Origin of the sequence: Sphingomonas sp. BK345 (genome assembly GCF_014193845.1) — a bacterium.
Taxonomy (GTDB): Bacteria; Pseudomonadota; Alphaproteobacteria; order Sphingomonadales; family Sphingomonadaceae; genus Sphingomonas.
Map to the genome: position 1 here is coordinate 169,874 of NZ_JACHZX010000002.1, position 716,694 is coordinate 886,567.

Below are 716,694 nucleotides of genomic sequence, written 5' to 3' on the forward strand. Positions count from 1 at the left end.
TCGCTCCTGTTGCGAGACGAAGGCAAGCGAACTTGCAACCATACTGGACCCAGGATCTGAATGACGCAGTGTCTAACCAATGTGCGGCCAGTGGCCCGCTCCGGCACTCGGAGCGGAGCGGCATCTGCCGCCGCTGATCGCACTGCAGCGATCCGGCCGTGATCCTCACAAACAAGTCGTTCAAACACCTTCGCTTGGCGCCCAGAAGGGCCCCTGCCATCGATGATCTTAGCCGTGATCGCCGGCCTGCTGTCGCGCTGGATCGCGAGGAGCTAACGGCTGAAGCTCTTCACCTCGTCCTTGGTGAGAAGGCCGTCTGAGTTCTTGTCCATTCCGCGAAAGCCAGGAGCAATCATGCCCTCGCGCATCTTGGCTCGATCCGCCGGTTTGATCTTCCTCTGCGCCTCGCCATCGCCTGCGATCATCGCATCGATGCGGCGGTCAAACTCGGCGGTAAACTCGTTGAGGTCGAGCACTCCGTCGTGGTTTGCGTCCGCGGCCGCCAGAAAGGCTGCATCAAGCTGATCGTCTATCTTGATCTCTCTGACGGAGCTCGGCTCGGGATTTGCGGCCTGAGTCTCTGCGGCTTGCAGCGACACGAGTAGCAGCACAGCGCTCAGCGTGCTCACTCTCCTCAGCCTTAATCGCCCTATGTTCAGCACCTTCTCAATCGGTCAGTGAACTTGCCATGAGGGGCGTGTGGCGTTGTTCGTGCCAGCGGTGCTTGGTTGGCCTTGCCGCAGCGCCATTAACGCCGCAAAATTAGCGAGATGCTCGGCACGACGGTCCTGCTCGCAGCGCGCTCGATCCGGCGACATGCGCTCCGGTCCTTCCTGACCGTGCTCGGCATCGTCATCGGTGTCGCGGCGGTCGTAACGATGGTCACGCTCGGCGATGCGACGTCGGCTTCCGTGCAGAAGCAGATTGCCAATCTCGGCACGAACCTGCTCCACGTCCATCCAGGGCAAGGGGCTCGACGCGGCGGCGGTGGGCCACCTCCAGCCAGCTTCGATCCCGACGACGTGGTCGCCATCGAGCGACAGGTCAGCGGTGTCACCGGTGTTGCACCGCAGGCGCAGACCACCTCGGCGGTCTTCTACGAGGGCAACAATTGGTCGACGAGCATCTTCGGCATGGACGCGACCTACTTCGTCATCCAGCCCTGGCCGCTGCAGGCGGGGCGGGTGTTCACGCCGGCGGAGGAGAGCGCGGGTAAGGCCGTGTGCGTGATCGGCAGCACGGTAAGTAAGAACCTGTTCAAGGAGCTGGATCCGATCGGTCGGCGCTTCCGCGCGGGACCGGTCAGCTGCGAGGTCATCGGGCTGTTCACCACCAAGGGTCAGGGGCAGTTCGGCGACCAGGACGATCTGGTGATCATGCCGATCAAGACCGTGGCGCGTCGCTTCCTCGGCACGAGGGACATCAAGGCGCTGCTGGTCGGTGTGGATCCGGCCTATGACACCGAGCAGGTCAAGGCGTCGCTCACGGGCCTGCTGCGCGAGCGGCGGCATGTGGAGGCGGGAGAGGACGACGACTTCCTCATCATCGACACGCGCCAGATCTCCGAGACGCTCTCCGGCACCACCGCGGCCCTCACCCGCATCGTCGCTGCGGTCGCGGCAATCAGCCTCGTGGTGGGCGGCATCGGCATCATGAACGTCATGCTGGTCGCCGTCACCGAGCGTACGCGCGAGATCGGCATCCGGCTCGCGATCGGCGCCGTTGCCCGCGAGGTGCTGCTGCAATTCCTTGTCGAGGCGGTGACGCTCTCCTGCCTCGGCGGTCTCGCTGGGCTGCTGCTCGCGCAGGTGGCCATAGCCGGGCTTTCCCGGCTCATGTCACTAGATTGGTCGTTCAACCCGGCGATCAACGCGCTCGCATTCGGCTTCTCAGGCATCATCGGGATCGTCTTCGGCTTCGTGCCTGCTCGACGCGCGGCGGGATTGGACCCGATCGATGCGCTCCGCCACGAGTAGCGCAGGCAAGCCTCGTGAACCAACGGCCGGAATCAGGCGACGCTTTCTAGGGCGTGAGTGACCGGAGTTGGGTCCTCGGCACGAGAGGGCAGGGAGGCCGCAAGCGCCAATTCGCAGACACTGACTAGCGCCTCAGATCCCGAACTTGGACGCTATAAGTGTCATCTTCGAGCCGCGGGTTCAGGTGCTTTACAAGCAATCGTCCGGTTGTCTTGTCACGCCACACAGTGCGGCAACGTTCGCCGACGAACCAGCGGCTGACGATAGCGCTGGTGTCCGGAGATACGCAAAGCTGGCCCTTTGACACCCTCCACTTTCCTGCAAACGGCACCGGTCCGCGGGAGTAGTAGAACCCCCTCCATATTCCGCCTTTGTGGTATTCCTCGTGAATGCCGGCGTCTGCCCACCCGCTAGGAGCGTAGCTGATTGAAAAGCCGGTGAAGGCTTTTGTTACCTCCACCCCGCTCAGCGCCACTCTCTGTTCGGAGCCACTCACGACGGCTTGCGCCTTAGTGGCACACACCACGAGCAAAACTGTCAGCCTTACCGGCAGCCTCATCCACTGACCTCGCCATGAGTTAGGAGGAGCTGCAACTTGCCAGTACCACCTTAACGTCCGCTTTCCTGCCAATCGCGGCCGTGCCAACGATCTTCAACCCTCGCGCAAAAGCGGACATTCGATCGGGCGTTCAGAGCGCTACGAGCGCGACACCTGCGATTAGGCAGACGCATTGCCCGAGTTGGTGCCAGTGGTAACGGCGGGGATTATCTACGCGACGGATGCGCTCGGGAGAGAAATTCTCTGGCAATGGAAACAGCCCAACCCATAGCCTGCCAGTGACAAACGCATACGCGAGCGCGGGGGCGCTGATCGCGATTAGAAGCGCGCCAAAGATAGGTGGGACCATGTCGTTCACGGCGCGAGTATCGCATGGTTTAGGTCCGCTTCCTACTCCATGCGGCACCAAAGCGGACAGGCCGCTTCCCTGCCAAATCAGGCCAGCCGGACAACTGCGCGGAACGCCCGAAAAGCTCGAGCGGCGAGGTGAACGAGCGACCGGAGTTGGGAAAGAGGGCAGGGGCGCCTGAGTGACCGGTTATGGGTCTCGGCGCCAGCGAGCAGGGGGCCGCAAGCGCCCTGCCACGGCCGTTCGCGATTGGCAAAGTAGGACGCCGCAAGCGGGCGGCCGAGTCACGGAAATTGCATCAGACGCAATGCTGTTCGCCTGCGAACATGGCAAGGCGTCGCCACTCAAGCTCATCGGCGGAGTGGATGCCCCCGAACGGCAGCGACTCCCTGCAGAATGCCATCCACGACAAAGGCCGGCGCTTCATGCGGCAGACCGTGCCCCGCCCGCTCTGCGACATTCTGGCGCGCGTTGGTCGAGAGCGAGAGGAACTGTTGCTGCATTCGCTGGGTCGCGTCTTCCAATCGGACGGCGATTGGTTCAGAAAGTCCGGGTACCATGCGGAAGCTGGGGCTATGCGTCAGCACGACCACCGGCTTCCTCCCGAGCGAGGTAAGCTGGTGCGCCTCCAGTGCGCTCGCATGCATGTCCAGTCGCTCCTCGTTCTTGGTCGGATCCGTTTGTACGCTGGTGAGAAACGAACGAGCCTCGCTAATGGCCTTCTCCTCGCCCGGCACGGGGGCGGGCAAAAGCGCCAACCAAGTCGAGAATTGGTCGGGATGGGTTGTTGACACCAGCACCAGCCCGGCCGTGTCAGCCGGGTACTGCGCCGCGAATACCTGGGCATGCAGCCCGCCGACTGAATGGCCGACGAGAAGATAAGGTCCCGTCACCCCTGCTGCTGACAATGCGGCATGCAGGTCGTGAGCAGCATCCAGGCTCGATCGCGGACCAGGCTGAGCCGGATCGCTCTGCCCAAGGCCTGCCCGATCATACAGGCAGACACGCGTTACCGGCTCCACTTGCGCCGCTATCGCCCGCCAGCCCGCATCCTCGACCGGCGCTGTTCCCATCCCCGCGTCAACCACCACCGTCGGCCCTCGTGTGCCCTTGCACGAGAGGCGGATGAAACGCCCGCCGACATCAAAGCGCCCGTCGATGGACCTCTCCTGGGCCGCAGCGACTACGCCGAACGCTCCAAAGGCGATGCAAAACAGCAGCGTTGCAATGAACAGAGCACGCATGTGAGGCTCCAGATCAGGAACGCCGATGTAGACTGGCTTGCGGGCGGATCACAACGTCTGCTTCGAAGCTAAGGTCACCGACAGCTGTCTGTCGGCTACCCTGCCGAAGCTCGACCAAGCCGACGGCATTGTGACGCATCAAGAATGTCAGCCGCCGAGATGAATGAGCGATCGAAGTTGAGAGACGGGCAGGGCGCCAGGAGTGACCGCTAATGATGACGTGGACGGCTCTCCAACCCTCCCGCAGGATGACCTGCGGAGAGCCGGAAGGAGAACCACGATGGGCAGCGTCACGACGATAGGTCTCGATCTCGCGAAAAACGTGTTCCAGGTGCATGGCGTGAATGCGGAGGGCGTGGCGGTGATCCGCAAGCGGCTGACCCGTGGGCGCATGCTGAAGTTCTTCGCCAAGCTGCCCAGGTGTCTGATCGGTATCGAGGCATGCGCGACATCGCACTACTGGGCACGCGAGCTGGTGGCACTCGGCCACGACGTGAAGCTCATGCCGGCGCAGTATGTGAAGCCCTACGTCAAGCGGGGCAAGAACGACGCGGCGGATGCCGAGGCGATCTGCGAGGCAGTGACCCGGCCGACGATGCGCTTCGTCGGCATCAAGTCGCCGGAGCAACAGAGCGCCATGATGCTGCACCGTGTCCGCTTGATCCTCAACCGCCAGCGCACGAAGCTGTCCAACGCGATGCGCGCTCACCTGGCTGAGTTCGGGATCGCGGCGCCGATCGGCAGGAACGGCATCGAGCAGCTCCTCGACGTGATCGCCGATCCTACCGACGAGCGGGTGCCGGCCGATGCGCGGTTCTGCCTAGAGATGCTGGCGGCTCAGCTGCGCATCGTGAAGGAGCAGATCCTGGAGAACGACCGCCGCATCCTGGCGAGCGCGCGAGAGACCGAGCTTGGTCGCCGCCTGATGGAGATACCCGGTGTCGGTCCCCTGCTCGCCAGCGCTATCGTTGCCACCGTGCCCGATCCGGCGATCTTCCGCTCAGGCCGTAACCTTGCCGCGTGGATCGGGCTGGTGCCGCGGCAGAACTCAAGCGGCGGCAAGGAGCGGCTTGGCGGGATCACTAAGGCGGGGCACGAGTACCTGCGCCAGATGCTGATCGTCGGCGCAATGGCGGTGGTTCGCTACGCCAAGCGGAACGGAGCGAAGCGACCATGGCTGGTGCAGCTGCTCGCACGGCGGAAGACCAAGGTCGCCGCAGTCGCGCTCGCTAACAAGAATGCCCAATGATCTGGGCGATGATGGCGAGCGGCGAACGATATCGCGAGCCGCAGGTCGCGTAAGGAACACGGCGCGGGCAGCTGCGCCTGACGAGGTTGGAAAGGGCGAATAGGAGCTAATGCGACAAGCCGGTTTAACCGCCGGATCGGGAAAACGCACGATGACCCAAGCACCTCGAGTGCGTGTTTGTGATCGGGACCCGAGACGCGCGAATGGCATTACGGCCAGCGGCTATGTGCCGCACCAACAGGTCGGACACATGGCCGCACCAACCAGCATAGCAAGGCGACTGTTCAAGCTTGCCAACGGAGGGCCGTCCACACAGGGGTCCTCGGTACGAGAGGGCAGGGGCCGCAAGCGCCAAAAAGGCTGCCAGTCGGGCAAGTTGTTATCGCTTGAAGGCGAGCGGACGCCGGCGTTAGCGAGCAGCTGACGTATCGCGCCGTGCGACCCCACAGCCGTTTCCCTCTCGACAGGCATCTCGCTTGTAACCACCGCCGAACCGGATTACGAAGTTGCATCCGAATGCATGGGAGCGGTTGGGATGGCGGAGTGGTTGAAGCGAGGGCGCAATGCGGAAACGACCGCCAGCAACGATCGGCAGGTGCGGGACACGGTCGAGGCGATCCTCGCCGACATCGCCGAGCGCGGCGACGTAGCCGTACGCGAGCTGTCGATCCGCTTCGACAGGTGGGACCGCGACGACTACCGCCTGTCCGACCGCGAGATCCAGGACTGCATCGATCAGATGTCCGCTCAAGACATCAAGGACATTAAGTTCGCGCAGACGCAGGTCCGCAACTTCGCACGGATCCAGCGCGAGTCGATGTCCGATGTTGAGGTGGAGACGCTGCCCGGCGTCGTGCTCGGTCACCGCAACGTGCCGGTCAACGCCGCAGGCTGCTACGTGCCCGGCGGCAAGTACCCGCTACTCGCCTCGGCGCACATGAGCGTCATTACGGCGAAGGTCGCGGGCGTACCGCGGGTCGTCACGTGTGCGCCGCCGTTTCAGGGCAGGCCCGCTCCCGCGATCGTCGCCGCGCAGGCGATGGCTGGTGCCGACGAGATCTACTGCCTGGGCGGCATTCAGGCAGTCGCGGCGATGGGCATCGGCACGCCGTCGATTGCCCCAGTCGACATCCTCGTCGGGCCTGGGAACGCCTTCGTCGCCGAGGCCAAGCGACAGTTGTTCGGCCGCGTCGGCATCGACCTGTTTGCGGGCCCGACCGAGACGCTGGTGATCGCGGACGGGCAGGGCGCGGACGCCGAACTGTGCGCCACCGATCTGCTTGGGCAGGCGGAGCACGGCCCGGACAGCCCGGCCATCCTGCTCACCACGTCCGAAAAGCTCGCGCGCGAGACGATGGCGGAGATTGAGCGGCTGCTCGAGATCCTGCCGACCGCCGATTACGCCCGGCGGGCGTGGGAGAGCTACGGCGAGGTGATCGTGGCCCAAGACGAGGCGGAGATGGTGCGCATCGCCGACGAGATCGCCTCGGAGCACGTCCAGGTGATGACCCGCGACCCAGACTATTTCCTCGAGAACATGACCAACTACGGCGCCTTGTTCCTCGGCCCGCGAACGAACGTGGCGTTCGGCGATAAGGTGATCGGTACCAATCACACACTGCCGACGCGCAAGGCGGCGCGCTATACGGGCGGTTTATGGGTGGGCAAGTTCCTCAAGACCTGCACCTATCAGCGCGTGACCAGCGACGCGGCTTCCGCGCAGATCGGCGAGTACTGCAGCAGGCTCTGTGCGCTGGAGGGCTTTGCCGGGCACGGCGAGCAGGCCAACGTCCGCGTGCGCCGTTACGGGGGGCGCAACGTGCCCTATGCCGGCGCAGCGGAGCCGCTGGTCGCCGCAGAATGATCGACCTGCCACGCTCGCCAGGCTTCCGGCTGGACGGCTTGCGTGCGCTGGTGACCGGGGCAGGGCGGGGCATCGGGCTGGCCGCGGCCGCCGCGCTGGCGGAGGCGGGCGCTCACGTCACCTTGGCGGCGCGCACCGTCATGGAGATCGAGGAGGCAGCCGGGGCGATCACTGCCGCCGGGGGCACCGCGCGCGCGCTGGTACTTGACGTGCTCGACACGGCCACGACGCGCGCAACGATCGCAGCGCAGGAGCCGTTCGCGATCCTCGTCAACAACGCCGGCACCAACAGGCCCAAGCCGTTCGTCGAGGTCGGCGTGGACGATTACGACGCGGTGCTCGACCTCAACCTCAAGGCAGCCTTCTTCGTGGCCCAGTCAGTAGCCAACGGCATGATTGGCGCGGCGCGAGGCGGTTCGATCATTCATATGGGATCGCAGATGGGGCATGTCGGCGGGCCCCGCCGGACGCTGTACTGCGCCTCGAAATGGGCACTGGAGGGCCTGTCGAAGGCGATGGCGCTCGACCTGGCGCCCCATCAAATCCGGTCGAACACGATCGCGCCGACCTTCATTGAAACTCCAATGACCCGCCCCTTCTTCGACGACGCCGCGTTTCGCGACGACGTCCTCAAGCGCATCAAGCTCGGACGGCTCGGGATGGTCGAGGACCTGATGGGTGCGGTCGTCTACCTTGCCTCGCCAGCTGCGGCGATGGTGACGGGCACCAGCCTCGTCGTCGACGGCGGCTGGACCGCGGACTGACGTACGAAAGGATCACCATGGCCGACCGCATCCTGACCACCCACGTCGGTTCTCTGCCGCGGAGCCGGATCGTGACTGACCTGATCTTCGCGCAGGAGCGTGGCGAGCCGGTCGACCCGGCCGTGCTCGACAACGTCCTCGGGGAGGCGGTCGACGCCTGCGTTGCCCGGCAGGTCGAGAGCGGTATCGACCTCGTCTCCGATGGCGAGATGTCGAAGATTAGCTACGCCACGTACATCAAGGATCGGATCACCGGCTTCGACGGCGACTCGCCGCGTACACCGCCGGCGGATCTGGAGGATTTCCCTGCCTTCCTGCAGCGCCAGGCGGCGGGCGGCGGCACGCCGACCTACCGTCGCCCCTGCTGCGTCGCCGCGGTGGCGCCGCGCACGCTGGCTCCGCTCCACGCCGACGTCGCGAACCTCAGCCGTGCCGTGGCGACGTACCGCCCCGTTGGCGCCTTCATGAACGCCGCGTCGCCGGGCGTGATCGCGCTGTTCCAGCCCAACGAGTTCTATGCCTCGCAGGACGACTATCTCGAGGCGCTCGCCGAGGCCATGCGCCCGGAATATGAGGCGATCGTCGCCGCCGGTCTGACGCTGCAGCTCGACAGCCCGGATCTCGGGCTCGGCCGCCACATGATGTACAAGGACCGCAGCGAAGCGGACTATCTCACCCTTATCGAACGGCACGTCGAGGTGCTTAACCATGCGCTCCGCAATGTGCCGGCGGCCAAGGTCCGCATGCATGTCTGTTGGGGCAATTACGAGGGGCCGCACACGCGCGACGTGGAGATGCGCACGATCCTTCCGGTCCTGATGAAGGCGAAGCCGCAGGGCCTGCTGTTCGAGACCGCGAACCCGCGCCATCAGCATGACTGGCAGGCTTTCCGTGACCTCGCCGGGCTGGTCCCCGAGGATCGCGTGCTGATTCCCGGGGTGATCGACTCGACCACCAACTTCGTCGAGCATCCGGAGGTGGTCGCGCAGCGGATCGAGCAGTTTGCCGGCCTGGTCGGCCGCGAACGCGTGATTGCGGGCACCGACTGCGGCTTTTCGACCTTCGCCGGTTTCGGAGCCGTGGATGCGGACATCGTTTACGCCAAGCTGGCGACGCTCGCCGAAGGCGCCGCGCGCGCCAGCGAGCGCCTGTGGACGCGCGCGGCATGACGCTGAAACAGCGGCTGGCCGCGGGGGAGCGCATCGTCGGCACCTTCGTGAAAACGCCGTCCCCGATCGTCGTCGAGGTGCTGGCGCTGTCGTCGCTCGATTGCGTGTGCCTGGACGCCGAGCACGCGCCCTTTGACCGCGCCACGATCGACGGCTGCGTGCTGGCGGCACGCGCCGGCGGCAAGGACGTTCTGGTGCGAGTGGCGAGCACCACGCCGGAACACGTGCTCGGCGCATTGGATTGTGGCGCCACCGGTGTGGTCGCCCCGCATGTCCGCTCCGCCGACGAGACGCGAGCCCTGGTCCGCATGGCGCACTACGGCGCGGGCGGACGGGGTTATGCCGGATCGTCACGGGCAGCGGGCTATACGACGACATCGATGGCGGATCATCTCGCCGCCTCCGCCCGACGGACGGTGATCGTCGCGCAGATTGAGGATCCAGAAGCCGTCGACGCGATCGACGACATAGCGAAGGTGGATGGCGTAGACGCGCTCTTCGTCGGTCGTGCCGACCTGACGGTGGCCTACGGCACAACCGACCAGGACGATCCGCGCGTCGTCGCCGCGGTCGAGCGCATCTGCGCCGCAGGTCGAGCACACGGCCGTCCGATCGGCATGTTCCTGTCGCGCGTGGACGACATCCCGCTGTGGGCCGACAAGGGAGCCACGCTCTTCCTGCTCGGCTCCGACCACGGCTTCATGCTTGCGGGTGCGAAGGCGCTGGCACAGGCCGGAGCCGCGTAACGAGCGTTGGTCCCTCCGGAAACCGGAGATCAGCTTGCCGGCCGAGCGGATGGCGCCATGCTGCCAAAACGGTGGTGCTGGCGGTCACCCGCGAGCCAACGTTTCCGGCAAGCTTCGCCAGATCAGCGCCGCGACCACGAAGATGACGCATGACGCGAGCATCGCCGCCTGGAGGCCGACCGCGCTCGCCAGCGCGCCGGTGGCGAGCGGCGAGAAGAAGCTGATGAGCCGGCCCCAGTTGAAGATCGAGGCGGCGGTGGATTTGAGATGCGGCGGGTACAATTCCGCCAGCCATGGCCCCCAGACGATGCTGCACGAGACGCCAAAGCCGTAGAGGAAGCCGACCGCCAGCAGCAGTGGGACGATCGAGGGGCTCGCGATGTAGATCGCGACCGTCGCTGCGGTCAGCGCGAAGCCGAACGCGCCGAACCTGCGCCCCAGCCGATCGCAGGCCCAGCCCCAGACGAAGCCGCCGATCATGTTGCCGGCGAACTGCGCCGCGACCAGGTTCCCGACGATCCCAGGCGGCAGCTGCCGCACCTCCTTGAGGTAGATCGTCAGCCACCCGCTGAAGGCCTGGTAGGCGAAGAAGTTCAGCCCGGTCAGCGTCGCCAAAAGGAGGGTCCGTCGCCGCACGCTCGGCGCGAACAGCTCGCCGATCGGGAAGCGCGACACCCGAGCGCTCGCTCCGCTCGCCGGCACGATCACCCAGGCCAGAGCGGCGAGCGCGACGGGTGGGATGCCGCCGAGCCACAACAGCACGCGCCAGTCGCGATCCCCTAAGTGGCCGAGCGCGAGGCCGAGCGCGACGATGGCGCTGCTGAAGGTCAGATTGACGGCACTCGCCAGCCGACCACGCACCCGCGGCGCGAACAGGGCGACGTAGATGCCCACGATCACCGGAAAGCTGCCGCCGAGGAAGAGCCCGAGCACGAAACGCTGTGCCAGCAGCTGTACGTAGCTGTCCACGGCGGCGCCGGCGATCAGCATGACGCCGTAGCCGACCATGATCGCGACCAGCATGTTGCGTCGGCCGAGCCGGTCGGCGAGTTGACCGAAGGTGATCGCGCCGATCAGTGCCCCCGCTCCCTGCGCCGAGTAGGCCGATCCCGCCTGGGTGAGCGACAGGCCGAGGCTGTCGCGGATGAAGGGCCGCAGCACGTCGACTGTGTTCCAGGCCCAGCCGTAGAAGAACTCGGCGACCAGCACGAAGGCGAACGCCGCCAGGCGGCGCGGCAGTCCGTGTTCGAACCCAGGTTCCGGCGCTTCCGACACCGGCACGACGGTCGCGCCCCCGTCCACGCCGCCCATGCCGGGAGCGAGAGTCGTCGCCGTTCCGATCGCGCTGGTCACCCTCGATCCCTCAGCGTTGGAAGCGGAGCCGCAGACCGTACATGCGCGGCGGTTCGTAGCTCGCCTGCAGCGGCGTGCCGCCGTACGAGACGAGCGTCTGTATGCTCTCGTTCGTGATGTTGTCGACGAAGGCGATCAGCGACAGCTGCTTGTTGACCTCGTAGGTCAGCGTGGCGTCGAGCTTCAACCACGGCTCCTCCCGCGCGAGCCGGTCGTTGAACGACTGCTCGTCATGGTGCCCGGCGAAGGACGCGGCGACGAACGGCGTCAGGGCCGAGTCGCCGCCCAGATCGATCCGGTAGGAGGCGTAGGCCGAGCCCGAGTACTTCGGCGAATGCGGGATGTTGTTGCCGGAGAGGTCGCAGACGAACGACAGGGCCGGCTGCCCGGCGCCGCCGGTTCCGGTGAGCGGCTGGCAATCGTAGCCTGGAGCGATGACGCGACGCTGTCCGATGCCTGCGATCGTCACTCCGTTGACGACGGTCGGCGCCGTGGCCGCCGGATCGTTGACGAGGATTGATCCGCCGAACGGCAGCGGGACGTTCTCGAACTTCGAATACTTGGCGTTGAGCAGCGACAGGTTCGCTCCGATCGTGAGCTCCGGCGTCGGCTCCCAGATCGCCTCCGCCTCGATGCCGTAGGAGCGCGCGCGCGCGGCGTTGAAGGTCGTCTGCAGCGTCGTGCCACCGACGATGATCTGTCGACTCTCCTGCAGATCTCGGTACTTGTTGTAGAAGGCCGACAGGTTGAGCTGAACCGTGTTGCCGAAGAAGCGGTTCTTCGCGCCGAGCTCGAACGCGGTGACCTTCTCGGGGCCGAACGTCGGCGCGCTCTGCGCGGCGGCGAGACCGGCGTTGAAGCCACCCGAGCGGAAACCGGTCGAGGCGCTGGCGTAGAGCAGGTTGCTGTCTGTCAGCTGCAGCTCCGTGCCCGCCTTCCACGTGACTTGGCTGAACTCCAGCGGGCAGTAGGTGGACGCCACCTGCTGACCGGTCGCGTTGAGGATCGTCGCCGCGGTGACGCCGTCGTCGTCGCAGTTCGACGGTTCCGCCGGGAAGATGCTGAGCGGCGGCGTCGGGTCGTTGATCGTCACCCGCGTCAGTGGATTGACGCCGTTCGGCAGCGTGGCCGGCAAGTACCAGAACGCAGTGGCGTTGAGATACTCCTTCTTCTCGTGCGTGTAGCGCACACCCCCGGTGATCGACCACGCGTCCGTGACGTGGAACGTGGCCTGGCCGTAGGCGGCTCTCGAGAACACCTTCACGCGTTCGTACTGGTACGTGCCGTTGTTCTGCGAACCGGTGATGGGCGCCGCCAGCGCGCTGGAGCGGATCACGCGCGGCAGCTGCTGATTGATGAAGCCGTTCACCAGCGTGTCGTTGAGGAAGTAGCCGCCGAGCACATACTCGAACCGCTGCGACTTAGATGACAGCAGCTGCACCTCCTGACTGAAGGTGTCCGTGTGCGTGCGCGCCAGATCGATCGCGATCGACGACGACGAGAAATCGGAGTCGGTGGTGCGCTTGCCGCGGTATTTCACATAGCCGGTGATCGACTTCAGCGACACCGGGCCGAAGTCGTAGGACGCGGTCAGCGAGGTTGACGCCTGGTAGAGGTTTCGGAACGGCTTGTAGTCGTTCGAGACGGTGAACTCGTCCCCGGGATTGTCGATCGGGATGCCGAGGTCGACGCCGGTGCCGACCGGACCGAGCGGACCGGCGGCGGTGGTCCTGCAGTCGGGCACTCCGTCGCGGTTGCCGGCGCGCTCGTTCAGATAGACGATGCTGGGCGAGTTGAAGAGGATCTGACACGTGGCCGGATCGATGTACGACCCGATCTGCTTGTAGCCGAACGCCGAGGCGCCGTTCCCACCCTGCTTGGCGTAGTCGGCACGGAAGGTGGCGCTGAAATCTCCGACGTCCCATTTCACCGAACCTCGAACATACTGCTTGTTCTCGTCGAAGAGATCCGCCTGCGGGTCGTAGCTGTTCTTGACCCATCCGTCGGCATAGTCGGTGACGCCGACGAGGCGCACCGCCACGTTCTCCGACAACGGTACGTTGACGTAGCCCTCGAAGCGTACCTTGTCGTAGTTGCCGACCGTCAGCGTCGACCCGTAGTCGAGCTCGTGCGTCGGCGCGTTGGTGGTCACGACGATGTTGCCGCCGAAGGTGTTGCGGCCGTAGAGGGTTCCCTGCGGTCCCCGCTGCACCTCCAGCGTGGCCACGTCGGCGAACCCGAGCGACGCCTGGCTTGTGCGAGACTGGTAGATGCCGTCGATGAAGTAGCCGATGGTCGGGTCGCCGGTGACGCCGTTGTTGGCGGTACGGACGCCGCGCATCGCGGGGCGGACGTCGGAACCGGTCTGGCCGAAGCTGAAGCCCGGGACGAATTCGTTGAGCCGCGACATGTCCACGACGCCGCGGTTCTTCAGGGTGTCACCCGAGATCGCGGTAATCGCCAGCGGCACCGTCTGCAGGTTCTCCTCGCGCCGCTGCGCGGTCACGACGATGTCGCCGATGCCGCCGCCCTGCTCCCCCGCGAACGTGTCGTCGACCGCGGCGTTGCTCTGCAGTTGTGAGGCGGTGTCCACCGCGCCGGGCGCGCTCGCCTGATCGACCTGCGCGAACGCCGGCTGAGTACCGGCGACGAGCGCCAGCACGGAGGTACCGAAAATGAGCTTAAAAACCGACATGCTGCCCCCTCATGTTCGTTTATTGCGAGGAGGCTATCGACGCCGCACATACCTGTCCACGAGTTTTTGCATTCGAAGTACAAGGTCGGGCGACTGATCTCGCGATCGGCTTGATGCGCGAGAGCTCGCGTTTGCCGTTGATTGTAAGAGCTAGGTAGGTTGGTCTCACGCAACGCCGACGCCACCGTGGGATCGGCGAGGTGCCGTGCTGAGTAATAGGCAGACGTCCTTCGAGCAGGCGTTTTGCGGTTCCGGATGCGCTCGCGCCTCAGGCGAGACGAGCCGACTGGCCTTCCATGAACTGGCCGCTGAACAAGCGTCGCTCAGGCGGGATGCGGGCGTCCTCGACGCGTTCCAGCAGCATGTCGACGGCCGCCTGGGTCATGCGTCGGACCGGCTGGCGGATCGAGCACAGCCGGTAGCTATTCCATCCTGCGGGATCGGTGCCGTCGAAGCCCACGACCGACAGATCGTCCGGTATCCGCAAGCCGAAGCGCTCCCGCGCAGCGTCGATTGCGCCGATCGCCATGAGATCGTTGACGCACACGACGGCATCCAGCTGCTTGGCTTCCGCCATGAGCGCGATCATAGCCTCGCCGCCGCTGGCGTAGCTGAAGTCGCCGCGCCGTTCGGGAACAATAGTGATTCCAGCTTCACCAAGCCGCGCCAGCGCGGCGCGGCGACGTTCCTCTCCGACGTAGCTGTCTGCCGGCCCGGCGACGACGGCGAAGCGCCGATGTCCGGCCGCCAGGAGCCGCTCAACCAGTTCGCGCTGCCCCGCCACCGAGTCGCACGCGACCGACGTCGCCGGAGCGCGGCCGCTCAGGCGATTGTAGAGCACCAGCGGCACGCGGTGGGCGATAAACTGCTCGACCTGCGAGTCCGTCAAATGCGCGGCGCAGATCACGCCGTCCACGCTGTGCCGCCACACCTGCTCCAGCACGCCGTCCACGTCACTCTCCGCCTCAAGCGAGAACAGCAACATGCGCAGGTCGCGCTCCGTCAGGCGGTGCGACAGCTCCGCGAGCACCTCGGGATAGTGCAGCATGGTCAGGCTCGACATGATCACGGCGACCAGATGCGTGCGTCGCGAGATCAGGCCCTGCGCCAGCGCGTTCGGGCGATAGCCCAGCTCGCCGGCGGCCTTCATGATGCGCTGGCGCGTCGCCGAGGAGATCGAGCCGTTCGGCGAGAAACACCTCGATACGGCCGATTGTGACACGCCGGCGCGGCGGGCGACGTCGTAGGAAGTCGCCCGCTTCGGCGCGCGCGTGAGGGCGGTTGCCTCGGCGGCGCCCGCCTCACCGTCATCGCTTCTGCGTCCAGCCAACCGTGCCCCCGTGACAACTGCATTCGAATTCAATAACGTCGTGTCAGCATCGCACGTCGCGACGCTCGCAGGGAGACGACGCACATGGCCGATACGGCGCCGCAGGGGTTCGAGCACAGCACCACGTATGTCAAGGCGCCGGCGCGCGACTCGATCGCCGATACCAGCGATGTGGTCGGCATCGTCGAGGCCGTCCTCGCGGACGTGAAATCGCGCGGCGACGAGGCGGTGCGCGAATATTCGATCAAATTCGACGGTGCGGAACTCGACCGCTTCGAGGTCACGCACGAGGAGAGGCTCGCAGCAGTTGCGGCACTGGAGCCGCAGACCCGCGCGGACACCGAATTCGCCATCGAGAACGTTCGGCGTTTCGCCCAGGCGCAGTTGGCGACCATGCTGCCGCTCGAGGTCGAGCCGTTGCCCGGCCTGCATCTCGGGCATCGCGTGATCGCGATCGAGCGGGTCGGCGCCTACGTGCCAGGCGGGCGCTTTCCACTGCTTTCGGCGCCGATCATGACGATCGTGCCGGGCAAGGTGGCAGGCTGTGACGAGGTGGTCGCATGCCTTCCACCAAACGCGCACCAGGCGATGATTGCGGGGTGCCATCTCTCGGGCGCCGATCGCATCTTCCGGATCGGCGGGGCCCAGGCGATCGCCGCGATGGCGTTCGGAACGGCGAGTGTGCCTCAGGTGAACAAGATCGTTGGCCCGGGCAATGCCTTCGTCAACGAGGCGAAGCGACAGGTTTTCGGACCGGTGGGCATCGACCAGCTCGCCGGACCTTCGGAGATCTTCGTGCTGGCGGACGCGAGCGGCGACCCCCGCCTCATCGCAACGGACCTGCTCGCCCAGGCGGAGCATGACGTGCGCACACGCGTCGGCCTGATCACCACCGATCGCGCCGTCGCAGAAGAGACCGCGCGCGAGGTGGAGCGTCAACTCGCGACGTTGGCGACCGCCAAGATCGCGGGCGAGAGCTGGGCCAATTACGGCGAGATCGTCCTCTGCGCCGACGAGGCCGCGATGATCGCCTACTCCGACCATGTCGCGGCGGAGCATCTCCAGGTGCATACGACCGACGCTCATGGGCTGGCCGCCAAGCTGCGGAACTATGGATCGCTGTTCATCGGCGAGAACGCCAGCGTTGTCTATTCGGACAAGACGGTGGGCACCAATCACACGCTGCCGACGATGGGCGCGGGCCGCTACACGGGCGGACTATGGGTCGGCAGCTACGTCAAGATCGCCACGCACCAGTGGCTTTCGGACGAGGCGGTGCTGAAGGTCGGCCCGCCTGCCTCGCGCCAGAGCGCGAGCGAGGGGCTGGACGGCCACATGAAGGCGGCGCAGGTCCGGGTCGACCGACTGCACCAGTCTGCGAGTCTGGCCTGAGGCCCGAAGGGGGCGGAGGGCCAAGCCGGACCGCCCCCGAATGCTCAGATCGCTGCCGGCTGGTCAGCGGGCGTCCCGCACCGATGCCGAAGCCGGGAAGACGAGATCGGCGGCTGGCATCGAGCGCTCCTGCACCTTCGACCGCAGCGTCTCGCGCTGGTTCAGCCAGATCAGGGCGGCCGCTGCGAAGGCCACAGCCGCCGACGCCATGGCGGCGGGCAGTCCGTAACGATCGGCGAGCAAGCCCGTCGCAAGCGGCGCGAAGAAGCTGATGATGCGTCCCCAGTTGAAGATCGAGGCAGCCGTGGAGCGTAGGTGGGGCGGATACAGCTCGGCCAGCCACGGACCCCAGATCACGCTCGAGCACAGCATCGATCCGTAGATGAGCCCGACGATCCGGAATAGCGTCAGGCTGGTCGGCATCGAGAGGTAAACGAGAATGGCGACGGACGCGACAAGGAAGCCGCTGGCGTTGAAGCGCCGGCCGAAGCGATCCGCCGCCCAGCCCCAGGCGAAGCCTCCGATGATGTTGCCTGCGAACTGCCAGGCGACGAGGTTTCCGGCCGCGCCGGCCGACAGACCGCGTACGCCGGTGAGATAGGTCGTGAGCCAACCGCTATAGGCCTGATAGCCGAAGAAATTCAGCCCGGTCATCGTCGCAAGCAGCAGCGTCTGTCTGCGAACCCCCGGGTGGAACAGCTCCCGTACCGGCAGCTTCTCGCCGCGGGTGACGTGCCGGTCGACAACCGATCCTGCGGGAATGAGCAGCAGCATGGCGCCAGCGAGAAGCAGCGGCGGCACGCCGCCGATCCAGAGCAGGAGATGCCAGTCATGACCGCCCAAAGCGCCAAGGGCCAAGCCGAGCGCGACGATGGACGAACTGAAGCATGCGTTGAGCATGCCGGCCACCCTGCCGCGCAGATGCTCCTCGAACAGATTCACGTAGATGCTGACCCCTACGGGGAAGACGCCGCCGGTGAAGAGGCCGAGCACGAAGCGCTGGGCAAGCAATTGCGGGTAGCTCGCCACGAGCAATCCGGACAGCAACGAGAGGCCGTAGCCCATGATGATCGCGGCGGCTACGTTGCGCCGCCCAAAGCGATCGGCGAGCTGTCCGATGAGGATCGCGCCGATCAGCGCTCCCGCTCCCTGCGCAGAGTAGGTCGAGCCAGCCTGCACGAGCGTCAGGCCGAGAGCGCTGCGTTGGAACGGTCGAAGCACGTCCACGCTGTTCCAGGCCCAGCCGTAGAGGAACTCGCCCAGCATCAGCGCCGCGAAGATGGCTAGGCGCCGCTCGCGCGAAAGCGATCGTGCCGGCCTCGGTGTCCCCTGGTTCTCGTGCGCCATCCCGTACCTCTCTCGAGACGTTAGATTGCATTCGCATGCTGTTGTAAACAGGCTTGCGAGAGAGCCTCCGAGAAGGGCCTTTTAATCGGCGGATGCTCGGCTCCTGAGCGCTTAGCCTGCCGACAGCAACATGCAGCAACTTTATCCCGCTACCCACTTGCTCCTTCATGCATCCGCATGCATTCTGCCACCACGTCGAGAGTCGCGCCGAGGAGGCGCATGTCGGCCAATGGGAGGGAAGGGCGATGAAGAGCATGCTGTGGCTTCGAAATGCGTCGGTGCTGGCCCTTGCTGCGGCCGGGCTCGGCACAGTTCCCGCGGCGGCGCAGGAGGCGCCCGCGTCGACGCCGGTCGAGGCCAGCGCATCGCAACAGTCATCGTCCTCGGCGGACCAGACCGGAGATCTCCTGCCCGGCGACGTCATCGTCACCGCGCAGCGCCGGGCCGAACGGCTGCAAGACGTGCCGATCTCGATCACGGCGGTCAGCGGGGCTGATCTGCAGCGCCTCCACGCCGACAATGTCGGGAGCCTGGAATTTATCGCGCCGGGCTTCACCTGGGGTAGCCAGGGATCGGATTCATTCCCTGCCATCCGCGGCGTACGCACGAGCCTGGTCAGTGCCCAGAACGATCCCGTGATCGGCTTCTACATCGACGGCATCTATCAAAGCCGCACGCAGCAGCAGAGCATTCCGCTCTTCGACGTCGCCCGTGTCGAGGTACAGCGCGGGCCGCAGGGAACGCTGTATGGCCGCAACACCTTCGGCGGCAATCTGAGCGTCGTTACGGCGTCGCCGACCAACAAGGTCGAAGCCGGGCTGAACGTCGACTTCGGCAACTACAACTCGCAGCGGATCGACGGCTTCGTGAACGCGCCGCTCAGCGATACGCTCGCCCTGCGCGTCGCCGGCGTCTACCAGGACCACGACGGTTACGTCCGCAGCACTGCTGGCGTCGAGATGGCCGATCTCAAGGAATATGCCGGGCGTGCCTCGCTGAAGTGGACTCCGGACAGCCAGCTGGAGGTCGAGCTGCACGGCGGCTTCTGGCGTCGCGACGATGCGGGCGCGGGCTCTTACGGCTACAAGGTGGCGGGCACGCTCATCAATCCGCAGACGGGCTACCAGTCCATCAACGGCGTGCCCTATGCCGTGAACCCTTCTGTGAAGAACGGCTCCGTCCTCGTGAACGGGGTGGATGTCGGCGTGGCAGTCACGCCCGGACCCTACACCAACGACTGGGACTATCAGCCGTTCGAGCATCTGCGCGAGAACTATGGTTCGGGCACGATCAGCTACGATCTCGGTGGCGCTACGGTGAGATCCATCACGGGCTACACCTTCTTCCGAGCGCACCGCAGCGCCGACAACGACCAGAGCAGCGTGGTCTTCCAGGCGCCCGCGATCGGCTTCGGCTCAGGGCAACAGGAGCCCAACACGCGTGCGAAGACGTTCACGCAGGAGGTGCAGCTGGTCTCCAACAGCACCGATCCCTTCCAGTGGATCATCGGCGGCTACTATCTGCATGACGACATCTTCGAGACGTACCAGCAGAAGATCGACGCACCCGGCTCCGTCGTTCCGGGATTCCGTGCCGACGCGGCGCTCAAGACGAACGCCTATGCCGCTTATGCTCAGGGAACCTACGCGATCGTGCCCGAGACGCTGCGCGTGATCGGTGGCATCCGCTACTCGTACGAGAAGAAGTCGTTCGACTTCGCCGATTTCGCGGACGGGATCCCCAACACGTACGAGTTCACGACCCCGTACAGCGTGACCTCCGGTTCGCCGTCGTTCGACAGCGTGACCTGGCGGGCCGGTCTTCAGTACACGCCGGATCGCAGGACCATGGTGTATGCCACCGCCTCGACCGGCTTCGCCTCGGGCGGGGTCAACGACACGGGAGGGGACGCCGCCATCCCCGCTTCGTACACGCCGCAGAAGGTGAACGCTTACGAGGCAGGCATCAAAAACCAGTTCCTGAACGGACGCATTCAGACCGAGCTGGCACTCTATTACAACAAGTACACCGACCTGCAGATCAACGTGTACACGCCTTTGGTGTCGTACTTCGGAAGCGCCGGCCGCGCGCGAAGCTACGGCGGTGAGGTGACGCTGCGCACCTTGCCCCTGCCGGATTTGCACATCGACGTCACAGCGGCATATCTTAACGGTAAGTACACCCGCTACATCAGCGGCAACAACTTCTACGGCGCCTCGAACGGGCAGGATCCGGTCTCGCTTGATCTGTCCGGGCGCCGCATCCCGCAGTCGCCCAAGCTGAAGACGACCGTGGCAGTCTACTACGACATCAATCTCGGGAGCGCGGGTACGATCGCGCCCTATGCCAACTGGTTGCACTCGAGCAGCTACTTCACGACCGACTTCAACACCGTGCTCGACTTACAGAGGGCGTATGACAAGTTCGACGTGTCGCTGCGCTGGACGGAGGCAGGCGGCCGCTTCTACGTGGAGGGTTACGGCAACAACGTCACCGACCGGGCGGTTCTGCTGAGCGCCGTGGTAGGGCGCGCCCAGCGCGTGCAGGTCTCTTACGGCCCGCCCGCAACCTACGGGGTACGTGCGGGCGTGAAGTTCTGACGCACGAGCCGAACCGGCCGCCTGCAAGCGGCCGGTCCTCAGAGTCTAGGTGTGGGGCGGGCGGCGAAAGCCTCGATCGCTCGGCCGAGCGCGAAGAGCGTCGCTTCGGCGTAAGGGCGGCCGAGGAGCTCTGCCGACAGCGGCATCCCGCCGCTCGAGCGACCCACCGGGACCGTTAGCGCCGGCCAGCCGCTGCACGCGGCTAGTTCGGGAGCCCACCCGCCCTTCGGGTTTTCCATCGAGGAAGGAAGGACGGCCGAGGGCGGGTAGAGGAGGGCGTCGAAGCCGTCGCTCTCCATCACTCGCGTCAGGGCGGACCTCAGCTCTGCGTGGCGCGCCAGGATGGCGGCTCTCACAGAGGCGCTTCGCGGTGCCGCGCGCGCGCGCAGGACCTCTTCATACTCCAGGAGAAACTCTCGCTCGGCGATCACCGCCGCCAGCGAAGCGGGAGCCGTGCCCGGCCGAAAATTGCTCCTGAGGTAAGCATCGAATGAGGGGCCGAACTCCTCGTCCACGATATGGTCTCCGCGCGGCAGGACCGCGTCCGGCAGGTCCGGCGCCGCAGCGACCTCGACGCCTGCGGCGTGCAGCGCGGCCGTCGCCCGGTCGATCCCTGCGGCGATCTCGCCGGATGTACCGAGCAGCTGGCGCAGGATGCCGACCCGCATGCCGGCGCGCGCGTCCGACGACGGTGATCGCGCCGCCGCAAGCAGGCCTAACATCGTCGCCGCGTCGTCCACGCTGCGGGTGATCGTGCCGACGGTGTCCGTGGAAGGCGCGAGCGGTGCGACCCCGATGGTCGGTATCGTGCCCCATGTCGGTCGCAGCCCCACCAGCCCGTTGTAGGCGGCCGGTACGCGGATCGAGCCTCCTGTGTCGGTGCCCAGCCCGGCCAAGGCGAACCCGGCCGCGACCGCGACAGCGGTGCCGCCGCTGGAGCCGCCCGACGTGACCGACGGCGAAAAAGGGTTGCGCGTATCGCCACCTAGTGAACTGCGCGACCGGATCTCGAATGAGAATTCCGACAGATTCGTCTTGCCAACGACGATCGCGCCCGCAGCCAGGAGGGCGTGCAGGGCGGGTGCGGTCCGCCAAGGCATGGCCGCCTTCAGGGCGCGGCAGCCCGAGGTGGTTGGCATGCCTGCTAGGTCGATGTTGTCCTTCACCGCGATCGGCACGCCGTGGAGGGCGCCCAAGCGGACGCCCCGTCGGCGCGCGCCATCGCGATCGCTCGCTACGTCCTGAGCGTCCGGGCTGACGCGGAGCATGGCGGAGAGGGTCAGGCCGGCGCGGTCGTGCGCGGCGATCCGCGCGAGACACGCCGCGACTTCGGCGCCCGCGCTGTCCCGTCCAGCCTCGCAGCTGCTGAGGAAGGCGCGAATGTCGTGACCATCGTCCATGGTGCCGCCGATCCGTTCGATGCAATGGAACGGCGCGCCCCGGAGAGTGCGCCGCTACGCGTCAGCCGGCGGCGCGCTGCAGGGCCGCGAGCTTGATCTGCGCCAGCATCGACAGCTCGTCGTAGACCGACCATTCGTCGATGATCTTGCCGTCGCAGACGTGATAATGGCTGACGCCCATTACGAACAGCGGGTGGCCGGTCGGGGCGCCGAGCGGCCCGTAGCCGAGATGATGCCCGTCTAGCGTCCAGCGTACGGCGTATTTCGTGCCGCCTTCCTCACTCTCGACCGAGCAGATGTGCTGGGGCACGTAGAAGCCGTCCGGGATGAGCGCGATGAGCCGCATCGTCTGCTGCAGCACCGCCGCGACGCCGTAATACTCGCGCATAAGCGGTCCGTGCCACTGGCAATTTGGTGCGTAGAGCTCGTGGATGCGCCCGAACATCCGCTTGTTGTAGATGTGGTGGAGGTCACGTAGCAGCTGCGCCTCGCCATCGTTGTGGGCGATGGACGTGTCCGCGTCGGTCTCGGGCGGGTATTGGCCCAGAAGACGCCGGTTCTCGACGACCTCCATGATCGGCTCACCCGCCTCGAACTTCCGGACCGCGATGTCCTGCGCGTAGGCGTGCGGATCCAGGCCAAGCTGGATAACCGGGCCCATGTTGTCGCGCACGATCCACTCCTTGTAGATCTTGTTCTCCAGGATCATGCAGTCGGCGACCGTTCGCGTCAGGAAGGTTCGTCCCGTCGGCTTGCCGTACATGCCGAACTGCGAATGCCGGCCCTGTCCGTGCGTCATGTGGCTGGTGTAGAAGCCGTCGCGATCATTGCCGCGCCAGATGACCTGCTGCGCGAGGCCGCGGCGGTCCGGGAACTCGACGAGGCGCTGGATCGTGTCGCGGATGTGCGTCTCGCGGTCGTACATCGTGCCCATGGTGGTGTAGGCGACGCAGTTGTGCGTGTAATGCGTGTAGATTAGCCCGACGTCGCGCTCGTCCCAGATCCGATGGGTGCATCGGACGATGTAGTCGACGATGTCGGTGTAGATCGGGTCGAAGCCTTGCATGCCCTGCACTCGTTCCCGGTCCGTCGGCACGAGTTCGGTGAAGTCGCGGCGCTCGACCTGCAGGACGGCTCCGTTCTGCTGGCCCTCATTTGTCGCCGACGGTTGGCTGGACTGATCGTGCGTTGCGGCCTTGGTCATCTCATCTCCTGTGCGACGCGTCGTTGATGGCAGGTTAGCAGAGGCTGCGGCGTGATCGACGCGTGCGAGCCAGGTCGCGACGTGTACCGCGACATCGTCGGGACTCTCCAGCGGCGCGAAGTGGCCGACCCCGTCAAGCAGTACCAGCGCTGCATCCGGCAGCCCCTCGGCAAGCTCATGCTGCAGTGTCGGCGGGCAGAGCACGTCCTGCGCGCCGCCGAGTACGAGGGCGGGCATGGTCAGTCCGGCGAGGAGCGGGCGCTTGTCCGTCCGGATAGCGGCGAGCTTCTCCTGTGCCGCATGCGTCCGCGCATCGAAGGTCGCCGCCATGTCCTCGAGCAGCCGGCGGAGGCCGCCGTCATCGCCGCGAGCCGAACCGAAGGCGCGAGGCGCTAGCGCGGCGATGGCCGCAGAAGGAGGTCCGGGGTGAGGAGGAGCGTCGCCGGCCCGGGCTCTCGCGTTGCTGTTCACGAGCGCCAGCCCGACGACCCGGTCCGGCGCCATGAGCGCCAGCTCGAGCGCCACCAGCCCGCCGAGCGAGAAGCCGAGAAGGGCGAAACGCGCCGGCAAGCGCGCGAGCAGCCGCCGGGCGGCGGCGACCGGGTCGTCGCCGTCGATCGGGAGCGTCATGCTCAGGCGCTCGTCCAGATGGGACAGCAGCGGAGCGAAGAGCCGTTCGTCGCACAGCGTACCCGGCAGCAGCACGAGCGGCACGGGCGCCGCCGATGTCTTACTCAGAGGGGGCTGCGCGATGGTGTTCACGTCGTCCTTCATGCCTCCCGAGGAGTTGTCTTGCATGCCGATCACAAGTGCTCTAGCTGTTGTGCATTCGGATGCAAGACGTTTTCCATAGCGGCGGAGATGGATGTGAACTGGACTGAGGAAGCCATGAAGGCTCGCCTGGTGCGCTATGCCGATCTGGTGCCGTGCCGCACCGCGTTCATCGACACCCGCACGCCCGGATCGACCGAGAAGGAGAACTTCACGATCATCGGTGCGGGCGTCTCGGAAAGCGCTGACCAGCACGTTCACATCACGGAGCGCCACGGCTTCAACATCGGTGCCGCGCGTCAGCCGTTTGGCTGCGTCAACTCGCAGCACAGCCATGACACCGCCGAGGTCTTCGTCGTCCACTCCGGTCGCTGGCGCCTGCCGTTCGGACCCAACAAGGAGGACGGATCCATCGAGATCGGTCCGGGCGACGTCGCCTCGGTGCCGATCCACATGTTCCGCGGATTCGAGAAACTCGACGAAGGCATCGGCTTTCTCTTCACGGTGTTGGGCGAGGATGATCCCGGGAAGGTCACTTGGGCGCCAGCCGTCTTCGAGGCGGCGTCGGAGCATGGTCTCAAGCTGGCGAAGGGCGGCCGACTGATCGACACGTCGCGCGGCGAATACACACTGGAGGACGTGGAGTTGGCCGAGGCGACGGGCGCCGACGCCGCGTCCGAACTGAAAACCCCGCCGATGGAGAAGATGCGGGAATGCGTGGCCTCTGCGGAGGACATGATCGCCAATCCCCGGTCGCCGCTGGCGAGCGAGGGGGTCGACGAGGCCGGTGTGATCACACCGACGGCGACCGGCGACGGTTTTCCGGCGGGTCCGATCGCGGGCTGGTGGCCACACGGCTTCAACCTGCGTCGGCTGACGATGACGACGGGCGCCTATGTGCCGCTGCACGCCCGGTCCGAGGTCGAGGTCCTGTTCGTGCACGAAGGCACGCTGGAGGTCAGCTGGGATCAGGGCGCGATCATCATGGGTGCGGGCGACACGCTCAGCGTACCTGTCGGTTTACCGCATGGTTTCCGAAACACAGCATCGGTCGATATGAAAGCATTTGTGGTCCGCGGCGGAGACTCGCCGGGTATGCCAATCTTCTGAAAGGCACCATAGGCCCTCGTCCAACGGGCACATGAGCTTCAGTCACGAACGAAGCTATGATGAGCCGGGAAAGCTGCCGCGCATTTGCCAGGCCAGCGGCGCAGAGATGAACAAATGGCCGAAGTTGGAAGCCGGACAGGGCACTGGAAATAACTCCTTTTGGGTCTCAGTCCGCCAGGTGCACTTACGCGCCTCGTTTTGGCTTCCGCGGTCTGGGTGTGGGTAGCTCGGCAGCCGTGACGCGCAGCAACTCGCCGAGCCATTCAGCATTATCCCATCGATCGGCCGTGATGAGCATCTGCGGTTTGGCTCCGGGGTAGGGCGGTGCGTCTGACACCGGTTCGGCGTAGGTGCGGCCCGACTTCGTCGGCTTGACGAAGAGCTGATCATCGCAGACCGAACCAATCATCTTGCCGTCAACGTACACGCCGTACTCGCCGAACATGGGCTTGGCCGTCACCCCGCCGACGCCAGTCGCTTGCTCAAGCAGGAAGTCGATTGTGCGTTGCTGCGTCGCCATGGCCGGAACTTAACAGACGAGCGCTGCCGCGCGCAACGAAGCGACGATAGCCTCCGAAGCCGGTCACGGTGAACGAGCTGCCGCTTTCAGGAAGGGGTCAAGCTGGGGCTAAACGGCCGATTGTGGGTCTTCTTTCCTGCACTCGTTAGAAGCTCATTGGAAAAACATTTTGACCCTCACAGCACGCGTCATGGTAGGTGTAGCCGTATCCGACCTGCTGTTCGTCGGCCCACCGGGAGCAGGCAAGTCGCTGATGGCGGCCTGCCTGCCCGGCATCCTGCCGCCGCTCGACTCGGTCGAGGCGCTGGAAGTGTCGATGGTCCAGTCGGTCGCGGGCACGCTCGCGGGCGGCGCGCTGACGCGCATGCGTCCATTCCGCGCCCCGCATCATTCGGCGAGCATCGCGGCGCTGACCGGCGGTGGCCTGCGTGTTCGACCGGGCGAGGTGAGCCTCGCGCACAACGGCGTGCTGTTCCTCGACGAGCTGCCCGAGTTCCAGCGCGCAGTGCTCGACTCGCTGCGCCAGCCGCTCGAGAGCGGCACCGTCAGCATCGCTCGCGCCAACGCGCACGTGACCTATCCCGCGCGGGTGCAGCTGGTGGCGGCGATGAACCCGTGCCGCTGCGGCCATCTCGGCGATCCCGCGCTGTCGTGCGGGCGCGCGCCGCGCTGCGCCGTCGACTATCAGGCGCGGGTCTCCGGGCCGCTGCTCGACCGGATCGACCTGCACGTCGAAGTCGCCGCGCTGACCGCGCTGGAGCTGGCGCTGCCGCCCGCGGAGGAGGGCTCGGCCGAGGTCGGCCCGCGGGTCGCCGCCGCGCGCGAGGTGCAGCGCGCGCGGCTCGCGGGCACCGGGCTGCGCACCAACGCCGAGCTCGACGGCGACCTGCTCGATCGCTTCGCCACACCCGACGACGCTGGACGGGCGCTGCTGGTCGAGGCCGCGACGACGCTGCGGCTGTCGGCACGCGGCTACACCCGCGTGCTGCGGACGAGCCGCACGATCGCCGATCTGGCCGGCTCCGAGCCGGTCCGCCGGGCGCATGTCGCCGAGGCGCTGAGCTATCGGCGGCGGGCTGCAGTGGGATAACCGCATCGGAGCAAATTCACGTTGCCAGTCGTGCGACGGCAGAGGAAGGTCCCGCGCTACGATGCTGGGAGCTCACCTGGAATGATGCTCGTCGCGCTGCTCGCCGCTTACACGCAGGTTCCACCTCCGCCTTATTACCCACATCACGAGATGCCACGGCAGCTGCTGAGCTGGAGCGCCGGCGAGGTCCGCTGCGACGGTCTCCCGGTCACGGTCACCGGTTTGCGCCAACCTTCCGTCGAGCTGTTGTGGGGCGCGGGGCAGACCCGCGCCTCTGCGACGCTGGTGTTCGCACTCGACCCGACCGGCCGCCCGACCTCGATCCGACCCGAAGCGAAGGAGGTTGCGCCGAGCGCGGACCTCGCACCCGCGCTGGCCGCCTCCCGCTTCGCCGCGGGCGCATCGCGGACGAACTGCGTGATCACCTACACGCCGACGATCGCTCCGCTCGCCGAGGCGGCGATCGGCGACCTCATCGCCTACACGCTCGCGCCCGACAATGGCACGATGCCGCAGGAAGGGTGGGATCGCGTGCGACTAGCGGGCACGTGTCTCGATCTGCCGCGACCCGAGGCGCTTCTCCGCGCGCTGCCAGACTTCCGTAACATCAGCGCCACTCCGGGTGCGCGCGACTGGACGATGGTCCGGTACGACACCGACGCGCGTGGGCGGCCGCGTGGCACGCACGTGATCCACGGCACCGGCAACCCCGCCCTCGACGCCGCCGCGATGAGCGCGACTCGCGCCAGCCGCTTCACCGGGGGTGCGCGCACCGGCTGCCAATATCCGTACTGGCTCCGCCCCGCCAAGCTCGTCGCACCCGAGCTTTCCGAGGCGGCGCGCGCCGCGGAGGATGGCCCTGATTGTCCTCATCGGCCGGCATTCCTGACGCCGCCGCGGCTCACCTTTCCCGAGCCCTACCGTCGCCGTATGATCGAGGGCTGGGCGGTGATCCGCTTCGATGTCGCACCATGGGGCGAGATCGGACATCTCAGCGTGGTCGCGTCCGAGCCGACCGCCGACTTCGGCAGTCAAGCCATTATCGTGATGCGATCCGCCACGCTGCCTCCCTCCGACCACGGCCGCAGCGGCTGCGTCGATCGCGTGCGCTTTGTGATGGGACCGGACGATATGCCAGACCCGTCGGGGCAGCCGCGGCCGAGCTACTGACGCCCCTCACACGTCGCCGAACCGCTCGACCGGGCGCGCCGGGCCGTCGCCCGCGGGCGCGCGCGCCGGCTCGACCGCGACCGGCTCGGGTGGGTCGAAGCCGCCCTCCCACTTGGCGATCACCGCGCTCGCCACCGCATTGCCGATCACGTTGGTGGCGGTGCGACCCATGTCGAGGAAGTGATCGATCGCGAGGATCAGCAGCAGCCCCGCCTCGGGCAGGTGGAACATCGGCAGCGTCGCCGCTATCACCACCAGGCTCGCACGCGGCACTCCCGCGATGCCCTTGCTGGTCACCATCAGCACCAGCAGCATCGTCACCATCTGCCCCAGCGACATGTCGATGCCATAGGCCTGGGCGATGAACAGCGACGCGAAGGTCATGTAGATCATCGACCCGTCGAGGTTGAACGAATAGCCCAGCGGCAGCACGAAGCTGGCGATCCGCGGCGGCACACCGAAGCGGTCGAGTGCCTCGAGCATGCGCGGATAGGCCGCCTCCGACGAGGCGGTGGAGAAAGCCACCAGCAGCGGCTCTCGCACGTGGCGGATCAGCGCCCCGATGCGCGAGCCCAGGAACAGGAAACCGATACCCAGCAGCGCCGCCCACAGCACCAGTAGGGTAAGATAGAAGCTGCCCATGAAGTAGGCGAGCTGGCCGATCACGTCGGGCCCGCGCTCGGTCAGCGTGCCGGCGACGGCGGCGAACACCGCCAGCGGTGCGACGCGCATGACATAGTCGGTCACCTGCAGCATGACATGGACCAGAGCGTCGATCGCGCGCACCAAGGGCGCCGCCTTCTCGCCCACCGCGGTGATCGCGACGCCGACGAAGACCGACATCACGACGATCTGGAGGATCTCGTTCTTCGCCATCGCGTCGACCATCGAGGACGGCACGATATGGGTGAAGAAGTCCTTGAGGTTGAACGCCGCGGTCTCAAGCCCGCTGGTGCCGCCCGCGGCTGGCAGCGCGAGCCCGACGCCGACGCCGGGCTGGAGCAGGTTGACCATGATCAGCCCGAGCGTCAGCGAAAGCAGGCTGGCCGAGAGGAACCAGGCGAGGCTGCGCGCGCCGATCCGGCCGAGCGCGCGCGTGTCGCCCATCTGCGCGATGCCCGACACCAGCGTGGCGAACACCAAAGGCGCGATGATCATCTTGATCAGCCGCAGGAAGAGCGTGGTGACGATCGAGAAATAACCGGCGACCTCGGTGGCCCGTGTCGCTCCCGCGGGCGTGCCGTCGTCGAGCCACACGTTAAGCACGAGGCCCAGCACGAGGCCGAGCGCGAGCCCGACGAGGATGTAGAGGGTCAGCCGTCTGGCCATTCGTCGCTCCGGTTGATGCGCGCGCGAGGGAAGGGGATTGCGAGCACTCGGTCAAGCGCCCTAGTGCCGGCACATGACGACGCGAAGCCCTTATCGCCCCGCCCGCCGTGACGTGCTGACGGGCGGTGCCGCGCTGCTCGCCGGGACCGGGGCCGTGCCGACCGACGCTGCGGCCGCGGTGGTGCGTGCCGCCGCGCCCGATCTCGCCGCGCTGGGTGACCTCACCACCAACGCGCGCCCGATCGACGGCGCCGAGCGCGCGTCGCGGCTGGAACGAGCGCAGGCGCTGATGCGCGCGCACGGGATCGGTGCGGTGCTGATCGAGCCGGGATCGAGCCTGATCTATTTTACCGGCGTGCGGTGGGGGCGCAGCGAGCGGCTCACCGCCGCGATCCTGCCGGTCGAGGGCGAGCCGTGCATCGTCACGCCCTTCTTCGAGGAACCGTCGGTTCGCCAGACACTGGCGGTGCCGGCCGAGGTGCGCGTGTGGCAGGAAGACCAGGACCCGCTCACGACGGTCGCGGGCTTCCTGCGCGACCGCGGGCTGGCGGCGCGCCCGGTCGGCGTCGAGGAGAGCGTGCGCTATTTCGTCTACGCCGGCCTGGCGCGCGCGCTGCCGGGGGCGCGGCTGGTCAGCGCCAACCCGGTCGTGCGCGGCTGCCGCATGATCAAGACCGCCGCCGAGATCGCGCTGATGCAGCGCGCTACCGAGGTGACGCTCGCGGCCTATCGCTGGACCTATCCGCGGGTCGAGAAGGGCATGACCGGTCAGCAGATCGGCGCGCTGATGACCGCCGCGACCGAGAAGCTCGGCGGCGAACTAGAGTTCGCTCTGGCGCTGATCGGCCCCGCCGCGGCGTTGCCGCACGGCAGCCGCGAGGTGATCCGGGTGGCCGATGGGCAGGTGGTGCTGATGGACTGCGGCTGCACCGTCCAGGGTTATCAGTCCGACGTGTCGCGCACCTGGGTACACGGCAGCGCCTCGTCCGAGCAGCGGCGGGTGTGGGAGGAGGTGAAGGCGGCGCAGGCGCTCGCGTTTCGCACCGCACGGGTGGGGGGCGCGGCGGGCGCGGTCGACGATGCGGTGCGCGGCTATTACGAGCCGCTCGGCTACGGCCCGGGATACCGCCTGCCGGGCCTCTCGCATCGCACCGGACACGGCATCGGCATGGACGGGCACGAGCCGGTCAACCTCGTCCACGGCGAGATGACCCGGCTCGCGCCGGGCATGTGCTTCTCGGACGAACCCGGCCTGTACCTGCCCGGCAAGTTCGGCGTGCGGCTGGAGGATTGCTTCCACGTCACCGCGGACGGCCCGCGCTGGTTCAGCGAGCCGCCCGAGTCGATCGAGCGGCCCGTCTGAAGCGTCAGGCAGTGGCGGGCACGCCGGTCGCGCGGCGGCGCCGGATCGCGGCGCCGGCGAGGCCGAAGCCGAGCACCATCATCGCCCAGGTCGCCGGCTCGGGCACTGCGGCGCCGACGGGCGTGTAGTCGTAGGTGAGTGTGTAGCGCACCGTGCCGCACATATCGTCGTCGTTGAACGGCGGCAGCGGCCCGTCACTCCCGAGCCGGCAGGCGCCGGAGGCGGGGATCGGCCGAACGTTGACGGGGAGGTTGGTGAAGGCCGTACCCGCCGGATCGCCGTAGAAGCCGTTGTCGAAGCCGTTGAAATAGACGCGGCGGTCGTTCACGAACGATGCCGGATCGAAGGTGGTGGAGCCCGCGCCGCTGGCACTGACCTGGAAAAAGCCGAAGTCCGAGGAGGGCCCTGAGCGGAAGGTCACGTCGCTGCTACCCGCACCGGTGATCGCGACGCTGAGGCCGGGCGTGCCGAAGTTGCTGCTGCCGAGACCCCAGCTGCTGTTGACGGTCCAGTCGACCGCCGCGGTGCTGCCGGTGAGTGAACCGGACGGGGCGGTGAGGATCCAGACACGATATTTGAGGACGCTGACGTCGAGCGTCACCTTGTTCAGGGTGCCCAGAGCGGAGTCGAAGCCCGGGATGCCGAGCATGATCGACTCGGTGTCATATTGGACGATCGTCGCCGCCGTCGCACTCAGCGGTGCGAGCGCAGCACCGCCCGCGGCGGCGAGAAGCCACTTCCGTACGTTCATGTCGTGATATCCCCCTGCTCCTGTCCAGCGGCTCTACTCATTAACCTTACATGCACAAAGAGGCTCGATCTGTCCCAGGGCGGGATCGGTCGGCACCGTTGCCGCTTTGCAACGCCCGAGGCTAGGCAGCGCCGCTCGGGGCGATTAAGTCACCCTGCCATGAGCTCGACCAGCACCACCTCGACCAACGACCTCCGTCGCTCGTTCCTCGACTATTTCGGCGGCACCGGGCATCGCATCGTCCCTTCGGCGCCGCTGGTGCCGCAGAACGACCCGACGCTGATGTTCGTCAACGCGGGCATGGTGCCGTTCAAGAACGTCTTCACGGGGCTGGAGACGCGGCCCTACACCACCGCGACGAGCGCGCAGAAATGCGTTCGCGCCGGCGGCAAGCACAATGATCTCGACAATGTCGGCTATACCGCGCGGCATCACACCTTCTTCGAGATGCTCGGCAATTTCTCCTTCGGCGACTATTTCAAGGAGCAGGCGATCACGCATGCGTGGACGCTGCTGACCAAGGAATGGGGGCTGCCGGCCGACAAACTGACCGCCACCGTCTTCCATACCGATGATCAGGCGTTCGACCTGTGGAAGAAGATCGCCGGCCTGCCCGATCACCGCATCATCCGCATCCCCACCAAGGACAATTTCTGGGCGATGGGATCGGACGGGCCGTGCGGGCCGTGCTCCGAGATCTTCTACGACCATGGCGATCATATCCCCGGCGGCCCGCCGGGATCGCCCGACGAGGACGGTGACCGCTTCGTCGAGATCTGGAATCTCGTTTTCATGCAGTTCGTGCAGGAGGCCGACGCGATCGTCGGCGACCTGCCGCGCCCGTCGATCGACACCGGCATGGGGCTGGAGCGCGTCGCCGCGGTGATGCAGGGCGTCCATGACAATTACGACACCGACACGTTCAAGGCGCTGATCGCCGCCTCGGGCGCGCTGACCCACACCGCCACCACCGGCGACAATCAGGCGAGCCACCGCGTTATCGCCGATCACCTGCGCTGTTCGGGCTTCCTCGTCGCCGACGGCGTGCTGCCCGCCAACGAGGGCCGCGGCTATGTGCTCCGCCGGATCATGCGCCGCGCGATGCGCCACGCCCACCTGCTCGGCGCCAAGGAGCCGCTGATGCACCGGCTGGTGCCCGCGCTCGTCGCCGAGATGGGGGCGGCTTACCCGGAGCTGGTGCGCGCCCAGCCGCTGATCGAGGCGACGCTGCAGCAGGAGGAGACTCGCTTCCGCCAGACGCTGGAGAAGGGCCTTCGCCTGCTCGACGACGCCACCGGCGGGATGCGGCCGGGCGATACGCTGGCGGGCGAGACCGCGTTCAAGCTCTACGACACGTTCGGCTTTCCCTACGACCTCACCGAGGACGCGCTGCGCGCGCAGGGGTTTCGCGTCGACCGCGCCGGCTTCGACGCGGCGATGGCCGAGCAGAAGCGCGCCGCGCGCGCGGCGTGGAAGGGGTCCGGCGCCAAGGCCTCGGACGAACTGTGGTTCGACCTCGCCGACCAGTTCGGCGCAACCGAGTTCACCGGCTATGCCAGCGAGAGCGGCGAGGGCGTCGTGCTCGCGCTGGTCAAGGACGGCGTGCGGGTCGAGCGCGCCGCCGCGGGCGACCTGGTCGACGTGATCGTCAACCAGACGCCCTTCTACGGCGAGAGCGGCGGACAGGTCGGCGACGCGGGCACGCTCGCCACCGACGCGGGAGCCGCCGCGCGAGTCACCGACACGTCGAAGCAGCTTGGCAAGCTCTGGGTCCATCACGCCGCGATCGACGCGGGCGAGCTGGCGGTCGGCGACACGGTGCGGCTGACGGTCGACCACGCGCGCCGCGGCGCGATCCGCGCCAATCACTCCGCCACGCACCTGCTGCACGAGGCGCTGCGCCAGCGGCTCGGGACTCATGTCGCGCAGAAGGGCTCGCTGGTCGCGCCCGAGCGGCTGCGCTTCGACGTCTCGCACTCCAGCGCGATGACCCCGGCCGAGCTCGCCGATGCCGAAGCCGCGGTCAACGCGCAGATCCGCGGCAACGGCGCGGTGGAGACGCGGCTGATGACGCCCGACGACGCGATCGCGATGGGCGCGATGGCGCTGTTCGGCGAGAAATACGGCGACGAGGTCCGGGTGGTGTCGATGGGCCGCGAGCCGGACGGCGCGACCTACTCGATCGAGCTGTGCGGCGGCACGCATGTCGGCGCGCTCGGCGACATCGGCCTGTTGAAGATCGTCGGCGAGAGCGCGGTGTCGAGCGGCGTGCGTCGCGTCGAGGCGTTGACCGGTGAGGCGGCGCGCGCTTACCTCACCGCGCGGGACGAGACGCTGCGTGCGGTGGCGGCGACGCTGCGGACCACGCCCGACGAGGTGCCCGCGCGCGTGACCGCGCTGCTCGACGAGCGGCGGCGGCTCGAGCGCGAGCTCGCCGAGGCGAAGAAGGCGCTCGCGCTCGGCGGCGGTGCCGGCGGCGCGCCAGCGGGCCCGGAGCAGGTCGGCGACGTCGCCTTCGTCGGCCAGGTGCTCGACGGCTTCGACGCCAAGGGGCTGCGGGGCGCGGTCGATGAGGCGAAGCAGCGCGTCGGCTCGGGCGTGGCGGCGGTGATCGCGGTTAACGACGGGCGTGCCTCGATCGCGGTCGGGGTGACCGAGGATCTGGTGGGACGCTTCAACGCGGTCGAGCTGCTGCGCCGCGCGGTCGCGGCGCTGGGTGGGCAGGGCGGCGGCGGTCGGCCCGACATGGCGCAGGGCGGCGGACCGGATGGCTCGCAGGCGACCGAGGCGCTCGCGGCGATCCGCGCGGCGCTCGAAGGGGCAACGGCGGAGGCATAGCGGCGGTCGTGAAGAATCCGGAGCCCCGGGCGCCTCCCTACTCATTTGGGCTCCTGCGTGCGCAGGAGCACGGCGCTCTGGTCGGGGATGAGCCGCTCCCCACCTGAGCTGCCGCCCCGGCGTAAGGCGGGATCCAGTTGCGATGGACGAACTGGCTGCGCGCGACGTCACCCACCTCGACGTTCGCGGGGTTCAAGTGGCGAAGCGTCGAAGGTGTCCCACTCCACCGCTCGTCACCGCCCCGATTGTCTCAGCCGTCACCTTCTGCTGTATCGTGGCGCGATGAACCGCACCTCCGTCGCGAGTCTGCTCGCGCTCTCCGCCGCCGCGCTCGCCACTCCCGCCGCCGCGCGCCAGCTCACCATTGACGACGTCACGATGCTCAGCCGCGTCGGCGCGCCCGCCATGTCCGACGACGGCCACTGGCTGGTTTGGGCGCAGCGTGAGACCGACCTCGACGCCGACCGCGGCCGCTATGACCTGTGGCGGCTCGATCTGACCCGCGCCGGCGCCGCCCCCGAGAAGCTCGCTGCCGACCCCAAGCTAGACGAGAACGACCCGCAGGTCGTCGGCACCACCGTCTATTTCAGCGCCGACGACGCGATCTGGTCGGTGCCCGTGGCCGGCGGCACCCCGCGCCGGCTCACCGACTTCAAGGGCGGCTTCGGCGGCTTCAAGGTGGCCCCCACTGGCGACAAGCTCGTGGTCTGGGCCGACCGCACCCCCGGCGCGGCCACGCTCGAGCTGCCGATGGTGAAGAAGCGCGCCGATGCCGGCGCCGGCCGCACCTATGACCGGCTCTTCGTGCGCCACTGGGACACCTGGGCTGATGGGACCCGCTCGCAGCTGTTCGTGCTGCCGCTCACCGCGCAGGGCGCGCGGGGCAACGGGCGCTCGGTCATGGGCGGGCTGGTCGGCGACACGCCGTCCAAGCCGTTTGGCGGCGGCGAGGAAGTGAGCTGGAGCCCGGACGGTCGCACGCTCTATTTCGCGCTGCGTGAGGCGGGGCGGATCGAGCCGCTGTCGACCAATCTCGACGTCTTCCAGGTGCCCGCCGACGCCAGCGCGGCGCCGACCAACCTCACCGCCGCCAATCGCGCCACCGACACGCAGCCGAGCGTCTCCCCCGACGGTCGCACGCTCGCCTATCTCGCAATGCGGCGGCCCGGCTACGAGGCCGACCGCTACGTGCTGACGCTGCGCGATCTCGCCACCGGCCGCTCGACCTCGCTGACCGAGCGCTGGGACCGCTCGATCGGATCGCTGCGCTGGGCGCCCGACTCGCGCTCGCTCTACGTCACTGCCGAGGACACGCAGGAGAACCCTTTGTGGCGCGTCGACGCGCGCAGCGGGCAGGTCACGCGGCTGACCGAGCAAGGCAACGTCGCCGCGGTGGCGGTCGGCCCACGCGGCGCGGTGGTGGCGATGAACAGCCTCACCGCGCCCGACGACTTCTACCGCGTGGCGCCGGGTCGCGCGCCGCAGCGGCTCACCAGCGTCAACGCCGCCAAGCTCGCGGGCATCGACATGCCGGCGGTCGAGCGGTTCAGCTTCAAGGGCGCCAACGACGACACCGTCTGGGGTTTTGCGGTGCGGCCGGCGGGCAGCACCGGCAAGCTGCCGATCGCCTATATGGTCCACGGCGGGCCGCAGGGATCGAGCAACAACAGCTGGTCGTATCGTTGGAACCCGGCGGTGTTCGCCGGGGCGGGTTACGCGCTGGTGGCGGTCGATTTCCACGGCTCGACCGGTTACGGCCAGGCCTTCACCGACGCGATCCGCAACAATTGGGGCGGCTGGCCGCTCGAGGACCTGCAGAAGGGGCTCGCCGCCGCGACCGCGCGGTTCGACTGGATGGACGGCGGCAACGCCTGCGCGCTCGGCGCGAGCTACGGCGGCTATATGATGAACTGGATCGAGGGGCGCTGGCCCGATCGCTTCAAGTGCATCGTCCAGCACGACGGCGTCTTCGACGCGCGCGCCATGGCGTACGAGACCGAGGAACTGTGGTTCGACGAGTGGGAACATGGCGGCAAAGCCTATTTCGAGGACCCGCAGGCGTTCGAGAGGTGGAACCCGGTCAATTATGTCGATCGCTGGAAGACGCCGCAGCTGGTGATCACCGGCGAGAAGGACTTCCGTATTCCCTATACGCAGGCGCTGGCGGCGTTCACCGCGCTGCAGCGGCGTGAGATCCCGTCACGGCTGCTCGTGTTCCCGGCCGAGAACCACTGGGTGCTCAAGCCCAAGGACTCGCGCCAATGGTATCGCGAGGTGATCGGCTGGATGAACCGCTGGACGGGCCGCACAGCACAGTGATGCAGCCCGCCGGGGGAACGCGCGAGGCTAACCTGGGTTGGTAGGTGTGCCCGTCCAGGAGAGCCGACGATGTACGCTGCCCCGATCCGCTACCGCCCCGAGCTCGAGCAGGTGAAGCCCGACGAGGCGGAGACGATCGCGCAGCTCAATGCGACGTTCGACCGGATCCTGGAGACGACCAACGAGGATTACGGCCATGCCGTTCGCGCCGTCCACGCCAAGGCGCACGGCGTCCTCGAGGGAACGCTGACGATCGACGTCGACCTGCCGCCCGAGCTGGCGCAGGGGCTGTTCGCGACGCCGGGGGAGCATCGCGTGATGATGCGCCTCTCGACCAACCCCGGCGACATCCTCGACGACGCCATCTCCCTGCCGCGCGGACTAGCGATCAAGGTGTTCGACGTGGACGGCGCGCGGCTGCCCGGCGCGGAGGGGCGCACGCAGGACTTCGTGATGGTCAACGGCAAGGTTTTTCAGGCCAAGGACGCGGACAAGTTCCTCGGTAGTCTGAAGCTGCTCGCTCCGACGACCGACGCGATCGAGGGCGGGAAGAAGGCGCTGTCCGCGGTGCTGCGCGGGGTCCGCAGCGCCATTGGCGCCGTCGGTATCGAGAGCCCGGCGATCAATTCGCTCGGCGGCGCGCCCAACGTGGATCCCGTCGGCGAGACCTATTACAGCGTGACGCCGTTCCGCTACGGTGACCATGTCGCCAAGTTCAGCCTGCGGCCGATCGCGCCGGGGCTGCGCGCGCGCAAGGGCGATATCATCGACACCGACGGCGAGCGCGATGCGATCCGCCGCACCGTGCAGGAGGACCTGCGTGACACCGAGGGCGAGTGGGAGTTCCGCGTCCAGCTCGCGCGGGACGAGGCGCACCAGCCGATCGAGGATCCCACGGTCGAGTGGGACGAGGAGGAGGCGCCGTTCCACCGCGTCGGCGTGATCCGCACGCGAGCGCAGGACAGCTGGGACCCGGCACGCGTGGAGCAGGTCAACGAGCAGATGCGCTTCAGCGTGTGGACCGGGCTGGCCGCGCATCAGCCGCTCGGCAACATCAACCGCGCGCGCCGCGACACCTATCGGCATTCGGCCGACTTCCGCGCGCGAGCGAACGGCTGCCCGATCCACGAACCGGTGTGAGCGCGCGCCGGTATCATCTCGTTAACCCTGCAGACTTAACGTTAATCTCCTCAGGTGGTTGAGGAAGTACACGTGCGCGAGGGACCGTTGTGGGACGCGATCAAGCGATCGCAGCTGGTGATCGAGTTCACGCCCGATGGCACGATTACTTGGGTGAACGAGCGCTTCCTCAAGGCGATGGGCTATACCGCGCGCGAGGTGGAGGGGCGGCACCACCGCACCTTATGTCCTGCCGCCTTTGCCGCCTCGGCCGACTATGCCGCGCTGTGGCGTGCACTGGCCGAGGGCAAGCACCAGAGCGGATTGTTCGAACGCGTCGCGCGCGATGGCAGCGCCGTGTGGCTGCGCGCGGTCTATACGCCGATCACGGGCGAGAATGGCGTGGTCGAGCGGATCGTGAAGTTCGCCAGCGACGTGACCGCTGAGGTTAATCTCGCCGACGAGGTCGAGCTGCGGCTGCGCGAGAGCCAGCGTTATCGCGGCGAGGCCGAAATTGACCGCGGCAAGATGGAGACGTTGGTCGAGCAGCTCGCCGGCGTGGTCGACGCCATCGCGGGCATCGCGGCGCAGACCAACCTGCTCGCGCTCAACGCCTCGATCGAGGCGGCGCGCGCGGGCGACGCCGGGCGCGGTTTCGCGGTGGTCGCGGCCGAGGTGAAGAAACTGGCCGGCGACACACAGGCGGCGACACTGCGCGCGCGGCAGATGATTGCGGCGTAGCGCGCGGGGCGTCGCTGAAGTCTGATCCCTCGACGTCGAAGCGTGCTTCGGCGAAGCCGGCACCGAGGCCCATGGAAACGGCGTTCGTGGCTCTTGGCTCCTGCTTGCGCAGGAGCCCGCTGGGGCTGCGGACGTGGTCGATCGAACTCTCATCGACCGCCTCCGACCCAATCCGCTATCGCCGCCGGATCAGCCCCTCCTGCGCCACGCTCGCGACCAATCGCCCGTCTTGCGCGTAGATCGCGCCGCGGTTGAAGCCGCGGCCGGCGCCCGACCAGGGGCTGTCCGCCGCGTACAACAGCCACTCGTCGGCCCGCACCGGCGCGTGCAGCCACAGCGCATGGTCGAGGCTGGCGGTCTGCATGCCCGGCGTGGTCCAGCTCACGCCGTGCGGCAGCATCGCCGTGCTGAGCAGCGCGGTGTCACTGGCATAGGCGAGGACCGCGCGGTGCACCGCCGCGTCGTCGCCGAGCGGCGCCACGGCGCGGAACCAGCTGTGCTGCACCGGCTCGCGCGGCGCGGGATCGGTCCAGCGCCGCGGCGCGACCGGGCGGAACTCGATCGGGCGCTCGCGCAGCAGCGACTCGCGCCAGCGCTCCGGGATCGTCTCGCGCTGCTCGATCCGCCACTCACGCTCGCTCCGCAGCGTCTCGGGCGCGGGCACGTCGGGCATCGCCGACTGGTGGTGGAAGCCGGCCTCGTCGCGCTGGAATGAAGCGGTGAGCGTCAGGATCGGCCGCTCGTCCTGCCACGCCACCACCCGCCGGGTGGCGAAGCTGGCGCCGTCGAAGTCGCGCGCGACGCGATAGTCGATCGGCGCGGCCTCCGACCCCGGCCGCATGAAATAGGCGTGGAGCGAGTGCGCGGCGCGGCCATCGACGGTGCGCTGCGCCGCCTGGAGCGCCTGTGCCACCACCTGGCCACCGAAGACTCGCCCGACACCGTCAGTGGAGCGGCGCCCGCGGAACAGGTCGACGTCGACCGCGACCACGTCGAGCAGGTCGACGAGGTCGGCGACGAGCGCGGCGAGCGTCGTCTCTGCCATCGTGCGCCTCAATAGCCCGCCGCGCGTGCAAGCCGGTCGGAGTGGTAGTGCGTGTCGCCGAACAACTCGGCGAGCACGCGCGCGCGCTTCATGTAGAAGCCGACGTCATATTCGTCGGTCATGCCGATGCCGCCATGCATCTGCACGCTCTCCTGCACCGACAGGGTCGTCGCCAGCCCGGTCATCGCCTTGGCGACCGAGACCGCCTCGTCGGCCGCGTCGCTCCCCGTGTCGAGCAGCTGCTGCGCCTTGAGCACCGCAGCGCGCGCCACCTCCATCTCGCTGTAGAGATGCGCGGCGCGATGCTGCAGCGCCTGGAAGCTGCCGATCGGCACGCCGAACTGTTTGCGCTGTTTGAGATAGCCGATCGTCATGTCCATCGCGCCGGCGCCGACGCCGACCAGCTCGGCCGCCGCGCCGGTACGCCCGGCGCGCAGCGCACGGTCGAGCACCGCGCGACCCGCGTCGACCTCACCCAGCACCGCGTCGGCGTCGACGGTGACGTCCTCTAGCGTCAGCCGTGCGGCGACGCTCGAGTCGGCGAGCCGCTCGGGCGTGGCGGTCAGCCCGGCGGCGTCGCGCGGCACCGCGAATAAGGTGATGCCGCCCGCGTCGTCGTCGCCGCCAGCGGTGCGCGCGGCGACGATCAGCACGTCGGCGACATGGCCGTGCGTGACGAACTGCTTGGCGCCGGACAGCCGGAAGCCGTTGCCGGCGCGCTCGGCGCGCAGCGCGACCCGGTCGCGGTGCTTCGCGCCCTCGTCGATGGCGAGCGCGGCGACCGTCTCGCCCGCCAGGATACCGGGGTACCAGCGCGCCGCCTGCGCGCTGCCGCGCAGCGCCTCCACTGCCGCGACCGCGGTGGTGAGAAAGGGGGAGGGTGACAGGTTGCGCCCGATCTCCTCCAGCACCACGCCGGCCTCGACATGGCCGAGCCCGAGCCCACCCTGGTCCTCGCCGATCAGGATGCCGGTGAATCCCAACTCGGCGAACTGCTTCCACAGATCGGGCGAGAAGCCGAGAGGATCGTTTGAGTCGCGTAGGCTGCGGAGGTGGGAAACGGGCGCGTGCTCGGCGACGAACTCCTTGGCGGTGTCGCGCAGCATCATCTGTTCGTTGTTGAGGTAGAGCGGCATCACATCTGGTCCCATGTTGCGGCGGACGCCGGAACTCAGGCTCCCGGCCGCACCGCGTCATCATTCTGAACTCCTGCGTTCGCAGGAGCACGGTCTCGATCTAGGCTCCCGGCAGCTCGAGGATACGCTTGGCGACGATGTTGAGCTGGATCTCGCTCGTCCCGCCCTCGATCGAATTGGCCTTGGTGCGCAGCCAGGCGCGCGCGCCGGCGCCGCCGCGCGAGCGCTCGCTCTCCCATTCCAGCGCGTCCGAGCCGCCCGCGGCCATCATCAGCTCGTGCCGCGCCTTGTTCAGCTCGGTGCCGACATATTTCATCATGCTCGGCTGCGCGGGATGCGCGCGCCCTGCCTTGAGTTCGTCGATGAAGCGCTCGGACATCGCCGCGAAGGCCTTGGCGCGGACCTCGAACAAGGCGATCTGCGCGCGCAGCAGCGGGTCGGTGAGGCGGCCGTCGTGATCGAGCCCGACCGTCGCGATCGCGCCCTCCACCAGGGGGTTGCGCCCCCCGCTCGCCAGACCCATGCCGCTGATCATCTCGCGCTCGTGTCCGAGCAGGTATTTGGCGACGTCCCAGCCCTTGTTCTCGTCATGGACCCGGTTCGCCTTGGGCACCTTCACGTTGTCCATGAAGGTCTCGCAAAAGGGTGAGTAACCGCTGATCAGCAGGATCGGCTTGGTCGAGACCCCGGGCGAGTCCATGTCGAACAGCACGAAGCTGATCCCGCCCTGTTTCGACTGCTTGCTGGTGCGCACCAGACAGAAGATCCAGTCGGCCTTGTCGGCATAGCTGGTCCACACCTTCTGGCCGTTGACGATATAATGGTCACCCGCGTCCTCGGCGCTGGCGGCGAGCCCGGCCAGGTCGGAGCCGGCATTGGGCTCGGAATAGCCTTGGCACCAGCGGATCTCGCCGCGCGCGATCTGGGGCAGATGCTCCAGCTTCTGTGCCTCGGTGCCGTATTTGAGCAGCGCCGGACCGAGCATCGAGATGCCGAACGAGTTGAGTGGGTTGCGTGCGCGGATCGCGGCCATCTCCTCGCGCAGGATCTTCGTCTCCGCCGGCGAGAGCCCGCCGCCGCCATATTCCGTCGGCCAGTCGGGCACGGTCCAGCCGCGCTCGGTCATCGCAGTGAGCCAGCGCGCCTGCGGCGGGTTGGCGGCAGGGTCGTAGCGGCGGCCGCCCCAGCAGATGTCGGTGTCGGCGCGCACCGGCTCGCGCATCTCGGGCGGGCAGTTCGCGGCGAGCCACGCGCGGGTCTCGCTGCGGAAGGTGTCGAGGTCGGTCATCGCTGGGTCCTCGCGGGAGAGGTGAGGTGGGCGGCGGGGGCGGCGGTGGTGCAGTTAGAGGCGCTTACTCCGCCTCTTCCGCCCACCGGCGTCATCCCGAACTTGTTTCGGGATCCACGGTGCGGCGTACTCAGGTGCGGCGGAGCTTGCGGGACCGTGGATCCTGAAACGAGTTCAGGATGACGGCAGCGGGAGGGGAGGGGGCACGGGCCATCGCTGGCGGCCTCTCGCCGGCGCCGCCTTTGGCCTCGCCATCGCCCGGCGGCCGCCCCGCTCACTTGATCGTGCCCTCGCGCAGGCTCTTCGCCACCGTGAAGCCGTGCTTCTCCAGCCCGGCGACGACCTTGTCATAACCCTCGGTCTCCGCCCAGAACATCGGGCCGCCGCGGTACACCGGCCAGCCGTAGCCGTAGATCCAGACGACATCGACGTCCGACGCGCGCTGCGCCTTGCCCTCCTCCAGGATCAGTGCGCCCTCGTTGACCATCGGGTAGAGCGTGCGCTCGACGATCTCCGCGTCGGTCACGGCATGCTGCGGCGTGCCGGTCCTCTCGCGCCACTCCTGGATGATCTCGGCGACGCGTGGGGAGGGGCTTGGAGTGCGCTTCTCGTCGTAATCGTAGAAGCCCGCCTGGCGTTTCTGGCCCCAGCGGCCCTCGGCGGCGAGCGCGTCGCGGACGTTCTCGATCCGGCTCGGGTCGCGGTGCCAGCCGATGTCGACGCCCGCGAGATCGGCCATCTGGAAGGGCCCCATCGGCATGCCGAACTCGGTGTGGACGCGATCGATCTGCTCGGGCGTGGCGCCCTCGAGCAGCAACTTGTTGGCCTCGACCTGGCGCGGCATCAGCATACGGTTGCCGATGAAGCCGTAGGTGACGCCCGCCACCACCGCCACCTTCCGGATCCGCTTGGCCAGCGCCATCACCGTCGCGAGCACGTCCGGCGCTGTCGCGGCGCCGCGCACCACCTCCAGCAGCTTCATCACGTTGGCGGGCGAGAAGAAGTGCATCCCCAGGACGTCCTGCGGCCGCTTCGTGCAGGCGGCGATCGCGTCGATGTCGAGATAGGAAGTGTTGGAGGCGAGGATCGCGCCCGGCTTGGCGATGCTGTCGAGGCGCGTGAAGATCTCCTTCTTGACATCCATATTCTCGTACACCGCCTCGATGACGAGGTCGCAGTCGGCGAGCGTGTCGAAGTCGAGCGTCGGCGTCAGCGCCGCCATCGCCGCCTCGACCTGCGCCGGCTTCATCCGCCCCTTGGCCGCGGTCGCCTCGTAATTTTTGCGGATGACGGCGGTGCCGCGGTCGAGTGCCTCCTGCGCCATCTCGACGATCGTCACGGGGATGCCCGCGGAGAGGAAGTTCATCGCGATCCCGCCGCCCATCGTCCCCGCGCCGATCACGCCGACCCGGGCGATCGGCCGTAGCGCGGTGTCGGCGGGGACGTCGTCGATCCTTGCCGCCTGGCGCTCGGCGAAGAAGATGTGGCGCTGCGCCGCCGACTGCGTGCCGGTCATCAGCCGCATGAACGCCTGCCGCTCATAGGCGAGCCCCTCGGCGAACGGCAGCTCGGTCGCCTTGACGACGCATTCGACGTTGGCGGCCGGCGCGTCGAAGCCGCGGAAGCGACGGGCGTTTTCCTTCATGAATGCGGCGACCGCCTCCGGATCGGCCGCGACGGCCTTCTCGGCAGCGCGCGGGATCGGGCGCTTGGCCTTCACCTCATTGGCGAAGGCGAGCGCGTCGACGGCGAGACTGTCCTCGCCGACGATCCGGTCGATCAATCCCGCCTCCTGCGCGCGCTGAGCCGAGATCGGCTCGCCCTTCGCGGTCATCTCCAGCGCGAGCCGCACCCCGGCGAGTCGCGGCAGCCGCTGCGTCCCGCCCGCGCCCGGCAACAGGCCGAGCTTCACCTCGGGCGTGCCGATCTTGGCCGAGGGCACCGCGACGCGATAGTGACAGCCGAGCGCCACCTCGCAGCCGCCGCCCAGCGCGATGCCATGGATCGCGGCGACCACCGGCTTGCCGCACGCCTCGATCATGTCGACCAGCACCGGCAGCAGCGGCTCGACCGGCGGTTTGCCGAACTCGGTGATGTCCGCGCCCGCGAAGAAGGTGCGGCCGTCGCAGCGGATCACCATCGCCGCGATCGACTGGTCCGCGGCGCCCTCCTTGATCGCTGCCTCCAACCCGATCCGCACCGCCGCGCCGAGCGCGTTCACCGGCGGGTTGTCGGACACGATGACGAGCACGTCGCCGTGGCGCTCGGTGCGGATCGGGGAAGAGGCGGTCATGCGTGCGTTGCTCCTGCGGCGGCGGTGTTGGCGCTGGTCGGAATGGGTCAGTGAAGGCGCGATAGGTCGCGGCGGTGCGTCGCACCGCAGCGTTGGATACGTCGGTGTCGTTGCGTCAAGCGTCTGGCGCATCGGCGTGTCATTGCCTTCTTGGCCATACCTTACCTTCTAACCTTTGAACGCTGTATCGCCTTGAGCGCCTCGCAAATCAACTCTAGTCTCGCTTCGCAGCGGACCCGATGTTCGAGCGACGGAGGCGGCAATGACGGTAGAGGAGGCGCAGGGCGCCGGCTGGCCGGCGCGGTCGCACGATGAGGTGCGCGCGCTGCTCACCGCGCCGGGCAGTGCCTTCGAGATGGAGACGGTGACGGTCCGCGGGGTGCCGACGCGCACGTGGAAGAACGCGCCGCCGACGCTTCGTGCGCTGCTGGAGGCGAGTCGCGGCCATGGCGAGCGGCTGATGACGATCCACGAGGACGAGCGGGTCAGCTACGCCGCGCACGCGCGGGCGGTGGCGGCGCTCGCCACCGAGCTGGCGGCGCGGGGCGTGCGCGCGGGTGACCGGGTGGCGATCGCGATGCGCAACCTGCCCGAATATCACGTGGCGCTGTTCGCCATCACCGCGCTGGGCGCGATCGCGGTCCCGCTCAATGCCTGGTGGAGTGGCGAGGAGTTGCGCTACGCGCTCGACGACTCGGGCGCCCGCATGCTGATCGTCGACGCCGAGCGCCACGAGCGGCTGATCCCGTTGTACGGGCTGCTGCGCCATCTCAGCGACGTGCTGGTGACTCGCGCCGCCGGTACGCTGGCGCTGCCGGCCGTCGCGCTGGAAGCGCTGATCGGCGCCCCCGCGCAGTGGGGATCGCTGCCCGAGCGACGGTTGCCCCCCGCCGCGCTCGCACCTGACGACCCCGCGGTGATCTTCTACACCAGCGGCACCACGGGGCGGCCCAAGGGAGCGCTCGGCACGCACCGCAATCTCACGACCAACATCATGAGCAGTGCTTATGCCGCGGCGCGTACCGCGCTGCGCCGCGGCGAGGCGCCATCGCCGTCGACGCCGCGCGTCATGCTGACGGTGATCCCGCTGTTCCACGTCACCGCTTGCTCGGCGGCGCTGATGGGCGCGGTGGCGAGCGGCTCGACCTCGATCTTCATGCGCCGCTGGGACGCGGTGCGCGCGATGGAGCTGATCGAGCGCGAGCGGGTCGCGGTGACCGGCGGCGTGCCGACGATCGCGTGGCAGTTGCTCGACCACCCCGAGCGCAATCGCTTCGATCTCTCGAGCCTCGAGTCGATCGCGTACGGTGGCGCGCCGGCGGCGCCCGAGCTGGCCAGGCGACTCCGCGCCGAGTTCGGCGTGTGGCCGCAGAACGGCTGGGGCATGACCGAGACGATGGCGACGGTGACCTCGCTGGCCGCGGAGGATTATCTCGCGCGGCCGGAGAGCGCCGGCCTGCCGGTGGCGGTCGCCGATGTGATCATCACCGACGAGCACGGCGCGCCACTACCCTCCGGCGCAGTGGGCGAGGTCCGCGCGCGCGGACCGATGGTGGTGGCGGGCTATTGGAACCGCCCCGAGGCGACCGCCGAGACCTTCGTCGGGGGATGGGTCCGCACCGGTGATGTCGGCCGGCTCGACGTGGAGGGGTTCCTCTACATCCTCGATCGCGCCAAGGATGTGGTGATCCGCGGCGGCGAGAACATCTACTCGATCGAGGTCGAGAACGTGCTCCAGGCGCATCCGGCGGTGAGCGAATGCGCGGTGATCGGCACGCCGCATCGCGTGCTTGGCGAGGAGCCGGTCGCGGTGGTGCGGTTCATCCCGGGCGCCGCAGCCGAGGAAACCGAGCTGCAGTGCTGGGTGCGCGAGCGGCTCGCCCCCTTCAAGGTACCCGCGGCGATCCGCTTCACCGCCGACCCGCTGCCGCGCAACGCCAACGGCAAGATCCTGAAGCGCGAGCTCAAGGGCTTGTTCCGGGAACGTTTCGCGGCGTAGGGCTGTTCCCCTGTGGAGCGGGGGATGGCAATGCGGGTAACACGGGACTTCCTGCGCGGGCGCGGCCGCGACACGATGAGCGAGGCGGACAAGGACATCCTCGAGCGCGCGGTCGATCGCATCGATATCTTGCCCGCGCGCACGATCGTCACGCGACGCGGCGACCGACTGCGCAACAGCACGCTGCTGCTCGAGGGCGCGATGTGCCGCTACATGGACGCGCGCGACGGCTTCCGCCAGCTCGTCGCGCTGCAGGTGCCCGGCGATTTCGTCGACCTCCACGGCTATCCGCTGCACCGGCTCGATCACGACGTCGGCACGCTGACCGAGGCGCGCATCGCGGTGATACCGCACGCCGCGATCGATTCGATCGTCGCCGACCATCCCCAGCTCGCCCGCATCCTGTGGCGCTCGACCCTGCTCGACGCCGCGCTCCACCGCGAGTGGATCTTCCGCATCGGCCGCCTCGACGCCGCGGGCCGTATCGCGCACTTCCTGCTGGAGACCTATCACCGGCTGAAGGCGACCGGTCGCGGTGACAACGGCACGTTCGAGCTGGCGCTGATCCAGCAGGATCTCGGCGAGGCCTGCGGGCTCACCAGCGTCCACGTCAACCGTACGCTGCGGCGGCTTCGCGAGGAGAAGCTGGTGGAGGCGGTGCGCGGTACGGTGACGATCCTGGACGAGAGCGGGCTGGCGCGAGTCGGCGAGTTCGACCCCGACTACCTCTACCTCGAGGAAGGACCCTGGCAGGCGGCCGCTGCCTGACGCCTGCGCGCTTTCACGCCGTCTTTCCTCTCGCTAGGTTCTCTCGATGGCCGATCTCCCGCCGCCACCGGCCCTGACGCCGGTAACGCTTCCGCCCGACGCCGCCGCTCTGTCGGCGGAGGGAGACCCGCAGGTGGTGTTGCGGCGCGACCGGCTGCTCGCCGCGCTGACGCTCACCTCGGGGATCGGGCTCATGCTCGGCCTGCCGTTCGCGCTCAAATCGGGTGCCGAGTTCTTCATGCCCACCGCCGTCGCGCTGGTGGTCGCGCTCGCGCTGATCCCGCTGCTCGAGTGGCTTGAGCGGCGGCGACTGCCGTCGGCGCTGGCGGCGCTGGTCTGTGTGCTGTTGTTCCTGCTGATCGCCAACGTCGCGCTCGCCGCGATCGTCGTGCCCGCGACCGAGTTCTTCCGGCTGCTGCCGTCGCGCATCGGGCGAATCCAGGACAATCTCGCGCCGCTGCTGGATCTCTACTCAAGCCTGGAGAAATACGCCAACCGCACGCTGCGCCAGATCGCGAGCACGCCGGTGCGCCCGTCGCCCACCGCGGCGGTGGCGCCGCCCAGCTCGATCGTCGAGCTCGCCGCCACCTCGGCGCCGGCGGTCATCATCCAGGTGTTCTACGCGATCCTGGTCGCCTTCTTCTTCCTGTCGGGCTGGACCCGCACGCGCGAGCGGATGATCACCGAGCGCGCCAGCTTCGGCGGCGCGATGGCGACCGCGCGCGTGCTGCAGGAGATGGTCGACGACGTGTCCTCCTACCTCGGCACGATCACGGTCATCAACGTCGCGCTCGGTGCGATCATCGCGGGCGCGCTTCACCTGCTCGGCATGCCCTTCCCGCTGATGTGGGGCGGGATCGTCGCGCTGCTCAACTACATTCCCTATTTCGGCCCGGTGGTGGCGGCGCTGCTGCTCGCGGTGGGCGGGCTGATGACCTTCTCCGACGTGTGGACCGCGCTGTCCGCGCCCGCGATCATGTATGGGGCGCATCTGATCGAGGCCAACGTGGTGACGCCGCTGATCGTCGGGCACCGGCTCACGATCAACCCGGTGATGATCCTGATCTCCATCTCTTTCTGGGGCTGGGTGTGGGGCACGGTGGGCGCGCTGCTGGCGGTGCCGATCCTGATCATCGTACAGACGATCCTGTCGGCCGCGGGGCGCCCCGATATCGCCGGCTTCCTGTTCGAGCACGGCACGCTGACTCGCACCCGCGAGGGGCGTTCCGGCGTGCTCGCGCGGCGCGGCGAGAAAGACGCGGAATAGCCGTTGACAGCCCCCGGCGTGCCGCCTAGTTGGCGCGCCTCACGCTTCTGCAAGCGGGTGTAGCTCAGTTGGTTAGAGCGCCGGCCTGTCACGCCGGAGGTCGCGGGTTCGAGCCCCGTCACTCGCGCCACCCCTCGGGGAGGCCGCAGATCCAAGCATGACCGTCGAACGTCGCAGCGGGCCGCCTCGGCTCGACGCGACACGTTGCGGGTGTAGCTCAGTTGGTTAGAGCGCCGGCCTGTCACGCCGGAGGTCGCGGGTTCGAGCCCCGTCACTCGCGCCACGGTCGTCGCATCGCGGCGCGACGTTATTGGCCAGTCACGCCCTCCTTTTGTCCGCGACGATAGCACTCAGCCCGTCGTCCCCGCGTAGGCGGAAATCCAAACGCGCGGACGGTGCGACCCTGTCGCGGACGTTAGCGTGTCTGGATTCACGCCTACGCGGGGATGACGAAGAGGGCGAGGCCGGGGCAGGCTCGAGAGCCGCGACCGGCGAGAGCGCCACTGTCCGTCACTCCCGCACCGCCGTGGCCATCACCTCACCGCCAGCGGCCGGTCTCCATCCAGCGCAGCAGCGGCTTAAGTGGCGTGATCCAGACAATGCCGGTCACCAGGTAGAACCCGAGCTGCATCAGCGCCGGCCAGCGCCCGATCACGCCGGAGAGCGACGCGATCGCCACGCACCACAGCGCGATCAGCAGCAGGATCGCGAGCATCCCCACCGGCTTGCGCCACGACGGCGTCATCGCGCCGCTCCCGCGATCCAGCCGCGCTCGGTCACGATCGCGTCGAGCGGGGCGTCCCACGGGTCAGGGGTGATCGAGTCGAGCTGCTGCACGCTCCAGGCGATACCGATGCGGAGCGCCGCGGGAAAGGCGGCGAAGGCGCGATCGTAATGGCCCGCACCCTGGCCGATTCGATTCAGCGCGGCATCGAACGCCACCAGCGGCGTGAGGACGAGGTCGGGCACGACCTCGGCGTGCGCACCATCGGGCTGGCGCAGCCCGAACGGTCCGTCAGCGAGCGCGTGGTCGGCGTCCCAGGCGAGGAAGCGGATCGGCGTCGCGCGATCGACCACATGCGGCAGCGCGAGCCGGCATCCCGCCGCGCGGGCCGCCGCCTCAAGTGCGGCGGGATCGGCTTCGCTGCCGATCGGCGCGTAGCTCGCTACCACCATCCCGGGCGCGAGCAACGCGACGAACTCATGCGGGCAGGGCAACGCCGGCACCCCCGCGGCAACGAACGACTCACGGGCCGTTCGCGCGGCAGCGCGGAGCATGCGCTTGTCGGTCATGCCGAAGAGTAAGGCGGGGTGGCGGGACCGCCGTGGCCGTTGGCCGATGTATCCACTGACGCCCAGTACGTCAGGTGGGAGTCATGTACGTCGGACCAGGATCCGGGCAGGGACAACCCCCATGGAAGATGAATAGCCTCAGGGATATTTATAAGCTCGTACCGGGCAGAACCCGCCGACCCCTATCTAGGACGTCGGCGGCGCCTGCTCAAGGGCCGCGGCGAGCTTCTCGAGCCTTTCCGACAGGCGATCGAGCGCGATACCCTCGGGCGTCTCGGGCGGGGGTGCCTCGCGCGCCTCGATCAGCGCGTCGGCGACCATCAGCGCGGCGAGCAGCATCGTGCGATTGACCCCGCCCGCGCCAGCGGCGCGACGCGCGTCCTCCCAGCGCTCGTCGATCAGCGCGGCGGCCTGCATCAGTCGCGCCTCGCCGCCGTCGCCGCAGCCCAGGTCGTAGCTCGTCTCGCCGATCCGCAGCGTCACGCGTGCCATCAGTCCTGCCCTCCGCGCGCGATGATCTCGTCGAGCGCGGCGACCGCCTCGCCCATCTTGTCGCGCAATGCTTCGTGACGACGCGCGAGCGTGGCGGCGGCGGCGAGGCGCTGCTCCAAGACGCGTTCGACGCGGGTGATGGCGGCATCGAGCCGGTCGATCGCTGGGTTGTCCATGATGAGAGGCGATAGGATCGCCCGCGCGCGCCGACAAGATGGCGTAGAGACGAGCGGATGCACCGCAGCGGTTGACGGCCGCGCGCCGTCCGGCGCAAAGACCCGCGCGACACCGAACTTACGCGGAGACAGGCGCATGACCAAGGTAGCGATCAACGGCTTCGGACGGATCGGGCGGCTGGTGGCGCGCGCGCTGATCGAGCGTGGCAGCGACCTCGAGCTGGTGGCGATCAACGATCTCGCCGACACCAAGTCGAACGCGTGGCTGTTCAGCCGCGACAGCGTCCACGGCAAATATGCGGGCACGGTCGAGGCCGACGGGCAGGACATGGTGATCGACGGCAAGCGCATCCGCGTTACCGCCGAGCGCGATCCCGCCAACCTGCCGCATAAGGAGCTGGGCGTCGACATCGTGCTGGAGTGCACGGGCTTCTTCACCGATCGCGCCAGCGCGCAGAAGCATATCGACGCCGGCGCCAAGAAGGTGCTGATCTCGGCGCCTGCCAAGAACGTCGACCTCACCGTGGTGTACGGCGTGAACCACGACAAGCTCGAGGCCGGGCACACGATCGTGTCGAACGCGTCGTGCACCACCAACTGCCTCGCGCCGGTCGCCAAGGTGCTCAACGACGCGATCGGGATCGAGCGCGGGCTGATGACCACGATCCACGCTTATACCAACGACCAGAAGATCCTCGACCAGATCCACAGCGACCTGCGCCGCGCACGCGCGGCGGCGATGAACATCATCCCGACCACCACCGGCGCGGCGCGCGCGGTGGGCGAGGTGCTGCCCGAGCTGAAGGGCAAGCTGGACGGCTCCGCGATCCGCGTGCCCGTCCCCGACGGCAGCCTCGTCGACCTCACCTTCACGCCGAAGCGCGACACCAGCAAGGAAGAGGTCAACCTTCTGCTCAAGGCCGCGGCCGAGGGCGCGATGAAGGGCGTGCTGCATTATTCGGACGAGCCGCTCGTCTCGATCGACATCGTTCACACGCCCTATTCGTCGACGGTCGATAGCCTTGAGACCGCGGTGATCGACGGCAAGCTGGTGCGTGTGGTCAGCTGGTACGACAATGAGTGGGGCTTCTCCAATCGCATGGTCGACACCGCGACGGCGATGGCGAAGCTCGGCTGAGGTCGGGCGAGCGTGACGGGCGTGCTGCTCGGCATCGCGCGCCACGCCCGCTCGCGCGCGCCGGTCGAGTCGGTCGTGCGCGCCGAGGTGTCGCTCGCGCGCGGCATCCACGGCGATTTCCGCGGCGCGATGCGTGGCAAGCCGTACAAGCGCCAGGTCACGCTGATCGAGCGCGGCGACTGGGAGGCGGCAATGGAGCTGGTCGGTCACGCGATCGACTGGACCGAGCGGCGCGCCAACCTGCTGGTCGACGATCTCGACCTGCCGCAGCGCGCGGGCGCGGTGCTCCGCATCGGCGCCGACGTGCTGCTCGAGATCACGCGCGAGTGCGACCCGTGCGAGCGGATGGAAGCGCTCGCTCCCGGCCTCAAACAGGCAATGACGCCGGACTGGCGCGGCGGCGCCTGCGCGATGGTGATACAGGGCGGCACGATCGCCGTCGGTGACAGGATCAGGATCGAGGACCCATGGCCAAGTCTTTTCGAACGCTCGACGACATCGGCGACGTCGCCGGCAAGCGGGTCCTCGTCCGCGAGGATCTGAACGTCCCCTTCAAGGACGGCCACGTCACCGACGACACGCGGCTGCGCGCTACGGTCGCGACCGTTGCCGAGCTCGCCGATAAGGGCGCGATCGTGCTCGTGCTGGCGCATTTCGGTCGACCCAAGGGGCAGCCCGCGCCCGAGTTCTCGCTCGCGCAGATCACCAGGCCCTACGAGAGCGTGCTCGGCCGCCCGGTGCGCTTCGTCGACTGGGCCGGTGCCGCCGAGGCGGTCGCCACGCTCCAGCCGGGCGACGTCGCGGTGCTGGAGAACACGCGCTTCTTCGCCGGCGAGGAGAAGAACGACCGCGAGACGATCGACCGCATCGCCGCGCTCGGCGACCTCTACGTCAACGACGCTTTCTCCGCCGCGCATCGCGCCCACGCCTCGACCGCGGGGCTCGCGCAAGTGCTTCCCGCCTTCGCCGGACGCGCGATGGAGGCCGAGCTCGACGCGCTCGAGAAAGCGCTCGGCGCGCCCGAGCATCCGGTCGCGGCGGTGGTCGGCGGTGCCAAGGTGTCGACCAAGCTCGACGTGCTCAAGCACCTCGTCGGCAAGGTCGATCACCTCATCATCGGCGGCGGCATGGCCAACACCTTCCTCGCCGCGCGCGGCGTGAACGTGGGGAAGAGCCTGTGCGAGCACGATCTCACCGGCACCGCCGAGGAGATCCTCGAGGCCGCCGACCGCGCCGGCTGCACCGTGCACCTGCCCTATGACGTGGTGGTGGCGACCGAGTTCCGCGCCAACCCGCCGGTGCGCACCGTCAACGTCCACGAGGTCGCCGCCGACGAGATGATCCTCGACGTCGGCCCGGCCGCGGTGGAGGCGCTGGGCGACGTGCTCAAGACCTGCCGCACGCTGGTGTGGAACGGCCCGCTCGGCGCGTTCGAGACGCCGCCGTTCGACGCCGCGACGGTGGCGCTGGCGCGCACCGCGGCGGCGCTGACCAAGGAGGGCAGCCTGGTCTCGGTCGCGGGCGGCGGCGATACCGTCGCGGCGCTCAACCAGGCCGGCGTGGCGGAGCAGTTCAGCTTCGTCTCGACAGCGGGCGGCGCCTTCCTGGAGTGGATGGAAGGCCGCGAGCTGCCGGGGGTGGCTGCGCTGCAGCGGTGAGCGTAGCGGACGCTTCGAGATGAGGCTTCGACGAGCTCAGCCTCTCCTCAGCGCGAACGGATGGGAGCTACCGTTCGTGCTGAGGTGGCGCTGAGCTTGTCGAAGTGCCTTCTCGAAGCACCTGATAGAGTCACCTCACCGGCCGCGTCGCGATCAGCGCGTTGGACACCATCGTCAGCACCGCGACGTCATGCTGGTTGAAGGCGGTGAGGCGGCTCTTGTAGATTCCCATCTCGGGCCGTGACCGCGACGCGCGCTTATCCAGGACCTCGGTCTCGCAGCGCAGCGTGTCGCCCGGAAAGACCGGGGTGAACCAGCGCAGCTCGTCGATGCCGGGCGATCCGAGCCCGGCCTGCTCGACCGCGCGGAGCTGCTCGACCAGCATCGCCATCACCATCGCGCAACTGTGCCAGCCGCTCGCCGAGAGCCGACCGAAATGGGTCGCCGCCGCGGCCTCGTCGGAGAGGTGGAACGGCTGGGGATCGTATTTGCGCGCGAACTCGATCACCTCGTCGCGAGTCACGGCATAATGGCCGAAGCGCGCGACGGCGCCGACCGCGACGTCCTCGAAATACTGCATCGCGCCGCTCTCCTCTCGCGGGCCACTTCGCCATGATCGTCGCGGCGGATCAAGCCGGCGCGGCGCTCAGCGCCGCAGCACGCGGCGGAACGGCGCGTCGTCGCCGTCCAGCCCGGCGCCCGCGGGAAGGCCGAGCAGGTCGCGCAGCAGCGGCGCCACGTCGGTATTGTCGAAGGTCGGCAGCCGCTGACCCGCGGCGAAGGCAGGCCCGTTGGCGATGAACAGCGCGCGCATGTCGGGCGAGTCGTTGTCATAGCCGTGCGCGCCGCGGTGAGTGGCCTCGTCGGTCGCAGTCTTGGCGAGGATCCATCCGCCCGCGGCGCCGTCCTCGGCCAGGCAGAGGAAGGCGGGCACGCGCGCGTTGCCGCCGTACCGGAAGCGCGGCGGCAGCGCTTCCTTGCGCCAGCAGGTCATATGCGGGTGCGGGCGCAGCAGCGCCTCTGCCACCGCGGCGTCGCGTCCCGGTACCGGCGCGAAGGTCGCATAGGGGCCGCTCTCGACCACCCGCGCGTCGGTCGGCGCGACGATCGAGTCGATGGCGATGCGTCGCTCGGGCGCGATCGGCGCTATGCCATGGTCGGAGACGATCACGAGGTTGGCAGGCTGGCCCAGCGCGGCGAGCCCGTCCACCAGGCGCCCGACGCTCGCGTCGGCCGTGGCGACCGCGGAAAGGGTACGCCGGTCGGCGGGACCATATTCGTGGCCGGCGGTGTCGACCTCGTCGAAGTAGAGCGTGACCAAGCGCGGCCGAGTGGCGGCCGGACGCCGCAACCAGTCGAGCACCGCGTCGACGCGCTGCCGATCGCTCACCGCCTCGTTATATTGCTGCCAGTCGCGCGGGCGCGCGCCGACGTCCGCGTGCGGGTGGGCGGGATCGCGCGTGCCGCCCCAGGCGACGTTCGAGCCCGGCCAGAACATCGTGGCGGTCGGGATGCCGGCGCGCTCGGCGGTGACCCACAGCGGCTCGGCAACGTTCCACCAGAACGGGTCGTCGGTCGCCATCGTGAAGGTCTCGCCCGGCCGCGCCTCGTCCTCCATCCGGTTGGCGACGATGCCGTGCCGGTCGGGCACGAAGCCCGTGACGAGCGTCCAGTGGTTGGGGAAGGTCTTGGAGGGGAAGGACGGCCGCATCGAGGCGCTAACCCCGCTCGCCGCGAGCGCCGACAGCCGCGGCGTGACGCCGCGTTCCAGGTAATCGGGGCGGAAGCCGTCGATCGAGACGAGGATCGTCACCGGCGCAGGAATAGACCTTTGCACCGGCGTCGTGGCCGCACCTTCCCGAGCAGCGAGCGGTGGGGCGGGCGCGGTCACGGGCGACAAGGCCGGCGGCGTATAAGGATAGGCGCAGCCGCCGAGGGCGAGGAGCGCGGCGGCGAGAAGCGAACGGAGCATCATGCCGCGCGCTTACGCCGCTGCGATGACGGCGAAAAGTCTCGCGACGAGGAGAGCGCCGCGAGACGAGGATGTGCCGCGCTACAGCCCGACCGCGAACTTGGCGAACAGCGTCCAGCTCACCGGTGAGTCGCCATAGGCCGCGTCCAGCGCCGCGGGCTTGGCATAGGCCGCGACCGTCCCGCCGAGCGCGACCCCGAGCGGCCCGACGATCGGCAGCCGGTAGGCATAGCCCGCCTCCGCCTTGGTCACACGGAAGCGTCGGTCGTGAAGCGGGTCGTCGTGGTCCGGGAAAAGCTCGTCGTTGGCGACATTCTCCACCCGCGCGAACACCGCATGGCGCGGCGTCAGCTCGTACGTGGCCTCAGCGAGGAAGGCGTCGAGCAGGTCGCCGGGCTGGCGGTCCTTGCGCGACCAGGCCAGCGTCGTCGCCAGCCCGGCGCGGGCATATTGCATGCTAGCGGTGGTGCGGTCCTCGTCCTCGCCGGGATGGAGCGCCTCGGGCTCCTTCAGCCGGCCGTGGCTGACCTGCAGCGCGACATAGGGCGAGGGCGTCCAGGTGCCGCGCACGCTCCACGAGTCGAGCCGCACCGGATCGAAGCCCCAGCGCCGCTCGTCGGGCTCGCGGCCCTTGAACCACGACCCTTCCAGCTGGAGCTTCGGCGCCGAGACGCCGGCGGTGAGCACGCCGTAGGTGATGTGGGTCGAGTCGAACCAGTGATGCGTGATCGGCGACATCGGCAAGTAGCGCGCCGAGCCGCGGTGCATGAAGGCACTCGGGCCCATTGCGGGCTCGCCGACGGGCGCGGCGTAGACGAACAGGCTGGTGTCGCCGCCGAGGCGATAGTCGACCCGCGCGGCCAGCTCCATGAAGAGGTCGTGCGGGTGCTGGCGGTCGACGAGCGCGCGACCGTTCGCGGTCTCGCCGGTGGCGAAGAGGTTGGGATAGCCGCGCGCGCCCATCGCCGGCTCCAGGCTACCCATGCCGCGGAGCTGGAGGTGAACCCGATCGCTCAGGTCGTTGTCGGCCATCACCATCGCCATCGACTGCACATAGGCGCCGTCGCCGCCGCGGCGCCCGCCCTGGTCGGTCGCCATCGCCCAGGCATAGCCGTGCGTCATCACCATCCAGTTCCCCGCGTGGAGCATGGCGCCGCGCATCGGACCCTCGCCGGCGGGATTGCGGGCGGTGCCGCTGCCGGGCGTGTACCAGCCCGCAGCGGTGCCCATCGTCATGCCGCCCATGGCGGCACCCACGGGCGCATGGGCCAGAGCGTCGTCGGACGCGTCCCGCCATGCGGCCGACGCGGTGACCGCCGGCATAACGTGGTTCATGCCGGTGTGTCCGTGAAACGTTGGGGCAGCGTCCTGCGCTACGGCGGCATGACCCATCGCGCCGTGGTCCATCGTGTCGGCGTCGCCCGGGGCCGGGCGGGGCGCGGGCGAGGGCGTTGGTGCGGTGACGGGCGGATGGTGCTGCGCCGACGCGAGCGTCGGGCACAAGGCAGCGGCCGCGGTGGCGGCACGCAGGGTATGGCGGAACATCGATACTCTCCGATTGCAGACGTGACGGTCCGGGGCGCGACGCCCCGGTAAGTCACGCCCCGCGCGGGGGCGGCGAGAGCGGCACCAGCAGCGCGCCGGCAGTCATGCTCGCGCACATCGGCGGTCGCTGCCGCTCGGCCGGTCGCCACGGCGACACGATTACGCCGCCCGCGAGATCGAGCGGTGGCACGCAGCCGAGGCAGTCGTGCGCGTCGGCGGTGGCGGGGGCGGCGGGCCGATGCCCGTGATGCTGCATCGAGGCCTTCACCGTGGTGGAGGTCTCGTGGCACGCCGGCACGGCGCTCGCGGGGAGCGCGAGCAGTAGCGCGAGGAGGGAGACGAGCAGCCGGAGCATCGCCGCCGCCCTAGCCGGTCACACGCGCTCGCGCCAGCCGGCGGGAACGTGCGGCGCGCTGGCGCTTTGTTCCACCATGCGCACGCTTCCTCTCCTGCTCCTCCTCTCGCTGGCGGCCTGTGGTAGCGGCGGCAAGGAAGGTAGCGGCAACCAGGCCGCGCCCGCGCCGAGCCCGACCGGCCCCGCGCCCAAGACGCCCGTCATGCAGATCACGCCCGCGCCCGGTAACGCGGCGGAGTGGATGGAGCCGCGCGACGCGCCCGGCGCCCCGGCCAGCGCGCCCTATGCCAATCTGCTGGATCAGCCAGTGGTGAAGGGCCCGCCCGCCAAATAGCGGCACGTGACGATCAGCACGAAGAGGCTGAATCCTACCTGGATCGGGACCGCCGCGGCGAACGCGTCATAGCCGAGGACACGCCAGGCATAGCCGTTCACCGCCACGTCCGCCGTCATCAGCGCGCACGCCGCCACCAGGCCCACGCGTCGCTTCCATGCGAGCAGCGCGATGACCGTGAGGTCGAGCGGCAACAGCGCGTTCCAGAACATTCGAAACCCCGATGGCCCGAACTGATAGGGCCACCAGCCATGACGCAGAACGTCGGCGGCGTGGAAGGCGGCGCCGATCGCGAGACCGAGCGCCACCAGCGTGACCGGACGCGGCGACGTCACACGTTGAAGCGGAACAGCATCACGTCGCCATCGTGGACGACATATTCCTTGCCCTCCTGGCGCAGCTTGCCCGCGTCGCGCGCGCCGGCCTCGCCGCCGCAGGCGACGTAATCGTCGAACGCGATCGTCTCGGCGCGGATGAAGCCGCGCTCAAAATCGGAGTGGATCGCGCCGGCCGCCTGCGGTGCCTTGGAGCCCGCCTCGATCGTCCAGGCGCGCGCTTCCTTCGGCCCGACGGTGAAGAAGGTGAGCAGGTGGAGCAGCTCGTAGCCGGCGCGAATCACGCGCGCGAGCCCGGTCTCCTCCAGTCCCAGCTCGGACAGGAACTCGCCGCGCTCGTCGGCGGGCATGGTCGCGATCTCGGCCTCGATCGCAGCGGAGACCACCACCGCCTGCGCGCCCTCCGCCGCGGCCTTGGCGAAGACGCGCGCGGAATAATCGTTGCCCGCCGCGGCATGCTCCTCGTTCACGTTGCAGACGTACAGCACCGGCTTGGCGGTGAGCAGCTGCGCCTGGTCGAGCACGCGCAGCTCTTCGGCGTCGTTGGCCTCGGTCAGCCGTGCGGGCTTGCCGTCGCGCAGCAGGTCGAGCGCGCGGCCGAGCACGACGGCGGCGAGCTTGGCCTCCTTGTCGCCCTGCTGACCCTTCTTGGCGAGGTTGGGGACGCGCTTCTCCAGGCTCTCCAGGTCGGAGAGCATCAGCTCGGTCTCGACCGTCTCCGCGTCGGCGATCGGGTCGACGCGGTTGTCGACGTGCTGGATGTCGTCATTCTCGAAGCAGCGCAGCACGTGGACGATCGCGTCCACCTCGCGGATGTTGCCGAGGAACTGGTTGCCCAGCCCCTCGCCCTTGCTGGCGCCGCGTACCAGCCCGGCGATGTCGACGAAGCCGAGCTGGGTCTCGATCACCTTGGCCGACTTGGCGATCTCGGCCAGCTTGGCGAGGCGCGGATCGGGCACGCCGACGTTGCCGACGTTCGGCTCGATCGTGCAGAACGGGTAATTGGCGGCCTGCGCCGCGGCCGTCTCGGTCAGCGCGTTGAAGAGGGTGGACTTGCCGACGTTGGGCAGGCCCACGATGCCGCAGCGGAAACCCATGGAAAGAACCTGTGTGATGGGGAAAGCGCGCCAGATAGGCGAGGGGCGCGCCGCTGGCTAGGCCATGCTTTCCCCGGCGCCGCGCAGCCTCTAACAGGAGCGCATGAGCGACGAGATCAGCGTGGCGGCGGTGCGCCCCCTGCGCCGCGACGCGCAGGCGCGCCGCGACGCGCTGATCGCGGCGGCGCGGCTGTGCTTCGCGCGCGCGGGCTATTTCGTGCCGCTGGAGGATATCGCCGACGCCGCTGGCGTGGGGCGCGGCACCTTTTACCGAAATTTCAAGGACCGTATGGCGCTGGCGCTGGCGGTGTTCGAGCAGGAGATCGAGCGCATGCGCGCGCGGCTCGATCCGGCGCTGCCGCTCGACGAAGCGCTGACCCAGGTCGTCCTGGACGGTGCCGAGACCGCGACGCTGTTCGCCAGGCTCGCGCTCGACATGCCCCGCGACGGTGCCGATCGCGCCGCCTTCGACGGGTTGCGGCAGCGGCTCGAGCGATTGTTCGAGCCGATCGCCGCACGTGCCCACCGCGACGGCATGCTGGCGCCCGAGCTCGGGGCGCGCGACCTGGTGCTGGCAATGCGGATGCTAAGCGGACTGCTGCTCAAGCACAACAATGCGGCGGAGCGACGCCAGCAGGTCGACGATGCGCTGCGGCTGCTGCTGGCGGGATTACGGCCTCGATCAATATCAAGATATTAGAAGTATCTGTTCCCTTGCAATTGCCGAACTTAGTCGGTTGGGGCGGCGTCGTTGCGTCATAATGGTGAATCTGGTGGCGCGCACCCTATCCCGCACAGGCGTTGTTCTTCTATATAGTCGTACAGCTACGGAGTACCTCGCGCGGCATAGTTTGTTTCTGATGTTCGTCGACAGGCTCCGCTGTATAGTCAACCCGGCCAGGGTCGGGAGCAGATCGGGGAGCGACCATGAGCATCGTGACAGCAGTGAGTGCGGCACGGCCCGCGCAACATGTGCCGGAATATGTTGATCCTTCGGCGTTTGCGTTCGCGCGCGGCGAATGGGGGCGGGCGTCCTACGCGACCTTGCTGGAATCCCATTCGCGCCCGTCACGGTTGGCCGCCAGCGGTATGGCGGCGACGGAGTCGCCCTTGACCCACCATGATGACGGAGAGGTCAAGCGCCGTCTGGCCGTGATGGAGGAGGTAGCGGCTCGTCTCGCTAAACTCGCCGAGTCGAACCGCAGGGACCTAGCCGCGCGTGCCCTCGAGGCTCTGCGGCAGAAGCTGATGCTGCTCAAGATGCAGGCGACGGCGGCGATCCTACGCGGCGATCGCGGCGCGGCGCTCGCGCTGGCGGACGAACTCGAAGATCTTGCGCGTGCCATCACCGCGGCCGAGCGCGACTGCGCCACTGCCGGGAGTGCTGGTGTCGGCGTCATCGACTTCGTCCCGATCCTGTTCCCGCAAACACCGCACAAAGACGACGCACCGCCCTTGGCCGGCGAAGCGGCGGTGGAAATGTCTTTTCAGTCGGCGCCGTCGACTCTGGACAATCCATCGGGCGATGCGGAAGCGGTCGCGCGCGCGGCGGCCTCGGTCCGCGGCACGGGGGAGGCGCACAGTCTTCGCGAGCTCAGCACGACCCTGGTGAAGCGCTCGTCAGCGCTGCTTCCCCTGTTTGACACGAGCGATGGTCCAGACGCGGTGGCGAATGACGCCGCCAGCCTGATCCGCTCGCTGCGGCGCGCGGGTCATCGCGCCAAGCGGCGGCACGGCGAGATCGACGCCACCGCCCGTATGGATGCGAGCGCGATCGCCGCCTCGTTGGGCAAGGCGGGGCTGTTAACCATGATGGAAGTCAGCGTAGCGTGAGCGACGTCCCGGCACGCTTCCTCGAAGACAGGATGTCGGGGTCCCGTTGAGCGCTTCCCGCGCGGCGAACGATCGCGAAGGCCGAGCCTCCCTCACCCATGGCGAAATTGGCGGTCAGCCGCCTGCGTGCGGCGTGCTCGTGTCACTCTGCCCGGATCGCTCACCACTGGCAGGCGTCGAGGAAGTCGCCTCGCTCCAGCCGAGACCAAGGCTCTTCTGCACCGTGATATAGCTGTCGGTCAGCTGTGCCTTGGCCTGCGCCACCGCGATGGCCGCGGAGAGGCGCTGGCGCTCGACGTCGAGCTGATCGATGACGTTGCTCGTCCCGGCCGCGACGCGCTGGCCGTTGAGCGTCGCCGCTCGCGCGGCCGACTGTTCGGCGCGGAGCAACTGTGCATATTGCAGCCGCGTGTTGCCGAAGCGCGAGAGGCTGGTCTCGGCATCTTGCAACGCCTCGAGCACACGCTGGCGGTACTGCGCGGCGGCGACGTCGCGTTGCGCCTCGGACTGGTCGATCGCGGCGCGGGTGCGGCCGAAGTCAAGGAAGGACCAGCTCAGCATCGGTGCGACCAGCGCGGTCAGCTTGTTCGGATCGACGACGTCGCCGATGTTGGTGCCGCCGAGCCCGAAGATGCCGAGGAAGCTCAGCGACGGAAACAGCTTGGCGGTGTTGATGCCGATCTGCGCGTTGCTGGCGGCGAGCGCGCGCTCGGCCGAGCGGATGTCGGGCCGGTGCGCGATCAACGCTGCAGGATCGCCGATCGGCACCTCCGACGGCGGCAGCGGCACGGGCATGGCGGTCGTCAGTGTCTGGTCGAGCGCGCCGGGAGTCCGGCCGGTCAGTGCCGCGAGCTGGTCGAGATATTGTGCCACTTGCGCTCCGAGGGGGATGCGCTGCGCGTCGGTGCTCTCGAGCTGGTTCTGTAGCCGTTCGACCTGGAGCTGCGACGCCGCGCCGGCGGCGTAGCGCTGCTGGGTGAGCTCGAGCTGGCGCTGCTGCAACCGGCTCGACTCGGCGTTGAGTCGCACCCGCTCCTGCACGTCGCGCAGGCCGACATAGGCCTGCGCCACCTGGGCAGAGAGGCTCACCTGCGCGTCGGCCAAGTCGGCGAAGCGCTCCTCCACCGTCGCGCGTGCGCCCTCGATGCCGCGGCGGCGCGCCCCGAACAGGTCGGGCTCCCACGAGGCCGTGCCGCCGAGATTGTAGAAGTCGACTGCGCTGCTGTCCGAGCCGCCCGACGACGACTCGCCGCTTGCGTCCCCACTGCCGTCGCTGCCGCCGCCGAGCGCGGTGCCGGGCAGCCGCGCGTGGAGATAGGTCGCGCTCGGGCTGATGCTCGGCAGCTGGTTGGCGCGCTGGGTGCGCAGCCGCGCGCCGGCCTCGCGGATGCGCGCCTGCGCCGCGTCGATCGTCGGGCTGTGCGCGAGCGCGTCGTCGACCAGCGCGGTCAGCGTCGCGTCGCCGAGCCCCTCCCACCAGCGTGCCACGCCCGGCCCGGGACGGAGCGCCGGGTCCGCGGCGCGGACGAAGCTGCCGCGCTGCACCGCGTCCGCCGCGGTCGCGGGCGGGCCGTGATAGTCGGGGCCGACGGTACAGGCGCCGAGCAGGGCCAGCGGGAGCAGCGCGAGAGCGGGGAGGGGAGCGTGTCGCATCAATGTGTCGCCGCCGGAGGGGCGCCCTTGGGTAGCGGGCGGAGGAACAGGACGAGCGGCAGCACCGCCAGCGTCCCCATGCCCATGATCCAGAAGATGTCGTTATAGGTCATCACCAGCGCCTGTCCCTGGATCTGCTGGCCGAGCGCGCGCAGCGCGGTCGACCGGCCGCCCAGCGACTGCGCGGTGCCGTTCATATAATCCTGCACCATCACCGAGTTGGCGTTGAGCGTCTCCTCGATGCGGCGGCTGTGGAACCAGCTGCGCTGGTCCTGGATCACCGAGATCCCCGCCAGCGCGAAACTGCCGCCCAGGTTACGCGCCGAGTTGAACAGCCCGGAGGCGTCTCCCGCCTCGACCGGCGGCACCGAGCGCACCGCTGCTTGGCTGAGGAACAGCATCGCGAGGATCTGGCCGACGCCGCGCAGCAGCTGCGACTCGACGAAGTCGGCGCCGACCGCGTCGATCGTGAGCGTGGAGTCGAGCAGCGCCGAGGTCCCCATGATCAGCAACCCGGCGCCGACCGCAATCCGCACGTCGACGTGGCGCAGCAGGATCGGCACGATCGCCATCATGAAGAAGCTCGGGATGCCCGACAGCAGCACCACCTTGCCCGATTGCAGCGCGTTATAGTCCGCGATCGCGGCGAGGAACTGCGGGATGGCGTAGGAGGTGCCGTACAGCACGACGCCCACCACCATGCCCATCAGCGCGACCGAGCCGAACTGGCGGTCGAGCAGCAGCCGCAGCTTGATGATCGGTCGCCGCGCGAGGAACTGCCCCGCCATCAGCAGCGCGAAGCCGAGCAGCGAGATGGCGGCCATGTAGCGGATCAGCTCGGACGAGAACCATTGTTCGCGCTGGCCCTCCTCGAGAAAGACCGTGAGCCCGCCGAGTCCGAGCGCCAGACCGAGGATGCCGAGCCAGTCAGCCTCACCGATCAGGTGCAGCTGCGCCTTCTCGTGCTTCAATCCGACAAGCAGCAGCACCACCAGGATCGCGCAGATCGGCAGGTTGATGAAGAAGGCATAATGCCAGCTGATGTTCTCGGTCAGCCAGCCGCCCACCAGCGGCCCGAGCACGGGGCCGAGGATCGCGGTCATGCCGAAAGCGGAGATGCCGATCGGCTGCTGCTCGCGCGGCAGGCGCTGCGCGATGATGGTCTGCGCGGTGGGGATCATCGCGCCCCCGGTGAAGCCCTGGCCGATGCGCCCGACGATCATCTGCGGCAGCGTGTCCGCGGTGCCGCACAGCACTGAGAAGATCGTGAAGAGCACCGCCGCGATCAGCAGGAAGGTGCGCAAGCCCAGCAGCCGCGTGAGCCAGGCCGACATCGGGATGATGACGATCTCGGCGACCAGATAGGCGGTCGCCACCCAGGCGCCCTCGGTGCCGCTCGCGCCGATCTCGCCCTGGATCGTCGGCAGCGCCGAGTTGACGATCGAGATGTCGAGCGTCGCCATGAAGGCGCCGAGCGTGCCCGCCGCGACCGCCAGCCACGCCGCGAGGTCGGCGCGCTGCGGCGCGGCCTGCGCTGAGCTCGGGGAAGCGCCGCGCCGCGGCGCGGCCGCGCTCGCCACCTCAGTGCTCCCGCTGGTTGAGCTGCTGCTGACGGTCGCGCAGCCGGTCGATCTCGTCCTTGGCCGAGATCGTGTCGACCGTCGCGGTCACCGACAAACCGGGGACGAGCAGGCGCCGCACCTCGGGGGTCGCCTCCAGCTCGATCCGCACCGGCACGCGCTGCGTGATCTTGGTGAAATTGCCCGTCGCGTTCTGCGGCGGCAGCAGCGAGAATTGCGCGCCCGTGCCCGGCGAGAAGCTGGCGACGCGGCCCTTCAGCGTGATGCCGTCGAGCGCGTCGACCTTGATCTCGACGGGCTGGCCCGGCCGCATCAGCGCCAGCTGGGTCTCCTTGAAATTGGCGGTGACGTACAAGCGGTCCAGCGGCACCAGCGACATCAGCCGCGTGCCGGTCTGCGCATATTGACCCACTTCCACCGTCTTGTCGCCGATGCGACCGTTGATCGCGGCGCGGATCAGCGTGGCCCCGACGTTGACGTTGGCCGAGGCGAGCTGCGCGCGCGCCGCCTGTGCCTGCGCCAGGCCCTGGCGGATCTGGGTCTCGTAGGACGCGACGCGGCGGCGCTGCATCTCCACCGCGGCCGCCTGGGCACGCGCCTGGTCGGCGGATTGGCGTGCGGCGAGCTCGAGCGAGGCGAGCTGCTCGCGGCTCTCCGCGCCCGACGCGGCGAGGGGACGGTAGCGCCGCACTTCGGCAGCGTCGTGCGCGGCACGTGCCTGAGCGGCGGTCAGCTGCGCCTGCGCCTGGTCGATCGCGGCATATTGTTCCTCGACCTGCGCGCGGGCGCTGTCGGCCTGCGCGTTGGCGACCGCGATCTGCGCGTTGGCCTGCGCCGCCTGAGCGCGCGAGTCGCGTGGGTCGATGCGGACCAGCGGCTGCCCGACACGGACGTCCTGATTGTCCTGCACGAAGACCTCGGCGACATAGCCGGCGACGCGCGGCGCGACGACGACCATATCGGCGCGCACCTGGGCGTCGTTGGTGTCCTGCAGATATTTCCCGTGACTCTCGTAGCGCAGGTACCAGATCGCGATCCCCGCCAGCGCGCCGAGCGCGAGCGCGATCAGGATCGTCTTGGCACGGCCGCTCAGCTTGCGCTTGGCGGGTGCCGGCTGGTCCACGTCCTTGTTGTCGGCTTCCTCCCCAGGCGTGTCATTCTGGTGCGCAGCCTGTTCCGCCATGTCGTCTCGTCCAGCAGCAGCAGGCCGCCCGCGGAGAGCATCCGCGGGCGGCCTGCGAGTCGTTGTAAGCGGACAATATGTCCGGTTGTGCTCCGTGGCAAGGGGAAGCCGTCGCGACGTAACGTGGCGGCCGGAGAAGGCTGCGGGACGTCTCGTCTCCTTGTTGCGAGCGGACAGGAGCTGAGAAACTTAAGGCGTCATCCGGATCGGCGCGATGCGGCCGTCGCGCAGGTAGCGGATCGTCTCGATCGCGACCTGGCGTTCGCCGCGGTAGGGACCGTCGCCGCTGACATGCTCCCAGCGATGGTAGGCGATCTTCCACCGCCCATCCGTTGGATCGCGGAAGAAGCTGTGATGACCCGGCCCCTTGTAGCGCGAGTCGCTGGCGAGCAGCCGACCGCGATAGGTCCAGGGACCGGCCACATTCGGCGCGGTCTCATAGTGGACCGAATAGTCGCCGTGATCGTAGCGGCCGTGACTGTACGAGAGGTAATAGGTGCCGTCCCGCTCGTGCAGATAGGCGCCCTCGGTGAAGTCGGGCGGCTGGGTGACCGGCAGCTCGCGGGCGATCGAGACTCGGTCGGGCGCGAGCTCGAACAACCGCAGGCGCGCACCCGCGCTGCCGCCCGCGAGCAGATAGGTGCGGCCGTCACGCGGGTCGGCGAACACCGCCGGGTCGATCGCCTCGAACCCCGCGCCGCCGGTGAGCAGCGGACGTCCCGAGTCGACGAAGGGGCCGTCCGGACTAACCGCGGTGGCGACGCCGATGCGGCTCGGCGTCGGGTTCTGCGGTCCGATCGCGTAATACAGGTAGTAGCGACCGTTGGCCGCGAGCATATCGGGCGCCCAGAGGAAGTGGCGCGGCGCGCCGTCGGGCGCCCAGCGGATATCGGCGAGCGCGATCAGCGGCGGCCCGGCGCGCCAGCGGCCGCGCTCGCGCACCCAGCCGCGCAGCGTGTCGCCCCCGCCGGTCGGCAACAGGCGCACGGTGCCATGCTCGACCAGCACCGCAGGATCGGCGCCCGCGAATAGCGGGTTGTGCGCGGGCGTCGCGCAGCCGGCGAGCAGCGCGAGCGCGAGCGCGATTGGCGCGCCACGCCTCACCGCGGCGCGCCGTTGGCCTCGGTCGTCAGCCGCTTGATCAACTCGACCTCGGCTGGGCGATAGGGCGCGCCGTCGGCGCGCAGCACCTCGTGGAACCAAACCGTCGGCTCCTCATAGGTGTAGGGCTTCTTCCAGCTATCCCACGGCATGCGCGTCTGGGTCTTGCCGTCGACGAAGCCCCAGTTGAACATCGCGACCTTGAGCTTCTTGCCGAGCGGCAGCGAGCCGTCGAAGGTGGAGCCGTTGCCGCGCGCCATATACTCGCTGCACAGCACGGGCCGGCCATAGCTCGCCATCTGACGCGCGCGCTTCTCCCACTGCTCGGGCCAGTTATAGTCGTGGAAGCTCATCACGTCGGACTGCGCGACTTGAATCTTCTCGACCGCGTCGAGCGTGTCCTGCCGGTCCCAGCTCTCGCCGGTCCACAGGCCGCTGGTGAGCGGCTGGGTCGGGTCGACGCTGCGCGCCCAGTCGAACACCTGGCCGAGTAGCCCGGCGACCAGCTCGGTCTTGCGCAGGGTGGGCTTGTAGTTGCCGCCGCCCGAGTTGTTGGGCTCGTTCCACACGTCCCAGGCGACGACGCGCTTGTCGCGCGCGAAGGTGCCGACGACGTCCTTCACATAGGCCTCGAACTTGCCATACTGGCTGGCGTCGGCGAGCCGTGCGGCGCCGGGCGCCTGCATCCAGCCGGAATTGTGCACGCCCGGGATCGGCGGGCGCTGCGGCCCGGCGACCGGGTCGGGATCCCAGCAGCTGTCGAACAGCACGAACATGACGCGGATGTGATGACGCTCGGCGATGTCGAGGAACTGCGTCATGCGTCGCTTGAGCCCTGCGGCGTCATTCTCCCACAGCATGTTGTGGAGGTAGACGCGCATCACGTTCATCCCCATCGCCTGCGCCCAACCGAGCTCCTGGTCGATCTGCTGCGGGTTGAACGTGTTGGCCTGCCACATCTCGAACTGATTGATCGCGGAGCGGTTGGTGTAGTTGGCGCCGACCAGCCACGGCTGACCGCCGTACCAGCGGTTTGCCTCGTCCTTCGACCACATCGCGCGCGCGTTCGCGGGAAGCGCTCCAGCCAACCCGATCAGGGCGCCGGCGGCGGTCGCGCCGGCGAGCAGCAGGTGGCGGATCATCTCGTCTCCTCTCTTATTTTATCACGCAGGAATAAGGCCTTGCGTGGTAGATCCGCAACCTAGCCGAATGCCGGCGAGCAGAAAAGCGGTATAATCATATCAAAGCCTTGCTGATGGCGTGCATGCGACAGCCGCGTCCCGCGCTGCGCCATCCCATGCATGATTAATCTTCTCGATGCGGATAAGGTCAGCTAGTGTCGCGCGTTGGGCCGATCGGTGCCCGCGTCAGCTACGGGGCTCCGCCAGTGCAGCATGAACTCGGTCGCAACCTGACCTACGGCCTGCAGGAAGTGCTCGGGCGCGCGATCGTGGTCGGCGACTATGCCGACCGACCTTTCCCCAACGAGGCCGAGATCGTCAAGGCCCACGGCGTCAGCCGCTCGGTCACGCGCGAGGCGGTCAAGATGCTCGCGGCCAAGGGCCTGCTCGGCGCGCGTCCGAAACAAGGCACCTTCGTGCGCCCGCAGGACGCGTGGAACCTGTTCGATCCCGACGTGCTGCGCTGGCTGCTCGAGCGCAAGCTTTCGATCGAGCTGTTGCGCCAGTTCAATGAGCTGCGCATCGCGATGGAGCCCGAGGGCGCCGCGCTGGCGGCACAGCGCGCCACGGCCGAGCAGCAGGCGGCGATCAGCGCCGGGCTGGAGCGGATGCGCGCCGCCGAACGGGGCGAGGACGACACGCTCGACGCCGATCTCGCCTTCCACGTGGCGGTGCTGCGCGCCTCGAACAACCCGTTCTTCACGCGGTTGCGCGACATCGTCGAGACGGCGCTGCGGACCTCCATTCGTTTCACCAACCGGATCTCGGGCCGGTCGGCCAGCATCGCCGAACATACCGCGGTGCGCGACGCGATCCTGGCGGGCGACGCCGAGGCGGCGCGCGCGGCGATGCGCGTCCTTATCGTGAACGTGCTCACGCTGATCGACCAGGTCGAGGCCAAGGAGCGCGAGGTCGCCGCGGCGCGCTGAGCGGCGGGGCTCAGCGGCGCGCGAGCCGCGCCAGGTCGTCGGGCGTGTTGACGTTGGCCAGCGTGATGCCGGGGCAGACCGCCAACACACCGGCACCCGCCGCCCAGCGCCGGATCGAGCGCTCGCCGTCGGCGGCGAGATGCGCCACGAGCCGCTCGGCCAGCGTCACCGGCCAATAGCCGACGGTGGGCGCTTCCGCGGCATGCGCAGCCCCGCTGGCGCGGAGCGCGGTGATGAGCGACGAAGGTAGCGCGGGCGTGTCGCAGGCGGTGGTCAGCACCGCGTCGAAGCCGTTCGCCGCGGCGTACGCCAGCGCACCCGCGACGCCACCGAGCGGGCCGAGGCCAGGGTGCGGCCGGTCGGGCGCCACGGGAACAGGTGCCGATATGCGCCCGACCACCACCAGCGCAGCGACGTGCGGCGCCAGGCTCGCCAGCGCGTGGTCGAGCAGCGCGGTGCCGTCGAGCGATGCGAGCGCTTTGTCACTGCCGAACCGGCGCGCTTGGCCGCCGGCGAGGACGGCACCGAGGATTCTGGTCATGCGCCCTTGTCGCGCCCCGTGGCCTTGAGGGAAAGCGTGTTCGGTTCGTCAACCACGGGAGAGTTCCCGCGCACCGATGCGGAGTATTAGCTCGTATTTGAAGTAGTTCTCGTGAAGTCGATTGCCGGCAGCTGGCCCGTTCTGGTGAGAATCGCGCGGGACGGATTGGCTTACCGCGGGGCCGGTTGTTAGGCGCGTCGCGGGATCAACGGCGGGATGGCGTCTTTTGTCGGAGAACGGCTCGTGGCGGGCGATCGCGGCATGGTCGCGACAGACTTTCGTCGACCGCGAGTTGTTCCTCCGCTCCGACGGGCGCGTTCGCTTCATCCGGATCACGCGGCGGACGCAGCTGCGGGCCGTTGCCGCGGGCGCGCTGGTGCTTCTGATCTGGGGCGGCGGCACGCTCACCGCGGTGGTGTGGAGCCTGCGTGCGCCAGCGCCCGATCGGAGCGAGCCGCGCGTCGCGGTCCTGACACCGCCGCCCACCGTCATTCACCCGAATGCGGCGCCATCCCCTGCCGTGCCACGTGACACGGCAGCGATCCGCGAGCTGCTGCGGCGCCAGCGGTTGATCGAGCAGCTCGTCGCCTCCAAGCTGGGACAGCCGGTAGTCCGTCACGGGTTGGAGCCGCCTATACGCGAGGGCGACAAGACCTTGGGCGCGCTCGACGCGGCGCAGCAGGCGTTCGCGCGCGGGCTCGCCGGGGCGTTCGACGCCGATCGCGAGCGGCGCACCGAGGCGCTGCAAAGGCTCGGGCTCGACGGCGAGCGCCTTGCCGCACGCGGTCGGCGAGCGGAAGGAGGGCCGCTTATCCCCTGGCCCGACGACGGTACCGCGGTGCCCGCCGCGCTGGAGACGCTCGCGACCTCGGTGGTGCACTGGGCCGCGGTGGGGCAGGCGGCAGCGGCGGTGCCGTCCGGTCGCCCCACGCGCGACTCGAGCCAGACCAGCAGTTTCGGGGTGCGCGCCGATCCCTTCACCGGCCGTCCGACCTTCCATGCCGGGCTCGACTTCCGCGGCCGCTACGGCGAGCCGATCTATGCCGCGGCGGCGGGTCAGGTCAGCTTCGTCGGCGAGCGCGCGGGCTACGGCCGGCTGATCGAGATCGATCACGGCAACGGCATCGCCTCGCGCTACGGCCATCTCTCCGGCGCCGACGTTACTGTGGGCGAGCAGGTGACGCGCGGCCAGCGCATCGCGCGCATGGGTTCGACCGGCCGGTCCACCGGCACCCACGTCCATTTCGAGGTGCGCCTCCACGGGACTGCGGTGAACCCGCAGCCGTTCCTCGCCTTCGGCGACACGAAAGGAAGATGATCATGTCGATGTTCGGCAGCCGGCACGCACCGCCCCCTCCGCCGCCGCCCACGCGCGCCGCCGCGCTGGTGCCGCCCGCACCCGCGACCGGTGCCAGGCACACGCCCTTCTCGCTGATCGGCGGCGACGTCGTGGTGACGGGTAACGTCTCGGCGACGGTGGACATCCATATCGACGGTCGGATCGACGGCGATCTGGAGTGCGCCACGCTGGTCCAGGGCGCGGAGAGCGTGATCTGCGGCAACATCGTCGCGAAGTCAGCGCGCATCGCCGGCCAGGTCGAGGGCAGCATCAACGCCGACAATCTCGTGATCGAGCGGAGCGCGCGCATCTTCGGCGACTGCCGCTACGGCACGCTGGCGGTCGAGAACGGTGCGCAGGTCGAGGGACGCTTCTCGGCGCAGAGCACGATCGTGGTGCCGCCCGAGCTCGCCGCGCCGGAAGAGGATTATGTCGCGGAGATCGAGGAGGACGAGCGCTACCTCGACTGAGCGTGCCGGTGCCCTGTCCTCCGACGCGCAGGCAGGGTGATCGGATATGACGCTCTCATCTACAGTGCGCTTGGTGCCCCGTCGTCATCCCGGACCTGATCGGGGATTTATGGTGCCGCGAAGATGACCTAGGTGTACGCGGCACGATGAGTCCGGGGGCAAGCCTCTCCTAAGCTTTTCGAAGTGCCTGGGGTGACGAGGTAGCGTTGCATAGCTTTCCACAGACGCAAACTGCCAGTGTCTGAGGTGGAGCAGGCGAAGGGCCCCACCGGCGGGCTCATCGCCCGCCATGGCGCCGCGATGCTAGGCGCCGAAGACGCGCGCGAAGATCGTGTCGACGTGCTTGAGGTGATAGCCCAGGTCGAACTTGTCATCGATCTCGGCCGCGGAGAGCGCCGCGGTTACCTCGGGATCGGCCTTGAGCAACTCCTGGAGCGACAAGGCCCCGTCCGACTCCCATACCCTCATCGCGTTGCGCTGCACCAGTCGATAGGCGTCCTCGCGGCTCACGCCCGCCTGGGTCAGCGCCAGCAGCACGCGCTGCGAGTGGACCAGGCCGCCCATGCGGTCGAGATTCTTCTGCATCCGCTCGGGATAGACGAGCAATTTGTCGATCACGGCGGTCAGCCGCGCGAGCGCGAAGTCGAGCGTGATCGTCGCGTCCGGCCCGATGTACCGCTCCACCGATGAGTGCGAGATGTCGCGCTCGTGCCACAGCGCCACATTCTCCAGCGCGGGCGTGACATAGCCGCGCACCATGCGCGCCAGCCCGGTCAGATTCTCGGTCAGCACCGGGTTGCGCTTGTGCGGCATCGCCGACGAGCCCTTCTGCCCCGGCGAGAAATATTCCTCCGCCTCGAGCACCTCGGTGCGCTGCAGGTGGCGTACCTCGGTGGCGACGCGCTCGATCGATCCGGCGATCACGCCCAGTGTCGCGAAGAACATGGCGTGGCGATCGCGCGGAATCACCTGGGTCGACACCGGCTCGACCGCCAGGCCGAGCGCGGCGGCGACATGCTCCTCCACGCGTGGGTCGACGTTGGCGAAGGTGCCGACCGCGCCCGAGATCGCGCAGGTGGCGATGTCCGTGCGCGCCGCGATCAGGCGGGTCTTGCAGCGGGCGAACTCGGCATAGGCCTGCGCCAGCTTGAGCCCGAAGGTGACCGGCTCGGCGTGGATGCCGTGGCTGCGCCCGATCGTCGGCGTCAGCTTGTGCTCGCGCGCGCGGCGCTCGATCACCGCCAGCAGGCGGTCGAGATCGGCGAGCAGCAGGTCGGCGGCGCGCGCGAGCTGCACCGCGAGCGTGGTGTCGAGCACGTCGGACGAGGTCATGCCCTGGTGCATGAAGCGGGCCTCGTCGCCGACCTGCTCCGCCACCCAGGTGAGGAAGGCGATCACGTCGTGCTTGGTCACGGCCTCGATCGCGTCGATCGCGGCGACGTCGATCGCGGGCTTGGTCGCCCACCACGCCCAGAGCGCGTCGGCGGCACTCTGCGGCACGACGCCGAGCTCGGCGAGCTTCTCGGTGGCGTGCGCCTCGATCTCGAACCAGATCGCGTAGCGCGCCTCGGGCGTCCAGATCGCGGTCATCTCGGGGCGGGAATAGCGGGGGATCATGCGCGCGGTCCTGGAGCGAGGCGGGAAGATGCGCGGGCGGGTAGCAGCGTGCGGCGTGGGGGGCAAATGGCGCGGCGGTCGCTCAGATCAGCCCCTGCCCGCGCAGACTCAGCTGCCCCGACCCCGCGACGATCACATGGTCGTGGACCGAGATACCGAGCGGTCGCGCCGCCGCGACGATCGCGCGCGTGATGTCGATGTCGGCGCGGCTAGGCGAGGGATCGCCCGAGGGATGGTTGTGGACCAGGATCAGCGCCGCCGCGCCGGTGTCGAGCGCGCGCTTGATCACCTCGCGCACGTGCACCGCGGCCTGGTCGATCGTCCCCTGCGCCATCACCTCGTCGCGCATGATCATGTTGCGCGTATTGAGATGGAGCACACGGAACCGTTCGATGGTGTCGTGCGCCATATCGGCATGAAGATAGTCCGCCAGCGCCTGCCAGTTCGACAGGATCGGCGCGGCGGTGGCGCGCTCCCGCAGCAGGCGGAGCGCGGTGGCGCGCGCGATGCGCAGCGCGGCGACACTCACGTCGCCGAGGCCCTCCACCCGCGTCAGCGCCATCGCATCCGCGTTCATCAGGGCGTTCAGACTGCCGAAGCGACGCAGCAGCTCCTTGGCGATCGGCTTGGTATCGACGCGCCGGAGCGTGAGGCCGAGCAGATACTCGATCAACTCATAATCGTGCAGCCCGTCGGGATCGAGGAGCAACCGCTCGCGCAGCCGCTTGCGGTGGCCCTGGACGTCGCTCGCGGCGATCTCTTCGTCGACCATCGCGGGTCGCCTAGGCGAGCGCGCGATCGTGCGCAATTGCGCGCGGCAGGCGCGGCGGCCTATGCTGGCGATCGAATGACGCGCGACGGAGATCCGAGGTGACCAGCGCGCGTCGTCGCGCCCTGATCGCGGTTTCGGGACTAGCGCTCGCCGGGGGCGCGACGCTGTGGCTGTCGCGCGTGCCGATCGCGACTCACGTGATCGATCGCGAGCTGGCGCGACGCGGTGTCGCCGGCCGCTACGCCATCGAGGACCTGGGCTTCGGCCGCCAGCGGCTGACCGGCGTGGTGATCGGAGACCCGCGCGCACCCGATCTCGTCGCCGACTGGGTCGAGACCGAGACCGACATCGGTCTCGCCGGGCCGAAGCTGGTCGGCGTGCGTGCGGGGCGCGTCCGCCTGTCGGCGCGGCTGGCGGACGGCAAGCTGTCGCTCGGCGCGATCGACCGGCTGCTGCCCGCCGGCTCGGGCGGCGGCTTCGCGCTGCCGGCGATCGACCTCGACGTCGCCGACGCACGGGTCGCGTTGTCGACGCCGCAGGGGAAGGTGGCACTTCGGCTGAACGGGCGCGGGCGGCTCGACGGCGGGTTCAGCGGTCGTCTGCTCGCCGCCGCGCCGCTGCTCGACGCGGGCGGCTGCGCGCTGCGCGGGCTCGACGCGCGCGTGTCGGTGCGGGTGGTGGACAAGGCGCCACGGCTCGTCGGACCGGTCCGGGCCGCGGCACTCGACTGTGCGGGCGCGCAGCTGGTCGCGCCGACCGTCACGCTCGACGCCGCGCTCTCGCCCGCGCTCGACCAATGGCGCGGCAGTGCGCGGTTGAGTGCGGCGGGGGTGACCGCGGCGGTGGGGCGGCTCGACGGGCTGGGTGGGACCGTCAGCTTCGCCGGCGACTCGCAGCGCAGCGGCGGGACGCTCGCCCTCACCGCGGCGCGGCTGCACGCGGCAACGGCGAGCGGCGGCGCGACCCGTTTCACCGGCACGTGGCGGCTCGCCGGGCGCGGCGCGACGATCGCCGGCCGGCTCGACGCCGAGGCGGTGGCGCTCGGGTCGAAAGAGCGGGCGCGGCTGCGGATCTTACGCGACGCGACGGTCAGCACGCCGCTGGAGCCGCTCGCCGACGCGCTCGCGCAGGACCTCGACACCGCGGCGCGGCGGATGCGCGTCACCGCCGATCTGGCGCTGGCGAGCGGGGCGACGACGCTTCTGACCATCGACCGCGCCGAGATTGTCGCGGCCACCGGCGCGCGCGCGGCATTCGACGAGGGCGGCATCGTGCTCGGCCATCCCGCGGGGCCGCGACTCGCCGGCCGGCTGACGCTCGGCGGCGGAGGGCTGCCCGCGACGGAGGTGCGGCTGACGCAGGCAGCGCCGGGCGCGGCGGTGGAAGGCACAGCGACGATCGCGCGCTACGCCCGACATGACGCCGTGCTGGACCTTACCCCGCTTACCTTCTCGTCCACGCGTGATGGCGTCCGGCTTCGCACCAGCGCGACGCTGTCGGGGCCGCTTCCGGGCGGGCGCGTCGAGCGGCTCGGCCTGCCGCTCGACGCACTGCTCGGCCGCGGCGGTGGGCTGACGCTCGTGCCGGGCTGCGCGCCGCTGCGATTCGATCGTCTCGTCGTGTCGAGCCTGGCGCTCGACCGCACCGCGCTGACGCTCTGCCCGCTCACCGGCGCGCTGGTTCGGGTGACGGACGGACAAGTGAGCGGCGGGGTGCGGATCGAGCGGCTGGCGCTGCACGGTGCGCTGGGCGGTACGCCGCTGCGGCTCACGGCTGGCGACGCGCGGCTGCGGCTCGCCGATCGCGGCTTCGCGGTGAGCGACCTGATGGCGCTGATCGGCCCGCCCGATCGAGTCACCCGGATCGACGCCGCACGGCTCGACGGTGCGCTCGGCGGCGACGGCGTGACGGGGCGCTTCACCGGGGCGGGCGGCGCGATCGCCAACGTGCCGCTGGTGATGAGCGCGGCGGACGGGCGATGGCGGTTCGATGGCGGCGCCCTCGCGCTGGACGGGGCGCTCACCGTCGCCGATCAGGCCACGCCCGCGCGCTTCGAACCGCTCGCCGCGCGCGATGTCAGGCTGACCTTGCGCGACGGCGCCATCACCGCCGCGGGCACGCTCCAAGAGCCGGGGACCGGTACCAGGGTCGCCGACGTCACGATCGATCACCGGCTCGCCGCCGGCACGGGCAGCGCGCATCTCGCGGTGCCGGGGATCACCTTCGGCGACAAGCTCCAGCCCGAGAAGCTCACCCGACTCACCTTCGGGGTGATCGCGGACGTGCGCGGGACGGTGAACGGCGCGGGTGACATAACCTGGAGCCCGGACGGCGTGACCAGCACCGGGAGCTTCACCACGCCGGGCACCGATCTCGCCGCCGCGTTCGGCCCGGTCGAGGGCGTGGCGGGGACGATCCGCTTCACCGACCTGCTCGCGCTGGAGAGCGCGCCCGACCAGGTCGCGACGGTGCGCTCGATCAACCCGGGCGTGCCGGTGACCGACGGACGGATCATCTACCAGACGCTGCCGAACACGCGCGTCCGCGTCACCGAAGGGCGGTGGCCGTTCGCTGGCGGGACGCTGACGCTGGAGCCGACGCTGCTCGATTTCGGCACCGACCAGTCGCGCCGGCTGACCTTCCGCGTCGACCGGATGGACGCGGGCAAGTTCCTGCAGCAGTTCGACTTCAAGAACCTGAGCGCGACCGGCACGTTCGACGGCGTGCTGCCGATGCTGTTCGACGCGAGCGGCGGCCGGATCGAGGACGGGCGGCTGGTCGCGCGCGCTGGCGGCGGCAGCATCGCCTATCTCGGCGAGCTGACCGAGAAGGACCTTGGTTTCTGGGGCAATCTCGCCTTCCAGTCGCTGCGCTCGCTGACCTATCGCGACCTGGCGGTGGAAATGAACGGGCCGCTCGCGGGCGAGATGGTCACGGGCGTGCGCTTCGCCGGGATCCGGCAGGGGCAGGGGGCGGAGAGCAACTTCCTGCTGCGTCGCCTGACACGGCTGCCGATCCGCTTCAACATCACTATCCGCGCGCCGTTCCGCGGCCTCATCGACTCGGCGGCGAGCTTCTACGACCCGCAGCGGCTGGTAAAGCGCAACCTCCAGGCGCTGATCGAGGAGCAGAACCGCCGCGGCGGCGCCGTTCAGGCTCCCGCAAGCGCCCCCGTGACAGAACCGAAGAAGGATTGACGAACCCGATGCGCCTCCCGATCTTGACCGCGATGACGACGGCGACGCTGGTGGCGGCCACCGCGGGGTGCGTGAACATCTCCGCGCCCGACAAGCCGATCCAGATAAACCTCAACATCAACGTGACGCAGGAAGTGGTCTATCGCCTCGACAATGAGGCAAAGACATTGATCCAGCAGAACCCGGGGATCTTCTGAAGGTGATGACGATGAAGGCCTTATTGACGTTCGCCGGTGCGGTGACGCTCGCCGGCCTCTCCACCGCCGCGCTGGCGCAGCGCGATCCCGCTTACGCCGCGGCGCGCGCCGCCGGCCAGGTCGGCGAGCAGCCCGACGGCTATCTCGGCGTGGTCGGCGGCGGCAGTGCCGAGCTGCGCGCGCTGGTGAGCAACATCAACATCCAGCGCAAGGCGGCCTATACGCAGAAGGCGCAGGCCAGCGGCGCGACGGTGGAGCAGCTCGCTTTCACCAGCGGCTGCAACCTGATCGCGCAGACGCAGGCGGGCGAGAAGTACAAGGCGCCGGACGGCAGCTGGCAGACGCGCGGCGCCGGCGCACCGCAGCGCGACTCGCGCTGCGTGTGAGGCGCGATCGCGACAGGGCACCGCGCAACCTCCGTTAACCCCGCGTCCACACAGGTTGACACTCCCGGACCCCCCGGCTAACCGGACGGCGCCTTGGCGGGGCTGCTCGCCGCTCGCGCGCACTCTCTCCTGGTCAACGAACTTCAGGGCGAGGGTGGCGGCGTGGCGGAGAACGGCCCCGGACGGGATTTCCACGACGCGGCGGACCCGCGCCTGACTTCGCTCGATGATCGGTTGAGGCAGGCGCGCCGGGACGAGGCGGTTCGCACGGGGGCTGTGCGCGACGGGGGTGATGCGGGCTACGCGCTCGGCAACCGCGTGCTCGCCGCCCTCATCGGAAGTCTCGTCGGCTCGGCGCTGATCGGCTGGCTTCTCGACCGCTGGTTCGGCACGACGCCCTGGGTGCTGATCGTGATGCTGTTCCTCGGGATCGGCGTGGCGTTCAGGCAGATCATTCGGTTGACGACCAAGCGTCCGGACAATCCGGGCGCTTGATCTATGTTATAGGCGCAGGGACCAGCACGTGGCGGCAGAAGGCGGCAAGATCGATCCGATGCACCAGTTCCTGATCGAGCCCGTGCTCGGTCAGCGCTGGATCGTGGGCGGCTATGACCTGTCGTTCACCAACTCCGCGCTATGGATGGTGATCACGCTGGTCGTGCTGTGGCTCTTCATGCTGGGCGGCATGAAGCGCGAGCTCGTCCCCGGCCGCTGGCAGGCCGCGGTCGAGGGCTTCACCGGCTTCGTCCAGAACATGCTGACGTCGAACGTCGGGCCCGAGGGTAAGCGCTTCGTGCCCTATGTCTTCTCGCTGTTCATGTTCATCCTGTTCGCCAACATCCTCGGCCTCATGCCGGTCGGCATCGTGCCGGGCTGGCATCCCTTCACCGTCACCAGTCACCTGACCGTCACCGGCGTGCTGGCGATCATCAGCTTCTCGATCGTGCTGATCGTCGGCTTCGGCCGCCACGGCTTCCACTTCTTCAGCCTGTTCGTGCCGCACGGCACGCCCGCGCTGATGGTGCCGCTGATCTTCGTGGTCGAGCTGATGAGCTTCCTGGTGCGCCCCTTCTCGCTGGGCCTGCGACTGTTCGTCGCGATGACCGCGGGGCACATCCTGCTCAAGGTGCTCGCCGCCTTCGTCATCAACGGCATCAACCTCGGGCCGGGCTATGCGGTGCTGATCACCGTGCCGAGCTTCGTGCTGATGCTGGGGATCACGCTGCTGGAGCTGCTGGTCGCGGCGATCCAGGCCTATGTTTTCGCGCTGCTGACCAGCGTCTACCTCAACGACGCGGTCAACTTGCACTGAGTTTCCACACCAACCTTTGTTTTCTGAACGGGAGTTACTGACATGGACGCAAACGCCGCCAAGCTGCTCGGCGCCGGTCTCGCCGCGATCGGCATGGGCATCGCCGCGCTGGGCGTGGGCAACGTGTTCGCCGCCTTCCTCGAGGGCGCGCTGCGCAACCCGGGTGCCGCCGACGGCCAGCAGGGTCGCCTCTTCATCGGCTTCGCGGGCGCCGAGCTGCTCGGCCTGCTCGCCTTCGTGACGATGATCATCCTGGTGTTCGTCGCGTAACCTGACGCCGACGGACCAGCCCCGCCCAACCACCGGGCGGGGCGCAAGGATAGCGGATCACCATGCCTCAAATCAGTCAGATCGCCGCCACCTACGCCTCGCAGATCTTCTGGCTGCTCATCACCTTCGGCATCCTGTATTTCGGGATCGGCAGGCTGATGGTGCCCAGGGTGCAGGGCGTGATGGACCTGCGTGAATCGAAGATCGCGCAGGACCTCGCGAGCGCGGAGAGCGCGCGAGTCACGGCCGACACGACCGAGGCGGCGTGGAACGCCGACATGGACGCCGCGCGTGCGGCGGCCCAGGCCGAGGTCGCCGCCGCCAAGGCGCGCGCCGCGGCCGCGGCCGAGGCGCAGCTCCGCAGCGCCGACGCCGATCTCGCCGAGCGAGTCGCGCACCACGACGTCGCGGTGGCGAACGCCAAGGCGGCGGCGATGGTCAACGTCCAGACGATCGCGACCGAGGCGGCACAGGAGCTGGTGCAGCGCCTCGCCGGCGTCGCCGTCCCCACCGAGGCCGCCAACGAGGCGGTGCGTAGGCAGCTGAACCATGGCTAACGCTCCCGCTCAACCGCCCCAGGGGCCCGCTTCCGAGGGGCTGGAGTCGCACGACCTCGCCAACGGCAGCGGCTATGCCGCCGCGACCGAGCATGGCGGCGCGGGCGATCACGTCGCGCCGACCGCGCTCGGCTTCAACGACACCGGCTGGGTCGGCATCGCCGCGCTGGTGGTGCTGATCGGCATGGTGATCGTCCGCGTGCCCATGACGATCGCGGCGATGCTCGACAAGCGCATCGGCGAGATCCGCCACCAGCTCGACGAGGCCGCCGCGCTGCGCCGCGAGGCCGAGGCGCTGCGCGACGAATATGCCGCGCGCGCGCGCTCGGCGGAGGCGGACGCCGCCAAGATGCGCGAGAACGCGCACCACGAGGCGGCGGAGATCGTCGCCAAGGCCAAGGCCGACACCGAGCAGCTGATGGACCGCCGCGCGCGCATGGCCGAGGACAAGATCGCCGCCGCCGAGCGCGCCGCGATCGCGGAGGTGCGCGCGCGCACCGCCGAGGCCGCCGCCGCCGCCGCCGCCGCGCTGATCGCGGAGCGCCACGGCGCGGAGAGCGACAAGGCGCTGGTCGACCGCGCCATCGCCGGGGTGGGCCGGCTCAACTGAGTGGGTAGGGGGCGTCTCGCGCGTCCCTCCGCCGCAAGCGTGCTCCTGCGGACGCAGGAGCCCAGGGCCACGAAGGACATCGGCCGCGATCCTGCGCTCCGGAGTACGGTGGGGATGGTGCTGACCGAGCGCGTGCCACTTGCTGCGGCCTGCGGGAAGGCGCTCTGCCCGTCCCACCTACGGGCGTCATCCTGAACTTGTTTCAGGATCCACCGTTCCGCGAGTGCCGCGGCAGCCGAGGCCGCCGCACCGTGGATCCTGAAACGAGTTCAGGATCACGGAAGGCGGATGGTGCGGGCACGCACTTCGGTGCATCACGGCGCCTCGGCCTACCATGATCCCCACACCGCTCCACACACCCGAGGTGACCTGATGTCGCGCCCGTTCGCCGTCGCCCTGCTGCTCGCGTCCGGCCTCGCCGCGCCGCTGCCGGCACTCGCCCAGGCGGCTCCTGCCGTCGCCGCCGCTCCCGGCGACTCCGCCGAGGACGCCAAGCTCAAGGCGCTGTTCGCCACGAGCGACGAGGCGTCGCTCAAGCGCAATCCGGTCAACGCGCTGTTCCGCGGTGACCTGCGCTACGCCGACCGGCTCGGCGACCCCTTCTCGGACTCGTACATCGCCGCCGAGCGCGCCGCCGCACAGAGTGACCTCGCCGCGCTCGAGCGGATCGACCGCGCCAAGCTGACCCGCACCGACCAGATCGCCTATGACGTCTTCCAGCAGCAGAGCACGGTCAACCTGCGCGGGCTCGCGCCCGACCTCGTGGCGCTCAACATCGTCCGCCCGCTCGACCATTTCTACGGCTTGCAGACCTTCTATCCCGAGCTCGCCTCCGGGCAGGGCGCGGCGCCGTTCAACACCATCGCCGACTATGACAACAACCTGAAGCGCAACGCGCGCTACGCCGAGCTGCTCGATCAGGCGATCGCGCGCTTCCGCGAAGGTATGCGCGCGCGGATCGTCCAGCCCAAGCTGGTGGTGCGCAACATGATCGCGCAGTTCGACCATCTGCTCGAGGGCGGCGCGGAAGGCTCGCCGCTGTACGGCCCGGTCAAGACGTTCCCCGCCGCGATCCCGGCGGCCGACCAGGCGCGACTGCGCGCCGCCTACACGCGCCAGATCACCGAGGTGGTCAATCCGGCGCAGCGGCGCATGCGCGACTTCCTCGAGCAGGAGTATCTCCCCGTCGCGCGCGACAGCGTCGGCCTCTCGGCGATGCCGGGCGGCGACAAGCTGTACGCCTACCTGATCGAGTCGAACACGACGCTGCCGCTCTCCGCCGACAAGGTCCACCAGCTGGGTTTGAGCGAAGTGGCGCGGATCACGCGCGCGATGGAGGCGCAGAAGGCCAAGGTGGGTTTCGCCGGCTCGCTCGCCGACTTCTTCACCTTCCTGCGCGAGGACAAACGCTTCCAGCCCTCGTCCAAGGAGCAGCTGCGGCTCGGCTATGAGGCCATCGGGCGGCGGGTCGACGCGCGCGTTCGCGAGCAGTTCTCGCTGATCCCCAAGACCGCGCTCGAGATTCGCCCGGTGCCCGCTTTCAAGGAGAAGACCGACGCGGGCGGCTCCTACCAGTCGGGCACGCCCGACGGGTCGCGGCCGGGCGTGTTCTATTACAACACCTATGATCTCCCGGTCCGCTACATGTGGGAGATGGAGACCTTGTACCTCCACGAGGCGGTACCCGGGCACCACTTCCAGATCAGCCTGGCGCAGGAGAACGAGTCGCTGCCGGCCTTCATGCGCTTCGGCGGCAACACCGCCTATGTCGAGGGCTGGGCGCTCTACGCCGAGACGCTGTGGCCCGAGCTGGGCATGGAGACCGACCCCTATCAGCGCATGGGCGGCCTCAACGACGAGATGCTGCGCGCGATGCGGCTGGTGGTCGACACCGGCATCCACACCAAGGGTTGGACGCGCGACCAGGCCATCGATTACATGCTCTCGCACTCGCCGATGGCGCGCACCGACGCGACCGCCGAGGTGGAACGCTACATCGCGATCCCGGGGCAGGCGCTGGCGTACAAGATCGGCCAGCTGACGATCTCGCGGCTCAAGGCGGATGCGGAGGCGAAGCTGGGCGAGCGCTTCGACGCGCGCGCCTTCCACGCGCAGGTGCTCGACACCGGCGCGCTGCCGATGCCGGTGCTCGAGGCGAAGATCGGTGACTGGGTGAAGGGCGGCGGGAAGTAGGGGCGCTTAAAGCTCCTCAACTCTCTCTTCTCGCGTCATCCTGAACTCGTTTCAGGATCCACGGCGCCGTGTAAGCGACTGCCGTGGCGCTCGCGGGACGGTGGATCCTGAGACAAGCTCAGGATGACGGCCGTGGGGGACGGGGCGCACGTCACGCTCCACCCCCGTTGTCCCGCGCCGCGCCAGCCCCTAGATCGCCGGCGATGAACGGCAGTTACGGCCCACCCGACCGCTTCAACGAAGAGCAGGCCACCTTCACCATCCGCGGCAGCGACGCCCCCGACCTCAAGGCGGGCGAGGCGGCTATCCGCAACGTGCTCAAGACGCTGCCGCTCAAGCCGGGCGTTTACCGCATGCACGACGCCAAGGGCGATGTGCTCTACGTCGGCAAGGCGCGCGCGCTGAAGAACCGCGTCGCCAGCTACGTCCAGGTCGAGCGGCTGCCGAAGCGGCTCCAGCGAATGGTGTCGCAGACGCGATCGATGACGATCGTGACGACCAACAACGAGGCCGAGGCGCTGCTGCTCGAGGCGCAGCTGATCAAGCGCTACCGGCCCGCGTACAACGTGCTGCTGCGCGACGACAAGAGCTTCCCCTTCATCCTGCTGCGCGCCGACCATGACTATCCGCGCATCCAGAAGCACCGCGGCGCGCGGCGCGCCAAGGGCGATTATTACGGTCCCTTCGCCAGCGCGGGCAGCGTCAACAACACGCTCAACGCGCTGCAGAAGCTGTTCCTGCTGCGGAGCTGCACCGACGGCTTCTTCAAGACGCGCGACCGGCCGTGCCTGCTGTACCAGATCAAGCGCTGCTCGGCGCCGTGCGTCGGCCGGATCGACACCGCCGGCTATGCCGATCTCGTGAGCGACGCCAAGAAGTTTCTCGCCGGCAAGGCCACCGACGTCCAGGCCAAGCTCGGCGCGCAGATGCAGGCGGCGGCCGAGAACATGGACTTCGAGCTGGCCGCGGTGCTGCGCGACAGGCTCAAGGCGCTGACCTTCATCCAGGGCACGCAGTTCATCAACGCGGAAGGGGTGGGCGACGCCGACATCTTCGCGCTCGCCAGCCACGAAGGGCTGATCGGGATCGAGGCCTTCTTCATCCGCGGCGGGCAGAACTGGGGCCACCGCAGCTTCTTCCCCGCGCACACCGCCGACGTGCCCGAGGAGGAGGTGCTCACCCAGTTCATGATGCAATTCTACGAGGAGGTGCCGCCCGCGCGCACCATCCTGATCGACCGGGTGCTGCCCGAGGCCGAGCTGCTGACCCAGGCCCTGTGCGAGCAGGCCGGTCGCAAGGTGGAGCTGACCGTACCCCAGCGCGGCGTGCGCAAGCGGCTGCTCGATCAGGCCAGCCGCAACGCCAAGGAGGCGCTGGAGCGCCGCCTCGCCGAGAGCACGACGCAGGCGCGGCTGCATCGCGAACTCGCCGAACTGTTCGAGCTGGGTGATCCGCCCGATCGGATCGAGGTGTACGACAACAGCCACATCCAGGGCACCAACGCGCTCGGCGCGATGGTGGTCGCTGGCCCGGAAGGGTTCCGCAAAGGGCAGTATCGCAAGTTCAACATCAAGCAGGCCGCGACCGACGACGATTACGCGATGATGCGCGAGGTGCTCCAGCGCCGCTTCGCGCGCGCGCTGGAGGAGGACCCGGACCGCGACGGCGAGGCCTGGCCCGACCTGGTCCTGCTCGACGGCGGTCGCGGCCAGCTCAACGCCGCCAAGGCGGTATTGGAGGATCTCGGGATCGAGGACGTGTGCCTGGTCGGCGTCGCCAAGGGGCCGCACCACGGCCGCGAGGGGCGCGAGGTGTTCCACCTGATGGATGGGCGCGAGCTGACCCTGCCGGTCAACTCGCCCTTGCTCTTCTATCTTCAGCGGCTGCGCGACGAGGTGCACCGCTTCGCGATCGGCGCGCATCGCGCCAAGCGCGCCAAGGCGATCGGCGCCAGCCCGCTCGACGAAGTCCCCGGCATCGGCCCGGCGCGCAAGAAGGCGCTGCTGATGCATTTCGGCACCGGGCGTGCGGTGCGCAACGCCAGCCTGGAGGACCTGCGCAAGGCCCCCGGCGTGAGCGCGGCGGTGGCGCAGCAGGTCTACGACTTCTACCACGCGCGCTAGGGCTGTCGGCGGCGCGGGCGGCGCCTTATCTGTCCACCATGCATCTCGCTGCCGACGCCCTGGTTCTCTCCGCCCGCGCGCACGGCGAGCACGGCGCGGTGGTGCGCGGTTTCACCCGCGACGACGGGGTGCGCCCGGGCTTCGTCCGCGGCGGGCACTCGCGCCGGCTGCGCCCCTCGCTTCAGCCCGGCAACGTCGTCCGCGGCGACTGGCGCGCGCGCAGCGACGAGCAGCTCGCCGCGCTCACCGTCGAGCTGGTGCACAGCCGCGCGCCGCTGTTCGCCCAACCGCTGCCGGCCGCCGCGATCGCGTGGCTATGCGCGCTCACCGCGGGCGCCTTGCCCGAGGCGCTGCCCTATCCGCGGCTGCACGACGCGCTCGCCGCGGTGTTCGACGCGATCGAGGCGGCGCCGAGCGCGCAGGGCTGGGCCGGCAGCGTCGCGCGCTACGAGCTGCTGCTGCTCGCCGAGCTCGGCTTCGGGCTCGACCTGAGCGGCTGCACCGTCACCGGCGCGCGCGAGGATCTGGCGTATGTCAGCCCGCGCAGCGGCGCCGCGGTGAGCCGCACCGGCGCGCTCGGTTACGAAGCGCGGCTGCTCGCGTTCCCGCCGTTCCTGCTCTCGGGCGGCGCCGCGAGCTGGGACGAGGTGCTCGCCGCGCTGGCGCTCACCGGGCATTTCCTAGCGCGCGACGTGCTGGTCGACCGCCGCCGTGACCTGCTCGCCGCGCGCGAGCGGCTGGTGGCGCGGCTCGCGCGGGCGGTTGCGTGAGCGCGCGCGCCGCGCCATGCGGTGCGGCATGACCGACTCCACCCTGATCGCGATCCTGCCCGGCGACGGCATCGGCCCCGAAGTGACTCGCGAGGCGCGCCGCGTGCTCGAGGCGCTCGACCTCGGACTGCGGTTCGAGGAGGCGCCCGTCGGCGGCGCGGCCTATCGCGCCAGCGGCCACCCGCTGCCGCCCGAGACGCTCGCGCTGGCCGATCGCGCCGCGGCGGTGCTGTTCGGCGCGGTGGGCGACCCGGCGTTCGACTCGCTCGAGCGTGCGCTGCGCCCCGAGCAGGCGATCCTCGGCATTCGCAAGCATCTCGGCACCTTCGCCAACCTGCGCCCGGCGCGGATCTTCCCGGGCCTGGAGGACGCCTCGACGCTCAAACCCGAGGTGGCGCGCGCCATCGACCTGGTGATCGTGCGCGAGCTCAACGGCGATGTCTATTTCGGCGCCAAGGGGCGCGGCACCACGTCGGCGGGCAAGCGCGAGGGGCATGACCTGATGCGCTACGACGAGGACGAGGTGCGCCGCATCGCGCGCGTCGGCTTCGAGACCGCGGCAAAGCGGCGCGGCAAGCTCTGCTCGGTCGACAAGGCCAATGTGCTCGAGACGTCGCAGCTGTGGCGCGACGTGGTGATCGAGGTGGCGGCGGACTACCCCCAGGTCGAGCTGACCCATATGTACGTCGACAATGCCGCGATGCAGCTGGTGCGCAACCCGGGCGCGTTCGACACGATCGTGACAGGCAATCTGTTCGGCGACATCCTCTCCGACCAGGCGAGCATGTGCGTCGGCTCGATTGGCATGTTGCCCTCGGCCGCGCTCGATGGCGCGGGCAAGGGGCTGTACGAACCGATCCATGGCTCGGCACCCGACATCGCGGGGCAGGGCAAGGCCAACCCGTGCGCCGCGATCCTGTCGGCGGCGATGCTGCTGCGCCACTCGCTCGGGCAGGACGCGGCGGCGGATCGTGTCGAGGCGGCGGTCGCCGCGGCGCTGACGCGCGGGCTGCGCACGCCGGACATGGGCGGTGACGCGAGCACGACCGCGATGGGTGAGGCGGTACTGGCGGGATTGTGAGCGCGAAACCGCGCCTCCGTCCTCGGATGTGAGGGGCAGCGCGCCCGCAGCGTGCGCCCGCGAGAAGCAGCGGGCCAAGAACTCCTTTACTGCCCGCCCTCGTACAGGCCGACCGCGCCGAACAGCGTCGTCAGCCCGGCGCGCTCGGCCGCGGTCAGCTCGGGGCGCCAGATCTCGAACAGCAGTACCACCCGCGGTTCGTCGCTGTCGTTCCACGCCTCGTGCTCGATCGAATCGTCGAAGATCATCAGCTCGCCGGCGCGCACCGCGCGCTCGTCGTTGCCGACGCGCAGGCGGCAGCGCTCGGGCACGATCAGCGGCAGGTGGACGATCAGCCGCGTGTTGAGCATCCCGTTGTGCGCCGGAATGTGGGTGTGCGGTCGCAGCAGGGAGAAGAGCGCCATCGGTGAGCGCCCCGCGATGTGCGGCAGCGGTGCGGCGGCCAGCGCGGCGAGCGTCGCCGGGCAGCGCGGCGCGTTCGTGGCATGCGGCACGCCGTTCTCGAGCAGGTGGAAGGCGCTCCAGCGCGGATCGTCGAGCAGCGCATGGCCGCGGCTGGCGCGGGTCGGGTCGGCCTGCACATAGGGTGCGGAGCCGCTGCCGCTCGCGATCAACCCCTCCAGCTCGGCGCGGATCGCCGGCGCGGCCTCGACGAGCGCGGGCGCCCAGTCGAATTCCACCGCGTCGAAGAACTGGCGGTGCGGCAGGCCGGGGAAGAAGAAGCTGGTCGGCTGCTGGAGGTAGAGCTGCTTCTCGCCCGTCACTAGGGCCACCGCCTCGGTGAAGCGTGGGCCCGCGTCCGCGCCCGCCACCTCGGCGCGCAGATGGTCGGCGAAGCGTCGTGACGCCGCCGCGAGCCGGTCCTGCGCGGCGCGGAGCAGCGGCTGCGCGCGCTCGGCCTCGGGCGCATTCGCCAGCGCCAGCCCGTAGAACGAACAGGCGGCGCGGTCGTCTTCGGCATAGTCGCCGCGCATCACCAGGGCCTGGCGATGGCGCGGCTCGGCGGCGAGCACGCGATCCAGCGCCTCGGCCACCGCGCCTCGCTCGGCCCCCGTGCCGGCGCGCGCCTGGGCAAGCAGCAGCCACAGCTGCGGCGTCGCCACCCCGGCAGCGGCGACGCGCTCGAACGCGTCGCGCGCCGCGACCGCGTCGCCGCGCTGCAACGCCTCATATCCCGCCTGCGCCGATCGCGCGTGCTCGCTCTGTGCCGCCATTCGCTCAGCGTAGATTGATAATTGTCACGATTGAAGGAGGTTGTCCGCACCGAGTGGTGCTCGGGTGGCGGAACGCTTCACGACAGCGCGCACAATCCGCGCCGACACGCGTCGCAAGCGGCGTCGCACGCTCTACAAATGGGAAGGCGAAGGCGGGAGGGACGCATCACACTGAGGTCCGCGCGCGATCGGCGGCGATCTCGGATCGCGGCCGCCGTCAGATCGGGGGGATTGCGGGTGAGAGTGGCGGTCATCAATTACACGGGCACGGTCGGCAAGACGACGGTGGCCGCTCACCTGCTCGCGCCGCGGATGGGCGATGCGACGATCTTCGCGATCGAGAGCGTCAACCAGACCACGTCCGACCTGGGCCTCGAGTCCGAGGCGATGAAGGGCGAAAAGTTCGGCGTGCTCTTTCGCAAGCTGTTGATGCTCGACTCCGCCATCATCGACGTCGGCGCCACCAACGTCGAGGACTTTCTCGACCGCATGATCAAATATGAGGGCGCGCAGGAGGAGATCGACTTCTTCGTGGTCCCGGTCGTCTCCGGTGGCAAGGAGCAGAAGGAGACGATCCAGCTGGTCGACGCGCTCGCGGGCGCCGGCGTCTCGCGCGACCGCGTACGGATCCTGTTCAACCGCGTCGACAATGACGTGCGCGAGGAATTCGCGCCCATCCTGATCTACGCCAAGCAGCGGCAGACCTGCATCGCCAACCCGGCCGCGGCGCTGTACGAGACCGGATTGTTCGACCTGCTCGCGGCGAAGCGACTGTCGATCGGCGCGCTGATGGCGGACGAGACGGACTATCGCGAGCGCCTGCGTACGATCGACAAGGGCGATGCCAAGGCGATCGCCCACTTCTCCGACATGCACGCGCTCAAGCTGCTCGCCAAGGCAGCGGCACCGCAGTTCGATCGCGCGTTCGCGGCGCTGTTCGCCTGAACGTTCGCCGTCCTCGCGCGAGCGGCGGTATGGCACGGCAGAAGGGGGCGACGCGGCGACTCGTTTGACCTATCTGGCGCGCATGACCGGGCGTTTCGACCATCTTCCCCACCGCCGCGCGATCGTCAGCCGTCGCGCGCTCGCAGAGGCCGCGGCGGCGTTGCCGGGCGACGATCCCGCGATGCTGCGCCGCGGGCTGAGCCAGCTGCTGCGCGAGGCGCTCGACGCCGGCCGCGCGGAAATCGCCCGCCGGCTCGCCGCGACGCCCTCGCGCGGGCTCGAGGCCGCCAACGCTCAGGCCTATCTGGTCGACCAGCTGCTGGTCGTGCTCGCCGAGGTGACGACGCAGCGCCTCTACCCCGTCCACAACCCGACCGCTGGCGAGCGGCTGCTGCTGATCGCGGTCGGCGGCTACGGTCGCGGTGAGATGGCGCCCTTCTCGGACGTCGACATCGGCTTCCTCACGCCCGGCAAGCAGACCCCGTGGGCCGAGCAGGTGATCGAGTCGATGCTCTACACCTTGTGGGACTTGGGGCTGAAGATCGGCCATTCCAGCCGCTCGCTGGACGAGATGGTCCGCCAGGCGAGGGCCGATGTCACGGTACGCACCGCGTTGCTGGAGGGGCGCTATGTCTGGGGCGACGAGGCGCTCTACGCCGACGCGGCGAAGCGCTTCCACGACGACGTGCGGCACGGCACCGAGCGCCAGTTCATCGCCGACAAGCTGGCCGAGCGCAACGCACGCCACGTCCGCATGGGCGACACGCGCTACGTGGTCGAGCCCAACGTGAAGGAAGGGAAGGGCGGCCTGCGCGACCTGCACGCGCTCTTCTGGATCGGCAAATATGTCTATGACGTGCAGCGCGCCGCCGAGCTGGTCGACAATGGCCTGTTCACCCGCGCCGAATATCGCGCCTTCCACCGCGCCGACAATTTCCTCTGGGCGGTACGCTGCCACCTCCACCTAATCGCCGGACGCGCCGAGGACCGGCTGACCTTCGACTATCAGCGCGAGATCGCGGAGCGGATGCGCTACGCGGCGCGGCCGGGAAAGCCGGCGGTCGAGCGCTTCATGCAATTCTACTTCCTCCAGGCCAAGGCGGTGGGCTCGCTCACCGGGCTGTTCCTGGCGCATCTCGAGGAGCGGTTCGCGCCGAAGCGGCGCTACGGCCTGCCTCGGCTGCGCCGCGCGCCGCGCAAGCTCCACGGCTTCACCGTCGACCGCGGCCGAATCGCGCTGCCCGACGACGACTTCCTCCGCGCCGATCCGGTGCGGCTGGTCGAGCTGTTCGCGCTCGCTGCGCGCGAGGTTAAGGAGATCCACCCGCTCGCGATGCGCGCCGCCACGCGTGACGCCAAGCTGGCCGCGACGGTGCGGCGCGACCCGCGCGCCAACGCCGCGTTTCTGGAGCTGCTCGCCGGCGACGCCGACCCCGAGCTGGCGCTGCGCTGGATGAACGAGGCCGGCGTGCTCGGCCAATTTGTCCCCGATTTCGCGCGTGTGGTCGCGCAGATGCAGTTCGACATGTACCACCATTACACCGTCGACGAGCACACCATCCGCGCCCTCGGCCTGCTCAGCCGGCTGGAGCACGGTCAGCTCGCCGAGGAGCATCCGCTGCCCAGCGCCGTGATTGAGCAGATCGTGTCGCGCCGCGTCCTCTACGTCGCGGTGTTCCTCCACGACATCGCCAAGGGGCGCGGCGGCGACCACTCGATCCTCGGCGCCGAGGTGGCGGAGCGGCTCGGCCCGCGCTTCGGGCTCACCCCGGCGGAGACCGAGACAGTGGCGTGGCTGGTGCGCCACCATCTGCTGATGAGCGCCACCGCCTTTCGCCGCGACCTTACCGACTTCAAGACCATCCTCGATTTCGCCGAGGTGGTGCAGAGCCCCGAGCGGCTGCGGCTGCTGCTGGTGCTCACCGTGGTCGACATCAAGGCGGTCGGGCCGGGGACGTGGAACGGCTGGAAAGGCCAGCTGCTCGGCGACCTGTACGACCGTGCGGAGGAGGTGCTGCGGCTCGGCCACAAGCAGAAGGGACGCGGCGAGCGGCTGCTCGCCAAGCAGGATGGGCTGCGCGCGGCGATGAACTGGAGCGAGGCCGAGCTCGCCGCCTACGCCCACCGCCTGCCCGAGGCCTATTGGATCGCCGAGCCTGGCGACGTGCTCGCGCACAATGCCGCGTTCGTCGCGCGCGCGGGTGACGCGCTGCTGTCGATCGACGCGCAGGTCTATCCCGAGCGCGGGGCCACGCTGGTCACGGTCTATGCCGCCGATCATCCGGGCCTGTTCAGCCGCATCGCCGGCGCGATCCACGTCGCGGGCGGCAACATCATCGACGCGCGCATCCACACCACCCGCGACGGCATGGCGCTCGACAATTTCCTCGTGCAGGACCCGCTCGGCCGGCCGTTCGACGAGGCCGGGCAGCTCGAGCGGCTCAAGACCGCCATCGAGGACGCGCTGGCAGGGCGCGGCAAGCTGACCGACCGCCTGCGCGCCAAGCCGCTGCCGCGCGCGCGCGCCGACGCCTTCCGCATCGAGCCCAACGTGCTGGTCGACAACAAGGCCTCGAACCGGTTTACCGTGGTGGAGGTGGCGGCGCGCGACCGGCCGGCGCTGCTCAACCAGCTGGCGCACGCGCTGTTCCTGTCGAAGGTGACGATCCACTCGGCGCATGTCGCCACCTATGGCGAGCGCGCCGTCGACGTCTTCTACCTGACCGACCTCACCGGCGACAAGCTCGCGCCCGGCGCACGGCAGCGGGCGCTGGAGAAGCGGCTGCTCGCCGCGGCGGCGGGCGTGCCGTATGACGAGGCGGCGTAGACGCTCAGTCGCGCTCGTCCTCCTCGTTGGCCGCGCCGTCCGCGCCTGCGTCCTGACCTTCTCCCGCGCCGGCGCGGCTCTGACCCGTGCCGCGCTCGGCAAGATCCTCGGTGGTGGTGCCGTCGTTCTGCTGATCGATGTCGGTAGCGGGGTCGGCGCCCTCGCCGGCGTTGGCGCGTTCGTCGGACATAAGTGAGGCTCCTGCTGCTCGCTGTCCTAACCGGCCGCGCGTACGAACGGGCGCGCATGGACACGCTGCCCTGGATTAGCCTCCGGCTTCCACTTCGTCCGCCTGCGCGACGGACGCCGCGTGCCACAGCACGCCGTAACCGAACAGGCCCGACACCAGCGACGCCGCCAGCACCGCGAGCGCGGCCATCTCGGTCAGCTCGGCCTCGGCGAAGGCGAGTTCGGCGATGAACAGCGAGATGGTGAAACCGATGCCCGCCACCGCGCCGATCCCCAGCACCATCCGCCACGTCACGCCGTCGGGCAATCGCGCCTGGCCTAGTCGGGTCGCCAGCCAGGTCGCCGCGAAAAAACCCACCGGCTTGCCCAGCGCCAGCCCGACGACAATACCGAGTGCCAGCGGCGATTGCAGCGCGTCGCCGACCAGCACCGCCGAGAAATGGATGCGCACGTTCGACAGCGCGAACAGCGGCAGCACGATGTACGAGACCCAAGGCGTGAGGATGCGCACCAGCCGCTCCGCCGCCTCGTCGGTCGCCGCCGCCATCTCGTGGAGATAGCCGAGCCGCTGCTGCGCCTTCTCCCGATATTGCTCGGCTTCTTCATCGTCGCGCGCGCGCTCGGCCGCCGCCTGCGCGGCCTTGAGTTGGTCGACCGGCTTCTGCACGCGCTCGACGAAGCGCTTCTCCGACAGGCGCGAACTGGTCGGGAGCAGCAGCCCGATCGCGACGCCGGCGATCGTCGGATGGACGCCCGAGCCGAGCACGCCGATCCATACCACCAGACCGCAGGCGATGTAGAGGATCGGCGCGACCCAGCGCAGCCGCAGCAGCACCATCATCGCGGCATAGCCGATCGCGGCGAGCAGCAGGAACCACGGCTGCAAGGTCTCGGTATAGGCCACCGCGATGACGAGCAGCCCGAAGACGTCGTCGATCGCGGCGAACGCGAGCAGCACCGCGCGGACCGCGGGCGGCAGGCGGGTGGTGAACATCGCGACGATCGCGAGGCTGAAGGCGGTGTCCATCGCCGCCACCACGCCCCAGCCGTGCTGGGTCGGCGTGCCGTAGTTGAAGGCGAGATAGAGGCCGACCGGCACCACCAGCCCGCCGATCGCGCCCGCGACCGGGAACACCGCGGTCTGCCACGAACTCAGCGCGCCCTTGACGAACTCGCGCTTCACCTCGGTGCCGATGATCAGGAAGAACAGCGGCATCAGCGCGTCGTTCACCCATTCTGCGACCGAGCGCTCGATCGCCCAGCTGCCGTAGCTGATCCGCAGCGGCCGGTCCCATAGCCGCGCATAGTCGGCGCTCCACGGCGAGTTGATCGCCACCAGCGCGATCAGCGAGGCGAGCAGCAGCGGCCCGCCTGAGACCTGCCCGATCGCGAAGAAGGGCTCGATCTTGCGTAGGATCCTGGCGGCGGACGAGTGGTGCGCGCGCGCCGCGACCTGGCCGGACAGGCGCGGGCTGAGCGCCATGGATGCGTTCTCCCGCGGGTGAGTAGTGGAAAGGATACGGGCGAACGGGGCGAGGCGTTCCCTGCGGTGGCTACCGACTGACCCGGATCAATGAATGAGTGCTGGCTTCTCCGCCCTGACCGTCATCCCGGACTGGGTCCGGGATCCACCGCGCCGCTTACGCGAACAGCGTTACTCGCGCGGGTTGGTGTATCTTGGAACAAGTCCAAGGCGACGCCAAAAGATAGCTGCTCGACCTGGCGGTTCCCTTCGTGCCAATCGCACCGCTCACATCACCCGATACGGCACCGCCCGCCGCTCCGCGGGATCGATCGCGATGGCGCGATCGGTCGGCGGGAAGGCGCGCTGGTCGCAGTCGACACGCGGGCACAGGCGACAGCTGATGCCGATCGGGGTCGCCGCGCCGCGCCGGTCGACCGCGTCGGCGTAGACGAAGTCGGCGGCGTGGCGCGCCTCGCACCCGAGCAGCACCGCGTAGCGCCGCGGGCTGCGCGCGAACTGGCCCGAAGGCTTGACCAGCCCCTTGGCGAGCGAGACGTAGCGCGCGCCGTCGGGCGTCTCGGCGAGCTGGACCAGGATGCGGTCGGGGATCGCGGCGGCTTCGTGAACATGCCACAGCGGGCAGGCACCCCCGAAGCGCGCGAACTGAAGCGGCGTCGCCGAGTGGCGCTTGGTGATGTTGCCCGCCATGTCGACGCGGCAGAAGTAGAAAGGGATGCCCTCCTCACTGGGGCGCTGCAGCGTCGAGAGGCGATGGCAGGTCTGCTCGAAGCTGGTGGCGAAGCGACGCGCGAGCCGGTCGATGTCGTGGCGCACGCGGCGCGCCTCGGCGCGAAAGGCGCAGTACGGCATGAGGAGCGCGCCCGCGGCGTAATTGGCCAGTCCGGTGGCGAGCAGCCGCCGCGCCTCCTCCTGCGCCAGCGGCGCGGCGGCGACGATCGCGTCGATCGGCGCGGCGAAGACGAGCGCGGCGAGCCGGTGCGCGATCAGGAAACGCCGGCTCTCGGCCGGGAGCGCCGCGGCGAGTGTCAGTCGTGCGCCGTCGTAGCGCGCGAGTGCGGCGTCGTCGTGCTGGTCGGTCGCGATCGCGATCCCCTGCGCGCGTAGTGCCGCCTCGACCCACTCGACGTCGCCCGCGCCGCCCTGCTCGCCGGCGAGCGCCTCCGCGACGCGGTCGAGCGGGTCGATGTAATTGCCCGCCTCGTGAAACCAGTCGCGCACTGCCTCCCACGGCAGCCGCGCACCCGCGCCGGCGGTCATCGCTTCCTCGGCGAGCGCGGCACGCGCGTCCGCGGCGCGCTTGGCGGCGTGGAGCGCGATCAGCCGATCGGCGAGATCGGGATTCTGCTCGGCGAGGCGCGCCACCTCGTCGGGGGACATCGGTGTCACGGCGGGATCGGCCAGCGCCTGCGCCAGCGCGGCCAGACGGCGCGCCGGCACCTCGCCCTCGATCTGCGCCAACGCGGCCGGGAAGTGGCGCGCGAGCGCGGCGAGCACCGCGCCGGTGAGCGGACGCTCGTCGCTCTCGATCTGCGACAAATAGCTCACCGACAGCGTTAGCCGCTGCGCCATGGCGCGTTGGGTGAGCCCGGCGGCGCGGCGCAGGTCGCGCAACGCGGCGCCGGCATAGAGCCGTTGCCTCATCGCATCGGCGTAGTTCGCAAGGCCATGCTTCGCAAGTTCGCAACTTCGCATTTGCGCGCGCGCGCCGCGACGGGCAGGACGACGCCCGCACGTCACGGGAGAGTTGCATGTCCTCGACCATCGCCGAGCTGGAACGCCGTCGCGCCGCCGCCCGTGCTGGGGGCGGCGAGAAGCGCGTCGCCGCGCAGCATGCCAAAGGCAAGCTGACCGCGCGCGAGCGGCTCGACGTGCTGCTCGACGAGGGCAGTTTCGAAGAGGTCGACATGTTCGTCGAGCACAATTGCGTCGATTTCGGCATGGCGGAGCAGGTGATCCCGGGCGACGGCGTGGTCACCGGATCGGGCACGATCAACGGCCGGCTGGTGTTCGTGTTCAGTCAGGACTTCACCGTGTTCGGCGGCTCGCTGTCTGAACGCCACGCGCAGAAGATCTGCAAGATCATGGACATGGCGATGAAGGTCGGGGCGCCGGTGATCGGCCTCAACGACAGCGGCGGCGCGCGCATCCAGGAAGGTGTCGCCAGCCTCGGCGGCTATGCCGAGGTGTTCCAGCGCAATGTGCTCGCCTCGGGCGTGGTGCCGCAGCTCAGCCTGATCATGGGGCCGTGCGCGGGCGGCGCGGTCTATTCACCGGCGATGACCGACTTCATCTTCATGGTGAAGGATTCAAGCTACATGTTCGTCACCGGTCCCGACGTGGTGAAGACCGTGACCAACGAGGTGGTCACGCAGGAGGCGCTGGGCGGCGCGGTGACGCACACCACCAAGACGAGCGTGGCCGACGTCGCATTCGAGGACGATATCGAGACGCTGCTCGCCGCGCGCGATTTCATCGACTTCCTGCCTGCGTCAAACCGCGAGGCAGCGCCCGAGCGACCCACCGCCGACGCCTGGGACCGGATCGAGCCGAGCCTCGACACGCTCGTCCCCGCCAACGCCAACCAGCCGTACGACATGCACGAGTTGATCCGGAAGGTCGTGGACGAGGGCGACTTCTTCGAGATCCAGCCGGCGCACGGCGGCAACATCCTGTGCGGCTTCGGGCGGATCGAGGGGCGCACGGTCGGCATCGTCGCCAACCAGCCGATCGTGCTGGCGGGCGTGCTCGACATCAACGCCAGCCGCAAGGCGGCGCGGTTCGTGCGCTTCTGCGACGCTTTCGAGATCCCGATTGTCACCTTCGTCGACGTGCCCGGCTTCCTGCCGGGGACGGCACAGGAGCATAACGGCATCATCAAGCACGGCGCCAAGCTGCTCTTCGCCTATGCCGAGGCGACCGTGCCCAAGATCACGGTGATCACGCGCAAGGCTTATGGCGGCGCGTACGACGTGATGGCGTCGAAGCACCTGCGCGGTGACCTCAACTACGCCTGGCCGACCGCCGAGATCGCGGTGATGGGGGCGAAAGGCGCGGTGGAGATCATCTTCCGCGGTCGCACGCCCGAGGAGATCGCCGAGCGCACCGCCGAGTATGAGGCGCGCTTCGCCAATCCCTTCGTCGCAGCGAGCAAGGGTTTCATCGACGAGGTGATCCAGCCGCACTCGACGCGTCGCCGCATCGCGCTGGGCCTGCGCAAGCTGCGCGCCAAGTCACTGGAGAACCCCTGGAAGAAGCACGACAACATTCCTTTGTGATGCTGCTTCATGCACATTATAAGGACATGTGAAGGAGTGCGCGATGCAGACTGAGCGTGTAACGTTCCTGACCACTCCCGATCACAAGGCTGCGTTGGACGCGTTCGCGCGCGAGAACGGCATGTCGGTCGGCCGTGTCGTGCGCGAGGCGACGAGCCGTTACATCGTGGACCCGACGACGTCGTCGGACGACGAGCGCGTCGTGGACCTGCTCGTGCCGCTGGTGAACGATGCCGTCGTGGACATGCGTGAGACGATCGCGGCGATGCGCGGCGATATCGAGCGTGCTTGTGCGGTCGTCGATGCGGTACTGGCAGGGGAGCCCAAGTGAGCGCCGTCGATAAAGCGCTGAGCGCGCTCAAGACCGTGATGACCGTCAAGGATCAGCTCGATCTATTGGCGAGAGACATAACGGGACTCAACGCGCGGGTCGCTGCGCTCGCGGAAGCACACGGGGGATTGCGCGATCGGGTCAGCCGGTTGGAAGGCGTAATCCAAGGAGCCGCGATGATGAACGCTCGCCCCAGGCTGGAGGAATGACGAGGCCTTTGCGCCTCGGCCGCCTCAACCACGTCGGCATCGCGACCCCCTCGATCGAGCGCTCGGTCGAGACCTACCGCACGCTGCTCGGCGCCGCGGCGGTCGGCGAACCGTTCGACCTGCCCGCGCAGGGCGTGCGCGTCTGCTTCGTCGATGCGCCCAACACGCAGGTCGAGCTGATCCAGCCGTATGACGAGTCGTCACCGATCGCCGGCTTCCTGCGCAGGAACCCGGCCGGCGGACAGCATCACGTCTGCTTCGAGGTGCCCGACATCTACGCCGCGCTGGCGCATCTCACCGCGCAGGGCGCGACCGTCCTGGGCGAGCCGCGGATCGGTGCGCACGGCACGCCGATCGTGTTCGTCCACCCCCGCGACATGGGGGGCGTGCTGGTCGAACTGATGGAGGCGCCCGGTGGAGACTCGCATGACTGAGCCGTCGTTGATCCTGACTGAGCGGCTCGGCGACGTGCTGGTACTGACGCTCAACCGGCCGGACCGGCTCAACGCCGCGCCACCCGCCATGTTCGAGGCGATCACCGTCGCGTTGCGCGACCTCGGCGACGCGCGCGCGGTCCTCCTCAAGGGGGCGGGCCGCGCCTTCTGCTCGGGCGCCGACGTCGGCGCGGGCGCGCTGACCAGCGACGATCCCGGTGCTGCGACGCACGCTGCGCTGACCGACTCGTACAATCCCGCGATCCTCGCGGTCGCCGCGGCGCGCGTGCCGGTGGTGAGCGCGGTACGCGGACCGGCGGCGGGGATCGGCTGTAGCCTCGCGCTCGCCGCCGACCTCTGCGTCGCCAGCGATACCGCTTATTTCCTTCAGGCCTTCGTCAATATCGGCCTCGTCCCGGACGGCGGCGCGAGCTGGCTGCTGCCGCGGTTGATCGGGCGCGCGCGCGCGGCGGAGATGATGCTGCTGGGCGAGCGGGTGCTCGCCGCCAAGGCGCTCGACTGGGGCATGATCCACAAGCTGGTCGCGGATGTCGACCTCGACGCCGCCGCCTTCGCGCTGGCCGAGCGGCTCGCCGCCGGGCCGACGGTGGCGCTCGGCACGATCCGGCGCGGGCTGCACGCCGCGCTGGAGAGCGACCTCGCCACCGCGCTGGCGCGCGAGGCCGACGACCAGCGGGCGATGCGCGGCACCGCTGACGCGGCGGAGGGCGGCACGGCCTTCCTCCAGAAGCGCGCGCCGGCGTTCAAAGGCGCCTGACATGACCGAGATCGAGACCAACATCGGCGAGGATGCCGGCAGCACCCGCGAGCCCGTCGCTGCGCCCGAGCCGACGCCGCAGCCGAGCCATGCCGACTGGCAGGCCGCCGCCGCCAAGGAGGTGAAGGGCCGGGACCTGACTTGGCACACGCCGGAAGGGATCGACGTCAAGCCGCTCTACACCGCGGATGATGTCGCCGGCTGGGAGCCGGGCCTGCCCGGCTTCGCGCCGTTCACGCGGGGCGTGCGCGCGTCGATGTACGCGGGTCGGCCATGGACGATCCGCCAGTACGCCGGCTTCTCCACCGCGGAGGAATCGAACGCGTTCTATCGGCGCAACCTCGCCGCGGGGCAGAAGGGTCTCTCGGTCGCCTTCGATCTCGCCACGCACCGCGGCTATGACAGCGACCACCCGCGCGTGACGGGCGATGTCGGCAAGGCCGGCGTCGCGATCGACAGCGTCGAGGACATGAAGATCCTGTTCGACGGTATTCCGCTCGACCAGATGTCGGTCAGCATGACGATGAACGGCGCGGTGATCCCGATCCTCGCCTTCTTCATCGTCGCAGGCGAGGAGCAGGGCGTCGAGCGCAAGCTGCTCGACGGGACCATCCAGAACGACATCCTCAAGGAGTTCATGGTCCGCAACACCTATATCTACCCGCCCGAGCCGAGCATGCGGATCATCTCGGACATCTTCGCCTATACGTCGCGCGAAATGCCCAAGTTCAACAGCATTTCGATCAGCGGCTATCACATGCAGGAGGCGGGGGCCACGCAGCTCCACGAGCTCGCCTTCACGATCGCCGACGGCATCGACTATGTGAAATACGGCGTCGCGAGCGGGCTCGACATCGACAAGTTCGCGGGGCGGCTGTCGTTCTTCTTCGCGATTGGCATGAACTTCTTCATGGAGGTGGCCAAGCTGCGCGCCGCGCGGGTGTTGTGGCATCGCGCGATGACGCAACTCGGCGCCAAGGACGAGCGCTCCAAGATGCTGCGCACCCATTGCCAGACCAGCGGCGTGTCGCTCACCGAGCAGGACCCGTACAACAACGTCATGCGCACGACGATCGAGGCGATGGCGGCGATGCTGGGCGGCACCCAGTCGCTCCACACCAACGCGCTCGACGAGGCGATCGCGCTGCCGACCGACTTCTCCGCGCGGATCGCGCGCAACACGCAGATCGTGCTGCAGGAAGAGACGGGGATGACCAAGGTCGTCGATCCGCTCGGCGGCAGCTATTACGTCGAGAGCCTGACCAAGAGCCTGGTCGACGGCGCCTGGGCGATCATCGAGCGGGTCGAGCGCGAGGGCGGCATGGCCAAGGCGGTCGCCGCCGGCTGGCCCAAGGCGATGATCGAGGAGGCCGCCGCTGCGCGCGCGGCGCGGGTCGACCGCGGCGAGGACGTGATCGTCGGCGTCAACAAATACCGGCTGGCGGGCGAGGCGCCGATCGACATCCTCGACGTCGACAATGTCGCGGTGCGCGAGGCGCAGGTGCGGCGCATCGCCGCGGTCAAGGCGGTGCGCGACGAGGCGGCGTGCCAGCGCGCGCTCGACGCGCTACGCGAGGGCGCGCGCGGCACCGAGAACCTCCTCGCCCTCGCGGTCGACGCCGCCCGCGCGCGTGCCACGTTGGGCGAGATCTCCGCCGCGATGGAGGACGTGTTCGGCCGCTTCGGCACCCACCCGAAGCCGGTCAAGGGCGTGTACGGCGGCGCCTATACCGATGACGAGCGCTGGGCGCGGCTGGTGCGCGGCGTCGAGGCGACCGAGCGCCGCCTCGGTCGTCGCCCGCGCATGCTGGTCGCCAAGATGGGGCAGGACGGCCATGATCGCGGCGCCAATCTGGTCAGCAGCATGTTCGGCGATCTCGGCTTCGAGGTCGTGCCCGGCCCGCTGTTCCAGACACCGAAAGAGGCCAGCGCGCTCGCGCTGGAGCAGGACGTCGACGTCGTCGGCGCCTCCAGCCTCGCCGCCGGGCACAAGACGCTGATCCCGGAGCTGATCGGCCACCTTCGCGAGGCCGGACGCGCCGACATCAAGGTGATCGCGGGCGGCGTCATCCCCGCGCAGGACTATGACGTGTTGCGTGAAGCCGGCGTGCAGGCGATCTTCGGTCCCGGCACGAACCTGATCCAGGCGGCGGAGGAGGTGCTACGCCTGCTCGGCCACAATATGCCGCCAGACGAGGAGGCCGCATGATGTTCCTCTGCCGGCGTGAAAATGCGCCACGCTGCCTCACTCCCACTCGTCATCACCGACGTGTTCCAGAACCCACCGGCCCGCGCACCCACCGGCCGTCGCGTCGGCGAGACCGTGGAACCCCGGACATGTCCGGGGTGACGGGAAGGGCGGTCATGCTCGCCTTCCTCGCGCTCGTCGCCACCCCCGCCGCGGCGCAGACGCAGGCGCAGATGAACCAGCAGGCGGCCGCCGTGTACAAACAGGCCGACGCGCAGATGACGCAGGCGTGGCGCGTGCTCTACGCCGACATGAAAAAGCGCGACGCCGCCGATGGCTCGCGCGGCGGTGGCTTCGGCTATGCCGCGGCGGCGCTCGCCAGCCAGCGCGCCTGGCTCCAGTTTCGCGACAAGCAATGCGTGCTAGAGAGCGGCGAATTCGCCGGCGGCTCGCTCCAGCCGATGGCGCAGGCGCAATGTCTGGCGAAGGTGACCCGCGCGCGGACGCAGCAGTTGAAGGGAATACGGTGGACGAAATGACGGGCGCGGTACGCAACGACTGGACGCGCGACGAGATCGCGTCGCTGTTCGACCTGCCGTTCGACGAGCTGATGTGGCGGGCGCAGACCGTCCACCGTGCGCATCACGCGCCGGGGCAGGTGCAGCTTTCCACGCTGCTGTCGATCAAGACCGGCGGCTGCCCGGAGGATTGCGGCTATTGCTCGCAGTCGGTCAGCGCGGAGAGCGGCGTGAAGGCGACCAAGCTGATGGACGTGCGCGCGGTGCTGCAGGCGGCGGCGCAGGCGAAGGACAATGGCTCGACCCGCTTCTGCATGGGCGCGGCGTGGCGCAATCCCAAGGACCGCGACATGGACGCGATCGTCGCGATGGTCGAGGGTGTTCGCGGCATGGGCATGGAGACGTGCATGACGCTCGGCATGCTTGAGGCGCACCAGGCCGATCGGCTCGCGGCGGCGGGGCTCGACTATTACAACCACAATATCGACACCTCGCCCGAGCGCTACGGCGAGGTGATCACGACGCGGACCTTCCAGGAGCGGCTCGACACGCTCGACGCGGTGCGCTCGGCGGGGATCAACGTCTGCTGCGGCGGCATCGTCGGCATGGGCGAGACGCGCGACGATCGCGTCGGCTTCGTTCACGCGCTGGCGACGCTGCCGGAGCATCCCGGCAGCGTGCCGGTCAACGCGCTGGTGCCGGTGAAGGGCACGGTGCTCGGCGATATGCTGGCGGACACGCCGCTCGCCAGGATCGACGAGATCGAGTTCGTCCGCACCGTCGCGGTGGCGCGGATCACGATGCCGGCGAGCATGGTGCGCCTGTCGGCCGGACGCGAGAGCATGTCCGACTCGACCCAGGCGCTGTGCTTCATGGCAGGCGCCAACTCGATCTTCACCGGCGACAAGCTTCTGACCGCGGGTAACGCGGGCGACGACAAGGACGCCGCCCTGTTCGCCAAGCTCGGCGTGACGCCGATGCCGGCCGAGTGTCGATTGGCCGAAGCGGCGGAGTGAGACACCGGGCGCGCGACGATGGTCGCCGCGCCTGTCATTGTACGCGCCCGCGGCGTCGGTCCTCGGCCAGCGCCGCGAGAGAAGCGAGGAGAGGTCGTTGTTCAACAAGATCCTGGTCGCGAACCGCGGCGAGATCGCGTGTCGCGTGTTCCGCACCGCGAAGCGAATGGGGATGAAGACCGTCGCCGTCTATTCCGACGCGGACGCGCGCGCGCCGCACGTGCTGATGGCGGACGAGGCGGTGCGGCTCGGACCCGCACCGGCCAGCGAGAGCTATCTCCAGGCCGAGCTGATCCTGCTCGCCGCGCGCGAGACCGGCGCGGACTGCATCCATCCCGGCTATGGCTTCCTCTCCGAGCGCGAGAGCTTCGCGCGCGCCTGTGCCGAGGCGGGGATCGCCTTCGTGGGTCCGCCGCCGCACGCGATCGCGGCGATGGGCGACAAGATCGAGTCGAAGAAACTCGCCAAGCAGGCGGGCGTCAACGTCGTCCCCGGCTATCTCGGCGAGATCGCGGACACCGAGGAGGCGGTGCGGATCGCGGGCGAGATCGGCTATCCCGTGATGATGAAGGCCTCGGCCGGCGGCGGCGGCAAGGGCATGCGGCTAGCCTGGAGCGAGCAGGACGTACGCGAGGGCTTCGAGGCCACCAAGCGCGAGGGCCTCGCGTCCTTCGGCGACGACCGCGTCTTCATTGAGAAGTTCATCGAGAGTCCGCGCCACATCGAAATCCAGGTGCTCGGCGACCAGCACGGCAACATCGTCTACCTCAACGAGCGCGAATGTTCGGTGCAGCGCCGTCACCAGAAGGTGGTCGAGGAGGCGCCGTCACCGTTCGTCACACCCAAGATGCGCGCCGCGATGGGCGAGCAGGCGGTCGCGCTGGCGCGGGCGGTCGGCTATCACTCGGCCGGGACGGTGGAGCTGATCGTCTCCGGCGCCGACACGACCGGCGAGAGCTTCTACTTCCTCGAGATGAACACCCGGCTCCAGGTGGAGCATCCGGTGACCGAGGAGATCACCGGGCTCGATCTGGTCGAGCAGATGATCCGCGTCGCGGCCGGCGAGCCGCTGGCGTTCGGGCAGAGCGACGTCGGGATCAACGGCTGGTCGATCGAGAACCGTGTCTACGCCGAGGACCCGTACCGCGGCTTCCTGCCGAGCATCGGGCGGCTGGTGCGCTACAATCCGCCGGCGGCGAGCGAGGCCGCGACGGCGTCGTCCCCCGCCTCTCCTTCGTCATCCCCGCGCAGGCGGGGATCCATACGCGCCGACACCGATGGAGTCGCCGACGCTGCGTTTCTGGATCCCAGCCTGCGCGGTGATGACAGAGAGGGTGCAGGGCAAGCCCAACCACAAACCGACCAAGCCATCGTCCGCGTCGACGACGGCGTCGCCGAGGGTGGCGAGGTCAGCATGTTCTACGATCCGATGATCGCCAAGCTGATCACCTGGGCGCCGACGCGCGACGCGGCGATCGACGCGCAGGTCGCCGCACTGGACGCGTTCGAGATCGAGGGGCCGGGTACCAACATCGACTTCCTCTCGGCGCTGATGCAGCACCCGCGCTTCCGCGAGGGCCGGCTGACCACCGGCTTCATAGCGGAGGAATACCCCGACGGCTTCCAAGGCGCCCCGGCCTCCGCCGAGCTGCTGCGCGATCTCGCCGCGATCGCCGCCTTCGCCGCGACCGCGCAGGCGGATCGCGCGCGGCGGATCGAGGGCCAGCTCGGCCACCGCCTCCAGCCACCGGCCGACTGGGTGGTGCGGATCGGCGGTGTCGATCATGCCGTCCATGTCTCGCCCGACGCGATCAGCGTCGACGGCGCGCCGCTCGAGATCGGCATCGAATATACGCCCGGCGATCGCCTGATCGAGGCGGAGCTGGCGGGCGAGGCGCGCTTGTCTGTCCGGATCGCGCCGACGCGCACCGGCTTCCGGCTGACGACACGCGGCGCCAGCCATGTCGCGCGCGTGCTGCCCGCCCGTTTCGCGCCCTATGCGCGGCATCTGCTCGAGAAGGTGCCCCCCGATCTGTCCAAGTTCCTGATCGCGCCGATGCCCGGCCTTCTCGTCCGGCTCGACGTCGCGGCGGGCGACAAGGTCGAGGCGGGCCAGCCGCTGGCGGTGGTCGAGGCGATGAAGATGGAGAACATCCTACGCGCCGAGAAGAGCGCCGTGGTGAAGACGGTGAACGCAGCGGCGGGCGACAGCCTTGCGGTGGACCAGGTCATCCTCGAGCTGGAGTGAGGGGACGCGGGCAGCGGTCAGCGCGCCACCTTCGCGCAAGGTGCCGCCGCCTCGTCCCACCCCGTCATCCTGAACTCGTTTCTGAATTCACGTCGCCGCACAGTAAAGGGTTGCGGCGCTCGCGGGCCCATGGATCCTGAAACGAGTTCAGGATGGCGGCCTTTTCGACCGCCGTGCCTCATCACGGCGAGATTGGTCACTGTCACCATGCCGCCTGCCACTACGGCTCCCCGCCAACACCGACCCGCCACGACATCTTGCGACATATTAACGCTGGACGCGCCGAGCGGGCGTGTTCATGCATCGCAGCATGAGGCGTGCGACCCTTGCGACGACCCTGCTCGCGCTGGCGGGCTGCACCGTCGGCCCCGATTATCAGCCGCGGTCGGCGTCCGAGCTCGGCGTGCCGGTCGCCTATTCCGTTCCTTCGCCGCCGACGCGCGAGGACCTCACGCGCTGGTGGCAGCGGTTCGATGACCCCGTCCTCGGCGAGCTGGTCGACCAGGCCGCGACCGCCAACCTCGACGTCGCGCAGGCGATCGCGCGGCTGCGTCAGTCGCGCGAGTCGCTGGTGCAGAGCCGCGCCGACCTGCTGCCCTCGCTCAGCGGCAATACCGGCTACAGCCGCTCCGAGACGCTGCGCGGCGGCGGCCAGACGATCACACTTCCCGACGGCACCGTGCAGAATGTCGGCGGCGGCGGCGCGGACAATTACTCGGTCGGGCTGAGCGCCTCCTATCAGCTCGGCCTGTTCGGCGAGGTGCGCCGCACCGTCGAGGCGAGCCGCGCGCAATATCAGGCATCGGGCTTCGACTATGCGACCACCCTGCTGTCGGTGCAGCAGGAAGTCGCACGCAATTACGTGCTCGCGCGGCTTTATCAGGCGCAGCTCGCCAACGCCCGCGCCAGCCTCGCGCTGCAGGACGACAATCTCGAGATCGCGGGCTTCCGCGTTCAGGCCGGCCTCGTCTCGTCGCTTGACCAGGAGCAGGCGCGCCAGCAGCGCGCGCAGACCGCGGCGACGATCCCGTCGCTTGAGCAGCAGTACAACGCCGCGGTGTCGCGCATCGGCGTGCTCACCGCACAGGCGCCGGGCGCGCTCAAGCCGCGGCTGGCGGCGGCGCGGCCGATCCCGGTCGGCGCGGCGCCGTCGGGCATCGGCATCCCCGCCGACGTGCTGCGCCAGCGCCCCGACGTGCGCGCGGCCGAGCGCACGCTCGCCGCGGCCACCGCGCAGATCGGCGTCGCCAAGGCCGCGCTGTACCCCAATCTTGCGATCACCGGGAACATCAACACCCGCGCGGCGGGCGTCGGCAGCCTGCTCGACACCGTCACCGGGGGGCTGTTCGCGGGCATCACCCAGGCGATCTTCAACGGCGGTCGCCTCAACAGCCAGGTGCGCGGGCAGGAGGCCGCGGCCGATGCCGCGCTCGCGGCCTATAAGTCGACCGTTCTGACCGCGCTGGAGGACGTCGAGAATGCCGCGGTGGCGCTCGACACCGCGCGGCGGCGCGAGGAGCAGCTGACCATCGCCTACGAGGCAGCGAACAACGCCGCGATCCTGTCGCGCAGCCAGTATCGCACCGGCCTGACCGACTTTACCACCCTCAGCCAGCAGGAGGCGACGCTGCTCAGCACGCGCAACAGCGCGGCTCAGGCGCAGGCCGACGCGGCGACCGCGCTGGTGCAGCTGTTCGGCGCGCTCGGCGGCGGGTGGGACTCGGCCGTGGTGCCCGAGGCGCCGCCGCGCGCCGCCGCGGCGCCGACGCCCGCTCAACCCGCCCCGACGCCCGCCCCCACCACCACGCCCAGCGACGGACAGCCCTGATGCCCGAGACACAGCTCGACGACTTCCTGGGCGTCCAGCCGCAGCCGGCGTGGCGGCGCTGGGCCAAATGGGTGCTGGTGCTCGCGGGCCTGGTCGTGGTGCTGCTGCTGCTGTCGCGCTGCGTGTTCGGCGGTACCGAGCCGGTGCGCTACGCCACCGCGACCGCCAAGCGGGGTGACCTCACCGTCACCGTCTCCGCCACGGGCAAGCTCGCGCCGACCAACCAGGTGACGGTCGGCTCGCAGCTCTCCGGCCTGGTCACCAGGGTCGTGGTCGATGTCAACGACCGCGTCAGCGCGGGCCAGCCGCTCGCGCTGATCGATCCCGAGCAGATCGACGATCAGATCCGCGCCGGCCAAGCGCAGCTCGCCGCCAACGAGGCTCAGGTCGCGCAGGCGCGCGCCACGGTGGCGGAGTCGCAGGCGCAGCTCGCCCGGCTCAACGAGGTGTTCAAGCTGTCGAAGGGACGCGTGCCCTCGCGCACCGAGTTGCAGACCGGTCAGGCCGACGCGCAGCGCGCCACCGCGGCGCTGCGCGTCGCCGAGGCCAACGTCGCGGCCGCGCGCGCGACCCTGTCGCAGTCGCAGACGCAGCGCGCGCGCGCGATCATCCGCTCGCCCGTCAACGGCGTGGTGCTGGCGCGCCAGGTGGATCCCGGCCAGACCGTCGCCGCCTCGTTCAACACGCCGACCTTATTCGTGATCGCGGAGGACCTCTCCAAGATGAAGCTGGAGGTGGCCATCGACGAGGCCGATGTCGGCGAGGTGCAGGTCGGGCAGAAGGCCAATTTCACGGTCGATGCCTTCCCCGGCCGCAGCTTTCCGGCGACGATCACGCGCGTCGACCTCGGCTCGAACCTGACGGTGAGCAGCGCCACCGCGTCGTCCTCCTCGTCGACCAGCTCGACGTCGAGCACGAGTGGGCAAGTGGTGTCCTATGCCGCGGATCTGACGGTGGCGAACCCGACGCTCCAGCTGCGCCCGGGCATGACCGCCACCGCCGACATCGTCACCGCGGACAAGCGCAACGTGCTGCTCGTCCCCAACGCCGCCTTCCGCTTCAAGCCCAGCACGCAGGGCGGCGGGCGTGGCGGCATCACCGGCACGATCCTGATGGGGCCGCCGCGCCGCGCGCGCGGCGAGCGCAGCGCGACCGTGGGCCGCGGCGCGTCGCAGACCGTCTACGTCAAGGGCGATGACGGCACGCCGCAGCCGATCCAGGTCACCACCGGCGACACCGATGGCACGCAGACTGAGGTGCTGTCAGGTGGTCTGAAGCCGGGCATGGAGGTGATCACCGGTCAGCTCGCCGCGGGCACCGACCAGGCCGGCGCCGCCAGCGCGAGCGGGCGCGGGCGCCGCAGCGGGGGAGGGGGCGCGGCGGGTGGCCAGTGACTCGCCCCTGATCAGCCTGCGCGGCGTCACCAAGGTCTATGGCGAGGGTGCGACGCAGTTCCAGGCGCTCAAGGGCGTCGACCTCGATATCGCCGCGGGCGATTTCGTCGCGGTGATGGGCCCGTCGGGCTCGGGCAAGTCGACGACGATGAACATCCTCGGCTGCCTCGACGTGCCGAGCGGGGGCACCTTCCTGTTCCAAGGGCATCACGTCGAGACGCTCGACCGCGATCAGCGCGCGCTGCTGCGGCGCCGGCATCTCGGCTTCGTGTTCCAGGGCTTCAACCTGCTCAGCCGAACGACCGCGCTGGAGAATGTCGAGCTGCCCTTGCTCTACCGCGGCGACGAGAAGCGCGCGCGGCGCCAGGCGGCGATGGCGGCGCTGGAGAAGGTCGGGCTCGACCCATGGTGGGACCATACCCCGGCCGAGCTCTCCGGCGGCCAGCAGCAGCGGGTGGCGATCGCGCGCGCGATCGTGACCGCGCCCGACGTGCTGCTTGCCGACGAGCCGACCGGGAACCTCGACTCGGAGCGCTCGATCGAGATCATGGAGCTGCTCACCGGGCTCAACCGCGACAGCAACATCACCGTGCTGATGGTGACGCACGAGCCCGACATGGCCGCCTTCGCGCGCACCGTAATCCACTTCAAGGACGGCCTGGTTGAGCGGATCGAGGCGCAGCACCGCCCCGGCGAGATGCCCGCAGCGATGGAGGCGCGCTGATGCTGGGCACCACCTTCCTGCTCGCGCTGCGCTCGATCCGGCGTCACATCCTGCGCTCGTTCCTGACGATCCTCGGCATCGTCATCGGCGTCGGCGCGGTCGTCACCATGGTCACGCTCGGCAAGGCGACCACCGCCGCGGTGCAGTCGCAGATCGCGGCGCTCGGCACCAACATCCTCCAGATCCGGCCCGGCCAGGGCTTCGGCCGCGGCGGCGGGGGGCCGCGCCCGCCCGACTTCAAGCCCGAGGACGTCACCGCGATCGCGGGGCAGATCGCGGGCGTCACCGCGGTGGCGCCGCAGGCGCAGGCGAGCGCCACCGCGATCTACGAGGGCGCCAACTGGTCGACCACGATCAACGGCACCACCGCCGCCTATTTCCAGGTCCAGCCCTGGCCGCTGGTGAGCGGCCGGCAGTGGACGCCGCAGGAGGAGCAGGCGGGCAAGGCAGTCTGCATCATCGGCAACACCGTGCGCCAGAACCTCTTCCGCGGCGGCGAGGCGGTGGGCGAGCGCTTTCGGCTCGGCGACGTCAGCTGCGACGTGATCGGCGTGCTGTCGACCAAGGGGCAGGCCGGGTTCGGCGGCGATCAGGACGACATCGTCATCATGCCGATCAAGACGGTGCAGCGCCGCTTCACCGGCAACCGCGACGTGCGGCTGATGCTGGTCGGGGTCGACCAGGCCTATGCCACCAGCACCGTCCAGGCCTCGATCACCCAGCTGCTGCGCGAGCGCCGCACCATCACCGACGGGCGCGAGGACGATTTCAACATCTTCGACACCAAGCAGATCAGCGACACGCTGACCGGCACCACCACCGCGCTGACCCGGATCGTCGCCGCGGTGGCTGCGATCAGCCTCGTCGTCGGCGGGATCGGCATCATGAACATCATGCTCGTGTCGGTGACCGAGCGCACGCGCGAGATCGGCATCCGGCTCGCGATCGGCGCGGTGGCACGCGAGGTGCTGTTGCAGTTCCTGGTCGAGGCGGTGGCGCTGTCGTGCCTCGGCGGGCTGATCGGGCTGGTGCTGGCGCAGGCGGTGATCGCCGGGCTGACGCCGCTGCTCCAGGTGCCGTGGACGTTCGATCCGCGGATCAACCTGGTGGCGTTCGCGATCTCGGCGGTGATCGGCGTGGTGTTCGGCTATTTTCCGGCGCGGCGCGCGGCGGCGCTCAACCCGATCGACGCGCTGCGGCACGAATAGGGCGGGCGGCACGAGTAAGGGCGGAGCATCATCTCCCGCGAACCACCTCGTTTTCGCGGGACCTTCGCAAAACCTTCTCGTCATCCCGGACTTGTTCCGGGATCCACCGTCCCGCGAATGCATGGCGTGTAGCTTTTGCGGTGAAGTAAATTCCGCAACAAGTCCGGGATGACGAAGGAGTTTGCAGAGTCTGCCTCAAGGGGAGGGGTAACCCGTCACTCCCTTAGTTCCGCCTTCAGCTCGGCGCGCAAGGCCGCCAGCGCTTCCGCGTCACCGCCGCGCAGAAGGTGCGAGTCCGGCCGCGACAGTGCCTCGGGCGCGTGGACCAGCTCGCGCAGCGCCTCGAGCTCCTCCGGCGTGTCGACGTCGATCAGCTCGGCACCGTTGGTGACGACATGGCGACCCGACTGGATCAGGTCGCGCGCGCCCTGGTCGCCGCTGATCGCGAGCAGCTCGTCGAAGCGCGCGCGGCCGAACAGCGCGGGCGGTTTGGGCGAGCGGCCGTCGCTCGACGCGACCACCGCCTGCTCGTCCATCTCGCTGGCGTCGAATAGCCGGTAGATGTGCGCGGCGGTGACACGCGGCATGTCGGCGAGCGCGATCAGCACGGCCTTGGCGTCATGTGCCCGCGCGCAATCTACCCCGATCCGCACCGAGGACGCCATGTCGCGCTCCGGATCGTCGTTGTGCGTGACGAAGAAGCCGAACTGCGCGAAGTCGATCTTGCACCCGTCCACCACCGCGACGCGCTGGCGGAACGGCATGTCCTCCAGCGCCACCGCGACGTGCAGCCCGAGCGGGCGCGCGAGGAACGGCTGGTCGAGCTTGCTGCCGATGTCGCCGAACCGCTCGGAGCGGCCGGCGGCGAGGAGCACGAGGACGGTATCCTCAACGGCGATCATTGAAGGCTCCCACCATCGCCGCCGCGATCGACAGCGCGATCTCGGACGGGCCGATCGCGCCAATATCGATCCCGACGGGACCGTCGATCCGGTCGAGTTGACCGGTATCAACGCCCGAGGCGCCGAGCCGCTCCCGCCGCGCCGCGTGGCTGCGTCGGCTGCCGAGCGCGCCGACATAACCGGTCTCGGCGGCAAGCGCGGCGATCAGCGCGGGATCGTCGATCTTGGTGTCGTGGCTGAGCGTCACCACCGCGGTGGACGGGCCAGGCTTCCACGCTTCCACTGCCTCGTCGGGCCAGCGATCGTCGAGCGTGACGCCGGGGAAGCGCTCCGCGGTGAGGAACCGCCCGCGCGGATCGATCACCACCGTCTCGATGCCGAGCGCCTGAGTCAGCGCGGCGAGGCTCTGCGCAATCTGCACCGCGCCGACGATCAGCAGCCGCCGCGGCGGATCGTAGCGGTTGGCGAAGATCTCGCCCGTCTCTAGCGGGCGCAGGTCGGAGTGGCCGGTGGCGAGATCGGTGGTGACGGTGAGCGAGCGACCGTCGGTGCGCGCCTCCGCGATGCGCTCGAACAATTCAGGGTCGAAGCCCTCCGCCGACACCGGCTGCACCATGACGCTGATCTCGCCGCCGCAGGGTAGCCCGACCTCCCAGGCGCTGTCATCGGCGACGCCATAGCGCTTGAGCTGGAACGGCGCGCCCGCGATCACCTGCGCCGCGGTGTCGAGGATGTCTCCCTCGACGCAGCCGCCCGAGACCGAACCCTCGAACCGCCCGTCGGCGTGGACCAGCATGTGGCTGCCGCGCGGCCGCGGCGCCGAGCCCCAGGTCGATACCACCGTGGCGAGTGCCAGGGGTGAACCCTTCCAGTTCTGCGCGGCGGCGAGGACGGTGTCGTTGTCGGCCATGGGTGATCATTCCTGTTGTTCAGCAGCCGTGGAGCCATGCTTCGAGATAAGGTTCGACGAGCTCAGCCTCTCCTCAGCACGACCAGCTGCGCGCCACCGTTCGTGTTGAGGACGCACTGACCTCGTCGAACTGCGGTCTCGAAGCACCTCCGCTCAAGCAGCGATGCTTCTTCGCGCCGCCCACACGCCATACATCTTTTGCTCACACCGGCGGCAGTGCGGCGAGCAGCGTGTCGAGCGTCGCGGGGACGTCGCGCACGCGCACGCCGGTGGCGTTGTGGATCGCGTTGATCACCGCCGCGCCCGCGCCCGAGATGCCGAGCTCGCCAACCGCCTTGGCGCCGGTCTGGTTGGCGGCGTCGTCGATCTCCTCGACGAAATGGCACTCGATCCGCGGCACGTCCGCGCTCACCGCGACGTGATACTCGCCGAAGTCGGGGTTCACGAAGCGACCCGAGCGCGGGTCAACCACCGCAGCCTCGCCGAGCGCGTAGCTGATCCCCCATATCATGCCGCCGACCAGCTGGTTGGTCGCGGTGGCGCGGTTGAGCACGCGGCCAACGTCGAACACGCCCACCATCCGCCGCACGCGCACCTCGCCGGTGACCGCATCGACCGCCACCTCGGCGAAATGCGCGCCGTGGCTCGCCTGGCTGGTGCGCTGGGCCTGCTGCCCCGGCGTGCTGCGCCCGCGCGCGACGATCGGCGCGTCGCGCACGAGATCGGCGAGCGGCACGGTGCGCGCGCCGGCACTCACCATGCCATCGCGCAGCACCAGCTCCTCGGGCGCGGCGTTCATCCGGCGCGCCAGCTCGGCGAGCACCTCCTCACACGCCAGCGCCGCGGCGGAGGTGGCGCTGCCCGCGCCGAACGAGCCGCCCGAGCCCGCGGTGGGTGGCAAATCGGTGTCGCCGAGCCGCACCGTCACCGCGGCGGGGGCGAGGCCGAGGATCTCGCCGACGGTCTGCGCCAGGATCGTATAGGTGCCGGTACCGATGTCGGTCATGTCGCACGACACGGTCGCGGCGCCGCCCGCGCCGAGCCGTACTTCCGCCTCGGCCGACACGGTGAAATTGCCGCGCAGCGCGGTCGCCATGCCGATGCCGATCAGCCACTCGCCGTCGCGCGTGGTGCCGGGGTCGGGCACGCGTTCAGGCCAGCCGAAGCGCCGCGCGCCCTCGGCGTAGCAGTCGAGCAGCCGGCGGGTGGAGAAGGGGCGCGACGTCGTCGGATCATAGGCCGGCTCGTTGCGGCGGCGCAGTTCGATCGGATCGAGCCCGAGCTCCTCGGCGAGCTCGTCCATCGCGCACTCGGTGGCGAACGTGCCGATCGCCTCGCCGGGCGCGCGTACCGCGCCGGTCGGCGGCAGGTTCACGCGGACGAGATCGGTCGTCATCCGCCGCGCCGCGCCGGCGTAGAGCGGGATCGTCCCGAACGGCACCGGCTCGACGAAGCCCGCATCGTCGTTCTGCTGCGCCACGCTCTCGTGCGCGATCGCGCTGATATGCCCTTCGCGATCGCAGGCGATGCGGACGCGCTGCGTCGTCGGGCTGCGATGATGCACCAGATAGGCGGTGTCGCGCCGCGGCAGCACCACCTTGACCGGGCGGCGCAACCGCTCGGCGGCGATGGCGGCGAGGATCACCTCGGGGCCGACGCCGGTCTTGCCGCCGAAGCCGCCGCCCACATAGGGCGCGAGCACGCGCACCTTGTCGGGCGCCATGCCGAGCGCGGTGGCGATGGTATTCCGCGCGGCGCCGACGATCTGGTTGCTTGAGCGGACGGTGAGCACGTCGCCCTCCCACCAGATCGTCGAGGCGTGCGGCTCAAGCGCGGCGGGGAAGTGGGCAGGCGTGGTGTAGGTGCGGTCGAACACGACGTCTGCGTCGCGCAGCGCGGCGTCGAGGTCGCCGGTGTCGACCGGGGCGAGGAAGGCAGACTTGGGCCGGCGCTCGATCGGCAGGTCGGCGGCGTCGTAGCGCCCCGACGATACTTCGGCCTCGACGCGGACCAGCGCCGCCGCCTCACGCGCGATCGCCTGCGTCGCGGCGATGACCACCGCGACCGGCTGACCGTAGTGGAAGACGCGGTCGGTGCCCTGGTGCGGCATCGCACGCGAGTTGGCGCCACCCGCTGGCAGGCGTGGGTCATCGTCGATCACCGCGAGCACGCCGGGCAGCGCGCGAGCCGCCGCCGCGTCGATGCCGGCGACACGGCCGGCGCCGACGGGCGCGCCGACGACCGCGGCATACACGACACCCTCCGGGGCGCGCTCATAGGCGTAGGTGGCCGCGCCGGTGACCTTGAGCGGCCCCTCGATGCGGGGCACGGCAGCGCCGAGCACACCCTGCACCGCGCGCGTCAGCCCGCCCGGCCGCTCCGCCGTGTCGATCGCCTGTTCGATCATCCTGCCTGTCCGAATTGTCCCGCTTCATCCTTAGTATCGGATCCACCGCCGCGGAAGCGTGCTCCGGTGGACGCCGGAGCCCAGGGTCGCGGGCGCCGCGCTCGTCGCTCTGGGCTCCTGCGTTCGCAGGAGCACGCCCGCACCTCGGACATGGTGGGTCTGATCCTAGTCCGGCAGGCCGGGCAGCAGCTTGTCGAGCGTGATCGGATAGTCGCGCACGCGCACGCCGGTGGCGTTGTAGATCGCGTTGGCGATCGCCGCGCCCGCGCCCGAGATGCCGAGCTCGCCGATGCCCTTGGCGTGGATCGGGTTGGCGTGGTGGTCGCGCCCGTCGAGGAACTCGACCTCCAGCTGCGGGATGTCGGCGTTGACCGGCACGTGATACTCGGCGAGATCGCGGTTCACCACCTTGCCGTTGCGGCGATCGTGGACCAGCTCCTCGCTCAGTGCCGCGCCGATCCCGAAGGTCATGCCGCCGAGGCACTGCGAGCGCGCGGTCTTGCGGTTGAGGATCCGCCCCGCCTCGAACACGCCGAGCATGCGCACGACGCGCACCTCGCCGGTCACCGCGTTCACCTTCACCTCGGCGAAATGCGCGCCGTAGCTCGCCTGGCGGACCGCTTTCTCCTGATGCCCGGGCTGGATCGTGCCCACGACCTTCATGCCGTCGCCGACCAGCTCGGTGATCTCCACCGCGCGGTTCTCGGCGATGGCGCGGCCGTCCTTCAGCGTCAGCTCGTCGGCGTCGACGCCCATCGCCTTGGCGAGCTTCTCGCGCAGCGCCTCGCAGGCGACATAGACCGACGAGCCCGACGAGCCCGCGCCCCAGGAGCCGCCCGAGCCCGCCGCGGGTGGCGCCTCGCCGTCGCCGAGATGGACGATCACGCGGTCGAGCGGCAGGCCGAGCGTCTCGGCGGCGATCTGCGCCAGGATCGTGTAGGTACCGGTGCCGATGTCGGTCATGTCGGTCGACACGATCGCGCGACCGTCCCGGGTCAGCTCGACCGAGGCGGACGACTTCTGCAGCATATTCGAGCGCACCGCCGCCGCCACGCCCATGCCGTGGAGCCACTCGCCGCGCCGGTCGCCGGCGGTCTTCTTGCGCGCCGACCAGCCGAACGCCTCGGCACCGCGGTCGAGGCACGGTACCAGCTGGCGGCTGGAGAAGGGCACCTTCTTCTCGGGATCCTGCTCGGGCTCGTTGCGCCGGCGCAGCTCAATCGGGTCGATCCCGATCACCTCGGCCAGCTCGTCCATTGCCGCTTCCAGCGCGAGCATGCCGACCGCCTCGCCGGGCGCGCGCATCGAGCCGGAGAGCAGCCAGTTGAGCCGCACCAATTTGTGGTCGGTCAGCCGGTTCTCCGCGGCATAAGCGAAGTGCGTGCCGATTGCGGCAGGCTCGAAATAATCCTCGCCGGGCAGGTTGCTCGCCAGCGTCTCGTGCGCGATCGCGGTGAGCTTGCCGTCATGGTCAGCGGCGAGGCGGATGCGCTGCTCGGTGTTCGAGCGACGCACTGTCGCGTCAAACACCTGCTGGCGCGCCATCGCCACCTTCACGGGCCGGTCGAGCCGCTTGGCCGCGATCGCGGCGGCGACGCTCTCCGGCGCGATGCCGAGCTTGGAGCCGAAGCCGCCGCCGACGTAGCGCGAGATGATCCGCACCTGATCGTTCTTCACGCCGAGCGCCTGGGCGAGCTGCATCTGGTCAGACGCGACCATCTGGTACGAGCCGTGCAGCATCAGCTTGCCGTCCTTCCACTCGGCGATCGAGGCGTGCGGCTCCATCGCGGCGGAGTTCTGGCTCGGCGTGGTGTAGGTCTGGTCGACGGTGTAGGCGGCGGACGCCATCGCCGCGTCGACGTCGCCCTGGCTCGACTTCGCCGGGATCTGGTCGGCGGGGGGCCGATCGGCCTCATTGCGATGCTCCTCGAAGACGAAGGCACCTTCCGCCGGCTCGTAGTCGACCTTGACCCGCGCCGCGGCGTCGCGCGCCGCCTCGAACGTCTCGGCGACGACGATCGCGACGATCTCGCCGTGATAGTCGACCTTCTCCACCCCTTGAGTCGGCGCCTTCTTCTCGCCGCCCTGCTGCGGGTTGCGGATGAAGCTGGGATAATCGGTGATGACGTCAATCACCCCCGGCAGCGCCTTGGCCTCGGCCGCGACGACGTCGGTGATCGTGCCCGAGCCGAAGGGCGCGCGCACCAGCACGCCGTAGCTGAGCCGCTCGGCTGGGTACTCCGCCGCATAGGTGGCGCGGCCGGATACCTTGAGCGGCCCCTCGATGCGGTCGATCGGCTGGCCGATCACGCCCTGCGCGCCGCGGTCGAGCAGGCTGTCGGGGAGGGGCTTGTCCATGCGGAGCGAGCGATGCTCGTCGCGGCCCAGGACGGTGTCGAGCAGGGTCATTGCGTGAGATCCCGGAGCGTGGCGATGAGGACGCGCCGCGCGAGCGGCAGCTTGAAGTCGTTGCTACCGAAGCCTTTGGCGCCGTCGAGCAGCGCGTCGGCGGCGGCCTCGAAGGCGGCGGTACCGGGCGCCTGACCGACCAGCGCGGCCTCGACCGCGGGGTTGCGCCACGGCATGTGTGCGAGGCCGCCGAAAGCGAGCGCGGCGGACGCGATCCGGCCGTCCTCGACCGCGATCACCGCGGCGACCGAGACGAGCGCGAAGGCGTAGGAGGCGCGATCGCGCACCTTGCGGTAGGTCTGCCCGCCCTGCGGCGGGGCGGGCAGTTCGACATGGGTGATCAGCTCGCCCGGCTCGAGCACGTTCTCGATATGCGGCGTATCACCGGGCAGGCGATAGAAGTCGGCGATCGGGATGCGGCGCTTGTCGCCGTCGCCGCGCTGGGTGACGATCACCGCGTCGAGCGCGCGCATCGCCACCGGCATGTCGCCGGGGTGGGTGGCGATACACTGGTCGCTGGTGCCGAGGATGGCGTGGATGCGGTTGAAGCCGCCGATCGCCTCGCAGCCGCTACCGGGCTCGCGCTTGTTGCAGCCCGCGGCGGTGTCGTAGAAGTAATAGCAGCGCGTGCGCTGGAGCAGGTTGCCGCCAGTGGTCGCCTTGTTGCGTAGCTGGCCGCTCGCGCCCGCCAGCAGCGCGCGGCTGAGCACCTCGTACTTCTCGATCACGCGCGGGTCGGCGGCGAGGTCGCTGTTGGGCACGAGCGCGCCGATGGTGAGCCCGCCGTCCTCGCGCTCCTCGATCTGGTCGAGGTCGAGGCGGCTGATGTCGACCAGCTTCTCGGGAGTCTCGACCTGGAGCTTCATCAGGTCGAGCAAATTGGTGCCGCCCGCGATGAAGCGGCCGCCCGCCTGCACCGCCTCGGCGACGCTGCCCGCGCGGGCATAGTCGAACGTCTTCATGCCGTCACCTCGCGCTGCTCGGCGGCGACCTCGCGGATCGCCTCGACGATGTTGGGATAGGCGGCGCAGCGGCAGATATTGCCGCTCATCCGCTCGCTGATCTCGCTCTCGTCGAAGGTGACGTCACTCAGGTCGGCCGAGGCGTGGCTGGGCCAGCCCTTCTTCACCTCGTCGAGCATGCCGACAGCGGAGCAGATCTGTCCCGGCGTGCAATAGCCGCACTGATAGCCGTCGTGCTTCACGAAGGCGGCCTGGAGCGGGTGGAGGTTCTCGACCGTGCCGAGACCCTCGATCGTCATGATCTCGTCATCCTGGTGCATCACGGCGAGCGTGAGGCAGGCGTTGATGCGGCGACCGTTCACCAACATGGTGCAGGCGCCGCACTGACCGTGGTCGCAGCCTTTCTTGCTGCCGGTGAGCCCGAGATGCTCACGGCACAGGTCGAGCAGCGAGGTGCGGACATCGACCTCGGCCTCGTAGGATTTTCCATTGATGGTGAAGTGCATGGACCGGCCCCTGACTAACATGTGCGAAACGTCGCGGCCGCTTCGGGGGTCCGTGCGAACGACTCTCATGGGGCTGGTGCTATTGCTGGCGCCCGATGCGGCGCTGGCGCAGAAGGCGGGCATGATTCCTCCCGCCGCCCGCCCGCTCATCATCGCGCACCGCGGCGCCAGCGGCGAGCGCCCCGAGCACACCATCGCGAGCTACACACGCGCGATCGAGCAGGGCGCCGACGTGATCGAGCCCGACCTGGTGCCCACCAAGGACGACGTGCTGGTCGCCCGCCACGAGAATGAGATCTCGGAGACCACCGACGTCGCGCAGCATCCCGAGTTCGCCGACCGCCGCACCACCAAGACGATCGACGGTCAGTCGCTGACGGGCTGGTTCGTCGAAGATTTCACCTTGGCCGAGCTCAAGACGCTGCGCGCGAGGGAGCGGCTGCCGCAGCTGCGCCCCGCCAACACGGCGTGGGACGGGAAGGAAGCTATCCCGACCCTCGCAGAGGTGATCGCGCTGGCGCAGCAGCATCATGTCGGCATCTACCCCGAGACCAAGCACCCGACCTATTTCCGTTCGATCGGCCACCCGACCGACGCGCTGCTGGTCGCGCAGCTGCGCGCCGCCGGCTGGGACTCGCGCGCGGCACCGGTGTTCATCCAGTCGTTCGAGGTGGACAATCTCAAGCGGCTGGCGACCATGACCAAGATCCGGCTGATCCAGCTCGTCGCCGCGAAGGGCGCTCCCGCCGACGGCGCCGCGCCGAGCTACGCGGCGATGGTGACGCCCGAGGGGCTGCGCGCGGTGGCGCGCTACGCCTACGGCCTTGGGCCGGAGAAGGCGATGCTGTGGTCGGGCGCGACCGCGACGCCGCTGGTGCACGACTCGCACGCGGCGGGGCTCAGGGTGCATCCCTGGACCTATCGCGCCGAGAACGTCTTCCTCGACCCGCGCTTCCGCCGCGGCGACCAGCCCGCCGCGCACGGCGACCTCCTCGGCGAGATCCGCGCCGCGCTGGGGCAGGGGATCGACGGGTTTTTCACCGATTTTCCTGCTATCGGGGCAGAGGCACGGGGGTGGGAGTCGAAGTGATGCGTGGGTTCGTGGTGATGATGGCGGCGGTGCCGTTGCTGGCGACCGGCGGGTGCGTGCGGACGGCGTGGAACGTCGCGACGCTGCCGGTAAAGGCGGTCGGCAAGGGCGCCGACGTGATGACGACCAGCCCCAAGGAGCGCGACGAGAAATACGTCCGACAGCAGCGCAAGCAGGCCGAGCGCGACGAGAAGGAGCGGCGCGAGCGCGAGAAGGCGTGCCGCAAGCACCCGGACCGGTGTGAGGCGGCGCCCGGGTATGCGGGGGCGGTGCGCTGAGCTGTTTGGCCGGCGCAAGATGACGCATCCGCACCGCTGACAGCGGCTCACGACCGCATCGACCGGGCACCCGCCCCACGGCCGAGATGAATATCGCGGTGGAACGGCGCTGCCGCCTGAACCTCGATGCCTCTGCTATACCGCTCCCGTTGCGCACCTCGCCAGCCTAGAGCGAGGTTGAATCACCCGGGACTCATCGGCGACTCAGTGAGCAGAGATGACCCGTCACGCCTCCGCTCGTGCGCCCACCAGCCAGCTCACGTCCTGCGCTGGCACGCGCTCCTGCCGGCCCGAGACCGACTTCAGCTGCGCGCGGTCGAGCAGCGTCACGCGCTGGCGGTGGCGCGCGACCAGGCCGGTTTCGACCAACTGGCGGAAGATGCGGTTGACGTGCACCGCGGTGAGCCCGAGGTGGTCGCCGATCTGCTCCTGCGTCACCGGCAGCTCGAACTCGCTCACCTCCCCGCCGCCGAGCGCGCCGAGCCGCTCGGCGAGGTCGAGCAGCAGCGCCGCCACGCGCGCCAGCGCCGGGGTTCGACCGACCGCGGCGAGCCGGTCCATCAGCGCCACCCGCTCGCGCTGGATGCTCAGCAGCATCGCCGCGGCGAAATGCGGCGAGCGCTGGAACAGGTCGCCGAAGGCGGCGAGCGGCACGCGGCTGACGCTCGCGGGGGTCAGCGCGGTCAGCGTGTCGGCGGTGCGCTCCAGGCACATGCTGGGCGTGCCGAGCAGGTCGCCGGGCAGATGGAATTTGGTGATCTGGCGGTCCCCCCCCGGCAGCAGCACCGAGGAGGCGACCCAGCCGTCGAGCAGCAGGTAGATATAACGCGGCGACTCCCCCTCGCGGCGCAGTATCGCGTGGCGGGCCAGACGCATCGGTGGCTCGCCCATGGCCTGTATCCGCTCGAGATCGCCGCTCGGCAACACGATCGACTCATTGAACCGGTGAAGGGGCAGGCTGTGAAGCACGTATTTTTCCCGCGTAGACCAATCGTTACGCTAGCCGGTTCTTGTCGGCCAAGACTCTGACGCACTTTAAAAAGTCAGTGAAATTTCGCGGACGGCCGCGCGGCTTCCCCGCTGCCGTCCCACGCTCTAACGTCCCGGCCGAAAGGGGAATCTCCGCACAATGTCCCAGCGCGCTCTCACCGCCGTCGCCCTCTGCCTCGCCGCCGCCCAGCTCTCGGCCCCGCTCGCGGCGCAGGTGAGCCCGCCGCCCAACGATCCACCGGTGGCGCAGGCCCAGGCGCCCGAGGACCAGGCGACCGCGCCGCTGCCCGACCAGGCCGGTCCGCTGCCGCTGCCCCAGCCTCGGTCGCAGCCGACCGCCGGCGCCCCCGCCACCGACAAGGGCAAGCCCGCCAAATGGGACGTCAACGCGCCGCGGGGCCTGCGCACGCGCGAGGTGCGCATCGCCACCGACGAGGGCAGCTGGATGAACCTCGACGTCTCGCCCGACGGACAGACGATCGCGTTCGACCTGCTCGGTGACATCTACACTATGCCCGTCACCGGCGGCACGCCCACCCGGATCGCCGCGGGGCTCGCGTTCGAGCACCAGCCGCGCTTCTCGCCCGACGGGCGCCGCATCGCCTTCACCTCGGACCGGGGCGGCGGCGACAATATCTGGGTGATGAACCTGGACGGCAGCGACAAGCGCCAGGTCACGAAGGAGGACTTCCGCCTGCTGAACCAGCCGACGTGGAGCCCCGACGGGCGCTTCATCGTCGCCAAGAAGCATTTCACCACCGGCCGCTCGCTCGGCACCGGCGAGGTGTGGCTCTACCATGTCTCCGGCGGCGGCGGGGTGCAGCTGGTCAAGCGCGCCAGCGAGGTGCTGCAGAAGGAGCTGGGCGAGCCGATCTACGCGCCCGACGGCAAGAGCGTCTATTACACCCGCAACGTCTCGCCCGGCCCGATCTTCGAGTATGCGCAGAACTCGCGCACCGACCTGTTCGACATCGAGCGCTACGACCTCGACAGCGGCGAGGTGACGACGGTCGTCTCGGGCGCGGGCGGCGCGGTGCGGCCGACGCCGTCGCGCGACGGCAAGCGCATTGCCTTCGTGCGGCGCGACGACAACGTCAGCAGCCTGTGGGTCAAGGACCTCGCCAGCGGCGAGGAGCGCAAGGTCTACGGCCCGCTCGACCGCGACGTGCAGGAGACCTGGGCGGTCACCGGCGTCTACCCCAACATGGCTTGGACGCCGCGCGACGAGGCGATCGTCTTCTGGGCCGGCGGCAAGCTCCGCCGCGTGCCGGCTGGCGGCGGCGCGGCGAGCGTGATCCCGTTCCGCGTCAACGACACGCGCGTGGTGGTCGACTCGGTCCACCCGCAGATCGAGGTCGCGCCGGCGCGCTTCGCCACCAAGATGCCGCGCTGGGCCGAAGTCTCGCCCGATGGCCGTCAGGTCGTGTTCGAGACGCTCGGCAAGCTCTGGGTCAAGCCGGTCGCGGGCGGCGTGGCCAAGCGGCTGACCCGCGGCGACGACGGGTTCGAGCTGTTCCCGAGCTGGTCACGCGATGGCAAGCAGGTCGTCTTCGTCGGCTGGCGCGACGATACGCTTGGGCAGATCCGCACGGTCGCCGCGGGTGGCGGCGCGGCGCGCACCGTCACCACGGCGGCGGGCACCTACCGCCGCCCGCGCTTCTCGCCCGACGGCAAGACGATCGTGTTCGAGCAGAGCCAGGGCGGCGAGCTGACCTCGCCGCGCGGCAACCCCGGCAGCGGCGTGTACCGCGTCGCGGCGAGCGGGGGCGCGCCCGAGCGCGTCGCGCGCGACGCCGCCGCCCCGCAATTCGGCGCGGGCGGCGACCGCGTGTTCATGATCGCCAACGACGGCGGCAAGCGCCAGCTCGTCAGCACCGATCTCACCGGCGAGAACAAGCGGGTCCATGCCGCGGGCGAGCTGGTCAACGACTATCAGGTCTCGCCCGCGGGCGATTACGTCGCCTTCCGGCAGAATTACGAGGCGTTCGTGATGCCACTGCTGCCGGGCAAGCAGGCGGTCGACGTCGACACGAAGGGCAGCGCGCTGCCGGCGACGCGGGTCAGCGCGGACGGCGCCGACTTCATCCACTGGTCCAACGGCGGCGAGCAGATCCACTGGAGCGCGGGGCCGGTGCTCTACACCGCGCAGACCGCGCAGCTGTTCCGCGCCGCGCCGGCGGAGGAGGGCGCGAAGGGCGCGTCCTTCACCCCGCCGCGCACCGGCGTGTCGCTGTCGATGGAGGTGGACGCCGCCAAGCCGACCGGCACGGTCGCGCTCACCGGCGCGCGCGTCGTCACCATGGCGGCGGCGGACGGCGGCATCGTCGACGACGCGACCGTGCTGATCCGCGGCGACCGCATCGTCGCGGTCGGCCCGCGCGCGTCGGTCCAGATCCCGGCGGGTGCCAAGACGATCGACGTCAGCGGCAAGACGATCATTCCCGGGCTGGTCGACGCGCACGCGCACGGCTCGCAGGGCGACGACGAGCTGGTGCCGCAGCAGAACTGGTCGGCGATGGCCAATCTCGCGCTCGGCACGACGACGATCCACGATCCCTCGTCGCGCTCAGCCGAGATCTTCCCCGCCGCCGAAATGCAGCAGGCCGGGCTGGTGCTCGCGCCGCGTACCTTCTCGACCGGCGAGGTGATCTACGGCGCCAAGTCGCCCGACGTCTACGCGCAGATCGACGATTACGATGACGCGCTGGCGGTGGTGCGCCGGCTCAAGGCGGTGGGTGCGCACAGCGTCAAGAACTACAACCAGCCGCGTCGTGAGCAGCGCCAGATGGTCGTCGCCGCCGCCCAAGCCGAGAACATGGAGGTGGTGCCCGAGGGCGGCTCGCTGTTCACGCTCGACATGACGCTGGTGCAGGACGGCAATTCGACGGTGGAGCATAACGTCCCGCTCGAGACCTTCTACGGCGACGTGGTGCAGCTCTGGTCCCAGACCAGAGTAGGCTACACGCCGACCTTGGTGGTGGCCTATGGCGGGCCGGCGGGCGACCCGTACTGGCGCGCGCACATGGACGTGTGGCGTCATCCTTTGCTGTCGCGCCACGCGCCGCCCGCGCTGCTCGCCGCGCAGAACGCGCGGCGCGTGATCGCGCCCGAGAGCGACTATGTCGACGGCGTCACCGCGCGCGAGGCCAGGAAGCTCGCGGACAAGGGCGTGCTCGTCGCGATTGGTGCGCACGGGCAGCAGCCGGGTTTGGGCGCGCACTGGGAGCTGTGGAGCTTCGTGCGCGGCGGCATGACCCCGCTCGAGGCGCTGCGCGCGGGCACGATCGCCTCGGCCACCTCGCTCGGCTATGCCAAGGACGTCGGCTCGCTCGAGCCGGGCAAGCTCGCCGACCTGGTGGTGCTCGATGCCGATCCCACCGCGGACATCCGCAACAGCGACAAGGTGGCGCAGGTGATGCTCGGCGGCCGATTGTACGACGCCGCGACGCTCAACGAGGTCACCACCGGCACGCGCAAGCGCCAGCCCTATTGGTGGGAGCGCGCCGGCGATGCGAGCGGTGCAGCCGGGCGTCCGACAATCGGGCATGGCTTCGGCGACGTTGACTGAGAAGGCGGCGCGGTCGCCCCGGCGAACGCGTCGACTCGCTTCCGTCATCCCGGACTTGGTCCGGGATCCACCCGTCGGCGCACCTCACCGCTGCTTGAGCATGCGGCACGGTGGATCCCGTACCAAGCCCGGCATGACGGAAGAAGAAGGTCAGGCGTCGCACCGCTGCCGAGCGGTCCTTCCCCGACTGGCGCAACGCCCCGCGCTATGTCACGGCGCGCGCATGGAAGACTATGACGCGATCGTGCTCGGCGCGGGCGGCGCCGGGCTGATGGCGGCGGCGGTGGCGGGGCAGCGCGGGCGCCGCGTCGTCGTGCTCGACCACGCCGACGCGCCCGGCAAGAAGATCCTGATCTCGGGCGGTGGCCGCTGCAACTTCACCAACCTGCACGCCAGCGCCGACCGCTACCTCTCCGCCAACCCGCATTTCGCCAAATCGGCGCTGGGACGCTACACCGCGCAGGACTTCCTCGCGCTGGTCGAGCGCCATGGCATCACCTGGCACGAGAAGACGCTGGGCCAGCTGTTCTGCGACGGCAGCGCGCGCCAGATCGTCGAGCTGCTGCTCGGCGAGTGCGAGGCGGGGGGCGTCGCGGTGCGGCTCGGCGCCCTGCTCGGCGCGATCGAGCACGCCGACTCGCGATTCGCCGTCGCGCACGGCGGTCGGACCTATCGCGCGCCCGCGCTGGTGGTGGCGACCGGGGGTCCGTCCATTCCCAAGCTCGGCGCGACCGGTGTGGCCTATGACATCGCGCGCCGCTTCGGGCTCAAGGTGGTCGAGCCGCGACCCGCGCTGGTGCCGCTGACATTGCCCGGCAACGAGGCGCTGTTCCGGGCGCTGTCGGGCGTCGCCACCGCGGTGGAGGCGCGCGTCGGCAAGGCGCGCTTCGCGGAGGCGGCGCTGTTCACGCACCGCGGCCTCTCGGGGCCGGCGATCCTCCAGGTATCGAGCTACTGGCGCCGCGGCGAGGCGGTGGCGATCGACTTCCGCCCCGACGCCGCGCCCGGTTGGCTGGTCGAGGCCAAGCGCGCCCGGCCGCGCGCGACGCTGGCGGGTGCGCTGGGGCTCCCGACGCGGCTCGCCGAGGCGTTGGCGGAGCGGCTCGGGCTGGGCGAGCTGGGCGCGGCGAGCGATCGTGCGCTGGCGGAGGCGGAGCGGCGGCTGGCGGACTGGCGATTCCACCCTGACGGCAGCGAGGGCTTTGCCAAGGCCGAGGTGACCGTCGGCGGCATCTCCACCGCCGAGCTGTCGTCGAAGACGATGGAGGCTCGCAAGGTGCCGGGGCTGTACGCGATCGGCGAGGCGGTGGACGTCACCGGCTGGCTCGGCGGGTATAATTTCCAATGGGCGTGGGCGAGCGGTTACGCGGCCGGGCAGGCGGTGTGAGCGGGGCGAGGGTTGACCTCTCTCTCTCTACCGTCATCCCCGCGGAGGCGTCGACCCAGACACGCTGAGGCAGCGGCTCCGTCACGTACGCTGCGTCAGGCGGCCACGGTGGTGCCGCAGGCGCGACGCTTACCCGCGGACGCCAGCGCGTCTGAATCCCCGCCTCCGCGGGGATGACGGGAGAAGGGGACGCACGCGCGGGCAAGGACGGGTCTAGGCAGGGACCCGTCCGGCCTCGCCCCGCCGCCAACCCTCACGCCGCCAGGCGCAGCTCCAGCCGGTCCCAGATCTCGACCAGCGCCGCGGTCAGCTCGCGCATCATCGCCTGATCGTGCGCCGGGCCGGGGGTGAAGCGCAGCCGCTCGGTGCCGCGCGGCACCGTGGGGTAGTTGATCGGCTGCACGTACACGCCGTATTCGGCGAGCAGGATATCGCTGATCTTCTTGGCCTTGACCGGGTCGCCCACCATCACTGGCACGATATGCGTCTCGCCCAGCATCACCGGCAGACCGGCCTCGCGCAGCATCGCCTTGAGCGTCGCCGCGGCGGCCTGCTGGCCGTCGCGCTCGGCGCGCGACGCCTTGAGGTGGCGCACGCTCGCCAGCACGCCCGCGACCAGCACCGGCGACAGCGAGGTAGTGAAGATGAAGCCCGGCGCGTAACTGCGGATCACGTCGACGATGGTGCGGTCGGCGGCAATATAGCCGCCCATCACGCCGAACGCCTTGCCGAGCGTGCCCTCGATGATGGTCAACCGCTCGGCCACACCGTCACGCTCGCTGATCCCGCCGCCGCGCGGGCCGTACATGCCGACGGCGTGGACCTCGTCCAGGTAGGTCAGCGCGTTATACTTGTCCGCCAGGTCGCAGATCGCGCCCACCGGGGCGACGTCGCCCTCCATCGAGTAGACGCTCTCGAACGCGATCAGCTTGGGCACGGCGGGATCGTCGGCGGCGAGCAGTTCTTCGAGATGCGCGAGATCGTTGTGGCGGAACACGCGTTTCTCGCACCCGGCGTTGCGGATGCCCGCGATCATCGAGGCGTGGTTGAGCTCGTCCGAGTAGATGATGCAGCCGGGCAGCACCTTGGCCAGCGTCGACAGCGTCGCCTCGTTCGAAACATAGCCGCTGGTGAACAGCAGCGCCGCCTCCTTGCCGTGGAGATCGGCGAGCTCGTGCTCGAGGTCGATGTGATAGTGGGTGTTGCCGCCGATGTTGCGCGTGCCGCCCGAGCCCGCGCCCACGTCGTGGAGCGCTTCCTCCATCGCGGCGATCACCTTGGGGTGCTGGCCCATGGCGAGATAGTCGTTGGAGCACCAGACGGTGATTGGCTTCGGCCCGTTGTGCCCGGCGAAGCAGCGCGCGTTGGGGAACATGCCCTTGTTGCGCAGGATGTCGATGAAGACGCGGTAGCGGCCTTCGGCATGGAGTCGATCGATCGCCTGCGTGAACACGCGCGAGTAGTCGACGCCGCGCGCCTCTCTGCTGTCGCTGATCATGGCGCCCGCGATTACTCCCCTCCGCCCCCGATGGCCAGCGGATAAGGCCGCTTTGTCTGATCGAGCGCTTGGACAAATTGTCCCACCCCGGCCGGCGGTCAAGAGGGAAATGGCGGTAGGGAAGGGCGGCCGGGGCGGGGCGGCCGGGCGCGGGGCGGTGCGGCGGCGGACGTCGAGGCGGTCGGCGTCGCGTCTTCTCCGCGGACGCCGCGTCTCTCCGTCGCCGCCGTCCGTCTCAACGTCCTCACTCCGTCATCCCCGCGCAGGCGGGGATCCAGACACGCTGACGGAGCGGCTCAAGTACCTAGGTCCGCGCGTCTGGATTCCCGCCTTCGGTGGAATGACGGAAGGGGGGCGGGGGCATGGCAGGACGGGGCAAGCGCAGGCCAGCGCACGGACATGGGCACGGGCGTGGGCACGTGAACGCCGACCGAGCGGGTCTCACCGCCGCCGCCCGCGGCCCGCCGCTACAGCGCCTCCACCCGCGCGAACGCCAGGCCTGCGGCGACGCGCCGCTCGTGCTCGCCGAGCCGCGTGAAGACCAGCACGTCCGGCCCCACCGCCCAAACCTGCCCCGCGGTGAGCGACTCGATCCGCCGCGCGATACCCGGGCCGCCGTCGACGAATCGCACGCCCGGAGGCGCCGCCGCCGCGAGCTCCTCGGCGAGCAGCGGGAAGTGCGTGCAGGCGTTGACCACCACGTCGATCCGCTCGCCGCCGGGCTGGTCCAGCAGCCCCGCCAGCGCGCTGGCGACCGCGGCGGGATCGACCGCCTCGCCCGCCAGCTTGGCCTCGGCCAGCTCGACCAACGCGGCGGAGCCGTGGCGCAGCACCCGGCAGTCGCCGGCGAAGCGGGCGGCGAGGTCGTCGACATAGGGCTGGCGCACCGTCGCCTCGGTGCCGAGCACCCCGATCACGCGCGTGGCGCTCATCGCCGCGGCCGGCTTGATCGCGGGCACGGTGCCGACGACCGGCACGTCGAGCGCGGCGCGCACCGCGGGCAGCGCGATCGTCGAGGCGGTGTTGCACGCGATCACCGCCAGCCGCGGGCGATAGCGCTCGACCAGCCGTCCCAGCAGCGCGGGCACGCGCGCGGCGATCTCGCTCTCGGCCCGCGTGCCATAGGGGAAGCCCGCCGAGTCGGCGGCGTAGACGATCGGCGCCCGCGGCAGCAGCGCGCGCGTCGGCGCCACCACCGAGAGCCCGCCCACGCCCGAGTCGAAGAACAGGATCGGCCGCGTGTCGCTCATCGCCCGCGCGCTTACGGCCTCTCGCCGGTGCCGGCAACGTCGGCCGCGCCGGGCGGTAGCGTACCCGAAATGTTTCGGTTAGAGAGGGGCGGCATGGGGGACCGGAACTGACCGACGAACTCGTCTGGACGCTGCCCGCGGCCGCGCTGCTGCTGGGCTATCTGCTGGGATCGATCCCGTTCGGGGTGCTGCTCACCCGCGCGTTCGGCGCCGGTGACCTGCGGCAGATCGGTTCGGGCAACATCGGTGCCACCAACGTGCTGCGCACCGGCCGCAAGGGCCTGGCCGCGGCGACGCTGCTGCTCGATCTCGGCAAGGGCGCGGCGGCGGTGCTGCTGGCGCGTGCGTGGCTGCCCGGCGCCGAGCCCTACGCCGCGGCGGCGGTGATGGTGGGCCATTGCTACCCCGTGTGGCTGCGCTTCCGCGGCGGCAAGGGCGTGGCGACGCTGATGGGCGTGGCGCTGGCGCTGCATTGGCCGCTCGGCGCGGTGTTCGCGGCTTTGTGGCTGGGGCTGCTCGCTTTGCTGCGGATCTCGTCGCTCGCGGGCATGGCGGCGGCGATCAGCACGCCGGTCACCGCGGCGGTGCTGGGCGAGTTCGATCTCGTGCCGCTGCTGATGGGCCTCGCCGCGCTGGTGCTGTGGAAGCACCGCGCCAATATCGCGCGGCTGATCGACGGTACCGAGCCGCGCGTCGGCCGCTCCGCCGCGCCGGCCGCGGGCGACACGGCAGAGCAGGGGTAAGAGGCGCGCGGCGCATGGTGGACGAGGCGGAGCGCGCGGCGCGGCTGCGGCTGATCCGCACGCCTTCGATCGGTCCGGTCAGCTATCGCCGCCTGCTCGCGCGCTTCGGCTCCGCGACCGGGGCGATCGAGGCGCTGCCCGAGCTGGCACGGCGCGGCGGCGGGCGCGCGCCCGTGGTGCCGCCGTCCGGCACGATCGAGCGCGAGCGGGCGCTGCTCGAGCGGCTCGGCGCGCGCCACCTGCTGCTCGGCGATGCCGACTATCCGCCGCTGCTCGCCGAGCTCGACGACTCGCCCGCGGTGCTGACGCTGCGCGGCGACCTCGCGCTGGCGTCGCGGACGACGGTGACGATCGTCGGCGCGCGCGACGCCTCGGCCGCCGCGTGCCGCCTCGCGCGCGCGCTGGCGCGCGATCTCGCCGCGGCGGGGGTGAGCGTGGTATCGGGACTGGCGCGCGGCATCGACGGCGCGGCGCATCTCGGCGCGCTGCCCGAGACGATCGGGGTGGTGGCGGGCGGGATCGACGTCGCCTATCCGCCGCAGCACGCCGCGCTGCAGGAGCGGATCGCGCGCGAGGGGCTGCTGCTGGCCGAGATGCCGCCCGGCACCGAGCCGCGCGCGCGCCATTTCCCCTATCGCAACCGCATCGTCACCGGGCTGGCGCTCGGGACGCTGGTGGTGGAGGCGGCGCCGCGCTCGGGCTCGCTGATCAGCGCGCGGCTGGCGGGCGAGCAGGGGCGCGAGGTGATGGCGGTACCGGGCCATCCCAGCGACCCGCGCGCGCGCGGCGGCAACGCGCTGATCCGCGACGGCGCGACGCTGGTGCAGGACGCGGCGGACGTGCTCGAGCAGCTCCGCCCGCTCGACCCGCGCGCGCTGCCGCGGCCGGTCGCGCCGTGGGAGAGCGTGAGCGAGGCGGCGGCGGACTATGGCGACGCGGAGCGCGCGCGGGTCGAGTCGCTGCTCGCCGCGGCGCCGGTCGCCACCGACGAGCTGGTGCGCCAGAGCGCGCTGCCCGCGGCGCTGGTCCAGGACGTGCTGCTCGAGCTCGAGCTCGCCGGGCGGCTGGAGCGCCACCCCGGCGGGCGCGTCAGCCGCGTGATGTAGCGGGAGCGGTTTGGCACGGGCGAGCGACAGGTGGCTTCTGGGATCGTGGCCGTTGTCGCACTCTCCCCGTCATCCAGGACCAAGTCCGGGATGACGGAAGGATGAGGGGCACACGAGGAGCTTCGTCGAGCGCGGGCGATCCGAAGTGCCAGAACAATGACCAGCGGGATCGCAGTCCCCGCAATCACCCGTGTGCGGTGATCCACTCCTCCACCACTGGCGCGATGCGCTCTCGCCACTTCGAGCCGTTGAAGATGCCGTAATGCCCGACGCCCTCGGCCATATGGTAGCGCTTGTGTTCCTCCGGCAGCGCGGTGGCGCAGGTCAGCGCCGCCTTGGTCTGCCCCAGCCCCGAGATGTCGTCGCGCTCACCCTCGATCGCGAGCAGCCCCACGTCGGTGATCGCGCCGAGATCGACCGGGCGGCCGCGATGCGTCATCTCGCCGCGCGGCAGCGCGTGCGTCTGGAACACCGTGTCGATCGTCTGGAGGTAGAACTCCGCGGTCATGTCGCAGACCGAGCGATATTCGTCGTAGAAGCGCTTGGTCGCGTCGGCGCTCTCGCCGTCGCCGGTGACAAGATGTTTGAACAGCTCGTAATGGCTCATCATGTGGTTGCCGAGGTTCATCGTCATGAACCCGCCGAGCTGGAGGAAGCCCGGGTACACGCGCCGCCCCGCGCCGGGGTAGAGCATCGGCACGGTGGCGATCACGTTCTGCTCGAACCAGGCGAACGGCCGCTCGGTGGCGAGCGTGTTGACCGCGGTGGGCGCCTCGCGCGTGTCGATCGGGCCGCCCATCATCGTCAGCGTGCGCGGGCGGCAGGGATTGGCGTCGGCGCTCATCAGCGCGGTCGCGGCGAGGCACGGCACCGAGGGCTGGCACACCGCCAGCATGTGCGCGCCGCGCGGGCCGTTACCCTCGCCGGCGTCGGGGCCGATCGCCTCGAGGAAGGCGACGAGATAGTCGATGTAATCGTCGAGATCGAACTGGCCGTCGGTCAGCGGCACCAGCTTCGCGTCGCGCCAGTCGGTGATGTACACGTCGGCGAAGGGCAGCATCCGTTCCACCGTGCCGCGCAGCAACGTGGCAAAATGGCCCGACATCGGCGCCGCGATCAGCAGCCGTGGTCCGCCCTCGACGCCCTCGCGGCGGAAGCGCTTGAGCTGGCCGAACGGCCGCTGGAGCACGATCTCCTCGGTCACCGCCACCTCGCGCCCGCCGACGATCGTGGTGTCGAGCGCGAAGGCGGGCTTGCCGCGCGAGGCGGAGGCATGCGCGAATACCTCGAGCGCGCTCGCCATCACCGGCCCGCCGCCGAGATAGGCGAACGGGTTGGACGGGTTGTTGAGCCAATTCGCCCCCACCGTCGCCATCGCGCTCGCCGAGGCGAGCCACGACCGCTGCCACTCATATGCGTCGTAGAGCATCCGCTTCCTTCCGCCCACGATATGGGCAATGATCGGTCGTAATACAAAACCTACTGACGCGTAACGCACGATGCGCGCCGCGGTGGCGATCGTGTCGCCGGGGTGGCCGCCGCGCCACACGTTGAGCCGCCTGCCGGGCACTGCTAGGCGCCCGACATGGCTAGCGTTCCCGACGTCGCTCCCGCCCGCCCGGCACCCGCGCGGCGCCTCGGCAATCTCACGATGGTGTGGCAGCACGCGCGCGCCTATCCGGCGCAGATCGCGGCCGCCTTCACCGCGCTGGCGATCACCTCGGCGGCGACGATCGCGATCCCGTACAGCTTCAAGCGGGTGATCGACCGCGGCTTCGCCGCCGGCGACGGCTCGTCCGCGGCGGTCGCGTCCTCGTTCCACTATATGCTGATGATCGTGCTGGTGCTCGCGCTCGGCACCGCGGTGCGCTTCTATTTCGTCGCCTGGCTGGGCGAGCGGGTCGTCGCCGACATCCGCGAGCGCGTGGTGCGCCACCTGATGACGCTCAGCCCCGCCTTCTACGAGGAGAATCGCCCGTCCGAGATCGCCTCGCGGCTGACCGCGGACACCGGGCAGATCGAGACGGTGGTGGGGATGACCATCTCGGTGGCGCTGCGCAACAGCTTCACCGCAGTGGGCGGACTGATCTATCTCTTTGCGATCTCGCCCAAGCTGGCGTCGCTGCTGCTGCTGGGCATCCCGCTGATGATCCTGCCGATCACGATATTGGGGCGGAAGGTGCGCGCCTATTCGCGCACCTCGCAGGACCGCGTCGCCGACGTCGGCACGATCGTCACCGAGGTGCTGGGCGCGATGAAGATCGTCCAGGCGTTCGGGCAGGAAGGGCGCGAGAGCGCGCGCTTCGCTGGCGCGGTGGAGGCGACGATGGACGCCGCCAAGCGCCGCATCGGGCTGCGCGCGGTGATGACCGCGATCGTGATCGGGCTCGTCTTCGGCGCGATCACGCTGGTGCTGTGGGAGGGCGCGATCGACGTCGCGGCGGGGCGGCTCTCGGGCGGCGCGATCGCGGCCTTCGTGCTGACCGGCGGGATCGTCGCGGGTGCATTCGGCGCGCTCACCGAGGTCTACGGCGACCTGCTGCGCGGCGCCGGCGCGGCGGGGCGGCTGGCCGAGCTGCTCGACGAGCGCCCTGCGATCGCGGCGCCGGCGCACCCGGTCGCGCTGCCGCTGCCCGCCGAAGGGCGGGTGGCGCTGGAGGCGGTCGAGTTCCGCTACCCGACCCGGCCCGACATGGCGGCGCTGCACGATTTCACCCTGAGCGTCGCGCCGGGCGAGACGGTGGCGGTGGTCGGCCCCTCGGGCGCGGGCAAGTCGACGCTGTTCCAGCTGATCGAGCATTTCTACGAGCCCGCGGCCGGGCGCGTGCTGGTCGACGGGGTCGACCTGCGCCGCGCCGATCCCGCCGAGGTGCGCGCGCGCATCGCGATGGTGCCGCAGGAGACGGTGATCTTCGCCACCAGCGCGCGCGACAATCTGCGCTACGGCCGCTGGGACGCCAGCGAGGAACAGGTCTGGGCCGCGGCCGAGGCGGCCAATGCGGCGGACTTCCTGCGCGCGCTGCCGGAGGGGCTCGACACCTTCCTCGGCGAGGGTGGGGCGCGGCTGTCGGGCGGGCAGCGCCAGCGCATCGCGATCGCGCGTGCCTTGTTGCGCGACTCCCCGATCCTGCTGCTCGACGAGGCGACCAGCGCGCTCGACGCCGAGAGCGAGCGGCTGGTGCAGGACGCGCTCGAGCGGCTGATGGCGACCCGCACCACGATCGTGATCGCGCACCGGCTGGCGACGGTGCGCGCGGCGTCGCGGATCGTGGTGATGGACGGTGGCCGGATCGTCGAGGAGGGCACGCACGCTACGCTGATCGCGCGCGGCGGCCTGTACGCGCGGCTGGCGAGCCTGCAGTTCGACGCGGCGGCGTAGACGCCTCTCAGATCCTCCCCGCTTGGCGGGGGGGGGGGGCGCCGGCGAAGTCGGTGGTGGAGGGAGGCCTCCGCACACGAGACGTTGGCGTTTGCGGAGAGCCCCCTCCGTCAGCGCTGCGCGCTGCCACCTCCCCGCGAGCGGGGAGGACGTAGAGCGACTAGATCCTCCCCGGCACGGGGAGAGGGACCGCCGGCGAAGCCGGTGGTGGAGGGGGCTTTCCGCAAATGCGACGTTTTGCGTTCGCGGAGAGTCCCCTCCGTCAGCGCTGGCGCGCTGCCACCTCCCCGCGAGCGGGAGGACGTAGATCGACCGGATCCTCCCCGGCACGGGGAGGGGACCGCCGGCGAAGCCGGTGGTGGAGGGTGGCTTCCGCACAGAAGGCGTCGGCGCTCGCGGAGAGCTCCCTCCGTCAGCGCTGCGCGCTGCCACCTCCTCGCGAGCGGGGAGGATTACAGCTTCCAGCGTCTGGCGACGTCCCGATCAGCTCACCCGGTCGATCGCGTCCATCGCCAGCCCGCCGGGCACGATCATCAGCGGCACCGGCAGCGTCCCGGCCTCGGCGGCGAAGTGGCTCACCAGCGCGCCCGGCGCGCCGCCCGCCGCGGCACCCAGCACCAGCGCGGCGATCTGCGGGTTGGCCGCGATCATCTCGCGTATGACTTTCGGCCCGTCGCCGCTGCGCACCGTCAGCGACGGGCGCACGCCCGATTCCTCCAGCAGCGTCCCCGCCGCGCGCGCCACCAGTCCCTCGGCGTGCTGGCGCTGTTCTTCCTCCATCGTCGCCTGCACCCCGCCGAACGGGATGAACTCCTGCGGCGGCAGCAGCGCGAGGATCTCGACCCCGCCGTTGGTCCGCACCGCGCGGCGCGCGGCGAAGCGCAGCGCGCTCAGCGCCTCGGGGGTGTCGTCGACGACGGTGAGATAGATGCGCATCGGTGAAGGCCCCCTGATCAGGAGGGTTTACCGCCGCTTGACGCGCGGGCGCAAGCCGCGGGAGCGGGAGGCGAAAAGGGGTGGGGTTGACCCTGCGTCGCGCAACCGCGAGAGACGCGGGCAACTTTCAGGATCCGCTCGAGGACTCACGATGCCCATCGAAATCAAGATGCCTGCCCTCTCGCCCACGATGGAAGAGGGCACGCTGGCCAAGTGGCTCGTCAAGGAGGGCGACGAGGTCAAGGCGGGCGACATCATGGCCGAGATCGAGACCGACAAGGCGACGATGGAGTTCGAGGCGGTCGACGAGGGCCGCATCACCAGGATCGCGGTCGCCGAGGGCACCGACGGCGTGAAGGTCGGCACCGTGATCGCGCTGCTCGAGGGCGAGGATGACGGGGCGGGCGAGAGCACTCCCGCGCCGGCGGCGAAGGGGAGCGAGCCGCGGCCCTCGCCCGAGGACCCCAACAAGACCGGCAGCGAGGCCAAGCCCGCGCCCGAGGACGTCGAGGATCACGGCAAGCCCGCCGACTCGCAGGTCGCCGCCGCGCCCGCCGCCGCGTCCTCCGGCACGCCCGCGCCGCAGCGCGCCGCGGGCGAGCGCGTCAAGGCCAGCCCGCTGGCGCGCCGCATCGCCGCCGACCGGGGCGTCGATCTCGCGTCGGTGAGCGGCACCGGCCCGAACGGCCGCATCGTCCGCGCCGACGTCGAGGGCGCCAAGGCCGGCGCCGCCGCCCCGGCCACCGGCACCGCCGCGTCCGCGCCGGTCGCCGAGCCCGCCGCGCCCGCCGCCAAGCCGGCGACGATCCCCGACGTGCCGCACGAGCTCACCAAGCTCAGCAATATGCGCAAGACGATCGCGCGCCGCCTGACCGAGTCGAAGCAGCAGGTGCCGCACATCTACCTCACCGTCGATGTCGAGCTCGACAAGCTGCTCAAGCTGCGCGGCGAGCTCAACGCCGGGCTGGAGGCGCGCGGGGTGAAGCTGTCGGTCAACGACCTGCTGATCAAGGCGCTCGCGGTGGCGCTGATCCAGGTGCCCAAGTGCAACGTGATGTTCACCCCCGACCAGCTCGTCAGCTTCGGTCGCGCCGACATCTCGGTCGCGGTGTCGACCCCCGAGGGGCTGATCACCCCGGTGATCACCGAGGCGGACACTGCCTCGCTGTCGAGCATCTCGACGCGGATGAAGGACCTCGCCGCGCGCGCGCGCGACAAGAAGCTGAAGCCCGAGGAGTTCACCGGCGGCACCGCCTCGATCAGCAACATGGGCATGTTCGGGATCAAGCAGTTCGAGGCGGTGATCAACCCGCCGCAGGGTATGATCCTGGCGATCGGTGCGGGCGAGAAGCGGCCGTGGGTGCTCAAGGACGGCACGCTCGGCGTCGCCTCGGTGATGTCGGCGACCGGCAGCTTCGACCATCGCGCGATCGACGGGGCGGACGGCGCGCAGCTGATGCAGGCGTTCAAGCAGCTCGTCGAGAACCCGCTGGCGATGCTCGCCTGAGGCGGGACGGGCGATGGCGCAGATGGAGCTGCCCGCGGTGTGGCGCGAATGGGCTTGGGGGCTGCTCGCGCTCGGCGTGACCGCGCTCGTCTTCAAGGGCGCGGCGTGGAGCTACCCGCAGGGCGCGGAGACGATCTGGCTGGTGGGCGCGGGCACGATGGTGGCGGTCGGGCTGCTCGGCGCGCGTGACGTCTGGGAGGTGCAGCAGCGCGACGAGCTACGCCGCGCGGAGACACAGGCGTGAGCGGCGCGACACCGCCCACCGCGGCACCGACGATCCGCGTCACCGCGATGCCGGCCGACGCCAACGCCTATGGCGACATCTTCGGCGGCTGGCTGATGAGCCTGATGGACTCGGCTGCCGGGCTCACCGCGGCGCGGCGCGCGCGCGGCCGCGCGGTGACGATCGCGATGGACGGCATGCAGTTCCACGCCCCCGTTCATGTCGGTGACGAGGTCTCGGTCTACGCCACGATCGCGCGGGTGGGGCGCACCTCGATCGCGATCGACGTGGAGAGCTGGGCGCGCGACCGCCACGGCGAGGAGTCGCGCAAGGTGACCGAGGCGCGCTTCACCTTCGTCGCGATCGACGAGGACCGCCGCCCGCGCGAGGTGCCCCCGGCGGCGTGACGTGATTTTACGCGGTGCGCGCGCGATCCGCGGCACCCATCTGATGGCAAACAGGGGCTGCGGCCCGGGAGTGGCGCAATGGCTGACACCTACGATCTCATCGTGCTGGGCTCGGGCCCCGGCGGCTACGTGTCCGCGATCCGCGCGGCGCAGCTCGGGCTCAAGGTCGCGATCGTCGAGCGCGAGCGGCTCGGCGGCATCTGCCTCAACTGGGGCTGTATCCCGACCAAGGCGCTGCTGCGCACGTCCGAGGTCTATCATTACATGACCCATGCCGCCGATTATGGCCTCAAGGCGGAGAATGTCGGCTTCGATCTCACCAAGATCGTCGACCGCAGCCGCAAGGTCGCGGGCCAGCTCAACGCCGGCGTCAAAGGCTTGATGAAGAAGAACAAGGTGACGGTAGTCGAGGGCGTCGGCGCGCTCACCGGCAAGGGGAGACTGAGCGTCAAGCAGGGCGGCGGCACGGTCGAGCTCGAGGCCAAGCACATCATCGTCGCCACCGGCGCGCGCGCGCGCGACCTGCCCTTCGCCAAGGCCGACGGCAAGCGCATCTGGACCTATCGCCACGCGATGGTGCCCGAGGAGATGCCGACCAAGCTGCTGGTCATCGGCTCGGGCGCGATCGGGATCGAGTTCGCCAGCTTCTACAATGATATGGGCGCGGACATTACGGTGGTGGAGATGCTGCCGCGCATCCTGCCGGTGGAGGACGAGGAGGTCAGCGCCTTCATGGAGAAGCGCCTCACCAAGGAGGGGATCAAGATCCTCACCGGCGCGGGCGTGGAGAAGATCGAGACCGGCGCGGCGTCGGTCAGGGCGACGATCAAGGGGAAGGACGGCAAGAGCGCGACCGAGGAATACAGCCACGTCGTCGTCGCGATCGGCATCGTTCCCAACACCGAGAACATCGGGCTGGAGACGCTCGGCGTGCAGACCGAGCGCGGCCACATCAAGGTCGACGGCTATGGCCGCACCAACGTCGAGGGAATCTACGCGATCGGCGACGTCACCGGCGCACCCTGGCTGGCGCACAAGGCGAGCCACGAGGGCGTCGTCTGCGTCGAGAAAATCGCAGGGCAGGACCCGCATCCGTTCGAGACGTGGAACATTCCGGGCTGCACCTACTCGCGCCCGCAGGTCGCCAGCGTCGGCCTCACCGAGGCCAAGGCCAAGGAGGGCGGCCGCGAGGTGAAGGTCGGCAAGTTCCCCTTCATCGGCAACGGCAAGGCGATCGCGCTCGGCGAGGCGGACGGCTTCGTGAAGACGGTGTTCGACGCCAAGACCGGCGAGCTGCTCGGCGCCCACATGGTCGGCGCCGAGGTGACCGAGCTGATCCAGGGCTATGTCGTCGCGCGCCAGCTCGAGACCACCGAGCACGAGCTGATGGAGACGGTGTTCGCCCACCCGACGCTGAGCGAGATGATGCACGAGAGCGTGCTCGGCGCCTACAACCGCGCATTGCACATCTGACCGAACGACGCGGGGTGGCGCCGGACGTCCTATAATCCGGCCATATGATCTATGCGTCACGCCCCGCCCGTTACCCGCTGATCGCCGCCGCGGCGCTGTTGCTGGCGTCGCTGGTGGTCTTCGCGCCGGGGGTGGCGGAATATGACTCGGTCGAGCAGTTCCGCCAGGTCCTGAGCGGCCGTTACGACGACTGGCACCCGCCGGTCATGGCGTGGCTGTGGCGCCGGCTGCTGCCCTTCGGCGACGGCGCCACCCGGCTGCTCGTCCTGCAGCTTACCGGTTACTGGCTCGGCCTGGGGCTGATCGCGGGCGCGCTGGCGCGGATCGGCCGGCCGACCGCGGGCTGGATGATCCTGCTGATCGGGCTTCTGCCGCCCTTCCTCGGCTGGCAGGCGGTGGTGCTCAAGGACGCGCAGCTGGTCGGCGCCGCGCTGGGGGCGTTCGGGCTGGTGGCGTGGTGGCGGCTGCGCGACCGGCCCGTCCCCGCCGCCGCGGCGCTGCTGGCCGCGCTGCTGTTCGGCTATGCGCTGCTGGTGCGCGCCAACGCCGCCTTCGCGCTGGCGCCGCTGATCGCGGGGCTGTTCCCGGTGCGGCGCGCCGGCGCGCTGATCGTCGCCTCGGGCGTGCTGCTGGCCGTGGCGCTGGCGCTGGCCGGGCCGGTCAACCACCGGCTGATCGGCGCGGTGTCGAGCGGGGTGGAGAAGACGCAACCGCTGTATGATCTCGCCGGCATCGCGGTGCGCGCGCCGGGCTCGCATTCGGTCGGCCTGTCGCGCCAGGCGGCGCGGCAGCTGCGCGCGAACGACTGCGTCACGCCTTATTTCTGGGACCCGCTCGGCGACACGCCGGGCTGTGTCGCGGCGATGTCGCCGCTCAAGGCGCAGCGCGCGAGTGATCTGTACTTAAGGCTCGCCAACGCCGCGCTCCACCACCCGCTTGCCTATCTGGCGCAGCGCGTGGCGCACTGGAACATGACCGAGCGCTGGCTGGTGCCCGCCCGGCTCGCCGGCGCGGCGCCGACCGGCGGCAGCGAGCCCAACAACCTGGGGCTCGCCAGCCCCGGTCCGCAGGCGCAGCAATGGATGTGGCTCGCCGCTCAGGCGGTGCTGACCCCGCTCGCCTGGCCGTTCGCCTGGCTGCTGCTCGCGCTGCTGCTGCTGGTCGGGACGCGGCGCTGGCGCCACGCGCCGCCGCGTCAGCTGGCGATCGCGCTGCTCGCCTCGGCGGTGACGCTCGAGTTCAGCTTTCTCGCGATCTCGATCGCGACCGACCTGCGCTATCACCTGTGGCCGATGCTCGCGACCGCGCTGGCCGCGGTGCTGCTGGCGGACACCTACCCGCTTCGCCGCGTGCCCGCCTGGATGGTGCTGGTCGCCGGCCTTTGCCTCGCGGCCGCGGTCGCCGAGCGCGCCACGCTGCCCGACCCGCCGCAGGAATATGAGGGCCTGCTGCACTGGACGCCGCCGCTGAGCCTACTGCCGGCGTGACAGGAGGCGTAGCGTCGACGGCCGACCATTGTGGCGTCATCCTGAGCTTGTCTCAGGATCTACCGTGCCGCATCATCCTCGCTCCGTGAGTCTGCGGTGCTGCGGATCCTGAAACGAGTTCAGGATGACGGAAGGGGGGCCGGGCGCGCGCGTCGCGAGCGGGACGAGCGCCACGGGGACTGGCACGTCCTTCCACCACCCGGAGCCCACGCTTTTCCCCTGCGTCCGCGCGCCTTTTCGCCGATCCGGGCGTTGTGCCGGCGATGCAACGACCCTCCCACGCCGCGCCGCCGCGCGCATGAACCGGCTCGCCCCCGACGAGCCCGACGCGCGCTTCATCCGGCGCGTGCTGTGGCTGGTGCTGATCGTCGCCGTGCTGGCCGCGCTCTACTTCGCGCGGCACCTGCTGATCCTCGCCTTCGGCTCGATGCTGATCGCGATCATCATCCACGCCGTCGCCGAGGTCTATGCCAACCGCACCCGGCTGAGCCCGCGCGGCGCGATGGGGGCGGCGATCGCCAGCGTGCTCGCCTTCCTGGCGCTGCTCGGCTGGCTGTTCGGCGTCGAGTTCCGCGCCCAGGTCAACACGCTGGTGGTCGCGCTGCCGGGCCTGCTCGACCAGCTCCAGGCCTATATGTCGCAGAGCCCGGTGGGCGAGAAGGTAGCGGACGCGGTGCAGGCGGCGTTCGCGGGCAGCCGCGTCGCGCAGGATATCGGCGAGATCGTGCGCGGCGCGGGCGAGCTGCTGCTCAACGCGGTGCTGGTGCTGTTCGGCGCGATCTTCTTCGCGGTCGATCCCAAGATCTACGAGCGCGGCTTCCTGCTGCTGGTGCCGCCGTCGAAGCGCGCCGCGGTGGAGGATGCGCTTGGCGATGTCGCCTCGACGCTGCTGCTGTGGCTGCGCGCGCAGCTGATCCAGATGACCGCGATGGGCGCGATGGTCGGGATCGGATTGTGGATCGCGGGCGTGCCCTCGCCGGCGCTGCTGGGGCTGCTCACCGGCCTGTCCGAGTTCATCCCTTATGTTGGCCCGGTCGCGGCGATGTTGCCCGCGCTAGGCCTGGCCGCGACCAGGGGCACCGACCAGCTCGTCTGGGCGCTCACCGTCTTCGCGGTGGTGCGCGTGGTGCAGACCAACTTCGTGACGCCGTTCGTCACCAGCCGAGTCGTTGCCATACCGCCCGCGCTCAGCCTGTTCGCGATCATAGGGACGGGCGCGGTGTTCGGGCTGTTCGGGCTGTTCTTCTCGGGCGGCATCCTCGTGGTCGGCTTCACGCTGGTGCGCAGCCTCTACCTGCGCGAAGTGCTCGGCGAGGACATACCGCGCTCACGCGAGCGCACGCTGTTCACCGCCAAGGGCACGCCGCGGCCCGTTACAGAAAATGAAGATTCGACATTAACGGAACGTCCGGATTAAGTGTGAATTAACCTTTCTGGTTCAGAAGCCATTGGGTATGAACGTAGCGAAGCGCGGACGACAGAGTCTACCGCGTTGACGAACCGGGGATTTGCCGATGCGCGTGCTGCTGATCGAGGACGAACCGACGACCGCCAAGGCCATCGAGCTGATGCTGTCGACCGAGGGGTTCAACGTCTACAATACGGATCTGGGTGAGGAAGGCCTCGATCTCGGCAAGCTGTACGATTACGACATCATCCTGCTCGATCTCAACTTGCCTGACATGCACGGCTACGACGTGCTGAAGAAATTGCGCGTCGCACGGGTGCAGACGCCGGTGCTGATCCTCTCGGGCATCAACGAGATGGATTCCAAGGTGCGCAGCTTCGGCTTCGGCGCGGACGATTACGTCACCAAGCCGTTCCACCGCGAGGAGCTGGTCGCCCGCATCCACGCCGTGGTACGCCGCTCGAAGGGCCACTCGCAGTCGGTGATCAAGACCGGCAAGCTCTCGGTCAACCTCGATGCGAAGACCGTGGAGGTCGACGGCGCACGCGTGCACCTGACGGGCAAGGAATATGCGATGCTCGAGCTGCTCTCGCTGCGCAAGGGCACCACGCTGACCAAGGAGATGTTCCTCAACCATCTCTACGGCGGGATGGACGAGCCCGAGCTCAAGATCATCGACGTGTTCATCTGCAAGCTGCGCAAGAAACTGAGCCTGGCGTGCGGCGGCGACAATTACATCGAGACCGTCTGGGGCCGCGGTTACGTGCTGCGCGAGCCCGAGGAGACCGCGCAGGTCGCGTGAGGTCTGACGTTATCGACGGAGACGACGGCCGTCGTACCGGAGGGTGCGGCGGCTGTTGTTCTGTCCGCTTCTTCTTTCTCTCGTCACCCCGGACTTGTTCCGGGGCTCACCCGTCAGCGCGCCTCACCCTTCATAGAATGCGCGGCGCGGTGAATCCCGGAACAAGTCCGGGATAACGACGAGACGGGGTGGCGTCCCTTCCAACCCACTGTCGCATAACCGCAACCAAATCGTCATCGGCCCGACCCGGACCTAGTGCAGGCGCCCCCGTCAACGACAATGGGGGAAAACGATGACCGCCAAGTTCATGCTGCTCGCCAGCGCCTCGTACCTGCTCGCCGCCGCACCCGCGCTGGCGCAGGACGCGCCGCCGCCCGCCACCGCCGCGACGATCGACCGCGCCGCGCCCGAGCAGCCGACCGAGGGCGAGGACGTGGTGGTGCTCGGCTTCGGTCAGAGCCGCCAGGTGCAGACGGTGACTTCGGCTGATCTCGAGCGGCTCACCCCGGGCACCTCGCCGCTGAAGGCGGTGGCCAAGCTGCCCGGCGTCAACTTCCAGTCGGCCGACGCCTTCGGCGCCTATGAGTGGTCGACGCGCATCTCGCTGCGCGGCTTCAACCAGAACCAGCTCGGCTTCACGCTGGACGGCGTGCCGCTCGGCGACATGAGCTACGGCAACGTCAACGGGCTCCACATCAGCCGCGCGATCCTCTCGGAGAACATCGCCAGCACTACCGTGGCGCAAGGTGCGGGTGCGCTGGGCACCGCCTCGACCAGCAACCTCGGTGGCACGCTCCAGTTCGTCAGCCGCGCGCCGTCGGACACCGCCGACCTGATTGCCTCGGCCACTTACGGCAGCGACCAGACCTATCGTGCCTTCGTTCGCGCCGAGTCGGGTGATCTCGGCGGCGGGCTCAAGGGCTATATCAGCTACGGCTTCCTCAAGACCGACAAGTGGAAGGGCTTCGGCGAGCAGCGCCAGCACCAGGCCAACGCCAAGGTGGTGAAGGAGGTGGGCGAGCACGGCAAGATCACCGCCTTCCTCAACTTCTCCGACCGACGCGAGAACGACTACCAGGACCTCAGCCTCGATATCATCCGCCGCCGCGGGCTGAACAACGACAATATCTCGAACGACTATCCGCTGGCGCTCCAACTCGCGCAGATCGCGCAGAACCAGGCCGCGCGCACCGCCAGCGCCACCGCGGCGCTGCCCTATCCCGGCGTCGGCCTCGCCTTCCCGGCGGGGATTGGCACGCTCGACGACGTCTATTACGACGCCGCCGGCCTGCGCCGCGATTGGCTCGGCGGCGTGACGTTCGAGGCGCAGCTGCTGCCGCAGCTGTCGATCGTGTCGACCAGCTATGTCCATCGCAACAAGGGGCAGGGCTCGTGGATCACGCCCTATCAGCCCACGCCCGCGGGGGCTCCGGACGCCGACGGCACGCCGATCACGGGCGGCTCGGCGCTGTCGTTCCGCACCACCGAATATCGCATCATGCGTGCGGGCAATGTCACCAACGCCGCGTTCGAGCTCGGCGCCAATCGCTTCGAGGTCGGCGCGTGGTATGAGAGCAACGCCTTCGACCAGGCGCGCCGCTTCTACGGCATGGCCGACGGTACCGCGCCCAACCGCCGCGCGCTCGATTATCAGGAGAACCCGTTCTTCACGCAATGGGCGGGCAATTACGACACCGAGACGCTGCAATACCACGTCGCCGACACGCTCCAGCTCGGCCGGCTGACGATCAACGCCGGCTGGAAGGGCATGCGCGTCGAGAACAAGGCCAATCTGCTCACCGGCGTGCTGGTGGCGGGCAAGATCGAGTCGAAGGACTGGTTCCTGCCCCAGGCCGGCGCCGTCTTCGCGCTGGGCGGCGGCGCCGAGCTGTTCGCCAGCTACACCGAGAACATGCGCGCCTTCGTCTCGGGCACCGCGGGGCCGTTCGGCACCACCCAGGTCGGCTTCGACGCGATCCGCTCGCGCATCAAGCCCGAGACGTCGAAGACCGCCGAGGGCGGCGTGCGCCTGCGCGCCGGCGGGCTCCAGCTCTCCGCGGTGGGCTATTACATCGACTTCAACGACCGGCTGCTCACCTTCCAGAACGGCTCGGGCATCCAGGGCAACCCGCCCACGCTCAACAACGCCGGCGGCGTGGAGAGTTACGGCGGCGAGATCTCGGCCTATTACCGCGTGTTCCAGCCGCTCAGCCTGTTCGCCAGCTACAGCTACAACAAGGCGACCTACCAGGACGACGTGGTCGACGCCGCCGGCACGGTGCTGACCGCGACCGCGGGCAAGACCGTGGTCGATACGCCCGAGCATATGGCCAAGGGCGAGATCGTGTACGACGACAGCCGCTTCTTCGGCCGCATCGGCGCAGACTATATGGCGAAGCGCTACTTCACCTACCTCAACGACCAGTCGATCGGGTCGCGCGTGCTGGTCGACGCCAGCATCGGCGTGCGCTTCGGCGAGAACATGGGCTTATTCCGCGGCTTCGCGCTGGAGGGCAGCGTCACCAACCTGACCGACAAGAAGTATGTCTCGACGATCGGCAGCAACGGCTACACCGCCAGCGGCGACAACCAGACACTGCTCGCCGGCGCGCCGCGCCAGTTCTTCGTGACGCTGCGGCGCGGATTCTGAGCGGGCTCGGGCATAAGGGAGGGCGCAAGACGAGATCCTCTTCCTAGAAGAGGATTTCGCGAAAGACTGAACTGGCGCGATCCGTGACCGCAACCCCGCGAGGGTCAGAATCCTGAGCCAAGCGGAGGTTGATCCCGATCTTGGGTCCGGATCTGCCAGCCCGAATCGAAAGACGTTCGCGACGCTGGCTGGAGGAGCCACAGCCGCTCCCTGCCGTTGAGTCCGGGCCCACCGTGCCGAAGATGACGCGCTCAGATGTGCATGGCATGATGGAGCCCGATCAAGTCCCCATGGCCCGCGATCTGACGCCGCATCAAGTGGCCGCTACTCCCTTACCAGCGTGACCTGCAGCACGTCGATGCCGCCACCCCGGAAGCCGCCCTCACAATACATCAGGTAATAGCGCCACAGCCGCTGGAACCGCTCGTCGAACCGCGCCGGCAGCCGACCCTCGGCCGCGGCGCGGTCGAAGCGGCGGCGCCACTCCAACAGCGTCTCGGCATAGTCGAGCCCGAAGCGTTCCTCGTCCTGCCAAGCCAGCCCGTGCGCCGCGGCGATCGCCCGGAAGCGGCTGACCGACACGAGCGACCCGCCGGGGAAGATGTAGCGCTGGATGAAGTCGACGCCGCCCGCATAGGCATCCCACACGTCGTCCGCGATCGCGATCAGCTGGAGCGCGGCCCGGCCGCCGGGGCGCAGCACGCGTGCCAGCGTCGCGCAGTAAGCCGGCCAGTAGTCCGGGCCGACCGCCTCGACCATCTCGATCGAGGCGACCCCGTCGTACACGCCGGTGACGTCGCGATAGTCGCACAGCGCCACGCTCACGCCCGGCAGCGCGCGCGCGGCGACATGGTCGCGCTGCTCGGTCGAGAGCGTCAGCGCGTGGACGCCGAGCTCCGCCGCCGCCGCGGCCGCCGCGAACGAGCCCCAGCCGCAGCCGATCTCGAGCACGCGCTGGCCCGCGGTCGCCCCCGTGCGCGCCAGGATTGCCGCCAGCTTGCGCCGCTGCGCCTCCGCGAGCGGCTCGCCGGGCGCGTCGTAGCGCGCGCTGGAATAGGTCAGCGTCTCGTCGAGCCACTCTCGGTAGAAGTCGTTGCCGAGATCGTAATGCGCCGCCACGTTGCGGCGCGCGCCGCCGCGGTCGTTGCGGCGCAGGCGGTGGAACAGTCGCGCCGCCAGCTTCGCCCCGCGTTTCGCGCGCGCGACATCGCCTAGCGCGGCGCGGTTGCGCATGAACAGGTCGAATACGGGCACGGGATCGGGGCTGGTCCAGTCGCCGGCCTCCCAACCCTCGTACCAGCCGATCGACCCCGCGCTGACCAGCCGCCACAAGGCGCGCCAGCGCACCACGCGCACCGCCGCGAACGGTCCCGACTCATTCCCGCCGAGCAGCCGCCGCGTGCCGTCGGGCAGCTCGGCCTCGATCGCGCCCGTCACCAACCCGCGATCGACGCGGTCGAGGATGCGGTGGAACAGCGGCGCCGCGATCCGGCTGCCGAGATCGGCGGAGGGAGGGCGGGTCGTCGCGGCGTCCATGCCGCGCCGCCTATCGCACCTTCTTACCCGCCGCCAGCGCGCGTTCGCGTGCCTCGCGATGGCCGATCAGCATCGCGGGATAATCGTCCGGGCGGCAGCCCGCCGCCTCGGGGTCGTGGATCGCGGGATCGGGCAGATGCTTGAGCTCAGGCACCCAGTGGCGAATATAGTCGCCGGCGGCGAACTTCTCCGACTGGCCGATCGGCGCCATGATGCGACCGAACATGTTGGCGTCGACTCCGGTGCCCGCGACCCACTGCCAGTTGACCGAGTTGTTGCCGTAATCGGCGTCCACGAGGCAGTCCCAGAACCACCGCTCGCCCTCGCGCCAATCGATCAGCAGGTGCTTCACGAGGAACGATGCGGTGATCATGCGCACGCGATTGTGCATCCAGCCGCTCTGCCAGAGCTGGCGCATCCCGGCGTCGACGATCGGATAACCGGTGCGTCCGCGCTGCCACGCCTGCAGGTCGCGCCGTGCCGCCGTGCCGCTGCGCCACGGCAGCGTATCGTAGCGGCGGCGACCGTTGACGTCGGCGTAATCGGGTAACGCGCTCACCACGCCGTCGGTGAAATCGCGCCATGCAAGTTCCTTGCGGAAGGTCGTGTCGGCGCCGGCGGTGGCGTGCCAGACGGTGCGCGCCGACACCTCGCCGAAGTGCAGGTGCGGCGAGAGCCGCGACGTGCCCTCCTCGCTCGGCAGGTTGCGTCGCTCGTCATAGCCGTCGAGCGCGAGCTGCTCGACCTTGCGCAGCGCCTCGGCCTCGCCCGGCGTCCAGTCGAACCCGCCCGACCAGTCGGGCGTGGTCGGCAGCAGGTTCCAGTCAGCGAGCGAGTCGCTCTGCGGCCAGGTGTCGGGCGCGGGGATGGTGCGCGGCGCGGCGAGCGGCTTCTCAGGCGGCAGGTGCGGCTGCAGCCCTTTCCAGAAGGACGAGTAGATCCGGTACGGCGCGCCGCTGCCGGTGGTGACGTCCTCGATTCGCGTGAGGTGATTGCCGTCATACAGGCAGAGCCGCTCGCCGAGCGCCGCCTCGGCATCGCGCCACCATGGCTCATAGTGACGGACGGCATGGACGCGCTCGGCGCCGGTCTCGTCGAGCAGCGCGTTTAAAACGTCGGCCGCCCGACCGCGCCGCAGGATCAGTCGGCTACCCTTCTTCCCAAGCGACACCGACAGCGCGGCGAGGCTGTGATGTAGCCACCAGCGCTGCGCCTCGCCGATCTTCCACGCGCCGGGCGCCTCGTCGTCGAGCACGTAGATCGGGATCACCGCGCCGCTATGCGCGGCCGCGACCAACGCGGGCTGGTCATGGAGGCGGAGATCCTGGCGCAGCCATAAAAGGTCGGTCATCGCGAGGGTTACGTTCCAGGTCGGAGGCTGGTTCCTGATCCAGGTTGTGAGAACCCGACGGCGGCATGCTCGTGCCCCGTCAAAGGCCGGGGGCCAGTTTGGAGAATCTTCGTGGTTCGCGTCCGACTCGATGAACCTTGAGCCCCAACGCCGGTCAGGCGCGCCTGAGAGTCCGCTCCTCCGCACGCCGACCTCGGCCGGGGCTCGAAACGAGCTAGGACGCACATCGCCGCTTCAAACCGGCGACGACTCGCTCTAGGCGATCTCGCATGACCGACACGCGCGAGACCGGCTTCGACTTCCTCCCCAAGTTCGATGCGGCCGGGCTGGTCACCGCCGTGGTCACCGACCGTGTCAGCGGCGAGCTGCTGATGGTAGCGCACATGAACGCGGCCGCGATCGCGGCCACGCGGGCGACCGGCGAGGCGACCTTCTTCTCGCGCAGTCGCGGGCGGCTGTGGAAGAAGGGCGAGACCTCGGGCAACGTCCTGCGCGTCGTCGAGCTGCGCGTCGACTGCGACCAGGACGCCCTGTGGCTGATCGTCGATCCGGCCGGACCCGCCTGCCACACCGGCGCGCGCAGCTGCTTCTACCGCGGGGTAGCCCTCGGCGCGGCGCACACAGAGGGCGCGCTGAGCCCAGTGGCGTGATCCGCGGCGCACTCGTGTTCGCTGCGCTGCTGCTCGCCGGCTGCGACCGCGCCGCGCCGTCGAACGCACCGCGTGAGCCCGCGGGAGTCGCCTTGGAGCGCGCCGCCGAAGCCGCTGGGCTCATCGCGGCGCCGGTGCGGGACCGACCGGTCGGCGTCTTCGCGTCGGAGACCGCGCGGCTCTGCCTCGTCCCGGAAAGCGGCGGCGCCCTGAGCGCGGGCGCGAGCGTCGATTACGGCGCCGGTCAGCGCTGCGTCGCGCGCGGCGTGGCGCGTGCCGGGGCGGTGATGACGGCGGAATGGGGCAGGGGCTGTACGGTCGAGCTCCGCTACGATGGCGATGCGCTTGTCTTCCCGGCGACCTTTCCCGCGGGCTGCGAGCCGCGTTGCTCCGGCCGCGCCTCGCTCGCGGGGCTCCGGCTGGAGCGGTTGAGCGACTCCGTCGCCGAGGCACGCCGGACGCGCGGTGCCGACGGTCGGCTGCTGTGCGGTGACGACTAGCCGATCGCGCTGGTTGACGTTCACGTAAAGGGAAGCTACCCAGCTCGTCATGAGCGACCTTCTCGACGCGTCTGCCGCTTATGCTGTCGTGCCGCCGCGCGCGGACCGCGATCATTTCACCATCACCGATCTGTCGGCCGAGTTCGGCGTCACGCCGCGTGCGTTGCGTTTCTACGAGGACGAGGGGCTGATCGCGCCTGAGCGGCGCGGGATGGTGCGGATCTACTCGCACCGCGATCGCGCGCGACTGGCCTGGATTCTGCGCGGCAAGCGCGTCGGCTTCAGCCTCGCCGACATCCGCGAGATGATCGACCTCTACGACGTCGGCGACGGCCGGCAGAAGCAGCGCGCGGTGGCGATCGAGCGCTGCCGCGAGCGCATCGCCGCGCTCGAGCAACAGAAGCACGATATCGACGCCGCGATCACCGAGCTGGCCGAGTTCCTGACGGTGGTCGAGGGTGGGAAAGCCAAGGAAAGCTGAGACGATGCCGCAATATACTCCCCCCGTCCGCGACACCCGCTTCGTGCTCGAGCAGGTGATCGGGCTCGATCGCTACGCCAACGTCCCCGGCTTCGCCGCCGCCACGCCCGACACGGTCGAGGCGGTGCTGGAGGAGGGCGGGCGCTTCGTCGCCGAGGTGCTGTTCCCGCTCAACCAGTCGGGCGATCAGGAAGGCTGCACGCGCCACGCCGACGGCAGCGTCACCACGCCGAAGGGCTTCAAGGAAGCGTACCGGCAGTTCGTCGAGTCGGGCTGGGGCACGCTGAGCGCGCCCGAGGCGTTCGGCGGGCAGGGGATGCCGCACGTCGTCTCCACCGCCTTCCAGGAATATATGATCTCGGCGAACATGGCGTTCGCGATGTACCCCGGCCTCGCGCACGGCGCGATCGCGGCGCTGGTGGTGAAGGGCAGCCCGGAGCAGCAGCAGAAGTATCTGCCCAAGATGGTGTCGGGCGAGTGGGGCGGCACGATGAACCTCACCGAGCCGCAGTGCGGCACCGACCTCGGGCTGATCCGCACCCGCGCCGAGCCGCAGGCCGACGGCAGCTACACGATCACCGGCACCAAGATCTTCATCTCGGCGGGCGAGCACGACCTGACCGACAATATCATCCACCTCGTGCTGGCGAAGACGCCGGGCGCACCCGACAGCTCCAAGGGCATCTCGCTGTTCGTGGTGCCCAAGGTGCTGGTCGAGGACGACGGCTCGCTTGGCGTGCGCAACGCGGTGACGTGCGGCTCGATCGAGCACAAGATGGGCATCCACGCCAACTCGACCTGCGTGATGAACTATGACGGCGCCACCGGCTGGCTCGTCGGCGAGGAGATGAAGGGGCTCGCCGCGATGTTCATCATGATGAACGCGGCGCGGCTCGGTGTCGGGTTGCAGGGGCTCGGCGTGGCGGAGACCGCGTACCAGAATGCGGTGCAGTACGCGAGGGACCGGCGGCAGGGCCGCGCGCTCACCGGGCCGGCCGAGCCGGGCGAGAAGGCGGACACGTTGTTCGTCCACCCCGACGTTCGCCGCATGCTGATGGAGGGCAAGGCCTGGACCGAGGGGCTGCGCGCACTATGCCTCTGGGGCGCGCTCCAGGCCGATCTCGAGCATCACGCCACCGACGAGACCGAGCGCCAGCTCGCCGGTGACCTGCTCGGGTTGCTCACCCCGGTGATCAAGGGCGTCGGCACCGACCGCGGCTACGAGATCGCGACCAACGCGCAGCAGGTCTATGGCGGGCACGGCTACATCGCCGAGTGGGGCATGGAGCAGTATGTCCGCGACGCACGCATCGCGATGATCTACGAGGGCACCAACGGCGTCCAGGCGATGGATCTGGTCGGGCGCAAGCTCGCGCTCAACGGCGGCCGCGCGGTGCAGGCGTTCGGCAAGCTGGTCATGGACGAGATCGCGGTGGGCAAGGCCCAGACGGCCACCGTCGACCTCGCGGCGCGGCTGGAGAAGGCCGCGGGCGAGCTGCAGGCGGCGACGATGTGGTTCCTCGCCAACGGCATGAAGGATCCGAACAACGTCGGCGCGGGAGCGGTCCCGTACATGCACCTCGTCGGCGTGGTCGCGGTCGGGCTGATGTGGCTGCGCATGGCGGGCGCGGCGTCGCGGCTCAAGGCAGAGGGGGCGGGCGACGCCGCCTTCCTCGACGCCAAGCTGGTGACGGCGCGCTTTTTCGCCGAGCGCGTGCTGCCCGAGGCGGGCGCGCTGCGTCGCAAGATCGAGGGCGGCGCCGAGGCGATCATGGCGCTGCCGCCGGACATGTTCGCGGCGGCGTGAGGAAGCTGAAGATCCTCGCCGCTCGCGGGGAGTGCGGGTTTCGGCTTGCCTTCAGCAAGCCAAGATGGTGTCCGGGGGACACCATCTCGCCCACAGTGGCAGCGCGTTAGCGCTGACGGAGGGGGCTCTCCGCGCGCGGGCCGGTGTGTTCGGGGCGAGCCCCCTCCACCACCCGGCTGCGCCGGGCGGTCCCCCTTCCCGCGAGCGGGGAGGATCTGACGGTCTCGCACCGCTCTCCTTCAGTGGAGGGGCTGGGGCTTCGCCGCGGAAGCGGGGTTCGTGGCGCCGCCGGCATCCGGTCGGTCCGACCTCGGCAACGTGCGACGCAGTTCACCTGATGCGCTCGAAGGCGAGGGGCTTTTCCCTCCCGCTTCCTCGCGCCGCCGCACGCCGTCCAGCGGCTCCGACCCGGACGGCGCCGCTCCCGACGGCGGGGCGAGCTGCGAGACCGCCTGGCGGCGCATGCACAGGCCCGGGCCCGTGCGCGGGAACTCCTTGCAGTTCCACAGCATCCGCTCGATCCCCGCGTCCTTGTTGCGGAGATAGCTGAATGACATCGCCGCGATCTGCGGCGGCGTCATCGTCGCCGACCCCGGCAGCTGCGCGCGATCCGTCCAGCCCATGAACTTGCACCGCGCGCGCTCGCCGCACGCCGCGCGCGCGGCGTCGATATAGCGCTCGGGCGAGTCGCTACCCAGCAGCATCGCGAAGGCGTCCTCATCACCCACCAGCGGCGTCGCCGCCGGTGCCGGCGCGCCCGCGCCCGCGAGCAATGGCGCCGCCGCGGCGGTCGCGGTCTCCGCCTCGGTCAGCGCGGCCCCGAGCTGGTGCGCGGGCGACACCGGTGCCAGCGCGGCGATCACCGGCTCGGCGCTCGACACCGTGCGGCGAAAGGCAGGGGGCGTGCCCCACCAGCCGGTCCAGCGAAAGAACAGATGGGTGTGGACCTCGGCGATCTTGTCGAGGCTGGAGCTCCAATAGGGCACCACCCAATCGGTATGGTAATGCGTGGCATAGCCGACCTTCTTCTCGACCTTGCCCGCCAGCGCGTCCGCCGCGACCCTGCGCGCGCGCTCCCACGCCGGCGCGCTGGGATGCCGCGCCAGCGCACCGTCGCAGGTGAAGGTGAACTGGCACCCGGTGTTGCGCTCCGCGCCCTGGAACACGACGCCGCATACCGTCTTCGGGAAAGCGGGATGGCGCAGACGGTTGAGCACCACCTGCACCACCGCGCGCTGGCCGGCGGGATCGTCGCCGGCCTCGTACCAGGCCGCGGCGGCAAGACAGTCGGTCGCGCGCGCCAGCGCGGCGCTGTCGCCGGCGAAGCGGAACGGCTGCGCCGCCGGCTTGGGCCCGCGCACGAAGGGGATGCCGGCGTTGTAGGCGCGCGCCTCCTCGGCGGTGAGGTCCTGCAGTTCGACCGGCTCGACCTCGGGCAGCTCGGTCGGGGGCGCGACCCGCTGCGGCGGGCGCACCTTGGCGGCGATCGCACGCGGCACTGCGGGTGCGCGCTGGATCACCACCAGCGGGCCCATGATCGCCAGCAGCGCGATGCCGCCGAGGATCGCGCCCGTCCGAGTGCCGACGCCGCCCAGCTCAATTCTCCGGCAGGAAGTCCGGCACCGAGAGATAGCGCTCGCCGGTGTCGTAGTTGAAGCCGAGCACGCGCACGTCGTCGGGCAGGTCGGGCAACTTTTGCAGGATCGCGGCGAGCGTCGCGCCCGAGGAGATGCCGACCAGCATGCCTTCCTCGCGTGCGGCGCGGCGCGCCATGTCCTTGGCCACCGCGGCGTCGACCTCGATCACGCCGTCGAGCGCCTGGGTGTGGAGGTTGGCGGGGATAAAGCCAGCGCCGATCCCCTGGATCGGGTGCGGCCCGGCCTGGCCGCCCGAGATCACCGGCGAGGCCTGAGGTTCGACCGCGAAGACTTTAAGATTAGGCCATTCCTTCTTCAGCGTCTCGGCCACGCCGGTGATGTGGCCGCCGGTGCCGACGCCGGTGATGATGACGTCGATCGGCGAGTCGCGGAAATCCTTGAGGATCTCCTGCGCGGTGGTGCGGACATGGACGTCGACGTTGGCGGGGTTCTCGAACTGCTGCGGCATCCACGCGCCCGGCGTCTGCTCGACCAGCTCGAGCGCGCGCTCGATCGCCCCCTTCATGCCCTTCTCGCGCGGGGTGAGATCGAACTGCGCGCCATAGGCGAGCATCAGCCGGCGGCGCTCGAGGCTCATGCTCTCGGGCATGACCAGGATCAGCTTATAGCCCTTCACCGCGGCGACCATGGCGAGGCCGATCCCGGTGTTGCCGCTGGTCGGCTCGACGATTGTGCCGCCCGGCTGGAGCGCGCCCGACGCCTCGGCCGCCTCGATCATCGCCAGCGCGATGCGGTCCTTGATCGAGCCGCCGGGATTGGATCGCTCGGACTTGATCCACACTTCCGAGCCCGGGAACAGCTTGCGGACTCGGATATGCGGCGTGTTGCCGATCGTCTCCAGGATGGTCTGGGCCTTCATGGCTGCGCTACTCCGTGCTGGGGTTCTGTCTCTAGCATCTCGGGCGGGTCAAAGGTCCGTGCGTTCTTGAGTTCCGGGAACAGCCGCGACCACAGCAGCGTGATCGCGATCGCGCCGACCCCGCCGAACACCACCGCGCCGACCGGTCCGAGCAGCGACGCCATCAACCCGCTCTCCGCCTCGCCGAGCTCGTTAGAGGCCGAGATGGTGAGCTGCGACACCGCGCTGACGCGGCCGCGCATCGAGTCGGGCGTGTGGAGCTGGATCAGCGAGGTGCGGACATAGACCGACACCATGTCCGCCCCGCCCGCGACGATCAGTCCGACGAGGCTAAGCAGGAAGTCGGTCTGGAGCACCGGCAGCCCGGCACCGAGCGCGACATGGGTGATGCCGAGCGCATCGGTTACCTGCGTCGCCACGCCGAAGGTGAGGATGCCGAGCCCGAAGACCACCACCGAGGCGAGCATCTTCACGCCGACGTTGCGCTTCATCGGCCGGAACGAGAACCAGATCGCCGTGCTCGCCGCGCCGATCCCCATCCCTGCCGCGAGCACGCCGAGCCCGGAGGCGCCGACCTGGAGGATGTCGCGCGCGAAGATCGGCAGCAGCGCGGTCGCGCCCGCCAGCAGCACGGCGAACAGGTCGAGCGTGATCGCCGCGAGCACCAGCCGGTTGCGGCGGACATAGGCGAAGCCGTCGAGGATGCGCTGAAGCGGGCGGCGGTCCTTCTGCGCGGGCGGCTGCGGCACCTTGCCGATCAGGAACATCAGCCCGAGCGCGAGCAGCAGCAGCCCCGAGATGACCCCGTACGCCACGTCGGGGTGGATCGCGTAGAGCAGCCCGCCGACGCTCGGCCCCGCGATCGTGCCGAACTGCCAGGCGATCGAGGAGATCGCGATCGCGGTCGGCAGGCTTTCCTTGGGCACGAGATTCGGCGCCAGCGCGGAATAGGCCGGCCCCGAGAAGGCGCGGGCGACCCCGATCAGGACAGCGGACACGAAAAGATATGGAAGGCCAAGCTGACCCGACCAGGTGAGCAGCCCCAGCGTCGCGGCGTTGAGCACCAGCAGCGCGGTGGTGCCGCGCACGATCCAGCGCCGGTCCACCGTGTCCGCCACCAGTCCGACCACGGGCGTCAGCAGGAACAGGGGGATGAACTGCACCAGCCCGATCATGCCGAGGAGAAAGGCGGCGTCGCGGATGTCCAGGGTCTGGCGCGCGAGGCCATAGACCTGCCAGCCGATGATGATCGCCTGCGCGCTGATAGCGATGGTGCCCGAGAAGCGCGCCAGCCAGTAAGCGCGAAAATTGGCGATGCGCAAAGGATGGCGCGGCGCGGCCGGCGGGTCGATCGGAGCGTGCATCGGACCAGCGGCGTAGACCCGCGCTGAAACCCTTGCAACCCGGTGGGGTTTGCAGTCCGACGCGACCCGCGCCTATAGGCGCCCATCTCCCCAAGGAATGAGGTCCTGTCCATCGTGGCAAAAGCCCCAGCACGCAGCCCGGCAATGGCCGGCGATACGCCCCCCGCCGACCCGATGAAGACGAATCGCGAGCGCCCGTCGGACCCGCGTCCGTATGAGGCGAGCAAGGAAGAGCTGCTCAAATTCTACGAGGACATGCTGCTGATCCGCCGCTTCGAGGAGAAGGCCGGGCAGCTCTATGGTCTCGGCCTGATCGGCGGCTTCTGCCACCTCTATATCGGTCAGGAAGCGGTCGCGGTCGGGCTCCAGTCGGCGCTGACCGATGCCGATTCGGTGATCACCGGCTATCGCGACCACGGCCATATGCTGCTGTGCGGGATCCCGCCCAAGGACGTGATGGCGGAGCTGACCGGGCGTCAGGCCGGCATCTCCAAGGGCAAGGGCGGCTCGATGCACATGTTCAGCGTCGAGCATAAGTTCTACGGTGGCCACGGCATCGTCGGCGCACAGGTGTCGCTCGGCGCCGGTCTCGCCTTCAAGCACAAGTACAGCGAGGACGGCGGCGTCTGCCTCGCCTATTTCGGCGACGGTGCGGCCAACCAGGGCCAGGTGTACGAGGCCTTCAACATGGCCGAGCTGTGGAAGCTCCCGATCATCTTCGTGATCGAGAACAACCAGTACGCCATGGGCACCAGCGTCAACCGCGCCTCGTCCGAGGACCAGCTGTACAAGCGCGGCGAGAGCTTCCGCATTCCCGGCCTGCAGATCGACGGCATGGACGTGCTGGCGGCGCGCGGCGCGGCGGAGGAGGCGCTCGCCTGGGTACGCGCGGGCAAGGGGCCGATCATCCTCGAGATGAAGACCTATCGCTATCGCGGCCACTCGATGTCCGATCCCGCCAAATACCGCTCGCGCGACGAGGTGCAGGCGGTGCGCGACAAGTCCGACCCGATCGAGGCGGTGAAGCGGACGCTGTCGGAGCTGCACGGCGCCAAGGAAGAGGACTTCAAGGCGATCGAGCAGCGTATCCGCAAGCAGGTCAACGAGTCGGCCGATTTCGCCGAGAGCACCCCCGAGCCGGATCCTGCCGAACTGTATACCGACGTCCTGGTGGAGAAGTATTGAGATGGCGATCGACATCAAGATGCCGGCGCTGTCCCCGACGATGGAGGAGGGCACGCTCGCCAAGTGGCTCGTCAAGGAAGGCGACACGGTGAAGTCCGGCGACATCATGGCCGAGATCGAGACCGATAAGGCGACGATGGAGTTCGAGGCGGTCGACGAGGGCACCGTCACCAAGATCCTGGTGGCCGAGGGCACCGACGGGGTGAAGGTCGGCACCGTGATCCTGCAGCTCGCCGGCGAGGGCGAGGAGGCGGGGTCGGCGGACTCGGCCGGTGCCGCCGCGACCAAGGACGATTCGCCGCGCGGCGACGCGCAGGCCGACGAGAAGAAGTCGGACACGGTCGAGGACTCGGCGCACCCCGCGCAGGAGAAGGTCGATACCGGCGCGCGCCAGCTGTTCGAGGCCGCTTCGCACACGTCCGAGGTGAGCGACCCGGCGGTGCCCGCGGGTACCGAGATGGTGAAGCAGACCGTCCGCGAGGCGCTGCGCGACGCGATGGCCGAGGAGATGCGCGCCGACGCGCGCGTGTTCGTGATGGGCGAGGAGGTCGCGCAGTACCAGGGCGCCTATAAGGTGACCCAGGGCCTGCTCGACGAGTTCGGCGACAAGCGCGTGATCGATACGCCGATCACCGAATACGGCTTCGCCGGCGTCGGCACCGGCGCGGCGATGGGCGGGCTGAAGCCGATCGTCGAGTTCATGACGTTCAACTTCGCCATGCAGGCGATCGACCATATCATCAACTCGGCCGCGAAGACCAACTACATGTCGGGCGGCCAGATGCGCTGCCCGATCGTGTTCCGCGGCCCCAACGGCGCGGCGAGCCGAGTCGGCGCGCAGCACTCGCAGAACTACGGCCCGTGGTACGCCAGCGTCCCCGGCCTGATCGTGATCGCGCCCTATGACGCGGCCGACGCCAAGGGCCTGCTCAAGGCGGCGATCCGCAGCCAGGACCCGGTCGTGTTCCTCGAGAACGAGCTGCTCTACGGCCGCTCGTTCGAGGTGCCCAAGCTGGACGATTGGGTGCTGCCGATCGGCAAGGCGCGCATCATGCGCCAGGGCAAGGACGTGACGATCGTGAGCTACTCGATCGGCGTCGGGCTCGCGCTAGAGGCGGCCGAGAAGCTGGCGGGCGAGGGCTTCGAGGCCGAGGTGATCGACCTGCGCACGCTGCGCCCGCTCGACACCAAGACGGTGCTCAAGAGCCTCGCCAAGACCAACCGCCTGGTGGTGGTGGAAGAGGGCTGGCCGACCTGCTCCATCGCCTCGGAGATCGCCGCGGTGGTGATGGAGCAGGGCTTCGACGACCTCGACGCCCCGGTGCTGCGCGTCACCAACGAGGACGTGCCGCTGCCCTATGCCGCCAACCTCGAGAAGCTGGCGCTGATCTCCGCGGACAAGATCGTCGCCGCGGTGAAGAAAGTGACCTACCGCAAGTGACCGTGCCGGCGAAGCGGGTAAGTGGCGCGCGCGCCACTTACCCGCTTCCGTGGTGCGCCATTCGTTGCGCGATGATCTACACGTGACGCTCGCTGTCGCTTACAACCCGTCCGCGGTCGTGCACTTGCTCTTGGCGGGAAACTGATCGACCGAGGAGGGCGTCTGGAACTGCGTGCTGCGCGCGCGATAAGTCGCGGTGCGGGTGATCGCGGTGCCGAGATCGATCCAGCCGAAGGGTCGGCGGCTGATCAGCGGCTGGTAATCGTAGGTCACCTGCACGTGGAACAGGATCTCATCCAGCGGCAGCGCCCGGCTGGCCGGCAGGGTCGCCAGCGCGCTCGACTGTGCGCAGCCGAGCAGCGGGGTCGCCGCGACGTAATTGCCGTCGAAGCGCTGCCACAGAAAGCGCTTCTCGATCACGCCGTCGCCGTCGTTGTCGGTCCCCTTCACGCTGCTGATCACCACGCGCCCGTGGTTGCGCAGGTCGAAAGGCTGAGCGGTGATGTCGATCGCGCTGAACAGGTCGTAGATCTGCTTCTCGCTCGCGCCGACCGAGCCGACGCCGCTCTGCGCCACCAGATCCGCCGTCATCGAGGCGAGCCGCTGCGCGCGATTGTTCGCCATCACCCAGTTGGCGAACTCGAGCCCGGTGAGCACGAAACCGAGGAACAGCGGCATGACGAGCGCGAGCTCGAGCATGGCCACGGCGCGGCGCTCGCGGGCGAGCCGGGCGAGCAGAGCGCGGGCGCTCACGAGGTGCGGCTCACGGCTTCGTTGCGCACCACGGTGGTGGCCGAGAGGTTGATCAGCGACCCCATCGCCCACTGCGTGCCGAGGAAGCCGAACAGCACCTTCTTGGGGTAGCGTACGGTGATGCTCAACACGTCGCCGGCGCCACCCATCGTCCCGGTGATCGGGGTGGCAGGGTCCCATTTACCGTTCTTGTTGCGGTCGGTGAAGGTCTCGCCCAGGTCGTACTTGCCGTTGCGGTTGGCGTCGGCATAGACTTCCGGATAGGCCGTGCTGAAATCAGCGAAGACGCGCGTATCGATCGACATCTGCTGGCCGGTGGCGAGCGGGAAGCTGCTCATCGCGGTGGTGATGCTCTGGCGCATCACCGTATCGCGCGCGGCCTGGCTGTTGTCGACGCTCGCGGTGGCGACGCGCGCGGCCTCGACCACGGCGCCGTCGAGCACCATGCGCGCGACCAGCATATGGCCGAGCTCGATCGTGCCGCACACCGCGCTGAGCACCACCGGCAGGATCAGCGCGAACTCGATCACGGTGGCGCCGCGGCGATCGCGGACGAGGGCGAGCGCGCGCGTCATTGCGTCAGGTGCAGGTCGACGAGCTCGGCCGCGACGTTCTGGAACGCGGCGTTGAGCTGGGTGGCATCGCTGGTACGATACACGCGACCGGGAGCACAGGCGTTAAAGACGTTGTCGACCGCGGTGCTGTTCTTCACCAGCGTGATGATGTAAACGTCGGGGGCGTTATCTTCTCGCTGTATATTGGCGCAGGTCTTTGCGAAACGGCGCAGCATCTGTTCCTCGGCGCTGTCGCTGGTGGAAGAAATCGCTAGGTCGGACCAGCGCCCGTACCAAGTAAAGGTGCGATCGATATAGTTGTTCTGTGCTTCCGTGACTTCATTGAGGCCGTCGGTCATGAAGACGATAGCGCGGCGCGGCTTCTCGGCGGGTAGCCCGGTCGGCCGGGGGCGCGTGAAGACGTCGTCGCGGACGAGCAGGCGGTAACCCCATAGCAGGCCGGTGTGATGGATCGTGCCGTTCGCCGGCTTGATGGCGGCGTTCTTGTCGCGAATGTAGGACGTGTACTCCGCTTTCGTGCGATTGTAGAGCGGCAGCATCGCTTCCTCAGGGCACTGCCAGTTGGGGCTGTTACCTGGGGTGTTGCCACTTGTCATGACAACGGAGGTACTGGGCTTGGCAGCCCAGGAGCTGTATTTTGGCAGCCGTGTCCAGTCGACTTTCCAGTTCGCGCCGATGCGAGTGCCGTCGCCGGATGCGTAATAACTGTCGTCCAGCCTGCGGATCACGTCGTTCTGCGTATTCGCGCTGCCATCCTCGTTCAATCCCATGTAATAATCATAAAGCCAAGACCGGTAGGCCGCGCTGTTGACCAGCTTCTGAGCGCCTGCGGCACCTTCGGGGGAAGCGTCGAGGCGATACAGATTCGAATTTCCGGCGGCCTGATAATAGTCGCTATCTTGATCGATAAGCTTGTTCGTGGGCACGCCGCCCGTGGCGGGCTTCTTGAACGTAGGAACATATATAGGCGGGATGAAGTAAGGCGCGACCGTCGGATTGCTTCCCTCGCCGGGAAGGGTGCGGGTGACGTCCCAGGCGTTCGGCTCGGACACGAAGCGATCGGCGCTCAGATCGCGCACCGTCGCGTCGTTCATGACGCAACCCTTCCACGCATAGGGATTGCTCGGCCAGGCGCCCCAATCGTTGACGAACCCGGCGTTGAAGCCGACCACGGGCGTGACCGAGTTGGGCCGCGCCTTCTCGAGCAATCTGCCGACGTTCACCGTGATGTCATAGGGGATGAAGCCGAGCGCAAGGTCCTTGCGCTGCGTCCCGCCCTGAAAGAGGATGTCGACGAAGCTGTTCGACGCGTCCTTGAGCGCCTGGATGCGCGTCTTGCCGTTCGACAAGGGATCCGCCATCGAGCCGGTGTTGTCGAGCACCACCATGACCTCGAGCGTGCGCGGCTGGAGTTCGGCCTTGGCCACGGCGCGCATCGTCACGTCGCGAAAGCCGAACAGCCGCATGAACGACATGTCGAGCGTCGCCGCGGCGTTGACGGTGGTGACGTTGACGCCGTTGACGACCGCGAAGGTCGGCGTGACGATCACGTTGGTGGTGCCCATGTAGGCGGGCGAGCGCGAGAAATTGCCGTCGAAATAGGAGTCGACCTGCTTGCTGCGGCTGTTCGGGCTGTTGTCGGTGACGCCGAAGGCGCGCGCGCCGGCCAGCGCGGCGGCGTCGACCCCGGCTTGCAGCTGCGACTTGACGATATACATGCGGCCGACGTCGATTGCGCTGCCGAGCGAGCCGATGCCGACGACCAGTCCCGCTGCCATGATCCCGATCGTCGAGCCGCGCCGATCGTGCAGGAGTGGCGTCAGTCGGTAGCGGAGCGACGGGAACAAGCGGGATCGGCTGCGCATCTGATACCTTCCGGTGCGCGGGCGGCGCGAACGTGGTGGAGCGACCGTTAGCGTGATCAAGGTTGATAAATCGCCAACGCTACCCGGTGCGGCGACCGAGCGCGCGCTCGTGCTCGGCTATGCGCCCGGCGACGCGCGCGACGGGCTCGCCGCTTTGCTCGCGCTCGACGAGCGGCTCGGCGCGATCCTGCGCACCACGCGCGAGCCGCTGGTGGGGCAGATGCGGCTGACCTGGTGGTATGAGGCGCTGGAGGCCTTGGACCATGCGCCCGCACCTGCCGAGCCGGTGCTGGCCACCCTGAGCCAGAAAGTGGTCGCGCAAGTACCGGGGACGGTGCTGGCGCGGCAGATCGAGGGCTGGGAGGCCTTGCTCGACACGCCGCTGACGATCGGCGCGCTGGAGGCGCATGCGAGGGCGCGCGGCGGCGGCCTCTTCGCCGCGGCCGCGACGCTGCTCGCGACGCCGCCGAACGACACGATCGTCCGGAGCGGGGAGGGCTGGGTGCTTGCCGATCTGGCGCGACACCTGAGTGATTCTGCGCTGGCTACCGCCGCACACGCCGCCGCGCTGGAGCGCCTGTCGGGCGCGCTCGACCAGCGCTGGCCGGCGCGCGTGCGTGCGCTGGGGGCGCTCGCCTGGCTGGCGCGACTCGACCTCACGCACCCGACTCGGCCAGCGGGTCATCCGACCCGCGCGGCGCGGCTGCTTTGGCACCGCCTTTCCGGGCGATAACGGCGGGCGCTTGCACGCCGTCGCCGGCGCCCGATAGCCTCCGCCGCACGTGGTGGGGAGATGAGGCATGTGGCGGTATCTGGCGGGCGGCGTGGCCGCCCTGCTGCTGGTGGCGGGTGGCTGGCTGATCGTCGGCGGTCAGGCGCGTTCGGGCGCGCCGACCAGTGCTCCCCCGGCGGCACGGCCGAGCGACACGGCGGCGTCGTCCGCACCGGCACCCGATTTGCCCGAGGCGAGCGACGCCACGCGCGCGCACCGGCGCTTCGAGCGGTTCGATCGCGACCGCGACGGCAAGGTCACGCGCGCCGAATATCTCGAGCCGCGCCGCAAGGCCTTCGCCAAACTGGACCGCGACGGCGACGGCAAGCTCAGCTTCGCCGAATGGGCCGCCCGTACCGTCGACCGTTTCGCCGCGGCCGATCGCGACCGATCGGGCGCGCTCGACGAGAAGGAGTTCGCGGCGACGGCGCCGAAGCGCAAGCAGCGGCGCACGAGCCCCTGCCCGGAGTCGGCGCACGCCGACGATTGAGCGCGCGCTCTCGCCCGCGATCGACCTGCGTCGCGCCGGCTCTTACCTCAGGCCGCGATCCACGCCGCCAGCGCGGCGCGCGCGCGATCGGTGTACAGCTTCTTGCGGTCCGCCTTCTTGGTGCGTCCGGGGATCGGCGGGAACAGGCCGAAGTTGACGTTCATCGGCTGGTAGCTCTCCGCCTCGGCGCCGCCGGTGATATGGCCGAGCAGCGCGCCGAGCGCGGTTTCCACGGGCGGGGCCGCCATCGCACCGCCGCGCAGCTCGTCGGCGGCGAAGCGACCCGCCAGCAGCCCGATCGCGGCGCTCTCGACATAGCCCTCACAGCCCGTGATCTGCCCGGCGAAGCGCAGGTTCGGGCGCGAGCGCAGCCGCAGCTGGGGGTCGAGCAGCTCGGGGGAGCGGATGAAGGTGTTGCGGTGCAGCCCGCCCAGCCGCGCGAACTCGGCCTTCTCCAGCCCGGGGATGGTGCGGAACAGCCGCACCTGCTCGGCGTGCTTGAGCTTGGTCTGGAAGCCGACGATGTTCCATAAGGTGCCGTGCGCGTTGTCCTGACGCAGCTGCACTGCCGCATAGGGCCAGCGCCCGGTACGCGGATCGTCGAGCCCGACGCCCTTCATCGGCCCGAAGCGCAGCGTCTCCCGCCCGCGCTCGGCCATCACCTCGATCGGCATGCAGCCCTCGAAATAGGGCACGTTCTCCCACTCGCGATAGTCGGTCTTCTCGCCGGCGAGCAGGCCGTCGACGAAGGCGTGATACTGGTCCTTGTCGAGCGGGCAGTTGATGTAGTCCGTGCCGTCACCCTTGTTCCAGCGGCTCTGGAACCAGGCGGTGTCGAGGTCGACGGAGTCGCGGTGGACGATCGGCGCGATCGCGTCGAAGAAGGCGAGCGCGTCGCGGCCGGTCTCGCCCGCGATCCGCTCCGACAGCGCCGGCGCGGTGAGCGGGCCGGTGGCGATGATCGCGGGCGTGTCGGGCAGCGTGTCGACTCGCTCGCGTACGATCGTCACATTCGGATGCGCCTCCAGCGCGGCGGTGACGCCGGCGGAGAAACCGTCGCGGTCCATCGCCAATGCCGAGCCGGCGGGAACGCGGTGGCGGTCGCCCTCGCACAGGATCAGCGAGCCGAGCGCACGCATTTCCTGGTGGAGCAGGCCGACCGCGTTGCTCTCGGCATCGTCGGAGCGGAAGCTGTTCGAGCAGACCAGTTCGGCGAGCGAGTCGCCGTGGTGCGCCGGTGTGGTGTCGCCGCCGCCGCGCATCTCGGAGAGGCGGACGCGCCACCCTGCCTCGGCCAGCTGCCACGCCGCCTCCGAGCCGGCAAGTCCCCCGCCGATCACGTGAATGTCATGTTCCATGAAGTGCGCGATAGCGGCTCGCGCTTGCCTTGTCAGGTGCGCGCGCCCAGCGTGGCGCGATGACGATCTACACCATCGGCTATGAGGGGGTGACGGTCGACTCCTTCCTCGCCGCGCTGGCCGCGGCGGGCGTGCGGCGCGTGATCGACGTGCGCGCGCTGCCGCTGTCGCGTAGGCCGGGCTTCTCCAAATCGTCGCTCGCCGCGGCGCTGAGCGCGGTCGGGATCGACTATGTCCACCTGAAACCGCTCGGTACGCCCAAGCCGGGTCGGGACGCCGCCAAGAAGGGCGACGTGGCGACGCTCACCGCGGTATACGAGGCGCAGCTCGCGTTGCCCGAGGCGCAGGTCGCCGCGGCGCGCATGCTCGAGCTGGCCGACGAGCGGCCGAGCGCGCTGTTGTGCTTCGAGCGCGACCCGTGCCACTGCCACCGTACGTTGCTCCTCGATGCGGTGGGCGATGGGCGCGAGGTGATCGACCTGTACGCGTAGGGTTAGGTGGCACGGTGCTCCTGCGGCGGCAGGAGCCTAGGCGTGATGGGCGCGACACTGCTGGCCTTAGGCTCCCCCGTTCGCGGGAGCACGGTTTGGTGCGACGCAACAGGCAGCTCGCTTCTCGTCATGCCGGACTTGGTCCGGGCTCCACGATGTCGCGTTCTCAGCGGCCCGTGAGTACGCGGAAGAGGTAGGCTCCCGAACGAGTCCGGGGTGATGGTGGCGCGAGTGGTGACCGAGGCGACCGCAGAAAGAGTCGCCACCGGTGGCGGCATAGATGCCGGGTCAAGTCCGGCATGACGGAAGGCGGTCGGCCATCTAGCCGCCCACCCCGCCAAACTCACCCAGAGACGGGCAGCTTAACCGTGCCGTCGTCGCCCCGCTCGAGCGGTCCATAGGCGACCACCGTCTCGAGCAGCAGCGGCTCGTAGAGGTGCGGGAAGAGCTGGCCCTCGCGCGCCGCCTCCCATTTCACGCGATCGCCTAAAGCCTCGAGATCGACCGCAGCGACGTGAAGATCGTCTTGTCCGGCGAAATGCTTGTCCACCGTCGCGGTGAGCTGCGCCGCGGTCGAGAGATGGACGAAGCCGTCGGCCAGGTCGACGGGCGCCCCGGCGAATCGCCCGTCACGCTCCAGCGCGGCGAGCTGCTCGCCGGTCATCACCTTATAGGCCAGCATCGGCCGTTCGTCCGCCATCACGCCTGCTCCCCGTCGTCGTCACTCTCGTCGACGTTTTCGCCCAGCGTGTCAGGGCCGGTGCCGTCGTCGAGCGTCAGCTGGTCGCTCGCGGCAACGGGTGCCGCCTCGTCGAGCTCGGCCGCGACCGCCGCCTCGGCGGCGTCCTCGGGCTCGGGCTCCTCGTCGATCCGCGCCGCCGAGACGACATGCTCGTCCGCCGCGACGTTGAACAGCCGCACGCCGGCCGAGCCGCGCCCGATCACGCGCAGCGAGGCGAGCGGCATGCGGATCATCTTGGCCTGGTCGGTAACCAGCATCAGCTGCTCGGCCTTACTCGCCGCAAAGCTCGCCACCACCGCGCCGTTGCGCGCGATATTGTCGATGTTGGTGATGCCCTGGCCGCCGCGCCCGGTGCGGCGATACTCATAGGCCGAGCTCAGCTTGCCATAGCCGTTGGCGCAGACCGTCAGCACGAACTGCTCCCTGGCGCGGAGATCCTCGAAGCGGATTTGGTCCATCACGCGCGGCGCCCGCTCGGCATCCTCGGCCTTCCACGGCGCGTGGCGGAGGTAATCGTCGCGCTCCTCCTGGTCGCGGATGCCGGCGCGGTGCAGCACCGAGAGCGAGATCACCTGGTCGTCGCCCTTGAGCGCGATGCCGCGCACGCCGGTCGAGTTGCGGCTCTGGAACTCGCGCACCTCGTCGGCGGCGAAGCGGATCGCCTTGCCACACTTGGTCGCGAGCAGCACGTCGTCGCCCTCGTCGAGCAGCGCCACGCCGATGAGGCGATCGTCGGCATCCTCGCCCTCGAACTTCATCGCGATCTTGCCGTTGGACGGCACGTTGGTGAAGGCGTCCATGCTGTTGCGCCGCACCGATCCCTTGGCGGTGGCGAACATCACGTGGAGCTTGCCCCATTCCGCCTCGTCCTCGGGCAGCGGCAGCACGGTGGAGATCGTCTCGCCCTGCTCGAGCGGGAGCAGGTTGATCATCGGCCGTCCGCGCGTGGCAGGGCCGCCCTCGGGTAGCTTCCACACCTTCATGCGATAGACGCGGCCCAGCGTGGAGAAGAACAGCACCGGCGTGTGCGTCGAGGTGACGAACAGCTTGGTGACGACGTCCTCATCCTTGGTCGCCATCGCGCTGCGACCCTTGCCGCCGCGCGCCTGGGCACGGAAGGCGTCGAGCGGGGTGCGCTTGATATAGCCGGCCATGGTGACGGTGACGACCATCTCCTCGCGCTCGATCAGGTCCTCGTCGTCGATCCCGTCGGCGGCGGCGGCGATCTCGGTGCGTCGCGGCGTCGCGAACTGCTCGCGCACGTCGCGGAATTCCTCGCGCATCACCGCGTAGAGCTTCACCCGGTCCGACAGGATCGCGAGCAGCTCGGTGATCGAGTCGGCCAGCGTCTTGAGCTCGTCGCCGATCTCGTCGCGTCCCAGCGCGGTGAGGCGGTGGAGGCGCAGGTCGAGGATGGCGCGGACCTGCACCTCGCTGAGGCGATAGGTGTCGCCCGCGACGTCGGTCTCGAGCGCCTCGACCAGGCGAAGATAGGGCGCGATCTCGGCGATAGGCCAGTCGCGCGACAGCAGCTTGGCACGCGCCTCCGCCGGGCTCGACGAGCCGCGGATGATGCGGACCACCTCGTCGAGGTTGGTCACCGCGATGACCAGCCCGAGCAAGATGTGCGCGCGCTCGCGCGCCTTGTTGAGCTCGAACTTGGCGCGGCGCGTGATCACCTGCTCGCGGAAAGTGACGAAGGCCGCGATGATGTCGCGCAGGTTGAGCAGCTCGGGCCGGCCGCCGCGGATGGCCAGCATGTTCGCCGGGAAAGAGCCCTGCGCCGGCGTGTGGCGCCATAGCTGGTTGAGCACCACCTCGGGCGTGGCGTCGCGCTTGAGGTCGATGACGATCCGCACGCCCTCGCGGTTCGACTCGTCGCGGATGTCGCTGACGCCCTCGACCCGCTTCTCCTTGGCGGCGTCGGCGATCTTCTCGACCAGCGCGTTCTTGCCCTGCTGGAACGGGATCTCGGTCAGCACGATCGAGGTGCGATCGCCGCGCCCGGTCTCGATCTTATAGCGCGAACGGACGATGATCGAGCCGCGCCCGGTCTCGTAGGCGGAGCGCGCGCCCGCGCGGCCGAGGATGATCGCGCCGGTCGGGAAATCCGGGCCGGGGACGATCTCCATCAGCTCCTCGGTCGTGATCGCCCCGTTGTCGAGATAGGCGAGACAGGCGTCGACCACCTCGCCGAGATTGTGCGGCGGGATGTTGGTGGCCATGCCGACCGCGATGCCGCCGGCGCCGTTGACGAGCAGGTTGGGGAAGCGCGCGGGCAGCACCTGCGGCTCGCGCTCGCTCGCGTCGTAATTGGGCTGGAAGTCGACCGTGTCCTTGTCGAGGTCATCGAGCAGGTAATTGGCCGCCTTGGCCAGCCGCGCCTCGGTGTAGCGCATCGCCGCGGGCGGATCGGGATCCATCGAGCCGAAGTTGCCCTGGCCGTCGATCAGCGGCAGCCGCATCGACCAGTCTTGCGTCATGCGCGCCAAGGCGTCGTAGATCGCGGTGTCGCCGTGCGGGTGATATTTACCGATCACGTCACCGACGATGCGCGCGGACTTGCGATACGGCCGATTGTAGAGGAACCCGCTCTCGCTTGCGGAGAAGAGGATGCGGCGATGGACCGGCTTCAGGCCGTCGCGCACGTCGGGCAGCGCGCGCGCGACGATCACGCTCATGGCGTAATCGAGGTAGCTGGTCTTCATCTCCTCGACGATGGAGATGGGGGCGATGTCAGACGGATCGGCGAGGACGGTGTCGTCGGCCAAGATGCTTCTTTCTTTTGCGGAATCGTTGCTGGGCGGGGTGTAGGACGGCGCGGCCACAAAGTCACGCGTACGCGCGCGCACGCGTGAGGAGGGTTACCCGATGCGGGGGGTGGAGCGCGGGGACGCCCTTCCACTAAGCTCCACCCCGGCGGACGCCGGGGTCCAGGTGGGGGGCGTCAGCGAGCGCCACCGAGCTTTCCCAACTGGACCCCGGCGTCCGCCGGGGTGGTCGGTGGGGAGAGGGCAGGGGTGGTCGGTGGAAAGAGGGATGCGCCTTCCCTCCTACGGCGCGATCTCGACACCGTCCCAGGCGAAGATCTTGCCGCTGTCGGTCGGGCGCAGCCCGTCGAGCACGTCGAGCAGCTGCACCGCGGCGCGGCCGGGCTGGAACAGGTCGCGCCCGCGCTGCTGGAACGGCTGGGACAGCCGCGTGTCGACCGTACCCGGGTGCAGCGCCACCACCAGCCCGCGATCGTTGCGGCGCTTGTCCTCGATCGCGAGCGTGCGGATCAGCTGGTTGAGCGCCGCCTTGCTCGCACGATAGCCGTACCAGCCGCCGAGCCGGTTGTCCGAGATGCTGCCGACGCGCGCCGACAACGCCGCGAACACCGACCGGCCGGTGCGCGGCATGATCGGCAGGAAATGCTTGGCTACCAGCGCGGGCCCGATCGCGTTGACCGCATATTGCCGCGCCAGCCAGACCGGATCCAGGTCGCGCAGCGCTTTCTCCGGACCGTGCTCGGCGTCGTGGAGCAGCCCCGTGGCGACCACCACCAGCTCGGGCGTGCCGGCACGCGCCGCGGCAGCGGCGATGGTCGCCTCGTCGGTTACGTCGAGGTCGACGCGAGTAAGCCGCAGCACCTCACCGCCTTCCTCCTCCAGCGCCTCAGCGAGCGCGGCACCGATGCCGCCACCAGCCCCGATTACCACCGCGCGGGTCATGCCGCGCGCTCGAAGGTCCAGCGCGCGTCGTCGCTCTGGTCGGCCGCGTAGCGGTAGCCGGCAGTGTCGAAGGCTCTCATCCCTTCAAGCTCGGTGACGTGATGCTCGACAAGGAAGCGCGCCATCATCCCGCGCGCCTTCTTGGCGTGAAAGCTGACGAAGCGGCCGTCTGCCTCGCGGAAGTCGACCGCGAGCACGCGCACGTCGGCGGGCAGCCGATCGGCGAAGACCTCCCAATATTCCTGGCTGGCGAGGTTGAGCACCACGCCCGACCCCTCCGCCGCGAGATCATCGGCGAGCGCCTTGGCGACGCGATCGTCCCACCAGTCGGTCAGCTTCTTCTTCCGCGGCGCCCAGCGCGTGCCCATCTCGAGGCGATAGGGCCGGATGCCATCGAGCGGGCGCAGGATGCCGTACAGCCCCGACAGCAGGCGGACATGGTCCTGCGCGAACCGTACCGCCGCCTCGTCGAGCGTCTTGGCCTCGAACCCGGCGTAGACGTCGCCCGCGAAGGTGAAGAGCGCGGGGCGCTCCTCGGCGGCGTCGAAGTCGCGGAAGCGATCGGCGTTGAGCTTGGCCAGAGCGGGCGAGATCTTCATCAGCTCGCCCAGCTTCTTCTGCGTGAGGTGCGAGGCGGCGTGGGCCAACGTCGCGGCTTCGGCGGCGAAGCGCGCGGGGGTGGCGGGGAAGGGCGGCGGGGTCTCTAGGTCCAGCGTCTTGGCTGGGGACAGCACGGCGATCATCGCGTCGCCCTACGCTCCGTCCGAGGTGCGTTCAATCGCGGTTCAGCGGCGACACGCAATGTCACCGACGCTTCCTTGAACCGCCGCGTGACCGGCACTAGAGCGTCACCCGAGCGTTTGGCCTGAGATTTTTTCGGCGCGCGTTGTGGCGCGATTTTTTTCGGAGAGACCTGTCGATGAAGATGCTTTCGAACGCCGTCATGGCCGCGCTGCTCGCCGGGGGTGCCACGGTCGCGCTCGCGCAGCCCGCGCTCGCGCAGAAGAAAGATGAGAAGAAGGACCAGGGCTCGCAGCTGAAGCTCAGCAACGAGGTCCGCGGCCCCGCGGCGCAGGCGCAAAGCGCGCTCGCCGCCAAGGACGTCAACACCGCCACGCCGCTCGTGGCGCAGGTCGAGGCCGCCGCCAAGACCGACGATGAGAAGTATATCGCGGCGGCGCTACGGCTGAACCTCGAGGCGATCAAGATGGACAGCGGCGGCGGCTCGGCCGGGCTGACCGCGCCGCTCGACGCGCTGATCGCCAGCCCGCGCACCCCGCAGGCCGACAAGGCGCGCTACGCCTATCAGCGCGGCGTGATCGCCGCCAACGCCAAGGACCCGGCCGGCGCCTCGCGCTTCTTCGAGCAGGCGCAGCAGCTCGGCTACAACGACCCGAACCTGCCGCTCCAGCTGGTCAAGCTGAAGATGGACTCGGGCGACGTCGCGGGCGGCTCGGCCGCGCTCGCCAAGATGGTCGACCAGCAGGTCGCCGCCGGCACCAAGCCGAGCGAGGACATCTACAAATACGCCATCGCCAAGAACAACCAGGCGAAGAACAACGCCGAGACGGTGGCGTGGATGCGCCGCTACCTGGCGGCCTATCCGACCAAGAAGAACTGGCGCGACATGCTGACCTTCTGGGGCATTCAGACCCAGGCGGTGGCGACGCTCGACAAGAACCAGAAGGTCGACCTGTTCCGCCTGCTGCGCACCGGCAAGGCGCTGGCCGACCAGTATGATTACGAGATCTACGCGCAGTGGACCTTCGACCAGGGCCTGCCGTGGGAGTCGAAGGCGGTTCTGACCGAGGGCAAGGCCGCGGGCAAGATCCCGGCCGACAGCGCCAACGCCAACAGCCTGCTCGCGGCGTCGAACAAGTCGATCTCGAACGAAGGCTCCATGGCCGCGGTCGAGGCGCGCGCGCAGAAGGCGGCGGACGGCAAGCTCGCCGCCAGCACCGCCGACGCTTATCTGGGCACGGGTGAGTGGGCCAAGTCGGTCGCGCTGTACCGCACCGCGCTGCAGAAGGGCGGGGTGGACGCCAACACGGTCAACACGCGTCTCGGCATCGCGCTCGCCAACTCGGGCGACGCCGCGGGCGCCAAGACCGCCTTCCAGGCGGTGCAGGGCAGCCCGCGCGCCGACATCGCCGCCTGGTGGATCGAGTTCCTCGATCACCCGCCGCAGGCATGAGGTGACGGCCGCGCCTCGGATGGGCGCGGCCGATCCTCCCCGTCTGCGGGGAGGGGGACCGCCGGCCGCAGGCCGGTGATGGAGGGGGCTCTCCGAGAGCGCGTCACGCCTGATGGGGACGCCATACAGGGAAGCGCCCGCGGAGAGCTCCCTCCGTCAGCGTTTCGCGCTGTCACCTCCCCGTACCGGGGAGGATCTAGGCGATCGGTACACCGACCTGCGACTTGGAGCTGCGGATCGTCAGCGACGACTTCACGCTCGCCACGTTGGGGGCTGACGTGAGCTTGGTCGTCAGGATGCGCTGGAAGCTCTCCAGATCGGCGGCGACGATCTTGAGGATGAAGTCGATCTCGCCGTTGAGCATGTGGCACTCCCGTACCTCCGGGATCGCCGCGACATGGTTCTCGAAGGCGGCGAGATCCTGCTCGGCCTGGCTGCGCAGGCTCACCATCGCGAAGACGGTGATAGGGAAGCCGAGCTGCGATGGGTCGCACTCGGCGTGATAGCCGCGGATCACGCCGGCCTGCTCCAGCGCGCGAACGCGCCGGAGGCACGGCGGTGCAGTGAGCCCTACGCGCTCGGCGAGATCGACGTTGGTCATGCGCCCGTCCTCCTGCAGCAGCGCGAGGATTTGCCGGTCGATACGGTCCAGGGTCATGACGCCTCTTAGCTGCTGATCACGCAGTTTCGCGATAGCTTCGGAACGCCCCGCTACAATAAAATTGCGTGGCAGCGCAATTGTGCCAAGCTGCGACATGGCAGCTTTTTGCGCCGCAATGAGCGTTAGCGGCCGTTTCGGGCGCGCCCTATGTACGGAGCGGGCGAGCCGATGGCGCGCCGATCAGCAGCAGCAGAGGGCTACCCACCGGTGCGGTTCGACGACAGTCTGAAGACCGTTCTCGCCGCCGACGTCTCGACGGCGTTCGGCGCGCGCGCGGCGTTCCGCCAGCTGGTCGACCTCATCGGGCGCGGTCGCGCCGCTGCCGAGCCCGCGCTGGTGGCCAGGTTGCGCGACCTGCGCGCGACCGTTCCGATCGAGGTGCGCGCTGCCGCGGCACGCGGGCTGGCGCTGGCCGACCCGCCGACCGCGCTGGTTGCCTTCTTCGCCGAGGACACGCCCGAGATCGCCGCGACCATGCTCCGCGCCGCCCGGCTCGCGCCCGAGGAATGGGATCTCCTCCTGCCACAGCTCGGTCCGCACGGCCGCAGCGTCCTGCGTCGGCGCAGCGATCTCGCGCCGTCGGTGAGCCGTGCGCTCGAGGCGTTCGGGTCGACCGACTATGCGCTGCCCGAGCCCGCGGTGGCGCCCGCTACCGAAGCAATGGCGCCCGCGGCGGGCAGTCGGGGGGAGCGCTTCGAGGTGGCCGACCTGGTCCATCGCATCGAGGCGTATCAGCGCCAGCGCGGCGCCGCGCTCGGGTTGGGCGAGGAGCCGCCCGCGCCGGTCCGCTCGTTCCGCTTCGAGACGGACGCCGCCGGAATGATCCGCTGGGTCGACACCGGGCCGCGCGGCGCGTTGATCGGCCTCTCGCTCAGCCACGACACCACGCCGGCGGCATCGCACCATAGCGTCGACGGTGTCGCTGCTGGAGCGTTCCGCAAGCGCGCCACCTTCGCCGACGCGCGGCTGCGCGTACCCGGCGAGTCGGCGGTTGGCGGCGACTGGCGCATCTCCGGCGTGCCGATGTTCGATCTCGCCAGCGGCAGCTTCGTCGGCTTCCGCGGCCGCGCGCGCCGGCCGCGCGCCGAGGAGAGTGCCGCCGCGGCCCGATCGGTCGTCGAAGGCGTCGGCGCCGAGGGATTGCGCCGGCTCGTGCATGAGCTGCGGACGCCGACCAACGCGATCGCCGGCTTCTCCGAGCTGATCGAGCAGGAACTGCTCGGTCCGGTGCTACCGCGCTACCGCGACCGCGCGGCGGCGATCCGGCGCCATGTCGCCGGCCTGATCGGCGCGATCGACGACCTCGACCTCGCCGCGCGACTCGAGGGCAACGCACTCGACCTGCGCGACGACGTGGTCGCGCTCGCGCCGCTGCTGGCACGCGTCGCACAGGATCTGGCGCCGCTCGCCGCTTTGCGTGGCGGTGCGCTGGCGCTGCCCGAACCCGGCGCGGCGCGCTGGGCCGCCGACGCGCACGCCGCCGAGCGGCTGGTACAGCGGCTGCTCGCCACGCTGCTGGCCGCGGCGGCACGCGGCGAGCTGCTCGGCATCGCGGTCGAGGCCGCCGGCGAGTCGGTGACGCTGGTGATCGCGCTGCCCGCGGCGCTGGCCGGGCGCGATGAGGCGGCGCTGCTCGCGCTCGACGATGAGGCGGTGAGCGACGACGTCGGGGCGCCGCTGCTCGGTACCGGCTTCGCGCTGCGGCTGGCGCGCAACCTCGCGATCGAGCTGGGCGGGCGGCTCGATTTCCTGCCAGAGCGGCTGCGGCTGGCGCTGCCGAGCGCGGTGCCGACGGCTGCGCCCGGAGACGATGACGGCGACGCGCCGCGCGACCACGCCCAGGGCGGGAACTGAGCCGGCTTGCCAGCCGCCCCGGCGTGCCGCTACGTGGCGCCACCGACGCGGGCGGGCCTGTAGCTCAACGGTTAGAGCTGGCCGCTCATAACGGCTAGGTTGCGGGTTCGAGTCCTGCCGGGCCCACCACCGCTCGCGTCGGAGCCGCTGATCTGGCGCCGCCCGGCGGCGCTTGCGTCGGCTTCGGCGAGGGCGCATGGGCGCGGCCATGGCGATGCCGGGCACCCCCGTCGACGAGACCGGCACGTTGGTGCGCGAGGGCGGCGCCTTCATCCTCCAGCGCGATCGCGGCGGCACCTTCGTGCTCGAGCTTCAGCGCGTTCCGGTCGACCATATCGCCAAGCGCGTGCGCATCCGCGGCGTGCTGATCGATGCGGCGCGCGTCAGCGTCGACGGGGTGGCGGCGGCGTGAGCGCTCCGCGGCGCTGGTTCGCGGCGGCGCCGCTCGCGCTCGCCGGATGCAGCGCCGGCGTGCTCGATCCGCAGGGACCCGTAGCGCGCGCCGAGAAGCAGATCCTGTTCGACTCGCTCGGGGCGATGCTGCTCATCGTGGTGCCGGTGATGCTGGCGACGGTCGCGTTCGCCTGGTGGTTCCGCGCCGGCAACCGCCGCGCGCGCTATCGACCCGACTGGGATTATTCGGGCAAGCTCGAGCTGCTGATCTGGTCGGTGCCGGCGATGATCGTGCTGTTCCTCGGCGGTACCGGCTGGGTCGGGGCGCATCTGCTCGACCCCAGCCGGCCGATCCCGGCAAAGGTCGCGCCGCTCGAGGTGCAGGTGGTCGCGCTCGATTGGAAGTGGCTGTTCCTCTACCCCGAGCAGCGCGTCGCCACGGTCAACCGCCTCGTCGTGCCGGCGGGCACGCCGATCCATTTCCGGCTCACCTCGGCGACGGTGATGAACAGCTTCTTCGTGCCGCAGCTCGGCAGCCAGATCTACGCCATGGCGGGGATGGAGGCGCAGCTCCGCCTCGCCGCCGACCGGCCCGGGCGTTATCCCGGCATCGCCGCGCATTACAGCGGCAAGGGCTTCTCCGACATGACCTTCACCGTCGACGCGCTGCCAGCGGCGCAGTTCACCGTCTGGGTGGCGCAGGCTCGCGCGGCGCCGCCGCTCGATGAGGCGCGCTACCGCCAGCTCGCGCGGCGTGGAACCGTGGCTCAGCCGCTGATGTTCGGCACCGCGCCGCCGCGGCTGTTCGACGCGGTCGTGGCACAACGCGCGCCCGCGGCGGAGCGCCCGCGCGACGCCAGCAACCAGGGCGAAGCCGACGCCGAGGCCGGTAAGTGACGCTGCTCGGACGGCTGAGCTGGGACTCGATCCCGCTGCACGAACCGATCGTGATGGTCACCGCCGGCGTGCTGTTCGTGGTGTTGCTCGGCACCGGCGCGACGATCCTGCTCAAGGGCTGGCTGCCCTATCTCTGGCGCGAGTGGATCACCTCGGTCGACCACAAGCGCATCGGCGTGATGTATTGCCTGCTCGCGCTCGTGATGCTGATCCGCGGCTTCGCCGACGCGCTGATGATGCGCTCGCATCAGGCCATGGCGGTAGGTGCCGGCAAGGGCTTCCTGCCGCCGGATCACTATGACCAGATCTTCAGCGCGCACGGTACGATCATGATCTTCTTCGTGGCGATGCCGTTCATGATCGGGCTGATGAACTTCGCGGTGCCGCTCCAGCTCGGCGTGCGCGACGTCGCCTTCCCGACGCTCAACTCGGTGAGCTTCTGGCTCACCGCCACGGGCGTGCTGCTGATCAACACCAGCCTCGTCGTCGGCGAGTTCGCGCGGACCGGCTGGCTGGTCTATCCGCCGCTCAGCGAGCGCGCCTTCTCGCCCGGGGTCGGCGTCGATTATTACCTCTGGGCGTTGCAGATCTCGGGCGCGGGGACGCTGCTCGGCGGGATCAACCTGGTCACGACGATCCTGAAGATGCGCGCACCGGGCATGCGCTACACCCGCATGCCGATCTTCTGCTGGACCGCGCTCGCGAGCAACCTGCTGATCGTGGCGGCCTTCCCGATCCTGACCGCGACGCTAATCATGCTGACGCTGGACCGCTATCTCGGCTTTCACTTCTTCACCAACGAGGCGGGCGGCAACCAGATGCTGTTCGTCAATCTGATCTGGGCCTGGGGTCATCCCGAGGTCTATATCCTGGTGCTGCCGGCGTTCGGGATCTTCAGCGAGATCATCGCCACCTTCAGCGGCAAGCCCTTGTTCGGCTATCGCTCGATGGTGCTCGCCACGCTGGCGATCTGCGTCCTCTCCTTCATGGTATGGCTGCACCATTTCTTCACCATGGGGGCGGGGGCGGACGTCAACGGCGTGTTCGGCGTGATGACGATGATCATCGCCGTGCCCACGGGCGTGAAGGTCTTCAACTGGCTGTTCACGATGTACGGCGGACGGCTGCGCTTCGAGGTGCCGATGCTGTGGGCGGTGGCGTTCATCCCCACCTTCGTCGTCGGCGGCATGACCGGCGTGCTGCTGGCGGTGCCGCCGGCCGATTTCGTGCTCCACAATTCGGTCTTCCTGGTGGCGCATTTCCATAACGTGATCATCGGCGGCGTGCTGTTCGCCGCTTTCGCTGGCTACACCTATTGGTTTCCCAAGGCGTTCGGCTTCCGCCTGCATGACGGCTGGGGCAAGGCCGCGGTGGTGCTGTGGGTGAGCGGCTTCTACCTCGCCTTCATGCCGCTGTACGCGCTCGGGCTGATGGGCATGACGCGGCGGCTCCAGCATTACGACAATCCGGCGTGGCAGCCCTGGCTGATTGCCGCCTGGCTCGGCGCGCTGCTGATCTTGGGCGGGATCGCGAGCCTGGCGGTGCAGCTCTACGTCTCAGTGCGCGAGCGCCGCTCGCTCGCCGACGAGAGCGGCGATCCGTGGGACGGACGCACGCTTGAATGGGCGACGCGCTCGCCGCCGCCGCCGTGGAACTTCGCGCGATTGCCGCAGGTCGGGGGGCGTGACGCGCTCGCGCTGATGAAGCGCGGCGAGGCGGAGGAGACGCCCGACCCGCTCGAGCCGATCGAGATGCCGCGCAACAGCGCCTACGGCTTCGTGGGCGCCTTCTTCACCTATCTCACCGGCTTCGCGCTGGTGTGGCATATCTGGTGGCTGGTGGTGCTGGGCCTGCTCGCCGGCTTCGCGACGACCTTGTGGATCGCGTGGCACCAGCCCGGCGAGCAGGAGATCGGCGTCGACGAGCTCCGCGCGCTGGAGCCGGCGGCATGAGCGGCGAGATCGCCGACCCGCGGCACGAGGGCAGTGAGGGCGCGAGGAGTGACCCGCCCGGCCACGGCGAGGGCGGCCCCGCACCCAAGCAGGTGACGGTGGCGTTCGGATTCTGGATATTCCTCCTCAGCGACATCATCATGTTCTCGGGGTTGTTCGCGGCCTATGCGGTGCTCGCGCCCAACACCGCCGGCGGCCCGGATGGGAGCGAGCTGTTCGAGCTGCGGCTGGTCTTCGTCGAGACCCTGTGCCTGCTCTTCTCCAGCTTCACCTGCGGCGTGATGTCGATCATGGCGGTGCGCCAGCGCTCCGGCGCGACCTACCTGTGGGGCGCGCTCACGGCCTTGCTCGGGCTCAGCTTCCTCGCGATCGAGCTGTACGAGCTGACCCATCTGGTCCGCGAGGGCGCCGCGCCGACCCGCAGCGCCTTCCTGTCGGCGCTGTTCACGCTCGTCGGTGCGCACGGGCTGCACGTCGCCGCCGGGCTGGTGTGGCTGACGGTGATGATAGGGCAGGTGGCGACCCTTGGCTTCACCGACGCGGTGGAGCGTCGGCTGCTGTGCTTCGGCCTCTACTGGCACGCGCTCGACATCATCTGGGTCGCGCTGTTCACCGTGGTCTATCTGTACGGAGTGATGGGATGAGCGAGCAGAAGGGTGATCGCCAGCTCGATCACGCCCCCGGCGGCCACAAGGAGGGCGCAGCGCGGCTCTCTACCTATCTCGCCGGGCTCGGACTGGCGCTGCTGCTGACGGTGGCGTCGTTCGCGCTCGTCGGCTCGCGCGCGGTCTGGGCGCCTGCGATCCCGATCCTGCTCGCGGTGCTGGCGGTGGCGCAGATGGGGGTGCACCTCGTCTTCTTCCTCCACATCACCAGCGGGCCGGAGAACACCAACAACACGCTGGCGCTCGCCTTCGGCGTGATGATCGTGGTGCTAACGGTGGGGGGCACGCTGTGGATCATGGCGCACCTCGACCACAACATGATGCCGATGGCGGCGGTGGCGGTGCCGTGAGATGGGCGCCCATTCGTCACTTACTCCGGTGTCATCCTGAGCTCGTGTCAGGATTCACCGTGCCGCGCACTCAGACGCGGAGGCACCTGAGGGATCGTGAATCCTGAAACAAGTTCAGGATAAGGGCGGTAGTGTCGGCACCGGTCGCGCCAAGCCCTCAGCGCACGCCCAAATCGCTCGGCCCGAAGGCGTCGGGCAGCAGCTCGGACAGGCGGTAGCTCGCCACCTCCTCCCCCTCGGCGCCGGCGCAGTGGACCGCGAGGTCCCGCCCGCTCAGCTGCGCCGCCTCGTTGAGCACCTGCCGGCAGCGACCGCACGGCCGCACCGGCGCGTCACCGGTCGCGCGGCCGGACGCGTCCATCGCCCCACCGATGACGCCGAGCGCCATCACGCGGCGCAGCCGGCCCGAGGCGGAGGCGGTCGCGATCGCCACCGTCTCGGCGCAGAGCGACAGGCCGTAGCTGGCGTTCTCGACATTGGCGCCCGTGACCACGCTGCCGTCGTCGAGCAGCACCGCGGCGCCGACCGCGAAGCGCGAGTACGGCGCGTGCGCGTGCACCGCCGCCGCGCGCGCCGCCGCGATCAGCTGCCGCGCCTGATCCTGATCCCGCTCGCTCATCCCAGCTCCACCACGTCCCAGTTGACCGGCCCGTCGACGCCGTCGACGCGGCGCAGGTCGGTCGCGCGCCACATCCGCCACACCCGCGCGCCATAGCCGGGGCGGAGGAAGTTGCCGACCGCCCAGAGCGGCCGGTCGAACGCCTCGGTCAGTCGATAATCGCGCTCGACGTCGCGCGCCACCTTGAGCAGCACCGGCTTGCCCGTATGTGTCTCGATCCGCGCGATCATGTCGGCCACGCCCGCCACCAGCGCGGCGCGCTCGGGGCGTTCGGCGCAATCCTCGGCGTAGCGGAAGGAGATCGCCACCGGCAGCGCGGCGGGATCGCGCGGCACCACGGTGTTGAACGAATCGGCCTGCGCGCGCGGCGGCTGGCAGAAGGAGAAGACGTGGATGGCGCCGCGTCGCAGCCCGACGCGCGCCATCTCGTCCCAGTTCGTCTGGAAGGCGCGGTCGCGCGCGGTGGCGCCGCTCGTCGCCACGGCATAGCCGAAGTCGACGCCCTCGCCCTTGAGGAGCGGCCAGACGATGTCGCCGGTCGCCTCGGACACGTCGACGCCCTGCACCGGATAGCGCTCGACCCCCGGGCGCCAGTGCAGCGCGATCTGCCACGCGGCCACACCCGCGAGCGCGATCGCACCCAGAATCAAGAAGATCCTTCCCAAACCCCACATGATAAAACTTATGCCTTGATATGAAGGACGCAGATCAGCGTGAAGAGACGTCGCGCGGTGTCGAAGTCGATCGTCACCTTGCCGTCGAGCCGCTCGCGCAGCAGATCGGCCGCCTCATTGTGGATCGCGCGCCGCGCCATGTCCACCGTCTCGATCTGCTGCGGCGTCGATTGGCGGATTGCCTGATAGTAACTGCCGCAGATGGCGAAATAATCTTTGATCGGTCGGCGGAAGCGCGCGAGCCCGAGCACCAAGGTCTCCAGCGGCGTGTCGTCGGCGCGGCGGATCGCCAGTGCCAGCCGACCCTCCTCGACCGAGAGCCGAACCTTATAGGGGCCGGCATAGCCGTCGGGCTGCACCCGCTGCGGCGCGAAGTGATTGTCCTCGATCAGGTCGAAGATCGCGATCCGGCGCTCCTGCTCGATGTCGGCCGAGCGCCACAAGATGGTGCGTTCGTCCAGCTCGATGTCGATGATCCGCGGATCGGCCATGCGCCCGCTCGATAGAGGCGATGCGGCGCCGTCACAATCGAGTCATCCACAGGTTCCACCGCCCGTGCCGTTCCGCTCGCCGCGTCGGGCGCGTATAGGCCGGCGGATGGCCACCTTAGCATTCGCACCGCCGGCATCGCCCGAGCCCGTCCACCTGCCGCGCAACGTCGAGGCCGAGGCGGCGATGCTGGGCGCGATGATGATCGACAACCGCCTGGCCGACGACATCGTCGACCGGCTCGAGCCGCAACATTTCTACGAACCGGTCCACGGCCGCATCTTCGCCGCGATCAAGTCGCTGCGCGCCACCGACATGCTGGCCACGCCGGTGACGCTGCGCCCGATGTTCGAGGCGGACGAGGGGATCAAGGAGCTCGGCGGCGTCGGCTATCTCGCCGGGCTGACCGGCTCGGGCGCCGGGCTGATCGGCGCGCGTCAGTTCGCGCAGCAGATCTACGATCTCGCGCTGTTGCGCGCGCTGGTCTCGGTCGGCCACACGATGGTCGACCGCGCGATGGACACCAGCGAGGAGGTCAACCCGCGCGCCCAGATCGAGGCCGCGGAGGAGGAGCTGTTTCGCGTCGCCGCTGACGGCGGTACCGAGAATGCGGTGAAGAGCTTCGCGCAGGCGAGCACCGCGGCGGTGAAGATGGCGGAGCGCGCGCTCAACTGGGGCGGCAACCTGTCGGGCGTCACGACCGGGCTCGACTCGGTCAACGCCAAGATCGGCGGCATGCACCATTCCGACCTCATGATCCTCGCCGGCCGCCCCGGCATGGGCAAGACCTCGCTCGCCACCAACATCGCGTTCAACGCGGCGCAGCGCTGGATGCGCGACATGCGCGACGGCATCCCCCCGTCCAAGTCGGTCGGCGCCAAGGTGGCCTTCTTCAGCCTCGAGATGAGCGCGGACCAGCTCGCCACGCGTATCCTCGCGGAGCAGTCGCGGATCAGCTCCGAGGCGCTGCGCATGGGCAAGATCAGCAAGACCGAGTTCGAGCAGCTCGCCGCCGCCGCGGCCGAGCTGGAGAATCTGCCCTTCTTCATCGATGACACCGGCGGCCTCTCGATCGGCGCGCTCCACACCCGCGTGCGCCGGCTTCAGCGCCGTCATAACAACGAGATCGGGCTGGTGGTGGTGGACTATCTCCAGCTGCTCTCGGGCTCGGGCAAGGGCGACGGCAACCGCGTGCAGGAAATTTCCGAGATCAGCCGCGGGCTCAAGACGCTGGCCAAGGACATGAACGTGCCGGTGCTGGCGCTCTCGCAGCTGAGCCGCGCGGTGGAGCAGCGCGAGGACAAGCGCCCGATGCTGTCCGACCTGCGCGAATCGGGCTCGATCGAGCAGGACGCCGACATGGTGTGGTTCGTCTATCGCGAGGATTATTACACCGCGCAGCGCGAGCCCAAGCGGCCGATGGAGGGCGATTCCGCCAACGTCTTCGAGGATCACGCGCGCTGGGCGGCTGACATGGAACGAGTCTATGGCCTCGCCGAGCTGATCGTCGCCAAGCAGCGCCACGGCGCCACCGGAAAGGTGGTGCTCAAGTTCGACCCGACGATCACGCGCTTCTCGGACTACGCCGGTTATTGATCGGCCGGGTGCTCCTTCTAAAGCGGGAGCACAGGGTTCCGAAGTGCGAGGCGTGCGGCTCTGCGCTCCTGCGTGCGCAGGAGCACGGGCGCGTGGCGCGGAGGTAGCGCCCGCCTGCCGTCATGCCGAGCTCGGGCGCGGCATGACATAGGGGCGAGCATCGGCGGAGGTGGAGGGAGGAGGCGATCCTTCCCCCGGTTACCTGAGCACCAGCGGCAGCCCGGCGGCGACGAACACCACGCGGTCCGCGCGCGCGGCGACGCGCTGGTTGATCGTCCCCGCCAGGTCGCGGAAGCGTCGCGCCAGCGCGTTGTCGGGGACGATGCCGAGCCCGACCTCGTTCGCCACCAGCACGACTCGCGCCGCGGTGTCGCGCAGCGCCGCGTCGAGCGCCTCCAGTGCCATCGCGGCATCTTCCTCGCCGAGCAGCAGGTTCGAGGCCCAGAGGGTCAGGCAGTCGACCAGCAGCACCGACCCCGGTCGCCCCTCGGCGACGATCGTCTCGGCCAGCGCGAGCGGCGCCTCCACCGTGCGCCAGCGCGAGTCGCGCTCGGCGCGATGCTGCGCCACGCGCGCGCGCATCTCGTCGTCGAGTGCCTGCGCCGTCGCGACGAACACGAGCGCGCCGCCGGTCGCCTCGGCGAGCGCCTGGGCGTGGCGGCTCTTGCCCGAGCGTGCGCCGCCCAGCACCAGTGTCACGCGTGGCTCGGTCATCGTCACTCCCGCCTTGTGTTCGCTCGCGCGGCTGGTGAAAGACGAGGCCGCCGATGCTGCTGACCGATCCTCCTCCCGCACCCGCGGCCGCGCTGACCTATCACGGCGGTCGCGCCGACGCCGCCGCGCGTCTCTACCCCGACGCGCCCGCGCCATGGCTCGATCTCTCCACCGGGATCAACCCCTTCGCCTGGGACGGCGTGGATGTGCCGCTGGCCGCGCTGCGCGCGTTGCCGTCCCCGGCCGAGCTCGACGCGCTCCACCATGCCGCCGCCAACGCGTTCGGCGCGTCGGACACGGCGATCACGGCTTTGCCCGGCAGCGAGATCGGTTTGCGCGCGCTTGCCGGTCTGGCGCTGCCGCGGCCCTGGCACGTCGTCGTGCCGAGCTACCGTACGCATGAAGCGGCGCTTCCCGGCGCGATCACGATCGATGCCACCGCGGTCGAGGCAGTCGTCCCCGGCGGCGGCACGTTGCTGCTCGCCAATCCCAACAATCCCGACGGTCGCTGCTGGCCTGCGGCGCGTCTGCACGAATTGGCGCAGGCGCTCGCCGAGCGGGGCGGGGTGCTGGTGGTCGACGAGGCCTTCGCCGACGCGGTGCCCGGCGCCAGCGTGCTGCCGCTGCTCGCGCGCGACGACCGCGTGCTGGTGTTCCGCTCCTTCGGCAAGTTCTTCGGGCTGGCCGGCGTGCGGCTCGGCTTCGCCGCGGGCGGGGCGGCGCTGGTCGGCGAGCTGGCGACGCGGCTCGGGAGCTGGCCGGTGTCCACCGCGGCGTTGCGCATCGGCATCGCGGCCTATCGCGACATCGCGTGGATCGCTGCGACGCGGGAGCGGCTGGCCGCGGCGGTGGCGGAGCTGGATGGCGTGCTGGCCGTGCACGATCTCGCGCCGATCGGCGCCTGCCCCTTGTTCCGCTTGGTGGAGCGCGATGACGCGCCACTGCTGTTCGAGCGGCTCGCCCGCGCGGGCGTGCTGGTGCGACCGTTCAACGAGGCGCCCGATCGGCTGCGTATCGGCCTTCCCGGCGACGCCGGGGCGCTCGCCCGACTCGGTGCGGCGCTCGACGATGGCTGAGCCCGTCGCCTTGGTGGCGCTCGCGCTCGACGCGGCGCTGGGCTGGCCGGCATGGCTCTACGCGCGCATGGGGCATCCGGTGGGCGCGATCGCGCGCGTGATCGCGGCGGGAGAGCGGCGTTGGAACGCGGTGGTGGATCCTCCTATCGTCGAGGAAAAGAGGGGGGCACAGCCATTGCCGCTCCCTCCTCCGTCATCCCGGACTTGGTCCGGGATCCACCCGTCCGCGAGTTTATCGCTCGACAAGGATGCGCGGAGCGCCGCCACTCCACCGGCTACGGCAGCAGGCAAGAGCATGTCGTATGCCACCTCGATCGAGGTAACTGCGATTCCGTATGAGCCGCGGACGTTCACCCAACTCGGCCCCGGCCTGCGCCGGTGCAACGCGGGGAGGGAGGGACGCGATCAAGTCACGCCAGTCGTCGACCGCCGAACCGAAACGAAGTCGTATTACCCCACCGAGGAGCCCGACCATCTCACCTCCGCGCAACGGCGACGGCGTCGCCTGCTCGGCGCGGTCACCCTTGTCGCCGGAGTTGCCCTCGCCGCCGGCACCGCCTGGCTGGCCGAGCGCGGCCTGCGCGCGACGTTCGGCGCGCCGGCATGGCTCGCCGTGGCGCTGCTCGCCTGGCCCGGGCTCGCGCAGCGCAGCCTCGACGATCACGTCCGCCCCGTCGCCGCCGCGCTCGAAAGAGGCGATCTCGCCGCCGCTCGCGCGGCGGTCGGTCGCATCGTCGGGCGCGACACCGCCGCGCTCGACCGCGCCGGCGTGGCGCGCGCCGCGGTGGAGAGCTTGGCCGAGAGCTTCTGCGACGCCGTCGCCGCGCCGCTGTTCTGGCTGCTGCTGCTCGGACCCGCCGGCCTATGGGGCTATAAGGCGATCAACACCGCGGACAGCCTGATCGGCCATCGCGAGCCGCGCTGGCGCGCCTTCGGCTGGGCGGCGGCGCGCACGGACGATCTCGCCAACTGGCTGCCCGCGCGGTGGGGCGGCGCGCTGCTGTGCGTCGCCGGCGCGGGAGGCTGGCGCGTGCTGTGGCGCGATTCGCGCCGCCACGCCTCGCCCAACGCCGGCTGGACCGAGGCGGCGATGGCGGGCGTGCTCGGCGTGCGGCTCGCTGGCCCGGTGGCGTACGACGGCGCCGTCGCGGACAAGCCGTGGATCGGAGACGGTCGTGCCGATCTCGATGCGCGCGACCTTCGGCGCGCGCTGGTCGTCTACCGCCGCGGCTGCCTGCTGCTGTGGTGCCTGGCGGGGGCCGTCGCATGGGCGCGCTGATGCTGCAGGGCACCGGGTCCGACGTCGGCAAGTCGGTGCTCGTCGCGGGACTGTGCCGCGCCTTCGCTAACCGCGGCCTGTCGGTACGTCCGTTCAAGCCGCAGAACATGTCGACCAACGCCGCGGTCACCGTCGACGGCGGCGAGATCGGGCGCGCGCAGGCGACGCAGGCGCTCGCCGCGCGCTTGGCGCCGCACAGCGACATGAACCCGGTGCTGCTCAAGCCGCAGGGCGACCGCACCTCGCAGCTGATCGTGGGCGGGCGCGTCCGCGGGGTGCTGCGCGCGAGCGAGTGGCGGCAGGGCCGCGAGGGACTGCTCGACGACGTGCTGGCGAGCTACCGCCGGCTCGCGCGTGGCGCCGACCTCGTGATGGTGGAGGGCGCCGGCTCGCCCGCGGAGATCAACCTGCGCGCGGGCGACATCGCCAACATGGGTTTCGCGCGCGCCGCCGACGTGCCCGTTGTGCTCGTCGGCGACATCGACCGCGGCGGCGTGATCGCCGCGCTGGTCGGTACCCGCGCGGTGATCGATCCCGCCGACGCCGCGATGGTGCGCGGTTTTCTCGTCAACAAGTTTCGCGGCGATCCCGCCCTGTTCGAGGACGGCTATCGCGCGATCGAGCAGCGCAGCGGCTGGCGCGGCTACGGCGTCGTGCCTTGGCTCGCGGAGGCGCGGCGGCTGCCGAGCGAGGACGCAGTGGTGCTTCAGCGTGCGCCTGCCGCGGCAGGCGGGCGGATCGTGGTGGCGTGCCCGATCACGCCCCACATCGCCAATTTCGACGATCTCGATCCGTTGCGGCTCGAGCCTGAAGTCGAGCTGGTGATGGTGCCGCCCGGTACGCCGATCCCCGCCGAGGCGGCGCTGATCGTGCTGGCCGGCTCGAAGGCGACGATCGCCGACCTGCGCGCGCTCCGGCGCGAGGGCTGGGACATCGACGTGCGCGCGCATGTCCGCCGTGGCCGACCGGTACTCGGGCTGTGCGGCGGCTATCAGATGCTCGGCCGCAGCGTGGCCGACCCCGGCGGCGTCGAGGGACCCGCGGAGACGGTCGAGGGGCTCGCTCTGCTCGACGTCACCACGGTGCTGAGTGGCGACAAGCGGCTGGTCGCGGTCGCGGGCGCGGCGCGCGGCGCTCGCTTCGAGGGCTATGAAATGCACCTTGGTCTCACCGCAGGCGCCGACACCGCGCGCGCGCCGGTGCGGTTCGACGACGGACGTGAGGATGGCGCCGCGTCCGCCAATGGGCTCGTGGCAGGCACCTATGTCCACGGGCTGTTCGCGCTCGCCGAGCAGCGCCGCGCCTGGCTCGCCCCGCTCGGCGTCGCGGGCGGCGGAGTCGACCATCGTGCCGACATCGACGCCGCACTCGACTCGATCGCGGCGACCCTGGAGCGACATATCGACCTGGACGCGCTGCTGGCGCTGGCGAGCGAGGCGGGGGCGGTGTGAGGGGCTCCTGCGCGAGCACCGGCGCTCAGCCCAGCGCGACGACCATCACGAGCAGCCCGGTCTCGATCAGTTCCACGCCTGCGCCGTGCGCGTCGCCGTTGATCCCGCCGAGCCGCCGCTTCAGCCACCAGCCGTAGAGCCCCATCAGCGGCAGAGCGGTGAGCAGCGCCGGCTGGAGCGCGCCCGCGGCGAACAGCAGCGCACCCCAGCCGGCGAGGTCACGGACGCGCACCGCGCCGGCCAGCGTCGCGCCGAGCCCGGGTTTGAGCGGCGGCAGCCAGCGCGCCCAGGCGAGCGGCCCCGCCCGCGCCGCCGCGGCGACCAGCGGCAGCGTCCACCAGCCGCCGGCCGGCAGCGCGTGGAGCAGCACCAATTTGGCGAGCAGCTGGAGCGTGATCGCGACCACGCCGAAGCTTCCCACCTGCGGCTCGGCGAGGACGCGCAGCAGCCGTCCGCGGTCGCCGTGCGCGGCCCCGAGCGCGTCGGCGAGGTCGCTCAGGCCGTCGAGGTGGAGCGCGCCCGTGAGCGCGACCCAGCTGACCAGCGCGGCCAGCGCGCCGAGCCATGGGTCGCGCGTGCCCGCGAGCGCGCCCGCGATCGCGACGATCGCCCCGACGATCAGGCCGGCGAGTGGGTAGCAGCGGATCGACGCGGTCCAGTCGCGCTCGGTCGCTGCCACTCGCGGCAGCGGCAAACGCGTGAGGAAGCCGAGCGCGACGACGAGCGCGCGGATCATCGCAGCGCGGTGATCTGGGTCACCGGCGTCGCGCCCGGCCAGCGTCGCAGCGTCACGGTCGCGGCATAAGGCAGGTCGAACATCCACACCTGGCGCGAGTCGAGCCCGCACGCGACCGCCAGCGCGGCGCGGATCGCGCCGGCATGCGTGAGGACCAGGGTGCCGGGGGGCAGCGAGTCCAGCGCCGCCGAGACGCGCGCGGTGAGCGTCGACCAGCGCTCGCCGCCGGGCGGGGCGGCACCTTCCGGGTCGGCCCAGAAAGCGGCGAGCTGTTCCGGGTCGAGCGCGTCCGGGTGGCAGGCGTCCCACTCGCCGAAGTCGAGTTCGCGCCAGCGTGCGTCCGTGCTGACCGGCACCTTGGCCGTGCGTGCGACCGCGACGGCGCAGTCGTGCGCGCGCGCCAGGTCCGAGCTCATCACGCGCTCGAAGCGGAGCGTGGTGGCCGCGGCGACGCAGCTCGCCAGCCCGGCAGGGGTAACGGGCACGTCGCTGCGACCGTTGAGATGCCCGGCGAAAGCTGTGGCGCCGTGGCGCATCAGGTGGACCGTGAACGGGGCGGTCACCCCGCGCTCACCCCCGCGTCGGCGAAGGTCGCCATGCGCTCGTGCGCGGCGAGCGCGGCACGGACCACCGCCGCCGCGACCGCGGCGCCGCTCGCCTCGCCCAGCCGCAGGTCGAGCGCGAGCAGCGGAGCCAGACCGAGACCGGCGAGCAGCCGCGCGTGCCCCGGCTCGGCCGAGCGATGGCCGGCGAGGCAATGGTCGATGATCGTCGGCGCCGCGACCGCGAGCGGGGCGAGCGGGGCGGTGGCGATGAAGCCGTCGAGCAGCACCGGCACGCGGGCGTGGCGGGCCGCGATCACCGCGCCGGCCATGGCGGCGATCTCGCGCCCGCCGAGCCGGCGCAGCGCCTCGAACGGCGTGTTGGCGCGGGCGCGGTGACGCGTCAGCGCGCGCGCGACTGCGTCGCGCTTGGCCGTCGCCGCCGCGCCGCTCACCCCGCTGCCGGGGCCGACCCAGTCGGCAGCATCGCCGCCCAGCGCGGCGGCGCAGAGCGCGGCGGCGACGGTGGAGTTGGCGATGCCCATCTCGCCGGGGACGAGCAGGTCGAGCCCGGGCTCGACCGTGGCGGCGCCCGCCATCAGCGCTTCGCCGCACTCGGCCTCGCTCATCGCGTCGGTCTCGGCGATGTCGCCGGTCGGGCGGTCGAGCTCGAGCGCGGTGACGGTCAGCTCCAGCCCGGCGGACCCGGCGAGCGCGTTGATCGCGGCACCTCCTGCGGCGAAGTTCGCCACCATCTGCGCGGTGACCTCGGGTGGGAAAGCGCTCACACCGCGCGCCGCGACGCCGTGGTTGCCCGCGAAGAGCGCGACCCGTCCGCGCTCCAGCTTCGGGATCGCGCGCCCCTGCCAGGCTGCCATGAATAGCGCGATCTCCTCGAGCCGGCCGAGCGAGCCGCGCGGCTTGGTCAGCTCCGCCTGCCGCGCCGCCGCGGCGGCGCGCGCGCTCGCGTCGGGGGCGGGAAGGGTGCGCAGCGCGAGATCGAGCGCGGCGGGCGTGTCGAGCCGGATCATGCGACGACAAATCCCTCTGGCGGGGTGCGAGTGAGAAAATGCCCCTTCACGCCGGCCGGCCACTCCTTGAACGGCACCTGGCCGGTCTCGGTGGCGGCGTAGCGCGCGGCATAGTCGAGGATGGCGCGCGCGGCGTCGTCCCCGGGGGCGAAGCGGCCGAGTACATAGCCCACCTTGCCCGGCGCGCGCAGGTGGACGGTGCAGAAGTCGGCGCACGCGAACAGGCACGGCATTTCCTCGACTGACACCGCGGCATAGGCCGGGTCGCTCGCCTGCAGTGCGTGCAGCGCGGCTGCAAGCCGCGCACCGCCGCGCGCGCCGTCGCCGTCCTCGCGCGCCTCGGCGCTGTGGCGACAGGTGTTGCACGCGACGACCGACGTGCCGGGCGCGGCGGCGCGAAGCGTGACCATCAGAACTCCACTCCCGGTTGCGCCTTCACCCCGCCGCGGAACGGGTGTTTGACCTGGGTCATCTCGGTGACGAGGTCCGCGGCCTCGATCAGCGCGGCGGGCGCGTTGCGCCCGGTGACGACGAGATGCGTCATCGCCGGTCGGGCTGCGGCGACTGCGAGCACGTCGGCGACCGGCAGATAATCGTAGCGCAGGACGATGTTGAGCTCGTCCGCGATCACCATCGCGTACGACGGGTCGGCGACCATCCGCGCCACCTCGTCCCACGCGGCGCGCGCCACCGCCATGTCGCGGGCGCGGTCCTGCGTGTCCCAGGTGAAGCCCTCGCCCATCACACGGAAGGTGACGAGATCGGGGAAGGCGTCGAACACCGCGCGCTCGCCGGTGGTCATCGCGCCCTTGACGAACTGGACGATGCCGACGCGCATGCCGTGGCCGATCGTGCGCACCGCCATGCCGAAGGCGGCGGTGGTCTTGCCCTTGCCCGCGCCGGTGTGGACGATCAGCAGGCCCTTCTCCTGCGTCTTGGTCGCCATCATCGCGCGCCGGCTCGCCTGCACCCGGCGCATCTTCTCGGTGTGGCGCTGCTCGGTGGCGGTCATCGCGCCACCCGCGGCGCGAGCAGCGGCTGCGCGAGCCGGCCGAACAGCTCGGCGGTGATGAGCCAGAAGATCATCTGCCCGGCGATCGCGGCGACGCGATACTGCCACAGCAGCGAGGCGGGAAAGTCCGCGGGCACCTCGTCGACGTGTGGCAGCAGCGCGGCAAGCAGCGCGACGGCGGCGAGATAGACCAGCCCGCCCGCGAGCCAGCGGTCGAGCCGCGTCAGCACCGCGCCGAGCCGCTGCGCCGTCCACGCGCCGGCGAGAGCGGCGAGCAGCGATCCCGCCAGCATCGCGAGGAAGGCACCGGTGCGCAGCCGCACCGTCTCGTGCAGCCCCACCGCGGGCGGTGTCGGCGGGTATTTCAGCGCGGGCGCGAGCACCAGCACGACGCAGGCGAGCGCGGCGAGCAGCAGCGCGAGCGCGCGCGGCGGGATCGCGCCGACGCGGCCGTGGCACGCCGCCACCACGATGGCGAGCAGCCCGCCCAGCGCGGTGCCGTAGAGCATCATCGCGGTGTACAGCCCGAGCGTCTTCTGCGTCGCACGCGACACCAGCTCGACTCCGCCCCCGTGCGCGGCGTGACGTGCCTCGAAGGCGATCGCGGCGTCGACGTGCGGCTCGGCGACGATCAGCGCGAAGGTGGCGGCGACGAACGCGCCGGCGAGCCCCGCAAGCATCCCCCGCCAGAGCAGCAGCCCTGTCATGATGTGACCTTGCGCTTAGTGGCAGGGGAAGCCGAGCAGGTGCCGCCCGTCATGGACGAACTCGTGGACGTACATGCCCTTGAACAGCGCGAAGGCGCCCTGCTCGGTGCTGACGAAGTAGAGCAGGATCAGCGCGACGATCGCGGCGAAGACAGCCCAGGGCGCGATCTCGGCGAGCGGGATCGCGCCAGCGGAAGCAGGTGCGGGGGCGGCGAGCGGGCGCGCGGCGACGCGGCTGGTCATCGGTTCGGCTCCAGTCCGGGGAGGCGCGCCCGGAATAGCGGGTTGATGCGCCGGGCGGGGTCTGACTCTCGACAGCGCAATGGCCATCGATCACAGTGGCGCGACCGCGCCGGAGTCTCACCGGCTTCCCGCCCGGTGCTGAGGCACGCAGCTGTGGCGGCTGCGCGGCACCGCGTCAACCGAGCAGGAGCCCCATCGTGACCGTTCGCCTGCTGCTGCTCTGCGCCGGCGCCACCGAGGCGACGCGCGCCGCACGCTTCGCGGCGCCCGACGACGCGCTCGATGCCGCTGGTCTAGCCAAGGTACAGGCGCTGCGGCTCGGCGCGGCGGCGTCGTGGCGTTGCGTCGTCGCGCCGGAGCGCTCCGCGCGCGAGACGGCCGCGGCACTTGCCCTCTCCGCGGCGGACGAGCCGGCGCTGGCCGACCAGGACGCCGGCACGTGGCGTGGCCGCGCGTTGATGACGCTGCCGGAGGCAGCGCTCGCGGCGTGGATCGCGGCCCCGGAGCGCGGCGCACCCGGCGGTGAGTCGCTCGACGCAGTGCGCGAGCGGGTGGGCGCGTGGCTCGACACGCTCGCCGCGACCGGCGAGGGACGGTGGCTTGCGGTGAGCCATGCCGCGGTGATCCGCGCCGCGCTGGCGCACGCGCTGGCGCTGCCGGTCGCGGCGACGCTGGCGATCGACGTCGCGCCGCTCGCCACCGTGGCGCTGTCGTTCACCGATCGCTGGCGACTGCGCGAGCTGCGTCGCGGCGGAGCAGATAGCAGTCCATGATCCAGCCGTGCCGCGCGCGCAGCAATGTGCGCTCGTCGCGGATCGCTGGCGCCGTCGCGGCGAGCGGACCCGCGAGCAAGGACTGCTGCGGCATGCCCAGATAGGCGCCCCACCAGATCGTCGTGCCCGCCGGATCCAGCCGCTCGAACGCGCAGCCCGAGTCGAGCATCACCGCCACCATCTCGATCCCTACGGGCCATCCCTCCGTGGTAAGCCGGCGTCCGGTGGTGACGAGCAGGGGCGCTCCGAGCCCGGTGAGCGGGACGGCGTGCGCCGCGGCGAGCGCCTGCAGGCTGGTGATGCCGGGCACGACCTCAACGGCCACTGGCATGGCGCCGGCAGCGAGCCGCGCGGCGATTCGCAGGCTGCTGTCGTAGAGCGAGGGGTCCCCCCAGACGAGCAGCGCCACGCGACCGCCGTCGGGCAGGTGGCGCGTGATCGCCGCGCACCACGCCGCCGCGATCGCATCGTGCCAGGCCGCGACGCTGTCGAGATAGGGCAGCGCCGGGTCGCGCCCGGGTACGTCGAAGGTCGCGGTCTGCGCCGTCTCGCCGACCACCGCGGCGCAGATCGTCGCGCGCAGGTCGAGCAGCTCGGCGGTCTCGGCGCGCTTGCGTGGCAGCAGGATCAGGTCGGCCGCGCGCATCGCCGCCTCGGCCGCGCGGGTGAGATGGTCGGGGTTGCCGGTGCCGATCCCGATGAGGCTCAGCGCGATCATCCCGCCGCCGCGATCAGGTGGAAGAAGCTGCCGCTGACGTGCCCGCGCGCCGAGCCGGTTTCCGCCACCGCGACTCCGTCGGCGTCGGTGACCGCCGCGAGCGCCGGGTCGGGCTGGGCGACGATCGAAGAATAGTGGAACTCGTGCCCGAACAGCGTCGTGTCGGGCGCGAGGGCGCCGAGCCGCCGCGCCAGCGTCGCGCGACGATAGCCGAGGTGCAGCCGCCGCGTCGCATAGCTCGTCACCAGTCCAAGCAGCCCGGCCATGCGGTGGGGCGTGCCGTCCGCGTCGACCAGCGCCTCGCCGAGCACCATATAGCCGCCGCACTCGCCGTGGACGGGGCGCGTCTCGGCATGCGCGCGCAGCCCCGCGAGGAAACGCTCGTTGGCGGCGATGCGGCCGGCGTGGAGCTCGGGATAGCCGCCGGGCAGCCAGACGAGGTCGGCGTCCGAGTCGGGTGGCTCGTCGGCGAGCGGTGAGAAGGGCAGCAGCGTCGCTCCCGCCGCGCGCCAGCCGCCCAGCAGGTGTGGGTAGGTGAAGGAGAAGGCGGCATCCTGCGCGAGCGCGATCCGCTGCGCCGGCGGGTCGATCCGAGGCGACGCTGCATTGGCGTGCCCACCCGCGGCGAGGACACGCAGAGCTGTCAGGTCAAGATGAGCGCGGACGAAGGCGGAATGTGCGGCGATCCGCTCCTCCAAATCGGCGTGCTCGTCTGCCTGGACGAGGCCGAGGTGGCGCTCGGGAAGGCGCAACGCCGGTGCGCGGGGCAGCGCGCCGAGCACCGTGATCCCCGCGGCCGCCATGCCCGCGCGCGCGAGCCGCTCGTGCCGTGCGCTCGCCACGCGGTTGAGGATCACGCCGGCGATACGTACCTCGGGGTCGAGCGTCGCGAAGCCGAGCGCGGTCGCGGCGGCGGACTGCGCCTGGCCGCTGACGTCGAGCACCAGCACGACGGGCCAGCCGAACCGCCGGGCGATCTCCGCCCCCGCGCCGGTACCGCTCTGCCCCGGTGACGCCACGCCGTCGAACAACCCCATGGAGGCCTCGGCCAGCGCCAGCTCGGCGTCGGCCGCGCGCGCGGCGAGCGAGTCGAGCAGCGCGCCCGGCATCGCCCAGCCGTCGAGATTGTACGAGTCGCGTCCGCACGCGGCGCGGTGGAAGGCGGGATCGATATAGTCGGGACCGCTTTTGAAAGGCTGAACGGTCACGCCCTCCTCGGCGAGCGCGCGGAGCAGACCGAGCATCACCGTGGTCTTGCCGCTGCCGGAGGCGGGGGCGGCGATCATCAGACCCGGCGTCACGCCGCCGGCCCCGCGGCGGGGCGGAAGCGTCGGTCATAGTCGGGCGCATAGAGCCGGCTCTCGTCGAAGCACTCGGCGCCGAGCGCGCGACCGACGAGGATCAGCGCGGTGCGCTCGGGTCCGCCCGCCGCGGCGTCGGCGAGCGTCGCCAGCGTCGCGCGCACCACGCGCTCGTCGGGCCAGCTCGCGCGCCACACCACCGCGGCGGGGCAGTCGCCACCGTGGGTCGGCAGCAGCGTCTCCACCACCTCGGCGAGCCGATGAATCGAGAGGTGGATCGCCAGCGTCGCGCCGGTCGCGGCGAAGGCGGCGAGCGTCTCCGTCGGTGGCATCGCGCTGGCGCGGCCGGGCGTGCGCGTGAGTACCACCGACTGCGCGATGCCAGGCAGCGTCAGCTCGCTCTCCAGCGCGGCCGCCGCGGCCGCGAAGGCGGGGACGCCCGGCGTCACGGTGACCGGTATCCCGAGCGCGCGCAGCCGACGCAGCTGCTCGCCCATCGCCGACCAGACCGACAGGTCGCCCGAGTGAAGTCGCGCCACGTCCTGCCCCGCGGCGTGCGCGGCAACGATCTCGGCGACGATCGCGTCGAGCGACAGCGGAGCGGTGTCGACGATCCGAGCGCCGGGCGGACAGTGGCGCAGCACTGCGGCCGGAACGAGCGAGCCGGCGTAGAGGCAAACCGGCGCGGCGGCGATAAGGTCGCGGCCGCGCAGCGTCAGCAGGTCGGGCGCGCCGGGGCCGGCACCGATGAAATGAACGGTCATGAAGTTCCTATGGCGAGCGCGCAGGTGGCGCGTCGATCGGGGGAGACGAGTCGCGTCGTGAGCAGGCGGGCACCCGGACCGGCGGCGTGGAGCGCGGTCGCTTCGGCGACGCTGCCGGTACCGCGGGCGGTGACGCTAGCAGGCGAGCGGGTCGGCGTGACAGTCGCTGCGAGCGCCGCATCAGTGATCGGAACGACGGGTACGCCGAGCGCGCGCGCGAGCGGCGCCAGCAGTGCGACGCGGTCGGCCGGGGCGGCGAGGCGGTCGACCGATCGCCCCTGCGCCGCGGCGGCGAAAGCGGCGGCGAGCGACTCGGCGGTGGCGCTGGCACGGCAGCCGAAGCCGGCGACGATCACAGCGTCACGCTCCACTGCACGATCGGGAAGCTGGCGCGCCAGCCCCGCCGCGTGCCAAGCGCGGCCGCCTCGGCCAGCTCCACCCGCAGCAGCGCGCCGCCCTGCTGCACGTGCCGGGCGGCGAGTAGCGCCTCCGACTCGAGCGTCACCGCGTGCGCCACCAGGCGGGTGCCACCAGGCAGCGAGTGGAACAGATAGTCGAGCAGCGCATCGCAGAGTCCCCCGCCGACGAACACCGCGTCGGGCGGCGGCAGCCCGGCCAGCGCGTCGGGTGCTGCTCCCACGACCAGCCGCAGTCGATCGACCCCGAGCGAGTCGGCGTTGGCGCGGGCGCGGGCGGCGCGGACCGGGTCGCGCTCGATCGCCACCGCCGCGGTGCGTGGGTGGGCGAGCAGCCATTCGATCGCGATCGAGCCCGAGCCCGCGCCGATGTCCCACAGCAGCTCGCCCGCGCGCGGCGCGAGTGCGGAGAGCGCCAGCGCCCGCTGCGGGCGCTTGGTGAGTTGGCCGTCGTGCGCGAACCAGTCGTCGGCGAGCCCGCTCGCGCGCGGCATCACGCGGCCCTCGCCCGCCACCGCGATGGCGAGTGCGACCGGGTGCGCGACGTCGTCGAGGCCCCATGCCGCGGCGGCGGTCGTGCGCACCCGCTCGCGCGCGCCGCCGAGCGCTTCCAGCACCGTCACCGCGCTCGCGCCGAAGCCCTGCGCGGCGAGATAGCGTGCCATCTCCGCCGCGGCATCACCGTCGCGCACCAGCACGATCGCGCGCTCGCCCGGCGCGAGCAGCGGGCGCATCCGACCGGGCCGCGCGGCGTGCAGCCCGAGGCAGGCGGTCTCCTCCAGCCGCCAGCCGAGCCGTGCCGCCGCCAGCGCGAAGGTCGAGCGCGCGGGATGAGCGACCCACTCGTCGCGCGCGAGCAGCGCGGTGACCGTGCCGCCGGCGCCGAACCAGAACGGGTCGCCCGAGGCGAGCATCACCGTCGGTCGGCCGCGCCGCGCCAGCAGCCGCTCGACTCCGTGAGCGAAAGGAACGGGCCATGGCTCCCTCGTCGCCGTCAGCTCGGGCAGCAACGCGAGCTGGCGCGGCGCGCCGATCACATGCGCGGCGGCTTCCAGCGCGGCGCGGCTTGCGGCGCACAGCCCGCCCGGTCCATCCTCGCCGATCCCGACGATCGTCAGCCACGGATCCCGCTCAGCCATGCCGCACCTTCTCATCCTCGGCGGCACCACCGAGGCGAGCGCGCTCGCCGCCGCGGTCGCCGCGCGAGGGGTTCGCGCGACGCTGAGCTACGCCGGCCGCACCGCCCACCCGCGCGCGCAGCCGGTGCCGGTACGCGTCGGCGGATTCGGTGGCGTCGCAGGACTCGCCGCCTGGTTGCGCGCCGAGCAGGTCACTCATGTCGTCGACGCGACCCACCCCTTCGCCGCGCAGATCAGCGCCAACGCGGTCGCCGCCGCGGCGCAGGCGAGCGTGCCAATCATCGCACTGACCCGGCCGCCGTGGCACGCCGGCGCGGGCGATCGCTGGACGCACGTCGCCGACCTCGACGCCGCGGTCGCCGCGCTGGACGGACCGCCGCGCCGGGTGATGCTGGCGCTCGGGCGAATGCACGTCGAACGCTTCACCGCGCGGCCGCAGCACCATTATCTGCTCCGCTTCGTCGACGCGCCGGAGCGCGCGCCCGCGCTGCCGCACCACCGGCTGGTGATCGACCGCGGTCCGTTCACCGCGGCGGCCGACCAACGGCTGCTGCAAGCGCATGGCACCGAGCTGATCGTGTGCAAGAACGCGGGCGGCGACGGCGCCGCGGCCAAGCTCGTCGCGGCCCGCGCGCTCGGCCTGGCGGTGCTGATGATCGACCGCCCCGCGCTGCCGCCGCGGCGGACGTGCGAGAGCGTCCCCGCGGTGCTCGACTGGCTCGATCACGCCACCGACCGCGGCGTGTAGAGCCAGGGCGCGCCGGCGCGTTCGATCAGCCGCGTCCGGCTCGAGCCGACGATCACCAGCGTCCGCATGTCCGCCATGTCGCCGCGCGCCTCCGGCAGCGGCACGACCCACAGCGATTCCGCGGGCGTGGTCACCGCGCGCGCGAACAGCACCGGACGTGAGTCAGCACAGGCCGCGCGCAGTACCGCGAGCGCGCGATCGAGCCCATCCGGACGCGCGGCGGAGCGCGGGTTGTAGAGCGCGATCGCGAAGTCGGCCTCCGCCGCCAGTCGGAGGCGCTGCTCAATCAACGCGGCGGGCTTGAGATTGTCCGACAGGTTGATCGCGCAGAAGTCATGGCCGAGCGGTGCACCGGCGCGCGCGCTGGCGGCGAGCATCGCGGTGATCCCGGGCAGCACGCGCACGTCGAGCGCGCGCCAGCTCGGCTCGCCCGCCTCGATTGCCTCGAACACTGCCGCCGCCATCGCGAACACACCGGGATCGCCCGACGACACCACCACGACCCGCGCGCCGCCCGCGGCGAGCGACAAAGCGTGGTGCGCGCGATCCAGCTCGACACGGTTGTCCGTCTCGTGGCGGGTCAGCCCGGGTCGCGGTGTGACGCGACGGACATAGGGAATGTAGCCGATCACGTCGGTCGCCGCGGCGAGCGCAGTGCTCACCTCGGGCGTGACGAGCGCCTCGTCGCCCGGGCCCAGCCCCGCGATGGCGAGCCAGCCCGCGCTCACGGGCGCCGTCCCTGACCATGGACGAGCACGATCGCGAAATAAGGCGCGGTCTCGCCCGCCTCGGCGAGCGGCACGACGCGCTGCTCGGGCATGGCGGCGTGCTCGACCAGCCAAGCCGCATCCTCGCGCCCGGCGGCGGCGAGCGCGCGGCGTAGCTTCGGCAGGTGGCGGCCGACCTTCATCACCACCAGCGCGTCGGTGTCGCGCACGCGGCGGGTCAGCTCGGCCTCGGGCAGGGTCGCGGTGGCGACGGTGAGCACGTCATCGCCCCAGGTGATCGGCGCGCCGCTGGCGGTCCAGGCACCCGACATGCCAGTGACGCCCGGCACCACCGCCACCGGCACCGCGCCGGCGAGGCGCGCGTGGAGGTGCATGAACGAGCCGTAGAAGAACGGGTCACCCTCGCACAACACCACCACCTCCTCGCCGGCGCGGGCGAGCGCGGCGAGATGGGCGGCGCTCTCGGCGTAGAAGGCGGCGAGCTGCGCGTTATAGGCCGGATCGCTCACCGACAGCTCGGTCGTGACCGGATATTCCATCGCATATTCGACGACATCGGCGCGCAGCATGCCCTCCACCAACCGGCGCGCATGGCCGGGCCGCCCCCGCTTGCGGAAGAAGGCGAGGTGGCGCGCGCCGCGCACCAGCCGGTCGGCGCGGACGCTCATCAGGTCCGCCGCGCCCGGTCCGAGCCCGACGCCGTGGATCGTGCCCGCGCTCATTCGGCCGCGCTCGCCAGCGCGTTGACCGCCGCGACCGTGATCGCGCTGCCGCCGAGCCGGCCCGTCACGGTCGCGCAGGGCACGGGCGCCTCGCACCACAGCGCCTCCTTCGACTCGGCAGCGCCGACGAAGCCGACCGGGCAGCCGATGATCGCGGCGGGGCGCGGGCAGGCGGGGTGGTCGAGCATCGCGAGCAGGTGGAACAGCGCGGTCGGTGCGTTGCCGATCGCGACCAGTGCACCGGCGAGGTGCGGGCGCCACAGTTCCAGCGCCGCGGCGGAGCGCGTGGTGTTCAGCGCCGCGGCGAGCGGCGGCACCGCGGGATCGTGCAGCGTGCAGATCACCGCATTGTCGGCGGGCAGCCGCGCGCTCGTGACCCCCTCGCTGACCATGCGCGCGTCGCACAAGATCGGTGCGCCCGCCGCCAGCGCCGTCCGGGCGGCGGTGGCGAAGCCGGGCGAGAAGCGGATGTCGCCGGCGAGGGCAACGAGACCCGCGGCGTGGATCATCCGCACGGCCACGGGCTCCTCCTCGGCGGAGAAGCGTGCGAGCTCGGCCTCGGCGCGGATGATCGCGAACGACTGGCGGTAGATCGTCGCGCCGTCGGTCTCATAGGCGGGTCGCATTCAATCGGCTCCGAGATGGGTGAGCAGCGCCGCGGGGGTCAGGCCGCGAAGGAGGGGAAGCGAGTCAGCACGCCCGTCGCGAACGAGGTCGTAGCGACCGCCGCGCCCCACGATCGTGAGCGCCGCGGGTGCGCTCCGGGCGCAGCCCTTGGGGCAGCCGGAGACGTGGATCGGTCCGGCCACCGATGCCGCGGCGAGCCGGTCCGCGAGCGCGCGGGTGACGACGCTCGCCTGCGGGCACGCGGGTGCACCGACGCAGGCGAAGACGGTGGAAGGGGCAGGCGCTGAAGCTTGCAGCCATCGCGCGTCTACTGGTGCCGGGCCGCTGACGCGAACCTCATCCTCGCCTGCAAGGGGAGGGGGACCAGCCGAAGGCTGGTGGAGGGGTGTCGCCTCTGGTGAGCCGAGCGACATACCCACGCCGCGACACCCCTCAGTCACGCCTTCGCCCTGCCACCTCCGCTTGCCGGGGAAGATGTCAGAAGAGCTTGGCGGCGCCGTCGGCCGCGCCGCTTCACACTCCAGCAGCAGCGAGCGCCACGGCGTGATCCGTAGCGCCTCGACTCCGACGGCGAGCGATGCCAACTCAGCGCCCGTGAGGCGACCGTAGCGCGGCGTCACCTGCTCGCTCTCCACCTCGCCCGCGAGCGGTTCCACGCCCCCAGCAGCCCAGTTCGGCAGCACCGCCGCATGCCGCGCCATTCGCCCCGCTGCCGCGCCTCCGCTCGCGACGAACCAGTCCGCCAGTGTTGCGATCGCCTCGACCTCCTGCCCATGCTTCAGGCGCACGCCGGTCGCTCGCCCGTCAGGGCGCAGGATCAGCCCGCCGCCGTCGCCGCGTTCCAACCGCAGGTCCGCTGGCGTGCCGCCCAGCACCGCGCGTTGACCCGCGTCAACCGCGATCCCGAACTTGGCCGGAAGCGATGGCAGCTCAGCCCGCCGCGCCATCAGCGCGCGCGCTACCCGATGCGTGTCGTCGCCCTCCCGCCAGTCCGGCGCCACCGTGAGCGCGACCGCCTCGATCGCGGGGTCGGGGTCGACCAGCCCGGCCGACACCAGGCGATCCACCGCCGCGCGCCAGCCGGCCTCGTCGAAGCCGCGCAGCTGAAGCGCCGCGCGACGCGTGAGGTCGATCGCGCCGTTGCCGTAGCCCGTCGCCAGTTCGGCGACGAGCAGCGCCTGCGCGCGTGTCAGCCGCGCCAGCGGTGGCCGGAAGCGGAGCAGCAACCCGTCGCCCGCGAGCATCGGCCGCCACGCGCTCGGGCACCAGCCGCGCACCTTGCTCATGCCCTATCCCCGAGCGCGGCCACGATCGCGTTGCGTCGGGTCGGCCATAGCCCCGAGCGGTGCAGCGCCAGGAAACGGGCTTCCATCGCGGCCAGCGCCGCCGGATTGGCAGCGGCGAGGAAGCCACGAACCGCCGCGTCGCCGAGCGTGGCATCGTGGTAGAGGTCGAGCAGCGCGGGCGGGACGATGCGCGCGAGATGCGCGAAGGCGGCGAGATGGTCGAGCGTCGCCGCGATCTCGGCCGCGCCGCGATAGCCGTGGCGCCTCATACCGGCGAGCCAGCGCGGGTTGCCGGCGCGCGCGCGCATCACTCGCGCGATCTCCTCGCCGATCGGCCGCGCGCGCGGGCGCGTCGGGTCGCGGCTGTCGAGGTGGAGCAACCGCGCCTCACCGCCCAGACTGGCCTTGGCCGCGGCGAAGCCGCCGACATGCGCGGCGACCTCCGCTGCGGTGAGCAGGTCGCTCTCGGGCAGATCGTGCGGGTGGATCAGCGCCGTCGCGGCGACCACGCGGCGGCGCAGGCCGGGGGCGTCGTCGAGACCCGCCGGCGTCGCGACGGCGTCGTCATAGGCGTGCGACGAGGCGGCAAGCCACCGCTCGCCAGCGGCGGCGCGCCCCGGTTCTCCGTAGCGCTCGACGCTGTCGCCGAGCGCGACGCCATAGTCACCGGGCGCCGGGCCGTAGACCCGCGGCTCGGCCGCCGCGCCGACGAAGGGGTTGCGGTCGCGCGGCTCGTCGCGGGCGTGGAGCGCGCGCACGGCCTGGCCGAACAAGGCGCAGAGCGGCGCGAACGTGTCGCGGAACAGGCCCGATATCCTCAGCGTCACGTCGATCCGCGGCCGGTCGAGCAGCGCCAGCGGCAGGATCTCGATCCCGGTCACGCGATCCGAGCCATGATCCCATAGCGGCGCGGCGCCGAGGAGGTGAAGCGCCATCGCGAACTCCTCGCCGGCGGTGCGCATCGTGGCCGAGCCCCACAGGTCGACCACCAGCGCCCGCGGGTAATCGCCTTCGTCCTGCAAGTGGCGGCGCAGCAGCTCCTCGGCGAGAGCGACGCCCTGACGGTGCGCCGCGCGCGATGGGGTGGCACGCGGGTCGACGCCATAGAGGTTGCGCCCGGTCGGCAGCACCGCGGCGCCCCGCGCGGGCGAGCCCGCCGGCCCCGGGGCAACGCGCCGGCCGTCCAGTGCCGCGAGCAGTCCGTCGCGCTCGTTGGCGCCGCTCTCGCCACGGCCGTAGACGTGGAGCCCGTCGCCGAAGCGCGCGTCCTTCACGTCGCAGACGAAGGCGTCGATGCGGGTGACCCGCTCGGCGTCGCCGGCGCAGGCGGTGAGATCGAGCTCGGCGGCGAGCCCGGTCGCCGCTGCCTCGTCGGCGATGTCGCCGATCAGCCGCGCGCGTCGCGCCGGATCGAGCCCGTCGGCGGCGGAGAATTCGTCGAGCAGCAGCTCCAGGCGCCCGAGCCCCCCGCCCGTCTCGGCGCGTACCAGCGGCGGGGGCAGGTGCCCGAGCGTCACCGCGGCGGCGCGGCGCTTGGCCTGTGCGGCCTCGCCGGGATCGTTGACGATGAAGGGATAGATCAGGGGGGTCGGGCCGATCAGCGCCTCCGGCCAGCATTCGTCCGAGAGTGCCACCGCCTTGCCCGGCAGCCACTCGAGCGTGCCATGCGCGCCGACATGGACGATCGCGTCGCTGCCGCGCGCGCGCAGCCAGAGATAGAAGGCGACGTAGGCATGGCGCGGGACGCGGGTGACGTCGTGATAGTCGCCGCCGCGCGCGCGCGGGTCGCCGCGCTCCGGCTGCAGCGCGACGAGCGCGTTGCCGCGCTGAAGGGCGGCGAAGTGGAAGTGGCCATCCGCGACGGCGGAATCGTCGTCGGGCGCACCCCAGGTGGCGGTCAGTGAGTCCTGGAGAGCGCGGGGGTGGGTAGCGAGGGCGCGCTCATAGTCGGCGAGCGGCCAGGCGAGGGAAGCTTCCTTGCCCACGAAGTGGAGAGGGCGATCGTCACCACCTGCCGAAACCACCCCGGCAGACGCCGGAGTCCAGGTGGGGAACGTCGCGGTGCTATCACGGGAGCCTCCCCGCCTGTACCCCGGCGTTCGCCGGGATGGCCTAGCGATGAGCCCGCCCGGGTGCACCCCATATAGCGGCTCGATCCCGCCAATCTCAACATCATAGCCCGCCTCGGCCAAGTCGCGCAGCAGCGCCTCGGCGGAGGCGAGCGGGTCGAGCCCGACCGCGTGCGCCAGCTGGTAGCCCTTGCCTGGGTAGGTGGAGAGCACCAGCGCGATCCGCCGCTCGCCGCGCGGCCTGCGCCCGAGCGCGACCCAGCCCGCGACGCGGTCCGCGATCGCGGCGATCCGTGCGGGCTCGGCTCGATGGACGCGCCGCGCGAACTCCAGCGCCGGATCGCGCGCGCTCGCATCCTTGAAGCTCGCCACCCCGGCGAAGACCCGTCCATCCACCTCGGGCAGCACCACGTGCATCGCGAGGTCAGCCGGCGAGAGCCCCCGCACCGCCGCGGCCCAGTCGGACCGATCGGACGTCGCCAGCGCCACCTGGAAGACCGGCGCACCCGCGGCGTCGAGCGGGGACGCATCCTCGGCGTCACCCGCGGCGAAGGCGGTGGCGCTGACGATCGCCTCGGGCGCGAGCGCGGCGACCCAGCGCCGCAGCCAGCCGCGTGCCTCTGGCGCCTTGAGCGAGAGGACGAAGAGAGCCGCCGCAGGCAGCTCGCGCGCGGCGAGCGCCTGGCTCAGCGCCGCGATGGGCGCGACATCACCGGCGAGCAGATACGAACGGTAGAAGACGATCAGCGCACGCGGCCGCTCCACTGCGAAAGCGAGCGCGGCGGGGCAGGTGGGCGCGGCACCCTCTGCCCAGGCACCCACCGCGGCGAGCGGCGATGTCTCCGCCGGCAGCGCGGCGTCGAGCCCGGCGGCACGCGCGAGCAGCCCCAGCGCGGCGCGCGCCGCCTCGGCGCCGCCCGCGTCGCAGTGCCGCGCCAGCGCGCGCAGCTCGGCGGGCGGCAACGTCGAGGCGGCGTCGAGCGCGGCGTCCTCGCGCCCGTCCGCGGCGAGCACCGCCAGCGCCATGCCGCGCTCCTGCGCCAAGCGCGTGAGCTGCTGCAGGCCGTAGCTCCAGTAGGAGCGTCCACCGATCAGCCGAACCAGGATCGCGCGCGCGTGGGCCAGGGTCGTCTCGACATAGGTGTCGACCGAGAGCGGGTGCGTCAGCTCGGCGAGGTTGGCGAGCCGCAGCGAAGGCAGCGCCGCCCCGCTCGCCGAGGCGGCGTGCCAGCCGACGGCAAACGCCTGCAGGTCGCTGTCCGAGAAGGACAGGACGACGAGATCGGCGGGCGACTGCGCGAGGTCGCGCGGCGCGGCCGCCGCGTCGAGCCCGTGCGTCTCGCGGAAGAGGACGTGCATGGCTGGCTCAGCCGGCGAGCGCCGCCCCGACGATCGCGGCGTCGACCCGCCCGCGCTCGGCGATCACCACCAGCCGTGTGCGGCGCGGCTCGTCGGCGCGCCACGGCCGGTCGTAGCTGGTGCGCACGCGCGCGCCGACCGCCTGCACCAGCAGCCGCATCGGCTTGCCGCGCACCGCCGCATAGCCTTTCACGCGCAACACGTCGTGGTCGCGCGCGAACGTCGCCATCCTCGCGGACAGGGCGGCCGGGTCGTCGATCTCGCCCAGCTCGTGGACGAGGCTGTCGAAATCGTCGTGCTCATGGTCGTCGAAGCCGTCGTGGTGCGACGGGCGCGCGGCGAGGTCGTCCTCCGCCGCCGCGCCGAGCCCGAGGATCACACCGGGATCGATCGCGCCGTCGACCAGTGCGACGACAGGCACCGGTCGCGGCGCCTCGGCCACCACGACCGCGCGCGCCGTCGCCACCGCGTCCGGGCCGGCGAGATCGGCCTTGGTGAGCAGTACCACGTCGGCGCAGGCGAGCTGATCCTCGAACACCTCGGCCAGCGGCGTGTCATGCTCGACCTCGACGTCCGCGGCGCGCTGTGCGGCGACCGCGGCGGGATCGGGCGCGAAGCGGCCGGCGGCGACCGCCTCGGCGTCGGCCAGCGCGATCACGCCGTCCACCGTCACGCGCGAGCGGATCGCGGGCCAGTCGAATGCCTTGAGCAGCGGTTTGGGCAGCGCCAGCCCCGAGGTCTCGATCAGAATATGGTCCGGGCGAGGCTCGAGCGCGAGTAGCCGCTCGATCGTCGGGATGAAATCATCCGCTACGGTGCAGCAGATGCATCCGTTGGCAAGCTCGACGATGTTCTCCGCCGGACAGTCGGGAATGGCGCATTGCTCGAGGATGGCGCCGTCGACCCCGAGCGTGCCGAACTCGTTGACGACGACGGCGAGCCGCCGCCCGCCGGCGTGGCGGATGAGATGGCTGATCAGCGTGGTCTTGCCCGCGCCGAGGAAGCCGGTGACGACGGTGACGGGAACCTTGGACAGGTCGCGCAATGATGTTCCTTCGGGGCGCCGCGACGAGTGCGTGGACCGGGGCCGAAGGTCGGCCGGCGCGCACCACGGACGGGCGCCCGCCGTCGCCCGTGCCACGCGCCGCTGCGGCCCCGGCCGCATGGCTTCGTCGCTCAGACGGAACACCGTGCCCGGCCATCCCCTGGACCAAAGGCAAGAGCGACCCTGCGCCGGCAGGTATCCTGGCTCGCGGGTCGTCGCTCCCGGCACGGCCTTCCCGGGGCGGGGCGAACCCCGCACTCCAGTGACCGCCTCCCGCCTTCGCAGGAGGCATGTGCCGCTCGCTCGCCGCTCACAGTTGCAGGGACAGCCGCGGATTTGGGGAGTGATCCCCTCACCGCATTCCCATTTGAGCCCCTCGTCGGGGCACCGGCGCGATCGTGGGACCGGATACCGGCCCCGCCGCGCGGCGTAGCCGATCGCCGCGCCGCTGCCAATATGTCGCTGCGTCAGCGCGCGACGCGTACCGCCACTGCGGCGGTGCCGAGTGTGATCGCGTCTTCCACGACGCCTGTGGCGGTCTGGCCGTAACGGCGCATCGCCGCTGCCCGCGCGCGGAAGGTGAGGTAGGAGGCTCCGGCCGCGACCCCGGCGCCGAGCACGGCCGCGAGCGTGCGCTGCCTTCTTGGCGCGAGGCTCGCCGCCGCGAAGGCCCCGGTCGCGACGCGCGCGACCATGCCGGGCAGGATGATCCGGTCGGGCGCGGTCTTCATCTTGTCGCCGGCGAGCTCACCCGCGGCGAGCGCCAGCGTGCCCGCGGAAACGAGCGGGTGCGCGAGCAACGCGGGCGCGCCACCGCCGCGCGGCAGTTCACCGCGACGCGCGGCGTTGGCGACGGTGGCGAGCGGAGTCATCGCGCGCATGCCCGAGACGGCGGCGATCAACAGCGAGGCGAGCATGGCGGGTAGTCTCCGTGGCAATGCGGCGACAACCGGCAAGGCGGGGGAGAGTTCAACGCGGTCTGGGCTCCTCCGTGCGTACAATGGTCCGGGAGCTGTTCGGAGCGGGACAGTGTAGAACGGGGACGGTGTGGCTGCGCGGCTGTGGCTGCCCGCGATCAACGACCGGCGGTAGATGTCTATCCCTACCGGTGCGTCAGACGAGCCGGGGTGTTACGCGAACTCGGCGACGGCGACGCAGAGATGGCGTGCGCGCGGGACGCTACACCTTCCTCCGCCACACCAGCGACTGGCGGTTCAACGCCGCAAGATCCGCGTCGCCCGCCACGACCGCCTCACCCAGTGCGACGGCCGCGTCGAGCTGGGCGTCGGTCGCGTGGCGATAGGCCGGGCGTGCCGCTATCGCGTCATACCAGCGTTCCCCGCAGGCGTGGTCGAGCAGGATGCGCTGGAAGCAATGATCCGCGTGAACGGGCCAGCCGCGCGCGCGCGCCAGCCCCGGCATCACCTCGCGGGTGAGCGCGAGCCAGCGGCGCTCGCGCTCCTCGCGCGTCACGCCGGCCGGCTCACTTGCCGATCAGGACGTCGCTGGCCTTCACCACGACGGTAACGGCATCGCCCACCGCGAGCGCGAGCTCGGCGATCGCCTCCTCGGTGATCGCGGCGGTGACGGTGTTGCCCCCGCCGATGTCGACCTTGACCGTGCCGTTGACCGCACCCGGCGTGATCGCGGTGATCGTGCCGCTGATCTGGTTGCGCGCGCTGAGCTTCATGCTGCCCGACCTCAGATATGGATCGGCTTGCCGGTGACCGCCATCGCGGCTTCCTTGATCGCCTCAGAATGCGTCGGGTGCGCGTGGCAGGTGTAGGCGATGTCCTCGCTGGTGGCGCCGAACTCCATCGCCTGCGCCGCCTGCGCGATCATCGTGCCGCCGACGGTGGCGATGCACCACACGCCGAGCACGCGATCGGTCTTGGCGTCGGCGATCACCTTCACGAAGCCGTCGGGCTCGTGGTTGGTCTTGGCGCGGCTGTTGGCCATCATCGGGAACTTGCCGACCTTCACCTCGCCGCGCTCGCGCGCGACCTCCTCGGTGAGGCCGACGCCCGCGATCTCGGGCCAGGTATAGACCACCGAGGGGATCACGTCGTGGTTCACGATGCCATGCTGCCCGGCGATGTTCTCGGCCACCGCGATGCCCTCGTCTTCGGCCTTGTGCGCGAGCATCGGGCCGGGGACGACGTCGCCGATCGCCCAGATGCCGTCGACCTTGGTGCGGAAGTCGTGGTCGATCTCGACCTGGCCGCGCTGGTTGGTGGCGAGCCCGGCGGCCTCGAGGTTGAGCCCGTCGGTGTTGGGGCGGCGCCCGATCGACACCAGCACGCAATCGGCCTCGAGCGTGGTCGCCTCGCCGCCCTTCGCGGGCTCGAGCGTCAGCACCGCCTTGCCGCCCTCGACCGCGACGTTGGTCACCTTGGTCGAGAGCTTGAACTCGATCCCCTGCTTCTTGAAGATCTTGTTCGACTCCTTGCGGATGTCGCCGTCGAAGCCGGGCAGGATCTGGTCGAGGAACTCGACGCAGGTCACCTTGGCGCCGAGCCGGCGCCACACCGAGCCGAGCTCGAGCCCGATCACGCCGCCGCCGATCACCACCATATGGTCGGGGACGCGCGGCAGCTCGAGCGCGCCGGTCGAGTCGACCACCACCTGCTGGTCGATCGTCACGCCCGGCAGCGCGGTGACCGACGAGCCCGTCGCGATCACGATGTTCTTGGCGGTGACGCGCTGGTCGCCGACGGTGACGCTGTGCGCGTCCTCGAAGGCGGCGCGGCCCTTGAGCCAGGCCACCTTGTTCTTCTTGAAGAGATATTCGATGCCGCCGGTGAGCTGCTTCACCGCGTCGCGGCGCTGGCCGTGCATCGTCTCGAGGTCGAGCTCGACCTGGGTCTTGATGCCCAGCTTGGCCATGGCGCCGTTGGCGGCATGGTCGTACAGCTCCGAGGCGTGGAGCATCGCCTTGGAGGGAATGCAGCCGACGTTGAGGCAGGTGCCGCCCAGCGTCTCGCGGCTCTCGGCGCAGGCGGTGCGAAGCCCGAGCTGCGCGGCACGGATCGCGGCGACATAGCCGCCCGGCCCGGCGCCGATCACGAGGACGTCATAGTCGTACTGCTGTTCGTCAGCCATCACTCTGCTCCATCGTGCTCCTGCGTACGCAGGAGCCCAGGGTTATCGCGAGGCGCCCTCTGTGGCTCTGGGCTCCTACTTGCGCAGGAACACGATCAGAACAGCGTCTCGTACAAATCCTTCCAGCCTGGATTGGACCGCTCGATGAGGTCGAGCTTCCAGGCTCGCTTCCACTTCTTCAGCTGCAGCTCGCGTTGCCGCGCATCCTGTATGTCGTCGTGCGCCTCGTACCAGACAAGCAGCGTGCAGGCATATCGTTTGGAGAAGCCGTCAATGAGACCGTCACGGTGTTGATACGCTCGGGCCGGGAGGCCGCTGGTCACTCCGACGTACAAGGTGCCGTTGCGGCGACTTGCCATCAGGTAGACGTAACCGGGCTTCACCCCTTCATTCTAGACCGTGTTCCTGCGCACGCAGGAACCCAGGAATAACGAACGTCACGCTTGTAACCCTGGGCTCCTGCGTGCGCAGGAGCACGGGGAACTTACAGGTCGATCAGGATCCGCGTCGGGTCCTCGATCGCGTTCTTGAGCGCGACCAGGAAGGTCACCGCCTCGCGGCCGTCAATCAGGCGGTGGTCGTAGCTCAGCGCGAGATACATCATCGGGCGCACCACCACCTGGCCGTCGCGGACCACCGGGCGCTCCTCGATGCGGTGGAGGCCGAGCACCGCCGACTGCGGCGGATTGATGATCGGGGTCGACATCAGCGAGCCGAACACGCCGCCGTTCGAGATGGTGAAGGTGCCCCCCTTCATCTCGTCCATCTTGAGCGTGCCGTCCTTCGCGCGCTTGCCGAAGTCGCCAATCGTCTTCTCGATGCCCGCGACCGAGAGCGCCTGCGCGTCGCGGATCACCGGGACGACGAGGCCATTGGGCGCCGAGACCGCGACCGAGATGTCGGCATAGTCGTGGTAGACGATCTCGTCGCCCTCGATCGAGGCGTTGACCGACGGGATGTCCTTCAGCGCCATCGTCGCGGCCTTCACGAAGAAGCCCATGAAGCCGAGCCGGACGCCGTGCTTCTTCTCGAACAGGTCCTTGTACTTGGCGCGCGCCTCGATCACCGCGGTCATGTCGACGTCGTTGAACGTCGTCAGCATCGCGGCGCTGTTCTGCGCCTCCTTGAGGCGCTTGGCGATGGTCTGGCGCAGGCGCGTCATCTTGACGCGCTCTTCCTTGCGACCGCCCGAGGTCGCCGCGCCCTGCGGCGCCGGCGCGGCACTCGTCTCGGCGGGCTTGGTCGAGGCCGCGGCGGCGACGTCCTCCTTGGTGAGGCGGCCGTCCTTGCCGGTGCCCTTCACGGTAGAGGGATCGACGCCGTGCTCGAGCACGGCGCGGCGCACCGAGGGCGACAACGCGGCGGGCGCGTTGGTGGTCACCGGCGTCTCGCCATGGTTGCCGTAGCCGCCAGCGACCGGCGCCGCCGCTTGGGGGGCGCTCGCTGCCGGGGCGGGAGCGGGGCTGGCCGACGCAGCAGCGGCGCCGTCGCCGCTCTCGATCGTCGCGATCAGCGCGCCGACCTCGACCGTGTCACCCACCTTCACCGCGTGCTGGCCCATCACCCCCGCGACGGGGGAGGGAACCTCGACCGAAACCTTGTCGGTCTCGAGGCTGGCGATGGGCTCGTCGGCGGCGACCGCCTCGCCCGGCTGCTTCAGCCACTCGCCGACGGTGGCCTCGGTGATCGACTCGCCCAGCGTGGGGACCAGAACTTCGGTTGCCATTGTGTACCTCGTCATCCCGAGCGCGGGGTCTAGCATCAAACGGGGCGTCCCGGCGCGGCGCCGGGACGCTGGATCGATCAGGCGGTCGGCTGCGCCGCCTTCTTGGTGGTGTCGAGCTCGCGCGTGCGGCGGATCTCGTCGCGCACGTTATGCCCGAGCGCGTCGGCGATCAGCGCGCCCTGCTCGGCCTGGTGGCGCTTCATCAGGCCGGTCGCGGGCGAGGCCGCGGCGGCGCGGCCGGCGTAGCGCGGGCGCGCCACGCGCGACCTGGCCATGCCCAGCGCTTCCTCGATCAGTGGCTCGACGAAGAACCAATAACCGTTGTTGCGCGGCTCCTCCTGCGCCCAGATCACTTCCTCCAGCGCGGTCAGGCGCGACAGCCGCTCGGCCAGCGCGTCGGACGGGAAGGGGTAGAGCTGTTCGATGCGGACGATCTGCGTCTCGGTGTCACCCGCGGCGTCGCGCGCCTCGATCAGGTCGTATGCCACCTTGCCGGTGCACAGCACCAGCCGCTTGGTCTGCGCGTCGGGCGCGCCGTTGGTGTCCGACAGGATGCGGCGGAAGTGCGTATCGCCGACGAAGTCCGCCGCACTGCTGACCGCCAGCTTGTGGCGCAGCAGCGACTTGGGGGTGAACACCACCAGCGGCTTGCGGAAGTTGCGGTGCATCTGCCGGCGCAGCAGATGGTAATAGTTCGCCGGCGTGGTGCAGTTGGCGACCTGGATGTTGTCGCCCGCGCACAGCTGGAGGAAGCGCTCCGGTCGCGCCGAGCTGTGCTCCGGGCCCTGGCCCTCGTAGCCGTGCGGCAGCAGCATCACCAAGCCATTGGCGCGCAGCCACTTGGCCTCGCCCGCCGCGATGAACTGGTCGATCATGATCTGCGCGCCGTTGACGAAGTCGCCGAACTGCGCCTCCCACAGCACCAAGGTCTTCGGATCGGCGAGCGCGTAGCCGTACTCGAAGCCGAGCACGCCATATTCGGACAGCGGGCTGTCGAGCACCTCGAAGCTGCCGTGCGGCACCGTCCACAGCGGCACGTACTTGTGCTCGTCGTTCTGGTCGACCCAGACGGCATGGCGCTGCGAGAAGGTGCCGCGGCCTGAGTCCTGGCCCGACAGGCGCACGCCATAGCCCTCGTGGAGCAGCGAGCCGAACGCCAGCGCCTCGCCCGTCGCCCAGTCAAAATTCTCACCGGTCGTGAACATCTGGCGCTTGGCGTCGAGCACGCGAGCGAGCGTCTTGTGGATCGTGATGCTGTCGGGGACGGTCGTCAGCGTGCGGCCGATCGAGTCGAACAGTTTCTGCTCGATCCCGGTGTCGACGCTACGGCGCGAACTCTCCGCGTCGGCCGGCGCGTGCAGCCCCGACCAGCGGCCCGCGAACCAGTCCGCCTTGTTGGGCTTGTAGCTCGCGCCCGCCTCGAACTCACCCTCGAGCAGGGTGGTGAACTGGCCGACATTGTCGTCGATGAAGGCCTGGTCGACCACGCCCTCGGCGATCAACCGCTTGCCGTAGATCTCGCTGACCGGCGGGTGGCTGCGGATCGCCTTGTACATCAGCGGCTGGGTGAAGCCGGGCTCATCGCCCTCGTTGTGGCCGAAACGGCGATAGCACCACATGTCGATCACGACGTCGCGGTGGAACTTCTGGCGATACTCAATCGCGATCTTGGTCGCGAAGGTGACCGCCTCGGGATCGTCGCCGTTGACGTGGAAGATCGGCGCCTGGACGCCCTTGGCCACGTCCGACGGGTAGGGCGACGAGCGCGCGAACTGCGGGCTGGTGGTGAAGCCGATCTGGTTATTGATGACGAAGTGGACGCAGCCGCCGGTGTTGTAGCCGCGGATCCCGGAAAAACCGAAACACTCCCAGACGATGCCCTGGCCCGCGAAGGCAGCGTCGCCGTGGATCAGCACCGGCAGCGAGCGCGCGTGCGTGTCGAGGTCCTTGGCGATCGTCTGGATCGCGCGGATCTTGCCGAGCACCACCGGATCCGCCGCCTCGAGGTGCGACGGATTCGCCACCAGCGACATATGGACGTGATGGCCGTCGAACTCGCGGTCGGTCGAGGTGCCGAGGTGGTACTTCACGTCACCCGAGCCGCCGATGTCATCGGGGTGCGCCGAGCCGCCGGCGAACTCGTGGAAGATCACGCGCAGCGGCTTGGCCATGACGTTGGCAAGCACGTTGAGCCGGCCGCGGTGCGCCATGCCGAACACGATCTCGTTGACGCCCGCGGCGCCGCCGTACTTGATCACGCTCTCGAGCGCGGGGATCATGCTCTCGCCGCCGTCGAGCCCGAAGCGCTTCGTCCCGACATACTTGCGGCCGAGGAACTTCTCCCACTGCTCGGCCTCGATCACCTTGGTAAGGATCGCCTTCTTGCCGGCGGTGGTGAACTCGACGCCCTTGTCCTTGCCCTCCATCCGCTCTTGGAGGAACTTGCGCTCCTCGACGTCGGCGATGTGCATATATTCGAGGCCGACGTTGCCGCAGTAATTGGCGCGGAGCGTGTCGACGACCTCGCGGATCGTCGCCCATTGCAGCCCAAGCGAGCCGCCGAGATAGACCGGGCGGTCGATGTCGGCGTCGGAGAAGCCGTGATAATCGGTCTTGAGGTCGGCGGGCAGCTCGCGCGCCGAGGACAGGCCGAGCGGGTCGAGATTGGCGGCGAGGTGGCCGCGCACCCGATAGGTGCGGATCAGCAGCTGCGCGCGGATCGAGTCCGCCGCGGCCTTGACGATCGCGTCCTGCGACGGGGCAGGGGCCGCGGGCGCGGCGGGCGCGGGCTTGCCACCCTTGGCGGGCTTGGGCGCGGGCTCCATCTGCGTCGGGTCGAGCCCGGCGGTGAGGTCGTCGGTGGTGGTGAGCGGCCAGCGCTTGCTCTGCCACGACGGCGCGTTCATCGACCCCTCCAGCCCCTCGAAGAAGCCGCGCCAGCCGGTCTCGACCGAGTCGGGCGATTCCTTGAAGCGGGCGTAGAGCGCGTCGATGAACGCCGGGCTGACGTTACCCGCGATGTCGCTGAAATCCTGGCCTTCGTAGCCCATGTCACGCATCCTCGACCGCTCGACTATTGGGGTCGCCACCCCGGCGCGAAGCCGGGGTCCAGGGCCGCGAACGGCCCGCTGGCCGCCCTGGATCCCGACCCGCGTCGGGATGACGTCAGTTCAATTACTTATTGAGCACGCTCAGCAGCGTCGAGCCCAGCTCGCTGGGGCTCGCCGCGACCTTGATGCCGGCCGCTTCCATCGCCGCGATCTTGTCCTCGGCGCCGCCCTGGCCGCCCGAGACAATCGCGCCGGCGTGGCCCATGCGGCGCCCCGGGGGGGCGGTGCGGCCCGCGATGAAGCCCGCCATCGGCTTGCTGCGGCCGCGCTTCGCCTCGTCGCGGAGGAACTGCGCTGCCTCTTCCTCGGCCGAGCCGCCGATCTCGCCGATCATGATGATCGACTGGGTCGCCTCGTCGGCGAGGAACAGCTCGAGCACGTCGATGAAGTTGGTGCCGTTGACCGGGTCGCCGCCGATGCCCACCGCGGTGGTCTGGCCGAGCCCGGCGTTGGAGGTCTGGAACACCGCCTCATAGGTCAGCGTGCCCGAGCGCGACACGACGCCGACCGAGCCCTTCTTGAAGATATTGCCCGGCATGATGCCGATCTTGCACTCGCCCGGCGTCAGCACGCCCGGGCAGTTCGGGCCGATCAGTCGCGACTTGCTGCCCGACAGCGCGCGCTTGACGCGGACCATGTCGAGCACGGGGATGCCCTCGGTGATCGCGACGATCAGCGGCACCTCGGCGTCGATCGCCTCGAGGATCGAGTCCGCGGCGAAGGGCGGCGGCACGTAGATCACCGACGCGGTGGCGCCGGTCTTGGCGACCGCCTCGGCGACGGTGTCGAAGTTCGGCAGGCCGAGCTCCTCGTGCGTGGTGCCGCCCTTGCCGGGCGTCACGCCGCCGACCATCTGCGTGCCATAGTCCAGCGCCGCCTTGGTGTGGAAGGTGCCGGTCTTGCCGGTCATCCCCTGGGTGATGACCTTGGTGTTCTTGTCGACGAGGATGCTCAAGTCCGTCTCCCTAGATCGGGCGATGTACGTGCCCCGGCGAAGGCCGGGGCCCAGTTGCAATGGCGGTCATGACGACGCGATACGATCGTACAGGTCGTCCCACTCGGGATTGAACCCTTCGATCTCGCGCAGCTTCCATGCCCGCTTCCACTCCTTCATCTGCAGCTCGCGATGTCGGGCTGCCTCGATGCTCTCATGCGCCTCATACCAGACGAGGCGATGACAGTGATGCTTCTTGGTGAAGCCGCCGATGACGCCGCTGCGATGCTCCCAGATACGTTTGGGCAGGTCGCTGGTGACGCCGATGTAGATCGTGCCGTTGCGTCCGCTCGCCATGATGTAGACGAAGCCGGCCTTCTCCACCTCGGGACTTCTCCCAACTGGGCCCCGGCCTTCGCCGGGGCACAGCTATTCGTTCAAGCCCCCAGCGAGCCGTCGATGCCCTTGCACGCCACAAGCAGTTCCTTGACCGCGTCGACCGAGACCTGGAGGTTCGCCTTGGCCTCGTCCGAGAGCGAGACCTCGACGATCTTCTCGACGCCACCCGCACCGATCACCACCGGCACGCCGACGTACAGGTCGTCGATACCGTACTGGCCGGAGAGATGCGCCGCCGCCGGCAGGATACGCTTCTGGTCGTAGAGATAGGCCTCGGCCATCGCGATGCCGCTGGTCGCCGGCGCGTAATAGGCCGAGCCGGTCTTGAGCAGCGCGACGATCTCGCCGCCGCCGCCGCGCGTCCGCTTGATGATCTCGTCGACCTTCTCCTTGGTGGAGAAGCCCATCGCGATCAGGTCGCTGACCGGGATACCGCTGACGGTCGAATATTCCAGCACCGGCACCATCGTGTCGCCGTGACCGCCGAGGACGAACGTGTTCACGTCCTTGACCGACACGCCGAACTCCTCGGCGAGGAAGTGGCTGAAGCGCGCGGAATCGAGCACGCCCGCCATGCCGACCACCTTCTGGTGCGGCAGGCCGGAGAACTCACGCAGCGCCCACACCATCGCGTCGAGCGGATTGGTGATGCAGATCACGAAGGCGTCGGGCGCGTTGTCGCGGATGCCCTCGCCGACCGCCTTCATCACCTTGAGGTTGATACCGAGCAGGTCGTCGCGGCTCATGCCGGGCTTGCGCGCGACACCGGCGGTGACGATGATCACGTCGGCGCCAGCAATGTCGGCATAGTCGTTTGACCCCTTGATCGAGGCGTCGAAGCCCTCGACCGGACCGCACTGGCTGAGGTCGAGCGCCTTGCCCTGGGGCACGCCCTCGACCACGTCGAACAGGACGATGTCGCCCAGGCCCTTGAGTGCTGCGAGGTGCGCGAGCGTGCCGCCGATATTACCGGCGCCGATCAGCGCGATCTTTTTCCGGGCCATCCCATCCCTCTCTGATGCCGAGCCGTGAATGGAACAGCCGCCTACGCCCTTCGGCCGCATCCGGCAACCCGCTAAAACGGCCCAGGCCAAAGTTAAGTTGCACATCGTTCGCAGGAGCAATAGGGCTTAGCCGGTGCCATGGCCCTCGCTCAAGTAGCTCTCGGAGCGCATCTCCTCAAGGCGGCTGGCGGTGCGGCGGAACTCGAAGGCGCCGTCGCCGCGCGGGTAGAGCTGGTCCGGCTCGGCGTCGGCGGCGGCGAGCAGCTTGACCTTGTGCTCGTACAGCGCGTCGATCAGCGCGACGAAGCGCGCGGCCTCGTTGCGGTTGTCCGGGCCGAGGATCGGGATGCCGACGAGGATGACGGTGTGATAGCGCCGCGCGACCGCGAGATAGTCGGCCGCCCCACGCGCCTCGCCGCACAATTTCTTGAAGGCGAACACCGCCACGCCCTTGAGCGTCTTGGGAACGCGCAACGTGCGGCCCTGCACCACCAGCTCCTCGCTGGGGACGTGGTCGCGGTCCTCAGGCGGATAGTCGGTGAGGCGGTAGAAAGCGGCGGAGAGCTCCGCCGTGGCCTGCTCACCGTTGGGGACGAGCCAGGTCTTGTGTGCACCCAGCCGGTCGCGGCGGTAATCGACCGGGCCGTTGAGCGCGAGCACGTCGAGCCGCTCCTGGATCAGCGCGATGAAGCCGAGGAAATGCTCTCGGTTGAGGCCGTTCTTGTAGAGGTCGGCGGGGGCGCGGTTGGAGGTGGTGACGACGGTCACGCCGGCCTCGATCAGCGCGGTGAACAGCCGCGACAGGATCATCGCGTCGGGCGAGTTGGTCACCATCATCTCGTCGAAGGCGAGCAGCTGCGCCTCGTCGGCGAGCGCCTCCGCGACGGGGAGGATCGGGTCGCCTTCCTCCTTGCGCCGCTCGACCGCGATGCGCGCGTGCACCTCTAGCATGAACTCGGCGAAATGGACGCGGCGCTTTTTCGCCACCGCGACGTTGGCGAAGAACAGGTCCATCAACATCGACTTGCCGCGGCCGACGTCGCCCCACAGATACACGCCCTTGGCGGGAACGCGCCGGCGGCGGAACAGGCCGATCGTGCGGGGCTTCTCCAGCTCCTGCGCGAGCGTGTCGAGCCGCAACGCGGCGGCTTCCTGCTCGGGATCGGGGCGGAGCTCGTCGTCGGCGATCAGGCGCCGGTATGCGTCACTTACTTTTCCCATCGTCACCCTTCGCGGCGCTGCACCGCAGCATGGTGACGTCTGTGGGGACAGCGGGCGAGGGGATCAAGCCTCGCGACGGTGACGTTGTGTGGCGCGGGCGGAGCAGAGCTGACCTGTTGTGGCGGTGGGTGCTCGCCCACGTCGTGCCCCGGCGGAGGCCGGGGCCCAGGTGGAATAGCCGCTGTGAGACACACCACCGTCGCCCAACTGGGCCCCGGCTTTCGCCGGGGCACGATGGGAAGCGACGCGAAGGTCAGCGATCGCTACCGCCGATCAGACGATCCGTTCGACTTCCATCTTCTTGATCTCGGCGATCGCCTTGGCGGGCGACAGACCCTTGGGACAGACGTTGGCGCAGTTCATGATCGTGTGGCAGCGATACAGGCGGAACGGATCCTCCAGCGCATCCAGCCGCTCGCCGGTCATCTCGTCGCGGCTGTCGGCGAGCCAGCGATAGGCCTGGAGCAGGATCGCCGGGCCGAGGAACTTGTCCGAATTCCACCAATAGCTCGGGCAAGAGGTCGAGCAGCAGGCGCAGAGGATGCACTCGTACAGGCCGTCGAGCTTGGCGCGCTCCTCAGGCGACTGGAGCCGCTCCTTGCCCGCGGGCGGCGGCGTCACCGTCTGCAGCCACGGGGTGATCGAGGCGTATTGCGCGTAGAAGCGCGTGAAGTCGGGCACGAGGTCCTTGATCACGTCCATCGCAGGCAGCGGCGTGATCTTGATCTCGCCCTTCACGTCCTCGATCGCGGTGGTGCAGGCCAGGCCGTTGCGGCCGTCGATGTTCATCGAGCACGAGCCGCAGATGCCCTCGCGGCACGAACGCCGGAAGGTCAGCGAGCTGTCCTGCTCCGACTTGATCTTGATCAGCGCGTCGAGGACCATCGGGCCGCATTCGTCGAGATTGACCTCGAACGTGTCGTAGCGCGGGTTCTCGCCCGAGTCGGGATCGTAGCGATAGACCTTGAAGTTGCGCATCGTCCCGCCCGGCTGCGGCGAGGCGACCTTGCGGCCGCCCTTGATCTTGCTGTTCTTGGGGAGCGTGAACTCGGCCATGCGGGTCTCTACTTCGTTGGGCCGTCGGCGCACAGGAGGCGCACCGGCGCCGTTCGTGGGGCGGGTACACGATCGCGGGGCTGGGCGCAAACGTGACCAATGCCGCCTACCTAGAGATTATGGCTGCGCGCTCAAGAGGCGATCGCGCGCTCCAGCGCCGCGACATCGATCCGGGTCATGGTCATCATCGCCTGCATCGCCTTGGACCCATGCACCGGATCCTGCATCAGCTCGGTGAGGCGACGCGGCACGATCTGCCACGCCACGCCCCATCGGTCCTTGATCCAGCCGCACGCCACCTCGGTGCCGCCGTTCGCCAGGATCGCGTCCCAGCAGCGGTCGACCTCGGTCTGGTCGATGCAGTCGACCTGGAGCGACATCGCCTCGCTGTGCGTCGGACCGGCACCGCCGTTGAGCATCGCGAACGATCGCCCCGCGAGCGTGAAGGTGACGGTGAGCACGTCACCTGCCTTGCCCGCCGGATAGTCCGCCGGCGCCCGCGACACCGCCGTAATCGCGCTGCCGGGAACCAGCCCGGTGTAGAAGGCGGCCTGCTCCTCCGCGGTGCCGTCGCACCACAGCCATACCGACACCTTGTCCATCACGCCCGCCGCTCGCCGACGAAGCCGAACGCCGCGCCCTCCGGGTCGGCCGCGACCACCGAGAAGCTGCCGCCAGGGATCTCGTCCGGCCCCTGGATCACGCGCCCGCCCGCGCCGGTCAGCCGCTCTGCCGCGGCGTCGACGTCGTCGACCATGAAGTAGAACTGCCAGCCCGGGCGCTTGCCGGCGAAGCTGTTCATCGTCGCGCCGAGGCAGATCGTGCCTGAGTGGACGAACTTATAGTCGCCGAGCTCGCCCATCGGCATCGCGCCCTCGTGCCGCCAGCCGAACAGCCCGGCGTAGAAGGCGAGCGCGGCGTTCTGGTCCGGCGCGGTCAGCTCGTTCCACACCGCGTGGCCTGCGGTGGCGGTATCGGCGCTGCGGAAGGCGCGCGATCCTTCGTCGTCGCCGCGCATGACGTAGAAGGGCGTGCCGTCCGGGTCCGCCACCAGCGCGATCCGCCCGACGTCGGGAATGTCGGTCGCCGGCATCGTCACCGCACCGCCCGCGGCGGTGACCCGCTCTACCGTCGCGTCTACCTCGTCGACGGCGAGGTAGACCAGCCAGCCCGGCGCCATCGGCGCTCCCGACGGCACCGCCATCAGCCCCGCGACACCGTCGCCGTCGGGCGCGGCGAGCACGCGATAGTCGGGCGCGGCGGCGAGCTGCGGTCGCTCCACCGACCAGCCCAGCACGTGCGTGTAGAAACGCTCCGCCGCGTCGGGATCGCGGGCGAGCAGCTCGTACCAGATCGGCAGTCCTTCCCGGTCGGTCATCCTCTTCCTCCTCAATGCTCGTTGAGCACGGCGAAACCGCCGTAGATCATGCGCTTGCCGTCGAAGGGGAGTGGCGTGAGCAGCAGCTTCGCCATCCGCTCGTCCGCCATCACCGGCGGGGTCGCGCGATCGCGGGTGGCGCGGTCGGGCCATTCGACCCAGGAGAAGACGACGCTCTCCTCCTTCTCCGCGAGTGCGGCGCGGCGAAAGTCGACCGTCTCGCCGGCGGGGAGGTCGTCGCCCCACGCCTCGACGTGACGGATCGCGCCATGGTCGAGGAACACCGGCGACGCCGCCTCCGCCAGCGCCACATAGTCGGCGCGGCGCGTCAGCGGCACCGGCAGGACATAGCCGTCGACGAAGCCTGGTGCGGCGCCGCGCCCGGTGTCGACGATCACCTCGAAGCCGCCGAGGATCATGTGCGAGACATCGAATGGCGGCAGGCCGAGCGCGGCGAGCCGCTCGTCGGTGACGATCGCCTCGCCGAAGGCGTCCCGCGCGGCGCGGTCGGTGAACTCGATCCAGCCGAAGCTGGCCGTCTCACCGGCGCCGAGCCGTACCGCGCCCGCAATGTCGTTGCGCTCGCCCGCGGGCACGTCCTCGCCCCAGGTGTCGACCACGCGGCGGGCGCCATGCTCGCGCACGATCGCCGCGGCGACGCGCGCGTGCTCGGCGAAGCGCTCGCGCGCCGCGGTGGCGACCGGCGTGATGAAGCCGTCGATATAGCTCATGCGAGCTGCTCCGCGCGCTTAGCGATCCACTCGGCGAAGCCCGGGGGCGGGCATCCGGTGAAGCCCGCCAGCTGGTCGGCGAGCGCGCGGCGGAACGCGGGCCGCGCCTCGCCGCGCGCGACATAAGCGGCGAGCGTCGGCCGCGCGGCGAGCAATGGGTGGTCGCGCAGGATGCGCAGCACCGCCACCATCAGCAGGTCGCCCGCGGAGAAGGCGCCATCATACCATTCGCGCTCACCCAGTCGCGCCGCCACCTCGCCGAGCCGCTCGGCGATGCGCGCCTCTACCGCTGGCAGGCGCGGCCTAGACCAGGGCTGGTCCGCCTCGAACAAAGTGGCGATCGCATGGTCCATGATCGGCGGCTCGACCGTGTTAAGCGCGGCGAAAGCCCATTCGGTGGCGCGCGCGCGACCGAGGCGATCGTCGGGCAGCAGCCCGTCGCGACTGTCGGCGAGGTGCAGCACGATCGCGCCCGACTCGTAGAGCACGAGCTCGCCCTCCTCATAGGTCGGCACTTGGCCGAACGGCTGGCGCGCGCGGTGCGGCGCCGCCTTCTGCTCGCCCTGCGCGAGATAGCGCACGCGATAGGGCTGACCGACCTCCTCCAAGGCCCAGCGCACGCGCAGATCGCGCACCTGGCCGCGCGCGAAATCGGGGACCCAGTCGAACGCGGTGATCACGGGTTGCATGGGAGCCTCTCCTCTGGCTTCCCCGTCATGCCGGGCTCGACCCGGCAGCCATCGCGCCGCGCACGCTACGACCGTCTCGTCCGCGGGACCATGGATCCCGGCTCGAAGCCGGGATGACGGTCTTCTACTATCCATTGTCTCGTCAGCCGCCGATGGCGGCTGCCTGCCAGAGCAGCGCGGCGGTCAGCGCGAAGGCGGCCAGCGCGAGCGGCAGCGGCCGGTCGAGCGCGCGCCGCGCGGCGCCCGGCTCAGGCCGGCACCGCGGCCTCATGCTGCTCGGCCGGCTTGGCGTTCGCGTCCATGTGCATCACTTCCCAGCCGTGGCCGTCGAGATCGTCGAAGGCGCGGCCGTACATGAAGCCGCGGTCATCAGCGCCGTGCAGCTCGCGCCCGCCCGCCGCCAGCGCCGCCGCGCCGAGCTGGTCGACCTCGTCGCGCGATGCGCAGGAGAGGCAGAGCAGCGCAGCGCTGGTGCTGCGCGTGTCCGCGATCGTCTTGGGCGTGAAGGTGCGGTAGAAATCGTGCCCGAGCAGCATCACCCAGATCGAGTCCGACCAGACCATCCCGGACGCCTGGTCATTCGAGAAGTCCGGATTTCGTACGAAGCCCAGCGCCTCGTAGAAGCGGGTCGACGCGGCCACGTCGGCCACCGGCAGGTTCACGAAAATCACCCTCTCCATGGTGCGATCTCCCTCGCTCTTCCCTTGTGCGATCCTGCTTCGCGTGGTTAGTTAAAGCAACCATGAAGTTAGAAAATGTAACAAAAAGGCCGATGGCGCGCGAGCGCTGGTACGACGACGCCTGCGGTACCGCGCTGGCGATGGAGCTGCTCGGCGAGCGCTGGGCGCTGCTGATCGTGCGCGAGCTCATGTTCGGCCCGCGCCGCTTCACCGAACTGCGCGTCGGCCTGCCCGGGATCAGCGCCAACGTGCTGACGCAGCGGCTCGAGCGGCTCGCGGCGACAGCGGTGGTGGCGAAGGTCGAGCTGCCTGGCCGTGCTGCCGGCTACGCGCTCACCGAATGGGGCTATGAGGCCGAGCCAGCGATCATGACGCTGGGGCGCTGGGCGGCGCGCTCGCCCGACCACGACCCGACGCTGCCCTTGTCCGCCGCCTCGATGATGATGTCGCTGCGCACGATGGTCGATCCCGCGCGCGCATCGGGGCCAATGACGATCGGCTTCCTGTTCGGACGCGACTCGTTCGTGGCGCGACTCGCCGACGGCGCGCTGCCGATCGAGCGCGCGCCCGCCTTCGGCGACGCGGTGTTCGACACCGACCCGCAGACCATGGCCGCGATCGTCTACGGCAAGCTGCCGATCGCCGCGGCCGAGGCGGCGGGCAGCCTGCGCTTCGGCGGCGATCGCGCCGCGGCCGAGGCGTTCATCGACCTGTTCCACCTGCCGGCCAAGGCAACCGCGGCGCCCGCGGCGGGTTGACGCGAGTGCGTTCCGTTCCCACTGGAACGGCATCCTCCAGCGAACGGCGTGCCCGCGAATGACCGATCTGCCCAATACCCAGCCCGACAGCCGCGACACGACCATCCTCGACGCGCCCGACAAGATGGTCAGCGTGCGCGACCTGTTCGGCATCGACAGCGACATGCAGGTGCCGGCGTTCAGCGAGGCCGACGAGCGCGTCCCCGACCTCGACCCAGCCTATGTGTTCGATCCCGACACCACGCTCGCGATCGCCGCTGGCTTCGCGCACAACCGCCGCGTGATGGTGCAGGGCTATCACGGCACCGGCAAGTCGAGCCATATTGAGCAGGTGGCGGCGCGGCTGAAATGGCCGTGTATCCGCATCAACCTGGACGCGCACATCAGCCGCATCGACCTGGTCGGCCGCGACGCGATCGTGCTGCGCGACGGCCAGCAGGTCACCGAGTTCCGCGAGGGCCTGCTACCCTGGGCGCTGCAGACGCCGACCGCGCTGGTGTTCGACGAATATGACGCCGGCCGGCCCGACGTGATGTTCGTGATCCAGCGCGTGCTCGAGACCGAGGGCAAGCTGACGCTGCTCGACCAGAACCGCGTGATCCGGCCGAACCCGTGGTTCCGGCTGTTCGCGACCGCGAACACGGTCGGGCTGGGCGATACCAGCGGGCTCTATCACGGCACGCAGCAGATCAACCAGGGCCAGATGGATCGCTGGAACGTGGTCATCACGCTCAACTATCTGCCCGCCGCGACCGAGGCCAATATCGTGCTCGCCAAGTCGGGCGAGTATGACAAGCCCGAGGGCAAGAAGCTGGTCGAGAACATGGTGCGGGTCGCCGACCTGACGCGGCGCGGTTTCGTCAACGGCGACATCTCGACCGTGATGAGCCCGCGCACGGTGATCAGCTGGGCGCAGAACGCGCTGATCTTCGGCGACGTCGGCTTTGCGTTCCGGCTGTCGTTCCTCAACAAGTGCGACGAGGCCGAGCGTGCCCTGGTCGCCGAATATTACCAGCGCGTGTTCGGCAAGGACCTGCCGGAGAGCGTCGCGGCGAAGGCGTGAGGTGAGGCGATGCGAGCGATGACCGATCTCGACCGGATCACGTTCGACGAGCGTGTGATGGGCGGCAAGCCGTGCATTCGCGGCATGCGCGTGACGGTAGGGATGGTTGTCGGCCAGATCGGGTCGGGTCGGTCCATCGAGGCATTGCTCGACAACTATCCTTATCTCGAGCGCGAGGACGTGCTCCAGGCGTTGCGCTATGCCGCGTGGCGCGCGGAGGAGCACGACGTCGCGCTACGTCATGCATGAGGGTGATCGTTGACATGAACCTCTCTCCCCGCCGGATCGGAGCGCTCTCCCGTCACGGCATTGCGGCGGCGCATTGGTCTGCGCTCGGCGCGCCGGACGCGAGTGACTCCACGATCATGCAACACGCGCTGTCCGAAGGCGCGCTGGTTCTCACGCACGATCTCGATTTCGGCGCGATCCTGGCCGCGACTGGCGCGCGAGGGCCGAGCGTGATCCAATTGCGCGGCGACGCGGTTTTGCCCGAGCAGGCGAGCGGCGCCGTCATCGACGCCTTCGACCAGTTCGGATTTGAGATTGCCGCGGGGGCGCTCCTTACCTTGGACGTACGCCGCGCGCGCGTCTCTCTCCTGCCGCTGCGTCGCTAATGGCCACCGATACCCCGCTCGACCGCTTCAAGTCCGTGCTCGGCGGCACCGCCCGCGCGCTGTCCGACGAGGCTGAGGTGGAGCTCGCCTTCACTGCCGACGCGCCGGCGCAGTCGGGCAAGCACCTGCGCGTGCCGATGCCGGCGCGCACCTTGCCCGCCGACCAGGTCGCCGAGGCGCGCGGCTTCGCCGACTCGTTCGCGTTGCGCCTCCGCCACCACGACATGGCGCTGCACGCCCGCGGCGCGCCCGACGACGCTACCGCGCGCGGCGTCTATGACGCGATCGAGGACGCGCGCGTCGAGGCGCTCGGCAGCCGCGGTTACCAGGGCATCACGGCAAACCTAGCCACCGCGCTGGACGTGCGACTGCGCGCCGATCCGATCCTGCGCGCGCGCAACCGCAGCGAGGTGCCGCTCGCCACCGCGCTCGGGCTGATGGTGCGCGAGGCGCTCACCGGCGAGCGTCCGCCGGTCGCGACCGAGCCTGGGCTGGCGCTGGTGCGCGAGTGGGTGGAGGAGCGCGCCGACCTCGCCGCGCTGGCGCTCGCGCTCGACGACCAGCGCGCCTTCCAGGGGCTCGCGCGCAAGCTGCTCGAGGACCTTGAGCTGGTCGAGGGCGATCGCACCCCCGAGCAGAGCGACGAAGGTGGCGACGAGGAAGAGGGCGAGGAGGGGCAGGACACCGACCAGCCCGACGAGGGCGACGCCGAGGGCAGCGAGGGCGAGTCCGAGGTGGAGGCGCGCGGTCAGCAGCGCGACGACGAGTCGAGCGAGGGCGAGAGCGAGCAGCTTGAGGGCGACGACCTCGACGACGACGCCGAGGGCGAGCCCGGCGACGACGGCGAGGAGGGGATGCAGCCGGTCCGCCCCAACCGTCCCAGCGCGGATCTCGGCCCCGACTTCGACTATCGCGTGTGGACGACCCAGTTCGACGAGGTGATCGCCGCGACCGACCTGTGCGACAGCGACGAGCTGGCCCGGCTGCGCGGCTATCTCGACCAGCAGCTGGTGCACCTCCAGTCGGCGGTGTCGCGGCTCGCCAATCGCTTGCAGCGCCGGCTGATGGCGCAGCAGTCGCGCTCCTGGGACTTCGACCAGGACGAGGGGCTGCTCGACGCCGCGCGCCTGGCGCGCGTGGTGGTCAACCCGACCCAGTCGCTCAGCTACAAGGTGGAGCGCGACACCGAGTTCCGCGACACGGTGGTGACGCTGCTGATCGACAACTCGGGCTCGATGCGCGGCCGCCCGATCTCGATCGCGGCGATCAGCGCCGACATCCTGGCGCGCACGCTCGAGCGCTGCGGCGTGAAGACCGAGATCCTCGGCTTCACCACGCGCGCTTGGAAGGGCGGGCAGAGCCGCGAGACCTGGCTCGCCGCGGGGCGCCCGCCGCAGCCCGGCCGGCTCAACGACGTGCGCCACATCGTCTACAAGAAGGCGGACGAGCCGTGGCGGCGCGCGCGCAACGCGCTCGGGCTGATGATGCGCGAGGGGCTGCTCAAGGAGAACATCGACGGCGAGGCGTTGCTATGGGCGCACGCGCGCATGCTCGCCCGGCCCGAGGAGCGCCGCATCCTGATGGTGATCTCGGACGGTGCGCCGGTCGACGACTCCACACTGAGCGTCAACACCGGTTCCTACCTGGAGCGCCACCTGCGCCAGGTGATCGGCTGGATCGAGAAGAAGTCGTCGGTCGAGCTGGTCGCGATCGGCATCGGCCACGACGTCACCCGCTACTACAGCCGCGCGGTGACGATCATGGACGCGGAGCAGCTCGGCGGCACGATCATCGAGCAGCTCGCCGCGCTGTTCGACGCCGAGTGATCGCTGGGCCGCCGGGCGGCTTCGTCGGTCCGGTCAAGCGCTCGATCACGATCGCGGGCCACCAGACCTCGATCAGCCTCGAGCCGGTGTTCTGGTCGGCACTCGAGCGCGCCGCAGCGGTGCGGGGGCTGCCGCTCTCCGCGCTGGTGGCGGAGTTGGACGCGTTACGAGTGCAAGAGCCAGAGCCGGCCAATCTCGCGAGCGCGCTGCGGACATGGCTGATGGTGGAGGCGGGCGGCGTCGAGCGAGCCGAGTGAGCATCGCGGCGGCGCGATGTCTCAGGTGCTCAGCCATTTGCTCATCAGAACGCGCGGCATGTCCTCGTAGCCGAGCTGCTCGTAGAAGGGCACGACCGCGGCGTTGGTCTGGCGTACCATCAGCTGCACCTTGGCGACGCCTCGGGCGCAAAGCCACTTTTCGCCGGCCGCGACGACGCTGCTGCCCAGTCCCTCACGGCGACGCCCGGGCGCGCACGCGACATAATAGAGCCAGCCGCGATGACCGTCATGGCCGACCATCGCGCTGGCGACGATCAGGTCGTCAGCGAGCGCGACCAGCACCGTGGAGGCAGGCCCGGCGACGGCGAAGCGGAAGTCCGCGAAGGGGTCGTTGTGGAGTGCGACCAGCCCGCAGATGCGCCAGAGCGCGATGACCTGGTCTTCGTCCTCTGCCGTGGCGTCGCGAATGTGGAAGGGCATCGGCATCATCTAGGGTCTGATCCATTGAAGCTGAAGCGTGCTCTGGCGAACGCCGGAGTCCAGGGCCGCGAGAATAGCGATCGTGACACTGGGCTCCTGCTTTTGCAGGGGCACGCTCGTGTTCCGCAAGCCGCGGATCGGACTCAGCGCGCCTGTCCTCGAGCGACCGGGGGGCACCGAGCACCCCGGCTTGCCAGCACGACCGTCACGGCCTAAGGGGCGCGCATTCGCAAGGACCCGGTGAGAATCCGGGTGGCTCTTCCGGCCGCCGATCCGCCGGACAACACAACGCACCGAACCTCTCGCGCCCGCGCTGGCGCGCGCGTGCCCTGTTGTGGATTCTTGAATGACGTTCTCGCTTTCTACCTACCGCCGCGAGTGGTTCACTGACAGCGCCGCCGCCCGCCGAGACGTGCTCGCAGGCATCGTCGTCGCGCTCGCGCTCATCCCCGAGGCGATCGGCTTCTCGATCATCGCCGGGGTCGACCCGCGCGTCGGGCTCTACGCCTCGGTCGCGATCGCGATGACGATCGCGCTGATCGGCGGCCGCCCCGGCATGGTCTCCGCCGCTACCGCCGCGGTGGCAGTGGTGGTCGGCCCGCTCGTTCGCGCACACGGCGTCGACTATCTGTTCGCCGCGACGATCCTGATGGGGCTGATCCAGATCGCCGCCGGCCTGCTAAGGCTCGATCTGGTTATGCAGTTCGTCTCGCGCTCGGTCATCACCGGGTTCGTCAACGCGCTCGCCATCCTGATCTTCCTCGCGCAGCTGCCGCAGCTCACCGGGGTGAGCTGGGTGAGCTACGCGCTCGTCGCGGGCGGTCTCGCGATCATCTACGGGCTGCCGCGGCTGACGCGCGCGGTGCCGTCGCCGCTGGTCGCGATCCTGGTGCTCAGCGTCATCAGCGTGGCACTGGGGTTGCACGTCAACACCGTCGGCGACATGGGCCGGCTGCCCGAGGGGCTGCCCAGCCTCGCGCTGCCGCAGGTGCCGCTCACGCTCGAGACGGTGCGGATCATCCTGCCCTATTCGCTGACGATGGCGGCGGTGGGCCTGCTCGAGTCGCTGCTGACCGCGCAGATCGTCGACGACATGACCGACACCGACAGCGACAAGCGCCGCGAGTGCGCGGGACAGGGCGGCGCCAACGTCGTCGCCGCGCTGTTCGGCGGCATGGGCGGCTGCGCGATGATCGGGCAGTCGGTGATCAACGTCACCTCGGGCGGGCGGGGGCGCCTGTCGACCTTCGTCGCGGGCGCCTTTCTCTTGTTCCTGCTCGCGGTGCTGGGGCCCTGGGTCGGGCGCGTGCCGATGCCGGCCCTGGTCGCGGTGATGATCATGGTGTCGATCGGCACGTTCAGCTGGAACTCGATCCCCAACCTGCGCCGCCATCCGCCGACCTCGTCGGTGGTGATGCTGGTGACGGTCGCGGTGGTGGTGGCCACGCGCGACCTCTCGCTCGGCGTCCTGGCCGGCGTGCTGCTCTCGGGCGTCTTCTTCGCGGGCAAGGTGCAGCGGCTGTTCTCGGTCGAGCGCCTCGGAACGGGCGAGCACGCGACCTATCGCGTGACGGGTGAGATCTTCTTCGCCTCGGTCGATCGCTTCACCCGCGCCTTCCAGGCGGAGGACAGCGCGCACCACGTCACGATCGATGTCGGCGGCGCGCATTTCTGGGACATTTCCGGCGTGGCGGCACTCGACAAGGTGGTGGCGCGGCTGCGGCGCGACGGGCGCGTCGTCGAAGTGACCGGCTATAACCGCGCCAGCGCCGACCTCGTCGACCGCTTCGCCTTGCATGACAAGACCGGGGTGGAGCTGGGCGTGGTGCCGCACTGAAGGGGCTGGACATCCTTCCCCAGAAGGGGAGGCGGCAGGCCGCAGGCCTGACCGAGGGGTGACCCCGGCGATGAGTATCGGCGGACTCACCAGCGGCGACACCCCTCGGTCGCGCTTCGCCCGCACTCCCCTTACCGGGAGGAATCTCGGGCGACCTCGCGCTTTCCTACCGCCCCAGCAGCACCCGCGCCTGGCTCGCGATCTGCGCCAGCATGGCGGCGTTCGGCGCCTGCGCGTTGCGCGCGCGGTCGATCACCGCGCGGAACTGCGCCACGCGCGCGCCGTTACGCCCGAGCCAGTCGGCGACAAGCGCCTCCGGATCGCTCGCCCCGCCGCGGCCGAGGAAATCGAGCCGCAGCTGCTGGAAGTCGCGCGCCAGTCCGGCGATCAGCAGCCGCTCCCATGGGTCGCTCGGCGAGATGCGCGTCGCGGTCGACTGTGCCCAGTCGAGCCCCAGCGCCTGACCGAGCCGCGTGAAGGCGCGTGCCAGCCGCGTCTCCTCGATCCCGGCACGCTCGCCCAGGTCGGCGAGCCCGACCGCGCCGTCCAGCTCGAACAACCGCACCACGCGGGTGGCGAGATCATGCGGCGCGCCGGCCTGCTCGAGCGTGTCGGCGATGCGGCGGGAGTGCGCGCGTGCCTCGTCGAGCAGCAGCTCGCCCGCGGCGACATCGAGCCGCTCGATCCCCGCCGACAGCCGTGCCAGCACCGCGGAGGGGGGCGTGGCGGGGGCGGTGGTGCGCAGCAGGTCGGCGACCTGCGAGCGCACCGCCACCGCGGTCTCGTCGAACAGCGCGATTCGGCCGCTCTCGGGCATCGGTTCCGTCTCGATCGCGTGCCACAGCGCGGCGAGCCCGAATTGGCGCTCCACCACCACGAACATCGCCGCGATGTCGGCGAGCGTCGCGCCCTCCTCCTCGGCCAGCTCGAACGGGTGGAGGATGCCGATGCGATTGATGACGCGGTTGGCCAGCTTGGTGGCGACGATCTGCGGGCGAAGCCGGTGCGCGTCGATCGCGGCGGCGAAGCGCTCGCGCATCGCGGGCGGGAAGGCGGCGTGAAGGTCCTCGGCGAGCGCCGGATCCGCGCCCAGCGCCGAATGCTCGATCGCGTCCTGCAGCGCGAGCTTGGCGGTGGCGAGCAGCACCGCCAGCTCGGGGCGGGTGAGCCCGCGCGCGTCGCTGCCGCGGCGGAGCAGGTCGGTGTTGCTGCCGAGCCCCTCGACGCGGCGGTCGAGCCGGCCACTCTCCTCGAACACCTCGATCAGTCGAACGTAGCTGGGCAGCGCCTGCACCCCGCCGCCTTCGGCGATCGACAGCGCCAGCGTCTGGAGCCGATTGTCTTCCAGCACCAGTCGCGCGACGTCGTCGGTCATCGTGCCGAGCAGCGCGTTGCGGTCGTCGAACGCGAGCCGGCCCTCGATCATCTCGCGGTTGAGCGCGATCTTGATGTTGACCTCATTGTCCGAGCAGTCGACGCCCGCCGAATTGTCGATGAAGTCGGTGTTGATCCGGCCGCCTCTCGCCGCGAAGGCGATCCGCGCGGCCTGGGTGACGCCGAGGTTCGCGCCCTCGCCGATCGCGGTGGCGCGCAGCTCCTCGGCGTCGACGCGGAGCCGGTCGTTGGCGGGATCGCCGACGGTGGCGTTGTTCTCGGACGCGGCCTTCACATAGGTGCCGATGCCCCCGAACCAGATCAGGTCGACCGGGCTCTTGAGGATCGCCGAGATCAGCGCGGTCGGCTCGAGCCGCTCCGCCTCGACGCCCAGCGCGGCGCGCACCGCGGGCGAGAGCGGGATCGACTTCATGTCGCGCGCGAACACGCCGCCGCCTGGCGAGATCAAAGCAGTGTCGTAGTCGGCCCAGCTCGACCGCGGCAGCGCGAACAGGCGGTCGCGCTCGGCCCAGCTCGCCGCGGCGTCCGGATCGGGGTCGAGGAAGATGTGGCGGTGGTCGAAGGCGGCGACCAACCGGATCGCCTTGGACAGCAGCATGCCGTTGCCGAACACGTCGCCCGACATGTCGCCGCAGCCGACGACGCGGATCGTCTGCGTCTGCACGTTCAGCCCGCGCTCGGCGAAATGGCGCTGTACCGAGACCCACGCGCCCTTGGCGGTGATGCCCATCGCCTTGTGGTCGTAACCCTGCGACCCGCCGCTGGCGAAGGCGTCGCCGAGCCAAAAGCCGCGCTCCAGCGCGATGGCGTTGGCGACGTCGCTGAAGGTCGCGGTGCCCTTGTCGGCGGCGACGACGAAATAGGGGTCGTCGCCGTCGTGGACGACGACGCCGTCGGGATGCACCACCTCGCCGCCGACGATATTGTCGGTGATCGACAGCAGGGTGCGGATGAAGATCCGATAGGCCTCGGTGCCCTCCGCCAGCCACGCGTCACGGTTGCCCGGTGCGGGCAGCTGCTTGGCGTAGAAGCCGCCTTTGGCGCCGGTCGGCACGATCACCGCGTTCTTGACGCGCTGCGCCTTCATCAGGCCGAGGATCTCGGTGCGGAAATCGTCGCGCCGGTCGGACCAGCGCAGGCCGCCGCGCGCGACCGGGCCGGCGCGCAGGTGGATGCCCTCGACCCGCGGCGAATAGACCCAGACCTCGCGCCACGGCAGCGGCGCGGGCAGGCCAGGGATCCGGGCGCTGTCGAGCTTGAACGCCAGCGCCTCGCTCGCGGCCTCGGTATAGGCGTTGGTGCGCAGCGTCGCGTCGATCACGGCGCGGAAGGCACGCAGAATGCGGTCGTCGTCGATGCCGGTGACCGCGTCGAGCCCGGCGTCGATCGCGGCGACTGCGGCCTCGGCATCGCGCCCGCCGGCGGGATCGTGGCGCGCCGCGAACAGCTCGACCAGCGCCTTGGTGACATGATGCGCGCGCGTCAGCGTCTCCACCACCGTGGCCATGCCATAGCTCATCCCGGCCTGGCGCAGGTAGCGGAACCAGGCGCGGAACAGCACGACCGCCGACGGGGAGAGCCCCGCCTCCAGCATGAGGCGATTAAACCCATCATCCTCGGCCCGGCCTTCAAGCACCTGCGCGAGCGCCTCCTGCAGCGTGTCCGCCGCGGCGAGCACCGCGGGCACGTCGGCCGCGGTCTCGAGCGTGAAGTCGTGGATCGAGGAGCGTTCCTCGTCGGTAAGCCCAGTCGGCATCTCCTCGATCACGCGGAAGCCGAAATGCTCCAGCGCGGGCACCGCGTCGGACAGCGCCAGCGGCCCGCCTTGGCGATACACCTTGAGGTGGAGCATGCCGTCGCCGCCCGCGGTGAAGCGCACCTCGCGGTCGGCGGTGTCGACCAAGTTGGCGATCGCGACGATGTCGCGCGCCGCCTCGTCGGGGGTGGCGCCGGTGCGATAGCGCGGCGGGAAGGCGGCGGCGTGACGCAGCGCCAGCCGCGCGGCGCGCGCGGGCCCGACCTCGTCGGCGAGCGCCGCTTCGATCGAGGGCGCCCAGCCGCGCACCATCTTCTCCAGCCGCGCGTCGAGCAGCGAGGCATCGGGCAGGCGGCCGGCGCCGCGCAGGTCGATGGTGTAGCGCAGCAGCGCGGTGCGGCTGTCCTCGACGCTGGTGGTCCAGTTGAGGATCTGGCCATTGGCCTCTTCCGCCAGCATGTCGCCGATCGCGACGCGGCGCGCGGTCGTCATCTCGTCGCGCGGCAGCCAGACGAAGGCGTAGAGATGGCGGCCGAGCGGCGAGCGCGCGAGCACCAGCTTGGGGCGGGGCCGGTCCGCGAGGCTCATCGCGGTGAGCGCCAGCTCCTCCATCCCCGCGGCGTCAACCGCGATCATCAGGTCGTGCGGCAGCGTCGCGATCGCGTGGGTCAGCGCCTTGCCGGTGTGGCCGGCGGGATCGAAGCCGAACTTGGCCTCGCTCGCCGCCAGTCGCTGGCGCAGCACGGGCACGCTGCGTGGCGGCGCATTGAGCGCTGCCGACGTCCACAGGCCGGCGTGGATCGACAGCCCTGTCACCGTGCCGCCGGTGACGAGCGGCACCACCAGCAGGTCGAGCGGGACGCGCCGGTGCACGGGAGAGATCAGGCTCGACTTGAGCAGCAGCGGCGCGGCGTTGCCGGCGGTAAAGTATTCCACCGCGAGCCGGCGCGAGCGCTCGGCGAGCAGCGGCACCTCATGCTCGTTGCGTGCGATGCCGAGCGGTTCGGCCGCGTCGGCGCGGCCGTCGACGTGCCAGCGCTCATGGCCCAGCAGCGTGAAATGGCGGTCGAGGAACCAGCGCAGCAGGTTGGCGCCCTCGGGATCGTGCCCGGTGTCGTCGAGCATGCCCGCGTCGGCGGCGAGCGCGGCCTGCATCTGGCGCCAGTCGCCCACCGCCACGCGCACGTCGCGCAGCAGCCGCTCGATCTCGTCGGTCAGCGCGCGCCGGTCCTTGGCGTCGACGCGCTCGAGCTCGACGTAGATCATCGACTCGGCATGTCCACCGGCCTCTTCGATCGCGGTCAGCGTGCCGTCGACGTCGCGCGACACGCGGATGACGGGGTGGATCACGCGATCGACCGCGATGTCGCGGTCGCCGATCGCGGCGGCGACCGAGTCGACCAGGAAGGGCATGTCGTCGTTGACGATGGCGAGCCGCATGCGGCGGCGCGCGCCGTCGCCGGGCAGTTGCTCGAGCGCGAGTGCGGCGGTGCCGGGCGCGCGCTGCGCCGCGGTCTCGGCCAGGAAGGCGGCCGCCTCGGCCTGCTTGTCCTCGCCGAAGCCGGCGATCTCCCCGGGAAGCGCGCGATGGGTGAGCCGCGCCGCGAGCGCGGCAGACAGTTTCTGCAGAGACTTCTCGACCATGACCCGCGCTATGCGCCGGCCGGCGACGCGGCTCAACCCCGAGTCAAGCCGATGAGAAGCGGGCGGGCCGTCGCAAATTTCCGGCGTCATCCTGAGCTTGTCTCAGGATTCGCCGATCCGCGAGCGCAGCTGCCGGCGCGTATGCCGTATCGGGATCCCGAAACGAGTCCGGGACGACGGTGAATGATGTGGTGATGCCTGAAGCCGCTTAGCCGCAAGGGCGGCCTCGCAGGCCGGGGACCACCGCCCTCAGCCGAGCCGCCGCAGCACCTGCTCCGCGAGCCTGGCATCGTCCCCGACGGTGCCGATCACCACGATACCGCCCGCGACGGCGCGGCCGAGCAGCACCACCGGCTCGCCCTCGGCCAAGCCACTGTCGAGCGCGAGCTCGGCCAGCGGCGCGCGCGCCGCGATCACCGGCGCCAGCCGCTGCGTGACTCGTGTCACCGGCCGGCGCGCCGCGCGCTCGTCGGCGACGAGGCGCTTGATTCCCCCCTCGACCGAGTCGAGCAGGCCGGCCAGCTCGCCCTCGGCGACCCCGGTCCGCGCGGCCCAGGCGAGGACCGTGGCCAGCTCGGTCAGCCGCGTCTTGTCATGATCGGTGCCGAAAATCAGCTTGGCGATCGCGGTCATCGGCGCGCGCGCCTGCACCTTGATCGCCGCCTCGTCGAGGATCGCGGCGAGCCGCTCGGGCGCCTCCGCGGCGGCCAGCGCGAAATCGTGCGCGCGGCCGAGCGCGCGGTACAGCGCGGCGTGGCTGCGCGTCGCGGCGGTGCGCGCCGAGGCCGCGCTCTCGCGCGCGGCGGCGAGCCGGTCGTCCAGCGAGGCGAGGGGCGCGGCCTCGGGCCAGGGCAGCGCGTCGAACTCGGCGTCGGCGTGCGGCCCGTCGGCCCAGGCGGCGGCGGGAACGGGATCATGCCGCGGCACGCGCACCACCGACAGCTCACGGTCGAGCGCGGCCTGATGATCGGCGGTGACCAGCTCCTTCCAGTTGATCACGCCGTAGATGAAGTCGATCGCCGCCCCGTCGGACGAGAAGGGCATCAGGATGCCGCGGTACAATGTGGCATGGCCGCGCGTGCCGACGAACTCGGCCTCGAAGCCGATGGGCGCCTGATTGGCGATGATCTGCAGATAATGGTCCGTCAGCCGCGACAGCAGCGAGCGCGCGGGCACGTCGCTGATCCGCGCGATCGTCTGCTCGGCGCCGCACTCGTCGCGCAGCGCGCGGCCGATGAACTGGACCGAGGGGTCGTCCACGCCCGCGGAGAAGTCGAGCAGCACGCTGTTGGCGCCGAAGTCGGCGATGCTGGCGGGCTCCAGGTCGGCGATGGCGGGATAGGGGCGATCGCCGAGCAGCGAGACCCAGTGATTGTAGGCGCGCACGTGCATGCGCCGCTCGTCGCCGCCGATCGCGAGCACCGCTTCGCCAACGCCGCCCTCGGTGGGATCGAGGTCGTGGCGGAGGTCGTCGTAACCGCGCGGCGTGTCCATGCTCATCGTCCCAGTGAGGCCTGCGGAGTCGGCCTGTCACGCCCGATCTGCACCATGGATGGTAAACTCCGCGTAAAGTCCGGAAGCGCTTGCCACGTCCGGGAGCCACTGCTAAGCGCGCGCTCCACGATGCGGTGCCCCCGGGCGCGATCGGGCCGCTTTAGCTCAGTTGGTAGAGCACATCATTCGTAATGATGGGGTCACAGGTTCGAGTCCTGTAAGCGGCACCACCCTTCCTGCAAGTGGAAGATTCTCGCTAAAACCGCGGTTCTCCGAGCTTTTTGCCTCCTCCAGCGTACATGGCGAAGGTACAAAAGCGCTGCTATGCTGATGGGTCCGAAGCACACCAAGGTCCACCCGTCAGGCCGGGGCGAATATCGGCGAGCGTTTTCGGAACACTTCCGGCCCTTCACGGGCGGTAAGGACGTTGCGCCCCGTCGAGAGCACAAAGTCTCCTTGGGCCTACCCGGCACTTCCGGCTTCATGGCGCAATGCGAAGCGGCGGCGGTTCAGTACGAGGACATCGTCGTCAAGGCTCAGCGACGCCACGATGCAGCTTTCGATGTCCTTGACGCTCCCATGATCGCCTTGTCGGCTGAAACCTTCAGGGTGGAGATGCTGGAGGACGACAACGCGGAACGGTGGGACGAGACCGGAGCCGAACTGCGCCGTTTGGTAGCGGCGGACCTGAGCGCGCGAGGAGTCCGGTTCGAGAGCCGTGAGGGCCCGCAGCGAGCGAGCGGAGTGGGCCGAGCGGTCCAGGACGAGCCTTAAGCAGGAGTTGCCGCTCCTAAAGCACCTCAGGGCTCGGGGTGAGCTAGACCTGATCGTCTATCACTGGGCCACGGACGTCTTCGACCTCATCGAGGCGCAGGGTAAAATGTTCTCCCCCGACGCTTCCGGAGAGTTACGCCAGCTCTGCCGGGCGATCAACGACGCGGCGATAGAAGCGGGCGAGATGCGCGTGAGGCGCTTAGACGGGGAGCAGGAGAGGTGGTTCGGGGGATCTGGACAGCGGGGATAGATGGATTGCCGGTCTGACAGCGACCATGCGGGCCGCTAGCAGGAGGCAAGATGAGCAAGCGACTGCGCCGGAACCACAGCCCGGCGTTCAAGGCCAAGGTGGCGCTAGCTGCCGTAAGAGGCGAGAGGACGTTGGCCGAGTTGGCGCAGCAGTATGACGTGCACCCGAACCTTATCAACCAGTGGCGGGCGCGGCTGCTGGAGGTTGCGGTGGATGTGTTCGGCGCGGAGCCGGCGGCGGCGGACCATTATGATGTCGCGCGAGCAGCGGTCACTCGGTCGGGCCGGTCTCGCGTCATCCGCGCGACATCGTCCCACATGTGGCGGATGGCCTGTTTCACAACGGATGGATGGAAGGCCTTGGCGCGCTCCAGTCCGCGGGATGCCAGTTCGCGTTGCAAGTCCTGATTGCCGCAGATCCGTTCGAGCGTAGATGCCATCGCGCCCGTGTCCGTCGGGTCGAAGTAGAGTGGGGCATTTCCGCCGACCTCGGGCAAGGACCAGGTGTTCGATGACGCCAGCGGAACGCCGGAGGCCATCGCTTCCAGGGCAGGAATGCCGAAGCCCTCCTTGAGCGAGGGGACCAGGGCACAGGTGGCGCCGCGGTAGAGCATCTGCAGTTCGCTCTCCGAGAGAAAGCTTTCCACATGAACCTCGCCACCCACGCCCAGCTCCTTTGCCATGGCTTGAAATTGCGCTGCCGAGGAACGCACGCCGGCGATCCGGAGCGCGATCGGATCGTTCGGCATCGCCGCCTTGAAACGGGCAAAGGCCTCCATCGCACGGGTGACGTTCTTGTGGGGAACATTGCTCGTGACGAGCAGCACATAGCGTTGGTCCGGCTCGGCCACGGGACCAAGGGGGCGCTCGACGAACCAGGATGCACCGATCGTGTTATAGACTACACGTACGTCGGCCTCGGGAACATGCCTGCGGATCGCATCGGCGGTGAAGCGGGACACCGCCACCAGCAGGTTGGATCGCCGCATCGTCTGTCGCTGGAGCAAGCCACGATAGCGCTCCTTGGATCGGGACAGGAAGCGGTGATGGGTCGGTCGCTCCAGCAGGATGAGATCATGGATAACCGAGACGAGCGTCGTGCGCGCGGGCAGCAGTAGCGGGGCCGTGTTGTAGGGTGCGAGGAACACATCGGCACGGACCGCCGCGATCAGCGCCGGAAGCGTCGTCTGCTGCCACGCAAGGTAGCCCAGCTTGCCATGGGCGATCACCGGCAGATCGCCGTCGTATCGCCGGTCCTGCATCAAACCGACGGTTGACGGGCCGATCCCGCTCAGGAGCTCGGCCAGATACTTGCCTTTGCCTCCTCCCTGATCCTCGTCGGTGTAAGCCTTTGCATCATAGGCGATCCGGATTGGCAGCGCAGGATCCGACCTGATCGCAGCATCTAGCTGCGAGACCTTACTCCGCAATCTGGGTAGCAGGATCATGCGTGCTCCTTTCGCAATGCCGTCGTCCTCATGGCATCGTTCACAGCGCGCGTCGAGCGGGCTGCACCGCCGATCTCGACAGAGGTGGCTTGGTTTGTCTGAACAGCCTCGCGGGCATGGATAAGCGGATCGCCGCGGTTTATCACGCCGCCGCGAGAAGCGACTGGTCGAAGTATATCTGGTCGGGCGTTCGACCGCCAAGCGCGGAGTGTGGCCTGAAGATGTTGTAGAACCCGAGGTGGCGGCGGATGCCGGCGCGTGCCTCGGGGACGGGGGCACAAGGGTTAAGGTCAACCTCCTCGTATTTCACCGAGCGCCAGAGGCGCTCCACAAACACGTTGTCGCGCCAGCGACCCGTGCCGTCCATGCTGATGGCGACCTTCTCGCGATGCAGGACGGCGCTGAACGCTGCACTCGTGAACTGCGCTGAAGATGGCGGGCTTGCCGTGGCGGGCCAGCGCCTCGATGCAGAACCCGACATCGAGCGAGATCGACACGCGCCACGCCAGCACGCGCCGGCTGAACCAATCGACGATGGCGACGAGGTAGACGAACCCGCGCGCCATCGGGATGCCAGCGAACGGATAGAGCAGGTGCAACCCGTCGATCCGCCGCATGATCGCCAAGTCGGCGTCCATCACGGGCCGAGGCAGGTAGTAGATGCTGCCGCGGCTGATCCCGAGCTGCTGGGCCTGACCGGCCAGCGGCAGCGCATGACCACGGTCGATCATCGCCTTGCGCTCGACAACAGACCGGCCTTCCCCAAAGCACCGGCCAAAAAGTCATTCGCCAGCGTCAGTTCACCGAGCTTCGCGTGCAGCGCCGTCACGTCCACCGTCGGCTCCGCGCCGAACACATCTGCCGCAACCTCCAGCAGCCGCGCCCGCCACTGGTTCATAAGGTTCGGGTGCACGTCATACTGCTGCGCCAACTCGGCCAGCGTCCTCTCGCCTCTTACGGCAGCTAGCGCCACCTTGGCCTTGAACGCCGGGCTGTGGTTCCGGCGCGGTCGCTTGCTCATCTTGCCTCCTGCTCGCGGCCCGCATGGCCGCTGTCAGACCGGCAATCCATCTATCCCCGCTGTCCAGATCCCCCGAACCACCTCTCTGGCGAGTGGCATCGTCTTTGCCAGCCTCATCGACCGCCACGGGCTCGGCTTCAGGATGCGCCGGAGCGCATATCAGCGCTCGCCTCGTTCGGCGCGATCTCACCATCATCGCCAGTCTGGTCCGACCCGTTCAGCGCCGCGATCCACCAGCAGACCGCGGCGCCGGACACCCCCACGCGCCTCAGTCCTTGCCCTCGACGTAGCTGCCGCGGTCGCCCTCAATTCGATGCACCGCGTTGCGCCCGTGCGACGCCGCGGTTGCCACCTTCCGCGCCGAGGTCGAGGCGGTGTGGAGCACGCGCGTGCGGCCGTGCACCAGCAGGTTGTAGCCGACGAACCACATTCCCGCCGAGACGAGCAGCGCAACGCCGAAGAAGATCCGCTTGCGCCGTCGCTGCCGGCCGCCGTGGGTCAGCGCGCGCGTGCCGCACCAGGCGCAGCGATGGACGGTGGTGCCCGGGCGCAGGGTCGGGTGGCTCTGCCAGCGGTGCAGGCCGAGGGTACACAGGATACTCATGGCGACGAGACTTATGCCGCGCCGGCCCGGCACGGCAACGCCGCGCCAGCGCCTTGTCGCCCCATAACGCTACGCCCCGCCGGAGCGCGCGGTGGCGAGATGGTGGAGCACGATCCCCGAGGTGGTCGCGACGTTGAGCGAGTCGAACCCCGCCGCCATCGCGATCCGCAGCGTACGCGCCCGCGCCATCAGCGCCGGTGCCAGCCCGGGTCCCTCCGCGCCGAGCAGCACCGCACTGCGCGGCGCCGGCCGCCACGCCGGCAGCGCGGTGGCGCCCGCTGGGCTGAGCGCGACCGCCTCGAGCCCGTGGTGTGCCAGCAGCGCGAGCGCGTCCTCGTCGCGCCCGAGCCGGGCGAACGGCACGGTCAGCGCGGCGCCGACCGAGACGCGAATGGCCTTGCGGTAGAGCGGGTCGCAGCAGTCGGCGTCGAGCAGCACCGCGCCCACGCCGAAGGCCGCGGTGTTGCGGAAGATGCCTCCCATGTTGTCATGGTTGGCGATGCCGCTCAGCAGCAGCACGTCGCGCGGTGGAGTCGTGCCGCCGAGCAACGCCTCGGCGGACAGGTCCGCGCCGCGTTGCCCGATCGCGAGCACGCCGCGGTGGAGCGGGAAGCCCGCGATCGCGTCGAGCACGCGCGGAGCGGCGAGGTACACCGGCGTGTCCGCTGGCAGTCGCGCCAGCAGCGGAGCCAGCGCCGCCGCGCGCTTGTCGGCGATCAGCAGCGAGGTCGCACGATGCGTCGCGCTCTCCATCAGCTTCTCGAGCACGACCACGCCTTCGGCGACGAACAGGCCACGCCGGCCGACCAGGTCGCGTTCGCGGATGTCGCGATAGGACTCGACGCGTGGGTCGGCGGGGTCGACGATCGGGATCAACTGGGGCACGGCACTGCCCGTAGAGCATCGGGCGCGCCGTGCCACCCTCGGCCGGCGCCATGGCGGAGCGACGGCGAATGAGTGACGATCACGCGCGCGGCCAGCGCGACGGCCTTCGGCTCGCGCTCGCCATCCTCGCGGCGGAGGAGGAGAAATGGGCCGCGCTGCTGGGCGAGAGCCGCTCGGGGCGGACCAACCAGGTGCGCGCGGTGCGCCACAAGACCCTCCAAGTGGCGCAGCGCCGCGTCCAGACCGCGCTCAACCGGCTGTCGCCGCGGCAAGGCGAGACGATCGACGCCGAGCTCGCCGCCGCGCTCGACACGATCGGGTTGTGAAAGCGCCGCAGAAGGCGAGCGCCGGCTGAGCATACCGTCGTGAGTCTGGCGCGCACCTCTCGTATGGCGTCATCCTGAACCCGTTTCAGGATCCACCGCGCCGCAGGCATCGACGCCGCTGGGTGCGCGGCGACGTGGATCCTGAAACGCGTTCAGGATCACGGCGGTGAGCGTTACGGCGCTGAGGGTGACGGCGGTGCGCTGACAGGCTCCACCCTCGTTGCCTCTACGCTCCAGCTCACCTCCCACCCCGCTCAGCGGCGGCGCGTGCCGCGGCCGCGCGTCATCGGGTCGGGGCGGGGCGGGGGAGTCCAGCCGGGCGGCGGCGTGACCCGCTGCTGGCTCGTGCCCAGACCCATCGCGCCGGGGCGCTGGCGCGCCAGCCCGCTGAGATCGGCGGCGGCCGCGTCTTCCATGCTCGCGCCGCCGCGCAGCAGGGTGATACGGTCGCGTAGCCGGCGCGCCTCCTCGAAGTCGAGCGCGGCGGCGGCGGCCTCCATCGCGGCGTACAGCTCGGCGATCGTCTCGCTCATATCCGTTTCACAATCCCTTCCGTGTCAGTCGCGCGTCGGCGAGGTCGAGCTCGCGGCCGAGCTGCTCCGCCAGCGTCAGCCCGATCTCGCGGCGGCGGCCCAGCGCGAACAGCGCCCGGCGCTCGGCGCGCACCGCGGCGAGGCGGAGCTCGCGCTCGATCTCGGCGTCCTGCGAGCGCTCGTCGCGCGCGCCGCTGTCCTCGTCGAGGTGGGCGATGCGGTCGCGATACTGCGCCATCAGCCGCGCCGCCACGTCGGTGTAGCGATCGGCGTCGCCGCGGTCCTGCGCCATGGCGTGCTGGACCCGCTCGATCTCGGCGATCGCGGCCTCGGCGGTGACCACGCGCGCGCGGTCGCGCTCGCCCGCGGCGCCGTCCTCGGCGGGGAAGGTCAGCCCGCGCAGCAGCAGCGGCAGCCCGCCCGCGGCGATCGCGAGCGAGGTCAGGATCACGCCCGAGGCGAGCAGGATGACGAGGTCGCGCGCGGGGAAGTCGGCGCCGCTCGGCAGCGCCAGCGGCAGCGTCAGCGCACCCGCCAGCGTGATCGCGCCGCGCGCGCCGGCCACTGACATGGCCGCGATCACCCGTCGCGGCGGGCTGCCCTTCGTACCGTCGCCGCGCTGCTTGGCGCGATAGAGCGTCAGTTGCAGCGCGACCCACACCCAGCCGAAGCGCAGTGCGGCGAGTACCGCGACGATCGCGGCGACATAGCCGAGCAGCCACCAGGCGCTGTCGTGCCCCGCGCCCGCGACCGCGGCCCGCGCGCCGGCGAACAGCGCGGGCAATTGCTCGCCGAGCAGCACGAAGATCACGCCGTTGAGCGTGAACTGCAGCATGTCCCACACGGCGCGGCGGCGGATCCGCGTCGCGGCGCTCACCGCGACGCCGCTGCCGACGAAGGTCATGGCGATCCCGGCGGCGGCGGCGGCGAGCACGCCCGAGGCGTGGACATGCTCGGCGGCGAGATAGGCGCCGAACGGGATCAGCAGGCTGACGAGGATGTTCGACCCCGCGTCGTCGCCGCCGGTGCGGCGCGCCACCAGCGACTTGCCGCCGATCGCCAGCCAGGTGACGCCGGCGCCGATCGCGACTCCGGCGAGCGCCATCCAGGCGAACGTACCGAGCGCCTCGCTCAGCGAGAAGGTGCCGCTGAGCGCGGCGGCGATGGCGAAGCGCAGGCACACCAGTCCCGAGGCGTCGTTGAGCAGCGACTCGCCTTCCAGGATGTGCATCATGCGCTTGGGGATCGGCACCTTCTGCGCGATGGCGCCGACCGCGATCGGGTCGGTCGGCGATACCACGGCGGCGAGCGCGAAGGCGACCGCCAGCGGCATCGCCGGGATCAGCCAATGGACGAAGAAGCCGAGCCCCACCACGGTGAGGAACACCAGCCCCAGCGCGAGCCCGAGCACCGCACCGCGGTCGCGCAGCAGCTCATCCTTGGGGATGCGCCAGCCGTCGAGGAAGAGCAGGGGCGGTACCAGCAGCAGGAAGAACAGCTCGGGATCGAGCTCCACCCGGATGCCGGCGAAGGCGCCGATCAGCGCGCCGAGCGCGATCTGGACCAGCGGGCGGGGGAGAGCGGAGGGAAGGAGTCGCGAGACGGTGCCGCTGACGACCACCGCCAGCAACAGGAACAGGCACAGGGTAACGACATCCAACTTCGGGCTCTCCTGCTGAGATCTTTTCTAAGACGCGCGCGGCGATGGGGGTTCCCTCCTCGTTGGCGAAGGTGAGGGCAGCGGCGACTCAACCGATCTGCTCGGCGGCAGGATCACGGTACCGACGCTCCACACACGCAACCTGTTCCCCGGCGGAAGCCGGGGTCAAGGTGGGAGACGCGGGTGAGTCTCACGACAGCTTTCCCACCCTGTTCCCCGGCTTCCCGCCCGGGAACAGCAGAGGCAAAGGGCGACTCGCCTCCTCTCACAATCGCGGCAGCGTCACCCCGCGCTGGCCCATATATTTGCCGGCCCGGTCGGCGTAGCTGATCTCGCACGGCTCGTTGCCCTGGAGGAACAGGAACTGGCACGCGCCCTCGTTGGCGTAGATCTTGGCAGGCAGCGGCGTGGTGTTCGAGAATTCCAGCGTGACGTGCCCCTCCCAGCCGGGCTCGAGCGGAGTGACGTTCACGATAATGCCACAGCGCGCGTAGGTGGACTTGCCGAGGCAGATCACCAGCACGTCGCGCGGCACGCGGAAATATTCCACGGTGCGGGCGAGCGCGAAGCTGTTGGGCGGGATGATGCACACGTCGGTCTTGCGATCGACGAAGCTGTTCGAGGCGAAGTCCTTCGGGTCGACGATCGCGTTGTCGACGTTGGTGAAGATCTTGAACTCGTCGGCCACGCGCGCGTCATAGCCGTAGCTCGACAGGCCGTAGCTGATGCAGCCGTCGCGCCGCTGCGCCTCGACGAAGGGCTCGATCATGCCCTCGCCCTGCGCGCGCTCGCGGATCCAGCGGTCCGACAGGATCGACATACAGGCTCCCCCAGGTGAGCGGACGCTTTCGACGCTGCGCCGGGCGAGCGCAAGGGGGGCGGCGGCGCTTCGAGACGAGGCTTCGGCAGGCTCAGCCTCTCCTCAGCGCGAACGGGGGTATCATCCTGTCCACCGCCGTTCGTGCTGAGGAGGCGCTGAGCTTGCCGACGTGCCGGCTCGACGCACGGCTTTACGCCTCGGAAGCGGCGCTTCGAGACGAGGCTTCGGCAGGCTCAGCCTCTCCTCAGCGCGAATGGGTGTAATCACCAGGTCCACCGCGGTTCGTGCTGAGGAGGCACTGAGCTTGCCGACGTGCCGTCTCGACGCACGGCCACACGCCCGCTGCCCGCTCACCCCCGCGGCAGCGTGATTGTCGCGACCAGGCCGCCGCCGTCGCGCGCGGCGAGCACGATCGCGCCGCCCGCCTCCTCGACGATCGCGCGGGCCAGGGCCAAACCGAGGCCGATCCCGCCGGTCTCGCGGTTGCGCGACGTCTCGAGGCGGATGAAGGCGCCGAACACGTCATCCAGCCGGTCCGCCGGGATGCCGGGTCCGCGGTCGGCGACCACGATCGCGGCGCTCGCCGCCTCGGCGCGCAGCGAGACCTCGGCGGCGCCGGCATATTTCACCGCATTCTCGATCAGGTTGCGCACCGCGCGGCGGATCAGCGACGGGCGTAGCCGCATCCGCAGACGCTCGGCCTCCTCGAAGGCGACATCGTCGCCCAGATCGCGGAAGTCCTCCACCACCGCGTCGACCAACGCGGCGAGATCGACCTCGGTCTCGGGCTCGCTCGGCCGGCCGAGCCGCGCCAGCGAAAGGATGTCCTCCAGCGTGCGGTTCATCTCGGCGATCGTGTCGGCCATGCGCGCGCGGTCCTGCTCGTCCTCGACCGACTCGATCCGCACGCGCAGCGCGGCCAGCGGCGTGCGCAGGTCGTGGCCGATCGCGCCGAGCATGCGGTCCTTCTCGTCGAGCATGGCGGTGACGCGCAGGCTCAGTGCGTTGAAGGCGGCGATCACCGCGACGACGTCGGGCGGTCCCTCTTCCTCAAGCGGTCGCGGCGGCGTGCGTGGCGAATAGGCGCGCGCCGCGGCGGCGAGCTCGCGAAGCGGGCGCGAGATGCGCCGCGCCACCCACAGCACGGGCAGCAGCACCATGCCGTACAGGATCAGCGTCTGCGCGAGCAGCCGCCAGAACAGCCGCGTGTCGCCGCGCGGCAGCCCGCCCGCCAGCACCAGCCAGCGCCCGCCGGGCTGCTGCGCGGCGACCACGATCGTCTCCGGCGGCGGCTCGGGGCCGTGGCGCGCGGCCATGCGGCGCTCGAACCGGCTGAGCGGCACCTGGTAAGTGCCCGGCGGTGCGATCGCCACCTCCACCCGGCGCATCCGTACGCCGAACTCGTCGAGCTGGGCGCGCACCTCGCGCGCCATCTCCGGCTGCGGTGCCATCTCGGCGGTGATCGGGCTGCGCGCGGCGACGCGGACGCGGCCGCGATCGGGCGCGATGCGGCGACCGCTCGCTTCCTGGTCGATCGCGTCGGCGAGGCGGAAGGCGGCGGGGCGCGACGCCTGCGCGACGCGGAAGCTGCTCCGCTCGCGCAACAGCAGCGCGAGGTTGATCGCCTGCGCCACGAACAGCGCGAGCGCGACCAGCAATGCCATCTGCCCGGCAAGGCTGCGCGGCCAGGGCAGGCGGCGCCAGGTCACGCCGTGCTCACGAGGGCGCTCACAGGCGCGCTCACAGCCGCGTCACGTCGGTGGAGAGCGCATAGCCGCCGCCCCACACCGTCTTGATGATCTCGGGTGCCTTGGGATCGGCCTCGATCTTGCGCCGCAGCCGGCTGACCTGATTGTCGATCGCGCGGTCGAACGCCGCCGCCTCACGCCCCTGCGTCAGGTCGAGCAGCTGGTCGCGCGTCAGCACCTGGCGCGGGCGCTGCACCAGCGCGAGGAGCAGGTTGTACTCGCCGGTCGACAGCGGTACCGAGACGCCCTCGCGGTCGACCAAGGCGCGCTCGCCGGTCTTGAGCAGCCAGCCCGCGAAGGCGTAGGCGCCGCTCTCGGGCGCGTGCTGACGCACGGCGCCGCCGGCGGTGCGGCGCAGGACGACCTTGATCCGCGCCGCCAGCTCGCGTGGGGAGAAGGGCTTCACGACATAGTCGTCCGCGCCCATCTCGAGCCCGACGATGCGGTCGGTTTCCTCGCTCTTGGCGGTGAGCAGGATCACCGGCGTCTCGCCGGTGGCGCGGATGTGGCGGCACAGCGACAGCCCGTCCTCGCCCGGCATCATGATGTCGAGCACGACCAGATCGATCGCATAGGCGGCCATGCGTGTCCGCGCGCTCTCCGCGTCGCCCGCCTGGGTGACGCGGAAGCCCTGCTTGGTCAGGTAGACGGCGAGCGGCTCGCGGATCGAGCGCTCGTCGTCGACCAGCAGCAGATGCGGGATGTCGGCCATGTCGTCGGGGCCTGCCATAGCTGATGCCTCGATGGGAAGGGCCGGGTGTCAGTCGCGCTCGGGCGCGGCGTCGTCGCGATCGCCCCCACGCTCGCCGCCGCGCGGCCCGGGGCGGCGCAGGTCGCCGTCGGGGCCGATGCGGCGAGCGCGCATCATCAGCCGCATCGCCTCGCGCTCCTGCTGGTCGACGCGGCCGTCATGGTTGGTGTCGGCGCGATCGAACATTCGCAGCGCGCGCTCGCGGAACTGGGCGCGCGTCACCTCGCGCGGCTCGCGCCGGTGATGGCGGTCGCCGCGCTCGCCCCGTTCGCGTCGGCCGCCGTCGCGCTCGGGGCCGGGGGGCGGGGGAGGCGGCGGCGAGTCCGCACCCGGCGGCGGGGGCGGCGGCGGACCGTCCTCGCCGGGCGGCGGCGCCATGTCGCCGCGTGGGCGGTGCGGTGGGCGGAAGGCGCGGCGCTCGTCGCGGTCGATCTTGCCGTCGCCGTTGGTGTCCAAAGCGGCGAAGCGCCGGTCGGCCTCGGCCGCGGCCTCCTCGCGCGTCACCACGCCGTCGCGGTCGGCGTCGGCGGCGGCGAGTGGGTCGCGCGGTCCCATCGGTCCCGGCGTCGGCGCGTCGGCGCGGGCGGCAGGCAGGTCCTGCGCGAGCAGCGGCGCGGCATGGGCGAGCGCGGCGGCGCCGAGCACCACGGCGGAGAGCAAGATCTTCATTGGATACACCCCTCGACACGTTCGACGGGGCTCGGGCCCCGTCCGTGTCGCGGCACTAGGCCGCGCATGTCGCGCCGGAATGTCGAAGCGCCGGAATATTGTCGCGATTTGTATCAGCCGAAGATCGCGACCGACTGGAGCTGCTCGGCGACGGCGCGGCGGTCCGCGTCCCAGATCGCCATCTGCTGCGACGAGGCGCCATCGCGCGCGTGATCGGTGGCGGAGCGCAGCAGCCACCAGCCGCCGCGCGTCGTCGGGGCGGGGGCGAGCAGGTTGAGCTGCCAGGTCATCGAGCTCACCGGCGCGCCGATGCCGAGCAGCCGCAGCGCGGCGGGCGGCAGGCAGTCGCCGATCGCCAGCAGCTCGACCTCGGGATGGAGCCCGTCGCGCTCGGCCAGCCGCGCCCAGCGCAGCCACGCCGCCGGATCGCCCTGGCCGGGCGGGTCGACGAACTCGAAGTGGCGCGTGAACGCCACCTGCGGGTGGCCGCCGCGCAGCACGCGGTCATCGGGCGCGGGCGGCGTCGCGGGCGGCGCAGCGCCGCGGGTGTGCGCCAGCGCGTCGGGCAGCGCGCGCATGAAGACGAAGGTGCAGCGGACGCCGAGCCCGGCCTCGCCGCTCACCTCGGCGGCGACGAAGGCGGCGTTGCGCCCGCGACGCAGCAGCGTCGCGGAGACCGTCACCGCACCGGCGAGCGGCCCGACGAACGCTACCTGCGCCGAGCGTAGCGGCGGCAGTTCGGGCTCGAGCTGACGTGCCGCGTGTAACGCCAGCGCCGCCGAGAGGCCGCCGAACGCGGTCCGGCCCTGCTGCCAGTCGGGCGGGATCGAGCCGTGCCAGCGCGCCGCGCCATCGTCGCGGACGAGCGCGGCGAGCAGCTGGGCGAGCGGGGTGGCGGAGACTGGGTCGGTCATCGCGCCACGCTAGCCGCGGATCGCGGCGGATCAATGCCGCGCGCCACCGCGGGGCGAGAAGAGTCGGCCGCGCGTCCCGTCGGCCTCGTGGGATGCGCTATGAAGGAGGCTGCGACAACGAGGAGATGACATGAGGCGTACGCTGCTGGTGATCGACGTCCAGAACGCCTATTTCGCGCGCGGCGCGCTGCCGCTGTGGCGCGCCGAGGCGGTGGAGGAGCGGATCGTCGCCGCGATCGCCGCGGCGCAGGCGGCGGGCGATCAGGTCGTGCTGGTGCGCCACGTCGCCGCCGGCGGTCCCTTCGCCGAGGACGAGCCCGGCAGCGTGATCCGCCCCGCGATCATGGACGCGGCGGAGGGCGCCGCGGTGATCACCAAGAGCTATCCCGACGCCTTCCAGGAGACCGATCTCGGCGCGCATCTGCTCGACACGGGTGAGCTCTTCATCTGCGGCATGATGACGCAGAATTGCGTTACCTACACCGCGCTCGCGCCCGAGGCGACGGTGCTCGACCGCCGCGTGGTCGGCGACCTGTGCACCGCACCGACCGACTTCGTCCACCAGGTCGCGCTCGCCGCGCTGGGCTCGAAGATCCCGGTCGTCACCGCGGCGGAGGTATGGCCGACGCGGCAGGGGTGAGGCGAGCGAACCTCGCTCTGCCCACCGTCATCCCCGGCCCTGAGCCGGTATCCACGTCGCCGCATGTAAAGGAGGTTGGCGTGTTCGGCGGCCTGGATCCCCGGCCAGGCCCGGATGACGGGAAGGCGCGATGACAGATCGTTGACGAGAGCGGGCGCGGGCGTCGGCGTGCTGCCCTTCTCTCACCGGCGCTCGCCACGTGACCTCTGGTCAACCTACCCTATCGCTCGGTCTGGCCGAACAGCACGCGCCGCTGCTCCTCGCTCATCTCCGCCGGCTGCGCCTGCACCCGCGCGCCCTGCTCATAGGCGCGCACCACCGCGGGGCGCGCTTTGATCCGCGCGTGCCATGCCGCGATATTGGGGAAGTCGTTGATGTTCTGCCCCTGCGGCTCGGGCAGGATCCAAGGGAAGCAGGCCATGTCGGCGACGCTGTACTCGCCGCCGGCGACATAGTCGCGCCCTTCCAGCCGCCGCTCGAGCACGCCGTACAGCCGCTCGGTCTCCTTGAGATAGCGTTCGATCGCATAGGGTACGCGCTCGGGCGCGTAGCGGGTGAAATGGTGGTTCTGCCCCAGCATCGGGCCGAGCCCGCCGACCTGCCACATCAGCCACTCGAGCACCTCGACATGCGCGCGCGGCGTCACCCCGCCGAACTGCCCGGTCTTGTGCGCGAGATAGAGCAGGATCGCGCCGCTCTCGAACACGCTGACCGGCGCGCCGCCGTCGGTCGGCGCATGGTCGACGATCGCGGGCATGCGGTTGTTGGGCGAGATCGCCAGGAACTCGGGGCGGAACTGCTCGCCCTTGCCGATATTGACCGGGTGGACGGTGTAGTCGACCCCGGCCTCCTCCAGGAAGATCGTGATCTTGTGGCCGTTCGGCGTGGGCCAGTAATGCAGGTCGATCATCGCGCGTCTCCGTCGTGTGCGCGAAGGGTGGGGACGCCGAGCGCCACGATCAATGCCGCCGCGCCGATCAGCGTGCCCGCCACGACGAAGGCGAGCCCGTCGAACCCACGCCGCGCGCCCCAGGCGAGGCTCTGCGTCGCGATCAGCGGCCCGATCACCGCGGCGACCGAGTTCATGCTGCCGAGTCCACCCTGCAGCGCGCCCTGTCGCGTTCCGTCCACCAGGCGGCTGAGCAGGCCGTTCAGCGCCGGCCACGCCAGCGCTCCCAGCGCGCCGACCAGGAAGAAGGCGTAGACCTGCCAGCCCTGCGTCACGAACGCATAGGCGAGCAGGGTCGCCGCGCCGGCCATCAGCCCGATCAGCGCGGCGCGGCGCTCGCCCAGCCGCGCCACCGCGCGACGCGTGAGGATGAGCTGGACCAGCAGCTGGAGGAAGCCGACCCAGGCGAGGCTCCAGCCGATCGCGGCGGGGCTCCAGCCGAAGCGCAGCGTCGCCCAGAAGCTCCACACCGCCGGGTAGACGATACCGCCGAGCTGCCACAGGAACCAGGCGACCAGCAGCGGCGCGGCGTTGCCCGCGGCGAACAGCGGGCGGAAGGCGCCGATCACGTGCGCGTCGCGCAGGCGGAACGGCCGGCGCCGCTCGCGCCCCAGCGTCTCGGGCAGGAAGAGCAGCATCGCCACCGCGTTGAGCGCGGCCAGCGCGGCGGCCAGCGCGAACGGCGCGCGCGGTCCCCAATGCGCCACCAGCCCGCCGAGCGCGGGGCCGACGATGAAGCCGAGCCCGAACGCGGCACCGAGCAGGCCATAGCCCGCGGCGCGCTGCTCGGGCGGGGTCACGTCCGCGATCACTGCGCCGGCGGGTCCGTAGCTCGCCCCCGCCGCGCCGGCGATGACCCGGCCGAGAAAAAGCCAGGCGAGCGAGGGCGCCCCGGCCATCAGCGCATAGTCGAGCGAGAAGGCGATCATCGCCGCCACCAGCACCGGCCGCCGGCCGTAGCGGTCACCGAGGTTGCCGAGGATCGGCCCGGCGACGAACTGCGCCAGCGCGAAGGCGGCGAGCATCCACCCGCCGATCAGTGTGGCGTGCGCCAGGTCGGTGTGGCCGAGCGAGACGATTAGCCCGGGCAGCACGGGCATGACGATGCCGAAGCCGATCACGTCGACCGTGACGGCAGCGAGGACGATCGGCACGGCGCGATGCGGAAGGCGGGGCATGAGGGTATCATAGCGCGGCGTACGCGCGCTGTCGGCCCGGCCAACAAGCTGATCCATGTGAGAAGAATATGGCGCGAACCGGTACCAAGGCTTGCCCTGTGCGCCCGTCGCGGTAATGAGATGTAAATAAGGGTTGCTGGGGGGCGCCGGTGGGGGATCAGGAGAGCGTCGCGGTCGCGTATCACCGCCCGAGCGACGCCTTGACGCATCATGTCACGGGCTATCACCGCTTCGCCGCGCCGGTGGTGCCGGGGCACGTCTTCCACGATGCTTTCTTTCCCAGCGTCGCGACGATCCGGGTGACGCTGTCGGGTAGCCCACCCTGGGCGCTGCGAATCGGCAGCCGCACCTATGATCCAATGCCGACGGTCGCGCTGACCGGGCCGACTAGCTATGCGGGCTATGTCACCAGCTCGGGCGGCACGCTGGTCGGCGCCGGCCTGCTACCTTTTGGCTGGGCACAGATGTTCGGCGGCGACGTGTCGCGGCTGTCGAACCGGGTCGTGCCGCTCGACGAGCTCGATCCCGGCGCCGAGATGTTGCGCGCCGCGCTCGAGTCGGGCGAGCCGTTCCAGCAGGTATTCGACAGCTGGCTCGAGGCGCGGTTGCAGCGCCGCCCGCCGGCCGACCCACGGATCGACCGTCTGTGCACGATGCTGCGCGATCCCGCGACGACGCGGATCGAGGCGGTGGCCGACGCGCTCAACATGACGCCGCGCGCGCTCGCCGCGCTGACCCGCTTCAACTTCGGCTTCACTCCCAAACTGCTGCTGCGCCGCACGCGCTTCCTGCGCGCGCTGAGCCTGGTGCTGACCCAACCCGACGCCGCGCCGATGGCGCTGGAGGACGCGGGCTATTGGGACCGCTCGCATTTTCTGCGCGACAGCCACCTGTTCCTGGGCTGCTCGGTGCGCGAGTTCTCGCGCCGGCGCGGCCCGCATAACCAGCTCGCCATCCGCGCGCGGACGGAGGCGTTGGGCGAACCGGTGTAGCGGGGCGGGGCGTGGAGTGCCCCACCCTCAAGGCCTTCCCATCCCGTTTTCCCGTTCGCGCTGAGGAGGCCCTGAGCTTGTCGAAGTGCCGTCTCGAAGCATATGGCTCGACGCGTGCGAACGCGCTTCGAGACGAGGCTTCGACAACCTCAGCCTCTCCTCAGCCCGAGCGGTTCGAATACCGGCATCAGATCCGTAAGGAGTCGCCTCACTCCCCCAGCAGACGATCGTCGAACATGCCGAACAGCAAGGTCGAGGCGTAGAGCCCCACGGCGTGCTCCTGCGCCATGGTCGAGGCCCATTTCCGCATGTCGAAGGCGGCGTTGAGCAGCGCCATCAGCGCCTGGCTCGCGATCAAGCTGTCGACCGCGCGGATTGCCCCTTCGGCGGCACCGTCCATCAGCGTGCCGGCGAAGCGACGCGCGATCCGGGTGGAGCGGTCGACCATCTGCTGGCGCTCGCCCGGCGGCAGACCGCTCAGCGCGGTGGTGCGCAGCAGCGAGCCGCTGTCGGAGAACTGCACCCCCACCAGCGTCGCCACCGCGTCGCACAGCCGCTGCCAGTGCGTGCCGCCGCGCGCGTCGGCGCTGCGCTGTGCCGCCGCGATCGTGTCGAAGCTGCGACGGTAGCAGGCCGCGACCAGATCGTCCTTGGCGTCGAGATGGTGGTAGAAGCTGCCCTTGGTCACGTTGAGCTCGGAGGCGATCCGCTGCACCGAGGCGCCGCGATAACCCAGCTCGTTGATCAGCCGCGTCGCCGCCAGCAGGAAGGCGTCGCGCCCCGGCATGCCATCGTCCTGCTCGAGCGTCAGCGGGCGCGGCGCCCAGCGCGCGTCCGCGCCGGCCAAGCCATGGCGGAACAGGTCCATCAGCCGCTCGGCGGCGCGCGGGTATTGATCGGCGTCGTAGCGCGGCAGCCACGCCGGCAGCCAGAACATATTCTCCAGCAGCACGTGCGCGCGCGCGCCGGCGAGGTCGACCGCGCCGCGGGCGCGCTGCTCGCCCCACAGCGCGCGGGTGCGGCGGAACACCTCGCGCCAGCGCGCCATCAGCCGGGCACGCACCGGCTCGTCCATCGCACGCAAGTCGGACAGCACCGCGAAGGCGCGTTCCTCGCCGCGCTCGATCCGGGCGAGCCGCGCGAGGTTCAGCGTGACCAGCCGTTCGACCCGCTCGGGCGGCGTCGGCTCGGCCGCGGCTGCGTCGAGCATCGCCAGCAGATAGTCGAGCGTGTGCTCGAACGCGGCGGCGGCGAGGTCTTCCTTGCGCTTGAAATAATACGTGACGCTGGTGGTGTTGAGCCCGACGCGGCGCGCTACGTCGGCGAAGGTCATGCCCTTGGCGCTCTGTTCGTTGATCGCTTCCGCCGCGGCGGCCAGGATCGCCTCGCGCTTCTCGCGAAAGCGCCGCGTGGCGGTGGCGTCGTCGGTCCTCAGATCCCCCATGGCGCGATGGGTAGCACGTCGCTTTCGAAGATACAGTCCCTTTTCCATCGACATGCATCGAAGCTGGTGGCACCACGAAGCGTGCTTTACCGAATACGCGGTATGGCCTAAGCCCGGTCGCGACCAACGAGGAGAGGGTGGCGATGGACTTCACGCTGAGCGAGCGCGAGACCTATTTCCGCGACCGTGTCCGCGCCTTCATCGCGCGCCATATCGCACCGCGCGACCACGAGTATGAGCAGCAGCTGGCGAGTGGCGAGCGCTGGAAGGTCATCCCCGTGATCGAGGAGGTCAAGCGCGCGGCGCGCGCCGAGGGGCTGTGGAACTTCTTCATGCCGCCCCACTCGGGGCAGCAGCACGTCGACGACACCTTCGCGTTCGCGGGCACCCAGCTGACCAACCTCGAATATGCGCTGTGCGCCGAGGACATGGGGCGGATCGGCTGGGCCAGCGAATGTTTCAACTGCTCCGCGCCCGACACCGGCAACATGGAGGTGCTTCACCGCTACGGCACGCGCGCACAGAAGGAGGCGTGGCTGCGCCCGCTGATGGAGGGCGAGATCCGCTCGGTCTTCCTGATGACCGAGCCCGCGGTCGCCTCCTCCGACGCAACCAACATCGAGACGCGGATCGAGCGCGACGGCGATCACTACGTCATCAACGGGCGCAAATGGTGGTCCTCGGGCGTGGGCGACCCGCGCTGCACGATCGGCATCCTGATGGGCAAGACCAGCTTCGAGGGCTCGCGCCACCAGCAGCAGAGCCAGGTGCTGGTGCCGCTCGACACGCCGGGCGTGAAGGTCGAGCGGCTTCTCTCGGTCTACGGCTATGACCATGCGCCGCACGGGCACGGCGAGGTGAGCTTCACCGACGTGCGTGTGCCGGTGGAGAATGTGTTGCTGGGCGAGGGGCGCGGTTTCGAGATTGCACAAGGGCGGCTCGGGCCGGGGCGGATCCACCATTGCATGCGCACGATCGGCGTCGCCGAGGTGGCGATCGAGAAGATGGCGCGGCGGCTGCTCGCCCGCGTCGCCTTCGGCAAGCGCATCGCCGATCACAGCGTGTGGGAGCAGCGGATCGCGCGCGCGCGGATCGACATCGAGATGACCCGGCTGCTCTGCCTCAAGGCCGCGGACATGATGGACAAGGCAGGGAACAAGGCGGCGCAGCAGGAGATCGCGATGATCAAGGTGCAGGCGCCGACGATGGCGCTGCAGATCCTCGACGACGCGATCCAGGCGTTCGGCGGCGCTGGCGTGGCGGAGGACGCCGGGCTGGCGCACGCCTGGGCCTCGGTGCGGACGCTGCGCTTCGCCGATGGGCCAGACGAGGTGCACTGCCGCGCGATCGCACGGCACGAGTTCGGGAAGTACGGTGAGGTCGGCGGCCGCGGCGCGCCGTCGAGCGGCGACGTGGGGGTGACCCGGTGAGGAGAGTGGGCGCGCTCTCTCGCCGTCTGTTCCGGCGTCATCCTGAGCTCGTTTCAGGATCCACCGTCGCGCGAGAGCCGCAGCGTCTGAGTGACTCGCACCGTGGTGTTCGCGCGGGATCGTTTCGCCCGCACGCGATCTTTGCTCGCCGGAGGCGAGCCAAAGCGCGAACACGTAACGAGCTCGAGATGACGCTGAAAGAGTCGGGAGGTGCTGCTTCGCTCTCGCTCGTTCGTGCTGAGGAGAGGCTGAGCTTGCCGAAGCCTCGTCTCGAAGCGCGGCCGCGAGCGTCCGGCCGGTGCTTCGAGACGGCGCTTCGACTTCGCTCAGTGCCTCCTCAGCACGAACGGTCGGCATCCCCGCGGCACGTCTCTCGATGAAAGCCGCCGTCCTCACCGCACCGCGCGCGCCGCTCACGATCGCCGAGGTCACCGTCAGCAACCCGCTCGCGCACGAGGTGCTGATTCGCACCGCCGCGGTCGGCGTGTGCCGCTCCGACCTGCATTTCGTCGACGGTCTCTACCCGCACGCGCTCCCCGCCATCCCCGGCCATGAGGCGGCGGGCGTGGTCGAGGCGGTCGGCAGCGAGGTGCGCACCGTGAGGCCCGGCGACCATGTCGTCACCTGCCTCTCCGCTTTCTGCGGCCATTGCGAATTCTGCCTGAGCGGGCGGATGTCGCTATGCGTCAGCGGCGAGACACGACGGCCTCGTGGCGCCGAGCCGCGGCTGCGCCTCGCCGGCGGCGGCGCGGTGGCGCAGATGCTTAACCTCTCGGCTTACGCCGAGCAGATGCTGGTGCACGAACATGCCTGCGTCGCGATCGACCGCGACATGCCGCTCGACCGCGCCGCGCTGATCGGCTGCGCGGTGACGACCGGCGCCGGCGCGGTGTTCAACACCGCCGACGTCGCGCCGGGCGAGACGGTGTGCGTGGTCGGCTGCGGCGGGATCGGGCTCGCCGCGGTCAACGCCGCGCGGATCGCGGGGGCGGGGCGGATCGTCGCGCTCGACCCCATACCCGAGAAGCGCGCCATCGCCGAGCGGCTCGGCGCGACCGACACGTTCGACAGCGCCGCCGAGGGGGTCGCCGCGGCGGTGATCGAGGCGACCCGCGGCGGCGTCCACCACGCGATCGAGGCGGTCGGCCGGCCGCAGTCGGCCGCGACTGCGGTGGCGGTGCTGCGCCGCGGCGGCACCGCGACAATCCTCGGCATGTTGCCGCCGGCCGAGTCGGTCGGCCTGTCCGCGATCGACCTGCTCTCGGGCAAGAGATTGCAGGGCGGGCTGATGGGCTCCAATCGTTTCCCGATCGACGTGCCACGGCTGGTCGACTTCTACCAGCGCGGGCTGCTCGACCTCGACACGTTGATCGCCGAGCGGCTGCCGCTCGAACGGATCAATCACGCCTTCGACGCGCTGCGCCGCGGCGACTCGACGCGCAGCGTGATCGTCTTCGCATGAGCGACGACCCCTCGCTCCAACGCGACCTCGCCGAGCGCGACCGGCTCGACACCGCGCGGCTGGGCGCGTGGCTGGCGCAGCATGTGCCCGGCTTCGCCGGCCCGCTCGACTATGCCAAGTTCGCGGGCGGCCAGTCGAACCCGACCTATCGGCTGGACACGCCTGCGCGGCGCTATGTGCTGCGGCGCAAGCCGATGGGGGAGCTGCTTCCCTCGGCGCATCAGGTCGAACGCGAGTATCGCGTCATCGCCGCGCTCCACCCCACCGGCTTCCCGGTGCCACGGCCTTATGCCTTGTGCGAGAACGCGGCCGTGATCGGCTCGGCCTTCTACGTCATGGAGATGGTGGAGGGGCGGACGATCTGGGACGGCACCATGCCCGAGCTCACCCTCCCGGCGCGCCGGGCACATTATCACGCGATGATCGACACGCTGGCCGATCTCCACAACCTCGATCCGGGCGCGATCGGGCTCGCGGACTACGGCCGCCCGGGCAACTACTTCGAACGCCAGGTCGCGCGCTGGACCAAGCAGTATCGCGGCGCTGAGACCGAGACCTTGCCCGAAATGGAGCGGCTGATCGAGTGGCTGCCGCGCACCGTGCCGTCGCAGACCCGCACCGCGATCGTCCACGGCGACTATCGCGTGGACAACATGCGCTTCGCGCCGGGCGAGGCGCCGCGCGTTGCCGCGGTGCTCGACTGGGAGCTGTCGACGCTGGGAGACCCGGTCGCCGACCTGACCTACTACCTGATGAGCTGGGTCACCGAGCCTGAGGGCCGCTCCGGCGTCATGGGGCTGACCGGCGACGCCACGGGCATCCCGACGCTGGACGAGATGCTGGCGCGCTATGCGGCGCGGACCGCTCGCGACGAGCCGGTCGCGACCGACTGGTACTTCGCCTTCAACCTGTTCCGGCTCGCCAGCATCGTCCAAGGCATCCGCAAGCGCGTGCTGGTCGGCACCGCCGCCAACGCGCGCGCGCAGGAGACTGCGGCGCGGCTGCCGATGCTGGTGAGCGCGGCCTGGCACTTCGCCGGGCGCGCCGGGGCATGAGCGTGGAGGGGGAGCGAATGCGGTTCGCGGGCAAGTCGGTCGTCGTCACCGGCGCGGGCTCGGGCATCGGCCGCGCCGCCGCGCTGCTGTTCGCGCGCGAGGGCGGCCGCGTCGTCGCCGCCGACCTCAGCGAGGGCGCCGAGGCGACCGCCGCCGCGATCGCCGACGCGGGCGGCACTGCGCTGGCGTTCCGCGGCGACGCGGGCGACGAGGGCGACGTCGCGCGACTGGTCGCGCTGGCGGCGGAGCGGCACGGCGGGCTCGACGTGATGTTCGCCAACGCCGGGATCTCGGGCGGGCTCGCCAACCTGTTCGACACCGATGTCGCGCTGATCACCGAGGTGCTGCGCGTCAACCTGATCGGCCCGTTCCTCGCGCTCCGTCATGCCGCGCCGCTGATCGCCGGGCGCGGCGGCGGCGCGATCGTGCTCACCGCCAGCGTCGCCGGGCTGCGCTCGGGCGCGGGATCGCCGGCCTATTCGGCCAGCAAGGCGGGGGTGATCAACCTCGCGCAGGTGGCGGCGCAGCAGCTCAGCGGCAGCAACGTGCGGGTCAACGCGATCTGCCCCGGGCTGACCGAGACGGGGATGACGCGGCCGACCTTCGATTACGCGCGCGAGGCGGGCAAACTCGACCGGCTCGGCCGGCTCAACCCGCTGCGGCGCGGCGGGCAGGCCGAGGAACTGGCGCGCGTCGCGCTGTTCCTCGCCAGCGAGGACGCCAGCTACGTCAACGGCCAGGCGATCGTCGTGGACGGCGGACTGTCGTCGAGCCATCCGGTGACCCGGCAGGATTATGGCAAGACCGCGGTGTGAGGCGCCCGGCGAGCGCCGGGCGTGACGCGCGCCACACCGCCGGTACGCCACGACACGCGGGCCAGCGCCGCGCGCACCCCCGCCGCGCCGTCGCTGCGGAGATGGCGCGTCAGCCGCTCCCATGCCGCATAGGCCTAATCCCGAGGCGCTCGCGCAGCGGGTGGGTGGTGATCCCCTGGGTGAGATAAGCGAACAGGCTGCTCCGCGCGGGATAGCCCAACACCGCCGCGACCTCGCGCCGCACCAGCACCCTCGGCGCGAGCAGCAGCCCGGCGACGACCGCGTCCGCGATCAGCGCGTGCGAGTCGCGCGTCCCGGTCGAGCGCGGTCACCAGCGTGGTGACGAGGATCACGGTGCAGCGCTGCGCCATCGCTCCCCGCGGGCGCTATGTAGCGGGACGGGGGCGACGAACGGCGCGCCACACGGACTTCTTTGCTCGAGCGATCGTCCGGCCACCGCGGGCGACGGGCTGTCCTACGCCGGCGCGATCTGTCAGGCGAGGTGCTCCCCGGTGGGAGCATTGTGCGAGCCTCTTCCGTCATACCGGACTTGGTCTGGGATCCACGTTGCCGCACAATCCTAAGTCGTTGCGTTTGAGGGGGAGTGGATCCCGGACCAAGTCCGGGATGACGGAAGGATGAGGAGCGTTGCCAGATTGTCACGAGCGCTCCGGGAGAGAAGGAGAACGATCTTGTTGAACCATGTCATGGTCGGGTCGAACGACCTCGCGCGGTCGGCGCGCTTCTACGACGCGGTGCTCGGCGTGCTGGGCGCTCCGCCGGCGCGCAGCGACACCGCGCCAAGCGGACACGAGCGCCTGTTCTATCGTCACAACGGCACGATGTTCGGGGTGAGCGAGCCGATCGACGGCGCGGCGGCGAGCGTCGGCAACGGCAGCACGGTCGCCTTCCGCTGCGACTCGGCCGAGCAGGTGCAGCGCTTCCACGACGTCGCGGTGGCGAACGGCGGCACCTCGATCGAGGACGCGCCCGGCCCGCGTGAGACCAGCCTCGGCCGCGCGGTGCTGGCCTATGTTCGCGATCCCGACGGCAACAAGCTGTGCGCGGCGAGCCGGGGATGACGGCCTATGTGGCGCTGCTGCGAGCGGTCAACGTCGGCGGCACGGGCGCGCTGGCGATGGCCGAGTTGCGGCGGCTCTGCGAGGCGGCGGGGTTCGCGGCGGTGCGCACCTATATCGCGAGCGGCAACGTGGTCTTCACGAGCCCGCTCGACGCGGCGGCGGTGAGACGGCGCCTTGAGGAAGCCTTGCAGGTGTCGACCGGGCGGCAGGTGCGCGTCGCGGTGCGCACCGCGACCGAGCTGGCCACGGCGCTCGCTGCGAATCCCTTCGCCGACGCGGCGCCGTCTACCACCGTGATCATCTTCCTCGACACGCCGCCCGAGACCGACACGCTCGAGCGCGCGGTGGCGCCGGGAGGGGAGCAGCTGGCCCTCGGCGCGCGCGAGATCTATGTCGCGTACGGCGCGGGCATGGGGCGGTCGCGGCTCAAGCTGCCGGGTGCGGCAGAGGGGACCGCCCGCAACGTCAACACCGTGGCGAAGCTGGTCGCGATCGCGGCGGAGGTCGCCGCGGCGTGACTCGAGACGGTCGGGCCGCGGCGCGGGTTGCGCGCTGCCACGACTCAACGTTCGCCGACGCGCACGCCGCCCGGACTCAACATTCGCAACATTCGCGCCCCTTCCAAGCCCGGGGCACAGCCGCTACAGGCCCGCCATGGAGCATCCCGACAGCATCCTCATCGTCGATTTCGGCAGCCAGGTGACCCAGTTGATCGCGCGCCGCGTGCGCGAGGCGGGAGTCTATAGCGAGATCGCGCCCTTCCAGTCCGCCGCCGACGCCTTCGAACGGATGCGCCCGAAAGGCGTGATCCTCTCCGGCGGCCCTGCCTCGGTCGTGGACGAGGGCAGCCCGCGCGCGCCCCAGGCGGTGTTCGACTCGGGCGTGCCGGTGCTCGGCATCTGCTACGGCCAGCAGGTGATGAACGAGCAGCTCGGCGGCAAGGTCGAGAAGGGCAATGCCGGCGAGTTCGGCGAGGCCTATGTCGAGGTCGACGCCGCCTGCGGGCTGTTCGACGGGCTGTGGCAGTCGGGCGAGCGCCACCAGGTGTGGATGAGCCACGGCGACCATGTCGCCGCGCTCGCGCCCGGGTTCGCCCCGGTCGCCTCGTCCAAGGGAGCGCCCTTCGCGCTCACCGCCGACGAGTCACGCCGCTATTACGGCATGCAGTTCCATCCCGAGGTGGTCCACACGCCGGACGGGGGCAAGCTGATCGCCAATTTCGCGCGCCACGTCTGCGGGCTAGCGGGCGACTGGACGATGGCCGAGTTCCGCGCCACCAAGATCGCCGAGATCCGCGAACAGGTCGGTGATGGCCGCGTGATCTGCGGCCTGTCGGGCGGGGTCGACTCCGCCGTGGCGGCGGTGCTGATCCACGAGGCGATCGGCGACCAGCTCACCTGCGTCTTCGTCGATCACGGGCTGCTTCGCGCGGGCGAGGCCGACCAGGTCGTCGGCCTGTTCCGCAACCATTACAACATCCCGCTGGTGCACGTGAACGCCGAGACGCTGTTCCTCGGCGGCCTGGCCGGGGTCACCGACCCCGAGGCCAAGCGCAAGTTCATCGGCAAGACCTTCATCGACGTGTTCGAGGACGAGGCGCGCAAGATCGGCGGCGCCGAGTTCCTCGCGCAGGGCACGCTCTACCCCGACGTGATCGAGAGCGTGAGCTTCACCGGCGGCCCCTCGGTGACGATCAAGAGCCACCACAATGTCGGCGGCCTGCCCGAGCGCATGAACATGAAGCTGGTCGAGCCGCTGCGCGAGCTGTTCAAGGACGAGGTGCGCGAACTCGGCCGCGAGCTGGGGCTGCCCGACGCCTTCGTCGGCCGCCACCCGTTCCCCGGGCCGGGGCTCGCGATCCGCATCCCGGGCGAGGTCAGCAAGGAGCGCTGCGACATCCTCCGCAAGGCCGACGCGATCTACCTCGAGGAGATTCGCGCAGCGGGGCTGTACGACACGATCTGGCAGGCCTTCGCGGTGCTGCTGCCGGTGCGCTCGGTCGGCGTGATGGGCGACGGGCGGACGTATGATTCGGTGCTGGCGCTGCGCGCGGTGACCTCGACCGACGGGATGACGGCGCAGGCGTTCCAGTTCCCGGGCGATTTCCTGCCGCGGGTCGCGACGCGGATCATCAACGAGGTGAAGGGCATCAACCGGGTGACCTACGATTACACCTCCAAGCCGCCGGGCACGATCGAGTGGGAATGACGCGGGAAGAGCAAGCAGCCGGGGGCTGCTCGCCCGCGTCATTCGGCGGCGCGAGCCGCCGCGGCGCGCGGGAAGAGCGAGCAGCCGGGGGCTGCTCGCCCGCGTCATTCAGCGGCGCGCGCCGTGGCGGCGCGCGGGAAGAGCGAGCAGCCGGGGGCTGCTCGCCCGCGTCATTCAGCGGCGCGCGCCGCCGGGCGCGGCGTGACACTGCGATCCAGAGCGCGTTACCGGCGCGGGCTTGCTCGAGCGCTCGCCGCCTTCTCGGTGTCTTGCTGCCCATCGCAACCGCGCTCGCGCTCCCCGCTGCGCCTGCCACGGCGGCGAGCGGTGACCCGCCCGAGTGGACACAGCCGCGCCCGCCGCTGCACCTGCTCGGCCCGATCACCTATGTCGGCACGCGCGGGCTCGGCGCCTATCTGATCCGCACCAGCGCCGGCGCGATCCTGGTGGACGCGACGATGGCCGAGAATGTCCCCGCGATCGAGCGCAACATCCGCTCGCTCGGGCTGAAGCTCAGCGACGTCAAGCTCATCCTCGTCAGCCACGCGCATTTCGACCATGTCGGTGGGCTCGAGCGCATGCGGCGCGACACCGGCGCGCGCGTGCTCGCCGGCAGCGGCGACGTCGCCGCGCTGCGGAGCGGGACGCCGCCGGGTGAGACCAGCTACGGCGTCCACCGCTTTCCCGCGGTGTCGCGCGTGTCGCCGGTGGCGGACGGCGAGCGAGTCAGGCTCGGCGAGGTCACGCTGCGCGCCGTGGCGACCGCGGGACACACGCCCGGCTGTACCAGTTGGGTCATGCGCGTGGACGATCACGGTCGTCCGCGCGAGGTGCTGTTCGCGGGTAGCATGACGGTCGCGGGAAATCGCCTGATCGGCAATCGCCGCTACCCCGAGATCGTGCGTGACTATCGGGCCACCTTCGACCGGATCGAGCGGCTGCGCGCCGACGTGGTGTTGCCGATGCACCCCGAGGCGGCCGACGTGTTCTCCCGCGAGCGTACGGGCACGCTCGTCGCGCCGCGATTGCTCGGCGACATGGCGCGTGCGGCACGAGCCGATTTCGAGCGCACGCTGCGCGAGGAGAAACGCTGAGCGGCGTTGCGCGGGACGGGCGCATGCGCTTGAGTGCTCATGGATTGCATCGGCGTCGCCCGACGATGGGATGACGCCGACGAGAAGGAGAGACATGATGCGAAATCTGACCAAGGCGGGCCTGGCCGCGCTCGCCCTGGCGCTGTCGTCGGCGCCGAGCGTGGCGCAGCGCGGTGCGTCGGCGCCCAACACGCTCAGCGCCCGGGAACGCGCCGCGGGCTGGACCCTGCTGTTCAACGGCCGCGATCTCACCGGCTGGCGCTCGTTCAAGGGCGGTGCGCCGACACCGTCCTGGGTGGTGCGCGACGGCGCGCTCGAGCTCACCGCCTCGGGCGGTCACATGAGCGGCGCCGATCTCGCGACCGCCGAGAGCTACGGCCCGTTCGAGCTCACGCTCGACTGGAAGGTGGAGACGGGCGGCAACAGCGGCGTGATCTATCTCGCGCGCAACGTGCCGGAGACGACGCAGAGCTATGAGACCGGGCTCGAGATGCAGGTGCTCGACGATCAGGGTCATCCCGACGGCAAGATCCCGTCGCATCGCGCCGGCTCGCTCTACGACATCACCGTGCCGCCCGCGGGCGTGTCGCGCCCGGCGGGCAGCTGGAACCACGCGCGGCTGCTGGTCGAGCCCGGTCGCATCCGCCAGTGGCTCAACGGCGTGCCGACCGCGGACGTCTCCTACGGCGACGCGGCGTGGAAGGCGCGCGTGGCCAAGTCCAAGTTCGCCAAGATGCCGCTGTACGGCACCTTCACCAGCGGCGTGATCGCGCTGCAGGACCATGGCGAGCCGGTCGCGTTCCGCAACATCAAGCTGCGGAAGATCGGCGCGACGCGGTAATTCGGTCCAGGGCAGCGGCCGCCGAGCCGCTGCCCTGGATCAGTCTTTGGAACGATCGACCTTCTCCGCGTTTCTGAGAACGATGCCTCTGTTTTACTTTCAATTTGCCGGTCGCGAACGGGACGTGATCGGGGTCAACTGCACTGACGTGGCGGAAGCGCGTAACGAGGGGGTGAGGCAGCTGGGCAGCTATCTTTCCGACCATCCCGGTTATGCCGAGGAGGGCCATTGGCGCGTGACGGTGGAAGACTCGAGCCGTCGCCCGCTGCTCAACGTGATCGTCGCCACCGTCAACGTCCGCGGCGCTCCCGACGAGTGACACGTTGTGCGTCGTATACCGCGGCGCGAACTAATCTTTAAGTACGAATGACATAGAGGAAGGCGACGAGGTCGTAGACCCGCGTCGCTCTCGGCTCCGCGCAACGGGGAGGGCGGCTGTTTTCCCTCGCTCGACGCGTGCGCCGGTGACGCGTCGGGCCCCGATGCGGTCGCATGCGCATGATGAGCTTCTCCTGGTTGACCCGCCTGGCCCGCGATCGCGGCGCGAATGTCGCGGCGATGATGGCGGTGGCGATGATCCCGCTCGCCGCGCTCGCCGGCTCGGCGCTCGACGTGTCGCGCATGTACGTGGTCAAGTCGCGGCTTCAGCAGGCGTGCGACGCGGGCGTGCTGGCAGGCCGGCGCTTCATGGCGACCGACGGCGGCACGACGCTCGACGCCACCGCCACCGCGCAGGCCAAAACCTTCTTCACCAATAATTTCGGCGCGGGCTATTTCGGCGCCGCCAATGCCCGCTTCACCCCGAGCAAGACCAGCGACCAGCAGGTGGCGGGCACCGCGACGGTGCAGGTGCCGATGACGGTGATGAAGATGTTCTCCATGGCCACCGCCGATCTGACGGTGACGTGCAAGGCGCGCTTCGACATCGCCGACACCGACATCGTGTTCGTGCTCGACACCACGGGCTCGATGGCGTGCCGTCCGGAAGATACCGACACGCAGTGCAACAATTACGTCAGTGCCAACTCGGCGCGCGCCTACACGCGCCCGGGTAGCGACCCTGATGCGATGCCGGGCTACCTCAACTCGACCGGCTATGCCGTTCCCGAGACCACCGCTGGCAACGGCTCGCGCATCAAGGCGCTGCGCCAGGCGGTGAAGGACTTCGCCGCGGTGATCGCCTCCTCGGTCGATAGCAGCACGCGCGTCCGCTACGGCTTCGTCACCTACACGTCGACGATCAACGCGGGCAAGGCGATCTACCAGGTGGCGCCGAGCTACCTGGTCGGCGGCGCGGCCAACGACAAATGGGATTATCAGACACGCTGGATCACCGACGAATATGTCGCCAGCTGGAGCGGCACGGCCAATGGCAAGAGCTCTGCCAACTGCGGCACCGTCATGGGCAATCGCGCGCCGCTCACCGCGCCGGCTTTCGCCAGCGACGGTACCGCGAGCTACACGGGCGGGCAGCTGTGGAACTCCAAGGACAACACCTGCTACGGCAACGTCACGCGCAACATGGGGCCGGTCTATACCTACGGGCAGCGCAAGCTTGATGTCACCGGTTTCGTGGCGGGCAAGACTGTCGGCGATCCGACCAAGGTGGCCGCGACGAACACGGCATGGGACGGTTGCATCGAGGAGCGCGCCACGCAATCCGGCACGACCAACTTCACGTCCGCTTCGTACGACCTCGATCCGGAACTGATCCCGAGCAACGGCACCGACACGCGCTGGCGGCCGATGTGGGCCGACGTCGAGTATAATCGTCTGCTGACGGGCGTCAGCCCCGATACCACCAACGGGGACGACAACAACAAGCACCAGAATTTTGGCGGTGTGGATCGGCGTCAGCTTGGCTATTACTCGTGCGGCAAGCCTGTTCACCGTCTCTCGGCGATGAGTAATGCTGATATTGCCGCCTACGTCGACGCGTCCGATTTCCGGCCGCTGGGCGGTACGTATCACGACACCGGCATGATCTGGGGGACGCGGCTGCTCAGCGGCAGCGGCATCTTCGCCGCGGACAACGCCGGACGCGCCGGCCAGCCCGTGCCGCGCAAGGTGATCGTCTTTCTCACGGACGGTGACATGTCGCCGAACGCGGCATTGTACGGCCTATATGGGGTGGAGAATTTCGATAAGCGCGTCAGCAACGGCGACACCGGCAACCTCACCAACTACCACAATGCGCGCTTTCTCTACGAGTGCGGCCGCGCGCGACAGCTCGGCATCGACGTGTGGACGGTGGCGATTGACACCAGCTCCAGCGACCAGCTGACGCAATGCGCGCGCAACAGCTCGCAGGCGCTGTACACCACCACCGGCAGCGGGCTGTCCGCGATCTTCCAGAAGATCGCCAAGCAGGTCGCCATGCTGCGGATCGACCAGTGAGCGCGCGCGCCGCGCTCGTCCGCGACCGCCGCGGCGTCAGCACGATCGAGTTCGCGCTGCTCGCACCGGTGCTGTTCCTCGTCGTGCTCGGGCTCTTCGATCTGATGTACGGCGTCTACGTCCGCTCGGTGCTGGAAGGCGCGGTAGTCAAGGCGGGACGCGACAGCGCGCTGGAGAACAACGCCGCCGACCAGGATGCGATCGACGGCAAGGTTCGCTTCATGCTCGCCTCGCTCGGCGGCGGGATGACGATCAGCACGTCGCGCAAGAGCTACGCCAGCTTCTCGCTGGTCAAGCCCGAGTCCTTCGACGACCGGAACGGGAATGGCGTGCGCGACAGCGGCGAATGTTTCGACGACGTCAACGGCAACGGCGTGTGGGACGCCGACCCGGGAGTCGGCGGGCAGGGCGGCGCCAACGACGTTACCAATTATACCGTCACGGTGACCTACAACCGCATCTTCCCGATGGCGGCGCTGGCTGGCTGGCCCAGGGTGCAGTCGCTGTCCGCCAGCACGTTGCTCAAGAACCAGCCGTACAAGACGCAGACCAGCAACGTGGTGAAGTCGATATGCACCTGAGCCTCGCCCCGCTCGCCGCACGGCTGCGGCGTGACCGCTCGGGCGTGTCGATGATCGAGTTCGCGCTCACCTTGCCCGTGGTGCTGACGCTCGGCTGCTACGGCATCGAGACCAGCAACCTGGCGCTCACCTCGCTTCAGGTGAGCCAGCTCGCGCTCAACCTCGCCGACAATGCCTCGCGCGTCGGCAGCATGCAGAGCGACAACTCGACCCAGCTGCGCGAGGTGGACATCAACGACGTGCTCACCGCGGCGCGGCTGCAGGGCGGCAAGCTGGGGCTCACGACCAGAGGCCGCATCATCGTCTCCTCGCTCGAAGAGAGCGGCGGGAAGCAATATATCCACTGGCAGCGTTGCCTGGGCACGCAGAGCGGCGCCGACTATGACTCGCATTATGGCACGACGCCGGTCACGGCCGGCACGCAGACCGGCAGCGGCTACGCCGGGACGGTGGTGACCGGCATGGGCAAGCCCGGCGCGCAGGTTACCGCGCCGCCGGGCACCGGAGTGATGTTCGTCGAGGTCAACTACCTCTACAACCCGATTATCAGCAGCCGCTGGCTGAGCGCGGGCGTGCAGCAGATGCGCTACACCGCGTCGTTCATCGTGCGCGACCGGCGCACCTTCGATATGGTCTACAATCCCGCGCCGACTGCGCAGCGCTACACCTGCGACCGCTACACCGCGTCCTGAGCGGCGGTGACGGCGTAGCGCAGATGGAGTGCGCCGTGAGCGAGCGGGTCGACGCCGATCAGCTGAAGCCGGATCTTGCCCTTCAACCCCGTTTCCCCGGCCTCGACGATCGTGCGGCTCTCCCCGCCGTCCAGCGCGGGCGCGAGCACGAGGTCGAACTGCTCGACCAGCCCGGCGGCGAGGAAGCTGCCGTTCGTCCCGCCCCCGCCCTCGAGCAGCAGATGGCGCGCACCGAACCGCTCGCCCAGTATGTCGAGCGCGGCGGCGAGGTCGAGCCCGCCGCCCCGCCTCTCACAGACGATGTAGGAGACGCCAACGCCGACCAGCTCGGCGAGATGCGAGTCGGTGATGTCCGGCCCGAGCAGCACGACGACATGGTCGCCGTGAATGTCCGCCGCGGTGAAGTGAAGTCGGCCTGCGCGGTCGAGCGCGATCGCATAGGGGCCGTGGTCGCGCGCGACGTGGAACGGGCGGGGCGGCGCCCCGCTGGGGGAAGGCGGATGCGGTTCGCCTTTGGCCATCTCCGCCATCGTGACGCGGCCGACGATCCAGCCATCCGCGGCATAGCGGTCGTGGATCGCCTCATAGGCGCCAGTCCAGTCCGCCGCAGAGCCGTCGGGGCTCTCGGTCCAGCGGCTCGGGTGCAGTCGACCGTCGAGCGAACCCGCCATCAGGCAAGTCAGACGCGGCCGGGTCATGCCGCACCCTCACCGCTATACTCTTCGTCACTGACCGGCGCGAGCCAGGTGACCGCGCTGCCATCCTTCTTCTCGGCGATGGCGATGTGCGTCAAAGCGGTATCGGGTGCGGCGCCGTGCCAGTGGCGCTCATCGGGCGCGAAATAGACGATGTCGCCCGGCGCGATCTCCTCGATCGCGCCGCCCTCGCGCTGCACCCGCCCGCGTCCGAAGGTGACGAGCAGTGTCTGGCCGAGCGGGTGCGTGTGCCAGTTGGTGCGCGCGCCCGGCTCAAAGGTGACGGTGGCGCCCGCGAGCGCGCCGCTGCCAGCGAAAGGCATGTCGAGCCGCACGGTACCGGTGAAATAATCCGCCGGGCCGCGCGAGGACGCGATGGCGCCGCTGCGCGTGATCTTCATGGGTACGTCTCCGCGAGGATGATGCCCGCTCAACGCGGCGGGCGTACACCGTCTCCATCGTGGACGATGAGCAAGTCGCGACGCCGCGATGAACCGCCTTCGTCAGCGTGCCACGCCGGCGTCCGCCGCGGCGTTCACCCAAGCCGTGGCAAGGTAACGCGGCGCCACCCGCGCCCGCGCGCGCTGTTCATAGGCATAGCCTGCGCCGAGCACCGCCTGATCGCCGCCGCGGGTGGCGATGAAGGAGAGGCCGACCGGCAGGCCGTCGGCCAGCCCCATCGGTACGGTGAGATGCGGGTAGCCCGCGATCGCGGGCAGCTGCGACGCCGAGGGGCCGCCATATTGGTCGCCATAGACGCGGTCGCTGAGCCAGGCGGCGTCGTAGCTCGGCTCGACCAGCAGCGTCGCGCGCGCCTGGCGCAGCATCGCGTCGATCCCCTGCGCGCCGGCGAGCCGCAGCGAGGTCGCGCGCGCGGCGCGATAGGCCGGGTCATCGAGCCCCTTGGTCTCCTCCGCGGCCTCGAACAGCTCCTGGCCGAAATAGGGCATCTCGGCCGCGGCATGGGCGCGATCGAAGGCGATCACGTCGGCGAGCGTGCGCGTCGTGACACTCGCCGGCGTCGTGGCCAGATAGGCGTTGAGATCGGCCTTGAGCTCGGTCTTGAGCACCAGCAGCTCGGCCTCGCCGAGCCCCTCCAGTTTGGGCGGGGTGACCTCGACCAGCTCGGCGCCGGCGGCGCGCAGCACCGCCAGTGCGGCGTCGTAGCGCGCGGCGAGTGCGGGGCGCAGCTCGGGTGGGCGAATCACCGCCACGCGCGCGCCGCTCAGCGCGCTGGTGGACAGCGCGGCGGCATAGTCGGTCGTGCCGCCGGCCATGGCGCCGAGCAGCAGCGCAGCGTCGCGCACGCTGCGCGCCATCGGACCGGGCGTGTCCTGGCTGTGGCTGATCGGCACGACGCGATCGGCGCTGACCAGCCCCAGCGTCGGCTTGAGCCCGACGAGCCCGTTGATCGAGGAGGGGCAGGTGACCGAGCCGTCCGTCTCGGTGCCCACCGCCGCGGCGGCGAGGCTGGCGGCGACCGCGGCGCCCGAGCCCGCGGAGGAGCCGCAGGCGGTGCGATCGAGCGCATAGGGGTTGCGCACCAGCCCGCCGACGGCGCTCCAGCCGCTCATCGAGCGCGTCGATCGAATGTTGGCCCATTCAGACAGGTTGGTCTTGCCGAGGATCACCGCGCCCGCCGCGCGCAATCGCGCCACCAGCGGCGCGTCGCGGTGCGTGATGTTGCCGGCGAGCGCGAGGCTGCCGGCGGTGGTGGCGATCGGGTCGGCGGTCTCGATATTGTCCTTGAGCAGGATCGGCACGCCGTGGAGTGGTCCGCGGACGCGGCCAGCGGCGCGCTCGGCGTCGAGCGCGCGCGCCTGAGCGAGCGCGTCCGGGTTGAGCGCGATGACGCTGCGCAGCGTCGGGCCGCTGCGATCAACCTTGGCGATGCGCGCGAGATAGGCGCGGGTGAGCGCCGCGCTGCTGGTTTTCCCGGCGGCGAGCTGCGCGCTTAGCTGTTCGAGCGATACTTCCTCCACCTGCGGCGCGGCGGCCGCGGGCAGCGCCAGCAGACTCCCGGTGAGAACCACTGCCGTTATCGTCGCGCGCATCGATCGCTCCTCATCATTCGCGCCTATCCTCGCGCGTTCGCAGGCGCTTGGGCAAGCGCGCGGCGCGCCGGCGATGGACTTCCGGCCCGCACCGGCTAGGAACCCGCGACGATCGCGCCTCGGCGCCTTCTTCTCCCGCCGCCGCGGAGCCGCGCATGAACGACGATCTTCGAGCCCTGATCCGGACCATTCCCGACTTCCCCAAACCCGGCATCCAGTTCCGCGATATTACCACCCTATTGCTCGATCCTGCCGGCGTGGCCGCCTGTGTCGAGCGGATGGTGGCGGCGACTGAAGGCCCAGTCGATCTGGTGGCAGGGATCGAGGCGCGCGGTTTCCTCTTCGCCGCGGCGCTGGCGGTGCCGCTCCGCGCCGGCGTGCTGCTGATCCGCAAGGACGGCAAGCTGCCCGGGGCGACCATCGCCGAGGATTATGCGCTCGAGTACGGCAGCGACCGGATCGCGATCCACGCCGACGCCTGCGCGCCGGGCGCGCGCGTGCTGCTCGTCGACGACCTCATCGCCACCGGCGGCACGGCGCGCGCCGCGGTGCGGCTACTGCGCAAGGCCGGTGCCGAGGTGCGCCAGGCGCAGTTCGTCGTCGACCTGCCCGACCTGGGCGGCGCCGAGCGACTGCGCGACGAGGACATCGCGGTCAGCGCGCTGGTGGCCTTCGAGGGTCACTGAGCGTCGCCGGAACCGCCACCGGCCCAGCGCCGTTGGCTCCATACTGGCGGCGCGTACCAGCCGCTTCCTCCGTGGTATGGAGAGTTCCGATGAGATGGACCCACATCGTCGCCGCTGGCCTGCTCGGCGGGCTGGCGCTCATGACCTCTGCCTGCTCGACCGGCTATGGCTATAGCGGGGTCGGCCTCGGCGTCGGCAGCGGCGGCTATTACGACGACCCGTACGGCGGGTACGGCTACGGCGGCTATGGCTATGCGCCGAGCTACTACGGCTGGAACGACGGCTTCTACTACCCGGGCACCGGCGTCTACGTCTACGATCGCTATCGTCGTCCCTATCGCTGGAACGACAACCAGCAGCGCTACTGGCAGCAGCGCCGCGGCAGCTATGCCGGCCGCGACGTGCGCGACAATTGGCGCGACTTTCGCCGCGATGTCGGGCGCGAGCGGCGCGACTATCGCGGTGACCTTCGCGCCAATCGCGACGCCTATCGCAGCGGCACGATCACGCGCGACCAGTTCCGTCAGGGGCGGCGCGACGCGCGCCAGGAATATCGCGGGGACGTGCGGCGCGACTACCGCGAGCTGCGCCGGGAGAACCGCGCGGAAGGCTATCGCACGCCCCGCCTTGATCGCGGGCCGAACCGTGGAAGCGGGGATCGCGGGCCGGCGCCGCGGCGCGGGGAGCGCCCGCGCTGACGGCTCAGCCGTGCTTCTTCAGGCCGCGCACCCGGTGCCAGACGTAGAAGGCGATCGCCGCGACCAGCACCACGCCGATCGCCGCGTCGGCGCGGTGGAAGAAGGCTTTGAGCCGCGGGTCACTGTTCCACTTGTCGCCCAGCGTCATGCCGATCCAGGCGAGCAGCAGGCAGAACGGCCAGGAGCCAACGAAGGTATAGACGTGGAACGGGATCAGCTTCATCCGCGCCACCCCGGCGGGAAAGGCGACGAAGGTGCGGATCACGGGCAGCATGCGCCCGATCAGGATCGCCCAGGCGCCCCAGCGGTTGAAGAAACGATCGGCGAGGTCGAGCTCGCCCGGGCCGATCAGCACGTAGCGGCCGAACTTTTCCGCCATCGGCCGCCCGCCGCGGCGCCCGATCTCATAGGCGATGACAGAGCCGATGTTGCAGCCGATCGCGCCCGCGGTCGCGGCGAGGAACAGGTTGAGCTCGCCGGTGGAGACGAGATAGCCCGCGAACGGCATGATGATCTCGGACGGCAGCGGGATGCACGCGCTCTCGATCGCCATCAGCAGCGCGATACCGAGATAGCCGCCGCGGGAGATCACGGCGATGGCGAAGCCGGCGAGCGCGGCAAGGATCTTCTCGACCATGATGCTGCGCTTGCGTCACGCGGATGCAGAATGGAAGCCGCAAAGTGGAACTGTGCCGTCCAGCAACGGTTCGACGCGGATGACCGATCTCACGCTCAACGACGGCCGCCCGATGCCCCAGCTCGGGCTCGGCACCTACCAGATCCCCGATTCGCAGGTGGCCGCGGTTGTCCGCGCCGGGCTCGACCTCGGCTTTCGCCTCGTCGACACCGCGGCGCTGTATCATAATGAGCGCGGCGTCGGCGAAGGGCTGGGCCACGACGAGGTATGGCTCACCACCAAATTGTGGCACGACCAGCACGGCGACGCTGAGGCGGCGCTCGACGCCAGCCTGGCGCTGCTCGGGCGCGACCACGTCGACCTGTACCTGATCCACTGGCCGCACCCCGCGGGAGAGCGCTATGTCCAGGCGTGGCAGACGCTGGTGCAGCTGCGCGACGCGGGGAAGGCACGCTCGATCGGCGTGTCCAACTTCCTGCCCGAGCACCTCGACGCGATCATCGACGCGACTGGTGTGGTGCCCGCGGTCAACCAGATCGAACTCCACCCGACTTTCCAGCAGCGCGAGGTGCAGGCCTACAACCGCGAGCGCGGGATCGTCACCCAGAGCTGGTCGCCGCTGGGGCAGGGTGAGACGCTGCGCGACGAGCGCGTGGTCGCAATCGCCGAGCGGCTCGATGCCACGCCGGCGCAGGTGCTGATCGCTTGGCACCTCGCCAAGGGGCTGGCGGTCATTCCCAAGGCGGGCAATCCCGAGCATCTCGCGAGCAACTGGCAGGCGACCGAGCTGCGTCTGAGTGAGGAGGACGTCGCCGCGATCGACGCGATGGACGATCCCGATGGCCGGATGGGACCCGATCCGCGCGAGCTGTAGGCGAAGGACACGCAGCGCTGGCGGTCGGAGACGAAAGTCTGCACGCGTCTAAACAAGTCTTATGCGAAGCAGCACGTGCTTGCCTGGCGTTCACACCCAGCTCGGGAACCACGTCCAGCGGTGGAACGCCGCGGCATGCGCCAGCGGGGCGGCGGTAAGCACCGGCAGGAAGTAGAGCGTCAGTGCGAACGCCAGCAGCAGGTACACTTCGTTCCACCACTCCAGTCGCGCGCGCCAATGGTCCAGCGCCACGGCCAGCGCGACACTCAGGAAGACGCTCGCCGGGTAGTAATAATAATAGAACCCAAGCGACTTGGGGATCACCGCGAAGATCCCGACCCCGAAGGTCCACAGCACCGCGGGCGCGAGCAGCCGTGCCGACCCGCGCTTCACCCAGCCCCAATAGCAGGCCGCCACCGCCGCCAGACCGCCCCACATTACCGCGGGGTTGCCGAGCAGGATGATGCCGCGCTGCGCGCCGTCGACGGGCTCGTACAGGTACCAGATCGGACGGATCAGCAGCGGCCAGGTCCACCAGTCCGACTGATAGGTATGGTGCGGCAGCTTCTGCGTCTGGCGCAGGTACATGTCCCACTGGAACGGCAGCAAACGCGCGACCGTCATCCGCTCATTGGCGTAGAAGAAGGCGGGGACGAAGGTGAGGAAATACACCGCCACCGACACGCCGCCCAGCAGCGCCAGCGCGCGCCTCGCGCCGAGCCCCGGCCAGCGCGCGGGCCGCTCGCGCTTCATCATCACGAACGTCACCCCCGCCGCGGCCACGTACGGCGCCGCGACCCATTTGCACGCGGTGGCGAGCCCCAGCAGCGTCGCGCCGGCGGTCCAGCGCGCGACGCTGCCGTCGCGCATCGTGGCGGTGAGCAGCACGATCCCCCACAGCAGGAAGGCGAGCAGGAAGGTGTCCAGCATCGCAATCCGCGCTTGGACGTAGACGGTGAAGCCCAGCACCGCGAGCAGCGCGCCGGTCAGCGCGGCGCGGGTGCGCCCGGTCAGCAGCCAGGTCAGCGCGAACACCCCCGCGACCGTCGCGCTTCCCGCCACGGTCGACATCGCGCGCCAGCCCAGCGGCCCGTCGCCGAACAGCCGCAGCCCCAGCGCGATCAGTTCCTTGGCGAGCAGCGGGTGCTCCATGTTGGCGGGGCCGCTGAGATCGCGCAGCGCGCGCGCGGCGGGCAGATAATGAACCTCGTCGAACACTGGCTTGTCGGGAACGGTCACGCGGAACAGGAACAGCAGCTCGGCGGCGAGCGCGATCGCCATCCCGAGTAACCAGGGGCGGGGCGTGGTCACCGTCTCGTCGCGCGCGGCCATCAACTTCCCCATGCGTGCTCCCGCACACGCAGGAGCCCAGGGCCGCGAGCGTGGCGGGTCATAACCCCTGGCTTCCTGCCTGCGCAGGAACACTCCGCTTCCTTGCGTCAGCCTCGCTGCGGCGACAAGCCCGCCAGCGCCGCGCTGCCCCTTGTCTCCGCGCGCCGCCCGGGGCTAAGCGTGCCCGCATGAAGCGGCGTAGCGGACAGGACCGGTCGGTCACCCAGCATTGGCGCCCCGCCACCCTCGCGGTGCGCGGCGGCACCGCCCGATCCGAATTTGGCGAGACCTCGGAGGCGATTTTCCTCACCTCGGGCTACAGCTATGACTGTGCCGAGGACGCCGCGGCGCGCTTCGCCGGCGAGCAGGAGGGGATGACCTATTCCCGCCTGCAGAACCCGACCGTCGAGATGCTGGAGCACCGCATCGCGCTGCTCGAGGGCGCCGAGGCGTGCCGCACCATGGCGACGGGCATGGCGGCGATGACCGCGGCGCTGCTATGCCAGCTGCAACAGGGCGACCATGTCGTCGCCGGGCGCGCCGCCTTCGGTTCGTGCCGCTGGCTGGTCGACACCCTGCTGCCGCGCTTCGGCATTCAGTCGACCACGGTCGACGCGCGCGATCCGGGCGCGTTCGAGTCGGCGGTGCGGCCCAACACCAAGGTCTTCTTCTTCGAGACCCCCGCCAATCCGACGATGGACGTGGTCGACCTCAAGGCGGTGTGCGGCATCGCGCGCGAACGCGGGATCGTCAGCGTGGTCGACAATGCCTTCGCCACGCCCGCGCTCCAGCGCCCGCTCGAGTTCGGCGCCGACGTGGTCGCCTATTCCGCCACCAAGATGATGGACGGGCAGGGCCGCGTGCTCGCCGGCGCGGTGTGCGGGAGCGAGGATTTCGTCACCAACACGTTGCTGCCCTTCACCCGCAACACCGGGCCGACGCTAAGCGCCTTCAACGCCTGGGTCGTGCTCAAGGGGCTGGAGACGCTCGACCTCCGCATCCGACGCCAGTCGGAGAACGCGGTCGCGGTCGGGCAATTCCTCGAGGGGCGGGTGCCGCGGATCCTGCATCCCGGCCTGGCCAGCCACCCGCAGCACGCGCTGGCGATGGCGCAGATGGTCGCGACGGGGCCGATCTTCGCCTTCGAGGTGGCCGATCGCGCGCAGGCGCACGCTCTCCTCAACGCGCTGCAACTCATCGACATCTCGAACAATATCGGTGATTCTCGCTCGCTGATGACGCATCCCGCCTCCACCACGCATTACGGCGTCAGCGCCGAGGCGCGCGCCGAGATGGGCGTGAGCGAGGGGCTGTTGCGGCTCAACGTCGGGCTCGAGGACCCGCAGGACCTGATCGACGATCTCGACCAGGCACTCCGGCAGGTCGGCCTATGACCGCGATCGGCATGGAGGCGCTGTTCCCGCTCGCGACGACGACCGGGACGGTCACCGTGCGGGTCTCGGTCAGCTATCTGCCCGAACAGTCCGAGCCGGCGCGCGGGCGCTGGTTCTGGGCCTATCACATTCGGCTGGAGAATGACGGTGAGGGTGCGGTGCAGCTGCTCACGCGCCACTGGGTCATCACCGATGGCAATGGCGCGCGGCACACCGTGGAGGGCGAGGGCGTCGTCGGCGAGCAGCCGCTGATCGCGCCGGGCGCGAGCTACGATTATGTCTCGGGCTGCCCGCTCGCCACGCCCAGCGGCGCGATGCAGGGCAGCTATCGCATGATCGCCGAGGACGGGCAGCTCTTCGACGTCGCCATTCCGCGCTTCGCGCTGACCGCGCCGGCGGTGGCGGAGTGAAGCGCACCCATCTGCCGCTCAACGGTCTGCGCGTGCTCGATGCGGCGGCGCGCCACCTTTCCTTCACCCGCGCCGCCGACGAATTGGCAGTGACCCCCGCCGCGGTCGGCCAGCAGATCCGCGCGCTGGAGGACACGCTGGGCGTCGTCCTGTTCCGCCGCACCACCAAGGGGCTGGAGCTGACTCCCGAGGGCGAGGCGGGGCTCGGGCCGCTGCGCCAGGGTTTCCTCGAGTTCGAGGAAGCGGTGCGCGCGATGCAGGCGGGCCAGTCGTCCAAGTCGCTGACGATCGCGGCACCGCGCGACGTCACGGAAAAATGGTTGCTGCCGCGGCTCGCCGAGATCGCCGCGGCCGACGCCGAGCTGCGCTTCGCGCTGGTCGCGGCCGACGACACCGTCGATTTCACCGAGGCCAACCTCGACCTCGCGATCCGCTGGGGCGAGGGACCGGGCGCGCTGGAAGGCGAGGCGATCGAGAGCGAGGGGCTGGTGACGGTCGAGCGCGCGGGCGGCGGCGCCTCGGCGGTGATCCACTGGCCGGGCGCTCCGGCGGGTGAGGGCGGTGCGCAGGTGCGCGTCGGCGACGCGGGTCTGGCGATCGACGCCGCCGCGGCCGGCCTGGGCCGCGCCACCGTGCCCGAACTGCTCGTGACGCGCGACGTCGAGGCGGGGCGGCTCGTGGTGGTCGGCGAGGCAGTGCCGTCGCGGCTCGGCTATTGGCTGATCGCGCCGACCCCGCAATGGCGCCAGCGCAAGGTGCAGGCGCTGGTGGAAGCGCTGGGCGGATGACGCCGCGGCTCGCGACCGCGCGACTGGCGCTGCGCGCGCGCGTGCCCGACGATGCCGAGGCGCTCTTCGCCGCGATGGGTGACGCGGCGGCAATGACCTGGTGGTCGCACGCGCCGGCCGAATCGGTCGCAGCCTTGCGTGAGCGCTTCATCGCCCGCGACGATGGCAGTTGGCGCACCTGGGCGGTCACGCACGCGGACGACGACATCGCGATCGGCTTTGTCGCCGCGGGCGAGAAGCGCGCCGGCGTGATCGAGATCGGCTACCTGCTGGTACCCGCGGCGCAGCGGCGGGGTTACGGGCGCGAGGCGGTCGGCGCCGTCATCGAGCAGCTGTTCGGAGAGGGTTATCGGCGCGTGTTCGCCGATACGGATCCGGAGAACGTCGGCTCCAACCGCCTGCTCGAGGCGCTCGGTTTCCGCCGAGAAGGGCTGTTGCGCGCCGAATGGGAGACTCACATCGGCGTGCGCGACACATTGCTGTGGGGGCTGCTGCGCGACGAGTGGCGCGGGGCGGCGGGCGCTCCGGCTTGATGAGTTGGGCGATGGAGGCCACCCCGGCGGCACCAGCGGTCCAGTCGAACGAGCCTTTGCGATCACCAGGGCTACCCTTCCTGCGCCACCGCTTTCGCCGGGGCGCAGGAAGGCGATCGTGGGTCCCTCACTCCGGAACGGTGTTCTCGTCGGCGATCTTCGCCTCGAAGGATTTGCTCGAATCGGTGCCGTCCGGCTGGTGCGCGCCACCGTGCTTGGCGCCGGCCTTGCCCTCCGGCTTCGTACCGCCCTTGCCCTCGGGCTTGGGTGCCGGCAGCGAGGGCTGCTTCGGCGTCGAGCTGCGCAGCGACAGGAGCGCCGCGGTCGCGGCCGCACCGATCGCCGCCACGCCGCCGGCGATCGCCGCCGCACCCCATTTGCCGCCGACCTTGTCGGTTGCGCGCGAGGCCGCCTTGCCGGCGCTGCGCGCCCCGCGCGTGGCGCTCTTGCGCGTGTCGGTGGCGGCGCGGGTCGCGCGCTTCCGTGCGGCGCCGGCCGAGCGCGACACGCTCTTGGTCGCCGCGGTCACCGCCTCGCCGGCCTGCTCCAGAGTAGATGGCTCAGCCGCCGCGGAGCGCTTGGTGGCGGCGCGGCGCTTCGGCGCGGGCGTGTCGTTCGTGGTCTTGCGCTTCGTCGCCGGCTTGCTCGCCGCGCTTGTGCTGGCCTTGCGCGGCGCGCGGCGGCGCGGCGTCGCCGGCTTGGACGAGGTCGGCGCCGGGGTCGGCGTATCGCTGCTGTCGTCGGCCATCATCTGCTCCCTGGCGAAATGGTACGGCCGCGTAACGCGCGGCCGCCGCTTCGTTTCCAAGGCAGTCGCCGACACTTAGCGGAAGGGCGGCTCGTTGAAGGCGCGCAGCTTGCGACTGTGCAGCTTGGCGCCCTCGCGTCGGAGCTCCTCGCACGTCTCGATCCCGATCCGCATGTGCTCGCTGATCGCACGCTCGTAGAAGCGGTTGGCCTGGCCCGGCAGCTTGAGCTCGCCGTGCAGCGGCTTGTCCGAGACGCACAGCAGGGTGCCGTAGGGCACGCGAAAGCGATAGCCCTGCGCCGCGATCGTCGCCGACTCCATGTCGATCGCCACCGCGCGACTGAGCGAGAAGCGCAGCGCCGAGCGGGCGTAGCGCAGCTCCCAGTTGCGATCGTCGGTGGTGACGATCGTGCCGGTGCGCAGCCGCCGCTTGAGCGCGTCGCCCGACTGGCCGCTGACGGTCTCGGCGGCGCGTGCCAGCGCCTGCTGCACCTCCGCGATGGCGGGTACCGGTATCTCGGGCGGCAGCATGTCGTCGAGCACGTGGTCGTCGCGCAGATAGGCGTGCGCGAGCACATAGTCGCCGATCCGCTGCGACGGACGGAGCCCGCCGCAATGGCCGATCATCACCCAGGCCTCGGGTCGCATCACCGCGAGATGGTCGCAGATCGTCTTGGCGTTCGACGGACCGACGCCGATGTTGACGAGCGTGATTCCGGTGCGATCGTCCGCCATCAGGTGATAGGCGGGCATCTGCAGCCGCCGCCACGCGCTGTCGTCGAGCATGGCGGGATCGTCGCCCGCCTGGAACAGCACGCCGCCCGGCCCCGACAGCGCGGTGAAGCGGCTGTCGCCGCCGACCTGGCTCGCACCCCAGCGGACGAACTCGTCGACGTAGCGGTGATAATTGGTGAACAGCACGTAGCGCTGGACGTGCTCGGGCGGCGTGCCGGTGTAATGCCGCAGCCGCGCGAGGCTGAAGTCGGTGCGCAGCCCGTCGAATAAGGCGAGCGGGCGCGTGCCGTCGATCGAGGCCCACAGGCCGTCGGCGATCTCGTCGCCGATATAGGCGAGCTCGGTGGTCGGGAACCAGCGCGCCAACTCGGCGGCGGAGACGGTGTCGAGGCTCAGCGCGTGGCCGGCGTCGATCACGTAAGGAAAGGGGATTTCCTGCGTCCCCGCCGCGGCGCTGACGGTGACGTCATAATCCTCGATCAGCAGGGTCAGCTGCTCGATCAGGTAATCGGCGAACACCGCGGGCTTGGTGACGCTGATGCGATATTCGCCGGGGCTCACCAGCCGGCCGAAGGAGCGCAGTGGCGTCGGGCGATCGTCGCCGCCGGCGAAGCGGAGCCGGATCTCGGGATAGGCGAAGGAGCCGTCGCGTCGCGTCTCGGGGGCGGGGGGCGTGCCCTCGCCGATGTAGAGGGAGATCGCTGCCTTCAGCCGGTCGACCGACGCGCTGTAGAGCCGGTTCAGTTCCTGTACGATGTCGTTCGCTGTCATTCCCGACGGTTACATTTGACGTGTGACCGCGGCAAGTCGGGGCTTGCCACGGAGCTGGTGGCGATGATCAGCAATCCTCCCCGCTCGCGGGGAGCGGGACCGCGCCCGCAGGGCGCGGTGGAGGGGGGCTTCCGCATGCGCTGCGCTGCGTGGAGAGCCCCATCCACCACCACGCTCACGCGCGGCGGTCGCCCTCTCCGTACCGGCAGGCATCAAAGGGTTACAGCAGCGTCAGCAGGTGTTCCGCCGAGCTCACCCGGAACTCGCCCGGCGCCTCGACCTCCAGCGACTCGACCACGCCGTCGTTCACCACCATGGCATAGCGCTGGCTGCGCTTGCCCATGCCATATTTGCTGCCGTCCATGTCGAGCCCGAGCGCGCTCGCGAACTCGCCGTTGCCGTCGGCCAGCATCGTCACGCTGTCGGCGCTATTCTGCTTGGCCCAGGCGCCGAGCACGAAGGCGTCATTCACCGCGGTGCAGGCGATCTCGTCGACTCCCTTGGCGCGCAGCTCCCCGGCCTTGTCGAGATAGCCCGGCAGATGTCGCGCCGAGCAGGTCGGCGTGAAGGCACCCGGCACCGCGAAGAGCGCGATGCGGCGGCCCTTGAAATATTCGGCCGAGTCGACCGGCTCCGGCCCCTCGGCGGTGACCTTGGTGAGGCGGACGGAAGGCAGAGCGTCGCCGACGCTGATCGTCATAGGGGTCTCCGGTTCGAGTGGCGCGACGGTGTCGCAGCCGCCCCGGGTGATTTCAAGCTTTGGCAAGCGCCGCCGCACGCACTAGGTTCGGCGCGATGGAGCAAGCCAATTATCTCACCGGTCAGTTCCTGCTCGCCATGCCCGGGATCGGTGACCCGCGCTTCGAGCATTCGGTGATCGCGATCTGCAGCCACGACGAGAGCGGCGCGCTCGGCGTCGGGATCGGCGCGGTGGTCAACGGGCTCGGCCTGCACGACGTGCTCGAGCAGCTCGAGATCGCGCCGGGCGAGGCGCCCGACGCGCCGGTTCACTTCGGCGGACCGGTGGAGACGCGGCGCGGTTTCGTGCTCCACTCAAGCGACTGGGGCGGGCATGACACGCTGGACGTCGCCGGGCGTTGGGCCTTGTCCGGCACGCTCGACGTGCTGCGCGCGATCGCGGCCGGTAACGGCCCGTCGCGCTGGCTGGTCGCGCTCGGCTACGCGGGCTGGGCGCCGGGGCAGCTCGACGCGGAGATGACGCGTCACGGCTGGCTCAACGTCGCCGACTCGCCCGAGATGCTGTTCGACACGCCGGTGGAGCGGCGCTGGACGCGCGGTTTTGCCGCCGCGGGGGTCGACCCGCGGCTGCTATCGAGCGAGAGCGGACACAGCTGAGCCGCTCTCCCACAACCATATAAAGATATCTTTATATTTGATCGGCGGCGTTTGGCGGGCTAAGGCGCGCGGATGCCGACCGGTGCGTAGCGCCTTGGTCGGCCCTATCAGTCTGGAGACAACGCCGTGGCAACCGCCCCAGTGTCTGACCGCACGCTCAACACCAACGATTACGTCATCAAGGACATCGGCCTGGCCGATTTCGGCCGCGCCGAGATCAATATCGCCGAGACCGAGATGCCCGGCCTGATGGCGCTGCGCGCCGAGTACGGCGCCGCGCAGCCGCTCAAGGGCGCGCGCATCACCGGCTCGCTGCACATGACGATCCAGACCGCGGTGCTGATCGAGACGCTGGCCGCGCTCGGCGCCGACGTGCGCTGGGCGACCTGCAACATCTTCTCGACCCAGGACCACGCTGCCGCGGCTATCGCCGCCGCCGGCATCCCGGTGTTCGCGGTGAAGGGCGAGACACTCGCCGATTATTGGGACTATGTCGGCTCGATCTTCGACTGGGACGACGGCACCGGCCGCACCGCCAACATCATCCTCGACGACGGCGGCGATGCGACGATGTTCGCGCTGTGGGGCGCCAAGCTCGAGGCCGGTCAGAGCTTCGGCGAGCCGGAGAATGAGGAAGAGGTCGAGTTCCAGCGTTCGGTCAAGGCGTTCATCGCCAAGAAGCCGGGCTATCTGACCGAAACCGTCAAGAACCTGAAGGGCGTCTCGGAAGAGACGACAACGGGCGTCCACCGGCTGTACGAGATCGCCAAGAAGGGCGAGCTGCCGTTCCCGGCGATCAACGTCAACGACTCGGTGACCAAGTCGAAGTTCGACAATCTCTACGGCTGCAAGGAGTCGCTGGTCGACGCGATCCGCCGCGCCACCGACGTGATGCTGGCCGGCAAGGTCGCGACCGTCGCCGGCTTCGGTGACGTCGGCAAGGGCTCGGCCGCGTCGCTGCGCAACGGCGGCGCGCGCGTGCTCGTTACCGAGATCGACCCGATCTGCGCGCTGCAGGCGGCGATGGAGGGCTATGAGGTCGTGACGATGGAGGAAGCGGTGAAGCGCTCCGACATCTTCGTCACCGCGACCGGCAACGCCGACGTCATCACCGCCGATCACATGAAGGCGATGAAGCCGATGGCGATCGTCTGCAACATCGGCCACTTCGACTCGGAGATCCAGATCGCCGCGCTCTCCAACTACAAGTGGACCGAGGTGAAGCCGGGCACCGACCTGGTCGAGTTCCCCGACGGCAAGCAGATCATCGTGCTCGCCAAGGGCCGGCTGGTGAACCTGGGCTGCGCGACCGGCCACCCGTCGTTCGTGATGTCGGCGTCGTTCACCAACCAGACGCTCGCGCAGATCGAGCTCTGGACCAAGGGCGAGACCTATAAGAACGAGGTCTATGTCCTGCCCAAGCACCTCGACGAGAAGGTCGCGGCGCTCCACCTCGAGAAGCTCGGCGTCCAGCTGTCGCAGCTGAGCGAAAAGCAGGCCAAGTATATCGGCGTGCCGGTCGCTGGCCCGTTCAAGCCGGACCATTATCGCTACTGATCGCCCCGCGCGATCGCGAGAAAGACGGGGGCGGTGCCGCGAGGTGCCGCCCTTCTCGTATGTTGCTGCGGCGCAACAGCGTGGCTGAATGTCACATTAACCCTTGCGACAAAGATGCCGAGATGTCCCTAATGGGACAGTAACATCACGGCCTCGAAGCAGGGGAAGACGATGACGATCTCGCATTGGCGGAGCGGGTGCGCGCTGGTCGCGCTGGTGGCGGGCGGCCTCGGCCAGCCGGCGCACGCGCAGCAGCAACCGCTCGAGACGGCGACCCAGCAGGACGCACCTGCCGCGGCCCCGACTGCGGCGGATACGGCGCAGGCCGATGATCCCGTCGATATCGTCGTCACCGGCTCGCGCATCGCCCGGCCCGAGATCGACTCGCCGACTCCGGTAACTAGTTACTCGTCGGCGTCGTTGCAGCAGTCGGGTCGTGTCAACGTGACGGACTTCCTGACGCAGAACCCCGCGCTGATCGGTTCCTCGACCAGCGCGAGCCAGTCCGGTTCCACCGCCGACAACGGCGCTGCCGGCGTGAATCTGCTCAACCTTCGCAATCTCGGCGCGGACCGGACGCTCGTGCTGGTTGATGGACGCCGCCACGTCGCCGGTCTACCCGGGACCGCAGCGGTCGACATCAACACGATACCCGCCGATCTGATCGAGCGTATCGACGTGACGACGGGCGGGGCTTCGGCGATCTACGGCGCCGACGGCGTGTCAGGTGTCGTCAATTTCGTCCTCAAGCGCGATTTCGAGGGGCTGGTCGCACGCGCGCAGACCGGCGTCTCGGAATATGGCGACGCCGGCAGCCGCTTCTTCTCCCTTACCGGCGGCAAGAACTTCGCCGACGGTCGCGGCAACATCGCCCTGAACTATGAGTTCCGCGACGATGATCGTGTCAGTTCGTTCGCGCGCGAGCGTGCCGGCAACCCGCTGCGCACTTATGGCATCGTTCGCGACCCGGCCGACATCCCCGACGATCCCACACGATTTGACCGCATCCGCACCAACAATCTGCGCTACGCCGACAGCTCGCGGGGAGGCGCCGTCGACCTTGATCTGGACGGCATACCCGATTTCAACGGGGACGGCCGGGTCTACGACCGCGGGGTCAGCCTGCCGGGCACCGGCCTGGTCCAGGGCGGCGACAGCACACCGCAGGCGGGTTACCAGGGCGACCTCCAACCGAAAAACCGAATCCACAACGTCAATCTGCTGAGCAGCTTCGAGGTGTCCCCCGCGCTGCGGCTGTTCGCGCAGGGCAAATATACCAACACGCACAGCTACACGGTGTCGCAGCCGAGCTTCGACTTCTTCACCTATCTCGCACCCGACAACGCCTTCCTGATCGATCGCTTCGGCGCCGACGCGGCGGCCAATGGCGCTCTCGTCTCGCGCGACAATTTCGACTTCGGCGTCCGCGGCGAGTCGTCCAAGCGCGAGACGTACCGATCCGTCATCGGGGCGGACGGGCAGATCAGCGATCACGCACGTTACGAAATCTCCTACACTTATGGCCGCACGGACAGCCGCTTCCTGTCCACCAACTATCGCATAAGCGACCGCTATTTTGCTGCGCTTGACGCAGTACGCGATCCCGCGACCGGGCAGATCGTCTGTCGCTCCGACCTTGATCCCACGGCCAACATCGACCCGAACAACTTCGATGCGCCGGCGACGACCTTCACGCCCGGCGCGAGCAGCGGGTGCCAGCCGCTCAACATCCTGGGCGAGGGCTCGCCCAGCGCCGCGGCGCTCGGCTTCGTGCAGGCCGACATGATCAACTTCTACCGGGTGCAGCAGCACGTGGTGTCTGGTTCGATCAGCGGTGATTTCGGCCAGTTCTTCGAGCTTCCCGGCGGCCCGATCGGCTTCGCCCTGGGCGCCGAATATCGCAAGGAGAGCAGCCGCTTCGATCCCGACCCCCGGGTGGAGCAGGGCGAGTTGCTCGATTTCTCCCAGGTCGGGCCGCAGAGCGGCAGCTTCGACGTCAAGGAAGCCTTCGGCGAGCTCCGCGTGCCGTTGCTCAAGGACCTGCCTTTCGCCAACACGCTCGAGTTCAACGCTGCGCTGCGTGTCTCCGATTATTCCACCGTCGGCAACACCACGACGTGGCAGGTGAGCGGCATCTGGGCGCCGATACGCGATATCCGCTTCCGCGGCGGCTATTCCGAGGCGGTTCGCGCGCCCAATATCAGCGAGCTTTATGCGCCGGTCAGCGGCGCCTTCTCGTTCATCGACGATCCCTGCGATCCGGAGAACCTGCCGGAGGGCACGCAGTACCGCGCTGCCAACTGCCAGGCCGCGCTCACCGCGGCGGGGCTGTCGCCGGCGCAGATCACCGCGTTCAATCCGGTGAATGACCCCGTCGCGACCGCCAGCCTACCGGGTCGGACGGGCGGCAACAGGGGGTTGCGCGAGGAGACCGCCAAAACTTGGACCGCGGGGGTTGTGCTATTACCGCGCTTCCTGCCGGGTCTGTCGATCACGGCGGACTGGTACAATATCAACCTGACCAACGCAGTGAACTCGCCTACCGCGCAGCAGCTCGTCGACCTGTGCGTCGATCAGCCGACACTCGACAATCCCTACTGCTCGAACGTCTCGCGCAGCGGTGTAACTGGCTACGTGAACGATTATCTGCTACAGCCGGAGAACGTTGCTGCGTTCCGCACACAGGGCCTGGATCTTCAGGTCGCGTATAGTCTCAATGCCGGCGATCTCGGGCGCTTCAACCTGAAGCTGGTGGGCAACTATCTCGACCGGCTCGATTTCGTACCGACACCAGGCGCCGAACGCGAGGACCAGCTCGAGCTGCCGACGCTGCCCGCGCCCAAATACGCGGGCACGTTCGACCTGACGTGGACGAAGGGATCGGTGACGCTCAACTACGGCATCAACTATTCCAGCAAGGTACGGCGCTTCACCCGCGATCAGGTCAGCGCCAATCCGGATATCGCTGCGCCGGAGTATCTCTACTATCGCGAGCGCTGGGAGCACGACATCCAAGCCTCGATCGCGGTCGAGAAGAATTTCAGCTTCTACTTTGGCGCCAACAACCTGACGGGCGCTGGCGTGGAGCCGACCGGCTATGGCCCGTATTCATATTCTTTCCTCGGCCGTTATTACTACGCGGGGGCGCGGATCGCGCTTGATCGGCTATTCTGATCGGGGAACGGGCGGCCCCGCAACGCTCGTTTTTCCTCGTCCAGGCGCTTTTCCCGCGCGAAGGGCTTGCTAAATCACGGGACATGCCGTCCCTGCGTGCCATGGTGCAGCGTCCATGATCACGATCGCGCCCGCTACCGCGGTGATCGTCGGTACCGTCGTGGCGCTGCTGCTGGTCGCCGGTGCGGTGCTGCTCGCGCTCGGGCTGCGCGCGCGTGCCGCCGCGGCGGGGGCGATCCGCGGGCGTGACGCGCTCGAGTCGTTGCTGGCGGTGGCGCCGATGCAGCCGGTGGTGGTCCATCCCGACGGGCGCGTCGAGATGGCGCGCCGCGTCGCCGACTGGCTCGGCCTCTCGGGCGTGCCGTCCTACCTCCAGGAGCTTGAGGCGGCGGGGTGGGGCATGGACTCGTCCGACGCGGAGGCGATGGCGCGCGAGCTGTCGGCGTGCCAGCGTTCGGCACGCGGCTTCTCGCGCAGCCTGCACGCGCGCGACGGACAGCGCACGCTGACGGTGCAGGGCGAGCGGCGCGGCAGCGCGGTGCTGCTGTGGTTCTACGACTCGACCGTCAGTGAGGGCGAGCGGCGCCGGCTCCGTGCCGAATATGCCGAGCTGTCCGACGCTTTCGATGCGCTCACCGGGCTCGTCGAGGCGGCACCGCTGCCGATGTGGTATCGCGACACCGATCTGCACATCGCGATCGTCAACTCGGCCTATGTCAGCGCGGTCGAGGGCAGCGACGCCGCCGACGTGGTCGGGCGCGGGCTCGAATTGGTCGACGGCTCGGGGCAGGGTGGACCCAGCGCCGGCGCGGAGGTGGCGCTCGCGGAGGGCCGACCGCAGCAGCGCGTCCTGCCTGCCACGATCGGCGGGGCGCGGCGCTCGCTGCGGATCCACGACGTGCCGCTGCCGGTCGGCGGAGTCGCCGGCTACGCGATCGACATCGAGGAGCTGGAGCAGAGCCAGGCGCGCGAACGCCGCTTCGCCGACGCGCAGCGCGCGATGCTGGACCGCCTCTCCGCCGGCGTGGCGCAGTTCGGGCGCGACCGCAGTCTGGTCTTCTGCAACCAGCCGTTCCGCCGCATGTTCGCGATGCGGCTGGAGTGGCTCGCCGACCGGCCCGAGTTCGATCGCGTGCTGGAGCGGATGCGCGAGGCCAATCGCGTGCCCGAGGTGCGCGACTTCCCCGGCTGGAAGGCGGAACGGCGCGGCTGGTTCGTCGACGCCGAGGGCGCGATCGAGGAGAATTGGCACCTGCCCGGCGGCACGCACCTGCGCGTCGTGGCGCAGCCTTTGCCCGACGGTGGGCTGCTGCTGATCTTCGAGGATCGCACCGAACAGGTCCAGCTCGCCAGCGCGCGCGACACCCTGCTGCGCGTCCGCACCGCCACCTTCGACAACCTGTTCGAGGCGCTGGGCGTCTTCGCCGCCGATGGACGGTTGCAGCTGTGGAACAATCGCTTCCGCGCGCTGTGGGATCTCGACGAGGAGTTCCTCACCGGCCACCCCCGCGTCGACGTCATCGCCGAGAAGGTCGCGGCCAAGCTCTCCAACCCGCGCCGCGCGCGCTCGATCGCCGAGCTGGTGCGCGTCGCCACCGTCGAGCGGCAGCAGCGCGCGGGGCATATTGCGCTGGCGGACGGGCGTAACTTCGAGTTCGCAGCGGTGCCGCTGCCCGATGGCAACGCGCTGTTCACGATGCTCGACGTCACCGACAGCCGCGCGATGGAGCAGGCGCTGCGCGATCGCAACGACGCGTTGGAGGCGGCCGACCGCGTCAAGACCGCCTTCGTCGCCAACATGAGCTACGAGCTGCGCACGCCGCTCACCTCGATCAGCGGCTTCGCGGAGATGCTGCACGGCGGCTATGCCGGTGAACTGTCTGCCGACGCGACCGCTTATCTCGACGCCATCCTCGACTCGGTCGATCGCCTCGGCCTCCTGATCGACGACGTGCTCGACCTGACCTCCACCGATACCGGCGCGCGCCCGCTCGAGCGCAGCGACGTTGATCTCGGCGCGGTCGCGCGTGCCGCGGCGGACGCGCTGCGCGCGGCGGCCAAGCGCCACCACGTCGAGCTGGCGATCGAGGTGCAGCGGTCGGCGGGCCGGCTCACCGGCGACGCGCGGCGCATCCGCGAGGCGATCGAGCACCTGCTGCGTCACGCGGTCGGCTCTGCGCGCAGCGAAGGCCGCGTGCTGCTCCACGTCGACGGCAACGCCAAGACCGCGCGCATCATCGTTTCCGACGACGGCGAGGGCCTGTCGCCCGAGGTCGCCGCGCGCGCCTTCGACCGCTTCGCGCAGAGCGGCGTCTCGGCCGGCAGCGAGCGCGCGCTCGGGCTGGGGCTGCCGCTCGCCAAGCAGTTCGTCGAGGCGCACGGCGGGACGATCACGCTGGTGAGCGAGCCTGGCGAGGGCACGCTGATCACGGTGGAGCTGCCGCGGCGATGAGTGTCGCGCACGGCTCGCTGCGGCTGGCCGACGCCCCCGCCACGCTGGCGCTCGGCGCCTCGCTCGCGCCGCTGCTGCGCGCCGGTGATGTGGTGACGCTGTCGGGCGGACTGGGCGCGGGCAAGACCAGCCTGGCGCGCGGCGTGCTGGCGGCGCTCGGGCTCGCCGACGAAGCACCGAGCCCGACCTTCGCGATCGTCCAGCCCTATGCGCCGCCCGAGGTGTCGCTGCCGCTGCTCCACGTCGACCTTTACCGGCTCGACGATCCGATCGAGGTGGAGGAACTCGGCCTCGACGAGGCGCGGCTCGATTCGGCGCTGCTGATCGAATGGCCCGAACGCGCCGGGATGGGGCGCTGGCCCGACGCGCTGGCACTCACCCTTGCCGCCGAGCCGGACGGCGCGCGGCGCTTGACTTGGAAGGCGCCGCCCGCTTGGGGAGCGCGATGGCGACCCCGATGACGCCGCCGGCGGACGCCGCGGCCTTTCTCGACACCCACGGCTGGCACCAGGCGCGGATCGACCCGCTCGCGGGCGACGCCTCGTTCCGGCGCTATTTCCGCGTCGTCGCGGGCGAGCGGCGCGGCATCCTGATGGACGCGCCGCCGCCGCAAGAGGACCCGCGCCCGTTCCTCGACGTCGCGCGCTGGCTCGCCGAGCGCGGCTTCGCGGCGCCCGCGGTTCACGCGGTCGATCTCGAGCGCGGGCTCGTGCTGCTCGAGGATTTCGGCGACGAGCGGCTGCGCGAGACCGCCGACGCCAACCCGGAGGCCGCGGTGCCGCTCTACGCCGCCGCGATCGATTTGCTCGTGGCCCTACGCGGCCATCCTGCCGCCGCGGTACGCGCCTACGACCGCGCCGAGCTGCAGCGCGAGGCGGGGCTGCTCACCGACTGGTATTGCCCCGCGATCGGCGTCATGGTCGACGTCGAGGGATATCGCGCCGCCTGGGACAAGGTGCTCGGCCACGCCGAGGCGGCGGTGCCCGTGACCGTGCTGCGCGACTATCACGCCGAGAATTTGATGCTCGTCGGTGCCGGGCGCTCGCTCGGCCTGCTCGACTTCCAGGACGCGCTCGCGGGGCACCCAGCGTATGACCTCGTCTCGCTGCTGCAGGACGCGCGTCGCGACGTCGACCCATCGCTCGAGGAGCGGATGCTGGCACGCTACCGAGCCGCGACGGGCGAGGGGGACGCCTTCCTGCGCGCCTATCACGTGCTCGGCGCGCAGCGGAACGCCAAGATCATCGGCATCTTCACCCGACTGTGGCAGCGCGACGGCAAGCCGCGCTACCCGGCGCTGTGCCCGCGCGTGTGGGGTTATCTCGAGCGCGACCTCGGCCAGCCGGTGCTTGCCCCGGTGGCGCGCTGGTTCGCGGACAACCTGCCTCCCGAGCTGCGTGGCGACCCGATGCTGATCGCCGGCGCGCGCGCGTGACCCGCCCGCACTACATCCGCCCCGATCCCGGCGCACGCGTGCCGCGCACCGCGATGGTGATGGCGGCGGGGATCGGTAAGCGCATGCGACCGCTCACCGCGACGCGGCCCAAGCCGCTGGTCGAGGTGGCGGGACGCGCGCTGCTCGACCATGTCTTCGACCGGTTGCGCGCGGCCGGGGTGGAGCGCGCGGTAGTCAACGTTCACTATCTCGCCGACGCGTTGGAAGCGCATCTGCGCCACCGCGTGCGCGGCATCGAGGTGATCGTGTCGGACGAGCGCGAGCGGCTGATGGAGACCGGCGGCGGACTGGTGAAGGCGCGCGCGCTGCTCGGGGATGAGCCGTTCCTCGTCGTCAACAGCGACAATTTCTGGCTCGACGGGCCGACCGACGCGATCCGCCAGCTCGCCGCGCGCTGGGACGGCGCGACGATGGACGCGCTGATGCTGATGGTGCCGTGCGCGCGTGCCCACAACCACGGCGGGCAGGGCGACTTCCACCTCGCTCCCGACGGCCGCGTGACCGGACGGCGCAAGCCCGGCCGCGTCGCGCCTTTCGTCTATACCGGCGTGCAGATCATGGCGCCGTCGCTGATCCGCGACTGGCCGGAGGGGCCGTTCTCCACCAACCTCTTCTGGAACCGCGCGATCGAGGCCGGGCGCGCCTATGGCTTCGTCCATCAGGGCCTGTGGTCCGAGGTCAACGTGCCGGGCGCGATCGCGCGTACCGAGGCGCTGCTCGCCGATGTCTGACTCGCCCGGCCGCCGGCGCGGCCTGCGGCTCTATTCCATTCCGGCGCACCGTTCCTTCGCCGACGCGCTCGTCGCCGGACTGCTGCGCCGCTACGGCGCCGACCGCATGGCGCTCGCGCGCGGCGTCGTGCTGGTACCCAACAATCGCGCCGGACTCGCGATCAGCGACGCCTTCGTGCGCGCCAGCGGCGGCGCGCTGCTGCTGCCGCGGATCGTGGCACTCGGGGGCGACGATCTGGAGGCGGCGGTCGGGGCTGCGCTCGATCCGGCCGACGCGGTGCCGCCGCTGCCGCCCGCGATCGACCCGCTCGAGCGTCGCATGATCCTCGCCCGGCTAGTCAGCGAGGAGCGTGCCGCGAGCGGGCGCGCGGTCGACGCGGCCGAGGCGGTGCGGCTCGCGGGCGAGCTGGCGCGCACGCTCGACCAGCTGATCGTCGAGGAGGTGCCGCCCGAGACACTCGCCGCGATCGATCCCGGCGAGGGGTTGTCCGACCATTGGGAAGCGTCGCTCCGGCTGTTCCGGCTGCTGCTCGATCGCTGGCCGCAGGAGCGCGAGCGGCTCGGCCGCATCGACGCGGCGTGGCGGCGGGTGCAGCTGCTCGACCGTCAGGCGGCGCGGTGGCGGGCCGAACCGCCCGCGCGTTTCGTCTGCGCCGCCGGCATCACCGATCCCGCGCCCGCGGTGGCGCGGCTGCTCCGCGTCGTCGCTGGCCTGCCTGAGGGATCGGTGGTGTTCGCCGACCTCGACCTGAACCTTCCCGAGGAGGAGTGGGAAGCGCTCGGCCCGCATCGGCCCGATGCGATCACGGGGCTGCGCCGCCGCGCGATCGAGGTTCACCCGCAGTTCCACCTCAAGCTGCTGCTGGAGCGGATCGGCGCCGCGCGCGGCGAGGTCACCCGCTGGGGCGCGGCCAGCGAGCAGGACGCGGGCGCCGCGCGCGGCCGTGCCATCGCCAACGCGCTCGCTCCCGCCGCCTTCACCGCCAAATGGACCGGGCTCGACGCTGCCGACCGCCGGCTCGCGGGAGTGGAGGCGGTCGAACTCGCCACGCCGGCGGAGGAGGCGCAGGCGATCGCGCTCAAGCTGCGCGAGGCGGTGGAGGAGCCAGGCCGCACCGCCGCGCTCGTCACCCCCGATCGCGCGCTGGCGCGTCGCGTCGCCGCGCACTGTCGTCGCTGGAACATCCAGGTGGACGACAGTGCGGGGCGACCGCTGACGATCCTGCCGCCGGGCACCTTGCTCGCCGCGATCGTCGAGGCGGCGGCGCAGGGCTTCGCGCCGATGGCGCTGCTGACCCTGCTCAAGCACCCGCTGATCCGCGCGGGTGCCGAGCGTGGGGCGTGGCTCGACGGCGTGCGCAGGCTCGACCGCGCGCTCCGCGGGCCGCGGCCAGGGCCGGGGCTCGACGGCATCGACCGCCATCTCGCGGGTGGCAACGAGCGCGAGCGCGCGATCCGCTCGCGCGCGGCCGAGTGGTGGAGCGAGACGCGTGTCCTGCTCGATCCGATCGCGCGCGTGTTCGGGGACGGCGAGACGGGCCTAGCGGCGCTCGTCGCGGGGCTGCGCGAGGCAGCGCAGCGGCTCGCCGGCGACGAAGCGTGGCGCGGCCCCGCTGGGCGTGCCGCGGCCGACCTGCTCGCCGCGCTGGAGGAGCAGGCGCCGCGTGGTCCGGCGCTGGTGACCCCGGCGGGCTTCGCGACGATGCTGCGCCAGTTGATGGATGAGTCGGCGATCCGGCTGTTGCCACGCGAGCGCCACCCGCGACTGGCCATCTATGGGCTGATGGAGGCGCGCCTTCAGTCCGCCGACCTGATGATCCTGTCGGGGCTCAACGAAGGCGTGTGGCCCGGCCTACCAGCGCCCGACCCGTGGCTCGCGCCGCGCGTCCGTGCCGAGCTGGGTCTGCCCGGGCTGGAGCGCGGCATCGGCACCGCCGCGCATGATTTCGCGCAGGCGCTCGGCGCCCCCCGCGCCCTGCTCACGCGCGCGCGGCGGGACCAGCGCTCGCCGGCGCTCGCCTCACGCTTCTGGTTGCGGCTGGAGGCCATGGCGGGCGAGCGCTTCCCGCGCACGACGGCGCTGGCCGACTGGGCGCGCGCGCTCGACCATGGCGGCGCGCCGCATCCCGCCGCGCGGCCCGCGCCGCTGCCGCCTGCGGCGCTACGCCCGCGGGCGATCTCGGTGACGGAGGTCGACCGGCTGAAGGCCGATCCCTACGCTTTCTACGCGCGCCGCATCCTCAAGCTGCTGCCGCTCGACCCGGTCGACGCCGACCCGAGCGCGGCGTGGCGTGGCACCGCGGTCCATGCCGTGCTCGAGGCCTGGGCGCGCGATGACCGCTGCGATCCGGCCGCGCTGCTGCCGCGCGCGCGGCTCCTGCTCCAGGATCCCGCGGCGCACCCGCTGCTGCGCGCGTTGTGGCAGCCGCGGCTGATCGCGGCGTTCGAGTGGATCGCGGCGCGCACGCTGGCCGATCGTGCGGAGGGGCGCGAGGTGCTCGCCGTGGAGGGGCGCGGCCGCGCCGAGCTCTCCGGCATCGCGCTCGACGGTCGCTTCGACCGGATCGATCGTATGCCCGACGGCGGGCTGGGGATCATCGACTACAAGACCGGCAAGGCGCCCTCGGTCGCGGCGGTGCGCGGCGGGTTCAACCTCCAGCTCGGGCTGCTCGGTGCCATCGCCGAACAGGGTGGCTTCGCCGACGTCAAAGGCGCCGCGACCGCCTTCGAATACTGGTCTCTCGCCAAGAAAGGCGAGGGCTTCGGCTCGGTCAGCTCCCCCGCCGATCCCGCCGGCAAGGGCGGTCGCATCCCCACCGGCGAGTTCGTCGCCGCCGCGCGCGAGAGCTTCGCTCAGGCGGCGGCGCGCTGGCTCACCGGCGAGGAGGCGTTCACCGCCAAGCTCCACCCCGAGTTCGCACCCTACGCCGAGTACGACCAGCTGATGCGTCGCGACGAATGGTACGGCCGCGAGCAGGCGCGTGGCTGAGCGCGCGGTCGGCCCGCTACCTACCTTGCGTGGCGAGCAGCTCCGCGCCAGCCGTCCCGAGGCGCATGTGTGGCTCTCGGCCTCGGCGGGGACAGGCAAGACTCAGGTGCTCGCCGCCCGCGTGTTCCGGCTGCTGCTGCGCGACGTCGAGCCCGGCGCGATCCTGTGCCTTACCTTCACCAAGGCGGGCGCGGCCGAGATGGCGGGGCGGATCAATCGGCAGCTCGCCGCGTGGGTGCGGATGGACGAGACCGAGCTCGCCGCCGACCTGCTCGCGCTCGGCGAGCGCACCACGCCCGCGCTGATCGCGCGCGCGCGGACGCTGTTCGCCAAGGTGCTCGACGCGCCGGGCGGTGGGCTGCGCATCCAGACCATCCATGGTTTCTGCCAGGGGCTGCTGGCGGCGTTCCCGATCGAGGCCGGGCTGGTGCCGGGCTTCCGCCCGCTCGAGCCGCGCGAGGAGGCGCTGCTGCGGCGCCAGGCGCTGTCGGATCTGCTGGTCGACGCCGAGCGCGAGGGACGTGCGGCGCCGGTCGAGACGATCGGCCGGCTCAGCCTGCGGCTCGGCGAGCAGGGCGCGGAACAGTTCCTGGTCGCCTGCGCGCGCGCCGGCGCCGCGCTGGAGGCGCTGCCGAGCGGCATCGCGCCGTTCGTCCGCGGCCAGCTCGGCGTGCCGCTCGGCGACCTCGACTCGCACGTCCATGACGCGTGCGGCGACGACCGCGTCGACCGCGCCGCGCTCGACACGCTCGCCGCGCTCAATCGCGGCTGGGGCACCAAGAGTGGCGTGGAGCGCGCCGAGGCGATCGGCGCATGGCTGGCCGCCGCGCCGGCCGAGCGCGCCGCCACGCTCGACGCGCTCCACCTCGTCTGGGCGCGCAAGGACGGCGAGCCGCAGTCGTTCGGCAAGGGGCGCGCCCCCGCCGATCCCGATTACGCCGACCACGCGCTGCGCCTCCACGGCTGGTGCGGCGAGCTGCTGCTGCTGCGCAGCCGCGCCGCCTACGCCGACCTGCTCGGCGCCGCACTCGAGGTCGGCCGCGAGTATGCGCGCGGCTATGCCGCCGCCAAGCGCCGCGCCGGCGCGGTCGACTTCGACGACCTGATCGGCGCCGCGGTCGCGCTGCTCCAGCAGGACGGCATCGGCGAGTGGATCCGCTACAAGCTCGACCAGCAGAGCGAGCACGTGCTGGTCGACGAGGCGCAGGACACCAACGTGGCGCAATGGACGATCGTGCGCGCGCTGGTGGACGAATATTTCGTCGGGCGCGGCGTCTTCGCGCCCTCGGTGCGGACGCTGTTCACGGTGGGTGACCTGAAGCAGGCGATCTTCGGCTTCCAGGGCACCGACCCGTTCACCTTCCTCGCCGCGGAGCGCCATTTCCAGCGCAAGGCAGGTGAGGTGGCGGGCAGCGACGACATGCCCGACGACGAGCGCGGCCTGCCGTTCGACCGTTTGTCGCTGACCGAGTCCTTCCGCTCGACCGCGCCGGTGCTCGAGTTCGTCGACGCCGCGATCGGCCAGCTCGGCGCCGACGCGCTCGGTTCGCTCGAAACCATTCCGGTCCATGCCAGCCGCGTCGCTGGTCCGGGGGCGGTGATCTTGTGGCCGGCGATCGCCGCAGGCACGAGCGAGGCGGAGGAGGACGGCGAGGAGGGCTGGGCCGACGACGCCGTGCGCCGCAACGCCTCGAACATCGCGCGCCAGGTGCGCGACTGGCTGCGCCCGGTAGAGGACGGCGGGCTGCTGCTCGGCAGCAAGGGACGCGGACTGCGGCCCGAGGACGTGATGATCCTGGTCAAGCGCCGCGGCGAGCTCGCCCAGCTGCTGGTCGCGCGGCTCTACGCCGAGGGCGTGCCGGTGGCGGGCGTCGACCGGCTGCGCCTGTCCGCGCCGCTCGCGGTGCAGGACCTACTCGCCGCGATCCGCTTCGTGCTCCAGCCTGAGGACGATCTCAGCCTCGCCAGCCTGCTCGTCTCGCCGTTGATCGGCTGGAGCCAGGACGAGCTGATGGCGCGCGCGGTGCCGCGCGAAGGCGGGCTGTGGCGGCATCTCCAGCGGACCTGCGGCGACGCGGTCGCACCGGTCGCTGCGCTGCTGGCCAGCGCCGACTATGACACGCCCTATCGCTTCCTCGAGCAGCTGCTGTCGGGCCCGCTTGATGGGCGGCGCAAGCTGCTGGGGCGGCTTGGCGAGGAGGCGCGCGATCCGATCGAGGAACTGCTCAACGCCGCCCTCGACTTCGAGCTCGACTCGACGCCTTCGCTGCAGCGCTTCCTCGACTGGTTCGAGCGCGACGAGGTCGAGATCGTGCGCGACGCTGCCGCGCCGCTCGATGCGGTCCGCGTGATGACCGCACACGGGGCAAAGGGGCTGCAGGCGCCGCTGGTGATCCTCGCCGACGCCACGGCGGACCCGGATGCGACGCCGCGGTCCGTGCTGGCTTGGACGCCGGAGGGCCTGGAAGCAGCGATCCCCGTGTTCCGCCCGCGCGCGACCGAGCGCGCCGGCGCGATCGACGCCGCGCTCGCCGCGGCCGAGCAGCGCGAGCGCGAGGAACACTGGCGCTTGTTCTACGTCGCCGCGACGCGGGCGGAAGAGCGGCTGGTGATCGCCGGCTCGCTCAGCGCCAAGTGGCAGGGTGTGCCGCCCGAGGCGAGCTGGTACGCCGCGACGGCGCGCACGTTCGATACGCTCGGCGTTCCGGCGACGGAGGAGGGGGGCGAGCGGACGTTCCTCGGCCACGCGCCGGCTGCCCCTGTCGTTGCCCGGCGCGCCACGGCGGCGAGCGCGCCCGCCGCGGCGCTGCCGGACTGGGCACGCCGCGCCGCACCCGAGGATGCTAAGCCGCCACGCCCGCTCACGCCCTCGTCGATCGGCGACGATTCGGTCGCCGACCCGCCGCCGACACCCGCCACCAGCGCAGCAGCAGAGCGTGGGCGGCTGCTCCACGCCCTGTTCGAGCGGTTGCCCCCGCTCGCGCCCCAGCGTCGCGCCGCAGCCGCGGCAGCGTGGCTCGCCCAGCGCGGCGTCGCCGAGCCGGCATCGATGGTAGCGGCGGTGCTCGCGGTGCTCGACGACCCGGCGCTCGCCCCCCTGTTCGGACCGGACTCGCTCGCCGAGGCGCCGATCAGCGCGACGCTGCCGTCGGGGCGCGTGATCTCGGGCACGGTGGACCGGCTGCTGCTCGGCGACAGCGTGGTGCGCGTGATCGACTACAAATCGTCGCGCGTCGTCCCGGAGAGCGCCGCCGTCGTGCCCGACTATCACCTGCGCCAGATGGCCGCCTATGCCGCCGCGCTGGAGGTGATCGTGCCCGGCGCGCGCGTCGAGGCGGCGCTGCTCTACACCGCAGCGGCGCGGCTGATCGTGTTGCCCGAGGACCAGCTCGCCCCGGTCAAGCGCCGCTTGGCGGGGCCGGAGCAAAGCTTGGGGCTGGACGGTTGAGCCCGGGCACGCTGCGCCCTAGCTAAGGCGCTACGAAGGAGAAACACGATGGCCACCAAGACGATCACCGACGCCAGCTTCCAGAGCGACGTGCTCCAGGCGGACAAGCCGGTGCTGGTCGACTTCTGGGCGGAATGGTGCGGGCCGTGCAAGATGATCGGGCCATCGCTCGAGGAGATCAGCGAGGAACTGGGCGAGCAGGTCACCATCGCCAAGCTCAACATCGACGACAATCCCGACGCACCGGGCCGCTACGGCGTGCGCGGTATCCCGACCATGATCCTGTTCAAGGGCGGCGCGCCGGCCGCCACCAAGATCGGCGCCGAGCCCAAGGGCCGGATCAAGTCGTGGCTCGAGGGGGAACTCGCCTGAGCCGCTGATCGCCGGACCGGGTCAGCCCGGTCTCCCGGCAGCCGTTGCCCGCGCCTAGGGATAGGCGCGGGCTTCGTTGTTTCAGGGGGATGCATGTACGCGATCGTGTTCGACCTCGACGCGACCATCCTCGAGCGACGCTATCCCAGCCCCTCGCTGCGTGATGCCTATCGCGAGGTGAGCGACGTGCTGCGCCATCACGGCTTCGCGCAGCGCGATGGCGCCAGCCTCTATGTCAGCGAGGCCGCGAAGGCGGTCGACTGCGTGCTCGCGGTGCAGGACCTCAGCCGGCTGTGCGCCTGGTTCGCGCCGTCGGTGCTCGACATCCGCATGCTCCGCATCGACGAGGAGAGCGACCTATCCGCCGCGTTGCGGTGAGAGCAGGGCCGGTTGAGCCGCGGTCGAGGCGATCCTCCCCTGTGAGCGGAGTGCGGGCCCGTTGGCAAGCCAAAGCCGGCACTTCCCTTGCACGGGAGGATGAACAATCTTCCTCCGCGATCCGAGAGGATTAACTCAGTAGCGTTGCCGGCTCGCGAGCGAGCAGGTGGATCACGCCCTCGCTTGGCCGCGCCACCTGCCGCACGCCGGCGCCTCGTAGCGCCGCCTCGTTGACCGCGCCGCCGCCCAGTTCGACCCGTATCCGGCCGGCGTGGACGCTCGCTTCCCGCACGTTGCCGGCGCCACCGAGCGCAGCGAGCAGCGCCGGCGCCAGTATCACCGTAGTGGTGGCGGCCGCCGGCTCCTCGACCGCCGCGACGGCAACGCTGCCGCCCGCCGCCAGCGCGTCGCGGATCTCCACCGCGACGCTGTCGGCGATCGGGCCGAGCACCACCTGGAGCGCGGTCGGGGAGGGGCGGATCACGCCGCGCGCGCCGAGCGCCTTGAGCGCGGTCTCGTCCACCGCCGCCTGGTCGCGCACGCCGAGCCGCAGCCGGGTGGTGCAGGCACCGACGTTGGTGAGGTTGGCGCCCCCGCCGAGCGCGCGCGCGAACGCCGCGCCGCGCTCTCCCGCCGCGACCGGTGCCGCGGTCGCGGCGGGCGCGTCGTCGCGCCCCGGCGTCTTGAGGTTGAGCCTGGCGATGAAGAAGCGGAACAGCCCGTAATAGAGCACGGCATAGACCGCGCCGACCGGCAGCAGCAGCAAGGGCCGCGTCGCCTTGGAGAAGTTGAGCACGTAGTCGAGCAGCCCGGCAGAGAAACCGAAACCGAGCTTCACGCCCAATCCCGCCATCAGCGACATCGACAGGCCGGTCAGCACCGCGTGCACCGCGTACAGGACGGGCGCGAGGAACATGAAGCTGAACTCGATTGGCTCGGTCACGCCCGTCAGCGCCGAGGTCAGCGCGAGGCTGAACAGCATGCCGCCCACTTCCTTGCGCCGGCCGCGCGGTGCGGCGTGATACATCGCAAGGCAGGCGGCGGGCAGGCCGAACATCATGATCGGGAAGAAGCCCGCCATGAACGCCCCGGCGCTCGGGTCGCCCGCGAAGAAGCGCCGCAGGTCGCCGTTGGCGCCGTGATAGTCGCCCATGACGAACCAGGCGATGTTGTTGATCAGATGGTGCAGACCCGTGACGAGCAGCAATCGGTTGAGCAGCCCGAACAGGAACAGCCCGACGCTGCCCGCGCCCGTGATCGCGTAGCTCAGCTGGTCGATCCCGCTGCTAATCCCCGCAAAGCCGAGCCCGACCGCGACCGCCAGCACCAGCCCGGCCACCCCGCTGACGATCGGCACGAATCGGCGCCCACCGAAGAAGGCGAGATACTCGGGCAGCTTCACGGTCGAGAAGCGATTGTAGAAGCCGCCCCCGACGAGGCCGGAGATGATCCCGATCGGCACGTCGAGCCGCGCGATCGCCTTGGCCTTCCACGCCGCGACCGCGAGGTCGACGCTCGCGCCGGTCAGCCCGGCCGTGGCTTCGGGCGGCACGGTCAGCAGCACCTTGCTCGCCTCCGTGGCGACGAGGAAGCACACCATGCCGGCGAGGCAGGCGGCGCCGTTGCCGTCGCGCGCGAAGCCGGTGGAGACGCCGATCGCGAACAGCAGCCCGAGGTGGTTGAAGATCGCGTCGCCCGCCGCGCTGACGAACGCGATGTTCAGCAGGTCGGGCTGGCCGAGCCGCAGCAGCAGGCCGGCGATCGGCAGCACCGCGATCGGCAGCATCAGCGCGCGGCCGAGCGGCTGGAGCGTTCCCAGGATCGACTTCATCGTGCGAACTCCCGTGCGAGCTGGCGGACCTCGGCGGCCCCCGCGCAGTCGAGCGCGGCGCGGGCGTGGTCGCGCGCGCGGATCATGTCGAGGTCGCGCACCAGCGCCTTGATGTCGGCGACCGCGGCGGGCGCGACCGACAGCTCGGTGACGCCGAGCCCGACCAGGATCGGTACCGCGAGCGGGTCGGAGGCGAGCCCGCCGCACACGCCGGTCCAGCGCGCGTGACGCGCCCCGCCCGCGACGGTCTGCTCGATCAGGCGCAGCACCGCGGGATGGAGCCCGTCGAGCGCCCCAGCGACGGCGGCGTTGCCGCGATCCATCGCCAGCGTATATTGGGTGAGATCGTTGGTGCCGATCGAGAGGAAATCGGCCTCGCGCGCGAGCTGTGCCGCGGTCACTGCGGCAGCGGGAGTCTCGACCATGATGCCGAGCTCGACGCCGTCGCCGCCGCCGACACGGTCGAGCGCCGCGCGCACCTGGCGCAGCTCGTCGAGTCCCACCACCATCGGCACCATGACGCGGCATTGGCCGGCAGGCCGGACGGCGAGGATCGCGCGCAGCTGGTCGTCGAGGATGTCGGGATGCGCCAGCCCGACGCGGATGCCGCGCAGGCCGAGCGCGGGATTCTCCTCTGGCCCGATCGGCAGATAGGGCGCGGGCTTGTCGCCGCCGATGTCGAGCAGGCGGACGATCACCGGCCTGCCCGCCAGCGCGTCGGCGACCGCCTGATAGGCCGCGGTCTGCTCGGCGACGTCGGGGGCGGTGGCGCGGTCGAGGAACAGCAACTCGGTGCGCAGCAGGCCGCAGCCCTCGGCACCGTTGGCGGCGGCGACGCGCGCGTCCTCGGCCGACCCGCAATTGGCGACCACCTCGATTCGCGTGCCGTCGGCGGTGCGGCACTCCTCGGCGGCGCGTGCGCGCGCGGCGGCGCGGCGCTGTGCGACCACGGCAAGGCGTGCCTCGGCCGCGGCGACCAACTCGGGCGACGGCGTCGGGTGGAACCAACCGGCGCCCGCGTCGAGCACCACCTGCACGCCGTCGCGCACCGCGTTTAGCCCCGTCCCCAGCGCGACCAGCGCGGGCAGCCCGCGCGAGGCGGCAAGGATCGAGACGTGCGACGTCGGTCCACCCCGTTCGATCGCCAGTCCGGCGACCCGATCAAGGTCGAGCGCCATGAATTGCGAGGGCAACAGGTCCTCGGCGAGCAGGATCGCACCATCGGGTAACGCGATCGTCTCATCCTCGGCGCCGATCAGCCGCGCGATGAGCTGGCGCTCGAGGTCGAGCATGTCGGCGGCGCGCTCGGCGAGCCGTGCGTCGCCGCCGGCCTGCAAGGCCTCGGCCTGCGGGCGGATCGCACCGCGCCACGCGTGCGCCGCGCTGCTGCCGCGCGTGATTGCCATCAGCGTCATCGCGATCAGCTTGGGATCGTCGAGGATCGCGGCGTGCGCTTCGAGGATCGCGCGCGCGCTGCCCGCAGCGGCCTCCGCACGGTCGGTGAGGTCGGCAAGCAGCGCGCCGCGAGCGGACTCGAACGCCTCCTGTTCGGCGCTGACACCCTGTCCGGCCGCGACCACCGCCAGATCGGCCAGCCGCCAGCGCATCGCGGTGCCGATCGCCAGCCCCGGCGCGGCGGTCACTCCGGGAAGCGCGCCCGCCGGTACGTCGATCGGCGCGACCGGGCGCGCGACCGGCGCCGCCGCGGCGGGTTCCTCTTCGATCCCGTGGAGGATCAGCGCCGCCACCGCGCTCACCGCCGCCTCGGCCTCGGCTTCGGCGCCGGTCGCGGCGATCGTCACCGTATCGCCACGCGCCACGGTCAGTGCGAGCAGGTCCACCGGGCTCGCCGCATTGGCGGTGACCGCACCGCGCGACAGCGTCACTGCGGCACGGTGGCGACGCGCCTCGGCGGCGATCCGTGCAGCGGGGCGCGCGTGGATGCCGTGCGGCAGCGGAACGACGATCGTCTGCGACGCGCGCGCGCCGTCAGCCGCTTCCTCCGCGGCGACCGCCTCGCGCGCCACGAGCGTCAGCAGCGGCGCGCCGATCGCCACCGCCCCGGCCTCGGCGCGCCCGGCGATGGTGAAGCGCTCGCCGTTGGTGACGATCACCGGCGTGATCGCCGCCTGCGCCTCGCGCACGATCAGGTCGAGATCGAAGCGGATCAACGGCTGGCCGCGTGTCACCGTCGCGCCCGCCGCGACCAGAGGCTCGAACCCGCGACCGTCGAGCGCGACCGTATCGATCCCCAGATGGATCAGCAATTGCGCGCCCTCGGGCGTCTCCAGCGTGATCGCATGGCCGCTCGGCTGCACTACCAGCACGCGCGCGTCGCACGGCGCGACGAGCACGTTCCCGGTGGGGTCGATCGCCAGCCCGTCTCCCAGCATCCGCTCCGCGAAGACCGCGTCGACGACCTCGTCGAGCGGGCTGACCCAGCCCTCCAATGGTGCGGTCAGCGAGATAGTGGCCATGGATGCTCCGGACGGGGGAAGGGGAGAAATCAGGTGACGGGCTCGCCGTGCGCCTGCTGCGGCAGCACGACCCGCTCCTCGCCGCCGACCCAGGTGCCGAGCGGCTGGAGATCGGCGTCGAGCCGCACCCAGTCAGCGCGCAGCCCGACGGCGAGCGCGCCGCGCTCCGCCTCCAGGCCGAGGAAGGCGGCGGGGCTGGTCGCCGCCAGCGCTGCCGCAACCTCGGGCGCGAGGCCGAGCCGTCGCACCGCGTTGCGCACTGCGCCCGCCATGTCGAGGTCCGAGCCGGCCAACGTGCCGTCGGCGCCGACGCAGCGCCCGTCCTCGACGTGGATCGGCTTGCCCTGGAGCACGAAGTCCTTCCGCACCGCTCCCACGCAGGGCATCGCGTCGGACACCAGCATGAAGCGGTCGACCGGACGCGCGCGCAGCGCAATGCGCAGCGCCGCGTCGTCGACGTGGAAGCCGTCGACGATGATCCCGCACCACGCATGCTGGTCGTCGAGCGAGGCGCCGACCACGCCGGGGGCGCGGTGCACCAGCGGCGACATCGCGTTGAACAGATGGGTCACGCCGGTCGCTCCCGCGGCGAAGGCGGCGGTGGCAGTGGCGTAGTCGGCGTCGGTGTGGCCGAGGCAGACGCGCACGCCGGCGCGCGCCAGCGTCGCGATCTGCTCGGCGGTCACGCGCTCCGGCGCCAGCGTCACCATCACCACGCCGCGGCGGGGTTGAAGCAGCAGCGCCATCAATTCGTCGTCGAGCGGCTGGAAGCGCGCGGGATCGTGGATGCCTTTGCGCGCGAGGCTGAGCACCGGCCCCTCGACGTGCGTGCCGAGCACGCCCGGGACACCCGCCGCGATCGCCGCGTCGGTGGCGTCGAGCCCGCGCGCGATCACCGCGGGGCGGTCGCTGATCAGCGTCGGCATGAAGCCGGTGGTGCCGTACGGCGCATGCGCCGCGCCGATCGCCGCGATGCCCTCGACCGTCGGCGTGTCGTTGAAGAGCACGCCGCCGCCGCCGTTGACCTGCGTGTCGATGAAGCCGGGCATGACCCAGCCGCCGCCGAGGTCGACCGCCTCGCGCTCGGCACCGGCGCGCAACGCCGCGATCGTGCCGTCGGCGGCGACCTCGATCGTCGCCGCGTCGAGCACGCCGTCGCGCGTCGCGACCCGGCCGTTGCGGAAGCTGTGCGTCGTCATAGCGTCTTGGTGACCTTGCTGAGATGGCGCGGCGAGTCGGGATCGAGCCCGCGCGCGACCGAGAGCGCGTTCGCCATGCGGTAGAAGCTCTGGATCATCAGCACCGGCTCGAGCGCGGGATGGTCGCGCAGCGCCGCGGGGCTGCCCGCACCGTCCTGCGCGGCGTCGGCGAGCGCGACCCGCGCGTCGCGCTGCGCGAACTCGGCCGCGGCCTCGCGCACGCCGTCGCCGGCCTGGTCCGAGGTGGCGAAGGCGATCAGCGGGAAGCCGGCGCCGACGATCGCCATCGGGCCGTGGCGCACCTCGGCGCTGCTGAACGCCTCGGCGTGGAGCGCGCAGGTCTCCTTCAGCTTCAAGGCCGCCTCCTGCGCGATGCCGAAGCCGAGACCGCGTCCGATGACGAACAGGTTGCTGGCGTCGCGCAGTAGGTCCACCACGCCGCTCCAGTCGAGCGCCCAAGCGGCGCCGAGCCGCTCCGGCAACCGATCGAGGGCATCGGTCAGCGCCGCGTCCTGGCTCCACTCGGCGGTGAGCAGCGCCAGCGCAGCGAGCGCCGCGATGTACGACTTGGTCGCGGCGACCGAGCGCTCCGGTCCGGCCATCAGCGGCACCAGCGTGTCGGCGGTTTCGGCAAGCGGCGATGTGGTGTCGTTGACCAAAGCGACGACGTGTGCGCCGGCTGCCTTCTGCGCGGCGACGCTGGCGAGCAGGTCGGGGCTGCGCCCGCTCTGCGAGATGGCGATGCAGAGCCCGCCCGAGGGAGCGACGTCGGCGGCATAGACCGAGGCGACCGAGGGGGCGGCGGAGGCAACGGGGACGCCGACGAACGTTTCGATTAGATATTTGCCGTAGGTCGCGGCGTGATCCGACGAGCCGCGCGCGCAGGTGACGACCACCGCCGGCGGGGCGGCGCGGAGCCGCTCGCCGAGCGCGGCGAGCGTCGCGCGATTGGCCTCGAGCAGCCGCGCCACCGCGGCGCCCGCCTCGGCCGCCTCGGCGTGCATCAGCGTGGCGGTCGCGTCCTTGGCCGGTGGCTGGTCGGTCGTCGCGATCATGCTGGGCTCCCCTGCCGTGCGGGACCGCAACGGCGTTTCCAGAGGGTTAAGTTATAAATTGGTATTGTTCAAGCGGCCTCGTCGCGCAGCATCGCGGCGAGGCCAGCGACGGTGACCTGATCGGTCGCGTAGCTCGTCGCGGCGACGAAGCCGAAGCGGCGCAGCGTGGCGTCGCCGGTGCCCGCGCGTGCGACACGGCCCGAGGCGTGAACCTCGCGCGCGCCGGTGGCGAGCAGGGCCGGTAGCGTCGCGGGCGAGACGCCGCTGCCGACGAGCACGGTGATGCGGTCGTCGGCCGCGGCGACCAGCGCTGTCAGCGTGTCAGTCGCGTCGATCGCGCGCGGTGCGCCCCCCGAGGTGAGGATCCGGTCGAAGCCGAGCGCCACCGCCTGCTCGAGCGCTTCGAGCGGGTCGGGGGTGAGGTCGAAAGCACGGTGCAACGTCAACGAAAGGGCGCGGTCGCGCGCCACCTCCACCCAGCGCGCGAGGCAGTCGGTGTCGAGCCTGCCGTCGCGCGCGTTGGCACCGATCACCACGCCGGCGAGTCCCGCGTCCGCTGCGGCCCCAATGTCCTCCTCCACCAGCCGCCGCTCGCCCGCGTCATAGACGAAGTCGCCCGCGCGCGGCCGCACGAGCAGATGGACCGGGATCGGTGCGCTCGCGGCGGCGCGGATCAGCGAGGGCGAGGGGGTCAGGCCGCCGACGTCGAGCGCGGCGCACAGCTCGATCCGATCCGCGCCACCGTTCACCGCCGCGGCGATGCCGTGGGTGTCCTCGACGCAGACCTCGAGCAATCGCCTCATGGGCGGTACAGCGAGGGGGCGGGGTGGACGGTGGTCGTCCCGCGCGCGTCAGTCACCGCATAGGTGAAGCCGGGCAGCAGGCAGAAGGCGCCGACCGCGCCCTTCGTGTCGAGCGCGAGGAAGCCGACCTGCATGCCCTTGATCGCGTCGCCGCGCAACGCGGCGATGTGGCGCACCACCTCCTCGCATGCCGCCTGCGGCGAGCGGCCGGCGCGCATAGAGGCGACCACGCGCGCGCTGCCCGCGACGCGAGTCACTTCCTCGCCGACCCCGGTCGAGGTGGCGCCGCCGACGCCGCGCTCGACGTAGAGGCCGGCACCGACCTGGGGCGAGTCGCCGACGCGGCCGCGGATCTTGAAGGCCATGCCCGAGGTGGTGCAGGCGCCCGCCATGCGCCCGTCCGCAGTGCGCGCGAGCAGCCCGATCGTGTCATGGTCGAGCGCGCCGCCGGGCGTGCGATGCGGCGCGGCGGTGCCGTAGGTGCTGGTCTCGCTGTTGGCGACGGGCTGGTACTTCGCGGTCCTGAGCCATTCGCGCCACGCCTGCTCCGCCGGCGGCGTGAGCAAATCGACCTTCTCGAAGCCCTGCTCGCGCGCGAAGCGGGTGGCGCCCTCGCCGACCAGGAAGGTGTGCGGCGTCCTCTCCATCACCCGCCGCGCGACCGAGATGGCGTGGACCGTATCCTCCAGTGCGGCGACCGCGCCGACCGCGCCCGCGTCGTCCATGATCACGGCGTCGAGCGTGACATGACCGTCACGGTCGGGGTAGCCGCCGTAGCCGACCGAGTGGTTCTCCGGATCCGCCTCGGGCACGCGAGCGCCCGCCTCGACCGCGTCGAGCAGCGAGCCACCCGAGCGCAGCCGGGCGAAGGCCGCGTCGTTGGCGGCGGCGCCGAAGTCCCAGGTAGAGAGCACGCGCACGTCATGCGCCGGCGCCGCGGCCGCGACGGCGCCGCGGGCCAGCGGCAGCGCGCCGCCGGCCGCGGCGAGCGTCGCCAGCAAGGATCGTCTCGTCGTCATCCGCTCCCCTCCGTGTCGCCGCGACGCGGCCCGGCTTACGACAAGCACGGATCGACGCCGCCACGCAACCGCTCGCGTGATTGGTCACGTCAGTGGTCCTGTCAGGTATTGACCTTCATGGCAGATTGATGAAACAGGGGCAAAAGTCACCTTTACCAATAAAAACAAATTAGAGGGTTCGCCGATGACGTCGCAGCACCATGTCTCCCTCGCGGCGCTCGCCGCGGCCCTCCTCGCAGCGACGCCGGCGCTCGCACAGCAGGCGGACGCACCCGCCGACTCGGCCCAGGCGGCGGGGCAGGCGACCCCGGAGCGCGCCGAGGCGATCGCGGGCGAGCAGGGCAACCAGGCGCCCGCCGCCGCATCGACCGGCGACGTGGTCGTCACCGGCACGCGCATCCAGCGCCCCAACGTCACCTCCGCCGCGCCGATCACCTCGGTGACCACGCAGGACATCCGCGCGCAGGCGCCGGTCAACGTCGAGGACGTGCTCAACCGTCTGCCGCAGATCGCGCCCGACAGCCAGCAGACCTACAACGACTCGGACGGCCGCCAGCGCATCAAGCTGCGCAGCCTCGGCTTCGAGCGCACCCTGGTGCTGATCGACGGCAAGCGGCTCGGTACGCAGAACGGGCAGGACGTCGGCATCATCCCGCCATCGCTGCTCGAGCGCGTCGACGTGCTGACCGGCGGCGCCTCCTCGGTGTACGGCTCCGACGCGGTCGCGGGCGTGGTCAACTTCGTCCTCAAGAAGGACTTCGAGGGGCTGCAGCTCGACGCCAACTACAATTTCTACAATCACAACAACAAGGACACGATCGTGTCGCCGCTGGCGCGCGCGGCCGGCTTCAGCAGCCCGCGCGGCTGGACCAACGACGGCGGCCGCGCCGACGTGACGCTGACCGCGGGCAAGAAGCTGTTCGACGGCGCGCTGCGGCTGAGCGGCTTCGTCAACTACCGCAAGACCGAGGAGGTCGGGCTCACCGACCGCTCGAACGCGGGCTGCTACCTGACCCAGCTCCAGGCCAATGGCCCGCTGTCGTGCGGGCTAACCCCGAGCAGCTCGACCAGCGGCCTGATCACGCCGCGTGCGGGCGCCAACGCCGGCGCGCAATATGTCAACAATCCTGACGGCACGCGCAATTTCGTCCCCTTCGCGGCGGGCGCGGGCAACGCCTCCAACTATTTTAGCGGCTATGCTTACCAGCGGCCGTCGGAGCGGGTGAACGCGGGCGGCTTCGCCAGCCTCGACCTCGGGCCCGACGCCGAGCTCTACACCTCGGGCATCTGGTTCCGCGACAAGTCCTATAACAACTATCCGACGATCGCGAGCGGCACCGTCAACGTCAGCTGCGGCAACCCGTATCTGTCCGCGGCGCAGGCCGGTGCGATCGGCTGCGCGGCGGGCGTGGCGAGCGTGCCGATCGACCTGCGCTATCGCCTCGGCGAGGGCAGCGACCGGCCCGATACGTACATCAACACCGGCGTCCGGCTGACCGGCGGCGTGCGCGGCAAGGTGGGCGATGCCTGGACCTATGACATCGGTGGCGTCTACGCGCGCAACCATCAGGACTATACACCGAGCTTCGGAATCCCCGGTCGTCTCCAGGATGCGGTCAACGTCGGCGGCACCGCGGCGTCGCCTACCTGCGCGAGCGGCGCGGCCGGCTGCGTGCCGTTCGACATCTTCAGCGCGGGCAACAGCGACCCCGCGCTGATCAACTATCTGTTCGGCACGGGCACCTCGGCGACCACGGGCACCCTGTACGACGTTCAGGCCAACATGACCGGCGACCTGGGCAAATACGGCATCACCTCGCCGTTCGCCGAGCAGGGCCTCGCGATCGCGCTCGGCACCGAGTATCGCAAGGATACGCTTAAGTCGGTTGCCGACGCGTCCTACCGCGGCGTGCTGGGCGGCAACGACACGTATCTCAGCCAGGACGTGTGGGAGTCGAACATCGAGGTCCAGGCGCCGCTGGTCGAGCACAAGCCGTTCGCCGAGCTGGTGCAGCTCAACGGCGGCTTCCGCGTCTCGAAGTACAGCAGCAACCCGAGCACTTTCACTACCTGGAAGGTGGAGGGGATCTACGCCCCGATCAGCGACCTGACCTTCCGCGCCTCGTTCAACAAGGCGCAGCGCGCGCCGACCGTGGTGGAGATCCGCCAAGCCACCAACATCGAGTTCGCCGCGGGTGGCTCGGGCACGTTCAACGACTTCTGCGCGCCGACCGTGATCAACGGCGCCAACGGCGTCAGCTATGGCGCACCCGTTGCCTCGCGCGAGGTGTGCCGCGCCACCGGCTTGTCCGACGCGCTCTACGGCAGCCAGACTCTGCTGTGCAGCAACGGCACCACGCCTAACGGCACCGCTGCCTGCTCGGTGCGCTCGGGCGGCTTCACCGCCGATCCGGAGACCGCCTACACGCAGACCTATGGCCTAGTGGTGAAGCCCCGCTTCCTGCGCGGCTTCGTCTTCTCGGTCGATCGTTATCGCATCAAGATCAACGACTCGCTCGGCTACAACGACTATAGCTATTACACTGACGGCTGCCTGCGCTCGGGCGGCGACCAGTTCTTCTGTCAGGGCATCGTTCGCAACGCCAACGGCACGCTGTTCTCGGCGGCGGGGTCGAGCACCGGTTTCATCCGCCAGGGTACGACCAACTATTACACCTCGATCGCGCGCGGCTGGGATTTCCAGGCGCAGTACACGCTCAACCTCGAGTCGGTCGGCCGCTTCGACATGTCGTTCAACGGCTCGCTGACGACGAACGCGGGTGGACAGGACTCGCCGCTCCAGCCCGAGCGCAACTGCGCCGGCTATTACGGCAACGGCTGCGGCCAGCTGATCCCGAAGTGGAGCCACGGGCTGCGCGGCACCTATACCACGCCTGACCAGAAGTTCGGCGCCTCGCTCAACTGGCGCCACGTCGGCTCGCTGACCAACGCCAACAACTCGGGTGACGAGGCGATCGGCGGCACGCCCGAGCGCGCGCTGACGAACTATTATCGCGTCGACCCGGCCGACTATTTCGACCTCGCGCTCAACTTCGCGGTGTCGAAGCAGTTCTCGCTGCGGTTGATCGCGAATAACCTGCTCGACAAGGCAGCGCCAATCGTGCCGGACTCGTACAACATCAGCCTCGCGCGCAGCAACACCATCCCGCAGCGCTACGACTCGCTCGGTCGTAACATCGCGGTCGCCACGACGATCAAGTTCTGATCGGTCCGGTGACGCTTCCGAGGCGAGGACCTCGGGGGCGTCACGCCCGGCGGCTAGACCGCTGCCGTTGTGGCGGCGGTCAGTTCATCGCCGCGTAGCTCTTCTCCTCGATCAGCTCGGACTCGAGCGCCAGGTTGATCGCGCGCTTCAGCCGCGCGCGCTCGTCGTTCTTGAAATACACTGAGCGCGCGAGCTGGATGAAGTCGGTGCCGAACGACGCCGCAGCCTCCTCCTGCCGGATCGCGTCCTCGATCTCCCACAACTCGCGGTTGATCGATTTGAGTTGGCCGAACAGCGGCGCGATCGCCTGCTGCCCGATAACGCCGGCGCCGATGTCGCTCAGCGCCTCATGCTCGCGGGCGACGTTGGCCCGCGCCTCGGCGCGCGCGATCCGCTCGCGCTTGATCTCGAGGATGGTGATCTTGTCGAGCAGCTCACCCCAGGAGACGGGCACCGACGGGCTGGGCAGGCTGGCCATGGATCGTCTCTCCCTGATCGTCGAAGAAAGCGTCGAGCTCGCTAGCCACTCCGGCTAGCACCGGCGTCCAGTCACCGACGCGCGGTTGCGCGTGGAGGCGCAGCGTCGGGTACCAGTCGCTGTCGTGGCGGGTCGGGTCCCAGCGCCAGTCCGGCCGATGCTTGAGCAACAGCCAGGTCGGGCGCCCGAGCGCGCCGGCGAGATGCGCCACCATCGTGTCGACTGTTATCACCGCGGCGCAACCGGCGACCAGCGCGGCGGTGGCGGCGAGATCGAAGGGACAGCCGTCGGGATTGATCACCGGCAGCATCGAGGGCGCGGCAACGAGGGAGAGGCAGCGGTACCGTTCGGCGACGGGGGCGAGCAGCGCCTCGGGTAAGGAGCGGTCAGGGTCCCAGTCTCCCGCCTGGTGACATAGTCCGACGCTTAGCGCCGGGATCGGCGCGGGGGCGACGCGGAGGTAGGAAGCCGGAACATCGTCCGGCGCCAGCTCCAGCGCGCCGGGCAGCTCGGTGATCTCGATATCGCAGGCGCGCGGCTTGAGTGGATGCGCTGGGTCGAAGCCATGGAGGCTCACCTCGGCGATCCCCGCGAGCAAGGGGTGCAGCCGTGCCGGCGCCTCGACCGTCACGCTCCTGGCGCGGTGTGCGAGCGCGGGTAGGTAGCGCGCGAACTGGAGCGTGTCGCCGAGGCCGTGGTAGCAGCGCACCAGCACGTCGACGCCGTCGACGGGGCGGCCGTTCCACACCCAGCGCTCGTGATAGGGTAGGCTGGGGTCATCGCGCGTCGCGGGATCGCGTGCGGCGATGACCTGGCGTTCGAGCGCCCAGGCGGCGGCATAGTCGCGCGCGCGCATCGCCTCCGCCCAGCTGCTATGTAGCTCCATGCGGGACGAACCGCGCGAGAGCCATGCCGGTTCCCTCGTTGCGCCGGCGTGACAGAATTAAGCGTCTGATTTGGTGAGCTTCGTCGGGACGGAACGAACCCCTTCCGGTCGAGCGCAAGCCACTCAGACCAGTTCGCGCCCGCCTTTCCACATGCGCAGCAGCTTGCCCTGCACCGGCAGCCCGTCGAAGGGCGTGTTGCCGGCCTTGCCCGGCAGCGTGTCCGCATCGATGCGCCACGGCGCGTCGGGGTCGAGGAGGATGACGTCGCCCGGCAGGCCTGGCAGCAGCGCGCCCGTGTCGAGGCCGAGCAGCGCGGCGGGGGCGCGCGCGAGCAACGCGAACAGCCGCGGCAGCGACACGCGCCCGTCGCGTGCCAGTCCGAGCCCGAGCGCGAGCAAGGCCGCGGCGTCGGCCGCGCCGGGGCTGGCGTCGGCGAAGGGGAGGCGCTTCTCCTCGGGTCCGCGCGGATCGTGGCCCGAGCACAGCAGGTCGATCGTCCCGTCGGCCAGCGCGGCGAGCGCGGAGTGGCGGTCGGTCTCGCTCCGCAGCGGAGGCGATAGATGCGCGAAGGTGCGAAAGTCGCTCATCGCATTGTCGGAGAGCAGCAGATGCGCCGGGGTGATCCCGCACGTCACGCGCACGCCGCGCGCCTTGGCCGCCCGCACCAGCGCGAACCCCGCCGCGGTGGTGACCGCGCGGAGGTGGAGCCGCGCGCCGGTCTCTTCCGCCAGCATCAGGTCGCGCGCGATCGCCAGCGCCTCTGCCACGGCGGGAGCGGCGGGCAGGCCGAGCCGCGACGCGGTCTCGCCTTCGCTCGCGACCGCGCCACGCGTCAGCCCGCCGTCCTCGGCATGCGTGATCACAGTCACGTCGAGGTCGCGCGCGTAGCTCAGCACGCGGTGCATCACGCCGGAGTCGGCGATCCAGCCGCGGCCGGTGCCGACCGCGCGCGCGCCGGCGGAGAGGCAGATCGCCATCTCGGCCAGGTCGGCGCCGGCGAGCCCGCGCGTCGCCGCCGCGATGGGGTGGATCCACAGGTCGGGCCGGCCGATCAGTGCCAGCCGCTGCACTGCGCCGGGCTCGTCGAGCACCGGCACCTGATCGGGCATCGGCGCGACCCGGACGATCCCGCCGGCGCGCGCGGCGGCGCGGTCGATCCGCGCCACGCCGATGTCGATCAGGGCGGGAGCGAGCACCCTGCCGCGGCAGTCGACCCGCAGCGCGTCGGCGGGGGCGGGGCCGTCCGCGATCACGCCGTCGACAACCAGTAGCTCGCCCTCGCGCTCGCCGCGCTCCGGGCAGACCAGCCGCGCGTCGGTGAACAGGATCGCGCGGTTCATGCCCAGCCCTCCACGCCGCGCGCGCGCCGCGTCAGCACGTCGAGACAGGCCATGCGCACCGCGACACCCATCTGCACCTGCTCGGTAATAGCCGACTGCTCGACGTGATCGGCAACCGCCGAGTCGATCTCGACGCCGCGGTTCATCGGCCCGGGATGCATGATCAGCGCGCCGGGCGCGTGCTTGGCGAGCCGCTCGAGTGTGAGCCCGTAGCGCAGGTGATATTCGCGGCTCGACGGGACATAGCCGCCCGCCATCCGCTCGGTCTGAAGCCGCAGCATCATCACCACGTCGGCGCCCTCCATCGCGCGATCGAAATCGGTGAAGGCGGTGACGCCGAAGCGCTCGATGGCGGGGGGCATCAGCGTCGAGGGCGCGCAGACGCGCACCTCCGCGGCGAGCGCGGTAAGCGCGAGGATGTTCGAGCGGGCGACGCGGCTGTGGAGCAGGTCGCCGCAGATCACCACGCGCTTGTGCGCGATGCCGCCGAGGCGGCGACGGATCGTCAGCGCGTCGAGCAGCGCCTGGGTCGGGTGTTCGTGGCGGCCGTCGCCGGCGTTGAGCACGGGACAGTCGACCTTGCCCGCGATCAGCCGCACCGCGCCCGAAGACATGTGGCGGATCACGATCACGTCGGCGCGCATCGCGTTGAGCGTCTGCGCGGTGTCGATCAGCGTCTCGCCCTTCTTCACGCTCGACTGGGCGGCGTGCATGTTGACGACATCGGCACCGAGCCTCTTGCCCGCGATCTCGAAGCTCAGCAGCGTGCGGGTCGAATTCTCGAAGAAGGCGTTGATCTGGGTGAAGCCAGAGAGGCGGCGGTCGGGCGCGGCGCGGGTGCGGTTGGCTTCCACCCAGGTCTCGGCCTCGTCGAGCAGGAAGGTGATCTCGTGCGGCTCGAGCCCCTCGATGCCGGTGAGATGGCGATGCGGGAATACCGCGCCGCCGGGGATCAGGGTGCCGGGGCGGTGGTCCGATTGGGTCATCGAGCGCGGTGCCTAGTCCGCGCTCCCCGGCGGCGCAAGCGGTTCGCCCTGCTCCGCCGGCGCCAGCACCAGCGCGTCGATCGCGGCCTGAAGGATCGTGGCGGCCGCGTGATTGTCGATCCGCTCGGCACGCTTGGCACGGCTCATGTCCTGCGCGATCAGCGCGCGCTCGGCGCTGACGGTGGACCAGCGCTCGTCCCACAGCAGCAGGGGCAAGCCGAGGTCGGCGCAGTTGCGCGCGAAAGCCCGGGTCGACTGGGTGCGTGGGCTCTCGCTGCCGTCGAGGCTGAGCGGCAGGCCGATTACCCAGCCGACGACCTGCTGCTGGGTCGAGAGCGCCAGCAGCGCGGCCTTGTCGGCGCTGAACTTGGTGCGGCGGATCAGCTGCGCGGGGCTGGCGAAGCTCCAGCCGGCGTCGCACAGCGCGGTGCCGATCGTCTTGGTGCCGACGTCGAGCCCGAGCAGCCGGCCGCCGTGCGGGAGCGAGGCACGGAAGGCGGCAGCGGTGGTGGCGATCGCCACGCGCGGGCTGGGCGCGTTCATCGGTGGTGGCCTTTTCGCGCCGTCCTTGTCGTCACCCCGGACGTGTTCCGGGGTCTATCGGGCCGCGTACCGAGCGGCCGGCGAGCGCGCGGACGGGTGGATCCCGTGACAGGTCCGGGATGACTTAACAGGTTAGAGCGATTGCTTCCCACGCTCACTCCGCCGCCAGGCGCCGCGCGGCGTCGGCGCGGACGTTGGCCCAGAACAGGCTGTAATCGTAGACATGGTAATTGTTGCCGGGCAGCGTGTACGGCCCGAGGTCGGGCGGGCTGCCGATCAGCAGCAGCCCGCGCCCGGCACAGCGGGCGCCGATCGTGCCGGCGCGGATCGTCGCGCTCGACAGGTCGGCGTTAGGGTAGAGCGTCCCCAGATTGGCGCTTGCGGGCGCGCTGCCGCCATTCGCTCCCAAGAGCGGGTTGGTGCACAGCAGCGGCGTGCCGCGCCGCGCGCGGCCGTCGAAGCCGGTGGTTCGATCGAACGTGTCGAGGATCAGCGACGGATCGGCGGGCTCGGCGAAGCTCTGCCATGCCAGCACGCAGCCGCGCTGGTCGGGCGACGCGCAGGCGGGCAGGCCGAGCGCGGGAAGGTCGGTGGTGGTCGAGATCGGCCAGCCGATCGCGTAAGCGGCGACGATCCGTTTCGCCAGCGGCTTGCCCGCGACACGGTCCTTCAGCAGGTGAGTCAGGTGGAGCGCACCCTGGCTGTGCCCGGCGAGGATGATCGGCCGGTCGGGGGCGATCTCGGCGAGGAAGACGTCGAAGGCGGCGAGCAGGTCGCGATAGGCGAGCGCCAGCGCCTGGTCCGCCGCGGCCTTGTCGGTGAGAAAGGCGCCGAAGGTCGCCTGGCGGTAGCGCGGCGCCCAGATCTCGCCCGCCTCGTTGAAGGCGCTCGCCTGACCGCGGAGGAACAGAGCCGCGCGATCGTTGGCCTCGCGATCGTCGAGCGGGGCGTTCCAATGCGCGCGGCTGAGGTAAGAAGTGGGGTGGATGAAGAACACCGCCGCACCGCCGTGCGTCTGGCGGGGCCGATAACCGGGCGGCGTCCAGCGCGACGGGTCGTTCGCCAGCGACGGTCGCGCCAGCCACATCCGATCGTCACGATAGTCGGCGACACTCAATCCCGGCTGCGCGCGGAACGTCTCCCCCGGCACGAGCGCGGCGCGCATCAGCGAGACGCCCCAGATGCGGTAGGCGAGCAGACCGGCGAGCGCGAGCACGATCAGGCCGGCGACGACGTAGAGGAATTTACGGACCAAGCGTATGTCACCATGCTGCGGTGCAGCAAAGTCGCTGTCGCCGCAATCGCAAAGGAGGTGCCTCAGAGTTGCGATCCGCGCAACCGCGCGCGTGCCGGCGCGGTTGCGTTGCGGCGGGGCTCGCGGTAGCGCGCCGGCTATGTCCGTTGATATCGCAACCGTGCGGCGCATCGCTGGGCTCGCCCGCATCGCCATCACCGAGGAGGAGGCCGAGCGGCTCTCCCCCGAACTGGGTAACATCCTCGACTGGATCGAGCAGCTCGGCGAGGTCGACACCGCCGGGATCGAGCCGATGACCGCGGTGATCGCCAATCGCCTGCGGCTGCGCGACGATGTCGTGACCGACGGCGGCATCCGCGAGTCGGTGCTCGCCAACGCGCCCCAGGCCGAGCACGGCTTCTTCACGGTTCCCAAGGTGATCGAGTGACGATCGCCTTCGATCGTCGCTCGATCATCCCGGCGCAGGCCGGGATCTCCTCCCGCATGGACGACCTCTCGTGACCGACCTCACCGATCTCGGCATCCGCGACATCCGCGACGGCGTGCGCGCCGGCACGTTCAGCGCGCGCGAGGTGGCCGAGGCCTTCACCGCCGCGGTCGCCGCCGCCAAGCCGCTCAATGCCTTCCTGGTCGAGACCCCCGAGCACGCGCTCGCCGCCGCGGACGCCGCCGACGCGGCGCGCGCCGCGGGCGAGGCGCCCAAGCCGCTCGCGGGCGTGCCGATCGGGATGAAGGATCTGTTCTGCACGAAGGGCGTGCCGAGCACCGCCGCGAGCCACATCCTCGAGGGCTTCACCCCCGGGTATGAGTCGACCGTGTCGCAGAAGCTGTGGAACGCGGGCGCGGGCATGCTCGGCAAGCTCAATATGGATCAGTTCGCGATGGGCTCGTCGAACGAGACGAGCCACTTCGGCAACGTCGTGAGCCCGTGGCGCCGCGCCGACGGCGGCAACGCGCCGCTCGCGCCGGGCGGCTCGTCGGGCGGCAGCTCCGCCGCGGTGGCGGCGCGGATCGCGCCGGGCGCGACCGGCACCGACACCGGCGGCTCGATCCGCCAGCCTGCGGCGTTCACCGGCATCTCGGGGATCAAGCCGACCTACGGCCGCTGCTCGCGCTGGGGTGTGATCGCCTTCGCCTCGTCGCTCGACCAGGCCGGACCGATGGCGCGCGACGTGCGCGACTGCGCGATCATGCTCGAGGCGATGGCGGGCTTCGACCCGAAGGACGCGACCTCGCTCGACCTCGAGGTGCCGCGCTGGGAGGCGGGGCTCAACGCCTCGCTCAAGGGCAAGCGCGTCGGCATCCCGATGGAATATCGCGTCGACGACATGCCGGCCGATATCGACGCGCTGTGGCAGCGCGGCATCGACTGGCTGCGCGACGCCGGCGCCGAGATCGTCGAGGTGTCGCTGCCGCACACGCGCTACGCGCTGCCGGCCTATTACATCATCGCCCCGGCCGAGGCCTCGTCCAACCTCGCGCGCTACGACGGCGTCCGCTACGGCCTGCGCGACCTGCCCGACGGCGCCAATTTGCAGGAGATGTACGCGCGCACCCGCGCGGAGGGATTCGGCGACGAGGTCAAGCGCCGCATCCTGATCGGCACCTATGTACTGTCGGCGGGCTTCTACGACGCTTATTACTCCCAGGCGCAGAAGGTGCGCACGCTGATCGCGCGCGACTTCGAGCGCGCTTGGGCCCAGTGCGACGTGCTGCTGACGCCGACCGCGCCCTCGGCGGCCTTCGCGCTGGGCGAGAAGGCGGCTGATCCGCTGGCGATGTACCTCAACGACGTCTTCACCGTGCCGTCGTCGCTCGCTGGCCTGCCCGCGATGAGCGTGCCGGGCGGGGTCGACGCGGGCGGTCTGCCGCTCGGCCTTCAGATCATCGGCAAGCCGCTCGACGAGCAGGGCGTGCTCGACGCGGCGCTGGCGATCGAGGAGCGCGCCGGCTTCGTCGCGCGACCGGGGCGCTGGTGGTAGACGGTAATACCGCTGGCGAATAATACTTCGCGGATGGGCAAGCTGACCGATCTGACGTCGAAGGGGCAGGTGACGATCCCGAAGGACGTTCGCGACGCGCTCGGCCTTCGTCCCGGCGAGCCGGTCGAGATCGAGTTGCGCGGCGAGGGAGAGGCGGTGACCCGCCGCGGTCCTGTTCGGGTGACGGCCGACCCAGCCAGGGTCGCGGCGGCGCTCGAACGCATTCGGCGCGTCCAGCGAGATCATCATCACCTCGCTGAAGGGCTCGATCCGGACAGCTATATGGCTGGCTTGCGCGAGCCGGTTCCTTTGCCGCGCGAGATCGGTGAATGACCTTCCTCGATAGCAATATCCTGCTCGATCTTCTCGCACACGCCTCGGCCTTCGGCGACCGGAGCGTGTCTCAGCTCGCGTCGGCCACCGCGATCGGTGCGGTCGCGATCAGCGTCGTCGTGCTGGCCGAATGTGCCGGCCGCTTCGCCGATCGTGAGTCACAGCGCGGTTACCTGGATCGGCTCGGGATAGCGGTGCAGTCGCTCGATGCCGCAGCGGCGTTCTGCGCCGGTGTCGCGCATCGCGCCTACCGTCAGGCCGGCGGCCCTCGCATCGCGGTGCTCGCCGACTTTCTCATCGGGGCTCATGCAGCGACGAGCCCGCAGCCTTCGCTGATTACCCGCGACCGCCAACGTTTCGCTGCTTATTTCCCCGACCTCACCCTCATCACACCCGAGACCGATCATGGCTGACGCATCCACCCCCTATCGTATCAAGGGCGACACCGGCGACTGGGAGGTCGTGATCGGCCTTGAGGTCCACGCCCAGGTGACCAGCCAGGCCAAGCTCTTCTCGGGCGCGGCGACGGCCTTCGGCGCCGAGCCCAACACCCAGGTCTCGCTGGTCGACGCGGCGATGCCCGGCATGCTGCCCGTGCCCAACCGCGAATGTATCCGTCAGGCGGTGCGCACCGGCATGGCGATCGACGCGCAGATCAACCGCTGGTCGCGCTTCGACCGCAAGAATTACTTCTACGCCGATCTCCCGCAGGGGTATCAAATTTCTCAGCTTTATCATCCTCTTGTCGGCGAAGGCTCGGTCGAGATCGAGGACGGCGAGACGGTCAAGACGATCGGGGTCGAGCGCATCCACGTCGAGCAGGATGCGGGCAAGCTGATGCACGATCAGCACCCGACGCGTTCTTACGTCGACCTTAATCGATCGGGGGTGGCGCTGATGGAGATCGTCAGCCGCCCCGACATGCGTTCTCCTTCGGAAGCAGGGGCTTACCTACGCAAGTTGCGGGCGATCCTTCGCTACGTCGGCTCATGCGACGGCAATATGGAGGAGGGTTCGATGCGCGCCGACGTCAATGTCAGCGTGCGGCGCCCCGGCGCCGAGTTCGGGACGCGCACCGAGACCAAGAACGTCAACTCGGTTCGCTTCGTGATGGCGGCGATCGAGCATGAGGCCAAGCGCCAGGTCGAGCTGATCGAGGGCGGCGGCACGGTTGTGCAGGAGACGCGGCTGTTCAATCCCGACAGCGGCACGACGCGGTCGATGCGCTCCAAGGAGGACGCGCACGATTACCGCTATTTCCCCGATCCCGATCTGCTGCCGTTGGAACTGGACGAGGCCTTCCTCGAGGCCTGCCGCGCGAGCCTGCCCGAGCTGCCCGACGCCAAGCGCCAGCGCTACGAGTCGCTCGGCATCACGCCGTACAATGCCGAGGTGCTCACCGCGGAGGTGGAGAGCGCGCGCTGGTTCGACGCGCTGCTGGAGCAGGGCGCGGCGCCGGTCCCGGCGGCGAACTGGGTGACCAGCGAGCTGTTCGGCGCGCTCAATCGACTGGGCAAGTCGATCGGTGACAGCCCCGTGCAGCCGGGCCAGGCGGCCGAGCTGCTCGCGCTGGTGGCGGACGGCACGCTCTCGGGCAGCCTCGCCAAGCAGGTGTTCGAGGCGATGCTCGAGACCGGCGACGCGCCGGGCAAGATCGTCGAGGAGCGAGGGCTCAAGCAGACCAGCGATACCGGCGCGATCGAGGCGGTGATCGGCGAGGTGCTGGCCAAGAACCCGGGCCAGCTGGAACAGTATCGCGGTGGTAAGGTGGCCTTGTTCGGCTTCTTCGTCGGGCAGACGATGAAGGCGATGGGCGGAAAAGCAAACCCTCAGGTCGTCAATGACCTGCTGAAGAAGGCGCTGAACTGAGCCAGTCGCCCGCTTGCCGGTCGGCAGGCGGGCGGTACTTCCTTCCACGGCGGCGGGGTCGTCGACGAGGGGGAAGGACTGTCAGTCTGTCGCGTCGTCCTAGCGGCCTGCTGCGTCGCGCTCGCTTGTGTCGCCGCCGGACCGGTCTTGGCGCAGGAGCGATCGGCGGTGCGACCGGGCTTCACCCTGCCGCGCGGCACCGCGCATATCCTGCTGCTGCGGCCGCATATCACGGTCGGCGCGCAGTCGACCGCGGGTCTCTTCCAGGCCAACGCCGACTGGACCGCACAGGCACGCGAGCAGATCGACGCCGCGCTGGCCGCGGCGCAGCGCACGCTCGGCAACGAGGTGGTGCGCGTCCCCGAGGCGATCGGCGCCGACACGCGGTTGATCGCCGACTATCAGGCGCTGTTCGCCGTCGTCGCCCAGTCGGTGATCGACTGTCAGCTCTTCAAGGGCAAACGGCTGCCGACCAAGAAGCGCGCCGGCCAGTTCGACTGGACGCTCGGCCCGGACGTGGCGCGGATCGCGCGCGGGCAGGGGTGCGACTATGCGCTCTTTGTCGACACCGAGGACGCTTATGGCTCGACCGGGCGCAAGATCTTTCAGGTGCTCGCCGCCGTGACGGTCGGTGTCGGGGTCAGGTCGGGCGAGCACACGGGCTATGCCGGGCTCGTCGACCTGCGCACCGGCGATCTGGTGTGGCTCAACGCCGATCGGCAGATGGGGGGCGACGTGCGCACGCCCGAGGGCGCCGCCGAGCGGGTCGCCGAGTTGTTCGAGGGTTTTCCGGGTAGCGCCGAGGTGCCCGCCGCTCTCACGGTCTCGCCGAAGGCGCGTTGATGGCGTGTGCGGTCGTCCGTGTGGCGCTACGCTTGCCACACTCTGCCTCCCGCTCGAGTCCGTCGACGCGCGAACTGCCGACCCGATACTGCCGCCCTTCGCCGCCGCGTATCAGCCCCGCACCGCTGCGGAACGCGGGCTCTGGATGCAGGCCGACGAGGACGAGCGCCAGCTGCGCGACTCGCACCTGCTGATCGACGATGCCGCCCTCAACGCCTATGTCCGCCATGTGCTGTGCCGCACCGTCGGCGAGGAACGCTGCCACGCCGTCCGGCTGTACGTGCTCCGCGTCCCGGCGATGAACGCCACCACCAGTGCCAGCGGCGCGATCTCGGTGTGGAGCGGGCTGCTGCTGCGCGTGCGCGACGAGGCCGAGCTCGGCGCGGTGCTGGGGCATGAGTTCGCGCATTTCGAGCAGCGCCATATGTTGGCGCTCCAGCATCGCCGGCTCGGCGCGAGCGATCTCGCTGCCTGGACGGCGCTGTTCGCGGGCAGGGCGGCGCCGTTGGTCAGGCTGATCGCGACTGCCAACACCTATTCGTTCAGTCGCGCGCAGGAGAGCGAGGCCGATCCGCTCGGCCTACGCTTCGTCGCCGCCGCGGGCTATGATCCGCGCCGCGTTGCCGAGGTGTGGGCCCGCCAGATGGACGAAGCCGATGCCAGGGCGGCGGGTCGCAAGCAGCGCTCGCGCCGCTACGACGGAGCCCACCTGCTCGACACGCATCCGACCGACCTGGAGCGTATGACCGCGCTGCACGCCGCCGCGGCGGCGCTGCCCGCGGGGGGCGTGACCGAGGCGGCGGCCTATGCCGCGGCGCTGCGACCGTGGCGCGCGGCGTTCCTGGCCGATCAGATCAAGCTCAACGACTTTGGCGGCACCGACTATCTGCTCGGCTAGGTGGCGCAGGACGGCTGGAGCGAGGACCTGCTGTTCGCGCGCGCCGAGCTTTACCGCCAGCGCGGCTACCCGCGCGACCTGGTCGCAGCCGCCGACTTCTACCGTCAGGCGCTCGCGCTCGACCAGCGCCACGCCGAGAGCCACCGCGGGCTCGGCATGGCGCTGCTCCGCGGTGGCGAGGCGGAGGCGGGGCGCGCCGAGCTGCGACGCTATCTCGAGCTTGCGCCCACCGCCGGCGACGCCGCGATGGTGCGCGCGCTCGTCTCATGAAGGATCGCCCGATGAACCGCTCGCTCGGCGCGTGCGCGCTGCTGCTCGTCGCCACCGTCACGCCCGTCTATGCGGGCAATCGCCTGGTCGACGCCGGCCGCCCGATCGCGGTGGCCCATGACACGCTGACGGTGACGCCCGACCGCGAGTGGAACGAGCTCGGCTGGCGAGCGGGCCCACGCTGTGAACGCTGGACCCTCGATGGGGAGGCGCTCAACGCGGTCACGTTCTGCGGTGCGGTCGAGAGCGGCAGGCCGCTGTTCCGCGAGGTGTCGAAGCACGATCAGCCGCTCCCGCATTTTTCCACGACGATGCTGCTCACCGACGTGCCCGATCTCGTCGAGAAGAGCTGCCGCATCGCGCTGGGTGCGTCGCTGATGACGATCGACTCGGCCGAGCCGGCGCGGCTCGACGGCGAGCGCGCGATCCGCTTTCGATACACCTTCACGCGACAGGAGGAGGTAGAGCGGCACGGCGAGGCAATTGCCGCGATCCGCGGCAAGAAGCTGTACTGGATGAGCTACGAGGCGCCCGCGATCCATTATTACGCGCGCGATCTGGAGAGCTGGCGCCGACTCGCCGCGACCACGCGATTCCGCTGAGCCGGCCGAGGCGAGCGCCGGCCGGCTCAGTCGAGCCTCACTGCTGATTATACTCCTGGTTCTTCACCTCGCCGCCGGTTCCGCTGTTGCCGTCGAACTCGCCGGTGTCGGTGAAGCGCGCCGGCTCCTTGCCGCCCTCGCCGCGCGCGACCGCGTCGCTGCGCGCCTCGACCGCCTGCTGAATGTCGGGACGCTCGTCATCGCGGTTCGGGATGGGGTCGATCTCTCGCTCGGTCATGTCGGTCTCGCTCAGATGCTGGGATTGGCGGGCGCAGGGTCGCCGGCGGGCGCCCCGGGGGCGGGGACGTCGATGTCGGGGCCGGGCGGGTTGATCTCGGGCGGCGGCGCGTCGGGCGTGCCGGGTGAGGTCGGCTGCGGCACGTCGGGCGGGCTGACAGGGTTGGTGGCCATCGCTTTTCTCCTTTCCGGGTCAACGTATCGACGCCCGCGGAGTTGCCCGTTCACGGCGCTTGCTCCGGCCGCGCCCGCGGTATAGAGCCCGCCGACCGGCGGTGTCCGACTTGCGGGCGTGGCGGAACTGGTAGACGCGCCAGATTTAGGTTCTGGTATCGCAAGATGTGGGGGTTCGAGTCCCTTCGCCCGCACCAGTCCCCGCGCTTCACGCGGGGTGGCCATCACTCATCCTATTCCAGACGAAAGCGGCCTATGCAGACTGTCGAGACGTTGAACGAGGGCCTGAAGCGCGCCTACACCGTGACCATCCCCGCCAGCGCGATCGCGGGGCGGGTCGACGCCGAGCTGAAGCGCGTCGCGCCGCAGATCCGCATGCCTGGCTTCCGCCCCGGCAAGGTGCCCGCCAACCTCGTGCGCAAGATGCACGGCCCGGCGCTGCACCAGGACGCGCTCAACACCTCGATCCAGGAGGGCATCCAGGCGCTGATCAGCGAGAAGCAGCTGCGCCCCGCGATGCAGCCGTCGGTCGAGCTGACCGAGGGCTATGAAGCGGGCAAGGATGCCGAGCTGAAGGTCGAGCTGGAGGTGCTGCCCCAGGTGCCGGCCCCCGCGATCGAGGGGCTGAAGCTGGAGCGTCTCACCGTGCCGGTCGACGACGCGGCGATCGACGTCCAGCTCAAGCGCTTCGCCGACATGCAGAAGCGCTGGGAGGATGCCGGCGACAAGGCGGCCGAGACCGGCGACCAGGTGACGATGGACTTCGTCGGCAAGACGCTCGACGGCGTCGCCTTCGAGGGCGGCACCGGCAGCGACATGGCGGTCGAGCTCGGCGCGGGTCAGCTGATCCCCGGCTTCGAGGACCAGGTCGTCGGGGTCAAGGCGGGCGACGAACGCAAGATCACCGTGACCTTCCCGGAAGATTACGGCGCCAAGGAGCTGGCCGGCCAGCAGGCGACCTTCGACCTGACGATCAAGGCGGTGAAGACCGCCGCCGAGAGCGCGATCGACGAGGAGCTCGCCAAGGCGCTCGGGCTCGAGAGCCTGGACCAGCTGCGCGGGCTGCTGCGCGGCCAGATCGAGCAGGAGCACAACCAGCTCACGCGCACCTATATGAAGCGCAAGCTGCTCGACCAGCTCGCCGAAGGGCATGATTTCGAGGTGCCGCCGTCGATGGTGGAGGCCGAGTTCAACCAGATCTGGCAGCAGCTCCAGCACGAGGCGACGCACGAGCCCGATCCCCAGGCGGCGCTGGCCGAGATGGAGGCCGAGCGCGACGATTACCGCAAGATCGCCGAGCGTCGCGTCCGCCTCGGTCTGCTGCTGAGCGAGATCGGCCAGGCCAACGGCGTCGAGGTGTCGCAGCAGGAGATGAACCGGCTGATCGCCCAGGCCGCGCAGCAGTATCGCGGCGAGGACCAGCAGCGCTTCGTCCAGTACATTCAGCAGGACCCTATGGCCGCCGCGCAGCTGCGCGCGCCGCTGTACGAGGACAAGGTCGTCGACTTCCTGTTCGACAAGGCCGAGGTGACCGAGCGCGAGACGACGCGCGAGGAGCTCGAGGCGGCGATCGAGAGCGAGGACGGCTTCGCGACCGGCACGCACCACCACGACCACGACAACCACAAGCCCAAGCAGACTCGCGGCAAGAAGAAGTCGGCCGCGAGCGACGGCGAGGGTGGCGCGACCGAGGGCGAGACGCCCGCGGCCGAGAAGCCGGCGAAGAAGTCCGCCGCGAAGAAGGCGGTCAAGGTCGACGAGGCGGTCGAGTCCGGGGTCAGCGCTGACGAGGCCGCGGCCGAGGCCCCCGCGAAGAAGCCGCGCGCCAAGAAGGCGGCGCCGGTGAGCGAGGAGACCCAGGTGCTTGAGTCCGATCCAGCCGCGGCCGAGACGGCGGCGGGCACCGAGGCCGCCGACGCGCCGGCACCCAAGCGCACGCGCGCCAAGAAGCCCGAGTAAGCGGGCGACGACGTCACCGCGACAGCGAAGGAGCCGGGTTGCCATAATGCAGCCCGGCTCTTTCACGTTTCGGTCGGGATCATCGTCTAGGATGACGACAAGGTGAGCGGATCAGAGCGGCAGGACGGCGGATGCAGGGCGGCATGACGGTGGAAGAGACGCGGTCGGCGCCGCGCGTGGCGGTGCTGCTGCCATGCTACAATGAGGAGGCCGCGATCGCCGAGACCATCGCCGGCTTCCGCCGCGCGCTGCCGGCCGCGACCATCTATGTCTACGACAACAACAGCCGCGACGGCACCGTCGCGGTGGCGCGCGCCGCCGGTGCGGTGGTGCGTACCGAGCGGATCCAGGGCAAGGGTGCGGTGGTGCGGCGCATGTTCGCCGACGTCGACGCCGACGTCTATGTCATGGCCGACGGCGACGCGACCTATGACTCCGCGTCGGCGCCCGCGATGGTCGCGCGCGTGCTCGACGAGCAGCTCGACATGATCGTCGGCACGCGCGTGGGCGAGGCAACGGCCGCCTATCGCCGCGGCCACCGGCTCGGCAACAGCCTGCTCACGGGCATGCTCACGCGGTTGTTCGGCCGGAGCTTCAGCGACATCCTCAGCGGCTATCGCGTCTTCTCGCGGCGCTTCGTGAAGAGCTTCCCGGTGTTGTCGGTCGGCTTCGAGATCGAAACCGAGATCAGCGTCCACGCGCTCGAGCTCAAGATGCCGCTCGGCGAGGTCGAGACGCCCTATTACGCGCGCCCGGAGGGCTCGGTGTCGAAGCTCAGCACCTACAGCGACGGCTGGCGCATCCTCCGCACGATCGCGACCCTGTACCGGATCGAGCGACCGCTCTGGTTCTTCGGCGGGGCGGGGGCGCTGCTCGCGCTGCTCGCGATGGTGCTCGCCGCGCCGCTGGCGCTGACCTACGCGCACACGGGTCTCGTGCCCCGGCTGCCGACTGCGGTGCTGGTGACCGGGCTGATGATCCTGGCGGCGCTGTGCGGCTTCGCCGGGCTGATCCTCGACACGGTCGTGCGCGGCCGCCGCGAGGTGCGGCGACTCGCTTATCTCGCGCAGCCGGCGCCACGGCGGGGCGCCGGCAACGGGGCTTGAACAAGCTGCGGCGAGCGCCGATGTTGGCCGCCTTCAGGGCATAAGAAAGTTATTCCATGCACAATCCGTTCGAGACCGGCGACTTCGCAGGCGCCTTGGCGCGCGCCGGCGTCGGCATGCAGCAGACCCAGGCCGGACTCGTCCCCATCGTGATCGAGCAGTCGAACCGCGGCGAGCGCTCGTTCGACATCTTCTCGCGGCTGCTGCGCGAGCGGATCGTGTTCGTCACCGGCGGGGTCGAGGACGGCATGGCCTCGCTGATCTGCGCGCAGCTGCTCTTCCTCGAGTCGGAGAACCCGAAGAAGGACATCTTCATGTACATCAACTCGCCGGGCGGCGTCGTCACGGCGGGCATGGCGATCCATGACACGATGCAATATATCCGCCCGCGCGTCGGCACGCTCTGCATCGGTCAGGCCGCCTCGATGGGCTCGTTCCTGCTGGCCAGCGGTGAGCCGGGCATGCGCGTCGCCACCACCAACAGCCGTATCATGATCCACCAGCCCTCGGGGGGCGCCCAGGGCATGGCGGCGGACATCGAGATCCAGGCGCGCGAGATCCTGCGCATGCGCCACTTCCTCAACTCGCTCTACGCCAAGTACACCGGCAAGCCGCTCGAGGAGATCGAGCTCTCGATGGACCGCGACAAGTTCATGAGCGCCGAGGAGGCCAAGGAGTTCGGCCTGATCGACGAGGTCTTCGACAAGCGCCCCGTGCCGAGCGAGGACGTCAGCGCTGCGGCGTGATCCGGCCGACCGGCGCGACCCACCGCGGCGCGCCGGTCTACCGCGGCGGCGGGCTCCGCGCCGCGGGTCAGCGCCGCGCCGCTACGCCCTTGAAGCCGCGGGGCAGAGGATAGATATTGCGGTTCGGCGACACCGCGGGGTCACGCCGGCGACGGCCCAGATTTTCGCGGCATTGTACGTTGTTGCTTAAGGTGCAGTGCGATAGCCTGCGCCGCGCCCAGGGCAGGCGCCATGCCTGCGACGAAGGATGATCTGAATGACGAAACTCAGTGGCGGCGATAGCAAGAGCACGCTCTATTGCTCGTTCTGCGGCAAGTCGCAGCACGAGGTGCGCAAGCTGATCGCCGGCCCCACCGTGTTCATCTGCGACGAGTGTGTCGAGCTGTGCAACGACATCATCCGCGAGGAGACGAAGTCGGCGCTGGTCGCGAAGAAGGACGGCGGCGTGCCGACCCCGCAGGAGATCTGCGACGTGCTCGACGATTACGTCATCGGGCAGAAGCAGGCCAAGCGCGTGCTCTCGGTGGCGGTGCACAATCACTACAAGCGGCTGAATCACGGCGCCAAGGGCGCGGACGTCGAGCTCGCCAAGAGCAACATCCTGCTGGTCGGCCCGACCGGCTGCGGCAAGACGCTGCTGGCGCAGACGCTCGCGCGCATCCTCGACGTGCCGTTCACCATGGCGGACGCGACGACGCTCACCGAGGCGGGCTATGTCGGCGAGGATGTGGAGAATATCATCCTCAAGCTGCTTCAGGCCTCTGACTATAACGTCGAGCGCGCGCAGCGCGGCATCGTCTACATTGACGAGATCGACAAGATCAGCCGTAAGGCGGAGAACCCGTCGATCACGCGCGACGTGTCGGGCGAGGGCGTGCAGCAGGCGCTGCTGAAGCTGATGGAGGGCACCACCGCGAGCGTGCCGCCGCAAGGCGGTCGCAAGCACCCGCAGCAGGAGTTCCTCCAGGTCGACACGACCAACATTTTGTTCATCTGCGGCGGCGCCTTCTCGGGTCTCGAGAAGATCATCGGCGACCGTCTCCAGGGCAAATCGATCGGCTTCGGCGCCTATGTCGCGTCTCCGGAAGAGAAGCGCACCGGCGAGGTGCTGCGCCAGACCGAGCCGGAGGATCTGCTCAAGTTCGGCCTCATCCCCGAGTTCGTCGGCCGCCTGCCGGTGATCGCGACGCTCGAGGATCTCGATGTGCCCGCGCTGGTCAAGATCCTGGCCGAGCCAAAGAACGCGCTGGTGAAGCAGTATCAGAAGCTGTTCGAGATGGAGGAGGTCAAGCTCGGCTTCACCGACGACGCGCTCACCACCGTCGCCAAGAAGGCGATCGAGCGCAAGACCGGCGCGCGCGGGCTTCGCTCGATCCTCGAGGCAATCCTGCTCGACACGATGTTCGATCTGCCCGGGATGGACTCGGTGGACGAGGTGATGATCGACCGCGACGTGGTCGAGGGACGCAAGGAGCCGGTCCGCGTCTACGCCGAGAAGAAGAAGGCCGGCGAGGTCGCCTGATCGTTCCTCCGCCACGATGCTGGGCCGGGGTGGAGAGCGGCGGGTTCCTCCGGAACCTGCCGACATCCCGGACCTGGTCGGGGATCCAACGTGCCGTTTGTTCGGATAGGATGGCGTAGCGCGAAAGGTGGATCCTGAGACAAGCTCAGGATGGCGGCACGGGGAGGGACGCGGTCACATCGCAGCGCGTCCATCCAGTCTTTGTATGAGCCCCGTGCAGGGCGTCGCGGCACGGCCGCGGCGCCCTTCTTCTTTGCTTATCATGTCCGGCGGATCGCACCGGCCGGCTCGCGCATTGCCTCAGCATGCAGACGACGACCGACGCCCCGCTGCCGCCGCCCCCCGCGCTGATGCCCTGGTGGGCGGTCTGCTTCCCGCTCGCCGGCCTCCTCGCGGTGCTCGCCAGTCTCGCCAAGGTCGGCAACGCGGGCACGATCGCGGCGGCGGTAATCCTGTTCGGCGCGGTGCTCGCGGCGGTTCATCATGCCGAGGTGGTGGCGCATCGCGTCGGCGAGCCGTTCGGCACGCTGGTGCTCGCGATCGCAGTGACCGTGATCGAGGTGTCGCTGATCGTCTCGCTGATGCTGTCCGACGCGGGGGACGCCTCGGCACTGGCGCGCGACACCGTGCTCGCGGCGATCATGATCATCCTCAACGGCATCATCGGCCTGTGCCTGATGGTGGGCGGCGTGATCCACGGCGAGCAGCGCTTCTCGCTGCGCGGCGCGAGCGCGGCGCTGTGCACGCTGGCCGCGCTGGCGATCCTGACCCTGGTCCTCTCGAACTACACCTCGACCACCGCCGGGCCGAGCTATTCGACGTCGCAGCTCATCCTGGTCGCGGTGGTCAGCCTGTTCCTCTACGGCGTGTTCGTGATGGTGCAGACGCTGCGCCACCGTGACTATTTCCTGAGCGCCGAGGGCGAGGAGGATCATGGCGCCGTACCCGACGGGCGCACCACCTGGACCGCCTTCGCGCTGCTCCTCGTCGCGCTGGTCGCGGTGGTGCTGCTCGCCAAGGCGCTGTCGGCAACGATCGAGCGCGCGGTGCTCGACGCCGGACTGCCGCTCGCCGTCGTCGGCGTGGTGATCGCGGCGCTGGTGCTCGCGCCGGAGGGCCTCGCCGCCGTCCGCGCCGCGCGGCGCAATCGCATCCAGACCAGCCTCAATCTCGCGCTCGGCTCGGCACTGGCGACGATCGGGCTGACGATTCCGGCGGTGGCAATCGTCAGCCTCGTGCTCGACCTGCCGCTCGCGCTCGGGATCGGCGCGAAGAGCCTGGTGCTGCTCGCGCTCTCGCTGTTCGTCGCGACGATCTCGCTCGGCAACGGCAGAACCACCGTGTTGCAGGGCGCGGTGCATTTGGTGATCTTCGCGGTCTATCTGTTCACCACGGTGGTACCATGAGCTGGCAGCTCACCGCGAACGCTGTCGTGCCGCCAGCGCGATGCCGGCCGCGATCTGCAGCACGGCATAGGCGCGCCGTCGCCCCGGCCGGTCGACGAAGGGTGCGACCAGCGCCTCCGCCCCCAGCGCGCGCTCCTGCCAGAGCGCGACGTGGCGGCGCGGGTGGAGCAGCCCGAGAATGCCGTCGCCGATCATGAAGACCGCCGCCATCTCGGCGCCGCGTCGTGCCAGTAACTGGCTCATCTCGAGGTCGTCGGTCGCGCGCGCCATGCCTGATACTCCTCCACCGCGACCGAGCGGCGCAGCACGCGCGCCGCCGGGTCGATCGTGACGTGCGCTCCGGCCGGGACGCGCACCTCACCCGGCACCGCGACGCGCCGCACTTTCTCTCCGACCTGGACCTCGACCGGCATCGCGAAGACGCGTGGTCGCTCGGTCTTCCAGGCGAGGTGAAGCACGTCGCCGTCCTGCGTTGCCAGCAGCTCCGGTAACGCACGGTCGCGCAGATAGGTGTCGAAGAACCAGCGATAATCCTTGCCGGTCACGCGCGCGACGATCGCCTCGAAGTCGCGCGTTGAGCCGTAGCGGGGGCGAAAGTTGCCGGGGCTCGGGTCGGGGCGGCCGTAGACCAGCCGCCGCACCGACCCGTAGAAAGCGGCGTCGCCGATCAGCCAGCGCAACGTGTGGAGCGTCCAAGAACCTTTGTAGTAGATGTCGGTTCCCGCGCCGCCCTTGGCGGGCTCATACACCTCCTCTTCGGTGAGCACGCGGTCGCGCACGATCGGGGCGCGGTTCGCAATCTGGTTCCGCTGTGCCTCGAGCATCACGGCGTAGCGCGCCTCGCCCTCGCGCCAGCGGCCGTAGAGCGGCTGCATGTAGCTGCCGAAACCCTCGTGCAGCCAGTAATCGTCCCAGTTGGCGGCGGTCAGCTGGTTGCCGAACCACTCGTGCGAGAATTCGTGGTGGAAGAGCCAGTCGAACCCCTCGGGCGCCTTGGCATAGCCGTTGCCATAAGCGTTGATCGTCTGGTGCTCCATGCCCTTGTGCGGCGTCTCGACCACGCCGAGCTTCTCGTCGCCGAAGGGATAGGGGCCGATCACCGTCTCGAAGAAGTCGAGCGTCGGCGCGAACTCGGCGAAGAGCGCGCGCGCCTGCGCCTCCTCGCCCGGCAGATACCAGTAAGCGAGCGGGATTTGGTTGCCGTAGCGGCTGCGATAGCAACCCTCGATCACTTCATAAGGGCCGAGGTTGATCGCGATGGCATAGGTGTTGGGCTGGCGCGCGCGCCAGTGCCACAGGCTGCGCCCGTCGGGCAGCGTGTCGACGCCGAGCAGGCGGCCGTTCGACGGCGCTTTCAGTCCCGGAGGCGCGGTAATGTGAAGCAATGCCTCGCCCGGCTCGCCCTCGGGGAAGTCGAGGCAGGGCCAGAGCAGGTCGCAGCCATAGCCCTCGGTCGTGGTCGCGATCCAGGGATGGCCATCTGGCGTGGTCGACCAGACAATGCCGTCGTCCCACGGCGCGTTGACCGCGACGTGCGGCGTCCCGTCATAGGCGATGTCGACCGCGGCGGTCGCGTCCTTCGCCAGCGGCACCGCGAGCGCGAGCTGGCCGTCCGGGCGCCGCACCGACGTGGCCGGGAGTGCGCGGCCGTCGACCGTGACCGAGCGCACCGAGTAATTGGAGTCGAGGTCGAGCAGCAGTCGCGGCACCGTGGCCGCCGCGCGCACACCGAGGCGGGCGCGCGCCGTCAGCGTCCGCCGTGCGGGGTCGAGCTCGAACCAGAGTTCGGCCGAGACGAGCCGGAGCGCAGCCTGCTCGGGCGGGCGGACTCCGCCCGAGCGCTGCGTCTGCGCGGTGATCGCAGGCTCGCCCTTGCCGGGCAGGTGTGGCCGCTGCGCCGCGGTGGCGCCGCTCACGGCCAGCGCCAGGGCGGTCGCAGACACTGCCAGATTGATGCGGCGCCCCCACACACCATATAAAGCGCGTTGGCCGTCCTCATCGGGCGGCGCCGGAGTATCCATGACGTCCACTTTCCCCGTACTGCCGCTTCGCGACATCGTCGTCTTCCCGCACATGATCGTGCCGCTGTTCGTCGGACGCGACAAGTCGGTCGCCGCGCTCGAGGCGGCGATGGCCGCGGACAAGGAGATCTACCTGGTCGCGCAGCTCGACCCGGCGGAGGACGACCCGTCGCGCGACGACCTCTACACGATGGGCGTCACCGCGACGGTGCTCCAGCTGCTCAAGCTGCCTGACGGCACCGTGCGCGTGCTGGTCGAGGGCAAGGCGCGCGCCACGCTGGAGACGCTGGAGGAGAGCGGGGCCTATCTCACCGCCACCGTCGCGCCGGTCGCCGACGCCGAGGTGGAAGGGCCGGAGCTGGCCGCGCTGATGCGCTCGGTGGTCGACCAATTCGAGAATTACGCCAAGCTCAACCGCAAGCTTCCCGCCGAGCTGGCGGCGCAGTTGGCCGAGATCAGCGGCGCGGGACAGCTCTCCGATACGGTCGCCGGCAACATTCAGGTGAAGGTCGCCGAGAAGCAGTCGCTGCTGATGGAGTCCGATCCGCTCAAGCGGCTCGAGATGGCCTATGCGCTGATGGAGGGCGAGCTCGGCGTCCTCCAGGTCGAGAAGAAGATCAAGAGCCGCGTCAAGCGCCAGATGGAGAAGACGCAGCGCGAATATTATCTCAACGAGCAGCTCAAGGCGATCCAGCGTGAGCTGGGCAACGAGGGCGAGGAGGGCGAGGGCGACGAGATCGCCGAGCTCACCCAGAAGATCGCGACGCTGCGGCTCTCCAAGGAGGCGCGGAGCAAGGCGACCGCCGAGCTTAAGAAGCTCAAGACGATGGCGCCGATGAGCGCCGAGGCGACCGTGGTGCGCAACTACCTCGACGTGCTGCTCGGCCTGCCCTGGGGCAAGAAGAGCAAGATCAAGAAGGACATCGCCGCCGCGCAGGCGGTGCTGGACGAGGATCACTACGCGCTGGAGAAGGTCAAGGACCGGATCGTCGAATATCTCGCGGTGCAGGCGCGCACCAACAAGCTGAAGGGGCCGATCCTGTGCCTCGTCGGTCCGCCCGGCGTCGGCAAGACCTCGCTGGGCAAGTCGATCGCCAAGGCGACCGGGCGCGAGTTCATCCGCCAGTCGCTCGGCGGCGTGCGCGACGAGGCCGAGATTCGCGGCCATCGCCGCACCTATATCGGCTCGCTGCCGGGCAAGGTGGTCACCAACCTCAAGAAGGCGGGGACCAGCAACCCCCTGTTCCTGCTCGACGAGATCGACAAGCTCGGGCAGGATTTCCGCGGCGACCCGGCCTCGGCGCTGCTCGAGGTGCTCGACCCGGAGCAGAACGCGCGCTTCAACGATCATTACCTTGAGATCGACATCGATCTCAGCGACGTGATGTTCGTCTGTACCGCCAACTCGCTCAACCTGCCGCAACCGCTGCTCGACCGCATGGAGATCATCCGGCTGGAAGGCTACACCGAGGACGAGAAGGTCGAGATCGCCGAGCGCCACCTCATCGCCAAGCAGGTGCAGGCCCATGGGCTCAAGCCGGGCGAGTTCACGCTCACCGACGAGGGGCTGCGCGCGCTGATCCAGCGCTACACGCGCGAGGCGGGCGTTCGCACGCTTGAGCGCGAGGTTGCCAAGCTGTGCCGCAAGGCGTTGCGCCAAATTCTCGAGGGCAAGGTTACGAGCGTGACGATCACGCCCGACAATCTCGCCGACTTCGCGGGCGTGCAGAAGTTCCGCCACGGCCTGTCCGAGACCGAGGACCAGATCGGCGCGGTCACCGGCCTCGCCTGGACCGAGGTCGGCGGCGAGCTGCTGACGATCGAGAGCGTCACGGTGCCGGGCAAGGGCCAGGCCAAGGTGACGGGCAAGCTCGGCGACGTGATGAAGGAGTCGGTCCAGGCGGCGTACAGCTTTGTCCAGGCGCGCTCGCCGTCCTTCGGGATCAAGCCCAGCCTGTTCCACCGCAAGGACATCCACATCCACCTGCCCGAGGGCGCGGTGCCCAAGGACGGGCCGTCGGCGGGTATCGGGCTGGTCACCTCGATCGTCTCGACGCTCACGGGCATCCCCGTGCGCAAGGAGGTGGCGATGACGGGTGAGGTGACGCTGCGCGGCCGCGTGCTGCCGATCGGCGGGCTCAAGGAGAAGCTGCTCGCGGCGCTCCGCGGCGGAATCGAGACGGTGCTGATCCCGAAGGAGAATGAGAAGGACCTCACGGAAATACCGGCGAACATCCGCGAGGGGTTGCGGATCGTGCCGGTCAGCCACGTCGACGAGGTGCTCAAGCTCGCGCTAACCCAGCCACTCGAGGCGATCGACTGGACCGAGGCGGACGAACTGGCGGCGCTTCCGCCCGCGCCGATCACGCCCGTTGGCGGCGAGCTGCATCACTAATTTACGTTAACGCTGCGTAACTTACTCCCGCCGCATCCTGTCCCGGGGCGCGGCGGTTTCGTTTGACTCGACGCCGGGCGCGCGCCTTACTGGAGGGATGCGGGCCACGCTCCGCGAATCCATCACGAATGCGTAACGGTAAGGAACGGGGTCTCTTCGCATGAACAAACAGGAACTGATCGCGCAGGTCGCGACGGCGGCCGGGCTCGGCAAGAGTGAGGCGAGCCGCGCGGTCGAGGCAGTGTTCGACGCGATCTCGACGAGCCTGAAGAAGGGGGATGAGGTGCGCCTGGTCGGCTTCGGCACCTTCGCGGTCAGCCGCCGCAAGGCGTCGACGGGGCGCAACCCGCGCACCGGCGAGCCGATGACGATCAAGGCGTCGAGCCAGCCCAAGTTCAAGGCCGGCAAGGTGCTGAAGGACTCACTCAATTAAGTGCTGGACAGGGCCGGCGCGCTCTCGTAGGTGCGCCGCTCCCGACGCGGATGGGCGCGTAGCTCAGCGGTAGAGCACACCCTTCACACGGGTGGGGTCACAGGTTCAATCCCTGTCGCGCCCACCATCCGACCGGCCCGAACGCCCCGCTCGTCCCAGTGACAGGCGGGGCTTCTCGTATGTGGCGCCTGTGTCCGTGAGCGATATACTCGGCCAGAGTGCGCCTGCATGAGCAGGAAACCGGCATCACGTGCACGTCACTGGTGGCTCTAGGTTCCTGCGTGCGCGGGAGCACGGCTCATCTGTGTGTCACAGGCAAGACAATCCAGAGGCTGGACGCTCGCGTAGGCCGGCCCGGGCTGCCGGCAACGGCCTAGTCCCACCTTGGGGCAAAATTGTCTCTGTCACGTAAGCGTAACGGAAACGACGCCGAACCGTCTCCGAAGACTCATTCAGCTGTCATCCTGCGCGCCTAGCGGCGCTGCTCAGGGAGCGAGCGGGCGCACACAGTTCGACTCGCCGCACCGGGCCCCAGCGCGGGGCTCGTCCTAACAGGGAGTGAGTCATGGTCAGCTTCAGCCGTCGCAGCAAGTTCCTGCTGGCGACCTCCGCCACGTTGTTCCTCGCCTCGTGCGGCGCGGACGACGTCGCCTCGCCGGGCGCCGGCAGCCTGCCGATCACGATCGTTCAGCCCGCGCCGACTCCGACTCCGACCGGCACCGCCACGCCGACCGCGCTCACCAACGCGCAGATCGCGCTGGCAACGACTGTGAACAGCATCAGCATCACCGCCGACGAGCAGGTGGCGATCCTCAACGCCGGCCAGAACAACAATCTGCAGGGCTTCGGCAACACGCTCAACGGCGTATACCCGGTCAGCGGCACCTCGCTGGCGACCGCGAGCAACCCGCAGACGGTGCTCGGCAACACCAGCTTCATCCAGAACACCAGCTATGTCGGCGCGCTGAGCGGCCCCAACGACGCGGCCTTCTCGGGCTGGACCTGCAGCTCGACCGCGGCGAGCTTCCTCAACAGTGCGAGCTGCACCGCGGTGCCGTCGATCGGCAGCGGCACGGCAGCGGCGTCCTGCCCGACCGGCCTCACCGATGACGGCGTGAATTCGAGCAGCGCGCCGACATTCCGCTACTGCCGCCTACCGCAGGTCATCACCGCTGACCTCACACTCGCGAAGATCCCGGGTCTCGTTTACCGCTTCCGCGGCCAGACCGAGGTGGGTGATATCAACGCCGCCACCGGCGTAACGCTGACGATCGCGCCGGGCGTCGTGCTCGCCGCCGACTCGTCGGAGGCGTCGAACGATCTGCTGCTCGTCAACCGTGGCAGCAAGCTCAACGCGGTGGGGACTGCCGACGCGCCCATCATCTTCACGGCGCAGCAGAACCTTGCCAGCAACGGCGTGTCGGACGCGACCCAGGGGCTGTGGGGCGGCGTTGTCCTGCTCGGCCGTGCGCCCACCGCGGTGTGCGCGGCGGGCACCGGCCCGAACGACGCCAGCGGCAGCTCGCCGACCTGCCAGCAGGCGATCGAGGGCGTCACCGGCCGCTTCTACGGCGGCACCAACCAGGCGGACAGCTCGGGCACGCTCCAGTACGTCCAGATCCGCTATACCGGGATCGCGATCAGCGAGGGCAACGAGCTCCAGGGCCTGACGCTCGGCGGCACCGGCTCGGGCACGACAATCGACCACGTCCAGAGCCACAATTCCTCGGACGACGGCGTCGAGATCTTCGGCGGCGCCACCAATCTGAAGTATTTCGTCGTGACCGGCGCCGATGACGACGGGTTCGACGTCGACAACGGCTGGCGCGGCTTCATGCAGTTCATCATCGCGGCGCAGAAGGCGTCGGGCTCCACCGCGGACTCCTTCGCCACCGAGATCGACTCGAACAACGCCGAGGACCTGCTGCCGCGCACCTACGGCCGCTACGCCAACTTCACCTTCATCCAGACCAACTCGGCACCCGCGGCGATCCGCCTGCGCGGCGGTGCGGACTTCGCCTTCGTCAACGGGGTGGTGAAGTCGGCGGCGGGTGCGGCGTGCGTCAACATCATCGCCGGCGAGGGCTCGGGGGCGGGTCGCACCACGATCCGCGCCGCGGACAGCGCGCTGCAGGATGTCGGGCCGCCGACCTTCAACTCGATCTACTTCCAGTGCCAGGGCCGCTGAGGCGCCACCGGCCCTCGAGATGCTCGGCGGAGCCCGGGGAGCGCCTTCCGGCGCCGCCCCGGGTCCGCTCATAGAAACAGACTGGATCCTTCCGCCATGCGCCAGCGCACCTATGCCTCGCTCCTTCTCCTGACGACCACGTTGGTCGCCCCCGCGGCGCTGGCGCAGGTCGCGCCGCAGACCGGCACGCCCACCACCTCGGCGCCCGCCGGCCCACCGCCGACGAGCACCACCACCAATCCCGCCGGCGCGCCGACGCCGCAGGACCAGGCCACCGCCACCGCGACGCCCGGTACGGAGCAGGGCGCCGACACCGCGGCCGACGAGCCCCAGGCCGAGGTCTCCGCGCCGGGGCTCGACGCCAGCGGGGGCGGCGACATCGTCGTGGTCGGGCGCAATATTCCCAACACCATCCGCGCCACCGCGCAGGTCGTCAGCGTCCTCTCCAGCGCCGACATCGCGCGCACGGGTGAGGGCGACATCGCCGGCGCGCTGACCCGCGTCACCGGCCTGTCGGTGGTCGGCAACGGCTATGTCTTCGTGCGCGGGCTGGGCGACCGCTACTCCTCGGCGCTGCTCAACGGCTCGCCGCTGCCGAGCCCCGAGCCGCTGCGCCGCACCGTGCCGCTCGATATCTTCCCGACCACGGTGGTCGGCTCGGCGCTGGTGCAGAAGACCTATTCCGCCAATTATCCCGGCGAATTCGGCGGCGGCGTCATCAACCTGACGACCAAGGCGATCCCCGACGAGAATTTCTTCACCGTCGGCGCCTCGGGCGGGATCGACACCGAGACCACCGCCAAGCTGGGCTACACCTTTTTCGGCTCCAGGACCGACTGGCTCGGCTATGACGGCGGCGAGCGCAACGTCCCCGACTTCATCAAGCAGGCGCCGACCGGCAACGGCGTGATCCCGAGCGCGCAAGTGCTCCAGCTGTCCAACGCGCGCACCACCCTGCTCCAGCGCACCACCGACACGCCCGCCAATTACTCGGGCAGCATGGACCTTGGCGTCACCGGCGACATCGGCGGAACCCGCGTCGGACTGATCGGCAGCCTGGGCGTGTCGAACACCTGGCGCACGCGGGACGCGACGCAGCAAGACACGGTCAGCGTCGACGGCACGCTGCGCAACGACTTCCAGACCGTGATCACCGACAATCGCGCGGTGGTGAACGGGCTGCTCGGCTTTGGCGCCGAGTTCGGCGAGAACAAGGTGCGCTGGACCAACGTCTATATTCACGACACGCTGAAGCAGGGCCGCGCCTCGGGCGCGACCGTGTACAACAACTCGAGCGGTAACCCGCTCTTCCAGCAGAACACCAACTGGTTCGAGCGCAAGCTGATCGAGACCCAGCTGGTGGGTGAGTTCAAGCCGATCACCGATCTGTCGATCGACGTGCGCGGCGCCTATGCCAACACGCAGCGCAACTCACCCTATGAGCGTCAATTCATCTATCTCTGCAACACCAGTCTGACCGACCAGACCGGCGACGTGCCGGTCAGCGACCGCGGGCTCAACTGCCCGGGCGCGTGGCAGGCGACCAACGCGTTCGACCGTTTCGCCACGGTGGTGTTCAGCGAGCTCAACGAGGATCTCTACTCGGGGCAGGCGGACGTAGCCTATAAGATCCCGGGCGAGCGCCCGATGACGGTGTCGGCGGGCTATTATTTCTCCGAGAACGACCGCACCTCGACGCGTCTGCCGTTCGTCTACCAGACCGCCACCGGCGGCGCGATCCCGTTCCCGTGCAACCTGCTCCGGCCGGACTACCTGCTCTCGCCCGACGTAGTGAACGGTTGCCCGACCCCGATCTCGGGCAACCCGGCAGACACCGCGGTGCAGCTGCGCTTCGACGCGGGGCAGAACGGCTCGTACGAATATGATGCGCTGCTGCGCGTCCACGCCGGTTACGCCCAGGTCGAGGCGGAGGCGCTCGACGGCCTGCGCGCGATCATCGGCCTTCGCTACGAGACAGCGACCCAGCGAGTCACACCGATCAACGCCACTTCGACGAGACTCAAGAACGATTACTTCCTGCCGGCGGCGACGATCACCTGGAACTTTGCCAGCAACCAGCAGCTGCGCCTCGCCGCCTCGAAGACGATCGCGCGGCCGCAATTCCGCGAACTGGCACCGCAGGCCTTCCGCGACTTCGAGTCCGACCGCCTGTTCTTCGGCAACCCGCGGCTGAAGGACTCGGAGCTGTACAACCTCGAGGCACGCTACGAGTGGTTCTTCGCACGCGACCAGCGTGTCACGCTGGCGGGCTTCTACAAGCGGATCGACAATCCGATCGAGCAGGTCGGCTTCTTCCCGACCCCCGACGCGCGGCTTCAGACCGGCTTCACCAACCTGCCCACCGCCAAGCTGTACGGCGCCGAGGTCGAGGCGCAGAAGTACGTCCCGCTCGACTTCCTGTCGGCGGGCATGGCGGGCAAGCGCGCGGTGCTGATCGCCAATTATACGTGGACGTACTCGGCGATCACCGCCGATGGCAGCTGCGTGCCGGGCGTGCTCGAGGGAACGACGCTGGGCGGCTGCCAGGCCAATTTCGCGCCGGCGCGCTCGCTGTTCCGCGACGGTGCGCCGCTCACCGGCCAGTCGGATCATCTCGTCAACCTGCAGCTGGGCTACGAGGACACCGAGAACGGCACGCAGGCGACGCTGCTGTTCAATTATGCCAGCGAGCGCGTCACCAATCGGGGCCCGTCCTTGCTCGACGGCTCGGGCTTCCAGCCCGACATCATCGAGAAGCCCGGCATCCGGCTCGACTTCGTGATGCGCCAGCAGGTTCAGCTGGTTGGGCAGAAGGTCGAGATCAAGGCGGAGGCGCGCAACCTCACGGGCACGCGCTACCAGGAGTTCCAGACCTTCGACGGCGGCAACCGGGTTGACATCAACCGCTACCGGCTGGGTCGGTTGTTCACGCTCGGCGCCAGCGTGAGCTTCTGATCCGTTTCGGCGGCCGGCGATATCAAGCGCCGGCCGCCCGTCAGATCCAGGGTCGCTCGCGAAACCATTTGGTGATGACGTACTTCACCCCGGCGCGCACCTTCATGCCGTGATGGAGCGTGGCGGGGTTGGGCGTGTCGTCCGGGCGGCGATTGTTCCAGCATACCAGTTTGCCGGACTCGGGCTGGATGGTCTTATCGATCGCCTTGAACCGCGTCGCGCCTCCCGCCTCGGGCGCGTTCAGATAGACCATCATCGTCCAGGTCCGGTTGCCCGCCACGTTGCAATAGCGCGCGAAGTCGGCACCGGTCGGCTCGAAATAATCGGTGTGCGCCTTAAACTCCTGGCCGATCGCGTAGCGCTGTCCTTGAAGCGGCTCGCCATGCCGCAGGTCGAGCCCGGCGAAATCGGCGAGGCGCCGGTTGATCGCGGCGACGAGCGGATCGTCGTCGCGCAGGTCACACGTCTCGCTGGTGCGGAAGGCGGTGTCGCCGTTCGGGTCGGCGATGGTCGAGGGTCGCCGGTCCGCGTCGATCAGCTCGATCAGCGCGGCACATTCGTCGGCGCTGAGAAAATCACGCCGGATGAACAATGTCAGCTTGGGCGAGGGGACGCGCTGGATCAGCGGCTGCGCACTCAGTCGCGCGATGATGGGGTCGGACGCCATGGGCCTGCTATATTCCACCTGAAGCAAGTCGAACCAGCCACAGAAATATTACACAAGCCGCCGACGCCGATGTAACAGGGTTATCGTGGTGGCGCAGGGAGTTCAGCCGAGCGCATGCGTTTGAAGTTCGACGCCCGGGCACGGGCGATCCTGCGGCGGTTGCCGGTGGTGAACGCTTACTCGGCGGTCGAGCTGCTGCTGCTCGCCGGGCTCGCGGTGCAATGCGCGCGGCTGATGTGGGTGATCGTGACTCCGGTGTCGCCGCTCGGCGCCTGGGTGCCAACCGGCCCGACGATCCCGGTCGATCCCGCCGGTGTGCTCGGCAGCATCGACCCCTTCTACCGGGTGAGCGGCGCGCAGGCGGCGCAGGGGCCCGCGGTGGTCACCTCGCTTCAGCTCACCTTGTTCGGCACGCGGATGGATGACGCGCAGGCGCGCGGCGCAGCGATCCTGGCGGGGCCGGACGGGTTGCAACGCAGCGTCAGCGTCGGCGAGGAGGTCGTGCCCGGCGTGGTGCTGCGCGACGTGGCCTTCGACCATGTCACGCTCGAGCGCGGCGGCGCGCGCGAGGACCTGTTCCTCGACCAGTCGACCAAGCCGAGCGCCGACGTGCCGCCAAGCGGTGTCGCCCCCGCTGCCATGCCGGGCCCGGATCCGCGCGTGCCGCGCGACTCCGACGCCGGCGGCGGCGCGATGTCGCCGGACCGGCTGCGCACCGACATCACCGCCATTCCGCAGATCGAGGGTGGGCGCGTCGTCGGGCTGACGGTACGCGGGCAGGGCGGCAACGCCTTTCGCGCGTCGGGGCTGCGCGATGGCGACGTCGTCACCCAGGTCGCCGGTCGCCCGGTGTCCGGCCCGGCCGACCTCGACCAGTTCACGCGCGAGCGCGCCCCCGGCGGCGCGGTCCCGGTCACCGTCCAGCGCAACGGCCAGACCGTCGCCCTCTCCATTCCGGTAAAATGATGAAGCGTTCCAACGTCCTCCTCGCTCCTCTCGCGCTCGCTGCCGCGGCGCAGCCCGTGCTCGCGCAGACCACCCTCAACGTGCGCGACGCCGACATTCGCGCCTTCATCGCCGACGCCGCCAAGGTGACGGGACGGACGTTCATCATCGACAATCGCGTGCAAGGGAAGGTGACCGTGGTCACCGACCGGCCGCTGTCGCGCTCCGAATATCTCGAGGTGTTCCTCTCGACGCTGCGTGCCAACGGCCTGGTCGCGGTACCGAGCGCCAACGGTGCCTTCCGCGTCCAGCCGATCGACAATGCGGCGAGCCAGCCGGGGCGGATCGGCCTCGCCGGGGCGCCGCGCAACCAGCTCGTCACCGAGATCATCCGGCTGCGCTCGGTGGATGCCGCGCAGGCGGTCGACACCGTACGTCCGCTGGTCAGTGCACAGGGGTCGGTGACCGCGAACCGTGGCGGCAACAGCCTGGTGGTGGTCGACTTCGCCGACAACGTCCGGCGCGTGCGCGAGGTGGTGCGGCGGATCGACTCGGACACGTCGGCGACGCGCATCATCCCGCTCAAGAACGCGCGCGCCAGCGAGGTCGCGACCGCGCTCCAGGGGCTGATCGGCGGGAGCGGCGGTGCCGCGTCGCCCTCCGGCGGCGCCTCGGCGGTGGCGATCGAGAGCTCCAACGCTGTGGCGCTGCGCGGCGACCCGCAGACGGTCGCGCGGCTGGCGGCACTGGCGCGCGAGCTCGACCAGAGCGCGCGCAACGCCACCGAGATCCGCGTCGTCTTCCTCGAGAATGCCGACGCCAACCAGCTGCTGCCGGTGCTTCAGCAGCTCGTCGGCCAGGCGCCCGACGCGATTGAGGAGCAGGCGCTCACCCGTTCGGGGCTGAGCAGCTCGAGCACCGGCTCGACCGGCGTCGGCGCGACGCCGCAGCCCGCCACGCGCTCGCGCCCGACCCAGTCGACGACGCAGCAGTCGGGCAGCCAGCCGCAGCAGGCCGCGATCACCGGGCAGGGCAATCGCACCGCCGCGGTGGTGACCCGCTATGCCGGCGCCAACGCGATCGTGATCGCCGCGCCCGCCGATATCCAGCGCCAGCTGTCCGACGTGGTGAAGCAGCTCGACCAGCGCCGCCAGCAGGTACTAGTCGAGGCGATCGTCGCCGAGGTGTCGGATTCGACGGTCAACCAGCTCGGCGCGCAGTTCATCCTCGGCAACCTCGACGGCGGCGCCTTCGCGGCGTCGACCTTCAGCAACTCGGCGCCCAACATCCTCCAGATCGCCGGCGCGATCGGCGCGCGCGAGCTGGCGAGCTCGACCACCACGACGATCGCCAACGGCGTCACCACCACGGTGACCAACAACACGCCGTCGGACACGCTGACCCAGTCGGCGATCCAGTCGATCATCGGCTCGTCGGGCGGGTTCGGCGGCTTCGGCGGGCAGATCGGCAGCACCGTCTTCGGCGCGATCATCAACGCCGTGAAGCGCGACAACACGTCGAACTTGCTCCAGGTGCCGCAGATCATGACGATCGACAACCAGGAGGCGCACACGCTCGTCGGCCAGGAGATCCCGATCACCACGGGCGAGGCGCTGTCGAACAATTTCGACAACGCCTTCCGCACCACGCAGCGGCAGAATGTCGGCATCGGGCTGGACGTGCGCCCGCAGGTGAACTCCTCGGGCACGATCAAGATGAACCTCCACCTCGAGGTCAGCTCGATCGCGGGGCCGGTGTCGAACAACAACTCCGACCTGATCCTCAACAAGCGCGAGGTCGAGACGGTGCTGACCGTCGACGACGGCGCGATCGGGGTGATCGGCGGGCTGCTCTCCGACGAGGAACGCCGCACGATCGAGAAGATCCCGCTGCTCGGCGACATTCCGCTGCTCGGCAATCTTTTCAAGTCGCGCGCCAAGAGCCGGTCGAAGACCAATCTGATGATCTTCATCCGCCCGACCGTGATCCGCAGCGCGGCCGACAACCGTCGCGTCACCGAGCAGCGCTACGGCTATCTCCGCCTCCAGCAGGCCGCGCAGGAGCCGTTGTCCGAGCCGTCGATCGACACGCTGGTGCGCGATTACATGGGCGCCGCGCCGCCGCTGCCGCCGGCGGGCCAGCCCGGCAGCATCGAGGACCCGCGCGTCGCGGTGCCGGTCTATCGCAACTCGACCACCGTCATTCCCGGAGGAGACAGGCGCCAGTGATCGTGCGCACCGGAGCCGAGATCGACGCCGCCGCGGCGCCGCTGCCGCCGCCCGGTGATGGGGTGACGGTGCCGTCCGCGGTGCTGCCGCCGGCGGCGCTGCCCTACTCCTTCGCGCGCAAGTTCGGCGTGGTGCTCGACCAGGGCGGGACGGTCGGCACGCCCAAGGTGGCGCTGCGCGAGGGCGCGGACCCGCGCGCGCTGATCGAGGTACGTCGTGTGATCGGTCGAGCCTTCGACGTGGCGGTGGTGCCGGTCGCGGCATTCGACCGGCTGCTCAGCGACAATTACGCGATGGACGGCCAGGCCACCGCCGCCGCCGCGGTCGGCATGGGCGACGAGCTCGACCTGCTCGCCGAGGGGCTGCCCACCGCGGAGGACCTGCTCGACACCGCCGACGACGCCCCCGCGATCCGGCTGATCAACGGTATCATCGCCGACGCCGCGCGCAACGGCGTGTCGGACATCCATATCGAGCCGTACGAGACCGGTCTGGTGGTGCGGATGCGCATCGACGGCGTGCTGCGCGAGACGTTGCGGATGCCGCCGCACGTCGCACCGGTGGTGGTGAGCCGCATCAAGGTGATGGCGCGGCTCGACATCGCCGAGCGGCGCGTGCCGCAGGACGGGCGCATGGGGCTGACGCTCGGTGGCAAATTGCTCGACGTCCGGGTCTCGACGCTGCCCAGCCGCGCCGGCGAGCGCGTGGTGCTGCGTATCCTCGACAAGGAGAATGCGGGGATCGACCTCGACGCGCTCGGCATGACCGCGCCGATGTACGCTTTGCTGCGCGAGGTGATCGCCGAGCCCAACGGCATCGTGCTCGTCACCGGCCCGACCGGCAGCGGCAAGACGACGACGCTCTACGGCGCGCTGCGCCTGCTCAACGACGGCAGCCGCAATATTTTGACGGTCGAGGACCCGGTCGAATATGCGGTCGAGGGGGTCGGCCAGACCCAGGTGAACAGCAAGGTCGGGCTCACCTTCGCCGCCGGGCTGCGCGCGATCCTGCGCCAGGACCCCGACGTGGTGATGGTCGGCGAGATCCGCGACCGCGAGACCGCCGAGATCGCGGTACAGGCCTCGCTGACGGGGCATCTCGTGCTCTCCACCGTCCATACCAACGACGCGGTCGGCGCGATCACCCGCATGCGCGACATGAAGGTCGAGCCGTTCCTGCTCGCCTCGACCCTGCGCGCGGTGATCGCCCAGCGGCTGGTGCGGCGGCTGTGCGCCAACTGCCGCCACGCGGTGCGCGCGAGCGAGACGGTGGCGCCGCTGCTCGGGGTCGATCCGGGCGCGACCGTGTACGAGGCGGTCGGCTGCGAGCAGTGCAACCGCACCGGCTTCCGCGGCCGCGTCGGCGTGTTCGAGGCGGTGCGCGTCGACGCGGTGGTGCGCCGCATGATCAACGAAAGCGGCGATGAGGACGCGATCGCGCGCCACGCCTTCGCGCAGAGCGACACGCTCGCGATCGCGGCGCGGAGGCTGGTGGAGAACGGCCAGACCACCGCGGAGGAGGCGGTGCGCGTGTCGCGCAGCGAGAACGCCGACGCCGCCGAGGTGGCCATCACCGATGCGTGAGCGGGTGGGCCGCGGCCTCACATCCTCCCCGTCATCCCCGGGACGGCGGGGATCCAGACGCGCGGACATCCGGGATAGTTTCGCGACGTCAGCGTATATGGATCCCCGCCTGCGCGGGGATGACGTTGGGAGGGGAAGCAAGCCGGTGCGGCTCAGCGAGCGCCCGTCCCGATACCAAGCGGCTCTTCATGGCTGACTTCGACTATCTCGCGATCGACACGCGCGGCAACGAGATGCGCGGGCATGTCGCCGCGGCCGATCTCGCCGCTGCGCGCGCGACGCTCGACCGCCGCCGCCTCTACGTGGTGCGGATCGAGCCGGGCAGCGCGCCTGCGACGCGGCAGCGCCCACTGTTCGGACTCGAGCTCGGCCGCGCCAAGATGTCGGGCAAGCAGCTGACGCTCTTCACGCGCCAGCTCGCCACGCTCAACCGCGTCTCGCCGCTGGAGGAGTCGCTCCGCACCATCACGCGCCAGACCGAGCAGGAGAGCGTACGCGCGATCGTCCAGACGGTTCACACCGGCGTCGTCGAGGGACGCCGGCTCGCCGACGCGATGGCGCGCGAGCCGAAGAGCTTCCCGCCACTCTACCGCGCGATGGTCGCCGCGGGCGAGAGCTCGGGGACGCTGCCCGAGATCATGGAGCGGCTCTCCACCTTGCTGGAACGGCAGGCGGAGATCCGCGGCAAGCTGCTGACCGCGATGGCCTATCCCAGCGTGCTGTCGGCGGTGGCGTTCAGCGTCGTGATCGCGCTGATGACCTTCGTGGTGCCGCAGGTGGTCGAGCAGTTCGACACCGTGGGCCAGCAGCTCCCGCTGCTCACGCGCATGATCATCGCCTTGTCGGATCTGCTGGTCGGCTGGTGGTGGCTGTTGTTGCTGATCGTCGTCGCGACGGTCGGCGGTGCCGTCATCGCGCTGCGCCAACCGCCGATCCGGCTCGCCTTTGACACGTGGCTGCTGCGCGTACCGCTGATCGGGCGGCTGCTGCGCGACCTCCACGCCGCGCGGATCGCGCGCACGCTCTCGACCATGGTCGCCAGCCGGCTGCCCTTGCTAGAGGGGCTGACGCTCACCGCCGGCACGATCCACAATCGGCGGCTCAAGGCCGCGTCCGACGAGATCACCGAGTCGATCCGCGGCGGTGGCAGCCTCTCCACCGCAATGCGGCGCACCGGCGTGTTCCCGCCCTTGCTCGTCTATCTCGCCGCGAGCGGGGAGGCGGCGGGGCGGCTCGACGAGATGCTCGAGCGCGCCGCCGACTATCTCGAGCGCGAGTTCGACCGCTTCACCGCCACCGCGCTGTCGCTGCTCGAACCTTTGATCATCGTTGTGATGGGCGCGATCGTCGCCACGATCGTGCTGTCGATCCTGCTCCCCATCCTCCAGCTCAACACCTTGGCCGGCCAGTGAGACTCCTGATGCACACCAAACAGACCCAACGCCGCAAGAAGAAGAACGGCTTCACCCTCGTCGAGCTGATGGTGGTGATCGTGATCATCGGCCTGCTCGCCACGATCGTCGCGCTGAACGTGCTGCCCTCGGGCGACACCGCGCGGATTCAGAAAGCCAAGGCCGATATCGCCACGATCGAGCAGGGACTGGAGCTCTACCGCCTGCAGATCGGCAGCTACCCGACGACGTCGCAGGGCCTCCAGGCGCTGGTGACCGCGCCCGCGGGCGCCGACGCGGCGCGCTACCAGGCCGGCGGTTACGTCAAGAAGCTGCCCAAGGATCCGTGGGGCCGCGACTATCTCTATGCCTCGCCGGGCCAGCACGGCGCCGCCGACGTGTGGACCCTGGGTGCCGACGGCAAGGACGGCGGCGAGGGGATCGATGCCGATATTGGCTCCTGGCAGTAAGCGCGGGCCGGCTCGGGTAGCGGCGCATGGCGCGCATCGCGAGCGTCGCGCGCGGAAGGTCCGCGCCTTCTTCACACGCCTCCGTCATCCCGGATTTGTTCCGGGATCCACCGGTCCGCGTATCCCGGAGCCGCGGCTCCTGCGCAACGGTGGTTCCCGGAACGAGTCCGGGATGACGGTGGGGTGCAGGGCAGTCGTCGAGACAAACGCACCGGGCGCGAGCCTTGAGAAGCACCCCACCACCAGCGGCTTCACCCTGATCGAGCTCATGGTCGTGATCACCGTGATCGGCCTCGCCTCGGCCGCGGCGGTGCTCGCCATGCCCGACACCCGCGGCCGGCTGACCGACGAGGCGGCGCGCTTCGCCGCCCGCGCGCGCAGCGCGCACGACGCCGCGATCGTCGAGTCGCGGCCCGTCAGCCTGTGGGTGACCGAGACCGGCTACGGCTTCGACCAGTGGCGTGGTGGACGCTGGACGCCGATGGAGCCGCCCCTCGGGGTCGAGCAGTGGCGCCCCGGCACCGCGGCGGCGGGACTGGTGCGCGAGCGCGTCACCTTCGACACCACCGGATTGGCGGACCGCCCGCTGACGATCACGCTGACGCGCGAGGGCGCGCGCACCGATGTCGTGATCGAGCCCGACGGGCGCGCGCATGTCGCGGGCTGAGCGCGGCTTCACGCTGATCGAGATCATGGTGGCGCTGGCGGTGTTCAGCCTTGCAGCGCTCGCGCTGATCCGGCTGGAGGGTCAGACGATCCGCTCGACCGGCGCCCTCTCCGCCACGCTGCTCGCGCAGGCGGTGGCGCGCAACGTCGCGATCGAGGCGGTGACCGACGCCGAGCCGCCGGTGCGCGGGCGCTCCTCCGGCGTGGAGCAGAACGGCGGCCGCGCCTGGACCTGGGTGCGCCAGGTACAGCCGCTCGGCGACGGCGACGTGATGCGGGTCGATGTCAGCGTCAGCGATCCCGGCGGTGCGGTGCTCGGCCGCATGACGATGGTGCGGCCCCCTGCGCCAGCGCTGTCGGTGGACGTGGCGGGATGAGCGCGCGCCGCGACGCCGGCTTCACCTTGGTCGAGGTAATGATCGCGCTGATGATCTTCGGCATGATCGCGGCCGCGGGCGTCGCGTTGCTCGCCTTCAGCGTGCGCGCGCAGGGAGCCAGCGAGGTCGCGCTCGACGACACCGGCGCGCTGAGCCGGCTCTCCTCGATCCTCACCGCGGACCTCGCCCAGGCCCAGGATCGCAACACGCGTGACGTGAACGGCGTGCTGCTGCCCGCCTTCAGCGGCGACGCCGCCGCGATGCCGCTGCTGCGGCTGGTCCGCGCCGGCTGGAGCAACCCCGATCAGGCACCGCGCGCCGAGTTGCAGAAGGTGGAGTACCGCCTCGCCGGCGACGGACTCGAGCGAGTCGCCTATCCGGCGCTCGACGGCGCGGCGGCGCTGCCGCCTGCGCTGCTGCTCGATCGCGTGCGCACGGTGCAGCTGCGCTTCCGCTACCGCGGCGCCTGGAGCGATACCTGGCAGGGCAATCCGCGCGCCGCGCTGCCCCAGGCGGTGGAGCTGGTCGTGACCCGCGCCGACTCACGGCTGTATCGACTGTTGTTCCTCGTGGGCACCGGCGCGGGGCGCGTACAGGAGAGCGGCGGCGGATCGCCGGGGGGGGCCGCTGGCGGTGGTGCGGTGTCGCCGGGGATGGGCGCGCCGGCGCGGATGCCGGGAGGCGGCGATGCGGCCCGGTGAGCGCGGCGCGGCATTGCTGACGGTGCTGCTGCTCGTCGCGGTGATCTCCGTCATGGCGGCGAGCGCGCTCGAGCGGCTGCGGCTCTCGACCCGGTTGGCGGCCAACGCGGTCGCGCTCGATGCCGCGCGCGGCTACGCCTATGCCGCCGAGACGCTGGCGACCACGCGCGTGACGTCGCTGCTCAGCCAGGCGCGCGATCGGGTCGCCTTGACCGGGGGATGGAGCGGGCGCCCGTTCGGGCTGCCGATCCCGGGCGGCTCCGCGACGGCGCGCGTCACCGACGGCGGCAACTGCTTCAACCTCAACAGTCTCGTCCTGCGCGCGCCCGACGGCAGCTACGCCGTCAACATCGAGTCGCTCCAGCAATTGCAGCGGTTGGCGCGGCTGCTTCGTGTGCCCGACGGCGACCGCGTCGCCGCAGCGGCGGCCGACTGGATCGACAGTGACGATAGCCCGCTTCCCGGCGGCGCGGAGGACAGCGACTATCGCGGCTATCGCACCGCGGGCGTGCTGATGGCGGACGTCAGCGAGCTGCGCGCAGTGCGCGGCGTCACGCCCGAGGTGTATCGCACGCTGCGGCCTTACCTCTGCACCCTGCCGCTGGCGCAGCGCAACGTCTTCAACGTCAACACCCTGCTGCCCGAGCAGGCGCCGCTGCTGGCGATGCTGGTGGGCGAGTCGCTCAGCATCGAGGCGGCGCAGGGCGTGCTGCTGCGCCGGCCGCCCAACGGCTGGTCCAGCGTCGACCAGATGTGGGCCCAACTCTCCACCCAGAGCGGCGGCGCGTCGCAGATCGGCGCCGCGCAGTCGACCAGCGTCAAGACCGTGTGGTTCGCGCTGCGCGTCGACGTGACGCTCGGCACCGCCGAATTGCACGAACAGGGGCTGATCGACGCGCGGACCCTTCCCGTCCGGCTCGTGACGCGGCAATGGGGAGATGCGTCATGACCGCTGCCACGCTCCTCTTCCTTCCTCCCGCCGACGACCAGCCGTGGCGCTGGTGGCGGATTCGCGACGATCACGTCGAGCGCGAGGGCGAGGGCGTGCCCGCGCGCGACGAGGAGATGCCGGTGATCGCGGTCGCCCCCGCCGACGCGGTGACGCTCCACTGGGCCGAGCTGCCCGCGCGCTCGCCCGCGCAGGCGCTGGCCGCGGCGCGTGTGGTGGTGAGCGACGCCACCGCCGAGCCCGCGCAGGATCTCCACATCGCGGTCGGCGGCGAGAAGGGCGGCGAGCGCGCGATCGCGGTCGTGGCACCGGCGCGCATGGCGGCCTGGCTGGAGTCGCTCGCGCGTGCCGGGATCGACCCGGGCGCGATCGTTCCCGCGCCGTTGCTGCTGCCCGTGCCGGAGGAAGGCTATGTCGCCGCCGACCTGCCGGGCCAACGCGTCGTGCGCGGCCGCACCAGCGGCTGGGCCGACGAGCCACTGCTCACCGAGCTGATCACCGCGGGCGAGCGCCCGTCGCCGCTCGCGCGCGACGCGGTGCGCGCTGCCGCGGTCGCCTCGATCGCCGCGCCGGCGATCGACCTACGCCAGGGTGCATTCGCGCGGCGGCGCCAGCGCGCGGTCGACTGGGCGCTGCTGCGCCGCATGGCCGTGCTGGTCGGCTGTATCCTGCTGGCGACACTCGCGATCGATCTGGTGCGGATCCTGCGCTACTCGTTCGGCGCCGACGCGATCGAGGCACAGGCCGACACGGTGGCGCGCCAGGCGCTGCCGCGTGGCGCGAACGCCGGCGATTCGGCGCGACTGCTCGGCGAGCGGCTGACCCGGCTGCGCGGGCCGGGGCAGGGCTTCACCCGCACCGCCGCGGCGGTCTACGCGATCGTCGACGCGGTGCCGGAGAGCGAGGTTACCGCGCTCCAGTTCGAACCCAACGGTTCGCTGCGCGTGTCGCTCTCGCTCGCCGGTGAGGCGCAGGCCAACACGATCAAGCAGCGGCTCGCCGGCGCGGGCTTCACGGTGGAGTCGAGCGTGTTCCAGCAGGCCAACAACCGGCTCACCGGCGACATGACGGTGCGGCCGTGAACGCCGCGCGCGCCTGGTTCGAGTCGCGCTCGCTGCGCGAGCGGCGGCTGATCGCGGTCATGGTCGTGCTGCTCGTCGTGACGCTCGTCTGGGCGGCGGTAATCCTGCCGGTGCGCAACGGCCTCTCGTCGTCGCGCGCGCGCTACACCGACGCGGTGGTGCGGCTGGGCGCGGCGCAGAGCGGGCTCACCCAGGTCAAGTCGCTCCAGCGCCGCGGCGCCACTGCGCTCGGCGGCTCGCTCGCCGATGTTGTCCGCGCGCGCGCCGATGCGGCGGGCTTCGCTTTGGCCTCGCTCGATGTGGTCGCGCCCGATCAGGTCCGCACCTCGATCACCAGCGCGCGCGCCGGGGCGCTGATGCGCTGGGTCGCAGGGCTGGAGCAGGAGGGCATCCTGGTCGACTCGCTCAGCGTCACCGGCAGCGGCGCGGGCAGCGTCACCGCGCAGCTCAGCCTGCGGCAGCGGGGCGAGTGATGCGGATCCGGCTCGCTACCGGGCGCCGCGCGCTCTTCATCGCGCTGTTCGTGCTGGCGGTGCTGGCCTTCCTGCCGATGCGACTGGCGCTCGGCTGGGCCGGGCTCGACGCGCAGGGCTTCACCGCGCGGGAGGTGACCGGCAGCCTGTGGTCGGGCCGGCTGATCGAGGCGCGCTTCGGCGACATCGCGCTGGGTGATCTCGATGCCGGCGTGTCGCCGCTCGCACTGCTGATCGGGCGCGCCCGGATCGCGCTGGCCGGCGCGAGCGCCGACCCGTCGCGCCAGCTGTCCGGCACGGTCGAACTGGCGCGCAACCGCGCCGCGATCATCGGCGCGCGCGGGCCGCTGACGCCCGGCAACGCCTTTCGCCCGCTGCCCGTGACCGCGCTCGACCTCGACGACGTCACCGTGCGCTTCGTCGACTCGGCCTGCGAGCAGGCCGAGGGCCGCGTCCGCGCGACGCTGTCGGGGCAGTTCCTCGGCCAGCCGCTGCCCGGCGCGATCAGCGGCGCGGCGCGCTGTGATGCGGGCGCGCTGCTGCTGCCGCTGAGCAGCGGGGCGGGCGAGGGGGTCAACCTGCGGCTATGGGCCGACGGCCGCTACCGCGCCGAGCTGACGCTGGTGCCGACCGACCCGACGGTCGCGGCGCGGCTCGACGCCGGCGGGTTCGTCGCCAATGGGGTGGCCCGCACGTTCGCGGTGGAAGGAAGATTCTGAGCGCCTTGACGAGGGGCCACGCGCCCCGCTAGGGGACCGGCCTTCGCGGCGATCGTAGCTCAGTTGGTTAGAGCATCGGTTTGTGGTACCGAGGGTCGCGGGTTCAAGTCCCGTCGATCGCCCCATTTCTCCCTCATCTGCATTTCGCGCTGGCGTCGGCCGCCGGCTACGAATATTGCGCTACGCGGTAATATTCTGCTGCGCTTGACGGAGGCGTGATGACCTCGCTGTGGGACTATCCCGATTTCGACGCCCATGAAGGGCTCCACCTGTTCGCCGATCCGGCCTCCGGGCTCAAGGCAGTGGTCGCCGTCCACTCCACCGCGCTTGGGCCGGCGGCGGGCGGGGTGCGCTTCTGGCATTATGCCGATGATTCGCGCGCGCTCACCGACGCGCTGCGGCTGTCGCGCGGGATGAGCTACAAGAACGCGATGGCGGGTCTGGCGCTGGGCGGCGGCAAGGGTGTGGTGCTCGCGTCGCAGCCGGGCGAGACGATCAGCGAGGCGCAGCTGCGCGCCTTCGGCCGCGCGGTCGAGTCGCTCGGCGGGCGCTACGTCACCGCGGAGGACGTTGGCATGTCCGAGGCGCGGATGAAGGTGATCGCCGAGGAGACGCGCTACGTCTCCGGCCTTCCCGTGGCGCAGGGCGCGGCGGGCGGCGATCCCGGGCCGTACACCGCGCACGGCGTCTATCTCGGAGTCCGCGCCGCCGCCAAGCGCGGGCTCGGCAGCGATGACGTCAAGGGCGTCCGCGTGGCAATCCAAGGGCTCGGCTCGGTCGGTGGCGGACTCGCCAAGCTGCTCGCGCGCGACGGCGCGATGCTGACACTCGCCGACGTCGACCAGGCGCGCGCCGAGCGGCTGGCGGCCGAACTGGGCGCGACCGTGGTGGCGCCCGACGCGATCCTGAGCGCCGACGTCGACATCGTCAGCCCCAATGCGCTGGGCGCGATCCTGACGGAACAGTCGATCTCTACGCTCAAGGCGAAGATCGTCGCGGGCGGTGCCAACAACCAGCTCGCCACCGCTGCGGACGGGCGACGGCTTCATGACGCGGGCGTGGTCTACGCGCCCGATTACGTCATCAACGCGGGCGGGATCATCAACGTCGGGCTCGAGTATCTCGGGCACGGCGACGAGGCCGAGGTGATGGCGCGGATCGCGCAGATCCCCGGCCGGCTCGACCAGGTGTGGGACGAGGCCGCGGCGACGGGCGACCCGACGGCCGAGGTCGCGGACCGGATTGCGCGGCGGCTGATCGGGCGCGCGTGAGCGGGGAGGTGCGCCGTGTCACGCTGTGCGGCGCTCCCACTACCGTCATCCCGGACTTGGTCCGGGATCCTCTAGCCCCCGTACTCAGGCGCCGGTAGGTACGCGGCGCGGTGGATCCCGGACCAAGTCCGGGATGACGGATGGAGGGCGCGGGCCTCTGCCTTCGACCGGCCGACCTCCCGCCTCTCGCCAACTCTTTACCGCGCCAATCCCGCCGCCGCCCGCGCGCGCGCCTGGATCTCGGGCAGCGTGCCCTCGGTCACCCAGCTGCCGCCGACGCACAGCACCGGGTCGAGCGCGAGCCAGTCGGGCGCGCTCGCCTCAGTGATGCCGCCGGTCGGGCAGAAGCGGCACTGGTAGAAGGGCGCCGCCAACGCCTTGAGCGCCTTGATCCCGCCGCTCGTCTCGGCCGGGAAGAACTTGAAGTGCGACAGGCCCATGTCGAGCCCGCGCATGATGTCGCCGGCGGTGGCGACGCCGGGCAGCCAGGGAATGCCGCTCGCCTGGATGGTCTCACCCAGCTTCTGCGACAGGCCCGGCGAGACGATGAATTCGGCGCCCGCGTCCTTCACCTGCGCCACCTGCTCTGCGGTGACGACGGTACCCGCGCCGACGATCGCGCCGGGCACTTCCTTCATCGCGCGGATCGCGTCGAGCGCGGCGGGGGTGCGCAGCGTCACCTCCAGCACCTTGAGCCCGCCGGCGACCAATGCCTCGGCCAGCCCGCGCGCCTGCCCGGCGTCCTTGATCACCAGCACCGGGATTACCGGGCTGGTGCGCATCACGGTCTCGATGTCGCTCATGGTCTCACTGGTGCTCCTGCGCGAAAGCCGCCGCGGCGCCGAACAGGCCGGGCTGGGGATGGGTGATGAGCTTGACCGGGATCGCCGCCATCATCGACTGGAAGCGGCCCTTGGAGACGAAGCGCTGGTCGAAGCCCGAGCGCAGCAGCTTATCCTTGATCCGCAGGCCGAGCCCGCCGGCAATCACGACGCCCTGCGCGCCTTGCGCCAGCGCGAGGTCCCCCGCCACCGCGCCGAGCGCGAGGCAGAAACGGTCGAGCGCGGCGAGCGCGATCGAATCGGTGCCCTCCAGCGCCTCGGTCCAGATCGCCTTGTCGTCGCGGCGAAGCACCGCGCGGCCCTCGAGCTCGGCGAGCGTCTCGTAGATCGCGACGATGCCGGGACCGGCGACGATCCGCTCGGCGGAGACGCGCGTGTAGGTCTTGCGCAGCCGCTTCAGGATGGCGTCCTCGATGCCGTCGAGCGGGGCATAGTCCATGTGCCCGCCCTCGGTCGGCAGCACCGAATAGCGTCCGTCGCGCTTGAAGACCTGCGCCACGCCCAACCCCGTGCCGGGGCCGCAGACGGTGGTGACGCCGTCGCCGGGCAGCGGCGTCGCGGGGCCGCAAAGATGCTCGAAATCCTCGTCCGGCAGCTGCGCCACCGCATGCCCGATCGCGCCGAAGTCGTTGATGATGGTCCATTGTTCGGCGCCGAGCCGCTCCGGGATCAGCGACGGGCGGATCACCCACGGATTGTTCGTCAGGCGGATGACGTCGCCGGTGATCGGCGAGGCCACCGCGATCGCGGCGGCAGGGGGCAGCGTGCCGCCCTGGCGCGCGCGAAATGCCTCATAGGCGGTCTGGAGACTGGCGTGCTCGGCGGTCTTGAGCGTCACTGGCTCGCCGAGCGACTGGACGCGGCCGTTGTCGACCTCGGCGATGGCGAAGCGGGCGTGGGTGCCGCCGATGTCCACCGATACGATCTGCATGCTCTTCTCCCTCTCCCCGTCGCGCGGGCCAGCGGTCGCCGCGGCAGCCGCCGCGATGCCGCGCTCGTGCCCCTCTTCCCGCGGGAGAGGGCCGCGACGCTACTACAATCCGGCGCCCGCCAGTATCGCGCTGGCACCTTTCTCGGCCTCGTCGGCGAGTCCGCGGAACAGCCCGAACAGCTCGCGCCCCATGCCGCTGGCGGGGGGCGGTGCCACAGCGAGGGTGCGTGCCGCCCATTCGTCGGCGTCGACCAAGGCGGTGAGCGTGCCCGCCTCGGCGTCGACCCGGATCAGGTCGCCGTCGCGGATCAGCCCGATCGCGCCCCCACCCAGTGCCTCGGGCGAACAGTGAATCGCGCACGGAACCTTGCCGCTCGCGCCCGACATGCGCCCGTCGGTGACGAGCGCCACCTTGAAGCCGCGGTTCTGCAACACGCCCAACGGCGGGGTTAGTTTGTGCAGCTCGGGCATGCCGTTGGCGCGCGGACCCTGGAAGCGGACGACCACGACGACGTCGCGCTCCAGCTCGCCGTTGCGGAAGGCGGCGAGTACCTCGAGCTGGTCGGCGAAGACGCGGGCGGGCGCCTCGACCACCCAGCGCTCGCGCTCGACCGCGGACACCTTGATGCAGGCGCGGCCGATATTGCCCTGGAGGATGCGCATGCCGCCGTCGGGCGAAAAGGGCCGGTCGGCCGGGCGCAGGATGGTCTCGTCGCCGCTCGCCGGCACCGCCTGCCACGTCAGCTGCTCGCCCTCGATCATCGGGCGCTCGCCATAGGCGGAGAGATCGTCGCCGGCGACGGTCATCAGGTCGCGGTGGAGATAGCCGGCGCCGATCAGCTCGCGGATCACGAAGGGCATGCCGCCCGCCGCCTCGAACGCGTTCACGTCGGCCGAGCCGTTGGGATAGACCCGCGCGACGGTCGGCACCGCGGCGGAGAGCCGGTCGAAATCCTCCCAGTCGATCACGATGCCCGCGGCGCGCGCGATCGCGGGAAGATGGAGCAGGTGGTTGGTCGAGCCGCCGGTGGCGAGCAGCCCTACCGCGGCGTTGACGATCGCCTTCTCGTCGACGCAGGCGCCAAGAGGGCGGTAATCGTCGCCGTGCACGCCGATCGCGGCGAGCCGGTGGACCGCGGCGCGCGTCAGCTCCTGGCGCAGCTTGGTGCCGGGATTGACGAAGGCGGCGCCCGGCATGTGCAGCCCCATCACCTCCATCATCATCTGATTTGTGTTGGCGGTGCCGTAGAAGGTGCAGGTGCCCTGGGTGTGATAGGCCTGGATCTCGGCGTCGAGCAGCTCGTCGCGGGTTGCCTGGCCCTCGGCGAAGCGCTCGCGCACCGCCGCCTTGGCCTTGTTGGGCAGGCCCGAGGGCATCGGGCCGCCGGGGATCAGGATCATCGGCAGGTGGCCGAAGCGCAGCGCGCCCATCAGCAGCCCAGGCACGATCTTGTCGCAGATGCCGAGCAGCGCCGCGCCCTCGAAGGTGCCGTGGCTCAGCGCCACCGCGGTGCTGAGCGCGATCGTGTCGCGGCTGAACAGTGACAGCTCCATGCCGGCATAGCCTTGGGTGACGCCGTCGCACATCGCGGGCACGCCGCCTGCCACCTGCGCGGTGGCGCCGACCTCGCGCGCCCACACCTTCATCTGCTCGGGATAGCGGTAATAGACCGCATGCGCCGAGAGCATGTCGTTATAGGCGGTGACGAGGCCGATGTTCATCGCCTCGTGCCGCGTCGTCATCGCATCGCGGTCCTCGGGCGTGCCGGCATAGGCATGCGCGAGATTGGCGCAGCCGAGCCGCGGGCGGCCAATCCAGCCGTCACGCTCGCGCTCGATCAGCGAGAGATACGCCTGGCGGGTCGGGCGCGAGCGCTCGATGATCCGATCGGTGACGGCGCTGACGGCTGGATTCATGCTGCTACCTTCGGCTCGGGCGGGTTGTCGCGCGGCGGCGCGGTTGTGCGGCAGGGCCCTGCCGCACTCAAGTCCCGCGAGGTCGGAATACGTATGTGTGCGCTTCTCAGGCGGCCCAGTGAATGTCGACGGGCAGCTCGACGTCGGCGAGCACGCGGCCGATCGGATAAGGCGAGCCAGCGCCCTCCTTGATCGCGTCCTCGATTACCTTGCGCTTTGCGTCGCCGGTCACCGCGATCATCAGCGCGCGTGCGGTGGCGATCGCCTGGCGGCTGAGCGTGACGCGCGCCACCGGCGCCTCGGGTGGCAGCGGATCGGGCATGACGCCGAGCGCACGGCGCTCCTTCGGCCCGTTGAGCGCCTCGTCATAATCGGGGCCGGGGAAGATCGAGGCGGTGTGGCCGTCGCCGCCGACGCCGAGCACGCACAGGTCGAGTGGCCAGTGGAGGTCCTGCATCAGCGCGTCGGCGGAGCGGCCCGCCGCCTTATAGTCGTCGGTGGCCTTGGGCACGATCGGCATCACGCGCGCGCCCTTGGGTATGAAGATCTTGCCCAAAGCGGTGACGTTGGAGAGCGGGTCGCCGAGCGGGACGATACGCTCGTCGCCGGGGATGATCGTCACGCGCTTCCAGTCGAGCTTGGCTTGGGCCAGCTTCTCATAGGCGGGCAGGGGGGTCTTGCCGCCCGCCAAGGCGATCACCGCCGAGCCGCGCGCGTCGATCGCGCTCTCGACGACGAACTGGATGTCGCCCGCGACGGCGTCGGCCAGCTCGGCCGCGTCGTCATATTCCCACCATTCGATCTCGGTCATATCTCTCTCCGTCGCGACGCGTCGGGTCGCGCTGGTCGCCGCGCGGGTACGCGCCGGCAGGGTCGTCGCCCTGCTTTCGCAGGAAGTTCGGTCAGGTCAACCGAGCAATGCGGTGAGCGGGACGAGGGTCGGGGCTAAGCAACCGGTCTAGCGCGAGCCAACAACCCGGCGAATGCGGGGGGCCAGATGGGAGATGGCAGGTGGGACCCACGACAGCCTGCTCACATGGTCCCCAGCCTTCGCCGAGTCAGCGGCACGATGAGGCGACTCACGCTCCTGCGCAGGAAGAGCCCAGAGCCACGGGCGCACCGCTCGACAACCCTGGGTTCCTGCCTGCGCAGGAACACCGAACCTCTCAGTCGTCGTGCCAGCTCACGCCGTCGCGCTCGGTCAGTGCGATCGCGCCGGCCGGGCCCCAGGTTCCCGCGGCATAATGTTTCGGCTTGGTCTGCGCCGCGGCCCAGCCGGCGCGGATCGCGTCGATCCATTTCCACTGCGCCTCGACCTCGTCGCGGCGGACGAACAAGGTCTGATCGCCCTCGATCAGATCGAGGAGCAGCCGCTCATATGCGATGCGCCGGCGCGAGCCCGCGAACTGCGCGTCGAGGCTCAAGTTGAGCGGCACCTCGCGCAGCTTGATCCCCTCTCGGTCGAGCCCCGGCTCCTTGGTCATCACCAGCAGCTGGATATATTCCTCGGGCTGGAGGCGGATGATCAGCTTGTTGGGCTGGAGCAGCCCGCCGCGTCCCGAGAACATCGAGTGCGGCACCGGCTTGAACTGGATCGCGATCTCGCTGCGGCGCTTGGCCATGCGCTTGCCGGTGCGCAGGTAGAAGGGCACGCCCTGCCAACGCCAATTGTCGACGAACGCCTTGATCGCGACGAAGGTCTCGACGTCGCTGTCATAGCCGAGCTCGGAGTCGTAGCCGCGCACGACCTTGCCGCTGACCGCGCCCTCCTCATACTGGCCGGTGACGGTATAGCCCTGCACCTCCTCAGGCTTCATGTGGCGCAGCGAGCGGAAGACCTTGGCCTTCTCGTCGCGGATCGCGGTGCCGTCGTACAATGCCGGGGGTTCCATCGCGATCAGCGCGACCAGCTGAAGCACGTGGTTGGCCACCATGTCGCGCAGCGCCCCCGCGCCCTCGTAATAACCGGCGCGATCCTCGAGCCCCACCGTCTCGGCGATCGTGATCTGGACGTTGTCGATCCCCGTGGCATTCCAGATCGGCTCGAACATCGAGTTGCCGAAACGCAGCGCGAGGATGTTCTGCACCGTCTCCTTGCCGAGATAATGATCGATCCGGAAGATCCTGTCCTCGGGGAAGGCAGAGGCGACGGTGTCGTTGATCTCGCGGCTCGACTCGAGGTCGTAGCCGAGCGGCTTCTCCAGCCCGATCCGCACCGTGTCGCCCGCGAGGCCGACGCTCTCCAGCCCGCGCACCGCGGGCTCGAACAGCGAGGGCGCTGTGGACAGATAGATCGCCAGTCCGCTCGACACGTCGCCGATCTTGTCGGCGAGCGGCTGAAAGCTGTTCGGGTCGGACAGGTCGGCGGGCTGGAACTGGAGTCGCTGGAGGAAGCTATCGATCGCACTCGCGTCCTTGCGGTCGGCCGGCAGGAACTCGTCGAGCGCCTTGCGCGTGACGTCGCGGAAGGCGTTGTCGTCAAGGTCGCTGCGGGCCGAGCCGGTGATCGTCAGACCGGCGGGCAGCAGCCCGTCGGCGTGCAGCCCGTAAAGCGAGGGCAGCAGCATTCGCTTGGCGAGGTCGCCGGTCGCACCGAACAGCAGCAGCTTGCCCACCGGATTGCGCTCCATCTGAGTCTCCTGCGTCGCTTTCTAGAGGGTCAGACCGGCGACGGGGTCGAAGCCGGCCATGATATTGAGGTTCTGCACCGCCGCACCGGCGGCGCCCTTGCCGAGATTGTCGAGCGTGGCGATCAGCAGCGCGTGGCCGCTGGCCTGGTTGCCGACGACGCGCAGCGTCATGCGGTCGGTCCCCGCGTCGTCCTCGATCTTCACCACCGTCGCCGCCTCGTGCGCGAAGCGGACGACGCGCTCGCCGTCATAGGCGGCGGCCAGCACCTCGGACAGGTCGGTGAGCGTGGCGCGGCGGGCGAGCTGGCTGAGGTGAAGCGGCACCTGCACCACCATCCCGCGATAGGTGCGCGCCACTGCTGGCTGGAAGATCGGCGCGACAGCGAGTCCGGCGTGCCGCGTCATCTCGCCGACATGCTTGTGCGCGAGCGCCAGCGCGTAGGGGCGAAAGGCGGTGACCGCCTCGCCGCCCTCGAACTCAGCGATCATCGCCTTCCCACCGCCGGAATAGCCCGACGCGGCGTTGACGCTGAGCGGCGCGTCGGCGGCGAGCAGTCCCGCGCGCACGAGCGGTCGGACGAGCGCGAGGAAGCCGGTGGGATAGCAGCCCGGATTGGCGACCAGACGCGCCGCCGCGATGCGATCGCCCTGGTCGGGCTCCAGCTCGGCGAAGCCATAGGTCCAGTCGGGCGCGACCCGATGCGCCGTCGAGGCGTCGATCACCCGCGTGCGATCGTTGGCGATCATCGCCACCGCCTCGCGTGCGGCCTCGTCGGGGAGGCAGAGGATCACGACGTCGGCGTCGTTGAGTGCCTCGGCGCGCGCGGCGGCGTCCTTGCGGCGCGCCTCGTCGATCGTCACCACTGCGACGTCGCCACGGCCTGCGAGCCGCTCGCGGATCTCCAGCCCCGTGGTACCAGCGGCGCCGTCGATGAAGACCGAGACCGTCACGCCGCGCGCACTGTCGCGGCGTCGACATAGCCGACGAGACTGAGCTCCACCGCGATCCCCCAGGCGACGCCGCCGGTGAGGTCGAGCAGGTCGAACGCCGCGCCCGCGGGCAGCTCCGCCAGCGCCGCAGAGGCAGGGTCGCGCGATTCGCGCAACGTCGCCGCCGTGGCGAGGGCCCGGCGCAGCGGCGCGGCGTAATGCGGCGCGAAGACGCGGTCAGCGAGGCGGACGTCGGCGATGTCGGCGCGCACGGCATGGGTGCGCGGGTCGAGCGTGCGCGACCGCCCCGTCAGCGTGAAGCCGCTACGCGGTGACGTGCTGCTGCCCGACGGCGCGGGCGGGCGGGTGGTCGCCGTCACCGATGAACTGGCCGAACTCCTCAAGAAAATCTGCCCCTTCGGATGTACGCGCGACGAAGATGTTGCGCTTGTCGCTGTCGTCGCGTTGGCGGCGCAGATAGCCGAGCGCACCCAATCTGTTCAAGGCGCGCGTCACCACGGGTTTGGAGACGTTGAGCACGCGCGCCAGACCACGCACCGTGTGCGGCCCGGGCCGCAAGTAAACGACCAGGAGGAGCGCCATCTGGCGATTGGTGAGGTCGGGCTCGCCCGAGCGCACGTAATCGACCAGCGCGTTCATCCACGAACTGAGTTCGGGTTGCGCCAATGTTGCCACGTCCTCGTCCCGCTGCATCACGCCCGGTCCGTTCCGGGTTTGTGCGAGAATAACGCCCGCTTCCGCGGCTGGTTTCAGCCATGTTACGAATTAGCGAGGCGAAATCGTGCCGTTCCAGGGGCGAGCGGCGCGGTTGATCCGCGCCCGCCGCTCCCCTATGTGCCCGCCATCCGGCGTGCGCGACCTGGTCGCGCGTGCCCCTCGCTGTATCGGACCCGCGTCGCTCCCATGTTCACCTTCCTGCTCGTCCTCCAGGCCATCATCGCGGCTGCCCTCGTCACCGTGATCCTGATGCAGCGCTCGGAAGGCGGCGGCCTGACCTCGTCGGGCAGTCCGTCGGGGCTGATGTCGGCGCGCGGCGCGGCGGACTTCCTCACGCGCGCCACCTCGGTGCTGGCGGGAATCTTCGTGGTGATGAGCATCGTCCTCGCCTTCATCGCGGCGCACCGCGGTGCGGTGTCGGTCGACACCTCGCTGCAGCGGCGCGTTCCCGCGGCGCAGACCCAGCAGCCGGCGCCGACTCAGCCCGACGCCGCCGCGCAGGTCCCGCTCGCGGGTGAGCCGGCGAACGCCGCCGCGCCCGTCCCGGCGCCGGCCGACAACGGCGTGCCGCTGGCGCGCTGATCACTCCCACAGCGTCGACTCGTCGCGCGCGGCCTCACCGCGCGCTTGCCCTCGCTCGTACTATAAGGTTAGGCAGTTCGCCCCATGGCGCGGTATATCTTCATCACCGGCGGCGTGGTCTCCTCGCTCGGTAAGGGTCTCATGGCGGCGAGCCTCGCGGCGCTGCTCCAGGCGCGCGGCTATCGCGTGCGCATCCGCAAGTTCGACCCCTATCTCAACGTCGATCCGGGGACGATGAGCCCGTATCAGCACGGCGAGGTGTACGTCACCGACGACGGCGCCGAGACCGATCTCGACCTCGGCCATTACGAGCGCTTCACCGGCGTGGCGTCGCGCCAGTCGGACAACATCACCTCCGGCCGCATCTACAAGACGATCATCGAGCGCGAGCGGCGCGGCGACTATCTCGGCGCGACGGTGCAGGTTATCCCGCACGTCACCGACGCGATCAAGGCGTTCGCGCGCGCCGAGACCGACGACCTCGATTTCGTGCTGTGCGAGATCGGCGGCACGGTGGGCGACATCGAGTCGCTGCCCTTCATCGAGGCGATCCGCCAGCTCAAGAACGAGGTCGGCCGCGGCAACGCGATCTCGGTCCATGTCACGCTCGTGCCGTATATCGCCGCGGCGGGTGAGCTGAAGACCAAGCCGACGCAGCATTCGGTACGCGAGCTTGCCGCGCTCGGCGTCCAGCCCGACGTGCTGGTGTGCCGCTGCGAGAAGCCGCTCCCGGTGTCGGAGCGCGCCAAGATCGCGCTGTTCTGCAACGTGCCCGAGAGCGCGGTCATCCCCGCGCTCGACGCCGCCAGCATCTATGCGGTGCCGCTGCAATATCACGCCGAGGGGCTCGACTCGGAGGTGCTGCGCGCCTTCGGCATTACGCCCTCGTCGCCGCCCGACCTCAGCCGCTGGCAGGAGATCGTCGATCGCCTCCAGCACCCGGAGGGCGAGGTGACCGTGGGCGTGGTCGGCAAGTACGTTGGCCTGCAGGACGCCTATAAGTCGCTCAACGAGGCGCTGGTCCACGGCGGGATCGCTAATCGCGTCAAGGTCAACGTCCGCTGGATCGACGCCGAGCTGTTCGAGCACGACGACGAGGAGATCGTCAGCCAGCTCGAGCCGCTCGACGCGATCCTCGTGCCCGGCGCGTTCGGCGAGCGCGGCGCCGAAGGCAAGATCAAGTCGGTGCGGTTCGCGCGCGAGCGCGAGATCCCCTATTTCGGCATCTGCTTCGGCATGCAGATGGCGTGCATCGAGGGCGCGCGCGACCTCGCCGGCATCGCCGAGGCCTCGTCGACCGAGTTCGGTCCGACCGAGCAGCCCGTCGTCGGCCTGATCACCGAGTGGATGGGCCGTGACGGGCTCGAGCAGCGCGAGGCGCAGGGCGATCTCGGCGGTACGATGCGGCTCGGCGCCTATGACGCGACGCTCGCGGGCAACAGCGTGGTCGCCTCCATCTACGGCGACACGCAGATCTCCGAGCGGCATCGGCACCGCTACGAGGTCAACACCGGCTATCGCGAGGCGCTGGAAAAGGGTGGGCTGGTGTTCTCGGGCATGTCGCCCGACGGTACCTTGCCCGAGATCGTCGAGCGCCCCGACCACCCGTGGTTCGTCGGCGTCCAGTTCCACCCGGAGCTGAAGAGCAAGCCGTTCGATCCGCACCCGCTGTTCGCCAGCTTCATCGAGGCCGCGCTCAAGCAGAGCCGGCTAGTGTAGGGGCGCGACGACCGCTCCGGCGAGCGGTCGTCTTATAATTGAGGCAGCGGAACCGCAGCCGGGTGGCGGCGCGGTCAACGGAGCTCGCCTCTGATGGATCAGTTACGCATCGCGCCCAGGCTCGTCCTGTCGTACGCGGTGATCTTCGTCGTCATGCTGGGGATCAACCTGCTCGCGCTCGCCAACGTGAGCCGCATCGACGCGATTGCGGAAGATATCGGCGTTCACCGCCGCCACAATTATGAATCAGCCTCGGCCATGGCGCTCGCGGCCACGCAATATCGGCTGGGCGAGGCCACATTGGCAGCGGCGCGCGACGGTGCTGAGGTGACCGCGGCGGCACAGGACCTTGCCGAGCGCGCGCGTGCGGTGGAGACGCGGGTCGCGGAGCTCGACGGCCGGCTGCGTTCACCGGTGACACAGGGCCTGTTGCGCGAGTTCGCGCACGACTGGTCGACCTATCGTGCGTCCGGAGCGAACCAGTTCCGCCGTGTCGGGGCGCCGGGGCTGGCGACGTTCCGCGCGCGCGCGCCGGCCTTCTCCGATGTCGAGCGGGATGCCAACCGCTTGCTGGTGCAGCAGTCGGGTTCGCTCGATAACGGCGTGGCCACCGCGCGCTCGCTCGTCGACGCGGCGCGAACGATCACGTTCGTGGCGATGGCGCTGACCGCGCTGCTCGTGATCGCGCTGCTGATGATGCTCATCCGTGGCATCGCTCGCCCGCTCGATGTCGTGACCAACGGGCTGTTGCAGCTCGCCGATGGCGACCTCGGCGTCGAGATCGCGGGGGCGGGGCGCGGCGACGAGGTCGGCGACGTCGCCGCCGCCGCGATCAAGCTGCGCGACCGGCTGCTCGCCGCCGAGCAGGAGAAGGTGCGCCAGACCGCACTGATCGTCACCAGCGTGGGCGCGGGGCTCGACTCGCTGGCGCGCGGCGATCTGACGACCCGCGTCGACACCGAGCTGGAGGGCGCGTTCGGCAAGCTGCGCACCGACTTCAACGATGCGATCGAGGCGCTGGCAGCGGTGCTCGCGGCGGTGCAGGCGAGTGCCGCCGGGATCAGCGAGGGCGCCGACGAGATCCTGCAGGCGAGCGACGACCTGTCGCTCCGTACCGAGAAACATGCCGCCGGCCTGGAGCAGACCTCGGCGGCGATGCAGCAGATCACCGAGACGGTGCGCCAGACCGCCGAGGGCGTCTCGCGCGTCAACGGCGTGGTGGTGGAGACGCGCGGCGATGCCGAGCGCTCGGGCGAGGTGGTGCGCCGCGCGGTCGAGGCAATGAGCGGGATCGAGCGCGCCTCGCACGAGATCGGCGACATCATCAGCGTGATCGACGGCATCGCCTTCCAGACCAACCTGCTCGCGCTCAACGCGGGCGTGGAGGCGGCGCGTGCGGGCGACGCCGGCCGCGGTTTTGCGGTGGTGGCGCAGGAGGTGCGGGCGCTGGCGCAGCGCTCGGCCGACGCCGCGCGCGACGTCAAGAAGCGCATCGGCGCCTCGACCGAGCAGGTCGGCGCGGGCGCCAAGCTGGTGGTGGAGGCGGGCAACGCGCTGACCCGGATCATCGCGCGGGTCGGCGAGATCGGCGCGCTGGTGGCGCAGATCGCCGAGGCGGCCGACCAGCAGTCGACTGGGCTCGTGCAGGTGAGCAAGGCGATCGCCGAGATGGACGGCGTCACCCAGCAGAACGCCGCCATGGTGGAGGAAACGACGGCCGCGGCGCGCGCGCTCGCGGGCGAGGCGGACGCGCTAGCCCAGGAGGTCGCGTGTTTCCTGCTCGACCGCTCCGCGCCGACCCGCGCCGGCCTGCCGCGCCACCGCCAGATCGAGGCTCCCGCGCGTCGCCTGCCCAAGCCCGCGCCGCGGCTCGGCCATGCTCCGCGCGGGCAAGGGGGTGAGGATGACGGCGCCCTACGTGCCGAGTGAGTCTATAAGGGAAAGGCGCCCGGACCTGTCGGCCCGGACGCCCCCACCGGCGCCTCGAAAGGGAGCAAAGAGACGCCGATCCCGCTCGCGCGGCTGACCCTTACGCGGCGCGCGCCGCGTCGGTGGCCTTGTCCTCCACCGCGGTGAGCTGCGGGCCGGTCTTGATCGCGATCGACTTCGGCTTCATCGCCTCAGGCACCTCGCGGACCAGATCGATCACCAGCAGCCCGTCGTTCAGCCGCGCGTCCTCCACGAACACGAAGTCGGCCAGCTCAAACCGCCGCTCGAAGCTGCGGTTGGCGATGCCGAGGTGGAGAAACTGCGCATTCTCCGCCCGATCGTCCTTCTTGCCGGCCACCTGCAGCAGGTTCTGCTGCGCGGTGATCTCGATCTCGTCGCGGCTGAAGCCGGCAACGGCCAGCGTGATGCGGTAGCGGTCGTCGGCGACTCGCTCCAGGTTGAACGGCGGATAGTTCTCGGATGCGCCGCGCGCATTCGCCTCGATCATGTCGAACAGACGATCAAAGCCAATGGTCGAGCGGCGGTAGGGAGTAAGGTCGAAACGCATGTTCAAATCCTCCGATGAGCTATTTGAAGCAAGGCGCCCGGTCATCCGCGGCGCCTTTGTCCGTGCGGCCCGGCCAGCGGCACCGCACGCTAGCTAAATGGGAGTAGCACGAAGCGTTTCAAGTCCCCCTGATACTCCTACTTCGTTGATGGACTATGCGGGATCGGCGATGCAGGATGATGTCGAGGTAAACAGGGGGGAATTCGATGTCGCTCACGCTCGCGCTGCTACTGGCACAGGCCGCCGTACCGTCCGCCGCGGCCGATCAGGCGGTTGGTGCGCCCGCTGCTGCGGCACCGTCGCAGGACGATGCCGTGGTGCGCGGGACGGTCGACGGCAGCGGTGACAACGAGCGCGGTCGGCTCGGCCCGGCGCAGCAGGGCGGGGGCGACATCGTCGTCACCGCGCGGCGTCGCGCCGAGAGCGTGCAGCGCGTGCCGCTCGCGGTGTCGGTAATCGGCGGCACCGCGCTGGCGGAGACGGGCGCGTATAATGTCAGCCGGCTGACGCAGATCCAGCCGACGCTGCAATTCTACTCGACCAACCCGCGCAACTCGGCCGCCAACATCCGCGGCCTGGGCGCCCCGTTCGGCCTCACCAACGACGGGATCGAGCAAGGCGTCGGCATCTATGTCGACCAAGTCTATTACTCGCGCATCGCCTCGGCCACCTTCGACTTCACCGACACCGAGCGAATCGAGATCCTGCGCGGACCGCAGGGCACGCTCTACGGCAAGAACACCACCGCGGGCGCAATCAACATCACCACGCGGCGACCGAGCTTCACGCCCGAGGCACGGGTGGAGCTCACCGCAGGCAACCTCGAGTTCCTCCAGGCCAAGGCCTCTGCCTCGGGTCCGCTGATCGACGACACGCTGGCGATCCGACTGTCGGCCTCGGTGACATCGCGACGGGGCACGATCTACAACACGCGTACCGGCGCCTATGTAAACGCGCAGGACAATCGCAGCCTGCGCGGGCAGCTCTTCTGGCAGGCGGCGTCCAACCTCGATCTCACGCTCGCCGGCGACTACAACCACCAGGATCCGGAATGCTGCGCGCAGATCTTCGCGCGAGTCGGCCGCACGCAGCGGCCGCTCGCGCGGCAATATGAGGCGCTCGCCGCCGCCTTCGGCTACGCGCCGCCGTCGCGCAACGCCTTCGACCGGCTCACGGACCTGGACACACCTTTGCGCGCGCGCCAGGAGCTGGGCGGCGCGTCCTTGGTGGCCAACTGGGACGTCGGCGCGGCAACGCTCACCTCGGTTTCCGCGTGGCGCTTCTGGGATTGGAATCCCTCGAACGACCGCGACTTCATCGGCCTGCCGATCACCACGGTGTCGGCCAACCCGTCGCAGCAGAAGCAGGTGAGCCAGGAGCTGCGCGTCGCCTCGAACGGGCAGCACCGCGTCGATTATGTCGCCGGCCTTTTCTACTTCCGCCAGACGATCGACACGCAGGGGCTCCAGGTACAGGGGCCGGCGGCCAGCCGTTGGCTGCTCAATCCGGGTGACCCGCCGTTCGGCGCCAACGGCTGCGCGCGCCCGAGCAGCGCGGCCTGCAACCCGGCGATCCTCGACGGGCTGACCGCGCGCAACACGATCGGCTTCACCAACACCTCCGCCGCGGCGTTCGGGAAGCTCACCTGGCATCTCGGCGACAGCTTCTCGATCGCGCCCGGCGTGCGCGTCAACTATGACAAGAAGCGCGGCTCCTATGTCTCGGTGGTGACGACGGGCAGCGGCTCGACCACGCTGACCAGCGATCAGCGCGGCGTTCTCGCGCCGCAGAGCTACGCGCCCGACTTCGACAATTGGAACGTCTCGGGTGACATCACCGCGGCCTGGGACATCGCCGCCGACGTCCACGGCTATGCCACCTACGCGCGCAGCTACAAGTCGGGCGGGATCAACCTCTCGGGTCTGCCGCTGGACGCCGGTAACAATCCTATCCTCAGCGCCGCGACGGTGAAGCCCGAGAAGGTCAATCACTATGAGCTGGGGCTCAAGACCCAGTTCCTCGATCGCCGCGCGACGGTGAATCTGGCCGCTTTCTGGACCGACATCTCGGACTATCAGGCGACCGTCACCAACGGCCAGCTCGGCGTGCTGCGCGGCTATCTCGCCAATGCGGGCAAGGTGCGGACGCGCGGCGTCGAGCTCGACTCGGCGTTCCGCCCGACCACGCGTCTCAACGTCTACGCCAACGCGGCCTATACCGACGCCAAATACGTCGACTTCACCGACGCGCCGTGCCCGCCCGAGCTGTCGGGCGGCACGAGCAGTCCGGCCAACTGCGACATCTCGGGCCAGCGTTTGCCCGGCATCTCGAAATGGGCCTTCTCCTACGGTGCCGAATATGCGGTGCCGGTGACGCTGGGGGGCGAGGGCGGCAACGTCTATCTCGGCTATGACGGCAGCTATCGCTCCGATTTCTCGAGCAACCCGTCGGAGTCGATCTACACCAACATCGATGGCTATTCGATCTCGAACGTGCGGCTGGGCTATCGCAGCGACCGCGGCCTCAACGCGTTCCTGTGGCTGCGCAACGCCTTCGACCAGGATTATTACGAGCTGCTGGCGACCCAGTCGGGCAACACCGGGCTGGTGGTCGGCCAGCCGGGCGATCCGCGCACTTATGGTGTGACGGTCTCGGCGAACTTCTGAGCGATGGCGCGCCACGGCAGAGGCTAGGCCTCAGGCAGGCAGCCCCAGCGAGTGATCGTCATCCCGGCCCTGAGCCGGATCCATCTGGCCGCGAGAGCAACGGTGGCAGTACGCGCGGCAACATGGATCCTGGGTCGGGCCCGGGATGACGACAGGATCTGCGATCGTGAGCGATCACGGCGTACCGAACTTGTCGACCTCGTTTGATTGTATGCGCGGCGTCACCACATTGCCGCCACAAAGCAAACGCCCGGGCCGCTCATCGCGACCCGGGCGCCTGCGTGACGATCGCTCGTCAGCCCCCTATCCCGCCGTCTGCCCGCGCGCTTCGGTGTGAAGCGGAGCTCGACGACATTCCCCGAACCACGGCCTTTGCCTGTGTGCCAGTGAGGGAAGGTATGCTGGTGCGGCGTTCGGCTGTCGACCGAAATGAACGCGGGCAAAACCGATTGCGGCAGCTCTGTGTCGAATCCGCCACACGCCCCGTTGCGCCGCCGCGCGCGCCATCCTAGAGGCGGCGGCATGTTGCTGTCGCGCTACGAGAGCATGATCGCGCGGCGGTATCTGCTGCCCGGTCGCGGTGAGCGGTTCATCGTCCTGGTCGCGGGCTTCTCGCTCGGCGCGGTGATGCTCGGCGTCGCCGCGCTGGTCATCGTGATGAGCGTGATGAACGGTTTCCGCGCCGAGCTGTTCGACAAGATCGTCGGGCTCAACGGTCACGCCGTGATCCAGGGCTACAACGGCCGCTTGCCCGACTGGCGCCGCGCGCTCGCCGAGGCGAAGGCCACCCCGGGGGTCACCAGCGCGATCCCGATGATCGAGCAGCCCTTGTTCGTCACCTACAACGGCCGCGCCGAGGGGATCATCCTGCGCGGCATGCGGCCCGAGGACATCCGCGCCAATCGGACGATCAACTCCAAGGTCATCGTCGGCAGCCTCGCCAGCGTGACGCCGGGGAGCAACAACGTCGCGATCGGCGCGCGACTGGCGGAGCAGCTCGGCGCGACGATCGGGTCCGAGATCACGCTGATCAACCCGCTCGGGCCCTCGACCCCGTTCGGCACGATGCCGCGCTACGTCAACTACACCGTCGGCGCGATTTTCGAGGTCGGCGTGTACGATTACGACAAGGCTTATGTCGTGATGCCGCTCGCCGACGCGCAGACCCTGCTGCTGAGCGGCGACAGCGTCGGGATCATCGAGCTGCAGACCAACGACGCCGACCGCGTCGGCGAGATCCTCGCGCCGCTCACGCGCAAGGTGCAGGGCTATGCCGCGGTCGCTGACTGGCGCCGGCTCAACGCCGAGCTGTTCGACGCGCTGGCGGTCGAGCGCGTCGCGATGTTCACCGTGCTGTGCATCATCATCCTGGTCGCGGCCTTCAACATCGCCTCGTCGCTGATCATGCTGGTGCGCTCCAAGACGCGCGACATCGCGATCCTGCGCACCATGGGGGCGAGCCGCGGCGCGATGCTGCGGATCTTCATCACCGTGGGGACGACGATCGGGGTGCTCGGCACCGTGGCGGGGCTGCTGCTCGGCTTCGGCTTCCTGTTCATCCGCCAGTCGGTGGTTAACGCGGTGCAGGCGATCACCGGGCAGAACCTGTGGGACCCGTCGATCCGCTATCTCACCGAGCTGCCGTCCAAGCCCAACCCGGTCGAGATCGTCGCGATCGTGCTGATCACGCTGCTGATGACCTTCTTGGCGACGGTCTATCCCGCGCTCAAGGCGGCGGGCACCGACCCGGTCGAGGTGCTGCGCTATGAGTGAGGCGGTGCTCCAGACGCGCGAGCTGGCGCGCAGCTTCACCCAGGGCGGCGCGACGATCCACGTGCTGCGCGGTGTCGACCTCGCCATCGCGCCGGGCGAGATCGTGGCGCTGCTGGGGCCATCGGGCTCGGGCAAATCGACCCTGCTCCAGGCGGTCGGGCTGCTCGAGGGTGGGTTCGCGGGCTCGATCCGGATTGCCGGGGTGGAGGCGGCGCAGCTCGACGCCGCCGGCCGCACCGCGATGCGGCGCGACCGGCTCGGCTTCGTCTACCAGTTCCACCACCTGCTGCCCGACTTCAACGCGATCGAGAATGTCGTGCTGCCGCAGCTGATCCACGGCGCCGAGCGAGCGCCCGCCGAGGAACGCGCCGCCGTGCTGCTCACCGCGCTCGGGGTCGGTCACCGGCTGACGCATCGCCCGGCGCAGCTCTCGGGCGGCGAGCAGCAGCGCGTCGCGGTGGCGCGCGCGCTCGCCAACCGGCCCGCGCTGGTGCTGGCCGACGAGCCGACCGGCAACCTCGACGAACATACCGCCGACGTCGTGCTCGCCGAGTTCCTGCGGCTGGTACGGGGCGAGGGCTCGGCGGCGCTGGTGGCGACGCATAACGAGCGGCTCGCCGCCAAGATGGACCGCGTCGTGCGGCTGCACGAGGGCACGATCGCGTGAGCCGCTGGCGCGAGACGCCGCGGCTGGTCGGACAGCACGTGGTGCTCCGCCCGCTCACTCCGGAGGACGCACCCGCGCTCGCCGCGGCGGCGGGGGACGGCGACCTTACCGAGCTGTTCTTTGCCAACGTCTCCGGCCTGACCGACCCCGAGGCCTTCGTCGCCGCCGCGCTGCGCGAGCGCGACTTCGGCCGCGCGCTGCCGTTCGCGGTAGAAGCGCCCGACGGCCGCGTCGTCGGGCTCACCCGCCTCATGCGGATGAGCGAGGCGCATCGCCGCGTCGAGATCGGGGGCACCTTCTACGCGCGCTCGGTGCAGCGCACCGGGGTGAACACCGAGGCCAAGCTGCTGCTGCTCGGGCACGCCTTCGACGCGCTCGGCTGCCAGGTGGTGCAGATCCGCACCGACTGGTTCAACAAGCGCTCGCAGGCCGCGATCGAGCGGCTCGGCGCCAAGCGCGACGGCGTGCTGCGCTCGCACCAATTGTTCAACGGGAGGGTGCGCGACCTGGTGGTCTACTCGATCATCGCCAGCGAGTGGCCGGGGGTGCGGACCAACTTCGAGTTCCTGCTGCGGAGGCACGGATGAGCGCGATCACTGACCTGAGCGTGAGGACCGCTGACGGCGGCGAGCAGTCGCTGGCGGATTATGCCGGCCGGGTGCTGCTGGTGGTCAACACCGCGTCCCAGTGCGGGTTCACGCCGCAATATGCCGGGCTGGAGGAACTCCACCGCGACTATGCCGAGCGCGGGCTGGGGGTGCTGGCTTTCCCCTGCAACCAGTTCGGCGCGCAGGAGCCGGGCGACGCCGCCGCGATCGCGACCTTCTGCTCGACCCACTATAACGTGAGCTTCCCGGTTTTCGCGAAGGTCGAAGTCAACGGGACGGGGGCGGACGCATTGTTCGAGCGGCTCAAGCGCGCCGCGCCGGGGCTGCTGGGCTCACGCGCCATCAAGTGGAACTTCACGAAGTTCCTGATCGCGCGCGATGGTGAGACGGTGCGCCGCTATGCGCCAACCACCGCGCCCGAGGCGCTGCGGACCGATATTGAGGCATTGTTGTGACGGCGGGTGATTAGACTCACTGCCACCCCCCCGCGAACAGCGTCATCCTGAACTCGTCTCAGGATCCACCGTACTGCACACCGATCGGCCGCGGCGCTCGCGGGACCGTGGAACCTCAAACGAGTTCAGGATGCCGGGCGGCGGAAGGTCGAGGTGGCCACTCCACCGCCGCTGCTCTACTGGGCACCACCGCCGCCCACCTCACTGCTGCACCATCTCCTCCGGCATCGCGAACGCGCTGGCGCCGCTGCGGTGGTCGCTCGCCGCGGCGATCGCGGTCACGCCGCCAAACAGAAAGCTGATCCCCAGCACGAGGCCCGGCAGCGTCAGCGCCGACCATGGCACCGTCATCAGGATGAACAGCGCCAAGAGCAGGTTGATCACGCCGAGCACGATCATCATGACGCGCCGGCGCCGCATCCGCGTTCCCGCCACGATCTCCAGCACGCCGCGCACGCCGAGCCACACCGCCACCATCAAGGTCAGCGATACCGCGCCCGTCATCGGCTCGAACACCATGATCGCGCCGACCACGACCGACAGGACGCCGAACAGCAGCGCGTAGATGCGGCTCTCGCTGCCGTGGCCAAACACGCCGGCCGCGATCGAGAACACACCCGAGATGAAGAACAAGGTGCCGATCACCACAGTGGCGGCGTAGGTCGCCACATAGGGCCAGATGATCGCCGCCACGCCGACCAGCACCGACACCACGCCATAGGCCATGATCCAGCCCCAACCGGCGCCCATCGCGCGCGGCACGCCTCTAACATCGCTCATGTCCGTCCTCCTGCTGCGCCGGCGAACGGGCCGGCGCGGGCGCGGTTCCGGCGGTCGCGCGGGCGCTGGCCGAATCGAGTAGGGAGGCTTAGCTAGGAGCGATGCCACATTCGGGCTTCGTGCCGCTCCGCATCTTCTCCAGCTACACCATGCTCGACGGCGCGATCGAGCCCAAGGCGATCGCCAAGCGCGCGGCCAAGCTCGGCTTCCCCGCCGCGGCGCTGACTGACCGCAACGGTCTCTATGCCGCGATGGCCTTCTCGGACGCCGCCAAGAGCGCGGGCGTCCAGCCGGTGATCGGCACGATGCTGGGCGTCGCGCGACCCGACATGCCCGAGGGCGCCGCGACGGTCGTCGACTGGATCGCGCTCTATGCGCAGGACGAAACGGGCTACGACAACCTCTGCGCGCTGGTCAGCCACGCGCACCTCGACCGTCCGCTCGAACTGGCGCCGCATGTCGGCTTCGACCTGATCGAGCGCCACGCCGCCGGGCTGATCGCGCTAACCGCGGGCGGCGAGGGCGGGGTGGCGCGGCTGTTCGCCGAGGACCAGCCTGCGCGCGCGATCACCTACGCCGAGCGGCTCCACGCCACCTTCGGTGACCGCCTCTACGTCGAGCTGTGCCGCCGCGGCGACGCGATCGAGGAGCGCGCCGAGTCGCCGCTGCTCGATCTCGCCTATGAGCGCGGCTGGCCGATCGTCGCGACCAACCCGAGCTGCTTCGAGGAGGCGGATTTCGGCGCCGCGCACGACGCCATGCTGTGCATCGCGAGCTCCAGCTATCTGGAGAGCGACGATCGCCCGAAGAGCTGTGGTCACGCCTGGATGAAGCCCGCCGAGGCGATGCGCGAGCTGTTCGCCGATCTGCCCGAGGCGATCGCCAACACCCTGGTGGTGGCGCAGCGCTGTGCGGTCGCCGCGCCCAAGCGCAAGCCAATCCTTCCCAGCCTCGCTGGCGACCGCGAGGGCGAGGCGACGATGCTGCGCGAGCGTGCGCGCGAGGGGCTGGCGGCGCGGATCGAGCGGATCGTCGCGCTCGGCCAGGCGCCGGAGGAGCCGACGTGGCAGGAGACCTACCGGCAGCGGCTCGAATTCGAGCTCGATGTCATCATCCAAATGGGTTTCCCCGGCTATTTCCTGATCGTCGCCGACTTTATCCAATGGGCAAAGGCGCACGACATTCCCGTCGGACCGGGGCGCGGCTCGGGCGCGGGCTCGGCGGTGGCCTGGGCACTGACCATCACCGACCTCGATCCGATCAAGCTGGGGCTGCTGTTCGAACGCTTCCTCAACCCCGAGCGCGTGTCGATGCCCGACTTCGACATCGACTTCTGCGAAACCAGACGCGGCGAGGTCATCCGCTACGTCCAGGAGAAATACGGCCGCGATCAGGTCGCGCAGATTATCACCTTTGGTAAGCTCAAGGCGCGCGCGGTGCTCAAGGACACCGGGCGCGTGCTGCAGATGAGCTACGGTCAGGTCGACCGGCTCGCCAAGCTCGTCCCCAACCATCCGACCGACCCGTGGACGCTCGATCGCGCGCTCAACGGCGTGTCCGAACTGGCGCGCGAATATGCGAACGACAATGAGGTCCGCCGCCTGCTCGACCTGGCGATGAAGCTGGAGGGCCTGCCGCGTCACTCGTCGACCCACGCCGCGGGCGTGGTGATCGGGGATCGGCCCCTCGCACAGCTCGTCCCGCTCTACCGCGACCCGCGCTCCGACATGCCGGTGACCCAGTTCGACATGAAGTATGTCGAGGGCGCGGGGTTGGTGAAGTTCGACTTCCTCGGGCTCAAGACGCTGTCGGTGCTCAAGAAGGCGGTGCAGCTGCTGGCCAAGCGCGGGATCGAGGTCGATCTCGACGCTCTGCTGTGGGACGACGAGGGCGTCTACAAGCTGCTCCAGCGCGGCGACACGGTCGGCGTGTTCCAGCTCGAATCCGAGGGGATGCGGCGCACGCTCTCGGCGGTGCGGCCGACCAATTTCGGCGACATCGTCGCGCTCGTCTCGCTCTACCGCCCCGGTCCGATGGACAACATCCCGTCGTTCGGCCGGCGCAAGCAGGGCACCGAGCAGATCACCTACCCGCACCCGCTGCTCGAGCCGATCCTGAAGGAGACCTATGGGATCTTCGTCTACCAGGAGCAGGTGATGCAGGCGGCGCAGATCCTCGCCGGCTACTCGCTCGGCGGCGCCGACCTGCTGCGCCGCGCGATGGGCAAGAAGATCAAGGCGGAGATGGACGCGCAGCGCGCCACCTTCGTCGCCGGCTGCGCCGAGCATAACGGGATCAAGAAGGACTACGCCAACCAGCTGTTCGACTTGATCGACAAGTTCGCTGGCTACGGCTTCAACAAGAGCCACGCCGCGGCGTACGCGCTACTCGCCTATCAGACCGCCTGGCTCAAGGCGCATCACCCGGCCGAGTTCTTCGCCGCCTCGATGTGCTACGACCTGCACCTCACCGACAAGCTGGCGATTTTCGTCGACGATATGCGCCGGCTCGGGATCGGGCTGCTGCCGCCGTGCATCAACGCCAGCGCGGCCGAGTTCGACGTCGAGGTCGACGCCGAGGGCGTGCCGTCGGTGCGCTACGCGCTCGCCGCACTGAAATCGGTGGGCGAGGGCGCGATGGAGCGGCTGTGCGAGGAGCGCGCCGGGGCGGGTGCGTTCCGCAGCCTCGACGATCTCGCCACGCGCGTCGACCCGCGGTTGCTCAACAAGCGCCAGCTCGAGACGCTCGCGGCCGGCGGCGCGTTCGACTCGCTCGAGCCCAACCGCGCGGGCGTGCATGCCGTCGCCGAGACGATGCTGGCAATCGCGGCGCGCACGCAGGAAGGACGGACGAGCGGGCAGGGCGGGCTGTTCGGCGATGACGCGGGCGCGGGTGACACGATCAAGCTGCCCGACGCGCGCTGGTCGCTCGCCGAGCGGATGGAGCAGGAGAAAGAGGCGTTCGGCTTCTACTTCTCGGCGCATCCGGTCGATCGCTACCGTCATCTCGCCAAGACGCACGGCGCACGCAGCTATGTCGCGCTGGGCGAGCTGCCGATCGCCGAGGGCGCGCGCGTGATGGCGACGATGGCGGTGCTGGTCGAGGACGCGCGCTGGCGTACCTCGGCGCGGGGCAAGCGCTACATGATGGCGACGCTGTCCGACTCGACCGGACAGTTCGTCGCGACCTGTTTCGACGACGGGCCCGCCGCGGATCTTGAGGAAGCGGCGCGCAACGGCGGCTGCGGGCTGGCGACAGTGGAGCTTGATCGGCGGCCGGGCGAGGAGACGCCGCGCGTCACGGTGAAGGCGATCCGGCCGTTCGAGGGGCTGGCCTCGTCGACGCGGTTCGCGCTCGACGTCCATGTGAGCGACGCTGCCGCGGTGGCGGGACTGGTTGCGCTGATCGGCGACTCGCGCGGCGCGCGCGGCAAGGTGACGCTCAAGGTGCCGCTCGGCAGCGACGAGCAGGCGACCGTGATCCTCGGTCGCGACTTCGCGCTTGACGCCGAGCTGGCGGAGCGGATCGAGCATCTGCCCGGCATCATCAAGGTCGAGTTCGACATTGAGGAGACGCGGCTCAAGTCGGTCGGCTGATCCCGGCGACGTAGAGCGCGAGTACCGCGTGCACCTGGGGGGCGGGCGCGTCGACGCGCGAGTCGAGCGCGAGCGTGGCAAGGCCGTGGACGATCGCCCAGCAACCCAAGGTCGCGTCGGCGTCGTCCCTGCCTGTGATAGCGGCGACGCGATCGGCCAAGATGGCGAAGGCGGGAGCGTTCTCGCGTGTCTTCTCGAGGTCGCACGCGCTGTCCACCGGCCGCGCGAACATCAGCCGGAACAGCGCGGGGTGGGCGCGCGCGAACGCGACATAGCTGAGCCCCTGCGCGATCAGCCGCTCGGCATCGCTCCCCTCGGCATCCGCCGCGGCAAGGCGCGCGGCGAGCGTGGCGAAGCCGCGCTCGGCGACCGCGGCGAGCAGCGCGGCCTTGTCGGCGAAATGGCGATAGGGCGCCATCGCCGACACGCCAGCGGCCCGCGCCAGCGCGCGAATGCCGGGCTCGCTCTCGCCGGCTTCCAGCATCGCCTCGGCATGGTCGAGCAGCTGATCGCGGAGGTGGGCGGGAACATTCATCGGTTTACACCGTACACGTAGCTGGCTATGTTTACGGTGTAAACGACGGAGGCGATGATGCAAGGGGAGGTAGCACGACGTGTGACGGTGAACGTGTCGGCCTGGCCCGACATGGTGATGGTGTTGCTCGGCTTCCGCGTCGGCGCGCTACGGGGGCTGCCATCCTTCCTGTCGATCGGTCGTGGGCTCGCCGCGATCCGGCGCTCGCCACCTGACGGGCTGCTCCACAGCGACGGCGGGCTCTACGCCTGGAACCATGTCGGCATCCGGCAATATTGGCGCGACCTGGAGAGCCTGGAGGCGTTCACCCGCTCCGAGCCGCATGGCGGTTGGTGGCGCGAGTTCCTGGCCGATCGTCACGGCAACGGCTTCTGGCACGAGGCTTACTCGGCGCGTGGCGGAATGGAGGCCATCTACGTCGACATGCCCGAGCCGCCGGGGCTCGGCGCCTTCGCCCCGCCGATGGCGGCGCAGGGGCGGATGCTGTCGAGCCGCGGGCGGTTGGGGCGGTAGGAGCCGCTGGCTGATCATCCGCTCTCCCTACCTGTCATCGCGGCCTGGGTCCGAGATGACGAAGGATCCGAGGGCGACTGGCTATCGCTCCAACAAAGGCGTCACGGCGCGCTCAAGGAGAACAGCTTCAGAACAGCTCGCCCTGCGCCCCCGCCGGCGCACGGAAGAGGTCGCAGCGCAGGTCGAGCCGGCGCCGCTCGTCGCTGAAGCCGGCGCGCGCCCGCGCGATGCGGAAGCGGGTGCGCAGCAGCTCGGCCCAAGGGCCCTGGCCGCGCATGCGCTCGCCGAAGCGCGGCTCATTGTCCTTGCCGCCGCGCAGGCTCTGGATGATCGCCATCACCTTGGCGGCACGCTCGGGATAATGTTCGTCGAGCCAGGCGCGAAACAGCGGCGCCACCTCCCAGGGCAGCCGCACCGGTATGTACGAGACGCCCAGCGCGCCCGCCGCGGCACTGGCGGCGACGACCGCCTCCACCTCCTCGTCGGTGATCGCTGGGATGACTGGCGCCATGTTGACATAGGTCGGCACCCCCGCATCGCTGAGCCGCCGCACCGCGGCGAGCCGGCGCGCCGCGGCGGGCGCGCGCGGCTCGACCGTCATCGCCACGCGCGGGTCGAGCGAGGTGACCGAGATCGCCACCGCGACGAGCCCCTTGGCCGCCATCGGTGCGAGCAGGTCGAGGTCGCGCACGACCCGATCCGACTTGGTGGTGATCACAAGCGGGTGGTCGCAGGCGGCGAGCACCTCGATCACCTCGCGCGTGACCCGCCACTCGCGCTCGATCGGCTGATAGGGATCGGTGTTGGTGCCCATCGCGATCGGCGCGCAGCGATAGTCGCGCCGCCCGAGCTCGGCGCGGAGCAGTGCCGCGGCGTCGGGCTTGGCGAAGAGCCTGGTCTCGAAGTCGAGCCCGGGCGAAAGATCGTGGAAGGCGTGGCTCGGTCGGGCGAAGCAGTAGATGCAGCCGTGCTCGCAGCCGCGATAAGGGTTGATCGAGCGGTCGAACGGCACGTCGGGCGACTGGTTGCGTGTGATGATCGTGCGCGCGCGCTCGATCGTGACGGTGGTGCGTGCCGGGGCGGCGGCACCGTCGATCGTCCCGCGCGAATCGAGCCAGTCTCCGTCCTCCTCTGCCTGCGGCAGGTTGAAGCGCGTGCTCGCCGCGTTCAGTGTGGCGCCGCGGGCAGGTCTGGGCGGGCGATGAGCCATCGCGCCGTTCTACTCGACCGGATGGAACATAGCAAGAACGAACCCATCTTCAGTTCGGCGAGGAAAGCGTGGCTCGTTGTGGCGAGCCGGCCTTTGCGCAGTCGTTCCGTGGCGACATGATGGCCTATCCGCGAGGCGCTATGACGCTATTTCTCCCCTTCTTGTTCGCTGCCGCAGCGGCGGTCCCCTGTCCGCCCGAGAGCGTGTGCGCCGCGAACCCCGCCAGCGTCGTCACGGCGCTGTGGCGCGAGGGGTTCCAGGCGAAGACGGTCGCGGATGGTGAAGGCGACCCGATGATCGAGAGCGCGGCGTCGGCCTATCACTCCTCAATCGATTTCTACGGCTGCGAGGCGCATGCGAAGTGTAAGTCGCTGCGCTTCCACGCCGGGTTCGCTGGCGACCGCAGCGACGCGCTGGACGCGGTGAACCAGGGGAACGCCACCCATCGCTTCGCCGCTCTGTCGCTCGACAGCGACGACGAGCTGGTGCTGAGCTATGACGTCACGACAATCGGTGGGCTCCCTCCCGCCAATTTCGTCGAGATACTGGACTGGTGGTCAACCGGACTGGGGGAACTCAGTGCCTTCTTGGAGGCGCATCCGGCCTCCGCCGAGCCACCCGTGCCGGCCACCGCCGTTCAGCGCTCCGTCAGTCGCGGCATCAGTTCGACGAAGTTGCAGGGGCGGTGGCGGATATCGAGCTGGCTGGCGAGGATGCCGTCCCACGCGTCCTTCACCGCACCGGTCGAGCCCGGCAGCGCGAAGATATAGGTGCCGCGCGCGACGCAGGCACAGGCGCGGCTCTGCACCGTCGAGGTGCCGATCGTCTGATAGCTCAGCCAGCGGAACAGCTCGCCGAAGCCGGGGATCATCTTGTCGGCGACCTGCTCGATCGCCTCGGGAGTGACGTCACGCCCGGTCACACCGGTACCGCCGGTGGTGATGACGCAGTCCACGCCCGCGTCGTCGATCCAGCGGTCGAGCTGCGCCACGATCGAGTCGACGTCGTCGCGCAGGATCGCGCGTTCGGCGAGCACATGCCCCGCCTCGCTCAGCCGCGCCACCAGCGTGTCGCCCGAGCGGTCATCCGCCAGTCCGCGGGTGTCGGAGACGGTGAGCACCGCGATGCGCACCGGCTCGAAGGCGCGCGTGAGGTCGAGGCTCATCGCTCGGCGTGGGTCGTCGACTGCGCCGCGACAGTGCCGTTGATCGCGATCGCGGTGACCGGGGTCTGCGACGTCATCCGCACCGCGCTGTCGCCCGGCAGGCCGGGGAAACGCGGCCACATGCCCTGCGCCAGCGCGACGCGGCTGGGGCTCTTCGCCTTGCCGCCGAGCGACTCGTACATCCAATAGTTGCGCAGCACCGTCACGACATAGCCACGCGTCTCCCAATAAGGGATGCTCTCGATGTAGAGCAGCGGGTCGCCGCCATCGCGCACCAGCGCGTTCCACTCGCCGACCGGCTTGGGGCCGGCGTTATAGGCGGCGATTACCTTGGGCAGCAGCCCGCCGGTGAGCCCCATGTCGCGCAGCTTCTCGATGTGTCGCTGGCCGATGTCGATGTTGGTCGAGGGGCGCGCCAGCGCGTCCTGGTCGATCGCGACGCCGCGCTCGCGCATATAGTCGGTCGCCGCGGCAGGCATGATCTGCATCAGCCCGAACGCGCCGGCGGGGCTGCGCACCTTGTTGCGGAAGCCCGATTCCTGGAGCGTGTGCGCGTAGACCAGCGCCTTGTCGATGCGCCAGCCGGTATCCGGCGTCCAGTTGGGCATCGGATAGCGCGTATCAGCCGCGGCGACCGCACCCTGCGGCATGTTGTGTGCCAGCCACACGGTGGTCGCGGGCAGGTCGAGCGTCTCGCTGATATGGACGAGGCTGGCGAACTCGGACGAATCACCGATCCGCGCCTGCTGGCGCACCACCGCGTCGGCGCGCTCGCCCTCGCCCAGTTCGGCGAGCGCGGCGGCGACGCGGACGTTGGGACGGCGCTCGAGCCGCGCCCATTCCTCGCTCACCAGCTCGGGGCGGACCCGCTCCACCGGCAGCCCGAGCGCCTGGCGCGCGAGCAGCCCGTAGAAGGTCTCCTTATATTGCGCCGCGGTCTTCAGCCGGGACTCGACGCGATCGGGCCGGCCGCATGCCATGTCCGAGCGGGCCGCCCAGTAAAGCGCGGTCGCGCGCAGGTCGGTGTCGGTCGCGCGCGCGGCGACATTCTCGAAATCCACCTGCGTCGCGGCGCAGTCGTGCTGGCGCCACGCCGACAGCGCCTCGGTCCATCGGCCGTGGAGCGCCCAGTCACCGCTGCCCGCCGCGGCCTTCGCCGCCAGCGCGCGCGCCTGCGGGTCGAGCCCCTGGAGAAAATAGATCCAGGCCACCCGCGCCTGCCACTCGGTCTCCGCCTCGGGCGAGAGGCCGTCGGTCGACTCGAGTAGCGCCTGTGCCTCGGCGCCCATGTCGGCCTTCACATAGGGCTGCATGCGCTGCGCGAGGTCGGCGGCGACTTGGTCGCTTCGGGTGGCACGGGCGCGGATGCGCGCGGGCGCGCCATCCTGCCAGATCAGCCGCTGCGCGCTCGGCAGCATGGGTAGGTCGGTGAAGCCGCGGGCGCTCGCCAGCCGCATCAGCGCCTCGGCCTGCGGCAGCTCAGGCGCCTCGGCGATCAGCCGGGTCAGCGCCTCGTCGCTGACTCGCGGCGAGCCCTTGGCGAGCACCAGCTCGGCGCGCGCGTAAGCGTGGAGCGGCCCGCTCGCCATCGTGTCGAGCGTGATCTGCGCGTCGCTCCAGCGCGCGTCGCGGATCGCGGCGAAGACCGCGCGGTAGCCCGAGCGCTGCTCCGGGGTCAGCTGCGTCGGAATACCGGCGGTGCGAGCGGTCGCGACCGTCACCGGCGGCGCGACCGGCGCGGGGGCGGGCGCCGCCGAGGCCATGACGGGCAGAGCGGCGGCGACGAGCGCGGCGGTGGCGGCCAGCGCGGCGCGGCGGGGGCTCATGACGCGATCTCCCCGGTGAGCATCAGCAGGTCCTTCCAAGTCTCGGCTTTGGCCGCGGGGCGATCCAGCAGGAAGCGCGGATGATGGGTCGCCACGACGTGCGTGATCTTGCCCTGTTTATGGTTAATCGGGTGCGTACGTCCCCGCGCGTCGGCGACGCTCATCGCCAGCAGCGCACGGCTCGCCGCATCGCCCATCGCGAGCAGACGTTTCGGCGCCGCGAGCGCGACATGATGGCGCGCGATCTCGCCGAGCCGATCGGCGATGTCGCGCGGCACGCGGCCGGTCGTCGGGCGGCGCGTGCAGACGGAGGCGAGCGCGGTGTCCGCGCGCGAGCGCCCGATCGCGGCGAGCATTCGATCGAACAGACGCCCGGTCTCGCCCTCCAGCAGCGTCTCGCGGTCGTCGCGCTCGGGGCAGTCGACGAAGACCATCAACTCGGCGTCGGCCGGCCCGGTCGCCGCGATCGCGACGCCGCCCCAACGCGCCTCGGGTGCGTCCTCGCCGAGCCGCCACGTCGCGAACGCCTCCCGCGTATCGGGCAGCGCGGCGGGGGTGGGCGAGGGGGCTCTCGCCGGCGCGACGGGCGCGAGCAGGGCGAGCGGCGCGGCGGTCTCGTCCGCGGCGAGCCAGTCGAACGGCGCGTCCTCGACGAGCGTGTCCACCCCCGCCTCGCGCCACCAATCGAGCGCGCTCGCCGCGAGCTTTGCCCAGTCGTGATTCTGATCCGCCCCCATCCGCGCATCATAGGATCGCGGTTGACGTGAGCGTCAACTTTCTGGCACCGCCGGCCCGATCAGCCGTTGCGACGATACGACGAGTGCCCGCGGAGAGGCGGCGCCGGGCGCTCCCGAGGAGAAGATGACGTGAGCGAACGCGAGTCCATGCCCTATGACGTGGTGATCGTCGGCGCCGGGCCGGCGGGCCTGTCGGCGGCGATCCGGCTCAAGCAGGTCGCCGCGGAGAAGGGCGCGGAGATCTCTGTCTGCGTGCTCGAGAAGGGCTCGGAGGTCGGCGCACACATCCTCTCCGGCGCCGTCATCGACCCGCAGTCACTTGATGAGCTGTTGCCCGACTGGCGCGAGCACGGCTGTCCGCTGGCCGAGGTGCCCGTTACCGAGAACCTCCACTGGGTGCTGACCAAGAAGGGCAGGTTCACCCTGCCGCATCTATGGACCCCACCGTTCCTCCACAACAAGGGCACCTATACCGGCTCGCTCGGCAATCTGTGCCGCTGGCTCGCGGGCAAGGCCGAGGAGCTGGGTGTCGAGATCTTCCCCGGCTTCGCCGCGGCCGAGATCCTGTTCCACGACGACGGCAGCGTGAAGGGTGTGGCCACCGGCGACATGGGCGTCTCGCGCGACGGCACGCACAAGCCCGACTATCAGCCTGGGCTCGAGCTGCACGCAAAATACACTTTTTTCTCAGAAGGTTGCCGCGGACACCTATCAAAGGAGCTGATGCGTCTCTTCGACCTGCGACGCGACTGCGACCCACAGGTCTATGGCCTCGGCGTCAAGGAATTGTGGGACATCGATCCCTCGCTGCACACGCCCGGCAAGGTGATCCACACGCAGGGCTGGCCGCTCAGCGAGAGCGGGTCGAACGGCGGCGGCTGGATCTATCATCAGGCCAACGGGCAGGTCAGCATCGGCTTCGTCACCTGGCTCAACTACAGCAACCCCTATGTCTCGCCGTTCCAGGAGATGCAGCGCTGGAAGACCCATCCAGCGGTGGCCGCGCTGCTCAAGGGCGGCAAGCGCGTCAGCTACGGCGCGCGCGCGATCAACGACGGCGGGCTGCAGTCCATTCCCAAGCTGGTCTTCCCCGGTGGTGCGCTGATCGGTGACAGCGCTGGCTTCCTCAACGTGCCGCGCATCAAGGGCACGCACACCGCGATGAAGAGCGCGATGCTCGCCGCCGAGGCGGCGGTCGACGCGATCGTCTCGCAGCGCACGAGTGACGAGCTGGTCGCCTACCCCGAGGCGTTCGAGCACAGCTGGGTCAAGAAGGAGCTGTCGATCGTCCGCAACGTCGTGCCGCTGGTGAAGCGCTTCGGCGACCTGATCGGCTCGGGGCTGGCGGGCGTGACGATGTGGCTGGAGTATCTCGGGCTGCGAATGCCCTTCACGCTGCACCACCACGCCGATCACGAGACCTTGTGGCGCAAGGACCTGGTCAAGAAGATCGACTATCCCAAGCCCGACGGCGTGCTGACCTTCGACCGGCTCTCCTCGGTGTTCCTGTCGAACACCAATCACGAGGAGGACCAGCCGGTCCACCTCACGCTCAAGGATCCGACCATCCCGGTCGCCTACGACCTGCCGCTCTACGACGAGCCGGCACAGCGCTATTGCCCGGCCGGCGTGTACGAGATCGTCGGCGAGGACGTCGGCGATCCGGAGTTCGTGATCAACGCGCAGAATTGCGTCCACTGCAAGACCTGCGACATCAAGGACCCGACGCAGAACATCAACTGGGTCGTGCCCGAGGGCGGCGGGGGACCGAACTACCCGAATATGTGAGGGTGGCGGGGATTTGGCATGGATGCGGACGCCTGCCTCACGACCGTCATCCCGGACTTGGTCCGGGATCCCGCCTCACGCGAGAGCAACGCTTTCCGCATGTCCGGCTCGGTGGATGCCGTACCAAGTCCGGGGTGACGCGATGGGAGAGGACGCCGCGATCTCGTCACCAAGCCGCCCTCCCCACCGCGCGCAATAAACCCGGCCAGCGGGGTTGACGCGACCGCGCCCGAGCCGCGACAGCGGGCCATGCGGTTCAGCCCTCCCGGTCTCGTCTCCGCCGCGCTGCTGGTGCTGCTCGCGCCGGGCGCCGCCGCGGCCGCGACCGGCGATCTCGGCGCTTACATGAAGGCGCGCGCCGCGGCGGCAGACGGCGAGGTCGCCGCCGCTACCAGCGACTATGCGCGCGCGCTCGCCGCCGCCCCCGACAATGCCGTGATCGCGGTGCGTGCCTATCGCGAGGCGGTGCGCGCGGGCGACCTCGTGCTCGCCGATCGCGCGGCGGCGTCGCTCGCCGATCAGGGCGTCGCGCCTGCCGATGCCGCCTTGCTGGCGCTCGCGCGCGCCGCGCGAACCGGTGACCGGGTCGCCGCCGGCGCCGCGATCGAGCGCCTGCGCGACGATCAGCTTCGCATCCTCGCCGCGCCGCTCGCCGCCTGGGCCGCGCTCGACGCCGGCGGCGACCCGTTCGCGCCGCTCGCGCGCGCGCCGTCCGACGCAGTGTCGCGCCGCTTCGTCGAGGAAACACGCGCGCTGCTGCTGATCGCCACCGGCAAGGTGGTAGACGGCGAGGCCGCGCTGCGCCCGCTGCTCGGCAACGATCTCGCCAGCCAGGACCATCGCGTCGCCGCCGCGCGGTTGCTGCTCGGTCGCGGCGAGCGGCAGGTGGCGGCGCGGTTGCTGGCTGCGGGCGGCGAGTCCGCCATCACGACGCTGCGCGTGGCCGCGAACGACCCGGCGCTGGCCGAGCGCTATGCCGCCAAGCCCTCGCTAGCGTTCGGCGCCTCCTATCTGTTCACGCGCGTCGCCTCGGATTTGGCGGTCGGCGCGCCCGGTCCGCTCACCTACACGTTGCTCCAGGCCGCGCTGCGCGCCGATCCGGGCAACGATCGGGCGCGCGTGCTGCTCGCCGGCGTGCTCGCACGCGACGACGCGGTCGACCGCGCTCTGGCGGTGCTCGACGCGGTGCCGCCGACCAGCCTCTACGCGCCGATCGCGGCGACCGGGCGGGTCCAGCTGCTCGTCGACGACGGTCGCGACGCCGAGGCGCTCGCCGCGGCGCGCGTGCTGGGCGCCGCCCCCGCCGCCGCCACCGACGACGTGCAGCGGCTCGCCGACCTGAACGTCCGGCTCGGCCGCCCCGCCGAGGCGGTGCCGCTGTACCGGCGGCTGATCGACCGCGCCGGCGCTGCCGCCGACTGGGCCGACTGGCTGCAATATGGCGCCGCGCTCGACGAGGCGAAGCTGTGGGACCAGGCGCGCCCGGCGCTGGAGCAGGCGGTCAAGCTGGGGCCGAGCCAGCCGCTCGCGCTCAACTATCTCGGCTACGCGCTGGTGCAGCGGCGCGAGCGGCTGGATGACGCGCAGAAGCTGCTCGAGCGGGCCGCCGCGCTCAAGCCCGACGACGCCGCGATCGCGGACTCGCTCGGCTGGGCGCTGCTGGTGCGCGGCCAGCGCGCGCGCGCCTTGCCGCTGCTCGAACGCGCCGCGCTCGGCGACCCCGCCAACGCCGAGATCGGCGAGCATCTCGGCGACGCTTATTGGACGGCGGGGCGGCGCTACGAGGCGCGCTACGCCTGGACGGCGGCGCGCCAGGTCGCCGAGGCCGACGACGCCGCGCGGCTCGACGCCAAGATCGCGCGCGGCATCGGGACGCTGCGGTGAGCGCGATGACGGCGGACGCAACGGTGCTGGTCGAGCCGGCACCGGCCAAGCTCAACCTCGCGCTCCACGTTCGCGCGCGCCGCGCTGACGGCTACCACGCGCTCGAGACGCTGTTCGCCTTCGCGCGCGACGGGGACGTCGTGACGCTGGCGTCGGCGGAACGCGATAGCTTCACCGTCACCGGCCCCTTCGCCGCGGTGATCGGTGACGACGCGGACAATCTCGTCGTCCGCGCGCTCACGGCCTTCCGGGCGGCCTTCGGCGTGGACGAGCGCTACGCGATCACACTCGACAAAAGGCTGCCGGTCGCTTCGGGGATCGGCGGCGGCTCGGCCGACGCCGCGGCGACGCTGCGCGCGCTCGCGCGGCACCATGGTGTCACCCGAGAGGATCGACGGCTCGACGCGGTCGCCCGCGCGCTCGGTGCCGACGTGCCCGCCTGCCTGCTCGGCCGCGCCGCGCTGGGCACGGGGCGGGGCGATGACCTGGTGCCGATCGCGGGGCTGGGCGACTGCCCGGCGCTGCTGGTCAACCCGCTCGAGAAGGTTTCCACCGCGGCGGTGTTCGCGCGCTGGGATGGCGTCGACCGCGGCGCGATCGGCGAGGGCGGCACGCTGGCGCTGGCGCGGGCGGGGCGCAACGATCTCCAGCCCGCCGCCGAGGCGATCGCCCCCGCCGTGCGCGATCTGCTCCAAGCACTGCGGCAACAGGGGGGCGTGATCCTGGCGCGCATGTCCGGCTCCGGCGCCACCTGCTTCGCGCTGTTCGACGACAGCGGGGCGCGCGACAGCGCCGCGGCCGCGATCACCGCGCGGCATCCGGCGTGGTGGCAGCTGGCGACCACGGTGGCATGATCGCGCTCAAGATCCTCGACCATGTCGCGATCATCTCGCTCGAGCGGCCCGACGCGCGCAACGCGCTACCAACCGGCGCGTGGCAGGCGCTCGCGGGCAGCATCCGGACGATCCCGACCAGCGTGCGCGCCCTGCTGCTGCGCTCGGCGGTGCCGGGCGTGTTCTGCGCGGGCGCCGACCTCGCCGACCTCGCGCGAATGGTCGACGATGTCGACGCGCGGACCGCGTTCCGGGTCGCGCTGGAGGACGCCGTGGGTGAACTGGCCGGGCTGTCGATCCCGACCGTGGCGGCGGTAAAGGGTGGCTGCTTCGGTGCGGGCGTGGCGCTGGCGCTCGGTTGCGACCTGATCGTCGCCTCGCCCGCCGCGCGCTTTGGCCTCCCGCCGGCACGGCTCGGGATAGGCTATCCGGTCGGCGACGTCGCACGCTTGGCGCAGCGAGTCGGTCGCGCGCAGGCGGCGCGGCTGCTGTTCACCGCCACCTCGATCGACTCGGCCGAGGCGCTGCGGATCGGCCTGGTCGACATGATCGGCGACGCCGCCAAGGTGATCGACGATATCGTGCGCAACGACGAGACCGCGCTGTGGCTGCTCAAGCGGACGCTCGACGACCCGCTCGACGAGTCGCTCGACGCCGCCTTCGAGGATTGCTTCGCCAGCGCGCGCTTCGCTGCCGGGGTCGCGCACTATCGCGACAAGGCTTGATATCGCGGCAAAGTTCCCTACTTGTTCTCGCGGAACAAAGAGAATACACCATCGCGGTGCGTTGAACGCGACGCGCGGTTGCTCTAGCGAAAGGGTCCACGGCAATGGCCGCCAAACTTCAGGTGATCGATACCGGCATGGCAACCGCGAACGCAGACCGTCAGAAGGCGCTCGACGCCGCGCTGGCACAGATCGACCGCGCCTTCGGCAAGGGCTCGGCGATGAAGCTCGGGCAGAAGGAGACGATGCAGGTCGAGGCGATCTCGACCGGCTCGCTCGGGCTCGACATCGCGCTGGGCGTCGGCGGGCTGCCGCGCGGCCGTGTGATCGAAGTGTACGGGCCGGAGAGCTCGGGCAAGACGACGCTGGCGCTCCACGTCATCGCCGAGGCGCAGAAGAACGGCGGCACCGCCGCCTTCGTCGACGCCGAGCACGCGCTGGACCCGGTCTATGCCAAGAAGCTGGGCGTCAACATCGACGAGCTGATCGTGTCGCAGCCCGACACCGGCGAGCAGGCGCTCGAGATCGTCGACACGCTGGTGCGCTCTAATGCGATCGACGTGCTGGTAGTCGACTCGGTCGCCGCGCTGGTACCGCGCGCCGAGATCGAGGGCGAGATGGGCGACAGCCACGTCGGCCTGCAGGCGCGGCTGATGTCGCAGTCGCTGCGCAAGCTCACCGGCTCGATCAGCCGCTCGCGCTGCATGGTGATCTTCATCAACCAGCTGCGCATGAAGATCGGTGTGATGTACGGCAACCCGGAGACGACGACGGGCGGCAACGCGCTGAAATTCTACGCCTCGGTCCGGCTCGACATCCGCCGCACCGGTGCGATCAAGGACCGCGACGAGGTGATCGGCAACGCCACCCGCGTCAAGGTGGTCAAGAACAAGGTCGCGCCGCCGTTCAAGCAGGTCGAGTTCGACATCATGTACGGCGAGGGCATCTCCAAGATCGGCGAGATCCTCGACATCGGGGTGAAGGCCGGACTGGTCGAGAAGTCGGGCGCTTGGTTCTCCTATGACTCGGTGCGGATCGGGCAGGGGCGCGAGAACGCCAAGACCTTCCTGCGCGAGAATCCCGAGATGATGCAGCGGCTGGAGAAGGCGATCCGCGCGCGCACCGAGCAGGTCGCCGACGGCATGATGGCCGGGCCGAGCGAGGACGACGACGTCTGAGCCGCTCGCCTTCCGAGCGGGGCGGCGGCGATCGCGCGGCCTGCGGGTCCGGCGAGCTGCTCGCGGCCGTCGACTGATGATCGAGCGTCCGTCTCCGCGGCCGCGCCTCGATCTCGGGGCGCGGAAGGCTGGCCGATGACGTCGGGCGCGGACTGGAGCGCACGCGTCGGGGCGACCTGGGCGGCGGAGTGGCGGCGCACCGAGCGCGCCTTCGCCGACGTGGCCAGGGTCCTGGACGAGGCGATCGTCGCGGTCGCGCCGGATTTCGGCCGCGCGGCAGACGTCGGCTGCGGCGTCGGGTGTACCACGCTGGCGCTGGCCGCGGCGCGTCCTGGGCTGGATGTGACGGGGATCGACCTCGCCGCGCCGCTCGCCGCGATCGCACGGGAGCGTGCCGCCGCCCTCGCTCGTGACACTAAAACGGGCCACGATGGCGACCGCCGGGTCGACTTCCTCGTCGGTGACGCCACCGCGGTGCTGCCGCCGCTCGCGCCGCTCGACCTCATCGTCTCGCGCCACGGCGTGATGTTCTTCGACGATCCCGTCACCTCCTTCGCGGCGATGGCGCGCGCGGCACGACCGGGCGCGTCGCTGGTCTTCTCGTGCTTTCGGGCGCGCGAGGAAAACGACTGGGCCGCCGCGCTCGACGCCGCGGTCGGCGTCTCACCCCGATCCACCGATGCCTACGCGCCGGGGCCGTTCGGACTGGCCGATCATGCGCTCACGCAGAACGTCCTCGCCGCCGCGGGCTGGCTCGACGCGACGGCTACCCGCCACGACGTCCGCTACGTGGTCGGCGCGGGAGACGATCCGATCGCCGACGCGCTCGCCTTCTTCCGCTGCATCGGCCCCGCGGCCTCGGCGCTCGCCGCCGCGACGCCGGACGAGCGGGCGGCGATCGAACGTCGGATCGTGGCCGCGCTCGCCGCGCGGATATGCGACGGCACGGTCGCGTTCACCGCAGCGATCTGGATCTGGGTCGCGCACGCAGGGGAGCCGTCATGACGATCGTCGTCCACCATCTCGAGAACTCGCGCTCGCAGCGGGTGCTGTGGCTGTTGGAGGAACTCGGGCTCGCCTATGAGGTGGAGCGCTACGCGCGCGATCCCAAGACGATGCTCGCGCCACCCGAGCTGCGTCGCGTCCATCCGCTCGGCAAGTCGCCGGTGATCGAGGACCGCGACGGCGCGGCCGTGGGCGAGCGCGGTCGCGTGGTGGCGGAGACCGGCGCGATCGTCGAGTATCTCGTCGATCGGGCCGACGGTAAGCTCGGCGCGCCCGCGAAACGCGACGACGCGCTGCGCTATCGCTTCTGGCTGCACTACGCCGAGGGATCGATGATGCCGCCGCTGCTGCTCAAGCTGGTGCTCTCGCGGCTGCCGCTGATCGGCAAGCGGGCGGTCGCGCGGGTGCAGCCGATGATCGACCGCCACCTGGATTATGTCGAGGCGGAGCTGGCCCAGCGGCCGTGGTTCGCCGGCGAGGCTTTCACGGCGGCGGACATCATGATGAGCTTTCCGCTCGAGGCGGCGCGTCACCGTGCCGGATTGGGCGAGTCGCGGCCGGCCACCGTCGCGTGGCTCGCCAAGATCCACGCGCGGGCGGCGTATCAGCGCGCACTCGAACGCGGCGGACCCTATGCTTACGCGCGGTAAGCGAACGGGCGGCGGCCCGGGGCGGGCAGTCTACACCCTAACCGCGCCGCCGCGCAGCATCGCTCAGAAGCGCGAGCGCAGCGTCACGCCATAGGTGCGTGGCTCGGCCAGGAAGGCACCGAACAAAGCGTTGCCCGTCGCGTAGGACGGTGCACCGAAGGCCTGCACCTGCGAGCGACTGCCCGCACCCTGAAACGGCAGGTTGAACGCGACCTGCTGATAGTCCGCGTCGAGCAGGTTCTGCGCCCACAGCTCGACCGCCCAGCGCTGCTCGGGGCCGCGCACGCCGAGGCGCGCGTTCATCACGAAGAATCCGTCCTGCGCCTTCTCCACGAACAGGTCCGAGCCCGTGTTATAGTCGCTGGTCAGGCGACCATCGACATAGAACAGGCCGGTCAACCCGCCGCCGCCCAGCGCCGGGCTCCACGTCACGGCGCTGGTGACGGTGTGCTTGGGGGCGTTCGACATCTGGCTGCCGGGCAGCAGGAACAGTGCCGCGTTGAGCGGCTCGCCCGACTTGCTGCCGGCGAGATCGCGCTGATACTTGGCATCGGCGAGCGTGTAGCCGAGGTTCACCGTGACATCCGGCGCCGGGTAGAGGCCTAGCTCCAGCTCGACGCCTTGCGTGATGACACCCTTGCCGACCTTGCCGGTGCAGGCGCCCGTGGCCGAGTCGTTGTCGTGATCGGCGCCGTTCAGCGACTGGTCGCAGCCGCCGATGTTCTGCACGATATAGTTGGTGCCGTTAAAGGTGTTAAGCTGGAAGTTGGCGAACTCCGAGCGATACAGCGCGACGTTGGCGGTAATCTGGTGCGCGCTGTACTTGAGACCGAGCTCATAGGCATTCACCGTCTCGGGATCGAAGCGAAGGTTGTTCGCGCTCGCCGCGGTCGGCGTCGTGAACACCGTCGCGCTCAGGTCCGAGCGGTCGAGATTGTACCCGCCCGCCTTGTAGCCGCGCGCGTAGGAGGCATAGACGAGCGTGCTGTCGACCGGCTTCCACGATACCACGCCGGTGCCGGTGAGTTGGCCCTCCTTGAAGCGGTCGTTCAGCCCGACGCCGGTCAGCGCCGAGGTCGAGTTGCCGGTGCAGCTCAGCGTGATGATTCCGGCGGCGAGCGACTGGAGCGTCGCGTTGGTGCTGCGCAGCAGCGGTGCCAGCGCGGCCTGCTGCGCCGGGCAGATCGTGTTGTTGTTGTTGAACGCGGCGGCCAGCCTCTTGCTCTCGTGCGTGTAGCGCAGCCCGAGCGTGACGTTGAGCCGGTCGGTCAGCTTGTAGATGTTGTGGGTGAAAAAGGCCCAATTTTCGCTGGTCTGCTCGTAGACATCGCGCAGGCTGCCGAGGTCGTTGAGGCGGCTCAGCCGATCGATCCCGCCCACGATCTGCGGGCCCACCGCGCCGGTCAGTGCGCCGCGCCCGACCGCGCTGAGGCAGCCCGGGTTGGCGGTGTTACGCAGCGCCGCGAGCGGGTTGATCGTCGCGACGACGCGACACGCGGCGAAGGCGCCGTACTGCGTGCCGAAGCGGAGATTGTCGACGACCTCGAGGTCCTCGTGCGCGTAATAGCCGCCGACCAGCCAGTCGAGCTTGTTGCCGAGGATAGAGCCCGAGAACCGGCTCTCGTGCGTGAAGGTCTTGAAGCGCCGATAGTTGTTACCGTCGTCGGGGCGGTAACCGATGTCGACATTGCCATAGTCGATGTCGGCCGCGCCGGCGGACTTATACTCGCGATAGGCGGTCAGCGAGGTGAGCTGGGTCGCGCCGATGTTCCAGCGTACCCGCGTCGAGACGCCGCCGTCGGTGGTGAGGTTGGAATAGTCGCGACCGGGCGTGAAGGCGATCTTGCGGTTGTACGGGTCGCCCTCGCTCGGCAGCACGCCGCCGAGGCTGCGCAGGATCGCGGTGATGCGGTTGCCGTTGGGATTGAAGGCGAAGTCGCCGACAACGCCCGGCGTCGGGTCGGTCGTCTCGGCGGTGCCGACATAGACCGCCCCGCAGCATTTCTCGTCGCGGTGGGTGTAGTCGCCGATCAGCCGGATCGCGAGATCGGGTGTGACGGTGAAGAGCAGCTGGCCGCGCACGAAATAGCGGTCGCGGTTGTTGTAATCGGTGTCGTTGACGACGTCGCGAAGGAAGCCGTCCCGCTTCGAGTAGACACCGTCGACGCGGAAGGCGAGCAGGTCCTTGATCACCGGCCCGGTCAGCGCGCCCGACAGGCGCACCGCGTCGTAATTGCCGTAGGTCGCCTCGGCGAAGCCGCCGAACTTGAACTCGGGCAGCTTGGTGTAGATGCTGATCGCACCCGCCGAGGAGTTGCGCCCCGACAGCGTGCCCTGCGGGCCGCGCAGCACCTCGATGCGCTCGATCTCCCCCAGGTCGTTGAGCCCGGCGCCGGTGCGGCTGCGATAGATGCCGTCGATGAACACCGCGACCGAGCTCTCGAGGCCTGGGTTGTCGCCGACGGTCCCGATGCCGCGGATGCGCGCCGCGGCGTTGGCCTCCGAGCCGGTCGAGGAGACCAGCAGCGACGGCGCGATCTGTGTCATCTGGCGGATATCGGTCGCGCCCGAATTCTGCAGCGCGGCCTGGCCGAAAGCGGAGACCGCGATCGGCACGTTCGACAGCCGCTCGGAGCGGCGCGTCGCGGTGACGACGATGTCGGCGGTGTTGGGCGAGTCGCCCGACTTGGCGTCGCTCGGCTTGGCATCGGCGGCGGACCCGCGCAGGTTCTGCGCCGCGGCGGGGGCGGCGAGACCGGCGAGCACCGCCGCCGAGAGCAGGAACGCGGACTTCGACATAGATAGACACCCCCCACGCGGCGCGTGCGCCGTAGCGACAGGCGATTAGGCCGAAGTGGGATAATTAAGGGTAAATGTCGCGGGCGCCGCGCCGCCGAGTTCCGCCAGGCGATCGCCGATGCGGGCGAGTGCGACGCTTCCCTCGGCACGCGCGCGGCTGTCCGGCGCGAAGCAGAGCGCGACGGTGCGGCGCTGGTCGAAGCCGGCGAGCGGTACCAGCGCGAGCGCCGGATCGGCGTAGCAGGCGGGGAGCAGCGTCGTGGCGAGGCCGGCACGGACATAGGCGAGCGCGCGCGAGTCGCTGTGGGTCCGCGCCGCCATGAACGGGCGGATCCCGCGCGCGGTGAAGAAACGGCTGGTCTCGGCCAACATCTCGCAGTGGCGTCGCACCACCATCGGCTCGGCGGCGAGTTCCTCCGCCTCGACGCTGACTCGTGCCGCGAGCGGATGGTCGCGCGCGAACGCCATCGCATAAGTCTCGTCGAACAAGGCGCGGTGCGGCAACGCGGCGTCGAGCGGCGCGACGATCGCGTCGACCCGGCCGCGGTCGAGCGCGGCGCGAAGCTCGCCGGCGCGTCCCTCGACCAGCTCGAGCCGTTCGCCGGCGACCGCGGCGGCGCGCAGGGCTTCCTCGACCCAGGCGTCGGGCAAGGTGGTGCACAGGCCGAGCCGGATCAGCTTGGCGGCGGGCGAGTCGCTCACCGCCTGCTCGGCGGCGACGAAGCCGGCCTCGATCCGGCGGGCGTGCTCGGCCAGCCGCGCGCCGGCGGCGGTGAGCGCGACGCGGCGGCTGCTGCGCTCGAACAGCGGCTGGCCGAGCAACGTCTCCAGCTTGGCGATGCCGACCGAGAGCGTCGGCTGCGTCACCCGGCAGTGCGACGCGGCGCGCGAGAACGTGCCCTGGTCGACCACCGCAAGGAAGTAGCGCAACAGGTAGCGATCGATCATAGACGCCATCTATGGAAAGTGTTCGCGCGCTTCAACTTGGGAAGGCGGGAGGTCGGGGGTATGCTGCTGTGCAAATGAGGCGGGCTGTTGCCTTTCTCTTCCTCCCCGGCCCTCGCCGGGGAAGCGGGAGAGAGCCGAGCGCCCGAAGAACGGTAGAGGATGCGGCATGACGCCCGATTTCGACTTTGCGCTGGGCGAGAACGTCGAGATGATCCGCGACACGACCCGACGCTTCGCCGCGGACAAGATCGCCCCACTCGCGGCGCGGATCGATGCCGAAGACTGGTTCCCACGCGACGAGCTCTGGCCCGCGATGGGTGAGCTCGGCCTCCACGGCATTACGGTCGACGAGGCCGACGGTGGGCTCGGGCTCGGCTACCTGGAGCATGTCGTCGCGCAGGAGGAAGTGGCGCGCGCCTCGGCCTCGATCGGCCTCTCCTACGGTGCGCACTCCAATCTCTGCGTCAACCAGATCCGACGCTGGGCCAATCCCGAGCAGAAGGCGCGCTTCCTTCCCGGGCTGATCTCGGGGGAGCATGTCGGCAGCCTCGCCATGTCCGAGGCGGGGGCGGGGTCGGACGTCGTCTCGATGAAGCTCGCCGCGCGACGCAGCGATCGCGGCTGGGTGCTCAACGGGACCAAATTCTGGATCACCAATGCCCCCTACGCCGACACGCTGGTGGTCTATGCCAAGACCGGGGAGGGCAGCCGCGGCATCACCACGTTCCTGATCGAGAAGGACATGCCCGGCTTCGCGATCGGGCAGAAGATCGACAAGATGGGGATGCGCGGCTCCCCCACCGCCGAGCTGGTGTTCACCGACTGCGAGGTGCCCGAGGCGAACGTGATGGGGCCGCTCAACGGCGGCGTCGGCATCCTGATGAGCGGGCTTGACTATGAGCGTACGGTACTCGCGGGCATCCAGCTCGGTATCATGCAGGCTTGCCTCGACACGGTGCTGCCGTACCTGCGCGATCGGCGCCAGTTCGGTCGCGCGATCGGCAGCTTCCAGCTGATGCAGGCCAAGGTGGCGGACATGTATGTCGCGCTCAATTCGGCGCGCGCCTACGTCTATGCGGTCGCGCGGAGCTGCGACGCGGGCCGGACCACGCGCTTCGATGCCGCGGGCGCGATCCTGCTCGCCTCGGAGAGCGCCTTCCGTGTCGCGGGCGAGGCGGTGCAGGCGCTCGGCGGTGCCGGCTACACGAAAGACTGGCCGGTCGAGCGCTTCCTGCGCGACGCGAAGTTGCTCGACATCGGCGCGGGCACCAACGAGATCCGGCGCATGCTGATCGGGCGCGAGCTGGTCGGCGCGACCGAGCCGGTGGCGCAGTGAGCGCGCCTGCCCTCGCCTCGATGATCGCGCGCGACGACGACCGCTTCCGCGCCAATGAGGTGCACCATCGCGCGCTCGCCACCGAGCTGCGCGCGCGCGTCGCCGCGGCGGCGCAGGGCGGCAGCGCGGCATCGCGCGAGCGCCACGCCGCGCGCGGCAAGCTGCTGCCGCGCGAGCGCGTCGAGCGGCTGCTTGACCCCGGCGCGGCGTTTCTCGAGATCGGCCAGCTCGCCGCGGGCGGGCTCTACGGCGACGAGGTGCCGGGAGCCGGGCTGATCTGCGGCGTCGGCACCGTCTCCGGGCGGCAGGTGATGATCGTCGCCAACGACGCCACGGTGAAGGGCGGCACCTACTCCCCGCTCACCGTGAAGAAGCACCTGCGCGCGCAGGAGATCGCGCTCGAGAACCGGCTGCCCTGCATCTACCTCGTCGACTCGGGCGGCGCCAACCTGCCGCACCAGGCCGAGGTTTTCCCCGACCGCGATCATTTCGGCCGCATCTTCTTCAACCAGGCGCAGATGTCGGCGCGCGGCATCGCGCAGGTGGCGTGCGTGATGGGCAGCTGCACGGCCGGCGGGGCCTATGTCCCCGCCATGTCGGACGAGACGGTGATCGTGCGCGGGCAGGGGACGATCTTCCTCGCCGGGCCGCCGCTGGTGAAGGCGGCGACGGGCGAGGAGATCAGCGCCGAGCAGCTCGGCGGCGCCGACACGCACGGCCGCCGCTCGGGCGTGGTCGACCATGTCGCCGAGGATGATCTTCACGCGCTGACGATCGTGCGCGACATCATTGCCACGTTGCCGCCCGCGCCAATGCCGATGGTCAATCTCGCGCCGACGGCCGCGCCGCTCTACCCTGCGGAGGAGCTGTACGGGATCGTGCCGGAGGACGTGCGCGCCCCATATGAGGTGCGCGAGGTGATCGCGCGGCTGGTCGACGGCTCCCGCTTCCACGAGTTCAAGCCGCTGTTCGGCAGCAGCCTGGTCTGCGGCTTCGCGCATCTCCACGGCATGCCGGTGGCGATCCTGGCCAACAACGGCGTGCTCTTCTCCGAGAGCGCGCAGAAGGGCGCCCATTTCATCGAGCTGGCGTGCCAGCGCCGCGTGCCGCTGCTGTTCCTGCAGAACATCTCGGGGTTCATGGTCGGCGGCAAGTATGAGGCGGAGGGGATCGCCAAGCATGGCGCCAAGCTCGTCACCGCGGTGGCGACCGCCAGCGTGCCCAAGCTGACGCTGCTGATCGGCGGCAGCTTCGGTGCGGGCAATTACGGCATGTGCGGCCGCGCCTATGGCCCCCGCTTCCTGTTCAGCTGGCCCAACAGCCGGATCAGCGTGATGGGCGGCGAGCAGGCCGCCGCGGTGCTCGCCACCGTCCACCGCGACGCCGCGACGTGGTCGGCGGAGGAAGCGGAGGCGTTCAAGGCGCCGGTGCGGCAGAAATACGAGGACGAGGGCAATCCCTATTACGCCACCGCGCGGCTGTGGGACGATGGCGTGATCGACCCGGCGCAGACGCGTGACGTGCTCGGGCTGGCACTGGCGGCGTGCCTCAATGCGCCGGTAGAGGAGGCGCCGCGGTTCGGGGTGTTCCGGATGTGAGCGTGTCGGGTGATCATCGCGGCGAGCGCTCAGGCGGCGACAGCTCGCGCCGCGACGTGCGCGCTACTCCCTCTGCCTGGCGTCACCCTGAACTTGTTTCAGGGTCCACCAGGCCGCGTTGGCAGAGGGAGCGGCGCAAGACCGAGCGTCACCGCGAGATCAGCCCAGTCAGGATTGTCGCGCTCCATGAGGTTCATTTTCCATTCGCGGTGCCAGCGTTTCAGCTGCTTCTCGCGCGCGATCGCGTCGAGCATGTCGGCGAAGAACTCGTAGTGAACCAGCCGGGCGACCTTGTAGCGGCCCGTGCAGCCGTCCGTACCGTCGCGATGCTGACCCAACCGCGCGAGCAGATCGCCGGTGACGCCGATGTACAACGTCCCGTTGCGCCAACTCGCGAGGATGTAGGTGCACGGCTGCTTGGCCATCCTTACCATCGTAGGACGGTTCGCGCGGCTCAGTGGATGCTGAAACGAGTTCAGCATGACGCCGGAGTGGGGCCATCGCTCCCGCCACTCACCCCCGTGTCCCGGAGGTAACCCCATGCTCCCCTCCCTCCTCATCGCCAACCGCGGCGAGATCGCCTGCCGCGTGATTCGCACCGCGCGCGCGCTCGGTGTCCGCACCGTGGCGGTCTATTCCGACGCCGACGCCGACGCGCTCCACGTCCGCCTCGCCGACACCGCGGTGCGGCTCGGGCCGGCGCCCGCGCGCGACAGCTACTTGCGCGGCGACCTGATCCTCGCCGCCGCACGCGAGACTGGCGCCGCCGCGATCCACCCCGGCTACGGCTTCCTCTCCGAGAACGCCGACTTCGCCGAAGCCGTGCTCGACGCCGGGCTCATCTGGGTCGGCCCCGACCCCGCCAGCATCCGCGCGATGGGGCTCAAGGACGCCGCCAAGCAGCGCATGATCGCCGCGGGCGTGCCCGTCACCCCGGGCTATCTCGGGGAAGACCAGTCGCCCGAGCGGCTCGCCGCCGAGGCCGATCGCGTCGGCTATCCCGTCCTCATCAAGGCGGTCGCGGGCGGCGGCGGCAAGGGGATGCGTCGCGTCGACGATGCCGCCGACTTCGCCGCCGCGCTCGCCGCATGCCGGCGCGAGGCGGCGGCGGCGTTCGGCGACGAGCGCGTGCTGATCGAGCGCTATATCCTCGCGCCTCGCCACATCGAGGTGCAGGTGTTCGGCGACCGACACGGCAACGTCGTCCACCTGTTCGAGCGCGACTGCTCGCTCCAGCGCCGCCACCAGAAGGTGATCGAGGAGGCGCCCGCGCCGGGTATGGACGCGGCCACCCGCGCCGCGGTGTGCGACGCCGCGGTGCGCGCCGCACGCGCGGTTGACTATGTCGGCGCGGGCACCATCGAGTTCATCGCCGATGCAAGCGAGGGCCTGCGCGCTGACCGCGTGTGGTTCATGGAGATGAACACGCGTCTTCAGGTCGAGCATCCGGTCACCGAGGCGATCACCGGCATCGACCTGGTCGAGTGGCAGCTCCGCGTCGCGAGCGGCGAACCGCTGCCCCTGCGCCAGGAGCAGCTCACCATAAGCGGGCACGCGATCGAGGCACGGCTCTACGCCGAGGATCCCGCGCGCGGCTTCCTGCCCTCCACCGGCACGTTGATCGCCTTCCGCCCGGGAGCGGGCGTGCGCGTCGATACCGGGGTGGAGCAGGGCTCGACGATCTCGCCATATTATGACCCGATGATCGCCAAGCTGATCGCGCATGCCGACACGCGAGAGGCGGCGCGCGCGCGGCTCGGCGCTGCGCTCGCGGCGACTCAGGTCTGGCCGGTGCGCACCAACGCCGCCTTCCTGGTGCGCGCGCTCGACCATCCCGACTTCGCGACGGGCACGGTCGACACCGGACTGATCGAGCGCGCCGGCGAGGCGCTGATGCCGTCGGAGCGGCCGAGCGAGGCCGCGCTCACCGCCGCCGCGCGCACGCTGTCGGGCGCCGCGCTCGTGCCCGGGTTCAGGCTCAACGCCCCGCCGCGACGCGAGGCGGCGTTCCTGCTCGACGGCCATCCCGCCCAGGTGGCGCTCGCCCCCGCCGCGGGTCCTTCCGACCAGCGCGAGCGCGCGCTGATCACCGAGGCCGGCCAGACCTACGCGCTGACCCCGTTCCGCGCCGCGGCGGCGGGTGGCGGCGCGGCGGGCGACGGCGCGATCCTCGCGCCCATGCCCGGGCGAGTCATCGCGGTCGAGGTCAGCGCGGGCGAGCGCGTCCGCGCGGGGCAGCGGCTCGTCACGCTGGAGGCGATGAAGATGGAGCACAGCCTGTCCGCACCGTTCGACGGTGTCATCGCCGCACTCGACGTCGCGGTCGGAGCGCAGGTGGCCGACGGGGCCGCGCTGGTGCGGGTCGAGCGGGCGGATTCGTGATGGCCGGGCGTCACTATGACGAATGGGCGGTGGGCGATCGGATCGAGCATCCGATCCGCCGCACCGTGACCGAGACCGACAACCTGCTGTTCTCGACGATGACGCACAATCCGCAGCCGCTCCACCTCGACGCCGAGGCGGCGCGCGCGTCCGAGTTCGGGCAGATCCTGGTCAACGGCACCTTCACCTTCGCGCTTATGGTGGGATTGTCGGTCGGCGAGACGACGCTGGGCACGCTGGTCGCCAATCTGGGCTATGACAAGGTTGTGATGCCGGCACCGGTGTTCATCGGCGATACGCTCCGCGCCTCGAGCGTCGTGACCGCGCTGCGCGCCAGCCGCTCGCGGCCGGAGGCCGGGCTCGTGACCTTCGAGCACCGGCTGCACAACCAGCGCGACGAGCTGGTGTGCCAGTGCGAGCGCACCGCGCTGCTGAGGCGTAGCGGCACGTGCGCGGCTTCTTCGGTCGAGGGTTAGCGCGAGGGCGCCGGGATCGCTGTTCACTGGCGAAAGCCGGGGCCAGGTGGGAAGGCTATCGTGAGTCTCGCCGCCGTCCCGCACCTGGACTCCGGCCTCCGCCGCGGCTCAGGCGGAGAAGGGCTCCAACGTCGGACGATCGTGGCGGCGCCTCGCGCACCGTCACCCCGCAAGGAGGTGTTCCCAGCGACCGCGCGGCGCACTAGAGGAAGCGCGATGAACCAGCGTCCCGCTCCCCCGCGCCGCCGCCCGCTCTGGCGTGCCGGCACGTTCGCCGCCACCGTCGCGCTGGTCGCGCCGGCGGCGGCGCAGGTCGCCGCGCCGGCGCCCCCGGCGACCGCGCAGGTCCCGCCGTCGCCGGTGCCGCCAGCGCCGGTGCCGGTCATCCCCGTCCCGCCGGTGGCGCCGAGCGTCCCGCTGCCGACGCTCAGCGCGGCGCAGCGCCAGCAGCTCGCCACGCTGATCGCCGACGACGAACTGGCGCAGGGGCTGCGGCTGACGCGGCGTACCGACCTCGACACGCTCGACTCCGCAGCGATGGTGCGCGCGGCGCTCGATCATGCGCGCGCGGTCCATGCCGGGCGCCTGATGCCCGAGGACTTTCAGAAGGACTGGGGCGTCCGCCCGACCGCCTATGATCCGCTGCCCGCCTTTGCCGAGGCGGTGTCGCGCGATCGGCTGTCGAGCTGGCTCCGCTCGCTGCCGCCGCCTTACCAGGGCTATGACACGCTCGTCGCGGGGCTCGCGCGCTATCGCGCCATCGCCGACAAGGGCGGCTGGGGCACGCTGACCGCCACGCCCGCGTTCGGTAGCCGCGGCGCCGACGTGGCCAGACTGCGCGAGCGGCTCGTGCTGGAGGATCCGCAGGCACCGTCATCGGGCGACACGTTCGACGCCGCGCTGCTGGAGGCGGTGCGGCGCGCGCAGCGGCGTTATGGACTCAACCCGGCGGGGCAGGTCGGCGCACAGACGCTCGCCGCGCTCAACGTGCCGGTCGAGCGGCGGATGCGCCAGATCATGGCCAATCTCGAGCGCTGGCGCTGGCTGCCACCCGGGCTCGACAAGAAGCGGGTCCAGGTCAACATCGCCGCGGCGGTGCTCACCGTGTTCGACGGCGACGAGCCGGTGATGTCGATGCGCGCGGTCACCGGGCGGCCGGGCAACGAGACGCCGATGCTGATCTCCAAGATCAACAGCATCGTCCTCAACCCGCCGTGGAACGTGCCCGCCTCGATCGCCACCAAGGAGCTGTGGCCCAAGGAAAAGGCGAGCCCGGGCTATCTCAAGCGCAACGGTTTCCGCGTGATCGACACCGGGAACGGCGGCAAGCGCCTGCAACAATCGTCCGAGAAAAGCGCGCTCGGCCGCTACAAGTTCGATTTCCCCAACGACTTCGCGGTCTATCTGCACGACACGCCGGCGCGGTCGGGCTTCTCGCGCTTCGACCGGCTGTCGAGCCACGGCTGCGTGCGATTGGAGAAGCCCGCCGATCTCGCCCGGCTGATGCTGCGCGACACGCCCGAGTGGCCGCCCGAGACGATCGACTCGACCGTGGCGACGGGCAAGACGGTGCGCGCGGCGATGGCGTCACCGGTCAGCGTCTATCTGCTCTATTGGACGGCTTTCGCCAGCCCGAGCGGCCAGGTAGGCTTCCGCGAGGATCCATACAGCTGGGACGCGCGGCTCGCCGCCAGCGTCGAGCGACGCTCGGCGGTGCAGGTGCAGGTGGCGGCGCGATGAGGACGATTATGATGATGAAGCGACTGATTCTCCCGCTGCTCGCCAGCGCGGCGCTGGCGATCGCCGGCTGCTCGCGCGAGCCCGCGCCGGCGCCCGAGCCGACGCCCAGCGAGGAGGCGCTGCCCACGCCCGAGCCGACCCCGACTCCCGAGCCCTCGCCGGTGGCGTCGCCGAGCGAGCTCACCAACGCCACCGCGGCGCTGCCGCCCGAGGAGAAGCCCGCGCCGGACGAGCAGATGCTCGACGATGCGTCGGCGACCGGGATGACCGCGCGCGCCAGCCGCGACGCCGAGCACGACTGATCCCGCGACAATGGTAAGGTCGATGCCGGAATGGATCGGTTCGGCCTTGACCGACGCCAGGCTACGCAGAAATATCCGACCTACTACGTGAGTAGTAGTTATTGGGGATAGGAAGGTGGCCTTCGTGCCCTTCGACGAGGAGCGCCGGCTCGACGCGGTCGAGCGCGTGTGGCAGCCCGCACGTGATCAGCAGGCCGCGCTGCAGAACATGGTGGAGGAGGCGGCGCGCGTCGCGCACACGCCAATCGCGGCGATCTCGATCATCGACCGGCGCCGCCAGTGCTTCGTCTCCAAGACCGGTGAGGTCGAAGACGAGATGCCGCGTGCCATCTCCTTCTGCGCGCACGCGATCCATCGCCCGGGCGAGCCGATGATCGTGCCCGACGCGCGTCACGACAAGCGCTTCTTCGACAACCCGCTCGTCACTGCGGCACCCTTCATCCGCTTCTATGCCGGCCTGCCGTTGGTCGATCGCGCCGGCTATCCGCTCGGCGCACTGTGCGTGATCGACGACAAACTCCACCATGAGCTGCCCGACCTCTACCGGCTCGGCGAACTCGCGCGCGGGGTGGAGCGACTGATCGCGCATTGACGCGCGACCGCGCATCGCCGACGACGGCGATCGACACCAACGACGAAGCCGTCGGCTGCCGCGGAGCGCAGCCCAGCGAGGGAGACGGATGAAGAAGCGCATCATGCTGGTCGAAGACGAGCCGAGCCACCGTAAACTCTACTCCTCCTGGCTGAAGATCGGCGGTTACGATCCGCGCGTGATCGACGACGAGCGCGGCGCGCTGGACGCCGCCGCGACGATCGCGCCCGACGCGATCATCGTGGACATTCGCCTGCCCAATGTCAGCGGACTCGACGTCATCGAGACGCTCAAGGGCGCGCCCGCGACGCGCGCGATCCCGGTGATGGCGCTCACGGTGCTCCAGAGCCAGCATGACATGGACGCCTGCTATGCCGCCGGCGCCGATGCCTTCGTGTCCAAGCCCGACCATATCGCCAGCTTCCTCGACAAGGTCTCCGACCTGCTGCGGTGAGGTGCGGGGCTCGCATCGGGCGGGTGGCCGACCGCGTCGAGACGATACGCGTCAAGCATCCGCCTTACCCGCCGTCTCGTCGCGGCCTCACCGCGGCCGGTAGGCGATCTCCGCGGTGCCCTGCGCGCGCACCGGCAGGAACAGGCCCGCGCCGGTCACTTGCAGCTGACCGTTCTCCACCGACGTGACGTCGGTCGAGAGGAAGAAATCACCCTGTTGCCGCGCCCCGATCGCCCGCTGCGCCTTGCCGAGCACCTCGGCATAGTCGCCGCGGAAATCGTGCTGGAGCGCGAGTGCGACCGCGCTCTGCACCTGTGCCTCGCCGAGCAGCCGGATGAGCAGGTCGAGCGCCGCCGAGTCCGTGCGCGCGACGAGCTGGACGTCGCGCGCGCGCACCAGCTGTGAGCCGGGATCGTTGTACGGCACCGCCGTGAGCCAGGCCTCGCCGCTGGTCGAGGCGCTGCCGACCGCGCGCGGCGTCACCTTGGCCTGCACCCCGACGGCCAGACGGCCCCCGTCGGTGGCATAGACGGTTACCTTGCCGAAGGCGACGTCGACCGGCCCGACCCCCGCGACGCTGATCCCGCGCGCGGCCAGCTTGCGCAGCGTGCGCTCCACCACCGGCTCGAGCGTGCGATAGTCGGCCAGCACCGGCACCGAGAAGCGCAGCCCGACGCGATCACCGACCCGAGTCGGAGTGGGCAGCGGCGTCACCGGCGGGTCGGGCGGGCGCTGGCCGACGAAGGTCTCGGTCAGCGCCTCGGCGGCGAGCGTCAGCCGCAGCGTACGGCCCTCGACGCGATAGCCGCCGAAGCCGAGCGCGCGCGGGGTCACGCGGAGCCAGGCGGGCGGGTTGCGCTTGCTCAGCTCGATGGAGGTGAACCCCTGCGGCCAGAGCTGCGCGATCTGGTCGCGCAGGTGCAGCTTGGCCAATTGGCGCGGCAGGTCGCGCTCCAGCTTGCGAACGATATCCTTCAGCTTGGCGTCGGCGCGCGAGGTGAAGGTGACGCGCTGGCCGGCGACGTCGACGCCGGGTTCCTCGCGCCAGTCATAGGCGATGTCGAGCTTGGCGGTGGGCTGCCAGTCGCCGACGATGCCGAGCCGCCCGGTCGCGCGCACCAACGCGCTGCCCGTAGCGGTCTTGCTCAGCACGCCGCCGACGTTCTGCGCGGTGATCGCCGCGCTCACCGGCATGATGAGGTCGAGCCGCTCGCCCTTGCCTGACAGCCGGATCGCGCCGCGGGTCACCTGGCCGACGAGGCGGCAGCCGAGATCGGGCAGCACCTTCACCTTGCCGATGCCGAGATCCACCTTCTTGGCGGCGACGCAGCGGTCACGGTGCTGGTCGATCGTCCACAGCACGCGCGGCGTCTCCCGGTTGAGCCCGCGCTCCAGCTCGGCGAGATCGGCGGTGACGGGCACGACGATGGTCGAGCTCTCCGCCGGCAGCTGCCCCGCCTGGGCCCCGACGCGCGGCGGCGCCGGATTGTCGCGCTGCTTGCCGCAGCCGCTCAGCAGCGCGGCGGTGGCGAGCAGCGCGGCGGTGGCGGGGTAGGGGCTGGCGTAGAGGGCGGTACGAGGCACGATCGACTCCGCACGGGCGGCCGGGCACCACGCCGGTTGCGGGTCGATTGATCCGTGGGGTTAGCCTGGGTGTCAATAGCTGGGGAGCGGCACGCGGCCGGTGTCACCTCCGGGATGATCCGCCGCCTAGAACGCCGGCTCCTCGCCCGGCTTGCCCGCGACATGGATGCCGCACTCCACCTTGTCCCAGCCGCGCCAGCGCCCCGCGCGCGGGTCCTCGCCGGGGCGCACCTTGGAGGTGCAGGGCGCGCAGCCGATCGACAGATAGCCGTGCGCCTCCAACGGGTGGTGCGGCAGGTCGTGCTGGCTGAAATAGGCGTCGAGCCGCTCCTTCGACCAGTCGGCGAGCGGGTTGATCTTGAGCCGGCCGTCGTCGACCTCCACGCGCGGGATCGCGCGCCGGGTCGACGCCTGGAAGCCCTTGCGTCCCGAGATCCATGCCGCGAACGGCAGCAGCGCGCGGCGCAGCGGCTCCACCTTGCGCAGCTCGCAGCAGCCGTCGGGATCGTACGACCAGCGCAGCCCCTTCTCGTCCTTGAGCCGGAGCAGCCGCGGGTCGGGGCGGAACACGCGCAGGTCGGTGAAGCCGAGTCGCTCGGCGAGCTCGTCGCGATAGGCCAGCGTCTCGCCGAACATCTTCTGCGTGTTGGTGAAGATCACTGGCACGTCGCGGTCCACGGCGGCGACCATGTGGAGCAGCACGGCCGATTCCGCGCCGAACGACGAGACCGCCGCGATCCGCCCCTTGAGCGGTCCGCCGATCAACTCGGCGAGCAGTTCGGGCGCGGTGGCGTCGGCGTAGCGCTCGTCGAGCGCCGCGGCCTCCTCCGCGGAGAAGGACGGCGCCACGTCGATCGTGTCGAGCTGGCGCGCGGGCTCAGCCATGCCGCAGCTTCCACACCGGCACCTTGGCGTCGGCGGCGCGCTGATAGGGTGTCGGATAGCGGGCCAGCGAGCGCTCCAGCACCGCCGCGTCGATCGCCGTCTCCGGCGCGAAACTGTCGAAGCCGCAGCGGCGCATGTGCGGAATCTGGTCGACCAGCACGTCGCCGGCGGCGCGCAGCTCGCCGGCATATCCCGCCTCGCGCAGGATCCGCGCGCTCGAATAGCCGCGCCCGTCGCGAAAGCTGGGGAAGGACACCTCCACCAGCGCGAGCCGGTCGATATGCGGTAGCAGCGCGCGCGCGTCGTCGCCCGCCTCGAGCCGCACCGCGCCCGCGTTGGTCTGCCCGGCGACGAAGGCGTCGAGCGTCACCGCTGGCTCGTCGTGCGCCTCGTCGTCGCGGTAGCGCAAAACGTTGTCGCTCATGCGGTGGTCCTCCCGGCGCGCGGCTCAACCATAGATCGCCTCCTTGAACGGCTGCATGCCGACGCGGCGATAGGTATCGACGAAGCGCTCGCCCTGTTCGCGGACCTGGAGGTAGGTGTCGGTCACTCGCTCGATCGCGTCGACCACGCCGTCCTCGTCGAAGCCGGGACCGGTGATGCGGCCGAGGCTGACGTCCTCCGCGCCTGAGCCACCGAGCAGCAGCTGGTAATTCTCGGTGCCTTTCTTGTCGACGCCGAGGATGCCGATATGGCCGGCGTGATGGTGGCCGCACGCGTTGATGCAGCCCGAGATCTTTAGCTTGAGCTCGCCCAGGTCGCGCTGCCGCCCGGCGTCGGCGAAGCGCTGTCCGATCTTCTGCGCCAGCGGGATCGAGCGCGCGTTGGCGAGCGCGCAATAGTCGAGGCCCGGGCAGGCGATGATGTCGCTGATCAGGTCGAGATTGGCTTCCGCCAACCCCGCCTCGCCGAGCTGCTGCCACACCGCGTAGAGGTCGGCCTTGCGGACGTGCGGTAGGACGATGTTCTGCGCGTGGGTGACGCGCAGCTCGTCGGCGCTGTAGCGCTCGGCGAGATCGGCCATCACGTCGATCTGCTCGGCCGAGGCGTCGCCGGGGATGCCGCCGATCGGCTTGAGCGAGACGTTGACGATCGCATAGCCCGGCTGCTTGTGCGGCTTGACGTTCTGGTCGAGCCACAGCGCGAAATCGGGAACGGCGCGGTCGATGCTCTCCGGCGCGGCGGGGTCGAAGGGCGGGGGCGCGAACATCGCGCTGATCCGCGCCAGCTCGGCCGCGGGCGGATCGATCCCGAGCTGCTTGACCGCGAGGAACTCCTCCTCGACCTGGCGGCGATATTCGTCCGCACCGATCTCGTGGAGCAGGATCTTGATCCGCGCCTTGTAGATGTTGTCGCGGCGACCGTAGCGATTGTAGACGCGCAGACACGCCTCGAGATAGCTCATCAGCTCGTCCGCGCCGACGAAGTCGCGGATCAGCGGCGCGATCATCGGCGTCCGTCCCATGCCGCCGCCGACATAGACGCGCGCGCCGAGCACACCGTCCTGCTCGACCAGCTGGAGCCCGATGTCGTGGAGCCGCATCGCCGCGCGGTCCTCGTCGGCGGCGATCACCGCGATCTTGAACTTGCGCGGCAGATAGGTGAACTCGGGGTGGAAGGTGCTCCACTGGCGCAGCAGCTCGGCCCAGGGACGCGGGTCGGTGACCTCGTCCGCGGCGGCGCCGGCGAACTGGTCCGAGCTGATGTTGCGGATGCAATTGCCGCTGGTCTGGATCGCGTGCATCTCCACCGTTGCCAGCTCGGCGAGGATGTCGGCCGCGTCCTCCAGTTTGATCCAATTGTACTGGATGTTCTGGCGTGTGGTGAAATGGCCGTAGCCGCGATCGTACTTGCGCGCGACATGCGCCAGCATCCGCATCTGGCGCGCGTTGAGCGTGCCATAGGGCACCGCCACGCGCAGCATATAGGCGTGGAGCTGGAGGTACAGGCCGTTCATCAGCCGCAGCGGCTTGAACTGGTCCTCGCTCAGCTCGCCCGCCAGCCGGCGCCGGCACTGGTCGCGGAACTCGTCGACCCGTGCGTCCACGATCGCCTGATCATATTCGTCGTAGCGGTACATTCGTTGTTCCTAATTCCTCCCCGGTACGGGGAGGGGGACCGCCGCCCGCAGGGCGGTGGTGGAGGGGGGCTTCGGCAAGCGCATCGTCCGCGGAGAGCCCCCTCCACCACTCGCCTGCGGCGAGCGGTCCCCCTCCCCGTGCCGGGGAGGATCGTTTCTCATATCACCCAGCTGCCCGCGTTCGGGTCGGCCGGCTTGAGCGTTAGGTCGGTGCGCACGGTCGGGCCGAGCGCGCGGATACGGTCCTTGATATGCGCCGGCCGCGGGCCCTCGGGCGTGGCGGTCGCCTCGATCACATAGGGCACGTTGACGCGCCGCGCCGCTTCCTCCTCGCGCGCGATCGCCTCGGCGCGGTCGCCCGCGTCGACCGCTTCCGCGATGTGGCGCGACCAGCCGCCGCCCGCCCACCAGACCACGTCGCCGGTCGGCAGGTCGTTGCCCGTCACCAGCCTCATGCCGAGAGGCTCCCGACGCTCTCGGCGACGCGCGCGTAGCCGGCGAGCCGGTCCTCGGCGTCGGACAGCTCGACCACCTCGCCGACGACGATGATCGCGGGGCTCGCCACGCCCTCGCGCGCCACCATCGCGCCGAGATCGGCGAGCAGCGTTCGCAGCGCGCGGCGACCTGGCAGCGTGCCTTTCTCGAGCACCGCGACCGGCATGTCGGGCGCCACGCCGTCGGCCATCAACTTGTCCGCGATCGCCTCGGCGGTGGCGACGCCCATGTAGATCACCAGCGTGCGACCCTGGCCGGCGAGGCCCGACCAGTCCTGATCGGTCAGCCCCTTGCACTGGCCGGCAACGAAGGTGACCGCCGAGCTGTGATCGCGGTGGGTGAGCGGCAGCATCGCCTCGGCGGCGCAGCCGAGCGCGGCCGAGACGCCGGGGATCACCTCCACCGCGAGCCCCGCGGCGCGCACCGCCTCGACCTCCTCGCCGCCGCGACCGAAGATGAAGGGATCGCCGCCCTTGAGCCGCACCACCACGCTGCCGGCACGGACGTGCGCGACGATCAGCGCGTTGATTGCCTCCTGCGGCAGCGTGTGGCGCGCGCGGCGCTTGGCGACCGAGATGCGCTGCGCCGTCGCGGGGGCCAGCGCGAGCACGCGGTCGTCGATCAGCCCGTCGTGAACCACGACGTCGGCCAGGCGCAGTGCCTCCACCGCACGGACGGTGAGCAGGCCGGGATCGCCCGGCCCGGCACCGACGAGGATGACGCGACCGCGCGCGTCGGGATCGAGGAGGCTTGCCATGCCCGCTACATGGGCGGCGGGTAGGGGGACGCGCAACCGTTGTTCGCTTGTCCCGTGCCTAGCCTGGCTTTTTCCGCAATCAGCGGCGGGATCGGCCTCACCCCGCCGCCTGCCGCAGCACGCGCTCACCCTCGGCCTCGCTGACGGCCGCGCGCACCGCGGTGAGGAAGCCGGCGACATCGCCCTGCGACGAGGGAATGGCGCGACGCAGCGTGATGAAGCCGTGGATGTTGCCCTGCGCCTCGCGGAAGGTCACCGGGATGCCCGCCTGCGCCAGCGCGGCGGCATAGGCGCGTCCCTGGTCGCGGATCGGGTCGAGTCCGGCGGTGACGATCACCGCGCGCGGCAGCCCCGCGACGTCGCCGAGCAGCGGCGAGAAGCGCGGGTGGTGCGGGTCTCCGGCGTAATGCTCATTGAACCAGATCATCCCCTCGCGGGTGAGCAGATAGCCGTCGGCGAAGGCGTCGAACGAGGCGTAGGGTCGGCTGGCGTCGGTGGCGGGATAGATCGGTGCCTGCATGATCACCGGCACCGCCGCGGGCCGGTCGCGCAGCGCCGCGGCGACGATGATCGCGAGGTTGCCTCCCGCGCTGTCGCCCGAGAGCACCAGCGAGGTGACGCCGCGGCCGAGCGCCTCCGGGGCGGACGCGACCCAACGTGCCGCCGCCTCGGCATCGTCGGGGGCGGCGGGCCAGCGTGCTTCGGGCGCGAGGCGGTAGTCGGCGGAGATCACCGGCAGATCCAGCTGGCGCGCCATCTCGGCGGTGAAGCTGGCGTGCGTGTCGAGGTCGCCGATCACCCAGCCGCCGCCATGGTAGAACACCACCGCCGGGCCCGGCGCGCGTGTCTCGCGCGCGTCGAACAGCCGGGCGCGCAGCTCGCCGCCGGGGCCGGGAAGGGTGAGGTCGCGCACCACCGCCAGTTCGGCGCGCGGCAGGTCGGCGACGTCCTTCATCGCGACCATCACCGCGCGTGCCTCGGCGGGCGGCAGTTCGTGCATCCTCGGACCAGGCACGCTGTTGAGATAGGTGAGGAACGCCGCGACGTCGGGGCGGACGAACGGAGCCCGCTCGATCTCGGGAAGGGTTCGGTCGGTCATGCGCGCTCCGGTGCGGGGGCGCGATGGCGCGCCGCGATCCTCGCCTTATCTTAGGCGGATGATCCGGGTCGTCCACCATCCCGCCTATGTCACCGAGGCACCCGCGCGCAGCACCTATCGCTGGGGCAAGAACGGCGCCATCCGCGACCTGCTGCTGGAGCGGGGCGCCGCGGTGGCGTGGCACGAGCCAGCGGCGATGCCGCGCGACTGGCTCGAAGCGACGCACGATCCCGACTATGTCGCGGAGGTGCTCGCCGCCGCGGTGCCGCGCGAGAAGGAACGCCGCATCGGCTTTCCGGTAACCGAGCTGGTGGCGCGTCGCGCCGCTCTGGTGCCGGGTGGCACTTATCTGGCGGCACGGCTGGCGCTGGCGCGCGGCTTCGCCGCCAACACCGCCGGCGGCAGCCATCACGCGCTGGCGACCACGGGCGCGGGCTATTGCGTGTTCAACGACCTCGCGGTGGCGGCGGTACGGCTCGCCGCCGAGCGCGCGGCGGAGCGAATCCTGATCGTCGACGTCGACGTCCACCAAGGCGACGGCACCGCCGCGCTCACCGCCGGCCATGCCGGGATCGCGACCTATTCGATCCATGCCGAGAAGAACTTCCCGGTACGCAAGGCGTGCTCGACGGTGGACGTGGCGCTGCCCGACGCCATCGGCGACGACGATTATCTGGCGCGGCTGGAGGAGACGCTGGTGCCGTTGCTCGACGAGGTGCGGCCCGACCTGATCCTCTACCAGGGCGGGGTGGACCCTTATGTCGATGACCGTCTCGGGCGACTCGCGCTCAGCGACGTTGGACTGGCGCGGCGCGACCGGCTGGTGGCGGGTCTGGCGCTCGCGCGTGGCGTGCCGCTGGCGAGCACGGTGGGCGGCGGCTACGGCGACGACGTGATGGCGATCGCGGCGCGCCACGTCGCGGTGATCGAGCGGCTGGCGGCGATGTACGGAGGAGCTGGGTCACTGGCGTACGGGCGCCCCGCTGCTGGTCGCCCACAGGCCCCACCATCCTCCGTCATCCCGGACTTGGTCCGGGATCCACCCTCCCGCGAGAGCGGCGGCTTCGGTGTACGCGGCGCCGTGGATCCCTGAACAAGTCCGGGATGACGGAGAGGTGAGGAGGGCAGGAATGCTGACGCGATCGAAGGTCGCCCGGTGCCCCCGCACGCGCGAATTGCCGCCTGGTTCCGCCGCAAGCGCCCGCAGCCGGATGACATTCGCGCGACAGTCGCTATATGCGACCGCGCACCAGGCGAGCCTCCGCACATGCTGACCACGAACCCGTTCGACGATGACCATCTGCACGAGGAGTGCGGTATCTTCGGCGCCTCCGGCTCCGAGGGCGCCGCCGCGCTGGTGGCGCTGGGGCTGCACGCGCTGCAGCACCGCGGCCAGGAGGCCGCCGGCATCACCAGCTTCGACGGCCACGACTTCCACACGCACCGCGCGATGGGCCATGTCGCGGGCAATTTCGATCGCGACGACATCATCCGCGCGCTCGCGGGCGACGTCGCCTGCGGTCACGTGCGCTACTCGACCACGGGCGAGACCGCGCTGCGCAACGTCCAGCCGCTTTACGCCGAGCTCCAGTCCGGCGGCTTCGCGATCGCGCACAACGGCAACATTTCCAACGCGATGCGGCTGCGGCGTGAGCTGGTGCGGCGCGGCTCGATCTTCCAGTCGACCTCGGACACCGAGACGATCATCCACCTCGTCGCGACCAGCCAGTATCGCACCTTGCTCGACAAGTTCATCGACGCGCTCAAGCAGATCGAGGGCGCTTACTCGCTGATCGTGATGACGCCTGAGGGCATGATCGCGTGCCGCGATCCGCTCGGCATCCGCCCGCTGGTGATGGGTCGCCTCGGCGACGCGGTGATCTTCGCCTCGGAGACGGTCGCGCTCGACGTGGTCGGCGCCGAGTTCGAGCGCTCGGTCGAGCCGGGCGAGCTGGTGATCGTGCAGAACGGGCAGGTGCGCTCGATCCGCCCCTTCGCCAAGCTGGCGGCGCGGCCCTGCATCTTCGAGTGGGTGTATTTCTCGCGCCCCGACTCGATCGTCGACGATCACTCGATCTACTCGGTGCGCAAGGAGATCGGCGCGCAGCTCGCGATCGAATCACCGGTCGAGGCGGACCTCGTCATCCCGGTGCCCGACTCGGGCGTGCCCGCCGCGATCGGGTATGCGCAGCAGTCGGGCATCCCGTTCGAGCTCGGCATCATCCGCTCGCACTATGTCGGGCGCACCTTCATCCAGCCGGGTGACAAGGTCCGTCACCTTGGCGTGAAGCTGAAGCACAACGCCAATCGCGCGCTGATCCAGGGCAAAAAGGTGGTGCTGATCGACGATTCGATCGTGCGCGGCACCACTAGCCTCAAGATCGTCCAGATGATGCGAGAGGCCGGCGCGGCCGAGGTGCATATGCGCATCGCCTCGCCGCCGACGCGGCACAGCTGCTTCTACGGCGTTGACACGCCCGAGCGCGCCAAGCTGCTCGCGGCCAAGCACGACCTCGGCGGGATGACCGACTTCATCCACGCCGACAGCCTGGCGTTTGTCTCGATTGACGGGCTCTACAAGGCGCTGGGCGAGAGCCACCGCGCCGATATTCGCCCGAAATATTGTGACGCCTGCTTCACCGGCGACTATCCCACCACGCTGACCGACCATGACGAGAGCAGTTCGGTCGACCAGTTCGCGATTCTGGCCGAGCGGGTGAACTGATCGTCGTGACGAAACCACTGACGGACAAGCTCGCGCTGGTCACCGGCGCGAGCCGCGGCATCGGCGCTGCCACCGCGATCGCGCTCGCCGCGGAGGGGGCGCATGTCGTCCTCACCGCGCGCACCGCCGCTGGGCTGGAGGAGGTCGAGCAGGCGATCTTCGACGCCGGGGGCTCGGCGACGATCGCGCCGCTCGACCTCGCGCAGAGCGACTCCATCGCGCGGCTCGCCAGCGCGATCGGCGAGCGATGGGAGGCGCTCGACGTGCTGGTGCTCAACGCCGCGATGCTGGGCTCGCTCGCCGCGGTGCCTGCGATCGACGCGAAGGAGTTGGCGCAGGTGCTGACGCTCAACGTCTCCGCGCAGGTGGCGATGATCCAGGCGTTCGACCCGATGCTGCGCCGCTCGGCGGGCGCGCGGGTGATCGGGGTGACCTCGTCGGTGGCGCGCACGCCGCGCGCCTATTGGGGCGCGTATGGCGCGTCCAAGGCCGCGTTCGAGACGCTGCTCGAGGCCTATGGCGACGAGATGGCCGAGGTGAGCAGGGTACGCGTCGCCGTGCTGGACCCGGGCGCGACGCGGACCAAGATGCGCGCGCGCGCCTATCCGGGCGAGGACCCGGCGTCGGTCAGGCCGCCCGAGGCGGTCGCGGCGCGGATCGCGGCGCTGGCGATCGACGGGTTCGAGCCGAACCACCGCGAGGGAAGCCTGTCCACTCGTCTTCCGCGGACGGACTGACCGGCCGCAGGCGCCTCCGTCACCCGGTAGGCGCCACGATTGATCCTGGAACGGCTCCAAATTCACGCGGGGGAAGAGGGTGAGTTTTCGACCTTGCGCTCGCCCCAGCGCGGATCGGCCGGCCAGGCCCACGCCCCGGTTGCACCGCGCCGCCGCGCGTGTAGACGCTGGGCCATGGACCTCGACCCGGCCGCCGCGCTCAAGGCGCTCCAGAGCCGCAACTTCGGCGGGCACAGCGCGAGGCTGGGCATCCGCTACCACGATCGCGGACCCGACTGGGTCGAGCTCGCGCTGCCCTTCTCGCCGGACCTGATCGGCGACGAGGACAGCGGCGTGCTCGCCTCGGGGCCGATCATCGCGTTGATGGACGTGGCGACCAGCATCGCGGTTTGGCAGCGCATCGCCGCCTTCGCGCCGCACGCCACGCTCGACCTGCGCATCGACTATCTCCGCCCGGCGCGCCCCGGCCAGACCGTGATCGGGCGCGCCGAGTGCCTGCGCGTGGCGCGCTCGATCGCCTTCACCCGCGGCATCGCGCACGACGGCGATCTCGCCGACCCAGTGGCGCATGTCGCGGCCACCTTCATGGTGCCGAGCGGCACCTACCCAAAGGTGGCGCCGTGACTCTCCCGCCCTATGCCGAGCTGCTCGGCGCGACGCTCGAGTTCGGCGCCGACGGCGCGCCGCTGATCGTCATGCCGTTCGGCGAGGATGTCGTCGGACGACCGGGCTTCCTTCAGGGCGGCGCGATCTCGGGGCTGCTCGAGGTCGCCGCGATCGCCGCGCTGCGCCACGCGCTGGCGGAGGAGGGCGGCGCGCGCGTCAAGCCGATCAACGTCACCGTCGACTTCATGCGCGGCGGGCGCGATCACGTCACCCGCGCGGCGGGCGCGATCACGCGTCTGGGCACGCGCGTCGCCAACGTCGAGGCGGTGGCGTGGCAGGACGATCGTGCCCGCCCGATCGCGGCGGCGCGGATGAACTATCTGATCGAGCGCGACTAGGCCCGCGATGACCCCGCCGCTCGAGCCCGCGGTGCTGCTGCCGGCCTTCGCGCCCTATCTCGACGTCGCCGGGATAGCGGTGTTCGCCGCCTCGGGCGCGCTGGCGGCGGCGCGGCGCGCGCAGACGCCGGTGACGCTCGCCTTCTTCGCGCTGGTCACCGGCGTGGGCGGGGGCACGGTGCGCGACCTTCTGATCGGCGCGCCGGTGTTCTGGGTGCATGACGCGCGCGTCGCCGCGGTGTGCCTGGTGATGGCGGCGGTGATCTGGGCAACGCCCGAGCGCTGGTGGCGCGGCGCCGCGCTCGACTGGTTCGACGCGGTCGGGCTCGCCGCCTATGCGGTGTACGGCGCTGCCAAGGCGCTGGGCTATGGCGTGCCGCCGGTGCCCGCCGCACTGATGGGGGTGGTGACCGGCTGCGTCGGCGGCATCATCCGCGACGTGCTCGCGGGCGAGCCTTCGATCCTGATGCGTCCCGAGCTGTACGTCACCGCCGCGGCGCTGGCGGCGGGGCTGCACGTCGCACTGCGTCAGCTCGGCGTGCCGCCGCTGGTCGCGGCGAGCGTGTCGGCGAGTGCGGGCTTCGCGCTGCGCGCCGCCGCGATCCGCTGGAAGCTGGCGCTGCCCGCCTATGGGGAGCGGGACTGACCTGATCGCCGATGGATCAGCCGCGTATTCAGGTGCTCCAATTGACGCGACGGACAATCAATCGCCAGCCGTCCCGCGCTCACCTGCCCCGCGCGATACGAAACAGGCTTGAGGGCGGCGACGCTCAATAGTCCAGCGGGTAGAGTGCCGCGGCGATCTGGCGCTCCTCGGCGCGCAGCACGCCCCAGGCGCGCGCGGCGGCGCGGCTGTCCATCGCCTCGATCCCGATCCCGCGGGCGTCCAGCGCCACGGCCAGCGCCTTGGGGGCGCGGCGGAGCGCATCGCCCGTGCCGAGCAGTAGGAACTCGATCGGGCCGTCCAGCAGCGGCGCCAGCGCGATCTCGTCGAGCGCTTCCAAGGCCGGTGGCGACCAATTGTCGGCGCGCGTCGCGGTGAGCAGCAGCGCGGGGTAGACTCCCATCGTCCCATCGGGTGCGTCGACCCGGTAGCCGCCCGCACCGAAGCCGCGAACCAGCGGCCCCGGCGCCGGCCGCTCCCGGTCCATCCGCATCAGCTGCGCGGTCCGACGCGCTCGGCATTCTCCATGCCGCCGCGCTTCGGCGTGGCGCCGCCCTCGGGTTCTGCGCGCAGGCCGAGCGAGATCAGCAGCGACGACGAGACGTAGATCGACGAATAGGTGCCGACCACGATGCCCAGGATCATCGCCGCGGTGAAGCCGCGCAGCACGTGGCCGCCGAGGAAGAGCAGCGCCAGCAGCGCCAGCAGGATCGTCACCGAGGTCATCACCGTGCGGGGCAGCGTCTCGTTCACCGACAAGTTGATGATCTCGCGCATGTCCATCTTGCGATAGCGGCGCATGTTCTCGCGGATGCGATCGTCGATCACGATCTTGTCGTTGATCGAATAGCCGATGATCGTCAGCACCGCGGCAACGATGTTGAGATCGAACTCGAACCGCGTAATTGCGAAGAAGCCGAGCGTCATCAGCAGGTCGTGGACGATCGCGACGATCGTCGAGACGCCGAACTGCCACTCGAAGCGGAAGATCGCGAACAAACCGATGCCGAGGATCGCCAGCACCACCGCGAGCACGCCGTTGCGGATCAGCTCGTCCGACACCTTGCCCGACACGGTCGAGTAGCGGAGGAAGGTGCTGCCCGGGAATTTGGCGGCGAGCGCGCCCTCCACCTTGCGCACCGCGGCGTTGGTGGCGCCCTCGTCGCCGCCCTTCTGCACGGGCAGGCGGATCGTCAGCGTCTTGCCGTCGCCGATCGGCTGGATGTTGGCCTCGCCGAGCCCCTGCGAATCGACCGTGGCGCGCACCGCCTCGATCGCGGGCGGCTGCGCGAACTTCTCCTCGATCATCAGGCCGCCCTCGAAGTCGACGCCGAAGTTGAGGCCCTTGTAGACGGTGAGGCCGACCGCGAGCACGCTGAGCAGCAGCGTCAGCGCGAAGGCGACGCCGCGCAGCCGGACGAAGTCGATGTTGGTGTCGTCGGGGACGAGCTTGAGCAGTTTCATAGTACCTCGTCACCGCGGAGAGCGGGTGCCGTGCGAAGGATCATCGTGAGCCCGCGGGCGAGCGTCGCCGCCCTCATATGTTGATCGTCTTGGGCTTGTTGCGACGCAGCCAGCCGGCGACGAGCATGCGCGTGAAGGTCACCGCGGTGAACACGCTGGTGGCGATGCCGATCAGCAGCACCACCGCGAAGCCCTTCACCGGGCCGGAGCCCAGCAGGAACATGATGATGCCGGAGATGGCGTGGGTCACGTTTGCCTCGAAGATCGTGCGGCTCGCCTCCTTGTAGCCTAGCTCGACCGCCTGGACGACCCCGCGCCCGCGGTGGCGCTCCTCGCGGATGCGCTCGTTGATCAGCACGTTGGCGTCCACCGCGGTACCGATCGTCAGCACGAAGCCGGCGATGCCGGGCAGTGTCAGCGTGCCGCCGATCAGCGCGAGCACGCCGAGGATGACGAACACGTTGATGACGACGGCGAGGTTCGCGTAGAATCCGAAGCGGCCGTAGGTGACGAGCATGAACGCCACCACCAGTGCCACCGCCACCGCGGAGGCGAGAATGCCGGCGCGGATCGAATCGGCGCCGAGATCGGGGCCAACGGTCGATTCCTCCACCACCTTGAGGTCGACCGCGAGCTTGCCCGAGCGCAGCGCGATCGCGAGCTGGTTGGCGCTGTCGACGGTGAAGCCGCCGCTGATCGAGGCGCGGCCGCCGAGGATCGGCTCGTTGATGTTGGGTGCCGAGATCACCTGATTGTCGATCACGATCGCGAACGGCCGGCCGACATTCTCCTTGGTCGCCTGCGCGAAGCGGCGACCGCCCTGGCTGTCGAAGGTGATCGCCACCTGTGGCGCGTTGGTCTCCGGCGCGAACTCCTGGCGCGCGTCGCTCAGCATGTCGCCGGTGATGATCGCCTGGCGCTTGACCGCGATCAGCGGGATACCGCCAGGGTTGCCGGGGTAGGGCAGGATCTGGTCGCCCGCGGGTGCCTCCCCCTTGGCGAGCGCCTGCGGGTCGGCGTTGATGTCGACCAGCTTGAACTCGAGCTTGGCGGTCTTGCCGACCAGCGCCTTGAGCTGCTGCGGATCCTGCAGGCCGGGGACCTGGACGACGATGCGGTTGGTGCCCTGGCCGATGATCGTCGGCTCGCGCGTGCCGAGCGCGTCGATGCGCTTGCGCACCACCTCGACCGTGTCGCTCATCGCGGTCTTGATCGCCTGGTCGAGCCCCGCCTTCGTCGGCGTCAGGACGAAGCGGCTGGTGTCGACGACCTGGATGTCCCACTGGCGCTGGCCCGTCATGCCGGCGCCGGTGCCGGTGATCTGGAGCAGCCGCTCGCGCGCGGCATCTACCTGGCTGGGATCGCGCAGCAGGAAGGAGAGCTGGCCGTTGCGGCTCGATATCTCGCCGATGTCGATGCGCGGGGTCTGTCGCCGCATCTCGGTCTGCACCTGCTCGCGCATCGCCTCGACCCGCGCCGCGGCCAGGCCGTTGGTGTCGGCCTCCAGCAGCAGGTAGCTGCCGCCGGCGAGGTCGAGCCCGAGGTTGATCTGCGGCGGCGCGAAGCCGAGCCCCTGGGTGACGCGATCGGGCAGGAAGCTGGGGATCGAGAGCGACGCCAGCACCGCCAGCACGAGCCAGATGGCGGTCACTTTCCAGCGGGGAAAGTCCAGCATCTCAGTCGTTCGCCGGCTTGCCGCCGAGCGGCGTCACCTCCGCCAGCGTCGCCTTGACGACGCGGACGCGGGTGTTGGGCGCGATCTCGACCTCGACGAAGCCCTCCTCCACCTTGGTGACGCGGCCGACCAGGCCGCCCGCGGTGACGACCGAATCGCCCTTCTTGACCGCGGCGATCGCGTTCTGGAGCGACTTCATGCGGCTCTGCTGCGGCCGGATCATCAGAAAATAGAAGACGACGAACACCAGCAGGAGCGGCGCCAGGCTGATGAAGCCGGCGAGGCCGCCGCCCTGGGCGGCGCCACCGGCCGTCTGCGCGTAAGCGGGAGGAATGAGCATCGGATTCCGTGCATGACATTGGGGCGGCCGAAACCCGGCCGCACGAAGCCGCTGCCGCTATCATCGCCGGGGCGTGCGCGCAACAGACGCTCGCCCCGCCACGGTGCATGCGCCGTCCGCCGCGGACCGCGCCTAGCCGCTTGCAATGGCCGGCGACCGCGCGTAGAGGCGCCCCCTCGGTCGGGGCGTAGCGCAGCCTGGTAGCGCATCACACTGGGGGTGTGGGGGTCGCAGGTTCGAATCCTGTCGCCCCGACCAATTTCGGACAGAGCGGATCGGCGGCAGCGGACGAGACGGCGTTCGCGGCGCCGCCGAGCGTCAGACCGCACTTTCCATCGATGCACGGCGGTGTCACGGCGGGCGCATGATCACGCTCTACGGCATTCCTAATTGCGACACGGTGAAGAAGGCGCGGCAATGGCTCGCCGACCACCAGGTCGCTCATACCTTCCACGACTTCCGCAAGGACGGGCTCGATCCCGCGCTGCTCGATTCCTGGATCGACCGGCTCGGCTGGGAGCCGCTGCTCAATCGCGCCGGCACCACCTTCCGCAAGCTGCCCGAGCCGGATCGCGCCGGGCTCGACCGGGCGCGCGCGAGCGCGCTGATGCTGGCGCAGCCCGCGATGATCAAGCGGCCGGTGCTGGTCCATGGCGGCGGCGTGGAGCTCGGCTTCAAGCCCGAGCGCTACGCCGCGCTGTTCGGCTGAGCCGCGTGCGCGCGCCGCGCTGGTACCGGCTGCTCGTCGGCGTGCTGCTGCTCTGGTCGGCCCTCTCCGCCTATGCCTGCGTCACCCAGCTCATGGCGGGCGCGGGCGGGGCGGCCGATCCGATGGACCGCGCGCTGCTCGCCGCGCTGCCGGGCTGGTACTGGCTCGACTATGCGGTGGCGAGCTTCGGGCTGCTCGTCGGCGCGCTCGCGATGGTGGTGCGCCGACGCATCGCGGTGCCCGCGCTCACGGTGTCGCTGGTGGCGGCGCTGATCCAGTTCGGCTGGCTGTTCGCGATGACCGACCTGCTCGCGCGGCGCGGGGCGGGGACGCTCTTCTTCCCGCTGCTGATCCTGCTGGTCGGCGCGGTCGCGCTCCAGCTCGCGCATCTCGCCGCGCGGCGCGGCTGGATCGGGTGAGCGCGCCGGAGTAGCAGGGCGCATGTCCACCACCTTCACGATCGACTCCGCCACCAGCCGCGCCACGCCGGTCGCCGCGCCGATGAAGCGGCTCACCGTCCCCGCGATCCGCCAGCGCAAGGCCGCGATCGCGGCGGGCAAGGGCGAGCCGCTGGTGATGCTCACCGCTTATACCGTACGCATGGCGCAGCTGATGGACCCGCAGTGCGACATGCTGCTGGTCGGCGACAGCCTGGGGCAGGTGATCTACGGTCTTCCCTCCACCGTTCCCGTCACGCTCGAGATGATGGCAGCGCATGCTGCCGCGGTGGTGCGCGGCAGCTACCATGCGCTGGTCGTCGTCGACATGCCGTTCGGCAGCTACGAGGCGTCGCCGCAGCAGGCGTTCGAGAGCGCGGCGCGGCTGCTCAAGGAGAGCGGCGCGGCGGCGGTGAAGCTGGAGGGCGGCAGCGCGATGGCGCCCACGGTCGCCTTCCTCGCCGAGCGCGGTATCCCCGTGATGGGCCATGTCGGACTCACCCCGCAGGCAGTCAACGCGCTGGGCGGCTATGGCGCGCGCGGGCGCAGCGCCGCCGAGGCCGCCAAGATCGTCGGCGACGCGCGCGCGGTCGCCGAGGCCGGCGCGTTCGCCGTGGTGATCGAGGGCGTGGTCGAGCCGATCGCAGTCGAGATCACGAACAGCGTCGCGGTGCCGACGATCGGTATCGGCGCCTCCGCCGCGTGCGACGGCCAGGTGCTCGTCGCCGAGGACATGCTCGGGCTGTTCGAGCGGACACCGCGCTTCGTCAAGCGCTACGGCGACATGGCGGGCTATGTCGCCGAGCGAGTCACCGCCTTCGCCGACGAGGTGCGCGCGCGCGCCTTCCCCGGCGCGGACCAAGTCTACGCGCCCAAGGAGTGAACCGGGACGCGGCCGGGCGTTGCCGCTCTTTCCTCGCGCCGACCGAGTCGCTACAGCGCGGCGGTTCCCCTTCAGCCCGGAGTGATCGGTGGCTCTGACGCCGCAAAACAATGAAGCGTTCCTGCGCGAGGTCGACGACGAGCTCCGCCGCGACCAGGCGATCCACGTGTGGAAGCGCTACGGCCGGGCGATCATCGCCGCCGTGGTGCTGGCGCTCGCCGCGCTCGCGGCCTTCCTGTTCTGGCAGCACCGCCAGACGGTCGCGGCCGAGCGCGAGGGCGAGCAGCTACAGCAGGCGTTCGACTCGCTCGCCGCGCAGGATACCAAGGCGGCCGCCGCGCCGCTCGCCACGCTGAGCGAGTCGTCGCGCGACGGCTATCGCGCCGCCGCGCGCTTCACCCAGGCTGACGTGCTGCTGCAGAAGGACGATCTGCGCGGCGCCGCGGCGGCCTTCGCCAAGATTGCCGCCGACGCCTCGCTGGCGCAACCGTTCCGCGATCTGGCGGTGATCCGCCAGACCAGCGCCGAGTTCGACCAGCTCCAGCCGCAGGTGATCGTCGAGCGGATGCGTCCGCTCGCGGTGACGGGCGGGGCGTGGCTCGGCAGCGCGGGCGAGCTGATGGCGGCGGCCTATCTGCGCGAGGGGCGGCGCGATCTCGCCGGCCAGACCTTCGCGCGCATCGCCGCTGACTCGGGCGTGCCCAGCTCGCTGCGTCAACGTGCGGTTCAGATGGCGGGCGTACTGGAGACCAAGGCGCCGACCGCGCCGGCCAAGAACGCCCAGGCGCCTGCCGCGCGGGCCAAGGATGAAGGTGTGAGCAAGCGATGAGGACGAGGTTCGCGACCGGCGTGGCGATCGCCGCGTTGGTGGGGCTGAGCGGCTGCGGCATCTTCAAGAGCGCGCCCAAGAAGACGCCCACGGTCGGCCAGCGCGTGCCGATCCTGGTGTCGGAGAACCCGGCCGAGATCGACAAGGGGCTCGCCGACGTCCAGGTCACGCTGCCGACCCCGGCCCCCAACGACGGCTGGACCCAGCCGGGCGGCAGCGCGGCCAAGTCGATGGGGCACCTGCTGCTCGCCGCGTCGCCGGCGAAGAGCTGGAGCGCCGAGATCAACGGTGGCAGCAACCGCGCGCGGCTCGCCGCCATGCCGGTGATTGCCGAGAACAAGCTGTTCGTGGTCGACGTCGACGGTGTGATCAACGCCTTCGCCGCCGACACCGGCGCCAAGCTGTGGACTCACGCGATCACGGAGGGCGACGAGAATCGCGCCGCTCGCTTCGGCGGCGGGGTGAGCTATGACGACGCCAAGGTCTATGCCACCGACGGGCTGGGCGATGTGATCGCCGCCAATGCCGCCGACGGCGCGGTGCTGTGGCGCGCCAAGCCGGGCGGTCCGCTGCGCGGCGCGCCGACGATCGCCAACGGCCAGGTCTATGTGCTGAGCCAGGACAATCAGATCGTCGCGCTCAACCAGGCCGACGGCAAGGTGGTGTGGACGCAGACCGCGAGCCTCGAGACGCAGGGCGTGTTCGGCGTTGCCGCGCCGGCGGCGAGCTCGGGCACCGTGGTGGCGGGCTTCTCCAGCGGCGAGCTGAACGCCTATCGCTATGAGAACGGCCGCTCCTTGTGGCAGGACGCGCTGTCGCGCACCTCGATCACCACTTCGGTGTCGAGCCTCGCCGACATCGACGCCGACCCGGTGATCGAGGACGGCCGCGTCTACTCGATCGGGCAGGGCGGCCGCATGATCGCGCTCGAGCTCGCCACCGGCCAGCGGCTGTGGGAGCAGAACCTCGCCGGCATCTCCACGCCGTGGATCGCGGGCGAGTGGATCTTCGTCGTCACCGATGACGCGCGGCTGGTGTGCCTGTCGCGCGCCAACGGCAAGATCCGCTGGATCAGCCAGTTGCGCGCCTACAAGAACGAGGAGAAGCGCTCGGACCCGTACAATTGGTTCGGGCCGGTGCTCGCCGGCGAGAAATTGTGGCTGACCAACTCGCGCGGCGAGCTGGTCGCGCTGTCGGTCGCCGATGGCAAGGTGCAGACCACCATCCGCGCCGGCGACAGCTTCTCGCTCGCCCCGACCGTCGCCAACCAGACGCTGTACACGCTCGACGAGAAGGGCGTGATCACCGCCTGGCGGTGATCCTCGTCCTCCCGCGTCAGCGGGAACTCACGGCCACGAACCACGGATGCTACCTGACGCTGTGTTCCCGCATGCGCAGGAACACGGCTCGCTATCCATCTAACCCAATAATGAGTAGAGCGGCCTGAACTCCCTTCCCCTCCAGGGGAGGGGCAGGGGTGGGGCGTCGCCGCGAGCGCGTTGCTGGGGGAAGCGCCCCACCCCAACCCCTCTCCCTGAAGGGGAGGGGCTCACTCGTTCGAAGCCCGCTAGGTCCCCGTCCCATGTCCCGTCTCCCCACCGTCGCGATCGTCGGTCGCCCCAATGTCGGCAAGTCGACGCTGTTCAACCGCCTCGTCGGCAAGAGGCTGGCGCTGGTGGACGATCGCCCCGGCGTGACGCGCGACCGCCGCGAGGGCGACGCGCATCTGCTCGGGCTCGATTTCCGCGTGATCGACACCGCCGGCTATGAGGACGAGGATCCTGACACACTGCCGGGTCGCATGCGCCGCCAGACCCAGGCCGCGGTCGATAGTGCGGACGTCGCGCTCTTCATGATCGACGCGCGCGCCGGGATCGTGCCGCTCGACGAGGAGATTGCACGCTGGCTGCGCGGCGCCTCCACCCCGATCGTACTGGTCGGCAACAAGGCCGAGGGGCGCGCCGCCGAGGCCGGGCTGATCGAGGCTTTGTCGCTCGGCTTCGGTGACGCGGTGCAGCTCTCCGCCGAGCACGGCGAGGGCGTCGCCGACCTGTTCGAGGCGCTGCTGCCGCACCTCGAGACGCTCGACGCGGAGGAGGCGGCGGAGGACGACGAGAGCCCCGACGCGCCGCTCAAGCTCGCCATCGTCGGGCGCCCCAACGCGGGCAAGTCGACGCTGGTCAACCGCATCCTCGGCGAAGATCGGATGATCACCGGCCCCGAGGCGGGGATCACGCGCGACTCGATCGCGATCGACTGGGTGTGGCACGGCCCCGAGGGCCCGCGCGACGTCCGCCTGATCGACACCGCGGGCATGCGCAAGCGCGCCAAGGTGCAGGATAAGCTGGAGAAGCTTTCGGTCGCCGACGCGCTCCACGCGGTCGATTTCGCCGAGGTGGTGGTGCTGCTGCTCGACGCCACGCTGGGGCTGGAATCGCAGGACCTGCGCATCGCCGACCGCGTGCTGGAAGAGGGGCGCGCGCTGGTGATCGCGCTCAACAAATGGGACGTCGCCGAGGACCCCTCGAAGCTGTTCAACGGCGTGCGCACCGCGCTCGACGAAGGGCTGGCGCAGGTGCGCGGCGTGCCGCTGCTCGCGGTCTCTGGGGCGACGGGCAAGGGGATCGACCAGCTGATCGGCGCCGCCTTCGCGACGCGCGAGGCGTGGTCGCGCCGCGTCGGCACCGGCGAGCTCAACCGCTGGTTCGAGCGCGCGATCGAGGCGAACCCGCCACCCGCGCCTGGCGGCAAACGCATCAAGCTGCGCTATCTCACCCAGGCCAAGACGCGCCCGCCGGGTTTCGTGCTGTTCGGCACGCGCGTCGACGAGCTGCCGATGAGCTACCAGCGTTACCTCATCAATGGGATACGGCGCGAGCTCGGCTTCGGCGCGGTGCCGGTGCGGCTGATGCTGCGCGCACCCAAGAATCCGTTCGGCGGCAGCTGAGCCGGAGCGCTTACCTCCTCTTTACCTCTCGGGCGCTAAGTGCTTGCGCGCAAAAGAGGAGGCGGCGCATGGCGGCAGAGGCGGAGCAACTGGTGGATCGCGCGGCACTCGCGCGCGCGCGCGCCGAGCTGGGCACCGGCTTCGCGCGTATCCTCGGCTATTTCCGCGAGGATGGCATCAAGTCGCTGAGCGCGCTTGAGGACGCGATGCGCAAGGGCCATGCCGCGGCGCTGGTCATCCCGGCCCACACGCTCAAGGGCGAGGCGCGCCAGTTCGGTGCCAACGTGCTCGCCACGCTCGCCGAGAAGATCGAGGATCACGCGCGCGCCTGCGTTGAACACCATGAATCGCCGCAGGACGCGATCGAGGACGTGGTGGCGCTGCGCCCGCTGTTCCTGCGCACACTCGCCGTGCTGGAGAGCGAGGGCGCCGCGCCCGTCGCGGTGCGGCGGCCAGGTGGGTTCGGGCGCCGAGTGGCGTAGCGCGCGAGGGGGCGTCATCTGCGGCAGGATGTGATCAGCCGGTACTCACCGTGCGACGGTCTGGATCGATCGGCCCGGCCCCGAAGAAGGCGATCGAGGCCTGCAACTGCTCGGCCTGGCGGAGCAGCGCGCGCGACGTCGCGGCGATCTGTTCCGATCCGGCGGCGGTCTGTTGCGCGGCGCTGTCCAACTGCCCGATCGCCTGGTTAATCTGGCCGGTCCCGAGATCCTGCTCACGGCACGCGGCGGTGATCTGGCCGACCAGCTCGGCGGTGCGGCCGATGTCGGGCACCAGCGTCGACAGCATGGTGCCCGCGTCCTTCGCGGTCGTGACCGTTTCCTGCGAGAGCAGACCGATCTCGACGGCGGCGGTGCGCGATCGCTCGGCCAGGTTGCGCACCTCAGCCGCCACGACCGCGAAGCCGCGACCGTGCTCGCCGGCCCGTGCCGCCTCCACCGCCGCATTCAGTGCCAGCAGGTCGGTCTGGCGGGCGATCTCCTGGACGACGGACGTCTCGCGCGCGATCCTCGTCATCGCGTCCACCGCCGTCTTCACCGCGGCGCCGCTCGCCTCAGCCTTCTCCGCCGCTCGCCGTGCGATCTCTCGCGTCTGGCCGGCGTTGTGCGCGGTCTGCTTCACGTTGGCGGCGATCTGCTCCATCGATGCCGAGGCTTGCTCGCTGGCCACCGCCTGTTCGTTCGAGCTCTCTGCCAGACGTTGTGCCGCTTGCGACAATTGTCGGCTCCCCGTGGCGACGTGGGCCGCTGCCGTCATTGTCTCGGCGACGATGGTGCGCAGCCTGGCGACCATCGTCTGCAAGGCAAGCCCCAGCGTGTCGCGATCCGATAGCGGGACCGCCGAGATGGCCAGGTCGCCCGCCGCGACCGCTCGCGCGATCTCGGCGGTGGCGGTGAGGTTGACGATGACGCCGTTCAGCGCCCTGGCGAGCTCGCCGATCTCGTCGCGGCGTCGGATGCCGTCTACGTGGATCGCCAGATCTCCCAGCGCCAGCCGCTGCATCGCCGCGACCTCGGCGTCGATCGGGACGGTGATGCTGCGCAGCGTCCACAGCCCTGCCGCGATCATCGTCACGGTCGCGGCCAACGCCACCGCCAGCGTGACGCTCCATGCCGCATCGTACGCGGCGGCCGCCCGGCTTGCATCCTCGGCCGCGGCCTCATCCTTGATATGAATGACGGTTCTCAGCCTGTCGAACGCCACCACCAGCGCGTCTCGCGCGGGCGCCACCGCCGCCACCGTCGCTCGACGGTCGCCCCGCGACAAGGCATCAACGATCCCTTTGCGCGCCGCGAGATAGCGGTTCCAACTGTCCATCAGCGCGGAGAATGCCACGGCCTCGGTCTCGGACTGGATCGTCGCGCGGTATGATCGCAGTAACCTCGGCAAGGCGGCGTCCATCTCGACGAACTCGTCGTCGAGGCTCGCCTGCTCGAGCGGATCGGTGGCGACGATCTTTCGGATGGTGGTCGTATGATAACGTAACAGCGTGAAGCGGATGTCGTACAGCATCGCCGTTTTCGGCAGGATCACATTCTTGGCGTTCGACGCGGACAAATAGACTTTGTCGATCCGGCCCAAGGTAAAAAGGCTCAGGCCTGATAGCGTCGTGACCGCCAGTCCGATCAACAGGAAAAGCTTGGTCGAGATCCTCATTCATAAGTCCTGCTAGGACGACATTGGTCTCGCGGACAGAGGCGCGGTTTAGAGCAGGGCGCCGCTGGAAGCAGGTCATGCACGCGCGACCGCGACGTTGGTCTGCTCCATTATAGACGCATGTCTCTCCGCGCCGTCGATCCAGCCGGAAAAGATTGCTCCGGATTAAGACCGCTGCGTGACGGACGGCGGAGCAGCACATGCGTCGATCGAGAAGCACCTGCCCACACCGTTCGGCTCAAACGGTTCTTCGAGGTAAGTGGGAGGACGAGCGGAGAAGGGACACGTGTCGGCCGGAGCACTCCCGGAACAGCGATCACGTCGCGCATGATCGCCTGACCAGCGCCACGCTGATCGGCTGGCGCGATCGTGATCGAGGTCGATGGGGGAGCGCAAGGGGACGAGCGTCGCGATCGGCCGGCGCGGCTCGCGACCAAGGCGGGCGGCGCGCCGCCCTCGTCGATGCGAGCCACCCGCCATGGTGTTGCTGGTGGGAACGTTTTCCCTCTCGGCAGTCGTGGTGATCAACCTCAGAACCGGAGCCAGCGCGAGATGAGCCTCATCCCTTCAGGTAAGGTGCCGCGCCGCTCTCGGGCTTGTCATGCTCGCTCACCGAGTTGAGCTGGATGTAATTGTGGATACCCATCCGCTCGATCATCTCGAACTGGCGCTCGAGCGTGTCGACATGCTCTTCCTCGCTGGCGAGGATGTTGGCGAACAACTCGCGGCTGACGAAGTCCTTGACCTCCTCGCAGTAAGCGACCGCCGCCTTGAGCTGCGTGACCGCCTCGATCTCCATCGCGAGATCGGCCTTGAGCGCTTCTTCCACCGTCTCGCCGATGCGCAGACGACCGAGCAACTGGAAGTTGGGCAACCCGTCGAGAAACAGGATGCGCTCGGCCAGCCAGTCGGCGTGCTTCATCTCGTCGATCGATTCGTGGCGCTCGAATGCGGCGAGCTTGTAGACGCCCCAGTGATCGAAGAGGCGATAGTGCAGCCAATATTGATTGATCGCGGTCAGTTCGTTCTTCAACGATTCGTTGAGGAACTCGATGACCTTGGGATCGCCCTTCATGCCAGTCTCCACTATCCGGAACGGCACGGCGATAGCCCCGAATGGGGGAGGAAGGAAGCTGAAAGTCCGTCGCGCGACGGCGACTATTTGCTGCGACCGCTACGCAGCCGCACGTTCTTCATCGATGATTGCGCGAGCAAATTGAACACATTGGCCGCATTTCGGCGAGCGCCCGAGGCAGCGATAGGCTTGGCAGGGGGTGGCAGCACCGGATCGCGCAGCCTCGCGCACCTGGCACTCCTTGATGGCATTGCAGACGCAGACGACCATGCGGTCTCCTTCCCGGCTGCGACTCGATCTACCCGAGTTGAGAACGGCTCGCAAGGGAAATGAGACGCGTTCGCATCTAGCGGCGGCGAAGCGGCTGGACCTTGCCGCGCGCGATCGACCGCCAGAGCCACTCCGCCGGTCCATAATGGAAGCGCGCGAGCCAGAGTGGCGACCATAGCAGAAGCAGCGCCCAGAGTGGCGGCAGCAGCGCATAGGCCTCGGCGCGGCCCCAACGCGCGAACTGCCCCAGTCCCCAGCCGTAGAAGACCGCGGCGAGCATGAGACTCGACAGCAGATAGTTGCTCAGCGCGCTGCGCCCCAGCGCGGCGAGCCGCTCGCCCGAGCGCGTTCCCGGCAGCCAGCGGAGCAGCAGCGCGGCATAGCCCGCGACCATCGGGGCATGGATCAGCGGCCCGAGCGCGAAGGAGGCGGTGAGCACCGCCTCGAGCGCGAAGCCGCGTGCGATGCCGTGGCGCGCGAGCGCCAGCTGGGCCGCCAGCCCGAGTGGCAAGGTCAGTGCCGCGACCGCGACGTAGCGGCGGCGCGACCAGGCGCCGGTGGCGAAGCCGCTGCGATAGGCCGCCATGCCGAGCAGCATGTAGCCGAGCGTCTCCGGCCCGTTGGCGAGCAACCCGCCGAGCGCGCCGGCGTCATGTCGCCAGCGCCATGCGATGCCGTCCGCCAGCGACCCACGCAGCGCCGCGATCTCGCTCGCCAGCAGCGGAGCGGGTGGACGGCCGAAGCTCTGCTCCAGCGCGGCGCGCGAGGCGGGCAGCGCGGCGGCCTGTACCAGGCCAATCCCGCCGATCGTCGCCACCAACAGCGCGGCCATGGCGGCGAGCAGCAGGACACGGGCCGGCGCGTGGACGAACAGGAGCGCGGCGACGCCGACCAGGGCATAATGGTGGAGGATGTCGCCGTACCACAGTAGGTACAGATGCGCGGCACCGATGAGGTAAAGCACGCCCATGCGGCGGAGGTGGACCGCGGCGCCGTTCTGCCCCGCCGCGTCGGCGCGCTCCACCACGAGAAGCAGCGAGGCGCCGAACAGTGCGGCGAACAGCCCGCGCATCTTGCCCTCGACGAGCACGAAGGTGAGGGCCCAGGCGGTGAGGTCGGCGGGTCCGGTGCCGCCGGCGGCGAGCGGGGTGAAATAGGCCGCCTGCGGCAGCGCGAAGCCGGGCAGGTTGGCGACGGTGATCCCCAGCACCGCGACGCCGCGCAGGATATCGAGCGCGGCGAGGCGGTTGGCGTAGGACATGGCGATGGCGTGCTAGGCGCGCGGCGCGGGGCTGGCAACGTTGGTGAGGACGGACTTATTCCTCCCCGGCACGGGGAGGGAACCGCCGGCCGCAGGCCGGTGGTGGAGGGGGCTCTCCGCGCAGCGCAGCGCTCGTGGAGCCCTCCTCCACCAGCCCTCGGCTGCCCTGCAGGTGGAATTGCCCCCGGCAATACCAGCCATGTCCGGGGGACATGGCGACCTGCACGACCATCTCCGCGAGCGCGGAGGATCTCCTCAGATCGCCGCTTCGCCCGCCATCAGCTTGGGGAAGAAGCCCTCGTGCGCGGCGCGCAGCTGGTCGAGCGGCACGCAATAATCGCCCTCGCGCAGCTCGAAGATCACGCGCGTGCCGATCGTGCGGCCGAGCGGCTCGGCCTCCACGCCGGCGTCGAGCGCGGCCTGGAGGAAGTCGAGCAAAGCATGGTCGTGCACTGTCACGACATAGACGCCCTGCTCCTCGGCGAAGAGCGCGGCGGCGGTGTCGTACGGCAAGGCGCGATCGATCATCGCGCCGACGTTGCCCGCCAGCGCCATTTCCGCGATCGCCACCGCGATCCCGCCGTCGGCAACGTCGTGCACCGCGCCGAGATGCCCCGCGTCGATCTGCGCGCGGATGAAGTCGCCGGTGCGGCGCTCCGCCTCCAGGTCGACGCGCGGCGGCGGCCCTTCCTCGCGCCCGTGCAGCTCGCGCAGCCACAGCGACTGGCCGAGATCGCCGCGGCGCGTCCCGACCACGACGATGACGTCGCCGGTCTGCTTGAACGCGATCGTCGCGCTCTTCTGCCACTCCTTGAGCAGCCCGACGCCGCCGATCGCGGGTGTCGGCAGGATCGCCGAGCCGCCGCCCGTCGCCTTGCTCTCGTTGTAAAGGCTGACGTTGCCGCTCACGATCGGGAAGTCGAGCGCGCGGCACGCCTGCGCCATGCCGTCGAGGCAGCCGGTGATCTGGCCCATGATCTCGGGGCGCTGCGGGTTGGCGAAGTTGAGGCAGTTGGTGATCGCGAGCGGGGTCGCACCCACCGCGGTGAGGTTGCGCCACGCCTCGGCCACCGCCTGCTTGCCGCCCTCGACCGGGTCGGCGAAGCAGTAGCGCGGGGTGCAGTCGGTCGTCATCGCCAGCGCCTTGTCGGTGCCGTGGACGCGCACCACCGCGGCGTCACCGCCCGGGCGCTGCACCGTGTCGGCGCCGACCATGTGGTCGTATTGCTCCCAGATCCAGCGCCGGCTGGCGATGTCGGGCGAGGCCATCAGCGCGAGCAGGTCGGCCGCTGGGTCCTTGCAATCGGGGATGTTGACCAGCGCCCTGGCGGGCGGCGTCGGGACGTGCGGGCGATCATATAGCGGCGCGTCGTCGGCGAGCGGCGCGAGCGGGATGTCGCACACCGTCTCGCCACGCCACTTGAGCACCATGCGCCCGGTGTCGGTGACATGACCGATTACCGCGAAATCGAGTTCCCACTTCTCGAAGATCGCGCGCGCGAAATCCTCGCGGCCGGGCTTGAGCACCATCAGCATGCGCTCCTGCGATTCGGAGAGCATCATCTCGTACGGTGTCATGCCGGTCTCGCGCTGGGGCACGTCGTCCATCACCAGCTCGATGCCGACGCCGCCCTTGCTCGCCATCTCGACCGAGGAGGAGGTGAGCCCCGCCGCGCCCATGTCCTGGATCGCGACGATCGCGTCCGACGCCATCAGCTCGAGGCACGCCTCGATCAGCAATTTCTCGGTGAACGGGTCGCCGACCTGGACGGTGGGTCGCTTCTCGTCCGAGTTCTCGCCGAAATCGGCCGAGGCCATGGTCGCGCCGTGGATGCCGTCGCGTCCCGTCTTGCTGCCGACGTAGACGATCGGATTGCCGACGCCCGAGGCGGCCGAGTAGAAGATCTTGTCGGTGTCGGCGACGCCCACGGTCATCGCGTTGACGAGGATGTTGCCGTCATAGGCGGGGTGGAAGTTCACCTCCCCGCCCACCGTCGGCACGCCGACGCAATTGCCGTAGCCGCCGATGCCGTGGACCACGCCCGAGATCAGGTGACGCATCTTGGGATGGTCGGGCCGGCCGAAGCGCAAAGCATTGAGGTTCGCCACCGGGCGCGCGCCCATGGTGAAGACGTCGCGCAGGATGCCGCCGACGCCCGTCGCCGCGCCCTGATACGGCTCGATGTACGACGGGTGGTTGTGGCTCTCCATCTTGAAGATGACGGCCTGGCCGTCGCCGATGTCGACCACGCCCGCGTTCTCGCCCGGACCGCAGATCACCTGCGCGCCCTCGGTCGGCAGCTTCTTGAGGTGGATGCGGCTCGATTTGTAGCTGCAATGCTCCGACCACATCACCGAGAAGATGCCGAGCTCGACAAGGTTGGGCTCGCGGCCCAGCGCGTTGAGCACGCGCTCATATTCATCGGGGGACAGGCCGTGCTCGGCGACGATCTCGGGCGTGATGGCGGTCATGGCCGCGGCGCATAGCGGCTGTGCGCCGCGGTGGCCAGACGGTGTGGGTTCGACAGCACGCCCAACGCACCGTTCGTGCCGAGGCGGCACTGAGCTCGTCGACGTGCCGTCTCGAAGCGCTTGGCGACAGGTCCGCGGCAGCGCATCGAGACGAGGCTTCGACAGGCTCAGCCTCTCCTCAGCGCAAACGGGATCTTACCCGCGCCGCTTCCGTCTCAGCCGCCGTAGCAGCCCGCGCTTCTCGAACGCCTCGAACATCTCGCCCGGCCCCTCTGGATCGAGCACCTCATTGTCCGCCAGCCACTTCTCGACCGCGCTGAGGTCCTCCACCTCATAGGGCACCAGCGTCCGCCCGCTGCCGCGCAGCGCCTCGATCGTGGCGATCAGCCCGTCGCGCTCGACCCGCTCGCTCACCACCGCCGCGTCGACGCCGAGATGCTCGGCGATCAGGTCGTCGCGGATCGCTGCGATGGTCGCGGCGCCGTCGGTGATCGTGACGTCGCACTCGGTGTCGAGCCGCAGCGAGCGGTTGTTGAAGTTGGACGAGCCGATCCGGATCGCCTGGTCGTCGATCACCGTCACCTTGGCGTGGCAGTAGATCGGCGTGCCCTTCTCATTGACCGGATGGTACATCCGGAAGCGGCCGCGATGGTCGCGCCGGCGCAGCTCGGTAACGAGCCGCGCGCGCGCAGTATCCATCGCGATCGGCTCGAGCCAGCCCTGCGCGGTGACCGGGTTGATCACGACGATCTCGGGCGGATCGTCCTCCACCAGCCGCGCGGCGATCGCCTCGGCGATGCGGCGCGAGGCGAAATATTGGCTCTCGGCGTAGATGCGGTGCTTGGCCGAGGCGATCAGCGCGAGGTACAGCCGCTCGATCTCGAGCAGTTCGTCCTGCCCGTCATACCGAGGCTGCGAGCGCGACACCGCGACGTCGACGTCGGTGAAGACGGGCGTGAGCGATTCGGGCCAGCAACTGCCCTCGCGCGGCGGCGGCGGCGCGATCTCGGCGCCGCCCGCGATGGCCCACCGCGTGCGGCACAGCTCGCCCAGCGCGCCCGCGACCGGGCCCTGCAGCGCGGTGGTGGCGTCGTGCCACGGCTTGTACGCGCGCCCGCTCGGCGACGTGCGGCGCGGGTCGTCGTCGACGTGCGCGCGCGTGTCCCAGCGCTCGTCGGTCATGTCGATGCCGCCGCAGAAGGCGAGACAGTCGTCGATCACGACGATCTTCTGGTGCTGCGAGGCCGCGACGGGATGGTGGCCGTCGAGCAGCAGGTGGATGCGCGGCTGGCGATAGCGCCAGTTGAGCAGGGTCCACAACGTCTTGCCGCGCCCGAGCGTCTTGATCGCGCCTTTGTCCCAGCGGAGGATGTGGACCTGCAACCCCGGCGTGCGGTCGACCAGCCAGGTGATGAAGGCACCGACGTCGGTGGGCGCCTCGGGATGATCGTCGTCGTAGGCGAGATTGATGCGCGCGTCGAAGTCCCAGCCGACCAGCAGGATCTGGTGCTGCGCGCGTAGCATCGCCTGGCGCGCGGCACGGAAATAGGCGTCGGCGTCGATCACCACCGCGGCCTGGTTGGCGCGCTCGACGCGCCAGCGCGTGTCCTCGGGGAGGATCACAGGATCTCGCGCACCAGCTCGGGCGGGCGCGCCAACCGCACGCCCTTGTCGGTTTCAACGAGCGGCCGCTCGATCGTGGCGGGATCGCGCGCCATCAGGTCGAGTGCGGCCTCGGCGTCGGCGACCGTCGGTGCGTCCCTGCGCAGGGCGGCACGCGGCGCGATCCCGCCGCGCGCGAGCAGCGCGGCGAGCGTGTCGCGCGAGGGCGGCGTCTTGAGATACTCGATGACGGTCACGTCGGCTCCGGCGTCCTGCAACAGCGCGAGCGCCTGACGCGACTTCGAGCAGCGCAGGTTGTGGTAGATCGTCGCCGCCGCGCCGCTCGCCACCGTCACGCGTCCTGGCGCGCCAGCCACTCCTCCAGCCATTTGATCGTGTAGCTCCCCTGCTGGAACTCCGGGTCGTCGAGCAGCGCCTGGTGGAGCGGGATGGTGGTCTTCATCCCCTCGATCACGAACTCCTCCAGCGCGCGGCGAAGACGACGCAGCGCTCCCTGCCGGGTGGTCCCATAGACGATCAGCTTGGCGATCATGCTGTCGTAATAGGGCGGCACGGTATAGCCCGCGTACAGCCCCGAATCGACGCGGACGTGCATGCCCCCCGGCGCGTGATATTGCGTCACGCGGCCCGGCGAGGGCGCGAAGGTGCGCGGGTCCTCGGCGTTGATGCGGCACTCGATCGCGTGGCCGCGGAAGACGACGTCCTCCTGGCGCAGCGTCAGCGGGTGGCCCTCGGCGACGCGGATCTGCTCGCGCACGAGATCGAGTCCGGTGATCGCCTCGGTCACCGGATGCTCCACCTGCAGGCGCGTGTTCATTTCGATGAAGTAGAACTCGCCGTTCTCCCACAGGAACTCGATCGTCCCCGCGCCGCGATAGCCCATGTCGGCCATCGCCCTGGCGACGATCCCGCCCATCCGCTCGCGCTCCTCGGCGGAGATGACGGGGGAGGGCGCCTCCTCCAGCACCTTCTGGTGGCGGCGCTGGAGCGAACAGTCGCGCTCACCGAGATGGATCGCCTGGCCGATGCCGTCGCCGAACACCTGGAACTCGATATGGCGCGGGTTGCCGAGATACTTCTCCATGTAGACCGTGGCATCGCCGAATGCCGCCTTCGCCTCGGTCCCTGCCTGCTGCATCAGCGTCTCGAGCTGGTCGGGCGACTGGCACACCTTCATGCCGCGCCCGCCGCCACCGCTCGCCGCCTTGATGATCACGGGATAGCCGATCTGCTCGGCCAGCGCCTGGGCCTCGGCGACGTCGCTGATCGCACCGTCCGAGCCCGGCACGAGCGGCAGCCCGAGCGCGCCCGCGGTGCGCTTGGCCTCGACCTTGTCGCCCATCACCCGGATATGCTCGGGCTTCGGACCGACGAAGATCAGGTTATGCAGCTCGACGATCTCGGCGAATTTGGCGTTCTCGCTGAGGAAGCCATAGCCCGGGTGAATCGCGTCCGCGCCCGAGATCTCGGCCGCGGAGATGATGTTGGGAATGTTGAGGTAGCTGTCGGTCGCCGCCGGCGGCCCGATGCAGATCGCCTCGTCGGCGAGGCGGACGTGCATTGCGTCGGCATCGGCGGTGGAGTGTACCGCCACCGTCTTGATGCCCATTTCGTGGCACGCGCGGTGGATCCGCAGCGCGATCTCGCCGCGGTTGGCGATCAGCAGCTTCTTGATCTGGGGCAAGGGCGTTACTCGACCACCACGAGCGGCTGGTCGAACTCGACCGGCTGGCCGTTCTCGACCAGCACCGCCTTGACGGTGCCCGCGCTCGGCGCGGTGATCGGGTTCATCACCTTCATCGCCTCGACGATCAGCAAGGTGTCGCCCGCGGCGACGCTCTGGCCCACCGCGGCGAAGGGCTTGGCGCCCGGCTCGGCGGCGAGATAGACGGTGCCGACCATCGGCGAGCGCACGGCATTGGCGTGCGACGGCGCGGACGGGCCGGCGGTGTCGACCTGCGGCGGCGCGCCCGCGGCGACGGCGGGCGCCGGCGCATAATGCACCGGCGCGGCGACCGCGGCGGCCTTGCGCGCGACGCGGATCTTTCGCTCGCCGTCCTCGACCTCGATCTCGGTCAGCTGGGTGGTGTCGAGCAGCTCGGCGAGCTGGCGGACCAGATCGACGTCGACCTGCATCGCGCCGCCGTTGTGAGAGATGTCAGCCATGCAACCCTGTTTCCCCTAGATAGGGCGCGCCTCCTGTCAGAAGCGGGCCGCGGCTTCAAGCGCGAGCATGTACGACATCGCGCCGAAGCCGGCGATGGTTCCCTTCGCGGCGCTGCCCACCAGCGAGACGTGGCGGAAGCTCTCGCGCGTGTGCGGATTGGACAGATGCACCTCGATCACGGGCGTCTTGATGCCCTTGATCGCGTCGTGCAGCGCCACCGAGGTGTGCGTGTAGGCCGCGGCGTTGAGCAGCACCGCGCGCGCGTCCACCGCCTGCGCCTCGTGCAACCACTCGACCAGATGCCCCTCGTGGTTCGACTGGCGCAGGTCGACCCGCAGGCCGAGCTCGCGCGCGCGGTCCTCGAGCTGCCCGGCGATGTCGTCGAGCGTGTCATGGCCGTAGATCTCCGGCTCGCGCGTGCCGAGCAGGTTGAGGTTGGGGCCGTTGAGGACGAAGACGGTGTCGGTCATGCGCTCCCTTGGGGTCGTTGCCCTTCGTGCAGGTGTCATTGCATCCGGCGCGGCGCGGCGCAACGTTGCCCCTGCGGGTCCGCGGGCCTAGATGGCGCGCATGGCACATTCCGACGGCACCATCACCATCACCCTCAACGGCGAGCACAAGCGAGTCCCTGCCGGACTCTCGATCGCGGGCCTCGCGGAGTCGCTCGGGCTGGTGCCCGAGAAGCTCGCGGTCGAGCGCAACCTCGAGGTCGTTCCGCGCTCGACGCTGGGCGAGGTGCAGGTCGAGGACGGCGACGAGCTGGAGATCGTCCATTTCGTCGGTGGCGGCGACCATGCCGCGCCGCTCACCGACGACACATGGACGGTCGCGGGGCGCACCTTCCGCTCGCGGCTGATCGTCGGCACCGGCAAGTACAAGGACTTCGCGCAGAACGCCGCCGCGCTCGAGGCGTCGGGGGCGGAGATCGTCACCGTCGCGGTGCGCCGCGTCAACGTCAGCGATCCCAGCGCACCGATGCTGACCGACTTCATCGATCCGAAGCGCGTGACCTACCTGCCCAACACCGCCGGCTGCTTCACCGCCGAGGACGCGATCCGCACGCTGCGGCTGGCGCGCGAGGCGGGCGGCTGGGATCTCGTCAAGCTCGAGGTGCTCGGTGAGGCGCGCACGCTCTACCCCAACATGCGCGAGACGCTGAAGGCGACCGAGGTGCTGGTGCGCGAGGGCTTTAAGCCGATGGTCTATTGCACCGACGATCCGATCGCGGCGAAGCAGCTGGAGGAAGCCGGCGCGGTCGCGATCATGCCGCTCGGCGCGCCGATCGGTTCAGGTCTGGGCATCCAGAACCAGGTGACGATCCGGCTGATCGTCGAGGGCGCGGGTGTGCCGGTGCTGGTCGACGCCGGCGTCGGCCAGGCGAGCGACGCCGCGGTGGCGATGGAGCTCGGCTGCGACGGCGTGCTGATGAACACCGCGATCGCCGAGGCCAAGGACCCGATCCTGATGGCGGCGGCGATGCGCGCGGCGGTCGAGGCGGGGCGGATGAGCTATCGTGCCGGCCGCATGGGCAAGCGCCGTTACGCCGACCCGTCGAGCCCGCTGTCGGGGCTGATCTGAACCGTGAGGAATTGACGTACGTCAATCCTCAAGGGGAACATCGCCGTTTCGGGTCCGTTGTTCTGTCACCGGGTTACACTAGACGGAGAACGACGATGGGCGAGCTCACCGACAAGATCAAAGGCAACGTCAACGAGCTGGTCGGCAAGGCCAAGCAGGCGATCGCGGATAAGGATCCGGCGGATCGCACCGCGTCCGACGATCGTCTCGCCGCCGAGGGCGCGGCGCAGGAGACCAAGGGCAAGGGCCAGCAGTTCGCCGGCAAGGTGAAGGGCGCACTCGGCGACGATATCTGATCGTTGCGTCCTGACGATGAGGGGCCGTCGCGGGAGACCGCGGCAGCCTTTCGTCGCTAATCGGTGTAAGGAAGAGGCGCTTACAATTCACATGGCGTCATCCTGAACTCGTTTCAGGATCCACTGTGTCGCTCACCCAGCAGCGGCGAAGGCGCGAAGCCATGAATCCTGAAACGAGTTCAGGATGACGCTGATCAATAAGGGAAAGCCGGTCGCCGACACCACGACCTCTCCCCTCAACCCTGCCGCAGTGCGCTCAGCGTCAGCCCCGCGGTGATCTGCTCGACGTCGGTGCGGCAGTGGATCAGCCGCACGCCGCGCTCGGCGAGCGCGCGCTCGAGCGCTGGCGCAAAATCCTCGGTCCGCTCGACCGTCTCGGCCCAGCCGCCATAGGCGCGCGCGAGCGCGGCAAAGTCGGGATTGACCAGCCGCGTCGCCGACGGGCGACCGGGATATTCGCGCTCCTGGTGCATCCGGATCGTCCCGTACGCGCCGTTGTCGACGAGGATGACGAGCAGGTCGACGCCGTGCTGGACCGCCGTGGCGAGTTCCTGGCCGTTCATCAGGAAGTCGCCGTCGCCTGCCAGCGCGACCACGCTGCGTCCCGGCCGGCGCAGCGACGCCGCCACCGCGGCGGGCACGCCATAGCCCATCGCTCCGGCGGTCGGCGCCAGCTGCGTCCCCGGGCCGGCGTAGCGCCAGTAACGATGCCACCAGCCCGAAAAATTGCCCGCGCCGTTGCAGATGATCGTGTCCGCCGGCAACTTCTCGCGCATGGTCGCGACGCAGGGGCCGAGATCGAGCGCGACGCCGTCGCGGCGGCGGGGCGTGCTCCACGCCTCATAGGCGGTGCGCGCCTCGGCGGCGTGCGGGTGGACGCCGCCGTCGAGCGGCACCAGTGCCTCGGCGAACTCGGCCATGCCGGCGCAGATCGCGAGGTCGGTAGCGTAGGTGCGCCCCAGTTCCTCGGGGTCGGGATGGACATGGACCAGCCGCTGGCCGGGGTGATCGGGCGTGATCAGCTGATAGCCGTCGGTGGTCGCCTCGCCGAGCCGCGCGCCGACCACGATCAGCAGGTCGGCGCCGCGCACGCGCTCGACCAGCGCGGGGCTGGGGCCGTAGCCGAGGTTGCCGGCATAGGCCGGGCAATCGTTGGCGATCGCGTCCTGGCGGCGGAAGGCGGCGGCGAGCGGCACGCCGGTGCGAGTCGCCCAGTCCGCCATCGCCGCAGCGGCCGCCACGTCCCAGCCGGCGCCGCCGACGATCGCGAGCGGGTTCTCGGCGGTGGCGAGCAGGTCGCGCAGATGCTCGATCGAATCCTCGTCGACCGCCTGGGCGACGCGCTCGACGCGCGCGCGATCGGGCGCGGTGACGGTGTCGAGCAGCATGTCCTCGGGCAGCGCGAGCACCACCGGGCCGGGGCGGCCGTTGATCGCGGTGGCGTACGCGCGCGCGACATATTCGGGAATGCGCGCGGCGTCGTCGATCCGGGCCGCCCATTTCGCAATCGGCGCGAACATCGCCTGGAAGTCGATCTCCTGGAACGCCTCACGGTCGCGCGTCGAGCGGTCGACGTCGCCGACGAACAGGATCATCGGCTGCGAGTCCTGCATCGCGACATGGACGCCGATCGCGGCGTTGGTCGCGCCGGGGCCGCGCGTGACGAAGGCGATCCCGGGGCGATGCGTCAGCGCGCCATCGGCGCAGGCCATGAACGCGACGCCGCCCTCCTGCCGGCACGTCACCACCTCAATCGCAGGGGTGTCGTGAAGCGCGTCGAGTACCGCCAGGAAGCTCTCCCCGGGTACGGTGAAGAGACGGTCGCAGCCCTGGGCGACGAGCTGGTCGACGAGCAGGCGTCCACCGGTGCGGGGTTCGGTCATGCGGCGAGCCTAGCCGCCCGAAAGGGTTAGGCGAAAGGGGTATTAGTTCCTAAGCGGCGCGGCTTCCTTTTCTCCCCCCGCGAGATGCCGCTGTCACCTCCGGCGAGCCTATTCCCCACCTTCCGTCATCCCGGACGTGTTCCGGGATCCACTCCGCCGCGCGAGCAACGCTCGAGGAGTGTGCGGCACGGTGGACCCCGGCACAGGTCCGGGATGACGAAGAATATTACAACGCGATCTCTCCACGACCGGACGTGCCCATCACCGAGACCATGCAGCATCGTCCCAAACCCACCGCACACCACCGATTGCCTTCGTCGCGCCGAGCGCTAAGGATCGTTCGCATGCGGGACACGGTGATCTTCGACTTCGGCGGGGTGATCACCTCGTCGCCGTTCGCGGCGTTCAACCGGCTGGAGCGCGAGCGCGGCGTGCCGATCGACCTGATCCGTCGCCTCAACGCCACCGATCCGGACAGCAACGCCTGGGCGCGCTTCGAACGCGCCGAGATCGACGTCGCTACCTTCGACCGCGACTTCGCCGCCGAGGCCAGGACGCTCGGCCACGAGCTGCGCGGGCGCGACGTGCTGCCGCTGCTGTACGGCGATATCCGCCCGCGCATGGTGCACGCGCTCGACTGGCTCAAGCGCGAGGGCTTCCACATCGGCTGCATTACCAACAACGTTCCTGCCGGCGACACGCCGCGCGACCCTCAGGCGGTCGCTGCGGTGGCGGCGGTGCTCGCGCGCTTCGACCACGTGGTGGAGAGCAGCAAGGTCGGCATCCGCAAACCCGACCCGCGCATCTATCTGATGATGTGCGAGACGCTCAACAAGCGCCCCGACCAGTGCGTCTACCTCGACGACCTGGGGGTGAACTGCAAGGCCGCGGCGCAGCTCGGCATGGCGGCGATCAAGGTGAGCGGCGAGGGTCAGGCGCTCGACGAGCTGTGCGCCGCGCTCGGCGTCGCGCCGGGACATTTCTGAAGGAGACAGCGGGTGGTGGACAAGCTGTACGACGGCGCCGCGGCGGCGCTCGACGGGCTGCTGTTCGACGGCATGACGATCTGCGCCGGCGGCTTCGGCCTGTGCGGGATCCCCGAGCGGCTGATCGACGCGATCCAGGCCGCGGGCGTGACCGGGCTGACGGTCGCCAGCAACAACGCCGGGATCGACGGCGAGGGGCTCGGCAAGCTGCTGCGCACGCGCCAGATCGCCAAGATGATCTCGAGCTACGTGGGCGAGAACAAGGAGTTCGAGCGCCAGTATCTCAGCGGTGAGCTGGAGGTGGAGTTCTGCCCCCAGGGCACGCTGGCGGAGCGCTGTCGCGCCGGCGGGGCGGGCATTCCCGGCTTCTACACCAAGACCGGCGTCGGCACGTTGGTGGCCGAGGGCAAGGAAGTGAAGGCGTTCGACGGCGAGGACTATATCCTCGAACGTGGCATCCGCGCCGATCTCTCGATCATCAAGGGGTGGAAGGCGGACACCAGCGGCAACCTCGTCTTCCGCAAGACGGCACGCAACTTCAATCAGCCGATGGCGACCGCGGGCAGGATCTGCGTCGCCGAGGTGGAGGAGGTCGTGCCGGTCGGCGCGCTCGATCCCGATCACGTCCATCTGCCGGGCATCTACGTCAAGCGGATGATCGTCGGCGCGCCCTACGACAAGAAGATCGAGTTCCGCACGACTCGTCCGCGCGCGGAGGCCGACGCGGCGTGAGGTCACGGCTGCTGCTGACGGTCGCGGCAACGGCGCTGCTTGCCGGCTGCGCGACCGCGCGCCCCGAGCGTCCGCCCGCGCGCGCGGTGAGCGCCGTCCCGGCGGCGCCCGTGTCCGCCCCACTGCCGGCCGGGGCGATGGCCTATCTGTACGGCTCGGCCGAAGCCGCGGCGCTGAGCGAGCAGACCTATAACGCGCTGACCGCCTATGTCCGCGGCGTGATCGAGCGCGCGCGCGACCGTCGCGGGCGGCTGCCGACCGAGCGCCGCGCCGGCACGCTGCCGCGCTGGCCCAACTCGGCGGTGCTGGTCCCGGGTGCGACCGCGGCGAGCGCCGAGACGATCCCGTGCAGCGCGCTGCCGCCCGCGGTGGTGCTCGACATGGACGAGACCGCGGTGCTCAACCTCGGTTATGAATATAACGACGCGCGCACGGGCGCGGCCTATGACGCCAAGCGCTGGGATCGCTGGGAGCGGACCGGTGCGGACAAGGTCGTCGCGGTGCCCGGCGCGGTGGCGGCGTTCCGCCAGCTGCGCGCGCTCGGCGTGACGATGGTGATCAACAGCAACCGCTCCGCCGACAACGCCGCCGCCACCGTGGCGGCGCTGCGCGCGGCGGGGCTGGGCGAGTTTCGTCACGGCGACACGCTCTTCCTCAAGGGCGACGCCGACGGCCGCTCGGGCAAGGACGGTCGCCGGCTCGAGATTGCCAAACGTTATTGCGTGCTCGCGCTCGTCGGCGACCAGCTCGGCGACTTCGCCGACCTGTTCAACCCGCCGGGTCCGGCGCCCGCGCTCGGTCGTCGCGCGCTGGCCGGGGTGGGGCCGATCCAGGCGCGCTGGGGGCAGGGCTGGTTCGTGCTACCCAATCCCGTCTACGGGACCGGGCTCGGCACCGGCTGGGACGAGACCTTCCCGCAGGACAAGCACTGGGGCGACGCCCCGGCCGAAGGAGCGAAGTGATGGCCGTGGAAGCCAAGGGATGGGACCGCAACGGCATGGCGGCGCGCGCCGCGCGCGAGCTGCGCGACGGCTATTACGTCAACCTCGGCATCGGCATCCCGACCTTGGTGGCGAACAATATCCCGGACGGCATCACCGTCACGCTGCAGAGCGAGAACGGCATGCTCGGCATTGGTCCGTTCCCGTACGACGACGAGGTCGACCCCGACCTGATCAACGCGGGCAAGCAGACGATCAGCGAGCTGCCGCAATCGGCCTATTTCGGGAGCGAGCAGAGCTTCGCGATGATCCGCGGCGGGCATATCGACCTCACCGTGCTCGGCGCAATGGAGGTGTCCGAGCACGGGGACATCGCCAACTGGATGATCCCCGGCAAAATGATCAAGGGCATGGGCGGCGCGATGGACCTCGTCGCCGGCGTCAGGAAGATCATCGTCGTGATGGAGCATGTCGCCAAGGACGGCGCGCCCAAGTTCATCCCGGCATGCACGCTGCCGCTGACCGGGCGCGACGTGGTCGACATGATCGTCACCGACCTGGCGGTGTTCCAGCGCCCCGACCATCACAGCGCCTTTCGCCTGATCGAGCTGGCACCGGGGGTGACCGCGGGCGAGGTCGCCGCCAAAACGAGCGCGCACTACGAGGTCTGACGCGATGGCGTACACGCTGATCACCGCCAATCGGAACTATTCGAGCTGGTCGCTGCGGCCGTGGCTGCTGATGCGCGCGCTCGGGATCGCCTTCGAGGACCGCGTCGAGCCGTTTGCCTCACTGGACAACCATGAAGCGTTCCGCGCCTTCTCGCCGACGGGACAGGTGCCGGTGCTGATCGACGGCGAGCGGACGGTATGGGACTCGCTCGGCATCGCCTTGTACCTCGCCGAGCGCCACCCGGGTGTATGGCCGACCGACGCGGCAGCGCGCGCCTGGGCGGTCTGCGCCGTAGCGGAGATGCACGGCGGCTTCGGCGCGCTGCGGCGCGAGCGGACGATGACGGTGGGGCAGCGGATCAGGCCGGCGCGCGGCTCGGAGGCGCTCGCGCGCGACGTCGCGCGGATCGCCGAGCTGTGGGACGAGGGCCTGTCGCGCTTCGGCGGCGCGTGGCTGGCGGGTGAGCGCTTCACCGCGGTCGACGCCTTCTACGCGCCGGTGGCGTTTCGCGTTCGCGCATGGGGGATCGACGTTGGCGCCGCGGGTAAGCGGTGGGTCGAGACGCTGCTGGCGCACCCGGCGACGCTTGAGTGGGAGGCTGCCGCCTTGGCCGAGACGTTCCGAGAGGAGGGGCACGAGGCCGAGGTGGCGGCGTATGGCGAAGTGACCGAGGACCTTCGCGCCACGGTGTGAGGAAGCCGCATCGCGCGGCGCGGTGCTCCTGCGCACGCAGGAGCCCAGGGTGACAGAGCGGGGCCTCGCGGCGTTGGATTCCTGCGTGCGCAGGAACACGAGGCGTTGCATAGCAAAAACTCCCCGCGCCGAGCGCCGTCATCCTGAACTCGTTTCAGGATCCACGGTGCGGCATACTCAACCGCGGAGGCGCCTGCGGGACGGTGGATCCTGAAACGAGTTCAGGGTGACGCCGGTGGGTAAGTGATTGCGACATTTCAGACCCATTCCACTGGAGAGAGGCCACCTACGCACTTACCCATTCTGCCGATCATCAGCCGCAAGCCACGACATTTCCTGTCACTCTGCCTTGGACCCGCGCACCTTTTCGGTTAACAGCCGCGGATCATGCCAAGCCCGCGCACCTTGTACGAGAAGGTCTGGGACGCTCACGTGGTCGAGCGCCGAGACGATGGTTCCTGCCTGATCTACATCGACCGCCACCTCCTCCATGAGGTGACCAGCCCGCAGGCGTTCGAAGGCCTGCGCACCGCCGGCCGCCGCGTGCGCCGCCCCGACCTCACGCTCGCGGTGCCCGATCACAACCTGCCCACCACCGCGCGCACCGACGCCGCGGGGCAGGAGCTCCCGATCGCCGACCGCGAGAGCGCCGAGCAGCTCGCCGCGCTGCGCCGCAACGTCGCCGAGTTCGGCGTGCCCTATATTGACGCGCTGTCGGCGCGGCAGGGGATCGTCCATGTCGTCGGCCCGGAGCAGGGCTTCACGCTGCCGGGCACCACGATGGTGTGTGGCGACAGCCATACCTCGGCGCATGGTGCGCTTGGCGCGCTCGCCTTCGGCATCGGTACCAGCGAGGTCGAGCACGTGCTGGCGACCCAGACGCTGATCCTCTCGCCCTCCAAGACGATGGAGGTGCGAGTCGACGGCACCCTCGGCTATGGCGTCAGCGCCAAGGACGTCGTGCTCGCGATCATCGGCCGGATCGGCGCCGCGGGCGGCACCGGCCATGTCATCGAGTTCACCGGCGAGGTGATCCGCGCGCTGTCGGTCGAGGGTCGGCTGACGATCGCCAATATGTCGATCGAGGGTGGGGCGCGCGCGGGCATGGTCGCGCCCGACGAGACCACCTTCGCTTATCTCAAGGGCCGCCCGATGGCGCCGCAGGGCGAGGACTGGGCGCGCGCGGTCGAGTGGTGGCGCACGCTGCCGAGCGACGCCGGCGCGCGCTACGACAAGGTCGTGCGGCTGGAGGCGAGCGACATCGCTCCCGCGCTCACCTGGGGCACCAGCCCCGAGGACGTCGTGCCGATCACCGGCAGCGTGCCCGCGCCCGACAGCTTCGCCGACGCGTCGAAGCGCGCCGCGGCGCAGAAGTCGCTCGATTACATGGGGCTCACCCCGGGGATGCGGATGCAGGACGTGCCGATCCAGCACGTCTTCATCGGCAGCTGCACCAATAGCCGCATCGAGGACCTGCGCGCCGCCGCCTCGGTGGCGAACGGCCGCCGCGTCGCCGATGGCGTGCGCGCGCTGGTGGTGCCCGGCTCGGGGCTGGTCAAACGCCAGGCCGAGGCGGAGGGGCTCGACCGGATCTTCACCGCCGCCGGCTTCGAGTGGCGCGAGCCGGGCTGCTCGATGTGCCTGGCGATGAACCCCGACAAGGTGCCCGCAGGCGAGCGCTGCGCCTCGACCTCGAACCGGAATTTCGTGGGAAGACAGGGACCTGGCTCGCGTACCCATCTGTTGTCGCCGGCGATGGCGGCGGCGGCGGCGGTGACCGGGCGACTCGCGGACGTCCGCGAGCTGATGGGCTGAAGCACAAGAACCAAGGGGTTGCGTGATGAAGAAAGTGCTCATGTTCCTGATCGCCGGCTCGGTGCTGAGCGGCGTGGCGGCCTATGCGGCGATCGCCAAGCCCGCGATCCCGCCGAGCAACCCGGCGCGCTGATGGAGGCCGTCACCCGCGTCAGCGGCACCGCTTATCCCTGGGGCGCCAAGAACGTCGACACTGACGTCATCATCCCGGCGCACTGGCTCAAGACGATCACGCGCTCCGGCCTCGGCCGCGGCGCGTTCGAGACGGTGCGCGCGCAGCCCGGCAACCTCTTCGACGACCCGCGCTACGCCGGCGCCCCGATCCTGATCGCGGGCGACAATTTCGGCTGCGGCTCGAGCCGCGAGCATGCCGCCTGGGCGCTCGCCGACATGGGCGTGCGGGCGGTGATCGCGCCGAGCTTCTCGGACATCTTCTCGGGCAACGCCTTCAAGAACGGCATCGTCACCGTGGTGCTGCCGCAGGAGGCAGTGGATCGGCTGGTCGAGGTGGCGAAGACCGACCCGGTCACCGTCGATCTCGAGACCATGACGGTCACTACGCCGTACCAGGATCGCTATACGTTCGAACTCGACCCCTTCCGCCGTCGCTGTCTGATGGAGGGGCTGGACGAGGTCGGCCTCACGCTGGCAAAGGATACCGTGATTTCGAATTTCGAGGAGCGGCTCGGCGTCGAGCGCCCTTGGATCGGGCACGGGAGAGCGGATGATGCGGGCCTTGCTGTCGAGGGTGCCGGGCGGGCCTGACACGCTGGAGATCGGCGAGTTGCCCGATCCCGTCGCTGGGCCGGGCGAGGTGGTGGTCGCGGTCAAGGCCTGCGCGATCAACTATCCCGACGTGCTGGTGATCGAGGACCGCTACCAGATGCGCCCGCCGCGCCCGTTCGCGCCGGGCGGCGAGATCGCCGGCGTGGTCGCCGAAGTCGGGGAGGGCGTCACCCGCTGGCAGGTCGGTGACCGCGTGATGGGTAACACGATGATGGGCGGGCTGAGCGAGCGGTTGCGCTTCGTCGCAGACTCGCTCCACGCCGTGCCCCTTGGGCGCAGCTTCGAGGAAGCCTCTGCGCTGCTGCTCACTTATGCGACGACGATCCACGCTCTGGTCGACCGCGGCGCGATCGCCGCGGGCGAACGGCTTCTGGTGCTGGGCGCCGCGGGCGGGGTCGGGCTCGCGGCGGTCGAGCTGGGCAAGGCATTCGGTGCGTACGTCGTCGGCGCGGTGTCGAGCGAGGCCAAGGCGGTGGCGGTGCGCGCGGCCGGTGCGGACGAGGTGCTGGTCTACGATCGCGCGCCGTTCGATAAGGAACAGAGCAAGGCGCTGGCGGACCGCTTCAAGACAGCGGCGGCGCCGAATGGTTTCGACCTCGTCTACGATCCCGTCGGCGGCGACTATGCCGAGCCGGCGCTGCGCTCGCTCGGCTGGGAAGGGCGCTATCTCGTCGTCGGCTTCCCCGCCGGCATCCCCAGGCTGCCGCTCAATCTGACGCTGCTGAAGAGCTGCGACGTGCGCGGCGTCTTCTGGGGCGCGTTCGCCGCGCGTCACCCCGAGCGCAACCGCGCGCACATCGCTCACCTGTTCGAGCTGTGGGGCGAGGGCAGGATCGCGCCGCGGGTCACCGAGGTGTTCCCGTTCGAGCGCGGCGGCGAGGCGATCGCCCGCATGGCGGCGCGCGAGTCGGTCGGCAAGCTGGTGGTGCGGGTGGGGGCGTAGGTTGCACCGTCGCCGCGGCCATGTCGCCGGGTGCCGCGTATCGTCGTGAGTAACGGCGCGGTGCGCGGCGCCCCGACCGGCCCTTTCGGACGGCGCCATCATCCGGGGGATCAGGTGCCAACCGGCACGGTGAATCCCGGAACAAGTCCGGGATGACGGAAGAAGAAGCAGGCGATTGCCTTGACCTCCCGCATGCCTCGGCCGTCCGCCCGTTGCGCCGCGCCCCTGCGCGCACTATCCCGGTCTGCTACACCGTGGGGAACCAGCATGACCACCTTCGAGGACCGCCAGCGCGCGTTCGAGGCCAAGTTCGCGCGCGACGAGGAAGTGGCGTTCCGCATCGTCGCGCGGCGCAATCGCCTCGTTGGGCAATGGGCCGCCGAGCTGATGCAGCTCACCCCCGCTGAGACCGACGCTTATGCCAAGGCGGTCGTCCAGGCCGACTTCGAGGAGGCCGGCGACGAGGATGTGGTGCGCAAGGTGTACGGTGACCTCACCGCCGCCAACGTCGACGTCGACGAGGGGGCGGTGCGCCGCGCGCTCGAAGAGAAGACGATCGAGGCGCGGCGCCAGCTGCTGCAATCGGAGTAAGACGGATGCCGATGGAAGGGGCGGAGATCGCCGCGCTGATCAAGGCGGGCATTCCCGATGCCGAGGTGGAGATGACCGATCTCGCCGGCGACGGGGACCATTGGTCCGCGCGCGTCGTGGCGCCGTCGTTCGCCGGCATGCCGCGGGTGAAGCAGCATCAGGCGGTCTATGCCGCGCTGGGCGGTCGCATGGGCGGCGTGCTGCACGCCTTGCAGTTGACCACCGCCGTCCCGAAATAAACGCGGTACAAGAGGGTTGAAGCGATGACCGACGACACGAACGCCCGCATCGACGCGGTGGTGAAGAACAATCCGGTGGTGCTGTTCATGAAGGGCACGCCGCTGTTCCCGCAGTGCGGCTTTTCCAGCCGCGCGGTGGCGATCCTGGAGCGGCTCGGCGTCGCGTTCGAGAGCGTCGACGTGCTGCAGGACCAAGCGATCCGGCAGGGCATCAAGGGCTATTCGGACTGGCCAACGATCCCGCAGCTCTACGTCGGCGGCGAGTTCGTCGGCGGCTCGGACATCATGATGGAGATGTACGAGTCGGGCGAGTTGGCCGCGCTGTTCCAGAACGCCGGCGCCGCGACGGCCGAGGCGAAGTAGCCGACTGAAAGGGGGGCACACGTCCTTCGCAGAAGCGGCTCGTAAGCTTCCGAATTCCTTCGTCACCCCGGCGAAGGCCGGGGTCCGGTTGGGACGGCGTCGTGAGTCTCACGTCCGTCCCTCAACTGGACCTCGGCCTTCACCGGGGTGACGCGCATGTAGGGCATCAGGCCGTACCAGCTGCGATGCGCATCGCCGCGTGCTCCTGCGCCGCTACGATCGGGTAACGCACGGCTCATCACATCTTGGGCCGAAGCGTGATGAAGCGCATGAGCGCAATTGGCTAGGCGAACCATCGAGGCGTCCGAGGTAGGACGACCACCTTCCGCATCGAGTGGCGCTTTGCGGGAGACCGTCAGCTGTAAACAATCGCGACGACGTCCATGCATAACGCCATTGACTACAGCCGTAATCGAGATGATTACAGTCGTAGTCAGTGAGGAGTGAGTCGTGGCCGAGCGGATCAGCGATGCCGAGCATGCGGTGATGGAGGTGCTGTGGGATGACAGCCCGCTCACCGCGCAGGACGTGGCCGAGCGGGTCGACCCCGCGCGTGGCTGGAGCGCCGCGACGGTGAAGACGTTGCTCGGTCGGCTGCTCGCCAAAGAGGCGGTGTGCCACGAGGTCGACGGCCGCCGCTACCTCTACAGCCCGGCGGTCCAGCGCGAGGATTATGTCGAGGGCGAGTCGCGTCGGCTGATCGACCGGCTGTTCGGCGGCCGGCTCACCCCCTTGGTCGCGCACCTCGCCGAACGCGACGCGCTCACCGAGCAGGACATCACCGAGATCGAGGCACTTCTGCGGGAGTTGAAGCAATGATCGCCTGGGCCATGGAATCCTTGCTCGCGTCGGCGCTGCTGATGCTCGCGGTGCTGGTGTTGCGCACGCCAGTGCGGCGGAGCTTTGGGGCACCGGTCGCCTACGCGCTGTGGGCGATCCCGGCGCTGCGGCTGCTGCTGCCGCCGCTACCCGCCGGGTGGCGCGCCGAGGCGCTGCCGACGCTCGCGTCGCTGCCCGCGGCGGAGCCGATCGCGCACGCGCTCGAACCGGTCGCCGCGCTGCCCGCGTTGGTGCCGCAGACGGCATCGCTGCTGCCCGCGATCGTGCTCGGCACCTGGGCGGCCGGTGCGGTCGCGCTGTTGCTGTGGCAGGTCGCCGATTACTGGCGCTTCCGCTATCGGCTACTGCGTCACGGCCTCGCGCTCGACCAGATCGGCGGCGTCACGATCGTGCAGAGCGAGGCGGCGAGCGGACCGGTGGCGTTCGGCGTGTTCGACAAGGTCGTCGCTTTCCCGCGCGATTTCGCCGCGCGCTTCGACGCGGAGGAGCGCGCGCTCGCGCTCGAGCACGAGCTCGGCCATCACCGCCGCGGCGACCTGGTCGCCAATTGGATGGCATTGGCGGTGCTCGCGCTCCACTGGTTCAACCCGCTCGCCTGGTTCGCCTTCCGCGCCTTCCGCGCCGACCAGGAGATGGCCAATGACGCCGGCGTGCTCGCGCGGCTCGGCGGCGCCTCACGCCATGCTTATGGCTGCGCCATCGTCAAGGCGGCGCACGGCCGCGCCGTGACCGCCACCTGCCACCTCCACACCGTCAAGGACCTGAAAGGGAGATTGCGCATGCTGAGCCGGACTCGCGCCTCGCGCGCCCGCACGACGCTCGGCGTCGCCGCCACCGCCGCGATCGCGCTCGGCGCGCTGGGGCTCACCGCCTCGGGCACGCAGGCGGCGGAGCGGATGCGTGGCGGGGTCGAGGAAGCGGTCGGGATCGACCCGCACGCCTTCGACGACGCTTTGTCGCTGATGGCCTCTTTCCCCGAGCCGCCCGCCGCGCCGGCGGTGCCGAGCGCGCCGGCCGCCCCGGCAGCCGGCCACCACCGCCAGCGAGTCACGATCGTGCGCGACGGCCAGACCACGACCTTCGAGGACCAGGAAGCGGCCGACTACATCGCGGCGCACCCGGCGCCGACCCCGCCGGTGCCCCCGGTCGCGCCGCTGCCGCCGCTGCCCGCCTTCGCCTCGGTCCCGCCAATGCCGCCGGTGCCGCCGGTCGCGAGCCGCCGCTGCGGCGGCGAGCCGTCGCGCTTCGTGATGAGCGCTGCGCAGAACGGCCAGCGCGTCACCGTGATCTGCACCGACCATGTCGAGCGCGCCGCGCGCGAGGCGAGCCGGGCGGCAATGGAGGCGCGTGGCCAGCGCGTCGGCGCGATGCGCACCGCGCTCGCCAGCCTGGAGCAGACCCGCGCCCAGCTCGCCGCCAACCGCGACATGCCCGCCGAGGCGCGCCGCGAGGCGGTGCAAGGCGTCGAACAGGCAATGCGCGAGCTGCGCGACGAGATGACGCGGCGCGACGACGACTGAGCCGCGCCGGTTGCTTCGCCCCCGCTTGCTTCGCCGCCGCGTAGCCGCCATCTGGTGGCGCGATGGCGAAGCCTCCTCCCACCGGCCTGGCCGTCCCGCTCGAGCCGCTCGTCACCCGCGTGCTCGCTCCCAACGCCTCGGCCTATACCTACACGGGCACGCAGACGCATATCGTCGGACGTGACGATATCGCGGTGATCGACCCGGGCCCCGACGACGCCGCGCACCTCGCCGCGCTCCGCGTCGCAATCGCGGGCCGTCCCGTGCGCGCTATCCTGATCACGCACCATCACCGCGACCATTCCCCCGCCGCGCGCACGCTCGCCGCCGCGACCGGCGCACCGATCGTCGGCGCCGCCGCCACGGTGCGCGGCGAGGCGGGCGAGGGCGCTGCGGTCGATGCCGCGTTCGACCGCGACTATGCTCCCGATCGAGTCCTCGCCGATGGTGACAGCGTGAGCGGCAGCGGCTGGACCCTCACCGCGCTCGCCACGCCCGGCCATACCAGCCAGCACCTCGCCTATGCGCTGGAGGAGAGCGGGGCGCTGTTCTCGGGTGACCATGTCATGGGCTGGGCCACCAGCGTGATCTCGCCGCCCGACGGCGCCATGGGCGAGTATCTGGCGAGCCTGGAGACGCTGCTCGCGCGCGACGACCGCGTCTACTACCCCGGCCACGGCGAGGCGGTGGAGCGACCGCAGCGGCTGGTACGCGGCATGCTCGGGCATCGCCGGCAGCGTGAGGGCCAGATCGTCCGCCTGCTCACCGCCGCGCCGCACACCGTCGCCGCACTGGTCGAGCGCATGTACGTCGGGCTCGATCCGCGGTTGGCGGGGGCGGCGGCGCGCTCGGTGCTGGCGCATCTGATCGATCTGGAGCGGCGCGGCGCGGCGACACAGGAGGAGGGCGCGTGGCGGATCATCTGACCGGGCTGGGCAAGCTGCTGGTGTCGCTGGCGATCGCCACCGCGATCCTAGTCGCGACCTTCGTCGGCTACCGTTACTATACCGAGCGCTACGCCGTCTCGACCGACGACGACGGCGTCGCGGTGGCGCGCGTGGTCGCCGGGCGGCTGTACGGCAGCAGCGACCTGCGTGTCAGCCATCTCGCGGGCACGGTACAGTCCACCGCGTCCACCACCCGGATGTTCGGCTGGCTGCGCTACGTCCGGCTGATCAAGGCGCCGTACGACGTCGACTATTTCGTCAACCTCGGCGCGCTGGCGCCGCGCGACTTCCGCTACGACTCGCGCCGGCGCACCCTGCTGGTCGAGGTGCCCGACGTCGTCGTCGGCACCCCAAACGTCGATGAGAGCCGCGTCACGCTCGACACCACCACCGGCTTCCTGCCGCCGCGCGGTGCGATGGCGGAGCTGCAGAAGATGGTGTCGGCCAAGGCGACCACGGTCGTCGCCGCCAAGGCGCGCGAGCCCGAGAACATGCGCAAGGCGCGCGAGAACGGCCGCGCCGCGCTGGAGCGGCTGTTCGCCGGCAGCCTCGACGCCGCGGGACTGCCCGTGACCGTCACGGTGCGCTTCGCCGGCGAGCCGCGCACCGGCAGCAGCGAGCGCTGGGACCTCACCCGCTCGCTCGAGGAAGTGCTCGGCAACGGCAGCTGACTTGATCCGGCGGCGCTGCCGGGCCATCTGCGCAGCCATGGACCAGCCGACCAACCTCGCCGGGCTCGACCTGCGCGCCGAGATCGACCGCCTCCGCACGGAGCGCAACGCCGTGATCCTGGCGCATTATTACCAGAAGCCCGAGATCCAGGACTTGGCCGACTTCGTCGGCGACAGCCTCGACCTGAGCCGCAAGGCGCAGGCGACCGACGCCGACGTGATCGCCTTCTGCGGCGTGCGCTTCATGGCCGAGACCGCCAAGATCCTGTCCCCGCAGAAGACCGTCGTGCTGCCCGACATGGACGCGGGCTGCTCGCTCGAGGACAGCTGCCCGCCCGAGCAGTTCGCCGCCTTCCGCGCGCAGCATCCCGACGCGATCGCGCTGACCTACATCAACTGCTCGACCGCGGTGAAGGCGCTGAGCGACGTCATCGTCACCTCCTCCTCGGCGGAGACGATCCTCGCCAAGATCCCGCCCGAGCAGAAGATCATCTTCGGCCCCGACCGCAATCTCGGCGGCTATCTCGCGCGCAAGACCGGGCGCGACCTGATCCTGTGGCCGGGGGTGTGCATCGTCCATGAGGCGTTCAGCGAGACCGAGCTGCTCAAGCTCAAGGCCGAGCATCCCGGCGCGCCGGTGGTGGCGCACCCGGAATGCCCCGCGGTGATCCTCGACCACGCCGATTACGTCGGCTCGACCCGCGGCATCCTCGAATATGCGATGGCGATGCCGGGCGACACGCTGATCGTCGCGACCGAGCCGCACATCATCCATCAGATGGAGAAGGCGCTGCCGGCCAAGCGCTTCATCGGCGCGCCCGGCGCGGACGGCAACTGCAATTGCAACATTTGCCCGTACATGGCGCTTAACACGATGGAGAAGCTGTACCTCGCGCTGCGCGACCTCACCCCGCGGATCGAGATCGAGGAGGGGCTGCGGCTCGAGGCGAAGAAGAGCCTCGACGCGATGATGAGCATGGCCGGCGCCACGGTGGGGCAGGGCGACCTCGGCAAGGTGAAGGTGACGGGGGACTGAGGGAGGCGGCGCCGCTTCTTCTGCACCCCTTCTTCCGTCATCCCGGACTTGTTCCGGGATCCACCCGTCCACGTCCTCGCCGGCCGCTGGGTGAGCGGAACGGTGGATCCTGGAACAAGTCCGGGATGACGGTGGAGGGTGGTTGGATGTTGATCCCCAACCCTCGCTCTCCACCATCCCCCGTCACCCCCGTGCTTCCCCTCCGCCGCCGCCGCCGTTACGCAGGGCGGCGATGAAGACGCTTCTCCCGCTCGCCCTCCTGCCGCTGATCGCCGCCGCCGCGCCCGCCGCCGATCCCTATCTCTGGCTCGAGGACATCGAGGGCGCCCGCGCGCTCGACCAGGTCAAGGCGTGGAACGCCGAGACCGAGGCCGTGCTCACCAAGGATCCGCGCTACCAGCAGGACCGCGCCCGCGCGCGCGAGATCCTCGACGACGAGGCGCAGATCGCCGATCCCGACGCGGTGCTCGGCCAGCAGGTCACCAACCTGTGGCGCGACGCGCGCAACCCGCGCGGGCTGTGGCGCGTGTCGCCGCTCGCCGACTATCGCGCCGGTAGGCCCCAGTGGCGCACGCTGATCGACGTCGACGCGCTCGGCAAGGCCGAGGGCAAGAGCTGGGTGTGGCACGGCGCCAGCTGCCTCGAACCCGCTTATACGCGCTGTCTCGTCAAGCTCAGCAACGGCGGCACCGACGCGCAGGTGGTGCGCGAGTTCGACCTCACCACCGGCCGCTTCGTCGACGGCGGCTTCGTCGTGCCCGAGGCCAAGAACGACGCTGCCTGGATCGACGAGGACACGTTGCTGGTCGCGACCGACTGGGGCCAGGGCTCGCTGACCGAGTCGGGCTACCCGCGCATCGTCAAACGGTGGAAGCGCGGTACCCCGCTCGCCGACGCGCGGCTGGTGCATGAGTCGCCGGTCACCGCGGTGGAGGTGACCCCGCTCGCCTTCGTCGACGCGAACCGGCGCTGGCCGATGATCAGCGTCGGGCGCAGCTTCTTCGATCGGGCGTTGCTGCTCGGCACCGACGACGGCCGCTTCGTCCCGCTCGGGCTGCCCAAGAACGCCGACGTGATGGAGGTGATCGACGGCCGCGTCGTCGCGCGGCTGAGCCAGCCCGCGCTCGGCTTCCCCGCCGGTGCGCTGGTCGCCTGGTCGCTCGCCGACATCGCCGCCGGCCGCCGCGCGACACCCGAATTGGTGCTCGCGCCGACCGAGCATCAGGCGATTGAGGAGGCGGGCGCGAGCGACCACGTGCTCTGGGTCAAGCTGCTCGACGACGTCTCGGGCAAGCTGCTCGCGCTGCGCCGCGCCGGCGACGGCACGTGGACACAGCGGGCGGTGCCGCTGCCGGGCAACAGCACGGTGCATCTTGCGACGCAGGTCGGAACCAGCGACGAGACCTTCGTCTCGGTCGAGGGCATGCTGACGCCGCCGACGCTGTACGTGGCAAGCGAGGAGGGAGCGCCGCGCGTCGTCCAGTCGCTGCCGGCGCGCTTCGACGCCAGCCGATTCGCGGTCACGCAGCGCTTTGCCACCTCGCGCGACGGCACGCGCGTGCCATACTTCCTCGTCACCAAGAAGGGCGCCACCGCCCCCGCACCCGCGCTGATCCACGCCTACGGTGGGTTCAAGCTCGCACAGACGCCAACCTATCTCACCGGCCAACCCTATCGCGCCGGGCCGCTGGCGCTGTTCTGGGTCGAGCAGGGCGGCGCCTATGTGCTCGCCAACCTGCGCGGCGGCGGCGAATATGGCCCGCGCTGGCACCAGGCGGGACTGCGCGAGAAGCGCCAGAACGTCTACGACGACCTCCACGCCGTCGCCGAGGATCTGGTGCGCACGGGCGTGTCGGCGAAGAAGAAGATCGCGGTATCGGGTCGCTCCAACGGCGGGCTGCTGGTGGGGGTGGCGCTGACGCAGCGGCCCGACCTGTACGGCGCGATCATCGCGGGCTCGCCGCTGGAGGACATGAAGCGCTACTCGCACCTGTCCGCGGGTGCGTCGTGGATCGACGAATACGGCGACCCCGACAGGCCCACCGACTGGGCCTTCATCCGCCGCTACTCGCCCTATCAGAACGTGCGCGACGGGGTGCGCTACCCGCCCGCCTTCTTCTATCTCTCGACCAAGGACGACCGGGTCCATCCCGGCCACGCACGCAAGCTGGCGGCGCTGCTGAAGGCCAAGGGCAATCCGGTCTATTTCCACGAGTACCTGGAGGGTGGCCACGCCGTCGGCGCCGACCATGCCGAGGACGCCAACCGCGCCGCGCTGCTCGACGCCTTCCTGCGGCGCGAGCTGATGGGGAAGAAATAGAGTGTGCCCCGGCGGAGGCCGGGGCCCAGGTAGGAAACCCCGGTGAGTCTCAGGACCGCTTCCTACCTGGACCCCGGCCTCCGCCGGGGAACGGTGAAGACGCGCGACGCCAGCCGATATCAGCCCAAATGCCTTGACTCGCCCCCGTCCGCCTCCAGACAAGGGCGCCTTCAAAGACACTTACGGGAGCAAGCGCGTGGAGAGCAGCCGGCGGGACCTGATGATGATGATGGCGCTCGGCGGCGCCGGCGCGGCGGCGGTGACCGGCGCGGCGGGTGACGCCGAGGCGGCCGCTCCCGCGATCCCGGCCAAGGTGATCCATCACGTCTTCTTCTGGCTCAAGAGTCCGGGCGACGCCGGCGACCGCGCCAAGCTGATCGCGGGGCTGCGCACGCTGGCGGGCATCCCCGCGTTGCGCGGGCTCCACATCGGCGTGCCCGCGCCGACCGAGCAGCGCGACGTCATCGATTCGAGCTGGGACGTGTCCGAGCTGATGTTCTTCGACACGGTCGCCGACCAGAAGGCCTATCAGGACCATCCGATCCATCGCGCCTTCGTCGCCGAGTGCGAGAAGTTGTGGCGCAAGGTGACGGTGTATGACGTGCTCAGCGCGTGAGGTGAGGAGGGCGGGCGATGGCGCCTGCCCTCCCGTTCCCCGGCGAAGGCCGGGGCCCGGTCGGAAGGCCTTCGTCGGTCTCCCCGGCGTTCCTCAGCTCTTCGCCGGGGAACGGAAGCGCGTGAAGCGGGCCGGATAACCGTCCAGGCGAAAGAGCGGAGCGCGCGCGACCACCCGAGCCGCGCCGCTCCCGGGCCTCAGTGCATCAGCTCGACCGCCATCGCCACGCCCTCGCCGCCGCCGATGCACAGCGAGCCGACGCCGCGCTTGACGCCGCGGTTCTCCAGCGCCGCCAGCAGCGTCGCCAGGATGCGCGCGCCCGAGGCGCCGATCGGGTGTCCCAGCGCGCAGGCGCCGCCGTTGACGTTCACCACCTCGTGATCGAGCGCGAGCTCCTGCATCGCCACCATCGCGACGCAGGCGAAGGCCTCGTTGACCTCCCAGAGATCGACCTCGTCCTTGCTCCAGCCGGCGCGCTCCAGCACCTTCTTCATCGCCGGCACCGGCGCGGTGGTGAAGCGCGCGGGGCGATGCGCATGCGCGGCATGCGCGACGATCTGCGCCACCGGCTTGATCCCCAGCCTCTCCGCGACCGACAAACGGGTCAGCACCAGAGCGGCGGCGCCGTCCGAGATCGAGGAAGCGTTGGCCGCGGTGATCGTGCCCTCCTTGGCGAAGGCGGGCTTGAGCGTCGGGATCTTGGTGATGTCGCCCTTGCTCGGCTGTTCGTCGACGCTCACCGTCGTCGTGCCCTTGCGCCCGACCACGTCGACGCTGACGATCTCACGGTCGAACGCGCCGCTCCGCTGCGCCGCCTGCGCGCGCTGGAGCGAGGCGATCGCAAAATCGTCCTGCGCCTGGCGGGTGAACTGATATTCCTGCGCGGTATCCTCGGCGAACACGCCCATCGCCTTGCCCGGCTCATAGGCATCCTCGAGACCGTCGAGGAACATATGGTCGAACAGCCGGTCGTGGCCGATCCGCGCGCCGCCGCGGTGCGCCTTGGAGAGATAGGGCGCGTTGGTCATGCTCTCCATGCCGCCCGCGATCACCAGATCGACCGAGCCGGCCGCGAGCGCGTCGCTGCCGAGGATCGCCGCCTGCATGCCCGAGCCGCACACCTTGTTGAGCGTGGTGGCCTCGACATGCTCGCCCAGCCCGGCGCGGATCGCGGCCTGGCGCGCGGGGGCCTGGCCGACCCCGGCGGAGAGCACGTTGCCCATGTAGATCCGCTCCACTGCGGCGGCATCCACCCCGGCGCGCTCGACCGCGCCCTTCACCGCCGCCGCGCCGAGCTCGCTCGCGCTCAGGCCCGCCAGACTGCCCTGCATCGAGCCCATCGGCGTTCGCGCATAGGATAGGATGACGACGGGATCGGTGGCCATGACGGGGTTCCTCTCGGGCGATTTGTTGCACCGCATCTAATCGCTCGCGGGCGGCTTTACAAACCGCTAGGCGGTCGCGGGTGACCAGCGAGACGGCAGCGAGCAAGCGGCGAACGGTGCGGAGCGAGCGCTCGATAGGAGGGGAGGTCGGTGCACGCTTGTTGCTCCTCGTTCCCCGGCGCAAGCCGGGGCCCAGGTGGGAGACATTGCGGTTCAACCACTTCGGTCTTCCCACCTGGACCCCGGCCTGCGCCGGGGAACAGCCAGTGGTGTGGAGCACGTTTTCTTCGCGCCGCCGCTCAGCGTCTCACCATGGCTGACCCGCTCGTCTGGCCCGCGCTGCTCGGTGTGCTCGGGGCGATCGTCGGCAGCTTCCTCGCCACGATCGCGGTGCGCTGGCCCGCCGGGCGCTCGGTGCTGACCGGCCGCTCGGCGTGCGACTCGTGCGGCCGTAGGCTCGCCGCCCATGAGCTGGTGCCGCTCGTCAGCGGCGCGGTCGCGCGCGGCAGGTGCCGCAGCTGCGGTGCCGCGATCGACCAGCGCCACCTGCTCGTCGAGGCGGGCTGCGCCGCAATCGGCGTCGCCGCCGGGCTCGCGGCGCCGGGTTGGGAAGCGGCGGCGGGTGCGCTGTTCGGCTGGCTGCTGCTGGTGCTCGCTTTACTCGACGCGAGCGACTTCTGGCTGCCCGACGAGCTGGTCGCGGCGCTCGCACTCGGCGGAGCAGCGAGCGCCTGGTGGTGCCCGCCCGATCTCGCCGAGCGGGTGATCGGCGGTGTCGCCGGCTTCGCGCTGCTGTGGCTCGTCGCGGCCGGTTACCGCCGCTGGCGCGGGCGCGAGGGGATGGGTGGGGGCGATCCCAAGCTGCTCGGCGCGATCGGGCTGTGGCTGGGGTGGCGGCTGCTCCCCGCGGTGCTGCTGGTAGCGGGGTTGGCCGGGCTCGGCTGGGTCGCCTTCCAGCATCTGCGCGGGCGCGGGCTGGCGCGCGACGACGCGCTGCCGCTCGGCACGCTGCTGGCGATCGCGGCTTATCCGGCGTGGCTCGTCATGATAGTCTCGGCGCCATGACGCTCGCTCTCCTGCTCGCGCTGGTCCAGGCCGCGCCGGCACTCCCGACCGACTCGATCGATGGCCTCCCCCTCAGCACGCTGCCGCGCCAGGAACTGCCCGCGCGCGGCTGCGCCGCCTATCTTTTCTCGACCGGCCAGGTGCGCGGGCTCGCGGCGGTGGCCACCGCTGATCCGGCGACGCTGCGGATCGCGCTCGACGGCTCGGTCCGCGACCTGCCGCGCGCCGCGGCGGCGGGCACGGTCGCGCTCGGGCTCAATGCCGAGTCGATCTATCGCGCCTCGGAGGTCACCGCGACGGTGCAGCTCACGATCGAGCCGCGCCCCAACCTCAACAACGGCGCGGCCGTGCCCAGCGCGACGCTGCGGCTCGACCGTCCGGGGCAGGACACGCTGGTGGTGCCGCTCGCCGGGCTGGTCGGATGCGCGCCCGCCGCTGCCAGGCCGCGCTGAGCGGGACGGCATGAGAAAGGCCCGGCGGACCATGTCCGCCGGGCCCCTGCTCACGACTCGTGCCGTCGACGCTGGCGCGTCAGTGCAGCGAGTCGATCTCCTCCTTCAGCCTGAGCTTCTGCTTCTTCAGGTCCGCGATCACGATCGTGTTCGGCGCCGGTCGCTGCGACTCGCTGGCGATGCGCTGCTCGAGCGTCGCGTGCTTCGCTTCCAGGGCCGAGAGGTGCGCGGTCTGCATGGCAGTAGCCTCCTTCTTGGTTGAACGGAACTTCGGAGTGAACCACGAAATCGCCGAGAAGTCGCGTGTCTTTTGGTGACGATCGGTCGACCGCGGCGACGATGCGACGACTCGTGCGCGGCGCGTCGAATGCGCTAGGGAGATCGCCGGGGCCGCTGCTAGGGGCGGTGGCGTACGATCTGAGAGGTGGCGACAGATGCAGGCGGACGCGGACGAGGTGGAGATCGCGGCGCGGCTCGGGGCGCTGCGGCTCGAGCACCGCGACCTCGACGCCGCGATCGCCGCACTGGGCGGGGGCGCTACCGCGGACCAGCTCCAGCTGATGCGGCTGAAGAAGCGCAAGCTGCGGCTGCGCGACGAAATCGCTGTGCTCGAGGATCAGATCATCCCCGACATCATCGCCTGAGCGCACGGGCGCGCGAATGATGGTCAACGCGCTTGGCGGCGCGAGGCAGTTCGTGGCAGAATCAACGGCATGGCACAGCTACTCGACGCCGAGCGGATGCAGCGGCGGCTGATCGACACCTTCTACATGGAAGCCATGGTGCTGGCCGACGAGGCGCGCCACTATTTCGACGAGGGTGGGCGCGCCGAACGCGAGTCGCTCGCGCCGATTGAGCGGGTGACGTTCAGCTGCGAGTCGCTCAAGGTGACGACGCGGCTGATGCACGTGATCGCCTGGCTGCTAACCCAGCGTGCGGTGATCGCGGGCGAGCTGACGCCGGGGCAGGCGATCGACCCGGCGCGTCGCCTCGGTGCCGCCCCCACGACCGAGCCCGGCGAGGTGGAGGCGCTGCCCGAGCGCGCGCGCGCGATGATCGCGGCGAGCAGTGAGTTGCACCGCCGCGTCGCCCGGCTCGACCGCGCGCAGCTGGCGGAACAGCCGTCGGCGAGCCCGGCGCGCTCGATGCTCGATCGGCTCGCGACCGCGTTCTGAGGGTGGGGGGCGAAAGTCGTTCTGAGAGCGACTGGACCGCACTCAGACGGAGGAGATACATCCGGCTTCCCTCGATCTTCGCCGCGCCCGCGCTGCCGTCATCCCCGCGCAGGCGGAGATCCAGACACGCTGACGTCGCGGTTCCAACGAGGACCTGCGCGTCTGGATTCCCGCCTTCGCGGGAATGACGGAGGACGTGATGCGGTAAGGCACCACGACGGACACGCTGCTCGCGCGCCGCTGTCCGGCGGAGTCGCCCGCGCTACCTCGTCGCGTACCTCACGCCGCGATCCGCGCCCGCGCCGCCGCATATTCGCGCGCGATACGCTCCACCCGCTCGGCCACCGGCTCGACCCGGTCGACTGCGCCGATGCCCTGGCCCGAGCCCCAGATGTCGCGCCACGCCTTGGCCTTCGCGCCGCCCTCGTTCCCCGCGGCCGAGCCGAAGTCCATCGTGCGATAGTCGCCCTGCGGCAGGTTGTCGGGATCGAGCCCGGCCGCGGTGATCGAGCCGCGCAGGTAATTGCCGTGCACGCCCGTGAAGAGGTCGGTGTAGACGATGTCGGCCGCGCCGCCGTCGACGATGCCCTGCTTGTAGCGCGCGTCGGCGCGCGCCTCCTCGGTGGCGATGAAGGCCGAGCCGATATAGGCGAAGTCCGCCCCCATCGCCTGTGCCGCCAGCACCGCGTCGCCCGTGGCGATCGCGCCCGACAGCGCCAGCGGGCCGTCGAACCAGGCGCGGATCTCCTGCACCAGCGCGAAGGGCGAGAGCTTGCCCGCGTGGCCGCCGGCGCCGGCGGCGACCGCGATCAGTCCGTCGGCGCCTTTCTCGATCGCCTTGCGGGCGTAGCGGTCGTCGATCACGTCGTGCAGCGTGATCCCGCCCCAGGCGTGGACCGCGTGGTTGAGGTCCTCGCGCGCGCCGAGCGAGGTGATCGTGATCGGCACCTGCCACTTGGCGCAGACCGCGAGGTCGCGCTCGAGCCGGTCGTTCGAGCGGTGGACGATCTGGTTGACCGCGAACGGCGCCGCCGGCCGGTCGGGATGCGCGCGATTGTGCGCCGCCAGCTCCTCGGTGATCTGGTGGAGCCACTCGTCGAGCAGCGCCTCGGGGCGCGCGTTGAGCGCGGGAAAGGACCCGACGATCCCGGCCTTGCATTGCGCGATGACGAGCTCCGGTCCCGATATGATGAACATCGGCGAGCCGATGATCGGCAGCCGGAGGCGGGACAGGAGCGGCGGTGTCGACATGATCGGGGTTATGTGGAGGCGCCTCGGCGCTGGCAAGGCTGACGCCACGTCAACCGGTCGGCGCCGCGTCGATCCGCTCCAGCGTCGCCGCGGCGGCGTGCGCGTTCTCGACGTAATGCGCCGCCGAAGCGCGCAGCGCCGCCACCGCGGCGTCGTCGAGCTCGCGCACCGCGCGCGCGGGGCTGCCGATGATCAGGCTGCGCGGCGGGAAGACCTTGCCCTCGGTCACCAGCGCGCCCGCGCCGACGAGGCAGTCGTCGCCGATCACCGCGCGGTTGAGCACGATCGCGCCCATGCCGATCAGCACGCGCTCGCCCAGGGTGCAGCCGTGCAGGATGGCGCGATGGCCGATCGTGCAGTCGGCCCCGATCGTCAGCGGCGCGCCGGGATCGGAGTGGAGCGTGGAGCCCTCCTGCACGTTGCTGCGCGCGCCGATCACGATGTCGGTATTGTCGCCGCGGATCGTCGCGCCGAACCACACGCCGACATCCTCACCCAGCCGCACCGCGCCGATCACGTCGGCGCTCGGTGCCACCCAGGCGCGCGCGGCGAGTGTCGGTTGCTGTCCCTTGAAGGCGTAGAGCGGCATCGGTCGTCTCTCCTGTCGCTGCTGTCCCGCGGCGGGAAGCGCGCGCGGCATGGGGAACATGGTCCAAAAAGTAAAAATCACGTTAAAGCATAGTCATGGATCGCAGACTCGTCCTCACCAATGAAGGCGCCCGCCACCCGTTCCGTCGGTCGCTGCCGCCGCCCCCTCCGCTCGTCGCCGCGCCGCCGTCGCGCACACGCGAGGACGCGAAGCTGTTCCTGCTGAGCTTCTCGGCCTTCTTCACCTGTTTCTATACGCTGATCGCCTGATCGCGACGCGACGGCCGCGCTTCTTGGCACGGCGTGGCGCCTGGCGCATGCGCTTCCCTGATCCGAGTTCGGCGAAGGCTCTTCTCACACCGCCGTCATCCTGATCTCGTTTCAGGATGCCCTGCGCCGCAGGAGCTGATGGTTCGGCCCGCGCGGGGGAAGTGAATCCTGAAGCGAGTTGAGGATGACGGCGGTAGAAGAAGTGCTGCCGCGCGACCTGACCCGCAGCCCGAACCAGCGCCCGATCATCGCCGCTGTCCTACACGCATGCGCTCTGGCACGAGGCTCGGCCGCGCTCTGTCTCATCCCCGGCGGTCGCGCGCGACGACACACGCCGGCACCATATCTCAGCTAGCCCCGCGCGCGCGTCCTGGCGCGACTCAACATTCGTACGATCCGCGCCAGCGACTCAACATTCGCAACATTCGCGCGCCCGGCAGACCTCACTTCCCGGCCACTGGCTTGGGTCATTCCTTGCGTCAAATCAACAACTTGCGAGGATATCTTCGCGTCAAGTCACGGCTGGAGCGAACGTTGGGTCCCGATGGATCCGCGCGCCCGTCAGTCGCAGGCGCGGTGCAGTCGCTGCGCGATCCAGGCGGAGACCACGCACATGCCCGCCACCACCAGCAGCAGCTGCGCCGGCGTAACGCCCATGGCGGTGATCGCCGCCACCACGATCGAGCCGATCGTCATCGCGCCGGCGTTGACGACGTTGTTCGCCGCCACGGTGCGCGCAGTATGGTCCTTGGTCACCGTGGTGGTGAGAAAGGCATAGAGCGGCACGACGAACATGCCGCCGAAGATCGCGACGCCGAGCAGCGCCAGCAGCACCAGCGCGGCGTGCGGCTGGTGCAGGAAGCCGATCATATCGAACAGATGCCCCGGCGCCGCCGGCGTCCACAGCCCCACCACCCAGCGGAAGGCGAGCACCGCCACGCCCATCGCGATCACCGAGGCGGGCGAGTAGCGCGCCGAGATCTGCCCGCGCAGCAGCAGATTGATCACCACCGATCCGATCGCGACCCCGACCGAGAAGACCGCCAGCACCAGGCTGGCGACGCTCGCGTCCGCGGTCAGTACATTCTTCACCAGCGGCGGGAAGACGATGATCAGCACCGAACCAATCGTCCAGAAGAAGCTGATCGCGCAGATCGCCAGGAACAGCCGCGGGATGTGCATCGTCCCCGCGATCAGGCGCCAGGAGGCCCGGAACGGGTTCAAGTCCACCGCCAGCTTGGGCCCGAGCCGCGGCGCCGGCGGCACGGCGCGCGCGGTGAGCCAGCCGAGCAGCGCCACCGCGATCGTCAGTGCCGCTACCAGCGTCGTGGAGCGATAGACGAAGCCCGCCACGATCGTACCGAGCAGGATCGAGAGATAGGTCCCGGCCTCGACCAGCCCGGTGCCGCCGAGCACGTCGTCCTCGTCAAGATGCTGCGGCAGGATGGCGTATTTGATCGGGCCGAAGAAGGTCGAGTGGACGCCCAACCCGGTCACCGCGGTGAGCATGAGGACCAGCGGGAACGTCACCGCGCCGGTGCGTGCCAGCATCAGTCCGGCGGTGCCGACCGCCATGATCGCGATCTCCACCGTCTTGACGATCCGGATGATCCGCGCCTTGTCCATCGTGTCGGCGAGCTGCCCGGCGAGCGCCGAGAGCAGGAAGAAGGGCAGGATGAAGAGTGCCGCGCTCAGCGCGTTGAAGAAGCTCTCCTGCGTCTCGTCGGCGAAGATCTCGTAGGTGGCGAACAGCACCATCGAGGTCTTGAACAGATTGTCGTTGAAGGCGCCGAGGAATTGGGTGGTGAACAGCGGCAGGAAGCGCCGCCGCTTGAGCAGCCCGAGGGCATTGATCATGACGCGGGACCATGCCCTTCAGATAGTTGGTACGTGGCGCGGCCATAGCCCCTGGGTGCGCGCGTTCCAAACGCTGTTTTTCGCGGGCGCGGGTTGCGCCGCGGGCGCGCGCGGTCCACGTCGGCGGGCGATGCTGTCGCTGCCCAATCTCCTGACGCTGTCGCGGATCGTCATGGTGCCGCTGCTGGTCGCCTTCCTCTGGTGGCCGAGCTGGCAGGCCGGATTCGCGATCGCCTTCTGCCTCTACTGCCTGATGGGGATCACCGACTATTTCGATGGATACCTGGCGCGCGCGCAGGGCACCGTCTCGAAGCTGGGCGTGTTCCTCGACCCGATCGCGGACAAGATCATGGTCGCCGCGGTGATCCTGATGCTGGTCGGGACGCGCCACGACGACGTCGCGGTGATCACCGGCGTCCATATTATCGCCGCGCTGGTGATCCTGCTGCGCGAGATCGCGGTGAGCGGACTCCGCGAGTTCCTCGCCGGCCTGCAGGTATCGCTGCCGGTGTCGCGGCTGGCCAAGTGGAAGACGACGCTCCAGCTGGTGTCGCTCGGCGCCTTGATCCTCTCGGGCGCGGTGCCCGCGGCGGTGTGGGTCCACCAGGTCGGGCTCGCCAGCCTGTGGGGCGCCGCGGCGCTGACGATCGTGACGGGGTGGGACTACCTCCGCGTCGGTCTGCGGCACATGGATTGAGCGCGGTGCGGCTCTTGTATTTCGCCTGGGTGCGCGAGCGCGTCGGCGTCGGCGAGGAGGAGGTGGCGCCCCCATCGTCGGTGACAACGGTCGCCGAGCTGGTCGCCTGGCTCGCCGCCGCGAGCGAGCGTCACGCCGCCGCCTTCGCCGAGCCGGCGCGGCTGCGCGCCGCGGTCGACCAGGCGTTCGTGCCGCTCGACGCGTCGATCGCGGGCGCGCGCGAGGTGGCGATCTTCCCGCCGGTGACGGGCGGGTGATCCGCGTCGCCGTCTCGCCCGCCGTGATCGACGTCGCGGCGGAGCTCGAGGTGCTCGAGCGCGACGGCGCGGTGGCGAGCTTCACCGGGCTGGTGCGCGGCGACGACGGGGTCGCGACGCTCGAGCTGGAACACTATCCGGGCGCGACCGAGGCCGCGCTCGAGCGACTGGCCGCCGCGGCGAGCGCGCGCTGGTCGCTCACCGCGGCGACGATCGTCCACCGCGTCGGCGCGATGGCGCCGGGCGAGCGGATCGTCTTCGTCGGCACCTGTGCCCCCCACCGCGGCGCGGCGCTGGAGGCATGTGCCTACCTCATCGACCGGCTCAAGACCGACGCGCCCTTCTGGAAGCGCGAGACGGTGAACGGCGCTTCGCGCTGGGTCGAAGCGCGTGACGGCGACGGGGAGGCGGCGGCGCGCTGGGAGTAGAACCTGCCTCCGCTCTACTGTGACGCGGCGAAGGCCGGGGCCCAGTCGGGCGACGGTAGCGAGACCCACTCCCGCCTTCCCAGCTGGGCCCCGGCCTCCGCCGGGACACGAGTTTCCGCTCGCCTCAGCGCGGTAACACCCAATGGACGCGGTCGATGTAAGTCGCCGCGATCGGCGTTCCGGTATCGTCGAGGGCCGCGGTGAAGCGGCCGCGGCGCTGGTAGAGCCGGCACGTCGCCTGATCGAGCGCGTCATGTCCGCTCGACGCGGTGACGCTGCACCCGGTGACCTTGCCCGCGGCGTCGACCTGGACCGCGATCGCGACCACGCCCTGCTCGCCGGCGCGGATCGCGGAGGGTGGATAGTCCTCGGTCGAGATCCACCGCGTGCGATCGCCTCTCGCGCGGACGCCGCTCGCCTTGCTCAGCGGTGGCGGGGGCGGGGTGATCTCTACGGTGCCGCTGCCACCGCCGATGATCGGCGTGATCGGGATGATCGGGGTGACAGGCTCGACCGTGAAGGACGTGTCGGTGGTGGTCGGCACGACCGGCTCAGGCGTGACGATCGTCTGAATAGGCTGCTGCTTGGACGCGATCTGCGTCGGCTGCGGCGCCGGATCAGGTGGCGGCGGCGTCTCCGCCGGGATGTTGCGGATCGTCAGTTCGGTCGTCACCGTTGTCACGAAGCTCGCCGCCATGCCGCTGACGAACACATAGCCGATCAGGCCATGGATCGCAGCAACCGCGGCGAGGGTGGTGACGCGTCTCGAACTGGGGACCCGGTCTGCATAAGCCATGCGACAACCCTCCAACCTGGAGTGCCGTGGCGGCCATCTTGCCCGACCATCGGCGAGCTCCGGATCCGAGAGGCTGCGCCTCGGCCCTCGGGCGGTCAATCCGCCGTTCGATCCGTTGCGGTTGTGAAATGGGACAGGCGAATTCGCTTCAACCCATTCGGGCGGCGTCATCCTGAGCTTGTCTCAGTATCCACCGTTCCGCACACGCCACGGCCGTTGGATGCGTGGCACCGTGGATCCTGGAACAAGTCCAGGATGACGCGGGCGTGGACGGGCGACGTTCGACACCCGCCCGCTCAGCCCGCTGCTTTCAGCACCTCGCCGAGCAGCTGGAAGTCGCGCTCGCGCGGCGAGGCGCGGCGCCACACCAGTGCCAGCGTGCGCACCGGATGCGCCGCGTCGAGTGGGCGCGCGGCGACGTTGGTATGCTCCAGGATGCCAGCGTCGAGCGCGATTTTGGGCAGCATCGTTACGCCCAGCCCGTTGTCGACCATCTGCACCATCGTGTGGAGCGAGGTGCCCAGCATCGTCGCCTCGGCGCGCAGCTCGGCGCGGTTGCACGCCGCCAGCGCATGGTCCTTGAGACAGTGGCCGTCCTCGAGCAGCAGCAGCCGGGTCTCGTCGATCTCGGCCGGGCTCACCGCCGCCGGTGTGGCGGGCATCTCGCCCTCGGGAAAGGCGAGGAACAGGTGATCGTCGAACAGCGGCAGCGTCGTCACCTCGCCGCAGGCATAGGGCAGCGCCAGCAGCACGCAGTCGGTGCGGCCGTTGTGGAGCGCCTCGCACGCCGGGCCGCTCGGCTCCTCACGTAGGAACAGCTTGAGGTCGGGATAACCGTGTCGCAGCCGCGGCAGCACGCGCGGCAGCAGGAAGGGCGCGATCGTCGGGATCACGCTCATCCGCATCTCGCCCGACAGCGGCCGCCCCGCGGCCCGCGCCATGTCGCCGAGTTCCTCCGCCTCGCGCAACACCGTTCGCGCCTTGGTCGCGATCTGCTCGCCCAGTGGAGTGAAGCGGACGACCCGGCGGGTGCGCTCCACCAGCGTGACACCGATCAGCGTCTCTAGCTCGCGCAGTCCTGCCGACAAAGTCGACTGGGTGACGAAGCACGCCTCCGCGGCGCGGCCGAAATGTCCGTGATCCTTGAGCGCCACAAGATACTGCAACTGCTTCAACGTGGGTAGGTATATGGCCGCCATTCATCGCCTCTGTCGATCAACGCCTTCGTAATAACCGACTTGATCGATCACGCGAACCCTTTTAGTGCCGCGTCGACGAGAGGCGGCCCACCGCCCGCGCGCGAGAGGATGGCTGAAGCCCATATTTCCATCAGGAGGCTTCCATGCTGACCATCGGCGATCAGTTCCCCGCCATCACCGTTCCCGTCCAGCAGGGCACCGGCGCTTTGCCCGCCGGCGAGACGCTCGACCTCACCACCGCCTATCCGGGCAAGTGGAAGGTGCTGTTCTACTGGCCGAAAGACTTCACCTTCGTGTGCCCGACCGAGATCGTCGGCTACAGCCAGATCAAGGGCGACTTCGAGGACCGCGACGCGGTGCTGATCGGCGCCTCGACCGACACCGCGCACGTCCATCTGGCGTGGCGCAAGTCGGACCCGGACCTCGCCGCGGCCGACTTCCCGTGGCTGGCGGACAACGGCCGCAAGCTGGCCGACGCGCTCGGCATCGTCGACAAGAACGAGCATGTCGCGTTCCGCGCCACCTTCATCGTCGATCCGGACAACGTGATCCAGGCGGTGCAGGTCAACGGCCTCAACGTCGGCCGTAACCCGGCCGAGACGCTGCGCGTGCTCGACGCGCTGCAGACCGACGAGCTGTGCCCGTGCAACTGGAACAAGGGCGACGACGTCCTCCAGGTCGCGGCCTGATCGATCCGGGAGCGGGGCCGCGCGTCCCGCCTCCTTCATCTACCCGTCGCCCCGGCGGCGGCTGACCCCTCGCGACCTCGCGAGGGCCGGTCGCGCCGGGGCGACTCACGTCCGAGAGAGAGACATGGCACTCAAGGAATTCGCGGGCACCTTGCCCGACTTCGCCAAGGACATCCGGCTCAACGTCGGTTCCTTGCTCAACGAGACGGTGCTCAACGACCAGCGCAAATACGGTCTGCTGCTCGCCTGCGCGCACGGCTCGGGGCACAAGCCGCTGGTCGAGGCGACCGAGGCCGAGGTGGCCGACAAGCTCTCGCCCGAGGCGGCCAATGCGGCGCGCGCCGCGGCGGCGGTGATGGCGATGAACAACGTCTATTATCGCTTCACGCACCTCGCCGGGAACGACGAGTACCAGCGCATGCCCGCCAAGCTGCGCATGAACGTGATCGCGGCGCCCGGCATCGACAAGGTCGATTTCGAGCTGTTCAGCCTGGCGGTCAGCGCGATGAACGGCTGCGGCATGTGCATCGACAGCCATGAGCAGGTGCTCAAGAAGGCGGGCGTTACCGCCGAGGTGATCCAGTCCGCGGTGCGCGTCGCCTCGGTGATGAAGGCGGTCGCCACGGTCCACGCGGTCAGCGCATGAGCCGACGCCCCGGCGCGGCGGACGCGCCGGGGCAGCGAGGTCACATCAGCACCGCGCGCACGAAGCCGTAGGTGCTGGTGATCGTCAGCACCGCACCGACCAGCACCAGCATCAACTTCATCGGTATGCGCTTGGCGAACAGGGCGCCGAACGGCGCGGCGACGACGCCCCCGATCAGCAGGCCGATCGTGGCGGTGGCGAAGTCCTTCACGCCGAGATGATAGATGAAGGTCGCAGAGACGATCGTGGTGAGGAAGAACTCCACCGCGCTGACCGTGCCGACCACCTTGCGGGGTTCGACGCCCTGGACGAGCAGGTTGGAGGTGACGATCGGTCCCCAACCGCCGCCGCCTGCGGCGTCCATAAAGCCGCCGATTAGTCCGAGCGGCTCGACCACCTTGGGCTTGCTCACCTTGGGTGGGAAGAGCAGCCCGCGGATCAGCAGGTAGACGCCTACCGCGATGAGATAGCCGAGCACGAAGGGCTTGACCGTGTTGCCGTCGAGGTTGGTGAGCAGATAGGCACCAGTGACCCCGCCGATCACACCCGGGATCAGCAGGCGCAGGAACAGCCTACGGTCGATGTTGCCGTGCAAGGCGTGGCTGATCCCCGACACCGCGGTGGTGAAGGTCTCGACGATATGGACGTTGGCCGAGGCGCGCGCGGGCGCCACGCCCATCACCGCCACCAGCAAGGTGTTGCAGATCACGCCGAAGGCCATGCCGAGCGCGCCGTCGACGAGCTGGGCACCGAAACCGACGGCGATGAACGGAAGCAGGCCGGCGACGTCCAGCTGAGAGAGTAACTGCATGCACCTTCCTGATCGCGCCCGCCGCGAGCCCGATGCTAAGGCCTTGGGCGATCATCTACAACCGCGATAGGAAATTCGAGTTTCCGGCACCCAGGCGGTGCTTATGGAAACCGCCGCGCGTTCGCCTTATCTGTAGGCGACAACCATGATCGAGCGTCGGCGCCGCCGGCGCCTAAGGGGAGCCGGCGGGGACACGGATGGCGCGACTGAACGAATATCTCGACTCGATCCGCGCGCGCGATCCCGCCCCACACTCGCGGCTGGAGATCCTCACCTACCCGGGAGTCTGGGCGCTCGGCTTCCACCGCGTCGCCCACCGGCTCTATCGCCGCCGCTGGTTCCTCGGCGCGCGCGTGGTAAACCATGTCTCGCGGCTGCTCACCGCGATCGACATTCATCCCGGCGCCAAGATCGGGCGGCGCTTCTTCATCGACCATGGCTTCGTGGTGATCGGTGAGACCGCCGAGATCGGCGACGACGTCACCATCTACCAGTGCGTGACGCTGGGCGGCACCAGCCCCGACAACGGTGTCGCGGGCAAGCGCCACCCGACCATTGCCGATGGCGCCATTATCGGCTCGGGCGCGCAGGTGCTCGGGCCGATCCTGGTCGGCCCGCGCGCCAGGGTCGGCGCGAACGCGGTGGTGACGCGGGACGTTCCCGCGGGCGCGGTGATGGTCGGCATCCCGGCGCGGCCGACGATGGTCGAAGGGGGCGCCGCACCCGAGCCGCGCTTCGTGCCTTATGGAACGCCGTGCAGCGAGGTGTTCGATCCCGCGACGCAGAAGGTCGAGATCCTGCGGTGCGAACTGGAGGCGATGAAGAAGCGGCTCGATTCGCTGATCGCCGAGCGCGGCGACCAGCCGGAGCGCGATCGCGCCTGATGGGGATCGTCACACCCTTCCCGGGCGGCGCGCGGCCGATCCAGGTCGGCTTCGAGCGGCTCGAGCTCAACCGCATCCTCGATCTTTATGGCCGCATGGTGGCGGCCGGTCACTGGCGTGACTATGCGATCGACCTTGGTCGCGACGCCGCGGTGTTCAGCGCCTTCCGCCGCACCGCCGAGCGTCCCGAGTTCCGTATCGAGAAGCGCCCCGCGCTGCGCCAGCGTCAGGGCATGTGGGCGCTGGTGGGTGAGGCGGGGCAGGTGGTCCGGCGCGGCCATGAGCTCGGCCCGGTACTCGCCCCGGTCGAGCGGCGGCTGATGAAGCTGGTCGAAGAGTAAGTCGATCTAGCGGCCGGATCGATGCCAGCCGCGCCCCTGACGTCAGATCGCCGCGGCGATCGGGGGCAGTCGCCGGCCGAGCGCGCCCAGTCGCAGGACCAAGCGCGCGCGGATCCCTTGCCAGAAGGCGGACAGCGACAGCAGCGCGGCGCCGATGACCAGCGCGGTGAGCGCGGCGGAGAGTTCCACCGCTCCAGTGGTGCGGATCAGCGCCGACATCGCGTAGAGCACATAGACCAGGCTCGACACCAACAGGGCGCGACGGTCGATCGCCACGGCCACCAGCGCGAAGACCAGGTAGAGCAGCAGCACGACGATCGCGGTGCCGAGTGCCAGCTTATCTTCGAACACGCCGAGCAGCTGGAAGACGGGATGCGCGATCATCGGCGCGGCGACGAGGTGGAGCCAGAAAGCGACGTCGGCTCGCCGCGTCTCGCGACGCGGGTCGCTCATGTCCCACCGCATCGCATAGGCGAACACGGCCATTCCGCCGACGAGGAGCATCGCCCAGACGAGCGGCCGGGCGGTCGGTACCGCCGCCACGATCAAGCTAATGACGAGGCCGACCGACGCGGCGGCGCCGGCCGCGGGGGTGATGGGCACGCGAAACCGTCGCCAATGCGCCCAAGCCCCGAGCGCGGCTAGGCCAGCCGCAGCACTGACCGCGGTGGCACTCGACCGGTCGTCGATCAGGATGGCGTGCGGCGCCGGGATCGCGACCACCGCAGCCGCGACGCCGCCGACGAAGGTCAGCAGCAGCACGATGCTGGGCAGTGCCATGCGCCGACGCGCGGTGAAATAGAGTGCGAGCACCCAGGAGGTGGCAACGATCGCCGCCGCGCCCGCCGCGGGAGCCACTAGCCCGCCGAGCTGCGCCACCGCGACGAGCAGCAACGTGATCGCGATGGTGACGAAGATGTCGTTGAAGCCGGTCAGGAAGCGAAAATGCTCCTCGTCGGCCGCCGGGGCCGCACGCTGGGCGGCGACATAGTGGCGGAAGTCGGCGGCAAGCTGCGGCGGAAGCACGCCCGCGGTCACCGCCTGATCGAGGTCGCTGTCGCTGTACATGGAAGTTATTGTCGCGGTCGGATCAACGGTGCGCAACCCGCGGTGTGACCCGATCGGGTCGGTCGCTCAACCCTTAGAAAGTTTTGCGCCGATCAGCATCGCCTGCGCGGCGCCCGACTCGGGCACGGTCTCGCCGGTGCGGTCGGTGATCGCCGACCAGTGCGCCGCGACGCCCTCGGGTGAGAGCGCCTCGCCCTCGAGCAGCACGCCCGGCGTGAGCGTGATCTGGCTCGCCTGGAACACGCCGGCGCCGGCACCGACGATCTGGTTGCTCGGCGCCTCCTCGCTGACGAGGAACAGCGCGGCCGGCGCGACCTTCTCGGGCGCGAAGGCGGCATAGGCCTCGGCCGGGAACAGCTCCTCCGTCATCCGCGTGCCGGCCACCGGCGCGATCGTATTGACGCGAATGCCGTAGCGCGCGCCCTCGAGGTGAAGCGTGCGCGCCAGCCCGACGAGACCCAGTTTGGCGGCGCCGTAATTCGCCTGACCGAAATTGCCGAACAGGCCCGATGACGAAGCAGTCATCAGCACGCGGCCGTAGTGCTGCTCGAGGAAGGTCTCCCAACAAGCCTTGGTGGCGTTCGCCGAGCCGATCAGGTGGACGTCGACGACGAACGCGAAATCCTTCGGCGTCATCTTCGCGAAGGTGCGGTCGCGCAGCACGCCGGCGTTGTTGATCAGAACGTGGACGCCGCCCCAGGCTTCGCAGGCACGGGCGACCATCTCTTCCATCGCGGTCATATCAGTCACGCTGGCGCCGTTGGCGAACGCCTCGCCGCCGGCGGCGCGGATCTCCTCGACCACCGCCTCCGCCGCGTCGGAGCCGCCCTGGCCCGAGCGGTCGCCGCCGAGATCGTTGACGACGACGCGCGCACCGCGTCGCGCCAGTTCGAGCGCATAGTGCCGCCCCAGTCCGCCGCCGGCGCCGGTGACGATGGCGACGCGGTCGTCGAAGCGAATGGACATGAGAAAGGCGCCCCCTCGTGCGATGGAGCGCCTTTCCTAATCAGGTGCGGGACGGGCGAGAAGCCCGTCCTGTCCCGTCAGCGACGACGCGCGCGCGCGCGCTTCTTGCCGCCGGCGTCGCTCGCCTGCATGCAGCCGTCATACTGGCCCTTCTTGCAGACCGGGTACTCCGACTTGGCTGCGGGCGCCGGATAGGCCTGATCGGGCGACGGCGCGGGCTGGAAGCGCACGGTCGCGCCGGGCTGCGGCGTACCGGACAGCGCCGGCTGCGACGGCTGGTAGCCGCCCGCGGTTTCGGTGCCCATCGCGCCCCCCGCGGCGGGCTGCGGCGAGGCGGGGCTGGCCGACGGCGGCGTCGCGGCGTCACCGGTCGAGGGCGCGCTCTGCATCGGCGCCTGCTGCTGGCTCATCGCCGGATCGGCGGTGGTGTCGGCCGAGGGCGCCGGGGCCGCGTCAGCCGGCGCGGTGGCGTCGGGCGCGGTGGTGGTGTCGGGCTGCATCGTGCCGGTCTGCGGCGTCTGCTGCGGAGTGTCCTGCGCGATCGCCATCGTCGGGATGGCGATGACGGCGGCTGCTGCCAGAAGGATCGTCTTCATGTTCTCTCTCCTGCCGTGCGTTCGGTCAGAAACGCGTAAAGTCACGCGGGTCGGCCAACGAACTGGCGGCGAGAAAAGGTCCATCGTTGCGCCGGCGCACCGAAGAAGAGGCGGCGACGATACGCCCGTGATGTCGTGTTCCCGCGAACGCGGGATCCCAGCGCCAAGGGTGTAGCGCCCCGCCTCCCTGGGCTCCTGCCTTCGCAGGAGCACGGGCGCCTCTCAATTTAACTACCTGTAGTTAAGCCTCAATGTCCCGTATCTAGCGCATAGCCGGCCGAGCGCACCGTGCGAATGATGTCCGGCCGTCCGCCCTCGTTGATCGCCTTGCGCAGGCGGCGGATGTGAACGTCGACGGTGCGGCTCTCGATGTCGCTGTCGTGCCCCCAGACGCTGTCGAGCAGCCGCTCGCGCGAGAAGACATGGCCGGGATGCTCGAGGAAGTGCTTGAGCAGCCGGAACTCGGTCGGCCCGAGCGCGACCACCTCGCCGCCCCGGCGCACCTTGTGGCCGACCGTGTCCATCTCGAGGTCGGCGTAGGTGAGCTGCTCGCCCGCCAGCGCCGGGCGGACGCGACGCAGCACCGCGCCGACACGCGCCACCAGCTCGCGCGGCGAGAAGGGCTTGGTGACGTAATCGTCGGCGCCGGTCTCCAGCCCGCGGACCCGGTCCTCCTCCTCGCCGCGCGCGGTGAGCATGATGATCGGCACATTCTGCGTCTCGGCGGCGCGGCGCAGGCGGCGGCACACCTCGATCCCCGAGATGCCCTCGACCATCCAGTCGAGCAGCACGATGTCCGGCGGGGTCTCCCTCGCCATCAGCAGGGCTTCCTCACCGTCGATCGTGTGCTGGACGGCGAAATGCTCGCGCGTGAAATGCCACACGAGCAGTTCGGCGAGGCTGGCGTCGTCCTCCACCAGCAGCATGCGGGCCTTGGCCATCAGATGGTACCCCCGTGATGAAGCTTGTCGCGCTCGGTCAATCGCGTTCCCGTTGCCGCGAAATAGACCATCTCCGCCACATTGGTGGCGTGATCCCCGATCCGCTCCAGGTTCTTGGCGACGAACAGCAGGTGCGCGCACTGGCTGATCGTCTTCGGGTTCTCGACCATGTAGGTCACGAGCGTGCGGAAGATGCTGTCATAGAAATCGTCCAGCGCGCGATCGCTCTCGCACACCGCCAACGCCTGATCGGGATCGCGCGCGGCGAAGGCATCGAGCACGTTGTGGACCATCCCGGACGCCATCTTCGCCATCGCGGGAAGGGTGGAGATCGGATCGATGCGATGCTCGCTCTCGATCTGGGGCACGCGACGCGCGATGTTCTTGGCATAATCGGCGATGCGCTCGACCACGCCGGCGATCTTGAGCGCGGCGACCACCTCGCGCAGGTCGTCCGCCATCGGCGCGCGCAGTGCGATGATCCGCACCGCGGTGCGCTCCACCTCCGCCTCCAGCGCGTCGATCTGGCGATCGCCCGCCGCCACGCGCGCGGCCTGTTCGGCGTCGCCGCGCTGCAGCGCCACCATCGCGTCCGCGATCGCGCGCTCCGCCAGCCCGCCCATCTGCGAGATCAACCCGCGCAGCTGGCCGATGTCCTGGTCGAAGGCCTTGACCGTATGTTCCTGGCTGTTCGCCATCCGTCCCGTCCCGTCCCGTCTCTCAGCCGTAGCGCCCGGTGATATAATCCTTCGTCCGTTCCTCCCGCGGGTTGGTGAAGATGTCGGACGTGTCGCCATATTCGACCAACTGGCCGAGGTGGAAGAAGGCGGTGCGCTGGCTCACCCGCGCCGCCTGCTGCATGTTGTGGGTGACGATCACGATGGCGTAGCGCCCGCGCAGGTCGTGGATCAGCTCCTCGATCCGCGCGGTGGCGACGGGATCGAGCGCGCTGCACGGCTCGTCCATCAGGATCACCTCGGGGTCGACCGCGATCGCGCGCGCGATGCACAGCCTTTGCTGCTGCCCGCCCGACAGTGCCGTACCCGAGTCGCCGAGCCGGTCCTTGACCTCGTTCCACAGGCCGGCGCGGGTGAGCGAGCGCTCGACGATCTGCGCGAGATCCGCCTTGGAGCGCGCCAGCCCATGGATCCGCGGGCCGTAGGCGACATTCTCGAAGATCGACTTGGGGAAGGGATTGGGTTTCTGGAACACCATGCCGACGCGCGCGCGCAGCTGTACCACGTCCATCGCCTTGGCGTAGACGTCTTCGCCGTCGAGCCGGATGTCGCCCGAGACACGCGCGCCTGGGATGGTGTCGTTCATGCGGTTGAGCGTGCGCAGGAAGGTCGACTTGCCGCAGCCCGACGGTCCGATGAAGGCGGTGACGTCCTCCTGGCGCACGTCGATGCTGACGTCGCGGATCGCCTGCTTCGCGCCGTAGAAGACGTCGACGCCGCTCGCGGTCATCTTGGGCGGGGCGTTGCTCATCACCAGCGGGTCTCGAAACGGTTGCGAAGGTAGATGGCGAGGCCGTTCATCGCCAGCAGGAAGACGAGTAGCACGATGATCGCGGCCGAAGTCTTCTCGACGAAACCGGCCTGCACGTCGTCGGACCACAGGAAGATTTGCACCGGCAGCACCGTCGCCGGATCGGTCAGCCGCTGGGGCGGGGCGGCGATGAAAGCGCGCATGCCGATCATCAGCAGCGGCGCGGTCTCGCCCAGCGCGCGCGCCATGCCGATGATGGTGCCGGTGAGGATGCCGGGCAGCGCCAGCGGCAGTACGTGGTGGAACACCACCTGCACCGGCGAGGCGCCCAGCGCGCGCGCGGCGTCGCGGATCGAGGGCGGCACCGAGCCGATCGCGTTGCGCGCCGCGATCACGATCACCGGCGTGGTCATCAGCGCGAGCGTCAACCCGCCGACCAGCGCGGCCGAGCGCGGCATGTGGAACGTGCCGAGGAACACGGCGAGCCCGAGCAGTCCGAAGATGATCGAGGGCACCGCGGCGAGGTTGTTGATCGATACCTCGATCAGGTCGGTCCAGCGGTTCCGCGGCGCATATTCCTCGAGGTAGAGCGCCGAGAACACGCCGATCGGGAAGGCGAGCAGCAAGGTCACCAGCATCGTCAGCAGCGAGCCTTTGAGCGCGCCCCAGATGCCCGCGCGGGTCGGGTCGGTCGAGTCGGCGCCGCCGAGGAAGTCGTGGTTGAGCCCGCGCGAGAGACGTGGCGCGAGTGATCGGGCGATTGCCCGGTCAGCACGCGAGCCGCCGCCCTTGAAAGCGATGTCGAGCCGCGAGGCGACGGGTACGTCGATGGTCGCGCGGCGACTCAGCAGGCTGGGGTCGCGTTTGACCGCCTCGCGCACGCGCAGCCACGACGCGTCGGACAGCAGCGCCGCGCCGCCGTCACGCGGGAAGGCGGTCTCGGAGGCCGTGTCGACCGCTCGCTCCAAGCCGGCCCCGGCGAGCGCGAGATCGGCGCGCGGGCCGCGAAGATGCGCCGGCGTGACGTTCAGCCCGGCGCGCGCGAGGTCGAGCGGCAGCGCGATCCGCGTCTCGACAAAGCCGCCGGCACCGCGCGCCAGCATGGACGCGAGCAGGAATAGCAGGAAGGCGGCCGAGGCGACCACCGCGGCGAGCCCGAGCAGGCGGAAGCGCCGCTCGGCGGCGTAGCGCTGGCGCACGCGGCGCTGCATCGACGCGGTGCGCCAGTCGGTCGGGCGTCGTTCGGCCGTCTCGGCGGCGCTCACCGGCGCCTGTGGGACGAGCGACTTACTCATAGGCCTCGCGGTAGCGGCGCACCACGATCAGCGCGACGACGTTGAGCAGCAGGGTGATGACGAACAGCGTGAGCCCCAGGGCGAAGGCGGCGAGCGTCTTGGCCGAGTCGAACGCCGCCTCGCCGGTGAGCAGGTCGACGATCTGCTTGGTCACGGTGGTGGCACTGGCGGAGGGGTTGAGCGTCAGCGTCGCCACGCCGGACGCGGCCATCACCACGATCATCGTCTCGCCGATCGCGCGGCTCACCGCCAGCAGCACGCCGCCGACCACGCCGGGGAGGGCGGCGGGAAGGAGCACCTGCCGGATCGTCTCCGAGCTGGTCGCGCCCATCGCGAGGCTGCCGTCGCGCATGGCCGCGGGCACCGCGGAAAGCGAGTCGTCCGCCATGGAGGAGACGAAGGGGATGATCATCACGCCCATCACCGCCCCCGCGGCGAGCGCGCTCTCGGACGAGGCCCAGCTCACCCCCAGCGCGACGCCGAGGTCGCGCACCGCCGGCGCCACCGTCAGCGCCGCGAAATAGCCGTACACGACGGTCGGCACGCCCGCGAGGATCTCGAGCAGCGGCTTCACCCAGCGCCGCGTCGCCGGTCGCGCATATTGCGTCAGGTAGATCGCGCTCATCAGCCCGAACGGGATCGCCACCGCCATCGCGATCACCGCCCCGATGAAGAAAGTACCCCAGAACAAGGGCACCGCGCCGAGCGAGGCGCCGGGATCGCGCGGGTCGATCGCCTGCGGACTCCAGTGCATGCCGAGCAGAAAATCGCTGAGCGGCACGATCCGGAAGAAGCGCGCGCTCTCGAACAGCAACGAGACGACGATCCCGATCGTGGTCACGATCGCGATCAGCGAGGCGCCGAGAAGCGCGCCCATGATCACGCGCTCGACGTGCGTGCGCGCCGAGAAGCCGGGGCGTACGCGCAGGTAGCAGAGCGCACCGCCGACGAAGGCTAGCAGCAGCGCCACCGCGGTGGCGATCCAGTCGTAGCGCGCCTGCGCCGCGGCATAGGCCGGCGCGAGCTGCTCCGAGAGCGGGTGAAACGCGCCATAGGCGCGTCCGGCGGCGAGGTTGCGCGCCTCCGCCAGGATGGCGGCGCGGTCGAGTCCGGGCGGGGGCAGCGTCGCTGCACCGGGCGTGGCGAGCACCGCCTCGGTCACCAGCGCGGGTGAGGTGAGATGCCACACCGTGAGAAACAGCAGCGCCGGCAGCAGCGTGCCCATCGCGACGAACCAGCCATGATGCTGCGGCAGCGAGCTGAAGCGGCGAGCAGTGCCGCGGCGGAAGCGCGCGGCGCGCGCGCGCGCCGTGACCCAGCCGATCAGCGCGAGTGCGGCGATCACGAAGGCGAGCGCGAGCGGCGACATCAGCGCAACTCCGCCGGATCGAGCGCGATCTCCTGCGCGATCACCGCGGCGGCGCGACGCTGCACCGGCTCGGGCGAGGCGATCAGCCCGCGTCGCACCAGCGGTCCCTGCCGGCCCCATAAGGCGCCATATTGGCGAAGAAAGGCGCGCAGCCCGGGGATGGCGCGCAGGTGCGCCTTCTTGACGTAGAGGTAGAGCGGCCGCGCGCCGGGATAGCTGCCGTCGGCGATCGTGGCGTAGCTCGGCGCCACACCGCCGAGCGTCACGCCGCGTACCGCGCCGCCATTCTCCTCGAGATAGGCATAGCCGAAGATTCCGATCGCGTCGGGGTTGGCCCGCAACTTCTGGACGATGAGATTGTCGTTCTCGCCCGCGTCGATATAGGCGCCGTCGTCGCGCATCCGGTGGCAGCGCGCGGCGAAGAGCTCGGGCGCGCGCTCGCGCAGCGCGCGCGTGTCGGGCTGGACCGCCTCGCAGCCCGGCGCCATGATCAGCTCGACGAACGAGTCGCGTGTCCCGCTCGTCGCCGGTGGCCCGTAGACCTGGATCGGGATCGCGGGCAGCGCCGGGTCGACGTCGCGCCACAGCCGCGCGGTGTTGCGGCGTCCGCCGGGCGCCGCGGCGAGCGCGCGATAGAGGTCCGTCGTGGTCAGCGCCAGACCCGGCCCACGCAGCGACTCGGCAAGGGCGATGCCGTCGATGCCGACCTGTACCTCGAGCACCGCACCGACACCGTGGCGCGCGCACGCGTCATATTCGGACCGATGCATCCGTCGCGACGCGTCCTCGATGTCGGGATGAGCTGCACCGATGCCGGCGCAGAACAATTTCATCCCCGCGCCCGTGCCGGTCGACTCGATCACCGGCGGCTTCGCGCCCGGCGTATTGGCGAGGAACTGCTCGGCGACCAGGGTCGTGAAGGGGTAGACGGTGGAGGAGCCGACGATGCGGATCTGATCGCGCGATCCCGACGCGCCGCCAGCGGCCTGATCGACGCAGCCGCCCAGCATGCCGCACGCCACCGTCGCCAGCATGGTGTAGGGCAGCGTCGCTGGCATCCTGGCCGCGAGCGCGTGGACGAGACGCGACATCATTCCCCCGAGCGGGCAGCCGACACGGCGCCGCGATGGCGCCGCCAATGTGACACGTGAGTTACGCCTTGATGACAGCGGTGGCCGTGCCGCGCTCAGGCCAGCGGTGCGGGTACGGCGGCGGGAAGGGTAACGGCCACGCGCGTGCCGACCCCGACCTGGCTGGTGATGTCGAGCCGCCCGCGATGGCGCTCGACGATATGCTTGACGATGGCGAGGCCCAAACCGGTACCACCGAGCGAGCGGCTGCGGCCGGGATCGACTCGGTAGAAGCGCTCGGTCAGGCGCGGCAGATGCTCAGGGGCGATGCCCTCGCCTTGATCCGCCACGACGAGGCAGAGGTTGCGGTCGACGGCGCTCAGCGACACCTCCACCGGCGTGCCCGCCCGGCCGTACTTCATCGCGTTGCCGATCAGATTGTGAATCAGTTGTGAGAGCTGCGCCTGGTCGCCGATTACGCGCGGCATGTCCTCGGCCAGCTCCAGCCGGATGTCGCCGCCGCGGTCGCCGTGGGTGGTGGAGAGCGAGTCGCACGCGTCCTGTACCAGTTCGGTCAGGTTGACCTCGGCGCGCGGCAGACGAAATTTCTCCGCCTCGATCCGCGACAGGCTCATCAGGTCCTCGACGAGCCGCTCCATCCGCCGCGCCTCGTCGAAGACGATGCCGAGGAAGCGCTGGCGCAGCCCGGGGTCCTCGCCCGCGGCGTCGGCGAGCGTCTCGACATAGCCGAGGATCGAGGCCAGCGGGGTGCGCAGCTCGTGGCTGGCGTTGGCGACGAAATCGACGCGCATCCGCTCGGCGGCATATTGGTCGGTCTGGTCGACGAGATGGACCAGCCGCAGCGCGGGCCCGAGCGCGGCGGTGCGCATCTGCCAGCGCTGGTCGAGCGTGCCGATCCCGACCAGGTCGACCGGATGCTCGGCGCCCTCGGCGAGATGTTCGGCCGCACCGGGATGACGGATCGCGACGCGCGCGTCCTCGCCGAGGATATGCTGGCCGAGCAACGCGCGCGCCGCGGCGTTGGCGACCACGACTCGTCCGGCACGAAGTACCAGCACAGGCTCCGCGATCGCCTCGAGCGCGGCCTCGAAAGGGACTTCGGCGCGGGTCGGCTCGGGCGCGCTGTCGGCGGGCAGCTCTTCCGGGATGGTGGCGATGATCACCACCAGCGCCGCGCAGCCCGCCAGCGCGGCGAGCGCGGTCTGATAATCGTCCGCGAGCGCGAGCACGACCGCGGCGGTCGCTGCCGCGATCGCGACCGCGAGCCAGGTGCGAAGCGGGATCTCGTCGATCACGCGCGCCGGTGTAGCGCAGATCGTCGCGGCTGGGCACCGGGCCCGCGAGCGTCAAGGCGACGGAATAGCACGATCACGAACAACACCGCGACGATGATCAGCGTGTCGGCCAGCCAGTCCATTACGTCGCAGTCGCGGTGGAGCGAGGGGATCGACTGGAATACCTCGATCAGCGCGCCGAGGAACGACATGCGCTCGCCGATGCGCAGCAGCGAGGTTGCCGGAAACGCGAGCACCGACAGGATCGTGAGCGTGCCGAAGGCGAACATGTGCTGCCATTTGTCGCTGACGTGGCCGAGCGACGGCGGATGCGGCATCAGCGCCAGCGTCACCGCGCCCACGGTCGCGATGATCAGCGCGACGAGGAACAGCGGGCGCACCTGCGCCAGCGAGGTGGTCTCGGTCATAGCCGCTCCAGCGTGGGGATGAGGTCGTCGAAGCCGTCGATGATCGCGTCCGCGCCGAGCTCCTCGACGGGCTGCATCAGGAAGCCGAAGCGGCACGCCACCGCGGGCAGCCCGGCGGCGTGCGCGGCCTGTATGTCGTAGATCGAATCACCGACGAACGCCGCGCGCCCGCCGCCGCAGCGCGCCACCATGGCGTCGATCGGCTGCCGCGACGGCTTGCCGTTGCCCGGCCCCATCGTATCGCCGCCGATAATCGTGACGAAGCGCCTGGTCAGACCGAGCTGACCGAGCACCTGACGCGCGAGATGCTCGAGCTTGTTGGTCACCACCGCGAGCCGCACGCCGCGCGCGTCCAGCGCGTCGAGCGTCTTGATCACGTGAGGGTAGGGCTGGGTGTGGACCGTGAGATGCGCCTCGTAATAGTCGAGCAGCCGCCGGTGCAGCACCGCCAGCTCCTCCTCCGAGCAGCCGCCTGTCGCCGCCATGCCCTGCGCCAGCATGTGGCGCGCACCGCCGCCGATCATCGGCTTGACCTGCTCGACGCTCAGTGTCGGTCGCCCAACCGAGGCGAGCGCGTGGTTGGTCGCCGCGGTGAGGTCGCCCGAGGTGTCGAGCAGGGTGCCGTCGAGGTCGAACCCGACGATTGGAAAGGGGAAGTCGGTCATGCGCGCGCCGCGTTGCCGCCTCGTACTGGAATTGGCAAGCAAAGGGTGGCAGGGCACGGTCATGTCGAGCCAGCCGCCCGTCGCTGTCGTCGTCCTCGCCGCTGGCAAGGGCACGCGGATGAAATCCGATCTGCACAAGGTGCTGCATCCCATCGCGGGACACCCGATGCTGCTCCACCTGCTCGCCAGTGCGGCGTCGCTCGCGCCAGAGCGCACCGTCGTCGTGGTCGGGGCCGGGCGCGAGCAGGTCGAGGCGGCGGTGGCGCCGCTCGGCGCCGCCACCGCGCATCAGGCCGAGCAGCTCGGCACCGGCCACGCGGTGATGCAGGCCGAGGCGGCGCTGGTGGGCTTCTCTGGCGACGTGCTGATCCTCTACGGCGACGTCCCGCTGGTCAGCGCGGCGACGATGCGCGCGATGCTCGACCGGCTCCACACCGCGGACTCGCCCGACGTGGTGGTGCTCGGCTTCCGCCCCACCGACCCTGGCGCCTACGGCCGGCTGATTGTCGCGCCCGGCGGCGACCGGCTCGAGCGGATCGTCGAATTCAAGGACGCCAATGCGACCGAGCGCGCGGTCGATCTGTGCAACACCGGGCTGATGGCGGTTCGCGGCGAGCGGCTGTTCGCGCTGCTGGCCCGGCTCGGCAACGCCAATGCGGCGGGGGAATATTACCTCACCGACGTGGTTGAGCTGTCGGGACAGGCCGCGGTGATCGAGGCGGCGGCGGACGAAGTTGCGGGGGTCAACAGCCGCGCCGAACTCGCGACCGTGGAGGCGACGTGGCAGCAAGCGCGCCGCGCGCGCGCGATGGCGGAGGGAGCGACGTTGCTCGCGCCCGAGACGGTGTGGTTCGCGCACGACACGGTTATTGGCCGGGATGTCACGATCGCGCAGAACGTCGTCTTCGGGCCGGGCGTCGAGGTGGCGGACGGCGCGACGATCCACGCCTTCAGCCATATCGAGGGCGCCAGGGTGGCGAGCGGAGTCGAGGTCGGCCCCTACGCGCGGCTGCGGCCGGGTGCGGTGCTCGAGAAGGGCGCCAAGGTCGGCAATTTCGTCGAGGTCAAGAACGCGGTGCTCCACGCCGGCGCCAAAGCTAACCACCTCAGCTACATCGGTGATGCCGAGGTCGGCGCGAAGGCCAATATCGGCGCCGGCACGATCACCTGCAACTACAACGGCTATCTCAAGAGCCGCACGGTGATCGGCGCGGGCGCGTTCATCGGCTCCAACTCGGCTTTGGTCGCCCCGGTGACGATCGGGGCCGGCGCCATCGTCGCGGCAGGTTCCGTTATTGTCCGGGATGTTACGGAGGATTCACTTGCCTTGGCACGAGGTCGGCAGGAAGAGCGCGCGGGTTGGGCGGCGCGCTTCCGCGCGTCGATGAAGGCGAAGAAGGGCGGCCAATAAGATGTGCGGTATCGTCGGTATCCTCGGCCATGACGACGTGGCGGATCGCCTGCTCGACGGGCTCAAGCGGCTCGAATATCGCGGCTATGATTCGGCCGGCATCGCCACCGTGGTGAATGGCGCGATCGCGCGTCGCCGCGCCTCGGGCAAGCTGATCAACCTCCAGCGCGCACTGGCTGCGGAGCCGCTGCCCGGCCACACCGGGATCGCGCACACGCGCTGGGCGACCCACGGCGGCCCCACCACCAACAACGCGCACCCGCACGCCACCGACGAGGTGGCGGTGGTGCACAACGGCATCATCGAGAATTTCAAGTCGCTCCGCGACGAGCTGATCGCGCGCGGCCGCGTCTTCACCAGCGAGACCGACACCGAGGTGGTCGCGCACCTGATCAGCGAGAAGGTCGAGGCCGGTGCCGCGCCCGCGGACGCGGTGCGCGATGTGCTGCCGCGGCTCCACGGCGCCTTCGCGCTGGCGATCCTGTTTCGCAGCCACCCCGAGCTGCTGATCGGCGCGCGGCTCGGCTCGCCGCTGGTGGTCGGCCACGGCGACGGCGAGACCTATCTCGGCTCGGACGCGCTCGCGCTCGCCCCGCTGACGCAGCGGATCGCCTATCTCGAGGAGGGCGACTGGGTCGTCTGCACGCGCGACGGCGCGCAGGTGTACGATCGCGACAACGCGCCGGTCGAGCGGCCGGTGACGATCTCGGGCGTGACCGGCGCGCTGATCGACAAGGGCAACCACCGCCACTTCATGCAGAAGGAGATCTACGAGCAGCCGATCGTGGTTGCCCAGACGCTGCGCAGCTATCTGCAGCGCTTCGAAGGGCGGATCGTGCTGCCGATCCCCGATTTCGATCTCTCCGGCATCCGCCGCGTCACGATCGTGGCGTGCGGCACCAGCTTCTACGCCGGCATGGTCGCCAAATATTGGTTCGAGCAGTTCGCGCGCGTGCCGGTCGACCTCGATGTCGCGAGCGAGTTCCGCTATCGCGCGCCGGTGATGGAGGAGGGCGGTCTGGCGCTCTTCATCAGCCAGTCGGGCGAGACCGCGGACACGCTCGCTGCGTTGCGCCATGCGCGCGCCGAGAAGCAGACGATCGCGGTGGTGGTCAACGTACCCACCAGCACGATGGCGCGCGAGGCCGACCTGCTGCTGCCGACCCACGCCGGCCCGGAGATCGGCGTCGCCTCGACCAAAGCGTTCACCTGCCAGCTCGCGGTGCTCGCCGCGCTCGCCGCCAATCTCGCCAAGGCCAAGGGGCGGCTGACCGAGGCGGAGGAGCGCAATATCGTCCGCCAACTCGCCGAGGCGCCCGCCGCGATCAACGGCGCGCTCGCCTATGACGAGTCGATCGAGGCGATCGCGGGCACCGTCGCGGGCGCGCGCGATGTGCTCTATTTGGGGCGCGGGACGGACTATCCGCTGGCGCTGGAGGGCGCGCTGAAGCTCAAGGAGATCAGCTACATCCACGCCGAGGGCTATGCCGCGGGCGAGATGAAGCACGGGCCAATCGCGCTGATCGACGAGCATGTCCCGGTGGTGGTGATCGCGCCGACGGGTCCGCTGTTCGACAAGACCGTCAGCAACATGCAGGAGGTCCAGGCGCGCGGCGGCAAGGTGCTGCTGATCAGCGACTATGACGGCGTCGAGGCGGCGGGCGAGGGCTGTGTCGCGACGATCACCATGCCCAAGGTCCACCCGCTGATCGCGCCGCTGGTCTATGCGGTGCCGGTGCAGCTGCTCGCCTACCATGTCGCGGTGGCGAAGGGGACCGACGTCGACCAGCCGCGCAACCTGGCGAAGAGCGTCACGGTGGAGTGAGGGGGGCGCTCCGTCACGCCGGCTCGCGCTGGCGCAGGAGCGGGCGGACGCTCTCTTTTTCGTCCGCCGCCCCCGCCGCTGGCGTCATCCTGAGCTCGTCTCAGGATCCACGGTTCCGCAAACGTAGGTACCGCGACTCCTGCGGCACGGTGGATCCTGAGACGAGCTCAGGACGACGGCAGAAGGAGGGGGCGGAGGCTGCCCATCCCCTGTCACTCACCCGCCGTCGGTGATCCCACCCAGCACCACCCGTTCCAGCCCGAGCCACGCCGCCATCCGCTCCAGCTCTGCCAGCAGCCGCGGCATCGCGTCGGCGGGCGCGCCTGGCTCAAGCGTCACACGCCGTGCCGCCAGCACGCCCGCGGCGCGTTCGGCCTTGAGGTCGACCCGCGCCACCAGCGCCTCGTCGAGCAGGAAGGGAAGGACGTAGTAGCCGTGCTGCCGGCGCTCCTGCGGGACGTAGATCTCGATCCGGTAGCGGAAGCCGAACAGCCGTTCGGTCCGCCCGCGCTCCCACACCAGCGGGTCGAACGGCGCCAGCAACGCCGCCCCCCGCACCCGCCGCGGCGGCGCGGCGTCACGATGCAGCCACGTGCGCTGCGACCAGCCCTCCACCCGCGCCGGCAGCAGCTTCCCCGACTCGGCCAACGTCGCGATCGCGTGGTCGCCCTCGGCTGGACGCAGCCGATAATAGTCGCGCAGGTCCGCCGCGGTCGCGACCCCGAGCGCGCGGGCGGCCCGCTCGATCAGCCCCGCCTGCGCCACTTCGGGCGAGGGCGTCGGCAGCGCCAGGACCGCCGCGGGCAGCACGCGCTCGGGCAGGTCGTACACGCGCGCGAAGCTGCCGCGCCGCGTCGCGGTTGTGATCCGACCCGACCAGAACAGCCATTCGAGCGCGTGCTTGGTGTCGCTCCACTCCCACCAGCCGCTGCGGCTCGCGCCGTCCTCGAAGTCCGCTGCGGTGAGCGGTCCCTCGGTGGCGATACGTTCCTGCACCGCCATCGCGCGCGAGCGATCCTCGCCGGCGAAGCGACGCAGCCGCAGATAGCCGGTCTCCCCGCGCTCGGCCCGCGCCATCCGCCAGCGGAGTAGCGGGTGGAGGTCGAGCGGCAGCAGCGACGCCTCGTGCGCCCAATATTCGAACAACCGGCGGTGGCGCAGCGGCCCCCAGGCGTCGCGTTCGAGCAGGCCGCGGTCGTAACCGCCCAGCCGCGCGAAGGCGGGAAGGTAATGCGCGCGCGTCAGCACGTTGACGCTGTCGATCTGGAACAGGCCGAGCCGCTCCGCGGTGGTACGCAGCTGCGCCGCACCAGGGCTCAGCGGCAATCGGCGGCCGAAACCTTGCGCCGCGAGTGCGATCCGGCGCGCCTCGCGCTGCGAGAGAGTCAGCGTCATGCGCCTTGTCCTGCCGGTCGCGACGCGGCGGCGTCAACCCGCGGGTAGATCAGGCGGCGCGAGCCACTCGCGGTGCCGTGCTGGCACGGACATGCTCGTCGATGGCGCCGACGATCGGCTCGATCAGCTCAGGCGGCAGCGTATGCCCCATGCCCTCGATCTCGAGCAGCCGCGCCCCCGGGATCGCGCGCGCGGTCTCGCGGCCTCCCGCGGGTGGCACCAGCGGGTCGTCGCTGCCGTGGATCGCCAGCGTCGGTGCCTCGATCGCGCGCAGCCGCTCGGTGCGGTCGCCGTCGGCGACGATCGCGGCCATCTGACGCAGGAAGCCGGTGGGGCAGCGGTTGCGCAGCGTCTCGGCACGGATGCGCTCCGCCATCATCGCGTCCTCCATCGGGAAGCGCCCGCTCACCGCGCGGCCCGCCATCGTGCCGTGCGCGACGATCGCCTCGATATCGTCGCTGCGCGGATGCCGCAGCAGCAACGCGGTGGCGCGCATCGACGGGCGCGAGCAGCCGGGATGGCCAGTGGTGGACATGATCGAGGTGAGCGAGGCGGCGCGCGCCGGCCATCCCGCGGCCACCAGCTGCGCGATCATGCCACCCATCGAGGCGCCGACCAGATGCGCGCGCTCCACGCCGAGCGCGTCGAGTACGCCGACCGCGTCCGCCGCCATGTCGGTCAGCGTGTAAGGGACAGGCGGCACGCGGCCGAACTGCTTCTGCATCACCGTCCACACGATGCTGGGCACGCCCGCGTGATCGAACTTGCTGGAAAGACCCACGTCGCGATTGTCGAAGCGGATCACGCGATAGCCGAGCGCCGCGAGCGCCTCGACCATCGCCGGTGGCCAGCGCACCAGCTGTGCACCCAGGCCCATGATCAGCAGGATCGCCGGCCCGTCGCGCGGGCCGCTCTCTTCCACGTCGATCTCGATCCCGTTCGCTTGTACCAAGGCCATCGCTCACTCCGTCCCGGACGCACCTCCCGCCGCGCCCCTGTGCCTATATGATAGGCGTCATATCGTCGTCACGTGAATGCAACATTTCCATTCCGGTTCCGCTGCGCCGCGTCCCGTGTTAGCGCAGCGAGTTCATGGCCGATCGCCTCCATCTCGACCGCTTCTTGCCCTACCTGCTGTCGGTCACCTCCAACCGGGTGAGCGACCGGATCGCGCGCGCCTATGACGCGCTGTTCGGACTGTCGATCCCGGAATGGCGGCTCATCACGCTGATCGCGGAGCACGCGCCGATCACGCAAGTGGCGCTGGGCGAGCGCAGCCGGATGGACAAGGTGACGGTGAGCCGCGCCGCGATCGCACTGACCGGGCGGGGCCTGCTCGAGCGCAGCCCCAACGACACCGACCGGCGCTCGCACCACCTGCGGCTGAGCACGGCGGGCGAGGCGCTGTACGCGCAGGTCGCGCCCGAGGCCAAGGCGCTGGAGCGGCGCATCTTCGGTCGCTTCACCGCGACCGAGCTCGACCAGTTCACGGACATGCTGCGGCGGATCGACGCCGCAGTGCAGGAGGAGAGTTGAATGGCGGAATTGCCGCTGATCGCGGGCGTTGAACTCGGCGGGACCAAGTGTATCGCGGTACTGTCGCGCGGTCCGGACGCGATCCTGGAGGAAGTTCGTGTGCCCACCACGCGCCCGGAGGAGACGCTCCCCGCGCTCGAGGCGGCGCTCGACCAGTGGCGCGGCTTCGCGGCGATCGGCGTGGCGAGTTTCGGTCCGGTCTCGATCGATCCGCACTCAGGCGACTATGGCAAGATCACCTCGACGCCCAAACCGCACTGGGCGAACACCGACGTCGCGCGGCGGCTGGGCACGCGCTACGACGTACCGGTCGGCTTCCACAGCGACGTCGTCGGCGCGGCGCTGGCCGAGGCGCGCTGGGGCGCGGGGAAGGGGCTGCCCGACCTCGCTTATGTCACGGTGGGGACCGGCGTCGGCGCGGGCATGATCGCGCGTGGGCGCCCGGTCGACGGGCTGACCCATTCCGAATTCGGCCATATTCGGCCACCCCGCGTCGCCGGAGACGACTGGATCGGCGCCTGTCCCTATCACGGCGCCTGCGTCGAAGGACTCGCCGCCGGTCCCGCGATCGCGGCGCGGACGGGGATCAAGGGCGAGGATCTCGACGCCGATCACCCGGCGTGGGAGACGGTGGTCGGCGCGCTGTCGACGCTGTTCGCGACGCTGACGCTCACCGGCGTGCCGCGCCGGATCGTGCTGGGCGGCGGGGTGATGGTGGGCAACCCTTGGCTGCTGCCACGGCTGCGCGCAGCGACCGCAGCGAACCTGAACGGCTATGTCGCGCTACCGGAAGTGACGGACATGGATACGTTTCTCGTCCCGGCCGCGCTCGGTGGCAACGCCGGGCCGCTCGGTGCGGTGCTCCTCGGCGCGTTGGCGGTAGAGGATCAGCTCGGCGCCGCGTTGCCGGGGTAGGGGTTCGGCGGAATGCGGGCGGGGCATGCCGCATGCCCCGCCCGCGAAGCCCTCCTTAGGCTTGTTCGAAGCGCTGGCCGGTCCGTCGTCCAGGCAGGACGCCCTGTCAAGAATCGCCGCAGTACGCACTCGATTGATCCCGCCAGGCCGACGCGGGCGCGCCATGACGAGGACATGACTATCGTCATGTCGTAGTTCGCTCCGGCTCAGCCGGCGTGACCGGCGCGTCCAGTAGCGGCGCGAGCGCGTCGACGGGGCTGACCGTCGGCAGCGCCGCGAGCGCTTCCTCGATTCGCGTTCCACCGCCGCTATTCAGCGGTCCGCTGAGCAGTCCGAAGACGCGGCCGCTCGGCTTGGCCTCGAAGCCCGCGGCGTAGCGCTGGTGCAGCGAGCCGAGGTCGCTCATCCGACCGAGCATCGCCAGCGCGATCGCGTGACGCAGCACCACGATCTGCTCGACGTCGCTGAGCGGCGCCGCGGCGCGGGGCAGCAGCGACTGGTCGGCGACGACGAGATCGGCCCAGCGCCGCTGTTTCCACAGGATCTCGCTGCGGAGCGCGGCACTGTTCGGCACCTCCGCCAGGATCGCCACGGCCTGGTCGACCCGGCCGAGCTGCGACAGCGCGATCGCCTGGACACGCTGGCGTTCCGCGATCATCGCGGGCGTGTAATCGCTCCTCAAGGTGGTGCGCAGCAACGTCACCGCGTCGCCCGGCTTGCCGGCGAGGATCTGCAGCGTAGCCACGCGAGCGGAGAGCGGCCCCTGCGCGATGTCACTCGTGCGATAACGCAGCTGATAGGCGAGCAGGTCGGCCGCCTGCTGGTACAGACCCGCTTGAACGAGGCGCTGCGCGAAGGTCTCGATCAGCTGATCACCGCTCGCACCCGACGGCAGGATGTCGCGATAGTCCCACAACAGGGTCGCGCTGCGCGGTAGCGCCGTGGTCGCACCCGGGCCGATCAAGGCTTCGAGCTGGCGCTGCACCTCGGCGCGGAAGTCGGCCGGGCGGCGGGTCACGTCGAAATAGCGGAGCAGCGCACCGCCCGCGGCGAGCGCGGCGGCGTGGTCGCCCCGCTCGGCCGCAAGCCGGAACGTGAGCGCACGAGCGCGCTCCTCGACCGCGTCGCCCCGCCAAGTGAAGGTGAGCGCGTTCAGCTGTTTGATCGCCGCCTCGGGCGCGAGCGACCGGTCTGCCAGGCCGACCTCGATCAGCCCGAGCCTGGCGATAGCGCGGTCCACCGCCGACCCCTCGCGCTCTATCTTGCCGAAGAGCGTGCGCGCCGGGGCATACTGCCCCTCAAGCGCCTGCGCCCGCGCGCGCAACAGCGTCGCGCCAGGGTGATCCGCGGGCATGCCCGCGAGCACCGCCGTCGCAGCCTCGGGGCGGCCTGTCTCGAGCGCGACCGTGGCGATCGCCAGCGTGAACGGCGTTCTTGCCACCGCCGGTCGGGCCATCAGCGCCGCGGTGGCGCAGCTCACCAAGGCGCGCGCGGCCTCATATTGAGCGAGCTCGGCCAGCGCGCGTAGCCGCCAGGCACAGCGCTCGGCGCTCGGCGAGTCCGTGCCACCCGAGGGCGGTGTGAGCGCGACCAGCGCCTCATTGTCGTGATGCGCGAGCGTCAGCGCGGCACCATAGGCGAGCCGGAACGAGTCAAGCAGCAGCAGATCGGGCTCGTCCTGACGCATCGTCTCGAGCACGCCCAGCGCCTCGGCGCCGCGGCCCTGCCCGATCAGGCTGCGGGCGAACGCCCAGCGCGCCGGCTGCCGCTCGCTCGCGGAGACGCTCAGCGCGTGCCAGGATGCGGTGTCGGGCACGATCGGCCACGCCGCCTTGCCGCTGGGCAGCGGCAGCCGTGCGAGCGTCGGTGCGAAGGTGGCGCCGCTCGTCTGCGCCGTCGCGCCGCCGGCGGCGAGCGCCAGCGCGAGCGCCGCGGTGAGAGGCGCCCTCACGACAGCACGTCCGGGATCAGGCCGAGCAGCGCGACGCCGGCACCGCCAGCAGCGGTAGCGGAGAGGAACAGGCCGATCAGTGGCCACGACGCCGCATCCTCGCCGCGAGCACGCGCCGGTGTCGAGGGTTCGGCGCCGAACGGATCATCGTCCCAGCGCCGGTCACGCGGCTCGGCGCGCGACGCCGGTGTCTCGCTGTCGCGGGTGATCACGCGATAGCGTGGCGGAAGGTTTCGTCCGGGCATTGACCATCCATCGAGTTGCTCGTCCTATCATAGGAGCGGATGAGCGGCGCGCGGTGGCGCCGCCTCGCTTTCGGAGGATCGCTTGAGACGCTCGCTGCTGCGTGCCCTGCTGCCGCTCGTGCTCGTCGCGGCTGACCGCGGCGCCGACATACGCGGCTACATCACCGATCGCCCGATCGTGTACGTCGATCCGATCGAGCTGCCGCTGTTCGAGGGTGGCACGATCAGTGGTCGGATGCGGGTGCGGCTCGCCTTGCAGGCGTCCGATTCCAACGGCGCACTCCGGCTCTATCAGCAGCGGCCCGAGGCGCGATCGGCGTTGCTGATCGCGCTCATCGACTTCGATCGCGCGGAGTGTGGGCCACTGGCGCCGATCAATGCCGAACGCATGAGCGGCGTGCTCAACCGCGCCATGCAGCGCACGGGGATGAGCGACGCACGCCAGGTGTTGATCCTGGAAGTGACCAGCGAGCCGATCTGAACGACGCCGGCTTCGCGACCTAGGGCCGGAGGCGAGCGCGGATGCGACGGGCGCGGCGCGCCGCTATCGGCGCGAAGATCCGGAGCGAAGGGGTAGTAGCTAACGCGCCGCCGAGCTGTTGCTGCCAGCAGCCGCTACGGCGCGTGCGCCGAGTGCGAGCCTCGTGACGTGAAGCGCTATCAGCGCCCCAGACCACCGCTGCCGCTCCGATCAACGCGGCGATCGGGGCGGCTCCGGTCCGCGATGCGCGATCGTGGGAGCTTGCTAGCCCCGAGGATCGGCGCAGTGTGGCGCTTACAGACATCGTGGTTTGCGAGCACCGAGGAACGTAAGCGGCCCCGGCGCCTGACGATCACGTCACATGCGCTCCGATATGCACCCGACAAGGTGGCGTCGATCAGTTCGCCTTGTGGTAGGCATGCGGCAACCGTGCGTAACCTAGGTAGCAGGTCGCGCTGAAGGGGCTGCAGACCGGCTGGGCGTGCCGCCGGCGTCCGACGGCGGGAGCGGCGGAGCGGCGACGCGCGGTGGGATCACCCGCGGCGAGACGGGGCCCAAACGCGGCGGCTCGGCGCGCGCCGGTGCCGACGTCTGGGCTACTGCCGGCCGCGCCGTCGACGGTCGCGGCGCTGCTGTGGGTAGAGTGATCCCCGCCGCGGTGGCGACGCGCTGCTGCGCCGCCGACATCTCGGGCGCGGCACGTCCGGCGAGGGCGGTGCTGAGCCTCAGCGCGGCCGCGGGCGTCATCGCTCCCATCATCAGCGCCAGCGACCGGCCGCGCATACGCCGCGCCACCTGTGCCTGAAGATCAATGTCCAATGCCGCGAAAACCGGTGCCGCGCGATTCGGCTTCATCGTCTGATAGACGCGCGCGAGATCTTCGATCGGCTGCGGCGCATCGCCGTAACCGCCTGCCTGGTCAGTGCCCGTTCCGTCGCCGCGGCGGGCGCCGAGCTGCGACTGAAGCCGCTGCTCCAGCGCCAGCGCGCTCTGCTCGCGCAGCTCCGCGGCACGGTTGCGTCGTGCGATCGCTTGGTCCCGCTCGCTGATGCTCTGCGCGATCGCGTTGCCGAAGCGATTGTCGCTCACCGCCTCGGTCGCACTTGTTCCCGCGACCGCATGCGCGATCGTCGAGGCCGCCGCTGCACCGGCGGTGAGCGTGAGCAGCGACGGCCGGAGCAGGCGCTTGGTCCAGCCGCGCGCCGGCGCCGCTGTCACACTGGCCGAGGGTAGGGGCTTCGCAGCCGCTGCGCCGGCGCGCGCCGCGGCAGGGGGAACAACTTGCTGGGTCACGATCGGGGTTCCTTGGCAGCGGCTTTGGACGACGTATCGGCGCGATCAACCCCACCCGTGGTGAAGTGCTCGCGCTCATCGGTCGAGGGCGCTTCGGTCGCGGAAGAAACCGCGAGCGCTCTTCCCCGACCATTCCGGCTACTCTTCTCCACTTGGCGCGGTCTGGTGACAGGTGCCGGCGTGGGTGGGACAGGCATCGAAGTTGCGTCCTCGGATCCCTCGCGCGCTTCCTGCGCCGACGACGAAGAGGCTCGTCCCTCCGTGTGACGGGCGGCGCGCCCGTCGAGCTCACCGGCTACCCGGGGTACGTCGCGCGCGCCGTTCGCCGCCGCCAGGATGCGCTCGGCGACTCCGTTGCCGATGTCGATCATCAGCGACAGCTCGTCGCGCAGGGTGACCAGCTGCGCGCGCAGGTCGCGGGCGCCGCGCACCGCCGCGTCGAGCGGCGGGCCCTCGGCGCTCAGCACCTTGGTGAGCTCGCCGAGCGCCTGCTGCGACGTGTCCGTGGCGGCCTCGAGCGAGGCGACCACCTCGATCAGCCCGGCGTGGCGGAGCTTGTGCACGGCGCGCGAGAGCCGCACCGTCTGCACCAGCACCGCGGCGCAGAACAGCGAGGTTATGACATTGGTGATGAAGGAGAGGTCAGTCACGACGCCACCTGACCGATCGGGGTGCTCAGCCGGATCGCCGCCAGCGAGCTGTGCGTGCCGATCGTGCCCGTCGCGAGCGGGACGCCGCGACATTCAAGTGCGACGCCGTCGTCGGGCGCGCGGTCGAGCGTGATCGTGCGCCCCTCACTGAGCGCGAGATAGTCCTCGATCCTCAGCTCGCGCTCGCCGAGCACGGCGTCGACCTGCACCTCGGTATGCAACAGCTCCTCGGCGATATGGCTCTCCCACATCGTGTTGCGCCCCATCTTCTCGCCGACGAAGCGCTCGATCAGCTTTTCCCGAACCGGCTCGATCGTGGCGTGCGGCAGGACGAGATGGAAGCGGCCACCGCGCCCCTCCATGTCGATGCGGAAGCTCGCTACCGCGGTGAGGTTGGTCGGCGCCGCGATCGCGGCGAAGCGCGGCGTCACCTCCACGCGCTCGAGCGCGAAGTCGACCGGCTCGATCGCCTCGAACGACTGAGCGAAATCGTCGAGCGTCTGCTGCATCATGCGCCCGACCAGATGTGTCTCGATGGCGGTAAAGGCGCGACCGTCGATGCGCATCGTATTCGGGGCACGGCGACCGCCCAGGAGCGAGTCGACAACCGCGTAGACGAGCGATGAGTCGACGGTGATCAGCCCGTAATTGCCCCATTGCTTGGCGAGGAAGACGCCGATCATCGCGGGGAGCGGCAGATGGTCCATGAACTCGGCGAACCGCATCGTGCTCACGCGTTCGGCGCGGACGTCCAGCGAATCGGCGGTCAGGTTGCGCATGCTGGTACCGAGCGTGCGGACCATGCGCTCGCACACGACCTCGAGCATCGGCAGTCGCTCGTGATTGGCGACGTCGGCCTCGATCAGCGCGCGCAACCCGGTGCGCCGCGTCGGCCGGGGGGCGCTCTCGACGCCGAAGAGAGCGTCGATGCTCGCCTGGTCGAACGTGTCCGGCGCGTCGCCGTTCGCGCCAGGCTCGATCGTGTCGGTTGGCCCGGCGTGGCCTGAATCGATTGTCGTCGGAGTCGGCGCGGGACTTGTGGCGGCGGCGGCGCCGCTCGCCGGTGCGGCGGCGCTCGGCCGGACGAGTGTCGCCGCGTCCGTTGCGGAAGCCGTGGCGTGTGTGACGTTGGGCTCGCCCGGCGCCGTCGCTCGCGCCGCCGCGGGTGCGCGCGCCTCGGCTGGTCGCGGCGTCGCGGCGGCGGTCGCGCGATCGGTGTTGACGCGGTCGCCGCGCGGCGGATCGGTGCGCTCCGGGCGCGCGGGGGCGGGGGTGGAGCCGGGTGCGCGGCCGTCGGGACTGGTGGTCATTGCTCGATCAGATCCTGGATCAGCACCTCGTTCACGCCGTCATGGCCGAGCGCGTCGCGCAACCGCACCAGGATCTCTTCCTTGACCCGGAACACGGCGGCCGAACCGCTGAGATCCTCCGGGCGCAGCTCGCGCAAAAACGACTGCAGCGTGTCGAGGATCAGCGGCATCGACGAGGTGATCCGGCCGACCTGCGCGGCGTCAGAGGCGACGATGACGAAGTGCAATTTGAGGAAATGCTGTCGGCCGTCGGCGCTGCGCAAGGTCACCACCATCGGCGGCACGTCAACATAGCGCGCGCTGGCCGCCTGGCCGCTTGGCTGTCCGGCCGTGTCCCCGCCGCCGAACGGCCATACGTCGGCGAATGCCAAGCCACCGCCGATGATCAGGAGAGCGGCCAAGCCGACGATCACCGCCAGCAGCAGGCGACGTTGCTCGTCGCGCGGTTCCGTCGTCACCGCCGCGGTGCCGCGGGACCGGTCGAATCTCAACACGTCGGCTCGTTCTGCCACGTCATACCTCATGCTTGGCCGCGCAATTTCGAGCGGTGAGCCACCACCCGGCGCGGTTGGTCCTATTATAGGGGCGAGCCTCGGGCAGTTGCCGCGACGCGCTGGTTTTTGGTGCGAGGACCGCGCCGATCCCGGCCGCGGCGGCGGCGCCGCGGCGATGCAACGTAGAAGGACGGGCGAGAGAGACGGATGGGATCCGACGTATCCACCTATGTGCTGCTGAGCCACCAGGCCGCGCTGCGGCGTCAGCTCGACGTCACCGCCAACAACATGGCGAACAGCAGCACGGTCGGCTTCAAGCGCGAGCAGGAAGTCTTCCGTGAACACGTCGAGCGCGTCCGCCGCGCCCCGATCGAGGACGCCAAGCGCCTGTCCTTCGTGCTCGATTACGGCCAAGTGCATGACTCCCGCGTGGGCGCCTTCCAGCCCACCGGCAATCCGCTCGACGTGATGATCGACGGCCCGGGCTATCTCTCGGTAGAGGACGCGAGCGGTGCGACCGCTTATACGCGCGCCGGCTTCATCACCCTTCTCACCACCGGGGAGCTCGGCACCCCGTCGGGCGCACCGCTGCTCGACGAGAACGGTCGCCACATCGCGGTATCGCCGGACGAGCGGGGCAGTCTCGCCATCGCCGAGGACGGCACCGTCTCGACCAGCGCCGGCCCGATCGCTCGGCTCGCGGTGACCCAGTTCGACGAGATGCGCGTGAACGAGCGCGGCGACGGCCTGCTCACCGGCGCCGGCGGGCGGCTGCTGCCGGCCGCGGAGACGCGCCTGCGAAGCGGCGGCGTCGAGGGCTCGAACGTGCAGCCGATCATCGAGACGACCAACATGATCGAGGTGCTGCGCGCCTATCAGCGCACCAGCGAGGCCGCCGCCAATATCGACACGCTGCGCAAGCTCGCGATCTCGCGGCTCGCCAAGCCCGACTGATCACCTTTCCGACCCACTCTCACCACAGGAAAACCACGATGCGCTCCCTGTCGATCGCCGCGAGCGGAATGCTCGCGCAACAGACCAACGTCGACGTCATCGCGAACAACATCGCGAACATGAACACCACCGCCTTCAAGCGGCAGCGGCCCGAGTTCGAGGACCTGTTGTACGAGCAGGTGAGCCGGCCCGGCGCGGCGACCAGCGCCGACGGCACGCGCGTGCCCGCGGGCATCCAGCTCGGCAGCGGCGTGCGCGCCGCCGGCGTGTATCGTGTTCTGGAGCAGGGTGCGACCACCGAAAGCAAGAGCAAGTTCGACGTCGCGATCCTCGGTCAGGGCTATTTCCGCATCGCGCTGCCCAACGGCGAGGTCGCTTATACGCGTTCGGGCGCGTTCAAGCTCTCGGACCAGGGCGAGGTGGTGACGACCGACGGCTATCGCGTCCAGCCAGACATCACCATCCCCAACGGCGCCACCGACGTGTCGATCAGCCCGACCGGGCTCGTGCAGGTCAAGCTCGCCGACCAGGTGCAGCTGCAGGACGTCGGCCAGCTCGACCTCGCGACCTTTGTCAACGAGGCGGGGCTCGAGGCACTCGGCTCCAATTTGTTCCAAGAGACCGAGGCCTCGGGCCAGCCGACGGTCGCCAATCCGGGGCAGCCGGGATTCGGGACGCTCAAACAGGGCTATCTCGAGGCGTCGAACGTCAACCCGGTGGCCGAGATCACCGCGCTGATCAGCGCGCAGCGCGCCTATGAGATGAACAGCCGTATCGTGAAGACGGCCGACGAGATGCTCGCCACCACGACGCAGCTGCGGTGAGGTGATGCGGTTCGGGTTTACGCTGCTTGCCGTCGCTCTTCTGCCAGTGGTGGGAGCGCCCGCGGCAGCGCAGTCCGCGGCGCCCGCGGCGCCCGTCGTCCTGGCGCAGCCGGTCGCGGCGGGAGCCGTGATCGGCGCCGACGATCTGCGCGTATGGGACATGGGCGATCCGCCGCCGATGCGCGGCGCGCTGGCAATGGCGAATATCGTCGGCCGCGCCGCGGCGCGCCGGCTCGCCGCGGGCGCGGTCGTGCGCGAGGGCGACGTGCGCGCGCCGCAGGTAATCCAGCGCGGCGAACCGGTCATGCTCGTGCTGCGCAGCGGCGCGCTGACGATCAGCACACAGGGCCAGGCGCTCAACGCCGCCGGATTGGGTGAGCCGGTCCGCGTGATCTGCGATTCGACCAAGCGCACGCTCTCGGGTCGTGCCGAGGCGCCGGGCCGCGTCGTGGTCGCCGGCTGAAGGAAGGAAGAGCGTGATGAGACTGCAGCCCTACCGCGGCGTCCTGCTGCTCGCCGCGATCGTGCCGCTGCTCGCCGGCTGCGGTTCGGTCGGCCGGCTGAAGGCGATCGGCAAGCCGCCCAAGATCGAACCGGCGGAGACGCCGGTGGCCCCGACGGTGACCCCCTCGCTCGGGGACCAGGCGCAATATGGGCGGGACCCGGCGGCGATGACCGAGCCAGGCGGCAGCGCCTCGTTGTTCCGTACCGGCGCGGGCGCCTTCTTCCATGACCAGCGCGCCTCGCAGGTCGGCGACATCCTCACGGTGCGGATCAGCATCGCCGACAGCGCCACGCTCGACAACAAGTCGAGCCGCGCGCGAAGCGGCAACGACAGCGTCGGTCTGCCCAACTTTCTCGGGCTGGAGAATACGCTCAAGAAGGTCCTGCCGTCGGGCGCCAACCCGGCCTCGCTGATCGACACCAAGAACGCGTCGGGCAGCACCGGCACGGGCAACACGTCGCGCAGCGAGCAGATCAACACCGTCGTCGCGGCCACCGTCGTTGGGGTGCTGCCCAACGGCAACCTCGTGATCCGCGGTCACCAGGAGGTGCGAGTCAATTTCGAGCTGCGTCAGCTCCTCGTCAGTGGCATCGTCCGGCCGCAGGATATCGCGCGCGACAATAGCGTGCTGAGCAGCCAGATCGCCGACGCTCGCATCAGCTATGGTGGCCGAGGGCAGATCACCGATGTGCAGCAGCCGCGCTGGGGTCAGCAAGTGATCGAGGCGGTTTCTCCTTTCTGAGCTGCGTGGGCGCACGGCCAGTCTTGTCCGGCCGCGCTTGGGGACGTGAACGGCACGTCGCGACGAGGCGCCGATCACGTCGCGGTCGTGGCCGATCAGGGTTCGCCACTCGGCGGCTAACCCGCCGCGCGGTGACCGTGAGCCGGATGCCGTGAAGCGCGATGAGGAAGCTCATCGCGGGCTGCTGCATTCGTCCTGATCTCATCCCTATGGCATATCCTGGTTGGTCTGACGAAAGGCCTCGGTGAGAAGGCACCGGGTGACGCGCATTCGGCTGACTGCCTCGTGAAGTCGGGCGTCACTGACGCGAGGGGAAAGGGGCGCCTGTCCCACGACGTCGTCGCTGCCGGCGACGGCGCTTCCCGCAAGAACCCAGAGAGCTGAAACGATCCAGACCGTTACGCCATCGCACCCCCGCGTGTCGCCTCAGGCAACCCGGATCGCCTGGATCACTTCCTAGTCTCCGCCGGGCGTAGCGGTGCCGATCGCCCCCTCGAGCGCGTGACAGCTCGGCGTACGCGCGTCTCCGTTGATCGCTCGATTGATGACCACTTGTCGGCGCCGTGCGCTGCTGCAAGGACAGGGAACTTCAGTTGCGGCACGGGAACCGGTCGCGTCGAAAAGGGAGAAGACAATGCGTGTTCGTACCGCTGTGACCGCCGCCTGCGGGCTGGCGATGCTCGCCGCCTGCTCGAAGAAGCCGGTCACCCCGCTGCCGCCGCCGCCGCCGCCGGGCGCGGTCGCCGGCAGCAGCGCCGCCGACCGCGACGGTGATGGTATCGTCGACGGCTATTACACGTCGGACGGCATCTATCACCCCTATGCGCCGCCGGCCCCTCCGCCGCCGCCGCCCGCGCCGACCCGTCGCGGAGAGCGCGGCTGATCGCTGACGCGTCGGTGCGGCGAGCGGGACGGGGGCGCGCGGCGGCGCTGCTGCTGCTCGCCGCCGCGCCGGCCGGCGCCGAGCAAGGAGCGGCAGCAGCGCCACGGGCCGCATCGGCGCGCGCGTTGGCCGACGACGCCGCCGAGCGCGCCGTCGCCGCGGCGTTGCGCGACCGCGCGGGGGGCTGGATCGGGCGGGTCTATGCCGAGCGCGGCTATCGCCCGCTCTGGGCCGCCGGCGGCCGTCTCGGTCCCGCCGCCGACGCGCTGCTCGACGATCTTGAGACGAGCACGCTCGACGGGCTCGACTCTAGCTATGGCGCGCGCGAACTTCGCGCTCAACTCGCGGCGGCGCGCCAGCGCGGGGATGCCGATGGCGTCGCGCGCGTAGAGCTGGCGCTGTCCAAGGCGTTCACGCGCTACGTCCGCGACCAGCGCCGCGCCCGCGACGTCGGGATGATCTGGGCCGATCCGTCGCTCAAGCCCAAGCGCTTGAAGCCAGAGGCGGTGCTGCGCGCCGCGGCCTTCCCGCGATCCTTCAACGACTATGTCGCCGGCATGGAGTGGATGAGCCCGCATTACGTTCGTCTCCGAGAGCTGGTCGCGCGCGCGCGCCGCGACGGCGTCGCACCTGCCGACGAGCAGCGGCTTCGCCGCAACCTCGAGCGCGCCCGGCTGCTACCCGGCCCGTGGACGCGACACATCGTCGTCGACGCCTCGTCGGGGCGACTGTGGTACTATGAGGCGGGCCGCCAAGCGGGGACGATGAAGGTGGTGGTGGGCGCGCGCGAGACGCAGACGCCGCTGCTCGCCGGCGTGGTGCAATGGGCCATCGTCAATCCCTACTGGAACGTTCCGACCTATCTCGCCCGCAAGAGCGTCGCGCCGAAGGTGCTGGCGGGCCGCTCGCTCGCTTCGCTGCGCATGGAAGCGCTGAGCGACTGGAGCGCGGCGGCGCGTCCGTTGCCCGCCGGCGCGATCGACTGGCACGCGATCGCCGCCGGCACGCGCGAGATCCGGCTGCGCGAGCTGCCGGGGCGCGGCAACTCGATGGGCCGGGTCAAGTTCCTGTTCCCCAACGACGAGGGCATCTACCTCCACGACACGCCCGACCGCGAGCTGCTCGACCGCGACGACCGTCACCTCAGCAATGGCTGTATCCGGCTGGAAAAGGCGCCGGTGCTGGCACGCTGGCTGACCGGTCGCCCTCTGCCGGCGTCGACACGGAACCCGGAGCAGGCGGTGGCGCTGCAGGTGCCCGTTCCCGTCTATCTCACCTATCTTACCGCGACGGAGAGCAAGGCGCGCGTGGCGTTCCGCGATGACATTTACGGCCGCGACGCCGCCAGGAGCTAAGTCGGCCTACCGTCGAGCGCCGCTCAGCCCGGGAAAGCGAGGATCGATCCGCTGGATGCCGTCGTCGAGCACCAGCGTCGGCGCCTTCACCACGGGATTGATCGCGGCGAAGGCGTCCAGGTCGCGGAACACCGACAGGGGCTCGAGCGCGACGGGCAAGTCCATCATCGCCAACGACACCGCGACGTGGCGGACATAGGGCGAGTCGAGCGTTCCGATCAGGCGCATCATCGTCTCCGCCGTGCTCCCGAACGAGCGACCGCGATGACAACCCTAACCGCAGCTCGAGTTCGCGTCCGGGGTACGGCGACCCGAGTGGGCGATCCTCGATGACGCGGAGAGGCTAGCGCAGCCGCCGCCCCAGCAGGATCAGCAGCAGCCCGCCGACCGCGAGCGCGCTGCCATAATCGGCCCAGACCCGCTGATCGAGCATGAAGCTCGATCGCGGCCAGTGGATATAGCCGAGCCCCTGGCCGATCCAGAGCAAGCCCATCAGCGCCATCGCGGCGCCGAGCACGATCAGGATCGGCCGAAGGCGCATCGGCTCAGCGCTGCGCCAGCGGCACGTAGCTGCGCTGCGTCGGCCCGGTGTAGAGCTGACGCGGGCGACCGATCTTCTGGTCGGGATCGGTGATCATCTCGTTCCACTGCGCCACCCAGCCGACAGTGCGCGCGAGCGCGAACAGCACGGTGAACATGCTGGTCGGGAAGCCGATCGCCGAGAGGATCACGCCCGAGTAGAAGTCGACGTTGGGGAACAGCTTCTTCTCGACGAAATAGTCGTCGCTGAGCGCCAGCTCCTCGAGCCGCAGCGCGGTCTCGAACAGCGGATCCTGCACGTTGAGCGCCGCGAACACCTCGCGCACGGTCTTCTGCATGACCGTCGCGCGCGGATCGTAGTTCTTGTAGACGCGATGGCCGAAGCCCATCAGACGGAACGGATCGTTCTTGTCCTTGGCGCGCGCGATGAACTCGGGGATGCGCTCGGGCGTGCCGATCTCGTGCAGCATGTTGAGCGCCGCCTCGTTGGCGCCGCCATGCGCCGGGCCCCACAGGCAGGCGATGCCCGCGGCGATACAGGCGAACGGATTGGCGCCCGACGAGCCGGCGAGCCGCACCGTCGATGTCGAGGCATTCTGCTCGTGATCGGCGTGGAGGATGAAGATCCGGTCCATCGCGCGCTCGACCGCGGGGTTCACCTCATAGGGCTCGGCCGGCACACCGAACGTCATCCGCAGGAAGTTGCCCGTGTAGCTCAGCGAGTTGTCGGGATAGAGGAAGGGCTGGCCGACGCTGTACTTGTACGCCATCGCCGCGATCGTCGGCATCTTGGCGATCAGCCGGTGCGACGCGATCATGCGCTGCTGCGGATCGTGGATGTCGGTGGAGTCGTGGTAGAAGGCGCTCAGCGCACCGACCACGCCGCACATGATTGCCATGGGATGCGCGTCGCGACGGAAGCCGCGGAAGAATTGCGCCAGCTGCTCGTGCACCATGGTGTGGCGCGTGATCGTGTGGCTGAAATGGTCGAGCTCGCCCTGGTCGGGCAGCTCGCCGTTGAGCAGCAGGTAGCAGACTTCCATGAAGGTCGACTGCTCGGCCAGCTCGCCGATCGGGTAACCGCGGTGAAGCAGCACGCCCTCGTCGCCGTCGATATAGGTCAGCTTCGACTGGCACGAGGCGGTCGAGGTGAAGCCCGGGTCATAGGTGAACGCGCCGGTCTGCGCGTAGAGCTTGCGGATGTCGACCACGTCGGGGCCGACCGAGCCCGACAGCACCGGATATTCGAGCTCCTTGCCCGACAGGGCGAACTGGGCTGCTTCGGTCATGGATGATCTCCTGTCAGGCTTTGTGGTCCGCGATCCGAGCGAGGCTCTCGTCGCGTCCTAGAAGGACGAGTACGTCGAAGATGCCGGGCGAGGTCCTGCGCCCGGTGAGCGCGGCGCGGAGCGGCTGGGCGACCTGCCCCAGCTTGACCCCGGCCGCCTCGGCCACCTGCCGCACCGCGGCTTCGGTGGTCTCCGTATCCCAGTTGTGCACTGCGTCAAGCGCGCCGTGCAGCCGCGCCAGCAGCGCGGGGGCGTCGCCCGCCAGCAGCGGCGCCGCGTCGGGGTCGACCGCGAGCGGACGCGTTGCGAAGAGAAACGCGGTACCCTCGGCGAGCTCGTTGAGGTTGGCGGCGCGCGGCTTCAGCGCCGGGATCGCCGCGGCTAGCGAGGCGCGGCGCGTGTCGTCGTGATCGAAGCCGAGCTTCTCCGCGACCAGGTCGGCGAGCCGCGAGTCGTCGCTGGCGCGGATATAATGACCGTTGAGATGCTCGAGCTTCTTGAGATCGAACCGACTCGGCGACTTGCCCACGGCGTCGAGGTCGAACCATCGGATCGCGTCCTCGCGCGCGATAATCTCCTCGTCGCCGTGTCCCCAGCCGAGCCGCAGCAGGTAGTTGTCGAGCGCTTCGGGGAGGATGCCCATCTCGTCGCGATAGGCCTCGATGCCGACCGCGCCGTGGCGCTTGGAGAGCTTGGCGCCATCGCTGCCGTGGATCAGCGGGATGTGCGCGTAGACCGGGTCGGGCCATCCTCCCTCGATCGCGTCCATCGCGCGATAGATCGGCAGCTGGCGAAAGGCGTTGTTGAGATGATCGTCGCCGCGGATGACGTGGGTCACCCCCATGTCGTGGTCATCGACCACGACCGCGAGCATATAGGTCGGCGTGCCGTCGGAGCGCAGCAGGACGAGGTCGTCGAGCTCAACGTTCTGGACGGTGACCTCGCCTTGAACGCGGTCGTGGATCGTCGTCGCGCCCTCGGTCGGCGCGCGCAGGCGGACGACATAGGACTGGTCGGCGGGCCAGTCGGTGCGGTCGCGCCACGGCGAGCGGATCCGCAGCGGCTGCTTCGCCGCCTGGGCCTCGGCACGCATCGCGTCGAGCTCCGCGCTGGTGAGATAGCAGCGATAGGCGTGCCCTGCCTCGATCATCCGGTGGGCGACCCCGGCGTGGCGGTCGGCGCGAGCGAACTGGTAGACTTCCTCGCCGTCCCAATCGAGCCCGAGCCAGCGCATGCCGTTCAGGATGGCGTCAATCGCCGGCTGGGTCGAGCGCGCGCGATCGGTGTCCTCGATCCGCAGCCGAAAGCTCCCGCCGTGGTGGCGCGCGAAGAGAAGGTTGAACAGCGCGGTGCGCGCGCCGCCCAGGTGAAGGAACCCGGTCGGTGACGGGGCAAAGCGCGTGACGACGGCGCGCTCATTGATCTCGGTTGCGCTCAAGCGCGCGTGCTCCCAGGCTGGATGGTCGGATGGCTCGATCGGCCGCGCTCGCCCCTAGCAAAGCCTCTCTCCCGCATCAAATCGCCTCCCGCGCCGGCAACGCTTTGGAACGTTGGCTGGAAGCGGAGCGCGACCAACTTTTTCTGTGGCTGCCGGTGGCGCTGGGCACGGGCGCGGCGGCATGGTTCGTGCTGCCGGAGCGGCACGAATGGGTCGCGCTCATCCTGATCGCGCTCGGGCTCGCCGCCGCCGCGGCGGTGAGCTGGCGCGGCGGTCGCGCGGCGCCGTTTGCGGCGATGCTCGGCCTCGCGGTCGCGGCGGGAACGGGGCTCGCGTGGACGCGCGCGACGCGAGTCGCCGCGCCGACGCTCGACCGGTCCGCGGTGGTGCGGCTGGTGGGCGAGGTGGAGAAGATCGAGCCGCTGCCCGCGCGCGGGCTGGTGCGGGTGACGCTGGGTGCCTTGCGGTGGGAGCGGCCACCACGCCGCGCGCCGCTCCACGTGCGCGTGAGCCTGCCCGAGCGCGCGATACCGACCAATCTCGCGGCGAGTGCCGCCATGACGTTGCGCGCGCGGCTGATGCCGCCTGCGGCCCCCACGGTTCCTGGCGCCTATGATGCCGCCCGCGCGGCCTGGTTCGACCGCGTCGGGGCGAGCGGGCGCGGCTTCGAGCCGGTCACTGTACGGGGGGTGGGCACGCCGGGCGTGCGCGACCGGCTCACCGCGCATATCACCGCGGCGCTCGCGGGTAGCGCCGGCGGTATCGCGGCGGCGCTGGTGACAGGCGACATGGGCGCGATCGACGACAGCGACTCGCTGGCGATGCGGCGTGCCGGGCTGGCGCACCTGCTCTCGGTCAGCGGGCTGCACATTACCGCGACCGTAGGAATCGTGATGGCGGCGGTGCTGCGGCTGCTCGCGCTGTCGCGGCGACTGGCGTTGACGGGGCTGCTTCCGCTCATCGCGGCCGGAGCAGGGGCGGGGGCGGCGATCGGCTATACTTGGCTGACGGGATCGCAGGTGCCGACGATCCGCAGCTGCGTCGCCGCGCTGATGGTGCTCGCCGCGCTGGCGCTCGGGCGCGAGGCGCTGACGCTGCGACTGGTGGCGATGGGCGCGCTGGTAGTGCTGGTCGCCTGGCCCGAGGCAGTGGTGGGGCCGAGCTTCCAGCTCTCGTTCGCGGCGGTCGCCTCGATCGTCGCCTTGCACGAGCACCCGCGGGTCCGCGCCGCGCTGCTGGCACGCGACGAGCCATGGCCGCATCGATGGACGCGCGAGGCCGTGTCGCTGCTCGTGACCGGGGCGGTGGTCGAGCTCGCGCTGATGCCGATCGCCGTCTTCTCTTTCCATCAGGCCGGTGCCTATGGCGCGATCGCCAACATCGTCGCCATTCCGCTGACCACCTTCGCGATCATGCCGGCGGTCGCGGTGGCACTGCTGCTCGACACGCTCGGCTGGGGCGCGCCGGCGTGGTGGGTGGCGGGACGGGCGATCGCACTGTTGCTGTGGATCGCGCACAGCGTCGCCGCGCTCCCCGGCGCGGTGCGCGCGATCCCGGCCATGCCGCTGGGTGCTTTCGCGACGATGGTGGGGGGTGGTATCTGGCTGGCATTGTGGCGCACGCGGGCGCGCTATCTGGGGCTGGCACCGCTGGCGATCGGGGCGGCGTGGACGTTGGCGACCCCCGCTCCGGACCTGCTCATCACAGGCGACGGGCGCCACCTGGCGGTGCGCCAGGCGGACGGCGGCTTGATGCTGCTGCGCGACCGTGCCGGCGGCTACGTGCGCGACGTGCTCGCGCAGAACGCCGGGATCGACGGCGTGCCGGGCTTGCTCAGCGAGTCCCCCGAAGCGCGCTGCAATCGCGACCTGTGCTGGTGGCAGCGTCGCGTCGACGGGCGCTGGTGGCGCGTGCTGGCGACGCGCAGTGGCTACACCGTGCCGATGCAGCGGCTGACGGCGCTTTGCGCCACGGCAGACGTCATGGTGAGTGAGCGCCGGCTGCCGCGCCGCTGTCGCGCGCGCTGGCTGACGCTCGACCGTGATGCCCTGGCCCATAGTGGCGGGGTAGCGATCACCTTCAAAGATACGCGTGTCATGGCGGTGCGGAAGGAAGGGGACGAACACCCCTGGGCGATGGCGGACGAGCGATCCGCCCGTGCTCCTGCGCACGCAGGAGCCCAGAGCCACGAGCACTGCCGCCTGCGACCCTGGGCTCCTGCGTGCGCAGGAGCACGGCACGTCGACTAGGCGGCGACTGATTGGAGCGTGCGCAAGAACCGACCGCCTGCCACCCCGACACCCCCGCCGCTCAGTCGTAGCGACGCAGGATCCCCGCCAGCTTGCCCTGCACCCGCACCTGAGTCGGCGCGTAGCGCTGCGGGTCGTAGGAGCGATTCGCCGGATCGAGCCGGATCATCGCACCCTCGCGACGGAAATATTTGAGCGTCGCCTCGCTCTCGTCGATCAGCGCCACCACGATCTCACCGTCGCGCGCCACTTCCTGGCGGCGGATCAACGCATAGTCACCGTCGAGGATGGCGGCGTCGACCATCGAGTCCCCCGCCACCTCCAAGGCGAAATGTTCGCCACTGCCGAGCAGGGCGGCAGGAACGGGCAGGGTGGTCGCGCCCTCGAACGCCTCGATCGGCACGCCCGCGGCGATGCGGCCGTGGAGCGGGATCTCGACGACATCGTTGGCGGGCACCACGAGCTCGACCGGCGCCCGCTTGGCCGGGGCTGCGGCGCGTTTGGGTTCGCCGCGCTCGGGCGCCTTGAGCACTTCCAGCGCGCGCGCGCGATTGGGCAGGCGGCGGAGATACCCGCGCTCCTCGAGCGCGCTGATCAGCCGATGGACACCCGACTTGCTCTTCAGCTCGAGCGCGTCCTTCATCTCCTCGAACGAGGGCGACACGCCGCTCTCGGCGAGCCGATCCTCGATGAAGCAGATCAGCTCGTGCTGTTTGCGCGTCAGCATGTCCACACTCCCCATTCGCGAACGGATGCGGAACCTTTATGGAACACGACAGGCCTCGTCAAGCGATGACGAGGATTTCCGCCGAGTCGCCCGCGCGCGTCGCTGGAGCGTGCGGCGGACGCACGATCAGGCAGGTCGAGCGCGCCAGCGTGCGCAGCATCGAGCTGTCCTGGATAGTCGAGGCATAGGCACGTCCCTCGCGCAGTTCGGCGCGCAGATAGTCGCTGCGCTCGCCGTTGGCGGGCAGGTCCTCACCGAGGATCGCGCTGGTCGCAGTGGGGAAGGGATCGGCCGCGCCGGCGAGGTGCGCCACCAAAGGCCGCACGAACAGCAGCGCGGTGACGAAGGCTGAGACCGGGTTCCCGGGCAGCCCGACCACTGCCAGCCCATCGCGCCGCCCCGCCAGCATGGGCTTGCCGGGGCGCAGCGCGATCCGCCAGAAGTCGAGCGTCACCCCTGCCGCCTCAAGCGCCGGCCGTACCAAGTCATGGTCCCCGACCGACGCGCCGCCGGTGGTGACGAGCATGTCGGCGTGGACCGCGGCGAAGGACTGGGTGAGCGTGTCGAGCCGGTCGGGCAGGATGCCGAGATCGACGATCTCCGCGCCGCTGTCGGCCAGCAGCGCGCGCAGCAGCAGCCGGTTGGACTCGGGCAGCGCCTCGCCCGGCGTACCAGGTTCGACCAGCTCGTCGCCGGTCGCGGCGAGCGCGACGCGCACCGGTCGCGCGACCGTGACCCGGCCGACCCCGCCGGTGGCCGCCACCGCGAGCCGCGCGGGGGTGAAGCGCTCGCCGCGCGCGACCAGCACGTCTCCCGCCGCGAAGTCGAGCCCGCGCGCGCGCACGTTGCGCCCCTGATGCGCCGGCCCCTCGCCGTCGAGCTCGACCTTGTCGCCCTTGCGCCGCGCCTCTTCCTGGACGAGGACGGTGTCACTGCCCGCGGGCATCATGGCGCCGGTGAAGATCCGCACCGCCTCGCCGGGCGACAGCGCGCCCGTGTGCGGAGCGCCCGCCGCGCTCTCGCCGACGACGCGCAGGGGGCCGGGCAGGTCGGCGTAGCGCAGCGCGTAGCCGTCCATCGCCGAGACATCGCGCGCGGGCTGGGTACGCCGCGCCACCACCGGCGCGGCGGCCCAGCGCCCGAGGGCCTCGGCGAGCGACACCTCGACAGGGGCGACGGGCGTGCCCAGCGCCAGCACACGCGCCTGCGCCTCGGCGACCGGCAGCAGCCCCGGCCGTGACGGCGACCCCATCAGGCGCGCCAGTCGCCGGAGCGTCCGCCGCTCTTGGCGAGCAGGCGCACGCCGCCGATCACCATGGTCTTGTCGAGCGCCTTGGCCATGTCGTAGACGGTGAGTAGCGCGACCGACACGGCGGTGAGCGCCTCCATCTCGACCCCGGTCTTGCCGTCGGTCGCGACCGTGGCCGAGGCCGTTACGCCATGCTCGTCGACGGTCAGGTCGACCGCGACGCGGCTGATCGGCAGCGGGTGGCAGAGCGGGACGAGCTCGCTGGTGCGCTTGGCCGCCATGATCCCGGCGACACGCGCCACGGCGAGCACATCACCCTTGGCGACCGCGCCGTCACGGATCGCGGCGGCCGCCTCCGCCACCATGTCGATCCGGCCGCTCGCCACCGCCTCGCGTCGCGTCACCTGCTTGCCGCCGACATCGACCATGTGCGCCGCACCCGAATCGTCGAGATGGGTGAGCCCCGTCATCTCAGCCGACCAGCGCGTGCGTCGCTGCCGTGACATCGGCCTGGCGCATCAGCGCCTCGCCGATCAGGAAGCAGTGGACGCCGTGGCCTGCGAGCGAGTCGAGGTCGGCGCGGGTGCTCAGCCCGCTCTCCGCGACCAGAAGCGTGTCCGCGGGCACGCGCGCCGCCAGCTCCCAGGTGCGCCGCACGTCGACCTCGAAGCTGCGTAGGTCGCGATTGTTCACCCCGATCAGCCGCGAGCGCAGTCGCGCCGCGCGCTCCAGCTCGGCGGCGTCGTGCACCTCGACCAACACGTCGAGCCCCTGCTCGATCGCCGCAGCCTCGCACTCAGCGAGCAGCGTGTCGTCGAGCGCGGCGACGATCAGCAGGATCGCATCGGCACCGATGCTGCGCGCCTCCAGCGCCTGCCACGGATCGACTGTGAAGTCCTTGCGCAGCACGGGCCGGTCGCAGGCGGCGCGCGCAGCGATCAGATACTCCTCACGCCCCTGAAAATACGGCGCATCGGTCAGCACCGAGAGGCAGGAGGCGCCCCCCGCGGCGTAAGCACGTGCGTGCGCCGGCGGATCGAAGTCCTCGCGGATCAGACCTTTCGACGGACTGGCCTTCTTGATCTCGGCGATCAGCGCGTGCCGACCGGCGGCGACGCTCCGCTCCAGCGCCGAGCGGAAGCCGCGCGGCGCCGTCTGTGCCGCGGCGCGCTCGCGCAACGCGCTGTCGCTCACGGCGGCACGGCGCGCGCGCACCTCGTCTCGCTTGGTAGCGCAGATATCGGCGAGGATGGTCATGCGTAGGCGATCCAGCGGTCGAGCAGCGCGCCCGCGTCGCCGCGGTCGAGCGCCTCGGCGGCGCGCGCCGCGCCATCGGTAAGGGAGGAGTCGCGTCCGGCGAGGACCAACGCCGCGGCGGCGTTGACGAGCACCGCGTCGCGGTAGGCGCCGCGCTCACCGCGCAGCAGCTGGCGCAGCGCCAGCGCGTTATAGGTCGGATCGCCGCCGCGGATCGCCAGCGTGGGGTGGCGGGCGACGCCCGCGTCCTCGGGGATGATCCGCGACGGCAGCGCCACCGCGCCGATCGATACCACGTGCGTCGGGCCGGCCCCGGAGATCTCGTCGAGCCCCTCCTCGCCCGCGACGACCAGCGCCGCCTCGCTGCCGAGCTGTGCCAGCGCCTCGGCGTAGATCGGGGCGTAATCCGGCCGCGCGATGCCGATCAGCTGGCGCGTGACGTGCGCCGGATTGGCGAGCGGTCCCATCAGGTTGAAGATCGTGCGCCGCCCGACCTTGCGGCGGATCGGGGTGATGCGCCGCATCGCCGGATGGTGGTTGCCGGCGAAGAGGAAGCAGATGCCGAGGTCGCGCAGCGTCGCCTCCGCCTGCGCGCCGGCGCGCTCCATGTTCAGCCCCAGCGCCTCGAGCGTGTCGGCCGCGCCAGCCTTGGACGAGGCGGCACGGTTGCCGTGCTTGGCGACGGGCACGCCGCACGCCGCGACGACGAGGCTCACCGCGGTCGACACGTTGAGGGTGTGCTGGCCGTCCCCGCCGGTGCCGCAGACGTCGATGGCGTCCGGCGGCGCGGTGATCGGGATCATCCGGTCGCGCAGCGCGCGCGCCGCCTCGGCGATCTCGACGCTGGTCTCGCCGCGCAGCGCCAATTGGAGCAGGAAATCGGCGATCGCCTCGTCGCTCGCGCGCGCGTCGAGGATATCGGCGAAGGCCTGCGCCGCACTCTCGCGCGACAGCGGCGAGGCCGGATCGGGCATCAGGGTAACGGTTGTCACGCCGCGGCCCGAGCGACGTGGTCGATTCCGGCGAGCCGCAGGAAATTGGCGATCAGCGCGTGGCCGTGTTGGGTGGCGATGCTCTCGGGGTGGAACTGCACGCCGTGGATCGGCAACTCGCGGTGGCGCAGCCCCATCACCGAGGCGTCCTCCGCGGTCGCATTGACGGCGAGCGCGTCGGGCACGTCGGTGACGATCAGCGAGTGGTAGCGCGTCGCGGTGAACGGCGAGGGCAGTCCCTCGAACACGCCGGTGCCGTCATGCTCGACCGGGCAGGTCTTGCCGTGCATCAGGCCACCGCGCACGACGTGCCCGCCGAAATGCTGGCCGATCGCCTGGTGGCCGAGGCACACCCCGAACAACGGCCGGCGCGCCTCCGCGCAGGCGGCGACCAGCTCGAGGCTGACCCCGGCCTCGTTGGGCGTGCACGGCCCAGGCGAGATCAGGATCGCGCGGGCGCCGCTCCCCAGCGCCTCCGCCGCGGTCAGCTCGTCGTTGCGCACCACGCGCACCTCGGCGCCCAGCTCCATGACGTAATGGACCAGGTTCCAGGTAAAGCTATCGTAATTGTCGACCACCAGGATCATGCCGCATGCCATAACCGATGCGGTGCGCATCGCAACACGCCGCTGCGCCGCGATGGCGAAAGGATTCTTGCGCGGCGGCAAACAATCGACATAGCGCGGCCATCACTCGCGCGGAGCCAGCGGCTATGGCACGCGTTGTGGTTAGCGAGGAGAAGGTCGATGCTGCGTACGCTAGTCGTGATGGTCGCCGGTCTCGCGCTGCCGCTCACCGCCGCGGCGCAGACCGAGAGCGCGGGAGATACCGGGCGCACGCCGCAGCGCGTGCGCAGCGTGACACTCTCGGGCAATGAGCAATGTCCCAAGTCGCAGGGCGACGAGGTGGTGGTGTGCAGCCGCATCAACCCCGACGAGCAGTTCCGCATTCCCAAGGAGCTACGCAACACCGCCGAGCCGGCGGCGAAGAACCAGGCCTGGACCAACCGCGTCGCGGTCGCGGACCGCGCCAGCCGGGTCAACGGCGGCGTGCCAGACAGCTGTTCGCCCGTCGGTGCCGCGGGCCAGTCTGGCTGCGCACTCGCGATTAACAACGCCTTCGCCGCCGAGAAGCGCGCCGCCGAGAAGAACGACTCGATGATCCCAGGCGGGCGTTGACGCCAGTCTGGCGCGCTGCTCACTCCGCCTGGCGCCCGTTATCCCGGTGTTGGGCCGGGATTCCTCCTAGGCAAAGCGCGACGGCGGTCGCATGTGCGGCGCGATGGATCTCGGCCTCCTACCGGGACCGCGACGATCTCGTACTATCTCTGCGAAATAGCGACGCGGCGAACGCTCGCGTTCGCGCTGGTCAGTCCATCATTGCCCGAACCCGGGCTCGCTCGCCTGGCGGATAGCCTCGCGCGCGGCGGCGAGGAGCGCGCCTGACTTGGCCTCGCACTCGCGCTGCTCGGAGGCGGCATCGCTGTCGGCGACGATGCCCGCGCCTGCCTGGACGTGGATCATGCCGTCCTTCACCACCGCGGTGCGCAGCACGATGCAGGAGTCCATCGAGCCATCGGGCGAGAAATAGCCGACCCCGCCGGCATAGGCGCCGCGCTTCTCCGGCTCGAGCTCGGCGATGATCTGGCACGCGCGGACCTTGGGGGCACCGCTCACCGTGCCCGCTGGGAAGCCGGCGAACAGCGCGTCGATCGCGTCGTGCCGGGGATCGAGCCGGCCCACCACGTTCGAGACGATGTGCATGACGTGACTGTAGAATTCGATGCCGTAGCTGTCGGTCACCTGCACCGTGCCCGCCGCGGCGACGCGCCCGACGTCGTTGCGGCCGAGATCGAGCAGCATGAGATGTTCGGCGCGCTCCTTCGGGTCGGCGAGCAGGCTGTCGCGGTTGGCGGCGTCCTCCGCCGCGGTGCGGCCGCGCGGGCGCGTGCCGGCGATCGGGCGGATCGTCACCTCGCCGTCGCGCGCGCGCACCAGGATCTCGGGGCTGGAGCCCGTCAGCGCGAAGCCGGGCAGGTCGAGATGGTAGAGGAAGGGCGACGGGTTGATCCGCCGCAGCGCGCGGTACAGCTCGAACGCCGGGAGCGGGAAGGACGCGGTGAAGCGCTGCGCCAGCACCACCTGGAAGATGTCGCCCGCGGCGATATAGTCCTTCGCCGCGGCCACCATCTCGCCGTAGCGTCCCGGCGGCAGCACCGGCGCGAGCGCCAGCTCGGTCGCGTCGGTCCGGGCCGGCGCGGGCAGAGCGCCGCGCGCCAGCCGCGCCTCGACGGCGTCGAGCCGCTCCTCGGCGCGCGCCACCACCTTGTCCGGCTTCTCTTCCCCGGGCCACACCGGCGCGACGAGGAAGAGCGCGTCGGCGAGCCGGTCGAACACCAGCACCACGGTCGGGCGAACGAACATCAGGTCGGGCAGGCCGAGCGAGTCGACCGGCGCGGCGGGCAGCTTCTCGACAAGCCCCACCGTCTCATAGCCGAAATAGCCGACGAGACAGGCGAGTGCGCCGGGCAGCTCGGCCGGCACGTCCATGCGAATGCTCGCCACCAGCGTGCGCAGCGCCGCCAGCGTCGGCTCGGCGCACTGCGCGAAGGCGGCGCGATCGTTGAGCCAGTCTCGGTTGATCTCCGCGCGCTCGCCCTGCGCGCGCATCACAAGGTCGGGGGCGAGCCCGATCAGGCTGTAGCGACCGCGCACCGCGCCGCCCTCGACCGACTCGAGCAGGAAGTCGCCGCGCCCGGGCTCGATCAGCTTGAGCGCGGCGGCGACGGGGGTCTCGGTGTCGGCGATGTGGCGGCGCCACACCAGCGCGGGGCGGCCCTCCGCCAGTGCGGCGTGTGCCGCTGCGGCGCTACTGCGCCCCGCCACCGACGAGGTCCTGCTTGAGCTGCGCGATGGCGTCGTCGAAGCGCTTGGCGCCCTGAAGCTTGGCCACCGCGTTGGCGAATTGCTGGGCATATTCCGGGCCGATCGCGCGACCGAGATCGGCGCGGGTGGCCTGGATCAGCGGCGGCTGCTTGCGCGCGTCTCCCGGCACGACCTGGTCGAGCTTGAGCACTAGCCAGCCCTTGCCGTCGGGCGACGGCACCGCGCGCGCGCTGCCCGGCGCCATGCTGAACAGCGCGGCGAGCACCGGGTTGACCTGGCCACGCGCGGTGATCTCGCCGCGCGACGCGCTGATCGGCTGCACCGGCGGCGCTTTCACTCCGGCCGACGACAGCGCCGCCGGCAGCGCGGCGCCGCCGTTGACCTTGGTCACCAGCGCGCTGGCCGCCTGCTGCGCCGCCTTGGCGGCGCGATCGGCGGTGAGATCGGCGATGACGCGCGGGCGCGCCACGGCGAGCGGCACCGGGGTCGGCTGCACCACGCGGTCGAGCGCGACCACCGCGAAGCTGCCGTCCTCGCCGAGGTTGACCGTGGTCGGCGTGTCGCCCTCCTCGGCCGCAAAGGCGGCCGCGACGATCGGCGTCATGCCCGGGTCGGCCGGGGTCTGCGGCTGGTCGGGGTTGGTGCCGTTCTGCAGCAGCGCCGGCGTGGTCTGCGCGCTGAGCTTCTGGTCGTTCACCACCTCGCTAATGTTGGCGTTGTCGGCGAGCGAGTCGTCGACCTTGTCGCGGATCGCGCCGATCGCCGCCTTGGTCTTGCTCGCGCGCAGCTGGGTGATCAGCTCGTCGCGCGCCTGCGTCAGCGTCTTGCCGGGATCCTGGGTGACCTTGTCGACGCGCGCGACGACGAAGCCGATCGCGCCGCGCACCGGACCGACCACCGCGCCGCTCGCCGCGGCCGCGATCGCCTGCGCCACCGCGGGCGAGGTCTGCGTGGCGAGCGCGCCCTGATCGGCACCCGAGATCGTGCGCGGCTCCAGTCCGCCGGCGCGCGCCGCGGCGGCGAGCGGCGTGCCCGCCTTCACCTTCGCGGCGAGCGCGCGCGCCGCCTTCTCGTCGAGCACGGTCACCAGCGTGACGTCACGCAGCGTCTTGGGCGCGTAGGTCGCCTTGGCGGCGTCATAGGCCTTCTGCACCTCGGCGTCGCTCGGCGTCACTTGGCCGGCGACCTGCTGCGGGCCGACGACGGCATAGCGGATCACGCGCCGCTCGGGCGTGGTGTAGCGGGCGACGTTGCGCTGATACCATTGCTGCACCTCCGCGTCGCTCGGCGCGGCGCCACTGGGCGTTGCCGGCACGAACGCGACCTCGCCGGTGCGGCGCTCGAGCAGCAGCGAGGCGTAGGTCAGCGCCAGCTGCTGCGGCACCTGATGCGCGCCGATCGTCGGCTGGGTGAGGAACTGCACCATGATCTGGCGCGCGAACTGCGCCTGCACCTGCGCGTCGGTGAAGCCGCGCTGCGCGATCAGCCGCTCATAGGCCTGCTGGTCGAACTGCCCCGTCGCGCCCGCGAAGGCGGGGATCGCCTTGAGCTCGCTGCCGATCAGCGCGCGGCTGACGCGCATGCCCTGATCGCGCCCGAACGTCTCGAGCGCGAGCGCGCTGACGTTGCGGTTTATAACCGCGTCGAGCCCGCCGAGCTGTACGAATTGCGCCATGTCGAGCGTCGGCTGCTCCTGCCGCGCCTGGGTGAGCTCGTCACGCGCCTGCTGGCGGACGTCCGCGGCGGTGACGCTCTCGCCGCCGACGCTCGCAATCGGGTGGCCGACCAGCCCGGTGCTGCTCGCCAGCCCGGTCACATCGCCCGCGGCGAAGGCGAGCGCGATGACGATCAGGACGCCGAAGGTGACGATCACGCCGACCTTGGAGTGGATGATGCCGCGGAAGAAGGTGAGCATAAGCGAGCGGGGACCGGATGAAGGAGAACGCCGCGTCCTAGGGACAAGCCGAGGTGGCATCAAGCCGCGAGGCCGGTTATCGCGGAGCCGAAACGAGAAGGGGGAGCGGGATGACGCGTCGCAAGCTGGTCGCCGGCAACTGGAAGATGAACGGCAGCCGCGCCGCGCTGGGCGAGCTCGAGGCGATCGCCGCCGCGGCGGCCGCGACTCCGGCAGTGGACGTGATGGTGGCGGTGCCGTTCACGCTGATCGCGCCGGCGTCGGAGCGTGTGCCCGCGCTCATGATCGGTGCCGAGGACGTGCACGAGGCCGACAGCGGCGCGCACACCGGCTGCGTCTCGGCCGCGATGGTGCGCGAGGCGGGGGCTCGCTTCACCATCGTGGGTCACTCCGAGCGGCGCCACGACCAGCATGAGACCAGTCAGGACGCCTGGGCCAAGGCCGCCGCGGCGCATCGCCACGGCTTGCAGGTGATCCTGTGCTGCGGCGAGACCGGCGCCGAGCGCGACGCGGGTCGCGCCGAACGCGTCGTGCAGGCGCAGATCGAGAAGTCGCTGCCCGAGAATGCCGCGGGCAACTGGCTCACGCTCGCCTATGAGCCGCGCTGGGCGATCGGCACGGGCGCGACCCCGACGCTCGACGATATCGCAGCGATCCACGCGATCGCACGCGCCAAGATGCGCAAGCTGATCGGCGACGCGGCGAGCGGGGTGCGGATCCTCTACGGCGGTTCGGTCACGGGCGACAACGCGCGCGCAATCATGGCAACTCCGGACGTGGACGGCGCGCTGGTCGGCGGCGCGAGCCTCACCGCGGCCAAGTTCGTGCCGATCATCGCCGCCGCGGCGGCAGTGTAGGGCGCGCGCGACGCGCTACACTCGCGCTTAAGGAAGGTAGAACGACACGGGCGGAACGCTCTTCCGCTTCCGTCATCCCGGACTTGGTCCGGGATCTACTCTTCCGCGAGAGCAACGCTTTCCGGAGGTGCAGCACGGTGGATCCCGGACCAAGTCCGGGATGACGAATTGATTGAGCGTTGGGGGAGCTTGAAGGTGCTGCCCTCCCCAACCGCTCACCTCAGCCGAACCGCGCCTTCAGCAGCGCATAGGCGGCGCGTAACCCATAGGCCTCGCCGCCGCGCGGTCGAGCCGGCTTGGCGGTCGGGCGCCAGGCGAAGGTGTCGAGATGCGCCCAGGGCAGCGTCGCCGGCACGAAGCGGCGCAGAAACAGCGCCGCGGTGATCGCTCCCGCGAAGCCGCCATCGGGCGCGTTGACCAGGTCGGCCACGTCCGACTTGAGCATCTCCTCATACCCGCCCCACAGGGGCAAGCGCCACAGCGGGTCGCGTACCTGCTCCGCCGCGCCGAGCAGATCGGCGGCGAGCGTCTCATCCTGAACGAAGGTGGCGGGCAGGTCCGGCCCGAGGGCGACTCGCGCGGCGCCGGTCAGCGTCGCGAAGTCGATCAGCAGGTCGGGCGCATCCTCCACCGCGCGCGCCAGCGCGTCGCCCAGTATCAGCCGGCCCTCGGCATCGGTATTGGTGTTCTCCACCGTCAGCCCCAGCCGCGTCTGGAGCACGTCGCCGGGGCGGAAGGCGCTGCCCGAGATCGCATTCTCCACCGCCGGGATCAGCACGTGCAGCCGTACCTTGAGTCGCGCCTGCATCACCAGCCCGGCCAGCGCCAGCGCGTGCGCGGCGCCGCCCATGTCCTTTTTCATCAGCCGCATGCCTGCCGACGGCTTGATGTCGAGCCCGCCTGAGTCGAAGCACACGCCCTTGCCGACCAGTGCCACGCGCGGGTGCGCCGGATCGCCCCACAGCAGCTCGATCAGCCGCGGTGCGCGCTCGCGGCTGGCCGCCTGGCCGACCGCGTGGATCATCGGGTAGCCTGTCGCCAGCGCATCGCCGCGCGTGACGGTGACGCTCGCACCATGCGCCCGGGCCAGCCCGTCCGCCTCGGCCTCCAGCTCGGCGGGGCCGAGGTCGCTCGCACCGGTGTCGACCAGGTCGCGCACGCGCGCGGTCGCGCTGGCGAGGCGCACCGTCTCGTCGACCGCCCCGACATCGCTGGTCAGCAGCACGCGCGGCCGCGCCGGCTCGGGCTTGCGATAGCGCGTGAAGCGATGCTGCGAGAGCAGCCAGCCGAGCCCGGCGGCGCCGAGCGGGGTCTCGCCGGCGAGCCGGTAGCTGCCCTCGGGCAGCGTGTCCCCCAGCGAGGCGATCCGCCACGGCGACGACGGCTCCTCGTCGCACACCAGCAACGCGGCCCAGTCTTCGGCGCCGTCACCGGGCAGGATCGCGCGGTCGCCAGCCTTGCCCGTCACCCGCGCCGCCGTCGCGGCGGTGCGCGCCCGCGCCGGCTGGATGGCGAGCCAGGCGTCATACGCGTCAGGGTGGACGACGTGGAGCAGCCGCGCGGGCTGGCCACGATCGGGCTGGAGGAGCGCGGAAAAGTCGGTCATCGCGCGACCAAAGCAGGACTTGGGCGCCCGCGCAACGCGCGGTTCCCTTCGCGCGACCGGCACCTTACATCGCCGCCATGACCACGCACACGACTCGCATGCTGATCCTCGGTTCGGGCCCCGCCGGGCTCTCGGCGGCCATCTACGGCGCGCGCGCCGGCATGGCGCCGATCGTCGTCCAGGGCATCCAGCCCGGCGGCCAACTCACCACCACCACCGACGTCGAGAACTATCCCGGCTTTCGCGAGGTGATCCAAGGCCCCTGGCTCATGGAGCAGATGCAGGCGCAGGCGGAGCATGTCGGCACGCGGCTGATGTGGGACACGATCGTCGAGGTCGACCTGACCCGCCGCCCGTTCCGCCTGATCGGCGACGGCGGCGACGTCTACGAGGGCGAGGTGCTGGTGATCGCCACTGGCGCGCAGGCCAAGTGGCTCGGGCTCGACAGCGAGGATGCGATGAAGGGCAAGGGCGTCAGCGCCTGCGCCACCTGCGACGGCTTCTTCTACCGCGGCAAGAAGGTCGCGGTGATCGGCGGGGGCAATACCGCGGTCGAGGAGGCGTTGTACCTTACCAATCACTCGGACGACGTGACCCTGATCCACCGCCGCGACTCGCTACGCGCAGAGCGCATCCTGCAGCAGCGGCTATTCGCACACCCCAACGTGACGGTGCTCTGGAACAAGGAAGTGCGCGAGTTCGTCGACGGCGGCGGGAATGCCGGCCTCGTCGCGCTCGAGCTGGAAGACACGCGGACAGGCGAGCATTCGCGGCTCGACGTCGACGGCGGCTTCGTCGCGATCGGCCACCATCCCGCGACCGAGCTGTTCCGCGGGCATCTCGCGCTCGACGAGGATGGCTATATCGCGGTCGAGACCGGCTCGACGCGCACCAGCGTGCCCGGCGTGTTCGCCTGCGGCGACGTGATGGACAAGGTGTATCGTCAGGCGGTCACCGCCGCGGGCACCGGCTGCATGGCCGCGCTCGACGCCGAGCGCTTCCTCGCCGCCGTGGAGTTCGCCGAGGTGAGCGAGGCGGCGGAATAAGGTTCAGACCAGCGCCTTGCTCGCGGCGAAGCGGGTCAGCGCGCCGAACGTCTCGAGCATCTCGCCGTCGACCTCGTCGTCCTCGATGACGATGCCGAGCCGGTCCTCCAGCTCGGTGAGCACGCCCGCGACCGCCATCGAGTCGAGCTCCGGCAATGCGCCGAACAGCGGCGTGTCGGCGCGGAAGGTGTCGACCCGCTCGGGGGACAGCGCCAGCACGTCGGCGAGCACCGCGCGCACCGTGGTCTCGACCTCACTCATGCCTTCCGGGATCACGCTGCCTCCTCGCTGGCGCCGCGGCAAGCGGCGATGCGCGCGGCGTTAGGCGGCGGCGCGATGGAGCGCAACCGGGTCGCTTTCCACCACGCGCGACGACGCGGGCGCTACTGTCCGCGCGTGATCCGCTCTAGGGGATGATGTCATGGTTCCGCTCGATCCCGTCCCGTCGTCGATCGATCACGTTCTGCGCGGCGAGCCGGACACGATCGCATTGGTCGATCGCGCCGGCACGCTCGATTATACCGCGGCGGAGGAGGCGGTGGCGCGGCTCGCCGGCTGGCTCGCCGCGCAACGGCTCGCGCCCGGCACCCGCGTCGCCACCTGGCTGCCGAAGACGCGTGAGGCGTGCTGGATGCCGCTTGCCGCGGCGCGGGCGGGGCTGGTCCACGTGCCGATCAACCCGCTGCTCAAGCGCGCGCAGATCGCGCACATCCTCGCTGACAGCGGCGCCGCGCTGCTGGTCACGCACGCCCCGCGCGCCACCACGCTGGAGAACGGCGACCTGCCCCCCGGTTGCGCGCTCCACGTCGAAGCTGGGCAGGGCGACGCCTTGCCCCGTTCGCGCGCCGACCCGGACACGCTCGCGGCGCTGCTCTACACATCGGGTTCGACCGGTCGCCCCAGGGGCGTGATGCTGAGCCATGCCAATCTGTGGCTCGGTGCGATCAGCGTGGCGCATTACATGGCACTCACCCCGGACGACCGCGTGCTCGGTGTGCTGCCGCTGAGCTTCGACTACGGCCAAAACCAGCTCCTCTCCACCTGGGCCGCGGGAGCCAGCGTGGCGCCGCTCGACTATCTCACGCCCCGCGACGTGGTGAAGGCGGTGGAGCGGCTTCATATCACCACGCTCGCCGGCGTACCGCCGCTGTGGGTGCAGCTGCTCGAGGCGGAGTGGCCGGAGACGACCGCGGCGCGGCTGCGACGGCTGACCAACTCGGGCGGCGCGCTCACGCCGGCGCTCGTGCGCGGTCTGCGCGCGCGCTTCCCCGACGCACGTCTCTTCCCGATGTACGGGCTGACCGAGGCGTTCCGTTCGACCTATCTCGACCCGGCGCTGGTGGATGATTACCCTGAGTCGATCGGCCGCGCGATCCCCTTCGCCGAGGTGCTCGTGGTCCGTCCGGACGGCGCGCGCGCGGCGACGGACGAGCCCGGCGAGCTGGTCCATGCCGGTCCGCTGGTCGCGCAGGGATATTGGCAGGATGCGGAGCGCACCGCGACGCGCTTCCGCCCTGCGCCCTCCTTCGCGCGCGCAAGCGGCACGGCGGTCTGGTCAGGCGATACGGTGGTGGAGGGCGCCGACGGGCTGCTCCGCTTCGTCGCGCGCGCCGACGAGATGATCAAGACCGCGGGCAACCGCGTCAGCCCGCAGGAGGTCGAGGAAGCGGTCACCGCCGGCGATGAGACGCGCGAGGCGGTCGCGGTCGGTATACCCGACGCGCGGCTCGGGCAGGCGATCCTGGTCGTCGCGCGCGGCGACGGCGGCGCCGACGCGGAACTGCGCGAGCGGTTGAAGCGCGACCTGCCCGGCTTCATGCAGCCGGCGCGCGTCGTGTGGCGCGCCGAGCTGCCGCGCAACGCCAACGGCAAGCTCGACCGCGCCGCGCTACGGGAGGAGTTCGCGTGAAGCCGATGGGTCCGCTGCCGCCCGCCTTCGCACACCAGCAGGGTGTGCTGACGATCGCGGGCGAGGATGCCGCTGCGCTGGTAGCGGCATATGGCTCGCCGCTGTTCGTCTACGACCTGGCCGCGGTCGCGGCGCAGGTGGCGCGTTTCCGTGCGGCGATGCCGGAGGCGATCGGACTTCATTACGCGATCAAGGCCAATCCGTTCGCGCCGCTGCTGGCGGCGATGGCGCCGCTGGTCGACGGGCTCGACGTCGCCTCGGGCGGCGAGCTCGAATGCGCGCTCGCGGTCAAACCCGCCACCGCGGTGAGCTTCGCCGGACCGGGCAAGCGCGACGACGAGCTCGCCGCGGCGATAGCGGCGGGGGCGACGCTCAACATCGAGTCGGCGGGGGAGGCGCGGCGCGCGCTCGCGGCAGGCGAGCGGCTCGGCATCGCGCCGCGCGCGGCGGTGCGGGTCAACCCCGACCTCGAGCTGCGCGGCTCGGGGATGAAGATGGGAGGGCGTGCCTCACCGTTCGGGATCGACGCCGAAGAGGCCGCCGCGGTGGTGCGCTCGCTGATCGAGGGCGGTGCGACGTGGCGCGGCTTCCACATCTTCGCGGGCAGCCAGGCGCTCGACGCAGGCGCGCTGATCGAGACCCAGGCGGCGACGCTCGCGCTCGCGGCGCGGCTGGCGGACGCGGTCGGCGCCGCGCCGCCGCTGGTCAATCTGGGCGGCGGCTTCGGCGTGCCCTATTTCGCCGGCGACGTGGCGCTCGACGTCGAACGGGTCGGCGGGGCGCTCGCGGAAGCGCTGTCGCGCCGCGCCGAGGTGCTCGCGGACAGCGGCTTCGCGCTCGAACTGGGGCGCTGGCTGGTGGCGGAGGCGGGGGTGTATCTCACCCGCGTCGTCGACCGAAAGGTGAGCCGCGGCGAGATCTTCCTCGTGGTCGACGGCGGGCTGCACCACCAGCTCGCCGCCTCGGGCAATTTCGGCACCGTGGTGCGGCGCAATTATCCGCTCGCCGTGGGGGGGCGCATGGGCATGGCGGGCGAGGAGGAGGTGAGCGTCGTCGGCTGCCTCTGCACTCCCCTCGACCGATTAGGCGATCGCGTGCTGCTGCCGCGCACGGCGGCGGGCGACGTGGTCGCGGTGTTCCTCGCCGGTGCTTACGGGCTGACGGCGAGCCCGAGCGCGTTCCTCGGCCATCCGGCACCGGCGGAGGTCGTGGTCGGCTAAGCGGCAAAGGTGTTCGTGGGCTGGAACGCCTTAGTCATCCTGCCGTCAGCACCCTCCTGGTCCAGGCGTCGAACAGCTGCGGCCAGTGCGACCCCGGCAGCTCGGGTGGCAGATAGGCTGGGCCGAAGCCATGACCGCCCTCCTGGAAGAAGTGAGCCTCCACCGGCACCTGTGCGGCCTGGCAGGTGGTCAGCATCGCCATCGGCTCGCTCACCGGCACGGTGGTGTCGTCGAGCGCGTGCGCGATGAAGATCGGCGGCGTGTCGCGACGCACCCGCCGGTTCGTGTCGAACCGTGCCGCCGCCCGCGCGCCCACGCGCATCCGGTCGCCCGTGATCACGGGATAGACTAGCCCTGCGAAGGCGGGACGTGCGTCACCCGCATCGGCGGCATCAACGCGATCGTATACCGGGTCCATCGACGCGGTGGCGAGGCTGGCGGCGAGCAGCCCGCCCGCGGAGAAGCCGACCGTCCCCAGCTTCGCCGGATCGACGCCGTAGCGCACCGCGTCGGCGCGGATCAGCCGCATCGCGCGCTGGGCGTCCTGCAAGGGGACGTCCTCGCTCTCCAGCCAGCCCTCGCCCGGCAGGCGATAGGCCAGCACGAAGACAGTGACGCCGAGCGGGTTGAAGACCTTGGCGACGTTGATCCCCTCGTTCTCGACCGAGAGGAAACGATAGCCGCCGCCGGGCATCGATAGCACAGCGCGCCCGTCCGGCCGCGCCGCGCGATAGACGCCGACGACCGGCTCGGCGACGCCGCGCAGGTGCAGCTCGCGGCGCGGTGCATTGCCTTCCATACGGTTGTCGGGGGTGGGCAGGCGGCGCGGCGCGTTGGGCGGCTGTTTGGGCCAGAGCCGGAAGCTCTCGGCGGGCGGCCAGGCGGTGTCCCGCGCTGCTTCCTGCGCGAGCGCCCGCGGCGCGGAAGCGAGTGTCGCCAGCCCGGCGGTCGCGCCCATCATCGTGCGCCGATCGATCCGCATCTGCCCGCTCCCACCGCCATTGTCCGTGTGAGCCGGTCTATGGGATGGCGGAGTGTGTAGGCAAGCGGCAGCCGAGCGCAGGTAAGGGTCGCGCCGGATCCCTCCCAGCGATCCCGACGCGAGAAGGCCCCCGCCGGATCGCTCCGACGGGGGCCTCGTCTTGGGCGCGCGTTACCGCCTCAGGCGAACAGCTTGGCCCAGGCGCGGGTCGGGCGGTCCTTCCACAGCCCGCGGTGATAGGCGTCCGACGCCAGCAGCGGCATCACCGAGCCGGCCTCAGCGAACACCATCTGCTCGATGCCGGTGTTGACCTTGCCCCAGCTCGCCGCCTCCTGCAGCGTCGAGGACGAGCAGGCGCCGTCGCGCACGTCCGCCACGGTGATCTGCACCGCGTACTTGTGCACCGCGACGTCGTCGTGGCCGAGGATCTCGGCGCAGACCACCGTGTCCTGGATAAAGTTCTTCGGCACGCCGCCGCCGATCATCAGCAGGCCGGTGGTGCCCGCCTTGATCTTGATCTCGGTGAGCTCGCGGAAGTCCGCCACCGCGTCGATCATCAGATACGGCTTGCCCGCCTTGGCCGAATCGACCTGGTGCTTGACCAGCCCGAAGCCCGCCGAGCTATCGACGAAGGCCGGGCAGAAGATCGGCACGTCATGCTCATAGGCGAGCTTGACCAGGCTGTTCTCCTTCTTGCCGTGCTCGACGAGATACTTGCCCATCTCGCGAATGAAGGCGCGGCTCGAATAGGCCTTGGGCTCCAGCGACTCCGCGATCTCGAAGATCGTGTGGTCGACGTTCTGGAGCGCCTCCTCGTCGATGTACGTGTCGTAGATACGATCGATGTAGAGCGAGCGCAGCGTGTCGTCGTCGGGGATCTCGAGCGCCTGATAATGCTTGTGGCCGAGGCCCTCGAAGAAATCCATGTCGACGATGGTCGCGCCCGTGGCGACGATCACGTCGACCATGTTGTTGCGCACCAGCTCGGCATACAGGTCCATGCAGCCGCCGGCCGAGGTCGAGCCCGCGATCACCAGACACACCGTGCAGTCCTTGTCGGCCAGCATCTGGTTGTAGATCTTGGTGGCGCGGCCGAGGTCGCGGCTGGTGAAGCTCATGTCGCTCATCGCGTCGACGATCGGGCGCGCGTCGAAGCTCTTGATGTCCACGTGCTTGACCTGCTTGGACAGCAGCTCCGCCTTACGCGTGTCGTTGATCTTCGCCTGGTCGTGCGAGGGGGCGAGGGTATCGGTCATGGGGTGCTCCCATTGGGGTACACGTCGTTCACGGGGACGCGGAAACCCATCTGACGGCGGCACGCCACCGCGCGCCGCCGCCAATTTCTTGAGGTCGTAAGGTTACAGCTTGACGACGTTGCTCGCGACCGCGGGTTCCACCACGGTGTAGAGCGATTCCATCGGCTCGTCGGTCGCGATCACCGTCTCGTCCGAGCCGAAGCCGTTGAACGCGGTGCGCATCGCCGCGCCATAGGCGCCCAGCATGCCGATCTCGACGTAATCGCCGACCGTAATGTCCGCCGGCAGCGGAAAGGGGCCGGGCATATGGTCGAGGTCGTCGCAGGTCGGGCCCCAGAAGCTGAACGGATGGTCGCGGACGGTCGACTCCGGCTCACGCAGCAGCGCCACCGGGTAGCGCCAGCCGATGTGCGCCGCGTCGAACAGCGCGCCATAGGCGCCGTCGTTGATGTACAGCTCCTCGCCGCGGCGTCGCTCGACGCGCACGACCACCGAGCTGTACTCGGCGCAAAGCGCGCGACCCGGCTCGGCCCAAAGCTCGGCCGAATAGCTGATCGGCAAGCTCTCGAACGCGCGGTGGATCGTCTCGAAATAGCGCTCGAGCGGCGGCGGGGTCATGCCCGGATAGGCCGAGGGGAAACCGCCGCCGACGTCGATGACGTCGACCGTCACCGCCGCGCCGACGATCGCCTGGCGCACGCGCTCCATCGCGTTGCTGTACGCCTCGGGCGTCATCGCCTGCGAGCCGACGTGGAAGCAGATGCCGAGCGCGTCCGCCACCTGGCGGGTCGCCAGCAGCAGCTCGCGCGCTTCGTCCGGCGCGACGCCGAACTTCGACGCGAGACTGAGCTTCGAATGCTCCGACGACACGCGCAGCCGCACGCAGAGCGTGAGGTCCGCTGCGCCACGGGTGGCGCGCACGATCTTCGCCAGCTCTTCCATGCTGTCGAGCGAGAAGGTGCGGACGCCGTGCGTGAAGTACGCCTCTGCGATGGCCTCCTCGGCTTTCACCGGGTGCATGAAGCACAACGTCGCCTGCGGCAGCGTGCGGGCGACCAGACGCACCTCGGCGATCGAGGCGACGTCGTACGTCGTCACGCCGTTGTCATACAGCGTCCGTAGCAGCTCGGGGCTCGGGTTCGCCTTGACCGCATACATGGTCCGGCCCGGAAACTTCTCCGTGAAGAAGCGGGCGGCCCGTGCCGCGGCGTGCGGACGAACGATCGTCACCGGCTGGACCGGCTGACGGGCGGCAATGTCGATGGCCCCGGCGACGGAATCGGCGGGAACGGTCGAGAGGGGCGCTAGCCCCAGCGCGCGATGATGCTGGTGCAATTCAAGGGACCTCCAATTGCCTTGCGGCATACGGTGACAAAAAGCTGCCTTGCGGTTGGAAGTCCCATGGGGCAGCGGAGGCGCGAATTAGGATCGCTGGACCGCCTTGTAAAGTGGTTCGGTGGAGGAAAGGTTCAGATGTGACTGTTCTGCGACAACCGACGCGGGCGGGGGTGCGCGACGCTGCCGCCAAGGTCGCTGCCATCCTCCCGCCGACACCGATATTTGTGAGTGAAATCAACGGCGTAAATGTGGTTCTCAAAGCCGAGTCGCTGCAGCCGATCGGCGCCTTCAAGGTGCGCGGCGCGTGGCATCGACTGACCGCCCTGGACGACGAAGCGAGACGTAGAGGCGTCGTGGCGTTCTCCTCGGGCAATCACGCGCAGGGGATCGCCTGGGCGGCGCGCCGGCTCGGCATCGCCGCGACGATCGTGATGCCCGCCGACGCGCCGCGGGCAAAGCGCGAGTCGACGCTCGCGCTCGGCGCCGAGGTGGTCGATTATGACCGCGCGACGCAGAGCCGCGAGGCGATCGCGGCGCGGCTCGCCGAGGCGCGCGGCGCCACGCTGGTGCCGAGCTTCGACGATCCCTGGGTGATCGAGGGGCAGGGCAGCGCCGGCGTCGAGGCGGCGCGGCAGGTGGATGCGCTCGGACTCGGCGCGGTGCGGCGCGTGGTGGTGCCGTGCGGCGGGGGCGGGCTCGCAGCGGGGATCGCGCTGGCGCTGCCCGAGGCGGCGATCACCGTGGTCGAGCCAGAGGGCTGGGACGACATGCGGCGCAGCCTCGAGGCGAGCTGGATCGAGCCCGTCGGCGCCAACCCGCCGCCGACCGCGTGCGACTCGCTCCAGACCAAGGAAGTCTCGCCGCTGACCTTCGACGTGCTGTCGCGCCGCGACGCGACCGGCGTGGCGGTGAGCGAGCACGCGGTACGCGAGGCGCAGCGCTGGGCGGCGGCGCAGCTGCGGCTGGTGATCGAGCCCGGCGGGGCGGTGGCGCTGGCGGCGCTGCTCACGGGACAGGTCGCGGCCGAGCCGGGGACGCTGGCGATCCTCTCGGGCGGCAACGTCGACCTCGACGCCTATGCCGCGGTGCTCGCCGGCGAGCCGGTCGCGGTCGCGGCGGCGCACGGGTCGGTGGAGCCGGTATGACGCCCGCGTTCGGCAGCATCGCCGCGGCGGCGCCGGCCTTGGCGATGCTGGGCGCACTCGCCTGCCTGATCGGCGGGGGCTACCTGATCGCGACCCGGCGCGACCGCACCAAGGGCGTGCTGATGCTCGTGATGGCCGCGGTGCTGGTCGGCAACGTGCTGATCTGGGTGGCGTGAGCGCGACGTCGCGGCGCCAATGTTGCGAATGTTGAGTCGCTGCGCGTTGGAGCGCGGGGCGTATGTTGTGTCGGCGCGGCTGTGAGATGAGGGCGAGGCGCATCCGCGACGCGTACCGCGGCGGCGGTGACGTAGGACAGCGCTTGGCCCTAGCAGAAATCCTCCCCGGCACGGGGAGGAGGACCGCCGGCCGCAGGCCGGTGGTGGAGGGGGGGCTTCCACAGGCGCTATGCTGCGCGGCGAGCCCCCTCCACCACGCCCTGCGGGCGCGGTCCCCCTCCCCGCGAGCGGGGAGGAGTTCGCCCTCACTTGATCGGCGAGTTCGGGTCCAGCCGCATGTCGAGGTAAGTGTCGACCGAACGCATCAGGTCGTCCATCTCATGCTCGAAGAAGTGGTTGGCGCGCGGGATCACGTCGTGGTGGATCGTGATGTGCTTTTGCGTGCGCAGCTTGTCGACCAGCTTCTGCGAGGCGAGCGGGGTCACCACCTCGTCCTCGGCGCCCTGGATGATGATCCCCGACGAGGGGCAGGGCGCCAGGAAGCTGAAGTCGAACATGTTCGCGGGCGGCGCGATCGAGATGAAGCCGCGGATCTCGGGCCGGCGCATCAGCAGCTGCATGCCGATCCAGGCGCCGAAGCCGAAGCCCGCCACCCAGGTGGTCTGCGCCTCGGCGTGGAAGCTCTGCACCCAGTCGAGTGCCGCGGCCGCGTCGGAGAGCTCGCCCACGCCATTGTCGAACACACCCTGGCTCTTGCCGACACCGCGGAAGTTGAAGCGCAGCGTGGCGAAGCCGCGGCGCTGGAAGGTCTTGTAGAGCTCCTGCACGATACGATTGTTCATCGTGCCGCCCGCGTTGGGGTGCGGGTGGAGGATCATCGCGACGGGCGCGCGCGGGCGCGGCGCTGGGGCGAAGCGGCCCTCGATGCGGCCTTCGGGTCCGGGGAAGATGACTTCGGGCATGGTCACTCGTCTGGAGGCGGGGCGTTGGGCCCGGCGAGAAGCGCGCTATATAGGCCACGCGCCCGATAATGGAACGATTGGTTGACCGAACCCCGATCCCTCGACGACACGACCCTGCCTGACGCTCCTCCCGCGGATGCGCCGGTCTACCTCGATCACGCCGCGACCGCGCCGCTCACCAGCGGCGCGCGTACGGCCATGGTCGAGGGGATGACGCATTGGGCCAACCCGTCCTCGCCGCACGCCGCCGGACGCGCCGCGCGCGCCGCGCTGGAGCGCGCGCGCGGGCAGGTGGCGGCGGCCTATGGCTGGCGGCACGAGGCGCTGTTCACCAGCGGCGCCAGCGAGTCGCTCGCGATCGCGCTCGGCCGCGCGGTGGCAGGGCGGCGCGTGGTCAGCGCGGTGGAGCATGACGCGGCGCTGCGCGCCGCGGGGGCGGCTGAGGTGCTGCCGGTCGACCCGCTCGGACGCCTCGACCCGGCATGGATCGGCGACGTAGCGGGCGCGGTGGTGGCGGTGCAATGGTGCAACAGCGAGACCGGGGTACGCCAGCCGATCGCCGCGATCGCCCAAGCGGTGCACGCACGCGGCGGCATCCTGCTCGTCGACGCGGCGCAGATGCCCGCCTCGGACGAGCTCGCCGGGCACGCCGACCTGATCGCGCTGTCGGCGCACAAGCGCGGCGGTCCGCCGGGCATCGGTGCGCTGCTGGTGCGCGACCTGGCCGTGCTCCACCCCAGCGGCGGGCAGGAGCGCGGCTATCGCCCCGGCACCGAGAACCTGCCCGGCGCGCTCGGCTATGCCGCCGCGCTCGCCGAGCCCGAGCCCGACCACGAAGCGCTGCGCGCACGGCTCGACGACCTGATCCGGCGCTCGGGCGGCGAGGTGGTCGGTGAGGGCGCCGAGCGCCACGCGGCGATCGGCTCCTATCGCATGCCCGGTGTCGCCGCGGCGGCGCAGCTGATCCGCTTCGACCTCGACCGCATCGCGGTGTCGGCGGGCAGCGCCTGCGCCAGCGGCAGCCTCAAGCCCAGCCACGTGCTGCGCGCGATGGGCTGGAGCGAGGACGCCGCGCGCGAGGTGGTGCGCGTGAGCTTCGGCCGGACTACCACCGCGGCGGAGGTGGAGCGTTTCGCCGCCGCCTGGCGCGCGGTGGCGCGGACGCGGCGGTTCGCGGCGTGACCTATCTCGACTATCAGGCAACCACGCCGCTCGCGCCCGAGGCGCTGGAGGCGATGCTGCCGTGGCTGCGCGACCAGCATGCCAACCCGCACTCGCCGCACCGCCCCGGCCGCGCCGCGCGCGCCGCGGTGGAGCTCGCGCGCGACCGGGTCGTGGCGCTGCTGCCGCCCGGCGGCCGGGTCGCCTTCACGAGCGGCGCGACCGAGGCGCTCAACTGGGCGATCAAGGGCGCGCCGCCGAGGCGGGTGGTGACGATCGCGACCGAGCATGCCGCGGTGCTCGACAGCGTCGCGGCGCGCGGCGACGCGATCGTGCTGCCGGTCGGCACCGACGGGCTGGTCGATCTCGCCGCGGCCGAGCGCGCGATCGTGCCCGGGGTGGCGCTGGTCGCGGCGATGCTGGTCAACAACGAGGTCGGTGTGATCCAGCCGCTCGACGCGCTGGCGGCGATGGCCAAGCGCGCGGGCGCGCTGCTGCTGTGCGACGCGGTGCAGGGGTTCGGCCGCGTGGCGATCCCCGCCGGCGCCGACCTCGTCGCGGTATCGGCGCACAAGGTGTACGGACCCAAGGGCATCGGCGCGCTGTGGATCCGCGACGGCGTGACGCTCGCGCCGCTGCTTCACGGCGGCGATCAGGAGAGCGGTCGCTCGGGCACGCTCTCGCCCGCGCTGTGCGCCGGTTTTGGCGCGGCGGCGCTGCTGCTTGCCGAGCGGCGCGAGGTCGATGCCGGCCACATCGAGCGGCTGTGGCAAGTAGCGCGCGAGCGATTGCCCGGCTGGACGATCAACGGCGCGACCGAAGCGCGCTACCGCGGCAACCTCAGCGTGCGACGCGGCGCGGTCGACGTGGCGCGGCTGATGAGCGACGTGCGCGACGTCGCCTTCTCGGCCGGGTCGGCCTGTGCCAGCGGCTCGGGGCGGAGCAGCCACGTGCTGCGCGCGCTCGGGCTGAGCGAGGCCGAGGCGCGCAGCACGATCCGGCTCGGCTTCGGCCGCTACACGCGCGAGGACGAGCTCGCGGCGGCGCTCGACCGGCTCGACGCCGCCGCCCGCGCGCAGCGGATCGCGGCGTGAGGGTGCGCTTCACCGATGGCGGCGCGGTGCGCGAGGTGGAGGCGGTGCCGGGCGAGCGGCTGCTCGACGTGGCGCGGCGCGACGGTCAGCCGCTGGAGGGGACCTGCAACGGCGAGCTGGCGTGTGCGACCTGCCACGTCATCGTCGCCGCGGAGGACTTCGATCGACTGCCGCCGGCGAGCGAGGAGGAGGAGGACATGCTCGACCTCGCCCCCGACGCGCGGCGCACCAGCCGGCTCGCCTGCCAGATCGTGCTGACCCCCGCGCTGGATAAGCTTTCGGTTCGATTACCAACAAGTTCAGCATAAGTGCAGCGCGACTCCGCGATGGTCCTCGCACAGGGACATGTGAGGAGTGTTGCACATGAGATGGATGATGATGGGCCTCGCCGGCGTACTCGCGGCGACCTCGCTGGCACCGGCGGCGGAGGCGCAGCGCTGGCGCGACGATCGCGGCTGGCACGACAACGGCCGCCATCGCGGCTGGGACCGCGGCGACCACCGCCGCTGGGATCGCGAGCGCCGCTGGCGCGACGACCGCCACTGGCGCGGCGACGGCCGACGCTATGGTTGGAACGGCTATGGCCGTGATCGCGGGTGGGATCGGGGCCGTACCGTCTGCCGCTGGCAGGACGGGCGCTACGGCCCGGTAAAGCGGTGTTTCCGCGTCCGCGGCTGACGCGGGCTTGATCGCGCCGCCCGGCTTCGCCATATGGCGCGCGGGAGTCGGGCGGACGTGGTCGTCGCCAACCTGGTCAGGTCCTGACGGAAGCAGCCACAACGATTTCGCCGCGGGTCGTTCCGGCTCCCACCTTTGCCAGCATCGCGACCGGCCACTCCGCTCGTCACCTTACCGGGTCGACACATCGCTGCGGCGTTGCAACAAAGCGCGGCGTCGCCTGTTTCGCTACGCATGCGAAACTTCTCCCGACGCGACCTGATCAGCACGGCCGGCGGCGCTTCGCTGGTCTCCAGCCTCACCTGGGCCGCGCCGGGCCTCAGCCAAAGCGGGGGTGGCGAGACACCCTTCTCCTGGGCCATCCTGCAGCAGCGTGCCGCCGCGCTGGCCAAGCGCCGCTACCAGCCGCCGCGCGAGAGCGCCGCTGCCAAGGCGCTCGACTTCGACGACGTTGGCACCATCCGGTTCAAGCCCGATCGCACCGTCGCGGGCGGCATCCGGCTGTTCCCGCTCGGCAACGGCGCGGTTACGCCGGTCGCGGTCAACCTGGTCGAGAACGGTCGTGCACGCCCGATTGTCTTCTCGCCCGAGCTGTTCGAGGGCGGCAAGGTCTCGCCACCGCCGGGCTTCGCGGGTTTTCGCGCGATGGAGACGGGACGCGAGAGCGACTGGCTCGCCTTCCTCGGTGCGTCCTATTTCCGCAGCGCCGGGTCGCAGGACCAATATGGCCTGTCGGCGCGCGGCATCGCGGTCGACACCGGGCTCGCGCATGAGCAATTCCCCAATTTCACCGAGTTCTGGATCGAGCGCGCGGGCGACCAGAGCTATACCATCTACGCGCTGATGGACGGCGAGAGCCTCACCGGCGCCTACCGCTTCGTCAGCCGCCACCCCAAGGCGGTGGTGCAGGATGTGTCATCGGTGCTGTTCCTGCGCCGCGCGGTCGAGCGGCTCGGCGTCGCGCCAGTGACGAGCATGTTCTGGTACGACGACCGCACGCGCCGCGGCGCGACCGACTGGCGACCCGAGATCCATGACTCGGACGGTCTCGCGCTGATCAGCCGCGAGGGCGAGCGCGTGTGGCGGCCGCTGCGCAACCCGCCGCAGCCCGCCACGGACAGCTTCGCCGCGGACGACGTGCGCGGCTTCGGCCTGCTCCAGCGCGACCGCAACTTCGACCATTATCAGGACGACGGCGCCTTCTACGACAAGCGGCCCAACCTGTGGGTCGAGCCGCGCGGGTCGTGGGGGCAGGGGCGCGTGATGCTCTACGCCTTCCCGACCGACAGCGAGACGGTCGACAATGTCGTTGCCTTCTGGACTCCAACGGCGCCGGTGCGTGCGGGCCAGCGGCTCCAGTTCGACTATCGCCTGACCTGGACCTCGGACGATCCGAGCCTCGACCGCGCCGCGCACGCGACCGACATGTGGGTCGGCGCCGCCGGCCGGCCAGGGCTGCCGGCGCTGGCGGGGGCGAGCAAGCTGGTGGTCGACTTCGTCGGTGACTCACTCGCCGGCCTCGATCGCGACAGCAAGGTCACCGCCGAGATCGGCGTCACCCGCGGTACGCTGCTGCACAGCGCGGCCTACCCCGTCGTCGGGCAGCGCAACCGCTGGCGTGTCACCGCCGACATTCGCCCCGCGGCCGCGGGCGGCACCACCGGCCCGGTCGACGTGCGGCTGTACCTCAAGCGCGGCGAGGCGGCGCTGAGCGAGACCTTGCTCGTGCCGATCTACCCGGCGTGAGCGCGCTGCCGCCGCGGCTGCCCCCCGAGGCGCCGCTCGCGATGCCCGAGCAGCGTTTCGACGGTCCGCAACCGCTGCCGTCGGCCCCTCCGCCGATCGTAGGCGCGATCGGCTCGCCGACCGACGTGCTCGCGCGCCGCGCCATCCTGGTGCTGCTGACGCTGGTGCTGGCGCTGTTCGCCTCTACCTCGCTCAAGGAATCGGTGCTGAGTGACGGCATCGGCGTGACCGACGCGATGTTGCTCGCGATCTTCTTCCCGCTCTTCGCGCTGCTCGCCTTCGGCTTCATCAACGCCACCGTCGGCTATGTCGTGCTGACGACCGGTCTGCACCCCGGCTTCCGCCCGGTACCGCGCTGGTCCGAGCCCTTGCAGGGGCGCACCGCGGTGCTGATGCCGGTGCACAACGAGGACGTCGCCGACGTGTTCGGTCGGCTCGCGCATATGGCGGACGCGCTCGAGCGCGCCGGTGCGGCGGGGTCGTTCGACTTCTTCGTGCTGAGCGACTCGGCCGCCGACAATGAGGCGGAGGAACTCGCTGCCTGGGAAATCCTGTCGCGCCGGAGCGCCTGCGCGATCTATTATCGTCGGCGCACCGAGAATGTCGGGCGCAAGCCGGGCAATATCGCCGAGTGGCTGCGCCGCTTCGGCGCGAGCTACGACTATATGCTGATGCTCGACGCCGACAGTCTGATGGGCGGCGAGACGATCCTCGGTATGGCGCAGATCATGGACCGGCGCCCCGCCGTGGGTCTGCTCCAGACCGTGCCGCAGGTCACCGGCGCCCGGACGCTGTTTCAGCGCTGGATGCAGTTCGCCAGCCGCATCTACGGCCCGATCGCGACCGCGGGGCTGGTCTGGTGGTCTGGTCCAGAGGCGACCTTCTGGGGCCATAACGCGCTGATCCGCGTCCGCGCCTTCGCCGAGAGCTGCGGCCTGCCCGTGCTGCCTGGCAAGCCACCTTTCGGCGGCACGATCATGAGCCACGACGTCGTCGAGGCGGCGCTGCTGCGGCGGCGCGGCTGGCGCGTCCACATGGTGATGACGGAGGATACGTTCGAGGAATATCCGCCGACGATGATCGATGCCGCGGTGCGCGACCGCCGATGGGCGCAGGGCAACCTCCAGCATCTCGCGCTGCTGCATGCCTCGGGCTTCCACTGGATCAACCGTCTCCAGCTGCTGCTCGGCGCGGCGGGCTATCTCGCCTCGCCGCTGTGGCTGCTGCTGATCACGGTGAGCGTGGTGCAGGCGGTGCGGGGTGAGCGAGGGCTGATGTCGGGTGATTCGACCGGCACCGTGCTGTTCGTCACGCTGGCGCTGCTGTTCGGCCCCAAGCTGCTCGGCGTGCTCAACGCCATCGCCGACGTGCGGCTGCGGCGGTCGATGGGCGGGACGGGCGCGATCCTGCGCTCGGTCGCGCTCGACGTGCCGCTCTCGACGCTCGCCGCTCCCGCAATCGCGCTGACTCAGACGATCGACCTGATCGGCATCACGCGTCAGCGCCGTGCCGAGTGGCAGCCGCAGAATCGCCGCGGCGACTCGCTCGCCATGGCGGCCATCCTACCGCGCTACCGCTGGCATATCGGGCTGGGAGTGCTGCTGCTCGCGCTGACGCCGCTGATGCCGCTCACCGCGTTGTGGCTCGCGCCGGTCACGCTCGGGCTGCTGCTGTCGCCGCTGATCGTGCAGTGGACCGCGAGCGAGCGTTGGGGTCGGCGCGCCGCGGCGGGTCGGCTGTTCCTGACCGACGTTGGCGTGCCCGAGCCGCAGCCGCTGCCGATCCTCGATGGAGCGGCCGGTCGCGGCACCTGAGCCTGCCACGAAAAAGGGGAGCGCCCGACTGGGCACTCCCCTTCCTCGTCAAGCGATCGGTCAGCTCAGTTGCTGTCCGAGTCGTCACCGTCGTCGGCGATGATGATGATGCCGGCGACGACCGCCGCAGCGGCCACGGCCGCCACGATCAGCCCGCCGCCCGCGAGCGCCTTGCTGTCCTTCGAGGTCCCCGCGCCGGCGCGAGCCGACTTGGCGACCGACAGGCTCGCTGCCGGGTTCGCCGGCGCAGCGACCGCCGGAGCGACCGCGAGCGAGGCGGCAGCGGCCGCGACCAGATACTTACCGATCTTCATTACTTATCTCCCCGGAAGGAGCGGCTCGTTTTCCATGTCGCCGCTTAGAAGGCAATTCTGAACTGACCCAAAACGCGACCGGTTGATGACGACGAGCGGCCACGTGGCGCGAACGCCGGCGATCGACCCCGCTCACTCCTTCGCGGTGCCGGGTTCCGCCATGTTGCGGTGCATATGCGCGGTCACCTCGGCGGGCAGGACGTGTGCCGCCGCGGCCTGGAGCTTGTTCTTCCAGCCCGACACGATCGAGTGCTTGCCCGCCATCAGCGCGTCCCAGCCGTCGCGCGCCACCTTGGCCGGATCGGACTTGCTGTCCGAGGTGCCGACGTCGGTGTCCATCATGTCGGCGCGATCGAAGAACTCGGTATCGACCGGACCCGGCATCAGCGTGGTGAGCGTGACGCCCGCGTGGTCCTTGAGCTCGTCGCGCAGCGCGTCGGTGAAATGGTCGACGAACGCCTTGGTGCCGTTGTAGACCGCCTGGAAGCTGCCCGGGATGAAGCCGGCGATCGAGCCGGTCACCAGCACCTTGCCGTCGCCGCGCACGACCATCTGCTGCAACACCTTCTGGAGCAGATAGGTGGTGCCGGTGATGTTGGTGTCGACGACACGCTTCCAGTCAGCCACGTCCTGGTCGAGGAAGGCGCGGCCGAGCCCGACCCCCGCGTTGGCGCAGAGCAGGTCGATCGGCCGGCCGCCAGCGGCGGCGAGCAACTGGTCGACGCCGTCGATCGTAGCGAGGTCGGCCTCGACCGAGCTGACCTGCGTGCCGAACTGCTCGAAGTCCGCCGCTGCGGCGTCGATCAGCGGCTCGTCGGCGACGACGAGGATGTCGTAGCCGCCCTGCGCCGCGAGCGTCGCCAGCTCGAAGCCGATACCGGTCGAAGCGCCGGTAATGATCGCGAATTTATCCGCCATGTCTGTCTCTCCTCAGTCCAGACCGGGCTTGAGCACGATCTTGGTGACCTCGTTCTGCTGGTCGTGGAACATCTTGTAACCCTTGGGCCCTTCGCTCAGCGGCATCCGGTGCGAAATCAGGAACTCGGTGTCGATCTTGCCCTCCAGGATCGCCTGGAGCAGCGCGGGCATGTAATGCTGGACGTGGGTCTGCCCGGTCTTGAGCGTCAGCCCCTTCTCCATGAAGGCGCCGAGCGGCCATTTGTCGACGAACCCGCCGTACACCGCCGGCATCGAAACGCGACCGCCCTTGCGGCAGGCGATGATCGCCTGGCGGTTGGCATGCGCGCGGTCGGTGCCAAGGAAGGTGGACGCCTTGATCTGGTCGAGCACGTTGTCGACGAAGAATCCGTGCGCCTCGAGCCCGACCGAGTCGATCACCGCGTCGGGCCCGATCCCGCCGGTCATCACCATCAGCGCCTCGTAGACCGCGCTCTCCTCGAAGTTGATCGTCTCCGCGCCGAAGCGCTTGGCGAGCGCGAGCCGGTTGGGGAAATGATCGATCGCGATCACGCGCTCCGCGCCCATCAGGAAGGCCGACTGCACCGCGAACAGCCCGACCGGGCCGCAACCCCAGACCGCCACCGTGTCGCCCGGCTCGATGTCGGCATTCTCCGCCGCCATCCAGCCGGTGGGCAGGATGTCCGAGAGGAACAGCACCTTGTCGTCCTCGATGCCGTCGGGGATGACGATCGGGCCGACGTCGCTGAACGGCACGCGGACATATTCCGCCTGGCCGCCGGCATAGCCCCCGGTCATGTGGCTGTAGCCGAACAGTCCTGCCATCGGCTGGCCGTACAGCTCCTGCGCGATATCCTGGTTGTCCGCGGGCAGGCCGTTGTCGCAGGCCGAATATTGGTGCTTGGAGCAATGATAGCAGCTGCCGCACGAGATGGTGAACGGCACCACCACACGCTGCCCCTTCTTCAGCGTCGACTTGGGGCCGACCTCAACCACCTCGCCCATGAACTCGTGGCCGAGCACGTCGCCCGACTGCATCGTCGGGATATAGCCGTCGTAGAGGTGAAGGTCCGAACCGCAGATCGCGGTGGACGTCACCTTGATGACGCAGTCGCGCGGGTTGACGATGCCGGGATCGTCGACTGTGTCGACGCGGACGTCATGCTTGCCATGCCAGGCGATCGCCTTCACAGCCCCATCTCCTCATATTGCTGGCGGTTCATCGCGGGCGTGGCGATCTCGCCGGTCTCGAGCAGCTGCTTGAGCCGCCGCAGGTCGCGGCGTGCCTGGATCGCCGGCTCGCGCTGGAACATCTTGGCGATCACCTTGCCGATCACGCCGCCAGGCGGATCGTAGAGGATCGTCGCGACCAGCACGGTGCCTCGCGCGCCGGCGTCGTGGAACTCGACTTTGCCCGAGTTGGGCACCTCCGCGCCGTCCTCGCTGGTCCAGGCGAGGAGCTTGTTCTCCTCCTCGGCGGTGAGGCGCGCGTCCCACTCGACCGTGCCGCCCGCCGGCGCCTTCACGATCCAGTGCGAACGTTGCCGGTCGAGCACGTCGATCCGCTCGACATTCTCCATAAAGCTGGGGAAATTCGCGAAGTCGCGGAAATAGGCGAACACCTCCGCGACCGGGCGGTTGATCGTCACCGCGCGCGCGGTGATCTGTGTGCCGCTCGCCTCAGGGATCGAGGCTTTGGCGCGCTCGACGGCGTCGCGCTGTTTGGAGGTGGCAAGGGGTGCGTCGTCGGACTGCTGGTGGAGCAGCTGGTCGGCCATAAAGGGCTCCTTCGTGTCTGCTGCCCCACCAAGCGCGCGCTGTCGAGTTGTGTTCCTCGCTAAAATCAACGACTTGATCTAACTCAATCGGCTCGTCTCACGGATTGCCCTTGCCGCCGTGCGCGCCCACCGCGGTGCCGGTGGAGAAGCTGGTGCCGTCCTCCGCCAGCGCGACGTAGAGCGGGGCGAGCTCGGCCGGCTGGCCGGCGCGGCCCAACGGCGTGTTCTGCCCGAACTCGCCCATCTTGCCCGGCAGCTGGCCGCCTGCGACCTGTAGCGGGGTCCAGATCGGCCCAGGCGCCACCATGTTGACGCGAATGCCCTTCTTGGCGAGCTGCTTGGCGAGCCCCTTGGTGAAGATCAGGATTGCCCCCTTCGTGGAGGCATAATCGAGCAGCTCGGGCTCCGGCTCGTAGCTGTTGACCGAGCCGGTGTTGATGATCACCGAGCCGGGCGGCATCGACGGGATCGCCGCCTTGGCGATGCGGAACATCGCGAAAATGTTCGTCTCGAAGGTGCGCACCATCTGCTCATCGCTGATCTCGAAGATATCCTCCTTGCTCTGCTGATAAGCGGCGTTGTTGACGAGGAGGTCGAGTCCGCCGAGTCCGCGCACCGCATCGGCCACCAGCTTGGTGCAGGCGCGCTCGGTGCGGATGTCGGCCGGCAGCAGTACCGCCTTGCGCCCGGCCTGCTCGATCAGCGCCTTGACCTCCTGCGCGTCGGGCTCCTCGGTCGGAAAGTAATTGATCGCGACGTCCGCGCCCTCGCGCGCGAAGGCGATCGCGGCGGCGCGCCCCATGCCGCTGTCGCCACCGGTGACGAGCGCGCGCCGACCGGTGAGCTTGCCCGAGCCGCGGTAGCTTGTCTCGCCGCTGTCGGGGCGCGGGTTCATCTTCGACTGCAGCGCCGGCCAGGGCTGGCGTTGCTCGGGAAAGGGCCGGTTGGTGTATTTGGTACGCGGGTCGCTGAGCTTTGCCGGGCCGGACGGCTGCGCGCCGGCGTCTTGTGCCGCCGCGGTGGTGGCGGTGAAGGCGAGGCCGGCGGCAGCGCCGCCCAGGATGGTGCGGCGCGTCGTGCCCTGATCGTCCATGTCGCTGATCTCCAGAGAGGATTTGCGCCGAACGGGTGAGAGGCGCGGAGGTTCAGGGAGGGACGGGCGACGGCGCGTGAATGTTGCGAATGTTGAGTCGCTGGCAGGGCGGCGGGGCGACAGTCGGGGGGCATCGCTAACGATGTCGACCATGTCAAAGAGCGGGCGCCGGGATAGCTCGACCACCGCCCCGTAGGACAGGCTGAGATCCTCCCCGGCGCGGGAAGGGGGACCGCCGGCGACGCCGGTGGTGGAGGCGAATTTTCACGCAGCGCAGCGCCTGCGGAAGCTCCTCCACCCCCGCGCTGGGCGCGGCGGTCCCCCTTCCCGCGAGCGGGGAGCATCTAGGCCATCACGGGCCGTTCGCTGCCAGCTCCGCGAGCCATGCCTTGGCGGTACCGTCCGAGGGCGCGCGCCAGTCGCCGCGCGGGGACAGAGCGCCGCCCGCCGACACCTTCGGCCCGTTGGGGATCGCCGAGCGCTTGAACTGGCTCGTCTGGAAGAAGCGGACGAGGAAGCGCTCGAGCCACAGTCGCACCGTGTCGAGATCATAGGCGGTGCGCGCCGCCTCGGGATAGCCGATCGGCCAGCGTCCCTGATCGACGTCGCGCCACGCGTGCCACGCCAGGAACGCGACCTTCGACGGCGCCAGCCCATGGCGGATCACGTAATGCGCGAAGAAGTCGTTGAGCGCGTACGGCCCGATCTTGCTCTCGGTGCTCTGCAGCTCCTCGCCCGGGACAAGCTCGGGCGAGATCTCCTGCGACAGGATGGCATCAAGCACCGCGTTGGTCGGCGCGTCATATTGGCCAGTCGCGATCGCCCAGCGGATCAGGAACTGGATCAGCGTCTTGGGGACGCCAGCGTTGACCGCATAATGGCTCATCTGGTCGCCGACGCCATAGGTGCACCAGCCCAGCGCCAGCTCGCTGAGGTCGCCGGTGCCGACCACCAGCCCGTCGCGCTGGTTCGCGATGCGGAACAGATAGTCGGTGCGCAGCCCTGCCTGGACGTTCTCGAAGGTGACGTCATACACCTTCTCGCCGCGGCCGAACGGATGCCCCATGTCGGCGAGCATCCGCGTGGCGGCGGGGCGGATGTCGATCTCCTCGGCGGTAATGTCGAGCGCGTCCATCAGCTTCCAGGCGTTGCTCTTGGTGCCCTCGCTGGTGGCGAAGCCGGGGAGGGTGATCCCGAGGATGTCGCCGCGCGGCCGTCCGAGCCGGTCGAGCGCCTTGGCCGCGACGATCAGCGCGTGCGTGCTGTCGAGCCCGCCCGACACGCCGATCACCAGCCGCTGGGCGTTCGCCGCGACGAGCCGCTTGGCGATGCCCTCGACCTGGATGTTGAACGCCTCGTAGCAATCCTCGTCGAGCTTGGCGGGATCGTTGGGCACGAACGGGAAACGGCGCAGCTCGCGCTCCAGCCCGACATCGGTAAAGTCAGGCCGGTGCGCGAAGCCGACACGGCGGAAGCGCGTCTCGGGATGGCCGAGCAGTGCGGCGCTGTCGTTGAACGTGCCGTTGCGCAGCCGCTCCTGCGCGAGCCGCTCGAGGTCGACGTCGGCGATCACCAGCTCGGGCTCGTGCGCGAAGCGGGTCGATGCCGCGAGCAGCTCGCCGAGCTCGTGGACCGTGCCCTGACCGTCCCAGGCGAGGTCGGTAGTGCTCTCGCCGGGCCCGGCGGCCGAATAGACGTAGGCGCACATCGCGCGCGCCGACTGCGACGCCGACAGCATCATCCGCTCGCGCGACTTGCCGATCACCACGTTCGAGGCGGAGAGGTTGGCGCACACCAGCGCGCCGGCGAGCGCGCCGAGCGTCGAGGGCGGGGTGGGGGACCAGTAATCCTCGCAGATCTCGGCGTGGAGGACGAAGCGCGGCAGGTCGTCGGCGGCGAACAGCAGGTCGGTGCCGAACGGCACGTCCGCATCGCCGAGCCGGATCGTCAGCCCGGTCAGCCCGGCGCCGCTCGCGAACCAGCGCTTCTCATAATATTCGCGGTAGTTGGGGAGGAAGGTCTTGGGCACTACGCCGAGCACGCGGCCGCGCGCGATTGCCAGCGCGCAATTGTAGAGGCGCCCCTCGCGCTCGAGCGCGGCGCCGACCAGCAGCACGGGGCGCAGCTCGGCGGAGGCTGTCACCACGCGCGCGATCGCGTCGCGCGTGGCGCGCTGCGACGCCGACTGGAGGTGGAGGTCGTCGATCGCGTAGCTGCTCAGGTTGAGCTCGGGGAAGACCACGAGGTCGACCGCGCCCGCGTGCGCGCGCCGCGCCAGCGCGATCGTCTGCTCCGCGTTGAAGGCGGGATCGCCGACGCTGGCTGGCGGGGTGGCCGCGGCGACGCGCAGCAGGCCGTGGTGGTGGATCGAGCGGAAAGCCGGGTTCATGTCACAGGCCTAGCCGCCCGCGCGCCGCCTCACCACCCGGCGCATCTTAACTTCTCTCAGTCGCCACGCCGCGCTAGGCTGGCCGACGCGATGAACCAACCGCTAACCTCGGCGAGCGACCCGGCTTTATTGTTCGCGCACGGCGGCGAGATGGGCCAGCGAATCCTGGCGCACGACTGGTCGGCCTCGCCGCTCGGCCCGATCGCCGGCTGGCCCGCGGAGCTGCGCAACGCGCTCGCGCTGGCCTTGCCCGCGCGGATCGAGATCGTGCTGTTCTGGGGGCCCGACTACGTCGCGCTCTACAACGATGCCTATGCGCCGACGATCGGCGCCAAGCACCCGCGCGCACTGGGCCGCCCGGCGGACGAGTCGTGGAGCGAGTTGTGGGACGATCTCGAGCCGCTGCTCGCGCACGTGCGCACCAGCGGCGAGACCTTCGCCGCCAAGGACCGCCCCTTCTACATCGAGCGGGCAGGGCAGGGCGAGACGGTGTATTTCGACGTCAGCTACTCGCCGGTACCGCTGGCGGACGGCAGCGTCGGCGGGGTGCTGTGCATCGTCTCGGAGACAACCGCTCGGGTGCGCGCCGCGCGCGCGATGGCGGAGGACCGCGAACGGCTGCGCGAGATGTTCGATCAGGCACCCGGCTTCATCGCGGTGCTGCGCCAGCCCGGCCATGTCGTCGAGCTCGCCAATGCCTCCTACCGCCGGCTGGTGGGCGGGCGCGACGTGGTCGGCCGCGCGCTCGCGGAGGCGGTGCCCGAGGTGGCGCAGCGCGGGCTGATCGACAAGCTTGACGGCGTGGTGGCGACGGGGCGACCGTATCGCGGAACCGAGGTGCCGCTGCTGCTGCCGCGCGGCGACGGCGGCAGCGAGGAGCGCCGGCTCGACTTCATCCTCCAGCCGGTCACCGATGCCAAAGGGGCGGTTACCGCGGTGTTCGTCGAGGGCACCGACGTCACCGAGCGGCATCGCGCCGAGAGCGCGCTGGCGCTGAGCCGCGACTCGCTCGAGCTCGCTACCGAGGCGGGCGAGATCGGTACCTGGGACTATGATCTCGCCGCTGACCGCTTCTCCTGCTCGCCGCGGACCTGGGCGATGTACGGAATCGAGCCGGGGCCGGCGCAGTCGCTCGCCGAATTCGCAGCCTTGCTCCACCCCGAAGACCGGCCGCGCGTACGGCAGGCCTTCCTCGCCACGATCGATCCGGCGCGCCGCGCGCGCTACGACATCGAGTATCGCACCCGCCCCGCGCCCGACGGCTCGACCCGCTGGCTCGCGGTGCGCGGGCGCGGGCTGTTCGAGGACGAGCGCTGCGCGCGCGCGATCGGCACCGTGATCGACGTCACCGCGCGCAAGCGCGAGGCCGACGCGCTGCGCGAGAGCGAGGCGCGCTTCCGCATGCTCGCCGACAGCCTGCCCGCGCTGGTGTGGCTGACCGACGCCGAGCTGAACCTCACCTTCGCCAGCGAGGGCTTCCGCGCGATTCTGGGCGTCGCGCCCGGCGAGGTGGTGACGGGCGGCTGGCTCTCGCTCCTGCCGAGCGAGCTGCGCGCGGCGGCGGCGCGGCGGCTGGTCGAGCGGCAGCGCGCGCGCGACCCGCTGAGCGGCGACTATCGCCTGCTCACGCGCGCGGGCGGCGAGCGCTGGGTCCATGCCGAGGCGCGCGCGCGCTTCCTCGGCGGCACCTTCCTCGGCTATGTCGGCTGCGCCATCGACGTGACCGAGGCGCATCTCGCCGGCGAGCGGCTCGAGGCGCGGGTGGAGGAGCGCACCGCCGAGCTCACCCGCCAGATCGCCGAGCGCGAGAAGGTGGAGGAAACGCTCCACCAGCTCCAGCGGCTCGAGGCGATCGGCCAGCTCACCTCGGGCGTGGCGCACGACTTCAACAACCTGCTCACCGTGGTGCTCGGCAACGTCGAGATGGTGTCGCGCGCCGCGGCACGCGGGCCGCTGACGCCGCGCGCGCTCGAGCAGCTCGATCATGTCCGCGCCGCCGCCGAGCGCGGCGCGACGCTGACCGCGCAGCTGCTCGCCTTCTCGCGCCGCCAGCGGCTCGAAGCCAAGGTGGTCGACCTCAATGCCGCGGTGACGGGGCTGGTGCCGCTGCTCGAGAGCACGCTGGGGCGCTCGATCGCGATCGAGGCGGCGGTGTGCGACCAGCCCTGGCCCGCCATGGTCGACCCGACCCAGCTCGAGCTGATCCTGCTCAACCTCGCGATCAACGCGCGTGATGCGATGCCGGGGGGCGGCACGCTGCGGGTGAGTACCGCCAACGTGTCGCTCGGCGCGCCGGTGCGGCCGGAGGAGCCGTCCGCGGGCGATTATGTCCGGGTCGCGGTGAGCGACACCGGCACCGGCATGACGCCCGAGGTGCTGGCGCGCGCGTTCGAGCCCTTCTTCACCACCAAGGAGGTGGGCAAGGGATCGGGGCTGGGCCTCGCGCAGGTGTTCGGCTTCGCCAAGCAATCGGGCGGGGGCGTGCGGATCGACACCCGGCCGGGCGAGGGCACGCGGGTCTCGGTCTACCTGCCGCGCGCCACCATGGCGCCGAGCGAGGCGCCGGTCAGCGAGCCGCGCGGCGCTGGCGGCTCGGTGGCGCGACGGCGCGTGCTGGTGCTCGACGACGAGGATCGCGTGCGCGAGATCACCGCCGACGCGCTGCGCGACGCCGGGTGCGGCGTGGTCGAGGCGGCGGACGGCGCCGCCGCGCTCGACGCGCTCGACGCCGATCCCGCGATCGAAGCGGTGGTGGCGGACGTAGCGATGCCGGTGATGACCGGGGTGGAGTTCGCGCATCGCGCGCGCCAGCGCCGGCCGACGCTGCCGGTGTTGTTCGTCACCGGCTATGCCGACGCCGACGAACTCGCCGACGTGCCCGCGCCGCAGGTGATCCGCAAACCCTACACGCGCGCCCAGCTCGTCGAGCGGCTCGCCGCCCTGCTCGCGGCCGCGGATCTGTCCCAGGGCTGACTGGCCGGTTCAGCGATCGTTCTGTCATCGCGCGCTAGACCGTGCGCATGATGGGGCCGGCTGGTGCGCCGGCGAGTGAGAGTAAGGGCCATGATCAAGGCGTTGGTGGTGGGGCTGCTGGTGGGCGCCGGTCTGGTGCCAGCGGCGGCGTCGTCGCAGCAGGGAACGCTGCGCGACGCGATGCGCGCGCGCATGCAGGCGCGGGTCGAAGCCCGCGGCGAGGCGCCGCGCGAGCCTGGGCCGCGGGCCCCAGCACCGATGCCGCGCGGCGAGTGGAACCGTCCCGACCGTCCGGAGCGGGTCGATACGGGCGGCTGGCCGCGACGCGACACGGGGAACGGCGGACGCGGCGGCGACCGTGCCGGCTGGGCGGCGCCGCCGGCGCCCACTCCGGCACCGGCGCCGCGTCCCGGCGCGCGGCCAGGCGGTTGGGGCTATGGCGCCGCGCCGGCGGTACGCGGTGACGGTGATCGCTCGCGGGCCGAGTGGCGCAGCGGGCGCGACCGCTCGCCCGGCTGGGACCGCCGCGACGACGCGCGCACCCGCGCCGACGGCGACTGGCGCAGCGCGCGATCCGGCGACGGCTGGGAGCGGCGCGACTTCGACGACGGCGCCTGGCAGCGGCGCGACCGCGGCAACTACGCCTGGGGCAATGGCGGTAACGGAAGCTGGGGCGGTCGCGACGATCGCGCGCGTTGGGACCGCGACTGGCGGCGCGACCAGCGCTACGACTGGAGCGGCTATCGCAGCAGCAACCGCTATGCCTATCGCCTACCGCGCTACTACGCGCCCTACGGCTGGGGCGGCGGCTACACGCGCTTCGGCATCGGCGTGCGGATCGCGCCGACCTTGTTCGCGCGCAGCTACTGGATCGATGATCCCTACGCGTATCGCTTGCCCGACGCCTACGGCCCGTACCGCTGGGTACGTTACTATGACGACGCGCTGCTGGTCGACCTCGACAGCGGGCAGGTGGTCGACGTAATCTACGACATCTTCTGGTGAGGCGAGCGAGGGCGCGGGCGCCTTGCGTGTCGCCGCGCGCCGCGCGATGGAGCCGGCATGGCCCTGACGACCCTTCCCCCGGGCGGTCCCTCCACCGCGCGCGCCGCGATCGGCGCGGCGGTGGCCGCCAAGCTCGATGCCGATGCCCGGATGCAGCGCCTGCCCAGCGAGCGGGTCGCGGCGTGGCGATGCCTCGACTTTCTGGACCAGGCCTGGTGCGACTGGCTCATCCAGGTGATCGACTCGAACCGCCGTCCGTCATCGCTGCTGAGTGACCGCGGCGATCCCAACAATCGCACCAGCGAGAGCTGCGACATGGACCGGTTCGCCGACGGCATCCGCCAGGTCGACGAGTCGATCGCCGCCTTGCTGGGCATCGCGCCCGAGTATGGCGAGACGATGCAGGGGCAGCGCTACGCTCCCGGCCAGCTGTTCCGCACTCACCACGATTATTTCCACGAGGGTGAGAGCTATTGGCCGCGGATGCGCGAGAATGGTGGGCAGCGCACCTTCACCGCGATGATCTATCTCAACGAGGTGGAGGAGGGCGGGGCGACGTGGTTCCCACAGGGCGGGCTGCGCGTATCGCCGCGGCGCGGGATGCTGCTTGCCTGGGACAATATGAACCCGAACGGAAGCCCCAATACCGCCACGCTGCACGAGGGCATGGCGGTGGTGGAGGGCACCAAATACGTCGTCACCAAGTGGTTCCGGGAGGAACCCTGGGGCCGCGCCGGGCGGGCGGCGGCGGAGGCTGCCGCAGCCGCCGCCGCAGCGTCGACGGGCGCGCCCGCCTCTGCTAAGCGGTGACATGCTTCAGGCCAGCCCCGGTTTCTCGCTCAGCACCCGCCCGCGCGCGATCGCGCGCTGGCTCTACTGCGTCGCCGCGCTGATCGTCGCGATGGTGGTGGTCGGCGGCGTCACGCGGTTGACCGAGTCCGGGCTGTCGATCACCGAGTGGAAGCCGATCTCGGGCGTGATCCCGCCGCTCACCACCGCGCAATGGCAGGCCGAGTTCGCCAATTACCAGCGCATCCCCGAATATCAGCAGCTCAACCGCGGCATGACGGTCGACGGCTTCAAGGCGATCTTCTTCTGGGAATATGCGCACCGGCTGCTTGGTCGCGTGATTGGTCTGGCCTTCGCGCTACCGCTGCTGTGGTTCGCGGCGAAGCGCCAAGTGCCGCGCGGCTTTGGCTGGCGGCTCGGCGCACTGCTCGCGCTCGGCGGGCTTCAGGGCGCGATCGGCTGGTGGATGGTCGCTTCGGGGCTGTCGGTGCGGACCGACGTCAGCCACGTGCGGCTTGCGGTGCATCTCGGCACGGCGCTGTTCATCCTCTCCGGCATCGTCTGGACCGCGCGCGACCTCGTGGCGCTCGCCGACAACCCGCTGGCGCGCCCGGCGCCGCTGCGCGCGCTGCCGGGGCTGGCGCTCGCACTGCTGGCGGTGCAGATCGTGTTCGGCGCCTTCACCGCGGGGCTCGACGCCGGCTATGCCTTCGCCAGCTGGCCGCTGATGGGCGACGCGCTGTTCCCCGCGGGGACGCCGATGGTCACGCCGGCGTGGCGCAACGCGGTGGACAACCCGATCGTGGTTCAGTTCATCCACCGCTGGTTTGCCTTCGTCGCGGCGGCGGGGCTGCTGCTGCTGGCGCATCGCGCGCGGCAGGCGCGCGCTCACCGTGCCGCGGCGGCGGTGGCGGTGCTGGTGGCGACGCAGATCGCGCTCGGCATTGCGACCCTGCTCAGCGGCGTCGACCTGCCGATCGCGGTGGCGCATCAGGCCAATGCCGCGCTGCTGCTGATCGGCACGGTCGCGGCGGCACATGCCGTGAGCCGCCACCGCGCCTGATCGATCCTCAGGTATCATAATACCCGTCGACAAAGCCGCGGAAACCTTGACTTCACGGCCTCGTGCCGGCAATGCACCGCCATCGGCGCGCAGGCCCGGCGGGGCGGCGCGTCTTTTCTATTTGAACGCGAAACGAGGTCACAGGCACCATGAAGGCGCTGATGAAGACCACCAAGGCGGCCAAGCCGCATGAGGTGGAGAAGAAGTGGCACATCGTCGACGCTGACGGCCTGGTGGTCGGTCGCGCCGCGGTGGTGATCGCCAACGTGCTGCGCGGCAAGCACAAGACCAGCTTCACCCCGCACGTGGACTGCGGTGACAATGTCATCGTGATCAACGCCGACAAGGTGCGCTTCACCGGCAACAAGCTTACCGACAAGGTCTATTACAAGCACACCGGCTATGCCGGCGGCATCAAGGGCACCACGCCCGCCAAGGTGCTCGAGGGGCGCTTCCCCGAGCGCGTGCTCGAGAAGGCGGTCGAGCGGATGATCCCGCGCGGCCCGCTGGGTCGCCAGCAGATGCGCAACCTGCGCATCTACAAGGGCACCGAGCACCCGCATGAGGCGCAGAACCCCGCGGTGCTCGACATCGCCGGCATGAACCGCAAGAACAAGGTGGGCGCATAATGTCCGACAACCGCCAGTCCCTCTCTGATCTCGGTGCGGCGCTCCAGCAGCAGCGCGAGGTTCAGACCGACGCCGCCGACGCCTCGGCCGAGGCCTATCTCGCCGGCAGCATCGACGAGCCGGTCCAGCGCGCTCCGCTGCGCGCGCAGGAGCTCGACAAGCAGGGCCGCGCCTATGCCACCGGCCGCCGCAAGGACGCGGTCGCGCGCGTGTGGCTCAAGCCGGGCTCGGGCAAGATCACGATCAACGGTCGCGACCAGGAGATCTACTTCGCGCGTCCGACGCTGCGTCTCGTCATCAACCAGGTGTTCGGCATTACCGAGCGCGAGGGCCAGTATGACGTGGTCTGCACCGTCAAGGGCGGCGGTCTGTCGGGCCAGGCCGGTGCGGTGAAGCACGGCATCAGCCAGGCGATCACCAAGTATGAGCCGGTGCTGCGCGCGCCGGTGAAGGCGGCGGGCTTCCTTACCCGCGACAGCCGCGTCGTCGAGCGCAAGAAGTACGGCCGCGCCAAGGCGCGTCGCAGCTTCCAGTTCTCGAAGCGCTAAGCGGATACTGCCTTGTGCTCCTGCGGACGCAGGAGCCCAGAGCCACGGGCACCAGCCTTCGCCGCCTTGGGTTCCTGCATGCGCAGGAACACGGAGCGACGGGGAAAGCAGACAGGGGCGGTCCGGCGACGGGCCGCCCTTTTCGCATCTGGCGCATGTCACTTCGGTAACAGCGGCGTGACAGCGCGTTTCACCGATCCGTCGTGAAGCTGACACGCAACGAGTGGAGAGAGGTCGGACATCACCGTCGCCCGCTCGCGGGTCCAACGAAGGTAATGCGCTGACATGACAGCAGTGATGACGACGGCCGGGGTCGCCCAGGCCTATGATCGCTGGGCCCCGATCTACGACCTCGTGTTCGGGCCCGTCTTCCGCCAGGGCCGCGCCAGCGCGATCCGCGCCGCCGACCGGATCGGCGGCCGCGTCCTCGAGGTGGGGGTGGGCACCGGCATCTCGCTCCCGGGCTATGCGCGCACCAGCCGGGTGACCGGGATCGATATCTCCGAGGACATGCTCGACAAGGCGCGCGCACGCGTCCGCCGGCAGAACCTCCACCATGTCGACGCGATCCGCGTCGGCGACGCCGAGGCGCTCGACTTCGCCGACGAGAGCTTCGACGTCGTCGTCGCGCAATATGTCGTCAGCGCGGTCGCCAACCCGGCGCGCGCGCTCGACGAGTTCGCGCGCGTCTGCCGGCCGGGCGGCGAGATCGTGATCACCACGCGCGTCGGCGCCGAGAAGGGCGTTCGCGGCACGATCGAGAAGACGCTGATGCCGGTGACCAGCCGGCTCGGCTTCCGCACCGACTTCCCCTTCGCGCTCTACGCCGACTGGATCGCAGGACGCGACGACGTCGCGCTAACCGAGCGCCGCGAGATCCCGCCGCTCGGCCATTTCTCGCTGGTGCGCATCGCCAAGCTCGACCGGGAGGACCAGTGATGCCGACGATCCGCAAGCTCCGCTTTGAGGACGAGCAGGGCAACCCCGGCTTCCGCGCGCAGCTGAAGGAGCAGCGCTGGGACGACCATCGCTTCTACCACCACAATCTGGTCAACCAGAGCCTGCACTTCGTCAGCGCCTGCACCTTCCTGGTGGCCTATGCTTTGCTGTTCGTCGACGCCGCGCTGGCGAGTCTGCTCGCTTGGGGCGTCGCGATGACGAGTCGACAGGCCGGGCACTTCTTCTTCGAGCCCAAGGACTATGACCACGAGAACGGGGTCAGCCACGAGTATAAGGAAGAGGTGAAGGTCGGCTACAATCTCACGCGCAAATATGTGCTGATGGGCTTGTGGCTGGCGATCCCGCTGGTGCTGGCGGTCGAGCCGACGTTGTTCGAGCTGCTCGAGCGACCCGATACGGCGCTCGACTTCCTCCGCCACGTCGGCTTCGGCTGGCTGTGCTTCGGGGTGGCGGCGATCCTCTTCCGCGTGACCCAGCTGTGGATCGAGCGCGACCTGGAAACCGGGATCGTCTGGGCGACGAAGATCGTCACCGATCCGTTCAGCGACTTCCGCCTCTATCGCACCGCGCCCGCGCGGCTGCTCAAGGGCGAGCGCAGCGAGGATCACCACGCGGCGGCGTGAGGCTGCGAGCGGGCGACTTCCTTTCCTCAAGCGCTGTTCGCCGGCGAAAGCCGGGGTCCAGGTGGGAAAGCCGTCGTGAGTATCGCGGCCGTCCCCCAACTAGGCCCCGGCCTTCGCCGGGGAACAGTCAGGAGCAGCGTTTCACCGCCCCAGCCGCACCCGCAGCGACTCAGCGAGCGCCATCCGGCGCAGCTGCTTGTCGCTGACCGCGGGTCCGCTCCACCAGCCGTCCGCCTGCATCGCGCGCGCGGCGGCGACGAAACGGCGGACGATCTCGTCGAACAAGGCCTCGTCCACGTCGAGGCTGAAGATCAGTCGCCCGGTGCCGACCCAGCTCAGCGCCAGCCCCTCGGCGCGGAGGTAATATTGCAGCATCCAATTGTAGCGCGACGGCCGCGTATACAGCACGGTCCAGATCGTCGAGAGGTTGGCGACCGCGACCGGCAGGTCCTCGGCGGCGAGCGCGGCGTTGAGCTGCACCGCGCGCGCGTCCCACTTGGCGTCGAGGCCGTCGTACAGCGCCTGTACCGGGCGCGTCTCGAGCCGGCGCAGGAACGAGTCCATCGCCGCCATCACATAGGGATGCGCGTTGAAGGTGCCGCGGGCAAAGCAGATGTCGACCGGCCGATCGTCACGCCAGCGCTGCATCAGCGCGGCGCGCCCGGTGAGCACGCCGACCGGCAGCCCGCCGCCCAGCGTCTTGCCCCAGGTGATCAGGTCGGGTTCGACTCCGACGCGGCGCAGCAGGCTGCCCGGCGCGAGCCGGAAGCCGACGAACACCTCGTCCGCGATCAGCACGATCCGGTTGGCGCGGCAGGTCTCGGCGAGGCGGTGGAGCCAGCGCGCATAGCCGTCGAGGTCGGCGCCGGCGCGGCGGGCGCTGTCGACCAGCTGGCTGTCCGATGGTGCGCCGGCGTTGGGATGGAGCGCCTGGAGCGGGTTGACCAGCACGCAGGCGATGTCCTTGCGGGTGGCGAGCACGCCCAGCGTCTCGTCGCTCATCTCGGCGAGCGTCAGCGTGTGGTCGGCGGGGAGGGGGTTGCCGATGCCGGGCTGCACGTCGCCCCACCAGCCGTGATAGGCGCCGGCGAAGCGCACCAGCCGGCGCTTGCCGGTGTGATAGCGCGCCAGCCGCACCGCCTGCATCACCGCCTCGGTGCCCGACATATGGAACGACACTTCGTCGTGCCCCGACAGCGCGCGCAGCCGGCGGAGGTTGTCGGCGACCACCGGGTGATAGGCGCCGAGCAGCGCGCCGAGCGGCTCGGCGGTGGCGACCGCCTCGCGCAGCGTCTCCTTGTAGAAGTCGTTGCCGAACAGGTTGACGCCGTAGGAGCCGGTGCAGTCGATCAGCCGGTTGCCGTCGAGGTCGATCAGCCACGCGCCCTCGGTCCGTTCGACGAAGGCGCCGGTCGGCAGCTTGGCGCGCACCACCTCGGCGAAGGGGAAGGGGACACGGTAGCGTCCGGTGAACTGCAGGTCGGACAGGCCCGCGCGCGTTTCCGCGGTGTGCGCGAGCGTCTGCGGGAAGCGTTCGGCGTAATGCTCGCTCAGCCGGCGGAAGCCGCTGCGCCGTCGCGCCGCGACCGCGTCGTCGCAGCCGTCGGCGCGGAAGAAGCGCGCCTCCGGGTGGCTGTAATAAGGGATCTGCCCCGCGACGCGCTTCGCCATACGGCCGTGCCCGCCGAGCGAGCGATGTTTGGCGCGCGACAGGCGCAGCCGCTCGCGCCCCTTGCTGACCGCGAACAAGGTGGTGGCGACCGCGCCGGCCACCGCGACGAACGTCTTCTTCTCCATGCCTCCCCACAGACCCTCACGATGACGCAGGTGTGACAATGCGCTCGGCTTTCCTCCGCCTGCTGCTGCAGGAGGATCTCAACTTCCTGCTGACCAATCGCATCCCGCGGCGCTGGGCGACCAAATTGGTCGGGCGCATCGCCGCGGTGGAACATCCCCTGGTGGCGCGACCCGCGCTGGCGGCATGGCGCTTCTTCTCCGACGTCGATCTCTCCGACGCCGCCACTACCGAGTTCCGCTCGCTACGCGACGGCTTCATCCGTCGGCTGCGCCCCGGCGCGCGCGCCTATGACCGCGATCCGACGACGCTGGCGAGCCCGTGCGACGCGATCCTCGGCGCGCATGGCCGGATCGAGGGTGATCGAGTCTATCAGGTGAAGGGCTTCCCCTACCGGCTCGGCGAGCTGGTGCCCGAACCCGCGCTGGTCGATCGCTTCCGTGACGGCTGGTACGTGACGCTGCGGCTCACCGCGGCGATGTACCATCGCTTCCACGCCCCCGCCGACCTGACGGTGGAGGGCGTGACCTATCTCTCGGGCGACTGCTGGAACGTCAACCCGATCGCGCTCCGGCGGGTGGAGCAGCTGTTCTGCCGCAACGAGCGCGCGGTGATCGAGGCGAGCGCGGGCGGGAGGCCGCTGCTGCTGGTGCCGGTCGCGGCGATCCTGGTGGCGAGCATCCGGCTCGGCTTCCTCGACGTCGAGACGGTGCTGCGCGAGCAGGGCAGCGCGCGCGTGGCGTGCGACGCGCGGATCGGAAAAGGCGAGGAGATGGGCTGGTTCGAGCACGGCTCGACCATCCTGCTGTTCCTGCCGCCCGCGGCGGAGCTGCGCGCCGGTCTGCGGCTCGGCGACACGATCCGCGCGGGGCAGGTGCTGGCGGACTGGTGAGGCGGACGAGGGGGCTGTCTCCGCCTTTCCCGCTGGCGTCATCCTGAGCTCGTCTCAGGATCCACCGGTCCGCGTACCCTTCGGCTTCTGAGTGCGCGGCGCCGTGGATCCTGAGACAAGCTCAGGATGACGGAATGAAGAGGAGGGAGGACGGGCCAGCGACCAAGCCGTCCGCTCCCCCGATCACTCCACCCGATCCGCCACCAGCGCGTCCACCACTGACGGGTCTGCCAGCGTCGACGTGTCGCCCAGCGCGCCGAGGTCGTTCTCCGCGATCTTGCGCAGGATGCGGCGCATGATCTTGCCCGAGCGCGTCTTGGGCAGCCCCGGCGCGAACTGGAGCGCGTCGGGTGTGGCGATCGGCCCGATCTCCTCGCGCACCCACTGGCGCAGCGCCGCACGCAACTCGTCGGTCGGCTGCTCGCCCGCGTTGAGCGTGACGAAGGCGTAGATGCCCTGGCCCTTCACCTCGTGCGGCATGCCGACCACGGCGGCCTCGGCGACGCTGGCGTGCGCCACCAGCGCGCTCTCCACCTCGGCGGTGCCCATGCGATGGCCGCTGACGTTGATCACGTCGTCGACTCGGCCCGTGATCCAGTAATAGCCGTCGCCGTCGCGGCGGCAGCCGTCGCCGGTGAAATACTTGCCGGGATAGGTGGTGAAATAGGTCTGGAAGAAGCGCTCGTGATCGTTCCACACGGTGCGCATCTGCCCCGGCCAGCTGTCGACCAGGCAGAGGTTGCCCTCGGTGGCGCCCTCGAGCACCTTGCCCTCCGCGTCGACGATCTGCGGCTGGACGCCGGGCAGCGGTTTGGTCGCCGAGCCGGGCTTGAGATCGGTGGAATAGGGCAGGGGCGAGATCAGGATGCCGCCGGTCTCGGTCTGCCACCACGTGTCCACCACCGGGCAGCGCGAGTCGCCGACGACGCGGTGATACCAGTTCCACGCCTCGGGGTTGATCGGCTCGCCGACGCTGCCGAGCAGCCGCAGCGAGGCGCGGCTGTGGCGCGTCACCCACTGGTCGCCCTCGCGCATCAGCGCGCGGATCGCGGTCGGCGCGGTGTAGAGGATGTTGACCCCGAGCCGGTCGACCGTCTCCCACAGCCGGCTGTGATCGGGATAGTTGGGCACGCCGTCGAACATCACCGTGGTGGCGCCGTTGGCGAGCGGGCCGTAGACGACATAGCTGTGCCCGGTGACCCAGCCGATGTCGGCCGTGCACCAGAACAGCTCGCCGTCGCGATAGTCGAACACCTCCTGGAAGGTCTTGGTCACCCAGACGAGATAGCCGCCGGTGGTGTGGAGCACGCCCTTGGGCTTGCCGGTCGAGCCCGAGGTATAGAGGATGAACAGCGGGTCCTCGGCGCCCATCGGCTCGGGCGCGCAATCATCGTCGACGCTCTCCAGTGCGTCGTGGAGCCAGACGTCGCGGCCCGCGGTCATCGCGACGTCGCCGCCGGTGCGACGGATCACGAGCACCTTCTCGACGCCGGGGCAGTGCGCCACCGCTCTGTCGACGTTCGCCTTAAGCGGGATGCGCTTGCCGCCGCGGCAGCCCTCGTCGGCGGTGATGACGATCCGGGAGTCGCAGTCCTGGATGCGGTTGGCGAGGCTGTCGGGGGAGAAGCCGCCGAACACGATGGAGTGGATCGCGCCGATCCGCGTGCAGGCCAGCATCGCCGCGGCGGCCTCGGCGATCATCGGCAGGTAGAGCGTCACGCGGTCGCCCCGGCGCACGCCGAGCGACTTGAGCACGTTGGCGAAGCGGCACATGTCGCGGTGCAGTTCGCGATAGGTGAGCGTGCGGGTCTCGCCGGGCTCGTCGCCCTCCCACACGATCGCGACCTGGTCGCCGCGCGTGGCGAGATGGCGGTCGACGCAGTTGACGGAGACGTTGAGCTCGCCATCGGCGTACCAGCGGATGCGGAAATCGGCCTCGTCGAACGACGTGTCCTTCACCACGGTGAAGGGTCTGATCCAGTCGACCCGCCGCGCCTCGTCGCGCCAATAGCCCTCGGGATCCGCGACCGAGCGGCGATAGGCCTCCTCATAGCCGACGCGGTCGATGCTGTCGGGCAGACCCGCCGGCGCGGGGTGACACGTCTCGCTCATCGCTCGTTCTCTCTCCTCGATCCCGTATCGTCGTCGCCCGGCGCTCAGCCCTCGGGCGGCACCGGCGGCGTCTCGTCGCCCAGGCTCAGCCCGTGACGCATCAGCATCGGCACGTTGGCCACCGCGAACAGCATGGTCACCGGGATGACCACCCACACCTTGTAGATCGCCCACAGGTCCCAGCCGCGCTGCGCGCCGAACGTGGCCGCGGCACCGCGCCACACTGCCTCGTTGGCGAACGCCATGGCGACGAAGAACCACACCCAGTTGAGCGTGAGCCGATGCCAGCCGCGCTCGCTCAGCCCGGGATAGCTCGACCCCATCAGCTGCTGGAGCAGCGGACGCCCGGTTGCCGCCCCGAAGCCCAAGGTCGCGGCCAGCAGCGCGTAGACGATCGTCGGCTTCGTCTGGATGAAGCGCGGGTCGCGGAAATACATCGTCAGCCCGCCGAACACGATCACCAGCCCGGCCGAGATCAGCAGCATCGGCGGCACGCGGCCGAGCTTTGCCTTGGCGATCACCAGCGCGACCACGCTCGCCAGCACGAAGGCGGCGGTCGCGACGATCACGCGCGCGAGCAGCAGCGCCTCCACGCGGGTGAGATCCGACAACGCGGGCGTCACCGCGGCGACGAGCCGTCGCGCGCTCTCGCCCGGCAGCAGGAAGTTGACCGCGAAGAAGACCGCGAGCGGGCCGTAATCCACCAGCGCGCGCGCGCCCGCCGACTCCTTCGGCGTCGCGCTCACTTGCGCGGCCCCGTGTCGACCCCGGCGATGATCCGACTGACCTCGCGCGCGTCGAACGGGCGCAGGTCGTCCATCTGCTCGCCGACGCCGATGGCATGGATCGGCAGGCCGTAGCGCTCCGCCGCCGCCACCAGCACGCCGCCGCGCGCGGTGCCGTCGAGCTTGGTCATGACGAGCCCGGTGACGCCCGCCACCTCCTTGAACACCTCGATCTGGTTGAGCGCGTTCTGTCCGGTGGTCGCGTCGAGCACCAGCAGCACGTCGTGCGGCGCGGCGGGGTTGAGGCGGCCGAGCACGCGGCGGATCTTGGCGAGCTCGTCCATCAGCTCGCGCTTGTTCTGGAGCCGGCCGGCGGTGTCGACGATCAGCACGTCGGTGCCGATCTCGGTGGCTTTCTTCACCGCGTCCCACACGATCCCGGCGGCGTCGCCGCCCTCGGGGCCGGTCACGATCGGCACGCCGATCCGCTCGGCCCAGGTGCGCAGCTGGCCGATCGCGGCCGCGCGGAAGGTGTCGCCCGCGGCGAGCATCACCTGATAGTCCTGCTCGAGGAACAGGTGCGCCAGCTTGGCGATCGTGGTGGTCTTGCCCGAGCCGTTGACGCCGATCACCAGCACCACCTGCGGGCGGGGAAAAGCGTCGATGCCGAGCGGCTTGGCGACCTGCGCCAGCACCTTTTCCACCTCCTCGGCGACGACGAGCCGGATGCCGAGCTCCTCCATGTTGCGCTCGAACGTGCCCTCGGCGAGCCGCGCGCGGACCCGACCCGCGGTCTCCGGACCGAGATCGGAGCCGATCAGCGCCTCCTCCACCTCATCGAGCGTGTGCTCCTCGAGCCGCGCGCCGCCGAGGCCGGCGAGGTTGCCGACCAGACGGTCGGAGGTGCGGCGAAAGCCGCCCAGCAGCTTGTCGTGCCAGCTCGTGCTCATGCGATGGTTCCGGTGAGATGGTCGGGCGCGGCGGCGACGATCGCGACGTCGTGCACGCTGCCGATGGGGAGGGGGGCAGCGAGGCGGACCTCGCTGAAATCGGGGGCGTGGCCGCGGTCACCGGGGCGCTCGATCAGCACGCGCTGCACCGTGCCGACCTGGCGCGCGAGGCGGCGCGCGAGCCGCGCGGTCGAGGCGGCGCGTAGCGTCGCGGCGCGGGCGCGCGCCACCTCCGGCTCGACCTGCGGCATGCGCGCCGCCGGCGTGCCCGCGCGCGGCGAGTAGGGGAAGACGTGCGCGTGGGTGATGTCGGCCTCGTCGACCAGCGCGAGCGTGTTGGCAAACATCGCCTCGTCCTCGGTCGGGAAACCCGCGATGAGGTCGGCGCCGATCGCCAGCTCGGGGCGCGCGGCGCGTAGCCGCTCGACCAGCGCGAGCGCCGCGGCGCGGCGATGGCGCCGGCGCATGCGCTTGAGGATCAGGTCGTCGCCCGCCTGGAGCGAGAGGTGGACGTGCGGCATCACCCGCGGCTCCTGGGTGAGCAAGGCGAACAGCGCGTCGTCCACCACATGGGGATCGAGCGAGGAGAGGCGGACCCGCTCCAGCCCCGGCACGCCCATGAGCAGCCGCTCGACCAGCGCCGCGAGCCCGGCGCCGCGGTCGTCGTAGCTCGCGAGATCGACCCCGCTCAGCACCACCTCGCGCTGCCCGGCCTCGACCAGCGCCGCGACGCGCGGGACGATCTCGGCGATCGGATCGCTGCGGCTCGCGCCGCGGCCCTGCGGGATCGCGCAGAAGGTGCAGGCATGATCGCAGCCGTTCTGGACGCCGACGAAGGCGCGCGTCTGCGCGCGCGGCCACGGCGCGTTGGTGCGCGCGCTACCCCAGCTCGCCGGCAGCAGCTTGGCGGCGTTTGGGACCAGGCGGTCGACCTCGGGCATGGCGGCGAAGCCGGCGCGATCCATCTCGGCGGCGCAGCCGGTGACCACCAGCTCGGCGTGCGGCACGCGGCGCCGCAGCCGGCGCACCGCCGCGCGCGTGTCGCGCATCGCCTGGTTGGTCACGCCGCAGCCGTTCACCACCGCCACGCCCGCGCCGGCGAGCTGGCGGATCGCCTCGCTCTCGGCGATGTTGAGGCGGCAGCCGAGCGTCACGACCTCTGGCTGGGGAACGGCGGACATGGCGCGCGATCTAAGCGGCGGCGCGGACGAAGTCGACCCTGTGGTGTGGGGTGATCCCTTAGTCCTTCCCGCATGGCGGGGAGGATCGGAAGCTCACCCTCGCGGCGCCATCACCTCGATCACGCCGGCCGCGACGTGCGCGGTGACCGGCGTGTGCGCCAGCACCTCGCCGTCGATCGAGATCGGCAGCGGCGGGTCGCTGCGCACGCGGATCGACGTGCCGGAGAAGGTCACGACCTCATGGTGCCGTTCTTCGCGACCGAGCCAGCTCGCCGCCCAGTTCGTGACCAGCCGGCGCTTGTAATGGCCCTTCACCACCTGGACGACGATCTTGCCCGAGTCGACCTTGGCTTCGTCCACCAGCCAGGTGCCGCCGTGGTAAGGACCGTTAGAGATCCGCACCTCGACCGCCTTCAGCTTCTGCTCGCCCTTGCCGTCGCCCGCGTCGACGTAGAGCGTGAAGGGTCGGAAGCGCGTCAGCTGATAACCCGCCCAGCCGAGATAGCCGAGCCGCCCCGCCACCTTCTTGAGCCGGTGCGGCACCGTCTCGGCGATCTGCGGGCTCAGCCCCATCGCGGCGCAATTGGCGAAATAATCGTCGTCGATCATGCCGAGATCGATCCGCCGCGGCGCGCCGGTGCGGAAGACCTCGATCGCACCGTCGATGTCGAGCGGCAACCCCAGCGTGCGCGCGAAGCTGTTGGCGGTGCCGAGCGGCAGCACGCCGAGCACGACGTCATGGCCGACCATGAGATCGACCAGCCCGCTGATCGTGCCGTCGCCGCCCCCGAGGATCAGCAGGTCAGGCTTCTTCTCCAGCGCCTTGCGCACGGTGCGGTCGAGGTGCTTGGGGTCTTTCACCGCGTGCGGCTCGACCTTGAACGCCAGCTCGCGCAGGCGGCGGCAGGCGCGGCGGAACAGCTTGCGCCCGCGCCGCGACTTGGCGTTGACGACGAGCGCGGCGGAGCGGATTTCTCTCATGCCCAGGCTAACGCGCGAGCGGGCGTTCCGCTGCCGTAACGCTTGCATGGCGCGTCCGATTGCGGGAAAGCCGCTGGCATGCACGCTGCCTATCCCGCGCTGCGCCTGCGCCGCACCCGCGCCGCCGGCTGGAGTCGCCGCCTCCACGCCGAGCATATCCTCACCCCTGCCGACCTGATCTGGCCGATGTTCGTAACCGACGGCGAGCAGGTAGAGGAGCCGATCGCGACGCTGCCGGGCGTGTCGCGCTGGTCGATCGACCTCGCGGTGGCGCGCGCCAGGGAGGCGCACGCCCTCGGCATTCCTTGCCTCGCGCTCTTCCCGAACACCCCGCGCGAGCGCCGCAGCGACGACGGGGCCGAGGCGCTCAATCCCGACAATCTTATCTGCCGCGCGACGCGCGCGATCAAGGATGCGGTGCCCGACATCGGCATCCTCACCGACGTCGCGCTGGATCCCTATACCGCGCACGGACATGACGGCCTGATCGACACGGCGGGCTATGTCCGCAACGACGACACGGTCGAGCTGCTGGTCGAGCAGAGCCTCAACCAGGCGCGCGCCGGCGCCGACATCATCGCGCCTAGCGACATGATGGACGGCCGCGTCGGCGCGATTCGCGCCGCGCTCGAGCGGGGCTCGCACGTCAACGTTCAGATCATGGCCTATGCCGCCAAATATGCTTCGGCCTATTACGGCCCGTTCCGCGACGCGGTCGGCACGCGCGGGCTGCTCAAGGGCGACAAGACCACCTACCAGATGGACCCGTCCAACCGCGAGGAGGCGCTGCGCGAGGTCGCGCTCGACCTCGCCGAGGGCGCGGATAGCGTGATGGTCAAGCCCGGCCTGCCGTATCTCGACATCGTCCGCGCGGTGAAGGACGCCTTCGCGGTGCCGGTCTTCGCCTATCAGGTGTCGGGCGAGTACGCGATGATCGAGGCGGCGGTCGCCGCGGGTGCGGCCGATCGCGACGCGATGGTCCTCGAGACGCTCCTGGCGTTCAAGCGCGCCGGCTGCGCGGGCGTGCTCACCTACCACGCGGTGCACGCGGCGCGGCTGCTCGGCGCGTGATCGTCACTGCGCGACTCATCCTCCGCCCGGCCGAGCCGCGCGATCGTGCCGCGCTCCACGCGATGTGGGCCGACGCGCGCGTGATGGCGGATCTCGGCCCGGTGAAGGATGAGGCCGCGAGCGACGCCGCGATCGCACGCCATGCCGGCTATCGCGCCGATCACGGGCTGGGGTTCGGCGCCGTCGAGCGCCGCGACTCAGCTGACCTGATCGGCTTCTGCGGGCTCAAGCCCGGCGCGCCGACGACGCCGATCCGCGGCGAGCTCGAGATCGGCTGGATGCTCGCGTACGCCGCCTGGGGTCAGGGCTATGCGCAGGAGGCCGCGGCGGCGTGGCTCGCCTGGGCGTGGTCGCACCGCACCGAGTCGCGCGTCGTCGCGATCACCGCGGCGACCAACACCGCGAGCCAGCGGCTGATGGCGCGGCTCGGCATGCACCGGCTCGCCGCGGGCGACTTCGACCATCCCGACTTCGCCGACGACGACCCGCGCCGCGCCACGGTGACTTACGCGATCGACCGGCCGCGATGATCGAGACCGAGCGGCTCACGCTGCGCGGTTGGCGCGCCGACGACGTCGAGTCCTTCCACGCGATCGCGCAGGACGCCGAGGTGATGCGCCACATCGGCCCGCCCGAGACGCGGCGCGAGAGCCGCCGCGCTTGGCGGCGCATGGCGGCGGCGCAGGCGCGTTACGGCCATTGCTTCTGGGCAGTCGAGCGACGTGCCGACCGCACCTTTATTGGCCTGTGCGGGCTGTTGCCGCTGCCGCGTCCGGTAGCCGGCGAGGTCGAGATCGGCTGGCGGCTCGGCCGCGCGCACTGGGGCAGGGGCTATGCGCATGAGGCTGCCTCCGCCTGCCTCGAATGGGCGTGGGAGCATCTCGACGTGCCGACGATCGCGGCGGTGACCGTGCCCGGCAACACGCGTAGCCGGCTGCTCATGGAACGGCTCGGCATGACGCGCGTGATCGGCGGCGATTTCGACCATCCCGAACTTGCGGCGGGTGATCCGCTGCGGCGGCATCTGCTCTATCGTATCGCCCGGCCGACGCGTGGCTGAGCCCCGGTCGCGACACGGCGGCGTGGCGCCGCTGTTCGTCGCGACCATGCTGACGGGCTCGTTCCTGCTGTTCCTGGTACAGCCCATGATCGCGCGGCTGGCGCTGCCGCGGCTCGGCGGCGCGCCGGCGGTGTGGAACTCGGCGATGCTGGTCTACCAGGCGCTGTTGCTCGGCGGTTACGGCTACGCGCATCTGATCAGCCGGCTCGCGCCGCGGCGGCAGCGCGCGATCCACCTCGCGCTGCTGCTCGCCGCCGGTGCCTTCCTGCCGATCGGACTGAGCGACCGCGCGTTGCCGTCCGATGCCGAGCCGGCCTTGTGGGTGCCGTACCTGTTCGCGCTCTCGATCGGGCCGCTGTTCTTCGCGGTCTCGTCGCAGGCGCCGCTGATGCAGCGCTGGTATGAGCTGGCGCGCCCGGGCACCGACCCTTATCCGCTCTACGCCGCCTCCAACCTCGGCAGCTTCGCCGGGCTGATCGCCTTCCCGCTGCTGGTCGAGCCGCTGCTGTCGGTAACGCAACAGCGCTGGCTGTGGAGCGGCGGCTATCTGCTGCTGGTCGTGCTGGTGCTGATGTGCGCGACGCGACTGCCGCCGCGCGCCACGTCCGCCGCCGATGTCGCGCCGAGCGCGCCACCGCCACCGCGGTCGCGCGTGCTGCTCTGGGTGGTGCTCGGCCTGGTACCCTCGGGCATGATGCTGGCGACCTCGACCTTCATCAGCACCGACCTGGTGGCGATGCCGCTGCTGTGGGTGATCCCACTCGCGCTCTACCTTCTCAGCTTCTCGATCGCCTTCGCGGCGCGGCGCTGGCCGGCGGACTCGCTGACGCGCGCGGCGCCGGTGACGATCCTGCTGTTCGGCGGCATCATGATGGGCGGCTTCGCCGACAGGGCGACCGCGAGCACGCTGATGGCGCTGCTGCTGCTGTTCATGATCTCGGTCGCGCTGCACACGCGGCTGTACCGGCTGCGTCCCGAGCCGGCGCGGCTGACCGGCTTCTATCTCGCCATGTCGGTCGGCGGCGCGCTGGGCGGAGTCTTCGCCGGGCTGGTGGCGCCGACCCTGTTCGACTGGACTTGGGAATATCCCATCCTGATCCTGGCGGCGGGCGCACTGGTGCCGCAGACCCCGCTCGTCGCAGGGCTGCGCGTGCTCTGGGCGGGGCGTCGGGTACGCTGGGTCGCCGTCGCGGCGATCGCGCTGGCGCTGGCGGTGGTGGCGGGCCTGTTCGCACACGAGGCGGGCGGGTTGCGCACGGTGCGCCACACCGGCGCGACCTTCGCGGTGGTCGCCGCCGTCGGCCTGCTGACGCTCGGCGCGCGCGCGCCGTATCTGATGGTACTGGCGAGCGCGCTGCTGCTGTTCGGCGGCTTCCGCTCGCTGTCGCTGTCGCTCGAGCCGGGGGCGCGGCTGCGCAGCTATTTCGGCGTCTACACGTTGGTGGAGGAGCCACGGCGGCGCACCCTGGTGCATGGGACGACGCTGCACGGCGTCCAACTCACCGGCACCGCCGCGCGCGAGCGCACGCCGACGAGCTATTATTCTCCCGCTACCGGGATCGGCCGCGCGATGCGCGCCGCGCCGATGCTGTTCGGAGACAAGGCGCGGATCGGCGTGGTCGGGCTCGGAACCGGGACGCTCGCCTGCTACGCACGGCCGGGCCAGCGCTGGCGCTTCTACGAGATCGACCCCGCCATGGCCGAGCTCAGCCGCACGCACCGCTTCACCTTCCTCGCCGATTGTGCGCCGGACGCGGCGATTGAGCTGGGGGACGCGCGCGTGTCGCTGGAACGTGCCGCGACCGGCAGCCTCGACCTGCTCGCGCTCGACGCTTTCTCCTCCGACGCGGTGCCGATGCACCTGCTGACGCGCGAGGCGTTCGCGGTGTACGCCCGCGTGCTCGCGCACAATGGCGTGCTGGCGGTGCATATCTCCAACCGCTTCATCGATCTCGGCCCCGTGGTCGCGGCGGCGGCGCACGCCGGGGGGTGGCACGCGCTGATCCTCAACCATGTCCCGTCCGACGAGGAGGAAGAGGGCACGCCCTCGTCCTGGATCGTGCTGACGCGCGACCCCTGGACGCAGGCGCTGCTGGCGGGCGACGACGGCGACTGGCACGTGCTGCGCCGGCGCCCGGGCTTCGCGCCCTGGACCGACGATTACGCGACGATCCTGCCGCTGCTACGGTTCTGAGCGTGCGAGGCTTCGCGGACGTCGAAGGAAGACCGGCTTTCCTCGTGCCTGGTAGATCACGTGAACATCACGCTCCGCACCTCGGTCAGCCGCTCGGCAGCGACCCGGCGAGCGCGTCGATGCGGCGGGTCTGGGTCGCGGCGGTGTCGCGCGCCGCGTCCAGCGCCTGCTCGAGCGCGGGGTAAGCCGCTTGCAGCGCCTGCGCGCGTGCCGCGGCGAGTTCCTCGAGCTGGTTGAGCGAATCGGCATGGGCTGAGCGAAGCGAGTCGAGCTCGGCGATCGCGGTCTGCGCGTCGAGCCATCGCTCGCTGCCGGCGGCCGCGCCGCGTGCCGCGGACGCTCGTGTGGCGGCGCGCTCGGCCGCGGCGTCGAAGTCGCGCGCCGCGGTAGCACGCGCCGTCGCGATCGCGGCGAGCCGCGCGTCGAGCGCCGGGTCGGCGGCGATCGGGGCGGGAGGCGGCGTGGCGGGTTCCTCGAAGCCCAGCTTCTCGACCGGCCGCGGCGCGAGCGAGGGATAGCCGCTCATATCGGCGCTGCAGCCCGCCAGCGACAGCAATGCGGCGCCGATCAGCGGGACGGTGGCGAGCGGCGACGGAGCGCGCGGGGAGCGTGGCATGCGATCTGCGTAGAGGCGCGAAAAACTTACCGCAACGCTCTTGCGCCCCCGCGCGGTGGCGTCTAACAGCGCCGCTCCATTGCGCGCCCGTAGCTCAGCTGGATAGAGCATCAGACTACGAATCTGAGGGTCGGACGTTCGAATCGTTCCGGGCGCGCCAATGGGTACCCACCGCGAGGTGGGCAGACGGCCGGCATCATGCCATGCCGCGATGCGCCCGTAGCTCAGCTGGATAGAGCATCAGACTACGAATCTGAGGGTCGGACGTTCGAATCGTTCCGGGCGCGCCATTTTTCAATGGGTTAGCAGGGACCATCCCTCACCCGAGTGGCTCTAGGTAACATTCTAGGTAACACTCCTCTTCGAAGGGGGGAGGCGAGGGCCGTTCAAGCTGTCAGACGAGTCTGTCACGCTGTTCTCCGAATCTGCCGAACTTACGCCAGCTTTTCTCTTCGTTGCAGCCTCAACCGCCCGGTTTCGCAGGCCGGCTGTCGATCCACTGATCGATGTCATTCACGAGCCAGGCGACGGCCCGCGGACCAAGTTTGCGAGGGCGTGGAAAGCAATCGTCCTCCATCATGCGATAGATGGATGATCGGGCGAGTCCCGTTCGGAGTTTGACTTCAGGCAGCCGGATCAGGCGCGTGGGTGTGTGAGCATCTTTGGCCATGAACTGCTCCATGCAGGATAACCCCTTCCGGTACGATCCTATGGCCTGAGGGATCGTCAGGGAAACGTTAGAGCGTCAGTAGCCGGCAAGAGACGCTTTGCGCCTTCGTAGAGCGGAGGCGGATCGCGGCGTCGATAATTTCACCAGCGCCTTGCCGACATGCATGGCGCTGCGAGCGCGATCGCGCTCGCAGCTTTCGCGAGTCCTGTCGCGCGAATCACCATCTAAGCTCTGCCAAGCGAGCTTGAGCCTTTGGAAGTAAGTGACAGGCCGTAAGGGGGCGGGATGCGCCGGCTCGGCAACAATCCCGAGACGTACGAATGCTGATCGCCTGACCGTTCCTGGTGGAGATTGGTTTAGCCGCTCTCGGCCAGTCTCCAATCTCTTCTTGGCCGTTGGTGTTCCAACGTCGGCTGCGCGCTTGCCGACTTCCTCATCGGTACGGTCTTCGTCGGACACGCAAGCGTCGCTGTCCATCGACGACCCATTCGACGCGGACGCAGCTCAATCAGGATGGCACGCGCGAGGAGCACGTTGCCTACACTTAGCAGCCGCGCACGGTAGGCGCGAGCCTGCGGTCCGAGTCCTGATCGCTCTTACCCGTTCATTCTTGCGGCCGGACCGGCCTCACGGCAGCGCCTCGAAGTCGCGCTGGTGCCCCTGGACCATCGCGCGCAGCGCCGCGGGCTGGAGCACCTCCACCGACTTGCCCCAGGAATAGAGGTGCCAGCACATCTCCAGGTGGCCCGACGCCCTGAACCTCACCAGCAGCGAGCCGTCCTTCTCCTCCTCCACCGTCTGGGTCGGATGGAAGACGAACCGGCGGGCGTGGTCGGCCGCCTCGGGGGTGAAGCGCCACACCACCTCGCCGTGCTGTGCCTCACTCTCGTAGGACCCGAACCCCTTCTCGGCGTGGGCGCGCAGGCTGAAGCCAGGGTCTATCTCGAAGCTCTCGGCCAGCACCTCGGCCGAGTAGATCTCCTCGACCCGGTAGTGCTGCAGCCGCGCGCCCTTCTTCGCCGTGTCCCGCGCGACGAGGTAGCGCCGGACACCGAGCAGCAGGCCGTGCGGCGCGACCACGCGCTCGCTCGGCTTGTCCTGCGATCGCCGGCGATAGGCGATGCGGAGCAGGAACGGACCCTTCAGCGCTTCCGAGATCGCGGCGTTGACCTCGCAGTCCATCACCGGCTGCGGACCGGGGCGGGCGGCACGGCCGAGCGCCTCGAGCAGCGCCTCCTCGTCGACGGCGAGCCGCGTCCCCGCCCCGGGCGGTAGGAGCGCGCGCACCTTGGCCTGGAGCTGCCGCAGCGTCGCCGCCTCGGCCGTCATCTGCTCCGCCTCGAGCTCGGTGATCGCGGTCGCGAGCGCCGCCAGCTCCTCGGCGGACGGCGTCAGGAGCGGCGCGATGGCCTTCGCGTGAATGCGCCACCGCCGCTTCCGGTCGTCGCCATCCTCGGCCTCGGTCTGCGGGAATGCGGCCTGAAGCGCGTCGGTCATCCGCTGCGCCGTGCGGTGCGAGCAGCCCCACTCCTCGACGATCTCCTCGAGCGACACGCCGCTCCGCCCCGTCGCCATCATCGCGAGCTTGAGCAGCTCCTGACCCTTCGCAAACGACATGGACTCACCCCTGACAGCTTTTGTCACCCTTATGTGCTATGGAGCAGGAAAGGGGAATGCACATGCGCAGGATCGATGGCGCGATGAGGCTCTCGGCCTCGGACCTGATGCGGTTCAAGGGATGCCGGCATGCGACGGCGCTGGACCTGCGCCTGATCGAGGTCGGCGATCTGGCGCCGGGCGAGGACGGCGCGGCGGCCGAGCTGCTGCAGCGGCAGGGCGACGAGCACGAGCTCGCTTTCCTTGAAAAGATCAAGGCCAGTGGCCGCCGTGTCGTGGAGATCCCGAAGGACGGCATCTCCCTCGAGGACTCGGTGCGGTTGACGCACGAGGCGATGCGCGATGGACCCGACGTGATCTTCCAGGGTGCGCTGCTCGACGGCGCGTGGGGCGGCTACAGCGACTTCCTCGAGCGCGTCGAGCGCCCCTCGGACCTCGGCGCCTGGTCCTACGAGGTCGTCGACACGAAGCTGAAGCGCAAGCCCGACCCGAAGCACGTTCTGCAGCTCTGCCTCTACAGCGACCTGCTCGCGAAGGTGCAGGGCGTCGCGCCGGAGGCGGCCCACCTGCAGCTCGGCGACGGCACCCGGTTCACGGTCCGGCTCGCGGAGGTGTCCTCGTATGCCCGCCACGCGCGCCGCATGCTGGAGGCGTTCCTCGTGGAGCGACCGGAGACGCGTCCCGAGCCGGTTTTGGCGTGCGCGCTCTGCCGCTGGAGCGATCGCTGCGAGGAGCGGTGGGAGGCGGAGGACAGCCTCGCGCTGGTCGCCGGCATCAGCCGCTCGCAGCGCCAGAAGCTGGAGGCCGCCGGCGTGACGACGATGGCGGGCCTCGGCGCCCGTGACGAGCGCGTGCCGACGATGGCGGCCGAGACGCAGCGGCGGCTTGTCACTCAGGCGCGGTTGCAGTCGGCGCGCCGGGCCGGTCGGCCGCCGTCGTTCGAGCTGCGCGACGCCGAGCCCGGCAAGGGCTTTGGGCTGCTTCCCGCCCCCGACGACGGCGACGTCTTCTACGACATCGAGGGCGACCCCTACTTCCCGGGTGGCCTCGAATACCTCCACGGCGTGTGGTTCCGCGAGAGCGGCGCGTGGGAGTTCCGCGCCTTCTGGGCGCACACGCGCGAGGACGAGGGCCGCGCCGCGGCGGACTTGCTGGGCTTCCTGGTCGACCACATGCGCCGCTACCCCCAGGCGCACGTCTACCACTACGCCAACTACGAGATCGCGGCGCTCCGCCGGCTGACCGCTCAGCACCGCACCGGCGAGGCGGCGATGGATCAGCTTCAACGCGAGCGGCGCTTCGTCGATCTCTTCAAGGTGGTGTCGGGCGCGATGGTCGCCTCGGAGAAGGGCTACTCGATTAAGGACCTCGAGGCGTTCTACATGGAGAAGCGCGCCGCCGACGTCGCGACCGCCGGCGCCAGCGTCGTCTTCTACGAGGAGTGGCGGCAGACGGGCGAGCAGCGCCTGCTGGACGAGATCCACGACTACAACCGCACGGATTGCGTCTCCACCCAGCTGCTCCGCGACTGGCTGGTTCGCGATGTGCGCCCTGCCGCGATGGCGTGGCCGGTGCTCGGCGACGTGCCCGAGGGCGGGACGCTCTCGAACCTCGCCGCGGAGGACGAGGAGCTTGCGGCGCTGCGCGCGAGGCTGCTTCCGGTGCGGCAGCGCCTTGGCGACCGCGTCGCCGACCTGCTGCTGGATCTCAGCCAGTTCCATCGCCGCGAGGACAAGCCCGCATACTGGGCTATTTTTGACCGTCTCGCGCAGGAGAGCGAGGAGCTGCTCGACGACCTCGAGTGCATTCAGGGGTTGGTCGCGATCGACCAGCCGGTCCAGGTGACGCGGCAGTCGTTCGAGCGGACATACCGCTTTCCCGAGCAGGAGGCGAAGCTGCGGGCCGGCAAGTCGCCCTGCATAAAGCCGGCCGTCGGCATCGAGGAGGTCAACCTCCGCTCGATCGACCACGACGCGAACACGCTCGTGCTGCGGCGTTCGACCGCGAAGGGTCCGCTGCCCGACACGCTGGACCTGCTGCCGCCCCAGCCGCTCCGCAACAAGGTGCTGCGCGAGTCCGTCGCCGCGGTGATCGACGAGATCATCGCCGGCGCCGGCCGCCTGCCGGCGGTCGAGCACCTGCTGACGCGGTCGGCGCCGGTCTTCCTGGACGGTCCGCGCCCTGCAGGGGTCATCCCGGCCGATGGCGACCTACCGGCCGAGACGAGCCGCGCGATCGCCGCGATGGCGGGCACGACGCTCGCCATCCAGGGCCCTCCTGGCACCGGCAAGACCTACGTCAGCGCCCTCTCGATCGTCGACCTCGTCCGCGCGGGCAAGCGCATCGCGGTCTCTTCGAACAGCCACAAGGCGATCGGCAACCTGCTCGAGGCGGTGGCCGACCGTGCACGGGCCGAGGGCGTGCGCTGCAGCGTCGTCCAGAAGTCGTCCGACGACGGCGACGACGATGCGCATCCCGGCATCGTGCTCGTCGGCGACAACGACGCTCCCGAGATCGCGGCGGCGGACGTGGTCGGCGCGACCGCGTGGCACTTCGCGCGCTACGCCGAGGCGGCCTACGACTACCTGATCGTCGATGAGGCCGGGCAGGTCTCGATCGCGAACATCCTCGCGATGGCGCGGTGCGCGCGAAACATCGTGCTGGTGGGCGACCCCATGCAGCTGCCGCAGCCGCTGCAGGGCAGCCACCCCGGCGACAGCGGCCGCTCGTGCCTCGAATACCTGATCGACGGCCATCGCGTCGTGCCGTCGGACCGCGGCGTCTTCATCCCGGTCAGCCGTCGCATGCATCCGCGCGTCTGCGGGTTCATCTCGACGGCGGTCTACGATGACCGGCTGAGCAGCGACGACGCGGCGGGCGGTCAGGCGCTGGTCTCGCGCGGCGGTGTGGACTTGGTCGGCGCTGGCATGCGCGCGGTCCTGCATTCCGGACGCTCGCAGGTCAGTCCGGAGGAGATCGACGCGGTTGCGGCGCGGATCGCCGAGGTCGAGGGCTCGACCTACCGGGATCGCGACGGCCGCGATCGCGTGGTCGGCCTCGCCGACATCCTGGTCGTCGCCCCCTACAACGCGCAGGTAAACGCGCTGCGTGCGAAGCTGCCTGCGGCGGTCCGCGTCGGCACCGTCGACCGCTTTCAGGGCCAGGAGGCGCCGGTCTGCCTCGTGTCGATGACTACCTCGAGCGGCGAGGAGCTGCCGCGCGACATCGCCTTCCTGTTCTCCCTCAACCGCATCAACGTGGCGGTGTCGCGCGCGCAGGTGGCGGCGATGGTGTTCGCCAGCCCGGCGCTGCTGGAGACGCCCTGCCGGACGATCGAGGAGATGGCGCTGGTCAACGCGCTGTGCATGCTGCACGAACACGGGGGTGACAGATTCTGACACCCGCGCGTGCGATTGTGCGCATATCGAGGCACGCAGGAGACGCGGGAACATGGCACTCTGGGACATCGGATTTCGCAACATCGTGGACGTTGACGGGCAGCTGCTCGCGATGGACGCCGACCTCATCGATCCAGCCACGCTGCTGGCGAAGGCGAACCGGCCGGCGGACGGGCAGCTCTGGCTGGTCCGCGCAGGCGAGGGTCTGCTCCTCCAGGCGCGCCAGATGATCCGCCTGAACCAGGACGAGGTGCTCTTCTTCGAGACGGCGGAGGTTCGGCAGGCCTGGGAGCCGGCCCGGCTCGCTGCCTGAGGATCGGCTCGACGATCGCCGCTCTCTAGCGTCCGGCAGCGTCGGTGCCTTCTGGGGGTGCTACTTCGACATCCGCGCCAAGGTCGGCCGCCATCGTCAGCAGCACGTAGCGGGTCACGCGTTCGAGGCCGCTGGACAGCGGCGCCTTGGCTAGGATCTTGGCCATCTCCGGTCCGCCACCACCGGCTCGCCGAGCTGGACCTCGTCTTGGGACATGTGCAGGTTGATCCACGGGCCGAACGGGTAACCCGAATGAACGAAGCGGCTGCGTAGGTCGTAGGCGGCCGCGATCCTGCCGGGGAAACCGTCCCTCTTGAATGAGCCCCACTGGTCCTCGGCTTCCCAACGCTCGAAGAACGAGTCGTCGACCATCGACGTTATCGCGCCGACGAACCTTCGCTTGATGCCGCGGAGCCGACCGCGCAGAAAGGTCGCGAGGCGCTCTCCGTCCTCCATTTCGTTGGCTATCCGCGCAAGCGCGGCGCGGGCCTCCTCGTCGAGCGCTTCTTCCTCGCTCGGCTCGTGGAAGTTCGAGATGATCTCGCCGGCGGTGATCAGGTTGAGGTATGCCCCCTCGGGATCGTTCTCGATCGACAGGAGCGCGCGTCTGTAGAATCGTGCCGCCGACAGGAAGGTGGCCACCCGGTGGTCGTCACGCGGGGCTCCGAAGATGGGCGCGATGCGGCGGACCTCCCCCCATTCCTCACCCTGACAGCTTCTGCCACCCTCATGTGCGATGATTCACGCTGCGGTCCTCCTCCGAGCGGCGGTCGATTCGGGGACGGGGCGGCGGCATGGCGATTGGAAAAGTGATATGGCGAAGGGTGGTGGCTTCAGGAGCGCAAGCACCGGGCGGTATGTGAGCTCGAGCTACGGGCGCTCGCATCCACGGACCACTGTTCACGAGGCGTCAGGCAAGAGCGGCAGCTCTGGCGCACATTACCGCAGCGCGATCAGCGGACGCTATGTGACAACGAAGCATGGCAAGGCCAGCCCGCACACCACGCTGCGCGAGGACTGACCGGGGAGCGGCCGCCGCGTGCCGGCGGCCGCTCCTTTGACGGACAGGGGAGTTGGAGATGGAGTTCGCAATCTACGCAGCGGCGGTGCTGGCGCTGGCCGCAGTCGTCCTCGGCGTTCTGATCCTGCAGAAGGTCGGTCGTCCGGCGGTGGTCCCTGACGACCTGTCGACCCGCATAGCGGTACTCGAGCAGGTCGCCAATTCCCTGCCGGGCACGTTCCGCGACGAGGCGCGGATCGGGCGGGAGGATCTGCGATCCGCGGTGGGCGCCCAGACCGAGACGCTCGAGGGCCGCTTCACCGCGGTCGAGACGCGGCTGACCGAATTCGGCAAGGCGCAGACGGACCAGCTGGCGGACATGCGCAAGGAGGCCGCCGACGGGCGCGAGAAGCTCGAGGCGACCGTTCAGCGCAATGCCGAGAGCTTCGCCAAGACGCAGTCCGAGCGCCTGAGGGAGACGAACGACGTCGTCACCAGTCTGTCCGACCGGCTGCTCGCTGCACAGCGCGAGGGCCGTGACGAGCAGCGCGTGGCCCTCGAGGGGGTGACTACGAAAGTCGGCCTAATGACTGAGAGCAACGAGAAGCGGCAGGACGCCTTGCGCGAGACTGTCGCGAAGGGGCTCGACACGCTGCGCACCGACAACGCAGCCAAGCTCGAGCAGATGCGCGCGACCGTCGACGAGAAGCTGCAGGGCACGCTCGAGAAGCGTCTCGGCGAGTCGTTCCAACTCGTCAGCGAGCGCCTCGAGCAGGTCCATAAGGGCTTGGGCGAAATGCAGAGCCTCGCGACCGGCGTCGGCGACCTCAAGCGTGTGCTCAGCAACGTGAAATCCCGCGGCGGTTGGGGCGAGGTGCAGCTCGGCATGCTGCTCGAGGACATGCTGACGAAGGACCAATTCGCGACGAACGTGCGGATCCGCCCGGACTCGAACGAGGTGGTCGAATTCGCCGTCCGCCTCCCCGGCCGCGGCGGCGACGACGTCCCGCTCTGGCTCCCGATCGACGCCAAGTTCCCGCATGAGGATTACGACCGGCTGCTCGTCGCACAGGAGGGCGGCGTCGCCGACGACGTCGAGAAGGCGGCGAAGGACCTCGAACGCGCCATCCGGCTCCAGGCTAAGACGATCTGCGAGAAGTATGTCCATCCGCCGCATTCGACCGACTTCGCGATCATGTACCTGCCGACTGAGGGGCTGTTCGCCGAGGTCATTCGTCGGCCCGGCCTCGCCAGCGAGCTTCAGTCCAAGCACCGGGTGATGGTCCAGGGTCCGACGACGCTGGCGGCGCTGCTGACTAGCCTGCAGATGGGCTTCCGCACGCTGGCGATCGAGAAGCGGTCGAGCGAGGTTTGGCAGGTGCTCGGGGCGGCGAAGAACGAGTTCACCAAATATGGACAGGTCTGGGAGAAGCTCGGCAAGCAGCTCGATACCGCCAAGCGAACGGTCGACGAGGCCGGACGCCGCACCCGAGCGGTCACGCGGCGCCTGCGGGACGTCGAGACGCTCGATATCCCCGAGAGTCCCGCCTTGCTCGAGCTGGTCGGCATCGACGGCGACGACGAAGAGGATGCGGCCGACGCGGCCGGCGGGGCGGCGTAAGAGACAGGCCAGCGGAATGAAAACTGCACGGTCGTGCGGATCGCCTTCATCCTCTCGCAGCCATCCGCCAACTCCATCATCCCGGGCGAGCGTGCCAGGTCGAACTTCGCGCCGTGCGCCTCCCCGAGAAAGATGCGCTTGGCAGGAGGTAACGTCCGGGTCTGGCGGTTAGCCGGATCGCTGAGGCCTGCTTATCGCGGCCAGGTTGATGGCGAGCTCGCGCGGGTTCCCATGGTCGGTCCCGACCCGCTTCAGCATCTCCATGAATGCCCCCGGATCCGGCTGGCCGAGCGCGAGCCTGTAGTAGAGCAGATCGCGAAGCATGTCCTCTTTGCGCTTGGAGCGGAGGCTGAAGCGCCAGTCGAAGCTGACGCTGACGGGCCGCCCCAGCTCGGGGAGCCACCAGCGTTCTAGGCCCGTCGGGCCGGAAGGCTGCTCGCTCGCGACCCTCAGGAGTGCGAGGAACGGGCTGTCGGCTCCCGCCCGGTCGAGCGCCTCCTCCCCGTGCCGTCGTGCGAGCGACTGCCGCACCGCGAGGCTGGCGTAGCGGGCAATCCTGCCTTCGCGCTGCTCGAAATCGACCGGGTCGCTGGGCAGGTCCCAGTGGACGATCCGTCGGCACCATTGGTGGAAGTCGAGCCCCTCCTGGCCGACCGAGGTGGTGCACAGAACGTGCGGCCAGAAGGGAGAGTTGAAAGCGCGTCGCAGCGTGTCGCTGCGGACCCGTCCACCCTTCTTCTTGCCGGCCTTGCGCTGCTCGCCTCCGGCGAACGGCGTGACCGCCTGGACGGGAATCCTCAGCTTCGCGTTCTTCCCGCGCCGGAACTGGACCAGGCTAGGGCGGTCGAGCAGGCAGTCGCCGAGTTGCTCGAGGATCGCGGGACCTTTGGCGTCGCCCAGCGGTCCGAGCAATGCCATCTGCTCGTCGATTACAGCCTCGAACCCGCCCTTGAGCAGCGCGTCCCTGAGCGCGGTGGTGTATCTCCTGTGCTTGGATGAGCCGAGGATCACGTCCGCGAAGGTGCGGTGACCGAGGTAGCCGCGGAGCCGGTTCCAAGAGAAGTCGAACACCCGCTCTAGCTGCCGCCGGTCCGCCATCGGTATCCCGTGCCGGCGTGCGCACCTCGCTACGATCGCGCCTGGAGCGGAGAGCAGGTAGTCCGCGAGCGCCGCCAGTTCGGCCGACGAGATCGAGGCGATCGGCTCGAGGGAGCGCCAGTCCTTGGACGTCGACCTTCCGCCCGCGCCGGACGCGATCGCCGCGACCTGATTGTAGCCGCGCTTCGAGATGTGCCGTTCGATGCCGCAGGCGAGCAGCCAGTTCGCGCGCTTCCCGCTTCCATCCAGCCGGACTCCCGCCTCGCGCAGGCAGGTCGTCAGCTGTCGTTCCGCGTCCGCGCGCACGGAGGCGAGCGTGCGGCTCTCGCGCTTCGACGGTTCGACCGCGTGCGAGAGGTTCGGCCACGGCATGAACAGCGCGATGAGGGCTCCGCTCTCGGTGCCGCCCGGACGCAGGTAGGGCGGTGGCGCCTTCGTGCCCGCCGGCCTGATGCCGCCAAGGAGCTCGATCGAGAGCAGGGCGGCGATCGATGTGGGGGCGCCCCGCCACTTGCTGAAGAGCAGTGTCTTGCCCGGCTTGGGCCTCTTCGCCGACCAGGGCCCTTCCAGTCTCCACCAGGCCACCGTCGGCGGCTGCCACGGCAGGCTCAACTCGGGCGGTCCGCCAGTCATGCCCTTGAGGGAGCGCAGCTGCGGGTGCGCCGGCCTGCCGCGTCCCGACCCCGCCTCGAAGGGCGGCGCCTTGGCGGCGCACAGCGGCTTCCAGACCTTGTAGGCGTGGAGCGTCTGCGCCGGATACGGGATCGAGCTCCACATCTGGGGCACCCAGCCGGCGAACTCGGATCCGCAGCTCTCCGCCAGGTGCCGGAACAGCCGGAGGTCGTCGGCCTCGATGTCGATCGTCGGAGCCTCGCGCTCGAAGAGGTCTTCCTCGTGGACGAGGGCACGTTCGGTGCGGGCCATGAGCGGGGCGAGCAGCGCCTCCAGCCGGGACTTCGCCGCAAGGACGGCATCCCGGATCTCGCCAGGGTGGCCGGACGTCTGCAGGGCGTCGTGGTAGGCGCGCATCGCCGCCTCCACCTCGACGCACTTTCCGGCATCGTTCGCCAAGAAGCCAGCCAGGTCGACGAGCGTCCTGTAGTGCTCGACCGGGTGCATCTCCTCGCCGTTCAGCCGCCTCAGCCGGTAGGGGGTGGCGGAAAGGAGGAGCACCGCGGGCGGCTGGTCTCCGCCGAGCAGCGCATCGACCAGGAGCCGGTGAACGTGCGCGCGCTCCGCCCTGAGCGGGTCGGGGTCGACCTCGGGTTTCGGGATGATGAGATCCGCGTAGCGGTGGAACTCGTCGAGCACGACGAGGTCCGGCCGCACGTGGCTGGACCTAAGCGCCGCGAGCGCAAAGACGGAGCGGAAGCGGCCGACGAACTCCCCGATGTCGACGTGCTTGCGTTCCAGCCAGTCGACGACCGCGCCCTCGACGCTGCCGGTGGGGCAGCCGAAGACGTCGCGCATCGCCCGCTCGATGCCGGCGAAGGTGTAGCCGTCGAGATTGGGCGCCTTCTCGTCCAGCAGCCTGCGCCCCTCGCCGGCATGTTCCTCGTCCATGCGCTCCACGACCCGTCTGATCCGGTCGTAGCGGTCGAGGAGTCGTGTGATTAGCGCCCGCTCGGCCTTCCGTCCGGTCCTCGGGCCCGGCTTCCAGCCAGGAAGGCTCGTCTCGGGGGTGAAGGTATGGATCCGGTAGCCCCGGCCTTCGTCCGGCGGCGAGCCCGGGACCAGTGCCAGCCGGTCCTCTCCCGGACGGTAGAGCTTCTCCTCTATGCCGGTCAGCGACACGAACTTGAGCCGGTTCTGCCCCACGATCTCGAGGCTGGGGCACAGATACATCACGTTGAGCCGTCGCCGGTTCCTTCGCAGACCCTCCGCGACCGAGCGCGCGATGATCGTCTTGCCGAGGCCGACCTCGTCCGCGACGAGGAAGCGCCGGGGGCCGTCGGCCTCCAGCCGCTCGAGGGCGACCTGCACCGTCTTGCGCTGGAACTCCGCGAGTGTCGTCACCTGGGGAGTCCGACTGCGTCGTGGACTGCCTGGAGGAACGGCCTGACCTCCTCCACGTCGGAGAGTGCGGCGGCGCGCTCGTCCTCGTCGGCGATCGTCGCGAACATCTCCTCGAAGGAGTCGAGCATCCCCAACATCCCTCCGACGCGAGCTTCGAAGGTCTCGTGGTCGCGCGCCCAGGCCGCGAGCATCGTCTCGAGCGTGAAGATCTGCGCCAGCTGGGCCGCGGGATCCCTTGCGCCCTGCGCGCCGATCGGATCCGACCAGCGCTGGCCGCCGGTGCCGTCCACTCCGTCCAGCAGGGATCGGAGCCACTCCCGGAACCTGCTCGCGCCGACGTATCGCGCGAGCAGCGCGCTATCCCTCCGCTCGAGGTCGAGACCGTCGATCTCGAGGCTCTGGATCCACGTCCTGCTCACCTCCGGCCCGGTGAGGCTGGTCGCGCGGAAATTCACGAGCGAGGTCTGCTCGCTAGGCAGGGGCGGGTTTGAGAGCAGGCGCACGGACCGGGTGGCGGGCGCGATCTCCGACCACCCGTCCGGATCGAGGAAGGGCGAGGCCTCGAAGCGGGCGAGACGAAGCGTGTCGGGCGGGTCCTCGTCGAGCAGCAGATGCAGTCCGTCGGTGTTCTGCGACAGCCTGCACCCGACCTCGAGGAAGCCGCTGATCACGTGGTCGAGTTCGCGCTTGGCGCGCTCCTCCTCCAGCTCCTCGGTGGTGTCGACGTCCAGCGAGGCGAGCTCGACGCCGCTCTCCACGAAGCCGTGGAGCGACTCGGTCAGCGCCGGATCCGCGACATCCAGGATGGCGACCGCCTCCGCGTTGGGTCCGATCAGGCCGCGGCGCGTCAGGTTGGCGCTTCCGAGCATCAGCGCGGCCTTGTTCCCCTTCGTCACCGCCAGGAGCTTGGCGTGGACGCCGGTCGCCGGAGGTTCGTTGAACTCGCCGGCGGCCCCGTCCTGCTGCTGCTCCACAGATACCGGTGTCGCCGGGTCCGGAGCGGCATCGACATGGAACCGCACGCCGTCGAACGGTCCGCAACTCGTGCCCGCGGTCTCGGTCGTGAGGAGCCGGACCTCGCGTGCAGCGGCCTTCGTCACCTCGGCCAGGCCGCCCCGGTCGATGAACGGGCTCACCGCGCAAGCCCGCTCGGCGCGCGTCAGGAGCGGTCCCTCGACGAAGCGGCGCGTTTGGTCGGGGCGGCGCCAGAGCAGGTTGCGGACCGTCACGCCGGGAGGGGCCAGCCACTTGGCTGTCTTCAGCTCGGCCAGCTCCTCTCCGCTGAACCTCGCATCGGCGAGCAGGTCCGCCGCAAGAAGCGCGACGTCGGGCACGGGCCGCGCCGCCTTCTCCCTGGACGTGACAAGCACGAGCCCTGCGTCCCTGTCCGTTGAGCCCGTGAGATTGCGGCTGCCGATCCAGAAGCGCCACTGCGCGCTGGAGCCGGCGGAGTATCGGACAAGGGCCGCCTTGGGATGCCAGCTCGCGCGCCGCTCGTTCGAGGGCACGGCGTGCACCATCGTGTCGAGCAGCGGGAGCACCGACCGGTGTGCGCTCGGCGCCACGACCCGGCCGAGCTGATGCAGCACCAGGAGCCTTCCTCGCATCCTTTCGAACGCCTTCACCAGCCCGAGCGGCGATGCGTCGAACTCGGCCTCGGCATCGCCGCCCAAGGCCAGGACGAGCCCGAGCATGGCGACAAGGTCGAGCGAGTAGGTCGTGACGACCGCCCGGGTGACCGCCTGGCCGGTGCCGGGTCGGAGTGCGCCGAGGATCGAGATGCGGTCGTCGCGGCGGCCGAACGTCACGACGCCTCCCTGACCCGGGCAATCATCTCGCGCACCACCGGCCACCTGTAGTCGAGCGGGGTCGCGATGCCCTTCGCCCAGTCGCGGCGCCGTCGCTCGTTGACGAGGTAGGCCCGGACGTCCTTCAGGTCTCGTTCGCGGATCGTCAGCGCGCTTGCGATCGCGTCGAGCGGAGCTCGTTCGCGGACCCAGTCCTGCACGGCCCGGATGAAGAGCTCGAGCAGCTGGTCGATGCGGGTCTCTGCCCGCAACGCGGGGACGTCGAGGTCGAGCGCCATGTCCCGGTGCTCCTCGACGAGAAGCGGCAGGGCGTCGGCGTGGCGATGGTCCTCGGTGCCGCGGTCGTCGTTCCGCCGTTGCTCGATGAGCGCGGAGTGCGCAGCTCGCGCGATGCAGGCGACGGAGGCGGCCCGCTCCGCCAGCGCGAGCGCTTCACGGTCCGGCTTGCTGGCCGCATCGCGCACCTTGGCCGACCAGAGCGACTCGGTGGTCACGTTCCGCTCGGCCAGCCTGCTGAGGAGTGGCTGCGTCCCGTCCTTCCCCGCGCCGTGCCAGAGGGTGCGGAGGTAACGCGCCTCGTGCGGGCGGAGCGCGAAGTCGAGGACGCCGGTCCGGTTGCGCCAACCCGATGGGGGCGCCGGCAGGCCTTCGAAGAGGTCGACGGTGTTCGACTTGCCGTGGTCGCCGTCCTCCCTCGTCTCCAGGCGCGGCCACGCGCTTCGCAGCTGCGTCTCAGTGGGAGCCTCAGCGAGCCCGCCGACCGGAGCCGCCATCCGCCACGTGCGGAGCGCCGTCCAGTAGATGGTGCTCGCCCGCACGACGGGCCTCTCCTTGGCCCGGTATTTCATCCAGCCCGAGATCCCGGAACCCTCCAGCGTCCCGTCCGACCTGAGGACCGAACCGATCAGGCGCTCGGAGTAGCGCCGCTCGATCTCGAAGAGCTCGTCGACGGAGAAGCGTTTCCCGGCCGAGCCGACGAGCAGCTCCTGGTAGGACCAGGCCACGAAGAACACGTATCTGAGCTGAGCGTGCTGGACCGAGGTGCCCGGGAAGAAGCGGTCTGCGAAGGCGAAGTGGATGGGCGCGAAGCCGAGCTCGTCGCGCGTGCCGTCCGAAGCCGCCCCGGAGAGCAGCCTGTTGGCGGCCGCGCGGTCCGCCTCCGAGAGCATGAACCAGCCGATCGCCGGCTCGCCGCTACGCATCCGATCGCACCATCGGCATTGCCGGTTTACTTTCTTCCCGCTCGTGCATGACTCGATGGATCTTCGCCGCCAACTCCGTGAAGCCGGAACCAAGCTGACCGAAGAGCATCGGACGCACCGCGTCCGGCGTAGAGGCCACTGCCCAGTCAGCCAAAGGATCACCCCCGGGCGCGAGTAGGCCGCAACGGCCCGGATGGGTCAAGCGGAGCGTCGGCTTTGCTGATGCATTACAGCGGGATCGGATCGATCTCCCGTGGATCGCAAGCACCGCCCGCAGGTCGGCGGGGATGATCATCGGCGGCAGCCGTTCCTTGCCTTTTTCCCTCGCAGCCTCGATGACCCGGGTCTCGGGAGGTCGTCGATGAAGGGGGTTTTCGAGATCAGCGGCACGTCCCGCTACGACGACCTGATCACGGAGCGCTACCACTTCCCCCGGATCTACCTCGGTGTGGCGGAACGCTTCCTCGGCGACTGGATCCTCTACCGGGAGACGGGGTCGGACGGAGGTCGCAAGGCCTACGTCGCGGTGGCCCGCGTGGAGCGGATCGATCCCGATCCGAACGACGCTAGCCTCTTCTACGCTAGGTTCGCCGACTTCCTCGAGCTCGACCATGCGGTGCCCTACCGGGACCGCGAGGGCCGCTTCGCCGAACGCTTCCTGCGCGAACTTCCCGTCTCGGTGGCTGGCCGCGCTCTGCGCGGCCGCTCGGTCCGCGAGATCGACGCCGCCGACTTCGTGGCGATCGTCGACGGCGGCCTCAAGCGGACCCTGGATCCCATCAATGCCATACGTTTGGAGCTGGAGCCGCGCCTCCTCGATCCCGCGACCGAGGAGCTGATCCTCCAACCCCTGACCGAACGCCGGATTGAACAGATGCTGGTCAACCGGAAGATCCGCGACGCCGCCTTCCGTGGTCTGGTGCTCGACGCCTACGACAGCACCTGCGCCGTGACCGGTCTGCGGATCGTCAATGGCGGGGGCAAGGCCGAGGCCCAAGCCGCGCACATCTGGTCGGTGGGCGACGGCGGGCCCGACGAGGTCCAGAACGGCATCGCCCTGTCGGCGACGGCGCACTGGCTGTTCGACCGACACCTGATCAGCCTCGACGAATGTTTCGGGCTCCTGGTCTCCCACAACAAGGTGCCCTCCGAACTCCGCCAGCTGTTCCCGTCCGCGGGAAAGCCGATCCGACTCCCGCGGGATCCGCGCCTGCATCCCCGCCCGGAATACTCGGCCAGGCACCGCGAGCGCTTTGCCGGTGGCTGAGGCAATCGATGGCGCGTCCGACGGGGCGGACCCGATCGCGGCCTACGACGCGGATGCGCGGGCGCTGGCGGCGAGCTACGACCGCCTCGACCTGCTCGGCGTCTACGCGCAGGTCGAGGCGCTGCTGCGGGATCCCTCCACAGGCGCCCTCGCCCTCGACGTCGGCGCGGGATCGGGGCGTGACGCGCAGTGGCTGGCGGACCTCGGCTACGAGGTCGTCGCCGTCGAGCCGGCGGACGCTATGCGGGCAGAAGGCGCGCGGCGGCATCCCTCCGGGCGGATCCGCTGGTTGGACGACCGCTTGCCCGCGCTTGAAGCCGTGCATCGGCTTGCGCTGACGTTCGACATCATCCTCGTCGCCGGCGTCTGGCAGCATGTCTACCCCGCGCATCGGCCTCGGGCCGTCCGCAAGCTCGCGACACTGCTGAAGCCCGGCGGCCTGCTGGTCCTCACGTTGCGGGAGGGACCGCCGCCACCGGGCCGGCCGATGCATCCCGCGCCGCTGGGCGAGCTGGAGGCACTCGCGCGGTCCCATGGACTCGAGATCCTTCGCGTGGAGAGGGGCTCCGATGCGCTCGGCAGGACGGGGGTCTCCTGGACGACCGTCGTGCTGCGGATGCCCGACGATGGCGGCGGCGCGCTGCCCCTCCTGCGCGGTGTCATCCTGTCCGATGACAAGTCCTCCACCTACAAGCTGGGCCTCCTGCGGGCGGTCGCCAGGATCGCGGAATATGCGCCCGCGACCGCCGTGCCGTGCGGCGATTCCCAGGAATCGGACGCGGTGGAGGTTCCGCTGGGGCTGGTCGCGGCCAATTGGATCCGCATGTATCTGCCGCTGGTGAGGCTTGGCCTTCCGCAGGCGCCGGGGAACAGCGGTGCCGATGGTCTCGGATTCGCGAAGGCGGGCTTCAGGACGCTGGCTGCGCTCGGCTCGCCGGCTCAGGACCTCCGGCCCGGCGCCACCCATGCGGGCGACCGCGCGGCTGCCGTCAGGGCGGCCATCGGGGAGGCCGCGGCGACGATCGCGGCGATGCCGGCGTACTTCACCCGCTTCCCCAACTCGGAGCGGCGGGTGTTCGAGGCGCGCAGGAGCCGTTCGCGGGCGGCCGCGGCATCGCTGGTCCTGGATGTCCCGACGCTCCGGGGTTGGGGTGCGCTCGTCGTGCCGGGCAACGTCTGGCGTGCGATGACCCGCTACGGGGCCTGGATCGAGCCCGTCCTCGTCGCCGAGTGGGCCCGTCTGACGCGACGCTACGCGGCTCGGATGGGCATGTCCCTGGCGCCGGGTCGGATCGAGGCGGCGCTCGAGTGGCTGGAACCGCAGCGCAGCACGGTCGCCGGCCGATCCGCGGCGCATCGTCTCATCACGGCCGGCGACACGGTGGAGTGCGTCTGGAGCGGCCGCCGCCTCTCGATGGCCAGCCTCGACGTCGACCACTGCCTGCCATGGTCCGCCTGGCCGTGCGACGATCTCTGGAACCTGATGCCGGCGGACCGGCGGGTGAACCAGCGGCAGAAGCGCGATCTCCTCCCGTCCGCTCCGCTGCTCGCCGCGTCACGCGAGCGGATCCTCGGGTGGTGGGAGCGGGCCTGGCTGGCGGATCCCGGGTTGGGAGAGGCGTTCGCCCGCGAGGCGACTGCGGCGCTGCCCGTGGGGCCGGACGCCGCACCGGCCGAAGTCTTCTCCGCGCTGGAGTGGCGCAGGTTGAGGCTGCGCCAGGACCAGCAGCTGACTGAGTGGCGTCCCGTTCTCTGACCGGGGCGCTCCGGCCGCGACCGGGGCTGTCGGCGCCACCTGCAAGGGGCCCGCGCCGGTCAGGGCCGCGAATGCCTTAGTTCTCGGCCGAGGGTGCCGAGTAGGCGGCGCTCTGCTTACGGCGGCGCTGACGGAAGATGAAGCCGCGCACGCGGACGTCCGAACCGCGCTCGGCCGCCGTGGCGAGGCGGCGCGCGATCGCGTTCGCGATGGGGACCGCCGTCAGCGGGGTCGCGAACAGGCCGGCGAGCACCGCCAGCGGCGACATGAAGTGTAGGCCGAAGGCGATCCGCAGGAGCGCCGTGACGAGGAGGAAGATGACGGCCGAGGTGATGCCGACGAGACGCCTGCGGATCGCGAGCAGCCAGCACCAGTCCGCGGCCGCGCGGATCCAGGTGACGAGCAGGACCGGGGCGCCGAATGCCAGGAGGAGCGTGAGGGTGAGCAGGCCGAGGTCCAGCGCGGTGTTCACTCGACGCCCCCCTCTTCCCCGGCTTCGGCCGCGGTGCCGTCGTCGACGGCTTCCTGCTCGACCTCCTCGATCACCACGTCGGGGATGTTCTGGATGACGATGTTCCGGATCACCGCGTTGTCCAGGACGACCACGCCGCCGATCCAGTCGCGGTCATGGGTCTCGATGTGCGGGACGAGCCGGGGCTGGTCGGGCTTGCGGTGGACGACCTGGTAGACGAACCGCTCCGGGTCGGCGAGGCTGATCGACTTCAGCTCGCCGTTGTCGCCCTGGCGGATGTCGGCGACGACGCCCTGGTAGCCGATCCCGTATTCGCCGTGCGGCGTGCTGGTGAGGATGTAGGCGATCGGCTTGTAGCCGTGCCGGAGCGGCCGGACGACGTGCTGGAAGACCCAGCCCTGGGATCGGACGTCGAACTCGTCGAACACGATGTCGAGGCCCTGCGAGGTGACCAGCTGCCAGGCCATCAGGCACTCGAACAGCACCGTCAGCGCGAAAGCGAAGAGGGACGCGGCGGATGCCTTCGCCGAGCCCAGCGCGAGCGCGACCGCCATGTCGTAGGGGTTCGCGATGAGGGGACCGACCGAGTGACCCGAGGCCTCCCCGAGCTGCGCCGCGGCGGCCCACCCGAGGCTGACCAGCCCGTATCCGAGGAGGTGCATCGCCAACGCGATGCCGAGTGCGGCGAAGAGGGCCGTGACCGAGGTCAGCTGAAGTTCGGGCCGCTTGGCCCCGTGGTACACGTTCTGGAAGTTCCAGCTGACGAGTGCGGTGATGCCCGGCAGGAGCAGCACGAGCCCCGCCAGAAGGGCGAGCGTGAAGTTCAAATGCGGACGTTAGTCCGGGTCGCGATCGCGGCGGACGCCCCAGCGCCCGGTCGTCGCGTCGCGGGCGACCGTGCCGCCGGCCGAGTGGCGGCGCTCGTTGGCTAGGCGCACCAGCTCCTGGTAGCCTCCGACGCGCCGGGCGGCGGCTGCGGTGTCGCGCTGGTCACGACGGGTGGTGATCGTCGACATGTCCTGAAGATAGGTCGCCTCGCCGGCGCCGTAAAGGACCTCCGTGCCCGGCGTTGGGAAGAAGGCTCCGTGGCTTCCGTAGGCTCCGCGGAGCGGGCATGGGGATCGGATGAGCCAGGACGCATTGAGGCGCTTCGGCCGGGCCGACGCTCTGCAGTCGGCCCTGGGTCTGACGCCGGAAACAGGGTTGGGGATAGCGGCCATCGTCTCGTTCGCCGGCGCGATCGAGTATCATCTCGAGCGCGCGATCTGGCGGATGCGCGGCGTCGAGCCCAGGGGCGTCAGGCCCGACACGGATGCGCGGATGGTGTCGGACCTGATCGCGATGCTGGAGCGCGAGGCCGCGACGCGGGACGGGGAGGCGGGACGGCTGCTGCGGACGTGGTGCGCCGCCGCGCGGGCCGGCTTCACTGTGCGTCACAACATCGCGCACGGCGTGCCGGGACGGATCGGCGACACGTTGGCCTATATGCGCAACCCGCGTTGGGAGGGTGAGATGCGCAAGCGGGAGTTCGGCGACTTCTGGGCCAATCCGCACGCGCTGGATCTCGTGAGGGAGGCAATGGCCACCCTCCTGAGGATCATCGCCGCGCTCTCCGGGGACGGCGCGGACCCGTCCGCGATTGCCACTGCGGCGGCGCTGCGCGCCGTCGGCGACGCGCGTTCCGTCCTGGGAGAGTTCGCGAGCCAAAACTACAACCCGAGCTTCGAGAAGTATTGAGGCGCACGGCACCGCCGTCCTGTAGCGCGGCGCTCAGGTGTGCGTCGCGACGGGCAGCAGCATATAGCGCAGCGACCGCGTGGCGTCGGTCCAGGCGAACTCGTAGTCGTTCCTCAGCGTGATGGTCGGCAGCTTGGAACCGGGTGTTCGGTAGGTCATCGCCGTTCCGGCTGCGTATCGGGCGCCATGCCGGAAGTCGAAGTCAGCCGTGTCGGGCGAGTAGCCGCCCCATTCGACGTAGTGCGGGTGGTCCGTGGCGACGAGCATGAAGCCGGTGTCGGCCACGTCGCCGCATTTCTCGAGCCGGGCGATGTCGAGCATCGTCTTGTGCCGGTTGTTGGGTTCCGCCTGGCTCGCCTTCTTGAAGAACTTCAGCTCCATCGCGCACCGCCACTCGCGTCCGTCGCCCGTCGTCAGGCGGAACCACACGTCGAGCCTGCCCCGGCCACCTCCGCCGAGCGGCTTCTCGAGCTCCAGCGCGAAGGTCTCGCGCGGGCTGGTCATCTCCAGGTCGGCGACGGTCATGATGATGCGGCCGAGGTGGAGCTGCAGCGACGCCTCGCTCTGCACCGGGACCCGGCCGCCCTCGATCTGGTCGAAGAGGATTGGGACCGCCCTCTCGACGATCCTGTTGAGGCGAGCGACCGACATCAGCTGAACCGCTCGTGGAACTCGCGCGCCTCGTCCTCGCGCTCGAACTCGAACGTCATGGAGTTGTAGTGCGTGCGCGCGAAGTCCTCGCCGGGATTGTCCGGGTTCCGCTCCCTGACGAGCGGCTTCTGGCCCTCGGCGCGGTATCCCCCGACGCGCAGCGCCATGGCCTTGTCGTCGATGATGCCCAGGACCAGCACGCGTCCCTCCAGCCCGGCGAGGAACGCGTCGATCTCTTCGACCGTGTCGTCGTCGCCGATCTGTGGAATGGATACGGTAAAGCTCAAGCCGATCTCCTCCTCTCTTTCGCCGCTGACCAATCCATCGAGCGAATTAGGCTGCCACGGTCGTGCGCGTCATAGCGCGGGTCATCGAGCGTTGGCGATCGAACGGACCAGGGTCGCCGACCCGGCTGCGATGGTCCCGCTCTGCTTGGCGATCGAGAGGTTGAGCTGCCGCACCGTGGCGCCGTCGTCGGCATGGTGGAGGCTGACGCCGCCGTCCCCCCGTCCGACTCCGACAGCGATGTCGGAGGCGATGGGCATCCACATCTCGACGTGGGGATCGGTGAGGTCGGTGCGTCCGGGCGACGTGAGCTTCACGACGGGACGGCTACCGATGATGAAGCTCTTGTGCGGCCTGCTGATGCGCAGCACCGCTATTCCCCGGCGCTCCAGAACCGTCATCACCTCGCCGCTGAACTGGATGAGCGTCTGCACGCGCACGTTCCGGATCGTGCGCGCCATCGCCTCGGGCGTCGCGAGCCGCTCGATCTCCGCACTCCGATGGGGAACGGCCTGGCGCAGCTCTGCGATGATCCCCTCTATCATGCGCGTCGCCTCCTCGTCGCTGGTGTTCGCGCGCTGGGTCTCCGGCGTCCGCCGCCACTGCATGAGGAAGAACAGGTGCCAGACGCGCATCTGCCCGGCCGAGAGGGCCGGCACCCTGCCAGCCCTCGTCTGATCCAGGATTGCCTGGACGACGCCGACGGCCTCACTCTCGAGGACAGAGAGCGCGCGCTCCATGGCGAGGTCTTTGATCCCGGATTCCGAAAGCGTGCTGTAGAGATGGTTCTGGTGGAACAGCTCGGCCGTGCGCGCCCGGCGGATGGCGGACGGGTCTTCGCGGTGCCTGCACCAGTGGAGCCAGCCGTCCGGGTCGGTGAACCCGTTCAGGATCATCTGCGGAACGTAGTGGTGGCGCTTCGGAAGGGGCACTGCACGGAATGCGGAAATGTGTGGCTCGACGGTGGTATCGGCTTCGCGCGTAGCCCTACCCGTTGGCAAGCTGCTGGCACACGACCCACACCTCGTCGTGTGCGAAGGTGCCGCCGGGCACGATGGGCAGGTGCTGTTGCCCGACGACCTCCAGCCGCAGTTGCCTGCCTTCGACGGTCTCGGTGATGTGCGAGCCGATCTCCGGGGGATTCTCCGCTTCGCGGGGGCCGCACGGAAGGAGGCCGGACGCCCCCTGGACGAGCAGATGACACTTCATTATCCTTCCGCGCCTCCCTGACCCGAGCCCCAGTCCGGACTCGTCACTCCATCTCTCCGGAATACCAGCATGCCGTGCTCGCGCACCGCAGGCGCCACGACCACGTCGTCGTCGAACATGGACTGGGCGTGCACCTTCACGGGTAGCAGTGCCTGGAGCTCCGCGCGCCATGCGGGAAGCAGGCAGATCGCGTTCCCGAGTTGCTCCCCCTCGTCCTGCCCGTCGACCACGAAGGCCAGGTCGAGATCGCTGTCCGTCCGGTAGCCGCCCTTCACGCGCGAGCCGAACGCATGGACCTCGAGCACGAGCGGCTGTCCCGTCGCCCACGCCCGGATCGTCTCCGACCAGTGCGGTTGCAGTCCTTTCTCCATCGCGACGTGCGCTCCCCAGCGAAGTTCGACTGTGAGCCTTGACCGAATCGCGTGTCGCTCACGTCGGCCCGGGCAATTCCCGTCAAGATGGTGCGGAGGCTGGCCCGTCGCTAGGTCCTCCGCCTCGCGATCTCGGTCCTGCAAAGGCTGGCGATCTGCTCCAGCCGCAGCCTCGCGTCCTCGTCGTGCCGGATGTATTCGAGCCGTATGCCGGCGAGTCGGCAGAGGTTGCGCTTGTTCTCGTCGCGGCGCACCGTGGCCGTGTAGCCGGCCTCACCGCCGAACACGTCGATCGGCCGGTAGTGCTGTTCGCCCTGATACTCGACCGCGACGCTGGCGTCGGGGACGAGTATGTCGAGGTGCTGCGGCGCGAGCCAGCTCGGCATCGCGTGCCGCTCGATCGAGGTGTCCGGGAGCAGCGCCTTGAGCGAGAGGAATGCGGACTCCTCGGATTTCCACCGCACCTTCTCCATGTCGCGCGCCCACGCCGCGACGAGCTCGGCCGAGAGGACGTCGCACAGCCTCGCGAACGCGGGCATCCGCCGGACGTCCTTCCACCTCTGGTCGGCGGCCTCGGACACCACGTCCGCCCAGAGGGCGTCGAGCGTGCCTCCTGCTGCCCAACCCGCGATGACCGCCTCGGCCCAGACGGGATGCCCGCGCACTGCCGTCAGCGGATCCACGCGGTCGGGATCGAAGGTCCCGCGCTCGATGTCCGCCATGATGGAGGACGAGACCTGGAGGACGCAGGCGAACAGGACCTGCGGGGTCGGCATTCCCTGTGTCGCGACAAGTGCTGCGAGGAGCTCCCGCATCGCCGACCGGGTTATCCATGGATGGCTCGAGTAGAACTCAACGTGTCGGTGGCCGAGATCGGCGAACATGTCGGCCTCGCACTGCAGGGCGAAGAGGCAGCTGCCGAAGACATTGTAGCTGCCGATGCGGGTGAGCCAGAAGACGACCTTGGCTAGGTCCTCGTCGCCTCCTCGGGAAAGCCAGCGGACCAGGGTGGCGTGCGCCTCGCGGAAACCCGGCTCGAGTTTCTCCAGGAACGCGGCGACCCTCGCGGAGCGCTCCGTGTTGCCCTCCGCCAGGATCCGGGCGAGCGGACGGGGTGTGACGCGCAGCAGCGGTGGCCTGGCCAGCTTTGCCACGTCCTTGTCGTATGCGCCCGAGCGGGCGTGCCCGAGGAACACGTCGACCTCTGCCTGTTCGAGGCCGAAGAAGCCGCGCATCTCTCCGGCGATCCGCGTGTCGCCTGTGGCGACCGCCGCATGTGCGCAGAGTTTCACCAGCGGCCCTTTCGCGCGGCTGCCGCCGCCGAACACCACGTCCTTCGCTCCCAGCGGATCGGGCTCGCCCGCTCTGATTTGGTGGAGGATGCCGTTCCAGTCCTCCTGCGAGATCGCCAGCGCGATGAGCCTGTCGACGTCCGGACCGCGGCGGAAGGCGGCGTATTCGACGCCGGTGGGGTTCTCGCCCTTCTCGTAGCTGGCGCGCGCGCCCGCGACGTCGCCGAGTGCCAGCAGCGCGTCGCCGATCTTCCTCCAGTGGCTGAAGGTCTGCCAGATGGGGATCGCCTCCCTGTAGGCACCGGCGGCCATGAGCAGGTCGGCCTGGTCGCGCGTCCGCGCGACGTCCCACAGTCCTGAGGCTTTCAGCGCGTGGATCTTCTCGGCTGGCGACAGCCAGCCCTTGGCCAGGGCGATGGCATAGGTGACGCTCGAGCGCAGTTCTTCGATGCGGCGGATCATCGCGCACGTATTCCGACGTCCCGTAGCCGGGGCTCATTTATCCTGACGCGGCGCCTCATGGGGTCGTCGCTGCCAGGAGCGCCGCCAAGTCGGCGTAGTCGGTGTAGAAGTATTCTCCGTCCGACCCGCTGAGCTTCGGCTTGTAGGGCGCCCGTGGGATCTTCCGCCTCGTCACATAATCCTTGATGTCGAGCGACCGGAAGAAGTCCGCGTCCATGTAGAGCTCGTGCGCGCGGTGCACTCCGTCGCGTATCGCACGTCTCGCCGCCTCGTCGATGAGCATGATCTGCGCGAAGGGCAGGCCCAGGCTGTTGAGGCAGATGTGGTTGCCGCTCTTCGATGCGTGGAGGAGCGCGTCATCGTAGTATTCGTTCGAGCCCGAGGCGAAGACCGCGTAGACGCCGAGGCCGAGAGTGTCCCGGAAGATCTGCCGGATCTCGTCGAAGAGGAGGATCAGCTTCTCCGGCGCATAGGTGTAGGCGCCCTTGTCGAACATGCCGACCGTCCAGTTGGTCTTGAGCAGGAGGCTGTCGGCGAACGAGATGAAGGAGATGTCCGCGTGCGCGGCGGCCAGAATGTCCAGCCGGTCGCGCAGCGCGACGAGACTGCGCTTCTCGATCCGGCCGTTCTGCAGTTCGTCGCCCATCGCCACGACATCGATCATCGCGAAGAGCGAGTTGTTCTGGAGATGCACGCGCTCGAGCCATTCGCCCCTGACGAACACGGTCGGCTTGCCGCCGTATTTGTGGACCTCGACGCACTGCACGATCTCCGTCAGCGGCAGCACGATCTTGAGTTCGTGGAAACGCTGGTGGGTGTCGGGATACCACGAGATCTCCAGCCCGTGGGTCAGCTGGCGGATGACCGACGCGGGCATGACGTATCCGACCTCATATGGACTGGGTTCGGGCCCGGGGCCGCCGTCGTCCTCGTCGAGTGCGTCGTTGAGCAGCCAGGCATGCTCCCATTCGGCGAGGTATCTCTCGTCCATGAGGACGATGTCCTGGTCAACCGGGAGGTCCGCAGGGTCGTATGCGTCGAAGAGGCCGCTGCTGAACATCCTCACTCCTACCTGCACGATCTTCTAAGCGAACCGGCCAGTCGCGGCCCATTCCAACTCCAACGTTGTCGCCGATGAGATGCCGCGTTGAAACCTCCGATGCTGTGGCCGACGTGCTCGATACGGGAAAGCCCGCACGCCGACATTGGTCGCTAGGTCGTTTCGAATAGATCAGGCTATGCGTCTGACCCGCACCGCCTTCGGCATGCCGTCGACGTGCATGCGGTTGCCCTCGACGATGACGTCCGGCCGATATCTGTATTGGTAGCGGTAGTAGTATTGCTCCTGCCGCCACACGCTGCCGTTCACGAGCTTGACGACGGTGTCGCCGTTCCACCCGGTCCATGCGCCGTCGATCCTCGACTTCATCGCGACCTCCTCAGTCCAGCCGGCTGACGCGCACGCCGCGGCTCATCCCCTCGACGAACATGGTCTTGCCGCTGAGCGTCACGCGTGGCCTGTAGGCGTAGCGGTATTCGTAGTGGTATTCCTCCTGGCGCCACACCGACCCGTCCGTCAGCTTGACGATCGTGTCGCCTTCCCAGCCCTCCCATTCGTCCTCGACCTGCATTGTCGACGCTCCTCGTGCTGACGGCCGGTCTGGCCATCCCAGCCTCGACTCTGGCAGATGGGCACGTCAGAACCTGTCACCCTGCGGTAAGCCTCGTCGCTGACGCGGCTTCCCGGGACGAGGATCCACTATGCGTGCGTTCCGGCCACCGGCGTAAGCGGTCTCGCACGAAAGGAGGCGGTTCTAACCGTCCTCGCATGGTCGTAACCAGCTTCGCATGGGCCGGTGTTGGCGAAGGCCAGGAAGTCGCCGTCTGGAGGAGGCTTGCGGCGTTGCGTCCCCGCAGGTCCGGACGCTAACGGGTGCCCGCCCCATACCGGGTGCCCGATAACCAAACCCGAACGTAGAACATTGAGCGTAGAACGAGATCCCCCCACCGGCGCCCGGCGGCGGGGGCCGAAGCCCCGCCCGGTCGTGGCCAACCCTGAACCGTCGACTGAGGACTGGATAGACCCGCCGGGCTTCGCCAACGCCCTGAAGCTGCACGTGGCGCGCCACGGCGAGACCTACTGAGCGCTGCACCGCGCCATCGTAGGGGAGGGTGAGATCTTTGACCGCAAGACCGTCCAGAATTGGGCAGCGGGCACGAAGGCGCCGCGCTCGCCGCGTGAGCCGTCGTCCGGACCGTATCGCGCCCGGCCTCGTCGTCGCTGCCGCCCCCCCAACCCAGGGAGGTGCCGCGCTTCGTCGACCAGAGTCGCGCGCGATAGGAGAAGTGAGCGACATAGAAACGCGGCGACGTGCCCCGAGGCCACTACCTGCCTTGATAGGCCGCAGCCGCCGAGATGAACGAATGGCTGAATGTGGGAACGGGAAAGTCAGCCGCGGATGGCCGAAACTGGGTCTTGTTGAAGCAGCAATTCGCCTTCGCGTGAATTACCAAACAAGATCGCCGATTGTGGCGATCGCCTGCTCGCGAGCAGGCTTGGCTCTCTTCGCCCAAAGTCGGCGAAGCAGGTCCTCGTCCACGAACTGGTCGTATTTGGCGCCGCGCAGGTTCTCTACAAAACTCGCAAGAGCCTCGGTGGAGGGTACCTCAGAGATAGTGCCCAGCAGCTTGCGCAGCTCGTCCGGCGAGCAGTCGGCGATCTCAATCGCGACATCGTCCGCCTGGCACTCCAATCCCGCGGACTGCAGGAGGACCATAAGAATGTCATTGACCGCCGTGCCGGCCCAAGTTGCCAGTACAGTGTCACTGCCCGACGCGATCGCGCAGCTTCGATCCAACCCGAGCCGCCTGTAGGCCGCTCGGCCCTCCTGAAGAAAGGCGCGCGCGGCGGGGTCCAGGTAGGACGGCACATCTTCAGACGCGAGGACGTGGCGAATCTCTTGCGAAAGCCGGGCGTGGACGGGCTCGCCGGTCGGGGGATCGAACTTCGGCAGCTTGCCCGCCCGGTGCGGCGCAACCACGAGCACCTTCGACCTGTCGTCCACCGACTCAACGCGCCAGCGCCGTCCCGCGAAGCCTACGAGCGCTCCAATTGCCAAAACGTTCGAGATGGGCACGGTGCCCAGCGTCCGGCCTTCAGCAACGAGACGCCACTCGTCGTCGGTCTCGAAGACGGCATAGAAGTCGTGCGCGGCGGTAACGCGCTCACCCTCCGGCCCCAGCATCAGCAGGCCGTCGGAGCTCTGCTCGAGTAGGCCAACGTCGTCTCGCGCGGCACCACGCAGCAGAGCTGCATAGTCGGAGGTGCCCATCGCCAGATAGCTATTCTTGTCGCAGATGGCCCTGTGCGCCGCGACCGGGCGGATCGCGCCATCCGCCGCAATCGTCGACAGGGTCTGGTGCAGCACCACGGTGGCAAGCGAAGGGTCGTCGCCCGCGGGTTCTACAAAGCCGTCGACGAGCAGGCGCACCGCCGCCACCGAGCGGACCGTGGCGATCCTAAGCTGGTCAAGCGGATCGGCGTCCGCCGCGACGTGGCGCTCGCGCACGTAGATGCGCAGAACGGCGGGATCCCCGCGACGACCGCTTCGACCCAGCCGCTGCCTGAGCGCCGCCAGCGACTTCGGCGCGCCGACCTGCGCGACCGACTTGACGTTGCCGAGGTCGATGCCGAGTTCGAGCGTGGTAGTCGCGACCGCCGTGGTGGGAAGGTCGCCCGCCTTGAGGCGCAGCTCAAGCTCCTCGCGCAGTTCCTTTGCGAGGCTACCGTGGTGCGGGAAAAACTCCTCGGGAAGGCCCTTGGCCACGCATCGCTGGCGGAGGCGATCGGCCAGCGCCTCCACCGTCCTGCGCGAACCTGCGAAAGCCAAGTTGTTCGAACCCCTCAGGTGCTCGAACATGTGGTCGGCGATGCGGCTGAGCGCGTCGTCCCCATCGTCGGCAATCTCATCGACGCCGCTGGCGTTGGGTGGCTCCTCGTAGCCTCGCACCTGCAGCTTGAGCCCAGAGCCGCCGTCCTGCGAGCGGAGCACGACCGGCATTTCGGGATGCGCGGGGTTCAGCCAGCGACGGCCCGCATCATCGTCGCCCAACGTGGCCGACAATCCGATGCGCCGCGGCCGTTTCTCGCAGAGGCGGTCGACGCGTCTGAGCAGGGACGAGAGGTGGAGACCGCGTGGTCCCTTGAGGAACGCGTGCAGCTCGTCGACGACGATAGACTGGAGGCCCCGGAAGAGTCTGGCTGCGTCCGCCTGCCGACGAAGCAACAGCGCCTCGATCGACTCCGGCGTGATCAGCGCGACACCCGCGGGTCGACGCAGCAGCTTGGCCTTGGCCGCTGCCGGCGCGTCGCCGTGCCAGCGGGTCACCGGCATCTCGAGCCGCTCGCACAGCGTCTCCAACCGGCGGTGCTGGTCATTAATGAGAGCCTTGAGGGGGCTCACGTACAGGATGCGCAGGCCGCCGTCGCCAGCCTCCGCCGCTCGGGTAAGAAGCGGCAGGAAGGCGGCCTCGGTCTTGCCCGAGGCCGTTCCGGCCATGACCACCACGTCCGCCTCGGAGCCGAGCACCGTGCGGATCGCCGCATCCTGGATGGGCCGCAGGCCCGTCCATCCCTGGTCCCGGATCCAGCGCCTTATCTCGGGATGAAGGCGGTCGAAGGAGGACGGCTCAGAGGCGGAGGTCGACAAGCTCGTCGTCCGCGTCTGCCTCCTCGGCCTCCTCAGGCTCCGGCGTGACGCCGCCTATCAGTTCTCGCCAGTCTGTGCCCGGGTTCTGCTCCAGGACGGCTAGAAGCTGCACGAACGCCTTGATCGTGTTGCGCGGTGTGCGGAAGTAGGCCTCGCCGATGCGGCGATTACAATGCTCCATGAAAGCGGTGAGCGCCTCATCCGGCACGAGTTGGGCTGCGGGGTCGCCGAGCGCGAATACGGACCGGATGTTGGAGAGCAGCACGAGCAGGTCCTCCGGGGAGAGGCTCTGCAGGCGCAAGACCGGCCCCGTCATGTCGATCCGGCCTTCGGTCGCGAAGCTGTTCTCGGCGAGGCGCGACTGCAGCGCCTGGTAGCTGTAGAGCCCGCGGCGGCTATCGAGAAGGAAGTCGGGGGTGCCGCCCAGCACGAAGCCGAGCCCCTCAACGTTGCCTTGGAGGACGTCGTTCAGCATACGCAGGATCTGCTCGTAGTTCTGGTTTCGAGCCTGGGCACTCTGCAGCTTGTAGAGGTTCACGAGCTCGTCGAAGACCACGAGAAGGCCGGCGTATCCGGCGATGCGCACGAACCCGGACAGCAGCTTGAAGGTATCGTAGACGTCTGCATCGCCGATGATGCTGCGGACCGGCAACGCCTGTCTCGCCTCCGTCTTGGTCGGGAACTCCGCTCGTAGCCAGCGCAGCGCCGCCGCCTTCAATGCGTCATCACCGTCCTCGTGGGCGCGCCAATACGCCTTGAGGACGCAGGCGAAGTCGTGACCACCCAACATGTCGAGAAGCGGGGCGAGCCGCCGGTCGATCACCCGCTCGACCGGGCTGCCGGCGTCCTCGGCCTCGCGCACGCAGTCCGTGACGAAGCGCTCGACGACGCTCGGCAACGCTCCGCCTTCGGGCCGGGTGCGGGTCGCCATGTTGCGGACCGCCTCAGCGTAGAGCCCTCGCGCCTGACCTCCGGTCGCGTGAATGCGGCGGTCGGGGGCGAGATCGGCATGGACGGTCACGAGCTTCCGCTCGAGGGCGATGAGCCGGACGAGGTTGAGGAAGAAGGTCTTGCCCGCGCCGTACTCGCCGATAACGAAGCGCATGGCGGAGCCCGCGTCCGCGATGCGATCGATGTCGCGCACGAGCGCCTCGACCTCGCGCGAGCGGCCGACCTGAATGTGACGCAGCCCGACACGGGGCACGACCCCGGCGGAGAGCGCCTGCACGATCAGGTCACGGTCCTTGCGACGGATGGCGTTCAAGCTGCGGCTCCCATGGGCATGATCTGGTCCATGATCTCGGGTGAAATCCGGACGATGTCGTCATCGTCAAGGACGGGCTCGCCGAACCGGTCGAACCCCCATTCGTTGATCGTCTCGATTGCGCCTTCCGGCATGAGCCTAAGCGCGGCCGCCGCGCCGTCGAACGCGTCACGATCGAGCGGGCCGGACAGAAGACGCGTCAGGAGCTCGGAGTGCAGGCCATCCAGACCATCGAAGCCATTGGTCGCGCGGGGAGTGGGCCTGGGCGCCGCGACGGCCGATGCCGAAGCCTCTTGCTCCTCCTCGACGAAGATGGTGGCGAGCAGCGCGGAAACGCGTGACGTCTCGCCCTGAATGCGCGCGAGCCTCGCAGCGTCGATCGCGACAGAGGACGAGACCGGCTCTGACGGTATGGAGATCAGCTCTTCAGGACGTCCGGGCTCTACCAGGATCGGCCCCACGTCCTCCGCCCCGCGATGAAGCGCCGCGTAGAGAGCGGAGGCGGGAAGGTTCAGCGTGGCGTGCAGCGTCTCGAGGAACTTCACCTCGCCCGGCTGCACCATTCCATCGGCGAGCACCGCCTCGACGGCTGCGGTCGCGATCGAGGCGCGGGCCGTGGCGGGAGCGTCCGCCAGGCGCTTCATCGCCGCCCGCACCTTCGGCGGATCCGCCGCCAGGGCACGACCGGACGCGACCAGGCGGGCGATCTCGTGCTCCGCGAGATTGGGCGTTGACCGGAGGCGCCGTTCGACCGCTTCGAGCTCGGCCGCGACGACCTCGCCGTCCGAGGCGGCAGCGAGCACGGCGACCTCCATGGCCGTTCGCGCATCGGCATAGGCCTGCCGCTCGTGCTCGACCGCGCCGCCGCCATGGGCAGGGAAGACGGCCATCGGTGTGTCAGCCCGCGGGGTCGGCGCTGGACCGTAACGCCGGTCAGGCTCGAGGCCGTGCTGCAGCGCATCGAGCGCCATGCCAATCTGGCGAACCACCGCGGTCGGCAGCTTGTCGGCTGCCTCGTCCACGTCGAGGTCGAGCAGTCGCGCGAGCTCGATAGCCGCTATGACGCCGCGTGTCCCACCGCTGACCAGCTTCTCGAGCCGCTCGCGGCAGGAGGCGAGCGCCGGGTTGCGGTCCCGAAGTTCGACAGGGAGCAGGAGCTCGGCGTGAAGCCTGCCCCTCGCGTCCGGATCGCGGCCGACGAGCCGGCTGTAGGCCGAGAGGTCGTCGATGCAGAGGTCGAGCATGGCCCGCAGCTGTCCGAGCGGCGCGGAGATGCCGGACACGTCGGGTAGTTCGTCCACGCTGAGGTTGACGCTGAACTTGCCGCTGGCTGCCCTGTACTCGTGCCGCAGCGTCCTCTTGGGGCGTCGCACGGTCAGCCCGTCGAGGTGCCGGACCGCAAACCTGGCGCTCCACAGGTCACGAAGCTCGGCGAAGCATCGCTGCCCAGGCGTGCGGAGGTGGACGTCGGGAAGTGCCAGCACCCATCGGAGCGCGTCGTCGGCGTTGAAGGGTACGCCGTCCCTGAGCCGCCGCCCGAGCCGGATGCGTACGTCGAGCGGAAGCTCGACGTCCCAGTTGCGGGCGCACTCGGCAGTCGGAGGATCGTCGTCCTCGTCCTCGTACAGTGCGGCGAGGGCGAGGAGTCTGGAGGCGTGGCCCTGGAACGAGTAGTCCTGATGGTGGAGCGCCATGAGCTGGCGCAGCTCGGAGAAGATCGCGGGCGCATCGGCACGCGCGTCGTCCACCAGCAGGCGCTGCTCCAATCCGTAGAAGAAGACGAACAGGTAGCCGCTGGGCACGGACACCGCGCGGCGCCCGTCCGTCAGCCAACCGAGGTAGGTCGCGCGAGCGCGTGGATCGAACTCCCGATACGACGGCCAGTAGCCAAGGGTCGTGCCCGCGGGATCACCGCGCGTGTCGACCTTCAGCGTCGGATCGATGCGCGAGTGGTCGTGCCTCGGTTCGTGACGAAGGGGCGTTCCGAAGTACACCATCTCGGTCTCGAAGCCGACGCCGCCCGCCGAAAGCGACTCGGGTGATCCGATCCAACGCGGGGCGGCGCGTCCGCTGGAAGCCGGAGTCACGCTCTGAGACGTGGGGAAGGAAGCCTCCGGAGTGGGCGGGACCGCAGGAGCGGGTGAGGCCGGCGGCTGCGATGTCGGAGTCCGCACAGCCGGAGCACGGTCCGCCTCAAACTCGAGCGCCTGGTCGAGCGTCGAGAAGGTCCAGCCCGCCACCACGTAGCGGCCGTTGCCGTCACGGCGAATGCCCGAACCGCCGCTAGTTTGGTTCGAAGCGGCTGGCGAGGCGGGCGCGGCATCGCTGGCGCGATGCCGCTCGGGCTCCTCCGCCCAGAAGTCGTCGCGGACCTCGGGCGACCTTCCAAGATCAACGCTCGATGCGGCTACGCCACCGAGAATGTCGCCGAATCGACGCGCCATACGCGCGATCCAGCCTCCAGAGTCGCTCATCTTCCCCCCACGGTTGCCATGCTGTCCCAGTCCGGGCGCCTTTGCCATAGTTTTTCGCATCGCAACGGCACCTTAGGTCCTCACCCAGACCGCTGTTACTCTTTGAACGGGCGATCGAATTGTTGCAGCATGACAAGCATCCGGGACGCTCTGTCTGGATTCGGCGCTGGGGACGCGCCGTCGGGGGGAACTGAAGCAGATGACCTTGTCGGATTTACCGGTCGTGCCGGTCCTCGTCGCGATCGTGCTCCTGACGTTCGCCTACGCGTTCGTGCGCCACTTCCACCTTCCCGCGAAAAAGCTGGACGGCTCGCTCGAGGACGTGATCCGAAAGCTCGACGCGGCGCGCGCCGCCGGACAGTTGGAACTCGCCTCGTGCTTCGCCGGCGACGAGCGGCTTGCCGCCATCTGGCAGGAGTACGGTGAGACGCTGCACGCGCAGCGGGAGATCGATCCGTCCACAGGCGAGTTCGCGGTGCGCGCGGTGCGATCGACGGTGCCCGCCGAGGTCTACTTCTCGCCGCATTCCGTGGTCGACGGTCGGGTCCACGCCGAGTTCTTCAAGCACCTGCCGGGCATCTTCACCGGCGTAGGCATCATCGGCACCTTCTTCGGTCTGCTGAAGGGATTGTGGCTGTTCCGCATCTCCGAGGACGCAGGCGTGGTACGCAACAGCCTCACCTCACTCCTGCACGGGGTCAGCGAAGCGTTTGCGGTTTCCGCCTTCGCGATCCTGCTCGCCATGATCGCGACCGTGCTGGAGAAGTATCGGCTGAACAGCCTGTACGGAAAGGTAGGCAGGCTCGCCCACGCGATCGACGCCACCTACGAGGCAGGAGCCGGAGAGGAGTACCTGGCGCGCCTCGTCTCCTCGTCCGAGGAGTCAGCCAGCCAGACCCGGATCCTCAAGGACGCCCTCGTCTCAGACCTGAAGGAGATCCTGACCGACCTCGCCGAGCGGCAGATTGCGGCGACGACGCAGCGGTCGGGAGAACTCGGCACGTCGATCGCCAGCGCACTCACCGACGCGTTGAGGGAGCCGCTCGACCAGATCGCGGGTGCCGTCGGACGCGTCAGTCAGGATCAGTCGTCCGCTGTCACGCAGCTACTCACCGACGTGCTCGCCAGCTTCAGCGACAGGCTCGAAGGCATGTTCGGGAGCCAGCTCTCCGGCATCGGTGACATGCAGCAACGGACGGTCGACGCGATGCAGACGGCGGTGGCTCGACTCCAGGATCTGACCGCCGGCATGGAAGCGGCCGGCACCAGGGCCACGGACGCGATGTCGGCCAAGCTGATGGAGGCGGTCGAGGCCGCCGAGGCGCGACAGGCGGCGATCACCGACGAGTTGCGCACCGCACTGTCCGAGATGCGCTCCGGCCAAGGGGCGGCGCAGGAGCAGACCCGGTCCCGCCTCGAGGAGATGCTGGACGAACTCGGCCGCCGGCTCGGGGAGGCCGTCGCCGGCATCGAGCGCACCGCGGAGGAGCGGTCGCGTCGACAGGCCGAGGACGATGGCCGCAGGTCGGAGACCGCCGCCCGGCAGGTCGCCGGCATGGGGGAAAGCGTCGGCGCGTTGACGACGAACGTGGACACCATGCTCGCCGCCGTGCGGGAGATGGTCTCCCGGATCGAGCTCGTGACGTCCGACGCCTTCTCTCGGCTAAACGGAGGCGCTGACACCCTCCTGGCCGCCGCCGGACGCTTCGAGACTTCGGGACGCGAGGCGGCGGACGGTTTCTCCCGTATAGCCACCGTGACGACCGGCCTCGCCGACGCGGCGGGAAGCGTGGCCGGCGCGGCTCGCAGCCTCGACTCGGTTGTGGCCGACTACCGAAGCGCGCGGGACGCGGTCGGAACCATGGTCGAGGGACTGCGCGCCACGGTGGAGAGCGCGTCGAGGGAGGCGTCGCTCACGGCGGACGTTCTCACGAGAATCGAGGGGGCGGCCCAGCGGCTTGCCGCGGCCCAGGTCGAGGCGGACGGCTTCCTCGACGAGGTGGCGCAGGTAATCGCCACCTCGCACGAGAAGTTCTCTGAGGGCATGCGGGGCACGGTGGTGGACGCCAACCGGCAGTTCCATGCAGAGCTGTCGCAGGCGACCGGACTGCTCAGGGAGACGATCCAGGAGCTCGAGTTGGCGCTGCCGCAGGCCGGCAGGCGGGCGGCCTGACCTAGGTGTTCGGACAGCGCCATGCCACCGCGCCGCGCGGGCGCGATGAGGGCGAGAAGCCCTTCTGGATCTCCTTCGCCGACCTGATGACGGCGCTCATGGTGCTGTTCCTGCTCGTCATGAGCGTGGCGCTGCTCGCCGTCACGAGGACAATCTCGGAGCGGGAGCGCCTCGAGAGCCAGAGGCAGGACGCGATCGAGCAACTGCTCGGACGCATAGCGAAGGCGGCCGAGCATCAGCCTGGGGTGCACGTCGACCGGAACCGGGCGGTCATCGACTTCGGCGACCGCGCCCGCTTCGACACGTCGAGCCATACGCTGAGCCCCAAGCAAGAGCGATTGCTGCGCGCCTTCGTCCCCGAAGTGCTCGCGATCGCGCGCGACAAGGCGGGACGGCGCTGGCTCAAGCGCATCGTCGTCGAGGGCTTCACCGATCGGCGCGGAAGCTACCTCTACAATCTCAATCTCAGCCTTCAGCGAAGTCAGCGGGTGCTGTGCGCGCTGATGGCGCGGCCAGGTCCTGATGAGCGGTCGATGTCCCGCTCCGAGCTGGAGGAGGTCCGTCGGCTGTTCCTCGTCGGCGGCTACTCGTCGAACTCGGCGCGAGAGTCCCTCGATGCGAGCCGTCGAATCGAGCTCCGCCTCGAATTCTTCGGAGTGGAGGAACCCGCCGCCTCAGCGGCAGCCGGCTACCAGGGCGAGTTCGGCCAATGCGCCCTCTAAGCCCGCGTTCGGTCAAGCTGGCCGAGCGGTTGCGTTCGGTCGCAGAGGCCGCCCTCAGCAGCATGCCCGATCCCGACCTGACGGCGCTCAGATCCGAAGTTCGTCAGCTCAAGGCCATGCTAGGCGGGGCGGGTGCGGGTGCCGGAGCGGCGCCCGACCGCGTGCGCGAGCAGGTCTCGCTGTTTCGCCGGACCGGCACGCTGCCCGACGTCCGGGCGGCGCGCCTGGTATGCTGGGGGACCACGCTCCGCGACGGTCGGGACCCAGCGCTGATCGAGGACCGCGAACGGTTTCCCGGTCTGATCGACGGCGTGGACGAGTTCCGCGATATGCGGCGACCCTACCGGCGGTGCTGGCGCGGGCTGCTGGACGGGTACGTCCGCTACGATCCCGGCCGCGCGACGGAAGCGGGGCGCCGCAACTGGACCATGCTGCGCGACTACCTGAACGACAACCTGCCATCGCTCGAGCGGTCGGGCAGCATGCCCGATTGGCTGTCCACCATCGACGAGCACGCGAACCTGCTCGGGGAGCGGCCCTGCGATCGCTACGGAGCGGCGCTGCTCGAAGGCGATGCGAAGCTCCTGGAACCTCTCCGGCGCGACTTGTCGATGGGCGACTCCTCCTGGCTGACCAGGCGCATCTTCGAGGCCCAGATTGATGCCGCGGTCAAGCACGACGACCGGGCGCTGCGGCGGGTGATGCCGAGAGTGGTCGCTCTCGTCGCGGAGCACGACCTCCTGGCGGACGACGCGCTTGTGCGTGTGCTCGATCGATGGGCGAGGTGCCGCCCGCTCGAAGTGGAAGCGGAGCTTCGAGACCTGTCGGTCGCTCGCTGGGGCAATCCTTGGCTGGAGCGCAACGACACGCAGTGGACGAGAGTCGAGGCGGAGACCCGCCAGATGGTTTCGTCCTGGCTCAAGCTGTCGCTGATCGAGAAGTTCTTCTCGCTCTTGTCAGAGGACAAGCTGAACGACCAGCGGCGGGTGGCATTCTGGAAGCGCTATGTCGACCGGATCGACGACATGCACTTCGCGCTCGGCGAGGCGGCCTACACCAACCCGAGCGCAGACTTCCGCGCGCTGCGCAAGGCGATGGCGGGCAAGCTCCTGCGCCTCGACAACGGTGGCGTCGCACGAAACAACGCCTTCATCATGCGACTGGGTGGACACATCGTGGTCGAATTCGGCGAGCACGGCAATGCGATGTACGCCTTCGACGCGGCGTCCGCGCCGTTCGATCTCCGCCGCCCATCCATCGCGGGCAACAGGACGGCGCTTAAGCACCCGTCGCACGTGGCGCGCATCACCCACACCGACGGCGGCGAGAGGTGGGAGCGGAAGTTCGAGCGGAGGCTGGCAGAGGTCCTTGGCCGCGCCGACAAGGCATCAACCACCGGTCGTTCGACGGTCTCCTCGCCGATGGCGACTCCTCCAATTCGTCCCGCGCCGATCCCCACCCCGAGCGCCGCCTCGCCCGCCTGGGCCCGGCCGCAGGTGGCGCGGCAAGTTTCACCGGAGCCGCACGGCATGCGAGATCTGCAAGCTTTTTTCGCCGAGCACAGGGTCAAGTCCGCCGACCTGCGCGACAAGGGTGGCTCCCTGTGGGCATATGCGCCGGAGCGTGGCCCCGCCGCCGATGGCCTGCGCAGCCGCGGGTTCGCCTGGTCCGCCCGCCGGGGCGCCTGGTACATCAAGTCGTGATCTGGCGGCGAAAACCCATGGCTTCGGTGCCGGTCGCACCAGAGCCGTCGGTGGGTACACCAGGCTATCGTGTGGAGCGGGAAGGACTGATCTTTCCGGCTGATTGCCTCCCGCATCCAACCGGTGTTGCCGCTGCGGCCCTGCTGGAGGAACTGGAGGACGAGGGGCTCGCCACGACCGTGGAGGAAGGTCGCTGCATCGGCTGGCGCGAGCTCTACGCGATCCTCGACGACACGGAGCGGGCTGCGGATCTGGCCGTCCTGAATCTTCCGGAGTCGGTTTTCGCCGCGCCGCGTCTGGTCAGCAGGGGATCGCTGACCGACAGCGGCTTCGCTGTCGCGATCGATGGCTGGCTCGATGGCGACGGGCGCATCATCCACGGTGCCAGGCTGCACGGCGGAACGCTGGAGATCGATGGCGTGCCACATCTGCTGCCGCCGGCGGCATGGCGGCTCGTGGACCGGGTCGCATCCTTCGGTCGACGTGGACCCGACGAGCGGGGGGAGGGGGCGCAGCGGCTCGCCTGGGGCGCCATACGCGCCGAAGCGCTTGCGGTCGGCGCGGCGCTAGACGACTTCCTCTTCCGCACCGTCGTGCTGACACCTGACCGCCTGCAGATCGCACTCCGGCGGTCGGATCGGCTCGGCCTGGTCGAGGTCGAGCCTTGGTTCGAAGGAGCGCCCACGCACTGGCTTCAGGCCTTTGATCGCTCCGCTCAAGTCCGAGATCGCTACGATCTCGTCACGCCGGATGGCGTGGTCCAGGTCATGGTGTCGCCCGAGGTCGGGACGGTGCTGCGGGAGCTGAAGCGCATGCCTGGGCGCCGCGTCGCGGGCGAGCGCGCGCAGGCCTTTTTGGTCAATCCTATCGCAGCCCTCGGTCCGGATGCCGCCGAGGTCATCGACCAGGAGGCGTTCGAGGCGGCCAAGGAGGAGGCCGGCATCTCCTTCGACCGGTTCGCGGCGATCACGCCCGAGACGCACGGCGACGGCGCGCTCGGGCTGCTGGTCACTTCCGGAACGGGCGAGCGGATCGAGACGAGCGAAATCTCGCTGAGTGACGAGGACGCGCTCGAGTTCGTGGCGCGCGTCGAGGACCATCTCGCTCGTGGGCTGCAGCTCTGCTCGTGGGACGACTTCGAGTTCGAACTCGACGGTGACAGCACGTTGCACTGCGCGGCGTTGCGGCGCGCAGTTGGCCGACGTGCGGCGTCCCTGATCAGCCATGGGCAGATCTACGATCTTTCGGGCTACTCGGACCGTGTGGACGGCATCGGAGAGGAGCGGCCGTTCTACTCGCCGCACATTGCGCGCAAGAGCGACGACGCGGGCTGGTTTCCCGAGAACCTCGTGCCGATCATCGGCTGGAACGATCCGTCGACCGGCGAGCCCGGATCCGCACCACTGACCGACGGTGTCGCGGAGCGACTGCGTACGGATGTGGAGGAGGCTCGTCGGACTGGAGCCGCAGCAGTCCAAGTGCCGGGTTGCCCTGTGCCGATGCCGGTGCGCGAGGCCGAGGCAATCCTCAAGGCGTTCGGCCGCGTCCGCGTGGAGGCGGAGGCGGGCACGCTCGATCCCGCGCGTGCGTCTCCGAGCCGAAAGCGGCCCACGCTCATCCTGAAGGCCAACATAGAGCAGGTGGACTATCGGGAGGAGCGGCTGGCCGCCCTGTCGGCGCCACCCGGGCCACCACGCCTTCCCGCAGGCCTGCGCGAGGAGGTCCGCCTGAAGGACCATCAGCTGAAGGGGCTCGCATGGATGCAGCACCTGTTCAGCCTTGCGCCCGACAGGTGCCGCGGCGCCTTGCTCGCCGACGATATGGGGCTGGGCAAGACGCTCCAGATCCTCAGTCTCGTGGCGCGCGCGAGGGAGGACGATCCCGCCACGCCTCCCGCACTCGTTGTGGCGCCCCTCACTCTTCTCGAGAACTGGCGGGAGGAGGCCGAGAAGTTCCTGCTACCGGGATCACTGAAGATCCTCACGGCATACGGCGACACGCTGTCCGGGTTGAGGGTGGGCAAGTCGTCGGTCGACGAGCAGCTTCGTAGAGAGGGGCTCGTCCGCTTCCTGCGGCCAGACTGGCGCGGCGACGCGGACGTAGTGCTGACCACTTATGAGACGCTGCGCGACTTGGAGTTCTCCTTCGCCCGCGAGCGCTGGTCTATCATGATCTGCGACGAGGCGCAGAAAATCAAGAACCCGAACGCGGCCATGACGCGCGCGGCGAAGAAGCAGCAGGCGGTGTTCCGGATCGCCTGCACAGGCACTCCCGTCGAGAACAGCCTGGTCGATCTCTGGTGCCTCTTCGATTTCGTGCAGCCCGGACTGCTGGGCGCGTTGAACGAGTTCGGGAGCACCTACCGTCGTCCGATCGAGGCGGAGGGCGACGCGGACCGCGCAAAGCTGGAGGAGCTCAGGACGCTCATCGAGCCACAGATCCTGCGGCGCATGAAGTCGGAGGTGGCGGCCGATCTCAAGGCTAAGCTCGTTGATGAGGCGAGCCGACGCCTGCCGATGAGCGTCCCGCAGCGCGGACTCTACGTCGGCGCGATTGAGGGCTTCCGTCGTGAGGCGGGGCGACCAGGCGCGCACCTTGGGCTGCTGCACCGGCTGCGGCTTATCTGCTCGGACCCGGCACAGACAGAGGAGGCGGGCGCCTACGACGCCGTTGACGCCTATCGCGCCCGGTCACCTAAGCTCGACTGGCTGCTGTCGGCGCTCGCCGAGGTCAGGGAGCGTGGCGAGAAGGCCATCGTCTTCTGCGAGTTCAAGGCCGTTCAAAGGCTATTGCGTCACTACATTCGCGAGGCGTTCGCGATCCCCGTCGATGTCATCAACGGTGACACCTCGGCGGCAGCCGGCGCGGCGGACAGCCGGCAGAAGCGCATCCGGGCCTTTCAGGACGCACCAGGATTTGGTGTGATCATCCTGTCGCCGGTGGCGGTCGGCTTCGGAGTCAACATGCAGGCCGCCAACCACGTGATCCACTTCACCCGCACCTGGAACCCGGCGAAGGAGGACCAGGCGACCGATCGAGCGTACCGCATCGGCCAGCGGCGTGACGTGTTCGTTTACTATCCGACGGTCGCCGCCGATGACTTCACGACCTTCGACATGAAGCTGGACGAGCTGCTCGAACGGAAGCGGGCGTTGGCGGGCGACATGCTGAATGGTACCGGGGAGATCGGCGCGCGCGACTTCGACGTCGAGGAGTTGCGACCGGGCTCCGGGGAGCTGCCGTGAGGTCGGTCTTTCCTCTCGAGCTGATCGGCGCGCACCGTTGCAAGCGCGCGACCTTCACCAGCTATGTGTTCAGCGCGACCTTCGTCGAGGCGGTTAGCCGCGCAGAGCGCCGGCTGGCCTGAACTCGCCTAGCTTTTCCTCTCGCTCGATCAGCTCATCGATGTGGCTCGCGATCCGCTGCGCCACGAACTTTGCCACGGCCGGTCCCCAGCGCGGATCGACGCGATCGCTGCTTTTGGCGAGCTCGGCTGCGAGCGCGTCTGGCAGCGCGGCGACGAGTGTCTCCAGGAACGCCGCCATGCCGGACCGCGACCATTCGCTGGCGAGATCGCGGCGATCGAAGAGGGCGAGGGTGAGGGCGCCGCGGGCTGGCAGGCCGGCGGCGGCAAGCATTGAGCCCGCCTCCTCGAGGCTGAGATGCCGTGTGCCCTTCAGCGTGCGACAGATCTGATCCTTCGACAGGCCGACCCTGGCCGCCAAGTCGCGCTGGCTGAGCCCGCTCTGATCGACGAGGTCTCCAACGATGATGTGCAGCGGTATCGAGGACAGGGCTGCCGGGCTGCTGGTGGTCACAACTCCAACTCCAAGGACTGATTCGCACGCACGGTATCAAGCGCGGAGGCTGTAGGAAAACAAAATAGGAACATCCTAGCCGGCAGTGGGCTCCGCTGTGGGCAGAGTCGCATCAGATGCAGCGCCGCCCTCTCACCAGAAGTGCAAGGAACAAAGATAGAAAGGCGATTCGCGACGGCTGTCGCCAGCGACCGCACCGGTCTTGTCGCTAGGCGCGAGAGGCATCGCGCCAAGCTAGGAAACTTCACACTCCAGACGCGATCTGTGTCGCGGATTTCGCGACCTATCGGCTGATCTGTTCTCCTGATGTTCCTTTTGGTTGAGCGGCGGCCGGAGCCGGCGTGATGGTGATTGTGCGGTCGGGATGCGGCCGCGGCGAACACCTTCTCGGAGACGCTCTCGATGCACAGCCTCAAGCTCCCGCTGACCCGTGCCGGCCTCGGCCGGGCCAGCGACTATCTCATCCCGGCGATCGGCCTCATGGCCGTGGCGAGTGCGGCCTATGCCGGCGCCGACACGACCTTCGGTCCGGCGCTCACCAAGTTCACCGACTTTCTGGAGGGCTCGGGCGGCAAGATCATCGCCGTGCTCAGCCTGGCCGGCGGCATCATCGGCATGGCGTCCGGCCGGTTCACGCTCGGGCAGGTGGCGATCCCCGTCGCCGTCGGCATCGGCGTCGGCACGGGCGTGCCGATCGTCACCTCCACCGTGACCGCGATCATCTGATCGCGGCGGCGAGGGCGGCGCAGCGCACATGACTGACAAGTACCTTGTCCCCCGGCGGCTCGACGATCCGGAGCTCATCGGCCTTTGGACCCTGGACGAATTCCTGGGGCTCGCGGCGCCGTTCGCCTGGGGCATCTTCTCCCAGCACATCCTGCTGGGTCTCGTGGGTGCCGGAGGAGCGTGGTTCGCGCTTCGCAAGGCCAAGGCTGGCCGGGCCAGTTCCTGGATCATCCACGCGGCCTACTGGTACCTGGGGGCAAGCTTCGTCAGGCTTCGCGCCACGCCGCCCTCCCACTGCCGCCGGCTCGCCGGCTGAGGGGAGGAGCTCCATGCTGTCCGATATCGCGCATCAGCGCAGCCAGTCGCTGCTTCGCCAGCGCAAGGTCCTCGTCGTCGCTGCTGCGGCGTCGTTCCTGGCCAATCTCGCGTTGCTGACCGCGCTCAGCAGCCGCGATCGCGAGGTGATCCTGCAGCCGGTCACGACGCGGCCGCTGGCGATCAGCTCGTCGGGCGTCTCCGCCGACTATCTCGAGCTGGTGACGCGCGATGTCGCGCTGATGCTGCTCAACCGCTCGCCGACCGGCCTCGACTATTGGATGGAGCAGATCCTGAAGGTGGCGGACCCCTCCGCCTATGGGGCGCTCAAGGCCGAGCTGGTCAAGATCGTCACCGAGCAGCGCGGGTCGGACCTGGCGCAGGCCTTCGTGATCACCGGCATGACCGTCGATCCGAAGGGCTTGAGCTCCACCGTCGAAGGCGACCTCAAGACCTTCGTCGGCGGCCAGGTCATCGCCAGCGAGAAGAAGCGGTTCCGGTTCGGCTGGACCTACGTGGGCCTGCGCCTCTCGCTCTCGAGCTTCGCGCTCATCCCAGATCACAAGGAGGCGCTCCAATGATCGCCACGACACCCGCCTACCTGCTGGGCGCAGGGGCGGTAACCCTCGCCGCCGGCACGTCCCGGCCGCGCGACATCAGCCTGAAGCCGCTTGGGCTCGCGCTGATCGGCGCCGCCATCGCGCTCGCCGCCACCCCGGCCTGGGCCGACCAGTACCGGCAGGCCGCCGATAATGCGCAGGTCGACTGCGTTGTCTCGAACCATGAGCTGACGCGGATCAGCCTGGTGGGCGACGCCTTCGCGAGCGTCAGCAAGATCACGACCGGCTATCCCTATAATGACTTCACCGTCACCAACGAGCCGGTCCGCGGCGACATCTACCTGTCGGTGCCCGAGGGGTTCGCGCCGGGGCGGCTGAGCTTCTTTGCCACCAGCCGCAAGGGCTATGTTTACAAGTTCGCCTGCAGCGTCGGTGGGCCCAAGGCCGAGCAGATCTTCGTCACTAACCCGGCGATCGCCGGAGAGCGGGCGCAGGCTTGGGAGGCAAAGGCCGGACCCCGCGATGCCGCCGTGCGCCTGATCCAGGCCATGGCCGCGAACAATGCGCCGGACGGCTATACGATGCGGCAGGTCGCCGCCGCCCCGACCCGGGTCGGTGACCTCACCGTACGCCTCGTCGCCGAATACCGTGGTGCCGCGCTCACGGGCCGTGTGCTGCGGATCGATAATCGCGGCGCCAAGCCTGTCACCATCGACCCGGCGCAGCTCACCCCGGCCGGCAGTCTGGCCGTCAGCGTCGCCGATCGCGAGCTCGGCGCGCAGCAGGCGACGACGCTCTATGTCGTCCTCGACGGGAGTGCCGGCGCATGAGCGAGCAGGCCACCCCTCCGTCCAGCCCGGCGCAGGAGAGCGTCACGGCCTTGGGCGCACTCAACGCCAAGACCCGCGCACGCCAGCGCATGCTGCTGCTCGGCGGCGGCGGTTCCGCCGCGATGCTCGCACTCTGGTTCGTGGTCGGCGGCACCGGCGATCGCACGCCGGCTGCGGACGCGCCGCAGAAGATTGAGACCGACGGCATCGTCAATCGCGACCTCAGCCAAAAGGAGTTCGTCGCGATCTACGGCAATCGGCTCGATGCGCAGGCGCGTCAGCTGAAGGCGCTCGAGGAGAACAAGGCGGTCGCGCCCGAGGTGCAGGCCAGGCTCGACGCGCTCGCGGCCGAGAACCAGGCGCTCAAGACTGACGGCACCAAGACAATCGACGCGCTAACGCAGGAGAACAGCACGCTTCGAGGCGAGCTGACACGCGCGCAGACGCAGGCGGCAGCCCCGCCGCCGCCGGTCGCCGTGCGTGATCCGTCGATCCCGTCGGGCTCGCCGCTCGATCCGAATATGGCTGCGGCGCAGGGCGCGGCGCTGCCGCCCCCGGCCGAGCGACAGGTGAAGACCGTCTCGTTCACGAGCGGCACGTCGGACGCTGGTGCGACCGCGAAGACCGGCCTCAGGGCTGGCCGTCCGAGTGCGCCGGCGATCGAGATCGAGGACAGTCCCGAGTATCTGCCGCCCAACAGCTATGCGCCGGCCCGCGTCATCGTCGGCGTCGACGCCTCGGCGGGCGTCTCGAGCCAAACCGATCCGCTGCCGGTCGTGTTGCGGATCACCGGGCCGGCGCGCTCGGTCGTCAAGGACGGCAAGCTGCTCACTACCCGCATTCAGGGCTGTGTCGTCAACGGTGCGGCGCGCGGCGATCTCTCGGCCGAGAAGGTCTACGTCAAGCTCCAGAAGATGACCTGCGATCAGCCCGGTGGGCGGGTCGCGGTCAGCGAGGTGAAGGGCTTCATCAGCTTCGCCGGCAAGACCGGCGTGCGCGGCCGGGTCGTCAGCCGCGAGGGCAGTCTCGTCAGCCAGGCGCTGCTCGCGGGCATTGTCGGCGGCTTCGGACGCGGCTTTTCCGCCAACTCGAACAGCCTCTTCTCCGGGATCACCACCGGTGTCGACGGCAAGCGCCAGCAGCTTTCGGGCGGCGACATCGTCCAGGGCGGTCTCGGTCAGGGCGTCGCCGACGCCTCGGACACAGTGTCCAAATATCTGATCGAGCGCGCCGAACAATATCAGCCAGTCGTGGAGATGCCGACCGGCATCGATGTCGAAATCGTCTTCCTCGACGGCGTCTATGTGAGGAACTCCCAATGAATTCGTCTGACACTCGTCTTGGCCGCGAGTTGGCCAGGATGCGCCGCATGGAAGGCGCGCCGTTCTGGAGCCTGATCGCCTCCGCGTCGCTCGCGCTCGGCATGGGGGCAGGGCTCGTCGCCAAGGCCGTCCATGCCGCCCCAGCTATGGCCGGCGTGGACACTAAGCTGGTCCGTGAGGCGCTCAAGTTGCGCCTGCCGAAGACCCCTATCGGCGCGATCGATTGCGGTCGCTTCGGCGGGCTGTGCGAAGTCGTCGCCGGCACCACGCTCTTCTACGTCGATCGGAGCGCGCGCTACCTGATGATCGGGCGGCTCTACGACATGGAGGCGCGCAGCGACCTGACCGCGGCGCGGCTGCTCGAGCTCAATCCCGACCTGCTCGCCGCCGGCGCCGCGGGTAAGCGCGACAGCGACGCCGACGAGCAGCCGGCGGCGTCGCCTGCGGCCGCCAAGGTCGACCTCGGCCAGCTGCCCGCGAACGGTGCGATCCACTGGGGGCCGGCGAACGGTCCCAAGCTGGTCGTGTTCAGCGACTTCCATTGCGGCTATTGCCGCAAGCTCTCGGCCGAGCTCGTGAAGATGGGCGCACAGGTCGAGGAGCGGCCGATCTCGATCTTCGGCGCGGAGAGCCGCAAGCTTGCCGAGGCCGTGCTCTGCGCTGGCGACCAGCCGGCCGCGGTTCACGCCGCCTATGAGGGCCGACCGGTCGCACCCGGTGCCAGGTGCGACACCGCCGGGCTCGATGCGAATGAGGCGTTTGCCAAGGCGCATGGCTTCGGCGGGACGCCGGTGATCATCCGTAGCGATGGTGCGGTCCTGCAGGGCTTCCACACCGCAGAGCAGCTCAAGGCCTTTGTCGCGGGAGGCCGGGCATGAGCCGCGCCGCCACCATCGCCCTGCTGCTCACGACCGCGCTTGGCGCGAGCGGCTGCACCACGCTCGGCGGCACCGTGAAGGGCGACTTCACCTGCCGCGCGCCGGCCGGGACCTGCGCGCCCATGACCAAGATCGATGCGGCCGCGATCGGCAGCGTCGACGAGGAGGGCGCGTCGGCACCTACGGTCGGCCCGCGCCGGCAGGGCGCGCGCGGGAAGGGCGGCAGCGTCGCCGTCCGTACCGGCGAGCGCATGCTGACCATCCTCCTTCCGGCGCATGTCGACGAAGCCGGCGTGCTCCACGATGCCGCGACGGTCCACGCCGTCGTCGAGCAGCCCGCCTGGACCTTCGCCTCGGTGGCGGAGCCCACTTCAATTTCCGAGTTCTCGCGCAGTCCCGCCCCTTCCTCCCTGCGCGAGGCGGTCGCTGGTGCTTCGGCACCGGTGATCGAGGGGCTTGAGTCTCCTCCCGCTCAAGCCCCTCAACCGTTCAGCGTGACCGCTTCGACGGCGCGCATCCCTGATCCCGCGGCGCCCAGCGCCGCGGCGATCGCCGCCGCTCGGGCCGGCCACCGGATCGGCACCAAGCAGCCGGCCACCGTGCCTGCGCCTGCGGCAAAGCGTCTGGCGCCGAATACGTCGACGCTGCCGGCCGGCAAGGTCGTCCTGCCGCAGGGCGACCCGGCGGCCGCCCCAGCGAGGCTGAACGCGCTCGCAGCTCCGAATCTGTCGCGGCTCGGCACCACGCTCAGGCCGGTCGGCCCGGTCACGCCAGAAATGGAGGGCAGTCCTTTCAGCGTGCCCGTTGGCCAGGAGCAGCCGCGATGAGCCTCTCCTTCAAGACGCTCACGGGCACGCTACTCAAGGGCCTGTTCGGCGATGCCGAGGAGGGCGAGGGCGATCGCCCGGTGCTCGGCCTCGACATGCTGTCGAGCTTCCTGCCCTATCGCGTGTACGAGCCGCAGACCCGGCTTTACCTCAACGCACGGTCGACCGGCTTCATCCTCAACGTGGCGCCGTTGGTCGGCGCCGACGAGCGGGTTGGCGACCTCCTCGGCCAGTTCCTGTCTGAAGGCCTGCCCGCGGGCGCCTGCGTCCAGTTCGTCCACTGGGCAAGTCCGAGGATCAGCCGCAACATCGCGCCCTGGTTCGCACCCCGCTATGCCCGTGGCGGCGTCTACGAGCAGATCGCGCGGGCACGCACCCAGTGCCTCTATGATCTCGTCTGGACCAGCGGGTCGGGTGGCGCGCCCTTCCATGCGCGCCATCACCAGCTGCTCGTCTCGGTCGGCGTGCCCGCCAGCAGCGGCACCACCAAGGACGAGCTCATCGCCGTCCGCGAGAGCCTGGTGGGCGTGCTGCGCTCGCTCGACGTGCCCGCGCTCGATGTCGGCCCGGTCGAGCTGATCGCCTTCGTCGACGACCTGACCTCGCCAACCACCGCGAGTGGCGACGATGCGGTCGACTATAACCCGCTCGACCCGATCGCCGATCAGGCGATCCGCCGCGACATTGAGCTCACCGTCGAGGAGAGCCGGATGCTGCTCCGGACCGAGCGCTTCCGGCCGACCGGCGCCAGCGACGGCGATGCGCCGGAGATCGGCGAGATCTACCCCGACCGCTTCGACGTGCGCCACTTCGGCGTGCGCAACATGCCCGCGCGCTGGACGCCATGGGAGACGGCGCGGCTGATCGGCGACCTGTTCACCGACAAGCTCCGCTATCCGTGCCCGGCGGCGACGATGCTCTGCCTCGTCTATCCCGACCAGGAGGCCGCCTCGACGCGCGCAGGCATGAAGTTCCTGCGCACGACCAGCCTCTCCGAAGGCAAGTCCGCGCGCTACGTGCCGAAGCTCCGCGAACAAGCCGCCGAGTGGCGCGAGGTCCAGGCACAGCTCCAGGAAGGCCGCCGGCTGGTGCGCGCATTCTACGGCGTGACGACCTTCTCGCCAGCGGGTGACGGCGACCGCAACGAGCGCATGGTCAAGTCGCTCTACAAGTCGGCGGGCTGGGATCTCGCCGACGAGCGCTTCCTGCAAGTGCAGGGCCTGCTCGCGGCGATGCCGCTCACGCTTGCCGACGGGCTCGCCGCAGACCTCGAGCGCTGCCGCCGGATGCGAACCATGCTGTCGACGACGGCCGCCAACATCGCGCCAGTGCAGGGTGAATATCTGGGCGGAGCGGTGCCGCACCTCCTGTTCCTCGGTCGGCGCGGTCAGCCCTTCTTCTGGTCGCCGTTCGAAAATGGCGCCGGCAACCACAATGTCGCGATTCTTGGCAAGTCGGGCTCGGGCAAGTCGGTGCTGCTGCAGGAGATGTGCGCGAGCCTGTGCGGCGCGGGCGCCAAGGTCGTCGTCATCGACGACGGCCGCTCCTTCATGAACAGCTGCCGTCTGCAGGGCGGCCGGTTCATCGAGTTCACGCTCGCGAGCAGGTTCTGCCTCAATCCCTTCTCGATGGTCGACGCCGATCGGGTTGCCGAAGACGAGGATTACCGGCTCGACTGCATGGCGATGCTCAAGGCCATCGTCGGCCAGATGGCGCGCTTCATCGACCGGCTGACCGACACCGAGCGCGGCCTGATCGACCAGGCGGTCAATCGGGTCTGGGAAGAGCAGGGCAGGGCGGGTTCAGTCGAGGCCGTCGCGCTCGCGCTCGACGCGACCGGCAATGCCGACGCCGCCAACCTCGCCATCGCCATGGGCCCGTTCCGCGCGGGCGGCACCTATGGCGGGTTCTTCAACGGCGAGGCGACGCTGCGCCTCGAGGCCGACTTCACCGTCTTCGAGATGTCGGATCTCGCCACGCGCGAGGAGCTGCGCTCGGTCGTGCTGACCGCGATCATGTTCATGACCGGCCAGGCGATGACCCGCTCGCCCCGATCTGTGAAGAAGCTGCTGCTCATCGATGAGGCCTGGGCGATGCTCAAGGGCGGGTCGATGTCCGATTTCGTCGAGACCTATGCGCGCACCGCCCGCAAATATGGTGGCGCGCTCTGCACCGCGACGCAGTCCCTCAACGACTTTTACAAGTCGGACGGCGCGACCGCGGCGCTCGAGAACTCGGACTGGATGCTGGTCCTCCAGCAGAAGCCCGAGACGATCGCCGACCTGCGCAAGTCTGCCCGGCTCGACATGGACGACCGCACCGAAGGGCTGATCCGGTCGCTTAAGCGCTCCGGCAGCGAATATTCGGAAATCTTCATCCGCGGCCCCGAGTGCCAGGCGATCGGCCGACTCGTGCTCGATCCCTTCTCCGCGACCGTCTTCTCCTCCTCGCCTGACACCTATGCAGCGATTGAGCGGCGCCTCGCCCGCGGCCAGACGATCGCCGAGGCGATCGAGGCGGTGTCGCTTGGGGAGACCGAACCCCTCCAGCCGGAGCCGCATCGTGGCTGACCGCTTTCTCAACCTTCGCCCACGGCTCGCCCGCGCCGGCCGCATCCTCGCCGACGCCTGCCACATCACGCTCAGCGTCACCCTGTGGCTCGCGGGCACGGTGCTGGCAGCGCTGGGTGCGGTGTTCGCCTTCGTCATCGTCGCCGCGGACGGGCGTCCGTTGCGCTTCTTCGCGCACCTCCAGAATCTGGCGACGCACTACCTCTTCGCCGATCCGGCAGCGCGGAAGCACTTCGACGGGCAGGTGCTGGTACTGTTTCTCGGCGTGGTCGGCCTGTTCCTGATCGCGCGGCTGCCCGGCTTCGCCACCCGCCTGCGCCGCGAGCTCGCGCGAGGAGGCCGGCATGGCTGAGCCTGCCGTCACCACCTCGCGCACCATTGCGGGCTGGCCGGTCACCCGCGTGCTGCTCGGGATCGTCCTGATCGCAGCCCTGATCTGGACGGCTTGGGCGACCCGCGCGCTCGTAGAGCTGCAACATCGCCGCGTCGTTTCGGTGAGCCTGTCGCGGCTGGTCGAGGATTTCGTCGCGGCGGAAGCGCGCAACGGCGGCACGCCCGAGCAGTCGGCCCGCCGCACCGCGACCTATCTCGCCGCGATCAACAAGGCGGTCGCCGACATGGGGGCAGGCGGCACGACCGTGCTCGTCTCCGAGGCGACGCTCGGCCGCTCGGTCGAGGACCGAACCGACGACGTGCGTGCCCGCGTCACGAAGGCCGTGGAGGCTGGCCTTGAGCCACGCTGATGCCGATCCGCGCTTCTGGTCGCCGGCGCGGGCGCGCCGCTGGGCGACGCTCGCCCTGCTGGCCGTGGGTGGCACGGCCTATGCCGCGCTTGCCGACTGGAGCGATGGCCACGTCTTCCTGGTCAACCAGAGCACGAGCCTGCCCAACTGGGCCTTCCTCGTCGACCGGCACCGGACGCCCGGCCGCGGCGAGCATGTCTTCTTCGATCCGCCCGCAAGCCCGCTCCTCGAGCGGCACTTCGGGCGCGCTCACCAGCCGTTCGGCAAGATCGTCTACGGCGTTGCCGGCGACGAGGTGACCCGGCGCGGTCGGCTGTTCCTCGTCAACGGCCGGGTGGTCGCGCTCGCCAAGGCCAGGACGCTACGCGGCGAGCCGCTCGACCTGGGTCCGACCGGCACGATCCCGCGCGGCTGCTATTTCGTCGCGACGCCCAACAAGGACAGCTTCGACAGCCGCTATGCCCTGATCGGCTGGGTCTGCCGCCGCCAGGTCCTCGGCACCGGGGAGGCCATCCTGTGAGCCGGCGCCTCCACCTCATCCTGCTGGCAAGCTGCCTCGCCGCGTCAGGGCCAGGGTTCGCTCGGGACTATGGCCAGCAGGGCGCGCTCTTTCCGGTGGTTGAGGCCGACCTGCTCTCGGTCATCCAGAAAAGGCTGACCGCCATGCAGGCCTCGGGCGAGATCGACCGCGCCAACCGCCAGCTCGCGGAGCGGACTGCCGCTCAGGTCCGCCGGCCGGTGCCGGTGCCGGGGATCGGCGATGCCGCCGAGGAGCGGCGCTGGACCTTTGATCCGACTATCACCGTCCACGCGGATCTGCGCGATGGGCGCGGTCGCGTCGTCGTCGCCGCAGGCACCCGCGTGAACCCGCTCGACACCGTGCCACTCCGCCAGCGGCTCGTCTTCCTCGACGGCGACGATGAGGGCCAGGTCGCCTGGGCGATGGATGCCACGACGGCGCTCAACGCCAAGCTGATCCTGGTGTCGGGCTCGCCGGTCGCCTTGATGAAGGCCCAGCAGCGCCGCTTCTACTTCGACCAGAAGGGCACGCTCACCCGCCATTTCGGCATCCGCGCCGTGCCGGCCGTGGTCGAGCAGCAAGGCCGCACGCTCGCCGTCCGTGAGCTGGCGCTCCGGGGAACAAAAGGAGATCACAAGTGAGTGCGATGAGCAATCGCGAGTGGTTTGCCGCAGCGCGCGAGCGCCATGCGGCCGCGCGGCGCCGCCGTCGCTTCGGTCTGGCTGCGCTCGTCGCGCTGCTCGCCATCGTCGGCCTCGCGCTCGCTTCACCGGCGCGGGCGGAGGGCACGCCCGGCAAGTGCACCGGCCGCTTCGTCAACCCGATCACCGACGTGTGCTGGAGCTGCCTCTTCCCGATGTCGGTGGGCGGGCTCAACATCTGGCCGTCGCTTGCCGGCCGTCCCGACACCGACAATCCGACCCTGCCGGTCTGCGCCTGCGGCCTTCGGGTTGGGATCGCGATGGGCTTCTGGGAGCCGGTTCGGCTCGCCGACGTCAGCATGAAGCCGTGGTGCTTCGTCAACCTCGGCGGTCTCAAGCTCGATCCCGGCTTTGACATCGGCTTCAAGACGATCGCCGGGCCGAGCGCGGTCGGCGGCAAGGCGCAGAACACCAGCGGCTGGCACGTCCACTGGTACGCCTATCCGCTCATCTACTGGATGAACATCGTGGCGGACTTCCTCTGCCTGGAGACGGGCGGGATCGACATCCTCTACATCACCGAGGTCGATCCGCTCTGGCAGGACTCCGAACTCACCGCGATCATCAACCCCGAGGCGGTGCTGTTCGCCAACCCGCTGGCGCTCGCGGCCTGCGCCGCCGACTGCGTCGCGGCCACCGCCAAGCTGCCGACCGATCCTCTGTTCTGGTGCGCCGGCTGCCAGGGCACGATGTATCCCCTGAACGGCAACGTCGCCGCTTCGATCGGCCATGTGCAGGCCTCGCGGCTCGCGCTCGCCCGCTTTGCCTACAAGCTCCACCGCGAGCTCGTCGCCTGGGGCACGATGGGCAGCAAGGGCCTGTGCGGCAGCTACCTCATGCCGGTGATGCGGAAGCAGCAATATCGCTTCCAGGCCACCAACCCCAATCCGCAGACCGGCGGGCGCTACGCCTGCGCGCCAATCGGCGCGTCGACCACCTTCATGTCGGCCGGCCAGGTCTATCCCGCGATCGGAGAAGATATGGGCTATCTCGTCTGGCGCAAACGCAACTGTTGCGTGCTGTGATGCGGCGCCGTCTCCCCCTTATCGCCGGCACCGCCGCCTTTACCGGCTTGCTGCTCGGCCTCGCCGCCGCCTCCGGCGCCCAGACCGTCGACGGCCTCGACCTCGCCAAGGTGCGCGCGCGGGCCAAGCTGTCGCCGCAGGAAGCCGAAGCGCTCACCAACGTCGTCGCCCGGCGCGGCGAGGCGCTCCGCCGGGAAGCCGCCGACAATGCGGCCTCGGCCCGCGCTGTCGCCACCCGCTACGCCTCGACCAAGACCAGCGGTGATCCGGCCGCGACCTTCGACTTCGACGGGATGGTCGCCGCTTCGGGCAAGCAGATGGAACCGGAGGACGCGCCGCGGCTGGTCGCGTTCGCCAGCCTGTCGATGCCGTCCGCTTCGCTCAAGGCGATGATCGCGGACGTCAGCAGGGCAGGCGGCGTGGTCGTGTTCCGCGGCTTGCCCGGCAACTCGGCCAGGACGTTCACGACCGCGCTTGCGAAGGTGCTGCCGCCCGGGGAGGTCAAGGCGGCGGTGGGCATCGACCCGCGGCTGTTCCGTGCCTTCGAGGTCGAGGCCGTGCCGGCTTATGTCGTAACCGCCACCGACTTCGACCTGTGTGACGGGTTCGATTGCCGGACGACCCTGCCGCCGCACGATCGCATGGACGGCAATGTCACGCTGGCGCACGCGCTCGACACCTTCGCCCGCGGCGATGGTCCCGGTGCCCGGGTCGCGGCGGTCTATCGTGCCCGGCTGGGAGAGGCGCAGTGAGCCCGGCCCGCACCAGCCTAGGGCTCGTGCTCGCCCTGTTCGCCGCCGGCCTCGGCGCAGGCGGGGCGCTCGGCCAGAGCCAGACCGAAGCCGCGCGCGCCGAAGGAAAGGCGTTCGGCACTGATGCGCTCGGCAAGTCGCAGGACGCGGCCAAGACGGCGCCCACCGCCGATCGCGTGCCGGGCTTCGCCGGCACGTCCTCGCAATCGGCGCTATTCGACGATCCCGACGCGATCGCCGCCCAGGCGACCTCGGCGGCGTCGAGCAATGAAGGCTATGCGACCATCCGCTCCTCGCTCGACCGCCGGCCGCGCGTGGCCATCGAGGACATCGAGGCGACGATCGCGCGCGGACGCGCCATCTCCGACGATCCCGCGACCTATGTGAGCGGCATGAGCGTCGGCGGCGGCCAGGGCAGCTGCCGCGAGCTGCCGCCCTCGATCGGTGCCAGCGGCACCTACGAAGCCACCTGCAACGACGGGGTCGCGCTGGAACAGCGGACGGCGAGCTGCACGATCCCGCTGGTCGTTTCTGTGATCAAGAAGACCGGCTATCGCTACTGGTGCAGCGACTTCAACGCTGGCTTCAACCGCGTCGATGATTGCAGCCTGTTCGAGCAGGCGTCGTGCCAGCGCACCGGCTCGCACGAAGGTCGCTGCCTTCAAGGCTACAGCAAGCCGCCCTACCAATATTGCACCGAGCCCGGCGAGCCGGTCGAGGAGCTGCTCTGCGACGCGCCCGTGCCTGGCGCCACGCTCCGTGGCACCGAGACCCAGAGCAGCGTCGCCGAGCGCCGCGACGAGGGCGCCTGCGCGAGCCTCGCCGGCGACAGCGGCTGCGCGAGCACGGTGGAGACCTGCACCTCGAGCGATCCGGTGACCCGAGTGATCGATGGCGTCTCAGTGACCAAGCCCTGCTGGGCGTGGCAGCGGACCTATGACTGCCACAAGGCGGTGCCGGCGCAGAACTGCGAGGCGCTGGAGGCGAACAAGGACTGCCGCTTCGAGCGCGAGGAGTGCCTGACCGACGAGACGCCGTGTCCAACCCGCGAGCGGATCTACAGCTGCACGGTCCCGGACGGACCGACGCCAGCCAAGCAATATGTCTGCGACGGCGACATCTACTGCGTCAACGGCGAGTGCGAGACGATCAACCGCCAGCCCAATGACGAGTTCAAGGATGCGGCGGTGGCGCTCAACGCCGCTGCCCAAGCCGGCAAGGAGTTCGATCCCGCCAAGCTGACGCTGTTCAAGGGCGAGCGCGATACCTGCCACTCGAAGGTGTTCGGCATCTTCAATTGCTGCGCGGGCAAGGCCTTCCCGCTGATCCCTTTTTCGCAGCTGCTGGTGACGCTGGGCTGCGATCGCGAGGAGGTCCTGCTTCACCAGCGCGACGCCCAGGGTCTCTGCCACTATGTCGGCAGCTACTGCTCGGCCAGCGTCTTCGGCATCTGCGTCACCAAGAAGAAGGCCTACTGCTGCTTCGAGTCGAAGCTCAGCCGCATCCTGCAGGAGCAGGGCAGGGTGCAGATCAACAAGCCGTGGGGCAGCCCGAAGAAGGAGAGCTGCCAGGGCTTCACCATCGATGAGTTCGCCCGGCTCGACCTCAGCCGCATGGACTTCTCCGAAGTCTATGCCGAGTTCCAGGATGCGGCCAAGCTTCCCGATGAGCTCGGCACCGTCGCCACCCTGCAGCAGAAGATCGCCGACTATTATGCGGTGAACGGAGGCGGCCGATGAATCTCGCTCGCCTCTGCCGCCGCCTGGTGACGACGCTCAGCCTCGTGCTCGCCGCATCGGCCCCGGCGCAGACCCCGCCGCACCGGGTTCAGATCGGCGACCGCTTCTACTGCCAGGATCGCCAGCTCGGGACCTGGTTCTACTGCGAGCGGCCCAAGGCGGAAGAGCCCGACAAGCCGGCCGCGCCCGTGCCGCCGGCCCAGACCGCGGCGGAGAAGCTCGACGCGATCACCGCCGAGCTGCGCGAGCTCAAGGCACGGGCGATCCTCGAGCCGACACCTGACAATGTCACGGCCTATATCCGCTTCCAGCGAGCCCAGCTCGACCGCGCCTCGCTGTTCGGCGACGTCTGGCAGCGCGCGCTCTGGCAGACGCCCGACCTCGACTACACGCTGCAGCGGCCGGTCGGGACGGTCGCGAAGCAGCAATGGTCCGATGCCCGCAAGGTCGAGCGCGACGAGGCGCTCGATCGGCTTGGGGCACGCTACGGGCTGTTCTACTTCTTCGCGCAGAGCTGCGGCGCCTGCCGGGTCATGTCCCCGATCGTGAAGGCGGTCGCCGACACGCACCACCTCACCGTCCGCGCGATCTCGACCGACGGCGGCCCATCCGAGACCTTCCCGCGCTACACCGTCGAGACGAACCAGCGGGCACGAATGGGCCTCACCGCCAAGGTCACGCCCGCCGTGGTCCTGTTCGACAGCGCGACCCAAACCGCCATTCCCATCGGCTACGGCATCATCGCTGCCGACGAGCTGATGGAGCGCATCTTCCTCCTCACCCAGCGAAAGGCCGGCAGTGACTATTGATCCAGCGTCCGTTGGCAGGCGCCTGCGCGCGCTCGCCCGTTCCGCGCTCGACACCACGGGCGCTGTTCTCAGCCGCTGCGGCCGCACGGCCGGCACGCTGGCCTGCTCGCTGAGCCTCGTCGGCGCCGTGGTGCCGCTGGTGCTTCCGGCTGCCCCCGCGGCGGCCGACGTGGGCGGCGCGATGGACAAGTTCGTGGCTGACGCGGGCGGCGCTGCCAACGTGACCGGCCCGAGCGCTTTCCAGGGTCAGTCGGCAGGCTATTACAGCCTCGGCAACGTCTGGACGCGTTTTCCCCAGAAGACGACCAACCTCGCCAACCTGCAGCTGCCTTCGGCACGCGCCGGCTGCGGCGGCATCGACCTGTTCGCGGGATCCTTCTCGTTCATCAACTCGAGCGAGATCGTCGCCATGCTGAAGGCGGTCGCGAACAACGCGGTCGGCTTCGCCTTCAAGCTCGCGATCGACACCGTCTGTCCCGAATGCTCGAAGGTCATGGATGAGTTCGCCCAGAAGGCGCAGCTCATGAACAATCTCAACATCTCGAGCTGCGAGGCTGCCCAGGCGCTGGTCGGGTCGGTGTGGCCGAAGGGCGACCTCGCCGACAAGGCGATCTGCGAGGCGATCGGCAACTCCGACGGCATCTTTTCGGACTATGCCGCCGCCAAGCATGGCTGCGGCAGCAAGGGCGAGCGCAGCTCGACGATCAATGGCGCTGATCCCTCCAAGTGGGATGCGGTGAACAGCGCGGTGCCGCGCAACTACACCTGGCACGTGCTCCGCGGGTCCAAGTTCTTCAGCTCGGGCGGCAGCTTCGATCGCGACCTCGCAGAATACGTCATGACCATGGTCGGCACGATCATCTACGTGCCGCCGACCGATAGCGATCCGGGCCGCTTCCAGCCGCTGACCGGCGACACGACGTCGACGCTCGTGACGGCACTCCTCGATGGCACCAGCGCCGGCGAGGTCCAGGTCTACCACTGCGACACTGAGGATCAGTGCCTCAACCCGACGTTGGCGCCCTTGTCAGTGCCCACCGCCAAGGCGCTCCGTCCGCGTGTGACCGCGCTGATCGACGGGATGGTCGAGGCGATCCGCAGCGATACCGCGATCAGCCCCGAGCAGAAGGAGCTGCTCCAGATTTCTTCCATCCCGCTCTACAAGATCCTGACGGTCCAGGCGGCCTATGCCCGCGGGCTCTCGACCGACGATCGTTCGACCCTGGCCGAGATTGCGTCGATCGACCTGCTCTATGCCATCCTCGATCAGCTGGTAAGCGAGGTCGGCAAATCGAAGGCGACCTTCATCGCCGCCGACGAGGCGAAGCTCGCGGCCTGGACCGCGCAGATCAACACGGCCCGGACCACGTTGGCCGATCGCCAGCAGACGACGCAGGCGCGGGTGACTGCGATCATGGCCATCATCCAGAAGACGCAGTTCCTTGAGAACGTGCTCGCCAATTCCATGTCGCCGGGGATGGCGGCGTCGCTCGACTGGTCCCGCGGCGTCGCCGCGCGTGGCCTCAACTAAGTTTCGGGAGCAGGACGAGATGGGCACGGTCGAGCTCTTCACGATCGGGGGCGGCGAGTACATCGTCAACGTTCTCAACGCAGTCGCAGCCTGGACCGGGGCAGGGGGTTATAAAAGCCTGCTTCAGGTCGTGATGGTCATGGGGCTGGCCTATTCGGTCCTGATCGTCGCCTTCAATCTGGACTGGAAAGCGTGGTTGCACTGGTTTCTCCAGGCGACGGTCATGTACATGGTGCTGATGGTGCCGCGGCTTGACGTGCACGTCACCGATCGCATCAACCCGAGCCTCGCGCCCGCGCAAGTCGCGAACGTGCCGCTCGGACTGGCGATGATGGCAAGCTTCACGAGCCAGGTCGGGGACTATCTCGTACGTTCGTCCGAGCTGGTCTTCGGCCTGCCGGGCGACCTCGACTACAGCCGCAACGGAATGATCTACGGTTCTCGGCTGTTTGAGGCGACGCGCAGTCTCAGGATCAACGATCCCGAATTCGCGGCCAACCTCGACGAGCATTTCAAGCAGTGCGTCTTCTACGACGTGCTGCTCGGCCGCTACTCGATGGAGACGCTGGCAACCGCACCTGATCTCTGGAACGCGATCGCGCCCGGCAGCCAGGCGCGTGCACAGCGGCTCCTGACGCGCGACGGCTCAGGCGCGGTCACCTCGACTATCCAGACCTGTCGCGAGGCGTACGGGACGCTCAGCGGTCAATGGAACGGCATGGTAGATGATCTCGGCCGCGTCTTTGGCAGGCAGCTCTACCCGAAGCAGACGGCTGACCTCGCCCGCGCCAAGCTCTTCGCCGACCTGCCGGTCGCCTACCAATATCTGACCGGTGTCTCCGCGTCCGCCAGCACGATCCTGCGGCAGTCGCTCACCATCAACGCCATGCAGCAGGCGATGCACAGCGCGGCGGGCACCAGCGGCACCGGCAACGTCGACGTCTATGCCCAGACCCGCGCCGACATTCAGACCGAGCGGACCTATGGCTCGATCGCCCATGCCGCGATGAAGTGGGTGCCCGTCCTCAACATCGTCCTGACCGTGGTTTTCTACGCGCTGTTCCCGGTGCTCTTCCCGCTGTTCCTGATGCCGCGCAGCGGGCCGTATGCCTTGAAGGGCTACCTGACCGGCTTCTTTTATCTCGCGGCGTGGGGACCGCTCTACGTCATCCTTCACATGGTGATGATGTTCAAAGGGGCTGCCGAGGTGGCGGGCGCCAGCAGCGGCAGCGGCCTAACCCTTGCGAGCTTCACCGGCATGACGGAGGCCAATGACGACATCGGCCTGCTCGCGGGCTATCTCGTCGCCTCGATCCCGTTCCTCGCTGGCGGTATTGCCCGCGGCGCGATGGCGATCTCAAGCCAGGCGACCAGCTATCTGAATCCGTCGCAGAACGCTGCCGAGGAAGCCGCCCGGGAAGCCTCGACTGGCAACATCGCGCTCGGCAACTCGAGCTTCGACAACCAGACCGTGCAGACCCGCCAGCACGACCAGTGGAACCAGGCGCCCAGCTTCACCTACGGTGCCGCGCAGACCCGCGCGTTCAACGACACCGGCACGCTCGCGACGAGCTTTGCGGGCAATCAGCTGCTCGACGTGCCCGTCTCCAAGCTGCCCTTCATGCCGCAGGTCACCCAGTCCGTTGCGGCCGAGGCAGCCAAGGTCGCATCGGAAACGCGAAGCCGTGGCGAGACCCTGTCCAACCAGGCGGTCCAGAGCACCAGCAATGCGGTGACCCGCTTCCAGGAGTTCCGCCATGCCATGAGCACCGACCGTTCAGTTTCCGACAGCTACGGTAATGAGGATCGAGCGAACATCTCTTCGACGTTCAACGAGGTAGATCAGGCCTCGCGCATGCTCCAGAGCCGGTTCGGGCTACGCGCAGAGGTGGCTGACAGCATCGCGGTCGAAAGTTTTGTGTCTGGCTCCGCTTCTGTGGAAGGCGGCCTTGGCGCAAACTTCGGAGCCGCTCGTATCGGGGCCAGTGCCAACCTCACCGGTGGGAAGTCGAAAAGGTGGAGCGACAGCGACCTGGCGTCAGTTTCGAGAGATGGCGCTCGCATTGACGATGCGTTGCACCAATGGTCTCAGACGCATGGCTGGTCACAAAATAGGGACTCTTTCAATCGTTCAATGGTGACCAGCGGGCGCTCTGATGTTAACTCAAGTACATCGGGTATAAGCTTGAGCATGTCCGAGGCCTTTACTAGAAGTTCCGAAGCCAGGAAGTTTTTCGAGGAGGCGCGTAGGGTCGAGGAACGTTGGTCGATCTCCGATGGGAACGGCGTGCAAGGCTCACTCAACACTAGCGACTCATTTCTCCAGTTTGCGCGAGAAGAGATATTTGGCACCCCGCTCGTGTATCGATCCTTCGATCCGGCAAACGCCACGCATTGGGCTTCTTCAGACCCGCAGATCAGCAGCGAGCGCGACCTCCTTGTGACTCGGTATATCTCCCGAGCCTCGGAAACGATGCGCAGAGACGTCCAGGAGCATCTGGCAAGCCCAACTGCGACCGGCCTTTATTCGCCGAGCACGTCTAGAAGTGCTGGACGAGAGGCGGACGCTGGGAGGGTGGGCGTTCACCTTTCCGATAGCAATTCACCGAGCACGACGGACCTGCTGCCGGAGGTTCGATTGGTCCAGCAGCAAGGTGAAGAGATCATTTCGCGTCGGCACGACGAACTTGAGTTGCGAACACAAGGAGCGGGGTCGATTTCGCGAGAAGCGGCCAAGGATGCGAGAGACCGCTAAGTCTCTATACGGGGTCACTGAAAGGCCAAATACGTCCAACCAATAAGAATGGTTACGGCACCAAACATCAAAAACAGGCGCGCGAGCGGATCACTCCACATCTTCTTAGCGGAGTAGCTAGTTAGCCGGTTATTCGCCAATGCTCTGTCGAACTCTTGCAAGCCTCGGAGGTTATGCTTTGAATGGGCTGCTTCCTGCCAAGCTCGATCGTTCTCCGTCGCCCGAAGCCGATCGCCGCTTGTGGTCAAATCGGAAAAAGTCGGGTCCGGCATGTAGCACCTGTCCGTTCGGGCACTCATCATAGCAGCGCTCCTTCCAAACCGACAGGCTCATTCCCCGTCTACGGCATGCCTCCTCTCAGGGCGCCTTAGCGCCACTTATGCAGTGGCCCGCCGATAATTCGGAGCCGGCCCCTGCTCGGGTAGCCGCCCCCGGCACAAAGGGCGAGAGCAGAAGGTCCACTGGAGTTACCTCTGGGGGAGAGCAGCCCGGCAGCTTTCGGGCGCGCAAGCGGCAAAAGCCATCTGTTCATGAAGGGCGCGACGGCAGCTACCGACCAACTCAAGACGTTCGGCATCGTTGATCAGAGCGTCAGCTTTTGCCGTAACCCGCTGTTCAGATCGCGCAACCGCCCGGTGGCTGTGCGCGAGGGTGGACGATCAGGCTTCGGTGGAATTCCACGGGGTTGCGACACATGTTCCGGAACGACCGATGTGGAGCCCGACCGCCCGCGCGCAGCATAGCGCGCGCGGGCCTGCGCTATGGAAGCGATCTCACCGATGTAGAGTGGCGGCTTATCGAGCCGCATCTGCCGTCACCTCGACCATGCGGGCGACGTTGCCGGTGGTCGATGCGCCGGATCATCGAGGCGCTTCTGTATGTGCTGCGGTGGGGCTGTCCATGGCGGCTCCTGCCCGACAGCTTCCCGCCGTGGGGCACCGCTTATGGATGGTTCTCCGAACTGCGCGACGGCGGCGTGTTCGAGAGCCTGAACCACCATCTGTTCCAGCGGGATCGTGCCCGCCTCGGTCGAGCGCCTTGACCATCGGCCGCCGTGATCGACAGCCAGAGTGAAGACCGCCGAAGCGAGCGACCCGAAGGGCTATGATGCCGGCAAGAAAGTCATTGGGCGCAAGCGCCACGCCATGGTCGATACCGATTGCCGCGCTCTCGAACTGCTCGTTCACCCAGCCGACTTGCAGGATCGTGATGGCGCGGTGCCGCTTCTCCGACAATCTCGGCGGCGGCATCCCTTTGTGGAGCGCGTCTTCGCCGACAGCACCTACAACAGCGCGCGCGTTGCGAATGCCACCTCCATCACCATTAAGATCGTCTGCAAATTCGTCGACCAGACCGGCTTCGCGGTCCATCTGCGGCGGGGTCGTCGAGCGTACCTTTGCCTGGATCAACCGAAACCGACGGCTGGCCAAGAACCGCAGCGCTCGTCCTCGTACGACGCCTCGCTCGTTACGTATGAGATCCAAACCGGGCTCTTAGCGGAGTATCGAAGCTCGGAGCACCTTACCGTAGGCGCGAAGCAACGTCAGCGGCGATTGACCCGCCAAATATCCATCCGCCAGCCTGCTCGCCCGCGTAACTCGAAAGCGTTGTTACGACGGCGCATCCGGCAAAGCCGAGTCCACCGGTTGTCAAACCCATAGCCCCGCAGAGCATGCCTCCAGCAGCCATTCCTACGGCCGATCCAGCACTCTTCCCGAAGTCCTCCAACGCGGCCTGCTGCTCATCCTTCGTGGTTGCATTATACATGCGCACACCGGCTTGCGTCAGATCGGTTGCAACGACCATGTAGCCGCCCGTACGAAGAAGCGCCGCCACCGGCCCTCCGACCGTGACAAGCTTCGTATTAATTTGCGCATTGCTTTTGAAAGAACTCTGAATCGCTTCCTCGGTCCTTCCCCAAAAAATCTTTTCTGTGGGCGTCCAACCTCCAATCCTACTCCCATCAGGAAGTGTTATCTTGGCTCGATTGCGGTCGAGAACCTTAAAGAGCATCGATGGGAGCGGGGTTTCTGCTCTGACGGTTTGTTTCGCCACGTCCCGTGCGATAACAAATCGCGACGCCACCTCGTCGGTTACCTGCTTACCTTCCCTTACCCAAATCTCGTGCAAAGACTTGAGTTCATTCATGTAATTGCTCCGCGCCTTATAGATCGCGTCCGTGAATTTACCCGGCAACCCGCTGCCCGCAGCCCGGATGGCATAAGAGTTTCTGAGACTTTCGACAGACGACGAGATCGCGTCTATCGTTGTTTTGGCCTGCTCGAGATTGTCACCAGGAATGATAAGTGCATCGTCACCGCGCCGGATGGGCTCGTTCGCTAGGCAAATCAGCTCGGCCGCTCTAAAACGATCTCCCGTCCTTCCCGGAAAATCTCCCGGGAACTTCAACGGCGGAGCGGAAGCCAACTGCTATTCCTCTACGGCCGGCAGTACGATGAACGGGATCGAAATCCCGTCAGGGCTCTGCATCTCATACGCGTGATCATCAGGTTGTTGCAGCCAATCCTGCTCCTCCGGCCATGTGAGCTCCACGCTCGTTTGTCCCTCCTCGACCTCGACAATCTTCTTAGCCTCTCCGTCGAGGGCAAAGGTCCAGCTTCCTCCGACGACACCCGTGGCAAATGATATAGCTATTGAATTGGCGGTGAGCACCCGCGCTGACGCTCTTGTCCCAGATGCGCCTCCACCATCATACCCAGCAAGGCTGTTATAGTAGTTCGCCAGCGCCTGTTGTCTCGCGGCCTCAGCGGATTTCAACCGAACGGTCTGAGCCCGCATTTCCTCCGCATATGGTTCTGTTGCAGGCCTGACGCCCATAAAGGAATCCACAAACAGGCCGGGCGATGCCACTCGAAGTTCATGCTCTCGCAGCGGCAATGTCCCCGCTTCCGACTTTTCGACGGTCTCCGCGAGCGCCGACGACACTCGTTCAATTTCGGTTCGCAGCGCTCGGTAGAGATTTGCCAATTCAAAGCGGTCGGCCCCGTTTCCAAAGTCGAGGCGGAGTCGCTTTCCGGCAAGCTGTGCATCAACGATAGTCTGGAAATCAGCGGAAAAGTTGAGCATCCCCGTTCGCTCTCCTCGACCCTTGTCGATGTCAATGCTGTACTCCTTGCCGAGGAGTTTAATGAGACTATCCAGAATGTATGACCAGTAGGCATTAAAGAGCTTCGCGTAATCCTCGCTCCCTGGCGCCGCCGCGACGGGGAAGGGTAGGTTGCGAAGATCAAACACGTCCAGTGCGTTCTCAAGATCATAAAGATCAAAGAGCCGAGGGACTGTGATTCCACTGCCTGCGACGACCTCGATCCCGCTCTCGGTCAACATCTGCAAATTGTCTACATAAACCCCCGCTGCATAAAGGTTGTACAAGCGGAAGAAGAGAAGGTTAAGGGTCCTCCCATCGTTGATGTTATGAATTTTTATTGTTGTCGATTCAGACCGAGAATAGTCAGACTTTATGGATGTAGATGTCCTGACTTCTCGTTGGGTTTTGCGAGTGATGTTGTGAGCCGCCTTACGAGCAATTCGCTCCATATTTCTGGCGAATTGTGCCGTGGTGTTTTTTGACTCTCCGGAAGCCCCTACTGAACCGCCGACCGGTCCATAGGAGCCACTGGCAGAGGCGGACCAGCTCGAAGTCTTTGTGGTTTCATTCGAGGTCTTTGCCTCATTCTCGATTTCGGTCGATAGCTCAAGGGTGTCCGTTTCTGTGAGATCGAGAATTGACGTCGTTGACCGCGTTTCTTCAGTCGCCTTCGAGACCTTTTGCTCAATTGTTACGGTTCGCTCCTCGCCCGGAGCAAGGTTGATCGTGTATACGAGATCGCCCAACTCGGAACTCTTCCAGCTTGTTCGATAAGTGAGCGCTTCCTCAACATATAGCCGAGGGAACTTTACCGGCATTATTCCGCGATACGGTCTCTTGAAGATTACGTACTTGGTGAGGACCTGGCCCTTTGTCAGACTCTGCTCATATACGGGCAGCCAGATGGCTGTTCGTCGACGAAAGGTTTCGTCACGTTCGCACTGAGCGATGATGCTGACGAGGGTGTCTCCTTGGGCGGTTCGATACTCCGCCCCTTGCTTTTCGAAGCGATATGATCGCAGTCCCTCCCGTTTAAGCAGTTCATCCTGTCGCTCGGTCCAAGGGTCAAAATCAACAGGCACGTCGCGGTATTTAACCACTTCGCGCTCATGCTGAATACGCTCTGTCCATTCCCGGCGACCGGAGGAACTGCCAAGACCAAAAAAGCCGTCATCGTGCCACTCGCTTACACGCTTGTGTTCGGTGACCCAATGGATGCGAGTTACGTAAGGCTGGTAAAGCTTGCCTGGCTTGATCGTAATCTCAGTAGCATCCTCATACGTGTACTTTATGTCAGAATCAGTTATATTTAGTATATAGCCAAGATCCGACGCGCGATCGGCGAGAATCTCTAAGCTTGAACGTCGCTCCAATTCGGGCGACTTCATCTTAAGGACACCGGCGATAAGTGCGTCGATCTCTGGTCCTGTTAAAAGCCCTGAAATTCCCTGCTTTCCTAGTTCAGTCGCCTGCTTGTCCAGACTGGAAGTGAACTCGGTGAGCGAAACCAGCTCGCTATATTGTCGCAAGATGATTGCCGGTCCAAGATCAACCTCTTCGGCGCTTGATATAAAAAGTCCTGCATCCAGTGGTGCGGCTGGACTTTTGACAGCCGGCGTGGCCGATTGAAGACGCGTGCTCAACATCGTGGTAAACGCCTGCCAATCGGCAAAATCTGCGGCAACGATCGGTTGCGCTTGGTCATTCGAAGTCAGCAAAAACATTCGATTAGCAAGCCGATGTTGCAATGCGAATGCGGCTGGTCTAGTCTGAAAAACGGCCTCAAATTGACTGACACCTAAACCAGCTGGCGGGTTCTTCCGCTGGAGAACTGGTTGGTCAACATCACCTGTATAGAGGAAATCCGCTTTTAGCGTGTCGAAATTTCTCGCGTTCAGACCCCAAGAAGCAATAAAGTATGACGCGAAATACGATATATTATCAGCTCTTGTGAAAGGTATACCAGCAGCTTCGGCTCCGTAATCAGTTCCTAGACGTGGTGATAATGTATAGTCCCAATCGATTGAAATCTCACGCGATCGTGAAAGCGACAATGCCTCGGTCGGCTTCGCCTTCACACTGGGAGGCCGTATTGTCATGAAGTCTTTAAGCTGGAGAAATTCGGCTTCGTCGAAGAGCTTGTGACGATTGACTGGAGACTCCGGCGGACCCTCGGAGCGCGGACGTGCTCCCCGACTGGTTATCAAGCTGGTCGCGACGTAGCCTCGGTAACTCTTGTTTCTCAGGATCGTCCAAACTTCCGCCCATCCGCCTCCCTCGAGGCGGATCAGATTGACCCACTGGCCTCTGGGCAGGGTAGTGATTTTGTTCGAATCATCGCCTGGGTCGTAAGGAGAGGACCTTAAATTCACCTGTCCCGTCGTGACATAGGTTTCCAAGGCGCCCTCCCCTCGAGAATATAGCAGCCAACCACAAATCCTCGGGCGATGCTATCAGTAAAGGCCTGAGGGGCGCAATCTCGCGAAGGTCCGTCGCAAGATATAACAAGATTGGGGTAGGCTTTCCCCGCGATAGCCACCGGCGAAGAGGCTGTTGTGGAACAGTGGCGGAATGAGGGTGGGCGATCAAGCTTCGGTGGGATTCCAGAGGGTTGCGACACCTGTTCTGGAATGACCGTTGTGGAGCCCGACCGCCCGCGCGCAGCATAGCCCGCGCGGGCCTGCGCTGCGGTTGCGTTCTGGCGGACGCCGATTGACCGCTGCTGGCCGAACCGGCTGTTCGATAAATCGCGAAGGAACAGCAGTAATGTCCCAAGCCTCGCCAATCGAACGCTCGCTGACAAAGATGAACGACCGGCGGGTTTCGGGGGCCGCGATGAGCCCCCGGAATGACTGGGATTGGGTCGATGCTGCCGACATCGCGCAAGCGAGCCGTCCAGCGGGTGGAGCTTCACCTCGTCGCGTCGAGGATGACGGCGACTGTCTCCTCCGGCGTGTCCCACATCGGAAAGTGGCCGCTGCCATCAAACCAGTGGAGCTCGGCGCCGGGAAAGGCTGCCTGCGCGCGCGCAGCCTGTCTGGGGAGGCAGAGCCGGTCTTGCCTGCCCCACCCGATGACGACCCGGCCGGTGCCGGCAGCGGCGGGACCGGACTGCTCAGGTCCCGCGGCAAGGCTCTGGACCAGCGCATCGAACGTCGGCGTTCTACTGAGACCTTCCAGCTCGGTCGCGACGGTCTCCCCGTCAAGCGCCCAAGGACGCGCGGAGAGCTGAGCGAGCAGCGCCGTGCGCGACGCTGCGTTCCGGCTCAACGCCGGCAGAGCTGGCCGGATGGCGCGCAGCAAGCGACCGGAGGCGCCGATGGTGGTTCTGAAGAAGGTTCGCTCCCACCCTCGCCAGAAGCCGCCAGGATCAAGCGCGACGACGTTGCCGACGAGTCCGCGCCGCGCGAGCTCAAGCACAATCCGCGCGCCCATGGAACTGCCGACAGCATCGACGCCAGACAAACCAGCCTCCGCGATGTAACGCTCGACGCTGCCGACCAGACCATCAAACGTCCCGCTGTCGGACTCGGCAAGGGTAGCCCCATGGCCGGGAAGGTCGACCGCGATGACCTTCCGCGAGGCGCTGAGTGGGCCCAAGACGGTGCTCCACGATCGCCAACTCCCGCCCAGGCCGTGGATCAGAAGCAGCGTGCGTCCAGTGCCGCGCTCAATCGTGTTCATGCCGCCTCCGCCCTGTCGCTGTGAGAAGCTCAACGAGCACGGTCGCTTTGCGGGCCCGGCCTTAATCGGTTGACGGGCGCTGGAGATCGGCCCCTAGGCCCACGCCAGGAGGCGGTGAGCCGGGTGAGTCTTCCTGTTCAGAGAAGGGTCCTTGAGTATGAACGAGCGACCGCTTGCGAGTAGCGCTACGTTTGCACTGAATGGCCGCTTGTGGGTCTGCGCGGACGATGGGCAATTGCGAGTGAAGCACCAGATCAGAGTTGTCTCGCAAACGATCGTGGCTGTTGAAAAAGTCCTACTGAAGGCTGCCGATCGTCTGTCGAAATCGCCTTTTTAGATTATGCGAGAGGTTTGCTTATCCGGTTCCACCTGAGACATCAGGAGCCACCTTGGGGTCGGGATCCTGTGCCTTGCCGGTTGCGGGTGCCGCTTTCTGGCTCGGCATAGCGGTGAGATAAGCAACGATCGCGTCAACGTCCTTCTCGGCCACCGGCGCCTTGTACACCTCACGCATCTTGGTGACGGTCGCCTTCCACTGGTCCGCCGATAGCGCAGGCTGAGTTAGCGCCATGCTGGCCGAGTGGCACGAAGTGCAGTTGGCGTTGATGACGTCGGCGTGCGGACCATCGGGGTAGGTAGCGTCATCGACCGGCAGGTCGACGATGGTCGAGGCGAGCGAAAAGCCGCGGGCTGAGACGCTGGTGGGCGGTGCCGGCTCGGATGTCTCGGAGATCGGGGCAGGCGCCTTGCGGCTGCTCGGCGCCCCGATCGAGACGAGGATAATGCTGGTCAGGCCGATCAGGCCAGCGGCCATGATGCCGGGAGACGGGGTCTTCATGCTACTCGCTCCTCAGGCCGCGATGATGGTGGTCGTCTCGATATTGCCGCGCATGAACCCGCCCGGGTTCCAGATCGGCTTCATCGGCTGGGCGACACCGTTGGTGTTCCAGCAGCGCACCATGATCGGGTTGGCACCGCGTCGCAGCGGCACGCGACCATCCCACCGACGGAAGCTGTACCTGCCCTCGTCCGCTCCGAGCGTCGTCCTGTACCAGGTGCGGCCTCCGTCCGACGATACATCGACCTTAGCGACGCCGCAGTCGCCGCCCATCGCGATGCCGCCGACCGGGATCGACGCCTCATAGGCTATCGCCTGGCCATCGGGCAGGCTGGTCATCCAGCTGCGCGGGATCATGCGGTTGATGGGGACAGTCGGGAAGTCTCTGGCGCCGGGCGCGACATTCGCGCCCGGCGTCGCGGGGATCTTGTAGGCCTTGGCCATCCAATACTGGTCGTCGGGGCCGGGCAGTACCTCGATCGAGTTCAGCATCTTGACCCAATAGGTCGAGTACCAGCCCGGCACGATCAGCCGGCAGGGAAAGCCATTGAGGAGCGGCAGCTGCTCGCCGTTCATGCCGAAGGCGATCATCACTTCGCCGTCGCGGGCATGGTCGATGTCGAGCGCCTTCTCAAAGTCAGGGGCGCCCGCCACGACCGGTTGATCGAGCGCACCGAAGCGCACCTGCACCGCGCCTGTCTTGACCCCGGCGAGGTCGAGCACGTCGCGCAGGCGCACACCGAGCCATTTGGCATTGCCCATCGCGCCGTTGCCCCATTGCGCGCCGGCAACACGTGGCTGGAACAGCCCACGGCTGTTTCCCGAGCATTGGTTGACCGCCGCCATCTCGACCCGCGGCAGGCGCAGCAGCTGGGCGAGGCTGATCGACAGCGGTCGGTTGACGTGGCCGAAGACGTTGAGGCGGAAAGTCTCGACATCGATCGAGGTCGGGATGTCGGCCCAGTGCCAGCGGACGAAGAACTGGTCGTTGGGCGTGAACACCGACTTGTCGAACACGTCCATCGGCGTTTCCAGCAAGGGCGGATGGACACGCTGGACGATCATGCTGCCCTTGCCGGGAAAGGCGCTGGTCATCGGCCGTTCGGCATTGCCGCCAGGCAGCTTCAGGTCGACGAGCTGCTGCGCCAGTGCCGGCGCGGCGGCAAGGCCGGCGGTACCGAGCGCGGCATGCCTGAGAAAGCGGCGACGGCTGGTCTCACTCGCCAGTCCGGCGTCGAAATTGTCCATGACAAGGCTCTCCTGTGGCCAGCCAGGCTGGCGGATCGAAGGGGCGTTTCGCAAGTGATCGGACCGACTGATCCGATCATCATGGCGGATCAGTTCGGGGTGGCGATGCAGGGTGAGACGAACAGGTTGCCGCGCCATGCGCCGGCCAGCGTCTTGGCGCCGACGAGCAGCCACATCGCCGCAAGCGCGACTGTCAGCACCGTGCCGGCGAAACCGAAGAAACCGAGGTTCAGCGTCGTGGCTAGGCGGAAGGTGGCGACGGTGTAGACGCCGAGCGGAAAGGTATAGCCCCACCAGCCCAGGTTGAACGGGACGCCGGCGCGCCAGTAGCGGATGGTGATGAGCGTCGCGAGCGCCAGCCACCACAGGCCGAAGCCCCACAGGCAGAGTCCGGCCACAACGCCGATCCCTTGCGCGACGCTACCGACACCGGCGAGCCCGTGTGCAGCGAGGATCGCCGGCGCATCCGCCCCGAGCACCAGCATACCCAGAGCACCCGTGCCGATCGGCCCCAGCGCCAGCCAGGAGGACGCCGCCATGCTCTCATGCGGCAGCTTGTGGAGCGCCATGCGCAGGATCAGGATGGCGAGGATGCCGAACGCGACCGGCACCGAATAGGCCCACAGCACGTAGGAAGTGGCGAGCATCGCGATCTGCGCGTGGGGATCGGTCAGATGCGGCGCGAGCAACCCGCCACTGGCACCCGCCACTTCGGCTGCGACGACCGGCAGCAGCCATACCGCGGTCATGCCGTCCAGGCTGTGCTCGTGGCGGGTGAACATCAGGTACGGGATCAGCACGCCGCATGCGAGCGACATGGCGACGTCGATCCACCACAGGACGTGTGCTACCGGCACGATGCCGTTACCGAACCGCGCGATTCCGAAAGCGAGGCAACCGTTGATGATCGTCGCGAGGCCCATTGGGATGGTGCCGATGAACATCGATACGGTGTTGTGCCCGAAGATGCGCCTCGCCTCGTGCCCGAACATCGCCCAGCGCGCGCCATAGAGGCCGGCGAACAGCGCGAAGAGCGCGATATTGAAGAACCACAACACCTCCCCAGCCGGCTTTAGCGAGGGGCCGATGCCGGGCACCTGCGGCAGCGCGAGGGCGAGGATGCCCGTGCCCATCGTCGCGGCGAACCAGTTGGGCGTGAACTGGCGGATCATCTCGCGCGGATGGTCGAGCCGACTGAGCGGCTTGAGGCCGCTGAGAACGGAGTGCGTGTCGGCAGTCATGCAACCTGCTCCTTGATGAGGTCCGTCAGCGCGTCGGCCGCGCGGGTGCGATAGCGCTCCTTGTGGCGCAGCGCGTGGAAGGCGCGGTCGGGCAGCCCGAGCGGCAGCTCGACCAGATCGCCGGCCTTGAGCGCACGAGCTACGACCAATCGCGACAAGACGGCAACGCCGGCACCGGCCTCGACCGCGGTACGCACCGCCTCGTTGGACGGGAGCGTCATCGCTACCGTCAGCTGGGCCGGATCAAACCCGCGTGTTCGCAGCACGTCCTCGAAGGTCGAGCGCGTACCCGAACCCTGCTCGCGGACGATCCAGCGTGCAGCGCGCAGCCAGTCCTCGTCGACGCGCCCGGTGTCCTCGCGGCCGACCAGCACCATCGGATCACGCCCGACATGCCAGTGGGCGAGCGCCGGTTCGTCCACCTCGCCCTCGACGAAACCGAGCTCCGCCGCGCCGCTCAGGACCTGCGCTGCCGCACCTTCGGTGTTGTCGATCGCCAGTTCGACCGCGATCTGCGGGTGGCGTTCGTGGAAGGCGGCGAGCTTTGCCGGCAACCAGTAGCTCGCGATCGTCTGGCTGGCGACGATCCGCAATGAACCACGGGCAAGCCCGGCATAGTCCGCCAGCATCGTCTCGGCATGCGCTGCCCGCCCCAGCACCGCGCGCGCTTCCTCCAGAAAGCCGCGGCCTGCTTCGGTCAGCTGGATGCCACGCCCGACGCGGTGAAACAGAGGAACCCCGTAGCGCGCTTCGAGGGCAGCAATCGCGCCGGAGGCAGCGGACTGCGTGACGTTCAGCACCTCCGCTGCCTTGGTAACGTGTTCGCGCTCGGCGACACCGACGAAGATTCTGAGCTGCTCCAGGGTCATGCAGCTTATATCGCGCAATCTGATCGATACGACCAACCGTTTGATCTGCTCATTCCAATCTGGATATCGGAACGATCGGTAATCCTTCGTCTGTGATGGTCTTGAAGACTTGAAGCGATCCGCGCGCTTGCGGCGTTTGTTCGTCCATGACCGATATGATCGAGCGCAAATCCGATCCCTACAACGCCGAGCCGACGCCCGGCGCGCTGATCGAGCGGTTCCTGACGCCGCAGGCGCTGTTCTATGTGCGCAGCCATGGTGCGGTGCCTGATCTGCCTGCCGATCATCGGATCGAAGTGAGCGGGACGGGCATGGCGAGCCGCTCCTTCTCGGTGGAGGAACTGAAAGCTACGTTCCCCACGCGGACGGTGACGGCAGTTCTTCAGTGCGCCGGCAACCGGCGCACTGACCTCCAGCAGGTCGGAAAAACGTCGGGTGATCCTTGGGATGTCGGCGCGATCGGCAATGCAGAGTGGACCGGCGTACGCCTGGCCGATGTGCTCGATGCGGTCGGCGCACCTGATGCGTCCGACCTGTTCGTGGCGTTCACCGGCGCGGACGAGGTGGACGTGGAGGGCGAGGAAGCCTTGTTCGGGGTATCGATCGCCATGAGCAAGGCGCGGCAGCCCGACGTCCTCCTCGTCTGGGCGATGAACGGCGAGCCGCTGACGCCCGAACACGGCGCACCGCTCCGCATGGTGGTGCCGGGCTATGCCGGCGTGCGCAGCGCCAAATGGTTGACACGGATCGAGGTGCGAGACATGCCTTCCGACGCACCGATCCAGGCGCACGACTACAAGCTGTTTCCCGCCGATGTGACGAGCGACACCGTCGACTGGAGCCGGGGTCTGACCATCAATGCCATGCCGCTCAACGCCGCGATCTGCGTGCCCGGCTCTGGCGAAAGCCTGCCGGCCGGGGAGGTGCGGATCGAGGGCTATGCCATCGCCTATGATCGCCGCGTCTCTCGGGTCGAAGTGTCGGTAAACGGTGGTCGCGAGTGGCAACAGGCGACGTTCGCCGATGATCCGGAGACGCACTGGGGTTGGCGGCGCTGGACCCTCGACGCCACGCTCGGCAAGGGGCGCCAGCATCTTGTCGTGCGCGCCTTCGACGAGACCGGACAGGGTCAGCCCGAGCGGCCGGATACGATGTGGAACTTCGCCGGCTATCTGTGCACCGCCTGGCATCACGTTCACGTGCTGGTCGAATGATCGAAGCATCAGCGGCACCGGACGTCGCTTTCTGGATCGATGCGATTGGCCGGCTGGTGGTGGCGACCGCGGCCGGGATGGTGCTCGGCTGGGAACGCTCGCGTGAGAACCGGCAGATCATGGGCCTGCGGACGCTGGGTCTGGTCGGTCTGGCGAGTTGCATCGCCGTGCAGGCGATCGTGCATAGTGGCTTGCCGAACGTGAACGCCGATGCCGCAGGACGGGCGATGCAGGGCATTCTGTCCGGCGTCGGCTTCATCGGTGCCGGTGCGGTGCTGCGGGTCGGCCAGGGTCAGGAAGTGCATGGCCTCGCGACCGCCGCGTGCATCTGGGTCACCGCCACGATCGGCGCGGCAGCGGGGTTGGCAGTGTGGCCGCTCATCATCGGCGGGGTGAGCCTTGCAATGCTCGTCCTGTTCGTCGGTGCGCCGCTGGAACGCCGCATCCGCGAGCGGGCTCGCCTGACGCCGGCCGAGGCCGACAGGAAGGACGTCAAGCGCAAGCCGTGATCCCGCTGGACCGCCCGGTGCCTGTCGGCGTCGGGAAGCGGCAACGTGCAATCAGGACACCAGCGCCGCATCGGCCTGCCGCCGGACTTCATCGGCAATCGGATGCAGCTCGGCCGCAGGCCGCTCGCCCACCACACTATAGCCGATCCCGTCGACTGCCCATGTGACCCGGCCCATGGTCCCGCTGGACGTGCTGGTCATGCTCGCAGTCTTGTCGATCTGCATAGGCCTCGTCAGCACCGCGAGTTTCGACGCTTGCGGTCCGTCGTAGAGGAGCAGTGCCGCAGGGCCGTGAGGCGTCGCGACCAGTCGCCCCCCACCATAGCGATAGCCGGCTGTGCTGAGGTCCGGGATGGTGACGCGCTCACCCAAACGGGCGGAGGTCCATCGGATCAGCATGGCGCGCTGATCCGGACCGATCTCCGCCGGTCGTATCCGGTCGGCGGCATAGACACGGAAATTGTCACTCGCCTCGTTGGCCAGCGCCGCGATGCCTGCGCGGGGTTCACCGCTCCACTTCGCGCTCGACCAACCACCGCCAAACCCGACCGCCAGCAGAAGTGACGCGGCGATGGCGAATTGCCATCGCGGCTGACGTTGCCGCCCCCTGATGGCTGCGACGCGCATCGTCGCCGGGATCGGTTCATCCGCGATCGGGGCAAACAGGGATGCAAGGGCTCGCGCCTGCTCCGCCTGTTCCCGCAAACGGGCATGCAGGTCCGGCTGGCCTTCAAGATAGGCGTCGACCAGGCGCTGCCGCTCGGGCGACAGCCTGCCATCGATCCATGCGGCCAGATCGTCCTCGCCGATCGGGCTGGTCATTGCACGCTCCTCAATCGCGGCCGTTCACCCTCCCGGAGGAGGGTAGCCAGTCGGTCGCGCGCCCGGGATATGCGCGACATCACCGTGCCCAGCGGCACGCCGACAACGGCAGCGACCTCCGCATAGGGCAGGCCCTCGACCGATACGAGGAGCAGCACCGTTCGCTGCTCCTCGGGCAACGCATCAAGGGCGCGCAGCAGGTCGCGGTGGTGTAGGCCTGTTTCCTGATCGGCCGGACGGCCGAGCGTGGCGTCGTCCACGAGGTGGAGCGGAACCGCTGTGCCTCGCCGGCTATGCTGCCGCTGATGGTCGACCAACAGATTGTGCAGGATCGTATAGACCCATGGGCGCACCTCCGCCCCGCGTCGTTGTCGCCAGCGCCCGACCGCGCGCTCGAGACAATCCTGCACCACGTCATCTGCCATTGCCCGATCGCGCAACCACGACCGGGCATAGCGGCGCAGACCGGGGATCAGGGGCTCGATCGCGGCGGCAAGCGGGTCCATGTCAGTCGCGCTGTACCTGCACGATGCGTCCCGGCGCGCCGTTCACCACCTCAGCGACCGCCAGAAAACGGCGGGGCGTCGCGGTGCTGCCTTGAACGATCTGCCGGATCGGACCCGACGCGTTGACGATCGCCGCACCCGCCGGGTTGCTCATGAAGTTGGCAAGCGGCTCTACAGCGCCGCTACCATCCGCGTTGGCGGTCAGCACGAGCATGTAGGGCTTCTTGGGCTGCAAACCGGTAACGGCACTCTGCACGACCTGAATGATGCCTTGGTCGAAGAGGGTGATGCTGCTTGCCGCACCCTTGCCGCCGATCGGCCCCATAGTCAGATGCAACGCCTTGCCGGCCGTGCCGAGCGGCTGGAGATTGTCGGTGCCGGGGCCTGTCGGAACAGCGTTCGGCACATAGGCGATCGCCTGCGGTGCCTGTCCGACCGGCACGGTAGCGACGACCGTGTTGCCAGCGGTGTCGATCGCGGCCAGCTCATCGGCATTCTCCAGCCCGACATAGATGCGCCGACCGTCGCCGGACGGCCAGACACCGTGCGGCATCTTGCCGACTGGAATGGTTGCCACCAGCGTGAAGTCGGACGTGCGGAACACCTTCACCGCATTCTCCCCGCCGACCGTCACATAGGCGAACTGCCCCTTGGCCGTGCGGGCGAAGTTGACGTGATTGGTGATCGGCCCGGTATCCAGCACCTTGAGGATTGTGAAGGGTGGCCTGGCATCGAATGCGACCGTCTTGCCGATGTCCTTTAGCGTAAACCACGCCTGCTTGCCGTCCGGCGTCGCGGCGATGTTGGGGCAGAATGGGCTCGGCTGCGCCACCTGTCCGACCTGCGCGTGGGTCGCGACATCGAACACGGCCAGCACCGGATTGAACGAGGAACAGACATAGCCGTATCGACCATCGGGCGAGAAGATCGTCATGCCCGGACCACCGGGCGTCTTGATGCGGCCCGTCTCCTTGTACGTCGTAGGATCGAGCACGGCGATATAGTCCTCGCCACGTACCGTGACCCAGACTTCCTTGCCGTCGGGCGTGAAAAACGCCTCGTGCGGACTGCGCCCGACATAGGTCGTGTGCTTGACGGTGTTGGTGGCGGTGTCGATCCACGACACGGCGTTCGATCCGATCGACACGACCGCCAAGGTCTTCCCGTCCGGTGAGAAACCGAGGCCGTGGACCAGCACCTGTCCCTTGTAGAGCGGGGAGAAGTTCATCGGCTGCGGATCGCCGAGCTTGATGACGCCGAGCAGCCGGTTGTCGGCCGGGTCCGTCACCGACACCGTGTTGGAGAATTGTTCGGATGCATAGACGCGGTCGCGGTGGCTGACGGGCACATCCCTCGCGTTCCACGGCGCCTGCTGTGCCATGGCAATGCCCGGTGCGGCGCTCATCAGTAAGGCGGCCGAGCGCAGGAAGGTCCGGATCATGTCAGTGCTCCATATGGCTGTGGTGGCCGCCGCCCTGCGTCGGGGCTGGCGTCGAAGGGGGTAGCGGCTGACCGATCGCCAGCTTCATGGCGGCGATCTCCTGCTGCTGATCAATGATGATCTCCTGCGCGATGCGCTTGAGCTGCTCGTTGTGGCCGTAGCGAAGCTCCGCCACCGCCATATCGATGGCACCCTGATGATGCGGAAGCATCATCGTGACGAAGTCGCGGTCGACGTCGCCGGACGGCTTGACCATCATGCCCGCCATCATCCGGTCCATCGCGGCAGTCACCATGCTGGCGTAACCACCGGCAGGGGCGGCCGCGACTGCGCCTGTGAGCAGGGCCGAAGCAGTCAGACCGAGCATCCAATATCGTCTACGCATAAGCCTCCGGCGCATCAGTCCTGAAAGCATAGACGACGCTCGTCCGGGTTTATTCCATGGGTGAGCCGGTTATCAGCCTTCCCGATTGGGAAGGATGATCGGGACGACTGACGGCAGAACGGAACGCTGGACGGCAAGGAAGGTGCTGTTTTCACGAAATGTGTTCCCGATTGCCTTCTCCCTAAACTGGCCGTTGGTAACGAAGAAACGGGAATCCCAATGCGCGTGCCAGAAAAACGACCGGTTTTCTGGCGGTTGCTGATTTTGCCTCGTCAACGCATTCCACCAATCGGAAAACCCGTTGCGGAAACCACTGGCATATTGCAGGCTGTCGGATGTCTTTTCTGGCGGGGTAACAATGCTCATTGGATATATGAGGGTGTCCAAAGCTGACGGGTCACAGACGCTGGCACCCCAGCGCGATGCGTTGCTCTCTGCCGGCGTCGATCCCTCGCGGATTTACGAAGACCTTGCGTCGGGGCGGCACGACGCCCGCCCCGGTCTAACCGCGTGCCTGAAGGCACTGCAACCCGGCAACACACTCGTCCTCTGGAAGCTCGATCGCCTTGGGCGCGATCTTCGCCATCTGGTCGTCACGGCCGAGGCGCTGCGCGAACGCGGCATCGGCCTGAAGGTGCTGGCGGGTGCCGGCGCGCAGATCGACACCACGACCGCCAACGGTCGCCTCGCCTTCGGCATCTTCGCAGCGTTCGCCGAGTTCGAGCGCGAGCTCATCGCCGAGCGGACACAGGCGGGACTTGCCGCGGCACGGGCACGGGGACGGATGGGCGGTCGGCCTCGCAAGATGGACAAGGCCACCCTCGCGATGGCGATGGCTGCAATGTCCGATCGCAACGCAGTCGCAGCCGATGTCGCGCGCCGCCTCGGCATGACGACCACGACACTCTATATGTACGTGAATGGTGACGGCACGCCCAAGGCGCCCGGCCAGGCGCTGCTCGATGGCGTGCCGTACCGCAAAGAACGACTGCGCGCCGCGTGACCGTGCGCAAAGCCCATCAGCGATCAGGCATATCGTCGCGGTGGCGAGACGATCACATCATGCTCGATCGACCGGGCCGATATGGCCGCCGGGGTCAACGCTGCTGGAATGCACCTGCCTCGTCTGGGCTTGTCGGTCAGACGCTGTGGTCGCGCCAGGATCATCAGGTTCATCACGACCGCGCCAATCAGGAATTCCTCCTCCGCTCCGCGGATGCCACGCAGGTGAAGTCGCCGCATGCCATGCTTGCCTTTGGCGTCGGCGAAGAACCGCTCGACCCCGCGCCGCAATCGCATGGATCGCTTGAAGAGCCCGGTTTCCAGTTCGGCCCTAGCGAGATCCCGGGCGTCCTCATTGTCGAGACGAACCAGTGTGCGACGACGGGCCTTCGTGCATGTCTTCCGAAGCACGCAGCCTTCGCAGTCCCGTGCATCGGCAGCATAGCGGTGTACGCCAGTGCGCAGGTGGAAGGTGTAGTGCCGGAGCGTCTTGCCGATCGGACAGGTGAAGCTGTCGGTGTCGCGATCATAGCTGAATGCCGTTCGCGGCAGCTTGCCCTTCGTCTGCTGCGTGCGGTCGATCACCGGGACGTGCGGGATCGCGCCTTGGTCGCGTACGAAACCGAGGAAGCCGGCGCTGCCATAGGCCTTGTCTGCAGCAATCCGCTTGGGGTGATAGTCAAAGCGATCGGCGGCTCGTCCGAGCATGACACGGCCGGCATCGACCTCCTCGGCAAAGAGCGCCGGCGTCGCTTCGACGTCGAGCGCGACGCCGCTCGGCGTGTCGACCAGCGCATTCAGTGCATAGCCGAACCGCGCGCGCCCCGGGCGTGCCGACCAGGCTGCGGCGGGATCGGTTCGCGATACACCCTCGAAATCCTTCGAGCCGCCAGGTTTTGTGCTGATACTACCCTGATCGGCCAGCCACTCCCGGACAGGACGACCGGCGTTCGCTACGTAGGGCAAATAGCCAGGTACGGTCTTGCGCTGCCAGCACGCATCAGCCTCGATGAACGAGGCATCAATCGCGGCGTCCTTGCCTCCGACCAAGCCCTTCCCGATGCAGCGGCGAACCGTGGCCTCGAACAGCTGCCGGAAGACGCCGGCATCGCGAAAGCGTCCGTGCCGGTTTTTGCTGAAGGTCGAGTGGTGCGGAACCTTGTCCCCCGGCGTGAGACGGCAGAACCAGCGATAGGCGAGATTGTAGCGCAGCTCCTCGCACAGACGCCGCTCGGACGTGATCGCGTAGATGCGGCCGATCAGGGTCATGCGGATGAGGAGTTCGGGGTCGATCGACGGCCGACCTCGCGCGCTGTAATGATCAGCCAGCGCTTCTCTCAGCTCGCCCGTATCGAGACATTGATCGATACGACGCAACAGGTGGTTTGCGGGCAACAAGGCTTCTATGGTGCGACGGGACGCCCCTTCCCGCCCACCGCGACAGGCTGGTCCCATCATAGCGGCGCTCCTCACGGTAGGAGTGAAACGAAGGAGCACCCCGGCATGTCCGGTATTTTTCAACAGGCCCGATCGATTTTGATGCGCGGCCATGTGATAACGTGTAGCAAGGTCCAGCGCCTTATCAAAACACTTTCTCAATTGTCTGTAGTTGTGGTAGGCGTGGAAGATGAGTTTTGAGACAACCTCATGCTGATCGGCTACGCCCGGGTGTCGACGCCCGAACAAGATTTGACGCCCCAGCTCGACGCATTGCGGGACGCCGGCTGCGAGCGAACCTTCTCCGACAAGGCGAGTGGCGCCAAGGCGAACCGCGCTGGCTTGGCGGCGGCACTATCGCACGCTCGCGCCGGCGATGTGCTGGTGGTCTGGAAGCTCGACCGGCTCGGCCGAACAATGAAGGGGCTTGTCGACTTGGCTGCCGAGCTGGCCGGACGCGGTATAGGTCTTCGCTCGATCACTGACGGGATCGACACCGCAGGAACAGCCGGCAAGCTCGTCTTCCACATCCTGGCTGCGATGGCGGAAATGGAGCGCGACCTGAATCGTGAGCGCACCACTGCGGCGCTGATCGTGGCACGGCGTGAGGGAAGGGTAGGCGGGCGTAAAACCGTAATGACGCCCAAACGGCTAGAGGCAGCACGAAAGCTTTTCGCTTCCGGGATGACCATTCGCGAGATCGCACCAACGATCGGCGTTTCGGTCCCTACGCTGTATCGCCATCTGCCAGCACCAGAGCAGGAAGTCATAGGTGCAGAGGTGACGGCCGACTAATGTAGCCACGCTTTGCTGTGCGGGCGGAAAGCCTGCATCCCTCATTCGTATACCTGATGTCGTGCCCACCCAACACAGGCCGGACTCGCTTACGGTTCGTTGCGCCGCGTTGCGGCGTTAGGACATCGCCAATTGCCACTTCGCTGCTACCGCGGCCATGCGGAATAGTGAAGGGCAAGCAGTGGCTCTCCGCCGCGATCGAGCAGCTTATAGCGGCCAAGGCCTTAGTAGGCACAGATAGTGTTGAAGTTCCGGTCAATGGCTAGCCGGCACTTGTCAATCGTCGGCGTTTGACGTCAGTATTGTGTCCCCATGGTGTTGGTTTTGCACCAGATGGCATGCCGTGCTCTCATCTGGGCCGCGGCAGCGAGCAGCATTTCCACTTCCTCAGGCGTAACCCGGAGCAGGAAAGGGATGATGACCCGCAGCAATCCAATCAACTGAACAACACGCCCGCTACAATCGCTGGTAGCGCTTGGATGAGCGCGATTGAGATGATGAACAAGGCGCGTCATCGTGAAGAGTCCTTCGGCGATGCGACAGCGATGATCGTGATGAAGATAACTAGAACGAGAATAATAGCGATAAGACCATCGCCGGTCTCCTCCGAAAGCCAGCTATACAGCCAAGCAGCCGAGCTCACCGCGACGGTCGCCTGTATCAGATGTGTGGCCAAACGACTTTTTGTAGCCGGTACGCGCCAGCGGTCGACCATTGATCGTACCAAGGCAAGCTTTGCTGCGGAGATGCCCGTTGCGTATGCAGCTGCGACCTCCCCCTGACCGAGCTTGGCACCTTTGAGCCTGTAGAGCACGGCGTACCGGCGGATCGCCTCTAGTCGCTCGTTCGCGAGCTTGCTGACAGGGCGGTGGCCGAACACAAGTGCCTTGAAGCGGTGGGCGCGTCCGCCGGTGCGAAGCGAGCGGGCATCGTCGCTTCTGGAAACAAGCACTGCCTGCCGCTCAAGCTCTTCCAGTTGAAGAGGACGGGTTGAGGTGACCGCGCAGCCGGCGCTGATTGCGAGTTCCAGGTCGAGATAGGCCATGGGACGGCTCCTTTCGATGATCTGGATACGTCGTGCTCACTCGGGCGATTAGACAGTGAAGCGGCACTTCATTCTTGCTTGCAGCGACGGCAATCGGACGTGTGCGGCGTTCTGCATGGAGTATGCGCGAGCCGGCGGACGCCCAAATAGGTGTGCCGCCGGGTCGAGGTATCACGCCGCCTGGTCGGTCAGGAGCGCTGAGGGCGGGGAACGCAGCTGGTGGATCTCCGCAGAGCTTCTATCCTCCCGTAGTAGAGCCCGAGCGGTGTCCACCAGCACCAGCCAGGCTCCGGCGAGGAGTGCGACGTCCTTGAGCACGAGGCGACCGGCACCGGACAGGTAGGGGAAGCCGTGCTGCGCGTCGCCCAGCGCCGGCACCCATGCCTCGGGCGTCGTGACGAGGAAGGACAGCGTCACGAACGGCGTAGCGAAGGCGAGGGCGGCGCCAACGAGGCCGATGCGCCGCGAGAACAGGCCGGCAAGGGTCAGACCGCCAATGACCAGCTCGACCGTGCCTAGGCCGGTCGAGAAATCATAGGTACGATTGGCCGCCTGCCACGTCCGCTCCGCGGGCTTCAGCTCGCCTTCGTGGGTGAGATGCGCCTTGTACTCGGTCGGGTGCTCGTAGAAGAACGACATCACCGGGCTGTTGGCGACGAATGGCGTGATGCTGTCCGCCTCGTAGGGCACGAACTTTAGCGCCCCGATCCAGAGAAAGATGATGGCGATGGCGACCTTCATGGCGCCGATGCCGATGCGGTAGGAGCGCGGCGCGGCGATCGCCGTTAGGCCGCCGCGGATGAGCGTGTTCATGCTTGTTACTCCCGTTCAGGCGGCCGCGAACGCGTCGAGCGTCCGGGTCGAGTAGACCAGTGCGGCGCCAGCGTTGATGGCGGTGGCGACGCCGAGCGCCTCGGCGAGCTCGCCCTCGGTGATGCCGAGCTTTCTGGCCTCGGCCGAGTGGACGGTGATGCAGCCGTCGCAGCGCAGGCTGATCGCTACGGCGAGCGCGATCAGCTCGCGGGTCTTAGCGTCCAGGTGGCCGGTCTTGGCGCCGGCGCCGCTCAGCGCGGCGTAGCCCTTGACGGTGTCCGGGCTTAGCTTGGCGATCTCGCCCACTCCGGCGAGGACCTGACCGCGGTAGTTGTTCCAGTCGAGCATTGACATCTTAGCCTCCATCTCCGTGTTGATGGAGGCTATCTGGGCCGGTGCGTTGCTCGGCGGCATGGCCGCGCGGTGCATCGTCATGTCCGCGCGGATCAAAGGAGCGGAAGGTGGCCGAGGGAGCGGCGGAACTGCTGGAGGCCATGGTGCCGCTGCTGCGCATCCGGCCGGAGATTGAGGACTTCTGCCGCTTCGGGGGCGCATGGGCGTCGCCGCACGAGCCGCGTGGCGCAGGCTGGGCGCAGTTCCACATCGTCACCCGCGGCAGCTGCGTCCTGGAGCGTCCGGGTCTCGGCGAGATGACGCTGGAGGCCGGCGACATCCTCCTGCTGCCGCACGGCGACAGCCACGTCGTGCGCAGCAGGGCGCGCGGCGTCCTGCGACCGATCTCCAGCGACTACCGCAACGGTGTCCGCGACAAGGGCACGCCGGGGGTCGAGATGGACACCGAGCTGCTCTGCGGACGGCTGATGTTCGACGGCGCCGAGGGCAATCCCCTGGTCGCCGCGCTGCCCGACGAGATCGTCATCCGAACCGCGGGCGAGCCGCTGATGGAACGGTTCCGCCGCCTGCTGGTCGACATACGCGACGAGCTCGACGGCGGACTGGCGGGGTCGACCATGATCGCCGCCGATTTCGCGCGCGCCATGTTCGTGCTCATGCTCCGCGACCACTTGGGCAGGGAGTCGGGCGGGGACGCGACGCTGTCGCTTCTCCGCGACCGGGCGGCGGCACGCGTCGTGCTGGCCCTCCTGTCGGACCTCGCTCGCGACTGGACGCTGGACGACATGGCGGCGGTGGCGGTGACCTCTCGCGCGACCCTCGTGCGCGCCTTCCGCCGTCTCGCCGGTGTAGCCCCAGGCGAGTTCCTCTCCGAACTGAGGCTCACCGTGGCCCGCCAGCGCCTTGCCGGCACGTCGGACCCGATCTCGCGCATCGCGGTCGAGGTGGGCTACGGCTCGGAGGGCGCTCTCAGCAAGGCGGTCCTGCGGCGCTTCGGCGTGCGTCCGGGTGCGATGCGCCTGACTGTGAGCGGCGGCGCTGCAGCCTGACAGCGCTTGCGGAGTCGAGAACCGGCTCGTTCCCCCGCTCGCGCATCGTTCCATTACGAGGAACGGTGAATGCCTAGCGATGCGGCTAGTGCTTCGCCGATGGCAACGGCATCTAGTGCCTGTCGATCACGTCGACCGACGCGATACTCAAGATCGAAAGGTAACGACCATGTCCTACGACCGCATCACCTCCGACAACGCCGCGGTGCTCTTCGTCGACCACCAGACCGGCCTCGCCAACGGCGTCCAGACGCAGAATCCCGCCGAGTTCCTCAACAACGTCAAGGCGCTCGTCGCCCTGACCACCGTCCATGGCCTGCCGTCGATCATCACGACGAGCGCCGCCGACGGCCCGAACGGTCCGATCATGCCCGCAGTCGCGCAGGGCCTGCCGAACGCCACGATCGTGCACCGTCCCGGCGAGATCAACGCCTTCGACAACGCCGACTTCGCGGCGGCGGTGAAGGCGACCGGCCGCAAGAAGCTGCTGATCGCGGGCATCTCGACCGAGGTCTGCCTCGCCTTCGCCGCGCTCTCGGCCAAGGAGCTCGGCTACGAGGTCTACGCCGTGCTGGACGCGTCGGGCACCTGGGACAAGCGCGTCGAGGACGTGGCGATCGCCCGCATGGTGCAGGCCGGCATCATCCCCATCACCTGGGTCGGGGTGGGCGCCGAGCTGCTGGGCGACTGGCGCTCGCCGGTCGGCGAGGCTCACGGCAAGGTCATGGGTGAGCATCTGCCCTTCTCCGGCAACAACATCGCCGGCTACCTCAGCGCCAAGGGTCTCGCCTGAGCGCTTCCTTCCGGGGCTCACGCCCCGGACCCACCTCGCGGAGGCGCCGATCGCTACAGCGGTCGGCGCCTTTCGTCGTGACCGGCGCCCTTGGGTCCGGGTGCGTGTAGATCGGAGAGCCGCAAGGTCTTGCTCTCCCGCAACGATCAGCTGGTGGCGGATCACTGCGGCGAACACCATTTCGGCTGCGCAGCACGGCGGGATGTGCGGCTCACAGGCGGGAGGGTCGGATGGAGGAGATCGACTGGGACGACTTGCCGCCCAGCACGGCCACGCAGGTATCCGTGTCGGTGCGGGACTTCACCAACCGTGAGGCCGCGACCGAGCTCGGCAACGTGGTCGGGCAGTGCGTGATGGAGCTCGGCTCCTTCATGGATCTCGCCACCCTGGACGGTGTCACCGTAGCCATCGACTATGACGCCGCCCTCGCCGGTATCGACCAAGGCATGGAGGGGCTTCGCAAGCTCGACCGGACCGACACCGAGGAGCTCCAGGGCGTGGCCAAGACCTTCCAGGTGCTGCGCGACGGTTCGGTGAGGAGCCACATCGTCTTCAACGCCGCCATGCTCGTTCCGCTGATCGCGGGCGATGCTGTGACCGCCGAGGACAGGGAGATGGCAATCGGCCTGATCGCGCACGAGTGCGCGCACGTCGAGGTGGACGCGCGCATGGCCGAGGTCGTGCCGGAGTCCCGGCTGGGCGCGTCGTCCCCGAACTTCGAGCGCGCGGTCCTTTTCCAGATCGCGGAGATCGCATGGTCGGAATACGCCGTCTGCCGCCTCTCGGCCCGCTTCGCTCCACGGCAGAACCAGCAGCACGCGGAGAGCGTTGCGGCGGTCATGCCGGGTGCGCGGGCCCGGGCGAACGATGCCATCAGGTCGTATCGCGTCCACGGCGGCCTGCGCCGTCTGCTTGCGGAGGCCGGGTCCGAGTTGTGCCAGCCGGTCAAGGCGGTCGCGTACCTGCTGGGCGGCATGGATGCGGAAGGCCTCGACTGGACCGACTTCCCTGAGGTCCGCGCGGCGATCGAGGAGGCCCGCTATGCCGATCTGGTGGACGGGCTACGCGAGCGCTGCCGGGCTCTATGGATGACCCGAGGGGAATGGAGCGCGGACGAAGACGTTCTCGGGCCGCTGACGGAGCTGACCCGCGATGTGCTCGCCTCCGGCGGCATCCACCTGCGCGGAGCCGAGGATGGCGAGTGCCACATCAGCGTGCCCTTCACGCCGGACACGATGCCGAAGGCTCCGCGTCGGCGCCGACCCTCAGCGCGGCCGGACGGGGTAGGTGTTGCCCGGGAACGGCCCCTGGTCGAGGAAGCGGTAGAGATATGAGCGTCTCCGGAAGCGCCAGCCGTCCGGTTGCCTCACGAGCTCGTCGTCGTAGAAGGTGTCCTCGCCGCGGCCATGCTCGCGGATGGCGAAGCGCGCGGTGGCCCGGTCCCCGTCGATGTCGATGACGCCGGTATGGGTCATCTGCATGAAGTAGTGCTTGACGACGAACAGGCCCTCCAGCATCCCGACGATGGCGTCGCGACCCTCGCTGCGCGGGGGCAGCGGTTCGCCGATCTCCCAGACCGCATCCTGGTCGGCCCAGAGGCTGCGGAAGGCGACGACGTCGCGCTCGTTCACCGCGTCGGAGAAGCGGGCGGCGAGGCGCTGGATCTCGGCCTCGTCCTCCAGTGCGCGCAGGCGGGTCTCCATGTCAGCGCCCATGGCGCGTCTCCTGCCGCCTGGCGCGCTCGGCGACGAGTGCGACCAGGATGAGCCCGCCGATCAGGCCGGCGTGCTCAAGGAACGTGGCCATGGCATCGAAGCGGGCGTTGCTCTGCAGCGTCCAGAACGGGTGCGCGATCACGGCGCCTAACGCGGTGAATCCGCCCAGCATGCCGGCACCCAGCCAGACCAAGCGTCCGGTGAGGACCATGAGCGAACCGACGAGCTCCACGGCGACCGTCAGCCCTGCCATCACCGCCGGCGCCGGCATCCCGAAGGCCGCCTGCTCGGCGACCGCGGCCTCGAACCCGGCGAGGTGGCCGGCTGCCGATACGAGGTAGACCAGCACGATCGCCAGCCGAGCCGCAAGCCAGGTGCCGCGCCATTCCAGCAGCGTCTCGATCGCGTGCGGCGTGTCGGTGGTGTTCATCATCGTTCTCCCGATGCGAACCGAACCGGGCGCGTTGCCCCCGTTCCCGGTTCTAGTCCGCGAAGTCGCTGAGGCCGGGGCGATCGTGCAGGCGGCTCCAGAGCCTCTCGCTTCCAGCCTCCTGCGCCCGGTTCACGTACTGCGACGCGACGAGCCAACCCTTGATCGGCTGGAGCGGCAGGATGCAGCCGAGCACCGTCAGCGGGGCCGATGTGAGCAGGTGCACCCACCACGGCGGATCGAACGCGATCTGGACCCACACGATGAGGAACACGAGCGGGAAGGCCACGATGCAGAGCGAGAAGAAGGCGGGTCCGTCATCAGGGGCTGCGAAGCGGTAGTTGAGTCCGCACTCGTCACACTGGTCGCTGAGCTTCAGCCATGACCGGAACATGTGACCCTTGCCGCAACGCGGGCAGAGCCCCGACCAGCCGGTTTTCAGGATCCATCGTAGGTCTTGCTCTGCGGCTGCCTTGACCATCTCTCGTCTCCTCGTCTCGATGGAGCCGTCCTACTTGCGATGCGGACCGGCCAGCAGACGCTCCGTCTGCAAGACATTGCTGCGCAAGGTGGAACGGTGCTCCGCACCGTTCCCGCGGCCGGTTCAGCGTCGCGCCACGTTCCCGCTGAACATGCCGCCCTTGAAGACCGGGGCCTGCGTATCCGTGGTGAAGAGCACGACGTTGACGTCCTCGATCGCCTCGACGGCGGCGGTGCTGTCGCCGAGGTGGTAGAACTCGCCCGCTCCGATCACCTGGTCGCCGATCCGCACCTCGCCCGCGAAGACGAAGAGGAGGTGGACGGCACCCGGGGCGGGGCGCTCCGGCAGGGGAAGGCTGCGCCCCGCGTCGAGGTGCGCGTCCCGGACCCACGCCTGCGCACGCACCTCGAAGGTGGCGCCGTCCGGCGCGACGAGCAGCCTCCACGCGTTGTCGCTGCGCTCGGCGTCCAGCTCGTGAAACTGGACCATCGGCTCCAGGTCGCCCACGCGCGGACGCAGGAAGATCTGCAGCGCCTTCGTCGGCTGGTCGCCGATCACCTGCTCCTCGTGCTGGAAGGTGTGGCCGGCGTTCATCATCATCAGGCGCCGCGGGTTGACCTCCTCGCGGTTCCCGACCGTGTCCAGGTGGAGCATTCGGCCAGCGCGCTTGTAGGTGAAGATCTCGTCGTCCTTGTGGGGGTGCATGGCGATCGTGTGGCCCGGCTGGATGAGCGCGCGGTCGATGCGGCCGATGGCGCCGATGCCACTGTCGCCCTCGCCCCGAGCGGTTCCGGGATAGAAGATCTCGACGCCGAAGCCCCGGTCCCAGTCGCCGCGCTCGATGGACGAGTTGATCTTGATCGGCTGCATGGTGGTCACTCCTCGACGCTCCGGCGTGGAGCTTTCGTTCGTGAGGTAGCGTTGCTACATGCGGCCGGGTAGCCACCCTGCCGGGGAAGCTGCGTTGCTGCCAGAGGAACGCCGACATGGAAGTGGAAGACCTGAGGACCTTCGTGGAGGTCGCGGACGCGGGCGGGGTGTCGCCCGCGGCACGGCGCTTGAACCTGGCCAAGTCGATCGTCAGTCGGCGCCTCTCCCGCCTTGAGGACGAGCTCGGCGTGCAGCTGCTCGCGCGCACCACGAGGGGGGCCGCATTGACGGAGGCGGGGGTGACCTTCCGCGATCACGCGGCCCGGATGTTCGCCGAGCTGGAGGCCGCGCGCGAGGAGATCCTGCCCGCGGGAGAGCTGCGAGGGCGACTGCGTCTCGCCGCGCCTTCCTCGTTCGGTCCGGAATACTTCGCGCCGGCGCTGGCGCAGCTCGCCAAGCGGCACCCGCTCCTCAGCGTCAACGTCCACTTCAGCGATCGCTACGTCGACCTCGTCGGCGAAGGCTACGACTGCGGCATCCGTGTCGGCTACCTGCCGGACTCGAACCTGGTCGCGCGGCGGATCGGCACCTTTGCGGTCAGTCTATTCGCCAGCCCGGACTACATCAGTGAGCATGGCGTGCCGGCGAGCCCGGACGAGATCGCGGACCATCCCGCCGTCATGATCGCGTCGGAGAAGTGGAAGTTCAGCAGGGGCGGGAAGACGGTGGAGGTCCATCCGCACGGTCGCTTCAAGGCCGACAGCGCCGTCGCGATCGGCGAGGCCACGGCGGAGGGCGTCGGCATCGCCGCGCTCCCGGACGTGATCGCCGCGCGCTTCGTCGAGGCCGGCAGGCTGAGGGCCATCATGGCGGACTGGTCGCTGCCTTCGGTCGGCATCTTCGTCGTCCGGCCGCCCGGACAGCACCTGGCGCGCAAGGTGCGGGTCCTCACTGAACTGCTGCTCCAGCAGTTCGGCGGCGGCTGAACGGCCGCGCCGAACGGCACCGCCTCCGCCGGGGGGGGGGGGGCTGGCCCTCGGACCGGCGTGGGCCCACATGACGGGCATGGCGGAGCAGGAACCCTTCACCGCGGGATCGTTGGCTGAGCTCTACGCCGCGGTGTCGGCGGAGGGCGGAGTGACGATCGACGAGCTCAGCACGCTCGTCGATGCGTTCAGCACCCGACCGATCGCGAGCGCTGACATCCAGGCGTATCGCGAGGGACGCAAGCCCTGGAAGAAGCTGCGCGACGAGGTCGTTCCCGTCGAGCACCTGCTGAGGAAGCGCTATCCCGAGTTCACGCAAGTCCGCTTCCCGCTCGACGATCAACCGCCGGACGCGTGGGCCTGGTCGGACGGGCACGCGGCGATCGGGATCGAGGTCACCGGCGCCTTGGCCCGTGCCGGGACCGAGGTGGCTAAGGGGCTCAAGGAGCAGGGGATCGGGAAGGGGTTCATCGGCTTGCAGGACGGCGAGTCACAGGCGCGCTTCGATGCGGCGAGGACCCGCAGGCGGGTGACCTCCTCGCGCGTGGGCGTGGACTCCGCCGTCGACGAGGCGATCGCGGCTTCGATGGCGGAGAAGGACAAGGAGAAGTTCGCCGGCCAGGTGCTGCTGATCGTGGCGCCGCTGGGTTCGTCCCCGAACCGGAGCCAAGAGGACGTGCGGAGCGCGCACGCCGCCAAGGCCGTGGCGCTGCCGTTCTCCCGCGTGCACGTCGCCGACGTGGCTCGCCGCTCTGAGATCATCGACCTTAAGTGATAGGAAGCGCAAAGCGGCCTCTCGGTCGTGGACCCTAAGGCGGAGTGACAGCTAACGCCCACTTGCGGACGTTCATCCGCGAGGCCACTCTGCGATGATCGGAGGATCCGTGGGCGAACTCGCATACTGCACAGTGGGGTCAAACGATCTGCCTCGGGCAAAGGCCTTCTATGACGCTCTACTCTGCGTTGTCGGCCTTGCGCCGCTGTTCGAACATCCCTCTGGTGGTCGGGTCTATGGTCGCGATGGCGCGTTCAGCTTCGCGGTTCTCGGACCCTTTGACGGCTTGCCTGCATCGAGCGGCAATGGGTCCATGGTCGCATTCAGATTTGACAGCAGAAGCGAGGTCGAAGCTTTTCATGACTGCGCGATCGCGCTTGGCGGGCTGAGCGAGGGCGGTCCCGATGCGCGAGGACCAGGCTGGTACTTCGCCTATTGTCGCGATCTGGATGGCAACAAGCTGTGTGCATACTGCGTCAAACCCTAGGTCCGCTTCGTCCAACCTCGGCCGTTCAGCTCGTGTCGTAAGCGGGCGTTTTGTGTTTACGACCTAGTCAGAGCCGCACCAGCCGCAGTCTGAGCGCGTTGGCGATGACGCTGACCGAGGACAGCGCCATCGCGGCCGCCGCCAGCGCCGGCGAGAGCAGGGTGCCGGTGAGCGGGTACAGCGCCCCGGCGGCCACCGGGATGCCGGCCACGTTGTAGACAAAGGCGAACATCAGGTTCTGGCGGATATTGCCCATCACCGCGCGCGACAGCCGGCGTGCCCGCACCAGTCCGCCGAGATCGCCGCCGAGCAGCGTCACGCCGGCGCTCTCGATGGCGACGTCGGCGCCCGCGCCCATGGCGATGCCGACATCGGCTGCCGCCAGCGCAGGTGCGTCGTTGATGCCGTCGCCGGCCATGGCCACCGCACGGCCCGCCTCGCGGAGCCGCTGCACCACCGCGGCCTTGTCCTGCGGCAGCACCTCGGCCTCGACCTCGTCGATGCCGACCTCGGCCGCGACCGACAGGGCGGTGGTGCGGTTGTCACCGGTCATCATGACCACGCGGACACCGTCCGCCTGCAACGCGCTGATCGCCTCTGCGGCATCCGCCTTGATCGGGTCGGTGACGCCGATCAGGCCGGCCAGAAGGCCGTCGGTCACGACGAAGATCGCGGTGCCGCCATGGTTGCGGAGCGCCTCGGCTTCCCCGGCCAGCGCGGCGGTGTCGATGCCCGCCTCCCGCATCAGGCGCGGGCCGCCCAGCAGCACATGCCGGCCGTCCACCGTGCCGGTCACGCCCCGCCCGATCGGCGCGTCGAAGTCGGTCGGCACGCCGAGCGACAGGCCGGCGTCATTGGCAGCGCGGACGATCGCCTCGCCCAGCGGATGCTGGCTCGAGCGTTCGACGCTGGCGGCCAGCCGCAGCATCTCCTTCTCGCCGGTGCCCGGGACGGACAGGATGCGGGTGACGGTGGGGCGGCCCTCCGTCAGCGTGCCGGTCTTGTCGACCACCAGAGTGTCGATCTTCTCGAACCGTTCCAGCGCCTCCGCGCTCCTGATGAGGACGCCGACATGCGCGCCGCGGCCGACCCCGACCATTACCGACATCGGCGTCGCCAGCCCGAGCGCGCAGGGGCAGGCGATGATGAGTACGGACACCGCGGACACCAGCGCGTGGCCGAAGCGCGGATCGGGACCGAACGCCGCCCAGGCGATCGCGGCGACCAGCGCCACCGCGATGACCGCCGGCACGAACCAGCCGGAAACCTTGTCCGCCAGCCGCTGGATCGGCGCGCGGCTGCGCTGCGCGTCCGCCACCATCTGCACGATGCGCGCCAGCATGGTGTCGGCGCCGACCTTCTGCGCGGTCATCACGAACGATCCGGTGCGGTTCAGCGATCCGGCGATCACCTTGCTGCCCGGTTCCTTGGTGACGGGCATCGCCTCGCCGGTGACAAGCGCCTCGTCGATGGCAACGCGGCCCTCCACGATCTCGCCATCGACCGGCACCTTCTCGCCGGGACGCACGCGCAGGCGGTCGCCGACATGGATCTGGTCCAGCGTGACTTCCTCGTCCTCACCGTCGGGGCGCAGGCGTCGCGCGGTCTTGGGCGCAAGCTCCAGCAGGGCTCGGATCGCCCCCGACGTGCGCTCGCGGGCGCGCAGCTCCAGCACCTGACCGAAAAGCACGAGGACGGTGATGACGGCCGCCGCCTCGAAATAGACGGGCACCGTCCCGTCCGCATCGCGGAACGCGTCGGGGAAGATGCCCGGCGCGCCGACCGCGACGATGCTGTAGGCATAAGCGACACCGACACCCATCGCGATCAGCGTGAACATGTTGAGGTTGCGCGAGCGCACCGACGCCCAGCCGCGTTCGAAGAACGGCCAGCCGGCCCACAGCACCACCGGCGTGGCGAGCGCGAACTGGACCCAGCCCGACAGCTGCGCGCCGATCGCCGCGGAAAGGCCGAACATGTGCCCGCCCATCTCCAGCACGAAGACCGGCACCGCCAGCGCCAGGCCGATCCAGAAACGATGCGTCATGTCGACCAGCTCGGGATTGGGGCCCTGATCGAGCGTCACCGTTTCCGGCTCCAGCGCCATGCCGCAGATCGGGCAGGCGCCGGGGCCCTCCTGGCGTATCTCGGGGTGCATCGGGCAGGTGTGCATCGCGTGCGCATCGGCCGCGGATGCCGGGGCACGGGGTGCCAGGAACTGTTCGGGGTCGGCGACGAAGCGTGTCCGGCAGCGATCGCTGCAGAAATGATGGTCGTGCCCGCCATGCGCGGCGTGGTGGGCGGTCGCGGCCGGGTCGACGGTCATGCCGCAGACCGGGTCGGTCACGCGCGACGCGGCACCTACCTGAGCGGCATGGTGGTGATGGTGGCCATGATGGTGGTGGTGATGCGCATGGCCGCCGTCTGAATGGTCATGGCCGTGATGGTCGGTTCTGGCGTCGCTCAGCATAATCGTCCTCCTGGCATCGACACGCCGGGGCGGTGTCGGGCGGATCGGGCCGACGGGTGCGGCCCGATCCCGTCAGGAGGACATTAGGGGCATGCCCGCGATCCTTAACCCCGATGCTGCGGAACTCATCGTTGCGCGGCAGGCAAGGATCGCGCGGACGCCAACCCTATTCGATCACCACTCCACGCCGATCTTGCCGAAATGACCCGACGATTGCTGTAAGCGGAAAGCGTCGGGCAGTTCGGCGAGCGGGAAGCGGCGATCGATGACCGGGCGGATGCCGGTGGCGTCGATCGCGCGCACGAACTCCTGCTGCTGACGCCGCGAGCCGACGATCAGCCCCTGAAGCCGCGCCTGCTTGGCCATCAGCGCGGCCGTGGGCACATCGCCGGCCACGCCCGTCACCGTGCCGATCAGCGCGATATGCCCACCCACGCGCACGGCCGCGATCGAGTTGGCGAGCGTGCCCGCGCCGCCCAGCTCCAGCACGTGATCGACGCCGCGACCGCCGGTCCAGTCGGCGACGGCGCGGCCCCAGTCCTTCACCTCGCGATAGTTGACGAGGTGGTCGGCACCGAGATCGCGCGCGCGCTCCAACTTTTCGCCGGAGGAGGAGGTGACGACCGCGGTCGCGCCCATCGCCTTGGCGATCTGCAATCCCCAGATCGACACCCCGCCCGTGCCGAGCAGCAGCACGGTGTCGCCGGCCTTCAGCCCGCCGTCGCCGACCAGCGCCCGCCACGCGGTCAGCCCCGCGGTGGTGATGGCTGCAGCCTCCACGGGATCGTAGCCGCGCGGCGCATGGGTGAAGGCGGTGGCGGCGGCGACGGCGAACTCGGTCGCATAGCCATCGATGCCGTCACCGGGTGTGCGCGCGAAATTGCCGATCGTGGGCGCGCCGTCCTGCCAGTCGGGGAAGAAGCAGGAGACCACCTGATCGCCGACCGCGAACTCGGTGACGCCCTCGCCCACCGCCTCCACGGTGCCGCCGGCATCGGCCAGCGCGACGCGACCGGGATCGGCGGGCATGCGGCCCGTCACCACGCCCAGGTCATGGAAGTTGAGCGAGCTGCCGTGCAGCGCCACACGGATCTCGCCGCGACCGGGCTGGCCGGGGTCAGCGCGTTCGGTGAATGCAAGGGTGTCCAGCGTGGCCGGAGAGCCGGTGGTCATCGCCTTCATGGCTGTTCCTTTCTGGGGAGACATGGTGGTGCGCCGAGGTGGGGATTGGCCCGGTGCATCGCCACGGTGATGCCTTGCCCGCACGATCGGGCGCGTGACGACCCGTCCTGATCCGCCGGTGCGTCCCGCGTCCGGTCAGTCGAAGTCCGTCGACACGCTCAGGTGCCGCCATTTGGCGAGTTCTTCGAGGCGCGCGCGATCGAACCCCTCGATCGCGGCGGCCGCATCCTTGCCGAGTGGCAGCCGTAGCGGCGGCGCGTCGGTGCCGGCGATCTTCAGGATCGCCGCCGCGCCCTTGCGGGGGTCGCCCGGCTGCTTGCCGTCGTAAGCCCGCTGCATGCGGGCGGCCGCGCCGACCACCGCGTCATAATCGGCATGGCCGTCCTCGATCGTCGTGGAGGCGCCCGCGAAGTCGGTGCGGAAGCCGCCCGGCTCGATGATGGTGACGCGAACGCCGACCAGCGCCATCTCCTTGGCGAGCACTTCGGAGAAGCCCTCCACCGCCCATTTGGCGGCGGAATAGGGTGCGCGGCCCGGCGCACCGACTCGTCCGCCCACCGACGAGAACTGGATGATGTGGCCGGCGCGCTGCTCGCGCAGGACCGGGATCGCCGCCTTGGTCACGATGATCGTGCCGAACAGGTTGGTCTCGATCTGGCGGCGGAAGGAGGCGAGGCTCGTATCCTCGACCGACCCGATATCGCCATAGCCGGCATTGTTGACGAGCACGTCCAGCCTGCCGAACCGCTCCACCGCGGCGGCGACCGCCGCTTGCGCCTGTGCTTCGTTTGTGACGTCCAGCGGCTGGATGAGCAGCTTGCCCGGCCGACCGTCACCCAAGCCCGCAAGCGCCGCAGGGTCGCGGGCGGTGGCGACGAGATTGTCGCCTGCCTCAAGGATCGCCTCCGACAGGGCGCGGCCGAAGCCCCGCGAGCTTCCCGTCACCAGCCAGGTCTTCGTAGTCATCCCGAGGTCCTCCACGGCTAAGCTCCACGACTTCGCAGCCGGTATCTCGCCATCCGGTCGAACGACCGTCGATGCTGAAGTCCGGCAATCTGGGCCGGCAAATCGGGGGTTGAAGCCGCGTCGGCGGGAACGCGCTGTTCCGTGAGATGGAACGCGCAACGGCGTCGGCGTGCCGTCGCGCTCAGCTCAGCTGTCGCACCTGCGTGCCGAAGGGATTGTCGATGATGTAGCGCCAGTAGCCGTCCGGACCGCAGCGAGCGATGTCGTTGGACGTCGCGACCATGTGGAAGTCCTCGCCGGACGGTGTCTTGCCGACGATGTTCCAGTCGAGGACCAAAGAAGCGATCGTATCGGCGACGAAGACGTGCCGCGCGATGATGACCATCGGCAGCTGCACGGCGTAATACTTCAGCAGCTCCGCGCGGATCGCTGGAATGCCGCGCTGCGGCTCGCCGTTGGCGCCGACGAGAATGGCGTCCGGCTCGTAGAAACCGCACATCACGTCGACGTCCATCGAGTTGAAGTGCTGAAGCAGGGAGGGGACGATCCCCTCCGGAGTGCGGGAAAGCTCGGGTTGTGCAGCCATGGTCGATGTCCTGTGATGCTTCGGTGAACGCGGGGATGGTTGGTGGGGTAATCAGGCTTGCGCCTTCACCGGCAGCCGGAACGGGGCACCCAGTCGATTGAAGGCATTCATCGCCGCGACCGCGATGGTGAGATCGACCAGGTCCTTCGGCGCGAAGGCCGCAGCGGCTGCGGCATAGGCGGCGTCGGAGGCATGGGTCTCGCTCACCCGCGTCACCTCCTCGGCCCAGGCGAGCGCTGCGCGGTACTGATCCGGGAAGAGGTGCGGCACCTCCGCCCAGACCGGCAGCAGCGTGATTTTGTCGGCGGCCATCGTCTTGAGTAGGTCGCGGGTGTGCAGGTCGATGCAATGGGCGCACCCGTTGATCTGCGACACCCGCAGGAACACGAGGTGGATCAGCTCTTCGGGCAGGTTCGTGCCCGTGGTGACGTAGTGGTGCACGCCGAAGAGCGCCTTGGCGCCTTGCGGCGTTACCTCGTGCCAGACCAGCCGCTTGGTATCCGTCATGGTGATGTCCTTCGTTTCGGGCGCCGACCGGTGGCGCTTGCTCGAAAGACGAGGCAGCGGGGACAGGTGTGACATGCCGCCCGAGCTTTTCGCGCAGTCAGACTACGCGCGGGCAGCGCCGCGCAAGTCTCACGGCAGCAGCAGGGCGTCCCGCACGTGGCGCAGCTTGTCGGGGTTGCGAACGATGTAGATCGCCGCGATGCGACCGTCGCGCAGCTCGAGCGCGGTGGTCTGGAGCACCTCGCCGCGATCGATGCTGACATAGCCGGGCAGGCCGTCGATCATCACGGTCCGCAGCAGCCGGGGCTGATAGGCGTGCTTGCGACGAACGCCCTGGAACAACCGGATCGCGCGGTCGAGGCCGCGCACGATGTTGAGGAAGGCGATGACCTTGCCGCCGCCGTCGGAGTGGATCGCCACGTCCTCGGCCAGCAGCGCGGAGAGCGCAGCCGCATCGCCGCTGGTGGCAGCGGCGAAGAAGGCGCGGGTGATCGCCTCGGCCTCGGCCGGCTGCACGGCGAAGCGCGGCTTGGCCGCCTGCACGTGGCGGCGAGCGCGGGAGGCGAGCTGGCGCACCGCGGCCGGCTCGCGCCCCAGGGTCGCCGCGACCTCCGGTAGCGGCGTGTCGAACACGTCGTGGAGCAGGAAGGCGGCGCGCTCGAGCGGCGACAGGCGTTCCATGGCGAGCATCAGCGTGAGCGTGATGTCGTCCGCGAGTGACTCGTCCTGCTCGGTCGTGCCCACCAGCGGATCGGGCAGCCAGGCGCCGACGTAGGTCTCCCGACGGACGCGGGCGGACTTGAGCTGGTCGAGGCACAGCCGTGTGACAACGCGGGTGAGATAGGCGGCCGGGCTGTCCACGCCGTCGCCTACGTCTCGCCAGCGCAGCCACGCGTCCTGCACCACGTCCTCGGCCTCGCTGACCGAGCCGAGCATGCGGTAGCCGAGACGCAGCAGGCGGGATCGCTCCGCCTCGAAGTCGGCGAGGCGGAGCGCCTGCGGCGCGTCGGCGCGAGGTGTCATGGGAGCGCTCCTTGCGCCCTGTCGGTCCGAGCGACACGCCACGCCCACACGGCAAGCGCCACGGAGATCAACGCGGGCAGCGTCACCGCGGGAAAGTCCCGAGCGATGGCATCGGGGCCGCAGATGCCGGCCGACACCTCCCAGAAGTGAAACAACGCATGGCCGGTGAGCCACCAGCTCGCCATGCCCCAAAGCGCGACACGCTGGGCAGGCACCAACGCACCCGCCAGCATCGCCGCCCCGACCAGCAGGAAGATCAGCCCGATGTCGCGGAGGAAGTGCTGGTTGAAGGGACCCGTGGTCGTGACGCCCGGCACTGCGAAGTACCAGTTCGTCGGATCGACGAGCATGAAGGCGCCGTTGGCGACGGTGCCGAAGCCGAGCGCGGCCGCAAGGCCCAGGACCAGCGATCGCGCGCGCATCACGCCTGCTGCCGTGCGGGCTGCGCTGTGAGCCAGGCCTCGAAGCGGGTCGGCAGGAGGCGTGCGCCAGCGCCCGGCACGAGCGTCCGATCGTCGGCAGGCACCCCGAAATAGCCGGTCTCCGCATCGGGCACGATCGCGCGCGAGTCGTCACGGTGGCCGAGCCAGGTGCCGACGAACTCTACCAGAGGCGCGCGCTCGGGTCCGGCGATCTCGACGATGCCGTTGACGGCTTCGGACTGCGCCACGTCGGCCAGCGTCGCGGCGACGTCACTGGCGGCGATCGGCTGCAGTGCGAAGGTGGGCAGGTGGGCGACGCCGTCGCGGGTGCAGCCGTCCGCGATGGTGCCCAGGAACTCGAAGAACTGCGTGGCGCGGACGATGGTGAACGGCACCCCGCTATGCGCGAAGGCCGCTTCCTGCGCCTGCTTGCCACGGAAGTAGCTCGAGCCCTGCAAGCGGTCGGTGCCGACGATGGAGAGCAGCACGGCATGTGCGACGCCGGCCTTCCTCGCCGCGAGAGCGACGTTGGTTGCGGAGGTCTGGAAGAAGGTGACCACCTCGTCATCTGCGAGGGACGGCGCGTTGCTGACATCTATGACCACATTCGCGCCAGCGAGCGATGGCGCGAGCCCTTCGCCGGTGACGCTGTTCACCCCGGTTCCTGGCGAGGCGGCGAGAACCTCGTGTCCGCGGTCCACCAAGTCGCTGACGAGCTGGCGGCCGATCAGTCCGGTTCCGCCGATGACGACGATCTTCATGGCCTGTCTCCCACATGGTCTGCGGGTATGACGACATGGAGCGCGGCGGTGTGACATGGCGCCACCAATTTCGCGCAAGCTGCGCCGGAAAGCACACCGGCGGTCAGTTGAGCAGGCGGTTCTCTCGAAGTCGCGAGACCGCCAGATCCACGAAGGCTCGCACCTTCGCGGGGGCGTGCCGTCCCTCGGGGTGCATCACGTGGATGGGTAGGGGCGGCTCCTCGTGATCCGCCAGCACGATCTGCAGCTCGCCCGAGACCAGCGCGGGACCGATCTGGTAGGCGAGGACGCGCGTCAGGCCCCACCCGGACTTCGCCGTCGCGATCGCGGCCTCGTTCGTGTTGCACTGGAGGGCCGCGTCGACCGTGACCCGCTGCTCGCCCGCGAAGCGCCATTCCGGAGAAGCCCAGGCGCTGGTCGAGGCGGCGATGCGGTGCTGCTTCAGGTCGGCGGGCGTGTCGGGCACGCCGTGCTTCTCGAAGTATTCGGGCGAGCCGCAGACGACGCGGCGGACGGAGCCGACCTTGATGGCGGTGAAGCCGGAATCGGGCAGGTGCCCGATGCGGACCGCCACGTCGACGCCTTCCTCGACGATGTTGACCGGGCGGTCGACGAAGAAGGTCCGGCCGCCCATCGTGGGGTAGGCCTCGAGATACTCGGTCATGACCGGCAGCACGTACATCTGCCCGAACATCGCCGACGCTGTCACCGCGAGGGTGCCCGCCGGCGTGGCATAGGATCCCGCGGCGGCGGCTTCGGCCTCTGCGATGTCGGACAGGATGCGGCGGCAGTCCTCGAAGTAGCGCGTGCCGGCCTCGGTCATCTTCACGGAGCGGGTCGTCCGGACGAACAGGCGGGCGCCGATCAGCTCCTCCAGCGCCGCGACCGCGCGGGTCACCGCGGGCGCGCTCATGTGCATGGTGCGCGCGCTTTCGGCAAAGCTCTCCGTCTCGGCGACCTTCACGAAGATCCGCATCGCCTGCCAACGGTCCATGATTCCTTCTCCTCCCGGACGTCCCCGATGATTGCATAATGGCCTGCGGCACGGATGCGAAACGATGGCTGCGACACGCCGATGGGCAGTTGCTTGAGGCGGCGGCACCGCCTTCCTGTTGTGTCCTTGTCAGCAGTCGCCGTCGATTACTTCGTGATCGGCACCAATGAAGTGCGGACGTCGGTGATTATCCGCGTCCATCCACACGCCTAGTTCCCTTCCGTCGCCATCGAGGGTGGCAGGAGCACTTAGGCATGGCCGCATCGAGTTCAGGACCGGTCGTTCCCGTCGCAGCGCTGGCGGTCGCCGCCTACGGCGCGGTGCTGGGATCGCTGTTCCCGATCGTGGTCGTGCTGTCCGTCGCGGACGTGTCGGGTGGCCTCTCCGTCGCGGCGGACAGCGGCGCGCTGGTCAACACGGCGCAGAACGTCGGGTCGGTCGCCGGCATCCTCATCGCGCCGAGCATCACCATGGGGATCGGACGGGGTCGCATGATGCTCGTCTCCGGCATCGGCTTCGCCATCGCCTCAATCGCCTGCGCGATCGCCCCGTCGCTCGGCTGGATGCTGGTCGCGCGCACGCTGCACGGCGTGTTCGGCGGCATCCTGCCGCTCATGTTCATGATGATCGTGATGAGCTCGCTGCGTCCCGGCCGCGGCCAGTTCGAGGGCATGACCTTCTTCGCCGGCTCCACGACATTGTTCTTCGGCATGGCCGCCTCGCTCGGCGCGATGCTGGTCGACGCCTTCGACTGGCGCGCGCTGTTCTGGGCGCAGGCTGTGGCCGTCATCCCCTACGTCATCGCCGCATCCCGCGTGCTGCCCGGCGAGACCGGGCGCCCGGAGACGCTGCGCGACGTGGACTGGGAGACGTACCTGCCTCTCACAACCGGTCTGGGCATGCTGGTCGTCGCGCTGTCCGAGGGGGAGCGCCACTTCTGGCTCGATGCCTGGTGGGTTTCGGCGCTCTGCCTCGGCGGCGTCGTCCTGACCGGCTTCGCGGTTCACGGCCTGCTCGCCAAGCAGGGTCGCAAGCTCCTCGTCCTCGACGTCTTCCGCCGGCCGACGTTCACCTGGGGGATCCTGCTGTCGGTCTTCTTCCGCTTCGGCACCATGTTCGTGATCTTCGTCGTGCCATCGTTCCTCGGCCGGCTGCAGGGTCTCCGCCCGTCCGAGACCGGTCAGGTCCTGATGCTGATGACACCGGCTGCCGCCGTCGGCCTCGCCGCGGCCTGGGCGCTTGCTCGTCGTGTGGACAGCCGCTGGCTGCTTTCGGCGGGGCTTGCTTGCTTTGCGCTGGCCGCCTGGTCGTGCGTCGGCATTGGTCCCGACTGGGCGATCGATCAGCTCCGTGTCGCCGCGCTGATCGCCGGGGTGGGACTGGCGCTGTTCTCGGTCGGCGTCCTCCGCTTCGCGGTAATCGGTGCGACCATGGTCGATGGGCCGAGCGTCGGCATCGTCTTCAATCTCGCCCGCGTGCTCGGCAACATCGCCGGCCTCGCGATCCTGATGCACCTCGTCGCCGAGCGCGAGAAGGCCCACTCGGCGGTCCTCGTCGAGGCGCTCGCGGCGACGAGCGGTGAGACCGCGCAGCGCCTCGCTGCGACTGGAGCCGCGCTGTCCCGCTTCTCCGCCGATCCCGCAGCGGCGGAAAACGGAGCGCTCGCCGCGCTCGGACGTGCGGCGACGGGCCAGGCCTTCACGCTCGCCTTCGCCGACGCCCTCGGCGTCACCGCTGTCGTCCTCACGCTCGGCGCGATCCTCGTCTGGGCGCTTCCCCGCATCCCGCTGGAAGGTGCCGCAAATCTCCAAGGGAGCCCGTCATGACCATCGCAACCATCGAGACCGCTGCGTCCCAACGTGCGCCTGCGAGCCATCTCACGTCCCCGCAGAACCTTGTGGCCGATCCGCCGGATGTGACGGCGCGTGAAGTCCCGCCGGGCGATGTCCCATCCGCCCCGGCATCGCCCTCGGCCGACGCGACGCCGGCTCGTTCCTGGAGCGCGGGTCGCCGCGTTGCTACCGCCTTCCTCACCGCCGGGGCCGCCGTCGCGCTGGTCGGCGCAGCCTACCAGAAGGCACCCGAAGCCGTCGCGTTCGTCTCCACCGACAACGCCTATGTGAAAGGCGATGTGACCTTTGTTTCCTCCAAGGTGCCCGGCTATGTCGTGGAGGTCGGAACCGAGAACGACCGGACGGTGGCGCCGGGCCAGGTGCTGATCCGCATCGACCCGACCGACTATCGTTCCGCAGTCGCCGATGCCGAGGCCGCGGTGGCGCAGGGACACGCGGCGATCCGCCAGATCGCGGCGCAGCGGCAGCTCCAGCAGGCGCAGATCCAGGTGGCGGACGCCGGCGTGGTGTCGGCGCAGGCGACCGCCGGCAAGACGGGCGCCGACTTCGCGCGGTCGGACGCGCTGGTGACCGAGGGGGCGGTGAGCCGCCAGCTGTTCGAGAGCGCACAGGCCGAGAACGTGCGTGCCGGCGCCGGCCTGTCCTCCAGCCGCGCACAGGCCGCGTTCGCCCGGCGCCAGCTCGGCGTCCTGGACGCGCAGCGCCTGACCGCACAGGCGCAGCTCGCCAGTGCCCAGGCCAAGCTGATGCGCGCGCGCGCCGATCTTGCCCGCACGCAGGTGGAGGCGCCGCGCGAGGGCCGCGTTGCCGCGCGCAACGTCCGCCTGGGCGAGTTCGTCAACGCCGGCACGCGCCTGCTGGCGATCACGCCGACCAAGGGCCTGTGGATAGAGGCGAACCTGCGCGAAACGCAGCTTGCGCGCGTGCGGCCGGGTGACCGGGTGGAGGTCAAGGCCGATGCGGTGCCCGGCGCCGCCTATTGCGGCGTCGTCGAAGGCGTGCAGGGCGCCAGCGGGTCCGAGTTCGCGGTGATCCCGCCGGACAATGCCACGGGCAACTTCACCAAGATCGTCCGCCGCTTCACCGTGCGCATCCTGCTCGACCGCGACCAGCCTGGGCTGGAGCGGCTATCGACCGGCATGTCGGTGACCCCGCGCATCGCCATCGGCTCCAGCGCCGATGGCCGCGCGCATGGCGGGCCGATCTCCTGGATCGTGAGCGGCGGCTTTTCGTGCGGAACACGGTCGTGAGGCGCCTTGCTCTCGCGCTCGCCGGCTCCGCGCTGCTGACCGGCTGCGTCACGCCGCCGCATCTGGGACCAGCACCCGTCGCCAAGACACCGGAAAGCTATGCCGCCGCCACCAGCCTGGCGGCGCCCGTCGCCGACTGGCCGTCCGACAGCTGGTGGAAAGCCTATCGCGACCCGCAGCTGGACGCGCTGATTGAGGAAGGGCTCGCCGGATCGCCGACGATGGCGCAGGCGGCCGCGCGCCTCGATCGCGCCGAAGCCTTCGCCGGGGCGGCACGCGCGGCGACTTTGCCCACGGTCGGCGTCGACGGATCGCTGACGGTCAGCAAGCCGAGCACGGAGGCGGGCATCCCCGTGCTGCCGGAGCGGCAGGGCTATCACGATTACGGCAAGGTGAGCCTGGGCTTCTCCTGGGAACTCGACTTCTGGGGCAAGAACCGCGCGGCGCTGGCCGCGGCGCGTTCGGACGCCGATGCTGCGCGCGCCGATGCGGCGGCGGCGCGGCTGGTGGTGTCGGCGGCGGTGGCGGCGACCTATGCCGATCTCGCGCGACTCTACAGCGATCGCGACGTGCTGACCGAGACGCTGGCGGTGCGCGATCGCAGTCTGGCGCTGGTGCGGTCGCGCGTGCAGCACGGGTTCGATTCCGATGCGGACCTCGCCCAGGCGGAGGCGGGTCCGCCGGCGGCACGGGCGGATCTTGCCGCGACCGACGAGGCGATCGGGCTGACGCGCAACCGGCTGGCGGCGCTGCTCGGCAAGGGACCGGATCGCGGCCTGTCGATCGCGCGTCCGGCACCGGCATCGCTCAAGGCGTTCGGCCTGCCTGCCGACGTGCCCGCGAACCTGATCGGGCGGCGGCCCGACATCGTCGCGGCCCGCTGGCGTGCCGAAGCGGCGGCGGACCGCATCAAGGTCGCGCATGCGCAGTTCTTTCCCACGATCAACCTCCTCGGCCTGATCGGGCTGGAGTCGCTGGGCATCGGCAACCTGCTGAACGGAGGCGCCGACATGGGCAGCGGCGGGCCGGCGATCAGCCTGCCGATTTTCGACGGCGGGCGGCGGCGGGCGAATTATCGCGGCGCGCGTGCCGATTACGACCTCGCCGTCGCGCTGTACGACGACACGCTGACCCAGGCGCTGCGCGAAGTGGCCGACGTGGTCGTCAGCACGCGGCAGCTGGACGTGCAGCTCACCGAAGCACGCGCGGCGCTCGCCGCGACCGAACGCGCCTATCGCCTGGCCGAGCTGCGCTACACGGAGGGCGCGTCCGACTATCAGTCGGTTCTGCAGGTCGAGGACCGGCTGCTCGCGCGGCGGCGCGTGGTGAGTGGGCTGGAAGCGCGCGCGTTCGTGCTGGACGTGGCGCTGACGCGCAGTCTGGGTGGCGGGGTGCTGGGCGCGGCTGCCACGCCGACGGTTGCGCGGTGAGTGCGCTATACAGCACGCAGGCCACCGCGCTCGGCGGCCGGGTCGGCTCCGTCGCGAGCGCCGATGGTCACCTGCGGGTGGAACTGTCCCAACCGCGCGCGCTTGGCGGCGCCGGCGGGGAGGGGACCAATCCGGAGCAGCTGGTCGCCGCCGCGCTGGCCGCGTGCCTGCTGGACACCATTCGGCAGGTCGGCGCCACGGAGGGCATCGCGGTTGCGCACGACAGCAACGTGACCGCTGCCGTGGAAATGGCGGCCGAGGCAAACGCTCCGCAACCGCTGCGCTTTTCGCTGTCCGTCGATCTGCCGGGCATCGACCCGGAAATCGCCAGCCGTATCGTCACGACGGCGCAGGGTCGCTGTCCACTGTCGCTCAGCCTGCGCGGCAGGGTGGACCTGCGCATCTGGGCAGGCTGATCAGCGCTCGATCCCTGCAGCCCAGGGTTGCGCGCTGAACCGTTCGCGCAGGAAGTCGAGCAGGACGCGAACCCTGGCCGGACGCGCGCGGCCCGGCGGCGTCACGACATGGACGGGCCCTGGCGGCGCCACCCATTCGGGCAGCAGCTCGATCAGCGCGCCGGACTGCAGCTCGCGCCAGACGAAATATTCGGGTAGGTGCATGACGCCCAGGCCGGCCACGGCGGCCGGCACCATCGCCGCGGCGCTGTTGACGCGATAGCTGCCGCTGACCCGGATGGTCACGGGGTGTTCGCCCGATCGCTGGAACTCCCATTCGGTGCCCCAGGGAATGTGCGTGGCGATGATGGCGGGCACCGACGCCAGCTGTTCGGGGCTGTCGAGCCGCCCGATGCTCTCGACCAGCGCGGGTGCTGCCACGACCAGGCGGCGGAAGGAGAACAGCCGGCTGCTGCGGAGCGAGGAGTCTCCGCCCTGGCCGATGCGGATGGCGGCATCGAACCCCTGGGCCACGATATCGACTTCGTCCTCGGTCAGGCACAGCTCGACCTCGATTTCGGGGTAGAGCTTCATGAACTCGGGAATGAGCGGCGCCAGCGACTCGACGCCGAACCCCGCCGTGCAGGCCAGACGCACCAGGCCGCGCGGGATCGCCGCTTCCTCCAGGATGTCGGCCTCGATGGCAAAGCCGTCCGCCAGGATGCGGGTCGCGCGTTCGAGCGACAGCCGCCCGGTCTCCGTCAGCGACAGCTTGCGCGTGGTGCGGTGGAGAAGCGTCGTGCGCATCCGTTGCTCGAGCCGCGTGGTGGTTTTGGACACGGTGGTGTTGGCCAGGCCAAGCTCCTGCGCGGCCTTGCCGAACGATCCATTCTCCGCCACCTTGGCGAAGACCGCCCATGCCTCAAGGTCGGGCAGACGTGCCATCGATCAGCTCCTTGCTCCATCGCGCATCCCGCCATGCATGGGCGCGGCGGCGAGTGGGTGTCTACACCACACGCAGGAGCACCTCCGCGTGCAGTCGCTCGCCCCGGTGCAGCAGGTCCCCGTGGTAGTCCCTGAACAGGAGGGCCACCGCAACGCGCGTGACGGCGAGGAGCAGCCTTCCGGCGGTCACGGACCAGCCGACCAGGCTCGGAACGACGGGTGTCCATCGGTCCGGAGCCGGCCATGCGAGCGCGTCAGCCGGCACGACCGCGCACTCCGGTGGCGAGACTGGCGGCAAGCGCCTCGATCGCGGCGCAGTCGCTTTCGGCGAGGCCGGCGCGGATGGCGCCGTCCCGCCGCTCCTGGCGGTCGCAGTCGGGTGCGGTCGCCAGCGCGAGCGCACGGGAGGTGCGGACGTCGAAGCCGCGGCCCAGCCGCGCGGCGTCGATCTCCGCACCCACCATGCCGAGCCGCCGCGCGTCGGCCTCCTGGCGTTCACGAAGGGGCCGATCCGCGTAACGCGCGGTGAGCGCGAGCTCGACCGCGAGCCGCGCGCGTTCGCCAAGGGTGTCGGAAGGCATGGCAAGTGCTCCTGGTGGCGGTGTCGGGTCAGAAGCCGAAGTCGCTGAGGCCGGGATGGTCGTCCGGCCGGCGGCCGAGCGGCCAGCGGAACTTGCGGTCCTCCTCGCGGATCGGATGCTCGTTGATGCTGGCGTGGCGGTGGGCCATCAGGCCGTCCTCGGCGAACTCCCAGTTCTCGTTGCCGTAGGCGCGGAACCACTGGCCGCTGTCGTCGCGGTATTCGTAGGCGTAGCGCACCGCGATGCGGTTGCCGGTGAACGCCCACAGCTCCTTTATGAGGCGGTAGTCGAGCTCCTTGTTCCACTTGCGGGTCAGGAAGGCCTGCGCCTCCTCCCGGTTGGTCGCGAACTCCGCACGGTTACGCCAGCGGGTGTCGGTGGTGTAGGCGAGCGCCACCTTGGCCGGGTCGCGGCTGTTCCAGCCGTCCTCCGCGAGGCGGACCTTCTCGACGGCGGACTCGTGGGTGAACGGGGGCAGGGGAGGACGGCTCATCGGTGATCTCCTGTCGGTGGCGTTTGGGCAGGTGGGGTGGTGGACGGGCGGCCCGGGGGAGGGAATGGCCGCCCGCCCCTACGTCAGGCGGCCAGGCGGTCGACCCGGGGGAAGTCGATCTCGGTTCCCAGCGCCTCGTTGACGTAGTTCGTGAAGGTGTTGAGCGCGACGTGCGCGAGGATCTCGAGGATCTCGGCATCGCCGTAGCCGGCGGCGCGGACCTTCTCGATCTCGGCCGGAGCTACGGCGCCGCGGGCGGCGGTCAGCGCGCGGGCGAACTGCACGGCGGCGGCCGCCTTGGGGTCGCTGGACGTGCCCGCGCGGTTGGCGGCGATCTCCGTCGCGTCGAGCTTGGCGAACTTGGCGCCGGTGAAGGTGTGCGCCGCCAGGCAGTAGTCGCAGCCGTTCGCCTCGGCCATGGCGAGCGCGATCCGCTCGCGCGTGGCGACGGACAGCCTGCCCTTGCCCAGCGCGCCCTGGAGGCCGGCGAGGCCGTTCAGCGCGGCCGGGCTGTTCGCGATGAGCCGGAAGATGTTGGGCACCGAACCCATCTGCTTCTGCACGGCTTCGAGCACCGGGCGCGAAGCCTCGGGTGCATCGGCGATGGTGGCGGGTGTGGGAATGTAGGACATCGTTCAAACTCCGTTCGGGGGAGAGCCGATCGCTCTCTCGATACGACGGAGATGGACCCTGCGGGCGTTCGGCTGAACGACGATTAGCGGCAAGGGACTGTTGCGCCGCGCAGTGACAATCGCGCGATCCCGGGAGATGGCGCGTGGAGGCGACCGCATCTAACTACGCGCATGATCCGCGAGGAAGGATCGCGTACTCCGACCGGAACCAGCGCTCCATGAAGATCGAGATCGTGCCGGCCACCGAGGCGACCATGGACGCCGTTGAGGCCTGGTTGGATGCGGAGGATGTCTCCTACCAGCGGGCCGAGCAGGACTGGGAGCGCAACGGCTTCGATGGCGAGAGGCCGGTGCGCGGCTTCCGCTGCAACTGGGACGGCACGAGGCGGCGCTGGGTCGACGGCACGACCACGGTCGACGTGCTCATGGTCGATGGCGAGCCTGTGGGGTTCGTGGACGGCAAAGACATCCTCGAGGTCCGGCCGGACCCGCGGAGGCACGGCTACGGGCGCCGACTCGCGCACTTCATGATCGAGCGGTTCAGGGACGAGGACCGTTCCGTGCTGGAGATCGAAATCGCGCCGCGCTCGGCGGAGCCGTTCTGGCGGCGGATGGGCTTCAGCGTGGTTCCAGATCGGACAGGGCCGGGCGGCGGCATCTACGCGTATCTGGTCTTCGACCGCGCGTACGAGCTCTCAAGCGGCGCCGACGTCGACTTCTCGATCGAGTTCTTCACGGAGGATCAGCGCTACGAAGACGAGCCGGCCCCGTTCGCCACCATGTCGGGGACGGGCGAGCGCCTCCCGGACGGATCGGTCCAGCTGCCCCGCAGAGCGATTTGCTTCGATCCCACGCATGAGGGGCATCACGACTATTTCGTCCGCATCCGCGTGGACGGTCAGGAGATTCTCTTCGACAAGGGCAAGTATGCCGAGAGCCGCGCCTTGGGTGTCGTCTTCGATGCCGGCTACACCGACTTCGTCGACAGGATCCTGACGCCGACAAGCGCCTCGAACGGGAGATGAGATCGGGCCGGCGGAGATGCCGTCCGTCGAACTCATCCGCTGGTCAAAGAGCGAGCTGGATTCGGTCCTCGTCCGCGCTCTCCGCTTCGGCGGGCACCGCGGAGCAGATCAGCACCTCGTCGTCCCCGAGGCTGATGCCTGGCGTGCGGATGTGGGTGACCGCGCCGCGCAGCAGCTTGGTCTTGCAGGTGCCGCACGTGCCTTCGCGGCAGCTGAACTCAGGCTCCAGTCCGCGCGCCTCGGCCAACTCGAGCAGCGTGCCCGAGCCGGGCGTCCAGCGTGCTTCCTTCAAGGAGTTCATGAACGCGACCGGCACCGGCTTGGTCGACGCCGGTCGAGGCGGAGCGGCCTGCGCGGTGCCGAGGTCCGGTTTGCGCGTCAGCGAGGATACGCCGAACGTCTCGGCGTGAATGCGGGCGTCTGCGACGTTGAGCGCGCGCAGGCCGTCGTAGAGCCCCTGCGTGAAGCTGGGCGGTCCGCACAGGTAGAAGTCGTAATCGTTGAACGGCAGGAAGCGGGTGAGCAGCGCCATGTCGACCCGACCGACGACATCGTAGTCGATGTCTTCCGAGGCGCTGCTCGGATCGCTGAGCACGCGCACCAGCTTCACCGCGCTGTAGGACGCCTCGACCAGCTGAGCGAGCTCGCCGTCAAAGGCGCGTTCCGCTTTGGTGCGGGCGGCGTGGAACAGCCAGGTCGGCCGCACGCGCTGCTTGCGCACGCCTTCGTAGACGACGTGGCGCAGCATCGCGAGCATCGGGGTGATGCCAACGCCTGCGGCCAGCAGCACCGCAGGCCGGGTCTCGCGCGCGTCGATCGTGAACTCGCCCGCGGGCGCGCGCGCCTCGATCAAGTCGCCGACTTTGAGCGTGTCGTGAAGGTGCTGCGACACCGCGCCCTCCCGCTTTACGCTGATGCGGTAGACCTCATCAGACGGCGCGACCGACAGCGTGTAGGTGCGGATCACCGGCTTGTCGGTGCACGGCAGGGTCACGCGGATCGGGAGGTGCTGACCCGCGTCGTGCGGCAGCAGCCCGGCACCATCGTCGGGCACGAAATGGAACGAGCGGATCGTAGCGCTCTCGTCCACGATCTTTGCCACCTTCAGCGGCCGCCAGCGAGTGGCGAGGTTGGCCGCGCGCACGCGATCAGCGGCCTGCTGCCAGTCGCCGGTCATCAGCGAGTTCGGCGACCAGCCGTCGTCGCGCATCCGCCAGCGCAGCGCCAGCGCGCCGCGACGGCGCACGACCTTGCGCGGGCGGAACGTCCACAGCCGCTCGGCGCCCTGGAAGGCCGCGATCTCGGGCGACTCCAGGATGACCTCGGCGTCGCCGGCCATCTGCAGGGTGTCTCCGGTCTCGTAGTCGACGAACAGCAGCCCGGCACGGCCGTTCAGTAGGATGTTGCCGAGCGTGTTGAAGAAGAGGTTGCCGTCGAAGTCGGGAATGGTGAGCGTGCCATCATCCCCGATCCTGACAAAGCCGCTGCGGCCACCGCGGTGCGACACATCGACCTGGCGGCGATCCTCGCGGTCCGCATAGGATGCGACGAAGAAGGCGTCGGCGGCGGTGACGGCCGTGCGGGCGTCGGCGTCGAGTGTGGCACTCTCCTCGACCTCGCCCCGGTAAGGCAGCGCTGGATCGTGCGCGAACGAAAAGTCGCGCAGCTGGATGTAGCGCGGGCAATTGCCGAAGCTCTGGTCTACGTCGATCCGCATGCCCTCTGGCGTGACCGCGACGAAACCGTTCATCCGGTTGCGACGGCGGGTGTGCATCTCGATGCCGAGCAGTCCGACGGGCTGGCCGTCGGCCATGCCGCCCGAGGCGGGATCACTCGGGTCCACGCGCGCGGAGATGTTGAGGATTGTCGGGGAAGGGGACGTCATGAAGCCGGGCTGGCCCTCCACGAAGGTGGCCCAGGCGTCTCCGGCATCATCGATGCTGCCAAGGACGATGTAGGGGAGCTGAGCATAGAAGTCGCGATGCTGGTCGGGCATGAAGTCGCGCACCACGCGCTTGCCGACCTCGGCCATGCGCTCGGCCACGCCGACCTTTTCCTGGATGAACCGCTCGCCCTCGTGCCAGGTCGACAGCTTCGTCAACGTCCCGCCCATGATCCCTCTCCCTCCCATACCGATTGCGGGCGCGCCACGATGGCGTGCCCGCTCAGGCGTTCACGCTGCGGCCGCGAGGCCGACGGGAGTTTGCACGAAGGGCACGAAGCCGGGCAGCGCCTCGATGCGGCGGAGAAAGGCGTTGACCGCCGGATAGTCGGACAGGTCGACGTTGCCCTCCGGAGCCCGCGCGACATAGCTGTAGATCGCGACGTCGGCGATGGTGAGCTTGTCTCCGGTCAGGAAGTCGCGATCGGCAAGCTGCTTCTCCAGCTTGGCAAGGATGGTGTGCGCCCGAGCGATCACCTCGTCCGGGTTGTACTTGGCACCGAAGACGGTGATCAGCCGCGCCGCGGCGGGGCCGTAGGCGATCTCGCCCGCGGCGACGGACAGCCAGCGCTGGACCGCCGCGGCACCCTTCGCGTCTTCGGGCAGCAGGTCCGTGCGGCCGGTCTTCTTCGCGAGATAGACCAGGATTGCGTTCGAGTCAGAGATGACCACCCCGTCGTCCTCGAGCACCGGGACCTGGCCGAAGGGGTTCTTCTCGAGGAACTCGGGCGACTTGTGGGCACCGGCCTTCAGGTCGACCTCGACCAGCTCGGCGGGGATGCCCAGCAGGGAGACGAAGAGGGCGGCGCGGTGCGAGTGGCCCGAGAGCGGGTGGTGATAGAGCTTCATGGTTCGGTTCCTGGCGTTCCGACCGGGACCACCCCGATCGGCACTGCATTTCTGCCGTTCCGGACCGTCGCGGAGAACGCTCGGAGTGGGAACTTCATTGTTACGCCCATCGCAATGATCGTTGAGCTGTATGGCTGGCGTTGCTGCGCCTGTTGACGGCAAGCAGCCTGATCGGGCTTGCCCACGGCTCGCGCTATCGGCCGAACCCACCTTCGGCCTCGCGATCGGCGCAGCTATCACCTCCTGAGGTGGCGGGCAGGTGGTTTCGACGCTGCAGACCCGACCACGGTTCTTCAAGGGTCTGCGGGTATCTGAACCCCGTTCAGAATGTCCGCTCCCGAAATCGGCGACTTACTTAGGTTATTACCGCCTCTCGGTCGTCAGCTGCCGCGAACTGAGGCTTGGTCGGAGTTGTTGAACGGAGTTCGTACGCACACGGCTTCCGATCACGCCCCCTGCATGGCTCGGACCTCGTCCTCGACGAGTATGCGCAGAGCCGAGCCGGTAGCGCGGAGCTCCTCCGCCTTGCGGTATGGAGCGCTCGCCTCGACGAACCTGCCGTACGGTTGATCATCGCTGACGACGAGCATCGTCGTCGTCGTGCCGACCGAGGCGACGACGCGCGCACCCAGCTCTGCCAAGCGAACCGCCAGCGGGCCGTCATGAGCTTGTCCAAGAACAAATGCTCGTTCGCCTTTGAGGTAGCCATCTGCCGCCGGCTTCGGCACCAGGCCACCCCGTGGGTTCGCCGGCTTCAGCCAACCCGCGAGGTCAATCCCGGTATGGTCGATCGCCCTGACGATCACCATTCCCGCTGCCCGGGCGTCGCTGAGAGCGTCGTGGTGCTTGTGCCGTACGCCCAGGAAGCGGGTCAGCACGTTAAGCCGATGGCTTGGCAAGTCGGGCCAGGCGCGCTTCGCCACCCGCACGCTATCCAGCCACGTCGTTTCGATCGTGCGCCGGTCATGAAAGCGGCAGGCGGCCGCAAGCGCGCCCTTGTCGAAGTTGGAGTGCGCTACCGTCACCCGGCCGGTCAGATGACCGTCGACGATCTCGTGGACGTGGCCGAATGTCGGCTTGCCCACGACGTGATCGCAGCTGATGCCATGGATGCGCGTGTTGAAGGGCGAGAACTCGTCGCAGGGATCGACGAGAGTCTCATAGGCGAACACCTCTTGTCCATCCCGAAAGCCGACGATGCCGATCTGGCAGATGCTGCTGACGCGCGAACAGGCGGTTTCGACATCGACGACGACGAAGTCGACGCTCGGTTCTGAGGCCGCAGGCACTCGTATTTCGGTTCGCATGCTCGTCATGAGGTTCATCGTTCGGAACATACCATGTCCGGCACGCTTCGCTACGGACGTCAGCCGCCGGGCGGCCGGGCAGCACCGACGCGTTGGGCGTAGGGCGGCGGCGTCAAGCCACGCTCATCAGCTGCGACGGATAGGCCGACACGAGCGGAAGGGCCTCCTCGGCTGGTGCCGTGAGCCAGCGTACATGATCTTCCGCCATGAGGATGACCGGCATGGCCTTGGGGTGCTTGGGCGCAACGAGCGCGTTCGGCTCAGTCGTGCAGAAGGCGTAGACCCGGTCATGATCCTCATCGACCTTCCAGACGCCCGCAAAGCAGGGCTCGGGCTGGTCTGAGACGGTGAACCACCAGTTCGTGTCGCCTGGCCCGCTGCGATCGGCAACGGCCTTGGGCTCGGCAAAGCGCGAGAAAGGCACAAGACAGCGGTGGTCGGGCTTGAGAAGCCAGGGCCGCCACATGTTGCTCGAAAGATTGCGGCAGTTGGTCCACCAGTCATGCAGGAACGGCATCTCGCCTTCGCGCGCCGGCCGCTTGCGCGGCTTCCTGGTCGGAAACCCCCATTTCATGGTGCTGAGCACGCGATGCCCGGCCTCCATCCGCACCACGTAGCCTGGCTTGCCGGGCGCGGCATAGTCCTTGGTGACCTCGAGCTCGTTGCGGGTGTCGTCGCCAGCCTGGAAATAGTCGAGATACTCCCAGCCCTCGACCTTGAGATTGTACAGGTTGCACATGGTGGCGATCCGATCACGAGCGGTAGCGCGACACAACCCTCTTCCACTCATGGCGGTCGGGGTAGGGCGGTTGCGGCCCTTCGGGCTGCTCGCGAGTGACGACGAAGCGGGGCCGGACGACGCGGCCGGCCTCGCGACAGGGCTGGCAGCAAAGTCGCCGGATAGCGTTCGGCAGGCCATCGTCCCAGCCGCGCTTCGTGAACAGCCGCCAGAGCGGGATTGCGTCGAGCAGCCTGACGTGACCGCAGGCGGGGCAGGTCAGCCGAAAGGTCCGGCGATGGAGCGCGCATTGTTCGAGCGTCCGCAGCTTGCGCCCGACATGATCGACGGCGTCGTCAGCCCGACTATCCGACGAGGTTACCTGGTCCGGCTCAGTCCTCATGCCGGCCTGCCAACCGCAGCTGCCGGACGATGCCGTTGAACGCGGCGGTGGTACCCTGCGCGCGCCCGATCTCGTTGTCTTGACCGGCCGAGTCCCAGAACAGCTCGAGGGGCCAGCGCTCGGGGCAGTGCGGCAGCAAACAGCGCAGCGCGAGCCGGACCTCGACCGCGTCGACCCGCATCTCGCCCGAGCGGACCATCGCGGCGCGAAGGATGTGGAGCGACAAAGAGATGATCACGCGCTGGTGGCGCGGCAGGCTGGCCACGGCTCACCGGAAGTCGCGCGTCTTGACCCGCACGACCTCCTCGGGATCCAGGCCGGCGGCGTGCGGCGGCCAGTAGCTGTCACGCGGGCCCGGCTTCCAGCCTGCGTCGCCACGATCGGGCGTACCTGCGTGGCGGGCGCCGTCGCCGCGGCCGGTCGCGTGCGGGAAGTCCATCTGCCCGACCTGCGAGAGCAGGTCGCCATAGTCGACGATGCGATCGCAGATGACGTGGATGACCTCGCCTTCCTTCTGGACCCGCCCCTTCATCCCAATCATCGCCGCCGACATGACGGTGCGGCGCTGCGCCTCGAACCGATCGGGCCAAAGAATGCCGTTGGCGATCCCGCTCTCGTCCTCGATGGTGATGAACAGCACGCCCTTGGCGGACCCAGGCTTCTGGCGGACGAGGATGATGCCGGCGACCTCGACATGGCGGCCGTCGCGGATGGTCGCGAGATCGGCGCAGCGCTTGACCCCGCGCCGGGTGAGATCGTCGCGAAGGAAGGCGAGCGGATGTGCGCGCAGCGACAACTGCAGCGCCCGATAATCCTCGACCACCTCGCGTCCGTCGGTCATCGGCTTGAGCGCGACGATCGGCTCCAGCCCTTCCGGGCTAAATGCCGCCTCGCGCTCGTCGGCGGCGGCGAACAGCGGCAGCGGCGCCTCGCCGAGCCCGCGCACCTTCCACAGACCCTGCCGCCGATCCTCGCCGAACGCGTGGAACGCGTCAGCTTCGGCCAGCCGCTCGATCGCGGCGCGGGGCACGCCGGCGCGGCGCCAGACCTCCTCGACCGACTGAAACAGCGTTTCGCCTCGCGCGGCGACGATCGCGGCGCCATGGACGTTGGCGAGCCCGCGGACCTGCCGGAGACCGAGGCGCACGGCGAGATAGCGTCCGCGGGTCGGCTCGAGCGTGCAGTCCCACCGGCTGGCGTTAATGCAGGCGGGGCGGACCTCCACTCCATGCTCGCGCGCGTCGCGGACCACCTGAGCGGGCGCGTAGAAGCCCATCGGCTGCGCATTGAGGAGCGCGCAACAGAAGACGTCGGGATGATGATGCTTCATCCAGCAGCTCGCATACGCGATCTTCGCGAATGAGGCGGCGTGGCTCTCGGGGAAACCGTAGGAGCCGAACCCCTCGATCTGTTTGAACGTCCGCTCGGCGAAGTCGCGCGGGTAGCCCCGCTCGACCATGCCCTCGACGAGCTTGTCGTAAAAATGGCTGACCCCGCCGGTGAATTTGAACGTCGCCATCGCGCGCCTGAGCTGATCGGCCTCAGAGGGTGTGAAGCCCGCGCCGACGATCGCGACCTTCATCGCCTGCTCCTGGAAAAGCGGCACACCCAAGGTCTTCTCCAGGACCGCGCGCAGCTCGGGGCGCGGGTAATCGGGCTTCTCGATCCCCTCGCGACGGCGCAGGTAAGGGTGGACCATGTCGCCTTGGATGGGACCAGGGCGCACGATCGCGACCTCGATCACGAGATCGTAGAAGCGCCGCGGCTTCATCCGCGGCAGCATCGACATCTGCGCCCGGCTTTCGATCTGGAAGACGCCGAGCGTGTCGGCTTTCTGGATCATCGCGTAGACGTCGGGATCGTCGTCCTGCAGGTCGGCCATGCCCACCCGGATGTCCTTGGCCTCGTCGAGCAGGTTGAAGGCCCGGTTCATGCAGCCGAGCATGCCCAAGCCCAGCACGTCGACCTTCATGAACTTCAAGGCATCGATATCGTCCTTGTCCCACTCGATCACCTGGCGGTCGACCATCGCCGCGGGCTCGATCGGCACGAGATCGTCGAGCCGGTCGTGGGTCAGCACGAAGCCGCCGGGATGCTGCGAGAGGTGACGGGGGACCCCGATCAGCCGCCTCGCGAGATCGAGCGCCAGACGCAGCCGCCGGTCCGCCATGTTGAGCCCGAGCTCGTTGACCTGCTTCTCGCCTACACCCTCCTGGCTCCAACCCCAGACGAGGCCGGCGAGCGCCTTAGTAAGGTCTTCCGGCAGCCCCAGCGCCTTGCCGACTTCGCGCACCGCGCCGCGCGCGCGGTAGCGTGTCACGACCGCAGTCAGCGCCGACCGGTCACGGCCGTAGGTCTCGTAGATCCACTGGATGATCTCTTCGCGGCGCTCATGCTCGAAGTCGACGTCGATGTCGGGGGGCTCACGGCGCTCGCCCGAGACGAAGCGCTCGAACAGCAGCTCGTGCTTAATGGGATCGATGCTGGTGACCCCCAGCACGAAGCAGACGCAGCTGTTCGCCGCCGAGCCGCGCCCCTGGCAGAGGATGCCGCGGCGGCGGCTCTCCGCGACGATGCTGTTCACGGTCAGGAAGTAGGGCGCGTAGCCGAGGTCGCCGATCAGCCTGAGCTCGTGGGCGATCTGCTTCTGATAGGGCAGGGGGACGCCATCGGGAAACATCCGTCCGGCTGCCTCGCGGGTCAGCTGCTCGAGGGCGCCTTGCGCCGTCAGGCCTTCGACCACCTCCTCGTGCGGGTACTGGTAGCTGAGCTCGCCCAGATCGAAGCGACACGCCCTCGCGATGTCGGCCGTCGCGGCGATCGCGTCGGGGAAGGCAGCGAAGCGGCGCTCCATCTCCCCCGGTGATTTCAGGTGGCGATCGGCATGCCGCTCGCGGCGATGCCCGAGCGTATCGACGGTGCACTTCTCGCGGATGGCGGTGACCACGTCCTGGAGGAGGCGTGCCTCGGGCGCGTGGTAGAGCACATCCCCTGTCGCGACGGAGCGCACGCCGGCGGCCTTTGCCTGAGCCGCGAGTTCGTGCAGCCGCATTGCGTCGTCGGGTCGGCGGCGCAGCGCGAGCGAGCAATAGCTTCGGGTGCCGAACGCTTGGCTGAGCTCTTCCAGGTGGCGCGCAGTGGTTCTGCCGGGCAGGTCGGGGAGGAGGATCGCGATCAGCCCTTCCGCGCGTGCCGCGACATCGCTCCAACCGAGCGTGCAGCCGCCCTTGCCGGCGCGGGACTTGCCGAGCGTGAGCAGCCGGCTAAGCCGCGACCAGGCCGAGCGGTCGGTCGGGTAGAGCAGCAGGCCGCGGCCATCGTCGAGCAGGAGCCGCGTACCCGCGATCAGCCGCACCCCGGTGGCCTTCTGGGCCTCCCAGGCACGCACCACGCCCGCGACACTGCCGAGATCGGCGACGCCGAGCGCCGTGTGGCCGAGCAGCGCGGCGGCAGCGAATAGCTCGTCGGGCGACGAGGCGCCGCGCAGGAACGAGAAGTGGCTCGTCACCTGGAGTTCGACATAGGTGGGGTTGGACCGGCTCATCAGCCGAACAGCCCGTGCATGTACCAGCTGAGGTCGCCGGTCGTCCCGTCGACACCGTCGCCGCGCCGGAACAGCCAGAAGCGCGCGCCTGCCTCGTCCTCGACGCGAAAATAGTCGCGCACCGCCCAGACCTCGCCGTCGCGCCGCCACCATTCGCCATGGATGCGTTCGGGGCCATCGCCCGCGACCACGGCATGGACATGCCCTCGCCAGGTAAAGCGGCGCGGAGGACGGTCGGGCAGGAGCGCCACCACACCGGACAGCGGCTCAGGCCGGCGCAGCAGCCGGACGGGTCGCTTCCACGCCGGCCAGCCCTGAGGACTCGCCATCGGTTCGACGCGGACGGTCGCGCGCTCGGGCACATCGCTCTCGACCGCGCCGACCGTGAACAGCGCTTGCCGCCCCGCCCGTCCTGCGAGCTGGTCGACCAAGGTCGAGAGGTCGGCAGGTCCGACGTCGCCCGCGAGCGTGCCCCCGAGCGGAGTTGCGCCGAGCGGCTCGGTCCGCGGCGCCGCCAGCCGCATCGTCTCGATGCCGAGGCCGGGATCGACCCGCTCGATACGAAGATGAAAGAGGCGCGCGAGGTGAGCCGCATCGCGGGTGGCGCGCACCGTGCCAATGGCCAGCCGCTGCTCGCTGCCGTCGACGCGATCGAGCGTCAGCACCAGCGTCCGCGCGCCAAGGCCCCGTGTCCGTAGCTGTTCGACCATGTCGGCAAGCAGATCGCGGATGACCTTCTCGATCGCCTCCGCGGTCTCGATCGGCTCAAGCAGTCGTAGCGTTGCGACCGGAACCTCGTGGGCCACAACCGGAACGATCGGCTCAGCCAGACGCCCGAGTGCCTCGTCGAGCCGGCGGACGCTGGCGAGGCCGAGGCGCCGCGCGAGCGGGCCGCGCGGGAGGGGTAGCAGGTCGCCGACGCGCTCCAGCCCGAAGCGGGTTGCGGCAGCCAGCGCCTCGGGCGTCAGGCGAAGCGCCGCGAGCGGCAGACCAGCGAGTGCCTGTGCCTCGCGGCCGACCTCGATCCGCTCGATCGGCTGGCCGCCGAACCGTGCCAGCGCGTGCGCCGCGCCGAGCGTGCCCGCGACCGCGACCCGCGCCGTCAGTCCGAGCCGTCGGCAGAAGCCGAGCAGGCGCGCGCAGAACCGCTCCTCGCCGCCGAACAGGTGGGTGACGCCGGTCAGGTCGAGCCAGAGCCCATCCGCCCCGCTGATGGCTGCGGTTGGCGTCCAGTGCCGCACCGCATGGGAGGCGAGCTGATCCAGGACGGCCGCATCGGCGGCGGGATCCGACGCGCGGATGTCGAGCCCGGGCAGGAGCGCTCGCGCCTGGGTCACCGCCATGCCCGGCACCAGGCCAAGCGCGAGGGCCGCGGGGCAAGCCGCCGCGATCAGCTGTTGATTGCCGATCTGGTGCGCCAGGATCAGCGGCGGTGCGGGCGCCTCCGCCCGTTCTGCCCTCGCTACGGTCGCGGGGAGCGGCGCATGCTGCCGCCCTTTGAACGGATGCTCGGCGGCTTCCGACCGGCGCCCGAGTTCGCGCATGGTCGGTTGCTGATGGAGCGGGAGCGCGGTCGCCTCGGCCGCCACGGCCAAGCGATCCCGCGTGCCCTCGCGCGCCCAGCGTGCACCCGGCCGCCAGTTGCCGCCCCGTGGCACCGAGCAGGCGCCGGGGTCGTCATCGACGGGCAAGGGGGAGGGGGCACGCGGCTCAGGCTGCGCGCGCGGTCGCTCCAGCCGCCGGAGCCGCTCGATGCTGAGCGCCGGCAGGTAGAGCGAGGCGACCCGTGTCATCTGAGGCCTCGACGAGAAGGGAGAAGGGATTGCCGTTGCGCTGACGGACGAGCTCTACCGTCCAGCGCGCTCGGCCGACGCCAGGGGCGGGCAGCCGTTCGGACGGTGCACAGGCGATCCGCCAGCGCGTCGTCGCCGCCGACAGCTCGGACAGGGGACAGACACCCTGTCGCCGCCACCGGCGCGACAGGAAGGCGGGGGTGCTGCCCGCGTCAGCGGCGAGCTGGAGCCGGCGGCTCGCGGTCATGTCGGCGCGACGGACCTCGCCGACCACGGCGGCGAGCGCGCCGTGCCGCAGGCCATCCTCCATCAGCGCCAGCACGTCCTTGTCCTCACGTCCTTCGGCAAAGAGAATGCGCCCGGGCGGCAGTCCTGCCTGCTCGAGCCCCGGCGCGTAGAGGTCGAACCGGCTCACCACCCACAGCACGCGGGTGTCGGCCGCCGCTGCCAGGCGCGCGGTGATGCCCGCGATGAAGAGCGTCGCTGCGGCGTCGTCGCTGAGCGACGGGGCTGCGGGCGCGATGTCGTGCAGGGCGGCACCATCCAGCCCATGGTCGGCCAGCCGGCGGTCGATCTCGGACAAGGCAAAGGGGATGGCTGCCACCTGTCGCGGGCGCACATCGGCAACGCTCTCGCGGAGGCGTGTCACAATTTCGGAGGGGGACGCGGCGGCAGACATCAGGCGGAATCGACTCTCGTGTTCCGCATATGTTCCGCATGGCGGCGACCTCGGTCAAGCCACGGAGCGCAAAAGAATCTGGCCGGGATCAGCCGGCACGGCGGTCTGCTGGCGCCGCCCAGCAGCGGAAAGGCTGAATTCAGCGCCTGCTTACCTTATTTCGGGTGAAAATTGAAGACGGAGCAGGTGATGGCGGGCGGTTGGACGCGGGACGGTGCCGTCCAGGATCAGATCGACGACTCGGTCGCGGATGCCATCCTCGCCGCCCGATCCGGCATGCCGACTGGCGAAAGTGAAACCCACTGTGTTGAATGCGGCGAGCCGATCCCTGAGCGTCGTCGGATTGTCCTCCCGGGCGTTCGCACGTGCGTCGCATGTCAGTCGCTTCGCGATGCCAAGCCGAAGGCGTCCGCCATCGATCGGCGGGGAAGCAAGGACAGCCAGCTGCGTTGATCAAGCGCACTGGGATGCAGATCATAGTCGAGCAGTTGCCGGCCGGTTCTGCTTCAGGCCAGTCTAGGCGTCGGGGAACTTCGCTCCAACCCTTGCGCTCGAGCAGTTGGTGTCGAAGCTTCCACGAAAGGGAAGATCATGGCCGAAGCAAGCTGGGGTGATGCAGCGTCGCCCGAAATCGACTGGCGGATGAGCGCCGCGCTCGAGAACGTCCCGCGCGGCCTGGACGAGCTGGTCGAAGTCACAAGCCTGGAAAAGGCGGTGCGCGCATGGCTCGACCTCGATCCTTGTCATGAAGAGGACGCGATTCTGATCCCGCAACGCCCGCTGATCGTCGATGGAGTTTCCATGATCGAGGTGCGGGGCGACAATATCGGCTCGCTCGCTTTGGAGTTGCCCGACGCGAAGCAGGTCGACCCTGCCTCACGCCCTGAGCCCGACGATGCGGGTTAGGACGATCGCGCGCGCAGGCTGCGGAACGTGATCGACCAGCGCGTTCGGTCCATCTCGGCGATGCTGTGTTCCCAGTCATGGCGCGCCGCGCCGCTGAGGTGATAGGCGCCGCGAGGCGGTAGCGGCACGCCGACGCGCTCGAAGCGCGTGCCGACCCGGCGGCGGAAGCGCATCGTCGCCGGTGCGCCCAGCGACAGCCCGACCACATGCTCAAACGCCGGGCGGTCACGATGCCAGCCGATGCCCGCGCCGGGATCGTAGCGGATCAGCAGGGCCTGGACGAGATCGTCGACCGGCAGCCGGGCAAAGGCGGCCGCGCGATCACGGATCGGCAGCAGCCAGTCGGGTAGCGGCTCGCCGCGCTCCAGCCTTCCCGCATCGAAGTCGTAGCGCCAGCCATAGGAGCTGGTCAGCCGCTTGCCGGTCCAGCCCTGGAAGCGGAACGGCGCCAGCGCCGTCGCGTCGATCGCCGCAATCAGCATCCGCTCCTCGGCCTCGCTGACGAGATCGTCCTGCGACGCGAGCCCGGGCAGCGCGGGGGTATAGAACAGGTCCGCCATAGCCATCAGGCGGCGCTCTCGTCGGCGTGTACCGGTCCCGGCGGCTCCCAGCCGAACACGCTGCGACCCCCGAATGCGTGCGAGAGGCCGCGCTCCTCCGCGATCAGCGCTTCGACCGATGGGCCGGTCGCGTTGGCTTCCAGCCGTCTCGCCTGCTGGTCGAGGCGCCGGATCGCCGCCTGCTTCTCGTCCTGGCCAAGCTTCGCGGCCGCGACCGCTTCCTTCATGACCGCGATCGTCCGGTCGTAGACGCGGGTCGGGACGGGGTAGTGATGACGGTCCTTGCCGCCATGGGCGAGGCTGAAGCGGGCAGGGTCGCTGAACCGACACGGTGTGCCATGAACCACTTCCGCCACCATCGCGAGCGAACGGAGGGTTCGGGCGCCGATGCCGGGCACCAGCAGCAGTTCGGCGAAGTCCTCAGGTCCACGATCGGCGGCCGCGGCGAGCGCACCATGCAGGCGACGCTCGACCACGTCCTCGGCCCGGACCTCATGATGGTCGGGCATGACGAGGTGCGGCAGCATCGCCTGCGCGGCCGGCGCCGGTGCCTTGCCGCGGGCGGGTTCGAGCCGGCCAAGCTCGCGGACGATGCCATCGGGTCCCGCGTCCCGGAGCAGATCGAGCTGGCGTTCGCGCGAGGCGGCGGCGCGCCGGTCGGTCAGGTTGACGATCTGACCCTGATGGGCGCCCTCGACCGCGGCATGGGGCGCGTCGACGAAGCTCTCCAGTCCCTCGGAGAGCCAGTGATAGCGGCGCGCCTGCTTCCGGCCGTCGTTCATGCCCTGCTGCACCACCACCCAGCGACCGTCGTCAGCGACGATGAAGCCGTGGAGATAGAGGTCGAACCCATCCTGCACCGCGGCGCTGTCTACCTTCGCGACCAGCCGACTGGAACGCGCGAGCGCATCGCCATCGAGGCCGACGCGCTCTCCCACCGCGACAAGCTCTGCCGGGGTCGCGCGGCTGTGCCGCCCGCGACCGCCGCAGACGTGCAGGCCGAGCTCGCTCGAGAGAGGGGCAAGGCCGCGTTTGAGGGCGCCGAGCACGCTCGTCGTGATCCCCGACGAGTGCCAGTCCATGCCCATCACCGCGCCGAACGACTGGAACCAGAAGGGGTGGGCGAGACGACGCAGCAGTTCGTCCCGGCCATATTCGAGCACGATCGCTTGCGCGATCACCGCGCCGAGCCGGGTCATGCGCTGGCCAAGCCAGGCGGGTACGCGCCCGCCATGGAGCGGTAGATCGGCGCTCCCCGACCGCCGGCCCATCAGCGAGCCTCCACCATCATCGAAGTGCCGCGTGAGTCCGGTCCCGCGCTGAATAGGGGCAGGGCCGGCCCGTCGCCACGCACGGGTGCCTCGAAGTTGGAGACGGTCACCCCGACCAAGCGGATGCCCGTTCCGGGCGGGTAGATCGAGCGGACGAGGTCAAGGCTTGTACGGTGAAGCTGATCCCGATCGGTCACCGCACCTGCATGGCTGCGGCTGCGGGTGATCTGGCGGAAGTCTTGGAACTTGATCTTGACGGTGACCGTGCGCCCAAAGGCCTGGGTCTTTTCGCACCAGCCCCAGACATCGTCCGCCATGCGCAGCACGCCGGCCTCGATTTCGGCCGGTTCGGTCAGGTCGCGATCGAACGTGGTCTCCGAGCCCGACGACTTGCGGGCGCGGTTCGGGTTGACCGGGCGATGATCCTCGCCGCGGGCGATCGCATGGTACCAGCCGGCCGAACTGCCGAAGTGCTCTTCGAGGAAGGCGAGCGGCTTAGCGCGGAGGTCGGCACCGGTCTCAATGCCGAGCCGCTTCATCTTGGCCGCAGTCACCGGTCCGACGCCGTGGAAGCGTGCGACAGGCAATGTCTCGACCCAGGCCGCGCCCATGTCGGGTGTGACGGCGAATTGGCCGTTGGGCTTGCGGTGGTCCGAGGCGAGCTTGGCCAGGAACTTGTTGTAGCTGATGCCGGCCGACGCAGTCAGGCCGGTCTCCTCGAGGATGCGCGCGCGGATGGCCTTGGCGGTAGCCCAGGCCGTCGGCAGCCCGGCACGGTTGCCGGTCACATCGAGATAGGCCTCGTCGAGCGACAGCGGCTGGATGAGGTCGGCGTAGTCGGCGAAGATCGCATGGATCTGACGCGAGACGGCCTTGTAGACGTCGAAGCGCGGCGGCACGAAGACGAGGTCGGGACAACGCCGAAGTGCCGTGACCGAGGGCAGGGCTGAGCGCACGCCGAATGCTCGCGCCTCGTAGCTGGCCGCCGCGACGACGCCGCGCGCTGCGGCATAGCCGACCGCGACCGGCCGTCCGCGCAGGGCCGGATCGTCGCGCTGCTCCACGGACGCAAAAAAGGCATCCATGTCGACATGGATGATCTTGCGAGTCGAACGGCCTTCCATCGCCGGGCAGCTTAGCAGCGCGCGAACGAACGAGGAACATGTGATCTGCGGCGCCGCTTAAGGATCATTCTATTCCTGAGTGACGGAACGGCACCAGCAACGCTTCGCTATACGAATATTGCGGGCTTCCGGTCCGCCAGGGAGTGCCGCACATGGCCGACGAGAATGTAGCGATCCTGTACCGCATGATCCTGCCGGACCACACCTGTCCATTCGGCGTACGCGCCAAGGAGATGCTGGAAGAGGCGGGCTTCGAGGTAGACGACCGCATCCTGTCCTCGCGCGAGGAGGTGGATGCCTTCGAGGAGGAACAGGGCGTTGATACGACGCCGCAGGTGTTCATCGATGGCGAGCGCATTGGCGGGAGCGACGATCTCGAACGGTATCTCGCGGCATGAGCCGGGCGGCGGTTCGCGACGGGAAGGCCGGCCTCTCACCTATGGCCGCTGCTTCGATCGTGGCGGCCGCGATGGGGGTCAGCGCGCTGCTCGGACGTCGCAACGCGCCTGGCCCATCCCACCCGAACATCCGGCGCTGGTACAAGCGGCTCGACAAGCCTGCCTTCACGCCGCCCGATCCCGTGTTCGGTGCGGTCTGGCCGATCGTGGCGAGCGGGCTGGCGATCGGCGGCTATCGACTGCTCCGCCGACGGCCCAGCGATGGTCGCAACCTGGGCCTGGCGCTGTGGCTGCTCAACACCGGCATGATCGGTGGCTGGACCGAGCTTTTCTTCCGCAAGCGTGAGCTGGGCGCCAGCGCGCTCGCATCCGGTGCCATGATCGCAACGGGAGCGGGCTATGTCGCCGTAGCCGCGAAAGTCGATCGACCGGCGGCGGCGCTCGGCCTGCCCTTCGTGGCCTGGCTCGGCTTTGCGACCCTGCTTGCCGAGCAGGTGTGGCAGCGCAACCCAGATCCGAACGCCCCCGTGTCCTGACCAGGGCTTCGCGTGCTCACCCGGTCGCGTCTGGCGTCGTCGGACGCTAGGTGGAGCCGATGCCGCGCAACCGCTACTATCAGGGACCGCCCACCGACCATTTCGACGGCGTCCGCTTCTTCAACCCGGGTCAGCCATCGACCGATCGCGGCCTCACCGCCATGCTGCGCTGGAAGCTGGCTGGCGGTGCCGCCAAGTGGCCGGTCTCGGTGCCGGTCACCCCGGCCAAGCCGGAGTCGCGGGTCGCAGGCCTCCGGATCATCATGGTCGGGCATGCCTCGCTGCTGATCCAGGCGGCGGGCAGGAACATCCTCACTGATCCGGTCTGGTCCGAGCGCGCCAGTCCCGTCGCCTTCGCCGGACCCAAGCGGGTGACCGCGCCCGGGATCGCGTTCGAGGACCTGCCGCCGATCGATGCCGTGCTCATCAGCCACTGCCACTATGACCACCTCGATGTCGCGACGCTGCGCCGGCTTCAGGCGGATCATGCGCCGCTGATGGCCATGCCGCTTGGCAATGATGCCATCGTCCGCGCTGCTGTTCCCGAGGCACGCTGCATCGTCGGCGACTGGTGGGACCGGATGCCGCTTTGCGAGGGGGTCGCGACCACGCTGACCCCGGCCTGCCATTGGGCGAACCGCTGGCCGACCGACGTGCGCATGGCCTTGTGGGCAGGGCATCATCTGACCACACCCGCCGGCTCGGTCTGGTTTGCGGGTGATACGGGCTACGGTGAGGGCGTGATCTTCAGGGAAATGCGCGAGCGACTCGGCGCGCCGGACGTGGCGCTGATTCCGATCGGCGCCTACGAGCCGCGCTGGTTCATGAGCGCGCAGCACGTCAACCCGGCGGAGGCGGTCCGCATCTTCAGGGACATGAATGCCGGCCAGGCGCTCGGCATTCACTGGGGCACGTTCCAGCTCACCGACGAGGCGCGCGACGCACCGCGTCTGGCGCTCGCCTCCGCACTGTCGGCAGCAGGGTTGCCACCACGGCGCTTCGTGGCGGCGCAGCCCGGCACCGTCCACGATTTCGAGCGCGCGGGCGGTTAGAGCATTTCCAGCGGCACGGGCCCGCGCGGCCGCGGGAAGATGTCGTCCAGCCGCGCGAGATCGGTTCCGGAGAGGTCCAGGTCCGCCGCCGCGCGGTTCTCGCGAACGTGGGCCGCCGATCCTGCCTTGGGAATGGCGACGGTCCCATCGCGCGCCAGCAGCCAGGCAAGCGCCACCTGCGCTGGCGTGACGCCACGCTCACGCGCGATGACGGCGAGCCCGCGATGGGCAAGCAGGCGTCCCTGCTCGACGGGACTGTAGGCCATCACCGGCACGCGTCGCTCGGCAAGCCAGGGGATCAGGTCGTGCTCGGGCCCGCGACGGGTCAGATTGTAGAGGATCTGGTCGGTCTGGCATCGCTCACCACCGGCGGCAACCAGCTCTTCCATGTCCTTGGCATCGAGATTGCTGACGCCCCACCGGACGATCTTGCCGGCCGCGACCAGTCGCTCCATCGCCTCGACGGTCTCGGCCAGCGGCACGCTCCCGCGCCAGTGCAGCAGATAGAGGTCGAGCCGGTCGGTGCCCAGCCGCTCGAGGCTCGCCTCGCACGCGCGCGGCAGCCGCTTGGCGGAGGCATTCTGCGGATAAGCCTTGCTGACGAGAAAGACGCGGTCGCGCATGCCGGCGATCGCCTCGCCGACGAGGCGCTCGGACTCGCCGTCGGCGTACATCTCGGCCGTGTCGATCAGGGTGAGGCCGAGCTCGACGCCTTCGCGCAGCGCGGCAATCTCTTGGCCGCGGCGGCTCGGATCCTCGGCCATCATCCAGGTGCCTTGACCCAGTGCGGGGACGGTCGTGCCGTCGGGGAAGCGGATCGTCTTCATGGACGCACAACGTGCCACCCGGCCTGTCGGACCATCTGCCGCCGCCCGACGCTGGGGGGAACGGAGGTATCGATGAACGAGGATGACGAGCGCTGGATGCGCCGGGCGATCGAGATCGCCCGCTCAAAGGGCTCGGACCCGTCTACCTCGCCGCTCGGCTCGGTAATTGTCCTCGACGGCCGCGAGATCGCAGGCGAGCGCAACCAGACCCAGGAACTGCCCGACGCCACCGCGCATGCCGAGATGATGGCGATCCGCCGCGCCTGCGAGGACACGGGCGAGCTCGAGCTGCGCGGAGCGACGCTCTACTCGACGCTCCAGCCCTGCGGCATGTGCACCATGGCTTCGATCTGGTCGAAGGTGGGCCGCGTCGTCTACGGCGCCGGGCGCGAGGACGTGCACCCGATGTATTTCGAGGCGCGGCATGTCGACACGCTGTCCTTCATCGCGGACGCCTATCGCGACGATATCGTGATTGAGGGCGGGTGCCTCCGCGAGGAGTGCGCCGGCCTCTATTACCCACCCGACGCGGACCTGCCGCGAGACGAGCAGGCGAACCTGTGAGCGAGCCCGACACCTTGATGCTGCGCCCGAACGGCTGGGTGCCCAACAATTCCGCGCTGCCGGTGCTGGTCTATCGCGGCGTCGTGCCGTTCGGCGACCCGGATGCGATCGAGGCGATGCTGCGTCGGAACGACTGGCGTCCGGACTGGCGCGACGGCGTCTATCCCTACCACCACTACCACTCGACGGCGCACGAAGCATTGGTCTGCACCAACGGGTCGGCCGAGCTGATGCTGGGCGGCGAGGGCGGCCGGCAGGTGCGGATCGAGGCGGGCGATCTTCTGGTTCTGCCGGCGGGCACCGGGCATTGCCGGAACAGGGCCAGCGACGACTTCCTGTTGGTGGGCGCCTACCCGGAAGGACAGGATTGGGATGTCTGCCGCCAGGCGGCAGACACGGCAACGCTCGCGCGTATCGCCGCCGTGCCGCTGCCGCAGGCCGACCCGGTCGAGGGCAACAAAGGTCCGCTCACGCGGCTGTGGAGCAACAAGGCATGATCGACATCAACACGGCATCGGCGGACGAGATCGACGCGTTGCCGCAGCTGAAAGGGCACGGATACGAGATCGTCCGCTATCGCGAGGAGCGCGGGCGGTTCGAGGCGGTGCGGCAGCTCGAGGAAGTGCCCGGCATGGCGGGCAAGGCTGCCGGGCTGGAGGACGCAATCCGCGTCGGTTGAGCTCAGCTGCGCGCCTCGACTGCGATCAGCGGATCGCCCGACCGTCCGTCCGCGAGCAAATGCGCCTGGACATCCTGGAAGCCGGCTTTTTCCAGGTAGAGGCGGATGAGCGCTGCCTGTCCGTTCATGTCGAGCGCGCGCCAGATCGCGACCGCCTTGGTCGGAAAGCACCGGTTCGAGAAGCTGGCGATCGCCACGCCGTCCGGCTTCAGCACCCGCCAGACTTCGCGAAACACCGCCAGAGGGTGCTGGAGATATTGTACGCCGACGCACACAAGTACCGCGTCGAACGTCTCGTCCGCCTCCGGCAGGACAGCATCCTGGTTGAGGTCCTGGACGAACCATCGGCCGAGGCGCGGATTGGCGGCGAGCTCCTCCGCGTTCATGCCGTGGCCGACGACATCGAAATCCAGGCCGGGCGGCAGGTGGCTAACCCAGCTCGACATGAGGTCGAGGACGCGATCGCCTGGTTTCAACCTCGATGCATAGTGTCTGGTCAGAGCCTCGACTGCCGCCTCATCGATATGTGTGACGAGGCGAGTGGGCGCGTAGAAGTCGAGGTCGGACCCGCCATCCTGCTTGGCGAACGCCTCCGGTGGCAGACCCAGCGCCTCGGTCTCGCTCATGCTGTGCTCCGGAGTGCTTCGTACCAGTCGGCATAGCGGGTGTTCCGCGCCATCCGCCGGTTCTGGTCAGGCGTGCCGTCGCTCCACCAGACAGGTCCACGTTCGCCAAGCGCGATCTTCGCTTCATTCACCTGCGCGCGAGCCGCCGCGAGTGCGGCGTCATCGCGGTCGCGCAGGGCTGCACCGACTGCCCGGCGAGCGCGCATCAGGTCGGCCGTGAGCGCTCTCCGCTGCTCGGCATCCAGATCAGGATTGGCACGTCGCCAGAGCCGGCCGCGTACGACGATGTAGCGGCCGTCCGGCGTCACCGGCGGTGGGGCTGAAGCTTCGGCCGAGGACGCAATCTTGAGGGACGACATCAGGTCCGAACGAGCGGGCGGCAGGCTGGTTCAGGGTATCGGTCGATCGCCTTGGCATGCCCATCTCAATGGCCGCGAGCCGGACCGAACTGAAGCTGGTCCAGACACGCGGCGAGGATGGAGAAACGCTCCACTCCCTTGCCGTCGCCTGCCTCTTGGAACACCGCGATCCGCTCGGCGACCCAAGCCTTGGCGCGCTCGCCATGGAGCCGCTCGATCGCGAGCGCCTCGGCCCATCGTTCCTGGTCCTCGGTCATGGGCATGGACCGGCAACATACGCAGGCTGAACCATTCCGCCACACCCGGGCAGCTGCCTTGCAGGCCCGAAGCGTCGGATCAGATGCCGAAGTCATAGGGCTTGGTGCGCGCCGGCTCGAGATCGAGACCCTTCTCCGGCTCAGCGGCCCGCGGCGGTTGCCGTGTCGGTTTGGCGTTTGCAGGACGAACCTTGCCACTGGTCTCCAGCGCGGACGTCTTTCCGCCGGCATTGCGGACGAGCTGGCGTTCGAGCCGGACGGCATTGTCGACGACGAGCGTCAGCGAGTCTCGTAGCCGGGTGACGGTCACCAGGAAGGTCTGCTGGTTGACCAGCTTGGTGTCCCGCGTCTCGATGACCGCGATGCCCCGGTCCGATGTCAGCCCCTGCGCCATATGGGCGTTGAGCGCGTAGGCGAGGTCTAGACGCTGGAGCATGGGATCGTTCGGCTTGAGCGTCACGCTGCGGCCCTGGCTCGTCTCCAGCATCACCTTGCCTGACGCGATCGCGGTGATCCGCGCCTGGTCGGCATTGAACAGGCCACGATCATGGTCGTTCGCCGTCCAGCGGATCCGGTCCCGCTCGTGCAGTTCGAGCACCTTTGCCTCGTAGAGCTGGAGCGGGCTCTCGCCCGCCCTGATCCGCAGCCGATCGGGCCGGAACGTACGTTCTGCGCCGCCTGAGAGCCGGAGCGTGACGGCGCCACGGCCGGCGTCGACCCGTTCGACCACGGCGCGGGCGCGGGGGAGCCGCTGAGCCACCTGGGCGCGGCTGATCTCGACCACCATGCCTTCGGCATAGCTGTGCGGGTAACGCAGCTCCTCTCCGGTGACGCTGACCCGGTCCAGCACCGTCACCGCGAGCTTGTCGGTCCCGATATCGCCACGATCGACCAGCCCTTGCTGGACTTTCTCGTTGACCTCGGCGCGCAGCCGGCGACCCGAAGCGTAGATCGCGGTCCGCTCGCGGTCGGCCGGTGCCAAGGCGAGCCAGCGCTCGGCGGCTTCCGCGCTGGCGCGCTCTGGTGCCTCGACGGTGTAGGGCACGAGCGCTTCCATCGCGCGATCGATCGCCCCGATCTGCGCGGCGGCAGCGGCGATGCGGACTGCCTCGCCGCGCGCCCGCAGGTTCTGGCTCATCTGCGCCGTCGGGGCGCCCGCCTGCTGCATCACCGAGAAGGGCTTGCCGGCATCGACCGCGCCCAGCTGCCGCGCGTCGCCGACGAACGCCATGCGGCCGATCCCGATCAGGTTGGCGAGCTGGACGAGCTTCAGGTGATCGCCATTGGACAGCATCGACGCCTCGTCGACGAGCAGGGCGGCACCGCCCAGGCTGGCACGCGCGCTGGCGAGCCGGACGCGATCCGGTGCGGGGCCGAGCAGCCCTTCATGAGCTTTTAGGAAACGCGCCACGGTCATGGACTCGATGCCGGTTTCGCGCTGGAGCATCTGGACCAGGGTGTTCTGGACCGCGAGGCCGAGGACCGGTTTGCCGGCCTGACGAATGAGATCTGCAACGGGGGCGAGCACGCTGCTCTTGCCGGCGCCAGCAACACCCTGGATTGCGACGATCCGATCATTCGAGCTCAGCAGCATGACGCCAGCAGCACGCTGTCCGGGGTTGAGGGTGATACCGGATCGTGCCTGCGCTGCGTCGTCCAGCTTGGCCGGCGCGACGTCTGCCGCGACGTAGCACGCGCCGCCGCCGCGGCCCAATTCCACCGCTGCCAGCATCGCGCGCTCGGTCTCGATCGCCCGTGCCGTGGTGACCATCTGGTCGCGCCGGCCGGTGCCGGCCACGAGCTGGCCTGTAGCCAGCAGCGCCTCGACACGCCGCTCGACGGCGTCAATCCCGACCGGCAGACCGGTGTCGAGCGCGGCCTTGAAGATGTCGGTCTTCGCGAATGCTGCCTCGCGCTCCTCCAGGTGCCGGACAGCCGAGGCAACGGCGTGTGTTGCAGCGACCTCGGTGGCGCTCATCGCCTTGGTGTAGCGGGGCAGATACGGGTCGGCTTTCTCAATGCCGAGCTTCTGCTGGACGGCCTGGACCAGCTCGCGGCCGCGCGCTGTCGTCTGGCCGACAAAGGCGGCGAGGCGTGACCAGGGCGACATGTCCGTGGCAGTCCCGCGATCGGCAGCGGCGATGAGCCCCTGGAGATCGATGCCGGCCTCGGCGGCGCTTGCGCGCCACGCGGTGTAGAGCGCGGCGCGGTCCTGGACCGCGTCCTTGAATGGGCGGGTCATCAGCGTCGCGGCGTCGAACGCGGCGGGGCTGCGATTGCCCAGTTCCGCAACCTTGGCGAGGATCTGCTGCCGGCGTGTGCTGAACGCCATCAGCACGTTGCGCGTAAGCCCGGCCGCTTCGAAATTGCCGTGCTTAGAGCGGTCGCCGAGCGTGTAGCCCAGCGCCTCCACACGCTCGCGGAAGCCAGCCATCGCAACGGCGTTGAGGAGCGTGTTCAGCTGCCACAGCTTGCCGTTGTGGAGCGCCCGCCACTTGCCGTCGGGCCCTTGCGTAACGTTGGCGACGACCGCGTGGAGATGCGCCTGCGGGTCCTGCGCGCGGCTGGTGTCGTGCTCGAACAGGGCCGCCACCAGGTTGCCGGTCGGCACCACTTTCTCGGTCCCGCGCACCTCCATCCGGGTCTCGGCCGCATTGCGCTCGGCCCAGGCGAGCGTGTCCTTCACCGCCGCGCGATAGGCTTCGATGATCCGCCGATCGCCGCCGACAAGGGCCAGCAGCGACCAGCTCTTGGGGAGCGAGAAGGTGAGATCCACGCCCGCACTATGGCGGTCGGCGACTCCGACCTGCGCGCCGTTCGGGAGTGTTCCTTTGAGGAGCGCCTCGAACACAGCCTGGTCGACTTTGCCGGTGAGGCCCAGCGCGGCCGCACCCTTGCCGACCCATTCGCCGGCAGCCTCTGGCTCGGTGGCCGCATAGTAGTTGTCGGCCGCGAAATAGCCGGCGGCGCCCTTGGCCGACCTGACACTCGCGACCGACAACATGAGGGTCAGAAGCCGAGGTCAGGTTGGTCGGTCGATCTGTCCTCGGAAGGCGCGATCCCTTCCCGAAGCTCACGACGGGTGATGTTCTCGGGCGAGGGCAGGGGGCGCACGCTCCGGCCGGGATCGAACCTGCCTGATCGACCCGCGCGCTCAGCCCTTGATCCTTCGCCTGGCTCCGTGGACGGCTCGACCGTCTCTCCGCTCGAGCCGGGTGGCTTCGCCAGTGCCGGGCGAGCCGCGGTCGACGGCTCGTCCAAGCTCTGGCCGTCTGGCGAAGACGACACCTCGGATCCCGCTCCGGTCGAGCGGATGAGCGCCGGATTGAAGTGGCGATCGGCTGGATCGGCGGCACGGGGCCCGGGTTGGTCGGCGTCCGTGCCGCGCAGATCTCTTCCTGCCGAGGCGTCCTCCTCGCGCGCGTTCCGGGGACCTGGACCCTGGTCGTTGGCGCCCGGCGGCGCTTCGCCGGCTGCGTCGCTTGCTCGCGCGGACGATGGTACGATGGCAGGACGGGGCGCGAGCGGCGGCCGCGGCTCGAAGGGCGCAGCGATGCCGGTGAAGCCGACATAGTCGAGCCGGATGGGTGCTGCCGGGAAGCCGTCGGGGAACTTCAGGTAGCCTTGAAGGCGCGGCAGGTTCATCAGCTGGTCGGGTAGAAGGAGCGGCTCAATCTGGCGACGCGGCGTAAGGCTCACCGCGTCGCGCGCGTTGTTGTAGCCGTAGCTATAACCCTCCTCCATCTCGCGATATTGGCGGTGACCGATGAAGTCGGAGCACCAGGTGGCGGACTCGCGATCGGCGGTGGCGAGCACGAGCTTGGTGCGGGCGAGCGCGGCGAGCGTCATCGCCATGTTGTCGCCATAGGTCTCCTTGAGCTTGGCGTAGGCGTGGACGCCCGCGACGATCGCGCCGCCATAGTTGCGGACGGTCTGAAGGCCTTTTTCGAGCGCCGGCAGGCGGTGCAACGCGCCGAGCTCGTCGAACAGGAACCAGAGCTTCAGGTCGGGGCTGCGCGGCCCCGCCATGAGCGTGTTCATGGCGGTGTCCATCCAGACGGTGAGCAGCCGGGAGGCCACCGCCATGTCGACGTAGCGTGCCGACACGAAGAGGAAGCTGCCGGGGCAGCCCTCGCCCTCGACCCAGCGGCGAACCGAGAAGCCGGGACCATCCACGGGCAGCATCCGCAGCGCCTTGGCGTTGGCGTTGAAGACGGCGCGGATCGACTCCGCCATCCGCGCCGCCTCGGGCGCGGTCAGCGGGTCGGCCACCGTGCCCTGCATAAGCTGGTGCACATGGGCGAGGCTGGCGGTCATGAGTTCGGTCGACAGCGCGAGGTTGGTTGCCCGGCCTTCCGCGACCAGCTTGAGGCACATTTCGACGAACAGCATGCGCGCGGCGAGCACCCAGAACTGCTCGGCACCGCCGCCGTCATGAGGGACCAGTGCTTCCGCCGCCGCGGTGAAGCCCGCCTCGTCGATGCAGTCCTCGAAGACCGACCATTGCGGGCAGCGGGCATCGAGTGGATTGAGGATGACGTCGCGTGTCGGGTCGAAGAATGCCTCGATAAAGGCCCCGGTCAGGTCGAAGATCACCGCGCGGTGGCGGCGCGCCCGCACCTGGCAGAGCAGGTCGCGCAGGCAGACGGTCTTGCCGGTGCCGGTCGTGCCGATCAGCATGACGTGGCTCTGCTCGAGCCGCCATGGGAAGGGCACGCCCGCGAGCGTGTAGGGCTGGTAGAGGTTGGCCGCCTGGCGTTCGGCAGCCGAGCAAAGCCGCCAGCCGGGGCCGAGGATGCGGCGATACTCGACCGCGCGCTCGGACCGATTATGTGCCTCGATCTCGTTCACCAGGGCCGGCAGGGTTGCCAGCGTAGCGCCGCGCTCGTGGCGGCTCTCCTTCGAGCGTCGCCCGAACCAGGCCGCCGCCCAGGCAAAGGCAATGGTCGCCGGCACCGTGATCAAGGCTGCGAGCACCGCCCCGCCGCGGACCGCGACCATGCACTTGGCCCAGGCTGTGGCCATCAACGGGTGCGTGGCGGCACGTGCGATCGGCACGAGGATCGGCGCCCCGTCGCGGGCCAGGTTGACGGGCTTGCCGGAATCGAACTCGAACCAGGTGTAGCCGGCGACGTAGATCCGCATCCAGCACAGGTAGCTTTCGGCGTCGCTCAGGGCGCCGTTCACGCGCCACCAGATAAGGCCGCCGAACACTGCCGTCGCGACTAGGGCAGGGCCCTTGAGGCCGGCCGCGAACATGAAGCCGAAATGCCCGATCAGCTGGCTGCCGCGGGTGAAGTTGACAAGCTTATGCCGCATGGAACCGGCCCTCCTCGGAGGTCGCCTCGCGCCACAACCGGATCACGGTCGCGCGGAGATCGGGATCGGGATGAACAGCGAGCAGCTCGTCGAGCGCGATCGCCACGAATAGGAGTTGTCCGAGCGCCTCGCTGATCCGGTCGGGCGCGCCCCTGAGTTCGCGGGCAAGCAGTTCGCGCACGAGCTTGCCGATGTCGGTGTTGCGGGTTGCGACAAGGTGATCGAGCTCAGCGCGCATCGCGCCGCTCATGCGAACGGTGATGAAATGATGGTACGACATGCACATCTCCGATAAGCCGGAGGAGCATGGTCGCGCGTCGCAAGGCAGGGTCGATCTAGCAGCGGACGGGGGCTGTAGGAAAACACATTCTACAAAATCGAAGCGAGCGGCTCCAACAATGAAAACAACGGCTTAGAAGCGGCCCCACAAAGAACCACGAAATGCGTCCGCCCGTGGGACCGGTTTTGGCGAGGGTCTTCAACCTCTTGTCCTGCGGGCTTGCCGCATAGGGTGTGCTCCCTTTGCGCCATATCGTCGAAGTGCTGCGGTCGGGATGGATGGACTGACGATCGGGTCTTGATCGGGGTGCCCGGTGGGATCGCCGTCGCGAACCTTGGCTCGGGAAACGGAGTGTGATCAGTCGGGAAAGGACGCGGCAGGCGTGCTCTGGGAGAGAGACGCTGCTCTGGACGAGCAAAGCGAGAGAGGCGTGGTTGCCCCTCTCGCCGGCTTAGGATTCGTCGCTGCGGCCGGCAGCCACGGTGTGGACGATCCGGTCCACCAGGTCCTGCATCAGGGTTTCGTAGTCACCCTCGTCAGCGACCCAGTAGCAGCCATCGTCGGTGCGGATGATGTGCTGGTCGAAGTAGCTGTAGGGCGCCCTGGCGGCGGCCCTGGCGTAGGCGGCCATGTAGGCGTCGTGGTCCGCAGCAGCAGCGGCGGTGGTGGTGATCGGGCTGTAGAAGGTCATCGTCCGTCCTCTCAATGTTCAAGTGAAAGACGGCGGCTGAGGGACAGCGGGGAAGATCGGGGGTCAGGGACCGCTCCGCCAGGAGCGGCCGCGTCAGCGGCGATGGGGGTCACGATTTTTCCGGCCGCGCGGTGACGCCGGCGGTGGAGCGCGAACCTCGATCGGCCGGAAAAATGGTGGGGCCCCGTCGTCCTTGAGGCCCGGTCTTCGCCGCTGTCATGCTTCCCCATGTCGAGCGAGTAGAAGAGCTCGGCCGGCGCGGGCTCGATGCCCGCGGCGGCCGATTGGATGCGGCACGCTGGAGGGGAGGACCTGCTCCGGTTGCCCGCAGAAATCCCTTTCCTACAGGTACGCGGCTAGGCGAAGAGAGGATCGGAAGGGGCTTCGACCGACAGGAGAATGGTCGTGGCCAAGAAGAAGCCGAGCGCGCTGGATGCGCTCACCAGACATGACGAAGAACAGCGCCTGCTCGAGAGCCGGCGCGAGGAACTGCGGCGTGCTGCCGCGCTCGAACTGGGGCTGATCGCGCTCGATGCCGGCGGCGGTGCGCTGGGTGCCGAAGGCCTGAGACAGGCGATCCGCCTCGCGCTCGATGGGAACGGCGGTGAGCCCGCTCCCGGCAAAATGCGATCGCAAGTGAGCATGGTTCACTCGCCGGTGAAGGGGGAGGGCAATGCCTGACCCGATCACCCGTGAGCCGATGAGCGATGTCGCCGAGGTCATCGCGATCCTTGCTGATCCGGCGACCAGCTACTGGCTGCGCGATGCGATCGTCTCAGCCTGCCAGCGTGATCCGTTCGACGCCGAGCGGGACGCCCTGGCGCTCGCCGGCCTGCTGACCCGCCGCCTCGATGCGATCGTCACGCGGCACTTCGGCAGCCCTCGCCAGGCATGACGAAGGTGCCCCGGCGGCGGTGCCGCCGGGGCGTATTCCGGGCCGTCAGAAGGGCAGGTCGTCGTCGATGTCGTTCTGGCCGGAAGGCTCGCCGCCACTCGCCGACTTGCCGCGGCTGAGGAACTGGACATCCTCGGCGATGATCTCGCAGCCGTACCGCTCGACCCCCTCGCGATCGGTCCACTTGCTGTAGTGGATGCGGCCGCGCACCGACACCAGCATGCCCTTGGTCGCGTATTGCGCGACCGTCTTGCCGAGGCCGTTGAAGCAGGTGATGCGGTGCCACTCGGTCTCCTTGGCGGTGTAGCCGTTCGCATCCTTGAAGGTCTTGCCCTCGCCGTCGCGCTTGGGCCGGCTGGTGCCGAGGCTCAGGGTGGTGACGCGGGTCTCGCCGCGGGTGGAGCGGGTCTCGGGATCGGTGCCGAGATTGCCGACGAGAAAAACGGTGTTGGTCATGGCGCTTGCTCCTTGCGGATCGTCGGGACCGTCCCGATCGACGGAGCCCCGGCCATGGCGAGGCAGCCGGGCGGAGGCACCGAGCGGCCTGCAGGGACGGGAGGGGAACCCTGGGAGACCAGGCTGGCGCGGGCAGCGGAGGCGAAGCCGGAGCAACACGGGCCTGGTCGGGAAGGGTTGCCTGCGCTCGCGCCCGCCATAGGGGTGAGCAGTCGATGGGAATGGTCCTGACCCGGCCGGATCGCGCACGCCCGAAAGTGCTACCGTCTGGTGCTGGAGGTTCGCGCCGATCGACACAGACGGTTTCCGCCGTAGCGGGCCCACGCCAGCGCATAGCCGTCCCGGACCATCGCGCAGGAGAGGTCGCCAACTTGCTGAGAACGGCACAAGGCGCCGGTCCGATCGCCCTTCGCGGAGCCGTTCGACACGCAGGTGAGAGGGGAACCACGGACCACGATGTGCCCGGTGCGGAGCGTGCCGCGGGCTCCGCCCAAGAGGGCGACGAGATGGTCGCGTGCGGCGCGACCGCTGGCGCGAGGACAGGGATGTCTTGGCCGGCAGGTCTCGTCCATCTCGCGGGCGGCGATGCCTTCCAGCCGAATGCGCGGCCCTTCCGCACACCAGATCGGACCGTCCCCGTCCCAAACCGCGACGGGCGTACAGGTGAAGGTGGTGCCGGGGGCGACGACGCTGGCGAGGAGCAGAAGCGGGATCATCGCCGATGCTCTTACGCAAAGGTGCACGACAGGCCACCCTGCAGCGCAGCGGCGCCGACCGGCGAGCGGTTTGAGGCGACAAGGGAGCGAGCTAGTGAGGACGGAATGACCCTGATCAAGCCTGTCAGCGAGACCGCGCTCTATGCGCCGATCAAGCGCTTCCTCGGGCGTCATGGGTTCGAGGTGAAGGGGGAGATCTGCGGCTGCGACATCGTCGGGCTGGCACCTGGCGAGCCGCCGCTCGTGGTCGTCACCGAGCTCAAGCTATCCTTCTCGCTCGAGCTGCTGCTGCAGGCGGTCGAGCGGACGCGCTCGTCCGACATCGTCTATGTCGCGGTGCCGGCCACGCGCCGCGGCCGCGACCAGGACCGCCGGGTGCATCGGCTCTGCCAATTGCTGGGACTGGGCCTGCTCGCGGTCGACCTGCGATTAGGCACGGTCACCGTGCTCGGCGAGCCTGCGCCCTACCGACCGCGGCCCAGCCTGCCGCAGCGGCGGCGCCTCGTCGCTGAGCATCGCCGTCGAAAGGGCGACCCGACCCAGGGTGGATCGACCCGCCAGCCGATCATGACAGCGTATCGCCAGCGCACGATCGCGTGCGCCGAGGCGATGCGGGATGGACCGAAGCGACCGAGGGATCTGCGCGGGCTCGCGGAGGATGCGGGCGGTATCCTGCTGCGCAACGTTTATGGCTGGTTCGAGCGCGTGGAGAAGGGGCTCTATGCGCTGTCCGAGCGTGGCCGGCTTGCGATCGGCGATATCTAAAAGAGGTCTCTACCGCCCCCGGAGCAGGAAGCGGCATAGTCCAAAGCCGGGGAAGAAGGGCGCCGCCGAAGCGGCGCCCGGAAGGGTTCAAGCCGCAAGCGCCTCGCCCGAGGTACGGGCATGGTGCTTGGGGTTGGTGCCGAGCGGACCACGCCGGTCGACGACGGCAATCCCGCGCTCCTTAGCCTGGATGACGAGCCGCTCCAGCACGCCGTTGCCGGCGAACGCGACGACGTAGCGCGGCTTCAATCCGAGCATCTGCTCGTTGCGGCGGAAGCCTGCCCGGGCGCCGAGCCGCGTGTCGAGGCTGAACGCGATCTGCGGCACCTTGTGACGCTCGGCCCAGGACGCCGCGAGCCGGTCGGCACCCTTGCCGTCGCCGCCATGGACGAGGACCATGTCCGCGACATTGGCGCGCACCCGGTCGAGCGTGCGCCAGATCGCGTCGCCATAGGCCTTGGCATCGTCCGCGCTACCGAAGCTCAGCCGTCCGCCGGCAAAGACGACGGGCGTGCCCTCAGGCATCGCGGCCCGGCGCTTGCCTTCGGCGCGGGCCTTCAGGAACTCGCGTCCCTGGACCACAGCGGAGGTGCTCAGCGCGTCGTGGCTGAGCCGCGAGCCGCCGGCCGGCTTCCAGGACGATCCGGTCTCGGCGAGGTAGAGCGCTGCCGCCGTTTCGCGGAGTGCCTCCAGCGCCAGCATCTCGCCTTCGGCCGCTTGCGCGCGCTCGACCTGCTGTTCGAGTTCAGCGGTGTGGACCTCCGAGCCGTCGTTGGTCGCGAGCAGCAGCCGGATCTCGTCGGTCGCCCGGTCGATGCGGGTCGAGGCCTTGGCAGCGGCGCGATGGAAGAGGTTCACGAAGCCCCAGCCGAGCTCCTCGGCCTGGTCCTCGAGGATGGTGTCGGTGAACAGCGCGAACAGGTCGGACCAGACGGCGGCGAGCGTCTGGTCGATTGCTTCCGGCTCGGGTCGGGCGAGGGGACGCGCACCGGGATCGCTGGCGATCGAGAGATGCCCGAGTTCGAGCGCAGCGAGCTGGGCGGCAAGGGTGGTCGGCATGAGAGGTCTCCTGTCAGACGCCGCGGATCTGCGGCGACGCGTGCCCTCCCACCCGGCGGCATCAGGGCCGGGCGCCACCCCCCGACAAGGCTGGCGCGGGCCGCCTCGCGAGGGCGCCAGCCCAGGCGAGGCAACACGGGCCGCAGGCGGGCGGGTTGCGCCTGGATCGCCGGCGGGTAGAAGGCCTCTCGCGCCCGCACCGCGGCACTGGCCGGACCTCGTATCCGGCTCTCAGGCGACGAGCCTCGGCTGGCTTTCGGGCAAGCATGCCAGCCCGATCTCGCGCGCAATCCGTGCCGCCAGCCGAGCGTGGTCGACCAGCTCGGTCATGCGAGCCCAATGATTGCGCTCGCCGACATGGTCGGACCGGCCGCGGCACCGGCGAAACAGGATCTCGCCCGGCCCGAAGCCGCCGATCGAGACCTGGCAGTAGAGCTCTTCCCCGTGGAGGATGACCTCGCCCGACACCGCTGGACCGCCAGCACAGACGCGAATGTCGTATCGGCCGCGCTCGAGTTGCAGCGCGTCGGCAAGCCGCTTCAGCGCCCGCCGTGCTTCCGTGTGGAAGGTCCGCTTGGCGTCAGCGTCATGATCGACGCCGCGCGCGGCGAGCAGGGTCAGCAACGGGGTGCGCGCAATCTCGGCCAAGGCATCGCCGCAGAGCGTGCGAAGGGCCGGCCGATCCGGCATCGTGGTCGTCGCGACAGCCCCGAGATGCCGGGCGAGTAGCACCACGGCAGGGTCGGATTCGAATGACTTGCCGGCGTTGCGGCAGTCCTTGGCAGCGGCCTGGATGGCGTGGAGGCAAGCAGCAATGGTGTCGAGGCCGCTCGGATCGAGCGCCTGCGCGAAGCGGTAGCCGACATCGTAGGTCATTAGAAAATCTCCCGAGGAGAGGAGGTGCAAACAGCGATCCTTTGCGGGCCGCCGAGAGGGTGCGGGTCAGGCGGCGAGCGACAGCTCGGCGGGGCGCTCGGCGCGGCCGAGCTTCAGCAGATAGGCGGAGGCCTCCTCGGCCTTGGCGGCCGCGGTCAGGATCGCGCGGGCATCGGTCTTGAGGACCTTGAGCCAGCTGCCGAGATAGCTCGCATGATCGTCGAGATGGTCGACTGGCAGCCCAAGTTCGGCGCCGATCATCGCCGAGGCGAGCTCGGCGACCAGCTCCTCGACGGCGTAAGCGTCGCTCCCGAAGCGACCACCTAGCGAGCGGTCCAGTCGGCTTCGGTGTCCCGTCCAGTGCGCAAGCTCATGCGCCAGTGTCGACCGGTAGAGGTCGCGCGTCCGGAACTGCGACACCTTCGGCATGGTGATCTGGTCGGTCGAGGGCATGTAATAGGCCTCGCTGCCACCGTGGCGCAGCAACGCCGGAATAGCGGCGAAGAAGGTGTCGAGTTCGCGATCACGCGCAGTCGGTTCGGGCAGCGACACGGGCTCGGGCCGGAACCGCTCGGGCAGCCCATTGATTTGGTCGACGTTGAAGACGGTAAAGCTCTTCAGCACGCGGCGCGCCTCGTCTTCGCGCTCGCCCGTCGCGGGATCCTCAATCTCCTTGGTATAGCTCTTGTAGAAGATGGCGAGCGTACCGCGCTCGCCCTTGCGCACCTGGCCTCCGAGCAGCTGTGCCTGGTGGTAGGTCATCCAGGTCGGCGAGCCGAAGCCGCGCGATTGTGCCGCCATCCAGAGCCAGATGACGTTGACCCCTCGATAAGGCGTTCCGCAGACGCGCAAGGGCCTGGAGACAGGACCGCCGGTCCAGGGCTGGCGCCAGGGCCTGACGCCGGCCTCCAGGCGTTCGATGATGGCGTTGGTGATTGTCTCGGCGGGGCTGGTCGGCGGGGTGGATCGGCTGTGGCGCATCGCGCGGCTCCTCTGATCACGAGCCGGATCGGCTCGCCCCGGCGACAGCCGTCTCCCCTCTCTCGCGAAGCCGAAGAAAAAGGGGCGACCTCGAGGTGGAGGCCGCCCCAGAATGCCGCGTGCCGCTCAGGCAGCGTCGCGGTCGATCACGTCGCTGACATGATCGAGCTCGGTCGCGCTGGCGTCGGCATTGCCCGGCAGCGTGGCCGGATCGCCGTCGGCTTGGCCGCCAGGCTCGGGTGCGAAGCGCATCGCGGCCGGAAGCCACGCCCGTGCCGCCTGCTTGGTGCTGACCTCGCCGATAAAGTCGCCAGCACAGATCTTCTCGCAGGTGGCGGCGAGGTCGGCTTTCTTGGCATTGCCGTAGCGCGCGGCAAGTGCGGGTCCGTCGATCTCGGCCAGCGCGTCGAACATGACGGGCTTGGTGACCTTGTCGAAGAAGTTTGCCGCTGTCGGCCGCCACCAGGCGGCGACGTCGATGTCGAGCAGACGGCCCAGATGATCGTGGAAGCGGCAGCCGCCAGTGCCCGTACCCGCAACGCTCGCCTCGAGACTGCCGGCAACCGCGTGGCCGAGCCACGCCGCTCGTTCGTCGGGCCCGAGCGCGCGAAAGGCGTCGAACCGCGCCTCGGCGGTGTCGAAGGTGGTCCAGCTGCGGTCGAGCGCCTGGTCGGCTTCCGCGCGAGCGAGGGTGGCGGGCGCTTCGGGCGTCTTGAACCCGATCACCGGCTCCTGAGGCGGCCGGGCGCTAAGCGACGAGCCGTACCGCTCCGCCCCGTGGCCGGGCTTGCGGTCGACCATCAGGAAGATTGCGAGATCGAGTGCGAAGTCCGGGTCTGCCGCGACATGGACCGCGAGGATGTCGCGGCGCTGGATGGCGAGCTCGTCGGTCAGCCGCTGCGAGAGACCGACGGCGCGTGGGGCAGGTTCGCCCGCGTCCTTATCGGCGTCGTCGGGCCCATTCTCTTCCTGCGGCGTCCGCTCGACGTAGAGCGTCTGGTGCAGCCGCGGCGTGCCGTCGGGGCCGAGGACGAGGAAGGCGCCGATCTGGGGCCGCAGCGCCTCGTCGAGCACCGGCGGCTTGTCGGTGATCGCCTCGACCGCCTTCTCGATGGTCTCGAGCTCGACTTCGGCCTGTGCACGGTCCTCGTCGCTGCTCGCCTCGTTTTCCAGCAGGGCGATCTTGTCCGCTGCCTGAGCCTCAAGCGTTGCAACCTGCTCCTGCTCGCTGTCGGTCAGCGCCGCGGGCTCGAGCTCGACCCGCTCGAGACCTTCGGTCTGCTGCCAGTCGACATAGCGGTCGAGCGTTGGGCGGATCCAGGCATAGCCGGTCTCGGCCGCGAGCGTCGCGGCGGCGTCGTCCATCTTCTCGTTGGCGAGCCGTTCGAGGATGGCGATGTCGAGCCAGCGGGTAGAGGTGTCGTCGGCGAAGAGATCGCGGTCGATGCGGCCGCCCGCTGCGAGGTAGGCGTCCTCGCCGACAAGCCGGGCGCGCGGATCGGCGGCGGAGACGGTCGCCTGCGTCATCATGCGCCGGATGCTGTCCGGGTGCGCCCCGCCATAGCCGCGGCTCATCTGGTCGAAGACATGCGCCTGGCGCTCGCGGTCGGGCGTCGAGGCGTAGGCCTTGGCGATGTCGAGGGTGATCTCGCCGTCGGCGAGTGCCTGGAACACCACCGGCGCGAGGCTCGCGAGCCGGAGGCGGCCTTCGACGAACCGCACGGTAACGCCGAACCGACGAGCCACGCCGTCGACGTCCGAACCCTGTTCGATGAAATGCTGGAAGGCGAGGCATTCGTCCGCCGGGTTCAGCGCCAGCTTCTGGAAGTTTTCGGCTAGGCTCGCCTCGGCCACCGCGCTGCCGAGATCGTCGAGCACGAGGCAGGGCACCGCGAAGTCGGCGGCGAGCTTGCCGTCGTCGGCGAGCGCCTTCAGCGCGGCATGGCGACGGCCACCTGCCTCGACGGCGAAGGTGCCGCGCGGCTTCTTGTTGGCGGTCACGATCAGGTTCTGGAGCAGGCCACGCGCTTCGATGTCGGCACGGAGCTGGGCGTCGGCGGCGGCATCGCTTCGGCGGCGGACATTGCGCTTGGAGGGCACGAGCTTGGCAAGCGGGATAGTCTGGATCATCGTCTTCACTCCTGGTGACGAGCCCGCGTGCGCTCACGCCGGCTCGCGCCATCCGACGCGTCCTCCTCTCTCAAACGGTGCGGGGAATGCCCGATCAGGCGATCAGACGGCTGAGGCGTTCGTCGACCGATGCGGCGAAGGGGTTGATCACGACAGTGCCGCGCCACGCGAAGCCGCTCGACATGTCCTCGGAGAGGAGCAGCGCGCATCCTGCCTCGGCGGCGGCGTTGAGGATCAGCGCGTCCCAGAGCTGCAGCTGGTGGGCGCTGGAGAGATCGAGCGCCGAGAGGAAGGCCGAGCTGTTACTGTCGGCCGTCCCGAACGCTCGGGCCATGCGGAGCACCGTCTCGCGCGCCTCGTCGCGCGAGGCACCCGACCGGTTCAGCACCACATAGAGTTCGCCGAGGACCTGGACAGGGGCGATGAGCGAGGCTCGACTCCGCAATTGCCTCAGGAGCGTGCGGCCGGCTTCGATCTTTGCGGCATCGTCGGGATGGCGACCGACGCCGGCGATATAGGCCAGGACGTTGGTGTCGAACGCGATACGGCTCACTCGTACAGATCCTCGCGCCGCCAGCCCTGGCCGTTGCGGCGGGGCAGGGCAGAGACGAAGTCGAGCAAAGCGTCGATCTCGGGGCCTTGCCGGTCGAGGTTGTCGACCGGGGTGACCTTTGCGACGGGGCGGCCACGCGAGGTGACGACGAAGCTCTCGCCCTCCTGCACCTCGCGGAGCAGTTCGGAGAAGCGCTGGTTCGCGTCGCTGGCGCTGATCGCCCGTTCCATCACCGATCCTTTGTAGTGGCTACACCTAAATAGAGAATACGCGTCCTTGTGTCGACTGCTCATCGGCCAGCGGACAGGCGCTCGACGATCTCCGCCGCCCTGGTCACGGGGACGAACAACCGCGTCTGGTAGCGGATGATCTCGGTGAAGCAGCCGAGTGCCTTGAGTTCCCCAAGGCGGGCAGGATCGAAGCCGGCGAGTTCGAGCCGCCGTTCGCCACCCACCAGCGAGCGCTTCAGCTGGACCGAGAGCGTGCCGGGGATTTCGCAGGACCGGCCGGTCTCCAGCACGCCGGACACCATCGCCGGAAACGGAACGGCGTGGTCGAGGTCCAGGCCGAAGCGGCGACCCAGCTCAGAGACGGCGGCCGCGGGAACGGGCCTGCCGAGGAGCGAGCGGCCCTTCTCGTCGACGACCCGCAGCACCTGGACATGGTCATCGGGCAAGGCATCCCAGATCGGCAGAAGCAATCCGGTCGCGAGATGCATCGTTTCGCTCTGCGTCGATGCCGTCGCCTCCTCGACCTCAGCGTTCCATGCCGCAGCGAAAGCCGTGCTGTCAGCGGGACGCCAGTGCGTTTCCTCGAAATGGCCATGGCCGATATGCTCGCGGCGGAGAGGCCGGACCAGCTCGTAGCGGCGGAGCGGCAGCCCCTCTTCGGTGAGGAGGTTTCGTGCATGCAAGCGGACCGCCGGGCGGCCCGAGCGATCGTTGACGAGGAGGCACGCGCCGTCACGCTCGGCGAGCCGCAGGGCCGCCTCAAACCGGAGCGGGCGGGGCCGCCGTTCGAGATCGAGGGTGAGGAGATGGCTCGTCGCACCGCTCGACGGATCGGTCCGCAGTATACGGTCATCGCTGACGGTCAATGTCTCGACTAGGAGCGTCTCGACACCGAGGTCGAGGGTTCCCGCGTCGCGCGCCGCGGCGACCCGTGCCTCGACGAGCCCGAGATACTCCTCGAAGATCGCATTCTGGAGCGCGATCGGAAAGGCGAGGAGCCGGTTAAGCCAGCGCTGGATCGGCGGCAGATCGTCGCGCAAGCCGCCGCCTTCGGCTTCGAGCGCGAGCCCGGATCGCTCCTGGAAGTCCGCGCAGGTGATCGACCGAAGCTTGCCGGCGAAAAGCAACCGGTACCAGTTCGTGAGGGCGTCCTTGGCATAGTCGCTCTCGAGGTTGTCGGCCGGGTTGAAGAGGTTCTGGCCGCCGGTCTGCCGCTGCCCCCGGGTCAGCGCGCCGAGCGCATCGAGCCGACGCGCGATGGTCGAGATGAACCGGCGTTCGCCGCGCACGTCGGTGGTGACCGGCCGGAACAAGGGGGCGGACGCCTGTGCGCTTCGGTGCGTCCGCCCGAGCCCCTGGATGGCGGCATCGGCGCGCCAGCCGGGTTCGAGCAGATAGTGGATGCGGCGTGCCTGGTTCCTGGCCTTGAGGCACGCATGGTAGCTCCGGCCGGTGCCGCCCGCGTCGCTGAACACGAGCAGCTTCTTGCTGCCGTCCATGAAGGCCTGCGCTTCAGCGAGGTTGCTGCGCGGCGACCGGCGTTCGAGCCGCTGCTGGCCGGCGCGATCGAGCACGAGCCGCCGGGTGCGGCCGGTCACCTCGGCGACACGGTCGGTGCCGAACCGCTCGAGAATGGCGTCGAGGGCGGTGGCGACCGGCGGCAGCGCACAGAGCTGCTCGACCATGCTGTCCCGCGCCTCGATCGCGGCCCGGCAGTGAACGGAATGGCCCTGGTCATCGACCATGGGTTCGGAGCGGACGTTGCGGTCAGGATCGGTGAAGACCCGCATCTGCCGCGTCGGGAAAGCGCGGACCAGATAGTCGACGACATATTCGCGCGGCGAAAGGTCGATCTCGAGCGTCTCGCGTTCGGCTGGATCTAGGTCGGCGAGCCGGCGGTCGAGCATGGCTTCGGACGTCGAGACGAGCTGCACCACAACCGCGTTCCCGTGCTCCAGATCGGTCGCGATCGCCGGCAGCAGGCTGGGCAGCTTGGCCGAGAGCAAGAGCTGGGCGAAGAAGCGCTGCTTGACGCTCTCGAAGCGGGAGAGCGCGGCCGACTTGGCATTGGCGTTTAGGGTCGAGCCGGACGCGCTGTCGACCACGCGGGTGACTTCGAGCGCGGCGCCGAGATTGCGATGAATGATCGCCCAGGCCTCGGCGTAGGCGTCGTAGACGCGGACCTGCTCGGAGGTGAGCGCATGCTCCAGGAGATCATATTCGACACCGGCGAACGAGAGCGCCCGCGCGGTGTAGAGGCCGAGCGCCTTCAGGTCGCGCGCGACGAGCTCCATCGCGGCAATGCCGCCGGCGCGGACACCGGTGATGAACGCCTCGCGGGTGGCAAAGGCGGTGCCGGGGCCCCACAGGCCGAGCCGGCTGGCGTAGCTCAGGTTGGCGACGTCCGATGCGCCCGTCGCCGAGACATAGAGGACGCGGGCGCGGGGTAGGCGGTTCTGGAGCCGCAAACCAGCGAGGCCCTGTTCCGAGCCCTTGATGCGACCGCGCGAACCCTCGCCGCCGGCGGCGTTGGCGAGCGCGTGCGCCTCGTCGAACGCGATTACGCCCTCGAAGCTTTCGCCCGCCCAGTCGAGGATCTGCTGGAGACGGGTGACCTCCTCCCGTCCCGAGCGGAGCGTCGGATAGGTCACGAAGAGGATGCCCTCGTCGAGCGTGATGGGCGCGCCGAGCTTCCACTGCGAAAGCGGCTGCACGTCGAGGCTCATGCCGCCGAGCGCGCTCCAGTCGCGCCGCGCGTCCTCGAGCAGCGCCTCGTTCTTGCTGAGCCAGATGTGCCGCTTGCGCCCCCGCGCCCACTGATCGCGGATGATGCCGGCAATCTGCCGGCCCTTGCCGGCACCGGTGCCGTCGCCGAGGAAGAAGCCCTGTCGATAGGCGATCCCGTCCTTCGCCATCGTGAGGTCGGTGCCGGCCTCGTCCGCGACGAAGTGGCCGGGCAGGTCGCGCTCGAAGGCACCGCCAGCATAGACGAGCGTCTCGAGCTGCGCGGCCGACAGCAGGGCTTGGCGCACGACGCCGGAGGGCAGGAGAGGCTGGTAGGCCGGCTTGGGCGCGGCGATCGATCCCATGGCGAGCGATTCGACGAGCGGCGTCGGATGCTCTGCGGCCCCGGGCAGCGCCAGGCGGCTTGGGCGCCATGCCATGTAGATGCCGGCCGGCTCGCCTTCTGGTGCGGGATCATCGAGGGTCACCACCTCGATCGGCTGCTCACCGTCGGGCTCGACAGCGCCCGGCTGTGGGCGCGGCGTCGGGGTTTGTGACTGGCGGCGGAACAGAGACAGCCGCGTGCGCGGAGTAGGCGGCATCGGGTCGCTCGGGCGCGCGCGAGCAGGCAGGTGTTGGATAGCGTCCAGCAACGCTGGTAAGTCGGGCATCTCCAGCTCGGCTGGACCCTCATCAGCGGCCGGAAGCTTGTCGAGGACCAGCAGGCGGACGGCAATGCCGGTTCCGTGTTTCACGTACAGGCCGCGGGGCAGAACCGCATCAAGGCGGATGGTCGCTTCCGATCCAAGCATCTGGCGGTCGAACCAGGTCGGCATGATCGCAACCGCGCGTCCGCAGCTTTTGAGGCGGCGGAGGCTGGCTTGGAGGTGCCGAGCGGCCGCATGCCGGTCGACCGGGCGGCCGAAGGAGCGCGCAAAGGGCGGGTTGATCAGGAGAATGTCGGCTTGGACATCGACCGGCAGCAGATCGTCGACGAGTTCGCCGTCGTGATCGCTGATCCGGGCCTGTGGAAAAGCCAGTTGGAGACAGTGTCGGCGACCGGGATCGATCTCGTTCAGCACGAGGGCGGCCCCGAGCTTCGCCGCTGGCCAGACGAGCAATCCGGTGCCGGCGGAGGGTTCGAGCACGGTGTCGGAGGAGCGGAGTTGTGCCGCCACGCTCATCGCCCACGCGATCGGGGCAGGGGTGGAGAATTGCTGGAAGACGAGCTGGTCTTCGGTGCGCACCGTCTGTGTCGGCAGCCGGCGGCCCAGATCGATCAGAGCGTCCAGCGCGACCGACGGGCTGGAGAGGTCCACGCCCGCACCGGCTGACCCCAACCAGAGCACTTGCGCGAGTTCGAGCGCATCGTAGGCGTGGCGCATCGACCAGCCGCCATCGGCGGCGGAGCGGCCTGTCGCGGAGGCAAGCAGGTCCCGCAGCAGGCGGGCGTCGATCACCTCGCCGGCCTGGAGGAAGTCGCAAAGGCGATGCGCGACGGCGAGGACGGGATCGGCAGGAGCTTCGAGGCGAAGCGCGGCAGCGGTCATGGCAGAGACTCCGGCCCGGCCGGCTCCAGCGCCGACGTCGGGGCACGAAGTGTCCGATCTCCTCCCCTCTATCGTCCGGTCGTCATCCTGCCCCGCGGAGGTGCGCGCAGGACATCGTTCCAGTCCGCACCGGGCTGGGCCGGGTAGCGGGCCTCGATACGCCGGCCGGCGAAGCGCTCGCGCGCCACCGTCTCGGCTTGGTGCCCGGCGGCATCATGGTCGAGAAACAGAATGATCTCCGTGACCGACGCGGGAAGAGTGATCCGCTTGAAGCGTTCGGCTCCGAGCGTGGCCCAGCAGGGCACGCCAAAGAGTCGACAGGCGGAGAGGGCGGTTTCGATACCTTCCGCCAAGCCGAGGCGATTGCTCGCCGACACGAGGCGGACGAGACCGCTGCCGAGTGATCCCAGCGCGGCACGTGCCGGCTGGCGGGAGGAGAGGGATAGTCCATCCCGACTGAGGAACGTCCGGTGCACGGCGACGAGCCCGGTCTCGTCAGTCACAGCCGCGATCATGGCCGGCAAGAAGCGTGTGAGGGGATGCCGTCCCTGAGGCGTTCGTGGGTGGAAACGAAGCGCCGAAGTCCCGGTAAGCCCGCGTCCCGCCAGATAGCGCGATGCAGGGCTTTCACGGAGCGGGCGTGCCTCGGACCAGAGCCGCTCCACTGCGGGCTTTCGTGTGTCGATTGGCTCGTCTGTGCCGAACACCACGCGCGCACCGCCGGGAAGGCGGAGCGCCGCGATCGCGTCGAGCACATCGCGTGTCTCGCAGCCGGCGAAGCAATGGAACAGCAGTCTCCTTCGACCCGGGCGGACGCTGAGGGACGGCGTCGCATCGGCATGTGCCGGGCAGCGGCACATGCCGCCCCGGGGCGTCCAGTGGCCGCCGAGCGCCTCGACAATGGTGCGACCGCTGTCGGCGCCGCTGGCGAGGTGGGGATCGTGAAAGGTCATAAGGGCTCTCGCTGTCTGTGACGCGCCCCGCGCCGCCGCCTCCACTCCCTTCAGCTTAGCGCTTTCCTACAGCAGCACGTTCGCACTATGTTCCGATTCGAGGAAGAGGAAAATGCATGATGCGAGGCGATGATGATCCGAACCTTCTTCCCCGCCGCGGCAGTGCTGCTGGCCTGCGCTTCACCCGCACTGGCGCAGCACACTGACGCGGGATTGAGTTCAGCTGAGGCGGACGATGCTTCAGCTGCCGTTTTCGAGCTGATCGAGCACCGGACGGCCGCAGCACGATCATTTTCTGCTGCGGCCGCCGATCCCCCAGTCATGACCGTCTCTGTAACGAGAGCCGCACCGCCGAGAGGACGCGAGCGGTTCCTCGCGTTTATCCGTGCCGCCGAGCTTCGCCACGCGCTGCCGAACGGTTTGCTCGATGCACTGATCGCGGTTGAATCAGCCTACCAGCCCGGCGTGGTCAGTCGCGCTGGGGCCATGGGTTTGGCGCAGCTGATGCCCGCGACGGCGCGGGCGCTGGGTGTCCTCGATCCATTCGACGCGCGCATGAACGTCGATGGTGGAGCTCGCTTCCTGAGAGCCATGCTCGACAAGTTCGGGTCGGTGACGCTGGCGCTGGCCGCCTACAATGCTGGGCCTGCGGCGGTCATGCGGGCGCGCGGCATTCCCGCCAACAGCGAGACCCCGACCTATGTGCGCAAGGTCCTGTCAGCTTGGCGGCTGGGGAGCTTCTGACATGCGCGATTCCCTCGACAGCCCCGGCTCACGCGCCGTTCTGCAGCAACCAGGCATGCACATGGGCGTGAACGCGCCGACGTGGCCGGCGGCCCGCCCGGAGGTCGAACACGAACCGAGGATCGTGGACGACGAGGCGGCCGAACCGCGTGGGGCTGAGGCCCACCCGTGTCAGAAAAACTTCGATCCTCGGCAGCAGATCCCCGTCCATGCGTCGCGACTCGCTTTACTCCGTTCCTGTTATGTTCCATACTGCGTGATTAGTGCTGTAGGAAATCCCCTATGATGCTCGCCACGATCGAACACCCGCGCGAAGCGCTCCAGCGGCTCATCGAAGAGCGCAAGGAGGAGTATGCCGCGCTGTCGCGCATGCTCGGGCGCAATCCGGCCTACATCCAGCAGTTCATCAAGCGGGGGACGCCCAAGCGCCTCGATGAAAAGGATCGCCGCCTTCTCGCCAGCTATTTCGGGGTCAAGGAGACGGTGCTCGGCGGCCCACAGGAGTGGGAGAAGCCGACGCTGCAGCAGGTGCCGGTGCTCGATGTCTACGCCTCGGCCGGCTACGGGGCTGCCGATTTTGGCGAGGCGCGCCGCACGTCGATCGGCTTCGATCCGCGCTGGCTTCGCGAGCGCACCAAGGGCTCGGCCGATGGTCTGTCGATCATCCAGGTCAAGGGCGACTCGATGGCGCCGACGCTCGCCGATGGCGACGACGTCCTGGTTGACCGCAAGGATGGGGTGAGCCGGCTACGCGACGGCATCTACGTCCTGCGGCTGGACGATAGCCTGATGGTCAAGCGGCTGGCGCGGCAGCCCTCGGGTCGCGGCATCTCGATCAGGAGCGACAATCCCGACTATCCGAGTTGGCAGGACATCAATCCCAGCCGGATCGACATCGTGGGACGGGTGCTATGGTTCGGCCGCACGCTGAGCTGATCGGGCCAGCCCGGTCACAGGTGTCAGCATGAAGCAGATGAGCCTACACGTCGTCGGCGCGAACCATCCCAATGCGGATGGTGGCAATCGGCGCTTCGAGACCCTGCTTTGCGTGCCCGGCGAACCGATCGAGCTGATTCCTGAGCCAAAGAACCCGGCGGACCCGAATGCCATTGCGGTGTTCAGCAGCCGAAACGTCCAGATCGGCTATCTGACCGCAGACCGCGCTCCCTGGATCGGCGGCATGCTGCGCAACGGCCGCCCGATCGAGGCGATCTTCCAGGCCGCCACGCCTGCCGGTGCTGCCATCCGGATCGGGTTCGACGGCGACCATCCCGTTTTGCCGCCCGCGGACGCGACCCGTGCCACACCACCAGATCCGGCCACGGTCGAGTTCTGGCCAGACGAGATCTACCCTGATGACTGACCTCGCTTCTCTTGCCGTTGAAGGCCAGCACACGCCCGGGAACCACCCTCCAAGTGGCTCAGCGGTACAACCGATACTTGAGGAGGCGTGGGCGATCGCAATCGATCTGCGCCGCGATCTCGGCTTGTCCGAGGCGATCGCCTGGGCAGACGGCTATCTGGAGGAGGTGCGGGAGAAGGAAAGCTCGACCGCCGCCGCGCGCTGGGTGGTCGTGATCAATGCCTTGGCCGAGCTGGCCCGGTCAAGCGTGCACTGACGATCGCTCATCGGGATAGCTGTCTAGCTCACTAGGTTCGGCTTGCTTGGCTAAGCTCGGCAGCATCGGCACTACCGGCTCTGAGCTGCCGTCCCACTGCGTAGCTCATCCGGGTATACCCAAGAACGCCGGGCAGGAGTGATGAGCAGGTGGTAGGCAGCCAGGTGAAGGCGTTGGGTATATCTGCGGGTGAGCACGAACGAACAGGACCTCACGCGTCAGGAAAGCATCGTAACTGGCGCGCGTGCGGCAGGCTTCTACGTTGCTGCGGTCTACCGGCAAGGGCGTCAGGCGCACGACCAGACCGGCCGGAGTTGCTGCGCATGGTGGCCGACCTTCTGCCCGGCGAGGTGGTGGTAGCCGAGAAGATCGACCGCATCAGCCGCCTACCGCTCCCAGAAGCCGAACTGTTGGTGGGGATGATTCGAGACAGGGGCGCGCGGCTGGCGGTGCCGGGCATCGTGGACCTGTCTGACCTGGTAGCCGACAGCGCGGGTGTGGCGCGCATTGTGCTGGAAGCAGTGCAGGACATGCTGTTGCCGTCGCGCTGCAGACGGCGCGCGACGACTACGAAACACGGCGCGAGCGGCAGCGCGAGGGCATCGAAGTCGCGAAGAGGGCGGGGCGTTACACCGGCCGTAAGCCGGATCTCGCCCACCATCGACCCATCGTAGGTCTGCGGGAGACGGGCATGAGCATCGCGAAAACCGCGGAGCTCGCTGGATGTAGCATCGCCCACGTCAAGCGCGTGACCCCACTCCATCGCTCGAGAGCTACTCAGGCCGAGCAGGGCGGCTGAGTGTTAAGATGTCCCACCTGCCGATCATCTTGGTTTGTATTGCATCACTCATCATTTACCGGGCGCCGCGCTAAGCTGCGGAGCGAGATTCTGGGCGTCAGCGCGGGTCACCTCCGCATAGCCAATCCCATCCTCCGGTTCTGACACAGGATTTCGGCACTTTTTAGGCGTTGGGAATGCTGGCGCAGAGGGCAGGTGTCACAACCGGACGGTTCTGACACCTCAGGCGTTCGGTAAGGCCGCTGGTCCCAATGCCTCAATGATCCGGCACTCAGCGACTGTGCCGCCGTCGCAGGAGTCGATCACCGCCTTCAGTTCGCGGCGAAGGGCGGTCAGATCGGCGAGCTTGCGATCCACCTCGCGCAGATGCTCGTTGGCGATACGGTCGATGCCGGCACAGTCGCACGTCCGATCGTCGGACAGACCCAGCAGAGCGCGTACCTGATCGAGCGAGAAGCCGAGGTCGCGCGCGCGTCGGATAAAGGACAGACGGCCCAACTCGGCCGCGCCATAGGTGCGGTAGTTGCCCGTGCTGCGGGATGGCTTCGGCAACAAGCCGATGCGCTCGTAATAGCGAACCGTTTCGACCTTGGTGTTGGTCGCCTTGCCCAGATCGCCGATCGTCAGCGCCATCACCTTGACCCTGTAGCTGCTACAGACACTAGATGGGGTGTCGCGCTCGGCTTCAAGAGGTGGCGACATGGCAGGAGGATGCTGCGGCGGCTGTGCCGCTCCAACCGACAGGGACGACGACCGCGCATGGCGGCGCGTGCTGTGGATCGCGCTTGCCATCAACGCCGGCATGTTCGGCGTCGAGGTCGTCGCCGGCGTGGCCGCGCATTCCGCCTCGCTCAAGGCGGACGCGCTCGACTTTCTCGGTGATGCCGCGAACTACGCAATCAGCCTCGGCGTTGCGGGGATGGCGCTGCACTGGCGAGCGCGCGCCGCGCTCGCGAAGGGCGTCTCCCTGCTCCTGCTCGGCTTGTGGGTGCTGGGCTATACCGTCTGGATGGCGGCGTCGGGCACGCTGCCGGGCGCGGAGACGATGGGGGTTGTGGGCGTGGCGGCGCTGATCGCCAACATGGTTTGCGCCGCGCTGCTCTGGCGGCATCGAGGCGGCGACGCCAACCGGCAGTCGGTCTGGATATGCTCGCGCAACGACGCGATCGGCAACGTCGCCGTCGTCGCCGCGGCGTTCGGCGTATTCGGCACCGGCACCGGCTGGCCGGATATCGCGGTCGCCGCGATCCTCGCAGGCCTCGGCGTCTTCGGGGGCTGGCAGATCATCCGAAAGGCGCGTGTCGAGCTGGCTCAATCCCCGCCGAACCGGAAGCGGACGCCGCCGTTGATGGTGCGGCCGTCCAGCGGACCCCAGGCATCGACCGTCCACGCCCCGTCCGGCGCGCGCCGGGGCAGCAGCAGCGGATCGTAGCGGGTCTGGCGGAAGTTCAGCAGGTTCTCGGCGTTGAGGAACAGGCTGACCTTACCCAGCTTCAGCTCGCCCATCGCGCCCAGCTCGACATAGGGACGGCTTCGGCTGCGATAGGGGTCGTCCTCAAGGCTCTGGCGGCCGGTATAATAGGCCTCCAGCCCGATCCGGCCGCGCTCGTGCTTCTCCCACACCGCTGTCAGCCCGGCGGTATTGCGCGGAGTGAGGGGAACGGCTCGCCGGCCGATGCCGTCCGGGTTCGGTTCGCGCGCGTCGGTGCGGACATAGCTTCCGGTGAAGGTGATGGCGTTTAGACGGTAGCGCAGCAGCAGCTCGGCCCCGCGCGAGCGCGTCACGCCATCGGCGTTGACCAGTTCGGCGCGGGTGGCGCTCACATCGCGGAGCTGGACGGCATGGTCGATGTTCGACCCGAACAGCGTCAGGCTCGCCTCGATCGGCCCGTGCGCATAACCGAAGTCGATCGAGGCGGTGTCGGCCGTTTCGGCGCGCAAGCCCCGTAGCGGCTCGATCCGCGACAACCCTGCCGCCTCCACTTCCTCGATGAACGGGGTCGGCGCATAGAAGCCGCGACCCAGCGACGCGCGCACGGTGAAAGGGCCGGGCCTGAACAGCGCCGACACGCGCGGACTGACGCGCGTACAGTATTCGCTATGGTCGTCGAGGCGCGCGCTGCCCGCAAGCGTCAGGTCCGCCGACACCTTCTGCTCGGCCTGCACGAACAGCGCGGGCACTCGATAGGTGTAGTCGAAAGCCGGGAAGGTCCGCGAGCGATAGCTGTCCACCTGGTAGGCGGCACCGGCGAGCCAGGTCGTGTCGCCGGTGCCGCCGCCCAGCGATGCCTCGGTCAGGACGGTGTTGTGGCGGTCGTTCTCGATCACGTCGCCGAAGGTGTGCCGATGGGTCTGCGTTACGCCCGACGCGCGCAGATAGAGCGTACCGACGCCCTCGATCGGCGCCTGGGCGTTGAGGCCGGCGTCAAATCGCCGGCTGCGCTGATCCTGGGCGAAGGTCGAACCGTCCGGCACGACGCGGCCGGGCAGTGTGCCGCCGCGGCGCTGCTCGGCGAGCGCCCCGACCGTCAGATAGGCTTTCGCGCCGCCCGCACCGTCCCAGAACAGCCGCGGTCGGAACGTCCAGCGATCATAGCCGGGAATGTTCGCCCAACCGTCGCCGTCGATATCCTGGGCGGACTGCCGGTTGAACCCGCCGGTCAGCGAGTAGCCGATCGCCTCTGTCAGCGGACCGGAATTGTAGCCGGTCACGTCCTGCCCGCCCCGGCTGGTCGCGTTCACCAGCAACTCACCCAATTGTGCCGGCGAAGGTCGGCGCGACACGAGATTGATGACGCCGCCCAGCGCCGATGGGCCGTAGAGCGCGGATGCCGCACCCTTGATGATCTCGACCTGTCCAAGGTCGGTAGGCGGTATTTGTAGAAGGCCGATCGATGGCGTCTGCCCGCCGTAGAGCGGCAATCCATCGGCGAGGATTTGCGTGTAGCGACCTTTCAGGCCCTGCACCCGGACGTTCGCCGCCCCCAGCGCCGGCGACGTAACCTGGACGCGCAGACCGGGCGTCTCGTTCACCAGCATGGAGATGTTACCGGGCTGCATGAGGATTTTCTCCTCGACCTCTTCCCGGTTCAACACCTCGACGCGGATCGGCTCGTCCTGCACCCGGCGACCGGTGCGGGTAGCCTGGACCACGATGTCCTCGCCCTCATCAGCTTCCTCGGTGGACGTCGGCGGCACAGCTACGGTTGGTCGATCCTGTGCCGCCGCAGCGTTCGCTGTCAGGCATAGGACCGCAAACACGATGGGCGACGCTATCAAAATCCTGTCGCCTGCTCTGTACGGCAAAACGCTACCCCTGCATGGGCGTCGCGATCATCGGGACGCTTGTGAGGGACGGCCCATAAGGGCTGTAGCCACTACAAGGTCAACACTGTATTGGTCAGGACCGTTGTGCGCGGTCCCTGGTCGATCTACGACACCGCCATGTCGCTCCGGGCCTTCCCGCTTTTCCGGCTCGTCCACACCGCCACGATCGTCGTCCTGGCGGTGATGATGCTCGTGCGGCTCGGCCCGCTCTGCGAGACGATGGCGATGGCCGCGACGCCGGTCGCGTCCGCGGCGATGGATTGCGCCAACACCCCAGGCCACGTTCCGATCAAGAAAATCCCGCCCTCGGCCTGCGCCACGCCGTGCGCGGCGATGCCCGGCGAGACGGTTGCGCACGTCGAACCGATGCTGTTCGTGCCGCTGTCTCCTTGGGCGGTCGCCCATACCGGGCTGCTCGGACTTACCAGCGCACCGGCAACGCCCCCTCCGCAGACCGCGTGACGTCGAACCTGACCTCACACGAATCTACACGGAGAATACCATGACCAAGTTCAAGCTCATCAGCGCCGCTTTCGCCCTCACGCTCTCGACGGGCGCCTTCGCCGCGGTCGCGAATTGCTGCGCCGATATGGCGTGCTGCAAGGACGGTGCTGACTGCTGCGATCATGGCGACAAGGCGAAGGGCGGCGATCACGCCGGCCACGCCATGCCGAACATGAAGTAAGACGAAGGGACGGGGGGCGGGCGACCGCCCCCCGTTTTCATGGCGCGCCATATCGAGCGTGAAGCCACCACTAGACTACCCTTATATATCCACGATGCTAGATATATGGAAAATGAGTCGGCAATCGCTGCGCTAGGCGCGCTCGCCCAAGGGACGCGGCTCGACGTGTTCCGCCTGTTGGTGCGTCACGAACCGGACGGCATGGCGGCGGGCGATATCGCGCGGGCGCTCGACGTGCCGCAGAACACCATGTCGGCGCATCTCGGCATCCTCGCGCGCGCCGGCCTGGTCCGCTCTGAACGGCATAGCCGCTCGATCATCTACCGTGCCGATCTGGACGGCCTGCGCGCGCTGACGCTGTTCCTCGTCAAGGATTGCTGCGCCGGCAATGCGGAGCTGTGCGCGCCGCTCGTCGCCGAACTCGCCCCCTGCTGCTGAAAGGACGCCCCGTGGCCGTCGATATCGTCATCTATCACAACCCCGAGTGCGGCACGTCGCACAACGCGCTGGCGATGATCCGCAACGCCGGCATCGAGCCGCATGTCGTCGAGTATCTGAAAACTCCGCCCTCGCGCGCGCTGCTAGTCGAGTTGATCGATCGCGCCGGCATGACGCCCCGCGAGCTGCTACGCGAGAAGGGGACGCCCTATGCGGAGTTGGGCCTGGGCGACACGGCGCTGTCCGACGACGTGTTGGTGGATGCGATGATGGCGCATCCGATCCTCATCAACCGGCCGCTGGTCGTCTCGCCGCTCGGCGTGAAGTTGTGCCGGCCGTCCGAAGCCGTCCTCGATCTGCTGCCGAGCGGCCAGCTCGCCGCGTTCGCCAAGGAAGACGGCGAACAGGTGGTGGACGCTTCGGGCCAGCGCGTCGCCTGATGCTCCTTGCCCTCCTGATCTTCGTCGCGACGATCACGCTCGTCATCTGGCAACCGAAGGGCCTCGGCATCGGGTGGAGCGCGATGGGCGGGGCGATCGTGGCGCTGCTCGCGGGTGTCGTCACCCTGTCCGACGTGCCGGTAGTATGGGGCATCGTCTGGAACGCGACAGCCGCGTTCGTCGCGATCATCGTCATCAGCCTGCTGCTCGATGAGGCCGGGTTCTTCGAATGGGCGGCACTCCATGTCGCGCGCTGGGGCAGGGGGCATGGTCGCCGGCTATTCGTTCTGATCGTGCTGCTCGGCGCGGCGGTGTCCGCGCTGTTCGCCAACGACGGCGCGGCACTGATCCTGACGCCGATCGTCATCGCCATGCTGCGCGCGCTGGGGTTCAAGGACAAGGCGACGCTGGCCTTCGTCATGGCGGCCGGGTTCATCGCCGACACCGCCAGCCTGCCGCTGGTCGTGTCGAACCTCGTCAACATCGTGTCGGCCGACTTCTTCAAGATCGGGTTCGGCGAATATGCGGCCGTGATGGTGCCGGTCGATCTAATGTCGATCGCGGCTACGCTGGGCGCGCTGCTCATATTCTTCCGACGTGATATCCCGCGAGATTACGATGTGACCGCGCTACGTGCGCCCGGTGCCGCTATCCGTGACGCCGCGACCTTCCGCGCCGGATGGATCGTCCTTGCCCTGCTGCTCGCCGGCTTCTTCCTGCTCGAACCGCTCGGCGTGCCGGTCAGCGCCGTCGCCGCTGCCGGCGCGATCCTGCTGCTGGTGATCGCGGGGCGGGGCCATGTCATCCAGACAGGCAAGGTGCTGCGCGGCGCGCCGTGGCAGGTCGTCATATTTTCGCTCGGCATGTACCTGGTCGTTTATGGCCTGCGGAACGCCGGCCTGACCGACCATCTGGCGGCGCTGCTCGACCGCACCGCACAAGGCGGCGTGTGGAGCGCAGCGCTGGGAACGGGCGTGATCGCGGCCGTCCTGTCGTCGGTAATGAACAACATGCCAACCGTGCTGGTAGGCGCGCTGTCGATCGACGCCACGCATGCGACAGGGGCGGTCAAGGAAGCGATGATCTACGCCAACGTCATCGGCTGCGATCTCGGCCCCAAGCTGACGCCGATCGGCTCACTCGCCACGCTGCTGTGGCTGCATGTCCTGGGGCAGAAGGGCGTTCGGATCGGGTGGGGCTATTATTTCCGGGTCGGGGTCACACTGACCGTGCCGGTTCTGCTCATCACGCTTGCGGCGCTGGCGTCGAGGATCACGATCGGATGACGGCATTGATCTACATTGGCGCGGCGCTCGCGGAAATTGCTGGATGCTTTGCCTTCTGGGCCTGGCTTCGTATGGGAAAGTCGCCCGTGTGGCTGGCGCCCGGCATCGCTTCGCTGATCCTGTTCGCCTGGCTCCTGACTCGCGTAGACAGCGACGCGGCGGGCCGTGCCTATGCCGCCTATGGCGGCATCTACATCTGCGCCTCGCTACTCTGGCTATGGGGCGTCGAGGGCGTTCGGCCCGATCGATGGGACGTGGGCGGTGCGGCCCTGTGTCTTGTCGGAACCTGCGTCATCCTTCTTGGCCCGCGGGGGGCATGATGGAGCTGACTGCCACATCGCTTGGTCCCGATGAAATCGCCAAGCTGGCATCGTTCCTCGAAACCGCGAACCTGCCCAGCGCCGATCTCGCTGATCCCGGCCGCCTGTTCTTCCATTTCGAGGCCGATAGCCTCGTGGGTTATGGCGGCCTGGAGGGTGGAGGGGCTGACCGCCTGCTTCGCTCGATCGTCGTACTCCCCGATCGCCGGGGGCATGGCCTCGGGCGGGCATTGGTCGCCACCCTCGAAAGACAGGCGCGCAACCTCGGAGTGGAACGCCTGCATCTGCTGACGACGACGGCCGCGCCGTTTTTCCGAACGCTCGGCTATGCCGACGCCGATCGCGGCGCTGCTCCTCCGGCTGTCGCCGCATCGCGCGAGTTTACCGCGCTCTGCCCCGCATCGGCCGCCTATCTCGTGAAAGCCATCTGATGCCGCTCCGCACCCTCACTGAACCCGATACCCTGCCAGCGCTCGATCCGGCCTATGCCGTTCAGCGGCCGGCGCTGGGGCTCGGCCCGCTAGAACCCGCGCCGCGCATCCTCCTCCTCTATGGATCACTCCGCGAGCGATCCTATTCCCGCCTGTGCGTCGAGGAAGCGGCGCGGTTGCTCCGGTTCTTCGGCTGCGAGATACGCATCTTCGACCCGTCCACCCTGCCGCTGCCCGATCAACATGCCGGCGACGATCATCCGGCCGTCCATGAGCTGCGCGAGCTGTCTTTATGGTCGGAAGGTCAGGTGTGGTGCAGCCCGGAACGTCACGGTCAGATCACCGGCATCATGAAGCTGCAAATCGATCATCTGCCGCTGTCGATGGGCGGGATGCGCCCGACACAGGGGCGCACGCTCGCGGTCATGCAGGTGTCGGCCGGATCGCAGTCGTTCAACAGCGTCAATACCCTGCGCGTGCTGGGTCGCTGGATGCGAATGGTGACGATCCCGAACCAGTCGAGCGTCGCCAAGGCGTTCAACGAGTTCGATGACGCCGGGCGCATGAAGCCGTCCAGTTACTATGACCGGATCGTGGACGTGATGGAGGAGCTGGTCCGCTTTACGGTGCTGCTGCGTCCGCACACCGAACATCTCGTCGATCGCTACTCGGAAAGGAAAGAGGCCGGCATACCGATCGACGCAACGACTGATCTGTCGAGCATCGCGACCGAAGCACAGCGCTCGTCCTGACGTGTCATAGGCATGTCGCGGGACGATCATAGCCGCATCGGCCACGTCATGGCACAAACCCGAATATGATCGATCCGGAAACACAATCACGGGGCCGCCCGGGACTACTTGCCATTGCAGACGTGTTCGCCCGCTACGGCAATTTCACGCTGGGCGGCGGTAGCGCGACGGTGGGCACGCTGCATCGCGAGCTGCTGGATCGGCGACGCTGGATCGATGCCGATGCCTTTACGCTGTGCTTCAGCCTCGCTCGCCTGACACCTGGCACCAACGTCCTGGCCTTCTGCACTGGCATCGGATGGCTGCTGCGCGGCTATCCCGGCGCGATCGTGGCGCTGCTCGCCGCCTCCGTCCCCTGCACCCTGATCGTCGTTGTCGCGAGCGCGCTGTTCACCGAGGCGGAGGGCAACGGCCTGGCGCAGGCGGCGATCCACGGCGCGATCGCCGCGGCCGTGGCGATCACCGTCAAGACGTGCTGGACGATCGCGCACCCGCACTATCGACCCGGATCGCGGCTGCGGGTCGTCGCCATCGCGACGGCTGCATTCCTGCTCTACGTCGTGGCGGGCATCCCCGCGATCGAGGTGCTGCTGGGCGCGGCCGTGCTGGGCGCGATCCTGCCCCCGGTCCGCGCATGAACATCGTCCTGCTCTATCTGATCCTGCTCAAGGCGACGTGCACAGCGTTCGCCGGGCTCGCCTCGCTGCCGGTCGTCCAGGACTCGCTCGTCGCCCATCATCACGCCCTGACCGACAAGCAGCTCAACGAAGCCGTCGTCATCACGCGCAGCTCGCCCGGTCCGGTCGGGCTCTATGTCGTCAGCGTCGGCTATTTCGTCGCCGGCATCCCCGGCGCCATCGCCGGGTGGCTGGCAATGGTGACGCCGGCGGGGCTCATCATCCCGCTGGTCCACCTTGTCGGCAGACGGATGGAGCACCCCCGCGTGCGCTCCGTCCTCCAGACCGTGGTGATCGCCAGCGCCGGGCTGCTGCTCGCCGCTGCAATCCCGCTCGCCCGGGACGGGCTGACCGATCCGGTCACGATCGTCATCGCACTGGTAAGCCTGGCGTTGCTGTTCACCACCAAACTCGACACGCTGTGGATCATCCTCGGCGCTGCGCTCACGTCGCTGACCGCCTCGGCGATCGGTGCCGTTCCCCTCTTCCACTAGACTATCCGTTGGACACCTACACCCTGCTCGCAATCTGCGCCCTGCTCGGGCTGGGCGCTCTGCTCTATACCTCGGTCGGGCACGCCGGGGCGTCGGCCTACATCGCCATCATGGCGCTGTTCGGCCTCGCTCCGGCGACGATCCGACCGGCTGCGCTGGTCATGAACATCATGGTCGCCTCATTCACCTCGTGGCAGTTCATCCGCGCCGGCCAGTTCGACGGGCGACGCCTGCTCCCCTTTCTGCTCGGGTCGCTACCGCTCGCCTTCCTTGGTGGTCGCATCACCTTGCCGGGCGCAACCTACCGGCCGCTGATCGGCATCGTTCTCCTGATCGCCGGCGTGCGACTGCTCTGGCCGCGACCGATGAAACGACAGGACGAAATCACGACACCGCCGCCTGCTGCCGGGGTCGCGAGCGGCGCCGCGATCGGGCTGCTCTCCGGCCTGACTGGCACTGGGGGCGGCATCTTCCTGAGCCCGCTGCTCATCATGGCGGGCTGGTCGAGCGCGCGGATGGCGAGCGGCATCGCGGCTGTATTCATTCTGGCGAACTCGATTGCCGGCCTTGCCGGCAATCTGTCGAGCGTCGGCCATCTGCCGCCCGAATTGCCCTGGTTCATGCTGTCGGTGGCGATCGGCGCGGTGATCGGGACATCGCTGGGCGTGGCACGTCTACCCGCACAACGTCTTCTTCAGGCCCTGGGTATCGTGCTGCTGGTCGCGGCGGGGAAGCTAATCCTGACCTGATCGCGTCGTACAGACTTGCTTGCAGCGCCGGCAGGGCTCCGGTTTCCGAAGATTGGTGTCACAACCGAACGGTTGTGACACCTAGGCTTAAGGGCTTCGCTTTCTCACTTCCGCAATGGCGGCGGGTTTCGGGAAGCGTTCGGCATTCCCATTTCTCGATCGTGTGTGGGAATGCCGAGCGGGAGACGGCGTCACGCTCGTCGCGCATTGCACGACCTTTGCGCTTTCCAGGCCAATCTTAGACAAAAAGCTGAGCACACGATAAGGTCATTCATCCAGGAAGAGAATGGCTGATCTCCGCCAGTTCTGGGCCACGCGGGTGTCCGCCAAACCTGATTAAACCTAGAGCATTTTTAGATTGAGCGTTGTTAGCCGGCGGCGTGGAAGAAGTTGGCGCATTCGATCGGCAGGAATCGATCGAGCAAACTGCCTATGTGCTGGATGAGGCCGTAGACGGTCCTTGCCGGTTCCTGTCGCAGCAGCGTCTTGAGCTTGGCGAAGGCTATCTCCAATTCCAGTGCCCGAACGGGTCTTCCAGTGCCCGAAGGGCATGCTGTCGCGGCATCGTTCGCCCACCGGCGCCCAGCCGTATGCTCGCGCCAACTTAATGTTGACGCCGGTCTCGTCGAAAATGACGAGGCTCTCAGGGTCGATGAACGGCTGCGCTGCTCGCCACAGATTGCGTCTTGCCGCGACGTCGGGCCGGTCCTGTTCGGCGGCGCGCAGCGCTCTTTTTAAACGACAGTCCGAGCCGCTGCACCGCATTCCAGGCCGCGCCGCTGCTGAGTTGCACACCATGTTTGGCCAGCAGCCAGGGTTGCACCTACGCCGGCGTGATGCCGGGACGCGAGCAATATGCACCGTCAGCGCGTCTTCCTGTTCGTCCGAGAGCTTGCGCGGGTGATGGCCACGGTTCGGGTTGGTTTCGGCACTGCCGGTCAACCGACGCCGCATCAGCACCTTGCAGATATACGCGATGATCACCCCGAACGTTGCCGCCGCCACTCTGACGGACGTGCCGCCGTCCACCGCGCCGAGGACAGGATCGCGCAAGTCCTGCGAGTAGCTCTGCCCAAATTGCCAGCCCATCGCCGCCTCCCTCGTGACGGCGGCCTATGAATCACACGACCCGCCAACTGGGAATCCACCCAACGATTCCGCTCAACCTGACACCGCTCTAGGTTGCCCGATCGCTAGCACGATCGAGACAATAGCCAACAGCAGGCACCTTCCGTGACGTGACCCCCGTTTCTTCATCCATCTGGAACTAGAGACCGGCCCCTCGAAGGGACGGACGGAATGAAGCGGAAGCAGTTTTCGGAAGAGCA

General features: G+C 69.5%; 673 protein-coding genes, 10 tRNA genes, 1 other RNA gene, 8 pseudogenes, 2 riboswitches and 1 other annotated feature. Of the genes and pseudogenes, 359 read left to right on the top strand and 333 right to left on the bottom strand.

Annotated elements, in window-relative coordinates; translation table 11 throughout:
• Window positions 1-272 precede the first annotated feature (272 nt).
• Window positions 273-629, bottom strand: coding sequence for a hypothetical protein (locus FHY03_RS05985; protein ID WP_183929474.1), 357 nt, complete (start codon window positions 627-629; stop codon window positions 273-275).
• A 141-nt stretch (window positions 630-770) separates the two neighbouring features.
• Between FHY03_RS05985 and FHY03_RS05990 the strand changes: the two genes are divergently transcribed.
• Window positions 771-1,976 carry an ABC transporter permease gene (locus FHY03_RS05990; RefSeq protein ID WP_183929476.1) on the top strand — a complete coding sequence of 402 codons (1,206 nt, stop codon included), beginning with the start codon at window positions 771-773 and terminating at the stop codon, window positions 1,974-1,976.
• A 1,258-nt stretch (window positions 1,977-3,234) separates the two neighbouring features.
• Here the strand turns inward: FHY03_RS05990 and FHY03_RS05995 are convergent.
• The gene (locus FHY03_RS05995; protein ID WP_183929478.1) at window positions 3,235-4,128 is read right to left on the bottom strand and encodes an alpha/beta fold hydrolase; all 894 of its coding nucleotides are present in this window, start codon (window positions 4,126-4,128) and stop codon (window positions 3,235-3,237) included.
• Window positions 4,129-4,408: 280 nt separating this feature from the next.
• Here FHY03_RS05995 and FHY03_RS06000 point away from each other — a divergent pair.
• The 5 genes and pseudogenes from FHY03_RS06000 (at window position 4,409) to FHY03_RS06020 (ending at window position 9,920) form a co-directional block, all read left to right on the top strand.
• A pseudogene (locus FHY03_RS06000) lies at window positions 4,409-5,430 on the top strand (IS110 family transposase).
• 482 nt (window positions 5,431-5,912) lie between these two features.
• Complete coding sequence (gene hisD / locus FHY03_RS06005; RefSeq protein ID WP_183929480.1) at window positions 5,913-7,241, top strand: histidinol dehydrogenase; 1,329 nt, start codon at window positions 5,913-5,915, stop codon at window positions 7,239-7,241.
• Window positions 7,238-8,005 (top strand): SDR family NAD(P)-dependent oxidoreductase, encoded by a 768-nt coding sequence (locus tag FHY03_RS06010; protein ID WP_183929482.1) that lies wholly within the window; start codon window positions 7,238-7,240, stop codon window positions 8,003-8,005. The genes hisD (FHY03_RS06005) and FHY03_RS06010 overlap by 4 nt, the downstream gene beginning before the upstream one ends.
• Before the next feature lie 17 nt (window positions 8,006-8,022).
• Window positions 8,023-9,174 (top strand): cobalamin-independent methionine synthase II family protein, encoded by a 1,152-nt coding sequence (locus FHY03_RS06015; RefSeq protein ID WP_183929484.1) that lies wholly within the window; start codon window positions 8,023-8,025, stop codon window positions 9,172-9,174.
• Window positions 9,171-9,920, top strand: a complete 750-nt coding sequence (locus tag FHY03_RS06020) for an HpcH/HpaI aldolase/citrate lyase family protein (protein WP_183929486.1) — start codon at window positions 9,171-9,173, stop codon at window positions 9,918-9,920. Before FHY03_RS06015 ends, FHY03_RS06020 begins: the two co-directional genes overlap by 4 nt.
• 84 nt (window positions 9,921-10,004) lie before the next feature.
• On the opposite strand, the gene FHY03_RS06025 is transcribed toward FHY03_RS06020, so the two are convergent.
• From FHY03_RS06025 to FHY03_RS06035, 3 genes are all read right to left on the bottom strand, one after another.
• Window positions 10,005-11,273, bottom strand: coding sequence for an MFS transporter (locus FHY03_RS06025; protein WP_183929488.1), 1,269 nt, complete (start codon window positions 11,271-11,273; stop codon window positions 10,005-10,007).
• A gap of 10 nt (window positions 11,274-11,283) precedes the next feature.
• On the bottom strand, window positions 11,284-13,968 hold the full coding sequence (locus tag FHY03_RS06030; protein WP_183929490.1) for a TonB-dependent receptor: 2,685 nt from the start codon (window positions 13,966-13,968) through the stop codon (window positions 11,284-11,286).
• A gap of 268 nt (window positions 13,969-14,236) precedes the next feature.
• On the bottom strand, window positions 14,237-15,415 hold the full coding sequence (locus tag FHY03_RS06035) for a LacI family DNA-binding transcriptional regulator (protein WP_183929492.1): 1,179 nt from the start codon (window positions 15,413-15,415) through the stop codon (window positions 14,237-14,239).
• On the opposite strand from FHY03_RS06035, the gene hisD (FHY03_RS06040) reads away from it, so the two are divergent.
• Window positions 15,383-16,690: a histidinol dehydrogenase gene (gene hisD / locus FHY03_RS06040; protein WP_183929494.1), complete on the top strand. Its 1,308-nt coding sequence runs from the start codon at window positions 15,383-15,385 to the stop codon at window positions 16,688-16,690. The genes FHY03_RS06035 and hisD (FHY03_RS06040) overlap by 33 nt on opposite strands.
• Before the next feature lie 63 nt (window positions 16,691-16,753).
• Here the strand turns inward: hisD (FHY03_RS06040) and FHY03_RS06045 are convergent, their stop codons facing one another.
• Window positions 16,754-18,037 carry an MFS transporter gene (locus tag FHY03_RS06045; protein WP_183929496.1) on the bottom strand — a complete coding sequence of 428 codons (1,284 nt, stop codon included), beginning with the start codon at window positions 18,035-18,037 and terminating at the stop codon, window positions 16,754-16,756.
• Between the two features lie 245 nt (window positions 18,038-18,282).
• Here FHY03_RS06045 and FHY03_RS06050 point away from each other — a divergent pair, with 245 nt between their 5' ends.
• Window positions 18,283-20,637, top strand: a complete 2,355-nt coding sequence (locus FHY03_RS06050; protein WP_183929499.1) for a TonB-dependent receptor — start codon at window positions 18,283-18,285, stop codon at window positions 20,635-20,637.
• A 38-nt stretch (window positions 20,638-20,675) separates the two neighbouring features.
• Here FHY03_RS06050 and FHY03_RS06055 read toward each other — a convergent pair whose 3' ends face one another.
• Together FHY03_RS06055 and FHY03_RS06060 are read right to left on the bottom strand one after the other, a co-directional pair.
• Window positions 20,676-22,037, bottom strand: a complete 1,362-nt coding sequence (locus FHY03_RS06055; protein WP_183929501.1) for an amidase — start codon at window positions 22,035-22,037, stop codon at window positions 20,676-20,678.
• 61 nt (window positions 22,038-22,098) lie between these two features.
• Entirely contained in the window at window positions 22,099-24,015 is a 1,917-nt protein-coding gene (locus tag FHY03_RS06060; RefSeq protein WP_183929503.1) for an alpha/beta fold hydrolase, read from the bottom strand.
• Between the two features lie 87 nt (window positions 24,016-24,102).
• On the opposite strand from FHY03_RS06060, the gene FHY03_RS06065 reads away from it, so the two are divergent.
• A complete protein-coding gene (locus tag FHY03_RS06065; RefSeq protein ID WP_183929505.1) occupies window positions 24,103-25,122 on the top strand; it encodes a cupin domain-containing protein in 1,020 nt (339 codons plus the stop codon).
• Window positions 25,123-25,306: 184 nt separating this feature from the next.
• Here the strand turns inward: FHY03_RS06065 and FHY03_RS06070 are convergent, their stop codons facing one another.
• The gene (locus tag FHY03_RS06070; protein WP_183929507.1) at window positions 25,307-25,642 is read right to left on the bottom strand and encodes a TfoX/Sxy family protein; all 336 of its coding nucleotides are present in this window, start codon (window positions 25,640-25,642) and stop codon (window positions 25,307-25,309) included.
• Window positions 25,643-25,853: 211 nt separating this feature from the next.
• Here FHY03_RS06070 and FHY03_RS06075 point away from each other — a divergent pair.
• Window positions 25,854-26,732, top strand: a pseudogene (locus tag FHY03_RS06075) (YifB family Mg chelatase-like AAA ATPase); the annotation flags it as partial.
• 81 nt (window positions 26,733-26,813) lie between these two features.
• On the top strand, window positions 26,814-27,902 hold the full coding sequence (locus FHY03_RS06080; protein WP_260158741.1) for an energy transducer TonB: 1,089 nt from the start codon (window positions 26,814-26,816) through the stop codon (window positions 27,900-27,902).
• Window positions 27,903-27,908: 6 nt separating this feature from the next.
• Here the strand turns inward: FHY03_RS06080 and FHY03_RS06085 are convergent, their stop codons facing one another.
• A complete protein-coding gene (locus tag FHY03_RS06085; protein ID WP_183929509.1) occupies window positions 27,909-29,231 on the bottom strand; it encodes a dicarboxylate/amino acid:cation symporter in 1,323 nt (440 codons plus the stop codon).
• A gap of 73 nt (window positions 29,232-29,304) precedes the next feature.
• Here FHY03_RS06085 and FHY03_RS06090 point away from each other — a divergent pair, with 73 nt between their 5' ends.
• Complete coding sequence (locus tag FHY03_RS06090) at window positions 29,305-30,594, top strand: Xaa-Pro peptidase family protein (RefSeq protein ID WP_183929511.1); 1,290 nt, start codon at window positions 29,305-29,307, stop codon at window positions 30,592-30,594.
• A gap of 4 nt (window positions 30,595-30,598) precedes the next feature.
• Here the strand turns inward: FHY03_RS06090 and FHY03_RS06095 are convergent, their stop codons facing one another.
• Window positions 30,599-31,345, bottom strand: coding sequence for a PEPxxWA-CTERM sorting domain-containing protein (locus tag FHY03_RS06095; protein ID WP_183920884.1), 747 nt, complete (start codon window positions 31,343-31,345; stop codon window positions 30,599-30,601).
• A gap of 159 nt (window positions 31,346-31,504) precedes the next feature.
• Between FHY03_RS06095 and alaS the strand changes: the two genes are divergently transcribed.
• The 4 genes from alaS to FHY03_RS21315 all read left to right on the top strand — a co-directional run bounded on the left by alaS (window position 31,505) and on the right by FHY03_RS21315 (window position 38,362).
• Complete coding sequence (gene alaS / locus FHY03_RS06100; RefSeq protein WP_183929513.1) at window positions 31,505-34,183, top strand: alanine--tRNA ligase; 2,679 nt, start codon at window positions 31,505-31,507, stop codon at window positions 34,181-34,183.
• Between the two features lie 282 nt (window positions 34,184-34,465).
• Window positions 34,466-36,502: a S9 family peptidase gene (locus FHY03_RS06105; protein WP_183929515.1), complete on the top strand. Its 2,037-nt coding sequence runs from the start codon at window positions 34,466-34,468 to the stop codon at window positions 36,500-36,502.
• A 69-nt stretch (window positions 36,503-36,571) separates the two neighbouring features.
• Window positions 36,572-37,642 (top strand): catalase family protein, encoded by a 1,071-nt coding sequence (locus tag FHY03_RS06110; RefSeq protein ID WP_183929517.1) that lies wholly within the window; start codon window positions 36,572-36,574, stop codon window positions 37,640-37,642.
• A 72-nt stretch (window positions 37,643-37,714) separates the two neighbouring features.
• On the top strand, window positions 37,715-38,362 hold the full coding sequence (locus FHY03_RS21315) for a methyl-accepting chemotaxis protein (RefSeq protein ID WP_221190038.1): 648 nt from the start codon (window positions 37,715-37,717) through the stop codon (window positions 38,360-38,362).
• 175 nt (window positions 38,363-38,537) lie between these two features.
• Here FHY03_RS21315 and FHY03_RS06120 read toward each other — a convergent pair whose 3' ends face one another.
• The 4 genes from FHY03_RS06120 to FHY03_RS06135 all read right to left on the bottom strand — a co-directional run bounded on the left by FHY03_RS06120 (window position 38,538) and on the right by FHY03_RS06135 (window position 44,124).
• Window positions 38,538-39,407 carry an acyl-CoA thioesterase II gene (locus FHY03_RS06120; RefSeq protein ID WP_183920880.1) on the bottom strand — a complete coding sequence of 290 codons (870 nt, stop codon included), beginning with the start codon at window positions 39,405-39,407 and terminating at the stop codon, window positions 38,538-38,540.
• Window positions 39,408-39,415: 8 nt separating this feature from the next.
• Entirely contained in the window at window positions 39,416-40,543 is a 1,128-nt protein-coding gene (locus FHY03_RS06125; RefSeq protein WP_183929519.1) for an acyl-CoA dehydrogenase family protein, read from the bottom strand.
• A gap of 100 nt (window positions 40,544-40,643) precedes the next feature.
• A complete protein-coding gene (locus tag FHY03_RS06130; protein WP_183929521.1) occupies window positions 40,644-41,831 on the bottom strand; it encodes an acyl-CoA dehydrogenase family protein in 1,188 nt (395 codons plus the stop codon).
• A 274-nt stretch (window positions 41,832-42,105) separates the two neighbouring features.
• Window positions 42,106-44,124: a 3-hydroxyacyl-CoA dehydrogenase NAD-binding domain-containing protein gene (locus tag FHY03_RS06135; protein WP_183929523.1), complete on the bottom strand. Its 2,019-nt coding sequence runs from the start codon at window positions 44,122-44,124 to the stop codon at window positions 42,106-42,108.
• Window positions 44,125-44,386: 262 nt separating this feature from the next.
• On the opposite strand from FHY03_RS06135, the gene FHY03_RS06140 reads away from it, so the two are divergent.
• The 5 genes from FHY03_RS06140 to FHY03_RS06160 all read left to right on the top strand — a co-directional run bounded on the left by FHY03_RS06140 (window position 44,387) and on the right by FHY03_RS06160 (window position 48,441).
• The gene (locus tag FHY03_RS06140) at window positions 44,387-46,123 is read left to right on the top strand and encodes a class I adenylate-forming enzyme family protein (protein WP_183929526.1); all 1,737 of its coding nucleotides are present in this window, start codon (window positions 44,387-44,389) and stop codon (window positions 46,121-46,123) included.
• Window positions 46,124-46,147: 24 nt separating this feature from the next.
• Window positions 46,148-46,891, top strand: a complete 744-nt coding sequence (locus FHY03_RS06145; RefSeq protein ID WP_409314156.1) for a Crp/Fnr family transcriptional regulator — start codon at window positions 46,148-46,150, stop codon at window positions 46,889-46,891.
• A gap of 46 nt (window positions 46,892-46,937) precedes the next feature.
• A complete protein-coding gene (locus tag FHY03_RS06150) occupies window positions 46,938-48,158 on the top strand; it encodes an AI-2E family transporter (RefSeq protein ID WP_183920875.1) in 1,221 nt (406 codons plus the stop codon).
• A gap of 53 nt (window positions 48,159-48,211) precedes the next feature.
• A tRNA-Asp gene (locus FHY03_RS06155) sits at window positions 48,212-48,288 on the top strand.
• A 76-nt stretch (window positions 48,289-48,364) separates the two neighbouring features.
• A tRNA-Asp gene (locus FHY03_RS06160) sits at window positions 48,365-48,441 on the top strand.
• Window positions 48,442-48,696: 255 nt separating this feature from the next.
• Here FHY03_RS06160 and FHY03_RS06165 read toward each other — a convergent pair.
• From FHY03_RS06165 to FHY03_RS06180, 4 genes are all read right to left on the bottom strand, one after another.
• Window positions 48,697-48,903, bottom strand: coding sequence for a DUF2842 domain-containing protein (locus FHY03_RS06165; protein WP_183920874.1), 207 nt, complete (start codon window positions 48,901-48,903; stop codon window positions 48,697-48,699).
• On the bottom strand, window positions 48,900-49,451 hold the full coding sequence (locus FHY03_RS06170) for a 5-formyltetrahydrofolate cyclo-ligase (protein WP_183920873.1): 552 nt from the start codon (window positions 49,449-49,451) through the stop codon (window positions 48,900-48,902). The genes FHY03_RS06165 and FHY03_RS06170 overlap by 4 nt, the downstream gene beginning before the upstream one ends.
• A gap of 186 nt (window positions 49,452-49,637) precedes the next feature.
• A complete protein-coding gene (locus FHY03_RS06175; protein WP_132909244.1) occupies window positions 49,638-49,943 on the bottom strand; it encodes a cell division protein ZapA in 306 nt (101 codons plus the stop codon).
• Window positions 49,943-50,119, bottom strand: coding sequence for a hypothetical protein (locus FHY03_RS06180; RefSeq protein WP_183920872.1), 177 nt, complete (start codon window positions 50,117-50,119; stop codon window positions 49,943-49,945). Before FHY03_RS06180 ends, FHY03_RS06175 begins: the two co-directional genes overlap by 1 nt.
• Window positions 50,120-50,255: 136 nt before the next feature.
• Between FHY03_RS06180 and gap the strand changes: the two genes are divergently transcribed.
• Genes gap through FHY03_RS06195 form a run of 3 tightly spaced genes read left to right on the top strand, consistent with a single transcriptional unit; the run spans window position 50,256 to window position 52,915 of the window.
• Window positions 50,256-51,257: a type I glyceraldehyde-3-phosphate dehydrogenase gene (gene gap, locus FHY03_RS06185; protein WP_183929528.1), complete on the top strand. Its 1,002-nt coding sequence runs from the start codon at window positions 50,256-50,258 to the stop codon at window positions 51,255-51,257.
• 12 nt (window positions 51,258-51,269) lie between these two features.
• Window positions 51,270-51,800, top strand: coding sequence for an MOSC domain-containing protein (locus FHY03_RS06190; protein ID WP_183929530.1), 531 nt, complete (start codon window positions 51,270-51,272; stop codon window positions 51,798-51,800).
• Window positions 51,725-52,915, top strand: coding sequence for a phosphoglycerate kinase (locus FHY03_RS06195; protein ID WP_183929532.1), 1,191 nt, complete (start codon window positions 51,725-51,727; stop codon window positions 52,913-52,915). The genes FHY03_RS06190 and FHY03_RS06195 overlap by 76 nt, the downstream gene beginning before the upstream one ends.
• A gap of 130 nt (window positions 52,916-53,045) precedes the next feature.
• Here the strand turns inward: FHY03_RS06195 and FHY03_RS06200 are convergent, their stop codons facing one another.
• The 4 genes from FHY03_RS06200 to FHY03_RS06215 form a co-directional block, all read right to left on the bottom strand.
• Window positions 53,046-53,495 (bottom strand): MaoC family dehydratase, encoded by a 450-nt coding sequence (locus tag FHY03_RS06200; protein WP_183929534.1) that lies wholly within the window; start codon window positions 53,493-53,495, stop codon window positions 53,046-53,048.
• A gap of 66 nt (window positions 53,496-53,561) precedes the next feature.
• Entirely contained in the window at window positions 53,562-54,890 is a 1,329-nt protein-coding gene (locus FHY03_RS06205; RefSeq protein WP_183929536.1) for an ectonucleotide pyrophosphatase/phosphodiesterase, read from the bottom strand.
• Between the two features lie 78 nt (window positions 54,891-54,968).
• Window positions 54,969-56,432, bottom strand: coding sequence for a hypothetical protein (locus tag FHY03_RS06210; protein WP_183929538.1), 1,464 nt, complete (start codon window positions 56,430-56,432; stop codon window positions 54,969-54,971).
• Window positions 56,433-56,484: 52 nt separating this feature from the next.
• On the bottom strand, window positions 56,485-56,787 hold the full coding sequence (locus tag FHY03_RS06215; RefSeq protein ID WP_183929540.1) for a hypothetical protein: 303 nt from the start codon (window positions 56,785-56,787) through the stop codon (window positions 56,485-56,487).
• Window positions 56,788-56,863: 76 nt separating this feature from the next.
• On the opposite strand from FHY03_RS06215, the gene FHY03_RS06220 reads away from it, so the two are divergent.
• Window positions 56,864-57,121, top strand: a complete 258-nt coding sequence (locus tag FHY03_RS06220) for a hypothetical protein (RefSeq protein ID WP_183920864.1) — start codon at window positions 56,864-56,866, stop codon at window positions 57,119-57,121.
• Here FHY03_RS06220 and FHY03_RS06225 read toward each other — a convergent pair.
• Window positions 57,088-57,456, bottom strand: a complete 369-nt coding sequence (locus FHY03_RS06225; protein WP_183920863.1) for a hypothetical protein — start codon at window positions 57,454-57,456, stop codon at window positions 57,088-57,090. The genes FHY03_RS06220 and FHY03_RS06225 overlap by 34 nt on opposite strands.
• Complete coding sequence (ychF, locus tag FHY03_RS06230; RefSeq protein WP_183929542.1) at window positions 57,453-58,553, bottom strand: redox-regulated ATPase YchF; 1,101 nt, start codon at window positions 58,551-58,553, stop codon at window positions 57,453-57,455. The genes FHY03_RS06225 and ychF overlap by 4 nt, the downstream gene beginning before the upstream one ends.
• Before the next feature lie 103 nt (window positions 58,554-58,656).
• Here ychF and FHY03_RS06235 point away from each other — a divergent pair, with 103 nt between their 5' ends.
• Both FHY03_RS06235 and FHY03_RS06240 read left to right on the top strand, forming a co-directional pair.
• Window positions 58,657-59,253, top strand: a complete 597-nt coding sequence (locus FHY03_RS06235; RefSeq protein ID WP_183929544.1) for a TetR/AcrR family transcriptional regulator — start codon at window positions 58,657-58,659, stop codon at window positions 59,251-59,253.
• Window positions 59,254-59,480: 227 nt separating this feature from the next.
• A complete protein-coding gene (locus FHY03_RS06240; RefSeq protein WP_183929546.1) occupies window positions 59,481-60,386 on the top strand; it encodes a hypothetical protein in 906 nt (301 codons plus the stop codon).
• A 114-nt stretch (window positions 60,387-60,500) separates the two neighbouring features.
• Here the strand turns inward: FHY03_RS06240 and FHY03_RS06245 are convergent, their stop codons facing one another.
• The 5 genes from FHY03_RS06245 to FHY03_RS06265 all read right to left on the bottom strand — a co-directional run bounded on the left by FHY03_RS06245 (window position 60,501) and on the right by FHY03_RS06265 (window position 67,045).
• Window positions 60,501-62,039 carry an efflux transporter outer membrane subunit gene (locus FHY03_RS06245; protein ID WP_183929548.1) on the bottom strand — a complete coding sequence of 513 codons (1,539 nt, stop codon included), beginning with the start codon at window positions 62,037-62,039 and terminating at the stop codon, window positions 60,501-60,503.
• Window positions 62,039-63,619 carry an MDR family MFS transporter gene (locus FHY03_RS06250; protein ID WP_183920858.1) on the bottom strand — a complete coding sequence of 527 codons (1,581 nt, stop codon included), beginning with the start codon at window positions 63,617-63,619 and terminating at the stop codon, window positions 62,039-62,041. The genes FHY03_RS06245 and FHY03_RS06250 overlap by 1 nt, the downstream gene beginning before the upstream one ends.
• 1 nt (window position 63,620) lies before the next feature.
• Window positions 63,621-64,802, bottom strand: a complete 1,182-nt coding sequence (locus FHY03_RS06255; protein WP_183920857.1) for an HlyD family secretion protein — start codon at window positions 64,800-64,802, stop codon at window positions 63,621-63,623.
• 189 nt (window positions 64,803-64,991) lie between these two features.
• Entirely contained in the window at window positions 64,992-65,906 is a 915-nt protein-coding gene (locus FHY03_RS06260) for a family 43 glycosylhydrolase (RefSeq protein WP_183929550.1), read from the bottom strand.
• Window positions 65,903-67,045 (bottom strand): endo-1,4-beta-xylanase, encoded by a 1,143-nt coding sequence (locus FHY03_RS06265; protein ID WP_183929552.1) that lies wholly within the window; start codon window positions 67,043-67,045, stop codon window positions 65,903-65,905. The genes FHY03_RS06260 and FHY03_RS06265 overlap by 4 nt, the downstream gene beginning before the upstream one ends.
• Before the next feature lie 245 nt (window positions 67,046-67,290).
• Here FHY03_RS06265 and FHY03_RS06270 point away from each other — a divergent pair, with 245 nt between their 5' ends.
• Window positions 67,291-68,013: an FCD domain-containing protein gene (locus tag FHY03_RS06270; protein WP_311721324.1), complete on the top strand. Its 723-nt coding sequence runs from the start codon at window positions 67,291-67,293 to the stop codon at window positions 68,011-68,013.
• Between the two features lie 10 nt (window positions 68,014-68,023).
• On the opposite strand, the gene FHY03_RS06275 is transcribed toward FHY03_RS06270, so the two are convergent.
• Window positions 68,024-68,554 carry a molybdenum cofactor guanylyltransferase gene (locus FHY03_RS06275; RefSeq protein WP_183929554.1) on the bottom strand — a complete coding sequence of 177 codons (531 nt, stop codon included), beginning with the start codon at window positions 68,552-68,554 and terminating at the stop codon, window positions 68,024-68,026.
• A 226-nt stretch (window positions 68,555-68,780) separates the two neighbouring features.
• Between FHY03_RS06275 and FHY03_RS06280 the strand changes: the two genes are divergently transcribed.
• Both FHY03_RS06280 and FHY03_RS06285 read left to right on the top strand, forming a co-directional pair.
• On the top strand, window positions 68,781-69,872 hold the full coding sequence (locus FHY03_RS06280; RefSeq protein WP_183929556.1) for a M23 family metallopeptidase: 1,092 nt from the start codon (window positions 68,781-68,783) through the stop codon (window positions 69,870-69,872).
• A gap of 2 nt (window positions 69,873-69,874) precedes the next feature.
• Window positions 69,875-70,363, top strand: coding sequence for a polymer-forming cytoskeletal protein (locus tag FHY03_RS06285; RefSeq protein ID WP_260158742.1), 489 nt, complete (start codon window positions 69,875-69,877; stop codon window positions 70,361-70,363).
• Window positions 70,364-70,666: 303 nt separating this feature from the next.
• Here FHY03_RS06285 and purB read toward each other — a convergent pair whose 3' ends face one another.
• Together purB and radC are read right to left on the bottom strand one after the other, a co-directional pair.
• Window positions 70,667-71,980 carry an adenylosuccinate lyase gene (gene purB / locus FHY03_RS06290; RefSeq protein WP_183920852.1) on the bottom strand — a complete coding sequence of 438 codons (1,314 nt, stop codon included), beginning with the start codon at window positions 71,978-71,980 and terminating at the stop codon, window positions 70,667-70,669.
• Between the two features lie 82 nt (window positions 71,981-72,062).
• Window positions 72,063-72,752: a RadC family protein gene (radC, locus tag FHY03_RS06295; RefSeq protein ID WP_183920851.1), complete on the bottom strand. Its 690-nt coding sequence runs from the start codon at window positions 72,750-72,752 to the stop codon at window positions 72,063-72,065.
• A gap of 98 nt (window positions 72,753-72,850) precedes the next feature.
• Between radC and FHY03_RS06300 the strand changes: the two genes are divergently transcribed.
• From FHY03_RS06300 to leuB, 12 genes are all read left to right on the top strand, one after another.
• On the top strand, window positions 72,851-75,949 hold the full coding sequence (locus FHY03_RS06300; RefSeq protein WP_311721325.1) for a YdbH domain-containing protein: 3,099 nt from the start codon (window positions 72,851-72,853) through the stop codon (window positions 75,947-75,949).
• An 8-nt stretch (window positions 75,950-75,957) separates the two neighbouring features.
• Window positions 75,958-76,146 carry a YnbE family lipoprotein gene (locus FHY03_RS06305; RefSeq protein WP_132909268.1) on the top strand — a complete coding sequence of 63 codons (189 nt, stop codon included), beginning with the start codon at window positions 75,958-75,960 and terminating at the stop codon, window positions 76,144-76,146.
• A gap of 5 nt (window positions 76,147-76,151) precedes the next feature.
• The gene (locus tag FHY03_RS06310; RefSeq protein ID WP_183929558.1) at window positions 76,152-76,532 is read left to right on the top strand and encodes a YdbL family protein; all 381 of its coding nucleotides are present in this window, start codon (window positions 76,152-76,154) and stop codon (window positions 76,530-76,532) included.
• Between the two features lie 162 nt (window positions 76,533-76,694).
• Window positions 76,695-77,027 (top strand): AtpZ/AtpI family protein, encoded by a 333-nt coding sequence (locus FHY03_RS06315; RefSeq protein ID WP_183930339.1) that lies wholly within the window; start codon window positions 76,695-76,697, stop codon window positions 77,025-77,027.
• 28 nt (window positions 77,028-77,055) lie between these two features.
• On the top strand, window positions 77,056-77,844 hold the full coding sequence (locus tag FHY03_RS06320) for a F0F1 ATP synthase subunit A (RefSeq protein ID WP_183929560.1): 789 nt from the start codon (window positions 77,056-77,058) through the stop codon (window positions 77,842-77,844).
• Window positions 77,845-77,886: 42 nt separating this feature from the next.
• A complete protein-coding gene (locus tag FHY03_RS06325) occupies window positions 77,887-78,114 on the top strand; it encodes a F0F1 ATP synthase subunit C (RefSeq protein ID WP_019515901.1) in 228 nt (75 codons plus the stop codon).
• A 62-nt stretch (window positions 78,115-78,176) separates the two neighbouring features.
• The gene (locus FHY03_RS06330; RefSeq protein ID WP_183929562.1) at window positions 78,177-78,671 is read left to right on the top strand and encodes an ATPase; all 495 of its coding nucleotides are present in this window, start codon (window positions 78,177-78,179) and stop codon (window positions 78,669-78,671) included.
• Window positions 78,664-79,281 (top strand): hypothetical protein, encoded by a 618-nt coding sequence (locus tag FHY03_RS06335; RefSeq protein ID WP_183929564.1) that lies wholly within the window; start codon window positions 78,664-78,666, stop codon window positions 79,279-79,281. Before FHY03_RS06330 ends, FHY03_RS06335 begins: the two co-directional genes overlap by 8 nt.
• 372 nt (window positions 79,282-79,653) lie before the next feature.
• Window positions 79,654-81,474 (top strand): DUF885 family protein, encoded by a 1,821-nt coding sequence (locus FHY03_RS06340; RefSeq protein ID WP_183929566.1) that lies wholly within the window; start codon window positions 79,654-79,656, stop codon window positions 81,472-81,474.
• Window positions 81,475-81,677: 203 nt separating this feature from the next.
• On the top strand, window positions 81,678-83,597 hold the full coding sequence (uvrC, locus tag FHY03_RS06345; RefSeq protein WP_183929568.1) for an excinuclease ABC subunit UvrC: 1,920 nt from the start codon (window positions 81,678-81,680) through the stop codon (window positions 83,595-83,597).
• Between the two features lie 38 nt (window positions 83,598-83,635).
• Window positions 83,636-84,367 carry a DNA repair protein RecO gene (recO, locus tag FHY03_RS06350; RefSeq protein ID WP_183929570.1) on the top strand — a complete coding sequence of 244 codons (732 nt, stop codon included), beginning with the start codon at window positions 83,636-83,638 and terminating at the stop codon, window positions 84,365-84,367.
• A gap of 28 nt (window positions 84,368-84,395) precedes the next feature.
• Complete coding sequence (gene leuB, locus FHY03_RS06355) at window positions 84,396-85,448, top strand: 3-isopropylmalate dehydrogenase (RefSeq protein WP_260158744.1); 1,053 nt, start codon at window positions 84,396-84,398, stop codon at window positions 85,446-85,448.
• 86 nt (window positions 85,449-85,534) lie between these two features.
• On the opposite strand, the gene FHY03_RS06360 is transcribed toward leuB, so the two are convergent.
• Window positions 85,535-86,662 (bottom strand): aspartyl/asparaginyl beta-hydroxylase domain-containing protein, encoded by a 1,128-nt coding sequence (locus FHY03_RS06360; protein ID WP_183929572.1) that lies wholly within the window; start codon window positions 86,660-86,662, stop codon window positions 85,535-85,537.
• Window positions 86,663-86,899: 237 nt separating this feature from the next.
• Here FHY03_RS06360 and stbB point away from each other — a divergent pair, with 237 nt between their 5' ends.
• Window positions 86,900-87,607, top strand: coding sequence for a StbB family protein (stbB, locus tag FHY03_RS06365; RefSeq protein WP_183929575.1), 708 nt, complete (start codon window positions 86,900-86,902; stop codon window positions 87,605-87,607).
• An 82-nt stretch (window positions 87,608-87,689) separates the two neighbouring features.
• Window positions 87,690-90,434, top strand: a complete 2,745-nt coding sequence (locus FHY03_RS06370) for a [protein-PII] uridylyltransferase (protein WP_183929577.1) — start codon at window positions 87,690-87,692, stop codon at window positions 90,432-90,434.
• A 4-nt stretch (window positions 90,435-90,438) separates the two neighbouring features.
• On the opposite strand, the gene FHY03_RS06375 is transcribed toward FHY03_RS06370, so the two are convergent.
• The 3 genes from FHY03_RS06375 to FHY03_RS06385 form a co-directional block, all read right to left on the bottom strand.
• Entirely contained in the window at window positions 90,439-90,624 is a 186-nt protein-coding gene (locus FHY03_RS06375; protein ID WP_183929579.1) for a hypothetical protein, read from the bottom strand.
• Window positions 90,625-90,699: 75 nt separating this feature from the next.
• Window positions 90,700-92,106 carry a Na+/H+ antiporter NhaA gene (nhaA, locus tag FHY03_RS06380; protein WP_183929580.1) on the bottom strand — a complete coding sequence of 469 codons (1,407 nt, stop codon included), beginning with the start codon at window positions 92,104-92,106 and terminating at the stop codon, window positions 90,700-90,702.
• A gap of 267 nt (window positions 92,107-92,373) precedes the next feature.
• Window positions 92,374-93,750 (bottom strand): short-chain fatty acyl-CoA regulator family protein, encoded by a 1,377-nt coding sequence (locus FHY03_RS06385; RefSeq protein ID WP_183929583.1) that lies wholly within the window; start codon window positions 93,748-93,750, stop codon window positions 92,374-92,376.
• Window positions 93,751-93,857: 107 nt separating this feature from the next.
• Here FHY03_RS06385 and FHY03_RS06390 point away from each other — a divergent pair, with 107 nt between their 5' ends.
• The 13 genes from FHY03_RS06390 (at window position 93,858) to FHY03_RS06450 (ending at window position 108,260) form a co-directional block, all read left to right on the top strand.
• Complete coding sequence (locus FHY03_RS06390) at window positions 93,858-95,384, top strand: acyl-CoA carboxylase subunit beta (protein WP_183920840.1); 1,527 nt, start codon at window positions 93,858-93,860, stop codon at window positions 95,382-95,384.
• Window positions 95,385-95,427: 43 nt separating this feature from the next.
• A complete protein-coding gene (locus FHY03_RS06395; protein ID WP_183920839.1) occupies window positions 95,428-95,715 on the top strand; it encodes a hypothetical protein in 288 nt (95 codons plus the stop codon).
• Entirely contained in the window at window positions 95,712-95,924 is a 213-nt protein-coding gene (locus FHY03_RS06400; RefSeq protein ID WP_183929585.1) for a hypothetical protein, read from the top strand. The genes FHY03_RS06395 and FHY03_RS06400 overlap by 4 nt, the downstream gene beginning before the upstream one ends.
• An 8-nt stretch (window positions 95,925-95,932) precedes the next feature.
• On the top strand, window positions 95,933-96,358 hold the full coding sequence (gene mce, locus FHY03_RS06405; protein ID WP_183921454.1) for a methylmalonyl-CoA epimerase: 426 nt from the start codon (window positions 95,933-95,935) through the stop codon (window positions 96,356-96,358).
• Complete coding sequence (locus FHY03_RS06410) at window positions 96,351-97,136, top strand: enoyl-CoA hydratase-related protein (RefSeq protein ID WP_183920837.1); 786 nt, start codon at window positions 96,351-96,353, stop codon at window positions 97,134-97,136. The genes mce and FHY03_RS06410 overlap by 8 nt, the downstream gene beginning before the upstream one ends.
• A 1-nt stretch (window position 97,137) precedes the next feature.
• The gene (gene scpA, locus FHY03_RS06415; RefSeq protein ID WP_221190039.1) at window positions 97,138-99,345 is read left to right on the top strand and encodes a methylmalonyl-CoA mutase; all 2,208 of its coding nucleotides are present in this window, start codon (window positions 97,138-97,140) and stop codon (window positions 99,343-99,345) included.
• 155 nt (window positions 99,346-99,500) lie between these two features.
• Window positions 99,501-99,863 (top strand): lysozyme inhibitor LprI family protein, encoded by a 363-nt coding sequence (locus tag FHY03_RS06420; RefSeq protein WP_183929587.1) that lies wholly within the window; start codon window positions 99,501-99,503, stop codon window positions 99,861-99,863.
• On the top strand, window positions 99,860-100,858 hold the full coding sequence (gene bioB / locus FHY03_RS06425) for a biotin synthase BioB (RefSeq protein WP_183929589.1): 999 nt from the start codon (window positions 99,860-99,862) through the stop codon (window positions 100,856-100,858). Before FHY03_RS06420 ends, bioB begins: the two co-directional genes overlap by 4 nt.
• Before the next feature lie 97 nt (window positions 100,859-100,955).
• Complete coding sequence (locus FHY03_RS06430) at window positions 100,956-103,106, top strand: acetyl/propionyl/methylcrotonyl-CoA carboxylase subunit alpha (RefSeq protein ID WP_183929590.1); 2,151 nt, start codon at window positions 100,956-100,958, stop codon at window positions 103,104-103,106.
• A gap of 310 nt (window positions 103,107-103,416) precedes the next feature.
• The gene (locus tag FHY03_RS06435) at window positions 103,417-104,934 is read left to right on the top strand and encodes an efflux transporter outer membrane subunit (RefSeq protein ID WP_183929592.1); all 1,518 of its coding nucleotides are present in this window, start codon (window positions 103,417-103,419) and stop codon (window positions 104,932-104,934) included.
• Entirely contained in the window at window positions 104,934-106,328 is a 1,395-nt protein-coding gene (locus FHY03_RS06440; RefSeq protein ID WP_183929594.1) for an efflux RND transporter periplasmic adaptor subunit, read from the top strand. The genes FHY03_RS06435 and FHY03_RS06440 overlap by 1 nt, the downstream gene beginning before the upstream one ends.
• Complete coding sequence (locus FHY03_RS06445; RefSeq protein WP_183929596.1) at window positions 106,318-107,052, top strand: ABC transporter ATP-binding protein; 735 nt, start codon at window positions 106,318-106,320, stop codon at window positions 107,050-107,052. The genes FHY03_RS06440 and FHY03_RS06445 overlap by 11 nt, the downstream gene beginning before the upstream one ends.
• Window positions 107,052-108,260, top strand: a complete 1,209-nt coding sequence (locus tag FHY03_RS06450) for an ABC transporter permease (RefSeq protein ID WP_183920830.1) — start codon at window positions 107,052-107,054, stop codon at window positions 108,258-108,260. Before FHY03_RS06445 ends, FHY03_RS06450 begins: the two co-directional genes overlap by 1 nt.
• A gap of 215 nt (window positions 108,261-108,475) precedes the next feature.
• Here the strand turns inward: FHY03_RS06450 and FHY03_RS06455 are convergent, their stop codons facing one another.
• The 6 genes from FHY03_RS06455 to FHY03_RS06480 form a co-directional block, all read right to left on the bottom strand.
• Complete coding sequence (locus tag FHY03_RS06455) at window positions 108,476-109,162, bottom strand: nucleotidyltransferase family protein (protein ID WP_183920829.1); 687 nt, start codon at window positions 109,160-109,162, stop codon at window positions 108,476-108,478.
• Window positions 109,149-110,072, bottom strand: coding sequence for an XdhC family protein (locus FHY03_RS06460; RefSeq protein ID WP_183929598.1), 924 nt, complete (start codon window positions 110,070-110,072; stop codon window positions 109,149-109,151). Before FHY03_RS06460 ends, FHY03_RS06455 begins: the two co-directional genes overlap by 14 nt.
• Before the next feature lie 202 nt (window positions 110,073-110,274).
• On the bottom strand, window positions 110,275-112,479 hold the full coding sequence (locus FHY03_RS06465) for a xanthine dehydrogenase family protein molybdopterin-binding subunit (RefSeq protein WP_183920827.1): 2,205 nt from the start codon (window positions 112,477-112,479) through the stop codon (window positions 110,275-110,277).
• A gap of 165 nt (window positions 112,480-112,644) precedes the next feature.
• Window positions 112,645-114,888 carry a xanthine dehydrogenase family protein molybdopterin-binding subunit gene (locus FHY03_RS06470; protein WP_183929600.1) on the bottom strand — a complete coding sequence of 748 codons (2,244 nt, stop codon included), beginning with the start codon at window positions 114,886-114,888 and terminating at the stop codon, window positions 112,645-112,647.
• Entirely contained in the window at window positions 114,885-115,850 is a 966-nt protein-coding gene (locus tag FHY03_RS06475) for a xanthine dehydrogenase family protein subunit M (RefSeq protein WP_183920825.1), read from the bottom strand. Before FHY03_RS06475 ends, FHY03_RS06470 begins: the two co-directional genes overlap by 4 nt.
• Entirely contained in the window at window positions 115,847-116,356 is a 510-nt protein-coding gene (locus FHY03_RS06480; RefSeq protein ID WP_183920824.1) for a 2Fe-2S iron-sulfur cluster-binding protein, read from the bottom strand. Before FHY03_RS06480 ends, FHY03_RS06475 begins: the two co-directional genes overlap by 4 nt.
• A 67-nt stretch (window positions 116,357-116,423) precedes the next feature.
• Between FHY03_RS06480 and FHY03_RS06485 the strand changes: the two genes are divergently transcribed.
• Complete coding sequence (locus FHY03_RS06485; RefSeq protein ID WP_183930343.1) at window positions 116,424-117,446, top strand: glycerophosphodiester phosphodiesterase; 1,023 nt, start codon at window positions 116,424-116,426, stop codon at window positions 117,444-117,446.
• Window positions 117,446-117,724, top strand: coding sequence for a hypothetical protein (locus FHY03_RS06490; protein ID WP_183920823.1), 279 nt, complete (start codon window positions 117,446-117,448; stop codon window positions 117,722-117,724). Before FHY03_RS06485 ends, FHY03_RS06490 begins: the two co-directional genes overlap by 1 nt.
• Before the next feature lie 225 nt (window positions 117,725-117,949).
• Here FHY03_RS06490 and FHY03_RS06495 read toward each other — a convergent pair whose 3' ends face one another.
• Window positions 117,950-118,600: a Crp/Fnr family transcriptional regulator gene (locus tag FHY03_RS06495; RefSeq protein WP_183929602.1), complete on the bottom strand. Its 651-nt coding sequence runs from the start codon at window positions 118,598-118,600 to the stop codon at window positions 117,950-117,952.
• 253 nt (window positions 118,601-118,853) lie between these two features.
• Here FHY03_RS06495 and FHY03_RS06500 point away from each other — a divergent pair, with 253 nt between their 5' ends.
• Together FHY03_RS06500 and FHY03_RS06505 are read left to right on the top strand one after the other, a co-directional pair.
• Entirely contained in the window at window positions 118,854-122,282 is a 3,429-nt protein-coding gene (locus FHY03_RS06500) for an amidohydrolase family protein (RefSeq protein WP_183929604.1), read from the top strand.
• 223 nt (window positions 122,283-122,505) lie between these two features.
• Window positions 122,506-123,669: an NAD(P)/FAD-dependent oxidoreductase gene (locus FHY03_RS06505; protein ID WP_183929606.1), complete on the top strand. Its 1,164-nt coding sequence runs from the start codon at window positions 122,506-122,508 to the stop codon at window positions 123,667-123,669.
• A 253-nt stretch (window positions 123,670-123,922) separates the two neighbouring features.
• On the opposite strand, the gene hemA is transcribed toward FHY03_RS06505, so the two are convergent.
• Both hemA and murI read right to left on the bottom strand, forming a co-directional pair.
• Window positions 123,923-125,167, bottom strand: coding sequence for a 5-aminolevulinate synthase (gene hemA, locus FHY03_RS06510; protein ID WP_183929608.1), 1,245 nt, complete (start codon window positions 125,165-125,167; stop codon window positions 123,923-123,925).
• Window positions 125,168-125,634: 467 nt separating this feature from the next.
• A complete protein-coding gene (murI, locus tag FHY03_RS06515) occupies window positions 125,635-126,417 on the bottom strand; it encodes a glutamate racemase (RefSeq protein ID WP_183929610.1) in 783 nt (260 codons plus the stop codon).
• A 107-nt stretch (window positions 126,418-126,524) separates the two neighbouring features.
• On the opposite strand from murI, the gene plsY reads away from it, so the two are divergent.
• Together plsY and dprA are read left to right on the top strand one after the other, a co-directional pair.
• Window positions 126,525-127,160 carry a glycerol-3-phosphate 1-O-acyltransferase PlsY gene (plsY, locus tag FHY03_RS06520; RefSeq protein WP_409314169.1) on the top strand — a complete coding sequence of 212 codons (636 nt, stop codon included), beginning with the start codon at window positions 126,525-126,527 and terminating at the stop codon, window positions 127,158-127,160.
• 14 nt (window positions 127,161-127,174) lie between these two features.
• Window positions 127,175-128,266 (top strand): DNA-processing protein DprA, encoded by a 1,092-nt coding sequence (dprA, locus tag FHY03_RS06525; RefSeq protein WP_183929612.1) that lies wholly within the window; start codon window positions 127,175-127,177, stop codon window positions 128,264-128,266.
• A gap of 184 nt (window positions 128,267-128,450) precedes the next feature.
• On the opposite strand, the gene FHY03_RS06530 is transcribed toward dprA, so the two are convergent.
• Window positions 128,451-129,695 (bottom strand): polyhydroxyalkanoate depolymerase, encoded by a 1,245-nt coding sequence (locus tag FHY03_RS06530; RefSeq protein ID WP_183929614.1) that lies wholly within the window; start codon window positions 129,693-129,695, stop codon window positions 128,451-128,453.
• Between the two features lie 156 nt (window positions 129,696-129,851).
• On the opposite strand from FHY03_RS06530, the gene FHY03_RS06535 reads away from it, so the two are divergent.
• The gene (locus FHY03_RS06535; RefSeq protein ID WP_183929616.1) at window positions 129,852-131,645 is read left to right on the top strand and encodes an ABC transporter transmembrane domain-containing protein; all 1,794 of its coding nucleotides are present in this window, start codon (window positions 129,852-129,854) and stop codon (window positions 131,643-131,645) included.
• Between the two features lie 483 nt (window positions 131,646-132,128).
• On the opposite strand, the gene FHY03_RS06540 is transcribed toward FHY03_RS06535, so the two are convergent.
• A complete protein-coding gene (locus tag FHY03_RS06540) occupies window positions 132,129-132,581 on the bottom strand; it encodes a universal stress protein (protein ID WP_183920814.1) in 453 nt (150 codons plus the stop codon).
• A 151-nt stretch (window positions 132,582-132,732) separates the two neighbouring features.
• On the opposite strand from FHY03_RS06540, the gene FHY03_RS06545 reads away from it, so the two are divergent.
• From FHY03_RS06545 to FHY03_RS06580, 8 genes are all read left to right on the top strand, one after another.
• Window positions 132,733-134,088 (top strand): pyruvate dehydrogenase complex dihydrolipoamide acetyltransferase, encoded by a 1,356-nt coding sequence (locus FHY03_RS06545; RefSeq protein ID WP_183929618.1) that lies wholly within the window; start codon window positions 132,733-132,735, stop codon window positions 134,086-134,088.
• Between the two features lie 13 nt (window positions 134,089-134,101).
• Window positions 134,102-134,332 (top strand): hypothetical protein, encoded by a 231-nt coding sequence (locus FHY03_RS06550; protein WP_183929620.1) that lies wholly within the window; start codon window positions 134,102-134,104, stop codon window positions 134,330-134,332.
• Window positions 134,333-134,379: 47 nt separating this feature from the next.
• Window positions 134,380-134,718, top strand: coding sequence for an acyl-CoA thioesterase (locus tag FHY03_RS06555; RefSeq protein WP_132910401.1), 339 nt, complete (start codon window positions 134,380-134,382; stop codon window positions 134,716-134,718).
• A 78-nt stretch (window positions 134,719-134,796) separates the two neighbouring features.
• Entirely contained in the window at window positions 134,797-136,191 is a 1,395-nt protein-coding gene (lpdA, locus tag FHY03_RS06560; RefSeq protein WP_183929622.1) for a dihydrolipoyl dehydrogenase, read from the top strand.
• A 44-nt stretch (window positions 136,192-136,235) separates the two neighbouring features.
• Entirely contained in the window at window positions 136,236-137,678 is a 1,443-nt protein-coding gene (locus FHY03_RS06565) for a hypothetical protein (RefSeq protein ID WP_183929624.1), read from the top strand.
• A gap of 298 nt (window positions 137,679-137,976) precedes the next feature.
• Entirely contained in the window at window positions 137,977-139,095 is a 1,119-nt protein-coding gene (locus FHY03_RS06570) for an AI-2E family transporter (RefSeq protein WP_183929626.1), read from the top strand.
• 97 nt (window positions 139,096-139,192) lie between these two features.
• On the top strand, window positions 139,193-139,888 hold the full coding sequence (gene ctrA, locus FHY03_RS06575) for a response regulator transcription factor CtrA (protein ID WP_183920808.1): 696 nt from the start codon (window positions 139,193-139,195) through the stop codon (window positions 139,886-139,888).
• 292 nt (window positions 139,889-140,180) lie between these two features.
• Entirely contained in the window at window positions 140,181-142,538 is a 2,358-nt protein-coding gene (locus FHY03_RS06580) for a TonB-dependent receptor (RefSeq protein WP_260158749.1), read from the top strand.
• Window positions 142,539-142,862: 324 nt separating this feature from the next.
• Here FHY03_RS06580 and FHY03_RS06585 read toward each other — a convergent pair whose 3' ends face one another.
• Together FHY03_RS06585 and FHY03_RS06590 are read right to left on the bottom strand one after the other, a co-directional pair.
• Complete coding sequence (locus tag FHY03_RS06585) at window positions 142,863-144,074, bottom strand: cyclopropane-fatty-acyl-phospholipid synthase family protein (protein WP_183920807.1); 1,212 nt, start codon at window positions 144,072-144,074, stop codon at window positions 142,863-142,865.
• Between the two features lie 10 nt (window positions 144,075-144,084).
• A complete protein-coding gene (locus FHY03_RS06590) occupies window positions 144,085-145,425 on the bottom strand; it encodes a deoxyribodipyrimidine photo-lyase (RefSeq protein ID WP_183929628.1) in 1,341 nt (446 codons plus the stop codon).
• A gap of 269 nt (window positions 145,426-145,694) precedes the next feature.
• On the opposite strand from FHY03_RS06590, the gene hisI reads away from it, so the two are divergent.
• Genes hisI through FHY03_RS06610 form a run of 4 tightly spaced genes read left to right on the top strand, consistent with a single transcriptional unit; the run spans window position 145,695 to window position 148,863 of the window.
• Complete coding sequence (gene hisI / locus FHY03_RS06595) at window positions 145,695-146,075, top strand: phosphoribosyl-AMP cyclohydrolase (RefSeq protein ID WP_183920805.1); 381 nt, start codon at window positions 145,695-145,697, stop codon at window positions 146,073-146,075.
• A complete protein-coding gene (locus FHY03_RS06600; protein WP_183920804.1) occupies window positions 146,072-146,575 on the top strand; it encodes a hypothetical protein in 504 nt (167 codons plus the stop codon). The genes hisI and FHY03_RS06600 overlap by 4 nt, the downstream gene beginning before the upstream one ends.
• 49 nt (window positions 146,576-146,624) lie before the next feature.
• Window positions 146,625-147,056, top strand: coding sequence for a MerR family DNA-binding transcriptional regulator (locus FHY03_RS06605; protein ID WP_183920803.1), 432 nt, complete (start codon window positions 146,625-146,627; stop codon window positions 147,054-147,056).
• Between the two features lie 4 nt (window positions 147,057-147,060).
• Window positions 147,061-148,863: an acyl-CoA dehydrogenase C-terminal domain-containing protein gene (locus FHY03_RS06610; protein ID WP_183929630.1), complete on the top strand. Its 1,803-nt coding sequence runs from the start codon at window positions 147,061-147,063 to the stop codon at window positions 148,861-148,863.
• Between the two features lie 239 nt (window positions 148,864-149,102).
• On the opposite strand, the gene FHY03_RS06615 is transcribed toward FHY03_RS06610, so the two are convergent.
• The 3 genes from FHY03_RS06615 to FHY03_RS06625 form a co-directional block, all read right to left on the bottom strand.
• Complete coding sequence (locus tag FHY03_RS06615; protein ID WP_183929632.1) at window positions 149,103-150,398, bottom strand: cell wall hydrolase; 1,296 nt, start codon at window positions 150,396-150,398, stop codon at window positions 149,103-149,105.
• A gap of 61 nt (window positions 150,399-150,459) precedes the next feature.
• Window positions 150,460-151,380 carry a cysteine synthase A gene (cysK, locus tag FHY03_RS06620; protein WP_183929634.1) on the bottom strand — a complete coding sequence of 307 codons (921 nt, stop codon included), beginning with the start codon at window positions 151,378-151,380 and terminating at the stop codon, window positions 150,460-150,462.
• Complete coding sequence (locus tag FHY03_RS06625) at window positions 151,377-152,744, bottom strand: MFS transporter (RefSeq protein ID WP_183920799.1); 1,368 nt, start codon at window positions 152,742-152,744, stop codon at window positions 151,377-151,379. Before FHY03_RS06625 ends, cysK begins: the two co-directional genes overlap by 4 nt.
• Window positions 152,745-152,918: 174 nt before the next feature.
• Here FHY03_RS06625 and pdhA point away from each other — a divergent pair, with 174 nt between their 5' ends.
• Together pdhA and FHY03_RS06635 are read left to right on the top strand one after the other, a co-directional pair.
• Window positions 152,919-153,929, top strand: coding sequence for a pyruvate dehydrogenase (acetyl-transferring) E1 component subunit alpha (gene pdhA / locus FHY03_RS06630; protein WP_260158750.1), 1,011 nt, complete (start codon window positions 152,919-152,921; stop codon window positions 153,927-153,929).
• Between the two features lies 1 nt (window position 153,930).
• Window positions 153,931-155,370 carry a pyruvate dehydrogenase complex E1 component subunit beta gene (locus FHY03_RS06635; RefSeq protein WP_183929635.1) on the top strand — a complete coding sequence of 480 codons (1,440 nt, stop codon included), beginning with the start codon at window positions 153,931-153,933 and terminating at the stop codon, window positions 155,368-155,370.
• A gap of 99 nt (window positions 155,371-155,469) precedes the next feature.
• Here FHY03_RS06635 and FHY03_RS06640 read toward each other — a convergent pair whose 3' ends face one another.
• From FHY03_RS06640 to FHY03_RS06650, 3 genes are read right to left on the bottom strand one after another with little or no spacing between them, the layout of a single operon-like run.
• Window positions 155,470-156,123: a pilus assembly protein gene (locus FHY03_RS06640; protein WP_311721326.1), complete on the bottom strand. Its 654-nt coding sequence runs from the start codon at window positions 156,121-156,123 to the stop codon at window positions 155,470-155,472.
• Window positions 156,120-156,698, bottom strand: coding sequence for a TadE/TadG family type IV pilus assembly protein (locus tag FHY03_RS06645; protein WP_183929638.1), 579 nt, complete (start codon window positions 156,696-156,698; stop codon window positions 156,120-156,122). The genes FHY03_RS06640 and FHY03_RS06645 overlap by 4 nt, the downstream gene beginning before the upstream one ends.
• Complete coding sequence (locus tag FHY03_RS06650) at window positions 156,695-158,563, bottom strand: pilus assembly protein TadG-related protein (protein WP_183920795.1); 1,869 nt, start codon at window positions 158,561-158,563, stop codon at window positions 156,695-156,697. The genes FHY03_RS06645 and FHY03_RS06650 overlap by 4 nt, the downstream gene beginning before the upstream one ends.
• Window positions 158,564-158,615: 52 nt before the next feature.
• Here FHY03_RS06650 and FHY03_RS06655 point away from each other — a divergent pair, with 52 nt between their 5' ends.
• Both FHY03_RS06655 and FHY03_RS06660 read left to right on the top strand, forming a co-directional pair.
• On the top strand, window positions 158,616-159,296 hold the full coding sequence (locus FHY03_RS06655) for a squalene/phytoene synthase family protein (RefSeq protein WP_311721327.1): 681 nt from the start codon (window positions 158,616-158,618) through the stop codon (window positions 159,294-159,296).
• 67 nt (window positions 159,297-159,363) lie between these two features.
• Window positions 159,364-159,825, top strand: a complete 462-nt coding sequence (locus tag FHY03_RS06660) for an EF-hand domain-containing protein (RefSeq protein ID WP_183929640.1) — start codon at window positions 159,364-159,366, stop codon at window positions 159,823-159,825.
• A gap of 47 nt (window positions 159,826-159,872) precedes the next feature.
• On the opposite strand, the gene trmFO is transcribed toward FHY03_RS06660, so the two are convergent.
• The gene (gene trmFO, locus FHY03_RS06665) at window positions 159,873-161,183 is read right to left on the bottom strand and encodes a methylenetetrahydrofolate--tRNA-(uracil(54)-C(5))-methyltransferase (FADH(2)-oxidizing) TrmFO (RefSeq protein ID WP_183929642.1); all 1,311 of its coding nucleotides are present in this window, start codon (window positions 161,181-161,183) and stop codon (window positions 159,873-159,875) included.
• A 59-nt stretch (window positions 161,184-161,242) separates the two neighbouring features.
• On the opposite strand from trmFO, the gene FHY03_RS06670 reads away from it, so the two are divergent.
• Complete coding sequence (locus tag FHY03_RS06670; protein WP_183929644.1) at window positions 161,243-161,674, top strand: DUF488 family protein; 432 nt, start codon at window positions 161,243-161,245, stop codon at window positions 161,672-161,674.
• A gap of 343 nt (window positions 161,675-162,017) precedes the next feature.
• On the opposite strand, the gene FHY03_RS06675 is transcribed toward FHY03_RS06670, so the two are convergent.
• The 4 genes from FHY03_RS06675 to FHY03_RS06690 all read right to left on the bottom strand — a co-directional run bounded on the left by FHY03_RS06675 (window position 162,018) and on the right by FHY03_RS06690 (window position 166,872).
• Complete coding sequence (locus FHY03_RS06675) at window positions 162,018-162,374, bottom strand: DUF952 domain-containing protein (protein ID WP_183920791.1); 357 nt, start codon at window positions 162,372-162,374, stop codon at window positions 162,018-162,020.
• Window positions 162,374-165,187: a DNA gyrase subunit A gene (gene gyrA / locus FHY03_RS06680; protein WP_183920790.1), complete on the bottom strand. Its 2,814-nt coding sequence runs from the start codon at window positions 165,185-165,187 to the stop codon at window positions 162,374-162,376. Before gyrA ends, FHY03_RS06675 begins: the two co-directional genes overlap by 1 nt.
• 282 nt (window positions 165,188-165,469) lie before the next feature.
• Window positions 165,470-166,129: an SDR family oxidoreductase gene (locus tag FHY03_RS06685; protein WP_183920789.1), complete on the bottom strand. Its 660-nt coding sequence runs from the start codon at window positions 166,127-166,129 to the stop codon at window positions 165,470-165,472.
• Window positions 166,126-166,872, bottom strand: a complete 747-nt coding sequence (locus tag FHY03_RS06690; protein ID WP_183929646.1) for a YaaA family protein — start codon at window positions 166,870-166,872, stop codon at window positions 166,126-166,128. Before FHY03_RS06690 ends, FHY03_RS06685 begins: the two co-directional genes overlap by 4 nt.
• A 176-nt stretch (window positions 166,873-167,048) precedes the next feature.
• Here FHY03_RS06690 and FHY03_RS06695 point away from each other — a divergent pair, with 176 nt between their 5' ends.
• On the top strand, window positions 167,049-168,323 hold the full coding sequence (locus FHY03_RS06695; RefSeq protein ID WP_183929648.1) for a hypothetical protein: 1,275 nt from the start codon (window positions 167,049-167,051) through the stop codon (window positions 168,321-168,323).
• Window positions 168,324-168,519: 196 nt separating this feature from the next.
• Here the strand turns inward: FHY03_RS06695 and FHY03_RS06700 are convergent, their stop codons facing one another.
• Window positions 168,520-168,981 carry an Lrp/AsnC family transcriptional regulator gene (locus FHY03_RS06700; RefSeq protein WP_183929650.1) on the bottom strand — a complete coding sequence of 154 codons (462 nt, stop codon included), beginning with the start codon at window positions 168,979-168,981 and terminating at the stop codon, window positions 168,520-168,522.
• Between the two features lie 171 nt (window positions 168,982-169,152).
• Between FHY03_RS06700 and FHY03_RS06705 the strand changes: the two genes are divergently transcribed.
• The 7 genes from FHY03_RS06705 (at window position 169,153) to cyoD (ending at window position 175,095) form a co-directional block, all read left to right on the top strand.
• Entirely contained in the window at window positions 169,153-170,838 is a 1,686-nt protein-coding gene (locus FHY03_RS06705; protein ID WP_183929652.1) for a HAMP domain-containing histidine kinase, read from the top strand.
• Between the two features lie 53 nt (window positions 170,839-170,891).
• Window positions 170,892-170,967 (top strand) — tRNA-Ile (locus FHY03_RS06710).
• A gap of 67 nt (window positions 170,968-171,034) precedes the next feature.
• On the top strand, window positions 171,035-171,250 hold the full coding sequence (locus FHY03_RS06715) for a DUF5818 domain-containing protein (protein WP_260158751.1): 216 nt from the start codon (window positions 171,035-171,037) through the stop codon (window positions 171,248-171,250).
• On the top strand, window positions 171,247-172,128 hold the full coding sequence (cyoA, locus tag FHY03_RS06720; RefSeq protein ID WP_183929654.1) for a ubiquinol oxidase subunit II: 882 nt from the start codon (window positions 171,247-171,249) through the stop codon (window positions 172,126-172,128). The genes FHY03_RS06715 and cyoA overlap by 4 nt, the downstream gene beginning before the upstream one ends.
• A 53-nt stretch (window positions 172,129-172,181) precedes the next feature.
• The gene (locus FHY03_RS06725; RefSeq protein ID WP_409314171.1) at window positions 172,182-174,080 is read left to right on the top strand and encodes a cbb3-type cytochrome c oxidase subunit I; all 1,899 of its coding nucleotides are present in this window, start codon (window positions 172,182-172,184) and stop codon (window positions 174,078-174,080) included.
• Window positions 174,077-174,724, top strand: a complete 648-nt coding sequence (cyoC, locus tag FHY03_RS06730) for a cytochrome o ubiquinol oxidase subunit III (protein ID WP_183929656.1) — start codon at window positions 174,077-174,079, stop codon at window positions 174,722-174,724. Before FHY03_RS06725 ends, cyoC begins: the two co-directional genes overlap by 4 nt.
• On the top strand, window positions 174,721-175,095 hold the full coding sequence (gene cyoD, locus FHY03_RS06735; protein ID WP_183929658.1) for a cytochrome o ubiquinol oxidase subunit IV: 375 nt from the start codon (window positions 174,721-174,723) through the stop codon (window positions 175,093-175,095). The genes cyoC and cyoD overlap by 4 nt, the downstream gene beginning before the upstream one ends.
• A 157-nt stretch (window positions 175,096-175,252) precedes the next feature.
• Here the strand turns inward: cyoD and FHY03_RS06740 are convergent, their stop codons facing one another.
• The 3 genes from FHY03_RS06740 to FHY03_RS06750 are packed head-to-tail and all read right to left on the bottom strand — an operon-like array spanning window position 175,253 to window position 176,879.
• Window positions 175,253-175,714, bottom strand: a complete 462-nt coding sequence (locus FHY03_RS06740) for a cytidine deaminase (RefSeq protein WP_183929660.1) — start codon at window positions 175,712-175,714, stop codon at window positions 175,253-175,255.
• Window positions 175,711-176,364, bottom strand: a complete 654-nt coding sequence (locus tag FHY03_RS06745) for a glycoside hydrolase family 25 protein (RefSeq protein ID WP_183920780.1) — start codon at window positions 176,362-176,364, stop codon at window positions 175,711-175,713. Before FHY03_RS06745 ends, FHY03_RS06740 begins: the two co-directional genes overlap by 4 nt.
• 32 nt (window positions 176,365-176,396) lie before the next feature.
• Window positions 176,397-176,879 carry a UPF0262 family protein gene (locus FHY03_RS06750; protein WP_183920779.1) on the bottom strand — a complete coding sequence of 161 codons (483 nt, stop codon included), beginning with the start codon at window positions 176,877-176,879 and terminating at the stop codon, window positions 176,397-176,399.
• A gap of 106 nt (window positions 176,880-176,985) precedes the next feature.
• Between FHY03_RS06750 and FHY03_RS06755 the strand changes: the two genes are divergently transcribed.
• Window positions 176,986-178,473 (top strand): replicative DNA helicase, encoded by a 1,488-nt coding sequence (locus tag FHY03_RS06755; protein ID WP_183920778.1) that lies wholly within the window; start codon window positions 176,986-176,988, stop codon window positions 178,471-178,473.
• Window positions 178,474-178,671: 198 nt separating this feature from the next.
• On the opposite strand, the gene cobU is transcribed toward FHY03_RS06755, so the two are convergent.
• Window positions 178,672-179,187, bottom strand: coding sequence for a bifunctional adenosylcobinamide kinase/adenosylcobinamide-phosphate guanylyltransferase (cobU, locus tag FHY03_RS06760; RefSeq protein ID WP_183920777.1), 516 nt, complete (start codon window positions 179,185-179,187; stop codon window positions 178,672-178,674).
• 53 nt (window positions 179,188-179,240) lie between these two features.
• On the opposite strand from cobU, the gene FHY03_RS06765 reads away from it, so the two are divergent.
• The 3 genes from FHY03_RS06765 to FHY03_RS06775 all read left to right on the top strand — a co-directional run bounded on the left by FHY03_RS06765 (window position 179,241) and on the right by FHY03_RS06775 (window position 182,993).
• Window positions 179,241-180,263 carry a threonine-phosphate decarboxylase gene (locus FHY03_RS06765; RefSeq protein ID WP_183929662.1) on the top strand — a complete coding sequence of 341 codons (1,023 nt, stop codon included), beginning with the start codon at window positions 179,241-179,243 and terminating at the stop codon, window positions 180,261-180,263.
• 295 nt (window positions 180,264-180,558) lie between these two features.
• The gene (locus tag FHY03_RS06770) at window positions 180,559-181,542 is read left to right on the top strand and encodes a CobD/CbiB family cobalamin biosynthesis protein (RefSeq protein WP_183929664.1); all 984 of its coding nucleotides are present in this window, start codon (window positions 180,559-180,561) and stop codon (window positions 181,540-181,542) included.
• Entirely contained in the window at window positions 181,530-182,993 is a 1,464-nt protein-coding gene (locus tag FHY03_RS06775) for a cobyric acid synthase (RefSeq protein ID WP_183929667.1), read from the top strand. The genes FHY03_RS06770 and FHY03_RS06775 overlap by 13 nt, the downstream gene beginning before the upstream one ends.
• Before the next feature lie 25 nt (window positions 182,994-183,018).
• Here the strand turns inward: FHY03_RS06775 and FHY03_RS06780 are convergent, their stop codons facing one another.
• The 7 genes from FHY03_RS06780 to FHY03_RS06810 are packed head-to-tail and all read right to left on the bottom strand — an operon-like array spanning window position 183,019 to window position 187,264.
• Window positions 183,019-183,726: an adenosylcobinamide-GDP ribazoletransferase gene (locus tag FHY03_RS06780; protein WP_183930353.1), complete on the bottom strand. Its 708-nt coding sequence runs from the start codon at window positions 183,724-183,726 to the stop codon at window positions 183,019-183,021.
• Complete coding sequence (locus FHY03_RS06785) at window positions 183,726-184,292, bottom strand: histidine phosphatase family protein (RefSeq protein ID WP_311721329.1); 567 nt, start codon at window positions 184,290-184,292, stop codon at window positions 183,726-183,728. Before FHY03_RS06785 ends, FHY03_RS06780 begins: the two co-directional genes overlap by 1 nt.
• Window positions 184,289-185,302, bottom strand: coding sequence for a nicotinate-nucleotide--dimethylbenzimidazole phosphoribosyltransferase (gene cobT, locus FHY03_RS06790; RefSeq protein ID WP_183929669.1), 1,014 nt, complete (start codon window positions 185,300-185,302; stop codon window positions 184,289-184,291). Before cobT (FHY03_RS06790) ends, FHY03_RS06785 begins: the two co-directional genes overlap by 4 nt.
• Window positions 185,299-185,712: a DUF1636 domain-containing protein gene (locus FHY03_RS06795; RefSeq protein WP_183920772.1), complete on the bottom strand. Its 414-nt coding sequence runs from the start codon at window positions 185,710-185,712 to the stop codon at window positions 185,299-185,301. Before FHY03_RS06795 ends, cobT (FHY03_RS06790) begins: the two co-directional genes overlap by 4 nt.
• Window positions 185,712-186,314, bottom strand: coding sequence for a cob(I)yrinic acid a,c-diamide adenosyltransferase (gene cobO, locus FHY03_RS06800; protein ID WP_183920771.1), 603 nt, complete (start codon window positions 186,312-186,314; stop codon window positions 185,712-185,714). The genes FHY03_RS06795 and cobO overlap by 1 nt, the downstream gene beginning before the upstream one ends.
• Entirely contained in the window at window positions 186,311-187,021 is a 711-nt protein-coding gene (locus FHY03_RS06805) for a CbtA family protein (protein WP_260158753.1), read from the bottom strand. Before FHY03_RS06805 ends, cobO begins: the two co-directional genes overlap by 4 nt.
• 15 nt (window positions 187,022-187,036) lie before the next feature.
• Complete coding sequence (locus tag FHY03_RS06810) at window positions 187,037-187,264, bottom strand: CbtB-domain containing protein (protein ID WP_183920770.1); 228 nt, start codon at window positions 187,262-187,264, stop codon at window positions 187,037-187,039.
• Window positions 187,265-187,322: 58 nt separating this feature from the next.
• A riboswitch (cobalamin riboswitch) is annotated at window positions 187,323-187,394 on the bottom strand.
• Window positions 187,395-187,461: 67 nt separating this feature from the next.
• Here FHY03_RS06810 and FHY03_RS06815 point away from each other — a divergent pair.
• Complete coding sequence (locus tag FHY03_RS06815; RefSeq protein WP_183920769.1) at window positions 187,462-188,037, top strand: histidine phosphatase family protein; 576 nt, start codon at window positions 187,462-187,464, stop codon at window positions 188,035-188,037.
• Here FHY03_RS06815 and cobF read toward each other — a convergent pair.
• The 5 genes from cobF to cbiE are packed head-to-tail and all read right to left on the bottom strand — an operon-like array spanning window position 187,979 to window position 192,375.
• Complete coding sequence (cobF, locus tag FHY03_RS06820) at window positions 187,979-188,755, bottom strand: precorrin-6A synthase (deacetylating) (RefSeq protein ID WP_183929671.1); 777 nt, start codon at window positions 188,753-188,755, stop codon at window positions 187,979-187,981. The genes FHY03_RS06815 and cobF overlap by 59 nt on opposite strands.
• Window positions 188,752-190,041: a cobyrinate a,c-diamide synthase gene (locus FHY03_RS06825; protein WP_183929673.1), complete on the bottom strand. Its 1,290-nt coding sequence runs from the start codon at window positions 190,039-190,041 to the stop codon at window positions 188,752-188,754. Before FHY03_RS06825 ends, cobF begins: the two co-directional genes overlap by 4 nt.
• An 11-nt stretch (window positions 190,042-190,052) precedes the next feature.
• Complete coding sequence (cobM, locus tag FHY03_RS06830; RefSeq protein WP_183920766.1) at window positions 190,053-190,820, bottom strand: precorrin-4 C(11)-methyltransferase; 768 nt, start codon at window positions 190,818-190,820, stop codon at window positions 190,053-190,055.
• Window positions 190,817-191,191, bottom strand: coding sequence for a cobalamin biosynthesis protein (locus tag FHY03_RS06835; RefSeq protein ID WP_311721330.1), 375 nt, complete (start codon window positions 191,189-191,191; stop codon window positions 190,817-190,819). Before FHY03_RS06835 ends, cobM begins: the two co-directional genes overlap by 4 nt.
• Complete coding sequence (cbiE, locus tag FHY03_RS06840; protein WP_183920765.1) at window positions 191,173-192,375, bottom strand: precorrin-6y C5,15-methyltransferase (decarboxylating) subunit CbiE; 1,203 nt, start codon at window positions 192,373-192,375, stop codon at window positions 191,173-191,175. The genes FHY03_RS06835 and cbiE overlap by 19 nt, the downstream gene beginning before the upstream one ends.
• Between cbiE and FHY03_RS06845 the strand changes: the two genes are divergently transcribed.
• On the top strand, window positions 192,374-193,123 hold the full coding sequence (locus FHY03_RS06845) for a cobalt-precorrin-6A reductase (protein WP_183929675.1): 750 nt from the start codon (window positions 192,374-192,376) through the stop codon (window positions 193,121-193,123). The genes cbiE and FHY03_RS06845 overlap by 2 nt on opposite strands.
• Here the strand turns inward: FHY03_RS06845 and cobJ are convergent.
• From cobJ to FHY03_RS06960, 24 genes are all read right to left on the bottom strand, one after another.
• Window positions 193,099-193,851: a precorrin-3B C(17)-methyltransferase gene (gene cobJ / locus FHY03_RS06850; RefSeq protein WP_183929677.1), complete on the bottom strand. Its 753-nt coding sequence runs from the start codon at window positions 193,849-193,851 to the stop codon at window positions 193,099-193,101. The two genes, FHY03_RS06845 and cobJ, sit on opposite strands and share 25 nt — an antisense overlap.
• Window positions 193,848-194,573, bottom strand: a complete 726-nt coding sequence (gene cobI / locus FHY03_RS06855) for a precorrin-2 C(20)-methyltransferase (protein ID WP_183929679.1) — start codon at window positions 194,571-194,573, stop codon at window positions 193,848-193,850. The genes cobJ and cobI overlap by 4 nt, the downstream gene beginning before the upstream one ends.
• Window positions 194,570-195,199: a precorrin-8X methylmutase gene (locus tag FHY03_RS06860; RefSeq protein WP_183929681.1), complete on the bottom strand. Its 630-nt coding sequence runs from the start codon at window positions 195,197-195,199 to the stop codon at window positions 194,570-194,572. Before FHY03_RS06860 ends, cobI begins: the two co-directional genes overlap by 4 nt.
• Complete coding sequence (locus tag FHY03_RS20990; RefSeq protein WP_260158754.1) at window positions 195,200-196,486, bottom strand: cobalamin biosynthesis protein CobG; 1,287 nt, start codon at window positions 196,484-196,486, stop codon at window positions 195,200-195,202.
• Entirely contained in the window at window positions 196,483-199,914 is a 3,432-nt protein-coding gene (gene cobN, locus FHY03_RS06870; protein ID WP_183929682.1) for a cobaltochelatase subunit CobN, read from the bottom strand. Before cobN ends, FHY03_RS20990 begins: the two co-directional genes overlap by 4 nt.
• A 7-nt stretch (window positions 199,915-199,921) precedes the next feature.
• Window positions 199,922-200,959 carry a cobalamin biosynthesis protein CobW gene (gene cobW, locus FHY03_RS06875; protein WP_183920759.1) on the bottom strand — a complete coding sequence of 346 codons (1,038 nt, stop codon included), beginning with the start codon at window positions 200,957-200,959 and terminating at the stop codon, window positions 199,922-199,924.
• A gap of 172 nt (window positions 200,960-201,131) precedes the next feature.
• A riboswitch (cobalamin riboswitch) is annotated at window positions 201,132-201,366 on the bottom strand.
• 60 nt (window positions 201,367-201,426) lie between these two features.
• The gene (locus tag FHY03_RS06880) at window positions 201,427-201,876 is read right to left on the bottom strand and encodes a DUF4126 family protein (protein ID WP_183929684.1); all 450 of its coding nucleotides are present in this window, start codon (window positions 201,874-201,876) and stop codon (window positions 201,427-201,429) included.
• A gap of 262 nt (window positions 201,877-202,138) precedes the next feature.
• On the bottom strand, window positions 202,139-202,432 hold the full coding sequence (locus FHY03_RS06885) for a GCN5-related N-acetyltransferase (protein ID WP_183920757.1): 294 nt from the start codon (window positions 202,430-202,432) through the stop codon (window positions 202,139-202,141).
• 10 nt (window positions 202,433-202,442) lie between these two features.
• Window positions 202,443-202,649 carry a molybdopterin-binding protein gene (locus FHY03_RS06890; protein ID WP_183920756.1) on the bottom strand — a complete coding sequence of 69 codons (207 nt, stop codon included), beginning with the start codon at window positions 202,647-202,649 and terminating at the stop codon, window positions 202,443-202,445.
• A gap of 11 nt (window positions 202,650-202,660) precedes the next feature.
• On the bottom strand, window positions 202,661-204,061 hold the full coding sequence (gene lpdA, locus FHY03_RS06895) for a dihydrolipoyl dehydrogenase (protein WP_183929686.1): 1,401 nt from the start codon (window positions 204,059-204,061) through the stop codon (window positions 202,661-202,663).
• A gap of 95 nt (window positions 204,062-204,156) precedes the next feature.
• On the bottom strand, window positions 204,157-204,444 hold the full coding sequence (locus FHY03_RS06900) for a GIY-YIG nuclease family protein (protein WP_311721331.1): 288 nt from the start codon (window positions 204,442-204,444) through the stop codon (window positions 204,157-204,159).
• Between the two features lie 101 nt (window positions 204,445-204,545).
• Entirely contained in the window at window positions 204,546-205,787 is a 1,242-nt protein-coding gene (odhB, locus tag FHY03_RS06905; RefSeq protein WP_183920754.1) for a 2-oxoglutarate dehydrogenase complex dihydrolipoyllysine-residue succinyltransferase, read from the bottom strand.
• Window positions 205,788-205,864: 77 nt separating this feature from the next.
• The gene (locus FHY03_RS06910; RefSeq protein ID WP_183920753.1) at window positions 205,865-208,837 is read right to left on the bottom strand and encodes a 2-oxoglutarate dehydrogenase E1 component; all 2,973 of its coding nucleotides are present in this window, start codon (window positions 208,835-208,837) and stop codon (window positions 205,865-205,867) included.
• Window positions 208,838-208,961: 124 nt separating this feature from the next.
• Window positions 208,962-209,852 carry a succinate--CoA ligase subunit alpha gene (sucD, locus tag FHY03_RS06915; protein ID WP_132907666.1) on the bottom strand — a complete coding sequence of 297 codons (891 nt, stop codon included), beginning with the start codon at window positions 209,850-209,852 and terminating at the stop codon, window positions 208,962-208,964.
• Between the two features lie 66 nt (window positions 209,853-209,918).
• Window positions 209,919-210,215: a GIY-YIG nuclease family protein gene (locus FHY03_RS06920; protein ID WP_183929689.1), complete on the bottom strand. Its 297-nt coding sequence runs from the start codon at window positions 210,213-210,215 to the stop codon at window positions 209,919-209,921.
• Between the two features lie 53 nt (window positions 210,216-210,268).
• A complete protein-coding gene (mdh, locus tag FHY03_RS06925) occupies window positions 210,269-211,234 on the bottom strand; it encodes a malate dehydrogenase (protein WP_132907668.1) in 966 nt (321 codons plus the stop codon).
• A 126-nt stretch (window positions 211,235-211,360) separates the two neighbouring features.
• A complete protein-coding gene (gene zapE, locus FHY03_RS06930) occupies window positions 211,361-212,455 on the bottom strand; it encodes a cell division protein ZapE (RefSeq protein WP_183930357.1) in 1,095 nt (364 codons plus the stop codon).
• 273 nt (window positions 212,456-212,728) lie between these two features.
• Window positions 212,729-213,511 carry a succinate dehydrogenase iron-sulfur subunit gene (locus FHY03_RS06935; protein WP_132907670.1) on the bottom strand — a complete coding sequence of 261 codons (783 nt, stop codon included), beginning with the start codon at window positions 213,509-213,511 and terminating at the stop codon, window positions 212,729-212,731.
• A gap of 131 nt (window positions 213,512-213,642) precedes the next feature.
• Window positions 213,643-214,113 carry a VOC family protein gene (locus FHY03_RS06940; RefSeq protein WP_183929690.1) on the bottom strand — a complete coding sequence of 157 codons (471 nt, stop codon included), beginning with the start codon at window positions 214,111-214,113 and terminating at the stop codon, window positions 213,643-213,645.
• Window positions 214,113-214,889 carry a VOC family protein gene (locus FHY03_RS06945; protein ID WP_183929692.1) on the bottom strand — a complete coding sequence of 259 codons (777 nt, stop codon included), beginning with the start codon at window positions 214,887-214,889 and terminating at the stop codon, window positions 214,113-214,115. The genes FHY03_RS06940 and FHY03_RS06945 overlap by 1 nt, the downstream gene beginning before the upstream one ends.
• A gap of 11 nt (window positions 214,890-214,900) precedes the next feature.
• Window positions 214,901-215,620 (bottom strand): DUF1428 domain-containing protein, encoded by a 720-nt coding sequence (locus FHY03_RS06950; RefSeq protein WP_183929694.1) that lies wholly within the window; start codon window positions 215,618-215,620, stop codon window positions 214,901-214,903.
• Window positions 215,617-216,309 (bottom strand): glutathione S-transferase family protein, encoded by a 693-nt coding sequence (locus FHY03_RS06955; RefSeq protein WP_183920746.1) that lies wholly within the window; start codon window positions 216,307-216,309, stop codon window positions 215,617-215,619. Before FHY03_RS06955 ends, FHY03_RS06950 begins: the two co-directional genes overlap by 4 nt.
• Before the next feature lie 142 nt (window positions 216,310-216,451).
• On the bottom strand, window positions 216,452-216,580 hold the full coding sequence (locus FHY03_RS20995) for a hypothetical protein (RefSeq protein WP_260158756.1): 129 nt from the start codon (window positions 216,578-216,580) through the stop codon (window positions 216,452-216,454).
• Window positions 216,558-216,989, bottom strand: a complete 432-nt coding sequence (locus FHY03_RS06960; protein WP_183929696.1) for a VOC family protein — start codon at window positions 216,987-216,989, stop codon at window positions 216,558-216,560. Before FHY03_RS06960 ends, FHY03_RS20995 begins: the two co-directional genes overlap by 23 nt.
• Window positions 216,990-217,051: 62 nt before the next feature.
• Between FHY03_RS06960 and FHY03_RS06965 the strand changes: the two genes are divergently transcribed.
• From FHY03_RS06965 to FHY03_RS06990, 6 genes are read left to right on the top strand one after another with little or no spacing between them, the layout of a single operon-like run.
• The gene (locus FHY03_RS06965) at window positions 217,052-217,747 is read left to right on the top strand and encodes a winged helix-turn-helix transcriptional regulator (RefSeq protein WP_183920744.1); all 696 of its coding nucleotides are present in this window, start codon (window positions 217,052-217,054) and stop codon (window positions 217,745-217,747) included.
• A 58-nt stretch (window positions 217,748-217,805) separates the two neighbouring features.
• A complete protein-coding gene (cobS, locus tag FHY03_RS06970) occupies window positions 217,806-218,810 on the top strand; it encodes a cobaltochelatase subunit CobS (protein ID WP_183929698.1) in 1,005 nt (334 codons plus the stop codon).
• 18 nt (window positions 218,811-218,828) lie between these two features.
• Window positions 218,829-219,059, top strand: coding sequence for a DUF433 domain-containing protein (locus tag FHY03_RS06975; protein WP_183929700.1), 231 nt, complete (start codon window positions 218,829-218,831; stop codon window positions 219,057-219,059).
• 2 nt (window positions 219,060-219,061) lie between these two features.
• Window positions 219,062-219,424, top strand: a complete 363-nt coding sequence (locus FHY03_RS06980) for a DUF5615 family PIN-like protein (protein ID WP_221190041.1) — start codon at window positions 219,062-219,064, stop codon at window positions 219,422-219,424.
• Complete coding sequence (gene cobT, locus FHY03_RS06985) at window positions 219,424-221,250, top strand: cobaltochelatase subunit CobT (protein WP_183920740.1); 1,827 nt, start codon at window positions 219,424-219,426, stop codon at window positions 221,248-221,250. Before FHY03_RS06980 ends, cobT (FHY03_RS06985) begins: the two co-directional genes overlap by 1 nt.
• Complete coding sequence (locus FHY03_RS06990; RefSeq protein WP_183920739.1) at window positions 221,247-221,507, top strand: ribbon-helix-helix domain-containing protein; 261 nt, start codon at window positions 221,247-221,249, stop codon at window positions 221,505-221,507. The genes cobT (FHY03_RS06985) and FHY03_RS06990 overlap by 4 nt, the downstream gene beginning before the upstream one ends.
• Window positions 221,508-221,528: 21 nt before the next feature.
• On the opposite strand, the gene FHY03_RS06995 is transcribed toward FHY03_RS06990, so the two are convergent.
• The gene (locus FHY03_RS06995) at window positions 221,529-221,957 is read right to left on the bottom strand and encodes a GNAT family acetyltransferase (protein WP_260158757.1); all 429 of its coding nucleotides are present in this window, start codon (window positions 221,955-221,957) and stop codon (window positions 221,529-221,531) included.
• 221 nt (window positions 221,958-222,178) lie between these two features.
• Window positions 222,179-222,234, top strand: a sequence feature (sul1 is cis-regulatory element that is thought to sense ions involved in sulfur or methionine metabolism; They are found in Alphaproteobacteria).
• 60 nt (window positions 222,235-222,294) lie between these two features.
• Here FHY03_RS06995 and FHY03_RS07000 point away from each other — a divergent pair.
• Window positions 222,295-223,785, top strand: coding sequence for a SulP family inorganic anion transporter (locus FHY03_RS07000; RefSeq protein ID WP_183929704.1), 1,491 nt, complete (start codon window positions 222,295-222,297; stop codon window positions 223,783-223,785).
• Window positions 223,786-223,951: 166 nt separating this feature from the next.
• On the opposite strand, the gene FHY03_RS07005 is transcribed toward FHY03_RS07000, so the two are convergent.
• Together FHY03_RS07005 and FHY03_RS07010 are read right to left on the bottom strand one after the other, a co-directional pair.
• Window positions 223,952-228,580 (bottom strand): NAD-glutamate dehydrogenase domain-containing protein, encoded by a 4,629-nt coding sequence (locus tag FHY03_RS07005; RefSeq protein ID WP_183929706.1) that lies wholly within the window; start codon window positions 228,578-228,580, stop codon window positions 223,952-223,954.
• A 249-nt stretch (window positions 228,581-228,829) separates the two neighbouring features.
• Window positions 228,830-230,074: a hypothetical protein gene (locus FHY03_RS07010; RefSeq protein WP_183929708.1), complete on the bottom strand. Its 1,245-nt coding sequence runs from the start codon at window positions 230,072-230,074 to the stop codon at window positions 228,830-228,832.
• A 154-nt stretch (window positions 230,075-230,228) separates the two neighbouring features.
• Here FHY03_RS07010 and FHY03_RS07015 point away from each other — a divergent pair.
• From FHY03_RS07015 to FHY03_RS07025, 3 genes and pseudogenes are all read left to right on the top strand, one after another.
• A tRNA-Thr gene (locus tag FHY03_RS07015) sits at window positions 230,229-230,304 on the top strand.
• A gap of 94 nt (window positions 230,305-230,398) precedes the next feature.
• Window positions 230,399-230,848 carry a hypothetical protein gene (locus FHY03_RS07020; RefSeq protein WP_183929710.1) on the top strand — a complete coding sequence of 150 codons (450 nt, stop codon included), beginning with the start codon at window positions 230,399-230,401 and terminating at the stop codon, window positions 230,846-230,848.
• A gap of 300 nt (window positions 230,849-231,148) precedes the next feature.
• Window positions 231,149-231,340: pseudogene (locus FHY03_RS07025) on the top strand (transposase); the annotation flags it as partial.
• A gap of 5 nt (window positions 231,341-231,345) precedes the next feature.
• Here FHY03_RS07025 and FHY03_RS07030 read toward each other — a convergent pair.
• The 4 genes and pseudogenes from FHY03_RS07030 to FHY03_RS07045 all read right to left on the bottom strand — a co-directional run bounded on the left by FHY03_RS07030 (window position 231,346) and on the right by FHY03_RS07045 (window position 235,055).
• Window positions 231,346-232,545 carry a glycosyltransferase family 1 protein gene (locus FHY03_RS07030; RefSeq protein WP_183929712.1) on the bottom strand — a complete coding sequence of 400 codons (1,200 nt, stop codon included), beginning with the start codon at window positions 232,543-232,545 and terminating at the stop codon, window positions 231,346-231,348.
• A 142-nt stretch (window positions 232,546-232,687) separates the two neighbouring features.
• A pseudogene (locus FHY03_RS07035) lies at window positions 232,688-233,566 on the bottom strand (integrase core domain-containing protein).
• Window positions 233,567-233,834: 268 nt separating this feature from the next.
• On the bottom strand, window positions 233,835-234,170 hold the full coding sequence (locus FHY03_RS07040) for a hypothetical protein (RefSeq protein ID WP_183920735.1): 336 nt from the start codon (window positions 234,168-234,170) through the stop codon (window positions 233,835-233,837).
• A gap of 69 nt (window positions 234,171-234,239) precedes the next feature.
• Complete coding sequence (locus FHY03_RS07045; RefSeq protein WP_183920734.1) at window positions 234,240-235,055, bottom strand: RNA methyltransferase; 816 nt, start codon at window positions 235,053-235,055, stop codon at window positions 234,240-234,242.
• A gap of 68 nt (window positions 235,056-235,123) precedes the next feature.
• Between FHY03_RS07045 and FHY03_RS07050 the strand changes: the two genes are divergently transcribed.
• Window positions 235,124-235,381, top strand: coding sequence for a hypothetical protein (locus FHY03_RS07050; protein ID WP_183920733.1), 258 nt, complete (start codon window positions 235,124-235,126; stop codon window positions 235,379-235,381).
• A 254-nt stretch (window positions 235,382-235,635) separates the two neighbouring features.
• On the opposite strand, the gene FHY03_RS07055 is transcribed toward FHY03_RS07050, so the two are convergent.
• From FHY03_RS07055 to FHY03_RS07085, 7 genes are all read right to left on the bottom strand, one after another.
• Window positions 235,636-235,914: a UvrB/UvrC motif-containing protein gene (locus tag FHY03_RS07055; RefSeq protein ID WP_183929714.1), complete on the bottom strand. Its 279-nt coding sequence runs from the start codon at window positions 235,912-235,914 to the stop codon at window positions 235,636-235,638.
• Between the two features lie 7 nt (window positions 235,915-235,921).
• Window positions 235,922-237,574: a Na+/H+ antiporter gene (locus FHY03_RS07060; protein ID WP_183920731.1), complete on the bottom strand. Its 1,653-nt coding sequence runs from the start codon at window positions 237,572-237,574 to the stop codon at window positions 235,922-235,924.
• Window positions 237,575-237,839: 265 nt separating this feature from the next.
• A complete protein-coding gene (dcd, locus tag FHY03_RS07065; protein ID WP_183920730.1) occupies window positions 237,840-238,394 on the bottom strand; it encodes a dCTP deaminase in 555 nt (184 codons plus the stop codon).
• Window positions 238,395-238,744: 350 nt separating this feature from the next.
• Window positions 238,745-240,058 (bottom strand): HAMP domain-containing sensor histidine kinase, encoded by a 1,314-nt coding sequence (locus FHY03_RS07070; RefSeq protein ID WP_183930361.1) that lies wholly within the window; start codon window positions 240,056-240,058, stop codon window positions 238,745-238,747.
• Window positions 240,059-240,134: 76 nt separating this feature from the next.
• A complete protein-coding gene (locus FHY03_RS07075; protein WP_183930363.1) occupies window positions 240,135-240,854 on the bottom strand; it encodes a response regulator in 720 nt (239 codons plus the stop codon).
• Between the two features lie 48 nt (window positions 240,855-240,902).
• Window positions 240,903-241,562 carry a hypothetical protein gene (locus FHY03_RS07080; RefSeq protein WP_183929716.1) on the bottom strand — a complete coding sequence of 220 codons (660 nt, stop codon included), beginning with the start codon at window positions 241,560-241,562 and terminating at the stop codon, window positions 240,903-240,905.
• A 113-nt stretch (window positions 241,563-241,675) separates the two neighbouring features.
• A complete protein-coding gene (locus tag FHY03_RS07085; RefSeq protein WP_183929717.1) occupies window positions 241,676-242,476 on the bottom strand; it encodes a thioesterase family protein in 801 nt (266 codons plus the stop codon).
• Window positions 242,477-242,606: 130 nt separating this feature from the next.
• On the opposite strand from FHY03_RS07085, the gene FHY03_RS07090 reads away from it, so the two are divergent.
• Window positions 242,607-243,116 (top strand): cysteine hydrolase family protein, encoded by a 510-nt coding sequence (locus FHY03_RS07090; protein ID WP_183920727.1) that lies wholly within the window; start codon window positions 242,607-242,609, stop codon window positions 243,114-243,116.
• A 220-nt stretch (window positions 243,117-243,336) separates the two neighbouring features.
• On the opposite strand, the gene FHY03_RS07095 is transcribed toward FHY03_RS07090, so the two are convergent.
• The gene (locus tag FHY03_RS07095) at window positions 243,337-244,026 is read right to left on the bottom strand and encodes a glutathione binding-like protein (protein ID WP_183929719.1); all 690 of its coding nucleotides are present in this window, start codon (window positions 244,024-244,026) and stop codon (window positions 243,337-243,339) included.
• Entirely contained in the window at window positions 244,023-245,243 is a 1,221-nt protein-coding gene (locus FHY03_RS07100) for an MFS transporter (protein WP_183929721.1), read from the bottom strand. The genes FHY03_RS07095 and FHY03_RS07100 overlap by 4 nt, the downstream gene beginning before the upstream one ends.
• 200 nt (window positions 245,244-245,443) lie before the next feature.
• Here FHY03_RS07100 and FHY03_RS07105 point away from each other — a divergent pair, with 200 nt between their 5' ends.
• Window positions 245,444-246,235, top strand: coding sequence for a helix-turn-helix domain-containing protein (locus FHY03_RS07105; protein WP_183929723.1), 792 nt, complete (start codon window positions 245,444-245,446; stop codon window positions 246,233-246,235).
• 208 nt (window positions 246,236-246,443) lie between these two features.
• Here the strand turns inward: FHY03_RS07105 and FHY03_RS07110 are convergent, their stop codons facing one another.
• On the bottom strand, window positions 246,444-247,679 hold the full coding sequence (locus FHY03_RS07110; RefSeq protein WP_183929725.1) for a TetR/AcrR family transcriptional regulator: 1,236 nt from the start codon (window positions 247,677-247,679) through the stop codon (window positions 246,444-246,446).
• Window positions 247,680-247,822: 143 nt separating this feature from the next.
• Between FHY03_RS07110 and FHY03_RS07115 the strand changes: the two genes are divergently transcribed.
• The 13 genes from FHY03_RS07115 to FHY03_RS07175 all read left to right on the top strand — a co-directional run bounded on the left by FHY03_RS07115 (window position 247,823) and on the right by FHY03_RS07175 (window position 261,336).
• A complete protein-coding gene (locus FHY03_RS07115) occupies window positions 247,823-249,109 on the top strand; it encodes an acyl-CoA dehydrogenase family protein (protein ID WP_183920722.1) in 1,287 nt (428 codons plus the stop codon).
• 376 nt (window positions 249,110-249,485) lie between these two features.
• Window positions 249,486-250,571, top strand: a complete 1,086-nt coding sequence (locus FHY03_RS07120) for a Zn-dependent alcohol dehydrogenase (RefSeq protein WP_183920721.1) — start codon at window positions 249,486-249,488, stop codon at window positions 250,569-250,571.
• Window positions 250,568-251,626: a phosphotransferase family protein gene (locus FHY03_RS07125; protein WP_183929727.1), complete on the top strand. Its 1,059-nt coding sequence runs from the start codon at window positions 250,568-250,570 to the stop codon at window positions 251,624-251,626. Before FHY03_RS07120 ends, FHY03_RS07125 begins: the two co-directional genes overlap by 4 nt.
• On the top strand, window positions 251,623-252,441 hold the full coding sequence (locus FHY03_RS07130; protein ID WP_260158759.1) for an SDR family NAD(P)-dependent oxidoreductase: 819 nt from the start codon (window positions 251,623-251,625) through the stop codon (window positions 252,439-252,441). The genes FHY03_RS07125 and FHY03_RS07130 overlap by 4 nt, the downstream gene beginning before the upstream one ends.
• Before the next feature lie 692 nt (window positions 252,442-253,133).
• Window positions 253,134-253,523 (top strand): VOC family protein, encoded by a 390-nt coding sequence (locus tag FHY03_RS07135; protein ID WP_183929729.1) that lies wholly within the window; start codon window positions 253,134-253,136, stop codon window positions 253,521-253,523.
• Window positions 253,520-254,041: a DUF1697 domain-containing protein gene (locus tag FHY03_RS07140; RefSeq protein WP_183920717.1), complete on the top strand. Its 522-nt coding sequence runs from the start codon at window positions 253,520-253,522 to the stop codon at window positions 254,039-254,041. The genes FHY03_RS07135 and FHY03_RS07140 overlap by 4 nt, the downstream gene beginning before the upstream one ends.
• 136 nt (window positions 254,042-254,177) lie before the next feature.
• Window positions 254,178-255,731 (top strand): glutamine-hydrolyzing GMP synthase, encoded by a 1,554-nt coding sequence (gene guaA, locus FHY03_RS07145; protein WP_183929731.1) that lies wholly within the window; start codon window positions 254,178-254,180, stop codon window positions 255,729-255,731.
• 269 nt (window positions 255,732-256,000) lie between these two features.
• Window positions 256,001-256,825 carry a subclass B3 metallo-beta-lactamase gene (gene bla, locus FHY03_RS07150; protein ID WP_260158760.1) on the top strand — a complete coding sequence of 275 codons (825 nt, stop codon included), beginning with the start codon at window positions 256,001-256,003 and terminating at the stop codon, window positions 256,823-256,825.
• A gap of 94 nt (window positions 256,826-256,919) precedes the next feature.
• Window positions 256,920-257,666, top strand: coding sequence for a DUF1080 domain-containing protein (locus FHY03_RS07155; RefSeq protein ID WP_221190042.1), 747 nt, complete (start codon window positions 256,920-256,922; stop codon window positions 257,664-257,666).
• Window positions 257,667-257,748: 82 nt separating this feature from the next.
• Entirely contained in the window at window positions 257,749-257,985 is a 237-nt protein-coding gene (locus FHY03_RS07160; RefSeq protein ID WP_183929735.1) for a DUF6894 family protein, read from the top strand.
• A 197-nt stretch (window positions 257,986-258,182) separates the two neighbouring features.
• Window positions 258,183-260,063 carry a TadE/TadG family type IV pilus assembly protein gene (locus tag FHY03_RS07165; protein WP_260158761.1) on the top strand — a complete coding sequence of 627 codons (1,881 nt, stop codon included), beginning with the start codon at window positions 258,183-258,185 and terminating at the stop codon, window positions 260,061-260,063.
• The gene (locus FHY03_RS07170; protein ID WP_311721332.1) at window positions 260,060-260,644 is read left to right on the top strand and encodes a TadE/TadG family type IV pilus assembly protein; all 585 of its coding nucleotides are present in this window, start codon (window positions 260,060-260,062) and stop codon (window positions 260,642-260,644) included. The genes FHY03_RS07165 and FHY03_RS07170 overlap by 4 nt, the downstream gene beginning before the upstream one ends.
• Window positions 260,635-261,336, top strand: a complete 702-nt coding sequence (locus FHY03_RS07175; protein ID WP_183920710.1) for a TadE/TadG family type IV pilus assembly protein — start codon at window positions 260,635-260,637, stop codon at window positions 261,334-261,336. The genes FHY03_RS07170 and FHY03_RS07175 overlap by 10 nt, the downstream gene beginning before the upstream one ends.
• On the opposite strand, the gene FHY03_RS07180 is transcribed toward FHY03_RS07175, so the two are convergent.
• From FHY03_RS07180 to FHY03_RS07190, 3 genes are all read right to left on the bottom strand, one after another.
• Window positions 261,321-262,034 (bottom strand): RibD family protein, encoded by a 714-nt coding sequence (locus tag FHY03_RS07180; RefSeq protein WP_183929740.1) that lies wholly within the window; start codon window positions 262,032-262,034, stop codon window positions 261,321-261,323. The genes FHY03_RS07175 and FHY03_RS07180 overlap by 16 nt on opposite strands.
• Entirely contained in the window at window positions 262,031-262,432 is a 402-nt protein-coding gene (locus FHY03_RS07185) for a cupin domain-containing protein (RefSeq protein ID WP_183929742.1), read from the bottom strand. Before FHY03_RS07185 ends, FHY03_RS07180 begins: the two co-directional genes overlap by 4 nt.
• Window positions 262,433-262,534: 102 nt before the next feature.
• Window positions 262,535-264,085, bottom strand: coding sequence for an amidase (locus FHY03_RS07190; RefSeq protein ID WP_183920707.1), 1,551 nt, complete (start codon window positions 264,083-264,085; stop codon window positions 262,535-262,537).
• Window positions 264,086-264,240: 155 nt separating this feature from the next.
• Here FHY03_RS07190 and FHY03_RS07195 point away from each other — a divergent pair, with 155 nt between their 5' ends.
• Together FHY03_RS07195 and FHY03_RS07200 are read left to right on the top strand one after the other, a co-directional pair.
• Window positions 264,241-264,771, top strand: a complete 531-nt coding sequence (locus FHY03_RS07195; RefSeq protein WP_183920706.1) for an adenine phosphoribosyltransferase — start codon at window positions 264,241-264,243, stop codon at window positions 264,769-264,771.
• Window positions 264,772-264,860: 89 nt separating this feature from the next.
• Window positions 264,861-265,469: a hypothetical protein gene (locus tag FHY03_RS07200; protein ID WP_183920705.1), complete on the top strand. Its 609-nt coding sequence runs from the start codon at window positions 264,861-264,863 to the stop codon at window positions 265,467-265,469.
• Between the two features lie 4 nt (window positions 265,470-265,473).
• On the opposite strand, the gene FHY03_RS07205 is transcribed toward FHY03_RS07200, so the two are convergent.
• Window positions 265,474-266,106 (bottom strand): DedA family protein, encoded by a 633-nt coding sequence (locus tag FHY03_RS07205; protein WP_183920704.1) that lies wholly within the window; start codon window positions 266,104-266,106, stop codon window positions 265,474-265,476.
• 79 nt (window positions 266,107-266,185) lie between these two features.
• Between FHY03_RS07205 and FHY03_RS07210 the strand changes: the two genes are divergently transcribed.
• Window positions 266,186-266,980 (top strand): aldo/keto reductase, encoded by a 795-nt coding sequence (locus FHY03_RS07210; protein ID WP_183920703.1) that lies wholly within the window; start codon window positions 266,186-266,188, stop codon window positions 266,978-266,980.
• Window positions 266,981-267,070: 90 nt separating this feature from the next.
• Here the strand turns inward: FHY03_RS07210 and FHY03_RS07215 are convergent, their stop codons facing one another.
• On the bottom strand, window positions 267,071-268,324 hold the full coding sequence (locus FHY03_RS07215) for a glycosyltransferase family 39 protein (RefSeq protein ID WP_260158763.1): 1,254 nt from the start codon (window positions 268,322-268,324) through the stop codon (window positions 267,071-267,073).
• 176 nt (window positions 268,325-268,500) lie between these two features.
• Here FHY03_RS07215 and FHY03_RS07220 point away from each other — a divergent pair, with 176 nt between their 5' ends.
• From FHY03_RS07220 to FHY03_RS07235, 4 genes are read left to right on the top strand one after another with little or no spacing between them, the layout of a single operon-like run.
• Entirely contained in the window at window positions 268,501-269,706 is a 1,206-nt protein-coding gene (locus tag FHY03_RS07220; protein ID WP_183929744.1) for a PLP-dependent aspartate aminotransferase family protein, read from the top strand.
• Between the two features lie 11 nt (window positions 269,707-269,717).
• A complete protein-coding gene (apaG, locus tag FHY03_RS07225) occupies window positions 269,718-270,116 on the top strand; it encodes a Co2+/Mg2+ efflux protein ApaG (protein WP_183921435.1) in 399 nt (132 codons plus the stop codon).
• On the top strand, window positions 270,113-270,904 hold the full coding sequence (locus FHY03_RS07230) for a LysR family transcriptional regulator (RefSeq protein ID WP_183920701.1): 792 nt from the start codon (window positions 270,113-270,115) through the stop codon (window positions 270,902-270,904). The genes apaG and FHY03_RS07230 overlap by 4 nt, the downstream gene beginning before the upstream one ends.
• Window positions 270,901-271,437, top strand: coding sequence for a GNAT family N-acetyltransferase (locus tag FHY03_RS07235; RefSeq protein WP_183929746.1), 537 nt, complete (start codon window positions 270,901-270,903; stop codon window positions 271,435-271,437). Before FHY03_RS07230 ends, FHY03_RS07235 begins: the two co-directional genes overlap by 4 nt.
• Before the next feature lie 127 nt (window positions 271,438-271,564).
• Here the strand turns inward: FHY03_RS07235 and FHY03_RS07240 are convergent, their stop codons facing one another.
• From FHY03_RS07240 to FHY03_RS07250, 3 genes are all read right to left on the bottom strand, one after another.
• Entirely contained in the window at window positions 271,565-272,185 is a 621-nt protein-coding gene (locus tag FHY03_RS07240) for a hypothetical protein (protein WP_183929748.1), read from the bottom strand.
• A gap of 75 nt (window positions 272,186-272,260) precedes the next feature.
• Window positions 272,261-273,691 (bottom strand): AMP nucleosidase, encoded by a 1,431-nt coding sequence (locus FHY03_RS07245; RefSeq protein ID WP_183929750.1) that lies wholly within the window; start codon window positions 273,689-273,691, stop codon window positions 272,261-272,263.
• Between the two features lie 220 nt (window positions 273,692-273,911).
• Window positions 273,912-274,391, bottom strand: a complete 480-nt coding sequence (locus FHY03_RS07250; protein WP_183920697.1) for a peroxiredoxin — start codon at window positions 274,389-274,391, stop codon at window positions 273,912-273,914.
• 95 nt (window positions 274,392-274,486) lie between these two features.
• On the opposite strand from FHY03_RS07250, the gene FHY03_RS07255 reads away from it, so the two are divergent.
• The 11 genes from FHY03_RS07255 to FHY03_RS07305 all read left to right on the top strand — a co-directional run bounded on the left by FHY03_RS07255 (window position 274,487) and on the right by FHY03_RS07305 (window position 291,604).
• On the top strand, window positions 274,487-275,047 hold the full coding sequence (locus tag FHY03_RS07255; protein ID WP_183920696.1) for a YqgE/AlgH family protein: 561 nt from the start codon (window positions 274,487-274,489) through the stop codon (window positions 275,045-275,047).
• Between the two features lie 141 nt (window positions 275,048-275,188).
• A complete protein-coding gene (gene ahcY, locus FHY03_RS07260) occupies window positions 275,189-276,604 on the top strand; it encodes an adenosylhomocysteinase (RefSeq protein ID WP_183930371.1) in 1,416 nt (471 codons plus the stop codon).
• 171 nt (window positions 276,605-276,775) lie between these two features.
• Window positions 276,776-279,778 (top strand): TonB-dependent receptor domain-containing protein, encoded by a 3,003-nt coding sequence (locus tag FHY03_RS07265; RefSeq protein ID WP_183929752.1) that lies wholly within the window; start codon window positions 276,776-276,778, stop codon window positions 279,776-279,778.
• Window positions 279,779-279,893: 115 nt separating this feature from the next.
• Window positions 279,894-282,230 carry a PAS domain-containing sensor histidine kinase gene (locus FHY03_RS07270; RefSeq protein WP_183929754.1) on the top strand — a complete coding sequence of 779 codons (2,337 nt, stop codon included), beginning with the start codon at window positions 279,894-279,896 and terminating at the stop codon, window positions 282,228-282,230.
• Window positions 282,227-282,691 carry a tRNA (adenosine(37)-N6)-threonylcarbamoyltransferase complex ATPase subunit type 1 TsaE gene (tsaE, locus tag FHY03_RS07275; protein WP_183920692.1) on the top strand — a complete coding sequence of 155 codons (465 nt, stop codon included), beginning with the start codon at window positions 282,227-282,229 and terminating at the stop codon, window positions 282,689-282,691. Before FHY03_RS07270 ends, tsaE begins: the two co-directional genes overlap by 4 nt.
• A complete protein-coding gene (locus FHY03_RS07280; RefSeq protein WP_183930373.1) occupies window positions 282,688-283,665 on the top strand; it encodes an aminoglycoside phosphotransferase family protein in 978 nt (325 codons plus the stop codon). Before tsaE ends, FHY03_RS07280 begins: the two co-directional genes overlap by 4 nt.
• 53 nt (window positions 283,666-283,718) lie before the next feature.
• Window positions 283,719-284,417, top strand: coding sequence for a nucleotidyltransferase family protein (locus FHY03_RS07285; protein WP_183930375.1), 699 nt, complete (start codon window positions 283,719-283,721; stop codon window positions 284,415-284,417).
• The gene (gene addB / locus FHY03_RS07290; protein WP_183929756.1) at window positions 284,410-287,406 is read left to right on the top strand and encodes a double-strand break repair protein AddB; all 2,997 of its coding nucleotides are present in this window, start codon (window positions 284,410-284,412) and stop codon (window positions 287,404-287,406) included. The genes FHY03_RS07285 and addB overlap by 8 nt, the downstream gene beginning before the upstream one ends.
• Window positions 287,399-290,854, top strand: a complete 3,456-nt coding sequence (gene addA, locus FHY03_RS07295; RefSeq protein WP_183929758.1) for a double-strand break repair helicase AddA — start codon at window positions 287,399-287,401, stop codon at window positions 290,852-290,854. The genes addB and addA overlap by 8 nt, the downstream gene beginning before the upstream one ends.
• 48 nt (window positions 290,855-290,902) lie before the next feature.
• Window positions 290,903-291,226 (top strand): thioredoxin TrxA, encoded by a 324-nt coding sequence (gene trxA / locus FHY03_RS07300; RefSeq protein WP_132910589.1) that lies wholly within the window; start codon window positions 290,903-290,905, stop codon window positions 291,224-291,226.
• A 93-nt stretch (window positions 291,227-291,319) separates the two neighbouring features.
• Window positions 291,320-291,604 carry a virulence factor gene (locus FHY03_RS07305; RefSeq protein WP_183929761.1) on the top strand — a complete coding sequence of 95 codons (285 nt, stop codon included), beginning with the start codon at window positions 291,320-291,322 and terminating at the stop codon, window positions 291,602-291,604.
• Window positions 291,605-291,734: 130 nt separating this feature from the next.
• Here the strand turns inward: FHY03_RS07305 and nagE are convergent, their stop codons facing one another.
• From nagE to FHY03_RS07335, 6 genes are all read right to left on the bottom strand, one after another.
• Complete coding sequence (gene nagE / locus FHY03_RS07310; protein WP_183920688.1) at window positions 291,735-293,435, bottom strand: N-acetylglucosamine-specific PTS transporter subunit IIBC; 1,701 nt, start codon at window positions 293,433-293,435, stop codon at window positions 291,735-291,737.
• Window positions 293,432-295,912: a phosphoenolpyruvate--protein phosphotransferase gene (gene ptsP / locus FHY03_RS07315; RefSeq protein WP_183929763.1), complete on the bottom strand. Its 2,481-nt coding sequence runs from the start codon at window positions 295,910-295,912 to the stop codon at window positions 293,432-293,434. Before ptsP ends, nagE begins: the two co-directional genes overlap by 4 nt.
• A 29-nt stretch (window positions 295,913-295,941) precedes the next feature.
• Window positions 295,942-297,111: an N-acetylglucosamine-6-phosphate deacetylase gene (nagA, locus tag FHY03_RS07320; RefSeq protein ID WP_183929765.1), complete on the bottom strand. Its 1,170-nt coding sequence runs from the start codon at window positions 297,109-297,111 to the stop codon at window positions 295,942-295,944.
• Entirely contained in the window at window positions 297,108-298,166 is a 1,059-nt protein-coding gene (locus FHY03_RS07325; RefSeq protein WP_183920685.1) for an SIS domain-containing protein, read from the bottom strand. Before FHY03_RS07325 ends, nagA begins: the two co-directional genes overlap by 4 nt.
• Before the next feature lie 68 nt (window positions 298,167-298,234).
• The gene (locus FHY03_RS07330) at window positions 298,235-298,969 is read right to left on the bottom strand and encodes a copper homeostasis protein CutC (protein ID WP_183929767.1); all 735 of its coding nucleotides are present in this window, start codon (window positions 298,967-298,969) and stop codon (window positions 298,235-298,237) included.
• Window positions 298,966-299,988, bottom strand: coding sequence for a N(4)-(beta-N-acetylglucosaminyl)-L-asparaginase (locus FHY03_RS07335; RefSeq protein ID WP_183929769.1), 1,023 nt, complete (start codon window positions 299,986-299,988; stop codon window positions 298,966-298,968). The genes FHY03_RS07330 and FHY03_RS07335 overlap by 4 nt, the downstream gene beginning before the upstream one ends.
• Before the next feature lie 184 nt (window positions 299,989-300,172).
• Here FHY03_RS07335 and FHY03_RS07340 point away from each other — a divergent pair, with 184 nt between their 5' ends.
• Window positions 300,173-303,214 (top strand): TonB-dependent receptor domain-containing protein, encoded by a 3,042-nt coding sequence (locus FHY03_RS07340; protein WP_183929771.1) that lies wholly within the window; start codon window positions 300,173-300,175, stop codon window positions 303,212-303,214.
• Between the two features lie 79 nt (window positions 303,215-303,293).
• Here the strand turns inward: FHY03_RS07340 and FHY03_RS07345 are convergent, their stop codons facing one another.
• From FHY03_RS07345 to FHY03_RS07370, 6 genes are all read right to left on the bottom strand, one after another.
• A complete protein-coding gene (locus FHY03_RS07345; protein WP_183920681.1) occupies window positions 303,294-303,692 on the bottom strand; it encodes a DUF6165 family protein in 399 nt (132 codons plus the stop codon).
• Window positions 303,649-304,578, bottom strand: a complete 930-nt coding sequence (locus FHY03_RS07350) for a glycosyltransferase family 9 protein (protein ID WP_260158764.1) — start codon at window positions 304,576-304,578, stop codon at window positions 303,649-303,651. The genes FHY03_RS07345 and FHY03_RS07350 overlap by 44 nt, the downstream gene beginning before the upstream one ends.
• 123 nt (window positions 304,579-304,701) lie before the next feature.
• The gene (locus FHY03_RS07355; protein ID WP_183929773.1) at window positions 304,702-305,919 is read right to left on the bottom strand and encodes an amidohydrolase family protein; all 1,218 of its coding nucleotides are present in this window, start codon (window positions 305,917-305,919) and stop codon (window positions 304,702-304,704) included.
• Window positions 305,916-306,905: an aspartate carbamoyltransferase catalytic subunit gene (locus FHY03_RS07360; RefSeq protein WP_183929775.1), complete on the bottom strand. Its 990-nt coding sequence runs from the start codon at window positions 306,903-306,905 to the stop codon at window positions 305,916-305,918. Before FHY03_RS07360 ends, FHY03_RS07355 begins: the two co-directional genes overlap by 4 nt.
• 12 nt (window positions 306,906-306,917) lie before the next feature.
• Complete coding sequence (ruvX, locus tag FHY03_RS07365; protein WP_183920678.1) at window positions 306,918-307,448, bottom strand: Holliday junction resolvase RuvX; 531 nt, start codon at window positions 307,446-307,448, stop codon at window positions 306,918-306,920.
• A 154-nt stretch (window positions 307,449-307,602) separates the two neighbouring features.
• Complete coding sequence (locus tag FHY03_RS07370; protein WP_183920677.1) at window positions 307,603-308,703, bottom strand: DUF3089 domain-containing protein; 1,101 nt, start codon at window positions 308,701-308,703, stop codon at window positions 307,603-307,605.
• A gap of 139 nt (window positions 308,704-308,842) precedes the next feature.
• Between FHY03_RS07370 and gatC the strand changes: the two genes are divergently transcribed.
• From gatC to FHY03_RS07410, 9 genes are all read left to right on the top strand, one after another.
• Window positions 308,843-309,130, top strand: coding sequence for an Asp-tRNA(Asn)/Glu-tRNA(Gln) amidotransferase subunit GatC (gatC, locus tag FHY03_RS07375; RefSeq protein WP_183920676.1), 288 nt, complete (start codon window positions 308,843-308,845; stop codon window positions 309,128-309,130).
• Between the two features lie 70 nt (window positions 309,131-309,200).
• Entirely contained in the window at window positions 309,201-310,685 is a 1,485-nt protein-coding gene (gene gatA / locus FHY03_RS07380) for an Asp-tRNA(Asn)/Glu-tRNA(Gln) amidotransferase subunit GatA (protein WP_183929777.1), read from the top strand.
• Between the two features lie 33 nt (window positions 310,686-310,718).
• Window positions 310,719-311,018, top strand: a complete 300-nt coding sequence (locus FHY03_RS07385) for an AbrB/MazE/SpoVT family DNA-binding domain-containing protein (RefSeq protein WP_183920674.1) — start codon at window positions 310,719-310,721, stop codon at window positions 311,016-311,018.
• Entirely contained in the window at window positions 311,015-311,431 is a 417-nt protein-coding gene (locus tag FHY03_RS07390; protein ID WP_183929779.1) for a type II toxin-antitoxin system VapC family toxin, read from the top strand. The genes FHY03_RS07385 and FHY03_RS07390 overlap by 4 nt, the downstream gene beginning before the upstream one ends.
• On the top strand, window positions 311,424-312,887 hold the full coding sequence (gene gatB / locus FHY03_RS07395) for an Asp-tRNA(Asn)/Glu-tRNA(Gln) amidotransferase subunit GatB (protein ID WP_183929781.1): 1,464 nt from the start codon (window positions 311,424-311,426) through the stop codon (window positions 312,885-312,887). Before FHY03_RS07390 ends, gatB begins: the two co-directional genes overlap by 8 nt.
• Window positions 312,888-313,055: 168 nt before the next feature.
• Window positions 313,056-313,730: a hypothetical protein gene (locus FHY03_RS07400; RefSeq protein WP_311721334.1), complete on the top strand. Its 675-nt coding sequence runs from the start codon at window positions 313,056-313,058 to the stop codon at window positions 313,728-313,730.
• A 145-nt stretch (window positions 313,731-313,875) separates the two neighbouring features.
• A complete protein-coding gene (locus FHY03_RS07405; protein ID WP_260158765.1) occupies window positions 313,876-314,628 on the top strand; it encodes a M48 family metallopeptidase in 753 nt (250 codons plus the stop codon).
• Window positions 314,629-314,898 carry a tetratricopeptide repeat protein gene (locus FHY03_RS21000; protein WP_260158766.1) on the top strand — a complete coding sequence of 90 codons (270 nt, stop codon included), beginning with the start codon at window positions 314,629-314,631 and terminating at the stop codon, window positions 314,896-314,898.
• 11 nt (window positions 314,899-314,909) lie between these two features.
• A complete protein-coding gene (locus FHY03_RS07410; RefSeq protein WP_183929783.1) occupies window positions 314,910-315,500 on the top strand; it encodes a hypothetical protein in 591 nt (196 codons plus the stop codon).
• A gap of 37 nt (window positions 315,501-315,537) precedes the next feature.
• Here FHY03_RS07410 and FHY03_RS07415 read toward each other — a convergent pair whose 3' ends face one another.
• Window positions 315,538-315,738, bottom strand: coding sequence for a hypothetical protein (locus tag FHY03_RS07415; RefSeq protein WP_183920670.1), 201 nt, complete (start codon window positions 315,736-315,738; stop codon window positions 315,538-315,540).
• An 11-nt stretch (window positions 315,739-315,749) separates the two neighbouring features.
• Window positions 315,750-315,911: a hypothetical protein gene (locus tag FHY03_RS07420; RefSeq protein WP_165927005.1), complete on the bottom strand. Its 162-nt coding sequence runs from the start codon at window positions 315,909-315,911 to the stop codon at window positions 315,750-315,752.
• Between the two features lie 112 nt (window positions 315,912-316,023).
• Here FHY03_RS07420 and FHY03_RS07425 point away from each other — a divergent pair.
• From FHY03_RS07425 to FHY03_RS07450, 6 genes are all read left to right on the top strand, one after another.
• Window positions 316,024-316,108: transfer RNA gene (locus FHY03_RS07425), tRNA-Leu, on the top strand.
• 58 nt (window positions 316,109-316,166) lie between these two features.
• Window positions 316,167-317,870 (top strand): trigger factor, encoded by a 1,704-nt coding sequence (tig, locus tag FHY03_RS07430; RefSeq protein WP_183929785.1) that lies wholly within the window; start codon window positions 316,167-316,169, stop codon window positions 317,868-317,870.
• 143 nt (window positions 317,871-318,013) lie between these two features.
• Window positions 318,014-318,976 (top strand): glycosyltransferase family 2 protein, encoded by a 963-nt coding sequence (locus FHY03_RS07435; RefSeq protein ID WP_183929787.1) that lies wholly within the window; start codon window positions 318,014-318,016, stop codon window positions 318,974-318,976.
• A gap of 56 nt (window positions 318,977-319,032) precedes the next feature.
• The gene (locus FHY03_RS07440; protein ID WP_183920668.1) at window positions 319,033-319,722 is read left to right on the top strand and encodes an ATP-dependent Clp protease proteolytic subunit; all 690 of its coding nucleotides are present in this window, start codon (window positions 319,033-319,035) and stop codon (window positions 319,720-319,722) included.
• Between the two features lie 256 nt (window positions 319,723-319,978).
• The gene (gene clpX, locus FHY03_RS07445) at window positions 319,979-321,244 is read left to right on the top strand and encodes an ATP-dependent Clp protease ATP-binding subunit ClpX (RefSeq protein ID WP_183920667.1); all 1,266 of its coding nucleotides are present in this window, start codon (window positions 319,979-319,981) and stop codon (window positions 321,242-321,244) included.
• A gap of 305 nt (window positions 321,245-321,549) precedes the next feature.
• Complete coding sequence (locus tag FHY03_RS07450; RefSeq protein WP_260158768.1) at window positions 321,550-322,650, top strand: calcium:proton antiporter; 1,101 nt, start codon at window positions 321,550-321,552, stop codon at window positions 322,648-322,650.
• A gap of 9 nt (window positions 322,651-322,659) precedes the next feature.
• Here FHY03_RS07450 and FHY03_RS07455 read toward each other — a convergent pair whose 3' ends face one another.
• Window positions 322,660-322,920 carry a hypothetical protein gene (locus FHY03_RS07455; protein WP_183920666.1) on the bottom strand — a complete coding sequence of 87 codons (261 nt, stop codon included), beginning with the start codon at window positions 322,918-322,920 and terminating at the stop codon, window positions 322,660-322,662.
• Entirely contained in the window at window positions 322,890-324,593 is a 1,704-nt protein-coding gene (locus tag FHY03_RS07460) for a M1 family metallopeptidase (RefSeq protein WP_311721335.1), read from the bottom strand. Before FHY03_RS07460 ends, FHY03_RS07455 begins: the two co-directional genes overlap by 31 nt.
• Window positions 324,594-324,669: 76 nt before the next feature.
• Here FHY03_RS07460 and lon point away from each other — a divergent pair, with 76 nt between their 5' ends.
• From lon to FHY03_RS07485, 5 genes are all read left to right on the top strand, one after another.
• Window positions 324,670-327,066 carry an endopeptidase La gene (gene lon / locus FHY03_RS07465; protein WP_183920664.1) on the top strand — a complete coding sequence of 799 codons (2,397 nt, stop codon included), beginning with the start codon at window positions 324,670-324,672 and terminating at the stop codon, window positions 327,064-327,066.
• A 160-nt stretch (window positions 327,067-327,226) separates the two neighbouring features.
• A complete protein-coding gene (locus tag FHY03_RS07470) occupies window positions 327,227-327,499 on the top strand; it encodes an HU family DNA-binding protein (protein ID WP_183920663.1) in 273 nt (90 codons plus the stop codon).
• 52 nt (window positions 327,500-327,551) lie between these two features.
• Window positions 327,552-327,626: transfer RNA gene (locus FHY03_RS07475), tRNA-Val, on the top strand.
• Window positions 327,627-328,064: 438 nt separating this feature from the next.
• On the top strand, window positions 328,065-329,687 hold the full coding sequence (locus FHY03_RS07480; protein WP_183929791.1) for a hypothetical protein: 1,623 nt from the start codon (window positions 328,065-328,067) through the stop codon (window positions 329,685-329,687).
• A gap of 96 nt (window positions 329,688-329,783) precedes the next feature.
• Window positions 329,784-332,642: a TonB-dependent receptor domain-containing protein gene (locus FHY03_RS07485; RefSeq protein ID WP_183929793.1), complete on the top strand. Its 2,859-nt coding sequence runs from the start codon at window positions 329,784-329,786 to the stop codon at window positions 332,640-332,642.
• Between the two features lie 40 nt (window positions 332,643-332,682).
• On the opposite strand, the gene FHY03_RS07490 is transcribed toward FHY03_RS07485, so the two are convergent.
• Entirely contained in the window at window positions 332,683-333,309 is a 627-nt protein-coding gene (locus FHY03_RS07490) for a 2OG-Fe(II) oxygenase (RefSeq protein ID WP_183929795.1), read from the bottom strand.
• Window positions 333,310-333,423: 114 nt separating this feature from the next.
• Between FHY03_RS07490 and FHY03_RS07495 the strand changes: the two genes are divergently transcribed.
• The 14 genes from FHY03_RS07495 (at window position 333,424) to FHY03_RS07560 (ending at window position 346,164) form a co-directional block, all read left to right on the top strand.
• A complete protein-coding gene (locus FHY03_RS07495) occupies window positions 333,424-334,275 on the top strand; it encodes a type II secretion system protein N (protein WP_183929797.1) in 852 nt (283 codons plus the stop codon).
• A complete protein-coding gene (gene gspD, locus FHY03_RS07500) occupies window positions 334,275-336,482 on the top strand; it encodes a type II secretion system secretin GspD (protein WP_183920658.1) in 2,208 nt (735 codons plus the stop codon). The genes FHY03_RS07495 and gspD overlap by 1 nt, the downstream gene beginning before the upstream one ends.
• Before the next feature lie 68 nt (window positions 336,483-336,550).
• Complete coding sequence (locus tag FHY03_RS07505; protein WP_409314173.1) at window positions 336,551-338,065, top strand: GspE/PulE family protein; 1,515 nt, start codon at window positions 336,551-336,553, stop codon at window positions 338,063-338,065.
• Window positions 338,066-338,253: 188 nt separating this feature from the next.
• Complete coding sequence (gene gspF, locus FHY03_RS07510) at window positions 338,254-339,477, top strand: type II secretion system inner membrane protein GspF (RefSeq protein ID WP_183929799.1); 1,224 nt, start codon at window positions 338,254-338,256, stop codon at window positions 339,475-339,477.
• 8 nt (window positions 339,478-339,485) lie between these two features.
• The gene (gspG, locus tag FHY03_RS07515) at window positions 339,486-339,926 is read left to right on the top strand and encodes a type II secretion system major pseudopilin GspG (RefSeq protein ID WP_183920656.1); all 441 of its coding nucleotides are present in this window, start codon (window positions 339,486-339,488) and stop codon (window positions 339,924-339,926) included.
• A 172-nt stretch (window positions 339,927-340,098) separates the two neighbouring features.
• Window positions 340,099-340,593: a GspH/FimT family pseudopilin gene (locus FHY03_RS07520; RefSeq protein ID WP_183920655.1), complete on the top strand. Its 495-nt coding sequence runs from the start codon at window positions 340,099-340,101 to the stop codon at window positions 340,591-340,593.
• Window positions 340,580-340,969, top strand: coding sequence for a type II secretion system minor pseudopilin GspI (gene gspI, locus FHY03_RS07525; protein WP_183929801.1), 390 nt, complete (start codon window positions 340,580-340,582; stop codon window positions 340,967-340,969). The genes FHY03_RS07520 and gspI overlap by 14 nt, the downstream gene beginning before the upstream one ends.
• Window positions 340,966-341,670: a type II secretion system minor pseudopilin GspJ gene (gene gspJ, locus FHY03_RS07530; RefSeq protein WP_183929803.1), complete on the top strand. Its 705-nt coding sequence runs from the start codon at window positions 340,966-340,968 to the stop codon at window positions 341,668-341,670. The genes gspI and gspJ overlap by 4 nt, the downstream gene beginning before the upstream one ends.
• A complete protein-coding gene (gene gspK, locus FHY03_RS07535; protein WP_183929805.1) occupies window positions 341,657-342,619 on the top strand; it encodes a type II secretion system minor pseudopilin GspK in 963 nt (320 codons plus the stop codon). The genes gspJ and gspK overlap by 14 nt, the downstream gene beginning before the upstream one ends.
• Window positions 342,616-343,701 carry a type II secretion system protein GspL gene (gspL, locus tag FHY03_RS07540; protein ID WP_183929807.1) on the top strand — a complete coding sequence of 362 codons (1,086 nt, stop codon included), beginning with the start codon at window positions 342,616-342,618 and terminating at the stop codon, window positions 343,699-343,701. The genes gspK and gspL overlap by 4 nt, the downstream gene beginning before the upstream one ends.
• Complete coding sequence (gene gspM / locus FHY03_RS07545; RefSeq protein ID WP_183920651.1) at window positions 343,698-344,174, top strand: type II secretion system protein GspM; 477 nt, start codon at window positions 343,698-343,700, stop codon at window positions 344,172-344,174. The genes gspL and gspM overlap by 4 nt, the downstream gene beginning before the upstream one ends.
• On the top strand, window positions 344,174-344,893 hold the full coding sequence (gspN, locus tag FHY03_RS07550) for a type II secretion system protein N (RefSeq protein WP_183929809.1): 720 nt from the start codon (window positions 344,174-344,176) through the stop codon (window positions 344,891-344,893). The genes gspM and gspN overlap by 1 nt, the downstream gene beginning before the upstream one ends.
• 48 nt (window positions 344,894-344,941) lie before the next feature.
• Window positions 344,942-345,018: transfer RNA gene (locus FHY03_RS07555), tRNA-His, on the top strand.
• 93 nt (window positions 345,019-345,111) lie between these two features.
• Window positions 345,112-346,164: a Glu/Leu/Phe/Val dehydrogenase family protein gene (locus FHY03_RS07560; protein ID WP_183920649.1), complete on the top strand. Its 1,053-nt coding sequence runs from the start codon at window positions 345,112-345,114 to the stop codon at window positions 346,162-346,164.
• A gap of 197 nt (window positions 346,165-346,361) precedes the next feature.
• On the opposite strand, the gene eda is transcribed toward FHY03_RS07560, so the two are convergent.
• The 8 genes from eda to FHY03_RS07600 form a co-directional block, all read right to left on the bottom strand.
• On the bottom strand, window positions 346,362-346,967 hold the full coding sequence (eda, locus tag FHY03_RS07565; protein ID WP_183920648.1) for a bifunctional 4-hydroxy-2-oxoglutarate aldolase/2-dehydro-3-deoxy-phosphogluconate aldolase: 606 nt from the start codon (window positions 346,965-346,967) through the stop codon (window positions 346,362-346,364).
• Window positions 346,968-346,971: 4 nt separating this feature from the next.
• Window positions 346,972-347,937, bottom strand: coding sequence for a glucokinase (glk, locus tag FHY03_RS07570; RefSeq protein WP_183920647.1), 966 nt, complete (start codon window positions 347,935-347,937; stop codon window positions 346,972-346,974).
• 102 nt (window positions 347,938-348,039) lie between these two features.
• On the bottom strand, window positions 348,040-349,854 hold the full coding sequence (gene edd / locus FHY03_RS07575; protein WP_183929811.1) for a phosphogluconate dehydratase: 1,815 nt from the start codon (window positions 349,852-349,854) through the stop codon (window positions 348,040-348,042).
• A gap of 106 nt (window positions 349,855-349,960) precedes the next feature.
• Window positions 349,961-350,665 carry a 6-phosphogluconolactonase gene (gene pgl / locus FHY03_RS07580; RefSeq protein ID WP_183929813.1) on the bottom strand — a complete coding sequence of 235 codons (705 nt, stop codon included), beginning with the start codon at window positions 350,663-350,665 and terminating at the stop codon, window positions 349,961-349,963.
• A gap of 355 nt (window positions 350,666-351,020) precedes the next feature.
• A complete protein-coding gene (gene zwf / locus FHY03_RS07585) occupies window positions 351,021-352,484 on the bottom strand; it encodes a glucose-6-phosphate dehydrogenase (protein ID WP_183920644.1) in 1,464 nt (487 codons plus the stop codon).
• A 21-nt stretch (window positions 352,485-352,505) separates the two neighbouring features.
• Window positions 352,506-353,435: an N-acetyl-gamma-glutamyl-phosphate reductase gene (gene argC, locus FHY03_RS07590; protein ID WP_183929816.1), complete on the bottom strand. Its 930-nt coding sequence runs from the start codon at window positions 353,433-353,435 to the stop codon at window positions 352,506-352,508.
• A complete protein-coding gene (locus FHY03_RS07595) occupies window positions 353,432-353,794 on the bottom strand; it encodes an SH3 domain-containing protein (protein WP_311721336.1) in 363 nt (120 codons plus the stop codon). The genes argC and FHY03_RS07595 overlap by 4 nt, the downstream gene beginning before the upstream one ends.
• Window positions 353,739-354,074 (bottom strand): MarR family transcriptional regulator, encoded by a 336-nt coding sequence (locus tag FHY03_RS07600; RefSeq protein WP_132908177.1) that lies wholly within the window; start codon window positions 354,072-354,074, stop codon window positions 353,739-353,741. The genes FHY03_RS07595 and FHY03_RS07600 overlap by 56 nt, the downstream gene beginning before the upstream one ends.
• A 264-nt stretch (window positions 354,075-354,338) precedes the next feature.
• Here FHY03_RS07600 and secG point away from each other — a divergent pair, with 264 nt between their 5' ends.
• From secG to FHY03_RS07615, 3 genes are all read left to right on the top strand, one after another.
• A complete protein-coding gene (gene secG, locus FHY03_RS07605; RefSeq protein WP_183929818.1) occupies window positions 354,339-354,734 on the top strand; it encodes a preprotein translocase subunit SecG in 396 nt (131 codons plus the stop codon).
• Window positions 354,735-354,818: 84 nt separating this feature from the next.
• Window positions 354,819-356,453, top strand: a complete 1,635-nt coding sequence (locus tag FHY03_RS07610) for a CTP synthase (RefSeq protein ID WP_183920641.1) — start codon at window positions 354,819-354,821, stop codon at window positions 356,451-356,453.
• Window positions 356,454-356,546: 93 nt separating this feature from the next.
• Entirely contained in the window at window positions 356,547-358,382 is a 1,836-nt protein-coding gene (locus FHY03_RS07615; protein ID WP_221190043.1) for a methyl-accepting chemotaxis protein, read from the top strand.
• 100 nt (window positions 358,383-358,482) lie between these two features.
• Here FHY03_RS07615 and FHY03_RS07620 read toward each other — a convergent pair whose 3' ends face one another.
• Window positions 358,483-358,950: an Hsp20 family protein gene (locus FHY03_RS07620; protein WP_183920640.1), complete on the bottom strand. Its 468-nt coding sequence runs from the start codon at window positions 358,948-358,950 to the stop codon at window positions 358,483-358,485.
• 206 nt (window positions 358,951-359,156) lie between these two features.
• Between FHY03_RS07620 and FHY03_RS07625 the strand changes: the two genes are divergently transcribed.
• From FHY03_RS07625 to FHY03_RS07645, 5 genes are all read left to right on the top strand, one after another.
• Window positions 359,157-361,616: a TonB-dependent receptor gene (locus FHY03_RS07625; protein ID WP_183929820.1), complete on the top strand. Its 2,460-nt coding sequence runs from the start codon at window positions 359,157-359,159 to the stop codon at window positions 361,614-361,616.
• A gap of 522 nt (window positions 361,617-362,138) precedes the next feature.
• On the top strand, window positions 362,139-363,389 hold the full coding sequence (locus FHY03_RS07630; protein WP_183920638.1) for a lipoprotein-releasing ABC transporter permease subunit: 1,251 nt from the start codon (window positions 362,139-362,141) through the stop codon (window positions 363,387-363,389).
• Window positions 363,382-364,056, top strand: coding sequence for an ABC transporter ATP-binding protein (locus FHY03_RS07635; RefSeq protein ID WP_183920637.1), 675 nt, complete (start codon window positions 363,382-363,384; stop codon window positions 364,054-364,056). The genes FHY03_RS07630 and FHY03_RS07635 overlap by 8 nt, the downstream gene beginning before the upstream one ends.
• Window positions 364,053-364,643 carry a GNAT family N-acetyltransferase gene (locus FHY03_RS07640; RefSeq protein ID WP_183929822.1) on the top strand — a complete coding sequence of 197 codons (591 nt, stop codon included), beginning with the start codon at window positions 364,053-364,055 and terminating at the stop codon, window positions 364,641-364,643. Before FHY03_RS07635 ends, FHY03_RS07640 begins: the two co-directional genes overlap by 4 nt.
• Window positions 364,640-365,119, top strand: coding sequence for a glutathione peroxidase (locus FHY03_RS07645; RefSeq protein ID WP_183920635.1), 480 nt, complete (start codon window positions 364,640-364,642; stop codon window positions 365,117-365,119). Before FHY03_RS07640 ends, FHY03_RS07645 begins: the two co-directional genes overlap by 4 nt.
• A 201-nt stretch (window positions 365,120-365,320) precedes the next feature.
• Here the strand turns inward: FHY03_RS07645 and FHY03_RS07650 are convergent, their stop codons facing one another.
• A complete protein-coding gene (locus FHY03_RS07650) occupies window positions 365,321-365,899 on the bottom strand; it encodes an HdeD family acid-resistance protein (protein ID WP_183929824.1) in 579 nt (192 codons plus the stop codon).
• 101 nt (window positions 365,900-366,000) lie between these two features.
• On the opposite strand from FHY03_RS07650, the gene dnaE reads away from it, so the two are divergent.
• On the top strand, window positions 366,001-369,495 hold the full coding sequence (gene dnaE / locus FHY03_RS07655; protein WP_183929826.1) for a DNA polymerase III subunit alpha: 3,495 nt from the start codon (window positions 366,001-366,003) through the stop codon (window positions 369,493-369,495).
• Here the strand turns inward: dnaE and FHY03_RS07660 are convergent.
• On the bottom strand, window positions 369,479-370,030 hold the full coding sequence (locus tag FHY03_RS07660) for a TetR/AcrR family transcriptional regulator (RefSeq protein WP_183929828.1): 552 nt from the start codon (window positions 370,028-370,030) through the stop codon (window positions 369,479-369,481). The two genes, dnaE and FHY03_RS07660, sit on opposite strands and share 17 nt — an antisense overlap.
• A gap of 57 nt (window positions 370,031-370,087) precedes the next feature.
• Between FHY03_RS07660 and FHY03_RS07665 the strand changes: the two genes are divergently transcribed.
• A complete protein-coding gene (locus FHY03_RS07665; RefSeq protein WP_183920631.1) occupies window positions 370,088-370,543 on the top strand; it encodes a monooxygenase family protein in 456 nt (151 codons plus the stop codon).
• Window positions 370,544-370,670: 127 nt separating this feature from the next.
• Here FHY03_RS07665 and FHY03_RS07670 read toward each other — a convergent pair whose 3' ends face one another.
• Complete coding sequence (locus FHY03_RS07670) at window positions 370,671-371,753, bottom strand: PA0069 family radical SAM protein (RefSeq protein ID WP_183920630.1); 1,083 nt, start codon at window positions 371,751-371,753, stop codon at window positions 370,671-370,673.
• 140 nt (window positions 371,754-371,893) lie between these two features.
• Between FHY03_RS07670 and FHY03_RS21005 the strand changes: the two are divergent.
• A pseudogene (locus FHY03_RS21005) lies at window positions 371,894-372,304 on the top strand (YbjN domain-containing protein); the annotation flags it as partial.
• A gap of 86 nt (window positions 372,305-372,390) precedes the next feature.
• Here the strand turns inward: FHY03_RS21005 and moaB are convergent.
• Genes moaB through FHY03_RS07685 form a run of 3 tightly spaced genes read right to left on the bottom strand, consistent with a single transcriptional unit; the run spans window position 372,391 to window position 375,481 of the window.
• Entirely contained in the window at window positions 372,391-372,918 is a 528-nt protein-coding gene (gene moaB / locus FHY03_RS07675; protein WP_183929830.1) for a molybdenum cofactor biosynthesis protein B, read from the bottom strand.
• Complete coding sequence (locus FHY03_RS07680) at window positions 372,915-374,744, bottom strand: lytic transglycosylase domain-containing protein (protein WP_183929832.1); 1,830 nt, start codon at window positions 374,742-374,744, stop codon at window positions 372,915-372,917. The genes moaB and FHY03_RS07680 overlap by 4 nt, the downstream gene beginning before the upstream one ends.
• Window positions 374,741-375,481, bottom strand: a complete 741-nt coding sequence (locus tag FHY03_RS07685) for a uracil-DNA glycosylase family protein (protein ID WP_183929834.1) — start codon at window positions 375,479-375,481, stop codon at window positions 374,741-374,743. Before FHY03_RS07685 ends, FHY03_RS07680 begins: the two co-directional genes overlap by 4 nt.
• A gap of 129 nt (window positions 375,482-375,610) precedes the next feature.
• Between FHY03_RS07685 and FHY03_RS07690 the strand changes: the two genes are divergently transcribed.
• The 7 genes from FHY03_RS07690 (at window position 375,611) to FHY03_RS07720 (ending at window position 383,544) form a co-directional block, all read left to right on the top strand.
• Complete coding sequence (locus FHY03_RS07690; RefSeq protein ID WP_409314159.1) at window positions 375,611-377,269, top strand: electron transfer flavoprotein-ubiquinone oxidoreductase; 1,659 nt, start codon at window positions 375,611-375,613, stop codon at window positions 377,267-377,269.
• A gap of 249 nt (window positions 377,270-377,518) precedes the next feature.
• Window positions 377,519-379,153 (top strand): tetratricopeptide repeat protein, encoded by a 1,635-nt coding sequence (locus tag FHY03_RS07695; protein ID WP_260158771.1) that lies wholly within the window; start codon window positions 377,519-377,521, stop codon window positions 379,151-379,153.
• A 5-nt stretch (window positions 379,154-379,158) separates the two neighbouring features.
• Window positions 379,159-380,007 (top strand): 4-(cytidine 5'-diphospho)-2-C-methyl-D-erythritol kinase, encoded by an 849-nt coding sequence (locus FHY03_RS07700; protein WP_183920625.1) that lies wholly within the window; start codon window positions 379,159-379,161, stop codon window positions 380,005-380,007.
• Window positions 380,004-380,711, top strand: coding sequence for an enoyl-CoA hydratase/isomerase family protein (locus FHY03_RS07705; protein WP_183929836.1), 708 nt, complete (start codon window positions 380,004-380,006; stop codon window positions 380,709-380,711). Before FHY03_RS07700 ends, FHY03_RS07705 begins: the two co-directional genes overlap by 4 nt.
• 104 nt (window positions 380,712-380,815) lie before the next feature.
• Window positions 380,816-381,889 (top strand): recombinase RecA, encoded by a 1,074-nt coding sequence (recA, locus tag FHY03_RS07710; RefSeq protein WP_183920623.1) that lies wholly within the window; start codon window positions 380,816-380,818, stop codon window positions 381,887-381,889.
• Between the two features lie 135 nt (window positions 381,890-382,024).
• Window positions 382,025-382,894, top strand: coding sequence for a class I SAM-dependent methyltransferase (locus FHY03_RS07715; RefSeq protein WP_183929838.1), 870 nt, complete (start codon window positions 382,025-382,027; stop codon window positions 382,892-382,894).
• Window positions 382,891-383,544 carry a glutathione S-transferase family protein gene (locus FHY03_RS07720; RefSeq protein ID WP_183920621.1) on the top strand — a complete coding sequence of 218 codons (654 nt, stop codon included), beginning with the start codon at window positions 382,891-382,893 and terminating at the stop codon, window positions 383,542-383,544. Before FHY03_RS07715 ends, FHY03_RS07720 begins: the two co-directional genes overlap by 4 nt.
• Before the next feature lie 63 nt (window positions 383,545-383,607).
• Here FHY03_RS07720 and FHY03_RS07725 read toward each other — a convergent pair whose 3' ends face one another.
• Window positions 383,608-386,343, bottom strand: a complete 2,736-nt coding sequence (locus tag FHY03_RS07725; RefSeq protein ID WP_183929840.1) for a TonB-dependent receptor — start codon at window positions 386,341-386,343, stop codon at window positions 383,608-383,610.
• A gap of 45 nt (window positions 386,344-386,388) precedes the next feature.
• On the bottom strand, window positions 386,389-387,291 hold the full coding sequence (locus tag FHY03_RS07730; protein WP_183920619.1) for a LysR family transcriptional regulator: 903 nt from the start codon (window positions 387,289-387,291) through the stop codon (window positions 386,389-386,391).
• A 166-nt stretch (window positions 387,292-387,457) separates the two neighbouring features.
• On the opposite strand from FHY03_RS07730, the gene FHY03_RS07735 reads away from it, so the two are divergent.
• Together FHY03_RS07735 and FHY03_RS07740 are read left to right on the top strand one after the other, a co-directional pair.
• A complete protein-coding gene (locus FHY03_RS07735; RefSeq protein WP_183929842.1) occupies window positions 387,458-388,627 on the top strand; it encodes an acyl-CoA dehydrogenase family protein in 1,170 nt (389 codons plus the stop codon).
• Complete coding sequence (locus FHY03_RS07740) at window positions 388,624-390,225, top strand: carboxyl transferase domain-containing protein (RefSeq protein WP_183929844.1); 1,602 nt, start codon at window positions 388,624-388,626, stop codon at window positions 390,223-390,225. Before FHY03_RS07735 ends, FHY03_RS07740 begins: the two co-directional genes overlap by 4 nt.
• 98 nt (window positions 390,226-390,323) lie before the next feature.
• On the opposite strand, the gene FHY03_RS07745 is transcribed toward FHY03_RS07740, so the two are convergent.
• Complete coding sequence (locus FHY03_RS07745) at window positions 390,324-390,650, bottom strand: GIY-YIG nuclease family protein (protein WP_183929846.1); 327 nt, start codon at window positions 390,648-390,650, stop codon at window positions 390,324-390,326.
• Window positions 390,651-390,765: 115 nt separating this feature from the next.
• Here FHY03_RS07745 and FHY03_RS07750 point away from each other — a divergent pair, with 115 nt between their 5' ends.
• From FHY03_RS07750 to FHY03_RS07775, 6 genes are all read left to right on the top strand, one after another.
• A complete protein-coding gene (locus tag FHY03_RS07750; RefSeq protein WP_183929848.1) occupies window positions 390,766-392,607 on the top strand; it encodes a biotin carboxylase N-terminal domain-containing protein in 1,842 nt (613 codons plus the stop codon).
• A complete protein-coding gene (locus tag FHY03_RS07755) occupies window positions 392,607-393,083 on the top strand; it encodes a MaoC family dehydratase (RefSeq protein ID WP_183929851.1) in 477 nt (158 codons plus the stop codon). Before FHY03_RS07750 ends, FHY03_RS07755 begins: the two co-directional genes overlap by 1 nt.
• 216 nt (window positions 393,084-393,299) lie before the next feature.
• Complete coding sequence (locus FHY03_RS07760) at window positions 393,300-394,823, top strand: murein L,D-transpeptidase (RefSeq protein WP_183929853.1); 1,524 nt, start codon at window positions 393,300-393,302, stop codon at window positions 394,821-394,823.
• Window positions 394,824-394,837: 14 nt separating this feature from the next.
• Window positions 394,838-395,125: a hypothetical protein gene (locus FHY03_RS07765; RefSeq protein ID WP_183929855.1), complete on the top strand. Its 288-nt coding sequence runs from the start codon at window positions 394,838-394,840 to the stop codon at window positions 395,123-395,125.
• 115 nt (window positions 395,126-395,240) lie between these two features.
• Window positions 395,241-395,717: a GAF domain-containing protein gene (locus tag FHY03_RS07770; protein WP_183929857.1), complete on the top strand. Its 477-nt coding sequence runs from the start codon at window positions 395,241-395,243 to the stop codon at window positions 395,715-395,717.
• A gap of 88 nt (window positions 395,718-395,805) precedes the next feature.
• On the top strand, window positions 395,806-396,171 hold the full coding sequence (locus FHY03_RS07775; RefSeq protein ID WP_183920611.1) for a two-component system response regulator: 366 nt from the start codon (window positions 395,806-395,808) through the stop codon (window positions 396,169-396,171).
• An 87-nt stretch (window positions 396,172-396,258) separates the two neighbouring features.
• On the opposite strand, the gene FHY03_RS07780 is transcribed toward FHY03_RS07775, so the two are convergent.
• From FHY03_RS07780 to FHY03_RS07810, 7 genes are all read right to left on the bottom strand, one after another.
• Window positions 396,259-397,755 (bottom strand): DUF4403 family protein, encoded by a 1,497-nt coding sequence (locus FHY03_RS07780; RefSeq protein ID WP_311721337.1) that lies wholly within the window; start codon window positions 397,753-397,755, stop codon window positions 396,259-396,261.
• Window positions 397,756-397,881: 126 nt separating this feature from the next.
• Window positions 397,882-398,640 (bottom strand): phosphoadenylyl-sulfate reductase, encoded by a 759-nt coding sequence (locus FHY03_RS07785; protein WP_183920610.1) that lies wholly within the window; start codon window positions 398,638-398,640, stop codon window positions 397,882-397,884.
• Window positions 398,633-399,064 (bottom strand): DUF934 domain-containing protein, encoded by a 432-nt coding sequence (locus FHY03_RS07790; RefSeq protein WP_183920609.1) that lies wholly within the window; start codon window positions 399,062-399,064, stop codon window positions 398,633-398,635. Before FHY03_RS07790 ends, FHY03_RS07785 begins: the two co-directional genes overlap by 8 nt.
• A 24-nt stretch (window positions 399,065-399,088) precedes the next feature.
• Window positions 399,089-400,720, bottom strand: a complete 1,632-nt coding sequence (locus FHY03_RS07795) for a nitrite/sulfite reductase (protein ID WP_183929859.1) — start codon at window positions 400,718-400,720, stop codon at window positions 399,089-399,091.
• Window positions 400,721-400,878: 158 nt separating this feature from the next.
• Window positions 400,879-401,175: a DUF2849 domain-containing protein gene (locus FHY03_RS07800; RefSeq protein WP_183929861.1), complete on the bottom strand. Its 297-nt coding sequence runs from the start codon at window positions 401,173-401,175 to the stop codon at window positions 400,879-400,881.
• Window positions 401,172-401,972: a uroporphyrinogen-III C-methyltransferase gene (gene cobA, locus FHY03_RS07805; RefSeq protein WP_183920606.1), complete on the bottom strand. Its 801-nt coding sequence runs from the start codon at window positions 401,970-401,972 to the stop codon at window positions 401,172-401,174. Before cobA ends, FHY03_RS07800 begins: the two co-directional genes overlap by 4 nt.
• Before the next feature lie 97 nt (window positions 401,973-402,069).
• Window positions 402,070-403,071 carry an alpha/beta hydrolase gene (locus FHY03_RS07810; RefSeq protein WP_183929863.1) on the bottom strand — a complete coding sequence of 334 codons (1,002 nt, stop codon included), beginning with the start codon at window positions 403,069-403,071 and terminating at the stop codon, window positions 402,070-402,072.
• Between the two features lie 58 nt (window positions 403,072-403,129).
• On the opposite strand from FHY03_RS07810, the gene FHY03_RS07815 reads away from it, so the two are divergent.
• From FHY03_RS07815 to FHY03_RS07840, 6 genes are all read left to right on the top strand, one after another.
• On the top strand, window positions 403,130-404,164 hold the full coding sequence (locus FHY03_RS07815) for a histone deacetylase (RefSeq protein WP_183929865.1): 1,035 nt from the start codon (window positions 403,130-403,132) through the stop codon (window positions 404,162-404,164).
• 174 nt (window positions 404,165-404,338) lie between these two features.
• Window positions 404,339-405,796, top strand: coding sequence for an amidophosphoribosyltransferase (gene purF / locus FHY03_RS07820; protein ID WP_183920603.1), 1,458 nt, complete (start codon window positions 404,339-404,341; stop codon window positions 405,794-405,796).
• 5 nt (window positions 405,797-405,801) lie between these two features.
• The gene (locus FHY03_RS07825; RefSeq protein ID WP_183929867.1) at window positions 405,802-406,533 is read left to right on the top strand and encodes an SDR family NAD(P)-dependent oxidoreductase; all 732 of its coding nucleotides are present in this window, start codon (window positions 405,802-405,804) and stop codon (window positions 406,531-406,533) included.
• Between the two features lie 174 nt (window positions 406,534-406,707).
• Window positions 406,708-407,157 (top strand): PaaI family thioesterase, encoded by a 450-nt coding sequence (locus tag FHY03_RS07830; RefSeq protein ID WP_183920601.1) that lies wholly within the window; start codon window positions 406,708-406,710, stop codon window positions 407,155-407,157.
• On the top strand, window positions 407,154-407,537 hold the full coding sequence (locus FHY03_RS07835) for a PaaI family thioesterase (RefSeq protein WP_183929869.1): 384 nt from the start codon (window positions 407,154-407,156) through the stop codon (window positions 407,535-407,537). Before FHY03_RS07830 ends, FHY03_RS07835 begins: the two co-directional genes overlap by 4 nt.
• Before the next feature lie 7 nt (window positions 407,538-407,544).
• Window positions 407,545-408,183, top strand: a complete 639-nt coding sequence (locus tag FHY03_RS07840; RefSeq protein WP_183920599.1) for a trimeric intracellular cation channel family protein — start codon at window positions 407,545-407,547, stop codon at window positions 408,181-408,183.
• Between the two features lie 124 nt (window positions 408,184-408,307).
• Here the strand turns inward: FHY03_RS07840 and FHY03_RS07845 are convergent, their stop codons facing one another.
• From FHY03_RS07845 to yajC, 4 genes are all read right to left on the bottom strand, one after another.
• The gene (locus tag FHY03_RS07845; protein WP_183920598.1) at window positions 408,308-408,694 is read right to left on the bottom strand and encodes an Mth938-like domain-containing protein; all 387 of its coding nucleotides are present in this window, start codon (window positions 408,692-408,694) and stop codon (window positions 408,308-408,310) included.
• Window positions 408,694-409,665, bottom strand: a complete 972-nt coding sequence (gene secF / locus FHY03_RS07850) for a protein translocase subunit SecF (protein WP_183920597.1) — start codon at window positions 409,663-409,665, stop codon at window positions 408,694-408,696. The genes FHY03_RS07845 and secF overlap by 1 nt, the downstream gene beginning before the upstream one ends.
• A gap of 73 nt (window positions 409,666-409,738) precedes the next feature.
• Entirely contained in the window at window positions 409,739-411,340 is a 1,602-nt protein-coding gene (gene secD, locus FHY03_RS07855) for a protein translocase subunit SecD (protein ID WP_183929872.1), read from the bottom strand.
• Window position 411,341: 1 nt separating this feature from the next.
• Window positions 411,342-411,680, bottom strand: a complete 339-nt coding sequence (gene yajC / locus FHY03_RS07860) for a preprotein translocase subunit YajC (RefSeq protein ID WP_183920595.1) — start codon at window positions 411,678-411,680, stop codon at window positions 411,342-411,344.
• A gap of 181 nt (window positions 411,681-411,861) precedes the next feature.
• On the opposite strand from yajC, the gene FHY03_RS07865 reads away from it, so the two are divergent.
• From FHY03_RS07865 to FHY03_RS07900, 8 genes are all read left to right on the top strand, one after another.
• Window positions 411,862-411,938 (top strand) — tRNA-Pro (locus FHY03_RS07865).
• Between the two features lie 106 nt (window positions 411,939-412,044).
• A complete protein-coding gene (locus tag FHY03_RS07870; protein WP_183929874.1) occupies window positions 412,045-412,389 on the top strand; it encodes an ArsC family reductase in 345 nt (114 codons plus the stop codon).
• A gap of 5 nt (window positions 412,390-412,394) precedes the next feature.
• On the top strand, window positions 412,395-412,808 hold the full coding sequence (locus FHY03_RS07875) for a hypothetical protein (protein WP_183929876.1): 414 nt from the start codon (window positions 412,395-412,397) through the stop codon (window positions 412,806-412,808).
• 22 nt (window positions 412,809-412,830) lie between these two features.
• A complete protein-coding gene (gene panB / locus FHY03_RS07880) occupies window positions 412,831-413,709 on the top strand; it encodes a 3-methyl-2-oxobutanoate hydroxymethyltransferase (protein WP_183929878.1) in 879 nt (292 codons plus the stop codon).
• A gap of 88 nt (window positions 413,710-413,797) precedes the next feature.
• Window positions 413,798-414,538 carry a tetratricopeptide repeat protein gene (locus tag FHY03_RS07885; RefSeq protein WP_183920591.1) on the top strand — a complete coding sequence of 247 codons (741 nt, stop codon included), beginning with the start codon at window positions 413,798-413,800 and terminating at the stop codon, window positions 414,536-414,538.
• Window positions 414,535-415,857, top strand: a complete 1,323-nt coding sequence (locus FHY03_RS07890) for a PQQ-like beta-propeller repeat protein (protein WP_183929880.1) — start codon at window positions 414,535-414,537, stop codon at window positions 415,855-415,857. Before FHY03_RS07885 ends, FHY03_RS07890 begins: the two co-directional genes overlap by 4 nt.
• A 263-nt stretch (window positions 415,858-416,120) precedes the next feature.
• On the top strand, window positions 416,121-417,485 hold the full coding sequence (gene der / locus FHY03_RS07895; protein ID WP_183920589.1) for a ribosome biogenesis GTPase Der: 1,365 nt from the start codon (window positions 416,121-416,123) through the stop codon (window positions 417,483-417,485).
• Window positions 417,486-417,553: 68 nt separating this feature from the next.
• The gene (locus FHY03_RS07900) at window positions 417,554-417,967 is read left to right on the top strand and encodes an Hpt domain-containing protein (RefSeq protein ID WP_183920588.1); all 414 of its coding nucleotides are present in this window, start codon (window positions 417,554-417,556) and stop codon (window positions 417,965-417,967) included.
• A gap of 34 nt (window positions 417,968-418,001) precedes the next feature.
• On the opposite strand, the gene FHY03_RS07905 is transcribed toward FHY03_RS07900, so the two are convergent.
• The 10 genes from FHY03_RS07905 to aroQ form a co-directional block, all read right to left on the bottom strand.
• A complete protein-coding gene (locus tag FHY03_RS07905; protein WP_183929882.1) occupies window positions 418,002-419,642 on the bottom strand; it encodes a methyl-accepting chemotaxis protein in 1,641 nt (546 codons plus the stop codon).
• A gap of 559 nt (window positions 419,643-420,201) precedes the next feature.
• The gene (gene bfr, locus FHY03_RS07910; protein WP_183920586.1) at window positions 420,202-420,717 is read right to left on the bottom strand and encodes a bacterioferritin; all 516 of its coding nucleotides are present in this window, start codon (window positions 420,715-420,717) and stop codon (window positions 420,202-420,204) included.
• A 99-nt stretch (window positions 420,718-420,816) separates the two neighbouring features.
• Window positions 420,817-420,987 (bottom strand): bacterioferritin-associated ferredoxin, encoded by a 171-nt coding sequence (locus tag FHY03_RS21010; protein WP_132909171.1) that lies wholly within the window; start codon window positions 420,985-420,987, stop codon window positions 420,817-420,819.
• Between the two features lie 76 nt (window positions 420,988-421,063).
• Window positions 421,064-422,248, bottom strand: a complete 1,185-nt coding sequence (locus tag FHY03_RS07915) for a DUF418 domain-containing protein (protein WP_183929884.1) — start codon at window positions 422,246-422,248, stop codon at window positions 421,064-421,066.
• A 255-nt stretch (window positions 422,249-422,503) separates the two neighbouring features.
• On the bottom strand, window positions 422,504-424,720 hold the full coding sequence (gene purL, locus FHY03_RS07920) for a phosphoribosylformylglycinamidine synthase subunit PurL (RefSeq protein ID WP_183929886.1): 2,217 nt from the start codon (window positions 424,718-424,720) through the stop codon (window positions 422,504-422,506).
• A 195-nt stretch (window positions 424,721-424,915) separates the two neighbouring features.
• Window positions 424,916-426,343, bottom strand: coding sequence for a phospholipase D-like domain-containing protein (locus tag FHY03_RS07925; RefSeq protein WP_183929888.1), 1,428 nt, complete (start codon window positions 426,341-426,343; stop codon window positions 424,916-424,918).
• On the bottom strand, window positions 426,340-426,678 hold the full coding sequence (locus FHY03_RS07930) for an ArsC/Spx/MgsR family protein (protein ID WP_311721338.1): 339 nt from the start codon (window positions 426,676-426,678) through the stop codon (window positions 426,340-426,342). The genes FHY03_RS07925 and FHY03_RS07930 overlap by 4 nt, the downstream gene beginning before the upstream one ends.
• A complete protein-coding gene (accC, locus tag FHY03_RS07935; RefSeq protein ID WP_183929893.1) occupies window positions 426,675-428,027 on the bottom strand; it encodes an acetyl-CoA carboxylase biotin carboxylase subunit in 1,353 nt (450 codons plus the stop codon). The genes FHY03_RS07930 and accC overlap by 4 nt, the downstream gene beginning before the upstream one ends.
• Window positions 428,028-428,032: 5 nt before the next feature.
• Window positions 428,033-428,509 (bottom strand): acetyl-CoA carboxylase biotin carboxyl carrier protein, encoded by a 477-nt coding sequence (gene accB, locus FHY03_RS07940; protein WP_183929895.1) that lies wholly within the window; start codon window positions 428,507-428,509, stop codon window positions 428,033-428,035.
• Window positions 428,510-428,545: 36 nt separating this feature from the next.
• Complete coding sequence (gene aroQ, locus FHY03_RS07945) at window positions 428,546-428,980, bottom strand: type II 3-dehydroquinate dehydratase (RefSeq protein WP_183929897.1); 435 nt, start codon at window positions 428,978-428,980, stop codon at window positions 428,546-428,548.
• A 100-nt stretch (window positions 428,981-429,080) separates the two neighbouring features.
• On the opposite strand from aroQ, the gene thiS reads away from it, so the two are divergent.
• Window positions 429,081-430,088 (top strand): sulfur carrier protein ThiS, encoded by a 1,008-nt coding sequence (thiS, locus tag FHY03_RS07950; protein ID WP_183920578.1) that lies wholly within the window; start codon window positions 429,081-429,083, stop codon window positions 430,086-430,088.
• Window positions 430,089-430,183: 95 nt separating this feature from the next.
• Window positions 430,184-430,384, top strand: coding sequence for a CsbD family protein (locus tag FHY03_RS07955; RefSeq protein ID WP_183920577.1), 201 nt, complete (start codon window positions 430,184-430,186; stop codon window positions 430,382-430,384).
• Between the two features lie 236 nt (window positions 430,385-430,620).
• On the opposite strand, the gene FHY03_RS07960 is transcribed toward FHY03_RS07955, so the two are convergent.
• Complete coding sequence (locus FHY03_RS07960; protein WP_183929899.1) at window positions 430,621-432,267, bottom strand: thiamine pyrophosphate-binding protein; 1,647 nt, start codon at window positions 432,265-432,267, stop codon at window positions 430,621-430,623.
• A gap of 344 nt (window positions 432,268-432,611) precedes the next feature.
• Here FHY03_RS07960 and FHY03_RS07965 point away from each other — a divergent pair, with 344 nt between their 5' ends.
• The 18 genes from FHY03_RS07965 to FHY03_RS08050 all read left to right on the top strand — a co-directional run bounded on the left by FHY03_RS07965 (window position 432,612) and on the right by FHY03_RS08050 (window position 448,978).
• Complete coding sequence (locus tag FHY03_RS07965; RefSeq protein ID WP_183929901.1) at window positions 432,612-433,253, top strand: HAD-IA family hydrolase; 642 nt, start codon at window positions 432,612-432,614, stop codon at window positions 433,251-433,253.
• Between the two features lie 15 nt (window positions 433,254-433,268).
• The gene (locus FHY03_RS07970; RefSeq protein ID WP_183921423.1) at window positions 433,269-433,985 is read left to right on the top strand and encodes a CoA transferase subunit A; all 717 of its coding nucleotides are present in this window, start codon (window positions 433,269-433,271) and stop codon (window positions 433,983-433,985) included.
• Window positions 433,982-434,947 (top strand): HAD family acid phosphatase, encoded by a 966-nt coding sequence (locus FHY03_RS07975; protein ID WP_311721339.1) that lies wholly within the window; start codon window positions 433,982-433,984, stop codon window positions 434,945-434,947. Before FHY03_RS07970 ends, FHY03_RS07975 begins: the two co-directional genes overlap by 4 nt.
• The gene (locus tag FHY03_RS07980) at window positions 434,947-435,597 is read left to right on the top strand and encodes a 3-oxoacid CoA-transferase subunit B (RefSeq protein WP_183929903.1); all 651 of its coding nucleotides are present in this window, start codon (window positions 434,947-434,949) and stop codon (window positions 435,595-435,597) included. Before FHY03_RS07975 ends, FHY03_RS07980 begins: the two co-directional genes overlap by 1 nt.
• A 4-nt stretch (window positions 435,598-435,601) precedes the next feature.
• A complete protein-coding gene (locus tag FHY03_RS07985) occupies window positions 435,602-436,291 on the top strand; it encodes a glutathione S-transferase family protein (RefSeq protein ID WP_183929904.1) in 690 nt (229 codons plus the stop codon).
• A 387-nt stretch (window positions 436,292-436,678) separates the two neighbouring features.
• On the top strand, window positions 436,679-438,106 hold the full coding sequence (leuC, locus tag FHY03_RS07990) for a 3-isopropylmalate dehydratase large subunit (RefSeq protein WP_221190044.1): 1,428 nt from the start codon (window positions 436,679-436,681) through the stop codon (window positions 438,104-438,106).
• 132 nt (window positions 438,107-438,238) lie between these two features.
• Window positions 438,239-438,871, top strand: coding sequence for a 3-isopropylmalate dehydratase small subunit (leuD, locus tag FHY03_RS07995; RefSeq protein WP_183929906.1), 633 nt, complete (start codon window positions 438,239-438,241; stop codon window positions 438,869-438,871).
• Entirely contained in the window at window positions 438,834-439,835 is a 1,002-nt protein-coding gene (locus FHY03_RS08000) for an NADPH:quinone oxidoreductase family protein (protein ID WP_183930394.1), read from the top strand. Before leuD ends, FHY03_RS08000 begins: the two co-directional genes overlap by 38 nt.
• Window positions 439,836-440,102: 267 nt before the next feature.
• On the top strand, window positions 440,103-440,426 hold the full coding sequence (locus FHY03_RS08005; protein ID WP_183920570.1) for a DUF1476 domain-containing protein: 324 nt from the start codon (window positions 440,103-440,105) through the stop codon (window positions 440,424-440,426).
• A gap of 5 nt (window positions 440,427-440,431) precedes the next feature.
• Complete coding sequence (locus FHY03_RS08010; RefSeq protein WP_183920569.1) at window positions 440,432-440,665, top strand: BolA family protein; 234 nt, start codon at window positions 440,432-440,434, stop codon at window positions 440,663-440,665.
• 24 nt (window positions 440,666-440,689) lie between these two features.
• A complete protein-coding gene (gene grxD / locus FHY03_RS08015; RefSeq protein ID WP_183920568.1) occupies window positions 440,690-441,028 on the top strand; it encodes a Grx4 family monothiol glutaredoxin in 339 nt (112 codons plus the stop codon).
• A 450-nt stretch (window positions 441,029-441,478) separates the two neighbouring features.
• The gene (locus FHY03_RS08020) at window positions 441,479-441,847 is read left to right on the top strand and encodes a BlaI/MecI/CopY family transcriptional regulator (protein WP_183920567.1); all 369 of its coding nucleotides are present in this window, start codon (window positions 441,479-441,481) and stop codon (window positions 441,845-441,847) included.
• Window positions 441,844-443,388, top strand: coding sequence for a M56 family metallopeptidase (locus tag FHY03_RS08025; protein WP_183929908.1), 1,545 nt, complete (start codon window positions 441,844-441,846; stop codon window positions 443,386-443,388). Before FHY03_RS08020 ends, FHY03_RS08025 begins: the two co-directional genes overlap by 4 nt.
• 62 nt (window positions 443,389-443,450) lie before the next feature.
• Window positions 443,451-444,314, top strand: a complete 864-nt coding sequence (locus FHY03_RS08030) for an MBL fold metallo-hydrolase (RefSeq protein WP_183929910.1) — start codon at window positions 443,451-443,453, stop codon at window positions 444,312-444,314.
• Window positions 444,299-445,006 (top strand): DUF4230 domain-containing protein, encoded by a 708-nt coding sequence (locus FHY03_RS08035; protein ID WP_183929912.1) that lies wholly within the window; start codon window positions 444,299-444,301, stop codon window positions 445,004-445,006. The genes FHY03_RS08030 and FHY03_RS08035 overlap by 16 nt, the downstream gene beginning before the upstream one ends.
• 37 nt (window positions 445,007-445,043) lie before the next feature.
• Window positions 445,044-446,042, top strand: a complete 999-nt coding sequence (gene nadA, locus FHY03_RS08040) for a quinolinate synthase NadA (RefSeq protein WP_183929914.1) — start codon at window positions 445,044-445,046, stop codon at window positions 446,040-446,042.
• Between the two features lie 232 nt (window positions 446,043-446,274).
• Window positions 446,275-448,362, top strand: coding sequence for a prolyl oligopeptidase family protein (locus FHY03_RS08045; protein ID WP_183929916.1), 2,088 nt, complete (start codon window positions 446,275-446,277; stop codon window positions 448,360-448,362).
• 196 nt (window positions 448,363-448,558) lie between these two features.
• Window positions 448,559-448,978, top strand: a complete 420-nt coding sequence (locus tag FHY03_RS08050; protein WP_311721340.1) for a Dabb family protein — start codon at window positions 448,559-448,561, stop codon at window positions 448,976-448,978.
• Window positions 448,979-449,175: 197 nt separating this feature from the next.
• On the opposite strand, the gene FHY03_RS08055 is transcribed toward FHY03_RS08050, so the two are convergent.
• Window positions 449,176-450,363 carry an acetyl-CoA C-acyltransferase gene (locus FHY03_RS08055; RefSeq protein WP_183929918.1) on the bottom strand — a complete coding sequence of 396 codons (1,188 nt, stop codon included), beginning with the start codon at window positions 450,361-450,363 and terminating at the stop codon, window positions 449,176-449,178.
• 312 nt (window positions 450,364-450,675) lie between these two features.
• Here FHY03_RS08055 and FHY03_RS08060 point away from each other — a divergent pair, with 312 nt between their 5' ends.
• Both FHY03_RS08060 and FHY03_RS08065 read left to right on the top strand, forming a co-directional pair.
• Entirely contained in the window at window positions 450,676-451,428 is a 753-nt protein-coding gene (locus tag FHY03_RS08060; protein ID WP_183929920.1) for an A24 family peptidase, read from the top strand.
• On the top strand, window positions 451,425-451,880 hold the full coding sequence (locus FHY03_RS08065; protein ID WP_183929922.1) for a hypothetical protein: 456 nt from the start codon (window positions 451,425-451,427) through the stop codon (window positions 451,878-451,880). The genes FHY03_RS08060 and FHY03_RS08065 overlap by 4 nt, the downstream gene beginning before the upstream one ends.
• A gap of 79 nt (window positions 451,881-451,959) precedes the next feature.
• On the opposite strand, the gene FHY03_RS08070 is transcribed toward FHY03_RS08065, so the two are convergent.
• Window positions 451,960-452,118 carry a YdcH family protein gene (locus FHY03_RS08070; RefSeq protein WP_183920558.1) on the bottom strand — a complete coding sequence of 53 codons (159 nt, stop codon included), beginning with the start codon at window positions 452,116-452,118 and terminating at the stop codon, window positions 451,960-451,962.
• Between the two features lie 196 nt (window positions 452,119-452,314).
• Here FHY03_RS08070 and FHY03_RS08075 point away from each other — a divergent pair, with 196 nt between their 5' ends.
• Together FHY03_RS08075 and FHY03_RS08080 are read left to right on the top strand one after the other, a co-directional pair.
• Window positions 452,315-452,524: a YdcH family protein gene (locus FHY03_RS08075; protein ID WP_183929924.1), complete on the top strand. Its 210-nt coding sequence runs from the start codon at window positions 452,315-452,317 to the stop codon at window positions 452,522-452,524.
• Between the two features lie 69 nt (window positions 452,525-452,593).
• The gene (locus FHY03_RS08080) at window positions 452,594-453,055 is read left to right on the top strand and encodes a DUF1465 family protein (RefSeq protein ID WP_260158776.1); all 462 of its coding nucleotides are present in this window, start codon (window positions 452,594-452,596) and stop codon (window positions 453,053-453,055) included.
• A 279-nt stretch (window positions 453,056-453,334) separates the two neighbouring features.
• Here FHY03_RS08080 and FHY03_RS08085 read toward each other — a convergent pair whose 3' ends face one another.
• Both FHY03_RS08085 and FHY03_RS08090 read right to left on the bottom strand, forming a co-directional pair.
• Window positions 453,335-454,306, bottom strand: coding sequence for a nitronate monooxygenase family protein (locus FHY03_RS08085; RefSeq protein ID WP_183920556.1), 972 nt, complete (start codon window positions 454,304-454,306; stop codon window positions 453,335-453,337).
• Window positions 454,307-454,355: 49 nt separating this feature from the next.
• Complete coding sequence (locus FHY03_RS08090; RefSeq protein ID WP_183920555.1) at window positions 454,356-454,895, bottom strand: gamma carbonic anhydrase family protein; 540 nt, start codon at window positions 454,893-454,895, stop codon at window positions 454,356-454,358.
• 95 nt (window positions 454,896-454,990) lie between these two features.
• On the opposite strand from FHY03_RS08090, the gene FHY03_RS08095 reads away from it, so the two are divergent.
• Window positions 454,991-455,164: a hypothetical protein gene (locus FHY03_RS08095; protein ID WP_183920554.1), complete on the top strand. Its 174-nt coding sequence runs from the start codon at window positions 454,991-454,993 to the stop codon at window positions 455,162-455,164.
• A 561-nt stretch (window positions 455,165-455,725) separates the two neighbouring features.
• Here FHY03_RS08095 and FHY03_RS08100 read toward each other — a convergent pair.
• On the bottom strand, window positions 455,726-457,021 hold the full coding sequence (locus tag FHY03_RS08100; RefSeq protein ID WP_183929926.1) for an MFS transporter: 1,296 nt from the start codon (window positions 457,019-457,021) through the stop codon (window positions 455,726-455,728).
• Window positions 457,022-457,151: 130 nt separating this feature from the next.
• Between FHY03_RS08100 and pgsA the strand changes: the two genes are divergently transcribed.
• Genes pgsA through FHY03_RS08115 form a run of 3 tightly spaced genes read left to right on the top strand, consistent with a single transcriptional unit; the run spans window position 457,152 to window position 458,403 of the window.
• Window positions 457,152-457,718, top strand: coding sequence for a CDP-diacylglycerol--glycerol-3-phosphate 3-phosphatidyltransferase (gene pgsA, locus FHY03_RS08105; RefSeq protein ID WP_183921418.1), 567 nt, complete (start codon window positions 457,152-457,154; stop codon window positions 457,716-457,718).
• A gap of 5 nt (window positions 457,719-457,723) precedes the next feature.
• Window positions 457,724-457,975 carry a molybdopterin converting factor subunit 1 gene (gene moaD, locus FHY03_RS08110; RefSeq protein ID WP_183920552.1) on the top strand — a complete coding sequence of 84 codons (252 nt, stop codon included), beginning with the start codon at window positions 457,724-457,726 and terminating at the stop codon, window positions 457,973-457,975.
• Window positions 457,972-458,403 carry a molybdenum cofactor biosynthesis protein MoaE gene (locus FHY03_RS08115; protein ID WP_183929928.1) on the top strand — a complete coding sequence of 144 codons (432 nt, stop codon included), beginning with the start codon at window positions 457,972-457,974 and terminating at the stop codon, window positions 458,401-458,403. The genes moaD and FHY03_RS08115 overlap by 4 nt, the downstream gene beginning before the upstream one ends.
• A gap of 124 nt (window positions 458,404-458,527) precedes the next feature.
• Here the strand turns inward: FHY03_RS08115 and FHY03_RS08120 are convergent, their stop codons facing one another.
• Together FHY03_RS08120 and FHY03_RS08125 are read right to left on the bottom strand one after the other, a co-directional pair.
• Window positions 458,528-459,199: an energy transducer TonB gene (locus tag FHY03_RS08120; RefSeq protein ID WP_183920550.1), complete on the bottom strand. Its 672-nt coding sequence runs from the start codon at window positions 459,197-459,199 to the stop codon at window positions 458,528-458,530.
• A gap of 296 nt (window positions 459,200-459,495) precedes the next feature.
• Window positions 459,496-460,398 (bottom strand): hydrogen peroxide-inducible genes activator, encoded by a 903-nt coding sequence (locus tag FHY03_RS08125; RefSeq protein WP_183929930.1) that lies wholly within the window; start codon window positions 460,396-460,398, stop codon window positions 459,496-459,498.
• A 143-nt stretch (window positions 460,399-460,541) separates the two neighbouring features.
• Here FHY03_RS08125 and FHY03_RS08130 point away from each other — a divergent pair, with 143 nt between their 5' ends.
• Together FHY03_RS08130 and FHY03_RS08135 are read left to right on the top strand one after the other, a co-directional pair.
• Window positions 460,542-461,087: a peroxiredoxin gene (locus FHY03_RS08130; protein ID WP_183929933.1), complete on the top strand. Its 546-nt coding sequence runs from the start codon at window positions 460,542-460,544 to the stop codon at window positions 461,085-461,087.
• Window positions 461,088-461,211: 124 nt separating this feature from the next.
• Complete coding sequence (locus tag FHY03_RS08135) at window positions 461,212-461,733, top strand: carboxymuconolactone decarboxylase family protein (protein WP_183929935.1); 522 nt, start codon at window positions 461,212-461,214, stop codon at window positions 461,731-461,733.
• 40 nt (window positions 461,734-461,773) lie between these two features.
• Here the strand turns inward: FHY03_RS08135 and FHY03_RS08140 are convergent, their stop codons facing one another.
• Window positions 461,774-462,544 carry a sulfite exporter TauE/SafE family protein gene (locus FHY03_RS08140; RefSeq protein ID WP_183920547.1) on the bottom strand — a complete coding sequence of 257 codons (771 nt, stop codon included), beginning with the start codon at window positions 462,542-462,544 and terminating at the stop codon, window positions 461,774-461,776.
• 197 nt (window positions 462,545-462,741) lie between these two features.
• On the opposite strand from FHY03_RS08140, the gene epsC reads away from it, so the two are divergent.
• Window positions 462,742-463,428, top strand: a complete 687-nt coding sequence (gene epsC / locus FHY03_RS08145) for a serine O-acetyltransferase EpsC (protein WP_183920546.1) — start codon at window positions 462,742-462,744, stop codon at window positions 463,426-463,428.
• The gene (locus FHY03_RS08150) at window positions 463,428-463,769 is read left to right on the top strand and encodes a DUF2794 domain-containing protein (protein WP_183920545.1); all 342 of its coding nucleotides are present in this window, start codon (window positions 463,428-463,430) and stop codon (window positions 463,767-463,769) included. The genes epsC and FHY03_RS08150 overlap by 1 nt, the downstream gene beginning before the upstream one ends.
• 42 nt (window positions 463,770-463,811) lie before the next feature.
• Here the strand turns inward: FHY03_RS08150 and FHY03_RS08155 are convergent, their stop codons facing one another.
• The 12 genes from FHY03_RS08155 to FHY03_RS08210 form a co-directional block, all read right to left on the bottom strand.
• On the bottom strand, window positions 463,812-464,837 hold the full coding sequence (locus FHY03_RS08155) for a hypothetical protein (protein ID WP_183929937.1): 1,026 nt from the start codon (window positions 464,835-464,837) through the stop codon (window positions 463,812-463,814).
• A gap of 66 nt (window positions 464,838-464,903) precedes the next feature.
• Complete coding sequence (locus tag FHY03_RS08160; RefSeq protein ID WP_183929939.1) at window positions 464,904-465,803, bottom strand: SDR family NAD(P)-dependent oxidoreductase; 900 nt, start codon at window positions 465,801-465,803, stop codon at window positions 464,904-464,906.
• Between the two features lie 77 nt (window positions 465,804-465,880).
• Window positions 465,881-466,399 carry a hypothetical protein gene (locus FHY03_RS08165; RefSeq protein ID WP_183920542.1) on the bottom strand — a complete coding sequence of 173 codons (519 nt, stop codon included), beginning with the start codon at window positions 466,397-466,399 and terminating at the stop codon, window positions 465,881-465,883.
• Window positions 466,400-466,647: 248 nt separating this feature from the next.
• Window positions 466,648-467,340 (bottom strand): phosphate regulon transcriptional regulator PhoB, encoded by a 693-nt coding sequence (gene phoB, locus FHY03_RS08170; RefSeq protein ID WP_183920541.1) that lies wholly within the window; start codon window positions 467,338-467,340, stop codon window positions 466,648-466,650.
• On the bottom strand, window positions 467,340-468,038 hold the full coding sequence (gene phoU, locus FHY03_RS08175) for a phosphate signaling complex protein PhoU (RefSeq protein WP_183929941.1): 699 nt from the start codon (window positions 468,036-468,038) through the stop codon (window positions 467,340-467,342). Before phoU ends, phoB begins: the two co-directional genes overlap by 1 nt.
• Before the next feature lie 22 nt (window positions 468,039-468,060).
• Window positions 468,061-468,828 carry a phosphate ABC transporter ATP-binding protein PstB gene (gene pstB / locus FHY03_RS08180; RefSeq protein ID WP_183920539.1) on the bottom strand — a complete coding sequence of 256 codons (768 nt, stop codon included), beginning with the start codon at window positions 468,826-468,828 and terminating at the stop codon, window positions 468,061-468,063.
• Window positions 468,828-470,123: a phosphate ABC transporter permease PstA gene (gene pstA, locus FHY03_RS08185; protein ID WP_183929943.1), complete on the bottom strand. Its 1,296-nt coding sequence runs from the start codon at window positions 470,121-470,123 to the stop codon at window positions 468,828-468,830. Before pstA ends, pstB begins: the two co-directional genes overlap by 1 nt.
• Entirely contained in the window at window positions 470,116-471,492 is a 1,377-nt protein-coding gene (gene pstC / locus FHY03_RS08190; protein WP_183929945.1) for a phosphate ABC transporter permease subunit PstC, read from the bottom strand. The genes pstA and pstC overlap by 8 nt, the downstream gene beginning before the upstream one ends.
• Entirely contained in the window at window positions 471,492-472,583 is a 1,092-nt protein-coding gene (locus FHY03_RS08195; RefSeq protein ID WP_183929947.1) for a substrate-binding domain-containing protein, read from the bottom strand. Before FHY03_RS08195 ends, pstC begins: the two co-directional genes overlap by 1 nt.
• 95 nt (window positions 472,584-472,678) lie before the next feature.
• Window positions 472,679-473,878: an ATP-binding protein gene (locus FHY03_RS08200; protein ID WP_183929949.1), complete on the bottom strand. Its 1,200-nt coding sequence runs from the start codon at window positions 473,876-473,878 to the stop codon at window positions 472,679-472,681.
• Window positions 473,875-474,285 (bottom strand): VanZ family protein, encoded by a 411-nt coding sequence (locus FHY03_RS08205; RefSeq protein WP_260158777.1) that lies wholly within the window; start codon window positions 474,283-474,285, stop codon window positions 473,875-473,877. Before FHY03_RS08205 ends, FHY03_RS08200 begins: the two co-directional genes overlap by 4 nt.
• Window positions 474,282-474,950, bottom strand: coding sequence for an HAD-IA family hydrolase (locus FHY03_RS08210; RefSeq protein WP_183929951.1), 669 nt, complete (start codon window positions 474,948-474,950; stop codon window positions 474,282-474,284). Before FHY03_RS08210 ends, FHY03_RS08205 begins: the two co-directional genes overlap by 4 nt.
• Window positions 474,951-475,011: 61 nt before the next feature.
• Between FHY03_RS08210 and glmU the strand changes: the two genes are divergently transcribed.
• Together glmU and glmS are read left to right on the top strand one after the other, a co-directional pair.
• Window positions 475,012-476,361, top strand: a complete 1,350-nt coding sequence (gene glmU, locus FHY03_RS08215) for a bifunctional UDP-N-acetylglucosamine diphosphorylase/glucosamine-1-phosphate N-acetyltransferase GlmU (RefSeq protein WP_183929953.1) — start codon at window positions 475,012-475,014, stop codon at window positions 476,359-476,361.
• A gap of 1 nt (window position 476,362) precedes the next feature.
• Window positions 476,363-478,186 (top strand): glutamine--fructose-6-phosphate transaminase (isomerizing), encoded by a 1,824-nt coding sequence (gene glmS, locus FHY03_RS08220; protein WP_183929955.1) that lies wholly within the window; start codon window positions 476,363-476,365, stop codon window positions 478,184-478,186.
• A 216-nt stretch (window positions 478,187-478,402) separates the two neighbouring features.
• Here glmS and FHY03_RS08225 read toward each other — a convergent pair whose 3' ends face one another.
• Both FHY03_RS08225 and FHY03_RS08230 read right to left on the bottom strand, forming a co-directional pair.
• Window positions 478,403-479,581 carry a winged helix-turn-helix domain-containing protein gene (locus FHY03_RS08225; protein ID WP_183929957.1) on the bottom strand — a complete coding sequence of 393 codons (1,179 nt, stop codon included), beginning with the start codon at window positions 479,579-479,581 and terminating at the stop codon, window positions 478,403-478,405.
• 49 nt (window positions 479,582-479,630) lie between these two features.
• A complete protein-coding gene (locus FHY03_RS08230) occupies window positions 479,631-480,539 on the bottom strand; it encodes an alpha/beta fold hydrolase (protein WP_183929959.1) in 909 nt (302 codons plus the stop codon).
• A gap of 134 nt (window positions 480,540-480,673) precedes the next feature.
• On the opposite strand from FHY03_RS08230, the gene FHY03_RS08235 reads away from it, so the two are divergent.
• Both FHY03_RS08235 and FHY03_RS08240 read left to right on the top strand, forming a co-directional pair.
• On the top strand, window positions 480,674-481,117 hold the full coding sequence (locus FHY03_RS08235; protein WP_183920529.1) for a MarR family winged helix-turn-helix transcriptional regulator: 444 nt from the start codon (window positions 480,674-480,676) through the stop codon (window positions 481,115-481,117).
• Complete coding sequence (locus tag FHY03_RS08240; RefSeq protein ID WP_183929961.1) at window positions 481,118-482,032, top strand: ROK family protein; 915 nt, start codon at window positions 481,118-481,120, stop codon at window positions 482,030-482,032. It abuts the gene before it with no gap.
• A 184-nt stretch (window positions 482,033-482,216) separates the two neighbouring features.
• Here the strand turns inward: FHY03_RS08240 and FHY03_RS08245 are convergent, their stop codons facing one another.
• Both FHY03_RS08245 and FHY03_RS08250 read right to left on the bottom strand, forming a co-directional pair.
• On the bottom strand, window positions 482,217-483,983 hold the full coding sequence (locus FHY03_RS08245; protein WP_183929963.1) for a hypothetical protein: 1,767 nt from the start codon (window positions 483,981-483,983) through the stop codon (window positions 482,217-482,219).
• Window positions 483,980-484,228: a hypothetical protein gene (locus FHY03_RS08250; protein WP_183920525.1), complete on the bottom strand. Its 249-nt coding sequence runs from the start codon at window positions 484,226-484,228 to the stop codon at window positions 483,980-483,982. The genes FHY03_RS08245 and FHY03_RS08250 overlap by 4 nt, the downstream gene beginning before the upstream one ends.
• A gap of 82 nt (window positions 484,229-484,310) precedes the next feature.
• Here FHY03_RS08250 and FHY03_RS08255 point away from each other — a divergent pair, with 82 nt between their 5' ends.
• On the top strand, window positions 484,311-484,709 hold the full coding sequence (locus FHY03_RS08255) for a hypothetical protein (protein WP_183920523.1): 399 nt from the start codon (window positions 484,311-484,313) through the stop codon (window positions 484,707-484,709).
• A gap of 438 nt (window positions 484,710-485,147) precedes the next feature.
• Here the strand turns inward: FHY03_RS08255 and FHY03_RS08260 are convergent, their stop codons facing one another.
• The 4 genes from FHY03_RS08260 to FHY03_RS08275 are packed head-to-tail and all read right to left on the bottom strand — an operon-like array spanning window position 485,148 to window position 488,474.
• Window positions 485,148-486,002, bottom strand: coding sequence for a MotE family protein (locus FHY03_RS08260; protein WP_183929965.1), 855 nt, complete (start codon window positions 486,000-486,002; stop codon window positions 485,148-485,150).
• A complete protein-coding gene (locus FHY03_RS08265) occupies window positions 485,999-486,652 on the bottom strand; it encodes a hypothetical protein (RefSeq protein ID WP_183929967.1) in 654 nt (217 codons plus the stop codon). The genes FHY03_RS08260 and FHY03_RS08265 overlap by 4 nt, the downstream gene beginning before the upstream one ends.
• Window positions 486,649-487,962 (bottom strand): flagellar motor switch protein FliM, encoded by a 1,314-nt coding sequence (gene fliM, locus FHY03_RS08270; RefSeq protein WP_183929969.1) that lies wholly within the window; start codon window positions 487,960-487,962, stop codon window positions 486,649-486,651. The genes FHY03_RS08265 and fliM overlap by 4 nt, the downstream gene beginning before the upstream one ends.
• A complete protein-coding gene (locus tag FHY03_RS08275; protein WP_311721341.1) occupies window positions 487,959-488,474 on the bottom strand; it encodes a flagellar basal body-associated FliL family protein in 516 nt (171 codons plus the stop codon). The genes fliM and FHY03_RS08275 overlap by 4 nt, the downstream gene beginning before the upstream one ends.
• Window positions 488,475-488,663: 189 nt before the next feature.
• On the opposite strand from FHY03_RS08275, the gene FHY03_RS08280 reads away from it, so the two are divergent.
• The 6 genes from FHY03_RS08280 to FHY03_RS08305 all read left to right on the top strand — a co-directional run bounded on the left by FHY03_RS08280 (window position 488,664) and on the right by FHY03_RS08305 (window position 493,719).
• Entirely contained in the window at window positions 488,664-489,410 is a 747-nt protein-coding gene (locus FHY03_RS08280) for a flagellar hook-basal body complex protein (protein ID WP_183929973.1), read from the top strand.
• A gap of 38 nt (window positions 489,411-489,448) precedes the next feature.
• Window positions 489,449-490,234 (top strand): flagellar basal-body rod protein FlgG, encoded by a 786-nt coding sequence (flgG, locus tag FHY03_RS08285; protein ID WP_183929975.1) that lies wholly within the window; start codon window positions 489,449-489,451, stop codon window positions 490,232-490,234.
• Window positions 490,235-490,238: 4 nt separating this feature from the next.
• The gene (gene flgA, locus FHY03_RS08290) at window positions 490,239-490,697 is read left to right on the top strand and encodes a flagellar basal body P-ring formation chaperone FlgA (protein WP_183920510.1); all 459 of its coding nucleotides are present in this window, start codon (window positions 490,239-490,241) and stop codon (window positions 490,695-490,697) included.
• Between the two features lie 16 nt (window positions 490,698-490,713).
• Window positions 490,714-491,481: a flagellar basal body L-ring protein FlgH gene (gene flgH, locus FHY03_RS08295; RefSeq protein ID WP_183929977.1), complete on the top strand. Its 768-nt coding sequence runs from the start codon at window positions 490,714-490,716 to the stop codon at window positions 491,479-491,481.
• A gap of 634 nt (window positions 491,482-492,115) precedes the next feature.
• Entirely contained in the window at window positions 492,116-492,364 is a 249-nt protein-coding gene (locus tag FHY03_RS08300) for a hypothetical protein (protein ID WP_183920506.1), read from the top strand.
• Between the two features lie 14 nt (window positions 492,365-492,378).
• Window positions 492,379-493,719 carry a L,D-transpeptidase family protein gene (locus tag FHY03_RS08305; protein WP_183929979.1) on the top strand — a complete coding sequence of 447 codons (1,341 nt, stop codon included), beginning with the start codon at window positions 492,379-492,381 and terminating at the stop codon, window positions 493,717-493,719.
• 6 nt (window positions 493,720-493,725) lie between these two features.
• On the opposite strand, the gene FHY03_RS08310 is transcribed toward FHY03_RS08305, so the two are convergent.
• From FHY03_RS08310 to gltX, 4 genes are all read right to left on the bottom strand, one after another.
• Window positions 493,726-493,947, bottom strand: coding sequence for a glutathione S-transferase N-terminal domain-containing protein (locus FHY03_RS08310; RefSeq protein WP_183929981.1), 222 nt, complete (start codon window positions 493,945-493,947; stop codon window positions 493,726-493,728).
• Between the two features lie 115 nt (window positions 493,948-494,062).
• Window positions 494,063-494,260, bottom strand: coding sequence for a hypothetical protein (locus FHY03_RS08315; protein ID WP_183921523.1), 198 nt, complete (start codon window positions 494,258-494,260; stop codon window positions 494,063-494,065).
• A 4-nt stretch (window positions 494,261-494,264) separates the two neighbouring features.
• The gene (locus FHY03_RS08320) at window positions 494,265-495,548 is read right to left on the bottom strand and encodes a citrate synthase (protein ID WP_183929983.1); all 1,284 of its coding nucleotides are present in this window, start codon (window positions 495,546-495,548) and stop codon (window positions 494,265-494,267) included.
• A 13-nt stretch (window positions 495,549-495,561) separates the two neighbouring features.
• Window positions 495,562-496,986: a glutamate--tRNA ligase gene (gltX, locus tag FHY03_RS08325; protein ID WP_183929985.1), complete on the bottom strand. Its 1,425-nt coding sequence runs from the start codon at window positions 496,984-496,986 to the stop codon at window positions 495,562-495,564.
• 104 nt (window positions 496,987-497,090) lie between these two features.
• Here gltX and FHY03_RS08330 point away from each other — a divergent pair, with 104 nt between their 5' ends.
• Window positions 497,091-499,235 carry a ComEC/Rec2 family competence protein gene (locus tag FHY03_RS08330; RefSeq protein WP_260158779.1) on the top strand — a complete coding sequence of 715 codons (2,145 nt, stop codon included), beginning with the start codon at window positions 497,091-497,093 and terminating at the stop codon, window positions 499,233-499,235.
• Between the two features lie 61 nt (window positions 499,236-499,296).
• Here the strand turns inward: FHY03_RS08330 and lexA are convergent, their stop codons facing one another.
• The 6 genes from lexA to FHY03_RS08360 are packed head-to-tail and all read right to left on the bottom strand — an operon-like array spanning window position 499,297 to window position 504,047.
• Window positions 499,297-499,962 carry a transcriptional repressor LexA gene (gene lexA / locus FHY03_RS08335; RefSeq protein WP_183920496.1) on the bottom strand — a complete coding sequence of 222 codons (666 nt, stop codon included), beginning with the start codon at window positions 499,960-499,962 and terminating at the stop codon, window positions 499,297-499,299.
• A 58-nt stretch (window positions 499,963-500,020) separates the two neighbouring features.
• Window positions 500,021-501,214, bottom strand: a complete 1,194-nt coding sequence (gene glp, locus FHY03_RS08340) for a gephyrin-like molybdotransferase Glp (protein ID WP_183920494.1) — start codon at window positions 501,212-501,214, stop codon at window positions 500,021-500,023.
• Window positions 501,214-501,681: a cyclic pyranopterin monophosphate synthase MoaC gene (moaC, locus tag FHY03_RS08345; RefSeq protein WP_183920492.1), complete on the bottom strand. Its 468-nt coding sequence runs from the start codon at window positions 501,679-501,681 to the stop codon at window positions 501,214-501,216. Before moaC ends, glp begins: the two co-directional genes overlap by 1 nt.
• Before the next feature lies 1 nt (window position 501,682).
• Window positions 501,683-502,468, bottom strand: coding sequence for an indole-3-glycerol phosphate synthase TrpC (gene trpC / locus FHY03_RS08350; protein ID WP_183929989.1), 786 nt, complete (start codon window positions 502,466-502,468; stop codon window positions 501,683-501,685).
• Window positions 502,465-503,442, bottom strand: coding sequence for an anthranilate phosphoribosyltransferase (gene trpD, locus FHY03_RS08355; protein ID WP_221190101.1), 978 nt, complete (start codon window positions 503,440-503,442; stop codon window positions 502,465-502,467). The genes trpC and trpD overlap by 4 nt, the downstream gene beginning before the upstream one ends.
• A gap of 14 nt (window positions 503,443-503,456) precedes the next feature.
• Window positions 503,457-504,047, bottom strand: coding sequence for an aminodeoxychorismate/anthranilate synthase component II (locus FHY03_RS08360; protein WP_183929993.1), 591 nt, complete (start codon window positions 504,045-504,047; stop codon window positions 503,457-503,459).
• Between the two features lie 159 nt (window positions 504,048-504,206).
• On the opposite strand from FHY03_RS08360, the gene FHY03_RS08365 reads away from it, so the two are divergent.
• Window positions 504,207-504,638 (top strand): hypothetical protein, encoded by a 432-nt coding sequence (locus tag FHY03_RS08365; RefSeq protein ID WP_183920488.1) that lies wholly within the window; start codon window positions 504,207-504,209, stop codon window positions 504,636-504,638.
• 198 nt (window positions 504,639-504,836) lie between these two features.
• Here FHY03_RS08365 and FHY03_RS08370 read toward each other — a convergent pair whose 3' ends face one another.
• Entirely contained in the window at window positions 504,837-506,345 is a 1,509-nt protein-coding gene (locus FHY03_RS08370) for a chorismate-binding protein (RefSeq protein WP_311721342.1), read from the bottom strand.
• Window positions 506,329-508,260 (bottom strand): peptidylprolyl isomerase, encoded by a 1,932-nt coding sequence (locus FHY03_RS08375; protein WP_183920485.1) that lies wholly within the window; start codon window positions 508,258-508,260, stop codon window positions 506,329-506,331. The genes FHY03_RS08370 and FHY03_RS08375 overlap by 17 nt, the downstream gene beginning before the upstream one ends.
• Window positions 508,261-508,370: 110 nt before the next feature.
• On the opposite strand from FHY03_RS08375, the gene tpiA reads away from it, so the two are divergent.
• A complete protein-coding gene (gene tpiA / locus FHY03_RS08380; protein WP_183920483.1) occupies window positions 508,371-509,117 on the top strand; it encodes a triose-phosphate isomerase in 747 nt (248 codons plus the stop codon).
• Between the two features lie 220 nt (window positions 509,118-509,337).
• Here the strand turns inward: tpiA and FHY03_RS08385 are convergent, their stop codons facing one another.
• Entirely contained in the window at window positions 509,338-510,723 is a 1,386-nt protein-coding gene (locus FHY03_RS08385; protein WP_183929998.1) for a M17 family metallopeptidase, read from the bottom strand.
• 77 nt (window positions 510,724-510,800) lie between these two features.
• Between FHY03_RS08385 and trxB the strand changes: the two genes are divergently transcribed.
• The gene (gene trxB / locus FHY03_RS08390; protein ID WP_183920479.1) at window positions 510,801-511,769 is read left to right on the top strand and encodes a thioredoxin-disulfide reductase; all 969 of its coding nucleotides are present in this window, start codon (window positions 510,801-510,803) and stop codon (window positions 511,767-511,769) included.
• 3 nt (window positions 511,770-511,772) lie between these two features.
• Here trxB and FHY03_RS08395 read toward each other — a convergent pair whose 3' ends face one another.
• Window positions 511,773-512,030, bottom strand: a complete 258-nt coding sequence (locus FHY03_RS08395; protein WP_183920477.1) for an acyl carrier protein — start codon at window positions 512,028-512,030, stop codon at window positions 511,773-511,775.
• Window positions 512,031-512,190: 160 nt separating this feature from the next.
• Between FHY03_RS08395 and FHY03_RS08400 the strand changes: the two genes are divergently transcribed.
• Complete coding sequence (locus FHY03_RS08400) at window positions 512,191-513,678, top strand: acyl-CoA ligase (AMP-forming), exosortase A system-associated (protein WP_183930000.1); 1,488 nt, start codon at window positions 512,191-512,193, stop codon at window positions 513,676-513,678.
• On the top strand, window positions 513,675-514,898 hold the full coding sequence (locus FHY03_RS08405; RefSeq protein ID WP_183920473.1) for a pyridoxal-dependent decarboxylase, exosortase A system-associated: 1,224 nt from the start codon (window positions 513,675-513,677) through the stop codon (window positions 514,896-514,898). The genes FHY03_RS08400 and FHY03_RS08405 overlap by 4 nt, the downstream gene beginning before the upstream one ends.
• Before the next feature lie 34 nt (window positions 514,899-514,932).
• On the opposite strand, the gene FHY03_RS08410 is transcribed toward FHY03_RS08405, so the two are convergent.
• The 3 genes from FHY03_RS08410 to FHY03_RS08420 form a co-directional block, all read right to left on the bottom strand.
• Window positions 514,933-515,880, bottom strand: coding sequence for an alpha/beta hydrolase (locus tag FHY03_RS08410; protein ID WP_183930002.1), 948 nt, complete (start codon window positions 515,878-515,880; stop codon window positions 514,933-514,935).
• 179 nt (window positions 515,881-516,059) lie between these two features.
• Window positions 516,060-517,136, bottom strand: coding sequence for a 1,9-bis(guanidino)-5-aza-nonane synthase (locus FHY03_RS08415; protein ID WP_132907840.1), 1,077 nt, complete (start codon window positions 517,134-517,136; stop codon window positions 516,060-516,062).
• Window positions 517,137-517,238: 102 nt separating this feature from the next.
• The gene (locus FHY03_RS08420; RefSeq protein WP_183920467.1) at window positions 517,239-518,471 is read right to left on the bottom strand and encodes a type III PLP-dependent enzyme; all 1,233 of its coding nucleotides are present in this window, start codon (window positions 518,469-518,471) and stop codon (window positions 517,239-517,241) included.
• A gap of 173 nt (window positions 518,472-518,644) precedes the next feature.
• Here FHY03_RS08420 and FHY03_RS08425 point away from each other — a divergent pair, with 173 nt between their 5' ends.
• Window positions 518,645-519,619: a threonine/serine dehydratase gene (locus FHY03_RS08425; protein WP_311721355.1), complete on the top strand. Its 975-nt coding sequence runs from the start codon at window positions 518,645-518,647 to the stop codon at window positions 519,617-519,619.
• The gene (locus FHY03_RS08430; RefSeq protein WP_183920463.1) at window positions 519,616-519,795 is read left to right on the top strand and encodes a hypothetical protein; all 180 of its coding nucleotides are present in this window, start codon (window positions 519,616-519,618) and stop codon (window positions 519,793-519,795) included. The genes FHY03_RS08425 and FHY03_RS08430 overlap by 4 nt, the downstream gene beginning before the upstream one ends.
• A gap of 305 nt (window positions 519,796-520,100) precedes the next feature.
• Here the strand turns inward: FHY03_RS08430 and FHY03_RS08435 are convergent, their stop codons facing one another.
• Window positions 520,101-520,757: an alpha/beta hydrolase gene (locus FHY03_RS08435; protein WP_132907843.1), complete on the bottom strand. Its 657-nt coding sequence runs from the start codon at window positions 520,755-520,757 to the stop codon at window positions 520,101-520,103.
• 198 nt (window positions 520,758-520,955) lie between these two features.
• On the opposite strand from FHY03_RS08435, the gene FHY03_RS08440 reads away from it, so the two are divergent.
• The 7 genes from FHY03_RS08440 (at window position 520,956) to mdoH (ending at window position 527,250) form a co-directional block, all read left to right on the top strand.
• Window positions 520,956-521,939: a cysteine desulfurase family protein gene (locus tag FHY03_RS08440; RefSeq protein ID WP_409314175.1), complete on the top strand. Its 984-nt coding sequence runs from the start codon at window positions 520,956-520,958 to the stop codon at window positions 521,937-521,939.
• On the top strand, window positions 521,936-523,012 hold the full coding sequence (locus tag FHY03_RS08445; protein WP_183930006.1) for a cysteine desulfurase family protein: 1,077 nt from the start codon (window positions 521,936-521,938) through the stop codon (window positions 523,010-523,012). Before FHY03_RS08440 ends, FHY03_RS08445 begins: the two co-directional genes overlap by 4 nt.
• Entirely contained in the window at window positions 523,009-523,320 is a 312-nt protein-coding gene (locus FHY03_RS08450; RefSeq protein WP_183930008.1) for a 2Fe-2S iron-sulfur cluster-binding protein, read from the top strand. The genes FHY03_RS08445 and FHY03_RS08450 overlap by 4 nt, the downstream gene beginning before the upstream one ends.
• Window positions 523,321-523,375: 55 nt before the next feature.
• Window positions 523,376-523,690, top strand: a complete 315-nt coding sequence (locus tag FHY03_RS08455) for a hypothetical protein (protein ID WP_183920457.1) — start codon at window positions 523,376-523,378, stop codon at window positions 523,688-523,690.
• Between the two features lie 39 nt (window positions 523,691-523,729).
• Window positions 523,730-523,827: signal recognition particle sRNA small type (gene ffs / locus FHY03_RS08460), an RNA gene on the top strand.
• A gap of 97 nt (window positions 523,828-523,924) precedes the next feature.
• A complete protein-coding gene (locus tag FHY03_RS08465) occupies window positions 523,925-525,436 on the top strand; it encodes a glucan biosynthesis protein (RefSeq protein WP_183930010.1) in 1,512 nt (503 codons plus the stop codon).
• Complete coding sequence (gene mdoH / locus FHY03_RS08470) at window positions 525,433-527,250, top strand: glucans biosynthesis glucosyltransferase MdoH (protein WP_311721343.1); 1,818 nt, start codon at window positions 525,433-525,435, stop codon at window positions 527,248-527,250. Before FHY03_RS08465 ends, mdoH begins: the two co-directional genes overlap by 4 nt.
• A 65-nt stretch (window positions 527,251-527,315) precedes the next feature.
• Here mdoH and FHY03_RS08475 read toward each other — a convergent pair whose 3' ends face one another.
• The 6 genes from FHY03_RS08475 to FHY03_RS08500 form a co-directional block, all read right to left on the bottom strand.
• Window positions 527,316-527,564 carry a hypothetical protein gene (locus FHY03_RS08475; RefSeq protein ID WP_183930012.1) on the bottom strand — a complete coding sequence of 83 codons (249 nt, stop codon included), beginning with the start codon at window positions 527,562-527,564 and terminating at the stop codon, window positions 527,316-527,318.
• Window positions 527,565-527,696: 132 nt separating this feature from the next.
• The gene (locus FHY03_RS08480) at window positions 527,697-528,482 is read right to left on the bottom strand and encodes an SDR family oxidoreductase (RefSeq protein ID WP_183920451.1); all 786 of its coding nucleotides are present in this window, start codon (window positions 528,480-528,482) and stop codon (window positions 527,697-527,699) included.
• A gap of 12 nt (window positions 528,483-528,494) precedes the next feature.
• A complete protein-coding gene (locus tag FHY03_RS08485; protein WP_183930014.1) occupies window positions 528,495-529,673 on the bottom strand; it encodes a zinc-dependent alcohol dehydrogenase in 1,179 nt (392 codons plus the stop codon).
• Window positions 529,670-530,260: an SRPBCC family protein gene (locus FHY03_RS08490; RefSeq protein ID WP_183930017.1), complete on the bottom strand. Its 591-nt coding sequence runs from the start codon at window positions 530,258-530,260 to the stop codon at window positions 529,670-529,672. Before FHY03_RS08490 ends, FHY03_RS08485 begins: the two co-directional genes overlap by 4 nt.
• Window positions 530,261-530,357: 97 nt before the next feature.
• Complete coding sequence (locus FHY03_RS08495) at window positions 530,358-531,353, bottom strand: SDR family oxidoreductase (protein WP_183930019.1); 996 nt, start codon at window positions 531,351-531,353, stop codon at window positions 530,358-530,360.
• Between the two features lie 352 nt (window positions 531,354-531,705).
• Window positions 531,706-533,742: an NAD(+) synthase gene (locus FHY03_RS08500; protein WP_183920443.1), complete on the bottom strand. Its 2,037-nt coding sequence runs from the start codon at window positions 533,740-533,742 to the stop codon at window positions 531,706-531,708.
• Between the two features lie 90 nt (window positions 533,743-533,832).
• Between FHY03_RS08500 and FHY03_RS08505 the strand changes: the two genes are divergently transcribed.
• From FHY03_RS08505 to FHY03_RS08540, 8 genes are all read left to right on the top strand, one after another.
• Window positions 533,833-536,715 (top strand): PAS domain S-box protein, encoded by a 2,883-nt coding sequence (locus FHY03_RS08505; RefSeq protein ID WP_183930021.1) that lies wholly within the window; start codon window positions 533,833-533,835, stop codon window positions 536,713-536,715.
• A gap of 90 nt (window positions 536,716-536,805) precedes the next feature.
• Window positions 536,806-537,720: an RcnB family protein gene (locus tag FHY03_RS08510; RefSeq protein ID WP_260158782.1), complete on the top strand. Its 915-nt coding sequence runs from the start codon at window positions 536,806-536,808 to the stop codon at window positions 537,718-537,720.
• Between the two features lie 57 nt (window positions 537,721-537,777).
• Window positions 537,778-538,530 (top strand): 2OG-Fe(II) oxygenase, encoded by a 753-nt coding sequence (locus tag FHY03_RS08515; protein ID WP_183930023.1) that lies wholly within the window; start codon window positions 537,778-537,780, stop codon window positions 538,528-538,530.
• Between the two features lies 1 nt (window position 538,531).
• Window positions 538,532-539,572: a COX15/CtaA family protein gene (locus tag FHY03_RS08520; protein ID WP_183930025.1), complete on the top strand. Its 1,041-nt coding sequence runs from the start codon at window positions 538,532-538,534 to the stop codon at window positions 539,570-539,572.
• 149 nt (window positions 539,573-539,721) lie between these two features.
• On the top strand, window positions 539,722-540,201 hold the full coding sequence (gene rplM, locus FHY03_RS08525; protein WP_183920434.1) for a 50S ribosomal protein L13: 480 nt from the start codon (window positions 539,722-539,724) through the stop codon (window positions 540,199-540,201).
• Window positions 540,201-540,749, top strand: coding sequence for a 30S ribosomal protein S9 (rpsI, locus tag FHY03_RS08530; RefSeq protein WP_132907964.1), 549 nt, complete (start codon window positions 540,201-540,203; stop codon window positions 540,747-540,749). Before rplM ends, rpsI begins: the two co-directional genes overlap by 1 nt.
• A gap of 297 nt (window positions 540,750-541,046) precedes the next feature.
• Complete coding sequence (locus FHY03_RS08535) at window positions 541,047-541,688, top strand: class I SAM-dependent methyltransferase (RefSeq protein ID WP_260158784.1); 642 nt, start codon at window positions 541,047-541,049, stop codon at window positions 541,686-541,688.
• The gene (locus FHY03_RS08540; protein ID WP_183930029.1) at window positions 541,688-542,332 is read left to right on the top strand and encodes an Mpo1-like protein; all 645 of its coding nucleotides are present in this window, start codon (window positions 541,688-541,690) and stop codon (window positions 542,330-542,332) included. Before FHY03_RS08535 ends, FHY03_RS08540 begins: the two co-directional genes overlap by 1 nt.
• A gap of 141 nt (window positions 542,333-542,473) precedes the next feature.
• On the opposite strand, the gene FHY03_RS08545 is transcribed toward FHY03_RS08540, so the two are convergent.
• The gene (locus FHY03_RS08545) at window positions 542,474-544,129 is read right to left on the bottom strand and encodes an aminotransferase class III-fold pyridoxal phosphate-dependent enzyme (RefSeq protein ID WP_183930031.1); all 1,656 of its coding nucleotides are present in this window, start codon (window positions 544,127-544,129) and stop codon (window positions 542,474-542,476) included.
• Window positions 544,130-544,167: 38 nt separating this feature from the next.
• Between FHY03_RS08545 and asd the strand changes: the two genes are divergently transcribed.
• Complete coding sequence (gene asd / locus FHY03_RS08550; RefSeq protein ID WP_183920428.1) at window positions 544,168-545,019, top strand: archaetidylserine decarboxylase; 852 nt, start codon at window positions 544,168-544,170, stop codon at window positions 545,017-545,019.
• A 183-nt stretch (window positions 545,020-545,202) separates the two neighbouring features.
• Here asd and acs read toward each other — a convergent pair whose 3' ends face one another.
• From acs to FHY03_RS08575, 5 genes are all read right to left on the bottom strand, one after another.
• On the bottom strand, window positions 545,203-547,131 hold the full coding sequence (gene acs / locus FHY03_RS08555; protein WP_183930033.1) for an acetate--CoA ligase: 1,929 nt from the start codon (window positions 547,129-547,131) through the stop codon (window positions 545,203-545,205).
• A gap of 44 nt (window positions 547,132-547,175) precedes the next feature.
• Window positions 547,176-547,877 carry an inner membrane-spanning protein YciB gene (locus FHY03_RS08560; protein WP_183920423.1) on the bottom strand — a complete coding sequence of 234 codons (702 nt, stop codon included), beginning with the start codon at window positions 547,875-547,877 and terminating at the stop codon, window positions 547,176-547,178.
• Window positions 547,874-548,806, bottom strand: coding sequence for a signal recognition particle-docking protein FtsY (ftsY, locus tag FHY03_RS08565; RefSeq protein WP_132907957.1), 933 nt, complete (start codon window positions 548,804-548,806; stop codon window positions 547,874-547,876). The genes FHY03_RS08560 and ftsY overlap by 4 nt, the downstream gene beginning before the upstream one ends.
• Window positions 548,803-549,987: a MiaB/RimO family radical SAM methylthiotransferase gene (locus FHY03_RS08570; RefSeq protein WP_183930035.1), complete on the bottom strand. Its 1,185-nt coding sequence runs from the start codon at window positions 549,985-549,987 to the stop codon at window positions 548,803-548,805. The genes ftsY and FHY03_RS08570 overlap by 4 nt, the downstream gene beginning before the upstream one ends.
• 93 nt (window positions 549,988-550,080) lie before the next feature.
• The gene (locus tag FHY03_RS08575; RefSeq protein ID WP_183930038.1) at window positions 550,081-550,968 is read right to left on the bottom strand and encodes a diacylglycerol kinase family protein; all 888 of its coding nucleotides are present in this window, start codon (window positions 550,966-550,968) and stop codon (window positions 550,081-550,083) included.
• A 78-nt stretch (window positions 550,969-551,046) separates the two neighbouring features.
• On the opposite strand from FHY03_RS08575, the gene hemB reads away from it, so the two are divergent.
• From hemB to FHY03_RS08595, 4 genes are read left to right on the top strand one after another with little or no spacing between them, the layout of a single operon-like run.
• Window positions 551,047-552,039 carry a porphobilinogen synthase gene (gene hemB / locus FHY03_RS08580; protein WP_183920417.1) on the top strand — a complete coding sequence of 331 codons (993 nt, stop codon included), beginning with the start codon at window positions 551,047-551,049 and terminating at the stop codon, window positions 552,037-552,039.
• Window positions 552,036-552,569, top strand: coding sequence for a GNAT family N-acetyltransferase (locus FHY03_RS08585; protein ID WP_183920414.1), 534 nt, complete (start codon window positions 552,036-552,038; stop codon window positions 552,567-552,569). Before hemB ends, FHY03_RS08585 begins: the two co-directional genes overlap by 4 nt.
• Window positions 552,566-553,099, top strand: a complete 534-nt coding sequence (locus tag FHY03_RS08590) for a GNAT family N-acetyltransferase (RefSeq protein WP_183920412.1) — start codon at window positions 552,566-552,568, stop codon at window positions 553,097-553,099. Before FHY03_RS08585 ends, FHY03_RS08590 begins: the two co-directional genes overlap by 4 nt.
• A 46-nt stretch (window positions 553,100-553,145) precedes the next feature.
• Window positions 553,146-555,293 carry a spermidine synthase gene (locus FHY03_RS08595; RefSeq protein WP_183930404.1) on the top strand — a complete coding sequence of 716 codons (2,148 nt, stop codon included), beginning with the start codon at window positions 553,146-553,148 and terminating at the stop codon, window positions 555,291-555,293.
• Between the two features lie 85 nt (window positions 555,294-555,378).
• On the opposite strand, the gene FHY03_RS08600 is transcribed toward FHY03_RS08595, so the two are convergent.
• Window positions 555,379-555,909 carry a hypothetical protein gene (locus tag FHY03_RS08600; RefSeq protein WP_183920410.1) on the bottom strand — a complete coding sequence of 177 codons (531 nt, stop codon included), beginning with the start codon at window positions 555,907-555,909 and terminating at the stop codon, window positions 555,379-555,381.
• A gap of 83 nt (window positions 555,910-555,992) precedes the next feature.
• Here FHY03_RS08600 and FHY03_RS08605 point away from each other — a divergent pair.
• Both FHY03_RS08605 and FHY03_RS08610 read left to right on the top strand, forming a co-directional pair.
• Window positions 555,993-556,069, top strand: a tRNA-Arg gene (locus tag FHY03_RS08605).
• 53 nt (window positions 556,070-556,122) lie between these two features.
• A tRNA-Arg gene (locus tag FHY03_RS08610) sits at window positions 556,123-556,199 on the top strand.
• A gap of 173 nt (window positions 556,200-556,372) precedes the next feature.
• On the opposite strand, the gene FHY03_RS08615 is transcribed toward FHY03_RS08610, so the two are convergent.
• Entirely contained in the window at window positions 556,373-556,591 is a 219-nt protein-coding gene (locus FHY03_RS08615) for an AlpA family transcriptional regulator (RefSeq protein WP_260158786.1), read from the bottom strand.
• Between the two features lie 615 nt (window positions 556,592-557,206).
• Window positions 557,207-558,196 carry a YafY family protein gene (locus FHY03_RS08620; RefSeq protein WP_183930040.1) on the bottom strand — a complete coding sequence of 330 codons (990 nt, stop codon included), beginning with the start codon at window positions 558,194-558,196 and terminating at the stop codon, window positions 557,207-557,209.
• Between the two features lie 62 nt (window positions 558,197-558,258).
• On the opposite strand from FHY03_RS08620, the gene FHY03_RS08625 reads away from it, so the two are divergent.
• The gene (locus FHY03_RS08625; RefSeq protein WP_183930042.1) at window positions 558,259-561,594 is read left to right on the top strand and encodes a TM0106 family RecB-like putative nuclease; all 3,336 of its coding nucleotides are present in this window, start codon (window positions 558,259-558,261) and stop codon (window positions 561,592-561,594) included.
• A gap of 52 nt (window positions 561,595-561,646) precedes the next feature.
• Window positions 561,647-561,907 carry a hypothetical protein gene (locus FHY03_RS08630; protein WP_183930044.1) on the top strand — a complete coding sequence of 87 codons (261 nt, stop codon included), beginning with the start codon at window positions 561,647-561,649 and terminating at the stop codon, window positions 561,905-561,907.
• A gap of 25 nt (window positions 561,908-561,932) precedes the next feature.
• On the opposite strand, the gene FHY03_RS08635 is transcribed toward FHY03_RS08630, so the two are convergent.
• Window positions 561,933-562,073: a hypothetical protein gene (locus FHY03_RS08635; protein ID WP_183930046.1), complete on the bottom strand. Its 141-nt coding sequence runs from the start codon at window positions 562,071-562,073 to the stop codon at window positions 561,933-561,935.
• A complete protein-coding gene (locus FHY03_RS08640; RefSeq protein ID WP_183930048.1) occupies window positions 562,058-562,549 on the bottom strand; it encodes a HEPN domain-containing protein in 492 nt (163 codons plus the stop codon). The genes FHY03_RS08635 and FHY03_RS08640 overlap by 16 nt, the downstream gene beginning before the upstream one ends.
• Before the next feature lie 437 nt (window positions 562,550-562,986).
• Here FHY03_RS08640 and rmuC point away from each other — a divergent pair, with 437 nt between their 5' ends.
• Window positions 562,987-564,528, top strand: coding sequence for a DNA recombination protein RmuC (rmuC, locus tag FHY03_RS08645; protein WP_183930050.1), 1,542 nt, complete (start codon window positions 562,987-562,989; stop codon window positions 564,526-564,528).
• Window positions 564,529-564,696: 168 nt separating this feature from the next.
• Here the strand turns inward: rmuC and FHY03_RS08650 are convergent, their stop codons facing one another.
• From FHY03_RS08650 to FHY03_RS08660, 3 genes are read right to left on the bottom strand one after another with little or no spacing between them, the layout of a single operon-like run.
• Window positions 564,697-567,642, bottom strand: a complete 2,946-nt coding sequence (locus FHY03_RS08650) for a DEAD/DEAH box helicase family protein (RefSeq protein WP_183930052.1) — start codon at window positions 567,640-567,642, stop codon at window positions 564,697-564,699.
• Window positions 567,639-569,450, bottom strand: a complete 1,812-nt coding sequence (locus tag FHY03_RS21320) for a phospholipase D family protein (protein WP_183930054.1) — start codon at window positions 569,448-569,450, stop codon at window positions 567,639-567,641. Before FHY03_RS21320 ends, FHY03_RS08650 begins: the two co-directional genes overlap by 4 nt.
• Window positions 569,447-570,652, bottom strand: a complete 1,206-nt coding sequence (locus tag FHY03_RS08660) for a DUF6361 family protein (protein WP_183930056.1) — start codon at window positions 570,650-570,652, stop codon at window positions 569,447-569,449. The genes FHY03_RS21320 and FHY03_RS08660 overlap by 4 nt, the downstream gene beginning before the upstream one ends.
• A gap of 253 nt (window positions 570,653-570,905) precedes the next feature.
• Between FHY03_RS08660 and FHY03_RS08665 the strand changes: the two genes are divergently transcribed.
• The gene (locus FHY03_RS08665; protein WP_311721344.1) at window positions 570,906-571,919 is read left to right on the top strand and encodes an HNH endonuclease; all 1,014 of its coding nucleotides are present in this window, start codon (window positions 570,906-570,908) and stop codon (window positions 571,917-571,919) included.
• Entirely contained in the window at window positions 571,912-573,675 is a 1,764-nt protein-coding gene (locus tag FHY03_RS08670; protein WP_183930058.1) for a methyltransferase domain-containing protein, read from the top strand. The genes FHY03_RS08665 and FHY03_RS08670 overlap by 8 nt, the downstream gene beginning before the upstream one ends.
• Window positions 573,676-573,751: 76 nt before the next feature.
• On the opposite strand, the gene FHY03_RS08675 is transcribed toward FHY03_RS08670, so the two are convergent.
• Genes FHY03_RS08675 through FHY03_RS08685 form a run of 3 tightly spaced genes read right to left on the bottom strand, consistent with a single transcriptional unit; the run spans window position 573,752 to window position 575,163 of the window.
• The gene (locus FHY03_RS08675; protein WP_183930061.1) at window positions 573,752-574,147 is read right to left on the bottom strand and encodes a hypothetical protein; all 396 of its coding nucleotides are present in this window, start codon (window positions 574,145-574,147) and stop codon (window positions 573,752-573,754) included.
• Window positions 574,144-574,974, bottom strand: a complete 831-nt coding sequence (locus FHY03_RS08680; RefSeq protein ID WP_183930063.1) for a hypothetical protein — start codon at window positions 574,972-574,974, stop codon at window positions 574,144-574,146. The genes FHY03_RS08675 and FHY03_RS08680 overlap by 4 nt, the downstream gene beginning before the upstream one ends.
• Before the next feature lie 9 nt (window positions 574,975-574,983).
• A complete protein-coding gene (locus FHY03_RS08685) occupies window positions 574,984-575,163 on the bottom strand; it encodes a hypothetical protein (RefSeq protein WP_183930065.1) in 180 nt (59 codons plus the stop codon).
• A gap of 109 nt (window positions 575,164-575,272) precedes the next feature.
• Here FHY03_RS08685 and FHY03_RS08690 point away from each other — a divergent pair, with 109 nt between their 5' ends.
• Complete coding sequence (locus FHY03_RS08690) at window positions 575,273-575,884, top strand: hypothetical protein (protein WP_183930067.1); 612 nt, start codon at window positions 575,273-575,275, stop codon at window positions 575,882-575,884.
• A gap of 33 nt (window positions 575,885-575,917) precedes the next feature.
• On the opposite strand, the gene FHY03_RS08695 is transcribed toward FHY03_RS08690, so the two are convergent.
• The 12 genes from FHY03_RS08695 to FHY03_RS08750 all read right to left on the bottom strand — a co-directional run bounded on the left by FHY03_RS08695 (window position 575,918) and on the right by FHY03_RS08750 (window position 588,571).
• Window positions 575,918-576,535 carry a hypothetical protein gene (locus FHY03_RS08695; protein WP_183930069.1) on the bottom strand — a complete coding sequence of 206 codons (618 nt, stop codon included), beginning with the start codon at window positions 576,533-576,535 and terminating at the stop codon, window positions 575,918-575,920.
• The gene (locus FHY03_RS08700) at window positions 576,535-576,855 is read right to left on the bottom strand and encodes a hypothetical protein (RefSeq protein ID WP_183930071.1); all 321 of its coding nucleotides are present in this window, start codon (window positions 576,853-576,855) and stop codon (window positions 576,535-576,537) included. The genes FHY03_RS08695 and FHY03_RS08700 overlap by 1 nt, the downstream gene beginning before the upstream one ends.
• 48 nt (window positions 576,856-576,903) lie before the next feature.
• Window positions 576,904-577,752, bottom strand: a complete 849-nt coding sequence (locus tag FHY03_RS08705; RefSeq protein WP_311721345.1) for a DUF4238 domain-containing protein — start codon at window positions 577,750-577,752, stop codon at window positions 576,904-576,906.
• 55 nt (window positions 577,753-577,807) lie between these two features.
• Window positions 577,808-578,029: a hypothetical protein gene (locus FHY03_RS08710; protein WP_183930075.1), complete on the bottom strand. Its 222-nt coding sequence runs from the start codon at window positions 578,027-578,029 to the stop codon at window positions 577,808-577,810.
• Window positions 578,029-578,400 carry a nucleotidyltransferase family protein gene (locus FHY03_RS08715; protein WP_183930077.1) on the bottom strand — a complete coding sequence of 124 codons (372 nt, stop codon included), beginning with the start codon at window positions 578,398-578,400 and terminating at the stop codon, window positions 578,029-578,031. The genes FHY03_RS08710 and FHY03_RS08715 overlap by 1 nt, the downstream gene beginning before the upstream one ends.
• Window positions 578,401-578,510: 110 nt before the next feature.
• Window positions 578,511-580,154, bottom strand: a complete 1,644-nt coding sequence (locus FHY03_RS08720) for a hypothetical protein (RefSeq protein WP_183930079.1) — start codon at window positions 580,152-580,154, stop codon at window positions 578,511-578,513.
• A 55-nt stretch (window positions 580,155-580,209) separates the two neighbouring features.
• A complete protein-coding gene (locus FHY03_RS08725; protein ID WP_183930081.1) occupies window positions 580,210-581,214 on the bottom strand; it encodes a hypothetical protein in 1,005 nt (334 codons plus the stop codon).
• Window positions 581,215-581,385: 171 nt separating this feature from the next.
• A complete protein-coding gene (locus FHY03_RS08730; RefSeq protein ID WP_183930084.1) occupies window positions 581,386-581,583 on the bottom strand; it encodes a hypothetical protein in 198 nt (65 codons plus the stop codon).
• A gap of 10 nt (window positions 581,584-581,593) precedes the next feature.
• The gene (locus tag FHY03_RS08735; protein ID WP_183930086.1) at window positions 581,594-581,785 is read right to left on the bottom strand and encodes a hypothetical protein; all 192 of its coding nucleotides are present in this window, start codon (window positions 581,783-581,785) and stop codon (window positions 581,594-581,596) included.
• Window positions 581,786-582,661: 876 nt separating this feature from the next.
• Window positions 582,662-584,863: a DEAD/DEAH box helicase gene (locus FHY03_RS08740; protein WP_221190047.1), complete on the bottom strand. Its 2,202-nt coding sequence runs from the start codon at window positions 584,861-584,863 to the stop codon at window positions 582,662-582,664.
• Window positions 584,844-586,127, bottom strand: a complete 1,284-nt coding sequence (locus FHY03_RS08745; RefSeq protein ID WP_183930088.1) for an ATP-binding protein — start codon at window positions 586,125-586,127, stop codon at window positions 584,844-584,846. Before FHY03_RS08745 ends, FHY03_RS08740 begins: the two co-directional genes overlap by 20 nt.
• Window positions 586,124-588,571 carry a TerB N-terminal domain-containing protein gene (locus tag FHY03_RS08750; protein WP_183930090.1) on the bottom strand — a complete coding sequence of 816 codons (2,448 nt, stop codon included), beginning with the start codon at window positions 588,569-588,571 and terminating at the stop codon, window positions 586,124-586,126. Before FHY03_RS08750 ends, FHY03_RS08745 begins: the two co-directional genes overlap by 4 nt.
• A 229-nt stretch (window positions 588,572-588,800) precedes the next feature.
• Between FHY03_RS08750 and zorA the strand changes: the two genes are divergently transcribed.
• From zorA to FHY03_RS08770, 4 genes are all read left to right on the top strand, one after another.
• A complete protein-coding gene (zorA, locus tag FHY03_RS08755; RefSeq protein WP_183930092.1) occupies window positions 588,801-590,774 on the top strand; it encodes an anti-phage ZorAB system protein ZorA in 1,974 nt (657 codons plus the stop codon).
• A 5-nt stretch (window positions 590,775-590,779) separates the two neighbouring features.
• On the top strand, window positions 590,780-591,496 hold the full coding sequence (locus FHY03_RS08760) for an OmpA family protein (RefSeq protein WP_311721346.1): 717 nt from the start codon (window positions 590,780-590,782) through the stop codon (window positions 591,494-591,496).
• Window positions 591,497-591,558: 62 nt separating this feature from the next.
• On the top strand, window positions 591,559-593,199 hold the full coding sequence (locus tag FHY03_RS08765; protein ID WP_183930094.1) for an EH signature domain-containing protein: 1,641 nt from the start codon (window positions 591,559-591,561) through the stop codon (window positions 593,197-593,199).
• A gap of 17 nt (window positions 593,200-593,216) precedes the next feature.
• On the top strand, window positions 593,217-596,444 hold the full coding sequence (locus FHY03_RS08770) for a DEAD/DEAH box helicase (protein ID WP_183930096.1): 3,228 nt from the start codon (window positions 593,217-593,219) through the stop codon (window positions 596,442-596,444).
• A 93-nt stretch (window positions 596,445-596,537) separates the two neighbouring features.
• Here the strand turns inward: FHY03_RS08770 and FHY03_RS08775 are convergent, their stop codons facing one another.
• On the bottom strand, window positions 596,538-597,017 hold the full coding sequence (locus FHY03_RS08775) for a helix-turn-helix transcriptional regulator (RefSeq protein ID WP_183930098.1): 480 nt from the start codon (window positions 597,015-597,017) through the stop codon (window positions 596,538-596,540).
• Between the two features lie 480 nt (window positions 597,018-597,497).
• Between FHY03_RS08775 and FHY03_RS08780 the strand changes: the two genes are divergently transcribed.
• The 19 genes and pseudogenes from FHY03_RS08780 to FHY03_RS08870 form a co-directional block, all read left to right on the top strand.
• Complete coding sequence (locus FHY03_RS08780; protein ID WP_409314177.1) at window positions 597,498-597,743, top strand: hypothetical protein; 246 nt, start codon at window positions 597,498-597,500, stop codon at window positions 597,741-597,743.
• Between the two features lie 28 nt (window positions 597,744-597,771).
• A complete protein-coding gene (traL, locus tag FHY03_RS08785) occupies window positions 597,772-598,059 on the top strand; it encodes a type IV conjugative transfer system protein TraL (RefSeq protein ID WP_097064904.1) in 288 nt (95 codons plus the stop codon).
• Window positions 598,060-598,072: 13 nt separating this feature from the next.
• Complete coding sequence (locus FHY03_RS08790; protein WP_183930101.1) at window positions 598,073-598,639, top strand: type IV conjugative transfer system protein TraE; 567 nt, start codon at window positions 598,073-598,075, stop codon at window positions 598,637-598,639.
• Window positions 598,636-599,448, top strand: a complete 813-nt coding sequence (locus tag FHY03_RS08795) for a type-F conjugative transfer system secretin TraK (protein ID WP_183930103.1) — start codon at window positions 598,636-598,638, stop codon at window positions 599,446-599,448. The genes FHY03_RS08790 and FHY03_RS08795 overlap by 4 nt, the downstream gene beginning before the upstream one ends.
• The gene (locus FHY03_RS08800) at window positions 599,445-600,770 is read left to right on the top strand and encodes a TrbI/VirB10 family protein (RefSeq protein WP_183930105.1); all 1,326 of its coding nucleotides are present in this window, start codon (window positions 599,445-599,447) and stop codon (window positions 600,768-600,770) included. The genes FHY03_RS08795 and FHY03_RS08800 overlap by 4 nt, the downstream gene beginning before the upstream one ends.
• 47 nt (window positions 600,771-600,817) lie before the next feature.
• A complete protein-coding gene (locus FHY03_RS08805; RefSeq protein WP_409314161.1) occupies window positions 600,818-601,648 on the top strand; it encodes a DsbC family protein in 831 nt (276 codons plus the stop codon).
• Window positions 601,645-602,475 carry a TraV family lipoprotein gene (locus FHY03_RS08810; protein WP_183930109.1) on the top strand — a complete coding sequence of 277 codons (831 nt, stop codon included), beginning with the start codon at window positions 601,645-601,647 and terminating at the stop codon, window positions 602,473-602,475. The genes FHY03_RS08805 and FHY03_RS08810 overlap by 4 nt, the downstream gene beginning before the upstream one ends.
• Window positions 602,472-605,045, top strand: a complete 2,574-nt coding sequence (gene traC, locus FHY03_RS08815) for a type IV secretion system protein TraC (RefSeq protein WP_183930111.1) — start codon at window positions 602,472-602,474, stop codon at window positions 605,043-605,045. The genes FHY03_RS08810 and traC overlap by 4 nt, the downstream gene beginning before the upstream one ends.
• Window positions 605,038-605,397 carry a hypothetical protein gene (locus tag FHY03_RS08820; RefSeq protein WP_183930113.1) on the top strand — a complete coding sequence of 120 codons (360 nt, stop codon included), beginning with the start codon at window positions 605,038-605,040 and terminating at the stop codon, window positions 605,395-605,397. The genes traC and FHY03_RS08820 overlap by 8 nt, the downstream gene beginning before the upstream one ends.
• The gene (locus tag FHY03_RS08825; RefSeq protein WP_183930115.1) at window positions 605,390-605,788 is read left to right on the top strand and encodes a TrbI F-type domain-containing protein; all 399 of its coding nucleotides are present in this window, start codon (window positions 605,390-605,392) and stop codon (window positions 605,786-605,788) included. Before FHY03_RS08820 ends, FHY03_RS08825 begins: the two co-directional genes overlap by 8 nt.
• Entirely contained in the window at window positions 605,775-606,308 is a 534-nt protein-coding gene (locus FHY03_RS08830) for a S26 family signal peptidase (protein ID WP_183930117.1), read from the top strand. Before FHY03_RS08825 ends, FHY03_RS08830 begins: the two co-directional genes overlap by 14 nt.
• Window positions 606,305-606,949 carry a type-F conjugative transfer system protein TraW gene (traW, locus tag FHY03_RS08835; RefSeq protein ID WP_409314163.1) on the top strand — a complete coding sequence of 215 codons (645 nt, stop codon included), beginning with the start codon at window positions 606,305-606,307 and terminating at the stop codon, window positions 606,947-606,949. The genes FHY03_RS08830 and traW overlap by 4 nt, the downstream gene beginning before the upstream one ends.
• The gene (traU, locus tag FHY03_RS08840) at window positions 606,946-608,034 is read left to right on the top strand and encodes a conjugal transfer pilus assembly protein TraU (RefSeq protein ID WP_311721347.1); all 1,089 of its coding nucleotides are present in this window, start codon (window positions 606,946-606,948) and stop codon (window positions 608,032-608,034) included. The genes traW and traU overlap by 4 nt, the downstream gene beginning before the upstream one ends.
• A gap of 47 nt (window positions 608,035-608,081) precedes the next feature.
• Window positions 608,082-608,786, top strand: a complete 705-nt coding sequence (gene trbC / locus FHY03_RS08845; protein ID WP_260158789.1) for a type-F conjugative transfer system pilin assembly protein TrbC — start codon at window positions 608,082-608,084, stop codon at window positions 608,784-608,786.
• Window positions 608,783-610,525 (top strand): conjugal transfer protein TraN, encoded by a 1,743-nt coding sequence (locus FHY03_RS08850; RefSeq protein ID WP_311721348.1) that lies wholly within the window; start codon window positions 608,783-608,785, stop codon window positions 610,523-610,525. The genes trbC and FHY03_RS08850 overlap by 4 nt, the downstream gene beginning before the upstream one ends.
• Window positions 610,522-611,334, top strand: a complete 813-nt coding sequence (locus tag FHY03_RS08855; RefSeq protein WP_183930121.1) for a conjugal transfer protein TraF — start codon at window positions 610,522-610,524, stop codon at window positions 611,332-611,334. The genes FHY03_RS08850 and FHY03_RS08855 overlap by 4 nt, the downstream gene beginning before the upstream one ends.
• 181 nt (window positions 611,335-611,515) lie before the next feature.
• Window positions 611,516-612,865 carry a conjugal transfer protein TraH gene (locus FHY03_RS08860; RefSeq protein ID WP_183930420.1) on the top strand — a complete coding sequence of 450 codons (1,350 nt, stop codon included), beginning with the start codon at window positions 611,516-611,518 and terminating at the stop codon, window positions 612,863-612,865.
• Between the two features lie 19 nt (window positions 612,866-612,884).
• The gene (locus FHY03_RS08865) at window positions 612,885-615,620 is read left to right on the top strand and encodes a conjugal transfer protein TraG N-terminal domain-containing protein (protein ID WP_183930122.1); all 2,736 of its coding nucleotides are present in this window, start codon (window positions 612,885-612,887) and stop codon (window positions 615,618-615,620) included.
• Between the two features lie 711 nt (window positions 615,621-616,331).
• Window positions 616,332-617,063 (top strand): annotated as a pseudogene (locus tag FHY03_RS08870) (IS5 family transposase); the annotation flags it as partial.
• Window positions 617,064-617,141: 78 nt separating this feature from the next.
• On the opposite strand, the gene FHY03_RS08875 reads toward FHY03_RS08870, so the two are convergent.
• From FHY03_RS08875 to FHY03_RS08905, 7 genes are all read right to left on the bottom strand, one after another.
• The gene (locus FHY03_RS08875; protein WP_183930123.1) at window positions 617,142-618,047 is read right to left on the bottom strand and encodes a hypothetical protein; all 906 of its coding nucleotides are present in this window, start codon (window positions 618,045-618,047) and stop codon (window positions 617,142-617,144) included.
• A 3-nt stretch (window positions 618,048-618,050) separates the two neighbouring features.
• Entirely contained in the window at window positions 618,051-621,128 is a 3,078-nt protein-coding gene (locus tag FHY03_RS08880; RefSeq protein ID WP_183930124.1) for an SH3 domain-containing protein, read from the bottom strand.
• Window positions 621,129-621,639: 511 nt separating this feature from the next.
• Window positions 621,640-622,413 carry an alpha/beta fold hydrolase gene (locus tag FHY03_RS08885; protein WP_183930125.1) on the bottom strand — a complete coding sequence of 258 codons (774 nt, stop codon included), beginning with the start codon at window positions 622,411-622,413 and terminating at the stop codon, window positions 621,640-621,642.
• 355 nt (window positions 622,414-622,768) lie between these two features.
• Window positions 622,769-623,251 (bottom strand): cytochrome c, encoded by a 483-nt coding sequence (locus tag FHY03_RS08890; RefSeq protein ID WP_183930126.1) that lies wholly within the window; start codon window positions 623,249-623,251, stop codon window positions 622,769-622,771.
• Window positions 623,252-623,263: 12 nt separating this feature from the next.
• A complete protein-coding gene (locus FHY03_RS08895; RefSeq protein ID WP_183930127.1) occupies window positions 623,264-624,499 on the bottom strand; it encodes a molybdopterin-dependent oxidoreductase in 1,236 nt (411 codons plus the stop codon).
• Between the two features lie 89 nt (window positions 624,500-624,588).
• Entirely contained in the window at window positions 624,589-625,671 is a 1,083-nt protein-coding gene (locus FHY03_RS08900) for a TDT family transporter (protein ID WP_260158791.1), read from the bottom strand.
• A gap of 65 nt (window positions 625,672-625,736) precedes the next feature.
• Window positions 625,737-626,609 (bottom strand): LysR family transcriptional regulator, encoded by an 873-nt coding sequence (locus FHY03_RS08905; RefSeq protein WP_183930129.1) that lies wholly within the window; start codon window positions 626,607-626,609, stop codon window positions 625,737-625,739.
• Window positions 626,610-626,755: 146 nt separating this feature from the next.
• Between FHY03_RS08905 and FHY03_RS08910 the strand changes: the two genes are divergently transcribed.
• Window positions 626,756-627,823 (top strand): molybdopterin-dependent oxidoreductase, encoded by a 1,068-nt coding sequence (locus FHY03_RS08910; RefSeq protein WP_076718489.1) that lies wholly within the window; start codon window positions 626,756-626,758, stop codon window positions 627,821-627,823.
• The gene (locus tag FHY03_RS08915) at window positions 627,820-628,332 is read left to right on the top strand and encodes an MgtC/SapB family protein (protein ID WP_183930130.1); all 513 of its coding nucleotides are present in this window, start codon (window positions 627,820-627,822) and stop codon (window positions 628,330-628,332) included. The genes FHY03_RS08910 and FHY03_RS08915 overlap by 4 nt, the downstream gene beginning before the upstream one ends.
• 51 nt (window positions 628,333-628,383) lie before the next feature.
• Here FHY03_RS08915 and FHY03_RS08920 read toward each other — a convergent pair whose 3' ends face one another.
• The 5 genes from FHY03_RS08920 to FHY03_RS08940 all read right to left on the bottom strand — a co-directional run bounded on the left by FHY03_RS08920 (window position 628,384) and on the right by FHY03_RS08940 (window position 631,852).
• Window positions 628,384-629,154 (bottom strand): anti-sigma factor, encoded by a 771-nt coding sequence (locus tag FHY03_RS08920; protein ID WP_021224441.1) that lies wholly within the window; start codon window positions 629,152-629,154, stop codon window positions 628,384-628,386.
• Window positions 629,151-629,660: an RNA polymerase sigma factor gene (locus FHY03_RS08925; protein ID WP_021224442.1), complete on the bottom strand. Its 510-nt coding sequence runs from the start codon at window positions 629,658-629,660 to the stop codon at window positions 629,151-629,153. The genes FHY03_RS08920 and FHY03_RS08925 overlap by 4 nt, the downstream gene beginning before the upstream one ends.
• Before the next feature lies 1 nt (window position 629,661).
• Window positions 629,662-631,101 carry a YncE family protein gene (locus tag FHY03_RS08930; protein WP_076718492.1) on the bottom strand — a complete coding sequence of 480 codons (1,440 nt, stop codon included), beginning with the start codon at window positions 631,099-631,101 and terminating at the stop codon, window positions 629,662-629,664.
• Window position 631,102: 1 nt separating this feature from the next.
• Window positions 631,103-631,468: a DUF305 domain-containing protein gene (locus tag FHY03_RS08935; protein WP_221190048.1), complete on the bottom strand. Its 366-nt coding sequence runs from the start codon at window positions 631,466-631,468 to the stop codon at window positions 631,103-631,105.
• A 90-nt stretch (window positions 631,469-631,558) separates the two neighbouring features.
• The gene (locus tag FHY03_RS08940; protein WP_183930134.1) at window positions 631,559-631,852 is read right to left on the bottom strand and encodes a hypothetical protein; all 294 of its coding nucleotides are present in this window, start codon (window positions 631,850-631,852) and stop codon (window positions 631,559-631,561) included.
• Between FHY03_RS08940 and FHY03_RS08945 the strand changes: the two genes are divergently transcribed.
• Window positions 631,845-632,489, top strand: coding sequence for a recombinase family protein (locus FHY03_RS08945; protein ID WP_183930136.1), 645 nt, complete (start codon window positions 631,845-631,847; stop codon window positions 632,487-632,489). The genes FHY03_RS08940 and FHY03_RS08945 overlap by 8 nt on opposite strands.
• Before the next feature lie 23 nt (window positions 632,490-632,512).
• Here FHY03_RS08945 and FHY03_RS08950 read toward each other — a convergent pair whose 3' ends face one another.
• Window positions 632,513-633,946: a transposase gene (locus tag FHY03_RS08950; protein WP_260158792.1), complete on the bottom strand. Its 1,434-nt coding sequence runs from the start codon at window positions 633,944-633,946 to the stop codon at window positions 632,513-632,515.
• Between the two features lie 189 nt (window positions 633,947-634,135).
• Between FHY03_RS08950 and FHY03_RS08955 the strand changes: the two genes are divergently transcribed.
• The gene (locus FHY03_RS08955) at window positions 634,136-634,720 is read left to right on the top strand and encodes a recombinase family protein (protein ID WP_183930138.1); all 585 of its coding nucleotides are present in this window, start codon (window positions 634,136-634,138) and stop codon (window positions 634,718-634,720) included.
• A gap of 296 nt (window positions 634,721-635,016) precedes the next feature.
• Here the strand turns inward: FHY03_RS08955 and FHY03_RS08960 are convergent, their stop codons facing one another.
• The 4 genes from FHY03_RS08960 to FHY03_RS08975 all read right to left on the bottom strand — a co-directional run bounded on the left by FHY03_RS08960 (window position 635,017) and on the right by FHY03_RS08975 (window position 637,013).
• Entirely contained in the window at window positions 635,017-635,235 is a 219-nt protein-coding gene (locus FHY03_RS08960; protein ID WP_183930140.1) for a hypothetical protein, read from the bottom strand.
• Complete coding sequence (locus FHY03_RS08965) at window positions 635,232-635,765, bottom strand: hypothetical protein (RefSeq protein WP_183930142.1); 534 nt, start codon at window positions 635,763-635,765, stop codon at window positions 635,232-635,234. The genes FHY03_RS08960 and FHY03_RS08965 overlap by 4 nt, the downstream gene beginning before the upstream one ends.
• 171 nt (window positions 635,766-635,936) lie before the next feature.
• Window positions 635,937-636,578 (bottom strand): reactive chlorine resistance membrane protein RclC, encoded by a 642-nt coding sequence (rclC, locus tag FHY03_RS08970; protein WP_183930144.1) that lies wholly within the window; start codon window positions 636,576-636,578, stop codon window positions 635,937-635,939.
• Between the two features lie 15 nt (window positions 636,579-636,593).
• Window positions 636,594-637,013 (bottom strand): carboxymuconolactone decarboxylase family protein, encoded by a 420-nt coding sequence (locus tag FHY03_RS08975; protein WP_260158793.1) that lies wholly within the window; start codon window positions 637,011-637,013, stop codon window positions 636,594-636,596.
• Between the two features lie 26 nt (window positions 637,014-637,039).
• Between FHY03_RS08975 and FHY03_RS08980 the strand changes: the two genes are divergently transcribed.
• From FHY03_RS08980 to FHY03_RS08990, 3 genes are all read left to right on the top strand, one after another.
• Window positions 637,040-637,981 carry an AraC family transcriptional regulator gene (locus tag FHY03_RS08980; RefSeq protein ID WP_311721350.1) on the top strand — a complete coding sequence of 314 codons (942 nt, stop codon included), beginning with the start codon at window positions 637,040-637,042 and terminating at the stop codon, window positions 637,979-637,981.
• Window positions 637,982-638,150: 169 nt separating this feature from the next.
• Complete coding sequence (locus tag FHY03_RS08985) at window positions 638,151-638,774, top strand: isochorismatase family protein (RefSeq protein WP_183930146.1); 624 nt, start codon at window positions 638,151-638,153, stop codon at window positions 638,772-638,774.
• Window positions 638,775-639,004: 230 nt separating this feature from the next.
• Complete coding sequence (locus FHY03_RS08990) at window positions 639,005-640,108, top strand: hypothetical protein (RefSeq protein ID WP_183930148.1); 1,104 nt, start codon at window positions 639,005-639,007, stop codon at window positions 640,106-640,108.
• Here the strand turns inward: FHY03_RS08990 and FHY03_RS08995 are convergent.
• The 4 genes from FHY03_RS08995 to FHY03_RS09010 form a co-directional block, all read right to left on the bottom strand.
• A complete protein-coding gene (locus FHY03_RS08995) occupies window positions 640,040-640,489 on the bottom strand; it encodes a nuclear transport factor 2 family protein (RefSeq protein WP_183930150.1) in 450 nt (149 codons plus the stop codon). The genes FHY03_RS08990 and FHY03_RS08995 overlap by 69 nt on opposite strands.
• Window positions 640,479-640,919, bottom strand: a complete 441-nt coding sequence (locus FHY03_RS09000) for a DoxX family protein (RefSeq protein ID WP_183930152.1) — start codon at window positions 640,917-640,919, stop codon at window positions 640,479-640,481. Before FHY03_RS09000 ends, FHY03_RS08995 begins: the two co-directional genes overlap by 11 nt.
• A gap of 52 nt (window positions 640,920-640,971) precedes the next feature.
• Window positions 640,972-641,400, bottom strand: a complete 429-nt coding sequence (locus FHY03_RS09005; protein ID WP_183930154.1) for a DUF983 domain-containing protein — start codon at window positions 641,398-641,400, stop codon at window positions 640,972-640,974.
• Window positions 641,401-641,523: 123 nt separating this feature from the next.
• Window positions 641,524-642,270, bottom strand: a complete 747-nt coding sequence (locus FHY03_RS09010) for a pirin family protein (RefSeq protein ID WP_183930156.1) — start codon at window positions 642,268-642,270, stop codon at window positions 641,524-641,526.
• A 116-nt stretch (window positions 642,271-642,386) separates the two neighbouring features.
• Between FHY03_RS09010 and FHY03_RS09015 the strand changes: the two genes are divergently transcribed.
• The 3 genes from FHY03_RS09015 to FHY03_RS09025 all read left to right on the top strand — a co-directional run bounded on the left by FHY03_RS09015 (window position 642,387) and on the right by FHY03_RS09025 (window position 644,518).
• Window positions 642,387-643,256: a LysR family transcriptional regulator gene (locus FHY03_RS09015; protein WP_183930158.1), complete on the top strand. Its 870-nt coding sequence runs from the start codon at window positions 642,387-642,389 to the stop codon at window positions 643,254-643,256.
• A 79-nt stretch (window positions 643,257-643,335) separates the two neighbouring features.
• Window positions 643,336-644,031, top strand: a complete 696-nt coding sequence (locus FHY03_RS09020) for a hypothetical protein (RefSeq protein WP_183930160.1) — start codon at window positions 643,336-643,338, stop codon at window positions 644,029-644,031.
• Window positions 644,032-644,140: 109 nt separating this feature from the next.
• Window positions 644,141-644,518 (top strand): VOC family protein, encoded by a 378-nt coding sequence (locus FHY03_RS09025; protein ID WP_183930162.1) that lies wholly within the window; start codon window positions 644,141-644,143, stop codon window positions 644,516-644,518.
• Window positions 644,519-644,585: 67 nt separating this feature from the next.
• On the opposite strand, the gene FHY03_RS09030 is transcribed toward FHY03_RS09025, so the two are convergent.
• The 9 genes from FHY03_RS09030 to FHY03_RS09070 form a co-directional block, all read right to left on the bottom strand.
• Window positions 644,586-646,988, bottom strand: a complete 2,403-nt coding sequence (locus FHY03_RS09030; RefSeq protein ID WP_183930165.1) for a heavy metal translocating P-type ATPase — start codon at window positions 646,986-646,988, stop codon at window positions 644,586-644,588.
• Between the two features lie 174 nt (window positions 646,989-647,162).
• Window positions 647,163-648,170 carry an NAD(P)-dependent alcohol dehydrogenase gene (locus tag FHY03_RS09035; protein ID WP_183930167.1) on the bottom strand — a complete coding sequence of 336 codons (1,008 nt, stop codon included), beginning with the start codon at window positions 648,168-648,170 and terminating at the stop codon, window positions 647,163-647,165.
• A gap of 135 nt (window positions 648,171-648,305) precedes the next feature.
• Complete coding sequence (locus FHY03_RS09040; protein WP_183930169.1) at window positions 648,306-649,136, bottom strand: oxidoreductase; 831 nt, start codon at window positions 649,134-649,136, stop codon at window positions 648,306-648,308.
• Window positions 649,137-649,317: 181 nt separating this feature from the next.
• Window positions 649,318-649,650: a hypothetical protein gene (locus tag FHY03_RS09045; protein ID WP_221190050.1), complete on the bottom strand. Its 333-nt coding sequence runs from the start codon at window positions 649,648-649,650 to the stop codon at window positions 649,318-649,320.
• A 123-nt stretch (window positions 649,651-649,773) separates the two neighbouring features.
• Entirely contained in the window at window positions 649,774-650,229 is a 456-nt protein-coding gene (locus FHY03_RS09050) for a carboxymuconolactone decarboxylase family protein (RefSeq protein ID WP_183930173.1), read from the bottom strand.
• A 129-nt stretch (window positions 650,230-650,358) separates the two neighbouring features.
• Window positions 650,359-651,252 carry a sigma-70 family RNA polymerase sigma factor gene (locus tag FHY03_RS09055; protein WP_183930175.1) on the bottom strand — a complete coding sequence of 298 codons (894 nt, stop codon included), beginning with the start codon at window positions 651,250-651,252 and terminating at the stop codon, window positions 650,359-650,361.
• On the bottom strand, window positions 651,249-651,674 hold the full coding sequence (locus FHY03_RS09060) for a hypothetical protein (protein WP_183930177.1): 426 nt from the start codon (window positions 651,672-651,674) through the stop codon (window positions 651,249-651,251). Before FHY03_RS09060 ends, FHY03_RS09055 begins: the two co-directional genes overlap by 4 nt.
• Window positions 651,674-652,435 (bottom strand): SDR family oxidoreductase, encoded by a 762-nt coding sequence (locus FHY03_RS09065; RefSeq protein WP_183930179.1) that lies wholly within the window; start codon window positions 652,433-652,435, stop codon window positions 651,674-651,676. Before FHY03_RS09065 ends, FHY03_RS09060 begins: the two co-directional genes overlap by 1 nt.
• A 103-nt stretch (window positions 652,436-652,538) precedes the next feature.
• Window positions 652,539-653,429, bottom strand: a complete 891-nt coding sequence (locus FHY03_RS09070; RefSeq protein ID WP_183930182.1) for a LysR family transcriptional regulator — start codon at window positions 653,427-653,429, stop codon at window positions 652,539-652,541.
• 254 nt (window positions 653,430-653,683) lie between these two features.
• Between FHY03_RS09070 and FHY03_RS09075 the strand changes: the two genes are divergently transcribed.
• The 4 genes from FHY03_RS09075 to FHY03_RS09090 all read left to right on the top strand — a co-directional run bounded on the left by FHY03_RS09075 (window position 653,684) and on the right by FHY03_RS09090 (window position 658,378).
• Window positions 653,684-655,255: an MFS transporter gene (locus tag FHY03_RS09075; RefSeq protein WP_183930184.1), complete on the top strand. Its 1,572-nt coding sequence runs from the start codon at window positions 653,684-653,686 to the stop codon at window positions 655,253-655,255.
• Window positions 655,256-655,344: 89 nt separating this feature from the next.
• Window positions 655,345-656,532 carry an HlyD family secretion protein gene (locus tag FHY03_RS09080; protein ID WP_183930186.1) on the top strand — a complete coding sequence of 396 codons (1,188 nt, stop codon included), beginning with the start codon at window positions 655,345-655,347 and terminating at the stop codon, window positions 656,530-656,532.
• Window positions 656,529-657,962, top strand: coding sequence for an efflux transporter outer membrane subunit (locus FHY03_RS09085; protein ID WP_311721351.1), 1,434 nt, complete (start codon window positions 656,529-656,531; stop codon window positions 657,960-657,962). The genes FHY03_RS09080 and FHY03_RS09085 overlap by 4 nt, the downstream gene beginning before the upstream one ends.
• Window positions 657,959-658,378: an Ohr family peroxiredoxin gene (locus FHY03_RS09090; protein WP_183930190.1), complete on the top strand. Its 420-nt coding sequence runs from the start codon at window positions 657,959-657,961 to the stop codon at window positions 658,376-658,378. The genes FHY03_RS09085 and FHY03_RS09090 overlap by 4 nt, the downstream gene beginning before the upstream one ends.
• Here FHY03_RS09090 and FHY03_RS09095 read toward each other — a convergent pair whose 3' ends face one another.
• From FHY03_RS09095 to FHY03_RS09110, 4 genes are all read right to left on the bottom strand, one after another.
• Window positions 658,379-659,302 (bottom strand): LysR family transcriptional regulator, encoded by a 924-nt coding sequence (locus FHY03_RS09095; protein ID WP_183930192.1) that lies wholly within the window; start codon window positions 659,300-659,302, stop codon window positions 658,379-658,381.
• 254 nt (window positions 659,303-659,556) lie between these two features.
• Entirely contained in the window at window positions 659,557-659,883 is a 327-nt protein-coding gene (locus tag FHY03_RS09100; protein WP_183930195.1) for a hypothetical protein, read from the bottom strand.
• 28 nt (window positions 659,884-659,911) lie between these two features.
• Window positions 659,912-660,376 carry a DUF1348 family protein gene (locus tag FHY03_RS09105; protein WP_183930201.1) on the bottom strand — a complete coding sequence of 155 codons (465 nt, stop codon included), beginning with the start codon at window positions 660,374-660,376 and terminating at the stop codon, window positions 659,912-659,914.
• A gap of 83 nt (window positions 660,377-660,459) precedes the next feature.
• Window positions 660,460-661,008 carry a carboxymuconolactone decarboxylase family protein gene (locus tag FHY03_RS09110; protein ID WP_183930202.1) on the bottom strand — a complete coding sequence of 183 codons (549 nt, stop codon included), beginning with the start codon at window positions 661,006-661,008 and terminating at the stop codon, window positions 660,460-660,462.
• 218 nt (window positions 661,009-661,226) lie between these two features.
• On the opposite strand from FHY03_RS09110, the gene FHY03_RS09115 reads away from it, so the two are divergent.
• Window positions 661,227-662,033, top strand: coding sequence for a GNAT family N-acetyltransferase (locus FHY03_RS09115; RefSeq protein WP_183930203.1), 807 nt, complete (start codon window positions 661,227-661,229; stop codon window positions 662,031-662,033).
• A 43-nt stretch (window positions 662,034-662,076) separates the two neighbouring features.
• Here FHY03_RS09115 and FHY03_RS09120 read toward each other — a convergent pair whose 3' ends face one another.
• The 8 genes from FHY03_RS09120 to FHY03_RS09155 form a co-directional block, all read right to left on the bottom strand.
• Window positions 662,077-664,146, bottom strand: a complete 2,070-nt coding sequence (locus FHY03_RS09120) for a pyridoxamine 5'-phosphate oxidase family protein (RefSeq protein ID WP_183930204.1) — start codon at window positions 664,144-664,146, stop codon at window positions 662,077-662,079.
• A gap of 60 nt (window positions 664,147-664,206) precedes the next feature.
• The gene (locus FHY03_RS09125; RefSeq protein WP_183930206.1) at window positions 664,207-664,824 is read right to left on the bottom strand and encodes a glutathione S-transferase family protein; all 618 of its coding nucleotides are present in this window, start codon (window positions 664,822-664,824) and stop codon (window positions 664,207-664,209) included.
• Between the two features lie 446 nt (window positions 664,825-665,270).
• On the bottom strand, window positions 665,271-666,149 hold the full coding sequence (locus tag FHY03_RS09130; protein ID WP_311721352.1) for an exonuclease domain-containing protein: 879 nt from the start codon (window positions 666,147-666,149) through the stop codon (window positions 665,271-665,273).
• A gap of 94 nt (window positions 666,150-666,243) precedes the next feature.
• Window positions 666,244-666,870, bottom strand: a complete 627-nt coding sequence (locus tag FHY03_RS09135) for an SOS response-associated peptidase family protein (protein WP_183930208.1) — start codon at window positions 666,868-666,870, stop codon at window positions 666,244-666,246.
• A gap of 371 nt (window positions 666,871-667,241) precedes the next feature.
• Window positions 667,242-667,517 (bottom strand): hypothetical protein, encoded by a 276-nt coding sequence (locus tag FHY03_RS09140; protein ID WP_183930210.1) that lies wholly within the window; start codon window positions 667,515-667,517, stop codon window positions 667,242-667,244.
• A gap of 3 nt (window positions 667,518-667,520) precedes the next feature.
• A complete protein-coding gene (locus FHY03_RS09145; RefSeq protein WP_183930212.1) occupies window positions 667,521-670,796 on the bottom strand; it encodes an error-prone DNA polymerase in 3,276 nt (1,091 codons plus the stop codon).
• Window positions 670,796-672,589 (bottom strand): DNA polymerase Y family protein, encoded by a 1,794-nt coding sequence (locus FHY03_RS09150; protein WP_183930214.1) that lies wholly within the window; start codon window positions 672,587-672,589, stop codon window positions 670,796-670,798. The genes FHY03_RS09145 and FHY03_RS09150 overlap by 1 nt, the downstream gene beginning before the upstream one ends.
• Window positions 672,507-673,268: an ImuA family protein gene (locus tag FHY03_RS09155; protein ID WP_260158800.1), complete on the bottom strand. Its 762-nt coding sequence runs from the start codon at window positions 673,266-673,268 to the stop codon at window positions 672,507-672,509. Before FHY03_RS09155 ends, FHY03_RS09150 begins: the two co-directional genes overlap by 83 nt.
• Before the next feature lie 189 nt (window positions 673,269-673,457).
• Here FHY03_RS09155 and FHY03_RS09160 point away from each other — a divergent pair, with 189 nt between their 5' ends.
• Window positions 673,458-673,721 (top strand): DksA/TraR family C4-type zinc finger protein, encoded by a 264-nt coding sequence (locus tag FHY03_RS09160; RefSeq protein ID WP_183930216.1) that lies wholly within the window; start codon window positions 673,458-673,460, stop codon window positions 673,719-673,721.
• A 138-nt stretch (window positions 673,722-673,859) separates the two neighbouring features.
• Window positions 673,860-674,174 (top strand): hypothetical protein, encoded by a 315-nt coding sequence (locus tag FHY03_RS09165; protein ID WP_183930218.1) that lies wholly within the window; start codon window positions 673,860-673,862, stop codon window positions 674,172-674,174.
• Here FHY03_RS09165 and FHY03_RS09170 read toward each other — a convergent pair.
• Genes FHY03_RS09170 through dinB form a run of 3 tightly spaced genes read right to left on the bottom strand, consistent with a single transcriptional unit; the run spans window position 674,171 to window position 677,129 of the window.
• Entirely contained in the window at window positions 674,171-674,734 is a 564-nt protein-coding gene (locus FHY03_RS09170) for an alpha-ketoglutarate-dependent dioxygenase AlkB (protein ID WP_183930431.1), read from the bottom strand. The two genes, FHY03_RS09165 and FHY03_RS09170, sit on opposite strands and share 4 nt — an antisense overlap.
• 5 nt (window positions 674,735-674,739) lie before the next feature.
• Complete coding sequence (locus FHY03_RS09175) at window positions 674,740-676,005, bottom strand: DUF763 domain-containing protein (RefSeq protein ID WP_183930220.1); 1,266 nt, start codon at window positions 676,003-676,005, stop codon at window positions 674,740-674,742.
• Window positions 676,005-677,129, bottom strand: coding sequence for a DNA polymerase IV (gene dinB / locus FHY03_RS09180; RefSeq protein ID WP_183930228.1), 1,125 nt, complete (start codon window positions 677,127-677,129; stop codon window positions 676,005-676,007). The genes FHY03_RS09175 and dinB overlap by 1 nt, the downstream gene beginning before the upstream one ends.
• A gap of 152 nt (window positions 677,130-677,281) precedes the next feature.
• Between dinB and FHY03_RS09185 the strand changes: the two genes are divergently transcribed.
• The 3 genes from FHY03_RS09185 to FHY03_RS09195 are packed head-to-tail and all read left to right on the top strand — an operon-like array spanning window position 677,282 to window position 679,115.
• Window positions 677,282-677,527, top strand: coding sequence for a glutaredoxin domain-containing protein (locus FHY03_RS09185; protein WP_096342240.1), 246 nt, complete (start codon window positions 677,282-677,284; stop codon window positions 677,525-677,527).
• Window positions 677,524-678,063, top strand: a complete 540-nt coding sequence (locus tag FHY03_RS09190; protein ID WP_183930230.1) for a TspO/MBR family protein — start codon at window positions 677,524-677,526, stop codon at window positions 678,061-678,063. The genes FHY03_RS09185 and FHY03_RS09190 overlap by 4 nt, the downstream gene beginning before the upstream one ends.
• A 59-nt stretch (window positions 678,064-678,122) precedes the next feature.
• Window positions 678,123-679,115, top strand: coding sequence for an MBL fold metallo-hydrolase (locus FHY03_RS09195; protein ID WP_183930232.1), 993 nt, complete (start codon window positions 678,123-678,125; stop codon window positions 679,113-679,115).
• On the opposite strand, the gene FHY03_RS09200 is transcribed toward FHY03_RS09195, so the two are convergent.
• Window positions 679,112-679,942, bottom strand: a complete 831-nt coding sequence (locus FHY03_RS09200; RefSeq protein WP_183930234.1) for an aldo/keto reductase — start codon at window positions 679,940-679,942, stop codon at window positions 679,112-679,114. The two genes, FHY03_RS09195 and FHY03_RS09200, sit on opposite strands and share 4 nt — an antisense overlap.
• Window positions 679,943-680,014: 72 nt before the next feature.
• On the opposite strand from FHY03_RS09200, the gene FHY03_RS09205 reads away from it, so the two are divergent.
• Genes FHY03_RS09205 through FHY03_RS09215 form a run of 3 tightly spaced genes read left to right on the top strand, consistent with a single transcriptional unit; the run spans window position 680,015 to window position 681,185 of the window.
• Window positions 680,015-680,506, top strand: coding sequence for a nucleoside deaminase (locus FHY03_RS09205; protein ID WP_183930236.1), 492 nt, complete (start codon window positions 680,015-680,017; stop codon window positions 680,504-680,506).
• Entirely contained in the window at window positions 680,503-681,003 is a 501-nt protein-coding gene (locus FHY03_RS09210; RefSeq protein WP_311721353.1) for a cupin domain-containing protein, read from the top strand. Before FHY03_RS09205 ends, FHY03_RS09210 begins: the two co-directional genes overlap by 4 nt.
• Window positions 681,000-681,185: a helix-hairpin-helix domain-containing protein gene (locus FHY03_RS09215; RefSeq protein WP_183930238.1), complete on the top strand. Its 186-nt coding sequence runs from the start codon at window positions 681,000-681,002 to the stop codon at window positions 681,183-681,185. Before FHY03_RS09210 ends, FHY03_RS09215 begins: the two co-directional genes overlap by 4 nt.
• Window positions 681,186-681,187: 2 nt before the next feature.
• Here FHY03_RS09215 and FHY03_RS09220 read toward each other — a convergent pair whose 3' ends face one another.
• The 7 genes from FHY03_RS09220 to FHY03_RS09250 all read right to left on the bottom strand — a co-directional run bounded on the left by FHY03_RS09220 (window position 681,188) and on the right by FHY03_RS09250 (window position 688,717).
• Entirely contained in the window at window positions 681,188-681,811 is a 624-nt protein-coding gene (locus FHY03_RS09220) for a class I SAM-dependent methyltransferase (protein WP_183930239.1), read from the bottom strand.
• Complete coding sequence (locus FHY03_RS09225; RefSeq protein ID WP_183930241.1) at window positions 681,808-682,170, bottom strand: hypothetical protein; 363 nt, start codon at window positions 682,168-682,170, stop codon at window positions 681,808-681,810. Before FHY03_RS09225 ends, FHY03_RS09220 begins: the two co-directional genes overlap by 4 nt.
• A 65-nt stretch (window positions 682,171-682,235) precedes the next feature.
• Entirely contained in the window at window positions 682,236-682,433 is a 198-nt protein-coding gene (locus FHY03_RS09230; protein WP_183930243.1) for a DUF6961 family protein, read from the bottom strand.
• 73 nt (window positions 682,434-682,506) lie between these two features.
• Window positions 682,507-685,431 (bottom strand): MobF family relaxase, encoded by a 2,925-nt coding sequence (gene mobF / locus FHY03_RS09235; RefSeq protein ID WP_183930245.1) that lies wholly within the window; start codon window positions 685,429-685,431, stop codon window positions 682,507-682,509.
• A gap of 5 nt (window positions 685,432-685,436) precedes the next feature.
• Window positions 685,437-687,686, bottom strand: a complete 2,250-nt coding sequence (locus tag FHY03_RS09240; RefSeq protein WP_409314165.1) for a type IV secretion system DNA-binding domain-containing protein — start codon at window positions 687,684-687,686, stop codon at window positions 685,437-685,439.
• Window positions 687,687-687,735: 49 nt separating this feature from the next.
• Complete coding sequence (locus tag FHY03_RS09245) at window positions 687,736-687,996, bottom strand: hypothetical protein (RefSeq protein WP_183930249.1); 261 nt, start codon at window positions 687,994-687,996, stop codon at window positions 687,736-687,738.
• 481 nt (window positions 687,997-688,477) lie between these two features.
• Window positions 688,478-688,717, bottom strand: a complete 240-nt coding sequence (locus tag FHY03_RS09250) for a hypothetical protein (RefSeq protein ID WP_183930251.1) — start codon at window positions 688,715-688,717, stop codon at window positions 688,478-688,480.
• Window positions 688,718-689,122: 405 nt separating this feature from the next.
• Here FHY03_RS09250 and FHY03_RS09255 point away from each other — a divergent pair, with 405 nt between their 5' ends.
• Together FHY03_RS09255 and FHY03_RS09260 are read left to right on the top strand one after the other, a co-directional pair.
• Window positions 689,123-689,398, top strand: coding sequence for a DUF6437 family protein (locus FHY03_RS09255; RefSeq protein ID WP_183930253.1), 276 nt, complete (start codon window positions 689,123-689,125; stop codon window positions 689,396-689,398).
• On the top strand, window positions 689,391-689,612 hold the full coding sequence (locus FHY03_RS09260; protein WP_218838907.1) for a hypothetical protein: 222 nt from the start codon (window positions 689,391-689,393) through the stop codon (window positions 689,610-689,612). Before FHY03_RS09255 ends, FHY03_RS09260 begins: the two co-directional genes overlap by 8 nt.
• A gap of 45 nt (window positions 689,613-689,657) precedes the next feature.
• On the opposite strand, the gene FHY03_RS09265 is transcribed toward FHY03_RS09260, so the two are convergent.
• The gene (locus FHY03_RS09265) at window positions 689,658-690,068 is read right to left on the bottom strand and encodes a single-stranded DNA-binding protein (protein WP_183930255.1); all 411 of its coding nucleotides are present in this window, start codon (window positions 690,066-690,068) and stop codon (window positions 689,658-689,660) included.
• Window positions 690,069-690,328: 260 nt separating this feature from the next.
• Window positions 690,329-690,784: a thermonuclease family protein gene (locus FHY03_RS09270; protein ID WP_183930257.1), complete on the bottom strand. Its 456-nt coding sequence runs from the start codon at window positions 690,782-690,784 to the stop codon at window positions 690,329-690,331.
• A 105-nt stretch (window positions 690,785-690,889) separates the two neighbouring features.
• Between FHY03_RS09270 and FHY03_RS09275 the strand changes: the two genes are divergently transcribed.
• Window positions 690,890-691,549, top strand: a complete 660-nt coding sequence (locus tag FHY03_RS09275; protein WP_183930259.1) for a DUF2161 family putative PD-(D/E)XK-type phosphodiesterase — start codon at window positions 690,890-690,892, stop codon at window positions 691,547-691,549.
• An 87-nt stretch (window positions 691,550-691,636) separates the two neighbouring features.
• On the opposite strand, the gene FHY03_RS09280 is transcribed toward FHY03_RS09275, so the two are convergent.
• The 8 genes from FHY03_RS09280 to FHY03_RS09315 form a co-directional block, all read right to left on the bottom strand.
• Window positions 691,637-692,608: a DUF2493 domain-containing protein gene (locus FHY03_RS09280; protein ID WP_183930261.1), complete on the bottom strand. Its 972-nt coding sequence runs from the start codon at window positions 692,606-692,608 to the stop codon at window positions 691,637-691,639.
• A gap of 231 nt (window positions 692,609-692,839) precedes the next feature.
• On the bottom strand, window positions 692,840-693,484 hold the full coding sequence (locus FHY03_RS09285; RefSeq protein WP_183930263.1) for a hypothetical protein: 645 nt from the start codon (window positions 693,482-693,484) through the stop codon (window positions 692,840-692,842).
• Between the two features lie 66 nt (window positions 693,485-693,550).
• Window positions 693,551-694,465 carry an ArdC family protein gene (locus tag FHY03_RS09290; RefSeq protein WP_183930265.1) on the bottom strand — a complete coding sequence of 305 codons (915 nt, stop codon included), beginning with the start codon at window positions 694,463-694,465 and terminating at the stop codon, window positions 693,551-693,553.
• Between the two features lie 126 nt (window positions 694,466-694,591).
• Window positions 694,592-696,595 carry a ParB/RepB/Spo0J family partition protein gene (locus FHY03_RS09295; protein WP_183930267.1) on the bottom strand — a complete coding sequence of 668 codons (2,004 nt, stop codon included), beginning with the start codon at window positions 696,593-696,595 and terminating at the stop codon, window positions 694,592-694,594.
• A gap of 94 nt (window positions 696,596-696,689) precedes the next feature.
• Window positions 696,690-697,148, bottom strand: a complete 459-nt coding sequence (locus tag FHY03_RS09300) for a PIN domain-containing protein (protein WP_183930269.1) — start codon at window positions 697,146-697,148, stop codon at window positions 696,690-696,692.
• A complete protein-coding gene (locus FHY03_RS09305; RefSeq protein ID WP_183930271.1) occupies window positions 697,145-697,378 on the bottom strand; it encodes a type II toxin-antitoxin system Phd/YefM family antitoxin in 234 nt (77 codons plus the stop codon). The genes FHY03_RS09300 and FHY03_RS09305 overlap by 4 nt, the downstream gene beginning before the upstream one ends.
• Window positions 697,379-697,437: 59 nt before the next feature.
• Window positions 697,438-701,652 carry a strawberry notch-like NTP hydrolase domain-containing protein gene (locus FHY03_RS09310; RefSeq protein WP_183930273.1) on the bottom strand — a complete coding sequence of 1,405 codons (4,215 nt, stop codon included), beginning with the start codon at window positions 701,650-701,652 and terminating at the stop codon, window positions 697,438-697,440.
• Window positions 701,653-701,720: 68 nt separating this feature from the next.
• Window positions 701,721-702,605: a toprim domain-containing protein gene (locus tag FHY03_RS09315; protein WP_183930275.1), complete on the bottom strand. Its 885-nt coding sequence runs from the start codon at window positions 702,603-702,605 to the stop codon at window positions 701,721-701,723.
• A gap of 129 nt (window positions 702,606-702,734) precedes the next feature.
• Here FHY03_RS09315 and FHY03_RS09320 point away from each other — a divergent pair, with 129 nt between their 5' ends.
• On the top strand, window positions 702,735-703,349 hold the full coding sequence (locus tag FHY03_RS09320) for a lytic transglycosylase domain-containing protein (RefSeq protein ID WP_183930277.1): 615 nt from the start codon (window positions 702,735-702,737) through the stop codon (window positions 703,347-703,349).
• A gap of 28 nt (window positions 703,350-703,377) precedes the next feature.
• Here FHY03_RS09320 and FHY03_RS09325 read toward each other — a convergent pair whose 3' ends face one another.
• A complete protein-coding gene (locus FHY03_RS09325; protein WP_096342216.1) occupies window positions 703,378-703,560 on the bottom strand; it encodes a hypothetical protein in 183 nt (60 codons plus the stop codon).
• A gap of 86 nt (window positions 703,561-703,646) precedes the next feature.
• Here FHY03_RS09325 and FHY03_RS09330 point away from each other — a divergent pair, with 86 nt between their 5' ends.
• The 4 genes and pseudogenes from FHY03_RS09330 to FHY03_RS09345 all read left to right on the top strand — a co-directional run bounded on the left by FHY03_RS09330 (window position 703,647) and on the right by FHY03_RS09345 (window position 705,767).
• Window positions 703,647-704,285, top strand: a complete 639-nt coding sequence (locus FHY03_RS09330; RefSeq protein WP_096343120.1) for a S24 family peptidase — start codon at window positions 703,647-703,649, stop codon at window positions 704,283-704,285.
• 28 nt (window positions 704,286-704,313) lie between these two features.
• Window positions 704,314-704,712: an HIRAN domain-containing protein gene (locus FHY03_RS09335; protein WP_183930279.1), complete on the top strand. Its 399-nt coding sequence runs from the start codon at window positions 704,314-704,316 to the stop codon at window positions 704,710-704,712.
• Window positions 704,705-704,968: a hypothetical protein gene (locus tag FHY03_RS09340; protein WP_183930281.1), complete on the top strand. Its 264-nt coding sequence runs from the start codon at window positions 704,705-704,707 to the stop codon at window positions 704,966-704,968. Before FHY03_RS09335 ends, FHY03_RS09340 begins: the two co-directional genes overlap by 8 nt.
• Before the next feature lie 183 nt (window positions 704,969-705,151).
• Window positions 705,152-705,767, top strand: a pseudogene (locus FHY03_RS09345) (recombinase family protein).
• 222 nt (window positions 705,768-705,989) lie between these two features.
• On the opposite strand, the gene FHY03_RS09350 reads toward FHY03_RS09345, so the two are convergent.
• A complete protein-coding gene (locus tag FHY03_RS09350) occupies window positions 705,990-706,400 on the bottom strand; it encodes a helix-turn-helix domain-containing protein (protein WP_183930283.1) in 411 nt (136 codons plus the stop codon).
• Window positions 706,401-706,536: 136 nt separating this feature from the next.
• On the opposite strand from FHY03_RS09350, the gene FHY03_RS21020 reads away from it, so the two are divergent.
• Window positions 706,537-707,199, top strand: coding sequence for a cation transporter (locus FHY03_RS21020; protein WP_311721354.1), 663 nt, complete (start codon window positions 706,537-706,539; stop codon window positions 707,197-707,199).
• Window positions 707,200-707,231: 32 nt separating this feature from the next.
• Here FHY03_RS21020 and FHY03_RS09355 read toward each other — a convergent pair.
• Window positions 707,232-709,028 (bottom strand): annotated as a pseudogene (locus FHY03_RS09355) (TonB-dependent receptor plug domain-containing protein); the annotation flags it as partial.
• 183 nt (window positions 709,029-709,211) lie between these two features.
• On the opposite strand from FHY03_RS09355, the gene FHY03_RS09360 reads away from it, so the two are divergent.
• The 11 genes from FHY03_RS09360 (at window position 709,212) to FHY03_RS09410 (ending at window position 715,366) form a co-directional block, all read left to right on the top strand.
• The gene (locus FHY03_RS09360) at window positions 709,212-709,556 is read left to right on the top strand and encodes a hypothetical protein (protein ID WP_183930284.1); all 345 of its coding nucleotides are present in this window, start codon (window positions 709,212-709,214) and stop codon (window positions 709,554-709,556) included.
• A 40-nt stretch (window positions 709,557-709,596) separates the two neighbouring features.
• Window positions 709,597-709,779, top strand: coding sequence for a hypothetical protein (locus tag FHY03_RS09365; protein ID WP_183930285.1), 183 nt, complete (start codon window positions 709,597-709,599; stop codon window positions 709,777-709,779).
• Between the two features lie 105 nt (window positions 709,780-709,884).
• Entirely contained in the window at window positions 709,885-710,217 is a 333-nt protein-coding gene (locus tag FHY03_RS09370; RefSeq protein WP_183930437.1) for a helix-turn-helix transcriptional regulator, read from the top strand.
• A gap of 11 nt (window positions 710,218-710,228) precedes the next feature.
• Window positions 710,229-710,657: an arsenate reductase (glutaredoxin) gene (arsC, locus tag FHY03_RS09375; RefSeq protein WP_183930286.1), complete on the top strand. Its 429-nt coding sequence runs from the start codon at window positions 710,229-710,231 to the stop codon at window positions 710,655-710,657.
• Complete coding sequence (locus FHY03_RS09380; RefSeq protein ID WP_183930287.1) at window positions 710,657-711,943, top strand: arsenic transporter; 1,287 nt, start codon at window positions 710,657-710,659, stop codon at window positions 711,941-711,943. Before arsC ends, FHY03_RS09380 begins: the two co-directional genes overlap by 1 nt.
• On the top strand, window positions 711,940-712,263 hold the full coding sequence (locus FHY03_RS09385; RefSeq protein WP_183930288.1) for a YnfA family protein: 324 nt from the start codon (window positions 711,940-711,942) through the stop codon (window positions 712,261-712,263). Before FHY03_RS09380 ends, FHY03_RS09385 begins: the two co-directional genes overlap by 4 nt.
• Complete coding sequence (gene arsN2, locus FHY03_RS09390) at window positions 712,260-712,694, top strand: arsenic resistance N-acetyltransferase ArsN2 (RefSeq protein WP_409314167.1); 435 nt, start codon at window positions 712,260-712,262, stop codon at window positions 712,692-712,694. Before FHY03_RS09385 ends, arsN2 begins: the two co-directional genes overlap by 4 nt.
• The gene (gene arsH, locus FHY03_RS09395) at window positions 712,694-713,446 is read left to right on the top strand and encodes an arsenical resistance protein ArsH (protein ID WP_183930296.1); all 753 of its coding nucleotides are present in this window, start codon (window positions 712,694-712,696) and stop codon (window positions 713,444-713,446) included. Before arsN2 ends, arsH begins: the two co-directional genes overlap by 1 nt.
• Window positions 713,447-713,511: 65 nt before the next feature.
• A complete protein-coding gene (locus FHY03_RS09400) occupies window positions 713,512-714,084 on the top strand; it encodes a chromate transporter (protein WP_183930298.1) in 573 nt (190 codons plus the stop codon).
• Window positions 714,081-714,617, top strand: coding sequence for a chromate transporter (locus FHY03_RS09405; protein WP_183930300.1), 537 nt, complete (start codon window positions 714,081-714,083; stop codon window positions 714,615-714,617). The genes FHY03_RS09400 and FHY03_RS09405 overlap by 4 nt, the downstream gene beginning before the upstream one ends.
• 8 nt (window positions 714,618-714,625) lie before the next feature.
• Window positions 714,626-715,366, top strand: a complete 741-nt coding sequence (locus FHY03_RS09410) for a sulfite exporter TauE/SafE family protein (RefSeq protein WP_183930302.1) — start codon at window positions 714,626-714,628, stop codon at window positions 715,364-715,366.
• Between the two features lie 342 nt (window positions 715,367-715,708).
• Here FHY03_RS09410 and FHY03_RS09415 read toward each other — a convergent pair whose 3' ends face one another.
• On the bottom strand, window positions 715,709-716,455 hold the full coding sequence (locus tag FHY03_RS09415; protein WP_183930304.1) for a hypothetical protein: 747 nt from the start codon (window positions 716,453-716,455) through the stop codon (window positions 715,709-715,711).
• Window positions 716,456-716,694 lie beyond the last annotated feature (239 nt).

Coding starts and splice junctions, on each gene's coding strand:
- FHY03_RS05990 (WP_183929476.1), top strand. CDS start 771: ATGCTCGGCACGACGGTCCTGCTCGCAGCGCGCTCGATCCGGCGACAT.
- FHY03_RS05995 (WP_183929478.1), bottom strand. CDS start 4,128: ATGCGTGCTCTGTTCATTGCAACGCTGCTGTTTTGCATCGCCTTTGGA.
- hisD (WP_183929480.1), top strand. CDS start 5,913: ATGGCGGAGTGGTTGAAGCGAGGGCGCAATGCGGAAACGACCGCCAGC.
- FHY03_RS06010 (WP_183929482.1), top strand. CDS start 7,238: ATGATCGACCTGCCACGCTCGCCAGGCTTCCGGCTGGACGGCTTGCGT.
- FHY03_RS06015 (WP_183929484.1), top strand. CDS start 8,023: ATGGCCGACCGCATCCTGACCACCCACGTCGGTTCTCTGCCGCGGAGC.
- FHY03_RS06020 (WP_183929486.1), top strand. CDS start 9,171: ATGACGCTGAAACAGCGGCTGGCCGCGGGGGAGCGCATCGTCGGCACC.
- FHY03_RS06030 (WP_183929490.1), bottom strand. CDS start 13,968: ATGTCGGTTTTTAAGCTCATTTTCGGTACCTCCGTGCTGGCGCTCGTC.
- hisD (WP_183929494.1), top strand. CDS start 15,383: ATGGCCGATACGGCGCCGCAGGGGTTCGAGCACAGCACCACGTATGTC.
- FHY03_RS06045 (WP_183929496.1), bottom strand. CDS start 18,037: ATGGCGCACGAGAACCAGGGGACACCGAGGCCGGCACGATCGCTTTCG.
- FHY03_RS06050 (WP_183929499.1), top strand. CDS start 18,283: ATGAAGAGCATGCTGTGGCTTCGAAATGCGTCGGTGCTGGCCCTTGCT.
- FHY03_RS06055 (WP_183929501.1), bottom strand. CDS start 22,037: ATGGACGATGGTCACGACATTCGCGCCTTCCTCAGCAGCTGCGAGGCT.
- FHY03_RS06060 (WP_183929503.1), bottom strand. CDS start 24,015: ATGAAGGACGACGTGAACACCATCGCGCAGCCCCCTCTGAGTAAGACA.
- FHY03_RS06065 (WP_183929505.1), top strand. CDS start 24,103: ATGGATGTGAACTGGACTGAGGAAGCCATGAAGGCTCGCCTGGTGCGC.
- FHY03_RS06070 (WP_183929507.1), bottom strand. CDS start 25,642: ATGGCGACGCAGCAACGCACAATCGACTTCCTGCTTGAGCAAGCGACT.
- FHY03_RS06080 (WP_260158741.1), top strand. CDS start 26,814: ATGATGCTCGTCGCGCTGCTCGCCGCTTACACGCAGGTTCCACCTCCG.
- FHY03_RS06085 (WP_183929509.1), bottom strand. CDS start 29,231: ATGGCCAGACGGCTGACCCTCTACATCCTCGTCGGGCTCGCGCTCGGC.
- FHY03_RS06090 (WP_183929511.1), top strand. CDS start 29,305: ATGACGACGCGAAGCCCTTATCGCCCCGCCCGCCGTGACGTGCTGACG.
- FHY03_RS06095 (WP_183920884.1), bottom strand. CDS start 31,345: ATGAACGTACGGAAGTGGCTTCTCGCCGCCGCGGGCGGTGCTGCGCTC.
- alaS (WP_183929513.1), top strand. CDS start 31,505: ATGAGCTCGACCAGCACCACCTCGACCAACGACCTCCGTCGCTCGTTC.
- FHY03_RS06105 (WP_183929515.1), top strand. CDS start 34,466: ATGAACCGCACCTCCGTCGCGAGTCTGCTCGCGCTCTCCGCCGCCGCG.
- FHY03_RS06110 (WP_183929517.1), top strand. CDS start 36,572: ATGTACGCTGCCCCGATCCGCTACCGCCCCGAGCTCGAGCAGGTGAAG.
- FHY03_RS06120 (WP_183920880.1), bottom strand. CDS start 39,407: ATGGCAGAGACGACGCTCGCCGCGCTCGTCGCCGACCTCGTCGACCTG.
- FHY03_RS06125 (WP_183929519.1), bottom strand. CDS start 40,543: ATGCCGCTCTACCTCAACAACGAACAGATGATGCTGCGCGACACCGCC.
- FHY03_RS06130 (WP_183929521.1), bottom strand. CDS start 41,831: ATGACCGACCTCGACACCTTCCGCAGCGAGACCCGCGCGTGGCTCGCC.
- FHY03_RS06135 (WP_183929523.1), bottom strand. CDS start 44,124: ATGACCGCCTCTTCCCCGATCCGCACCGAGCGCCACGGCGACGTGCTC.
- FHY03_RS06140 (WP_183929526.1), top strand. CDS start 44,387: ATGACGGTAGAGGAGGCGCAGGGCGCCGGCTGGCCGGCGCGGTCGCAC.
- FHY03_RS06145 (WP_409314156.1), top strand. CDS start 46,148: ATGGCAATGCGGGTAACACGGGACTTCCTGCGCGGGCGCGGCCGCGAC.
- FHY03_RS06150 (WP_183920875.1), top strand. CDS start 46,938: ATGGCCGATCTCCCGCCGCCACCGGCCCTGACGCCGGTAACGCTTCCG.
- FHY03_RS06165 (WP_183920874.1), bottom strand. CDS start 48,903: ATGACGCCGTCGTGGCGCAAGCCGGTGGGGATGCTCGCGATCCTGCTG.
- FHY03_RS06170 (WP_183920873.1), bottom strand. CDS start 49,451: ATGACCGACAAGCGCATGCTCCGCGCTGCCGCGCGAACGGCCCGTGAG.
- FHY03_RS06175 (WP_132909244.1), bottom strand. CDS start 49,943: ATGGCACGCGTGACGCTGCGGATCGGCGAGACGAGCTACGACCTGGGC.
- FHY03_RS06180 (WP_183920872.1), bottom strand. CDS start 50,119: ATGGACAACCCAGCGATCGACCGGCTCGATGCCGCCATCACCCGCGTC.
- gap (WP_183929528.1), top strand. CDS start 50,256: ATGACCAAGGTAGCGATCAACGGCTTCGGACGGATCGGGCGGCTGGTG.
- FHY03_RS06195 (WP_183929532.1), top strand. CDS start 51,725: ATGGCCAAGTCTTTTCGAACGCTCGACGACATCGGCGACGTCGCCGGC.
- FHY03_RS06200 (WP_183929534.1), bottom strand. CDS start 53,495: ATGCAGTATTTCGAGGACGTCGCGGTCGGCGCCGTCGCGCGCTTCGGC.
- FHY03_RS06205 (WP_183929536.1), bottom strand. CDS start 54,890: ATGATGCTCCGTTCGCTTCTCGCCGCCGCGCTCCTCGCCCTCGGCGGC.
- FHY03_RS06210 (WP_183929538.1), bottom strand. CDS start 56,432: ATGTTCCGCCATACCCTGCGTGCCGCCACCGCGGCCGCTGCCTTGTGC.
- FHY03_RS06215 (WP_183929540.1), bottom strand. CDS start 56,787: ATGCTCCGGCTGCTCGTCTCCCTCCTCGCGCTACTGCTCGCGCTCCCC.
- FHY03_RS06220 (WP_183920864.1), top strand. CDS start 56,864: ATGCGCACGCTTCCTCTCCTGCTCCTCCTCTCGCTGGCGGCCTGTGGT.
- ychF (WP_183929542.1), bottom strand. CDS start 58,553: ATGGGTTTCCGCTGCGGCATCGTGGGCCTGCCCAACGTCGGCAAGTCC.
- FHY03_RS06235 (WP_183929544.1), top strand. CDS start 58,657: ATGAGCGACGAGATCAGCGTGGCGGCGGTGCGCCCCCTGCGCCGCGAC.
- FHY03_RS06240 (WP_183929546.1), top strand. CDS start 59,481: ATGAGCATCGTGACAGCAGTGAGTGCGGCACGGCCCGCGCAACATGTG.
- FHY03_RS06245 (WP_183929548.1), bottom strand. CDS start 62,039: ATGCGACACGCTCCCCTCCCCGCTCTCGCGCTGCTCCCGCTGGCCCTG.
- FHY03_RS06255 (WP_183920857.1), bottom strand. CDS start 64,802: ATGGCGGAACAGGCTGCGCACCAGAATGACACGCCTGGGGAGGAAGCC.
- FHY03_RS06265 (WP_183929552.1), bottom strand. CDS start 67,045: ATGATCCGCCACCTGCTGCTCGCCGGCGCGACCGCCGCCGGCGCCCTG.
- FHY03_RS06275 (WP_183929554.1), bottom strand. CDS start 68,554: ATGACCAGAATCCTCGGTGCCGTCCTCGCCGGCGGCCAAGCGCGCCGG.
- FHY03_RS06285 (WP_260158742.1), top strand. CDS start 69,875: ATGTCGATGTTCGGCAGCCGGCACGCACCGCCCCCTCCGCCGCCGCCC.
- purB (WP_183920852.1), bottom strand. CDS start 71,980: ATGATCCCCCGCTATTCCCGCCCCGAGATGACCGCGATCTGGACGCCC.
- radC (WP_183920851.1), bottom strand. CDS start 72,752: ATGGTCGACGAAGAGATCGCCGCGAGCGACGTCCAGGGCCACCGCAAG.
- FHY03_RS06305 (WP_132909268.1), top strand. CDS start 75,958: ATGCGCCTCCCGATCTTGACCGCGATGACGACGGCGACGCTGGTGGCG.
- FHY03_RS06310 (WP_183929558.1), top strand. CDS start 76,152: ATGACGATGAAGGCCTTATTGACGTTCGCCGGTGCGGTGACGCTCGCC.
- FHY03_RS06325 (WP_019515901.1), top strand. CDS start 77,887: ATGGACGCAAACGCCGCCAAGCTGCTCGGCGCCGGTCTCGCCGCGATC.
- FHY03_RS06330 (WP_183929562.1), top strand. CDS start 78,177: ATGCCTCAAATCAGTCAGATCGCCGCCACCTACGCCTCGCAGATCTTC.
- FHY03_RS06335 (WP_183929564.1), top strand. CDS start 78,664: ATGGCTAACGCTCCCGCTCAACCGCCCCAGGGGCCCGCTTCCGAGGGG.
- FHY03_RS06340 (WP_183929566.1), top strand. CDS start 79,654: ATGTCGCGCCCGTTCGCCGTCGCCCTGCTGCTCGCGTCCGGCCTCGCC.
- uvrC (WP_183929568.1), top strand. CDS start 81,678: ATGAACGGCAGTTACGGCCCACCCGACCGCTTCAACGAAGAGCAGGCC.
- recO (WP_183929570.1), top strand. CDS start 83,636: ATGCATCTCGCTGCCGACGCCCTGGTTCTCTCCGCCCGCGCGCACGGC.
- leuB (WP_260158744.1), top strand. CDS start 84,396: ATGACCGACTCCACCCTGATCGCGATCCTGCCCGGCGACGGCATCGGC.
- FHY03_RS06360 (WP_183929572.1), bottom strand. CDS start 86,662: ATGGCGGCACAGAGCGAGCACGCGCGATCGGCGCAGGCGGGATATGAG.
- FHY03_RS06370 (WP_183929577.1), top strand. CDS start 87,690: ATGACCGGGCGTTTCGACCATCTTCCCCACCGCCGCGCGATCGTCAGC.
- FHY03_RS06375 (WP_183929579.1), bottom strand. CDS start 90,624: ATGTCCGACGAACGCGCCAACGCCGGCGAGGGCGCCGACCCCGCTACC.
- nhaA (WP_183929580.1), bottom strand. CDS start 92,106: ATGGCGCTCAGCCCGCGCCTGTCCGGCCAGGTCGCGGCGCGCGCGCAC.
- FHY03_RS06385 (WP_183929583.1), bottom strand. CDS start 93,750: ATGAGGCAACGGCTCTATGCCGGCGCCGCGTTGCGCGACCTGCGCCGC.
- FHY03_RS06390 (WP_183920840.1), top strand. CDS start 93,858: ATGTCCTCGACCATCGCCGAGCTGGAACGCCGTCGCGCCGCCGCCCGT.
- FHY03_RS06395 (WP_183920839.1), top strand. CDS start 95,428: ATGCAGACTGAGCGTGTAACGTTCCTGACCACTCCCGATCACAAGGCT.
- FHY03_RS06410 (WP_183920837.1), top strand. CDS start 96,351: ATGACTGAGCCGTCGTTGATCCTGACTGAGCGGCTCGGCGACGTGCTG.
- scpA (WP_221190039.1), top strand. CDS start 97,138: ATGACCGAGATCGAGACCAACATCGGCGAGGATGCCGGCAGCACCCGC.
- FHY03_RS06420 (WP_183929587.1), top strand. CDS start 99,501: ATGCTCGCCTTCCTCGCGCTCGTCGCCACCCCCGCCGCGGCGCAGACG.
- bioB (WP_183929589.1), top strand. CDS start 99,860: ATGACGGGCGCGGTACGCAACGACTGGACGCGCGACGAGATCGCGTCG.
- FHY03_RS06435 (WP_183929592.1), top strand. CDS start 103,417: ATGAGGCGTGCGACCCTTGCGACGACCCTGCTCGCGCTGGCGGGCTGC.
- FHY03_RS06440 (WP_183929594.1), top strand. CDS start 104,934: ATGCCCGAGACACAGCTCGACGACTTCCTGGGCGTCCAGCCGCAGCCG.
- FHY03_RS06450 (WP_183920830.1), top strand. CDS start 107,052: ATGCTGGGCACCACCTTCCTGCTCGCGCTGCGCTCGATCCGGCGTCAC.
- FHY03_RS06455 (WP_183920829.1), bottom strand. CDS start 109,162: ATGATCGCCGTTGAGGATACCGTCCTCGTGCTCCTCGCCGCCGGCCGC.
- FHY03_RS06460 (WP_183929598.1), bottom strand. CDS start 110,072: ATGGCCGACAACGACACCGTCCTCGCCGCCGCGCAGAACTGGAAGGGT.
- FHY03_RS06465 (WP_183920827.1), bottom strand. CDS start 112,479: ATGATCGAACAGGCGATCGACACGGCGGAGCGGCCGGGCGGGCTGACG.
- FHY03_RS06470 (WP_183929600.1), bottom strand. CDS start 114,888: ATGACCCTGCTCGACACCGTCCTGGGCCGCGACGAGCATCGCTCGCTC.
- FHY03_RS06475 (WP_183920825.1), bottom strand. CDS start 115,850: ATGAAGACGTTCGACTATGCCCGCGCGGGCAGCGTCGCCGAGGCGGTG.
- FHY03_RS06480 (WP_183920824.1), bottom strand. CDS start 116,356: ATGCACTTCACCATCAATGGAAAATCCTACGAGGCCGAGGTCGATGTC.
- FHY03_RS06485 (WP_183930343.1), top strand. CDS start 116,424: ATGGGGCTGGTGCTATTGCTGGCGCCCGATGCGGCGCTGGCGCAGAAG.
- FHY03_RS06490 (WP_183920823.1), top strand. CDS start 117,446: ATGCGTGGGTTCGTGGTGATGATGGCGGCGGTGCCGTTGCTGGCGACC.
- FHY03_RS06495 (WP_183929602.1), bottom strand. CDS start 118,600: ATGCGTCTGGCCCGCCACGCGATACTGCGCCGCGAGGGGGAGTCGCCG.
- FHY03_RS06500 (WP_183929604.1), top strand. CDS start 118,854: ATGTCCCAGCGCGCTCTCACCGCCGTCGCCCTCTGCCTCGCCGCCGCC.
- FHY03_RS06505 (WP_183929606.1), top strand. CDS start 122,506: ATGGAAGACTATGACGCGATCGTGCTCGGCGCGGGCGGCGCCGGGCTG.
- hemA (WP_183929608.1), bottom strand. CDS start 125,167: ATGATCAGCGACAGCAGAGAGGCGCGCGGCGTCGACTACTCGCGCGTG.
- murI (WP_183929610.1), bottom strand. CDS start 126,417: ATGAGCGACACGCGGCCGATCCTGTTCTTCGACTCGGGCGTGGGCGGG.
- dprA (WP_183929612.1), top strand. CDS start 127,175: ATGGTGGACGAGGCGGAGCGCGCGGCGCGGCTGCGGCTGATCCGCACG.
- FHY03_RS06530 (WP_183929614.1), bottom strand. CDS start 129,695: ATGCTCTACGACGCATATGAGTGGCAGCGGTCGTGGCTCGCCTCGGCG.
- FHY03_RS06535 (WP_183929616.1), top strand. CDS start 129,852: ATGGCTAGCGTTCCCGACGTCGCTCCCGCCCGCCCGGCACCCGCGCGG.
- FHY03_RS06540 (WP_183920814.1), bottom strand. CDS start 132,581: ATGCGCATCTATCTCACCGTCGTCGACGACACCCCCGAGGCGCTGAGC.
- FHY03_RS06545 (WP_183929618.1), top strand. CDS start 132,733: ATGCCCATCGAAATCAAGATGCCTGCCCTCTCGCCCACGATGGAAGAG.
- FHY03_RS06550 (WP_183929620.1), top strand. CDS start 134,102: ATGGCGCAGATGGAGCTGCCCGCGGTGTGGCGCGAATGGGCTTGGGGG.
- FHY03_RS06555 (WP_132910401.1), top strand. CDS start 134,380: ATGCCGGCCGACGCCAACGCCTATGGCGACATCTTCGGCGGCTGGCTG.
- lpdA (WP_183929622.1), top strand. CDS start 134,797: ATGGCTGACACCTACGATCTCATCGTGCTGGGCTCGGGCCCCGGCGGC.
- FHY03_RS06565 (WP_183929624.1), top strand. CDS start 136,236: ATGATCTATGCGTCACGCCCCGCCCGTTACCCGCTGATCGCCGCCGCG.
- FHY03_RS06570 (WP_183929626.1), top strand. CDS start 137,977: ATGAACCGGCTCGCCCCCGACGAGCCCGACGCGCGCTTCATCCGGCGC.
- ctrA (WP_183920808.1), top strand. CDS start 139,193: ATGCGCGTGCTGCTGATCGAGGACGAACCGACGACCGCCAAGGCCATC.
- FHY03_RS06580 (WP_260158749.1), top strand. CDS start 140,181: ATGACCGCCAAGTTCATGCTGCTCGCCAGCGCCTCGTACCTGCTCGCC.
- FHY03_RS06585 (WP_183920807.1), bottom strand. CDS start 144,074: ATGGACGCCGCGACGACCCGCCCTCCCTCCGCCGATCTCGGCAGCCGG.
- FHY03_RS06590 (WP_183929628.1), bottom strand. CDS start 145,425: ATGACCGACCTTTTATGGCTGCGCCAGGATCTCCGCCTCCATGACCAG.
- hisI (WP_183920805.1), top strand. CDS start 145,695: ATGACCGACACGCGCGAGACCGGCTTCGACTTCCTCCCCAAGTTCGAT.
- FHY03_RS06605 (WP_183920803.1), top strand. CDS start 146,625: ATGAGCGACCTTCTCGACGCGTCTGCCGCTTATGCTGTCGTGCCGCCG.
- FHY03_RS06610 (WP_183929630.1), top strand. CDS start 147,061: ATGCCGCAATATACTCCCCCCGTCCGCGACACCCGCTTCGTGCTCGAG.
- FHY03_RS06615 (WP_183929632.1), bottom strand. CDS start 150,398: ATGGGCCCGCTGGTGGTGATCCAGCGCGCACCCGCAGTGCCGCGTGCG.
- cysK (WP_183929634.1), bottom strand. CDS start 151,380: ATGAAGGCCCAGACCATCCTGGAGACGATCGGCAACACGCCGCATATC.
- FHY03_RS06625 (WP_183920799.1), bottom strand. CDS start 152,744: ATGCACGCTCCGATCGACCCGCCGGCCGCGCCGCGCCATCCTTTGCGC.
- pdhA (WP_260158750.1), top strand. CDS start 152,919: ATGAAGACGAATCGCGAGCGCCCGTCGGACCCGCGTCCGTATGAGGCG.
- FHY03_RS06635 (WP_183929635.1), top strand. CDS start 153,931: ATGGCGATCGACATCAAGATGCCGGCGCTGTCCCCGACGATGGAGGAG.
- FHY03_RS06645 (WP_183929638.1), bottom strand. CDS start 156,698: ATGACGCGCGCGCTCGCCCTCGTCCGCGATCGCCGCGGCGCCACCGTG.
- FHY03_RS06650 (WP_183920795.1), bottom strand. CDS start 158,563: ATGCGCAGCCGATCCCGCTTGTTCCCGTCGCTCCGCTACCGACTGACG.
- FHY03_RS06660 (WP_183929640.1), top strand. CDS start 159,364: ATGTGGCGGTATCTGGCGGGCGGCGTGGCCGCCCTGCTGCTGGTGGCG.
- trmFO (WP_183929642.1), bottom strand. CDS start 161,183: ATGGAACATGACATTCACGTGATCGGCGGGGGACTTGCCGGCTCGGAG.
- FHY03_RS06670 (WP_183929644.1), top strand. CDS start 161,243: ATGACGATCTACACCATCGGCTATGAGGGGGTGACGGTCGACTCCTTC.
- FHY03_RS06675 (WP_183920791.1), bottom strand. CDS start 162,374: ATGGCGGACGAACGGCCGATGCTGGCCTATAAGGTGATGACCGGCGAG.
- FHY03_RS06685 (WP_183920789.1), bottom strand. CDS start 166,129: ATGACCCGCGCGGTGGTAATCGGGGCTGGTGGCGGCATCGGTGCCGCG.
- FHY03_RS06690 (WP_183929646.1), bottom strand. CDS start 166,872: ATGATCGCCGTGCTGTCCCCAGCCAAGACGCTGGACCTAGAGACCCCG.
- FHY03_RS06695 (WP_183929648.1), top strand. CDS start 167,049: ATGAAGATGCTTTCGAACGCCGTCATGGCCGCGCTGCTCGCCGGGGGT.
- FHY03_RS06700 (WP_183929650.1), bottom strand. CDS start 168,981: ATGACCCTGGACCGTATCGACCGGCAAATCCTCGCGCTGCTGCAGGAG.
- FHY03_RS06705 (WP_183929652.1), top strand. CDS start 169,153: ATGGCGCGCCGATCAGCAGCAGCAGAGGGCTACCCACCGGTGCGGTTC.
- FHY03_RS06715 (WP_260158751.1), top strand. CDS start 171,035: ATGGGCGCGGCCATGGCGATGCCGGGCACCCCCGTCGACGAGACCGGC.
- FHY03_RS06725 (WP_409314171.1), top strand. CDS start 172,182: ATGGTCACCGCCGGCGTGCTGTTCGTGGTGTTGCTCGGCACCGGCGCG.
- cyoC (WP_183929656.1), top strand. CDS start 174,077: ATGAGCGGCGAGATCGCCGACCCGCGGCACGAGGGCAGTGAGGGCGCG.
- cyoD (WP_183929658.1), top strand. CDS start 174,721: ATGAGCGAGCAGAAGGGTGATCGCCAGCTCGATCACGCCCCCGGCGGC.
- FHY03_RS06740 (WP_183929660.1), bottom strand. CDS start 175,714: ATGAGCGAGCGGGATCAGGATCAGGCGCGGCAGCTGATCGCGGCGGCG.
- FHY03_RS06750 (WP_183920779.1), bottom strand. CDS start 176,879: ATGGCCGATCCGCGGATCATCGACATCGAGCTGGACGAACGCACCATC.
- FHY03_RS06755 (WP_183920778.1), top strand. CDS start 176,986: ATGGCCACCTTAGCATTCGCACCGCCGGCATCGCCCGAGCCCGTCCAC.
- cobU (WP_183920777.1), bottom strand. CDS start 179,187: ATGACCGAGCCACGCGTGACACTGGTGCTGGGCGGCGCACGCTCGGGC.
- FHY03_RS06765 (WP_183929662.1), top strand. CDS start 179,241: ATGCTGCTGACCGATCCTCCTCCCGCACCCGCGGCCGCGCTGACCTAT.
- FHY03_RS06770 (WP_183929664.1), top strand. CDS start 180,559: ATGTCGTATGCCACCTCGATCGAGGTAACTGCGATTCCGTATGAGCCG.
- FHY03_RS06775 (WP_183929667.1), top strand. CDS start 181,530: ATGGGCGCGCTGATGCTGCAGGGCACCGGGTCCGACGTCGGCAAGTCG.
- cobT (WP_183929669.1), bottom strand. CDS start 185,302: ATGATCCGGCTCGACACGCCCGCCGCGCTCGATCTCGCGCTGCGCACC.
- FHY03_RS06795 (WP_183920772.1), bottom strand. CDS start 185,712: ATGGTCACGCTTCGCGCCGCCGCGCCCGGCACGTCGGTCGTCGCGTGC.
- cobO (WP_183920771.1), bottom strand. CDS start 186,314: ATGACCGCCACCGAGCAGCGCCACACCGAGAAGATGCGCCGGGTGCAG.
- FHY03_RS06805 (WP_260158753.1), bottom strand. CDS start 187,021: ATGACAGGGCTGCTGCTCTGGCGGGGGATGCTTGCGGGGCTCGCCGGC.
- FHY03_RS06810 (WP_183920770.1), bottom strand. CDS start 187,264: ATGACCAGCCGCGTCGCCGCGCGCCCGCTCGCCGCCCCCGCACCTGCT.
- cobF (WP_183929671.1), bottom strand. CDS start 188,755: ATGATCGCGCTGAGCCTCATCGGGATCGGCACCGGCAACCCCGACCAT.
- FHY03_RS06825 (WP_183929673.1), bottom strand. CDS start 190,041: ATGATCGCCGCCCCCGCCTCCGGCAGCGGCAAGACCACGGTGATGCTC.
- cobM (WP_183920766.1), bottom strand. CDS start 190,820: ATGACCGTTCATTTCATCGGTGCCGGCCCCGGCGCGCCCGACCTGCTG.
- FHY03_RS06845 (WP_183929675.1), top strand. CDS start 192,374: ATGCCGCACCTTCTCATCCTCGGCGGCACCACCGAGGCGAGCGCGCTC.
- cbiE (WP_183920765.1), bottom strand. CDS start 192,375: ATGGCTGAGCGGGATCCGTGGCTGACGATCGTCGGGATCGGCGAGGAT.
- cobI (WP_183929679.1), bottom strand. CDS start 194,573: ATGAGCGCGGGCACGATCCACGGCGTCGGGCTCGGACCGGGCGCGGCG.
- FHY03_RS06860 (WP_183929681.1), bottom strand. CDS start 195,199: ATGCGACCCGCCTATGAGACCGACGGCGCGACGATCTACCGCCAGTCG.
- FHY03_RS20990 (WP_260158754.1), bottom strand. CDS start 196,486: ATGAGCAAGGTGCGCGGCTGGTGCCCGAGCGCGTGGCGGCCGATGCTC.
- cobN (WP_183929682.1), bottom strand. CDS start 199,914: ATGCACGTCCTCTTCCGCGAGACGCACGGGCTCGACGCGGCGGCCGCG.
- FHY03_RS06880 (WP_183929684.1), bottom strand. CDS start 201,876: ATGCTCGCCTCGCTGTTGATCGCCGCCGTCTCGGGCATGCGCGCGATG.
- FHY03_RS06890 (WP_183920756.1), bottom strand. CDS start 202,649: ATGAAGCTCAGCGCGCGCAACCAGATCAGCGGCACGATCACCGCGATC.
- lpdA (WP_183929686.1), bottom strand. CDS start 204,061: ATGGCTGACGAACAGCAGTACGACTATGACGTCCTCGTGATCGGCGCC.
- odhB (WP_183920754.1), bottom strand. CDS start 205,787: ATGGCAACCGAAGTTCTGGTCCCCACGCTGGGCGAGTCGATCACCGAG.
- FHY03_RS06910 (WP_183920753.1), bottom strand. CDS start 208,837: ATGGGCTACGAAGGCCAGGATTTCAGCGACATCGCGGGTAACGTCAGC.
- mdh (WP_132907668.1), bottom strand. CDS start 211,234: ATGGCCCGGAAAAAGATCGCGCTGATCGGCGCCGGTAATATCGGCGGC.
- zapE (WP_183930357.1), bottom strand. CDS start 212,455: ATGGGAAAAGTAAGTGACGCATACCGGCGCCTGATCGCCGACGACGAG.
- FHY03_RS06935 (WP_132907670.1), bottom strand. CDS start 213,511: ATGGCCGAGTTCACGCTCCCCAAGAACAGCAAGATCAAGGGCGGCCGC.
- FHY03_RS06940 (WP_183929690.1), bottom strand. CDS start 214,113: ATGGACAAGGTGTCGGTATGGCTGTGGTGCGACGGCACCGCGGAGGAG.
- FHY03_RS06945 (WP_183929692.1), bottom strand. CDS start 214,889: ATGACCGACCGGGAAGGACTGCCGATCTGGTACGAGCTGCTCGCCCGC.
- FHY03_RS06950 (WP_183929694.1), bottom strand. CDS start 215,620: ATGAGCTATATCGACGGCTTCATCACGCCGGTCGCCACCGCGGCGCGC.
- FHY03_RS06955 (WP_183920746.1), bottom strand. CDS start 216,309: ATGCAACCCGTGATCACCGCGTTCGACTGGGTCCCCGATTTCGCGCGC.
- FHY03_RS20995 (WP_260158756.1), bottom strand. CDS start 216,580: ATGAGGCCGCGGTGCCGGCCTGAGCCGGGCGCCGCGCGGCGCGCGCTC.
- FHY03_RS06960 (WP_183929696.1), bottom strand. CDS start 216,989: ATGGAGAGGGTGATTTTCGTGAACCTGCCGGTGGCCGACGTGGCCGCG.
- FHY03_RS06965 (WP_183920744.1), top strand. CDS start 217,052: ATGAAGTTAGAAAATGTAACAAAAAGGCCGATGGCGCGCGAGCGCTGG.
- cobS (WP_183929698.1), top strand. CDS start 217,806: ATGACCGATCTGCCCAATACCCAGCCCGACAGCCGCGACACGACCATC.
- FHY03_RS06975 (WP_183929700.1), top strand. CDS start 218,829: ATGACCGATCTCGACCGGATCACGTTCGACGAGCGTGTGATGGGCGGC.
- cobT (WP_183920740.1), top strand. CDS start 219,424: ATGGCCACCGATACCCCGCTCGACCGCTTCAAGTCCGTGCTCGGCGGC.
- FHY03_RS06995 (WP_260158757.1), bottom strand. CDS start 221,957: ATGATGCCGATGCCCTTCCACATTCGCGACGCCACGGCAGAGGACGAA.
- FHY03_RS07000 (WP_183929704.1), top strand. CDS start 222,295: ATGACGTTCTCGCTTTCTACCTACCGCCGCGAGTGGTTCACTGACAGC.
- FHY03_RS07005 (WP_183929706.1), bottom strand. CDS start 228,580: ATGGTCGAGAAGTCTCTGCAGAAACTGTCTGCCGCGCTCGCGGCGCGG.
- FHY03_RS07010 (WP_183929708.1), bottom strand. CDS start 230,074: ATGGACACGCCGCGCGGTTACGACGACCTCCGCCACGACCTCGATCCC.
- FHY03_RS07020 (WP_183929710.1), top strand. CDS start 230,399: ATGCTGATGGGTCCGAAGCACACCAAGGTCCACCCGTCAGGCCGGGGC.
- FHY03_RS07030 (WP_183929712.1), bottom strand. CDS start 232,545: ATGATCCTGCTACCCAGATTGCGGAGTAAGGTCTCGCAGCTAGATGCT.
- FHY03_RS07040 (WP_183920735.1), bottom strand. CDS start 234,170: ATGAGTATCCTGTGTACCCTCGGCCTGCACCGCTGGCAGAGCCACCCG.
- FHY03_RS07050 (WP_183920733.1), top strand. CDS start 235,124: ATGAGTGACGATCACGCGCGCGGCCAGCGCGACGGCCTTCGGCTCGCG.
- FHY03_RS07055 (WP_183929714.1), bottom strand. CDS start 235,914: ATGAGCGAGACGATCGCCGAGCTGTACGCCGCGATGGAGGCCGCCGCC.
- dcd (WP_183920730.1), bottom strand. CDS start 238,394: ATGTCGATCCTGTCGGACCGCTGGATCCGCGAGCGCGCGCAGGGCGAG.
- FHY03_RS07070 (WP_183930361.1), bottom strand. CDS start 240,058: ATGGCATTGCTGGTCGCGCTCGCGCTGTTCGTGGCGCAGGCGATCAAC.
- FHY03_RS07075 (WP_183930363.1), bottom strand. CDS start 240,854: ATGGCCGACATCCCGCATCTGCTGCTGGTCGACGACGAGCGCTCGATC.
- FHY03_RS07080 (WP_183929716.1), bottom strand. CDS start 241,562: ATGAAGATCTTGCTCTCCGCCGTGGTGCTCGGCGCCGCCGCGCTCGCC.
- FHY03_RS07085 (WP_183929717.1), bottom strand. CDS start 242,476: ATGACCGACCCAGTCTCCGCCACCCCGCTCGCCCAGCTGCTCGCCGCG.
- FHY03_RS07090 (WP_183920727.1), top strand. CDS start 242,607: ATGAGGCGTACGCTGCTGGTGATCGACGTCCAGAACGCCTATTTCGCG.
- FHY03_RS07095 (WP_183929719.1), bottom strand. CDS start 244,026: ATGATCGACCTGCATTACTGGCCCACGCCGAACGGCCACAAGATCACG.
- FHY03_RS07100 (WP_183929721.1), bottom strand. CDS start 245,243: ATGCCCCGCCTTCCGCATCGCGCCGTGCCGATCGTCCTCGCTGCCGTC.
- FHY03_RS07110 (WP_183929725.1), bottom strand. CDS start 247,679: ATGGGGGATCTGAGGACCGACGACGCCACCGCCACGCGGCGCTTTCGC.
- FHY03_RS07115 (WP_183920722.1), top strand. CDS start 247,823: ATGGACTTCACGCTGAGCGAGCGCGAGACCTATTTCCGCGACCGTGTC.
- FHY03_RS07120 (WP_183920721.1), top strand. CDS start 249,486: ATGAAAGCCGCCGTCCTCACCGCACCGCGCGCGCCGCTCACGATCGCC.
- FHY03_RS07125 (WP_183929727.1), top strand. CDS start 250,568: ATGAGCGACGACCCCTCGCTCCAACGCGACCTCGCCGAGCGCGACCGG.
- FHY03_RS07130 (WP_260158759.1), top strand. CDS start 251,623: ATGAGCGTGGAGGGGGAGCGAATGCGGTTCGCGGGCAAGTCGGTCGTC.
- FHY03_RS07140 (WP_183920717.1), top strand. CDS start 253,520: ATGACGGCCTATGTGGCGCTGCTGCGAGCGGTCAACGTCGGCGGCACG.
- guaA (WP_183929731.1), top strand. CDS start 254,178: ATGGAGCATCCCGACAGCATCCTCATCGTCGATTTCGGCAGCCAGGTG.
- FHY03_RS07155 (WP_221190042.1), top strand. CDS start 256,920: ATGATGCGAAATCTGACCAAGGCGGGCCTGGCCGCGCTCGCCCTGGCG.
- FHY03_RS07160 (WP_183929735.1), top strand. CDS start 257,749: ATGCCTCTGTTTTACTTTCAATTTGCCGGTCGCGAACGGGACGTGATC.
- FHY03_RS07175 (WP_183920710.1), top strand. CDS start 260,635: ATGCACCTGAGCCTCGCCCCGCTCGCCGCACGGCTGCGGCGTGACCGC.
- FHY03_RS07180 (WP_183929740.1), bottom strand. CDS start 262,034: ATGACCCGGCCGCGTCTGACTTGCCTGATGGCGGGTTCGCTCGACGGT.
- FHY03_RS07185 (WP_183929742.1), bottom strand. CDS start 262,432: ATGAAGATCACGCGCAGCGGCGCCATCGCGTCCTCGCGCGGCCCGGCG.
- FHY03_RS07190 (WP_183920707.1), bottom strand. CDS start 264,085: ATGCGCGCGACGATAACGGCAGTGGTTCTCACCGGGAGTCTGCTGGCG.
- FHY03_RS07195 (WP_183920706.1), top strand. CDS start 264,241: ATGAACGACGATCTTCGAGCCCTGATCCGGACCATTCCCGACTTCCCC.
- FHY03_RS07200 (WP_183920705.1), top strand. CDS start 264,861: ATGAGATGGACCCACATCGTCGCCGCTGGCCTGCTCGGCGGGCTGGCG.
- FHY03_RS07205 (WP_183920704.1), bottom strand. CDS start 266,106: ATGGTCGAGAAGATCCTTGCCGCGCTCGCCGGCTTCGCCATCGCCGTG.
- FHY03_RS07210 (WP_183920703.1), top strand. CDS start 266,186: ATGACCGATCTCACGCTCAACGACGGCCGCCCGATGCCCCAGCTCGGG.
- FHY03_RS07215 (WP_260158763.1), bottom strand. CDS start 268,324: ATGGGGAAGTTGATGGCCGCGCGCGACGAGACGGTGACCACGCCCCGC.
- FHY03_RS07220 (WP_183929744.1), top strand. CDS start 268,501: ATGAAGCGGCGTAGCGGACAGGACCGGTCGGTCACCCAGCATTGGCGC.
- apaG (WP_183921435.1), top strand. CDS start 269,718: ATGGAGGCGCTGTTCCCGCTCGCGACGACGACCGGGACGGTCACCGTG.
- FHY03_RS07235 (WP_183929746.1), top strand. CDS start 270,901: ATGACGCCGCGGCTCGCGACCGCGCGACTGGCGCTGCGCGCGCGCGTG.
- FHY03_RS07240 (WP_183929748.1), bottom strand. CDS start 272,185: ATGGCCGACGACAGCAGCGATACGCCGACCCCGGCGCCGACCTCGTCC.
- FHY03_RS07245 (WP_183929750.1), bottom strand. CDS start 273,691: ATGACAGCGAACGACATCGTACAGGAACTGAACCGGCTCTACAGCGCG.
- FHY03_RS07250 (WP_183920697.1), bottom strand. CDS start 274,391: ATGACGATCAGCGTCGGCGACGCTCTGCCTTCCGTCCGCCTCACCAAG.
- FHY03_RS07255 (WP_183920696.1), top strand. CDS start 274,487: ATGGAGCAAGCCAATTATCTCACCGGTCAGTTCCTGCTCGCCATGCCC.
- FHY03_RS07265 (WP_183929752.1), top strand. CDS start 276,776: ATGACGATCTCGCATTGGCGGAGCGGGTGCGCGCTGGTCGCGCTGGTG.
- FHY03_RS07270 (WP_183929754.1), top strand. CDS start 279,894: ATGATCACGATCGCGCCCGCTACCGCGGTGATCGTCGGTACCGTCGTG.
- tsaE (WP_183920692.1), top strand. CDS start 282,227: ATGAGTGTCGCGCACGGCTCGCTGCGGCTGGCCGACGCCCCCGCCACG.
- FHY03_RS07280 (WP_183930373.1), top strand. CDS start 282,688: ATGACGCCGCCGGCGGACGCCGCGGCCTTTCTCGACACCCACGGCTGG.
- FHY03_RS07285 (WP_183930375.1), top strand. CDS start 283,719: ATGGTGATGGCGGCGGGGATCGGTAAGCGCATGCGACCGCTCACCGCG.
- addB (WP_183929756.1), top strand. CDS start 284,410: ATGTCTGACTCGCCCGGCCGCCGGCGCGGCCTGCGGCTCTATTCCATT.
- trxA (WP_132910589.1), top strand. CDS start 290,903: ATGGCCACCAAGACGATCACCGACGCCAGCTTCCAGAGCGACGTGCTC.
- FHY03_RS07305 (WP_183929761.1), top strand. CDS start 291,320: ATGTACGCGATCGTGTTCGACCTCGACGCGACCATCCTCGAGCGACGC.
- nagE (WP_183920688.1), bottom strand. CDS start 293,435: ATGAAGTCGATCCTGGGAACGCTCCAGCCGCTCGGCCGCGCGCTGATG.
- ptsP (WP_183929763.1), bottom strand. CDS start 295,912: ATGGCCACTATCTCGCTGACCGCACCATTGGAGGGCTGGGTCAGCCCG.
- nagA (WP_183929765.1), bottom strand. CDS start 297,111: ATGACGACGCACAGCTTCCGCAACGGCCGGGTCGCGACGCGCGACGGC.
- FHY03_RS07325 (WP_183920685.1), bottom strand. CDS start 298,166: ATGATCGCGACGACCGACCAGCCACCGGCCAAGGACGCGACCGCCACG.
- FHY03_RS07330 (WP_183929767.1), bottom strand. CDS start 298,969: ATGAGGCGATTGCTCGAGGTCTGCGTCGAGGACACCCACGGCATCGCC.
- FHY03_RS07335 (WP_183929769.1), bottom strand. CDS start 299,988: ATGACGACGAGACGATCCTTGCTGGCGACGCTCGCCGCGGCCGGCGGC.
- FHY03_RS07340 (WP_183929771.1), top strand. CDS start 300,173: ATGACGTCGCAGCACCATGTCTCCCTCGCGGCGCTCGCCGCGGCCCTC.
- FHY03_RS07345 (WP_183920681.1), bottom strand. CDS start 303,692: ATGGCCAGCCTGCCCAGCCCGTCGGTGCCCGTCTCCTGGGGTGAGCTG.
- FHY03_RS07350 (WP_260158764.1), bottom strand. CDS start 304,578: ATGGAGCTACATAGCAGCTGGGCGGAGGCGATGCGCGCGCGCGACTAT.
- FHY03_RS07355 (WP_183929773.1), bottom strand. CDS start 305,919: ATGAACCGCGCGATCCTGTTCACCGACGCGCGGCTGGTCTGCCCGGAG.
- FHY03_RS07360 (WP_183929775.1), bottom strand. CDS start 306,905: ATGACCCAATCGGACCACCGCCCCGGCACCCTGATCCCCGGCGGCGCG.
- ruvX (WP_183920678.1), bottom strand. CDS start 307,448: ATGAACGCGCCCAGCCCGCGCGTGGCGATCGCCACCACCGCTGCCGCC.
- gatC (WP_183920676.1), top strand. CDS start 308,843: ATGTCCGTTGATATCGCAACCGTGCGGCGCATCGCTGGGCTCGCCCGC.
- FHY03_RS07385 (WP_183920674.1), top strand. CDS start 310,719: ATGGGCAAGCTGACCGATCTGACGTCGAAGGGGCAGGTGACGATCCCG.
- FHY03_RS07390 (WP_183929779.1), top strand. CDS start 311,015: ATGACCTTCCTCGATAGCAATATCCTGCTCGATCTTCTCGCACACGCC.
- gatB (WP_183929781.1), top strand. CDS start 311,424: ATGGCTGACGCATCCACCCCCTATCGTATCAAGGGCGACACCGGCGAC.
- FHY03_RS07405 (WP_260158765.1), top strand. CDS start 313,876: ATGCAGGCCGACGAGGACGAGCGCCAGCTGCGCGACTCGCACCTGCTG.
- FHY03_RS07410 (WP_183929783.1), top strand. CDS start 314,910: ATGAACCGCTCGCTCGGCGCGTGCGCGCTGCTGCTCGTCGCCACCGTC.
- FHY03_RS07415 (WP_183920670.1), bottom strand. CDS start 315,738: ATGACCGAGCGAGAGATCGACCCCATCCCGAACCGCGATGACGAGCGT.
- FHY03_RS07420 (WP_165927005.1), bottom strand. CDS start 315,911: ATGGCCACCAACCCTGTCAGCCCGCCCGACGTGCCGCAGCCGACCTCA.
- tig (WP_183929785.1), top strand. CDS start 316,167: ATGCAGACTGTCGAGACGTTGAACGAGGGCCTGAAGCGCGCCTACACC.
- FHY03_RS07435 (WP_183929787.1), top strand. CDS start 318,014: ATGACGGTGGAAGAGACGCGGTCGGCGCCGCGCGTGGCGGTGCTGCTG.
- FHY03_RS07440 (WP_183920668.1), top strand. CDS start 319,033: ATGCACAATCCGTTCGAGACCGGCGACTTCGCAGGCGCCTTGGCGCGC.
- clpX (WP_183920667.1), top strand. CDS start 319,979: ATGACGAAACTCAGTGGCGGCGATAGCAAGAGCACGCTCTATTGCTCG.
- FHY03_RS07450 (WP_260158768.1), top strand. CDS start 321,550: ATGCAGACGACGACCGACGCCCCGCTGCCGCCGCCCCCCGCGCTGATG.
- FHY03_RS07455 (WP_183920666.1), bottom strand. CDS start 322,920: ATGGCGCGCGCGACCGACGACCTCGAGATGAGCCAGTTACTGGCACGA.
- lon (WP_183920664.1), top strand. CDS start 324,670: ATGACGTCCACTTTCCCCGTACTGCCGCTTCGCGACATCGTCGTCTTC.
- FHY03_RS07470 (WP_183920663.1), top strand. CDS start 327,227: ATGAACAAACAGGAACTGATCGCGCAGGTCGCGACGGCGGCCGGGCTC.
- FHY03_RS07480 (WP_183929791.1), top strand. CDS start 328,065: ATGGTCAGCTTCAGCCGTCGCAGCAAGTTCCTGCTGGCGACCTCCGCC.
- FHY03_RS07485 (WP_183929793.1), top strand. CDS start 329,784: ATGCGCCAGCGCACCTATGCCTCGCTCCTTCTCCTGACGACCACGTTG.
- FHY03_RS07490 (WP_183929795.1), bottom strand. CDS start 333,309: ATGGCGTCCGACCCCATCATCGCGCGACTGAGTGCGCAGCCGCTGATC.
- FHY03_RS07495 (WP_183929797.1), top strand. CDS start 333,424: ATGCGTTTGAAGTTCGACGCCCGGGCACGGGCGATCCTGCGGCGGTTG.
- gspD (WP_183920658.1), top strand. CDS start 334,275: ATGAAGCGTTCCAACGTCCTCCTCGCTCCTCTCGCGCTCGCTGCCGCG.
- gspF (WP_183929799.1), top strand. CDS start 338,254: ATGGCTGACTTCGACTATCTCGCGATCGACACGCGCGGCAACGAGATG.
- gspG (WP_183920656.1), top strand. CDS start 339,486: ATGCACACCAAACAGACCCAACGCCGCAAGAAGAAGAACGGCTTCACC.
- FHY03_RS07520 (WP_183920655.1), top strand. CDS start 340,099: ATGACGGTGGGGTGCAGGGCAGTCGTCGAGACAAACGCACCGGGCGCG.
- gspI (WP_183929801.1), top strand. CDS start 340,580: ATGTCGCGGGCTGAGCGCGGCTTCACGCTGATCGAGATCATGGTGGCG.
- gspJ (WP_183929803.1), top strand. CDS start 340,966: ATGAGCGCGCGCCGCGACGCCGGCTTCACCTTGGTCGAGGTAATGATC.
- gspK (WP_183929805.1), top strand. CDS start 341,657: ATGCGGCCCGGTGAGCGCGGCGCGGCATTGCTGACGGTGCTGCTGCTC.
- gspL (WP_183929807.1), top strand. CDS start 342,616: ATGACCGCTGCCACGCTCCTCTTCCTTCCTCCCGCCGACGACCAGCCG.
- gspN (WP_183929809.1), top strand. CDS start 344,174: ATGCGGATCCGGCTCGCTACCGGGCGCCGCGCGCTCTTCATCGCGCTG.
- FHY03_RS07560 (WP_183920649.1), top strand. CDS start 345,112: ATGACCTCGCTGTGGGACTATCCCGATTTCGACGCCCATGAAGGGCTC.
- eda (WP_183920648.1), bottom strand. CDS start 346,967: ATGAGCGACATCGAGACCGTGATGCGCACCAGCCCGGTAATCCCGGTG.
- glk (WP_183920647.1), bottom strand. CDS start 347,937: ATGCAGATCGTATCGGTGGACATCGGCGGCACCCACGCCCGCTTCGCC.
- edd (WP_183929811.1), bottom strand. CDS start 349,854: ATGAATCCAGCCGTCAGCGCCGTCACCGATCGGATCATCGAGCGCTCG.
- pgl (WP_183929813.1), bottom strand. CDS start 350,665: ATGACCGAGATCGAATGGTGGGAATATGACGACGCGGCCGAGCTGGCC.
- zwf (WP_183920644.1), bottom strand. CDS start 352,484: ATGGAGCGCAATCCGGTGGGCAAGCTGCTGCTGTTCGGTGCGACCGGC.
- FHY03_RS07600 (WP_132908177.1), bottom strand. CDS start 354,074: ATGAACGCGCTGGTCGATTACGTGCGCTCGGGCGAGCCCGACCTCACC.
- secG (WP_183929818.1), top strand. CDS start 354,339: ATGTTCACCTTCCTGCTCGTCCTCCAGGCCATCATCGCGGCTGCCCTC.
- FHY03_RS07610 (WP_183920641.1), top strand. CDS start 354,819: ATGGCGCGGTATATCTTCATCACCGGCGGCGTGGTCTCCTCGCTCGGT.
- FHY03_RS07615 (WP_221190043.1), top strand. CDS start 356,547: ATGGATCAGTTACGCATCGCGCCCAGGCTCGTCCTGTCGTACGCGGTG.
- FHY03_RS07620 (WP_183920640.1), bottom strand. CDS start 358,950: ATGCGTTTCGACCTTACTCCCTACCGCCGCTCGACCATTGGCTTTGAT.
- FHY03_RS07625 (WP_183929820.1), top strand. CDS start 359,157: ATGTCGCTCACGCTCGCGCTGCTACTGGCACAGGCCGCCGTACCGTCC.
- FHY03_RS07630 (WP_183920638.1), top strand. CDS start 362,139: ATGTTGCTGTCGCGCTACGAGAGCATGATCGCGCGGCGGTATCTGCTG.
- FHY03_RS07635 (WP_183920637.1), top strand. CDS start 363,382: ATGAGTGAGGCGGTGCTCCAGACGCGCGAGCTGGCGCGCAGCTTCACC.
- FHY03_RS07645 (WP_183920635.1), top strand. CDS start 364,640: ATGAGCGCGATCACTGACCTGAGCGTGAGGACCGCTGACGGCGGCGAG.
- FHY03_RS07650 (WP_183929824.1), bottom strand. CDS start 365,899: ATGAGCGATGTTAGAGGCGTGCCGCGCGCGATGGGCGCCGGTTGGGGC.
- dnaE (WP_183929826.1), top strand. CDS start 366,001: ATGCCACATTCGGGCTTCGTGCCGCTCCGCATCTTCTCCAGCTACACC.
- FHY03_RS07660 (WP_183929828.1), bottom strand. CDS start 370,030: ATGAATGTTCCCGCCCACCTCCGCGATCAGCTGCTCGACCATGCCGAG.
- FHY03_RS07665 (WP_183920631.1), top strand. CDS start 370,088: ATGCAAGGGGAGGTAGCACGACGTGTGACGGTGAACGTGTCGGCCTGG.
- FHY03_RS07670 (WP_183920630.1), bottom strand. CDS start 371,753: ATGGCTCATCGCCCGCCCAGACCTGCCCGCGGCGCCACACTGAACGCG.
- moaB (WP_183929830.1), bottom strand. CDS start 372,918: ATGAGCCTCGACCTCACGCGCGCCTTCGAGCCGGTGCGCATCGCGGTG.
- FHY03_RS07680 (WP_183929832.1), bottom strand. CDS start 374,744: ATGAGCCCCCGCCGCGCCGCGCTGGCCGCCACCGCCGCGCTCGTCGCC.
- FHY03_RS07685 (WP_183929834.1), bottom strand. CDS start 375,481: ATGGGGGCGGATCAGAATCACGACTGGGCAAAGCTCGCGGCGAGCGCG.
- FHY03_RS07695 (WP_260158771.1), top strand. CDS start 377,519: ATGCGGTTCAGCCCTCCCGGTCTCGTCTCCGCCGCGCTGCTGGTGCTG.
- FHY03_RS07700 (WP_183920625.1), top strand. CDS start 379,159: ATGACGGCGGACGCAACGGTGCTGGTCGAGCCGGCACCGGCCAAGCTC.
- FHY03_RS07705 (WP_183929836.1), top strand. CDS start 380,004: ATGATCGCGCTCAAGATCCTCGACCATGTCGCGATCATCTCGCTCGAG.
- recA (WP_183920623.1), top strand. CDS start 380,816: ATGGCCGCCAAACTTCAGGTGATCGATACCGGCATGGCAACCGCGAAC.
- FHY03_RS07715 (WP_183929838.1), top strand. CDS start 382,025: ATGACGTCGGGCGCGGACTGGAGCGCACGCGTCGGGGCGACCTGGGCG.
- FHY03_RS07720 (WP_183920621.1), top strand. CDS start 382,891: ATGACGATCGTCGTCCACCATCTCGAGAACTCGCGCTCGCAGCGGGTG.
- FHY03_RS07725 (WP_183929840.1), bottom strand. CDS start 386,343: ATGTCGAAGTCCGCGTTCCTGCTCTCGGCGGCGGTGCTCGCCGGTCTC.
- FHY03_RS07730 (WP_183920619.1), bottom strand. CDS start 387,291: ATGATCGATCGCTACCTGTTGCGCTACTTCCTTGCGGTGGTCGACCAG.
- FHY03_RS07735 (WP_183929842.1), top strand. CDS start 387,458: ATGACGCCCGATTTCGACTTTGCGCTGGGCGAGAACGTCGAGATGATC.
- FHY03_RS07745 (WP_183929846.1), bottom strand. CDS start 390,650: ATGGCCAAGCAGCCGTGCACCTACATCCTCGCGAGTTGGCGCAACGGG.
- FHY03_RS07750 (WP_183929848.1), top strand. CDS start 390,766: ATGCTCCCCTCCCTCCTCATCGCCAACCGCGGCGAGATCGCCTGCCGC.
- FHY03_RS07755 (WP_183929851.1), top strand. CDS start 392,607: ATGGCCGGGCGTCACTATGACGAATGGGCGGTGGGCGATCGGATCGAG.
- FHY03_RS07760 (WP_183929853.1), top strand. CDS start 393,300: ATGAACCAGCGTCCCGCTCCCCCGCGCCGCCGCCCGCTCTGGCGTGCC.
- FHY03_RS07765 (WP_183929855.1), top strand. CDS start 394,838: ATGAAGCGACTGATTCTCCCGCTGCTCGCCAGCGCGGCGCTGGCGATC.
- FHY03_RS07775 (WP_183920611.1), top strand. CDS start 395,806: ATGAAGAAGCGCATCATGCTGGTCGAAGACGAGCCGAGCCACCGTAAA.
- FHY03_RS07785 (WP_183920610.1), bottom strand. CDS start 398,640: ATGGCTGAGCCCGCGCGCCAGCTCGACACGATCGACGTGGCGCCGTCC.
- FHY03_RS07790 (WP_183920609.1), bottom strand. CDS start 399,064: ATGAGCGACAACGTTTTGCGCTACCGCGACGACGAGGCGCACGACGAG.
- FHY03_RS07795 (WP_183929859.1), bottom strand. CDS start 400,720: ATGTACCGCTACGACGAATATGATCAGGCGATCGTGGACGCACGGGTC.
- FHY03_RS07800 (WP_183929861.1), bottom strand. CDS start 401,175: ATGAGGCTGGTGACGGGCAACGACCTGCCGACCGGCGACGTGGTCTGG.
- cobA (WP_183920606.1), bottom strand. CDS start 401,972: ATGGCAAGCCTCCTCGATCCCGACGCGCGCGGTCGCGTCATCCTCGTC.
- FHY03_RS07810 (WP_183929863.1), bottom strand. CDS start 403,071: ATGACCGACCGAACCCTTCCCGAGATCGAGCGGGCTCCGTTCGTCCGC.
- FHY03_RS07815 (WP_183929865.1), top strand. CDS start 403,130: ATGATCCGGGTCGTCCACCATCCCGCCTATGTCACCGAGGCACCCGCG.
- purF (WP_183920603.1), top strand. CDS start 404,339: ATGCTGACCACGAACCCGTTCGACGATGACCATCTGCACGAGGAGTGC.
- FHY03_RS07830 (WP_183920601.1), top strand. CDS start 406,708: ATGGACCTCGACCCGGCCGCCGCGCTCAAGGCGCTCCAGAGCCGCAAC.
- FHY03_RS07840 (WP_183920599.1), top strand. CDS start 407,545: ATGACCCCGCCGCTCGAGCCCGCGGTGCTGCTGCCGGCCTTCGCGCCC.
- FHY03_RS07845 (WP_183920598.1), bottom strand. CDS start 408,694: ATGCGGATGGACCGGGAGCGGCCGGCGCCGGGGCCGCTGGTTCGCGGC.
- secF (WP_183920597.1), bottom strand. CDS start 409,665: ATGAAACTGCTCAAGCTCGTCCCCGACGACACCAACATCGACTTCGTC.
- secD (WP_183929872.1), bottom strand. CDS start 411,340: ATGCTGGACTTTCCCCGCTGGAAAGTGACCGCCATCTGGCTCGTGCTG.
- yajC (WP_183920595.1), bottom strand. CDS start 411,680: ATGCTCATTCCTCCCGCTTACGCGCAGACGGCCGGTGGCGCCGCCCAG.
- FHY03_RS07870 (WP_183929874.1), top strand. CDS start 412,045: ATGATCACGCTCTACGGCATTCCTAATTGCGACACGGTGAAGAAGGCG.
- panB (WP_183929878.1), top strand. CDS start 412,831: ATGTCCACCACCTTCACGATCGACTCCGCCACCAGCCGCGCCACGCCG.
- FHY03_RS07890 (WP_183929880.1), top strand. CDS start 414,535: ATGAGGACGAGGTTCGCGACCGGCGTGGCGATCGCCGCGTTGGTGGGG.
- der (WP_183920589.1), top strand. CDS start 416,121: ATGTCCCGTCTCCCCACCGTCGCGATCGTCGGTCGCCCCAATGTCGGC.
- FHY03_RS07900 (WP_183920588.1), top strand. CDS start 417,554: ATGGCGGCAGAGGCGGAGCAACTGGTGGATCGCGCGGCACTCGCGCGC.
- FHY03_RS07905 (WP_183929882.1), bottom strand. CDS start 419,642: ATGAGGATCTCGACCAAGCTTTTCCTGTTGATCGGACTGGCGGTCACG.
- bfr (WP_183920586.1), bottom strand. CDS start 420,717: ATGAAGGGCGATCCCAAGGTCATCGAGTTCCTCAACGAATCGTTGAAG.
- FHY03_RS21010 (WP_132909171.1), bottom strand. CDS start 420,987: ATGGTCGTCTGCGTCTGCAATGCCATCAAGGAGTGCCAGGTGCGCGAG.
- FHY03_RS07915 (WP_183929884.1), bottom strand. CDS start 422,248: ATGTCCTACGCCAACCGCCTCGCCGCGCTCGATATCCTGCGCGGCGTC.
- purL (WP_183929886.1), bottom strand. CDS start 424,720: ATGACCGCCATCACGCCCGAGATCGTCGCCGAGCACGGCCTGTCCCCC.
- accB (WP_183929895.1), bottom strand. CDS start 428,509: ATGGCTGACATCTCTCACAACGGCGGCGCGATGCAGGTCGACGTCGAT.
- aroQ (WP_183929897.1), bottom strand. CDS start 428,980: ATGACCGACACCGTCTTCGTCCTCAACGGCCCCAACCTCAACCTGCTC.
- thiS (WP_183920578.1), top strand. CDS start 429,081: ATGGCACATTCCGACGGCACCATCACCATCACCCTCAACGGCGAGCAC.
- FHY03_RS07955 (WP_183920577.1), top strand. CDS start 430,184: ATGGGCGAGCTCACCGACAAGATCAAAGGCAACGTCAACGAGCTGGTC.
- FHY03_RS07960 (WP_183929899.1), bottom strand. CDS start 432,267: ATGACCGAACCCCGCACCGGTGGACGCCTGCTCGTCGACCAGCTCGTC.
- FHY03_RS07965 (WP_183929901.1), top strand. CDS start 432,612: ATGCGGGACACGGTGATCTTCGACTTCGGCGGGGTGATCACCTCGTCG.
- FHY03_RS07980 (WP_183929903.1), top strand. CDS start 434,947: ATGGCCGTGGAAGCCAAGGGATGGGACCGCAACGGCATGGCGGCGCGC.
- FHY03_RS07985 (WP_183929904.1), top strand. CDS start 435,602: ATGGCGTACACGCTGATCACCGCCAATCGGAACTATTCGAGCTGGTCG.
- leuC (WP_221190044.1), top strand. CDS start 436,679: ATGCCAAGCCCGCGCACCTTGTACGAGAAGGTCTGGGACGCTCACGTG.
- leuD (WP_183929906.1), top strand. CDS start 438,239: ATGGAGGCCGTCACCCGCGTCAGCGGCACCGCTTATCCCTGGGGCGCC.
- FHY03_RS08000 (WP_183930394.1), top strand. CDS start 438,834: ATGCGGGCCTTGCTGTCGAGGGTGCCGGGCGGGCCTGACACGCTGGAG.
- FHY03_RS08005 (WP_183920570.1), top strand. CDS start 440,103: ATGACCACCTTCGAGGACCGCCAGCGCGCGTTCGAGGCCAAGTTCGCG.
- FHY03_RS08010 (WP_183920569.1), top strand. CDS start 440,432: ATGCCGATGGAAGGGGCGGAGATCGCCGCGCTGATCAAGGCGGGCATT.
- grxD (WP_183920568.1), top strand. CDS start 440,690: ATGACCGACGACACGAACGCCCGCATCGACGCGGTGGTGAAGAACAAT.
- FHY03_RS08025 (WP_183929908.1), top strand. CDS start 441,844: ATGATCGCCTGGGCCATGGAATCCTTGCTCGCGTCGGCGCTGCTGATG.
- FHY03_RS08030 (WP_183929910.1), top strand. CDS start 443,451: ATGGCGAAGCCTCCTCCCACCGGCCTGGCCGTCCCGCTCGAGCCGCTC.
- nadA (WP_183929914.1), top strand. CDS start 445,044: ATGGACCAGCCGACCAACCTCGCCGGGCTCGACCTGCGCGCCGAGATC.
- FHY03_RS08045 (WP_183929916.1), top strand. CDS start 446,275: ATGAAGACGCTTCTCCCGCTCGCCCTCCTGCCGCTGATCGCCGCCGCC.
- FHY03_RS08055 (WP_183929918.1), bottom strand. CDS start 450,363: ATGGCCACCGATCCCGTCGTCATCCTATCCTATGCGCGAACGCCGATG.
- FHY03_RS08060 (WP_183929920.1), top strand. CDS start 450,676: ATGGCTGACCCGCTCGTCTGGCCCGCGCTGCTCGGTGTGCTCGGGGCG.
- FHY03_RS08065 (WP_183929922.1), top strand. CDS start 451,425: ATGACGCTCGCTCTCCTGCTCGCGCTGGTCCAGGCCGCGCCGGCACTC.
- FHY03_RS08070 (WP_183920558.1), bottom strand. CDS start 452,118: ATGCAGACCGCGCACCTCTCGGCCCTGGAAGCGAAGCACGCGACGCTC.
- FHY03_RS08075 (WP_183929924.1), top strand. CDS start 452,315: ATGCAGGCGGACGCGGACGAGGTGGAGATCGCGGCGCGGCTCGGGGCG.
- FHY03_RS08080 (WP_260158776.1), top strand. CDS start 452,594: ATGGCACAGCTACTCGACGCCGAGCGGATGCAGCGGCGGCTGATCGAC.
- FHY03_RS08085 (WP_183920556.1), bottom strand. CDS start 454,306: ATGTCGACACCGCCGCTCCTGTCCCGCCTCCGGCTGCCGATCATCGGC.
- FHY03_RS08090 (WP_183920555.1), bottom strand. CDS start 454,895: ATGCCGCTCTACGCCTTCAAGGGACAGCAACCGACACTCGCCGCGCGC.
- FHY03_RS08095 (WP_183920554.1), top strand. CDS start 454,991: ATGGATCGCAGACTCGTCCTCACCAATGAAGGCGCCCGCCACCCGTTC.
- FHY03_RS08100 (WP_183929926.1), bottom strand. CDS start 457,021: ATGATCAATGCCCTCGGGCTGCTCAAGCGGCGGCGCTTCCTGCCGCTG.
- pgsA (WP_183921418.1), top strand. CDS start 457,152: ATGCTGTCGCTGCCCAATCTCCTGACGCTGTCGCGGATCGTCATGGTG.
- FHY03_RS08120 (WP_183920550.1), bottom strand. CDS start 459,199: ATGGCTTATGCAGACCGGGTCCCCAGTTCGAGACGCGTCACCACCCTC.
- FHY03_RS08125 (WP_183929930.1), bottom strand. CDS start 460,398: ATGGCGGCCATATACCTACCCACGTTGAAGCAGTTGCAGTATCTTGTG.
- FHY03_RS08130 (WP_183929933.1), top strand. CDS start 460,542: ATGCTGACCATCGGCGATCAGTTCCCCGCCATCACCGTTCCCGTCCAG.
- FHY03_RS08135 (WP_183929935.1), top strand. CDS start 461,212: ATGGCACTCAAGGAATTCGCGGGCACCTTGCCCGACTTCGCCAAGGAC.
- FHY03_RS08140 (WP_183920547.1), bottom strand. CDS start 462,544: ATGCAGTTACTCTCTCAGCTGGACGTCGCCGGCCTGCTTCCGTTCATC.
- epsC (WP_183920546.1), top strand. CDS start 462,742: ATGGCGCGACTGAACGAATATCTCGACTCGATCCGCGCGCGCGATCCC.
- FHY03_RS08150 (WP_183920545.1), top strand. CDS start 463,428: ATGGGGATCGTCACACCCTTCCCGGGCGGCGCGCGGCCGATCCAGGTC.
- FHY03_RS08155 (WP_183929937.1), bottom strand. CDS start 464,837: ATGTACAGCGACAGCGACCTCGATCAGGCGGTGACCGCGGGCGTGCTT.
- FHY03_RS08160 (WP_183929939.1), bottom strand. CDS start 465,803: ATGTCCATTCGCTTCGACGACCGCGTCGCCATCGTCACCGGCGCCGGC.
- FHY03_RS08165 (WP_183920542.1), bottom strand. CDS start 466,399: ATGAAGACGATCCTTCTGGCAGCAGCCGCCGTCATCGCCATCCCGACG.
- phoB (WP_183920541.1), bottom strand. CDS start 467,340: ATGGCCAAGGCCCGCATGCTGCTGGTGGAGGACGACGCCAGCCTCGCC.
- phoU (WP_183929941.1), bottom strand. CDS start 468,038: ATGGCGAACAGCCAGGAACATACGGTCAAGGCCTTCGACCAGGACATC.
- pstB (WP_183920539.1), bottom strand. CDS start 468,828: ATGAGCAACGCCCCGCCCAAGATGACCGCGAGCGGCGTCGACGTCTTC.
- pstA (WP_183929943.1), bottom strand. CDS start 470,123: ATGAGTAAGTCGCTCGTCCCACAGGCGCCGGTGAGCGCCGCCGAGACG.
- pstC (WP_183929945.1), bottom strand. CDS start 471,492: ATGTCGCCGCTCGCGCTCGCCTTCGTGATCGCCGCACTCGCGCTGATC.
- FHY03_RS08195 (WP_183929947.1), bottom strand. CDS start 472,583: ATGTCGCGTCTCGTCCACGCGCTCGCGGCCAGGATGCCAGCGACGCTG.
- FHY03_RS08205 (WP_260158777.1), bottom strand. CDS start 474,285: ATGACCGAGACCACCTCGCTGGCGCAGGTGCGCCCGCTGTTCCTCGTC.
- FHY03_RS08210 (WP_183929951.1), bottom strand. CDS start 474,950: ATGACCGACTTCCCCTTTCCAATCGTCGGGTTCGACCTCGACGGCACC.
- glmU (WP_183929953.1), top strand. CDS start 475,012: ATGTCGAGCCAGCCGCCCGTCGCTGTCGTCGTCCTCGCCGCTGGCAAG.
- glmS (WP_183929955.1), top strand. CDS start 476,363: ATGTGCGGTATCGTCGGTATCCTCGGCCATGACGACGTGGCGGATCGC.
- FHY03_RS08225 (WP_183929957.1), bottom strand. CDS start 479,581: ATGACGCTGACTCTCTCGCAGCGCGAGGCGCGCCGGATCGCACTCGCG.
- FHY03_RS08230 (WP_183929959.1), bottom strand. CDS start 480,539: ATGGCCTTGGTACAAGCGAACGGGATCGAGATCGACGTGGAAGAGAGC.
- FHY03_RS08235 (WP_183920529.1), top strand. CDS start 480,674: ATGGCCGATCGCCTCCATCTCGACCGCTTCTTGCCCTACCTGCTGTCG.
- FHY03_RS08240 (WP_183929961.1), top strand. CDS start 481,118: ATGGCGGAATTGCCGCTGATCGCGGGCGTTGAACTCGGCGGGACCAAG.
- FHY03_RS08250 (WP_183920525.1), bottom strand. CDS start 484,228: ATGCCCGGACGAAACCTTCCGCCACGCTATCGCGTGATCACCCGCGAC.
- fliM (WP_183929969.1), bottom strand. CDS start 487,962: ATGACCACCAGTCCCGACGGCCGCGCACCCGGCTCCACCCCCGCCCCC.
- FHY03_RS08280 (WP_183929973.1), top strand. CDS start 488,664: ATGGGATCCGACGTATCCACCTATGTGCTGCTGAGCCACCAGGCCGCG.
- flgG (WP_183929975.1), top strand. CDS start 489,449: ATGCGCTCCCTGTCGATCGCCGCGAGCGGAATGCTCGCGCAACAGACC.
- flgA (WP_183920510.1), top strand. CDS start 490,239: ATGCGGTTCGGGTTTACGCTGCTTGCCGTCGCTCTTCTGCCAGTGGTG.
- flgH (WP_183929977.1), top strand. CDS start 490,714: ATGAGACTGCAGCCCTACCGCGGCGTCCTGCTGCTCGCCGCGATCGTG.
- FHY03_RS08300 (WP_183920506.1), top strand. CDS start 492,116: ATGCGTGTTCGTACCGCTGTGACCGCCGCCTGCGGGCTGGCGATGCTC.
- FHY03_RS08310 (WP_183929981.1), bottom strand. CDS start 493,947: ATGCGCCTGATCGGAACGCTCGACTCGCCCTATGTCCGCCACGTCGCG.
- FHY03_RS08315 (WP_183921523.1), bottom strand. CDS start 494,260: ATGCGCCTTCGGCCGATCCTGATCGTGCTCGGCGCCGCGATGGCGCTG.
- FHY03_RS08320 (WP_183929983.1), bottom strand. CDS start 495,548: ATGACCGAAGCAGCCCAGTTCGCCCTGTCGGGCAAGGAGCTCGAATAT.
- lexA (WP_183920496.1), bottom strand. CDS start 499,962: ATGCTGACGCGCAAACAGCACGAGCTGATCTGCTTCATCGAGGATCGG.
- glp (WP_183920494.1), bottom strand. CDS start 501,214: ATGGGGTCGCCGTCACGGCCGGGGCTGCTGCCGGTCGCCGAGGCGCAG.
- moaC (WP_183920492.1), bottom strand. CDS start 501,681: ATGACGGGGCTCACCCATCTCGACGATTCGGGTGCGGCGCACATGGTC.
- trpC (WP_183929989.1), bottom strand. CDS start 502,468: ATGACCATCCTCGCCGATATCTGCGCTACCAAGCGAGACGAGGTGCGC.
- trpD (WP_221190101.1), bottom strand. CDS start 503,442: ATGCCCGATCCGGCCTCGCCGCTGTCGCGCGAGAGTGCGGCGCAGGCC.
- FHY03_RS08360 (WP_183929993.1), bottom strand. CDS start 504,047: ATGATCCTGGTGGTCGACAATTACGATAGCTTTACCTGGAACCTGGTC.
- FHY03_RS08365 (WP_183920488.1), top strand. CDS start 504,207: ATGCTGCGTACGCTAGTCGTGATGGTCGCCGGTCTCGCGCTGCCGCTC.
- FHY03_RS08375 (WP_183920485.1), bottom strand. CDS start 508,260: ATGCTCACCTTCTTCCGCGGCATCATCCACTCCAAGGTCGGCGTGATC.
- tpiA (WP_183920483.1), top strand. CDS start 508,371: ATGACGCGTCGCAAGCTGGTCGCCGGCAACTGGAAGATGAACGGCAGC.
- FHY03_RS08385 (WP_183929998.1), bottom strand. CDS start 510,723: ATGACCGACTTTTCCGCGCTCCTCCAGCCCGATCGTGGCCAGCCCGCG.
- trxB (WP_183920479.1), top strand. CDS start 510,801: ATGACCACGCACACGACTCGCATGCTGATCCTCGGTTCGGGCCCCGCC.
- FHY03_RS08395 (WP_183920477.1), bottom strand. CDS start 512,030: ATGAGTGAGGTCGAGACCACGGTGCGCGCGGTGCTCGCCGACGTGCTG.
- FHY03_RS08400 (WP_183930000.1), top strand. CDS start 512,191: ATGGTTCCGCTCGATCCCGTCCCGTCGTCGATCGATCACGTTCTGCGC.
- FHY03_RS08410 (WP_183930002.1), bottom strand. CDS start 515,880: ATGCGGATCGATCGGCGCACGATGATGGGCGCGACCGCCGGGCTGGCG.
- FHY03_RS08415 (WP_132907840.1), bottom strand. CDS start 517,136: ATGACCGATACCCTCGCCCCCTCGCACGACCAGGCGAAGATCAACGAC.
- FHY03_RS08430 (WP_183920463.1), top strand. CDS start 519,616: ATGACGCCCGCGTTCGGCAGCATCGCCGCGGCGGCGCCGGCCTTGGCG.
- FHY03_RS08435 (WP_132907843.1), bottom strand. CDS start 520,757: ATGCCCGAAGTCATCTTCCCCGGACCCGAAGGCCGCATCGAGGGCCGC.
- FHY03_RS08440 (WP_409314175.1), top strand. CDS start 520,956: ATGGTCGAGGGGATGACGCATTGGGCCAACCCGTCCTCGCCGCACGCC.
- FHY03_RS08455 (WP_183920457.1), top strand. CDS start 523,376: ATGAGATGGATGATGATGGGCCTCGCCGGCGTACTCGCGGCGACCTCG.
- FHY03_RS08465 (WP_183930010.1), top strand. CDS start 523,925: ATGCGAAACTTCTCCCGACGCGACCTGATCAGCACGGCCGGCGGCGCT.
- FHY03_RS08475 (WP_183930012.1), bottom strand. CDS start 527,564: ATGAAGATCGGTAAGTATCTGGTCGCGGCCGCTGCCGCCTCGCTCGCG.
- FHY03_RS08480 (WP_183920451.1), bottom strand. CDS start 528,482: ATGGCGGATAAATTCGCGATCATTACCGGCGCTTCGACCGGTATCGGC.
- FHY03_RS08490 (WP_183930017.1), bottom strand. CDS start 530,260: ATGGCCGACCAGCTGCTCCACCAGCAGTCCGACGACGCACCCCTTGCC.
- FHY03_RS08495 (WP_183930019.1), bottom strand. CDS start 531,353: ATGGACGATCAGGGCACGACGCGCCGCACCATCCTGGGCGGCGCTGCC.
- FHY03_RS08500 (WP_183920443.1), bottom strand. CDS start 533,742: ATGAACCCGGCTTTCCGCTCGATCCACCACCACGGCCTGCTGCGCGTC.
- FHY03_RS08505 (WP_183930021.1), top strand. CDS start 533,833: ATGAACCAACCGCTAACCTCGGCGAGCGACCCGGCTTTATTGTTCGCG.
- FHY03_RS08510 (WP_260158782.1), top strand. CDS start 536,806: ATGATCAAGGCGTTGGTGGTGGGGCTGCTGGTGGGCGCCGGTCTGGTG.
- FHY03_RS08515 (WP_183930023.1), top strand. CDS start 537,778: ATGGCCCTGACGACCCTTCCCCCGGGCGGTCCCTCCACCGCGCGCGCC.
- FHY03_RS08520 (WP_183930025.1), top strand. CDS start 538,532: ATGCTTCAGGCCAGCCCCGGTTTCTCGCTCAGCACCCGCCCGCGCGCG.
- rplM (WP_183920434.1), top strand. CDS start 539,722: ATGAAGGCGCTGATGAAGACCACCAAGGCGGCCAAGCCGCATGAGGTG.
- rpsI (WP_132907964.1), top strand. CDS start 540,201: ATGTCCGACAACCGCCAGTCCCTCTCTGATCTCGGTGCGGCGCTCCAG.
- FHY03_RS08535 (WP_260158784.1), top strand. CDS start 541,047: ATGACGACGGCCGGGGTCGCCCAGGCCTATGATCGCTGGGCCCCGATC.
- FHY03_RS08540 (WP_183930029.1), top strand. CDS start 541,688: ATGCCGACGATCCGCAAGCTCCGCTTTGAGGACGAGCAGGGCAACCCC.
- FHY03_RS08545 (WP_183930031.1), bottom strand. CDS start 544,129: ATGGAGAAGAAGACGTTCGTCGCGGTGGCCGGCGCGGTCGCCACCACC.
- asd (WP_183920428.1), top strand. CDS start 544,168: ATGCGCTCGGCTTTCCTCCGCCTGCTGCTGCAGGAGGATCTCAACTTC.
- acs (WP_183930033.1), bottom strand. CDS start 547,131: ATGAGCGAGACGTGTCACCCCGCGCCGGCGGGTCTGCCCGACAGCATC.
- ftsY (WP_132907957.1), bottom strand. CDS start 548,806: ATGAGCACGAGCTGGCACGACAAGCTGCTGGGCGGCTTTCGCCGCACC.
- FHY03_RS08570 (WP_183930035.1), bottom strand. CDS start 549,987: ATGTCCGCCGTTCCCCAGCCAGAGGTCGTGACGCTCGGCTGCCGCCTC.
- FHY03_RS08575 (WP_183930038.1), bottom strand. CDS start 550,968: ATGAGAGAAATCCGCTCCGCCGCGCTCGTCGTCAACGCCAAGTCGCGG.
- hemB (WP_183920417.1), top strand. CDS start 551,047: ATGCACGCTGCCTATCCCGCGCTGCGCCTGCGCCGCACCCGCGCCGCC.
- FHY03_RS08590 (WP_183920412.1), top strand. CDS start 552,566: ATGATCGAGACCGAGCGGCTCACGCTGCGCGGTTGGCGCGCCGACGAC.
- FHY03_RS08595 (WP_183930404.1), top strand. CDS start 553,146: ATGCTGACGGGCTCGTTCCTGCTGTTCCTGGTACAGCCCATGATCGCG.
- FHY03_RS08600 (WP_183920410.1), bottom strand. CDS start 555,909: ATGCCACGCTCCCCGCGCGCTCCGTCGCCGCTCGCCACCGTCCCGCTG.
- FHY03_RS08615 (WP_260158786.1), bottom strand. CDS start 556,591: ATGGAGCAGTTCATGGCCAAAGATGCTCACACACCCACGCGCCTGATC.
- FHY03_RS08620 (WP_183930040.1), bottom strand. CDS start 558,196: ATGTCGTTTGCGAAGGGTCAGGAGCTGCTCAAGCTCGCGATGATGGCG.
- FHY03_RS08625 (WP_183930042.1), top strand. CDS start 558,259: ATGCGCAGGATCGATGGCGCGATGAGGCTCTCGGCCTCGGACCTGATG.
- FHY03_RS08630 (WP_183930044.1), top strand. CDS start 561,647: ATGGCACTCTGGGACATCGGATTTCGCAACATCGTGGACGTTGACGGG.
- FHY03_RS08635 (WP_183930046.1), bottom strand. CDS start 562,073: ATGGCCAAGATCCTAGCCAAGGCGCCGCTGTCCAGCGGCCTCGAACGC.
- rmuC (WP_183930050.1), top strand. CDS start 562,987: ATGGAGTTCGCAATCTACGCAGCGGCGGTGCTGGCGCTGGCCGCAGTC.
- FHY03_RS08660 (WP_183930056.1), bottom strand. CDS start 570,652: ATGCGTAGCGGCGAGCCGGCGATCGGCTGGTTCATGCTCTCGGAGGCG.
- FHY03_RS08685 (WP_183930065.1), bottom strand. CDS start 575,163: ATGTCGACGATCACCACCCGTCGTGACCAGCGCGACACCGCAGCCGCC.
- FHY03_RS08690 (WP_183930067.1), top strand. CDS start 575,273: ATGAGCCAGGACGCATTGAGGCGCTTCGGCCGGGCCGACGCTCTGCAG.
- FHY03_RS08695 (WP_183930069.1), bottom strand. CDS start 576,535: ATGTCGGTCGCTCGCCTCAACAGGATCGTCGAGAGGGCGGTCCCAATC.
- FHY03_RS08710 (WP_183930075.1), bottom strand. CDS start 578,029: ATGAAGTGTCATCTGCTCGTCCAGGGGGCGTCCGGCCTCCTTCCGTGC.
- FHY03_RS08715 (WP_183930077.1), bottom strand. CDS start 578,400: ATGGAGAAAGGACTGCAACCGCACTGGTCGGAGACGATCCGGGCGTGG.
- FHY03_RS08720 (WP_183930079.1), bottom strand. CDS start 580,154: ATGATCCGCCGCATCGAAGAACTGCGCTCGAGCGTCACCTATGCCATC.
- FHY03_RS08725 (WP_183930081.1), bottom strand. CDS start 581,214: ATGTTCAGCAGCGGCCTCTTCGACGCATACGACCCTGCGGACCTCCCG.
- FHY03_RS08730 (WP_183930084.1), bottom strand. CDS start 581,583: ATGAAGTCGAGGATCGACGGCGCATGGACCGGGTGGAACGGCGACACC.
- FHY03_RS08735 (WP_183930086.1), bottom strand. CDS start 581,785: ATGCAGGTCGAGGACGAATGGGAGGGCTGGGAAGGCGACACGATCGTC.
- FHY03_RS08750 (WP_183930090.1), bottom strand. CDS start 588,571: ATGGCGCGTCGATTCGGCGACATTCTCGGTGGCGTAGCCGCATCGAGC.
- zorA (WP_183930092.1), top strand. CDS start 588,801: ATGACCTTGTCGGATTTACCGGTCGTGCCGGTCCTCGTCGCGATCGTG.
- FHY03_RS08765 (WP_183930094.1), top strand. CDS start 591,559: ATGCCCGATCCCGACCTGACGGCGCTCAGATCCGAAGTTCGTCAGCTC.
- FHY03_RS08770 (WP_183930096.1), top strand. CDS start 593,217: ATGGCTTCGGTGCCGGTCGCACCAGAGCCGTCGGTGGGTACACCAGGC.
- FHY03_RS08780 (WP_409314177.1), top strand. CDS start 597,498: ATGGCCGTGGCGAGTGCGGCCTATGCCGGCGCCGACACGACCTTCGGT.
- traL (WP_097064904.1), top strand. CDS start 597,772: ATGACTGACAAGTACCTTGTCCCCCGGCGGCTCGACGATCCGGAGCTC.
- FHY03_RS08790 (WP_183930101.1), top strand. CDS start 598,073: ATGCTGTCCGATATCGCGCATCAGCGCAGCCAGTCGCTGCTTCGCCAG.
- FHY03_RS08795 (WP_183930103.1), top strand. CDS start 598,636: ATGATCGCCACGACACCCGCCTACCTGCTGGGCGCAGGGGCGGTAACC.
- FHY03_RS08800 (WP_183930105.1), top strand. CDS start 599,445: ATGAGCGAGCAGGCCACCCCTCCGTCCAGCCCGGCGCAGGAGAGCGTC.
- FHY03_RS08805 (WP_409314161.1), top strand. CDS start 600,818: ATGGAAGGCGCGCCGTTCTGGAGCCTGATCGCCTCCGCGTCGCTCGCG.
- FHY03_RS08810 (WP_183930109.1), top strand. CDS start 601,645: ATGAGCCGCGCCGCCACCATCGCCCTGCTGCTCACGACCGCGCTTGGC.
- traC (WP_183930111.1), top strand. CDS start 602,472: ATGAGCCTCTCCTTCAAGACGCTCACGGGCACGCTACTCAAGGGCCTG.
- FHY03_RS08825 (WP_183930115.1), top strand. CDS start 605,390: ATGGCTGAGCCTGCCGTCACCACCTCGCGCACCATTGCGGGCTGGCCG.
- FHY03_RS08855 (WP_183930121.1), top strand. CDS start 610,522: ATGAATCTCGCTCGCCTCTGCCGCCGCCTGGTGACGACGCTCAGCCTC.
- FHY03_RS08860 (WP_183930420.1), top strand. CDS start 611,516: ATGGACAAGTTCGTGGCTGACGCGGGCGGCGCTGCCAACGTGACCGGC.
- FHY03_RS08865 (WP_183930122.1), top strand. CDS start 612,885: ATGGGCACGGTCGAGCTCTTCACGATCGGGGGCGGCGAGTACATCGTC.
- FHY03_RS08885 (WP_183930125.1), bottom strand. CDS start 622,413: ATGAACACGATTGAGCGCGGCACTGGACGCACGCTGCTTCTGATCCAC.
- FHY03_RS08890 (WP_183930126.1), bottom strand. CDS start 623,251: ATGAAGACCCCGTCTCCCGGCATCATGGCCGCTGGCCTGATCGGCCTG.
- FHY03_RS08895 (WP_183930127.1), bottom strand. CDS start 624,499: ATGGACAATTTCGACGCCGGACTGGCGAGTGAGACCAGCCGTCGCCGC.
- FHY03_RS08900 (WP_260158791.1), bottom strand. CDS start 625,671: ATGATCCGCCAGTTCACGCCCAACTGGTTCGCCGCGACGATGGGCACG.
- FHY03_RS08905 (WP_183930129.1), bottom strand. CDS start 626,609: ATGACCCTGGAGCAGCTCAGAATCTTCGTCGGTGTCGCCGAGCGCGAA.
- FHY03_RS08910 (WP_076718489.1), top strand. CDS start 626,756: ATGACCGATATGATCGAGCGCAAATCCGATCCCTACAACGCCGAGCCG.
- FHY03_RS08915 (WP_183930130.1), top strand. CDS start 627,820: ATGATCGAAGCATCAGCGGCACCGGACGTCGCTTTCTGGATCGATGCG.
- FHY03_RS08920 (WP_021224441.1), bottom strand. CDS start 629,154: ATGACCAGCCCGATCGGCGAGGACGATCTGGCCGCATGGATCGATGGC.
- FHY03_RS08925 (WP_021224442.1), bottom strand. CDS start 629,660: ATGGACCCGCTTGCCGCCGCGATCGAGCCCCTGATCCCCGGTCTGCGC.
- FHY03_RS08930 (WP_076718492.1), bottom strand. CDS start 631,101: ATGATCCGGACCTTCCTGCGCTCGGCCGCCTTACTGATGAGCGCCGCA.
- FHY03_RS08935 (WP_221190048.1), bottom strand. CDS start 631,468: ATGCTCGGTCTGACTGCTTCGGCCCTGCTCACAGGCGCAGTCGCGGCC.
- FHY03_RS08945 (WP_183930136.1), top strand. CDS start 631,845: ATGCTCATTGGATATATGAGGGTGTCCAAAGCTGACGGGTCACAGACG.
- FHY03_RS08940 (WP_183930134.1), bottom strand. CDS start 631,852: ATGAGCATTGTTACCCCGCCAGAAAAGACATCCGACAGCCTGCAATAT.
- FHY03_RS08950 (WP_260158792.1), bottom strand. CDS start 633,946: ATGATGGGACCAGCCTGTCGCGGTGGGCGGGAAGGGGCGTCCCGTCGC.
- FHY03_RS08955 (WP_183930138.1), top strand. CDS start 634,136: ATGCTGATCGGCTACGCCCGGGTGTCGACGCCCGAACAAGATTTGACG.
- FHY03_RS08960 (WP_183930140.1), bottom strand. CDS start 635,235: ATGACGCGCCTTGTTCATCATCTCAATCGCGCTCATCCAAGCGCTACC.
- FHY03_RS08965 (WP_183930142.1), bottom strand. CDS start 635,765: ATGGCCTATCTCGACCTGGAACTCGCAATCAGCGCCGGCTGCGCGGTC.
- rclC (WP_183930144.1), bottom strand. CDS start 636,578: ATGAACACGCTCATCCGCGGCGGCCTAACGGCGATCGCCGCGCCGCGC.
- FHY03_RS08975 (WP_260158793.1), bottom strand. CDS start 637,013: ATGACGATGCACCGCGCGGCCATGCCGCCGAGCAACGCACCGGCCCAG.
- FHY03_RS08985 (WP_183930146.1), top strand. CDS start 638,151: ATGTCCTACGACCGCATCACCTCCGACAACGCCGCGGTGCTCTTCGTC.
- FHY03_RS08990 (WP_183930148.1), top strand. CDS start 639,005: ATGGAGGAGATCGACTGGGACGACTTGCCGCCCAGCACGGCCACGCAG.
- FHY03_RS08995 (WP_183930150.1), bottom strand. CDS start 640,489: ATGGGCGCTGACATGGAGACCCGCCTGCGCGCACTGGAGGACGAGGCC.
- FHY03_RS09000 (WP_183930152.1), bottom strand. CDS start 640,919: ATGAACACCACCGACACGCCGCACGCGATCGAGACGCTGCTGGAATGG.
- FHY03_RS09005 (WP_183930154.1), bottom strand. CDS start 641,400: ATGGTCAAGGCAGCCGCAGAGCAAGACCTACGATGGATCCTGAAAACC.
- FHY03_RS09010 (WP_183930156.1), bottom strand. CDS start 642,270: ATGCAGCCGATCAAGATCAACTCGTCCATCGAGCGCGGCGACTGGGAC.
- FHY03_RS09015 (WP_183930158.1), top strand. CDS start 642,387: ATGGAAGTGGAAGACCTGAGGACCTTCGTGGAGGTCGCGGACGCGGGC.
- FHY03_RS09020 (WP_183930160.1), top strand. CDS start 643,336: ATGGCGGAGCAGGAACCCTTCACCGCGGGATCGTTGGCTGAGCTCTAC.
- FHY03_RS09030 (WP_183930165.1), bottom strand. CDS start 646,988: ATGCTGAGCGACGCCAGAACCGACCATCACGGCCATGACCATTCAGAC.
- FHY03_RS09035 (WP_183930167.1), bottom strand. CDS start 648,170: ATGAAGGCGATGACCACCGGCTCTCCGGCCACGCTGGACACCCTTGCA.
- FHY03_RS09040 (WP_183930169.1), bottom strand. CDS start 649,136: ATGACTACGAAGACCTGGCTGGTGACGGGAAGCTCGCGGGGCTTCGGC.
- FHY03_RS09045 (WP_221190050.1), bottom strand. CDS start 649,650: ATGGACGTCGACGTGATGTGCGGTTTCTACGAGCCGGACGCCATTCTC.
- FHY03_RS09050 (WP_183930173.1), bottom strand. CDS start 650,229: ATGACGGATACCAAGCGGCTGGTCTGGCACGAGGTAACGCCGCAAGGC.
- FHY03_RS09055 (WP_183930175.1), bottom strand. CDS start 651,252: ATGACACCTCGCGCCGACGCGCCGCAGGCGCTCCGCCTCGCCGACTTC.
- FHY03_RS09060 (WP_183930177.1), bottom strand. CDS start 651,674: ATGCGCGCGCGATCGCTGGTCCTGGGCCTTGCGGCCGCGCTCGGCTTC.
- FHY03_RS09065 (WP_183930179.1), bottom strand. CDS start 652,435: ATGAAGATCGTCGTCATCGGCGGAACCGGACTGATCGGCCGCCAGCTC.
- FHY03_RS09070 (WP_183930182.1), bottom strand. CDS start 653,429: ATGGACCGTTGGCAGGCGATGCGGATCTTCGTGAAGGTCGCCGAGACG.
- FHY03_RS09075 (WP_183930184.1), top strand. CDS start 653,684: ATGGCCGCATCGAGTTCAGGACCGGTCGTTCCCGTCGCAGCGCTGGCG.
- FHY03_RS09095 (WP_183930192.1), bottom strand. CDS start 659,302: ATGGCACGTCTGCCCGACCTTGAGGCATGGGCGGTCTTCGCCAAGGTG.
- FHY03_RS09100 (WP_183930195.1), bottom strand. CDS start 659,883: ATGCCTTCCGACACCCTTGGCGAACGCGCGCGGCTCGCGGTCGAGCTC.
- FHY03_RS09105 (WP_183930201.1), bottom strand. CDS start 660,376: ATGAGCCGTCCTCCCCTGCCCCCGTTCACCCACGAGTCCGCCGTCGAG.
- FHY03_RS09110 (WP_183930202.1), bottom strand. CDS start 661,008: ATGTCCTACATTCCCACACCCGCCACCATCGCCGATGCACCCGAGGCT.
- FHY03_RS09115 (WP_183930203.1), top strand. CDS start 661,227: ATGAAGATCGAGATCGTGCCGGCCACCGAGGCGACCATGGACGCCGTT.
- FHY03_RS09120 (WP_183930204.1), bottom strand. CDS start 664,146: ATGGGCGGGACGTTGACGAAGCTGTCGACCTGGCACGAGGGCGAGCGG.
- FHY03_RS09125 (WP_183930206.1), bottom strand. CDS start 664,824: ATGAAGCTCTATCACCACCCGCTCTCGGGCCACTCGCACCGCGCCGCC.
- FHY03_RS09130 (WP_311721352.1), bottom strand. CDS start 666,149: ATGAACCTCATGACGAGCATGCGAACCGAAATACGAGTGCCTGCGGCC.
- FHY03_RS09135 (WP_183930208.1), bottom strand. CDS start 666,870: ATGTGCAACCTGTACAATCTCAAGGTCGAGGGCTGGGAGTATCTCGAC.
- FHY03_RS09145 (WP_183930212.1), bottom strand. CDS start 670,796: ATGAGCCGGTCCAACCCCACCTATGTCGAACTCCAGGTGACGAGCCAC.
- FHY03_RS09150 (WP_183930214.1), bottom strand. CDS start 672,589: ATGACACGGGTCGCCTCGCTCTACCTGCCGGCGCTCAGCATCGAGCGG.
- FHY03_RS09155 (WP_260158800.1), bottom strand. CDS start 673,268: ATGTCTGCCGCCGCGTCCCCCTCCGAAATTGTGACACGCCTCCGCGAG.
- FHY03_RS09160 (WP_183930216.1), top strand. CDS start 673,458: ATGGCGGGCGGTTGGACGCGGGACGGTGCCGTCCAGGATCAGATCGAC.
- FHY03_RS09165 (WP_183930218.1), top strand. CDS start 673,860: ATGGCCGAAGCAAGCTGGGGTGATGCAGCGTCGCCCGAAATCGACTGG.
- FHY03_RS09170 (WP_183930431.1), bottom strand. CDS start 674,734: ATGGCGGACCTGTTCTATACCCCCGCGCTGCCCGGGCTCGCGTCGCAG.
- FHY03_RS09175 (WP_183930220.1), bottom strand. CDS start 676,005: ATGGGCCGGCGGTCGGGGAGCGCCGATCTACCGCTCCATGGCGGGCGC.
- dinB (WP_183930228.1), bottom strand. CDS start 677,129: ATGGAAGGCCGTTCGACTCGCAAGATCATCCATGTCGACATGGATGCC.
- FHY03_RS09185 (WP_096342240.1), top strand. CDS start 677,282: ATGGCCGACGAGAATGTAGCGATCCTGTACCGCATGATCCTGCCGGAC.
- FHY03_RS09190 (WP_183930230.1), top strand. CDS start 677,524: ATGAGCCGGGCGGCGGTTCGCGACGGGAAGGCCGGCCTCTCACCTATG.
- FHY03_RS09195 (WP_183930232.1), top strand. CDS start 678,123: ATGCCGCGCAACCGCTACTATCAGGGACCGCCCACCGACCATTTCGAC.
- FHY03_RS09200 (WP_183930234.1), bottom strand. CDS start 679,942: ATGAAGACGATCCGCTTCCCCGACGGCACGACCGTCCCCGCACTGGGT.
- FHY03_RS09205 (WP_183930236.1), top strand. CDS start 680,015: ATGAACGAGGATGACGAGCGCTGGATGCGCCGGGCGATCGAGATCGCC.
- FHY03_RS09215 (WP_183930238.1), top strand. CDS start 681,000: ATGATCGACATCAACACGGCATCGGCGGACGAGATCGACGCGTTGCCG.
- FHY03_RS09220 (WP_183930239.1), bottom strand. CDS start 681,811: ATGAGCGAGACCGAGGCGCTGGGTCTGCCACCGGAGGCGTTCGCCAAG.
- FHY03_RS09225 (WP_183930241.1), bottom strand. CDS start 682,170: ATGTCGTCCCTCAAGATTGCGTCCTCGGCCGAAGCTTCAGCCCCACCG.
- FHY03_RS09230 (WP_183930243.1), bottom strand. CDS start 682,433: ATGCCCATGACCGAGGACCAGGAACGATGGGCCGAGGCGCTCGCGATC.
- mobF (WP_183930245.1), bottom strand. CDS start 685,431: ATGTTGTCGGTCGCGAGTGTCAGGTCGGCCAAGGGCGCCGCCGGCTAT.
- FHY03_RS09240 (WP_409314165.1), bottom strand. CDS start 687,686: ATGTTCGCGGCCGGCCTCAAGGGCCCTGCCCTAGTCGCGACGGCAGTG.
- FHY03_RS09245 (WP_183930249.1), bottom strand. CDS start 687,996: ATGAGCGGCGCGATGCGCGCTGAGCTCGATCACCTTGTCGCAACCCGC.
- FHY03_RS09250 (WP_183930251.1), bottom strand. CDS start 688,717: ATGACCTTCTACAGCCCGATCACCACCACCGCCGCTGCTGCTGCGGAC.
- FHY03_RS09260 (WP_218838907.1), top strand. CDS start 689,391: ATGCCTGACCCGATCACCCGTGAGCCGATGAGCGATGTCGCCGAGGTC.
- FHY03_RS09265 (WP_183930255.1), bottom strand. CDS start 690,068: ATGACCAACACCGTTTTTCTCGTCGGCAATCTCGGCACCGATCCCGAG.
- FHY03_RS09270 (WP_183930257.1), bottom strand. CDS start 690,784: ATGATCCCGCTTCTGCTCCTCGCCAGCGTCGTCGCCCCCGGCACCACC.
- FHY03_RS09275 (WP_183930259.1), top strand. CDS start 690,890: ATGACCCTGATCAAGCCTGTCAGCGAGACCGCGCTCTATGCGCCGATC.
- FHY03_RS09280 (WP_183930261.1), bottom strand. CDS start 692,608: ATGCCGACCACCCTTGCCGCCCAGCTCGCTGCGCTCGAACTCGGGCAT.
- FHY03_RS09285 (WP_183930263.1), bottom strand. CDS start 693,484: ATGACCTACGATGTCGGCTACCGCTTCGCGCAGGCGCTCGATCCGAGC.
- FHY03_RS09290 (WP_183930265.1), bottom strand. CDS start 694,465: ATGCGCCACAGCCGATCCACCCCGCCGACCAGCCCCGCCGAGACAATC.
- FHY03_RS09295 (WP_183930267.1), bottom strand. CDS start 696,595: ATGATCCAGACTATCCCGCTTGCCAAGCTCGTGCCCTCCAAGCGCAAT.
- FHY03_RS09305 (WP_183930271.1), bottom strand. CDS start 697,378: ATGGAACGGGCGATCAGCGCCAGCGACGCGAACCAGCGCTTCTCCGAA.
- FHY03_RS09310 (WP_183930273.1), bottom strand. CDS start 701,652: ATGACCGCTGCCGCGCTTCGCCTCGAAGCTCCTGCCGATCCCGTCCTC.
- FHY03_RS09315 (WP_183930275.1), bottom strand. CDS start 702,605: ATGACCTTTCACGATCCCCACCTCGCCAGCGGCGCCGACAGCGGTCGC.
- FHY03_RS09320 (WP_183930277.1), top strand. CDS start 702,735: ATGATGATCCGAACCTTCTTCCCCGCCGCGGCAGTGCTGCTGGCCTGC.
- FHY03_RS09325 (WP_096342216.1), bottom strand. CDS start 703,560: ATGGACGGGGATCTGCTGCCGAGGATCGAAGTTTTTCTGACACGGGTG.
- FHY03_RS09335 (WP_183930279.1), top strand. CDS start 704,314: ATGAAGCAGATGAGCCTACACGTCGTCGGCGCGAACCATCCCAATGCG.
- FHY03_RS09340 (WP_183930281.1), top strand. CDS start 704,705: ATGACTGACCTCGCTTCTCTTGCCGTTGAAGGCCAGCACACGCCCGGG.
- FHY03_RS09350 (WP_183930283.1), bottom strand. CDS start 706,400: ATGGCGCTGACGATCGGCGATCTGGGCAAGGCGACCAACACCAAGGTC.
- FHY03_RS09360 (WP_183930284.1), top strand. CDS start 709,212: ATGTCGCTCCGGGCCTTCCCGCTTTTCCGGCTCGTCCACACCGCCACG.
- FHY03_RS09365 (WP_183930285.1), top strand. CDS start 709,597: ATGACCAAGTTCAAGCTCATCAGCGCCGCTTTCGCCCTCACGCTCTCG.
- FHY03_RS09370 (WP_183930437.1), top strand. CDS start 709,885: ATGGAAAATGAGTCGGCAATCGCTGCGCTAGGCGCGCTCGCCCAAGGG.
- FHY03_RS09380 (WP_183930287.1), top strand. CDS start 710,657: ATGCTCCTTGCCCTCCTGATCTTCGTCGCGACGATCACGCTCGTCATC.
- FHY03_RS09385 (WP_183930288.1), top strand. CDS start 711,940: ATGACGGCATTGATCTACATTGGCGCGGCGCTCGCGGAAATTGCTGGA.
- arsN2 (WP_409314167.1), top strand. CDS start 712,260: ATGATGGAGCTGACTGCCACATCGCTTGGTCCCGATGAAATCGCCAAG.
- arsH (WP_183930296.1), top strand. CDS start 712,694: ATGCCGCTCCGCACCCTCACTGAACCCGATACCCTGCCAGCGCTCGAT.
- FHY03_RS09400 (WP_183930298.1), top strand. CDS start 713,512: ATGATCGATCCGGAAACACAATCACGGGGCCGCCCGGGACTACTTGCC.
- FHY03_RS09405 (WP_183930300.1), top strand. CDS start 714,081: ATGAACATCGTCCTGCTCTATCTGATCCTGCTCAAGGCGACGTGCACA.
- FHY03_RS09415 (WP_183930304.1), bottom strand. CDS start 716,455: ATGGGCTGGCAATTTGGGCAGAGCTACTCGCAGGACTTGCGCGATCCT.